Genomic DNA, 922,746 nt, shown 5'->3' on the forward strand with positions numbered 1-922,746 from the left:
GGCGGTATACGAGTTCGGTTAGTGGATAATGGCGCAGTCGCATTTGTTCCTGCACCGTTTATTCATAGTGTACGTGATGAAATCCAATGTAGCCAAGAAACCGGGGCTGTACTCATTAAAGGTGAACAAGCCTATCAATTGAACGATATTATTAACGTTACTATCGCAGAAGTTCGTATGGAAACACGTAATATTGTTGCACGCCCAGCAGAATAACTATTCTTGTGCTAATATTTAAAGACCATAAGTTAATGCTTATGGTCTTTTCTTTGTCTAACAATCCGTCATTTGGTTAAAGTTCGCATTAAACGTTAAATTTCGCTGTCCTTGCAAAACATTTTCCTGATTATTCTTATTCGTAATTGTACGTATCATGGTATTTTATGATTTGTCTAATACGCACTAAGGGTTATAAAAATGAAAATAGTCAGCAAACGTATTTTATCATTCATGGTGATCGCCACTGTCGCTATTAGTGTCAGTGCGTGTTCCAACATGTCTAAGCGTGATAAAAACACAGCAATTGGTGCAGGTGTAGGTGCTGTTGGTGGTGCTGTCCTAACGGGAGGAAGTTCATTAGGTACCGTAGGTGGTGCTGCTATTGGTGGGATTATCGGTCATCAGGTTGGCAAATAAGGCACTACTGACTACACACTTTGCCCGCACTTTCATTCACGCTCCTTAGTTTTTAAATAGCGCTCTTTACGAGCGCTATTTTATGGCTTTAGCCACCCGCTAATTTAACTTGAAAACCTTTGGCTTCGAGGTGTTGTTTTATCACATCGCGCTTATCACCTTGAATTTCGATATTACCCTCTTTTACTGCACCACCACAGCCGCATTTTTTTTTAAGTTCTGCAGCCAGTTTATTTAGTTCAGTATCGTCAAGATCAGTTCCAGTGATCACACAAACCCCTTTCCCTTTACGTCCAGAAGTCTCACGGCGTATCCTTACCACTCCATCACCTTTAGGCCTTTCGATTTGTGGTTTTTCTTCTGCTATACGCCCTACATCTGTACTGTAGACCAATCGGCTGTTATGTTCACTCATACTAAACCTTTAATAGATTGATTGATTTGCTGTAAGGTCAATGCGGGGTTTTCACTACGCGTTATAGGCCGGCCAATAACCATATAATCTACCCCTGCTTTTATTGCATCTTGTGGCGTCATAATACGACGCTGATCACCAACCTCACTCCCAGCAGGACGGATGCCTGGGGTGACTAATTTAAAGTCAGAGCCGCATAATGTTTTCAGTCGTTGTGCTTCATGGGCGGAACAAACCACACCATCAAGACCACATTCTTTAGTGAGCAAAGCCAATCGTTCTGCATGTATAGCAGGAGGTACGTTAATACCCACACCCACTAAGTCAGACTCATCCATACTGGTTAACACGGTCACAGCCGTCAACAACGGTGCCTCTTTCCCATAGACCTCAAGTGCTTGGCGGGCAGCTTCCATCATTCGAGCACCGCCACCAGCATGAACATTTACCATCCATACCCCCATTTCTGCAGCAGCCGCTACAGCACGAGCAACGGTATTCGGAATATCATGGAATTTTAAATCTAAAAAAACATCAAAACCACGCTCATGGAGCGATTTAACAAATTGAGGACCATTAAAAGTGAACATTTCTTTGCCTACTTTTAAGCGGCAATCACGAGGATCTAAGCGCTCAACAAACGCCAAAGCTGCGTTAGCATCTTCATAATCAAGTGCCACAATGATTGGCGAATATGTCTGGTTCTCAGTTGAGGAAATCATTTCTTAGCCTTTAAAAAGTCATATTTATTTGAAAAAAGTGACGCTGTCACTGCCCATCTAACCCGCGAATTGGTTTTATTGTGTCCCAAGAGCGACAAGATGGGCAATGCCAATATAATGAGTGCGAAGTGAAACCGCATTTATGGCAGCGATAATCCGGTTTTGTGCGAATTTGTTCCCCGACCATTTTACGTAATAAGATCAAGCTTTCTTTTGCTCGACCTTCTTCAGCTTCTTGTAAATGGTAGTCCATTAAGCGATAGAATAAGCGCATGGTTGGGTGACGTTGAATTTGGTCATTAATGTAACTCGCCGCAGCTTCATGATTTTGTTGTTCAACGATAATATCTGCAAGATAGAGTTCGGCAATTGCACCTGAATTACCCGCAACACATTGACGAAGGTAATTCTCCCATTCATTAGATTGCCCTGTATGTTGATAACAGTCATAAAGTAAAGGAAGAGTATCTGCAACAAGTTCTCTATCTTGTTCATAGACCTGTTTTAGCACATTAATTGCTTTATCATAATTACCTTGCTCAATAAATAACCGCCCTTTCATTATTGAGACACGAGCACAGTTTTTATCCGCTTGTTCTGCTTTATTTAATAATGTAAGGGCATCGTCAAGGTCATCACTGGCTAATTGTTGAGTCGCTAACTCACAGTAAAAATGTGCAATCTGTTCACGTAATTCATTATGACCTAACTTTACCAATTTACCGGCGGCCTCAATGGCATTTGTCCAATCACTCGTTAATTGATAAATATTTAAAAGCGATTGTAATGCACTGAGTTTGAAATCCACCTCATCAGTGAGTTGTTGGAACATGCTTTCAGCACGGTCATAAACCCCCGCCGCCATATAATCACGACCAAGTTGCTGAGTTGCCAAAAGACGCTGTTCAAAAGATAACGCCGCACTTTCCACCAGCGATTGGTGAATACGAATGGCGCGTTCAACTTCCCCGCGTGAACGAAATAAATTACCGAGAGTAAGGTGGGCTTCAAAAGCGGAGCTATCTTCATTTTTTAGCATATCGAGGAATAAATCGACAGCTTTATCTTGTTGATTAGATAATAGAAAGTTCACGCCTGTCACATAATCACGTGACAAGCGATTCGCATGTTGTTGCTTATCTTGTTGAGCACTTCTGCGCCCCATGTACCAACCATAAGCAGCAGCGACTGGTAGCAGCAGAAACAGCAACTCGAACATACAGGATTATTCCTTGTTCTGAGCCGTCACTAATGAGGTTGAGTCAGAAATATTACTTTCTCCAGCACCTAATTGTGATTCTAAACGTCTAATTTTACGACGTGCATTTTTTAGACTAACTACCATGCGCAGATAGAATACCGCACACACCAACCAGCCTAGCACAAAACCGACACCAAAAAGTGATGCAAGCAGGGTCGATAATGAGAAATCCCCTTTTGCAATCAGGTAGTTAAATGTAATAACCTGATCATTGCTTGAACCTAGCGTAATCGAAATAATAAAAAATGCGACAGCTAGTAATAAAATCAGAAAGTATTTCACATTTTTTCCCGTTATCAGTTCTTATTCATTCAATAATATCTACCTGATAAGGTAGCATTTCCAGCGCATTCAGACAAAGTAATTTATTTTATACAACGCTTAATTCAACCTAAAAATACCCTATCTCTCACTGCTTGCTGAAAGATTAGTCTGCTTTGCTTCTAAACCAACGAAATTGCAATACCCCGTACCCTAATATTGCAAAGCTAGCGCTGATGACTACTGAAGCAATAATGTCAATTGGCCAGTGCATTCCTAATAGCATACGACTAAATGCGATACCTTCCGCCCAAACAGCGAGGCCTATCGCTAATATATACAGACGTTGCTGCCAAAAAAGAGCAATCAGCAATAAAGCCCAACCAGCAGCAAATAACATGTGCCCTGATGGAAATGAATACCCTGTTTCAGCTTGCCAATGCTTACGTTGCCATTTAGCAACAGTGTTATCCTGCTTAACAGTATTTTTAACTAATGCTGCCCGCTCAGATCTTTTTAAATCATAAAATTCGGCTGTTGGAATATGATGTTCAGTTGCTAACCAGGCCACATAAGGCCGTGGCTCTTTAAACGAATTTTTTAGCAGGGTTTTTACCCCTTGTTGAAGTAAGATCACACTAATAACAACCAGTAAAACTTTTAGCAGATGCGTTTTCTCTGTACGAAACGCGAAAATGACAGCCCCGATAAATAATAAAGAAGTCAAAATGCTGTATGGAGCGCCAGCAGAATTAGTTAACCATAGTAACCATTTACAGACGCCTGATTGGTTTTCTGGTGACCAATGCCAGCCCGCCATAATCATTAACATGGGTGGAATAATCAACAACAGCGCAAAAGCACAAACGACCAAAATAGTTTTTCTCATTTAATGCATTCCATAAGTATAAATCTAACTAAATCAATAAATATTACATTCACCCATTATTAACTCTGTTATAGTAATACACCATTGGTAGTGTGCAAAGAAAACCAACCTCTATATGCTAAACGTCATATATCGTCGATACATTATACTCACTGTACTTTATATCGATAAACGTTATTAATTAAGCAAGAGTTACTTTAACTAATGAATGAAAATATGCAGCTAAAACGTGTTGCCGAGGCAAAGCTACCCACACCTTTCGGTGAATTCTTAATGGTAGGTTTTGAAGAAATAGCAACTGGTCGTGATCATGTAGCGTTAATTTTTGGCGATATCTCTGGAAATGAGCCGGTACTTAGCCGGATCCATTCCGAATGTTTAACAGGAGATGCGCTATTTAGTCTACGCTGCGATTGTGGTTTTCAATTAGAAGCCGCGCTTTCTCAGATTAGTAAAGAAGGCCGAGGGGTATTACTTTACCATCGTCAAGAAGGACGAAATATTGGCTTACTAAATAAAATCCGTGCTTATGCTTTACAAGATCAAGGTCTTGATACCGTTGAGGCAAATATCAAATTAGGCTTTAAAGCTGACGAACGTGATTTTACCTTATGTTCTGATATGTATAAATTACTCGGTATTAACGAAGTCCGTTTATTGACCAACAACCCACAAAAAATCGAAAAGATGCGTGACGCGGGTATTAACGTTATTGAACGTGTACCACTTATTGTTGGGCGCAACCCTAGTAATGAGCATTACTTGGATGTAAAAGCACAAAAAATGGGTCATATGTTGTTTAAGCACCAATAGCCCCCTCACAGGAAGAGCTTCATGCTCTTCCTTATAATACCTTTTTAAATTTTAACCAAATATAACAACCCTGATGGTTGCATTTATTAACTGCTATATTCACTTTCTTTCTATAAGGTTTATACTGTTAGCAATATTATTACCTTGATAAATACGCTTAATCATTTAAGTTTATTTTTCAAACAACAAGGAGATATTGTGAACAACCTGCCAACCATTCAACGCATGAGAAGACTGCGTAAAACAGAAAAGCTCCGCACTTTATTCCAAGAAACTCAGTTAACTATTAATGACTTATGTCTACCTATTTTCGTTGAAGAAGAACTTGATGATTATATGCCGATTGCCAGTATGCCCGGCGTGATGCGTATTCCTGAAAAACGTCTTGCTTATGAAATTGAGCGGATTGCCAATGCAGGTATTAAATCTGTGATGACTTTTGGTGTTTCTCATCACCTTGATGATAATGGTAGCGATGCATGGCAAGAAAATGGCCTTGTTGCGCGAATGTCCCGAATTTGTAAAGAAACGGTACCTGAGATGATTGTTATGTCAGACACCTGTTTCTGTGAATATACCTCACATGGTCACTGTGGTGTGATGCATGGCCATATTGTTGATAATGATGCAACTATCCATAACTTAGGGTTACAAGCTGTTGCAGCTGCACGGGCTGGTGCTGATTTTATAGCTCCATCCGCAGCAATGGATGGTCAGGTAGCTGCTATTCGTCAAGCTCTTGATGCCGCCGGCTTTACGGATACAGCAATTATGTCTTACTCAACAAAGTTTGCTTCCGCATTATATGGCCCTTTTCGTGACGCCGCGGGTTCTTGCTTAAAAGGTGATAGAAAAACCTACCAAATGAACCCAATGAATCGCCGTGAAGCGTTACATGAGTCATTAATTGATGAGCGTGAAGGTGCTGATGCATTAATGATTAAGCCTGCAGGAGCGTATTTAGATATCATCCGTGACTTGCGTGAACAAACCCAATTACCGATTGGGGCTTACCAAGTAAGTGGGGAATACGCTCAAATTAAATTTGCAGCTCAAGCGGGAGCAATTGATGAAACTCGCGTGGCACTCGAAACGTTAGGTTCTATTAAACGTGCAGGAGCTGACTTAATTTTTAGTTACTTCGCCCTGCAATTAGCCGAAGACAAGGCGTTATAATTTTCATCAGTCTATAGATGGCAACAAGGTTATTTGTTGCCATCTATACCCTATTTATATTTAGGTCCTACCCAATTAATGACTAACGAGAATACTGTTGTAGCCCCTTTTGTTGCTCTTAATTACTTGTAATGCTTGTTTCTAATCCAGCAAGCTGATTTTGATACATATCTTTTGTGTTATTCTGCTTATCTAACTCAGTTTGCAACTTATTTAAGCTAGTTGTACATGAATTCATTTTTTCCTGTACGTAATTTTGCACTGAAACATTCAATTCTTTACTATAATTCTGGATTTTATTTTCATGTTCTGTACTGAGTTCATTCTTTTTGTTTTGTAATTCTTGGATTTTATCTAATGCTACAAAATATTGTTGTACGTTTTCCGTAAAATTGCGACCCTCGAGATTTGGAACCTTGGTTTTTCCTGAAAACTCTTTGTGTCCGTCCTTTAACTCGAAACCAAATTTTTTCATCGCAAAGGAATCACTGGTTAGATAGCTTTTCCATGTAGTCTTTATCTCCCCGAAAAAACCACTATTCTCTACCTTAAAAATTTCTCCCTTTATCGCCTTATCTAATGAATCTCCTATATCTGGAATTTTTTTAACCAGCTCGTTTCTTTTAGTTAGTGATTTATTTTTGTTATTTTCAATAGCCGTATCAAGTTGCTTAATGCCTTTATTATAGTTTTCAATTGCCGTTGCTATTTTTTCAGTAACTAGCCCTTGATGATCCTCAGCCAGTAAAGAAACAACATCAGGTGTTTTAAGAAATTCAATTTCTAATTTCTTCTTATTTATTTTTTCTTCAGTCTTGATAATGTCATTTTTAATTCCGTTAAGTTCATTCTTTGTATTATTATATTTTTCTATTAAATTCGATTTTTTTGTTTCTAATGTGCATTTCTCTTTTGCACCTATTGATGCTAAAAGCGTTGTTTTGACAAAATTTAATTTTGTACTCTTCTCTTGAAGCATGCCTGAGTTTTGTGAATTAAGTTTCGTGATAAGTTTATCTATGCGAGATTCAAACACCTCCGTCCCGCCACTCATCAGTCTATTAAATTCGGAGCTATCAGTACTATTAGTGATCTTTGCAATATTACCGACTAACTTATTCAGTTCATTGAGCGGTTTTTTTGATACCTTACTTGACACCTCTAATTTATTGAGTGCGTTAATAAAACGCTGGGGTTGGCTTATCGTTGCCATAATATTATGTTCCTTTATTAAGTAAATGATATTTTTACAGATGTATTGCATCCTCAAGAATATTTACCTAACAAACATGAGACAATTCACTTATTTTGAAAAATTATTATTTCTTCGGAATATATCAGAATGACAATATGGAAGCCTCTTATAATGCCACATACAGCAACACTGTATATAAACACAGTATTGCCGTTTTTGGTCATTTTAGAAGAATAAATAAACAGAAAAAGCCCAAAACACTTTCAATCGATTATTTTTCAAGCTGTAACTCTAGCTGTTTCGATAACCCTTGTGCATATCTCTGCGCTTCTTCTGGTGTTAACAAGCCCGCAATCAATAAATCCGGTTTCCCTGAGGACGTTTCTGCGACTACTCCCCAATACTCGACCTCAAAGGTAATACTCTTAGGGTCTTGATCAGGCATTGGTAAAATATCAAAATAATCTTTTAATGGAGCAATGGTGATAGCGGTATAATCTGCATTTAAACCGAGTGGAAATTCTTTATCCGCGTACAAACGTAAGTCATGCACTTCCGTTTCTGGTGTTCTCATAACGATAGAATATAAATTAGGGATATGCTCTAAAATGTCACGAACCTCTTCATTTGCCCCATCAAAATGAGAAGTCGTCAATAAAATGTCTGCTGCCCACAATGCCCCTTTATAGAAATCGGTTTCATTGATATCTGCCATATTTATTTCCTTTATAGTGTTTTCGATAAGTTCAATCACTGTATGGTTGATACAGAAGCGATTACATTTATATTATTTTCAACAAAGAAACTGATTTATAGCGAACTACACCCTATTCTTAAGCAATAATGATAATCGTGTTCCCCTTTAATTGGTCATCTATTTATTACCATAGCCCAGAATCGAAACGAAAAAATTGAGAAAGAACAAGATTAATAAACAAGATAATATATTTAAAAAAAAACGTCTGCTGGGCGAACCATGCAGACGTTATTGCAGTAAAAGTTAGTGTAACATTTGTCTTATTACATAATGTAAAATACCGCCATGACGGTAATAATCCATTTCTGTCGAGGTATCAATACGACAGCGCATGGTAACGTCCTTTACCTCACCATTGCCGTAAGTAATTTTAACGACAATGTCTTGCCCTGGCACAAGTGACTGTAGACCATTAACATCAATACACTCATCACCTTTTAACCCTAGTGTTTTACGGGACTCGCCATCTTTAAACTCTAAAGGAACAACCCCCATTCCAATTAAGTTAGAGCGATGAATACGCTCATACGACTCAGCAATCACAACCCTAACACCTAACAAATTGGTCCCTTTAGCTGCCCAGTCACGGCTAGAACCCGAACCATACTCTTTACCCGCAATGATAGCCAATGGACGTTTGTCTTGTTGATATAACATCGCTGCATCATAAATCGCCATTTGCTGCCCTGTTGGGATATGCAATGTGTAGCCACCCTCAACCCCTGGCACCATTTCATTACGAATACGAATGTTTGCAAATGTCCCTCTCATCATCACCTCATGGTTACCACGACGTGACCCGTAAGAGTTAAAATCCGCAACCGCAACACCATGCTCTTGCAAATAACGTCCTGCAGGGCTCTCTTTTTTGATGTTACCCGCAGGTGAAATATGATCTGTTGTAACTGAATCGCCAAGGATAGCTAAAATATTTGCACCATGAATATCTTTGATTGGTGCGGGTTGAACTGACATCCCTTCAAAAAAGGGCGGATGGCGAATATAGGTTGAATCCGCCTGCCAATGGTAGGTTGATGAACTTGCAACTTCTAATGCACGCCAAGCCTCATCACCGTCAAATACCGCATTGTATTCTTTACGGAACATATCTGTTTTAACTTGCTGCACTGCCTGAGCAATTTCGACACTAGAAGGCCAAATATCTTTCAGATAGACATCATTGCCCTGCTTATCTACACCTAGTGGCTCATTCTTCAAGTTAATATTCATATTCCCCGCTAATGCATACGCGACTACCAAAGGCGGTGATGCTAGCCAGTTAGTTTTCACTAATGGATGAATACGCCCCTCAAAGTTACGGTTACCTGACAGCACCGCCCCAACAGTTAAGTCTGTTTGCTTAATCGCATCTTCTATCGGTTCTGGTAATGGCCCTGAATTACCAATACAAGTCGTACAACCATAACCGACAAGGTTAAAACCTAATTTATCAAGATAAGGGGTTAAGCCCGCGACGGCCAGATAGTCAGTAACAACTTTAGAACCTGGTGCTAATGAGGTTTTCACCCAAGGCTGGCGCATTAACCCTTTTTCAACCGCTTTTTTCGCTAGTAACCCTGCGGCCATTAATACGCTTGGATTAGATGTATTAGTACATGATGTGATTGCGGCAATCACAACCGCCCCATCTGTGAGTTCAAAAGTTTTATTTTGATATTTCACTGTCGGTTGTGCATTTTTTTCTTTCTTATTAACTTCTAATTCAACTGCACCGCGAAAAGCTTTAGGGACTTGGCTTAGCTCAACTCTGTCTTGTGGACGTTTAGGCCCAGCAAGGCTAGATTCAACTGTCGACATATCAAGTTCTAGCGTACTGGTGAAAATTGGTTCATCACCAACGTGACGCCATAAGCCTTGCTCTTTACTATATGCTTCCACCAGCGCGACTTCATCATCGCTACGGCCGGTTAACCGCATATATGACAATGTAATGTCATCAATAGGGAAAAAACCACATGTTGCCCCGTACTCCGGTGACATATTCGCAATGGTCGCTCTATCCGCTAACGGCAAATCGGCTAACCCATCACCATAAAACTCAACAAATTTACCGACAACACCATGTTTACGTAGCATTTGTGTTACCGTCAGCACTAGGTCTGTCGCGGTGATCCCTTCGGATAATTTCCCTGTTAATTTAAAGCCCACGACATCAGGGATCAGCATCGAAACTGGCTGACCTAACATAGCAGCTTCTGCTTCAATCCCACCCACACCCCAGCCAAGTACACCTAGCCCGTTGATCATCGTAGTATGGGAGTCAGTTCCTACTAAGGTATCAGGATAAGCGTATAACTGACCGTCAATTTGTTCGTACCAAACCGCTTTACCTAAATATTCTAAGTTAACTTGGTGGCAGATCCCCGTACCTGGTGGAACCACTCGGAATCGATTAAAAGCCTTTTGGCCCCAACGCAAAAATAGATAACGTTCATGATTACGTTTCATTTCAATTTCGACGTTTTCACCAAATGCAGATTGTGTGGCAAATTCATCCACCATAACAGAGTGGTCAATGACTAAATCTACCGGAGATAATGGATTTACTTGTTCAACATTCCCCCCAAGAGACTTAACGGCTTCACGCATCGCCGCAAGGTCAACAACTGCGGGAACACCCGTAAAGTCTTGCATGAGTACACGAGCAGGTCGGTAAGCAATTTCCCTGTCTGCGTGCCCCTTTTTTTGCCAATCAATAATCGCTTGTAAGTCTTGTTCTACCACCGAGGTTCCATCAATATGACGCAGTAGATTCTCAAGTAGGACTTTTAAAGATTTAGGTAACTTAGAACCGTCACCAAGTTTTTTAGCAGCACGTGCTAAGCTGAAGTAATGATACTGCTTGTTTCCAACAGTGAGCATGGAAGCACTGTCTGATTTTAGGCTCAACGACATAACTCCTCCTTGGTTTTTATAACTATAACGATAGGTATTAGCTACCGCCCTTATTTTTTGTTAACCAATTGTAATCATAGTTGCTTTAGAAATTTGATTTATAGATTTTGTGCCAAATTTTGAATTCCTATCTATTTATCATAGGAAATTTAAGTTAAGAAGGGAAATTGATACATTGAAAATATGTGGTCAGTGAACAGTTGCGTAGGTAAAATAAAGTGACTAGCCTTCTTGAATAGCAAATTGTAGCTAGGTAGATAGCGCTATTAGTAACCATCGCCCTAGCTACAACAAAGAATTAAATAATCGGCAACTTCATATCTTTAAAGAATTCTTCGATATCCTCATTATGCCTTAATGCGACTGCTTTATCGACGACATCACGCGTTAAGTGAGGTGCAAAACGCCAAATAAAATCATACATATAGCTACGAAGAAATGTGGTTCGTTTAAAACCAATTTTTGTTGTGCTATAGCTAAATTTATCGCGCATATCAATAACAACTAAATCACTGTCACTAATTGGGTCAACAGCCATACTGGCAATAATTCCGATCCCTAGACCTAACCTTACATAAGTTTTAATAACGTCTGCATCCGTAGCAGTAAAAATAATTTTTGGTTCTATGCCGACTTTTTGAAATGCAACATCGAGCTCTGAACGCCCTGTAAAGCCATGGGTGTAAGTCACAATTTGGTATTGGGCTATATCCTCAATAGTGACATTTTTTTTCGCGGCTAATGGATGGTCTTTTTGTACCACAACACAACGGTTCCAGTGGTAACACGGCAACATTATTAAGTCACTATACAAATGCAATGCTTCCGTCGCGATAGCAAAATCACTATTCCCCTTACAAACTTCCTCTGCAATTTGTGTCGGTGAGCCTTGTTGCATATGCAAAGAAACATGGGGATAACGCTCTATAAAACCTTTGATTACCGGCGGTAATGCATAACGTGCTTGAGTATGTGTGGTTGCAATACTCAAACTCCCTCTATCAGGATAGGTATGTTCCCCTGCCACCGACCGGATTGCCTCTATCTTAGACAATACCTCACGAGAAATACGTATAACTTCTTCCCCTGCTGGGGTTACGTGAGTTAAGTGTTTACCACTGCGGGCAAAAATTTGAATCCCTAACTCATCTTCAAGCATCCTTACTTGCTTACTGATCCCTGGCTGTGAAGTAAAAAGCCCCTCCGCAGTCGAGGAGACATTTAAGTCATGGTTAACGACCTCAACAATATAACGTAATTGCTGCAATTTCATATTTCAGTCTACCTCTTGCTTAATTATGTGGCTTTCACTATAGCTAAATAATATTAGTTATAACCAAAAGATATATATAACCAATTTGATATAACTAATATAACATTATTCAAACAAGAATAAACAGTATGATGATAAAATTTCATCTATACCTTACTTCTATCATTAGGGTCGTAAGAAATTGCAAAGACGGGTTAATTTAATTTCATAATGTGATTCAATAGATAAAATCAAACTGGAAAGATTTCCACTGCATTACCAATATTAATGAGTAATAGTGAAAATCAATATTCTCAACGAAGAGAGGTTGCTACATGCGTATAAATATTTTGGCTTTAATTATTGGTATGTCTACTATTTCTTTTGCCCCCCATTTGCTGGCAAAAGAAGTCTCTTATGGGCAACAAAAGATTGTCCTATCTGATTCAATCAACCCAGGGAATGACTTTTACCGCTATGTAAATGAGGATTGGATAAGCAAAGCCAAAATTCCAACAGGTATGCCACGTATAAACTCTTTTGTTGACTTGTATTTGAACACCGAAAAACAGACCCAATCTATTATTGATGAGTTACAAAAAATACCAGAAAACTCATTGAGTCATAATCAACGTAATATTCGTAATTTATATCTCAGCTACCTTAATGAGGAAGCCATCGAAAAATCAGGTCTCAGCCCAATACAACATGACTTAGACGCCATCAAAAAAGCTAAAGATCATAATGAAATAAGTGCGTTAATGACTCAGCCTGACTATAAATCACTGATTTCCTATTGGGTCGATTTAGATGCAAAGGCTCCTGATACTTACGTGTTATATCTTGGTCAAGGCGGGTTAGGGTTGCCTAATCGAAATTATTACCTTGAAGATACTCCTCAAATGAAAGATATTCGCCAAAGTTATATTGCTTATATCGGGACAATGTTGAAGTTAGCAGGTGAAACAGGTGTTGAGCAAAAAGCACAGAAGATTTTTGACTTAGAAAAGTCTCTTGCCACCGTTCATTGGAGCCCTGAGGCACGCCGTGATACTCTAAAAAATTACCATGCGATGTCCCTTGATGAAATGAAAAAATATACCCAAGGTTTTGATTGGGATGCATTTATTAGCAGTAGAAAATTAACGGATAAACAACTTGAAAAAGTCATTGTGGAAACAAACAGCGCTGTTGAACAAACAGCAAAAATTTTCGCAGATACGCCTATTTCAACATTAAAAGACTATTTAACTTTTCAATATATTAGTGAGCATGCTCGCTATTTAAATAAAACCGTTGCTGATGCCCAGTTTGATTTTTACTCAAAAAAACTCAATGGCGTAGAGAAACAAAGAACTCGCCAAGAACGCGCACTACAAACAGTTAATTCCCTACAAGGTGAGCCATTGGGTCAAATTTATGTCGAAAAATACTTTGATCCACAATCCAAAGAAAAAATTAAAGATCTCGTCAGTTATGTCAGGGGAACATTTAATGAGCGCCTGAAGGATAATGACTGGATGGATGACACCACTCGCCAAGAAGCATTAAAAAAACTAGAACAATTCACAGTAAAAGTCGGCTACCCTGACCAATGGAATGACTTTAGTACAATCAACTTAAACCCAAATACCCTCTTAGATAATTACAAACAGGTTCTAGCATGGTCATACGATGACATGATCAGCAAAATTGGCCAACCAGTGCGTAAATGGGAATGGGGCATGACACCGCAAACGGTTAATGCCTATTTTAACCCTGTACAAAATGAGATAGTGTTCCCTGCTGCAATTTTACAAGCGCCATTCTTTGACCCAAATGTTGACCCTGCTTATAACTATGGTGCCATCGGGGCAGTTATTGGTCATGAGATGGGCCATGGCTTTGATGACCAAGGCAGCTTATATGATGGTACTGGCCAGTTACGCAATTGGTGGAGCGATAGCGCAAAAGAGCATTTTAAACAAAAAACTGAGAAGCTTGTTGAACAATATAATGGTTTTGCTGTTGACGATTTAAATGTTAATGGGCAACTCACATTAGGCGAAAATATTGGCGACCTTGGCGGGCTCAATATTGCCTTAAGTGCTTATAAACAATTCGTTAAAGAAAATTACCCGAATGGAGAAGCCCCTATTATTGATGGAACAACAGGGTTACAACGTTTCTTTATTGCTTGGGCGCGTACATGGCAAGAACTGTCAAATAAAGAGTCTGAACGTAACAAAATTATGACCGACCCACATAGCCCTAACCAGTTCCGTGCAAATGGCGTGGTACGAAATATTGATGATTGGTACCAAACTTTCGGTGTTGATAAAGATAGTGCGCTGTATTTAGCGCCAGAACAACGTATTCGTATTTGGTAATACAAAAATAAGGTTCGGGATACTACCCGAGCCTTATTTTTCTAACCTTCATCGAAACCGAAAACAAGGTTCTATCTTTTCACTAAAATACGCTAAATAATTCGAGTTGTGACTAGCGAGCAAATGCTGTAAGCCCTAAGAGCATAACAAAAAGTATGTGACTAGGGTTAACAACCGTAGCCAACAACGCCACAGCTCGAAATATAACGAATATTATTTAATAACGCCGCAAGCCATCCTCGCCCCGCCGCCACCTAAAGCTTCAGGGTTGTCAGAATAGTTATCACCACCAACATGCACCATGAGAGCTCTTTCTTGGACATCTTTCAGTGATTTTAAGCGTGGTGCTAATACCGCATAGTTTGAATTGCCTTGGCTATCAGCAACTAAACCGGGTAAGTCACCTAAGTGGCCGCTATTATCGTATGGGCCTTTATGAACCCCGGTTTTTGCAGGGTCTAGATGACCACCAGCTTTCAATGCTGGGACAGATTTGCCATCTTTGTCTGCGGGTTCACAACTTGGGTTTTCATGGACGTGGAAGCCATGAACTCCCGCTTGCAAGCCAGCTAATTTAGGAGTAAACAGTAATCCGTATTCTGTTTCTGTGATAACAACCTCACCTATTGCTTTACCATCGCCAGTCGGCGTTGCCTCTTTTAATACTACGGTAGATTGAGCCGCATACGCAGTGCCCGCAGTAAATAATACAGCCAGTAAACACATTTTTAACTTCATTTTGCCTCCGGTGGATAACGTTTATCTATCATTCCATCGACTTACCTTAATACATTCATAAGATAAGAATTGTACTGTTTTAATCATCATTATTAATGACAATATCTAAGTTAGCACAAATCTGTTATCGCTTTGGTGCTGTATTTGAGTTTAGTTAATAATTGGTGGTTATATCACAATAGTGCCATTCAATAAGGCCAAAGATCGGTATTCACCTCTAAATAACAAAGCCAGTCATTTCTGACTGGCTTTGATTTTTTAACGTAAAAGTAACCTGTTACTTTTCTTTGACGACCCATTTACCATCAACATAAAAAGCACTCCAACCCGTTGCTTTTCCGTTCTTTTCGGAAGAAACATACTGCTGTTTAGTCTTACGACTAAAACGCACAACAGTTGGATTACCTTCACCATCTTCAGCAGGCGCTTCTGCTAAATAGGCTAATTTTTCAGGCAGACGGTCTTTAAAGCGTTGTAGCTCAGCCACTAGAGGCGCACGAGTTTCCCTAGATTTAGGGAAAGTATTCGCGGCAAGGAATACCCCAGCTGCGCCATCACGCAATACAAAGTAAGCATCTGATTTTTCACACGGCAATTCCGGTAGTGGCACTGGATCTTCTTTCGGCGGTGCAACTTCACCACTTCTTAAAATTTTACGTGTGTTTTTACACTCTTCATTGGTGCAGCCCATGTATTTACCAAAACGCCCCATTTTCAGATGCATTTCAGAACCACATTTGTCACACTCAATAACTGGGCCATCATAGCCTTTAATACGGAACTCACCTTCTTCGATTTCATAACCTTCACACGCAGGGTTATTACCGCACACATGTAATTTACGCTGGTTATCAATCAAATAGCTATCCATCGCAGTGCCACATTTCGGGCAACGACGCTTAGCTCTTAGCGCGTTAGTTTCCGCATCATCCCCTTCAAGCACGTTAAGAACTTCATCTTCAGGGATTAAATTGATCGTTTTCTTACAACGCTCTTTCGGTGGTAGTGCATAACCGCTACAACCAAGGAATACCCCTGTTGACGCTGTGCGGATGCCCATATGCCGCTCACAATCAGGACAGGTTATTGATGTAATAACCATCGGATTAGTGCGCATTCCCCCTTCTTCTGGATCTTTTTCAGCAACATCGAGTTGCGTACTAAAGTCAGAGAAAAACTCATCGAGAACCGCTTTCCATTCCGCCTCATGATTAGCAACATGGTCGAGCTGATTTTCCATACGTGCGGTAAAATCGTAGTTCATCAAATCGTTGAAGTTTTCTTCTAAACGATCAGTAACAATTTCACCCATTTTTTCCGCGTAAAAACGGCGATTTTCTACTTTAACATAACCCCTATCTTGAATGGTCGAGATTATGGCTGCATAGGTAGAAGGACGACCAATTCCCCGTTTTTCTAATTCTTTAACTAATGATGCCTCACTAAAACGCGCTGGTGGCTTGGTGAAGTGCTGGCTAGGCAATAATTCGATTAATGATAGTTCCGTGCCTACTTGGATAGGTGGCAACGTTTTATCTTCATCGTTTTTGCGCAGCGCAGGCATCACTTTCGTCCAACCATCAAAACGTAACGTACGCCCTTTGGCTTTCAGTTCAAACTCTCCCGCTTTCACTGTTAAGGTCGTAGAGTCATATTTCGCAGGCGTCATTTGACATGCAACAAATTGGTTCCAAATTAATTGGTACAATCTTTTGGCGTCATTTTCCATATCTTTTAGTGAATCAGGTAACACATCAACACTAGAAGGACGGATAGCTTCGTGCGCTTCTTGAGAATTATCTTTGCTGCTATATACGTTGGCATCTTTAGGCAGGTATTTCGCGCCAAAGTTGTCATTAATATAGCCACGAACCATATCTAATGCATCTTGACTCAAGTTAGTTGAGTCGGTACGCATATAGGTGATGTAACCAGCTTCATACAGGCGCTGTGCCATCATCATGGTTTTCTTCACCCCAAAGCCTAAGCGCGTACTCGCTGCTTGCTGCAAGGTTGAAGTAATATAAGGCGCACTCGGTTTACTCGAGGTTGGACGGTCTTCGCGGTCAATAACCTCAAAGCGTGCTTTTTCAAGCAATTTTACCGCCGCTGTAGTTTGCGCTTTATTAACAGGCTTGAACGATTTACCAGATTGCGACGTAACTTCCATGCGTAAATTTGCAATGTCTTTATCCGCTAAATCAGCGTGTAATTCCCAATATTCTTCAGGAACAAACGCTTTAATTTCCCTTTCACGCTCAACAATCAGTTTCACTGCGACTGATTGAACACGACCGGCAGATAAGCCACGAGCCACTTTTTTCCACAAAAGTGGTGAGACCATATAACCCACAACACGGTCCATGAAACGACGAGCCTGCTGCGCATTAACCCTATCAATATTTAATTCACCAGGGCTATCAAAAGCTTGTGTGATGGCATTCTTTGTAATTTCATTAAACACAACTCGACTAAAACGAGATTCATCACCACCTATCACCTCACGCAGATGCCATGCGATAGCTTCCCCTTCACGGTCCAAGTCCGTTGCTAGGTAGATATGATCAGCATCTTCTGCCAGTGATTTCAGTTCAGAAACAACTTTTTCCTTGCCTGGCAGAATTTGATAATTCGCTTCCCAACCATGGTAAGGATCAATCCCCATACGCTTGACTAACGCATCACGAGGATCTTTTTTAACTTTCTTTGTTTTGTCGGTAGATGAGCCTGTACTCTTTTGTGAGCCGGTTTGTGAACCAGAGCCGCTTTTCGGCAGATCACGAATGTGGCCAACGCTGCTTTTCACAACGTAGCCACTGCCAAGATACTTATTGATCGTTTTGGCCTTTGCCGGGGACTCCACTATAACAAGAGCTTTACCCATATTTACCTTTACCTAAATATCAACAATGGCGCATTTCTACATTAAAATGCGCAAAATGAGAATCTCTTTTTTATATTGCGACACAATCACAATATATCAATAATTTTTTAAACAATTATTTGTGCTGAAACAAAACTTATAAACTCAGTCACGTTATTCTAAAAGAACACAAAGTCTTCTAGTTCACTGATTTTAACCAAATAAATGTGTTTAGCTGTCATTGAAAAACACACACTCTACCTGATAAAATGCTAGAAGCAACCAATTATTTTTTCAAGGAAGCCATGTTATGCAAGATAATCTACCAATCATTACAAAAGAAGAGTTACTTGAAAAAGCTAATGATATCATAAAGAAACATGATGACTATATTCATGGCATGTTTGTCAACGCTGTTGAGCAACATCGGGGTACTTTTGTGTTTAAAGGGGAATTTTTTCTAGATGAAAATAATATTCCCACATTAAAAAGTACGGCTGCTTTTAATATGTACAAACACCTAGCTCATGTTCTATCTGAACAATACCAACTAAGTAATAACAATTAGTTAACTATTAAGCTATTTAATAAAAATTACCGGCGATTAAGGCCGGTAATTAATTTTAGGACTAAAATGATTTATTTACGAGGTTACAGTTAAAATTATAATAATGGCTTTTGGCCTCGTTGCCACCAGCGGAGTAACAATTTATCAACACTATTTGCCGCACTCCCCATAAATTTATCCATCATTTTTTTGTTTAATACATAACGAATACTCACCACTTCTTTGGTGTCTATAGCGTTAATAATGACATCATCACTCACACCAATTTTATCAACCAAGCCCTTATCTATGGCTTGTGAACCATACCAATACTCACCAGTAGCCACAGATGCTATGTCTAAGGTAGGTCGATTTTGATGTACAAACTGCTTAAATAATTCATGAGTTGAATTTAAGTCTTCCACAAATTTCTTACGCCCCTGCTCCGTATTTTCACCAAGCATGGTTAGCGTTCGTTTATATTCACCTGCAGTGTGCAACTCAACATCTACATCGTGTTTTTTGAGTAAACGGTGAATATTAGGTATTTGTGCAACAACACCAATTGACCCAATGATAGAAAATGGTGCAGCAATAATTTTGTCAGCAATACAGGCCATCATATAGCCACCACTTGCAGCAACCTTATCAACAGCAATGGTCAGTGAAATATTTTTTTCTTTTAGCCTTAATAATTGCGAGGCAGCTAAACCATAACCATGCACCATCCCACCAGGGCTTTCTAACCTTAACAAAACTTCATCTTGCTGGTCAGCAACGGCAAGGATTGCACTGATTTCTTCTCGTAAAGAAGAAACTTCTCTCGCATCCATACTACCTTTAAAGTCTAAGACATATAAACACGGTTTTTTAACGCCTGTTTGCCCCAGTTTTGCCCCAGTTTTCTCACTTTTTGATTTAACTTTCTGCTGTTTTTTAAATGCTTTCAGCCAGACCTTATGTTCTGATTCATTCATTTTTACTTGCTGCATTTGGCGCTGGCGTTCACGATAGCTTTCACCTAAATCAGTGATTTTTAATGCCCCTTTTGTACCTTGACGGCGCATACCAACACCAAACACAAAAACAGCTAGCAAAACAACAGCCACAAGGATTGTTATGACTTTTGCTAAAAATAACCCATACAAAGAGAAATACTCCACAACTTGATCCTTCTGATATTTATCTTCAATACAAAAATAATCTCACGATTGTCAGTAAACAACCAGAAAAAAACAGTCATTAACACAATATAATTAGTAGATATCTGTGTTAGATTAGCCAATAATCGTAATCAATGCGATGATAAGAATACATGTTAAACATAATGATAGGAAAGAATATGCTCCTATATCAACCTCGACAAGACCTACTGAAAGGAAAAACCATACTCGTAACTGGTGCCGGTGATGGTATTGGTCGCGAAGCCGCTCTCACTTACGCACGTTTTGGTGCATCCTTAATCCTAGTTGGTAGAACACAGCACAAATTAGAAACCGTTAGCGACGAAATCGCCGCTTTATCTGGGAAGAAATCCCCTTGCTATGTATTAGATTTACTCACTGCTACTATCGATGACTGCCATGCATTGGCTGCAAAAATTTCTGATACAAAACCCTATTTAGATGGTGTTTTACATAACGCAGGGATGCTCGGTGTGGTTGCTCCAATCACTGAGCAGCCGACTGACCTTTGGCATGATGTCATGCAAATTAATGTCAATGCTACCTTTATGTTAACCCAAGCATTACTTCCTCTGCTACTTCGCGCACCTAATGCCTCATTAGTCTTTACTAGCTCAAGTGTTGGTAAACAAGGGCGTGCTGGCTGGGGTGCTTATGCCGTATCAAAATTTGCGACTGAAGGTTTAATGCAAGTTTTAGCAGAAGAATATAAACAAAGTAATCTTCGTGTAAACTGTATTAATCCTGGAGGAACAAGAACTAGCATGCGTGCAAGTGCTTTCCCAGAAGAAAACCCTCTTAAACTGAAAACCCCTGCTGATATTATGCCTATTTATATTTATTTAATGGGTGATGATAGCCTCCGTAAAACAGGGGAAAGTTATGATGCACAACCAGGTCGTAAGGCTGGTGCAGCGGAGTAATAATTTATGTCTCAAAGCCGACACGAAGAACGTCAACAACGTTTGAAAGACAAGGTGGATGCGCGCATTGAAGCGGCGCAAATTGAACGTGGAATATTAATTATTTTCACAGGGAACGGTAAAGGTAAAACGACCGCTGCTTTTGGTACTGTTTGCCGCGCAATTGGGCATGGTAAAAAAGCGGGTGTCATACAATTTATCAAAGGTAGTTGGGATAATGGCGAACGCGAGCTATTAGAACCACAAGGCGTACCTTTTTACGTGATGTCCACTGGGTTTACATGGGAAACCCAAAATAAAGAAACAGACACCCTTGCCTGCCTTGAGACATGGCAACATGCCAAACAATTACTCAGTGACCCACAATACGATTTGGTGGTTCTAGACGAGCTAACTTATATGGTGAGCTACCACTACCTTGATCTAAATGAAGTCACCCAAGCACTACAAAGCCGCCCAGAAAACCAGTCAGTTATTATCACTGGCAGGGCTTGTCATCGCTTTTTGTTAGAATTGGCTGATACAGTAACTGAAATGCGGCCTATCAAACATGCGTTTGATGCAGGGATTAAAGCACAAAAAGGAATTGACTGGTAATTTGTAATATTTAAATGGTCATAGTCCAATCATTTTTTGGGCTATGCCCCCTGCAATCTAGCCACCCCTTATTGACCCCCATAATAAGAGTGCAAAATAATAATAAACTTATAAAGTTTTTCATTTATTGTTAACTTGCATTGTTGTTTTCCCTAAAATAATTACATTTCAGACTTATCATTAAATAATAATGTTTTATAGCATAAGTTAAGAATATAAAAATTATTAATGCAGCCGACTTAATTTAACCTATCAATTCCAATTGATTAAGTATAATTGCCTGAGTAAAAATACCATGCATTACAGAAATAGAGTAATTATAACAAATTGAAAATTAAGAGTTTTGGTTGAAGTTAATAGATCATCATCTATATTTATGCGGTTTTAGTTATTTATTGAAAAACAATAAACAATATATTCACGTTAATATTATTAATTTTATTAAAATCAATATACCTGCATAATTAAACAGCCAGAAAGGATTGTTAGTTTAATTAAAACTTACCTATTTTAAGGGATATATATGCAGAATATTTTAAACCATAATTTCAATATTCCCACATTGAAATTTAAGCCACTCTTTTTATGCGTTTCCATGGTTGTCGGTTCAACAACAGTAGCCCAAGCTGAGATTGTCTCAACGAATGGTGCAGGTATATTAAATCAAGGTAATGGCCCTACCGTTGTTTATATTAATAAACCAAGCCAAGGCGGGGTCTCTCATAATGTGTATAGTAAATTTGATGTTGACCAAAAAGGCGTTATTTTAAATAACAATGGAGGAAACTCTAATACCATTCTTGGTGGCAAAATCGGTAGTAATGGTAATGTTGCTGGTGGTAATAGAGCTAAAGTGATTTTAAATGAAGTAAATTCTAATACAGCAACCACCCTAAACGGAATGATTGAAGTAGCCGGAGGGAAAGCACAAGTTATCGTTGCAAACGCTTCAGGTATCACCTGTAATAACTGTGGTTTTATCAATACCAATCACGCGACTCTGACGACAGGCAAAGTCAACTTAGCCAGTGATGGTTCTATTGCTAACTATAATGTACAACAAGGTAAAATCGCAATTAACGGCAGTTTTAACGCTAATTCTCCAACGGATATCATTGCTCGTTCCGTAGCGATTAATGGTATTGTTGATGCCCAGCGTCTCAACGTTGTTGCAGGTAATAATCAAGTCAATGCCTCTGGTGAAGTTATTGGTTCAACGACGGCTATTGGTACTAAACCTAGCGTCGGCATCGATATTTCCGCTATGGGTGGCATGTATGCAAATAAAATCTCATTGATTGCCACTGAAAGCGGAGTGGGTGTTGCTAATGCGGGGGATATTGGTACCCATAATGGTGCTATCACGATTGATAGCGCAGGTAGCGTCAATAATACTAACGCAAGGGTCAATGCCGCTAAAGATTTAAACATTAAAGCAACAGCTGTAACGAATAACGGCCATCTGGTTGGTAATAAAAACGTCAATATCACCGTTGCAGGTACGGGTACCATCAATAATGATCAGGGCGAAATCACATCTTACAACAATGATATTAATTTAACGACATTGGGGCGATTAAGCAATAATGGAGGAGCAATCACCGCATTACAAAATATAAATTCAACGTCTGATACTTTGATTAACGATAATGGCTCATTCAATACCTCAAAAGGTGATATGAATATCCATTCCATGAATATTATCTATAATCGAGATAATCAAGGTAACCCTAATGACCCATCTAAAGGGTTCAATTCTGCTCGTGATATCAATATCAGTGCAGTGCGTGTTGTAAATCAAAACTCCAATATCACTGCAGGTAGAGATGCCGTTATCAATTCACAATCATCAATTGAAAACTTAGCGGATAGCAAAATCATCGCCCAACGCCGTGCGGAGATCAGTACCATGTCTTTGACTCAAGCTAACTCCGAGATAAAGACAGTTAATGGTCGTATGGATATTGATGCATCTGTATCATTAAGCAATGATGCATCATCAAAAATAGACAGTGGTCGGTTAATGAATATCAATGCTAACCAGATCAATAACTCTGGCGCTATTGTTTCAAATAATGGTCAAATGGTTATTAATTCGAATATATTAAATAATCGCTCAGGTTATATTAAAGGAAATAATCTAACCATTAAGGTATTTAATATTGATAACCAGGCTGGATTAATCCATACAGAAAACAATTTAAACATCGAAACCAGTCATCTGAATAATAACAATAGTGCTGACTTTAAACAGGCTAATGCTAAGTTTGGCTTGGTGGATCAGAACGGTGGTCTGCAAACCAATAATGGTACTGTAAAAATTCAAGGGGATACTCTCTACAATATTAATGGTTCTATTGCTGCAAATGTGAATAATATTTCGGCTTCACGTAATGATGTTGATGTTAAGCTTAAATCAACACTTAACAATAATTATGGGAAGATCTTAGGCGCTAATAACCAAAAACTTGATGTGGGTTCATTAGAAAATTACTCAGGAAGCATTGATGCAGGTAGAAACCTGACAATTGATTCAAAAAATCGAGTCAACAATCAATATGGTACTTTGAGTTCTTCAAATACAACTAAGGTCACAAGCCCTATCGTTACTAATAGCACAACAGGTACCATCACAGGTAATCGAGTCGTTATCGATTCTATTGTAACCAACTAATTTACTTAAGTTATAAGAAAGGAGACGATAAACGTCTCCTTTTTCATTAATTGTCGTTCAGAATTAATATTCTGAGTTAATCACCACTTCCTCACCAAAACGCCCTGCTTTCGGCAATGGCTGATAAGAGGAATTTGCCGCTCTTAAAATACGGATACCACGAATACCTAATTCATGAGCTGCTGCAATATCTGCATCTGCATCACCATAATAAATAGTCAGCTTATGGTCATGCATCCAGCTTACTTTATTATTTTGACCAGGTTCATCACCTGCAAAAATAACTTTCTGCATTTTATCTTCAGGAATAGCTAAACCTTCTTGAACATATTGAGTGACGGTTTCAGTTTTTGTTTTAGTACGGCCAGTAATGAAATAAACAGTATCTCCACGGTCTAAGTGCATTTTGACTAAGTCAATACCCACCTGTTTTGGCATACTAAACTTATCCCATTCATTGTTCATTTTTTCCCAAAACTGTTGGTTTTTTAGATAGCTAAAATCATTTGGTGAAAACTCTAATTTACCACGATAAAAACCAGGGCTCGAAAATAACACTGTATCATCAATATCAAAACCAACCGCCATTGGGGCTTTGCCTTCTAAGCTTTGTTTGATTTGCTCAATGGAAACCCAATGAATAGGCTGCTGTTGCGCTAATTCAACGACTGTCACACCAGGGCTGACTGTTTCTGGCATTGGTATTTTTGCCTGAGAAGTTGCAGTAAAACTTAATGCCAAAGCAACCGCGCTCAGAGTTAGTGTTATTTTTTTCATTTCTTATCCTTATTCAAGGTTTATCCGCTTAAAAACCATTCTTTATTCATCTGGATAAACTGTCTAGCTAACGTGTAAGTAAAATGTTTAACTGCTTATTTTTCTATTACTATCAATAAATAATGCAGAAATTATGTGAGGGACATCTCACATGAGAGGTAATACTAAGTTTTTTAGTTACATTAAAATGAGACACATATCTCATAAATGTTATCTATTCTTGATGGGTTTAATAATAATGTGAGCTAGACCATTAATTTAATAATTGATGGTCTTATGACGAAGTTAGTTCAATAAGTGATAAAACTTAATATTTCTTTAAAGTAGTGCTAACTGTAACCTTCTACACACTTAACAAAATTATTTTTGCAAATAAAAAAGCGCATCGGTATCCCTTAGCGCTTTTCTTTAATAATGAAATAATGATTATTACGAAATTAGATACGTGTACGACGCTTCGCTGTCGGCCTTGATGATTGACGCTTAGCTGCAGGGCGTGCTGTAACTTGTGTATGGCGTTTCACCGCACGACGAATTTGGTTCGCTTTAATTCGGCGTTGGTCTCGTTCAACAGCAACCTTACTTTCTGTTTCAGGTGCTAGTTCAACCAATTCGCGAAGATAATTGGTTTGTTGTAAACCAAGCTCTGTCCACCCGCCACGAGGAAGCCCTTTTGGTAAATCAATGTCGCCATAACGAACACGGATCAAACGGCTAACTTGAACACCGACTGATTCCCAAAGACGTCGAACTTCACGGTTACGCCCTTCTGTTAACGTCACGTTATACCATTGGTTCATCCCTTCACCACCGCGATATGAAACCGTTTTAAAAGAAGCAGGACCATCTTCTAATTGCACGCCAGTGGTTAATTGGCGAATTTTAGCATCGTTAATTTCACCAAAAACACGTACCGCGTACTCACGTTCAACTTCACGGCTTGGGTGCATTAACCGATTCGCTAATTCACCATCTGTCGTAAATAATAATAATCCACTCGTATTGACGTCCAAACGGCCAACGGCAATCCATCTAGCCCCTGTTAACTTCGGTAAACGATTAAAAACAGTAGGACGGCCTTCAGGATCATGGCGAGTACATAATTCACCTTCTGGCTTATAATACGCCATAACACGGCAAATCTCTTTCTCAGGCTCTTTAATCGCTAATAAACGGCCATCTAAACGGATTTTTGTTGCTGCTGTAACTTCTACTCGATCACCTAATGTTGCAATTTTACCATCAACACTAATACGACCTGCCTGCAGGAACGTTTCGATTTCACGACGGGAACCATGCCCAGAACGGGCAAGGATTTTTTGTAATTTTTCAGTTTTTTGCGGTTTAGCGCTCATGTAACCCTCTACTGTCGCCTTCACAGGCGTCAAATGACTTTTGGGAGTGATATGTTTACCCTCTCCAAAAAGTATTGAATTTGTAAACCCGCGTATTATACACAGGTTTATCTTGAAGCCCTATTACTTATCAGAATATCGCACTTTCAATATATTTTCATATAATTAGCTATATAAACACAGTGTTTTATTAGCTAAACATTACTCAAAAGGCGATGGGTCTCCAGTACCGACCCGAGCAACTACTGGCGTGTCATCCGTAAAATCAATGACTGTTGTTGGTTTTTGCCCGATGTAACCACCGTGGATCACTAAATCGACCTGTTTATCCAATAAATCCCTAATTTCCTCAGGATCAGATTGAGTAAAATCATCACCAGGCATGATTAAACTGGTCGACATTAACGGCTCTCCCACCGCTTCAAGTAGATCCCTTGCAATAGGATTAGAAGGCACTCGTAAACCAATTGTTTTACGTTTTTCATTCATTAAACGGCGCGGGACTTCTTTGGTTGCACGTAAAATAAACGTATAATTACCGGGTGTATTATTTTTAATTAAACGAAATACCGTATTATCAACATGGGCATAATTGGATAATTCAGAAAGGTCACGGCACATTAGTGTGAAATTATGATTGGTATCGAGTTGGCGGATACGGCAAATGCGTTGCAATGCATCTTTTTCTTCTAAACGACAACCTATTGCATAACCTGAGTCTGTCGGATAAACAACAACACCACCTTTATTTAGGATTTCAACGCTTTGGCTAATTAACCGCGTCTGAGGGTTGTCCGGATGGATATAAAAAAACTGGCTCATACATACCTCTACTTTTCGTAGTATCGACAGCATCACCCGGCAAAATACCTATAAATGGTACTATCTATTTATTCAATTAAATGATTTATGTGAAATAAATCATTATCCATACTGGTTATTTTACACCGCATTGTTAATACATCAAAGTATTAGGTGTTTTTTACTCAGCCCACTGCGCCCAAACGGCCTGTTCATCATCAGGTAACCATAAATTGCGCCCCAGTTCTATCCAAGAACATGGTCGATGAAAATCGGAACCAACTGAGGTTCGTAGCTCAGCAACTTTTGCAAGCTCAGCTAAATACTGCTTTTCATTTGGAGGTTGTTGGCAATGGGAAACTTCCATAGCATCACCATTACATTGCTTAAAATAAGCAATAAGGCGTTTCAACCACTTATTTGATAGTTGATATTTAGATGGGTGCGCTAAAACAGCGACCCCACCTGCGGCGTGAATGGCTTCGATAGATTCGTGAATAGAGCACCACTTTGCAGGAACATACCCTGTTTTGCCTTTTGATAAATAACGTTTAAATACATTGTTAATCGTTTTTTCTTTACCAATTTTAACAATATATTGTGCAAAATGCGCACGAGTCACTTGCCCACCGGCAGAAATATTTCGTGCATTTTCCCATGCATCGTCAATGCCAGCTTTTTGCAAACGACGCCCCATCTCTATTCCACGTTCTAATCGACGAGCTGATTGTTCTTCCAGCAATTTAATCATTGCGGGGTGCTCCGTAGAAAAGTTTAGCCCCACAATATGTATTTCTATATTTTCCCAAAGAGTGGATATTTCTACGCCGTTGATAAGTTCAATTGGCCTATCATTTTCAGCCAAATAACGTCTCGCTTGCAATACACCATCGCAAGTATCATGGTCTGTGATAGCCAAAATATTTACGCCCATGGTTATCGCACGTTCAATTAACGCTTCAGGGGTTAGCTCCCCATCCGAAGCAATCGTATGACTATGTAAATCATAACGAGTCAATAATGACGTTGCTGCTTGCGGCATGGTGGTATCTTCTCCAATTTCCATTAACAACTATTTTCCTAATAAATTAACAAAGTGCTTGACACTAAAGACATGATCCAGTTAACTAGTACGCAAGATGGCTTGGCGCCAATAATTAATCAGTTTATCCAGTGAGGCATATCATGACTTTATTTAACCTAACAAATCGTTGGTGGCGTGACTTCCCAAATTGGGCGGAAGCCGCACGCGCATAGTTATTGTATGTCTCAGTGCCGAACCCGCCTTTCTACGGCGGGTTTTTTAATGTCTAAAATTAGCGTAAGGCAACAAAATGAACAAACAAAACACCACATTAGCACATTTTAAGTATCTGGATAGCCCAATTAACTATCAGCCAGACCCAACATTATTATTTAATCACCTGTGTCAGCAGGTTCCATCCACGATGTTATTAGAATCTGCCGAGGTTAATAACAAAGCGAATTTACAAAGTTTGCTGATTGTTAATAGTGCGCTACGTATACGCGCATTTGCTCAACGTGTTGAAATAGAAGCTTTAACACCTAATGGCCAATCCCTATTACCAAAGCTATTAGCTGAGCTTAATGGACGAATAGCTCATCACGACCTTAGTGACAATCTATTAACGGTATCATTTAACCAACCGAAACAAGATCTGGATGAAGATAATCGCCTTAAAGCCCCTTCTAGCTTGGATGTTTTAAGAGCGCTACCGACAATTGCTCAAACTTATTCGACTAAACCTGAAACACTATTTGTTGGTGGTCTGTTCGCATACGATTTAGTTGCAGGATTTGAAGATTTACCTGAGGTTAAGAGCGTTAATCAATGCCCCGACTATTGTTTTTTTGTCGCCGAACATTATTTAGTGATCGACCATCAAAATCAGGCTGCACGGATCAAAAGCTGTATTTTTTCTGATAATCAACAGAATATAGAAACCGTAAAACAAAGACATGAACAAATTATCGTTTCATGCCGCCCTTTTTTACCTGAGCTTCCCCTTGAGTCGGCGCCCAATTTTACCGTGACAGTAAATAAAAGCGACCAAGAGTATGGTGCAATCGTTACGTCTTTAAAAGAAGCTATTTACCGTGGTGATATTTTCCAGGTTGTCCCCTCACGTAAATTTACCATGCCTTGTGCACACCCATTGATTTCATATCAAAAACTGAAGTTGCAAAACCCAAGCCCATATATGTTTTACATGCAAGATCAAGATTTCACCCTATTTGGTGCTTCACCAGAAAGCGCACTGAAATATGCCACCCAAACCCGCAAAGTGGAAATTTACCCAATCGCTGGAACGCGTCCTCGTGGGCGTAATGCGCAGGGAGATTTAGACCTCGATTTAGATAGCCGTATTGAACTCTCAATGCGCTCAGATGAAAAAGAATTAGCAGAGCACATCATGCTAGTAGACCTTGCTCGTAACGATTTAGCGCGTATTTGTGAAGCTGGCAGCCGTTATGTAGCTAATTTAACTAAAGTTGACCGCTATTCCTTTGTTATGCATTTGGTTTCTCACGTTGTAGGAACATTACGCCAAGACTTAGATATTTTTCATGCTTATCAAGCTTGTATGAATATGGGCACCCTTACTGGGGCACCAAAAGTAAAAGCCATGCAGTTAATTGCCCAAAATGAACAGGAACGACGCGGCTCATACGGCGGTGCCGTTGGTTATTTCCAAGGAAATGGTGATTTTGATACTTGCATTGTTATTCGCTCCGCCTATGTCGAAAATGGAATTGCAACGGTACAAGCTGGCGGAGGCGTTGTATTGGATTCTTCACCACAAGCTGAAGCAGATGAAACCCGTAATAAAGCACGAGCGGTGATCCGCGCAATTGCCCAAGCACACCAAGTAAAGGAGTTATTTTAATGGCGAATATTTTACTGCTCGATAATGTAGATTCCTTTACTTATAACTTGGTAGACCAGCTACGCTCTGGCGGGCATCAAGTGGTTATTTACCGTAATACCGTCAGCGCATCGCATATTCTGTCAGTATTAAACAATATGGATTCCCCTATTTTAGTTCTGTCTCCTGGGCCTGGGAAACCAAGCGAGGCGGGCTCAATGCCTGAAGTCTTACAGCAGGTAAAAGGCAAAATTCCAGTTATTGGTATTTGTTTAGGACACCAAGCTATTGTTGAAGCTTATGGTGGGACTGTTTCTGCTGCTGGTGAAATATTACATGGTAAATCCTCTATCGCAACTCACGATGAACTCGCCATGTTTGCTAATCTTGAAAACCCAATTTCTGTAGCCCGTTACCATTCATTAGTTGGTAGCCAAATCCCTAGCAGCCTGACAATTTGTGCGCAATCAAATGGCATGGTTATGGCAGTCCGCAATGATAGTGACCGAGTCTGTGGGTTCCAATTCCACCCTGAATCTATTTTAACAACCACAGGCAAACAGTTGTTAGAAAATACCGTGGCATGGGCTCTTTCTACACCCAATGAAAATACCACCACTCATTCGCACTAACGGGATACTAAAGAGCCAATTATGCAAAATATTTATGACAAATTATTTAAAGCACAACCACTGACTCAACAAGAAAGCCAGTTTTTATTTAACGCTATTATCCAAGGTGAGTTAACTGAGCCCCAATTAGCTGCGGTGTTGATCAGTATGAAAATGCGTGGTGAGCAGCCTCAAGAAATTGCAGGTGCTGCACTGGCTTGCTTAGAAAATGCACAGCCATTCCCTCGCCCTAATTATACATTCAGTGATATTGTTGGTACTGGTGGTGATGGGGCTAATAGTATCAATATTTCGACGGCCAGTGCCTTTGTCGCCGCAGAATGCGGTATTAAAGTCGCTAAGCATGGTAATCGTAGCGTATCAAGCCGCTCCGGTTCTTCTGACCTACTCGCCGCATTTGGTATTGCTCTTGATCTAAGTGCTCAAAGTGCGCGCGATGCACTAGATGAGCTTGGCGTCTGTTTTTTGTTTGCACCACAATATCACAGCGGTTTTCGCCATGCGGCCCCGGTACGTACACAACTTAAAACACGCACTTTATTTAATGTACTCGGTCCGTTGATTAACCCAGCTCGCCCACCAATCGCACTTATTGGCGTCTATCAAGAAACACTAGTCAAACCTGTTGCTGAAACATTACAGATGCTTGGTTTTACACGCGCAGCTGTGGTACACAGTGGAGGGATGGATGAAGTATCACTACACGCGCCCACACAAGTGGCTGAATTAAAAGATGGTGCTTTACACTATTATCAGTTAACCGCTGAAGATTTTGGCTTAACGCCCTATGCGTTAACTGATTTAGAAGGGGGAACCCCAGATGAGAACCGCGTATTGCTAAGCAACTTGCTTCAGGGGCACGGTAAAGCTGCTCATGAAGCCGCTGTTGCGGCTAATGTCGCGATGTTAATGCGCATTAATGGCCATGAAAATCTAAAACAAAATAGTGAACATGCACTCGCAATTATCCGTAGCGGTAAAGCATTTGACCGCGTCACTGCACTAGCGGCAAGGAACCAATAACATGAAAGCAACCGTATTACAAAAAATTGTTGATGATAAAGCCAGCTACCTCATTGAACGTAAAGCGAAACAACCTTTAAGTGCCTTTATCGATGAGGTTCAGCCTAGTCAACGTAGCTTCTATAATGCGCTCAGTGCAAAACGCCCTGTTTTTATCTTGGAGTGCAAAAAAGCGTCTCCATCTAAAGGCCTAATCAGAGAAGATTTTGACCCAGAAGTGATCGCCAAAACCTATGCACCTTATGCATCTGCCATTTCCGTACTTACTGATGAAAAATATTTTCAAGGTAATATGGATTACCTGACTATTGTTAGTCAGGCAGTAAAGCAACCTGTATTATGTAAAGACTTTATCATTGATTCATATCAAATTTATCTTGCTAGATATTACCAAGCAGACGCTATCTTATTGATGTTATCAGTCCTAAGTGATGATGAATATATCGCTTTAGCTCAAGTTGCTCATCAACTCAATATGGGCGTGTTAACAGAAGTCAGTAATGAAGAAGAATTAGAAAGAGCGATTGCTTTAAAATCTAAAGTCGTGGGTATCAATAACCGTGATTTACGTGACCTTTCCATTGATTTAAACCGGACACGTGAGCTTGCCCCTCGATTAGCGCAAGGCACAATTATTATCAGCGAATCAGGCATTCATCAACACCAACATATTCAATCGCTTAACCAATTTGCTAATGGTTTTTTAATTGGCAGTGCGTTGATGGAACAAACTGATCTTGATAAAGCGCTACAACGTTTATTAGTTGGTGAACATAAAGTTTGTGGTTTGACTCGTGAACAAGACGCAAAAGCAGTATTAGATGCGGGTGCTTGCTTTGGGGGGTTAATTTTTGCTGAAGGTTCCCCACGTAAAGTGACACTGTCACAAGCACAAAACATTATTCATGCTGCCCCCTTAAAATACGTTGGGGTTTTTCGCAATCAGTCAGCTGATTTTGTTGCTCATATTGCTCAGCGCCTTGCGTTATCCGCGGTTCAATTACATGGACAAGAAAATCAAGAGTACATAGCAACGCTGAGAAACCTGCTCCCCAATTATTGTGAAATCTGGAAAGCAGTCGATATGTCACAAGTGGATTTGTCTCACTATGACACCCAAGGTGTCGATGTTTTGTTGCTAGATAATGGCCATGGCGGTACAGGGAAAACTTTCGACTGGAGCACCATCCCACAATCTGTTAATCAACGTTTTATGATCGCAGGCGGGCTAAATGCCCAAAATTGCCTTGAAGCGTCGAAATTACTTTGTAATGGACTTGATTTTAATTCAGGGGTGGAAATTGAGCCCGGAATTAAAAGTGAACAAAAAATAAACTTAGTGCTATCAACTTTATTCGCGGAATCAACACATAGCTAACCACTAGATAACGATAGCCTTATTAGTAATAAACAATATTTAGACCCAATTTAATTGACGAGATGGATAACAAACAATGAGCAAATTAGATCCGTATTTCGGCGAGTTTGGTGGACAATATGTCCCAGAAATTCTTATTCCCGCTTTAAACCAATTAGAAGATGCTTTTATTGAAGCGCAAAATGATGCTAGTTTTTTGCAAGAGTTTCACGACCTTCTTAAAAACTACGCAGGTCGCCCTACGGCCCTGACACTTTGTCAAAACTTAACCGCTGGTACAAAGACCAAATTATACTTAAAGCGTGAGGACTTATTACATGGTGGTGCCCACAAAACCAACCAAGTATTAGGCCAAGCTTTACTCGCCAAACGAATGGGCAAAACTGAAATTATTGCGGAAACAGGCGCAGGACAGCACGGCGTGGCAACTGCTTTAGCTTGCGCATTATTAAATATGAAATGCCGTATTTATATGGGGGCTAAAGACGTTGAACGCCAATCGCCTAACGTATTTCGTATGAAATTAATGGGAGCTGAAGTTATCCCTGTGTACAGTGGTTCCGCCACACTCAAAGATGCATGTAATGAAGCATTGAGGGACTGGTCTGGTAGCTATGATAATGCCCATTATCTATTAGGGACAGCAGCAGGGCCTCACCCTTACCCAACCATTGTACGTGAATTTCAACGCATGATAGGCGACGAAGCAAAACAACAAGTTCTTGAAAAAGAAGGTCGTTTACCTGATGCCGTTATTGCCTGTATTGGTGGTGGCTCCAATGCGATTGGTTTATTTGCCTCATTTATACCAGAAGAAAACGTCAAATTAATTGGTGTGGAACCCGCAGGGTTGGGAATTGAATCAGGCCAACACGGGGCACCATTAAAACACGGTCGTGTAGGTATATATTTTGGTATGAAGTCCCCAATGATGCAAACCAACGAAGGGCAGATTGAAGAGTCCTACTCCATTTCTGCGGGGTTAGACTTTCCTTCTGTTGGCCCTCAACACGCACACTTAAATAGTATTGGTCGAGCAGAGTATGTTTCCATTACCGATGATGAAGCACTTAATGCCTTCAAGTTATTATCTCGTAAAGAAGGTATTATTCCTGCATTAGAATCATCGCATGCACTCGCTTATGCATTAAAAATGGCAGAGCAACAACCAAATAAAGAACAATTACTCATCGTAAATTTATCAGGCCGTGGAGATAAGGACATTTTTACAGTGCATGATATTCTGGCCAGCAAAGGAGAAATTTAATGGAACGTTATACCCAACTTTTTGAGCGTTTAAGCCATAACAATCAAGGTGCATTTGTTCCATTTGTTACATTAGGCGACCCTGATGCTGAGTTATCGTTAAAAATTATCGATGCATTAATTTCAGGTGGTGCAGATGCTTTGGAAATAGGCATTCCTTTTTCTGATCCTCTCGCTGATGGCCCTACGATCCAAAATGCCAATTTACGCGCATTTAAAAGCGAAATTACTCCGACTATCTGTTTTGAGTTATTGGGCCGTATAAGGGAAAAGCACCCTACTATACCAATCGGCTTATTGGTATATGCGAATTTGGTGTTTACTAATGGGATTGAAAACTTTTATATCCGTTGTGCGAAAGCAGGTGTTGATTCCGTATTAGTTGCAGATGTTCCAATGAATGAGTCAAAAGCTTTCCGTGAAGCAGCTTTAGCACACAATATCGCCCCAATTTTTATTTGCCCGCCAAATGGTGATGATGCATTGTTACAACAAATTGGGCAGTATAGCCGTGGATACACTTATTTATTATCTCGTGCAGGGGTAACAGGTACAGAGAAGCGTGCGGAAATGCCGTTAACTCACTTGATTGATAAATTAAATCAGTATCAAGCAGCACCCGCATTACAAGGATTTGGTATTTCAGAACCGGAACAAGTTAGAGAAGCAATTAAAAATGGTGCAGCTGGCGCTATTTCTGGCTCAGCGATAGTAAAAATCATTGAAGATAACTTAAATAAACCTGATGTTCTGCTAAAAACATTAACAGAATTTGTATTTAAAATGAAATCGGCAACACAGAAATAACTTTAACTATCTTTTAAGAGACCGTTATTTTTAATAACGGTCTCTTATTTAAAAATGAAAATTAACTTTAATGATACTTATAGTGTATATCTATTATTTATAACCTTTCCAATTAAAATATATTTTTCTAAAGTTAGGCGTGATTAGATTAAATATTAGCCTTTTTTTAGTACGCATAAATAACTTTCACCAATCAATTAGTTATAGAAAATTAAAGCTAGGTGTTATTACCTTGGTGTATTTACTTAATAATCTATAGCAGAGTAAACGTTATTTGTTGTTTTTATTTGTTATTATATTTTATTTATTATAAAAGACTTCGCTTTCTTTGATTATGGAATTTAAATCTCCCACCCCCTAAACAACCAGACTTAAGTACAATTAAATTTTAATAAAAACCAATATAACGCATAATTTTCACGCTTTAATAGCAATAATTTTAGCTATTTTATTTTATCTATAGTCTATATTTAGGAATATTTTATGAAAAAGCATTCTGATAAATCAATCGGAAATCCGATGCTAAAAATCAAACCACTCTTTTTAAGTGTCTCTGTTATCTTAGGATCTGCTTCCGTTGCTCACGGTGCGGTTATCAATACTAATGGTGCTGGTGTAATAAACCAATCTAACGGGCCAACCATTGTTCATATTAAAGGTGCAAGCGATAAAGGTGTTTCTCATAATATCTATAGTCAATTTGATGTTGACCAAAAAGGTGTTATTTTAAATAACAGTAAAACAAATACGAATACCACTCTCGGTGGACAAATTAATGGAAACCTTAATTTAAATAATGGCACGGCTAGCGTTATTTTAAACGAAGTCAATTCAAATAAAGCCAGTACACTCGGTGGGATGATTGAAGTTGCTGGGGATAAAGCGCAAGTTATTGTTGCTAACGCATCAGGTATCACATGCAATAACTGTGGATTTATCAATACTAACCGTGTGACCTTAACAACTGGGAAACCAATTGTAGCTGGTGGTGATATACTTGGTTATAACGTAGAAAAAGGCCAAATCATTATTAATAGCCGCCTACAATCTGACTCACCAACCGATATTATTGCTCGTTCTGCTGTTATTCGTGGCGATCTTCATGCTAAAGAAGTCAATGTTGTTGCTGGTAATAACTTTGTTGATGCAAGCGGTAAACAAGTCACTAAAGTGCAAGGCGTTGGTTCTCCAACTAGCGTAGGCATCGATGTTGCCGCTATGGGCGGTATGTATGCAGATAAAATCACCTTAGTTTCAACTGAAAGTGGCACTGGTGTTTCTAATAACGGCAGCCTAATTGCTGGTACCGGCGGTATCAATATTGATTCTTCAGGTGTTGTGTATAACAAAAACGCTAGAATATACGCAAATGGTAACATCGATATTAAGGCTAATGGTATTTACAACTCTTCCGCTATCGCTGCTAATGGGAATATTGACATTAATAGTAATAACTCGACGTTGAGTAATGCCAATGCCCAAATCAAGTCAAATAGTGGTGATATCAAACTTGCTGGTGCATCTATTGATAATAGAGGTGGTATCATCAATGCACAGAAGGCTATGGATATATCAACTGTCAATATTAGTAATGGTAATGGTTCAATTAAAACAAACCGTGGTGACCTAACGATTAAAGCTTCTGGCTCGATTGATAATAACTATGACCTACGCAATAACGTAATTAATGTTGATGAGCGTGGGATCAGGGCTGGTAATGATTTAACCGTTAACACAACGAGGATCGCCAACAGTAACTCAACATTGTCTGGCCGCGATGTCAGCGTTAACGCTCGTGATAGCATTTATAATAATAGCAACAGCCAAGTTATCGCTAAAAGAAAAGTTACTCTTGATGCCCATACATTACAAAATAACAATTCACTGATCAAATCAACAAATGGTTTAATTAATATTAACCTATCTGGTAATTTTACAAATGATAGCTATGCTGCAATTTCAAGTGGTAGAGCACTAAATATTACTGCTAATGCCATTAATAATAAAGGCTCTCTAAGCGCGAGTGCAGGTAAGTCTAAATTTAATGCTTATAGCTTAAACAACCAATATGGCTATATTAAAGGAAATAATTTAGATATTAAAACGACAAATTTATCAAATACTGAAGGCTTAATTACTGCAGACTCTAATGTTGTTATTAATACCACCAGCTTAAATAATTATAGTTCTGTTGGATTTGATAAATATGCAAGTAAATTTGGGGTTGCTGGACATACTGGCGGTATCTACGCTAAAGATGGTTCTGTCACTATCAAAGCTAATAACATAGACAACTACAATGGTGTTATCTCAGCTAATGGTGCGCAAAATGTGCTCACAAATGGTAATGTTAATATTACCTTAAGAAACAACCTTGATAACCGTCATGGTAAAATTCAAGGTTCTAATACTGTTAAATTAGATGTGAACAAATTAGATAATACTAGTTCAGGTTTAGTTCAGGCAGGTAAAGACCTTACTATTGATGCATTTTCTCGTGTCGATAATTACGGTGGCCGTTTAAGTTCACTCGGTACAACTACAATCTCTAGCCCAACTATTTCTAATGGTTCTTATGGGCAAATTTTAGGCCAAACAGTTATTTTAAACACCTCTAATTATTATTAATTAGGCTATTAAGGAGGCTATCTAGCCTCCTTATATCAAATAAAAAACCCCATTTTAGAGTTATGAAATAATATATTTTTACCTTCAGACTTATCCATTCTAAAAAAGTTAAAAAAATCTAATATCACCCCGATATTGTAATTAATTGCTAATCAATTAAATCTAAGTAAAATAACTTATATATCCCATTTTAGAGTAATTATTACTCATTGATTTAATTAAAAATAAAAGCAACAACAATAAATTAAATTGTAACCTCAGAAATATTAGCATTAACTATCGCCCCCTATTATTCAGACTAAGTTAATATAATTAATTTTTAATTCAAAAGAAATTAACGCATAATTAAAACCGTGTTAAAACAACCAAAAACCACACATTTACCGATAGGTTCATTATAGGGATATATATGAAAATCAATTTAAAATAAGACAAAAAGGCAATTTCAGAGTGAATAGCCTAACCTATCATTTAATTATATTTTATATCATAAAAATAACTTTATTATTTTTTCGTTTAAGAATAAATGTGGTGAGTATGAATTTTAGCTCTATTTTTTTATCTACTACCTTATTAGCCTTTCCGTTATACGTATTCGCTAATGCTTCACAAATAATTGACCAACAAATCAACAACCAAGCTAGCCAAGATAAATCTCGTGAACAGCAGACTAGATTAGAAACGAAGGATGCTCTAGCAAGGACAAGAGAACAGGCTAATAATATTTTAGTTTTTGATGAAGAAAAAGACTGTTTTGAAATGAAAAAAGTCATTTTAATATCAGAACCCAAATTACCATCTATGCGCCCATTAGAGGCTTATGCAAATCAAGTTATGGGAATTTGTATTGGTATTAATGGTGTTGAAACGCTTGCTAAAGGCTTGCAAGATAAAATCATCAAATCAGGATATGTCACAACACGCGTGAATATTCCTGAACAAAATATTAGTGATGGCATCTTAACCTTACAAATCATACCGGGCAAAGTAGCAAACGTAAAATTAACTGAAGGTAGTGATACATATATTACCCTAGGTGCAATTATGCCAGCGAAGGAAGGCGACTTATTAAATATTCGTGATATTGAACAAGGTTTAGAAAACCTTGAGCGTATCCCTGGCGCAAAAGTTAATATTGAACTCTCCCCCGGTAAAGAATTTTCGACATCCGATATTTCAATTCAAAGGGAAAAATCATCTCCTGTTAATGTTGGTGGCTATTATAATAACTCAGGTAGCCGTCAAACCGGTAAAGATCAGGTCGGAGTCACCCTTTACGGTAATAATCTGACAAGTTTAAATGATACTATTTATGTTTCAGCGGGTAAAAACCTAAAAAACCAAGCTCGTAACAGTACCAGCAATGCTGCTGTTTACTATGCTGTGCCTTATAATTATTGGCTTTTTTCACTCTATGCTAGCAAAAGTGATTATAAACAGACAATTAATGATACCGTTGCCAGCTATAAATATTATGGTGATAGCAAATATTATAACGCTACCGCAAGTAACGTGTTTCTACGTGGACAAACTTATAAAGATACTGCATCTATTCAACTAATTAAACGAAAATCGAAGTACAAACTTGAAGATGTAAAATTACTGTCTCAGGAACGAGATTTAACCACTTTCAAAGTCGGTGTTAGCCACCGACAAAATATTGATAACGCAACCCTCGATGCATCAATCTATTACCAGCGCAATGTACCTTGGTTTGGTGCAGAAGAAAGTTGGGATATGAAATATGGCGATGCGAGTCATATGGCTCGTGTTTATACAATGGATGTATCCGCCATGATCCCCGTTGCTTTTGATGATTTTATCATGAGTTATAACCCTCAACTATTTGTACAATACTCAAGGGACCGTTTAACCATTCAAGATCAATTTTCATTAGGTAGCCGCTGGACGGTTCGTGGTTTCGACGAAGAATTCTCATTAATAGGCGATAAAGGCTTCTATTTACGTAATGAGTTTAATTTTTATATTCCAGGTTTACCCGTTTACCCTTACTATGCGGTTGATTATGGTCGTATATTAGGTGGTGTTTACCCATTAGGGCTTTATTCTGATGACCAACTGTTGGGAACTGCCATAGGGATGAGAGGCAATATTAATATATTTAGTTATGATTTATTCCTAGGCGTCCCACTGTATAAACCTGATGAATATGAAACCAATAGTGTCAATGCTGGTTTAAATGTTCAATGGTTCTGGTAAAATTAATTTAATATTTAAGGTTGACTGTAAATCACTACTTTCAGCCTTTTTTATTTTATGCCCTACTATTTAATTTATTCGTTTTCATCTTGTATTTTAAAAAATTCAACAGCACCAAAATAATCACATATCGAAAAAGTCCCCCTTTGCTATCACTAAAAATATTATACTGATTATAACTTAGCCTCCTTCATCTACGTGTTAATTATTGTTTATTTTTGCTTTCATGTAATTTTATTAAATATAAGACGTCATTAAAAACAAAAAATCCGAGAATATAAATACTCTCGGATTTCCTACTGCAATCTAATCCATCAGAATTCAGGCATTACCCTGCATTGCGTCCTATCAAATATTTAGAAGCGATAACCTGCTCCAAACATAAATACAAATGGGTCTAGACGAGTGTCAACTTTATATCTCTCGCCACCCGCTTTAAATTTCACGTCTGATTCAATATTCATCCACCACAGTGATGCGTTTAACATCCAGTTGTCAGTCAGCATATAATCCATACCAGCTTGTGCTGCAAAGCCCCAAGAGCTTGACATGTCTAGATCAGATAAACCTGCATTTTTTCCGGTAGAATTGAATTTCTCATCAAAGAAAAAGGTATAGTTAACACCTGCACCTAAATAAGGACGTAACTTATCTTCTTTACTACCAAAATAATATTGAGCCATTAAAGTTGGTGGTAAATGTTTTACTGTTGCAATATTACCAGTTGGACCAGTTCCTACTTTATGTTCAAATGGAGTTGCAGCTAATAATTCCACACCAATATTATCAGTGATCATATAGCCAAAAGTTAAACCTAATTGAGTATTATTATTAGCACCAAATGTACCTAGGTTACCTAGACCATTAATTTTTACATCATCTCCTCCAACATTTGGTCTGACTGTTGCAGTACCAGCGCGGAAAAGAAAATCGCCAGCTTCATGTGCAATAGAAACTGCTGGAGCTAAAGTTGCAGCTGCTAATACAAGCGCAGTGAGTTTTTTCATTATCAATCCCATTCCTGTGTTTTTATTTTAGGAAAATATACCGTATTATTTAAATTGATGTTCAAATCAAGATCACATCTTTTGCTTATTTATAGGCAACCCGATAAATATGAGTTTATTATTTCATTTATATTTTTTTTAATTTTGATTTAAATCAATTTTTAGGAAATAACCAATAAAATATAAAATTGATTATAATTTATTTATATTAATCCTGCATTTTAAACATGCATTAAATATACAACATAAGTAATTATCTTTAGATTTCACGCATTAACTTACTTATATTGATCCAAATATCTTACTGATTAGAGTTGTTAACATTCCGAATTTTCTTATCTTTCTCTACCTCTAGCCCTGATACTCGGTTACAATTGGCTGAAACTCTTGACCCGTTTGTAGATAGGAGCAGTTAAATGTCCATTTCGGCCAACTCACTCATCAGTGATAGCGTCAATTTTTTTAAAAACCAATTGAGTGGCCTGTTTACTATTGTGTTGTCAGCAACCGTAGTAAGCCTTGCGATTTACGCAATGATGATCCCTAGCGAGCAAATGATAGGCGTGCTAGCGCAAGCACAGACTAAAATGATTGAGTCTGGTAACTCCGGCTTACAAGACTGGATACTAGGTCTTTCAGAAGAAGATAAAAGTAGTATCTTACGCGTTTCTTTTGGGTTAATTCTCTCGGTTACTCTGGGCAGTTTAGTCCTTATTTGCGGCACTCTATCTTATATTGCTGGTCTGTCTCGTGGTGAACACCTATCGGGTATTCAGGCGCTCACCGCATCTTTAAACAAAGCACCATCAATGTTTCTTCTATTAGTTGTTTGCTCTTTACTTATCCAATTAGGTATCACCATCATGGTGCTACCTGGAATTGTATTAGCTATTGGCTTCTCTTTAGCCCCTGCTATCTTAATGAGTGAGCGTACAAACCCGTTTAGTGCTATGGGTAAAAGTTGGAAAATGGCTTATGCAAACTGGCGCATTGCATTGCCAATGGTATTAATTTGGATGGCTGCACAAATGCTGGTTAGCGTTCTCTTGGGTAGCTTAAATATGAATCATATTGCTGTTAACGGGGTTTCCTTCTTACTTAATAATTTCGTTGCAGCCTTTGCTTTAATTTATTTTTATCGCCTATACATGTTAGTCGCTAAGAATTGATCTAAAGGGTAAATGGGGGATCTAATCCCCCATTTATCTTCGCGTTATTAAACACCGAATAAGACCCATCAAGTATTTTATTCCTAAAAACACCCTACCAACACATTAATCATACTTCTTTGGGCTGTTCTGGCTCTAGGTCAATTTTTGAATTCAGTGGTTCAGTTTTTTCACCATCGAATGTCTCTAACGATTTTCTGTCTGCTTCAGACTTTCTATCTTCAACTGTTTTTATTTGTACTTGCTGTTTACTCTGAATAAGTCGAATAGCAAAATAAATATCAGGCACAACCAATAAATCATCATCAGAGCGACTGATTTTATTTTGTTCCAACCACCGTTTTACCGAAGTCCTACGACCTGCAAGTACAAGAGTTACCCCTTTTGCTTTCAATGAGGTAACAATATCATTTAGCGCTGAAAATACGCTCACATCATTATGCGTGAAGCTAACTGCCGCATCCACAATTACCCAAGCAGGCCTTTTTAATTGATTATCTATATGCTTGTTTAATCGTTCTTTAAAATAATTCACGTTAAAATAAGTTAATGGTGAATTAAACCGATAAATTAAAACCCCATCAATTTGTTGAATACCATTCTCAGGCGCCATAGAATGCAGCATTCCCTGTTCATCGACACCTAATAACTGGTCTGTAGGCCTAAATATTATCCGAATAAACTGCAACAACCCCAATAATACCGCCAACCCCACACCACTAATTAACCCGACAACAAGTACAGCGCACAGCGTAAACACGCATAAGAAAAATGCCTGTCGATTGCGTTTACGCATCGAAAAAATACTACGGAAGCTCAATAAGGAAAATGTCGAAATAATCAGTACCATACCCAATGCAGGCATCGGAATATATTCTAATAAGTTTATTGAAAAAAGTAAGACAGCTAAAATAGTTAAAGCCGCGACAATAGAGACTAACTGAGTTTTCCCCCCCATCATATCATTCACTGCAGTACGGCTGCTTGCTGCGCTTACCGCAAAGCCTTGCGCCAAAGCGGATGCAATATTCGCTACGCCTAATGCCCTAAGTTCTTGGTCTGCATCAACCGTGTAGCCATTTTTACTGGCAAAACTGCGGGCAGTCATCATAAAACTCACAAAGCTAATCACCGCTAAGTTTAAAGATGGGATAACCAAATCACGAATTAGCCCCGGAGGGAAATCAGGCAGCGGAACATACGGAAGCCCATCACCTAAATCACCAACAGTACTCACGCCATATTGCTCAAGATTAAATGCAACACTAGCCGCGGTGGCTAAAATCATTGCAATGAGTAAAGAAGGCCATTTACTGCGAACACGCTTAATCGCAAGCGTAATCGCTAACGTCGTCACCGCAACTAATAATGTCGGAATATGTGTCTCTTTTAATGCTAAAGGTAAAGCGACTAAACGTTCAATAAAACCGGCTGGTAATGTACTGATACCAAAAACCTTGCTAATTTGACTAACGATAATAGTTAATGCAACCCCATTTAATAACCCTTGCAATATGGGGCGAGACAAAAAGTCAGCGAATGTTCCCAAGCGAAATTTAGCTGCAATCAAACACCAAATCCCTGTCATGAAACTCATTACCATGACCAATTGCCAACGGACATCATCATCCCCCATCGCAAGCGGTGCAACTGCTGCTGCAATCACCGCACAGGTTGCTGCATCGGGGCCGATAATCAATTGTTTGGATGTCCCAAATAATGCATAAAAAAACATGGGTAAAATACAGGAGTAAAGCCCAACGATTGCATTCATCCCCATTAATTCGGCATAAGCAATTGCGACAGGCAAAGCAACAGCAGCAACAGACAAACCTGCTTTTACATCAGGGCCAAGATCTGAAAGTTGATAATTAAACAGCGTTTCTAACCCTGGCATCCAAGCAAACAGCTTCGCCTTTATCATTGATGAAAAATACCTATAAATTAGTAAGTTAAATTAGCTTTAACACTATATATAGCTGAACTAATAAAGTTTATCTAGAAGTAAGTCAAATAATAGTAAAATAGTGCAAATATCTTTGGTAACAAAGCGTATTTATTGGTAAAAAGGTGCAAACTTTTAACAATTATGGTCAAAATCAGTTAAACTACTCCATTATCTTTACGTTGAGGCGCTTTATTCACTGTTATGAAACAACTTATTGATTTTATCCCTTTAATCATATTTTTCATCGTCTATAAAAGATATGACATTTTCTACGCAAGTGGCGCACTAATGGTAGCAACACCTCTTGCTTTGTTAGCGACATACCTTATTTATAAAAAAGTTGAAAAGGTGGCGAAAATCACCTGTGCAATCGTAATGGGGTTTGCAGCTTTAACCCTTATATTTCATAGTGATGCCTTTATTAAGTGGAAAGTCACCATCATTTATGCAGCCTTTGCAGGGGCATTATTGTTTAGCCAATGGTTTACTGAAAAACCATTAATTCAAAGAATGTTAGGTAGTAATCAAGAAATTAAACTTGCTGACAGCTATTGGACTAAACTAAATAGCGCTTGGGCTATTTTCTTTATTTTCTGTGCTCTTCTCAATATCTATGTTGCATTTTGGATGGCACAAGATATTTGGGTAAACTTTAAAGTGTTTGGTCTTACTGCTGGTACGTTGATATTTACTGTACTGAGCGTTGTCTATATTTTTAAAAATATGACTAAAGAGCCGATAGAAAAACACGAAGAGTAATACTGGTGATAAAACACAAAAAAACCTGCAAATATTATTTCGCAGGTTTTTTTTACTCGTTAAATATTAATATCGCTTCTCACCAAATGCTTTTTCAATTTTTTTATCTGTATTGTATTGCGATAACGCATATACTGACCAAATTGCAGCCGGTAGCCAGCCAATAAGTGTTATTTGAAGAACCAAGCAAATAATGCCAGCAAAAGGACGGCCTATCGTGAAAAACTGTAACCAAGGTAATAATATTGCTAATAACAGTCTCATGTTATCTCCCACAGTGAGTTACCAATATTAATTTATTATAGTATAAACAATCTAATCAGTTGACTAAACGTAAAACACACTTCTTGTTTATTCTTTGCATAACTATATCTTTTTGGTGAATTTAGAAGCAACATGACGGGTTTCCCCCCTTATTTTTACATTAAATCAATTATAGGTGCGTAAACAATGGATAACTTAATGGTTATTGTTTACGACTACATATGTAATTTGCTATAAATGCCAAATCAATATGTTTATCCTTTTAATAAGAGTCAAATATGCAATTACCAAACGGTGAATTGGTTTTACGAACGTTAGCCATGCCCGCAGACACTAACGCAAATGGTGATATTTTTGGTGGCTGGTTAATGTCGCAAATGGATATTGGTGGTGCTATTTTAGCTAAAGAAATTGCACTTGGCCGTGTGGTCACCGTCGCTGTAAATGGTATTAAATTCCAAAAGCCTGTTGCGGTAGGGGATGTCGTTTGCTGTTACGCCCGTTGCTTAAAAACAGGCAAAAGCTCAATCACTATTAATATCGAAGTGTGGGTAAAAAAAGTGGCTACAGCACCTGTTGGTCAACGATATCAAGCCACTGATGCGGTATTCACCTATGTTGCTGTCAATGACGACAATACAACTAGGGCACTCCCCATAGAAAAACAACATTTTCAGTTAGCAAGTTCAGAACAACAGTTTGATTAATTGATATTATTTATAAAAAAGCACCTTGTGCAGTAATGGCATAAGGTGCTTTTTTTATGAAAAACGAGTGCCTAAACTTGGCTCACAGTTCCATCCAATTTGAAGTAAATCTCCGTTACATACCCTTTAGCAGGTTGTTTTTCATAAGCCCAGCGGTTCATGGCACGTTTAACTTCGCGTTCAAATAAACCTTTCGGTGAAACTTCAACAAACTCAATATTGGTAACCCGGCCTGAGTCGTCGATATCATAACGTACTTTAACATACCCTTCTTTACCTAAACGACGGGCGCGGTCCGGATACATTGGTGGCTGTTTATGTAATGCTTTTGGCCCACTTTTATTCGAGGTTTTGCTGCTTGTTCCTGCATTTTTTGCTGTAGTAACCGCATTATTATTAGTTTTAGGCGCATCTGCATCAGACTTTAAGTTGCTCATCGCCAGTTGTTTTTCTACTGGCTTGACCTCTTCTTTAATTTTTTTCTTTTCTTCCTGTTTAGGTTTAGGTTTCTTTTTCACCTCAGGTTTTTTCTTTGGTAATGCAATGACTGGCTCAACAACAGGCTCCGGTTCGGGCTCAACAACAGGTTCTGGTTCAACAACCGGCTCTGGCTCTACTGGCGTCTCAACAGGTTGAGCAGGCTCAGATGCAGGTTCAGGGGCAGCAAAACTAATCATTGCTATCGTCATTGGTTCAGGATCTCTGGCCAAATTAGGTTGATTAAAAATCCATGCCATCGCAAGGCCTGCATGAATAGATAATGAAATGACGATAATTAAAGTCCAACGGATCCAACGCATATGCAATTTCTACCTACACCAGTCTAACTATAATAATATGCCCAATAGTTTAAATGCAAATAGCAATCATATTCAATAAGCTTTGTCATACAAAGTGAAAAATGTGAATGTGCGCTTTAATAACCTTATTCAATCCATTGAGTAAAAAGTAGCGAATGGCGACGACGGTACACATCGATTTTGCGCATTGTATAAATGTGCATATTCCGTCTAGAATGCCCTTCCAGCCAGCGTCTACGGCGACGAAGGGTCTGCCTTAACATCCGCCAGCGCCCCACTTCATGCCTACTACGTCTCATTTTATTTTGTCCTTTTATCATCAAAAAATAACGTCAAAAAAATATTATATTCTTTTGTAAAAAAGAACCAAGGGGAACTTTTTGAGACAGTTTCTCTTACAATTTAATATCTCATTGATATTATCAATATATGCAATCATTATTTCCTAATGATTTTGCCTATTTCACAAAGCTTTTACTGCAAAATTTTGCTAAATTCTATTAAGTTGATATTTTACTAACGGTTTTTTTAACTAGGTCGTCTTTCTTTAACCCGATTCCCTTATCAGTGAGGCATGTGATCCACTATGGCAACCGTCTATACACTTATGAGTTGGCTTTTATTTTTCCTTTATTGGCTAATCATTGCAGCAGTCACTGTCCGCATTTTAGTCAAAAGAAGGCCTGTCACCTCTGCCATGACATGGCTTCTGATTATCTATATTCTCCCTTTAGTCGGTATCATTGCTTATGTGGCTTTTGGTGAACTCCACCTCGGAAAACGCCGTGTTGATAAAGCGCATCATATGTGGCCTTCAGTTGCTACATGGCTGGAAAATTTACGCAGTTCAAAACACATCTTTGCAACCGAAAATAGCCGTGTCGCTGAGCCACTTTTTCAATTAGTGGAAAAACGTCAAGGAGTTGCTGGTGTTAAAGGCAACCGAATCCAGTTATTAACTACATGCGAAGATTCACTGAAAGCGATTGTCAATGATATCAACAACGCCCAGCACTCTATCGAAATGGTGTTTTATATTTGGCAGCCGGGTGGCTTAGTCGATGGTGTTACCGAAGCTTTATTGAATGCGGCAAAGCGTGGCGTTAAATGCCGTATTATGGTCGACTCAGCAGGAAGTTGGCATTTTTTCCGGAGCGACTACCCAGCAAAAATGCGAGCTGCTGGCATTGAGTTTGTTGAATCTCTTAAAGTCAATTTAATGCGTTTTTTCTTACGCCGCATGGACTTACGTCAGCATCGTAAAATAATCGTTATTGATAACTATATTTCATATACTGGAAGTATGAATATGGTTGATCCTCGTTATTTTAAACAAGATTCGGGCGTCGGTGAGTGGGTTGATATTCTCGTTCGCATGGAAGGTCCTGTCAGTACAACCCTCGGCATTGTTTATGCCTTTGACTGGGAAATGGAAACAGGCCAACGTGTTCTCCCACCGCCACCAGACAGCAATATAATGCCATTTGAGCAAGCAAACGGTCATACCACCCAAATTATCGCATCAGGCCCTGGTTTCCCCGATGAACTGATCCAACAGTCCTTAATGACAGCAATGTTTTCCGCTCGGAAACAACTGATCATGACGACCCCTTATTTTGTGCCAAGTGATGATTTACTCCACGCGATTTGCACTGCAGCAATGCGCGGTGTAGATGTTAGTATCATTATGCCGCGTCAAAATGATTCTTTTCTTGTACGCTGGGCAAGCCGTTCATTTTATAGTGAATTATTAGAAGCAGGTGTTAAAATTTACCAGTTTGAAGATGGTTTGCTGCACACTAAAAGCGTCCTTGTGGATGGGGAGCTCAGTCTAGTTGGTTCGGTTAACTTAGATATGCGTAGTTTATGGTTAAACTTCGAAATTACCGTGGTCATTGATGATAAAAGTTTTGGTAGCGATCTGACACTAGTACAGTATGATTACATCGCTCGTTCAACACGGTTAGAAATTGAAGAATGGGAACAGCGCCCTTTCTGGAATCGTGTCGTTGAACGTATTTGTTACTTCTTTAGTCCATTGTTATAAATTGAATTAATTAGGAAAGGTCATGACAGAAAAACAATTTACCCGGTTAATCGATGAGGATGACATCATTGAAATTGCTTATGACCTGTTTCTTGAAGGTGCAATGACCCATTTAGAACCCGCAGATCAACTCATTTTTGCGTTACAGTTTGAAGAATTAGGGGCGGCAGAAATAGCCCCTTTGAGTGATAATTGGCAAAATATCATCACGGAACAAGTTGATTTAAATGCATTAAGTGAAGTGGTTATTGGGCTGGCTGAAACCCCTGATGCAGAACTGAATGATATTTTTGCCCGTATTTTAATTAGCCGTCACCCTTCTAAACCATTTCATCACATTTTATGGAAAAAATAGCGCAATAACCGCTATGGCTAACAAATAAAACAGAGCAAAACGCTCTGTTTTATTTACAACAAAATTAATGTTATCCCTTAAAGCGGGTCAATTTTCAAACAAGATACCGCATGTTTAAAGCTCCCTTCTAGCAAGGGTCGTGTTTTTGCGCACTCTTCATCTGCTAATGGGCAACGGGTTCTAAACACACACCCGGAAGGTGGGTTTATGGGGGATGGCAACTCCCCTTCAAGTAGCTCAATTTCTTTGTTTTTTTCTTTATCGGGGTCAGGAACTGGCACCGCAGACATGAGAGCCCGAGTATAAGGATGCAAGGGGTTATTATACACCTCATCATATGTACCAAGCTCTACCGCGTGCCCCAGATACATAACCAATACACGGTCAGAAATATGCTTAACGACAGCTAAATCGTGAGCAATGAATATTAATGATAACTTCATTTCCCGTTGTAATTCTTGCAACAAATTAACCACTTGTGCTTGAATGGAAACATCCAATGCAGATACGGGTTCATCACAAATCACTAATTTAGGCTCTAAGATCAGTGCCCTAGCAATACCTATTCGTTGACATTGCCCACCTGAAAATTCATGAGGATAGCGGTTAATCAAATTTGGCAACAGCCCTACACGCATCATCATTTTTTTCACTTTTTCGGTGACTTCAAGCTGTGACATTTTAGGATGATACGTTTTCAACGGCTCAGCAATAATATCCCCAATCGTCATACGCGGATTTAACGACGCTAATGGATCTTGAAAAATCATTTGGATATCACTGCGTACACGCCGCCATTCTTTATCGCTTTTACCTAATAAATTTTGCCCTAGCCAACTCACCGTGCCATCTGTGGCTTTGACTAAGCCAATCAATGCCCGAGCAAATGTCGATTTACCACATCCCGACTCACCCACAACACCTAAGGTTTCGCCTTCATACAGCCGCAATGTTACCCCATCAACGGCCTTTAAACTTTTATTAGGTTGCCAAAACCATTGTTTTTTATCCCTAATCTCAAAATGGACTTTTAAGTCGTTCACCTCTAATAAGACCGGCCTATTCTCATGAGTGCTCATACAAGTTCCTCCATAGGCTTAAAGCAGGCGCGTAAACGTGTTTGTTCAAAGGTTGTTAATACGGGTTCATTATCCACACACTGCTGTGTGGCATATTGGCAACGCGGTGAAAATGGGCAACCCTTGGGTAACCTTAATAAGTTTGGTGGATTACCCGGTATTGTTGCTAGGCTCTCATCATCACCGTCAAGACGGGGAACCGCAGCTAATAAACCAAGAGAATACGGATGAGAAGGATGATAAAATATATCTCGAGCGGTACCATATTCCATCGTTCGCCCAGCATACATCACAAGAACTTTATCGCAAACGCCAGCTACTACCCCAAGGTCATGCGTGATCAGAATAATCGCAGTATCAAATTCTTGTTTTAATTCATTAAGCAACGTCATGATTTGTGCTTGCACAGTAACATCAAGCGCCGTTGTAGGCTCATCTGCTATTAACAACTTAGGCTGACATAATAATGCCATAGCAATCATCACTCGCTGGCGCATTCCCCCTGAAAATTCATGAGGATACATATTCATCCGTTTACGCGCTTCAGGCATTTTAACTGCATCAAGCATCCTAACAGACTCTTCAAAAGCCTCATTTTTACTCATACCCTTGTGAAGCATTAAAACTTCAGATAATTGAGTGCCAATTTTTAAATAAGGATTGAGCGATGTCATTGGGTCTTGAAATATCATTGAAATTTCTTCGGCCCGCATCCGGTTTAATTCTTTCTCCCTTAAATTCAGTATTTCACGTCCATTAAATACCGCTGACCCATTGATCCGGCCATTTTTAGCTAATAGACCCATTAATGCAAAAGCAGTTTGTGATTTACCAGAACCCGATTCACCGACAATGCCGAGTGTTTCCCCTGCACTTAACTCAAAATTTAATTTATTAACCGCCGTTACACTGCCATCTTGAGTGGCAAAATTAACGCTGAGATCTTTTACTGATAACAGAGGGGTTTTTATTGCATTATTTGACATGTGTTTCCCTCTAGCGATCTTTCGGGTCAAGAGCATCGCGCAGCCCATCCCCGATAAAGTTAAAACAAAATAGTGTAATGACCAAGAAACCCGCTGGGATCAGCAATAACCATGGAGTAACCTCCATTGAATTAGCCCCATCACTGAGCAAAGCCCCCCAGCTACTTAGTGGTTCTTGCGTTCCTAACCCCAAAAAGCTTAAGAAAGATTCAAATAAAATCATACTTGGTACTAATAATGAGGCATATACCACAACAACCCCCAAAACATTAGGGACAATATGGCGTAAAATAATCTGCCGCGTACTGACACCACAAACAAGGGCTGCCTCGATAAACTCTTTACGTTTTAATCCCAGTGTTTGCCCACGCACAATACGTGCCATATCGAGCCATGAGACCATACCAATCGCCACAAATATCAATAAAATATTTGCACCAAATAAGGTCACTAATAAAATGACGAAAAACATAAACGGAAATGAGTTTAAAATTTCTAGCAAGCGCATCATCAGGGAATCAACCTTCCCGCCAATATAACCTGCCAATGAACCATACAAAGTACCAACAATAACTGCAACTAACGCAGCTGCAACCCCAACCATTAAGGAAATTCGCCCACCAATCGCAACTCTGACGAGTAAATCTCGACCTGATGCATCAGTGCCAAAATAGTGCCCCGTCGCCATATCTGGTGGCATGGACATCATTTCCCAATCGGTATCATCATATAAAAATGGGGAGAGCATAGGGGCAAAAATCACAAACATTGTGATTAAAAATAACACAAACAAACTGACGATTGCGGCTCGATTATGGATAAAGCGACGCCTTGCATCCTGCCATAAACTGCGCCCTTCAATATCTAACTGCTCCGAAAAATGCTCCAGAGCTTCACTATTTTGCTGATTCGATATCATAGTGTTTCTCCGGCTTAGTAACGAATTTTAGGGTCAATAACGGCATACAACACATCAACAATTGCATTAAATGCAATGGTTAATACACCCACTAAAATTGTTAAACTTAGTACTAATGAATAGTCACGGTTAAGTGCTCCATTAACAAAAAGCTGGCCAATGCCCGGTAAGCCAAAAATTGTCTCAATGACCATTGACCCCGTAATGATCCCAACGAATGCTGGCCCCATATAAGAAAGCACAGGAAGCAAAGCCGGTTTCAATGCGTGACGTAGAATAATAGTTCTTAGGGGTAACCCTTTCGCGCGTGCAGTACGAATAAAATTTGAGTGCATAATCTCGATCATCGACCCGCGAGTTATACGGGAAATACTAGCAATATAAGCTAATGACAATGCAACCATGGGTAAAACCATGTGTTTAAGGTTACCGCCATCCCAGCCACCACCAGGGAGCCATTTCAAATGAATGGCAAAAATCAGCACCAATAGTGGTGCTACAACAAAGCTGGGGATGACAACCCCCGTCATGGCAAACCCCATGACTGTAAAATCCCATTTAGTATTTTGGTTTAGCGCCGCAATAACCCCGGCTGAAACACCAAAAAGAACCGCAATAATAAATGCCGTTGCACCTAACTTTGCTGACACTGGGAAAGCCTTAGCAACGAGGTCATTAACACTATAATCTTTGTATTTAAATGATGGGCCAAAATCCCCTTTGGATAACTGAATCAAATAATTGAAATACTGTTTATACATTGGGTCATTGAGATGATATTTCGCTTCAATGTTGGCCATAACTTCAGGCGGGAGTTTACGTTCCCCTGTAAAAGGGCTTCCTGGCGCCAAGCGCATCATAAAAAATGAGATTGTAATAAGGATCAGTAACGTCGGGATCGCTTCTAGCAACCGACGCAAAATGAATTTAAACATTGCTCTTTCCTACATCTATTGCCTATTAGGCTAATATCTGGCTCCACACTAAATGGAGCCAGAACAAGTTTATTAGTGTTTGATAATATATAAGTCTTTAGTATGCAGGTTATCTAACGGGTCTTTGCCACTGTAACCACCAACATAAGGTTTTACCAAACGCGTATTAACGTAGTAGTAAAGAGGAACAACACCTGAGTCTTTATCGAGTAATTCTTCAGCCTGCTGATAGAGCGCCGCCCGCTCTTCATCTGTTTTGACTTGCAATGTTTTTTTCATTACGGCATCAAAATCTGTATTTTTATAGTGAACGGTATTATTACTGCTGTAGGAAAGTAACATATTGAGGAAAGATGACGGTTCATTATAATCAGCACACCAACCAGCACGAGCAACATCATAATTACCTTGATGTCGGCTATCTAAAAAAGTTTTCCATTCTTGGTTTTCTAATTTAACTTCCGCGCCTATATTCTTTTTCCACATAGAAGAAGCGGCTATTGCGATACGTTTATGTAAATCTGAAGTGTTGTACAGTAAATTGAATTTTAATGGGTTCCCTTTATTGTAGCCGGCCTCTTCAAGTAACTGTTTGGCTTTTTCATTGCGTTGCTCTTGGGTCATATTCGCATACCAGTCAGGCTTTTCAGCTTTCATTCCGCTGGTAAATGGAGGAGTAAAGCCATACGCTGGGATATCTCCTTGCGCCTTCACTTTATAAGTAATGATATCTCTATCCATGGATAATTTTAGAGCTTCACGGACTTTCGGATCATTAAACGGTGGTTTCTCATTATTGATTTCATAATAGTAAGTACACAGATATGGGCTCACTTTTAACTCATTTGGCATATTTTGTTGTAAGCTTTTAAACTGCTCAATCGGTAAATTACTATAAGTCATATCGATTTCACCACTACGATAGCGGTTAACATCAGTCACTTCGGAAGAAATCGGTAAGAAAGTCACTTGGTCAATTACAGTATTCGCATTATCCCAATAACTAGGGCTACGCTCTAACACAATACGTTCATTCACCGTCCAACCTTTTAATTTATACGCGCCATTACCCACGAAATTTTGTGGCTGAGTCCATTTTGCGCCATGCTGTTCGATGGTTTTTTTATTCACTGGCGACATAGATGAGTGAGCTAATAGCTTAGGAATATAAGGTACGGCTTCGCTAAGTGAAATAACTAATGTTTTATCATCAAGAGCCTTAACACCAAGCTCTTGAGGCTTTTTCTTACCTGCAATAATATCGTCAACATTTTGAATATGTGCATACTGTAAGTAACTTGCGTAAGGTGATGCCGTATCAGGGTCTGCTAAACGTTGCCAACTATAGACAAAATCCTCTGCTGTGACAGGGTCACCATTGGACCATTTTGCATCATCACGTATTTTAAACGTCCACTCTTTAAAATCTTTATTTTCCCAGCTAACTGCTGAGCCAGGTAAAATCTCACCGTCAGGGCCGACAATTGTGATCCCCTCAAAAAGATCCCGCGCTAATGCTGACTCAGGTACCCCTTCAATTTTATGCGGGTCTAACGATTGAGGTTCCGACCCATTATTACGCACCATCACCTGCTTCTCTGCAAGTTCCACACCCGCAGGAACAACTGCCGCAAAACTCGTCGCTATTGACCCCACAGCCAGCCCTGCGGTCACGCTAAGTGCAATAATCGATTTATTGATTAATTTACTCATCTTATCGGTTACTCCCGTTCATATTTATTATGATTGTGTGTTGTTCATATTCACTAAAACCTAGAATAGTGAACACTTTTTATAATTATTTAGATATTATTAATTAGGTTCATTTATATATAACCGTTTAATATCCGTATAATCAAGAGGGTCTTTGCCTTTAAATCCATTAATCGTAGGTTTTATCATGCGCGCACTAACGCGATAATAAACAGGAACTATGGCCGAGTCCTTGTCCAACAAGGCTTCAGCTTGCTGATATATATCATGACGAGATTGGTCATCAGGAGCAGTTAAAGCCTGTGCAAGTAACGCATCAAAAGCAGAATTACTATAAAATGCAGTATTATTACTATTTTGTGACAACATCATGTTTAGAAAAGCAGTAGGCTCATTATAATCTGCACACCAAGTCGCTCTAGCGACATCATAATGGCCTTCATGACGGCTTTGTAATGACGTCTTCCATTCTTGGTTTTGTAAAGTCACCTGCGCCCCTATATTTTTTTTCCACATAGAGGCTGCGACGATAGCTTGCTGTTTATTCTGATCAGAAGTGTTATAGAGTAATGAAAATTTTAACGGGTTTGCTTTATTATAACCGGCTTCTAAAAGTAACTCTTTGGCCTTCTTATAACGCTGTTCTTGGGTTAAATCGGCCCATTCAGGTAACGTAAAATTCCCATTATTGATAAAAGTTGGTGTAAATCCATAAGCTGCGACTTGCCCTTGCGCCATAACTTTATTGGTTATTGTCTCTCTATCTAACCCTAGCTTAATTGCCTCACGTACTCGTGGGTCATTGAATGGCGGTTTCTGGTTATTTATTTCATAATAGAATGTACATAAATAAGGGCGAACATACAGTTCATCCGGCTTTTCTTGCTGCATTTTTTTATACAGAACAGGCGGGATTGCAGAATTGCTGATATCTATCTCACCACTACGGTAACGGTTAATATCACTGACCTCTGAGGTAATCGCTAAAAATGTAGCTTGGTCTATACGGCTACTATCATTGTTCCAATAATATGGGTTACGTTTTACTACAATACGTTCATTAACGACCCACTTATCAAGTAAATAAGCCCCATTGCCTACAAAATTTTGTGGTTGAGTCCATTTTTCACCGTGCTGCTCTATTGCCTTCTTATTAACAGGTTTCAATGATGTATGAGAAAGCATATCGACAAAATAGGGAACTGGATGGCTAAGTGTCACTTGTAAATGCTGAGGATCAAGCGCTTTAACACCCAACGCCGTCGGAGGTAATTTACCGGCTAAAATAGCATCGGCATTTAAAATATACGCATTTTGTAAATAACTCGAATAAGGAGACCCTGTACTTGGGTCCGATAACCGCTGCCAACTATAAACGAAATCTTCAGCAGTAACTGGCGTACCATCACTCCATTTAGCCCCTTGCCGTAAAGTGAAAACCCACGTTATATAATTGTCATTTGTCCAACTTTCCGCGACCCCAGGCGCTACTTTTCCGTCGATATCGCTGTAAACTAACCCTTCAAGTAAGTTTAAAATAATATTGCTTTCTGGTACCCCTTCCACTTTATGAGGGTCAAGTGATGTGACTTCTGAGCCATTGTTTATCGTGATCACCTGCGGTGACTTAATTGCCGTATCTGTCGCATTAGCCTGAAGCGTAATAAATAATATCGAGAGTGCACCAAAACCCATTTTTGATTTGATCATCATATCCCTCATGATTAATTGATGGCGCTATCACTGCATTAGCAGCCTTCTCTACAAAATTAGTTGATTGTTATAACTATCAAGTTTGCTGTTTATTAAAGTAAATAGCGCTCTCCCCAATAAATATCAATAACAAGTTTTTAACATTTTTGCGCATAAAAACTTTATATGAATATTCAAATAATCATGCAAAAGTAAAAAATATACTTTAATAACATTATGATAAAAAAATTACCGCACCCAAAAAGCAGTATCACCTTTTTTGTGGTTCCAAACATATCATTAACAAACACTAATTAGAATAGTGAATAAATTTACGTAGCTCACAATTTCTTACTTTTTATCCCTGCTTTAGCAAAAAATGCGACATATAATTACAGTTAACATATTTGTTATCCGTAATTGTTAATTACTCTAATTTTGAGGACATCTGAGGGTAATAAAAGTAGTCTGTATATGAATGGTTAGTATTCAGAAGTAGAAAATACAATTCGAGAGAATGTTGGCTGCAACAAACCACTGCAACCAACAAAGATAGCTAGATAGGCAAAAGAATAAAAATTATAACAACCCAGGAAATAACGCCTTAACCCCTGTCACGATAAACTCAATCCCTAACGACATAAGCAACAGCCCCATAATACGAGTTACAACGTTAATCCCAGTTTGGCCAAGGTAACGAACAAGTAAAGATGCTGAACGAAATAGCAACCAACAACAAAATGCAAAGAGAATGCTGGTCAGCGCTAAACCCAAAAAGTTTTGCCAACCGTGCCAACGAGATGACCATACAATACAAGAACTAATTGCCCCCGGACCGGCCATTAGTGGTAGTGCTAACGGGACAACACCAATACTATCTCTTACTGCAGTTTCTGTTTTTTCTTGCTTATTCTGTTTATCTTCACCAATTTTTCCACTAATCATCGACATTGCGATTGTCACAATTAATATCCCCCCTGCGATGCGAAATGAATCGATGGAGATACCAAACAACTGAAGTATTGAGTCACCTATGAGTAGTGAAGTACATAAAATAATAGCGACTGAAGTATTCGCTACAGTATTAGTTTTATTTCTCCCTGCATTACTTTGATAGTTAGTCATACTAATAAACACAGGTAGAATGCCTACTGGGTTTACAAGTGCAAAAAGACCAATAAAAAATTTAATGTAACCAGATAAATCGAGTAATGCGATGCTCACTCAGCCATTTCCTTAAACAGTTCTCTTAAGAGATGCATTGATACCTTTTCTAATTTTATCACCTCTGGTGCCAATTTCCTTGCGCGAAATAATTTTTTCTATAACAAACTAAATTTCCTTGTTATTTTAGTGAGTAATGAATGAATTTTTCCCCACAGATGTATTAGTCATATTAAATTAAGTCATAGAACAATAACACTTACATAACGTATATGAATATAAGCCTGCTGAAAGGTGTCAGCTTGGCATTTTCGTGATTTAGATCACTTTATTTAATTCCTATTTTGTTAATCTATTCTTAACTGATAGACAGGATTAATAAGATTTTTAAGCCAATAGGCGATGATGAGCAGCGTTATTATTAGAATTATCTATACTTTCACTTTTAGGCAGTCTTTTTCGCCCAGTTTGTCGATACATTGCTCATTGGCTTAAAAAGTTTAACATTTATCAGGAGTAATCTATATGTCTGTAACTAACGTTACCGAACTCAATGAACTCGTTGCTCGTGTCAAAAAAGCTCAACGCGAATTCGCGACTTTCTCACAAGAAAAAGTTGACGAAATATTTCGTGCTGCTGCTCTCGCTGCCGCTGATGCACGTATCCCCCTAGCAAAACTCGCTGTTGAAGAATCTGGAATGGGTATTATTGAAGATAAAGTGATAAAAAATCATTTTGCTTCTGAGTATATCTATAATGCCTATAAAGACGAAAAGACCTGTGGGACTTTATCTGAAGACCCAACATTTGGGACAATAACGATTGCAGAGCCTATCGGTATTATTTGTGGCATTGTGCCAACCACTAACCCAACCTCAACTGCAATTTTTAAATCATTAATTAGTCTAAAAACACGTAATGCCATTATCTTCTCTCCACATCCACGTGCGAAAAATGCAACCAATCGTGCAGCTGAAATAGTACTTAATGCCGCTATTGCTGCAGGTGCACCAAAAGATATTATTGGCTGGATTGATTCCCCTTCCGTTGAATTATCCAATGCATTGATGCACCACGCTGATATTAACCTGATTTTAGCGACAGGTGGACCAGGTATGGTTAAAGCAGCCTATAGCTCTGGTAAGCCAGCGATTGGTGTCGGCGCGGGTAATACCCCTGTTGTGATTGATGAAACAGCAGATATCAAACGTGCTGTTGCATCGATTCTCATGTCAAAAACCTTCGATAACGGCGTTATTTGCGCCTCAGAACAATCCGTTGTTGTTGTGGATGAGATCTACAACCAAGTTCGTGAGCGTTTTTCCAGCCATGGCGGCTATTTACTGCAAGGTAAAGAACTTAAAGCGGTTCAAGAAATCATTTTGAAAAATGGTAACTTAAATGCTGCCATTGTGGGCCAACCTGCTGTTAAAATTGCCGAAATGGCGGGCATCACTGTCCCTATCACGACTAAAATCTTGATAGGTGAAGTTAAAGTTATTGATGATTCAGAACCCTTTGCCCATGAAAAACTGTCCCCGCTCTTAGCCATGTATCGTGGTAAAAACTTTGAAGATGCCGTCTCCAAAGCTGAACAATTAGTCGAAATGGGAGGGATTGGCCATACTTCTTGCTTATACACCGACCAAGACAATCAACATGAACGAGTGAACTACTTCGGCCAAAAAATGAAAACAGCACGTATTTTAATTAATACGCCGGCCTCGCAAGGTGGTATTGGTGACTTATACAACTTCAAACTAGCTCCTTCTCTCACATTGGGTTGTGGCTCTTGGGGGGGTAACTCTATTTCCGAAAACGTCGGGCCAAAACACTTGATCAACACTAAAACTGTGGCGAAGAGAGCTGAAAACATGTTATGGCATAAACTACCAAATTCAATCTACTTCCGTCGTGGTTGCCTACCTATCGCCCTTGAAGAGATTGCAACTGACGGTGCGAAACGTGCCTTTATCGTCACTGATGGTTATTTATTTAATAATGGTTATGTTGATGAAGTAGTCAATGTACTCAAAAAACACCACATTGAAACAGACGTATTCTTTGAAGTTGAAGCAGACCCAACATTAACAGTTGTACGTAAAGGCGCTGCCCAAATGCAAGCATTCAACCCTGATGTTATTATTGCATTAGGTGGTGGTTCACCGATGGATGCAGCGAAAATTATGTGGGTCATGTACGAACATCCTGAAACACACTTTGAAGAGCTCGCGCTACGCTTTATGGATATTCGCAAACGTATTCACCGTTTCCCTAAAATGGGCGTTAAAGCGAAACTAGTTGCGATTACAACTACTTCGGGTACTGGCTCTGAAGTTACGCCGTTTGCGGTTGTGACTGATGATAAAACAGGTCAAAAATATCCATTAGCGGATTACGCACTCACCCCGAACATGGCTATCGTTGATGCAAACTTAGTCATGAATATGCCTAAATCTTTAACTGCCTTTGGCGGTCTAGATGCAGTGACCCATGCATTAGAAGCTTATGTTTCAGTGCTAGCTAACGAATTTACCGATGGCCAAGCGCTTAAAGCATTAAGTTTATTAAAAGATTATTTACCTGCCAGCTATCACGAAGGTGCTAAAAACCCTGTCGCTAGGGAGCGTGTACATAATGGGGCTACCCTTGCAGGTATTGCATTTGCGAATGCGTTCTTAGGGGTATGTCACTCAATGGCACATAAACTAGGTTCAGAGTTCCATATTCCACATGGCCTCGCCAATGCCCTATTGATTTGTAATGTCATCCGTTTCAATGCGAATGACAATCCAACTAAGCAAACAGCCTTTAGCCAATATGACCGTCCTCACGCACGTCGACAGTATGCTGAAATTGCTGATCATCTCGGTTTAACTGATTCAGGGGATCGTACAGGCGCTAAAATTGAAAAATTATTAGCATGGCTTGATGAAATAAAAGCAGATTTAGGCATTCCAAAATCTATTCGTGAGACAGGGGTACCTGAAGCAGACTTCTTAGCTCGCGTAGATAAACTATCTGAAGATGCATTTGATGACCAATGTACTGGTGCTAACCCAAGGTATCCATTAATCTCTGAAATTAAACAATTATTATTGGATTCCTATTATGGTCGTGATTTTGTTGAGCATTCAACAGCACCTGTTACCGAACATATAGAAAAGAAAGTTCCTCAGAAAAAAACAGCTGAAAAGAAAACCACTAAAAAATAATTTATTTATAGATTATTAAATTAGCAAAGGCACTGTTATAGAAACAGTGCCTTTTTTGAGAACTTAAAATGAGTTGCGGCGTACTAAATATTAACGTTGATATATATGATTTTTACTAATAGCTAGTTTTATATCACCTTCTACTCGCATAACGAGATTATAATAATTATTTTATTTCCATACACGTAACTATATAAAACTACCTAAAATGAATTGGTTTTTTAGGAATTATCCCTTCATTCATCATTTGCGCTTGTTTTATTGCTTCTGAATAGTGTTTACGACAAACAGATATATACTTTTCATTACCGCCTATATCGACCTGAGCACCCTCATATACAGCAATACCATCACTTCCTATACGTAATACCTTATTAGCCTTACGCCCACAGTAGCATACGGTTTTTAGCTCAACCAATTTATCTGCCCATGCGAGTAAATATTGACTGCCTGCAAATAGTTGCCCAGCAAAATCAGTGCGAAGTCCATAGCACAAAACTGGGATATCCTCGTTATCAACGATGTCACATAATTCTTCAACTTGTTTTTTTGTTAAAAACTGACATTCATCAATAAGGACACAATGCACTTTCTGTAACTGATTTTCGCGCTTAATAACCTCTGCCATATCCGTCGTTGTTGAATAAACCAACGCTTCAGCAGATAAACCAATACGCGAGGATACTTTCCCCTGAGCAAAGCGATTATCTATCTCTGCTGTGAAAATAACGGTACGCATCCCTCTTTCATTATAGTTATACGATGATTGCAATAACGACGTTGATTTGCCTGCATTCATTGCTGAATAATAAAAATAAAGCTGAGCCATCTGGCTGTTTCCTCACAATTAATATACGCAATAATTTTACCATAAAACATATCGTTAGATTAACAAAATGACACTATCTCACTTTACTTATTGAAAATTTAACCCTTTTTACAATTATTTTGCTTCTTATCGCTAATAAAGCTTACCTTATATACAATAAAAACCAATTTGATATTAACTATAAACCGTATCAGCTAAAGCATGTTAAGCTAAAATTCATCATCAAAAAAAGAAAATTTAAGTTAGTATCCCCCTTCAATTCATTCTGAGTAAAAGTAGAATGCGACTTTCGACAAGCACTGCGAAATATTAAATCACAAAGTTTTTTTCTTATTGCTATTTTTTTCATTAGTTCAGTTATTGATAATAGCGGTATATATATCTACGAAAGTTTTATTTTTCTTTTGTAAAAAAATTGCATTCGTAAAAGATAACTTTTAAACTAGAGAAGTAATTTAGCTATTGCAGAATTTAAAATAGCATTCTATTATTACTGTACACATGCCAACAAATAATTTGAGACCAGGAAAATGAGCGAATCATTAAAAGCGTTAAATAACATCCGTACTCTTCGTGCTCAAGCTCGCGAAGTAACTTTAGAATCGTTAGAAGAAATGCTGGAAAAATTAACCGTCGTTGTTGAAGAACGTCGTGATGAAGAAAACCAAGCTCGTGCAGAATTAGAAGAACGTAACCGTAAACTGGAAAAAGTTCGTGAAATGATTCTTGAGCAAGGCGTAGATTTAAATGACCTTCTGCAAACAATGGATTCAGGTAAAGGCACAAGCACTCGTGCTAAACGTGCAGCTCGTCCAGCTAAATATAAATATGTTGATGAAAATGGTGAAACTAAAACGTGGACAGGCCAAGGCCGTACTCCAGCTGTAATCAAAGTTGCCATTGAAGAACAAGGCAAATCATTAGATGATTTCTTGATCTAATCGCCTAATCTTTTATTCCAAACACCCTTTTTAAAAGGGTGTTTTTGTTTGTGCCTTTATATATTATTTTATATTAGCCTCTAGCTACAAAGTCTCTTAACCATTATAACCACTACCTCCCCCTACAATTCTTGCTTAATTTATAGCCTCTAATAGGTATTGCACTAATCATCAAATATTTACAATTAAATAAAAACGCCAAGGTAAAGATTTGTAATTTTAATTAGACATTATTAAATTCAAAAGCAATTGTTTAATGTGACTGAGTGCTATTTTTATCACACTGCATGGAGGTAAAATTAACAACGAGTAGAAAAGTCGCTTCTACTCCTTAATACTTAGTCTTTATAGTTAATAGTTCATCTCTATCTATAAAAAAGGCTAACTTGTCTAGTTAGCCTTGAATTAATTTACTGAAATAAGTTTTCTATTTCGGCGCGTTCAATGAAGCCGACAATTCTGTCAACCACTGGGTAAAGTCATCTCCTAAAGTGTCATGTTGCATTCCATATTCAACAAATGCTTTCATGTAACCTAGTTTATTTCCACAGTCATGACTTTTACCACATAAGTGGTAAGCCTCTACAGGTTCATTATTTTCCATCATTAATGCGATTGCATCAGTTAGCTGTATTTCATCACCAGCACCTGGGACTGTTTTTGCTAATGCGTCCCATATTTTTTCAGATAAAACGTAACGACCAACAATAGACAAATTGGAGGGGGCTTCTTCACGACTTGGTTTTTCTACCATGCGAATAATTTTTTTGCTGTCCCCCGGTTGCAGAACTGCGCCATTACAATCAACAATACCGTAATTGGAAACTTCTTGCTCGGGCACAGGTTCAACCAGAATTTGGCTCGCCCCCGTAGATTCGTACTGTTCTAGCATTTCACGTAGATTAAATTTTGTTAAATCCGTGCTATAACGGTCTAAAATCACATCAGGTAAAATGACAGCAAATGGCTCTTCACCCACTAATGGTTTTGCACATAAAATAGCATGCCCTAACCCTTTCGCAATCCCTTGACGTGTTTGCATGATAGTAACATGACTTGGGCAAATAGATTGCACCTCATCCAATAACTGGCGCTTAACACGCGCTTCCAATATGGCCTCTAACTCGAAGCTAGTATCAAAGTGGTTCTCAATTGAGTTTTTTGATGAATGGGTAACCAAAACTATCTCATTGATCCCAGCAGCAATACACTCATTGACTACATATTGAATGAGCGGCTTATCAACAATCGGTAGCATCTCTTTTGGAATAGCTTTTGTTGCCGGTAGCATCCGCGTCCCTAAGCCCGCAACAGGTATTACAGCTTTACGCACCTTGCGTTGTGTCATTTGTCATAACTCCAGATAATATCTACGCATCTTAGCCCCATAGTTCAAATATGTTAGCGATGCATTTCAAGTGCGCGGAAGTATATCAGGAAATTATCCCAAATAAATAGTGACGAGTCCGAATGCGGCTATTTAAAACGCGTTATCAACACTTTTTAAGAGTAAATTAATTTTCAGGATTAAACATTAGTTTTATTTTTTGGCTATTATTGCGTATTAAACACTGCCAGACAGCCCCTTTTATCTCCAAATGATTCGATTGATAAAACTTGAGTGTCCCAAGTGGCAGGTTTCTTGCCAATTTAAAATGAGAGTTTTCTGTCGTTATATCGGCTTCTAACCCAGCACTAGCCATAATGATCGAATTATTTTGCGTGTTAAAATACCCCAACAGTAAAGGAAATTGCCCATTAAAACCGGAATCTTCCAATAAATGATTTATCTGATTAATAATCCTATCAATATTTGGTAGTTTTTTATCTGGATAGCTAACGGCGCTTTTCAATAAATCATTAAATACAACCCGGATTAAAAAAGCAGCCATGACGCCTTCTTGATGGGACCGCTCCGTATCTATACAGTAAAAACCAATTTGGCTATCTGAAATAGCGGCTAAGTCTAACAACAGACCAAACCGATTAGCTTCATTAAGTTGGCGATAATTAATTCTATAACCATTAATTATTTGGTGTACTGGCGGCTGCAATTGCTTCAAGACGGTAAGCATGTCTTGCGGATTGTTTTCCATCAATGCAGAAATATTATCGCCGATTTGTTCGGATAAGTCGTCTTGCTCAGGATACAACGCTGAAAGGATGGTAACTTTAACTTCATCTAAATTTTTTATCGGTTTTAATAACGCATCTGTCGCCCCTAAACGGAACATTCTGTCTAATTGCGTAAAATCAGTGGTTGCTGTAATGACTATCACCGGAATGTTAATATTTCTAGCAACTAACTCCCGCATAAATGCTTCACCATCCATAACTGGCATATTTAAATCACAAAGAATGATATCAGGTTCTATATGGCTTATTGTGATCATTTCTATTGCTAATTGACCATTTTTTGCGGTATAGATCTCTATCCCTAATGTCTCAAGGTAGTTTTTTAAGATTGTACAGAAGGTGATTTCGTCTTCTACTATCAGTATTTTTCTATTTTTCATAAGATACCTACTGCAATGACCTGGTTTAATTAACAATACTATTATTCATACTATAAAATTATTTTTCACCCACAATTTAAGTATAGTGATTTTTCAATCTTATACTTATTTTTATCGAGAGTGTTATGCCATCACAAGCAAAAGATAGATGTTGCTGCGGTAATGAAGCACAATTTGAACATTGTTGCTCACCTTTTTTGCGAGGCTTGTCAATTCCTCAGACACCTGAGCAACTCATGCGCTCACGTTACAGCGCCTATGTACATCACAATGTTGATTACCTTATTGAGACATGGCACCCCGATTGCCATGCCGAGGAATATCGTGAAGAGCTAATCAATAGTTTTATACAGACACAATGGCTAGGACTTTGTGTTATTAGTTCTTCTTATGCTAAAAATCCTGATGAAGGCTATGTCGAATTTTCGGCTTGCTTTATTGATGAAAAAGCTGATCATAAACAACTTATTCATGAACGTTCCCGTTTTATTCGGATAAATTCGCGTTGGTATTATATAGATGGCATAACACCAAAAGTGGGTCGTAATGACTTATGCCCTTGTGGTTCTAGCAAAAAATATAAAAAGTGCTGTAATCCAAGTTAGCTATCGCTCGTTTATTTACTTGTATCAACGCAAATTTAACACTCAGTTTGTCATTAGCTTTATTATATAAGCTTTGCTAGTTAAGGATTAGACAGTTTCATGCAACACAAAAATGTACAAAAGAAAATTCTCAGGACAATTTGCCCTGACGCGAAAGGACTTATCGCGAAAATCACCAATATTTGCTATAAACACCAGCTCAACATTGTACAGAATAATGAGTTTGTCGATCACCGCACAGGCCGTTTCTTTATGAGGACCGAACTGGAAGGGATTTTTAACGATGAAACTCTATTAGCAGACCTTGACGATGCATTGCCTGTGGGTTCTAAACGCGAATTAAACGCAGCTGGGCGTCGTCGCATTGTTATCATGGTCACCAAAGAAGCTCATTGCCTTGGTGATTTACTCATGAAGAGTGCTTATGATGGCTTAGATGTTGAGATTGCCGCTGTTATAGGTAACCATGACACCTTGAAGAACTTGGTCGAGCAATTTGGCATTCCATTCCACCATATTAGTCACGAAGGTTTAACCCGTGAACAACATGATGAAAAAATGACAGCTCAAATTGACCAGTATCAGCCTGATTATGTGGTTCTGGCCAAATATATGCGTGTTTTAACACCAGAATTTGTTCAGCATTATCCAAACCAAATTATCAATATTCACCACTCATTCTTACCTGCGTTTATTGGTGCTAGACCTTACCACCAAGCCTATGAGCGCGGGGTAAAAATTATTGGGGCAACAGCGCATTTTGTAAATGATAACCTTGATGAGGGACCAATCATTACACAAAACGTGATTAATATAGACCATACATTCACTGCTGATGACATGATGCGTGCTGGCCGAGATGTTGAAAAAAATGTACTTAGCCATGCATTATATTGGGTATTAGCTCAGCGTGTATTTGTATATGGTAACCGAACGATTATTTTATAAGTCAAAAACTGGCTTAAACAACAATAAATTGTTGATATTACAAGCGTTAAGAACAAAAAAACAGCAAACGAGTATTTTATTGTAAATTAATGCTTTACAGCGGCGCGTCATTTGATATGATGCCGCCCGCTGTGAACGATTACAGCAATACAAAATTAGGTGGGATACCCAAGCGGCCAAAGGGAGCAGACTGTAAATCTGCCGTCACAGACTTCGAAGGTTCGAATCCTTCTCCCACCACCATTCAGTTATACTCACCTCCCAGTTTATCAACAACGCCCATAAAGCGATTTAACACACTAGAATGTGATTTTGACTTATAGACATAACATTCACTTTGCCCTAGAAAATTATTTATTGATACGTATATCAATGACTTATCAATTAACTCTTCTTCAGGATAATGGTCAGTAATGCCAATAAAGTCACCATCTTGAATAAAACTTTGACAACAACCGATATTGTCCATTTGTCTTACGCTAATCTTGTTATCGGTGGTCTCAATTTTTTTTAATAACCCACTCATTAGCGAACTTTTATAAAATGCAGGATCACATAACCAAGTGTTTTTTTGTAATAGCTCAATAAGGTTATAATGGTATTTTTCATATAGTTCTTTACGACAATATATACCCAATGGTGAGTTCTCTATTTTTTTTTGTAATGAGAAACGCTCACTAACAACTTCCTCAGAACTAAGAATAAGTGTATTACCATCATAATCAACAATCTCATCCACTTCATCATAATTAAACCTCAATATATTAACTTGTACATTATTGAGGTGAGCTGCTTGATATAAATTGATTAAGTGCCCTTCTTTTCCCCAGTCATAATAAATATTAGCCTCATTAACAATGTAGCCTGAAAAATGTTTTTTAGTAATTTCTTTCTCCTGTAAATAAAGATCCCTAAGATCATTATAAAGTTCCTGGCCATCCTTAGTTAATGTCATTCCAAATTTTTCTCTCTTAAAAAGCCGTTTACCTAAACTGGTTTCGAAATCCTTGATTGACTTCGCTATGGGAGGTGTCGTACGGTTCATCACCCTAGCAGCCTTGCTTAACGAGCCATTTTCCACAACCGCCATAAACGCCTCTAATTTTCTTGAAAAGAACATATCTATGACCCCATTCTATTATTAAAATGTTAATCAACAAGAGTAATTATATAAGTCAAAAAATGTTGATTAGCCCATAATTCAACTCACCAAATAAAAAGACAATCTTAATTTTTTTATTGAATGAGTAACAATATTTCATAAAGGTATTTTTATAATTTCCAACATAGCAAAGCAATATATTATACTGTTTAGCTTAATTATTTTTTATGGCTAGACTATTAAATCACATTAAAATACAAATAACCAACTGACTTTAAATGAAATTAAATATACTTAATTAAGATATTATTTAACATACCTTAATTTTCAATAAAAAATAAATTAGTCATAATTCACCCAATTAACAATAATAGATAATTAAAATTGTTGATATTAATTTATATAATATACAGTATCAGTCAAATGTATTACCTACTGCTATTATTACAGTAGTCTACATAATTTATTTTTGAATTAAAGTACGCTATGTAGGGTTATACAGTGTGGTCATCATCTGTTAGAATCTGAGGCAATAATCATTAAAGCATAGGTGATAAAAAAACCATGAAATTCATATCATTCAACATTAATGGCCTGCGAGCTCGCCCTCACCAACTTGCCGCTATTATAGAAAAACATCAACCAGAAGTCATTGGTTTACAAGAAACCAAGGTCCATGATGATATGTTCCCTTATGAGGAAGTGAGCCAACTGGGCTATCATGTTTTTTATCACGGTCAAAAAGCACATTACGGTGTTGCGCTACTCACTAAAAATGAACCTATCGATGTACGAAAAGGTTTTCCAACTGATGATGAAGATGCCCAACGCCGTATTATTATGGCTGATATTCACACAGAGCGAGGGCCATTAACGGTAATTAACGGTTATTTCCCTCAAGGGGAGAGCCGTGACCACCCAACGAAATTCCCAGCCAAAGAAAAATTCTATCAAGACTTACAGCACTATGTAACGTCGACACAAACAGCTGACTCCCAATTATTAATTATGGGGGATATGAACATCAGTCCAACCGATTTAGATATTGGTATTGGAGATGTTAATCGCAAGCGCTGGTTAAAAACAGGTAAGTGTTCATTTTTACCAGAAGAACGTGAATGGCTAGATAACCTACTGGGCTGGGGGTTAGTCGATACATACCGCGCGAAGAACCCGGATGTCAATGACTGCTACTCCTGGTTTGATTACCGCTCAAAAGGTTTCGATGATAACCGTGGCTTGCGGATAGACTTATTACTCGCCTCTAACAAGTTAGCTGAGCGTTGTATTGCAACAGGGATTGATTATGACATTCGTGGAATGGAAAAACCGTCAGATCACGCCCCTGTATGGTCTGAGTTTAACTTAACCAAATAATTCTTTAACACCGTACACGGCAAGTAAAAGGTGCTATATAGCACCTTTTACTGTATTAGTTACTCGACTTTCTTTTTAGTTTTCTTGCTTGTTTTCGTTGCTTTCTTCCCGCTTTTTGAAGGCGGTGGAGGTAACTCTCTAAATGTACGCAAATTCGTAAATTGGCGAGCATGATGAATTAATTGCACCAGCGTTTGGCTTAGTGGCTGCATGAAATCATCATAACGTGATTGTTTTTCACTGATTTGAGTCAGAACAGACTCCCAATGTGCGGTCATATCCGGTAAAGTCGCCATATCTGGCAACACATGAATTAATGCTCTCCCAGCAGGCGATGAATGAATATAACGCCCTTTTTTATATAAAAATTGCCGTTTAAATAATAGGTCAATAATTCCAGCACGCGTCGCTTCAGTACCAAGGCCATCAGTTTCTCGCAATACTTTTTTTAATGCTTTATCTTGTACAAAACGAGCAATTCCTGTCATAGCAGACAATAAAGTAGCATCAGTAAAAGGCCTTGGTGGTTGTGTTTGCCTTTCGACAACCTCCCCTTTTTCACACAGAAGTTCGTCATTTTTACTCACGATGGGTAAAGGCATACCATCATTTTCAGCGTCCCGCTCTTTATTTCCTAAGACAACTCGCCAGCCTGCTTCAGCTAAAAAACGCGCTTTAGCGATAAACTTACCCTTTTCAATTTCTAAATCAATTGTACATTTACGATAAACCGCATCAGCCATAAATTGAATAATATACTGCCGCGCAATCAGTTGATAAATATTACTTTCATTCTCTGTAAGTTTTACCGCAGTGGCTTTTGCTGTAGGAATAATCGCATGGTGAGCATCGACTTTTTTATCATCCCAACAACGGTTTTTTTTATCTAACTCTGGGAGTTCAAATTCAGTGAGTAACGGCTGATGCACTGCTATTGCATTTAATACACTATGGCGACCAGCGAAATGTTCATCAGGTAGATAACGACTATCTGAACGCGGGTAGGTAATTAATTTATGCGTTTCATATAAACGTTGGCAAATATCCAAGACTTCCTGTGCACTGAGTGCATATTTTTTGGCTGCTTCAATTTGCAGAGCTGACAAAGAGAAAGGTAAAGGAGCAATCTCAGTTTCACGTTTATCTTGGTACTGCGTGACTATCGCCGGCTTACCTTCAATACGCGAAACGACATGCTCCGCTAAAGGCCGATGAAATAAGCGCCCTTCTTCATCCTGAAAATCGACACACGACTCACTAGGTTGCCATACAGCAACAAAACGCTCATCTTGCGGAGTCACAATGTGTGCTTTAACTTCAAAGTAGTCTTTCGGAACAAAGTTTTCTATTTCTTCATCGCGCCTGACCACCAGCCCTAAAACTGGTGTTTGCACCCGACCAACAGAGAGAACACCTTGATAGCCCCCCCGTTGCCCCAATAAGGTATACGCTCGAGTCATATTGATGCCGTAGAGCCAATCAGCTCGTGCTCGTGCCAATGCTGACACACACAGAGGGATAAACTCACGATTTTCTCTTAAGCGGTCAATGGCCCGCTCAACAGCCTGTGGATTAAGGTCATTAATCAAGCAACGTTTTACGCTTTTGCGTTTTTCTGAATCAAGCTTTAAAAAGTCGAGTACCTCATCAACCAGCAACTGTCCTTCTCTATCGGGGTCTCCTGCATGGACAACGACAGTTGCTTGTTTAAGCAGTGCTTCAATCGTTTTTAATTGTTTGGTTACCGCGGAGCGCGGCTTTAATTGCCACTTATCGGGGATAATCGGCAAATCTTGCAAATTCCAACGCGCATACCTAGGTTCATAGGCATCGGGTTCTGCCTGCTCCAAAAGGTGCCCTATGCACCAAGTAACAGTTTGACCATCACCACATTGAATAAAACCATCACCACGCTTATGTGGTTTCGGCAGTACATCAGCAATAGCCCTTGCAAGGCTCGGTTTTTCCGCAATAAACAAACGCATGAATTAATCTATCACTTCAACTAAAGGAACATTGTCCTGATGGGGTAATAATTTCCCGATAGACTGTAACAAAACACCTTGTTGCTGTGCAATCTCTTTAATTTTAGAGACTTCTGAAGGTTTGACGGCAATAAGTAAACCGCCAGATGTTTGAGGATCACACAGTAAGTTACGTTGCATATCACTCATTGGGCCAATAAGATGCCCATAACTATCAAAATTCCGTGATGTCCCACCAGGAACACAACCTGCCTCGATATATTTCTCAACATCCGTTAATTTAGGTACTTTGCTAAAAGCAATCTCAGCGCGGACACCAGAACCTTCACAGATTTCACTTAAATGCCCCAACAAGCCAAAACCCGTCACATCAGTCATCGCGGTTACTCCATCAAGAGGAGCAATCTCAGCACCCAATTTATTCATCTGGCACATAGTTTCAGCTGCCAAATGTTGGTGCTCCTCAGCAAGAACCCCTTTTTTCTCCGCAGTAGTTAATACGCCAATCCCCAAAGGTTTCGTTAAAAATAGCTCACAGCCTGCTATTGCTGCGCTATTTTTCTTCACGTACTCAGTATTAACGACGCCAGTAACTGCGAGACCAAAGATAGGTTCAGGTGCATCAATTGAATGCCCTCCAGCCAGGGATATCCCAGCATCCGCACAAGCGGCACGTCCCCCCTCGATAACTTCACGTGCAACTTCCGGTGGTAATTTAGCGATTGGCCAACCTAAGATTGCAATCGCCATAATCGGTTTACCACCCATAGCGAAAATATCACTTATCGCATTAGTCGCCGCAATACGGCCAAATTCAAACGGGGAATCAACAATTGGCATAAAAAAGTCAGTGGTACTAATGATGCCAATGCCATTGCCTAAATCATAAACAGCAGCGTCATCTTTAGTTTCATTACCAACTAACAAATGGGGGTCGTGAAATTTAGCTTGTTCTGTATGTAAAATTTGTTCTAAAACCTTTGGTGCGATTTTGCAGCCGCAACCTGCACCATGGCTATATTGTGTTAGTCTAATTTTCTCAGTCATTATTGTTCTCTTTAAAAATAAGTTACAAATCCTGTCATATCAGGGGCTTGTACTTTTGCAGGTGCTTTAAGTTCAGGTGTCCCCAAATAAAGAAAACCAACAATTCGGTCGTTTTCGCCACAACCTAAACCTGCACGAACGACCGCATCTTCAGTCCATGAACCAGAACGCCAAATTCCACCAAAACCCTGTGCAACTGCAGCCATTTGCATAGCTTGTACTGTGCAACTTGCTGCAACCAATTGTTCCCACTCAGGAATTTTAGGATGTTGTTTTAGCTTTGCAATCACAGTAATAATTAATGGCGCTCTAAAAGGTGCATTGCGAGCTTTTTCTTCAACATCCTCGCCTAACTGCCCTTCAATTGCCGCTTTCTCAAGCAGTTCACTGAAGCGTTTAATGCCATCATCTTTCATGATCACAAAATGCCATGGTTTCAATGCACCGTGATCAGGTGCTCTCATCCCTGCTGCAAGTATATTATCAAGCTGTTCACCTTGTGGGGCTGGCGTTTTGAGTCTAGAAGCTGAACGGCGGTTCAACAAAAGGGTTAAAGCATCCATGGTTGTCTCCGATTAAGAGTAAACTGATATGATAATCATTCAATTAGATAATTATACCAATACTATATTTAGTTTAAGCCTAAGAGAAAATCGCCTACACTATATAACCATTAATTATTGAGTAAATTACGTTATAAATTCATTGAATTGTATCATTTGTCACTGGTGAAAAATATAATTGAGATATTGTACCTTGTGTAACACAATTTTGTTATGCATAAAAACCGCTTTCAGTGCCAAGTAATTGTATTGATTAATACTAACCGACTGAAAGTGAGAAATGATGATCGGGTTGCGGATTGGCTTTAAGGCCATAGCTTTTCGTTCATCTAACAAAGGGCTTACACCTTATTTATACTAAATACAATTTTTAATAGTATCCAAATAGTTTGTCCTCCAAACTGGCAGTCAGTGAATTAATGTCACCTTGGAGAGCAAAATAGGCAGGATAGGAGAGAAAATGCGTCAATTATGGGACATCATCGCTACCATTTTTAAAATTAGCTGGCGAGCGTTAAATTTTATCCGAGAATTTGTTTTCAATGCTATTTTCCTAGTGTTGTTTTTTGTTGTGATTGGCTCAATTGCCCTTTATCAATCAGATTCTCAACCCGAGAAAAACTATTTCGGGGCATTGTATGTCGATTTACAGGGTGTGATTGTTGACCAAGTCTCCGCTCCTGATCCATTCGGCCGTATGAGTCGTGAGTTATTAGGCACCTCAAATAGCCGTATGCAAGAAAACTCCTTGTTTGATATTGTCGATACCATTCGTACCGCAGCTAGCGATGACCGCATTACAGGGATGGTATTACGTTTAGATAACTTAACGGGGGCTGACCAGCCTTCTTTGGCTTACATCGGTAAAGCCATTAACGAATTCAAAGCTGCTGGGAAATCTGTCTATGCTGTTGGTAACAGTTATAACCAGTCACAATACTATCTCGCAAGTTTTGCTGATGATATTTATTTAACACCACAAGGCACTGTAGGGCTTTATGGCTTTGCGACTAACAGCATGTACTATAAGTCGCTGTTAGAAAGGCTTAAGGTTAGTAGTCATATATTCCGTGTGGGGACTTACAAATCTGCTGTTGAGCCACTCATGCGTGACGATATGTCACCAGAGGCACGCTTAGCCAATCAACAGTGGTTAGATGCCTTATGGAACAACTATTTATCTGAACTTGCCACAAATCGCAAAATGACCAGTGCTCAAATTTTCCCGGGTGCAGATGCGATATTATCGCAATTACGTGCTGTTAAGGGCGATAACGCTCAGTATGCGTTAAAACAACGGTTAGTGGATAAACTATATACAAATGAACAAGTTGAAGATTTGCTCTCTAAGCATTTCGGTTGGAATAAAGAAGATAAGCAGTTTAATAATATCAGTATTTACGATTACTCAGCGAAAATAGCCGATACAACTGCAAGCCAAGGGGGGAATATTGCTGTAATCGTTGTTCAAGGTGCGATTATGGACGGCCCTCAAACTGCGGGTATTGCAGGTGGAGACACCATTGCAGCTCAAATTCGTGATGCTCGTCTAGATGATAATATTAAAGCCATTGTATTACGCGTTAATAGTCCTGGTGGTAGTGTTAGTGCATCTGACCTGATCCGTAGCGAACTCGCTTCTGCTCATGCGGCAGGGAAACCTGTTGTAGTCTCAATGGGGGGCATGGCCGCATCTGGGGGCTATTGGGTATCGACGCCTGCTGATTATATTATTGCGAGCCCTAGTACTTTAACGGGTTCAATTGGTATTTTCGGTGTTATCAATACGTTTGAAAAATCATTAGATTCTATTGGCGTCTATACCGATGGGGTATCCACATCTCCCCTTGCAGATATTTCACTAACCAAAGGGATTAGCCCACAATTTGCCGATATGATGCAAATTACTATTGAAAATGGTTATGATACATTTATCGGTTTGGTCGCTAAATCACGTCACAAAACCCCTGCTGAAATAGACAAGATTGCTCAAGGCCGTGTATGGATAGGTCAGGATGCGCTCAAAAATGGCCTAGTTGACCAACTCGGTGATTTTGATAATGCCGTTGATAAAGCCGCAGAACTAGCTAAACTCACTGATGTTAAGCTAGATTGGATGAAACCTGAGCTGACTTTTATGGATCAACTGCTACTTGAATTAACCACCAATGTTCAAGCCGCAATGCCGGATGTACTACAAGTATTCCTACCTCCCGCAGTCGCTACGGATATTCGCCAGCAAGCACAATTTTTCCTAAAAATGAATGACCCGCAAAATCGCTATGCATTTTGCCTTAACTGTGCTGAAATCAACTAATCGCCCCTTTTCCCCTTCAACTTGTTTGAAGGGGATTTATCTCACAATCTAGTTAACTACCTAATTTAAACCTAGCAATTAGCAACTTAACGATAGTAATACACCAATAAATACGTCAAAATCCTAATAATCATTTTTCTTCACTGCGCAGTGATAATTTAGGTAATAAGATGCAAAAAAAATCAATTTATGTCGTCTACACAGGTGGAACCATTGGCATGCGCCATTCGCCACAAGGCTATATTCCTGTTTCTGGTCACCTACAAGCGCAATTGGCACAAATGCCCGAGTTTCACCGCCTTGAGATGCCTGAATTTACCATTCGCGAACATCAACCTCTGATAGACTCCTCGGATATTACACCAGAGGACTGGCAACTTATCGCCGATGATATTTCCGAGAATTACCCCCTATATGATGGCTTTGTGATTTTGCATGGTACGGATACCATGGCATTTACGGCTTCTGCATTATCATTTATGTTTGAAAACTTGAAAAAACCGGTGATAGTGACAGGGTCACAAATACCCTTAGAGGCACTGCGTTCAGATGGGCAAACTAACTTACTAAACGCCCTATATCTCGCCGCAAATTATCCAATAAATGAAGTTGGGTTATTTTTTAATAATAAGTTGTATCGTGGTAACCGTACCGTCAAAGCACATGCGGATGGTTTTGATGCCTTTAGTTCCCCAAACTGTTCCCCTTTAATGGAGGCAGGGATAAATATTCGCTCATTTAATACATGTCCAGCTCCCATTGGCATAGGCGAATTTAAAGCTCACCGGATTACCCCTCAACCTATTGGTGTTGTTACTCTCTATCCTGGCTTATCCATTGAGATTGTGCGTAATATTCTTCAACAACCCGTCAAAGCACTTATTTTACGTTCTTATGGCGTGGGTAATGCCCCTCAACAGCCCGAGCTCTTGCGAATACTACGCGAAGCAACTAATAGAGGGATTATTGTGGTCAACCTGACACAATGTATTTCTGGCCGAGTCAATATGGAAGGGTATGCGACAGGTCACGCACTAGCAGACGCCGGGGTAATCAGTGGTTATGATATGACATTTGAGGCAGCATTAAGTAAATTGCATTACTTACTCAGCCAAAATTACACACCTGCATTAATTCGTGAATTAATGCAAAATAACTTACGCGGTGAACTGAGTTACGCTGATGACTAAATACTGGGGGCACAATGAAAACAGCTTTATTGTTAGTCGATTTACAAAATGATTTTTGTACTGGCGGGGCATTAGCCGTTAATGAAAGCGAACATGTCATTGAGGTCGCTAATAAAGCCATTGCACACTGTACACAACAACGCATCACCATTATTGCCAGCCAAGATTGGCACCCCGCCACACACTTGAGCTTTGCTGTTAATTCAGGAACAAAAGTCGGTGAGATAGGCAAACTCAATGGCCTTGACCAAGTTTGGTGGCCAGTACATTGTGTGCAAGGTGAGCTTGGCGCTAATTTTCACCCACGATTGAACCAGCAAGCCATTGAACAGGTGTTTACCAAAGGTGAAAACCCGCAAGTCGATAGTTACAGTGCTTTTTTTGATAACGATAGAGTCAGCCAAACCCAGTTACATGGGTGGCTACAGGCTCAGAATATTTCCCATCTAATAGTCATGGGGATTGCCACTGACTATTGTGTGAAGTTCACAGTATTAGATGCATTAAAATTAGGCTATACGGTTGATGTCCTCACCGATGGGTGCCGAGGCGTTAATTTAGCTGCTGATGATAGCTTAAAAGCACTGCAAAGTATGGAAAAGGAAGGTGCGAAGTTAATCACCCTTGCCGACCTAAATTAAGACAATATTTGTGTATATACAAGTTTTCTCAAATACTTATCACAATGATAATGCTGAGAAAACTTGTTGTGACCCTGTCACTCGCGCAATGGTATTTTTATTATTCTTTCGATGACTAATTCTTACCTACCCTATTCATCATTATTTTGTGGCTTCAATGTTGCTAACATTTCACCTTGGAATAAGGCTTTCAGTTCTTGTTTGCTTTTCATCGTAATTTCACCATCAGTCCCAACAGTCATATGCTCTGGGTTATGGTTGTTCCGTGATTGCCACAACAATACCATTTGCAAACTGTGCTCTTTTTGCTCGCGAGTCAATGCAACGCCATCAGGCCATTTACCTAACTCAACCGCTGTCACTAGACGCTCATAAATCTCTGGGGTCATCGCCGCTAGTAGTTGCTCAAGTTGTTCTGGGTTTACTTCAACACTCACCGTAATGCTCCTTAAAAAGATAATGTATTCGTATTTGGTTATTATTATTTTTGCCCATATAGCTGAATCGTTATTGCTATGGTATTTTTTCAACTTCAGCTTGCTTCAGCTCACTAACCACGTACCTTTTCGCCTCCCTCATCATCCAAAAAGCTTAATGATGCTGAATTAATACAATAGCGTTGGCCCGTCGGCTCTGGACCATCAGGAAATACATGCCCCAAATGCGCATTACAGTTCTGACAACGTACCTCAATACGGTGCATCCCGTGAGAAAAATCCTCAATGTATTTAATGGCGTCATCATTGATGGGTTGGTAGAAACTTGGCCACCCGCAGCCCGCGTCAAATTTAGTCTCAGACATAAATAAAGGTGAACCACAGCACAGACATTCATACACACCATCTTTACGGTTATGCAATAATTGCCCACTAAATGGGGGCTCGGTACCCGCCTGTTGCGTGACATAACGCTGCATTTCATTTAGCTCTGAAATATCAATGCCTTGTCTTTCTTTACTTGACATAATTTACCCATGTATTTAAATAAATAGAGAGTTTAATTACTATCATACATCAATTTCAATCAACAAAAAATTAACAACATTTTCTGTAAAACTATTCTAAACTAAGAAGCATCTTACTTTCCGTTTTGATTTGTGAACCCTATCACATATATCACTGATAGATGGTTTCATTATGCTGCACAATCCCGATAATACGTGCGGCTGTATTTGTCACTAAAGTGGCTGACAAATAAGCAGTTAGTGGTATCAGAATTGATTTTTTTCAATAATTGACACGATTCCGCTTGACGGCTGGCAAGGTTTTGGTAACTTTAACTACAACTTAATTCACGAATAAATAGCTGGTGGAAATACTATGACTATCAAAGTAGGTATTAATGGTTTTGGTCGTATTGGCCGTATCGTTTTCCGTGCTGCACAAGAGCGTTCTGACATTGAAATCGTTGCTATCAACGACTTGCTTGATGCAGAATACATGGCTTACATGCTGAAATACGACTCAACTCATGGTCGTTTCAACGGTACTGTTGAAGTTAAAGATGGTCACCTAGTTGTAAACGGCAAAAAAATCCGTGTGACTGCAGAAAAAGATCCTGCAAATCTGAAATGGAACGAAGTCGGTGTTGATGTAGTCGCTGAAGCAACAGGTATCTTCCTGACTGACGAAACAGCGCGTAAACACATCCAAGCAGGCGCTAAAAAAGTTGTTCTAACTGGTCCTTCTAAAGATGACACCCCAATGTTTGTTATGGGCGTTAACCACAAAGCATACGCAGGTCAAGAAATCGTTTCTAACGCTTCTTGTACAACTAACTGCTTGGCTCCACTGGCTAAAGTTATCAACGATAAATTTGGTATCGTTGAAGGTCTAATGACAACTGTTCACGCAACAACTGCAACTCAAAAAACCGTTGATGGCCCTTCACATAAAGACTGGCGTGGTGGTCGTGGTGCTGCTCAAAACATCATCCCATCTTCAACTGGTGCTGCTAAAGCAGTAGGTAAAGTTATCCCTGAACTGAATGGCAAACTGACTGGTATGTCTTTCCGTGTCCCTACTCCTAACGTATCTGTTGTTGATTTAACTGTACGCTTAGAAAAACCAGCAACTTATACTCAAATCTGTGATGCTATCAAAGAAGCAGCAGCAGGTGAGTTAAAAGGCGTTCTGGGTTATACAGAAGACGATGTTGTATCAACTGACTTCAACGGTGAAAAACTGACTTCAGTATTCGATGCTAAAGCAGGTATCGCTCTGAATGATAACTTTGTTAAGTTAGTTTCTTGGTATGACAACGAAACTGGTTACTCTAACAAAGTATTAGACTTAATTGCTCATATCTCTAAATAAGCACTGTTAAGCAACAAGTCTGATTGAGCCGCCAATATGGCGGCTCTTTTGTATCTGTATTGAATATAAAATTAACGCTTCATAATTTTGCCTTCTTCGCTTATCGTTAATACCATTATTCGATACGCTATCAATATGACTTGTTTTAAAATGAATGTTATTCACTACGCTTGAAGTATGCGAATAGATACTCTAAATAATCTAAATTGCAGCAAAACAACAAATAAGTCGCTAAGCGCATACACACGTTTATGACTAGATGTGAATGAGTGTAGTCAACAATACCGCAGTTTGAAGTATGGCGAGTATTAACTCTGTTCCACTAACACAGGTCTAATACCATGCACGACAAAATTTTTGCTCTACCTGTTATTAAGCAGCTGTCTGCTTATATCACACAACGCCAACTTGGCGATCTCCCCCTAATTGTCGTTTCACATCCTAAAGTTTGTGGCGCTGTCAGTTTACAAGGTGCTCAGCTCATTGATTGGCAACCTGCTGGGCAAAAACCATGCCTTTGGTTAAGTTCCGAAAGTGCCTTCAAAGAAGGTGTCGCGATCCGTGGTGGTATCCCCATTTGTTGGCCATGGTTTGGTCCGGTTTCCCCACCTAGCCACGGCTTTGCTCGTCTCTTACCTTGGCAGTTCACCGCACATAATGAACATGAAGATGGTGTAATTTTAACCTTTACACTCACAGATACCGATTATACCCGTAAATTATGGCCTCATGAATTTACCTTAATCCTGAGAATGAAGCTTGGTGAAACCTGTGAGCTCGAATTAGAAAGTTATGGGGACTTCGAAACTACAGCGGCACTTCACACCTACTTCAATATTAGCGATATTCAAAAGGCTACCGTCTATGGGTTAGGTGGTCACTATTTTGATAAAGTCGCGGATAAAGAAGTATATGAAAATGAAGCGCTTAAATTCAATAAGCATATTGACCGCATTTACTCTGAACCCGAAGAGTACAGTTTATTACGTGATGACGGCTGGGCTCGTACTATTGAGATTCACCATTATCATAACAGTGATGTTGTCTGCTGGAATCCTTGGGCTGAATTATCATGTAGCATGCAAGACATGCCAAATAATGGGTATAAACAAATGGTATGCGTTGAAACTGCCTGTATCAATGTGCCAATGAAAAGTGATGCACAACACCCTGCCCGTTTATCCCTTGTGATGATTACTCGTGAGAATAAACCACAAGATTAATAATCTAATTTCAAAAAAATACCCCCTGATAGAAATTACATTTCAGAGGGTATTTTTTATTCATAGCAATCTTATAAGGTAAAATTAGAAAGTATAAGTTACCCCTGTCCATAAGATCGCAGAAACATCTTTATTTACCATTGGGCTGTCTTTAACTTCACTCGACATGAAGTCTACACGTCCCATAGCGAAAGCCGTCCAATTTTCATCAAAACGGTAATTACCTGACAACTCTAAGTACGGTGACCAGCTGTCACTTGGTTTATAACGTTTTAGCCCACTATTACGAGACTCTTTGGAAGAAACCCCATACTCATAACGTGTTTGATTTTTACTATCCCACTTAATACCTACACCTGGAGTCAGAGACCATTTGTCACCTTCAAAGCCATATAAATAAGCTGCTTCAGCGCGTAAGCCATTACTGATCCCTAAGATATCACCGGAGCCATTAAACCTTAATGTCCCCCAATCCGCTTTATGTCGATAGGTTAAACCCGCCATGACAGTATCACGACGGCGGTTTAGCTCACGCATGGCATCGTTATCATTTTCTTTAGGCTTGAAAAATTGTGGGTAATAATATGCATCCAATGATAATTGGTCTTGCTGATCATTCCACAAATAGTAACCTGCAGCTAATGTATGAAAGTAAAAATTTTCACTATCATAATTCACGATAGGAACTGGAGTTAGATAATCACGGGATTTAATCCCTTTATAAGGTGTCGATTGCGCCAATACTGAAGCACCTACTGACCATGTACCGGCAAGTGCAGTACTTGATAACACACTCAATGCAACTGCAAGTGTGGTTAACTTAATCGTTTTAGACATATAAAAACCTAAAAAAATGAGAAATGGATCACTGATATATTATATCAATCCGAAATTATTCCCAATACTCATAACCTAAATCACATTTAAAGCTAAATATGTGAATTAAACAGCAAAATTGGTTAACATTCATTCTACGCTGTTTTGGTAAGATACAGGAACTCTTTTTGCTAATGCACACAGTAATTCATACCCAATAGTCCCCGCTGCATGGGCAACGTCATCAACAGGTAAATTTTGCCCCCACAGTTCAACCTTATCCCCTAATTGCAAATTGCGGCAATCACTCACGTCAATTGTTAGCATGTCCATAGAAACAGCCCCAAGCAGTGCACAACGCATTCCTTGGCACCATACTGGCGTTCCATTAGGCGCATGGCGGGGATAGCCATCGGCATAACCACATGCAACGGTTGCAATACGCATTGGTTTAGTCGAGGTAAACCTACTTCCATAACCAATCGACTGCCCGGCTTCAATTTCATGGATTGCAATCACTTCTGATTGTAAACTCATCGCAGCTTTCAGGCCTAACCCTATAATATCTGCCGATTTGCCACTAGGTGAAGCGCCATACAATAAAATACCAGTTCGGATCCAATCATACTGCGTATATTGGTGCCATAATGCAGCCCCTGAGTTAGCAATGCAGGTTTCTAATGATAAATGTTGAAACTGTTGAATAAGTTGAAAAGGTACTGTTACACCTGTTTTTGTATCTGAATTTGCGAAATGACTCATTAAGGTTAAGCTTTTTACATGGGGGATAGCTGCTAACCGTTCGACTACAGTTTCATAGTCAGTATGAGAAAAACCTAGCCGGTTCATACCACTATTCAACTTGATATATACTGAAATTGGCGCAGAAAACTGTGCATTTTCAATAGCCGCTAATTGCCAGTCACTATGGACACTGGTCGTCAAATTGTATTGGTCAATCAGCTGTAAGTCTTGTGGTTGAAAAAAGCCCTCTAATAACAAAATTGGCCCTTTCCACCCCTCATCACGCAATAAAATTGCCTCATGAAGATCTAACACAGCAAAACCATCGGTTTCTTTTAATGCTGGCCAAATATGCTTTATACCATGACCATAACCGTCCGCCTTCATGACTGACCAAATTTTACACTTTTCTGTGTGCTGCCGTACTATAGATAAGTTATGTTGCAAATTTTGTAGATGAATAACCGCACTAATTGGGCGTGGCATCTTAATTCCTTAAATACATTATTTTTTAATCAGCGATAGACTGTAATTGCAACTTCATGTACTCCCATTTAACGCACTGGCGTCAAATGACCGCTGCTTACAAGCTTGGTATTAAAACCATCAAGATACCTAAATACAGACAAATCATCCGAAGCAATATCAGGCGTGTTACCTGAAATTAAATCCGCCAGCAGTTTTCCAGAACCACATGCCATTGTCCAACCTAAAGTGCCATGCCCCGTGTTTAGATATAGATTATTGTATGCCGTTGGCCCGACTATTGGTGTGCCATCTGGCGTCATAGGCCGAAGCCCAGTCCAAAACTGAGCCTTTTCGATATCACCACCACCTTGATATAAATCTTGTACCACCATTTTTAAGGTTTCGCAGCGTTTTTTAAGGACATCAAGATTAAAACCGACAACTTCGGCCATTCCACCGACACGAATGCGATCATCAAAACGCGTTACAGCAATTTTATAAGTTTCATCAAGTATGGTAGAAGCGGGTGAACGCTGCTCATCAATAATCGGCATTGTTAATGAATACCCTTTTAATGGATAAACCGGAATTTGCACAAGACCCTGTAGTATTGATGTTGAATAAGACCCCATAGCAACAACATACTGATCCGCTTGCACGATTTGGCCATCAATACGGATACCACTAATACGTTTACCATCCGTTAAAATTTGTTCAACCTGTTGACCAAATTGGAATTTAACCCCAGCTAGTTGTGCCATTTTAGCGAGTTTTTTAGTAAATTGCTGGCAATCACCGGTTTCATCATTCGGCAACCTCAACCCACCAGTTAGCTTATGTTTAACAAATTCTAATGCAGGTTCAGCTTTAATGAGTTGGTCGGATGTTAAAAGCTCATAAGGCACGCCTTCCTGTTGTAACACTGCAATATCATTAGCAGCATTATCAAACTGTTTAGCTGTGCGGAACAGCTGTAATGTGCCCCCTTGACGGGCTTCATAGCCAATCCCCGTATCAGCCCTAAGTTGCCGAATACAGTCGCGGCTATACTCCGCAATCCTTACCATGCGACTTTTATTCATCGCATAATGTTGAATATCACAGTTTTTCAGCATCTGCCACATCCAGCGCAACTGAAATAACGTACCATCAGGCCGAATAGCTAATGGAGCATGTTTTTCAAACATCCACTTCACTGCTTTTAGTGGTATGCCTGGTGCCCCCCATGGCGTTGCGTAACCAGGGGATATTTGCCCTGCATTAGCTGCGCTGGTTTCTTCTGCTACATCATGCTGCCTATCAACAACCAGTACTTCATGGCCTTCTTGAGCTAAATACCATGCTGTTGTAACACCAATCACTCCTGCCCCTAACACTAGAACTTTCATAAGCACCCCAGATGCAAAGTATTCAATTATTATTTAGGATAATATTCTAGAAATTATTTGCCAATGTGGTGAATTAACACTTTTAACAAAATAGATAATAAAACCAACACTTGATGATTTTTATTTACAAAAAAGTTAATTGTTCTAGTGAAATTAGAGCCCAAAAACAAAAAAAGAACATATCAAATTGATTTTAAATAAAAATAATTAATCTCAAAAAAACCAAGTTCGATATTTTATACTTTAATTTAATGAATACTGTCTTTTATGGGTGGGTTTACAAATTACGAGACTTAAATTTTTATACTAAAAATATATTCTTTCCTAGCTTATTTATCCAAATAATAATCCATTATGAAAAAAACGATTAAAAATGTTAAAGGAAAGTATATGACTAAAAAGATCATCCCTATTATTTGTGCCCTGAATGTAATTTTTCTATCTATAGCCCCAAGTATTGCAGAAGAGTATTGCGAACCCACCATGAAAAGAAATTTGATAAAAGATAAAGGGAAAAATATATGCTTTTCTATAAGACCCCTTCCTATATGTACCCCCCCAGCAACGGCAGTTTCTTATGTTAAAACTACAGTTCAATTCAATTGTGTAACTAAGGGTGAACATTTGGTTTTAAGCGAAAGTGAGCAATTAAACAAAATAATTACTCGGTTAGAAAATAAAGATGTAGATTATTCCGAAGATATTGCTATCCCTCGCTACTGTACATGTCCTAGCAAACTCTAGTTAATACATATTGTATTTACTAATCTAGTCAATCATTCACTTGTAAAAAAGCCAGCCGACATAAGATGCGGGCTGGCTTTTATGCCTTATCGATTACCTAATTTAGCGAGTGTGTGCTAAATCTGAAGGCATATTACCCTGCATACTATGCCAAATTAAGCCACTTTCCTTCCCGTAATTTCGGACACAATCCATAATGCGATCGTATGCTTGCTCACGGCAAAGATTACTCAATTGTTGGTAAAAACTTAATGCAAGGCGTCTTGCTTCAGGATTAGAGAAATAATAACGCCCAACACGCGTATATAGCCCTCTTAAGCCATTAATAATCAAACCGTAGATAGGGTTACCTGATGCGAATGCAAGCCCACGGAAGACGTTATAATCCAAATCACTAAATGCATCTGAATTATCATCAACTTTTTCTCGGCCAGCTAACACTTCTAACGACTTTTCAGGGTTATTACGAAATGCAGTACGAATAAAAATTGCAGCAATATTAGTCCGCACAGCTAATAAATTATCAATTAGCTGAGGCACTCTATCGTGATCCAATCTGGCCAGTGTTTCCAAAATATTGAGGCCTGATGTTTCCCAATAGTTATTCACTTTTGTTGGTTTACCATGTTGAATAGTTAACCAACCGTCACGCGCTAGACGTTGCAACACCTCGCGAAGAGTTGTGCGTGTTACACCGATTAACTCGGAGAGTTCACGCTCAGCGGGTAGTATTGAACCTGGTGGAAAACGGTTGTTCCATATGCTCTCAATAATGTACTCTTCCGCGAAACCTGCCGGACTTTGAGCTTTAATAACCATATTTTTATTATTCCAAACATTTAGACGGATATTGGGGAAATCATACCAGATTGTCGTCTCCTGATATAGTTAGACTCAAAATAAAGAGTGAGACGAATCATAGAATTCCCATATAATTCATACATTATCAATTAGCAAATGGGCTTATAATCGATAAAAGATCAGAGTAGTATGTAATAGAACGTTACACGACATCCGTATAAAGAGGATAACGAACCATAATGGATTTTAGTTTAAAAAGTGCTTTTTTGAAAAATTTTCTTGGAAATTCACCAGATTGGTACAAATTAGCAATTATCATATTTCTAATAATAAACCCTGTTGTTTTCTATTTTATCAGCCCTTTTGTGGCAGGCTGGTTATTGGTAATTGAATTTATATTCACCTTAGCAATGGCACTTAAGTGTTATCCATTGCAACCTGGGGGGTTATTAGCAATCGAAGCCGTGATCATCGGCATGACGACACCAAAACAAATTTCACATGAAATAAGCAATAACCTTGAGGTTATTTTACTGTTGATCTTTATGGTCGCCGGTATCTACTTCATGAAGCAATTGCTTTTGTTCGTTTTTACCAAACTGTTGATAAACGTGCGTTCTAAACGCATCCTTTCCCTTGCATTTTGTATGGCGAGTGCATTTTTATCTGCATTTTTAGATGCCTTAACGGTTATAGCCGTAGTCATTAGCGTCTCAATTGGTTTTTATTCTATTTACCATCAATATGCTTCTAACCAACACAGCGATACCGACTTACAAAATGATGGTTTTATTGATAGTACAGAAAAAAAACAAACACTTGAACAGTTCCGTTCTTTTTTGCGCAGCATAATGATGCATGCGGGTATTGGTACTGCCCTTGGTGGGGTGATGACAATGGTGGGGGAACCACAAAATCTGATCATCGCTAAACATGTTAACTGGGACTTTATCACTTTTTATATCCGTATGGCGCCCGTCACTATTCCTGTCTTTATTTGTGGGTTATTAGTGTGCTTTCTTGTCGAGAAGTTTAAGTTATTTGGTTATGGAGCTGAACTCCCTGCTTCCGTGCGCCAAATATTAACCGAGCACGATAAAAAACTAACTGAAAAACGCACCAAAAAAGAGCTGGCACAACTGATTGTTCAAGGTTTAATCGGTATCTGGTTAATTGTGGCTCTTGCTTTCCATTTAGCAGAAGTTGGCTTAATTGGGTTATCGGTCATTGTGATGGCAACCGCTTTTTGCGGCATCACAGAAGAACACGCTCTAGGTAAAGCTTTCGAGGAGGCGCTACCATTTACCGCATTACTTACGGTGTTTTTTAGTATTGTAGCGGTTATCATTGACCAACAGCTATTTACTCCGTTTATTCAATTTGTATTACAGTCATCTGAATCGTCGCAGTTGTCATTGTTCTATCTGTTCAATGGCCTATTATCTGCCGTTTCAGACAATGTATTTGTTGGGACTGTGTATATTACCGAAGCCCTAAAAGCAGCAAATGACGGCTTAGTATCAATGGAACAATACCAATTTCTAGCGGTTGCAATTAATACAGGGACAAACTTACCTTCTGTTGCCACCCCTAATGGTCAAGCTGCTTTCTTATTTTTGCTGACTTCAGCGTTATCACCTTTGATCCGTTTATCATATGGCCGGATGGTATGGATGGCTTTGCCTTATACCATTGTCATGACAATTGTCGGCTTATTAGGCGTTGAGTTATGGCTAGTACCAATAACCTATTGGATGGAAAGTATTGGTTTGATTACATTTGCACAATAACTATACTGATAAACTATGAGCCGTATGCAAATACGGCTCATTTGTAATTTTGCGTAAAACCCTATCTAAAATTGCATTATTTCACTTTAAGTGCTTTTTTTATCCGTCTGATAAGGGCAAAATGTGCGCATCACTCAATTAGGATATTAAGTATGTTCAGATTTTTTAACTACTGCTCACAAGGAAGAGGTGCATGGCTATTGATGGCCTTTACTGCCTTCATGCTCGAGTGTGCTGCTCTATATTTTCAACATGTGATGAAACTACAACCCTGTGTAATGTGTATCTATGAACGCGTTGCATTACTTGGTGTTATGGCTGCCGGCTTAATAGGCGCAATTGCACCACGTAATATTATCATTCGTTGGGTTGCTATCATTATTTGGGTTTATTCTGCTTGGCGTGGCTTAGAGCTTTCTTGGGAACATACCATGCTCCAGCTCTATCCTTCTCCATTCGCATCTTGTGATTTCTTTGTGAACTTCCCTGATTGGCTACCATTGCAAACTTGGGTTCCAGCAGTATTTGAAGCGACGGGTGACTGCGCGGTTAGGCAGTGGGCATTTTTAGGGCTCGATATGCCTCAATGGTTGATTGGTATTTTTGCTGTTTATTTTGTTATCGCCATTATTGTTGCCATTAGCCAATTCTTCCCTGCTAAAAAATGATTTAAACCTTCTTATTGTATCCCCCTAGCTTTAATTTCAAACTAGGGGGATATCTTACATTTAATCTGATTGATAAATATAAATACACATAATTACTGTATTACGTGTTCTAATTTGATTGGGATATTTTTATAGGCAGGTATCCCACATTCCGGGTCATAACTATCCAATGAAATTAAATTATTGGCTTCAGGGAAATAAGTCGCAACGCAACGGTCAGCCATATCATAGATAACCACCGTTAAATTATCTAAACGGCGCTTAGTCGGTTTTTGGTTGCTATCTAACGCAATTAAGTTAACTTTATCCCCCGCTTTTAATTTCTGTTTTTGCGCCTCAGCACCGCTAATAAAAACGACATCCCTTTGCCCAAATACCCCACGATAGCGGTCATTTAACCCGTATATGGTCGTATTATACTGGTCATGGCTGCGCAATGTCGCAAGAACTAGCTCACTATTTACCGCTGAATTAGGGTCTTCAATCACCCCAACAGTTGGAATGAAATTAGCTTTACCTGATTTAGTTAACCAACGCCGCTCAGAAGCCGCATTTGTAAGGTGAAAGCCTCCCGGTATTTTGATGCGGGCGTTAAAGTTATCAAAACCGGGTAATACTGCTTCCATTGCATCACGGATCAGGTCGTAATTACCAATGAAAGCATCCCATTCAACTTTACTATTCGGTATTGTCGCTTTGGCAATCCCTGCAACAATGGCACATTCAGATTTCAAATAAGGGCTACAAGGTTTTAATAACCCCTTTGAGGCATGTACCATTGACATTGAGTCTTCCACTGTCACGCATTGCACTCCACTACTTTGCCTGTCGATTTCACTTCGCCCCAGCACTGGTAGTATGAATGTATTTTTGGCTGTTAATAAATGAGAACGGTTAAGTTTAGTCGCAGTATGCACAGCCAAATCAAGCTTTTTCATGCCTTCAAAGCAGGCATCTTTATCAGGCATGGCAACCGCCAAGTTGCCCCCCATACAGATTAATGCATTTGCACTCCCATTATAAATCGCTTGCATACTGGCAACTGCAGCATGACCGAACTCACTCGGAGGACGAAAACCAAAACGCTGTTCAATTTTATCAAGAAAACTTTTAGATGGTTTTTCTGTGATCCCGACCGTACGGTCGCCCTGTACGTTAGAGTGCCCCCTTAGTGGGCAAATCCCTGCGCCTTCTCGCCCAATATTACCTTTCAGCAACAATAAGTTGACTAATTGCTGTACGTTTTTAGTTCCATGCTGATGCTGAGTTATCCCCATGCCATAGCAAATTATGGTGCTTTTCGCTTCAATATAAAGGTCTGCGATTTCATCAATAGACTCATGCGATAAGCCTGATACCCTTAAAATATCGTCCCAACTGGTCGTCAGTAAATCATTTTTTAATGTTTCATACCCATCGGTATGGGCTGATATAAACTCGGTATCTAGGAGCGCTTTTTCGCCTGAGTCAACGGCCGCCTGATGTCGCTCAATCAGCCGCTTCATGACCCCTTTGATTAAAGCTGTATCTCCCCCAATCCGCACTTTATAATAATGACCAGCAAGTGGGGTTGATTCTAATGTCAGCATTTCTATTACGTCTTGCGGATATGTAAAACGTTCAAGACCACGTTCTCTTAACGGATTAATCGCTATAATTTTAGCTCCCCGTTTAGAAACTTCACGTAACGAACTAAGCATTCGTGGATGGTTAGTCCCAGGGTTATGGCCGATACAAATAATTAAATCCGCTTTATCAAAATCCTCTAATAATACCGTTGCTTTACCAACCCCTATCGAAGCAGCTAGCCCAACACTTGTGGGCTCATGACACATATTTGAACAGTCAGGAAAATTATTTGTTCCGTATTCTCTGGCCAGTAATTGATATAAAAATGCCGCTTCATTCGAAGTTCTACCTGACGTATAAAATTCAACAGTATTTGGATCAGAATAACTCCGCAGACGCTCTCCTATTTGTTGAAATGCATCATCCCATTCGACCGGTTCATATTTATCTGTTAATGAATTATATTTCATTGGGTGCGTTAAACGTCCTTCATTCTCTAAATGAAAATCATCCCAATCAAGTAATTCAGTTACTGTATGTTTTTCAAAAAAATGGGGGGTAGTACGTTTTGATGTGGCCTCCCAAGCAATGGCTTTGGCTCCATTTTCGCAGATATCGAAAGAAGCGGTATGTACTGGATCTGGCCACGCACACCCCGGACAGTCAAAGCCGTCGACCTTATTCATATCAAACATTGCAATAATATCATGACCCACTTTCATTTGTTCACGCAATGCTTCTGCAACAGCTTTAACTGCCCCCCAACCGGCGGCAGGTCCAGTGTATTCTTCAATTTTCTTTTTCATTTGTCATTACTCTTTAATAAATAGAACATGTATTTATCTGTGTTTTTATAATTATCTAAATTGCTTTTACAATTTAATACTAGTAATTAAAAAATTAAATATCAATAATTAAATTAAGGGCTTAAATAGATGCTCGCAATTAGATGATGGACAAATGAATATTTTAAAATAAAAATAAAACCTAATAAATAATTATTAAAATTATTTTATGAATTTAATGTTTAATATTTAATAAGTAATCAACCTCATATTAACGATTAATAAGAGGTTAATACATTTCATAAAAAGATGAGTTATATGCAAGCACCGGATTGAATAATATCAGCAGCGCAACGTTTACCATTGGCGAATTGACAAACCGCAGTTTGAGTTCCATTTAACTCTAGAGTAAGTGCAGGTAAACCGCCAGCCGAAACACAAGCTTCTTGTACCCCTGGGCCCAAATTAACAATTTGTTGAGCATAATTTGCAGCTACGGTATCTGCTTGGTCGGTTTTATTTCCACCAGAACTGCTACAGGCGGATAAAGTGAAAACGAATGCCCCAGCAGCAACCATTGACATTATCGTTTGTAACCGCAAATTGATTCTAAGTCTCATTTCTTTCTCCGCTAACACTCGCTCTACATAATGATTTTGTAGCACTTATTAATGCGTACCACTCTTTGAGAGTAGATTGATGATTAAAACACCAACTATAATAAACAGCATACCAATAATTGCAGGTAAATCGAGCTTTTGGTTGTAAATATAAATTGCAGCAATAGAAACTAACACAATCCCTAACCCTGACCAGATCGCATAAGCTATCCCTAATGGCATTACTTTGACTACTTGCGAAAGTCCCCAAAAAGACACCGCATAACCAATCACCACCACTAAAGAAGGCCAAAAACGACTAAAACCATCTGAAGCCTTAAGCGTTGTCGTAGCAATAACCTCAGCGATAATAGAAATAAATAAAAAGCTCAGCCCTTTCATACATTTTCCTTATTATTAAAATTATTAACGGTAAAATTTACCCTATACCTTTTATTCATACAAATAATGAACAATAAAAAGCCCCATCTTTCTTTACGAAAGACAGAGCGTTATTTTTATAAATTTTCTTACAAAACTGACTAATGGCTTGTTGCAACTGCAGTTTTATCTTCCAGCGATTGACTATAACGTTTAAATAAGTAAATACACAAAATCAATGTAATTATACCAATACACCCGCCAATATAACCAATATTAGTCATCCCCATATGAACAATAACTAGGTTCCCCAGTAGCGCACCGCCACCAATACCTATATTAAAAATCCCTGAGAAAATTGACATTGCCAAGTCAGTTGCATCAGGAGATAAATCAATCACTTTAACTTGTAGACCTAAGCCGATACACATCATGGCGATACCCCAGAAAACGGATAGCATAATCAACGACCAGACATCTGAGCCTAAAGGCATTAGCAATAATAAACACACCGTCATTAGGGCAATTGCTGTTGGTAAGAAAAACAACGAAAACTTGCTACTATAACGACTAAATATAACACTCCCGATAATGCCAGCCCCACCAAAAATCAGTAACAATAATGTCGCAAAATTTTGGCTTTGCAATGCGATTTCACGGACAAAAGGTTCAATGTAACTGTAAGCAGTAAAATGAGCAGTCACAGCTAGAACAGTTAACGCAAACATCCCCACCAGTGCAGGACGTTTAAATAAGACGGGGACACTTTTTAACGAACCGGAGTGTTCACTCGGTAAACGAGGTAGGAAACGTATTAATACTATCATGGTAAATAAGGCAATAACACCAATACATAAAAAGGTGACCCTCCACCCTAAAAATTGCCCTATTACACGCCCAATTGGTAGCCCTAAAACAGTTGCTAATGCGGTACCTGTTGCTAATAAGCCCAACGCTTGCGCCTTCTTGCCTGCTGGTGCAACACGAATAGCTAAAGAAGCCGTTATCGACCAAAATACCGCATGCGATAAAGCAACGCCAATTCGCCCACCAATTAGTATTTCAAAGCTCCATGCAAACCCTGAAATAATATGGCTAACAATAAAAATGACAAATAAAAAAGCTAATAATTTACGACGCTCAATTTTACTGGTTAATAACATTAAGGGTAACGACATCAATGCTACGACCCAAGCATAAATCGTAATCATTAACCCTGTATGAGCGACTGACATGTCAAAACTTTGTGCAATATCACTAAGTAGTGCAACTGGGACAAATTCTGTTGTATTAAAAACAAACGCTGCAACCGCAAGAGCGACTACGCGGATCCACGCTGTTCTTCTAGAAACCTGAGTCATATTCATCTTAGCCTTCATTTCCCACAAGTAAAATGCACTAACTGATTAACAGCTTGTGAAGGTTGCCGCGAAAGGATATTAGTATTCGATATGGGTTTGATTAACCATTCAGCTCTTATTTAAGCTAAAACCCATTTTTGTGAATTATATCACAACTTTCAGTGGGGCTTAAAGGTCAGGCTTCCGCCAGCGAGCACAAAAACAGGAAGGTTTCCCTGTTATATCCCCCCCTTAACGTATATAGGTTCCCCTTGTTTAGCAAATAACTATTACGCTCATTTATCTGAAAGCACATATCATTCCTTTTTATGCTACAATCTCACGATTATTTTTTATTTTTAAAGGACCTTGTTAATGAAAAACCATTTCCCTACTGATCCTGACGTGAATACTTTAGCTGATGAGATAACTTGTTTAAAAAATTTACTCACTCATATGCTTAAAGCTATTGGTCAAGCTGATGCAGGTAAAATTTTAATCAAAATGCAACGTGAAATCGCACTCATAGAAGATGAAAAACAAGCAGAAACCTATAAAAACACGTTAGAACAAATAAAAACGGCCTATCGCCAATAGATTATTTAGCGATAAATGCTATTTTAAGGATATATATTCTATTGAGTGGTTTAAACTGCACAAATAACTAAGTTTTGAATTTTTAAATCAACTATCTTAGTTCTCGAATTAAACCATTCTTTATTCATTTAGCTCCCCCTTCAGACCCTATGAAGGGGGCTTTTTTTATCTACCAACACAGTTTATTAATTAAACATTATTCCGCTTATAAATATCTTGGCAGTACTGCACGTACTCATCGAGTGTTGTAGTTGAAGTTTGTTTTTCCCAACATTTTTGTTCTTCAAAGGCCCATACTTTGAACAATTGACCAAGATTGGCTCCTGACATCCCAACCTCTTTATAGATCCTATGATAAAAACCTTGTTCAGAACGGTAGATTTCAAATTTAAATGCAACTAGTCGTGCGGGATTTGTCGTTGTCATAAAATCATTACCAAACACCAACGTTTTTTCCAGAATATCCATTTGGTCTCCTTGTGAATAAGTCAAAAGTTAATAGATAATATTTCATAAGTGAAAATTGATTAACTATTCTTAGCATAGCGCATTTAAACCTATTGCGTAGTTTGGTTTACATAAAACCCATTGAAAGCACTTAGAGATGATTAACCAAAAAGGGGTAAGGATACACACTAATTTAATGAAGAAGCTTCACCGAAGTGAAGCTTTTTACGGGGGGTATTTATGATTTGTTATCGTATAACTGTTTAGCCATATCAATACTATCCGCATTAACATCTTTTATATGGTCTCGAGTTAATCGATACACTACAGGGCTCAATAACAACAATGCAATTAAGTTAGGGATTGCCATCATCGCATTTAGCGTATCAGCCAATAACCAGACAAAATCAAGTGATTGGGTTGCACCGATTGGTAAAGCGATTAACCAAAGCACTCTAAACGGTTTGATAGCCCTTAATCCAAATAGATACTGCACACATTTTTCACCATAAAAACTCCACCCCAAAATGGTGGTAAATGCAAAAACAGCTAACGCAATAGCGACAATATAATTCCCACCCGGTATTGCTGATTGAAATGAAAAAGCGGTCAGCGTTGCGCCTGTCTGGCTAGTCAACCACCCTCCAGTGATAATGATCGTCAAACCAGTGACTGAACACACAATAATAGTATCAATAAACGTACCAAGCATTGCAATTAGCCCTTGGCGAATAGGGTTCTGTGTTTTCGCCGCAGCATGGGCAATAGGAGCACTTCCTAAGCCTGCTTCATTGGAAAAAACCCCTCTCGCAACCCCAAAGCGAATCGCAGCCCAAACAGCAGCACCGGCAAAGCCACCTTGTGCCGCCACAGGGTTAAACGCAGACGTCACTACTAAGGAAATTGCAGCAGGGATTTGCGTAAAATAAATACCAAGTACAATTAACCCTGCACCAAAATAAGCGACAGTCATAAATGGTACTAACTTACCAGCGACATCAGAGATACGGCGTAATCCACCAATCAACACTGCACCAACAAGTAAAACCAATACCCCTGCTGTTAACCACTTATGCACTCCAAAGTTACTTTCTAGTACATCCGCCACTGAGTTAGCTTGTACCGTATTACCGATGCCAAAACTTGCACATGCACCAAAAAAAGCAAATAGAGTACCTAACCAAATCCATTTAGGCCCCAATCCATTTTTGATGTAATACATTGGGCCACCAATATATTGCCCATATTTATCCACTTCACGAAAACGAACTGCAAGTACAGCTTCAGAGTATTTAGTTGCCATTCCAACCAACGCTGTCATCCACATCCAAAAGAGTGCTCCAGGCCCTCCCATCACAACAGCAGTTGCCACCCCTGCAATATTCCCAGTCCCAATTGTTGCAGACAATGCTGTCATCAAAGCATTAAATGGCGATATTTGCCCTTCACCGCGTGACTCGTTTTTTTGAAATAATAATCTAAAACCTGTTCCTATTTTCCTTATTGGCAAGAACGCGAGCCTAATTTGCATGTATATGCCAACGCCTAAAATCCCAACTAGCATAGGTACGCCCCATACTATCCCGTTGAGTTCACTTAACCACGTAGTTATTAGCTCCATCTTACCCCCAAGTTAATCACTCTTATTTTTTAATTAACATTTATTAAACAAATCACCATCAATTTAATAAAGATTAAAAATGAAATAAAAGCGAACAAAAATTTAAAAAATTACCACTTACGATGCAAGATTGTGAGAAAGCTCACTTGTGATTAATATGTTTTAATTACCGATACAGTTAAATTGTGAATAAATCTTAAGCTTAAAATTTCTTACTGATTAACAGCTTTCTTGGTACAAGTGAGAGGACTTTTGTCCATAAAAAAAGCCCAGTAATAAAATGATTACTGGGCTTAGTTTTTAGATTTCGACTAAACAGTTAAGTTAGACTATTTTAAATACTCACCTGAACGCAGCGCTTCGATTCGTTTATCTAATGGTGGGTGAGATAAAAACAATTCACTAAATGCTTTTCCTCGGCCATTGATACAAAATGCCATTAAGCGCCCTTCTTCTTGCGGCTCATAACTCGTTTTCAGTCGTTGTAATGCGGCGATCATTTTTTCGCGCCCGACTAGTTTTGCCGACCCGGCATCTGCATGGAATTCACGATAACGAGAGAACCACATAGTGATAATGCTGGCTAAAATACCAAAAACAATTTCCAACACCATGGAAACGGCGAAATACACCATAGGGTTACCGTTACTACTTTCACTTTCATTATCGCTGTTTGACATAAAGCCTGCCGCGAGTTGTGCGATAATACGTGAAATAAAGATAACAAAAGTATTCACAACCCCTTGTAATAAGGTCATTGTTACCATGTCACCGTTCGCAATATGGCTAATTTCGTGAGCAATAACCGCTTCCGCTTCGTCACGGCTCATATTTTCTAATAAACCAGTACTTACTGCGACTAACGAAGCATCACGACGGGCTCCCGTAGCGAACGCATTGATATCCGGCGCATGGTAAATAGCCACCTGTGGCATTTGGATACCAACTTGTTGTGCTTGGCGCTCTACCGTTGACATTAACCATTGCTCTGTTTGGTTGCGAGGAGTTTCAATTACCTCACCACCAACTGATTTCAAAGCCATCCATTTAGACATCAGCAGTGAGATAAATGCACCACCAAAACCAAATAACCCCGCCATGATCATCAAGCCTTGGACACTACTACCTCTAATACCGGTTAAGCTTAAGATTATTCCAAACACAAACATAACGGCTAAGTTTGTGAGTAAGAATAAAGCAATTCTCATCATTTTTTTGTATTCCTTGGTAAAAACTAATATCACGTAGAATTTACTTTATAAATAAGGTTTTTTCACACTATTTCAAGTCAATTAACATCAAAATATTAAAAAACAACATAACTTTACATTGAAACCACTAAAACGGGTTACTATTTTCTCTATTCAATCACAATAAAGAATGATTAAATTTAACCAATTGTTTTTAAAGGCTCAATTTATAACCAGCTCACATTAAATTGTTCCAATATTAAAATGATAATGCTGGTTATTATACGTATGGAAATTTATTCGTGCATTTAATTATATTTCCAGCAACTTTATTCGCTAAATCGATAAATATCAGTCTTTATTAGCCTATTTCAGAAAAACAAAGCCACCTTAAGATGGCTTTGTTTTTTAACTAACCCATTATTATACAGTTAGTTGCAAACACTTTCAGTTTAATTTGATTTTTCTTTCGTTGTTTTCGCTGATTGTTTATCTGCTGCTTTGGTTACTTTTTCTTTTGCTGCTTTTGCCGAATCTTTATCGGTGGCTTTGGTTGCTTTTTCTTTTATCGCTTTTGCCGAATCTTTATCGGTGGCTTTGGTTGCTTTTTCTTTTACCACTTTTGCCGAATCTTTATCGGTGGCTTTAGTTGCTTTTTCTTTTATCGCTTTTGCCGAATCTTTATCGGTGGCTTTGGTTGCTTTTTCTTTTATCGCTTTTGCCGAATCTTTATCGGTGGCTTTAGTTGCTTTTTCTTTTACCGCTTTTGCCGAATCTTTATCGGTGGCTTTGGTTGCTTTTTCTTTTATCGCTTTTGCTGGATCTGATGCCTTATCACTCTTTTTAGCCACCTTTTCATTTACCGTTTTATTTGCTCTATCTCCCGTTGCCTTTACTGGATCAGAAATAGAGGGCTTACTTGATTGCTTGGTAACACCAGAGCCAATGGTTGCTCCTGCAATACCCGCTTTACTGTTAATATCATTTTTCAATGATGTGGTGCACACTTGTTCTGAGCGGCTAGTGGAGCCATCATTACAAATGAACTTACCGCTTTCACAGCGATCGACCCCACCTTTGCTCCCTGAACAAGGGTAGTTTCTTGCTGTTGCTGTGTTTATTGATGAAGCCATCATGATACTAACCGCGATTAAACCTATAACTAATTTACCCATGGTATTGCCTCTTTAATTAAGAACCCTTATCAAAAGTTTAGAATAAATTAATTAAAGGTAAAGAAATCTAGAATGACACGATTATTTTAGGCGATAAAAACTATCTAATATCTGTTTTAACTTTTTCTCAGACATTAAGTCATCATCGATGACTTTAAATAAAAGAAAACCCCATACAAATCATAGATAAGTATGGGGTCTGTTATTTAAAATGAGCTTTAACTTTACTTAGTTATTGATTATTACCTGATAGCATCTTGGTATTTTGACTTGCCAAGTCAATCGCCATTTTAACCGTTTCATCTAAGTACGGATCAGGGCCTTCATAATCCTTTGGTAAGTCATCAATTGATTTTAGTAATGGCTTACCTTCACGTACATTTCGTTCATTTATACGTTTAAGTTTAGTTGCTTCGATTTCATTATCTTCTTTTTGACGCTCAGCATAATTAAGCGAAATTAGATTCTTACTCTCTTTATGCGCTTTATAGCGCGCAATATCTTCATCGATATAATTGAATTCAGGGTCTTGGCTAATCCGCGCTAGATGCTGAGTTTTGATTGGCGATAAGTCTGATGAAATATCACCGACACGTGCATAGTTTGCTGGAGGAATGCTATCCCATGGCAATGCATTGTCTTCAAAACTTTCACCTGTTTCAGCAGGGTCTTGACCTGTTGGCATCACGACATCAGGTGTCACACCCTTACGCTGTGTACTCCCACCATTAACACGGTAAAACTTCTGGATGGTATATTGTACTGAACCCAATGAAGGCCATTCTGGCTTTAACATTTGGTCGTACACACGACTTAAACTACGATGTTGTTGTACCGTGCCTTTACCAAAAGTTGGTTCGCCCACGATTAACGCACGCCCATAATCCTGCATCGCTGCTGCAAAAATTTCAGATGCAGATGCACTAAAACGATCAACTAAAACAACCAGTGGGCCTTTATAGTAAATAACGTCGTCATCATCGACATCTTGACGAACTTGACCATTGTTATCACGAATTTGAACCACTGGGCCTTTTGGAATAAATAAACCAGATAAAGCAACAGCTTCAGTTAATGCCCCACCACCATTTCCGCGTAAATCAATGACCAACGCAGAAACATTATCTTTCGCGATATTTTGCAGTTGTGTTTTTACATCATTAGTTAAACCAACATAGAAACCAGGAATATCTAACACAGCAACTTTATCTTTGCCTTGCTGTTTGATAGTCAGTTTTACAGCACGGTCTTCAAGGCGGATTTGCTCCCGAACGATGGTGATGATATGAGGCTTCGCCCCTTTGGTATCAGAAATAACTTCTAACCGAACTTTACTTCCTTTTGGCCCTTTAATTAACGCAACCACGTCATCAAGGCGCCAACCAACTACATCCACAATCGGTTTGCCCGTTTGCCCTACACCAATGATTTTATCACCGACTTTTAACTCTTTGCTCTTCGCCGCAGGCCCACCCGCCACGAGGGAGTTAATCACCGTATTTTCATCATCTTGCTGTAAAACCGCGCCAATTCCTTCCAATGACAAACTCATTTCAGAATTGAATTGTTCAGTATTACGAGGTGAAAGATAACTCGTATGTGGATCAATTTCGCGTGCAAATGAATTAATAATCAGTTGGAAAACGTCTTCACTTTGTGCTTGCGTTAGACGTCTCAAAGCAAAGTTATATCGCTTGGTCAGTTTTTCTTTGATTTCTTTATCGTCTTTACCTGAAAGCTTTAAATTCAACCAGTCATAACGTACTTTTTGGTCCCAGAGACGATCAAGTTCTTGTTTATCTTTAGGCCAAGGGGACTTAGAGCGGTCAACTTCAATAGAATCCGTCGCGTTCAAATCAATAGGTTGTTCTAAGCGAGCTAATGCATATTTAAAACGCTCAAAACGCCGTTCCTGCGATAGGTTATACAGGTCATAAAACGTATCTAATTTGCCGTCCTCAAGCCATTGACCTACTTTACCTTTATCTTTGGTATACTGATCAACGTCGGATTGAAGTAAAACATTGTGACCGAAATCTAACATATTGAGATAGCGGTCAAATATTTTCCCAGAAAACGCTTTGTCTAAATCAAATTGACGATAATGTGAACGAGTGAACCTTGATGTGACCCTTTCACTCACAGTGCCGTGCTGAGCGCTCTGTTTTAAGACAGGTAACTGAGCCGCAGTGACCGGAGCCACTGCTTGAGTATTAGCAATTGCACTACCGAAAGTAGCCAAACTGACAACAAGTGCAATTTTAAGAAGTTTGTTCATGACCTGATTGACCTCCGTATCAGAACTTTAAATGTTCCGCGCGTACAATCATTGCCAGTCCAGTTGGCAATTGAACCCTAACACCGTCTTTTGCAATTTCCAGCACAGAGGCGTCCATCACACTAGTACCCACTTTCACTTTCAATGATTGACCAATTTGAAGTGTGTTGATATCAGTGACTGATTTCAGATTCTGTTCTGGGGCTGGGTTATTACGACGGGGGGGTTTAGCTGATGTAGTTTGCGAGCGTTCTTTATTGTCTGATGGGCGACGGCGAGGCGCTTTCTCTTTAGTGGTATCTTGACTACGGGTGTTTTTTTCACTCGGCTTTTTCGCTGCTGGGCGCTTTTGCGCTTTTTGTTCAGCACGTTGCGCTTGAACACGAGCTTTAGCTTCAGCTAATTGTTGACGCGCATGAGCAATATGCTCTGCGTCTAATTCACCACAGTCTTCACCATTTAGGTCAACGCGTTTTGCGCCTTCTTTAACACCGTAGAGATAACGCCAGCTAGAGGTATACATACGCAACGCAGAACGTAATTGCGTTTTGCTAATACCGTCTTCTTCAGTTAAACACCCTACGATATCTTGAAAAATTCCGACTTTTAACGGACGTGCTTCGCCTTCAGCGATAAAACAGCGAGGAAAACGCTCTGCTAGAAATGCGATAACTTCTTTACTACTATTCAACTTAGGTTGATTTTCCATGAAATTTCCTGATAACAACGATTTTGCCAACCTCACGGGCATGAACAAGCCGACATTATAATCGTGTTGCTGACAATTGCCACGTTACTATTAATTTAACTGACCAATATTTAGTAATATTTTGGCATAGAACACATTGCCAGATGTTGACACAACTGGTTTACAAGGTGCTTTAAGCCTTTTTCATCCTCTTGGTCGAATTGGCTAATATTTGGGCTGTCGATATCTAAAACCCCAATAATTTGCCCATTTACCACCAAAGGAAACACAATTTCAGCGTTACTTGCCGCATCACAAGCGATATGACCTGGGAATGCATGAACATCTTCTATACGCTGAATTTGGTTGTGACTAAAAGCCGTACCACAGACCCCTTTACCAAAGGGTATTCGAACACATGCAACTTTACCTTGAAACGGACCTAATACTAATTCTTGCCCATTACTCAGGTAAAATCCAGCCCAATTAACCCCCTCTAAGCGCTCATACAGTAATGCACAAGTATTTGCTAAGGTGGCAATTAAATCATATTCTCCTGCTAATAATGCAGAGAGATTATCTGAAAGTTCAAGATAATACTTCTTTTTATCCATAATTATTTTTAGTAATAATCAAGTAATTAATGAAACATCTGTAAGAGTAACTCTAAGGTTACCAATTTGTCACTTTGAGGTAAATTTTTTTACACTAGATTACATCTAAGTGAAACCCTAAAATGAGTAAATATGAACAACATTAACCACACTGACTTGATTTTACAGCGTTGTAGCCATTGCAACCAAAAAATCCTCGCTCCGCGATTTAGCTTACGACAAGTCGTTATTTGCCCTCGTTGTTCTAGTCAACTCAATGATGGCCGGTCATGGTCAATCAAGCGGTTATCCATATTGTCTATCACATTATTGATGCTAGCACCGATCGCTTTTTTACAACCACTAATTTCTATTCATCTGCTGGGAAGTCAAATTAATGCCAATGTAATAGAAGGTGTTCGCTTAATTAATCATCAAGGTGACCCGCTCACAGCAAGTATTGTGGCTTTTTGTGCGATAGCTGCTCCACTATTATTGCCAATATTAATTTTAATGTTACTTATTGGTCAGCGAATAAATTTAAACCTTCGCCCTATTTTACTGGTTCTGAAACACATCAAAGAATGGGTTATGTTAGATGTTTACTTAATCGCTCTCGGTATAGCGGCAATTAAAATGCAAGATTACGCCAGCGTGTTTATCGGTAATGGTTTAGTTGCTTTTATCACGATGGCTATTTTAAGTTTATTGATCCTCATCCACATGAATTTAGACGAACTATGGCGTCGGTTTTACCCTATTGATGACCAAGGGGAACAACCACATGCGTTGGCCTGCACCGCTTGCCACTTTACAGGGCCTTCTAACGCCCAAGGGAAGTGTCAGCGCTGTCATCGGCCATTACAATCTCGCAACCCCTATAGTTTACAAAAAACATGGGCTGCGCTAATTGCCGCCATGGTGTTATTGTTTCCCGCTAACCTGCTACCCATTTCAGTTTTTTATCTGAATGGGCAGCGTTTGGAGGACACAATTTATTCTGGTGTTGTAGCCTTAATTGACTCGGGTAACTGGCCTATTGCCATTATTGTCTTCATTGCCAGCATATTAGTGCCCTTCATCAAGATTATCATCATGATATTATTACTATTTTCTATACAGTTAAAAAGCAATACCGACCCTGTTCTTCGTATGAAACTACTAAAATTTGTTTCATGGATAGGCCGCTGGTCAATGTTAGATTTATTCGTCATTGCCTTAATGATGACATTAGTTAACCGTGATCAATTAATGTCTTTTACTATGGGCCCTGCCGCATTTTACTTTGGTACAGCAGTTATTCTAACAATCATGGCTGTTGAATGGTTAGATAGCCGCTTAATATGGGATTCATATGGAAAATCAAAACCTGCAAAATGAGCCTTCTGAAGAAGCTACAGAAGCCACACTACGCAAACGAGGGCGTATCTCCCCTTTCTGGTTATTACCGCTGGTAGCGATTTTTATAGCTGGTTGGCTTCTTTTCCAACATTGGGTTGAGCGTGGAACTGATATTACGATTGAGTTCTCTTCTGCCCCAGGTGTCGTCGCAAATCGAACACCTATTCGCTACCAAGGCGTTGAGGTTGGATTAGTTCAATCAATTGCTATTAGCAAAAATATGAAATCCATTATTGTTACTGCCAGTGTTAACAAAGACATGCGCTCTGCGTTAACTTCAGGCACAAAATTTTGGTTAGTTACACCTAAAGCCTCATTGGCGGGCGTTTCCGGCCTTGATGCATTGGTTGGCGGTAACTATATTGGAATGCTGCCAAGCACTGGGACAGAGCAATTCTCGTTTGTGGCACAAGACACGCCACCACAACTAAATATTGACGAAGGTGAACTTCTAATCCACTTAACCGCACCTGATTTAGGTTCATTAAACGAAAACTCACCCATTTATTACCGAAAAGTCCCCGTGGGTTATATCTCGGATTATACCATTTTACCGGATAACCAAGGGGTATCTATATCTGCGGTGGTCAAAAAACACTATGCCAAACTCGTTCGTAAAGACAGCCAATTTTGGAATGTATCTGGCTTACAAGGTAGTTTTGACCTTAAATCCGGTGCTAATATCAAAATGGAAAGCCTTTCTGCTGTCATAAATGGCGCTATTACTTTTGACTCACCGCAAGGCAGCCCCCAAGCGGAAGAAGGCCAACGTTTTGTGTTACAATCTAGCCGTGCCGTTGTCAAAGCTGCTGAACAAGAAGGTAAATCCCCTTTAACTCTTGCCTTATGGGCCAATGACACCTATGGCGTAAGCAAAGGGCAACCTGTTGTTTATAAAGGTATTCAAATCGGTGAAGTGTTACAACGTCACCTATCCGCCGATAATGTCAATTTTAAAATAGCCATATATGATGAGTTTAAGCACCTCATTCGTGAAGACAGTAAATTTGTCGCCAATAGCCGTGTTGATGTCCAATTGGGGCTTGGTGGACTACAGTTCCAAGGCGCGACACCGCAAGAATGGTTAGATGGAGGCATACACTTAATTGCGGGGCAAAGCCAAGGGAAATTACCAGAGAAATTCCCTTTATACCGCAGTGATGACAATGCGAAAGCCGGTATTTTAGGGTCATCTCCACCAACTACAATTACTCTTAATACAGCGACATTACCAGATATACAAGCCGGGTCGGTTGTACTTTATCGTCAATTTGCAGTAGGCAAAATTACCACCATTAAACCCACTACATCCGGTTTTTCCATTGATGTATATATTTCAAGTGAATATCGGCATTTACTGACTGATAACAGTGTTTTTTGGGCTGAAGGTGGAGCAAAAGTTCAGTTAAATAGTAATGGTTTAACAGTCCAAGCTGCCCCATTGAGCCGTGCGATCAGTGGAGCAATAAGCTTTGACAACATAGGTAATGGCACAGCGAATACTGCACGCCAACACATGCTTTACCCTAATGAAACATCTGCTAAGGCTATTGGTAGTGTAGTTACCTTAACAACATTTGATGCCTCCAAACTTTCTGAAGGCATGCCTATCCGTTATTTAGGCATAAACATTGGTCAGATAGAGTCGTTAAAACTGTCCTCTGATAAAAGAGAGGTGCAAGCGAGGGCTATTCTCTATCCAGAGTATGTCAGCACATTCACAAAACTAGGGAGCCGCTTTGCTGTTGTAACCCCTGAGTTATCACCCGCGGGCTTAAATAACCTTGACAGTATATTACAACCTTATATTAGTGCAGAGCCTGGACGTAGTAATAAAAACCGTTATCAATTTGAACTACAAGCTGCCAATATAACTGACTCTCGTTATTTAGATGGTTTAACCATTTACCTTGATGCCACTGATGTTGGTTCTGTTCAGGTGGGTACGCCGATTTTATTTAGAGGGCTGGAAGTTGGTGTGGTGACAGGCTTATATTTGGGAGAGCTTTCCGACCGCGTTTATGTTGCCACACGTATTGGCAAGGAGTATCAATATTTAGTACGTGATAACACTGAATTTTGGCAATCATCCGGCTTTAATTTCTCCTTTGGTTTGGCTGGTGGAGTTATGAAAAGCGGTACATTCAAGCAGTTTGTCCGAGGTGGTATCACTCTCGCCACCCCGCCAACAGTGCCTTTAGCGCCGAAAGCCAAGCCGGAACAGCATTTCATTCTAAAATTAGAAGCCCCTAGTGATTACTTAAACTGGGGTACATCAATACCTAAAAAATAAACACTACAAGGGTGCATATAAGTAACATAATGCACCCTCTCTTGCTTATCGGTGAAAATTTATTTTGGAAATCAATTCCATTTATACTATGATTAATTCTGTTGAGCTTAGTATATATAGATAACGTCGATAAATGAGGTGCTATTATGTGTTTTGTGAAATTGAAAATATCTTCCTATGAAATTAATGATGCGGTTATGGCTTCACATAAAAGTGATACGGTAAGTATCCCTTGTGATTCTGATACCGATTTCTGTATGCAATTAGATGGTTGGGACGAACATACCAGCATCCCTGCCACCTTAGATGAAAAACCTGTTTTACTCTATCGTCATCACTATGATAAAGAAAATCATCATTGGGTCATGAAATTAGCATAGTAGGTTAATCATGTTATACAGCCTATTAGCTCGGGTATATAAATGGGTAAGAACAAATAGAAAGGTGATTACTAGTGTGTTAACAAACAAACCGATAGGCAAAAAAAGAGGCCTGGTAGATTCCGATTACCGGGCCTTGGGAAATGGCTCTGGCAGAGCCGTGCGCTAAAATTGCCATTGAGACGTAACAAAGTACACCCTAATACTAGCTTTCAACTCACGTTCTTACCACATTTATTATCAATTATTTCACATATTATTAACACAATTTATTGTTTGATTTTCTAATATTGAACTATTTGTTCAATAGGTTATACCTATACCAGTAATCAACAAAACCTTTCAATGTTGTATCGTGCTGATTTATATAAACAAATAATAGAAAACACCATTCCCTCTGCGTAACCAGCCCTATTTCCAATAACCTTACTTACTGGGGCATAATTTTTCAGCGGCCTCTTTTAATGGCTGTATTCTTTCTTTAACACTTTTAGTTGTTTCAATAGGTGCTAATAAAACATCAATCGGCTGAGCCTTAATCTCTTTTTTCTCCATTAATTCCGTCGCTATCTCATTTAATGGATATTGCATCAATGTTGCAGGGTTAATGACGACCAATGCACCATTGTTACGGCACTCAAGCATCACCTCCTCACGAATAAACGGCCAGTCCTGACCAAATTGTTTTTTACTGACTGTTGCCAATGGTGCGGAGTATGCTGCACTCATTGTTCCAACAAGTAATAATGAGCAAATAATGAGTTTATATTTCATTAAAATGACCTTGTTAAATATTAAAAATATCTTCACTGTATTATCAAATAAATACGAACATTTGGCTATATCGGTTGATAAGTAGCAAAAATAGCAACGGCTAGAATTGCCATAGTACCCAATAACAATTCAACCCAACTATTAATGATCAAATAGTTCAAACGCCCTCTGTGTTTTAGGCCTGGAACGATATAGTAGCGATTAATCAAAGCTAACATTACCATTCCTAGAACTAAAATAATTTTAAACCAAAGCAATGATTGGTACTCAGAGCCCGAAAATGCCAAAGGCCATTCTGGCAAAATCGTTATTGCACTAATAACCCCGGTTAAGATGACAAGCACAACTGCAACATGCCCAATTTTTGAAAACAACCGCATAGTACTGATTATTTGTTTATCCATCCCCTGCACCAGCTCTTGTTTATGACGTAAAAACTGAATACAAATTAAGAATGGCCATAAACCACCAAACCAATAGGCTGCACTAATGAGATGAATGAACTGATTAATACGATAAAAAGCCCCAATAACGCCATCGGTCATGGCTGCATGCCCAATAAATGCATGGAGACCAAGCAGGACAATAGAAAGAAGTAATACTAGGTTTAGACGTAGCTTTATGGATTTTATACATAAAACCAGCAAGAGGATAACAGCAAACAGCAGTTGCCAGCGCCATATTTGACCAAATGACGTGCCAAACACCCCCTGCCATATAGCCCAATCGATACTATCTTCCCAACCATCCCCCATCAAACCAGCTTGAGCAAGCAACCAACCAAAGGTTGTTAATGAAGTGATAATAGCGCAAAAGAAGATACCTTTATTAAGGTAACGGACTAATAAATAGCGAAACTTCCCACGACTGAGAAGCACTGCAAATATTGACATACCACACATCAATATTGCAGCGATAAAATGGATAAAACGAATTAACGTATAAAAAGCTTCTAGTGACATATCATTTCACTGTAAAGCTATAAGTCCCTTTTGTTTTGTGCCCATCCACAGAGACCACACTCCAATTAACATCATACTTACCGGCAACGAGTTTATCCTCAACAGGAACAATAACTTTAGTGTCATTACTTGGGTCTAATGCTGCCTTGCCTGTTTTGACAATATTTTTTTCAGGGCCAACAATATTGACTTTAGTGAAATTAACTTCAATCCCCTCAGAAAAGCTTAATGTAATTGATTCAGGTGCTTGCTCTACCGCGGCACCTTCAGCTGGTAGTTGGTCTTTAAGATGAGCATGAGCAAAAGCTTGTTGGAAGGACATACCTAAAAACAAAACGGCAATAGCGCTAAGTTTACGCCATGAAGATTTAATATGGTGGATTGGCATAGTAACCCCTTAATTTGCAGGTGAATTTAGAATTATTACCAATCATTATACGGAAAAAAACCAGTTTTACCGCTTAAAAATAGGTTTTGACCCTCTATCCTGTGAGTTTTCACACAAAATGAAAAGAAAAAGGCTTGTGGTCATTGAAATAAACTTTCATAGCCACAAGCCTGATAAGGTCTTTATACTTCAATAGATATATTAACTTAATAAATACCGATAGTGCTTCAAATTAGATATGTGTTGCTGCAGATAAGCTTTTTAAGTCTTTATCTAACAAGAATAACGCCTTGCCAGATTCACCAACCATATCAAGTTTATCCAATACTGATTTAAATAGTTTTTCTTCTTCGTGTTGCTCAGCAACATACCATTGTAAGAAGTTAAATGTTGAATAGTCTTGGGTTGTCATGGCTAAATGAGCCAGTTTGTTAATTTCGCGTGTGATTAATTGTTCGTGCTCATATGTTTGGGTGAAAACATCTGCAATCGATTTGAAAGCAACAGGAGGCGCTGCAATTTGCCCTAATAAAGGTAATGCACCTGTATCGCTAAGGTAATCAAATAAACGCTGCATGTGCTCCATTTCTTCTTGTGAGTGCGACTTTAGAAATGCAGCTGCACCTTCGTAGCCTTTATCGCTACACCAAGCACTCATTTGCAAATAAAGATTAGCAGAATAAAATTCAAGATTTAATTGCTCATTTAGTTTATTGACCATGTCTGTAGTTAACATATTTATACCTTATCAGTTAATCGTTCATTCTTATATTATGCACAGTATTACAATAATTAAAACCCTAAAACAATCTTAAAACAAAAAAATCCAATTTACTGATTATTAATAACTTTTGTTAAAAACAATAATAATCAATCTCATTATCTTTTCTTGGCTTATATTTTAATTATCACGATAACAATCATTCGTCTTTATTTTTCCGACATCATTTTTTAATATTCTATTGAGATTTTTTCTCATTAACCCATTATAATAAATCAGTGAGAATTAACTTTTGAGAACCAAAATGAACTACAACCTTGCTTTATTACCTAAAGATGAAATGGATAAGATCAACGTTGACCTTTTAGCCTCCGGTGTTGCATTCAAAGAACGCTATAACGTCGCCGTCATCGCCGAAGCCGTCGAACGGGAACAGCCCGAGCACCTAAGGGAGTATTTCAGAGAAAGGTTGGTTTATTACCGCCAACTTTCACAAAATTTTGCGCGTATGCCTTATGAACCCAGAAATCGCTAAATTGATTACTCGGTTTACTACCCAATATTTTTATTTGGTCACGAAGTAAATTTATTATCCATACACTAAAAAAGGGAGCCTTTTTCGGCTCCCCTTTAGTTACATTAATACGAAAGAAAATGGGTCTTTTCTTTGTTAACTAATATTAACTGCCTATTTAGTTGCGTTATAGGTAACCGTATTATTTTGGCAATCGACCGAAACAGAATAACGTAGGTCAGATTTTGCCCCTCTCACCACCAATGGAACAGTATAGCCAGTTTCAGTTTTAGTCACTTCACTATCATTGACCCATGCAACTGCCTTTTTACCTAACGTGGCCTTCTCTTCTGCCCAACGCGGTAACCGATTATGCATAAAATCACTTTTAACCTGAGCCGCAATCTGTGGTTCAGTTAATGTACCACAACTGACAAAGGGTTCCGCTTTACCTTCTTCATCGTTTGCGCTTAAAGCAAACGAACTAAAAACCAATGCACATGTCCCCAGAACAACAGCAATTTTATGATTTGCTTCCATAGCACCCTCCGATACCCATATAAGGTAAAGATTTTTGATTAGTTTAGCTGCCCATTTAAGCCTATTAGAATATGTTAAATTTACCAGTTACTTACTGGTCATTTTCTAACTAGTATCAATGAATAAAATGACTTAACTAATATTAATCTATCAGGTCTGCGCATAAATGTTAATAGTATGTTTACTAATTATTAATTTTCATCATCGAATAATACGTGAATTTGCTCTTTACCTTGGTGGCTTTCCCTAATTTCTTGAGCCACTATTGCAATGGCCTCTCCACTACTCATCCCTTGCGCCATCAACTGATGAATTCTTTCAACCGCTTCTTGTTGCTCTTCATGATTAAGTGCTGGTATTCCAGAAAGCATGGTTTAAACCTCATAAGTAAAATACTAAAATCAATAATTAAGATTTTAACATCTCTTCGATTATTAAGATAAGAATATATGTTAACCTGTTCAAATCCACTTGTTGCGGAATATTATATTTATCGACATGACTATCAATAAAAAACAGTTACCTTATCGCCCAACTGCGGCAATCGACTATTTTGCGCCTATTGCACATCTGCCATGGGCAATGTTATTACATTCAGGAAATGCAAAACATTCACATAATCGATTTGATATTATTGTCGCTGACCCTATTGCGACACTGACTACCTACCACAGCGAAACAACCATCACAGAGCAAGGTCAACCTTCAACGACTTCGGGTTCAGACCCCTTTGATTTGCTAAAACAATTGCTCAATAAATACAGGTCGAACAATAATGAATGCATAGATTTACCCTTTAATGGTGGTGCATTGGGCCTTTGGAGCTACGATTTAGGTCGTCGCATTGAAAAACTCCCTAACCTCGCCAAAACAGAATTACAATTTCCTGATATGGCCATCGGGATCTATTTATGGGCACTCATTATTGATCATCACACTAAAACAACTACATTAATTAGTTATGATGATATTGAAGCTAGGTTAGCTTGGTTACAGGCACAAAAAAAACCACGTAAGAATAAATTCCAATTAACGTCCCCTTGGCAATCAAACATGTCAGAAGAGACATATCACCAAAACATCGCGCATATTCATGAATATTTACGTAATGGTGATTGCTATCAAATCAATTTAGCTCAAAGATTTAAAGCTAAGTATAAAGGGGACGAATGGAATGCATTTCTAGCTCTGTTAGAAAGTAATGAAGCCCCTTTCTCTTCCTTTATTCGTTTACCTGAAAACGCAGTCATTAGCATGTCCCCTGAGCGGTTTATTTTTTTACAGGATGGCGATATTCAGACACGCCCAATTAAAGGAACACTTCCCCGTCTAGAAAATGAACAGGATGACCTTGCTCAAGTAGAAAAATTAGCAAACTCAACCAAAGACCGTGCAGAAAACGTCATGATTGTCGATTTATTACGTAATGATATTGGCCGAGTTGCCCAGCCAGGGTCAGTGAATGTCCCTGAGTTATTTGCAGTGGAGTCATTTCCTGCTGTACACCATTTGGTTAGTACGGTCTGCGCAAAATTAGATGCACAGTATTGTGCTGCTGACTTATTAAGAGCGTGTTTCCCTGGAGGGTCAATCACCGGAGCACCTAAAATACGAGCAATGGAAATCATTGAAGAATTAGAACCGCATCGTCGACATGGATATTGTGGTGCAATAGGCTATATTAGCTTTTGTGGAAATATGGATAGCAATATTACTATTCGTACTTTATTGACCTATAAAAAACAAATTTACTGTTGGGCTGGTGGTGGTATTGTTGCTGATAGCCAAGCTGACAGAGAATATCAAGAGACATTTGATAAATTAAGCCTGATTTTACCTGTATTAGGAGCACTAAATAAAGATGACTGAACTGAATAACTTTATCAATCGTTTTCAGTTTACTTTGCCGACAACCCGCCAGCCTGTATTCAAGGCGGGTAAATCGGCTGCGGTTCTTTTGCCAATAATCAATAAACCGCACCCAACGTTACTTCTTACGCAACGCTCCCCTTTCTTACGTTCTCATGCAGGAGAAGTGGCTTTTCCTGGGGGGGCAAGTGACCCCGAGGATGGCTCACCCATCAACACCGCCTTACGTGAAGCTTACGAAGAAGTGGCGATCCCTCCGGAAAAAGTTAAAGTACTTGGCCAACTCGCCCCACTCCAAAGTTATGGTGGCTACGAGGTCACCCCTATAGTTGGGCTTTTACCTAATAATATTCGATATCAAGCGAACCCCAGCGAAGTGGCTTCTATCTTTGAAGTTCCATTGTTTGATGCACTTTCACTTCAACGCCATAAATTCGTGGATATAAAGCGTTCAGGGCGGCACAGTCGCATCTTTTTTTACTGGTATAACGGGCGGTTAGTTTGGGGTTTGACTGCCTCAATAATCCACCAATTAGCTTTACAACTAGATTGAGCCTTTCATAACTATTCACCATATAGCGCCTTTATTACAGTGTGATATTTTTAGATAGCCGTTATATAGCGTCAGATCTTACAAAATATCCATCTTTATACTGGCTATTTTTTAGACAATTCACAGACATTTTGTGCTATTTACCTTCAATTCACACTCCTCAACTACCTTATTTCAAAAAATACTTTAAACTTACTGGTTAACACTACTAAATAACAGTAAAGTAGCGCCTTTTAAAATAAAGCACTATATTTTCATCTTTTTTTTAAGGAGTCCTGCGTGATAAGCGTTTTCGACATGTTTAAAGTGGGCATTGGCCCTTCAAGCTCTCATACCGTCGGTCCGATGAAAGCTGGGAAAGAATTTGTCGATGATTTGGTAAGCAAAGGCATATTGCCTAACGTTACTCGTATTTCTGTGGATGTTTACGGGTCATTATCGCTTACTGGAAAAGGGCACCATACTGATATCGCCATTATTATGGGGCTAGCAGGTAATATGCCTGCCACCGTTGACATTGAATCTATTCCAACTTTTATCAAAAATGTGGAAGAGTCAGAGAAACTCCCGCTAGCTAATGGAACTCAGGTTGTTGACTTTCCAAATGAAGGCGGCATGAATTTTCGTCAAGATAACCTGCCTTTACATGAGAATGGCATGACAATTCATGCATTTAATGGTGATAAAGAAATTTATACCAAAACTTATTATTCTATCGGCGGTGGTTTTATCGTCGATGAAGAACATTTTGGTCAATCCATCCTTGATAGCAAACCTGTGTCGTATCCATACAATTCTGCTGACGAATTATTATTGAATTGCAAAAAATCAGGTCTTTCTATTTCTAGTTTAATGATGAAAAATGAGCTAGATCTCCATACTAAACAAGAAATTGAAGAATACTTCGCTGATGTGTGGCACACGATGCAAGCTTGTATTGAGCGTGGCTTAAATACTGAAGGCGTCTTACCGGGCCCGCTACGCGTTCCTCGTCGAGCACCGGCACTAAATCGACTGGTCACATCATCAAGTAAACTTTCAAATGACCCGATGAATGTTATCGACCTTATCAATATGTATGCCTTAGCCGTTAATGAGGAAAATGCCGCAGGAGGCCGCGTTGTCACTGCCCCTACCAATGGAGCATGTGGTATCGTCCCCGCCGTATTAGCTTATTACAATCATTGTATTGAGCCTGTTACCCCTGAGCTGTATATGCGCTATTTCTTAGCTTCAGGCGCAATTGGCATTTTATATAAAATGAACGCATCAATTTCAGGAGCTGAAGTTGGCTGTCAAGGTGAGGTCGGTGTCGCATGTTCAATGGCTGCGGCAGGCCTTACCGAGCTATTTGGAGGCAGCCCAGAGCAAGTTTGTATCGCCGCTGAAATTGGCATGGAACACAACTTAGGACTAACCTGTGACCCTGTTGCTGGGCAAGTACAAGTGCCTTGCATTGAGCGTAATGCAATCGCATCAGTCAAAGCCATAAATGCAGCAAGAATGGCATTACGTAGAACCAGTGAACCTCGTGTTTCTCTCGATAAAGTGATTGAAACTATGTACGAAACAGGGAAGGACATGAATGCCAAATACCGTGAAACTTCCCGCGGTGGTTTAGCTATCAAGGTGCAATGTGATTAGTTTTAACCTACGGTAAACACGTTAACGCCCTCTTCATTCTATTATCAAGTCGATAGCATTGAGGGCGTTTTTATCTGCAATTAAGCGCTCATTTGGTTAGCACTGTCTTTTCCCACCACAACCTTCAAGTTTAATTAATCATTTCCCCCACAAAAAACCTTGTTTTTTACTGTTTATTATATATTTCATCAACAGCATCAAAATGGAAGCTATGCTATTTTATGCTAAAAGTGCTTCTTTACATTATTTATCAACAATCAAACCCCCCCGCCAACCCGCCCATTTTTTAACCAAAAAATCAATGACAGCCTATTTTTGCTTAATTTTTTGTTACCTGTAACACAATAATAATCCACTCAATTAAAAATTGATAAAAATAAAACCCAACAAAAAACAAATAAAAAGATAATAATCGCAAATTAATAAGTGATTTTAGGTATATTCTTATTTTTCTGACGCGAAACAAGTTTTTAGGTTAAAACAAAATGTTATGCTACATATGGACTCGATACTAACAAGATAAGTAGCTGGCTTATGGATACCATGAGTAATTTGTAATTATTCAGCTAATATTATGATACAGGGGAAATTGATAAAGAGGAGTCTAACTTTAGCATCCGTTTTATCTACAGATAATATTTCGTTTTATCTATCTATGAGGGAAAAATAGTGAGTATAGCTATTATGATTGGTACACACGGAGTCGCTGCAGAACAGCTTCTTCGAACAACCGAGATGTTAATAGGCGAACAAGACAATGTTTCGTTTATTGATTTTATCCCTGGGGAAAATGCAGACACCCTGTTTGATAAATACACTCAAAAACTAACTGATTTAGATACTTCAAAAGGCGTACTGTTTTTAGTTGATACATGGGGAGGTAGCCCATTTAATGCCGCAAGTCGTATCGTTAATCAACATGAAAACTATGACATCATCACTGGCGTAAATGTTCCAATGCTAGTTGAAACCTTTATGTGTCGTGATGATAACCCCACCTTGAGCGAACTGATCACTGTAGCATTAGAAACTGGTCGTGGTGGCGTTCGTTCATTTAAGTTCAAAGAAGTTGAAACAGCGCCCGCAGCAGCGGCACCAAGTACTCCTGTTCCAGCGCCAATCAAAGCTGGTCCGGGTGAACATATGGTAATAGCCCTTGCCCGTATTGATGACCGTCTAATTCATGGCCAAGTGGCAACTCGCTGGACCAAAGAAACGCAAGTTAAGCGAATTATTGTTGTCAGTGATGAGGTAGCAAAAGACCAAGTCCGTTCAACATTACTCAAACAAGTCGCTCCACCTGGGGTAACCGCTCATGTTGTTGATGTCGCTAAATGCATTCGCGTTTATAACAACCCGAAATATGCAGGTGAGCGTGTTATGTTGCTGTTTACTAACCCAACAGACGTTAAACGTATTGTCGAAGAAGGTGTTGAAATCAAGTCCGTTAATATTGGTGGTATGGCTTACCATGATGGTAAAACCATGGTAACCAATGCGGTTTCAATCAACCAAGAAGACATCGATGCATTTAATTATTTGAATGACAAAAATATTGAGCTTGAAGTCAGAAAAGTTTCATCTGACAACAAAGTCTACATGATGGACTTAATTAGCAAGCTCAAAAAATAATGCTTAATACAATTTTTTATTTTAGTTCTTTATCCATTACTCAAACAGATTTTAAAACTTGTTGGTTACAGGAGATTAAACAATGGAACTTACCGTTGTTCAAATAGTACTGGTCTTCATCGTTGCATGTATCGCGGGGATGGGGTCAATCCTCGATGAATTCCAGTTTCACCGCCCTCTCGTTGCCTGTACGCTTATTGGTATCGTTTTGGGAGACATGAAAACAGGTATCATCATCGGTGGTACTTTGGAAATGATAGCTTTGGGGTGGATGAATATCGGTGCCGCGGTCGCACCTGATGCTGCACTCGCCTCAATTATTTCAACCATTTTGGTCATCGCCGGTGGGCAAAGCATTGGTGCTGGTATCGCATTAGCCATTCCTCTTGCAGCTGCTGGGCAAGTATTAACCATTATCGTACGTACCATTACTGTTGCGTTCCAACACGCAGCTGATAGGGCTACAACGACTGGTAACTTGACTTATCTAAGCGTAGTTCACGTTTCAGCACTGGTCTTGCAAGCTATGCGCGTTGCTATTCCTGCGCTTATTGTTGCTGTTTCTGTAGGGACATCCGAGGTTCAGCAACTGCTAAGTTCAATCCCTGAAGTTGTCACAAGTGGCTTAAATATCGCTGGAGGTATGATTGTTGTTGTTGGTTATGCAATGGTCATTAATATGATGCGTGCAGGCTATCTGATGCCGTTCTTCTACCTAGGCTTTGTCACTGCAGCCTTTACAGATTTCAACCTCGTTGCTCTGGGTGTCATTGGTGTTGTCATGGCCGTACTTTACATCCAACTCAGCCCTAAATACAACAAATCTCAAGTTGTTGTGAGCCAAGGGAATAGTAACAACAATCTTGATAATGAATTAGACTAGGAGGAACGCAATCATGGTTGACACAACTCAATCTACAGAGAAAAAACTGACTCAGAGCGATATTCGCGGTGTTTTTTTGCGTTCCAATTTATTCCAAGGCTCTTGGAACTTTGAACGTATGCAAGCTCTCGGCTTCTGCTATTCAATGATCCCTGTTATTCGCCGCCTTTATCCAGAAAATAATGACGACCGTAAACAAGCGATTAAACGCCATTTAGAATTTTTCAATACGCACCCATACGTTGCAGCGCCGGTCCTTGGCGTGACGATGGCAATGGAAGAACAACGCGCTAATGGTGCAGACATTGATGACGGGGCAATCAACGGTATCAAGGTCGGTCTCATGGGGCCTCTTGCTGGTGTCGGTGACCCAATTTTCTGGGGAACAGTACGCCCTGTCTTTGCGGCACTCGGTGCTGGGATCGCGATGACAGGTAGTTTACTCGGCCCATTACTCTTTTTCTTTTTATTCAACCTAGTACGGTTACTCACCTTATACTATGGAATTTCATATGGTTATAAGAAAGGGATCGATATTGTTCAAGATATGGGGGGCGGCTTCCTACAAAAATTAACAGAGGGAGCTTCAATACTTGGTTTGTTTGTTATGGGGGCCTTAGTAAACAAGTGGACACACGTCAATATTCCACTTGAGGTTTCGCGCATCAAAAACCAAACTACAGGTGTAGAAGATATTACGACTGTACAGATGATCCTAGACCAATTAATGCCTGGTTTAGTGCCATTGTTATTAACCTTCGGATGTATGTGGCTCTTACGCCATAAAGTTAATGCATTATGGATTATTATCGGTTTCTTCGGTCTTGGTATCTTAGGTGCTTGGCTGAAATTCTTAGCACCATAATTCTCTTGTAATTATTTGAATTGGGAGGTTGCAGCCTCCCTTTTTTAATTTTAAGCTCTGCACATGTTTACTTATCCAAGGGCGCTCCAATGACTTTCAATGATGCCATTCTCGCTATTATCATTTTGCTCATGCTTGTGTATGCAATTTATGACGAATTTATTCAGCATTTACTGAAAGGCAAAACGTTATTAAAGATCAACTTAAAACGAAAACATCGTATTGATGCCATCATTTTTATTGTATTAATATGTATTGTTATTTACACAAATATTGTTCGCCATGGTAATTTATTAACCACTTACTTATTATTGGTTACTATATTCATGTCTATTTACTTGGCATTTATAAGAACACCTAAGCTATTTTTTAAACAAACTGGGTTTTATTTTGCCAATACTTTTATTTTATACGAAAGAATAAAAACAATGAATTTATCTGAAGATGGCATATTAATAATAGGGTTAGAACAAAAGAAAATTTACATAAAAGTATCTCATCTTGATGATTTACAAAGAATTTGTGAGTTTTTAATTAATCATAAATAATCATTATATATATTCATAATAAAACTAAGGTTAATTAAATTTATAATTAACCTTTTTTTTCTTAATATCCTAGTTGATAATAATTCTCACTAACGTTTAATATCCACAATTAATTAATTGTTGCCTTTAAAATAAAATGTGGTATCTTTCTTTCAACGTCATTGGGGAGTAGCCTGTTCTGGTATTATATATATACCAGAAAGTCCGTATCAACATACTCGTTTGGTTTCAAACGTGGTGTGGACACCAGATTCGGTTGGCAAGACCATAGACACATAAATAAGCCTTTTGGTTGGGGGTAATTTATGTGTATATGGAAACACCCAACCGAGGTTCTTGTTATGAGCTTTTACGCTACCCTTATCTTAGCCCTTGCACTATCCATGGATGCCTTTGCTGTAGCCATTTGCAAAGGTGCTGTTTTGCATAAACCTCGCTTCAGAGAAATTCTCCGCACTGGATTTATTTTTGGCTTCATTGAAGCCATAACCCCAATTATAGGTTGGGGTATTGGGATACTTGCAAGTCAATATGTCATTCGTTGGGATCATTGGATTGCATTTGCTTTATTATTTGTTTTAGGTGCTCGTATGATTTGGCAGAGCATTAAAACAAAAGATGAAGAATGTTGTTCAAAGCCGTCAAGTCATAGCTCAACAAACCTAATATTCTCAGCGATAGCCACTAGTCTTGATGCAATGGCAATCGGTCTTGGTTTAGCATTTTTACAAGTAGACATCGTTCATACTGCAATGACTATTGGCTTAATGACGATGATAATGGCGACTGTTGGGATGATGATCGGCCGTTATGTCGGCCCATTATTAGGGAAAAAAGCCGAAATTGTGGGCGGGTTAGTATTAATTGGTATCGGGTTTAATATCTTATTCGAGCACCTTGAATTATTTATGTACGCTTCATAATTTTGTTGCCCCCTAATTATCTTAGGGGGCAATTTTAAGCGTTCTACTCACCCTGATATTGGTAAACCCGGATCAAGAAATCAGCAGTATAATTCTTCGCATCAGATAATAATAAACCTTGCTTAACTTCTTCAGACGCACGCCAAGCAAATGGCGTCATTGCTAGCAATTCATAAGCTTCGCTGCCTGCCAGTGACATTTTATAATTTAACCGTGTTTCGTCTAATAGAACAAAATTAGGTAGATTTTCTTCTTTAACAGGATGCAATTTCACTTCATCATAAATCAATGCTTTTAATTCTTGCAGATGTTCTGCTGCTGGAGTGACGGTAATTAGAGTCCCCTTAGATATTAAGATACGGCTTAATTCTTCCCCTTTGCATGGTGCATAAATTCGGACAATACTACCGAAACTTGTATCCGCAAAAGGTAATCGGTGGCTAGTCCCCACACAAAAATGTACTGATTTATAACGCTTAGCCGCGTAACGGATTGCCGCTTTAGACACATCTAACCCAAAGACCGTGGCTTGCTCGTCTTGCTTTTTCAGTTCTTGTGCAAAATAATCAGTGTAATACCCTTCCCCACAACCAATATCTAGCAAACTCATATTTGATGACGGAATAAATTGGGCTATTTTTTCTGAAACTTTGTCACGCATCAGGTGATAATGCCCCTCATCAAGAAACTGCCTACGAGCCTGCATCATCTCTGCGCTATCACCGGGGTCTTTTGAACGTTTATGTTGCACAGGTAATAAATTAACATAACCTTCTTTTGCACAATCAAACTGGTGGTTAGCTTCACAACGAAAGCTATTTTGTACTTTTTGAAGGGGTTTAAAACAAAGGGGGCATTGATAGTTCATAAACATCACTGATTTAAAAATAATGAGCAGTATACCATATCAGCCATCATGCAGCGCCATAGAATTATTTCCCATGACACCGTGACGTTAACGACATTCCATTAAATTATTTTACAGGCTTGCCCGCCTGCGCAGATTTTTCTTTGCTCTCTTTTTTCTCTGCTTTTAATTTATTATCATTAAACTGATATTATATTCTTCACCTAATGCAGAACTAAAAATAAAAGCCGGACTCATATCTGACTGAGCGGCTTTCATTCTTATTTCAGAATATCCTAAGCAATATACTTAGAAATCAGCAAATTCAGGGATTGGTTTACGCCCATGAGATTCAAGAAAATCAAGCACACGACGTGGTGTTACATTCAGGATCTGAGATTGTGGGAAATCAATAGAGTCCAGCATTTCAATGACACGGTCAAAACGACCTAAGTAACCTGAAAAGTGAGAGTCAGACCCCAGCGAAACCCAACCTCCACTGTCTTTAACCGCTTTTGCAATTTCTAAACAGTTCTTTTGACTACCCGCTCGGGAATGGAGAAATGATGAGTTATTCATTTCTAAAGCAACATTACTTTCTTTCGCCGCTTGAGCAACCGCTTTAATATCGATGGGGTACTTAGGGTTTCCAGGGTGCGTAATAATTTGCACTTTACCACTGCGGATCGTTGCAATCATGGCTTCTGTATTATCAGCTAAACTTTGGGGCTCTAATACCGGCTCATGAAAACCCGCTAATATAATATCCAGATGACGTGCTATTTTTTCATTACAGTCTGTCTCACCCAGCTTATTTTTTATATTAGCTTCAATACCATACAGTAAACCAACACCATCAACAATCCGAGGTAAGATAGGCATATTACCAAAATGCCATTCATGAGGGGCATCTTGCATTTCAGGTCCATGGTCTGTGATCGCAAATAGCTTTACACCACGGCTTGCCGCTTCCGTAAAATATTCACTCACCGTACTATATGCATGGGTGCTGGCAATGGTGTGCGCATGTAAATCAACTTGATACATAATATAATATCCTTCTAATTCTTCTATTTGCTTTATCACTTATAACGACTTATTCAAGCTAACATATCAAGGTTAAGGTTTCGATACTAATTAAGCTAAACAGCACTTTATAGACCTATACTTTATAAACTTATAACAATACATTGCACTTTATCTGGAATCGTATTTAATATGCAAAAACCCGCGATAATCGCGGGTTCAAGTTGAATATTTCGAGATTAAAACTAGTCGACTAAAACACGTTTATTTGTTGCGCCCCACAGGATCGACATCTCTGTAAAAAGTGCGCCACTGATATCTTCAACTTCCTCAGCCGTTATCTCGGCATTCCCTTGTTTACCAAAAAATACGACTTCATCACCTGGGCTGACTTTTTTTAAATCAGTAACATCCACCATAACGGTATTCATTGATGTTTTTCCTAATACAGGAACAGTTTGGCCATTGATCAATGCATGACCAGTATTACTAAATACTCGACGGTAGCCATCAGCATAACCAACAGGAATATTGGCCAAAACAGAATCTCGTTTCAAAGTATAAGTTCTGTCATAACCCACAGTATTTCCTTTAGGGTAATGATTCACCGCAGCAATATTTGATTTAAGTGTCATTACACGTTTATAGTCGTTCGTTGCAACGGTGTCACCATAAAAGATCCCTCCTACACGCACCATATCTAGCCACGACTCGGGGACAGTAATAGTTGCATAAGTATTCGCCACATGCAGCATCACATCTTCACGCTTTATTCCAGTTACCGCCAAGACTTGTTGTGATCCTTTCTTGAATTTTGCGAGATCTTTACGGATTTGAGCTTCATCTTCCTCTGGATAGTGAGACATAATTCCCACGATTTTTAATTGCGGTAATTCTGAAATCTGCTTCGCTTCATTCAAACCAGCGGCATGGCTTACTTCGAGTCCATTACGGGACATCCCTGCCGAATTTAGCGCTAAATGAATAGGAATGATTTTATTTTGTTGTTTTGCAATCGCATTCAAACGTTGCGCCATTGCTAAATTACCAATGAGTTCTTCCGTGTCATATTGTGTCGCTTGTGCCATTTCCTGCTCAGTCGCATTTCTCACTCGCATTAAACGGCCTTTAAAACCTAAGTCTCTCACTGTTTTTAATTCTTGATTGTTTGTTACGCCAATACATTGAACATTGTTTTCAATCATAATGGGGGTAACTAATGAAAGGTCATGACCGTAAGCATCCCCTTTCAATACCGCGCAAAGAGAGGATTTATCGCCTAATAGAGCTTGAACTTTTTGCACATTAAATTCTAATGCGCCTCGTGAGATTTCAATCCATGAGTTATTAACCACTACGGATTGGGTTTGTACTACAGGTGTTGCTACATCATTAGCATTAGTATTAAACGGTTGTTGGCATGCTGTCGTAGCAACAAATAGCGGTAGTAATGCAATATATTTTAAACGAAAAGCCACAAATTATTCCTTAACTATAGTGATATTCACCCCAATCCGTTGTTGTTCTCATTTTGGGGACGTTGACCTGCATAAATACATTTCACCGTGATAATATCAATTTGAATAATTTGAACAAGTAATAATTCACTTTTAATGCATAAAAAGTCACGTTGTACGCATAAGCATAATCAATGTTTCTTATCGCACCTAATCCTCCCCAACCCATTACTTATATTTATTACACTGTTACCTTCCATTTGGCTTATTTCTTGATGGCTTGATAGCAGCTTATTTAATGCTTACCACATGGCTATCTTGCATATCATATTCGCCCATTATTGGGGCTCTATAGGGCTATTTTTTAATTACATTCGTCACCTCATAGACAACATTGACATAAGGACATCATGATGTCATGATGATGATATGAATATTAATCCTGAACATTTACCGCTTTACGCAAAAATCGAATCAGCTCTCGCGGCTGATATTTCCAATGGTATATACCCCCCAGGCAGCCAATTGCCTCCCGAAGATCGCCTAATAGAAAGGTTTAATGCAAGCCGCACAACAGTACGCAAGGCGATTGAGAACCTTGTATTGCGCGAACAAATTGAAATCCGGCGTGGTAAAGGGACCTTTGTGACCATGCCTAAAATCAACCAAGAACTCACTGAGTTGACTGGGTTTGTTGAGGATATGCAAGCCCTTGGTCGTATCCCAACGGCTCGCCTATTAGACAAGCAAATCGTATCTGCCGATACACATGTAGCTGAGCAACTTGGCATCTTACCTGGAAGTGCCGTAATGCGGCTCCAGCGTGTCCGCCTTGCCGATGGCATCGCCATGTCTTTCGATGAAACCTATCTCCCTCAAGAAATTGGAGAAAAAATTATCACACACGATTTAGATGCTGAACCCATCTTTTCTCTACTCGAAGATAAATACGCTATCCCATTAACTGAGGCAGAATATCGCCTTGCAGCTATTACAGCCCCTTCTAATGTCGCTCTTGCTCTCAATATTGATACAGGTAGTGCGATCTTTTTAATCGAACGAACATCCTATACCACAGGCCACCAGCCCATTGATTATGAAAAGCTCTACTATCGCGGTGATCTGATTAGCTTCGCCACGCGTTTAACACGTCGTCCACGCACCTCACAGAAAGCCTAAATAATGGACGCTCTATTACTGTTTATCGCGGCTTGTGCAGCAAGTGCGCTTGGTGGAATACTGGGGATGGCAAGTGGCATTTTTATTGTGCCAATTCTCACGCAAATTTTTGGTGTAGAAATCCACATCGCCATTGGAGCAAGCCTGGTCTCCGTCATAGCGTGTTCATGTGGTAGTGCAGGTCAGTTTCTCAAAAATCGCCTAACCAATACCCGTCTAGCCATTGTACTTGAAACAGCCACTACATTTGGTGCCTTGACAGGGGTGTTGTTAATTGGGCTCATCTCACCCCCTGTACTGTATGGCCTCTTTGCCATGATCCTCACAATTTCAGCTAAACAGATGTTAACTCGCCGATATGAAGTCATTGCTGCTACTCCAATCAATCAAACTCGCTGGGCTACAACCTTACGCTTACATTCCAGTTTTCCAGAAAGCCAATCTAGGCAGGAAGTCCCCTATTACGTCAGTCGTGTTCCTCTTGGGATGATATTCATGTACGGGGCGGGGTTGATTTCGGCATTATTAGGAATTGGCTCTGGTGTACTCAAAATACCTGCCATGGATAGCGCCTTGCGTCTTCCCATTAAAGTTTCAAGCGCTACATCCAATTTCATGATTGGGGTGACAGCAGCAGCCAGTGCAGGGGCTTATTTTGTTCGAGGGGATATTGACATTAATGTTGCTGGCCCTATCGCCTTAGGTTCAGTTATTGGCTCAATTATCGGAGCACGCTTACTTATAGGGCTACCTGCCGATAAATTGCGTATCTTTTTTGTCATCATTCTGGCGTTTTTAGCATTTCAAATGCTTATGAGCGCTTTTGATATACACATTTTTGCTGGGACACTATGAAGTCTGAGAAAGGGTATTTAGAATTACGGGACCAAGTCATCGCTCTGTTACTTCGCTACGGAACATGGTTAGCGACAACCTTGATTGCCATTGGTGTAGCCTTAACCGCTTTAAAACCATTTTGGGGCACATCCCTACTTCCACTACATGGCTCTGACATTGTGAGTGCGGGCATTGCATTGTTTATTCTTTTGCCTGTATTACGCGTTATTTTAATGCTAGCCTTTTTTATACGTGACCGAGATTATGTTTATGTCGCGATTACGACTCTTGTACTCGTCTTTATCGCCGCAGGCGTTATTATTGAACTGTAATATTGATCCCTGCTTATTTCCCTATTGACCCAGCGAACTAGATATTTCAAGTCAGTTATCTACTTTTTTTCAGCATGTTAACTTCGTTACGATAAAAATCTTCGAGTCGATCACCTCCTACAGGTTCACCTAAGTGGCTTTCCCCCATAAATGTCAGAAAAAATTCAATTGGGCCATAAAACTTTTGCGGCGTGAAATGCCGAACTGCAAAAATACTTCCCCTACGAACCCAGTCAGGGAGATAGCTAATTTTGATATCTTGTCCTAAGGCTTGGGCTGCACAATTGGCAATATCATTTAGAGAAAGCACTTCAGGCCCTCCCACAGATAGTTCCTGCCTTGCTTGCCCCTGATTAAGGGCCTTAACGATAAATTCAGCCAAATCTTTACCCGAAATTGGGTTAATTTGCACATGACCATCACCGAACAAATAAACTCGCCCAGAAGCTGCCATCTTCAAAAAATCACCCATATCACTAAAGTAGCCGTTGGGACGAACGATAATAGAAGAAAGAGAAGATTGTTTGAGTTCATCCGCAAAACGTTCTTTTGCTTCAAATATCTTTAAGTGTCGGTTTTTATCGCCATCGATAGCTGAAACATAAACAAATTGCTTTACCTCATCAGCTATTGCTTCATCTAATAGGTTGATATTACCTTGATAATCAACATCCATATAGGTCAAACCATCTTTTTGTCGGGTTATTCCAACCGCACTAATAACGACGTCTATTCCCTCAGTAACACCATGCAGTGTGTTCGGTTCCGTCACTTCCCCAACATAGATATGATCGACACTAGCCACCAACCCTTGTTGGTTTTGTCTCCTGACAAGCGCTCTGACCCAATAACCTTGTTTTTTTAATTCTGCAACGAGACATTGCCCCAAATAGCCTGTAGCACCTGCAACTAAAACTTTTTTCACATTTAAACCTTAGGGTAGCCACAAATTAAGTTAATTGAATACTGACATTATCGTCTTTCAAAATTAACCCTACTCTATGCTCTGTGATACCGTCAATAATACCGTCAAAATTATCTACTATTACTCGTAATTAAAAACGATAAAAATAAAGAAATCGTTATGGCTATCTGGAGCGCTTAGCGAACCGGTGGGATACTCCGTTGGCTTTCTCTTACTAAGCTCCCCAGAAACTCAACTGGTAGTGGCCTGATTATGTGTATAGGGCCCCCTTAAGTTGCCACTACAGATTATCTACGGTATCATGAATAGTTATTTTTATAATCTAAATTCTTTATAATCTGAACTCTTATAGAAAGGAACTCGTTTTGCATATTACGCCACCCTAGGCGCCTGACTCTCCTCTAAAGTCACATTTATCAACGTGACTCACTTTATGCCGTATCCACCAATGGCAGGTCTTTGGTCGAACAAATTCACCCCTAGTAAAAAATATGACAATCTGCGCATGAAGTTAATCGTTGTTGCGATTTAATTTTGTATGCCTGCATTGTCTCTCAGTTTATAAGGCTATCTATGCTCGAAAAAATGAAACTTGAATGGTTTTCCAACATCAAGGGAGACCTCTTAGCAGGTACTGTTGTTGCCTTAGCGCTAATACCTGAAGCGATTGCATTTTCCATCATCGCAGGTGTTGACCCCAAAGTGGGTCTTTACGCTTCATTTTGTATTGCAGTTGTTATAGCGTTTGTGGGTGGTCGCCCGGGTATGATCTCCGCTGCAACAGGCGCAATGGCATTACTCATGGTTACGTTGGTAAAAGAGCATGGTCTTGAGTATTTGCTTGCTGCAACATTGCTCACCGGTTTGATCCAAATAGTTGCTGGTTACCTTAAGTTAGGGAGCCTAATGCGTTTTGTATCTCGTTCTGTCGTAACAGGTTTTGTTAATGCGCTTGCTATTTTAATTTTTATGGCTCAATTGCCTGAGCTTACCAATGTCACTTGGCATGTGTATGCTATGACGGCGATAGGTTTAGCTATCATCTATTTATTTCCATATATCCCGATTATCGGCAAAGCTCTCCCTTCCCCCTTAGTATGTATTGTTGTTCTCACCGCATTTGCGATGATCGTAGGTTTGGATATCCGAACCGTTGGTGACATGGGGGAATTACCGGACACGCTTCCTATTTTTCTATGGCCTGATGTGCCACTAAATTTCGACACGTTGATGATTATCCTTCCTTATTCCTTAGGTCTTGCCATTGTAGGTTTATTAGAGTCAATGATGACAGCCACGATTGTTGATGATTTGACGGATACTCAAAGTGACCGAAACCGTGAATGTAAAGGTCAAGGTATTGCCAACATTGGCTCTGGATTACTAGGTGGTATGGCTGGTTGTGCCATGATAGGGCAGTCTATTATCAACGTAAAATCTGGCGGTCGTGGGCGACTATCTACCTTTAGTGCGGGCCTATTTTTACTTATCCTTGTTGTATTCTTGGATGAATGGATAAAACAGATCCCGATGGCGGCGCTGGTGGCCGTTATGATCATGGTTTCAATCGGAACCTTCTCATGGTCATCAATTAAAGACTTAAAAAAGCATCCATTATCAACCAATATCGTCATGATCACGACCGTTATTGTTGTGGTGGCAACACATAACCTAGCGATTGGTGTCTTCGTTGGTGTTTTATTGGCAACGTTATTCTTTGCAAACAAAATTGGTCGCTTCATGGTAGTTAAAACAGCGCAAACTGATGATGCTTCACGTACTTATCGTGTGGTTGGTCAGATTTTCTTTGCCTCATCTGAACAGTTCATTGATTCCTTTGATTTTAAAAAAGCGGTTGATAAGGTAACCATTGACTTAACCCAAGCGCATTTTTGGGATATTACTGCCGTGTCGTCTTTAGACAAAGTCGTTATTAAGTTTAGGCGGGAAGGTGCGACAGTTGAAATTATTGGAATGAGTGAGGCGACAGAAACTATTGTTGATAAATTTGGCGTCCATAACGATCCAAAGGAAGTTGAAAAATTAATGGCAGGCCACTAAGGAGAAACTTATGAATAAGATAATTACCTGTATTGATGGCTCTGCGGTTTCTGATCAGGTATGTGCAGCCGCTTGTTGGTCTGCTAAACAGTTGAATAAACCTGTTTTGCTACTGCATGCTATTGAAAAAAATCACTCACCAGCTACAGAAGATTTAAGTGGAGCCATTGGCCTTGGCGCCCGCTCTTCACTTCTCAATGAAATGGCCGCTTTAGACGAACAACGCAGTAAAGTTGCTTTATCCCTTGGTAAGGAAATCTTGGCACACTCCAAGGCTCTTTTGGTTGCCAACGGTTGCCATGATGTTGAAAAAACACAGCGTCACAGTGGTATTGTTGAAGCCATTTGTGCTCTTGAAAATGATGCAAGACTCATTATTATTGGGAAGTCTGGTCAACAACATGCTGGAGATTTCAAGACACTTGGCTCTCATATTGAACAAATTATTCGTAGAGTCCACACACCAATACTAATTGTCAATCAGTCATTTAAAACACCTAGAAGCTTTATGCTTGCTTATGATGGCAGAGAAACTGCGGACCAAGCCGTGCAACGTATTATTGAAGGTGGGCTGTTACATGATTTGACCTGCCATTTAGTCACTGTAAAAAATAGCGCACCAAACATAGAAAAAAAATTCCAGCAAACGAAAGAGTTATTAACTAATAGCGGCTTTGAGGTGAAAGCTAGTTTATTAGAAGGGAAAATTTTTGATGCTTTAATGAAGTACAAAGAAAGCAGTGGTGTTAATATGCTTGTGATGGGTGCTTTTTCTCACTCTAAATTAGCAAGTATATTTTTAGGTAGTAATACAATGGAAATGATTGAGCAAACAGAAATACCTATGATTGTTTTGCGCTAACTTTGTTCTACTTTGCAAAAATGTGTATTTTTTAACTTTGTAATTGGAGAGATTGATTAGCCCTCTGTAGATTATAGGCGGTCCGTGACCGTCTTTCTTCGTAGCAATTAGCTCGGTATCGCATACCGAATGGTGTCCAAGGCTTGCTTAAAGTCCTCCGGCATCGTTCGGCCAGTTTCAGCCTAGTGGTACATGACCCTGATTTATTCAGGCGTCAGAGTTCGATCTCTCTGCTCAAACCTAGCAATACTTACTGGCCTTACCAACTCTGCTAGGTTCTCAACCTTCTGGCCTCGCTCAGTAGCCTACCGGTATATCTGGAGTACAATCTCACGCGCAATAAGTCACCGTTGCGGGCCTTCTCCTTCGTTGGCGACTTTCCATCGGCGACCATCCACTTGGCTTCACCAAGTCACTCACGGGCTTTTGCCATAGTGATACCCCCAACGCCATAGCGACCAAAGGTGAACGACTCTTATCTGCCATTAATGGCATCTACTTGCGATAATACCAACTTTAATACCCCATTCAACTTGTGCTTGACGCTGCTAATCAGTGCCAGATACGGCAAGCTATAAAAACAAAAAAGCCCATTTTTACATGGGCTTAAGTCGTTATTTTGCCAGTCAGTGCCAGCGAGTTCTTATTGGGGGATTATTCCCACTCGAATATCAACGAGAAGAAAATGTATCTATATAATAGCTAGTTAGAAAGATACTTTTTCTCAATACCATCATCTATACCATGCGCAGAATTTTTTTGATTTTTTGCGGCTCGTCGACGTTTTAGTTCAGCTTTGGCCCAAGCAGAAGATTCGGTCATATCACGACGAAGATCTTGTTTCTCTTCAACACTAAGCCATCGCGGGCCCGATGTAGTTCTATTCACCTTGTGTCTCCAACTTCTCGCTGTACATTTTAGATAGCGTATCAAAACATGAGTTACCAGAAAGAAAACTTAGCTGTATTTTTAGATTATTTTTCATACACATCTTGAAAACAATCATCATTGCCCAAAGATTATACAGCGTGGGATACCCTCACTAAATAAAAGGATTAAATCATGAGCTTGAAACCAGGACCAAAACCAATTGCCGATTCAACAGGCAAGCCAGATCAACGTCGACGTGACAACAAAAAAACGCCAGGAAACACTCCGGGCCTAAAGCCGAGTAAATCCTCGACCAAGTAACTCATCCCTAATGCCGAGTCAGTGTAAGTGGTACTGACTCTTGTTCTAAATATTTTTGTACCAAAACAGCTTCTAACATTACAGCTTTGATGCGATACAGTTGTCATCAGTTAACCAACTTTGTGAAATAATCAATCATGCCCCTAGCCAAATAAAATACTTTTAATACAATTACTTAAAAAGGAAAACCAAAAATAGCTCAATAAATAAATGTCAAACTCTAGCGTCTATACGCGCTCTAACACCTATTGATTGAGAGTATGATATGCTATGTATGGAGTAGTGTATTGATTTCAAATAAGTAATATTTTGCTAAGGGGTGGCATAGTGAGCATTCTTGTTGACAGAGTTCGCATCAGCGGATTTAGAGGTATATCGAATTTAGAACTTTCATTACCGAAAACGACTGTTCTTATTGGTATGAACAATGCCGGTAAAACTTCAGTAATCAAAGCATTACAGCTATCCCTTGGCGACTACTCTCGCTACCTTACCGATGAAGACTTCCATATAGATTCGAATGATAAACGCTCCGATGCAATTGTAATAGATATCAGGATTATTCCTGTAGATACTTCGGGGAAAAGAGAGACAATATTCGACGATATATGGTTAGAGGAATTTGGAGAAAAGATTCAACAAGAAGCAGCTGGGAATCAGTTTTTTGCAATGAGAACAATCGCCACTCAGGACACAGTACGGGGTGGTTTCCAGATCGAAAGGTACTCTCTAGAGCAATGGGTTGCAGAAAACTGGATAAATGAAGCTGTTGCAAATAAAAATAAAATAAGAAACCGTATACGCTCTATGCCATATGTACCCATAGATGCTCAGCGAGATTTACATAATGAGTTGAAAGAGCGCTCTTCATTTGTTGGAAAGGTATTATCAAGCGTTGAGTACAACCCTGAGGATGTCGAAGCACTCGAGGAACTTATATCAGAAGTAAACCAACAAGCCATAGATAAAAGTCAACCGCTAACAACTTTAAAAGGACATCTAGACTCTCTGAGTCAGTCTTTTGATGGCAAAGGAAAAGCAGAACTGTCACCATTTCCTAAAAAAATTAGAGATCTATCTAAAAGGTTCAGCATCCATTTCGGAGAAGAAGGCGGCAACTCATATTCAATGGAGTATCACGGCATGGGTACTCGAAGTTGGGCATCAATGCTTACAGTAAAAGCAATGGTTGAGCTGATGGCAAAAAGTCATGAAAACGAAGCCGAACCATTTTTTCCAATAATAGCAGCTGAAGAACCCGAAGCTCACCTTCATGTTAATGCTCAGAGAACACTATTTCAGCAATTATCTGAGATTGATGGTCAAGTTATCGTAAGTACACACTCACCATACCTCGCATCTATGTCTGAACTTTCTGATCTAAGAGGATTATATCGGTCAAGGGGAGCTATATATTCAACCCAATTAATTAGTGGCTTAGATAGAGAAGATATAAATATCTTACGTAGAGAGGTTATGAGAGTCCGTGGCGATATACTATTTTCCAAGGCTATAATCCTTTTCGAAGGTGTTTCCGAAGAACAACTAATACCCGCAATGTTTGAGAAACACTTTGGCTACTCACCTTTCTCTGTTGGAATAAGTTGTATAAGTGTTGCTGGGAAAAATTATAAGCCATTTTTGAAAATGGCGTGCAGTTTTGCTATACCGGTGTTTATCGTTAGTGATAATGACGGAACTACAAAAGATGAAGTTGAATCTCAATTAAATAAAGTTCGAGACGAAACACCTATAAAGCTGACCGCAGATCAATTTGGCATTAGTTACTTAAATGAAGGGAATGATATTGAGGCTGAACTTGTTAGCCTCGATATGCGCGAAGAAATTAACCGTGCAATGGTACTTGCCGAAACTAGAGGCCGTGATGTACTAGGCTGGGTAGCCGCAAAAACTCAAGAAATTTCATCATTAGATTCAAATCAAATTATTGAAAAAATGAGGGGTTCAAAAGCTTCTTACGCTGGTTTTTTATCCGAAGTTATATCTTCCAATCCAAATGGTAAGCAGTCTGAACAACTAATTCCTCAAGCAGTTATCGATGCATTTAATAAAGTTAAGGAGTGGGCACTAAATGATTAATCTTTCATCCGCACAATCAGAAGTTGTACAAGCTCCTATTAATTCTGCACTTCAAGTTTTAGCGTCCGCAGGTTCTGGAAAAACTAGGGTTTTAACAGAAAGAGTTCGTTTTCTACTAAATAGCTCACCCAAAGGAAGTGTAATAGCCTTAACTTTTACTAATAAAGCAGCTGAAGAAATGCAGCAACGTCTGTCAAACTGTGATTTGGCAGAGAATAGGACTTGGATATCTACAGTTCATTCAGTAGCACAGCGTATTTTAGAACAATATGGGCATACTATTGGCTTACCAAGTGAACTACATATTTATGAGAGAGATAAAGATCGTATGGAGGTCTTTCTCCAGTCATTACGTGAAGATGGTATCGATATCGATAATTACCTTAATGTTTCCGACCAAAAAGAATTGAAGAGCAGAGAACAAGTTCTATCTAATTACATGGAAGCTTTTTCGATTATAAAAAGAGAGTTGATGACGGAGGATGAAGCCAATAATCGATTTTCAAATAACGTAAGTATATGGAAGTACTTTGAAGATTATCAACGAGCTTTGTTAAACAGTAATGGCATTGATTTTGATGATATTCTTGTTTACGCACATAGAATATTATTAACGCAAGATTGGGTTGGTAAGATATATAGAGCAAAGTATAAATACGTTTGTGTTGATGAAGCTCAAGACCTTAACAGAGCTCAGTATGAGTTTATTAAGGCCTTCTGTGGCGATCAGATAAAAAGCGTGATGATGGTTGGTGACCCTCACCAAATGATTTATGGATTTAATGGTTCATCATCAGATTATTTAACAAAATACTTTGTTAATGATTTTTCTCCTCTCAGATTAGAACTAAAAGAGAACTACAGAAGTACAAAAGCTGTCATTGAAGTTGCAAATAGGCTTAAGCCAGGAACACAAACTGTAAATAATTTAGCTCTGAACGGTATATTTCAAATTCAACGATTAAGTGATGAGAATGAAGAAGCTCAATGGATAGTTGATAATATCAATAACCTCTTAAACCTAAAGAATCATCCTGAGATTGAAGGCGAAATATCGCTGAATAGAATTGTAGTTATAGCTAGAAATAGATTTGTATTCAAAAAGCTTGAAGAAGTTCTTGTTGGCGAGAATATTGACTATCATCTAAGAAAGAGCGAAAGAGGGAATGAGCCAACATCATTATTTGGTAAAGTTCTAGATTACTCTATAAGACTAAAATTAAACTTCAAAGATTGGGTTGACGGAAATAAGCTTTGTAAAATTTTAAACGTAGAAGCTCCTAATAACTGGGATAATAAAGAAATTCTAACATCCCTATCAGAAAAGGTAATATCTGGAAAACTACATAACAAAGATATATTACATCTAGTTTTGAAAGAAGTTTCTTCTCTTGATGTATCCGCTCCTAATATACGAAAACTTGTCAGAGATTTGGGAGAAAAAATCCAAGATATTGCGAAAAAAGAAAGCAATAATAGTGCTCAAATTGAGGATCTAAAACTAAGCATGGAGGAATTAGAAGAGTTTCGACATTCTTGGACAAGATTCAAGAAAAAGGGGTTGGGAGAAACATTATTAGCATATAGAAATGCAGTATCTCTTGGACAAATAACAGAAGAACATGAAAAAACAGGACTAACATTAAGTACAGTTCATACAATGAAAGGTCTAGAGAAAGACATTGTATTTCTCATGGGAATGTGTGAAGGCGTTTTTCCCGATTACAGAGCAAACTCCGAAAAGAAAGTAAATGAAGAACGAAATAGTGCATTTGTTGCTGTAACAAGGGCTAAAAGATGGCTTTATGTAAGCTATCCTCAATATAGATTAATGCCTTGGGGAGATACAAAATACCAAGCGCCATCTAGGTTTATTAAAGAAATGCAAGGATCGTGAACATATTGGCGACTGGACTTCACGGCAGGCGAAATCTACAGGGCGACTTCTTGGTCGATGAGCTCTAGGACGGCCAGCCTGATAGCTGCCTGACGCATTGCTTGCTGAACTTCGATATTATATGTGGTTGTCATGTATCAACTCTCTGACAGGTGGTATGTGAAAATGCGGGCCTGTGCACCATCACCGGCCCGTGTGCTTTCTAACTACTTGCGTCGGCCAAACGGCCAGCGTCTCATTTTGTCGATTTGATCAACCGATCTCGTCATGTCCCTATAAGCACGACCGGTCAACCTGTTTTGGAATACCTCCATTTTGTAGGCAATGCCTTTCATCTTCGGGCCGTGTCCGGTTTTGTGCAGCCACTGGTCCAAAAAATAGAAGGCCAGCATCACAATGAACATCACTGCGAAGAAACCAAATACCTCCGCAAGGTTTTGAGGTGGAAAGTTAAACTCCATAATCAGTAATCCTTACTTAGTTAGGCCATGCGACCTTTTTTAACAAAACTGGCAACCTCTTCATTGCGCTCCTGCTGGCGTTCCTGGGCATACGAAACGTAGTCCTCAACGTCGAAGGTGTGATTTTCCGGGTCGCACTCTTGCCATTCTGTGTGTGCTTGACGGGCTTCTTCCTGGTCCTCACTAGATAGGTCATCAAAGCCGCTGGTTTGATTCATCCAGCTAGTGCCGCCACCGCCTAAGCTATCGTTGTCAAATGCAGGTGAAGCGTCGTCAGTCGCCCTCCTGGTCATCACTATCCCCGTCATCTTTCGTACTGTTTCTGATCGAGCTGGCTAAACGGCCTCCAGCAGTGCCGCTGATTCTATCCCCGGCCATATCACCCATACCCTTCATCAAATTCGCACCGGTATCCGCAGCAATACGACCTGCTTTTACAGCGCTGCCTTTAAAACCGCCAGAGGATTGGCCGGAAGCTTGGGAGAAGGAGCCAGCCTCATCAGAATCGCCACTGCCACTGATTGCTCCGCCCAGGCTCGACATAACGTCAGTATTGTTCGCTACGTTCTCACCTGCTTTTGCAAATGCAGCCTGAATAGCAGACGCACCGCCGGCGGTAGCCATTGCTGCACCGGCAGCCATACCGCCAGTGGCAACAGCCGCTCCGGCCATCGCTCCGGCACTGATACTGCCAGCACCTGCCGCCGCGCCGCCTCCAGGAACCAAGCTGGCGACCACATTGGGAGCCGAGTGAATGAGCATCACAAGAACCAGTGAAACGACAAAGATCACCAGCAGTTCACGCATAGGGGCATCATTGGATAGATCGGTATAGAAACCGTCCATGATCGACATGGCAATGCCAATGAGCAACGTCATTGTCATCAACTTCAAAGCAACACCCAATACGCTTTTGAAGTAGTTGATTGCTATATCTGAAGTCCAACGCGAACCACCAAACCCCAGTACGAAGACACCGGCATAGATCAATATCCAAGCCGTCACCAAGGCCAACAACACATTGGCCGCCACTACCGCCATACAGGCCAAAATTGCCAGCGTGATTAAGAAGATAGACAAGTTATCTATCGGGCTTGTAATGCTGTAGGACTCACCAGCTTTCACAATAATGTCGAACGCAATACTAATAGGCTCTGACGGGGTTAGATCTCTCGGAAGGCCACCGGCTTGAGCACCGATCATTCTCAATGAGTCGATGATTGACGTCGCAAAGTCTGGGCCGTTTCTGAGCAACCAAAGAAAGAAACCAAACGTCAGGATGAAGCGGACGAACTCGGCAAAAAACTCCCTTATATCTGCTTGCTTAAGGATTAAGGTCCCACCAGTCCAAACAAGGGATATCGTGCCCAGCGTCCAGAATAACCAGGCGGCATAGTTTGTAATTACCGTGCCCCAAGTAGCACTGGCCGTCATGAAACGCACGGCCACTTCATCCAAGACACCATTAGGCTCAATGGCCGCTGACGCAGTTTGCGAAGTCAGTACAACTGCCAGGAGCATAACAAACCGAATGAATAGCTTGCTCATGATTAGAACCCCTTGTTCTTAGAGCGATCAGTGGGCTCGCCCATATCCCAAAAGCAATGTCCTTCTTCCCTCTGCTCTTTCGTTAGGTTTGGGTTGTCACAGTCGATCGTTGCAGGCTTGGGCCCGTCATCTTCACCGCATCCCACCAGAACGAAAGAGGCCAACGCACCAACAATAAAAACTCGTGTGATATTCTTCATAATTAAAATCCCCTGTTTTCTGAACGGTCGGTTGGCTCTCCCATATCAAACAACCTTTCACGGGACGCTTGATATTGTGCTTCGCGGTCGGCATCCGCCTGCATCCGAGTACCAACAGCATTCTGCTGAGCAATCAGCAAGCTACGGATTTGCAAGAGTTGGTTAGCCTGGTTGCTAGCAAGCTGGTTAGCATAACCAATCGCAGCCAGTTGCCCGTCCGCGCTCTGAGCACCAGATTGCAGGCGGTTAAGCTGACGGGCATCCGCTTCCAAGTTATCTTGCTGTTGTTCCAGACTCCTAAACAGTGCGTCATTGGCCTTTTTCTGCGATTCAGACGCAAGACGTCGGTTCTCGGTCATTGCGGCGCGTTCGGCATCGCTGCATCCCACCGACGAGAAACAAGGCGAACTGCGGTAATAAGCCACGTCCTGAAATTTGCCCAGGTACGCATCGAGGCTACCGATCTGGTTTTGATAATAGGCGAGAGTGTTGGTCGCCTGGTTCAAATCGTTGATGGTGCGCTGTGCCTGATCCCAAATATAAGAAGCCGGGGCCATCGAGTTTTGCAGCATATTTTCGTATTGCTGCAACTGGGTTTGATACTGCTGAATTTGTTTAGCAGTCTGTGTAACAGCTTCCATTGCCGACATGATGTTCTGAACTAGATTCGTACCATCAGCAACCGGAATCCCCGCATATACAGGATTAGAAAGGTTTAACGCCAAGGAGATGGCAAGCACGGGAATTTTAGCCGCTAAAATTTTTCGTTTTAGCATGGTTAATTACTCTTAGTTGTTATGACTAAAAGTTGCATTCACCAACCTGTAGAAACTTGATCTCTACTCCTGCCGTTACCAGCGGTGAATGTGGGCCTGTACAGAGCTAGCTCGCCACTTACTATCTCGGCGCCCGACCAGCGCGACACCGTTAAACGCGCGGTCAAATAGGGTTAAACATCGGTGTCATTACCAACCGAAGCGGTTAGGGCTTCCGTCGATTCCTTTGCCATCACATCAACGTGAGCGGCTCTTTTGTTGTCGTTTCGCTTTTTTAGCTGCCTGCTCAGCTTGTAGCTTAGCTTTACGCTGCTCTAGTGCTGGCATGACCGCCGCTTTTTCAGTTACAGGGCCTGACTGTATCGCTAAGACTTCTAACTGAGATAGGTTTTGCCACCAGCCACGGCGTGAAGGTGGCACTTTGCCAATCGGTAACACGCCAGGCTTATCAGACCGCTTGGCCCTTTTATTCTGGGCTATTAATGCCTGACGGCGGCGTTCTAGTCCTTGATCGGCAAATTTGATAGACAGATTGCCATCTACTGCCGCCTTGATTACTCGCGCCTTGAACTCAGGCGAACCATTCACGGTAATACGATTACCATAACGCTCCATTGCTACCTTTAGCGCAGCTAAAACACTGCTTTGGTTGGAAGCCGTCGACACTTGTAGACGCTCACCATCATCACGCACGGCGCTGTTACCTGCTCGATAAATAATGGTGCCTTTTTTCGTAATCGTATCGACCATTGCTTTGGGCTCAGCCTGAACTGCATCCCCGTTTAGTGTGTTGCCTTTAAGCTTTTGTGCAGCCTCTCGGCTACGTAGCGCTTTGAGGGCTTCTCCATCTCCCTGTAATGCCTGGCTCTTTAACCAATCCGCCCAGGTTTGGCGTTTATTGCTTTGATATATCGTTTGCCGTTGCTCTTGGTAACGCTTGTGAATGCGCTCAAGCTCGCTTTTCAATGCATTGCTGGCCTGTTTGTACAAAAGCTTCTTAGTAAGCTGATTGCTACCGGTCAACTTAATCGCTGCGCGACGGCCACGCCCTTTCCTCTTGGCGTTATCAACCGGTCGATCTTTATCACGACGAGCCTGTTCAAGGGCTTGCGTTTTACTCTCTGCAGCATGTTTCTGCTCTGCTTGATAACGGGCATATAGCTCGGTGGTATTCACCTTTAAGCGAACAGGTCGGTGTGTATATTGGCGGCTCGGCTTAACAGAATCCGATGCAGTCGCTTCAAAGGGACCAAGGCGCGCTTCGAGTTTGGGTTTAGAAAACTCACGTCCCAAGGTGCTCGCTTTGATGATCGCTTCACCATCGGCAACGATCACTAGACCATTTCCTCTGGTTCTTAACTGCAAACCATTGTCCTGCATGACCTGGTGCAACGCCTGCCAGCTACTGGCTGATTTAATCTCGTCCATGCATTCGCGCTTCACCCACCCCACTAAGCTTTCAATACCCGAATGCCGCTCCATATCCATCGCACGTAATTCGGCCCCGCGCTTGCGCGGTATGTGATTATCCGGCTGCAAACCAAAATCCTGCTCGATGGCCTCGCACATTTCCGCTAGCTTTTTATGCGGGTAGTACGGCTCATGGATTGTGTTGCGAGTAGGGTGAATCTTGTTAATTGCGATATGGATATGTTGGTTGTCCGTATCGTTGTGCACAGCACTGACACGCTGATGTTCTCCATAACCCAAGCCTTGGCAAATGCGCTCTTCTATCGCGGCCAAAGTATGCGCTTTTAACTGTTCACCATTAGGGAAGCTCACTATGAGGTGGTAGGTTTTATCACTTTTCGCTCGGGTGTTCGCGAATTGAGTCGCCAACACCTCACTGATCGCATCGCGCACGGTTTCCGCTTCACAGTTATTTAAACGAACGCTACCAAGTCGATGCTCTTTGCTCTGGTGATCGGTGATGTAATTCACCAAGCCCGCAAAGTCAGACTTACCTTGCGAACGCATCGGTACGTGCTTGACTATCATTGATCGGCCCTTGGCCGAAGAATGGATTCCATAAGTGAACTCATTTGATCTTGCGTCGCCTCGATACGATTAAGCACTGCCAAGATCGTATTGGCCCCAGCATGTGCCACCTTGGCATCATTACTAAGCCATAACTTAAGCAAACCACCCAAACGCCCTAAGTCACCATTCACTCTTACTAGTTCGCGTACCTGTTCAACATCAGTAACTCCTTGAATGCGATAACCTTGGCCTACTTCGCGTAAATAAGTAGAAGTGCTAAGACCAGCTTGCACGGACAGCGATTCGATCAACGCACGTTCTTCTGGCAGACAGTAAACCTTAATCGGTGGGCTGTTCTTTCTAGTGCTCTTGTTCGTATTGTTCGCCATGTTTGTCTCCTCTTTCAGGCCCCGCAGGGCAGGATCAACGTTGAGTGCCGAAGGTGCGAATAAGTCAAAAGTGAAGAGGCTTCGCCATGCTTGCATGGGGGGCCTACTTCACACATCCTGCCCGCATTTCAACTTTGGTTTTATCACGGAAAGTTATGCATGCCCTTGTGCATTTCTCTGCATTTAACTGTTTATTCCTGTGTAAACTATGTTTACCTGATAAGTCAGACACTTATAGCGGTATGACAGCGTACTTATAGCGACTGAATAGCGCTAAAATAGCGGCCTTACAGCGATTTATGTCTATTGGCTTTACTCAATATCACGACACAGAAAAACACAGCTTTCCTAGCACTTTCCGCTCTAGGCTAAATTCAAAGTCTTCGTACTTAACTGCCCCTCAAGTGTCAATGAATGTTTAGACGCCAAGGAGAAAAAATAAAAACATTTTATTTTCATAAAGTTAAAAACACATAACTTCCCAAAAAATGATTTCATTGACAGTTTTGATCACGACACAGACAAACATCGCTTTCTTAACACTGTCGGCCTTAGGGTAAATTCAAAGCCTTCGTGTTTGACTGCCCCTCAAGTGTCAATAAATGCTTAAACGCCAAGGAAAAAAAAATAAAAATATTTTATTTTCATAAAGTTAAAAATACATAACTTCCCAAAAAATGATTTCATTGACACTTTTGAGCAACTTATTGATCAAAGTTATCCACAATATTTGTTTGTTCAACTACAGGTTTATTTTTTTATATAGGTATACCTACAGGAAAGACTATAGGGGGATCTGCAACCACATGTTATTAAAAAGCTTTTTAGCCTTTCTAGAAACAGAACATGCGTAAGCCGGGACAGAACATGCGCAAAATAGCCCCTTTAAAGCGGGACAGAACATGCGTGGATAACTTTCTAAATACCCAGGCTTATTAACGCCAAGAATGGTGAATACAATCTGTTTCATCACGCTACATAATCCCGCTCACTCTATCGTTTTGTCCGTCGAGGTACTTGTGGAGCACTTGGTTTCAAAAGTAGTCCTTTTTCGGTTGGAGTAGCATCTAGCTCTGGCCATGCCTGCAACACCTTTTCAAGTCCATCATTAAACCGTCGTCTAAAGCTTTTTACATTGGCGTAATTAGAGCCCAATTGTTCCATCAAACCTGACCACGGGATAATTGTTGCTCTCTTTAAGTAACTCACCCGATAAGTCGCCCAGCAATATATGTCTAAGGCCATCGGAGAACGCTTAATCAACCTCAACACTCTCATATCCAGAGGGACAGGTTTATCAGTAATCAGTTGAAAAAACTTAGGCGACAGTTCCACCCAAGATTCCCATAGCGAATCTTGATCAGGCTGCTTCGTGCTCCACCAAATATGAGAAATATCAGCAACTCTGGCTCCAGTTTCATCTTCACAAATATATCCACTTTCATCATTTAGCTCTGTAAAACTGACACTAATCGTCGTTTTAAATAACCGCCGCATCTGTTCTCGAAACGGGCCTATAGTCCCACTTTTTCCGCCAGTTGAACGCAGCCCTAACTCTTCCATAAAACGTCTTTGAGAGTGTCCCAAATCAAGCTTTCGCGCTTCCTGTTCAGTGATAAAACCATTGTCCAGTTTTGACTTATTTCTCACCGCTTGTGTACTTACCCAAACCAGAAGCAAACGTGCATAGCAACCGTAAGGCAAACCTACCGATGAGGGGGCCATCATGTGCATTGTGAAATTACCATTCTTCCGACTCCACTCATTCGATTCTGGCTTGCTGTGCGGTATGGTTGCTTGAATCAGAAGCCGAGCAATAAAACCGAGTTCATTAGCCTCCTGAGCACTGCACTCCTGGATTGATATGATGTTGTCTATATATTTCGTGCTTAGCTCTAGTTTACCGCTGGCACCCGAGGCACTTTTTTGCCGAGTGGTTCCCCTAGCCTGAACATCCGTTACATCTTTAAGCGTCATGTGGACTCAGACTTACCAAATAAAACCGGGTCTTGCGGCTTTTAACGCAGACCTGCGCTTTTCTTCTATCCAGTTCTCCACTTCAGCCAGGTCCCAAGCAACACTTCGGCTGGTCAGAACAATACGACGAGGAAACTCACCACGCTGTTCCAGGTTATAGATGGTTCGATCAGACAAAGGGATCATGCTGAGTAAGGTCTTGCGATTTATCAGCGTTTTGTTTGTCATTGATGGATTCATAACCCTCTCCTTTTCAACATTCTTGGGTTGATAATGCCAGGAGCTGCCTGTAGATTAGACTAATCATTGGACAAAAAAGTTGGATATGAAAATATTTGAAACTGAGGTAGATGCGTCAGAACGACTAGGTCAGTTTTATATCCCTGTATGGGAGAATTCTGACAAGTCTGTGGCAAATGCCATTCGCATTTTTAGGGAGAAATGGCATTCATACTCGGAAGAGTCTAAAAGCCACAACATCATAAACTTGATTAAGCAGGTAATTGATCCCGTGGTATCGGAATACTTGAGTAGCCTTCCAAACCAGTATTTGTCCTATTGCCCTATCTCAAGAGAAAAGTGTAACTATAGTGACCTCATCAAGTTGAGAGGTTTTCGTTATACGGCCGACCAAATTCACTTTTATTTACGCGACTTTGTTGATAAGAGTTCCCACACAGAGCAAGACATACTATTCATATCAACTCAAGATATGCTCAAATCATTGTTTATGATTTGTGAAGGAAAAAAACCTAATAGATCAAAGCTAGCGCCTGATATCAGTTTAAAAGCGGATAAAAAAACACGACTATGTGCCCTGTGTGGAAACCCAACAGAGTTTTCACAGTTCATGCACACATGGACAAAACACGGATATATTGAGAGAGAAAACAATGATCATGACAATGCTGAAGACAATGATGAAAAAGAAGGGAAAAAAAAGCGGCCGGATCTGAGTACGAATTACTGTCTAAACCATCGCCCCAAGCTTCATGATGGTTCTTGGAATTCTCTATATAAGCAAGCCAAACGCTCTGCAGAACAGTTTGAGCAAGAAGTCTTGAGATTACGACGCCAAATCGCGCATCCAGACCGTCATAACGCTAAGTCCGGAGATAAATTAATTGATGAGTACTTTTACCACTACATGCTGGACTCTTCACTGAACCCAACTAATGTACCCGAGCTGCGCAACTTAGCACGCAAGATGGTAGATTCTCGGCTAACGGACAATAAAAAACGCATGTTGGTTCTTCGCAAACAGAACAAATCTAATCAAAATATTGGTATATTGCTGGGTAAAATCACGGGTAAGCCGTTGTCAAATCAAGCTGTTTCGAAAGCGATAAAGTCAATTCGAGAAGAATTTCTATTATCTGGTTCGAAGATCTAAAAATTTTAGCGGCTAAAAGCACTAATTGACTACCAAAGATTCAATTAGGCAAAGAAGTAACTAAAGAATACGTTAAACCTATTCCACCACTAAGGTTTAACGTACTACCCTATAACCTTAGAGCAAGCCAGCCCTTTGACCATTTTCAGCATTATTACCGTAAAATGTATCTACACCAATACTATTTGTGATCGAATCGGGTATATCTATATTTTCGACAATAATAAATTGCCCAATATTATTTTCTGTTAAATATTTTAAGAAATGATAACTAACCTTAGTATTTGCCAACTTTTTCTCATCATCATCCAAATCTCCATGTTTACTTTTTAATGGATCTCTATAAGTAACTAAAGGAGAATCGAGTACAATAATCCCTGGGTGGTAAAGGCTACTTTCCTTACAGTGTTTAAGGAGCGCAATTTTAAACACTGAATGTAATATTGCCCTAACTCCTTTGCCATTTAAACTTCTAGGCTTGCCATCGATAACCACATCAAAAGTAGAAAAGTCGAAAGAAACCTCATTATCACCAGGAAACTTTATTTGATTTAAAATATCTTTATATATTCTACAAAAATTATCTACAGCTTCATTTTCAGGATAAAAATCATGGGATTTATATTTCTTCGGTGTAGGGGCGACTTCTGTTTCTTGGAGTCTTTTATAGAAAATATTTATACGTTCAAGCAATCGGATATCTGATACAACAAGATTTCGCTCTTCCGTCAACTCTGATATTTTTTCATCAATAATCTTTATTTCTGGAGTTCTATTTTCAACTTCATCATCTATACACTTCAAGTCATAGCTTAAGCTTTGCGACCTTGAATAATAAGTATCTAGCTGGGATTTTAATTTTAATCTTGTTTCATTTAACTCTAATAATTTATATTTTATTTTTTTAATTTCTACTTGAGATGATTTAGCTAATTTTTCGACATCCATTAAGTCTTCACATATTTTCTCTGGTGTCTTACCGCAATGCTCACATTGAGCATGATGTCCGACGCCTAATAGAAATGCAGCTTCCTCTTGGGAACTCAATCTTTCGATATCGCTAATATATATTTTCTCTAATATTTCAAAATTAGCTAGATTTGATTTAATATTATCATTTCTTTCATCAACATTAATTAATTCATTGGCAATATTTCTTTTATTCTTTACAACTTCTGATAGAGACTCTTTCATCAAGCTCATACTATGATTTAACTTTTCTATCGCACTATCTAGCTTAATCTCTCTTTCTTTAAGATCTTCATAACTCTCATCTTTAAACATCAAATCAGATTGTAAAGTCTCTACAACATCTCGTAATACATCTAACTGCCCTTTCTTCTCGCTCTTAAATTCATTACCACGAACTACAGTTTTTACGTTAGAGTCATCATTTCCAGTAAGTAGGAACTTAAATATATTTTTATTTTTACTATCTTCGCTAGTATCTCCAACGACAATCGGAGAATTAGAACTAATTATTTTCTCCTCACTAGAAAAGAAAACCCTTGATAATAATCGTATTGTAAGAGAACTTTTTTCACCATATAGATTAGATGATATTTCTACATCTCTTAAACCACTTAGATAAAAGTCACTAATATTTCTTACTGTTTTTGTTTCTTTTCCTACTTTAAAATAGCTATAAAAATTTGCACCATCTTTTTCTTCAACGAAATCATGATATATTTCAAAAGAGTTCGAGGGCCATTTTCTAAAAACAGTATAAGGTTTACTATTTAGATAAAGCTGCATTGCTACTTCTGAGTATTTTTCACTTTCTGGTTTAACCTCTTTAAGCTCCTCAGAACCAAACATATAATCTATAGCTTCAATTAATAGAGATTTCCCTGTATTCGAGGCACCATGCACAATATGAAGGTGATTGGAAAAATCAATCGATGCTTTATTATCATCACCAATAAATAGTATTTTATTTATAAAAAAACCAGAATTCATTAAAACACCTTATTTCCCAGAGTTATGTTAAACTTTTCAAATCCATCTTTGTTTAATTCTTTTGCTAGCCATTCTGAGATTGTAATTAATGATAACGAATAATTGGACTTCATTAGATCTAAGTAAGGACTGACATACTCTGATGCTTTATAAGCGACTCCATTACTTGTGTAATCAACTTCGACAAGCCCAAACTTTCTCATAAGATCAAGTCCTGATCTGACTTTCTCTCTACGGGAAAAGTATTCCCCCTTCCGATTAGGTGTTACTGGATGAAGACTTTCCGGGCCACCAAAGTCACTAGAATGAACAAGTATGAAATCAATTTTCATCAATCCATCAAAATCCATACTCTCTGGAAAGTATGAATCAAGAAAGCAGATAGTCCTAACACCTGCTTCTAACGAGCTATTGAAAACATGTGTATTGGACATTATTTTTTCCTCCAGTGTAACTTATCTTCATTAGCAAACTGATGACAATACCCTTGTTTGACGTCTATCTTTCCATGAATTGCTAATTTACCAGATGGCTGTAGTTTTCCAGCTTCAGACAAGACAGTACACATTCTTATAAATGAATTAGGATAATCTAACCTAAGAATTGGTTTTACACCTTTAAGTATTTCTTTCTCAAAGCAATCTAAAACACCATCTACTGTATTATCTCTATAAAATAAACGAAATGCTTCTGCACTATAAAAACGTTCTCTTTGCTCCACAAAGTCTTCTTCAAACTCATCATGGCCAACCACCTCTTCTGGCTTTGAGTATATTATTTGGTCATGATCACTATAAGCATCTAGAATTTTATTAACATAATTTAGTTCACTATCGTCGATATTTTTAGGAACCTCTACAGCTGGAGCACTAGGAAGCTCCCCGCCATATAAATCGACTAAAATTGCTCTAAAATTCGAATCATCGACTATATCATCTATTCCAATAATACTTACAGAAGAGAAATCATAACTTAAAATAAATCGTTCCAGATCTGGTTCAAGAATAACCTTCTTACCATCAACAATAGTGTCTTCACAATATTTACCCCAGTTTTCTATTAAACCTTTCTTCAATTGTGAGGGGTTTAATATCCAAGTTCTAAGGTTTCTATTAATACCTTTTGGCGCTACAAAATAGTAATTTTTTGGTTTTGAGAACTCACCTAAGTAAGAATAATATAATATTTTTCCAAGCTCATGCATTCCTTTATCTGTTGGGACTGCTTTATTGTATTGTTTGCATTGATAGTTATCCCAATCTCCTTCAAATTTATTTGGAGTATAGAAACCTATTACGTCACAACCTCTATCACCGGCTCCCGCAGGCCGATGTACTGAGGCATACTTACTTGATTGGGCGCTTACCCACTTTCTAACCAATATCTCCAGTTCATCCGAACCCATTGATAGAATATAACGTGTGTAATCAAATATGTTCACATTCTCGTCCTAATGATTGATTAAGTGGGCAAGTCTCTGCCTGCCGCCATTTCCCTACTTATCGTCATTACAGCGAACTACTCAAATAATTGAAGTTACTATATTATTGACTGGCATAGGTATTCTATCATTTGAAAACTCTAGAACTATTCAAACTAACACATATAACAAAAAAAATTTGCTCAAAAGTAAATTTTATTGATCTAGCTATTGCTATAACCCTGATTAGCTCATTTACATATCTAGACTATCCACTCATCAATCATATCAGCCCAATCCTGCAACATGGCCGCGCGCTGTTCTCGGTACTCGGCTTTGTTGTAAACTGCCCTAACCCCTTTCTGCTCATGTGCCAAACATTTTTCTATCCAATCAGTGTTGTATCCAGCCTCATGTAGCAAAGTGCTCGCAGTTCGACGCAGGTCATGCGGCCCAAACTTACTTAGTGACTGACCTTCCTTTTGCGCGGCTTTGTATGTCAAATCCATGACTCGGTTCATCGTCGCACTACTCATGGGAGCATCAGAGTCATAACGGGAAGGAAGAATGTAATCAGACCCACCGGCAAACGTCTTCAAGGCGATCAGAATGTCCATCGCCTGGCGTGACAAAAATACCAAGTGAGGGTTACGTCGTTTCATCCTCTCTTTAGGAATCGTCCACAATGCTTCGCTAAAGTTAATTTCGCTCCAGGTTGCATTGGTTAACTCGCTTTTGCGCACCATAGTCAACAACAGCAACTTTACCGCAGCACGAATCGACGGCGTCGTTCCTACTTTTTCCATGTAGCGGTACATCAAACCAATCTCAGCCGGTGTTAACGTTCGATCTCTTGGCTCAAATCGAGCGATACTTGCAGGCCTTACCAGGTCTGCCGGGTTCTCAACTTTTTGCCCTCTCTCAATCGCCCATCGATACACCTGGAGCACAATGTCACGCGTATGCACAGCTGTTGCCGGTGCTCCACGCTCTACTATCGCGTCAGTTAACGCTCGTAGATCTTCATGAGTGATTTCTTTCAGCTTCTGATTGCCAAATTTACCCTCTAACTCTCGGGCATAGACTGAGCGACGCATATCCCGGGTAGAATCAGCCATCTGATAGCCACGCAGCCATTTCTGAGCCCAAGCACCAAAGGTTTCAGCATCTTTGGTTCTCGCCTTAGCACGGGCTTTCTCTTTGGCCGGTGACTTTCCATCAGTAACCATTCTTTTAGCTTCCCCTAGCCGCTCTCTGGCTTCAGCTAAAGTAATTCCGCCAATACCATAACGACCAAAAGTCACCGTTTCCTGTCTGCCGTTGATGGCGTAGTTATAACGAAAAGAGACAGAGCCAGCAGGCGTTACAGAGACATACAGCCCATCTCTGTCGTTCACTTTATAGAGCTTTTCTTTCGGTTTTAAATTTCTCAGTTTGGTATCAGTCAGCATTCATTTTCATCCTTTTTTAACGTTTCGATACCATGCAAAAAAACCGTAGGAAACCATGATTAAATTCCTTTAAAAACAAAGAATTACTTATTTTCAATACCATGTGAGGATCAAAAGCTATCGCATGGTATCAGTCAGTGTTCATGGTATCTGCATGCGATAATACCAACTTTAATACCCCATTCAACTTGTGCTTGACGCTGCTAATCAGTGCCAGATACGGCAAGCTATAAAAACAAAAAAGCCCACTTTTACATGGGCTTAAATCGTTATTTTGCCAGTCAGTGCCAGCGAGTTCTTATTGGGGGATTATTCCCACTCAATTATTTACACCGAACGCAACTTATTGATTTATATAAAACAGAATTAACCTAGTGGGTTATGATACCGTCACTGATACCGTCATAATGAAAAGTGAACAATATTTATACAGCAATCTATCGATACGATCCGAGTAATTTTTCTTTTGCTGCTAGGTCGGTAATACATAAATTAAGGGCCCTTGTGTTTTCATCGGCACGGTTAGACTCACGCCCATAGACTTCAAGTGTGCTTCGTAGTTGTCGAGAAAGTTCACTGGCCTTTGCTCTCTCAGTTCGGCAGGTATCGGCGTCAAAGGTACCATCAGTTTTTGTTTCCGTGGTACTGGTTTCGAACTGCACGCTGTCAAAGTGATTAAGAACACGCTTAAGTAAATCGTCTGTGCGCATCGTAGCACGTTCTTTCTGTTCATTGTATATCACCACCCTATTTTGTTGTTCTCCGTCCGCCTGCTTGCGCTGGTCGATGTTAAACGCTAGGTCTTTCTCATCTTCCTGTTTCCCTGCAATCTGTTTTGTCATTTGCTTGTTATCAGAAAAAATGCCGCTAGTCATAAAACCAGCGGCAAATGAGACAGCCAAAGCGATTAAAGCTGTAATCACTTTATTCATGGCATCACCTAGATCAGTGCAAACGCGCTTTCAAACACATCATCAACGTAAGGCTGCTGACCATTTTCATGACGCACAATGGCTTTAGCTATGTTGATTAATGTTACTTTATCATCAAGGCTGATAACCTCATCAGGCGGCACGCCAATCTCTTTAGCAACACCGTTGATATAGGCTATTGTGTTATTCTCATTGTTTGGAGCCCAACGACTAATTAACCCTGAGACAGTTTTAATTTTATGATTTCGCTGATAATTACGTAGCAGAACCATCAGCGCACGAATACCGTACGTAACGTTTTCAAATCGACAAAAGCGCGGTTCTATTGATTTATCAAAAGGCAATTGTCCTTTCCAATTATTGACCTTGTTATAATCAATATTACCTGGGTTATTGTTACGAACCCCTCTCGCTCCCGTATTTACATAATTATCTTTAAAGACTTTTTGTTTATTCACTAGGTCACCCCACTTTTTTAATTAACTGCATGACATTGCCACGCTTAGCAAACAGCGCAGCACAAAGGAAAGTATTTGGAATTAAGTTCTGTAATCCTGCCTGATAGCTAGGATCGAGATAGGAATAGACTGGTACCGATATTGAGTACCCTAGAAATGCATAAGCTAGCCAACTCCCTAGCCTACTGTATCCCTTATCACCCCTTACAAAATAAAGCGTACGGAAGAACATAACTAAACAAACAAACGCATTAGTGATAAGCATGAATTTATCGTACGTCATGGCCGTTACCTCCTTTCGGAATATCAGCTTTCTTGTACAGTTTGATACTTAGTTTTACAGAGAGAAGAGAGGCGACGAATGCCCCAAGAGCATCAAGACTATCAACGTTATACGCATCAGGTTTAACACCGATTAGGCCAGTCATTGAAACAAAAATGGTAGCGAAAGGGCTAAAGAATAATAAACCAGCCGCTAAGCTAAGCAATGCTAATACTGAACGAGTTGCTAAAGAAAATTCTGTTGCTGCTGTAGTGAAATAAATAGCGCCAAGGATAGCCCCCATTACAACCTCTGGGGGCAAACCTGAAAAGTAGCTTAGAAATGATGTAAGGCCTAAGCCTGTTACTGCTGCCTCATTTTCATTCATGTGTAGCACCATGGTTGAGAAATAACCATGATACTACAGCATAAAAAGATAAACAAAAAACCTAGAAAGATATTCTAGGATTTTACTACTAATGTAGATTCTGTAGATTTAATTTCAATATTGCTCCCTGCTCTTGAAATTGCATATAACGTTGCAGTAGTACCTGCTTGCTGAGACTCTGCAAAATAACCATTATCAGTATCGCAAGTAAAATAATAAGCTTCTGTTTTATCAAATCCTTGCCCTGATATACACGCAAGTGTACCCGCATAAGGTTTGGTTTTTGTCACTGTCGCTTTCCTACTTACAACATCCCAATGATAAACCTTTGCACCAAAGGCTGGTGTAGAGTTGCCAGCACCGTTGTATTTCAAATGGGAACCAATGACATACCCGACGCAATTTTCATGATGCGAAATACCGTCATCGGAATTATTCGAATAACTACCACCAATAATATAACTCACCCCATTATTATGAAAGCCAGCGCCGTCATTACCCACCGATTTTCCGTTGCAGTTATACAAGACACAATCGTAGTTATTCATACTAAATCCATTTCCAACAACTGCGACGCTTGCATTACAGTCGTACAATTTTGCAATAGGGCCACCGAATTCTGAACTACTATAAGTCGCAGATCTAAAATCAAAGTCATTCACTTTAGCTGATGTTGCCGTAACCCCCCACATGCTTACGTTAAACGAACCATCGTTAAAAATAACCGCGTCAGATTCACATACATACAAATATGCATTCTGATTTATATTATTCCAGCTAAAATACAAACGCCCAGTAGTATGTTCATAATAGTATGAAAAATCAGTACTCTTAACAGTATCGATACTTGATACATTCCTCAACTCACGAGTAAATGCACTTTCAATTGATCGTTGCTGCATCTCGACATAGACAAACGGCTGTTTAGTTCCGTTTCTGATTGCGCTGTCAGGGTTAGTTGAAGCATCATATAGACAGTAATACGTTGGCCTATTCGGATTTTCCACCTGAACCCACGCACCTGTTTTCATCTCAACGCCGCCAAGTATTGTAGCTCCGTTTGGAGCCCAAATATCGCAGTCACCTCTGATTATCCACTGCCTTTGACGTAATGGTTCATAAAAAACACCACCTTCAAACATAATTCGTGTAATGCTTGATCTCGCAGAGGCATAATACTGATAAGCTTTCTTTAATGACAATATTTCACTTGTTAAGCTATCACCGCCTCCTAACGCTATTCGGATTAAATTGTCTCTGGAAATAAAACTATTGCCAGAAACTTGTGATTTAACTGAAAAGTCACAAGTTGAATCAACAAATTCTTTATAAAGTGACGTACCCATTCTTGACAAAGATGAGTGAGCTACTATATCACTTCCAATGTACGCAATAGCTTTATCAAAATATGCATCGGCATCAACACAGCGAATAGAAAATCGGCAGAAGCGCCCAACAGGTACAGATGACTTCGCAAGAGTTACGGTTAGTTCACCATTCGATATTGATGTCGTCACTGCACTTTTTAAGTATGTTGGATTTGTGCCAATCTTATCATCTTGGGCAACATAGACCACGCCAATACCAGACGGGTTTTCACTGATTTCTATAGCTTTATTTGATGAAAATCCTTTCAATACAACGCTAACATCTTCTGCAATATCGCCAACCCTAAATGCCAACTCAAGATACTTCATCTGATCCGAAGCTCTAAAGCTTACAAAACAAACTTTAGGCTTTGGCATCTCTGGCTTAGTTAAAATCGGCCTACTAATTAAAGGTGGTTTTGTTGCTATCCGCTGAAATGGATGAGCGGGTTCATTCCCTAGCGTTCCAATCCCATCCCACACTTCTGGTGTGCCATCATTGTCGAATACAAACCACTCGCCATTATTAGCTTGATGACCTGACTCCCATATCTTTCCATTGGAATAATTTAAATTTAAGAGCGTTGCTATCGGTGGCAAATGCAGAACAGAAGACCTCTTTAACTCGCTCCTAAGGCTTGCCTCACCGACATCTACCCATATACCATTGGGATTTTCATCTGACTTTATTCCCCCTGTTTCATTAGGGGTTGAATTAGGAGGAACTACTTTAGGTAGCGGGCCATCCCATCTGAAATACTTTTTCTTTTCTTCCCAAAATAACGCCTGAAATCGCCCTGCTAATGTTGCTCCTTTTTCAAATGAATCAACTAGTTGATATCCAAGCGCTCCTGTTTCAATTGGATCTAACAATGTAGGTCGACCAGAATTATCAAAACCTATTTGTTTGTTTCTTCTGGCTGGTGCTTTAGGAAATGAAGATATATCTATGTCGTCAACACGTAAAGTACGCTTCTCTTTTTTCAATATCGTACTGTTAACGCCTTCAACTTTATCTTTCAGTGTGCCTAAATCAACAGCATCACTATCACTTTTAGGCTTGCCAAGGCTAGCAATACGATAGCCTTTAGCGTCAAACCAGTTAGCTAGGATACTTGGACGCTTTAGAAATAACCCCAGGTTGCCCCATAACCGTTGCATTAGCATTGTTAAGTAATCAAATGCATCCTCGTGCGTTTCAGCAAAGAACTTACTCTGATTGCGGAATGAAGTTTCTTGTGTGATTGGAATATCACGGGCAATGCTAATTTTGTGCCCGTTGGCAAGCGGTTTAGTTAAGATTACCTTTCCACCAGCCGACTTATTAGCGCCTGTTACGGTGTAGTCCGTACCTAATCGCAGCGTTACAACATTATCACCATCAGCGTCTGACGTAATAACACTCAATTGGTTTGCTTTAAAAATCCTGAACTTATAATCAAAATCGGTTGTTACACCGTTTCCTGTATATTCATTACTGCTGATTTCAGTTGAAACAGTCATGACTATTCTCCACTCGGTTACGTTGGTGTATGATAGCCATTAAAATTCATTAACGGAATATTGTTTACTTTTAAATATAAAAAGATAAACATCCTTGGTGTTTTTTCGGTTACTGTAAAAGACTCACACATAAGATAGGTGATTAATATGAAAGATGTAATTAATTTCCCAGCACCAGAAAATTACGCAGAAAAAGTTAATACCGAAACTGGAATAAAGGAGTTGATGAGTAAATCGAATGTAGAGGAACTACTAAGAACACTGGACAGTAAAGGGTGTGACGTGAGCGCGGCACTCATTGAAATTACAGCAATGATGAATTACATAAATCTGAGCTTGAAGGTTAAAGAGAACATCAAGACGCATATTGAATATATCGCCAACGAGTTAAACAAGTAATCATTTAAGAGTAAATTAAAGCACCTCCGTATAGGTGCTTTTTTAATTGAATAATTTCACTTTAGGCATTAACCTATTGGGTTAATGATAATTGATAAGATAAAGTGATATTATGGAACTATTTATTGTTATTGGTGTGGTCGTTGTTATCATTTACTTTATTAATCAAAATAAGACTAAAGTATCTGATAGAACCGTTGTAACCCATACAAAGAAAATACAAACTGATGATGGTGAAATTAATATCCATAGAACTCAGATTGTAGAACAAACTGCTACTCAATTTAGCAGTAAACCTGATGTCAACACCTTCCATAATCAGGCCATACAATCCGCTGAATCAGTTAAAGCAATCCAGAATACCCAGCCTAAACAATCTTACTCTATACCTGAAAAACAGCCTGTTGTTATCAATCAGCAACCAGCTAAACAAATAGCGGCCCAACCTCAGAAATCTCAACCTCCTGTACTCAATGATAGTAATCAAGCCATTGATAAGAAACAGTGCACTAGATGCCGAATACATCTGCCTTATGATAAGTTCAGAAAATCATCAAAAAATCCTGATGGACATACTATTTGGTGTGCTAGTTGCCTTGATGGCCCTAAGAACACTAAACATATGAAATGGTGCCCTGTATGTAATGTTAGAAGAAAACGAACAAGCTTTTATCCAAATAACCAAAATGCTGATAAATTAATGGCGTGGTGTAAAACCTGCTGGGATAAACATAAAGCCAAAAGATAGGCCGCTTCTGCGGCCTTTTTATATCCCTTTAATAACCTTCGTCATTGGATATATCATTCCACGAATCTTTGTGTGATTTACCATATTTTTTATAACAAATATTGTCTAACTCTCTTTTGATGTTGCTAACTTTGTCATGGTTAATTCCCCAAAATACCACTCCACCACCAATAATAATACCAGCTAAAATAGGGCTATTATCAGAATCAAACATATAATTCGCAAAAATTAAAAGAAAGCCAGCTATTGATATATATATTCCAATCCTGCAATGCATGATTGCACTTTCTTTTTCAGACTCAATTTTTCTAATTGATTTGTTCATGCTACGCTCTTTACTTAAGTTGTTCTTCAACCTGATTCAGCAACGGAGATAAATAGAAAAGATTCTGGAACGGCAATAATTTCCTTACTGATCTAACCTCTCTATCATCAAACTCGCCATTCATAACACCTGCGGTAATATTTTGGATATCTCCACCAAGGTCAAATGTAGGACCTAATAATGCACCGATACCATTACGACTCTGATAGCGTGATGCTGGTGGGCCACCGAACATAGCGCTCATCCCGTACGAGCCACCACTGAGGTTTTCTAATAGGTTATTAGGCTCACCTAGCCAGCCCATCATTCCAGACCAGTCTAACCCCTCTTTCACAAGATTAGCAGGTTCAGCATTAATTTCACGCCCTGCCATCATTGATTTTAATACATAAACCAATGAACCCAAGGAAATTTGTAACAATGCGCCATAATAAAATGAAGCATCACCAGACTGAATACCAGACACTAACGCCCTATTGTGGGTACCAAAGAAGAAAGTTTTAAACTGCATCACAATCTTACCTAATTCGCTACTCATCATTAATGGTGTGTCACCAATACCGGGAGTGATTACAGTCGTTCTAACATCTTTCAATACCGCTGCTTGGAAAGTTTCACGAACTACACGATCATCCCAAAGGTGGCTATGTCCAGTTAACATGCCGTCTAAATCTTCACCGTGCTTTGAGTATTGCTGAGCGATACGCTCTAACATGTTTTTATCAACACCGAGGTGGGCCAGCTTTTTAATTTCTTTACTGCTTAATGCATTACCAGCCGCCACCTCTTGCGCAGCTCTAAGTATCTTTGATTGCGTTACAACACCAGTCCACATCTTCATTGTGTCTGTATATTGATTCATCAGTGTGAAATTACCAAACTTTTGTGAGGACCATTCTAAACCACGTTCAAGAAAAGTGCGTCGAGCGTAGGGATCATTAAGGTCAGCAATAACTTTAGAACGACTAGACAATGCATATTCAAGGCCTATACCCATTTCACGCAAATCAGCTTTGGCAATCTTCATTGCGCTAATGTCGGTTAACATTTTACCCAATGGCTTTAATGCGCTACGCAAACCATGCTGCATGATCGGTCTGGCCATATCTGGTAATGATGAAATTGTCATACCACCAAGCAAACGTAAAAAGTTAACGTGTCGAGCAATGCGACCAGCTCTGACAAAGAAACTTGATGGATCTTTAGGTGCACCATAAGTACCTAATAACCTATCACGCATGGCGCGAATATCGCGTAAATCTGCATCCCTTCTTGCCTCTAACTTGCCGCGCTCTTTTGCTGTCTTGGCTTCTGAAATTAACGTGTTGTAATCATTAGTAATAGCCTTGATTTGTGCATCCATATCAACACGCCCGAACTGTGCGGTAAGCTCTATTTCTGGCGCAACTTGGCGAATATAGTTTTCCATTACGTAGTTAACATCTGATTCTAAAAAGTCTTTAATACGTTCATCTGGAATATTTAACGTACGTGATTTGGTGAAACCTGCACGCTTAGTTAATCCATCAGGGATCAGCTCACTAGGTACAATGCCAGATGGTGCGCCTATAATTTTATTAATGATATCATCCGCTGCTGCTTCAACCTCTTCACGCGCTAATGGTTCCATTCTGCGCAATGCTGCATGACGGCGATTATCATAGCGAGTAAGTGAGTTAGCTTTACGGGTTAATTGGCGATATTCATTTCTAAACTGGCGCGGCTTGTCTAAAATGTCTAAAGAACGTTGATAAGAAGCCAGTTTGTTTTCAGCTTCTTCAATGCGAACTAGTTTACGCTCTAATTGTTCCAGCTTTTTAGTTGGTTTTTTTGCTCTACGCTTTTCAATTTCGGCTGTAACAGTTTCTTTTTCTGCAACTAATTTGCGGTTCTTTTCTATTTCATCCATTAAAAGCTGTTTTTTACCAGACCAGCGTTCAGCTTCTTTTATTTCAGCGTTCAACTTTTCTGCTTGTGGCTCGGATGCTCTGGCTTGTTCTATTCCTGCATCGGCTTTAGCTAAACTAGATTCAGCCTTATACACTGTTCGCTGATTCATTTCCTGCAACCAATCAGCAATAATGGTGCGAAACTCTGCTCGGTCATTCAGTATTTTGTCGAACTTATAAATGCGAGGAAAATAGCTTTCTGCCGTTGATACAGTCACCCCCTCACGCAAGATACCAAGCTCAACCATGCGATCCTTGGTTTTCTCAACGATAGGTCGCACGGCTCTTGCTGCTTCTGCAACTTCTGGTATTGCATGGCGATCGCCATTACGCATAGCATCACCAACTTGCTCACTGAATTCATATAGACTTAATCGACTGCCGCCACGCTCTTTGGCCTTTTTGCGATAGGTTTTATAAAAGTCTTTGGTTGATTCAACTTGCTTATAAACAAGTGTTTCATATCCTCTTACCTTAGTTTCTACCGCTGTGAACGATGCAATACCCTCTTCATTTTTTGCAAAGGTAAAATTATTCTCTGCAAGCTGCTGGTTAATTTGCCGTGCTGTTTTTGATGGTGATTGAGCCACGCGACCTACAGGGCTAACATTCATTGTTCTGTTAATAAATGATGGTCCTTTCAATGTTTCCTGTTCTAATGTGGTATCAGGTACTTCCATTGCACCTACACTAGTATTATCAGGAATATTTTGTTGTATTGTCTGCTGTTCACCAAACACATCGTTTTTCAATTTATTAACTATCTGACCTCTATTTTTTACTAGCTGAGCTGCCGAACCAAGCAAACCGCCTAACATAGCGTCAAAAGTTACGTTCAATGCACTTTCCTCAAGCGTTCTCGTTTCTTGTGTAGCAGATAGAGCTAATTCAGAAGCAATTCCACCAAACGCATTAGATACGGCAAATTTACTTGCTGTTGCTAATACATCACCGCCACGCGCAATAGTGCCTGCTGGTACCATCATTGCTGCTACATTGATAGGATCAATTACCCCCATAGCTATGCTTGAAATTAATCCAGCGCCACCAGCGTCTTGTAGCATTTGTCTATCTTGAATTTGCCTATTAATACGCTGTTTTATTGCTGATGTTTCCTCTGGTGATTTAGAGTGAATAAATGCATCGGCAAAATCTTCATAACCGGTTAATGTGCGTTCATCATCGAATGGGTTGTAACCGTCTTGTTCTTCGAACTGATTAAAAGGCATGGTAGCGATTAAACTACCTACTGAGTTATCAATACGAAACGCAGCATCACGTAAGTTTTTAACGCCTGCCTTATCACTGAATGGATTTATAGCATCAAGCATACCAACTTCATTTGAGCCGCCATAGTGTGGATCTGGTTGTTTAATTGTTCCTACTTCAGCCCCCATAACATCATTAGGGTTCATTTCATAAATAGGCATGGCTATTCCCTCCCGAACATGGTGTTAAGTGTATTGCTGAAACCATAATCAATCGGTTCAGGCTTGGCGCTACCTTCTAATATCTCACGCTCTTTCTTAGCATCTTGATATGTTTTCTGGCGTTTATCCATAACTTCACGGTACATTGGTGATGATGATTGCTCTGGCTTGAAGCGTGACGGCATTCCATTTTCACCAAGGAAAGGTGTAAATACAGGGATGTTATCGCTACCAGTTTGTTTCAACATAATTGCATAACTGTAATCGCGGGCAGTCACCGCATCAGGAACTAGAACAAATTCAGCATCATCAGGCATGCCGCCAAACACTTTAGATCTAAGCTGTTTTTGCTCTTCACGCCATTGGCCTATGATCCAGTTACCTGCGCCGCTCTCATTGGTACCGTAAACAGCCTCAGGCGCATAACGCATAACTTCATCTTTACCATTGATTGAAGTGACACCCCATGTTTTTTTAACCTGGGCATCCGTCATTTTTTTAGCTAAATCAGGATCCCCACCAGTACTAGCAAAGTTTGCATCATAAAGCGTTTGGTAATCTCGCATATATTCACGGTTACTAACACTTGGCTTGGTGATATTTGGCGATGAGAAACCACCTAATGCAAAGAAACTATTAATATTACCTTGTGCTGCTTTATCTCTTTCTTTGCTATATTTCTTATCACGCATCTGTTCAGCGATAATCGCCTTGGTTCTATCGTTCTGCTCATATGTTAGGTTGTATGCAATATCTATGGCTTTTTCACTATTCATACCTGAGCGCGTTAAATCGTATATTTTTCCATAGTAAGCCATGGCATCAGTAGATAGGCCATTAATCGCAGACGGATTATTATCAAATATTTGCCCGTACATTTTAGCCATTGGAATGACTAATTCAGGGTTTCTAGATGTTGAACCGGTCACCAGTTTTGATTTAATTTGCGAGGGAATAATCCCAGTACGACTGGATATTTCAGCTACTGCATTTAAACTATTCTCATCACGAATATTGAATGATGATTCTATATTGTTCGTAAAATAATTGTCTGCTGCATCTTGATTGCTTTTATCGTTAGGATCTAGCGGGAAGTTATTCTGTATAGATAACTGCAGGCGATTGGCTGAAAATACCTTTTCTTGTGCCTTGATATTGTTATCAACAAACTTACCGAATTTTTCCCAACGCTGCATTTTACTTGCATAATTGCTTTCAGATGGATCCGGCATGATGCTGTTTAATAATGAGCGCTGAGCCTGTGGCGTCATATCTTTAGCTGCTGATATCAATCCAGCATAGCGCTTAGCTTCTTGCATATCTGCTATCATTGCCGTACCTTTGTCATAACCAAAAGCAGAAATAATAGTTTTTTCAGATGGCGCATTAGGTGCATCAAGACCGTTTTCCCATGCTGCATAGGAATCAGAAATAGTGGTACCAAGCTCAGTTTGTAGTTGCTGCTGGCGTTGCTTGTCAATTTGCTCGGCTTGCTTTAAGTATTTGGCTTGGTCTGATTCGTCTAGCGCATCGAAAGCCACTGAACCTGTTAAGCGTTTAGGTGCATTAGGTGAGCTAGGTAAACTTACCAATCCAAGCGCTGATTGAATTCCATTTGAAATATCATCATTAGATAGCTTGCTAACTTCACCTTGCCCATTCTCTTGAATTATTATCGCCATTGATAGCCGAGTTAATGTATCTAAGTCTGTTAGGTCAAGAACAGTATCACGAGGAACATTGAGATAATCAGATACGAATTTAATATAACCTTCAGTATCGTTATCATCCTCAGGTGGAGCCCAGCGAGTAATGATTTGCTCAGGTGTTACATACCCCTGCCTAGCATACGATAATAGGTTTTTTCCTGTAGCTCTAATGCCATGTGCAGGCGTAGCGAATGTTACAAACGAACCATCATTACCCGTTTGACCTACCCAAACATCTTTTGATTTTCGAATGTTACCCGGATTGTTATTACGAACGCCACGCGCCCCACTTCCATTTTTGGCATAAGTTTTCTCTTGCTGATTATGCAAGCTTTCTGCGTATGCCGTTGCATCATCAGGGTTATCAAAAACACCTAAATGATTTCCAGTTTCTTCAAAGAGTGCGATAGCTTCATCATCAGAAAGCAATCGACCATCATCACTGACAGTTGGAATTAATACTTCGCCCTGGTCGGTACCAATTGAAATAGTCCTTACCGTACTAATTGAACCGTCTTTATTTTTAACAGTTGGTCTGTTAAGTAAATTGATGTTACCCTGCTGAATCATTCCTTGCGTTGAGCCAACCGAACCGCCGTAATACGTTGATGAACGACTAATACCACCGTTATCTGACGGTTCTCCGTTCTGCTGCATAAACTGCATATAATCAGAGCCTATCTGATTTTCAATAGCTCTCTTGGCTGTAGCTGTTTTAAACTCCTGCTTCTTGGCTAGTATCTGCTCATCACTCCAGCCGTGCGAAAACCCAAACTCTTCTATTTGTTGGAACACTTGTTTGTTTGCTGATAGGTAAGCATTGTTATCACCATACAAACTAGCGGCTGACTCCGCATTAACAGATAACGTTGCTTGGAATTGGTCTTGTTCGTAAGCTTTAATTTGCCCCATTTCATGCTTATTAGCCTGCGAACTAAACTGCAATCGCATTTCTTTTGCTTGCTGTGCGAACATGCTTTTGATTGCATCATCCTGCAAAGTTCCTGCTATTTCACCAGCGGCATTATCAAATGCTTGCTCAAACTCATAGCCTTTACCAATAGCATTCTTGCCTTGCATGGCAAGTAAACCATTACGCGGATCGTTCATCAGTTCATTTGCTTTTTGTCTAAGCTGCAATGACGCATCTTGTGCCAGCGCCACATTAGCCCGTTGCTTCGCTTCTGCGAATAAGCCTGTATATTGCTCTGCAACCTGACCTAAGCCAGCACCAAACTGATTAGGGTTCGATTGAACACTAAAGCCATTATTTGGCAGAGGCGATGAGCTAACCTGTTGTTCTTTATAGGTTGGTACAATTGGCATACATCACCCCTTAAAATACAAAACGATTGGTACCGCTTTTCTTCGCAATATCAAACATGTTATTACTTGAACTACCACCAGCTGCCGCGCCAGATGTACCAGAGAACGGATCCCATGTTCCACCAGCCAATTGATACGCACCGTAGGCTTTAATTGGTGCGGTTAAGAGCGTTGTAGCAGCGCCAAAATTACCCTCACGGCGTGCCATTTTCCCCTGCAACCTGTCATTAGCTGCTTGCATTCGTAGGCCGTATGCTTCGCGACTCGCATTATTAACTAACGTTAATGCGTCAAGTTCACCCATTGCCGCAGTATCGCCGAACATATCAAGTGCACCAGCCGAACTTAAATCAAGTCCACTCGCTGACATTGCCGCTGCCTGTGAACCTGCTAATTGCCGCGTGCGTGAACGCTGTTTCTCTGACTCGGCATTTCCACGATTGATTGAATCATTTGCTGCTTGCTCATTCTGTCGTGCATTTTGGTTGGCTACATCAGCGTTAAACTTGCCTGATTGATATTGGCTATATGCCTGCATACCTGCCGAGGCTAGAATGCCCCCTGCTAAAATGGCTGGACTACACATTATTTCGCCCTCGCATTCATCGTGAATTTATGAAACGGATAATTAAGCGCACCAATGGGCTGCGCATCTTCTAGTTTGAACCCTAGCCAATGCAGCCACGCTTTAGCAATGTAATTGCGCTCATCAACGTAATTAAGTAGTTCAGGATAGATTTGTAGCATTAAGCCAACGAATGGCTTACAGCGGCGTAGAAAGGCCTTCTGATGCTTCTCTAAAATATCTGAGCCAACCAACCAAGGGATGCCAACGCCGCCGATAATTGACGCTGGCGACACACCAAAGATAGCTGCTACCTCACCATTGAAAATAGCGGCCCATGATTTTGTAGATAAGTTAATACCTGAGGCTAAAACCTCTTCAGGCGTCGATAGATTCAATGCATAGAACTCATCTATATCAGCTTGTCTGACATGCGGTACCAATGCCTGTGCATGCTCTAATGTTGCAGGTACGATTTGAACAATACTCTTTGCCATATTAGAAACCCCCCACATCTAAACGCGGTATCGCAGCAAGGATTGATAAAGGTAACGGATCAGACTGCCTGACATACACACGGCCGTTTTTGCTCCACTGTGCATCAAGGTTGATTTCTACCACGCCAGTAGCATCATTAACCGGGTTATCGTAGAACTCGAATTCACGCTGGGCATATTCATATAACCGGTCTTTTTCGGTACCGGCCCATATGCCACGACTTGAATTAACAATAAGACTTGCCACTTTAACCAGTTTCTTTTTGTCGAGTAGAGTTTCTTGCCCGTTGATATGAATATCTAAGGTTTCCATATCGCTAACGTACGGTAAGCCAATGTGAACCACTACGGCTGGCTCTTCTAATGACACTGCTCCACCAGATACTTTTTGCTGAGGCAATACATTTGCATCTGCTAAAATGCTGGTGGTTTTACCTTCGATATGTTGTAGCCCTTCAAAACGGAAACGGGCAAAGCCCCATTCGCTTAATGGCTTATCCTGTAGTAATTCAGGCACATCACGATTAGGCGTTACCCGCACCGCATGAGTATTAATAAACTCAGTAATTTCACAGCGTAACGTTTTGTTTTCTTCATCTTCAAAATAAGGCAAGTGAATAGCGTTACCGATATCGCTATCTTTAAAAATGGCATTGCTGGCGGTTAAGGCAATATCACCTTCGTACGTCCAGTTATCGACTGTGGTTAGGCGTACGGTGCTAGCTTCATCTTTATTTCTGCCGTCATAGCTTAGGCCTGAATCAACAAAGAAAGCGTCCTCGGTCTTAGTAAATAGACGACTGCTTAAGCGCTCTATATAACGCACAGTACCGTCACCAACTTTACGGCAAACAATGAAGTAAACCGCATCCTCATTACCTTCACTCACGCTGCAGGTTGATTCAAATTGCCCGTCAGTCTCTTGTGGTGCCCACGCAAATACTTGCTGCTCTCTGAGGTATGTCAATGAAAGCAATTTACCATCATCACGAATACACCAAGCTATTGAGTAAGGAACGATAGAAAACGCCCAATCAATAATCTGGTGGCGTTGAAATAGGTGATTAGCCATGATTGTTAAATCGGTGCCTTGGTACCCGTCAACGTCGAATGAATACGCAAGGTCACGCACCGCGCTACCTTTTTCTTGGATGTACAAAGCAATATTGGCAACGGCAATTGGTGGCACATCACTACAGCCATTGGCACCTTGCGATGAAAAAGAGAAACTACTAGGAGTTAATACTTTGTTCTGATCCCCAGTGATTTGATACTCACCGCCAGACGTTAAGGCCACCAGCGAACCCACATCAATTAAGTGACGAATTTCATTAACTTGGCGTCCTGCATAGGTGTAGATAATACGGTCATCATCTTGAATAGGGTTATTCTTGCCAAAGTCTTTATAGTCCCCACTACGACTAGCCCAAATCGTTTGGGGATAAGCACGAGAGCCAGCAAAAAATAATCGCTGCTGGTAATACATAACGGTGCTAGGGTAGCCGTCTACATCATTCCAAACCGACCTAGCCCATTTGTACGTAGCGTTTTCTTCACCAACGGCATTTGATGGAATGTACGAAACAACTTTACCCGTAGCTGTTAAGCCGTCCGCACTGACTGAATTGATTTTAACGATACCAAAGCCACTATGAAGGTATTCCCACTGGATCCCAGCATCACCGCCCCAACCATCCCAACTCATACCTTCTGTATGTGATGGCCTTAATGTTCCGCTTTTACCCTTTGTATTTGCTCTGTAGTAATGAGAACCAGCTCGCTTTTGGTCATTTAATTCTGTAGTTTTATCTGTTTCCCATGTTTGTATTGCATCAATTGCTTGCTGTTCAACATAAATTTGTTTGCCAACCAATTCAGCACCAAAGATATTATGCGTTGCCGTCAGCGTTACATCACCTGTACTGGCGCTAACATATAGCTTACGCTCTTTATCCGTGTTGATATCTTCGAATGGGCCATTGCGCGTTTCAACAGGAACTAGTTTCCAATCGTCATGATCATAGCGCTGTAGTTCCATCGGTGGATAATCAGCATGTACGATAGTCATTACGTCTGCTGACTGTGTAAATTTTAAATTGAATAGATCAGATTCGTTATAAGGTGTTGCAAGTTCGAATATTTCGCCCTTGTGCTCACCGTCTGCATAAAGCACCTGCCCACCGTCTTTGATCACGCGCATGTACTTATCACCCATTTCAAGGGCGTAAGTTTGCACGGTGCTGAACTGGAACGGGATCAGGCGGCATTTCTTGTTAGGGTATTTTGCCGCTGCAATAAATTTAGTGCCTGGTCTATTTTCAATGCCGCCATATTGTCGCACGATGAAATTAGAACATTTACGCAAAGCGGTGGAGTATTTTGCTAGGTCAATACGCCCATAAAGGCTAGGTGCGATTTCACCACCAGAAAAACTTGGTTGAATAATGCTATAAGCCATTACGATAACCTCGCTTCGGTGAATGGATCCATGTAGTCGTTAGGCTCTGCTGATTCATCAAGAGAGTGAGCGCCAGCATTAGCAATCGACATTGTGTACATCTGAAATGCTTCACTACCGATACCAGCGTTAGATGCCAATGGGCGTGCTAGTTCGCCAGCTAAACGCCATGCCAGCGCATCTATGAATAATGAATCAAACATATTCACATCGGTGACTGACGCAGTATATTGAAGCCACGCTTGCGGTTGGTCGCAGTAAATCAGTTTTCCTGTGCCGTCAGCATCCGAACCCACAAGAAAATTAATCGCATTGTGCGGTTGAGGATATTTCTGGCCAGATTGAATAATAGCTATTGCCTTTAAACAATCGGTTGGGTAGCTATAGGCAAACTTCCAGTCTGGCGGCGGGTTATTAGTATCAGCCAAAGCAACGCGCTTACTGGCAAAGTTCCACGGAAAATCAGAGAGCGTAGTATCGCGGCAATGATTGAAGTGTAAATTGCATTGCTCGGCTTCTTTGCTCTTTTCGCTTAGACTGTTAATGAATCGGCTATTACCAATACGACTAAGTGCCAAGTTACAGATTTCTATTTCTGAGGCCATTAGAGTTACTCCAAAAGAAAAAGGGGCTTTCGCCCCCTTTAACGCGAAAACTAAATCGCTAATTCTTTACGTCTTTCGTCTATCGCAGTACGCATCTTCTCTGCGCCCATGTTGTGATGAGGTGCTTTACCAAACAGTTGTGTGTACTGTTCGCGCAAAGCTTCAAGGCTAGAATCAACAGTATCGCCTGATCCACTGATAACAGTATTGGTTACAACCTCACTACTATCACCACTAGCCCCATCAACCAAAGCGTCAGTATCAGGTTTAGCATCATCACCACCAATCAACTTTAAGTTGCTGCCAGCAATACCGCTGTATTCAACCTCCTCACCAACTTCAAGCAGACGACCAGCGATAAATGATTTTTTCAAAACTTTATATCGTGACATGTCACACCTTAATTAGTTACAGCGTTGTAGATAGGATGAGCATCAACATTAAGTACGATGCCAGCCGTAAACTTACCTGCGGTTAATGGACCATCTGTGACAACGTAACGAAGACGCAGATACTTAATGACACCATGAGGAACGGTACCGACAATGCGCTTACCTGCATTTAAATCAGCAATAGGCATTTCAACGGATTTAAACAATGCAACAGGCGTTGTAAATGCTTTATCGGCTGATGTTTCCAGTACGACTTGCACTTTGGCTTCACCTACTGCTGTAGCCTGCTCAGTAACCTGTGCAAACAGTTGCAGCGGTTCACCAATACCGATATCACGGAAATCGCCTTTAACTGGCGTTAGGTCAATAATACTGGTCGCAGTCGCTGATGCGGTTACTGCTTGGTCGAGAGAAAATAGGGTTTCTTTATCTAAAATCATGTTGCGAACTCCCAACAAAATTAAGTTAGCGGTACCCATTCAGGCACCGCACAATAAGTCAGACTTACTTAGCGACCACCTGATCCTCAGTTGTGAGAATTGCATCGGTACGGCGCACAGGGATTTCATCAAAAGAAACAACCTTCTTCCCTGCAACTTCTTGCATAGAAATATTGACGTTCTTTGAATTTTTAATCTGGCGGCGCATCCAGCTACGAACCTGCTGATTGCAATAGAAAACAGGTTTACCCATAGACAGATTAGGGATTTTCTCAATCGCCTGAATCAATAAATCAGGCAAGTCGATAGCACCTGTTGCCTCTGGATCTTTGGTTAACTTAGACAGGTCAACGTTAGCTATACGTACTACATAACGCCAATCACGCATTGTTAGGCCATTTTCCCATTTGAAATGGGTGCGATAACCTTGGTATTTACCGCCATTTTCATCATCCAGCGTGACTTCGCCTAAATGCTGTTGTTCAAGTCCAGCCTTAGAACCTTTAGGGTAAATACCATGAATCGTATTTTGCCCCCATACCACTAACCAGATAGAGGTTAAATTACTACCAGTGCCACCAGCATCAATGATGTTAACGGCGTTCTTAGCACTAAGATCATTAAAGCGCGCAGACAAGCCAGTAAAACGCTGAGCGTGAATGCTTGTATCACCGTAGAAAAGAGTTTCAGCCATTTGCTGGTTCATGGATTCAATGAATGCTTGCGCTTCTGACAATAAAAATTCACTAGTATTTCCATTTAAATCAGCCAGCTTCTTATCTACTTCTGAGTAAGTTTCCAGCATACCAATGGTATCTGTAACTTGCGCTGTTGTTGATTTGCTTGGTTGAACACCATAGTTCAATAAGCGCCATGTTGCAGATGGTAAACCAGTACGAACAGTTGTACGGTGCCCTGTAGGTAAGTTACCTTCGGCAAACACCATATCATCAAGAATTTCGTTAGACTGATTGAGCAGTTCAACGATCTTCGCTTGCTTGCTGTTTGGGTCTTGACGCTTAGCCCAGTCAGCCAATGTTAGAGCTTGAGGCATAATTTATCTCCTATACCTTATTTGCTATCACCAAAAAGAACATCCGCAGCACTGCGAGCGTTTTCACTGCTGCCACTAACAAAGCCGTCTTCAGACATAGCTTTGCCAATCTTTGAAAAAACACGAACAAGCTCTGGATGATTGCCTAATCCTGTTTCAACCAGATAACTTTTAAGTTCAGGTGAACCGAATTGATCTAAAGCCTTTTGTGCATTACCAATTGATTCGGTAGAGCCAAGACCTTCCTTATCTGCGTTTACTGTTTCAGCCCAATCAGTAACTTGTTTTTGCCATTCATCGGCTTGCTGCTTAACCAGTTGTGGCATAATCGTAGAGCCGTACACATCAACAATCTTTTGCGCTTGCTCGTTGCTTAAACCAAGTTCACGGGCGATAGGCTCAAATGCTGCCACGGCTTCTTTATCAAGCTCTTGGTCTTTACCAGCCGTAAACTCATACTTTTCAGGCGCAGCGCTTACAGGCTTCTTGTCAGAACCTTCCTGCTTAGTACTGGACGTATCATTAGCCTTGTCAGTCTCTGTACTAGTAGTCGTAGTCTGATCACCTGTTGTTGATGTTTCAGTTTTAACCGCTGTAGTTTCTGTTGTTGTCGCAGCTGCACCTTCGCCGCCATGCTCTGAAACCTCATTACAAAGGCGACGAAACACCAAGCGTTGAAATAAATTCATTGATTGTTCTCCTGTTCTTTGGCTTCTTCTGCCATGACCAAGTAGAGATCAGGGCAAACACTCATTACATTTTTAAATAGCTCTAATCCCTTATTACGAGCGCCCTCATTAAAGGCTGTACTGTAGGGATCAGAAGAAAAAGAAGAATGGAAAACACCACTGGCAGATAGGGTTTTCCAGATAAAACGACGACCGTATTCAGTGCTCATTACCTGCTTTAAATCATCGTCTTCACGTTCTTTTCTAAGCTTGTCTTTAAGCTCTAAATCAGCCTGAATCTCTGCCTTTTCCTCTTCCGAGTAATCGTCAAGTTGTGTCATTGACCACCACCAGCAAGCGCAGCTAAGGCGCTGTTATCATCCATAGGTGTGTTCCCAAGAGCCTGAGCACCTGCCACTGCCTCTTGTGCCATTTGCATTTGTTGCATCTGCTGTTGTTGCTCTGCACGCTGCTGGCGAATAGCGGCTACTTGGTCATTGGATGAAACGATAGTTGGGGAAACACCGATTGATTCAGCGTAGTTATCAATCATTTCGTCAGTGTTCAGCTTGTCGAGTGCTTCTGGTTTCATCTGTGCAAGACCACCAACGAAGCCAACAAATCGCTCAATACTGCTAACACCAACCGATTTCTGCGCCTGCGCCATAACAGAAATATATTCAACCTTAAGCTGCATACCCTGCATTTCTTCTGGCGGCATCGGTAACAAGTTTTTACGCGCCATGATTGCGAACGTACGATTAATTAACTTGTCGAGCAGTTCAGAATCCAAGCGTTGTAAGACAGGCCCTAACATGAGTAGCTTTTCTTCACGCATTTCAATTACCGCCTCAACGGGCATTGAGCGTGTATTTACAGACTGCATCATCATGAAAAGGTCAGAGAAATAGGCCTCTTTGATTTGATTACGAGTATCACCAATATCTGCAATCAATCCGTTAATGTCGGCCTGTACTTGAAATATCGGTTTAATCATTTGGTCAGCGCCAGCCATTGGAAGATAAGTTATTCCACCAGGTACAAGTGAAATGCGCTGATTCTTAATTGATGCAGGCGCTTGCATAGGTGGATTGGTCACTTTATCAATCTGTTGTGCTTTTCGGCGCTGTAATAGCTGCAATGCTTTCACGCTACCTAACGCAATCATACCGGGGCACGATGAGCCGTAGACGTCCTCGCCGTTAACTTCCCAGCGTGGAGCCATAATAGGAAATTCATCAAAGCCAGATTCGCGTAGAACGCGTTCACTATCACCACCCATTTCAAAGTAAACGGACTTAAATAGCTTGTTCTTAGCGTCCAGCTTGCCGCTGATGCGGTTTAAATTCGGGTAAACTGAATGAATGACGGTAATCCACTGGCTATAGTTGCCAGAATCCCATAGGCTTTTAACTTGCTCGCTTACTTTGTCTAGCCCGAACTCCATAACCAATTGACGCACTGTCATGCTGAATTCACGGAAACAAGTATCAACTGTCAGATCAGGACCATTCGCAATGTAATAGCTTCCGACTGGAAAAGGCACGGTGCGAATAACGCGCTCGTTATCTTCCAGCACAGCTAATGCGCTGGTGGCAAAAGTGCCGATATCGGAATAAGTTTGCGGCAGTGATTGATAGATATTGGAACGGTTGAACACTTCATTCATGCGCTGCTCAACGACTTCAAGCCACATTTTGACAGGGCTATAATTCATCATGTCAGGGTCTGGCGTAGCCAAACGGAACCATTTACGGGCAGGGCTAGTTATCCCTGACATCATGCCACTTGATAAAATACGCTCTGATTTAGCCGCTTCTTGGTCGATGATTTTCGTATTACGTCTATCACCGCGATTAACTTCTGATGTGTTAAAACGAGTGCTACGAGGGCGTGTATACTCTGCAAGCTCTTTCCAGTGCGGCTCAAATGATTGGCGCTCATTCTTAAGCTGTGAGAGTTGTTTTAATAAATCCTGCTTTAAACTCATACCGCCCCCGTTAGGTTACTGACCAAGTAGCGTTTTACCGCTGGTTGATGCTGCATTGGTTGTACCCTGCGCACCAGTTAGCAATGTTGACTTACGACCAGCGGCAGCACGGCGGCGGCGTAGCTCTTCATCACGCGAACCTACTACAGCCTCGTCCTGTTCTTGTGGCGCCGCCTGAACTGGTGGAGGGGTTTTAATCTTTGGGGTACCACCTAGGATATTTCCGCACATATAACACCTCGATAAAATAAACAACATTATACTTTATGATTTATTGTATATCTTATTTGACAAATATAAAACCAAGATATACATTTTGGTTATCGGTTGTTATTCAGATATTCCTTTGCCCGTTATCAAGTGACTTTCCTTTGCTTACATTTGCCCTCGCTGTGAGGGCTTTTTTTTAATAATAAATAGGTGAAATTATGAACAAAACATTAACGTTTGGTCAGAAAGCTGTAGGTCTATCTTTCAATCCTTCGAATGATTCACTAGTTGATCACTTCAAAGTTAAGCTTGCTGACTTGATTGATGAAGCAAACGCCGTACGTGAAACATCAGACGACCCAGAAGTTAAACGAATGGCATCTATCGCTATCACTGAGCTACAAACTGCACAGATGTGGATTGTTAAAGCGGTCACTTGGAAAAATTAATTTTAATAGACAGATTATAATAGCCTCGCAAATGCGAGGCTTTTTTATGCATATGGATCGTAGTCAGCATCACTAACAACGTGACTACCATGATTAGATATAGAAATGTTATTGCGTTCTTTTTTGGTGACTGGGTAAGCAAACGTTAAGACAAACGCATCACCTTTACCCGGAGAACGTCCGATACGTTTTTTAATCTCTTCCTTTGGTTCTAGTACGATTTTACCGTCAACTCTAACCTTATATTCAGCCACGGATAAATCATCAGCTGTTTCTTGGTCATCAAGCGCACCGCCTATTTTTAACCATGTTTTAGCGCTGCTATACATCTCACCACGCTTATTTAGCATTTGCGGGTCTGTAGATGCGCTACCGAATTGCACGAGCTGCCAATCACGCCCCCATCCAGTACCGATAGAGTAAATTCCAGTACCGTAGCCATAATCAATATGAACAGCATCAGCGCCATACTGATCCTCAAAGTCAGCAATGCGCTTAGCCATAACCATATCATCAGTAGTTTTGCTACCAGTCCATAGACATTTGCTGTGTAACCCTTGGCGCAAATAGATTACAGCATCATCATCACCGGAGTATGCAGGGTCAACGCCTATGATAATTGGTGCGTGTGATACTTCGGCCTGTGTTACTGTGCGCTTCATTGCTGCATCAGTTAGGCCAGTAGGAATGAATTGGGTTTCAGATGTTGATGGAAATATGCCGCGCACACGCACTTTAACAAAGTCGCTATCCTCGCCCCGGTCTTCAATCCATTTATCAATCTGCTCTTTGTTAGTGCCTTCAACATTGCGGCTATCAATCTGCTTGGTTTTCCAGCGGTGCTTAAACTTACGGAAACACTCACGGAAACGACCTGTATTACGTGTAGGGTTACCAAATGCTATCCAGATAATTTCTGTGTTTTCATCCGTCAAAGCACCCTCTGCTACTTCCCATACCAGATCCGCAATGTTTGAGGCTTCATCGAAAATTAGAATGATGCGCTTGCCTTGGTTATGTAGCCCTGCGAATGCCTCTGTGTTGTTCTCTGACCATGGCACAGCATCAGCACGCCAAGCATTAGCATGATTAGGGTCATTGGAATAGATAGCTGTTTTGGTACATGTAAACCAGTCCTTGGTGATAGATAGACGCTGCCACTTGGCAATCTCTGGCCATGTTTTAGTTCGTAGCTGGTTTTCGGTGTTGGCAGTAACAACCACTTTGCAATCTTCGCAAGTGTCCATGCCCCACTTGATGATCATCGATATGAAAGCGCTATTATGCGTAACAATAAAATTGTTAGCCTGATACAGTCCATCGTCACTATCAACTGTAATACACATTGCTGGCATATCACCAATAGGCTCGATGCTCTCAATCCAACGTTTCAAGTATCGTGACTCAGACGGCTTGTAAGCATCTTTTTTTCTAGTAATGGCAAAGGGATTAACTGGCGAGTTAATTGTTACACGATAGCAATCTCTGCCTCTAACTTTTTCACCATTAGAATCAGTATAGAAAGGTTCTTTTATTGTAGGCTGATGCATGGCTTTATAACCAAGAGAACGCGCTAGCCACACTATATCATCGGCTAGTCGTTCACTGGTTGTGCTGTAGCCTATTGATCCTGATTTATGCACTTCTCCATCCGAATCAAGCAGACCGCAAAGCAGATCATAACGCACATCACATGTGTTAAATTTGTAAGCATCTGGTATGTATCGCTCATGTGAACCTAAATCTAATATACCTGTAGCTCTTAGGTTTGCCGTTTCACCAGATAGATACACTGATAACTTAGCGCCTTGCCTTGTTTTGATACCCAAACAATTTAGCTTTTCAATTATTTCAGTATCTGGCTTTGTGTACATTGATGAGCCTTTCTTGCCATCACCAATCCAAATACCTAGCATGTATGGGTTAGCTGGAACGTCTACACATGGGTATTGAACGGCACCCTGTATAGGTATTTCCCATTGCCGAGCCATAGCCTTGCCATTCTTGCGCTTAACGCCAAGTCTTAGTATTTGAATGGTTTCTAATGTACGCCACACATCAAGGTTTTTTCTCCTCTCCTGTCGACCTTTGACATTCCATAAGTGACCACTTGACACATCAACATAAGAACGGTCATCAAATGTAACCCTATACATAGGCGCAGATTTGTAGTGCCTTGTTGCTACAATTTTTACTGGATACCCTGATTTAGAAAAAACGGAATCACCGATAGCTAAATCCCCCCATAGCCTTCTACCTATAGGAGTATCGATAACATCATCAATGCGCTGCGCCTTCCCTATGCCGTGACCTGATGCCCTAGCAAGTTGTAGCGGCTGGTGTCGTGTTTCAGGGTTGCGTAGGTGCTCACCTATTTCGTTCAGCGCTTCCGCTTGCCATTGACGAGGACCACTGGCATTTTCAAGTTCGGTACCAGCCTCACCCCAAGGAAATGCATAGAGCGCATAACTTAACGGGTCATGCGTAAACATGCCGATATCGTTAATTAGCTGCTCTTCTGGTGACAGGGTATCAATCATTACTCACCACCAGTGGCACGCTTACGGGCTGCTGCCATTTTATCTGCAAGAGATATATTTATATCGACTTGGAACCGCTCACGGAAGGCGTTAACGTCAACGTGCTTACCGACCATTTCAAGAACACGTAACTTATCTAACAACTTAACTTTCTTAACAGTAACCTTTTCATCAATGACAGCTATTTCAAATGCATTAATACTTTTGCGCCATACTGCAGGCCAATCTTTAATTGGCTTGATATCACCCGTATTAGTGAGAATATCTGCGATATCGGCATCCAGCATATTAACTAATCGCTCTAATACACTGTCAGCGTCTAGCTTCTTGCGTTTATTACGTTGCTGCATAAGCTGCGCTATGCGGTCAATGACACGATGGTCTTTCATGAGTTGTGATGCGCGCTTACAGGCGCTACCTTCGGCATAGCCTGCTGCTAGCGCTGCATTGGTTTGATTATCAGGGGCTTTGATATATTCCTGACAGAAGCGCTCCATTTGAGCATTAAGTGGTGTAGGTTTTCTGGCTGGTGGCTTACGTGGTTTCTTTGTGGTCATAATCATCACCTCTACGGTTATTATGACCAACTAAAAGATAACATTCAAACCTTATGAGAATTTTGAACTAGTCGGTTATACCGACAGGTTGGAATTGTCGTTATGTGAATTCCCATAACGGAACAATATCAATTGGTTGACAAAATCGCGTCAACCAAATTTCTATATTGATGGTGATTTGTCAACCATGGTTATTTTTTCGCCCAAGATTCTAATATTGAAATCAACACCCAAAGCGCGATAGTTATAAAGACAATGCCATTAAACATTAAAAATGCCTGTATAAGCCCAGTACCTTTGCCTATCTCAATAATTACATATGGTACGCACAAAATCAGATACATAATCAATACAGATATCGTTACTTTAATTCTTTTGCTCATTTATCGTCACCTTGTACACTAACATTACCAATAACCGTTAATTGCAGCTCATGCCACCCTTTAGTATTCCAACACTCTGCGGCGCCAGACAGACAGCAATTAGCCACTGGTAGCCGCTCACCACACTTACCACAGCAACGCTTTGATAGCTCCTCAATCTCACGCTTGAGCCGCGCATCATCGTTACGAATGAGCATTTGAATGTATTCCGATTCGTCGTACGGTTCGCGCCCCGGTCTACGCAACGCACAATTACGCTTAATCATTTCGTGCTCTTCGGCCTCTACCTGCCACTGCGGAGTAACCAAGCCAGCATCACGCTGGCGTTTACGTTGCGCTGCTTTGCGCTCTGCTGGTGATTTAGCCATGTGAAGCCCTTTTGTTCCATGCCGATACCGCCGAGCTATCTGTGGTTTGAATTGGCCCAGTTGAATCACAGTTATTACAAAACACAAAATAACTACCAAATATTGAGTTAGTATGAATACCGATATCAACCTGACTACCACAGAACGGGCACGGTTTTATTTCTGTAATTTTATGTTTATCCATTGAATAACATCCCTGCAGCTAAAGCGAACACACACCAGAACGCACACCAAAACACAACAAATACCAAGTAACGTTTAATCATTCCGCACCACCTTTTTTAATTGGATAACCATCATATATTTCATGTAAGTGACCACGAATTTGTAACCTACGAAGTGCGCTATACATATGATCGCATTCCGCTTGCTTATTTGATTGAAATGGCTTTTTGTCATACCAGTAGGTATTAGGAGGCCAGCCATGAACCTTGAAAACTCGCTTACCTTTTACGTGGAGCAATCCCCATCCTGCAGGTAAATCTTCCTGTTTAATAATATCTGGCGGTGAGATAAAAAAACGCCAGTCACCCATCCCCTTTTCTGGCTGTTGCCTAAACCATTTCTTTTTATCAGCAAGGAAATCTGAACGACTTACCTTTGCCTCAATCAAGCAGCTTGCTCCACTCCTAAAACCGATAGCATCTGGCTGCTCACCAGTCCCATTGCTTGATTGAAACCTATCCCCAAATGCAACGTTGAACCCATTATTTTGCAGAAAACGTACAGCTATATCGCACAGCTCATCATGTGTCATTTGAATCTCACCTCGTGTGACATGTCACGATTGTTTGTTTAGTTGAATTAACGGAATGTCGAAACCAATGTGATTACCTCCCGTTAACTGCTCAAATTCTTTTTTAACCGCGCTAATTACCTCACCGTCACCATCCATGAACGCCACAGGCTTTTGTTGAGCAAATGCAAGGTTTTCACGAACAACATCATCAAGGTAAGTGCAAATTGCATACACTTCTTGAGATGAGATATTTTCAGGCGATACAGAGCCGTCAAGAATGTCGTAGCACAGCCTAATTGCGTCGATAGTTGCCATGATTACAATCTCATCGGCATGATCATCACAGTAACGCGCTCATCGTGTGGGTTCTTAACTTCACACACCACAGCATCAGTGGCTGATTTAACTCTGATTTCATACGCTGGCATACGTGGATTAACAAACTTGGCTACCTTTTCTAATTTGGATAAATAGCCAGAGTTTAGGCACAGAACAGACGGTAATTTTTCATCTTTTTTAGCGGTGGATTCGATAAGGTGATTAATGTTTGGGTAGCGACCATCGATAACACCACACAGCGCAACACCAACAACAAAACCAGACTCTGAATGAAGTTTTACAATCTCTTCCTCTGTGTCGAATACAGCGTACTCAAAGGTCTTGGTAGGCAATTTTCCAACAGACAAAATCACTTGGTCTGTAATTTCATTGTCATGATGACCATAAGCAAGCATATGGCCGTTAGTTCCTGCCACCTTCCCATCAGGTAGAAAACAAATACCATTGATGTAGTAACGCACATCACGAACAGCCATACATTCCATGACAGCAAGCAACGTTCCACGATTAACTTTCAGTTTCATAATTAATTACCTTATTCATTTCTAATTTAGTAATTTCAATCACTTATTTACCCACTGGTAACAAGTTCATGAATTGTCAATTATTCCGGTAACCTTACCGTTATCATTCCTGTGGTGCCCCACACCTTAGAAACTCGCCCATCCCATATTCGCGAATCATCGTCAAAGATGGCGTCCAGCAAGGCTTTCTCTAAGTTGTCCTTGTCTGGCTTTTGCTGGTGGGGCTTACCGTCCATTTCAGCCTGTTTTTTCTTGCTCCATGACTTCGGCATAGGCATAACAAAAATTACGTGGTAATCGCTCTCAGGCAGGTTAATTCCCCTTGCTCTCACCTCGTCACAGAACGCCCGATAACGCATTACAGCTGGTCGTTTCTGCCATTTGTCACGCTGGGTCATACGGGGCTTAGGCACTGGTACAATTGGATATTCAAGGGTTTTCATACCGCTAAGCCTCGCTTGATACGCTTAGCTCTTGGTTTTGCTAGTAATTCATTGAACATAATTTGTAATCGCGCTGGTTCACCTGTTTGGCACCATGGGCCATATTCAGGTATCACGACTGGTGATTTAACTTTCTTTGGCTTACTGGTTCTCACCTTGTGGCGTTGACTACTGCTAGCTTGTCTAGCTAAACCAGTCTCGTAGTTATCATTCAGCTTGTAGCCAAACACTCTGACACCGTTATTTTCAACGACTACCAGTGAAACAACTTCAAACCTTTCCAGTTGGTCAATCGCGTTTTTTGCTGTGCAATACGAAGCCTTAATGCCGTTACTTTCAAAATGGTCTCTAATCGCCTTTAGCGACATGCTTTGACCGCCTTTGAGTAGCTCTATAACCCTATCCTGAAATAACATAACCATTACCTCGAATTCGATTAACCCACACGGTTAATATAAACAATTTGTTTATCTTTTCAACCATAAAAAATCAGTAAGAATTGATTTTCTTACCACCCTTTAAAACGCTCTGTAACGCTCTACATTTGATTTTAACATTCAGCCCATGGGATTTATCATCCCGCATATCAAAAATGACTGTATGTTAATCCTGCTTACGATTTTGATAACCTTTGAATCTTATTGTCTCCGTTGTTTACCTTTTCCAATTAAATCCATCCAAGCAGGGCGAGGTTTAGATTTATCGGTAAGTGTCAGTGTTGGCTCTGGTACCTTTTCGCCCTTTCTAACTCGCTCAGTCCATTGTGATAGCATTTTGTCTAGTCGCTTCTCACATTCAACCTCAGTTAGCCTTAGGTCAATCATCTTCATTCTGAGGTCTGTAAACATCCAATACTGCACTGGGTGTTTGAATGGGTACATTTCCGCGCTCTGATAGTTATTACGCTTAGCGCAGTAGGTTAAAAAATCTCTAAGCTGTTCGTCAGGATCAAGCCCAAACGGGTTATGCTTAGCCGCTTCACCAGATAACGCGACAATCACGTCTGATAGTTCCGGTGGCCATGGGTTGCCATTCATGCAGCGGTCGATACAGAATTTAAACAGTCCGTCCAGTTGCTGGTCACTCAATGCGCTTAGCGCTCGTTTCCACATCAATGACGGTTCCGCTCCATTCTTGTTGGTCCATTTGTCCCCATACAGCTCCGTCAGTTTGAGCCAAAGAGTCGAGATATTCCTGTCCGTGCCTTGCCCTGATTGCGTGTTCGACTTTCTGAACTGCTCTCGACTTCCCCGCAGCTGGATCAAATTTGAATTCGCTTGTCCCATAATCATCACCTTTTAATGCAAATAAGCCCTGCCAGCCATTTGATATTGACTGGAATACAATTCTTGCTTGTGTGTCTTTGTTCCCACCAGATAGGTTTAACAACTTTGTGATTGCCGCCTTTAGGCTCCTTTCTGATTTATCGTATGCTGTTAGTTTTAACTCCTTGCGGTACTGCATCCATTCTTCCCATGCTTCTAGGTTCAATTCATTTGGATATTCAAAATCATTAACCTTAACTTTTTTAACTTTGGGGGGTATGGGGGGTTTTACTTTCTGTTCCTGTTCTTGCTCCTGTTCCTGCTCTTGGCTTCCAAGGGTCTTTGAAGCCCCTCCGAAGCCCCTTTCATTTTTTACTGATGATTCACGCTTTTCCGTCAGGTTAAAACTTGATTCATATTTATCGTAAAACTCTGATAAAAATAGATTTTTAGGCTGACTTTCATACTCTCTTTGTATGCCTATGCATCGGTTATCTGATGGTTTTAATGACGTGGCTATTTGATACTTTGCCATTTCGACAACCCAAACAACTTCCGCAGTTTCGTCATAGTGGCAAAAACCCGATTCAACACACCTTTGAAGCCCCTTTGAAGCCCCTTCTAAGCCCAATCCTGTTTCATGCGCAATATAGATAATTGGTAGGTAATACATACCGATCATGTTTGCGTGCGGGTTCGTAAGCAGGTACATCGACACAATAAGAGCCTCATGCCCTTTCTCTCGGATCTCCTTACCCGTTTTTCCAATCCAAAATTGCGGAGAAACCTTTCCGTAATCACGCATACAAACACCACTCACTTAGCATTGATAATTAATTGCTTTAATGTTGACCTATACTCCATGGAGCTTTCGTAGTTACATGTAACGCAAGCACCATTAGCAACATAACGCTCAGCAATATGACCGTTTTTACATTTCTTACCTGTGAAATAGCGCAGCTTGCCTTGAGAAGCAGCTTCCATTCTTGACGTAACTTTCACGTTTTGACCTCATTATGTTGTGTGACTTGGTATGAGATTACACAGCAATAAAAAATAAATCAACCATAAAAGATCTATTGTTTATCACACCAATCAAAAAAAGACCGCTTTCGCGGCCTAGTGAGATTTACTTCATAAATTTGTCTGCTATTTGGTCTAACGTTAGCTCTATACCGAATGAGTTAAGGGCTTTCTGTAACCGCTTAGCTGTCTGTAATGACACGCTACGGCTGCAATAGCGTAGATGAATAGAAATATACTGAACGGTCAGGTTTGCGCTGTCTGCAAATTGCTGGCGCTCACGTTTAGATAGACCATTCCAGAATGTTTTGAAGTCTGTAAATGCCATATTAACCACCTAAAAAGATAAACATAAATCAAGATTTGAAATAATGATAAACAAATTGGGAATTTACCTCAAAGGTTAATTTGATATTTAATAGATAAACAGAATAAACAATATCGAACAAAATAAACGCAAGGGAAAAATACAGTGAAAAGCATTCAGGATATCAGAAGAGACAATCTTGTCTTTGTGATAGAAAAGCATTACGAAGGGAAACAGAAGAGCCTAGCGGCAGCGCTTGGTTGTGCTCCTAATGTTATTTCTCGTTATTTAATGTCCTCTGACATGAAAAGCCATCGTTCGCTTAGCGATCCTATTGCTAGAAAGATTGAGCACCTTACCAAACTACCTAAGTATTACATGGATAAGGATCACTTGAATGTGCCTGCTGAACAAATTGCGGATGAGTTAGCACGCCAGCCTACCGACATTGGGCGCATACTTGGGGATAACATCACAACATTTATGCTAATTGATGGCTTTAAATCACAGGCCCAGTTGTCAGTTAAATCCGGCTTAGGCCAAGCCACTGTAAACCGCATTATCAAGAATGAGTCCAGCGCTACTGTTGATAGCGTTGCTGCAATTGCGGAAGCCTTAGGCCGTAAGTCATACGAATTACTCATGTCTAAAGATGATTCAGACGTTCTTCACTACGATCATAAAAAATTTGCGGCATTGCCCGATAACGAAAAAGAAAAGATACAAGACTTTATTGAGTTCATTATTAGTAAAAACGAAAAGTAAAACAAAGCATTACATTTATAGCCAGCCTCGAGCTGGCTTTTTTATTTACAGAAAAGATAAACATTTTGGTTATTTATTTGTTTTTAACAGTTGACAACTGTCTTTTATGGTTTATTCTTTATCTCACATTAACCCACAAGGTTAACGCTCTTTAACAATACAGAATGGCCATCACACTCCTAAATTCTGTGGGCCGCAGAATGTCTTAGCTAACCCGTAGATTCGGAATGCAAGATTTGGACAGTGACAATATTAATCAATCTAGCTGTTTTAGCTGGATTTTTTTCACGCCACAAACATAAACAATTTGTTTATTAAAGGTGATTGAAATGATGTTTTTTATCGAAAATGGTTTTCATGTATTTATCGTACGTGGAAAAAGACAAGAGTTTATAAACTTTAAAGATGGTATCGAGTGGGCTTTCGTCACTTGGATAGCAATTCAAACCGACAAGGAATTATCTAATGAGCAATCAAGAACAAGAGCAATTTGAACAACGCAAGTTAAGCAATATTGTTAGCGCAATCTTAATGGCCAATGACATTAACACGCCTGAAAATATTGATAAGCTAACTAATCACTTAAACAAAACAGCCACCAGCGAAGAGTTTGAGCAGTTCGAAAAGGTAGCCTTTGAGTTAAGCATTACCACTACATCAACACCAAAGCTGATGTTTCTGCACGATAACGACATTATCAACGCTTACATTAATGTCATTAAGAACCCTGATAAATTCCGCTCTAATGTTGACCGTAAAAAATACTTCCAGTCTTTGGTTTCGCCTGATAAAGAGGAAGTAATCGAACCTACTAAACCTGATGTGATTACTCACGCCAGTGAAGATAAACAAACTGGTAATGTAGAACCAGAAGTTATTGAAGAATGCCCCGTAAATGAACCACCTTACTTTGAACCAGGGCGTTATACAGATATTTCAAATGATGATTACCATTCATCAAACGGCATTAGCAGCACTATGTTGAAAGATGGCCGTATCAGCTTGATGTACTTCGAACGCCGCCATATCAGCAAAGTTATTCAGCGTGAGCGTTCAGAAGCCTTAGACTTCGGTAGCTTGTTCCATACCTTGGTTTTAGAGCCTGAAAAGGTTGAAGATGAGTTTAGCCTTCCGCCAGTTATCCCTGCAGAAGCACTGACCAATACTGAATCCATGAAGAAATGGATTGAAAAATACAATGCTACATTGCAGCCAGTAATGAGTAATGACGAACTAAAAGCTGAAATTGATGCATATAACGCTACCCTACCACAGCCATTACCGCTATCTGGTTCAGTAGAAGAAATTGGTGGACTGTATGCAAACTTACCTGATGAATTTAGAACGATACCTGAATCAGATAAGCATACCGCCGCCGCAATGAAAGCCTGCATCAAAACATTCAATAATACCTTACCTACACCCTTGAAAACATCTGGTGGCAGAATCGACCTGATTAGGGAATTGGAAATGATAAACCCTGAATTGGTGGAAACTGAACGCAATAAACCAGATCCACTGAATACATCAGGTAAGAAAGAGGACCTTATCGCCAGAATAAAAGGAGTTTCCCCTAACACTGTTTTCGCTGATGAGTTAATGCAAGCATGGCAAGCTGATGAATCGCGCATTCGCATTACAGGTGATCAGTACCGTTTAGGTAAAGCAATGCAGCAAGCTGTATTTGACCATCCAGAGGCTGGAAAACTGGTAACCCACCCTAACCGTGCAGTTGAAGTTAGTTATTACGGTATTGACGATGATACAGGCTTAGAAGTTCGCGTGCGTCCTGACTTAGAGATTCAGTATGACGAAAATCTCAGAGTTGGTTTCGACCTTAAATCAGCTTCATTAGGTCGATACAAGCAGGATGCTATCACCGCAATGATACGTAAAGAAATTATTAACCGTGATTATCATGTCAGCGCTGCAATGTACTGCGATATCGCCATGCTAGACCAGTTCTTCTGGATATTCGTTAACAAAGACGAAAATTACCACTGGGTGGCAATCGTCGAAGCATCACCTGAACTGCTTGAACTTGGTCGCTTGGAGTACAAAAAGACGCTGCGCGATATTAATAACTCAATGAACACTGGCATATGGCCTGCACCAGTTACCGAAACACTCACCATTAATCTTACTGACTTTGAAACACGCAAGTTAGAAGAACTTCAATTAGAAGCTTAATCCATTCTAGCGCCCTGCTTACTGCGTGGCGCTTATCAATTTAGAGGTAATCATCATGTCAGAAGTGGCAACTATCAATCAAAGTAATAATTTAGTCATGTTTAGTCCTGACAAACTACAAAGCTTAGTTGAGTTTTCTAAGCTAATGGCTGAGGGAACAGTTACCGTACCAGACCATTTAAGGGGCAAATCATCTGACTGCTTAGCTATTGTCATGCAGGCAATACAATGGGATATGAACCCTTTTGTTGTTGCACAAAAAACATATACCGTTAATGGCGTCCTTGGTTATGAAGCTCAATTAATTAACTCCCTAGTTTCTACTTCAACCGCTATTCATGGTCGTTTTCATTATGAATATAGCGAAGGTGGATGGGAAAAACTCACCAAGAGCAAAGAGCTTACCAAAAATCGAAACGGTAAAGATTATTCGTTTCGTGTCCGTGATTGGACTGATGCCGACGAACACGGATTGTGGATACGTGTAGGTGCTATTTTACGAGGCGATAGCGAAATCACATGGGGAGAACGCATTTATCTATCTAGTGTCGTTACTCGCAATTCACCTTTATGGTCAACAAATCCAAAGCAACAACTTGCTTACCTAGCCGTTAAATATTGGGCGCGACTATATTGCCCGGAAGTGATTCTAGGTGTTTACACCCACGATGAGCTACCAGATGCACCAATCAAAGATATAACACCACCAAAAGAGCGTGTAAGCCTTAATGAAATCACTCAGCAAAATGAGCCTGAGCAGCATCACGAAGCCACCAGCGGCGACAGCGATGTAATTACTGGTGAAATTGTTGATGATGGATTTAACCCTGATGAAATGCGTCAAGCAATCAGTAACGCTGAAACATTGGAACAATTCAAAGCTATACGTAGCCAAATTGAAGAACTCAAATCAGTTATGGGTACTTCGTTGTATACCGAACTCACCAACAAAGCTAAACAGGCTTATCACCGCGTCGATTCACGCAACAACCTTGAAGCACAAATTAACAGCCTGCCTGCTGGTGGCTCACCAGAAGCTAAAGCAGCCTTTGAAAAGGTTGTTCAATTCCTTAATGCCAACAAACGCAAGCTTGGCGACGAACTGTTCGATTCATTCAGCTTGACGCTAAACGATATGAAAGACGAATACCAATAATAAACTTGTGGGGGGGTTCGCCCCACCTTAGGGGAAATTATGAATTTAGAAGAATTAGGCGCTCTGGGGAAAGTTATTTCATCTTCCCAAGTGCAAAAAATAACGGGCCTTGGTCGCACGGTATTGGATAAGTTAAATGCAGAAGGCGTATTAACAAAGATTTACTTTAGCGACCGAAAATATGTTTATCGCCTTGATCAAGTCAATGCTTATGTCACCTCTTGCATGAATAACCCAACAAAAAACAAAGGTGAATCCTCTGCTGATAAGGCCAGAAAAGCCCTTGAGGCTAAAAAGGCTAAGCAATAACCCTTCCCTTATGATTTAACCAAAGGATATAACCATGAAAAAGCCAAACAAATTGCAAAATTTTATTTATTACTTAACTAAAGATGCCGCCAGAGATTCATTTGAAGAGTGGCTGGAAAATAATGGAATTAGCGATGACGAATACGACGAAATAAAAGAATGGTTTAAGCAATTCGATATTAAGCCATACGTCTAATTACAGGGATATATTTGCAAGAATGCAAACAGGAGATAGATATGACAGATAAACTCAAAAAAGAAATAAGCAGCATTATGGATAGAGCGGCAATGGGTAATGCTACCGCTTGCATCTTAAATCGTTTCGCTAACACTATTCAGGTAGCTGCTTTTTTAATTAGTAAAGGAAAAGTTAAAGAAGCTACTGACTGGTTATATGGTGCTTTGGAATGGGATTCTGAGGTTGATATTTTTGGTGACCTGAAAGATAGCGACGGCAATTCAGAAGATATTCAAACTTGGTTCGATAAGCAGATGGAAGGCGAAATTAGCTTTGCAGAAGCAATTGAATTAATCCGCAAATATTACCCAGAACTAGAAAAGCTACGGACAGCTTAATTTAACTCGCAGGGATGCAATGAATAAAAAATGCCGCCCAGAGAGAGCGGCAAGGGGACGTGTAGGAATGAAACTTATAATTTATCTGTGTATGCAGTTTAAGAATAGTTAAGCCATGGAATTTAGCAAGGAAGTAGATAAAAAAATGCCGACACAGGGAGAATCGGCGAGGACTACAAAAATAATTAGAAAGTTCAAATTAACTATAGGTCATAAATTAAAAACAATGATGAATTATTTTAATCATATCGATTAAATAGATGCAATAATAGGAATGAATATGAAGGTTGAACAATCTCAAGTGACTAAACTGGTGATAGCAGGCATAGAGCGTCACGACCCCATTCATGTTTACCTTGAAGATTACGGTGATAACAAAAATGGCAGAGTTACTATTAGCGAAAGTGGCGATTCATGGTCTTGTTTTTGGGGCTCTATGGGCAGCTCACTAGTTGAGTTTATTCATAGGATTAATAACCACTACTGGATAGGTAAGCTAGATTCTAATTTAAACTCTGAGATAGATGATGATAACGATGCAAATGCTGAATATGCTAAAAAGCAAGTTATCGAACTGCGCAAAGATGATGAAATAGACCAATACGAAGCAAGGGAGTATTGGGATTTAATTGAATCATCCGATGATGTTAAGAGTGATTGTTGCAATTGCTATATAGGAAGTAAGTTGCTTAGTTTGTTTGGCGATGATGCTTGGTATAACGATTGGCCTTCTATTCCCAACCCTAAATATCTAAGAATGGAATCGCGCTTAAATGCAGTTCGTGAGGCATTAAAACAAATAAGTGTGAATTAAAAGAAGCCTATCCTTGGCTTGTATCTTTAAGAAAACTTAAAGTAAATGTCATTCATTCTTATATTGCTCACAGTCGCCTTTCTAGCTGGTTCAGAAGGAGAAAACACTTCAATAATATCCCCTTTATTTAGCATGTTAAATAAAGAACTATTTCCATGAAATGGAAATGAAATCCCATTCTCTATTTCAGTAACTTTAAATAGTTGCCGACGCTTTATATCATAATTACTTTTATCAACAACATTGGATAAATAGATTTTAGTGCTCATGTTCCTTCCTCGTTAACGGTTGAAAATCGATCATACCACCAACAATTAAATAAATAAACCTTTTAAAACATGGCTTTACAGATTACATATTTTGCTCAAAACATATCAATAGAGGTAATTATGAAAGACAGAATCAAGTTTAACGATGCAATGTTAGCGGCTGTCATTGATGGCAGAAAAACGCAGACACGTAGACCGATTGTGCCACAACCAAAAGTAACAGAAGAAGAGTTACGCAAGCTTGGGGCATGGCAAGAAGATTATTCGCTGTCAGAGCAAGTATGTGCAGCGTGGCGCCATGGTTTTGTTGATGTTGATTGCCCATATGGTGAGATTGGCGACATCATCAGCGCTGCTGACAAGGACGGCAATATCAAAGGGAAAATTGAAATTACTGATGTTTGGTTGCAACAATTGCACGCCACTACCCTAGGGGATATTTGCAAAGAGATTGGCTGCGGTCTTTATGATTTCATTCCTGTAACTTATGGCTTTCAAGTTTGGGAAGATACTTGGCGTTCCATCTACGGAGAAGAAAGCTGGAATAATAATCCGTGGGTATGGGTGATTGAATTTAAAAAGGTGAAGTTATGAAATTAACAGATCGTCAAATTAGCACGTTAAAAAACATAAATAATGGATATGGGCAGCTAAGCAATAAGTTATCAATTTTCTCACTGGAGAATAAAGGACTTATTAAGCTTCACCCTAAAGATGGATGGAAATTAACAAAGTCAGGCATTGAAGAACTAAATAAGGTGGAGTGATGGAAGATAAGCAAAAAATACTTAATTCATTATTTACTCGTTTGAATTGGGATGCGCAAGATACTGGAATGATTCGATTGCGTAACGCTGAAATAGGAGGAAAGCTTCAAATAAGATGTACTGCACTATGGAAAGAAGTAATTAACGCCACTGAGCCAACGGAAGATTTAATTAATCGATTAACTGTATTTCATAATGATGTTGAAAAAGCAGCTAAAGAAACTGGATTATACAAATGAATAAAACTCGTTGTGTATGGTGTAATAAGAAACTCAACAAAGAAGAGTTATTTTATTATGAATACTCTTGTGAGAAATGCGAATATTATAGAGTTGCATTAAACAACAAAAATAAGTTTGATGTTTTTGCTTTAAGAATTGCATTCTATTTTAGAAAGGTAATTAACCTAGTGTAGGTGATAATGAAAAAATATGATCTTATTTATTGCGATCCCCCTTGGCAATACAGCAATAAAGTTTCTAATGGTGCCGCAAATAACCACTACCAAACCACCAGCCTTTTTGATTTAAAACACCTTCCAGTTCATACCATCGCCGCAGAAAACTCAGTCCTTGCCATGTGGTATACAGGCAATTTTGTGCAAGAAGCATTTGAGCTAGCCAAAGCATGGGGATTTACCGTCCGCACACCTAAGGCATTTACATGGGTTAAATTCAACTCACTGGCTCATGAACGTTTCGATAAAGCCCTACAGAATGGCACTTTGTTTGATTGGCATGACCTGCTGGATCTACTCAATGCTGAAACAAAAATGAACGGTGGAAACTATACAAGAGCAAATAGCGAGGACGTATTAATCGCCACTCGCGGCAATGGCTTAGAGCGCATGAGCGCCAGCGTTAAACAGGTTGTGTTTAGCTGTTTAGGCGAACACAGTCAAAAGCCTTGGGAGGTTAAAAATAGGCTTGAACAATTATACGGTGACGTTAATCGCATAGAGTTATTTGCGCGTGACATGTCACAAGGTTGGGATGCTTGGGGCAATGAATGCCCGAACAACAGTATTGAACTTACTGGGCCACAATTTATAACCAAGGCGGTCACCATTGATTGAACTCATTTTGATAGCGTACGCATGGATTGCAGGATATGTATTTTCTGCAATAGGTACCGAAAACGATAGCCGCCCAGTAATTATTGAGCGGCTTTTTTATTCCACATTATGGCTTGTGGTTGGTGCGTCGATGCTATCAACTTTACTTGCCACAAAAGTTTTAGGCTCAGAAAAATAAACCTCTTAAATTTTACCCTTCTCTTTCTCTATCCAACCATCCACCATATTAGCCCACTGCTGTAGCATATCGCGGCGCTGCTCTGCATACTCTGCTTTGTTATAAACAGCACGTACGCCTTTTTGTTCGTGGGCTAAACACTTCTCTATCCAGTCAGAATTGAAGCCAGCCTCATGTAGCAATGTGCTGGCTGTTCTTCTCAAATCATGGACTGTCAACGGTTCAAAATTAATCCCTTTATCATTAATACGCTTAATAACACCAGTGATCACATTGTTTAATGACGCATTAGACATATGCTTGCTAATATCATGTCTACCCGGTATCAAATATTCACTCCCCATAGCACAGGCCTTTAAGCCAATGAGAATATCGTAGGCTTGCTCAGATAAATAAATTACGTGCGCCCTTCTTCCTTTCATCCTCGACTTAGGTATGATCCAAGCCCTTTCCTCAAAATCTATTTCACTCCATGTCGCTTTTATAAATTCGCTTTTTCTAACCAGCGTTAATATCACGAACTTAACCGCTAATTTCAGGGTTGGGTAACAGCTATAATTTTCTAACTCATTAAAAAATATTCCGACTTCTTTAGCTGTCATTGCCCTATCGCGTGCCTCAAAGGTAGCGATTGAAGAAGCTTTGATACTGCTAACAGGGTTTTCTATCTCATAGCCACGATCAATAACGTAGTCGAATACAGAGCCAACAATTTCACGTATCTGTAAAGCAGTTGACTTGCCGCCACGCTCTTTAATTTTTTCACATAAGGCCCTAACCTTTTGTGTCGTGATTTCTTCTAGCTGTAGTTTACCCAGCGTTGGGTATAGATCCCTTTCGACAATAGCAGTCTTCATATCTAGCGTGCTGTCTGCGAAACGGGTTTCTGATAGATATTTGACGGTATAGTCTTTCAGGGTTAACCCTATTTTTCGCTTTGTAATACCGTCTCGTTTCTGTGAAGCTGGTGATACGCCTGCGTTCAGCGTCTTTTTGGCATCGATTAACATTTCTCTTGCTTCCGCAAGTGTAATACCGTCATCGCTGTAGCGTCCAAAAGTTATGGTTTCTCTACGCCCGTTAAAGCGGTAATCATATCTAAATGATATAGCGCCAGTTTTTGTAACAGCAACATACAAACCGTCACGATCAGCTACCTTATATAGCTTGTCTTCTGGCTTTAAGCTCTTTAATTTTTTATCGGTTAACACGTCGGTATTCCTTTGCGTGATACCGTCATTTTTATATTTTATTCGACGGTATTAAGTTATCAATTTAGTCATTATTATTTCTGATACCGTCACATATACCGTCAAAATTATCGGCAATTGTCAACTGCTAAAGACTGTTAAAAACAAAAAGGCACCAGTAACTAACTGATGCCTTTGGATTTATCGATAACTAAAAACTGTTATCAGCAATAACTATATTATTCCCACTCAATTGTTGCTGGTGGTTTACCACTAATATCATATACGACCCTAGAAATACCGCTAATTTCATTGATAATGCGGTTTGATACACGGCCTAAGAAATCATATGGTAAATGTGCCCAATGAGCGGTCATAAAGTCAATAGTCTCAACAGCACGCAGAGAAACAACCCAATCGTATTTACGACCATCTCCCATCACACCGACGGAACGAACAGGTAAAAACACGGTAAATGCTTGGCTAACTTTATGGTATAAATCTGCCTTATGTAGTTCTTCAATAAAGATAGCATCTGCGCGGCGTAGTAAATCACAATATTCTTTCTTAACTTCGCCGAGTACACGAACGCCTAAGCCTGGTCCTGGGAATGGATGGCGATATAACATGTCGTATGGCAGGCCCAGTTCAAGACCGATTTTACGTACTTCATCTTTAAACAGTTCTTTTAACGGCTCAACCAAACCTAACTTCATGTCATCCGGTAAACCACCTACGTTATGGTGTGATTTGATAACGTGTGCCTTACCTGTCGCTGAAGCGGCGGATTCAATAACATCAGGGTAAATTGTCCCTTGTGCTAGCCATTTAATGTTAGGAAGCTTCGATGACTCTTCATCGAATACCTCGATAAATACATGGCCAATTTTCTTACGTTTAGCTTCAGGATCGCTGATCCCTGCTAATGCACTTAAGAAACGATCTTCAGCTTTAGCATGAATGATGTTCAAGTCAAATTTACCCTCGAACATTTCCATCACTTGGTCTGCTTCATTTAAACGTAATAAGCCGTTATCAACGAATACGCAGGTCAAACGCTTGCCAATTGCACGGTTTAATAACAGAGCCGTTACTGATGAATCAACGCCACCTGAAAGTGCCAGCAATACATGATCATCTCCGATTTGCTCTTTCAAGCGCGCAACCGTGTCTTCTATAATTGCCGCTGGTGTCCATAGTGCCTCACATTGGCAAATATCTTGTACAAAACGTTTTAAGATATTTAAACCTTGGTGTGTGTGAGTAACTTCTGGGTGGAATTGAACCCCATAGAACCTTTTTTCCTCATTTGCCATGATGGCATATGGGCAGCTTGGTGTGCTTGCGATCGTTTTGAAGTCCGCTGGAATCGCAGTCACTTTATCTCCATGACTCATCCACACATCTAAAACAGGCTTGCCAGCTTCATTCAATGAATCATGAATATCACGGAACAGTTCACATTGCTCAGTAACTTCTACATTTGCATAGCCGAATTCACGCTCGCCTGAAACCTCAACTGCGCCACCTAATTGCATTGACATTGTTTGCATGCCATAGCAAATACCTAATACAGGTACGCCTGCATTGAACACGTAGTCAGGAGCGCGTGGGCTATCTGATTCCGTGGTGCTTTCTGGCCCACCAGAAAGAATAATACCATTTGGATTAAATTCTCGAATTTGCTCTTCTGTAACGTCCCACGCCCAGAGTTCACAATAAACGCCAATTTCACGGATACGACGGGCAATCAGCTGTGTATATTGCGAACCGAAGTCAAGGATAAGAATGCGATGCTTATGGATATTTGTTGTCATTTGAGGAGAATTCCAAAAATTCAAGTCAAAAATAAAATCGGTGGTGCGTATTAATTAACCGCACCACCCTGAAACGTTATCGATTATTGCCCCAAACGGTAGTTCGGAGATTCTTTTGTGATAGTAACGTCATGAACGTGGCTTTCTTGGATACCAGCACCACTAATACGAACAAATTCTGCTTTTGTTCTTAACGCATCAATAGTACCACAACCTGTCAGCCCCATACAGGAGCGTAGCCCGCCCATTTGTTGATGAATAATTTCTTTTAAGCGGCCTTTATACGCCACACGGCCTTCAATCCCCTCAGGGACAAGTTTGTCAGCCGCATTATCAGATTGGAAATAACGGTCTGAAGAACCTTTAGACATAGCTCCTAATGAACCCATACCACGGTATGCTTTATAGGTACGACCTTGGAATAAAATAGTTTCTCCTGGCGATTCTTCAGTCCCCGCAAACATAGAGCCAACCATGACACAAGCTGCCCCAGCGGCAATCGCTTTAGAAATATCACCAGAAAAACGAATTCCCCCATCTGCAATCACAGGGATACCAGTGCCAGCCAATGCCTCTGCCGCTTCTGCAATAGCAGTGATTTGAGGAACCCCAACACCAGTAACAATACGTGTAGTACAAATAGAACCTGGGCCAATCCCTACTTTTACAGCACTAACGCCTGCCTCTGCCAATGCTTTTGCACCTTCGGCTGTCGCAACGTTACCACCAATAATTTGTAATTCTGGGTATTTTTGACGCGTTTCACGAATACGCTGTAATACACCTTCAGAGTGACCATGAGATGAGTCAATCAATAATACATCAACGCCAGCAGCAACCAGCGCGTCAACACGCTCTTCGTTACCTGCTCCGGCACCAACGGCTGCGCCAACACGTAAACGCCCCTGTTCGTCCTTACAAGCATTAGGCTTACGTTCTGCTTTTTGGAAATCTTTAACGGTGATCATCCCTAACAAATGAAAGTTATCATCAATCACTAAGGCTTTTTCTACACGTTTTTCATGCATTTTTTGTAACACGACTTCACGCGCTTCGCCTTCTTTCACAGTAACTAAACGCTCTTTCGGCGTCATTACCGCAGTAACTGGCTGGTCAAGGTCAGTGACGAAACGGACATCACGGCCAGTAATAATCCCCACTAATGAATTGTCTTTAGCTACCACAGGGTAACCTGCGAAACCATTGCGTTCAGACAACTCTTGTACCTGACGAATTGTTGTATCTGGCGTCACCGTAACAGGGTCTGTCACGACGCCACTTTCATGTTTTTTCACACGGCGGACTTCTTCCGCTTGGCGCTCGATGGTCATGTTTTTGTGGATAAAACCGATACCGCCTTCTTGAGCCAGCGCGATTGCAAGATCAGATTCAGTAACGGTGTCCATGGCTGCAGAAAGCATAGGAATGTTCAGGCGGATGTTTGCAGTCAGTTGAGTTGATAAATCTGCAGTATTTGGCAATACCGTTGAGTGTGCAGGAACGAGTAAAACGTCGTCGAAAGTTAGTGCTTCTTTTTTAATGCGTAACATAGGCAATATCCCACCAGGCAGCGTTATGGAAAGGTATAAAATATTGCCGCGGAATTATACACACCGTAATCGGTTGCTTCCAGCCTTTTTTTGAAAAAAAACTTGATAACTCCAATGGCTACGTTAGTATCTATCAATTAAGTCCTTGTTTTAAAATTTGATCTAGCTCACATGTCGACATCACAAAATAGTGCTATTTACTCAGTTAGTAAACTAAACCAAGCGGTTCGCGAACTTCTTGATAACCAAATGGGCCGTATTTGGCTAACTGCTGAAATTTCTAATTTTTCGCAGCCAAGTTCAGGTCATTGGTATTTGACCTTGAAGGATGACCGTGCACAAGTTCGTGCAGCGATGTTTCGTGGGCAAAATGCGCGTGTGACATTTCGCCCACAAAATGGCCAACAAGTTTTAGTCAAGGCTACCGTGACTTTGTATGAGCCTCGCGGTGATTACCAATTGATCATCGAAAGCATGCAACCTGCTGGCGAAGGCTTGTTACAACAACGCTTTGAGCTTTTAAAGCAAACTCTAAATGCGCAAGGCTTGTTTGATGTCACCTATAAAAAAACTTTGCCTAGCCCAGCTAAATGCGTCGGTATTATCACTTCGGCAACCGGGGCTGCATTACATGATATTTTAAACATTTTACGCCGTCGTGACCCTTCACTGCCAATTATCATTTACCCTACAGCGGTTCAAGGTGAATTGGCACCAGCCCAAATTGCGAGAATGATTGAGCTGGCAAATTTGCGTCAAGAATGCGATGTATTAATCGTTGGTCGCGGTGGTGGTTCACTTGAAGATTTGTGGGCCTTTAATGAAGAAATCGTTGCTAGGGCTATTTTTGCTAGCCAACTGCCTATAATTAGTGCTGTTGGTCATGAAACTGACGTGACGATTGCGGATTATGTTGCCGATGTTCGAGCACCAACGCCTTCTGCCGCAGCAGAGTTAGTCAGCCGTAACCAATTAGAGATGCTACGCCAGATAAAATCAGCACAGCAACATCTTGAAATGGCAATGGATTATTACGTGGCGGGTCAACAACAAAGGTTTGCTCGTTTACATCATCGTTTACAGCAACAGCACCCGCAATTGCGTTTGGCAAGGCAACATAACCAGCTTAATTTATTGCAACAAAAACTGGCGCAGTCGATGACTCGACAACTACAAAATTCAACGGTTAAATTCGAAAAAGTTAATCGCCGTTTACTGCAAAATGATTTGCGCCCTCAATTGCAAAAACAGCAGCGACAGTTGCAGCAGACACAGTATCATTTGCAGAATATGGTCACGAGTTTGGTTAATAGTTACCGCCAACGTTTCGCAGTAGCTTGTTCAAAAATGGAAGCGGTTAGCCCATTAGCTACCTTAGCTCGCGGGTTTAGTATCAGTGAAACCGCTAAAGGTACAGTGTTGAAAAAAACCAGCCAAGTGAAAATCGGCCAACCACTGAAAACTCGCCTTAATGATGGCTGGGTTGAAAGCCAAGTTACCCATATTGAAAAGGTTAAAGCCAAAAGAGTATCGAAATGATTATTTTATCCACTTATCTCGATAAAAATAACGAGATAAGTGGTATTAAACTGATACGTTGATTAGAAACGCACCTGTCCGCCAATCATATAAGTACGCCCTCTAGCTGTTGCATTGTTTTTACCGCGTTCTTCCATAATAGCGGTAGAATTTGCACGATTTAGTGCATCCGAATAATTTTTATTGGTTACATTATTAACCGTCATCATCAATTTAACGTTTTTATTAACTTCATAGTCTGCATATAAATCAATAATTGTAGGTTGTTTTTCATAGTTATCTTTTAGCGCATTTCCATCATGATCAACGATAGACTGTACACCAATTCGTTTTGAGGGGCCTGTCCATGTAATGGTTGTACCTACGGTTAATTTCTCATCCAATAAACGTACACCAGAATCTAACGTCAAATAATAATCGGGAAGCTCTGTGAAGTCCCCCGCACTGAAATCAGCAACTTTAGCTATAGAGTTAGGTTGATCCCCAGTTTCTTTGGTATAGGATAATGTTGAATAAACTATACCTGCATCATAATTAGCCTGTAATTCATAGCCACGTAGATTAACATCATGAGGCTCATTGACATACATATAGCTTTTACGCATAAATTCTGGGAATTCTTTGTCCCATACATCATCATTCATCAAACACCAAGCCAGTTCAGCATTTGATCTTGGGCGACAAAGTAAATAAGGCTTACTCGTAATATAGTCTTTAATTTTTGTATGGAACCATAATGCCTTCATATTAAACTGGTCACCTTCAAAAATTAAATCCGGTTTAAAGCTATTAAAACCAACTTGCCATGTCTGTGATTTCTCTTCTTTTAAGAATGGGTTCATTGAATTACCACCTTCTTGAGAATAAAAAACCTCTTGCGTATTCGGTACTCTCATTGAATGCGCATAACTAACAAATGGCTGGAATTCAGGAATAATTTCTGCTGATAATAAAACTCCGGGGTTAAAACCATTACCCCGTAAATTTAAAGTCGCGGCTTCTTGTGGAAAACAAAAATCTTGATCGCCACATGCAGGTTTGAAACCTTTTAAGTGGTAATTCATATAGTTCAAATCAAAAATTGCTGTATAGATACCATACTTTGCTTCTAGTTGTGTATAGGCGCTCGCAAGATCTAACGACCCACTTGGCGAGAATGGGTTATAGTTCAACGTATCTTGGTCAATAACAGAACTAACCTCGCGCTCATATTTCGTTTTAGATAACTTAGAACCTACTTTCCATTGAAAATCAACATCACCATATGAAAACCGACTTGTATTAGAAAGATTAAGTCCATCGCCAATATTTTTAGACTTACCTTGCCTTAATGCCCAACCTAATGAGTCACCTTCAAATTGTTGGTCGTTTTTACCATGGCTAGCTAAAACCTCAACATCAATTAACTCATTCAGCGGCGTATATTTATATTTAATATAATAATCTTCACTATTAATCTTTCTTCTCGTGAGCTTATTTTGTAAGAAACGACCACTGAATTCTAATTCATGGCTGTCATTAGGTTTATATTTCAATTTGGCTAATTGCGATTGGGGCTTTTGTTTGAAAGTGGAATCAGTGGCAAAGTCGTCACTATCAAACCCATCACCATTTTTATAACTACCAGGAATATTATGGCCACTAACCGCAATTAATCCGCCAAAATAACCATCATCTTGTAATAATGTTTTCCCTGCAACCGCCACCATTCCATTATAACCGAGACCATTATCTCCCCAACTAGCTTTACTACGGAGCCCATATAAATTATCTTTAAAAATCACATCATCAATACCGATAGTGCGGAAATTTGCGCTCCCTACTAAAGCGTTAACACTATTTCCTCCATTTAATTGCCCTTTTTCTACTTCAATTTCAACAATAAAATTTGGATCGATTAAAGCGCCAAAATCATTATTTGGTTGTTGTCCATGTGTATATTGACTCGGGGAAATTCCATAATAACTCTGCGTGATACCATCAACCATCATATTCACGCGCCCAAAACCACTCAGACCACGGAGATTAACATTCACCGTTCCTTGGCTGCCATCCATTTGGGTATAAGTACCGGGCATCGTGCGGATAATTTTGTCCATCGACTGTAATTTATTTTCCGTACCAACCGCATTGTAAGCACCGGGTTTTTCTAATGCTTTGACGAGCGGGGTTTGTTTCTGCGCACCCGAAACTTTTAACTGGCTAAAATTAACCACATTATTTTTCTGTTTATTTTTCTGCTGCGTATTTTCAGCTAAAGCAACCCCTTGGTAGCTAGTGGCAATAATACCAGCTACCATAATTATTGTTTTATTATTCATTAAACCATTCCTGTAAACGTACTGAGTGTCATACGCTCACATTGCTAACACAGAACAAAATAGTGCCTGTGAAAAGGCCCAGCAACAATGCCATTAATATTGTTGCTGCCCTAAGAAAACCTAATTTTTATAGGTTAATTATTATTTTAAATATGGAAAATATTTGGGTTTATCTTCAAGCATTAAGATAAAGCTATATTCACGAGCTATGTCGTCTAGCGCATTAAAACGCCCTGACTTACCACCATGCCCCGCACTCATATTGGTTTCTAATAATAATAATGAATCACCTTGTTTAATATCTCGCAATTTAGCTACCCATTTAGCAGGCTCCCAGTATTGAACTTGAGAGTCATGTAACCCTGTCGTCACTAGAATATGTGGGTAATGTTGTGCTTTGATATTATCATATGGACTATAAGCTTTTATTCTCCAGTAATCCTCTTCGTTTTCTGGATTCCCCCACTCATCGTATTCCCCTGTCGTCAGAGGAATTGACGGGTCTAACATGGTAGTCACCACATCAACAAATGGGACAGCGGAAACCACACCCTCATATAAATTAGGCGCCATGTTCACAACCGCCCCCATCAACAAGCCACCAGCACTTCCCCCCATGGCATAAACATGCCCTGCTTTACCGTAACCTTCTGATAATAACCCTTTGGTTGCATCAATAAAGTCAGTAAAGGTATTCATCTTGTGGATTGTTTTACCTTGTATGTACCAATTTTTACCTAAGTCACCACCACCACGAATGTGAGCAATCGCGTAAACAAAGCCACGATCAAGCAAAGACAAGCGGGATGAACTAAATGATGGGTCAATTCCGTAACCATAAGCGCCATAACCATAGACTAACAATGGGTTTTGACCCTGTTTGAAAAGATCTTTACGGTAAACCAAGGAAACAGGGACTTTTACACCATCTCGTGCAGTAACCCAAATACGCTTACTTTGGTAATTTTGTTTATTAAAATCTTTAACTTCTTCTTGTTTTAGAAGCTGCTTTTCTTGAGTCAGCATATTAATTTCATATACTGAAGATGGCGTGGTCATTGATGAATAACCGTAGCGTAGTGTATCCGTATCAGGCTCAGGGTTATTCCCGATCCACGCCATGTAAGTTGGGTCATCAAAGCTTACTTGGTTTTCTTTATGCGTTAACCAACTGATTTGGCGGATATTCACCAAACCATTTTGACGTTCTTCCACAACTAACCAATTATTAAATAAAGCAAAATCTTCCAGATCTACCCCATCACGAGGGGCTATAAAGCTTAACCACGGCGCTGAAATATTGTCTGCAATGTATAAACCAAATAATGGGTGTTGGTGATTAGAGCGAATATAGAATTTACCATTGAAATGATCAGGATAATACTCAACCCCTGTTTGACGTGGTTGTAGAATTTTAACTTCATTTTGTGGCTGGTTAGCATCAATTAACCGGTATTCAGACGTTTCAGTACTCGTGATACCAATTAAAATGAAATCTTTTGACGTCGATTTCGCTAAGCTAACGTAAAAAGTGTCATCCTTTTCTTCATACACCAGTTTATCTTGGGTTTGTTGTGTACCATATTGGTGTTTAACCACTTGGTAAGGCAACAATGTTTGCTTGTCCTTATTCACATAAAATAGTGTTTGGTTATCATTGGCCCAAACAATATTACCTGATGTATTGGTTAATATATTTTCTTGCCATTCGCCCCCCTTAATTTTGCGAAATGACACAGCAAATTCATTACGCCCTTGGCGATCTTCAGCAATAGCTAGCGTGGTGTTATCCGGCGAGATGGCTAATGCCCCCATGCGATAATATTCGGTGCCCTTAGCGCGTTCATTACCATCAACTAAGACAACCCATTCACCATCACTATTAATAGGGCGTCTTTCATATATCGGATAGTTTTTACCCGCAACGACTCGTGAACGGTATATATAACCATTATAATTATAGGGAACTGACTCATCATCTTGTTTTACTCGAGAAAACAACTCATCATAAATTTCTTTTTTTAACGAACTTCCAGATTGAAGTTGTTGCTGTGTATAGTTGTTTTCTTGTGTTAAGTATTCAATAACTTCTGGTGACTTTCTTGCATCATCCCGCAGCCAATAGTAATCATCGATACGCGTATCACCATGAATAGTCATCGTATGAGGCTGTTTTTGTGCCTTTGGTGCAATCATTCTTTCCTCCGCAAAACTTGCGTTTGTCTGTAGTCCCAATAATACAATGAGACAAAATTTAACGGCTTGAGAGAAGCCTGACAATAGATTTAAATGTGTTAGCATTTCTTACCCTGATTAATCATTGATGATATTAAAGTCAATAGGTAACTTCACCGTTACCTTTCCATTAACTAACATATCAATTGGTGGTGGTGGCAATGGTTCAGCTCTCAAAAGGACACGTTGTGCTTCTCTATCTAATGATTGCGTCCCGGAGTTTTTAATTAATACACTGTCTAATACATAACCTTGTGCATCAACCTCAAATTTTATGATAGGACGCCCTATTCTATTACGCCTTTTCGCATCATCAGGGTAGCGCTTAAACTTGTTCAACTGCCCCAGTACCATTGCTTCCCATTGACGTTTGCTATCATCAGCTTGAGAACTGCTATCAACTTGTGCAGCAACGCGCTGTGTTTGTTGTTTAGCCACCGCCTCACTAGTCACCGGTGCAGAACTCGCTTTTGAATTATCGCTTTCAATTTCACTTATTCGTTTGTTACTAATTTCCTTATGTGCTTTTTTGACCTCTGGTTGTGTTTTCTTATTTTTAATTTTCGCCACTAATAATTCAGCATCTTCATTAACTGGAACAACCGGTTCAAGAAACTCATCGTCAGGAGTCAGCTTTGCTTCGCTTGCTATCGAAAGTTCTTGTGTTTTCCCAATATTAGTTTCAGTTAATTGTTTTGCTTCTGACTCAAAAGAGAGTTCCATTACCACTGAAGGTGATGGTAAGTAATCATCCCATTTATCTTCTATAGTACGAATAAAGAAACCAATAACCATTATGTGTAAAAGAACCGCTAATACAACTGAGCTACTGGTTTTTGTTGCTTGTTCATAACCTAAAGTCATCGCCACCATTTTCATCTTTCTTATCATAAAAAAAGTATGTAAATGATAATCAATAACAAATGCAAATGAAAAGCATTTATTGACTTTAATGTTAAATCATTCGCATAATTAATGAATATTACTTATCTTATGCGAAATTAATTATTCTTTGGCGTATACCAAACATAATCAGCATGTAAGTTTTCAATTTGATTACCCTCTTCGGAGATAATCAAAACTTTAAATTCTATTTCAGGAGCTAAATCTTGTAAGTGTAAAGGAACCCCGATTGCACGGGTTGCGTGGTACCCACCGGCATACAGCAACGCAGGTTTTGGCGCATTGATTAACGCTTGTGCCATTGCCCGATCACGCATCTGCTGAATAACAGTCATTTTTTCTACTTGTTCAACGGTAAGTTCCCCACCATGTGAGCTTTTAATCGTTTTCCGAATTGTATCTTGTACTACTGACTGCGTTGAATACTGGCCTTTTAGTACAGGTGGATTAGCATAAGCCTCTGTAATAACCTGTTTATCTAAATTAGCGCTCAACAAAGGATATGGCTGACTAAGTAAATGCCTTACCAGATTACCGTATAAGCCCCAAGGCCAGCCAGTATTCCACTTAATAGCCGCCTGTAGCTTTTCATCACGTATATAAAGGTTACTTTGCATCTGAGCTTGCACCTTGGTGATATTGTTTTGCTGTGAAGGCGTAATCATTTCAAGTAACACAGAGCCTTGAGGGCGAAGCTGTTGCATTTCCTGAGCAACCCACTGCTCTATTTGGTGATGATACAGATTGTCATGCTTTTCCCCCACAATCACATGAGTGGATTGTGCGAGTTGCTGGATAAGTTGTTGAGGCGTAATTGGTTTTCCGGTAGACAAATCAACCAATTGATTTGGCCCAGTAAGCTGATTATCTAGTTGTACTATGGACGGTGTAACTTTTTGCACACAACCGCTAATAATGAATAACCCGACGATAAAAATGGATACTTTTGATATTAATCTAATTGAAATCATTATACTTTCCGTATGCTGTAGTCTACACTACAAAATACAGATAATGAGAATCATTTTCAATTAAAAAAGACTTCTATTTTATAAAAACAGAAGTCTTTACAGATAATGTTAAGTTATTAACACAAAACCTATAGCGGGTTAGTTTGTGCTTCTACAACGGCTAATGCCACCATATTCACAATGCGACGTACTGAAGCAATTGGCGTTAAAATATGCACAGGCTTCGCTACTCCCATCAATACTGGCCCTACAGTAACACCATCAGAGCTAGTCACTCGCAGTAAATTATAACTAATACGAGCTGCTTCCATATTAGGCATAATCAATAAGTTAGCTGAACCTTTTAATGGGCTATCAGGCATCACATCTTTGCGAATTGATTCGATTAAGGCCGCATCGGCATGCATTTCACCGTCAATTTCAAGGTGCGGATCACGTGCTTTAACCATCGCAAGTGTGTCGCGCATTTTTTGTGCTGATGCGCAATCCGAAGAACCAAAACTAGAACGAGAAAGCAGAGCAACTTTTGGTTCAATACCAAAGCGACGTACGGTATCTGCCGCCATTAAAGTAATTTCTGTTAGCTCTTCAGGTGTAGGGTCTTCATTAACGTAAGTATCGGCGATAAACGTGTTACCGGTTGGTAGTAGCAAGGCATTCATCGCACCTGCGGTATGAACACCTTCACGGAAACCAAATAGTTCTTTGACGACTTCGTAATGTTCACCATAACTTCCGACAGTACCGCAAATCATCCCATCTGCTTCGCCACGCAATACCATGATCCCACCAATTAAGGTTGGGTTATTGATTACAGCACGACGTGCCATTTCTTGTGAGACGCCTCGGCGTTTCATAATCTGGTAGTATTCTTGCCAGTACTCTTTATACCGTGGGTCATTTTCATTGTTTACTACTTCAAAATCTTTACCTAGTTCAATATGTAGGCCAAGCTTTTGAATGCGCATTTCAATCACACTAGGACGCCCAACTAAAACAGGGAACGCTAAACCTAATGAAACTAATTCTTGAGTCGCATGCAATACGCGCTCTTCTTCCCCTTCCGCCAAAACAATGCGTTTTTTCTCTGTTTTCGCTTGAGAGAAAATAGGCTTCATAAACAAGTTTGTTTTATAGACAAACTGATTTAATTTTTCGATATACACATCAAAGTCTTCGATTGGTCGTGTTGCAACGCCTGAATCCATAGCGGCTTTTGCAACAGCAGGAGCAATCTTAACAATTAAGCGTGGGTCAAATGGTTTAGGAATAATATATTCAGGGCCAAAAAATAAGTCCTGATTACCATACGCAGAGGCCACTTCTTCACTTTGTTCTGCCAAAGCCAAATCTGCAATGGCATACACACAAGCTAGTTTCATTTCTTCGTTAATGGTTGTCGCACCCACATCCAGTGCACCACGGAAAATGAATGGGAAGCATAAAACGTTATTAACTTGGTTAGGATAATCAGAACGACCTGTACAGATAATGGCGTCAGGACGAACCTCTTTGGCTAACGGTGGAAGAATTTCAGGCTCTGGGTTGGCAAGCGCCAATATGAGTGGGTCTTTTGCCATGGTTTTCACCATTTCAGGCGTTAAAAGACGAGGACCAGAACAACCTAGGAAAATATCGGCATTTGGTATCGCATCAGCTAAAGTACGCTGGCCGTTATCTTCAATCGCATAGGCCGCTTTAGTGACATCCATTTTTTCGTCACGACCCTTATAAATAACACCTTTTGAGTCACAAACTGTGATATTTTCACGTTTTAAGCCTAATGCGACTAATAAATTCATACAAGCGATTGATGCGGCTCCCGCGCCTGAAACTACTAGACGGACGTCACCAATCTCTTTTTTTACAATACGTAATCCATTGATAACCGCAGCAGTACAGATAATCGCTGTCCCGTGTTGGTCATCGTGGAATACGGGTATTTTCATGCGTTCACGCAGTTTTTGTTCAATATAAAAGCATTCTGGCGCTTTGATATCTTCCAAATTAATACCACCAAAAGTTGGCTCAAGCGAAGCAATGATATCAACCAGTTTGTCTGGGTCTGTTTCATCAACTTCAATATCAAAGACATCAACGCCAGAAAACTTTTTAAATAGTACGCCTTTCCCTTCCATGACAGGTTTACCTGCCAAAGCACCAATATTACCTAACCCAAGAACTGCCGTACCGTTGGACACAACGCCAACAAGGTTACCTTTAGCAGTATAACGGTAAGCTTTAAGTGGGTTTTCAGCAATTTCAAGGCATGGAACAGCAACGCCGGGGGAATAAGCTAATGCAAGATCGCGCTGGGTTGTTAATGGTTTAGTTGGAGTAACAGTAATTTTCCCAGGATGTGGAAACTCATGAAAATCAAGAGCACTTTGTTTTAATTTATCATCCATCGTCAAGTCCTTTCAAAATTGGTAAGGTAAGAGCGCTAACAGTATAAACACATCTCACTAGCAAATCATGATCATGCTGGCAATTTCCAGAAAAATCTTTCGGTTACGATGATATTATCAGCAATATGTCTGCAGATACCTTACCTGCGCTATCGTTTTATCCATTCAAAGTCCCCCTGCCTCTACCAATAATAAAAGTGATAACAGCAACACGTTTAAGATATTAATCTATTTCTCACAGACTAAGATATTTATTAATTTTATATAAATCATATATCATTATGTACTCCTTCAATTTAAAAAACATGCAAATTAAATTGTGAAAATATTATTTTTACTTTCATGATTATTTTTTTATCATTATCATATTAAAATATTAGATATTATTTACACCAATTTAATGTATTATCAAAATTTGTGATTATTATTTTTATGTCGTGTTCTCATAACATATTTCAGTAACTTATTTCAGCAATACAGGCAATATATAACAACCTAATACATAGTGAAAAAACACTATTATATATATTAATTATATATTAAATAAATTATTTAACAGCCCACTCTCTATATGGAAAATATGATATTCCTTAAGACATGACAAAGGAACCGACTATGTCTAATTATTCAGTAATGATTATTGATGAACACCCGATCATACACTTCGGATTACGTCAACTTATAAATACCGATGATTACTTTACTATAATTGCTGAATGTTGCTGCTGTAACGACGCTTTGAATGTCGCAACACAGTTACACCCTAACCTAATAATAATTGATACTAATATTCGAGGGAATAAAACGTTTGAGACCATACGCTCACTTCGTAAGCATTGTATAAATAGTTATATATTAGTGTTATCTGCATCTACTATTAAGACTGATGTGTATAATGCTATCGATTCCGGTGCTCAAGGTTATTTATTAAAAAACAGTGATCTAGATATGCTATTTTATAGTATGAAAAAAGCATCAGAAGGCCAGCATGTGTTTAGTGAAAAAATATATCAACTGCTTATTACACGGCATCAATCTACTGACCCTTTATCAACACTAACTCGACGCGAATGTGAAATCATTCACAAAATGGCACTAGGCTTAAAAAATAGGGAAATAGCTAAATTGTTTTTTATTTCAGAGGAAACGGTGAAAGTTCACATACGCAATATTCTTAAGAAGCTACGTGTCCGCTCACGACTTGAAGCAAGCTTAATATATATGCGCTCAAAATAAATCTATATAATTTAATATTAACGCTCAGTTTAATTCATTTAATATTTATGAAATAAACTATATGTAAGCAAATAATAACCTTGATATCTATTTACCATTTTGGGGTAGATCCTCAATGCATTTTCCCGCATTATATAAGGTATATCGCTATTTTTTGAGGACCATTGTATGTCGAACACCCCTGCTGCTTCTCCTTATATTATGTACGGAATTAAAAATTGTGACACCATAAAAAAAGCTCGCCGATACTTAGAGGATAATGGGGTTGATTATCAGTTCCATGATTATCGGGTTGATGGAATTAGTGATGCATTACTTTCTACACTGATGGATAACATTGACTGGGAAATCCTCGTTAATAAGCGTGGTACTACATGGCGTAAATTGACTGATGATGAAAAAAATGCCGTTATCGACGCTAATAGCGCTAAAAAGGTATTACTTGCAGAGCCTGCGATGATCAAACGCCCTGTACTTGTTTCCGCTGATAACCGTTATCTAGTTGGGTTTAATGCGGATGAGTACCAAAACTTCATTAAATAATCAGGTGATTAAAATGGATTGTCCGGTTATTCAACTTGCCAAAGAACTTATTGTTCGCCCTTCAATCAGCCCTGATGACCAAGGCTGCCAAGCCTTACTTATTGAACGCCTAGACAAAATTGGCTTCATTATTGAGCCCATGCCCTTTGGGAATACATTAAATTTTTGGGCATTTCGTGGCGCAAAAGGCCCTACTTTAGCCTTCGCAGGTCACACTGATGTTGTCCCTGCGGGTAATAGTGCTCAGTGGCAAACACCACCATTTACACCTACGATTATAAATCAGCATCTTTATGGCCGTGGTGCTGCCGACATGAAGGGTTCAGTCGCAGCAATGGTCGTCGCTGCAGAGCGATTTGTTGAAAAACACCCCAACCATCAGGGTCGTTTAGCCTTTTTAATTACCTCAGATGAAGAGGCAGATGCGTTAGACGGTACTGTTAAAGTCGTTGAAACTTTAATGCAGCGCCAAGAACGCGTCGACTACTGTTTAGTCGGTGAGCCTTCTAGTCAAGCTCAATTAGGTGACATTGTTAAAAATGGCCGCAGAGGTTCAATCACAGCTAACCTCACTATCATCGGCGTACAAGGCCATGTCGCCTACCCACATTTAGCAACTAACCCAGTTCACCGCGCAAGTGCGTTTTTGCATGAGCTTACGACCACCACATGGGATACTGGTAATGATTTTTTCCCAGCAACGACGATGCAAATTGCTAACATCCATGCAGGGACAGGGGCAAGTAATGTGATCCCTGGAGAATTATCTGTCCAATTTAATTTCCGTTTTAGTACTGAGTTGACTGACACACAAATACGTGACAGGGTCACTGAAATGTTATCACGACATGGACTCGAGTATAAAATTGAATGGGTACTATCTGGGCAACCTTTTTTGACAGAAAAACGCGAATTAGTTACCGCTACATTACAAGCAATTCATGAATTAACGGGTCAAAACGCTGAACTTTCAACCAGTGGTGGTACGTCGGATGGCCGTTTTATCGCTCAAATGGGCACTCAAGTGATTGAACTAGGCCCATTAAATGCAACAATTCATAAAGTTGATGAATGCGTAAAAGTGGATGACCTACAACAATTAGCTTTAATCTATGAGAGGATCATGGAGTTGTTAATACTATGACCACCAATAATATGCTCACTGTTGAAATGCTAACTGGCCGCTCAACAGACCATTTAGTTACGCTTGGCGGGTCACATCGCTTGCAATTTAATGCAACAAAAGCGTTTCTTGCAATGCAACAAACCGCGACTAAAGCGGGCTTTAAATTACAGTCAGCAAGCGCTTTTCGTGATTTTTCACGTCAACAACTTATTTGGAATGAAAAATTTACCGGCCTGCGCCCTGTTCTTGATACTCATAGTCAACCATTAGATATCAGCCAACTTTCTGAAGGGGAACTATGTGAAGCTATTCTGCATTGGTCCGCATTACCCGGAGCCAGTCGCCATCACTGGGGCACAGAGATTGATGTTTATGACCCTTTGCGTATCCCTACAGGGCAAACATTGCAGTTAGAACCATGGGAATATGAGGCTGGGGGCTACCTTGCAGAGCTAAATGATTGGCTTACTGAAAATATGTCAACATTCGATTTTTATCGCCCGTTCACAGCAATTGATGCTGGTGTCGCATACGAACCGTGGCATATTAGTTATTGGCCTTTAGCGCATGAAGCTGAGCAATTATTAACACCTGAAGTGATTAAACAAGTGTTACAGCAAGAAGAGATCTATGGTAAAAATTGGCTAATCAACAACTTAAATTATGTATTTGAGCGTTATATTCGCCTAGATGTATAAGACTAGCTAAGACATTTCCCCCTATTATATTGCGTTTCATAGATTGGAATTCCCCGTCTATGAAACCTTCTTATTTTTCCCTGAAATTTGTTCATCAACCACTGGAAGCCTATACATAAACATTAACAACCAACATAACAGTACCAATAAGCTTATTTTTAACCAAAGGTAACTAACAACCCAAATAGAAAATGAAAATGTTAATAAGATTAAAATAATAGCCTTAGGTTTAGCCCCCTTTGGTAACCCTTTATGTTTTTGCCAATGACGAATATAACTACCGAACCACGAACGATATAGCAACCAGTGATGGAAACGCGGTGATGAGCGAGAGAAGCACCAAGCAGCTAATAATAAAAAAGGGGTTGTTGGCAAAACGGGAAGCACCACACCAGCAAAAGCCAGTACAACAGCTAACCATCCAATGGTAATGAGGAACAATTTTTTCAAAACTCCTCCTCCTTTATAAAGAATAAGAAATAAGCAGATACTAAGGTAAAATACCTTACAAAATCTGTGGTAACTCATAGTAATATCAATGATATACTGTAATGGTAAATAGGCGTAATGAAAAGTCGATTTTGCCGATTGAAATGATTATGATTACCTTTATTTTAGCGTGTTGAAGGTATTGTCCGATTTTAACGAGTATAGCTATATTTTTATCATGCCGTTTAATTTCTAATAAAGGTGATAGGAAACTCGCCTAGTCACATACCCCGTATGTAACTAGGGTAACTGAGCGAAATCAACGCACAGACAGCTCAAAGAATGACTGTTCCATACCCATTCTAAATTATTTGAGTTGTATGAAGGCGATAAGAGAAGGCATCCCTAGGAGCATACACCCGTATGTGACTAGGGTAACTGAGCGAAATCAACGCACAGACAGCTCAAAGAATGACTGTTCCATACCCATTCTAAATTATTTGAGTTGTATGAAGGCGATAAGAGAAGGCATCCCTAGGAGCATACCCCCGTATGTGACTAGGGTGACTGAGCGAAATCAACGCACAGACAGCTCAAAGAATGACTGTTCCATACCCATTCTAAATTATTTGAGTTGTATGAAGGCGATAAGAGAAGGCATCCCTAGGAGCATACCCCCGTATGTGACTAGGGTGACTGAGCGAAATCAACGCACAGACAGCTCAAAGAATGACTGTTCCATACCCATTCTAAATTATTTGAGTTGTATGAAGGCGATAAGAGAAGGCATCCCTAGGAGCATACACCCGTATGTGACTAGGGTAACTGAGCGAAATCAACGCACAGACAGCTCAAAGAATGACTGTTCCATACCCATTCTAAATTATTTGAGTTGTATGAAGGCGATAAGAGAAGGCATCCCTAGGAGCATACACCCGTATGTGACTAGGGTGACTGAGCGAAATCAACGCACAGACAGCTCAAAGAATGACGAATGGAAGGTGAATATGCAATGGCTAGCTGACTACTGGTGGATAATTTTACTCTTACTAGTCGGTATTATTTGGAACTCAGTAAAAGAAATGCTGAGACTTGACCCCAAAAAATACCTAGATGATAAACCTGAACTCCCTCCTCATAAAGATAATAACCACTTATGGGACGATGAGGATGACTGGCCTAATGACAAAAAGAAATAATCTTTTGTTTTATTTTGCTAAGCAAATCGGGTTGGTATTTTTTTACTTGTGTACCAACCTCTTTTCTCGCTAATTGTAGCCATTGTTTTTTCCCTGTTAATGCCATATCAGCGCAAATTTGAGTTATCGGCTCTAATGATTGCAAATGCCTACTTAACAAAGGTAGTTCATTTGAAGTTACAGTTAACAAACGCATAATGGCACTTTTACTTGCTGCTAGAGGGCGTTTAAACTCACTAAAACCGACTAGTTCTAACCAATCTTCATCCATTAACTGCTGTTGGTCACTTACTAGTAAATTAAACGCTGATAAATCCTCACGCCAGGCTACATCCCGCTGTAACAACAATTCACCTTGCTCACAAAATTGAGATGCGCGGCTAGAAATCGGTAATATTGCCATCGCAGTAAAACACCCGCTACTCGCTTCTTTATGGTCCCCTATGCGAATTAACCGAAAACCTGCTTTTTGCCAAAATGCGAGTAAATCCGGGGTTAACCCAAAACTGACTGATAAAAAATCCAAACCCTGTTGTTTCGCAATAACCTGTTGCTTTTCTAATAATGTTAAACCAACTTGTTTTCTTCGATAATGGCTCTCAACGGCAATACGCATTACCCTACGTGATTTCCATTGAGCAACATTCGGAAAATAACTGTGTGCGGCTAATGACTGTACAACTAAATTCCCTCTAGGCCGGCGTAAACCAGCCCAAATTTGCCAGCCTAGCGCTTCAGTTAATTGCCCCTCATCTACCATCCATACAGCACCAATGAAAGTGCTTTCATGGCCGACAGCTTTTGCCGCCATAAAATGTTGTTGCTTTGCGTCCAATAAACGCCTTAAATCTAAAGGAGATGTTCGATAATGCGCACTCATCAATAAGCCATAAAAAGCGCTAAGTTGGGTATAGTTAGCCGCCAATTCCATTTGAGTTATCCCTAAATACTCAATGGCATCAACCTTATTTTTCTGACATTCTGGTTCTTGTAACAGGAGTGCTTGGTTAAGCCACAGCTCTAAAGGGTCATTTCGAGCAAAACGCATCGGCTCATCAAGCTGAAGTGCTGTGAAATTTTGCAAACTAGCACAAAATTTCAACATAAAACCTCGCCCAGTTCCCTCATAACCATCAACGGTCGTCGTCAATAAAACTCGAGGAAAGTATTCTACTAATTCACGCAAAATATAGCTTGGGATGGCTGAAGCTTCATCAATAATTAACCAATCTGCAGTAATGTTTTTTTTCTGGCGACAAAACGACAAAAGATTATCTGGGGACCAAAACGTAATTGGCTTACCTGCCCGTTGTGTTAACACTTCTGTCGCCACTTTCGCTGGAGCACAACACCAGCACTCCCCAGGCCATTGTTGTATTAGCATCCCCGCAAGGGTCGATTTCCCCCGCCCTCTAGGTGCTATTACCCCCCAAATACCACCTTGAGCATGTAATAGTTGGCTAATAATTTTTTGTTGTTGTTTGGTTGGTTGACCTGTTGCTGGCAACCATTTGGTTTTATTTTCCAACAATGAAAAACTGGGAGTATTCCCCTGCTGGTAAAATAATACGGTATCCGATAAGTGAATTGTGTGTTGTAAGTGCGATACAAAATTAGGAGTGGGAATAATACCGTGTTGCTCATTCCAGCGTAGGCTATCCACATCTTCACTGGCTGCCCATCTCGACGGCTCTTTGGTACATAAAACCAACAGACTGCCAGCCTTCAATGCCCCAGATAATATTGCCAATGCTTCACTATGTAGGCCTTTACGCGCGTCAAAAATACCGTGTAAAAACTCCCGACCTAACAACAAGTGTGCATTTTCAGGTAGAACCGCCCTCGGTAAGCTAGAGGATAGCGTTAACCAATCCCCCTTTAGTGTTTCTTGTAGGTTTATCAGTTGTTGCTCGACCCAAGCATCGTCTCCTGAAAGGAGCAAAAGACGCCGCATGCCCAGAAAACGAAGCTGTTCTACAATGGGAGATAATAGTTCAACCATAGTAATGTTATGATTTCCCAATTAATAATGACAAGATCCCAGCCGCAATTAACGGCCCTACAGGAACGCCGCGGAACAAAGCGACACCAATAACTGTCCCGACTAATAACCCTGCGACTGTAGAAGGTTGATGTGACATTAAAGTCACCCCACGGCTACCTAGCCAAGAGACGGCAATACCAATCACGATGGCAAGGATTGATTTCCAATTTAAAAATGAGCTCAGGACTTCGTTCGCTGTTATTTTGCCACTTGCGATAGGAGCCATCACCCCAATAGTGAGAATAAGAATGCCGATTGTTAACCCATATTTTTCAATCCATGGGAAATAATTATTCAATGGCGTTATCCTAACCACCAATAAAAATAACATCGCAAGAGTGACCGTCATATTATGACTTATGATCCCTAACCCAGCTAATACCAGTAGGATGATTAATGTTGGATCAACATGACTCATAGATTTATCCCTGTAGAACGCGTAATTATTATTTTACGAACAGCTAAAATGATTGGTTTCAAAACATGTTATTGGCTCATCATCAAAGAAGCAAATATATACATGCTCTATTTTGTTTTTGCTAACCTATTATTATAATGAATAATAAAACTGACTGTCTCCTTCCATCATATTAACTTAGTAATTACACTTGTATTACTTATTAATATCAATTGATGCTGTTTAATATTTTTAGCTTTATTCTAACTAAAGGCATGTATGAATACGAATATTGCCCATCTAGCATACTGAACTATCCCCAAAGCTATACCATCCGAGGATGGTTTAAACGGGAATAGTAGACATTTCCCTTAGCAATTTATCCATATTAAAGAAAACACTCGCTAGCATAAACCATGGTTATCCGTTTATCGCGCTCAGAAAAACACCGTTAAGTTTAAATCCACCTGTAAGCAATAAAACTTAAGCTAAATATTCGGGATATTCATGACTCTTTATTTTTTTATTTCTTCATTTTTCCCATATTCATCACCATAAACACCAACTTACAGTGCGTTTTACTAAAGATGCACTCAAACACCTTTGTTCCCAGACAATTGGTAATTATTGAGTATAATATCCATCAGTTATTAATATAAAAAGTCATAAACCAAGATAATTGATAATTTACTAAATTGTGTGGCACTTATTACTAGCACAATAATTAGGATTAATGATATGACCCACCCTTTACCCCTTTATTCCAACGCTCGTTTTATTGCTATCCGCTTAGTACCCGATGAAGATGTGATTTTATCCTTACGCCAACAAATTGCACATCATCGTCTGCAAGCTGCGTTTATTGCTGGGAGTGTTGGCAGCTTAACCAATGTTGCTCTACGTTTCGCTGGGCAGGATATAACGCATCATACAACAGGTAAATTTGAGATTGTCTCTTTAATCGGTACGTTGGATGCCCAAGGTGAACACCTTCATCTGGCGGTTGCTGACGAAACTGGCAAAGTGCTTGGTGGCCATATGATGCCCGGTTGCACAGTGAGAACCACATTAGAACTGGTGATTGGTGAACTTGAAAAAACCAATTTCACACGTGAACCGTGTCCTCTTTCAGGTTACGAAGAACTTATTATCACCTCTCGTTAATTTATTATTCCATCATAGCAAGGAATACGTTGTCATGAGCAAAACGTCGATTATTTCTAGTCGCACACTGACTTTAATTGTTTTTTCGATCGCGATTAATATGATTATTGGGCAATTAAGCTCTATGTTAAAACTGCCTATTTTTCTCGATTCTATTGGAACGCTAATTTGTGCGTTATTAGCAGGCCCTTGGGTCGCCTTGTTTAGTGGCTTATTAACCAATTTATTGTGGGGATTACTCAGCGGGCCTATCGCCGCAGCATTTGCCCCCGTAGCCATGATGATCGGCCTCAGTGCTGGGTTGTTAGCCCGTGCCGGCTGTTTTCGCACCTTACCTAGAGTTATTTTATCCGGGGTCATTATTACCTTTGCATTAATGCTCGTTGCTGTCCCTATTCGCACTTACTTATTTGCAGGGACGACGGGTAGTGGAGCTGATTTTTTCGTTGCCTATTTCCATGCCGTTGGAGATAACTTACTTGAATCAGTCGCGATTACCGTTCTAGGTGCCAACATCGCAGATAAAGTTATTTCCGCTATTGTTGCTTGGCTGCTGGTTCGCCAATTGCCGGAGCGAGTGCAACGCAACTACCCCAATATGGCTAAGGTAAGTTAAATGCACCCGTTTACCTCGCTGACGCTTTGGCTCTGGCTGAGTGCGAGTTCACTATTTTTGCCTTTGGGGTGGCCTTTAGCTCTGCTAGGTTGTAGTACTTTTATGGTATTACTATTATGGCAACCCGCTCGTCATCGTTGGCGTGTTGTCGCGTGGATTATGATACCCATGGCGGCAGGTCTCTGGCTTATCCATAGTGGTTGGTTAGCCCAGATACTCACAGGGGATACGTTGAAAAATAGCCGCCCAGATTTTGCCATGGCATTATGGTTTAGGTTATTAACTATTATTAGTGGCTCCCAACTTTGTTTGCAATTTGTCCCGACGGAGCGGTTTATTCGAGCCCTATTTGCTAGCAGGTTGCCCGCAAGCTTTGCCTATTTATTGGCAGGTCCACTATTACTCGTTGAACAACTACGCCAACAGTTGATAACTATCCGTGAAGCTCAAATTGCTCGCGGAGTTCCCTTAAATGGCGGGATTTGGCAGCGCATCACATCATTGCCGGCCTTATTATTTCCACTAGCCAGTAATACACTCAATGAGTTGAGTATCCGCAGTGCCGCGCTGGATATGCGTGGCTTTCGATACAGCTCTAACCGTACGACCCTTAACCCTCCCGCTGACAGTTTATGGCAAATATCCTTACGCTACGGGTTAGTCATATTTATTTTTATTGAAGGTGGTTTAGCTCTGTGGTGGTGAATTTGCAACAAATGTGCTTTATTCCACAAGGAACAGAGCAAATTTTATTAGGGCCGATAGATTTACATCTCGATCCAGGCCAGTGGCTATGTGTATACGGGGGCAATGGCAGTGGTAAAAGTACATTAGCCCAACTACTTGCGGGCTGGCATGATGATTTAATCCGTGGGAAAATTGAAGGTGTCGCCAATGTTTTACAGGGAACATTGACAACAGACTCATTAATTCAAGCTTCAACTAGCCGGCAACTCATTCAACAATCCCCACATTTACAGCTATCAGGCTGTGCTTTTACCGTCGAGCAAGAAATAGCCTTTGGGCCTGAAAATTTAGGGTTAGCACCAGAAGAGATAGATAGGCGGGTTGAACAAGCAATCCGTTTAACCTTCTGTGAGCCGTTACGTACTCGGCACCCTTCAACCTTATCGGGTGGTGAAGCTCAGCGTGTCGTCTTAGCCAGCGCTTTAGCAATGCAACCGAAATTACTGCTACTCGATGAGGCATTTAGTCGGTTAACACCTAGTGCGACACAGCATATTTTAATTCAACTCAAGCAATACACCGAACAAACTGGTTGTAGCTTAATGTTATTTGAGCGCAATTTATTACCCGCAACCCATTTTTGCAGTACTTTTTTGCTATTAAGTTCTGGTAAAGCATTTTTAGAAGCAGGAAAAATGCAAGCCGTCGGCAGCTTGAATGATATTTTTCTTGCTGCACTTGAAACTATTAATATGCCAGACGCATGGCGAGCCGTGGGAGAGCTAGTCAAACAAGGTCTTTGGGTTGGTAATATCCCCCATAATGAAAGCCAACTGGTGCAAGCATTTAAGGAGCGGTATGCTGCAACTCGATAAGCTAACTTACCGTTGGCCAAGTTCTAGTCATGATAATATTAAGAGCTTATCTGTCTCCATATACTCTGGAGAATGGGTAGCTTTAGTAGGGGATAATGGCGCGGGGAAATCAACACTATTGCGACTTTTAGCGGGTTTATTGCAACCCACCAGCGGTCATATACACCTCGACAATCAAAAGCTCAGTGCCATTACTGCACCCCATAGAGCAAACCAGATCGGTATTTTATTTCAAGAAGCTGAAAAACAAATTTTTCATAGTCGAGTCAAAGACGAAATCGCCTTTGGTTTAAAGCGGCAAAAATACGCTAAAGCTGAAATTCAAACGCGTACATTACATGCGCTAAAGACTTGCGGCCTCACTGATGTTGCAGATAAACACCCTTTAGATTTGCATGCAGGCCAACGAAGAATGGTTGCTGTTGCCTGTTTAGAGGCTATCTCTCCTAAATTATTATTACTCGATGAGCCTAGCCGTGATTTCGATGCATGTTGGATGCGCCGATTCGAGCATTGGCTAACATTGCAACGTGAAAAAGGGGTTACGGTGGTCACCATTAGCCATGACCTTGACTTTGTAGCACGCCATTTCCAGCGGACCTTACATTTATCAAATGGGGAGCTCATCGCTGATGGGCCGCCATTATCTATATTATGCCATCCTAAACTGCAAGTTGAGTCGTCTCTTCCGGCCCCAACACTGATTTCACTTAGCCAACAGTTACAACTGGAACAACTGGAACAACTGGAACAACTGGAACAACTGGAACAACCTTATATCACCCCATCGTCTTGGGTAACCAATTTTCTGAACCAATCGTCCCTTAAGTAACATAACTCTTCGTCAAAATCAGCCTGAATAGCAGGCTGATCCATACCTAAAATAATGGAAAATTGATTAATCTAGCGGTACACCAATACGACGAGCAACTTCTTCATAAGCCTCAATCAAGCCGCCAAGGCTTTGACGGAAACGGTCTTTATCCATTTTATTAAGGGTTGCTTTATCCCATAAACGGCTACCATCTGGAGAGAATTCATCCCCTAGTACCACTTGGCCTTTATATAAACCAAACTCTAGTTTGAAATCGACTAAAATGAGCCCAGCATCGGCAAAAATTTTGCTCAGAACCTCATTTGCTTTGTAGCTCAGTTCACGCATTGTTGCCAGATTGTCTTTACTAACCCAACCAAAGGTTTCACAATAAGACTCATTGACCATTGGGTCATGCTTCGCATCATCTTTTAAGAATAAGTCAAATAAAGGTGGGTTCAATACCATACCTTCTTCAACACCTAAGCGCTTAACAAGTGAACCCGCTGCGCGGTTACGAATAACACATTCAACTGGAACCATATCTAGTTTTTTGACTAGTGCTTCAGTGTCAGAAAGCAGTGCCTCCATTTGTGTTGGAATACCCGCCTCTTCTAATTTGCTCATAATAAAATGGTTAAATTTATTATTAACCATGCCTTTACGATCAAATTGTTCGATACGCTCACCATCGAGTGCTGATGTATCATTACGGAATTCCAGAACCAGCAGATCAGGATCCTCTGTGGTATAGACAGTTTTTGCCTTACCACGATACAACTCAGCTTTCTTTTGCATCTTACACACTCCAGAGATGTGATTAATCTATATAAAAAATGATATGGGAATTCTGTCATCATTCTGTCTTTACAGAAAAGATAATTAACAGAAGAAAAACCATTTAAAAATACGGTTCACTGTTAATTTTCTACTCTGTTTCAGCTAGTTATATGCCAATGTAAAAGCTTATGCTAACCCACTGATATACAATATTTTATATTTTAGCGCTAATTATGATAATAAAATTCTCAGGCGGACGCAAACGATTACTTCAGCATAAACACTGATTTTTTGTCCATTCGTTTTATGGCATCTCATATTGGCAAGATAGCAATAATATTTAAAATGATTATCTATCTATAAACTTATGATGAGCTAACTCATCCCTTTTCCCCAATTTGAACACATCCAATTTGGCTAAAATTCCCCATAAAAAAACCGCGACTTGTATTGCAAGCCACGGTTTTTATTTGTTTTACCAAAATGAAATATAATTATTTATTCGTTGGAACTTTACTAAACGCCGCTTTTAATGCCGCGACCATTTCATCATTTTGTTTCTGTGTTAATGCGACACCTTTAGTGGTGATAAATTGCAGCGTACTACGGTTGTTTAAGTCACCAACCTGCAATTTATAATCCGCTTCAGGGATAGATGGGTCATCAACCCCCAGAGCTTGCCATTCTGAGCTACTTAAGCCTTTGTAAGTTACCGTGACAGAGCCACTAGAGCGAGAACGGTCGCCAACTTTCATGCCTACACTTTCTAGTGCATGAGGTAACCTTTCCCAAACCGCATCAAATGGCGCACGGACAACGACTAAAGGAAGGCCTGTATCGTCACTACCTGTTTGAACATCTATGATCCCATAGGCACTTTGGATACTGTTTTTATTTGAAGTATCACGCAACGTATATAAATTATCAGTTAATTCGTTTAACAATAATTTGTTATAACGTTGAACTTCAATAGTATCAGTAATAGTTTCATCACCTTGGCGTAACCCTAAACTGGTGACTGTTAATGCCATCATGCCGTTTTCAGGTTTAACCGTAATTTTATGACGGCTTTCAATAGGCACGTTTTCGTCAGCACGATCCCACTTGACCCAATTGGTTTCAATTGAGCGAGAGCCATCATCTTTCGATGAAACTGGGATGCCTCTTTGTTCTAGGATCATGGTGACTTGTGACCAAAGAGCACTATTTTCAGGTGTATTTTCTAGCAACAAACGACTTGCTTGCGCGCTATCTTCCGTGCGTGAACCCGCTAATTGCGAAATTGTCAGTACAGGGGGACGAATATCTAAAGCTTTCCCTACTGCGCCTGTTGATGTGGCTTTAGGGATATCATACTCACCATTTGCTTCTGGTAATGTAAGCCCTTGTGGCACATTTAACACTTTCAATGGCGCAGCATTGAGGTATTCCTCATCACCGCTGACCTGACGTTTATAGCGCTGATCGCTGGAGCAGGCTGCCAGTAACACGACAAGTGACAGGCCAGCAACCTTCATAACCTTCGATTTTTGCAATAATGTTGCCATTAAAATTCCCTAAATTTTACAGTAACCCAGCGAGTTTCAAGGCTTCTTCCACTTTTTGCTGGCCTGAGCTGGTTAGCGGTGTCATAGGTAACCGCAATGTACCATCTGTAATCAAGCCTAAGCGATGACAGCCCCATTTCGCTGGAATTGGATTTGGTTCAACAAACAACTGAAGATGTAACCCCATCAGTTTTTTGTTTAATTCGCGCGCTTCAGTATATTTGCCTGCAAGCGCTAAGTCACACATTTTTACCATCTGCGGTGCAGCAACGTTAGAAGTTACTGAAATAACGCCCTTTCCACCGAGTTGCATGAAATCGAGTGCTGTCGCGTCATCACCGGTTAACAGTACAAAATCATCATCAACCAGTTCTTTGATTTGATGAACCCTAGCTAAGTTCCCTGTCGCTTCTTTAATTGCGACAATATTCGCCAATTTCGCTAAACGCCCTACGGTTTCAGGTAACATATCGCAGCCTGTCCGTGATGGTACATTATAAAGAATCTGTGGCAAGCTAGTGTTCTCTGAAATTGCTTTAAAATGTTGATATAGCCCTTCCTGAGAAGGCCTATTATAATAAGGTGTTACCGTCAGGCAAGCAACTACCCCACTATTTTCAAATTCATTGGTTAAAGAGATAGCTTCCGCTGTCGCATTTGCACCTGCACCAGCAATAATTGGGATACGCCCATCAGCAAGTTCTAAGGTGGCTTTCACTACATCCACATGTTCTTTGTGAGTTAAGGTTGCTGATTCGCCTGTTGTACCAACAGAAACAATGGCAGATGTTCCGCTTTCAACATGGTAATCCACCAGTTTTTTCAGACTGGCTTTATCTAAACGCCCCGCTGAGTCCATCGGTGTTATAACTGCAACAATGCTTCCCATTAAATAATCTTTATAATTTGCGTTTCCATTAGCCATGACGATACCCCCTTAATAATTGAACCCCCATGTTACTTTTTCATTTCCAAGAAGAAAACCACCCAACAGCAAGATTTTAATGAATTTTGTTAATGCCAGAGACATTAACTTAAATAGAAGTAATAATTCGCTGATATTTCTCGCAAGAGTGTGTGCTTTCTCTTGGCAGATGCCATTTTTTATGGTTTCCTTACCTGCATCTGGCGTCAGTTTTATGACAACTGTATTTACTGCTATATTCTAATTAAGTGTTTAACTGACATAATCAAAAACATTAAGGGACAGACTTTGCCTAAGACTGAACAGCAATTTCTTGTGATTACTGCGCTGGGAACAGATCGTCCGGGCATTGTGAACACGATTACTCGCCTCGTTAGTGAGTGTGACTGTAATATTGAAGATAGTCGCTTAGCGATGTTTGGCAAGGAGTTTACGTTTATTATGATGTTATCCGGCAGTTGGAATGCCATCACTCTATTAGAGGCGACATTGCCTCCTAAAGGGGCGGAACTTGACTTGCTGATTGTCATGAAAAGAACTCAAAGTGTTCAAACAACCTATTACCCATCGACAGTAACGGTGAACGTGGTTGTCGACGATGCACCACGGATTGTCGAGCAATTCACAAATTTATTCACAACTTCGCAATGTAATATTGCAGAGCTTGTTTCTAAGACTCAACCAGCCAATAATGATATGCCCGCTCAACTGGAAATTCAGATTACTGCACACGACCCGTTGGACGATAACGGCATAATTATAAAAAACAAATTTCAACAACTATGTACAATGCTAAATGCTAAAGGCAACATAAGCATTATCAACAACCCCAATATGCAGAGTTAACGGAGATATATGTAATGAACCCATTGAAAGCCGGTGATAAGGCGCCTCAATTTAGCCTTCCTGACCAAGATGGTGAGATCATCAATCTTTCTGATTATCAGGGTCAGCGCGTATTAGTTTACTTTTATCCTAAAGCGATGACTCCAGGTTGTACCGTTCAAGCGTGTGGTTTGCGTGATGAAATGGACACACTAAAAGCGAAAGGTGTCGAGGTTTTAGGGATTAGCACAGACAAACCAGAGAAACTTTCTCGTTTCGTTGAAAAAGAAATGTTGAACTTCACTTTATTATCAGACGAAGAGCACCAAGTATGTGAGCAATTTGGGGTTTGGGGTGAAAAACAATTTATGGGGAAAACCTATGATGGTATTCATCGTATCAGTTTCCTCATTGACCCAACAGGGAAAATAGAACACGTATTTGACAATTTCAAAACCAGCAATCACCACGAAATCGTCCTCGAATACATTACCGCGAACGCTTAATTTTTAGTCTTTATATAGTGCTGTATGGGCCATACAGCACTATTTTCTAAACTTATTTTACTAATTCGTTGGTGTCTTCAGGCCACACATGAATAACCGCTTTAATAAGCGTTGCCAGTGGGATTGCAAAAAATACCCCCCACACTCCCCATAAACCACCAAAAACGACAACAGATAAAATAATCACTAGTGGATGTAGATTGACGGCTTCTGAAAACAACAAAGGCACCACAACATTGCTATCCAGCCCTTGGATCACTAAATAAGCCAGCATCAAGTACCAAAACTCACTACCAATACCAAATTGAAATAACCCAACAATAACGACAGGAATTGTTGCTGCTACCGCACCAATATACGGGATCAAAACAGCAACCCCTACCAACACTGATAATAATACTGAGTACCGCAGGTCAAAATACGCAAAACATAAATAAGTGACGACACCCACAATCACCATTTCTGTTACCTTGCCACGTAGATAGTTGGTAATTTGCTCGTTCATTTCTACCCAGACTTTACCTACTAATAAACGGTTTTTAGGTAATAGCTTTAAAAAACTTTGGCTAATACGTTCTTTATCTTTTAATAGGAAAAATGTCATCAGTGGAACTAAAACCAAATAAACAGCTAAAGTAAAAATGCCAATTAGTGATGCCACAGACGCTTTTACGACAGAGTCTGCAATACCTGACATGCGACTGCGTAAATTATCAGCCATCATATCAATAATGCCAACATCAACCAATGCAGGGTATTGCTCAGGGAGTTTCTGTGCAAATTCATTGAAACGGTTAACCATATTCGGTAGATCGGCCATCAAATTAATACCTTGCTGCCAAGCTGTCGGCGCAATAATTAAAATCACCATGGCACTTATTCCCGCAAATAGGGTCAAAATGATACTCACAGCAAAAGAGCGTGATAACCCCGCACGTTGTAGTAAATGCGTCGGCCACTCGAGTAAATAAGCTAAAGCAATTGCTGCCAATAACGGAGCTAGTATACTGCTGAAAAAGAAGATGATCACAAAACCAGAAACCAGTAGTGTAAAAAGTGCAACGGCTTGTGGGTCAGCAAAACGCCGACGATACCACTGTAAAAACAATTCCAGCATTTGTAGCTCCTGGGGAAATAACACAAAGGACAGTTCTTAAATTATCGAAAATTATACCGAAGAACAGATTTAACGATAGCTTTTGCTATCATATGTTTTAAACTTTTCGAGTTATTTGCTGCCTTACCCTATATACACTCGAAATAAAGTCGGTACTTACCCTAAATTTTAAATGTTGTATGGGATACTCACGTTTCATGAAGAAAAAATTCAAACACCCATTATTGGCTTTCATGATCGCCGCACTGATGAACGGTGCAGTTTTACCTGCTTATAGTGCCATAGAAGACACCTTACCTGATATTGGCACCACAGCTGGGGGCACACTGAGCATCAACCAAGAAATTATTATGGGTGATGCTATTACACGCCAAATCCGTGCTAGTACACCACTCATTTACGACCCATTGTTGACTCAATATGTTAACAAACTTGGTATGCGGTTAGTAAAGAATGCCGATTCAGTTAAAACACCGTTTAAGTTTTATCTCGTTAATAACCCTAATATTAATGCTTACGCCTATTTTGGCGGTAATGTCGTATTACACTCCGCGCTATTTCGTTACAGCCAAAATGAGAGCCAACTCGCTTCGGTGATGGCCCACGAAATTTCACACGTCACCCAACGGCATCTTGCCAGGATGATGGAGGATCAAAAAAGTACCACCCCTCTTGCGATTGCGGGGACGATTGGTTCTTTATTATTAGTGATGGCAAATCCGCAAGCAGGTTTTGCCGCACTGACAAGCACGATGGCCGGTGTGCAACAAGGCATGATCAGCTTTACACAAGCGAATGAACAAGAAGCTGACCGTATTGGTTTACAAACACTAAGGCGTTCTGGTTTTGACCCCCATGCAATGGCTGATTTTATGCAAACGATGTCAGACCAAACACGCTATATGTCTAAACCCCCTGAAATTTTGCTAACGCACCCCTTACCAGATAGCCGCTTAGCGGATGCTCGAAACCGTTCAAATCAATACGCTAAAGTCAGCGTGCCATCTTCACTGGATTTTATGTTAGCCAGAGTCCGTATATTGGCAATGTATAGTTCAGACCAAAAACATGCATTAGACCAGATTATTGAAAATTATGGGAAAGGCTCTGCACAAGAACAAATAGCCGCGCAGTATGGTAAAGCCTTGATTCTGTCGCAAGATAAAAAATACGCAGATGCAGGTAAAATCATGGCTGAATTATTAGCTAAACAGCCTGATAACCCTTGGTTTATCGATACCATGACGGATATTGATATTGAGCAAAAGCGTGTATCAAAAGCCGTTACGCGCTTGCAAAATGCCTTGAAGAAATCCCCTCAAAATACGGTGTTTATTGTTAATCTTGCGAATGCATTAATTAATGACCATCAATATAAAGAAGCCAGAACATTGCTGAATAAATACACTTTCGATTATCCAGATGACCCCATCGGTTGGGATCTACTGGCAGAGGCGTCTGCTAAACAAGGTAACCGTACTGAAGAGTTAGCAGCTTATGCTGAAGGTATGGCACTGCGCGGAAATTATGATACTGCGATTAATTATCTCACTGATGCTAGCCGTAAGAGCAAATTAGGCAGTTATGAACAACAGCGCTATGATGCGCGAATCGATGCACTGATAAAACTGCAATTACGTGATAAAAATGCAAAACCGTAAGGAGTTAATATAATGACGGATTCGATTAAGATTTACCACAACCCTCGTTGCTCTAAAAGCCGTGAAACCTTAGCCCTGTTAGAGCAAAAAGGCATTGTTCCCACTGTGGTTGAATACTTAAAAACACCCCCAACAACGGGTGAAATCAAAAAACTGCTCAAGATGTTAGGGTTTAAAGATGCTCGTCAGTTAATGCGCACCAAAGAAGATTTATATAAAGAATTGAATTTAAGTGATGACGGCTTAACACAGGATCAACTAATTAAAGCGATGCATGAAAACCCGAAGCTGATTGAGCGCCCTATTGTGGTTAACGGCGATAAAGCACGTTTAGGCCGGCCACCTGAGCAGGTACTTGAAATTTTATAAAAACTGTTTGGTGATAAAAGTCGTACTCAATATATTATTGAGTTTGACTTAAGTTACTTCTTCTCTTCCAAACATTGTTTAAAAGGCGATATGCATGAGTCTATCGCCTTTAGTTTTATATATTGATTTAATCAATAATATTGACTAGAGCTTTAAGATATCTTTGACAAATGGAATGGTGAGTTTTCGCTGTGCAACAATCGAGGCATGGTCAAGTTTATTGAGAATATCGAACAATGTCCCCATTTTTCTATCAAGACGTTTTAACACAAACCGGCAGACGTCTTCAGGAAGCTCAAAACCACGGATACGTGCACGTAATTGAAGAGCCCATATTTTATCTTCATCGCTAAGTGGATGCAGCTTGTAGATTTGCCCCCAATCAAGGCGAGAGGCCAAATCCGGTAATTTCAACTCAATCTGCCGTGGGGGTCTATCACCCGTAATTAACAGGCAAGTACGGCCAATTTCTAAAATACGGTTATATAAATTGAAAATAGCCATTTCCCATTCTTCATCACCCGCTATACATTGGATGTTATCGATACAAACCAATGATAAATGTTCCATGCCATCTAATACTTCAGGAACAAAATATGCACGTTTATCGAGTGGTACATAGCCTACAGCAACACCCTGTTCAGAAAGCTCAGCACATGCAGCATGCAATAAATGGCTTTTCCCACCACCTTCACGCGACCAATAATAGATATAGCTACCATGTGGTTGAATAATTGCAGACTGAATAGCAGACAACAACGCCCCATTCTCCCCAGCATAGAAGCTAGCAAAGGTTTCATCATCTGGAAGATATAGTGGTAATGAAAGCTGTGATGGTGTGTTCAGAAGCGCCTCTGGCTGTACAAATCAATTTTCATCTCCCAGTTTACCATAAAAAACGAGGAGAGATGAATAAGAACGGTTTCCAATTGCCGCCCAATATTTTGAGCGGCGTATTGAAAACAATGTGAATTATTTTTTATGACTATTAAGCTCTTGCACTTCTGATGTCACAAACTGTTTCTCAGGCCGGACAAAGGTAATAAAGCGGAATAACAATGCCATACAAATACCAACAATCGTAGCCAGTGCCATACCTTTAAGTTCTGCTTGACCAATATGGATCACCGCCCCACTGACACCAATAATTAAAATCACTGACGTCAAAATCAAGTTTTGCGGTTTGTTGTAATCCACTTTCGAATCAATTAAAACACGGATACCCGATGCACCAATTACCCCGTATAATAAGAGTGATACCCCACCCATCACCGGTACCGGCACTAATTGGATCGCCGCAGCTAACTTACCAATGCAAGAAAGTAATATCGCTATTACCGCTGCACCACCAATAACCCAAGTACTGTATACCTTAGTAATGGCCATAACACCGATATTTTCGCCATATGTCGTATTCGGCGTGGAACCAAAAAAACCAGAAATTACAGTAGAAAAACCGTTTGCAAACATAGAACGATGTAAGCCCGGTGTTTTCATCAAATCCCGTTCAACAATATTTGCAGTCACAACTAGGTGGCCAACATGTTCTGCAATTACCACTAATGCAGCAGGCAAAATGGTTAAGATAGCAAACCATTCAAAGCGTGGCGTATAAAAAGTTGGAATTGCAAACCAAGGTGCTTCGATTACGGGTGTAAAATCGACAATGCCCATAAAGTAAGAAAGTGCATAACCAACTAAAAAACCAATTAGAATCGGAATGATAGATAAAAAACCACGAAAAACAACCGCACAAAGGATAGTTACAGATAATGTCGTCAGGGAAATGATTAGTGTATTGCTATCGACTGTGGCGCCATCTTTAGGCAATAAGCCAGCCATACTTGCTGCTGTTTGAGCTAATTCTAAACCGATAACGGCAACAATCGCCCCCATAGCCGCGGGTGGGAACATCACGTTAATCCACCCCCTTCCCGCAACTTTAACAATCAATGCAACAAGACAAAACAATACACCACAAATAATAAAGCCACCCAGTGCCAATTCATAACCGAGTGGCAATAAAATCAATACCGGCGAAATAAAAGCAAAACTAGACCCTAAATAAGCAGGAATTTGCCCTTTACAGATAAATAAATACAACAGGGTGCCTATCCCGTTAAACAATAATATTGTTGCTGGGTTTACGCCAAACAGAATCGGTACGACAACGGTTGCGCCAAACATAGCAAATAAATGCTGGAAGCTCAGTGGTATGGTTTGGAGTAATGGCGGTCTTTCTTCAACACTGATGGTGCGACGTGTCATTTTATTTTATCCCCTTTTAGCAATTTTTTACTGAATTGGCTTATCACTTTAAATACAGTGGTTCTCTACGAATAAATCAAAAAAAAGCCGACTTCTCAGTCGGCTTATCATTATTTTGTACCAAATATCTTATCACCCGCGTCACCCAGACCCGGAACGATATAACCATCTTCATTAAGACGCTCATCTATGGAAGCGGTATATAATTCAACATCAGGATGTACGGCTTCTAAAGCTTTAATACCTTCAGGAGCAGCCACAAGCACAAGTATCTTAATTGACGTACAACCTGCATTTTTTAACAAGTCGATAGTCGCAATCATTGAACCACCCGTTGCTAGCATTGGGTCAACAACGAGTGCCATACGCTCTTCAATGTTGGAGGCGAGTTTTTGAAAATAGGGAACTGGTTGTAGTGTTTCTTCATCACGATAAACACCAACCACACTGATACGTGCACTTGGAATACTGTCTAACACACCATTCATCATACCAATACCTGCACGGAGAATTGGTACTACAGTGATTTTCTTACCTTTAATTTGTTCTATTTCTACAGGACCACACCAACCATCGATAGTCACTTTTTCAGTTTCAAGGTCAGCGGTTGCTTCATAAGTCAGTAGGCTACCAACCTCTGAGGCCAGTTCACGAAAGCGTTTAGTGCTTATATCATGATCTCGCATCAGGCCGAGTTTATGTTTAACGAGAGGGTGGTTTACCTCAACGATCTTCATGGTTTTCTCCTACTATTTAAGACGTCGGCGGACAAAAAAATCGCCGGATTATACCTCTTTTAGCTACGATTGCCACTAGATTACCCTTGATTTTGGTCAAAACAACAACAATTAGCCCCATTTTTTTCATATTATAGCTTATCTCAGCTAAGTTGATATTTGATAAACAGCAATCACCATCTCCGTGACCTCATTTCTTTTGGCTGATGTTTATTTACTGAATATTGTCATTTCTTTTCCCCTGACAATGACAAAAATTTTCATTGATAAAGCTATCGCAAACGTTTGCCTAGCCTGTTAGAATAATGCTAATGAAGTTAATTTTCTCAAAATGTAATTGCCTTGGGGGCCGTAGTGACTGATAAAACCTCTCTTAGCTATAAAGATGCCGGTGTCGATATTGATGCAGGTAACGCCTTGGTTGAACGTATTAAAGGTGTGGTGAAGGAAACTCGCCGTCCAGAAGTCATGGGCGGGCTTGGGGGGTTCGGCGCATTATGTTCCCTGCCTCAAAAATATCGTGAACCTGTACTCGTATCAGGTACTGACGGTGTAGGCACAAAATTACGTCTAGCAATGGATTTAAAACGCCATAATACTATTGGTATTGACTTGGTTGCGATGTGTGTCAATGACCTAATCGTTCAAGGTGCTGAGCCACTGTTTTTCCTCGATTATTATGCAACCGGTAAACTTGATGTCGACACTGCGGCAAGCGTTATCACTGGTATCGCAGAAGGCTGTAAACAATCAGGCTGTGCATTAGTTGGCGGCGAAACAGCAGAAATGCCCGGCATGTACCATGGGGAAGATTACGACGTTGCAGGTTTCTGTGTCGGTGTCGTCGAACGCTCCGAGATCATCGATGGCAGCAAAGTCAGTGCAGGGGATGCATTAATTGCCTTAGCCTCAAGTGGTCCTCATTCAAATGGTTATTCTTTGGTACGTAAAATTTTAGACGTTAGCCAAACTAATCCGGAAACCACACAATTAGACGGTAAACCTTTAGCTGACCATTTATTAGAACCAACCCGTATTTATGTTAAAAACGTATTAGAACTGATTGCTAACCGTGATATTCATGCAATCGCACATATCACAGGGGGTGGTTTCTGGGAAAATATTCCTCGTGTATTACCTGATAACACCCAAGCAATTATTGATGGAAATAGCTGGCAATGGCCTGCTGTCTTTGACTGGCTACAACAAGCTGGTGATGTTAGTACCCACGAAATGTACCGCACTTTTAACTGCGGTGTGGGCATCATCGTCGCCTTACCACCAAGTGAAGTTGAAGCTGCTTTAGCATTATTAACCCAACTTGGTGAAAAAGCTTGGCAAATTGGTACTATTGGTGAGCTTCCTGTGGGGGAAGAGCAGGTTGTGATCCGCTAATGAAGAAAATTGTTGTTCTCATTTCAGGCAGTGGTAGTAATTTGCAGTCATTAATTGATAGCTGCCATTCAGGGGAAATTGATGCTCAAATTGCCGCGGTTGTGAGCAACCAAGGCAACGCTTATGGTCTTGTCCGTGCACAGAAGGCTGGGATACCCGCCTTCTACCTTGATGCGACACAATATACCGACCGCCAAGCTTATGACACCGCCCTGTTAGAATATATTGAACAATACCAGCCAGATTTAATTGTTCTAGCTGGTTTTATGCGGGTTTTAACTGCACCTTTCGTTAATCACTTTACGGGGAAATTGCTCAATATCCACCCTTCTTTATTGCCCAAATACCCTGGGTTACACACTCATCGGAAGGCGCTGGAAAATGGCGATAAAGAACATGGTACATCCGTACATTTTGTTACAGAACAGCTTGACGGTGGGCCTGTAATTTTACAAGCCAAAGTACCTATTTTCACTGGTGATACCGAAGAACTTCTTATTGAGCGCGTAAAAACGCAAGAACATACCATTTACCCAATCGTTGTTGAATGGTTTATTAGTGGCCGTTTGTCGATGCACGATGGTAACGCGTTATTAGACAACCAAATTTTACCACCGAATGGTTATTCTATTGCATCATCAACGCTATAATTTATATTGTTAGCTAAGGGCGGAGTTTCCGCCCTTTTCTCTTTTATTTTTAGCGGTTAATCAAATCCCTCTGCATAAAGTGAACTATTCTTCAACAAGGAGTAGATCTGTCTGTGCTGTGTCATTATTTTATCGAAAAACCATGTTATCCTAGACGCAACGTTTTTATAAATAACATTTTACTCACTAACTTAGAGGTGTTTTATGACTACCGGGCAAGTTCATCCGTTTAGGTTGCGCCCACTTGAACGTGAAGATTTAGCATTTATTCATCAACTTGATAATAATGCCAGTGTTATGCGTTACTGGTTTGAAGAGCCTTATGAGGCCTTTGTTGAGCTAAGCGATCTTTACGATAAACATATTCATGACCAATCCGAACGGCGCTTTATTGTTGAGAATGATAGCGAAAAAGTGGGTTTAGTTGAGCTTGTTGAAATTGACTATATTCACCGTCGCTCTGAATTCCAAATTATTATTGCACCAAGCCATCAAGGTCGTGGCCACGCAAGTCGTGCAGCAAAGCTTGCAATGGACTATGCTTTCTCTGTATTAAATTTATATAAACTTTACCTAATTGTTGATAAAGAAAATATCAAAGCTATCCATATTTATAATAAACTAGGCTTTCATACTGAAGGTGAGTTGATTGACGAATTTTTCGTAAATGGGCGCTACCACACGGCTATCCGCATGTGTATTTTCCAGCATCAATATTTTGCGATGAAACAACAGTCTGCTAACCCAGAAAGTGTTGTTGCTCAAGATAAAGCGATTAAACAACATATTTAGTTAGCTGGCTGAAATCAAAGCCTTAAAAAGTAACAAGCGTCTAATACGGAGTTATAATGTCCCAAGAACGTCTCTATCATGAAAAAGAGTTAAGCTGGCTATCTTTTAACGAGCGCGTTTTACAAGAAGCAGCCGATAAGCGTAACCCTCTTATTGAGCGTATGCGTTTTTTGGGCATTTACTCCAATAACTTAGATGAGTTTTATAAAGTTCGTTTTGCTGATGTGAAACGCCGAATTTTAATCAATGAAGAACGCGGCTCAGCAAGTGGTGCCCGTCACTTATTAAAGCGCATCCAATCTAAAGTTGCCAAACAGGAACAAGAGTTTGACGTTCTGTATAATGATTTGTTGCTTGAGATGGCTCGTAACCAAATATTTTTAATCAATGAACGGCAAATTTCCCCACGTCAGCAGATTTGGTTACGTCAGTATTTCCGGCAAAATCTACGCCAGCACATCACCCCCATTTTAATCAATCCAGATACTGATTTAGTCGAGTTTCTGAAAGACGATTACACCTATCTTGCGATAGAAATCATTAATGGTAACCACATTCAATACGCCTTATTAGAAATTCCATCTGATAAAGTTCCAAGGTTTGTTAACTTACCACCAGAAAAGCCGAAAAGACGTAAATCAATGATATTAATTGATAATATCTTACGTTATACCCTCGATGAAATTTTTAAAGGTTTTTTCGATTATGATGAGCTCAACGCCTATTCGATGAAAATGACCCGTGATGCCGAATATGACATCGCCTCAGAAATGGAATCGAGCTTGCTTGAGATTATGTCTTCAACGTTAAAGCAACGTTTAACCGCAGAGCCAGTTCGTTTTGTGTATCAACGTGATATGCCTGATGAAATGGTTGCTTTGTTACGTGAAAAATTAGGGTTATCTAATGACGACTCGGTCATTGCAGGTGGGCGCTATCATAACTTTAAAGACTTTATTAACTTCCCTAATGAAGGGAATAAAAACTTATTAAACAAACCTCTACCAAGGTTACGTCACCGCTGGTTTGATAATTTCCGCAATGGCTTTGATGCTATTAGAGAACGTGATGTACTGCTGTATTACCCTTATTATACCTTTGAGCATACTTTAGAATTACTGCGTCAGGCTTCCTTTGACCCTAATGTATTGTCGATAAAAATCAATATCTACCGTGTTGCGAAAGACTCTCGCATCATTGATTCCGTGATCCACGCCGCCCATAACGGTAAAAAGGTCACCGTAGTCGTTGAACTGCAAGCACGTTTCGATGAAGCCGCTAATATACATTGGGCTAAAAGACTAACCGAAGCGGGTGTCCATGTTATTTTCTCTGCCCCTGGCCTGAAAATTCATGCGAAATTATTTATCATTTCACGTATGGAAGAAGGCCAAATTATCCGCTATGCCCATATTGGGACAGGTAATTTTAATGAAAAAACCGCTCGGTTATATACCGACTATTCATTACTCACCGCTAACGAACAAATCACTAATGAAGTGCGCCGAGTATTTAGTTTTATTGAAAACCCGTACCGCCCAGTCACCTTTGACAACTTAATGGTCTCACCACAAAATACTCGCATTAAATTAATGGCTTTAATTGACCAAGAAATAGCCAATGCACTTTCGGGGCTTCCAAGCGGCATTACATTAAAAATTAATAATTTAGTTGATAAAGAACTCACTGATAAACTGTATGATGCCTCTAATGCAGGGGTTAAAATTCGTTTATTAGTCCGTGGCATGTGTTCTTTAGTGGCAGGTCAATCGGGGTACAGCGAAAATATTCAAGTCACCAGCATCGTTGACCGCTTTCTTGAACATGACCGCGTCTATGTTTTCACTAATGCAGGGGACGAAAAAGTGTTTATTTCATCAGCGGATTGGATGACTCGTAACATAGACTATCGTATTGAAGTTGCAGTGAGTTTAGTTGATCCTCATTTAAAACAACGTGTTTTAGATATTCTAGAATTGCAATTTAGCGATACAGTAAAAGCCCGTTATGTTGACAAAGATTTGAGTAATCATTATGTTCCTCGCGGAAATAAGCGAAAAATACGTTCTCAACTTGCTGTTTATGAATATTTAAAATCACTTGAAACACCAGATACCAGAGCTTGATACTATGCCAATAACTTCAACATCATCACCAAGGCCACAAGAAATTGCGGCAATAGATTTAGGCTCAAACAGTTTTCATATGGTCATCGCACGTGTTGTCAATGGGGCGTTACAAGTGCTCACCCGCCTTAAAAAGCGTGTCCACCTTGCTGATGGGCTGAGTGATACCAACGAACTCAGTGAAGAAGCAATGGAACGAGGGCTTTCTTGTTTAGCTTTATTTGCAGAGCGTTTGCAGGGTTTTTCGCCTGATAATGTTTGTATTGTTGGCACCCACTCGTTACGCGTTGCAACCAATGTGAAGCAGTTTTTGCAACGCGCCAAAGAAATTATCCCCTATCCCATTGAAATTATTTCAGGCCAAGAAGAAGCAAGGCTAATTTTTATGGGAGTTGAGCACACCCAGCCGGAGAAAGGTCGCAAGCTTGTTCTTGATATCGGGGGCGGCTCTACGGAAATCGTTATCGGTGAAAAATTTGAGCCACTACTCATTGAAAGCCGCAGAATGGGTTGCGTCAGTTTTGCTCGCACTTACTTTCCAAACGAAACCATTTCCCCTGATTTTTTTAATCGTGCTTATCTTTGCGCCTGTTTAAAATTAGAAAGTACGGCTATTTTATTTAAAAAATACACATGGGATGTTGCAATGGGGGCTTCTGGCACAATTAAAGCAACACATAGTGTATTACAAGAACTTGGCTATAAAGACGGTATTATTACTCGAGAACGACTGGCTGAAATTAAACAAATGGCGTTGAAATATAAGTCATTTAGCGCATTAAACATTCCCGGCTTGTCCAACGAGCGCAAGCAGGTTTTCGTTCCAGGACTGGCTATTTTATTGGCTGTATTTGATTCATTAGATATTAAAGAATTACGGTTATCCGATGGTGCTTTACGTGAAGGGGTTCTGTATGAAATGGAAGGCCGTTTTCGCCACCAAGATATCCGTCAACGCACTGCATTAAGCCTTGCCGAGCACTATAATATTGATAGAGAACAAGCAAAGCGCGTTCTAAAAACCATGGAAGAGCTGTATTACCAATGGGGTCAGCAAAACCCCAAACAGCTTAATCCTCAACTAGAATCTATTTTGATTTGGGCTGTTATGCTGCATGAAGTCGGGTTAAGTATTAATCATAGTGGCATGCACCGCCATTCTGCCTATATTTTACAAAACACTAACCTACCCGGTTTTAATCAAGAGCAGCAATTATTATTAGCCACGCTAGTCCGTAATCACCGTCGAGCCATAAAATATGACGATATTCCCAAATTTAATCTGTTTAAAAGAAAACAATTTATGCCGCTAATTCAAATCTTGCGGCTTGCCATATTATTAAATAACCAACGCCAATCAACAACAACCCCGACTTCATTACGAATAGAAACAGATGAAGGCCACTGGGCACTCTATTTACCAGAGGAATATCTCGTGCAGAATGCCTTGATGGCCCTGGATTTAGAAAAAGAAAGTGATTATTGGGAGGATGTTCCTGGTTGGTCATTACGTATTAGTGCGGAAACCAAGTAACTTACGCCATTATTGTAGTGATTTCTTCTGATTTTATTGGTTGATTACTGTGAAATCACTGCCTATTTAATTCAACTGTTTGAAATATTATTTAAATGGGCGACAATAATGATAATAAATTTCGTCCCCTCGTAGGCGAATTAATATAAAGCGCTGTGCGCTGTTATTGCTTTAAGGATTAAAATGTCACAACCTGCTTTCTCAATCGATGCGGTACCAACAGTAAACCCGCACTCACAAAAACTGGCGCATATCCGCCAGCAAATTCTGACGTTATTTTTAGACGACGAAGAGTTCGTCCATGCACTTGTTGAAAATGATCAACACGTCAGTATTGATGACAAAGCAATTAGTGAAAAAATCAATACTGTAAAAGAGTTACTTCTTGACCTGCACACCGCTGATATCGCGGATATTTTAGAGATGCTCCCATACGATGAGCGTCTCGCACTATGGCGCCTTGTTGATAATAACGAACGCGGTGAAGTGCTAGTTGAAGCCTCTGTTTCTGTCTGGGACAGTCTAATCAAGGATATGTCAGATAGAGAACTTCTGCGCGCAGTTGCTAACCTGCATGTTGATGAGCAAGCTTATATCGCGGAACACTTACCCCGCGATACGATGCGTAGATTGCTCACCTATTTAGAACCCAGCTTACGTAGCCGCATCCGAGAAGTCTTGCAATACGCAAAAGATAGCGTTGGGCAAATGATGGACTTTGAGTTCGTCACCGTCCGTCCAAATGTCGCATTAAAAACGGTTCAACGTTATCTACGGCAACGAGGCAAAATCCCAGAAGCAACGGATAAAATTTTCGTTGTAGATAACAATAATTATCTACAAGGTGAATTACCATTAACCACGATTTTAACACAATCACCCGATAAAATCGTTGCTGAGGTCATGCGAACAGACACCGTCACCTTCTTACCCGATGAAAAAGGCGAAGATGCAGCAAGCGCGTTCGAACGCTATGACTTAATTTCCGCCGCTGTCGTAGACAGCAATGGCTTGTTAATGGGCCGTCTCACCGTTGAAGATATCGTTGATAACATCAGCGAAGAAAATGATAACAGTATTCGTCGTATGGGGGGGTTAAGCCCTGAAGAAGATGTCTTTGCTCCCGTAGGCCAAGCAGTCAAAACCCGTTGGACATGGCTTGCTATCAATTTATGTACCGCCTTTGTCGCTTCCCGAGTTATCGGGGTGTTCGAAGATACGATTTCCCAATTAGTTGCCCTCGCCACTTTAATGCCTATCGTCGCTGGTATTGGCGGTAATACAGGTAACCAAACTATCACTATGATTGTCCGTGCTATAGCGCTTCACCAGATTCAAAGCGGTAGTTTCTCTTTCTTAATGCTCAGGGAGCTTGGCGTTGCCTTTATTAATGGTATTGTTTGGGGAGGTATAATGGGTGTCGTTACCTACTTCCTCTATGGCGATATTGCGATGGGAGCAGTCATGACACTGGCTATGGTTCTAAACTTATTAATGGCCGCGATTATGGGTGTGCTTATCCCGCTAATCATGATAAAACTAGGTAAAGACCCTGCTATTGGCTCCAGTGTGATGATCACTGCAATTACAGATACAGGCGGTTTCTTTATTTTCCTAGGCTTAGCCACCCTTTTCTTAGTTTAGCTGTCTCTATGCATGTCCAGTTACCTTTCTGGGCATGCGTCTTTATCACTAGTAATCCCTTTCTTTAATACATTTCAAATTGTTAACTTTTAGTCACTGTCGGCTCTTTAGTCATGTTCATTTTTGCTAAAGATGTTTAGTTAGAATAATGACTATTTAGGATCACAGTATTTCCCTAGCAACTCTTATAATATTTTTTGTTATTCAAAAACGTAAGAAATTATTAAATTAATATTAATTAGCTAAATAAAACCCTGTTTTCGATATACGATATTCTGCAAATTTCATAATATTAACATCATATAAGGCTATTCACTGCCAGAGTGGGCGCTTAATTTAACTAATAGCAACTAACCAGAATATGATTCTTGTTTTTGGTGCCGAGGTTTACAAAATATAGAATTTCCTGCTATAAATAGCATATGCAAAAAGATACTGTGTATTAAACTAAGTTATACCCATCCAACGTTTATGCCTCTTATCTGCACCCAATAAATATGATTAACTCATTATTTTGAGCAACTGCTTGTTATCTTGAATTTATCCTATACTGATATTTCAAGTATTTTAGAAGGAAAGTGTTATGACATCGCAACCAGCCAGCCAACCCTCGGCGCGGCCCTTGGGTAAAGAAGATTATAAAACATTAGGTTTATCCTCTTTAGGGGGTACGCTTGAGTTTTATGATTTTGTTATTTTCGTTTTTTACGCAAAAATTATTTCTCAGCTATTTTTTCCTGGGGATAACGAATTCCTTGCGTTAATGGCTACTTTAGGGTTGTTTGCTGCTGGTTACCTTGCTCGCCCACTTGGTGGGATTATTATGGCCCATTTTGGGGATAAAATTGGTCGTAAGAAAATGTTCACCTTAAGTATTTTCTTAATGGCATTCCCTACCTTTGTAATCGGTTTCCTGCCAACCTTTGAAACAATTGGTGCAGCAGCACCGTTATTACTATTATTGATGCGCATTATGCAAGGTGCTGCCATTGGTGGGGAAATGCCTGGGGCTTGGGTGTTTATTGCCGAACATACCCCTAAACAACGTTATGGCTTAGGGGTTGGGACATTAACGTCAGGTATTACAGGTGGTATTTTACTTGGTTCTATCGTGGCCATTATTATTGAGCGTTCTTATACCACTACTGAAGTCCACGACTTTGCATGGCGTATACCGTTTATTCTCGGGGGTATTTTTGGCTTTATCTCCGTTTATTTGCGCCGTTTTTTACAAGAAACCCCTATATTTAAAGAGCTAGCCGCGAAAAAAGCATTATCTCAAGAGTTACCCGTCAAAACGGTCATTAAATCACACAAACAAGCTTGTATGATTACCGCCGCGCTAACTTGGTCCTTATCAACAGCGATTGTTGTCACTATTTTGATGACCCCAGATGTCGTTTTAAAAGGGATCTACAATATTGACCGCAATATTGCATTGCAAGCCAACTGTGCTGCGACATTGACCTTAACTTTAGGCTGTATTTTCTGGGGATGGTTAGGCGATAAAACAGGGACTCGGACATCCATGACATTGTCTTGGGGTGGTTTAGCTGTTACCGCGATTTATTTCTATTCATCGTTATCTTCAGATATTTCAGCAACTAGCTTAATTTTTAACTATGGCTTAATGGGCTTCTTTGTAGGTGCGATTGCAACAACGCCTATTATCAGCACGCGTGCATTCCCACCTGAAATCCGTTATTCAGGGCTGTCATTTGCTTACAATGTTGCTTATGCAATTTTTGGTGGTTTGACCCCAATTCTGACGGGGGCATGGTTACAACAGTCCCATATGGCACCTGCATACTATGTTGCTGGTGTATCGCTATTAGCTGTAGCGGTCGCATTTTTACCTCTTTCATGGAAAGGCTGGACGGCAAACAACCAAGATAATGAAAGCCATTCAACAGTTTTAAATACGAGTACGACACCGTAATTAAATCGTTAACTTTCAAACGGTCTGATGTACGTATCTTGGCGTCAGACCGTTTCTATTTATTGCATCTTACTATATATCTAGACCAATAGTTTGATCTAGTTTAACACCCTGTATCAAACCTGCATTAACGCTACTCGATTCTAAATGATTACTACTTGATGAACCATCTTCCTTAAAAGCGCTTATATATGAAGCCATGATTTGTTCGCATTCTTTAGATTCTTCAGCTGTCATTGCCCCTATCTCGGGATAGTTAAATTTATTTCTTACAATCAACTCTTTAATATTTTTTTCTGTTTTTGCTATTTGTTGTTTAAGGTCTCTTTTTTTTCCAGATAACGATAGGATTTTATCCATTAGCTCATCATTCTTAGCTCCACTCGATATATATTTTAATATTACCATTTTCACTATTATATCTATCTCTACTTTTTTAAAATCATCATTCAACATTTTATATTTGAAAAGCTCATCCCCGAAGTAGTCAACACCGCTATAGCTGCCCTCCTCCTCAAGTTTTACAATATCCTTTTTTTCTGCTAGTAACGTGTTAATTAGCCAAACTTCTTTATCATTAAGATTCTGTTCAGTATTTAATATTTCCAATGTTAAAGATTTAATTTCTGGGAATTGCACTGCTGCCTTACTATGATATTCACTCATATTTTTCACCCTATCATCATAATATTTTTGGGTGTCAACTTTAAAATCAAAGGGGTTTGATACTATTTCATTTGGGAAGTGATGGTCACTATCACTGCAGCAGAGTTGCTTTTGGGTTATCATAATAACATCATTTATATAATGCTTTATATTATAGGTGTTCTCTACGAATTGTACTTTATTTTTATAGCTATACTTAATATCTTCCAAATAGCTTGCCATTCTTGGAGCGTATATATCCTTCTTTGTAGGTATATTAGCGAAATTTTTTATAGTTTCGTTTATATATTCCTCAAAGTGCATAGGTGTTTTTGATATGATTTTTATAAAACCGTTCATATTCTCCTTATTAGACTGAGGCATTTTTTGTATAACATCTGTAATTTTTTCTATATAGCCATTGTATGTTTTGATATATTCTTCTATTAATGCTTCACTTTTTTTCTCTAGCTTTAGTTGAAGAGCATCTAGTTTAGATTTTATATCAATTCGTCTATTTATCTTTCTACGTAACAGTTCAAGATCAATTGTTTTTTCATACTGGTTCACTGTTTTTTTTAACTGTTCTGTTCTAATTTTAACTAAATTCATATATTCTCCCTATAGATAAATAATTAAATGGTCCCTAATTTAATTTGACATTAATTTTAGGGACCATTTTGTTAATACTAACTACAGCGTTGCAATAGGTAATTCAAGTGCATAATGAATATATTTAAATCCACTATCTTGATTTACAGAGATGACTTCATCTTGCAAAAGGCTATTTGATGCAGAAACCAAAGCATCGCTTTGTACAGAGGTTTCAATATCTAATAAATTAACCTTACCAAGCATAGCCAATATTTCTTGTGCTTCAGAACCTATTATTTCCACTTCAGGAGTATTAACTTTATAATTCTCGGTATGGTTAGACTCCACATTTTTATTTACTTGTGTTGATACATTTAAATTTTGAACCTGAGAGAATATTCCTTTCACTTCTGAAGTAAGCATTTCTACCTCTTCTGTGCCGGAAACTTGTGCTGCAAAAGTTTTAGTGTCATAAATGATATCTGATAATATTGAATTATTGTATAAAACCATTGATTAATTCCTTTTAATATATACAGTTATTAAATTTCTAGACTCTTTTCAAAGAGTGAGCAAACGTTATTATTTTTATATTAATTAAACTAATTTTTAATTAATATAAAAATAATTAATTCATTTACAGATCAAACTTGTAAGTTTTATTAGATTGATTTTTAATGTTTTTTTGGGGTTTTGTTGTTTTTGGAGAATGTCCTAAAATTGTTCTATGCTTAACAATTAATCACTATATGCAGCAAAGCAAACATAAATTGACACTTATTCATATTTCCTCCATTTTTCTTTGTACCTATCACGTTAAACTATTAATATGCCTAACTAACTCTTTTCAGTTAGTTTTTTTGCTCTAAAAACTCACTGAGCTTCCTTTTTTGTATTGAGCGACCAACCCAAAATGAATAAACAAAATCGCCGTAAAACATTGACTCGTTCTACTATTTTCGTTGCTATCCTTGTTGCAGCCGGAGCCTCTTGGTATTTTTATCAACAATCACAACAATCTGAAGCGCCTAATGCCAGTAACGTGGCAAAACCTAATTCACAACGCAGCGCCATGGGACGTCCACCTAGGGTACTCGCCCCTGTCCAATTTGCACTGGCAGAGCAAAAAGAGGTACCACGTTTTCTATCGGGGCTCGGTACAGTTCAAGCCGCTAATGTTGTCACCGTCACTAGCCGCGTTGAAGGCCAACTGATGCAGCTTTATTTTACTGAAGGTCAACATGTCAATGCCGGTGATTTACTGGCTCAAATAGACCCTCGTCCATTTGAAGTTCAGCTTTCACAGGCGCAAGGACAACTTGCTAAAGACAAAGCAACGTTAGCCAATGCACAGCTAGATTTGACTCGCTATCAAAAACTTGCTGGCAGTAACGTTATTTCACAACAAGAATTAGACAACCAAAAAGCGGCCGTTTTGCAAGCTCAAGGGAGTATTAAAGTCGATCAAGCCGCGGTGGATAATGCAAAATTACAATTAGCTTACAGTAAAATCACAGCGCCAATTTCTGGACGAGTTGGCCTAAAACTTGTTGATGTCGGTAATTTTATTCCCTCAGGAACTTCAACTCCGATTGTTGTGATCACTCAAACGCAACCCGCTGATGTGCTATTCGCTTTACCAGAAGGGGATATTCCTGCTATCCAACAAGCTCAATCTTCAGGTCAAAAAGTTTTAATCGAAGCTTGGGATAGAAATAATATTGCCCTGATCGCTAGTGGTGAATTATTAAGTACCGATAACCAAATTGATGCCGCCACCGGAACATTAAAAATTAAAGCCCGCTTCACGAATGAAGATGAAACATTATTTCCTAATCAATTTGTTAATATAAAAATGCAAGTCGAAACCTTGCAAGATGCCGTGGTCATCCCAACTGCCGCACTACAAATGGGTAACGATGGCCATTATGTCTGGGTTTTAAGTGACGATAATAAAGTCAGTAAACACGCTGTCACTGTTGGGATGCAAGATAGCCAGCAAGTGGTTATCGAAAGTGGGCTAGCCGCAAATACCAAAGTGATTACGGATGGTGTTGATAAACTGACTGATGGCACCACCGTAGAAGTCGTTAACCCTGAGAGCATTGCAAAAAAAGCCCAAACGCCTCGTAAAGATAAACCAAATAGCGCGGAGAAAGCGTAATGCAGCCTGAAATGCCAAAAGGCGGTGGTCCTTCTCGCTTATTTATTTTACGCCCTGTCGCCACGACATTATTCATGGTGGCTATTTTACTCGCAGGGATCATTGGCTATCGTTTTTTACCTGTTTCGGCGCTTCCAGAAGTCGATTACCCAACAATTCAAGTCGTTACACTCTACCCAGGCGCCAGCCCAGACGTGATGACCTCTGCGGTCACCGCCCCTCTGGAAACTCAGTTTGGCCAGATGTCAGGCTTAAAACAGATGTCATCGCAAAGTTCAGGCGGTGCATCGGTAATCACGTTAATGTTCCAACTCACCTTACCTTTAGAGGTTGCGGAGCAAGAAGTTCAAGCCGCGATAAACTCAGCGAGTAGCCTATTACCTTCTGATCTGCCTTATCCACCAATTTATAATAAGGTTAACCCAGCTGACCCACCGGTTTTAACCTTAGCGGTTACCTCTGATGCGATGCCGTTAACACAAGTTCAAGATATTATCGAAACACGTATTGCACAGAAAATTTCCCAAGTTAATGGTGTAGGTTTAGTGACACTAGCAGGTGGTCAACGCCCTGCGGTACGGGTAAATTTAAACCCACAAGCCATGGCAGCAAAAGGCTTAGATAGCGAAACTATTCGCCTAGCAATTAATAACGCGAATGTTAACTCTGCAAAAGGGAGTTTTGATGGCCCGACCCGTGCAGTCACTTTGTCTGCTAATGACCAAATGAAATCCCTTGATGATTACCGCAAACTTATTGTGGCTTTTCAAAATGGTGCTCCTGTCCGACTTGGTGATATTGCGACCATAGTACAAGGTGCTGAAAATGCCTATTTAGGTGCTTGGGCTAACAATCAACAAGCTATTGTTATTAATGTACAGCGCCAACCCGGTGCTAACGTTATTGAAACGACAGATACTATCCGTGCCTTATTGCCTGAGTTAATTGAAAGTTTACCTAAATCAGTGAATGTCGATATTCTAACGGATAGAACCAGTACTATCCGTGCCTCGGTCAGTGATGTTCAGTTTGAGTTAATGTTGGCAATCGCCCTTGTTGTAATGGTAATTTACCTGTTTTTGCGCAATGGGATAGCCACATTGATCCCAGGAATTGCGGTGCCACTTTCCTTAGTTGGTACTTTCGCAGTGATGTATTTCTGCGGTTTCTCTGTCAATAACCTCACGCTGATGGCCCTGACTATTGCGACAGGGTTTGTCGTCGATGATGCAATTGTGGTAATCGAAAATATTTCCCGTTACCTTGAACAAGGGGATAAACCCTTAGTGGCGGCATTAAAAGGCGCAGGGGAAATCGGTTTTACCATTATCTCCCTCACCTTTTCATTAGTGGCTGTGTTAATTCCATTATTATTTATGGGGGATATTGTTGGTCGACTATTCCGCGAATTTGCCATTACCCTTGCCGTCGCAATTTTAATTTCTGCGGTGGTTTCTCTGACTTTAACACCGATGATGTGTGCTCGCTTATTAAAACCTGAATCGCAACATAAACATAACCGTTTTGAATTAGCCTGTGAGCGTTTTTTTGACCGTATGGTGGCCGGTTATGCGATTTGGCTAAAACGTATTCTAAATCACCAATGGTTAACCCTGTCAGTTGCTGTGGGCACCATGGTATTGACCGTATTGCTTTATATGTGGATACCGAAAGGTTTTTTCCCATTGCAAGACAGTGGAATTATCCAAGGTTCAATTGAAAGCCGCCAATCTATCTCGTTTGCGGCAATGGCACAAAAACAACAAGAGGTCGTCTCTAAACTATTAGCCGACCCTGCCGTTGATAATGTCACCACCTATGTCGGCGTCGATGGCACCAATGCAACGCTTAATAATGCACGTATTCAGATTACGTTAAAACCACTAGATGACCGAGCAGATCGTGTCGTGGCAATTATTGACCGATTGCAACAATCAGCAGACAAAATTTCTGGCATCAATTTATATTTACAACCCATGCAAGACTTGACCATTGATACACAAGTGGCACGTACTCAATATCAATTTACCTTGCAAGCCGGTTCTTTAGATGAATTAGCAACTTGGGTGCCTCAGCTATTAACCGCGTTAGAGCAACAACCTGAGTTAGCCGATGTCAGTAGCGATTGGCAAAATAAAGGGTTAGTCGCTTATGTTAATGTTAATCGCGATACTGCCAGCCGTTTTGGTATCACTATGTCTGCAATTGACAATGCCTTATATAATGCATTTGGCCAACGCATGATCTCGACCATTTATACCCAATCTAATCAATATCGCGTCATTTTAGAGCATGATACCCAAACCCGTCAGGGGATGGATGCACTAAACGATGTTCGGTTAAAAGGGACTGATGGCGCGATGGTCCCATTAAGCACACTAGTCAATATTCAAGAAGGTACTGGCCCATTAGCGATTAATCACCTAGACCAGTTCCCTGCGGTTACCTTCTCATTTAACGTTGCCGAGGGTGCATCCCTTGAAGCCGCTGTTAATGCTGTCAAATACGCCGAATCGCAGATTGCCATGCCTAAATCCATTACCACACAATTCCAAGGCGCTACATTGGCTTTTGAAGCTGCATTAAGTAGTACTATTTGGTTAATTGCCGCAGCTATTATTGCGATGTATATCGTGTTAGGGATTTTGTATGAAAGCTTTATTCACCCTATTACCATTTTATCTACACTACCAACCGCTGGTGTTGGTGCACTACTCGCACTGATGATGGCGGGAAAAGACCTCGATGTCATTGCCGTTATTGGTATTATCTTATTGATTGGTATTGTTAAAAAGAATGCCATCATGATGATTGACTTTGCCCTTGCGGCAGAACGTGAAAAAGGGATGTCCCCTTATGATGCGATTTACCAAGCTTGTTTACTGCGTTTTCGCCCAATATTAATGACCACAATGGCTGCCTTGTTAGGTGCACTGCCATTAATGCTGAGCACGGGTGTCGGAGCGGAATTACGTCAGCCTTTAGGGATCAGTATGGTTGGTGGGCTTATCATGAGCCAAATTTTAACCCTATTTACTACCCCTGTGATTTATTTATTGTTTGACCGTCTTTCTCATTATTTTAAGCGACGCCGTCAAACCAATAAGGCGCAGGTGTCATAATGAAGCGCTTTTTTGCCCTGTTTGTCAGTCGCCCTGTCGCGACCACACTTATCAGCGTCGCCATAACCTTATGTGGCGCTTTAAGTTTTCTATTTTTACCTGTTTCCCCGTTACCCCAAGTAGATTATCCTGTGATAAACGTGACAGCGTCACTTCCCGGGGCTTCACCAGAAACAATGGCATCCTCCGTGGCTACTCCCCTTGAACGCTCTTTGGGGAGTATTGCAGGGATCAGCGAAATGACATCCAGTAGTGCTCTAGGGCGAACAACAATCACCCTTGAGTTCAACCTAGATAAAGATATCAATAATGCAGCGCGTGAAGTACAAGCTGCTATTAATGCTGCACAAACACTACTGCCCAGCGGTATGCCAAGTCGCCCACGCTATTATAAATCCAACCCATCTGATGCTCCGATTATGATCCTAACGATGACATCAGAAACGATGAGCACTGGTGAAATTTATGATATTGCTTCAACACGCCTCGCTCAGCGTATCGCACAAATCGAAGGAGTCAGTGAAGTGTCCGTTGGGGGCGGTTCACTCCCTGCTGTTCGTGTTGAATTAAACCCAACCGCCTTATTTAACCAAGGTGTCTCTTTAGATGCCGTCCGGTCTGCGATTAGCAGCGCCAATGTTCGTCAACCTCAAGGGTATATTAATGATGATGAAAAACGCTATCAGGTACAGACGAACGATGAACTAAAAAAAGCGGCAGACTATCGCCCTATTATTGTTCACTACCGTGATGGTAATGCCGTCCAATTGAGTGATGTTGCTAACGTTAAAGATTCTATTGAAAACATTCGTGCGGCGGGTATGGCTGATGGCAAACCCGCTATTTTAATTGTTATACGCCGTGAAGCAGGTGCCAATATTATTGAGACAGTTAACCGCATACGCGCTGAATTGCCTGAATTCAATGACATGATCCCCGCCGCTATTGACTTAAAAGTCGCACAAGATAGAACGCCGACTATCCGTGCATCTTTAGCAGAAGTCGAACGCGCTTTATTGATTGCCGTTGCCTTAGTTATTTTAGTTGTTCTGCTGTTCTTACGCTCAGGTAGAGCGACTTTGATCCCTGCGGTTGCCGTGCCCGTTTCGCTGATCGGGACTTTCACTGCTATGTATTTATGCGGGTTTAGCCTTAACAACTTATCATTAATGGCACTGACAGTGGCAACTGGTTTTGTGGTTGATGATGCCATTGTGGTGTTAGAAAATATCTCTCGCCATATTGAAAATGGAACTAAACCCTTTATCGCCGCAATACGAGGCGTCCACGAAGTTGGATTTACCGTTGTCTCTATGAGTATTTCTCTGGTAGCTGTTTTTATTCCGCTACTGTTAATGGACGGTTTGGTCGGCCGCTTATTCCGCGAGTTTGCAATTACACTTGCCACCGCAATTGGGATTTCACTGGTTATCTCTTTAACACTGACGCCAATGATGTGCGCTTATTTGCTGAAGAAACGCAGTAGTAATATCAAAGCAAAGCATCGGGGATTTGGTCGAGTATTACTACGCCTACAAGAAAGTTACGCAGCGGCTTTAAACTGGGTATTAAATCATCGTCGTAGTGTTCTCGCGGTATTATTCGCGACTATTGGGCTCAATGTTTACTTATATATTACCGTGCCAAAAACCTTTTTCCCTGAACAAGATACTGGCCGCATTATGGGCTTTGTCCGCGCTGACCAAAGTATTTCTTTCCAATCCATGAAAGAAAAAATGACCCGCTTTATGCAACAAGTGAAAGATGACCCCGCTACCGATAATGTCACTGGTTTTACGGGTGGCAGCCGTGTGAACAGTGGTTTTATGTATATTTCATTAAAACCCCTTAGCGAACGCACTGAAAGCTCGGCTCAAGTAATCAACCGGTTAAGATTGAAACTCGCCAATGAGCCTGGGGCTAATTTATTTATGATGCCCGTTCAAGATATCCGTGTCGGTGGTCGACAAGCCAATGCCAGTTACCAATTTACCCTTCTTGCCGATGAGCTATCTGCTTTACGCGATTGGGAGCCTGCTATCCGTAAGGCATTAGGCGATTTGCCCCAATTAACCGATGTTAACTCAGACAAAGAAGACAAAGGCGCTGAAATGGCCATTACCTATGATAGGGATTTAATGGCGCAGTTAGGTATTGATGTTCGTGAGGCCAATAGTTTACTGAATAATGCCTTTGGCCAACGTCAAATTTCTACCATTTATGAAGCAATGAACCAATATAAAGTCGTGATGGAGGTCGCTCCTGAATACACCCAAGATGTTAGTTCCCTCGACAAAATGTTTGTGATTAATAATCAGGGACAAGCGATCCCCCTTTCCTACTTTGCGCGTTGGCAACCCGCCAATGCTCCATTAAGTGTTAACCACCAAGGGCTATCCGCTTCATCGACCATTGCATTTAACGTAGCCGATGGTTATACCTTGGATGACGCAATGGTCGAAATTGAAAAAACAATGACCGCCCTTGGCGTTCCTTCAACAGTCAGGGGGAGTTTTGCGGGTACCGCACAAATATTCCAAGAAACGCTAAAATCACAATTATTCCTCATTTTAGCCGCAATTGTTACGGTGTATTTAGTCCTGGGAATTTTGTATGAGAGTTATATTCACCCACTGACCATTTTATCAACACTGCCATCAGCAGGTGTAGGTGCATTATTAGCCCTAGAATTATTTGACACCCCATTTAGTTTAATCGCCTTAATTGGCATTATGTTGTTAATCGGTATTGTGAAGAAAAATGCCATCATCATGGTCGACTTTGCTATTCAAGCACAAAGAACCGCGGGACTTACCGCTCGTGAAGCCATATTCCGTGCTAGTTTGTTACGTTTTCGCCCAATACTCATGACAACATTAGCCGCAATTTTCGGTGCACTTCCACTGATGTTAGGTAGCGGTGACGGTGCTGAATTGCGCCAACCCCTTGGTATCACAATCGTCGGAGGGCTCATTATGAGTCAGCTACTGACTTTATTTACCACCCCCGTTGTATACCTAAGTTTTGATAGTTTAAGACAATACTGGCAACGTAAAAGAACAATTCCAACGGCAGTTAGTGGGGAGTAATCATGAAAATCAGGCTTAATAGTGTAAGTACCCGACTTTTTGTGGCTATTTTTGCAACCTGCCTGTTGTTAGTGGTGATCATGCACCAAGGTGTGCGTATGAGTTTCCAACATGGCTTTATTGATTATATTAAAGAAAACGATCAACAACGCCTCGAACTCGTCTCTGCGGCACTCGCTGATCAGTATGAAGAAACGGGTAACTGGCGCTTTCTCCTTAGTGATGAAAGGACATTCTTTCGCATTTTGAGATCGGTTGAGCACCAACAGCATCGTGGACCCATGCGCCAACGTTGGCGCACCATATTTTGGGTCTATGACACGCAAGATACTCTGATCTTTGGTCGGGACACCCCCTTACCGAACAAGGTACTCCGTGAGCCTATCATCATTAATAACGGTAATACTGTTGGCTGGTTAGTGGCGAGTTATGAAGATGGCATTAGCAGTGCACTGGACCGACGGTTTGATAGTAAACAAATGTATACTAGTTGGGTTATCGCTGGCTTATCACTATTTGTCGCACTGATAGCCACTATCTTTCTTGCCCGCAGCTTTTTAAAGCCTATCAAGCGCTTGTTAGAAGGTACCAACCAACTTGCCAATGGGGATTTTACCACTCGAGTACCTGATACAGGCCGTGATGAACTCGGCCAATTAGCAAAAGATTTTAACCATCTCGCTTCGACTCTTGAAAAAAACGAGCAAATGCGCCGTGATTATATGGCGGATATTTCCCATGAATTGCGCACACCGTTATCGGTGCTTCGTGGGGAACTTGAGGCCGTACAAGATGGCGTACGCCAAGCGACACCTGAAACCATTAATTCATTACTAAATGAAACTCAAACTTTAATTAAGTTAGTCAATGACCTGCACCAACTTTCCCTATCGGATAGGGGTTCGTTAGTTTACCGCAAGCAATCAACCGATATTATTCCATTGATTGAAATGGCTATTGGGCAAGCTCGTTGGCGCTTAGAAACAAGGCAATTAACCGTTGAAAAGCAATTAAGCGAACAAGCAATTATGTTTGCAGATCCAGACCGCATAACCCAATTGTTTTATAATTTAATGGAAAATAGCCTGCGTTATACCGACCCTCAAGGAAAAATAGTCATTAAGGTGACACAAGGCCCACATCAACTTTGTATTGTTTGGCAAGATAGTGCCCCCGGCTTAACCACTGAACAATGCCAGCACTTGTTTGAGCGTTTTTATCGTGCAGAAGGCTCACGAAATCGCGCAAGTGGTGGCTCCGGTTTAGGGCTTGCCATTTGCTATAATATTGTTGAAGCCCATAATGGGGAAATTACTGCCACCCCTTCTTCATTAGGCGGTGTAAAAATAACCATTAATTTACCTATTCAATCAAAGGATAAAGGCCGTGACCATGGTGGAAAATAGCAATTTGACCGTATTGATAGTGGAAGATGAACCTAAACTTGGGCAACTCCTTTATGATTACTTACAAGCTGCTAATTACCAGCCCGCGTTACTTTCACGTGGTGATGAAGTGCTCCCTTACGTACAACAACATCAGCCCGCGCTCATTTTATTAGACCTGATGCTACCCGGCTTAGATGGTATTTCAATTTGCCGCGAATTACGTAAATTCAGTGATATCCCTATTATTATGGTCACCGCCAAAACAGAAGAAATAGACCGTTTATTAGGACTAGAAATTGGCGCTGACGACTATATTTGTAAACCATTTAGCCCACGCGAAGTCGTTGCTCGTGTTAAAACGATTTTACGTCGCTGCCAACCTAACATTGTTCCGCCACAACACCAAACCAAACTGATTATTGATGAAAATGCATTTCAAGTTCGTTATGGCTCCCAGTTACTTGAGTTAACTCCTGCTGAATTTAGGTTACTGAAATTTATGTCTGATAATGCGGGAACGGTTTTTTCGCGCGACCAATTACTTGATATTTTGTATGACGATCACCGTGTTGTTACTGATCGTACTATCGATAGCCATGTAAAAAACTTACGCCGCAAATTAGAATCTCTTGATAGCGAAAAAACTTTTATACGTTCAATCTATGGTCTTGGTTATCGGTGGGATGAATACTAACCAATAGACATACTATTTTTGTGGGATATTTGGATTTTGACTGAAATAGAGTTAAAATCGCCATCCCTTAAAAACACTATCTCTCCCGAGTTAGTGCTGACTTGACATCAGATAGAGAATAACCATGTTTACACCAGAGCTTTTATCCCCTGCCGGTTCATTGAAGAACATGCGCTATGCCTTTGCTTATGGCGCAGATGCAGTATATGCAGGACAACCTCGTTATAGCTTACGCGTACGTAACAACGAGTTTAATCACGAAAACTTAGCCAAAGGTATCCAAGAAGCTCATGACCTTGGTAAGAAGTTTTATGTGGTCGTTAATATCGCCCCACATAATGCTAAATTAAAAACCTTTATTCGTGATTTAACCCCAGTCATTGAAATGGGCCCCGATGCGTTAATTATGTCAGACCCGGGTCTTATCATGATGGTACGCGAAGCCTTCCCTGCAATGGATATTCATTTATCCGTACAGGCCAATGCGGTTAACTGGGCATCGGTGAAATTTTGGCAACAAATGGGCTTAACACGCGTTATTTTATCCCGTGAATTATCACTCGAAGAAATTGCAGAAATCCGCCAGCAAGTCCCTGAAATCGAGCTTGAGGTTTTTGTCCACGGTGCATTATGCATGGCTTATTCTGGTCGTTGTTTGTTGTCTGGTTATATTAATAAGCGTGACCCAAATCAAGGCACATGCACTAATGCTTGCCGCTGGGAATATAAAGTTCAAGAAGGCAAAGAAGACGATGTCGGTAACATTGTTCATATCCATGAGCCGATCCCTGTCCAGAATGTCGCACCAACGCTGGGTGCTGGCGCACCAACCGATAAAGTCTTCATGATTGAAGAAGCTAAGCGCCCTGGGGAGTACATGACTGCCTTTGAGGATGAGCATGGTACTTATATCATGAACTCTAAAGACTTACGGGCGATTGAGCATGTTGAAAACCTCACTAAAATGGGTGTTCACTCGCTTAAAATTGAAGGTAGGACTAAGTCATTCTATTATTGTGCTCGAACAGCACAAGTTTATCGCCGTGCGATAGATGATGCTGTTGCCGGTAAACCTTTTGACCCGACTTTGCTCTCCACTTTAGAAGGGTTAGCACATCGCGGTTACACCGAAGGGTTCTTACGTCGCCATACTCATGACGCCTATCAAACCTACGAATATGGCTATTCCGTCTCCGACACCCAACAGTTTGTGGGTGAATTTACCGGTAAACGTGTTAATGGGTTAGCAGAAGTCGACGTTAAAAATAAATTTAGTGTCGGTGATAGCCTAGAAATAATGACACCTGCTGGCAATATTGTCTTTACCTTAGAAGCACTAACAAACCGCAAAGGTGACGCTGTTGAAGTCGCTCCGGGTAATGGTCATATTGTTTATCTACCAATTCCTGAAGATATCGACGTCAATTTTGGTTTATTGATCCGCAACCTTGCTGGTGCGACAACGCGAGACCCACATCAAACTCAGTCAGAAAACCACCTTGCGGGTTAGTTAGATAAAGATAGGTTTACTAAAGTATCCTATAATATACAAGCTAAGAATTTGAAGGTTATTTATTCAAATTCTTAGCTTTTTTTGCTAATAATACCGTTGTTCATTTCACTTTACATGCTCTTCTCATTTGATAATCATTCTCGTCATTGACATTTTCATTAAAAAGTGCACCTAATATCCAATTTTATGCAACAGATCACATCAATTGGCTATTCAATATCGTATAGTCACTCTCGAAAACGAAGAACTAGAAAGTCATAAAATAAGACTAGGAACCACCTCCTTGGCTGGCTCAATCTCCCTTGAGCTAGCCATTTCTTTTTTGTTATTTTTTCTCTTTCTCCTATAATGCTCTTGCTTTCTCTTTTTCTGTAACAAAATAAGCAAAACTCTTTTATACTTATTTTAAATATTAGCCGCATGGATAAATATTTATGAGTAAATATCAATCAGCTATGCTTATTCTTAATGGTAAACAATCTAATAACCCCGAATTACGCAAAGCAATTGCTCACCTACGCGAAGAAGGCCATCAAATACAAGTGCGTATTCCGTGGGAAAAAACTGACACTCGCCAGTTTATCGCCCAAGGGATAGAAAACGGTGTTGACACCATTATCGCGGCTGGAGGTGATGGCACCATTAATGCGGTTGCAAGCACGTTGATGCAATTCCCCTCAGAGACACGCCCTACTTTGGGTATACTCCCCATGGGGACGGCAAATGACTTTGCCACCAGCGCAAATATTCCTTTAGATGTTGAGGCCGCATTAGCACTTGCGATAAAAGGCAGGTCGGTCGCCATTGATATCATACGGGTTAATGAAAAGTATTATTTTCTTAACATGGCAACAGGCGGTTTTGGTACGCGGATCACCACAGAAACTCCCGAAGCGCTAAAATCTGCATTAGGCGGTGCGGCTTATGTCATTAATGGCCTATTTCGCCCTGACACTCTAAAAACAGATATTTGCCATATTGAAGGCAACAACTTTAGCTGGGAAGGCGAAACTTTAGTTATCGCTATTGGTAATGGCAAACAAGCTGGTGGAGGGCAACAACTTACCCCTCAAGCATTAATTAACGATGGTGCCCTTAATTTATTGATTATCCCTGCCAGAGACGTGATCCCCGCATTTTTCACCAATTTATTTTCAACCGATAAGAATGAGCATCTTATTGAAAAGAAACTATCATGGATTAAAATTTCCTCTCCCCATGACATGATACTAAACTTAGACGGTGAACCCCTTTCAGGGGATACATTTACGTTTAAAGTACAAGCTGGTGCAATACAATGCCGATTACCGCCGCAATGTAACTTATTAGCTTAATACAATGAATTAGCCCTTGAAGAAGGGCTTAGCAATCACCACCATGCATGGAAATGGTGTACAGGGCCGATCCCTGTTCCAACTTCCAAACTATCCGCTTTTTCTAACGCGGCCTGCAAATAGGCCTTTGCTTCTGTGACAGTCGTCTGCCAATCTGCATAACGAGGTCGTAATGCAGCCAATGCGGCGGACAATGTACAACCAGTACCATGGGTATTTTTCGTGTTAACACGAACAGAAGTAAACCGCCACTCACCTTCTGGGGTAATCAACCAGTCAGGGCTTTCTGCATCGCTTAAATGCCCGCCTTTCATTAATACCGCTTGGCAACCTTTTTGAAGTAACTTATAACCTTGAGCTAGCATTTGGCTTTCATTTTGCGCTATTTTTTCATCGAGCAATACAGCCGCTTCTGGCAAATTTGGTGTGATGAGTGAAACTAACGGAATTAACTGTTGCCTCAGTGAGTCAACCGCATCAGGTAGCAGTAATGGATCGCCACTTTTGGCTACCATTACAGTATCCAAAACAACATATGGAATATTATACTGTTTCAGAGCCTCAGCCACTACGGTGATGTTACGTTGATTAAACAACATACCAATCTTAGCGCTATCGATCCGGACATCACTAAGTACAGACTCTAACTGCGCTGCAACAAACTCAGCAGGCAAATCCTGTACTGACTGGACGCCTTTCGTATTCTGAGCCACTAATGCCGTCATCACACTGGTACCGTAGGCCTCTAATGCTGAGAAGGTTTTTAAATCGGCTTGAATACCTGCCCCACCAGATGGGTCTGTCCCAGCGATGGTTAATGCGTTGATCCTCATGAGTGCCCTCCTTTTTATGTGAAAGCGTATGAATGCAACAATCACATTCACGCTAGAAATCTATTAGCCGTTATCAGTTACTGGAAATGTGCTTAAAACCAGACAATAAATTGCCATGATTGTCTCATATCATTTAACAAATACCAGCAATTAGTGTGTGAAATTGAATGACTTAGATTTAAAAAAGGTATATCTCACATAAAAAGGATTAATTCATCTTATAAATATACGTTAGGTAAATAAATATTCCTAACACCACGGCGCTGAAGTTGCTGGGCAAAATCGTCTACTTGCACTTTGGTTGCTGACGGCCAATTAGCCGCTTCATTTTTTACACCATGTTGCTGAAATGCATTAATTTTTACCCGTGTATCCGTAGGAAGCCTAGTTAAAAAATTCGCTAATTCATCAATATGATGTAAATAATCTGTTTGCTGCGGAATAAATAATAGGCGCAATTCATACAATTTATTTGCTTCAGCCAGCAATTGAATACTTTGAAATACCCGTTGGTTATCTCTACCCGTTAACCGCAATGCACATTCATCACTCCATGCTTTCAGGTCTATCATTACACCATCCGTATATTCGATAACTTTGCGCCAGCCTGTAGAAGCAAGATGCCCATTACTGTCAATAAAGCAGGTTAAATGATTCAGTTCAGGTGAGTTTTTAATGGTTTTAAACAAATCAATAATAAAAGGCAACTGAGTGGTCGCCTCCCCGCCACTGACCGTGACCCCATTGAGGAAGGCAACATTTCTCGATAGGCTATTTATAGCATCATGAACACTAAGAACCGTGGTCATTGGGCTCGCGTTTTTACTGCAAGTCTGCAAACACGTATCGCAAAGCTGGCAAGCTACGTTATCCCAAACGACTTGACCACCAATGAGTGATAAAGCACCGTGGGGGCAAGTTACAACGCAGTCCCCACAGTGATCACAAATAGCCATGGTATAGGGGTTATGGCAGTTTAAGCACCGTAAATTACACCCTTGCAAAAATATGACTTGCCGATTACCGGGGCCATCCACGCAAGAAAAAGGAATAACCTTATTCAGTATAGCGCATCGATTGTTCATGGCTAATCACTCGTTGCTGACGGGCGGTAATATTACAATTCTTAGTCGCTTCTTCCCCTAACCACGTTGTATTACTTCTAGAGCCTTCCGTTTTATACTTTTCAATATCAGATAAACGCACCATGTACCCGGTGACACGGACTAAATCATTACTTGCTACGTTTGCGGTAAATTCACGCATTCCGCAGCTAAATGCCCCTTTGCATAGTTGTAATAGTGCTTGTGGATTTTGTTTGATAGTTTCATCGATAGTCAAAATATCGCTGATGCCAGATAAATAGTATTTGTGATGAGGTGCCACCGTTTGGATATGTGAAACTGGGTCTGGCTCTTCCCCATATGGAATACGCGCCCCAGGTGTGGTTCCAGTATCAGAGCTAATCCCTGATTGCGCATGCAGCATTGCTCGATTTTTATAACCATATTTTACGGGGGTCGTTTCAACGAAATCCGCCAGTTGCTCACTAATTTGATAAGCTAGCGGTAATGCAGGGGAATCTGGTGCGTAATGCCCTTGAATACCGTCTTTTTCCATCAAAATATTAACGGCTTCTGCTAATCCATAAATCCCAAACATCGGGGTAAAACGCTGCGGCTCAATTAACCCTTCATGCACAAGAAAACTGGTTTGGAAGAAATTAGATCCTTCAAATAAAAATGCACTACGCGTTTCGATTAACTCCATTTGCAATTCACAGTACTTTTTCAACTGGACAGTTAAAAAATCTGCCGCATTTTGGCTACGTAATGCAACTTCCCGTAAATTTAGCCGTACTAAAGTGCTACCACCACCCGCTACCGGTAGTGAGTTATAACAACTGACAATACCATAACCTAGGCCATCAAATGCCGCACTATGAATAATATCATTCGCAATATGTGGCTTACTACATTCACAAATATTTTCAATTACTTGAAGGAAAAGTGGTTCAGGGGTGCGCTGCGGGTGGTACACAAATGTTAAGTTCGGTGCAACTTGTTTTAACTCTGCGTCAATACGTAGAATCAAACGACAAATTAGGTTGTCATCTGGGCCAATATTCGCATGCATAAACGCATCCGGCAAAGTCCGGTCTAGCTGTATCCAAAATCGTTTTAATTTTGGATACAGCTGTTCCTCAGTAAGCTCGCCAACATAAGGCATCAATAGTTGGTCTAAATACCCAAGAAATACAGGGAAATTTGTTACCGACGGGACGTGATGATACACAATCATCAAGTGGTTTAATGCATCATCAAAATCCGCAGCAGGAGGAAGCTCTAAATAATCGGAACCTTGCTTAAGGTACTTAGCGTAATCAGGTAATACATAGCGAGGTTTATACGGCGCATTCCCTTCATACATATCGCAAATCACACCATTTTCTAATGCATCAGCTAAGGCTTGGCTGGTTGCTAGGTAAGGAATATGGCTATCCGCTTCTATCGCTAAAAAATTCGATTTTTGTTTAGGTGATAATATTTTATCCGTCGTAATCGCCAAACATTTGGCTTGATATTCAGTAAGTTGTTTCTGGCGCTTCATCATAGTGATGGTCCTCATTATTTAAGGCACTGATGGTTTTCCCTGCTACGTTCCAGAAATGATTACCACTAAAATGGTTAAAAATTACTATTTTATGAGACTCATCATCTGAAAAATCAAAGGAAAATCAGCCCTATCATCATTCACCTATTTGGCAGTTTGTATTTCCTATTTATAACTTCCATTTCATCCCATTGCGCCTACTGATTATTTGACATTCATCATGCTTTTTTGATTTGTTTACATCGTTTTTTCTATAAATGTCTACGCCATCTACATTATTAGCTGTATTCACTTATTTTCTTGAGATTACAAGTTGTTACTCACTCGCATTACGGGTGTCTCCTGCATTTTTTATCCCGTTTTCTACCACTTCTATCACTTGATACTTCGTCAATAGAATATCTATACTTAGTATTGATGCTTTTTTTAGGAAAATTGGACTCTTGGAATGGTTGTTTTATAAGCTAGAATTATACTTCATGTTAAATACCTATGGTTTTGGACCTTCAAAATTAAACCGTTTTGATATGGCTATTGAGTTATTCCCCTTAACAAGGCAATAAATACTATGATATTGCGTATATCTTAATTAAAATAATTAGGCTCAAAATTATTATAATAATGCTAGTTTTATGATTATTAGCGAGCTAATTGTCATTATTATATTTGCGATACAAAACTGGATTTACAATGAGAGTTTATAAAAATATACAATTTATGGTAAGCGCATCATTCGTTATAGGCGCTGCAATCAGCATACCATCGCCCGCGATTGCCGACGGTCAATCAACAAACTTATGGAACAAGTTTACCAACAACGTGAGTAACACATGGGACTCCGATAAATATGAACTCTATGTTCCTGCTGTCACGTGGCATAACCGTGCAATGTATGACAAAAAGAAAACAGACGAATACAACGAAAGGCCTTGGGGGTTTGGTCTGGGTAAGTATCGTTATGATGAGGATAATGATTGGCATGCTCTCTACGCAATGGCATTCAAAGATTCACATAATGACTGGGAACCGATTGCTGGATATGCATTTCAAAAAATGTGGGTTCCTGGAGACATAGATGGTTTTCGCATGGGGGCTGGTTTTACCTTGAGTGTCACGGCGCGTCGGGACATGTTTTATATTCCCATCCCAGCGCCACTTCCCTTAGTGTCAGTGGAATATGACAGGCTCTCACTGCAAGCTACTTATATCCCAGGGACCTATAATAACGGGAACGTCTTATTTGCTTGGTTACGTTGGCAATGGTGATTAACCCTTTTTAGTGACCTGATGAGATACCATAAAAAATGGCCGGAGATTTTTATCTGCCGGCCATTTATATATAAATCAATTAACTAAGCTTGCTCTGTTTGTTGTTTTTTAGCAAGCCCCTGCTTTTTAGCCCCAGAGAATTGGTAACCGACCCATAGAACGGCTATCCACAACGGAATAATTAATACCGAAATACGTAAGCCATCCATCGTCAAAATAATCCCTAGAATCAACAGCAAAAAGGCTAGGCACAGGTAATTACCAAATGGATACCAAATACTTTTGAACTTCGTTTCAATGCCCTGTTTATTCATTGCAGCTCTAAACTTCAAGTTTGACACACAAATCATAATCCAGTTAAGAACCAATGTGGTTACCACCAGAGACATCAATAATTCAAAAGCCTTACCTTCCATCAGAAAGTTAATTAAGATCCCACCTGAAGTTGCAATACCAGAAACAAGTAGAGCCATAACAGGGACACCACCCTTATTCACTTTTGAAAGGAATTTTGGCGCATTGTTTTGCTGCGCTAAGCCATACAACATACGGCTAGTCGCATATGCTCCACTGTTATACACGGAGAGTGCAGCTATTAAAATAACGACATTCAACGAGTTTGCGACCAGTAAATCACCTAACTCGTGGAAAATTAACACAAATGGGCTAGTCTTTCCGTCAAGGTCAACCCAAGGGTATAACGCTAACAACACCGCTAATGATCCAATATAGAAAATCAATATACGGTAAACCACTTGATTGATCGCTTTGGGTATACTTTTATCTGGGTTTTCTGCTTCAGCAGCCGTAATACCCACCAATTCCAAGCCACCAAACGAAAACATGATAATCGCAAGAGCCATAATTAGCCCATTAAAGCCATTCGCGAAGAAACCACCGTACTCCCACAAGTTACTGACTTTCGCCTGTGGCCCACCATGACCGCTTAATAATAAATAACAACCAAAGATGATCATGGCAATAACAGCAATAACTTTAATTAACGCAAACCAGAACTCTGTTTCACCATAAGAACGCACATTCACTAAATTGATGGCATTTACTGCGATAAAAAATACCGCGGCTGACACCCAAATAGGTAATTCAGGCCACCAATGTTGCATATATTTCCCTGCGGCAGTCAGTTCAGTCATCCCAACGAGGATAAACATCACCCAATAATTCCACCCAGACAGAAAGCCTGCAAAACCGCCCCAATATTTAAATGCGAAATGACTAAATGAACCTGCCACAGGCTCCTGAACTATCATTTCGCCCAACTGACGCATAATGAGAAAAGCAATAAACCCACATAATGCATAACCAAGTAAAACAGATGGCCCTGCCATTTGAATTGTTGTTGCAATCCCGAGGAATAACCCTGTACCAACAGCGCCCCCCAAAGCAATCAACTGGATATGCCTATTTTTTAATCCCCGCTTTAGCGTCTGTTGCTGTTGCGCCATAACTTTACCCTTTCGTCCTATTACTTGCTTTTTATCGTCCAAAATTATGATAATCGTACAAGTTTATTTGAATTTTCTTATTAACACTACATTCTTCTGGCTCTGTTTCACATTAATACAGCCCATCAGGAGGTGTTATTAGTTGTTTTTATTTTTCATCGTATTACATAACGATACTGGCAGAAAATTATCCCGACTCAATATCAAGTATTGTGCATTAAAAAGCAAATTCAAAATGGTAACAAGTCAGTTACACCGCAAATACCAAAAATAAAGTTTTCTCCCCCTTGATCGCAAAGGCTGTCCATCGCTAAAAGATAGAGAAAAAGGCAACTTAAGATGACGATAATAGCAATAAATATTTTACGACCAAACACCTAACATTCCTTCAAATATCAATGATGATTTTATTTTTCAAATGATTACAATGGTAAGGCGCGGTCGCTTTATCATTGACTGTGCTAATTACATTAGCTGCAATACATTCGCAGAATGAATACTACTCTAATTTGCGGTCACAAATTTGAGGAAAATAAGCAATTAACCTGTTTTTACAAAAATCTTGCTCATTTTAAGTACTATTGCCCGTTAACTTATTCTGATTGTGCTTTTTTTGCCCAAAAAATGAGAAATACCGCACAAGCAGCCTTTGTCATGGTGAAATGAAGTTGTGTATACTTCTGCTACCGTAAAACTAGAAATAATATAAGATGCCACAAGATAACCACTTAGCTCTTGTTTATGCTTTGAGTAAATGGATAGAAGAACACTTAGGACGCGTGATCCACTTAGAAGAACTCGCGGCTTACTCTGGCTATTCACTTTGGCATATGCAAAAAATTTTCAAAGAAGTCACCGGGATTTCACTAGGTAAATACATACGCCAACGCCGCCTTGCTGGTGCGGTTAACTTACTGCGTAACAGCAACCAATCAATCTTCGATATCGCTTTGGATTTCGGTTTTGGTTCACAATCCCATTTTACATACATGTTCCGTAAAGAGTATGGCATTACGCCGTTTGATTTCAGGCAAAATGAACAAATTCAGCTTGATGTCAAACAACCGTTGCACTTAACTGGTGATTATGAGTGAGTATGTTTTTATCGCATTAATTAAAAGCTTATTACTATTTTTAGTTTTAATGCCATAAAACATTGTCATTTCAATCGGTTTTCTGAACAGTCGCATTGTCTTGTGTTCTGTTCGCCAGTATCTTCTTGCGGTCTTATACTCTTTATCACACCTGTTACATCGAGTTAGGTAATTTACATTCTAAATAATTGGAGTAAGGTACTGGGAGAAAAGTACTAATTTTAGGAGGCATTGGATGTCAATCAAACTGGTCGCCATTGATTTAGATGGCACGTTACTTAATTCCCAGCACCAAATATCTCCCGCAGTAAAAGACGCTATCAAGCAAGCACAACAAAAGGGTGTTCATATTGTCTTAGCATCAGGCCGCCCTTTCTCTGGCATATTCCCATACTTAAAAGAATTAGGTTTAAATAGCTCTGACAATTATTGTATTAGTAATAATGGTAGTGTTATCCATCAAGCAAATGATGGCAGCCACCTCATTGAAAACCTGCTAGATTTTGATGACTTCCAATATTTTGAAGAGCTGGCTAGAAATATCGGCGTTCACATGCATGCCCTCGCAGATAACTGTATGTTTACCACAAACCGTCATATTAGCCATTACACTGTTGCCGATGCTTATTTAACCAACACACCGCTGATATATAGCCCTGTTAATGAGATGGATAACTCGCTCGCTTTTACCAAGTTTATGATCATCGACCACCCAGAAAAACTGGAAGTCGGCATTAGCTATATCCCTGAGAATGTGTTTGATAGTTATTCATTAATCCGAACCAGCCCTTACTTTCTTGAAATATCGACAAAAACCTCAAGTAAAGGTGCCGCCTTACAATGTATTTGCGAAAAATTAGGAATCACACCCGACAAAGTGATGAGTATTGGCGATCAAAATAATGATATCCAAATGCTACAATATGCAAGTGTTTCAGTTGCGATGGCTAATGCTTTAGAGCCTATCCAGAAAATGGCAAAATTTGTCACAAATACAAATGATGAAGACGGTGTTGCTATCGCTATTAATAAGTTTATTAATGTCTAACTAGCTTAGAATTCATTGGCTTTACCAGCGCTCGCACGTCGCAAACGCTGCGGTCTGCTGCTCCTATACGCGCTTTTGTCGGGTCGCCCAAAAACAGACAATCGAACCAACTGTGACCATAAAAACACCCTGCCAAAAACTGAATGTCAATGCAGTACTCAATAATACTGAAGCGAAAGCTGTTGAAATAACAGGAGTAAAGTAAGAAAGTGTTCCTAAAAATGCCACATTGCCTTTAATCACAGCCAGTGTCCACAAGGCATTGGCTCCCCCTGTTGCAATAGCGGCAACGACTAAAAGCGAAATACTTTGGCTAGTAATAATAAATGGTGTTGGTGAGCTAAAAAAATAAAGCACCCATAAGCCGACTGAGGTCAAAATAAAAAATAGCACCATGCCATTATTGCCCCCCGAAATGCGCTTAGTCACATTACTATAAAAAGACCAAATAATCGCCCCGCTAAAGGCTAAAAAGTAACAAAGGGGGTTACTTTGAATATTTGCAAGAACAGCATTAATTGAAAGCGGTTGGTCCCCTGAAATAACCCAAACAAGCCCCATACAGGCTAAAATTAGCCCAATCGCTAATAATAGAGTGAAACGTTGCCGATTAAAAAAAACTGCGAGAGCAATTGTAAAACTTGGCCATAAATAATTCACCATACCCAGCTCAATCGCTTGTTGTCGACTGTTTGCTAACCCCAACGCTAAAACAAAACAAAGCTCATAGCATACAAATAGTATCGTTCCCCAAAATAAGTAGCGTTTAGGGTACTGCTTTATTTTTGGTACCCCCATTACAAGAACTAACACTATTGAGCCAATCGTATAAACGAGTGCAACACCACCAACAGGACCAAAGTTTTCACTTACACTGCGGATCAGCCCAACCATCGTACTCCATAATAAGATAGAAATGACCCCGTAAAACGTTGCAGCATACTGATTTAACTTCATAATATTCCCAGCTATTTAGTTCTAAAAATGTTTTATACCAAAAATGGTGGCGCTTAATATTTTAAAAAACCTTATAGCTCAAAGAATTATAATGCAAGATCTTTTACTGGTATTACGTTCTAATCGTACATAAAAAAATTCTTAGGATTCTCACCTAAGAATTTCATAATAAAGCTTTAACCACTAACGCGAAGATTCTTTTTCAACCCATTTATCAACCTGTTCTTTTTCCCAAATTCCTTCTTCAAATTGTTTTTTCAACTCAGGGTGCTGATTAATGTCAAAAGTGGGTATTTTCCCCGCCGCTAATTGCTGCTTATAATCTTTTGCTAATTTAAATGCGATACCCGATAACAAAAGAATAGCGATCAAATTTGTGATTGCCATCAGCCCCATTGACAAATCGGCTAATTTCCAAATAAATGGCATTTCTGCAAGAGCACCAAACATCACCATCCCCAATGCCGCCAAACGGAAAATAAACAATCCAGCCGTATGGTTATTCTCTAGAAAAATCATGTTACTTTCTGCATAAGCATAATTTGCAATTATCGAAGTAAAGGCGAAAAAGAAGATAGCAATCGCGATAAATGTGCTTCCCCAACTCCCGACTGCTGAAGATAGCGCTAACTGTGTCAATTCGATGCCATTAATTTTTTCGACACCACCATCGAGAACCCCTGAAGAAAGGATAATAATCGCAGTCGCGCTGCAAATCACTATCGTATCCATGAAAACACCGAGCATCTGTACATAGCCCTGCGAAGCAGGATGAGGGGGATAAGGTGACGCCGATGCAGCTGCATTTGGTGCTGACCCCATCCCTGCCTCATTCGAAAATAACCCACGTTGAATACCTTGAGTCATAGCCTGAGCAACACCATACCCAATCGCCCCACCAGCCGCCTCTTGTAGACCAAATGCATTTCTAATAATCAACATAAATACTTCAGGTAACCGCTCTATGTGGTGCCCCACAACCCAAAATGCCAATAATAAATAAGCTGTAGCCATAACAGGAACAACTAATTCAGCGACCTTAGCAATAGATTTTAACCCACCAAAAATAATAACGCCGCTTAATAAAACTAAACCAATTCCGACATAAACAGGATTAAAATCGAAAGCAACAGCCGTTGCTTGTGCAATAGAATTGGCTTGGACTGCATTAAAAACTAAACCAAATGCAATAATGAGGAAAATTGAAAACAATACCCCCATCCAACGCTGATTTAGCCCTTTTTGCATGTAATAAGAAGGCCCCCCACGGTAATTACCTTGGTCATCTTTAGTTTTATATAGTTGAGCTAAAGTACATTCAACAAATGAAGTTGCCATCCCCAGCAATGCGACAACCCACATCCAAAAAATAGCACCTGGTCCACCAGCGGTTAGCGCGATTGCTACTCCAGTTAAATTGCCCGTTCCGACTCTGGCTGCTAGGCTGGTACACAATGCTTGAAATGATGAAATACCTGCACTATCCGTCTGTTTACTATTTTTTAACACCCCAAACATATGCCTAAAATGCCTAATTTGGATAAAACCTGAGCGAATAGTAAAGTACAACCCTGCTCCCAACAGTAAATAAATGAGTAAATAACCCCAAATAAAATTAGTTAATGTGTTTATATGTTCTATCAAATCGCTCTCCTTTTTATTAAATTAACTAATAAAGAATTAGCTGCTAATTAGCACGCATCTACTCTTTATAATTATTAAAGAATAGAAAACAAAAAATAAAATAAAATATTTCTTTTTGTTTTTTGAAATTATATTTTTTTATCTTTAATGTAAATTTTTTTTCGATTTATTATTCATTCATTTTCTATTAATGGAGATTCCGAACTCATTTCTTTAGAGAAAATAGCAACAAAATTCTTTTAAAACAGACAGATAAAATACCCTTTCTCTATTTGACTTACAGAAAATCAAACGTTTGATTTTTAGCTTTTTTTTTAATCGCATAACTAATGAGATTAATAACTCCCGCTAACTTATTAGCAAGAAATGAATTTAAATACAATAACAGCTAACACGATTGCTTATAATTAAACGAGTCTGTTAAGCTATATTTATTTTTAATCTAAAATCAAAATTTAATAAATCATATCAACCAACCAATGAACAACCAGACCAATTCGTATCATCTAAATAAGATAGTTGATTATACTTTGCGTTAACAATAAACTGATTGAAATTTCGCTTTTTAGACAAGAGGTTAACATATGGAAATTACGATAAAGCTGTCTGATGACTCTACATCTCAACTCTCAGAAAAATCATACCAAGCTTTTACAGATGAGCTAAAAGCCCGAGTTTTGGAAGTATATCCTGGTAGTTATTTGCTGATCACCCACGACAGTGGGCCAACAACTTTCCAAACTAATGGATTTCACGATGATAATAAAGTCCATATAGTGCTGCATGAACTTGTTGAAGATGTCTTAAAGCATGGGCACTGGTTACAGCAATAATTGATCAATAAGCCTTTTATTACATAGCCAGCTGTAACCTTAACAAAAGTGTTCAGCTGGTTAATTTTTTGATTTCAATTTGTGTAGCCTCAACTCACCCTTACCCTTATCGCAGTTTAAAGTCTGATCAAGGTCATACTTCTCCTTAACTTTTTTAAAATTATGGTAAATCGCTTTATTTTTTATCGCTATATGCTAAAGTATATAACGTAATTTTCATTTACATTGCTTTTGCTGATTATAGCGGCCAGTATTTATACTGGCTCTTTTTTATGAAATCATGCTATAAAGTTATCAATACCCCCCGTTTTAGGTCTAATCTGCTATAGTATTTCGCTGATACTGTATAGAGTTACTATTCATCGTGTGCAAAATAGAGGTATGATTATGAAGCGTTTATTACTGGCTTTTTGCCTGACTCCAGTCCTTGCTATGGCAGAAAATGCCCCTTTAAATATAAGCGAATTAGCCAATGATTATTGCGAAATCACCGGTCAAACGCTAAGTGAAGCATACAGCACTAACAAAACCAATAGTGAATTAACCCAAGCAACTATTGCTAAATTGAAAAGTGAGAATGTAGATCTGAAGCAATTAGAAACTCTTGAATCCGATCTTCGTCAAAACCTAGCCACTGCCATTGATGCTATACGCAGTAACAAATCTAATTTTGCTAACGAAGCAGATTTTCAAAAATCACTGAACGATTCAATCTCAGCTTGTAAACTACAAACTGAGCTATTATTAAATAAGTCTTAATTACTAGGCTAAAGTCAAAGAGCTCAAATTTCGCTTTGAGCTCTCTTTTGTTAATCTGTTTCTTTTTTAGAACACAATCTTTCTATTGAAAGTTGTAATTCCTGCGTTTCACTTATAATCAACTGTTCATGTTCAGAAAAACGCCCATCCTTGATGATAACATTTGCGACAAACGGCAAAGGGTTTTCTTGTGAAGGTAAATGATATTTCCCACACACACGGTAGTTTTCTCCCTCTTTAAACTCACCTTTTTGCATTATTTCAACATCATTAAACTCAATATTGCTTGCATTACCCAGCTTCGCTTCAACCAAACGTTGCGCCTCATTCTTAACATCAGAATCCCCGATACTGGTATAAGAATGGTAGCCAAACACACCAAGTGCTAACAACAGAACAATCAACAATTTTGTTTTTATACGTTTCAACGTACTACCCTTCTTCATTTATGACATTTGAGAATATTATAAATGCATCATATCAATTTTTGTGAACAATTTGAGCCTTTGATATTCACTGCCCTCAATACCGTTAAAAGTATGATAAAACCTGAAAGATAATGACAAAAACTCCTCACTTTTCAGATACACCAAAATTAATCGACAGAACTAATATTTTTCATATTAATATTTTTATATTTAGTATTGATAAAAAAAACATTTTATATTTTTTTTATCAGTTTTATACTGGTTACCCCTACTTATTATTTTCTAAGTCATTTATGAAAGAAAAAATTGTAAAAAATCTAGTTGATTTAACCTACGGTAACAACAATGATGTTAAAATAGCAGCAATTACTGCATTAGGTGATTATAAATGTTCAATTGAACAACAAGATGCAATCGATAGGTTATTAGTTTTATGTGATGATTATAATAAAGATATTGCTGTCGCCTCTATTATATCACTCAGCAAGCTAGCAAAATTTTTCTATGAAAAACAATAGAATAAAAAAACCAAAAATTACCCAATGAAAACATTAACTTTAACTTAATTGTTTTAACAATATATTTTCATTGTGAACAAATAATGGAAAAATATTGTCACAATAGTGATTTATTCATTTAGATAAGTAAATCCGATTGAACTAATTAAATATATTGGCAGAATGATAATTAATAAATATTCCAAAGGAGATAAGCCATGAATATATTAAAACCATTAATTATCAGTGCAAGTTTAATCGCTGTTAGTTTTTCTACATTTGCGTATCCTGGGGATGGCTACGGAAATGGTTCTTGGCACCGTGGTGGGTATCAAAATCAACAACAATATAATAATAGACCATGTGATAACTTTCGCCAATTTAACAATACCGGTCGTTATCAAGGAATGATGCAATATTCAACTGCTATCCAAACAACTCAGCCAGATGAAGCACTGAAAAAAATTGCAGTTGATGCCCCTAAAGGAGAAAACGGGAAACAATATATGGTCAAAGTCGCCGTTATTGAAATCACACCCAATACACCAGTCCAAAGCCAATAATGTTTTATATCAAGCCACCCCTTGATATAACTCGACTAGAAATATTTGCGGTGGTTCACACCGCATTTTTATCACTATGAGGGCCAATTTGTAACTACATAATTAATTATATTTGCATTACCAACATGAGCCCCTAAAAGCCAGCCATAATGCTATACACTTAAGTGCGTTATCAATATAGATAAAACCTGACCATTCCCTCAACCGCTAGATGAATAAAAAATCAAAAAATGTAAATAATTATTTACTTTAATGTGATTTTAAGTAACCTAACAGATTCAAAAATAATAATTTCAGGGAATAATCATGGATCGTCGTTCATTTCTTAAATCAACTTCATTGATTGCAGGTAGCATTGCAATTAATGCTTTTTCAAATCAATCTATTGCACAAACAAATAGCCCTGTTTTGCCTGACGAACAACATCCACTATTGCTTAATTTTAATGAAAATTCGTTAGGCATGTCAGTAAAAGCTAGAGAGGCAGTTATTAACGCACTACCGGGTGCATTTCGTTATCCAGATGCCGCACGTGCTGAACTCTTAACTAATATTGCAGAACTTTACCGTTTATCTGACAAGCACATCAATATTGGTAACGGCTCATCAGAAATTATCCAAGCTGCTGTCGCAATGTTAGCAAACCGAGCCAACCAACGTGGAATAAAAATTCAACTAGTGACGCCGGACCCAACCTTTAATTATGCAGAACTTTACTCTCTTTCACTGGGTGTGAAAGTTACGAAAATCCCACTAACCGCAGAGCTTGCTTTTGACTTAGCGAAAATGGAGCAAGCCACAAAAGATTTTGAAGGATTATCTATAGTTTATATTTGCAATCCCAATAACCCTACTGCGATGATTACACCTCACAATCAACTCGAAAAGTGGATGAATAGTCAGTCTGATAATTTATTTTTTATTGTCGATGAAGCTTATGCAGAATATGTTGAAGACCCTAATTTTACTAGCGCGATAGAATTAGTAAAAAAAGATCAAAATAATTTAATTGTCACTCGTACATTTTCAAAAATATTCGCCTTAGCAGGCTTAAGAATTGGTTATGGTGTCGCTTCCCCAGCGACCATTGCTGCTGTTGATGAGTTTTTATCCATCGATAATACCAATACGGCAGGGGCTGTTGCTGCTATAGCGTCGTTAAAAGATAAACCATTTATCGCACATAGTCTTAAATCTAATAACACATCTCGCATGATAGTAGAAAAAGCGTTCAAGGAATTAGGTTTGGAATATGCGCCTTCACAAGCCAATTTTATTTTTCATAAGGTTAACGGTGATGTGAAAACTTATCAACAACGTATGGCTGATGCTCATGTGATGGTTGGCCGCGAATTTCCTCCAATTATTGGGTGGAACCGGCTCACTCTAGGAACGCCAGAAGAAATGCTGCAATTTGTTGTTATATTAAAGCAATTTCATAAGAAAGGATGGGTTTAAATACTAAGCACCTATCGGATTCATGGGGCCTTTCGATTACTTTATTAATTAAAATGGCCCCTTAAAAATAAAAAAAGCTCCAGCAAAAATAAGAATAAAACCAATCACATGGTTAACCGTAAAACTTTCTCCCAAATACAATACTGAGAATAGAACGAAAACACAGAGCGTTATTACCTCTTGCATCGTTTTCAATTCAGCCGCAGTATAATATTGATGCCCTAGCCGATTGGCTGGTACGGCGAAACAATATTCTACCAATGCAATTAACCAACTAAAAAAAATGACTATATACAACGGCTTCGTTGTAAATTTCAAATGACCATACCAAGCAAACATCATAAATACATTTGAAATTACAAGTAAAAATACGGGGTAAAGTTTAGTTAGCATTCTATTTTAATAAGCCAGAAATTTGAGGCCGCTATTATGAGTTGAATAACATCACATTACAATCTTATCCCACCCAAAGCGTTTTATTCCATCTGCCCAAACCTATTTTCCCCTGTTAGAGGTAATAATGAAGATTAAATATGAATTAATGACACAAGCAGATTGCCCTGAAGTTGCAATATTATTACAAGCTAATGCCGAATCTCAGCAAGGTGGTCTTTTAGGGGAGTACCCATTACCCAAAGTGGGTGCAATGTATGCCAATAGCTTATCAACATTTGTTGCACGTGACGCTGAAAAAATTATTGGCGTTGTATTTAGCTTTGCCAGCACATCTACCGCATTACCCCCTATCGCCCATTTAATTCTTGAACAAAACAGTGGGCTAATGAATGGCAATTGGTTCTATGGCCCTGTATGTATTGATATTAATTATAGAGGAAACAATATTCTCAAATCTCTTTACGACAACATATGTGCTTTCAATACCGGAAAACCTGTGGCTTTCATCAATGCGGCTAACCACAGGTCTCTTGCCGCACATTTAAAAATAGGTATGCATAACGTTGCCAGTTTTGACTTTCAGGGGACGCACTATTATCTCGTAATAGGAAATTAAATTGTACTAATTGGTACACTTTTTTGTTTCAGTTTTTCCGTCTATCTATTACACTAGAACAAATTATTGTATTTTGGAGTACACTTTATGATTGATATCATAACTACAAATCAACAAGCTTGGGATAAACAAGCAGAATTACAATTAGCTTGGTCAACTCCTGTTGACTCACAGACTATTAATGACGCTAAACAAGGGAAATGGAAAGTCCATCTTACACCTAGCCCCGTTGATGAAACTTGGTTAGGCAATATTAAAGGTCAGAAGATCCTGTGTTTAGCCTCCGCAGGGGGGCAACAGGCCCCTGTATTAGCAGCTGCTGGGGCAGATGTCACTGTTTTCGATTTATCTCAAAAGCAACTTGAAAAAGACCAAAAAGTCGCCGAAAGAGATAACTTAACATTGAAAACAGTTCAAGGGGATATGCGCTCATTAGATATTTTTGCGAATGAAACATTTGATATAATATTCCATCCCATCTCTAATCTGTATATTCCGGACGTTACACCTGTTTGGCAGGAGTGTTATCGCATTTTAAAACCTAATGGCCGGTTATTATCCAGTTTCTTTAATCCAATAGTTTTTGTTGGAGAACGAAATAAACATTACGATGAACAAGGTATTATTAAACCATCCTATAAGATGCCATTTTCTGAGCTAGCCACCTTATCCTCCGAACAAATAGCACAAAAACAAGCTAACCAAGACGCTTTTGTCTTTGGTCACTCATTAACTGATTTAATTGGCGGGCAACTGAAAGTAGGTTTTCATATTGTGGGCTTTGAAGAAGACTGGCAACCCAACCCACGGTTTGTTATTGATAATTATTTGCCAACTTTTTTAGCCACTATGGCCATCAAAACAAATTAGCTTTACAAGAACTCGTTAACTTACCGTTAACGAGCAATAGGATGCTAAGCTCTATGGCAGTATCTATCCCATACTGCCTCAAATTGTTCAGGGGGGATTATATCATCTGTTTTTTCTACGAAAGGAATGGATACCATCACCTTCCCAGCTCTATTTTTATGTAAGCGTATAATAAATCTTTTATACCCATGAGGTAGCTCATTCTCAAAGCCAAAAACCTCACCGCAGTAATAACCTGTTTCGTCCCCTTCATCACTTTTTGTTAATACATAGTACTGAACATTTTTATAATTTGCCGCTGATGGGTAAGCAAGAAAATCCTCGACAGAGCTTTTTACTCGACTTTCAGTATCTAATTCAGGATCTAATGCGAGTTCTGTCATAATACCCGCAATATACGCACAACCAGCGACTAATAGTAAAACTAAGGATCTTAATAACATTTTTATCTTAAAGCTCTATGGAGAACACTGCATATCATTATAGTTTAGCCTTAATATTTTGCGACTCTTAAAATCATGGAATTCTTTTTTTCACATAATACACTAAATATAGGAACCTTATGTCAATATATTTAAATAACCTAGTGGCTATTTTTAATATAATTCACTGAGCAAGTTGCCATATATAAACTAATATTATCGCTGTAATTACCCATACAACCGTAGCAAGACTTAAGCTTGCCAAGGCCGTCATTTTAGTTGCAAACAAATACACGGTTAATAAGTACATTGCATAAGGGATGAGAGACCATAAGCCAAATAAAGCTGTTTTTTTTAGCGCTTCCGTTCCTTGTTCTTGTACCACAATAACATGAGCTATTAAGGCAAATGTAGGAAATAAAGGAACTAATCCAGCAATATAATAAATTTTACTACGAGATAATAACGCAATAATTAGCACCGCTAAAGCACCTAAAATGCATTTAAAAAATAATGACAACATAAGACACTCAAAAGTTAAATTAAGCTTAGAATGTGATTATCTTCGATTAAAAGAATGATAACTACATTCTAGCTACCAATAATGCACAAATTATTTGCCTTTTGTAACACCACTCCTCCTGCATGCGTAAAAACACTTATTTTTTATTCAATTTTATGAGCTAAGTCAAATTGTTGAATATAAAGTATCCGGAATTGGTGCCGATACATTCAATTAGTCCCTACGCCTGATGCTTTCGCGTGACTACATATAACTTTTTAGCTATCGGACTGCTTGAATATGCTCGAGGTTAACAACGTTATGTTTAGAAGTCGGAATTTGTATGTGTGCAAACATACTACTCGATGGTATGAAAGGAAATAATTAATGATGTCTGATACTTCAAAAATAACTAAATTTAGCTCAGCTAAATTTGCTTTATCCGGTTTTAAAACAACTACTCTTGTTTGGTTAATCTCAGGGCTTCTTATTGTTCTATTGCTTTCAACTTGCTGGTTTTTCTTTAGTTCTTTAAAGCAGTATCAAACCACATTAACTAAACTCGATACTATTTATAACGAACAAACAGAATTAAACAACACATGGCAATCGTTATTACAAGCTAGAAACACCTTAAACCGCGCCAGTTCTCGACATTTACTTATCATCAACAAGATGAAAACATCCAATACTGATATTGATAGTCTCATTGAGTTTTATCATAAAAAAATGGTAGAGACTGATAGTTACTGGAAAGCGTTTTCCACATCTTCTCTCTATAAAAATAGTGAAGCTTATTCTGAATTAGAAAAGGCTTATAAAGAACTCTATGCCGCCTTAAATGAGCTCTCGGTCTTTTTAGTACAAGGTAAAACGTATGATTTTTTAAATCAGCCCACCCAAGGGTTCCAAGATACGTTCGAAAAAAACTACATTAATTACCATCAGCAATTAAATGCAAACTATCACGATATTGCTGTAGCGAGTGAACAGCTGTATAAACAAAGCATCATAGGGCTAATAGTCATCATGACGATAATTACCCTTGTAACCTTGTTTATCCGGTTTATTTTACAGTTTTTCTTTATTCGACCATTAAACCAAGTTATTGATGGCATTGAAAAAGTAAGTCAGGGTATTCTCTACCATAGTTTTGATAATCGGGGCTTATTTGAAATAAAACTATTAAAGCAGCATGTTTCTAACATGCAAAGTAAGCTAGTCGATATTGTAACAAATATTTATGACAACACTCACCACATCAAAGTTGAACTGAGTGATATTACTCAAATGAATCACGACCTTTCCATTCGTGCAGACCAACAAGCAGCTGCGATTGTGGAAACTGCGGCGAGTGTAGAAGAGCTGGACTCCTCATTTAAATTAAATACGGCTAATACCAACCAGTCATGCCAGCTCATGTCGGCGACAAGTGTCACAATTGAAAAAAGTAATGAACTGATTTCTGATGTCGTAGAAAATATGGATGATATCGTCGATTTCTCTAAAGAGATTAGCAAAATCACTTCCACCATCGATAATATTGCCTTTCAAACTAATTTATTAGCCTTGAATGCTGCAGTTGAAGCTGCTCGAGTAGGTGAACATGGTAAAGGGTTTGCTGTGGTTGCTAATGAAGTGCGTGAGTTATCTATTAGTTGTACTCAAGCTTCAAAAGAAATTAAGCTCTTGATTAATAACTCAAATGATAAAATTAATCATTGTTTCCAATTAGCAGCCGATGCAAATGACAATATCGTTTCGATTGCCCAAGATACATCGAACATTAATGAAATGATCCAAAGCGTTGCTCTCGCCTCCAACGAGCAAACTCACGGTGTTAGCCAAATTCATTTAGCTATTAACGAGCTAGATAGTACAACACAAGCTAATGCTTCAATGACCCGTGAATTACAGTCATCATTAAAAGCCTTAGAATCTCAATCTGATTTACTGGAAGAAATTATTTCTATTTTCCATACTGAGCCTAAAGATGGGGAAGAATTAGAAACTAGTGATGTTAGTGAGGTAAAAGACTAATCTAAACTTAACCATTTACAATAGCAGCCATCAAGGAAATTGCTCTTTATAGGGCAATTTCCTTGACAATACCTATCCATAGTTCCTCCTCTTTAATACTTTACTTTCTAAGCGTCAATTTAGTAGTCATTGAATATTTTTTACTTTTTATCTGATATAACATATCCCGATGACTTCTGAACTAATAAAAATGAGCTAATGATGACAATAAAAATTACTGTCCTTGTCGACAACAATACCTTAATCGATAGTTATTTTTGCGGGGAGCCCGGCGTTTGTTACCATATCGAAGCCGATGGAAAAAAAATATTATTCGACACTGGCTATTCCAACATCTTTATTGATAATGCACACATTTTAAATATCGACCTTGCTAATATTACTGATCTTGTACTTTCCCATGGGCATAATGACCATACATGGGGCTTAGGGCACCTAATCCAACATTTTGACCGTCGTAATATTGAAGCACAGCAAACGAAAAAGCTTATTTACCATCCTGATGCACTTATACAAAAAAAATTTCAGTCCAAAGTGATTGGAGCGAATACTCCAAAAGATATTTTATCTGCCTATTTTGATTGTATTGAAACGACTGAACCTTATTACCTTTCAAACAATATCGTGTTTTTAGGGCAAATCCCCCGAGAAAATAACTTTGAAGGGCAAGAGCCCATTGGAACCACCCTCGATAATGATAACAACGAGGTTGATGACTATGTCCTTGATGACTCTGCACTTGCTATCAAAACAACTGAAGGACTGATTGTGATAACAGGCTGTTCGCACTCAGGAATTTGTAATATTACAGAGTACGCTAAAAAGGTAACAGGGATTAATAAAATAGTTACTGTAATCGGAGGGTTCCATCTACAACAAGCCTCGAAAGAAGTTTTAGAATGCACCGGAAATTACTTTAATCAGCAAGATTTAATGCACATTCACCCATGCCACTGCACTGACCTCAATGCAAAAATACACCTAGCCCAATATGCTGCTGTTCAAGAAGTTGGCGCAGGGTTAAAACTAACCTACCCTAGTTAATCGCATACATAGAATTTATAAAGCTCAGTTTTTAAACTGAGCTTTATTTTGTATTTAAATAATCAATGTTAAGTTCTTGAGCCTAAATCTTGGTCTGCACCGGCACCTTTTAGCATTCTTGTTAATTCTTCACAACGTATGATCTTATTATTAGCAATCTGGAAACAGGCAAATACTTCGAACTCGCTAACTGAACCATCTTTTTTAATCGCTTTTGCTAAATGCTGGGTATGTACACAACTTTCCCCTTCCGCTATCGATTTAATGGTTATAGTTATAGACTGAGTTGCCTGTTTCAGTGCCTGTAAATGCGCGATAAACTCATTAAAATTAATTTTTTTACCATCAACAATTTGGATATACTCATCTGAAAAGTATTTTTGAGCAACAGACCTTGAACCAATATCTTCTCCCAATACTGCATTCAATGCTTGTTTTACTAGTTGCATATTATTCATTATTTTTCCTTAGTGACAAAAGCTATTCCCTAATTGTTATGGGTCTTTTATTTTTCATTTCAAGCCAAAGTCTGAGTTATTAACTTTCATACTGACATATGTAATATTTTAACCACAACCTTCCTGTTAACAATCGTTCTGCTATTACTCACCTATTGTAACAATAGCACGGTAATCATCATTAAAATAACGGCCAATTTGTCGCATTTATTGTTGACTGCACAGCACAATACGGGTTTTTGCAACATTAATCTCCCTAAATTATCCCCCCAAAATTTTTTCTATCTAAACACATACTCTAATTTGGTTTAAAACATAATCACTGGTATCATCTTGTAGTTGCCCATTTAAACTATAGGCAGCTATAACAATAACTATAAATGTACATTTCCATTAGATACCCCTGCTTGCAGGGGCTTTTTTTCACTCCTTATCCCCCCTTTAGTCTCATTTTGTATCTAGTTAATTAGTAACCATTTTCAGCTAACGCCCTCAGCGTAAGCAAGCTAGGTACTCCTCAATTTAATATTGGATCTCTCGAATATGCCATTGTTCTTGGTAAGTTGGCTAATTTACCAACGCGTTAAATACAAAAATCATCAAGGAAGAATATTATCCATAGATAGCCGCCAAGCTTTATTACTTGCACCATTAAAAGTAACGCAACAGCCGATAAAACCTAATTTATGTTTATATTCTCTTTATAATCAAAATAGCCAATAATAACCGTTACAAAAAAATTGTTATTCACTCACCCGTAAATGGCGTTATCCATACAGTGTAAAACTTGTTTTTTCGTGCTTATTTTAATCCCCCCTTCCTTTTTGTTACAATATTTAACCCTTTGTTAAGGAAATACAAGTTTACTTAACGTAGATTATTTAATTAGTTATTAAATAATCAAGCTATATTATAAAAAAGGTGAACTTATGCGTTTTAACCTAACACAAATAAATATTTTAGAAGAAAACACAAAAATTATTGGTTTAAACATAACGTTAATTGGGGATGACAACTCAACTCATAGTTTCAAAATAGATATCAAGGGGTTGGATACAATGAATTTAACATTAAGGGATATAGAAAAACATGCTATTAAACAGGCTAAGCATAGTTTTGAACACTGCTCCAATGGTTAGCTTACTCCTTGACATTGATAACTATAAACTGATCAACAAATATAAAATATTAATATATTAGTTTACTGTAATCAAAAACATAAAAAATTCTCATGAAATTTTGCCATAATTATAGTCATCAATTATATTTAACAATGTTATCTATGTTCTTAGTTTTAACAAAAGTATAAAGTGTTGTACATTTACTCTGTATCACATCAAAACCAATGCAAAACTGATGTTACTTACTGATAAGGGGAAGTTGATATGAAAGCCTTCAAAGCAATATCATCTATACTGGTCGTTATCTTTATGGGCATTACATTAACAGCTTGTGCACCATCGTCTAAAAGTGAAGGCACTGGCGGCTATATTGATGATACGGTCATAACCACAAAGGTAAAATCAGCTTTACTTGCTGAAAAAAACCTAAAGTCAACGCAAATTAGTGTAGAAACATTTAAAGGGCAAGTCCAACTCAGTGGTTTTGTTAACTCACAAGCAGATGTCAATAAAGCGATTGAAACAACAAGAAAAGTTGCTGGGGTACAATCTGTTATTAACTCTATGAAAATTCGCTAATTACAAATAATAAATGCCTCTTTTAAAGAGGCATTTATTGATATCGTATTCATGTTTAATGAGCAAATATGAGAGACACAAAGATAAAACCTATATTTATTATCGCTAACTTTTATGTATTATCGCCAAAACTTTAGAACTATCTCATTAATAAAACCACTATCCTTCATATGAAGGAACCCCAGCAAACTCATTCAATATCTAAGTCTATTTTGCTAAGACCTTCCCCCTCAATGGGGGAAAAAATAGGCAGGTAAATTATATTCTTAATATAAATAGGGTATAAACCTATTCTAACATTACAAAAAAAACCAATTTTGTATTAGTAATGCGGATAGTGAAATAACGACAGCAGTCAAGGAATACTGCAGTACAACCATAAAACTAAGAAATTTACCAACATTTTTCACTAAACTGCATCCATTATAAAAAATATATCTAGATATTATAATGCAAATTTAAGATTGTACATAACGATTATAAGCTTATTTTCGCCCTATTTCTTTGGTTCAATAACCCATCCCATCCTAGGGAACCATTTTTAGTTTGTAATATACCGGTTTCTCATCTTTTCCAGAGAGTTTCTCTCCCCCAGCCTACAAATGAGCCTTGTTATATTTTTGCTTGAATGATAAACAATAAATAGACGCTAAATTTAACAAGATACGACTTTTTCTCAGAACTTAGAACCATAAGCTGTCTCATACCCCCCTAAATTAAGAGGTAAAATGGCGCATTTACGCATGGCAAAATAGTTTCCAGACATCATCAATTCGTTCAGATAGTAAGGCATCATCACCACCCTCTATAATAGGAAAAGATAGAAGAATTAACCCCTTAGGTGGCTCATATACTTTGACAACAAAACGTTTAAACCCATCTGGTAGATCATCATTATTAAACATAAAAACCTCACCACAGATATAGCCTAAACGCCCCCCGTTTTGTGTTTTTTTACTGAAAAAATATTCCATATTCCTAAAGTTAGCGGCATCTGGATATGCTAATACGTTAGCAACATTGATTTTAGACTGTTCAATAGGGTCAAAATTTATCGTTTTAGTCATTGATATACCAAAAATAAATGATATCACCATTAGAAAAATAATAATGATTGCCCTTAATATAGATACCTTACCAAGCTTAAATTTCATCCTACTTTCCTAACTTCTAATTAAATAACAGTGAGAATATGAATAGAATAGCAAAACTTTTATTTTAAGCTAGGTTTCACTGACTATATTGACGACCCAATATCCATATTAAATGTAACAATTATTGTTAAATATAATAATTAATTAAAAACCAATACTATTATGAGTAGTATTGGTTTTTCTTCAAATGTTATAACTGTTCGACATCCTGTTAAACTTGTCATAAAGCTAGGTTATTTATTATACCTTTCAAAAATACAGCATGTGTTGTGAGTGAAAATTGAGCTATTAAATCGCTGTATTCTAGGAACCTAAGCGATGACTAGAACTGTTGGTTTAACCCCAGCCCTAGTTTCACGCAAGCTATAAGTGAAGTTATTTTTCTTATCTAAACAACTGAAATTTCGTCAATGTTTAACGCTTTCAATTGATATTCGTGAGCATACATTACGTTATTAACCTCAATTCTCACGTTATATCTTTATATGGTTATATCACTACCTAGAAGCCACCTACCGAATACAACTGTGTATTATTTCAATTTAAAATACGCAATGGTAAAGGGTTGTTGTATTGCCTTAACACATAAAACATATTGAAATATAAGCCAAATAATGTATTTCTCATTTATTGGGTTATTTATCTTGAGCTTATTATTCCGGATTAATATTTGATCTTATTCACAGATTACGACTCTTTCATTTGAGAAACCTAACTCCATAAAATAATATCAATCGGAGTTAAATTTCATAAAAGTGAGCTCAATATGGTCTTAATTGAAAAAATGACTAAAGATATTCAAGAAAAAGGTGGGCTAATTGTATCTTGTCAGCCTGTTGATAATAGCCCAATGAACAAGCCTGAAATTGTGGCCGCAATGGCTCAAGCTGCAGTAAATGCCGGTGCTATCGCAGTACGAATCGAAGGTATAGAAAACCTAAAAGCCACTCGCCCGCTTATTGATGTTCCAATTATAGGTATTGTAAAACGTGATTTACTGGATAGCCCTATAAGGATCACCCCGTGGTTAAGTGATGTCGATGCCTTAGCGCTAGAAGGTGCTGATATCATTGCTTTTGATGGCACCGACCGCCTACGACCAGTTCCTGTCAATGAATTACTCGCTCGCATACATCACTTAGGTAAATTAGCGATGGCCGATTGCTCAAATTTCAATGAAGGAATGTATTGCCATGCATTAGGTACAGAATTTATCGGTTCAACTATGTCAGGCTACACTGGCGGAGAACCTCCCAAATTACCTGACTTACAGTTAGTCACAGCCTTAGCTGAAAACGGCTGCCGTGTCATTGCTGAAGGCCGCTATAACACGCCAATTATTGCAGCGAGAGGCATGCATGCTGGGGCTTGGGCTGTCACTGTCGGTTCGGCATTAACTCGCCTTGAGCACGTCTGTAGTTGGTTTACTCAGGCATTAAAGTTACAGCAGGAGTTGGTGAAATGAATATATTAGCGATTGATATTGGAGGAACAAAAATTTCGGCTGCATTAATTAACCCAAATAACCAACTCACACAACATACTCAAATAACGACTCCTGCTAGCGCTTCACCACGACAACTATATGAAGCATTAAAGCTCATAACCTCACCACTTAAAGCGCATGCTGATGCTGTTGCTGTAGCTTCAACAGGGATCATTTGTGGCGGTATATTGACCGCATTGAATCCTGCTAATCTAGGTGGCTTAAAAGATTTTCATTTGAAACAAACACTTTCCACATTAACTGGTTTACCCTGCTGGATACTAAATGATGCTCAAGCTGCTGCATGGGCTGAATATCATTATCGTCATGAAACCATCTCCGATATGGCATTTATTACCGTATCAACCGGTGTTGGTGGTGGGCTTATTCAACAAGGGAAACTTCAACTCGGAAAGCGAGGTGTTGCAGGCCACCTAGGCCATACCATTGCAGACCCCTACGGACCTATTTGTGGGTGTGGGCGTTATGGGTGTGTTGAAGCCATCGCTTCTGGTCGTGCAATCGCTTCACAAGCTATCGATGAACTTGCTGGTCATGATGCCAAAGCTATTTTTACTGCCTATCACCAGGGAAATAAACAAGCAAAAGAAATTATTCAACGTTCAGCAAATACCATCGCTAATTTAATTGTAGATATTAAAGCAATAACAGATGCCGACTGCGTTGTTCTTGGCGGTAGTGTTGGGTTAGCTAATGGCTATATTGAACTGATTCAAACAACTATTGCACAGCAACCTTCTGCGCTACAAGTACCGGTTTTACCAGCCCACTATCATCATAATGCAGGGCTTTGGGGCGCAGCTCTCTGGGCTAGAGAACAATAAAAAAACTGTCGTACATTTTACCTACTACCTTACATATGGCAGGACTAAAAAATGCAATTACATGATTTTGGTTTCGTTAATTATGCAGTACTGTTTGGTTATTTAGCAGCAATGCTACTTGTTGGTGTTTATTTTTCAAAACGCCAAAAAACAGCAGATGATTATTTCCGTGCAGGAGGCCGAGTTCCAGGTTGGGCTGCTGGGGTTTCTGTTTTTGCAACCACTCTGAGTTCAATTACCTTCATGTCAATTCCAGCAAAAGCTTATACCTCAGACTGGACTTTTATTATTGGTCAATATTTAGCAATCGCCATCTTGCCCTTAGTATTTTATTTTTATATTCCTTTTTTTCGGAAATTAAAAATAACTTCTGCTTATGAATATTTAGAAGCACGTTTTGATATACGCAGTCGTTTATTTGCTAGTTTATCCTTTATGTTATTCCATATAGGTCGAATTGCAATTATCACTTATTTAACTGTACTTGCACTACGTCCTTTTATTGGGATTGACCCTATTATATTAGTTGTCCTTATTAGCCTATTATGTATTATTTATACATGGATGGGCGGCATAGAAGGTGTTATTTGGACTGATGTTATCCAAGGGCTATTACTCTCTGCCGGTGCTGTTTTAATCTTTATTGTGATCTGTTTTAAAGTCGATGGTGGGATAAGTGAAATATATACTGCAACTGCTCAAGCCGATAAATTTTTCCCTGATGCACAATTACGATGGAGCTGGACTGACAGTACTATTCCAGTTTTAATGATAGGTTTTTTATTTGCAAATATTCAACAATTTACTGCAAGTCAGGATGTAGTCCAACGCTACATTGTTACTGATTCTATTGAGCAAACAAAACGCACTTTAATTACTAATGCTAAATTAGTTGCTATTGTTCCTATTTTTTTCTTTGCCATTGGCTCAGCCCTATTTGTCTATTACAAACAAAACCCAAGCTTATTACCTGAAGGTTTTAATACTGGTGGAATTTTGCCCTTATTTATTGTCACAGAGATGCCTATAGGTATTTCAGGGCTAATTATCGCAGCTATCTTTGCCGCCGCACAATCGAGTATATCCAGTAGCTTAAATAGTATTTCAAGTTGTTTTAATTCCGATATTTATATTCGCCTAAGTAAAGTTGAGCGCCTTGCTGAACAGAAAATGAAAATTGCTAGGTTGGTAATTATTATTGCAGGTGTATTTAGCAGCTTAGCGACTATTTGGTTAGTTTTATCTGATGAGTCTGAAATATGGGATGCATTTAATAGTCTAATTGGGTTAATGGGTGGTCCCATGACAGGGCTGTTTATGCTAGGTATTTTTATTAAAAGAGCGAATGCAGGCAGTGCAGTTGCAGGTATTATTGTAAGTATCATTGCGGTATTGGCGACACGTTATGCTAGTGACCTTAACTTTTTCTTCTATGGCGTGATCGGTGCTATGTCAGTGGTTATTGTGGGGGCGGTTACGGCGCCATTTTTCTCAGCTGCGAAACAAGTGTCACTAGATGATAGTGAAATTCACGAAAATTAATAGGAGTTACTTATGTTGTTTGGTCATGTATCCGATGTGGCAACAATGACTGAAATAAACTCAGTCCTACGCAACCTAATCGAAAAAACATTAGCACTCAATCCTGCATCTTTAGAACCGGGAAGCTACCCTATTGATGGTGATAATGCATTTGTCAATGTAATGACATTCGAAACCCAAGGCCGTGAACAAAAGAGTGCTGAATTACATCATCATTATATTGACGTGCAAATATTACTATCCGGTGACGAAGTAATAGATTATGGAATACGAAATTCCGCTAAAAATGTAACACCTTATAATGATGCGGATGACTATCAACTGGCTGATACAATCGAATATTGCCAAACAGTATCGTTAGTACCAAATATGTTTGTCATTTTTATGCCTTATGAACCACATAAACCGGGTATTACTTCCAAAAGAGGAAAAAGCACCGTAAAGAAAGCAGTTATCAAAGTACGCTTAAGTACATTAGCAAACTAATTTAGTCTGCTTTTAACGAAAACACTTTATTTCTAATGTATCAATCAGTTGTCTATTAATACTCTTAGAGTAAAGTGTTTTTATCATCATCACATAATTGTAAACTAAAGGCTTTTTTTAACTGATTATAATTGGTACTCTTATTCGCAGAATTTGTCTCACCTCTCTCTTCTGCAACCAAGGGTAATTTACATGACAACACAGGCAGCTTCCAAACTGAAACCGGGTAAAATACTCGATACGTTAGGGGCGATGAAAAATAGCCTGACGCGTGTTTCTCAGCGCATTGCTGATTACATCTTGTCTCACCCTGTTGAAACGACACAATTTTCCATAGCTCAACTTTCCCAAGCGACAAAAGCAGGTGAAGCCACTGTTGTACGTTTTTGTCGTGCTCTTGGTTATAAAGGCTTCCAAGACTTTAAAATGGACTTAGCGATAGAAATGGCGACATCAGACAGTGAAGAATCGCCAATTTTGGATGCAGAAGTGAGTGAGCAAGATGACATCCACACTATTGGTTTAAAATTACAAGCAACTATCAACAACGTGCTGTCAGAGACCTTGAATTTACTTGATATAAAACAAGTACAGGGGGCAGTAAATGCATTGCTTTCGTCAAATTATATTTTTATTTGTGGTGTCGGCTCCTCGGGGATCACCGCAGAAGATCTGAAAAACAAGCTAATGCGTATTGGCTATCGTGTTGATGCAGCTACCAATAACCATTTTATGTATATGCAAGCGTCCCTCTTAAAACCAGGTGATATCGCCATTGGTATTAGCCATTCGGGTAATTCTCCAGAAACCGTTCATGCATTAAAACTTGCACAACAAGCAGGAGCATGCACAATTGCACTAACACATAATTTAGGATCACAAATTATGGAATATGCTGATTACCATTTGATTAATGGTAATCGCCAAGGGAAATTACAAGGTGACTCCATTGGTACAAAAACGGCGCAATTGTTTGTTTTAGATTTATTGTATACCCTACTTGTTCAAGCTCAGCCTGATATGGTAAAAGAACAAAAACTACGGACACTCAATGCATTAAAGAGCATTAATTCTGCCTAAATTCAATATGCATTTTTATCGGTTTTCAACAGAAATCAGCTAAAGATCACACTTTCATTTTTATCTTCCTTCAACGCGAATTTCGTTATTGCGTTCACAGCTAATGCTCCCTAATATAGAGCTAAACTCCAAATACAAAAAAATTAAGAAGCTAACCTCCAAAGGACTTATTATGAACAAACTCTCTGGATTAATTGCTGCGCCTCATACACCTTTTGCCGCCGATGGTAGTGTAAACTACCCTGTCATTGATAAAATCGCAGAACATCTTATTGCAAGTGGTGTAAGCGGTGCTTATGTATTAGGAACAACGGGGGAAGGTATTCATTGTTCTGTTGAAGAGCGTAAAAAAGTGGCTGAGCGCTGGGCTAAGGCTAGCCAAGGAAGATTAGAGTTAATTATTCATACTGGTGCATTAAGTATCGCTGACACCATAGACTTGGCTCGTCATGCAGATACATTAGATATTCGTGCCACATCCGTCATTGGTCCTTGCTTCTTTAAACCCAGTAATGTGGATGATTTAGTCGAATATTGTCGTTTAGCCGCTGAGAATGCCCCATCTAAAGGTTTTTATTACTATCACTCTACAATGTCTGGTTTAAACATTGATATGGAGAGTTTTTTACAAGTCGCGGGTACAACTATCCCAAATTTATCTGGTATGAAATTCAACTCTCCTGATATGTATGAATTCCAACGCTGTATACGCGTTAATGAGGGTAAATATGATATCCCATTTGGAGTCGATGAATTCATACCTGCTGGGTTAGCATGTGGCGCATTAAGTGCAGTTGGAAGTACCTATAATTATGCTGCACCCCTCTATCTTGAAATCATTGAAAAATTTAACATAGGTGATTACCAAGGTGTCGCCGCATGTATGGATAAAGTCATTGCAATTATTCGTGTATTAGTGGAATACGGTGGTGTGGCTGCCGGAAAAGTTGCCATGCAATTACATGGTATTGATGTAGGTAACCCGCGTCGCCCGCTACGCCCATTAACTGTAGAACAAAAGGCTAAAGTATTAGAGAAGTTTAAAGCCGCTGATTTCTTATAGTCAGTTTGGTATAAATCAGTGTTGATAAAATAGCCTATACCTTAACATGTTATCAATTAATGAGGGCTACACATAACGTGCAGCCCTGTTGCATCAACATAACTAAGATTGATTATTTATTATCTTTATTCTCAATCGCTATCATTTGTGGTTTCTCTTCTTCTGGCAGTTCATATTCAATATTAATAGCCAGTAACCCACTGGATAGATTAGCTTTCTCTATTTTTACATTTTTACCAAGATCGAATTGCAAAGTGAATTGCCCTTGTGATATTCCACGATGGAGCCATTTTTCATTATCCTCCTGTATTTTTTCCTCTTTTTTCCCCTCTACCAGTAAGCGCCCTCCTTTCAATGATACCGTTAAATCACTTTCCTGATATCCGGGAACGCTAACCGTCAACTCATAATGGTTATCATCAATTTGTTTTAGATTATAAGTCTGGGCTGGTACTGATACAGGCTTACTTCCGGTTAATTGGCTAAATAAGCGATCTATCTGATCAAACCGATTCGACAACATATTGTCAGAAATTGCTGGAAATAGTGAAAAAGGTCTAATGTTAGTCATAATTCCTCCTCCAATATTAATTGAACTAGGGTAAAGGTGACTTACCCACAATATAGATAAGAACGAATTGTCATTTTTCAACCCCATGACATGATTTTTACCTATTTTTATATTATAGAGATGTGAATTCAGGTGAGCCTACCCCGCCTAACGGTATAACTTATATTGAAAGAGAAAGCGCTAAGGGGAATAAGTCTCAAAAAATAACTGATAAATATCATGATGGCAGAGGTAAACAATGGCAAATTCTTACGATTTAAAGCGCCTGTTTTTAGATATCGAGCAGTAAATATCTTTAACCACCCAGACCAAGGACAGGCTAGATTAACTATTGAACAATATAATCAGCAGTCAATATCATTATATTTCCACCATGTCCGTTGCAATCAATCCTGACTACATGTTTTGGTGTCCATGTTGTTAATGTGTACGTGTATTTAAGGTTACTTATTGATGTTAATTTATGCTCCATTGCACCAGACGTATAAATAGCCTCTACTGATAGCTTACATAAGTCATAGTTCATTTTTTCAGCATAAATAAAATCCCAATCACCATAATTAGACCTTTTTGTATCTGCTACTAATGAGTCAATGCTATTGCTCGAATGTGCATTAAAACCAAAGCTAGTAATCATTAGCAAGGTAGTAACTATGTATCCTTTCATCTCACCATCCCATCAATTAGTTTCAATGATATTAGCTTAGAGGGAGTGCAAATTGAAGTTAATTAGTTGGTGGCACATAGTGTGGGAATACAGTAAAAGTGCAATACGTTATTAGAAATATGATGACAATTAACACTGTCACCCCAAGCCAAGAACCCCATGTTTCCTAGGGTAAACATCAACCCGGGAAGTTGGCATTTGGAGCTATAGTCATAGAGCATTTTGCTATAGCAAATATAATAGAGAAATAGATTAAGTACCCAAGCCAATTACGCATATCAATCCCCCTCAGCGTGTAGAGGGTAAATATTAGGATAGATGTAGATTTCAGGCAATAAAAAATTATCAATTACAGTAGCTTAGGTTTAAATTCATAGAGCTAATATTTATTCAAGATAAATTGAAACTGTTTTTGAATTAACCCAATGAATTCATTTTAAATAAGTATATCAATGCAGTATAATGAACTAATTTCTATTAAGAGCGCCCATATGAAACAACAAATCAAGCCAGAGTCAAATGACATTACCCAACCACATTGGCCTACTTTGAAGCTCATATTGAGTTCTTTTATTGTTTTTAGTTTCTACTTAAATTTAGCTGATAAAAGTAAGGTTTCATTTCTTATTGATATTTTCGACTTAACATTAATTCCTATGTTTGTATTTATAGTTGCATTCGTAACGAAAAATACTACGTGGAAATCTTTGAAGTTTAGCTTACTTTCATCCTTTATAATTTACTTAACATTTCAAACGGTTGATGCAATTCCATTGTACTTTTCAGGCGAATTAAGTTTGAAAGTTTATATCCTTGATCCTCAAAATGGAGTATGGTTTTTTTTAGCCACTCCTGTTTGGCAAGCTTTTTTTTTATTATTACCACCAAGATTAAAATCTAACATTTCAATATTATCTTGTATTTTGATGGTATCGTTGGTTTTTTCTTATTTAGCCAACAATTATTTAATTAACTTATCAAAATTTTTCTCTATTATTATATACTTCCCATTCTTTATCATCGCTTATTTTATTAATAATGAAAAAGTATCCTCACTTAGAAAAAAATCTTACTTGATAATTGTAATCAGCACAACCTTGGCTATAGCCGCACTTTATTATGAGGAAAGTATCAATAGATTAATCATAAACAATACTAACTCTGATTTTTTATCATCTTTTTTTGTTATTTATATTTTAAAATTCTGTATAAGTATAGTTTTAGGTTCTAGTATTATTTATTTCGCTTCATCAACAGATAAATATGCTAAACTATCAAACAATGCTTTAGGTGTTTATTTGATTCATCCTATTATTTGTTTTATTTTTTTACAAACCCTAACTTATTTCCATGTGGAATATAGCTCATTAGTCGTCATACTACTAACGCTATCAACTATCAGCATCGCTCTTTTATTAACCTTTAACTCAACCATTCACTGGTTTATTGAACCTAAGTTAGGTTTCAACAAGTTAACACATTAGTGCTACTTACCCCTTAAAATTCACTAAATTGATAGACAGTATCAATGTAGCCAACCGCAATTTCATTAAAGTGACTATGTGATTTGATGATTTGCGGTGGCTATATACAAAAAAAGACCGTGCAGTGCGTAGCCCTTGGAATATTTTGTTGTTTGAAATGGCGTTATGACTGATTGAGTTCAAGCATTGCATTTGTTTTAATAGATAACTGACCATTTTTAACAAAGAACGGGCTCGCAACAAACCCACCACTTGCTGGCTGTTTTAATCCCGTGCTAGCCATCAGCCCTTCAATGCGCTTTAGTTGCGCTTCCAATTTGTCTAAGTCAGCGCTATCGACTGATATCTTTATAGATAGGGTGGCTATTTCTTTTTTATCTGACATGACTGTCTCCATAAATGAAAAAGCCACCAGTGATTAGCTGATGGCTATAAAAATTAAATTAAGGTAAATTGATAAATAAAATATGATAGGGATAACTCAAATGGAAACTCTTAAAAAAGCGCTAATTGCATGTTCATTAATAACTTTATACGGTTGTGCATCAAACCCTAATATTTATGAAGATACAAAAGACGATACTATTAATAATGCAGTGCTCATTGTTGGTGGTAGTGACTGGTCATATGTCAAAAGCATCAACCCTCTGGTCTATGAAAAAAATAAAAATAAATTTGACGAAATCTATAAAAAATCAACCATCCCACAAACATTTATGTTTAATCAAGTTGTAGATACCCCAATGTACTCAAGTGCTTGGGAGTTTGAACCTATAGACAATGGTAGACCACCTGTAAAATTAGAAACATTAAGAGACACTCTAATTATTCCGCCAGGAACGTATAAAATAACAACCCATTGTCGTACAATGACTCCTCCTGGGGGAGGTTATTTTTCAAATCATTCACTTACACAAACCTTCAAGGCAAATACATATTATGCGCTCACTTGTATTTATGTTGGGTCTGGTCCAATAATTAAATCCTCTATAGAAGAATTGAAATAATAGTTCTATGATTAATTAAAAATTGAAGCGGTGCTTATTTTTCTGGTATCACTTCAATTCCTCATCTTGTTTTCTTGTCTAAAATATCGACTTGCAGAGATAAATCAGACCTTCAATTGCTCCCCATCCGAACACCGCACACACAACCCCAAGGAAAAGAAATGCCCCTGGTCTGGGTAAATTATTAAACATAATTACCACCTTGTAATTTACTACGCCTAGACGCCTCGATCTCTCGAATGGCCTTTTTATCTAAATTACATTGCTCGATAACTGTGAGTAGCGACTCATTTATCAATAGAGAGTCACCCCAAGGAAATGTCTCAGGGATGTACTCAGGCAAACAATCATTGAGTAGATGGGCTGGAATGGGCACTGATGGCGTTTGAACGTATTCTATTCGCGTGGTTGTGCAGCTCGACAGTAGCATCACGAGGAGCATCAATAGCAGCACACTTATCATCCGCAGTAACGGTTTTGATAATAGTTTTAACCGTTTCAGAGGCCACTGCCGCCGCGTCACGCTCCCTAAGGTTATTTCGTGAAATTTCATTAAACGTTACCGAGAGTTCTAAAACAGTGGACAATGTGAATTGGCTTGCAGCCGCCTCATTTTCTAATCGCTCAATATCTTTTTTTACTAAAACATTGCTGTCATAAAGCGTTACCGCCCACCAGCTCACAGCAAATAGCGCCAAAAATAACCAGAATGAATTATCGGTTTTCATAAATTCACCTGCTTACCTCGGTAGTGATCCAGGGCTTTTTGGCATCGCTTTTCTAAACTTACCTTGTCAATACCGCAGGTATCGTCTCTGAGTACATATACGCCAGTTGCCAAGTGGATGGGGATTCCGATAATGAAAGCGGATATGCATAAGCGAACTCGCCAAGGCATACGGCTTTTTCTATCTCTCTGCGTGTTATTAGGCCTTTCCACTCTTTACCCCCTGCATAAGTCCAGCGTTTTAATTCATTGCAAGCACCAGCGATATCACCTGCATTCAGTTTCTTCAGCATCGTAGAACGCGCAAAAGCACCTGTGCCTACGTTGTAAGCAAAGGAATAAATAGCGGCTCGGGTGTTATCGTCGATATCAACTTTGATTAGGGGATCTACACCCTTTCTGACTTTGTTGAGGCCTTTTTCAAGCAAAGTTAAACATTCTGATTCTGAATAAGTTTTGGTGGGGATAATGTCAGTACCCGTGTGCCCAAAACAAACCGTAAGCACACCAACTACATCTTCGTATGGCTTATATTTGACACCTTCAAAAAAAGAAAGCATTGCGGCAGTTAAGGCTATAGTTCCACCAGCAGCAGCCATTTGAACTTTATTTGGTATCTTTGGCATGAGCCGCCTCTTTGCGCTTATCTTCTTTTCGTTTGAAATATAAATTTGTCAAAAATGTAGCTACACCTAAAAGCAGGCTTCCCAACACCCCAATCGCTGCCCACTGCTCAGATGAGAAACCATCTAATAATTGTTTTAGCCAATAGAATGTTGAGCCTGTCGAGGCAGCATAGGAGGCGCCAGTTGTTAATTTGTCCATACGCATATACCACCCCCTACGGAGTACCCGAAATTAGTTAATAGAAAGCCACCAGCAATAGCAGCTAGATTTAGATTAATGAATTTAATCAGTATTTTAGATAAGTTAGAGGTTCAGCCCTATGTGACTTACCGAAGGGATGGCTGATTAACTTCGGTGTGAGGAACTCATGATCACAGAACAAGATATGACATATAAATTCGATACAAAGGCAGCGACACCGGGTGATGTAAATAAGGAAATATCAGCACTTAAATTTATAATTTGCTGTGTAGTCAACAAACTAGATGAGTCCTCTAGAGAGCATTTAGTAAAAGAGTTATCAACAATTAACGACCCGGTAGTTGAAAATATGGTTGAGAATTTCAACTTATCCCTCAGAAGATAAGTTTGATTTTATTTCATAATTGACTGAGTTATTCCCACAGCTCATTGCCGCTTGCATGTCAGTGAGCTGTTCTTCTAATACTGCTACTCGTTCCTGTAGTGTATTTTGGTGCGGATCACTTAATGCAGCATCTTCTGCAATATCAGCAATTACTTCTTTTGCCTTCTTAATTACTTCAGCACGGTAATAATCAATATCTTCACCATCTTTCTTTTCAACCGGCACTGAAAGCGTGAAAATTGGCAGTAGATTAAAATCACTTGGTGCAACACAAACCTTAACATTAATAGCTAAATTAGTGTGGGTGAAGTTATTTGCGCTATATTCATACTTCTTACTCATAACTACCTCTCTTAAATAGAAAAAGGCCACACAATGCGCAGCCTTGAAATAAGTTGTTCGGAATAACCGAATATGTGAGATTTAACTTAAAAATATTACGTACGATAATATTCTCAATATACTTAAGTTACATATGAACTATCCGGAAATACCGGAGAGTTGGAATTAGAGTTCACACGTGCTAAAACATAGCAACTTAACTTAAATGGAATTAGCTATGCTGAATGACTTAGAACGTTTTTTAACATTGTCATCACTGGTCGGTTTTTTTGGTTCAATATTACTAGCGTACACGCTCCACAAAATGGGTGACAATGATGACTCGCCATGTGTTGTGTTTTCTTATGCAGTAATGATTCTATCAGCTATTCTTTTTGGATGGCTTGCATCAATCAATGGCTTGAGATTCCATTAAATAGCCCTCTAAACCCAAATAAGCCCCGATGAAGTGGGGGCTTATTATTTTACTATTGTTTCATATTACAAACTTCTAACTTAGTTTGTTCAAACCGCTCAGTTTCGAGCTCCAACCCAATCACTTGACGATTAAGTTTTAATGCCGCTTTTATTGTTGCGCCAGACCCCATGAAAAAATCAGCGACAATATCACCCTCTCGGCTACTACTATTGATAATGTGTTCCATCATCTCAGCAGGTTTCTCACATGGATGTTTGCCGGGGTAAATTAGTGTGATTATCAGGAAAGCCCTGTAGGCGCTCACAATCAATTGGTGTTAATCTGCGTACGATGTTATTTACGCTAACACCGTGGCGATCTACTTTCGTTAATGTGTATGAGATATCGCTTTCGTTATAGCCATTTCCATTACCGCCATTTTCAGGCTTGCGAACAATTGTATTACCAGCTAATGCAATAGCAGGTTGCTGGTGGTTTATTACTATTAAGTCAGTGGCGCTTTTCCCATCCCTACCGTTTATCGTAGATGCTGTTTTGTCTTGCGTGTACTTCCCAAACGCGAGTAATCGGAATATATCAACCGCATGAAAATCGCCAGTGAATGCTTCTTGGTTGCCTAGCCAGTGTTTAGCACCGCAATTTGCTAAGATTGTTCCTGTTGTTTGATTGCCGCTAGCAAGGCATTCTCCAGCATCGCTGGTAATTGTTTCTGCCTGCGCTCCGCTCGTCTCAATATCCCCTCGCATGCCTGCTTGCTCAAATAGAATTTCGGCGACACTGATGTCTTTTCTAGCAGTTGCGACAACGAAGACACGACGACGGCGTTGGGGCACTCCGAAATATTGAGCATCGAGGATTCTCCAGCTAATAATTCTTTGTGGTCCAGACACAACACCAGCGTTTGACCATTTTCCCCCTGCTGACTTAAGTTCTTCACTTTCCCCGGCAAGTCCAGCAAGAAAGCATCCAAAGGCATTATCTTTACTGCTGAGGACACCGGGACATTTTCCCAGACGATAATGGCTGGCTCTTCTCAGTCTGTATCTGATTCATTATTTTAGAACAACATCTCAAGCAAATAGAGGTGAGCAAGTTACAGCAAATACAATAACAACAAACTTCAAGAAGGCACGAAATAAAACTGATATTGATTGGGGTGAAGGAACGCCGGCATCATTCCATGAACAACGCTCTTTATCTGAAAGGCTGTATCGGGATCAGGGAATTAATACAAAAGATTTACTGGGCCATAAATCGCAAAAAATGACTGATAAATATAATGATGACCGGGGCAAGGAATGGCAAATTATCGCGATATAAATAGCCTATTTTTTGAGCCGTTTTGGGGAGGGATTTTGGGGGAGTTTTGGGGAAGATTTTAATTGAACAAAAAATAAACGGGAGTTTTTAGGCTCCCGTTGTTAATCACACCACGTAATAAATTACATGTGTGCGATCATTGCATCGCCGAATTCGCTACATTTCAGTAATTTAGCGCCTTCTAACTGGCGTTCGAAATCGTAAGTTACAGTCTTAGCCGCGATTGCGCCTTCCATACCTTTAACGATTAAGTCAGCGGCTTCAGTCCAACCCATGTGGCGCAGCATCATTTCAGCAGAAAGAATGATAGACCCTGGGTTTACTTTATCTTGACCCGCATATTTTGGTGCAGTACCGTGTGTTGCTTCGAATAATGCACATTCAGAACCAATGTTTGCTCCTGGCGCGATCCCGATACCACCAACTTGAGCAGCTAATGCATCAGAAATATAGTCACCATTCAGGTTCATACAAGCAATAACATCATATTCTGCTGGACGCAGTAAGATTTGCTGCAAGAAAGCATCTGCAATCACATCTTTAACGATAATATCTTTACCGTTTTTAGGGTTTTTAATTTTAACCCATGGGCCGCCATCTAATAATTCACCGCCGAATTCTTCTTGTGCTAATTGGTAACCCCAATCTTTAAATGCACCTTCAGTGAACTTCATAATGTTACCTTTATGAACTAAGGTCACTGAATCACGGTCATTATCAATTGCATATTCAATCGCTGCACGCACTAAACGTTTTGTTCCTTCTTCTGAACAAGGTTTGATGCCAATACCGCAGTCTTGTGGGAAACGGATTTTCGTTACACCCATTTCATCTTTTAGGAATTTGATAACTTTATCAGCTTCTGCTGAACCTGCTTTCCACTCAATACCTGCATAGATATCTTCGGAGTTTTCACGGAAGATAACCATATCAGTCAGTTCAGGTTGCTTAACAGGGCTAGGCGTTCCTTTGTAATAACGAACTGGACGCAAACAGATATACAGATCAAGTTGCTGACGTAGAGCAACGTTCAGTGAACGAATACCACCACCAACTGGAGTTGTTAAAGGACCTTTAATTGAAACACGGTAATCACGGATTAAATCGAGGGTTTCTTCTGGTAACCAAACATCTTTACCATAAATTTGTGTAGATTTTTCACCGGTGTAAATTTCCATCCACGAAATTTTGCGCTCACCGTTGTAGGCTTTTTTAACTGCCGCATCAACCACTTTTAACATTGCGGGTGTCACATCAACACCAATACCATCACCTTCAATGTAAGGGATAATTGGATTGTTTGGAACGTTCAGTTTGCCTTTTGCATCAATGGTAATTTTAGCGCCTTCTGCCGGAACTACTACTTTGCTTTCCATTAACCTCTCCTTTCACTTGCGTATTTTGCTTGTTAATTTTTTGTAAGAGACGTGTCAATACTACTTCAATCTGCGTCGAACGCCAATGATTACTCATCTAAGCTTCAATGCGGATCGCATTTAACGTACTGCTCAATCCTATAAGTTGAAGGGATACATATTTATAACTACTTTGAAATCAATTGATTAGTTTTATTATCCCTATTTAAAGAAAAAATTGATTATGATAAAAGTTCTTTTAAGGTAACTAATTCTAATAGCTTAATATGCTATAAACGCTTTCTTTAACCTAATTAATACTAACAAATTAACCGAAATTAAAAACACGCTCTCATCACACAATTGCCACCTTAATTATATCATAGGTGTTTATTTTTAAATGGAAAATTGGCTTTATCGTTTTAAATGATTTTAAAGTTGTTAATTAAATATTGCATTAAAACGTAAAATCCATCCCTAGGCTTTTACGGGTAAATCCCCTACACTAATGTTAATCAATATCCATTGAACCAATTCATGCCAATAAACTGCCATAAAGCCATTATGAATAAGCCAAATAATAAATCAGCGACGAACAAGTATAAATACAATCAACGCCCAACTGATTTAAGGCATAAACGAAAATCAACTTCAGTTAACGCATTTTCCCATCAGTCTCCTCGTAAAGTTATTTTATTTAATAAACCCTTTGATGTTTTGCCTCAATTTACTGATGAACAAGGTCGAGACACATTAAAAAACTATATTCCTATTACTGGCATTTATGCTGCGGGCCGCTTAGATAGGGATAGCGAAGGGTTATTAATTTTAACTAACGATGGCAAATTACAAGCACGCTTAACACAGCCTGAGAAAAAAACAGGGAAAATATACTATGCTCAAGTCGAAGGTATCCCCGAGGAAACCGCATTAATCAAATTTCGCCAAGGTTTACAGTTAAATGATGGGCTAACTCAGCCTGCGGGGGTCGAACTCGTCAACGAACCAGATTGGTTATGGCCAAGAACCCCACCAATCAGAGAACGAAAAAACATCCCAACAAGTTGGCTAAAAATCACTTTATATGAAGGACGAAATCGACAAGTCCGCCGAATGACAGCAAATATTGGTTACCCTACATTACGACTGATCCGCTACCAAGTGGGTGAATTCAGTTTGGGGAACCTTTCTGTTGGTGAATGGAAGGAGGTAAATGTTGTTTAAACCTAATGTCACTGTTGCAACTATCGTACATGCTCAAGGCAAATATTTAGTCGTTGAAGAATGGGTAAATGAAAAGCCAACGTGGAACCAACCCGCTGGGCACTTAGAAGCAAATGAAACACTTTTGCAAGCCGCAAAACGTGAGTTATATGAAGAAACAGGAATTGACGCTTGCCCCTCACAGTTAATTAAAATCCACCAATGGATTGCACCTGATAAGACTCAGTTTATCCGTGTTTTATTTGCTGTCGAGCTAGAGTCCATATGTGAAACACAACCACAAGATAGCGATATTAGCGCTTGTCACTGGGTTAGTGCTCAGGAAATATTAGAAAGCCAATATCTGCGTTCGCCCTTAGTTGCAGAAAGTCTACGCTGTTTCTTGACAGGAACCCACTACCCCCTTGATATCTTGGCTGCATATGGTGAGGACTACCTTTAACGCCCCACAAATTGCTTGGTGAAATCTTCATCAAGCAATAATATTCCCCTCAAACGCTGGTGCAACAAGGTCACAACATGCTAAAGTATGGGGCTTGATTTTTCCGCATTGAGACTATTTCCATGTCAAATAACAGTACCATGTCAGACAACAGCCTAAAAAAAGTCATCGTCGGTATGTCCGGTGGTGTTGACTCCTCTGTATCCGCCTATTTGCTGCAACAGCAAGGGTATCAGGTTGAAGGGTTGTTTATGAAGAACTGGGAAGAAGATGACGACACGGAATATTGTTCTGCCGCAGCCGACCTCGCCGATGCCCAAGCCGTTTGTGACAAATTAGGCATTGAATTACATACCATCAATTTTGCAGCAGAATATTGGGATAACGTATTCGAACATTTTTTGACTGAATATAAAGCTGGTCGTACACCAAACCCAGATATCTTATGTAATAAAGAAATCAAATTTAAAGCATTTCTAGAATTTGCCGCTGAAGATTTAGGGGCAGATTACATCGCTACGGGCCATTATGTCCGTCGTCGTGATATTGCAGGCAAAAGCCAGTTATTACGTGGTTTAGATGGCAATAAAGACCAAAGTTATTTTTTATATACCTTAAGTCACCAACAAGTTGCTAAAAGCTTGTTCCCAGTAGGTGAACTTGAAAAGCCTGAAGTACGTCGCATCGCAGAGGAAATTGGTTTAATTACTGCAAAGAAAAAAGACTCCACAGGGATCTGCTTTATTGGTGAACGCAAATTCCGTGATTTCCTAGGCCGCTACCTGCCCGCACAGCCTGGCCCTATCGTTACAGTAGATGGTGAAACCATAGGTCAGCATGAAGGCTTGATGTATCATACATTAGGGCAACGTAAAGGCTTAGGCATTGGTGGGACTAAAGAAGGTTCTGAAGAACCTTGGTATGTCGTCGATAAAGACGTTCAAAATAATGTCCTTATCGTTGCACAAGGGCATGAACACCCTCGTCTAATGTCCGTCGGGTTAATCGCCCAACAATTGCATTGGGTTGACAGAGAAACATTAACCCAGCCTTTACGCTGTGTAGTAAAAACCCGTTATCGCCAAGCGGATATCCCTTGTACTATTACACCATTAAGCGAAGACCGCATAGAGGTTATATTTGAAGCCCCTGTAGCAGCCGTTACGCCAGGGCAATCTGCTGTCTTTTATCTAAATGAAGTTTGTCTCGGCGGCGGCATCATTGAAGCCCGTATTCAGGAGTAAATGTGGCTAAAAACTACTATGATATCACGCTTGCGTTAGCGGGTATCTGCCAAGCAAGCGCAATGGTTCAGAAGCTTGCTCACGAAGGCATTAGTCAAGACCAAGACACCGAAACCATGGTCAATTGCCTCACCAATATGAATCCAAAATCAACATTGGATGTATTTGGTAATGATGAAGCAAACTTAAAAACTGGTCTAAATGCTATGTTGGGCATGTTAACGGGTGGAAATAGTGGTTTATCTGCTGAAATGACCCGCTATATGTTGAGCATTATGGTGCTTGAACGCCGTCTCAATAAAAACCAGGAAGCGATGAATCAACTGGGTCAACGTATTGAGCAATTTGAACGGCAAGCTAGCTATTTTGAGCCTCTATCAGAAGGTGTATTTAATGCGCTTGCTGGTATTTATGTCGATGTTGTCAGCCCTGCTGGCCCACGAATTCAAGTTACAGGCTCCCCTGACATACTGAAAAATACCTTAGTACAGGCTAAAGTTAGAGCCACTTTACTCGCGGGTATTCGTTGCGCAGTACTTTGGCAGCAAGTAGGTGGAAGCCGTATCCAACTAATGTTCTCTCGCAATCGTCTGGCTAATCAGGCGAAAGATATTTTGTCTCACCTTTAAATCTGGAGTTGCTACCAATGGAATTATCCTCACTGACCGCTGTATCCCCGATTGACGGCCGTTACGGTGATAAAGTCAGCGCTTTACGCACTATATTTAGTGAGTTTGGCTTACTGAAATTTCGTGTGCAAGTTGAAGTTCGTTGGCTACAAAAACTGGCTGCAACCGCTGAAATCAAAGAAGTTCCTTCATTTGATAATGACGCAATCGCTTACTTAGATGAAATTGTCGCGAACTTCTGTGAAAAAGACGCAATGCGCATTAAAGAGATTGAGCGTACAACTAACCATGATGTTAAAGCAGTAGAATATTTCCTAAAAGAAAAAGTGGCAAATATCCCTGCACTACATGCCGTCTCTGAATTTATTCACTTTGCTTGTACATCAGAAGATATCAATAACCTTTCTCATGCTTTAATGTTAAAAACAGCGCGTGAAGAAGTCTTATTACCACAATGGCGCCAAATAATTGATAAAGTTAAAGCGATGGCACATGAGTACCGCAACTTGCCGTTGCTATCTCGCACCCATGGCCAGCCAGCAACACCATCGACTATTGGTAAAGAATTCGCCAACGTCGCCTATCGTTTAGAGCGCCAATATCGTCAGTTACAACAGGTTGAGATTTTAGGTAAAATTAACGGTGCTGTCGGTAACTATAATGCCCATATGGTCGCTTACCCTGAAGTTAACTGGCACGAGTTTAGTGAAACCTTCGTAACCTCTTTAGGTATCCAGTGGAACCCATTCACCACACAAATCGAACCTCATGACTATATTGCGGAACTATTTGATTGTGTCGCACGTTTTAACACGATTGTGTTAGATTTCGACCGTGACATTTGGGGTTACATCGCATTAAACCATTTCAAACAAAAAACAGTAGCTGGTGAAATCGGTTCTTCTACAATGCCACATAAAGTCAACCCTATCGATTTCGAAAATTCTGAAGGTAACTTAGGTTTAGCTAATGCTGTATTAGGTCACCTAGCCAGTAAACTGCCAGTTTCTCGTTGGCAACGTGACTTAACAGACTCCACAGTATTACGTAACTTAGGTGTAGGTTTAGGCTATGCTTTAATAGCCTATCAATCGACCATGAAAGGTTTAAACAAACTGGAAGTGAACGAACAGCACCTGTTGGATGAATTAAACCAAAATTGGGAAGTCTTAGCCGAGCCAATTCAAACCGTTATGCGCCGCTATGGCATTGAAAAACCTTATGAAAAACTAAAAGAACTTACCCGAGGTAAGCGTGTTACCGCTGAGGGGATGAAACAGTTTATTGATGGTTTAGAACTGCCAGAGCATGAAAAAGCGCGCCTCAAAGAAATGACACCTGCTAACTATATTGGTTACGCTGTCACTTTTATTGATGAGCTTAAATAAAACTGATTTAGACTATTTCGGCGGCCTCTGTGCCGCCTTTTTTTACTGATTTGTCTTACCTCTTAATTCCAAAAGCCAACTTCGTCGATAACCTACGTCAAAAACGCGCTGACTTACTAAGAATACGCTATTTTTAGGGTTTGTTTGACTTATATTTACTTAAACGCTTGTTGTTATTCAGAACTCTTTTTACCATAGTGCTACTATTATCATTAATAGCAACTATCATTTCCTTACTGTGAGGGTTTCAGATGCGTATTTTAATCGTCGAAGACAATGCATTACTTCGCCACCATCTAACGGTTCAGCTGAAAGAGCTTGGTCATCAAGTTGATTCCGCTGAAGACGCAAAAGAAGCGGATTACTTTTTGCATGAAAGTTGCCCTGATATTGCAGTTGTCGACTTAGGTTTACCTGAAGAAGACGGCCTTTCAATGATCAAACGCTGGCGCGGTGCGCATGTAAATATCCCAATTTTAGTTCTCACTGCACGTGAAAGCTGGCAAGAAAAAGTTCAAGCTTTAAACAGCGGCGCTGATGATTACGTCACTAAACCTTTCCAACTAGAAGAACTCGTCGCAAGAATGCAGGCACTGATGCGAAGAAATAGCGGCCTAGCCTCACAGGTATTAGAACTAGGTAATTTTGTTATTGATTTATCACGCAAAGAATTCACCGTTAACGGTGAAGCCGTCAAATTAACCGCTTTTGAATATACCATCATCGAAACCTTACTACGCAACAATGGCAAAGTCGTCAGCAAAGATTCATTAATGCGCCAACTTTACCCCGATGCTGAACTAAGAGAAAGCCATACAATCGATGTGTTAATGGGGCGATTAAGAAAAAAAATACAGCAATTTCATAGTGATGATGTAATTGTCACCGTTCGTGGTCAAGGCTATCGTTTTGATGTGAATGGCTAATATGCAGTTAGGTAAATTTAAATTTAAGCCCCTTTCGCTTCGAGCACGTTTTTTATGTGCAACCTCTGCGGTCATTTTGGCACTAACTTTGTCTTACGGTATCGTTGCCATATTGGGCTATTTAATTAGCTTTGATAAAACAACTTACACCCTTTTGCGTAGTCAAAGTAACTTAATTTATAGCTTGGCACAGTGGCAAAATAATAAAATTGATATCCGTGTTCCCCCTAACTTCACGTTAAATAACCCCACATTAGTGATTATTTATGATGATCAAGGGCAAGTATTATGGCGTCAACGCGATGTGCCTAGCGTTGAAAGGCTGATCCGAAATGATTGGCTAAAAAAGGAAGGGTTATATGAGATTGATACTGACATCCGTGAAACCCGTCAACTGCTTAATGATAACCCTGAGCTAAATAATAAACTGGATGATATGGACAATGATGATGAGCCACTCACCCATTCTGTATCAGTCAGCCAATATGCCGCCAGCGAAAACCTACCAAACCTAACCATTGTCGTGGTGGATACACTTCCACAAGACTTGCAAAATACAGGTCTAGTCTGGGAATGGTTTGGCTATGTATTACTTGCTAATTTAATTTTAGTTATCCCATTATTATGGCTAGCGGCTTATTGGAGCTTACGCCCAATTAAATCATTAGTTTCACAGCTTGGTAGCTTAGAAAAGGGGGAACGAGATACACTCGATGAAAACCCGCCTTCAGAACTTCGAGGGTTAGTCCGTAACCTCAATATTTTATTAACTAACGAGCGGAAACGTTATAGTAAATACCGAACCACGCTTTCTGACCTGACCCATAGCCTTAAAACCCCATTGGCAGTATTACAATCGACCCTACGCTTATTACGTTCGGGTAAACAGATGAATATTGACCAAGCAGAACCTATTATGCTTGAACAAATTGGCAGGATCTCACAACAGGTCGGCTACTATTTGCACCGCGCTTCTACACAAGGTGATGAAAACATGATGTTGCGTGAAATTTCATCTGTTCCATCAATATTAGATAGCTTAGCGAGCGCCTTGCATAAAGTTTACCAGCACAAAGGAGTTGCTATCACAGTAGAAGTTTCTCCAGAAATCACTTGGCTCGGTCAGCCTAATGACTTTATGGAAGTCATGGGTAATATTATGGAAAATGCATGCAAATATTGCCTAGAATTTGTCGAAGTCACTGCGGTGACTGGGCCTGATAGCCTAACGTTAATTGTTGATGATGACGGCCCTGGCGTCCCGGAAAGCAAACGCAGTTTAATTTTCGTTCGAGGCCAACGTGCCGATACCCTTCGTCCAGGCCAAGGTCTCGGCTTATCCATCGCGGTCGACATTATTGACCAATATGATGGGGAGATCACAATTAGTGATAGCCCGCTCGGTGGTGCTCGCTTAGCCGTCACATTTAGGCAGCAATCTATGATCGAAGATAGTTAATCTGTGATATTAACCCACTTATTCCCTATTTTATGATACGTTTCCGGTATACTATTTAGGGAGTCTTATTACTAGGGGCTGCTCCAATACTGCTATCTATATTCATATAAATAGCAGCCCTCAATAATTATGGCTAACCTAATTTATTTAAAAGAAGTACTAAGTGACTTACTTCATATATAAAGGTCATTTCGTACCATTATGGCCTGTGGTATTGCCGTAACACCATCCGCAATATTCAACAGCTCCAAGGGACAATAAGATGGATTACAAACTAAATCTAGACTGGCAAAGTTTTCTGGATAGCCACTGGCAGAAGCGCCCACTGCTTATCAAAAAAGGGTTTGCAAATTTTATTGATCCTATCTCACCTGATGAACTTGCAGGTTTGGCGATGGAAGATGAGGTTGATAGCCGTTTAGTCAGCCATAAAGAAGGAATTTGGCAAGTAAGTCATGGCCCATTTGAGAGTTATGATCATCTCGGTGAGAAAAATTGGTCTATTTTAGTCCAAGCCGTTGACCATTGGCACTATCCAAGTTCCGCTCTAATGAAGCCATTTCGTGTTCTCTCTGATTGGCGAATGGATGACTTAATGATCTCCTATTCGGTTCCTGGTGGTGGTGTAGGCCCTCATCTTGACCAATACGATGTATTTATTATTCAAGGTGAAGGTCGTCGTCGTTGGCGTGTTGGGGAAAAAATCCCGATGAAACAACATTGCCCTCACCCTGACTTACTACAAGTTCAACCTTTTGATGCCATCATTGATGAAGAAATGGAGCCCGGTGATATTTTGTATATCCCACCAGGGTTCCCGCATGAAGGCTATGCAATTGAGCCATCATTAAACTATTCAGTAGGCTTTCGAGCCCCTAATACGCGTGAGTTAATCAGTAGTTTTGCCGACCATTTAATTTCGAATGATTTAGGCAGCTACCGTTACAGCGACCCTGATTTATCATTCCGTGATAACCCTGCGGAAATTTTACAAGGGGAACAAATTAAATTACGCGAAATGATGGAGTCTCTGATTAATGACCCTGACCTGTTCCGTAAATGGCTTGGTGAATTCATTTCACAATCTCGCCATGAACTAGACATTGCACCACCAGAACCGCCTTATGAGCATGACGAAATCTATGACTTGCTAAAAACACAACAGGAAACCCTATACAAACTAAACGGGCTCCGAGCATTGCGTGTTGGTGACCAATTTTTTGTTAATGGTGAATGTTTAGAGACCCAGTGCTATGAAGCTGCTGATAGCCTATGTCGTTATGATGCGGTAAACAGCAAAATTTTAGCTGATGCTATCGATGACGTTAACTTTATCGCGCTCATTACCGCATTAGTGAATAATGGTTATTGGTATTTTGATGATTAGTCCATTTTATAAACATTAAATTTACCGAAAACACCCCCAATATTGGTAAAACAATTATTGGGGGTTAAATTTTATTCATTACATTCTAGTTAGCATATAACTTTTATTATCATTCCCAGTTAAACCGAAGCCACCCCCTTTCCCTTTAGATATCTTTATGAATATCTATAAAGTTTGCTTTCCTGTTTATTTTACTTCCGTATCAATAACATTGATAAAAAATTAAGCCTCACAAATAGGCACTCAAAGATAAAGTGTTTTTAAAATTTAATTCTAGAATATTTTTGCTTAGACCGATTAAGCTTGGGCGAATAATTAATAACCTTTCAATGATTATAACTTTATGAATATAGAAACTTTTTTAGCTTTATCCCTGTTTTCATTTGTAACATCCATTACCCCAGGCCCTAATAATATTATGTTACTTGCTTCAGGGGTCAACTTTGGTTTTCAAAAAACGTTACCACATTCGCTTGGTGTTTCAATTGGCTTTTTCATCATGCTTATTGCTGTTGGCTTAGGTGTTGGTGCACTCATTCAATCATTACCACTTGTTTATTCAACATTAAAATACATTGGTATTATTTATTTTGGCTCGCATGGAAAACAACCATCAGCCATTCTATTGCTCAAGTAAATCAGCAAGACATAAAGCCATTAACATTACTTGAGGCTTCATTATTTCAATGGATTAACCCTAAAGCATGGATGATGGCGATATCAGGGATGGCAATGTATACCAATACGATAGAACCTTATATCTCAATATTATTAGTTGCCATCATATTTGCTTTGATAAACTGGCCATGTGTGGCTATTTGGGCAATGTTTGGTAGTAAATTAAGAGAAAAACTGAAGCAACCTAGTACATTAAAACGTTTTAACTTAGTGATGGGTATTTTACTCGCACTAAGTGGTATATCCGTGCTATTGCAATGAAATACCCATAACATAAAACGGAAATTATCCCGCTTGCTCAATAACCTCAGCTCAGTACTTATTGTACTGAGCTTAACAGGTTCATTAAGCCCCTCATGACTGGCGGGCGTGTATTGCGGTAAGTTCAGCAATACGCATAATGACACTAACGGCCTGCTCCATCCCTTCTTGGGTGATAAACTCATGTTTACTATGAAAATTATACCCCCCAGTAAAAATATTTGGGCACGGCAAGCCACGATGTGAAAGCTGAGCACCATCAGTTCCACCGCGGATAGGTTGAATAATAGGGTTAATATCACAATCAATCATGGCCTGTTTTGCTAATTCAACCACATGTGGGTATTTCATTACTTCTTTGTGCATATTGTAGTAGGTATCGTCCAATGTCAGCTCGATATAACAGCTCGGGTGTAAGCCTTCCCCTACTTTTTCAGCAATTCGAATAATGTTTTTCTTTCTTGCTTCGAAGCTTACCAAGTCAAAGTCACGAATAATATAGTTCAGTTCCGCTTTTTCTACCGTTCCCTTCATCGATGTTAAATGATAGAAACCTTCATATCCATCCGTCTTTTCGGGAGTTTCATCTGCGGGTAACATCGAATGAATACGGTTAGCTAGCCCTAAAGCATTTACCATCACCCCTTTAGCATTTCCAGGGTGTGTATTGTTCCCGACTATTTTGATTGATACATTCGCCGCATTGAAGTTTTCATATTCTAATTCACCAACACCACCGCCATCGACAGTATAAGCCCACAATGCATCAAATTGCTTGAAATCAATATGGCGAGCGCCACGCCCAATTTCTTCATCAGGGGTAAATGCTAAACAAATTTTACCATGTGGAATATTGTTACCTTTTAGGCGCACTAATGCTGTAATAATCTCCGCAATACCCGCCTTATCATCAGCACCAAGTAGCGTCTTACCATCAGTCATAATTAATGTTTTCCCAATCATTTCATGTAAAACTGGGAACATGACAGGGGATAACACTTCATCACCAATCCCAAGGGCAATATCACCACCTCGGTAATTTTCGAGTACTTGTGGGCAAACATTTTTCCCCGAAAAATCAGGTGCCGTATCTAAGTGTGAAATAAAACCAATAGTTGGAACATCCCAATCAACGTTTGACGGCAAATAGGCCATCAAGCAACCTTGATCACTGAGTGTTACCTTTTCGAAACCTAAGTCAATCAGTTCTTTCATTAATGCGCGTGCAAACTTTAGCTGACCGGCACTACTAGGCACTGTTTTAGCATTCAATTTTGATTGCGTATCAAAAGCCGTATATTCAAAAAAACGCTCCAAGAGTTTGTCCATACCCTTCCCCCTCAAATATCAATGTCTGTATTATGGGAAAGATCACAGATTCAATTATTGTCTCAAATCAGCTTTGCTGTTAATGCTTGCAGGTTTTCGCAATAAATCTTTAATGAAATTTATTTTTTACACACTATTTTGATTTTCTCTTGCAACTAACCATTTTTAATACCTAAGACTAGTTAGGGGAATAATTAAATTGTATTATTTTATTAGCCCCTATATTTGTTAGTTAAAACAGTGAATTAAGTTAGATATCATTTATCAATTGCACTAATTACCTATTATTATTTATTAATACTGTGCTATATCTGACGCATTATTATTTCGTTTATTATTTTTTATAATAATTAATGTAATTTTTATTCAAGTTATCGGGACGTTTATGTCAAAAACATATTTGATTTATGGTGTGAGTAAAGGATTGGGCAAAGCACTTGTTGAAGGTATTCCCACAAATGAAGAGCTGGTTTACGGCGTCTCTCGTTCCAAACCCCCGTTTGAGCAAAGTAATTTTACTTGGCTCCCCGCTGACCTAAATGATAGCCAGTCTGCTAATATCATTAAAGATAAGGTTAAAGAACAACCGATTAACACCTTAATTTACAATGTAGGAATTTGGGAAAACTTGGCTTTTAGTGACGATTACCAGTTTGAAACAACTGATGACCTTGAGTTACTCAATATTATCCAGACGAATATCAGCGCCTGTTTATTAAATTTAAAAATGCTATTACCTAATTTACGCTCAGCTGAAAACAGTAAAATAATTTTAATTGGCTCTACATGGGGGCTAGATAATCATAATGGTAAAGAAGTTGCATTTTCCGCCACAAAATATGCCTTAAGGGGAATAGTGCAATCGCTAAGGGAAACATTACGTGAAGATAAAATTGGCATTTCTATCATAAACTTAGGTTATCTTGCTACAGAATACCCATTGTCTGTCCCTGTGGCTGAGGTTATTGAGAAGAGTCACGGGCAATTGATCCCATTACAAGATGTTGTCAATGCAGTACGTTTTATCCTAAGCACCAGTAATGCTACCTGTGTTAAGGAAATCACAATGCCGGCGATGATGGATTTAAATGTATAAAGAGGAATAGCTAAGGGAAATGACCGTTTCCCTTAGCCTGAAGTTGACTTATTTCGTTGTGCTTTTTACCTGTAATTCTGTAATAAGCTTATTAATATATTCCACTACAATTTTACTGGCTAAGCCGTAGTGCTTTTCATCAAACTCACTTTCTACCTGACTCGGTTCTAAATTTAATTCAACTGTATGTGCACCATGTAACTTCGCTTCATGAACAAAGCCCGCTGCCGGATACACATGGCCTGATGTACCAATTGAAATAAAAATAGTCGCTGATTCAATAGATTGATAAATATAATCCATGCCAATAGGCATTTCACCAAACCAAACAATATGTGGACGTAATGGCTGTGGAAACTGACAGCAGTGGCAACGGTCTTCCACTGATAAATCCCCTTTCCACTCGACAACCTGATTTGACCAGTTACAACGTACCTTTAATAATTCACCATGCATATGGATGATACGCTGACTCCCGGCTCTTTCATGTAAATTATCAATATTTTGAGTGATCAATAAAAAGCGATCGCCAAGTAACTCTTCAAGCTGAGCTAAAGCATAATGCGCCGCATTAGGCTTGATATTTTCTTGCTGTAATTGCCGACGACGCTCATTATAAAAACGTTGAACCAGTTTAGGGTTACGTTCGAAACCTTCCGGCGTTGCAACGTCTTCAACGCGGTGCTCTTCCCATAAACCATCCGCAGAACGAAATGTTTGGATCCCTGACTCAGCTGAAATCCCCGCACCAGTCAATACGACAATATTCACATTTTTCATATTATTTAATCTGTTATCTATATAAAAAGACCGGTTGCGAAGTCGCTGGCGACGTACACATTTATTTTTACGAGCTTTTTTTAATCTATAACGAAATCGCAACATCAAAAACTTCCTTTCATCCATGTAACTAATAAACTTGACACCTAGACGAGGCCGAGTACTTGTTTAACGCTGTATTTAGCGGCTCTACTCTCTGATTTATCATTAGTGTACAAATAAATATGCTTCTATATATTTTTATTAGTATATCTCACATTTACATATTCAACTTTGCACTATCTTAATGTTAACACACTAGAACTCATCACAATGACGAATGCAAATAAAAATATCGAGGGCATCGAACTTGTCACTTTTTCTTCATAAAACTGACATCTTTCTTTCATATTAATCCCCAATATCCCTAGAACTGTAAAACAATAAAAAAAACCTTCTTGATATGACTACCTACGGTTAATATACCGCTCGTCGATTTTGCTGTAATGATTATTCACCATTAAAAGGGATTGCATGGAAAAGTTTTTCGAAAAAACAATGTATGCTTCACGCTGGATTTTAGCGCCAATTTATTTCGGGCTTTCACTGACACTGTTGGCATTAACTATTAAGTTCTTTCAAGAACTGTTCCATATTTTGCCGAATATTTTAGCAATACCAGAGGCAGATCTCATCCTCACATTGCTCTCATTAATTGATATGGCATTAGTCGGTGGGTTATTAGTGATGGTGATGTTTTCAGGATATGAAAACTTTGTCTCCCAAATGGATATCCCAGAAGAAAGTGAAAAGTTAGGTTGGCTAGGTAAAATGGATGCCTCGTCACTGAAGAATAAAGTGGCTGCATCTATTGTCGCAATTTCATCAATTCACTTATTGAAAATTTTTATGGACTTAAAAAGCGTTTCGAACGATAAACTAATGTGGTATGTGATCATTCATTTAACCTTTGTTTTATCTGCTTTTGTCATGGGCTATTTAGATAAAATGACTAAAAAATAGCAACATGACCGCCTATAGCTACAGCTCTGATTAAAACTAATTTAATAGCCTATTTTATCAATAATAGGCTATTAAACGCCCCCTCTAACGCATCTTTAACACACTGAATACTCGCCATTTATGCTATCCTAACCACCTACTTGCCTATTGATTATAAGGAATATTTTAATGAGCGAGCACTTTGTCGGTAAATATGAAGCTGAAATTAAATTTCGGTTACCAAACCCTGAGAGTTTTCTACAAAAAATAAAAGCCGACCAAGCTGAGCCATTTACTGAAAATAATTCAGAAACTGATTATTTCTATGACAGTGAAAATTCGCCACTTGCAGCGAATAATATTAGCATGTGTGTTCGTGAGATGGTTCCGTCAGGGATTAAGTTATGGATAGTCAAGGGCCCAGGTTCTTCCGAATGTAAAGCAATTAATATTGATAACTGCCAACATGTGCAAAATATGTTAGTAACACTAGGTTATCACTGTAGTTTGGTGACAACAAAAGTTCGTAGTATTTACTTCCTGAATGATGTTCATATCACCATAGACCATCTTGCTGGCATCGGTTGGTTTGCCGAATTCGCTATCATGACGGACGATAGTCGTTTACTCAAACACTTATATAACAAATTATTAAGTGTTGCGATGACATATGGTTTCACGGAAGCGATGATTGAAAAGCGTAGCTATAAACAAATGTTCTTAGAAACACAAACCCAATAAAGAAGCCAATCACCTTAAAGCCTATTGCTAAGGTGATTGGCTGAGTGTGCACTGATTATTGACCACTAAGGATGCGAGCTGGGTCTAATTTGCTTGCTCGGCGAGCTGGGTACCAACTTGCCACCAAACTTAAAATAATCGTTGTGATTAAAACATAGACCACATCCATCATATGCAATTCAGAAGGCAGAAAATCGATAAAGTAAACATCTCCAGATAGAATTGGGTGACCGACTACTTTTTCTATCCCTTTGATTATAGTTGTTAAATTTAAGGATATCGTTATACCTAATACAACACCAATCAAAGAGCCAACTAAGCCACCTAATAACCCATACCATAAGAAAATAGCACGGATTTGCCCATCCTTAGCCCCTAGCGTCCGTAGTACAGCAATATCACTGCTTTTATCTTTAACTGCCATCACAAGAGTCGATACAATATTAAAGCATGCAACGCCAATCACTAGGATCATAGCTAAGTACATAATACTTCTAACCATTTGAATATCATTGTACATATAGCCGTAATCACCAATCCAGCTTTTAACGATGACATGATGCATTGTCTTTAACCCAGCATCATAAACCACCTTATCGGCGATAAAAGGATCTGTTGCTTTAATTTCGAAACCTGTCACGCCATCACCGTAATCAAGGTATTCTTGAGCATCCGCAAGCGGCACTAAAGCAAGTTGGTGATCCAATAAACCACTAAGCTTAAACACCCCCGTTACCTGAACACGAATACGTTTAGGCTGTTGGATTTTCAAACTTTCATCCGTATTGGGGATCATGATTGTAACCCAGTCCCCTTCCTTAACATTCAATGCATTAGCAACGCCTTGCCCCAAAATAATGGATTGTTTCCCTGCTTCAAAATGCTCCCATGCATCGTTAAGGATAAACTGTGGCAATGCACTAACTTGCGATTGCGTTTCGCGAGAAACTCCCATCACTTGGATTGCTTTTAAATTCGCCCCCCGCTCAAGCAACCCTGTAAAATTGATGTATGGGCTCACGGCTTCCACACCTGGGGTTTTGCGAATGACTTGTTCAGCAAAATCTAAATCTTTATAAGGGGGCTTTACTGCATATATCTGGCCATGTGGGACCACAGATAGCACACGGTTATTTAATTCGCGCTCAAAACCATTCATGGCACTCAAGCCGATGACTAAAACAGCAACGCCAAGCACAATACCCAATGTCGACACTATCGACACCAAAGAAACCAACCCCGTCCGACGGCGACCACGACTAAAGCGTAACGCTGTTAATAATGTAAGAGGCATTTTAAACATTACCGAGCCCCCAAGGTAACTTCCTGTTGTAAGTGCCCGTCACGCATTTCCAATTGGCGGGATAAACGGCGCGCCAATGTCATATCATGAGTGACAACTAAAAAAGCAGTACGTTGTGTACGATTTAGCTCCCCCAATAACTCAAAAATGGCATCTGCGTTACGTAAATCAAGATTCCCCGTTGGTTCATCAGCTAATACTAAAGCGGGCTCATTAACCAACGCTCTGGCGATTGCCACCCGTTGACGCTCCCCCCCTGATAACTCAGAAGGCCTATGCCCTGCACGATGTGCCAAACCTACCGCTTCTAACATTTCTGTCGCTTTAGTCAATGCCAATTCTTTTGCAGCACCACCAATTAACAGTGGCATAGCCACATTTTCAAGAGCCGTAAAGTCAGGTAGTAGGTGGTGGAACTGATAAATAAAGCCTAAATCCTTATTTCGAATAGCAGCGCGTTCATCAGAAGACAATTGATTAATATGCTGCCCACGAAAAATTACATTCCCTTCAGATGGCGTATCTAAACCACCAAGTAAATGTAATAAGGTACTTTTACCAGACCCGGAGCTCCCCACAATGGCCATCATTTCGCCAAGCCCCATAGAAAAGCTGACATTTTTTAGCACTTGCGTAGACAATGCCCCTTCTTGATAGGTTTTATTTAAATTTTCACAGACAAGAAGTGGTTGTTTATTCATAACGTAAAGCCTCAGCAGGTTGGACCGCTGCTGCACGCCAAGAAGGATAAAGCGTCGCAAGCAGTGAAATCAGCATCGCACTTAGTGCAATAATTAAAATACCTGAGTAATCAAGTACAATCGGTAGAGATACACCTTTTGGTAATAAACCAATCAGTGGCATGATAAAATTTAACTGACTAGACAATAGTGTACCAAGTACCGTCCCCACTAATGAGCCAATCACCCCTGCGCCTGCGCCTTGGATCATAAAGATGGCTAAAATACGCCAGCGTTTTAGACCGAGGGTTTTTAATATTGCAACTTCACCTTGTTTTTCCATCACCAGAAGTGATAACGAAGTGATAATATTAAAAGCTGCCACCGCAATAATTAGGCTAAGTAGTAAACCCATCATATTTTTTTCCATGCGTACAGCTTGAAAAAACTCCCCTTTGCGTTCTCGCCAATCCGTCCATACCAACCCGCTAGGCAATGCTTGCTTACTTAGTTCATCCACTTTTAAAGGTTCATCTAAATACAAACGCCACCCAGTAATACGACCAGCTGGATAACGCAACATACGTGCTGCATCTTGCTGCGCAACAATCAATTCACTGGTATCCGCTTCGCCATTGGTTTGGAAAATACCTGCGACGTTAAACAAACGCTGACTTGGAATACGCCCCATTGGCGTTAACTGGCTCACACCCGGAATGATTAAACGGACTTCATCCCCCCGCTTAACTCCTAAATTTTCCGCCAGTTTATTCCCCAAAAACACATTGTAGCTACCTGCTTTTAGGTCCTCTCGTTGGCCACTAATCAGTTTGTCTAATAGCAAAGAAGGTTCTGTTGGTTCGATTCCCCCCATCATTCCAACACCAACATTGGTGCGGCTTTGTAGTACGACATCAGATTGTACAATGGGAGCTATGTGGTTAACCCCTTTTAAATTCTGTAAGGCCTTTATGGGGTGTTGGGCTGGGTCGATATTTCCAGATGCTGAGGTTAAAATTGCCTGCGGCATATAAGCAAGTATGCTATCTTGTAGCGATCGCTCGAAACCATTCATCACTGATGTAACCGTAATTAATGCCGTAACGCCCAGTGTGATGCCGATTGCTGACAAACTGGAAACAAAGCGCCCGAATTTATCGGCAGCGCGTCCACGTAAATAGCGTAGACCTATAAATAATGAGACAGATTGGTGCATGAAGTCTATGATGCCCCTGTTGCCAAAGCGAAGTGTTCAGCGATAATAAAGGGTACGATTGATGAATGGAACCACTCACGGGTATTTTTTCTTATTTGAGTGCCTTTTTGTCTGACTTTCAGACAAATTACGAGTTAAAACCGATTGTATTATTGTGAATTTTATTGTTTAACTATCTATTGGTTAATTTAAGTATTAATCATAAAAAAACTGGCTATCATTATATTGAATTTTGTTTAATTGCTTAACTAATCGCTGTGAGATACCAAAGATTTCTATGTCGTCAAAATTTCGTTATGAACTCCCTAGTCGTAGTGGCGATGTCCGCCATTTAGGTTGCCTTATCGGGGCGGCTGGTGCGCTTGAATGTGGAGAAATGATCCAACGTCATCAAGGGCCTGTTGTTATTGTCACTCGTGATATGCAAAATACTTTGCGCTTACGTGATGAAATTCAACAGTTTACACATCACCCTATTGAAACCCTTTCTGATTGGGAAACATTGCCTTATGACAATTTCTCCCCACATCAAGAAATCATTTCTCATCGTTTATCAACACTATACCGCTTACCATCTATGCAAAAAGGCGCATTAATCCTTCCGGTTAATACGCTTATGCAGAAAGTTTGTCCCCCTGATTTTTTAACTAGCCATGCATTGGTCATGGCAAAAGGCGATAAACTTTCCCGTGATAATTTACGTGCCGAATTAGACAAAGCAGGCTATCGCCATGTTGAGCAAGTTCTAGAGCATGGCGAATATGCAACTCGTGGGGCGTTATTAGATTTATTCCCAATGGGCAGTACATTACCATTTCGTATTGATTTCTTTGATGATGAAATTGATAGTTTGCGAACTTTTGACGTTGACTCACAACGAACACTTGAGGAAGTTAGCCATATCAATCTCCTCCCTGCTCACGAGTTTCCAACAGATAAAGACGCAATTGAACGTTTCCGTAGCCAGTGGCGGGAACGCTTTGACGTTCGCCGTGACCCAGAGCACATTTACCAGCAAGTCAGTAAAAATACGTTACCAACTGGTATCGAATATTGGCAGCCTTTATTTTTTTCACAGCCTCTGCCCTCGTTATTTGATTATTTACCGTCATCTAGTTTATTGGTTTCACAAAATCTACAAGAAGCCGCAGAACGCTTTCAACTCGATACGTTGCAACGTTACGATAGCCGTAGGGTTGACCCAATGCGGCCATTACTCCCCCCTACAGACTTATGGTTAACCGTTGAACAGCTCAACCAATCATTAAAACAATGGCCTCGTGTTCAATTATCCGCTGAATCTTTAGCTCCCAAAGCTGCTAATACGAATTTAGACTATTTACCGCTACCGGACATCAGTACTCAAGGCCAAAGCAAGACCCCTTTAGACAAACTTCGTCAATTCACGGAACAGTTTGATGGCAAGATCATCTTTTCTGTGGAAAGTGAAGGTCGCCGTGAAACAGTCACGGAACTGTTAGCTCGCTTGAAAATTCGCCCTGAAATTATTGATCATTACGCAAGTCACATTGATAGCCGTTTTGCTATTACTATCGGCGAAGCTGAGCATGGTTTTATTCAAGTCGATGCCCATAAAGCGTTGATATGCGAAAGCGACCTGTTAGGTGAACGCGTTGTTCGTCGTCGTACTGATAACCGCCGAACAATTAATACCGATACACTGATCCGTAACTTAGCTGAATTACGTCCGGGGCAACCCGTCGTCCATATTGAACACGGCGTTGGTCGCTATCAAGGGTTAATCACCCTAGAAGCCGGTGGCATTAAAGCAGAATACTTAATCTTAACTTATGCAGGTGAAGATAAACTCTATGTTCCGGTCTCGTCACTGCATTTAATTAGCCGCTATGCAGGTGGTGCGGATGAAAATGCGCCATTACATAAGCTAGGCAGTGATAGCTGGGGACGTGCCCGCCAAAAAGCGGCTGAAAAAGTACGTGATGTTGCAGCAGAGCTGCTGGATATTTACGCACAGCGTGCAGCCAAAGCGGGCTTTGCCTTCAAACATGATAAAGAACAGTACCAAGAGTTTTGCCAAGGTTTTCCTTTCGAAACAACCCCTGACCAAGAGATGGCAATTAATGCTGTACTCAGTGATATGTGCCAACCATTAGCTATGGATAGGTTGGTATGCGGTGATGTTGGGTTCGGTAAAACCGAGGTGGCTATGCGTGCAGCATTCCTAGCTATCAACAATAATAAGCAGGTAGCTGTTTTAGTTCCAACCACCTTACTTGCACAACAGCATTATGATAATTTCAAAGACCGATTCGCCAATTGGCCTGTGCGTATAGAAATGTTGTCTCGCTTTAAAACGGCGAAAGAGCAGCAACAGATTATTGCTGAGACTGCAGAAGGCAAAGTTGATATTTTAATTGGTACTCATAAACTGCTACAAAGTGATTTAGTATGGAAAGATTTGGGCTTATTGGTAGTAGATGAAGAGCACCGCTTTGGCGTCCGTCATAAAGAACGAATAAAAGCTATGCGTGCAGACGTTGATATTTTAACACTTACAGCAACTCCTATTCCTCGGACACTGAATATGGCAATGAGTGGTATGCGCGATCTATCCATTATCGCCACGCCGCCAGCACGCCGTTTAGCTGTAAAAACCTTTGTTCGCCAATATGACGAGCTCGTGGTACGTGAAGCCATTTTGCGTGAAACACTACGTGGGGGCCAAGTTTACTACTTATACAATGATGTTGAAAATATTGAAAAAGCCAAAGCGCGCCTTGAAGAACTAGTCCCTGAGGCTCGTTTCGTTGTTGGTCATGGCCAAATGCGGGAGCGGGAATTAGAACGGGTGATGACCGACTTCCATCATCAACGTTTTAATGTTTTGATATGTACGACTATTATCGAAACGGGTATCGATATTCCTACTGCAAATACCATTATCATTGAACGAGCTGACCATTTTGGGTTAGCACAATTGCATCAATTACGTGGTCGAGTCGGCCGGTCACACCACCAAGCTTATGCTTACTTACTCACACCGCATCCTAAAGCAATGACAACAGATGCCCACAAGCGTCTCGAAGCCATTTCTTCACTTGAAGATTTAGGGGCTGGGTTCGCACTTGCGACTCATGATTTAGAAATTCGAGGTGCAGGAGAATTACTTGGCGAAGACCAAAGCGGGCAGATGACAACTGTTGGCTTTACCTTATATATGGAACTGTTAGAAAGCGCGGTCGAGGCCCTAAAAGAAGGGCGTGAACCTTCACTGGAAGACTTAACTAGCCAACAAACTGAAGTTGAGCTACGGATGCCGGTTCTTTTGCCTGACGATTATATACACGATGTAAATATGCGACTGTCTTTTTATAAACGGATAGCCAGTGCAAAAGATAATCAAGAATTAAACGAATTACGTACCGAGTTAATTGACCGTTTTGGCACCCTCCCTGATGCAGGCAAGTTCCTTTTAACGTCTGCTGCAATTCGTTTGCAAGCTCAAGCTTTAGGTATTAAGCGCATTGAAGCCCATGAGAAAGGGGGTTTTATTGAGTTTAGTGAGAAAAATAAAGTCGAACCGGGCTTCTTGATCAGCTTGTTACAAAATCAACCACAAACTTATCGCTTAGAGGGTCCCGTCCGACTGAAGTTTTTCCATGATTTAGCGGAAAGGACAACTCGGCTTGAGTTTATAAAACAACTATTAACCAGTTTTGAAGAACACCAATTAACCTAAAAAAACTCAAGGTGTAAAAATGTTACAGGCAATCAATTAAGATTGCCTGTAATAGAATATTCAAATTGGTTAAACCTATTCCATAAAACCAAAAGTATTTTGGTTTGGTTGCAATTCTAATATTGCAGACGGGTTTCCAGTAATTGGTAAATTATTTGGTTGTAAACAATAAAATGGCAATAAGCTTTTGACATCACTGCGGATTGTTTCGCATACAGAAGCTGATGATGTCAAAACCAAACGCCCCTCCTCATTTAACGGAATAAACATAGAAGGTGCATAGGAAGTTCTCACTTTCCCCACTGTTTTACCAATTTGGTAGACAACATCATAGCCAACCACAACTAATTCCATTTTTTGCGCTGATACACAGGTTGGGTCACGCTCATAAAACAAGGATGGGAACCCCTTACCTTGTAGCGCTTCTATCATAAAGACCATTTTACATTCGCTTTGCGCAGGGTGAAAACGAGAAAGTGATTGTTGGTCAAAAGTACCTAAAACCCCAGTTACCGTACAATTTTGGTACTCAACAAGCCGGTTAGATTTGATAGGCTCAACCGATAATACGGTTGCTAATTTAATTTCAGGCTCACGCGTGAAGATAACAACTAACAATACAATAAGGCATGCCACTATAGCTGCTAATAACAACTTAAATTTTAGCTTCATAGTACAATCCTTATTAAATTAATACTGACCTATTGTAACGGCTACTCAAGATAATTCGATGCATTACATGCATTAGATATATTTTTTAGATTTATCCGAAATTATAATTGTTAAATTTTACTTAATATAAGATTTAAATTAATTAAATGTGAGGTTTAATATCCATGATATGACTCAGCGATAAATAAAATAGGTTAAATTAACTATATTAATCAATACATTATAGTTTATTGATTTCTAAATTTTCTGAGTTATACCAATATATTTACAACATACATCTTTCATCAATAAAAAATGTTACCGTAACTGATTATAATATGAGCTCAATATATGGTTTTAAACTCATCTTTATTATCCGTATAAAGTAACTTAGACCTCTATAAGTAATGCCTGTAATATAATCGATCACCAACCAACTAAAATTGATCTAAATAGTTTTTATTACAAATATTAACGTTACTAAATAAAAATACTCTCATATACGATATCAATATGATTCTTTTATCATTGATTTTATTGATTAATTTAACCACATTAAAAAATAATGCACCTAATCAAATTAATAACTAGGTGCATAAAATTTGATGAAGATCAATTAGATATGTTAACAAATCGCGGCTAGTGTAATTTCAACTTGGGTCGTATAATTCGGTTAATACTCCCTACTAACATCATTAAGCCCGTTTTGATATAACCATGTAAAGCTATCTGGTGCATACGATACAAAGAAATATACACAAAACGTGCAATACGCCCTTCGACCATCATATCTCCACGCATCAAATTCCCCATCAAACTGCCCACGGTACTAAAGCGTGATAGTGAGACTAATGAGCCATGGTCTTTATAAACATAATCTTTTAATGGTTTTTCTTTCATCATGGCTAAAATATTGTCATAACAACGACTTGCCATTTGATGTGCAGACTGCGCCCTTGGCGGTACAAAGCCCCCTTCAGGTTTAGCACATGAGGCGCAATCGCCAATCGCAAAAATCATATCATCGCGTGTAGTTTGCAACGTAGGCTTAACTACCAGTTGATTTATACGATTTGTTTCTAAACCTGCGATGTCTTTCATGAAATCCGGCGCTTTGATGCCAGCAGCCCAAACCATTAGATCAGCAAATACTTTGCCGTCTTGTTTAGTATTCAAACCATCAGCATCAGCGCTAGTGACCATAGTTTTAGTCAATACATTGACACCAAGCTTGTTTAACTCCTGATGCGCAGCGCTAGAGATCCGCGGAGGTAAAGCAGGTAAAATACGCTCCCCAGCCTCAATCAGAGTAACATTGAGAGCATCGGTATCTAGCCCTTTAAACCCATAACTAGTGAGTTGCTCAACCGCATTATATAATTCAGCGGATAGCTCAACACCTGTAGCCCCGCCCCCAACTATGGCAATATTCACTTTTTCTTCTGCATTATCACGTACAGAATAGCGTAAGAACAGGTTTAGCATTTCATCATGAAAGCGATGAGCCTGCTGTGGATTATCTAAGAAAATACAATGTTCTTTCACACCTGGGGTACCAAAATCATTCGACTTACTTCCCAGTGCCATCACTAAAATATCATATTCAAGCTCACGTAAAGGAACTAATAATTCACCATGTTTATCATATAGCTCACCAAGCACTATTTTTTTATTATCACGGTCAATATTAGTCAATGAACCTAACTGGAAATTAAATGCATTATGGCGCGCATGGGCAAGATAGCTAATCGCATCAACCCCATCATCCAATGAACCAGTAGCAACTTCATGTAACAATGGCTTCCATAAATGGCTTGGATTACGGTCAACGAGTGTGATATGTGCTCGTTTTTTCCGGCCTAATTTGCGCCCTAAACGTGTTGCCAGTTCCAAACCACCGGCACCACCTCCGACGACGATGATTTTTGGTTGAGATAAGGTCATAAATCCCTCGAAACAAAATATATTAATGTTATCTAAGCACTTTTATGATAAAAAACTTAGATAACATTAATTAGCCATGCCTTACACTATGAATGAAATAGAATAACATGACTGGGTAATTGGTAATACCAAATATTGATCCATATCAATTTAGTTGATTATTATGACAACCATCACATTCGTCAAATCATTTTTAACGAGGAATGAATCGAATCAGCTTGAGATCGTTCAAACAGTTAAGTTCACAACGAATTAACGATAATGAGAATTATTATCTCATTGTTTTTGATATAGACGCTACCGTTAATTGTTAACCCAAAGAAAAAGGGTTGAGATAAATGCTGAAACAAAGAAAAAACCCGAAGAGATTAAACACTTCGGGTTTTTAGTTGTTATATCGTTCGATTTAACTAGTTAATTTTTTTGATACGTACATCAGTTGGGACTGAAACTGGTGAGTTATCTTTAAAATAATGCATCAATGCTTCGTTATCAGGCACACTGTAAACACGGTCTTTACCTTGATTAAACGCGCTGAATCGGCTACCACCCGTTGCTAAAAACTCATTGGCTGCAACTCGATAGCTTTTTTTCATGTCTAACGGTTTACCATTTAACTTCATTGATTTTTGAATGACTTTATCACCAACAGGTCGGCTATCATCCCATTCGTAATAAAAACCTTTAGAAACAGGCATTACTTGTGGACGCGCACGATCCCATTGTTGTTCTAACGCCTGTTTGATTTGCTCACCCGTTAAAGATTGAGTCACGACAACATTTGAGAATGGTTGAACAGTAAAAATATCACCATAGGTCAGTTCACCGGCTTTCAGATCAGCACGAATACCACCACTATTCATAAAGGCGATTTGCGCACCACCAGCTTCTTTACTTGAAGCGGCATAGAGTTGACCATCAGCGATAATTTTACCTAATGTAGAGTCACCCGCTGGCAATAATTTTTTGTCTGAACTCTCCGTCAAAGTTCCCATCACTTGTTGTGAAATAGGTAACGCAATTTGTTCATATCTTTGAACAAAAGTCGTTAACTCTGGATTTTTCTCATAACGTTTTGTTTCAACAGGAATATTTTTCGCATTGATGCTAACAATATCTTTTGTATTTCTATCAATTTCAATATTTAACTGAGAAAGCAATGCGCCATTTGATTGTGCAGAAATCACGGTTTTACCATTGATTTCACAATTGTACGCTTGATGCGTATGACCACTGACCACAAAGTCTACAGCGCCATCTAGTTGGTTTACAATATCAACAATTGGGCCTTTGATATTATCACAACGGTTAATATCTTTAACTTTCGTATCAACTTGCTGTGTCGCCCCTTCATGGATCAGAACACCGATGCTATTAATACCTTGTGCCTTCAATAGCTTCACTTGGTTATTAATAGTTTCAACTTCGTTTTTAAACTCTAATCCAGCGGTACCGCTTGGCGTTACAATAGCAGGTGTGCCTTCTAAAGTTAGGCCAATAAACGCCATTGGAATACCATCAAATTCTTTAATGAAATATGATGGGAACAGAGTTTCACCTGTTTCTTTTACAATAACGTTAGCCGCTAAATAGTTAAAATCGGCACCTGCAAATGAGTCTTTACCAACACAACCCGCGGTTGGATGACAGCCACCATTTTGCTTTCTTAATAGCTCTTCTTTGCCTTTGTCAAACTCATGGTTACCAACTGCACTGGTTTCCATGCCTATTGCACTTAATGCTTCAATAGTAGGCTCATCATAGAACATCGATGACAATAATGGGCTTGCACCAACTAAATCCCCTGCACCAACAACAATAGTTTTATCATTCTGCGCTCTTAACTGGTTTACTAAGGTGGCGATTGATTCTATTCCACCTAACTTACCATCTCCTGGCGCTTTTAGTGCGCCATGGAAATCATTGATACCAATGACCTGAACTTTAACCGTATCCGATGTTTTTTGAGCACAACCGGCCAGTAAAGCACCTGAAATTAACAGTGTGAGTAGCCCAATTTTATGTTTCATTTATCTTACCTTTTATTGTAAATTTCACTCTGCTGGCAACTACATTTTGAACCGATAAGTGGTTGTCATTGAACCAGATAAGGAGTGCGCACGGCGTGAATGGCCATCATATAGCTTAGGCGTTGTATAATCGTTCTCTTGGCGGTGATGCCAACCTAAACCTCCGCTCAATGACACGGATAGGTTTTCAGTTGGTTTCCAATAGCTGAACAGACCCAATTGACCTTGTTTTAACCTTTCACCTTCATATTTAAATTCTGAGTAATTGGTACGAGCACCAACAGAAAGCTCTTTACTTACACGATATTCGGCAGCCATCGCGACCATAGTTTCCCCATCACGAACGTAATCGATATCCGCATAAGCTGGCGAGTTAAAACGACCACGCGTATTACCAATTGGGTTACGTGCGAATTGACCGACACCATTTGCTTTTTTTGCTTGAGTGTAAGTTAAACCAGCGCGGAGTGTCCAAGGTGATTCTGGAATACGCCAGTCAGCGGTTCCTGCATAGTGCCATGCTCGTTTGTCGAAATTACGCTTACCGATAGCATCATTTTTTTCGGTGCGCTTACCATCACTACCATATTCATGATTGTAAATTTGCGTTCCGAGCGTAACATCTGAAGTTAACTTATATTTAGCTTCGAGACCTTGCTGACGAAATAAATCATCTGCCTGCCCATAGAAATAGTGAACAGTCAATGGCTTAGTATTGTAATTAATACCACCAGTGATCACATGATTAACCTTATGTCGTTTCCCATTAGCATCAGTAAAATACATAGCATCAATATTTGGACTATCACGACGCATTACTTTTTTGTCGAGATAGAGTAAATCTAGGCTCCAGTCATCAATTGCTGTATTGGTGTAATAACCGCTATAACTGTTTAATGAAAGGCGTTGTGAATTAGTAAAAATACCTTTGTTTTTCAGTGTGAACCAACCCGCTTTACCGTGGAATTGAACAGGGTCAAGGTCGAATTTTACTTTCGCATAACGTTGTCCGATTTTGTTATAGCCTTTAGCGTGACCATCGTCGTTATATAAAATTGCACGGGAGGCGAAGTCTTTACTTGCACCGAGTTTAATACCACCATAGTAAGAAGCATCAAACCCGATTACGTCAGCAAAATAACCTGATTTGAAATCAGCTTGGAAGTTTTGACCCCAAGCGTTAGCAACTTGTTTTCTATAGCGTTGCTCATTTTTATCAAAACGATTTTCGGTTTTTAAGTACTTCCACATGTTACGAGTTGACAGTTCTAACTCAGAATCCGCAATAAATGAATTTTCTTTAATTGTGTTTTCCCAATTGCTGGCATTTGCCATTGCGACTGCTAAACAGCAAGGAGAAAGCATTAATAGCGCAATATTTTTAACTTTCATTGAAATTAACCTAGTTAATGATTATTTGAATTAATTTTATGCTGCCTCATGTAACCATGAACAACAAAACACCATTTTTATTTTTAGCTTAATAAAACAACTTTACTTAAAGTCAAACTGATACATCCCTTTCAAACACATAAGTCAATTTTTAAAATAAAAAATTCAATACAGATATTTCACTGCATTAGTGTTTACTTAATTACCATAAATAAGGCGTTCTACTTATAGTAAAGACCTAATAGCCTTTAATAATTCACTACCATTACTTTACTCAAATTCCGCGTTAATTTTAGTTAAGAAACAATATTTCAGATATTATTTAAACAAGCGTTAATACACACGCCACTATATGTTGTGCTTCTATTTTCTTATTTAATAGGCAGAGTCATAGTCTGAGAAATTCTTATCTCAATCAAAGGAACATTATTTAACTTAAAACGCCACCATCCAGTTTATTGTTATTTTTATAATCGATTAGTTATTGCTCTAAATTGTCATAAAAAATTCATAATGTGGATGCTAACGTAATTTTACGTCAATTAAAACGATCACTGTCACAACACGTTACATAAGTTGCATTATTTAAACCAACTAATAGTGATTAAGATCACACTTGTTTTAGTATTTATTTATCACTGTAAGCATTACTGACAATAAAGATGAGGGGACATTTGATAGCGCAGTACACCGTGAATAGTTAAAAAAAAGACATTGTCCTTAAATAACCTTTAGATACTGATTAAAAAAAACTCATATGCATAGATTTTTTTAATACTTGTATAATTAATTTACTGTTAATTTATCTAGACATGAAAAATTTGAATGAAACTGTTTTTTTATACATTAAAATTAATGTTAATAATATTACAAAAAAGATAAGAGTATTTAAGCATTAGGGTTAATCGATTTTATTTAGCTATCCACTAATTTAAATTTATCTTAACTTTTATCATTAATAGCTATTATCACTTTCTTTTTACTTATAGGCGCTCTCACCAAAAGAAAGTGATACATAAGACAAATATCTGGCTGTTTATATTGAAAAAACACCTAGCAATATCAATATATGTATCCATTACAAATAAACTATGGATTATTATTTTGAGTTGACCTTTAAAAGACTACAGCTTAAATGAATAGAATAATTAATTATTTTTTTGAATGTAACCATTATGCTAGATAATTTACCATCACATTTTTAATATAATAATATGATGATTTAATCATTATATTAATAACGTTACGGGTAACTTTCAAAGTGGTTATACTTCCCTTTCATACTACTTATACGTCGTTATTTTTCACTTCAATGCGTATTTATGCAAAATAGCCGGTAAATAGTTTAATTTACCGGCTATATTTTATTCACCTTAATGTTATTGACGGTGTGCTTGCCATCTTTGGTGTAAATCCACTAATTGCCGATGACTTTCTTGCCAACGAGCCAACCCTTGTAACTCGGTCAAACTGTATTGACGGCCACTGTGATATAACTTAGAGGCTTGGCTATCATGCTGTTTAGGTAAGTTATCAAGTACACTTACCGCACCTTCGCGGTTATTGCACACCAAAACCATATCACACCCAGCATTTAAAGACGCTTGTACTCTTTCTGGATAGCTCCCCATAATTGCTGCCCCTTCCATCGATAAATCATCAGAGAAAATGACACCATTAAAACCAAGCTGTTCCCGTAGCACTGATTTTAACCAAAATGGCGAACCACTCGCAGGGCGTTCATCAGCTTGAGTGTAAATGACATGCGCTGGCATAATTGCATCAAGTAATTCACGTTGGATAAAATCTTTAAAAATCGACATATCTTTACCTCGGATAGTTTCCAATGTACGGTCATCACGAGGTGTTTCTTTATGCGAATCAGCTTTAACTGCACCATGCCCAGGGAAATGTTTCCCTGTTGTCTTCATCCCCGCACTGTGCATTCCTTTAATAAAACGTTCTGCCATCATCATTGCCATTTCAGGATCTTTATGGAACGAACGCTCCCCAATCGCGATACTTTGATGGCCAAGATCCAACACTGGGGCAAAACTAATGTCAATATCCATCGCTATCATTTCTGCTGCCATTAACCACCCCGCTTCTTGTGCCAACTTAGCACCGTCCATAGGGTTATTTAGCTCAGCAAAAGCCTGTGCCGAAGGTAGCGCGGTAAAACCATCACGAAAGCGTTGTACTCGCCCACCTTCTTGGTCAACAGCAACCAGCAGACGGTGCCTTGACGCATCACGTATTTGGCGCACAAGCTCTCGTAATTGTGCAGCATCATGAAAGTTACGGGTAAATAAAATCAAGCCCCCCACTAATGGGTGAGCCAATATTTCGCGCTCTTCGTTATCTAATTCATAACTTTGAACATCCAGCATTATCGGACCCATAACATGCCTCACTTATTTAACTAAATCAAAAATTATTCGTTGATAACTTTATTATCAACCCAACAAACCGAAGTAGTGGCGTAATGACTGCGAGTGTACCTCCAGCATTATCGGACCCATAACATGCCTCACTTATTTAACTAAATCAAAAATTATTCGTTGATAACTTTATTATCAACCCAACAAACCGAAGTAGTGGCGTAATGACTGCGAGTGTACCAAAAAATGCGATAATTGACTTTTATTCCACTGCACTTCATACCACATTAACGTCATATATTTTACCCATGGTTCCCATAACTGGCAGTGCTGAGCTAATTGTTGTTTATCCCGATAAGCACTTTGCACATCACAGTATTGCATGAGAAAAAAATGACGCTGTTTATCTGTCAGACTATTAAATTGAAAATAGGTTTCTAACGAAAATGCAATATCAGTATTTGCGGCATATTCCCAATCCAATAGCATTAACTCCCCTGTATGAGTACTAATGATATTTTTAGGATGAACATCCATATGTGCAGGGGCCAACTTCAACGTTTTTGGCAATGCAGTAGAGAGGAAATGACGATGTAGTTTTTTCCAACGTGGTGACAAACGTTTGGTATCAACCAAATAACCATAATGCGCAATTTCATCGCGCAGTTGCAAGCGGTAGCCGAATAGTGCGCTGCAATGTAATTGTGCAAGCGTATTTGCTAGTTGGCATTGAAAATCAGCGGATAAAAATGTGGATGGGCCCGGATGCAAGCCTTCACACCACGCCAACAATAACCATTGAGCGTTATAACCAACGACAGTCGGTGCAAATGTGTATGGTTGCAATTGTCTTAATATACGCGCTTCTTTCCGGCGATCCACATATAGACAAGACTGAGTCTCACCATTAGCACGAGCCACTAATTGAAGTGTGCGATTAGACTGCATACACTGCAATAAATAACTCCCGCCTGACAACCCTGTTAACGGCGTTATTTCCCAGTGACTTGATTTAATCTCTGGGAAATAGGTAGATAACAGCGTAATAAGTGACTGTCTGTTAATCAATACTGTGCTTTCCAGTCCAAATAATTTCGCCTGTTTGCACTTCCATTAGTTGCATTTCAAGGCTCTTATCTTTATTTGAACCTGACATAACACTGTAAATCACATAATCAGCTTGTACATAACGCCCTAGACCAATCGCCTTACTACGCGTCACTAAGCTATCTTCTTGTGATAAACCTAATGTTTTACGTGCAGAACTTACCACACTTTGAGGGACTACTTTGAAACGATTGGTATTTTCAACTGCGCTAGCCATTGTTGATGTAATAGTCTGTACAGGCAATGAGCCATTCGTATTGTTTTTCACTGAATCAACTAATAACACTTTGCCACTTTCCACTCCATCCGCAGCAACCATTTGGCCAACCAAAGGTGTTATCGATGCAGCCCAATCAGTTGTTTGCTGTTTTGGCGGTGTCGGAACGACATCCGTTGGCGGTGGTGTCACTTCTGGTGGTTGATCCGGCTCAACAGGAACAATCGGTGGTTGTGTTCCCGGCTGTTGAGGTGGGTATGATGGGCAACCTGCTAAGATTAAAGCTGCTACCGCAACCATTAAGATCCGTTTCATTGTTTTTCTCCAGCCTTAGGTGATAAAAACACATGGACACGCACATTGCTAGCGCGTGATGAGGAGGTCATGGCTTGAATAGTTTCTGTTGAATTCGCTGCAATTTGCTGATGTAAGATACTCGAAGTATCCACCTTCAACCCTTGTTTATCGTACCAATATAAACGATACGCAATCTCTACGGCATCAGGCTGCAAATTACTCATACTAAGCGTGGCAACAGTTTGGTGGTTTTCAACACTAATCACGGGGGACTCAACAATGACCCCTTGGGCTAAAACTGCTGGTTCCATAATAACGCGCTGCTGCTCATTAAAAACTAACCCTTGAGGTTTGTTATTTAAACAGCCAGTTAATAACACAGCCATCAGCCCAAGTATTACTATGCGGTTCATTGTATGAGCCCCTTCCTATTATGATTTAGCCAATAAAGGCCCTAATGGGCGACCACCCACTAAATGCATATGAATATGGAATACCTCTTGTCCAGAATGCTCATTACAATTCATAATCAAACGATAGCCATTTTCAGCAATGCCTTCTTCTTTGGCAATTTTAGCTGCCACCGTAAATAAACGCCCTAACGCCAGTTCGTCATCCACCGTCACATCGTTTACTGTGGGGATTAATTTATTGGGGATAATTAAAATATGTGAAGGCGCTTGTGGCGATATATCACGAAATGCCGTGACAAGCTCATCTTGGTAAACGACATCCGCAGGGATTTCGCGACGAATGATTTTACTAAAAATTGTTTCTTCTGCCATATCAATTCCCTTACTAATCCAATAGTTAGTTTATATATTGTTAACAAGTTACCCGTTATTCGAGCCAACATTCAAATGAAATAAACGATTGAAATTTTGTGTTGTAATTTCAGCCATTTGTTCAACGCTAACCCCTTTCAGCACCGCCATGTATTCAGCCACATCACGTACGTATGCAGGCTGATTTTCTTTTCCACGATGCGGTACTGGGGCCAAATATGGGGAGTCTGTTTCGACCAAGATTCTATCTAGGGGCACAATACGCGCCGCTTCTCTGATTTGTTCAGCATTGCGGAATGTCACAATCCCTGAAAATGAAATATACATTCCTAAATCGAGCAATTCGCTAGCTGTCGCTTTGTCTTCAGTGAAACAGTGTAATACCCCACCACACTCACTAACTTGTTCTTCACGTAAAATTGTTAGCGTATCCTTTTGCGCAGCACGCGTATGTACGATCACGGGTTTATTTACTGCTCGGCCGATACGGATATGCTGACGAAAAGACTCTTGCTGCAATGCAGCATTCTCTTGTTGATAGTAGTAATCAAGCCCTGTCTCACCCAGTGCCACAACCTCAGGGCCGGCGGCTAATTGTGCTAAGCGCTCAAAGTCATAGCCTTCGTCTAAATTAAGTGGATGAATACCACATGAAAAAGCAATATTGTCACGTAACCCAATGAGCTTTTTCATCTGTTCAAAACCGGGCAGCGTTGTTGCCACGGCAAGCATGAAACGGACATCACGAGCCGATGCCTTAGCGATAACATCATCGACATTAGTGTGTAATTTTTCATAATCTAAACAGTCGAGATGGCAGTGTGAATCAACAACAAACATATTTAACTCTTTTTAAAATGAAGGTGAAGCCAATAAGGCTTCCCATTGTAATAATTGATTGGTCAGAATAAGTTCCTGATTAAGCGCAGGCACTGTCAATAATTGATAACGACAATGTAGCCACTGTTCATAAGCCTCCAATAATTGAGAACGGTTCATGGTACTGGCCAATTGCATAACTTGTGCAAGATGATCTTGGTTAATACAGAACGTTGTCGCACCTTGCTGTACTTTAACTGCATCGGAAAGTAAGGTTAATAACCAACTTAGGGCAGCTGAAGCTTCTTCAATATTCAATCGTGGCAATAAACTTAGCATATCCCGCGTTTGTAATGCTGTAGAGATACTTTGGCATAATGCATTCCGTTTTTGCCAAAGATGTTCTTCTAACAGAGCCAGAGCGGCTACTGGAGCACCTTGACAAAGTTTCAATGCGGTTATTGCGTGATCAACAACTACATTTGGCTGTTGTTTTTGTAACCAATACAACGCAATTTGTGGGTCAGGAGCTGGCAAAAAATGACTTAAACAACGGCTACGAGTTGTGGCAAGTAAATTCTCTGGTTTGTCACTACTTAATAGAAAATAAGTGTCTTTTGCAGGCTCTTCCAGCGTTTTTAGTAACGCATTCGCCGCAGCATCAGTGAAAGCTTCAATTCTAGGAATATACACCACTTTATTGCCACCTTGTTGAGAATGACTACTCAAGGTTTCAATTAATTTCCTAACAGCATCAACACTGACCGTTGATTTACCTTTTTCAACGTCAATAACATGATAATCGGGGTGTGTTCCTGCTAGCATTAATCTGCAGCTATGGCACTTCCCACAACTTTTCAGCCCTTCACGATCTTGGCAAATAAGCCAACGACTAATACCATAGCAAAGTGCATCGGCCCCATTTCCAGGCAAAGAATGAAGTAGTAAGGCATGGTGCCCTCGCCCACTTTGATAGTTCGCTATAATTTGCCGGTAAGGTTCATTTAACCAAGGATACCAATTCATGTTATTAACACCTTACTTTTTGCCTATCATTATTTAGCTAGCCATTGGGTCAGTGTTTGGCGAATATCATATTGTACTTGCTCAATATTTTGGCTCGCATCAACCGTCAGTATTGTTTCATCTTCCGCTGCCAGTTCAAGGTAGCGGTGACGGGTCCTTTCAAAAAAGGCTAACGATTCTTTTTCGATTCTATCTAACTCACCGCGGGACCTTGCACGTTGTAAGCCCAATTCTGGCGATAAATCAAGATACAAGGTTAATGATGGTTTAAACTCACCAAGTACCAAATCACGTAACGACTTCATTAACTGGTGGTCGATTTCCCTTCCGCCGCCTTGGTACGCCTGTGATGACAAATCATGGCGGTCACCAACAACCCATTTACCTGCGGCTAAAGCCGGTTTAATCACTGTTTCAACGAGTTGAACTCGCGCTGCATATAACATTAATAACTCAGCTTTATCGGTGACTTTATCGCCTTCAATCCCTTGTTTGATCAGCTCTCGTAGCTTTTCGGCTAGTGGCGTCCCACCTGGTTCCCGAGTGAAAACGATATCCGTAATACCCGCCTGATTAAGTGTATCTACCACCGTATTGATTGCAGTCGTTTTGCCTGCACCTTCTAATCCTTCAATAACAATAAATTGATTTTTCATTTTTTTATCATTTTTGCTGTTCAAATTGGCGATAAACTTTGACCGCCCGATTGTGTTCATTCAAGTTGCGACTAAAAGTATGACCGCCTTTACCATCTGCGACAAAATAGAGGTAATCCGTTTTAGCTGGGTGCGCAGCCGCTTTTATTGATGCCAAACTTGGCATTGCTATCGGTGTTGGCGGCAACCCATCAATTTTATAAGTATTGTACGGTGTGTAATTGTCTAAATCACTACGATAAATCTTACCATCATACTTATCACCTAGGCCGTAAATAACTGTTGGGTCGGTTTGTAAGCGCATATTTTTCTTCAAACGATTAACAAACACCGATGCAACTTGCGACCTTTCACTCTCTACACCGGTTTCTTTTTCAATAATTGAAGCCATAATCAGCATTTCATAAGCATTTTTATAAGGTAGGTCTCTATCTCGCCCTTGCCATTCTTCTTCAAGGCTACTTTGCATGCGCTTATATGCACGCTTTAAAATTTCCGTATCTTTTGTCCCCGCCGTATATAAATAGGTGTCAGGGTATAACCACCCTTCTAGTGTACCTTCACCTTTGAACCCGATAAACGCATGAAGTTCTGCTGGTGTCATCTCTGTCGATGTATGTTCTAAGTAAGGGGCATCACGTAAAATGTTACCCCAATCATTCAATCGGTTACCTTCAATAAAACGAATAGAAAATTGAGCTTCTTTACCGCTAACCACTAACGATAATAATTGTTCTACGGTCATGTCAGGTTGTAAACGGTATGTCCCCGCTTTTAATTGAGCGAGTTCCGGCCGTAATTTTAATAACCATTGAAACTCATTCCCCTGCTCAATCATATTTTCTTTGACTAGCAAGGCTTCAAATGCAACTCGCCCGGTCCCTGTAGGAACCGTTAAAATTTTCTCTTGAGTCAAGTTAATGGGGGTTTTCGCATAGTTCATGACTTGACGATATTGTAAATATACGGCAACGGCTACAACAGCAGTAAGAGTCACAGTAATCAGAATGATTTTTTTGGCTAATTTCATTTATTGACCATTTCAATAAGTGTTTAGGTAATAGTGATATAGTTTTTAGATACTAGATTTTGCAGCGCAAAAAGAGATACTCAAATAATTCACGCGACATGAATTGTAATGGCGACTGCCCTTTGCTTAACTGAATGCTTTGTACAGGTAACACTGGCATCAATGCATTACAAATAATCACTTCATCACAATAATTCAAAATAGAGGCAAACCGCTCAACTTCTTGAAAATGGTACTGACTATCTTGCAGTAGTGCTATGATCTTTTGTCTCATTAATCCATTCACACCACAATGAGATAATTTTGGGGTGTAGACTGTTTGACCAACTCGCCAAAAGACATTGGCACTACAACATTCAACGATAACGCCGTTGGTATCAAGTACGATGGCCTCATCCGCGTTATACTCATCAATTTCTTGTCTGATAAGAACTTGCTCTAACCGGTTGAGGTGTTTCATACCTGCTAATAATGGGCTACGTGCCAATGGGATCTCACTTAAGATTAACGCAGCCCCTTTACATTGTAGTTGAACATAGTTTTGTGGAAAGGGAGAAACACTGACAATCACTGTTGGTGAATTAAAGCCTCTAGAACTATAACCCCGCCCCCCTGCACCACGGCTAATTATCACCTTTAGCACCAGTTCATCTTCTACTTGCTGCGCGCAAATATGCAATAAATGCTGTTTCAGCATACCCCAGTCAGGCTGAGTTATTTTCAACCGCTGGCTGTCATGCTGCAAACGTGCAATGTGCTCATCTAACATTTTAGCTTGCTGATTAACGACATGTACGGTCGTAAAGCAGCCGTCCCCAAAAGAGACTGCGCGATCAGTTACGCTTATTTGCTGGCAAACTTGCCCATTAACCCAATATGACATTGATAATACTTATAATAAAAGCTGATAAATCAGACAGTAAACAAGATGAGTCATCATAAACTAAAGCGAATGGCTGTGCAAAGAGATGGGCAAAATAAAGCCCTAGTCACTTTCAGCGACTAGGGCTAATTAATAACGGTGATAGATTATTTACTCGCCGTGATAACGACGGAAAATCAATGAACCGTTTGTACCACCAAAACCAAATGAGTTACACAGAGCATACTCCATGTTCTCAACCTTGCGTGCATGACCTGGGACAAAGTCCAGTTTGCATGCTTCATCTGGGTTATCCAGATTAATGGTTGGTGGAACAGTTTGATCACACAATGATAAGATGGTAAAGATTGACTCAATAGCACCCGCTGCACCTAAAAGATGCCCTGTCATGGATTTAGTTGAGCTAACGAGTACATCAGTACCCTCACCAAATACAGACACAACAGCCTGTGCTTCGGCTAAGTCACCCGCAGGTGTCGAAGTACCGTGAGCATTAATATACCCTACGTCACTTGCTTGAATACCTGCATCTTTCAGTGCGTTTTCCATTGCAAGCGCTGCGCCTTCCCCATTTTCTGGAGGCGAAGTCATATGGTAGGCATCACTGCTCATCCCAAAGCCTGCAATTTCGGCATAAATTTTCGCACCACGCGCTTTGGCATGTTCATATTCTTCAAGAATAATGATACCTGCACCATCACCAAGAACAAAACCATCACGGTCTTTATCCCAAGGGCGACTTGCTGCTTGTGGGTCATCATTACGAGTTGATAACGCTCTTGCTGCGCCAAAACCCGCAACACCAAGCGGGGTTGTTGCTTTTTCAGCACCGCCTGCAACCATTACTTCTGCATCACCATAAGCAATCATACGCGCCGCATGACCAATATTATGCACACCCGATGTACAGGCTGTAGCAATAGAAATACTGGGACCACGGAAACCGTACATAATACTTAAATGACCAGCCACCATATTAATGATGGTTGACGGTACGAAGAATGGGCTAACTTTTCGAGGACCACCGTGTAATAGAGATTCACAGTTATCCTGAATTAACCCTAACCCACCAATACCAGAACCAATCGCTGCACCAATCCGAGTAGCATTGGCTTCTGTTACTTCCAACCCTGCATCTTTAAAGGCCTGAAAGCCTGCTGCGATGCCGTATTGGATAAATGGGTCCATTTTTTTCGCATCTTTACGAGAGATGCCAAAATCTTCGTAATTGAAATCTTTTACTAAGCCAGCAAATTTAGTTGCGTGGTTAATAGTATCAAAATGCTCAATTAGGCTGATACCACTCTGTCCGTCACAAACAGCTTTCCATGATGACTCAACTGTGTTGCCGACAGGAGATAACATGCCCAGTCCGGTTACGACTACACGACGCTTAGACACGTATTTCCTCCAAGGAGGGAAAAGTTACAAAGGAAACATAGGCGATCGAGTGATCGCCTAGATAAGTTTTCGTACAATTATTTAGATGCGTTGCCGACGTAATCCAACGCTGCCTGTACTGTTGTGATCTTTTCAGCTTCTTCGTCAGGGATTTCGCAATCGAACTCTTCTTCTAGAGCCATAACCAGCTCAACTGTGTCAAGAGAATCAGCGCCCAAGTCATCAACAAATGAAGCTGTATTTACAACTTCTTTCTCTTCAACACCCAGTTGTTCAACGATGATTTTCTTAACGCGTTCTTCGATAGTGCTCATACTATTAAAATTCCTATCAAAACTCGCTTTCGCGATGGTTTTCGTAGTTTATGAAATACAGGAAAAGATACAACCCAATCCCGACTGTTGGAACCATTATTTTGCATTATTTAGCGTTGGATAACACTAATAATGCAAATAGTTCCATCATTTCTTTAGATCATGTACATGCCACCATTGACATGCAATGTTTCACCTGTGATGTAAGCCGCTTCATCAGAAGCTAAAAACGCTACAGCACTGGCAATTTCTTGTGCATCACCCAGTCTATCAGCAGGAACCTGAGATAAAATGCCTGCACGCTGTTCATCTGTCAATGCTTTAGTCATATCAGTTTCGATAAAACCAGGTGCAACGACGTTGACAGTAATACCACGAGAAGCGATTTCACGAGCTAATGATTTACTAAAACCAATCAGCCCAGCTTTCGCTGCCGCGTAGTTTGTTTGCCCCGCATTTCCCATCACCCCAACAACAGATGCGATAGAAATAATACGACCATAACGTTTTTTCATCATGGCACGCAAAACGGATTTAGACAAACGGTAAACGGATGAAAGATTGGTGTCAATAACATCTTGCCATTCATCATCTTTCATACGCATCAATAGGTTATCACGTGTGATACCTGCATTATTAATCAAAATGTCAATTTCACCAAATTCTTTACGGATCTTGGTCAAAGTTTCTTCGATTGATGCTGCATCAGTCACGTTTAACGCTAAACCTTTACCTTTACCATCAAGGTAAGCGGTAATAGCTTCTGCGCCTTTTTCGCTTGTTGCGGTCCCAATAACAGTTGCACCGCGTGCGATTAAGGTTAAAGCTATCGCTTTACCTATCCCACGGCTAGCACCTGTTACCAGTGCAATTTTTCCTTCAAAGCCCATGTCTTCCTCAGCTATTTTCTAAAGCAGTGCTCAATGATACAGGATCATTGATTGCTACGGCAGTTAAATTAGAGACAATTCGCTTGGTAAGACCAGTCAATACTTTACCCGGCCCTACTTCGATAAGGTGTTCAACACCTTGATCTGCCATCAATTCTACTGTTTCCGTCCAACGGACTGGATTATACAGCTGACGGACTAAAGCATCACGAATATTTTGCGCCGATTGCTCTATTTTAACATCAACATTGTTGATAACTGGATAGTCTGGCTCACAAAAATCAATTTTTTCTAACGCATCGGCTAATTTATCAGCAGCAGGCTTCATTAATGCACAGTGAGAAGGAACACTCACAGATAACGGTAATGCACGTTTTGCTCCTGCTTCTTTACATGCAGCCCCTGCACGTTCTACTGCAGCTTTTTCACCGGCGATAACGACTTGCCCAGGTGAATTAAAATTAACCGGAGAAACAACTTGGCCTTGTGCAGATTCTTGACAAGCTTTTTCAATGGATTCGTTATCTAAACCGATAATGGCATACATTGCACCCGTCCCTTCAGGAACAGCTTCTTGCATTAATTTGCCACGTAATTCAACAAGTTTAATTGCTTGTTTAAAATCAATAACCCCTGCGCATACCAACGCGGAGTATTCACCTAAGCTATGACCCGCCATAATCGCTGGCATCGCACCATTTTTGTCTTTCCAAACACGGAAGATAGCCACGGATGCAGCTAACAATGCGGGCTGAGTCTGCCATGTTTTATTTAATTCTTCTTCTGGCCCATTTTGTACTAGTGCCCAAAGATCGTAACCCAATGCTTCCGATGCTTCAGCGAATGTCTGCTCAACTAGCTGATTTTCCTCAGCCAGTGCCGCTAACATACCTAAAGACTGAGAACCCTGTCCGGGAAATACCATAGCAAATTGTGTCATGTCTATTTTCTCAGTTAATTAAAAACGAACTAATGCAGAGCCCCAAGTGAAACCACCACCAAAGGCCTCTAAAAGCACCAGTTGACCACGTTGAATACGGCCATCTCGAACCGCTTCATCCAAAGCGGTTGGAACTGATGCTGCAGAAGTATTACCATGACGGTCAAGGGTGACAACAACTTTATCCATTGTCATATCTAACTTTTTAGCCGTCGCAGATATAATTCTTAAATTTGCTTGATGTGGCACTAACCAATCAAGTTCTTCTTTTGCAATACCACTTTCAGTCAATGTTTCATCAACAATATGGGCTAATTCGCGCACTGCAACTTTAAATACTTCATTACCCGTCATCGTTAAATACGCTGGGTCTTCAGAACAGCGACTGCGGTTAGGCAATGTTAATAAATCACCATAACGACCATCCGCATGCAGATGAGTAGAAATAATACCCGGCTCTTCAGATGCACCAATAACTACAGCCCCTGCTGCATCACCGAATAAAATAATAGTACCACGGTCTTCAGGGTCTAATGTTTTTGATAATGCATCAGCGCCAATCACCAAGGCTTTCTTCGTCATACCTGTTTTGACAAACTGATCCGCAATGCTGATTGCATAAGTAAAACCAGCACAAGCTGCGGCGACATCAAAAGCAGCGCAATCATTAATACCTAACAGTTGCTGGATTTGGCAAGCTGCGCTTGGAAAGGCATGCGTCGCTGATGTTGTTGCAACAATAATCAAGCCTATTTCAGCCGCCTCAATTTGAGCCATTTCTAGCGCATTTTTTGCAGCATGTAACCCCATCACTGAGACACTTTCGTCTTCGTTTGCAATTCTTCTTTCGTGTATTCCAGTGCGTGTCACAATCCACTCATCAGAAGTATCAACCATTTTCTCCAGATCAGCATTGGTGCGCACTTGCGCTGGCAAGTAGCTGCCTGTTCCTAAGATTTTACTGTACATAGCCATAGGTTATTGATCACTCCTGGGTAAAACAATATTTAGTCGCGCTGTTATTCTTTCTGGGACTTGCTTTTCAACAGCTTGTACTGCGCGGTCAATTGCGGCTTTAAAAGCGCCTTCATTCGCTGCACCATGACTCTTGATGACAATACCTTTTAATCCTAACAGAGTCGCACCATTATACTGGTCGGGGTTCATATCCCCAAAACGCTTCATTAAACGTTTTTTTAGCCATTTTTTCGCCAGTTGCATCAACCAACTGCGTTTTTTATTTTGATCACTTGATGATTTTATCAATGAAAGGATCACTCGGATGACACCTTCCATTGTTTTTAAAGAGACGTTACCTGCGAAGCCGTCACATACTAATACATCAGTTTTGCCTGTCAGTAATTCATTACCTTCTACATAACCAATATAGTTAATTGACGTTGTTTCTTTTAACACGGAGGCGGCTTCGCGGATATTATCTAGCCCCTTGCTCTCTTCTTCGCCAATATTGAGCAAAGCGACTCTTGGTTTAGAAATATTGACCACTTCTTCGGCCATAACTGAACCCATTACAGCAAATTGCACTAACATATCACTACTACAATTGACATTAGCGCCTAAATCAAGCACAACCGTTTGGCTTTTTTGCTGATTAGGTAAGATGGTCATTAACGCAGGACGTTCAATGCCGTCTATCGACTTTAACATCAATTTAGCTAACCCCATCAGTGCACCGGTATTGCCTGCACTCACGCACGCTTGTGCCTGCCCAGTTTTTACCAACTCCAAAGCCACTCGCATTGACGTCCCCTTACTTTGTCTTATGGCATTCGATGGCTTAGCATCATTTGCGATAACACCGTCCGCAGGGATTATTTCGACACGCGAAAGTTGCTCTGCACGACATTGTGCAAGCAAAGGTTGAATGGCATCGGGTTGACCGACTAGCAGTAATTTTAGCGCTGGATTAGATGCCAGTGCCTGCAATGCAGCAGGCACCGTGACGCGGGGACCAACATCCCCGCCCATAGCATCTAACGCAATGGTTAGATTAGCCAAGGTAACAACAAATTACTTGCTGATAACCTTACGGCCACGGTAGTAACCATCTGCAGTCACGTGGTGACGCAGGTGAGTTTCACCGGAAGTTTTATCTACAGAAACTAGGGTAGCAGTCAGTGCATCATGTGAACGACGCATACCGCGTTTTGAACGAGTTGGTTTATTCTGTTGTACGGCCATTGACCTTACTCCTTAAGTACTTTTCTTTAAACTGGCTAATACGGCAAATGGGTTTGGTTTTTCTGCCTCAGGAGGCAGTTCGCCAAAGACCATATCCGCTTCGGACACTTCACAGTGTTCAGAATCATGAACCGGAACCACTGGTAAGGAAAGAATTATTTCATCTTCTATCATTCCCAGCAAATCTATTTCACCAAATTCATCAATTTGAATTGGCTCGTAGAGCTCCGGTAATGCTTCGGCCTTTTCGTCATTGACGACAGGACTAAAACAATACGATACGTAGACATGATGCTTGAAATCAGTTCTGCAACGTTGACATTTTAAGGTGACATCCACTTGGGATTTCCCCTCAATGACAGTCAAACGCTGATTATCAATTTTAAATGATAATTCGGTTTCTACATCACTATCTACACTGACTACTGATTCGGCAATACGTGTAACTTGCTCAGGTGTATAACTCCCGACATAGTCGAGGTTTTTCTGAGCTGCACGCTGCGCATCGATAGTCAGGGGTAATTTTACCTTTTGCATAAGGCGCGCATATTAACTTTGTAATGAGCTATAGTCAAAGAAAAAGGCGGGGTAAACTCGCCTTTTCACCAAAAAATCGCAGGTTTTGCGTTTTATAGTTTAAAATGAGTTAACCCTTTTGGCTACGAGTTTCGAGAAAAATCATGAAATCGATTATTTTGGCGTCAACTTCAGAGTTCCGACAAACCTTGCTAAAAAAATTAGGATTACCTTTTTTAGCGGTTCCACCTAACATTGATGAATCGCCTATTTTACATGAGTCGGCTCAAGAACTGGTCATGCGGTTAGCCCATGCAAAAGCCGCCGCTTTGGCGAACCAATACCCACAACACCTCATCATTGGTTCCGACCAAGTCTGTGTCATTGATGGAAAAATAGTTGGCAAACCTCATAGCTTTGATAACGCCTTCAAACAATTACAAGCCGCATCAGGAAATAAAATTACCTTTTATACCGGTTTATGTTTACTTGATACTGAAATAGGTAAGTTTGATGTGCAATGTGAATTATTCGATGTCTATTTTCGCCAACTAACGGATGACGAAATCACTCATTATTTGCATAAAGAAGAACCTTTCCAGTGTGCTGGTAGTTTTAAATCTGAAGGATTGGGTATTGCTTTGTTTGAACGGCTCGAAGGAAGAGACCCTAATACATTAATCGGGTTACCTATCATATTGTTATTAGAAATGTTGAGAAAGTGCGGTGTTAACCCCCTAAGCGACTAACTAAATAGAGCATGGCGCAGTGACAGGGGTTCACTCTCTGTCACTGCCAAAACTATTAAATTGCTGTTTTACGGTTACGCAACACTTTTAAGCAACGGGTTAACCCTGCATCCATAGGTGCCTGTAAGCGCATTTCTTCCCCTGTATTTGGGTGTGTGAATTTCAGCGCACTGGCGTGCAGAAATAAACGGTTTAAACCTGTATCCGCCAATTGGCTATCAAATTGCCTGTCACCATAGCGGTCATCAAATGCAATGGGATGCCCCGCGTATAAAGTATGTACACGGATTTGGTGAGTACGCCCTGTCACTGGGCTAGCCTTAATTAAGGTTGCATTTTCAAAGCGCTCTTCAACTTTGAAACGCGTTTCTGAAGGCTTACCTTCACTGTTAACTTTTACTACTCGCTCACCACTTTGGAGGATATTTTTTAGTAGCGGCGCTTGAACGACCTTAGTATGCGACTGCCAATTTCCTCGAACTAGCGCTAAATAATCTTTTTGCATTTGCTTTAAGCGCAATTGTTCGTGTAATGCCCTAAGGGCTGAGCGTTTTTTGGCCACCAATAAAATACCTGATGTATCCCTATCAAGGCGATGAACTAACTCAAGAAAACGAGCTTCTGGGCGTAGCGCTCTAAGCCCTTCAATCACCCCAAAACTGAGCCCACTTCCGCCATGTACCGCCGTTCCAGAAGGTTTGTTCAGCACTAAGATATAATCATCTTCAAATAAAATACAGTCAGCAAGCGCTGCCACTTTCCCTAATTTAGCTGATACTGGCGCTGTTTCACGCTCAGCAACCCTAACTGGCGGTACGCGAACTTGGTCCCCTTCCAGCAATTTATATTCTGGTTTTATCCGCCCTTTGTTAACACGCACTTCCCCTTTACGGATAATGCGATAAATCATACTTTTTGGCACACCTTTAAGTTTGGTGAGCAAAAAATTGTCGATGCGTTGCCCAGCTTCGTCATCGCTGATCTCAATAAATTGAACTTGGTTTTGTATATTCATTCGGGAATGCGTTAACTCTAATTGATTAAAATATGCTCTTATTCGCTCTCTCTATCATACCGACTCCACAAAATTTTTTATCTTTTTTTTTAATTTGTCTATTTTCTGGCTGATTTATCCTATTTCTAAATAAAATTTCCATATAACTTCCGTATCGACTTGCTATAATGTCTATGGCAATGGAATAATACGAAGTCGCCGAAATGTTTAAAAAACGAAAATTGGCGTTATATAGGATTTCTTATTTGATGACGTAACAATGCAGCAATGGCGTAAGACATTTAGCAACATCAAATAAATTAGCGAGCAACGAATTTTAGCTTATTGGGTTAGGAACTTCCGTTTTCAATAACATACGGCATCCTGATTAAGAACGCTGAATTTTTAATCTAAAAATCAGGTTCACCGAATACTGCGCGTCTCTATACGAACGACTGCCGCGAGGCAGACGGTTTTGTAAAAATCACGAGGCCATCGGTTTACAGTAGCTCATTCTTTCGCTGCTCTTTATTTAAAGAAAATAATTGAGTAAGTAATAACATGAAAAGAATGCTAATAAACGCAACTCAACAGGAAGAGTTGCGTGTTGCCCTTGTTGACGGGCAACGTCTTTATGATCTGGATATCGAAAGTCCAGGTCATGAGCAAAAAAAGGCCAATATTTACAAAGGTAAAATCACCCGCATTGAACCCAGTCTTGAAGCCGCATTTGTTGACTACGGCGCTGAAAGGCACGGTTTCCTTCCTATCAAAGAAATCGCTCGTGAATACTTCCCAAGCAACTACCACTCTCAGGGCCGTCCTAACATTAAAGATGTGTTAAAGGAAGGCCAGGAAGTTATTGTCCAAGTTGATAAAGAAGAACGAGGCAATAAAGGTGCAGCACTAACGACCTTTATTAGTTTGGCTGGGAGCTATTTAGTTTTAATGCCAAATAACCCTCGCGCAGGGGGGATTTCCCGTCGTATTGAAGGTGAAGACCGTACAGAACTTAAAGAAGCTTTGTCTTCTTTAGAAATTCCAGACGGTATGGGGTTAATTGTCCGTACTGCAGGTGTAGGCAAATCAGCAGAATCACTGCAACAAGATTTACTTTATCGCTTACGCCATTGGGATGCTATCCAAAAAGCGGCTGAAAACCGCCCTGCACCGTTCCTTATTCATCAAGAAAGTAACGTTATTGTTCGTGCGTTCCGTGATTATCTACGCCCTGACATTGGTGAAATTCTTATTGATAACCCGAAAGTGGTCGAAATGGCTCGTAACCATATTGAAGCTATCGGTCGCGGTGATTTCGCCAGCAAAATTAAACACTATAGTGGTGATGTTCCTTTATTTAGCCATTATCAAATCGAGTCGCAAATTGAGTCTGCATTCCAACGTGAAGTTCGTTTGCCTTCAGGTGGCGCATTAGTCATCGATACGACTGAAGCATTAACCGCTATCGATATCAACTCCTCACGGTCAACCCGTGGCGGTGATATCGAAGAAACTGCATTCAATACCAACTTAGAAGCGGCTGATGAGATTGCTCGCCAGCTACGTCTACGTGACTTGGGCGGTTTGATTGTCATTGACTTTATCGATATGACACCGGTTCGCCATCAGCGTGAAGTTGAAAATCGTCTACGTGAAGCCGTACGACAAGACCGTGCGCGCATTCAAATTGCACGTATTTCTCGTTTCGGTTTACTGGAGATGTCACGTCAACGTTTGAGCCCTTCTCTTGGTGAGTCAAGCCATCACGTCTGCCCTCGTTGCATGGGGACAGGGACAATTCGTGATAACGAGTCACTATCGTTGTCTGTGCTTCGTCTTATTGAAGAAGAAGCCTTAAAAGAGAATACCCATGAAGTACACGCGATTGTGCCAGTCCAAATCGCGTCTTATCTACTAAACGAAAAACGCAAAGCAGTCAGTGATATTGAACAACGCCAAAGCCATGTGCGTGTGGTGATTGTCCCTAATGACCAAATGCAAACGCCTCACTTCCATGTGATCCGTATTCGTAAAGGCGAAGAAGTTAACACTCTAAGCTACAATTTAGCGCAATATCATGAGACAGAAACGTTAAATCAAATTGATGAAACGACTGCAGAGCGTAAACTTCCTGAGCAACCAGCGATTTCGGCTTTTGCCCTGCAAGAACCTGTCGACATGCCTGCGGTGAAACCTAAAGAAACCGTTTCAAAAACCCCAGCAAAACCCGTGACAACAGAGCAGGCAACGCCAGGCTTATTCAGTAAAATTGCGGCCTTCTTCAAGAAGCTATTTGGTGAGGAAGAAGAAAAGGTGGTTGAGAAACCAGCACCGAAACCTCGCAATAATAATGACCGCCGCCGTAATAACGATCGTCGTCGTAACAATGATCGCCGTAATAATAACCGTCGTGACCGCGATGATAATGAAAATCGCGAAACTCGCGACAATCGCAATAATCGTAATGCGACTGCGGATGAAACCAACAATCGTAATAAAGGCCGTAATAATAAAAATACGAGCCAACAAGATGAGCAAACAACTGATAGCAACAATCGCGATAATCAGCAACAACGTCGTGAGCAACGTGCAGAGCGTCGTCGCCGTCAGGACGAAAAACGTCAGCAACAAGCTGCAAAAGCACAACAAGATGCTCAACAAGATAACGTCGAAAATGTTGCGGAGAAAGAGGAACAACAACGCCCTGTTACACCTCGTCGCCAACGTCGCCAGTTATCACAGAAAATCCGTGTTACCGATAACGACCAAGTTGTAGATTCGGTTGAAACATCACAGGAAGTGGTGGCTACGCAACCTCTTGCCGCATTGCCTGTCGTTGTAACGCCTGTCAATCAGTCTGAAGGTGAAGTTAAAACAGATGACCTGCAAGGCGTAAACACTCAAGCAGATGACGAAGAAAAGCAAGACACCATCATTCCTCGTCGTTCACGTCGTTCGCCACGCCACTTACGCGTAAGTGGGCAACGTCGTCGTCGCTACCGTGATGAGCGTCATTTGAATAAGTCGCCAATGCCATTAATCGCTGCGGTTGCCTCACCTGAACTAGCATCAGGTAAAGTATTTATTCATTATCCTATCGCCCAACCACAACAAGAAGGTATGGCGATCATTACTAATGAAGAAATGCTGGAACAACAAAGTGTTGATGAAGCCTCTTCGGCTGAAAAAACAAAAGTGACAGCGTCACAATCAGAGGTTATTGTTCCTGCTGTAACGGCTACCGCTGTTGAGGTTGCTCAGGTAGAAGTATCAGAAACGGTTGCATCCCCTGTTGTGGAAGCTGAAGTTAAAGCCCCTATCGATGAACAACCAGTAGAAGCAGTACCTGTTGAGATTGAGGCCGTTGAAGTGACTCAATCTGAAAACACACTAACTGAAACTACAGCAATCATCGAGAAAGCGCCTGAAACAACAGAGCAAGTGATTGAGTCTCCTGTTGAATCTGTTGTTAAGTCAGAAACAACTGAGCTCGTTGTAGAAGAAGCTCCCGCTCAAACTGAATCTGTTGATGAAACTGTGACTCAATTCGTTGAAGAAACATCAACGTCTGAGGTTATCGTTGAGACAGCAAAAGAGCCCGTAATAGTTAAAGAGGTTGAACCCGTTAAGGTCACCGAATCAACTGTTGTCGCTGTAAGCTTACATAAACGCCATGCGTATTCACCAATGACTAAAGCGCCTGCCCCTGAAACTTCGGGTGCGCCATTTGAAATTAAAGAATACCTACGCGATGCCTCAACCTTTGAAGGTAAAGGTGGCGCAGGTGGCCATGTTGCTTCAAACGTCGCAACCTCTGAAATGGCAAAACCTGCTGATTTCTAAGAACTAGCTAGCTGTAAACATAAAAGCCTTGATAGGAAACTATCAAGGCTTTTCTTATTTACAGCTGATTTTTATAAAGAAGTTTTTAATACTTACGGTGACCTAGGCGGCAAACTAAACGAGGCCCTAAGAGCATACATCAGTATGTGACTAGGGCGAGTGTGTGAAACCAACAACGCTACATCCCTAAATAAAGTACAAGTAGAATACCTAAATAAATTTCAAGTAAATTAATCCTCTATATAGTTCGACTTGTAGCTAGGCGGCAAACTAAACGAGGCCCTAGGAGCATACATCAGTATGTGACTAGGGCGAGTGTGTGAAACCAACAACGCTACATCCCTAAATAAAGTACAAGTAGAATACCTAAATAAATTTCAAGTAAATTAATCCTCTATATAGTTCGACTTGTAGCTAGGCGGCAAACTAAACGAGGCCCTAGGAGCATACATCAGTATGTGACTAGGGCGAGTGTGTGAAGCCAACAACGCTACAAGGTGAAATATGACGAGGATTTTTAGAACCAAGGTGCTTGGATCATCACCGAACCATAGAACAGCGCACGGCCGGCCAATTCTCCGCTAAAAATCGCCAACATCACCAAAACCATTACCATAACCGATGGTCGTTCCTTATATGCTTTCATTGCCACAATACATGGCAATAGCATACTCATTACAACTTGCCACCATAGTAAATAGCTTCCTCCTTGGCTAGCGGGTAATTGCAAGCGAATGATTTGCGCAGCTAATACCAACATAACACCTATCAGCACCCCTACTTTGATAATGGATAGTAATGGTTTCCCTTGTCCAATAACGAATAAGGCAACTAGACTAAAACCAAGGACAATCGCACTACCAATGAACGCGATTTGCGTCGCTGGCGTGTGCCATAATGGATGCGCAACCATTTGATAATACACTTGTGCAGTTACAAAAATAGCCGCAATACCACCAAGAGCGCTTAACCAGCCAAGTAACTGATTTCGCACATTCACTTGGGGTGATACCCAACACGAGAGTGCCCATAACGTGACAAGACCATTTAATAAAATAAATGTCACCGCTTCACGGCTCAACCATGAATGGCTTAACCCAAGTATGGAGCGATACGCTTCTAGTGGTACTCCCAAATGCCCCATTGACATAGAAGAGCCGATCACCTCGATTAACCAAATCGCTAATACTGCTCTGCGTAGCACTCCGCCTGATAAAATATTTTCCTTGCTAGCATTCATTTGATAAATAGTTAATGCAAGAATAGCGCCAATTCCCCACTGGCTCATTACCGTAAAAAATACCAGAGGAAGTTCCATATATTTAATATCCATGATTAATCCTCCATACCAATAATCACAATATTTGGATTGCTGATAGTGTGGTCTGGCATGTTGTAACGTTGTTCTAACAGCGTCCAATTTGTTGTGTGTTTTTTACGTAGTTCTGTAATTTCACCGAATTCGATAGCCCCTGTTGGACAAGATTCCACACACCTTGGTAATAACCCTTCATCTAACCGTTCCGCACACATATTACATTTACTGGTTTTACCTTCTACTGGGTCAAATACAGGCGCGTGATATGGGCATGCCATAATACACATCTGGCAACCTATGCACTTTTCATGGTCTTGGACGACTATGCCATCTGCTCGTTTTGTATAGGTATCCGCAGGGCAAACCTTTAAGCATTGAGGGTCATCGCAGTGATTACAAGACATCGTAATAAATGCTTGGGTATTTGGAGCATCACTATTAAACTCACGAACTCGGCGCCAAAGTACTCCTGGTGGTGTCACATTTTCCGACTTACACGCCATTGAACAAGTACGGCAACCGTAACAATCTTTAGTATTGATTAAAAAACCATATTGTTTAGCCATGACTAAGCCTCCCTTCTCACATCAACCAACGTACTATTGCAACAATGCCCGGTTCCTAAATGTTCCACTTGGTCATTCGTGACATGACTACTACTTCCCCCTTGCTGCTCCCACCAGCCATTATCGAGAGAAATAACCCCTTTTTTAATATGAGTAGTCACTACCGCGATAGCGCGATGCTCGCCTCGGTCATTGAATGTAATTGCCCATTCACCATTCTTAATACCTCGTTGTTTTGCATCTTCTGGGTGGATTAACACATTAGGCTGGTTGCGCTGAACCTCAAGTATCCATTCATTCATGCCATGGCTTGAGTGTACACTCCGCGCCAACTTACGTTGCACCGCCATTAAAGGGTATTTTTTAGCTAACTCAGGGGAACCTTTCACCGATTCAGTCACTTGGTAGTAAGCAACGACAGGTGAGAAATTTTTCTTTTGCCAATCTTCAATAAACAAGTGTGCTTTCTTGGTTGATGTTCTAAAAACACCATCTTTGAACGGTATCCAATCCCCTTCAACAGGCCGTACAGGACCTTTTTCCAGCATCTGACGAGTGATCCCAGAACCAGCTAAACAAGCATCGATATAATGTTCGATCGGTTGATTAAATACCTCACCAAAACCAAATCGTTCTGCTAAGCGGGCAAAAATCCAATAATCAGGTTTTGCTTCCCCAGCTGGTTCAACGGCTTTTTCCATTAATTGTACATATTGGCTGCGAACTCCGGCCATTAGGCTGGTATCTTCGAAGATTGTAGTGACGGGTAATACAAGGTCTGCATACAGTGCCGTGGAGCTCATTAGATTATCCGCTACCACAACAAATGGGACTTTCTTCAATGCTTCTCGAACCTTATTCGTGTTAGGTAATTGCGTCATTACCCCCATGGTCATAATCCACCAAAAATTAATCGGATGAGGTTTATCATTCACAATATAGTCGCCGACTTTAGCAACAGGAATAGGGGTAATTTTTTTGGCATTCGGTGCAGGTGGCACTATCGGGCTAAAATTCGCCATTTGCCGAGCACCACCCGCATCACAAACACCTGCCCCGCGCTTACCTATATTCCCTGTCAGTAGTGCAAGATAAAACTGGCTAGCAGCCACATAAGCCCCATGTTCTGTGCGCTGAGCACCGGACATATTTTGTACAATCATTGAAGGTGTAATCGATGAATAATCACGAGCAAGGCGTACAATAGTTTCAACGGGAACATCGGTTTCTTCACTAACACGTTTGACATCCCAACCTTTTGCCTGCTGGTAAATTTGCTCAAAGACCGTGGTGTAACCCAGGTTATCCGGTAATTCATTTTGGAATAATGCGGGTTTGATATTCGGTGTGTCATGGCGAGCCAATTGCCCACTTAACAGGTCAAACACTAAGTAACTGTCTTTATCGTTATTATCTTGCCTAACTTGCTGTTGTTTATCATCAACTAAGTACACGGCTCCAGTATGAGCCCTGAGAAAATCCTCATCGATACGGTTTTCTTCAATGATAATTTTGATCATTCCCAAAGCAAGTGCGGTGTCAGTACCCGGTATAATCGGTATCCACTCATCTGCTTTTGCTGCGGTTTCATTAAAACGAGGGTCAATCACCACCAGCCGAGCTCCATTTTTTCGGGCTTGGTTATAGTTTTTAAAATAGGCTTGCATCGTCACTGCTGGGTTATTCCCCCAACACAAAATATAACGACTATCCGCGATGGTATCCCGCGTATCGGCATAACGTAGCCCTAGCATCGGTATCATCGCAGCAGTGACTGCCGAGCAACATAAAGAGCCCGCTTGCTTTGTTGAGCCACCTAAATAATCAAAAAACGCTTTACCCATATCATTTTTAATAGAATCCATATTTCCGGCATGGGTCGATATGAATAGCCCTTCATTTCCATATTTGGTAATCGTTTCTCTGATATTTTTTTCGATAAGGTCGAGAGCTTCATCCCAACTTATTGGTTTGAACTCAGCTTTCCCTTTTTCACCGACCCTTAATAGTGGTGTTGTTATGCGTTGGTCATGATAAACCCATTTAGTCCGGCTCATTCCTCTTAAACAACATTTAACATTAAACCCTTCAGTTGCTTGTATTTTCATCAACTTACCTTGGTATGTATACGCTGTAAGGTTGCAGTGCAAACATTCCATAGCACAAGTTGATCGAAAGGTTTTGTAGTCAGATAGTTTTAATCTCACCCTAGGTAAAGGTTGATTATTATTCGCCTCAGCGAAAGAACAAGGAGCTATGGTAGCTAAACCAACCACGCCGAGCCCTTTTAATAGAGTTCGGCGTTTTATTCGTAATTCATTTATTGTTTTCATTATAGTAAACCTCGACATTGCTTTTTAAAGTTCACTATATATATACCTCATTCACAAATGGTGAACTTGAGTAATATCAAATACACTCATTATTTATGAGTAAAAATTAACTACTTCTTTAGTATTAGTATTCTATGCGTGATGGTTGTTAGCGGCTTAGGGCAACTCATGGTAAAATATGAGGACTTGTTAAACTGAGGTTTATCTATGTATTCTCTGCAAGGTGTTAATTCTGTTGATATAGCGGTGAGCATTTTAAATTATATTGCTCAAAATGGGGGCATTGCGCGCGCAGCTGATATATCAAAAGGCTGTGACATATCGAAAAGCCGTTTACATAAATACTTGGTTTCATTGTGTCGCACACAAATGTTATATCAAGACACACAAACAAGCCGGTATGGCTTAGGGCGTAACTTAACTTTTTTAGCTAATTTTGTTAAACCTGAGAGTTCTTATCTAGAAACCATCAATAAAAGCTTGATTCAATTTCGTGATGAGCAAAACGTTTCGACTGGTGTCGCCACACGTTTAGGAAAAGCACTCTCATTAGTGACGTACAACCGTAGCTTTAAAAATGTTGAGATTGATTTTTTACCCAACACCCCATTACCGATAGAAAAAAGCGCGGCAGGGCTGATTTACTCTGCGTTCGACAACCAATTTCAATCAAATTATTACTCCCCGCAAGAGTTGGAGAAAATCATCAAGCAAGGCTATGCCGTGCGCTATCAACCAACAGAGGGGATCCCTGGGGCGCAATCAATCGCATGCCCTGTCTTTAATAGTGAAGGTCAGTTGATTGCAGCTGCGGTAACGATGGGTTTTATCGATAAAAATGAAATGGAGCGATTAGCTCAAGAATTGATTAAACAAGTTAATACTTTGATTTTACAGTAGTTCAACGATAAATACTTAGGGCTACTTAGTTTTTAACTCACCCCCATGCTAAAGTGACCATACTGTAACATATTATTTATATTCAATATGTTACTTTGATAAGCCGAGGTTGCCTCGGCTTATCACTTATAATATCACTTACTTAACATCAATCCTCGGTAACTCCCCCATCTCTTTTAGCTTTTTAGAGATTTCACGGCGTTCTTTGGAGAGCTCTGCATTTTTGATGATATAATCATCAACACGGTCATCATAGTCGCTACGCATATTTGCAATAATTGCTTGGATCTCTTCAATTGACATCCCAGGCTTAATATATTCGCTTAAGTTATCCAGTAACAAAACTCGTTTCTGGTTATCACGAATTTTTTTCTCATTGTCAGTAATTTCACGACGGATCTTGTTTTTACGACGAAACATACGCACAAATTCCAGTACATTTTGGAAAGACGGCTTGCTAGCGTTGTCCATGTTTAAAACCCTCTAGTCAATATTTAAAACCTATTATCTATTAACACAATACATTCTAATCCTACCGCGTTACAAGTACGTTTCGCATATTTATCTAATTATTCGTTCGAAAAGTACCTTGATTTATACTTTTAGCACTAAATTTTCTTCATCGCTTTTATCTTGGGCGTTTAATTGTTGCGCATTATCTATGGGTTGATCGCCAATATCGTCACTTCTAAGACAAAAAGCAGACAATATCGTTGTCACCACCACAAAAGCCCCCATCACAAGATAAGTATCCGCAAAGCCAATTTTGTCATAGCCCCATCCTGCTAATGGCGATAAAATGCTTGCAACAATCGAAGTTACACAACTGAACCCAACTAAATACAATGTTGATGATAAACGTTTATCAAAATGGCGGCTGTTATATTTAAAAATAGCGATTAACAAGATGGGAAGCTCAACCGCATGTAATAGCTTCATTGCTGATATCATGATTGGTCCGTCAACTAAGCCAGAACCTATGATCCGCAAAGCCATCACTGAACTCGCAAATAACAAGCCATTTTTAGCACCAATACGGTTAACAATAAATGGCGCTAAAAACATCCCCCCAGCCTCTAGGAAAACTTGCAACGAATTTAGATAACCGTACATCTCATTGCCAAATTGCTCATCTGGAAATTGATGGGCAAAATACACCATAAATTGCTGGTCATAAACACTATAAATACAGGTCCCCAAGACAAACAGTATCAATGCCCAAAAACGGGGTAAAGCCAATAATTGCAATGCGTCACCTACCGTTATTGCTGAAGGTTTCCCATGTTCAAGGCTATTATATGCATCCGCATTAGCTGTCTTTAAATTAAGTAATATGGCTAAAAATATTAACCCAGAAATGGTCGCCATAATGAAATTATAGTCAGGGTCAATATTAATATTACGCCCCGCAAAAAAGGTCGCAGCAGCCCACCCTAAAGACCCCCACATTCTTGCCTTACCGTATTCAAAATTTCGTAAGCGCCCCACTCTTTCAGTGTATGACTCAAGAACGCCGATCCCTGCATGGAATGTCATCCCAATAAATAGCCCGCCAAGAATACTACCAAGCACTAGGTTCCATTTTAATAACGACCCAAAAACCATAAAAAATGGCCCAGAAGCGATTAATAATATAGCAATAAATAATAGTAGGTTTTTCCGTAGCCCTAGTTTGTCCTGTATAAAACCGTATAAAGGTTGAGCGCAGAGAGCGACAAGCGAGATACAAGAAAAAATAAACCCCGTATCTGACCCCTCTAAGCCCACATATTTACGTAGCCATATTGCAACCACCGAAAATGTAGATGACCATGTAAAAAAGAAAAAAAACAATAATGCACTCAAAGAGGCATAATACTTTTTTGAGCCACTATTCATATCTAATCACCTATCAATAATTTTTATTGCTGCAATGTTAAGGTTAACATTTTCATGAAACTACAAAAAACCTTGCCATTTGTGATGTTACTCAATTTTGTTAACGTTAACAATAAATATTCGTGACTAAACTCACAATAAAAATAGAATGAAGTTCGAGTACTAAATAGCATTATCCCATTGTGGCATGACCTCATTGTCCCACACTAAATCAGGCGGTCTGAGTTTAGCTTTCACAGCAGATAAGGTATCATTAACTCACAAAGCATAGTGAATACCAACAAAATCATCACTATCAGAACCAACTTATAACCCATCAAAACGGTGAAAACGTTGCAAGATAATAAAAAACAGCCCACTTTTTTTATTCATGACTATGAAACCTTTGGTAAACGGCCTGCATTAGATAGGCCGGCCCAATTTGCGGGTGTTCGTACCGATTTAGAGTTTAATATCATTGAAGAACCTGAGGTTTTCTATTGTGCACCTGCTGATGACTATCTGCCACAACCAGAAGCCGTCATGATCACAGGTATCACGCCACAACTTGCATTATCCGAAGGGGTTAATGAAGCTGAATTTGCTAAGCGTATCCACCATGCTTTCAGTGTGCCGAATACCTGTATTATGGGCTATAACAATATTCGTTTCGATGATGAAGTGACTCGTAATATTTTCTACCGTAATTTTTATGACCCATACGCTTATAGTTGGCAGCAAGGAAACTCTCGCTGGGACTTACTTGATGCCTTGCGAGCTTGCTTTGCACTTCGCCCTGAAGGAATTGAATGGCCAGAAAATGAAGATGGCCTACCAAGCATGCGCTTGGAGCACCTAACCAAAGCCAATGGGGTTGCCCATGAAAATGCTCACGATGCGATGTCTGATGTACTGGCTACAATCAATATGGCCAAGTTATTGAAAGCCGCTCAGCCTCGGATGTTTGATTATTTTTATCAGATGAGAAACAAAAACAAAATAAGCCAACTAATTGATATTGTTGATATTGCCCCGCTTGTTCATGTTTCTGGAATGTTCGGTGCATTACGCTCTTATATAAGCCTAGTTGCTCCTCTCGCATGGCACCCAGACAACCGCAATGCCGTGATTATGTGTGACTTATCTGCGGATATCTCCCCATTACTCGAATTAGATGTGCAGCAATTACGTACCCGCCTGTATACGCCTAAGGCCGAACTTGCGGGAGCGTCTCCTGTCCCAGTCAAACTTGTGCATATTAATAAGTGCCCAATATTAGCACCAGAAAAAACGCTTCGACCCAATGATGCACTACGCACAGGGATAGACCGTGACCTCTGCATGCGTAATTTAGAAACCCTGCGTAAAAACCCTGATATTCGTAATAAACTAATAGAGCTATTTAGTGAGCCACAAATCTATGACGAAGTCACTGATGTCGATGCACAAATATATAATGGTTTCTTTAGCCCGTCGGACAGGTCAACCATGGATATTATTCGTGAAACACCTCCACAAAAATTACCTGCTTTAGATTTAAGTTTTCAAGATAAGCGAATGAAGGAATTATTTTTTCGTTATAAAGCACGTAATTTCCCAACGACCTTATCCTATGATGAGCAACAACGCTGGTTACAACATCGCAGAGATTACTTTAGTGAAGCACGCTTAACAGAATATATGCAACAAATACAGATGTTACTTGCTGAACATCAGCACGATGAAAAGCGTTGCCAGCAATTAAAAGCACTGGTGAATTATGCAATGGAGTTGGCTAGCTAAACTGTAAAAAAATGGGCAAAATCGTTGCCCATTTTTATTTTAGATTAATGTGGTTTTAATGTTCATTAGAATGGCTACAACCGCAATCCCCTTCCCAATTTTTCCGTTTCGTTGTTTTCCCTAAACCTGGGTTCATCGTATTCGTTGGGTCCGCTTGCTTATAGAATGATTTTAACTGTGGTGCCGCTTTATATAAGTGACCAACATTGTGTTCTGCTGGGTATTGCGCCCCTCGTTCATCTAATAGCGCTAACATTTTTTCTTTTAATTCTTTTGGGTCCACACCTTTTTTCAACACATAATCTTGGTGCATAACATGGCACATAAAATGACCACAATACAGTTTATGGACTAATAACTTTTCAATTTCCGGTGGTAACGTTTCAAACCAGTTTCTGTCATTGCGTCGTAACGCAATATCTAACGGCAAAACATCTTCTACGTCTTTATTATGTACCGCATGGTATCGTACTGCTGACCCCGCAGCTGCAAAACGATGTAAGAAAGCTTTCGCACCTTCTTCTGGGGTACATTCAAAATAACCACCATCCGCGGTTGCAAAATATGACTTTAACCAAACTTTAGCTTCATCAATCCCATCACCTGCCATTTTTAGCATTAGATGATGTTCATAACGGTCACGAAACTCTTTCATTCGCGGCGGCAAATGGGATGGCCATAATTTACTCAGTACTTGCATAGTACGGTCAATTAAATTAGAGGGTAAAAATGGGACTTTATTTAATACCGCATCAATACGGCCTTTTATCGTGAAAAACATTGGCATTTTATCCGTGCCAAATTTATCTATCATTAAAAAGGTATCTTTACCGTAAATTTCTGCAATATCGAAACAACCACGGTGCATATATTCACCCGCTACGGGTAAATTTTTAAACTCACTCAAAATATAGCGACGAATATCTTCTAAAACATCGGGGTTATTTGAGCCAATATAAAATACTTGTGTTTTTTTATCCGCTGGAAAAGTATCCAAACGAACTGCAAATACTGCTAATTTACCGGCACAACCGGATGCTTCAAATAAACGGCGTTCATCAGCATTAAAGCGAGACGGCGTATCTGCATCAACATCACGAACACGCTGTGCATATTCATGATCAGAAGCTAGTTTTTCGCTAACATGGACATCTTCGCTGCTATAACCCCGGTTTTGTAAGTTAGTCAGTATTTCTTCTGGGGTATTCCCTAAATCAATACCTAAATGGTTCACAAGTTCCACTTTACCATCATCATTTACTCGGCCATACAACGCAAGCTCGGTATAAGCGGGGCCTCTACGCACTAAGGAGCCACCAGAACTATTACAAATCCCGCCCACAACAGATGCACCAATACAAGATGAGCCAATCAACGAATGTGGTTCACGCCCCAAGGGTTTAAGAATCTTCTCTAAGTCATATAACGTACTTCCCGGCATCGCAACCACTTGATTGAATTCAGGAAGGACTTGTATTTGGTTCAAACGTAGTGTACTGATGATCACAATATCGCGATCATAGTCATAACCGCTTGGTGTTGAGCCTTCTGTCAGCCCGGTATTTGCCGCCTGCATTAAAACAATTTTATCGGCTTCAACACACGCTTTAAATACATGCCATTGCTCAAGCAGTGTTGTAGGGAATACAACCGCTATTGCATCCCCAACGCCTGATCGAAAACCTTTGCGATAACGTTCTGTCTTATGAGGTTCTGTTAGAATGTTTTTCTTACCAACAATATTCCTGAGGGTGAGTAATAATCGTTGATTCTCAGGTTTTTTTACATCATTCATTTGTGTGCCTTCTTAATCGAATTCATGTTTATGATGATTTGTGAACTATTCATTGTAACAACAGTATCACATAATATTATGATGTTGATAGGCTACACGTTTTATCTTAAATAATTCTTAACAGGCAAAAAAATAGCGCCCAAGGCGCTATTTTTAATTTCGTACTGATTTGAACGACTTCCTAGCAGCTCTATATTCAAAATAGTTCGCGTTGTAGCAAGGCGCGGAGCCAAACGAATCATGGGGAGTATACATAAGTATGTGACCCATGTCGTTTTGAGAACGCAACGCCGCTACAGTGTGAAGTATGAAGAATAGATTGTCTTTTTCTTGAATCTGTATATTCAAAATAGTTCGCGTTGTAGCAAGGCGCGGAGCCAAACGATCATGGGGAGCATACATAAGTATGTGACCCATGTCGTTTTGAGAACGCAACGCAGCTACAGCGCGAAATATGAAGAATAGAGTTACACGTCACTCATCTGCGGCATAGGCCGCTTAAACATGCGAGTCAGTATAGCCATATAAACTAAACCAACTGCTGTCCAAATCAGTCCATAAACCATTGAATCTTCTTCAATATTTAACCATAAAACGCACACTGTTAGTGTACCTATAACAGGTAAAATTAAGTAATTCAAAATATTTTTGAAACCTGTCATCCGACGTTCACGGATAAAGAATTGGCTAATCACAGAAATATTAACAAAGGTAAATGCTATTAATGCCCCGAAATTGATTAATGCGGTCGCAAAATCCATTTCAAACCAAATTGCCCCTAACGCTAAGAAACCGACCATCAATACGTTATATGCCGGTGTACGCCATGTTGGACTAACATAGCCAAAAACTTTTTCTGGGAATACCCCATCGCGGCCCATTACATACATTAAACGAGCACTACCTGCGTGGGCTGCCATTCCTGAAGCTAATACTGTCACGCATGAGAATACCAAAATAATTGACTGGAAGAATGCACCAGCAACAAAGCGCATAATATCTGGCTGAGTTTCATTGATATTCTTAAAGCGTGATACGTCTGGAAAATATTGTTGTAAGAAGAAGGAAACCGTAATAAAGATAACCCCCCCAATAAGTGCCGTTAAGAAAATAGCACGAGGGATCACTTTACCTGCGTTTGGCGTTTCTTCTGACAATGAACTTAAACCGTCAAAGCCTAAGAATGAAAAACACAAAATGGTAGCCCCAGCTATCAATGGGATCATTTCAGTTTTTTCATTACCAAATGGGTTAAAGGTCCAAATTTCTCCCGACCCCTCGCCATTTGAAACACCGTGGATCACTAAGCCTGTAAACACGGCCATTACCCCAATTTGGATAATCGCAATGACTGTACTTAGGTTGGCGATTACGTTGATACCACGTAAGTTAGCCGCGGTCATTAAAATAACCAGCCCAACGACAAATATCGCTGGCTCCACATTGGGGAAAATGTCTTGCAAATAAATTTTAGCCAATAATATGTTAATCATTGGCATGAAAATGTAGGACAACAAAGATGTCCAGCCCACCAAGAAGCCGATATGCGGGCTCATTGATTTTTGAGCATAAGTATACGCTGAGCCAGCAGATGGGAAGCGTTTCACCAGCTTACCGTAGCTCAGAGCCGTAAACAGTATCGCCGCTAATGCAATAATGTATGAAGTTGGAACGTGTCCACCGGTCTTATCTGATACCATACCGAAAGTATCGAAGATGGTCATCGGTTGGATATAGGCGATACCTATCATGACCACTTGTACAAGCGTTAACGTTTTTGCAAGTTGTACGCGATTATTCGCACCGGTTTGGTTGTGACCAATGTCTAATGGAATTGGAGTATTATTTGACATTATCAAGCCCTCCCATAACTTTCGATTGCATACTACTTCGGCTTAATCGACAGTTACTGGGAAGACTTTGCATCTGCCTATAGGCAGAGAAAAACGAAGAAAGGGAGAAAGGCGTGTGAGCGAAGCCACCGAGAGCCCCGTAGTCATCGATACGGCAGCCGCCAGCGCCTGGCCCTGCTGCGAATGCGAAAAAGTAAGCCATAAAAGCATTCCTCAAATCGGTAGCGTAAAATGTTTGCTACACGTAAATATTAAAATTATCTCTCCGGCTCTATGTCCGGCCCCGCTAGAATGAACGTTCCTAAAAACAAAAAAACCGATGCTTCATTTGATTAAGCATCAGTTATTTTTTAGTTCGCGCATTTTGCACGCCATAACCACAAATAGCAAGTTAAATTGTTAACAAATCACCCTATTTTCGATGAGAAATTTTGATTATTTCTGACTTTTTGCCCTATCTGCTTATAACTTTTTTTTCTTATGGTTTTAATCAGCAAAAAACCCTTTGGTAGAAGCCAAAGGGTTTGGATTAATCGAGATTAATTATACGATTAGAAGTTGTAGTTGATACCGATATTGTAACGACGGCCTTCTAATTCAGCACCGTAAGTCGCATTATCGATTCGGCGATCTAATACGTTATAGACACCACCAACAATGTTCGCGTTCTTGTTAAGCTGATAACTCGCACCTAAATCAAATAAAGCATAAGATGCTGTACCACTTGACATTTTTTGTCCACGACCTTGGTATTCAGAGGTTTTACCACGGAAATTCATACGCGTCCATGTTTCTAAATCTTCAGTAGTTTGCCATGTCAATGTGGAGTTAGCCATATGTTTAGGCTGTTTATTTAATGGCTTACCTTTATTTACACCACTTTTTTGTTCAGTATCAGTATACGTGTAGTTAGCTGCAAAGCTTAAATCATCCACAATACGCCAGTTGAAGGTGAGTTCAACACCACGCATTCTTGCTTTATCAACGTTCGCTTTATCGCTGATGAAACGATACGGTTTGTTAGGCTTGTCACCTTCACCATCTTGAGCTACTGTACATGCTCTTACTGTACTACTATTTTCTTCACAACGCCTAATTTCAGTAATTTTATCTTTAAAGTCAGTGTTATAGATAGTTATCCCAGCAGTAATATTATCCTGATTGTTCCAAATAACACCTATTTCTTCAGTAATACTTTTCTCTGGTTTTAAATCAGGATTACCATAAATAACGGCATTTCCTGCACTACCGCCTGTTGCTTGTCCCCAGTTTGCGGACGATTCACGCAAGCTTGGTGCTTTATAACCTGTAGTTACCCCACCTTTAATTGTCCACTGTTCATCAGCATGCCACACACCATATAAACGTGGAGTCCAGTGTGAACCGTAGTTTTCGTCTTTATCCATACGAATACCACCGGTTAACGCAAAATCATTGGTCATTAACCATTCATCTTCTGCAAATAACGCCCAGCTATATCGTTCAAGCTTATTATACTGTTTAAATTTATTACCTTCGTCTTTCAACTTCTCTTTACGATATTGACCACCAAGGCTTAAACTATGATCACCCAATAAAAAGACACTTTGATTACGGAAAACAAGGTCTTCTGCCGTCATTTTACGGCCTGGGTTTTTTGTCTCATCGTATTGAACATAGGTATCTGTTGATGCAATATCATAAATACCCGTATGGGTTAATGCCATATGAGTCAACTCATATTTGCTAAAACCGCTACCGTCGCCTCTTTTGCTGATATAACCCTCACGGTCATCACGATGTTGGTTATCACGTTTAAATTCTGCGTCGAAGGTATTTTTGTCATCTGGAGTCAACGATACCGTTGCTCCACCACTCGCCATGATTTGGCGATTAAAACCATTAATGATTTTATCTTCACCACGATGCGAATATTGGCCTTGTAGTTTCACACCAAGTAAACCATCAATTAATGGACCTGAGGTGTAAAAGCTGCCTTGCCCTGTATTACCTGAATTTTTGCGTTCAGTTAGTGTAGTATCCGCTCGTAAACTTGTGGTCCACTCTTGTTGAACACGGCGAGTGATAATATTAATTACCCCACCCATCGCATCCGAACCATACAACGATGACATTGGGCCACGTACTACTTCAATACGCTCAATGGCGGGTAATGGTGGTAACCAACCTTGTTCAATACCAGAACCATCACTATTTGGGCGAGTGCTGCGTGTATCAATACGTTTACCATCGATTAAAATCATGGTGTATTTAGCATCCATACCACGAATGCTAATATCAGAGCTACTGCCGCCACCGGTAACTAAAACACCCGGTACATCTTTTAAAGCGTCAGTCACATCACGGTAAGCTTTAGTTTCAAGTTGTTCGCGCGTTACTACTGAAATGGATGCTGGGGCATCTTCAATTTTTTGCTGATAACCTGATGCAGTCGTTACATAGATTTTATCTTTACTGTCATCAGCAAATGCAGGTGTCGCAGCGATAGCGGCAATTATGCTAATTGCAACTTTTCTTTTATTAAAAACAACCATTCCCAACTCTCCAAGAGATATTTTTTTATATATGAATTGATTTGCTCACATTGATTGCATTAAATTTTAAAACGCTTTTTATTATTTGGATATTTAAATACCCATAAGAAATTCATGGTAAAAAACCATTTATAAATCAATTAAATTTCCTGTGGGTAATTAATCTTAATATTTAATTCGTTTGTTTTTTTATATTGCCCCTTTTTCTTTATTAATGTGCTTGCCGCACGACGCCACAAGCACATCATTTATTGTGCGGTATTAACTTGCTAATTTATCAACTAGCCCATCAATTAACACTTGAGGTACCCCTTGCGAACACCTTTCAATACGCCCTCTTACACCGTAAACCTCTGCAAGGCTTTCAGGCGTGATAACCTCAGCAGGCTCTCCCTGTGCGATGAGTTTCCCTTGCTTAAGCATTAATACATGTTCCGCATGCCTTAACGCAATATTAATATCATGAACAACCACAACGGTAATTATATTTCGACGTTTAGTTTCCTTTGCCACTAAATCCATCACATGATATTGATAATTTAAATCTAAAGCGCTTAAAGGTTCGTCCAATAATAATAAATTTGGTTGACGAATTAATGATTGTGCCAAACCGACTAATTGTTTTTGGCCACCTGAAAGTTGATCTAAATAACTTAATGCCAAATGTTCAATACCAAGTTGGCGTAATAAATGCATGACTTCGTCTTTATTATTTTGATTACTCAAACCACCCGAGGCACGCTGAGCAACAATCACAGACTCTAAAACATATAAGTGAACCCCCGCAGGTAATGTTTGCGGTAAATACACCACATTTTGCGCACGTTGAGCAAAATTCTGCTGCGTGAGATCCAAGCCGTCCAATAATAACTGCCCCGTTGCCTTATTTAAGCCAGCTAAAGAGCGTAATAATGTTGATTTACCACTCCCATTTGGCCCAAGTAATACCGTGATCTTTCCTCGGGGTAAAATATCGGTCGATAAGTTTTCAATCACTGCACGTTTTGGGTAGCCTGCATTAAATTGGTTAATAATCAAACCACTCATGATACATTACCCCGATGACGTAAAATAATACTTAAGAAGAACGGAACACCCACTAACGATGTCACAATACCCACAGGAATAATCACACCTGGAATAATGTTCTTCGAGGCAATAGATGCCATCGATAAAATTAATGCTCCAATTAATGCACTTGCTGGCAGATAAAAGCGGTGATCTTCACCAAATATCAAACGGGCAATATGTGGTGCAACCAGCCCAATAAAGGCAATCGGCCCAACAAACGCAACCGCCAATGCAGACAAAATACTGATCCGCAATAACGTTGTCAGCCTTAGCCGCCGGACATCAATACCGAAGCTAATAGCCCTATCCTCACCGAGCCTTAAGGCCGTTAACTTCCATGAACTCATCATCGCAATTGGGAAAACTAAGGCGAAAGCTAGCGCCATCACGCCCAGTTTTACCCATGTCGCTTTTGAAAGGCTCCCCATCGTCCAGAAAACAAGCCCTTGTAAGGTATCTTCCGTCGCAATAAATTGCATCATGGAAACCAATGCATTAAATGTAAATACCAAAGCTATACCAAATAAAACCACACCGGAAGTAGCAACTCGAGTCCAGCGGGTAACCGCATCTAGCATCAACGCTGCTAGTAGTGCAAAAATAAAGGCATTTGCCGATATTACCCATTGGTCAGGCACCCCTGGAATTGCGATACCTGAAACAATGGCTAGAGCAGCACCAAAAGCCGCCGCATTTGATACACCTAAAGTAAATGGGCTCGCCAGCGGGTTGTTTAAAATCGTTTGCATCTCTGCCCCAGCAAGCCCTAATGACATACCGATAACAACAGCCATCAATGCATATGGCAACCGAATATCCCAAACAATAACCCGAGTCCCTGCATCCACCGTTTCTGGTGTTACCAAGGTTTGCCACAATCGTTCAAGAGATAAGCCCGAAGGGCCCAACGTAAAATCAATAATTAAAGATAATAAAATTGCAGCAACAATAACCCCAATCCATATTAGCCTACGGCGTAACATATTTTGATAATGCTGCTTCACACCATTATCAGCTTGTTTGATGGCTTGCTCTGCAGCTGCTATCGGTTCACTTGTAATACTCATTAATTCCCACCTACTCTCATTGCTTTTCGCTGACCCAATATACACCACTTGGTTCTACAGCGAGAAACTCACTGTGCAGCTGTTCAAGTGTTTTTTGCGGGTCTAAATCCGCAAATTGCTCAGGATAAAACCATTTAGCAAATACTTGTGTCGCAATCACATTGTATGGAGAGTTATAGTAGTTATGCCAGATAGCGTAATCTTGCTTATCTTTAATGGCTGATAATGAATTAATGCCTTTACGTTCTGTGACCCTTTTTAGACTTTCTTTCGCATCAATTAAGGTACCTTGAGCACCTAATTGAACACCAACATCTTTGCTACCCGGTGCTTTGACACCAGATGCGATATAAATACTGGGGTCTGATGCAATGACCTTCTCAAGGTTCATTGTACCTAATGCGCCGGGCAATACCCCCTTAGCAATATTTTTCCCACCCGCTAAGTCAATAAAGTTCCCCATGTTACCGTCACCTGCAGTACCACAACAATCTTCAAAAGCACCGGCTCTTAATTCAATGAACACCGTCGGTTTTTTATCTTCCGGAACTTTAGCGGTAATATCGGTGACTAGCTTTTGGTTTTTTTCATAAAAATCGATATATTTATTGGCTACCTGTTCCCGATTTAACGCTTGACCGAGTAAACGCATACTCGGCAATGTATTTTTCAATGGGTTATCACGGAAATCGACAAAAATGACAGGCACACCCGCTTTTTCTAACTGGTTCACTAACTCACTATTTTTGCCCGGACCATGCCCTGACAGACCAAAAATGGCGATATCGGGATTTAGTGTTAATACTTTTTCTGAACTGACACTATCGGCACTGGTATTACCAATTAGAGGAATATTATCAATTTCTGGAAATTTCGCTTTATAAACCGCATACGTTTGCGGGTCTAATTTACGCAAATCCCCTTGCCAGCCTACGATACGTTCAATGGGTTTATCACCTTCAAGGAGAGCTATAGCGCTAAATAAACGCCCTTCGCCAAGTAAAATACGGTTAACATTATCAGGGACTTCAACAGTACGGCCTGCAACATCAGTTACAGTAGCGGCCCACGAGTTCAAACTTGCACTCACTAATAATGCTAAACTTATTCCTTTTACTACCGACCTAGCTACTGATTTCTTGGCTACCGACGACATAGTATTAAGCTCCACCATCAACCTCATTGACTGAATTTTTTATTGCGGTAACAATAAAGCAAATAAGAATACTTATCAATACGATTATTGAATCTAACATGACTTAACTCAATGAAATTGTGTGAGCCATATCGAAAAGTTATGCATCTTGCCAAATTAACCTGCTAATTTGGCACTTCTAACATTTTATTCTGGCGTGATAAAAAAATAGCACCTCAATGGAGGTGCTATTTTAGTAAACAAGATACGAATTTTATTTATCTAAATTTTCTTTGTAACTTGGAAAGTTCATGTCTTTATAGCGAATAAATGTGGTTTTTCTGGCAATTTTATAACCAAACCATATGGCTAAAAATAGCGGAATTCCGATATAAGTCGCTGTTACCCCAACCCAATCAATCCTATCTTCTAAGAAGGCTTGATAGTTCTGACCTAACGTAATCGTTAAACATAAAATAAATGCAAAAATAGGGCCGACCGGGAAGAAGCCTGAGCGATATGGTAAATCGTTAAGATCTTTACCTTGTGCGATGTACCCTCTACGGAAACGATAATGGCTAATCGCAATTCCTAACCATGCAATAAAACCCGTCATTCCCGACGTATTCAATAACCATAAATAAACGGTTTGATTACCGAACATCGAACTTAAAAAGCATAGACCGGCAATAATTGTTGTAGCTAATAAAGCATAGCGTGGTACGCCACCTTTTGATAGGCGGGCAAAAATACGCGGAGCTTTACCTTCACGCGCTAAGGTATACAACATACGGGTGGATGCATACATCCCTGAGTTACCCGCCGATAAAACCGCGGTTAAAATGACGGCATTCATTACTGCCGCTGCGGAGAGTAAACCTGCATTTTCAAATACCAATGTAAATGGACTTACACTGATATCTTTAACGTCATTACGCAATAAATTAGGGTCGGTATAAGGAATGATCAAACTAATAATCAGAATTGCAAAAATGTAAAATAACAGAATACGCCAGAAAACCTTACGTACCGCTTTTGGAATATTTTTTGCCGGATCTTTTGATTCCCCTGCAGCAATACCGATTAGTTCAGTACCTTGGAAGGAGAAACCAACAATCATTGCAACACCAATCATCGCTGAAAAGCCACCAGCAAAAGGTGCATCACCGATTTCCCAATTATGCCATCCTGCATTTTCTGCACCATTCATGATGCCGAAAATCATTAACACGCCCACGACAATAAAAATAATGACGGTAGTGACTTTAATTAAGGAGAACCAATATTCAGCCTCACCAAACCCTTTAACTGAAATAAAGTTTAGCAAGAAAATAATAGCAAGGAATATTGCACTCCAAATCCAGCCGGGGGTATCTGGGAACCAATAAGTCATCACTAATTGCGCTGCTACAAGGTCAACCGCAATAGTGACCGCCCAGTTATACCAATAGTTCCAACCTAATGCGAAACCAAAGCCTTCATCAACATACTTAGCACCATAGGTCGCAAATGAACCTGAAACTGGCATATAAGCAGCTAACTCACCTAAGCTGGTCATTAAAAAGTAAACCATTAAACCGATGATAGCGTATGAAAGAAGTGCCCCACCAGGACCTGCCTGTGCAACGGTTGCACCTGATGCGACAAATAAACCGGTACCGATTGAGCCCCCGATAGCAATCATCGCAAGGTGGCGTGCTTTTAATTCACGGCGTAGCTTTTGTGGGCCGCCTTGCGAGATAGTATTGGTATGTTGTTCTGACATTTGTTCCCTGTATTTTATTATTCAGCTAATATCGGAGGAATTCTAGCAAAATAGACTGCCAGAACTAAGCAACTCTTTGCTGTTATAAGATACCTTCATAATCCGTAGCAAATTATAAGTAAAACGCGTTATCGCAATCACAACACATTCATTGCAATCCTCTAAATATTTTGGCTTGTCGCTAGACGGCAAATGAGACTATCCAAGGAGCATACACCAGTATGTGATTTGGATAGTCGATTGCAGCTAACAACGCGACAAGTTAAAAGATGACGAGGATTTTTAATTACAGTAGGCTAGCAAATTAGTAATCGCGTTCGAAAGGTGCTTTTGACGATGGTAAATCAAATATAAGGTTCTTTCTAATTGCAGTTCTTCTATTTCTAATTCCACTAATGAACCATTTTCCAATTGTTCTTCAATAACACGCCTTGATAAACAACTGATCCCCATACCGAAACGAACAGCATGTTTAATCGCTTCTGAATTTCCAAGCTCCATTAAAATATGAAACCCGGGAAGGTGAGCAAATAATAGTTGGTCAAGAACGTCTCTTGTCCCTGAGCCCCTTTCCCGCAAAATCCATGGAGCATCTTGTAAATCTTTTAGTGATACTTTTTTATTTGCTAGTGGGTTTTGTGGTGAAGCAAAAACAACCAATCCATCTTTTAACCACGGTTTAGAAATCAACTCAGGGCTATGGCAAACCCCCTCGATTAAACCGACATCGGCTCTAAACTCCATGACACCTTTGATAACTTCTTCTGTATTACTAATAAACAGTTCCAAAGGAATATCAGGGTGGTCATGACGATAACCCGCTAAAATTTCCGGTAGCATATAGTTGCCAATCGTCGTACTTGCTGCGAGACGCACGGCGCCCATCTCTTTCTTAAATAATTGCTCGACTTCTAACCCTTGTTCTAATAATGCTAATGCTTTAGGGTATAAAAGCCTTCCGTGCTCGTTTGTAACAAGTCGTTTACCCACGCGGTCAAATAGCTGAACACCTAATTGACCTTCTAAATCCGTTAGCGACGCACTTACTGCAGATTGAGAAAGTGCTAATAATTGAGATGCTTGCGTCGTGGAGCCACTTTTTAATACTTCCGTGAAGACCTCAAGTTGCCTAAGTGTAATTCGCATAAAGGTAAGCCCCAACGTGATTTTTAGTATTTGTAATAATATTGTTAATATTAATGATTTATTAGCAATATTCCAGAAGAAACTTATAATCAATTTTTTCGATAGATTATACACAAATAATGAATTTAAATTATTATTGATTTTATTATATGCTTATTACCAAATCTTATAAGCGGTAATGAAGAGCATTGTCATGAATAAAAGTGAAGCTAACAGCTTAGAGCAAAATAGCCTGCATCCTATTTTTAAATTAATACCTGGCATTATTTTAGCTGGTATTTTAACGGCTATCTCAATTTACCTCGGCGAACAGCCTTGGTTTATGGATATCGGTTTAGGTGCATTAACCCTTGCTATCTTATTAGGCATCGTTGTTGGTAATACTTTTTATCCTGTTGCGAGCAAATCTTGTGACAGTGGTATTAAATTTGCTAAGCACTATTTCCTTCGAGCGGGGATCATTCTGTACGGGTTCCGTCTTACTTTTCAGCAAATTACTGATGTAGGTGCAACAGGCGTCATCATTGATGCCTTAACATTAACATCGACATTCTTATTAGCTTATTGGCTGGGTAAAAAAGTATTCGGTCTTGATGAAGAAACAACATTGCTGATTGGTGCAGGAAGCAGTATTTGTGGTGCTGCAGCAGTCATGGCAACTGAACCGGTGGTAAAAGCCTCCGCAAGTAAAGTCGCGGTTGCCGTTTCAACTGTCGTCATATTCGGGACAATCTGTATATTTGTCTACCCTTGGATGTACCAATTAAATGCCCACTTTGGTTGGTTCCCTGCGACTGAAGAAACATTTGGTATTTATATTGGCTCAACGGTTCATGAAGTTGCACAAGTTGTTGCTGCTGGTCACACCATAGGTACTGACGCAGAAAATGCATCCGTGATCGCTAAAATGATCCGTGTCATGATGCTTGCACCGTTCTTAATTATTTTATCTGCCTTTTTGAGTCGAAAAGCAAGCCACAATCAAACGGCAAGCAACCAAAAAAGCAAAATTACTATTCCTTGGTTTGCTGTATTCTTTATCGTTGTAGCAGGTTTTAATTCATTACACTTATTGCCTAGTGTATTAGTTCAACAAATCATCGCATTAGATACTATTTTACTCGCAATGGCGATGGTCGCATTAGGCTTAACCACCCATGTTAGTGCCATTCGCCAAGCAGGTATTAAGCCGTTACTGATGGCATTGATTTTATTTGTTTGGTTAATTGTGGGTGGGTTATTAATTAATGTGATGATCCAAAATATCTTTTAACGATTTATATTCTTATTATTAGCCACCTTAACTGGTGGCTTTTTTGTTGATTTCATTTATTAGCTTATTAATGGCATACTCCCACAAAAAGGAGTCAAAAATGAAATATATTGGAGCACACGTCAGCGCATCTGGTGGCGTTGATCAGGCTGTTATTCGCGCCCATGAACTCGAAGCAACGGCTTTCGCGTTATTCACTAAAAACCAACGCCAGTGGAAAGCCGCACCACTAAGTGAAGAAGTGATCCGCAAGTTTAAAGATAACTGTACAAAATACGGTTATGGCAAACAGCAAATTCTCCCCCATGACAGTTACTTAATAAACTTAGGTCACCCAGAGTTTGAAGCTTTGGAAAAATCACGGGTTGCATTTATTGATGAAATGCAACGTTGTGAACAATTAGGCATCGGTTTACTTAACTTTCATCCTGGAAGCCACTTAAAAAAAATTGAGGTTGATGACTGCTTAGCTCGAATTGCCGAGTCGATTAATATTGCTCTTGCTGAAACAGAAGGTGTCACTGCTGTTATTGAAAATACGGCAGGGCAAGGTACTAACTTGGGGTTTGACTTCACTCACTTAGCTAAAATTATTGAAGGTGTAAAAGATAAAAGCCGTGTTGGCGTTTGTATTGACACTTGCCACGCGTTCGCAGCAGGTTACGATTTACGCACGATTGAAGATTGCGATAACACCTTTACACAATTTTCTGACATTGTCGGTTTTGAATTTCTAAAAGGAATGCACCTTAATGATGCAAAAAGCGAATTCGCCAGCCGTGTTGACCGCCATCATAGTTTAGGTGAGGGAAATATTGGCTTCACACCATTCACCTACATTATGCAAGATAAGCGTTTTGATGGTATCCCTTTGATTTTAGAAACGATCAACCCTGATATTTGGCCGCAAGAAATTGCATGGTTGAAATCTCAGCAACAAAACTAATACTTTATTGTTAAGCTCTAGGTTAGCCCTAGAGCTTGACTATAATATCGAAAACACCACATTGTTAATGCCGCGAACTGGCTATTTTTCACCAATTACAATGATTTCATCTCAATTTTAGCCATCATATCCGCTAATTTATTACGATTTTTTAGCCCAACATCGGGCTGAGAAACTGATAACGCGGAAATAGCCGTCGCCATACGTAATGTATGCTCACTCGACTCCCCATTGAGTAAACCATAAGCAAGCCCAGCAACCATTGAGTCCCCAGCCCCTACCGTGCTTATCACATCACAATGAGGTGGTTTGGCCAACCAAGACCCTGAGGCATTTACCCACAAAGCCCCTTCTTCTCCTAATGAAATGACAACATGAGAAATGCCCTTATCACGTAATTCATGGGCTGCTGCAATAACATCTTTTAAATCAGGAAGTTTTCTACCAACCCAGCTCTCTAATTCATGTCTATTCGGTTTTACTAACCAAGGTGATGCTTTAAGACCGGCTTTCAAGGCCTCCCGGCTACTATCAAAAATAATACATGGGCATAATTGCCGAAGTCTGGTCATCCAACGAGTAAATTCTTCAGGGTCAATACCATTTGGTAAACTGCCGCTAACGACAACCATATCAAAATGGCCTAGCCAATTTAATGACTCTGTAGAAAAGCGGTTCCAATCCTCTTTACTTACATCAAAACCTGAAAAATTAAAATCTGTTGATTCCCCATTATTTTCAGTAAGTTTTACATTAATACGTGTACGTCCCGGTACCATACTAAAGCGATTAGCCATCCCATTTTCACTGAAAAAATGTTGGAATTCTTCTTGGTTATCCTTCCCCATAAAACCACTAACTGTGATATCAATGCCTAAATCACGCAGCACTTTCGCTACGTTTACACCTTTACCACCCGCATTGAGGCTAGCGGTTTTGACTAAATTGACTTCACCAACTTCGATTGTAGAACACAGCCCTACAAGGTCGTAAGCAGGATTTAATGTAATTGTAGCAACCCGGCGAGTCATAACCACTAATCTCCCTTATCATGATTATCGTATCTTAAAATATAATCATAGTTATAACATTAAAGCATATTGTTTTCAGTGATATTTGTATTTTTCCCTGCTTGTTTTTCTGTTGTACCATGGCAAAATCAGCGCGCTAAAAAATAAAATAATCAGGAGAAAATATGTCTGAGCCTGTTAACGTCGTCGTCGGTGTCGGTGTGATCATCACCAATTCGCACGGGCAAATACTCATGGGTAAACGCAGCAGTAAACATGCCCCTTACTGGTCAATTTTTGGGGGGCATGTTGACCCTGGGGAAACTTTTGAACATTGCGCTATTCGTGAAATAAAAGAAGAAATCGGTATTGATATTCAAGCACCAACCGTATTTGGTATCAGTAATAACTTGCAAACTTATCAACAAGAAGGGAAGCATACGGTCTCTATCTGTATGCATGTTGAATACAATGGTGAAGTTGCACCTCAAATAATGGAAACAGACAAATGTGAAAGCCTAATGTGGGTTTCACCTGATGCATTACCTGAGCCTCACTTTGAAGCCAGCCGCAATGCCATTGACCTTTGGCTAAACCAGAATCTTTATCACCATAAAGCCTAATATTAACCTTTAACGTATAAACGATTTTGTTTGTACGTTTTTTATTCATCTCTTTCTTATTACTCGCTTTTTCCTATTTAATTGCCTTTACCATATTTACAACGTCATGTGCTTACCGTATCATTTAGCTAGTACAGTGAAACATTCTATTAGGAGCCACCATGGCCGTTGATACTACAACACAACACAAACGCCCTTCCATCTTGGGTGGTGCAATGATTATCGCAGGGACTGCAGTCGGTGCGGGTATGTTTTCAATTCCAATGGTGACTTCAGGTGTATGGTTTTCAGGCTCAGTCGTGCTATTAATCTATACATTTATTTGTATGTTACTTTCGGGGTTAATGATCCTAGAAGCAAATATGAATTACCCTGCTGGAGCCAGTTTTCACACTATGGTCAAAGACCTGTTGGGAACAACTTGGAATTCAATTAATAGCTTATCCGTCACCTTTGTTCTCTACATACTGACTTACGCCTACATTTCCGCGGGTAGTTCTATCATTACCGCAAACTTGTCAGGTCATATACAAATTCCACAAGCGGGTGCAGGCTTTATTTTTGCTTTCATCGTCGCTTTTATTGTTTGGCTTTCTACTCGTGCTGTAGATAGGTTAAGTACTATTTTAATCGGTGGTATGGTTATCACATTTATCATGTCAATTGGTGGGATGATCTCAACGGCATCTCCTGCCATTTTATTTAACCAAGTTGAACAAAGTGATCATCAGTATTTACCTTACGCTCTCGCCGCATTACCTTATTTATTAACCTCTTTTGGTTATCATGGCAATGTACCTGGGCTAGTTAAATATTATAATAAAGACAGTCGCAGTGTAGTCATGAGTTTAGTGTTTGGAGCAACTATTACGGTTGTTATCTATATCTTGTGGCAGTATGCCATCCAAGGCAATATCCCACGCTCTGCCTTTATTGAGATAAGAGAAAGTGGCAATAATATTGATGCCCTGTTGACTCAAATGAATATCTCGACGAAAAACAGTTTTATTTCACAATTCCTAAACCTGTTTTCTTATATGGCGTTAGCCAGCTCATTCTTAGGTGTCTCTCTTGGCTTATTTGATTTTATTGCAGACTTCTTTAAATTTAAGGACAATCAACAAGGGCGTTTCAAATCTGTTTTAGTCACCTTTGTACCGCCTACCATCCTTGCGTTAATTTTTCCAAATGGTTTTATTTATGCCATTGGTTTTGCAGGGCTAGCAGCAACCATCTGGGCGGTAATTGTCCCTGCTCTAATGGCAAAAGCGAGCCGTGTACGCTATCCAAATAATAGTTATAAAGCACCTGGTGGAACATTTATTATTGTTTTCGTTATCTTATTTGGTGTGATTAATGCTGTAGCACATTTGCTATCTTTAGCTGGTTTACTCCCTATTTATTAACGGCCTTTGGTGAATATCGCTTTTACGCAATATTCACCATTCCCTTTCCCATAAAATTTTTCACCGAAAATTAACCGCAACATCTTGCCTAATCGCTTATCTGCGAGTAATTTTGTCGCACTCTTTTTGACAATCCCAAAGAAGGTTATTTATGGCCAAGGCCAATGAAATTAAACGCGGTTTAGCAGTTAACTATAATGGCAAATTACTACTTGTAAAAGATATTGATATTCAAGCACCAAGTGCTCGTGGCGCAAGTACCTTGTATAAAATGCGTTTTACAGATATCAAAACTGGCCAAAAAGTTGAGGAACGTTTCAAAGGAGATGATATTTTAGAAACGATTTCGTTAACACGCCGTGGAGTGACTTTTTCTTATATTGACGGTGATGAATATGTTTTTATGGATAATGAAGACTACACTCCTTACATGTTCAAAAAATCAGATATTGAAGAAGACCTATTGTTCATCCCTGAAGAGGGTTTGCCCGGAATGCAAGTGCTTACCATAGAAGGTCAAGTCTTGGCTTTAGAACTTCCTCAAACCGTTGATATGGTCATAATGGAAACAACACCTAGCATTAAAGGTGCATCAGCGAGTGCCAGAACTAAGCCTGCGACTATGGCTACAGGGCTTACTATCCAAGTTCCTGAGTATTTATCGAGTGGCGAAAAAATTCGTATCCATATCCCTGAACGCCGTTATATGGGGCGTTGTGATTAATTACAATATGTTATCTAACCTATGACCTTATATGCCTATGAATTAATTGTTCATAGGCATATGCCACAATCACTTAGCATTATCCCCTCCTAACGACCTGCTCTTCGGCTTCACTCACGTTTAATCATATTTAATCGTATAGATTCCCAATGTATGGTCTTTGTTTATCCAATTAAACTCTTGAGTTCCCTTTGAATTAGGAAGTAGTGTTGTTTGCCCTCTGAGTTTTCGAATATCAACAGACGTCGTTTTTTCATCTCCAGTATCACTCCAACATTTGGTTATCACACTTTTAGGCGTTGCTTCTATCATGCAAGGTGGCGCGACAATCGCTCCTGTAAATAAAATGACACCAGAGCTAGCACGTTTCATCCCACTATTTTTTGATGCTACTGCCGAAAAACTTGAAACCAATACTGTTACTGTAAAAATAGTCGCTACAATTTTTTTTACTGAGTTATCCATAAGAATCGCCCTCTTAAAGTTAAGTTATCGTCACTTTTCGTGATTTATTTATACTTAAAATATTTTTCACTCTGCGTGACTGAGGACGACATACTAATCTCAACGAAATATTAGTGATTTCATTTATAGTCGTAGTTTTTTATTTTTTTGAATCGTTATTACTCAAAATAAAATCACCTATTTAAATGACTTTTTTATTACCACACGAAATGCAACATCTTTAGAATTTTATCTATTAAAATCAGCCCTATATATTGTAAAAAACGTCATATTTATTGTTTACAAATCATTTTTGTATTTAACTTATAAAATAAGTATTTATTAATATGAAAAAAAACCTTGCTACTAAAATTTACCTATCCCCCAAACAGTTGATAGCTGCGGGTCGGCAACGTGCTTGCTATCAACATCCAGAGTATGATGATTTATGCATCAAAGTGCATTTAAATGGGAGAAGTGATAAAGAAACGCTACGAGAAATACGCTATTACAAGCGGTTATATAAAAAAAGTTTAAGTACCAACACTATTTCTCATTATTATGGAACCCAAGAAACTAATTTCGGCTTAGGGTATGTTTTCCAACTCATTAAAGATAAAACAGGGAATGTTTCACATACATTAGAGTATTACCTAAAAAATAAAAACATACTTTTAAAACATAAAAAAAATATGAGAATTGCCTATGAACAATTTAAAAAAACAATCTATGAAGAAGCCATAGCAACAATGGCACTAAAAACTTATAATATTGTTTATCAATTAGGCTATAAACCTCACGGACAATTTTTTATTATTGATAACCTTGGTTCAGCCAATTTGATCCCCCTAGATTATTTTTCAACCACTATTGCGCGTTCAACATTAAATCGTCGTTTCGCAGATTTTGAAAATCGGCTTTATAGAGAATTTCAAATCAAAATATAGTTTTCAATACCTGTCTTACTACCATTCATTTTTTAGATTTAAAATTAATCAAAACTTCAATATAAGTATTTTTTGTTATCAGAATACTGATAAATAAACAGTAGCTATGATTTTTTAAAGTCAATCACCTAACGGCCACCTATAATTAGTGCATGACTTGATGACTAAAAACCTTTCTAACTTAGATAAATTTAAACTTCTTTACATTAGAGGTAGATGTTAGGCATTTACTTCGTAAATAGACTGAAACAAGACGTAAGAAAATGTGAACAAGTTCATACTTTATTTACTCAAAACGGTGCAATACCGCGCAAAATGCCCTTACATATGATAGAAATCACATAAACCAATAGTGAATAGGCAGTTCTATCTAATGTTTTGTAAATTATAGACCTATTGCCTCGCCATTTCGGCTTTGTTTATGTATGCTCTTTAAGGTTTATTTTCAGGCTTGTTAGGCTACCAATTCACGTAAAATTATTTTAGTAAATATTGGTATCTGTTCTATACTCAATAAGTCATTGAAAATGGCTAAAGCGTACAACACCTAGTTTGGGTTGTTTGCTATAAATTGTTGTCATAAACATTTCTTGCGAAAAACACACTCTTATCGCCAAATGCGTTTTTCACAAGGATAGGTTTAATTTTGTCGTGTCTATTTACACGATAATGCGATAAAAGAATGGTAAGGGATATATATAAGAATGTTAACATCTGAAAAACTTAAGCGCTATGCTTGGCGCATTGTACCGGCAATTGCTATCGCCGTGACACTCACAGCATGTACCAATCCTAAGTCAGCTAAGAATACACAAAATACTGCTAAATCAGATGTACGTATGTTAAATGGTTCCGCGGGGGACTCTTTAACTATGGCATCTCAAGATGAATTCGAAGAGCTAGTACAAAGTGTTGATACTAAATCCAAAATCATGAACCAATATGCAAGCTGGAAAGGTGTTGCTTATCGCCTCGGTGGCACAACCAAAAAAGGTGTGGATTGTTCAAGCTTTGTTCAGCGCACATTTTTTGAACAGTTTGGTGTGGAACTCCCTCGCACAACCTCAGAACAAGAGTACTCGGGTAAAAGCGTAAAACGTAATAATTTAAAAGTTGGCGATATCGTTTTATTTAAAACAGGTCGCACAATGAAGCATGTTGGGATCTATATCGGCGATGAAAAATTTGTTCACGCCTCCACAAGCAGTGGCGTTATTGTTTCTGAAATGACGAATTCCTACTGGAGCAAAAGGTACTACGCTAGCCGTCGGATCATTAACGGGTCCTAACTTTCTGCCATACCTTATCCCCTTACCAATAAAAAAGCTTCCAAGTAACAGATACTGGAAGCTTTTTTATTGGTAATTCATATTTAATTTCTGAGCCTAGCGGTTGTTATTTAACGCCATCAAAAAAATGAGAGACGCTGTACGCAAAAGTGTCTAATAATATCAGTCTGTATTTTAGTAAAGCAACTTAGCAGCAGAGCAAATCGCCACCGTCTATCACCGATACATTAGCAATAACGTAAATCAATAAATAACCCATATATATTTATTTGCACTCAAATTAAGCACAATAAAAACCAGATGATAGCTCTGCAATAGCCACACCAGAGGCTTTCAAACGACACATAGCTGCTAATTCATCATTTGCGTGAATGAACAAGCACACTTCTTTCTGCCACTCCAAAATAGCATTAGCAATTTGCATATCCGATAACGACTCAGATAACTGCTGCATCGCAATACAATCTGTTGCACAGTCATGACTAAGTAATTTTAGCCCCACAAGCTTATCGCTATCGACATCATTCATAGGTACGACTTCAACATCAGTCCCTATTTTGCCTGATAACCAGCGGTAGCTTTGCGGTAGCCTGTGCACCACCGAAAGACCTGATTTTTCCACAAAGATATCCTATTAAAACATTTTAGTATTTAGCCAAGTGACCCGGGGGTTACCGCCCCACTAGACCTAACACGAGGATCGAACCAACCCTATTACGCTTATATACTATTTAAACGTGAATAAAACCCTCTTTAAACTAACTCATCGTTCAAACCGAGTTTTTAACAACCACAAAAGTAACAGTAATGTTAAATTCTAAAACCTAAATATAACATTAAAAATACAACATGTCGTTAAATTTTTGTGACACAAATCATTGCACATCAATTTTTATAGTAAATTAATTAAATATTAAAATTTTTTTGATATTTGAACTCAACATTCACCACAAAACACCTAACTTTTTTTTACATCTTTGACATAAAAACCGCAATAACTAAGCTATTTTTTGAAGTACGCACAAATTTTTGCCAACTTGTTACAGCAAAGAATACGGTGTGATAAAAAACATAAATTTAACAAATTACCTACTAACGGTAATTGATTTAGATCATTTTTCACCAAATATTTTAATCCCCCTACTTTACTATTCGCATTTAACGAATTAAAGGTAGCTATAAACATTGAGAATAGCTGTATCTTATGGGATGAACTGAATCAATTCGGAATAATCGGACAAAAGGAAGGATAAACATTTATGACATTTTCAGTTTCATCCGTGAAACTGAAAAATTAATGAAATTACTTTGTTCTTTTCGCCAATAAAACAAATAGCATGGATAATGCAACACAAGCCACCATTGACCCAACCATTGGCCATGCATTTTTAGCGGGTATCAAAGATAACAATGTTCCGACCAGAGCCCCAATTGAAAAACGAATGGTTCCAGCTAAGGAGGAGACAGTCCCTGCTATATGTGGGTAATTATCCAAGATAACAGCCATTGCGTTTGATGTGATCATCGCTATCCCACTAACATAAATGGCCACACCAATGACTAGAGTCCAAAAATCCAGCGCAAAAGCAGTCGTCGCTAACAACCATAACCCCATCACAAATTGGATAATAATGCCAAAGTACAGCATTTTTTCCGCGCCAAAATGCCTAACGTAGCGACTATTTATTGTGGTCATAATAAATAGAAAAATAATATTGATACCAAAATAGTAGCCAAAATGCTGCGGTGACACGCCATTTAAATCAATATAAACAAATGCGCCCGCATTTAAGAACGAGAACATACCAGCGAAAGAAAATGAGCTAGCTAATATATAGAACAAAACCTGTTTAGCTCTAAATAACGTCGCAAACTGCCTGAGTGTAGTGCCGACATGGAATTTCTGCCGTTTAGCGGCAGGTAGTGTCTCTCGCACAAAACAACTCACTAAAATAACCGCTATCACTGCTGCGATTGCAATGCTCCAAAAAATCGCATGCCATGAGAACCAACGCATTAGTTCTCCCCCAAGGATCGGGGCTAATAATGGTGCAATCGTCATGACTAACACCACAAATGACATGCTTCTTGAAAATTCGTCACGAGTGAACATATCGCGCATTAATGCGTTAATCACCACACTCGCAGCCGCAGCAGCAAACCCATGTAAGAACCGTAACCAGATCAATGATTCAATGGATTCCGTGATTGCACAGGCAGCAGATGCAATAGCAAAGACAATTACACCACCTAAAATTACTGGCTTACGCCCAATGCTATCCGCCATCGGACCATAGAATAGTTGCCCAATAGCAAAACCAAAAATGTAGCTGTTAAGCGTCATCTGAATACGCCCTTCATCTACATTAAAATAATGCATCATCGTCGGAAAGCTAGGTAGGTACATATCGATAGCCAATGGCATTAGCATCGATAATAAACCTAAAATTAATATCAGCCCCAAATAGGATGAACGCTGCTGTTGCACTCTTTAAACTCCTGCATTTTATTTACGTGATACATTAATACTGTTAATTTCAGCTTCAGTTAACGGCCGATACTCACCGGGCTCAAGCGAATCATCGAGCCATATTTCCCCGACTCGTTCCCGATGCAAGCCGCAAACATGGTTACCCACCGCTGCAAACATACGTTTTACCTGATGGTAGCGCCCTTCGCTAATCGTCAATCTAACATCACGTGGACTAATGATTTCAAGTTTGGCTGGCTTAGTGACGGTTTTTTCACCGTTAAGCATTACACCTTGCTCAAACTGTGCAGCCACACCATTTGCGATATCGTCACTTAATTGCACACGATAGGTTTTCTCACAATGATGTTTTGGTGATGTAATCCGATGAGACCATTGCCCATCATCAGTTAGCAATACTAACCCTGTCGTATCAATATCTAAGCGCCCTGCTGAATGAAGTTTTTGAGCGAGCGGCTCATCGATAAAATAAAGTATAGTGGGATGCGTTGGGTCATCTGTCGAGCAAATATACCCTTGGGGTTTATGCAACATAAAGTAACGAGGCCCCGTTACTTGCACAAGAACATTGCCATCATAAGCGACTTCATGGTCGGTCGTAACTTGAAAGGCTCCCGATTTGACGATTACATCATCAACTGTCACCAGCCCTGAGCGCAATTCACGCGCTACCAAACTGCGGCTTATCCCTAATTGCTGGGACAAAAATTTATCCAGTCGCATAGATTCTCTTAACTTGATGGAATGCCAGTGAGGCGTACAATAGCACTCAACTGTCAGAATATAGAATGAAAGGTTGCTGTGATTATTATCACATAATTCATTATATCAATAACCCTAGTGAAGGGATAGTTTCCTAGCAGCAACTCAGATCTTTAGACAGAGCCATGGTTTTAAATTAAATTTAACGCCTTTTTCCCAACTTATTAACTCTATACTGAATAATATGTCTTTTGTTTTACGTCCTTATCAACAAGAAGCCGTTGATGCAACAGTGCATTATTTCCGCAAGCACACCCAACCTGCGGTTATTGTTCTACCTACTGGCGCGGGGAAAAGCTTAGTCATCGCAGAGTTAGCTCGCCTTGCGCGTGGTCGTGTTCTTGTGTTAGCCCATGTTAAAGAACTCGTTGAGCAAAACCATGGAAAATACCTCGCTTATGGCTTACAGGCTGATATTTTTGCCGCTGGACTGAATCAAAAAGATTCACAAAGTAAGGTCGTATTTGGGAGTGTACAATCGGTTGCCCGGAACCTTGATGCTTTCAATACTCACTTTTCTTTAATTATCATTGATGAATGCCACCGTATCAGCCTGAATGACAAAAGCCAATACCAGCAAATTATTCAAGCCTTACAAATTCATAACCCTACGTTACGTATTTTGGGGTTAACAGCGACGCCTTATAGGCTTGCCAGTGGCTGGATTTACCAATACCACTATCATGGTATGGTGCGGGGCGATGAAAACTGTTTTTTCCGTGAATGTATTTATGAATTGCCACTACATTATATGATTAAAAATAAGTTTCTCGTCCCTCCTGAACGGTTGGATATGCCCGTTTTGCAATATGACTTTAGTCAGGTTTCACTGAGCTCATCTGGTATTTTTAATGAACAAGAGCTCAATTTATCACTTAAAAAGCAACAAAGGATCACGCCAAAAATCGTTTCTCAAATTGTTGAGTATGCAACGCCATTACAAGGCTGTATGATTTTTGCGGCAACAGTAGAACATGCAAAGGAAATACTGGGTTATCTACCTAAAAATACGGCTGCGCTTGTGACGGCAGATACCCCCGCTGCTGATAGGCAAGACATCATTCAACGTTTCAAAAACAAGCAATTACATTATTTAGTCAATGTTTCTGTATTAACCACGGGCTTCGATGCCCCCCATGTTGATGTAATAGCTATTTTACGCCCTACCGAATCCGTAAGCTTGTATCAACAAATTGTCGGCAGAGGCCTGCGACTTGCCACCGGAAAAACAAAATGCCTCATTTTAGATTATGCAGGCAACCCTCATGACCTATTTCGACCGGAAGTCGGCTCAAGTAAACCCAATTCAACGAGTGTACCCGTGCAAGTTTTTTGCCCATTATGCCAATTTGCCAATACTTTTTGGGGGAAATGCACTTCTGATGGGCAAATTATCGAACACTATGGTCGTCGCTGCCAAGGTTGGGAAGAAAATCAACACGGACAAAAACAACAATGTGAATTCCGTTTTCGATTTAAACAGTGCCCCCATTGTGGCGCAGAAAATGATATTGCCGCACGTCGTTGCCAACAATGCCAAGAAGTCCTCACTGACCCTGATGATATGCTAAAAGCTGCACTTAAATTAAAGGATGCCCTAATTTTACGTTGCGGTGGGATGCAATTGTTGACAGGGCATGATGCAAAAGGTGAATGGCTTAAGATTAATTATTATGATGAGGACGGAACCAGCGTTTCTGAAAGGTTTCGTTTAACAACACCAGCTCAGCGACAAGCCTTTGAATTTCGATTTTTACGCGAACATCAACGTGCGCCTGGGGTTCCATTTAAGTGGAATAATGCTAATGATATTTTATTACAACAATCATTATTACGTTATCCACAATTTATCGTGGCTCGGAAAAAAGAACGCTATTGGGAAATACGTGAAAAAATCTTCGATTATCAAGGGCGTTTTCGCGTTGCTGACAGCCTATCTTAAAGCTAAGGCGATCTTAATGATTGCTGGATGGCGGATTTTTCGTTAAAATGCCGCCCGCCTTCATATATCACATTCTCTGAATGAAATATTCTTAGGCCAAATCTCGAACCTGCTGCTGGGTCGCCTGTAGCAGGATTTATCTTTTCTTTTTATAGAGAAATAGTAATGTTAACTATCAATGCAATTGAACGTAAAGAGCAGGGTAAGGGTGCGAGCCGCCGCCTGCGCAGAGATAACCAACTTCCAGCTATCGTTTACGGTGGCAACCAAGAGCCTATCTCTGTGACTTTAAACCACGATGAAATCATTAACCAAGAAAGCAAAGCAGAATTTTACGAAGTTCTGAATCTGGTTATCGATGGTAAAGAAACTAAAGTAAAAGTTCAGGCTGTTCAACGTCACCCATTTAAGCCAAAAGTGACGCACATTGACTTCCTGCGCGCTTAATTAAAGCCCACAGCCGAGCTTTAGAAATTTCGGGACGCCGAGTAAATAACGCCGCAATTGCGGCGTTATTTATTTCTAGGGTATTTATTTTTAGCCTTCGCTATTCTGGCAAAGAACTAATTTTCCTTCAGTAATTTCACTTACTACCACGTCGTTGTAACTGGTCACGCAAATTAGGTGGGGTACCACGAATAGTTAATGTATCAGTTACTGGGTCCCAAAAAATACGCTCCCCCATCAACATAGCATCGAAACTGATAGTGATCCCCCCTCCACTTCCTGAAAATTTGGTCAGTTGCTTTAGTGTTCCTCTATCAGCAGGAAAACTTTCTTCTAGTTGATAATCATTTTGACGTGCGAAATCATCAAAGCTTTGCTCTTCCACCATTGGCAACTCTTTTGCCAATACCTGCAATTCAATTTCCTCGCCCGATTGAAGTTGTTCAGTACAATAACTATGGACTTGCTGGCGGTACGCTTGGCGCGTATTTTTATCCATTTGAGCATTGTCACAAAAATCATCTAACGCTTGAACTAACCCCTTATTTTGTACTTTTGCGTTTAACCCTTCAGAAGCTGCCAAGAAATCCATAAAGAAATCAGAGACTTTACGCCCTACCCGCCCTTTTAAAAAGGTTAAATAACGTTTTGATTCAGGGTTTGTTTCCCACTCGGTTAAATCAATACGAGCGACAATATCCGCATGAGGTATATCTAAATAATGTGTCGTTCCTAAATCTAAAGTGTCCGTGACAAACATGCTATCGCAACTACTCAAAACTGAAATCAAAAGATATTCAACAGCAAGGTAGCGATACTGACAGAAAAGTACGATCCCCCCTTCAGCAAAAGGGTATTTAGCGAGTTCATCCTTTAAACGTACCGTCATCGCACGGCTGAAACCTAAAAACTCTTCTTCACCTTTACGCAGTAACTTTAAAGCATCAGCCAGTTCACTTTCTTCATTAAACTCACCGAATGCTTTACTTTTTGCACTATAGACTCGGTGTAATTCTGCCATCATGTCCTGTACGACATCATCCGCTGTTAATAAAGAATCCCGTAACATCACCTCAAGGGTTTGTTCATCCCGCTTAATCAACTGATGTAAAGCTATCTGGGTAATTTCCAGACTCATTGTTGGCTCCTTTTTTATAGCAGAAATATTGTCGCGCGTATTCAAACACTGATATTATCACTCTGCAATAGAAACTATCATTTGTTCTTTTTTCAACCTCAAAATGCTGAACTAATACGCACTTTACGAATCTGAATAAACATTATTATCACTTAAACGAAAATTTGTTGCGAAGAAAGAAGAAAAAACAGCAGCTATACGCTATGATATGGAGCTTTCATTAATTTAGGATGTCTCAATTTATGCCACAATCATCTCGCTATAGTGATGAAAAAGTTGAAGGTTTACTTTCTGACCTCGTGAGTGTGTTAGAAAAAAACCATACACCTGTTGACCTTTCCCTTATGGTGTTAGGTAATATGGTAACGAATCTGCTCAATACTTCTGTTGCGCCAGCGCAACGTAAAATGATTGCAGAATCCTTTGCAAACGCATTACTTTCTTCTGTTAAAGAAGATCAATCACACTAATTGATTAATGAAATAAACAGTATGGTCACCCACCTGCGCTACCGTGACAAAGTCTCTGCCATGATTGGTTGGGGACACTGGTTTGCACTATTCAATATACTGCTTAGTCTTGTACTAAGCAGTAGCTATCTGTTTATTTTTGATTGGCCAGATACCTTAACTGGTCGTGTTTATGCTTTCGTCAGTTGGTTAGGTCATTTTAGTTTTGTGGTCTTTGCCGCTTACCTACTCATTATTTTTCCACTGACCTTTATTGTGATGTCTCAGAGGCTACTGAGGCTACTTTGTGTTGCCCTTGCGACAGCAGGGATGACACTGTTAATTTTTGATATACGTGTTTTTAGTCAGTTCGGCCTTCACCTAACACCACAAGTTTGGGATCTCGTCATCAACCCAACCAAGGGGGAGATGGCCCGTGAATGGCAGTTAATGTTTATTAGCATCCCTATTATCTTTCTACTTGAGATGCTATTTGCCACTTGGAGCTGGCAAAAACTTCGTAGCCTAAACCGGCAAACTTTTGGTAAGCCGCTTGCGAGTATTTTTATTGTGACTTTTATTATGTCACACCTTATGTATGCTTGGGCTGATGCCAATTTTTATCGCCCTATTACTATGCAACGCTATAATTACCCATTATCGCAACCAATGACGGCACGTAAGCTACTTGATAAGTATGGTTTATTAAACTTAACCGAACATCAAAACCGCGTATTCCAACAAGGTAGCCCTACGGCATTGAAACTAAACTACCCACTAAAACCGTTAAGTTACTATGACCAAGGTGCTGGCTATAACTTATTGTTGTTAGTGATTGATGACCTCGGGGACAAGTCCCAGCAGGATTCAATGAATTCACTTAATGCGTTTAAAGAGATTAGTACGCAATTTACCAACCACTATACAACGGGTTTGCGTAACGATACCGCATTATTTGGCTTATTCTATGGAATATCATCAACTTATTTTGATAACATTTTAAACGGTAGGCATCCATCCGCTTTAATTTCGGCTCTGCAACACCAAGGTTATCAATTTGGTTTATTCTCGACCGATGGATTCAATTCACCTTTATTTAGGCAAGCTATTTTATCTGACTACTCGTTACCTGCAAAAACTGCAGATAACGACAATTTAACCATCTCACAATGGAATCACTGGCTAAGTAATTTGAAACACGATTCCCCTTGGTTCTCTTTCCTTAATATTAAAGGGGCCCCTGGTAGCGCAAAAACCAATGAACAAATTAACAGTGTGATGGCTACATTAAAACGTGATGGTCGCTTACAAAATACCATTGTTATCGTGACTGCAAATTACAATAACAATGGAAAAGCAGAAAATGAATGGTTGAATAATAAACGCTTCAATCGTGACAAAATGCAAGTGCCATTATTTATTTATTGGCCAAATACACCCGCTCAACAGATTGATAAGCTTACAAGCCATCAAGATGTCATGACCACGTTAATGCAGCGTTTATTACATGTAAACAACCCGCCTGATGATTATAGTCAGGGTGAGGATTTGTTTAGTAATCAACGCGTTTATCCATGGGTGATCACTGGTGACAATGATGATGTCGTTATTACTACCGATACCGCCACGCTCTATATGGATCATAATGGTCAGTTTAATATCTACGATAAGCAAGGGGCTATCGAAAAAGACGAAAAACCAGATTTGGCTGAGCTGTTGAAAATTTTCACAGAATTAAAGCGTTTTAATGAGAATTAATGCTTAAATATCAACCAGTCGTATCATTAGTCTATTGCTTTTAGAGACAAATTGAGTAGTATAAAACAAAGTTCGGCATGTAGCGCAGCTTGGTAGCGCACCGTCATGGGGTGTCGGGGGTCGTAGGTTCAAATCCTATCATGCCGACCAACTTTTTATAGAGAAACCAACCACTTAAGGTTGGTTTTTTTATGCCTAAATTTTAAGCGGGGTAAAATGGGGGTAAAACTCCATCGCAATAGTTTCTATTTCAATATCAAAGTGCCCCAACCACTCAAGCTGGCGTATTAGTGTTTATTTGCAGACATTAATAGGAATGAACCTAATACAAAAAAGTACTTAATAAGATTTGCTTCACGTTCCCCTGCTGGTTTTAATTCATGGTAACTAACCGTAAAGACCAAAATAAAGCCAAAATCCCCAATTAAGAAGCGTATTAAGATTACAAGCCTAGAAGTGATAGATTCCCACTGAGTATTAGGTTAGCAAGAGTACAAATTGAAGTGAACAAAAAGGCCGCATAAGCGACCTAATACGGAATATAAGCTATACAGAAACTGTATTATTCAACCAGAAAATTGACATCTAAGCTACCGCGGTATTTTCCTGGAGCTATTTTTCCATTAACGCATAAAGCAAAGTTTAACCCTTGGATAAAATTTCCCCCAACGGAGCTATAAACCTGCTTACTTTTTGTATAATTAATGGCTTGAGAAGAGTCAGCAATACAAACTTCATCACCTTTAGCAGTCGCATCAATCGATGTGGCTATATAAGGCAAATCATCTGAATTTCCATCTAACGGGTCCAGCACCATTCCAGTATAATTTCCATCCACTAGAGCATTGTTTGGCTTAATAGAGATCAAATACTTACCAGTATCTGGACAATTAACATTAACCTGAGCAAGAGCATTAGCTAAATTCTTAGGACTTGGATAAGTCCCCGCTAACTGTACCCCGAAATCAATCTTCGTGTTTGTTATTGCGGATACTTTACATGTATCAACAACAAATAATAGTCGATATCTCAGAGGGATAAAGGTATAGGCAGGCGGTCATTACAGCATGTCGACAGTTGCGACTAATAACACTGTAGGTAATTAAAAGCTCGTTAGTAGCACCATTAAATTTAAGGACCGAGATATCGGGAAGCTCTAATTATATTCTCTTCCACTTGGCTTTACCGCCTTGTAGCGCCCAAACTCAGTAAACCACTTTTGAGCTTCTATGGCTTTTTTACTATTTCCTTCACATGTTCAGATTCTTCTTGTCCTAGTTCAGTGGCAGTACTAAGAACTTTCCAGAAACAACTGATTGTGATCCATTTGATTGGTAGCCATTCACCATTTTGTGCAAGAATTTCAAATTCATATCAGCAGTTTTATAAAGGCAAAGATTTATCTTGCTACGTACAAAGTATAAAAAACACTGATCTACTACTGTCTCAGATATATTCAGAATTATTAAAGAGTAAAAACTCGTGGTCTATGCTCTATTTTGCAGATCACGGTCTGTCTTTTATTGATAATCAACAAGATTTAATTCATGGTGATAAACGTAAACAAAATTTTGAAGGCCCTTTATTTATTACATCTTCTAATTCTGTTGGCCGTAAAATAATATCAGCACAAAGAAATGGGCTTAATTTATTTCAATTATTTGCAGAGTGGTTGGGTATTAATGCTAATAATATAAAACCCACATGTAAAATGCTATCCAATAATGATTGCAAAGGGCAAAGTAATGTGACCGATTTTGATCAACACATTATTGATTTTAATAAACTACCAAATGAATATAAAATACCCATATCAGTATCACTAAAATATTCGTAGCCATTAGTTTATGTTTTTAGTCGATGAGTTCAACTCCTAGTCGGCTGGGTAACCCTAGTGCTTCAAAACGTGAAATTTTCGCCTTGACTAGGCTAGCTTAGAATACTTTTCAATTAGGTCTATAGACAGGTAAGATTTTACACGATCGAATAAAGCCCCCAGTAATTGGGGGCTCTTAATAGAGTAGTCCTTATTACTAAGGTTATTGATAAAGTAATTGAATTTATTTAACCAATTTACACGTACGGCCTTTATCGTCAGAGGTCTTTCCGTTTACAATATCATCCTCTGATATGGTTGCTAAATTAAATTCATTCTTACCTTTAGACCACAATTGAAAGCTTTCACCCGTATATCTTGCACCACTTGCACTTGGTGCCTCATTCAGGACTATAATTTCATCGGAATATAAGATTACTGCGATTTTATCATTTGGGAATGACGCTTTAATTTTCTGACCTTCACAGTTATAAGTATCTGTTTTAGCAGCCAGTGCAGGCTGTGCCATGAAAATAGAAGCTAAAATAATAGCAGGGATAAATTTAATTTTACTCATGTAATGCTCCATCATATAAAAGTATTAAATCCGTTAATGATTTTAAACTCCCATATTGAGTAAAATAATAAGACAATTCCGTAACCAAAGATCTGCATTATATTCGATATTCAGAAACAAGCCCCTAAGAGAACAAAAAATACCTTAGTGGTTTAGTAAGTCCAGACTAATTAGTTAGGTGAGCATCTTTTTAAATTCTACATAGCTCCGCTTATTTAAATGTGACTAGGTGTAGGAGGTTGATTATCCAACATAATAAACCAATGTGTCGAAAAAATGCGAGCATTTCAAAAACAGCTGACTGTTCAACTGATTAATCTAAGAATAAGACTACTCATTACATAATATATTTATCATATGCTATTGCTATAATTTGAAAAAACTTTTTGGGGTTCCAATGAAAAAATTAGCATATATGTTTTTACTTATATCCACATACGCTCTCTCTGATAGTAACAATGACACTAGCCTCATTAAAGATGGCATGAAATCAATAACATCATCAATAACAAGTTCAAGTAAAGATGCACTATCCGGATTCAAGGAAGGTATTGATGAAGGGAGAGCTTCTGGGAGCAGCGTTGATGGTGCTATTATCATTTACGACTTGGAAAACCTGAATAAATACACTGAGATAAAAGTATTAAAATCTGAAAAAACTGCTGATACTGAGTATCTGCTGACATTAGCTATAAAAAATAAATCAGAGTCAGCTATTCGCTTAACAAATTTTGATGATAAAAATAACATTTATATCTTAGACCAAGATGGGTTTACATCTTATTTAAATGGGGTTCAAAGTGATATTAGTATTCCCAAAAGAGCGGCATCTAAAGTGAAGCTTAAATTTTCAGAAGTAGATGATGCTCCTTCAATACTAAGACTATATGACCTAGATGTAAAAGTACCACCTGTAAAATAACTGATTTATTCCTTGTTTTTTTACTCTCACAATAAAAACGGGCTACATTGTGTAAGGCGCGTTTTTATTGTTTTATTTCCAGTTTAATCATCTGTCAGCCCCCTTATCTTGTAATATTGTTTTTAACCATATTAGATTTTATTAATACAAATACAGTAAGTATTTAAATTTAACAATAGCCGATACAGTGAAAATAATTAGAACAGTACTAAAAACAAGATCAAGGTGAGAGAAAAATGTTAAAAATCAATCTTATCGATAGATATTTTGGGAACATATCCATAAAGCGTTGACGTATCGAATCCGCTATTGATTCATCTGTTGGTGAGTTAATCAGGGGATATTAATACCCGCTATAGCTTTCAATACTCATAGTTATAGCCGTGTTTATTTGCTATTTTAATCATATAATCGGTCTTGTCACCAAAAACAATAATTCTATAGATTGATAACAACCTATTGATTTCATGCGACTAAAGACTAAACTGTGATTCCATTTACACAAAGGCAGGCTCACAATAGCTAATGAATATAAATTTCAGATTAACCACATCTCATGATGTGAGCGCTATTTTTCTTATTGATACTGTAGCAACACCAGAAAGACTGCTGGAAATCACGCAGTGGGTAAAGCAAAATGCGTGTTTTGTATTAGAAGCAAATGATGAAATATTGGCTTATGGTGTATTAACCCATCATTTTTATTCACATGGTTTTATTGAATTATTAATGGTAAATAACAAATATCGGCGTCAAGGCTTTGGTCACATACTGATTAATAAATTAAAAGAGCAAAGCAAAACGGATAAAATTTTCACATCGACTAATCAGTCAAATCTGGCTACACAAAAGCTCCTTGAGAAAACTGGCTTTGTTCCTAGCGGCTATATTGATAACCTAGACGATAATGACCCAGAACTCATTTACTACTATAACCGAGTTAAAACTATCTAGGTACCCTTATTATAACAACGAATTATCCATAATCGTCTGTTGTAACTGATGAGCAAAAAGCCGATATGCGTCATCACTAATGGCGCTAGGATAACTTAATACTTCGAGCTGATGAGGCTTATTTTCTGGGTAATAGCTTGGATGAGTATGCGAGTATCGATTTCGTTGAAACCCGCAATGTTGATAAAAATTGAGCCTTTTTTTGCTTATCTCATCAATTACAGGGTCAATTTCAAGAATAACTTTACCTACATTCCCGCAAAATTGTTTCAATACTTTTTGACCATATCCTTGCCCTCTTAATTCTGCGGAAATAGCAAAGTGCTCAATATAGAAATAATCATTAATTTTCCAGCAACCTATAAAACCAACAAAAATAGAGCTATTAGCAAAGTAATATAAGTAATAGTCATCTTGGCCTAATACTGCTTTACGCCCTTGATAACTTCTCTGTTCGTACAAAGGAAATGCCTTATCATAAAGTTGATTAATGGCATTTATTTCCTCAATATTTTCCCTCGACATACGGCTAGATCGTAACATTTAGACTAAACTCACTTTAATAAACCCTGTTTTTTCTTAAGAATACGGATTTTTTGTTGCCTGACAACCCGTTTATTGCCCTAAGCAGCGAAAGAAGTAACATTAACTTTTTGTTTTATATTAATATTATTCTGACTCTATTTTTACCAATAAAATATTTACTTATCGATATTGACTTTTCACACTGATACATTTAAAAATACTGTATATTAATACAGTCCTTACTAGAGGTCATTATGTTACGGATTGAAGTGTTATTTGATAAAAATGCACCACAGAAACCAAGTTCAACTGTTTTACATGCTCTTGAGTCTGAGATCTTACGTAAACTACAGAATCAGTACCCAGATATGGTCACTCGAGTTGGCTTTAGCTCTCAACAACGTGTAAATATTTCAGGTACAAAAATATCGGAGGATAAAACTCGTATTGAAGAAATATTGGAGGAAATTTGGATGGATGACGGCTGGGTTCCCGAAGAAAGTACAGAATAATCGGTACCTAAATAAAGGAATGCTGTTTACTACTAACTCATTCCTTTATTTTTATAAAGCTAAAATTCGTACTAAAGCTTGTTAAGCTATTTATCCCAATCATTGGCCTGTTAACCTACTTTTTGCCTATATTCCAATTAAGTTATAACGCCCTATCCCAGTATTTAGCATGAGCCCCATTCATACCGTAATCACATTCATTTATTATTAGTAAATTTTTTTCCTTAAAAAATCCTTAATAACTTTTAATAAACTTGTTTTATCTTTTTTATTATCTGCAATCTTAATTTGAGAAATACATTTTTTTAGTTCTGTACAAGTTGAGATCTCACTTATCGCTAGATTTGAAATACTTACAACTGGCATTTTATTATAATCTTTAGTAATAAAAGTCAATGTTATCAGGATAATTACAATGAATATTGCTACTCCATATAAGGTTTTTTTCATTTTAATGCCCTTATTCTTAGTATGTAGGATAATCATAAACAGACTATTTTTTTATACCTTAAAGAGCGGTTAAACTATCCTTAAGATAAGCTTAAATCTAGTTAAGCCAAGAGTTAGATATGTTGTTTGTCAGTGTTTGAATGCTTATACTTGTAAGCAGAGGTGATAAAATGAATATCCTTTTAGTAGAAGACGATCTCCAACTGGGGAAGGCGCTTTGCCGAGGGCTGGAACTTGCTGGATTCAATCCATGTTGGGTACGGCTACTGGCTGATGCAAAGCAACAACTCGCTTCTCGGAATTTTGATTTGATGTTATTAGATTTAGGCTTGCCAGATGGTGATGGTCATCAGGAGTTAATTGCATGGCGTAATGCGGGGGAATCTATCCCAATTATTATTCTAACGGCTAGAAATCAAATGGATAATTTGGTTTCCAGTTTAGATTCAGGGGCGGACGATTTTTTGACGAAACCATTTGCAATGCCAGAGCTTATTTCTCGAGTTAAAGCAGTTAGCCGCCGTATGGCTGGGTTTTCGTCTGAAATATGGCAATTAGATAACCTACAATTAAATCCAGTTAATCACCAAGTTTCACTTAACGGTCAATTACTTTTTCTATCTGGTAAAGAATATTTACTATTGTATGAATTAATAAGAAATGCCGATAACGTTGTTAGAAAAGTCGACTTAGAGCAACGTCTATTTGGTGTAGATGATATAGAAAGCAACTCCTTAGAGGTTCATATTCATAATCTGCGCCGTAAAATAGGAAAAGAGCGTATTATTACTATCCGAGGTATTGGTTACTTATTAAAAAAGAAGTACAGCCATGAAGGTTAAATCATTTTTTATTTATACATTCGGTTTACAAATTACCTCTGTCATTTTTTTATGGTTGTTATTAGTTGGCTGGTTACAATTTTATTATTGGCCAGCTATTCATGACGAATTAAATGAACAACAAAATATAATTACACAAGGTTTCGCTAGAACACTCAGCGTGGTTTCCGATGACCCTGAACAATTCAATGAAATAGCTGATAGCTTACAAGCCTTATATATGGAAGCCATGGAAAATGGGGATGATATAAGCTATCGCCCATTCATGTTAGTAAGGGATAAACAAGGAAATGTTTATTATCGCAATAACGATAAACTGCTTGTCCCATCTCTTAAATCAGTAGCCGAACTAACGGCTTTACATAAAGATTGGCATTTTACCTCTGCATGGAATAAAAATAACACGTTTGAAATCGTCATTGCTGAATCTTATAGTGATAGAAAATCTTTGTTAGGTACTCCTGCTGAAGGCACGGCTATTCCACTCGCTTTTATTTTAGGGATCATGCTACTTGCTATGTTAATTACCGCATATTTTAGCCTGCGTCCTTTAAGGCAATCCGCAAAACTTATTTCTAGCCGTCAGCCCGGTAATTTAACGCCGATAGAAACCAAAGAACAATACAAAGAAATTCGCCCTATTATTGCTGCTATTAATAATTTAATGGCACGTGTTGATGCCGCAAACCAACGAGAAAAACGCTTTATGGCAGATGCTGCTCATGAATTGCGTACTCCGATTGCAGCCGTTATCGCCCAATTACACTTATTAATGCAGATCGACCATCCGAAAGAAAAAGAAGAAATTATTAATGACATGCAAGAAACATTAAATCGTGCAGCGTCACTTTCCCATCAACTAATTGACCTTGCCCGTTTAGAGACTGAGGATTTCTTATTAAATAAAGAAAATATCGACCTACCTATGCTCATCAGTAACTTAATTGCCACTCATGTACCTTATGCTATTAACAAAAATATTGATGTCGAGCTTCAAAGCTCTGATTCCTTTAATATACTCACCGACAAGCTTGCTTTGAGTAATATTTTTACTAACCTGATTGAAAATGCGATTAAATATTGTCCTAAAGATGGGAAAATAAAAGTTACCCTAAAAGACCTTACTCCTTTTGGTGCCACTATTTTAGTTCAAGATAATGGACGCGGCATTCCCGAAGAAAGTCGACAGCTTATTTTTTCCCGTTTCTATCGAGTACCGGGAACAATGGAAATTGGGAGTGGGTTAGGCTTATCCATAGCCCATAACTTAGCAACAAAAATAGGCGCAGTGATTAGAGTGACGGATGGATTAGAAGATAAGGGTATCGGGTTTATTATTGACTTACCCTAAATCCAATTATGTTATTGACTTAACAGCATAGCTTCTACTTAACCTTTACAATAGCCTCTTTAAGTTAATATACTTACAATATAAAGAGGCAATAATGTCCAATGCATTAATAATTATTGATCTTATCGAAGAAATAATTGGTAAAAATGGCTTATCTAACTCAAGTTATCAACAAACTCAATCTCGTAAAATAGTCGAAAAAGCAAACCAAGCAGCAAACCATGCACGTAATCATAATATCCCGATTATTTGGGTTAAAGTTGGCTTTGCGGATAATTACCATGATATACCTGCCGGCTCCCCCATGTTTCAGCACGCTAAAAACATAGGCGCTCTAAAATTAAGTGAAAATGGCTGTAATTGGGTAAATGACTTAGAAGTTCATTTTCGCGACCTAGTAATGATTAAAAAAGGTGTATCCGCATTTGCTGGTAACCAGCTAAATAAATGGCTAACGGATAATAACATTACACAGCTATTTATTGGCGGAGTCAGTACAGTAAAAGCGATTCAAAGTAGTGCCAGACAAGCTCATGACTTAGGTTACTATGTCACAGTTTTAGAAGACTTATGCGCAGCCCCAACACCTGAGCTTCATGAGCAAAGTCTTGAGGCATTAGAAGGATTGATATCGATTTCTTCTGTTAAAGAATTTATGCAAATAAAATAATCAATCCACCTCCATATCTGCTTATTTTATTGGGTTTTTTGTAGGTAAATTTCACGTAGCCGGATTGCAATTTCTCCCGGCTCACCTTTACCAATAACTTGATTGTTTACTTTTACAATAGGCCAAACTAATGTTGTCGCTGAAGTAATAAATACCTCTTTTGCTGCTAACATATCATCTAGTGTAAAAGCCTTTTCAATAAGCTCTATTCCCTGCTCCCCAGCAAGTTCAATAACAGCCCGGCGAGTAATTCCAGGTAAAATTATATTACTCAAGCCTCGAGTTTGTAGTTGATTATCACGATTCACAATAAAACAATTACTAGAACTTCCTTCTGTAATATAACCATCTTTAATAAAAACAGCATCATCAGCGCCTTGCTGCCTAGCAAATTCTTTTGCCATTGACGCCGCAAGCAATGAAACCGTTTTAATATCACAACGTTGCCAACGAATATCTTCCACTGTGACCACTTTAATTCCAGTCTTAGCTTTTACGCTATCAATAATATTCATCTGTTGTGCGAATAATACTAAGGTTGGCTTAGTACCTGTCTCTGGATATAAAAAATCACGTACTTTTGCATTACCACGAGTCAGTTGTAAATAAATAAGCCCTTCTTGTAAGCTATTTTGTTGAATTAACTGCAAATGAATCTGTTTTAACTCCGCTACGCTACAAGGCATTAAAAGTTGTAGCTCCTTGCATGAGCGCTGTAAACGAGCCATGTGATGTTCAAAATCAATTAGCTTACCATTGATAATGGCCGTCACTTCATACACGGCATCTGCGAAGAGAAACCCCCGGTCAAAAACCGATACAGACGCTTGTTCTTCAGGTAAGAACTGACCGTTAACATAAGTAATCATTGAGATAGATTCCTTTATCAATCAACTTTTATCTTTTATAAGATTAACCATACACCATATTGAAATTAATGCTTTTTATCCCTTCACATATTTCATTTTTGTATGATTATTTCTCGTAGGTTTGCAGGCAAATACACTTGAACCCATTTACGCCATTTCAGCTTAAAAATATGTTTAAAAATTAAAATATATTTTATACATCACCTTGACATTAACACGCTGAAAGCTAAAATAGCCTTAAGTGATCTGGATCACATTTTCATATTCGGAGTCAATGATGAATAGCATTAAAGAATTTATCAGTAGTGTACAAGAAGTTGTTGAATTGCTGTCAAAACGTTTTATGTAACTTATTTTTTAATCAACCGAACCGTTTATTTACCTCATCATTAGCGTTAATTTGCATAGTTTTTGCATAGTTTTTGCATAACGACCTTGAAATCAAGGTCGTTTTTTTATTCAAAAACATTTTCAATAACTTCCGCGACTATTGCTGTTCCGACCGCAACAAGAAGCAAGTCTCTTCCACTTATTTTCCATTCATAACCTACATACACTGGTAATTGAGAGGTGAAACCCGCTGGTAGTGATTTCTTAGCAATACCTGGAGGAAGTGGTTTCCCCCGACTAACTTGTTTAGCAATACCCGGTGGTAAACCTTGATATCCGGTTAAACCATATTCAATTGCTAAAGGCCTAACGTTACCAAAACTCACGGTAAAATTAACATTAGCATTTCTTTGCTTGTCATAATATTTATTGGATTTAGCATTATTTTTTGCTTGGACATGAGCCCCTTTATTATTACCATGGATTTTCTGATGTCCCTTGCCATTTCCGGCGCCATGATTACCATTCCCTTGTCCCTGATTACCATTCGGGGATGAGTTAGCTGCTAATGGCGTAATAAAGACCGCAGGCAATAAGATGAACTGCAAGAGAAACAAACATGTCGATTTTTTCAATTTAAATGTGTTCATAACAAGCTCCTACAGAATTAGACCTACGTCGTGTAATTTATAGAACATTATGCTTAGTAATGAACCACCACAATCAGATAATGCTTATCGTAAGTAATGTTATGTAAATGTTATCCATTCACCTAACTTACAGAATACCTTCATTTATAATTGATGCCCTTTAGCCCTTATATTCAGTAATACATTTACTCATACTTAATACTACTTATGAAAATTAGGACAGTGTTTAATATTACCAATGATGAAATTTTACTATACATATGATAAGGTTTATCGATTAAAAAAGAATTTATAGCGGAACATATCACAGAACGACATAGAAGGAGAAAACATGCAGCAGCAACTGCTAGACTGGGTACGTCAATTCAACCAAGATTATGCTAACCTCGCCTCTTTACTCATGGTGCTCGGGTTAATTCTCATAGTTGCCTGTGTATTACACCTTATCTTGCATAAGCTATTACTTCCACGGTTAGAAAAGCGTGGGCAAAAATTTGCAGGTAGTTGGCCTCACTTAATTACTCAACATAACCTTTTCAATCGCTTTGCGTTTGTTATTCAAGGGGTGGTCGTCAATATCCAAGCAACTTTATGGTTGCATCCTGGTTCAACGGCACAAGCTGTTCTTAAAGTCGGTTCACAGGCGTGGTGTTTATTATTTGGTTTATTAACGCTTTACTCTATTCTTGATATTATCCTCGGTGTATTGCAGCGGGCTGCAAGAACAGCCCACCTGCCACTTCGGGGCATATTCCAAAGTATTAAGCTAATTGCTTCTATTCTAATTGGTATCATGATCATCGCCCTATTAATTGGCAAATCTCCGCTAATTATTTTAAGTGGCCTTGGGGCAATGACTGCGGTCATGATGTTAGTCTTTAAAGACCCTATAATGGGTTTAGTCGCAGGGATACAACTTTCAGCCAATAATATGGTGAACATTGGTGATTGGTTAGAAATGCCTAAATATGGCGCTGATGGTGCAGTCATCGATATTGGTTTAACGACTGTGAAAGTACAAAACTGGGATAATACCGTTACAACAATCCCAACTTATGCTCTCATTTCCGATTCGTTCAAAAACTGGAAAGGAATGACAGATTCAGGTGGCCGCCGTATTAAGCGTAGTGTCCGATTAGATGCCAACAGCGTGCATTTTTTACAACCTGATGAAACAGAGCTGTTCATTAAAGCCAATTTACTTGAGCCTTATCTCGATAAAAAGATATCAGAAATTCAAATTTATAATTCTAATATTCCTGATGATAAAGCTATCCCATTGAACCAACGTAAGTTAACCAATATTGGGACTTTCCGTGCTTATATTGAAGCCTATTTGAAATCCCATCCGAATATTCATAAAAATATGACGATTATGGTTAGGCAACTTGAGTCAGATTCAAATGGTGTACCAATAGAAATATATGCATTTACCAATACAACGGTATGGGTCGAGTATGAACGAATTCAGTCCGATATCTTTGACCATATATTTTCTATCCTGCCACAATTTAATTTAGCGGTACATCAATCACCTACCGGAAATGATGTTAGAATGATAGGTAAATCTACAGAAAAATAGTTAACACTTAGTGATTAGTTAATATTTCTTATTTATCTACAACTAAAGTAGTAATTTAAAGAGGGAGAAATCCCTCTTTTGCCTGCTTTCCCCTCCTACCATTATATAAAATCAAATATAGCGATAGTTAATTAAAACAGAACTACCACCCTCTTCTTGACAGAAAAAAGCCTTATAAATTATATAAATACATTTTACTTATCAGGGGTAACATTGATGTAAGTCATGTAACTCAGCAGAAACTTTTTTTAACATATAAAACAAGATAGTAATGTTGTTATTTACATATAGGCAATGTCAATGCATAAAATTAAAAAAAATACTCAATTTGGAGAACTGAGCAGGAGGGAGTTTATACAAACCTCTGCAACAGTTGCGGGTGTCGCCGCAGTTGCTGGCTCAATCACCCTTCCCTTTGCTGCACAAGCAAAAGCACCAGCAATTATGCCTGACGAAGTCAGCGAAAAAATCAGCTATAGCGCATGCTTAGTTAACTGTGGTAGCCGTTGTCCATTAAAGGTTCATGTTAAAGATGGTGTTATCAGCCGTATCTCAAATGAGACCATGTATGACGACTCTACCTTAGGCGAACACCAAATTCGTCCATGCTTACGCGGTCGCTCAGTTCGTTGGAAAACCTATAACCCTGATCGTTTAAAATACCCAATGGTACGCGTTGGTAAACGTGGTGAAGGGAAATTCAAAAAAATCACATGGGATGAAGCCACTACCATCATCGCTGAGAAGTTGAAATATACCATTGATAAGTATGGTAGTGATGCCATCTATTATCAGTATGGCTCCGGCTCTACAGGGGCGAACTTGCACGGGCGTGCAGCGTGTAAACGTTTATTAAGTTTAACGGGTGGCTTCTTAGGTGACTATGGGACTTATTCATACGCTCAATTAATGGAAATTACTCCTTATGTGTATGGCGGCATTGAAGAGTCTTATTTATCTGAGATCCAAAACTCAGATTTAGTTGTCATGTTTGGTCATAACCTTGCAGAAACTCGTATGTCAGGTGGTGGTCAATTCTATGAAACGCTAAATGCCTTGGACAAAAGCAAAGCAAAAGTGATTATTATTGACCCTCGCCGCACCGATAGTGTGACAACACTTGGCGCTGAGTGGGTCCCTATTTACCCGGGGACTGATGCGGCATTAGTTGCTTCATTGGGCTATGTAATGATCCAAGAAGGGCTAACGGATGAAGAGTTCCTAAATAAATACTGTGTTGGCTGGGATGAATCTACATTACCCGCTTCTGCGCCACGCAATGCATCTTACAAAGATTATATTTTAGGTAATGGCCCTGACGGAATAGCTAAAACGCCAGAATGGGCGAGCAAACTGACTGGAATTTCAGTCGCGCGGATAAAACAACTTGCTCGCGAAATTGGTAATGCTAATCACGCATGGATTTCACAAGGTTGGGGCTTACAACGCACCGAAAATGGTGAGCAAGCCTGTCGCTCAATTATGATGTTACCGCTAATGTCTGGCAATATCGGTCGTGCAGGTACCAATACTGGTTTATGGGGTAATAGCTATGCATATCCTGTAGCGGGTTTTGGCTTACCTAACCCAGTCAAGGCACTGATCCCAACTTATATGTGGTCTGAAGCCATTGTAAGGGGTAAAGAGCTTACGGCTGAAAACGCAGGTATCAAAGGTGTCGATAAATTAAATAACGACATCAAGTTTATGTGGTGTTACTCAAGTAATGTGATTGGTAACCAACATGGTGATTTAAACAAAACCCATGAAATTCTTGCAGATGAATCAAAATGTGAATTCATTTTAGTTTGGGATAACCATGACACCCCATCAGCAAAATATGCAGACTTGCTATTACCGGATGTAACAACCGTTGAAACTAACGATTTGATAAATAACTCCTATGCAAGTGGGGCCTACCATTACTTAGTTCGCCTACAAAATGCGATTGAGCCACTATGGGAAAACCGCCCTAACTATGATGTCCTAGCTGAAATCGCTGAAAAAATGGGCGTTAAAGAACAATTTACCGAAGGGCGTACATACGCACAGTGGATTGAGTTCTGCTATAACAAAACGCGTGAAAAAATGCCGCATTTACCTGAGTTCAGTGAAACCGATGGTGCGGGTATCATCGACCGTAAATTCCTGAATAGTGCAGAAAATGTCGCATTACAGAAATTCCGTGAAGACCCAATAAACAACCCGTTGAAAACACCGTCAGGTAAAGTCGAAATCTACTCGGAACAATTAGCTGAACGTGTGAAAAACTGGGAATTACCAGAAGGTCAGCGTATTCCTGCAATTCCAGAATATTGTGTGAATAAAGAAGGCGTTGAAGCACAAGCAGCGCAACAAAAACATACGTTATTAATGACTGGCTTCCACGATAAAGGCCATGTGCATTCGTCTTATTATAACGTTGCCATGCTGCGTGAAGCGATTCCTCACCAATTTTGGCTTAACCCAATCGATGCACAACAACGTGGATTGAACAATGGTGATATTGCTGAAATTTTTAATGACCGTGGTCGTATTCAAATCAAAGTGAAAGTTACAGAGCGTGTATTACCCGGTGTTATCGCTGTTCCACAAGGTGCATGGCGAGCTCTCAATAATGAGGGGTTAGATATAGGCGGTTGTATCAACACGCTAACCTCACATGTTCCTTCGCCACTTGCAAAAGGAACGCCACAACATACCAACCTTGTTGAAGTTAAACGCGCTTAAGGAGTTAAATGATGAAACAATATGGCTTTTACTTTGACTCCACAAAATGCACTGGCTGTAAAACTTGCCAAGTCAGTTGTAAGGATGAAAAAGATTTAGATTTAGGCCCCAAATTCCGTCGTGTTTATGAGTTTGGTGGTGGTAGTTGGCAAAAACAAGATGGTATATGGCAGCAAAACGTTTTCAATTACTATCTTTCTATTTCATGTAACCATTGCTCAAACCCAACGTGTGTCGCGGGTTGCCCAACAGGCGCCATGCATAAACGGGAAGAAGATGGTTTAGTCGTTGTTGACCAATCAATTTGTGTTGGTTGCCGCTACTGTGAATTGCGATGTCCATATGGTGCACCGCAATTTGATGAAAAGAAAAAATTGATGAGCAAGTGTGACGGATGTTATGAACGAGTGGCACAAGGAATGAAACCCGTTTGTGTTGAGTCTTGCCCACAGCGTGCTTTAGATTTTGATGATATTAATGTTCTACGTGAACTACATGGCACTGAATGTGGTATTGCTCCAATGCCAGATCCTAGCCTAACAAACCCAAATATTGTCATTAAGCCACATAAAGATGCGAAGCCATTTGGCGATAAAAGTGGCGAACTAAAAAACCCTGCGGAGGTGTAAAATGCATGAATTACCACTGGTTTTTTTCACTGTCTTAGGACAATCAGCCGCTGGGCTTTTCTTGCTTGCTTATTTAAGCCGTAAAATGGGTTCGATTGACGATAACCAATTAAAAACAGCCAATATTATTGCCTTTATCATCATGATCATCGGCTTAGGTATCGGTGGGTTACACGTAGGGCAACCCCTACGTTTCTTCAATATGCTGCTTGGCGTTGGCCGCTCACCAATGAGTAATGAAGCCTTCTTAAGTGGCGTTTTTGTTGGTTGTGCTGCCGCAACACTGTTTTTCACCTTATTTTTCAAGCACACGCTATTGCGTGAGCTGGCAAATATTGCTGCGGTGATCTCAGGGCTTGCTTTTGTTTGGTCAATCCCGCAAGTCTACAATATCGCAACTATTGCTAACTGGAATACGGGCTACACCACCTTACAAATGTGGATGACCATGTTAGTCGGTGGCGGTGCGTTAGCTATTGTTATTGGTGCTCGAGGTTTAGGTATTGCATCGTTTCTGGTCGGTACATTTGCTATTTTTGCAAGCCGAGCTAGTTACCAAGCTTTCTTAACCGAAACAGGTCCGGCACTGAGTAGTGAACAAACTGGTTTTTGGGGATTTCAAGTTGTTGTACTGGCAATCGCCTTAGCGGCTTTCGTTGGTATGGCCTTAAAGCAACGCGCACCAAAAGCGACTTTAGCCACCTGTGCAGCAGCAGTATTACTAGCTGAACTTGCCGGTCGTATTGCGTTCTACAACTTGTGGCAAATCACCATGTAACCTATTGTTGTTACTATGTTATAGTTGTTTATCAAAGAACCCCATTTGGGGTTCTTTACTTTAATTTCATTGCCCTGACTAAATTCAAGCTGCCAGATATATTGTGCTTTAACTCGTTTACCCTAAATAGTTTGAATGACAGCTAGGAGGCAAATGAATATAACTGAGAAAGCATACATTAGTATGCGGCCTGAATAGACGAGCGCAGTCAACACTGCTGTAGCTCAAAATATGACGGATAAATTAACGGATATAAAATGATTGATACGACATTACTGCGCATTTTGGGTGCTTGCTTCTATTATTCACCCCAATCCGAAACTTTAAAAAACTTATTCCCCGTGTTACCTGAAATCCCGACCCTATATTCATGGCAAGACGCAGAACAAATACAAGAACTTTGCACCAAATTATCAGCAATACAAGCAGATGAAATTAGCTATGATTATTCAATCCTATTTGAAGGGCAAGGTAGTATGCCAGCTCCACCATGGGGGTCAGTATACTTAGAGCATGACAATACTGTCATGGGTGAATCAACGGCAGAATATCGTAATTTCTTACAAAGCAAAGGGTTAGTTACAGATACTGGGGTCCGTGAGCCTGAAGACCAATTTGGTTTAATGATGATGGCAATTTCAGCTTTAGCAGAACAAGGGCAAGAAGCCGCAATCACGGTATTATTTGAGCAACATTTATTACCTTGGGCGTACCGTTACTTAGCTCTCGTTCAGCAGTCCAAAACAGAAACACTGTTCTATCCATGCCTAGCCCAAATCACTGAGATATATTTAAAATCACTACAACAAGAATTAGGGTTATCCCCCGCGAAAGTTGAATTATTTCGCTAAATGATTAATGTTGCTAAATGAGCTTCTCAATAGATAGCTGAGGGCCCATTTAGCAATGCATTTATTCAAGTGCCTCTAAAATGAAGAGTTAGGTTCTTGTAAAAATGCAACTTCTTCTGGTGTTGATACCCGGCCTAAAATGTTATTGCGATGCGGGTAACGCCCGAATTTATCAACAATAGCCTTGTGGCGCATTTCATAATCCAGAGTCGCGTCATCACCTAACATGCGAAATAGTTCAACAGCCTGCAAATGAATAAAGCTAGATTCCGAATGCATATAAGGCATCAAAATAAACTTACGTTGTGATAAGGTCAGCAAATTATAATCATGCTGTTTAATCGCCTCTTGAGCTAAAGCTAATGCCATACCATCTTGAGCAAAAGACCTTGGCGTATCGCGCCATAAATTACGTGAAAATTGGTCCAACACAATGATTTCCGCTAACCGCCCCCGTATAGACGCTCGCCAATAAGCCAACTCACCTTTAGCTGCACGCTCACAGATTTGCGAAAAACGCTGTGCTATCGCCAAATCAAATTTAGCACTTTTCTCAAACCACTGTTTGGGCGTAGATTCCTCAAACCAAAAGGAAAGCACGTCTTCCATGGTATTCATAATTTATTCCTATCACTTTTCTTAATAGAGGTTATTTAAATCCTAGTTAAAAATCACTTTAATTAATAGGCTTGAGCTCTAAAAATGGCTATTTGCAGATAATTATTTTGTTTCTTTGCGTGCTATCACTAAAAAATCATGCACTGACTACTCGTGAATTTTGTAACCGTTATTTTTTACCACTGGCTATTTGTTGTTTAGTGTCAATATGGCCATTCTTCATGTCTAAATACATACATTTATTTAACTCAATGTTAGAATTCCACTTATAATGTGTGAGTAAATCAGGTGCCGCCGATACTCAATAGTCGTAATAACTCATCAGCGTTTCATATTGGTTTTATTTAAGGAAGGCAATGTAAATGGCAGGACATATGGTACTTATTGGTTGGGCATTATGGGTTAGTCCTTGCGGCACAGATTCATGTGATGCATTGCCCGTGACTGAAACCATTTTCACACAAGAGCAATGTGTCAGCCGAAAAAAATACTTAGAATCAAAACGACCAAACCTTTATTTTCTCTGCGGTGAAGTTTATCGTGATAGTGAAGAGATGGCCGTTGAAGAACAACATGCGGTTCCTGCACCACACCCACCATTAAGGTCGTTACCTAAGCGCCAGTCTCGTTAGCTTGAGCCGTTTTCCAGCCCAAGCCATACAACTATTACATGTTAGATAATTTCAGCAATTGGAGATTCCGCTTCAATAAACTCACCTTTATTTGCATGGTATTTCAGCGTTCCAGTACGATGAGCAATAATTTGCACTTCCATTTTCATCGCTTCCATTACGCCAATAACATCCCCTTCTACGACATTGTCCCCCTGAGGGATCAACCAGTTAAACAACACACCGGAGATAGGCGCATTCACCGCATCAGGGTTGCTAGCAGCTTGAAGCTCACCGTTAGGTGGTATCATATTAGTTGGAGACACACTATTTGCGGTAAGGCCGGACATTAACTGCGCCGGTAAGCCTAATTCACAACGTTTGCCATCAATTTCAATAAAGGTGCGAGTCAATTGATGGTTTGCAGATGGAATTTGGCGCTTTGCAGGGGGGATCTCCACACTAAATTCTGTTTCAATCCAACGTGTATGCACATTAAAATGGTCACAAAAGTCGGCTTGTTCCATGACCGCACGGTGGAACGGTAATACCGATGCGACCCCCTCAATCTTAAACTCTGCTAAAGCGCGACGGGCGCGTGAAATAGCTTGTTCTCGCGTATTTCCCACCACTATCAGTTTTGCCATTAACGAATCAAATGTCCCTGGGATCGTCGTACCAGCAGCAACACCACTATCAATACGAACTCCAGGCCCTGTTGGAACATCAAAAGTTGTAATTGTCCCTGGTGTTGGCAAAAAACCATTACCTGCATCTTCCGCATTAATTCGGAACTCAAAAGCATGACCGCGAGGCTTCGGAGTCTCATTAATACTTAAAGGTAAACCTTCGGCAATACGTAATTGCTCAATCACTAAATCAATCCCTGCCGTTTCCTCAGTTACCGGATGCTCAACTTGTAGCCGAGTATTCACCTCTAAGAATGATAACGTCCCGTCCTGACTCAGTAAAAACTCAACAGTGCCTGCGCCAACATAGCCAGCTTTACGACAAATATCTGTTGAGGATTTAATAATTTGTTGCTGTTGTTCCTCAGATAAAAATGGCGCGGGTGATTCCTCGACCAATTTTTGATTACGACGCTGCAATGAACAATCCCTTGTCCCCACCACCAGCACATTACCATGTGTATCTGCAATCACCTGTGCTTCAATGTGGCGCGGGTTATGCAAAAACTGTTCAATAAAACACTCACCACGCCCAAAAGCGGCAACCGCTTCGCGTACAGCAGAATGATAAAGTTCTTCAACTTCATGTAATTGCCACGCGACTTTGAGACCTCGACCACCTCCACCAAACGCAGCTTTTATTGCGATAGGCAAACCGTGTTGATGAGCAAATTTAACTACCTCCTGCGCATCAATAACCGGGTCTTTCGTCCCCACAACCAGTGGGGCTCCTACTTGCATAGCAATATGGCGAGCCTGAACCTTATCACCTAAGATATCAATACTCTCCGCACTTGGTCCTATCCATATTAAACCCGCATCATTCACCGCACGGGCAAATTCCGCACGCTCAGACAAAAAGCCATAACCTGGGTGCACCATCGTCGCACCTGACTTCTGAGCGACTTCAATTAACTTTTCAATATTTAAGTAACTTTGTGCAGGTGAGTTCCCGTTTAGCCCATATGCCTCATCTGCCATTTTAACGTGTAATGCATCAATATCGCTGTCTGCATACACCGCAACAGACTGGAAACCATAATCACGGCAAGCACGAATAATACGCACAGCGATTTCACCTCGGTTTGCAATCAATACTTTGTGTGTCTTTTTATTCTTGTTCATCAGTACCATCACTCCCATGTAATTCTTTAAATTCACCAAGTGGATTAAAGCGTATTCTTGCATTGACAGGAATTTGCCCTGCTAAATCTAAATGATATTCACATACGGCCCCAATAACTGGGTAACCCCCGGTTAATGGATGGTCATTTAAAAATAAAACTGGCTGGCCATTCGCAGGAACTTGGATAGCGCCTATACAAGTCCCCTCACTCGGCAATTCTTGTAATTTTTTACGCTCAAAAGGTTTCTCACCTGACAAACGCAAACCTATACGATTTGATGCGGCTGTTACCTGCCACAATTGATTTGTTAGCTTATCAATGGCTTGCTCTGTAAACCAATCAGTTCTAGGGCCTAAAACTACATCAAGCACAACAACATCATCTGCATCTGGGTAATCAAATGCAGGGGTTTCTGATAAAGAAACTGCTGATATCGGTGAGCTTGTCTTAATGCTTAGTGCCTGATTAACCCTAAGAGGCGCAGGACCAACCTGTGCCAAAGTGTCGAATGAACAACTGGATAAAATAGGTTTAACATTAAACCCACCCCGTACAGCTAAATAACTGCGTACACCTTTATTTGGACTCCCAAGTTTAATCACATCCCCTTTGATTAAATGTACAGGTTGATAAGGATTAACTTGATATTGTTGATTGCTAGCGGTTGTCACCTCAATCACACAGGAGGCGCCTGTAACAGCAACAACTAAATTTCTATTTATTTGAGCTTTAAAGCCACCTTGAGTAATTTCTAATACCGCTGCGTCAGATAAATTCCCCACAATACGATTAGCACTACGTAGTGCTGATTTGTCCATACCACCGGATTCTGAAATCCCTAATGCCGACTGGCCTACTCGGCCTAAATCTTGGAATAACGTCTGTAAACCCGTAGCCAACACGATTATGTCTGCTTTCGTATTTTCAGGTTGCTCTATGCTTAGGTTCTTTGTGGGTAAGCTATAACTAACCTGACTTTTCTGTGCATCAACAAAGTTGACCCGAGTCCCTGCCTGCACTAAGGCTGGTTCAGGGCGGTTGATATCCCACATTGATAACTCGGTTACACCAATTAACTGCCAGCCCCCGGGGCTTGCTTGCGGATAAACACTACTAAACTCCCCAGCCAAAGCCACTGAACCTGCGGGTATCCGCACTCGAGGTGATTGGCGCCTTGGGACATTTAACTGAGCATGCTTAGAAACCATGTAACCAAAACCCGGCGCAAAACCGCTAAAAGCAACTTGATACTCATTTTGTGTGTGTCGCCGGATCACCTCATCAACAGAAACACCGAGGAACTGGGCAACATCAGGTAAATCCTGCCCATTATAATGGACAGGAATTGTCACAAGCTTGCTAGCCTTCGCTTTAGCTTTGGTGATATCCCTCAAGGAAATCAATTTAACCAAGTTGTCTTCTTCCGCAATAAACGGGTTATAGCGGACTAAAATGGTTCGCGCTGCGGGGATTATTTCTTCAACCCCATGAATTGGTATCTCTGTTAAAGAGTCTGTCAGTGCCATTGTTTGTTCAAGGCTATCCAATTCAACCATGAAGGCACTTAAATTGACGGGTAAAAATCGCAATGGGCACCTCTATATATGATATGCAGCATCAGGAACATCAGTAATAAACATATAACCGGGTGCATGACTCAAAGCAAAAGGAACACCGGACTTCATTACTGCCGCTTGTGGCGTCACTCCGCATGCCCAAAATACCGGAATTTCCCCTTTTTCAATTCTGACGGCATCACCGAAATCAGGGCGCATAATATCCTGAATACCAAGCTGCTCAGGTGCACCAACATGAACAGGCGTTCCATGAACCGCGGGAAAGCGCCCAGTAATACTCACGGCATCCGCGATGCGGTCAGCGGGGATTGGGCGCATTGAAACAACTAATTCCCTCTGCAAACGCCCCGCGGGGCGACATAATCGATTCGTTTTAAACATGGGGACATTCGATTGATCAGTGATATGCCGTATATCAATACCCGCCTCAATCATTGGCGTTTCAAATGTAAAGCTACAACCAATAAGAAAGGTGACTAAATCTGGATGTTGTTGATAAATCTCTGTCGCATCTGTAATTTCAGCAGCTAACTGCCCATTTTCCCAAACACGGTAACGTGGAATATCTGTCCGTAAATCAGCTCCGTCTGCAAGGCTTGTTTGCCAACTCCCTGCTTCGCATACATCTAGCACTGGGCAACTCTTAGGGTTACGCTGTGCGTATAATAAAAAATCGAACGCCCAGTCACGGGGCAAGGCTATCATATTGGCTTGTGTCATTCCGCTGGCAAGCCCTGCTGTTGGTTTATCATAACCACTACGAATAGCTTCTCTGGCGGCGCGTGCCGCATCAATCGCTTGTTGCGATGCCTTCATAAGTTGCGTCATTAGCTATCCCTTCTATGCACAAAACCCTGAATTTCAATGCCTTGATTTTCTAATACATTACGTACTTCCTGTGCCATTTCTAACGCACCGGGGCTATCCCCATGTACACAAATCGACCCAGCTTCAATCGGAGTAAATTGGCCATCAATTGACATCACCCCGCCTTCGTTAACCAGTTGCAACATGCGTTGTGCAACTAATTGCGGGTCATGTAAAACTGCGCCTTCTAATCGACGTGAAACTAACGTGCCATCGCTGTTATAAGCCCTATCCGCAAAGGCTTCAGCCACCACATTCAACCCACTTTCTCTTGCCCATACAATCAATGGTGAGCCCGCTAATGCGACTAATATCAATTGATTATCAATAGCTAACATTGCATTAATCACAGCCATCGCTTGGCGCTTATCGTGAGCAATCGTGTTATACAGTGCCCCATGGGGCTTAACATAACGTACTTGAGTCCCAACGGCAGTAGCTAACCCTTGCAGAGCGCCAATCTGGTAAATAACATCCGCCATTAATTCATCAGTAGCAATATCCATATTACGACGACCAAAACCAACTAAGTCGGGATAACCAACATGAGCACCGACCACAACCCCATTATCTTGAGCCGCTTGCAGTGTTTTTAATATGCCTTCTGGTGACCCCGCATGGAACCCACAAGCAACATTAGCACTGCTAACCACGGGAAGGATCGCTGCATCATTCCCCATACTCCATTGACCAAAACTTTCCCCGAGGTCACTGTTTAAATCGATTTGTTTTTTCATCATCGCCCCTTGGGTTACTTCAGATAATTAAAGATTGTACTGACAGACATAACACCCATATACCAAGTTAAGGCACAAGTAATAACCCCAGACCATAATAACCAACGTGGATAGTGGTATCCCGACATCAAATCAGTTCTTTTCCAACCAATATAAACAAACAAGGTCAATCCAATAGGCAAGATTAACCCATTGAAACCACCTGCAAATACTAATAATGCGGCAGGCGCTGTTCCCATAAATAAATAAACAATTAATGAAATAGCAATAAATAGGATGGTCGCGACATTACGCTGCCTTTCGGTAATTGATGATTTAAATGCCGTTAAAAAACTCATTGATGTATAAGCTGCACCAATCACGCTGGTCAGTGCCGCAGCCCATAAAATTAAGCCAAAAATACGTAAACCAAAGTTACCTGCTGCTGCCTGAAATGCTTGAGATGCAGGGTTAGCCGCATGCCCTGAAATATCAATCGTTACACCACTTGCAACCACACCTAAGATCGCAAGGAATAAAATGTAGCGCATCAAACCAACAACTAAGATGCCTTTGGTTGCTGCACTCGACACAATATTTATATTTTCAATCCCTACTGCACCTTTATCTAATAAGCGGTGCGCGCCTGCATAGCAGATATATCCCCCAACGGTTCCCCCGACAATGGTGGTTATCATGGCAAAATCAACCGTATCCGGTAATACACTTTGACGTAGAGCCTCGCCAACAGGTGGGTTTGATGCAATAGCCACAAATAACGTTAGGCCAATCATCACTACACCTAACCCAATAATGAGCCTGTCAATAAATGTGCTTGCTTTACGGGATGAGAAAATATAAATCGCCAGCAATGCACTGATTAACCCTCCCCATTTTGGGTCGAGACCAACAAGTGCATTTAGCCCTAAACCTGCACCAGCAATATTACCAATATTGAAAATAAGCCCACCAAAAATAACCAATATGGCAAGTAAATAGCCACTTCCTGGGATTGTGGCATTAGCAATTTCTGATGAATGCATTTTCGTTAATGTCACGACTCGCCATATATTTTGCTGAACAACAAAATCAATCACGATAGACGCTAAAATACCGAACGCAAATGCCGCACCTAATGTGACAGTAAAGGTTGCTGTTTGTGTAATAAATCCAGGACCTATGGCAGAAGTTGCCATCAAAAAAATTGCACTTATTAATGAAGAACGGCGGCTTTTCACATACTCTGCGGTCGTTGATGCGCTTTCTTGAGCGGCCATATGCATACTCCTCTAATAGTTATTGTTTTAATTATTGATGTGATTGTTGATGTCATGATCATTGAGGCAATTATCGTGCCATTGTTCTACTTGTTATAGATATTGTTAATCTATCTTTAATAAATTGTTGAACAATTAATATGAGATGCTGAATAAACAATCAATAAAAATCGTTATTGATGATTTAAAAACCAAGACGTGATCACTTTTTTAACAAATTATTGAAGTCGGTCTACTTTCTTACAAAATAATCAGCACCAAAATGATGCAAAATTATTTAATTTCACTATATCAGTGCAAAAAATGAGTCTAGTGTGCTCATTGTGCAAGGAAACTTGCCGCTCTAACTCGAATATGTGAATATAGCGACTCATTTAATCGCTAAATTAAAACTATTCTTTTTATGAAAAAACAACCTGTTGCACAAACCTTATCCGTGACTATTGCAGAAACTATTCGCTATAAAATTACGGCGGGAGAAATCACTCCAGGTCAGCGCTTATCTGAAGCAACATTAAGTGAAGTGTTAGATATTTCACGCAACACCTTGCGGGAAGTGTTTAGGGTTCTCACTCAAGAAGGCTTACTTACCTACGCACCAAATAGGGGCGTATTTGTTTCTGTGCCTGATATGGCTGCTATTATTGACATCTATCAAGTACGCCGCTTAATCGAGTGTGATGCACTCACTCATGCATATGCTTTACACCCCGCGGTTCAAAAAATGAAAGAGGCAGTCAGCTGTGCACGTGAGCATGAAAAAATAGAAGATTGGGTTGGTGTAGGAACCGCAAATATGCAGTTTCATACCGCGATTGTCGAGTTATCAGATAGCGAACGCCTAATTAAGCTGTATCGTAATGTTTCAGCAGAATTACGCTTAGCATTTGGTCACCTTAATGACCCCAAAATTCTCTATGCCCCTTATATTGATAAAAACCAATCTATTCTTGAATTATTAGACTCTGGTCGTAATGTAGAAGCAGCCAGTGCCCTACGTAGCTACCTTGATTTATCAGAGCGCACATTACTTGCAGCATATAAGCGCAGCCAATCCTCAACAAATTAATGCAGAATATTTTTTACGGGATAATACAACATAGATTCGATTAATTTTTCGGCAGTTAGATAATCGCCAAAAACTAATTGTTAATTAATAATATCCTCAAATTTATTTTTTATATTATATTTTCTATTCCCTGCAACAAATCAAACACTTTAAGTCATTACCTTCCCATAATTAAGTCTTATGATAAATTAATTAACATTAATAACATAATTAATTAAAAAAATAATAACCAATAGTTACTTAAACACAACACACGTCTCTAACATCTCCCCTTCCTTAAAAGATACATTTAGTCATATATTTTTACATAATTACTTGTTTATACATAACATAATAACAAAATATACATAATGAAATAAATCACCCAATGTAATCACTCTATTTTTTCGAGTTAATAGTTGTAGTTTTATCGAATATTGGTTATAAAATTTATGATAATAAAAAAGCATATACATAAATATTATTTATATAATGAGATTCCACTATGACATTAAACCAAGTAACTAAAAAGAAACCATTTAAATTTGGCCTAGGGTGGCAAATATTGGTAGCTCTCATTTTAGGCGTTATTGCTGGGGCGCTTTTACATGATAATACTGAATACAAAGATTGGCTTATTCTGAATATTCTGTCTCCAGCTGGTAAGATTTTTATTCAATTAATTAAAATGATCGTTGTTCCTATTGTTATTTCTACTCTAATAGTAGGGATAGCCGGGGTTGGAAATACAAAGCAGCTAGGGTCCCTTGGGTTTAAAACTATCGTTTACTTTGAGGTTATTACTACCATTGCTATTATTGTCGGGATCTCTTTCGCCAATATATTCCAACCCGGTGTTGGTATTGATATGTCACAATTAACACAAGTCGATATATCCCAGTATGAAAAAACAACCCAAGAAGTTGCAAGCCACCCTTCAGGGATTATTAATACTATCCTGACTTTAGTTCCTAGTAATATTTTTTCAGCAATGGCAAGTGGTGATATGCTTCCAGTCATTTTCTTTGCTGTTTTATTTGGCTTAGGGCTTTCTTCTTTGCCTTTAGAGAAAAAACAACCATTACTTGATGTGCTACAGACTTTTTCTGAAACCATGTTTCGTGTAACTAACATGATCATGATGTATGCCCCTATCGGTGTATTTGCCTTAATTTCAGTTACTGTCGCTAATTTCGGCTTTTCATCATTAGTCCCACTATTAAAATTAGTCATACTTGTCCACTGCGCAATTATATTTTTTGCGGTAGTTGTATTGGGCTTAGTCGCTCGTTACTGTCGAATAAATATTTTCACCTTAATGAAAATATTAAAAGACGAATTATTGCTTGCTTATTCAACAGCAAGCTCTGAAACAGTACTCCCTCGTATTATGGATAAAATGGAAAAATACGGGGCACCAAAATCGATTACCAGTTTTGTCATTCCAATTGGTTATTCATTCAATTTAGATGGTTCAACATTATATCAAAGTATTGCTGCGATATTTATTGCCCAACTCTATGGTATTGAGCTTTCTATCGGGCAAGAATTAATACTTGTATTCACATTAATGATCACTTCTAAAGGGATTGCAGGGGTTCCTGGCGTATCATTTGTTGTTCTTCTCGCCACCTTAGGCAGTGTGGGTATCCCATTAGAAGGTCTTGCATTCATCGCTGGTGTCGACCGTATTCTTGATATGGCCCGGACAGCCCTTAATGTGGTAGGTAATGCCCTTGCTGCACTAGTAGTTGCAAAATGGGAACACAAATATGATAAGAAAAAAGCACTTGAATATGAACAATCCTTTTAGCCATTTCAATATATAAAAAGAATAATGCTCTTTATATTAATTTATAGAGAGCATTTTTATTATTTTCATATCACCATTAATCAACTAATATAAATCCCTTATAAAACTCACTTAATTTAGTTATTTATACTTACCTCTTACTTAATAAAATTTAATTTACATCACACTTTTTCAAAAAAATTATTTTATATTCGTTTTTTGTTCATTTCTTTACTACGCTAAATAAGTCATTTTTAATTAGTACAAGCAGGAAAGAATGAACCAATTAAGAAGATTCCTTTTATTTTTAAAATTACTCCAGCATCTTATGGTACTTTTTATATTTTCATTATCATTTTTATTACTACACAACTGGTTCTAATAAGAAAGCCTCGTATAATACGAGGCTTTCTTACAATAAAATTGTTAGTCATATATTTGGTGGGTTTGCTTTAATAGCATCAAAAAATACTCACCACTTACTAATCATAATATTTAAACAGGTTATCTCACTGTTTGATTTAAATTTACTGAATAGCAAATTTATAAATACAGTGAAGCCTCCCCTTCAGGTCTAGTTTTAAAACGCCTATGAGCCCAAAGATACTGCTCAGGAGCCTTTCTTATTTCAGCTTCTAACACTGAGTTAATCGTTGTAGCATCCAGCAAAGCATCTGTCGTCGGATATCCAAGTATTTCCTTTCCCAGTATTAAGTCATATTTAACGCCGCTTTTATTTCTTAATAACGTAACAGTAAGAGTTGGCGAATGTGACAGTTGAGCAAGGGTTGATGTCCCTTTTGATGTGGAACTATGTTTAACCGAGAAAAATGGGGCAAAGATAGTTCCTTTTCTACCAAAATCTTGGTCTGGAGCAAACCATATTGCTTTACCGCTTTTTAATTCTTGAACCATGAATCTGAGATTTTTCCGGTCAATCATTCCTTTGCCGGAGCGACAGCGGCCTCTAGTCTGGATGTATTCCATTGCTTTATTGTTATGTGGCCTATACATCGCATTAACAGGAAAACAGAGCCCCATGATCCTACCACCTAGCTCTAGCGACATAAAATGCACACCAACAATAATCACACCTTTATTTTTGGCCACTGCATCCAAATAATTTGACATTCCCTTAACTTGGAACAGTTTTTTAACTTTTGTATCACTCCAGAACCATGCTATTCCAGTTTCGAATAGAGCAATACCTAATGATTTTAAATTTTCGGTGACTAGATCATCAATTTCTTTTTTACTTTTATTTGGAAAACATAATTCTAAATTTCGCTTTATAATTGAGACTCTTCGCTTAATAAAATACCTTGAGTTTTTCCCCAAGAAGGCCCCTAACCAAACTTGCCATGTATAAGGTAACTGTACCAATAAATATAAAAGAGATACCCCTAACCATGTTACTGCATATTTTGGATGGAACAACTTCAGTGAAAACGGGTTTGTGGCGTACATTATATCTCCCAATACTTCGCCTTTGCAGAATGCACGCTATTTTAGACTGCATTTCGTCTGTTAAATTCAACATGAATGCCATAACGAATGAATGCCACAACAATATAAGCTGACTTAAACAGTGAGTATTATATCAATAATCCGTATAAACACTACCCTCAGCTATGAATAAGCAACCAAATATTTTCTCACGTTATACTTTTACCAGATAAACACTAATAGTTTTTACCTACTCATATTAAAGCATGGCAGTGATTAGAGGAAATATGAGGCACCAACGGCTAACGTTGGAAAAATGAGAGTGGGAAGCGATACCTATTTAGTACTAAATCATCTAACTGAGTATGCAATGAAGGTCGACAAGCTAATGTTCTGTGATGGCTCAAATATGTCCCATCGACTATTTGAAGCAGTAGAATGACCTGAATGACAAGCAAGAAAAAACCCGTTATCTCTATGAGATAACGGGTTCTTATTTGGTGCCGGCTACCGGAGTCGAACTGGTGACCTACTGATTACAAGTCAGTTGCTCTACCAACTGAGCTAAGCCGGCGAATATGGCGGAGAGATAGAGATTCGAACTCTAGGATGGTTTCCCATCGGCGGTTTTCAAGACCGCTGCCTTCGACCGCTCGGCCATCTCTCCATGGGGCGCGATTATGGAGGAATCCCGACGCCTTGTCTACCCCTGAAAGTAAAAAAATTGATTTTTTTACTTCGTTTGGCTAATCTTCACTCAATTACTCTCTATTTGCGAAAAATAATGGTAATATCTGTGCAAAATCGGTGTCTATCATTTCTCTAGGCGTATGATTTTTAACCTAATAATTTTTAGCCTATGGGAACGCACGCTACAGTATGTACAAACAATCATCATTAAAACCAAGCACTCTTTCACGTATTTTTGCTGCGTTTATTCTGTTGTTAATTGTGATGCTGTTTTTATCACTATTTAACTACTATCAAGCATGGGTGCAAAACCGCCAGACCTCATTAAGTAGTATGGCCACTAGGTTAGCGTATCAAATCGAAGACTACCGCTACCAAGCTAGCCACATTTATAAGCTTGCCAATGATAAAACAACTCCCACTGCTATAGATAAACTTTCCGTGACAGAAATGCGCCATGATATTTTTTGGTTAAGTAGTGCAAACCAAACTATTGATGCGATTGTATTTGGGAATAATAAAAAAGCGAATAATTTATTAGCCACTAAGCTAGCTGATTATATGGAGATTGTCTGGGGTGCACGCAATGAATATAACTCAATGTATTATCTTAATGGGCTAGATAATACTTTAGTTTTAGTAACTACTCATTCAATACTTAAGCCTGAACTACGTTTTAAGGAAAGCTATCTGACTCTAACTGCTGAAGAAAAGCGTGCGGATATGTTGACTCAGTCGACACTGTTAGATAGACGAGAAATTATATCTAATATACAAAAGTATTCTCCAGATAACCTCTTCTATTATACATATCGCTTGATGTTCAACTCTCCAGGGCAGCTAACCAGTGTTATTTCGTTTGATATTTCCATTAATTCGCTGATCCCAGCAAGCCTTAATGGGGATTTTTTCACCATTAATACACGCCCATCAAGTACTGGCAGTAATGAGTCTCATACCTCTTGGGTTGGAACAAACCTAATATTTTCGCAACCTATTGAAGGAACTAGCTATCAGCTTTATTATCATACTTCATTAAAAAACATTATTTTTAATATGGTGAGCTTTAACCTTTGGTTAATGACAGGCATGCTCATCATGATTTTCCTTGCTTTGTTGATCATGGCTTTTATTCGTAAACGGCTTATTTCTCCCAATACCAACATGCTACAAGAACTCCATTTTAACGAAGCACTAAACAATGCCCTGATTAACCATATTGCCTATGGTATTTTAGTCTACGACTTTAATGCCAACAAAAAAATCCTTAGCAATAACATTGCAAATCAATTACTACCTTCAATGGATTTGGTTCATATAAAAGAGATGGCAATCGAAAATCATGATGTTATTCAGGTTTCGATTGAAAATATTGTTTATGAGATCGTACTTGTTGAAAGTGCAACCAAAGCAAATACTGTCATGTTTATTATTGTAGATAAAGACAAGGAAGCTCTCACTCAAAAACGCCAAGAACTAGCCAACCGTGAATATAAAAAGAATATCCAAATGCGCAAGGTTGTATTTGAAAATATGTGTAGTGAAATACTTCCTGCTCTTATCCAAATTGACGACCAATTAACTAAATTAGCTAAAATTTCAGGTGAAAATAACCAAAAATTTGTTTTGGAAATAGAAAGTCAGCTATTTTATATTAACCGTTGGTTTGAAAATATAGGGTTGCTAAATCAGCTAGAATCAGAAACAACTCCACTAAAAAGTGAAAAAATTTCGATTGCAAATGTCGTTAATCAGTTTTTGAAACAAAACCTATCGCGTCTTAATAATAAAGGGTTAGCCCTTTATTTTCATAACAATATCAATCCTGATTCATTAATTGAAACCAATTTGGCTTATTTACAGCATCTAATACAACTCATTTGGGATTATTCTATTGCAACAACCTCTTTTGGGAAGATATCTTTCACGCTATCTTATGATTCAGAAAAAAGAGTCGTTTTACTTAACATTAGAGATAGTGGTTCAGGGCTTAGTAACCAAGAACTTAATAACTTGCAAAGTCCTTTTCTTGGGAAAATACTAAATTCATCTCACTTCACTCGTTCTGGTATGACATTTTATTTATGTAAGTTATTGGTAAAGAGGATGAATGGGACATTTTCGATTCGTACTAGCGATGCGATAGGCACACATTATGAGATTACACTTCCAGCGACCAATGAACTCCTTGTTAAGGATTATCCTGCTTTATTAGAGGATGTCTACGTGCGGTTAAATATTCATAATGCAGATATTTCGCGTATTATCAGAAATACCTTAGCCAATTATGGCGCAGAATTTCTTGATTTAAATGAAAGTTCTCCGCATACGGATTGGGATCTGTTGATCACTGATAATAATGAAGAATGTTTTGAACACATTATCAAAATTAATGGTAATCTTTCTGGAATGCACGAGTTGCAACCTCACTACATAGAGGTTAATTATAACTTTGCTGATGAGCTTATTAGTGCAATTTCATTACTTATCGAAAATTCGGATAGCGAAGATGAATGTTCACGCTTACCAGAACCTAACGAGGTTGAATCTCAAACTTCATTATCTAACCCTGATGGAGAAATGGAAAATGCAATTAAAAGTTATCAATTAGTTTTAGCTAACAGTGGATATCGAGATTTGTTCATAACAACAGTACCGATAGATATTAATAAACTGTATAATAGTGAAAGTGTTGAGGATTTGACCGAATTGAAAAACACTGCACATCGTTTAAAAGGAGTTTTTGCTATGCTCGAATTCACAGTTCTTCATAAAATTTGTGAAGATTTAGAGCGTTATATAGCAGATGAAAACGGATTGGAAATAAGAAAATGCATTAGCATGCTGGATAATTCAGTCAAAAAACTAATGCCAGAAGGTAACCAATAAGATGAATAACCTAAATGTCATTGTTGCCGATGATCACCCTATTGTTCTTTTCGGTATCAGAAAATCACTTGAACAAATCGAATGGGTGAATATCGTAGGTGAATTTGAGGACTCAACCTCTTTAATTAATAACTTAGCACGCTTAAACGCTGATGTTCTAGTTACTGATTTATCTATGCCAGGTGATAAATACGGCGATGGTATTACGTTAATCAAATACATTAAACGCCATTATCCTGACCTTTCAATTATTGTTCTCACCATGAACAATAATCCAGCCATTCTAAGTGCAATTCTAGAACTGGATATCGAAGGTATAGTGTTAAAACAAGGCGCACCAGCAGATTTACCTAAAGCATTAGCGGCCTTACAGAAAGGTAAAAAGTTTACCCCTGAAAGTGTGAGTAAATTGTTAGAAAAAGTCAATGCGAGTGGTTACGGTGATAAACGCTTATCGCCAAAAGAAAGTGAAGTTCTGCGTTTATTTGCTGAAGGTTTCTTAGTCACTGAAATTGCTAAGAAGCTTAATCGTAGTATCAAAACAATTAGTAGCCAGAAAAAATCAGCAATGTTGAAATTAGGCGTTGAAAATGATATTGCCTTACTGAACTATCTTTCTTCTGTCAGTATTGATAACTCGCCTTCAGAGTAATATTTAAGTTCTTTTACTACACGATAAAAACCCGGTTACGGGTTTTTATTTTTTACTCCATTCATTTTTCAGCAAAAACGGGTCAATGTCTCGCGCAAAATAGCAATAGTGGTTGGTTTTGATAAACAATCATTCATACCCGCATCGATACAGCGTTGTTTTTCCTCAGCCATCGCATTCGCTGTTAGTGCAACAATAGGTAAATTACATTCTAAGCGGCGTAACTCTCTTGCCAACTGATAACCATCCATATTTGGCATGTTGACGTCCGTTAAAATAATATCAGCATGATGGCTATCTAAGTATTTCAGTGCATCTAATCCATCCACTGCAGTACCCGTTGTAAAGCCGATGCTGGCTAATTGTTCACTCAAAAGCATCCGATTGATTGGGTGGTCATCAACAATAAGTACATGGTATTCACCCAAAGAAAAATCTGCCATTAGTTGCTCATTCGAGCTAACATTTTTCTGTGAATTCTCAACGGTTTTCATAATAACTTTATCAATTAATACGGGTAACTTATCTAATTGATATGTGTTATAAACCCATTCATTTGATTTTGCTTCATAAAGATCACCAGCGTAGAAGCTCGACAACTGAATATGATGAGTGCTTCTCACTTCCCCTTTATGCTCACAATCGGTTATCAACAGGTCATAATCGATTGTTTTGTCGATAGAGTTATTAGTTACTACTATAAATTTTTCATGTGCTAATAGCCGTGATAGGAAATTCATTAAGAATTCGTTTTGGCACGAAATAGCAATACGATAGCCTGTACGATAATCGGGAACCGTTTTTTTAATGTACTCTTGCCCATAAAGTGGGATACGTATTGTGAATGAACTTCCAAGACCTATTTGGGAACTAACTTCTATATCACCATCCATTAGGTTGATTAGTTTTTCACATATAGCTAAACCTAAACCTGTTCCTTTGTGTCCGGTATTGTTTTGGTCATGTACTTGAAAGAATGGGTCAAATAATTGCATCACCACTGCTTGAGTCATGCCTATCCCTGAATCTCGGATTTCGACCTTCAAATAATTCTCATCTTTCCAAACATACAACAGTACAAAACCGGATTCCGTAAACTTAATACTGTTATTAACAATATTAGAAACCACTTGCTGTAGCCGTACTGAATCATTGAGAATTAAATCAGGAATGTCAGGCTCAATATAAGAATACAACGATATTTTTTTCTTGGTCACTAATGGCAAATAGTTAGCTAATACAAATGCAAATACTTCCCGACAATTAAAAAGTTTATTTTCTATTTTCAATTGTTTAGATTCAATTTTAGAAAAATCCAAAATATCACTGATGATTTGCAACAGTAATGAAGAAGAATTATCCATTGTGGACACTAAACGCGTTGCTTTTTCGGATAACTCATAACGTTGCAATAATTCAATGTTACCGATGATCCCATATAGCGGTGTTCTTAATTCATGGCTTACCGTTGCTAAGAACATCGATTTTGCATGGTTTGCTTGCTCTGCAGCATCAGCAATATCTTGCAATGATTTCTCCATTTGCACACGGATACTGATATCAATTAAAACACAAATCGCGACATCTTCATTTTGATAACGAGAATTCACAAAGCTGATCTGTAAATGTGTACCATTTGTTGTCACAACATCAATATAATTACTCGCTTTCTGGCGAATAATTGTCAAAATCCGCTGCTTATCATCATCACTTAATAAGCGAAAATAATCATGAGCCAGCTCATTACTTAGAATATTGCCACCATCCGTTAACCGTAAGATAATGATCCCCACAGGCGCGGAGGCCACAATTTTATGATTAAATTGTTCATGTTCTTCGAGGCGAATAGCGGTATTCGCAGCTGGCTCCAACATTTTTCTTTCTAACAACCAGATTAGAAAGAAAATAAGCCCACCAGTAAAAATATTAAGTATTACCCCGTAGAAGATAGTATCTTCTAAGCTCGCGAGTATTTGAGATGTTGCTATTGAGAAAATAACCGTTACTTGAGAAGGGGCTAAACGCTTCTTAAAAATTAATTTTGAATAATCAGAATTAAAGCCAAAAAAAGAAGGCTCTGCGATATTCAACAGTGCTGAACTTTTAGGATTCATATCTACCGGTGAATATAAAACAGGTTGGTTATAATTATTCACCATCAATATTTCAACTGCTTTATTTTTACTTATATTAAATTGATTCAAATTGATTGAGCGTTCTAGACCAATAAAAGCAAGCAACATCTCTTTATGATTAACAGGTTGAATTAGATAGACTTGGCCGTTATCGGGTTGGGCGCCATGCACAATAGTGAACAAATTACGCTCTTTGCCTCTCAGCCTTAGTCCCTGATAGGTGCGTACACTCTCATAACTCACTTTTTTCAATATCTCAATATCGGATATTGTAGAACGGATCGGATAATCCACCATACAATAACTTCTTGAACCGACTAAAAATACATGATTTAAGGCTTGTGGAGCCGCAATACTATCCTTCCAGAAATAATTTAATTGTTCGAAAGCATGTAAATAATTTTCAGCTCTATTCCTAAAATAATCACAATCTGTATCGGCGGTTAATTTATAAAAAGAATAGTTTGATGCACTAGGCAAATCCATAAAACTTGTAGATGTAGCCTTTCCATTCCCAGATTCTTGTAATTTAGTTTTATATTGTTCAGTCATTGACTGAATAGAATTTAAGGTCGCACCGGTTTGTTGAATATAAGCCTGAAGATTCTCATGCCCTGAATAAAATTGCTGACGTATGTCAGATTTATACTCATTGAATTGTGAATAAAGAAAAAATAAAGTAATAAAAACGCCCATCCCCCACAACATCAAGCCGAGGATACGAAATAAATCTCGAGAGAGTCTAAGTGATGTTTTAAACGAGGGTAAATATCTCAAGCGCCTTCCTGTATATTCGATACCATGACCGTTAATTATACTCGATCACATGATAAAAAAGCGATAAACATGAAAAGTAATAAAAACCATGAGAGATATCAATTAGAAAAGTAAAACGGGCAGCGTGATCGGCTGCCCGTTGAGTAGATTAAACGAAATGATTAATCTTGTTCATTGATGTCTGCATCATCCACACCATTTTCCATGGTGTTTTCGTCTACATTTTCATCATCTAAACCTTCATCATCTTCCGTTTCAGCAACGCGCTGTAAGCCAACAACTTTTTCGTCTTCGGCAGTTCTAATCAGAGTAACACCTTGAGTATTTCGACCAACAATACTGACTTCTGACACTCGAGTACGAACTAACGTCCCTGCATCAGTGATCATCATGATTTGGTCAGTGTCATCGACTTGAATGGCGCCAACTACATTCCCGTTACGTTCACTCACTTTAATGGAGATAACCCCTTGAGTTGCACGTGATTTTGTTGGATATTCTGCTGCTTCAGTACGTTTACCGTAACCATTCTCTGTTACAGTCAAGATATGGCCTTCCCCTCGAGGAATAATTAAAGAGACAACTTTATCGTTATCCATTAATTTTATACCACGAACACCTGTTGCAGTGCGCCCCATCGGTCTTACTGCATCTTCAGCAAAGCGAACCACTTTACCTTGCGCAGAGAACAACATGACTTCATTTGAGCCATCGGTCAAATTAACACCAATGAGTTCATCACCTTCATTTAGGTTAACCGCAATAATACCTGCGCTTCTTGGACGGCTGAATTCTTGTAAAGGCGTTTTCTTCACCGTACCGCTTGCAGTCGCCATAAACACGTTGTAGCCCTCTTCGTACTCTCGTACAGGTAAGATAGCTGTAATGCGTTCGTTTTGTTCAAGTGGTAATAAGTTAACGATTGGACGACCACGAGCACCACGGCTGGCCTCTGGTAATTGGTAAACCTTCATCCAGTATAAGCGACCACGACTTGAGAAACACAAGATGGTATCGTGCGTATTGGCAACCAAGAGGCGTTCAATAAAGTCTTCGTCTTTCGTCCGCGCTGCCGATTTACCTTTCCCTCCACGACGCTGTGCTTCGTAATCAGACAGAGGCTGATACTTCACATAACCTTGGTGAGATAACGTAACGACCACATCTTCTTGATTGATTAAATCTTCAATATTGATGTCCGCGGTATTCTCGGTAATTTCAGTACGTCGAGGGTCATTATATGTATCACGAATAATTTCTAATTCTTCGCGAATAACTTCCATCAAACGTTCAGGGCTACGCAAAATAAATAACAGAGCTTCAATTTGAATTAAAAGTTCACGGTATTCTTCGAGTAATTTTTCATGCTCAAGACCCGTTAACTTTTGCAAACGCAAATCAAGAATAGCTTGTGCTTGTTGTTCAGTAAGGAAATATTGACCATCATGAACACCGAACTGTTCTTCTAACCATTCTGGACGAGCCGCGTCATCACCTGCACGCTCTAGCATCGCAGCCACATTACCAAGGTCCCAAGACCTTGCTATCAGCCCTGCTTTGGCTTCTGCTGGCGTTGGTGCCTTACGGATCAGCTCGATAATTGGGTCAATATTCGCTAATGCAATCGCTAACGCTTCAAGTATATGAGCTCTATCGCGTGCTTTACGCAGTTCAAAAATGGTACGGCGTGTAACAACCTCACGACGATGACGAACGAAAGCAGCAATAATATCTTTTAGATTCAGTATTTTTGGTTGGCCTTGATGTAAAGCCACCATATTAATGCCAAAAGAAACTTGCAGCTGAGTTAATGAATACAAGTTGTTTAGGACAACCTCACCCACCGCATCACGTTTTACCTCAATGACAATACGCATGCCGTCTTTATCTGACTCATCACGTAATGCACTGATACCGTCAACACGTTTGTCTTTGACTAGTTCAGCAATTTTTTCAATCAAGCGAGCTTTATTCACTTGATAAGGTATTTCGCTGACAATGATGGTTTCACGGCCACTTTTCTCATCGACTTCGACTTCTGCACTAGCACGGATATAAACCTTACCACGCCCTGTACGATAAGCATCGATGATACCACGACGACCGTTGATGATGGCAGCAGTCGGGAAATCTGGGCCCGGTATGTGCTCCATCAAACCTTCAATACTGATATCTTCATCTTCTATATAGGCAAGACAACCATTTATAACTTCCCCTAAATTGTGAGGAGGAATATTAGTTGCCATCCCAACAGCAATACCTGACGACCCATTAACTAAAAGGTTAGGGATTTTCGTTGGCATTACTTCAGGAATTTGCTCTGTTCCATCATAGTTTGGAACGAAATCAACGGTTTCTTTTTCAAGATCAGCCAGTAGCTCATGAGCAATTTTCGCCATACGGATTTCCGTATAACGCATTGCCGCAGCTGAGTCTCCATCAACTGAACCGAAGTTTCCTTGACCATCCACCAGCATGTAACGCATAGAGAAAGGCTGTGCAAGACGAACGATAGTCTCATAAACAGCGCTATCACCATGTGGATGGTATTTACCGATGACGTCCCCGACTATACGGGCAGATTTTTTATAGGGTTTATTCCAATCATTTCCCAATACATTCATCGCAAATAGTACTCTGCGGTGTACTGGCTTCAGTCCATCTCGAACATCCGGAAGTGCACGGCCGACAATAACGGACATTGCATAATCCAAATACGAACTTTTAAGCTCTTCTTCGATATTAACTGGTGTGATTTCTCTGGCAATCTCGCTCATGGAACCACTGTCCCTCATAACTTCGGATTCAAAGAGTAGAACTATACCACAATTCGCCAATTTAATAAAAATAAGAGACGGGTATTTGTCTTTCAAGCTATGTATAATAGCGGAAAATTAAGTTTATGTGTCCGAAACTTGAAGGTTCTGCAATGAATAGCTGCGATAACTCAGTTATTGTCTGCATTTTAACCTTCAATAATAAACGGGCGCCTATCACCTCCCTATTAAAATCAGGCTATCAATAATAGGTCTATCGGGTAATAGGATCAAAATAGGAGCTTCTTTAATGAGTGATACCCAAACCCCAGCGTATCTTAATGTCGATAAACAAGAAATTGAAAAATTTGAATCCATCGCATCCCGCTGGTGGGATTTAGAAGGCGAGTTCGCCCCTTTACACCGTATTAACCCATTACGTTTAGGGTACATCATGCAACGTGTAGAGGGGATTTTCGGTAAAAAAATTCTTGATGTAGGCTGTGGTGGCGGCATTTTATCAGAAAGTATGGCGCGTGAAGGTGCGGAGGTTACTGGCCTAGATATGGGCGCGGAACCTTTAATGGTTGCACGTTTGCATTCGCTTGAGTCAGGTATTCCTGTTGAATATGTTCAAGAAACGGTTGAACAACATGCAGATAAACACCCTCAAGCCTATGATGTTGTAACTTGCATGGAAATGCTAGAGCATGTGCCAGACCCACAATCTGTCGTCAGAGCCTGCGCAAAATTAGTTAAACCAGGTGGCCATGTTATTTTTTCTACTATTAATCGTAATAAAAAAGCTTGGTTGATGGCAGTTGTTGCTGCAGAGTATGTGATGAAAATGGTCCCCAAAGGGACTCATGATGCGAATAAATTTATTCGCCCATCAGAATTGATTAGCTGGGTCGATGGAACACAGTTAAAAGATAAACATATCATAGGGTTGCACTATAACCCTATGACTGATAAATTTTGGCTTGGCCCAAATGTGGATGTCAATTATATGCTACACACGATCAGCGAATAGCCTGTTAGTCGCGAAAAGCATAAATCGCAAGCAGTACGTTTAAGAAAGCAGCAAACGATCGCAATTTACAAAATTTATTTTAGTCCTCATGTCGGAAGCTTTTTTTTTATTAGTTCCTTTTACCATGCAGCTTACCGACATGATCTATTTTCTTATCCAACCAGTTATCCACAAGAACCCCGCAATTTGTTCACTTGATAAAATCGCATATTAACATTATCTTGTTATGGTATTCTCAACAAACTACTACATATAGTAGTAAGGCAAAACATAACACAACTAGTCTCATGGCATTTAACCATGGGCTTTTTTATGTTTGCATTACACTATTTGTTGTTCAACCAAGGTGCATTTGCTCATGAACCAGAGTCTGTTAGTCACAAAACGTGATGGACATAAAGAACGCATTAATCTCGATAAAATCCACAAGGTAATAACCTGGGCTGCTGAAGGCCTCAGTAACGTATCTGTTTCTCAGGTGGAGTTACGTTCACAGATTCAGTTTTATGATGGGATCAGAACTTCTGATATTCACGAAACGATGATCAAAGCAGCAGCCGATTTGATTACTGGTGAAACACCAGATTATCAATATCTTGCCGCACGTCTTGCGATATTTAACCTACGCAAGAAAGCCTATGGCCAATTTGAGCCACCAGCACTGTATGCACATGTAAAACACCTCGTTGAAATGGGGAAATATGATAAGCATTTGCTGGAAGACTACTCCGAAGCAGAGTTCGAGCAAATGGATAGTTTTATTGACCATTGGCGTGATATGAATTTTTCCTATGCTGCGGTTAAACAGCTCGAAGGCAAATATTTAGTACAAAACCGCGTAACTGGTGAAATATACGAAAGTGCGCAATTTTTATATATATTAGTTGCGGCTTGTCTATTTTCACATTACCCAAAAGAAACACGTCTTGATTACATTCGCCGTTTCTACGATGCCGTATCTACCTTCAAAATTTCACTACCTACGCCAATTATGGCTGGGGTACGTACACCTACGCGTCAATTTAGTTCTTGTGTTCTAATTGAATGTGGAGACAGCCTTGATTCTATCAACGCCACATCAAGTGCCATTGTCAAATATGTTTCACAACGTGCAGGAATTGGTGTAAATGCAGGGCGTATCCGTGCATTAGGTAGCCCTATTCGTGGTGGTGAAGCATTCCATACTGGCTGTATACCATTTTATAAGCACTTCCAAACAGCGGTTAAATCTTGTTCTCAAGGTGGCGTCCGCGGTGGTGCAGCAACATTATTCTACCCAATCTGGCACTTAGAAGTTGAAAGCTTATTGGTTCTAAAAAATAACCGTGGTGTTGAAGGTAACCGTGTTCGTCATATGGACTACGGCGTTCAGTTAAATAAATTGATGTACGAACGCTTGATTAAAAACCAAGATATCACGTTGTTCAGCCCATCTGATGTGCCAGGTCTTTATGACGCTTTCTTTGCCGATCAAGAAGAATTCGAACGCTTGTATGTGAAATATGAACAAGATGAAAATATTCGCAAGACCGCCGTAAAAGCCGTTGAGCTATTTTCATTAATGATGCAAGAGCGTGCATCTACTGGTCGTATTTATATTCAAAACGTTGACCACTGTAATACACATAGCCCATTTGACCCACAAGTTGCACCCGTTCGTCAATCGAACCTGTGTTTAGAAATTGCATTACCGACAAAACCATTAAATAACATTAATGATGAAAATGGTGAAATCGCGCTATGTACACTTTCTGCTTTCAACTTAGGTGCAATTGAAAGCCTTGATGAGTTAGAAGAATTAGCCACGTTAGCTGTCCGTGCGTTAGATGCCCTACTCGATTATCAAGATTACCCAATTATTGCAGCGAAGCAAGGGTCTATGGGCCGTCGTACCTTAGGTATTGGCGTGATCAACTATGCTTATTATTTGGCAAAACATGGTGTTCGTTACTCCGATGGCAGTGCAAATAATCTAACGCATAAAACCTTTGAAGCAATTCAATATTACCTGTTGAAAGCCTCAAATGAACTAGCAAAAGAGCAAGGCGCTTGCCCATGGTTCAATGAAACCACTTATGCACAAGGTGTGTTACCGATCGATACTTATAAAAAAGAACTCGATAAGTTAACTAATGAGCCTTTACATTATGATTGGGAAGCACTTCGCCAAGACATTAAACAACATGGTCTGCGTAACTCTACATTATCTGCTTTGATGCCTTCTGAAACATCATCCCAGATTTCAAACGCAACCAATGGTATTGAGCCGCCACGTGGTTACATCAGTATTAAAGCATCTAAAGATGGCATCTTACGTCAGGTCGTCCCTGATTACGAAAATCTTAAAAGTGCTTATGAACTGTTATGGCAAATGCCTTCAAATAGCGGTTATTTACAACTCGTTGGTATCATGCAGAAATTTATCGACCAGTCGATATCTGCAAACACAAACTATGACCCAACTCGTTTCGAGAGCGGTAAAGTACCAATGAACCAATTGCTAAAAGATTTATTGCTCGCCTATAAGTTTGGTGTGAAAACACTTTACTATCATAACACCCGCGATGGCGCGGAAGATGTGCAAGGTGATCTGGAAGAAGTTGTTGAGTCAGCAGATTCCGATTGCGAAGGCGGCGCGTGTAAAATTTAATAGGAATGGTTATGTCACATACATATACAACGTTTTCACAGAAGAAAAATGACCAAATGCTGGAACCGATGTTTTTCGGCCAGCCGGTTAACGTGGCACGCTATGATCAGCAAAAATACCCTATTTTTGAAAAACTGATTGAAAAACAACTGTCATTTTTCTGGCGACCAGAAGAAGTTGACGTGTCACGCGACCGCATTGACTATAATGCATTGCCAGAACACGAAAAGCATATTTTCATCAGTAATCTGAAATACCAAACGCTGCTTGACTCTATTCAGGGTCGCAGCCCAAATGTGGCTCTGTTGCCATTAATTTCAATTCCTGAGTTAGAGACTTGGGTAGAAACGTGGGCATTTTCTGAAACTATTCACTCACGTTCTTATACGCATATTATTCGTAATATCGTAAATGACCCTGCCATCATTTTTGATGATATTGTTGAAAATGAAGAAATTTTAAAGCGTGCAAAAGACATTTCTGGTTTTTATGATGACCTAATCGAAATGACTAACTACTACCATATGTTTGGTGAAGGCACTCATAATTGTAATGGCAAGCAAGTCACCGTTTCTCTACGCCAACTTAAAAAGCAACTTTACCTGTGCTTAATGAGTGTCAATGCCCTAGAAGCCATCCGTTTTTATGTTAGTTTTGCTTGTTCATTTGCTTTTGCTGAGCGTGAACTGATGGAAGGGAATGCAAAAATCATCAAGCTAATTGCACGTGATGAAGCGTTGCACCTAACCGGTACTCAACACATGCTTAACCTATTGCGTTCAGGTCAAGATGACCCTGAAATGGCAGAAATTGCAGCGGAATGTGAACAAGAATGCTACGACTTGTTCGTACAAGCAGCGGAACAAGAAAAAGAGTGGGCTGATTACCTATTTAGTGAAGGTTCAATGATTGGTTTAAATAAAGATATTTTATGCCAATACGTTGAATACATTACTAATATCCGTATGCAAGCGGTAGGTTTGAAATTACCTTTCGAAGGGCGCTCCAACCCGATACCATGGATTAACGCATGGTTAGTTTCAGATAACGTACAGGTCGCACCTCAAGAAGTTGAAGTTAGTTCTTACCTAGTTGGTCAAATTGACTCTCAAGTCGATACCGACGACCTGAGCGACTTCGAACTGTAATTATGGCTAGCCATAAAATCACCCTGCGATTAACGCAGGGTGTTCAAGTTCCCTTCCATACTGAAATCCATTCGTGTTTATTGGAAGCTCTCGAAGATAGCCGTGTTCCTGTCGAATATCAATGCCGTGAAGGCTACTGTGGTTCATGTCGTGTGATGTTATTACGTGGAAAAGTCGGCTATAAGCGTAAACCTTTGGCATTTGTTCAAGAAGGTGAAATATTACCTTGTTGTTGCCACCCGCTTTCTGACATTGAAATTGGTTGATAGTTTAATATCGTTAGCGATTGCATGGTAATTGACTTTCCATGCAATCGCTTTTCATCTTATGAGATTGCTATCGGTTTATAGGTAACCATATAAAGCGGCAAATACCCAGCCAAATACGCAAGAGACGCCCACCCCAATTAACCCCGGCAAGATAAAACTGTGGTTGATAACAAATTTACCGATACGTGTTGTTCCTGAGCGGTCAAATTGAATCGCTGCAAGGTCACTAGGATAAGTTGGTAAAATATAATAACCATAACAAGCTGGCGCAGAAGCAATAATATAAGCAGGGTCAACACCAATTCCTAATGCGATAGGCACAACCGCTGCCAATGCCGCTGCTTGTGAATTAACGAATTTAGACACCAATAGTAAAATAACCGCATATGCCCATGGGAAATCCTTAACTAAAGAACCAAGTGTTCCTTTGATCTCATCCATGTGTGCACCAAACATGGTTTCAGCCATCCATGCGATACCATATACCGCAACAATAGCAATCATCCCTGAGCGGAAAACTTCATTCTTCGATATTTGCCCTGGATTAGTTTTACAGATGATAATAATTAGCGCTCCTGCCAATAACATAAACATCTGGATCACTAATACCATAGAAAGTGGTTTACCATTCACTAGTGGTCTTAATTCAGAAAAAGCGCCTAATAATGCAACGACTGCAATAGATGCTAGGAAAATCCACATCGCTACCCAATTAATTTTAGGCAGTTTTTTATCCAGTAATGTCACACTGTCACCATATACATAATCATGGTTTTCAGGGACAGAAATAAACTCTTGGAATACGGGGTCTTTATCAAGATCTTTCCCCCTAAACCAACTAAAGATACCAATAGCTAAAATACCTAATAATGTTGATGGGATAGTAATGGCCAATAAATCTAGAAATTCAAGAGATTGCCCGTTTATCGTCACCCCATTTAACATTGCAACGAGTGAAACAACAGCCACTGATACAGGGCTAGCTATAATCCCCATTTGTGCACCAATACTACTTGCAGCCATTGGTCTTTCTGGTCGAATATTGTTTTTAATCGCTGCATCATAAATGATAGGTAAAATAGTATAAACAACATGCCCTGTACCACACAAAATGGTTAAAATGCATGTCACAAATGGTGCCACAATAGAGATGTATTTAGGGTTTTTCCGTAGTAATCGTTCTGCAATTTGCAGCATGACATCTAAACCGCCTGATGCTTGTAACGTTGCTGATGCGGCAACAACAGCAATGATAACAAGCATAACATCAACAGGCGGTTTTCCTGGCGGTAAGCCAAACCCAAAAACTAAAATTACGAGACCAACACCACCCAAAAGCCCTAACGCCATCCCACCTTTTTTTGCTCCGTAAAACAAGCAAACAAGGATAATGGCAAGTTGTATCATGAAGTCCATAGTTTCATCCTTTATAGATATGTCTGCCTATATTATCCGGATGATTTATATTCATTAATTTGATTTATGATAATTTCAAAATCAATTTAATTTTATTTTTTATGCTTTTGTTATAGCCCCATCACACAATTCACCTTAAGTAACTGCCATACTGCCCAGTTAATTAGTCTATATAGAAAAATCAATTAATTACCCTCTATTTTTTAACATATGCCTCCTCTTTGAATTTACGTTTATCTCTCATTATTTTTTCATTTAATTAACCTGTATTTATTTAGCTATTCTTTTAGTCTCAACTAAATTTAAGGTGTAAATATATATATACACCACCTGTAATTTACATTTGACAGCGCACGTGCAATCGCATAATCTGCTGCACTTATTAATAAATTAATTTCAATTAGAGGAACTTGTGAAGAATCGTACGCTTGGCAGTGTGTTAATCGTTGCAGGAACAACAATAGGGGCTGGGATGCTGGCAATGCCACTTGCTGCTGCAGGTGTCGGTTTCACAGGCATCGTCTGTTTGCTTGTTGGTTTGTGGATGTTAATGAGCTATACCTCATTGCTATTAGTTGAAGTATATCAACATAACCCAGCCAACATGGGATTAGGGTCTGTTGCTAAGAAATATCTAGGTCCCACAGGGCAAATAGTAACAGGCCTCAGTATGCTGTTATTAATGTACGCCTTAACGACTGCATATATTGGCGGTGCCGGTGTTCTAATTTCAGACAGTTTTTCTTCATGGTGGGGTATTAACATTTCGACGGATACTGCCATTATTGCGTTCACAATTATCGGGGGTGCGATTGTCTGCATAGGCACCCACTCTGTAGACTTTATTAATCGAATTTTATTCACTGCAAAAACTGTTTTTTTAGTGATTATGTTAGTCGTGATGATGCCCCATGCCGAAGCTATTAACTTAAGCACAATGCCAGTTGAAAAAGGCCTACTTCTTGCTGCCGTGCCCGTTATATTCACTTCATTTGGGTTCCATGGAAGCGTGCCTAGCTTGGTGAACTATATGAATGGTGATGTACGTAAATTACGTATGATTTTTATTACGGGTAGTGCTATCCCACTAGTCGCCTATATTCTGTGGCAAATCGCAACGCTTGGGTCAATTCCCTCTCATACGTTTATCGGGATCCTTGCGCAACAATCTGGCCTAAACGGGCTACTGACTGCAATCCGTGATGTTGTGGCTACACCCCGCGTAAATATCGCTGTTAGTTTATTTATGGATTTAGCCTTAGCGACTTCCTTTTTAGGTGTTGCCCTTGGCCTATTTGATTATCTTGCCGACCTATTTAAGCGCAGTAACCACCTATTTGGTCGCATTCAAACAGGTTTATTAACCTTCATACCGCCGCTGTTAGCTGCCTTATTTTTTAGCAGTTTCGTGCAGGCCTTAACTTATGCTGCTGTTGCACTGTCTGTTCTTGCACTGATTATCCCTGCGCTCTTAACCTTACGGGTGCGTAAAGTTGAAACGCAAGGTGAATACCAAGTTAAGGGTGGCACACCAATATTAGGTTTAGTGCTACTTTGCGGTATCGCTGTCATCGCTATCCAATTTGCTATTGTTGCTGGTTTTTTACCAAACGTTGGGTAAGCTCTCGATAAAGTAAAAGACTTCAATATCATGCCATTTGAAGTCTTTTACTCAGGATTGAGTTTTATTGTTATTACCTTTATCCATTAACCCAATCATTCATCACTCCTATATTTTACTCTACGTTAATACACCTCTTAAAATTTACCTCCAAAATATCACTCCTTATCAGTAAATAATACCGAGCAGACAACTTTGTCTGCTTATTCTATTGTGGTGTAGTGACGTTACTGCTTGTTATCATTGGCTGCCAATAAGGATAATTGGATGCAGAAAAAACGGATATCTACTGCACATGATGCCGCTTTTAAAGGCTTTATGACGAAAATTGAGAATGCCCGAGACTTTTTTGATATTCACCTCCCTAATCATATTAAGTCATTATGTGATTTTAATACGCTAGCCCTAACTAACTCTTCATTTATTGATAAACAACTGCGCTCACGTTTATCCGATGTTTTATATTCAGTGCAAACAACCCACGGAAAAGGTTACCTTTATCTTTTAGTCGAACACCAGTCAACCCCAGATAAACTTATGGCTTGGCGTTTAATGCATTATGCGTTTTTAGCGATGAACCAACATCTGCAACAAGGTAATAAGACGCCCCCTCTTGTAGTGCCAGTTCTTTTTTATCACGGTGGGCGGTCTCCATACCCCTATACGCAATTATGGACGGATTGTTTTACACTCCCAGATATCGCTAATGGGCTATACACACAGCCATTCCCATTGGTAGATGTCACGGTAATAGAGGATAGTCAATTGGTTAATCATCGGAAAGTCGCTGTCATGGAGCTGGCGATGAAACATAAGTATTTACGGGATGAATTTCAGCAAGTTCTGCCGCTCTTGGCACAGGCACTTAATCAACACTATAATAGCGATAATGATATCGTGACTATCTTGAATTATTTGTTCATTGCGTTGGACTCCACTAATTTCGAACATATTGTGCAGGCATTGGGGGAGCAAACCGAAAAACATAAGGAAACTATAATGAATATTGCACAGCGGTTACAGGATAAAGGCCGCCAAGAAGGTCTACTTGAAGGCATTGAGAGAGGGCGAGAAGAGGCAACAATTGTTTTGGCGAGTAATTTACTTAAACAAGGGGTTAGCCTAGAAATTATTATGGAAAGCACGGGGTTAAGCCGTGAAGTACTGGTTTCATTACAGTAACCCTCTAACAGCTATTAGTATGTGCAATGTGAGCAACATCGTAATAAATAAGCTTAGTTATTATTTTGTTTCAAGCGGCTTTTAAATAAAGAATATTTATGATAATAAAAAATAAGGTGGAATTATCAGTTCCCAATCTAAGGGGCTAATCCCGGATTAGGAACTGATTAAAATACGAGAAAAGTTTTAAAATGAAAGCCCTGCTCCCACATACCAACCATCTGCAACTTTATCACTGTTGTTGCCATGGCTACCTTTCATTTCAATTAACCGATACCCAGCATCAATAGATAACGGCTTGAATACCGTGTAACGTGCGCCCGCTTTAGCTTCTACGTACGATTTGCTGCCTGATGTCAGTTGCTCAGGAGCACCATAAGCTTCACCATAAATATTTAATGAAGGCAAAGCTTGCCAATTTACCCCACCACCAACAGCTAATGCAGCACCATTACTATTGTTATCAGGCGATAAATATAACCCTTTACCACCAACATGAGCAGAAAAAGGCCCAATTGGCAAACCAAATGTAGCGCCGAGGCTCCCCATTTGACCATCATGGTCACTGCGCGCCCAAGAACCATTAAACGCTAAACCGGCATTTGGGTTACCCAACCCAGCAGACAATTCCGTAAAATGTTTACCTGCTTGAGCACTAACTGAAACTGCTTGTGCAGTACCAACAAAAAATGGCGACATGGCCGCTGCTAATAACAATACTTTGCGCATTATCTTATCCTCTTCAAATTATTACATGCGGATACTACGCGAATTTTACGTAATCCTCAGTCTTTATTACTCAGATTTACTCAAGCTATACATAAAATACGACAAATTCTCAAATAATTTTATCAAATCAAAGGTATATCATTCAATAACAGTAATATAAATACCACTATTGCCATGTTAATCACAGTAATTGGTCATATTAATTAGATTATTAATACCATGGTAATTATACTGGTTTATAGGTTCATTGTAGTAATGATTTTATTTTTTTACAAAAGATTAACTTATTAGTTAGGTTTGTGTAGTCATTTAATCCAGAATTAGGAGTATTTTGATGAAAAAGAAAGGGCTTACTACCGCTTCTGGCGCTCCCGTCGCCAATAATAATAATGTCATGACCGCGGGTAAACGCGGCCCTATGTTATTACAGGATGTTTGGTTTTTAGAAAAACTGGCTCATTTTGACCGTGAAGTGATCCCAGAAAGACGCATGCATGCAAAAGGTTCAGGCTCATTCGGTACCTTTACGGTGACACATGATATTACCCGTTACACAAGGGCAAAAATTTTCTCACAAATTGGAAAAAAAACCGAAATGTTTGCCCGTTTTTCTACCGTTGCAGGTGAGCGTGGTGCCGCAGATGCAGAACGTGATATCCGAGGTTTTGCACTGAAATTTTATACAGAAGAAGGTAACTGGGATATGGTTGGTAACAATACCCCAGTTTTTTACTTCCGTGACCCTTTGAAATTCCCTGATTTAAACCACGTGGTTAAGCGCGATCCACGCTCTAATTTACGTACTATGGAACATAAGTGGGCATTTTTCTCTCAGTTACCTGAATCTTTGCACCAATTGACCATTGATGCGAGTGATCGAGGCATCCCTCAAAGTTACCGTCATATGCACGGTTTTGGTAGCCATACTTATAGCTTTATCAATAGTGATAACGAGCGATTTTGGGTCAAATTCCATTTCCGCTGCCAACAAGGCATCCAAAACCTCTCTGATGAGCAAGCAGAACAATTAGTCGGTAAAGATAGAGAAAGCTCACAACGTGATTTATTTGAATCTATTGAAAAAGGTGACTTTCCTCGCTGGAACTTACAGGTTCAAATCATGCCTGAGAAAGAAGCATCGCAAGTTCCTTATAACCCATTTGACCTAACTAAAGTCTGGCCACATAAGGATTACCCATTAATTGATGTTGGCTATTTTGAACTTAACCGTAACCCAGATAATTATTTTTCTGATGTCGAACAAGCTGCATTCAGCCCAGCAAATATCGTCCCGGGTATTGGTTTCTCACCAGATAGAATGTTACAAGGGCGTTTATTCTCTTATGGCGATGCGCACCGTTACCGCCTTGGCGTCAACCACCACCAAATCCCTGTAAACGCACCTCGCTGCCCATTCCACAATTACCATCGTGATGGAGCTATGCGTGTGGATGGCAATAGTGGCAATAATGTCACTTATGAGCCAAATGAAGCAGGCTTATTCCAAGAACAACCGGATTTCAGTGAGCCGCCATTATCTATCGAAGGTGCTGCTGACCATTGGGATCATCGTGAAGACCAAGACTATTTCAGCCAGCCTCGCGCCTTATATGAACTACTGGATGATGCAGAACATCAAAGAATGTTTAAACGTATTGCGGGGGAACTGATTGACGCAACAGAAGAAACCCAAATACGCCAAATTGGGTTATTTAAACAAGTTCACCCTGAGTATGGTGCAGGCGTGGAAAAAGCATTAAACGCTCTGAAAAAATAATTCGCTTGAGTGGCAGGAGAATCCCTGCCACTTTTTAATGACTAAACACTGCCTTTGTATATAGCCAGTGTTTTACTTGTTGGCGAGAAACTTTGATCCCGCCAGCTTTCAGCTCAGGAGCTAAATAATAAAACGCTGTAGGATATTGATAGGAGGCGAGTTTATCTTTCAACCAATCTGCCAGTTTATTTAAATCCGTTGTTTCATTAATTTCAATGACTGCGACTGGCCGTTGACCAAATTGTTCATCATCAACAGGAATAATAAAACTTTGGCTGACATCAGGGTGAGAGTTTATGACGGATTCGATATCTTCTGGTTGAATATTTTCACCTCCACTGATAAATAAATTGTCTAATCGACCGAGTATCTGGTACTCACCTTCAGTAAAAGTGCCTTTATCATTGGTTTTAAACCAGCCGTCAATACAGTTTAACGGCTTGACCTCACCATCAAACCAATACCCTATTGCTTGGCTATCTGCCTTGATTTGGATTTCATCATTAATAATACGTACTTGCTTACCTTTTAATGGTAAGCCGACACCTTTTTTACCATTTGCACGTTTAGCACAAACAGTGGATGCCATTTCAGTCATCCCATAACCACTCCAGCAAGCAATTCCGTGGCTTTCTGCTAAATCTGTGAGTGTCGTAGGTATCATCGCCCCCCCCAACAAAACTTCTTTTAACACAAGCTGACTGGCAGTTTCTTCGTTTAACAAACGCCATAATTGTGTTGGAACTAGGGATGCGTGCGTAACATCCTGCAAGGCTTCTGCCAATGGTGAGGTTTTCAACGCTAAACTGCCCCCTTGGAGTAGCCAGCGCCAAATAATACCTTGTCCTGAAACATGAAATAGCGGCAAAGAAAGCAACCAACAATCCGCTTGTTGATAACTCATCACACTGACAACCCCTTTTGCACTACATAAGTGGGCAAATACACTGTGAACGACGGCTTTTGGTAAGCCGGTTGAGCCGGAAGTTAATATGAGTGTTGCGGGTTGTTCTAATGCGGTCAAAAAATCAACTGTCTGAAAAGCATTATCATCAATAAAATGATAATACTGCTGATAATCTAAGTTTCGATACTCAGCTAAGACACCTGATTCACCAGTAAAATCAATAGCAGCACTCACATCAAGGTGTGGCAATAGTTCCCCTAATAACCTTTCTGGTAGACGCGGGTTAAGAGGCAACACCCTTGCACCACAAGCAATAAGAGCTAACTGGCTTAGCAACAATTCGACAGAGTTTTTACCTCGTAAGACAACACATTGCCCTTGATTGACCCCTTGCATTGAAAAGTAATTGGCAAGGTCGGTGACCTGTTGGCTTAAGGCTTTCCAAGTAATACGCTCAGAATCCGTCAATAATGCGATTGAATCGGGGTAAAGATTGGCCCAATGTTGCCAAGGCCAGTCATTAAAATGGATTAACTCTGCCATACGACCGTTAATTCATCGAGTTGCTGAACAGCTATTTCGCACTGGGGCCAAGGACGGATCAATTGCGATTGGATCAATGAAACGGTGTCCAAACCAGGAATAGTGTTTGGTGTTAACCACTGTGCAACACGCGCTAATTGTGTTAAACCAAAACTGCTTTCAATGGATGAGCTAATCACAGCTTGTAAGCCTAAACGATGCGCATCCTCAACTAAAGAGCGGCAATAATTAAGGCTACCCGTCAATGTTGGTTTAATCACAATTGCCGCAACCCCTTCCTGCGCTTCGACTTTAAAGCCGTCTTCACGCACGCTTTCATCCCAAGCAATGTTAATCCCCGTATCCATTGCAAATTTCAACGATTCTTCACGGGTTTTACAGGGCTCTTCCAAGAATGCAATACGGCTTCGATAGTCAGGATTAACATACTTCGCAAAACCGTCAGCTTTCGCACGAGTCCAGCTCCGATTAGCATCTAAACGCAATTTAAGCTCGGGTACTGCCTCTAATAATAGGTTAACGACCATCCCATCACGTACCGCTTCATATAACCCAACCTTGACCTTAGCCACCTTTTCACCATCCATCGCATCAAGGCTTAGAATTAAATCATCGGGGTCACCACTGCATAAAGGAGCTTTGCGATAATCCGCTGACTCAGGCAATTCACCAGTCAATTCTGCAAGTGCACAACTGCAACCAAATGCAACAGAAGGCAATAGACTTTCAGAAATTTTGCCGTGTTTTATCCATTCATTCAATCGAACAATAGTTTCGGCGGTTGCTTGTTCTAATGTTTCTGAACTGAACTCTGGTAGAGGGGAAATCTCCCCCCAACCTTCGTTATCGCCCTCTTTTAAGCAGACTAATAACCCATCACGAGTTTTTAAACGCTGATAACGAAGGATGACGCCTGCCTCCATTGGCAGGCTGAACGAATAGAGTGTGGCTTTACGCATTATGGATTACGCTTATATTTAGAAAAGTCTGGCGCGCGTTTTTCGTTAAAAGCATTGCGCCCTTCCTGACCTTCATCTGTCATATAAAATAGCATTGTTGCATTACCCGCCAGTTCTTGCAGGCCAGCTTGACCATCACAATCTGCATTCAAGGCAGCTTTCAAACAACGTAATGCCATCGGGCTATTTTCTAGCATTTCACGACACCAGCGTACCGTTTCTTTTTCTAAATCGGCATAAGGAACTACAGTATTGACTAGCCCCATCTCCAATGCTTCCTGTGCATTGTATTGGCGGCATAGGAACCAAATTTCACGTGCTTTTTTCTGCCCAACAATACGTGCCATATACGATGCGCCCCAGCCACCGTCAAATGAACCAACTTTAGGGCCCGTTTGACCAAATATGGCGTTATCAGCCGCAATAGTTAAGTCACACATCATATGTAAAACATGACCGCCGCCGATAGAGAAACCGGCGACCATCGCCACAACTGGTTTTGGGCAGGTACGTATTTGGCGTTGGAAATCTAAGACATTTAAATGGTGTGTGCCACTTTCATCGCGATACCCACCGTAGTCACCACGAATTTTTTGGTCGCCCCCTGCACAGAAAGCTTTTTCACCCTCACCAGTTAAAATAATAGTGCCTATTTGGTCATCATAACGTGCATCAGATAATGCCTGGATCATCTCTTTCACAGTTTGTGGGCGGAAAGCATTACGCACTTCAGGGCGGTTAATCGTAATTTTTGCAATCCCTTCAGGAGATTTATGATATCGAATATCTTCAAACCCTGTAGAACAATCTTGCCATTCAATTGGCGCGTATAATTTTTCTTCGCTTGGATAAATCATTATCAGATTCCTTTAACCACATTGTGATAAAAAATGGTGAAGTGCAGCCGCATAACCTATTGGGTTTTCCCGATGAGCATTATGCCCTGCATTTTCAATCAGCGTTAACGGCAAAGCGTATTGTTGCGAAACGCTTCGAAACTTTTGATCTCTATCGCCACAGAAATAGCGATAAGGGCAATCCAGTTGGTGCAATTTGTCAGCCAAAAAAGGTTGCTTTGCTAATGATGTATTTTCTAACATATCAGCAATTCCTTGTGGGCTATTTTGTTGGCGTAATAAAACTAACTGTTGGCGTTGCAGTGGTGATAAGTCAGCAAACACGTTTTGTTGATACCAGCTATCCAGAACTTGTTTCATCGGTTCGCAGCGAAAACGCAGTGCCCATGCAGCATCATTTGCTCTGCGCTCTACCCGTTCTTGCTCACTGTTCAAACCAACATTCCCCCCTTCTATCACTAAGCCTAATAACCCCTTTGGCTGATGATAACAGGCAAAATGCATTGCAAGGCGGGCACCTAATGAATAACCAACTAGGTAATATTCATGGATTTGATAATACTGTAATACAGCACTAAGTTGTTGGTCAAAATGCAAAAAACCATGATTAGTTTCCGATTTCGACGCGCCGTGACCCGGCAAATTGACTGCTAATGATGGGTAGTTATTGAATTGCTCAATCACTGGAAGCCAATCATTTGCGCTGCCCAGTAGCCCATGTAACCACACTAACCAAGGGCCTGAAGCATTCGTGTGATAACGTTGAGCTGACAGCATTATAACTCCGAGATATCGCTGACTAATTGTTTTAAAGTACGAGCACCCTCATCGCTATCAACCACCAGTTCCACAAGTAATGTACCGTGCTGATTGTGCCAAAATTGCTGGATAGCCTCTTTCAACGAATGCCAATCCGTTGAGGCGCAGTACTGTAAACCAAACATTTTTGCGGCAGGTTCAAAACTCACGTTTTGCGGCATACAATAATAGTTTGTTCTTGCCTCTTCCGGTGTGGGCAACATAGAAAAAATTTGCCCACCATTATTGTTCACAATAATCAGAACAGTTGGTGCTGAAGGTGAACGTAATAATGCTAAGCTGTTTAAATCATATAATGCAGAAAGGTCCCCAACAATCCCGAGCGTTGGCCTTGCCGTTGCTCGCTGCACTCCCGCCATTGTTGAAATCAGCCCATCAATGCCACTTGCGCCACGATTACTATACACAGGGTAGTTCATCGGTAATTGAGCTAGAGCATCGACTAAGCGTACGATTAAGCTATTGCCAACAAATAACTGCCCGCGAGATGGCAATAATTCGGGCAACTGATGCGCTATGGCGGCCTCTGAAAATTGCTCGCTTAACTGTTGATGCACGTAGTGTTGTGCTTTCTGCGCTAAGGTAACAAGCTCCTCACACCATAAGCTGCGGGGTTGTGCGGGGTGGTTTTCTAACCAACCTTTAATTGAGCATGTTAATTTGCGACCAGTATGATTTGCAGGGTCTAAGCGCTGTGGAATTGTATCGATTACCCAGTATTCTTGTGGTTCACAACTCGCTTGCCACTGCAATAACCGTTTTCCTGTCAGGCTTGAGCCAAACTGCACGACTAATTCTGCTTGCTTTAAAATACGAATAGCATCGGGGTGTTGAAGCCATAAATCTGCGCAAGGGTAAGGTTGCCCTGTTTGTGATAATACATCACCTAATACTGGCCACCCCAATTGTTCAGCCCATTTAGTGACCTTTTCACCCTCATTTGCATTCATTCTCCCGGCAATAACAACCCCTTTTTTCTGTCGCCAAAAATACCAATCAGCTACGAGCGCAACAGAATTAGTTAAGGGTTCACTTAGCCATGGATGATTTGAGTTCCACCAGTCACCCAATGTCTGCTGCCATTCATAATCGCCTTCACTTTCACCGTAAAGCGGCTCAGCAAATGGGCAATTAATATGAAAAGCGCCATGATGGAGTTGATTCATACCGTTATCCACCGCTGACACCAGCCATTTGGCTGAAATATCGCGCGTTGGGCGCGGTAACATTAATGACTGAGCGGGATGTGAAGCAAAAATATGGGCTTGGCGAATAGCTTGGTTAGCACCACAATCAATTAATTCTGGAGGCCTATCTGCGGTCAGGAAGATAACTTTCTCCCCCGTTAAGCCCGCTTCAATTAATGAAGGATAAAGGTTAGCGACAGCAGTGCCTGAAGTGACAATAACACCAACGGGTTCATTGCTCGCTTTCGCTAAACCTAGGGCCAAATGCCCTAAACCACGCTCATCAAAATGCGTATGGCAGTGTAATTTTGCATTATTAATTGCCGCAAGAGTCAAAGGCGTAGAGCGTGAGCCTGGCGCAATACAAATATGTTTCATACCGTGACGAGCAAGCGCTTCAATAATCACTTCAGCCCAACGGATATTAAAAGCAGAATTAGACATAATATGCTCAGCAAATTATTAATTATCAATCAGTTTAAACTGACTAAGAAAAATTTCTTGATCTCAGGACAATTTTTGATAAACTAATTGAAAATAAAAAGAAAATAACCACTTTTACTTTATGGTTTTTCGCTATTTCCAAATAAAGATTTTAACCCAGCCGCTTTATTCTCTATTTCTATCCATTCTTGCTCAGGGTCTGAACCACTCACAATACCGGCTCCTGAATACAGAGAAACATGCTCACCTTCAATTTGTGCGCAACGTAAAGACACCGCAAACTCACTTTTATTGAGGCTAATAAACCCACCTGTTCCCGCATACCAACCACGTGAAAAAGGTTCATTTTTAGCCAAAAATTGCCGCGCAACATTTCTTGGTAGCCCACAAACAGCAGCGGTTGGCTGTAAACGTTGTAAACAGTCACTATCAGAAGGCGTGACGAGAGTTGCAACTATCGAACGGTAAAGATGCTGAATTTTTCTTAAACGAATGACTTTCGCACTAGAAACGTCGACCCCTGTCACTGCACCTTGTAACTGCTGGCAAATATCATCAACTACAACGAGGTTTTCATGTTGATTTTTTTTGTCTTCCATTAGCCATTTTGCATATTCAGCAGCAATGACATCATCAGGGTCATTTGCCACCGTTCCCGCTAAGGCTTCAGAATTAAGCTGCTCACCTTGGCGTAAGTATAAACGTTCAGGCGTAGAAGAAATAAACCCTGAATGCTGATTAAAAGCCATCATAAAATGGTAGCAATGATGATTAACCTGCTGGCTTTTTGATAAAAGCTCAGCGACTGCAATCGGTTCAGACAGGGTTAATTTAGTCTCTCGTGCCATCACCACTTTTTCCATTTTCCCTGCTTTCATATCCTCAATTGCACAATTTAATAAACGGCACCATTCATCACGCATAGGAATATGTTCCTGCGCAATAATATCTGCTGTAAGAGCTAATGTCGTTTTAGCCGTTAACGTTAATTGTTGTACAAAACTGAGTGCATTCAGTCGGTCTTCTTCCCCATCTATATTGACGCTTATATGAACGGTTGAACGAAATCGATGGATCTCAAGACGAGGCAAAAAACAAAACGTGGCCTGTTGCTTTAAGGTTTCGGGAATACCTTCCCCGACTGCATTCCAACCATTTAGCCCCCACAAACGCATATCCGGGTTTTCAGGGTGTTGCGATAAAAAAGCTTGTGCATCATCAATCGAATGAAATGATTTCACCATTCCAATCGCGCTGCACTCCTGTGCGCCAGTTCTTTGATACCAATAGAACTGCGGATAACAGTTTTGCTCAGATAACCATGGAAGCCCTGGAAAAGTAAGTTGCCCATCCAGTTGCCAAGTAAGACGAGTATGCTCTTTCGTTTTGAGTGTCAATGTAGACAAATGATCCAAAATTTCCGTTATCACTTTATCAATTTTTTTATATGTCACTTTCGATCCCTACAGCTACATCACACAGATTCACTTTGAATTATTATATAGCGCAATGTAATTTTTTAATACATTGATGACCCACAGTAAGCACCATGTCACCAAATAGCCACCAGCGATCACACAGACAGTATAAAAGGGTTGAATTTAAGACATTCATGTTGTTACTTGTTGACCGCTAAATCTCTCAGTTTATGAGTATAGTTTATTATATATATTAGGTGATTACATATTAATTTAATCTATTGATAATAGTCATTTTATCTTTTGCTGACTATGGTTAAACCATTGGCACTTTCCCCCTTTGTCTATTTCATTTTGAAACATCTTGTACCCCAAAATTTACCTTCAGGATTAAATTAACAATTCCATCAGGAATTCCCCTTTGAATGAATATTGCCTTGTATTAGGTAACAACCCTCTCTTTCCCATTTAATGGGAGTTTGTTTAACAGAATATTATTGTTTATAGCTATAAATTATTTTTTGTCTCTGATTTTCATTTTTTATTATCAACCTTTTTTCCAGTTTCTTGTAGGTTAATGGTTATAAAATCTTCATCACTTGACCATCATAAACCGGTATTACAATCATAATTATAGTTATTAATACTAAATTCAACTTTCTCCTTTAACTTAATTAAATTGGAATTAATAATGAATACACATGAAAATTACGACCGAATTATCGAAAAAGAAAATATAGGTAATGCAACATTAGCATTATTAACAAATCAAGATTCACTTTCCACTCGGTCTGCAGGCATTTTTACTTTAGAAGATTTACTCAACATCCATCAGCATGTACAATTTGCCCTTTCTTTACCATTGAAAAAACCTGATATTTTAAAATGGTTTGGCATTACCGATTCAACCGTATTACCTATTAACTCTAATGATATAGCCACGGCAATTATAAATATTCGCGACCATGCTAATTCATGGGATAATGTTGAACAACATGTTAAAGAACAATCTGTTAATCTTTCACTCACTAGCCGAAATATCATTCAGACTGGTAATGAGGTCATTGAGTATATTAATCACATGCCAATTTTACAAAGAGTGTCTGATAATTTGGATGACCTAGCAGAAAATAAACTTGATGAAATCATTTATCAAAGCGATGACCAACAAATTGCGACTGAGCTTGTAAGCATTTTAAATTTAATTAAAAGTGATATAAAAAACCAGTCAATTAAAACGATAAAAATAAAAAATATCGTATCTGATTTTAGGGCATATATTACAGGGGGGTACCTTTCTAATTTCGAGCATGTTGAATCATTACTGTTCAATATTAAAGGTCTCTATCAGCAACTTGACCCAAGTAATAATGAAAGCTCAGAACCTTTCTTAAAAGAAATGATTGAAATTAAAAAAAATGAGGTTCAGCAACTTGATCAGGAATATAACCATTTTGTGAAACTCTGTTTTACAGGGCTTGCTGGTGGGGTGATAGGTCTTATTATTACAAGCAGCATTTTTGGTTCAAAAGCAGAAGTCATAAGAATAAAAAGGAATAACATCCTAAAAGAAATAGAAGAAATCAACACTAAAATTAACCAAGAAAAACTCATCCAAAAAACGATGTTTGATATGCAAATTAACCTACATAAAATTGAAGGGTTTATCAAGGATGCGAGGCTAGCCATCGACCACTTAGACTATATGTGGTTGGTTATTTTAACTGAAGTTACTCAATCAATTGAAGTTTTTCAAAGAATTAATAACGCAGACAAACTAATCAGGTTTATCTCGCAATTTAAACGTGTTATCAGCTCTTGGAATAAAATACAAGAATACTCAGTTCATTTAATTACATTATTTGATGAATTACAAATAAATGACAACACTTCTAAATAAAAGGTACGAATATGCATGATAACAACGAAATCCCTGTATTGCCCTCCATTGATGTATACCAATTAAGATGTATATCAAATAGCATCATTGATTTTAATAAGAACATTAAAAATTATGACTATGTTATTTATGATAAAATAAACAAAATCGCCATTAAAACAGAAAGTCTTAATCAACTCATTAGAAATTCAATCCCAATTATAAAAATAAAATTAGATTATATAATATTTAATGATTTAAACGAAAACAATAATGACAACCATCACCCTGATAACATTGAGAATTTAAAGAATAAGATATTAACGGTTGGTTTTATAGAAGACCTCATTGAACTAAAATTAGAATTAGAAAAATTCATTTATAAAATACGATTCACCACCGATTCATTGCAAACATTTAATATTGATAAGCCAAATAAGAATAAACTTCAAGAATATAATAACCAAAAAGGGTTGTTAATCTCCGCCAAAAAAAATATTCAAATGAAAATTAATGAGGTTAATCAACAACACTCTATTATTAAAGCCGCTGAAGATATTATTTTAAAAACAAAAATTACCGATTTCTTTGAAAAATACTTTTTAAATCAAGAATCGATAGATTCTATTGACATACCGAAAAACAAAAAACAGATTTTAAAGATGGCTCTACGCTATATTAAAAACCTCTTAGCTGTGGTTGATGACGGTTTAGAATTTCTGCAACTTGTTGATGTTAGGCTCTATTTAAGTGACCTAATAATCGAATTGAAAGGGGAAATGAATGCGATTGATACGAATATTTTCAGGGTGTCTAAGCTCATCAGTCTATCAGAAGAAATCTCCACTATCGTTCTAAATGTACAGTCAGTCATTACTCAAGCTAACCTGCTGAAGAACTATTTAGAGTCTTGGTGCGACTTTATTAATGAACATGTATCTGAACAAACGCTGAATGTGCCGCATATTCATGTCGCAAGTAAGATATTTATGACCTATTTAAATGAGGTGGAATATCAATACCAATTGCAACTTCCTGATTAAAAAAAACCGGTTACTGTTGAGGTAACCGGTTTTCATCAACATGATGTGTTTAACCGTCAGTTAATCACAGCAAGGGCTGTTGATGTGATATCGATAAGTGGTTGTGGCCAAACCCCAAATGCAATAACTGCAATGGCACAAATAACGGCAACCACAGTACCCAATGTCGCTTTTTCAGGGCCTGTATAACGTTCTGCGTGTTCTGCATCACGGCTATATAGGCTTGCCATAAAGCGTAGGTAGTAATACAAACCTATTGCACTACCCACCACCACAGCTCCAGTTAACCACCATAATTCAGCTTTCACTGCGGATGCAATCACATAAAATTTACCAATAAACCCTAATGTGATTGGAATACCTGCCAGTGATAGCATCATAATAGTCATGACCGTTGCTAACACAGGTTTGTGCCAGAATAGGCCACGGAACGCACTGAAGTCATCTTGGTCATCACCACGGTAAGGGCTGGAAACGATACTGATTACCCCAAAGGCCCCCAAACTTGCAAATAGATAACCTACAAGGTAAATAGCGATGGTTGTTTGGGCGTATTCCGGTACGGTACGTAAAGCAACAAGTGCTACCAACAAATACCCCATATGAGAGATAGATGAGTAACCTAGTAAGCGTTTTGCACTTTTTTGGCTAATTGCCAACAAGTTACCAAATAAAATAGAGGCAATGGCAATGACAGAGATAACAATCGATAAAGTGTCGCTATTGGTCACTGGCGCTTCCATAAAAATACGCACTAGCACGGCAAAGATAGCAATCTTACTGCCTGTTGCCAAAAATGCCGATACTGGCGCAGGAGCACCTTGGTAAACATCTGGTGTCCATAACTGGAATGGGAATAACGATAATTTAAAACCGAAGCCCACAATCAGCATCCCAAAACCAATCATAATTAATGGCGCATGGATTTGGCTGTCAGATAAGCTTTGACCGACCGCTGCAAAGCTTAAACTGCCTGACTCTGCATACAGTAATGCAATACCAAATAACAGGAATGAAGACGCTGCTGCGGATAACAGCATGTATTTAATCCCTGCTTCTAAGGTGCGTCGACGTTCGAAGGTATAAGCAACTAAGCCAAACAATGGTAATGAAATCAGTTCAATACCGATAAACATTGACGCCATATGGTTTGACATAGATAACAGCACACCACCCGCCACAGCAATAGCGACTAAAAGGTGAAACTCATCTCTATTGTCACCAAAGCCTTCTAGCCAATGGTAAGCAAAGATACTAGTACCGATACCTGCAACTAAGACTAATGCACTGTAGAATAGTGCAAAGTTATCAACACGGATAAGCGAAGTCACATCCATCAGGTAGCCATCAGCCACCCAAATCAGTGAAAGCAACGCAATAATAAAACCAGATACTGTCAGCGCGGCGCTGGTCAGGTGATCGCGTCGCCACGCAATGGACAGCATCACAACCACTGCCGTCAACCCGACGATCATCAGTGGTAATATTGCGATCAGTTCTTGAGGAGTTATTGTCATGGCGAATTACAGCCCTAATGTTGTAAGTGAAGCAGAATACAGGTTATGCAATGTTTCCATTGAACCAATTGAAGTATCTAAAATTGGTTGTGGATAGAAACCGATAATAACCAGTAAAGCAGCTAGAGCCAGCAGCACACCGAATTCACGCGCAGTTAACCCTTTCATTTCTTTTTCTGATTTTGGTGTGCCATAGTAAGTTTGTTGCATCATCCACAACGAGTAGATAGAAGCAAACACCACACCAAATACCATAATGCAGGTCACTAATGTGAATTGGCTGAAGCTACCGAACAGGATCATGAACTCACCAATGAAGTTACCTGTACCTGGCATGCCTAACGTTGCCGCGGCAAAGAACAGGGACATTCCTGGTAACCATTTAATGCGTTTCCACAACCCACCCATCATGCGCATATCACGCGTTTGTGTACGCTCATACAGTTGACCACTGATGATAATCAGCGCTGCACCTGACAGGCCGTTGGTGATCATTTGGATCACAGCACCTTGGTACGCTAACACTGAACTTGCATAAATCGCTACTGTCACAAACCCCATATGGGATAAGCTACTGTATGCCGCCAGACGTTTAATGTCGGTTTGTTTGAACGCTAACCATGCACCGTAGAAGATACTGATCACACCCAGTGTCATCGCAACTGGCGTGAACTGGATAGAAGCTTCTGGGAACAGTGGTAAAGTAAAACGTAACAAACCATAAGCCGCGGTTTTTAGCATAATACCAGAAATGTCCACCGAACCTGCGGTTGGGGATTGTTCTTGCGTATCCGCCATCCAACCGTGGAATGGCACTAATGGCATTTTAACGGCAAAAGCAATAAAGAAACCTAACATCAACATAAATGCGACGCTACTAGACATTTGTGTGCCTAACAGTTGGTCGTAATTGAATGTTAATGTGCCTGTTGAGTTGAAGTGTGCCAGTGCCAATCCAATGATGGACACTAACATAATCAAACCACTCGCCTGCGTATAAATAAAGAACTTGGTAGCTGCGTTGATATGTTTTCTACTCTCTGACCCTTTGTGCCCCCAATTGGCAATTAGGAAATACATCGGGATCAGCATCATCTCCCAGAAGAAGAAGAATAAGAACAAGTCAACCGCAGTGAAAATCCCCATCACCCCTGTGATAATCCACAGCAGGTTAAAGTGATATGCACCTTGGTTCTTTTGGTTTTCACTCCATGAGCTCAGAATCGAAAACGCGCCCATAATAGCCGTCAATACGACCATTAATAGTGACAAACCATCAATCGCTAAGTGAATGTTGATTCCCAGTGCTGGGATCCACGGCATAAAGAAAATAGACTGCCATTGTGGAACGCCTTGTGGATTAACCAGAGAATAGTTCCCTTGTAACCACAATTGCACGGAAAGAATAAGTGTTAATCCCATTGTCGCCAGCGCAATCCAGCGTGGAGCGCGGTGACTGAACCGGTCAGCCTGCCAACTTAGCAGGCCTCCGATAAAGGGAATAAGTATTAGCCAAGGTAATAGCATGGCGCAATGTGTCCCTTAATTAAACCAAAAGCAGCAGAGCAAGAATCAGCACTGCACCCAGCCCCAATGAGGCAACATACCAACGGATCTGGCCGTTTTGACTCACCGCAAGCCCTTTATTCGCTAAACTTGATAAGCGTGCAGGGATATTCATCAGTGAGTTAATCGGATCGCTCTCCAATAGCCATGCAATACCTTTAAAAGGTTTCACAAAGACTACGTCATACAGCCAGTCGAATCCCCATGCTTGGTACCACCATGCACTGAAAAAGCGGCCAACTGCTGTTTTCGCGATAGCATCAACAATGGAACGTCTGAATAGATAGAGGAATATAGCAATCAACAGACCCGCGATTGCAAACCCGCCAGAAATCGCTTCAAGTAAGACTTTACCGTCTTCACTTCCTACGGCTTCAGCAGGGAATACTCCTTCTAATGGTTGGTGAATTAATGCACCAACAAACGTTGCAAGGATAGCCAGAATGCCAAGTGGCAATGTATGAGTGATGCCTTTAACCTTGTGCGCTTTGATTTTTGCTTCACCGTGGAACACGATGAAAATCATACGGAAGGTATAAATTGCAGTCATTAATGCACCAAGGATACCTGCCCATAACAACACCGTTTGCCCATCAAGCTGCGCACCCCACAAAATTGCATCTTTACTGTAGAAACCTGCGGTAAACAATGGCAATGCAGCCAGTGCGCTTCCGCCGATTAACATCACAGCATAAATGAATGGGATTTGCTTACGTAGCCCACCCATTTTGAAGATGTTTTGTTCGTGGTGACATGCGAGGATCACCGAACCTGCTGAGAGGAACAATAGCGCTTTAAAGAAAGCGTGTGTCATCAGGTGGAAAATCGCCGCATCCCAAGCTTGTACTCCCAGAGCCAAGAACATATAACCGATCTGGCTCATGGTTGAGTAAGCAAGAACACGTTTGATATCCGTTTGTACCAATGCGGCAAAACCAGCTAGTACTAATGTGACCGCACCAACGACACCCACTAAATGTAAAACCTCAGGTGCTAACAGGAACAGAACATGTGTACGTGCAATTAAGTAAACACCCGCGGTCACCATGGTTGCGGCGTGGATCAATGCAGAAACAGGCGTTGGGCCTGCCATCGCATCAGCCAACCATGTTTGCAATGGTAACTGTGCTGATTTACCGACTGCACCACCTAATAACATTAAGGTAGCCCAGTTGATAGCACTCGAACCTTCAGCAAATTTCTGAGGTGCTAATACTGCCATTTCGCTGAAATTCAGCGTGCCCAGTTCATTCCACAGAATAAACATACCGATGGCAAGGAACACATCACCAATACGGGTCACGAAGAAGGCTTTCATCGCAGCTTTACCGTTGTCTGGATTGGTATAGTAAAAACCAATCAGCAGATAACTGCACAGCCCTACCCCTTCCCAACCGAGATACATCAGCATCATGTTATCGGCGAGAACTAAAACCACCATACTCGCGATAAACAGGTTAGTGTAGGCAAAGAAACGTGAGTAACCCTCCTCGCCACGCATATACCAAGAGGCATACACATGAATAAGGAAGCCCACCCCCGTTACCACACCCAGCATGGTAAGAGACAGACCATCAAGAACTAAGGTAAATGGAATGTTGAAAGTACCAACCGACATCCAAGTCCAAAGTTGTTGTGAATATGGTTCATATCCACCATTTGATAAAACAGGTTGAGCTAAAAATTCATTGCCAACATAAAGTGCTACGAGCGCCGCTAAGCCGACCGACCCCGCACCTATAATGGCAGAAACGTTTTCTGACCAGCGTCCACGAGAGAAGGCAAGTAACACCGACCCAAGTAGAGGCAACAGAATAGTTAAATAGAGTAGGTTCATCCGCGCATCTCACTGACTTTATCAATATTCAGGTTCTGACGATGACGATGGAGTTGCAGTAACAACGCCAATCCAATACTCGCCTCCGCTGCAGCCAATGTAATCGCCAAAATATACATAATTTGGCCGTCTGGCTGCCCCCAAAAACTCCCTGCAACAACAAATGCCAGAGCAGTAGAGTTAATCATGATTTCCAGTCCGATCAGCATGAAAAGCAAATTGCGGCGAATAACGAGACAACTCAGTCCCATTACAAATAAAATCGCTGCTAAAATCAGACCATGTTGAAGAGGTATCATTTTTGCTCCTCCGCATTACGTACACTGACAAGGTCAGCGCCGTTTTCTTTACGGTCACGCCCAACGTGGAATGCGACAACTAAACCAGCCAGTAATAGCAATGAAGCCAACTCAACAGCTAGAACATAAGGCCCGAATAGGCTTATACCCACTTCTTTCGCCCCAATCACGGTACCTTTAATCCCATCTTCGTAAGACAAAGAGGTAATACCGTAAACTAAGATGGCCAGTAATACGGCAGACAACACCGCGGGACCAATCCAGTTTTTTGGTGTTAACCAAGCCCGCTCTTGTTCTTGCACTGAGCGACCTAAGTTAAGCATCATGACGACGAATACGAACAAGACCATGATGGCTCCTGCATAAACGATGATTTCCAAAGCCCCAGCAAAATACGCACCGAGAGAGAAAAACACCATCGACAGAGCCAGCAGAGAAACAACCAGATACAACAGTGCATGCACCGGGTTGGTATTAGTTATCACCCTCAAAGTTGCTAATATGGCAACTAGGCCGGCGATATAAAATGTAAATTCCATGAATATCGCTCCTTATGGCAACAGGTCTTTGACGTTAATCGGTTTCGCTTCGTTATCCGCTTCACCTTTGTCTTTACCTGCAATCGCCATACCCGATTTACGGTAAAAGTTATAATCAGGATATTTACCCGGACCTGAAATGAGTAGGTCATCTTTTTCGTAAACCAGATCCTGACGTCTCCAATCGGCCATTTCAAAGTCAGGTGTTAATTGGATTGCCGTAGTTGGGCAAGCCTCTTCACACAAGCCACAGAAAATGCAGCGCGAAAAGTTCACGCGGAAAAACTCGGGGTACCAACGGCCGTCTTCATGTTCAGCTTTTTGCAGTGAGATACAACCCACAGGGCAAGCCACCGCACATAAGTTACAGGCTACACAACGCTCTTCACCGTCAGGGTCGCGTGTTAATACGATACGCCCACGGTAACGGGGTGGTAGATAAACCGGCTCTTCTGGGTACATTTGCGTTTCGCGTTTATCGAACGCATGTAGGCCGACCATCCAAATACTACGTACTTGGGTGGCGAAACCGACCAATAACTCTTTTAATGTCATGGTTCAATCACCCCTTACTGAGCGTTGTATAAAATCACTGCTGCGGTACCCAGCAGATTAAGCAGTGTCAACGGCAGACAAATTTTCCAACCGAAAGACATCACTTGGTCATAACGAGGACGCGGCAAAGAAGCGCGGATCAAGATAAACATCATCATGAAGAACGCAGTTTTAATCGCAAACCACAAGAATGACGGCAAGAATGGTCCATGCCAGCCACCAAAGAACAGCGTCACAATCAGAGCAGAGACCGTTACGATACCGATATACTCACCAACGAAGAACAGACCGAACTTCATCCCTGAGTATTCAACGTGATAACCATCCGCAATCTCTTGCTCTGCTTCTGGTTGGTCAAACGGGTGACGGTGACATACCGCAACACCTGCAATCGCAAAAGTTACAAAGCCAAAGAACTGAGGAATGATGTTCCACATGCCTTCTTGGGAGTTAACAATATCAATCAGGTTGAATGAACCTGCTTGTGCAACCACGCCCATTAAAGAAAGGCCTAAGAACACTTCGTAACTCACGGTTTGTGCTGACGCACGCATCGCCCCCAATAAAGAGTATTTGTTGTTACTTGACCAACCAGCGAATAACACCGCATACACCGCTAGACCCGCCATCATCAGGAAGAATAAAATCCCAATATTCAGGTCTGCCACGTGCCAAGTTGGGCTAACAGGTACGATGGCGAATGCAAGGAATAATGAGCAAAATGCGATAACTGGCGCTAGCGTAAAGATTTTCTTATCCGCGAACTGTGGGACCCAGTCTTCTTTAAACAGCATTTTGAACATATCCGCGATTAACTGGCCCATCCCAAACGGACCAACACGGTTAGGGCCGTAACGGTTCTGGAACAGACCGAGAATACGGCGCTCTCCCAGACTCATGTAGGCTCCACAAGTCACAACAACCAATAAAATGACGACAGATTTAAGTATGGAAATAAGGACTTCCATTACTTCAGGAGAAATCCAATCCATCATGCTCCCCTCCGCAGATTATTGACTGACACGCCAGCCAGAACAGGTGCGATACCCGGCATCCCTAATGGTAAACCAATTTGACCAGTCGATAGGTGATTACTGAGGCGTACAGTTAAGTTAAATGCTTGACCTGCATGGCTAAATTCAGCTTTTGTTCCTGCTGTCAAACCAAGTGACTCTGCATCTTGCGCATTCAGCATGATATAAGGCTCAGGCATACGCTGTTGGATCACGTCTGAACGCTGTGACATTTCGTCACTGCCGAACAGATGGTAATACGGCGCCACCAACCACTGAGCTTCAGTCGCTTGGTAAGCTGCTGGAATATCAGTGAAGTAAGCCAATTTACTTTCTGTTGAATTGAACAAACGCACACCTGGGTCACCAAATAACAAATGGCCCCCCACTTCTGCTTGGAATTTATTCCACGCTTGTGGTGAGTTCCAACCCGGCGCCCAAGCAAATGGAATTTGCTGACGTGGTGCCGTTGGGCTGTTGTTCCCTTCCATTGAGAAAGCAAATGGAGAATCAATATCTTGCGGTTGACGAGGCTCATGAACAGATTGGTTAGCCAGCATCGCTGTTCGACCACTGTAACGATGAGGTTCACGTGCCAGTTTTTGACCACGGATACGGAAAGAGGCTTTTGGTGCAGAATCAACAATGCCTGCAAATTGTGGCAGTGTAGCAACACAATCAGCAATCACATGGTCAAGTTGCGACCAGTCTGCATCACGTTCCTGTGCTTCAGTTTGCAATGAATGCATCCAGCGCCAGCTTTCGTTCATCACGATAGCTTTGTCGTAATAAGTTGGGTCGAAGACTTGGAAGAAACGTTGTGCCCGACCTTCTTGGTTAATCAACGTACCGTCTGCTTCAGCAAAGCTTGCTGCTGGCAGAACTAATGTTGCTTTATCCATGATGTCGGTTTGCTGATGGTCAGCAACAATCAAATGCTTCAGCTTCGCTAATGCGCTATTAACCGCATCTACATTGCTATGACGGTACAGGTCGTTTTCGATAACGATAGCCACATCCGCTTCGTTCGCTTCAATGCGAGCTAATGCGCTGTCTAATGGCTGTGCGTCCATCATTGCTAAACCAAAACTGTTTGCATGAGAGGCTAAGTAAGATAAGCCCACCTGCGCACCTTTCGCTTTTAGTGCAAATGCCACGTTAGCCGCGGCTTGGATCATCGCCTCACTAGCACTATGACTACCACTGATAATCAGTGGTTTTTTCGCGCTTGAAAGCGCTTGTGCGATGGTTTCAACTTTCGCTTTGAGGTCTGCAGGTAAGTCATTCACTGCTGGTGCATCGCCATTAATCATGTTGGCAATAGCAAAACCAAAACGTGCTTGGTCAGCCACAGGAGCACGGTAATTAAATGCGGCGACATCATCTAAGCGGGTATCATCCACATTGGTGATAAACAGTGGGTATTTCGCATGTTGACCAATGTTCATGATTGCCGCGATTTGCCAGTCAGCGACTTTTTGTGCTGCCGCCATTTCACGTGCTTTACCTTTCACCGCTTGACGTACAGATAACGCCATACGCGCACCTGTCTGAGTTAAATCTTCACCCAGTACCAGCACCGCATCGTAACCCTCCACTTCACGCAGTGTTGGCGTATAGATACCGCCATTTTGCAGGATATTTTGCATCAGCGCTAAACGGCGTTGCTCACTCGAAGAAACACCTGAATAGAAGTTTTCTGCACCGACAAGTGCTCGTAACGCATAGTTACTTTCGATGCTTGCACGTGGTGAACCAATACCAATCACTTTCTTCGCTTGATTGATAATTTGCGCACCGCTTTGCATTGCCTCAATAGCCGATATAACCTGTTTTACACCATTTTTATTTAGCACAGCTTGACGTGGACGGTCTTTACGGTTGACATAGCCATAACCAAAACGACCGCGGTCACATAGGAAATAGTGGTTTACTGAACCATTATAACGGTTCTCAATGCGGCGGATTTCACCATAGCGCTCACCTGGGCTAGTATTACAACCGATACTGCACTGTTGGCAGATACCCGGGGCAAATTGCATGTCCCATTTACGGTTATAGCGCTCAGAGTGCGTTTTATCGGTAAAGACCCCTGTCGGACAGACTTCAACTAGGTTACCTGAGAATTCACTTTCTAGCGTACCGTCTTCTGTACGACCGAAATACACATAGTTATGTGCCCCATAAACCCCCAAGTCCGTGCCATCTGCGTAATCTTTGTAATAACGCACACAGCGGTAACAAGCGATACAGCGGTTCATTTCATGACTAATGAACGGCCCTAAGTCTTGGTTGATGTGTGTACGTTTCGTAAAACGATATTTACGCATATTATGACCGGTCATCACCGTCATATCTTGTAGGTGGCAATTACCGCCTTCCTCACAGACTGGGCAGTCGTGAGGGTGGTTGGTCATCAGCCATTCCACAACACTTTCACGGAATTGTTTGGCTTCTTCATCATCAATTGAGATGTAGGTACCTTCCGTTGCCGGTGTCATACAAGACATTACTAGGCGACCGCGAGTATCATCCGCGTTCTGATATTGCTTAACCGCACACTGGCGGCAAGCGCCAACGCTTCCCAGCGCCGGATGCCAGCAAAAATAAGGAATATCTAGCCCGAGAGAAAGACAGGCTTGTAACAGGTTTTCAGACCCGTTTACGTCATATTCTTTGCCGTCTACATATATTGTAGCCATAGTCAGCATGCTTCCCAAAGGCCCGCATAAAGCAGGCGTTAATCAAAAATACGTTCTTCGTGAAAAATCTCTTTAGCGGTTGCTCAATCGCTAAATAATTACCAACGCTGCTTGAGCAGGTTTGGTTGGATACCCGCAATCTGCACGATGTTACGCAGATCTTTTTGCGAGATACCCGCTTCAAATTCATCACGGAAATATTTGATGGCACTTTGCAGCGGTTCGACTGCTCCCGGTGCGTGAGCACAGAATGTTTTACCCGGACCTAAGAAACGGCAAAGTTGCTCTAATGTTTCGATGTCACCCGGTTGGCCTTCGCCTTTTTCCAGTGCTTGTAAAATTTTCACGCTCCACGGCAATCCATCACGACATGGCGTACACCAACCACAGGATTCACGTGCAAAGAAGGTTTCTAAGTTACGAACTAACGAAACCATGTTGATTTCATGATCAACCGCCATTGCTAATGCAGTACCAAGACGGCTACCGGCTTTGGCAATATTTTCAAAATCCATTGGTAAGTCGAGGTGGTCATTGGTCAGGAAGTCTGTCCCTGCCCCACCCGGCTGCCATGCTTTAAGTTTTAAACCATCACGCATACCACCTGCGTAATCTTCTAATACTTCACGTGCCGTTGTACCAAATGGTAATTCCCATAGACCCGGATTTTTCACACGCCCAGAGAAGCCCATTAATTTAGTGCCCGCGTCTTTACTCTTACCTGCGCTTAAATCGATGTACCACTGGTCACCATGCTCTAAAATAGCCGGCACGTTACAGATAGTTTCAACGTTATTTACGCAAGTTGGTTTACCCCAAGCACCTGATGTTGCAGGGAATGGTGGTTTAGAACGCGGGTTAGCACGACGACCTTCTAAAGAGTTAATCAGTGCAGTTTCTTCACCGCAGATATAACGCCCAGCACCGGTGTGCACAAATAGCTCGAAATCAAACCCCGAACCGAGGATATTTTTTCCTAACAGGCCCGCAGCTTTCGCTTCTTCGATGGCACGGCGCAAGTGTTGAGCTGCCTCAACATACTCACCACGTAGGAAGATATAACCACGATAAGCTTTTAGTGCATATGCTCCCGTGATCATCCCTTCAACTAACAAATGAGGCAGTTGCTCCATCAATAAGCGGTCTTTGTAGGTGCCCGGTTCCATTTCATCCGCATTACATAAGAAATAACGCAGTTTCATGTTTTCGTCTTTTGGCATCAGGCTCCATTTCAGGCCTGTTGAGAACCCCGCACCACCACGCCCTTTCAGGCCAGCGTCTTTGACAAGGTTAACAACTTCATCCGGTGCCATGCCTTTGAGCGCACGCTCAAGACCTTTGTATCCGTTTTTACTGCGGTACTCATCTAACCAAACAGGCTGATTGTCATCACGCAAACGCCATGTTAGGGGATGAGTTTCAGCAGTACGGATCACTGGATTAACAGAATTTGTCATGGATACTGCTCCAGTAATTTTTGAATATTTTCAGGCTGCACATAACTGTGAGTATCTTCATCGATCATCATCGTCGGACCCTTATCACAGTTACCCAAGCAACAGGTTGGCAGCAATGTAAAGCGACCATCGGCTGTTGTTTGGCCAGGGCGAATATTCAGCTGTTTAATGATTTCAGCTTCTAAACCCTGATAACCAGTAATATGGCAAACAACACTGTCGCAATAGCGAATAATGTGGCGTCCAACAGGTTGACGGAAGATTTGGCTATAGAATGTTGCCACACCTTCAACATCACTAGCGGGGATACCTAAGACGTCAGCGATAGCATAGATCGCACCGTCCTCAACCCAGCCACGGTTTTTTTGCACAATTTTCAGTGCCTCGATAGATGCTGCTCGCGCATCTTCATAGTGATGTTTCTCACCTTCTATTTCTGCACGCTCTTCGTCAGTTAAAACAAAGCCATGATGAGCTTGAGGTTCGAATACATTCACCACATCGAGTTGATTGTGTTTATCATGTTCATTATGCATGGTTAGCGATCCACATCCGACATTACAAAATCGATACTACCCAGATAGACGATTAAGTCTGAAACTAAACTACCGCGAATAACCGCAGGGATTTGCTGCAAGTGAGCATAGCTTGGCGTACGAATACGTGTACGGTAGCTCATCGTGCTGCCATCACTGGTCAGGTAGTAGCTGTTGATCCCCTTCGTGGCTTCAACCATCTGGAATGATTCATTCGCAGGCATCACTGGCCCCCAAGACACTTGCAAGAAGTGGTTAATCAGGGTTTCAATGTGCTGTAACGTACGCTCTTTTGGTGGCGGCGTCGTCAATGGATGGTCGGCTTTGAATGGGCCTTCTGGCATATTCTTGTAGCATTGCTCAAGAATACGGATACTCTGGCGCATCTCTTCAACTTTGATCATCACACGGTCATAGCAGTCACCGTTGTGAGCGATAGGAATATCGAATTCAAAGTTTTCATAACCTGAATATGGACGCCATTTACGCACGTCAAAATCAACGCCTGTAGCACGTAAACCCGCACCTGTCACACCCCATGCCAATGCCTCTTCTTTGTTGTACATTGCTGTACCAATAGAACGGCCTTTTAAGATGGAGTTTTTCAGTGCAGACGTGACATAAGACTCTAAACGTTTCGGCAGCCAATCAAGTAACTCACGCAGCAACTTTTCCCAACCGCGCGGTAAGTCGTGTGCAACACCACCAATACGGAACCAAGCTGGATGCATACGGAACCCAGTGATAGCTTCAATCACGTTGTACACTTTTTGACGGTCAGTAAACGCAAAGAATACAGGTGTCATTGCGCCGACGTCTTGAATATAAGTACTGATGTATAGCAAGTGGCTATTAATACGGAATAATTCAGACAGCATGACGCGAATGGTCTTTACGCGGTCAGGCACTTCAATGCCAGCCAATTTTTCAACGGCTAACACGTATGGCATTTCATTCACACACCCACCGAGGTACTCAATACGGTCAGTGTAAGGAATGTAACTGTGCCATGACTGGCGCTCGCCCATTTTCTCAGCACCACGGTGGTGGTAACCGATATCAGGCACACAGTCGATAATTTCTTCACCATCAAGTTGCAGTACAATACGGAATGCACCGTGTGATGATGGGTGGTTTGGCCCTAAGTTCAGGAACATGAAATCTTCATTTTCATTTCCACGTGCCATGCCCCACTCTTCTGGTTTGAAAGTTAAAGCTTCCATTTCCAGATCTTGTTTCTGTTTAGTCAGAACAAAGGGGTCGAACTCAGTTGCACGCGCAGGATAATCCTTACGCAGTGGGTGACCTTCCCAGCTTGGCGACATCAGTAAGCGACGTAAATTTGGGTGACCTTGGAAAGTGATCCCAAACATATCCCACACTTCACGTTCATGCCAATTTGCATTTGGGAACAGCGAAACCATAGAAGGTACGTTGAGGTCTTTCTCATTAAGAGCGACTTTCAACATAATATCGCGGTTACGGTCAATAGAAATAATGTGATAGAAAACACTAAAGTCTGCTTCAGGCAGGCCTTGACGGTGGATTCTTTGGCGTTCATCTACCCCGTGTAAGTCAAATAGCATGACATACGGTTTTGGTAGTTTTTTTAGAAAATCTACAACTTCCAGTAATTGTTCACGACGAACCCAAACCACTGGCATACCAGTGCGGGTTGCTTGAACAGAAAAGGCATCCGGCCCAAATTGATTGCGCAGTTCCAGAAGCACAGGGTCATTTAAATGTTCCTGTGTCTGCCATCCTGGCTGGGTACTACTCGCTTGCGCTATCTGATCTGTCATCATTCTTCACCATAACGCTTGATCAGGTTTATTATTTCGCAACAACATTGCTCTGTTACGCTGTATGGCTTTAAGCCTTAAATTTCGTCTGGTGTACGCAGGTTCGTCACTGCAATACGTTCACCGTGCTTTCTTTCTCTTTCTGATTGCATGTTGGCACGGTAAACCCCTTGGTCACCAACGACCCAAGACAGCGGACGACGCTCTTTACCGATAGATTCTTGCAACAGAAGCAGAGCCTGCATATAGGCTTCTGGGCGCGGTGGGCAACCTGGGATATACACATCTACAGGGATAAATTTATCGACGCCTTGTACAACAGAATAAATGTCATACATACCACCAGAGTTAGCACATGAACCCATGGAAATAACCCATTTTGGTTCAAGCATTTGGTCATACAGACGTTGAATAACAGGCGCCATTTTAGTGAAACATGTGCCTGCAACGACCATGAAGTCGGCTTGGCGAGGAGAAGCACGTAGTACTTCCGCACCAAAGCGGGCTACGTCATGAACAGCCGTGAACGAAGTCACCATTTCTACATAGCAACATGAAAGGCCAAAGTTATAGGGCCATAGAGAGTTTTTGCGCCCCCAGTTAACAACATCGTGAAGTGCATGAGAAAGTTTCCCCATGTACACACTGTTTTCAACTTGCTGCTCCAGTGGATCAGTTACGATCTCCTGAGTTTGCAGTGGGTAACGGTCGTTCTCACCGTTCGGATCTATGCGGGTGAGCGTATAATCCATTGTATAATGCCTCGCTTTTTACTGCGGATGACGATTGCTGATTTTAATAACTTCACTAGGATGCTTTACTTTTCCGCGAGAACGGACTGGTGTCCAATCCAATGCTCCAACGCGAACTAAATAAAACAATCCCGCCAACAATACCAAAATAAAGATAGCGGCTTCGATAAAGCCTACCCAGCCAGCTTCGCGGATGGCGACTGACCATGCAAATAGGAACATGGCTTCAACATCGAAGATAACGAAGAACATGGCGACTAAGTAAAACTTAGCTGACATACGAAGACGTGCACTACCGACCGAATCAATACCTGATTCGTAAGGGACATGTTTTGTTCTGGCTTTGGCGCGGCTACCCAAGAAGTGACCTGCGACCAGCATGAAAGCACACAGACCGATAGTGCCGATAAGGAATATCGCAAACGCCCAGTTATGGGCTAACGCTAGGATTGATGTAGACATACTCGTTGCTTACTCATTACTTATGGTGCGTAAACTGCTCTTTTTTACAACACGGCAGTATTGCACCACAATTGCCCAGTTAATCGAGAAGAAAGACCAAACATTGATCACCAACTAAAAGATCACCAAACTTAAATCAGTCTGTTGACCGCGTTTGGTTTGTCCTCTCTCATTACAATTTACTTTACCCAAATTAGGTAAAATAACCCGTATTTGTTACAAAAACCTCACAGACTAAAAACACTAAAATAACAAAAAGTACTCATAATCTGCTAAAACGTGTCAGTGTAATGATACACAAGTAAAGACGCAAACTAGTTTAACTGATTATTCGTTTTTACTACACCATTATCTCAGGAAAAACCTGTCTTAACAGATGAAAAATTGCTCTTTTTATTTGATCTAACGCACAGTTTTATTGAAAAAGTACTCAATTTGTTTACATCACATTCAATTTAACTTTAAGAAGCCTTAACGCATTTTTATTGTTTAATTTAAGTAACTAACTGACATACCAGCGCTATTTTACCAATTCTGCTAAAAAAAATTGTTAATAACATAACAAATCATTAACTAACTAATGAAATTCAGGTTATGCCAGCTACATCACAATTATTTCATGCTCTTCAATATTTAACCATACTTATTAAGTGGTTAATTGACTTTTTTATAAGCTAAAATCGGAAATAAAATGATAAATTTGAACTTGATAACGATAAAAAGCATTTTGACTATTTAAACACTGACTCAATAGGATTACTTGATACCGTTTCCCAATATTGAACATTAAACACGGTAACGTGAAATAATCGTTTCAGTCAGTAAGCATTATTTTGTTTGTGCTCAGCAGCAACAAGTCACAAATAGGATTATCTTGCCACTTTTTATCGCGTTGTAATTTGATTGTGTAAGTTGTGCCCTTTCCACCTGATGCGCCGTTAAAATAATATCTGTCTATAAGCAGTAACGCATTGATCACAAACAAGTGAATCACTTGTAAGTTAATAAAATGATATAAAAAACGGTACTTCCAAGCAGGTTGGAAGTACCGTCGAAACAAATAAATAAATTATATATTATGATTAAGCTAAATTAGACGAAACGATTAACTTAATTCTCCCCATCATTGCTATCAGCCAATTCACTCGCTGACGATGCAACATAAGGTATTTTTTTGTTTTCGATGGCACTAAACACCGTTAAAACAAAATCTTTCTGTTCATCTGCATTTTTATACAACCAATACTGAATATCAGGTAAACGAGGTAACCCATCTGATTCATTTAAAATACGTAAATCCGCATTTTGCATTTCCATTGGTCTAGCAGTTACCCCAACCTCTGCATTCACAGCAGCACGAACAGCTGGTAAAGAAGCAGCCTCATAGGCTACATGCCATGGCAACCCTGCTTCATCTAACGCATTAGTACACAGTTTACGATAAGGGTTAGTTTCATCCATAACAACTAACGGTATTGGCTCATTAGGGCGCAATTGGAAATCAGGAGCACTGTGCCATAACACAGGTACTGTCCTTAATGCCGTCTTAGGATGATGACTAATCCTTGTTGTCGTTAATGCTAAATCCACTTCGTGATTATCTAACATTGACTCAATAAATTGCGCTCGCTTGATGCGAACTTCAACAGCAACTCGTGGGTATACTGATGCTATCCGGTTAAGTAAAAATGGCAGCAAAATATCAACAGTGTCGTCTGATGCTCCGATACGAAGTTCACCTTCTGCATCGTTATAAGTCAATGATGCAGTTGCATCATCATTTGCACGAAGAATTTGCCTCGCGTAACCGAGTAATTGCAATCCATGTGCTGTAAGCAGTTTATTCCGCCCATGACGAGCGAAAAGCTCACGACCGACTAATTGCTCTAAACGTTGCATCTGCTGGCTTACCGCAGACTGCGTTCTACACACCGCAGCCGCTGCGGCTGCAAATGTATTTAGATCAGCGACAGCAACGAAAGTTCGTAGCAAATCAAGATCTAAGTTCATAATGGGACGATTGGAATTTATCATCGTTCATTCTCTTATATAATATTATGTAACCTGGTGTTTCTGCTCTCCTCCATGAGAATCAGCGAGTTTTGTGCGACTACTAAGTGAGTGCATTTCTAATCCATAGATCTGCAATAACTTCTCTTCTACTTTTCTTTATTTTACCTATTTAACACAAATATAGCGCTTATTAGCGACAAAATAGCTGAGATAAATAGAATACTTCCAAAAAATCAAAAATGTATTTAAAAAAAGGAATATACTTCTTAAAAGCTAATTAAAATCCCTTCGTTTAGTACACCTAAATAGTAACATATTTAATGTAATCACAATTATTTTAATGTAAGCACATTATAAAAATCATTTCACTATTTTTTAATATCATTAAAAATCAATAAATTACAATAAAATGCAGCACTTTAAGTTAAAAAAAACCAGCCGAAACAATCAATATTACTAACAAAACCCCACTAAAAATTACAAAAAAAGGCCGTTATAGCGTATAAATTATGACAGTATTCATGATTCCATTATCAATATTACATTTCGATACAATTTTTCTTTTAAGAGCTAGGATTTCCTCATTTTTACCATTTCTATACTAAAACCCTAAAGATTATCGAAATTAAACTCCAACTTAAAACATACAATTAGACTGTAAGGCTAACTTAATGAATATATTCAGAGCCCAAGTATTACATTTATGCTCAAATCAACCTTTTACACCAAAGATTACCTAGCATCTTCAAAAGCTTCTGACAGAAGAGTACAGTAAGGTAATAATGCCGGTCCCTACCAAAGTAACCCCGTTAGGGTAATGAGAGAACAATGAATAATCTAACCAAATCTAATAAACTCGATAATGTATGCTATGACATTCGCGGGCCTGTGTTAAAAGAAGCTAAGCGCTTAGAAGAAGAAGGGAACAAAGTTCTCAAACTGAATATTGGTAACCCGGCACCATTTGGCTTTGAAGCGCCTGATGAAATTCTCGTTGATGTTCTACGCAATTTGCCTAGTTCACAAGGTTACTGTGATTCAAAAGGGCTCTATTCTGCCCGTAAAGCTATCGTTCAACATTACCAAGCTCGCGGTATTCATGAAATGACCGTTGAAGATGTCTATATTGGTAATGGGGTATCAGAACTCATTGTGCAAGCAATGCAAGCGTTACTTAATAATGGGGATGAAATGCTTGTCCCTGCGCCTGACTACCCTCTGTGGACCGCCGCCGTCTCCCTCTCTGGTGGGAAAGCCGTTCATTATATGTGTGATGAACAACAAGGGTGGATGCCAGATATCGAAGATATCCGCAAAAAAATTACACCAAGAACCCGTGGTATCGTTGTTATCAACCCCAATAACCCAACAGGTGCTGTATATAGCAAAGACCTGTTGATGGAAATCGTCGAAATTGCTCGACAACATAATCTCATCATTTATGCGGACGAGATTTACGATAAAATTCTATATGATGGTGCAGTCCACCATTCAATCGCAGCATTAGCACCGGATTTATTAACTATCACGTTTAATGGTTTATCAAAAACCTACCGCGTTGCTGGTTTCCGTCAAGGTTGGATGGTACTAAATGGTCCTAAAAAGCATGCTAAAGGCTATATTGAAGGGTTAGAAATGTTAGCCTCAATGCGTTTATGCGCCAACGTCCCTATGCAACATGCCATTCAAACGGCTCTCGGTGGTTATCAAAGCATTAGCGAATTTATTCAGCCAGGTGGTCGCCTATATGAACAGCGCGAACGCGCTTGGGAACTGATTAACCAAATTCCAGGGGTTTCTTGTGTTAAACCTCAGGGGGCGCTGTATATGTTCCCAAAAATTGATATTAAACGCTTTAATATTCATGACGACCAAAAAATGATCTTAGACTTATTATTACAAGAAAAAGTGCTATTAGTTCAAGGCACTGCATTTAACTGGCCTGAACCTGATCATTTTAGAATTGTCACGCTACCCTATGCAGATGATTTAGAAATGGCGATTAATAAATTTGGCCGTTTCTTAGAAGGTTATCGCCAGTAATATGGTATTTTAGTTATTCCAAAAATAAAGCCTCCTATTTGGAGGCTTGTTAAATTTTACATTTCATCATCTTTTATTGACTGTATTATTTTGATTATCAAATAATAGAAATAAAATAGATTGCCACAAGGAAAAACCCCAATAATATAAATGGAAAGTATTTCATATTGCCCCTTTATTTCTTATTTAAAAGTCCATTATATTTTTTTAATATTATAATTCAATATAATTACTATATTAATTAAAAAGTTCCAAAATAGATATTCGGATTGCGACTGATAATTGAATGTTATTTATTTTATATTTTAGGAATAACTAATTAAAAAAACAATAAACTCATATCACTTTACTTCTATTTTCGATATAATTTCTATGGTCTACAAACAATATGAAGAGGAATTATGAGCTACTTTTTTGCCCATCTCGCTAGAATGAAACTGATCCACCGCTGGCCACTTATGCGCAATGTACGCACTGAAAATGTCTCTGAGCATAGTTTACAGGTTGCTATGGTCGCTCACGCACTTGCCATCATTAAAAACCGTAAGTTTGCAGGTAATATAAACGCAGAGAAAATCGCACTACTTGCCATGTACCATGATGCCAGTGAAGTCATTACCGGTGACCTCCCTACTCCTATCAAGTATCATAATCAACAAATAGCCCATGAATATAAAAAAATAGAGAAATTTGCGCAACAAAAGCTTATCGACATGCTACCTGAAGAATTACAAGACGACTTTAAAGAATTAATTATTGAAGATTTACAATCGGAAGAAGAGCATTTTATCGTAAAACAAGCAGATACATTATGTGCCTATTTAAAATGTCTAGAAGAGCTGTCCGCAGGGAATAGTGAGTTTAAATTAGCCAAAAGGCGTCTAGAGAAAATGTTAGCTGAGCGAAATAGCCCAGAGATGGAATATTTTATGAAAACCTTCGTACCCAGCTTTACTTTATCTTTAGATGAAATCAGCAATTAATATATAAGTAGTAGTATTTTATATCTACTTATATATCTGTTGATTTACCAATCTAATAATAGCAAATTAGATTTGAGTTTATTCTATAAAAAAGGTTATTCAACCTTCACTAGCTTTTTATTGCAACCTATCATAGTAGAAAATGCAATATAAAATATTTTTTTATCCCCATTAATACCTAGTATTACATATTCAGAGTCATCAATAGAGATAGTACAACGTAAAGGCTCTTTAGTTTTATGTACTTCCCCTTTCTTCGTCACAAATTTTATTAACCAAAAATCATATGAATCTATTTTATTTCGTTCAAATAATATGATAAATATTTTTTTAGCTCAGATTTATCTGGAATATCATATAGTTTTATTGACGTAGCAAGTTTTTTAGTCACATCAAAATAACCTGCAACGAAGTGAGTTAGTTCAACATGTGACAATGTCTCCCCCCAATAATTTTCAAAGTCACAATAACCATAATTGAATTTATCATCTCCCCATGATTCATTTTGACTCATTTTATTCACCTATAATTGAAATGTATTGAATTACAGAGAATATCAACAAAAAAATTTCTTTTAGAATATATTAAATATTAAAAATATCATTAATTTTAATAGCAAAAAGCGCTAATATAGATTAGAGCTTTTTGCTAAAATTATTTTCTATGAGCTTAAAAAGGAAATAGTATCGGAATAACTGCCACACTAATTAACATAACAATAATAGTAAATGGCACTCCCATTTTCAAAAAGTCAGCAAATTTATATCCGCCGGGGCCAAGAACTAATGTATTAACAGGAGATGAAACTGGCGTCATAAAGGCAGCTGAAGCCGCAATCCCAATTACCATAGCAAATGGCAACGGTGAAACTTCCATTTGACGTGCGGCAGCAATCGCAATAGGGGCCATTAACACCGCAGTTGCAGTATTTGAGATAAACAAACCAATAGTAGCGCATAAGATAAAGAGACATAACAGCATCACATGAGGGCCTAACCCCCCTGCAACTTTCATCAACGCGTCAACCGCAAGGGCAATCCCCCCTGTTTCCTGTAAAGCTATAGCAAACGGCATCATCCCTACGATTAAAATAATACTTGGCCAATGGATAGACTTATAAGCACTTTCCATATCAATACAACGGAATTTACCCATTAACAAACACGCAATCAGCGCAGCGATAAAGTTTGGAATTTCATTAGTCACCATCATTGCCACCATTAGGGCTAGGCAAAATAGCGCATGGGGAGCTTGTGATGACGCTGGCGCAACTGCTTCTACTTCCGCGGCAAGGTTTAATACAATAAAATTACGTGGTTTAGTGGATAAAATACGGATTAACTTCCAATCACCAATTACCAGCAAGATATCGCCAAGTCTTAGTGGTTCATCAACCAACTTTCCATCCAATGCTTTACCATCACGACGGATCCCGACGACGTTAAGCCCATAACGAGTACGAAATTTAATGTCCCTTAACGTTTTACCAAGCAGTTCTGAATCAGGGTTCATGGAAACTTCAGCCATTCCTACATCGCGGGATTGGTCAGAAAAGTAATCACCACGTAAAATCATTGGTTCAAGTAATTGCTCACTGCAAAACTGCCGCAACTCATCATCACTGACCGAAATATCAACCAATAAAACATCACGTTCGCGCAGTTCCGTCCCCCCTGTCGCACTGACCATAACACGACGGAATTTACGCCAGCGCTCAATGCCCACTACGTTTGCTTCATAGCGAGAACGTAGGTGTAATTCATCAAGGGTATGGCCTATTAATGGCGAGCCTTTGCGAATAGCGAGGCGGCGTGCTCTACCAGTCAATTTATAATCACGAATTAAATCACGAAAACTACGCTGATAGCGTTCAGGGAGTTTGTCTGGCTCGTTGCTTCCTAACCAGCGACGTGTAACCCACATATAGGCTATACCCGCCAATAAAATCAGAATACCGATAGGTGTAATTGAGAAAAACTTAAAGCCTTCAATCCCCTCACGAACCAATTCACTGTTAACAACCATATTCGGAGGCGTTGCAACCAATGTCATCATGCCGCTCATTAGCCCTGCAAAACCAAGTGGCATCATCAGACGGCTTGGGGAAGTTTTCATCCGGGCAGAAACACTGAGAACGACTGGAATGAAGATAGCAACCACCCCTGTTGAACTCATAAATGCACCCAGCCCCGCAACGGTGAGCATTAAAAAAACCAGCATCTTGCTTTCGCTGCTTCCTGCTACGCGAACAAGCCAATCCCCCATTTGATATGCGATGCCAGTTCGGACAAGACCGTCACCTATAACGAATAAAGCCGCAATCAATAGTACGTTAGGGTCAGCAAACCCTGCCGTTGCTTGCTCAAGTGTTAAAGTATCACTCAGAACAAAAGCGACAATCACTAATAGCGCAACCACATCCATACGGATTTTATTTGTGGTAAATAAAACTATCGCGATCAACAGTAAGGTTAATACCCACAGCAATTCTCCGTTCAAAATATCCCCTTTCGACGAAAAAATACATTGCTAAAGTTTTTCTTTAGTTAACCATGTTTTACGGAGAATTTCTTTGATTAGATCATCATTAATCCGAATTAGACACTAAAAGTTCATAATCCCCATTATTGTCGGGGCCCATAACTGAAATTTGTGCCAATGAATTGATGATTACATTAATTTCATCACGACGGGCCATTTCTTCTGGCGCATGGACTGCAACGACTTGGCAGCCAGCACTAAGTGCAGAATGAATGCCTGCCGTAGCATCTTCGAAAGCAATACAGGATTTTGGCGATAAAGAAAGTACATTTGAACCTAATAAAAATGGCTCTGGATCTGGCTTACCTTTAGTTACCTTTTCAAAGGTTACCCAGTGTTTTGGTTCCGGTAAACCCGCTGCTTGCTGACGACCATGAGCGATTGGCACTGTTCCTGAAGTCACGATTGCCCAAGGTGCACCTATTTCATTTAAACGCGTTAATAGCGCTACAGCCCCCGGCAAGGCAACCACCCCTTCCATATCTTCACTTTCCATTTTCTCTAACCAGCGGAAATAATCCATGACCTCTTCTTCAGTCGCATCGGGTAAAAAATGACGTAAACTGGTTAATGCTGGCTTCCCATGAATATAGCTAATAATTTCCTCAGCACTTTTACCGATACGCTCACCAAACTTACACCAACAACGCTCAACCACTGCGAGCGAATCTGCTAATGTGCCATCTAAATCAAATAGAAACCCTTTTGCCTTTAATTTCACGTCTACCCCTTTCTTGTTCTTGAATCGATTCTATCTCTTAGTTAACGCTAAATAGACGCCAATGCGCAACCTCAATAACAAAAATAATCAAGATTTGCGTTAATGACTTAGATTTGAGTGCACTGGAGAGTTAAAACAGAAAAGAAATGTTAATTTAAGTTTGAGTTTGAGTTTGAGTTTGAGTTTGAAATTTTTATACTTATTAATTTCATTTGCTCTAAATTATTCGCCTTGACGCCAAGTAGAAGTATGACGAACAAATTTACTCTAAGAAGTTTGTGCTGTAGCTAAGCGACCAGAGACGAGTAGCCGAACGCAGTCAACAACGCTACAGCGCAAAATACAACGAGCACTAAGCATTGAAGATCTGGGAAATCTCTACCGCTGAAAGATGATACTGGCGTGGACAGGCATGCCAAATCGCTAACATCCGTACATATTTATCCCACATTGGCGTTTGTGAGTTAAACCCATGCGTCCCGCTGTCGAAGTGGGTATAACGCCCTTCTGTATTTACCATAAAGCGGACGTAGCTCAAATAACGTGCTTCTGTTGCGGCATCAAAGCCCAAAAACTGCACACGGCGGCCATCAATCTCTTCCTTGTTAGCCATGTTGCTATAAGAAACTTGCAGTGCATGGTACATTTCCATGATATCAATAACAGTACGGCAGGTGTCTTCACTTAAATGGCCGAAGTCTCTGTCTAACTCACGCATTTGTAACCCATAACCACGTTCAATAATGGTTTGTAGACGACGATAACGTTCTGCATTATCAGGGTCAAGCATGGTCATCATTTTATATTGATTCGATAAGATCAAGCGTTGTGCGTTAGTCATTTCCATCATGGTTCTCCCACTAAAAAGTATGGCTTATCTTCGCATTCAACATTAATCATAGACAGTGAAAACACAACTTTTATTGATCTAAACACCCTTTTTACATTACTTATTGTTAAATCTACCTTTTAATAGAAATCATCTCTTAAATATCTTCCATAAAGGAACGATCTAATTGGTTAAATGCGCGCTTTAGCAAGTCAGCTAACGCCATATAATCAGGTTGCTGCTCAATCGGTGCCATGGCAATTCCTGCTTCAGTAAATTTATCACGGATCTCATGAAACCAGCTCAGCAAGCTAGATGGTAGAGGCGTCGCAGCACGTTTACCTAACCACCATAGGCCTTGCATTGGCAAACTACAGGCAAAAAGAGCCGTAGCAATGGCGGGCCCCAATTGCCCACCTAACGCGATTTGCCATGCTAATGTAAAAATTGCAATGGGCGGCATAAAACGAATACCAAAGCGAACTGCTTTGTTGATACGAATTTCGGGGAAAATTGGCGACAGTTTTTTCTCCATAGGAAAGGTCTTCAGATAGCGGTTACCTAATCTAAAGCGTTTAAAAAAACCGGGCGGTGTACTTTGTAATGTACTCATGAAACGTTTCCTATCGACTTCTGAAAAACTGAGGCAATAATTTGTAGATTGCACCATGGTAAAATGATAGCACATTTAAGATAACGAAATTATTTCATTACATTTACCTTAAGTTAAGTCACTTTACTAAATATCAGCTATTCTAATAGCAATATAACCCTGTGCTATAACACCACTTTATACGTCACTTATGATTTTAATCAATCAAAGTCTCTATTTTTAAAAAAAACGTATAAAATATAAAATAATTTTAGTAGAATCTGCCACATTTAGAATTGCTGTTGCATTTGTTACTTTGTAGCTTTATCCATCTTCGAAACTGAAGATAGACAACAGTTATATATATTGGGGTTTTTGGTCGTTATTTCAACACTAGGTGCAGAGGTTTACTTTTATATGCCTTTGCAAAAAAGGATAGCGCCTGCTTTATCAACCCCTAAAGGTCTCACGATCTTTAACTTTTTCGCCTTTAACATGATATCAATCATGATGTTTCAGGTCATAAATACGCTAGGCTCTAGCAATATATTTTTAATCTGAGTCTTTTCATGTTTTTCGAAAGGCTTCACAACAACAATTAACGATAGGTATTTCCATGTCAAGTAAGCTGGTACTGGTTTTAAACTGCGGTAGCTCCTCACTGAAATTCGCCATCATCGATCCGACTAATGGAGATGAATTTTTATCCGGTTTAGCGGAGTGCTTCAACCTCCCTGAAGCTCGTATTAAGTGGAAAATGGACGGTGCTAAAAAGGAAGCTCCTTTAGGTGCTGGTGCGGCGCATAGCGAAGCATTGGATTTCATTGTTAACACCATTCTTGCTGAAAAACCAGAGTTGTCAGAGCAGATCACTTCTATCGGTCACCGTATTGTTCACGGTGGTGAAAAATTCACGTCTTCGGTTTTAATTACTGATGACGTTATTGCCGGTATTGAAGCGGCTATCCCATTCGCACCACTGCACAACCCTGCTCACCTTATTGGTATTGAAGAAGCAAGAAAATCATTCCCGCACTTGGTCAATAAAAATGTTGCTGTCTTTGACACCGCATTCCACCAGACCATGCCGCAAGAATCCTATCTGTATGCATTGCCATACGAACTCTATTCAGAGCATAGTATCCGCCGTTATGGCGCGCACGGTACAAGCCATTACTATGTTTCCCGTGAAGCTGCAAAAAAACTGAATAAGCCTGTTGATGAGCTCAATGTTATCACTTGCCACTTAGGCAACGGTGGTTCTGTGACTGCGATTGTTAACGGTAAATGTGTTGATACCTCCATGGGCTTAACGCCATTAGAAGGTCTGGTAATGGGAACACGTAGTGGTGATATCGACCCTGCAATCATTTTCCATTTACATGATTCTTTAGGTATGAGCGTTGAACAAATCAATAAAATGCTGACTAAAGAATCAGGTTTACTTGGCTTAACAGGCGTGACCAGCGACTGCCGTTATGTTGAAGACAACTATGGCACTCAAGAAGACGCAACTCGCGCAATGGATGTTTTCTGCCATCGTTTAGCGAAATACGTGGGTGCATATAGTGCACTGATGGAAGGCCGCCTTGATGCTATCATCTTCACAGGTGGTATTGGTGAAAACTCAGCACAAGTTCGTGAAATCACCTTGAAGAAACTGGCAATCCTTGGTTTCGAATATGATCACGAACGCAACTTAGCGGCACGCTTCGGTAAAGAAGGTTTAATCACTACCGATCAAAGCCGCCCAGCGCTGGTTATCGCAACCAATGAAGAATTGGTTATTGCCCAAGATACTGCGCGTTTAACCGCATAAGCAACTTCTACCGCCAGCAACCTGCTGGCGGTATCGTTTTGTCATTAGAGTAACCGAAATAAAGAGGTTCCCGTGTCCCGTACAATTATGTTAATACCTACTGGCACCAGCGTTGGCTTAACTAGCGTTAGCCTAGGTGTCGTTCGCTCAATGGAACAAAAAGGTGTTCAATTAAGCGTTTTCAAACCTATCGCACAGCCACGCGTCTCTGGCAATAAAGACCAAACTACCGAAGTACTTCGTTCGCATTCAAGTATTACTACCATTGTTGAACCATTAAACATGGAATACGTTGAATCGCTGCTAACCTCGTCGAAAAAAGACGTCTTAATGGAAGAAATTGTTGCTCGTTATCATGAGCACACAAAAAATGCAGAAGTTATTCTTATTGAAGGTCTTGTTCCTACCCGTAAGCACTCATTTGCTCAATCATTAAACTATGAAATTGCAAAAACATTGGGTGCTGAAATTGTTTTCGTTACTGCTACTGGTAATAGTAACATTACACAAATGCAAGAGCGTTTAGAACTTGTCCGTAATGAGTTTGGTGGTCAACGTAATAAAAATATTATCGGTGTTATCATTAATAAGGTAAATGCACCTGTTGATGAGCAAGGTCGCACGCGTCCTGATTTGTCTGAAATTTTTGATGACTCCACCAAAGCAACTGTTGCTAATCTTGATACGAAACAGTTAGCGTCATTAAATTTACCTGTGCTCGCTTCAATTCCATGGAATTTTGATTTAATTGCCACTCGTGCAATTGATATGGCAAAACACTTAGGCGCTGAAATTGTTAACGAAGGTGAAATTAAAACTCGTCGCGTTAAATCAGTCACGTTCTGTGCGCGCAGTATCCCGCACATGCTTGAGCACTTCCGCCCGGGCTCTTTATTAGTGACCTCAGCAGACCGCCCTGATGTACTGGTATCTGCTTCGCTTGCCGCGATGAATGGTGTTGAAATTGGTGCTGTACTACTCACTGGTGGTTACAATATCGATGCACCAATCCGTCAACTGTGTGAACAAGCGTTTGAGACGGGCCTGCCGGTTTTCATGGTAAAAAGCAATACATGGCAAACATCCTTGAATCTGCAAAGTTTTAGCTTAGAAGTTCCCGCAGATGACCATGAACGCATTGAAAAAATTCAAAACTACGTTGCTCGTCATATTAGCAGTGATTGGATTGAATCACTGGTTGCAGATTCTGAGCGCCCTAATCGCTTATCACCACCTGCATTCCGCTACCAATTAACGGAATTAGCGCGCAAAGCAGGTAAACGAATCGTTCTTCCTGAAGGTGATGAGCCACGTACAGTCAAAGCGGCTTCTATCTGTGCAGAGCGCGGGATCGCAACATGTATTTTATTAGGTAACCCTGATGATATTCGTCGTGTTGCTGCAGCGCAGGGTATTGAATTAGGTACAGGAATTGAAATTGTTGACCCTGTCAAAGTACGAGAAGAATATGTCGCTCGTTTGGTTGAGCTACGTAAGAACAAGGGTATGACTGAAGTTGTTGCTCGTGAACAACTCGAAGATAATGTCGTCCTAGGGACACTGATGCTTGAAAAAGGTGAAGTTGATGGCCTCGTTTCAGGCGCGGTCCATACCACTGCCAACACTATCCGTCCACCGCTGCAATTAATTAAAACAGCACCGGGCAGTTCATTAGTTTCTTCCGTCTTCTTTATGCTATTACCTGAACAAGTATTTGTTTATGGTGACTGTGCTATCAACCCAGACCCAACTGCAGAGCAATTATCAGAAATCGCTATTCAATCTGCTGATTCTGCAAAAGCGTTCGGTATTGACCCACGCGTTGCGATGATATCTTACTCTACAGGTGATTCAGGTGCTGGTAGTGATGTTGAGAAAGTACGTGAAGCAACACGTTTAGCACAAGAAAAACGCCCAGACCTGATGATTGATGGCCCATTGCAGTACGATGCCGCAGTAATGGCTGATGTTGCTAAATCCAAAGCGCCTAATTCACCAGTTGCAGGTAAAGCGACCGTATTTATCTTCCCAGACTTAAATACCGGTAATACCACGTATAAAGCCGTACAACGTTCTGCTGACTTAGTCTCTATTGGTCCAATGCTGCAAGGTATGCGTAAACCAGTCAATGACTTGTCTCGTGGTGCATTAGTTGATGATATCGTTTATACCGTTGCGTTAACTGCTATCCAAGCAGTACAAAACGAAAATGCCTAATCAATAAATAATTGATGTTAAAAAGCCAGTCAGGTTACTTTCAACTGACTGGCTTTTTTATAAAAAAAATTTAATCTCTAATAGCAGCGCAATACGGCTTGCAAATATATTCTTGATGATGACATGTGTGCAACACATTCCGTTTTTCACCAAGATAACAAACAGCTACCAAATGAAAATTCCCTCACTCAATACTCATGTATTAACTGAATGAGAAGCACCTTATCTGATTTGTCGAAGATGAAGGCTGTAGATATATTCATAGGCTTCAGCTTGGTTAGGATAAACTAACTGAATTTGTAATGGGAGTTCAACACCAGGGTCAATTGTATGCCCACTAGTATTACTCAGTATCACATTCCCACCAGACTCCCTCTTATTTAACCAATTTTTCTGGCTTTCATACCAATTTTCGGAGACTTTCGCTCCAGGAGGTAATTGGAAGGATAACTCCCATAAAGTGACCCGTGTATTTTCTGATATTAATGTCAGCATATAACTATAAAGATAACCACCTTCCCCAGCCCAACTTGCCTGATATTTCTGTAAGACCTCTAAATCTTTTTCTGCAGTGACTATGATATTAGAACTAACATTATGGTCGCCTTCATTTTCATAGCCGGCAGGAGGCGTTATACTGCAAATTAACCGTGTGCTTCCCACTCGTGATGCACTTGTATTGATTGGGATATCAATCACTGTCGAATCATTTGCATCAATATTGACTATCGGGTCAATGTCACTCACTCTCATAAGTAATTCATTCTCTGATTCAGCTTCAATGACAGCACCATTAACTGGTATTTCACTTTTATTAGTGATCTTTAATGGTATGCGCTTTGTGATCCCCCTCAGTAAAGTAACTTGCCTATCAACCATCAGTGTTAAATTCACAACGCCATTCACTTTTGCTGTCACACTATAAGTATTATTGTTTTGATTAATAAAACCGATTGGCGTATTAATTCGTACGCTTAACTCAGTATTACCCAGCCCCTTTCCATCGACTAATACCTCAACTGTCGTTATGGCTCCTGCAGGGAGATTAACCGTATTAGGATAGGAAATAATTTCAACTACACCACTATTCTTAGACGTAATATCCAACGTTACATCAGGGACATCGACACCGCTTTTATTTTCTATTTTAAATTCAAAGTGCTCTTGTTGGCCTAATTTTAATTCAGCTGGATTTTGAGACGATATCACAAGCTCCACTAGTTCAACGGGAGCAGAAACCACTGAGCGGGTCGCATCATTCCAACCGTAATCAACAAGAGAAGGGATTGATGTCATCGCAAGGACTTTGAGTATTTCCCCATCAAGATTAAGCCCAGCAACGAGAGTGGCTGACTGATCCATATTATTAACAACACAAGAAACCCCATCATGATGACCAACATCAAACCCATACGATGCTAACTCTTGTTGATCAAGTTGAATGTTGGGAGAGATAAGAAGAATATCGCCAAGTTCTGAATTGTTATAATTAATATTAGTGTATAAAGCTAGCTTATTAGGTGGGCACTTATCTTTTCCTTTCTGATTCTTTAATAACTCAACTGATTTATTATTTGGCATAATTATATCTTCCATATTAATGTTTACTATTAAGGAAATAAGAAACTGTCAGATGACATAATTAATAATAAAGCTAAGCCTTGTTTATACAACAAAATAAAACCATCAAATTTAATATCGCACCATTATTTAAAATAGGTTTAAAACTGATGCCAAACTTAAATTAAAACTCAATTAATAATTTAGATGTTAAATGCCAGTTAATTATTTAACTGGCATTTAATTGTAGCAATGAAAATAATTATAATTTTTTACGCGTAAATACCGACACAGCACACGCAATAATAATATTCAGAATAAATGCAGCAATACCAATATTCATATAGCTTAAGCCTTCCCCTAACCATGGGAACAATTGAGCTAACGAAATTTTTTCAATATACGTCACTGCAAGGAATAACACCCCTGCCATAATCCCACAAATTGCACCCGCAGGGGTCATTGGATTATGTTGTTTAAAGCTCATCAGCAGCGCAGGGAAGAACTGTGCCACAATATTAACCCCTAATAGCATGATTGCGACCAGCGTGTCATTACTGTGGAATATAAAATACAGACTCACTAATGCAACAAGTGGCACCATAAAACGTGCATACATCCCTGATTGTTGTTTTTCCTCACTCACCCCTAGTGCTTTTTGCACCACACCTGCAAGCATGTTAGACGTTGTGAGTAACAACATTGAGCCCGGCACTAAAGCGGTCAACATCCCTGCTGCGCCAATAAACCCAACGACAACAGGTGAAAACGTTTCTTTCGATATTTCAAACAGGGATAAATCTACAGCGGCTCCTTCAAGATGCGGAATTTGTAGAATTGATGCGTAACCCACAAAAAAAGCAAATAACATAATCAAACTGTACGCTGGAATTAAAATACTATTTCGCTTCAGAGATTTTTCATCTTTTGCAGTAAATACCGCCGCCATATAATGAGGCCAGCAAAAATAAGCAACCACTGACAGAAATACCGTCGAAATATACCAAGGAATATTGAGCCCTGTATCTGAGAAAGTTAAGAAGCTTGGCATTGCAGTATCAATGGCTTTAAACATCTCACCAAAACTACCGTAGTAATGTAATGGAATATAAATACCAATAAACACAACTACAATTAAGATCATTAAATCTTTAAGTGCCGATGTCCAAGCTGAGCCATGAATACCTGAAATCATTACAAATAAGGTGACAGCAATAATACCAATCCAAATCGCCATATCTGCGGGGATAGCACCATAAGATGCTTGAGAAACTATAATGCCTAATCCTTTAAGTTGTAAAACGAATAAAGGCACCATTGCAGCAATAGAAATTAAGCTAATCAGTAGCCCTAAGCCTGCACTTTGGTATTTTTTAGCAAATAATTCAGAAATTGTCCTAACATCATTATCTTTTGCAAAACGCCAAACTCTCGGGTGTACCCAATATAAAAAGATCCCCATAAATGCATTGACGGCTAATGTGTATAAAATAGCAGGGCCTTTGCCATATGCCCAACCACTCCCACCAAGGAAAGTAAATGTTGTGTAGATTTCCCCTGCACTCAGTAAAAAAACCAATAGAGCGCCATAACTACGCCCACCGACAGACCAACCTTCGTGATCCATCGTTTTCCCTTTTTTAGCCCGAATAGCAAGATAGATACTAAAAAGGAAAAAAACGGTAATAATAATTAACGCAGAGCTCATGATGTTTCCTTAGTATTTTTATTATCTAATACATTTATCAGTAACATCACTAAGGCGGTAATAATCACCCATACAACAATCCAAAACATTAAAAAGGGTAGCCCCATCACAAAAGGTTCTACTTGGTTAGCATAATAAATGCCCACCGTTAATGCTAGGATCGGGAAAATCACTAAATAATGGTACCATTTCATAGAAAATTCCTTATTCCATTTACCCTAATGAAACCAATTCGCGAGGCAAATGGCTTAACATCTCAACACCATCTTCAGTAATTAGCAGCATATCCTCAATCATAATACCGCCAACACCAATCCCGTAATATGGTGTTTCTAAACTCATTACCATGCCAGCACGAAAGACTTCTGTCGTTGCTGCACTCACAAAAGGGGCTTCTTCTAACCCAACGAATACCCCATCACCATGACCTAGGTGCCCACGGTTATAATACGGTAACCCTGAAGAACGGATCAGTGCCATCGTCTCATTAAAAACGTCACTTAATGCCACGCCGGGTGCTATGCGACTTAGCATATATTGATGACCTTTTAAAATAGTTTGATAAATACGGCTCACTTTTTCATCCGGCTTACCAACGACAAATGTGCGTGCTATGTCAGCACCATAGCCTGCAACATCTACCCCGCAATCAAATTTAATGAGATCACCCTCTTTGGCTGGCACGTCATCGGGTAACATTTTCGGGGAGAAATCGCTGCCAACTGAAATAAGGTGAAAACGACTATAATTAGTCTCTGGATATTCCATCACTTTAGCTTTAAATGCCGCAGTCAATTGCGCAGAGGTGCATCCCACTTTAATTAATTGGCTTGCTGCTGCGATCCCCGCCTCTGTAATTTGTGCAGATTTTCTTAGGTGAGCAATTTCCCACTCACTTTTAATCATCCGCAACTCATTAAATAAAGCGGATGAATCTACTAAGTTTAAGCTTGGGATAACTTTATCTAACCATGTTTTTCCCATATGGGTTATTTGGTTTAGTTCAATCGCAACCGGTTTACCATAAATATCAGCTTCAGATAACGCCTCTTTTAAGAGCGTAAAAATGGTTTCTATCGGGCTATTTATCGGCCGTGCTTTTACCACTTTACCGTTATCAGGATTATAAGGATCGTCAACATCGACCCATATTGGGAATGTTTTAATTTTAGCATTTGGCATTTGAAGCGATAAATTTGCGGCTTCAAATTCATTCATGATCACCAAAGATTCAATTGAAGGGTCACGAAAAATAACAGCAATTGCAGAGCCAGTCTGCCTAAAGGTATACATAAAGAAGCTGGCAAAACCGGTTAAGTGATAAAAATTATCCCCTACCGTTGCAATTAAAGCTTCAATACCTTCACGCTCCATAATTTCACGTGCTTTGTTTGTTACATTCTCAAGGTGTTGGTGTTTCAAAAGGAGGTCTGCTTTATGAATTGTCATTTTTATTCTCTCGAAGCGTTATTTTATACATCAAGCAATTACATAATATCGCAAGCGATAAATGCGAAGCTCAATCATATTATATCTAGAGTTGAAATGAATACATCGTGTAACGTGCAAGTTTTATATAACTAATAATTATATACTAGTCAGAAATATACCTTGCTAACGATTTGAATATGATAGAAATAATTAAAAGAGCTAAATAAAATAGCCCTTTTAAAATTTAAAACTTATTTATTGAGAGTTTTCAGCACAAGTAATGGCTTTTTCAGACTCGTTATTACGAGTTAACCATAAAGAAAGTGCTTTTAAAGAATCAGGGGTAAATTCATCACAACGGGCACTGATTTCTTTAGCCGTTAACCAACTCACTTCAGCCACTTCTGATTCTTGCAATGCAAAAGGGCCATGGCTCACACAACTGAATAACCCACCCCATACACGGCAGTGCTCATCTTCAAAATAAAAATGGCCATGCTCGGCAAAAGGCACGCCTGCTATACCCAGCTCTTCTTCGGCTTCACGTTTAGCAGAATCAAGAATATTCTCACCTTGTGTAACAACGCCACCCGCCGTTGCATCTAAAAAACCAGGGTGAAAATCTTTAATTTCAGTACGTCGTTGCACCAATATTTTCCCCATGCCATCATGCACCACAATGTAAGTTGCACGGTGGCGTAAGTTCTCAGCTCGCATTTGGCTACGGGTTGCCTGAGCAATCACGATATTATCTTCATCAACAATATCTACCCACTCAACGACTTCGGTTTGTTGTTCCATCCTGTAAACCTTTTCAAAATTGCCTGAAACAGCTTATGCCATAGATTGATTGCCGCAATAAAAGGCAATACAAGATATGCTTTAACTAACATTCGGTTTTCGATCCTAGCTGAATTTGCATTGAGTTGCTATCACAAAAAAGATCATCGGACGAGAAGATGTGTATTGGTAACAATATTTTTACATTCGTGTCGCCGGAATACACAAACTTAGTTTATAAATGCTATAGTTAGAAAATAAAAACCATACAATCACTGAATTACAGCGATAAAATTGATAATGTAAACATTCATCATTGGCGAGGCTTTAAGGGGTGCAAAAAATGAATATACTCATCACTGGTGGTACGGGGCTCATTGGTACGCCTCTTGTCCAAAAACTCATTTCCCTTGGTCATCAGGTCACAGTATTGAGCCGTTCGCCACAAAAAGTGTATAGCCATTTTTGTAAGGCTGTTGAATGTTGGACAACGTTAAATGACGTCAATCATCTCAATGACTTTGATGCCGTCATTAACTTAGCTGGCGAACCTATTGCTGAAAAACGCTGGACTGATGAGCAGAAAAAACGCCTTTGTGATAGCCGTTGGAAAATCACCCAGCGACTCGCTGAACTGATTGCTGCTAGTGAAACACCGCCTTGCGTCTTTTTATCGGGCTCAGCCGTGGGTTACTATGGCGATCAAGGCCAATCTGTCGTCACAGAAGATGAACAACCCCACGACGAATTTACCCATCAACTCACGCAACATTGGGAAGCCCTTGCTGAAAATGCCGCGTCCGACAAAACACGCGTGTGTTTATTACGTACAGGCCTCGTATTATCCCCCAATGGTGGGGTTCTAGGTAAAATTCTGCCCATTTTCAAAATGGGGGCTGGTGGCCCAATCGGTCACGGCAAACAATACATGCCATGGATACATATCAACGATATGGTCAATGCGATTTACTTTTTGCTGACGACTCCAACACTTTCAGGCCCTTTCAATATGACTGCACCTTATCCTGTGCATAATGACCAATTCACTGCTGTTTTAGGGGATGTACTTAACCGCCCTTCTTTTGTCCGCACGCCTGCTTTTGTGATCAAAACTATTTTAGGCGAATCCGCGGCTTTAGTATTAGGTGGGCAGCAAGCCATACCTAAACGTTTAGAAGAAGCGGGGTTTCAGTTCGAATTTATCGAATTAAAAATTGCATTAGAAGACTTATTGGTTTCCAAAGAAAGGTAACCCTTCTTAACGCTACTCATATCTCTAGACGAAATGGTTTTTACCTATTTCGATGGAAAATTTTAACCTTAATACTGACCCTAGTGTTATGTTTGGCTCAAGAATACTTAATAACCAAGCATAACTACCGTACTAAATTATTTAGCTCCTTGCCAACGATGAAATAAATCGTGTTCAAGGGTAATATCAAACTGGTCGATAACGCGGTTAACGGTTTGGTCAACAATATCTAAAATAGTTTCAGGCTGATGGTAAAATGCAGGCATGGGGGGCATGATCACGGCTCCCATTTCAGCCGCTTGCACCATTAAACGCAGGTGGCCGACATGTAATGGCGTTTCCCGTACCCCTAGGACGAGTTTTTTCCCTTCTTTGAGTACAACATCCGCAGCTCGGGTCACCAAAGTATCAGTATAGCTGTGCACAATCCCAGAAAGGGTTTTCATTGTGCAAGGCATTATGACCATCCCTTCAGTACGAAAAGAACCTGATGAAATTGCCGCTGCAATATCACGGCTATCATAATAATGGTCAGCTAATTGTTGTACTTCTTTTACGCTAAACTTGGTTTCTAACGCCAATGTTTGCCGTGCGGCTGCACTCATCACCAAATGGGTTTCTATCCCTTTGACAGGTTTTAATACTTCAAGCAGCCTAATGCCATAAATAGCACCACTTGCCCCAGTTAACCCGATGATCAGTTTTTTCATTTAGCAGCCCAATTCGCGATTTTTTTGCGATTATATACCAAAGGCTTCCAGTTGTCGCTTGGCGGCAAATGAAGCCATCCCAAGAATATACAACTTGGTTAGAAAAGCGCTGCCAACACGACAAAAGCCTATAGGATATTAAGGATTTTGGTGATCAGCCACAGTCCCAGTTATACACTACTCGACTAAAATCTCTTTTTTTCAAATCATCTGGGTGAATAAAGAAATTACCGACGCCCATATCTCCCCACATAATACCGATTTCATAATCCGTATTTATTTGCAGTAATAGTTCGTATTGCTGGATATTTTCTTCATATTCTCTTGGATCAGATTGAGTAAAAAATGGGTAGCCTCCAATACAGTGCGCACCCGATTCAAATGAATCACTGTAAGGTTCAACCCATTCATCATAGAAGTCTTCACCTTCAAACTGTTCTTCATAATCATAGAGGTTATCAACCCCAAGGATTTTCTGCCCGAACTGGAAATCATCGATACTAATGTATTGTTCTGCAGGTGTGTATTCAATACTATATTGATGGTCGATGGGCGTGTAATAGTCATCAGTATGTGCGGCAATTACTGAGGAAAAATCTTGTGTTAACTGGCTAATATCTTCAATAATATTTTCCCAATAGATAACTCTAAAATCCTCTTGTTTTTGCTTATCTTCAAAATCAGCCCCATACAAATCATCTCCACCAATAAAAAACTGTAACAGCCCTTTTTCTGGGTAATTTTCTAACTTAGGCATTTGTGCAAAGTTAATTTGCGCAAGCAGTTTTAGTGGTGTCCCTTCACTATTTGTTGGGTATTTTTCACCAAGCGGCAAATAAGGCATTCCGCCCACACGGCTTTCCCACCACACATATTCTTCAACGGGGGTTAAGGTCATTTCAACAAGGGATTTTTTAGTGGCTTTGATTTTATCTACGAAAGGTTTAATCACATCAGGAAGGGAGTTGAAATCAGCCATATATAGCTCCAGATAGGCAGTTAATGTCCCTCTAGTTTACTCGAATTTTGCGCATTTTAAATCAGATATAACTGTAACTTACGCCTTCATTTAACGTTATAATTTTCTAAATAGTTTCGGTTACAGCTAGACGGCAAATGAAGTTATCCCAAGGAGCCTACAAAAGTAGGTAACTTGGGTAACTGAATGAAGCTATCCCAAGGAGCATACAAAAGTAGGTAACTTGGGTAACTGAATGAAGCTATCCCAAGGAGCATACAAAAGTATGTGACTTGGGTAGCTGAATGAAGCCAACAACGCTGTAACCGAAACTATGACGAAAATTTAGCCTTCGTTATAAATTTCGAGGTCTTCAACCTCACTCTTATCTTTCAATTTTAGCTCGTCATCTTTACGTAAGTTTTCCAGATAATCTAAATAACTTTGGTCGATATCCTTGGTGACGTAAATACCATCAAACACAGAACATTCGAACTCATTAATTTCTGGATTTTCCTCACGAACCGCATCCACCAAATCAGCTAAATCTTGGAAAATTAACCCATCTGCACCAATTAATTTACGAATTTCATCCACTTCCCTACCATGAGCAATTAGCTCATTAGCATTTGGCATATCAATGCCATAGACATTCGGAAAACGCACTTCCGGTGCCGCTGAAGCAAAGTAAACATTTTTTGCTCCCGCTTCACGCGCTAATTCAACGATTTGCTCAGATGTGGTGCCACGCACTATTGAGTCATCAATCAATAAGACATTTTTGTCACGGAACTCTGCTCGGTTTGCATTCAATTTACGGCGCACCGATTTACGACGCTCTTGTTGACCAGGCATGATAAACGTCCGACCCACATAACGGTTTTTTACAAACCCTTGGCGATACGGTTTATCAAGGATATGTGCTATTTCCAGAGCAATATCACACGAAGTCTCAGGAATAGGGATCACAACATCGATGTGTAAATCTTCCCATTCACGGGCAATTTTAGCGCCAAGTTTTTGCCCCATGCGCAACCTTGCATTGTAGACCGAGACTTTATCGATAAAGGAATCTTGGCGAGCAAAATAAACGTATTCAAAAATACATGGCGTCAATTGTGGGTTTTCTGCGCATTGACGGGTAAATAATTGGCCTTTCTCAGTGACATAGACCGCTTCACCGGGGGCGACATCCCGTAAAAACTCAAAACCTAGTGTATCAAGTGCAACACTTTCAGAAGCCACCATATATTCGTGCTCACCCTTCTCTGTGACCCGACGCCCTAATACTAGGGGACGAATACCATGAGGGTCACGGAATGCTAACATCCCATGGCCAATAATAAGTGCCACACAAGCATAGGCGCCGCGTAGTTTTTTGTGCATCGCTGAGACAGCACTAAACACGTTATCTGGCTCAAGAGGGAAATGGTCAAACCTATCTAGCTCATAAGCTAATACGTTGAGTAATATTTCAGAATCCGATGTGGTATTGACATGGCGGCGTGCTGTTTCAAATAAACTCCGAGTGAGTTCATGAGCATTTGTCAGATTACCATTATGAGCAAGGGTGATACCAAAAGGTGAGTTTACGTAGAAAGGTTGAGCTTCAGAAGCACTTGAACTCCCCGCAGTTGGGTAACGAACATGCCCTAACCCCATACAGCCTTGTAACCTGAGCATGTGACGTGTTTCAAACACATCCTTAACCAGACCATTCGCTTTGCGTAAACGAATATTATTTTTGCCATCAATAGTGGCAATACCTGCTGCATCTTGCCCACGGTGTTGTAACACCGTTAAAGCATCATAAATCGATTGGTTTACCGGTGTTACACCGGCGATACCGACAATACCGCACATTTAGTCTTTCCTCATCAGCCAGACGGAGAAATATTCTCCGGTAGGAAACTTGACGCATTTTGCAGGTAGTCAAAAAACCACCTGATGATATGACTGAACTGCGGAATAAGTTCCGAACGCTGCCAATCCTCACTTTGAGGAAGTGGTGTAAATGTATCGAGAAAAAACAATAAGGCCGAAACAATTAACACACCACGCAGCGCACCGAAGCAGATCCCCAGAACCCGATCTGTGCCTGATAACCCCGTTTTTTGTACTAATGAGCTAATCACATAGTTCACTACTGCCCCCACAATAAGGGTGGCAATAAATAATGCAGCGATAGCAATGCCATTTCTAACAAGTATATCCTCAAAGCGCGTAAAGTAGCTGGCTAAATAAGGATAAAAGGTACTTGCAACAAAAAAAGCACAACCCCATGTCACTAGTGATAATGCCTCACGTACAAAACCACGGATCAAGCTAACCAGTGCCGAGAAGCCAATAATGGCGATAATTGCGTAATCTATCCAGACCATATTCCATTCCAAAATTCGCACTCACGACATCAGCGAAGTGCATTCTAACAGAAAACGAAAACGTTTGCGTAACCATTTTTATATCAAATTTAAAAAAATAGCGGCGAAAAGAAAAAATCATAATCGCCGCAGTAAGTTACTAAATCCCCTTACCTTTTAGGGATTATTGGATCTTTAATTTTAAGGTTTATAGGTTTGAATTATCCCTTTAGTCCCTGTAATCGAATTTAGCTCTGGTAACGCGGCCTCTAGCCTTTGCCTAGAGGCTTCTGGCCCCACGTAAATACGTGTGAGTTTATTATTCACTGGCTTAGCGGGAACCGTATACACTTGGTAACCAGACAACCTGAGTTTTGCCACAATTTCTTCTACCTTAGCTGCATTGTTTAAGGCAATAACTTGCACAACAAACGCTTTACCTTGCGGAGCTGGTTTCACTTCGGGTTTAGGCTCCGGTTTTGGTTCAACTTTCGGTTGTGGCTTAGGCTCTGGTTTAACTTCTGGCTTGATTGGTTTTACTGGCTCAACAACAGCAGGTGGATTATTTTCAGCCGATGTTGCCGCTTCAACTTGTTCATTTTGCTGCTGTGTTATCGCTTCTGACAGCATCGCTTCAGAAGCCCCTTCAGAAGAAGCTGTTGATGTCGTACTGGCGATAGGCGCTATCGCTTCAATATCTTCTTCATCACCCGGTTTAGGGATAATAGGAATGGCCGCAAATTCATTTTCATTATATTTCTTATCGCCATCAAGCAGTGCAGGGAGAACGATAACCCCTACAGCAACAAGAACAATGGCGCCAGCAAGACGATTCTGAAATTTACTAGCCACCGGCACTATCCTTTTTGGTTTTCTAATAACATCATAACATGGGCGACAGTATGAAATGACCCACACACAACAACCACATCTTGCTCTTTTGCATCGAGACAAGCTTGTTGCCATGCTTTTTCTACGGAATCAAATTCATTCGCTTGCGCTAAATGTTGGCTAAGCGTAGCGACATCAGCCCCTCTAAATTCAGTTAATGGCGCAATATACCAATCAGTAACTTGCTGTGACAGGCAATCAAGAGTGCCTTTAATATCTTTGTCACCTAACATACCGACAACCGCACGAATATGACGCCCTTCCATAACAGGAAGTTCGGCTAATTTACTGACTAAATAGCCTGCAGCATGCGGGTTATGTGCCACGTCTAAAATCATCAATGGTTTTTCACCGATAACCTGAAAACGCCCTGGCAATTGAGCCGATTTTAACCCTTGATGAATTGCGCTTTCTGTAACTTTTTGGGCGATATCAACATCAATCAATAATAAGCAGCTAATAACACCAAGCGCGGTTGCTGCATTCGCTAATGGGACATTCGGTAATGGTAAATTATGCCACTCATGTTGAGCACTTTTCCATGACCAACTTCCCGCTTGTTCACTATATTGCCAATCCGCACCACGACGAAAAAGCACCGTACCTAGTTTATCCGCCACTTGAGCAATAGACGCTGGCATATCAGGTTCACCGACTACACCATAGTGACCAGAACGGAAAATACCCGCTTTTTCATAGCCAATATGTTCTCTATCAGCCCCAAGCCAGTCTGTATGATCTAACGCAATACTGGTGATCGCTGCAATATCGGCATCCACAACATTTGTTGCATCCAAGCGGCCGCCTAGCCCCACTTCTAAAATAACCACATCCAGCTCAGCTTGCTTAAATAACTGTAATGCAGCCAAGGTACCGTATTCAAAGTAGGTAAGCGAAATGTTTTCACGTTGTGATTCAATGGTCGCAAACGCTGCGCAAAACTCTGACTCTGCAAGTTCTTGGCCTTGAATACGCACACGCTCTGTATAACGAACAAGATGTGGTGAGCTATAGACCCCAACCTTGAGCCCTGATGCCATCAGAATAGACTCTAACGTATGGCACGTTGTCCCTTTACCGTTAGTTCCAGTGACAGTGATAACTCGAGGTGCAGGCTGTGTGAGGTTCATTTGCCTAGCGACTTGACCGACTCGTTCCAACCCCATATCAATATTTTGGCTATGTAAGTCGGTGAGGTAAGAAAGCCAAGTCTCCAATGGAGACTTGGCATTAGGAATGATTAAATTACTCATCATCTTTTTTATGCTTTGCAGGTTCCTTTTCTTGTACGTCTACCTCAAAGCCATCAGTCTCATCAGTAATATCAATGTCAACTTCTACATTTTCTGCAACAATAATTGGCGCCTCAGTAAAACTAGGCTTATTCGTTAACATTGCCAAGACTTCAGCCAAGCGGTCACGCATTTCAGGGCGGCGGACTATCATATCGATAGCGCCTTTTTCGAGTAAAAACTCACTGCGTTGAAAACCTTGTGGCAGTTTTTCACGTACCGTTTGTTCAATAACACGCGGGCCAGCAAAACCAATCAGGGCTTTAGGCTCAGCAACATTAATATCCCCTAACATTGCAAGACTAGCAGAAACGCCACCCATAGTTGGGTCAGTTAGTACTGAAATATACGGTAAGCCGCGTTCTTGCATTTTTGCCAACGCTGCACTGGTTTTTGCCATTTGCATCAATGATAACAACGCTTCTTGCATACGAGCGCCACCACTTGATGAAAAACACACCAATGGACAGTTATCTTCCAAAGCCTGTTCCACTGCGCGGACAAAACGAGCACCAACAACCGATGCCATTGAACCACCCATAAAGGCGAATTCAAATGCCGCAGCGACAACCGGCATCCCTTTTAGGGTCCCTTTCATGACAATAATGGCATCTTTTTCGCCCGTTTCTTTCTGTGCGGCTGAAAGTCGGTCTTTATATTTTTTTGAGTCTTTAAACTTGAGGAGGTCTTTTGGCTCAAGTTCACTACCTAATTCGGACGTTGAGTCTTCATCAAGGAAGGTTTCTAAACGTTGGCGTGCATGAATACGCATATGGTGGTCACATTTAGGACACACTGATAAGTTACGCTCTAATTCAGCACCGTATAACACCTGCCCACAGCTATCGCATTTCGTCCAAACCCCTTCTGGGATATTGGCTTTGTGTGATTGGGTCAAGTTACCTTTCTTTAATATTTTTTCAATCCAGCTCATTAATGGACCTTTTTGTCTGATTCACTCTGGTTATCACCAGTAGGTATTTTTTGCCATTAAACCACAATGATATCTCACTGTAGATAAAAACTTTTTAAACCGCTTAACGGTTATCGATTTTTTGCGCTGTAGCACGCTTTTCTTTCGCGGCCTTACGGCGATGGCGAATAATTTCAACCACACCCGGCAAAATTGAAACAAAGATAATCGCGACTATCAATAATTTCAAATTCTTTTGTACAATCGGTAAATCACCGAATAAATAACCTGCATAGGTAAATAATAATACCCATATAAATGCACCTGCGACATTATAAAAGGCAAAATGACGATAAGACATTTTCCCCATTCCTGCAACGAAAGGCGCAAATGTTCTTACTATCGGCACGAAACGAGCCAGTATAATCGCTTTACCACCATGTTTTTCATAAAATTCATGGGTTTTTTCTAAATATACGCGACGAAAAATTTTTGAGTCCGGGTTTTTAAATAACCTTTCGCCAAAAACACGTCCAATGGTGTAATTCACTGCATCACCAATAATCGCAGCAGTAATCATTAATGCGACCATTAAGTGAACATTTAAATCATTGCTGTCTAATGCTGAAATTGCACCCGCAACAAATAATAACGAATCCCCAGGTAAAAATGGTGTGACCACTAGACCTGTTTCACAAAAAAGGATCAGGAATAAGATCCCGTATACCCATGTACCGTAGTCTCTAACGAGTTCAGCAAGGTGCACATCTATGTGTAAAATAAAGTCGATAATAAAAGTGATGAATTCCATATAATCCTCATTAATGATAGCGTCCATGCCATTCCCAACAATGATGGGACAAATAAAAAGTTTGCTTTATATCAGTTCATCTGCAAGAAAAAGAGGCCCCATAACATTCTGCGGCAATGCAAATTGTTCAGGGTAATCGACGCTCACCAAATACAAGCCTTCAGCTTTTGCCGTTGCCGCTGCTTTGGTGCGATCTTTTAGCTCAAGAAGATGTTGTATCCAATCAACACCTTGATTGCCACACCCTATCTCCAACAGACTACCAACAATATTCCTAACCATGTGGTGAACAAAGGCATTGGCTTTAATATCCACCACCACATAATGACCATGGCGACTCACATTCACGTGCATTACATTACGCCATGGAGACTTTGATTGGCACTGGACTGCTCTGAATGAGGTAAAATCACGCTCACCTAAAAGTGACTGAGCCGCTTGATGCATTCTTTTTTCATCTAATGGGTAGTGAAAATGAGTTACACCATTAGATAAAATTGCAGGCCGATAGCGATGATTGAAAATCACATAACGGTAGCGGCGAGCGGTGGCACTAAACCGTGCATGAAACTCATCATTCACAGGTTTACACCAACGAACTGCAATATCCGCAGGCAAATGTGTATTTGCCCCCATAGTCCAAGCCGCTTCTTTGCGATTGGCTGAGGTTTCAAAATGCACCACCTGCCCAGTGGCATGAACACCTGCATCCGTACGACCCGCGCAAAATACGTTGATCGGCTCTGCGGCAATCTTTGACAAGGCGATTTCTAAGCACCCTTGCACACTTTTCACTTCTTGTTGGCGCTGCCAACCAAAATAGCGACTACCGTTGTATTCGACCCCTAACGCAACCCGATACAACTTTGTTGGTTCTGACATCAGTAGAATAGCTCCTGAGCTAATTTTTCAGCGGTTTCTACTGCCATCAGTGCCCCACCGAAGCGCACATTATCCGCCACCGACCAAAACTGTAATATTTCAGGAACGCCATAATCATTACGAACGCAGCCGACACTTAGTTGGTCATTGCCAGAAGCATCCGTTACCTGAGTTGGATAATCCCCTTCTTCTGAGACCTGAATATCCGCAAAACGTTCAAGTTCTTCATTCGCTTCTTCTGCACTCAAAGGGCGTAACGTTTCCAAGTAGACAACTTGAGCATTTCCATAAAAAACAGGCGACTGAATAAAACTAACAGCAACAGGTAAACCTTCATCTTGGAGTACTTTGCGCACTTGTTCAACAAGACGGCGTTCTTGAACAACACTCCCCTCCATGTCTGACAATAAAGGCAACATATTGAAAGCAAGTTGCTTACTAAAACGCCCTTCTTCCGCAGGAATACCATTTAATAAACGTGCACTTTGCCCTGCAAGTTCATCGACGGCTGCTTTACCATAACTCGACATGGATAACATATTCGTTAAGGTAATTCGCCCTAAGCCTGCTGCGTCCACCAGCGGTTTAATCGCTGTGACCAATTGACTCACGGAGCTATCTGCCAAAGAAATAATATTACGATTGCGGTAATCAGCTAAAACTTGAGGATTCACATTTGGTACCACTAATGGCACATCAGGTTCTTGAGCAAATACGCCACTTGTATCAATAACAATACAACCTTCCTGTGCCGCTAATTCTGCATATTGCATGCTAACCGCTTCATTAGCCGCAAAAAAAGCAATTTGCGCTTGCGACCAATCAAAACCATTCACCTCTTCAACTTGAATACTTTTGCCACTAAAACGTACGCTCTCCCCCGCACTACGCTCACTGGCTAGTAAATACAGTTCGCCAACTGGAAACTCCCTTTCTTCTAGCAGTGAGATAATGGCCTCACCTACAGCCCCAGTTGCGCCTAATACTGCAATATTCCAACCTTCAGTCATGGCTATTCCTCTAGTAATAAAAACTAAACGACCCCATTAATGAGATCGTTTAATGATAAAAAATTATACCAATTAATTTGCTAAATAAGCACTGAACCCTAATGCATTAAGCTGCGCGACAACATCGGCGTTATCACAAGCCACATTGAGTGATGACCATTCGCGACGTTCTTGGTAGTTTTTACGCAGCTTATCAAATTCCCCTTTAATACCTGCTACCTTGCGCAGCTTGGCATCGTCACGGCGTACATCATACACAAGATGGGCTAATCTTTTGAGTTGGCTTTGCGTTAATTTACCATTGAAGGTTAACTCGCTAATATCCGGTTTTGGCAACAATGATGAAAGGGAAATTTGCACGGATTTACCGATAAATTGACAGTAAGCTTCATAAACTTGCGTCGTTCCCCTTGCTTTACCTTCTAGGGTGTAACCTGCTATATGCGGTGTACCAATATCGACCAAAGCTAATAGCTCAGTAGACAAGTCAGGTTCCGGCTCCCAAACATCCAGTACCACACTCAACGGTTTCCCCTGTTGCAATGTTTTTAATAATGCTTGGTTATCAACCACCTCACCCCGGCTAGCATTAATTAAAATGGTGCCATCACGTAGGTTTTCTAAGTGGGTTTGGTTCATTAAATGAAAAGTTTGATATTCCCCAGAAAGATTCAATGGCGTATGGAAAGTTAACACATCCGCCTGCGCTAATACGGTTTCAAAAGACACAAAATCTTCTTGTTGGCCCATAGCGGCACGTGGAGGATCACATAATAAGGTTTTTACGCCCCAAGCGTTTAACCGCTCAGCTAAACGCCCACCGACATTCCCTACACCAATGACCCCTACTGTTTTATCACGTAAATCAAAGTTATCACGTTCCGCAAGGAATAATAACGATGAAATAACGTACTCCACTACCGCAATAGCATTACAACCGGGTGCAGAAGAAAAACCAATATTTGCCGTTGCCAACCATGCAGTATCTACATGGTCAAAACCTGCTGTTGCCGTTCCAACGAATTTAACCGGCGTATTTTTCAATAGAGATTCATTCACCTTGGTGATCGACCGTACCATTAATGCGTCCGCGTTTATTAATTCGTGTTCGGGTATTGGACGCCCCGGTACAGCTTTAACTTCGCCCAGTTCACTAAATAATGCCTGAGCATAAGGCATGTTTTCATCAACTAAAATTTTCACTGTTTTGTCCCAATCTATTGACGATACGGCTTTGCATCGCAATATTTTGCCACGCTTTGCCCCAGATGCCTATGAGAGTTAACGTTCCAATGTAAACTAATCTTCTGTCACAAACTCTTTCGCTCGAAAACGGTCGGGGGTTACCCCTGAAATTTGTTGGAACATCGCAATAAATGCCGACGCAGAGCTATATCCAACATCAAGTGCCACTTCGTGTACACTTTTACCACATTCAAGACCCGCTACCGCATGAAGATAGCGCAAGCGCTGACGCCATTCACTAAATGACATACCGAGTTCCTGTTGGCAGCGTCGTGACAATGTACGCTCTGAGGTATAAAAACGTTTTGCCCACCCAGCCAAGGTCGTATTATCCGCAGGGTCATTTTGCAATTCCAGTAAGATTGGCGCTAAAAACTTGTCTTTAGTGTTAGGCAAATAAGTATCTTGGCAAGGTGATAATGAAAACTGGTCAATGAGTACATGAGCTAACCGTAGATCTTGTTCAGTTTCTGGTTGTACAATGCCTCTTTGATACATATCGCTCATGATGGATTGAAATATAGGGCTTAATTTAATCACGCACGGCCGTTGAGCTAATATTTGATTGTATTGATGTGAGAAATCAATAATACGAAATTTGACACTTTCTTTATTAAAGCTAGCATGGGAAATATTTGCAGGTATCCAAATACAAAACTCAGGTGGCGCTAAATAGTGCTTACCCGCAACTTCCATTTCCATAATACCGCAAACCACATATAACATTTGCCCAAATGGGTGTGAATGGGATTTGTATTCCGTCAGCGCGGCAGTTTGCTCGTGGCGAAAAGCAATAAGTTCAGGCTCAATAATATTGCATTCACTGACTTGCCAAATATCTGATTTTGAAGTTTCCATGATACCTGTCTGAAAAGCGTTATCGATTGTCTGAATATCAGTATATATAAAAAACCAGACAGATGTATACTACTGCGCATTCGATACGGGAGAGTGTTTTAATGAAAAGTCTTCTTTTTCCGCTAATTGCGGTTTTATTATGGTCTATCAATGCGATTGTTAACAAAGCAGCATCCACGGCTATTGACCCTGCTGCAATTTCTTTTTACCGCTGGGCGTTGGCGCTAATCGTCATGACCCCATTTGTATTACGTTCGGTGCTACGAAACCACAAAGTCGTCATGAAACACTGGTGGCAATTAGCCATTTTAGGGGCTCTGGGCATGATGCTATACCAAAGCTTAGCCTATTACGCTGCCCATAGTGTCAGTGCGACCTTTATGGGGATAATGAACTCACTGATCCCATTATTAACCGTTGTGATCAGTATTTTCGTATTACGTGTTATCCCAACTGTTGGTATTGTATTGGGCTCCGCCCTATCATTATTGGGCCTGTCGTGGCTCGTTAGCCAAGGTAACCCTATCTCATTATTTTCTCATGGCTTAGGCCAAGGCGAAATCATGATGCTAATAGCATCAGCAGCTTATGCCCTCTACGGTGTATTAACTAAGCGTTGGTCAATCCAATTATCTAGCTGGGATTCACTCTATGTGCAGGTGTTCTTTGGGGTTATTCTGCTATTGCCTAACTTTTTGTTAGCTGATGATGTGTCACTCAACAGCCACAATATTGGGCTAGTCGTATTTGCAGGGATCGCCGCCTCCATCATTGCGCCTGCGCTATGGATCCAAGGCGTAATGCGGCTAGGGGCAAATACCACGTCTATCTTTATGAACCTTGCTCCGGTCTTTACCGCCATTATTGCCGTTTTTGCTCTTGGCGAAGAATTAAAAAGCTATCATTTAATTGGTGGAGGTGTTGTATTATTAGGAGTAATGTTAGCGCAACAATTACGTACCCCACTGACGCAAGTATTTAGCCGTAATAAAAAAGTGGCACAGCAAGAAGATACTTGTCAGTAACCTGCCGCTACAACTTATAACTTAAAGCAATAAAAGCAATGTCGTGGACTCATATGCCCCACTCTGTGGGGCTATGTTTTATCTATTTTCCTCAATATATTTCTTCCCACATTCCTGCACGGTTTTTCGTCATTTATATTTTGTAACGCTCTAAAACGTCTCAGTCACCCTTTGTCTGTCATTCGCTGATAAGCTTGTGCAAAGCTAATCTGAGCAAGCAATAAAGGGAAATTCTGATTGAATCTTCTTCTTAAGCAATTAGACTTAACTAAAATCATTCTACCCATTAAGTAGTATTTTCACTCAAAACCAAATATTGACTCGATGTGCACTGATGGAACACGTCATGTCATACATGACCTTTAATAAGGAATAACAATGACTAAACAACTTAAAGTTTGGCTTTGCATATTTATAGTAATTGCTATTGCAGTTGGCATTTACTTTATCAATGCATTAGGCCATTCCAATTCCGCACAAGCTGGTTACGATTTATATCAACAAGGCGATACCGAAGCCGCTTTTAAGCAATTTGAAAATACAGCTGATGTTGACTCCCAATCCGCTTATGCATTAGCCACAATGTATAAAGATGGGATAGGTACTCAACCTGATGAGAGTAAAGCACTAAGTTGGTTGGTTAAATCTGCAGCACAGAACAATAAAAATGCGCTCTATAATCTGGGCTTTTACCGTTATGATCAACAAATAGAGGATACCCCTGACGATAAATATGGCGTAACCTCTTTAACTAAAGCTGCGGATCTCGGTGTAATTGAGGCTCAAGTGATGGTTGGCGGTATTTATATGGAAGCTAAATATGAAGATATTCCGCAGAATACCGAACTAGCTCGGAAATACTTTACACTGGCTGCGGAACAAGATTCACGTCTAGCTAAATTTGCACTCGGTTATATTGCCCATAAGGTTGATAAAGATAATAAAAAGGCAGTCGAAATCTTAACCCCCTTAGTCAGTAAAGACTTCCCATTACCGGCTATGTTATTAGCATCTATTTATAAAGAAGGCGGCAATGGTATTACGCCAAATAAGATTTTTGCAAAAAAATATGAAAGTATGTCAATGGCATCAGCTTTCGAATTTATTGCCGATGCTGAGAGATTTGAACCTGCGCCATTATCAATTTATGGCTCACTAACGCCAGAAGAAAAACAACAAATAATCGCTAACCTTGAAACCCGAGCCAGTCAAGGTGATGAAACTGCTATGTATATTTTATATCAAAAATACATGACAGGCGAAGATGTCCGTAAGAATAAAAATAAAGCTGTAATGTATTTGCGGCCTTTAATACAACAACGGGCTCCCAAAGCGCTATATTTTAATTACCTCGCAGATAGAGATAATATTAAAGATTTGACAGAGGCTGCTGAGGGGCAATATCCCGATGCATTATACCAAGCCTATCAGGTCTATTCAGGTAATACCTTTAATTATGATGTAAAACGCGATGATGAATTAGCGAATAAATATTTAATTAACGCCGCAGATTTAGGCCATCAAAAATCGTTAATTACTATTATCGAAAAAGCTATTTACAGTTACCGTTTTCCAAATAAACAATTAGTAGATACTATAAAAAAATATACTCCGATATTAATCGAGAAATACCCTAATTCTCCAGAAGCTTTGATCGTTGTAAGCCAAGTATACCGCAATAAAAATAGCTCATTCTATTCACCAGAAAAATCCTTTGAAACACTCGCAAAAGCTAACCGAATTGCACCCGATTATGAATCACAAATGCAGTTAGCTCGTTACTATATCAATGGGTTTGGTACTAAGCAGAATTTGCCAGAAGCCGTAGAGATACTGAAAAAAGGTTTAAGTAAAAATAGCTACAAGTCGACAGCTGACCGCCTGTTAGTTCAACTCTATTATCAATATGATATAAAAGACTACGTCGACGAGAAAACGATCATTGATATTCTCAAAAATGATGTCATTGAAAGAAAAAACTATACATTAGCGCATTTCTATGCGGATTATTTATTACGCGAAGATGCGGAGAAAAATAGCAATCTAGCTTTTGAACTGTATGAAGAATCCAGTAAAAATAATGATAGCAGCCGTATTCATTATGCAGCCTCATTATTAAAATATAAGCCGGAAGAAAACAAACGTGCTGTGAACTTAGTTGTTGACGTACTCGCTTCACCTGATAGCAAGTCACGATTGTCAAAAGAAGACTTTAATACCGCCAATGACATTTTATTAAAACTTGGTTTGGCTACCATACACGCTAAGCGTTTATTAGTCGATTTAGCCCTATCCGAAAATAACACTGAAGCCTTAAAGCGTATCGAACCACAAATTGGGGTTGATGCGGATATCACTTACTTTTATGGCATCAAGCAACTTACCCTGTTGACCCAAGTTGATACCCTAAGTGATGCAGAGCTAAAACCTTATTACGATACCATTATAAAAGCCGCAGAATTAGGCAATACCACCGCGTCTTTATATATTGCTCAAAATTTGGATGGCGTTAATTATTATAATGACAAGCCCTACTATAAGCAGCGTTTTCAGAAAATCACAGGGTTAACACCGAAAGACCTCGTCCCACAATATAAAAAGTGTGCAGCATTAGGCAGCAACCGCTGTTTATATGAGCTGGGAGAAATTTACCAAAAAGGTAATTATGGGGAAGATTCTGACTATGATCTCGCAATGGAATATTACAACAAAATCTCTGACCCAGATTTCAGTTTTTTAAAATCACGTAAAAGAGAAATTGAAAAAGCAAGAGCCTCGTTTATTACTATTCAGGAAAAGGCAAAAAATAATGACTCTGATGCCATTCGTACCCTCGCCAATGCTTATAAATTCGGTAACTATGGGCAAAAAGTCGATGAGAAAAAATGGCTACAATACTTGACCGCTAGTGCAAAGTTGAATAATAAAAGCGCTTTAAAAGAATTAGTGGATTATTACAGCCAAGACACACTCATTGATGCTAATAAAGCAAAGATTCTTGGTTATTACGACCAATTAGCCGCTATCGGTAGCAAAGACTACACCCGCAAATTAGCACATCAATATTTAAACGGTAGTCGCCTTGTTGCACCAAATCGCCAAAAAGCCCGTGAATATTACATTAAAGCAGGAAGTTGGGGGAACGAGTTCATTAAGTATATGAATGACTATGACATCAGCATGAAAATGCTCAATGAAAGTTCAGAGGCTAAATATAAAGTAGGCCGAGCCTATTATTATGGTAAAGGGATCAAAGAAGACAAATTAGAAGCCTTAAAATACTTAAAGCTTGCTAGCGATGAAGGAAATGATAACGCAATTAGCCTTTATACAAAAACCCTGTATATGGGGATACTCAACGAAGACAAAATGTCTTGGTTGAAAGAACCAGACTGGGATCAAGCTATTGTTTATTTAAAAAAACACTCAAACCCTAAACGTGTTGATAATTATATCGAAACCTATAACTCCATCGTTGTTCCTGCGCAAAATGGTGATACTTCAGCCTATATGAAACTCGGAGATTGGTATAAGGATTACAGTCGCGCATTAGCCGCCCAAACTTGGTATAAAAAGAGCATTGAAGCAGGCAATTTAGCCGCTTATCAAGCTCTTGACCAAGTCACTAGCGATAAACAAGTCAAACACCAAAATTACCTTGAAGGTGCAGCAAAAGGTGACTTATTTTCCAAGGTCCAACTAGCCAAAGACTACTTGTATGACAGCGACGTTCTAACCAGTTCAACGGACTATAATTCAGCCATTCAATACCTACAAGAAGGTATCAAGTCAGCTGATGATGAAATTTCTAGTATGGCATTCAATACATTAGCCAATTTGTATCAAAAAGGTATTCGTAATAACAAGAAAAACCTTAACCGCCCTAAAGATGATAAAAAATATTTAGAATTGCTGCAAAGCGAAGAAAATAACCGTACAGATGCATTGCTTAATCTTTATAGCTATTACGCAAGAACCGATGCGCCGAAAGCTTTGGGTTACTTACAGCGTGCTTATGAAAAAGGCGACTTAGATGCCATTGAGAAACTGTATGAAATAAATTACCCTGGTGAATATTGCAGTAATAGCGATAATGCCGATCTGGATAAGGCAAGCACTTACTTAAAAGAGTGGCTACAAAAGAAGAATTTCGAGAAGAATACTGAGCGGAATTATATTCGTTCAGCTGAAAGTTTAAGTAAAAAAATGGGGGATACTTACTTAGCTGGTGAATGTGATATGAAAAAAGATATCGATAAGGCTATTGAATGGTATCTAATTTCATTGAACTATCATGAGAGTCATGCGCTAAGTAGCCTGTACAAAGCCTATGTGGAAAAAGGGGATGCGAAACAAGCCTATTACACGGCATTGCGTCTGAAAAAAGACCCTAAAAATATTGAATTATTAGAGCAGTTATCACCACAGGAGCGACAAGCGATTGAACAACGTTTCAATGATGAGCAAACATTCCAAAAATATGGTCGCTTTGCTAAACAAATTGAAGAACAACGTGTGAAGGCTGAAGCGGGTGATAAAATGGCAGCTTTCTCCTTAGGTATCGCTTATGCTCGGGGTGAAAGAGTACCGCAAGACACGCAAAAGATGATCTACTACTATGAATTAGCAGGTAAAAATGGCTATCCTCGTGCTTATAATATTTTAGGTAACCTTTACCGCAAAGACAATGAGCGCGGTATTGAGAAAGACTTTCCTAAAGCGCTTTATTACTTTGACTTAGGCGCACAACAAAATGACAGTAATACCGCGCACCAAGCCGGTGATATGCTGTATTTTGGCCAAGGAGTACCAAAAGATTATGTTGGTGCAGCCAAATATTATGATATGACAAACCTAGAGCAAGGGACTCATCATGGAATGGCAAAATACAAGCTGGCCTACATGTATTACAATGGTTGGGTCGGAACAAAGAGCAAAGCAGACCTGCAAAAAGCCCATGATTACCTTGAACTCGGTGCTAAATACCAAGACGAGGACTCAATTAAAGCACTAAAAGAGTGGGATTTTAAACTCATTAATAAATAATTAACGATAAAGGCGCTAATTTGCTTTAGCGCCTTTATCGAATCCTTTTTATTATTATCAGTTATTATTTGGATACTTCAATATATCAGTCGGTTATATTGTTTAGTTCCGATTACCATTTATGGATATAACATTTAGTCTTTTCCTAGTTGATTTTCAATAAAACACAAAAGTTTATCAATATATCTAATAATATATTCCTGATAAATATAGAATTCCGCTTAAAATCATCTAATTATTAAAAAATTAGTCATATAATTATTCCAACAATAACTATTTAGAACTCATTTTAAATAAAAATTAGTTATCTTTGTTTAGTTGGTTTATATTTTATTGATTACGGATTACAAACGTTAGAAAGCCCCTAATTAATATGGAGTATTTATTGTGAATTCAAATCTAAAAAATAATGCATCAAACACATCTATAGTAAACAGAGAAAAATCAATCACTAAAAACACAAAAAACGAACAAAATGAAATTAATAAGCCCCATCTATTAACTCCTCGACAATCTGATAAAAAAAATATCAATATATCGGAGATGCGGCGAGAAAAAGAATACTTAACAGCAGTGAAGAATGATTTTATTTCTAACATTCATAATTATGTTCCATTAAAATCTGCCATATCTAATGTTAGTGAGAAAACTTATTATAAAACAATTGAAAATGCATTGTTAGAGATTACTGAACAACGCCATCAATTAAACGAAAAAAAGAAATTAGAATCTATTGATGAGATCTATTTACGGGAAGAAAAAATAACTAATTCAAAAAACAACCTTGCAAAATACCTTTACGACCATTCAGAAAATAAAGAAAACAATTTAATTTCACAAGATTTATCGACTTTACTTGACGAAATATACAATACAGATGTAAAAATAAAATCATTCGAGGCATCCTTAAATGAAAAAGAAAATAATGAGAAGTTGACTAATACACCTTTTAATAACAAAAACCAGTTAGATACGGAATCATTATTATCATCCTCAATGGCAAGTCTCAAACAAAACACAATGGCTAGTGATTTTAAACACGGTTATTCAAATAACAAACAACTAAATATACTAATACCAATGCGAGACTAAACACATCCAGTTTTTACTGCGTTTAAACTTTGGCACCAAAGCGCCCAAATAAGGGCGCTTCTCTTACCGTGGTGCTTGGCTAGCTTTAAATGCGATTCGAACTAACAATCCATTGAGTAATTTACTTTTTAATAGTTGTGGTTCAGAGCCATGGTAACTAGCAATATCTTTAACTAAAGCCAAACCTAAACCAGCCCCTTCCTTCCCTAAGGCATTATTTAAACGAGTAAACGCTTCCATAGAACGGTTAATCTTTGCATCTGGGATCCCTGGTCCTGAGTCCTCGACTTCCAGAACAAAATGCGCCTTGTCATCACTATTTACAACACGCACTGTCACCACGCCATTTGCTGGCGTATATTTTATTGCGTTATCGATTAGATTTGCGCACATTTCTGCCAATAAAATGGGTTCACCTTTGATCCAAGCCACATCGAGCCCTTCATAGCCCAAATCCACACATTGACTTTCTGCATGAGTCAGCCGCGTAAAACAGGTTTGATGAACAATTTCGACTAGATTAACAGCACGGTACTGCGTGACGGCTTCTTTTTCATGCGCTTTTAACCGAGATAGTTGCAAAAGCCTATCAGTGAGAATAATCGTATTATCGAGGGTTTTATCGATAGCTTGTAAACTCTGTTGCCGCTGATTAGCATCTTGACTGTTAATCGCGACTGAAACCTGTGTTTTCAACACCGTTAATGGTGTTTTCAATTGATGGGATGCATCCGCACTGAAACGCTCTTGTCGCCTCACCATCCGCTTTAAACGGGAAATATAGCGGTTCAATGCATCAATTAATGGCGATAAATCAGACCATGGCAGTAAATCTGGCAATGGTGTTAAATCATTAGCGGAACGGCTTAACATTAAGTTGGACAATTTTTTCAATGGCGCCAATAACTTACTAAGTAAAATATAGGCAAGAACTAAGGTTAAAAGCACCACCGTACCTTGGCTCATCAGCGCGGAGATTAATAATTGATTAGCGAGATCTTGTCGTGAATAAACGGTTTCTGCAACACGGATCTCAACCATTCCAGTGATGCCACCTTCATTAATGGGTTGATAAAACGCTGCAATGCGAATAGGTAAGCCCTTATACTGTGCATCATAAAAATAAACTAGCGCAGTATAGTGCTGTGAGCGCATCCAATAAGAGGGAATTGGCGGTAAGTCATCATAACCAGAGATAGTCTCACCGTCAGGGGAAATAACTTGATAAAAAATTCGGTCATTATTATTCAGTTCGAAACTATCCAATACCACATAAGGTACGCTAACAGATAGATGCCCATTTACCACTTGTAGCCTTTCTGCCACAGTACGAGCAGAGGCGAGTAGCGTTCTATCATAAGCTAAATTTGCAGCGTTCTTAGCACTATAATAATGGGTATAAACCGAAAATCCCCCCAATAAAATGAGGGGGATACCGAAAAAGAGCAGCAACTGATGAAAGAGAGAGCGTGGATGAGAGACTAATTTCATACACTACACTGCTCTAATCGGTATCCCAATCCGCGTAACGTATTGATGTTAACATCCGAACCTGCGAGTTTTTTTCTCACTCGGTGAACATATAATTCAATACTTTGTAAACTGGCTTCATCGGACAAAGAAAACACTTGTTCAAATAATTGCATCTTTGAAACTGGGCGTCCTCGTCGGTGAAACAAGGTATTTAATACCGCATATTCCCTTGGGGTTAACCCTAATGGTTCTTGACCAAGTAAAAAATAACCTTCTTCGTGATAACACAGCGCACCAAAACGCTGCGGTTCATTGACTTGCCCTTGGCTACGCCTTAGTAAGGCACGAATCCTAGCTTCTAACTCAGCGATATCAAAAGGTTTTGTTAAATAATCATCCGCACCTGCATTTAAGCCTTGGACACGGTCAGCCACATCCGAGTTTGCCGTCAACAGCAAAACAGGGATCTCTTGATGACGTTTTCGCATTTGCGCCAATACTTCCAACCCACTCATTCGTGGAAGAGATACATCAAGCACAACAAGGGCATATTGTTCTGTTTGTAATAATTGATCTGCGATGGCGCCATCACTGGCAATGTCAACCGCAAACCCTGATGACGATAATGCCTTTTGTAACCACAATGACAACTCGTCATGGTCTTCAACCAATAAAATTCTCATTCCGCATACTCATTATAATTACTTATCTGTATACGTTGGCATTACCTATCGTGATTGAAAAGCAATTGTCATCGTTTTTACTGTATCCATCACAACTATTACGGTTAAATGGAATCAATAATTTAAATTTAACATTAAATTAACATAACAAAAAAGCAGAAATACAAAACAATCTGATATATATCACATAAAAATAATAATATTTGTTAATGAAAGGTAAATGAAAGCTTTGTAAGACAATGATGCAACATCTACACAACAAGAAGTAAATAACATAGTTCTTTAATTATTGTCTTAGTAAGGAAAGAAAAATGAAAAAATATACAATCAAGGCCTTAGCAACAGCAATATTTTTAGTTGGCGTTAACCAAGCAAGTGCTCTACCAGAGCGTACTGAATGTATCGCCCCAGCCAAACCTGGAGGGGGGTTCGACTTAACCTGTAAATTAGTCCAAGTTTCCATGCTTGAAACTAAAGAAATTGAAAAACCAATGCGTGTTACTTACATGCCCGGAGGCATTGGTGCGGTAGCCTATAATGCCATCGTGGCGCAGCGCCCTGCTGAACCAGGAACGATTGTTGCCTTCTCAGGTGGCTCATTACTCAACCTAGCGCAAGGTAAGTTTGGTCGCTATAACGAGAATGATGTCCGTTGGCTAGCCAGTGTGGGCAGCGACTATGGGATGATTGCTGTACGTGCAGATTCCCCTTATAAAACCCTTAATGATTTAATGGATACCTTTAAAAAAGACCCGAATAGCATCGTGTTTGGAGCCGGTGGTTCTATTGGCAGTCAAGACTGGATGAAAACCGCACTACTCGCTAAAGCTATCGATATAGATCCAAGAAAAATGCGTTACGTTGCTTTTGAAGGTGGTGGTGAAACCCTAACAGCTCTACTTGGAAACCATATACAGGTGTTATCAGGGGATATTAGCGAGATGACCCCGTATATCAATGAAGGCAAAATTCGTATCCTAGCGGTCTATGCCGATAAACGCCTCGGTGATGGCTTATCCGAAATCCCTACGGCGAAAGAGCAAGGCTATGACATTGTTTGGCCAATTATTCGTGGTTTCTATATGGGGCCCAAAGTGTCCGATGAGGACTACAACCAATGGGTCGAGGCATTCCAAAAACTCCAACAAACCGAAGATTTCAAAAAGCAACGTGAACTTCGTGGCTTGTTTGAATATAACTTAACTGGGCAAGAACTCGATAGCTACGTAAAAAAAGAAATCGAACAGTATCGTGAGCAAGCCCGTGCATTTGGTTTAGCCAAATAACGGAGAAAACGATGAGTCAACGCATATTCGCCATAGTCTGGCTAATACTGTGTGCTATCGGGATCTATATCGGCTGGGGGATCCAAAGTGAATTTTCATACGAACCACTGGGCCCCCGCCCTTTTCCGGTCGCCATACTATCTTTAATGGCTATTTGTGCCCTTGCCTTATTATTTGGCAAACAAGAAGCTGTTGAATGGCCGAAACCTTATGTATTGCGCCGCTTAATACTCTTAGTCATCGCACTAGTTATCTATGCATGGGCATTTGAGTGGTTAGGGTTTCCTATTGCTACCAGTTTATTGACTATCAGCATGGCCCTACTATTTGGTGCGACACCAACGGCAGCCATTATTTCAGGCCCTATCCTTGGCATCTTCTTATTTTATGCCTTTGATAAATTGCTGGATGTCACTTTGCCTATTGGCAGCCTGTTTAATTAAGGAGCAAGCTCATGGAAACTTGGATGTATCTATCGCAAGGTTTTGAGGTTGCGCTCGTCCCTCAAAATATCTTGATTGCCTTAATTGGCTGTTTTATCGGAACCGTAGTTGGCATGTTGCCCGGTCTTGGTCCTATCAATGGGGTCGCTATATTATTGCCACTCGCATTTGCGCTCAAATTACCAGCAGAATCTGCCTTAATTTTACTCGCTACTGTTTATTTAGGTTGTGAATATGGAGGACGGATCTCATCGATACTACTTAATGTTCCGGGTGATGCTGCGGCTATAATGACCACATTAGATGGTTATCCGATGGCAAAACAAGGAAAAGGCGGTGTTGCTCTTTCTATTTCAGCGGTCAGTTCATTCATTGGCTCAACAATCGCCATTGTGGGTATTATTTTATTCGCACCTTTGCTTGCTCAATGGTCGTTAGCTTTCGGGCCTGCTGAATATTTCGCTTTAATGGTTTTTGCTATTGCCTGTTTGGGCAGTATGATGAGCCAAAACCCTATTAAATCATTACTTGCCGCATTAATTGGTTTGTCACTCGCCACCGTCGGTGTCGATGCCAACTCAGGGGAATATCGTTTTACATTTGATAGTGTCCATCTTTCTGATGGAGTGCAATTTATTGTCGTTGTGATTGGTTTATTTTCAGTCAGTGAAATTTTATTGATGCTTGAAGGTACCGCTACAGGCCAAGGTTTGATCCGCAAAACGGGTAGAATGCTATTTAACCGCAAAGAAGCCAAAGCTTGCGCAGGGCCCGCACTGCGTTCGTCTTTCGTCGGTTTCTTTGTTGGAGTTTTACCCGGTGCAGGTGCCACTATCGCCAGCGCTATCACTTATATGACTGAAAAGAAAATCAGTGGTGAAAAAGGCGATTTTGGTAATGGTGATGTACGTGGTGTCGCTGCACCTGAAGCCGCAAATAATGCCTCAGCATGTGGCTCATTTATCCCTATGTTAACACTTGGCGTTCCAGGCTCAGGGACAACTGCGGTGATGATGGGGGCGCTAACGCTCTATAATATCACCCCTGGACCGGGAATGTTTACTGAACAACCGGAAATTGTTTGGGGGCTAATTGCTGCATTACTTATTGCTAACGTCGTGTTGTTAATCATGAATATTCCATTAATTGGCCTATTCACACGTATGTTGACTGTCCCTTTGTGGTTTTTAGTTCCCGCAATTGCCAGTGTTTCCGCTGTTGGTGTATATGCAGTTCATAGCACTACTTTTGACTTGCTGTTGATGATGGGGTTAGGTGTTTTTGGGTTTATTCTACGGAAAATGAATTTCCCGCTTTCCCCACTTATATTAGGTTTTGTATTAGGTGAGATGTTAGAACAAAACTTACGCCGTTCATTATCTATCAGCAATGGTAATTTCGATATTCTTTGGAGCAGTACTATTTCACAAAGCTTATTGATCCTCGCCGTTGTTGTTTTAATCCTGCCGCCTATTGTGAAATTACTCCGTAAACGCAAACAGGCTACAACGTTATAATTTTCAAATTGTTAAGCCATCTCTGTAGAATTTGCCCCAATGTGATTTTGGGGCATTTTTTTATTAAAAAATAGGGAGCTTTATATAACTTAACAAAACCACAGAGTTATCATGGACTCCTTCGCCATAATAGACATATTTTGATTGTAAATTAGGGACTATATTTGTTCTCTTTTGGTCATACTTATACAGTGGAAATGGTTTTTCAATATTATGTATTTTACTCATCCTCCCACAAAGTTTATCGTGGATAGAGCGAGATAACGCCTTACCTAAAATTTTAAAATCCTGTTTCCAAATAGCCTCATGAAATCTGGTTACACACATATGACTACCTCTATTCGACTAAAAATCAAGTCAATATCATGTCACTATTTTGGACAAAACATTCAATACAATGATGTATATTTATTCAGTTGTTAATAAACCACTGAATCAGACAATGATGATATATTAAATAATGCCAATCAATTATGGTACTCACCTGACTTATTAAGATATAAAACACAATGTTCGATAGATTACTTTTTGTCCTTTTTAATATCCAGCCGAAACCATTAGCGTATACAGTCACCATCGATATTCATGGTGACCGTTACACCATCCATAGCCAGAAACCCGTGACTATCACAGAAAAAGACAGCGGTTATATCCAAATAAAAGCACTGGGTAAAATGCATATTTTTTGTGGAAAAATGCTGCATATCAGCGTCAAGAAAAATACGACGCTTGTGACTATTGGTTGGTCGAAAGGGAAAAGCCAAATATTTGAAGTGAAAAAAAACTACCAAGACATTGCTTCCCACAGAACGTCATCCTCATCAAATACCCGTTATGTCCCCCCAGTTTATGAAAGTACCACTAGCGACAATTCCCATCGTGCTAGCAATCATTTTTGTTCAAATGATAATTCCAGTACTGATTGCTCATCATCCGATTCAGGGGGAAGTGATGGCGCTAGTGGCGATTAAGTAACAATACCTTTTAGATACTGCTTAAAAACTTATCTTTTATATCATGCTTATTGTCAAAATATCTAATATTTGAATCAAAGGATTTTTTTAATTTACTCAATAAATCATTTTTAATTTTTTTATCATTAATTGTTAATACTGACTGGAATACATTATTAGAATAGTGATTATCATCACCAAATAACGCCAATAAATTAAGTTGACTTAACTCCCCACTAGGGATATCTAATTCAATCCTTGTATTATTCAGTTTTGCTTTATCGAAATTATAATTAACATCTGATTTAATAGGTAGCTTAATATCTACATTATTAAGCGTTGCATTAGAAAAATCCGCTCTAATTAGTGGAGTTTGTTCACTTGATGCAATTCTCATGTCTGATAATGTAGAGTTAGAAAAGTCTGCGTTAATACTGCTAGGTTTGAAGGTTTTTTTATCCTCCCAATTAAAAATAATATTATTTATATCTGTTTTCTCCAATTGACAATCTGAAGAGTCATAATGTAATGCTATACTATCCAACATACTATGAGACTTAACTTCCATAGAGTTAATAATATTATTACCGCTTATTTTAGATTTAACAGGCCCTATATTAAGCACATCATTCAATATATTAATCTGTTTATTGATTTTTAACTTATCTTTTATCTCGACATCCAAAGCACATTTCTTATAAACATTTTTCACTTTTGAAATTACTGTCTTTAATAAAAGTTTCTTATTTGCATCACTGTTGTTTTTTTCATACTCCTTACTTATTTTAGTCGAGCTATTACTTAACGTTAAGAAAAAAGATTTAACATTCATATTTACACACCTCTAGGCTATTTGTTTTCAGAAATTGGCTAGAGTATCTCATGTTAATCATTTCTATAATTTAATAAAATGACACAGCTATTCTCCTTTTTATATTTATAAAAAAAGCGAGAACCAGAGTTCTCGCTTTTTTCTAATTGTTTAGCCTAAAACAAATTACGCTTTGTATTTGCTCATCACCAATGTGGCATTAGTACCACCAAAGCCGAAACTGTTTGACATCACTGTATCCAACACTTGTTCTGTTGGTTTCGTGACGATATTCAGGCCATGGGCTTTTTCATCTAAATTTTCGACATTGATGCTTGGTGCAATAAAGCCATGCTCTAGCATTAATAAACTGTAAATTGCTTCGTGAACACCTGCCGCCCCTAATGAGTGGCCACTCATCGCTTTTGTCGCAGAAATCGCAGGGGAATTACTACCAAAAACTTCTTGGATAGCTTCCAGCTCTTTGGTGTCGCCGACTGGTGTCGATGTACCGTGTGTATTGATGTAATCAATTTTATCGACACCCTGCATCGCCATTTGCATACAACGTACCGCGCCTTCACCTGAAGGTGCTACCATGTCTGCACCATCAGATGTTGCACCATAACCGACAATTTCAGCATAGATATGTGCACCACGCGCTAAAGCGTGCTCGAGTTCTTCAACTACTACAATACCGCCGCCGCCGGCAATAACAAAACCATCGCGGTCTTGGTCGTAAGTTCTTGATGCTTTGTCTGGCGTTTCATTGAACTTAGTTGACAATGCGCCCATTGCATCGAATTCACAGGTCATTTCCCAGCTCAGCTCTTCACCACCACCAGCAAAAACTACATCTTGTTTGCCTAGTTGGATCAATTCAACTGCATGACCAATACAATGTGCAGATGTTGAGCACGCTGAACTAATTGAATAGTTAACACCTTTAATTTTAAATGGTGTGGCTAAGCAAGCTGAAATACCTGATGCCATTGCACGGGTCACCATATAAGGACCAACACCACGTAAACCTTTCGCACGCATACCATCAGAGCCAGCAACTTGGTTACGCGGAGAACCGCCGCCAGAACCGACCACAATACCCGTACGTAAATTTGAAACTTGTTCTTCTGCTAAACCCGAATCAGCAATTGCTTGTTCCATAGATAAATAAGCATACGCAGAGCAATCACTCATAAAACGAAAGATTTTACGGTCAATCAGGTCTTTCAGCTCTAAGTTTTTGACATTACCCCAGACATGGCTACGTAGCCCTGCCTCTTTGAATTCTTCTGAGAAAGTGATCCCGGAACGACCTTCCTTCAGAGAAGCCAGTACTTCTTCCTGGTTATTACCAAGGCTGGAAACAATACCTAGACCAGTGATGACTGCACGCTTCATTCGTTACCTCATGTCTATAATTATATGATTGCGGGATTACAGGTTGTCACTTTAGCTTACACTTGTACGCTGAACAAGTCCGATCAGGGTAAATATTTGTATTTTTTTTCTTTGTGACTGTAATAAGACTTTTTTATGAAGGTAGCCTTACACTCATAACAGCGTTAAAATTTACTGATTATTAGGTCATAGTAGGCTTTATCGTGAACAAACGTGCTGTACAAACTGCTCGCCTTAGCTGGAATGAAGAAGGCACACCGATGTCCGAACAATTTGAAGACATCTATTTTTCTAACCAAGATGGCTTAGAAGAATCTCGTCATGTCTTTTTGCAAGGAAATCTTTTTCCTGAACGTTTCAATACTCACCCATTCAAAACCTGTGTTATTGCCGAAACAGGCTTTGGTACAGGGTTGAATTTTTTAGCATTATGGCAATCCTTTAACCAATTTAAAGCCGAGCATCCACACGCAAAATTGCAGCGTTTACACTTTATTAGTTTTGAAAAGTACCCCTTATCAAAGCCCGATTTAATCACAGCTCACCAATGCTGGCCTGAACTTAACGACCTATCACAATCACTGTGTGACAACTGGCCTCAAGCATTACCCGGAAACCACCGTCTGACCTTACAAAATGGCGATGTTTTACTGGACTTATGGTTTGGTGATGTTAATGAGCAAATATCTAAGCTAAAAAACAATCTAAACAATAAGATAGACGCATGGTTTTTAGATGGTTTTGCCCCCTCAAAAAACCCACAAATGTGGAGCGAACACTTGTTCGCTACAATGGCTAAACTAGCCCGTATTAATGGTACATTTGCGACCTTTACCGTCGCAGGTTTTGTCAAAAGAGGGTTACAGCAAGCAGGTTTTACTCTTCAAAAAGTCAAAGGCTTTGGTAAAAAACGTGAAATGCTAACTGGCATAATGATAGAAAAAGAAACTGAAAACTTAACACCTTGGTTTGCAAGAGAAAAAGCCAATAACCCAACAGACATTGCAATCATTGGTGGTGGCCTTGCAAGCCTCACCGCAGCTTACACCTTGCTAAAACGTGGCGCAAAAGTCACCTTATACTGTAAAGACTCGCAAGTCGCACAAAATGCTTCAGGCAACCGCCAAGGCGCAATTTACCCATTACTAACAGGTAATAATGACCCACTTGAGCGTTTTTTTATTAGTGCCTTTCCTTTTGCTTCACGCTTTTATCACCAATTGGCAAAACAGGGGGTTAAGTTTGACGGGCAATGGTGTGGAGTCAGCCAATTAGCTTATAACGATAAAGTTGCTAATAAAATAGCGGGCATGCTAGAAACCGACTGGCCCACCGATTTTGCTATTGGTAGAAACCGCCAGCAACTGAGTGACCTTTGTGGTATTGATGTCAACCATGGTGGAATTCACTATGCTACCGGTGGTTGGTTGTGCCCTGCTCAACTCTGTGAAAGCTTACAACAATATTTACACCAACAGGGTGTCACATTCCATTTTGAACACGATGTTAACGAACTTAAACCTGATGGTGATAACTGGCAGTTGCTGATAAACACCCCCCAACAGACGTTAATATCTACTCATTCCACCGTTATTATTGCCAATGGGCACAAACTGCGCCAATTTTCGCAAACTGTTAATTTACCTATTTCCCCTGTTAGAGGGCAAGTTAGCCACATCCCAACCAATGAAACACTACAACAATTAAAAAATGTGTTGTGTTTTGAAGGTTATTTAACCCCTGCTGATGCTTCTGGGCAGCAACATTGTTTAGGTGCAAGTTACCAAAGGGAGCATCTGGATTTAAACTATAGCGAAGAAGAACAACAGGGGAACCGCCAAAAACTGATTGATAACCTGCCGGATGTTACTTGGCCTAACGATATTGATATTTCACACAAACATTCGCGTCAAGGGGTACGTTGTGTTATCCGTGACCACTTCCCGCTATTAGGGAATGTGCCTGATTTTGAAAAACATATGGAAGTCTACCAAGATTTACCCTCTCAGATAGCCAAAAATCAGACAATTTGCCCTGCACCTATGCACCCAAATTTATTTATTTTTGGTGCCCTAGGCTCCCGAGGCTTATCAACTGCCCCACTTTGTGCTGAACTTCTCGCCGCACAAATTTTTGCTGAACCTCTACCTTTGGATGACGAAACCCTCGCAGAGCTTCATCCGAACCGTTTTTGGGTTAGAAAGTTATTATTAGGGCGTAAAGTAAAAACCCCTTATTGAAACCAATACCTTGCAGCCTGCTATTCATTAGCTAGCTGCGAGTTCATTTAATGAGATAACCATTGCACAGCGATCTTCCCGTGCAAACCCCATATCAACTTCACTCTGTAAAATCGCTTTCAACTCAATGGTTAGCTTGTCATTATCAATGATATCAAAACCTAAGCGTTGATAATAAGGGGCATTCCAAGGTACGTCACGAAAGGTTGTCAATGTCACAAACTGTAGCTGTAAAGACAATGTGGCTTCAAATACCCGTTTGATTAATTGCCGACCAATTCCCTGACCTTGCCAGTTTTGGCAAACAGATAACTCACAAATATGTAAACTATTTCTGCGTTTTTCTGCATTGATAAACCCCACTACTTCACCATCGTTATTGACAGCAACCCATTCAAGCTGCTGATGAATAAAAGCAAGGTGTTCTTGTTCCGTTTGCCCTTCCCCCTCAGCAACCCAACGGTATTTTTCATGGTTAGCGAATGTTTGCCCTGCGGATAATTCCACTGCGGGGAGATATTTGGCATCGTCTGGTACAGCTAAGCGGGTCATATACATATTATAAATGAGGAAAGTGATAGTATTAAAGTGTGAACCAAAAGCGGGTTCCCCCGCTTGTGAGCATAAATCGATGGGTTATATTGCGTTATTCAGTAATTTTTTCCACATGTCCAAGACCAGCACTTGGTCCGGTGGTGTCAATTCACCCGCTTTGATTGCAGTGTGAATACTTTCTTCAACGCGTTGGAATAAAGCGTCAGAGCCAGTTTGATTTTCTTCCTCCAGCTCTGCCACAGCAAGGGTTAAGTGACCACGCAAATAACCACCAGCGAACAATTCATCATCGTTAGCGTGTTCAACCATATCATCAATTTTTGTCAGTATGCGTGTTTCTAAATCCGCAAGCATGCTTAATCCTTACTGTAATGTATTTTCATTAGGCAAAAATATCTTCCGGATAAGGGAAGTCTTCTGCACAAATAGGTGGCGTATTGTAAAACGATTGTAACGCATTAATAAAGCATAATGGTCGTTCAGGGATACCATTTTCTAAATAAACCATCACTTGTGCATGCACTTTACGCATAAAGGCAATACGATCGGGCTCAAAATCCCCTTCCAAGTTATCGCAACTGACATTAAATGGAATACCAACCGCAACACAGAATAACCAATCTAAAGCTTGGGGTTTAATTTCAACCACTTCAAACTCACTCTGCGTTTTTTCATCTCGTCCATCTGGGCAATACCAGTAGCCATAATCGACTTGCTGGCGTCTGGCTTCCCCTGCGATGCACCAGTGTGATATTTCATGTAGCCCACTAGTAAAGAAACCATGCGCAAAAACAATACGATGATAAGGAACAGACTCATCCGCAGGTAAGTAAATGGGTTCATCATCCCCTTTTACCAATTTGGTGTTATAACTTTCACCAAAACATTTATCAAAAATATCAATTAGATCTTGATAGTTATATTTACTCATGAATAATTTAAATCATCTTAAAATAATGAGAGAAACCAAGCTTTTATCACATCGCCATGGCTATCATGGAGTAACTTAATACTCATTAATAACGAAATAACCACAATCATTGGCCTGATCAGTTTTTGTCCTTTGGTCAATACTAACCGTGCACCTAAGCGTGCACCCACCATTTGGCCAATAAGCATAACAAAGCCGAGTACCCAAAGAACATGACCTCCGATAATAAAGAAGACTAAAGACCCAAAGTTGGAAGCAAAGTTCAGTAACTTAGCATGAGCCGTTGCTTTAGCGAGGTTATAACCAAGTAATAACACGTAACCCAATGCTAAAAATGACCCCGTACCGGGCCCAAATGCACCATCATAAAAACCTAGCGTCATACCGATGGCAACACCAAAAAAAGGCATACTAATACGCTGTTGACGGTCTTGTACCCCAATCGATGGCGTTAATAAGAAGTATAAACCGACACAAATGACAAGAACCGGTAGCAGTTGCTTTAAAAACGCAGTATCAATCATTTGAATAACGATGGCGCCTAACATCGCACCAATCATCGTCATAATGAACGGAAATATTTGCTCTCGTAAATCTATCGCTTTACGTCTAACAAAATAAAGGGTTGAAGAGAATGACCCACCAACGGCTTGTAATTTGTTGGTTGCTAATGCTTCAACAGGAGTGATCCCGACAGATAACAGGGCTGGAATGGTTAACAAGCCCCCGCCCCCTGCTATTGAATCAATAAAACCAGCGAAAAGTGCAACAAAGAAGAGTAACGCATAAACTTCAGGCGCAACGGCGGTTAGCCAATCCATTTTACAATCCAAAGATGAGAAATATCATGATGTTGATATGTAGTATATCACAACCCAGATGAGGTATTTTAAGTAGGCTTCATCCAAACCTTTCTCACCCGTAAGCGACTAGACCGCCCCGCTCACGGGTTATAGCATCAACCTTTACTAATTAATCAAATGCTTGCATCGTAGGAGTAACATCAGCACATTGCCCACGATGGCGTAAGTAGTGATCCATTAAAACAATGGCCATCATCGCTTCTGCAATAGGTACAGCACGGATACCGACACAAGGGTCATGACGCCCTTTGGTGATCATTTCAACTTCTTCACCAGAACGGTTCAACGTCTTACCTGATACCGTGATGCTCGATGTTGGTTTCATCGCAATATGGGCAACAATCGGTTGGCTACTGCTGATGCCGCCTAAAATACCGCCAGCATGATTAGAGGTAAAACCATTACGGGTAATTTCATCGCGATTTTCACTGCCTTTTAACGCAATAACACCAAAACCGTCACCAATTTCTACGCCTTTAACCGCATTAATACTCATGAGAGCATGGGCTAAATCTGCATCTAAACGGTCGAATACCGGTTCCCCCAACCCCGCAGGAACATGTTCAGCAACCACAGTCACTTTAGCGCCGATTGAATCCCCCTCTTTCTTTAAGCCACGCAATAATTCATCAAGTGAATCTAACTGGTTTGGATCAGGGCAAAAGAACGGGTTTTCCTCAACGATGGACCAATCTTTAATTTCACATGCAATCGGGCCCATTTGTGTTAAACAACCACGAATTTGAACCCCTAGCTTTTCTTGTAGATACTTTTTAGCAATAGCCCCCGCAGCAACGCGCATTGCCGTTTCCCTTGCAGACGAGCGACCACCACCGCGGTAATCGCGTTGGCCATATTTTTGCTCATAGGTGTAATCCGCATGGCCGGGTCGAAAAACATCTTTAATTGCCCCATAATCTTGGGAACGTTGATCCGTATTTTCAATCAATAAACCAATACTTGTCCCCGTCGTTACTCCATTAAATACACCTGATAAAATTTTCACTTGGTCAGGTTCACGACGTGCCGTTGTATAACGAGATGTCCCAGGACGACGCCGGTCTAAATCTTTTTGTAAATCAGCTTCTGTTAGAGCTAAACCAGGGGGAACACCATCGATAATACAACCTAATGCCACCCCGTGTGACTCACCAAAGGTCGTTACGCGAAACAGTTGCCCAATTGAATTTCCTGCCATCGAAGTTTCCTATTCTAAGCCGCTCTTGTATTACCAAGACGTGTGTTGTTTGCTGTTAATCGTTATGTAATTGTTATTGATTACATGATTATGAGAAATCACGCAACCCTTGATTAATCAATATAAAGCGCAAAGTGCTCATGATGCTCAACAAGCTGTTCACGCGTTAACATAAACACCCCGTCACCACCGTATTCAAAGTCCAGCCAAATAAATGGAATATCAGGGTACTGTTCAATTAAATGCACCATACTGTTGCCAACCTCACACACTAATACCCCTTCTTTCGTTAAGAACCGTGGGGCATTAGCTAAAATACGGCGCACTAACTTTAGCCCATCACTGCCAGCTGCTAAGGCAAGTTCCGGCTCTACACGAAACTCTTCAGGTAGGTCATCCATATCTTCTGCATCCACATAAGGTGGATTAGTAACAATCAAATCATACTTAACTTCAGGCATATCGCGGAATAAATCGGAGCGAATAGGCACAACCTGATGCTCCAAACCATGGCTAGCGATATTTTGCTCAGTGACCGCGAGCACATCCGCCGAAATATCAACGGCATCAATTTCTGCTTCGGGGAATTCATATGCACAAGCAATTGCAATACAGCCACTACCCGTACATAAGTCTAATATCGCTTGAGGTTCATCAGTTAATAGGCCAACAAAATGGTTATTGATAAGCTCCCCAATAGGTGAACGAGGGATCAATACCCGCTCATCAACATAAAATTCGTGCCCACAGAACCACGAACGGTTAGTTAAATAGGCAACAGGAATGCGTTCATTAATACGGCGCAGAACACGCTCAATAATCCGATGGCGTTCTGTTGGTGTCAGGCGAGATGTCAGGAGTTCATCTGGTAGGTCTAGAGGCAAATAAAGTGTCGGTAACACTAATTGCAACGCCTCATCCCACGGATTATCTGTACCGTGACCATAATACACATTGGCGGCATTAAAACGACTCATCGTCCAACGTAAAATATCCTGAATGGTATGAAGTTCTGCAACAGCTTCATCAACGAAGATCTTTTCCAAGAAGGGTTTCTCCAGCCTGTTTTTTGAAAGGGAATATTTGAATAACTAAAGTTTGCCACGAAGTGAAAGACAAATCAGCAGATTAATGCAATAAAATCACCAACAACCTTTAGCTAGCACACCATTTTCGCTATAAATTAAAAATAAAAACGCCCTTTTTAATTAAAGGGCGTTAAGTAACCTAGTCTTTTAGATGAGAAAAGTGATATCTCTAGCCTTCATTTTGCACAAGCTTCTCAACGTCTTTAGCCGGTTTCTTTACCCAAACCGCATAAGCAATAGCCAAAAGTGCCAACCACACAACCCCTACATATAAGGCAATACGCGTGGATTCAAAATACCCGAGCACACCAAAAATAAAGACCATGAAAGCTATCGCCAAAATAGGCGCCACAGGCCACATAGGAACAGGGAATTTTAATTTACTCACTTCTTCTGGCGTCATTTTTTTACGCATCGCAAACTGAGCTAGTAAAATCATTAGCCACACCCAGATGGTTGCAAACGTTGCTATTGATGCAATGATAACAAAAACATCCTCAGGAATAACATAATTCAATACAACTCCGACCAATAACACCAGCACCATGACTAATACCGTCATCCAAGGCACACCGTTTTTTGTCAGTTTGGTAAAGGCTTTCGGTGCTTGTCCCTCATGTGCCATACCATACATCATGCGCCCTGCGCCGAAAATATCACTGTTGATCGCAGAAATCGCTGCGGTGATCACCACAATATTTAAGATATTGGCAGCAGATTGGATACCTAAACTGTCAAATATTTGTACAAATGGGCTACCTTGCTGGCCAATTTGATTCCACGGATAAATACACATTAAAACGAAGAGCGTTAAAACATAGAATAACAAAATACGGATAGGAACAGCATTGATGGCGCGTGGAATAGTCACTTCAGGGTTTTTTGCTTCACTGGCGGTGATCCCAATCACTTCAATTCCACCGAATGCAAACATCACTACCGCAAAAGAGGCTATCACCCCTCCAACCCCATTAGGCATAAACCCATCATGGATAAATAAATTAGACACCCCAACCGCATGGTCAGCCGCTTGGCCAAAACCAAACATCATGATGGCAGCCCCACCCACTATCATCGCAATAATGGCGACCACTTTAATGATGGAAAGCCAAAACTCCATTTCACCAAACGTTTTCACGTGACACAAATTAATAGCACCAATAAAGAATATGATACTTAGCACCCATATCCATTGAGCGACATCAGGAAACCAGAGTTTCATATATACGCCAAATGCGGTGACATCAGCCAGACAAACAATAATCATTTCAAATATATATGTCCATCCAGCAAAAAAGCCAGCTCGAGCACCTAAATAATGGCTAGCATATTGTGAGAACGACCCCGCAAGCGGACGATGTACCGCCATCTCGCCCAATGCGCGCATGACCATAAACACCGCGGCGCCCCCTATTATATAAGCGAGCAGTACCGCCGGGCCTGCTGTTTCTATTGCTTTTGCTGAACCATAAAATAAACCTGTACCAATCGCTGAACCTAAAGCCATAAATCGGATGTGACGCGCAGAAAGCCCTCGCGCAAGTTGTGATGTGCTTTGCATGATTTATCCTTCGTATTATTTTATTAGTCATGTAGATAAATACTTCAGGCGGCCGATACGTTGCCGGCCACCTTTATTGGCTTGATGTACTACCAGTGCTATTTAGGGAAAACGGCACCTTTCGTAAATAATTTTGAAAGTTTATGTTGATTAATTAAATCAATGGCAGCTTCAATATCCGGCGCAAAATAACGGTCTTTATCATAATAAGCGACCTGTTCACGTAACGTTTTACGCGCTTTTTCGAGTGCTTCGCTAGATTTTAACCCTTCACGAAAATCTATCCCTTGGCATGCAGAAAGCCATTCTATCGCAAGAATACCAGTGACGTTTTTCGCCATCTCCCACAAACGACGCCCCGCAGCAGGTGCCATAGAAACATGGTCCTCTTGGTTTGCTGAAGTCGGTAAGCTATCGACACTCGAAGGGTGTGCTAATGCTTTATTTTCACTTGCCAATGCAGCTGCAGTGACTTGAGCAATCATAAAGCCAGAATTCACGCCGCCATTATTCACGAGGAATGGAGGAAGCTGTGACATATGGGTATCCATTAATAACGCTATACGACGCTCGGATAGAGCCCCGATTTCGGCTAATGCCAAAGCAAGGTTGTCTGACGCTATCGCAACTGGCTCAGCGTGGAAATTGCCCCCAGAAATGATATCGCCGTTATCCGTAAACACCAGAGGGTTATCTGATACCGCATTTGATTCGATTAAAATCACCTCAGCCGCTTGGCGAATTTGAGTTAAGCAAGCTCCCATCACTTGTGGCTGGCAACGCAGTGAATAAGGGTCTTGTACTTTCACGCAGTTTTCATGCGACTTTGCCAACTCACTGCTTGATGATAATACCTCTCGGAACATGGCTGCGACATCAATTTGCCCTTTTTGCCCTCGCACTTCTTGTACTCGAGCATCAAAAGGTTTACGCGAACCTAATGTCGCTTCTACACTCAATGCCCCACAAATAATCCCTGAAAGTAGTAGCTTTTCAGCTTCAAATAACCCTTTAAGGGCAAAAGCAGTGGAGGTTTGGGTTCCGTTTAATAAAGCCAAGCCTTCTTTTGCTTCAAGCGTTAAAGGCTTCAGCCCTGCTTTTTCTAACGCTTTTTTGGCTGATATCCATTTACCTTCAAAACGAGCTTTTCCTTCACCGAGTAAAATCAAGCTCATATGGGCTAAAGGTGCCAAATCACCTGATGCACCGACTGAACCTTTAGCAGGAATAAACGGGTAAACCTGTGCGTTGAGTAAGGCAATTAAAGCATTGATTACTTCGAGGCGAATTCCTGAAAAGCCACGCGCTAAGCTATTAATTTTTAACACCATGATCAAGCGTACTAGTTCGTCATCTAAAGGGTCACCCACACCAGCCGCATGTGACATCACGATAGAACGCTGTAATGACTGCAAGTCCTGCGTAGCAATACGCGTATTGGCTAGCAAACCAAACCCAGTGTTAATACCATAAGCAGTTCTATCTTCAGCAATAATTTTATTAACTGTTGCTACACTTTTTTCAATCACGGCATGAGCACGTTTATCTAATGTGACAGTCACTGGCTGTTCAAAAACGATGCGCAAATCTTCGAGTGTCATTTTTCCTGGGTGGATAGTTAGTTTAGTCATTAATGGCACTCCTTAACGTGTTTTAATCATAGGTAAATTGAGATTTTTTTCTTCTGCACAAGCAATCGCGATGTCATACCCTGCGTCAGCATGGCGCATCACCCCTGTTGCGGGGTCATTGTGCAGTACTCGAGCAATACGCTCAGCCGCTTCGTCGGTTCCATCACAAACAATCACCACTCCCGAATGTTGTGAGAACCCCATTCCCACACCACCGCCATGATGCAAAGAAACCCATGTCGCGCCACTGGCTGTATTTAATAAAGCATTGAGTAGCGGCCAATCTGATACCGCATCAGAGCCGTCTTTCATCGCTTCTGTTTCACGGTTTGGGCTAGCAACTGAGCCAGAATCTAAATGATCACGACCAATAACAATTGGGGCGGAAACCTCACCACTTCTGACCATCTCATTAAAGGCTAAGCCTAATTTAGCTCTGTCCCCTAAACCAACCCAACAAATACGCGCCGGTAACCCTTGAAAGCTGATCCGCTCACGTGCCATATCCAACCAACGATGTAAGTGCTTATCATCAGGTAATAATTGTTTAACTTTAGCATCAGTTTTGTAGATATCTTCGGGATCTCCTGATAACGCAACCCAACGGAATGGGCCAACGCCACGACAAAATAGAGGGCGAATATAGGCAGGAACAAAACCAGGGAAATCAAAGGCATCTTTCACCCCCATTTCCAGCGCCATTTGGCGAATATTATTGCCATAATCAAATGTGGGTATACCTTGTTTCTTGAATGCCAACATGGCTTTAACGTGTTCTGCCATGGATTTCTTTGCCGCTAAGGCAGTGGCTTGTGGCTCTTTGACACTGAGTTCTCGGTATTTTTCCCAACTCATGCCAATAGGTAAATAACCATTGAGTGGGTCATGGGCACTGGTTTGGTCGGTAACCATGTCTGGCTTCACACCACGTTTAACTAATTCAGGTAAAATTTCAGCAGCATTTGCACACAGTGCAATAGAAATGGCTTTGCCTTCTGAGGTGTATTTTTTAAGACGTGCTAATGCATCATCGAGATCAGTGGCTTGTTCGTCGACATAATGCGTTCTTAGGCGAAAATCAATACGGCTTTGTTGACATTCAATATTCAGTGAACAAGCCCCTGCAAGTGTTGCGGCTAATGGCTGAGCGCCCCCCATTCCACCTAACCCCGCCGTTAATACCCAACGACCAGTTAAGTCACCATTAAAATGCTGACGAGCAGCTTCAACGAATGTTTCATAAGTACCTTGGACAATCCCTTGGCTGCCGATATAAATCCAACTTCCTGCGGTCATTTGCCCATACATCGCCAAACCTTTGGCATCCAGTTCGTTGAAATGCTCCCAATTGGCCCAATGAGGCACAAGATTCGAATTAGCAATTAAAACGCGTGGAGCATTAGCGTGAGTTTTAAACACCCCGACAGGTTTACCGGACTGAACAAGTAAAGTTTCATCGTTTTCGAGTTGTTTCAAAGATTCAATGATTTGGTCATAACATTGCCAATTACGTGCCGCACGACCAATACCACCATATACAACTAATTCATGGGGATTTTCTGCAACATCGGGGTCAAGATTATTCATTAACATACGTAGTGGCGCTTCCGTCAGCCAGCTTTTTGCACTCAATGAATTACCACGCGGCGCCCTAATTTCGATATTTCTATATTTATTATTAAGTGCTGTCACTTGTATACCCTCTATTTATCGATTCATTGGATACTCACTCTATCTTTCTATAGATATAGATATAGTTGTATATACATGTACGATCAATCAATTTTTTAACATAAAAATTAAATTATTTTTATATAAAAAAGAGGGTTTTTATTAAAAAACAACAAGATAATTATCTTATGTATTTATTGTTCTATACTTTTTTATTCTAAATTTGCCTGTGAGATCACATTAAATTCACAATAATTTTACATGAAAAAACAAAAAAAACGTGATGGAGAGAGTGTGTAAGGCGCAAAGCGGAAATTTGTATTAATACAACCCCGCCTATTTTTTAATGAAAACTAAGAGGAAAAACTGCCTTTGAGTTTATAACGATGACCGGGGAACAATAATTTTGTACTGGTGACTATAAATGACTGAGACCAAGTACGACGAGTAATCAGCAAGCAGGATGCACCTACATTAATTTGCAATAACCTTGCAGCCCGTTCATCTGCCTCGATCGCTTCCACAATGTGCTCACCTTGGGTCAATGGTGCGACCTGAGATAAATAATCATGGGGAGTAATAGATAAAAAGTTTTGCTGTAAGTAATCAGGCGCCGCTAGAGCATTAACATACCTATCTTCGATTTGAACAGGGACATCATTTTCTAAATGTACAATGATAGAATGAAAAACAGGGGCTCCTAGACTAATATTAAGTTCACTCGCCAATGCTGATGACGCTTGTATTTCTTCAAGCTTAATTATACGGCAACTATATTTATGATCCCTCGCAAGGATCTCCGCTTCTATGCTGTGTATTTCGAATAATGCGGATTGCCCCTTAGGCTCTGCAACAAAAGTCCCAACGCCTTGCAAGCGAACTAATAACCCTTCAGCTGTTAATTCACGGACAGCACGGTTTGCTGTCATTCGGCTACATTGAAATTGGGAGACTAGCTCAGCTTCAGATGGAATACGGTCATTTGCCTGCCATTGTGCAGTGTGAATTTTCTCAATAATAGACTGCTTAACTTGCAAATATAAGGGAACTGGCGTTCCTGATTTATCTTTTTTATTGGCTGTCACAGTGTTTTCCAATTTAATCATTAAAATCTGAAGGATGTATAGGCTATTTTACGTCACAAAATGTAACTTTAGCTTAGTACTATCGGGCATTTTTTATCCTGACAGTCGTGAATAAAAGCATCACATTTAATACCCCATTAACGGTATAAATACGCGATGAGATTTTAATAACAACAAACAAAAATAATCATAGAGTTGCTATACATAATGAATACATACATTACATACAGCAACCAATATATTATTAATTATGGCTATTATTAGCTCAATTTAAATGATTTTTTATATTAATACTGACCAAGATTATGGATTACGGTGGGTAATTTCCCCTTCATATACTCGTAAATACAAGGGGTTACTGCCTTGCTCATATATCATTTCCACAGGTTCTTGCGCATTCCACACCACAAAATTGGCAATAAACCCCGGCGCTAATTGCCCATGAGTATCTTCTCGCCCTAACGCTTTTGCAGCATGGCGGGTCACGCCTGCCCAAATTTCTTCTGGTGTTAACTTAAATAACACAGCCGCCATATTCATAATCATACGTAATGATGCAAATGGGCTTGTTCCTGGGTTAAAATCGGTTGAAACAGCCATCGGAACTTGGTGTTCGCGTAATAATTCAATAGGTGGCAGTTTAGTTTCTCTTAGAAAATAAAAAGCACCTGGCAATAATACTGCAACTGTCCCGCTCGCTTTTAGCGCACGTATTCCTTCAAGATCTAAATATTCAATATGATCAACAGATAGACCATGGTAGCGAGCAACCAATTCGCTGCCACCTAAATTTGATAGTTGTTCAACATGGCCTTTTACTGGGATACCCAACTGCTGAGCGGCGGCAAATAACTTTTCACTTTGCTTAAGAGAAAAACCAACGCTTTCACAGAATACATCAACGGCATCAAATAGACCTTTTTTCCATAGCTCTGGCATGATTTTTTGACAAATTAATTCAATGTATTGATCAGACTGGCCTTTGTATTCTTCAGGCACAGTATGTGCAGATAACAATGTTGAACTCACTGAAATTGGATATTCCGCGGCTAAGCGCTTAGCAACTTTTAATTGTTTCTCTTCATTTTCATAATCAAGGCCATAGCCTGACTTCATTTCAATTGCCGTCACACCCTCGCGAATTAATGCTTCTAGCCTCGGTTTAGCACGGCAAAACAACGCGTCCTCACTCATTTTTCGTGTCTCACGGACAGTGGAGTTTATTCCACCTCCTTGAGCACTAATGGTTTCATAGGAAACGCCATTCATTCTTTGTTCCCATTCCGCGGCACGGTCACCACCAAAAACTAAATGAGTGTGGCAATCAATTAAACCAGGGGTAATTAACCTACCCTTAACATCAATAATTTGGCAGTCGTTAATTTCAGTATCTTTAGTAGGGACAATGGCAATAATTTGCTTATCACGAACAATTAAATCATGATTTTCGACTAGCCCATACGGTGCTGCTGATCCTGTACTCATTGTTGCAATGCGGCCATTACGCCAAACTATATCTTGCGGGAGAGTTTTAAATACCATTAGCTTTTCCTATTGTTGCCAACGTCGGTTTTATTCATTTCATTAATGAAAGTATAGATATGTATATACAATTAGACTAGCTCCCCCCCTGTTGTCAATGCTTACTCGATAAAAGGTTATAAATTTGTTACATAACACCAATAATTTGCAATTGTCTCCATTGACCGAAAAAATGGGTTACACTAACGACCAGAAAGATTAATCGCCAAAATGTTATTAAAATTATGAAAAACAAATTTGGACTTGAAGATGAAGATATTCGTCTCTTTAAAGAAGCCATTAATGGCGCAAAAAAAATTCGTCAGGACCAAGTCCTACACGCGCCTATTCGAGCAAAAGTAACCCAACCCTCAAGTAAGAAGGTTATCCAAGAGCAAGTTGATGCTTCATTTTATTTTTCGGATGAATTTCAGCCTCAGCTACAAGAGGAAGGCCCAACCCGTTATTTAAGGCCAGATTCTAACCCTTATGAACTAAAAAAATTGCGGCGTGGTGACTACGTCCCTGAATTATTTTTAGACTTGCATGGCCTAACACAAATGGAAGCGAAACAAGAAATTGGCGCTTTGATTGCCGCCTGTAAACGTGAAAATGTTTATTGTGCTTGTATCATGCATGGTCATGGGAAACACGTTTTAAAACAACAAACACCATTATGGCTTGCACAGCACCCTGATATTATTGCTTTTCACCAAGCCCCTAAAGAATGGGGGGGAAATGCTGCTCTATTATTACTTATAGAAACGATGGAGAGCGCTCGTCGTTAAGCGCTCATATTATATTTTACTTTGCAAATAATAATTGCGATGGGCTCAACATCCATTCAACGTGGCTTTTCTGGTGTGCCACATCAATTTCAATACAAGCAATAGTTGATGTGGTAAACATTGGTGGTTCTTTGTGTGGGCACAATTCAGACACCAAATAACCCACCAATGGCAAGTGAGAAACAACTAATATAGCATTGGCACCGATCACCGCAAGGTCACGGATATGATCAGCAACAAAAACGGCATTCCCTCCTGGTGTCAATTGCTCTAACACTTCAAATTTGCTTGGTATGTTAAGATGTTGGCTAACCACTTCACGTGTTTGCTCAGCCCTTAAATAAGGGCTCACCAATACACAATCAATTTTGACCCCTTGATTTTGTAACCACTGAGCCATTAAAACTGACTCATCTTTTCCCTTTTGTGTTAATGGGCGAGCAGCGTCGCTTGCTGCCTGTATCGCTGCATCGCCATGACGCATAATATAAACTTGCATAATCCACCATCTGAGTAGCCTACTTAATTAAAGTGACTATTCTTTTTGTTAAGGTAATTGTTGTAAAAATAACCATCAGTTGGGGTAAAGTGTGATTCTGCATGAAATGGCCAGCAAAGAAAATGATTTGGGTAGATTTTTGTTGATGTTTTATCTGAAAAATATGCATAAAAAAAAGTTATATCTTAAAAACAATCGGTTATAAATCACCTTATACTATCTCTACCGCCCATTAGGTAATTAACACCTCTCACCTTATGCCCCAAAAATAAACTTGCCTCTTTTAGCCTAACTTTTGCGATAAAGCCCATTGGAAAATAAAGGGTATGACACGCATAATAAAAAACCTGACACCAAGCAAAACGTATTAGTATCAGGTTTATATTATTATCTTATTAATTTTTAAAATATTTTTACACCACGGGGAAAACCATAATTCAGTAATCGTTATCCCATCATGTAAGCGAAGCTACTTGTCAGTGTTAACTGAGAAAAAAGTATGGTTTTTTTCAGCCATTTCACACAATAGCTCACAAGGTTGAAACTTCTCACCATGACGCGCGGCGAGAGAACGTAATGTTTCTACCGTTTTAGCGATACCTAAGCTATCCATATACCTAAATGGGCCACCAAAAAAAGGTGGGAAACCAATACCAAATACAGCCCCTACATCACCGTCACGTGCATTTCGAATGATATTTTCATCTAAGCAACGGGCCGCCTCATTGAGCATCATCATAACACAACGCTGTGCAATATCCGCTTTACTCAATCGGCTGTTTGGCGTTACCCCTATTAGTGAATAAATGGTTTTATCCACTTGCCGTTTGCTGTTCTTTTTCCAAAACAACAGTTTGCTTGAAGAATGACCGTATTCATAAAACCCTTTGCTGTTTTTCTTACCTTTACGCCCGTCTTTGACAACTTTATCAAGTAAATCAGGTGCATTAAAACGCTCACCAAAGCGCTCGACTAAAATAGGTAAAATTTTGGTTCCGACATCAATACCGACCTCATCCAGCAAATTAAAAGGCCCCAAAGGGAAACCGAACTCAACCAAAGCGCGGTCGATTTGTTCAATAGACTCACCTTCAACAAGACATTGAGCTGCCTCACATAAATAAGGCGCTAAAATCCGGTTCACATAAAAACCGGCATCGTCCCCGACAACAATCGCTGTTTTACCTTGGCGTTTCGCAAAGGCAACCACTGTCGCTATGGTTGTTTCATCCGTCTGCTGGTGAGGGATCACTTCCACCAGCGGCATTTTATCGACTGGGCTAAAATAATGTAAACCAATAACCTTTTCAGGGTGTGCTGCATTAGCCGCAATTTGATGAATAGGTAATGATGATGTATTAGATGCAAAAATTGTTTGTTTGGCCGACATTTTTTCAACATCAGTAACCATTTTTCGCTTTAATGCTAAATCTTCGAAAACAGCTTCAATAATGATATCTGAGTTTTCAAGCCCTTGATAACTTAACGTCCCTGATATTTTAGCCATTACAGCCGCTCGTTCTCGTGCTAATAACCGCCGCTTAACTACCCTCTGAGTGAGTAGATCCCAGCTATAACGTAGTGCTTGGGCAACACCTTTCTCTGAAATATCTTTAATACGGACAGGTAATTTCCCCTGAAATGCACTAACGTAAGCTATCCCTCCCCCCATGAGGCCACCACCCAATACCCCCACTTTATTAATTGGCAATGGGTTGGCTTGTGCACCGGATTCATTTTTCAATGAAGTGACGGCAAAAAATAAACTACGCAATGCAGCCGACTCTGGTGTCATCACCAGTTCGCCGAAAGCTTTCGCCTCTTCTGCATACCCAGCTTTCAAGCCTTTATTCATCCCTGTTTTCACAACATGAATTATTTTTTCAGGTGCAGGATAATGGCCTTTTGTTTTACTTAATACTTTTTGCTTGGCATTTTGAAACACTTTATTACGCAGTAATCGGCTGCTTAATAACCGTTGTTGCCAATGAATAGCAGGACGTTTAATTCCCCCTTTTTTAACCATGTTAACCGCGACATCTAACAATATGGATTGCGGCACAACGTCATCCACTAACCCCATTTTTAGTGCTTGTTTTGCACCTAATTGCCGACCTGTTAGCATTAAATCCAAAGCATGTGGGATACCGATTAACCGAGGTAATCGTTGGGTTCCACCTGAGCCAGGCAATAGCCCTAATTGTACTTCAGGCACCCCTAGCTTGGTTTTACTATCATTCGAACAAACCCTAGCATGGCAAGCCAATGCAAGCTCTAACCCACCACCTAAACATGCACCATGAATAGCGGCAATAATAGGTAAAGGGTAATTATCAATTTTATCAAATAATGTATGGCCTTCCTTTGACAACTCGCTTGCTTGCGCTTTAGTTTCACAATTCGCAATCATGCTGATGTCCGCACCAGCAATAAAATTGTCTTTTTTCCCTGAGGTAATGACTAAACCTTTTAACCCCGAAGTGGATTGTGCTTTTTGTAAAATGGCAAGGAATTGTTCAGCAAATTCAGCTTTTAATGTATTGACCTTTTCTTCAGGCACATCAATGAAAATAACCCCAACATTTTCATTGTAAATTTCTAATTTAAACGCGGGTTGAATAGCCCCTATCGCCAATTCAGTAGTAGAATTTTGTGTCATTATTCCACCTCTAAGATCATTGCAGTACCTAAACCACCAGCCGCACATGCAGTGGTCAACCCAAAACCACCACCCCGTCTACGCAGCTCATTTAAAGTTTGCGTAACCATACGCGCCCCTGTTGCCGCAAAAGGATGCCCATAAGCAATAGAGCCGCCCAACACATTAAATTTATCCATATCAATTTCACCAATTGCATTGCTCATTGCTAGTTTTTCTTGTGCAAACTTACGGCTACCAAACATTTGTATATTCGCCAGAGTTTGTGCAGCAAAAGCTTCATGCATATCAATCAAAGATAAATCTTGTAAAGACAGCCCTGCCCGTTTCAATGCAATGGGTGTGGCATAAGATGGGCCTAATAGCATGTCTTCCCATACATCAATTGCAGCAAAGGCATAACTGCGAATGTAACCTAAAGGGGTGTAACCTAGTGCTTTTGCTCGTGACTCTGTCATCATTAATACTGCTGCTGCACCATCAGTCAGTGGTGTACTATTAGCCGCAGTGACACTGCCATGCTTACGGTCAAACGCAGGTTTTAGCTTAGCGTATGATGATAGAACTGAATTAGCGCGAACATTATTATCTTGTGAGTAGGCTTGTTTAAAAGGCGGCATATATGCCGTCATAACCTCATCATTTAAAGCACCATTTTCCCATGCTTTTGCCGCTAATAAATGCGAACGATGCGCGAGTTCATCCTGTTGTTCCCGACTGATATGATAGCTTTTAGCCATTTGTTCAGCAGTATCCCCCATGCGAAGCCCTGTGGAGTACTCTGCAACCCCCGGCGCAACAGGCAGTAGGTCTTTTAAGCGTAATTTTGCTATTAGTGACAGTTTTTGCCCAACAGATTTAGCTTTGCTTAATGCTAATAAGGTCGCTGCTAATTTTTTCGATACCCCGATAGGAAGAACAGAGGATGAGTCAGCACCACCAGCAACCCCAACAGAGATATCCCCTACCATCATACTTTGAGCTACATTAACGATCGCTTGAAAGCTTGTTGCGCAGGCACGAGATACACTATAAGCATCTGTTGAGACACTCATTCCCGTTCCAAGGACTATTTCCCTCGCAATATTAGGGGCTTCTGGCATTTGAACAACTTGCCCAAAAACAAGTTGTTCAATTAGGTTTTTATCTAAGTCACTACGCGCTAATAACTCGGCAACAACCGCTTTGCCTAAGTCAACAGCTGCAATCCCTTGATATGCGGTAGACTGCTTTGCAAATGGTAAGCGTAAACCACTCACAATGGCGATCCTTTCTTTTGTTGGATATGTTTTTTCACCATGGTGGGAATGTTGATTCATGGTCGCTCCTGCTAAAAGCAAAATGAAATATAGTTAGATTATTCACTACCGACCCAAAGAGGTCTGACCTGTAATGATTGTTAACATAATATTCACATTTATCAATGACTATTGATAAAAAATGCGAGCAAACACGCAACTTAGAGTAAAAATAGGATGGAAAAGATGTGATAAAAAAAGACAAGATAAACCTTTTACCACACTGAATCTGCCTAAAGGCTATATTCTTGGTGATAAAAGGTCAATTAGGATAGATTCAAACGTTTGATTAACGAAGGCCTAACTGAAAAATCAGACTTTCTGCTTCGCAACTAAAAGTAAATTCAGCATTCAATTCAACGCCACCCTCTACCGCATTGATAGAATGGGTAATAACACAAGGGTCTGACTCAACAGATTTTGCTTTGTCTGTGAGTGTTTTCAACATGGACTCCGCTTCTCCCTGTGTGGCGAAAACATGCTGATACGATGCGGTACAGTCTTTGTTATCTAACACTGTTCCTACATCCACACAACAGCATGCTGCTGTCTCATCCGCGCTACAACGGTTAATCGCATCAGTCATTTTACTCTCCAAATAAACAAACTGTTAAGTTGCTATCATAACGCTTAAAAAGTGCTAAAAACTAGTGTGTATCAAAATATATCACTAAAAATTAAACATAAGTTTGATCTTACCCCGCGCTTGCTTGTTTATTACTCTTAATTGGTCATTTTATGTTGCCATTTTGTTAAATGTGTCGCATTTTTGCAAACGGAATCGAAATAAACACAAAACAAGCTTGCAACATATCAGGTGGTCAGACCTATACTCTAGTAACTGGTCTGATTTGTCATAGCGGCAAGGGACCCTACAATTCTGCGCTTCTTGCGATAGAAGTCGCTTTATTCAAATAAAACATAAGAGGGTTTTGGTCATGAGCCAGAAAAACCTGTTTTCTAGATCAGCTTTAGCAATAGCAGTGGCAATCGTCTCCTCCAACGCAGGTGCAGCTGGTTTTTTGCTTAATGAATATTCCACATCTGCACTGGGGCGCGCGTTTTCTGGGGCTGGTGCAATGGGCGACAACGCAAGTGAGGGAAGCCGTAACCCTGCAGCCATGATGTTGTTTGATCGCCCTTCTCTGTCTGTCGGTGCTGTATATATTGACCCAAGTGTTGATATTAAAGGTAAAGGCGGCTCACCATTGGGTAGCAATACGACAGCAAACGATATCGCACCGAGTGCTGTTGTACCGAATGCTCACTTTATTTTTCCAGTTAATGATAAATGGGCAGTTGGGACTTCAATGACCACTAACTTTGGTTTAGCAACTGATTTTAATAAAAACTATGCTGCGGGCCCTATTGGCGGTAAAACAGATCTAAAAACTGTTAACTTAAATTTAAGTGGCGCATACCGTGTTAATAACAATTTCAGTTTTGGCTTAGGTGTTAATGCAGTCTATGCTGATGCAGAAATCACTCGGCATGCGGGTGATTTAGGTGCTCTAGCACCAATTATTAGTCAAGGGCAATTACCGGCCTTTCCTGGCAGCACCACTATGGCAAAATTGACAGGTGATGATTGGGGTTATGGTTGGAATGCGGGTATCTTATACGAAATTAATGATGATAACCGCTTAAGTTTAAGCTACCGTTCTAAAGTTAAAGTTAAGTTTGAAGATGGAAAATTCTCAAATGATATTCCTAAAGGAATACCAGACCTATACGGTACGGGCGGCGAAAAAGTTAAAGGTAAATTAGACCTTAATCTACCTGACGTTTGGGAATTCTCAGGTTACCACAAAGTCGCACCTAAATGGGCTCTACACTATAGTGTAGCTTATACAGGCTGGAGTGAATTTAAAGAATTAACCGCCTACCAAAAAAGTGATGGTAGAGAGTTATTCCATAAACCAGAGCATTTTAAAGATGCATGGCGTTTAGCATTAGGTACTACTTATTTCTATGATGATAACTGGACATTCCGTACCGGTATCGCCTATGACCAGACACCTGTACGTTCAGAATACCGTTCAATTTCTATCCCAGACCAAGACCGCTACTGGTTAAGTGCTGGTACAACTTATGCATTCAATGAAAATGCCTCTGTCGATGTGGGGATTTCTTATATGCATGGTAAGAAAGTCAATATCAGTGAAAAATTGCTGGAACGACCTGGTTCCCCTGTTTATAACTTCAAATCTGAAGGCTCCGCTTGGTTATATGGTGTAAACTTTAACTACGCTTTCTAATTTATTAATTTTAGTGAGTATCAGCGGAAACATCCCTGATACTCACTTACCTCCCACACCTTCACTCCCTAATTAAAATTTCATCTTGACCCCAGCTGTCATTGCATGTAAATTAATTGTTAAATAGGTTAGTTTCATTCTATTCATTTCGTCATCTACAATTAGCTTTCAAAACTTTACAAGTTTAAGATAAATCGCTTTATATATCATAAAATTAACAGTTACTCTCTGAATGTTCTTATTTGCAAGCACAACTTAAGTATGTATCTTATACTTACTCATACACACAAAATATGAGCTGTTTCATCAAACTGTATTAATAATGCTATATCTTAACGCTAGTAATAGCTGTGAAAATACAAAGAGGCAACAATGACAAAAACGTAGGGGGTTTTTATGGGAACACTATTTACTATAGGCTTTATTGGTGTATTAGGGGTAATCGCCTTGATTGACACCGTCTCTCAACGAGGAAAGCAAGACAATGATTAGTTTTTTATTTATCACTCTCTAGTATCAAACGTATACAAGAGAGTGATAAACCTTCCATGAGCATATCAATCTATTAGTCTATAGAATCGAGCTGGTCCTCAATTGCGGCTGCATTTGGGTTTTCTGTCGCATTCAATGCCCCACCACTCGATAAGAAATCGTTCCGTTGGAAATACGCTTCACGTAACATCAAGTACGGGTCTGAAGAATTTTTCAACAGCCCATCAGAATCCAACAATCTCGCTCGAGTTTCAATACCTTCAAGTGCCCACTTACCCGCCGACATCCAAAATGTCAGATAACTTAACATTGGGTATAAACTATCAGCAAGGTCACCACCTTGTTCTCTCGGTGTAGCACTACCATAGCCAGGCAGAACTACATATGGCCCATAACCTACATCATAATAACCTAATGTATTACCAAAGCGTTTAGGCTCTTCTTTTGCTAATTGCGGGTTAGCCATCGACGCAACGTCAATTAAGCCCCCCATCCCAAACACGGTGTTAAGGAAAAACCGGTTAAAATGTTTAAAACCTTGGGTGACTTCACCACGCAAGAAACTATTCAACATACTTGCGGGTTCTTCAAGGTTGACAAAAAAGTTAGTTAATCCATTACGAGCAGGCATTGGTACATAATCATTCCAAGCAACAGCAACCGGCCTTAAGACATAAGGGTCTAAGACGTTATAGTTGAAATTAAACATCGCTCGGTTAAAACCTTCTAATGGGTCTGAACGCTCATGAGTTTCTGGATCAATGTTACTTGCACAACCTGCAATTAACACTCCAGCCAGAAAGACGCCCGTCATGCGAAACTTCATAACACTTCTCCATTCCCTGCACCGTCCTGCTACGGCACTTTCCACTGTAATAATGAATACGATTATAGTAAGGCTAAAAAAGGGATTTTGTTAACCTTTTTGAGTGATTTGATTACTTAAATATAAATTATACCTTATTTAATCATCTTGTTATTATAAGAATATTGAACAATTAGTCCAAACTACAGATAAGCATTATTATATTTTATAGGGTAATCAAATTATTATATATAGAAATACGATTTATTACGCCTATCAATCGCATTATAAGTTAAAAAACATACTCAATATTTAGCTTCTGACCCCATTATATTTAATCGTCTTTTTACGACCAACCAAACCAATATTCATTAGTATAATTAATGCACCTAAGACAATTACTATATCAATATTATACCAATGGGACAGTGATTAGTGCATTTTTTATTCAGACAATAACTATTTGAGTTAAACCATATCATCTTGATTTATAAGACCGCGATTATAACTAACTACAATACATTCAATCTATGTTGAACACTAACCATAGCCACGATATTAGAGCTTGTATCTTTATTGAAAAACATTCAATTAATTCATTAGAAGCATCGAAAGAAATTTTGCTTGTATGCTGATATATAGAAAAGGCTAATCCGTAATCATAAATAGATAAAATTTAGCATAAAAATTGTACAAAAACGCCATTGTGTGCAATTAATTCAATTTATTATACGTAACGACTTGATTCAATTAGAAGTGAACAGTAAAATGCCAAACTCATCCAGTGACACGTCGAAAGTCCCCTTAGTTAAATGGATATAACGAGCCCCTCCTAAGGGCTAGTTGCAGGTTCGATTCCTGCAGGGGACACCATAAACAAGAGCTCCCTCCTTACCGCAACCATAAAAAATCTATATTTACAGCAAGTTAACACTAACCTCAGTGAAATATAGAAAGGGTAAAGTGAGTTTGCATAGTTACATCAGATAGCCATTATAAGGGCACTAACTACTCAATTTAGCTTTAGTAAGATAATGCCTCTGCATACCTGCTTCTGGGAAATCGGGGAGTGACATTTGTTTTACATAGCCAAATTTTTCGTAAAATGGCAAGGCTTGGAAACTGAATGTATCAACTAAACCATGAAGACAACCTACTTTTACAGCCTCTTGCTCAGCAGCGCACATCAACTTTCGGCCTAACCCTTCATTTCTTGCCTTTTCACTAACCCATAAAAAATCTATACAAAGCCAGTTAGCTTTAACCTCAGCAAGCAAACCGCCAACCATTACACCATCATTATCTTTAAAAAAACGCCTAATGAACTAAAACGTTCTGGGTTTAAAAATTGGACATTAAAGCTGCGTAAACCATTAAGAAGTTCATCTTTATCTGCAGGAGTGACGTCATGCGTAACAACAATATTCATTTAATACATCCTAATAACCATTTAATAAAAGGATTATATAATCATATTAATTTCAATTGATAAATAATAAAATGTAGCATAGTAACTAAATAAATATGCGGATATTGATTCATTAGCTTAAAATACATCCGTTTCTATTATTTGAGTAATAAGTGCCGTCACTGATAATACAAGTGATGATTTAATCATTTGCTGAAAACGTTGCTTTTGTAATTCTATAAGCTGTGTATCAACCATATCTTCTGGTTGATCAAAGCGCATCATTTCAGGTAAAGGCCCCATGCAATGAAGCATTTTAATACTGCCTAAAATTTCATCATCAATATAATCTAAATTTAAATCACTTGATAATAATGACTGATTTAAAGCAAGAAATAACTCAATATCTTCATAGGTTTCTCGAGTAATTGCGCCTAAAGCAAATAATAACTTTAAACGAACAGATAGTTCACCTAATGGCCCACTCCCTGTTAAAAGAGGCTCAACTGCATATTTTACTGCATAATCATCCTTTCTAAACACTTTTAACATTAATTTATCAATAGCTTGTGTAATTAACGAAACAACCTCTTGAAAAAAAAGATGTACTTCAGGGCGCCCATTTAACCGCTCAAGAATTTGATTTTCAATGTTTTGTTTATTTTCCATAATAATTTTTTGTCACTTTACAGCTATACAGCTCGTTACTAATTTACTGATAGCTATAAAGTGAACGAACCTCAATAATTAATTTATTATCCGTAATATTACTGGTTACTCAACATCATTAATTGGTATTGAGAACAAATTTTTTCAACAACCTGTGGATATTGCGCTAATGCACAAAATTCAATAACTGCTTGGTAAACCCCGTTTTCATTGATACGTTTTGCCATCTCATTCGCTTGCGGGTCACTATCACACCTAAAATGTAATGCAGCAGCAATACCTATAATCAGATTTTTATTAGGTAATTGGTACTCAAGTGTACCTAATAGTGGCTTAACTAGCCTATCATTTGGACTCAGCTTACGTATTGGTTGACGCCCCACACGGTTAACATCATCTTTTAAATAAGGGTTTGCGAAACGAGTTAATATTTTATCAATATATTGGCAATGGGTTTCTTCATTAAAGCCATAACGTTGAATTAATACTTGCCCACTTTCTTCCATCGCAGATTTAACCACAGTATAAATCTTTGGTTCAGCAATCGCATCGCTAATTGTTTGACAACCATATAACTGCCCCAAATATGCGGTAATGGCGTGCCCTGTATTTAATGTAAATAACTTACGTTCGATAAACGCCATCAAATTATCAGTTAGCTCCATTCCATTAATGGTAGGGATCTCGCCAATAAACTGAGTTTGATCGACAATCCACTCACTAAAAGACTCAACAGTAACATCAAGGGGGTCATCATTAGCCGCCTCCATGGGTGGCACAATACGGTCAACAGCTGAATCCACAAAACCAATATGTCGTTCAACCCATTGGTGTAGTTTCTCTGGTAATTGTGCCAACACATGCTGTTTTAATTGACTACTTCCCCTAACCATATTTTCACAAGCAATAATGTTGAGTGGTTGGGTGTTCCCTAATTCTTCACGATAAATAATACCTTTCGCTAATGTCGAGGCTATTTTTTCAAGAACTTGGGGGCCTACTGCCGTTGTCACCATGTCAGCCATAGCAATAAATTCAATGGTTTTTGGATCATTACTATTAACAGCATGGACATGTTGAACTTTTTCAATACGATTTTCTTGCCCAACAATATGAACTTGATAAGATTGTCTGTGGGCCAATTGGTCAATTAGCGGCTGGTTAACATCGGTAAAAGTCACTTGTGAATTCGCATCCGCTAGTAGTTTGCCAATAAAGCCACGACCTATATTTCCTGCTCCAAAATGAATGACTTTCATTGCTATTCCCCCTTACGCTGCACTTTGAGATGCTAAAATTTCGAGCACTTCTTGAACATCTTGCGTTTCACATAAACGTTCAATAACACCCTCTTCATCAAGTGCGGAAGTGATTCGCGTGATCACTTCAATATGCTCATTATTTTGCGCGGCAATACCAATGACTAAACGAGCAACCTCATCAGGTTCTTCACCAAATTGCACCCCTTCAGGGTATTGGCAAATCACAATACCGGTTTTTAAAACACGATCTTTAGCTTCTATAGTGCCATGTGGCACCGCAATAGATTCACCAAGGTACGTTGAAGTTAATTTCTCCCTTGCTAACATGGCATCAATATAATCAGGCTCAACATATCCACCTTCAACTAACTTTTGCCCCGCAAAGCGAATGGCTTGCGTTTTATTTTCTGCTGTTAGGTTTAAATGAATATGTTTAGCACTTAAAGTAAATAAAGCATCTTCATGTTCAGCAATTTCATAAGATTCATCATTTGCTGCCATAATAGTCTGTTTAATTAAACGCCCATCATTGGCTGCCTTAGGATTTTTTTTAGCAATTAAATTCGTGACTAAATTATTATATGTTTGGCTATCTAAAAAGTTTGTTAAAGAAATGTGCATCGCATTGGGTGCAAATAATTTAGCCCTTTCTGTTAAGTCTTTATGAGTCACAACAATATCAACATTATCGGGTAAATCATTAATAGCCATATTCGTGACTGAGATATCCAATAAACCTGCATCCTGTACTTTTTTAGCTAATACACCAGCTCCCATAGCACTGGACCCCATCCCTGCATCACATGCTACGACGATATTACGCACTCCCATAAAATTAAGTGGTGCGTTTTGGTGACTAGAAACCTTTACTGGTGATTTTGATTGCGTTTTCATATCACGCATCTTTTTGGTTGCGTTATCAAGCTCATCTTCATCACCAGCTCGGGTTCTTTTCAATAAAATGGCTGAAACTAGGAAAGAAACTACCGTAGCACTTGTAACCGATAGAATAACCCCAACTAATGATGATTTCGGTGTCATCAGTAGAACTGCAAATATAGACCCTGGTGAAGCAGGAGAAACTAAACCAGCATTAAAAAGGTTCATAACAAATACCCCTGTCATTCCACCTAGAATAACAGCAAGAATTAACCGAGGATTCATTAATACATATGGGAAGTAGATCTCATGAATTCCACCAAAAAAGTGGATTATTGCTGCCCCAGGTGCTGATTGTTTGGCATTTCCCTTACCAAAAAACATGTAAGCTAATAAAACACCTAGCCCGGGCCCTGGGTTTGCTTCAATTAAAAAGAAAATCGATGAGCCCGTTTCGGCCGCTTGTTGGATACCGAGCGGAGAGAAAATACCATGGTTGATTGCATTGTTTAGAAACAATATTTTTGCAGGCTCAACAAATATTGACGTAAGTGGTAGTAAATTGTTTTCTACCATTACATTCACACCCGCAGCTAATATTTTCGACAAACCAGCCACTAATGGGCCAATAGCAAGATAGGCTAATATAGCTAGCAACATACCGATGATGCCAGAGGAAAAGTTATTCACCAGCATTTCAAAACCTGTTTTGACTTTTCCATCAACCCAGCGGTCAAAACGCTTAATTGCGAAACCACCTAATGGCCCCGCAATCATTGCGCCCATGAACATTGGCATATCCGCCCCAACCACCACTCCCATGGTAGTGATTGCACCGACAATCCCACCCCGCTCACCACCCACTAAACGCCCCCCGGTATAACCGATTAAAAGTGGCAATAAATAAGTGATCATTGGGCCAACAAGTTGAGCTAGTGTTTCATTAGGCCACCAGCCTGTAGGGATAAATAACGCTGTAATTAAACCCCAAGCGATAAAAGCACCAATATTAGGCATAACCATATTACTCAGGAAACGCCCAAAATTCTGTACCTTTAATTTGATATTTGATGTTACCATGATAGAACCCCGTGGTACGAGAATGATAAGGTCATAACGTTATCGCCAAATAACGTCAGTGATTTTTTCAACACTTTCACTCTAGCATGCCGTTTATCAGATGCGTACCACGCGGGCCCTCTGTGACCCCGATCACGCTTATACCCCCACCTCCCCCACCTTTATAGTGATATTGATCACGCAAATCACATGTAGCTTAATTACACTGGCTATTTTTAACGCTAAAAACCGGAAATTTGTGACTCACATCACACAACAAGAAAGCGTGTTTATTTTAAATTAGTGATCAATGTCACTAAATATAACTAGATTGTGGTACACCCATCATTTTTTCAATCTGATAACTCTCCAGTTTGTAATAAAATTACAAACTACTGTCCTTATTCCTTAGGCTAAAAATTAGCAATGAGCTAATAGGTACTAAAACTCATTTTCTATCAAAGTTTATTATCTCACCATAAACTCTAACAATAACTCTTACCACAAATATATTTCCATTATTTAACCCGTAAATTTCAATTATCAAATTATTTAAAATTCTATCGAAAAAATACATATATGAAACATATAAAATATTAAATTAAGTAAAAAAAATGTGAGTTAACCCTAACTTAAATTAATGAAACCACTATTTATCATTGCAAATTTATTTTTTGTTTGTTAAAAACCTTAACGCCATTTATTAATCAGGTTTATATGGTCAAAAATATATCAATTTTGTTTTTTCTGATAATAATACATTATGAGGGATTAGACTTTGAGCACTGAGTTTTGTTTTACCCGCACCTGTTCAGAAAATAAATTAAGTCGTTTAAGTAATGAATTCCATATTACAAATATATCAACTGGCATTTTAATATCTAAAAATAACACTACCATCATTCAATATGAGACAGCTTATTACACTGCATATTTGTTCGGTAATATTTATAATATATCAGTGCTAAAATCAATTCTCGGTAAAATAGAAGGAAGTACTTGGGCACTTAACGAAATTGAAATACTTTGCTTATTAAGAGAAAAGCTAGGGGATACCGCTATTTATCTAGCTGAAGGAGATTTTTGTTTATTTATCGAATATCATAACGGTACGATTGAAGTGATTACCGAATCACGCGGCTTAAACCTTATTAATGTAGTAAAAGCTGAACAATTTTGGATTACTAATTGCTTAAAAATTGTAGGTAACTTAGAAGGAGAAAAAATTTTTGATTTTTCTCCTGAACATGAAATCATCGAAAATACATTCAAAACAGATACATTCTCGCCAATTAGAAATGTTATTCGGTTAAAACCAGGAACGATAAACACAATCACCCATGATGAACAAAATTACCCTTATATTGAAAGTAGACAACTTGCTACTCCAACAAATAAAAATATCATAACACTGAAAAAAGATGTTCTATACCATTTAATTGATATGGAAATGAGGTATTCCATCTCTAGACTTGTTGATAATAATGAATCTATTGGTATTCCACTATCTGGCGGGCTAGATTCTAGTCTTGTCACTGCTTTAGCCTGCCAATACTTTAAAAAAGTAAAAACTTGGTCTATTGGTAGCGAATTAAGTAATGAGTTTGAATTTGCTCAAATTGTTTCTAACGCCTTAGGAACGGAACATGAAGTTAAAATATTGAGTGACGATGAGATAATTAATGGTGTAATTAACGCTATTTATCATAATGAAATTTTTGATGGTTTATCATCAGAAATCCAATCAGGGTTATTTAACGTTTATAAATTGGCACAAGGTAAAGTTAACTCACTCTTAACTGGATATGGCTCCGATTTACTTTTTGGGGGAATATTAAACCCATTAAAAGATTATCAAAACCCCAATAATATCCTTGCTGAACAAGTTTATAGAACCAAATGGACGGGGGAATTCTCTACTCATGGAGCCAATAGTTATGGGCTAAACGTATATCATCCATTTTGGAATAATGGCCTAATATCCCTATGTAAAAATTTAAACCCTGATTTTAAAATCAGAGATCAGGAGGTTAAAAATATCCTCCGCGAATATACCGATAATCTGCATCTTATTCCAAAAGAAATTGTTTGGCGTAAAAAAATAGGTATTCACGAGGGCTCCTCTGTCAACCAATCCTTTGCCAATATCATTGGTACCAGCGCCACCAACTACCAAGCAAAAACTCGATTTAGCTATGCGGTTTATAAGGAGTTTTTGACTGGGAGACTCACCATTGATGAAGCCACGCCAACGAAACTACGTGAAATAATGAAGAGGATTTAAAGATGATTATTGAGCAAGATTTTGAATCGACTCGTTTATTAACATTGGATCATACAAATAAACATAATCCATTCAGTGAAGAGCTAGAAAATGCAATTAAACATGCGCTGGTTAAAGCCGAAGAAGATAGCCGCATTAAATCTATTGTCGTCTACGGTGGTGTAGGTCGCTCCTTCTCATCAGGAGGTGACTTCAATGAAGTCAAAGCACTTTCTGGAGGAGTTGAAGTCGAACGCTGGATAGACCGCGTAATCGATCTGTATCAAGCTGTTTTAAATGTTAGCAAACCAACAATTGCAGCTATTGATGGTTATGCCATCGGTATGGGGTTCCAGTTCGCAATGATGTTTGACTATCGTGTTATGTCTAACCAAGCGCAATTTATCATGCCGGAGTTAAAACATGGTATTGGCTGTTCTGTTGGTGCAGCAATACTTGAGTTTACACATGGTCACTCTTTGATGAAAAAAATTGTTTTTGAATGCGAAAAACTTTCCGCGACCCAATGTCATCAATATCACATTGCCAATCAAGTAACACCAAGCTCGCATCTTTTAAAAACTGCCTTATTGCAGGCTAATGCATTATCGAAATACCCATCAGCAGCTTTCGGTAATACTAAGAAATTGATGAATAAGAGCTTTATTAAAGTATTAGAAAAAACCAGAGAGCAATCTAAGTTAGTACATAAAAACGCCTTCGCTGCGAAAGATGCTCAAGAACATTTCCAAAAAATACTCGGTAAAAACTATTAATTTATAAGGGATTTTATGAATAATAATCTGCAATGGTTACCTGCTATGCCAACTGGCTTCGGTGCAAAAATGTCGGCAAGTCATTTTATTAATTCGGATACCAACAGTATTAAACATCTGTTAATGCGCCAAGGCTTCTTAATTGTAAATAAACTGAATATCGATGCTAATGAATTTCGTGATATATATAGCAAATATGGCACGATTGTTGAGTATGCAGATGAAAAAATAGATGTCGGATTTGGCTACCGCGACACCCTAAAACTAGATGGTGAAAAAGGAAAAATAGTTACCGGTCGTGGGCAGTTACCCTTCCACGCTGACGGAGGCTTGTTACTCTCACAAGTAGATCAAGTATTCTTATATGCGGTAGAAATTAAAAATATGAAGTTTCGTGGCTCAACAACAATTTGTGATCACGTCCTTGCCTGCAATGAAATGCCGAACCATTTACGTCAAGTACTCGAAAATGAAACTTTCGAAGTCAGAGTATTGGAACATGGCTACTATGTTGATGTTTCACCTGCGGGATGGTTTAAAGTCCCTGTCTTTACCGATTTGGGATGGGTGAGAAAAATGCTAATTTACTTCCCATTTGATACCGACCAACCCGCTAGCTGGGAACCCCGAATCGTTGGGTTTACTAAGGATGAAACTCAAAGGTTTTTTACTGAGTTAAGCGCATTTATGAAGTTACCACGTTACTACTACAAGCACTATTGGGAAAATGGTGATTTGCTCATTATGGATAACCGAAGAGTTATTCATGAACGTGAAGAATTTAATGACGATAAAATTATTCGCCGCCTCTACCGTGGACAAACGGCAGATCTTTAAGTTTATTTAAACGCTAGCTAGGTGAATAACTGGCTAGCCAATATGGAAATTAATGAAATGAACTCAAAGACATTATCAATTTATTTTCGCTATACCACTACGACACTTTGCATAAAATATATAGTAACACTACTTTTAACCTACAAAATAACTAAACGCCTTTCTATCTATATACTAAAGCTAATGGTCAAAAGAAATATAAAAATAATTACCAATAAATTAAATGGGATCTATTTTTGTGGTGAAACACTCGAGCAAGCCAAGGATGTCACTGGTATGTTAGCAAAAAACAATATATCAAGTGTCCTAGACTATGCTGTCGAAGGTGAAGAGGATGCTTCATTTTTTGATGAGGCCGTCAATTCTACACTTAGGTTAATCGAACTCGCCAGTAGTACAAACCATATGCCCTACGTTGTAGTAAAACCATCATCGCTGGGGTCAATCACCGTATATCAGGCTAAAATTAAAAACAACCATGATTTTCTAATATATCAACCTGCTTGGGAAAAAGTACTCAGCAGATACAACCAAATTTTTGCTTATGCACAACAAATGTCAGTATGTGTCATGATTGATGCTGAGCAATCATGGTTCCAACCTATTATCGATAAAATCGCTATAGAAAATATGCTCAAATACAATAAGGAAAAAGCTGTTATTACACTAACATTACAATGCTATAAAAAATCATCTTATGAGTTCATCCAACTAATGAATAAGTTGGCAATAAAACACAACATAAAAATAGGTATAAAATTGGTCCGTGGCGCCTATTTAGAAGAAGAACTCCAACGAAACGATTCTGCAAGCAACCATTTCTTCACCTCAAAACCGGCTACAGACGACAACTACAATGCTATCATTGAGTTTATTGCGATTAATATTGAAAATTTCACCCCCTTCTTTGCAACCCATAACAAAGCAAGTATCTCCAAAATATTAGAGAATACGCGGCTAACAAACCACCATTACTGGTTAGGGCAGTTGTATGGCGTAGGCGATCACATTTCACTCAATGCCGTTAAACATGGCGCTAGAGTATGTAAGTATTTGCCATATGGGCCATTTGAAAAATCTTTACCTTACTTACTTAGACGAATAGAAGAAAATGCCGTGTCTATAACGACTTTTCGTCATGAAAATAAACTTATTCGAAAAGAAATAATATCCAGAATTGTAGGTAAAAACCATGAGTAAAGCACCTTATCACTTAATTATTGGTAATAATAACTTTACTATTATGCCTAATGAAACCATTCTAGAATGTGCTTATAAAAATGGAGTGAAAATAAAATATCATTGTGCTGCTGGGCATTGTGGTAAATGTAAAGTTAAATTAATTTCAGGTGAAGTAAAGCTTGATCATTCTGGTGGTATATCCAAAGAAGATATTGCCAACGGCTTTATTTTAACTTGTTGCTCCTTTGCAAAAGGTGATATTCAGATTTAACCGCGCTTGCTATTAAGTATTTTTTATTAAACTTTAAAGATAGGAATTTAAACATGAAATATTTTTTGCTTGCCTGTTGTCTAATTTTTTCAACCTTCAGCCAAGCTGCTAGCACAGATAAATATATGATGTTAATTCAGCAAGCTTTAGATAAGCAACCACCTTTATGTTTAGGGGAAACTCAATGGCCAGTATCTATGAATAAAGGAGGGTCGATGTGGGTAAATGCGCAAATGGAAGCACTCGTTGATGCAGGCCTAGCTAAATCGCAATGGATATCAAATCAAAAAATTTGGCAGCTAACCACGAAAGGACAAACTGAATTTAATAAGCATGGAGATTTCTGCTATGGTCGTGTACGCATTAACAAAATTGAGAATATCATTGATGATGGTAACGGTAACACTTCTGTCATTTTTTACTATTATATAGATAAACTTCCTCTATGGGCTAAACATAAATCTATCAGAGTGGCACATACAGATTTAGACAACCTTGTTACCGGGGTTAATAACGCACGTTATCAAGCAGACTTTATGACTACCCCAGCAGGTTCAATAAAAGTTATAGGTGAGCCTTATCAATTAGATCTATTTTATTAGATCTACTCATACTATTCTAAAGTTTTCAAAAATAGCTAATTTCGTAAAAGTATTCACTTTTTAGTTTAAATATCTCTCAATAGAGTGCCCCTTAAATTAAACATATAGGATTTTAATACAGTATGAAATACTTGGCTTCACTAATTCTATTTATCTTACCAATCTGGAGTACCCATGCATCCTCCTCTTTATTCCAAGAAGTATATATTGACCAAGGGGATTATTACGTAGGTGCTGTTTTTGGTGATCATGATTATAAATCAAATTCAAATATCAAGCTTAATGGCTATTTTATTATGAATACTGAAGTAACCTACAAACTTTACGATGAGGTTATTAATTGGGCACACGGACAAGGTTATAAGATAAATGAGGGTTGTAATGGTTCCTTTTATGATGACTGCCGTACATCTGACTTAAATAATAAAGAACATCCAATTACTAATATTGAATGGTCTGATGCGATTGTGTTTGCTAATGCATTGAGTGAAAAAATGGGGCTAGAACCTGCCTATATAATTGCAGATAATTCTATTTTGCGAGATAGCTCACAATATAGTTTTTCAATAAATAATAATGCCAATGGTTATAGATTACCAACAATTGCAGAGTGGATGGTCGCAGCGAGAGGAGGAAATAATGGCCTAATTGATGGTACATATGGGCATTATTATTCCGGAAGTAATAATGCAAATGAAGTTGCCTGGTTTCCCGAACCTAATACAGAGCTATTCGGCACCAGTCCTGTTGGTAAATTAAAAGCGAATGCTCTAGGAATTTATGATATGAGTGGTAACGTATATGAATGGGTCTATGATAGCGAAACCGTGTTAGGCACAGAAATGTATTATTTCTGTGGTGGAAGCTATTTACAACCAGCAGGCTTATCAAGTTGTGATATTCACAGCGCGGGTTTTGTTATGCCCGACATTGGTTTTAGACTAGTTCGGAGTGCGACCAAATGAAACTTAAGAAACTCATCTATTTATTATTATTAGCTAGCTTTATGAGCAACAGTAGCACATTAGTCATGTTAAAAGGTGGGCAAAATAATATAGACCTTAATAATAATGGTATTACTGACATCATTTTTTTAGCTAGCTTTGACAATAATACATCACACCCTAATCGCACTGCGACTATTTTTATGAAAGATAACAAAAAATGGTCAATCATTCCCACTCCAGATGATAATGGGTTTATTTGGAGCGATTTTAGCCTATCTGCATCTATGGTTAAAATCTCTGATTTTGAATTACATCAGTATAAAAACCATTATTATATGGTTAAAGGAACAAAATTTATAGATAATAACAACAGTGGAGATTTAAGTGATAATACTCAAATAAAATTCATTCGTTATAAAATAGCAAATAATGAGGTAGACCCTGGAGTCTCTAATTTATATTGGCAACCAACTGGCAGCTACATTACAATTGAGAAATACCTTAATGTAGATGATGCTTTCAAATTTTTAGATATGGCGCTATTTAAATAAGATCATCATATTACGGCGTACTTAAATTAATTATTTTCTGCGTCGTAATAGTTTTAGGCTGTAACCTTAGCTTAACGCATATCATGAGTATCATAATTTCACGATATCAATCATTTTATTATTACTTACTGGTTAAAGTCCCCTAATCCTTACTACCCCTCTCTATAAAACCCGTCAAATATTATTGCGATTATCAAAAATGGTATTTAACTCACTTTATTATTAAGACACTATTTTGATTTACTACAAGGGGTTTCCGTGGAAAAACATTTCTAAAATTAATTAAAATATAAATGCAATGACTTTAACAATAATTTTTTATTTATATTGCCATCGGCTTTAGGAAACTCTCCGAGTTTAAAGTATAGGTTTTTTAATTATTTTATAACTATTTGCCATTTAACGCTCCCCATCAAACTAAATGGCTATAGATGGGGAATGTTATCAACATATTCTAGGGTAGAATTGCAAAAGAGCGTACCGGAAAACCGCTTGCATTGTTTGGTTTAGCTACGATATTAAAAATAACAGCGCCCCGAGTAGGCACTTGGTCTAGGTTAGCCAGTAACTCAACTTGGTAAGTATCCTGTTCTAATACGTAATATTCCCCCAATAATGCATTATTTTTCCGAAAATCTTTCGCTGCGTCAGTGTCAAAGGTTTCATGACCAATCGCTTTAATGCCTCTCACTTCAAATAAAAACTTAAGTGCATCCATTCCCCAGCCAGGTATTTGGTTATTACCTTCTTCGTCTTTGTTATCCATAAGTTCTTGCGATGGCCATCGCTTGCTCCAATCTGTACGTAATGCAACAAAGCTGCCTGACTCAATTTGACCGTGTTGTTGTTCAAACGCTAAAACATCATCAAGATTAAATGCAAAATTTGGGTCTTTCTTTGCTCTTTGTGACTGATCAATTACGATTAAAGGTAAAACAAGCTCTTTCAATTCTAATTCGTGTAAGTAGCGCTTTCCTTCTACAAAGTGACATGGAGCATCAATATGTGTTCCATATTGCCCAGGGAAAGTAAATTGCTGTGCAAAAAAACCCTCAGGGTAGCCAAATAATGTTTTAAATTCAGCTGAATCAAACATAAAAAAATGGGGTGAATCCTTATCAAAGCTATGAGTCAAATCAACCCATTTTTTTGCCTTTATCACATTAAATGCATTTATTAATTCATTATTCATATGTTCCCCTGCCTGATTGACTTTTTAAACTGAGTTAACTCTACGCGGTTCTTATCGTACTTTTGTTTCCTATTAAATATCTAAAAAACATAACGTTGTCTAGCAATTCAACACGAATAATTTTCATACTAAATCAGTAAAATAATATAAAAAAGCCACTAATAAGTGGCTAAAAGATGTTGAACAATAAATAAAATAGACTAGGTTTTTATTTTGGATACTTACTCCAGCTTTCTGGTTCAATAAAACCATCATAAATACGCTGTGAGCGAATATAATCTGCATATTCTTTTGATTCAAAAGCATCTTTTAAATCTTTAGCCCATTGAGAATCAAGGTTTTCCTGCATCACAGTAACAATAACACGGTGTTCCAAAGGTGAATCTTCTACCACCAATCCATCCGCTATTCTCTGCCCTGCACTCGCAACATAGTTTCCATTTACCACAACAAAATCAACATCATCTAATAAACGTAAACCTTGTGCTGCATCTGTTTCTCTAATATCAAGCTGATATTTCGCTGGTGAAATATCATTCACACTAAAACTTAACGTACTTACATCAGGTTTAATTTTAACCCAGCCCAGTTGCTCTAAAATCCTAGCCCCTCGTTCTGCATTAACAGGGTCGTTCGATAACGCAACAATCATGCCATCTCTGACTTCATCGAGTGATTTATGTTTATTTGACCGCAAACTTTGTGGTGCACTAGGAGAGTCGGTCAGCGCTACCATATTAATATTATTTTTTTTATTATAAGCATCCATATAAGCGCGACTTTGGTTAACAGATGCATCTATTGATCCCTCTTCAAAAGCAGGGTTTATTTGCCTATTTTGTGAAAACTGACGCAAATTAACGGTATAGCCTTTCTTTTCTAGAATAGGGACAATACCTTTCTCAACTTGGTCAATATAATTTCCCACGCCAAAGCCTATCGTAATGTGTTTTTTATTTGGATTATTTTTTTCATTATTATCACCACACCCAGCAAGTACGATTACCGCTGTAGCCATTAACGATAAATTTATTATTTTTTGTTTTAACATAGATAACAACCCTGTAAAGATATTTTGGGCAGTATAATCATAATTTGTAAGTTCTACTTAGATCATATCGTTATACCTTAATACAAAAGTAATATAACAATCTATTTTAATTCTTTTTAGCTATAAGGATATAACAAATAGATCGTTCGGTTAATGATGAGCTTGATATGTAATAAAGGAGATAAAAAAACGTTTAAAAAAAGTGAGTTACTTTATGACTGTTTTCAATGATGATTTAATTAATTACCTGACTGATTTAACACCAGACTCCAATTTAGCTAAAATTCGCGAAGAGCGCGCAGCAGCAACAGATAATACTCAAGCTTGTTTCAATGCTATTTTTTCTGTGCCATCTACTTTGCTTTCAAATGATGTGAAATATTATTTTGCTTATCAAGTCGCTGAACTAACGGGCAGCCCACGCCTTGCGAAATTCTATTTTAAGTTAGCTGGGTCTGTGCCAGAAATAACTCATTCCCTCCCTTTTCAGGCCGCTAAAGAATATCTACAAATATTAACTCAATCACCTAAAGAGACAAATTACCATTTAATTGAACCATTAATTGAACATGGTTGGGGCGAGCATGACATTATTTTACTGGCGCAGTTAGTGACTTATGTCACTTACCAAGCCCGCCTCATTGAGGGCATATTGTTACTTTCTGGTAATAGCGATAGTACAACTCACCCAAATAAAGTTGTGGCTGGTAAATGGAATCAACAACCAATAACTCAGCAAGGCCGGCCATCACCAACAGCTTTTACTCAAGACAATTTAGGTTGGGAACCATGGCTATCGGCAAGGCTGCCAGACTCTTTATCCGCCGAAGAAGCACAAACCATGAAAAAATTCGGCCAATTAAATTCAGAATATTTTTTACTACTTGCTCACCAAAGCAAAATTTTAGAATTACGCACATTAGTTGACCGCGGAGTATTTTACACAACGGATGGCCTTCCTCGTTGGGAGCGGGAATTTGCTGCCGCTGTTGTGAGTAAAGTCAATGGCTGCATTTACTGTGCTTCCGTTCATGCACGAAAAGCAAGCCAATATGCTAAGGCACGCCGTCCCGACGTTGAAAAACTATTATCGACAGCGCCAGGCTCAATACTTGCCGAAGGTTTTGATGAAAGATTAACCGCGATCACGGATTTAGCCGCATTTTTGTCTGCAACACCAATTCAAGCAGATACGCAGCAAATTGAAACCCTACGAAAACTCGGTTTATCCGAACTTGAATTGCTTGATCTGATTCAATCTAGTGCTTTCTTTTCGTGGGCAAACCGTCTCATGCTGTCCTTAGGTGAACCATTTGAAATTACAGAAGGTAAGGAGTAATTAAATGGCATTACCTATCGGCTTAGATGCATTAGAGTCACAAGTAAAACAAGATCTGCAATATCTAAATTTACCTATTAACTCCTGGTCGTTATCAGGAAATAATAAACATAAAACACAAGTTGATGTGGCTATTATTGGTGCTGGTATGTCAGGGATTACCGCGGCGTTTGCACTTAAGTTACAGGGTATTGAAGCTATCGTTTTTGATCAGGCTCCCATTAGAAAAGAAGGCCCATGGCAAACACCTGCGTTGATGGAAACACTACGCTCTCCAAAACATGTTGTTGGCCCAGCCTTAGCTTCTCCATCTTTAACCTTTCAAGCTTGGTTTAAAGCGCAATTCGGTGTCCAAAAATGGGAAGAACTCGATAAGATCCCTCGTTTACAATGGGGGGAATATCTACAATGGTTTAGAACCATGACAGAACCTTATGTCCTAAATCAGTATCAATTAATTGATATTTTACCAACTAATGATTACCGCGAATTAATATTTGATACGCCTGAGGGCAAAGTCACTTATCAAGCGTTACATGTCATCTTGGCGACAGGAATGGAATCATTTAGCGAAGCTAATATCCCCAGTTTTATGGATAATATTCCTACCGCTTATTGGGAGCATTCATACGCAGGCTCCGATTATCGCCGTTTTAAGGGGCTAGATATTGGTGTTGTCGGCTATAGCGCAGGCGCAATGGACAGCTCTGCGACCGCATTGGAAAATGGCGCTAACTCGGTCGAGATTTTAATTCGAGCAAGTGATATGCCACGCGTAAACCGAGGTAAAGTAGCTGGTAGTCCAGGTTTTACTAACGCCTATAGCTATTTTACCGATGCACAAAAATGGCACTATGCTGACTATGTCGCTAAAGCAAAAACGCCCGCTCCACATGGTAGTACACTACGCGTATCTCGCCATAAAAATGCTTATTTCAACTTTAATACTGAAGTTAACTTTGTTGAGTTGAATAATAAAAAGTTAGATATCACCACAACGAGTGGCAAATACACCGTAGATTATCTAATTTTAGCAACTGGCTATCGTATAAATTGGTCTAAAAATAGCGCTTTCAACCGACTCACTCCTCTGATTAAAACATGGGGAGATGTTTTCATTCCCCCTGCTAATGAGCAAAATTCAGAGTTAGCATCACACCCTTATTTAGGCAATCACTTTGAATTAGTCGCTAAAAATAGTAATGATAACCATAAAATCAATCAGTTATATTGCTTTAATTTATCAGCGTCACTCAGTATGGGACCTGTTATTGGTTTAATTCCTGGTACTAATGTCGGCGCTGAGCGATTGGCTGGGCATATTGCCGCAAAATTATATCTTGCGCATCGCGAACAACATCTTGAATTAGTCAAAATGAGCCAAGAGGCTGAATTATTAGGTGATGAATGGCGAGCTTCCTCTCCTCAATCAGAGCGTATACAACTAACTGATAATGTGGAGTAAATTATGATTACCTTTCAAGATGTACAGAAGATATATGAAAAAGATGGGCAATCTTTAGTTGCATTGCAAGGTATTAATTTGCATATCAATCAAGGGGACATCTTTGGTTTTATTGGTTATAGCGGCGCAGGTAAAAGCTCCCTTATCCGCTTAGTTAATCAATTAGAAAAACCTACTAATGGCGCCATCATTATTAATGAGCAAAATATTGCGCACCATACCCCTGCTGAGATACGTGCGCATAAAAAAAGTATTGGTATGATTTTTCAGCATTTCAATTTATTAGAAACTAAAACTGTCGCACAAAATATTGCTATGCCTCTGTTACTCTCAGGCGTCGATAAACAAGAAATCAATCGTCGAATTGATAATATTCTTGAATTTGTAGAGCTTAGCGATAAGAAAAACCAATACCCGGGGCAGTTATCTGGCGGGCAAAAACAACGCGTTGGTATTGCCCGAGCACTCATCAATAACCCACAAATCTTATTATGTGATGAAGCGACCTCAGCACTCGACCCACAAACAACCCGTTCAATTCTTCAATTACTAAAGAAAATTAACCAAGAGCAAAATATTACAATTTTGCTTGTCACCCATGAAATGGAGGTTATCGAACAAGTTTGTAACCGCGTTGCGGTTATGGAATCAGGCAAAATTGTCGAAGAAGGTACAGTGCTCGATATTTTTGCAAACCCACAACATCTGACAACACAAAAATTTGTTGGAACCGTTTTGAATCAGGAGATCCCCGAACGTGTTCTCCATAATTTAGAACATCAACAAGATGTCTACCGATTAGAGTTTTTAGGGGCTTCCGCTCAAGAGCCTGTTGTGAATGAGTTGATACTGAAAAATATCGTCAAAATCAATATCCTGTTTGCCAACATGAAAGAAATCAGCGGTGTAGTACTAGGGAGTATGTTTGTACAAATTATTGGTGACAAAGAAAAAATCAATGACGCAATTTTGTTTCTTCGTCATCGAGGGGTCGCAGTCAATAGGGGGGCATTATGACACCATTATTCGAAACAGCTTTAACAAGTAAACAGTTTCTACTCGCCATGTCCGAAACATTTACTATGGTCAGTGTTGCCCTCATTTTAGGAGCCGTATTCGGTATTTTGTTAGGAATATTGCTCGTAGTGACTCGGCCTGGAGGTATTTGGGAAAATAAATCCATTTATCGGATTGTAAACCCAATTATCAATGTCATTCGCTCATTACCTTTTATTATTTTATTGGTCGCAATGATCCCATTAACGCGTTTTATGGTAGGCACATCAATAGGGACAACAGCAGCAATAGTACCTTTAGTCATTTTTATCGCCCCCTATACCGCTCGCTTAGTCGAAAATTCATTGCTAAGTGTACATTCAGGAATTATTGAAGCAGCAGACTCTATGGGAGCAACTAATTGGCAAATTGTTTGGCATTTTATTTTACCTGAAGCAAAATCATCGCTGATCCTTAGTCTAACAGCTGCAAGCATTACTTTAGTTGGAGCAACTGCAATGGCAGGGGCCGTCGGTGGCGGTGGTGTGGGTGACTTAGCGCTAAATTATGGTTATCAAAGATTTGATAATGTAGCAATGGCCATAACGGTTGTTACATTGATAATCATTGTACAAAGTATGCAATTTATTGGTGATTATTTAGCTAAAAAAGCACGATATCATTAACTATAGATAATACAGATAACACTGGAAGCAAGTATATATTACCGGTCAGTTAGTAATTAACTCATCCAGCATTATCTATGAATCAGTGTTATTTATTATTTATCTATTATTAAGTTAAATAGTTTAGTCCCGTATTTATATAATAATAAAATAAAAGCCCAACTCGGGCTTTTATTTTTAATATCATTCGATATGAGAGATAAATAATATAATTATACTCTTTTTGAAATACGCACATCAGTGCATTAATTTATGTTCTTAATTGAAACAATTAAGAATAAAAATTAAATTAAGTTTCATTTTGAGACAAAATAATTATTTGTATCATACAAGAGTATAGATTGAATCATCAAATCCTTTTGTGTCCCTTCTCTCATCTATATGTTCGTCATCTTGTAGTATTTCACTAAAGAATTCACCCATATTGACGTCTAATATTTTTAGTACGCGAACAAGACAATCTATGTCAATACGATTAACGCCACGCTCGTAACGAAATAATTGCTGCTCACTGATATCTATCTCTTTGGCTAACTGAAAAACCGTATAACCTTGAGCTTTTCTTAGTGCTTTAATTTTTTGTCCAACTGCACAAGCGACAGGATATTTTGTATTCATAAACATTCTCGCTTCAATTTATATTAATGAAATAAAAGTCTGCAGATAGTTAACTGCATTTTTTATTTTTATCTTTATTTAATTTGTGTAACTTTGATAAAGCTAAAGACGACTCAGCCAATATCGGAAAGAATGATATACTAGCCTTCTAATTACTTTCAACTAGTCTTAAAATGACATTGCAACTATGTAACAAATCATTTCACACTCTTAAAGTAACAATAAAATATTGTAATATCAATCAATTATAATGATCAGGACTCGTCGGTTTATGCCTATCCCCTTCAGTCACTTGGCTGATATCAGAATATTAATCTAAAAAAAACCCTTCACACCGATGTATAACCTGAAAATAAAGGAAATAAACAGAATAATTTAACACTGTAACATTATTAATGATATTAAAGTAGTACAGGCACTTGGAAGTGAAAATATGAGCATATTTGCTAGTTTTATGTAAAAAATAGTAAAAACAATAAATTTTACCTCTAAAACTATTTGGTAATATTAAACATCAATGAGTTACAAAAAGCACCATTCTGTTACAATTAACCAAAATGCTAAATTTTTAAAGCAGCAAGGTAAATATCTACCAAATCATAACTATCAAGATAACAAAACCTTAACGTTAAAAAAGTTTATTATTCACTTTACTTGATGAACATCACAAAATTATGAATAAATAATGCTAATTGATAATCTAAATTTAATATTGTTATTTTTATCGTCCCAAGAGCATGGTTGGAATTAAATATCAAGAAATAACACTCAAACAGAGTTTAACTTCAGATGATAATATCATTGCATTATTGCATAATTAAGACAGATAGTGAAACTCGATATCCCACCTTATGTTACTACAATACTATTATTTTAATTAACCAATGCTTATTTAAGCCTATCAGATTATCTATCATTATTGCCAACCTCTCCAGATAAAAAATACAATTATGACTTTACATCAAATGGTTATGTAATTTTTAAGATATTGTCTCTAACCATGCAAAAATACTGTTTCAATGTTCACCTACATTTCAACAAGTTTATCTTATGTATGGTGAATAAACATTGCAGATGCCGGTTTTATTCCATAACCGCTATCTTCAAGATCAAAGTACTGCTTAGCGACTGAGTATTTACGGGGCGGTGAATTGGCTTGAATTGCTGTTGAGATGGTGGGTCGTGCAGGATTTAAATTCTACGAATTTAGCCTGCGGCCTGAACCTGCAACCAGCTTGCCGAGGTATGAATTGGTGACTGAGTATTTACGGGGCGGTGAATTGGCTTGAATTGCTGTTAAGATGGTGGGTCGTGCAGGATTCGAACCTGCGACCAATTGATTAAAAGTCAACTGCTCTACCGACTGAGCTAACGACCCATCTGAATTGCTTGAATTGTTTGTTTCTTTTAGATGGTGGGTCGTGCAGGATTCGAACCTGCGACCAATTGATTAAAAGTCAACTGCTCTACCGACTGAGCTAACGACCCATCTGAACTGCTTGAATTGTTTGTTTCTTTTAGATGGTGGGTCGTGCAGGATTCGAACCTGCGACCAATTGATTAAAAGTCAACTGCTCTACCGACTGAGCTAACGACCCATCTAATTTCGTATTTTTAATGCGAGTAACAAATGAAGTGGTGGGCGATAGCGGGCTCGAACCACTGACCCCCTCCTTGTAAGGGAGGTGCTCTACCAACTGAGCTAATCGCCCACTTCATGACTTATTCCACATTTTCATAAATAATTGGTGGGCGATAGCGGGCTCGAACCACTGACCCCCTCCTTGTAAGGGAGGTGCTCTACCAACTGAGCTAATCGCCCAATTATTTATTTTCATCGTCAACGGTGGTGGGCGATAGCGGGCTCGAACCACTGACCCCCTCCTTGTAAGGGAGGTGCTCTACCAACTGAGCTAATCGCCCCGTCGTCGATGGAGGTGCATTATAGGGATACTGAGTTCTGAGTCAACGATTTTTCAATAGATTTTTTTCGTTCGTTGCAAAAATAATCAAGATGTTTCAATATTCGCCATAAAAGCTGCCTTTTTAATCAATTACCTATATATTTCACCCTTATTTTATCGCTCAAAAAAGTGAAAATTGTTTTCCTCCACATTTATTTTTATTTTTATCGGCAAAATAATCATTTTCTTTCCTTCTATTTTGATAACTTGATTGAGGAATCACTACAGGATGATAGAATAGAGTCACATTTTAGCAATGCTTATAAATATCACTAGCCAGAACGTCCTGCACAAACCCTATTTAATGATGTCTTGTTTCAGTTCTTCGATTGGCTAGCGAGCAAATAAGCAATTCAAAAACAATGTTTTGCAATTAAGGCAATCTCGATGAGTAAAATCAAAACCCGTTTTGCACCTAGCCCAACTGGCTATTTACACGTTGGTGGTGCTCGTACTGCTCTGTATTCCTGGTTATTTAGTCGCCACAATCAGGGCGAATTTGTCCTGCGTATTGAAGACACCGACTTAGAACGCTCAACTCAGGAAGCTATCGATGCCATTATGGACGGTATGAACTGGTTGAATTTAAATTGGGATGAGGGTCCTTATTATCAAACTAAGCGTTTCGACCGATACAATGCTGTCATTGACCAAATGTTAGATGCAGGTACTGCATATCGCTGTTACTGCTCAAAAGAGCGTTTAGAAGCGTTACGTGAACAGCAAATGGCAAACAATGAAAAACCTCGCTATGACGGTTGCTGCCGTGATCACGCTCATAACCACACTCCTGATGAACCTCACGTTGTTCGTTTCCGTAACCCACAAGAGGGTTCTGTAATTTTTGATGATAGGATTCGTGGGTCAATTGAATTTAGCAACCAAGAACTCGATGATTTAATCATTCGCCGTACAGATGGTTCACCAACTTATAACTTCTGTGTAGTTATTGATGACTGGGATATGGAAATCACTCACGTGATCCGCGGTGAAGACCATATCAATAACACGCCTCGCCAAATCAACATCCTAAAAGCATTAGGTGCACCAGTTCCAGAATATGCACACGTTTCAATGATTTTAGGTGATGACGGTAAAAAATTATCAAAACGCCATGGTGCAGTAAGTGTTATGCAATATCGTGATGATGGTTATTTACCTCAAGCACTATTAAATTACTTAGTTCGCCTAGGTTGGTCCCATGGGGATCAAGAAATTTTTACTGTTGATGAAATGAAAGAGTATTTTACTCTAGATGCGATCAGCAAATCAGCAAGTGCGTTTAATACAGATAAACTGCTGTGGTTAAACCATCACTATATCAACACACTACCTGCTGAAGAAGTAGCGACTTACCTTGCATGGCATATTGAACAGCAAAATATCGACACGAGTACAGGTCCTCAGTTAGTTGATTTAATTAAGCTATTGGGTGAACGTTGCAAGACCCTAAAAGAAATAGCCGAATCTTGTCATTATTTCTATCAAGATTTTGAAGAGTTTGATGCCGATGCGGCGAAAAAACACCTACGCCCTGTCGCTCGTCAACCATTAGAAGTAGTTAAAGACAAACTGGCTGCAATCACCGACTGGAATGCTGAAAACGTCCATAAAGCGATTGAAGCTACCGCTGAGCAACTTGAAGTCGGTATGGGGAAAGTGGGAATGCCTTTACGTGTCGCTGTAACAGGTGCAGGCCAATCACCAGGCCTTGATGTTACTGTTCATGCAATTGGCCAAGCACGCTCTATCGCTCGTATTGACAAAGCACTCTCCTTTATTAGTGAACGCGAAGCAAGCGCACAATAATAAAAATTAAAGTTTAAAAGCTCCATGTTATTTATTAGGCATGGGGCTTTTATTTAGATATGTATTCATGTCATATAAAAAATGACTTAACCCACCCATACCAATCAATTTAATCTAGGTGCTCTACCATTACGCTCAAAGCTCTTAAATAAAAAATTAGCCTAGCGGAAATAAGGAAAAGCAGCCTATCTCATCAAGCGCTTTAAATCATAACTGCAACCTAACCGTGCCAATTAGCCACTTCAATCATTTGAATTAACTGATGTTTGCTTTATATTTAAGCAGTCAGTGTCAAAACACCATTATTTGATTGACACTCCCCCTAGCCTTGAATATCATCCCAACGTCCAAAAGAATTGTATTTGGGGCTATAGCTCAGCTGGGAGAGCGCTTGCATGGCATGCAAGAGGTCAGCGGTTCGATCCCGCTTAGCTCCACCATCTAATTCCCTGTTAGGTGGCATTAATACAACATCAAAATTATTCTATTGGGGCTATAGCTCAGCTGGGAGAGCGCTTGCATGGCATGCAAGAGGTCAGCGGTTCGATCCCGCTTAGCTCCACCAATAATTTCCTCTGATTACTCGTTTCTTCTTACTAACATCGCTTGTTTTTTCATTAATGTCGTAAAACATCAATTTACTTTTTACCTCATTTGCACTCCACTATATTTAATACTTACTACATTATTGTGCTGTATAACCGCCATCAATAGGAATAAATGCGCCTGTCATAAAGCTGCTTTCATCTGATAATAAAAAGGCGACCACATTAGCAATTTCTTCCCTTGTCGCCATCCTACCCATTGGGTGTGTTGAAGACATCCATTCCTGAGTTGCTTGCGGTAACCTCTCAATATTAGGCGTTTGTACATAACCTGGGCCAACAGCATTAATACGAATACCTTTTTGCGCATTCTCTAACGCCACAGAGCGCGTAAGCCCTAACACTGCATGTTTTGCCGCCGTATAAGGTGCAATCCCTGCGATCCCTGTCACCCCATTACAAGCAGATAAATTGACAATCGCTCCGCCTCCACTACGCAAAATACTAGGGATGCTATATTTTAAACCATGGAACGTCCCCGTGATATCTGTTGCAACCACATCATGCCAAGCCTTTAATGGGTAATCCTCTACATTGACACCATGTGGGCCAGTGATACCCGCATTATTCACCAGATAATGCAAAGCACCGTACTGCTGCTCAATTTTTTCAATCGTTGCTTTGAAATCTTGCGCATTTGCAACATCCATTTTGATAGTGCTGATGCGTTGACCCGTTGGATCTATTTCTTTCGCAGCTTGTGTTAATGTAAGCTGATTGCGCCCTGTTATAACAACAGTCGCTCCGAGGAAATGTAATTTCTGAGCAATACCAAAGCCAACGCCTGTTGATGCGCCCGTAATAAGCGCTATTCGGTCGTTAAATTTCCCCATGATGCACCTCAATTATGATTAACCAAAGTTAACTATAAACAATTAACTTTAGTTAATCAATGTATCGTTTTATCTAAAAAGTCAATGTATACTTGAGTGATTGAATATTAAGGAACATTTTTTATGTCAGATGCTCTTGAAGATGCGCTTTCATTATTACAATGTACATTAGTGGCTCGCAGAGCGAGTTTTACCCCCGAGCAAATAACTTGGGGCCAATATGATGTACTAGAAATATTAAGGCTTAAAGGTGATTTGACGCCGAGCCAATTAAGCCAATCCCTTGGACTTTCCCGCCAAAATTTATCGAAATTTCTTCGAGTCCTAAAATCCTATGATTTTGTTGAACAGTATCAATCTGAAGAAGATAAGCGGGAACTGATCACCCACTTAACAAGAAAAGGGCATGATTTCTTACAACGTGCAGCCACTGGCCGTGCTGAAAATGCCTTAAAGGTTAAAACAGTATTAACTCAACAAGAGCAAGAACTGTTTATTAATTTGAGTAAGAAAATTACTGATTCCCTAAGCCACAAATAGCCTTAGCTGCTTAACTGCGTTTAAGTGGCTTCACAAGGCCTTCAAGCCCTTCAATTTTTAACCCTAAGGTCATTTCCATTAATTGCCCTAAACGCCCCGCAGGGAACTCTCCTTTCTTATAGAACCAAAGTAAATATTCCTCTGGCAAATCTATTAGCACACGCCCCTTGTACTTACCAAACGGCATATAGGTATTTGCTATGTCGATGAGATCTTGTTTTTCCATTTGTTCTCTTACATTTTTAGTGTTGTGTCTTTGACTGCGTTTTATCTGTTCTTTTAACAGTTTTCTTTTTTATATGAAAGCAAAACGGCGCTCATTTGAACGCCGTTTTGCCAATTTAACACTTTTTTATTGATTACAAAACTAAGCCAACAACAGCTGCCGATAGGAAGCTCACTAATGTTGAACCGTATAATAGTTTCAAACCAAAGCGTGCTACTGTATTACCTTGTTTTTCATCTAACCCTTTAATTGCACCAGCAATAATACCGATAGATGAAAAGTTAGCAAAAGAGACTAAGAACACCGATAAGATACCGACAGAACGTTCTGATAAGCCACCAGCAATCGCTTGTAAGCCATCCATTGCGACAAACTCATTCGTGACCATCTTAACTGCCATGATGCCGCCAACTTGTAAAGCTTCATCCGCAGGAATACCAAGGACCCAAGCAAATGGATAAAACACGTAACCTAACATCGTTTGGAAATCAACGCCGAATACTGCAGAGAAAATACCATTAACCATCGCAATTAGGGCAATAAAACCAATCAACATAGCTGATACTATAATTGCGACTTTAAACCCAGCAAGGATATATTCGCCTAACATTTCAAAAAAGCTTTGCCCTTCATGCAAATTGCTCATTTGGATGTCTTCTTCACCTTCTGGTGGGTACGGGTTAATTAATGATAAAACAACGAAAGTACCAAACATATTAAGCACTAATGCCGCGACCACAAAGCGAGGTTCCAACATGGTCATATAAGCACCAACGATAGACATTGATACAGTAGACATTGCGGTTGCCGCCATGGTGTACATTCTGCGCTCTGACATTCTATTGAGTTGGTCTTTATACGCGATAAAGTTCTCTGACTGCCCTAACAATAATGAGCTTACTGCGTTAAATGACTCTAATTTCCCCATACCGTTCACTTTCGATAATACAGTACCGATAATGCGGATCACGATAGGTAAAATTTTGACGTGTTGTAAAATACCAATTAATGCAGAAATAAAGATGATTGGACACAAGACTTGTAAGAAAAAGAACGCTAAATTGCCCTCAATCATGCCGCCAAAAATAAATTTCGTCCCTTCCGCTGCATAGCCTAGCAAGTGAGTAAACACCCCTGCTACACCCATTACAAAAGATTCGCCGATATTAGATTTTAAGAAAAGGTAAGCCAACGCAATTTGAATAACAAGGAGTTGAATAACATAGCGGGGGCGGATCGCGCTACGGTTACTACTTGCTAAAATTGCAAGAGCAGCAATTACTACTAAGGATAAAACGAAATGCAGGATCGAGGTCATATGCGACTCCAACAAATTTAAGAATCAGTCTATGTGCATATTCTATGTAATAGACAACATTTAAATGAGACGGTGGTCACATTAATATGAAAGCTTACTAGGTGTATTTTGCAAAAAGAAGAAGGCGGTCACGTTTCAACTATGACAAAACCCTGTAATCACTTTTTTTTGCACAGAAATCTTAATGAAAATTTAAGTTAAGGCTTACAACGACCTAAGTATTATTTTGTTGCTTACCACCTTGTAAGCAACAAAATTAGATTGAATATAGTTCACCATTAAATATTCAGCAAACGTATTAACTCATTTTCATCTATAACCTGAATACCCAATTCATTCGCTTTCACTAATTTAGAACCTGCCGCTTCCCCTGCAATCACCATATCCGTTTTCTTAGAAACACTTCCAGCCACCTTTGCACCTAAAGCGACCAGCTTGTCTTTTGCTTCATCGCGGGTTAATACACTCATTGACCCAGTTAATACCACTGTTTTGCCAGCAAATGGACTATCAATTTCAGCACTGTTCACGACCTTCACTTCTGGCCAGTGAATATTAGCCTTAGTAATCAGGTCGTTAATAACGGCTTGGTTATGTTCTTCGCGGAAGAAATTCACGACATGTTTCGCCACCACATGACCGATATCTTGAACAGTTTTCAGTGACTCTTCGTCTGCACACATTACCGCTTCTAATGTTGCATAATGCGCTGCAAGATTAGCCGCAGTAGCTTCTCCAACTTCGCGAATACCTAATGCATAAATAAAACGTGCCAGTGTTGTTTGTTTCGATTTTTCTAGTGCAGTGACTAAGTTTTGAGCTGATTTAGGCCCCATACGGTCTAAACCAGTTAAAATACCTGCACTCAATTGATAAAGGTCAGCTGGCGTTTTGACATATTCTTTTTCAACCAGTTGATCGATAATTTTATCCCCCATGCCATCAACATCCATGGCACGACGAGAAACAAAGTGTTTTAAAGCCTCTTTGCGCTGTGCGCCACAAATCAACCCCCCAGTACAACGCGCTACGGCTTCGCCTTCAATGCGTTCAATATCAGAGCCACAAACAGGGCAATGGGTTGGAAACACGATTTCACGGCTATTAACAGGACGTTTTTCAACCACGACACTGACAATTTGCGGGATCACATCCCCTGCACGGCGGATAATAACGGTATCACCAATGTGAACCCCAAGACGTTCAATTTCATCGGCATTATGTAGCGTCGCATTGCTCACGATCACCCCGGCAACTTGCACAGGTTCAAGACGCGCAACGGGCGTAATAGCCCCAGTACGCCCGACTTGGAACTCAACGTCTTTCAATTGAGTTATTTGTTCCTGAGCTGGAAATTTAAATGCCGTAGCCCAACGTGGCGCTCGTGAAACAAAGCCTAATTCCTCTTGAATAGCAATTGAGTTGACCTTGATAACGACGCCATCGATGTCAAAACCAAGGCTTGGTCGAGCTTGTTCTATTTCGCGATAAAAATCTAATACAGCTTGCGAGCCAACACACAATTGAACATAGTCACTAACAGGCAAACCCCACGCTTTAAACTGCATCAAACGCCCATAATGGGTATCAGGTAATGTTTCTCCCTCAACAACCCCAACACCATAGCAATAGAAAGTTAATGGCCTTTTCGCTGTAATGCGTGGGTCAAGTTGACGTAAAGAGCCCGCTGCGGCATTACGCGGATTTGCGAATACTTTGCCATCTGTCCTACGCGCTTCTTCATTCAATGCTTCAAACCCTTTTTGTGGCATAAAGACTTCACCACGGATCTCCACTCGATCTGGGATATTATCCCCAGTCAAACGCAAGGGGATAGCTCGGATGGTCCGTACGTTGGCAGTAATATTTTCACCAACCGTCCCATCTCCACGCGTCGCAGCCTGTACTAGCTCACCATTTTCATACAATAAACTAACTGCTAGCCCATCAAGCTTTAATTCGCAACAGAATGTAAGCTCTTCATGGTTTTTTAAGCGGTCTCTAACACGTTTATCAAAAGCTAAATAACTCGCTTCATCAAAAACATTATCTAATGACAGCATTGGAATTTCATGGCGAACCGTTTCAAACGCCGATAAAGGCGCAGCACCAACCCGCTGAGTTGGCGAATCACTCGTAATAAGCTCTGGATGTGCCTCTTCTATACTTTTCAGACGTTGCATAAGTTTATCGTATTCAACATCTGGAATTTCGGGTGCGTCTAATACATGGTACTGATATTCATGATGACGTAACTGTTTTTTTAATTGGTCTATTTCTTGCTTGGTAGTCATGATCACACTCATTAAAGATAAAAAACCCCCAGTTAAGGGGGCCTTTATAAAACGATTATTTAGTTTAACGTGCTTCTGATCCGCGCGTGGTACACCTCTATTTTTTGAGGTGTGAGCATCTTGCGCTCATCATCAAGCACAACACCACCCGCATCGGATGCGATACGCTGAGCGGCTTGTAACATCAATTTGAAATTCTGCCCTGCATCACCATAAGATGGCACCATCATAAACATGGAAACACCCGGAGTTGTGAAATCAGACATCGTTTCAGGATCAAAGGAACCTGGTTTAACCATATTGGCTAAACTAAATAATACAGGCCCAGTACCCGACGGGTTGACATGACGGTGGAATATTTTCATTTCACCAAACTGGAACCCTGCTTGAAGGATGCTTTGCAATAATACTTCACCTTGTAGCTCTTGCCCATGATGAGCTGCTACATGAAGTACCAAAACTGTCTCCTTGCTATTTGTTGTAGCAGAATCTTCCTGCGGCTCAGCTTTCGTTTCAGTGTTCGCCGTTGTTTGTTCATGTTGTATCGACTGTGGCTCTTCTTTCAGGTTATTTGAATCAATGTGTGGCTCAATCGCAGTAGGCCGCACAGGTTGGGTGCTAACTTGTGGCTCAGTAACTGACTCATCATTCATATTGATAGTCAATTGCTCTGGAGCATGAGAGGGTTCAGTGCGTACAGCCACCACAGGTTCTTCATTAGCCAGATGTTCAGAAGCCGCCGCCAATTTAGGTTCAGGCTCAACCGGAGCTACTGGCCGTATGTTTGGCTCAACTTGAGATTCATTTTTTGCTGAATCAAGTGGGTCTGCTACTGCGGGTTGAATCGCCCCCTGCTGAGTGGGTTTGTCCTCAGTAAATAATACAGAATCATCATACTCAGATGATTTATCCTGCGTTTCGCTTTTTCGACGTTTTACCGGTCTGTCGCGAAATAACGTTGACCGCTCTTTACGGCTGGTCCATAAACCATGCAGTAATAAAGCGACAATGGCTATCGCACCTACGACCACTAATATCAGACGCAAATCCTGCATCGCTGTTATCTCTAGTTGATGAATGATTATGCCAACACGGCGGAAACTACCTTAAGATTATTTCTCAATTGCTCTAAGTGCAACCCTCAGAACGATTTTCTTACAAGAAAGAGAATATTCCGCTTTCGTTTGCTGCTTTTTTAAGCAAATAATGGCTAGTCAGCCTAGTTTCATACCTATATGATACATAGTCAACCGAAAAGGAGAGAACAAGAAGTATGACCCAATCGACATTTTCGCCACAAAAAGACCATTCTGGCTTTTATTATTTTACACAAGGGTGGCGACTAGTTACACGTCCTGGTATTAAACGCTTTGTCATTTTGCCCTTATTAGCAAATATTATTTTCTTAGGAGGTGCTTTTTGGTGGTTATACACTAAGCTTGGCGGCTGGATAGACCAAGTGATGAGTTATATTCCGAGTTGGCTACAATGGCTTGATTATGTGTTTTTTCCATTAGCGGTGATTTCTATCTTATTAGTTTTTACCTATTTTTTCAGTACCATTGCAAATATTATTGCAGCCCCATTTAATGGTTGGTTATCTGAAAAACTAGAAGCCGAACTGACAGGGAAACCCGCTCCTGACACAGGAATGGCGGAACTACTAAAAGATGTTCCACGCATGATAAAACGTGAGTTTGTGCGTATTGGTTATTATTTACCCCGCGCACTTGGTTTATTGATTTTATTTTTTATTCCGGGTATTGGCCAAACCATAGCACCTGTTTTGTGGTTCCTATTTGGGGCTTGGATGATGTCAATTCAATATTGTGATTACCCATTTGATAACCATCGCGTTGGCTTTAGTGAAATGAAACAAGCGCTTGCGAAAGAACGCATGAGAAATATTCAATTTGGTGGCGTCATCAGTTTACTCATGATGCTACCTTTCGTAAATTTAGTCATCATGCCTGTTGCTGTCTGCGGCGCGACACTCATGTGGGTTGATAGGTATCGCGGACGTTACGCCCGTTACTAAGTATTTTCTAACCGATAAGCGCAGGCTTCATCGCCTGCGCATGCCAACACACACATTCACACCATCAATTTTTTGCTTTAATTTCATTCTTAGAACAATTAGATCTAAAATAGCATTTTGTTATAAGCTTATATTCAAATCATATTTGCATTAATTTGTTGTTCACGTATGTTGAATTCATATTATTTTTTGTCTTGACTGAGTGACACAGTTTTACTCGCTAACCGATTTTTAAGGATATCCCATGAGCAAAATCTATGAAGATAATTCGTTGACCATTGGACACACTCCTCTTGTGCGTTTAAAGCATTTTGGTAATGGTAATATTTTAGCAAAAGTGGAATCACGCAACCCAAGTTTCAGTGTAAAGTGCCGTATTGGCGCTAACATGATTTGGGATGCGGAGAAAAAAGGTATCCTAAATAAAGATAAAGAGTTAGTGGAACCAACGAGTGGTAATACTGGGATTGCTCTTGCTTATGTTGCCGCGGCTAGGGGGTATAAATTGACCCTTACAATGCCAGAAACCATGAGTATCGAGCGCCGTAAATTGCTCAAAGCCTTAGGGGCTAACCTTGTCCTTACTGAGGGTGCAAAAGGCATGAAAGGCGCCATTGCTAAAGCTGAAGAAATTGTCAATAGTAACCCTAAAAAGTACCTTTTACTTCAGCAATTTAACAACCCTGCCAACCCTGAAATTCACGAAAAAACAACCGGCCCTGAAATTTGGGAAGATACCGACGGTAATGTTGATGTCGTCGTTGCGGGCGTCGGAACAGGCGGTACTATCACAGGGATTGCAAAGTATCTAAAAAATACCAAAGGCAAAGAAGTTACCATCGTTGCTGTTGAGCCTGAAACTTCCCCAGTTATCACCCAAGCATTGGCAGGTGAAGAAATTAAGCCAGGGCCTCATAAAATTCAAGGTATTGGTGCTGGTTTCATCCCCGGTAACTTAGACCTAAAACTACTCGATAAAGTCATTCAAATCAGTGATGATGAGGCAGTTAAAACAGCCCGTGAATTAATGGAAAAAGAAGGTATCCTTGCGGGTATTTCATCAGGCGCTGCCATCGCAGCCGCAACAAAAATTGCTGCAGACCCTGCATATAAAGGCAAAAATATAGTCGTAATTTTACCTTCATCAGGTGAGCGTTATTTATCAACTGTTCTGTTTGCTGACATTTCTGCTGACTAACATAATTTCGTTGCAAATTCGTTAAAAAAGCACCTTAAAGGTGCTTTTTTTGTGGTGCAGATCAAAGTTTAGCACGGATGGAGATGATTTCTAATTCGGGGTTTAGTATTAAACATAGTAATTATTTTGCACCTCGAAATTAATCACTTTTTAGTCACCTCCACCGCAAACATCTGGTAGTTGCAAAGTGGCTAAAAAAACATAACTTCAGAGGCAAAAACTGAAAAAGGGTTGATACCGCACAAAGTAGGAAACCTTTTTGCAAGTTAATAATCTAACTATACGCAAACCTAGTCTATTTCATCTACAATAGGCTGGGTAATTAAAAAAACTAAAGTTATTGAGGAAATACTATGTTCCAGCAAGAAGTCACTATTACGGCACCAAATGGTCTACATACTCGTCCTGCAGCTCAATTTGTGAAAGAAGCAAAAGCATTCTCTTCTGATATTTCTTTGATTTCTGGCGGCAAATCCGCTAGCGCAAAAAGCCTGTTCAAATTACAAACTTTGGGTTTAACTCAAGGTACAGTGGTCACCATTTCCGCTGAAGGTGAAGATGAGAAAGAAGCCGTTGAACATTTAGTTAAACTGATGGGCGAATTAGAATAATTTCGCACGCAAGAGAAACGTCTTACCGATCTCATTCGCTGTCCCTGAATGATATCATTCGGGGATATTTATATAATCGGTATAACCATAGCGGTCTCTGCAATATCAGAACTCCTAGCACTAGCAGCAGTAAGGTAATATTATGATTTCAGGAATTTTAGTATCCCCGGGTTTTGCTTTTGGTCAGGCTTTAATCCTCAAAGAAGATCCTATCGTTGTTAGCACAAAAAAGATTGCTGACGATCAGGCAGATAAAGAAATTGCACGCTTTATTGAGGGTCGTAACAAATCAGCCGAACAACTCACTTTAATTAAAGAGAAAGCCGAAAAAAATCTTGGAGCCGAAAAAGCTGAGATTTTTGAAGGTCATATTATGCTGCTAGAAGATGAAGAGCTTGAACAAGAAATAATCTCTTTGATTAAAGGCGACAAAAAAACGGCTGATGCTGCCGCCTATTCCGTTATTGAAGACCAAGCCCAAGCACTTGAGTCCCTAGATGATGAGTATCTGAAAGAACGTGCTGCCGATGTACGCGATATCGGTAAGCGCCTACTAAAAAATATTTTAAATATTCCAATTGTTGATTTAAGCGCTATCGACAAAGAAGTGATTTTGGTTGCTGCTGATTTAACGCCTTCCGAAACCGCACAACTGAACTTAGATAAAGTTCTGGGTTTTATCACCGATTTAGGTGGTCGTACATCACACACCTCAATTATGGCTCGTTCTCTTGAGTTGCCTGCTATTGTCGGCACAAGTGATGCAACCAGTAAAATTAAAAATGGTGATTTTATCGTATTAGATGGTGTAAATAACACTATCTACTTAAACCCATCAGAAGCTGAAGTTGATAAGTTAAAAGCTTTCCGTGATGAATATCTGCAAGAAAAAGAAGAGCTCGCAAAATTAAAAGATTTGCCAGCAATCACACTTGATGGACATCAAGTTGAAGTCTGTGCAAATATTGGTACTGTACGTGATGTCGCAGGGGCTGAACGTAATGGTGCAGAAGGTGTTGGCCTCTATCGTACCGAATTTTTATTTATGGATAGGGATTCATTCCCAAGCGAAGAAGAACAATTCCAAGCATATAAAGCCGTTGCAGAGTCAATGGGCAGCCAAGCTGTTATTGTTCGTACAATGGATATTGGTGGTGATAAAGACCTGCCGTATATGAATTTGCCAAAAGAAGAAAACCCTTTCCTTGGTTGGCGTGCAATTCGTATTTGTCTTGACCGCAAAGAAATTCTACACTCACAATTAAGAGCTATTTTAAGAGCGTCTAAATTTGGTAAACTGCGTATTATGTTCCCAATGGTCATTTCCGTTGAAGAAGTTCGTGAACTAAAAGCAGAACTTGAGATACTAAAAGCTCAATTACGCGAAGAAGGCAAAGCCTTTGATGAAGCAATTGAAGTTGGTGTTATGGTGGAAACACCAGCAGCAGCAGTTATTGCTCGTCATTTGGCAAAAGAAGTTGATTTCTTTAGTATTGGGACGAACGATCTAACTCAATACACTTTAGCGGTTGACCGTGGTAATGAACTGATTTCTCATCTTTACAACCCAATGTCACCAGCTGTCCTAAACTTAATTAAGCAAGTGATTGATGCATCACATGCAGAAGGTAAATGGACAGGGATGTGCGGGGAACTCGCAGGAGATGAGCGTGCAACCTTATTGCTACTTGGCATGGGGCTGGATGAATTTAGTATGAGCGCAATATCAATTCCACGTATCAAAAAATTAATTCGCAATGCGAACTTTGTTGATACTCAGGCTCTGGCTGAACAAGCACTTGCTCAACCAACAGCAGATGAATTGATGAAACTTGTAGATACCTTTATCCAAGAAAAAACGTTATGCTAGGAACAGCACATTAGTTCGGTCCCATATAAAACGATTAGGAGAAGGTCCATGGGTCTGTTTGACAAACTGAAATCACTCGTTTCGGAAGACAAAAGTAGCAGTGGTAGTATTGAAATTATCGCCCCTTTATCTGGTGAGATTGTCAATATTGAAGATGTTCCAGATGTTGTATTCGCAGAAAAGATTGTTGGTGATGGTATTGCGATTAAACCAGCAGGGAATAAAATTGTCGCTCCTGTAGATGGTACAATTGGTAAAATCTTTGAAACTAACCATGCATTTTCTATTGAATCAGATGATGGTATAGAGCTATTTGTTCACTTCGGAATTGATACAGTTGAACTCAAAGGCGAAGGTTTCAAACGTATCGCTGAAGAAGGCCAAACCGTCAAGAAAGGTGATTTAATCATCGAATTCGATTTAGCACTGCTAGAAGAAAAAGCCAAATCGGTTCTCACTCCTGTTGTTATTTCTAACATGGATGAAATTAAAGAACTGAATAAACTAACGGGTTCAGTGACCGTTGGTGAAACAGTTATCATGCGTATAAAGAAATAGCCTAGCTATCCGCTCTATTCGCTAGACAAAGCCGTCAGGCCCTTGCCTGATGGCTTTACTCGTTCTTAGCCTGAGTTAACCTTACTGGTTAAATACCCCAGTCGATAAATAACGGTCTCCTCGGTCACAAATTACCGCAACAATCACCGCACCTGGGTTCTCTTTTGCTACTTTTAAAGCCCCTGCTACTGCTCCACCAGAACTGACACCACAGAATATCCCCTCAATTTTTGCCAAAGCCCTCATGGTTTCTTCGGCTTCTTGTTGGTTGATATCTAATACACTGTCAACTAATGAATCATCAAAAATACCGGGAAGATATCCCGGCGACCAACGTCTGATCCCTGGGATTTGGCTTTTTTCTGCGGGCTGCAACCCAACAATCTGTACATCGGTTGATTGGGATTTTAAATAACGGCTGACCCCTGTGATAGTCCCTGTTGTTCCCATGCTAGAGACAAAATGGGTGACCCTCCCCTGTGTCTGCCGCCAAATTTCTGGGCCGGTTGTTTTAAAATGAGCTAATGGGTTATCTGGGTTATTAAATTGGTCTAATACAGTCCCTTCCCCCCTGAGCGCCATTTCTTTAGCGAGATCTCGAGCACCTTCCATTCCCACTGCGGTACTCACTAAAATAAGCTCCGCACCATACGCTTGCATAGATGCTTGGCGCTCTTTACTCATGTTATCTGGCATCAGTAATTTTAGTTTATAGCCTTTTAGTGCAGCTATCATCGCTAGTGCTATCCCTGTATTGCCGCTCGTCGCTTCAATAAGCGTATCCCCAGGTTTAATTTCCCCTCGTTCTTCAGCTTCTTTGATCATCGAATAGGCAGCCCTATCTTTCACTGAACCCGCAGGGTTATTACCTTCTAGCTTAACCCAAATTTCAGCATTAACCCCTTGAACCAAGCGCTGAAGTTTTACTAAAGGTGTATTACCGATAAACTGTTCCAGAGTTGACACTTTACCATCCTTATAATTTTTATTTATAGATAGGAGCAAATAGAAATAAGATATTACTCCAATATTAGCGCGTGAAAAATGAAATCTATTCACATTAATATTAGAAAAATAGATTATCTTTATTACCATTATTGATATAGCTAATTGATATAATATATTACTATAAGTTTATATGATTACCAGTTATATTTAACAGAAAAAACAAAATAATACATATAAATATCAATGAATTACAAGAAAAAGCGACGTGATTGTTGGGCTAAATACTATTCATAAATAGCCCAACAACAGAAAAGAGAGATACTTAAGATGTCATAAAAATAAATAGCATTTATTATCTATTTATATAAATGCTATCAACAATAACAATTTATATTCATGCACTTTCCGCTAATTGAGGAAATAATAACTCCGTGTTTCCTTGGTAAATTTTAACCTGCTTGCTACCTAAAAAGTAACGTTCACCCCGTGTCGGTATTGTTGCTGCGGACTGCCAAACAACAGATATTGGGTCATTTCCCCACCCTAATGGTTGAACTGTTAATTGCCAAAAATGACCTCTTGGACCAGATTCTGTTACCCTAACAGGTAAACGGTGTTGTTCATCCACTTCAGGTTGTAATGATATTTCCCAAGGCCTAAGAAATACATCGACCTCTCCTTGATGAGCACTGCTATGATTAAGCGAAAATTCATAACCGCCGATATTGAGCATTGCCCCCCTGATTTGTGCTGAGATTTGGTTAACTTCCCCCATAAACTCAAGAACAAAGCGAGTCTCAGGGCTCTGCCAAATAGCACTTGGCGTCCCAACCTGCTCAATATGCCCTTCACTCATAACGACGACCCTATCTGCCACTTCCATGGCTTCTTCCTGATCATGAGTGACAAACACACTAGTAAATTTTAACTCGTCATGTAATTGACGTAGCCAGCGGCGTAGCTCAACACGAACTTGCGCATCAAGAGCTCCAAAAGGCTCATCAAGCAATAAAATTTGCGGGTCAACCGCCAGTGCACGTGCTAAAGCTACACGTTGCTTTTGCCCACCAGAGAGCTGTGCAGGATAACGGGAAGCCAAGTGAGATAATTGCACCATCTCCAATAGTTGCATGGCTTTTTGTTTGATAGCTTGTGTGGATGGTCGCTGCTTACGCGGTAGAACTGTTAAGCCAAAAGCGACATTATCAAATACCGTCATATGACGAAATAATGCATAATGCTGAAAAACAAAACCTACATGCCTATCCTTTGCATGTATTTTACTGACATCTTGGCCGTGGAAACGCAAAGTACCGTAACTTTGTTGCTCAAGCCCTGCGATTATCCTTAATAGCGTTGTTTTACCTGAACCAGAAGGCCCCAATAGCGCCACCATCTCACCCGATGCAATATCCAGTGAAATACCGTTGAGTACTTGGGTTTTCCCAAATAACTTACCGATTTTTTCAATTTCAATACTCATGATCAATGGACTCCTGATTCAGACTGCTGACGATTTAAATGCCATTGCAATGCGCTTTTAAGGATTAATGTAATGATGGCCATTACAGCGAGGACCCCTGCGGCAGTAAAAGCACCGACAGTGTTATAATCCTGATGTAATAATTCAACTTGTAACGGTAAGGTATAGGTCTCACCACGAATAGCACCGGAAACCACGGATACCGCACCAAATTCCCCAATCGCCCGAGCATTGGTCAGTACAACACCGTATAGCAACGCCCAACGGATATTCGGTAATGTCACTCGCCAAAACATTTTCCACCCTGAAGCCCCCAGCAATACCGCGGCTTCATCTTCTTGGCTGCCTTGGCTTAACATCAATGGTACCAATTCACGCACAACAAATGGGCAAGTCACAAAAATCGTCACTAAAGCCATTCCTGGCCATGAAAACATAACTTGAATATCAAACCCTTCAAGCCAACCACCAAACCAGCTATTAGAACCATAAAACAGCAAATACAATAAACCTGCGACGACGGGGGAAACCGCAAATGGGATATCAACTAATGTAAGCAGTAACTGCCGACCTGGAAAATGAAAACGCGTGACGAGCCATGCCATCATTGTGCCAAAAACCAAATTTACAGGTACAGTAATTAAGGCAATTAACACAGTTAGCCCAATCGCATGTAACATGTCAGGGTCTGCTAAATTCAGTAAAACGGTATCTAAGCCTTTTTGAAATGCTGTAATAAAAATCCAAATAATTGGGATAACCAATAGCAAAACTGAGAACAGAATACCAATGGCTATTAATAACCATTTCCCCCAGTTGATTTGGGAACGATTAGCAGCATGAATAGGTGTAACTTGTGCCATTACTTACCCCCTAATCGTTTACCAAAACGGCTTTGTACTAAGTTAACACTAAATAAAAGCAGCAATGAAACCGCCAAAATAACGGATGCGACAGCACTCGCCGCAGGGTAATCAAATTGCTGTAATTGACTGAAAATCATTAATGAAACTACTTCTGTTTGCCAAGCAATGTTACCTGCAATAAAGATAATGGCACCAAATTCCCCCAAACTACGAGTAAAAGACAACACTGTACCCGCTAAAAGAGCTGGGGAAAGTTCAGGTAATACGACTCGTCTAAATGTTTGCCAGCGGCTAGCACCGAGCGTTTGCGCCGCTTCTTCATATTCAGGCCCTAACTCTTCTAAAACAGGCTGCACGGTACGCACTACAAATGGGATACTGGTAAACGCCATTGCTACCGCAATTCCTAACCATGTATTCACAACTTTAATGTCGAACTGGTGAAGGTATTGACCATACCAACCAGAAGTTGCAAACAATGTCGCGAGTGTCAAACCAGCGACGGCGGTAGGTAATGCAAAAGGCAAATCAACTAAACCATCTAAAAACAGACGTCCAGGAAAGCGATAGCGAGTCAAAATCCAAGCTAATAATAGGCCAAAGACGGCATTAAATAGACTGGCAACCAGAGCTGACAACAAAGTTACTTTGTAGGCGGCAACCACTTGCGGGTAACTAATCACCGCCCAATATTGCTGCCATGTCATATCTGACAGTTGTATTACCAATGCACTCATGGGTAGCAGCAAAATCAAACAGGTATAAAATAAGCTGCTCCCTAATGTCAGCCCAAAGCCTGGTAGAAAGCGCTTTCCTGAACGGCTCATTAACGGCGCCCTTGAGCCATTAGTTCGTCAAACTCGCCACCTGTTGCAAAATGCACATCCATCACTTTTGGCCAGCTTTCAAATTGAGACTCAACTGTAAAAAGTTTTGTCTCTGGGAATTTAGCCTTATTCGCTTCCATTACGGCTTTATCATTCACGCGATAATTAAAGCTAGTAATAATTTCTTGGGCTTGAGGGCTATATAAATAATTCAAATAAGCTTTAGCGACATCTTCTGAACCATTTTTTTGTACATTTTTATCAACCCAAGTCACTGGAAATTCAGCCAAAATATCAACTGGTGGTACAATCACTTCATAATCAGACTCACCATATTGACTACGAATGTTGTTCACTTCTGATTCGAAGCTAATCAATACATCACCTAGCTCTCTTTCAATAAAAGAGGTAGTTGCACCACGGCCACCAGTGTCGAATACTTCGACATTTTTTAGGAATTGCTTCATTTGCTCACGTGTTTTTGCTTGGTCACCATTGTTTTCTTGGTTAAAAGCCCCCCATGCAGCAAGGTAGGTATAGCGGCCATTTCCAGATGTTTTTGGGTTTGGAAATATTAATTTTACGTCTTCACGTACCAAATCATCCCACGTCTTAATTCCCTTAGGGTTTCCTTTACGCACTAAAAACGCCATTGTGGAGTAATAAGGTGAACTATTATTTGGTAATCGAGCTTGCCAGTCAGCAGGGATCAATTTGCCTTTATCGTGCAAAATTTGCACATCTGTAACTTGATTATAAGTGACAACATCGGCTTTCAACCCCTGCAATATTGCTAGCGCTTGCTTCGATGAGCCCGCGTGGGATTGTTTAATCGTTAATTTGTCGTCTGGATGTGCTTCATTCCACTGTTTTTCAAATGAAGGGTTTAATGCCACAAATAACTCACGGGCAATGTCATAAGAGCTATTAAGGAGTTCTGCGGCAATTAATGGCGTGCTGCCGAATAACGATGCCGTCGCTAAGCTTGCTAATGCTGTTTTTTTCAAAAATGATTTTTTCATTCCACACCCATTCATAACTAAACCAAAACGACTAAGATTAAAAACACTGTATCTGTTTTGGTTATAACTGTGTAGTTATCAATCACCTTTTGATATATCAAATTAGAATAACAAAGAAAATATCGACATAAGAGTAAAAATACTGTTTTATTTTAATGAGTTAAGAAATGAATAGTTTTCATGAATAAACCAAATCGACAAATCTATATACCGTATTTACGGTTGTTGATGGCTTAATTCGTTTGGGGTGAGAAAAGATTGATATTCACTTAGGCAGGGCATCAGCATATTCATGATAACAAAAGAGCGCCGCATCCATGCGGCAAACAGTCATTTATAATGCGAGTAGTTTTTCAAGAGAAGGCGCATAGTAATAACTACCTGAAACGGCTTTCGTCATACGCAGTAAATCATCGTATTTACCGTCTTTTTCACCAAACATACTAAGCAATTGTTGTTCAATATTGTGTAGCCTTGCACAATAGGCGACAAAGAATAAACCATGTTTACCACTTGCTGTGCCATACGGCAGGCTGTGACGCATGATGGATAGCTCTTCACCCTCTTCTTCTACCACGACTCGTGAAACATGCGAAGTCACATTACGCACATCTTCATCAAGCTCAACGCTATCATGTTTAGTACGGCCAATCATTTTTTCCTGTTCATGTTCAGTAAAACGATCCCATTTCCTTAAGTCGTGTTCATAGCGTTGAACTAAAACATAACTACCACCCTTGTCATCGCCTTGTTCGACTAATGTCACTTCCGCAATTTCTTCACCTTGCGGATTTTCTGTACCATCAATAAAACCGCTTAAGTCCCTATCATCTACCCAGCGGAAACCATGAATTTCCTCAACAACATGAATAGATTTACCAAACACTTTTAGTGCCGCTTGCGCTAAAGAGAAATTAATATCGTGGCGAAGAGATTGAATATGAATAAACATATCTCTTTGTGTGGCAGGCGCAAGCCCCTTACCTAATGTATGGAATGGTTTCAATTCAGGTGCGCACTGAGCATGCCCCAATTGCTGCCAAATATCAGAGCCAAACGCAATTACTGCACCAAGACGGTCATCAGGATATTGCGCCTGTAATTTGGTCAAAGCATCGACAAAGCCTTTACATCCAGATTTAACTTCATCCAGAGATCCTTCTTGCACTTGTGCTTCAATAAAAATACCAAAACGGCTATGTTCTTTCAAAATACCACTTTGAGAATGAGACATACGGTAAACCTCGTAAAATGAGTATGTTATATAACCTATTTTTTATATAAAACGATATGATTATCCTATCTTATCGTGATGTTTTTCACCTTGTTTTAACGCAAGGGTTTATAGGTTTCGATGCCTATTATAGGAAAGAAAATTTAAGAAAGGGGAAATTTATTTGTGTACAATAACGAGGTTCGATAAAAGAGGGGATCGCCAGTATAACTAAACCTGACGATATACCTTAAAATCAGCTTACTTATGCCAAATTATCTGCGATATTGTCCATGATTGAAGGTCATTATCCGAAGGCATCATCCCTTCTGGCCCTTGCCATTTACCCGTAAAACGGTAAATAACTTTTGTTGATTGTGGCGAATTACATTCAATGCTTGGTACATCATTGATTCGCTCACCAAGGCTACATACACCAAATGCTTTTTGGTATATTTCACTAAATTCAGTGCCAACTTTTGGCCCCCACTCGGTAACAATATCAGGGTCATTGACTGTAATGCGCGACACATAGCCATGCTCAGGCCCCATTATCTCTAATTTTACCTCGTCATCATTAATGCCTTGGAAAATAGCGACCACATCACCATTGTCCATTTGCATTCCGCTACGGATATTATAACGGTCATTAAGCTGCGTTTTAATAGTATCAGCTTGCATCGGGGTAAAATTGGTTACTTGACCAACCCCTGAGCTAGAGATCACTAGTGGGCTACTAAACCAAGTCGATGGCGAAAAAATTTTCGTGCCAGCACAACCTGACAATAGTGTTATTCCGCATAGCAGAGTAATTTTCAACAATGGCGTTAAGCCGCTATTGTTATTAAAAGTTGCATGTTGGGACATATCATCCTCTTTAATCCGTCGCATAATGCATATTGTGACAACCTATTTGCCAAAACATTCACATGAATGATTAAACAAATAGTCAATTAACCTAAAAATCCGTTTCGTGAGTTAATTTTTTCGAATAAATCAAACGTTCAGACTGTTCTTCTTCATAAAGCATTTTTTCAAACATACAAATAGCAGCATCTGATTCTTCGCTCACTAAAAGTTCAATTCTGCCACACCCTCTGGCAATTAGTTTTTTCTCTAGCCGGCTGACTAAAGCATTTGCTATACCGCGCGCACGATATTCAGGATGTACAGCAAGGTAAACGGCTGTGCCGCGGATACCATCGTACCCGCCCATAATGGTACCAACAACCTCACCTGCGACCTCAGCGACTAAGAATAAGTCTGCACCGCATTGTAATTTACGTTCGATGTCGAGTTCAGGGTCCCCCGAAAACTCATTGAGAGAACAACGTTCCCATAACGTCAGTACATCTTCATAATCACTTTGGCGAAAGATGCGTATTTCCATAACATTTGCCCGTTTAAACTAATCTTTCTGTCATTATCACTGCTTTTGCCACACAATCAATATTCAATATGCCTTTTTTACGACAAAAGGGTATACTTTGGTTATTATTTTTCATCTATGGTTCTATTAGAAAACAATGAATTACCCAGATATCGGTCGTGTAAAAGCTTTCTTGCAAAGCTTACAAGATACTATTTGTCAAAAAATCACTGAGCTAGATGGTAAGGAAACTTTTCTAGAACAAACATGGGAACGTTCTGAAGGTGGTGGGGGCCGTAGCCGAGTATTAACTAATGGGGCTATATTCGAACAAGCAGGGGTCAACTTCTCCCATATTCAGGGGGAAAAATTACCTGCATCTGCCACAGCACACCGCCCTGAACTCGCAGGTCGTAGCTACCAAGCTATGGGCGTCTCTCTGGTTATCCATCCACTCAACCCATATATCCCAACTACCCACGCGAATGTGCGCTTTTTTATCGCCGAAAAAGAGGGAGAAGCCCCTGTTTGGTGGTTTGGTGGTGGGTTTGATCTAACCCCCTTTTATGCCTTTAACGAAGACGTCATTCACTGGCATACTGTAGCTCGCGATTTATGCTTACCTTATGGCGATGATGTTTATCCTAAATATAAACATTGGTGTGACGAATACTTCTTTTTAAAACATCGTAATGAGCCTCGGGGTGTCGGTGGCCTGTTCTTTGATGACCTCAATCAATGGGGTTTCGATAACTGTTTTAACTTCACACAAGCCGTTGGATATGGTTTTTTACACGCTTATGTACCCATTGTTGAAAAACGCTGTGGCCATTCGTGGGGAGAACGCGAACGACAGTTTCAATTATATCGTCGTGGTCGCTATGTCGAGTTTAACTTAGTTTGGGATAGAGGCACCTTATTTGGTTTACAAAGCGGTGGACGAACTGAGTCTATTTTAATGTCAATGCCACCACTGGTGCGTTGGGAATATGACTATCATCCTGAGCCTAATAGCCCAGAAGCGACTCTCTATAGTGAATTTTTAGTCCCCGGTAAAGACTGGTTAACCCAATAATTACTGTTACAAGCTTATTCATTAAGGTAGAAATATTCCATTTCTACCTTTCTAATAAAATATAACAAAATCTAACCAAATTCGTTAAATATCAAAAGGTTACATAAAACAAAAAAACAATTATGATTCCATTTCATCCAATAGAATGGAGTTATAATATGAGTCAAATTTTAGGTCGTTCCTTATTATCGCCTTGTCTAATATCAAGTTTAATCTCCGAAACTGGAGTGACTAAGCTCAACCCTACACTCATTCATATCAATGATGTCATGAGCAGAATCTATTCAGATGAAGATGCACAATTACATCGTAATAGCCTATCTGCTTGTTCTATTGATCCTGTTAAAAATTACAGCCGCTTTATTCGAGATGCTCAGCGCCCTGTTCCCTATAAGATCCATCGACACTCAGATTTACCGATTTGCCAGCGTGACCAACTTTCCCTTAATGAGCATATGCCACATGATGATTATACTGTGATCATGAGTGAAGGTGATGATAAAGCCCCTTCAGCACCGGCAGGCTATGTCTTCGATTATATTGGGAAAGTACGTGCTTTCTTTAAGGAGAAATTAGATATTGACCAGATGTTTGGCTGTTCTGCAGACATCAATGCGGTTATTCATTATGGAACAAACTACGCTAATGCCTTTTGGAATTCTCAGGCTATTTTCTTTGGTGACGGAGATGGTAAAGTCTTTGGCCCCTTTTACAATGACATTGACATAATTGCCCATGAATTAGCCCATGGTTTCATTAGTTCAAAAGCTAACTTTAGATATGCATTTCAATCTGGTGCGCTAAATGAATCCGTTGCTGATGTTTTAGGCATTATGGTCAAACAATTTGTACAAAATGAGACAGCTTGTGAATCCAATTGGCTTATTGGTGAAAATTTATTTATCGACCAAATTAATGCCCCAGCCTTACGTTCCATGAGTGCCCCAGGCACTGCTTATGCATTGAATAACAAAAATGTTGACCCACAAGTTGGTCATATGTCTCAATATCGTGATTTACCTATGCGGATTGATAATGGTGGTGTCCATATTAATTCAGGTATCCCGAATAAAGCCTTTCATTTATTAGCAACTAGCCTAGGAGGATATACATGGGATGTTGCTGGTAAAATATGGATAGCGGCAGTATCAGACCCTATTGTTACCTCAATGGCGGATTTCAAGCAATTTGCCACAGCAACAGTGAGTAACGCCCAAAAATTATTTGGTGAACAAATCGCATCACAAACACAAAAAAGCTGGGAAAAAGTTGGATTAGTATTCGATAAACACTAATCTTTTATCATATGGCGACATCACCATGCCAAATAGCTGTTCTTAGTAGTTAGTCATTTTCATCTATAAAGGCCGATGTTAAGCAATTCAAATGCCTAATCATTCAGCCTTATAAGCAAAGGATTTTTAACTAAACCCGCACGTTAACGTTTTTTCTTTTTACGACCCGGTTGGGTAAATTTTTTACGTGTAGGGTTTTCAGGTTTCGCCTTTGGCTTATTCCCTGTATTTTGTTTGGCTCCACCACCATTTTTACTGGTTGCTTGGGTCTTTGCCTGTTTTTTCGGTTTAATATCCGATTCTGATTTTTCCATCATATCAAATAATTCAATCAGTTCGTCTGCTGTTAAGTCACGCCACTCTCCAACTGGAAGCCCTGTTAACCGAACATTCATAATACGAATACGTTCAAGCTTAGTCACTTCAAAACCAAAGTGCTCACACATCCGCCTAATTTGACGATTCAGACCTTGCACCAAGGTAATACGGAACACAAAAGGCGCTTCTTTTTTCACCTTACATTTCTTAGTCATCGTACCTAAGATGGGGACTCCGGCTCCCATGCCTCGAATAAAATCATCTGTAACGGGTTTATTCACCGTAACTAAATATTCTTTCTCGTGAGAATTCCCGGCACGTAAAATTTTATTAACCAGATCGCCGTGATTAGTCAAAAAAATCAGCCCTTGAGAGTCTTTATCTAGACGCCCAATAGGGAAAATCCGCGTGCTATGGTTAACATAGTCAACAATATTGTCTTTTTCGCCGCTTTCCGTGGTACTGACAATCCCCACTGGTTTATTCAACGCAATTAATACTAAATCATCTTCATTACGCGGTTCAATCAATTGACCATTAACTTTAACCACATCACCTGCAAAAACTTGGTCACCGATGGCTGCACGTTTACCATTAATAAAGACATTGCCTTGCTCAATATAACGATCAGCTTCACGTCGTGAACAAATACCACTTTCACTAATATATTTGTTTAGACGTGTAGAAGAACGAGTGTCCATAATTTACCTCAATCATTTGTGCCCCACCGCGCCATCGTTGTTAGTTTTGGTTGTGTGAAAGCAACGTTTATTTATTAAACTATTTAAATCGATAATATAATAAAAAGCCGTAACACAATAATTTTGTTACGGCTTTTTATTCACTAAGGTTAGTAAACCCTTAGCTGATACTTTGACCCACTAACGTTTTTTAAGATGTTGCATCAAACGCTTACGTTTACGTAATTGGGTTGCAGTTAGTTTATTTTTCTTATCTGCATATGGGTTTTCACCCTCTTTAAACAGAATACGAATTGGCGTCCCCATCACTTGCAGTGAGCGACGGAAATAATTCATTAGGTAGCGTTTATAGCTATCAGGCAAATCCGACACTTGGTTACCATGGATCACCACTATCGGTGGGTTATGCCCCCCTGCGTGTGCATATTTCATTTTAACTCGACGGCCACGAATCAACGGCGGCTGGTGTTCGTCTTCCGCCATATTCATAATTCGAGTTAACAATGCCGTTCCCACACGACGCGTAGCGGATTCATAAGCCTCTTGCACCGATTCAAATAAATTACCTACACCGCTACCATGCAACGCTGAAATAAAGTGAATACGTGCAAAGTCAACAAAACCAAGACGTAACTCTAGCATGTCTTTTACATGTTCACGGTCTTCTGGTTTCATGCCATCCCATTTGTTAACCGCAATCACCAGTGAACGCCCAGCATTTAAAATAAAGCCAAGTAACGATAAATCTTGGTCTGAGATACCTTCTCTTGCGTCAATCACTAGCAACACAACGTTTGCATCTTCAATTGCTTGCAGTGTTTTAATTACAGAGAATTTTTCTACTGTTTCCGTTACTTTCCCACGTTTACGCACGCCCGCAGTATCAATCAGAATGTACTCACGGTCATCGCGTTCCATTGGAATATAAATACTGTCACGGGTTGTACCCGGCATATCAAACACAACAACGCGATCTTCACCTAGGATACGATTTGTGAGTGTTGATTTACCCACATTTGGGCGACCCACAATCGCTAATTTGATGGGTAATGTGGTTGGGTCAAAATCGTCTTCTTCATCTTCAGCAAGTTGGCCTTCTGCTTCTAACTCAGCCCAGTAAGCCGCATTTGCTTCTTCTTCCGTTAACTCAACTTGCTCTTCTTCTTCACCAATAAACGGTTTCAAAGATTGTTCAATTAATTGTGTTACACCACGACCGTGGGAGGCAGCAATGGGGTGTATTTCCCCTAACCCAAGCGAATAAAAATCACCAACTGCGGTATTTACATCAATACCATCAGTTTTATTTGCCACTAAGTAAGTTTTTTTCTTGCGGCTACGAAGATGTTTGGCAATTCCTTCATCTGCTGGCATCAACCCGGCTCTCGCATCGACCATGAACAATACAATGTCAGCTTCTTCAATGGCTTGTAAGGACTGTGCGGCCATATGCGTTTCTACGCCTTCCTCAGTCCCATCGATACCACCCGTGTCAATAATAATAAACTCATGCCCTTCCACTTCGGCACGACCATATTTGCGATCACGAGTCAGACCGGGAAAGTCCGCTACTAATGCGTCACGGGTACGGGTTAAACGGTTAAATAACGTGGATTTTCCTACGTTTGGACGCCCTACCAGCGCTACGACGGGTATCATTCTTAGATGCCTCACAACTTTTATTAACTAAAGGAATTCTGAAGCTTTCACTCAGAAAACAAAAAACGAACGGCTCCTGTCATCAGGAACCGTTGATTTTATCGATAAATTGTCGGTTTGTCAGAAAATTAACGCGTTAACAGATAAACTGTTCCGTTTTTCGTCTGAACCATTAGTTTATCACTTGCAACAACAGGGCGACTGTGAATACCGGAGCTGTTTAATTTATTTTGAGCAACAAACTCACCCGTATTCATATCTAACCAATGTAAGTAGCCTTCTTTGTCACCGACAACAATATAACCATTAAACATTTCAGGTGCTGACAAACCACGGTTTAGTAAGTCTTCTTGTGTCCACAATGTCACACCATCACTTTTACGGACGGACAACACGCGGTCATTTTGGTCAACGAGATACAGGTTTTCACCTGACATCACCATATCATTAATTGAACCTAGTTCGCGTTTCCATAAAATTTGGCCTGAGCGCATATCAAGTGATGCTAATGTGCCATTATAAGCAATCGCATAGACTTTGCCGTCATCAATAATCGGTGTCATATCGACATCATTCAAACGGCCGATCTCTGTTGAACTAGTGACTTGAGAAATGCGTTGTTGCCAAATCAGTTGCCCTTGTGATAATAAAACGGCGTTTACACGCCCGTTATCACCACCAACAATTGCGGCCCCAAATGCGACCGCTGGTGCAGATTCACCACGTAAAGACAGTGATGGCGTGTCCATGTTAACAGTCCACTTGATTTCACCACTATTTACATCTAACGCTTGCAATTGGCCATTGCTAGTATGAATAACGACTAAATCGTTACTAACAACCGGTTTAGAAAGGGCTTCACCAGCAACTTCAACATCCCAAATAACTTGACCATCTTCTTTGTTTAAGGCAATAACGGTACCACGCTCAGTACCAATAAAGATTTTATCGCCATCAACAGTTAAACCACCTGATAATAACGCGGATAAATTCGCAGAAAGGAAACCGATACGCTTGGACAAGTCAACAGACCAAATCTCTTTACCACTGTCTAGCTCAAATGCTTTCACTAAACCTTTACGGTCTGCCGCATAAACAGCTGAGCCATCCCAAGCAGGCGATAACTCGGAGTAAAATTGTTCAACGCCATTACCAACAGATTTATCCCAAACAATTGATGGAGTAAATTGATTCTCAACCTGCGGAAGTGGCGCCATAATGATAGAATCAGTTTCGCTGGAACAACCGGCAAGTAAAGCTGAAGCGACTAGGCCAACCAAAAGAGTTTTGCGCAACTGCATGTTTGTCGTTTCCTTTCTTCTTATGAATTAGATACGTTGTTCAATTTCAGAGTTAAAATACCTCTAAGAGATTGAGAACCTTCACTTTCTAGCCCCTGAGTGTATGCGGCTTTTGCACCAGCTTTATCACCCTTATGGAGTAAAGCATCACCACGGACATCCTGTGCCGTCGCTTGCCATGACTTACCTTTGATATTCGTAATAGATGCTATCGCACCATCAGCATTACCTTGAGCCAATTGTACACGAGCCAAACGCAAGTTAATTAAATCTTGCATATCAACCGTTTTCGCTTTAGCTAATGCATTAGTTAGCGCAGTTTGTGCATTCGCTAAGTCGCCTTTATCAACGGCGATTTGCGCTAACTCTAGCCCCATCATTGCGCTGTAAACATCATCAGTTTCAGCAGCAAATTTTTGCGCGGCAACGATACTTTGTTCTGAGCCTGAACGCAGTTGGGTGCTCACTGTTTCAAATTTTTGGGCGCTTTCTTGCAATATATTGGTTTTATGTGACTGCCAGTAATTCCAACCAAATACACCACCAACACCAATAACAAGGCCAACAACTAATGCAACACCGTTGTTAGCAAAAAAGCGTTTGATCGCATCAACTTGATCATTTTCGTTTGTATAGACTTCCACTTGTCTCTCCTTAACCTAATAGCTCAGCGATGCGAGATGCCATTAGTTGCTGTGAAATAGTTTCTTGTGCGCCTGTGCGCAAATCTTTCAAGGTTACTTGACCATTAGTCATTTCGTCTTCCCCCAAGATCAAAGCAATTTTAGCGCCTTGTTTATCTGCTCTTGCTAACTGTTTCTTGAAGTTCCCACCGCCGTGGTTAGCCATTAATCTCAAAGTAGGTAGTTCATCACGTACTTTTTCAGCAACCAATAAGGCAGCTTGTTGGCAATTTTCACCAAAAGACGCTAAATACACGTCAGCCACTGAAGTGTCTGCGGTAAATGCTGGATTCACTTCTTGGACTAGCAACACCATGCGTTCCATACCCATGGCAAAACCAACAGCTGGGGTAGCTCTGCCGCCTAATTGCTCGACAAGGCCATCGTAGCGGCCACCGGCACAGACTGTACCTTGAGAGCCTAGTGCCGTTGTAACCCATTCAAATACAGTACGGTTATAGTAATCAAGACCACGAACTAAACGCTGATTAACACGATATTTGATACCCGCAGTATCTAATAGTTTACACAAACCATCGAAGTGCTCACGTGATTCGACATCAAGGTAATCAAACAGTTCAGGTGCATCATTCAATAACGTTTGCACCCCTTGATTTTTAGAGTCCAAAACGCGAAGTGGGTTAGTGTACATCCGGCGTTTACAGTCCTCATCGAGCTTATCTTTATGTTGCTCTAAAAATGCAACCAAAGCCTCACGATAATTTGCACGCGCGTCTAACGAACCAATTGAGTTTAGTTCTAGCGTCACATGTTCGCTTATACCTAATGCTTTCCACCAACGAGCTGTCATTAGGATCATTTCGGCATCGATGTCTGGCCCACTCAAACCAAATACCTCTGCACCTAATTGGTGAAACTGGCGGTAACGCCCTTTTTGAGGGCGTTCATAGCGAAACATTGGCCCTAAATACCACAAACGTTGTTCCTGATTGTACAGCAAACCATGCTCAATACCTGCGCGGACACAGCCTGCGGTATTTTCTGGGCGTAATGTCAGACTTTCTTCATTACGGTCATTGAAGGTATACATTTCTTTTTCAACGACATCCGTCACTTCACCAATCGCTCTACGAAATAGCGGGGTCTGCTCTACAATCGGGGTACGTATTTCACTAAAACCATAACCCTGTAAAATATTTTTCAATGTAGCTTCGATTTTTTGCCATACACGCGTGTCAGCTGGTAAGTAATCATTCATGCCGCGAATGGCTTGGATATTTTTTCCCACTTTATTTCTCTATTTTCAGAATTACATAAGTTTGATTATAAGAGCGAAATATCATCAGGTTCAATCAACAAACACCAATTACTGATACGAATCGGGAATTATCTGTTTATTTGCCCGATGAGTGTTCGATTTTAGAAAAAAACACGGATAATTAACACCATTAATAGCCTGATAAATGTAAAAACTGGCTCTATACGAGCCAGTTTATTTACCTAATTAATTTTTTAGGTTAATTTCGATCCGGTTACTCTCATCCATCATCGCCGCTTTAGCACGGATTTTCGCTTCAAGTTGGTCAATAATATTATCATTATCAAAGCGTTCTTTTTGCCGCTTTCCATCTTCATAGAAACCGCTTTTAGTTTTCGCCCCTGCAACACCAAGTGTTGAAACTTCGGCTTCACCTGGGCCATTAACCACACAACCGATGATCGAGACATCCATTGGCGTAATAATGTCTTCTAGACGTTGTTCTAAAGCATTAACGGTCCCAATGACGTCAAACTCTTGACGTGAACAGGTTGGGCAAGCAATAAAGTTGATACCGCGAGAGCGAATTCGTAATGATTTTAGAATATCAAAACCGACTTTTACTTCTTCAATTGGGTCTGCGGCTAATGAAATTCGCAAGGTATCACCAATACCTTCCGACAATAACATACCTAAGCCAATTGCAGATTTAACCGAGCCTGAACGTGCGCCACCAGCTTCGGTGATCCCCAAATGTAAGGGTTGATCAATTTTATTTGCCAATAAGCGATAAGACCCCACGGCTAAAAAGACATCAGAGGCTTTCACGCTGATTTTGAACTGATCAAAGTTCAGTCTATCCAAAATATCCACATGGCGCATCGCTGATTCGACTAGCGCTTCTGGTGTAGGCTCGCCGTATTTTTCTTGAATGTCTTTCTCAAGGGAACCACCATTAACACCGATTCGAATGGGGATATTGTAGTGACGTGCACAATCAACAACTTGGCGTATTCTTTCTTCGCTACCAATATTACCTGGATTAATGCGCAAGCAATCAACGCCGTATTCTGCAACTTTAAGGGCAATGCGATAATCAAAATGAATATCTGCCACTAATGGCACATTGACCTGCTGCTTAATCAATTTAAATGCTTCAGCTGCATCCATAGTGGGGACTGAAACACGAACAATATCTACGCCAACGCGTTCAAGGGATTTAATTTGCTGTACCGTTGCATCAACATCCGTTGTGCGGGTATTCGTCATTGATTGAACTGCGATGGGTGCGCCATCGCCTATAGGCACATTGCCTACGTTAATTCGAGTGGATTTACGTCTTTTTATCGGTGATTCATTATGCATTTTTCTTTAATTCTCCGAACGTCCATGTGCTCTTTTATACCGTGTTATAGTGTTAACAATTTCGTCTTACTGGTTTCACTATACACAAGAAAGCAAACTATAAACTATCATAAAAGATGTTTTCGGATATAGTTTGCCTCTTTTTATTCGTCATACTTTAAGCTTCAGGTAATTTCAATTTAGCAGGGCGTTTCGCTTTGATGAAACGGCTTAAATCCACCGCATTACCTTGGAATTGTACTGTGACATTCGCAGGGGCACCAATATTTAAGCGATAAGGCTGTGCGCCATCGAGTTCGAGCTTATCACCATTATTTTTAGTACCACTAAATAAGATTTTATTATTCGCATCACGAATCTCTAACCAGCACTGCCCCGTGAAATTTAACACTAGCGCACTACTGCTAACAGGTGCAATTTCTGTATTTTCAGCCGAATGCGTTCGGTCTAACGCATTCGTTGTTTGGGCCGCATTCGGTAGTGGAATAGTCTTCACTGGCGCATTTTCTTCCACTGGATTAACCGATGAAGGAGCCGCCGTCGACGGTTGCTGAGCCAATGTTTCTGGGGTATTTTCTAATATTGCAGCCCCGATAGGTGCTTCACCTGTAGGACTTGGTAAGTCAACAGGGGTTGTATTGTTATCTTGCTGAGACAATATCAAATCGTTCTGACTCGCCATCGAGACTAACTCGTCTTTTTGCGCGTTGTGATCTTGCCACCACCAGATACCGACCATCGCAATCAGTACAATTACGATTAACCAAGTCAGTTTCATTAACCAGCCTTCACGTTTTTTACGTCGTTTGCCTAGTGAGTAGCTTTGCATTGGAGAAACTTTTGCTAACGGAACAGGCTCTTCCGTTTTCATTAAGTCTTTAATTTCGCTTTCAGCCACACCCACCATACGTGCGTATAGACGAATATAACCGCGTAAAAATGTAGGTTCCACGCCAGCGGGGGGAATATCTTGTTCTATCTCATTTACCGTACTTACTTTGAGACATAATCGTTCTGCGACAATATCTTGTGTTAACCCCATGCGCTCACGAGCTTGCACCAATAATTGTCCTACAGTCACAGTGGTTTGTTCGGTATTATTTTCGATAGTCATTTGCTGGCAACACTATTTCCAAGTTAAAAAAATATAAAGCAACTATTCAGTAGCTTTATTCGTCAGAATTTATCATAGTTTTGAAACAACAGTTAAATTTATCATATTGCTTCAACTATTGTAGGTGAACAAAGACGTTTTGCCTAACTGTAAAACGCCTCGAAACATAACCTAACTCACTGATTAGATAATATCTATAAATCAGACTGTTTTTACCTTGATAGGTTCCCCTGCTATACGTTTTTTCAAAGTCCTTTTTGTCCTATCGATCACATCACCCGCTAACTGGCCACATGCTGCGTCAATATCATCACCACGAGTCTTACGGACTATCGTTGTAAAGCCATATTCCATCAGCACCTTAGAGAAACGGTCTATCCGGCTATTTGAGCTGCGACCATATGGTGCACCAGGGAATGGGTTCCATGGGATCAAGTTGATTTTACTTGGTGTGTTTTTTAAACATTCCGCCAGTTGATGTGCTTGTTCAACACTGTCATTAACGTGATCTAACATCACATACTCAACCGTAACCCGCCCAGCATTTGCATTCGATTTTGTTAAATAGCGGTTTACACTGTTGAGGAATGTTTCAATGTTATATTTCTTATTAATTGGAACAATATCATCACGAATATCGTCTGTCGGAGCATGTAATGAGATGGCTAAGGCAACATCTATCATATCGCCTAGTTTATCCAAAGCAGGTACAACACCCGATGTTGAAATCGTAACTCGGCGCTTAGATAAACCAAAACCGAAATCATCTAACATAATTTCCATGGCTGGGACCACATTGTTCAGATTCAGTAATGGCTCGCCCATTCCCATCATAACAACGTTAGTGATTGGACGACGACCACTGGATTTCAACGAACCAATAATTTTCGCCGCTCGCCATACTTGACCAATGATTTCTGAAACACGCAAGTTACGGTTGAACCCTTGCTGTGCCGTAGAACAAAATTTACATTCCAGCGCACAACCAACTTGTGAAGAAACACACAACGTTGCACGGTCTGCTTCTGGGATATAAACCGTCTCAACCAACTGATCTCCTACTTTTATCGCCCATTTAATGGTGCCATCAGATGAACGTTGTTCCTCAGATACTTCAGGAGCACGGATTTCCGCGACTTCTTTCAGTTTTGCTCTCAGGACTTTATTAATATCGGTCATTTGATCGAAATCATCATAGCAATAGTGATAAATCCACTTCATGACCTGATCCGCACGGAAAGGTTTCTCACCCATCTGTGCAAAAAATTCACGCATCTGTTTGCGATTTAAATCAAGTAAATTCGTTTTTGGGTTCGTTTTTTCTGGTGTGACAGAAATAGCGGAAGAAGTTGCACATTGTGCAGCTGTCGTCATATCAGACATGATGTATTGCCTCGTTATTACACTTTCGGCAGTGCTAATATTTATTATAGCACGACGTAATTTTGCAGTCTTAAAAAGATAATCGCCCCGCTAATAATAGCAGGGCGTCGCATTGTACAAACTTTACAACAATAATGCTAATGCATTATGTAAAGTGTATTAGCGTGGGCAAATTTCGTCAGCAGTGAAGAAATACGCGATTTCACGTGCAGCAGATTCTTCAGAGTCTGAACCGTGAGTTGCGTTTTCAGTGAAGCTGTCAGCGTAGTCTGCACGTAAAGTCCCCGCTAATGCGTTATCTGGGTTAGTTGCGCCCATCAGGTCACGGTGACGTTGAATTGCATTTTCGCCTTCTAACACTTGCAGCATGATTGGGCCTGAAGTCATAAATTCAACCAGACCTTCAAAGAAAGGACGACCTTTGTGTTCAGCGTAGAAGCCTTCAGCTTGCTCACGAGTTAAATGCATCATTTTAGCAGCAACGATAGAAAAACCTGCGCTTTCGAAACGGTTGTAGATAGCACCGATGACGTTTTTCTTCACAGCGTTTGGTTTAATAATAGAAAATGTACGTTGAACAGTCATAAATAACCTCTTAGCGATTTATTAGGCCTTTATTCTTTGCTCTTCCCTGTAAGTTAGGATTCAAGAACGTGAAATAGGGGCATGTTGTAGTTTTTTATATTATTTCTATTTCTGATATTAGGTTTTTAGGCTTTAAAATTAAGCACACCTAGGAAAAAGAAAAATAAGGCGATGATTATAGGGGCTCTGATTACAATTTCCTACAGTCACATCAACATTTTGTTAAACTTTTTATAGCAAAAAACACTATTTTTTCGGGTAAGTCACGTTTTTCAACTATTATCGAACTCTAAAGTTAATTGCCGCCACTTGACCGCTTAGATCTAATACAGAAACTTGGTAGCTCCCTGCTTTATCAAGTGTCAGCAAAATTGAACCATTTTGCTCTGTCGTGTTAACTTGCTCGCCATTTAGGAACCACCATTTTTCACCCTGCCCACCTTGAGTGACGAGACGTAAATCCAAGCTCGTTTTTCCGGGTAAACGTTGTAAAACTTCGCTATCTCGCACGCCTGAAATTAATAAGGGTGGCATTTCCAATTTGAGGGGCGGGCAAGTTAGGTCTACTTTTGGTAAACGATTAACCCGTTTCTCACTTGCTGGTAACCATGACTCTACCGTAATGGGCCATAAGTGGACTTCTTTTTCTTGCGCATTCGGGCAATCGGCTGCGACTTGTAACCCTTTGTCATTAACCCAGACTTTTTGTCTTAAACCTAATAACGATTCTTGGTCCCTCGCCATCAAGGTTGGCGGGATGGTATTATCCAAAATCCAACTTAACCGCCGTTGACGGCAATTACTGTCGTCTTTCAATAATGATGTCCCTCCCGGCCAACAAATCACAGCTTGGCTGACACTGGCGGGTTTAATATCTTTTGGCAACGGTTGATGGGATGAATATATTTTACTCAGCAACATGGCATTTACTTGGTTCATTATCGGAATCGCGGTCGCAAAACCCAACTGCCCCGCCACGGGTGTCGCATCAGGACGCCCAACCCAAACACCGATAGTATAACGTGGATTAACCCCTATCGCCCATGCATCACGATAGCCATAGCTAGTCCCTGTTTTCCAAGCTAAATTCAATTGCCCTGATAAATTCTCATCAGGCACTGGGCGTGCTTCTCCCCCCATAATGCGTCGCACTATCCATGCCGCCCCCGGTGACATTAGTACCCTATCTCGGATTTGATCTGACGGTTTAAACCGCAAAGGTGAGACATGACCTTTGCGGGCAAATGCACTATACGCAGAGACTAAATCTTCCATGCGAGTTGCAGTTCCGCCTAAGATCAACGATAAGTTAGGTTCGCTTCCCAATGGGAAACGTAACTCAGTTCCAACATTACGTAATTGCGCTGTAAAACGTTTACTACCGTAGATATCCAATAACTGAACTACCGGTAAATTTAAGGAACGAACCAGCGCATCACTCACACTGACTGGGCCATTAAAACCACTGTCAAAATTTCCCGGTCGATAATCATTAAACCGCCTTGGAACATCTTGTAAGAGTGATTCTGCGTGAATTAAGCCTTCGTCCATCGCTAACCCATATAAAAAAGGTTTCAGCGTAGACCCCGGTGAACGCCATGCACTAATCATATCGACGTGACCAAAACGGCTATCATCTAAGAAATCGATTGACCCAATATAGGCTTTTACACTCATATCAGTATGATCAACCACCAAAATCCCCAGCGAAGTTTGCTTGGGCAATTGGTTTTTCCAATTCATAGCCATATCTTCCAATTGCCTTTGCAAACTGGCATCAATGGTAGTTTCAATAATTGGTTCTTGGGTGTCTTTAGTGACTCGTCGAGCCAATAGAGGAGCCAAATGCGGATTTTTCCGCGGTGCTAACCAAATTTGTTCTTGTTTAATATCAGCAACTTTTTCCGCACTCCACACTTGGTATTCTTCTAGCCTATCCAGCACTTTATCACGAGCAGCTTGCGCTCTTTCTGGGTATCTGTCTGGTCGTAAACGGCTTGGAGCCTGAGGTAAAACCGCAAATAATGCAGCTTCACTTGCCGTTAATTTGGCAGGGGCTTTGTTTAAATAGACCCAGCTAGCAGCCCCAATACCTTCTATCGTCCCACCGTATGGTGCGCGATTTAAATACATCTCAAGAATTTCGTCTTTAGAATAATGATATTCAAGTTGAGCGGTACGCCAGAGTTGTTTTAATTTTCCGCCAAGCGTTCTTTCGTGAGGGTCGATTAGCCTAGCAACCTGCATGGAGATAGTACTCCCACCGGACACGATACGACCTGAACTCACCAACTGCCCCGCAGCTCTTACTAATGAAAACGGGTTTACCCCAGGGTGACGATAAAAATAACGGTCTTCATAGGTTAACAATGCTTCGATAAAATCCGGCGAAACCTCTTCCAACTGGACAGGAAAACGCCAAATCCCTTCTTTATCCGCAAAGCGCCATAAAGGCGTTCCGTCCGCCGCCACGACTGTTCGTGCCATTTCTATTTTTTTAATTGGCAAAGGCCAAATCTTGTCTGCAATAAAAAATAGTAATGGCAGAAAAATAACTAACAGTAACAGTGTAAAGGTGGTGCGACGTAACCATTTTTTCATTGATGGATGTACCAAGATGATGAAATAAAAAAGCCCTTATATCTTAACTCCAATATAAGGGCTTTAGGTGACAATTAACGAACGATTTCTAGTTGGCCATCAGAATAACCTGTCGCACGCCATTCAGGTACATACATTGATTCAACCTGTGGCACAGGGATGCTATACACACCCGGTGTCACTGCGCGCGCTAAATACACCAATGTTGTCGGCCGATATTTCTGAACTTCAACGGCAGCAACAAAGCGATCATCACGGTATTCCATATGACGGATTTGTGATTGTTGCATATCATCAATTAATTCTTGAAGATTTGGTGCTGATTCACTTAAGTTAGCGCTGCTGTTTGCTAAGTTTTGGTTTTCCAATTCTAAGCCTGCTGGCAGTAAGTCAACCACCAACGCATCAGGCACACTTTGTGACGCTTGAACTTCAAGTTTAACCACCACCATTTCACCACTTCTGAGTCTATCTAATGAAATACGGTTACCTTTCATGTCGTAGTAACTGCGAGAGATACCTAACACATTTGAGCTTGGTTTTGGTGACTGCTGCGGATAACCCACTACATTTAAACGCGTATATAGGGTGTTAGTGCCACTATTTTCAATGCTATAACCAGTCTGTAGCTGATCTTTGCTCAAGAACTCACTTACGGGTTTATCTGAAACCATTGGTGGTTCCTGACCATTGACCGTCGCTTTCCACGGAGATTCGCTTTCATTTAAGTAGAAACGCCCTGCTAAATACAATGCATTGCTTTCTTGAGTTGAGAAGTAACGCTGAGATATCAGATTATTAGATAAAACCTGCAATTTTTGATCGCGTGATTTTGGCATTAAATTATATTCATTTAATAACGCAACAATCATCGCATCATCGCGGATCACCGAACCATAATCACCAACATAACTATAACGGCTACGCTGTTTTTTCAACCCATCAATAACAGCGCTTTCGCCTCGTGCTTTATCGCCCATTAGATTCAAAGCAACACCAAGCTGAACTAACGGTAAACCACTTGCAGCATGGCTACTTTGGTTATAAAGCTGACGTAATGCGCCTAAAGGTGCTTTTTGTTGCGATGCCAACACTAAACCTGCGTAGGCCTGGGTCGCAAAACGAGCTCCCGCTTGATTCTCTGTATATGGGTAATTGATTTGATTACCATCTTGCAAATAACTTAACAAACGCGTATTAGCATTACTTAATGCTTCTTGAGGTACGGTAAACCCGCGCTGATTGGCTTTATTTAAGAAATCTGCAGCATAGGCCGTCAACCAATACTCTTCACGCCCATTTCTATCCCACAGTGAGAAACCGCCGTCATTACGTTGCATACTCAATAAGTGTGGAATACCAATTTCAATCGCTTTATGGCGGTCGGCATCGGTTTGTGTTTTGATCCCTAACTTATTCAATTCAGCTTGAGTTGAGAACAACGATGGATATAACCCACTAATCGTTTGTTCCAAACAGCCGTATGGATAAGCAAATAATTCCCTGATATAGCGGGAAATATCTAATGGAGGACGGCTGGTTAACAAGACTTGCCCTTCAATCGTATCCGGCTGTAGGCCTGCGATTTGGTTAGTCGGTAACGACCATACATTCCCCGGTTCAATCGATGTCGCGAAGGAAATAGTTTCAGCTGGCTGTGCTGGACGTACCCCCACTTTCCAACTATTGCTATATTCTTTATTGGCTTCACCATCAATCGTCATGCCATTGATGGTCATAGAAACCTCACCCTCACCAAAACCATAGTCAGCTTTTACTGGTAACGTTAGTGTTGTACGTTTCCCTTTAGGAAGTTGCAATTCACGGCTACTAGCACCATCAAGTTTCACCATTCCTGATGCCTTGAAATTGACCGTCACGTTTTGCGTGTTGTCAGTCATATTCGTCAAATCAAGGGCAAAGTAAGACTTATCGCCTCCGGCCATAAAGCGTGGCATCGACATCTGTGTCACTAAAGGCGCTGCAACCGTGACTTTACTATCTGCGTGCCCGAAATCCTTTTCATTCCACGCTTGCGCCATCACACGTAATTCACCGTTAAAATCAGGGATAGCCAAACTCACTTCCCCTTCTCCGTTTTTATCTAGGGTCACAGGTGTTGCTTGCTCAGCAATGATTTGTACTTCGGTTAGTGGCTTCATCCCACCGCGCTCTATCGCAGCGTCTTCGCTATCCCCACCAAAACGTAGGTTGGCAATTTTACCTTGCCCTTCAATCAAGTGGCCATAAACATCGTATTGGTCCACGCTATAACGTTTACGACCAAAAAAAGCATCGTATGGGTCTGGCGTTTTAAAATCAGTGATATTTAATACACCCGTATCAACCGCAGATAGCAACACATTCACTTTTTCAGGTAATGGCTTGCCGTCTTGTGCTGTCGCTTTGATTTTTACCGTTAAATCTTGATTTGGGCGCATTTTATTTGGTGCACTTAGTGCCAATGCAATCTTACGGTTTTCATCTGCAATAGGGAGATGAAGCACGCCTACCGCACGTTTCACGGTTGCTTCTTTAGAATCATCCCCAGGGCGCACGACAACCGCGGAGACATATAAATCATGGCGAGCCCACTCTTTATTGACTGGAATTTCAATATCTAAACCTTTTTCAGGCACGTCAATTTCTTGCCACCATAATGGGCCGTTGCTCGACTCCAACAATACATAGCCTTTCCCGGCTTTTGGTGATTCGATGCGCACTTTCGCCTTTTCACCCGGTAAATAAGCTGGTTTATTCAGGCTTAGCTTCACTTGGTCAGGTCGAACGGAACCACTGCCGCCAGTGTTATCTTGCCATGAGTAACCTGCCCAAAACTGAAGGCTAGTGACCAATTTATTTTCTGGGTTAACGACTTCTAAACGGAAAGCACCCCAATCCACTGGAAATGATACTTTTGCAGTACCATCTTTAGCTATCGTGATGTTTTCATTCGCCATCACTAAATCTTTTTGATCATAATTTGATGACCAGCCACCACTTTCAGACCAACTCCAATAATAATCACGGCGCTCATACACTAAACGAGCTGTTAAGTTTTCTGCAGCCAATTTATTACCCGCCGCATCTGCCATGACTAATTCGAATTCTGCTAATGAGTTTTCATCCACATTATGGCGTTTTACATAGCGGTCAGTGCGGTAATCGTAAATTTCTTTTTTAGCAAATAATGGGCGTATACCCACCAGCTTGTCTGCTGGCCAAATAGCCTGCTCAGCGCGGCGCGTTACTGGGCGGCCACCCGCTTCTAATAAGCTGGCTTGTAAAACAGCTGAAATCGGTGAACGAATTGAACTCCAATTACTGTTTGGAATTGAGATGACCGTTTCCCCATTGCTATCGAGTGTCAGGTCAAACTCATCCAGTTTACGCGGTAAACCTTCCTCATTGACGGCACCAAATTCAAAACCGGGGAGTTTAGCTACAGCTTCGCGATCCGCTTTTAATACAATTTGCCCTTGCAGTTGGTTATCTGCCGCTGGCGCACCGTATAAATAACGCCCTTGAATATCAAAATCTACTGACTGATCCGTTAAACGAGGAACATCACTACCTTCGATTTCTAATGCCATCCGTTCAGGCATAAAATCTTCAACATTGAATTTATAATAGCGTTGCGGTGAACCATCTCCTAAATCAAAGCGTAATGACCAACCACCTGTTTCTGCATTTTTAGGGATTTCAAATTGGTACTGATATAAGCCATTTTGCTTTTCATCCGGTTGCCAAACAAAGCTTCTTACAACTTGCCCATCCGTTTTTAATACGTCCACCTTGACGGGTTGGCTTTTAACGGGATTACCATCCCCATCACGTAATAACCCATTGACTAATAATAGTTCGCCTGGGCGGTATAAATCACGAGGCCCAAAGGTGAAAAATTGCTTTGCGTAGCCCTCTGGCCCTGAAATGTCGAATTCCGATAAATCAAGCGCAGGTTGTGTTAAATCAATCATACTGGTTTGCCCATCATGGGTTGCCAGTAATAATTTCCCACCCGCCAATTTATCTAATTGCGCATGACCATCTCCATCCGTTGTCCCTTTTGTGACTAACTGGCCTTTGTCATCCAAAATACGTAACTCTACGCCTTTAATTGCAGAGCCTTTCGCTAATGATTGAGTGAAGATATCCACACGGTCTTGGTAGCTGTGTAATGACACTCCAATATCACTTAATGTGAATACCGTAGCTGGGAATTGGTAACTGTAGCTCCCCGCTTTTTGCATGATGGCTAAATAAACGCCATCTTGCTGTAGTTCTTTGATGTCTTTTAACGGCAATAAAATCGTTTGTCGTGTATTTTTATCCGGGTTTAAATCAAACCGACCGGTGTAAGCCAGTTCAACTTTGTCAAGAAACTCTTCTGAATACCAATATTCATAATTACTGCGGTATTGCCACTTCGCCAAAAATTGCGGTAGTTGTTTTTCGTCTACACGGAAAAAATTCACATCAACTTTATCAACATTCAATGCAATAACTGGCAAGCCTTGAGCAACCTTACTTGGCAATAAAGAACCTTTGCTCGCAAAGCCAACGGTTGGAATGATCTGGGCAGTTGTCAGCTTTTTATTAAAACTCTCAGAGAGTGTGCGTTCGTTAACCGCTTTAATACCTGGGTTAATCGATAAATTTAATTCTTTTGAAGGTGGAAGATGGCGAAAACGTAATTCCATCTGGTTATCAGATAGTTCCCAAGCACCATCCAGCTTACCTGTTTTCACATCAATTAAGTTTAAATACTGACCAAAGTCTTGGTCTGCTTGTAATGGTACAGAAAAAGTCACCACCATGGCGCTAGCACCATCAAGCTGTAATTCAGATGCATCCAACACTGTTAAGTCTTTCCCTGCGTATTTTTTTACCATTTCTTCAGTAGAAAGCTTTGGTGCTGACTTTTTTTGTTCTGCAACAGGTGCTGTTTTGGTTTGGTTTTCTGGTGCCGTAGATGACACATTTTGCTCATTTTTAGTGGTGTCTTCTGTATTATCGCACCCCACTAACGCAATGACTGATGCTAATGCTATTGCAAGATAACGTTTTTTCGTTTTTAGACCCGCCAATGAAGCCCAACCTGATTGTTGTTTCATTACCGCCCGCCCTTTAATAAGTTAATTTTTTCTATTTTTTTATGGTTTTAACAGGAAGTTAAAACCCACTAGATACTAGGAAATGACTAAATTTATGTATTAGTGATGTTTTCCAATAATTATTTCTTTCATCAATATAATTTAACAGAGTGTTATAAAAACACCTATCAGACAAAACGGAAAAAACCATTAGGAAAAAATACCGTAAGAATGTGGAATGTTTATCAATAGAAAGCAGAAAAAAGTTTATTCAAGACTATTTTTTATTTATGAGTGAGAAAAAACTACTTTCCCACTCAGATATTATTTATCAGGTATTTTTGACAGGGATAGTATCTCGTAGAAAACTGCCTAAACGGCGTTGATAAAATGGCTGGACATGCTGCGTAATAAAATGACTAACCCCTTTTTCATGTTCATTAACGATACAAAAATCAATCGATTCGTTATCTGCTAAGAAATCACACGCTAATGTCCCAGCATCATGAATAATTGCATCAATATTTTCAGCACCCGCGGTAAATTCCAATGCAACCAACAAAATTGGGTTTTCTTCGCTAGCTTCATCCTCAACTGCCGATACTATAAACCCACGTCTTACGACTTTGTGTTGTTTAAAAAACTCAGATAGTGCATCGACAATTGCTTGTGGCTGTTCTTCTAAAGCACTTAGCTTAAGTGATGAGCCTTTTGGTACGGTTAACTCAGTATATTGGATCTCAGTTTCTTGGATAGAACTGTTATTATTCGATTGCTGCGACATTGCCATCCCCTGCTATTAAAAATAATTGCTGATTATACTCGCACTTTCATTGAGGTAAAAATCGCTTAGGTAAAAAATAGGCACGAAAAGTATTCTTCTCGTGCCCATTGTCAACCCGTGGGGGTTATTTTGATTTACTGATTAACAAGTTTGCCAGTGTTCTCACACCAATACCTGTTGCGCCTTCTGCCCATAAACTAACAGGAGACTTACGGTAAGTTGCCGAGCAATCAATATGTACCCAGTTTTGGCGATAGTTTTCAACAAAATGGGATAAAAATGCCGCCGCTGTACTTGCCCCAGCAGTATGAGATGGCGCAGCAATATTGTTGAGATCAGCAAAACCTGACGGTAGCTGCTGACGATGAAATTCAGCTAATGGTAAACGCCAAAATAATTCAAATTCCTCATTTGAAGCACTCATTAAATCAGCGACTAACTTGTCATCGAAACTTAAAACTGAATGGTAATCCCCACCTACTGCCATTTTTGCTGCACCAGTTAAGGTTGCTGCATCAATAATCAGTGTCGGGTTTTCTTTGCTCGCATCAATTAAGCCATCAGCTAACACTAAACGCCCTTCAGCATCTGTATTCATGATTTCTACGGATTTGCCATTACGGTAACGGATAATATCGCCTAACTTAAATGCGTTGCCACTCACCATGTTATCTGCAATACACAGGAACATTTTCACACGTTTTTGCAAACCGCGTGAAATCGCTAGAGCCAATGAACCTGCTAAAATGGCAGCCCCGCCCATGTCCGCTTTCATTGAGTTCATCGAAGCAGATGGCTTGATACTATAGCCCCCCGAATCGAAGGTAATACCCTTACCAACTAGAGCTGCAAAAACTGGCGCGTTAGGGTTTGCACCTGGGTTGTAATCTAAAGCTAAGAATACTGGTGGGCGACTTGAGCCACGGCCAACAGTATGAATACCCGTATAACCTTGAGCTAATAAGTCATCACCTTTGATAATGCGATAGCTAATATCTTGAGCGCCCACGGTGCAAAGTAGGTCAATAGCGCGTTTTGCTAATTGCTCTGGCCCTAATTCTTCAGCCGGAGCATTAATGACGTCACGTACCCAATCAACAGTACGAATACGGTTTTCTAATTCTTTACGGTCTTCTTCTGGTAACACAGGCCATTCAATAGTTCTAGCCCCTTTCGGTGCACGAAAACCTTGCCAAAATGCCCAACTTTTTTCTAAGTCCCAGCCCTCACCGGTTAAGGCAACATTGCGAATACCTTGCCCATCTAATTTACGGCCAGCACTTTGCACAGCACATAATTTCCCAGCGTGTTTCAGGTGGATTGTCATGCCGTTATCGCTAGAGCTTAACAATGCGCCTTCACCCCAACATGGTGCTGCTGGCTCACAAGAAATCATTACTGGCATAATTTGTTTTGTCATCGTTTTTCTCACTTTGTCTATTTTTGCGGACAGCAAAAGCCCAATAGATTGCCCGCACTTGCTGTTACCTTAACTGATAAATAATACTAGGGATATCATTATAGTGCTGATGCAAAATAAAAAAACCGAGCACTATTCTTAATAGCCACTCGGTTTTTAGATGAAAAAACCACTTATTCGAATTCATCCAGCCAAACTAACAAGATCGCTTCTAAAATTTTCTCATTCGATTTTTGCGGGTCATCATCAAACTCTTCTAAGTCGCAAATCCACTGGTGCATATCCGTAAAGCGCACGGTTTTCGGATCAACGTCAGGAAATGCATCATATAATGCTTCACCGATTTCACGGCTATTTGACCATTTTAAGCTCATACTCCCTCACTAATTTGATTATCAAGCTTTCATCTACACTTCAATGTGCAAAATAATTCGCTCGCTCTGCTACCTGTGATTGAAAGCATCAATACCGCGACAGCATGAAATATTAACAAATAGTCCAATGCTCTAAATAGTTCAATGCTCTAAATAGTTCGCGTTGTCGCTAGGCGGCAATTGAAAGTATCTCGGGGAGCATACACAAGTATGTGACCCGAATACTTGAAAGAAGCCAACACCGCGACAGCGCGAAATATGACGAGCATTAGTGTTCACGGGCATGGTTGATCGTATATTTTGGAATCTCGACCACTAAATCTTCATCAGTCACCAGCGCCTGACAACTCAGTCGGCTCTCAGGTTCTAAGCCCCATGCTTTATCTAGCATATCGTCTTCTAACTCACTGCTTTCTTCCAATGAATCAAAACCTTCACGAACAATACAATGGCAAGTCGTACAAGCACAGGATTTCTCACAGGCATGTTCGAGTTCGATACCACTGCGTAATGCAACATTTAAAATAGACTCGCCTTCTTGTGCTTCAACAACCGCACCGTCTGGGCATAAATCACTATGAGGTAAAAAAACTATTTTAGGCATAATTATATCTCATCCACAGAATGGCCTGACAGCGCTTGGCGTATAGAGCTATCCATACGACGCGCAGCAAAATCCTGCGATTGCTTATCCAGTTGTTTAATGGCATTTTCAATTACGGCCGGGTCAGTCCCCTCGACCGCTTTAATTAACTCATTGACTGCATTATCAATTTCCGACTCTTCTGTTGGCGTCAGTAAATTGGCATCTTGCGCTAATGCACTCGTTAAACTTTCAAGCACTCTTGCCGCTTCAACTTTTTGCTCCGCTAAGCGGCGCGCATTAAGATCATCTTGCGCGTTTGACATTGAATCTTTAATCATGCTTGAAATTTCATTATCCGTTAACCCATAAGATGGCTTAACTTGAATAGAAGCTTCTACACCCGTGGATTTTTCCATCGCACTGACACTTAATAACCCATCCGCGTCAACTTGGAAAGTTACCCGAATATGTGCGCCCCCCGCAGCCATTGCCGGGATATCACGCAAGGTAAAACGCGCTAATGAACGGCAATCGGCAACCATTTCACGCTCACCTTGTACTACGTGCACGCTCATTGCCGTTTGGCCATCTTTAAATGTAGTAAATTCTTGGGCACGAGCGACTGGGATAGTGGTATTGCGCGGAATCACTTTTTCTACAAGCCCCCCCATGGTTTCTAAACCAAGGGACAGAGGAATAACATCTAGCAATAACATATCACTGTCAGGCTTATTCCCAACTAGAATATCGGCTTGGATAGCCGCGCCAATGGCCACAACCTTGTCAGGGTCGATTGAGGTCAGTGGTTCTTTTCCAAAAAAATCACCCACTTTCTGGCGAACTAATGGCACACGCGTTGAGCCCCCAACCATCACCACATTCAACACTTCTTCTGCCTCAACTCCCGCATCTTTCAATGCTCGACGGCAGGCTAACAATGTCCGTTTAACATGATTTTCAATCAACGCATTAAATTGCTCACGGTGAATTTCACCATGCCAATTAGCAACATCAATGGTCGCAGTATTTGCATCACTCAACGCAATTTTTGTTTTGGTCGCAATATTCAATAATTGACGATTTAAATGATGATCACCTTGCAGTGAAACGCCAGCTTGATTGGCAATCCACTCAGCAAGAAGTTGGTCAAAATCATCACCGCCGAGCGCTGTATCACCACCAGTCGCTAATACTTCAAACACACCACGACTTAAGCGCAAGATAGACACATCAAATGTACCACCGCCGAGGTCATAAACCGCTATTACCCCTTCTTGCCCAGAGTCTAACCCATAAGCAATCGCCGCAGCCGTCGGCTCATTGAGTAAACGTAGCACATGTAAACCAGCAAGACGTGCGGCATCTTTGGTACCTTGACGCTGTGCATCATCGAAATAGGCAGGAACGGTGATCACGACGCCATCCATTTCACCACCGAGAGTTTCTTGTGCGCGTTTAGCGAGTGTTTTTAAAATATCAGCAGAAACTTGGATTGGGTCAACTTGGCCCGCAGCAGTTTGAATAAATGGTAAACCATTTTCACTGGCACTCAATTGATAAGGTAAATCAGGATAGCGTTTTTGAATATCTGCTAATGAGCGCCCCATCATACGTTTTACTGAAATAACCGTATTCACCGGGTCCTGCTCAGCTAGTTGTTTAGCTTCCCAACCAACTTGTTTGCTATTTGCTTGATAATTCACAATAGAAGGCAATAAAAAACGCCCTTGGTTGTCAGGTAATGCGGCGGCTTCACCACTTCGTACCGTTGCAATTAAAGAGTGAGTGGTTCCTAGGTCAATCCCCGCTGCTAATTTACGTTGGTGTGGAGCAGCAGTCATTCCCGGTTCACTGATTTGTAATAAAGCCATAGTCGTTTTCTCTTAAAATTCGCCTAGTAACCGTTCTTCGAGTTGCTCAGCCTGTTGCTGTAGCTTATCGAGAAAACGCAATTTACGTACGGTATCAGCGGCTTTTTCCCACTGCATGGCATCCAGTTCGGTTACCATCAACACACTTCTTGTTTGTTGCATTTGCTTGACGTTTTTCATAAACGTGCTCAGTAGTTCAAGTGCATCAGCATTATTTTCGATATTGTCTAATTCTTCACGTAATTCAAGCTGCTCCATCAAAAATGCAGTGTCATGCATGGTATGTTGTTCATTATTAATATCGAAACCATGCAATGAAAGCATATATTCCGCGCGCTTAAGCGGGTGACGAAGAGCTTGATAAGCCGCATTAATCGTTGCAGCCTTTTGAAGTGCTTGCATCTTTTCCTGTTCGGAACAAGTTGCAAAACGGTCAGGATGGTATTGACGCTGTAAATCTTGAAAGCGCTGCGTTAGCTGTTCGCTATCAATAGCGTAAACGGGAGTTAACCCGAAAAGAGTAAAATAATCCATAAGTGCTCAGTTTCTCGAACCGGTAACCAATGCCGCCAGTATTAGCAACATCGGTCGAAAATCATGCTTATATGAAGGAATTATACGTGAAAACTTTCACCGCATCCGCATTCACTGTTGACGTTAGGGTTATTAAATTTAAACCCTTCGTTTAAGCCTTCTTTTACAAAATCCAGCTCGGTACCATCAAGATAAACAATGCTTTTACCATCGACGATAACTTTAACACCTTTGTCTTCAAAAACCGTGTCTTCTTCATTGATTATATCAGCAAACTCAAGGACATAAGCCATTCCTGAACAACCAGAAGTTCTTACACCTAAACGCAAGCCTTCACCTTTCCCTCGGTTTTGTAGGAAAGATTGAATTCGCTGCGCCGCACTTTCTGTAAGAGAAATAGACATTGCAAACCTCACTTTAGAAACAAATAAGGCAGATGCTACCGATTAGTCGCATCCGCCTTCAAATTATTTTATATCCGTCATCATTGAGCTGATGAGTGTTAACTTCCCTCAGCGATATTCACCCCAAATGATTACGGATAATCTGTCAGATATAGGACGATAACTTTTGTTATTTATTAATATTGGTTGCCCTATACACTAACATTTATACCTATTTGCTTTGGCGTTTGCTTTTGTAATCAGCAATAGCAGCTTTAATGGCATCTTCAGCTAGAATTGAGCAGTGAATTTTCACTGGCGGTAATTCTAACTCTTCTGCGATTGCTGTATTTTTGATTGACTCAGCTTCATCCAAGCTTTTGCCTTTCATCCACTCTGTAACCAATGAACTTGAAGCAATAGCTGAACCGCAACCATACGTTTTAAAGCGTGCATCTTCAATAATGCCGTCATCATTTACTTTAATCTGTAATTTCATGACATCACCACATGCAGGTGCACCTACCATACCACTGCCTACGCTTGGGTCGCTGTTGTCAAACGAACCAACGTTGCGTGGATTTTCATAATGATCGATAACTTTTTCACTGTAAGCCATTTTTTATACTCCTGAAACCGTCTGATTAATGGTGAGACCATTCGATGCTGTTAAGATCTACGCCGTCTTTAAACATTTCCCATAAAGGAGACAGCTCGCGTAAGTGGCCAATTGCGCCATGAATCATTTTGATTGCATAGTCAATTTCTTCTTCTGTCGTGAAACGACCTAAAGAGAAACGGATTGAGCTGTGTGCTAGCTCATCATTCATCCCTAAAGCACGTAGTACATAAGAAGGTTCTAGGCTTGCAGATGTACATGCAGAACCTGAAGAAACAGCCAAATCTTTCAAGGACATCATCAGTGATTCACCTTCAACATAGTTGAAGCTGACGTTCAGAATGTGCGGCGCACCGTGTTCTAAATCACCGTTGAGGTAAACTTCTTCGATATCTTTAATGCCATTCCATAAACGTAAGCGTAACCCGCGTAAACGCTCGGACTCAGATGCCATCTCTTCTTTTGCAATACGATACGCTTCACCCATACCGACAATTTGGTGAACCGCTAATGTACCAGAACGCATACCACGCTCATGACCGCCACCGTGTTGTTGTGCCTCAAGACGCACACGCGGTTTACGACGAACGTACAGTGCACCGATGCCCATTGGGCCATACAGTTTGTGAGCAGAGAATGACATTAAATCGACTTTTAATGCGTTCAAGTCGATAGGTAATTTACCTACACTTTGAGTCGCATCAACGTGGAAGATAATCCCTTTGCTACGGCATAATTCACCGATTGCTTCGATATCCTGAATAACACCAATTTCATTATTAACATGCATAATTGAAATTAAAATTGTGTCTTCACGGATAGCATCTTTGAGATCTTGCATGGCAATTAAACCGTTGCTTTGTGGTGACAAATAAGTCACTTCAAAACCTTCTCGTTCTAATTGACGGCAAGTGTCTAAAACGGCTTTGTGTTCCGTTTTACACGTAATAATGTGATTACCTTTCTTTTTATAGAAATTGGCAGCGCCTTTAATCGCTAAGTTATCAGACTCTGTTGCACCTGATGTAAAGACGATTTCACGTGGGTCAGCACCCACTAATTCAGCTATTTGATTACGAGCAATATCAACCGCTTCCTCGGCTTGCCAGCCAAAACGGTGAGAACGGGATGCTGGATTACCGAAGTTCCCATCCATTGTTAAACATTGCATCATTTTTTCAGCAACACGTGGATCGACGGGTGTTGTTGCTGAATAGTCAAGATAAATTGGTAATTTCATTGCTCACATACTCCAAAGGTCAATATAGCTTGCCTTTAATTTTTAAAGGTACAAATAGCGGGTGCTAGCTCTTCGTCTAAAACCTCACCAAAATGTACCGACTGCAATTTTTAATATATTTTTTAAGCACGTACATTGATAATAGATTCAGGTGTTATTCCATTTGGCATGGTTTTACGCTGTTCATTATCTTGTCTATCAGCAACAACCATGACTTCTTGGTTTTTAACCAATTCGTCAAGACTAATGCTGCTAAGGAAACTTGTGATTCTATCGCTTAAGTCACGCCACAATGCGTGGGTTAAGCAGCGGTCACCATTTTGGCAACCTTCTTTATTACCTTGACAACGAGTCGCGTCAACAGATTCATCAACCGCAGCAATGACTTCAGCAACAAAAATTTGGTCTGCGTCTCTGCCAAGCAAATAACCACCACCCGGACCGCGGACGCTGGAAACTAGCTCGTTTTTGCGTAAACGAGAGAAAAGTTGCTCAAGATAAGAGAGGGAAATTCCCTGACGTTCAGAGATATCAGCTAAAGGTACTGGACCTGACTGAGAATGTAACGCGACATCTAACATCGCTGTTACCGCGTAACGCCCTTTGGAAGTGAGTCTCATAACATATTACTCCGTGGTAAATTATAGCAAGATTGTGACATTCCTGACTAATTTAGTCAACTATTTACCTGACTATTTTACTCAAGTATTATTCACCTACTTTTACCACGAGTTTAGCCTCACTTTTTCGCCCATTTTTCCATCGACGTTAGGATACCCCTTAAGATATGTAACTCTTGAGTTTCAATGTGCGCACGGGTGAACAAGCGACGTAATTTATTCATAATTAAGCCTGGATGTGCCTTACGAATAAAACCTGACTCATGTAGTACACTCTCAAGATGGACATAAAAACGCTCAACATCTTCTGATGGCGGGTATTCTACCTCATCATCCGGCGATATTACCGCATTTTTTTCATCCATAGCCAGATAAGCCATACGAATTTCATAACTCACCAACTGAACAGCCATCGCTAAATTTAATGACCCATATTCAGGATTGGTGGGAATATATAAGTGATATTGGCATTTTTGTAACTCTTCGTTAGTCAAGCCAACACGTTCACGACCAAAAACAATCGCCACTGGTGACTCTTTTGATTGGTTTACTGATTTTACACCACACTCACGAGGCTCAACCATGGGCCACGACAATGTACGAGAGCGAGCACTAGTACCAATGACTAATTTACACCCTTCTAAGGCTTCATCGAGCGTTTTGACGATCGTGGCATTACCGATAACATCACTTGCCCCTGCGGAAAGTGCGATTGAGTGTGAATCAGGCTCAACAAGAGGATTAACAAGATAAAGATTTGAAAGCCCCATGGTTTTCATTGCACGGGCAGTCGAGCCCATATTACCAGTGTGTGAGGTCTCAACAAGAACAATACGGATATTATCTAACATGATTTATACGTTTAATGAAAAAATTATCGGCACAGTTTAACACAAAATTGCTTATTGTGACGAACATCTATATAATTCGGCTCTCTTGTTTTTCGTTCTTTAACATTCCAGTGGAAAAAGCCCATGCATCCGATGCTTAACATCGCCATACGTGCCGCACGTAAGGCCGGTAATCACATAGCTAAAAACTATGAAATGCCTAGTAATATCAAAGTGACTCAAAAAGGCGCTAACGATTTTGTCACTAACGTTGATCAAGAATCTGAGCAGTTGATTATTGAAATCATCCGTAAGTCATATCCTGATCATACTATTATCACTGAAGAAAGCGGTGAGTTATTAGGTAAAGATAACGATATTCAATGGGTAATCGATCCACTGGATGGCACGACTAACTTCACAAAACGCCTTCCCCATTTTTCTGTTTCTATCGCTGTGCGCGTTAAAGGCCGTACTGAGGTTGCCGTTGTTTATGACCCAATGCGTAATGAACTGTTCAGCGCAGTTCGTGGTCAAGGCGCGCAACTTAATGGTTACCGCATTCGTATCGATGAAAAACGTGGCCTTGACGGAGCTATTGTCGCAACAGGCTTCCCTTTCAAACAAAAGCAACATGCTCCTGCCTATATGAAAATTATGACGGCTATGTTTGATAAATGTGCTGATTTTCGCCGCACAGGCTCCGCAGCGTTAGATTTATGCTATGTCGCATCAGGCCGTGTTGATGCATTCTTCGAAATTGGTTTAAAACCTTGGGATTTCTTAGGTGGCAAGCTGATCATGCGTGAAGCAGGCGGTATTGTGACTGATTTTGTCGGTGGCCATAACTATTTAGCTTCAGGTAACTTGGTTGCTGGTAGCCCACGAGTGGTTAAAGATATATTATCCGTTATGAAAGACGAATTATCAGAAGCCCTTAAACGCTAATTCCCCCCCCGTTTGAAAAAAGCCCACAACAAGTTACAGTTCAAGCTGTCTTAAGTGGGCATTTTTTTGCATGTAATTTAACGAATGTGACTTAAAATAAAATAACCCCTTTAATTAACTCACGATTATTAATAACATCTTTCTCATAGCGCTTACCAATGGTATTAAAATCAAATTGATGAGTTAACATCATCTCACTTGTTAGCTTACCTTCCGACATCAACTTCGCTACTTTATTGAAATCTTCAAGCGTTGCATTACGGCTTCCCATCATTGTGGTTTCTTTCTTATGAAAATCGGGATCTGAAAAAGATAAATTGCCTTTAAACAAGCCAACAAATACCACTATCCCACCGTGGCGAATTAAATTAACGGCGCTATTCATCGCATGCGGGTTCCCCGTCGCATCAATGACTTTTTCCGCTAACTGCCCTTGGAAATTTTCTTCAATGACAGATAAATACATTTCATCCGCTGGGTCACAGGTTGTGACTCCCAGCACCTTTTCTACGTGCTGGCGCCTTGCTGCACTGGTATCTGCAACTAACACGTTAGCACCATCTGCTTTAGCAATAGCAGCAACACCTAAACCAATTGGCCCTGCGCCCACGACCAAAACCGTATCTTGAGATTTCACTTGCGCACGCCTTACCGCGTGAGCACTAATAGAAAATGGCTCAATTAACGCCCCATCAATATCACTAACAGTATCGGCGATTGCCAATACATTATTCTCTGGGACATTTAAATACTCACAAAACCCCCCATCTTCATGTACACCTATAACTGAGATTTTTTCGCAGCAATTCGTTTTACCACTTTTACAAGCTCCACATTCGTAGCAAGCAACATAAGGCATTACCGCAACACGTTGCCCTACTTTCCACTGAGTTACATCAGAAGCGACTTCACAAATGGTCCCCGAAATCTCATGCCCTAATACGCGAGGATATTGGAAAAAAGGTTGATTTCCTCCCCATGCATGAATATCTGTGCCACAAATTCCAATAGCATGGATTTTAATTTTTACCTGACCGGCTTTGACCACTGGCTCTTCAACTTGCTGATAGACTAGCTTTTTAGGTTCCTGACAAATCAATTGCTTCATATCATCCTCCATCAATTTATCTGTCTTTTTTAATTTAAAAAACATAATCTAGATATTAAACAAGCAGGTTTTGTGATTAAATGTTTTAAAATCGGTTTTAAATCGGTTTTTTAAGAATAAAAATCAATTAGAGGGACCTCAAAATGGTGAGAAGTAAAAATTTGCGCTACGCTTCTATTAATGAATTTTTAGATGCTATTCATAAAAATTTGTTAACTTCGCCTTTTCCTTCTCAATCTTCCTTAGCGGAAATGTTTAATATCAGTCGTACAACTGTCAGGCACACGATTGAATATTTACTAGAGAAAAAAATTGTTGAAAAACAAGGTAATGAATATCACGTTATTCGATACCCAAACAAAACTGATTTCTTCCCAGTTGAATCAAGCCTGCCAGATCAGCAAATTGTGTTATTCGAAAAAGCGTTTTACCAAATGATTAAACGCAAAGAACTGATGCCTGGGGATACTTTTACAGAGTTACAACTCGCCAAGAAAAGCCATGTTAACTCCAGTGTGGTTAGGGAATTTTTGGTTGAATTTTCTCGATATGGGTTAATTAAAAATACCCATAGAGGCAACTGGCACATGATGAAATTTTCTCGCGAATATGCAGAGAAACTCTTTGAATTTAGGGAGTTGCTTGAAACAAATGCACTTACGCATTTTTTAAATTTACCCGCGGATGACCACCGTTGGATTTTAGCCAAAGAATTATTACTTAAACATAGGGCATTGCGCGAAACAGTCACGATTAATTATCGTGATTTTTCCCAGTTAGACTATGAATTACATAGCCTTATTTTATCGGGAGCCAACAATCCCTTTTTTAACCAATCACTTGAAATTATTACTGTTATATTCCACTTCCAATACCAGTGGGATGAGTCAGACTTAAAAGAAAGAAACGTCCTTGCTATCGAAGAACACATGACTATTTTAAGTGCTTTAATTAGCCGTAATGATATTGTCGCGATGAATGAACTTCGTCACCATTTAGATACTGCTAAACGGACTATGATCAATTCGATACAACAGACATATGAATAACCCTATTCAATCCAAGCGCTTGATTAAAAACTAATTGAGCGCCCTATGACTTACTATTATTATTCCCTCCTCCACGTTTAACCTGAATTTTTCACTAAAAAAACAATAGAATCATAAAAAACCAATCATCCTCACTTACCCAAAAAATAATATAATTCTTAATTATCATATAATTATATAAAAAATAATAATAATCACTATTTTAACAAAGATAAAAACCATGTTTTTAATTGATAAAAAACACATTAAAAACACCAAAAAGCCATTGACCCCACAAAATTGATGCAATTAATAGTCCGTAAAAAAAAATACTTCTAGTCTGAACCCACACCAGATGAATAATACACATAATAACTCGAGGAATAGTCATGGATAATTACCTGAATCGGCAATCAATGGCTAATAAGCAGTACCCAGAAAAAATTCTTCAGTTTGGGGAAGGTAACTTTTTACGGGCATTTATTGACTGGATGGTTGATCAACTGAATGAAAAAACAGACTTTAATAGCGGCATAACAATTGTCAGGCCGATTGATTCAACACACCCGTCAATCAATGAGCAAGATGGTTTATATACCGCCATCACCAGGGGAATCAACGAACAACAACAAAGTGTTTCAAATGTCAGGATCATCAATTCCGTTAATCGCGAAATTCTTATTTATTCTGAATATGATAAATTTTTAAGTTGTGCGGAAAACCCAGACTTACAGTGGGTTTTTTCCAATACGACCGAAGCGGGTATTGTTTATAAACAAGATGTTTGCTTGGACGATAGGCCTGCAAGTAGTTTTCCTGCAAAATTGACTCAATTTCTTTTCCACCGTTATCAGCATTTCAATGGTGATAAAAGCAAAGGATTGATAATCATCCCTTGTGAATTAATCGATTATAATGGTAAAAAATTAAAAGAATTTATCAATAAACACGCAGAGGACTGGAATCTACCTAATGATTTCATCATGTGGCTGAATAACCACAATACCTTTTGCTCTACGTTAGTTGATAGAATAGTGACAGGTTATCCTAAAAATGAAATCGGTAAATTAGAAAAAGAGTTAGGTTATAAAGATAAGTTTTTAGTTACCGCTGAATATTTTTATCTATTTGTTATTCAAGGACCAAAAGAATTAGAGAAAAAACTGAAATTAAATGAATTGCCATTAAACATAAAGATTGTCGATGACATTAAACCTTACAAAGAGCGTAAAGTCGCTATCTTGAATGGCGCACATACCTCAATGGTACCTGTCGCTTATTTAGCAGGAATTAAAACTGTACGTGAGGCCACATCTAACCCCATTTTATTATCCTTTACCAAGGATTTAATCGGTAACGAAGTGATCCCTGTGTTATCTCAAGACCCTACGGAGTTAAATGCTTTCGCATCCGCAGTTATCGACCGTTTTAACAACCCATTTATAGAGCATGAATTACTCTCTATCGCTCTTAATTCATTAACCAAGTTTAAAACTCGGCTATTACCTCAATTAATCTCTTATTCTAACCAATACAATCAAATCCCTTATTGCATTGCATTCTCACTCGCGGCATTGATTGTTTTTTATCGCGGGCAGTTTAATCAATTATCAATCCCATTGAATGATGATGATTATTTGCTCAAACGTTTTAAAGAATGGGATAGCCTCTATGATTCGGATACAAGGCAGTTAACCCAAAATGTCTTAGCAATGTCTGATTTATGGGGCTTAAATCTCAATGAAATTCCACAATTACAGGAAGATGTTTGCCAAAAAATAAATGCTATTCTGCATAATGGCACTGAATCCACTTTACGTGAAAGATATAAAAAAACTATTTAAAACAATAAATCCCCCTACAGGAGATACTTTTATGAAACTGAGCACATTGAACGGGAAGAAAATTCTTAGCTTAACACTCAGCACTATGATTTTAATGGGCAGTATGGCTGGTTCAGCTTTTGCTGATGCTAAATATAAATTAAAAGTTGCCTACGAAAATAATCCAGGCGAACCTTTTGACTTAGCAATCCATGAATGGGCAAAAAAATTCAATGAAAAAACAAATGGTGAAGGTGAATTAATCCCTTACCCAAGTTCACAATTAGGTTCTAAGAAAGATGTCATAGAACAAATGAAATTAGGTAGCCCATTAATTACTCTCGCTGATGGCGCTTTCTTCTCTGACTATGTCCCTGACTACGGCATTATGTTTGGTCCTTATTTAGGCCTTTCCTATCAGGATATTTTTAAATTAAATGCTTCACCTTGGTATGGCAATTTAGAACAGCAGTTGGATAAAAAAGGCCTGCATGTTGTATCTAAAGATTGGTTATATGGGTCACGTCATATTCTCGCGAATAAAATGATAAAAACGCCGGATGACTTAAAAGGTTTAAAAATCCGTGTACCAAATAATAAGATCCAAATTAAAGGCTTAGAAGCGATGGGAGCAACTCCAACACCATTACCTTTAGCTGAAGTTTATACCGCACTTAACCTTAAAATTATTGACGGTGCAGAAAACCCAATTCCTGTTTTATATGGCCAAAAACACCATGAAGCAGCGAAATTTCTTATCCTAACGGGCCATGTAGAAAACGTCACTAACTTAGTCATGGGAAGCAAAACCTACAGTAAATTACCTGAAAATATTCAACAAGCTTTGGTTGAATCAGGAAATGAAGCAGGCCAATATTTAACTGAATTAGTTCTAAAAGAAGAAAAAGAAATTATTGAAAAAATGAAGAATGAAGGGGTTACCGTCGTTGAAGTTGACCGTGAGCTTTTCAAAGAAAAATCTAAGCCATTCTATAATGAATTCCCAGAGTGGTCTGCAAATTTATACCAGCAAACACAAGATATTATTAATAATTAACCATCATGATTGGCGGTATATTCCGCCAGTCTTTTCACAATAATAAGGTTAGCTATTATTCTTGCAAGGATCTTCTATGTTTAAATTTCTGGGGAAATTAAGTGATATTGTATCATCACTCGCCGTCGCAGCGATTGTGATGATCACTATTCTTGCTGTGTTCATGCGTTGGCTTCTTAATGACCCTTTAATGTGGAGTGAAGAAGTTTTAATTATTTGCTACATCTGGCTTGTCATGATCGGTGCCGCTTCGGCCGCAGGTAAAAGAATGCATGTCAGTATTGATGCCATCACCTCTTTATTTCCTGAAAAAATACAGTTAGTTATCGCAGTATTCACCCATATTATGGCTATCATTGCTTTATCAATTTTCGGTTACCTTGGATACGAACTGTCTATTATTGCAGAAGATAAGATAACCCCAATTATTGGTGTTTCTTATTATTACATCGACCTCTCTGTTCCTATTGGTGCATCCATCATGGTGTTATTTTCAATTCAACATTTGTTGGAAGATATGAGCAAATTAATTAAAGGGGATAAACCATGTCAGTAGTTATCGCCTGTATTGTATTAATTTTCTGTTTTTTAATTAACGTCCCTATATTCTTAAGTGTATTAATCGCTTTACTCACTTATTTCTTTTCTGTTGGTGATATTTCTCCATTAATCGCCGTACAGAGAATTATTGGTGCAGGGGAAAACGTAACCTTACTAGCTATTCCTTTTTTTATTTTATTAGGAAATTTATTAAATTACACTGGAATAACCAGTCGAATGCTAAAATTCACTGGCACTTTATCCGGCCACTACCCTGGAGGTCTTGCTCAATCAAACGTATTGTTAAGCACCATGATGGGTGGGCTATCAGCATCTAACCTTGCAGACTGTGCAATGCTGTCTAAAATGCTAGTGCCTGAAATGACGAAATTAGGCTATGGAAGGAGTTTTTCTGCTGCTGTGACAGCAGCTGGTTCACTCATTACCCCAATTATTCCCCCTGGGATAGCCCTTATTATTTATGGGTTTGTTGCTGACGTTTCCATTGGCAAAATGTTTATGGCTGCAATTATTCCTGGCCTTATGTGCTGCCTTGCCTTAATGGTTACTATTTATTTGATTGCCAAGAGACGTGGCTATAAACCAGCAAGAGAAAAAGGACCGACTTGGTCAGAGGTATACCAAACCGGTAAAGGCGCAATGTCAGCTTTCTTGTTGGTTCTTGTGATCATTGGTGGAATTAGGTTTGGTATTTTTACCCCAACAGAAGCTGGTGCAATTGCTGTACTTTATGTCATCGTTATTGGTACCTTCTTTTATCGCGAAATGAAGTTAAAAGATATCGCCGCTTCGTTTCTCGAAACAGCTCGTTCAACCGCGAGTATTATGCTAATCATCATGACATGTTCCGCATTAGCATGGGTATTGACGAATGAGCAAGTGGCACAAGATGTCGCGCGAATGATGACCAATTTTTCTGACAATCCTTATGTATTTTTAATGATAGTCAATGCGGTTCTGTTAATTCTAGGCATGTTCATTGAAGGTAATGCCGCGATTATTGTGCTCGTTCCTCTATTAATGCCAACGGTCAAATTACTCGGTATCGACCCAATCCACTTTGGTATTGTGATGATATTGAATTTGGCTATTGGTTGTTTAACGCCACCAATGGGAACAGTGATGTTTGTCGCGACGTCTATCACAGGTGTGCGTATTGCTGACTTTATTCGTGAAGTATTACCGTTATTCTTCGCATTAATTGTTGTTTTATTACTAGTGACATTTATGCCTGTATTTACAACATTCTTACCAAGCTTATAAAAATAATACTAACTTTAGATGGCAAGTAGCTCAGAAAGCTACTTGCCCATTTTAATTAAGTGTTTTTATTTAAATTAATATAAATGAAATGCAGCAAGAATACGCATATTCACTTCACTACTTGACAACAGACTCCCTCGTAACTATTCACCATTACGGCTGAGCAACAATTTTGGGTCGAATAAATATGGCAGGAATAGCAAGAAAAGCCATTAAATAGAAAACCACACCATGATGGGCTGGAACGCGCTCATAAATATAACCAACAATAATTGTAAGCACAGCTAACCCACCACCGGTGGCTAGGGCAGAATACACCCCTTGTAACGGAATGATTTCATTTTCTTTACGCGCACTAATAAAACGCATCGCGGCTAAATGGCAAACCGTAAAGGTACCACTGTGCAGTATTTGTATAATGATTAATACTGGTAAACTGGTAAATGCCCCCATTAAGCCCCAGCGAATCACCCCACAAAATGCAGATAAGAGTAATAGATTACGAGCACTCCAACGCCTAAATAAACGGTGGCTCAACATAAAAACTATCACTTCTGCGACAACACCCAGTGACCACAAATTACCTATTACTAAATCTGAATAGCCCGCTTCTTTCCAAAATAGGGACGCAAACCCATAATAAGCTGCATGTGCACCTTGCAGCAGCGTTACGCAAACTAAAAACTTCACGATGTTCTTATCTGCAATTAATTGCTTAAAGGAAAGCTTATCATCGCCCTCTACTTTGGCAGCTCCAGTCGGCATGATAGCGGGTTTTAACATTGACCCTAGCAATAATGCTAAGCAACTTATAATCAAAGCAACCATAATGGACTGATGACCCCAGACTCCCGCCAAATAGCCCATTAAAGATGAGCCGATAATAAATGCGATAGAGCCCCAAACACGGATTTTGCCATAATCGAATGAAAATTGTTTTTGCCAAGTGCCAGCCAACGAATCCCCTAATGGAACCATTGGTGCAAAAAACAAGTTAAACCCTATCATCACAAATAATAACCATGCCCAATGGGAACCAAAAGCAAAACCAACAGAGAAAATTAATGAGAGACCTGCTAGCAGTCGTAGTGCCATGATGAGTTTTGAGGGCTCTTTAACGGAAGGAGTAATAAACATTGCACCTAGGAAACGAGCTGTTAGCCCGACACCGAGTAAAACCCCTATCATTTCTGCATCAATACCCTCGCCCTGTAGCCACACAGACCAAAATGGTAAAAAAATACTATACGCAAAAAAATAGGTAAAATAGTCAATAGCTAACCAACGTGTTGATGGAATGACCATCACCCCTCCCTTTTTTCAATGCAAAAAACCCGCTCATACAAACATGTAGAAGCGGGTTTAGGTAATTAAATATTGTTTATATTATGCGTAAACTGGGTATTTTTTGCAGATTGTTAATACTTTTTGTTTCACGCTTTCAATGGTCGCTTCGTCATTGAGGTTGTCTAGAATATCACACATCCAGCCAGCTAGCTCACCTGCTTCCGCTTCTTTAAAACCACGACGTGTAATTGCTGGAGAACCAATACGTACACCAGACGTTACGAATGGGCTTTTCGGGTCGTTTGGTACGCTGTTTTTGTTAACAGTGATATTAGCGCGGCCAAGAGCTGCATCAGCATCTTTACCAGTAATACCTTTATCAACTAAATCAACTAAGAATAAGTGGTTTTCAGTTCCACCAGATACAACTTTATAGCCACGTTTTTGGAAAACGTCGACCATGGCTTTCGCATTTTTCGCCACTTGCTGCTGGTAAACTTTGAACTCTGGCTCCATAGCTTCTTTCAACGCAACCGCTTTACCTGCAATCACATGCATTAAAGGGCCACCTTGAGAACCTGGGAATACCGCAGAGTTGATTTTTTTGTACATCTCTTCGTCGCCACCTTTAGCAAGGATCAAACCACCGCGAGGGCCTGCTAAAGTTTTATGGGTCGTTGTTGTGACAACATGAGCGTGAGGAACTGGGTTTGGATAAACACCAGCTGCAATAAGACCTGCAACGTGAGCCATATCAACAAACAAATAAGCACCAATGCTATCTGCAATTTCACGCATTTTAGCCCAATCAACCACACCTGAATATGCAGAGAAACCGCCGATAATCATTTTAGGTTGATGTTTTACTGCTTGTGCTTTGATATCGTCGTAGTCAATTTTACCGCTCTCATCAATACCATAAGGAACGATATTATATAACTTACCCGAGAAATTAACTGGCGAACCATGCGTCAAATGCCCACCGTGTGCAAGGTTCATACCTAACACTGTATCGCCCGGTTGTAATAAAGCCATGTAAACAGCAGCGTTTGCTTGTGAACCAGAATGCGGCTGTACGTTTGCGTAATCAGCACCAAATAATTCTTTTGCACGGTCAATCGCTAATTGCTCAACGACGTCAACGTACTCACAACCGCCGTAATAGCGTTTACCTGGGTAGCCTTCTGCATATTTATTGGTTAGCTGAGAACCTTGAGCCTGCATGACTCGTGGACTGGTATAGTTTTCAGAAGCAATTAATTCAATGTGTTCTTCTTGACGTTGTACTTCTTGCTCCATTGCTTCCCATAGTTTTGGATCATAGTCTGCAATATTCATTTCACGCTTTAACATTCGCTTCTCCTGCCTCAGCAATTCAATAGGTTGAAAATCGATTCATCGCAATAACACACAGTGTAAACTCTTTTTCTCTGTTGAGATAGCCCTAAAGAAAAAATATACGCAAACGATTGCATTAATTTTTTTCACTTCATTTGCTTCTTAAGGCTTCACTATAAAATAGCCCAAATTTTATTTTTTGACGCAGAGATCGCTGAATTTGCAAGCCCCTTCTCATTATGTGTTTATTTCAGTCATATTTTCCACGTTTGAGTATTTACTTGTTACCTTAAATATTATAAGTTGTATTTAAAATGCATGTTTATAAATAAACTTTGTGTCTCTCAAATAAAAGTACGTTTATTACGGTGAAATAACGCTATCTAAATGAAAATATGCAATATATTTTCAAGTAGCTGAAAAATACATCATCGCGATGAACACTAAGGGAACATGAAAATAATTCAGGAGCACCTGTATGTTAGATAGCCAAACCATTGCCATTGTTAAATCAACTATCCCTGCCATTGCTGAGACAGGCCCCAAACTTACCGCCCATTTTTATGACAGAATGTTTAAACAACATCCTGAACTAAAAGATATTTTCAATATGACTCACCAAATGAATGGTGACCAACGCGAAGCCCTATTCAATGCTATTTGCGCTTATGCCGTCCATATTGAAACACCTGAAGCACTGGTTTCTGCCGTGGAAAAAATCGCACAAAAACACGTGAGTTTAAATATCAAACCGGAGCACTACCCAATTGTTGGGGAAAACTTACTGGCAGCTATCGATGAATTACTTAACCCAGGTCAAGAAGTGCTTGATGCATGGGGAAGAGCTTATGGTGTATTAGCGGATATTTTCATTGGTCGTGAAGCCGCAATTTACCAAGAAAACTCAGATAAAACGGGGGGATGGGAAGGCCTACGGGAATTTAAACTAAAACAAAAACAGCCACAAAGTGATGTCATCACCAGTTTTGAATTTGTCCCTGTCGATGGAAAACCCGTCGCAAATTACCGCGCAGGGCAATATATTACAATCTATGTAAATAGTGATGATTTTGAAAACCAAGAAATTCGCCAATATTCATTAACTACTGCACCTAATGGTCATAGCTATCGTATCGCCGTAAAACGCGAAGACCAAGGCGCTGTTTCTAATTTCTTACACCAGCAATTAAATGAAGGTGATAGCGTATTATTGGCCCCTCCTTGTGGTGATTTCTTTATCGATGTTGATAACCAAACCCCTGTCACGTTGATTTCTGCGGGTGTAGGCTTAACCCCGATGTTGAGTATGCTTAACCACCTCACAGAACAAGGGCACGATGCACAAGTCAATTGGTTACATGCGGCTGAAAATGGGGCTGTTCATGCTTTTAGCCATGAAATACAACAACTGATGGCAAAACAAAAAGCGGGGCAATCTGCCATTTGGTTTAATCAACCTCGTACAACTGATCGGGCTGGCTTTGATTATCAATTCCAAGGTTTAATGGACTTAGAGCAAGTTCGTGAATGGATTGAGCAACCAAACATGCAGTTTTACTTCTGCGGCCCAGTCGGTTTTATGCAACATGTTGGTAAACAGTTGGTTTCAATGGGGGTTGATGCCAATGCTATTCACTATGAATGTTTTGGCCCACATAAGGTTCTGCCACTCAACTAATTGATAAAAAAATGCTCTTCTCGTGAGAAGAGCATTTCTTGAGATGCATTAACGCATTAAAATTGCTTTAATCACGTTTTAAAGCTCAAGCGGCTTAGTTTTCTCGCAATTTAGCGGTAACGGGTTCATCTAACAAATACACTGTTTTAATCCCATTCCTGTGTATTTTCCGTTACCGCTTTTTCCTTCTATGTTTAAATCGCTTCTTCGTCCTGTTCACCCGTACGGATGCGGATCACCCGGGCAACGTCATAAACAAAGATTTTACCATCACCAATTTTACCGGTTTGCGCGGTTTGCATAATGGTTTCGACGCAGTTTTCGACTATATCGTCCGGAACTACAATTTCAATTTTTACTTTAGGGAGGAAATCGACCATATATTCTGCACCGCGATACAGCTCGGTATGCCCTTTTTGGCGACCAAAGCCTTTCACTTCAGTAACAGTCATCCCAGTTATTCCTACTTCAGCCAGAGCTTCACGAACATCATCAAGTTTAAATGGCTTTATAATTGCATCAATTTTTTTCATAAATAGTCCCTGTTATGACCAGTTTTTACGGCCAAAACCTGAGGTGATCGGATAACGGCGATCTTTCCCAAAATTACGCATGGTAATACGCGGCCCAATAGGAGCTTGACGGCGTTTATATTCGTTAATATCAACAAGGCGTACAACTTTACGCACCATGTCTTTATCAAAACCTAACTTAATTAAATCATTAACGGAGAGATCTTTTTCGACATAACCTTCAAGTATCGCATCCAAAACGTCATAAGGCGGTAGGCTGTCTTGGTCTAACTGGCCTGGAGCAAGTTCCGCAGAAGGAGGCCTATCAATGACACGTTGAGGGATAGCTGGCGATATTGTATTACGATATTTAGCTAACTCAAAGACGAGGGTTTTAGGCACATCTTTTAATACATCAAATCCCCCAGCCATATCGCCATATAATGTTGAATAGCCCACGGCCGATTCACTTTTGTTACTTGTGGTCAACACTAAACGACGGCGTTTATTAGACATTGCCATTAGAATAACAGCTCGGCAACGTGCTTGTAGGTTTTCTTCTGTTGTATCAGCTGCTGTACCTTCAAACATAGGTGCTAATTGTGCCATGAATGCATCAAACATTGGCTCAATAGAAACAATATCAAATTCAACTCCGAGCAGCTCAGCTTGTTCTTTGGCATCATGGATGCTCATTTCAGAAGTATAGCGGAAAGGCATCATCACTGCCTGTACATGCTCTTTACCTATTGCATCTACGGCAATAGCAACAGTCAGCCCTGAGTCTATCCCCCCAGACAACCCTAAAATAGCACCGTTGAAGCCATTTTTAGTGATGTAATCACGTGTTGCCAATACCAACGCTTGGTAAACTTGAGCCACTGAGTTCGTTTCTTCTTGAGCCCCACCATCAGTCACCAATACCAAATCTTCAAAATGGACTGTCGCTACTTGTTCTTCAAACTCAGCCAACTGGTATACTTGTTTACCTTTATTCGCCAATACCTTAGAACCGCCATCGAATACTAGTTCATCTTGACCACCGACTTGGTTGAGATAGACGATAGGCATATTAGTACGTTGGCAATGATCGACCAGCAAGTCACTACGAATATGTTCTTTGTGAATATCATAAGGTGAAGCATTTATCGTGAGTAATAACTCAGCACCGGCGCCTTTAACGGCATCCACTGGCTCGTCATACCAAATATCTTCACAAATCAATAACCCAATGCGATAACCTTTAAATTCGACTACGCAGGTTTTTTCATCAGCCGTGAAATAACGAGGCTCATCAAATACACCATAATTTGGCAGTTCTTGTTTAAAATAACGTGCGTGTAATTTGCCTTGGTAAAAAAATGATAACGCATTATAGATTTCATCGTTTTCATACCATGGGTGACCGACGATAATTGCTGTAGCAGAACTGGCTTTTTGTAGGCGTTCAAGTTGTACGAGGCAACGGTCTTCAAAATCACCACGGAAAATCAAATCCTCCGGAGGATACCCAGTCAGTGATAACTCTGAAAACATAACGATATCAGTGTGACCTGCTTGTTCTTTTACAACTTGCAGCATGCGTTCACAATTGCCTTCAATATCACCGACTAGCCAGTTAAGTTGTGCTAGCGAAATGTTAAGCTTACGGCTCATAAGGTGTTTTTTCTCCCGAAGCATGAATATGGATTGCTCTATTGCACATAATTTGTTCGATAAAATTCATGCGGTCAATAATTTTCATTTATTCTTTAAAATCATTGGCTTCTAAATCATGACGACCAAGTAATTTATAAAATTCTGTACGATTTCTCCCTGCCATTCTAGCAGCTTGAGTCACATTCCCCTTCGTCATTTGTAATAACTTACGCAAGTAATTTAGTTCAAACTGATTACGCGCTTCAACAAAAGTCGGGAGGGCCGTATTTTCCCCTTGCAGAGCCTGACTGACAAGCGCTTCACTAATAACAGGAGACGTGGTGAGTGCAACACATTGTTCAATGACGTTGACTAGCTGACGCACATTTCCTGGCCAACTCGCGGTAATAAGGCATTTCATCGCATCACTGGAAAAACTGCGTACAAACGGTTTATGGCGAGATGCTGACTCACGTAATAAATGATTAGCTAATAATGGGATATCTTCAGAGCGTTCATTCAACGCAGGAATACGTAGATTAACTACATTCAAGCGGTAATAAAGGTCTTCTCTAAACTCATTTTTTTCCATCGCTTTCGGTAAGTCACGATGAGTGGCAGATAAAATTCGTACATCAATATCTAAATCACGGTTACTTCCTAAGGGGCGTACTTTGCGCTCTTGCAACACTCGCAATAATTTGACTTGCAATGGCATTGGCATATCACCAATTTCATCCAAAAATAAGGTCCCACCACTAGCAGCGAAAAATAACCCCTCACGATTACTCACCGCGCCTGTAAATGCACCTTTAGCATGGCCAAAAAGTTCAGACTCTAATAATTGCTCAGGTAATGCGCCACAGTTAATCGCAATAAATGGCTTACGAGCACGAGGGCTTGCTTTATGGATTGCTTGAGCCAATACTTCTTTACCTGTACCACTTTGCCCATTAATTAATACGCTTACATCTGACTGAGCAACCATATGGGCTTGCTCTAGTAAACGGATCATTAAAGGGCTGCGAGTCACAATACCAGAGCTCCATTCCTCATCACTTATTGGGGTTGATGAAAGCGCAAGAGCTTCGTCGATGGCTTTATATAGTGCATCTTTATCAACGGGTTTAGTTAAGAAACTAAATACCCCTCGTTGTGTAGCCGCAACAGCATCAGGAATAGAGCCGTGTGCCGTTAATATAATAACGGGCATATTCGGATGGGCTTTTTGAATTTCATCAAATAACGCCATGCCATCCATTTCATCCATTCGTAAATCGCTGATCACTAAATCTAATTTTTCTTTTTGTAATATTTTTAGTGCTTCAGGCCCGCTTTCTGCCGTAATGACTTTAAAACCTTCACTACTTAAACGCATTCCGAGTAGTTTAAGTAGACTTGGGTCGTCATCCACTAACAGTAAATTTGCCGATTTACGGTTTGTCATTAGGTTCATTCTCCGATGAAGGCTGTTCTACAGATGAGCCCGATGTGTTACTTGGCTGCTGGCTCTCTGAAGATGTAGGTTTTTCCCCTTCTACTGCATTCTCGACTTCTTTTTCTGTTTCATTAGTACTTTTTTTGCGTGAAGAAAGTTGGCGTTCAATATCCGTTAAGTTTTCTAATTTTCGCGCAGTCGTGTTCAATTCAAAAGCCAGCTTGGCATTGTCTTCCTTTAGGCGGTCGAGTTTACTGTCCATTTCTTGCTGCAAACGCTTATAACGCGAACCTGCATCAGAAAGATTAATAATTTGCACTTGTTGTTCACGCCATAGCTGCAATAAGGGGCGTACCCCTGTTGGAAAACTCAAACTATAGGTATTAATGCTATCAAGCATTTTTCGCCTTTCAGCAATGCTGGGGTCTGCTGAATTTAATAAGATATTTTGTTGAAATGCCGTCGACCAATCCGTCACCGTTATTTGATTAGCATCAGTTCGAGCCTGAGTCATATCAACCCTATCAGCACAATCCATCATACGTAACCAAAACAAGGCGTTTTCACGAGCTGCTAGCTGGTCATTATCCCAAATAGTTTCACAAGATGCATAGCGATAGTCAGTCACTTTAACTTCAGGTACAACAACTTGTGACAGTGTTTCAAGGGGGGATTGCCCATCTTTCGTAACACAACCTGTTAAAAAAAGGCCAAATAAAACCACCCCAATATGTGTAGTTGTACGTCTCATCACGTAACTAACCACCTGCTTTTGTTTATTAAACGCGACTTTATTACAAAGTACGGTTAAAAGTTCTGTAGACCGATTTACCATTATTCATTCTCTGCTGTTAGAGGCAGTTCAATTCTAAAACAAACATCTGCTGATTTATGAGGCACCAAGGAGAGCTCTCCCCCCATTTGTTTGATGCAATCCTGTGCAATACTTAGCCCTAATCCACTTCCTTTAACAGCACCTTTTCTTTGTAATGAACCTTGATAAAAAGGCTCAAATATCATGCTTTTTTCAGAATCTGGGATTGGAGTACCTGTATTAGCAACTTCAATCAGAAGTTTATTGTCTATCCTACGACTAGAAACCCAAATATTACCTGATTCGCTGCCATAGTGCACCGCATTGGAGTAGATATTATCGATTACACGCCCAAGAAGTGTCGGTTCTGCTAAGCAACTTTCAACTTTTAGACGCACGTCCGTTTTAATATTTTTCGCTCTCGCCGGTAAATTATGTGCATTTACAATATCGTCAATCAGCTTTTGCAAATCGACTAATTGTGCTTCAGGTGGGTTATCTACCAATTTGCGATTATAATCAAGAAGTTGTTCAATAAGTTGCTGAAGGTGCTTACTGCTATGATCTAAGATTTCGACAACTTCCCTTTGGGAGACCGTTAATGGCCCAGCAACCTCATCCGCAAGAAGTTCTGTTCCCTCACGCATACTGGCTAAAGGCGTTTTTAATTCATGTGAAATATGACGCAAAAATTCATGGCGTTGAGATTCAAGCCATGCCAAACGTTCGCTCAACCAGATGATCCGCTGAGCAATAGTACGCAGCTCTCGAGGGCCTTTAAAGCGTTCTATATTGCTCGCCAAGGTTCGACCAGTACCGAGGCGGTTAATCATTCGCTCAATAACCTTCACCGGACCAATAATCATCCTTGTGAATAAAGTGACCAGTAATGCGCTCAATAAAAAGAGGATTAAACTTTGCCAACCAAATAATTGCCCTTTATTGGCAATTGCTTTTTGTAATTGCTCTCCACGACTAAAAATCACATTTCTTGTTTCTTGAATTAAAAGTGCATTTTCAGCGGAAAATTGTTCCAATGCTTGAACAACTTTCTGGGTTGGTTCGTTATTTTCACAAGTAACTGCTTTAAGTTGCCCTAATATTTTAGACAGGTTAGAGGTATCTGAGTCTTTCGGTAAAATCGTCTTTTGGCGCTCAAGCATCTGTTCATAGTCAACAAATTGCTTTTGATACTGTGTCTGTAGTGTCGCATCTTGTAAAACACAATATTGCCGATAACTACGCTCCATTTCCAAGGCGAGACTACTCATGACCTCACTGCGCCTTGCGTCAAGCAATGTGGTCTTATTGATATCGGCTGCTTGATTACTCAGTTGCTCTAAGCTTTGGTAAGCCTGATAAGCTAACACTAAGAGTGGTAATAATACCAACCAGAATGCCATAACAACCAATTGGCGCAAGGAGCGCGGGAAAAAACGCCATTTACTCAATGCATTCATCTCATACTCATTAAACGTTTTTTAATGGTAACAGAACTCTTTGTAGGACGGGTAGTTGAATCACAATTCTGTATACCGCAATGTTGAAATCAGACTAAGTGTATAATGTGATAGCAATCAACATGCCAACCTCTCTAAATAAAGGTCGGGGCTTTTTAGCCACGCATATCTATTGATAAATAAATAGCAAAAGCGCATTTCAACAACCAATCACTTAAGATGATCTTTGGGGAAACTACACTGAGATAGCAACGCAGCGGTTCGAAAGAATGGGGGAGATAAACAGGAAGGCGGGATAGAGTATTGGACTCTACCCCGCCAGCGATGGGTTACTTCTTTTATATGACTATGTCTTTACAATAAAGATAATCATATAGGTGGTGCCTCACTCAACGTGTCGCCCTGTGTTTGATAAGGCCCGAAGGCGAGTATCTGTGCTGTTGGACGGTAGGCACCTTACTTTGGCGTCATTCTTGCTTTATGTGGTATGTACCCAACTAATTATGGACCTACATAATAAATTGAATGAGCAACTGAGTATTATTATGCACAAGCCATGCCAACTTTTCAAGAAAACACTCATCACTTTGAATAATAACAAAAAATATATTCAACCATTCTTTTACGGGATTTAAGTACACAAAAATAGTGTTCTCCATTCATCGTATTGTCGCTAATTTAAGACACTCTAGCATCAAAAATAAAATAACCTTAAATATCAAAAAGATAAATGTCTCCATTTGGAGACAGTGACAATACTGGTTTGTCGTTTATTTTATACACCCCGTATTAAAGGGGGAAAAACCTAGTTAACCCTATTGATATTTCAGTTAAGTTACATTAAATATATTTATATTTTATGTGTGAAATAAAATATTAACGCTAATTTGACAATCCATAACAAAGCAGACAATCAAAAAAATAATTACTTATAATACATTAAGATAAGAAATTATAGCATTTTCTTTTTATATGGTTTGCTTTTTCCGCAAAGCAATATAATACTTAAAAAGAACAAATCAATTGACCTTTTTTTAAACAATAATAGGATGTCAAATGAAAGACTCTTCAACGGTAACTAACAAACCAGATGACCTCAGTGCTGGCGTATACGTTTTACAGCAAACAATTGGTTTCATGTTTCAAGCTGCATTACGTGCAGCTGCAAAACTTAATTTAGCTGAACACTTAGAGAGTGGCCCCAAAACGTCAGAGCAGCTAGCACAAGAACTCGGTTGCAGAGAAAGAACAATTCGCCAAATACTGCGCCTGCTTGCCAGCCACCGGATTTTTACCTCTCTAGGTGACTCGCGTTTTGCCTTAAACCCTGAAGCCGAATTTCTAAAGGCTGATCATCCATTTTCATTACGCCAAGCGATACTCATGGTAACAGACCAAACATTTTGGATGCCGTCTTATCAATTAAGTGATATCGCATTAAAAAAACCGGTATTTGAAGATTTATTTGGCGGTAGTTTCTTTGAATATTGGGAGAAAAATGCCAACTTACCCGACAACTTCCATAATGGTATGTCATCATTTTCAGCGATAGAAAATAACTCTGTAGTTAGGCATTATGATTTCAATGAAAATATTGTTGTAGCTGATATTGCGGGTGGCTTTGGTGGTTTACTTCTCGAAGTACTGAAAAACAACCCAACAGTTCAAGGTATTCTATTTGATAGGGAACATGTTTTAGAAAATAATATCTTACACTTATTAGAAGATGACTCTCGTTGGGAAACTTGCCCCGGTTCTTTCTTTGAAAAATGCCCAGAAGCCGACATATTTTTACTTAAGTATATCAGCCATGACTGGCCAGATGACAAAGTTGTTGAGATCCTAAAAACTATCCGCCGTGCTATGAAGCAATCATCTAAATTACTCTTGATCGATTGTGTTATTGGTGATGATGACAAACCCTATTTTGGCAAAGAATTGGATTTACTCTGTATCAACCTTTCCGCGGATGGCGGCGGGCATACAAAAGCAGAGTTTGAAGCGCTATTTGCCAAGTCTGGGTTAAAACTTAATCGGATCATCAACACGGATACCCACGTTTATATCATTGAAGTAGTGCCTGTTTAATCATCTAAAATAAGGGGTAACTCTTCAGGTAATAAAACATTACGCCTTAGTTTTATTACCTTATACGATTAAATCATTGCCTATTGTGGGCTCGCCTTCCCTCCTCCTTTTATACTCTGCTTTTCTGATGAATATCAGAATTCTAAATGATGTTTATAGATTATCCTTTCCCATCTTGATATAAGACTGAGTAACACACTACACATTAAAATAATAAAGCCAAATGATAAAAATCGCCTTAATTGATGACCATATTGTTGTACGGTCTGGGTTCGCTCAATTGCTTACCTTAGAAAGTGATATTTCAGTGGTTGGGCAATATGCAAATGCCCAAGAAGCTTGGCCAAACCTAATTAACCTTGATATAGATGTGGCCATTATGGACATTTCTATGCCTGATGAAAACGGCTTGCAATTACTCACGCGTCTACGCCAGAAAAAGCCCGACTTCCGTACAATTATTTTAAGTATTTATGACACGCCGGCTTTTGTTCAAAGTGCGTTAGATGCGGGGGCTAGCGCTTATTTAACGAAACGCTGCGGGCCAGAAGAATTAGTCCAAGCTGTTCGTTCTGTCCATCAGGGAGGTTGCTACCTATGTTCAGATGCCATGAGAGCTTTACGCCATTCACCGCAGCAACAAAAAGGAATTCAAGAGCTTACCCCTCGTGAACGCGAAGTATTTGATTTATTAGTATCAGGGTTAAGCGTTAAGGTCATAGCTGAACAACTCGAATTGAGCCATAAAACTGTTCATGTGCACCGTGCTAATGTACTCGGTAAATTACAGTGTGAAAATACCATCGATCTGGTTCATTATGCATTAGAACACAACCTGATTTCTCGATAATTTATGATGAATAAAAGCCTGCGATTAACACTACAATCCACCTTTCTACTTTTTACCTATTCATTATTGTGGGTTGGGTTGTGGATCATCGGTTTTTATTTGAGCCAAAATAGTTTTCAAGCAACATTATTTCTTCCTCAAGGGTTAAGACTCGCTTTAATGATCATCCTTTGGCGACGCTATTGGCCAACACTGCTACTCAGTGAAGGAATACTCAATCTTTGGCTATCAGAAGAACAATTACTGTTTCAACCTATTTTATTACTCTCTCCATTGCTCAGCCTTGGAGTCGCTTTTATTATTCAAGATATCTGGTGGCGATACACTTTATATTGGCAACGTTTATTACTGTTGCTCGCCGGTGTGGCTGCAAATAGCATTCTGCATGCGTTATTATTTGGTTGGTTATCCCCCTATTCCGTTAGCCAGTTATTTTTAACGACATTTACTGGCGGAATTTTGCTATCCCCATTTGTTTACCTAATTTATGAATATCTACACGAACAGCACTACCAAATGTTACTTGACTATGGGACTCCTGATAAGCAATTACGTACTTCATTGATTGTCTGGTGCTTTTTGTTTTGTGTTGTCGGTTTAAGCGCTCAAGTCTTTTTTGCGCCTGAAATAGAGCGTTTAATTGTCCTACTGGTATTTATTCCTAATGTTTTTATGGCCTATCGCTATGGCTGGCAAGGTGGAGTACTTTCCGCTCTATTAGGGAGTTTAATTATTACTTTTGCTCGGCAATTCCACGGTGCCTTCGCTGATTTAGAAGAGCTAGAGATGTTCTTAAGTACCCAAGCCCTTATTGGTATTGGATTAGGGATTGCCATTAGCCGTCAAAAACAACTTGCTAGCAATTTACAACGTTACCGCCAACGTTTAGAACAAGAGCTAAAAGCTCGTCGTGATTTAATGCGCCAATTAGTCCATACCGAAGAAGATATTAAAAAAGCGATTGCCCGTGAGTTACACGATGAAATCGGCCAAAATATTACCGCCATCCAAATTCAATCAATGTTAGTCAAAAAAACTGCCGCTGACCCACTTGGCCAGCAAGCAGCGAGCCAAATTAATGAACTCGCGCAGCAAATTCACCAGTCTACACGGCAATTGTTGCGCCAGTTACGCCCGCCCGTGCTAGAAGAAATGTCCTTGGAAAAAGCGCTTAAACACTTAATTGCTGAGTTTTCCTTCCCTGAAAGGAATATTCAATGCCATTTTCATTACGGTTTACAAGAAACACCAATAAACGAAACGGTTTTATTTACACTATATCGGCTAGTCCAAGAGTTACTTAACAATATCAGTAAGCATGCAAAAGCCACTCAAATCCATATATCACTTGAACAAGTAAATGACCAGATCCAGCTTATCGTTGATGATAATGGCGTTGGTATTCCTTTTAGTAAACGAACCAGCGGCTTTGGTTTACGTGGTATTGAAGAACGAGTCAGAGCCTTAGGCGGTGATTGGACGTTAACCACCCAAAATGGAACGAAAATAAGTGTTAACTTGCCCACATTTTGAGATAAAACATCGCAAAACTAGGAATTATTCCTACCCCTCTAATACCTTCTCTCATCCTTTTTGTTAAAAACTTGATTACATTTGCCAAACAAGAGAAACAACACCATGACAGGTAATGACACGTTGAGTCTGGATAACACTTATCGTTTTTGGCGTCGCCGCTTAATGCTATCAATGATTATTGGTTATGCCACTTTTTACCTTACACGAAAAAGCTTTAATTTCGTGATGCCAGTTATGCAAAGTGAATTGTTTCTCGATAAAAGCGATATCGGCTGGATAGCCACTGCGTTTTACCTTACCTACGGTATTTCAAAGTTTTTATCGGGTATTTTTCACGATATTACAGGATATCGCTGGTTTATGGGGGCAGGCCTAGTGATGACTGGGTTGCTAAATATCGTATTCGCCTATTGCTTATCGTTCCCTGCTTTATTAGTGGTGTGGACATTAAATGGTTTTTTCCAAGGTTGGGGATGGCCTCCTTGCGCACGTATCTTAACCCATTGGTATTCACGCAATGAACGTGGCTTTTGGTGGGGGTTATGGAATATCTCGATAAACCTTGGTGGAATGCTGCTGCCTTTATTGACAGCGCTATTAGCCACCCAATATAGCTGGCAGATGGCTTTAATTGTTCCTGGGGTAATTGGCGTGGTTGTTGGTTTATGGCTATGTAGTCAGTTACGAGGAACACCACAAGAAGAGCATCTTCCTAGCGTGGGCCAATGGCGAAAAGATGTGCTGGAATTACGCCAAGAGCGTTTGTCTCCGCCAATGCCAATGCTCTTGATTTTAAAAGAGAGCATCGTTTTTAACCGCATGATTTGGTTATTAGGTTTCTCTTATATCTTAGTTTATTTGATCCGCATGGCAATAAATGATTGGGGAAACCTATGGTTAACGGAAACACACGGTACCAACTTACTGAGTGCTAACGCAACATTATCGTTATTTGAATTAGGTGGCTTATTAGGGGCACTTTGTTCTGGCTGGGGTTCAGATCTTTTGTTTCGCGGCCAACGCGCACCTATGATTTTACTGTTTTCATTGGGCCTGTGTGTTTCAGTTAGCGCCTTATGGTTAACGCCAATTCATCATTATGCATTATTGGCTGTATGTTTTTTTGCTATCGGCTTTTTTGTTTTTGGACCACAAATGTTAATCGGTCTAGCTGCAACAGAATATTGTCATAAAAAAGCAGCTGGAGCGGTAACAGGCTATCTTGGCTTGTACGCCTATTTAGGTGCCGCAATTGCTGGATGGCCACTCTCTCAGGTCATTGCACGTTATGGTTGGTCAGGGATGTTTACCTTGCTCGCCAGTGCAGCGGCTCTGATGGGGCTACTGCTAATGCCTCTTTTGATTGCCAATGTCAGCAAACGGGAGCACTTAGCAGGCACTGTTTCACCCTCTGATAATAAAACCTGAAAAAAGGACTGACAATGAAACTGAAAACTCTCTCTACGCTTATCGCTGCGGGTTTGTCACTTGCAGCAATCACTACCACTGCAAATGCCGCAGGCCGTCTGGTGGTTTACTGTAGCGCAACTAATGCCATGTGCGAAACAGAAACCCAAGCTTTCGCGAAAAAATACGATGTCAAAACCACATTTGTTCGTAACGGTTCTGGCAGTACTTTAGCTAAAATTGAAGCAGAAAAACGCAATCCACAAGCTGATGTATGGTATGGCGGTACATTAGACCCTCATTCACAGGCGGGGGAAATGGATTTACTCGAACCCTATAAATCGCCAAAATTATCTGAAATCATGCCTCAGTTCCAAGACCCTGCGAAACGTAAAGGGAACTATTCTTCCGCGGTTTACATTGGTATTTTAGGCTTTGGCGTAAATAAAGACCGCTTAAAAGAAAAAGGTTTACCTATCCCAACTTGCTGGAAAGACCTGACTAAACCTGAATATAAAGGCGAAATTCAAATTGCTGACCCACAAAGCTCAGGGACAGCTTATACCGCACTGGCCACTTTTGACCAGCTATGGGGAAATGAACAAGCTTTTGATTATCTGAAAAAACTGAATGCGAATATTTCACAATACACCAAGTCAGGGATTGCACCGGCACGTAATGCGGCTCGAGGTGAGTCTGCTATTGGTATCGGGTTCTTACATGATTATTCATTAGAAGTCGAAAATGGCGCACCATTAGAGCTTATTGCACCTTGTGAAGGTACAGGCTATGAAATTGGCGGTATCAGTATCCTTAAAAATGCGCGCAATATGGATAACGCCAAACTATTCGTTGATTTTGTCCTCTCTAAAGAAGCGCAAGAACTTAGTTGGAAAGAAGGTAAATCTTACCAAATTTTAACCAATACCACTGCGGAGTCTTCCCCAGTTTCATTAAAACTCAATGACTTAAACCTAATTAACTATGATATGGATAAATACGGGGATGCAGATGTCCGTAAAAACCTGATCAATAAATGGGTTACTGAAGTAAAAATGAGCAAATAACAATTTGGTGCGGCGTTAATACGCCGCATTGAGCACTTACTTAACTAAAATAAAAATTAATTTAATTAAGCTCAAAATAGTTTGTGTCATGGCTAAACACCCTGCTTACACAAAATATAATGAGCTTAGGGGGATCTATGTCTCAAACCCTAACACTGACACCACCTAAAAAGCGAGATAGCACCTTTTTCTGGTTGTTATTAGCTTGGATTGGTTTTGCTTTGCTACCTTCTTGGAGCCTTGATTATGGCTTACTTGATTCTACGCAAGATGAAATCCTTGCCGCGTATGGTTGGAGCAGCTTAAACATTAGTTGGCTTTGGTATTTATTGCCTTCTATTTTATTTATTCGCCCGTTAACACCTGCGGATCGCTATCATAAAACTCGCCATTATTTGGATATTGGCATTGCAGTAGCAACGGTTGCTGTAGTCATTTTGACCTCTTATCTTGAAGGAAAAGGCTTAGGCTACTCTTCGATAGTGTTATTTATCGCCCTTGGCATGGTGATGACTCTCGCACTAACACGCCTTGAATGGCTTGGTGGCGACCAGTTTGTTATTGGTTCACTCATCACTGTTGTCACCCTGATTGCGCTGTTTATTGTTTTTCCGAGCGTGGCTATTTTTATTCCCATGTTCACCGATGGTAATGGCGATTTTGCTCCCTTTGCGTTTGTAGCGATTTTGACACAGTCACATATTGTTCAAGTCATTATTAACTCAATCTTTTTATCATTGGCGGTTGGTGCTGGCTGTACCTTCTTTGGTTTAATTTTAGCTATTTACACCACTCGTATTGCGAAACGCTCCGCAATTATTGGCCGTATTTTCTCAATATTACCCATCGTAACTCCGCCATTCGTTGTCGGTTTGGGTGTTACGTTGATGATGGGGCGTTCTGGGTATATCACCGAATTTCTCGCGGCCTATATGGGGTTAGAAAATACCAACTGGTTATACGGTTTTACTGGTATTTGGCTAGCTCAAGTCCTCGCCTTTACCCCTATGTCATTTATGATTTTGGATGGGGCAATTAAAACTATTCATCCATCATTAGAAGAAGCTTCGTATACCTTACGAGCTAACCGCTACCAAACCTTTTTTAATGTGTTTATGCCATTACTGAAACCTGCACTGGCTAACGCATTCTTAATTGTCATCGTTCAGTCATTAGCCGATTTTAGTAACCCATTAGTGTTAGGCGGTAACTTCGATGTTCTAGCAACACAAATTTATTTTTATATCACAGGTTCTCAGCTCGATTATCAAGCAGCAAGTACCTTGGGTGCATCACTATTAGTTTTCTCACTATTAGTGTTCTGCGTTCAATATATGTGGATAGGTAAGCGTTCCTATGTCACTGTTTCGGGCAAATCGTATCGCGGTGATGTACAACCATTACCTGTGTCATTAATTGCTACTGTAACTACCTTCTTAGCTATTTGGGTTGCCTTTAACGTATTGTTATACGGTAGTATTTTCTATGGTAGCTTCACGGTAAACTGGGGCGTTGATTACACATTAACCTTCGATAACTTTATTAAGTTATTCGGTCAAGGTATGAGTGACGGCGCATGGCCATCCTTATTAGATACCCTTCTGTACGCGGGTATTGCTGCACCAATCACCGCCATACTCGGCTTGTTAATTGCTTATATCGTCGTTCGCCAAGATTTTCGTGGTAAAAAAACCATCGAATTTACCACCATGCTGTGCTTTGCCGTACCGGGAACAGTGGCTGGTGTGTCATACATTTTAGCCTTTAATGACTCGCCATTTTACTTAACTGGTACCGCAGCTATCGTCATTATATCGATGACCATGCGTAATGTTCCGGTCGGTATCCGTGCCGGTATTGCGGGCTTAGGGCAAATTGATAAATCGTTAGATGAAGCCTCACTCAGCTTACGGGCAGGCTCCATGCGCACCATTTTCTTTATTCTGTTGCCATTACTGCGCCCTGCGATTTTATCGGCTTTGATTTATAGCTTCGTGCGAGCGATCACGACAGTAAGTGCCATTGTATTCTTGGTAACCCCCGATACTCGCGTAGCAACTGCCTACATTCTTAATCGTGTTGAGGATGGTGAATACGGCGTGGCAATTGCTTATGGTTCAATACTGATTGTCGTCATGTTGGCCATTATTTTCTTATTTGACTATTTAATTGGCGAAGCCCGTGTTTCACGTTCCAAAGCCAAAAATGCACAGTAATCATGGAGTAACTGACATGACACAACATAATTTTGTTGAATTAAAAAATGTGACTAAACGCTTTGGTACCAATACGGTCATCGACGATTTAAGTCTTTCTATTCCACAAGGCAGTATGGTGACCTTATTAGGTCCCTCTGGCTGTGGTAAAACCACGGTATTACGTTTAGTCGCAGGGTTAGAAAAACCCACAGAAGGACGGATGTTTATAGATGGTGAGGATGTTACCGATCGTTCAATCCAACAACGTGATATTTGTATGGTTTTCCAATCATATGCCCTATTCCCTCATATGTCGTTAGGGGACAACGTCGGTTATGGTTTGAAAATGTTAGGCTTACCTAAAGCTGAAATCAGAAAACGTGTTGACGAAGCACTAGAATTGGTTGATTTAGCTGGCTTTGCTGACCGTTTTGTTGACCAAATTTCTGGTGGCCAGCAACAGCGTGTTGCTTTAGCTCGTGCCTTGATCCTCAAACCTAAAGTGTTGTTATTTGATGAGCCATTAAGTAACTTAGATGCCAATTTACGCCGTAGCATGCGTGAAAAAATCCGTGAATTACAGCAACAGTTTAACATCACCTCGTTATACGTGACCCATGACCAAAGTGAAGCCTTCGCCGTTTCCGATATGGTTTTGGTGATGAACAAAGGGAAAATCATGCAATTAGGTTCTCCACAAGAACTGTACCGTCAGCCTGCCTCAAGGTTTATGGCCAGCTTTATGGGAGATGCGAATATTTTCCCTGCCACACTGACTCATGATTCAGTAAATATTTTTAATTATCACTTACCTCGCCCAGCACAACTAGCAACGGATAATACGGAAATCACTGTCGGTGTACGCCCTGAAGCTATCACGCTCAGCTTACAAGGTGACGATAGCCAACGCTGTACTGTCACTCATGTGGCTTATATGGGGCCTCAATATGAGGTCACTGTTGATTGGCATGGTCAATCCATGTTGTTGCAAATTAATGCCACACAATTGCAGCCAACAGTAGGGGAAAACCTTTATTTACAGATCCACCCCTATGGCATGTTTATTCTTGAGTAATGTTACACTCTTTAAATAATGCTTAATGTGGTTAGGCAACAGGTAAGTGAAATACCAGAGTAAAGTACAAGGAAGTAACCACGTTAAGAAGCATTAAAGACTAGCTTAGCTAACAACAGAATAACTTGGCATTTGTGAATAACTCGTCGCCCCTCCGCCCTTTAGGGGGGAGGAGTACGCAGCACCGATAGGAAGTTTAATCACTAAAAGCATGTAAGCCGTTATTTGAATATCAAACTTTATTTTTTTCTAAAAAAATAATTAACATACTTAAAAGAATAAATAACATACCGATTATCATTGAAATTGTCATAGACTCATCTAAAAGATAAGATGAGATCATGACACTAATGATTGGTGAAATAAGAATTGAGTATGATGACAGTTTAACACCGCCGTGCCCTATCATGTAATACCAAAGAATATAAACAATCACCCCATTAGCCAGCCCCATATAGATAATTGGAATATATACAGTCCAAAGAAATTCAGGATGTATATTACTCAATATGTTTACATCAACATCTAAAAATGGCATTAACAATACAAGAAAAATCAATGAGACTATATTTTGGTAAAATACTTTTGAAGTTAGGTTTATTTTTAAGACGATTTTTTCAGATAAAATGGTTCCTATCGCCCACATGAGTGCACTTAATAGAATTATCGCTTCGCCAATACTTATGCCAGATGGCGCTATAAATATAAAAATGCCACTAATACATAATAAAGACACAATTATTGAACGAAATTCAATGTGTTTATTCATTATGCTCAGCAAGAGTGTTGCCATTACTGGCATCGTATAAACAAGTACAGACGCCTTTACCGCTTCAGTATACTTTAACGCCAAACTATTTAATATAGGAACCAAAAAAACATTCAAAAAACCAAGTGGGATACTTTTTAAAAAGTATTGAATATTAAACCGATATCGACCAATAATGAAAAATACAAAACACAAAAAAACAACTGAAATAACTAATGAATAGATTCTAAAACCCCAAACACCTACTTGGTCAATTGCCAGTTTTGATATAGGAAATGCACTCCCCCATATTAATGACATTAAAGTAGCACAAAGAAGCACTTTAATTTTTTTCATTATACCTCACAACTAATGCCATTCTTTTGCTTATTTTATTAGATGTTACTGTAGAAACAAAATGTGGGATTTTTCTTTTTTTTGTGTCAAAAATTAAAATGTTTAGATATGATGGGATAAATGTTTCTAAAATTTCTTTTTTTTCGTTATCTAATATCATCGTTAACCCTCCATAGTTCGCTTCCCATTCCTTTGTTAAGTTAATCACGATGCCTATACCATCATCGGAGTCACAATGTGTAGTTAAAAAATCATTTTTATCAAACTTGCTTAAATATATGTTTGATATCATGTTTACTTTCTTTCCAGTTATACTCCATAAAAAATCTTTAAATTTAACATCATCAACAACCGCAATTAAATCAACTAAAATTATTTTAATTTCATCAAAGCATATTCTTCTAAATGAAAATGAAAACTCGCCATTATCTCTATCCTCAAATGCTATTGTTTTTTCATAATTGATACTCTCTATATCAGTGTCAGAAAGATAAAAATCGCTTACCCCTCGCCTATTTTTTATAATAAAACTCCATTTATCCTCTTCAATATTATTAATTAAATTTAAATTAACTTCAAATTCAGGAAAAAAATCTTTTATTGAAAAACTAGTATACCCATTACTTAAAAATTCTTTGTTATGCTTACTTATCCCCATTAAACAGATTCTCCTCTGAAAAACTCAAGTCCCTAAGTGAGATTGTAACTTTCCTTCCTTCCAATGAGATAGCATCATATTTAGTAATAACTTTAATTACTTGGTCAATCACTAACCCTGACATTACAGCTAGTGATGGTGAGCTTTGCCAAGCATTAACAGTTCTCACCCCATTTAAAAACTGTTGCTTCATTCTTGCTTCTTGAAACTCTTTCACTGTCGGGTCATCACTATAGAATGTTTTTTTAATTTGATGTTTAACATCAAAGTATGTTTTCCCTATTTGATTATTTAAATAAATAGGTCCTATGGATATTTCATGTGGGTCCCCACCAAGTTCAATGATAGGTATCGATTTATCAATAGCAACTTTGTGTATTACCTCCTCTACCGTATTTTTTTTGTAGTAGCCTAAACTTGCCCATGCAAGTAAAATCATATCAACATTATTAAGTAAATCATTAATTCTATTTTCATTTGGCGTTAAAAATTCAAAAAACTTTTCTATTTTAGTGTGTTTATTATGCTTATATATTCCATTTTCAGCTGAGTCAACTTTTCTTTTTCCGATATCCTCCTCTGTATATAAGACTTGTCTATTTAGGTTTGATAATTCGACAATATCACCATCAACAATCCTTAACGTTCCAACCCCCATTAATGCAAGTTGTAATGAGCACCATGTTCCCCATCCACCCATTCCCAGCACTAAAACTCTGCTTTTTTTCAAACGTTCCTGATATCTTATCGATGATAAATTATCATTATCGACTAAAGAAAATTGTAATAATTGACGATCGTACAATTCAATCTCTCTAGAAGAAAGTAATTCGGATGAAATAATATTATCTTCAACTAAACCACATGATATCATTTTTTGAATAAAATCTATGACTTCATATTCTTCAACATTTAAGTTTCTATTTAATAGTTCCTTTATTATTCTAGGTAATGTATGTTCTCCATCTAATTTAGACAATACGACTTTTACCCATTCAGGGGGGGACTTAATTATTTTAGCCTTACTAGGGATCTCACCAATACAAATATTTCCATTATCAGATTCAATAACATGATGAGAACGCTTTATCATTGGTTTTGTTATTCCGTTATACATATTCACACCTCCATTAAAATGCCGCCGTGGACGGCATTTTTTCAATCTTTACGACTCTAATATAACTTCTTCATCTTCATTATACATCGCAATTTCTTCGCTAATTGAAGATATACGCTCAGTTAAATCATGTAATATTATTTCATTTTCCATATTTTCACCTAGAATAAATGTAATTTTAATTAAATATTATCCACATTGATAACATTAAGATTAAAAATGATTAAATTAAGACAGTCAATATCAATAGAGAAACAAAAAAACTAACCATATAACAATAAAAAATACTGATAATTCATATTATTTAAATATATGCATGCTATTTTAAACCTCATAAAAAAACCAGCGCTTAAGTCTCCTTAAACGCTGGTTTTTAATAGCAGGATTAATTATAAGAATGCTTTATATGGCAGTTCAGGTTCATTTTTAAAAATATCATTAAAGCCACGGAAATGCTGATAATGTATGCGGTCTTTATCTGTTGGGTAAGTATACTTACCACCTACCTGCCAGAAAAACGGCGCAAATTTGTATTGTAAACGCTCTTTTTTCATATTCCATAAAACTTCTATTTCACGTGGGTCATTTTGGAAGTTGGCCCAAATATCATGGTGGAATGGAATAACTCGCTCGCAATCAAGTGACTCCGCAGCACGCAAAATATCAGATGAAGTCATTTTGTCCGTGACTCCACGGGGGTTCTCTCCAAAAGAAAGCAATGCCACGTCAATATTATAACGGTTACCATGTGCTGCGTAATAATTTGAATAGTGAGAATCACCTGAGTGATAAATAGAACCACCTGTTGTTTCAATTAAATAATTCACTGCACGGTAATCCATACCATCTAGGATTTCTTTATCATAAGAAGACACGCCTTGCGGTAGCGTAACCAGTGCTGTACGGTCGAAAGAATCGAGTACACGAATTTTCATGTCTCCGACTTCAATCACATCCCCCACCTTTGCCACAACACAACGCTCTGTAGGAACGCCCCATTTGGTCCATAAATCAACACAAGCTTGCGGGCCAATAAATTTAACGTGTTCACCGCAATTTTGTAATACTGCGGCTGCGACATTGACATCAATATGGTCGGCATGGTCATGGGAGGCTAATACCGCATCAATTTGTTTAATTGCAAATGGGTCGAGAGGAAAAATAGAGGTTCTTAGGTTAGGCTGTAATGCTTCTACCCCTCCCATGCGCATCATTTGGTGTTGCTTATTCATCAACGGATTTTTCTGCGTTTTTTTACCTGTCCCACACCAAAAATCGATAGAAATATTGGTATTACCTGCACTTTTCAGCCAAATTCCTGTACAGCCTAACCACCACATTGAGAATGTGTTTGGCTCAACAGCCGTTTTTTCAATTTCTTCATTCAACCAAGTTCCCCACTCAGGAAACGTACTTAAAATCCAAGATTCACGTGTGATTTCATTTACTTTACTCATAGTATTAATACCTTTTTCCAGAATTTTGAATGTAGGGAGCTTGGCGCCTTAATAGAGCATTAAGGCACTTAGCAAGATAGGATTAAATGCAATAAACCAAATATATGAAGGAATTAGACCAGTATGACCCGTGTTCCCTGTGCTTCAATGGCTTTAATAACTTCAGGGTTAGCGTTTTTTCCAGTAATTAAAACATCAATTTTATTTGCTGGGCAAAAGAGCATTCCTGTTCGATGCCCCACCTTAGAACTGTCAACCACCACCACGAGCTTATCGATTTGGTCAAGCATCTGTTGTTCAGCCACCGCCGTTAACATATCCGCTTTATACAAGCCGGCCTCTGTTAAGCCTTTGCCCGATGTAAACATCCAGTTACCTGCATAACCCATTAAGCTGTTCAGAGCTGGGTTTAAAAAAATATTTTGTGCCTTGTTGTACTGGCCACCAATTAAAATAACATCGTCGTGGTCTTGGTCTATTAAATAGCTTGCTAGCGGAAAATAATTGGTCACTATCTGTACGTTTTTCCCGCACAATTGCTGCCCAAGAAGGAACGCTGTTGAACCGCAGTTAATTACCGCGCTCTCACCGGGTAAACAGATTTCTGCCGCCTTAACCGCTATTTGTGATTTTTCCTCGTAGTGGTCAGTACTGTTAATATTTAACGGTGTCCACTTACGCTTTTTATTTTCAATTCTTTCTGCACCATTACGGACTTTTCGTAACTTACCTTGCTCATCTAACTTAGAAATATCGCGACGAGCCGTTGCAGGAGACACATTAAAGTGATCGGTAATATGAGAAACGTTGATCACCCTATTTGTTTCTAATAAAGACAATATTTCATTGTGTCTTTGCACTTCATTCATAACTATCGTCCTGTTAATAAGTAATCACCCTATGATTAAGTTTGATTACTTGTGATTGGTTTTGATTCTATTTATCTCGCTATTAGTTGTCAACCTTTGTCGTAAAAAAAAACAGATATTTACTATGAATAAAAAAATAACACTGATTTTATTGGTGTTTTTAAATTTTACGTGATCAAGTCGCCATTTATTTATTTTTTTGCTGGTAAAAAAACAGACAAATGCAAACAATCATAAAAGATCAGACAGTGATTACATATGATTACTTTTGGTTTTTTAACGACATTTTATAGGTTTAAAATGATTATATCGCAAGAACACCAGATACGATCAATATGATTAATCTCTACCCCATATAAATTACAAAAACAATTTGATTAGAGGTAAAAATATGGATTTTTTATACGACGCTTTCTATATTTTTTACAGCCAGGTAATGACAAAAGCGCCTCTATTATTAGGCTTAGTCACTTTTATTGGTTACTGGCTTTTGAAGCGTGACGGTACCACAATTCTTAAAGGAACAATCAAAACCATTGTCGGCTTTATGTTAGTCAGTGTTGGTGCCAGTACTCTGGTCTCCAGCTTCAAACCCGTGATTGAAAAAATGTCTGAATATCATGGCCTCACCGGTTCAGTCATTGACCCTTATACCTCCATGATGGCCACTATGGAAACCATGGGGGATGACTATTCATGGGTGGGTTATACGGTATTGTTAGCACTTGCACTTAACATCCTACTGGTACTCTTTCGCCGTATTACCGGTATCCGCACCATCATGCTGACGGGACATATCATGTTCCAGCAAGCAGGGTTGATTGCTGTTTTCTATTTTGTACTTGGCGCAAGTATGTGGGAAACCATTATCTACTCTGCGGTTTTAATGGCGTTATATTGGGGGATTTCCTCCAATATTATGTTTAAACCTACGCAGGAAGTCACTGGTGGGGCTGGTTTCTCAATTGGCCACCAGCAACAATTTGCCTCATGGATAGCCACTAAAGTCGCACCAAAATTAGGAGATAAAAAAGACAGCGTAGATAATTTAAACTTACCAAAATGGTTACACATCTTCCACGATAGTATTTCTGCAACAGCGATTGTGATGACCTTGTTCTTTGGGGTTATCCTGATTTCCTTCGGCATTCCAAACCTACAATCAATGGCAGGCACAACACACTGGACCATCTATATTATTGAGACTGGGCTAAAATTTGCGGTAGCTATTCAAATTATTGTAACCGGCGTGCGTATGTTTGTGGCTGAATTATCGGAAGCTTTTAAAGGTATTTCAGAACGAGTGATCCCAAATGCAGTGCTCGCGATTGACTGTGCGGCTATCTACGCCTTTTCACCAAATGCAATGGTATTTGGCTTTATGTGGGGGGCAATTGGCCAATTTGTTGCCGTACTCGGTATGCTGGCATTTAGCTCCCCTATTATGATTATCCCAGGCTTTATCCCGATGTTTTTCTCAAACGCCACTATCGGTATTTTCGCTAACCACTTTGGGGGCTGGAAAGCCGTGATGAAAGTATGTTTTGTCATGGGAGTCATAGAAATATTAGGCTCGGCATGGGCGATTGATTTGATTAACCGCCAAGGCACTGATTTCAGCGGCTGGATGGGTATGGCCGACTGGGCATTAGCCTTCCCTGTTATTATGCAAGGGTTATCATTTTCAAAAATGTTTTTCTTTGTTGTCGTGGCGTTAGCCGTTGTCTATATGTACTTTGCGGCTAAAAAACTACGCGCAGAGGAAGATGCACAAGCCGCTTTAGGGCCTATTACTGAGCTAGAAGAAACTGAAGAACCACCCGAAGCTACATTTGAAAACCCCAGTGTTAAACCCGTTAGGATTTTAGCCGTTTGCGGTAATGGACAAGGTTCATCAATGATGATGAAAATGAAAATTGGTCAATACCTTGAGAAAAAAGGCATTCCCCATGTAATGGACTCCTGCGCAGTATCTGACTATAAGTCAAAATTAACGGCAACAGATATTATCGTTTCTTCAAAACACCTAAGTGCTGAGATGAACCCAGGTGAAGGCAAGTTTGTTTTAGGCGTACAAAATATGCTCAATCCACATTCGTTTGGTGATGAACTGCTCAGTATTATTCATACTAATTTTCTAGCAAATAAATAGCATCACTGAGGAATTATGACCTTAAATGTTCATTTAATATTAAAAGGAAGACAATGATGGGGTTTAAACAGTCATTAATTGATAATAATTCAATCCAGCTACAAGCATCCGCAACCAACTGGCGTGATGCCATTAAAATCGGTACGGATATGCTGGTCGCTTCTGGCGCAATCAAACCCGCCTACCATGATGCGATTATCAGTAGCGTCGAAAAACTCGGTCCTTACATTTGTATCGCGCCCAATCTCGCACTTCCCCATGCTAGGCCTGAAGATGGTGTGATCCGCACGGCTTTTGCCCTTGTCACATTAGAAAGCCCCATTATTTTTGATGGGGAAGAGGAACCCGTCGATGTGCTGATCACTCTTGCTGGCAGTTCATCAGATGAACACATGGAAGGCTTAATGGAAGTCACTCGCGTTCTTGATGATGAAGACAGTGAAACAGGCGTTGACCTCAATAAATTGCGCCGCTGTCGAACGATTGATGATGTTTATCAGGTTATTGATCAAGCATTATGCTAATTTAATGATAACAAAAGAAAATCACTAATTAGCTATAGAGGTAATCCACTATGTATAAAGTATTAGCACTTGATTTGGATGGCACCGTACTCACTCAGGATCACACAATTCACCCTGAAGTCAGACAAGCCATTCAGGCAGCAACAAAGCAATGTCACGTTATGATTGTAACGGGACGCCATCATACCGCTGCTCGCCCTTATTATGATGAGCTAGAGCTAACCACGCCTATTATTTGTTGCAATGGTACTTATATCTATGATTACCAAAACGAAAAAGTTATCACGCACAATGCACTCACCAAACAAAATGCACTCACTTTTATCGAACTCGCGCAACAAGACAAGCTGAAAATGGTGATGTATATCACTGATGCCATGGTGTATTCAAAAGTCGATCCTATCGATTACATGAATGCAATGGAGCAATGGGCTAACGACCCAACAATGGCCCATCCACCCAAAATTTATCGTATTGATTCATTTGAAGAACAAGTCCAGCACGCTGACTATATTTGGAAGTTTGTTGTCGAAGGTGAACCCGCTACATTACAACGTTTCTTGAATTCCCCTTGGATAAAACAAACTTTTAATGCAGAAAAGTCATGGTCAAACCGTTTCGATTTCGCCGCTAAAGGCAATAATAAAGGAATACGTTTAGCTGAACACCTTAACTCTCTGGGGTATCAACCAAACCAAGTTATCGCTGTCGGCGATAATCACAACGATATCTCCATGATTGAGCTAGCGGGCTTAGGAGTTGCAATGAAGAATGCCGATGATACCGTGAAATCCCACGCAGATGTCGTTTGTGCTACAGATAACAATGGTGATGGCCTTGCGCGTTTGATACGTGAAAATATTCTAGGACAATCACAATGACCAAACCTTTGATCCAAATTGCATTAGACCAAACTGACTTACAATCCGCTTTAAACGTCGCTGAAAATGTGCACTCCTTTGTCGATATTATTGAAGTAGGAACAATTTTAGCCTTTGCGGAAGGAATGAATGCCGTTGCCACGTTACGCAAACAGTACCCAAACCATATTATTGTTTGTGATATGAAAACTACCGATGGCGGTGCCATTCTTTCCCGTATGGCCTTTGAGGCTGGTGCAGATTGGATCACCGTTTCCGCGGCGGCTCATATCGCCACTATCGCCGCCTGTAAAAAAGTCGCCGATGAATTTAACCGGGAAATCCAAATCGAAATCTATGGTAATTGGACATTTGAAGATGCTAAAAACTGGGTTGAACTTGGTATCTCACAAGCCATATACCACCGGTCTCGTGATGCTGAACTCGCTGGTATTGGTTGGACTAACGAAGATATTGAAAAAATGCGTCAGCTTTCTGACCTTGGGCTAGAACTGTCTATCACTGGCGGTATCGTTCCTGAGGATATCCACTTATTCAATGGCATCAAAGCGAAAGCGTTTATCGCTGGGAGAGCCTTAGTTGGTGATACAGGGAAGCAGACCGCAGAAGCATTGCGTGAACAAATCAATCGCTTTTGGAAATAGTGTTTTCTCCCCTACTCGCTAAAAAAACAGGCCAGAAGAAAAATCAACTGGCCTGATAAACAACCTTAATTAACTATTAACCTAATTGTTTACGTGCATTACGGAAAATTCGCATCCATGGGCTATCTTCTCCCCAGTTTTCAGGGTGCCATGAGTTACTCACCGTACGGAAAACACGCTCTGGGTGAGGCATCATAATAGTGGCTCGCCCATCTTTTGTGGTAACCGAAGTGATCCCATTAACTGACCCATTCGGGTTAGCTGGATACTGCTCAGTCACTTGACCATAATTATTCACAAAACGCATGGCTACTAGCCCATTGTCTTCTAACTGCTGTAAATGTGCCGCACCACGAGCCTCTACCTGCCCCTCGCCATGAGAAACCGCTATCGCCATGCGAGAGCCAGCCATATTTTGCAGCAATAATGACGGGCTATTCGCAATTTCAACTAAACTAAAGCGGGCTTCAAAACGTTCTGAACGGTTACGAACAAAACGTGGCCAGTACTCTGCTCCTGGGATCAGCTCATGTAAGTTTGACATCATTTGGCAACCATTACAGACCCCTAAGGATAAGGTATCAGGACGATTAAAGAATGCCGCAAACTCATCACGAACTTTATTATTGAACAAAATTGATTTTGCCCAACCTTCCCCCGCCCCTAATACATCACCATAAGAGAAGCCGCCACAAGCTACCAGTGTTTGGAATTGACTCAGGGATAAATTCCCCGCTAACAAGTCACTCATATGAACATCAACCGCATCAAAACCTGCACGGTCAAAAGCGGCTGCCATTTCAACATGAGAGTTAACACCTTGTTCGCGCAATACCGCCACTTTTGGACGTACACCTGATAAAATATATGGCGCGGCGACGTCATCTTCAATATCAAAAGTCAGATGAGCATGTAAACCAGGGTCTTGGTCATCTTGTTTCATCGCGTGCTCTTCATCAGCACACACTTCGTTATCACGCAGACGTTGCATTTGCCATGTTGTTTCAGCCCACCATTGGCGCAGTTGGCTACGAGAGCCATGATAAACCACCGTATCGCGACTATTAATTATCACCGCATCATCTTGCGTCGCCGTCCCCAAATAATGAACACAAGAGGCCAAGCCAGCCTGAGCAAAGCATTCTTCTACATAAGATTTATCCGCGCCATTAATTTGGATCACAGCTCCAAGTTCTTCATTGAATAACGCGGCAAGAGTGTCTTCATCGAATGAGCTAATATCAACATTGATCCCACAGTGCCCTGCAAAAGCCATTTCCGCTAATGTGACAAACAAACCGCCATCTGAACGGTCGTGATAAGCGAGTAATTTTTGCTCTGATAATAATTTCTGCACAGTATTAAAGAAGCCGAGCAGCAACTCAGGGCTGCGTACATCAGGGGCTTTGTTGCCTAATTGGCGATAAACCTGTGCGAGTGCAGAACCACCTAATGCATTGTGGCCTTGACCAAGGTCAATCAATAATAATGCGTTATCTGTCGATGTTTTTAATTCAGGAGTCACTGTTAAACGCACATCTTCTACACGTCCAAATGCAGTGATCACCAATGAGAGTGGTGACGTCATTTCACGTTCCTCACCCTCATGCTGCCAACGTGTTTTCATTGACATTGAGTCTTTACCAACAGGGATGGTTAACCCTAATGCAGGGCAAAGCTCTTCACCGACGGCTTTAACCGCTTCATATAACCCAGCATCTTCACCTGGATGCCCTGCTGCCGCCATCCAGTTTGCTGACAATTTGACGCGTTTTAAATCTTGAACGTAAGAACAGGCGATATTTGTTAACGCTTCACCGACAGCCATACGTGCAGAGGCCGCGAAATCTAATAGTGCTACCGGCGTTCTTTCGCCGATAGACATCGACTCACCATAGTAGCTATCTAAGCTTGCTGTTGTTACTGCGCAATCTGCAACAGGGATCTGCCATGGCCCGACCATTTGGTCGCGAGCGACCATCCCGGTAACGGTACGGTCACCAATCGTAATTAAGAACGTTTTCTCAGCCACCGCAGGTAAATGAAGTACACGTTTAACCGCTTCATTTAGGTTAATCGTTGTTCTATCTAATGCATCGGCTTCTGCTTTCAGGGTTTTCACATCCCTAAGCATTTTCGGCGTTTTACCCAGTAGCACATCCAACGGCATATCAATAGGTTGATTATTAAAATGCTGGTCATTTAGCGTTAAATGGCGTTCTTCTGTTGCTTCACCAATCACTGCAAATGGCGCACGCTCACGCTCACAAATTGCCGTAAATACAGGAAGCTGTTCTGGTGAAACCGCCATAACATAGCGTTCTTGTGACTCATTACACCACACTTCTAATGGGCTCATTCCCGGCTCATCATTGAGGATTTTACGCAGTTCAAAGCGACCTCCACGGCCCCCATCACTGACTAGCTCAGGCATAGCATTTGACAGACCACCAGCGCCCACATCATGAATAAATAAGATTGGGTTATCATCACCAAGCTGCCAACACCTATCGATAACCTCTTGGCAGCGACGCTCCATCTCTGCATTATCACGTTGCACGGAGGCAAAATCTAAATCAGCATCGGATTGACCTGACGCCATAGATGATGCAGCACCTCCCCCTAAACCAATATTCATGGAAGGGCCGCCAAGTACTACTAATTTAGCACCTACGGTGATCTCACCTTTTTGAACATGGTCCGCTCGGATATTACCAATACCGCCCGCTAGCATAATTGGTTTGTGGTAGCCTCGTAATTCTTCACCATTATGGCTGTTAACTTTTTCTTCATAGGTACGGAAGTAACCCAATAACGCAGGACGGCCAAACTCATTATTAAATGCCGCCCCCCCAAGAGGCCCTTCCATCATAATGTCCAGCGCAGTAACAATCCGCTCAGGTTTACCGAAATCCTCTTCCCATGGCTGTTCAAAGCCCGGAATTCGTAAGTTAGAAACAGAAAAACCAACTAAGCCTGCTTTTGGTTTTGCACCACGACCTGTGGCCCCTTCATCACGAATTTCACCACCAGACCCTGTTGCAGCACCAGGCCACGGAGAGATTGCCGTTGGGTGGTTGTGTGTCTCTACTTTCATTAAAATATGTGCATCTTCTTGATGATAACGATAAGTGCGCCCTTCTGGATCAGGGAAGAAGCGGCCAACTGATGAGCCTTCCATTACCGCAGCATTATCTTTATATGCAGATAAAACGTGATCAGGTGTTTTCTCAAAGGTATTTTTAATCATTTTAAACAGCGATTTCGGCTGTTCTTCACCGTCAATAACCCAATCTGCGTTAAAAATTTTATGGCGGCAGTGTTCTGAGTTTGCTTGTGCAAACATATATAATTCAACGTCTGTTGGGTTACGCTTCAAGCCTGTAAAAGCATTTAGCAGATAATCTATTTCATCATCAGCCAATGCTAACCCCATTTCTTTATTTGCTGTTTCTAATGCAAGGCGTCCACCAGCAATAATATCAACCACTTTCATGGGAGCTGGTTGTTGCTGCGCAAACAACGCACTGGCTTGTTCAAAAGAAGAAAAAATAGTTTCCATCATGCGGTCATGCAAAATAGTGATTACATCATGCCATTGTTCTTGGGTTAAGTTGTCCCCTTGAACATAGTAAGCAATTCCGCGTTCAATACGTTTCACTTGAGTAAGACCGCAGTTATGCGCGATATCCGTTGCTTTAGAAGACCATGGAGAAATCGTCCCCGGACGTGGGGTCACTAGAATCAGCTTACCGAATGGGTCATGCTCCGCCAGAGAAGGACCATACTTTAACAAACTGCTCAGTTTGCCTTGCTCACTTTCACTTAACGGCGCTGACAGCTCAGCAAAGTGCATATATTCAGCATAAATATCCGTAACAGGGAGCTGTTTTTCTGTGAACAGCGCCAAAAGGCGGGTAATACGAAATGCTGATAGAGCAGGTGAACCACGCAAAATTTCCATAGTCTTAATTTCTCTCTTTTAAACGCCAGCCCTGAACATGAAAGCAGGGAAACCGAAGGACATTATAGAGCAATGTTCATCAATACGAAACCGTTTGCGTGATTAAAAATGAAGCGGTTAGTTAAATATTATTATGTGCTAAATACGATAATATAGGTTGCACCGATCTTGATTGTTGAGCAAAATAGCCAACCACTGGAATTATAACCATTACTTAGCCATACTCTTTTTAGGTATACCAGCACCAGTTAATGCACGAGAAACTATTATTTGAATAACTTAAAAGTTAACTATCTAATCATCCTAGTTATCACGCTACTGGCTACAATGGTCATTGGTTTTAACGTCCGTTGGCCAAATACACAAGATTCACAAATTAATAGAATTATATCTCAAGGTGAATTACGTATTAGTGCTGTTAGCTCACCACTTATCTATATAGATGAGCAAAAACAGTTGCGCGGATTTGACTATGAACTCGCCCAAGGGTTTGCCTCATATCTTGGTGTTAAACTAAAAATCACCATTCGCCCAAATTTTGAGCAGATTTTTGATGATCTTGAAAATGGGGATGCAGATATCGCTGTCGCTGGGCTACTTTATAATAAAGAAAGATTAGCAAAAACTAAAACTGGGCCAAGTTACCTTAATGTCACCCAGCAACTCGTATATAGAAAGGGAACCACGAGGCCAAAATCTTTCAATGATATTGATGGCAAACTACTGGTCACCTCTGGTACCGCACATGCTAGCACGCTAAAGGAACTTGCTAAGGAATACCCAAATCTAAAATGGGAAGAAACATCTCAATATACTACAAATCAAATACTTGAGATGCTAGCTGATGGTGAAATCGATTATACACTAGAAGATTCTATCGCCATCGCTTTACAGCAGCGCATCCATCCTCAAATTGCTGTCGCTTTTGACCTATTAGATGACCATGCTGTTACCTGGTATATGCGACGTAGTCAAGAAAATAGCTTAGATGCCGCATTACTGGACTTTTTCAATCTCAGCAATGAAAGTGAATTATTAGCACGGTTAAATGAAAAGTATTTTAGCCACGTAGAGTCATTCGATTACTTTGATACCATGGCATTTATTAAAGCTATCGATAATAAACTACCTGACTACCAACCTTTATTTGAAAAATATGCCCAACAGATAGATTGGAAACTACTCGCAGCAATTGCATGGCAAGAATCTCACTGGGACCCCCTTGCAACTTCTCCTACCGGGGTTCGTGGCTTAATGATGTTAACAAAACCAACAGCAGCAACGATGGGAATTGCCGATAGGTTAGACGCAGAAGAAAGTATTAAAGGCGGTGCTGCTTATATTGCTTATATAATGGACCGGTTACCCGAAACCATCGCAGAAGATGACCGAATTTGGTTCGCTCTTTCAGCTTATAATATGGGATATGGCCATATGCAGGATGTGCGTAAACTAACGGAAATGCTAGGTGGGGACCCAAATCGGTGGTTTGATGTTAAAGCACGGTTACCATTACTGACCCAAAAGAAATATTATTCACAGCTAACCTATGGCTATGCTCGTGGGCATGAGGCTTATCGCTATGTTGAAAATATTCGTCGATATCATCAAAGCCTAGTCGGTTATTTGCAAAGCCGAGAAAGAAAACAACATACGCTTGATATTGCTCAAAAGTCATTAACTTACTTGATTTCGCCTGATAACTTAAAAACTACAGGGGCTAACCCAACTGAAAATCAGTCACCTATTACAGAAAAAGTTAGCATTAAAAACCTGGGGGCGATGAGCTCCTCTAACCAAACACCTAAAATCCATAACATGGAAAAGCTATCCTTAGGCCATTATTTGATTTCGCCTTATTCACTACAAGATGAAACAGAGACTGATAACCCAGTGCCAGTTCCACCACTTAAATCCCCAGATAACCCGCTTTAAACCTACGAATTAATAGCAAATCGGATAGTGAAATAACACCGTTAACTCTGTTGACGCTTTTGTGCTTTTTTCTGCTCTCTGCGCATTTTAAAAAAAGCACTAAGCATTGAAGAACACTTTTCGGCTAAGACTCCGCCAGTCACATCCACATAATGATTTAACCCAGCTTGCCCCATAATATTAATATATGAACCACAAGCCCCTGTTTTAAAATCTTTAGCGCCATACACGACACGACCAATTCGGCTGTGAATTATCGCTCCTGCACACATGATACAAGGCTCTAATGTGACATATAATGTGGTATCTAATAAACGGTAATTGCTCAGAGCTTGCCCTGCTTGTTGCAAAGCAATAATTTCAGCATGAGCTGTCGGGTTGTGGTCAATAATGGAACGATTCCAGCCTGAAGCAATTAGTTGATTATCTTTAACAAGTAACGCCCCCACCGGGATTTCGCCTATCTCTTGCGCTTTCAACGCTAGCTCTAGGGCTTGTTGCATCCAAAACTCATCAATTTCTATTTGCGTCACTCTTACCTCTGTTCAATACATTTTATGTATTGATTATCCCGAAATGTTAGAGTGACTGCAATTTGAAATAGTCGACACCCGTATCATCTTCAGCTAATTGCTAAAAATAGCTAATTTTGCGGCAAACCCCATGAAGAACGCCCCAACCGTACAGTTTCCTAACTTCGCCAACACTTGTTTTTCACGTAAAAAACGCGCAATTAAGTAACCACTAAAAATCAGTAAGCTCAGATATAAAAAGCTAACAGCTTCCAAAATGGTGGCTAATACCAAGTAAGGTACCCATGCATGAGAATAATTAAAATCTATAAACTGAATAAAAAATGAAATATAAAATAAAATGGCCTTAGGGTTAGTTAAACTGAGTACTAAAGCCCGAGTGAAATATTTCTCAGCTTTAATTTCTATCGTACTTTGTTCAGAAGACATTGATTTCTTTTGTAAAAAAGTGGCATACAAAATTTTGCAGCCTAAATACAATAAATAAGCAGCCCCTAAGTAACGAACAATGGTGAATAGAGTCGGTGATGCTTTAATCAGTGATGCGACACCAATAAAAGAAAGGAAAATCAGGATTGCATCCCCAGTAAATACCCCTATTGCAGCGCGGTACCCTGCTCGAGTACCATGTGATGTACTTGTTTTTAATACATAAAGCGAGTTTGGCCCCGGTACAATGATAATTAATATTAACCCTGCCAAATACGTCCAAAAATTCAATACACCTAGGTTTTCAAACATAGCCATACCCTAATAATTTTTTATTATTACTACCATAACTTTTGTTATCTGAAAATATTTATTCAAGTGAATGTTATCGGTAAATATTAATCACTTAAATTTCTTTTACATTCAAGGTTAATAATTCAACTCAATTTTTATCAGCAATTTAATTGGCGATATATCAATAACTACTTCATGCATAACAAGTTATTTAGGGGAGGTCGTTCCTCATAATTAATAACTTTAGCCACTTCGTCAGATAAAGGAGCATAGATTATGAGTAAGCAGTCCCTCAAATTTGAGTGAAATACCTGACAACAGGTAAGGGCTAAATTACTTGTACATTGCTTCATTTATAGTACCGGACACATTGTCCAGATCAATACAATTGAATGTTAGTGTTCTATCCTCCATCAACACCCTAATAGAATATAACTTCTCCATTGAAGCCCCTATTTTCTGTGGATACACAGCATAAGGTATTAATTGTTCTTTTTGCCACTCTTTGCAAGATTTAAAATCACCTAGCCCTTTAACTTTTATGAGTTGCTTATAAGGGCTTACTACTTCTGGCTTTTTATTGTTATCTAACATCGCCTGTAGTTCATCCAAGCTGTAGGTAGTCGCCATTACAGACGATTGAAAACATATGAACAACACAACTGCTAGTATCCTTTTCATCTCACACCATCCCATTAATTAATTTCAGTGATGTTAGCGTAGAGGAAATGCAAATTGAAGCAAACCTGCCGAGTTTCGCTAGACACACTTAAACTAACTACCTTTACATAACTTGTAACCCATTTAACCTTCATTTGATAGCATCCCGTTTTATACATCACAATGGAGTGTTTTTTATGCGCAAATATATTGCACCTTTAGCTGTAATTTCAGTCACACTATCTACGTTCGCTATGGCCAATTCCATACAAACTTCATCTGAATCGGTAGAAGTCAAAGAGGGTGTTATCAATGCTCCTGAAATCACTATCAAATTAAACGGGAAGCAATCTAGCAATGAACCACAGGAAAAAATTATTGTAGAAGCTGATTCTATCGAAATTGTCGATGGAGAACTTCGAGCTAAAGGCGCTAAGTTATATGAGCAGGATAAGAAAATAGAATCGAATAAATAATTTATTGCTCAAGCTAGCTAGATCATCTATGGCTTGGGCAACAAAAACCTGCCAAAGCAGGTTCACTTTATCTTTTAGTCTTGCCAACATTATTCTGATTAGTTTTGTTTTTTCTCACACAATTGACAGAGACTCGCCTAACTTACTACCTTTTAAATTCATCTGTTTCAGAAGCTCCGCATATATAGTAACCTTACCTGCTTTACTGAAATCAATGCATAGATAGTGTGATTCTTCGTATTTAGATCGACGTAGCTTGTTAAGATGATTTAAAATGATTTTAGCGGCAGTAATACAAACCTCATGTGTGTACTTGTATAAGTGGGCTTGCATGGCTCCTAGCGCAGTAAAGCACCTAAATATTCATCAACTGATGGTGATTTTAAGTTTTGTGTTGCTTTATCCGACATTACTGACATTGAAATGCCCCTATATAACAAAGCACTCTACTTTAAGTGCACTCACTAGGTATTTTCTAAGCTATAAAAAGGGATGCGTTGAGTTTTGTGTTACGAATTTAGATTTTTCAATATGAAATATACTGTATAAAATCACAAATACCAGACGAAAGTAACGAATAAGTGCAAGGTATAAGTTGCTAATTATTAACTTATTTAAGTGTAAATTATTGATATGTCATTATTAATTACTAAAAAATGTATCAACTGCGATATGTGTGAGCCAGAATGCCCAAATGATGCAATTTTTATGGGCGATGAAATTTATGAAATTGACTCCAGCCTGTGTACTGAATGCGTAGGCCATTATGACAAACCTACGTGTCAATCTGTCTGCCCGATAACAAACACAATCATCACCGACCCTCAACATATTGAAACTGAAGAACAGTTATGGGACAAATTTGTTGCAATTCACCACGCTGATAAAATTTAACCCCAATTAACCGCCCCTCGCTATTGAGCTTTAATGCTTAGAAAGCTGCCAGTAGACTTTCTGGCAGCTAGGCATAGCATTATTTAAAGATTACTTTCAATAATGACTGTAGCAGCGGCATAGTGGCGTTCGTCTGTAATCGAAACATGGAAATGTGTTGCTTTTAAGCTACCTGCAAGTTCCAGCGCAGCGCCATTTAAGTTAAGTAATGGCTTACCCAATTTATCATTTGTCACTTCGAATTGGGTAAATGCTAAACCATTGCGTATTCCTGTGCCTAATGCTTTTGCAGCAGCCTCTTTGACTGCAAAACGTTTTGCCAAAAAACGCGCTGGCTTTGATTGTTTTTGGTATTGAACGAACTCGCTTTCTGTCAGTATCCTGTTCGCTAGGCTGTCACCTGTGCGTTCAATTGCAGACTCAATGCGTGCTATTTCAACAATATCTGTACCTAACCCTACAATCGCCATTATTTACGCGCTTCTAATAATATTTTTTTCATATCAGCAACGGCTTGTGCTAACCCGCTAAATAAAGCACGACCAATGATTGCATGACCAATATTTAGCTCATAAATTTCCGGTAATTGGGCAATACGCTGAACATTATGGTAAGTCAACCCGTGACCTGCATTCACTTTAATACCTTTACCTGCGGCATATACCACACCATCACGAATACGACGAAATTCTAACTCTTGCTCTTGTTCTGTTTTCGCATCTGCATAAGCCCCAGTATGGATCTCAATAAATGGTGCCCCACACTCTTGTGCCGCATCGATTTGCTCGTGATCTGCATCAATAAATAATGAAACTAAAATACCCGCTTCAGAAAGGCGCTTAACGGCATCAGCTATTTTTTGTTTTTGACCTGCGACATCCAAGCCACCTTCAGTGGTGACTTCTTCACGTTTTTCAGGGACTAAGCAACAAAATGCAGGTTTAATACGGCAGGCTATCTCAACCATTTCATCCGTTACTGCCATTTCAAGATTCATTCGAGTTTGAATGGTTTCATTTAAAAGGGCGACATCTCTATCGGTAATATGGCGACGATCTTCACGTAAATGCACCGTGATGCCATCAGCCCCTGCTTGCTCAGTGACAAAAGCAGCTTGTACAGGGTCGGGATATTGAGTGCCTCTTGCATTCCTAACAGTTGCAATGTGGTCAATATTTACACCTAACAAAAGCTCAGCCATTTTTTTCTCCCAATAAATAAACGATAACAAACAACTCTCCCTTCTATCCTACTGTAATTTGCCGTCTTGAGGGAATAAATCTCTCATCATTCGAGGTGAATTCCAGCTTAATTGCCCTATTTCAATGGTTACACTTTTATTTTGCGAAGCGCTTCGTAGAATTTTATTGAAATGATAAATTCACGTTGTTCAAAGCGAAGACTTTCAGTAAAAATAATAAAAAAGGGGCGAATAACCATAATCAATATATTTAATATATGGGGTCATTCAATCATTAAAATAACAATATATTTAATTGGGCTTATTCTGCACTTTAGGCGAGTAGGTAAATTGGCGAAATAGCTCGCGGCTTTTTAAGGGCTTTCCACCTAAGTAGGGTTTAAGGGCAATGCGAGTGAAGCGTTTGGCTGCTTTCAATGTATCAGCATCTGGGAATTCTCTACTAGCCAGTGCTTTAAGTTGCTTACCTGTGAAACTGAGCTGGTCAACAATTAAACTACCAATAAAACCTTTTTCTTCACGGTAACGGTAAGTCATAGTATCGGAAACTGGCTCTCCACTGCCTGCACAGTGTAGAAAATCCACCCCATAACCAAGGTAGGAAAGCAGTGCCAATTCAAATTGGCGTAAAGCAAATTCTGGGGTCTGTTCACTTGCTGCGAGTATTTGCAAACAGGAAAGGTAATCAAAAAATAAGGCTGAATAAGGAGTGCCAAATTCTAATACTCGAGCGGTTAATTCATTAAGGTATAAACCGCTATATAAAACCGTCCCCGTTAAAGGTAAAGCCAAGGAAACAGGGTCAGCATTAATGAGTGTTTTGATTTCACCTTTGCCTCCCCAACGGATCAGCAAAGGTGTGAAAGGCTGTAAACAGCCTCTTAATGGTGAGCGGTTACGGCGAGCACCTTTCGCAAGCAAGCGAATTTTCCCTTCACCTTCAGTGAAAAAATCAAGTAATAAGCTTGTCTCACTGTAAGGCCTTGAATGGAGTACAAACGCACGTTGCCAACCACTCATTCTGCCACCAATTATTTGAGGTCGTCGACATAACCAAGGCTGCGCAATGCTCTTTCGTCATCAGCCCAACCAGATTTAACTTTAACCCAAAGCTCAAGGTGTACTTTATTATCAAACATTCTTTCCATATCAATACGTGCTTCAGTACCAATGGTTTTCAGTTTGCTACCTTTGTTACCAATCACCATTTTCTTCTGGCCTTCTCGCTCAACCAGAATCAACCCATTGATATGATATATACCCGAATCCGTCACTTTAAATTGTTCAATTTCTACAGTCACTGAGTATGGCAATTCATCCCCAAGAAAACGCATTAGCTTTTCACGGATGATTTCCGATGCCATAAAACGCTGGGAACGGTCGGTGATATAGTCCTCAGGGAAATGGTGAGTCGCTTCAGGTATATGTTGCTTCACAATCTTAGCAATTGTATCTACACCCGTGCCTTTCTCCGCACTGATAGGAACAACATCCAAAAAGTTCATTTTCTGGCTAATCATACCGATATGCGGCAACAATATCGTTTTATCGACCACATTATCAATTTTATTGATCGCTAAAATAACAGGGCAACGTAAGCTAGATAGCTTAGTCAATACCATTTCATCATCAGGCGTCCAATTAGTGCCTTCAACCACAAAAATAACTAATTCCACGTCACCAATTGAGCTCGATGCGGCTCGATTCATTAAACGGTTAATAGCTCGTTTTTCTTCAATATGTAACCCTGGAGTATCTACATAAATAATTTGGTAATTATCTTCTGTATGGATCCCCATAATACGATGGCGAGTCGTCTGAGGCTTTCTCGATGTAATCGAAACTTTTTGCCCCAGTAATTGATTTAATAATGTTGATTTACCAACATTTGGCCGCCCAACTATAGCCACAAAGCCACAGTGGGATTGTAATTCACTCATTCAAGCTCCAAAATTTTCAATGCTTGCTCTGCGGCGGCTTGCTCTGCTTTACGGCGACTTGACCCAACCCCATTAATAGGCTGTTCAATACCGCTGACTTGACAGTGGATCGTAAATTCTTGATCGTGAGCTTCACCTTTTACCTGAACAACTAGATAGTTAGGTAATGGTAAATGACGCCCTTGCAGATATTCTTGTAACCTTGTTTTCGGGTCTTTTTGTTTATCACCCGGACTGATTTCATCCAGTCTACTTTGATACCAATCTAAAATAATTCTTTCGATCGTTTGAATATCACTATCTAAAAAAATACCACCGATCAGTGCTTCAACAGTATCAGCAAGGATAGATTCGCGACGAAACCCACCGCTTTTTAATTCCCCCGGCCCTAAACGCAAGCATTCACCGAGTTCAAATTCACGGGCAATTTCCGCTAATGTATTTCCACGCACAAGTGTTGCTCGCATTCGGCTCATATCACCTTCATCCACTTTAGGGAAACGATGATATAAGTCATTTGCAATAACAAAACTTAATATTGAGTCCCCTAGAAATTCTAGGCGCTCATTGTGTTTGCTGCTTGCGCTTCTATGTGTTAAGGCTTGGATTAATAACTCATTTTGATTGAATTGATAACCAAGCTTACGCTGTAATCTTTCTAGTAAAGAGGGGTTCATGTGCGCCCAACCATTTTTATTTGATAAAAAAGCACACGCAACAGACCTGTAAAATAAGCCATTTTACAAAACTGTTGCGTTTGCACTGACTCCCGAGTCAACCCACATTTTATACAGCTCAGTAGAACTAATTATAAAATACCATTAGTTACCATGCATTATAAAGGAGGGTTAATAATTGGAGAGCCAATAATATTAATTAAACTATATTGTACACTGGGTAAAATAATAATGCTTCGGATTATGCGGATTTTCAAATGAAAACCCGCACAACCACCGTTTGGCAGATCCAATTAATAAGATTATAGTGGACCAATTCGGCTAAAGCGAATACCTGTAGGCCATTCGTTTTCTTGTTTATCCAAACTTAACCAAATAAACACAGCTCGACCAACTAGGTTTTCTTCAGGAACAAAGCCCCACATACGGCTATCTGAACTGTTGTCCCTATTGTCACCCATCATAAAATAATGCTTTTCAGGCACAATCCATTCATTCTTTGGCATACCCGGTTGCAAATACCTTGCTTCAGTAATAGCTTGGCGAATAATTAGGATTTGATGCTCAACGGTGCCTAATTTTTCGCTACGCTCATACTGGCGCAGTGCATTTCTAGGTAATGCTTCGTCCAATGGGATTTCATAATTACCCTTTTGGCTGTCAACAACAGAATCAACATCAAAAAACATCGTCCATTCACTCGGTGCCAATGGACCATAAGTAATAGGGAGTTTTTCCGTGCACTTGTTATCAGCACAATTTGGGTAAATAGTCAGTTCTTTCGCATCTGGGTTATAAACGATTTTATCCCCAGGCATACCAATCACACGTTTTACAAAATCAACATTTGGATCTTTCGGGTATTTAAATACCGCAATATCACCACGTTTAGGTTTACCAGTTTCGATTAATGTCGTCTGCGTAATTGGGTCTTTTAGCCCATAAGCAAATTTCTCAACCAACATAAAGTCGCCAACTAATAAAGTTGGCATCATTGACCCTGAAGGTATTTGGAATGGCTCATAAATAAATGAGCGGACAACCAGCACAATAGCTAACACAGGGAAAATAGATGACCCTGTTTCAAGCCATGAAGGACGGCGAACTGCATTCGCAACATCCGCTTCACTCACTGCACCGTTAGTCGCATCCTGTAATTGCTTTAGCTTCGCTTTACGAGCAGGTGCAAATTTAAACTTGTCTACACACCATATAATCCCTGTGATTAATGTTGCCAGTGTTAGGATCAAGGCAAAGGTGTTAGCCATTGAGTCTCCTTGTAAACTTAGTTGTCTTTACCAACATGCAATATAGCAAGAAACGCTTCTTGTGGTAATTCAACATTACCTACTTGTTTCATCCGCTTCTTACCATCCTTTTGCTTCTGTAACAGTTTCTTCTTACGGCTAACGTCACCGCCATAACACTTGGCAAGCACGTTTTTACGTAGTTGTTTAACTGTAGAACGAGCAATAATATGGTTACCAATCGCCGCCTGAATCGCAATATCAAATTGTTGGCGAGGTATTAGTTCTTTCATTTTTTCGACAAGTTCACGCCCACGATGTTGTGAATTTCCGCGGTGAGTAATCAAGGCGAGGGCATCAACACGTTCGTTGTTAATAAGAACATCGACCCGCACCATATCCGATGGTTGGAAACGTTTAAATGCGTAATCCAACGATGCATAACCACGAGAGGTTGATTTCAAACGATCGAAGAAGTCCAGAACAACTTCAGACATTGGAATATCATAAGTAAGCGATACTTGATTACCATGATAGACCATATTGGTCTGAACACCACGTTTCTCAACACACAATGTAATCACATTACCTAAATACTCTTTAGGCATCAGCATGTGACATTCTGCAATTGGCTCACGCAGTTCTTCAATATTATTCAATGCAGGTAGCTTCGAAGGGCTATCTACATACACAATTTCACCGTTGGTTTGTTTTACTTCATACACTACCGTTGGTGCAGTAGTAATCAGGTCAAGGTCGTATTCACGCTCTAAACGCTCTTGGATGATTTCCATGTGTAATAAGCCAAGGAAACCACAACGGAAACCAAAACCGAGTGCCGTAGACGTTTCTGGCTCATAGAATAATGATGCATCATTCAGGCTAAGTTTACCAAGGGCGTCACGGAAAGCTTCATAGTCATCAGAGCTTACAGGGAATAAACCTGCATAAACCTGTGGTTTTACTTTTTTAAAGCCAGGCAGCGCTTTTTCAGCAGGATTACGAGCACCTGTTAAAGTATCACCTACTGGTGCCCCAGTGATATCCTTAATAGCACATACTAACCAGCCTACTTCACCACAATTTAATACATCGCGGTCAATTCGCTTCGGTGTAAAAATACCAAGGCGGTCAGCGTTATACACTTGACCTGTACTCATGACTTTGATTTTATCGCCTTTTTTCAAGGAGCCGTTTTTAATACGGATCAATGAAACAACACCTAAATAGTTATCAAACCATGAGTCAATGATTAAGGCTTGCAAAGGCGCATCCGCATCACCTTCTGGTGGGGGGATCTCTTTAACCAGACGCTCAATCACATCTTGAACGCCAATCCCTGTTTTTGCTGAACAGCGAACAGCATCATGTGCATCGAGCCCCACGATATCTTCTATTTCATCCGCAACACGCTCAGGGTCTGCCGCAGGCAAGTCGATTTTGTTCAAAACAGGAACAACTTCTAGGTCCATCTCAATAGCGGTATAACAGTTTGCAAGTGTTTGAGCTTCAACCCCCTGCCCTGCATCAACCACTAACAGGGCACCTTCACATGCTGCTAATGAGCGTGATACTTCATAAGAGAAGTCAACGTGGCCAGGTGTGTCAATGAAATTTAATTGGTATGTTTCACCATCCGCAGCGGTATAATAGAGTGTAACACTCTGTGCTTTAATGGTGATCCCACGCTCACGTTCTAAATCCATTGAGTCTAAAACCTGCGCCGCCATTTCACGATCTGTTAAACCACCACAAATCTGAATAATACGATCTGATAAGGTAGACTTACCATGGTCGATATGAGCAATGATAGAAAAGTTTCTTATGTTATTGATTTTCAAGGTAATATCTTCTTTTAAATTGCCTTACAAAATCAGCTTTGTGCAAATATCGCGACAAAACTAAAATGCTATGATTATCACAAGATTGTTAATTAGCAGCATTTTACATACAAGAACCCACTAACACAAAGATTCAATGTAAAACAACTGTAAACCTGTATAAGGTTAATAAGTTAGTTATCGTAATTTATCGCTAACTCCCCTGTAAAATATACTGTTTTATACCACCGTGCTTATACTATTTTCATTCCTGCTCGAAATAATCTAAAAAGCCAATGAATTGCTAATCATCCATTTATTAATAAGCTTTAAACCGCAAAAGGGAAACTACATGTTTCCCTTTTTAGTGATAGTACCAATTTATATTTCGAATACAACCCATTGAAATTTAGCAATTAACTTGTATCGAAAGCTCTGTCGGAGGTAACCCAATTTGTAAAACCACAGGTTGAAAAGCTTCGTCATCACGCCATTTTGACGCCAACTTACGTGCTATAAAAAAGCCAATTACACCACCAGCCACACCAGACATAGCTATCCAAAACTGTTCTAAGCTAAATGATTGCGCTAGACCTGCAAAAATAAATAACCCTAAAATAGGCGTTAAATAAACTAATAGTGCAGAGCGTATCAGGCTACCTTCTGGAATACCGACCTCAATCTTTTGCCCTACCACCAGTGGCTGTTCAATCGCAATTTCTAATTCATGTTCCGTATTTGGCCCTATTTTACTTAATGCGTAAGAACCACAGGTTTTACGAGCACCGCAACTTCCACAGCCAGATGAAGAACCATAGCGCAATAACGCCCTACCGTTTTGCCAACGGACTACTGTTGCCCACTCTTTTACCATAACTTACTCCCGGAACTGAATACTACCCGCCACGACTTGTGCGGTTGCCAACGGTAATTCACCGATGATAGTGACCACATGTTGTTTTTGCGCCATCGTATAAATTGTCCGACGCCCATTTTGTAAGGGTTGATCTAACAACGGGCCTTTTGCAGATTTTGTCACATTAACAGAAAAGGTAAATAGGCCATCACTAAACATCGCCGTTTCGACTATATCGTCTTCAGCTAATTTACGTGAAGAGCGCGATATTTCTTCGAAGCCTGGTGGCAACATACCGATTTGCCACTTAAATGAGGGATTGCCATTTTTGGGCGAAATCAATAAAGGCGGCATATTTACCTTGCTCAAGGTAAGCAACGAATCTTTCACTGTTTTGCTATCGAGTACCGTTGAGATCACACGAAATTGTTCAAGTGTTTGACTATTATTATCGAGAAGATCGATACGTAATGGTAATTTCGTTTCTTCATCGATCAATACTACATAGTTAAAACGTGAATTGTCTTTCGATATTATGCGGATCACTAATGCAGGTCGGTCACCAATATGAGTGCGCCCTGCATCAATAAAATTATAATACGGTTTAATTTGTTGATAATTAGCAAAAATTACCGAAGGTAAGTTATCAACAATATTTTTGCCATTTAAGCTAAATGCATCAAACCCTGGCTCAAAATAGCTAATGCTGTCACCTTTTTGCACAATTTCACGTCGTGACGAATCCATCTGGATCATCTGAGAAACAGGCTTACCATCAATAATAGTATGGCGATAACGTACAGGAGTAATTGATTGAGGGTTAAATGTCACAAATGACATTTCATAAGAGAGAGCTTGGGCAGCATTTCCCATTTCTTTAAAAAGAACATCGGCATCTTGTTCAGATGCCGAAGCTTGATTAGAAACAATCAGGCTGCCCGTCAGGCAGATGACGGATAACCATTTATTCATTATTGCAATTTAACTCCTGCTGAAGACGCAGCTTGTGCAGGTTCTTGATATTGCTGATTCTGATTCAACATTGAGCGTCTTTCAATTTCATACTGCTGCAACATTGCATTAATACGTTGATTTTGCTGCTCAACTTGTTGCAGTTGTTGCTCGTTACCAAACAGTTGATTATCAGATATATTTAAGCTTACTGGCGCACCACTTCCTACTGGAATTGTGTTAAACATAGGCTCATCAACTGGTGAATCAACGGCATCACTTTGATTATATTGTTGAACACCAACAATCACAGCCAATGAAACACAAGCTGCCACACCAATTTGGGTTAATTGGCTCGCCCAAGGACGAATTTTGCCCCAGAATGGGAAACTTCCCCAAGTCGCAGGTTCAGGCTGCGATTCAACAACTACCTGAGGATTAATACGCACAGCTTCATTCTCTAGTGCTGCCGCAACTTTACTAGCAATATCAAAATGCATGACCTCGCTAGTTTCGTTACGTAGAGTATCACGAATAAGATGATAGCTCTCCCAACGTTGCTTTAACGTTGAATCACGTGAAATGGCGTTTACTAGTTCTAAATCTAGAACTTCGCCATCCATCATTGCGGAAAGTTTCTCTCTTTGCATGCCCAATTACCTTCAGTTAATTGCATCACAATTATAGTTAATTGACTGATTTAACAATACTAATACTGTTGAATCAGAGGTTGTACTTTATTATCAATCGCTTCTCTTGCTCTAAAAATACGCGAACGTACAGTGCCAACAGGACAATCCATAATTTCTGCGATTTCTTCATAGCTCAAACCATCTAGTTCGCGAAGCGTAATTGCCATTCTTAAATCTTCTGGCAATGATTCGATGGTTTTAAAAACGACTTTCTTTAATTCATCAGACAACATTAAGTTCTCTGGGTTCGAAATTTCTTTTAAAGCACCAGCGGTTTCAAAGTTTTCTGCATCACTCGCTTCGAGATCTGACGCGGGTGGGCGTCTATCTTGAGCAACTAAATAATTTTTAGCCGTATTAACCGCAATACGATAAAGCCAAGTGTAAAATGCGCTATCACCACGAAATGACCCGATGGCACGATACGCTTTTATAAATGACTCCTGAGCCACGTCAGGGACGTCGGCCTGCGGTACATAGCGAGAGACTAGACTTGCAACTTTATGCTGATATTTTATTACCAGTAAGTTGAAAGCTTGTTGATCGCCTTTTTGCACCTTCTCAACCAATATCTGGTCAGTTAATTGCTCGCTCATTCCAGGAAGTATCTCCCGAATTCAGGCTGATAATATGTTAACTTGATCATGTTCTCCCTTCCTAAAGCAAGCACTACTTTGAGTAGTAGAACTAGTTGAAGTTCAATTAAATCTAAAAAAATAGTCAATAATTTACAAAACGGCCAACGTTGCTGTTTCGATGATCCTAAAAGATCTTCATTAAAACAACTGTATATAACATTTCCGTCTCTCATGAATACAGCATACGAATTTTGTAAATAAATACTATTGCCACCACACGAAACCAATTTGAATATGTAAATAGACTTAGGTCAATACATGTTTACTAAACAGCAATCCATCAATAGCAATAGACAATCCAATAGGCTAACATAAAAAACTCAATACATACTATTATATACACGCAAACACTTATGAACGCATCCACACAGCATTACACTGATATCTTAATCATTGGGAGTGGTGTCGCAGGACTTTCAGCTGCCTTACGGCTCGCCCCCTTTCATCAAGTGACTATTCTCAGCAAAAGCAACCTCAGTGAAGGGGCTTCCTACTACGCACAAGGTGGTATTGCCGCCGTTTTTGATGATACCGACAGTATTGAATCTCATGTTGAAGATACCCTTATCGCTGGTGCGGGTATTTGCCAAAAAGAAGCGGTTGAATTTATTGCCTCAAACGCTAAGCATTGTGTTCAGTGGCTGATCGACCAAGGTGTTTTATTTGACACCGAAATCACCGAAAGCGGCGAAACACAATATCATTTAACCCGTGAAGGGGGTCATAGCCATCGGCGGATCTTACATCATGCGGATGCCACAGGTAAGGAAGTTGAAACAACTTTAGTCGATCTTGCCATTGCCCACCCTAATATACATATTAAAGAACGCTATAACGCCGTTGACCTTATCCTTTCTAATCCAGCCAACTCTTCTCGTATTTTAGGTGCCTACGTCTGGAACCGCCAAAAAGAACAAGTCGAAACAATCCGAGCAAAAACAGTTGTGTTAGCAACGGGAGGTGCTGCTAAAGTTTATCAATACACGACAAACCCTGATATTTCTTCTGGCGATGGCATTGCAATGGCATGGAGAGCCGGTTGCCGTGTTGCTAACCTTGAATTTAACCAGTTCCACCCAACCTGTTTATTCCACCCGCAAGCACGTAATTTTTTACTAACAGAAGCATTGCGCGGAGAAGGGGCTTATTTAAAACGCCCTGATGGTAGTCGTTTTATGCCAGATTATGACGAGCGATACGAACTTGCACCTCGTGATATTGTTGCTCGGGCAATTGACCATGAAATGAAGCGCCTTGGTGCTGATTGCATGTATTTGGATATCAGCCATAAGCCTGATGATTTCATAAAAAACCACTTCCCAACCATTTATGCGAAACTAATGACTCTAGGGTTAGATCTCACAAAAGAGCCAATCCCAATTGTGCCTGCGGCTCATTATACTTGTGGTGGCGTCATTGTGGACAAAATGGGTATGACCGATATCACCAACTTATATGCTATAGGGGAAGTGAGTTACACCGGTTTACACGGTGCAAACCGTATGGCCTCAAATTCACTCTTAGAATGCCTTGTATATGGCTGGTCAGCAGCAGAAAACATCAATAAAACCATAAAACAGATCGATGAGATCCCTTATTTGCCTGAATGGGATGAAAGCCGAGTACATAATTCGGATGAACAGGTTGTAATCCAACATAACTGGCATGAATTACGCCTATTTATGTGGGATTACATGGGGATCGTTAGAACCACCAAACGCCTTGAGCGCGCCTTACGTCGTATTCATCTATTACAGCAAGAAATCCATGATTACTATGCGAATTTCCGTATTTCAAATAATTTACTGGAATTACGAAACCTCGTTCAAGTTGCTGAATTAATGGTACGTTGCGCGCTAGAGCGCAAAGAAAGCCGTGGGTTACACTATACACTTGATTATCCAGACCCATCACCCAATTCAGGGCCTACCGTTTTAATACCTGAATAGAGGGCCATAAAGCCGGCACTGGTGTCGGCTTTTCTTTAGCTAGCTTCACGGTATATAGCTTAATACTTTAAATAAAATGGCTGAATAAGTTTACGAAATGCTTCGGTATATTCATTATTTTCATTTTTTAGCGCTAAAGATGTTTGTTGTACCGATGCTTCCTGTAATTGAATACCCAGCAGCATACGGTGATAACCAGTTTTAGGTTTATCGCTAATATCGACGCGAAAAGCTGTAAACCAGCCAGATTTCCCTGCCATATCCTGCAATCTCTCCCCAACTTCGTATGGTAAGACTAAACAAAACAGCCCATGGGGAGCAAGACAGGACTTCGCACTTTTTAGCAATACATCATGGGTTAAAGCACATGTATACCTTGCTTGGTCTCGTTTTTTATCACGGCATGCGACCGCAGGTTCAAAATAAGGCGGGTTACTCACAATCAAGTCATACTGAGTCAGCGAATGCTGGCTATAAGTAATAATATCTTGGTTAATTATATGTAAGCGTTCCGCCCAAGGTGATTCATTAAAGTTTTCTTGTGCTTGCGCCGCTGCCTCATGGTCTAATTCGACGGCATCAACACGCAATGTTGGGTTTCTTTGGGCTAACATCAGGGCTATCAAGCCACTACCACTGCCAATATCTAAAGCTGCTCTAACCCCTTTTACGGGAGCCCAAGCCCCCAGCAACACGCCATCAGTCCCCACTTTCATTGCACATCGGTCATGTGCGACAAAAAACTGTTTAAAAGTAAACCCACCTTTGCGGTAATTTTGTTTTAGTTCACACATGCAAACACTCTAATTGGACAATATTTATTCTATCGTACTCATTTTGAGCAAATAAAAATGATAATTTAACCTATTCGCTACAATATTATTCTTATATTATGAGAATAATATTTGAGACGATTTTTTTTTACTGCTAAGTTCAAAAAAAGGAGATGCAATGAATAGTATAAATCGAACCCTAGACATCTTGTCATATATCACAACCAGTGCATCTCCGGTGACGCCTCAGGCTATCTCATCTGCATTAGGCATCCCATTATCGACAGTTTATCGGTTGCTGGCAATTCTCATAAATTGGGAATTTGTCTCTTATGCAAAACAATATGGCACTTATTGTGTCGGTTCGCAGAGTATCAAAAACCAAGAAAAATACTATCACCACAGTTTATTGATGGGAGCTTCTAAACAAGAGCTACAAAAGCTAGCGAAAAAAACGCAAGAAACCGTGGCGATAATTACTTCAAACTTACGGGAAACTATTTGTGTAGACATGATTGAAAGTGAACAGGCCTTACGCTGCTCTTTTATTATTGGTCGTGGTAATACCTTAATAAAAGGAGCAAGTGCAAAAACGTTACTGGCCTTTCGTCATGAACAATACCAAACCCATGTATTTGAAACGCACGCGAAACAATTAGCACATGAGCAAAGTAAATTTAAATTACAACAAGACCTACTGCAGATACAAAAACAAGGCTATGGCGTGTCTATCAGTGAAATTGACGAGGGCGTATTGGGGGTTTCTGCCCCTATTTTCAAAGGAAATGATGTTTTAGCTGTAATTTCAGTTATGGCGCCTGAATTCCGTTCCACTCATCGCGTCGATGAATTTATTACGCATACTTGCCAAACAGCCCATAACATTACTAAATTAATTAACCTGGAGTAACTATGACACAAGCTTTCCAATGGCAAGGGCGCACAGATGGTGAAACACAAGAACATTTGCGCATCCATCAGGTCATTAACCAACACGCTCCTGCTAAATTTGCCTTAATTGGTTTTGCGTCCGATGAAGGCGTTAGACGTAATAAAGGCCGTCAGGGGGCCAAAGCGGGTCCAAATGCTATTCGCAGCCAACTTGCAGGGTTGCCAATTCATCAACCACTTGCCATCAAAGATAACGGGACAATTAGCTGTGATGACGGTGATCTCGAAGCCGCACAACGCCGTCTATCTGATGAATTAGTAGCTATATTATCTGCTAACCAAAAACCTATCGTCCTAGGTGGTGGTCACGAAGTAGCATTTGCCAGCTTCCAAGGCCTGTTTGACTATGTTGAACAATATCAAGCGGGTAAAACAATTGGTATTATTAACTTTGATGCGCATTTCGATTTACGCGAAGCCCCTATTGCCACTTCCGGCACGCCATTTTTGCAATCTGCCATGTTATGTCAGCAATACCAACGTCCTTTCAAATACTTATGCTTAGGCATCGCAGATCATGGCAATACAAAAGTCCTATTCGATACCGCTGATACGTTAGGTTGCCAATATATCCGCGATAAAGAATTAGCTTATACCAAGCTACCTCAAGCAATTGAAAAAATTAAAAAATTCATTGACGATGTAGACTATTTATATGTCACCGTCGATTTAGATGTATTTTCTGCTGCCATTGCGCCAGGCGTTAGTGCACCAGCACCGAAAGGTATTTCTACTGAAATTTTTGATGAACTATTTGCCATTATCAAAAGTAGCCAAAAAATTGCCGTTTTTGATATCGCAGAATGTAACCCTGAGTTTGATATTGATAACCATACCGCCAAACTCGCAGCTTATTTGATTTACCAATATTTATTCTAATAAAACAACACAACAATTCGACTGATAAATACACTGTTTCTCACGCTGTTAAGATAACTTACTTTCGAGCACCACAATAAAAATAGCTTTGAAATTGATTATCAAATTAGCTGTAGCGCAATATCTTAATGGTTTTTAACTATTGAATTTCGCGTTACAGCTAGGCGGCAAGTGACGTTATCCCTAGGAGCATACAAAAGTATGTGACTAGGGTAGCGGAGCGCGGCTAACAACTCTGTAGCGTGAAAGACAACAGTTAAAAAGGGAAAAATATGATTCTACACCTCGACACGCTCTCCACCCTATTTCTAACAGTAATCTGCCTATTGATGGGGATCCACTTAAAAAAACGTATTGATTGGCTACAACGTTTTTGTATTCCCTCCCCTGTTATTGGCGGTTTTCTGGTTAGTTTGATTATCTGGGGACTTAAATCATTCAATCTAGCCGAGATTAATTTTGATACCAGCTTACAAACCTTTTTAATGGTTGCCTTCTTTACCACTATTGGGATTGACGGTAGCTTCCGTATTTTGAAAAGTGGTGGTCGGTTACTATTTATCTATCTTTTCATCTGCTGGTTTGTGGTTATCTTCCAAGACACTTTCGGTGCAGGGCTTGCCCATTTATTAGGTGTTGAACCTGTTATCGGCATTATGGCTGGCGGTGTTTCTCTAACAGGAGGGCACGGTGGTGCGGCTGCTTTTGGTGGTATGGCAGAAAGCTTAGGGGTGCAATCAGCGACAGTCGCCGCTATTGCCGCCGCAACTTTCGGTTTAATAACGGGAAGTCTACTCGGTGGGCCAGTCGCTTCATTTTTGATCAAGAAATTTAACGTTCGCATTCAAGCTGATGAAAATGTAGAACGAGTTCAAATACCTGAAACCATCGCAGGGAAAATCGAATCTATCGATGCCCATGCTTTTTTAAAAATGCTCGCGTTAGTACTGGGGATCATGGTAATTGGTCAATTCGCCTCGGCACAATTTACTAAGGCAACAGGATTTTCATTACCGAGTTATGTAGGCGCAATGATCATCGCTATTGTTATCCGCAATATTAACGACCAAATTGAATTATTCCGCATCAACCAAAAATCGGTTGACCTGATATCAGAAGTCTCCCTTGGCTTATTTTTAACAATGGCGATGATGTCATTAAAAATTTGGGAGTTGAAAACAGTTGCACTACCATTATTTACCATCCTATTAGCGCAAGTTATTATATTAACGTTATTAGTTGTCTTTGTTATTTTTAGGCTGCTAGGTAAGAATTACGATGCCGCCGTGATGTGTGCTGGTTTAATGGGCCACGGGCTGGGAGCTACGCCAAATGCAATGGCTAACATGTCTTCCGTTTGTGAGCGTTATAAACATGTTTCCATGAAAGCCTTTATGATTGTCCCATTGAGTGGTGCAGTACTCATTGATTTAGTCGGGATACCTTACCATACTTGGCTTATTAATATATTTAGCTAATCATTTCGAAAGGGAGGTTCTCCTCCCTTTTCAATGGTGTTATCCAGCCTAAATCCTACCTACTTTCATTGATATATCACTCCCTGTCTACTTTAAAAACAGTTACAATTGAGGAAAGCTGATTTTTCAGGTGAACAATTTTGCTAACCTGTTTATAATCAGCGCCCCAAATAGAGGTATATCATGACTGCATCCACTTTTTCTGAACTTGAACTTGACGAAAGCCTAATTAATGCGCTTTCGGATAAAGGCTATCAACGCCCAACGGCTATTCAAGCCGCGGCTATTCCTGCTGCAATGGATGGCCGAGACGTTTTAGGTTCAGCCCCTACTGGAACAGGTAAAACCGCCGCATTTTTAATCCCTGCGATTCAACATTTACTTGATTTTCCAAGAAAGAAATCAGGGCCACCTCGAGTTCTGGTTGTTACACCAACTCGTGAATTAGCCATGCAAGTTGCTGAACAAGCAAAAGAATTATGCGCACATAATCACCTAGATATTGCAACGATTACTGGTGGTGTCGCTTATATGAACCATGCTGAGGTTTTCAGCGAAAATCAAGATATCGTTGTCGCCACAACAGGTCGCTTACTCCAATATATTAAAGAAGAAAACTTTGACTGCCGGGCCGTTGAAATTTTAATCCTTGATGAAGCAGACCGCATGTTAGATATGGGGTTTGCGAATGATATCGAAACCATTGCTGGTGAAACGCGCTGGCGCAAACAAACTATGCTCTTCTCTGCAACTCTGGAAGGCGAAGCAATCCGTGATTTTGCAGAAAGGTTATTAGAAGAACCCATTGAAATTGATGCAGACCCTTCTCGTCGCGAACGCAAAAAAATTCAACAATTTCATTACCGTGCCGACACACTAGAACATAAAACAGCTTTACTATGCCACTTATTAAAACAAGAAGAGGTAACAAAAGCGATTGTGTTTGTTCGTAAACGCGAACGCTTACGTGAAGTCGTTCAATGGCTGCGTGAAGCAGGTATTGAACCATGTTACCTTGAAGGTGAAATGCCGCAAACTAAACGTAACGAAGCTGTTCGCCGTTTAGTTGATGGCCAAGTTAAAGTATTAGTTGCAACCGATGTAGCTTCCCGTGGTTTAGATATCGATAACGTCAGCCATGTGTTCAACTTTGACTTACCACGTACAGCTGATGTGTATTTACATCGAATTGGTCGTACGGGTCGCGCAGGCCGCAAAGGGGTTGCAATTTCCTTAGTTGAAGCTCACGACTTTCCACTGCTGGGTAAAATAACTCGCTATATTGAAGACCAAATTAAAATTCGTGTTGTTGACTCTTTGCGTCCGACCACGAAAGCCCCTTCAGAGGCAATGCTGAATAAGCCTAAACCGTCGAAGAAAGTCCTTGCAAAACGCAAGGAAAAGAAAAAAGAAGAACAAACTAAAAAGAAAGAAAAAGTACGCCATCGCGATAAGAAAAATATTGGGAAACGCCGTGCTCCAATTGCACCGACAACACCTGAGCAAACTAAGTAAATAAAAACGGGTTTCGACCCGTTTTTTTATTATTTCATCATATTAAACACTTTTTCACGCATAAATTTTCCCTCATGGGTTAACAATTCTGGTTTAATAATATGATTATTGAGGATGTCTTTGCAGTCTAAGCCTTGGTTATTTTTAACTCGCCAATCAGCTCCACTTGCTAACAATAACTCTGCCACCTCAAGTGCATGGCTATTCACTGCATCATGTAAGGGAGTATTGCCTAAACTATCCCTAATATTTACCGTTACACCATTCTTTAATAAGATTTGAGATTGCATGACTTGGCCGTTTTGTGCAGCTAAATGCAAAATACTTTTTTGTTCTTTTGATTGCATACTTTTAATTAATTGCCCATATTGAGATTCAATTAAAACTTGCATAAATTGCCCATTCATTGCACTAACTGATTGCCGAGCTAAAAAGTCAATATCGCTAGGTTTATGATGTCGAACTAAAATAGCTGAAAACTCATTAATATCCCCTGCTTTAATCGCTTTCTTACAACCTTCTTGCCAATTTAATACTTGTTGTTCTTCAGGGTTAGGGAATACAGTTAATGGTATTTCTTGGATTTTATTATATTCTCCAGTAAGGGCATTCCAATTATTCCACGGTTTATGCATGCACATCATTTTAATAATTTTAACCATTGTATGTGCAATAAAACTTCTTGTTAATAAACGGTGTGGTAGCCAATTTTTCCAAGAACTCTGTTCGCTATAAGGCATTTTAATACAATTTCCCAACGCAGAAGGGATTGGTAAAGAATTTTGTAATGAATCAAGCCAGTCATACTGCACAGTATAAAAACGTATTAGTCCTTCCTGAGCCACTTTTTCAGCCATGTGGTAATCTATGCCGACTTTATTAACAGTGCTCTTAGACAGCCCTGCTGGGCTAAATGCAATACAAGGGGAATTGCTTGCCAATGCTGCAATAGACGATAGCCCTCCACCTAATGAATGCCCTGTACAGATTGTATTTCCATTAACTGCATTTGATAAAACATTCATTAAACTCACGGCTTGAAAATATTGAGATTCATACAAACCAATTCCTTGGCGGATATTTGCATAAAAATCGCTGATATCATTGCTACCACTAAAACAAAGAATATATAAATCATGAAACCGACAAATATTAGCTTGGAACCCTGTCTGCTTATCACTTAATAATTCAGCACTTATTCCCAGTTTATTCAATTCACTATCATCTAATCTTTCAATCTCTTGTATTGTCTGCCAATTTTTATTGTAAGCCCCCTGTGAAAGCAACGCTAATATATAGTCTTTCGGCTGTGCATCCCGACCTAAAAAGTCATTTTTTAATATTTTTGGGGGCCACAAATTTCCCCCGCAAGACTGATTTTCTACATGCTGATGTTGTAAATATATATCTAAACTTTCTTGAGCAAGAGAAAGCTCATCTCTAGAGGATATCGTTTCTGGCGTTAAAAAAGGCATAAATTCCTCCTAACAAATATATTGTGTTGGAAGAATATTGGAATACAAATAGCCAAGGAGAGAAATAATCTACTTTATTAGTCGCAAATAAAAAGCCATTGATAACAATGGCTTTAGAATTTATTACACAGTATTTAACGTAGTTATACTAAATTTTATTATAAGCTTTCAGTAAAAGTACGGGTAATAACATCACGCTGTTGTTCAGGGGTTAATGAGTTAAAACGTACTGCATAACCTGATACACGGATGGTTAATTGTGGGTATTTTTCTGGGTTTTTAACCGCATCTTCTAATGTTTCACGGCTTAAAACATTCACATTTAAGTGCTGGCCACCTTCGACACGAACTGTTGGCTTCATCTCCAAAGGGACTTCACGATACTCAAAAGCACCTAATTCGTCTTTCGCGACGATTTGGCCTTCGTTATAATCCGCTTTTGCACAAACACAACGAGCCTCATTTTTCTCGTTATCAAGTAACCAGAAAGAATTTAATAATGCTGCATTATCTGTTTTAGTAATTTGAATACCAGTAATCATGTCGACCTCCACGTTCGAACTTGATTGCAATCGGTTTTTATTAACCGAAACTGCATTAACCATCAATCTTATAAAAACTAGCAATTGGATATTTGGTCTAACCAATGTATATAGTCATTTTATACCAGTTGAACCCCTGAGTTTCTTTGATATTTATCAATTATTTCGCGCAGTAACTAAACAGATCAGTTCAACTTTATGATTTAAATCAAAATTAATCCGTTTGTTTTTTAATTTTTTTCATAAACTTTAAAAAATATTTTAAATACTATAATCAATATCAGGGCTTTATCTCTTGCCTATGAACCAGTAAGCTTAGGGTATCAACTGGTTCAGTTATAAATTGGACTGTCATAGATTCATTATTATGGAATACTTCATGTCAGAACCTATCACATGGCACGATGTCATTGGCCCAGAAAAATCCAAGCCTTACTTCAAGGAAACACTTGCTTACGTTGCTGATCAACGCAAAAAAGGTAAAGTTATCTATCCACCACAAGATGATGTTTTTAATGCTTTTCGTTATACAGAACTTGCCGACATCAAAGTGGTTATCTTAGGTCAAGACCCCTATCACGGACCTGGTCAAGCCCATGGCCTATCTTTTTCAGTACTCCCAGGGGTAAAACCGCCACCTTCTTTAGTTAATATGTATAAAGAACTGGAGAAAGATATCGCTGGTTTTCAACGGCCTGATCATGGCTATCTACTGAGTTGGGCTAAGCAAGGTGTCTTATTACTCAATACCGTACTGACGGTAGAGCAAGGTAATGCACATTCCCATGCACATCTAGGCTGGGAAACCTTTACAGATAAAGTTATTGAAGCTATTAATGAAAATACTCAGGGGGTCATTTTTCTATTATGGGGCGCCCACGCACAGAAAAAAGGCAAAATAATTAATACTAAGCGCCATCACGTCCTTAAAGCCCCACATCCATCGCCACTTTCAGCGCACCGTGGTTTTTTAGGTTGCGGACATTTTTCCCAAACAAATACCATCTTAGAACGGGAAGGCAAAACACCTATTGACTGGAACCCAGTCATCAACGAATAAAATACGATGTAATGGGCTAGAAAAGCAGAACAAGAAAACAATAAAATCAAACAATTGATTTTCAATAATACTAGTAATTAAATGGGATGCCTGTGCATCCCATTTAATTATCATTATCGTTATTTCGACACGATGACCATTGCTGGTCTTAATAGACGGTTATTTAACGTGTAGCCTTTTTGCATCACATCAATAACATGACCTGCTTGATGATCAGGCGATTCTATCATTGTCATTGCTTGATGAACCTCAGGGTTAAACGGTACATTCGCTTCGCCTACGGGTTCAATGCCAAATTTCGCCACTGCATCTAAGAATGTTTTCAGCGTTAAATCTAACCCTTCTACCATTGCTTTAGATTGTTCATTGTCACGGTCTGCCGCATCAATAGCACGCTCTAAATTATCAATAACTGGTAATAGTTCATTAGAAAATTTTTCAAGAGCAAATTTGTGCGCCTTTTCGATATCTTGTTCCGTCCGACGACGAATGTTTTCGATTTCAGCATGTGCGCGCAACATGGCTTCACGCTCAGTTTTTCTTGATGCTTCAAGCTGTTGCTCAAGCTCAGCAATACGCGCTGCTAACGCTTCTTCGTTTGCTTGCATTTCATCAGCTTGCTGAACTTCAGCTTCTTGCTCTTGTTGAACTTTTTGTGATTCATTTTGCTCAAAAGCTTGCTCATCATGCATGTTTTGGTCTTTACTACTCATGAATATCTCCGCGTATTTAGCATTAATCCCCTATATGAGAGTATTATGGGGATCTAATACAGGGATTCAAGGGAAGTCATACAATGAGAGGCCAAAAAAGTATGCGAAAGGGCAATAATACACCACAATCACAATTTAAAACGATAGGCATTGTCGGGCACCCAAGGCATCCGGAAGCATTGGCAACTCATGAATTAATCTATCATTGGCTAATTTCAAAAAATTACCATGCGATTATTGATAAACAAGTTGCCAAAGATCTGAAGCTGGCTAATGCCAATACAGGGTCATTAACCGATATTGGCCAACAAGCAGACCTCGTCGTCGTCGTTGGGGGTGATGGTAACATGCTGGGTGCTGCGCGCATTTTATCCCGCTATAATAATAAAGTTATCGGCGTAAACCGGGGTAACCTCGGTTTTTTAACTGACCTCGACCCTGATAATGCCTTACAGCAGCTTTCTCGGGTCCTTGAAGGTGAATATCGCGAAGAAAAACGTTTTCTATTAGAAGCTCAGGTTATCAAAAGTAATCAAAAATCACGGAAAAGTACTGCAATCAACGAAATTGTTCTGCACCCAGGTAAAGTCGCTCATATGATCGAATTTGAAGTCTATATTGATGAAAAGTTCGCATTCTCTCAGCGCTCTGATGGCTTAATCATTGCAACTCCAACTGGCTCTACCGCCTATTCACTTTCTGCGGGAGGCCCTATTTTAACACCTAATTTAGACGCCATTGTCTTAGTCCCTATGTTCCCTCATACCCTGTCATCACGGCCACTCGTTATTAGTAGTGATAGCAGTATCCGTTTAAAGTTTTTACGCACAAATATCGACTATGAAGTCAGTTGTGACAGCCAAATTATGCTGCCAATTCAAGATGGTGAAGAGGTTATAATTAAACGCAGTAATAAAAACCTTAACCTAGTTCACCCCCAAGACTATAACTATTTCAATACGTTAAGTTCAAAATTAGGATGGGCTAAAAAAACTTTTTAATTTTTTTGCGCTACCTCTTTACTGTATAAAAAAACAGTTTAAACTGTATGAAAACACAGGTGTGTATTTTTACAGGAGAGCGCAGATGCTTACTCAATTAACCATCAATAATTTTGCTATCGTTCGTGAATTAGAAATTGATTTTCGTAATGGCATGACCACCATCACAGGTGAAACAGGTGCGGGTAAATCTATCGCTATTGATGCGCTCGGCCTGTGTTTAGGGGAACGTGGTGAAGCCAATATGGTACGCTCTGGCACTCAACGTGCAGATTTGTGCGCCCGCTTCTCCCTTGCAGATGCAAAAATGGCCGCAAATTGGTTAGCTGAACATCAACTTGATAACCAAAATGAGTGCCTATTACGCCGTACAATATCTTCTGATGGCCGCTCCCGTGGCTTTATTAATGGCGTATCCGTGCCTCTTTCGCAGCTTAGGGAACTCGGTGCTTTACTAATCCAAATCCATGGTCAGCACGCTCATCAATTATTACTTGATAATACTCACCAAAAATCACTACTAGATGCCTATGCAAATCAACAAGAACTGCTCTCGCAAATGAAACAAGCTTGGCAGGTTTGGCATAACTCTTGCCAGCAATTGGCCATTTTTCAAAAACAAATGCAAGAATATGAAGCTCGTCAGCAGCTATTAGAATATCATTTGAAAGAATTAAATGAATTTATGCCCATCCAAGGGGAATTTGAAGAAATTGACCAAGAATATAAACAATTAGCAAATTATGGTCAGTTTTTAACGCTTGGGCAAACTGCGGCTCAAATATTATCAGACAATGATGAAGCCAACGTGATGGGCCTGTTGAGCATGGCAAAAAATGAGTTATCTGAATTAGTCACTCTCAATCCTAAGTTTTCAGGGTTACTGGATATGCTCGAAGAGGCTTCAATCCAAGTCAGTGAAGTCAGTGATGAAATAAAACATTATTGCGATCAGTACGAACTTGACCCCAATCGCTTGTTTGAACTTGAACAACGCATTTCTAAACAAATTAGCCTAGCGCGTAAACATCATGTTACTCCTGAAGCACTACCAGAACTATTTCAACAGTTACTAAGTGAGCAAGAACAAATTTCCAATCAAAATGAAGATTGTGAAGCATTAAATGCTCAGGTTATTAATGATCACCAAAAAGCATTAGCTTGCGCTAAGCGCTTACACCACATGCGCCTGCATTATGCCCAAGAGTTAAGTTCATTAATTACCGATAGCATGCACCAACTATCTATGCCCCACGGCCTGTTTACTATTGATGTAAAATTTGTTCCGGAACAGTTGCAAATCGACGGTGCTTGTAAGATTGAATTCAATGTTACGACTAACCCCGGTCAGCCTCATCAAGCTTTAAGTAAAGTTGCATCCGGCGGTGAATTATCACGCATAGCATTAGCTATCCAAGTTATTACCGCTAAAAAAATGGACACCCCAGCCTTAATTTTTGATGAAGTCGATGTCGGTATCAGTGGGCCAACAGCAGCGATTGTTGGTAAATTATTACGTGAATTAGGTGAGTCGACGCAGGTTATGTGTGTAACCCATCTACCGCAAGTTGCTGGTTGTGGTCATCATCATTTTTATGTCAGTAAAGAAACCAATGGCGTAGAAACTGAAACACATATGCAATTACTGGACAAAAAATCAAGGTTACAAGAACTTGCCCGACTTCTTGCCGGTTCAGAAGTCACAAAAAACACACTGGCAAATGCAAAAGAATTACTCGCAGCGTAATTTTTGACAACTTTTTTACGCTCATGTGGTCTTAGAGTCGATAAGGAAGGTTTTAAAATGTATCAATGTCGATTATCATTGATGTTCTGACTCCAAAAGGAATGAGATATCCATGCGTTATAAATTGTTAACTGCTGCTGCACTATCACTCGCATTAATGTCTACGGGCTGTTCAATGATGGAACGTCTTGTCTATCACCCTGACATTAACCAAGGTAATTACCTCACAGCGAAAGATGTTGCCAAGATCCAAAAAGGAATGACACAGCAACAGGTCGCTTACACTTTGGGCACACCAATGTTATCCGACCCGTTTGGTACTCAGACTTGGTATTATGTTTTCCGCCAAGAGCTCGGGCATGACCCAGTTCAGCAAGAGACTTTAACTCTAATTTTTGATCGCAATGGTATTTTAACTGATATCAAAAATGAGAAAAACCTTGCAGCCCAAGAGTCAATGGAAGCCGCTGAAACTAAAGCATCCGAGACCAAGTCAGCTGACTAATCATATAGTTAGGGCTTTATAAAACTATCTACCTGTATCATTAACTACATATTTGAACAGGTAGTTATTTTGAATGAACATTGTTATACCACTCTTATTTCCAAAGCAATTTGAAGATATTAAGTCTACATAACAAAAAACCGAGTTATCGCTCGGTTCATCAAAATCATATTAGCTCTATCAACTATTTTTTGTTTCTTTAGATTTTTCAGCGCGCTTTCGACGTAATTCTTTCGGGTCTGCAATTAAAGGCCGGTAAATTTCAATCCGATCACCATCTTGCACTTTATCAGTCAACTTTGCAGGGCGGCTATAAATACCCACTTTATTTTTCTTTAAATCGATATCATCACGCAACGCAAGAATTCCAGAGGCAATTATTGCATCCTCAATTGTTGTACCATCAGCAACCTTCACTGATAACAAAAATTGTTTTTCCGGCAATGCATAAGTTACTTCGATACTAAGCTCAGACACTGTAAACATCCTTAGCTCTTAAAGTAAAGGCTTGAACCATGTTGTTCGCCAATTCCTTAAAAATTTTACCGAATGCTAACTCTATTAATTTATTAGTAAATTCAAAATCAAGATGAAATTCGATTTTGCATGCATCAGCACTTAAAGGAATAAATTTCCATCCTCCAGATAACTTGCTAAATGGCCCTTCGACCAACTGCATGTGAATACACTTGTTATCCTCAAGTACATTTTTAGTAATAAAGGTTTTGCTGATCCCCGCTTTTGACACTTCAACTGAAGCTGTCATTTCATCAGAACTGTGGCTAATAATTCGGCTACCTACACACCCAGGCAAAAAACTTGGGTATGAAATAACGTCATTGACGAGTTTATACATTTGTTCTGCGCTGAAAGGGACTAACGCAGAGCGACTAATCTGTGGCATATCAATTCCTATCCCCAAAAACTGAGCATATAATACCATCATTGACTGGTTAAACAAAAAACAAAACCCATACAGGGCAAGATTTGCACAATCAGAAAAATATCAGCTTAGAAAGATTTCTTTCAACTCAGCTTACAGTATAATGATTGCACTATGACAAAGAAAAAACCATATAAACCCGGTTCAGCAACAATTGCTATGAACAAGCGTGCTCGCCACGAATATTCTATCGAAGAGGAGTTCGAGGCGGGTTTGTCCCTACAAGGTTGGGAAGTTAAATCACTACGCGCTGGCAAAGCCAATATTGGTGATAGCTACGTGCTTTTACGTGACGGTGAAGCCTACTTATTTGGTGCAAACTTTACACCACTTACTGTTGCATCATCCCATGTAGTGTGTGATCCAACCCGTAGCCGAAAACTACTTCTGAATCAACGTGAATTAGACACACTTTACGGCAAAGTTAATCGTGAAGGGTATACCGTTATTGCTCTTTCCCTCTATTGGAAAAATGCATGGTGTAAAGTCAAAATTGGTGTTGCAAGGGGTAAAAAAGCCCATGATAAACGTTCTGATATCAAAGATCGTGAATGGCAACTCGATAAAGCACGTATAATGAAACATTCTAATCGCTAAGTTCTAGCTTTATAGGATAATTTTCTGTTATACTGTGCTCAACAACTTGGGGCTGATTCTGGATTCGACGGGATTTGCGAAACCCAAGGTGCATGCCGAGGGGCGGTTGGCCTCGTAAAAAGCCGCAAAAAAATAGTCGCAAACGACGAAAACTACGCACTAGCAGCTTAATAACCTGCTTAGAGCCCTCTCTCCCTAGCCTCCGCTCTTAGGACGGGGATCAAGAGAGGTCAAACCCAAAAGAGATCGCGTGAATGCCTTGCCTGGGGTTGCAGCGTTAAACTTAATCAGGATAGTTTGTTAGTGGCGTGTCTGTCCGCAGCTGGCAAATGAATTTAAAGACTAGACTAAGCATGTAGTACCGAGGATGTAGAAATTTCGGACGCGGGTTCAACTCCCGCCAGCTCCACCAAATTTGGTGGGTCAGTGATAGGACAACAGGTTTAAAAACAGGAAGTTAGCGAAATCAGTTGGACTACGCACTGACACAAATAGGACTACAAATGATACGTAAATCGTACGCGGATTATTAAGTTCACTAAAAGCCCACTTCGGTGGGCTTTTTTTCAATGCAAACCCCTAATGGGATGTCTTGTATACCAACAAACTAAAGGAATATTGAATCATGCCATCAATACCTGCATTTTGTGATGTTTGCCACTCTGTATTTCCATCTGGCGTTTCTTGTAATGATTTAGCTCGAGTAGCAATATATGATTGTAACGCAGGAAATTGTCCAAAATGTGGTGGTAGATTGATTATTCATGATGGGGTTTATCAGGCTTTTAATGAAGCAATTCAGATCATTGATGCACCCAACAAAACATACGAACAGATAACAAAATATTTTAACTTAATTAAAGAAGCTAAAGACCAAGGGGTTAGCAATCAAAGTATAACAAAAAAGATTGAAGAAGAAGCCCCTGAATTATTTAACTTGATTTCATTATTACCTCACAATAGAAGTGAGTTATATGCGTTCCTAGCCCTACTACTTAGTTTTTTCACTCTTTTCATGGACAATAAAGAACAATCAACAACAAATAATATTACTATTAATATCAACCATGTGGCTAGCGAAGTAATTAAATCAGGAAACTCTGAAAAACCTAAAAATAATCCTCAACCTAATTTTTCTACTCCCTCTCGAAACGAACCATGCCCATGTGGCAGTGAGCTTAAATATAAAAACTGCTGTGGTGAAATTATCTGATGTTTATTCTTTGATACAAAGGGAATGCCACATAACTAAACATTCCCTTTGAGAGTTAGAAGTTTTTAGTAGATGATAAGAGTACCTTAGCCCCCTCAGCAGACATTTCATACAGTTTAATGGACTCTTCATCCACTTGAGCTGAATGGATATAGATAGTCGCTTCTGTTCCGGGTTCCTGACTTTGACAACTATAATAAGCAGCAATACCACCACCTTGGCTTAAATAACAATCATAATACCAAGCCTCTGTCGATTGCCCCTGACCGCTGATACATGCATACTTTCCTGCGTAGGGCTTACTTGATAATCGTCCGGGTGGGGTAGCATTGCACCGATAATGCCACACTTTAGCGCCGAAGGCGGGGACTGATGCAGCGGCATAGTTATAAAGAATATCTACACCAACAACATACCCCTCGCAACCTTCGTGGTGGCTGATACCGTCATCACCATTATGGCTTGTCACGCAGTCTTTAATTAAGCTCGTTCCTGCATAATGATAATTAAACCCATCATTTTTGTGGGATTTAGCGGTACTCATAATGCACTCTGAATCAATATTATTAATTGCAAAGGCTCCTGAACCGCCTGCGGATACACCTGAGCCGCATTGATAGAACCCCGCAAAGCGTGAAGCATTATAGTTTGCAGGTTCAACTTTCACTGTATCTGATTTTGAGGCGTAAAATTCGCAGCCTGCGGCATAGATTGTTGATTCCGCTTTAATGATATTATCCACTTCACAGACGTAGAGATAAGCGTTATCGTTGCCTTTCCCCCAATTGAAATACGCTTTCATTGTTGCGTGTTCATAATAGTAAGAATACTCCGTCGATTTGACGGACTCGATAGAATCGACATTTTTTAATGCATAAGAGTTTACTGAGTTACGTTTAGCGTCAGGGACTCTAACAGCTAAAAAAGGTTGTTTCGTCCCATTTCTGATTGCAGCTTCAGGGTTAGAGTCATAATCGTAAAGAGCCGAGAAAACTTTAAGCCCGTTAAATTCACCTTCACTAACCCAAGATCCAGTGCCAAGCTCAACCCCACCAAGCACAGTGGCATCATCACCAAGAACATAAGATTCTTTGAGAAAGCTCAATGTGGTTGTTCGCCTATAAGCCGAATGAACACCAGGCTCAAAATACCACTTATTAAATTGCGGGAAGAAAACCGCAAAGCGGCGATTAAGTTCTAAGCTCCACTCCTGTGAGTTCATGTTGTTCAGGCTACCACTTGGGGAGGATGTCAGAAAATTATTGTTTTTAAATAATGACTCTTTGCCCAGTTGCAAGTTGATACCAAAATCGAAACCAAGCCCTGTGCATTTAGTCCGCAAGACAGAAGCACCACCCCAACTACTTTTTGGTGGGAGACGGTTAAGCGGTAAAAAAGCAATACGCTTTCCATTTTGGAATGCAGATATTTTTTTAATTTCAAAGGATTCAGTCGCATTAACACCTAGCCTCACCCCAACGGATGCAAACCCTGTAACGAGCGCGGATTGGGGTAATGTCACAATCAGTATATTGCCGTCATAAGCCACGGTATGCGCTCTACCCGCCCAGTTTTCTCTCAGTAATCCATCACAAACACCCGCCACAACAAAAGCCTCGGATTGACTCGTGGTACCAAGACTAAAGTCATATGCGCTCTCCAACCCAGTGACATGAATTTTAAATGTGATATCACCTTGACTGGTTGCCGGTACAGTAAAGTCAATCGATTGAAGCAGCGAGCTGGGGTTTACAACAAGTTCCGTTTTCTCACGGATGAACTTAGCCGCCACAAATGCAAAGTCATGCTTCTGTGGTACTGGGTTTTTATATTTTAACGGATTAACGGCATATTGATTGAGTGCATCAACTTCTTTTCTGACGGTACCATCACCAACATTGATCCATGCGCCTTTACCCATTCCCCCTGTCGAATAGGGTGTTGAGTTTTCTGGGACATTTTTAGGTAAAGGTCCATCCCATCGATAATAGTCTCCATCCCCCTCTGGCATTAGCCAATGAAGGGCTTCATTTCTTTCGGTGATCACCGCTCCATCCTGAAAGCTATCAATATTAACGTACCCAGCTAAAATAATGGCGTTAATGGATTCCTGTTTAAAATCGGCGATGGCTCTTAAGTTTGCAAGTTCAAGGCCGTGCCATGTTTTACGCAGACGACCCAGCCTATCTTGCCAAGTTTCAGAACTACGGTCATTTGTCGCATGATCAAAGTTAATACTATTGTCATTTACATCTTTGACTGAGGGTGACCCTATTGGGTTATTTGTATCGTATTTGGTCATTCCAACACCTATAAATGCAAAAACCCCGCACAGTGGCGAGGTTCATCATGAATGTAATGGGTTAATTACGCTGGATATTCAGCATCATCGTATTGATAAAAAATGGGTTTGTACTCTTTAGCGACGACTTGACAGGTGCCGTCTGAATTCGGGGTAATTTCCTGCATAATGCCGTCATACCCTACATATTTAGAGGAACAGAATATCAACCTTGGCGGCTCAATATACGGATCGTCCATTATCCATGAATCAACATCCAACTCGCTGGAGAATGGAATAGAAAGTGCGTATTCATCTATCTGCGTGGGGATTAAAAGCCGTGATGCGCTACCATCTTGTAGTCGAATTAAACAACGTGGCTGTTCAAATGACCAATCAAGAGGCTCATTAACCGTGAGAGTAATTTGCCCCTGGTCATGACTCATCCCCATGACTAAGCAGCTGATGGTTTTATTGCTCGGGATATCATCGGTAAAGACAATGCGATCCCCCACGTTATAGCAAAGTGCATCAAGTTCCGTGGCCGTTGAATAACTGAGCCGTTGGTGTAGATGTTTCATGAGTCGACGCATACCAATGCGATATGCAATGGTGGGATTTAATACGCCATCTGCTTGATAGTCCTCTACCTTCTTCGGTGTTGGATTCTCTTTAGTACGACACTGGATGGTTTCTTCAGCCCATGTCACCCCGTTAATATAAGTGACATCAACCCCGTCATAATCATCCTCCGAGGGAGCCGTGAAGCCCGTTTGTAAATCCTCGGTAGTTTCTTGTGGGCTAATGATCCCCGCCCACGGCTTAATGCCCTCTCGGTACGCGGAGGCTAGCCCTTCTGTTAATAAAAATTCGCCCATCCCCGCCTTGCATATTCGCTGCATCACTTTTAATGCCGATTCACTGCTACTTTCCGATGACCAATCAAACAATTCGTTACGCGGTGACCAATAGGTATTGTGTAACTCCTCGATGGCCATATTGTCGATTTGCGCATTATTCATGCCAAGGCTATTCAACACATGGTAAAACGCCCCTTTAATACTGCGTGAGGGCTGAGTGCCATACAGTCGGGTTGCCACCACATTGATGCGGCGGTCAGATTGCGCCGCTAGTCTGTTACCGGTTCTCACCGTCAATGCAATCGTGGTGAGCCCTTCATAACGCGTTGGCCTTGAGGTTAATAAGGCACGCAATGCTTGCCAGTGACACTGGTCGCGCGTACTGCCGCCACCCACATCAGAAACGCGCCTAACCCGCACTTCATATTGCGCTTGCTGAGGCAGCTCAAATACCTCTGTAAACCCGATTTGATCTTCAGTACTACGACTATAGCGAAACTCTTTTGTTTCCCACTCCGTGTCATTAACACTCCGATACTGAACAGCTATTTTTACTTCCCGTGAACCGCGACGCCCTTTTTTATCATAAGACGCTAGCCCTGCAGGGAAAACAATATTGAGCTCCATGCGATTGGTGGCTTCGCCGTTCGGACAAGCTAAAAATGGGCCTATCCAGTTTTGCTCATCATTAATGCCGGTAATGCTGAAATCCAGCAACGTACGCTCACGGAATCCCTGCCAATCGGTATCAATAACTGTAACGTCATTCCCTGACTCGTCTTTTTCTATCGTGAAGCGTTCGACGCTGAGAGTGAGACCGTCAATTTCCGTAATTTTATACTGATTACCTTTCAGTCCAAGGCTAAGACGTTGCGTGCCTTCGGGTAAGCCTGAAAAAGCAGAGCCCGTTGCGCTGTTATAGGCCAGTGAAATATGCGCTTCTATCGCGGGTGTGCCACCTGATGATGGAACGCCACCATTAAAGCGCGGCTCAGCACCGAATACCGAGTCGGGTAATGAGGAGGCGAGAATATTACCACCTACATAGGGGCTGGACTCTTCGGTCACGACAACGCGGCCTGACACATCCCAAGCAACAAGTCCCGAGCCTACAAGTTGTGTGGTAATAGTGTTAACTAAGCCGCTCATGGTCACATAGTCGGTTAATAGCGAAATGTAATACACCGCCCCTTGCCAACTAATCGCAAAGGTCTCAGGCTCGAGCGTAAAATCATACGTGCGTGGTGACTCACTCGCTTCAATAGATGCGGCGATCCCCCCAACACCCGGTACGGCAGGTTGACGAGGGGTGTAACTTTTTACAAATAAATCATAGTGATTATCGTTAAAGACTAAGGTGACTGGCTGCCCCACACGCGGGACTAACTCACTCATATCGCCATAAATCACACTGTGGCTATTTTCTGTTTTCACTGTAAACGTGTCGGGTGCTTCAATTGTGATAATAGACCCTACTTTCCATGAAGCAGGAATAGTCGAATCGTTGGGGGTTTCTTCGTCGCTCGACTCGGTGTTGATCATTGATATAGACGTACCAGAAACAGCCACCGCCTCAGCATTGACACTCACACTTTTGGGTGCGCTGGAGCTCAAATCAAGACCTGTGGTACCGGCTGTTGTTGTGCCGACTTCTGTAGAGTTATACCAATTTTCGGTACGAACATCCCCCGACACATCAACACCCGGTTGATAAATGGCGTAATTCACATCATCGCCAAATGACGATATCGGGGTATTGCCGATTTTTATGTTCGCAGCACTAATCGCAAAGTTACCACGACCGACACACAAAAACATTTGCGTGCGGTATATTTTCGGGTCGGCTTTATCGAATCGACTAATCGGTTGGACTAAATAATCAGGAAATACCCGAAATCGCCCAAACACTTCACGAATAGGATCCCCCAGTTTAGCGCTGTTGGCTTTCGCAGGGTTTAGCTCGAGCTGGTCGCCATTGCCTGATGATGAATAACCGCCCACATCAATATTGCGCATCATAAAGATAGAATATGCGGCTGTCGCTACAGCGATCCCCACCGCAATCCAGCCGATAGTTGCAGCTTCAAGACCAAATGGAACGGGATAAATTTTCACATCATCTTTAGCGCGAATAAAAGTGAGTGGCCAATCATTCGGATGAATATGGGTTCCGTTAACGTCAATACTGATTGGCTGGGCACTCTCATTATGATACCCGTTCACCTTGTCCGTTAACCAATGGTGCAAAGTGATATTGCCATGTTGGTGAGTTTCTAACGGCTCACCCTGCAGACGTGAGGGATAAATGCGAATAGTCACTGGTAGTACTCCACATGAGAAAATCGCCGCTCAAATCGGGACAAGGGCAAAACGGTGACATTGGTTTTTGGGTTACATTCAACGGCATGAAGCAATCCGTTGATACTCACTATAATGGCAACGTGGGTGATCATGTTGCTGGTATAACAAGCGGCGACAGCCCCCTGCACAGGTTCACAACGGGTGACGGTTTTCGCCAATAATTTGGCCTCTTTATCTAGCCCGTTATCGTCTTTGGTTACGCCTTCAAAAACTGGCCAGTCAGGCAACCCTAAATCTTGCCGGATTTCATGAACAATGCCGTAACAGTCTAAATGAGGATAAGCGCGTCCGCCCTTCTGCCAAATGACAGAACGGTATTTATCAATGTTAAACATAGAATGCCCTTAAGAGAGGTAGCGAAGTCCTGAATGCTCAGCGAGGTTATAACGGTGACGAGGCCATGCCGTATCGAGAATATTCATGTAACCTGCGGTGATTTGTACATCAGACCATGTCCATTGACCTGATTTAACTGTTAAGGTAAATGGCGGCTTACTGGGAGCGGTTAGGTCAACATCAAGGTATTGACGATAGGTGACATCTGCTAGCGTGCCGCTGGGGTTTTCATTGTACTTGTCAATCGCTTCACGTATTGCACCAGAAACAATGCCGTCGATATTGCTGATGGCAAATTTCAAGTCTTGGGTACCGTCCTCATTTCGTGCCGGTAGTGCAATATCCATCCCGCACGCAATAAAAGTGACAAGACGCCCATCTTCTAATTTTGCCTCGATATCATCCCATCCCTTAGTTAACCAGTAATCTTCACCATTGACTCTAATTTGCAAGGTTTCAATTTCTACCTCTGAGCCGCCAGAGGCATACAGTCGGTTTAATATAGTCATGCTTCTGGCCACTCCCGATTTAATGCAATATCTAAGATATCTGACTGAACAATGTACTCAGGGAATAAACCGTAATCTTTTGGTAACAGGGGTTTTTCCCACAATTCTAGCGTTGCAGAAAACCGCCAGTAATTTGGCATTTCTAAATGGGGGCCATCATAAATATCCGTAAACCGACACTTAACCCACTCATCACACCCGAGTGGGCTTTTTAGCTTCATCATGAACCATGCTGCACCATCTGTTAGCGCATCGCGGTACCATGCTTCAAATAATTGCGCCTGTTGCGGTTTAGGAAATAACCATTGCACAGAGGTATTCGTCGGGGTTGAGGTATAAATTCGCCGCTGCCTTGCCCGACCTGAACTTAATTGCGTTCTACGAAGGGGTGATACGGGCTTAAACCCGTACCCCTCCGCTAAAGGCAATGGCAAATACTCGTGAGGATAATAGATTTCACTCATTTGATGGAGCTCCGATTTGGGTACATGTGACGAAGCGTATTCCCAAACTTATTTTGTGGCTTAATGATTTCGCTGGTTAACCCATCAATGATCTGCTTCGTTAACCGTTTATTACTGGCTTCAATAGCTTGCATTGTGGCGTCATCAGGTTTGCCAGAAAACGAGTTATGAATATTGATTTCAGGGTTAATATTTCCTTGCATCGCTTGTTGCTCATTGCGTTCATTGCGCACACGCTCTAAGGTTGCATCAAGTTTTGCCGAGGTTTGAGAAGTCACAACACGCTCCCCTTTTTGCAGTAACCACGTCCCTGTTTCTGGCACTTTATCTACACCATCATGCGCCATACCGGATAATGACAACGCGCCGATACCTGCAGCCATTGGTTCAGCAAATGCTGATGCACTCGCAGCCGCAATAGGAGCCATAGCAGGACCTACTAACGGGATAGCCGCCGTTGATGCGTAGGCATTTAACGCCGCTAACTTCGCCATGGCTTGAGCATTAGTGAATAAAGCGGTACCCGCTGAAGCTTGGGTTGTCTTACCAACCGCCAGTTGCACCGCTTGATAAGCTAACCACTTAGCCGTCATTTCAGCGAGAGCCCCCACAACTGATTTCCCCATATCACTGACGATAGAACTGATGGTACCACCAAGAGTTTGCGTTCCATTAACCAAGTCTTTTAAATTGCTACTGATAGAACTGGTTGTGGCATTGGCGATGCTGGTGACTGAGTCGTACGCAATTTGGCTGTAGTTTTGAGCCTCTTCCATCCAATCAGCTAACGCTGAACTGGTACCCGCTAACCAATCCAATTCTGCTGCTTTAGACTCCTGGTACTTAGTGTTAAGAGCCTCCAGCGCTGCTTGCTTGGCGGCAATGGCATCCGCACCTTTGTCCGTTTTATTGAATACGCGATCAACTTGCATCGCTTCTTCATAAAAGTTCGTTTGACGCTTGCTCATGCCGCGAGTTTCACGGTTTAAGGCGGCATCATCATTAAATTTCTTAGTGGCTTCCTTTAAGTCCTTTAATGCATCTGCCATTTCACGCTGTTTGCGCACCGCTTCATCGGCTCTTTGTGTCCATTCCGCCAGCTGCACAGAGGAAGCTTGAATCGCTTTTCGTTGCTCATCTGTCCATTTAGCACCCGTTTCATTACCTGCAGCATAAAGCGCGGCCGCTTTCTCACCTTGCAGTGCCCGTATTTTTTGGACTTCCATGGCGACGCTGAGATCAGCCATTTTGTCCTTGTAACGCTCAGTGACTCGCTCCGCTTCTTTCGTCAAAGAATTACCCGACTTAAGCGAATTATTCATTTTTTCGCGATCATCATAAGCCTTTAGTTTGTCGTTAACATACTGTTTCTTATGATCATCATTAGTAAATGTACTTTCTGCCTCCCAAAGGGCTCGCTGCTCAACCTGATCGCGCTGCTTCATGCCAGCAAGAATGCGCTCCTGTTCAGCACCCCATAGCATCTGCCTTTGGTTATCATTTAATTCTGGGCGATTACCCACTAGCATTGGTGCTTGCGTTAATAACTGACGGCTAGAAAGCAAGTTATTACCAAGTGAAAGCAATCTATTAAATTCAGATTCTTGAGCAATTTCTTGCCCCATAAAAGCTATTTTATTTTTCTTGTTGTCATTCTCTTGTTGAATTAGTTGATTGGTGCGCTCAACTAATGCATTCAAAATTTCTACTGCACTCGACCTTTCCTGTTGTTTTTCCTTGAGCTTTCCCTCCTCAATTTGCAGTTGTTTTGTTTGTTCAATAGCAAGATTAAGAAAATTTGAACGTTTATCCTCTGGGAAATCGAAATTCAATGAAGAAGCTACATATTTTGCTGATTCAGTTTTGTAGTACTCGATTGCATTGGTTATCTTTTCGATTTCCTGCGCCTGAGCTTGAACTGTTTCTGTCACTTTCTTTGATTGATCTGCAGCTTCAGTCAATGACATTTTTTTTGTGCGGGCCGCAATATCATCTAGAGCGTTAGCATATTCAAGCGCTGATTGATGCGCAGCATCTTGGCTCTGTTTGACCGCATACCAGGCTCCTGCGCCCAACATGATTGCACCAGGAAAGCCACCAACCAGAGATAGCAATCCCCTCGCACCCGTTAGCATAGTGTTACCTACCATGCGAAATCGGTTTAATGCTCTACGTGATGCCAACAGTCTTTCGTTAGTCGCAATCTCTTGATTGTTAACAGCAATAATCGCTTTGGTATTTTTGGCTAATTGACCATCAATCACAGCACGCTCTTTATCCGTTGCTGCCACCATCCTTTTTGTCACCAAGGATTGACGGGTATCAATGAGTAGTTGTTTCTCATCTTTGATGCGCATTTTCGTGACTTCAAGGCTACGAACTTGTTCTTTTGTATGGTTGATTTGGGAGATGTAGCCCGTAACGGTCTCTTTTGCTAAGTTTTTTGTACTGATCGTCAAGTTACCAAAATAACGAGAAAGACCGACTCCAATTAACAGGCCACCAGCAATGGCAACTTTATCAAAATTATCACTAATCATTGCAAGCGTTGCTGAAAACGATTTGGTAATACCAATACCACTATTTACCTCACCAAACGTTTTCTTAGCGGAGTTAGCGATACGAGTAAACCCATCGGCGACAGTATTATCCATTGAGTCAGCAAGAGCATTATTTGAATCTTTAGATGCAATAGCCGCATCCGCTAACATTTTAAAAGATATCTTCCCGCTTAATCCCATCTCCTTTACTTGATTTGTAGTAACCTTTATCCCGCCATTTGTTTTTTCAATTTGAGTTGCTAAGCTATCTAATAACGAAGGCATTGCCTCCATCACCGACTTAAAGTTATCACCCGCCACTTTACCAACAAGCATGGATTTGCCCAGCGCATTAATAGCTGAATCTGTTTTTAACGAACTGGTTGAATTGGCGGTTAGTGATGATGAAAGTGATTCAATATAATCAACAGTTTGAGTTGTACTGTAACCCAATTCTTGCATGGATTTAGCAGCGCCAATGTACAAATCTTGTGTGATTTCAATGGCTTTACCATTGCGATTACTGATTTCTAAAAATCGATTTTGAAGATTATCGTATTGCTTTGTATCCCCCTCAACAGACTTTAGCGCTGACTTAATCCGTGCTGCATACTGCCCCCAATCATCAACTGTAGAGATCATTGCTGATGCAGAAAAGAATCCAGCCATAGCACCCGCCATGCCTTTTGCAGTCATAGCAACGCTAGATAATTGGCTATTGATTTCTGAGAGTGTCTTTTTCTGCTGAGCGAGCTCTTGACGCAACTGGCGGCTACCACTCGCCGCGTTTCTATAAAAATCATTGCTAATTCGAGAGGCTTTACTTATCTCAGACTGAAAGCCCGAGGAGTTAGCGGTGATCTTTAAAATCAATTCACGTAACTTAGACATTTGCGGTCTCCAAAAAAAAAGACCGCATCAGCGGTCATTGCTACCTATTGCAATACTTGTTCCATCGGTCAACACTGACATATATATCGAAATCAACGTCAGTCACACTGATAATTTTTTTTCCATCATTAACCACTAATGCGTAGTATTTTCTATATTCATTATTGTCATCTTCTGCATGATCTAATTTAATAACGTATCCACACACTGCCCCCGTGTATTTTTCGTATCCAATATCTGTATAAAAAGAACTGTAAAATTTAATATCCGATGTTCTGTATTGTTTTTTTAGTAGATCCTCTGTTTGTTTTACGAATCTTTTTGACTCGGCATCCCCATAACCTAGCTTCTCAAACAGGAATGGCGACAATAGAGCTGCAAAAAACATAACAGAAGCGATGACAATTTTAATTAATGCCTTTTTCATTTAAGTAATCCCATTAATAAATAATGGGCCTACTATATAACTATTCAGACATGCCGCTCAACCATGCTTCAAACGGATCGTTACTTTCAGCTTCTTCGTTAGCTGCATCCTGATCCCAAACTGGTACTAACTCACTAACAGACACTTTCGCCCCAGCCGCATTAAGCACCGCTGAAGCAATCATTGCCGTATTGATATCACCACGACGGTCACTAATTGGACTCATTTTGTCGTATGCCATCCACATTCTTAACTCGCTGACGTCCAGACTGGAGGTTAATTCCGCTAGGGTTTTACCCAGCCTGAGCGCCAGTGTCATTAAAAAGAATGTTTCCGGTTCTCTTACTTTTTTTTAGCTTCTGCAGAAGAGATAGTGAGAGAGAATGCTTCAGCTAAAAGACGGGCATGAGTTGGACCATAGGATTCCATAAGGCCTAGCTTATCGGCTTCGGTTAACGCCGGGGTACCATCATCTTCTAAGATGATATCCATGAACAAAATAACGTCACCTTCAATGTTACGAAGTGCCTTTTGGGTAGAAGTTAATTCCTCACCTTCCTTGTCGCTCACTAATTCCGAGCATTTAAGGCGAGCCTGAATAGAAGGCTCGCGGATCAGAACTTCAACATCACCCCACTCAGGTACCATAACTTTTTTAGTGCGGTAGGCTTGGTTGGCACTTAATGCTAGATTGCGTAAATTCGGCTTTGACATTATTTTTTACCTTCTGTTGTTGGTGCCATGCGACCCGCTGCTTGAACAACTTCACCACCTTTAATCGGTACCGTTTTTCCTTTCAAACGCAGTGTGAATGTTGCAGCTACTACACCGTTAGTCTGTGCTGACCATGTGTGCTGGCGAACTTCAGCGAGGAACGCAAAGCCATTACCTGACGGGAAAATAACCTTGAAAGAATGAATAGCATCTTCTTCATAGGCCTTACGAATTATTCCCTGCCCCTCGTCATCCGCTGAAAAGTTAGCATTGATTGTAACTTCAGCTGGGGATGGTAACCCGTTAATCATTTCCTGCTCATCAGAGCAGAATGCGGTTACATCGATATCCGCTTTCTGCCCACCCGTGAAACTTATTTCTTTCAGTGAACAACTTAGCGCGGTAAATGTTGCTGATGCTGGATTAACCTCTTCAGCTGGCAATGCTGAAATAGAGATCTTGGTACCTTGCGACTTTTCATATTTGGCTGTCATATCAGTTTCCTATAGACATAAAAAAACCACCCGTAGGTGGCTGATGGTGTGAGTTGAAATTTAATTCCAGACTTGGAATTCTAACGTTTTACGATATAGAGTCGTGTCGGATTCATAATCCGATTTTCGGGAGACATTTGTAGGTGCTAATACCTTTATGGCCATAAATGCTTTATCCCGTATTTCGCTAGCTTTATCAGGGCTTTTCGCATAAATATCAATTTGAATATTAGTCATTGTTTCAGCCTGCCCAGCGAACACATCCTCGTCAACTTCATAGAATGAAAATATTAACCATGGCGGACTGATAGCGGGCACATCTTGCGGAACAACGAGCGGAAACACCTTATCAGGCAATACAGGATCTAAGAGTTTGAGCAAGTCGGCATCAGTCATTTATTGAGCACTCCATCAATAGCTTGATTCAGCTTTTCGATTGCAGCACTAGCAGCTTCATCGGCTTTGCTATCGAATGCAGGACGGATAAAAGGTACCGGTGGCATCTTTGAAGTGCCTTCTTCCAAAAATCGCCAGTAATAAGCGTTTCTTGGGTCTTTGGCTTTCATTGAATTATCGCTATTAGTCCCCTCTTTATTACTACCCCGAACATAAACACCCGCTGAAACTTCGCCATTTTTGCGACTGCGCTGGCTGCTGGCCATAATATTTCGGGCTAGCTTTCCAGTGCGCCTTGGTGCTTTTGCTCTCACTTCATCACGTAAAACAGCAGCACCCGCATAAGTCGCTTGTCGTAATACCTTGGTACTCTCCGCCTTGCTAAGCTCTTCAAGCTCTTTGCTCACATCAAGAAAGCCGCTGAAATCAATATTAAAATCATCCATCAGCCTTAACCCCCTGTTTACACAGCAATTCAAGTCGGGTGTTTTTCACATCAGGAATAACGGACTGTATATCATAGTTGAGTCCATTAAATACCATCCGGCATGTTGAGTTAATATCAGGTCGAAATCGCATCCAAACGCGAACTGTTATTTCTGACATTTCAGCACCTGACGCAAGAAGCTCACGACCTGAGATAGGTTTAACTTCAGCGCGTGTCGTAGCAATATTAACCCACTGATTTTCACGAGCACCTGAGGGTAGTTTGACTAGTTCATTACGTTGAAAGGTCACTTTGTGTCGTAAGCGCCCTGCTTGCATAAATCCCCCTTACAGCCCGTAAATACGGTAAGGCTGAAGCAACGCCTCTGTTGCAAACGGCAATGCTGAGGTGATATTACCAATATTGGTGGCTTCGCGGTTTTCATACCATTGACCAATCAATAACAGCATGGCATTTTTGATATCATCACTTAGCAACAGCGACTCAGGATCGTCTTGATAACCTTCTGATGATTCGTTTTCATACAACGTCCTGCGCGTATAGTGTTCCACATACTTCACCGCAGAGCCTGTATAAATCGTCAGTAACTTATCATCATCGGTAAAATCAGCATCAATATTGCAATGCGCTTTAACTAATTCAAGAGAAAGCATTATTTCTCCTTTTTACCTTTAGTTTCTTTTTTTGGCTCTGGCTCTGGCTCTGGCTCTGGCTCTGGCTCTGGCTCTGGCTCTGGCTCTGGCTCTATAGGATTTTGTTCACCTTCAATTTCAACTGCATAGCCTTTTTGAATAAGTTCGCGCCCATGCTGCTCCAACGTTTCAATTTCCTCGCCTTCAACAACAACTTTATTACCAAAATAAATTGCACGTAATATCAAGAGTTTCATGTTTCACCCCAAAAGAAAAAGCGGCCTTATCGACCGCCTAGATTGATTATTCGCCCGAGGTAGGCGCTGTGAAGTCACCATAAACAAAAGCTTCTGGGCGTTTTAACGCTAACGCCAGACGCTCTTCGCAACGAATAGAGATCATGTTTTTCTCAAAGTCGTCGGCGTTTTCGGTAGAAATCACCACATTGGTTTCTTCGCGGTCAAACAGCTGCGCACCCGCATTGAAGGCCCCAGTCAAGAACTTACCTTTGAATGCTGCAGTTTCAGTGACAACAATCGGTAAACCCCATAACGTTGGACCTGTTAATGCAGACGGATTCGCCAGAATGTAACGGCCCAGTGAATCTTTCAGCAGTTCAATCTTCGCCCAGTCGATGAAGTGCAGAACGTGCCCCGTTGCTGGGAAACGCGCTAACTGTGCTTGCAGCATAGCCAAACGCAAATCATCAATGCCGTTTTGTTTATCGACTTCAAACTCCGCCTTGAACTTAGACGCCTGCGGGATGATACCGTGCAAATGCGCGCCTGAGCCGTCGCCGAACAAAATTTCTTGCTCTTCGACAAACTTCAAACCGTAACGCATTTCAGCGTCAACCAATGATTGCAGTTGTGCGAAGTCATCTAAAATCTGCTTAGAAGCCTTGAACATATGTGCAATGGTGGTAACTGGCGTGATTTTTGTTGCAAACTGGATGTTGCTGTACGGCTTGGTCGTATTTTCTGGTACCACCGCAGCCGCGTTAGTAAATCCGGTTTGCTGTACCCAGAAAATAGCCGGTGAGGTCGTTTTCCCGGGGGCAATTAAATCACGGATGAACAAGCGTTGTTTTGGTGCAACATCAATCCCCGGTAAGCGATGTGGCTCGACCACGCCCTCAGCCACATCAACAGAGGTAAGCGCGGCCTGAACGGGAACCGAAATGCGCTTGCTGGCTTGAATGCTGGAATTAATATCTTTCAACACGTCGGCTGAAATGACTTGCTGACCGATACTTTTTGCAGCCTGAACCGCGTTACCTAACGGCATTTGAGCAACATGTTGCTCCAACTCACCTAAGGAAGCTTTCAGTGTTTTTTCAGACTCACGTAGTGCGTTGAGCTCTGTCATCATTTTATCGACAGAGGCTTTCGTTTCATCACTTAAGCCCCCTACTCTTTGGGCTTCTTTTAATGCTTCTTCGGCTTTCGCATTAAACTCACCGGTAGCTTTTTCAATTTTAGCCGACAGGTTTTTTAACAATTCATTTGCTTCAGACATAATGTCTCCAATTATTTTGATAGGTTAGCGAAGGCATCAATGGCCTTCTCCAGTTCCGAAAGGGATTCAGGGTTAATATTGGGGGTAGCACTTGGCGTACCGTCGGGATCTGAAGTAGCGCTCGGCATACTTCGTGTTAAAGCACTAATGAGTTTTCGACGCTCAGAGCGCGGGGTTTTAGACTTAGCCAATAATGCATCTAATTTACGAATAGCAGCTTGTGGGCTTTCGTCACCATCGTCAACAGCATCGACCGCTAGCAAGCTATCCGCAAAGCCTTTTTCAATCGCATCACTGGCACCAATGTAAGTTTCGTTATCCATCATCTGGCTAACGGTTTCATCGGATTGACCGCTTCGCGCTACATAGATATCCGCCATCGATTTATCAAAAGGAGCAAGGTCATTTGCCAGTTTGGCGAAATCATGGCGATTACCAATACCGACAGCCCAACAGTTGTGGATCATCAAAAAGGCACCGCGCCCCATTTGAATTTCGTCACCCGCCATGGCAATAATGGAAGCCGCTGAAGCCGCAATACCTAAAATGTTAACGGTGACTTTGCCACTATGAGCACGAAGTAAGTTATAAATGGCTAGCCCTTCAAACATGTCACCACCAGGACTATTAATGTTGACAACAACATCATTGTTCCCAATGGCGCGAAGTGCAGCAGAAATACGCTTAGCGGTGACGCCCTCACCCCAAAAATCTTCACCAATCACGTCTAATACCGAAATGGTGTTATCCGAACTGGCGGCACGAATACCGCTATTCCACTTATCCAGTGCTTTAGGCTTGAGTTCATAGCTAATCGATGCGCAGGGGCGATCCTCCAGTGCAACTGGCAAATGACTTTTTTTCATTCAATTTACTCCTCGGAATGAGGTTTGTTAGATTCAGGGGAAGGTTTGTTAGCTTGAGCTGATGGATTGCCTTCAGGAAATAGCCAGCTGCTCAATTGTGCCTTCAGCTTCTCGGCTTCATTACCCGCGCTATCTTTCCCGAGTTGGTCAATCGGCGTGAGGTTGAGTTGAACGGTATAAATATCGCCCCCGTCAATTGGTGGCAGGTTCTCAAGTCGCCTCACATCGTTGCGACTCATCCAGCCATTTTGTAGGGCGGTAGTGTAATACGCTGAACGTCCCGCACTGTCAGCACGCAATAAGCCTTCAACCGAAAACTCCGCATAATATTCATCATCACTGTCGAGTAAACAGCGACTAATTTCTTGCTCAATATTGACCAATAAGGGACGCAAAGTATTGGTCAGGAATTGCATATTCATCCCCTCCACACTCGATGCCCAGCTACTCTGTTTATCCGCATGGCCTACCATAAAGGGCGGCACACGAAACCAGCGACAAATTTCCTCAATACTGAACCCTCGACTTTGTAACAACTGAGCCGTTTCGGGATTCATCGTGACATTTTGAAATGATAAGTCCGCTTCTAGGATCATGACCTTACCAGCATTCTTAGAGCCGGAAAATGCCGTCAAATGCTTCCGCAACCGCTCGCGCTGGTCAGATTTCAACGCAGTTTTGGAGGTTAGCAAGCCACTTGTCTGTAATCCGTTTTCAAAGACTTTACCTGCGGCTTCATCAGTAGATAACGCTGTTCCGAACACATCTTTACCAATTTGAATAGGTATCATGCCGCAAACACCATCCATACCAAACCCTCTGATATGCATCATGTTTTTTGAATCAATGACCCGCTTTACGCCTTTCGATGCTGTGTAGGTATATTCTAATTTTCCATTTTCCAACCGCTTTACAGTCATGTTTTGAGGTAATAGCGGGTTCAATGACACCAACTTTGGACCAATATAGAGCTTTTCTACAAAAGCATTACCCCGCAAACATAAACTGGCCACAACCATCAACATAAACCGCGAGGGGGTCATTTCTAAATTTGGCTTGCGGCAAAGCACCCGATATGCTGGATGATCTTTAGCTGGCACTCGAGAACCATCCTCCTTGGTTTGGTATATTTTTAGCGGTAATGTTGAAATTGACTCACTCAGTAATCGGACGCAAGACCAGACTGCAGAAAGCTGCAATGCATTATCCGCAGTGACGATTTTCCCACTACTACTTTTACCTGACCATTCAGCCCAAAAGGTACCATCGGTGAGGCTAATTGGAACACCCATCCAATTCAGTATTGCCGATTTGATTCGCCCCGGCTTTTTCATTTTGCTCATTTAGATCCCCACTATAATTGGATCATCAAAGAAACCTTCAATATCCCCGTCATCTTCGTATTCCTCTTCTGATGCACCGATTGCCATTGCGGAAGCTACAACGCCATCGATACGCCCCGTACTCTTCCTTTTTGCAAATATACGGTTTTCTTTTTGGTCTGCTTCCGTCACAGCCGAGGCTGCGTTCCAGCGTAAACAGGGATTTGCATGAATAATAATGGTCTGGTCATCAATTAACCCTTCAAATAATTCAATTGAGTGAGGCATCCACAAGCCAGAATCTTTCGCCTTATAATAGCCTTGCCCGTGAGGAACTAAGGGTACCGTGACTGCAGCCTCATCTAATTTAGGCTCTAAGTATTTGATCCTGTATTGGTCAAATGCAATCGCGAGCAAATTTACATGCGCTGTGATTTCAGCAATTCGCTCAGCAACAAACTCATATTTAACGGCATTACCGGGTGGTGTGTGGATAAAGCCTTTTCTAGCCCACGCATCATAAGGAACGCGGTCAGTTTTAGCCCTATCTAGCAAGGTGTCTTTCGGTGTCCAGAATTCGACATAAAGATGTTTGATTCGTGGAAAATAAAGCGCTAACGCGGTTAAATCTCGTGTTCCTGACAAATCCAGCCCGCCATAACATTCCTCGCCTTGCAGGTCCTCTAATGTGAACGCTTTCTCACAACTCATCCATGTATCACCATTTATCCATGGATTATCAGCATCGACCCACTGACAAAAATTAAGCCGACGGACGATGCTTTCTTTAGCTGGCATACCTTGAGCTTGAGTCACTTGCTCCCGTAAATAACGGTCAGTGAAGGTATAACCTAAAGAGGGATTGGCTTTTCCCCAACACGATTCATCTTTAAAGGGGTCGTCCCCCTCATCAAGTGAACAGATATAAGAAAAGAAACTGTCATCTTCAATCGAGCCTTCAGCGACCTTTCGACCATATTCATGGTAGTCATAACATACGCTGGTTTTATCATGGCCACTGTTAGTGATCATAAATATCAATGCTTGCCGTCGACCTTTAGTGCCAGCACGCATCATTTCAACAACGTTATTATTTTTATGCTCATGAATTTCATCAATTAATGCGCAATGAGGGCGTGGGCCTGACTGCCCATCGTCAGCGCTAATCGGTCGGAAAAATGACCCTGTTTTTAAAAATGCTAAGTTCCATTCTTTACCTGTACCGCCTGATTTGGTGATCCGCTGGCTCAATGCAGGTGATTGGTCAACCATTGCAACCGCATCACGGAACAAAATCATAGCCTGGTCTTTCTTCGTTGCTGCGGCATAAACTTCAGCGCGCGGCTCACTGTCAGCCGTTAAGCAATAAAGACCTACTCCACCTGCTAAGGGTGATTTACCCGAGCCCTTCCCTGACTCAACATACACCATGCGAAAGCGACGAGTGCCATCTTCCATTTGCCAACCAAAAATCGAACCAACCACGAAACATTGCCATGGCAGCAAAATAAAAGGCTTCCCCTCGTGCTCACCACCATTAAGTTTTAGTACCTTTGCAAAGAAACCAATTGCACGCTGAACAGCATCAATATTCCACACTAAACCTCGTTGTTTGGCTTCTTTTAGGTCTTTAAGGTGTCTAGCGCAGGCATTTCGGATATCAGGGCCAGCAAGAATTTTACCGTCATGAACGTCTTGGGCATATTGTGTTGCAGGGTCAAGCGAAGTACGTGTTGAGCGGGTCTTCCTCTTCTTCTCCACCATCGATTTTCACCTTTGAGCGAGCTGCTGGAGTCAAACCAAACTCGACTAAATAACTTTTAAAACGGCGATCCGCATCAGCCAACATTGCTACTGCTGGGTGCGCTTTAATCAGAAAATCGCCTAATTGGGTTTTTGTTGTATAAGTGCGACCTTCAATCGCTATCGTGTCGCGTAGCTGAAGAATATCAGCGTAGATATCGCAAAGCCTTTCCAAAGCCAAGGAATCAGCAATAGTTAAAACGCCCATACCATCGAGCAATAATGTTAATTTTGCCCATGCTATTTTTCCCCAATCCGTTAAGTGTTCGGGTGGGCTTGGAATTTCACGCCGAGGTTTGGGTTCTTTATCGTTGAGTTTTCGTTTCCCCGGATTACCCGTTACCACTTTTAAGTGGGTCGGTTTCGGGCGTCTTCCTGCCATCGGAACCTCCCAGAAAAAAACTTTTCATTTCGCGGTTGTGCACACGAATGACTACGGTCGGTAATTTAAGGCAAAGGTTTTGAACTTTTACCCCGCCCCTACCGTTATGATTTCAGATTGAAACTATTTCAAGTGAATATCAGGTGCGTCTGTGACCATATCATTAGAGCAGGTAAGTTTGACCGTAATCTCTACCGAATTAGTTGTTCCATTGGTGGGTGGTAGAATGACAGAGGTTTGGTTACTCAATAGCTGTCCATCCACACTCAATGCATGGCCGACGAAGCGACCATTTTTAAATAGCTTAGATAATTTCACTAACTTTTGATTAGTCATGTTATTTATTCCAATGTGAATTAGGGTCAAGCGGTATACCATCTTCACTGCAACCGACAACAACACCGCTCTTCTCCATGCGCTGCTTAGTAGAGTTATGATGTGACGCACATAGGCTTTGGTAGTTATTGGTATCCCAGAATAACTTTTGGGCTTTGGCTATCTGTTCGGCATTGCCTGAGTCAAGCGCGTCCTTCAGTCGGTGTGGAGTGATATGGTCGACCACAGTTGCTGCAGTAATGCGACCTTGCTCTTGGCACATCACGCATAAGGGATGCTTAGCAAGATAGTTAAGCCTAACCTTTGCCCACCGACCACCGTAGACATTGGGCTTCTTTACCGTAGGGCGCGACACAATGGACCGCCTCGCGCTACATCTTCAGCAATAACACCTTTGATAGTTTGGATCATCAATTTTTCTTGCTGTTCTATGGTTTGCTTTAAGCTAATGATAGACGTGTTGTTGATGCTTTCTTTGCATCGCGCCTCTTCAAGCTCTTTGTTTAGCTGAGCAAGCTGACGCTGTAGACCAGATAGGTGTTGCGCTGTTGATTGTTCGTTTGCAACTAATGTATGCTTAAATTCTATCAATTGAGATTGCATCTCATCAAGGCCAGCTTTGACATACTGCTTATGCTTTTTAAGCTCATCATGGCTAACAGGTATATTTATATCGATGGACTTTTCCAAGGCAGCAATGAATGCTTTGTTACCACTGTTGTGAAACGCTTCGTTTATCTTATCTAGCGTTCCGACGGCATCATCTATCGCTGGGCCTTGTATCTTTGCGCTCGCCATCGTTCCGCTTGTAATTAACGCTTCATTAATAAACACCTGACCGTTATTGATGCCAAAATATGGTTCACTAACAAACCCACCTTTAGCAGGCTGCTTCAGCCCAACGCTAACCATCAGCCCTTCAATGCGCTTTAGTTGCGCTTCCAGCTTATCTAAGTCAGTGCTATCGACTGATATCTTTATAGATAGGGTGGCTATTTCTTTTTTATCTGACATGACTGTCTCCATAAATGAAAAAGCCACCAGCGGCTAACTGATGGCTATTTAGAATATTATTCTAGATGAATTTATATAACTCCGTGGTACCGAGTGACCACCAGCATTCAAAACATATATAAAACTCTATCAATGCTACCCAATGAATCACATTTTAAAATTAAACATATCCACTCGTCACTTTCCGTAAACTCTATGAACTTCCATTAACACATTCCTTAATTATGTAGATGCATTGATGTATGAAAAAACCATAAAAAAGCCGCTCTTCAGCGGCTTATAACTAAAACATGCTAGTATGCTATATAGTGTTTTTTTAATTCTAAGCACCAATTTTTTAATGTCCTAGCTCTTCTAGCTAGTGTTTTACTGCTTAGTGTGAAACACTGCTCTTTTAAAAATTGCTCCGCTGAACAAGGATCCAGTTCAGATAAATTATTTACCTCGGCCCACTGTATCCAAGCCCAACAACAGTGACTTTGCTCGAAATTTTTTGCAGCTATTTTTAATTTTGTATTATCATCAGCTTCTATTAATTGCTGCCCTGAAACAGTGACATTTCTATGCTGATCAATAAAACCTAATATTCTTGACGCGTGAAGATAATAATATATATGTCTCTCGCTTAATCCTGTATTGGTAGTATCTAAGCTGTTATCAGACCATTTTATCTCAACTATCTTAAATATAGTTTTAAGGATATCGGCTTGGGGTACCTGCTCACCACTAACAGAAGTAGCTGCAGACCTGCGTATATCGTTTAAATAAAATTCAGCGGCAGATTTAGTTAAATCAAATATAACCTCATCAGTGTTAGTATTTTTTAACTCAAAATTAGTACCTGTTTCAATAACACTATTCAATAAATAAAAGAAAGATTGAAAATCTAATCCATTTTCCATCATGAATTTTTTAATATCTTTCCTATTCAAAATAAGATTATAAAGTCTATTTAAAATAGGCTCAAAATCAGCTAATTTTTCAGCTTGAAATGATAATATAAAAGAACCAGGCCTTGCTGCAACAGGTCGTATTTTATCTTTAAAATCATGAGCTTTAATCATATGTTGATAAAAAACATCAAAAGAATCAAAAATGCTAGATACATGATTTAAATCTAAAATACTTTTTTTAGCACTTTTTTCCACATGAATTTCATGTGTTGAATATTCTATTGGATTACCTAGGCCCCCATTAACTAACATAGGGACAACGGAGCTAATACCCAAGCCTTTTTTAGGGAGGGCTATATCATATACATCTTGCGCGTCTTTTGTTTCAATTGATACTGAACATTCGTCAAAATATATATTTGCTGTATAAAAAAATGATTGCTCCTGTTCAGTCAAAACCGAATAAATATCAATCCTTTTTCTTTCTAGCATTTCCAATCTGCCTGGTGATATCGGAATAATAAACCAGTTAGAAGAGTCCGTTGAATCACCAATCCAATATACTATATATATTGATGCAACTTCATTCGTTACGGAAAATAGGCGTGGTTCATCATAAAACTCATAAACATTACGAATAACTAAGTTGCCGAATAATTTATGGGAAATAAATATATTTTTCATTTATCTCCCCCCGATACGCATTCAAAATGCTCATGAATATTTGAATTCACTCTTAACCAAACGGTGAAATGAGCAGGATTCACAAATGTTTGCTTCATTTTACCCATTTTAGCTATGAGCTCTCCCTTAGCTATCTTTTTATTACCTAGCGCTTGAGGAAATTTATCTTGATTATTCTTCGCGCCCTCATAACTATTAAAAAATGATGTGCCATAGACACACTCTTTTTTTTCTCTCGAATTGCAAGCATTAAGTCTTCTTTTATCTTCTTCATAAGTTGAAGCAAAACATGCTTGCGCTGGAGGATCGCAAATAACAAGCCTAAAAAGCTCCCCTTCTGCATCGAATGCACTTTTAGGGGGAACAAATGCAGGATAAAAATCAGGCCATTCACCTAATTCATCACTTAAAGTATCATTATTTTCAACAGAAAGTCCTGGCATATTATCAATCCATGAAAAAACCTACTAATGTAGGTTGATTTGATTTTAAACTATTGATGTAAATATATCAGAAAAATTTTAAACATAAATGAAAAGGTTAATTCTATGTGATATTGATTCTAATTTTTATCCTATCTTCTCTTCCTGAATTCCAATACCAGTAAGCGTTTTACTCTTCCAGCTTCCGTATCGCTTCGATCTGCGCGTTCGCCTTATCCAGAGCTGCTAATAAAGAATCAATCCATAGCACCGCTTGGCAATAAGTTAAGGTGCTGGCGGTAGTGGCACTAACACTGGCTCCGTTAGTGTTTTGGGGATCGGCGTACATTGACCGTAATTCGTAGGTGTACTTGAGCAACCCATCAGAAATAGACTGAGGCACAGGCAAATCACAGGTAAGCTCTTTTTTGAGTATTTCTCGATATTCAATGACTTTCTCCTGTGATTTGGCTTCGGCCTGAATTCCATGACGATAAGCTGTGGTGGCTATTTGATTAAACCGATTGAATTGAAGCGACTGAGTAGCAATGATTTTGCTTTTCTTAAAGTTGTCATCTTTCAACAGTGAATTGCTTTCATGTTCAGTGACAGCCCACCAGCCTAGGCCGACCACCATAAGAAATAACCAGAATGAATTATCTATTTTCATAAGTTCACCTGCTTACCTCGGTAGTGATCTAGGGCTTTTTGGCATCGCTTTTCTAAACTTACCCCGTCAATACCGCAGGTATCGTCTCTGAGTACATATACGCCAGTTGCCAAGTGAATGGGGATTCCGATAATGAAAGCGGATATGCATAAGCGAACTCGCCAAGGCATACGGCTTTTTCTACTTCTCGTCTTGTCATTAACCCTTTCCATTTGATACCCCCAGCATATATCCAACGTTTAAGTTCATTACATGCGCCAGCTTGGTCACCAGCATTAAGTTTTTTAAGTAACGTAGAACGCGAGAAAGCACCTGTTCCGACGTTATATGTAAATGAGTACAGTGCAGCTCTTGTGTAATCAGGGATGCTAACTTTAATTAAGGGGTTCACCGCTTTAGCGACAATAGCCAAGTCCTTTTCTAACAGCGCTTTACACTCGGCTTTCGTATAGGTTTTTGTGGGGATAATGTCAGGACCTGTATGCCCATAACACACCGTGAGTACTCCAATGGGGTCAAGATAAGGGTTAGGGTCATACCCCTCAAACTCAGTAACCATTGCAACAGTTAATGTCATCAACCCACCAGCTGCAGCGGCCATTTTTATTTTATTTGGTATCTTTGCCACTGTTAGCCTCTCTTAATTTGAATTCTTTCCGTTTGTAGTACCAATTCACCAAGAATGTAGCGACAGTACATACAATCCCGATGAGTACTGCCCATTGATCTAGAGATAATGCCCCTGCCGCTGTGGTAATCACTCCGAGAGCATAAGAGAAAGGGCTTGAGTATTTTTCGTGCATACGCATATCCACCCCCTTCGGAGTGTTCCAGTTTTCTAGTTAAAAGATAGCCAGCCGCAAAGTCATTGCAGTAAAAAACGATACAAGGGTTGTTTGTAGCGACTGTATATGAAAAAAGGTTGCATACCATGCAACCTTTTTTAGTTGAACTATTATTTAGGTGTGCTTTTTAATGCATTAATCAGATTAGCTAACTGCTCTATCCCATCGTATGTAGTTGGTATATTCTTAGCATCTGAGACTATATTTGAAAATATAATATTTTCAAATTGTTTAAATGCTTCTGGTGCTTTTTTATTTCTCTCTGCGAAATCAACATAACCATTAATGAACGCGCATAGATTCCGTCTTAATGCAATTTGTGTAATTTCAGTTTTTATTGATATGTAATTCAAATACGCGACTCTAAAATAGTACAACAAAATAAAAGTTACAGTCGCTGAACCAATGTACCCATATATATTATATACTGGTAGATCAATCCATTTTAGAGCACTTGATAATTTTACGGCTACAGGTGCAAATACTAAGGCACCTAATATCATAACTAACAAAAATGCCCACCATTTCTCTATTTTTTTTGATTCAAATAAATTTTTATACCCTTGATCTAATGAAACAAATATTGCAGCATCATTGTTTTTATTTATTCTCTCTTCGATTTTTTTTAGCTCCCCCAACTTTTCATCAAGAATCGATGTGGCATTTGTGTTAAAAGTTTTTACTATCCCTTCTAGTTCGCTATTAGCTGACCTAACTCGTTCATTAAATGCGCCTTCAGATTCATTAATTATTTTTCCCAAATTAGAAACTTTACTTTCCAAATTAAAGTTCAATATTTTGAATACATCTATAATGAATACATTACTTACATATGAAAATGCGAATATCTCATCATCAACGTTTAAGTTTCTTAAATAAGGATTATGTTTAAATAATAAAAAATAATCCGGCCATAAAATACTCCACCCCCCATTAGAATGGGTATTTTCAGTACCGCTTATTTTTATATAATTTTCAACATATATAGCCACAAGATAACAATATCTAGTAATAATACTTTTATCTTTATTTCTAATAAATTTATCTAGTGCTATAACACTGTTTCTTTTATATGAGTCAATATGATTAATCATAACATTAGCCAATAATCTAATAGTATCAGCCAATTCATCTTTCAAGGCATCGATAAAGTCCACACCTACACTAGAGCTCGCATTAAATCCATATTCGATAAATAATTTATTTTTATTCACCTCTCCGAGGTCATCTATCAATATTCCCTTATCTAAGGATAATATTTTTTTTAACTCTATAGCCAACTCTTCCATTTCATACCTCATAAACTATAAAAAGTAATGATAGTATAATTCGACTAAATAAAAAGAAAAAATTATTAATATGACTGTAATCATATAATGATTATTTCTTTAATTTGAGCCCCAAAACAACACATTGTACAAATGGAGAGCGTTCATACTATAGGTTAGATTATAACGTATTTACTCTTATCACAATATCATCAAATTTGCGTAGCGCACTAATACTTTTTTAGGAATACGTTGGCATAAAAAAGCCCCGCGATTGCGAGGCCTTGAATTGATTTAATGCGACTAGGTATAGAATGTCCATCATTAGAAGATAATAAGCCAATTCTATGCAAAAATCAAATAAAACACATTATTTTATTACCCTGCTAAATGCTTGCTCAGCTGCACTTTCTTCAATAAAACATTTACTAGCTAACTTTTCATAGAATGGCTTCCAATTGCGTGACCATGACGATTGGGTTAAATCTGGCACTAAGTGCTTTATTGCATTATAGGCCACTGAAGATGGTACTCGCTTGAAACCAATCCCCTGACATCGTGGGCAATCTTTAAATACGGGTGCGCCCTGCAATTTAGTTTGTTCTTCATCTAATACCTTGCCTCTCCCTTTGCAGCGACAACGGTGTGTTATTTGACCTTTACCATTGCATGACTTACAAATAACCCTTTCAGTTTCCACAACATCGCGTTCTGTATTGGTATATCGCTTGGGTTGTCTCTTGGAAAATGATGGAAAAATAGCTTCCCTCGTTGAATACTTTGTCGTGGTAACTTTTTTATCAATCATCCCTTTACCTCTACACGCTGAACACCGACAAACCGAACCCACTGAACGGGCATAATCTTCAAATGCCATCTTGGCCAGAATAATTAAACAGTAACCCAACTTTTTACCTGCAGCTTTAGCCACCAGCTTAGGTGTGATTTTTTTAGCGTATTGAGTTAAGGCTTCCACCGTAGAAAACTTATCCTCTTCACTGACATCATTTTTCGCCAAAAAAGCCGCCATACCGAATTCAGCTTGTGATTCAGTCATGCCTACAGCCGCCATAATATCGGTACCTGTTAAACGGTCTGGGGATGTGCAGCCAGCTACATTGCCGAATGTCGGTGACTTAGGGTGAAAGTTTTTAAGTACATTTTCTAATTTCATGATATCCGCCTTATCAACCAAAAACGCCCAGACCAATAGACCGATCTAGAAATTTAAATAACAAAATGATTTGGCTTCCGTGCTCCCGCTCCCACCCGTTAGGATCTTTATGCAATTCACTGTGGTGAATGCGACACAATGGAATAGTGAACAAATCATGGGCTTTAGTGCCCATTCCACCCTGACCATGGCCTATTAGATGATGTGCATCATGCGCGATTGAGTTACATATGCAGCAAGGTTGAGATTTAACCCACCTGAGGTACTTTTCACTTTCCCAGCGCTGTAATTTTGGTTTCTTCATAAAGCTTGCTGGTGGCTCTGGATCTACAGACAGCCTTAGCACTGGCTTTAATACTTCAATCTCATTCATCACGTCGCTGAAGCCTTGGTCAGAAAGAGAGATAAGGCCCGATGGTTTATGCTTTAGCTCCTCAGGTAAAGTCATGAGTAACATTCTGCCGACGAATGCATTTAAGTTTGCTCCTGGTCTAAATATCACAGCATTAATTTCAGGAACGATAATTGGAGTTAATATCCATTTGTGGCTCATGATATTTTCTCCACTTCTGCATTAAAGGGTCTTATCTCAATTTCAAATCGACCATCTTTTACGACTTCACACCAAGTGATATCAGCATGCTTTACTTGATCATCATCATTCCAAACCCCAGCATGTGTTAATGCATCAAATGGTGCTTTCAGATAGTTATCAATATCCCTCCTATGCTTAGTGGGTGGGTACATTTTCACAATGACAGATACATGCTCAGTGATAGCTTTCGGTCTTTTGCGCAATTGTTCGTAGATTGCGGCGGCTGCATTTGCTCGGAACGCCCGTCCCTTTGCACTGATTAATGTTTTACCGTTTATGTTCCGCCAGCAAGCATTAACACCTGGAGGGAATGGGAGTATTAATGTAATTGAAGAATTCATTTTGATACCACCTCATTCCATAATTTTACAGCTTCAGTTCTATCGTTTACTGCAGGGCTTTTTTTTCCGCAGCTATGACAATAAACATAAAACCAAGTGCGATATTCTAGGGTTTGAATGTGCAGATCTTCACTGCCGCATTTGCATTGATGGATTTCTGGCATTTTATTTTTCATCCAACCTTCCCCTCATGCTGAAGCTTTTTATTTTCAATAAACATTAAATCTGTTCTGGCGCTTCGCAATCTGGCTTTAGTGTTCTTTTCTTCCCTCAAAAGCCCATCGACTGATTTGCGCAGTTCGTCACGCTTATTTAATAATTCACTCATACCTCGGATTACTGACTCGGCATTATTCGCCCTAGCTAACAGAACATCAAAAGCCTCGACAACACAGCCACAATCGTTACATTCAACTGTTCTATGCTCTTCATCGATAACTAGTGAATGATGCTTACAGTACATTTGCTGTCTGCTTTTTCTTCCCTTTACTTCCGTGTCGATAGTGGGAATTGCATCACTAGGCGCTTTGAATTGAATAACATTATCATCTGCACTCATGGCCTCACCCCCGCCAGTAACTGATCTAACTGTTTAAGTGATTGATTCCCCATATCGCCTACGTAAGCTTTTTCAACAACTTTAATGCCACACTCGAATTGAGGCTCAGGCTCACACTTCTTGATTTCGTCCACTTTTTTAGGCTCAGCTGGTGGCTGCGCTTTAAGCTTTTCTGCCCTCTTTGGTTTTTCCTTCTCCTCTAACTTTGTCTCCCACACTGCCTTTAGCTTTGTAATTGCATGGGGATCGATGCTGTATTGCTTTGACCTCTGTTTAGTTTTCCCTGCAGGGAAATTGCCGACATGTTTTATGCAGCCAATTTTTTCCAGCATTTCAAAAGTTCGGTGTGCAGCGGATGGTGAATAACTAGCAACATTTTTTAGGATCGCTGCATTTATTGTTTTAAATTCGCGTCCAATCCTAATGACTTCAATTCCTTGCGTGTATTGGTATTCAGTTATCATTTTATGCAGCCCCCCTCTTCGCTAACCACCTAACTTGCTCTATGAATATTCTGCCTCGTTCCTCTAGATCCTCACGCTTGATATAATCAAATGGTTTACCTGTCCATGACTTATCAAAAACGACAATAGCGCCAGCAAAGAATGCACCGGTTGGTTTTTGTTTTTCATCCGCAGGGATAAACCACTTCGGAACGTCAAAACCAATACGGCCGCGAATAAAACAGATGTGATCTGCATTTTCTGGCCACCAGCTTTCACTTGTTGCCGCTTTCAGAAGAAAAACATAGCGACCGCCTTTCTCTCTCATTGCAAAGGCGTGGTTCATTATGTGGCCAACACCCGTTATAGCCTGTTTTTCGTGATATGAACTGCGTGAATATGGTGGATTACCAAATGCAGCACCGCCAACTTCTTTTAGCTTTTCCGACCAATCTTGATTTAAAGCATTATCTTCTGCAGTGTAGAAGTTAGGTGCCTTAGTATTTATACCGTCAGTAAATAAATCGAGTTTGAATAACCCATATATCGAGCTGATACCCCAATACAATTCATCGGGTGTACACCACTGATCCCCAATCTCATTAAGCTTATGTCGTGGTTTAGCTTTAAGCGCCTCGAGGCTTTGAATGTATTTATTCATCAGATAGCACCCCGCTGCTGGTGGGATTTAACATACTCGCGCATATGCTTATAACGCTGCTGAACTTGAAAATCGTCAGCATAATGATTTAAGTGGCGAAACTTCCTGCAGATCACTAAATCACGACGGGATTGATTCCATCTGTTGCGGAGCTTGCGAATAGTGCGCCATTTACGTAGCTGTTTGAACATGGCAATCATGCCTAGCACGTCAACACCATAGATTGTTTTAGTTTCACTACGCATCATGCTGTCACCTCTCTAGCTGCTAGCTCTGCTGCTTGTTGCCAAATGCCTGCCCATGCCTTGCGGCCTACAAAGTCCGTCATGCGACGAACGCCTGATTTCCCAGCCAGTTCACTTGCAATTTCCTCAATACGATTTTGAGGTTTTGAGCGGGAGCCAATGATCCGTGTAAATGCTTCATCACGCTCAACTGCATCGACTTTCACTTTTTGCTCACCAGCAAGGCGCAATGTGAGGTCATCCCACTGGTTGCGTAGTGTTCTTGGGCACTGAACGTTTTTTTTCCAGAAATCATCTTGAACAACGCGTTTGTAGAATTGGCAAATTTCTTTGTGGCTATGCCCGTCAACGCTGACCATTAAGCGAACTTCGTTTGCCCAGTCGGTGTAATTAGGCTCCTTGGGTGCTTTAAGCCCTAAGTCTTTGAATACCTCGCACTTGCGCTCAAATAACCATTCCGCGCATTTGAGGTCATTGGCTGAGCCCCATTTCTGGAAGTTTGTGCTGTAAATCACCGCCTCTGGGTAACGATTTAAAAAATCAATTTTTGACTGGTCGCTGGATTCGCTAGAATTCTGCGACGAAGAGTTAGTTACTGATGGATCATGTATTGAAGTTACTGACGGATCGCCCCCAGATTCTGACGGGTCAAAATGGTTATTTTTGCTTGATTTTGACGGGTCAGATTTTGATGCAACAGAATTTGACGCATCAGGTTTTGATGTATCAGAAACTGACGGTTGAGAAAGTGCAGCCATTGCCGCTGAAGCTAATTTATCAACATTCAATTGATAGATATTACTTGCGTTACGGTTACCTTTACGGCGCTTTTCGCTTGATAACCAACCCGCTTTCTCTAAGTTTTTAATTGCCGTACGCACTGTACTTTCACCCGCGCCTATTTGCCGGGCAATTGTCGGTACCGATGGCCAGCATACTCCATCATCATTAGAAAAATCGGCGAGACGGGCCATAATCGCAACAGAGGTTATTTTTAAACCTGCACTTGCGCAGCCATCCCATACATAACTTGATAGTTTTACGCTCATGCTGTTACCTATTCGACTCGTGTATATTCAGCTTTAAATCTGTACAAAGGGGCAAAGCATTCATGTTCATAACCGTCACGCATGAAAATGACCCACTGCTTGACTCGGTCATAACGTATGACGCGAACACGAATACCGCGCTTATCCAGATAAATGCGATTGAGATTATTGGCGTCTTCATTGGACATGATCCCCTCTCCCGCAATTGGCATTAAAATCATCTACCAACCACTCAACAAACTTGTAGTTGGTCTCCTGCCGCCCTTCTGGTACCTTTAGTTCATAGACAAAACGACCATCACGGATAGAAACTCTCACTTGCGTTCTACCGCGTAAATTCGTTACACTGCTCATGCTAGTTACTCCACACAAGTTGTTATTAGCGACCGACGCTCGGGACCGCATATCCTGAGCGTCACCCTTTCTAGCTATGCTCATAATTTTTTAATCCCATATACAGTTTCTAAAGACCCAACAAATCCCCAAGCATATGAACAAACTTTTTTAAGCTTGCGACGAATTGATTGGATTTCATCGTCAGTCAGTACGCCATCTTCAATGCTGTCTTGAATCAAAACCCCTAACGCTCCCTGCATAGCCCCCAAGCGCATTCTGATATCAAACAACTCAACCTTATCTAAATTCTCAGGCTCAACTCTGGTTGCTGGTACCATGTCATGACGGTTCATGTGATATTCCACCAGCAATGTTGTTTTTGATAATTCTTCCATTGCTTCAAGTTCATCATTTTCAAAGAAGCGACAGCCGTTTTTCTCATACAGCTTGTTATTGAAAGTGGTTTCAGAAATACCCAAAGCGCCAGCCATTGCCGAACGCCCACCAGGGAATGCTTTACACATCTCTTTCACGACTTCTTTTAATGTTTGTTTGCACATATCTACAATTCCGTTGTTTTGTTGGTAGTTAACTCAGTTAGTTGGTTTTGGTATCGTTTGGTAAACCATCCAATTTATTTGGATAAAGATCGGGTCTAAGTTGGTGTGGTGAAATTTCCCACCCTCCCATTTTGCAGAGCTGAATTACACGTTCCGCTGGTACTTTGTTATTTTTAATCCAATTAAAAACTGATTGAGGGGAATTGAAGCCGAATAAGCGCGAAACGGAAGACGGGACGCCTACGGCTCTAATAGCTCTCTCTGTAATATTTTCTTTATTCATTTTTCTTCTCCGATTAAGAATAAATAAATACTACTTAAAGTAGAGATAATAAGCAACTTAAAATAGAAATGACAATACTTAAAGTGCGAGATAAACTTCTACTTATGGTAGAAAATACAAAATACAGTGATTTCGCTAAGCGACTTACTGAGCGTATGAGAGATGCTGGTGTTGATGTTAAGCAGCTATCTGAGAATGTTGGTGTTTCCTATGAAATGGCTCGACGTTATACGCTTGGAACAGCAAAGCCTAGAGATGACAAAATGGAACAAGTAGCAAATACAGTACATTCCACGCCTGTTTATCTCGATTATGGCGTTGATATATATGGAAGCTTTGGCGAAGAACAAGAAAGAGACACGGTCACAGTGAGGCAAATCGAAGCATTTGCATCTGCTGGGAATGGTTACGTTAATAATCCCTTCCCTGAGATAATTCGTTCCATAGAAATCCCTAAAGAAAGGGTTTATGAACTTTTTGGTAGAAACAGCCTTGATGGTGTAGTGATTATAAACGCCGATGGCGACAGTATGTCACCAACATTAAACCCGAAAGACTTGCTCTTTGTAGATACCAAGATTGAACAGTTCACTGGTGATGGCATTTATGTCTTTAACTTTGAAGGCTCTACATTTATCAAAAGATTACAAAGGGTTAAAGGTAGAAAATTAGCTGTCATGTCTGATAATGAGTTTTACCCGCCCTTTTATATTGAAGATCATGAAATGCATGAACTGTATTTCCATGGAAAGCTAATTCGAAGTTTGCCCATGTCATTAAAACAATTCGCATAATTTCGAAAACCAGCAATTGCTGGTTTTATTTTGTCTTTATTTTCTACTTTTAGTTGTTGACAATATCTACTTTTAGTTGCATTCTTATTTCACGCAAGGAATAGGAGAAACTCATGCAAACTAATTCAAACAATCCAATCATCACTTTTAACAACCCAATGTCCACTGAGGAAATTCACGCATGGATTTTGGAAAAAGCCGCTGCACTTAAAAAGCTTGAAGAACTTAATTCTTACTACGCTGAACTGAAGAGTAAGCTTGAAAAAACCGAAGATGATATTTTCGAACAAACTGAAATCTGTAATGAGGGTCTTGGCTTGGTTACTGCCAGCTAATCAACTTATTGTGTGGAGTGCTTAGTATGGGAATGCTTATTTTAACCCGCCGAGTCAGCGAAGAAATCAGGATCGGCGATGATATTAAAATTAAAATCTTAGGGGTCAAAGGAAACCAAGTGCGGATTGGTGTCGCTGCCCCCGAAGATGTATCAGTACATCGTGAAGAAATTTATCAACGTGTTTTAGCTGAAAGAAATAATGCCAGTGCTAGTAAGTAGTTATTGATATTTTTGGTGGCGATCTGAATCTTCCACACTACGAGGTTGATGATAATGTTCTATTCAGTAGCCACCCTTTTTACATCACACATAAGACCGCTGATATTTAATCAGTCCATACTAGGTAATATGTTTTAATTATTATTAGCGGTCTTATTTGTGGAGTAATAACCTAATTATGAGGATCTACTCATGAGTGAAGATAGAAAAACAAATATACCTGAATTTTTAGGTGAGTTAGATGCAGGGATATTTGAAAATAAAGTTGCAGCTGTATTAAATGATGTTGCGTTAGGTGTTATAAATCACGCAGGAAAAGGAAAAGTTATTATAGAAATGGATATCTCTCGAATGAATAATTCAATCGAGGAAAAGCGAGTATTAATCCAACATAAACTTAAATTTACTGCACCAACACCAAAGGGAAAAAGATCGGAAGAAGATACTACTGAAACGCCTATGTACGTAAATAAAGGCGGCAAGCTTTCGATTATGCAAGAAGATCAGGGGCAGCTTTTTTCAATTAAAGGCGAACCTGACGGGAAATTAAAACAAGTTAATTAATTTCTTTTTTATTTAAAACTCAATCTTTAAAAATACTTTATTAAATAAGTAGGAGCTTTTATGTCTCAATTAAATGGTGATGCTATTTCTCAAATTACAGAACTAGCTATTTCCGGTGTTCGTTTAGGTGCTGTAGAAAATATGCCTTGCCCTGCTGTTGCTAAACCTGAAGGGCTTGAAATTGTAAATCTTGAAAAGTATCAAAATAATCGTTACCGCTTCCGTGGCTCATTAAAAACCACCAGCATTAGCGATTTTGTTAAATATTGTATTGGTTATTCTGATGCAGATGGTGTTCGTTGTTTTATCAATGCTGAAGATATGAGTGCAAAAACTATCTTTAATCTCGGTACTATTGCAGCTCCTGGTCACGCAGATAACTCTGCTGTAATTGGCCTGAAAAAAACATCCCCTTTTTCTGCTATTCTATCCGTTAATGGACGTAGACAAGGACAAAAAGAGCTTGCTGAATGGTTGGAAGATTGGCGCGATTTCCTATTAGCTTTCGACGCTGAAGGTAATTCTCTCGATATTAAGCAAGCTATTGGTGCTGTTCGTCGAATTACTATTGAATCAAGCCGTTCATCCGATCATGAAGATAGCGATTTTTCGGCTAAGAAATCAATTATGGAAAACGTCGAAGCAAAAAGCAAAGACATTATGCCAGCTGCTTTTGAGTTCAAATGTACTCCATATGAAGAATTGCAAGAACGCGCAATTAAACTTCGCTATAGCATTTTAACTTCACACGATACGCCTGCATTAGTTCTTCGTATTGTTCAACTTGAAAATTTAGAAGAGCAAATGGCGCAGGAATTTCGTGATCTACTTGCTTCTAAATTTGAAGGCTCTCAGATTGAAACATTTATTGGGAATTTTTCTGCTTAATTAATTTATGCGCCACTGAACTGGTGGCGCTATTTAGCTACGGAGTGCTAATCATGTCCAATTATGATAATGCAAAAAGACATTTTCAGAGTGAAACCAAAGATCACCAAATGTTCATTATTCACGAAGATGGCTTATATCGGCATGTTAGGTTCAAAAAACCTAAAACAAGTGCCTATCATTTTGACTTAGTTACGTACCCCGGTTATTTGGTTTTTTCTGGTGATATGGGTACATGGGTATTTAGTCGGCTTCACGATATGTTCGAATTTTTTAATGGTGACCATATCAATGCTGGATATTGGGCTGAAAAATTGCAACATGGTGCAGGTGGCGGCAGAGATATAGCTAAAGAATATTCACAGGAAGAGACTGAAAAGTGCCTTAAAGGACTTTTTAATGATTGGGTTAAAGAAAACGAATTGACATCTAATGACGGCTCAACACCAGAAGAAATTAAACAGTATCAACTCGAATACGAGCATCACAAAAGCGAATTAAAAGATCTGCTTAGAAACAGTGATGAAGAGTGGTCAATGATTGAGGCAATACAAAATGTTTCAAATGGTGGCTTCGATTATTCTCCGTTTGAGGAAACTTGGGATTTAATATGCAAAGACTATTCTCATCATTATTTGTGGGCCTGCTTCGCTATTCAATGGGGAATTAACAAATATACAAATAATAAAGTAGCAATTAAAGCCATTGATACCTTTTTATCATTTAAATAATAAATAGTGTGGAGAATTGAACATGTCTTATATTTCAACTTTTACTGGCAAGCATTTTAATTTTATCAATATCAGTGCGGATGATATAGATATTAATGATATTGCGCAGGGTTTATCTAATGAATGTCGTTTTGCCGGGCAAATTAGCCAGTTTTATTCTGTTGCTCAACATTCTGTTTATGTGAGTCAAATTGTACCGCCTGAATATGCTCTGGAAGCATTACTACACGATGCATCGGAAGCCTATTGCAAAGACTTGCCTAGCCCATTGAAAGCGCTGTTACCCGAATACAAGGCAATTGAGCGCAGAATACAACAGGTAATAACTTTTAAGTGGATTTTACCAATAAATTTAAGTGATGTTGTTCATTATGCAGATTTAACAATGCTGGCTACGGAACGTCGCGATTTAGAAGTTGACGGTAATAACTACTGGCCAATTTTAGACGGTATCCCAGCAACTGATTTAATTACAGTTAGCCCACTATCCCCTATACAAGCGAGAGCAATGTTTATTTATCGCTATAACCAGATAACAGGAACGATACCTAAATTCGATGCAGATATAAGGTTAAGCACAATTCGCGGTGAATGTGCATGGGGTGATATTTATTCAGATAAGAAAAAACGCTTTCAAGATGGTGATCCTATTCAAACATCGCGAGTTATCAACATCGATACTTATTTAACTGATGGCTATATACAAACAGTTGATTCAGTTTACAGAATTATTATTTAAGCGTGTGTGATTATGATTACTGTGAACTCTTACTTCAGCGGCGCTGGCCTAATGGATATAGGCCTTTTACAAGCGGGGCTCAAAATAGGACAAGCTTTTGAATTGGATAAGTCAGCCTGTAAAACCTATAAACACAATTTAGGCAATCATGTCAAAGAATGCGATATAGCCCAGGAGTTGGTTTTAGAACAAGAATCATGTGATGGAATGATATTTACATATCCATGCACTAAATACAGCACTATTGGCGATATTCATGGCGTCAGAACCGGGGATGATTTGTTTCTTCACGCATTACGACATTTAGCAATAGCGCGACCTGAGTTTTATGTTGTTGAAAATGTACCCGGCATGAAAGCTTTCCCTGTTGTCATGGAGGCCATGCAAAAAATGCCTGATTATTATGTGAATGTATTTTGCCCTATTCAGTCTGAAATTTGGCTACCACAAAAACGCAGCCGTTTAATTATTATTGGGACTAAAAAATATTTCAATCCACAACCGCCAATTAACCACAAGCCAATTAAATTAGCAGATGTTTTGGAAGTTGAACCAGATATTAATATTCCTAAATCTGTTTATTCAAGAATGAATGGTGAATATAGAGACTTACCTATCATTAGCAACCCCAAGAATGGAGATTTAGCGCCAACTTGCGTTGCGCATTACGCTAAAGATAAAAGTACCCGACTTGTAGCTGACAGAAATTTCCCAATGGGGGTTCGTCCTTACACTGTTCGTGAATATGCACGGCTACAAGGCGTTCCCGATTGGTTTCAATTTCCAGTGAGCCAAACCGATGCATACCGCCAAATTGGAAATGGTGTAAGCGTTCAGGTGGGCGAATGGGTAGGTCACCAAATTAAACGATATATGAGCTAGATAAATAAGGACTAACAATGAAATATAAACACTTAATGGTAGATCTGGAAACGATGAGCAATAAAGGCAATGCTGCTATTGTTTCTATTGGTGCGGTAGCTTTTGAGTCGTCAACGGGTGAGATTGGCCCCTCTTTCTATACCACTGTCGACTTAACAAGTTGTGAGCGCGTCGGGCTTCATATTAATGCCGATACAGTTCTTTGGTGGATGAGACAAAGCGCTGAAGCTAGAGCCGCTATCATTGCTGATGGCTCTGATTTATCGCTAGCGCTGTCTAACTTAGGTGCATTTTCACGGGAGTTTTTAACTGATGATGTTCAGGTGTGGGGTAATGGCGTTGATTTTGACAATGTTATTTTGCGTAACGCATATGATGCAGTCGGTTTAGAACCATTCTGGAAACATTGGAATAATCGCTGTGTTAGAACGATTGTAGAGCTAGGCCGTAACGCTGGCATCGATCCAAAGAAAACACTTCAGTTCGAAGGTGAGCAACACAATGCGTTAGCTGATGCAATCCATCAAGCTAAATATGTGTCTATTATCCACCAGCATTTAATTAAACCAGTTAACGAAGATATTTAATTTTTAAATCTGTATGCGGCAGATGTGGAGATAATTATGAATACAAGCCTTTCGGTTGAATGCTTGCCAATTTCAAAGTACTGCGAGTTATTTGGCGAGACAACAGATGCAATCAATAAGCGGTTACAAAGGCTAGTCTGGCATGAGGGAGTTCACGTATTGAAAATTGAAGGCGTAAAAGAACGCTGGATTGATATAAAGGAAGTCAATAAATGGGCCAGACAAAACAAATCCTCCCTCGCGGAGTAATGATCCGAAAACATAAATCAGGGGAAACAATCAATATTTCATTTACATTTAAAGGGGTTCACTGTAGAGAGCCCCTATCTAATCTTGAAGTTAACCCTAAAAACATAAAATATGCAGAACGTTTATTAGGCGAAATATATAACAAAATTGAAAAAGGTATTTTTTCTTATGTTGAATATTTTCCTAAATCATCAAAATTAAAAATATTTGGAAATAAACATAAAGGAAGAAATATAAATGAATATCTGGACGAATATTTAGATATTTGCGAAACAAGAGGTTTATCCCCCTCTACAATTGGTGGATATAAAAAATGTAAAAGCGCCCTCTCTACTCTGCATGATTTATCAGTAGTTGATTTGACGCCCGGCATATTAAAAACATGGATCCAAAAACAAAAAACATCATTAAAGACAATTAGAAACCAGCTGTCATTTTTACGTAGTGCATTAGATGAAGCGGTAACCGATGGTTTAATTACATCCAATCCTGCAAATATGGTAACAGCATCAAGATATCAATCTAAAAGTAGTCCATCAGATAGTGACTACATTGTGGATCCTTTAACGCCAGAGGAAGTAGCTGCTATATATAGTGCAGTAAGGTATGACCAATGGAAAAATTTATTCCAGTTTGCAATTAATACCGGGCTACGTAGTTCTGAATTATGTGCGCTTAGCTGGGGCGATATTGATTTCATAGGCAGGACTGCGCACGTACAAGCAGCTAGTGTTGTTGGAATCATTAAAGGTACAAAAACAAAAGCAGGAACGCGGATCGTAGAATTAAACGAAGATGCTATGACTGCACTTAACAATCAAAAGTCATTTACTTTTTTAAAAAATGAAACCATTTTCGAAGATCCAAAAACAAATAAAGCATGGGCTGGTGCAGATGCAATTCGAAAAAAGGCATGGGTACCAACATTGCAAAAAGCAGGTGTTAGATATCGGAATCCATACCAGACCCGACACACATTTGCGATTAAGCATATTAGTAACGGTGTTAACCTATTTTGGCTGGCTTCACAGATGGGACATAAAGGCCCTGAAATGCTGTTTAGGCATTACGGTGCATACTTAAAAGAGTACGATGGCAACACTTCGATTTTAAAGAGAGTAGACACTAAATAGCCACTGCTAGGACTACGGTTAAGCCGCAAATCATGCGCAGGGCAATATTTATCTAATTACCATTTATATAACAATAGGTTAAGTAATTCAAGATGCGGGTTCAACTCCCGCCAGCGTAGGCATAGAAGATTTCAAAAAATCTCAATGACCTCTCAATGATGGCGGGAATCTATTTCGCACACTATCAGCGATACGGGATCTTTATACGGGAATGCTTCTACTATTTAAATACAGAATCATCATATCCGTATATTCATAAAAAGATGCTTGTCAATTAATATACTCACCTCCACATAAAATATTACCTCATCCTAACGGGCGAGGCGGGTTATTTAGAAACCCGACGGAAAATTCAAACAACAATTTGAAAAATTTAAAATTGTTGTTAACACGGGTACGATTTTAAAATTACAAAAAAGTTGTAATGATTTAGAGCATCTACACCCTAAAAACGGTCATGCATTCAATATGTAGACCATCATAATAGATCGTGTTCGCGTTCAATAAATATGCTGGGGAGTTCTGGCAGTATCACAAATACCTGCATTATTCACCGTGAGGTCAATAATTTTATCCTTTTTCCCAGATTGGCAAGCCCGATATTCATAATCTACTTGGAATCTTTGGCGCAGGCTTGGCAGCGATAGCATTGATGCTCAACAATTCGCTATCCATGTTTTTTAACTAAATGCGTTGATTGACAAAATGCGCATTTTACATCGACTTTGAGCATAAATATCTCTATCTTACAGACTGTTCACCGAATTGAATACGTGCTCCAAAAACACATCTCTCATAAAATATCAGTAATTCAATTATTCTCATTGAAACTGAAGAGTGAAAACTATAGTGTATGAAAAAAGTATTTACGCTATTTATTGGAAATAATAGAAAATATAGTACTATACCTTTTAACAGGCTCTTTTCATGTGTTTTTTGATTTAGTCATAATTTGAACATCGAGCAAACTGAGCCCTTGCTTTTTCATTTAGTAACTAGGTAAATCTATGATTAATTTTTTAGAGAGCTTTTATTTCACATTATGCCTCGTAGTAAGTTTTATTATTACTTATTACATTGCTGGCATTGATGCAACACTATGGAGTTCACTCTCAACCCTGCATGGCTACACGATATTTAATAAAGCTAGCCAATATAAAAATATCACCTATTCACTACTGTGTTCTTTTTTTGTCTTTATAGGTTCTGCCTTAGGCTATTTTTTGGGTTTCGGCAGCCTATTTTTGGTAATTCTCTTCATAGCACCTTTTATTTACTACCAGTTTTACAATATAGACTCCTCATTGGATATGTCATTTAAATACTTCATGATTTTTTATATCATAGGGGCGACACTCAACAAATCGAGCTTTGATGGCCTAGTAATAGGCTTACTGATAGGAACAATCATAACTCTTGTATTTTGCTACACCATCAGTAACCGTAAAAAAATTACGATGTTCCAAATAAAAAAGTATATATCACTAAAAAAAGACAAATTATCATATAGCCTTATTTTTCAATCACTAATCTATTCTTTTGGGTTGCTTTTATGTGTTTTGACCTCTAGAGCAATTAATATTGACCATTTCTTCTGGGCACCACTGACATATATATTTGTGTTAAATCCTAAATTAACTAACATCATTAAGTTAACTAGAGATCGAGTTATTGGCACATTACTTGTTGTTTTTATTTTATATTTTACGTTTAATTTTACTGCCTTTATGCCGTATGTTGGCTTTGCTTTGATATATCTATTTGCTTTTCTAATCCCGATAAGTAACAGCAAAAAAAACAACGTTTTTGGCACATTTTGCCTTACAGGACTTGTTTTATCCTTAATAGAAATGTCAATTTACTTTAACCATATCGATTACCATCTTTTACTTGAAAGAATAATGGAAACATTGATTGGTGGTATATTTGCGATTATATGTAGCTATTTCCTTAAACTAGCAACACAAAAACAATCCGTTAGCCATATACGAAAAATACATAAATGAATATCTAAAAATGACTAAATTAAAATTACTCAATTTAAATTTAGAATTAAATTGCTATTATTAATAACTATGCCAAATTAAAACCCATTATTATAGATGCAAAGGCAATTGTTCAAGAATACTATAAAATAACAAATAAGTGCCTCGGTATAACGAGGTAATTTTAGAATTTAAAACAAAAATTCTTAGATTAGAGGAAGGTGACGCTCGTTAAACTAGATAGCAGGCAAGACGGTATAAATAGACATAAAAATAACCTATCGGTGCGTTGGGATTTACTTTAACGTTTTCGATAGTTGTTGAACCATCAGTCTTGGTAACCGTGGTGTACAGCACATATCAGATCTACAGACGTCGCCTTTTCTCCGGGCCAACACAACCAGTTGGCTTTGTCACTATCATCGTTGTCACTATCACATTATCATCGGATGATTGAGCTTGTGCTGATAGTGTACCTATGCCCAAAGCCAATGAAATCCCTATCGCGAAGTGGTGATTATTCATGAAGGGCACCTTAATATTTCATGCAGTAAGATAATACCTTACTGCATGATTTTATGTGATTTTAAGTTTTTCAGAGTGTTTTAAAGGTCTTATAAACACAGGCTAGAAGCCGTGATTTACATTGCCCTTACAAGCCCCCTAAAATAACAATCTCATTCTCATTGCCAATAAAGGTACAGGATGTATCCGTTTGACTGAAATCTATGATGCGGCTTCCTTATGAGTTGGGTCAGAAGCGGGTGATTACACTTCGTGCAATGCCGCCATTTTTAAGCTCCTGATAAGCTTCGTTAATTTCATCGATATCGATCTGTTTGGAAATGAGGTCATCCAAGTTAAAACGTCCTTGTAAATAAAGATTGGCATACATAGGAATATCATGCTTAATATTCGAAGACCCCATGTAAACCCCTTTAATAGTTGCCTGATTAAGCAACACGTCCTCCAAGGCATCAACACTAATGGGGTTATCTGGCTTCGGCATACCAATCACATAGGTAGTACCTCCCTTTCTTAACATCTTGACAGACTGCTCAATGGTAGATTTTGCACCTACCACCTCGAAAGCATGTAAAACTCCGCCATTCGTCATGGTACGAACCGTTTCAACATGATCACCATCTCCCGCCAATACGAAATCAGTCGCACCAAACCGACGAGCGAGTTCCTCTTTAGCCGGTTGAGTATCAATGGCAATAATACGTGTAGCTCCAGCAAGCCGTGCGCCAGAGATGACGTTAAGACCCACGCCACCAACACCAATCACAGCGACCGTATCTCCTGGTCTGATCGCAGCGGTGTTAATCGCAGCTCCGGCTCCTGTTACGCAACCGCAGCCTAGAACTGAAGCTTGAGGAAAAGGTAACTCTTTGGGAACCTTGGCCAGCTGATTCTCATGTACCAAAGTGAATTCTGCAAAAGCAGCAGTACCAAACATCGGTAAGACTGGCTCACCATTAAGGGTTAGACGCTGTCCCTCCCCTGCACCTCGCATAGTTTCCTCAGGATGTTCGCATTGGTAAGTTCGTCCGTCCAAGCAGGCTTCGCAATGGCCGCAATATTGAACCAGAGAACCAACCACATGGTCACCAATAGCGAACTCTCTGACCTCAGGGCCTATCTCTTTGACAATTCCAGCTAGTTCATGCCCTAGTACGGCTGGCAGCGGAAAGCCGTAGTTATTCTCTGCAATATGTAAGTCCGTATGGCAAAGGCCAGATGCTTTGACCTCCACCAGAACCTCGCGCCCTTTCGGGTGGTCAATCTCAATATTCTCAATCGAAAAGAGCCCGTTAGGCGTATTGAGTACAGCGGCTTTCATCATGGATTCTCCTATCCAAATTTCAAATCACTCAACACTGCTTTTGAGCTTGTTCGCGGCGAGCAATAGCCGCGTTTGCCCACATAAACAGTTTTTCACTCTTCTACGTATTCGACTGGGAAACTATCTACCTTTTCAAGATAGAAAAAGTAGTACTTGCCGTTATCAACAATATCAGGGGAGCCCTCCAACGATTTACCATCCATGACGCCGAGCAGTGTGTTTTCATCAACTTTACGTAAATGATCGAAGATAGGTACACCATCGTAGATCATAGTAGTCGAGACTTTTCCACGGAATTCTACATCCCAAAGCGAGGCTTCACCCTTCATTGCCTGACTTGAAAATAGGCGATTTTGGTCGTCATAACAGATAAGTGGCACTGCATCCATCTTGCTACGATACCATTTTCCGTACCATTTCCTTTCTATCAGAGCACGATTGCACCAGTGCCCTGTATTGAAATCACCGCCTTTCCAGCGCCCCAGAACTTCATCTGTAGAAACGGGTGAAAGCGAATCAAAGAATTCAAACAGAATTTCGTCATTGAGGCGTTCCGTATTCTTAAATTGGTCGAACCTCTGTTTCGTGTCCATGCATTCCTCCAAATTTGTTTATTTCACACTAATGCTAACAATTGTGGCCGTACGCCAAACCAATTTACCAGTAGTGGATTAGTACAGATTTCGATGGAAGTATCCCTCTATCAAGAAGCCATGTCTAAGACGAATTTTCTCGTAATTAAGTCAAATTTCGTATAAATAACAATATACATGCTAACAGTATAGCGGTTAAGATTTCGTTATAATTCCAATAGGATTTAGTTAAAATGCGACGGTCATTAAACATTACGCTACAACATGCAGATCTCTGCGATATAAATGAGGAATTGCTCAATGAAGCTTGATCCGCGCCTTGTGGTGCAGTTTGCGATAATCGCTGAGGAAGGTTCATTCACTCGAGCGGCTGAGCGTTTACATGTAGCTCAACCGTGGCTGTCTGCCCGATTGAAAAAGTTTGAGGATCAGTTAGGGTTTCCCCTATTTACTCGGAACACACGTAATATTGCCTTAACCAAACAGGGCTACGAGCTACTTCAAGCAGCACGCGGCGTATACGCATCAATGATGCTGACCGAAGCTCTTGCGTCCCAATTGCAACACCGAGATGAGCGTCACCTTAGGCTTGGTTCTCCTCCTTACGGCAACCACATTGTTCGCAGACAAGAGCTGGTCGAACAATTTGCGTTAATTTATCCCGATATCAGTGTTGAACTCGATATTGGCTGGAGCTCAGGGCTGATTGATCGGGTTCTGAAGGGGGCTTTAGACCTTGCTTTTGTGTTGGGTGAAGTACACCATTCTGAAATTGAGACAATGTTACTCTGTGAGCTCAAGCTTGAACTACTGATGTCTGCCAATCATCCCCTCGCGAAGGTCAATAATCTGAAGCCTGCGGATCTTAAGGGCCAGACTATCGCAGTGTTTACACGGGCACTCCATCCGGAACTGTTTGATTCTATTTTCACTGGATTAAAAGCCGCAGGTGCCACGCTCGTTCAGTTTATCGAGTTCAATCAAGCACTCTTAGATCGTACTCACTCAGCGGAACCTACTATGGTGGCCAGCTTTGGACTGAGATATGAATACCTAAATGCTGCTAATATTATCGGAAAGACTCTCGATGAGAGTAACTCGATTCCTTTTTCCCTAATACGAAAGATTGGTCATGCGTCTGAGGAAAGTCAGCTTTTTTGGGATCTTTCACTTTAAGTCTGCAAAATCTAAAGGACAATCACAGTTTAATTTAGAAGAGCCTCAAAGTTTTACATAGTATTTATTTCTATTCTGGATCAGTTGAGTACTGTGTTATTAATGAAGGGCAGCCGAATAGTAGTACTAAACTAGCTTGGCTGCTGGATTTCAACATTTCAGTTCCCATCTCTATGCAATTGGCTGATCAGCCTGAGAGGCAGGTCAAACAAGAACATGTTAATGTGATATGTTAATAACGAACAGGCTTACTGGCATCTTATAAGTAAGATAGGAAATGTTGACATTCAAAATAATTTAAACCAACTTGCTTAAATATTAAATTTTGCGAGTTATATTATTACCATCAATTTTCTGCATTTTTTCTTATCGCATATAAACCCCAAATACCTTAGACTTAATCATATTAAATTTAAGGGGACTCAAAGTGGCATTCACTATTACTTATCTTTTGTTTTTTGCTTTTTTATTACTCGTTCTTGCTTATTGGAGTTTTTCAGCGCTACTCCCTAAATCGCCGCCAACCAGCCTTAGCTGCCTTTTTGCTAGGACAATCATTGGTGCTGTTTTGGTCATAGCTGCTTTATATGTGATTATTGTTGTTACCTCAATCTCTATCTAACCGATTATAATAAGGTTACTTTACCGAGAGTGTCGTTATTTCCAATAGCGCAGAATAGGAAAAAACAGGGTCTATAGGCATAAAGATAATAAATGTTAACCAACCTATGTTTACCATATCATAAGCAAAATTAATATACATAATATCTCCTTGTATTTGGCAACGGTATTTCACTGTATTAAAGTAATTAAAACAATAAGACAAACACTGAATTAATCATTTATATCTCGATTAATAGTCAATAATACGTAAAATTAAGGAGTGGGAAGTAGAAAATAATATTAACGACTGGATGCACTATGATGAAAAAAATTGATCTTATATAAAGATGAAGTGCTCAAGCTATTGTAAAATATCGCACAATATTCTCTAATAGAAGAAAGTATACTAAATTTTATACGTTTTTAATCATTGATTCCTTACATGTGATAGAGCATCCCATATTAATATTTGTTCAGAATACAATTACGACAGTTTTAAGTTCATAGTTGATACAAGTGTATTTGTACCTAAAATTAACAGTGAATGATTAGAATTATTTAGTCAACTAATTGATTTATATAAACAGCAACCAAAAAGTGGCACTGACTGCGCCACTTTAGCTTCAATAATTACTTATGAGATACGATACCAACCCATTAACATAATATAGGCGTTGGTTACTGCCAAAGCCGTTCCTGAACCAAGGTTTTCTGTATTTCCTGAATAGGTATGAGTGTGGGCTCCATTATTAGATGTAGCTCCAGACCATGTCTTTGAAGCATCAAAGGAGTAGTAACACCCACCATTCGATGTTTCTGTGTGTGAGGTGACATTTCTCGTCGTCATCCTTGTAAAAGCTCCTGCCGCATGTCCTGATGTAGTTGTATTTTTCCATGCCTCACCATTATTCGCAAATTCCCCAGTGATATTCATCGTTCCACGATTATGAGTATGACCACCATTTGAACTCGTTGTGCCAGAGAATTTCAAGGGCACCGCTGGAAGATTTCCTTTACCAATGGTTACAGAATCCGAACCACCACTACTTGTAATGGTCTAATAAAACTGTAGAGATTTATAGCTTATAATTAAGCAAAATCTTATAGGTATAAATATGACCCGAAAAGTAAAAGTGACCTTTAGCGCAAAGCAAAAACTGGAATATGCAAAACTCATGGTTGAAGGCGGATATAGCAATATTCAAGTTGAAAAAATATCGGGGGCGGGCAAATCTGCTGTATCACGATGGAAGCAACAATATCTTGCTGAGTTAAAGGGGAATACGCCTGTAAAATCAAAAGCGTTAACCCCCGAACAACAGCGCATACAAGAATTAGAAGCTCAACTTAAGCGTGCGCAGAGGAATAATGACATATTAAAAAAAGCCGCAGCTTACTTCATCCTCGACAATCAAAACTCAACATCGTGAAGCAAATGAAAACCCTGTACCCCAATTTTACGGTCACTGAGCTATGCCATCTTTTTGAAGTAAGCAGCAGTAGTTTTTATTATGAACCCAAAATACCCACAGTTGAAAATGAAAACCTGTATGGCGAAATCAAGCGTATTTTTACTGCATCGGGTCAAACGTATGGCAAAAGACGTATTCAAGCTGAGTTAAAGGGATTAGGGCACCAAATTGGCACACATAAAATAGCGAACATCATGAAATTAAATCAATTAGTTGCCATAAGACCCACGAAAAAGCATTATTATCCTTCATCGGGTAACGAACATCGATATGCGCCTAATTTGCTTAAACGCCAATTTTCGCCTGAACAGCATAATCACTATTATGTCGGGGGATATCACGTATATTCGACATCATCATGGGTGGAGCTATTTAGCCTGTGTGTTGGATTTAGCGACCAAAGAGATTATTGGTTATGCCTTATCAACAAAACCGGATTCGAAATTAGCGAAAGAAGCCTTAGATAATGCCATTGAACGACAATTACCGGATACGACAAGTTTGATGTTCCATTCAGATCAAGGTTGCCAATATTCATCGGAGGAGTTTAGGGCGCACCTCATGGAACGGAAAATAACTCAGAGCATGAGTCGGCGAGGTAATTGCCTGGATAACGCGGTGATGGAAAGATTTTTTAGGAGTTTAAAGACTGAAAGACTCAACCCTTTATCGTTTATAAATCATCAGGCTGTAGTCTGTGAAGTTGAAGATTACATTCAGTTTTACAATTATTCTCGGCGACATTCAACGATCGGCTATTTAACACCGCATCAAAAATATCATGAACTTAGAAATGCCGCTTAGATCTTCTACAGTATTTGTTGACCATTACAACTATGGGTGAGTGGATCGTACCGTAGGTTTAACCGCTGACGAAAAAAACGGCATGGATTTTAGCCATGCCATTAAGTGGTTATTAGAGAATATTATCTATTAGAAATACCTAGCCAGGCAGGAGAAGCACTGGGTTTACGGTTCTTATTAGTTGGTTCGGAGCACCAGACGTTATTGTCATTACACGAAGATGCACGCCTACGTCCTCCGTAGCGTGTGAAACTATCATCCTTTATAGCTATTGCAGCGTAAGGGCCCCCGGAAAACTCAATGGCATTGTCAACATCTAGTGCTTGAAAAAGCCCGTACAACTCCCGACGGTCTAGACCTTCATCAAATTCCCCACCTTGATAGATAAAAATGACGTTTTCATTTTCATTGAAACTCATAGCTACTCGTCCTAATCCTTCCTCAGCATAAGTAGGGCTGATTGAAGGGTCGTACATCCTGTCATTAAGGCCTACACCGGAAACAGCGATATACTTGAACCCATCTCTATTTAGCTCCTCCATTTGTTTCCTTACGTTTGTGGCTTCCAATGAATCGGCATGAATAAGCATGCGATGCGAATAAATATCATCAAGCCAAAGCATTGTATCCAGCGGGATTGATTTGTTGTTATTCGGGTTAATGAAGTAAGGTAGGCCTGCCAAATATTTATCTGGGGCATTGTGGGTACCTTTAGTCGGCCCTTTAGTAACATTATCGTAATACATGCCTACAGGTGATGAACAACCGTTCATTTTCCAGTCTGTATGCGCCTCTTGTCTTCGAACATCAAAAAAGTTTGCATTGAGAGCTACTAAAGGTTGGTCCAGCTTATTCCAGGCTTCATGTGGGGTGTAAATTTCTGCATCTTGATGTTCTCCGGATACCGTTGCATAAACATTGTATTCACACCGTTCCGCTTCACCTTCGTGAGTATCACCAAGCAAATGAGGGTAAACATACCGAACATTGCCAACCAGCTTTGGAATGATGAGAAGACTACCTGAAAGAGCCACTGTGTAGCTTTGAGAACCAAGCTTAATAGGAACTTCGAAATGATTCTTGAGCGATTTATCGAGGCCAAAAACATATTGGCCTGGTTTTTTCTCTGTTAAAACATCCGATACAGCAGAATTAATTCGATTAATTTGAGAATGAGCATTGCCATCAACCCAAGATGTTCCATGACGGCTATCTGGTCCGTGTATTCTAAATGACCATTCTACTGTTCCATTGTTTATATACTGTATAGAAATGCCGTCCACATCAATTGCATATTCACCAGAGCGTACAACAGGGAATTCGAAACGAGTTTGGAATTTTTTAATAACACCAAAGGTCTCATCAGACATTTGCTTGGAAACCTTACCAGAAATCAAGTGCTTAATGGATATATATACTCGAATTCTTGTTTCATTATACTTCGGCCCTGTATAACTCATGTCATGTAAATATACATCGATAAGAAGAGGTCGGTCGCCATTCCTTACCGATACATCGCTTTTGGCTTTGAACTGATAAATAGGGGGCATACCAAGAGAGATGGGTTGCAATCCCCACGCCTCCCATGCCTTTGTTGAAGGGGCTTCATTTGCCTGAACATTAAAACTGGATAGAAGGAACAATAACACCATATAAAACAATGGAATGAACCGCGATGGCTTGAACATCATTTTGTACCTCTTAAAGGTTAATCTTCTAAAGAAGGCCGAGTCCATTCGTTTATACCAGTGATTATTTGATTATATATTATTAAATTTGAAACAAAATCAAACACATCCATTCACTCTATTACAGTGTAGAACGAACCACAAGGATAGCAACCCTTCGCATGTACTGTTACGTACCAAGCATTTTAATAGGTTAACTTCATGATTTACTTATTTATTTTTGGAATGATTATTTTTACCAAGTAATTTATTGTGATCGCCATTTCAAATTTTATTTTAATTTATGAAATTGATACGTTCCAATTATATGATGTATGTAAACTATTTATATCGAGGTTAAGAATGAAAGGGAACGACGTTTTAGTTACTGGCGGGCTGGGTTATATCGGGAGTCATACATGCGTTCAAATGATACAGGCAGGTTTCACGCCTGTTATTTTAGATAACTTAATAAACTCCAATCTAGAAGTATTAAATAGAATTGAAAAAATAACTGGCGTTCGCCCTGTGTTTTTTGAAGGTGATGTTCGGGATTCCGGTATCTTGGGTTGTATTTTTAAAGCACATAATATCCAGTCAGTGGTTCATTTCGCAGGGCTAAAGGCTGTTGGTGAATCCGTTGAACAGCCCCTCAAATACTATGATATGAATGTCAATGGTAGTCTCGTCTTATTTCGGGTGATGAAGCAGCACGCTATTAAAAGTATTATTTTTAGCTCATCTGCAACGGTGTATGGTGAGCCAAAAAACGTTCCTATTGATGAGACCTTTACTACAGGTGCAACTGCTAGCCCTTATGGCACCAGTAAATATATGGTTGAGCGAATACTTGAAGACATGCATATTTCAGACCCAGAGTGCTCTGCAACCCTGCTGCGCTATTTTAACCCTGTTGGGGCCCATCCATCTGGCGAAATGGGGGAAGATCCATTAGGCATTCCAAATAATCTAACCCCCTACATTACTCAAGTCGCCGTGGGGAAACGGCCTTTTCTTTCAATTTTTGGTAACGATTACCCCACAATTGATGGCACGGGTGTTCGAGATTATATCCACGTTATGGATTTGGCTGATGGGCATGTTGCGGCCTTGGGAGCAGTGAGTCAGCAGCCCGGACTCCATATTTTTAATTTAGGAACAGGTAAAGGCACCAGTGTATTAGAAATGCTTCATGCATTTGAGGTTGCATGTGGAAAAAGTATTGCTCACGAATTTAAAGCTCGTCGCGAAGGGGATATTGCAGAGTATTGGTCAACCCCCGAAAAAGCTCGACGTGAACTTAATTGGGAGGTAACACGAAGTATTCAGGATATGGCTGATGATGCATGGCGTTGGCAATGTAATAACCCTGAAGGCTACAACAGTTCAAACAATAACAAATGAGGACCCAACATGAACTTACCCATATTTGACCCTACAGAAGTCCCCCACCGCCGGTATAATCCGTTAACTGATCAGTGGGTGCTAGTTTCACCACACCGTGCTAAGCGACCGTGGAATGGAATGGATGAACCCCCTGAACTGTTAAAACTCCCTGAGTATGATGAAACGTGTTTTTTATGCCCTACGAATAAAAGGATCTCTGGTGAGATAAATCCAGACTACAAAGGAACCTTTGTTTTTCAAAATGATTTTTCAGCCCTTACCCCACAAGGCTCTACTCAGCCGGAGAATATCACTAGCCTGATCCGCACACAAGCAGTTCGAGGCCTTAGTCGAGTGATATGTTTTTCCCCAGATCACAGTAAGACTTTGCCAGAACTGAGCGTTCCGCAGATCAAAGACGTCGTGACAACCTGGAGTGAACAGTTGTCTGAACTTGGGGAAAATTACATATGGGTTCAAGCGTTCGAAAATAAAGGTGAAATGATGGGATGCTCACAACCTCATCCTCATGGACAAATTTGGGCCAGCGACTTTCTGCCAAATGAAATAAAGCGAAAAGATGACAACCTGCGGCGGTACTACACAGAAAATGGAAGTAGCTTACTTTTAGACTATGCTACATTTGAAATGCGTGATGGAAGCCGGACAGTGGTAGACACGGATCATTGGATTGCGGTCGTGCCCTATTGGGCTGCATGGCCATTTGAAACAATATTGATGCCTAAAACTGTGGTTCATCGTATGGATGAATTAACGGAAGAGATGAAGGATGATTTAGCCCTTGCGTTGAAAAAACTCACTTCACGTTATGACAATCTCTTCAAAACATCTTTTCCTTACTCAATGGGGTGGCACTTTGCACCTTTCTTCAAAGATAATCAGAATATTGAGCATTGGCAATTGCACGCTCAATTCTATCCACCATTATTACGTTCATCTTCAGTGCGTAAATTCATGGTGGGATATGAAATGTTGGCTGAAACACAACGTGATTTAACGCCGGAACAAGCAGCACAGAAATTAAGCGCTGTTAGCGATATACATTATAAAATCTGAAAAAGACCACGGCCCCTAAGAGGCTGTGGCCTGTATTTTTCAAAGATTTTTCAATCCCAGATTTATTTTTTGAATAGTTTCTTGGATGGTCATTAACCCATCCAAAGCATCGATGACACCACGGCCAATGATATTTTCAGCTTGACGAAGATTAAATGCTTCGCCATTAGGCATGGTAGATTCACGGACTCCAGTCTCTATCTCATTGTAAGAAAGCGACAACCAAGGATAACGCTGTCTGACCTCTTGCATGTATATATAATTTCGCTGAATGGTATTGCCACCAAGCATCAATATGTGATCCTGGATGACATCTGAGTAAAGCCATCGATAAAAGAGCTCAACTAATTCTGTCTTTTTACTATAGCGTGACATTCCTAAAACCCCTCCGCCAATTTGAGGCTTTCCTCCCGGCACGGGTGCGTATCCAATGTTATTGGACATGGGGCTATGAGCGACATCATTAAATAAATTCATATACGCGATGTTCATCGCGAGATCTCCTGACTCAAACCGCTTTATCGATTCCCCCCACCACTCACTGTTAATCCTGTCGGTATAGGATAGTTGATTCATGTAGTCAGTAAGCACTTTCTCAGCGATTAACGGGCTTAAGCTGGGTTCTGTGCCGGAGCCAAACAAGCACCCACCTGCGGCATAATAGCGTAACAGGTACTCCGATGAAATTATCCCAGCACTGCCTGTGGTAGAAGATGAACCATACGGTTTATTTTCATTACCAGCTTCGCGATGTGTATAGAAAAAACGACTTATCCTGTCGTACTCCTCAAAAGTAGAAGGTACTTTCAGCTCTTTACCCGTCGATTCGAAGTACATGCGCTTCGTTATTGGGTCTTCGAAAAGATCCTTACGGTAAAACATAAGCTGCACACTTGCGTCGAACGGCATCGCATAAGCCATATCATTGACTAGACAAAAACGGCTTTGTTTTTGCTCCGTGTATTTTGATTGCAAGTCTGTTAATCCACCACCAACGGAATTAAGCGGCACGAGGGTCTTTTTTGCAAACCAAGGAAAAAAAGCGACATCGATACGTAATAAATCGTAAAAAGGGTGTTCTTCTATCGTGTTAAGGATATTGAATATTTCGCCAAAAGGACGAACAGAGATATTAACGTGAACCCCCGTTTGAGCGAAAAAGTGGGGAAGCAGTTTTTGTAGAGCGTCGGTTGAAGGGCTTGGTATCGTAAGCAAATTAAGTGTATCGACTCGAGTACGTTCGCCATCTCTGGCCTCACTGGTATAAACGCGGGCAAAAGGGCTGGAGATTTGCTGCTCCTGCTCAAACTTTGTTCCTTCATTTTTAAATAAGCGCGCAGCCACATCTAAACCGAGTTGAGCGTAATTCATCGGAATGCAATACACCCCGCTAACCATTGGTGGTGTGCTACCCGTTAATGAATAAATACGTGGAACCTGCTTCGCGCTTCCGAAAAAACTCGCCTGTGTTATATATCGAGTTCTTTCGAGATCTTGCGTAATGATTGCATCAAATTTTTGATTATTTGCAAAAAAATCAAAAGCCGTATTGTAAGACTCAAGGTCACTCGAATAACACACGACCACTTCAATATTCGGTACGTCTTTTTGTAAGGACAGTCGGACTTCTCGAACAAATTCCTCACTATTCAAATAATATGAAGATTCGGCAAAAATTCCAATTCTTTCACATGCATCTTTTGCTATTTGATTTGCAATGGCTTGCGCTGCATCGGCATAGTCAAGGCTGAAATACACTTTAGCATTCTGGGGTTTTCGGTATACAAAGGCGACATTTTCAGGAGGAATTTGAAGTGTATCAAAATACACACTAGCATCATTAAGACAGCTAACCGTGATAACGCTTTGGTAACCGCCAGAGGCTATTTTTTGTAGTATTTTCAATTCCTTGGATTGTAGGTCATCAGTCAAGAATACATCAAATGGCAAATCTGAGCTGTCTTCAATCGTCTGGCGAATAGCGTTGAACAGTATGGTGTACTTTTCCGATATCAGGTGAGGAAGCACGATTGCAATCTTGATATTTGTGTTTGCTCTGAGTAATTGCGCTTGAGTATTAACGTTATAGCCCAGCGCCTTGGCGGCATTTAACACGGCTTCCATTTTCTCCACGCTAACGTTGCCGCGTCCATTTAACACATTCGAGACTGTGCCGTGCGAAACACCAGCAATTCTACAAATATCCCTCATTGTTGCCATTGATTATCCCCTCCAAATCGACTGCCAATAATAATACCTTAATTTTAAAGCCAAATGAAATTGATTCGTATCATCACTTAACTCTGATTATATGGATTGGCATTTAACAAGTTTACTTTCCTGCATCGAGTAGAGCATACGTCAATATATTGAAAATCAGGTATTAATAGGTTTTATTTTGAACAAGATCACTTAATTCACTATAAAAGCTTTGTAATTATTTTAAAAAATATATATTGATACGTGTCAATATATAAAATACATATGAATAATTACAAATAAAAAGGAATTCACTATGAAGATCCATTTTTTAGGCACTGCTGCTTCCGAAGGTATCCCTAATCCATTTTGCCGATGTGAACATTGTTTGGAAGCTCGTCGATTAGGCGGAAAGGATATCCGCACGCAATCTTCCGCTATTATTGATGATGTTATGTTAGTGGATATGTCTCCTACGTTTAGTCATCAATTATTGCGGGATGGTCGTGATGCGACTGATATTGAAACCCTACTTTTCACACATACTCACCCTGACCATTTTAATGTGGGGGATTTATATAGCCGCATGGAAGGTTATGGTTACGAAATATGCCACCCCCTCCATATTTTTGGTAATGACAGAGCGATTAACGGGTCAGTCAGTGTTTTACCCGGCTACAGTAAAGAACGTTTCGGTTTCCATTGTATGGTTCCCTATGAAACAGTTGAGCATAAAGGCTATAAAATCACACCACTACTGGCTAATCACGCTAAGTGGGAATATTGCTTTGTTTATCATGTCGAGAAAGATGGACAAGCTATCTTTTATGGGCATGACTCAGGTTGGTTCCCAGAGCTCACTTGGAATTGGCTCATTAATAAGCCGCTGGATATTGTTGTTTTAGAATGCACCTATGGTTTGAATGGAGATGATCGTACTGATAACCACATGAGTTTAGAAACTGTTTTCGCCGCCAAACAAAAACTGGAAGCTCAAGGCTGTATACACCCGAAAACAAAGATATTGGTTTCTCATATCTCACATAGCGCGCGTTTATTACATAAACATCTGGAAAGTATTTGCGCTGAACACAACATTCTAGTTGCTTCTGACGGCCTCACGGTTGAAGCAAACTAAGGAGAACACTATGAACGTGAATATCACCTCCAGGCTTTTGATTATGATGTTTGTCCAATATTTTATGCAAGGCGCATGGAATATGACGATGGGGCTTGTCTTGAGTTCTTATGGAATGGCTAACATCATTGGTAATGCTTACGCTCTGCTGGGGCTGGCTACGATCATGTCGCCACTTTTCATCGGAATGGTGGCAGACAGATTCTTTTCATCGCAAAAAGTCATGGCTGTACTTCACATTATCAACGCTGGTGTGTTGTTAATGGTTCCTCAATTTGTGGAAACGCAGAATGTTGGAATGACGTTGTTCCTGATTTTCATTGTCGGCTTATTGTTTTACCCTACTACAGCACTCTCAAACAGCATCACTTTCTCGCACATTAACGGCGTGAAAATGTTCCCAGTCATTCGAGTGTTTGGTAATTTCGGTTTCATTGTCGTCGGATTTATCATGGGGGAAATGGGCTTATCTGGCAGCACCATGACTTGGTATATTGCTGCCGGTGCTGGTGTCGTTTTGGCGCTATACTGTTTAACCTTGCCAGATACCCCTCCTAAAGCAAAAGACCAGCCATTTAAACCTAGAGATATCCTATGTCTTGACGCGCTCTCTTTGTTCAAAGACCGTTATTTCGCGATACTTATGTTGAGCATCTTCGTACTGATGATCCCGAAAACAGCCTACTCTGCTTATATTCCTGTATTTATTAAGGCGCTTGGATTTGATAACGCAGCGTCTATGATGCAAATCGGGGTGGCTTGTGAAATTGTCTTTATGTTTTTGCTGTCATTCGTGCTGTTAAAATTCGGATTTAAAATTACATTAGCATTAGGTATAGGCTCTTGGATTATCCGAACCGTTCTTTTCTCTTATGCCGCAATGGATACTGGCACAATGTTCATCATTATTGGCCTGTTACTGCAAGGCTTGTGTTGGGACTTTTTCTTCACCGCTGGCGATATCTATGTTGATAAAAAAGCCCGTCCAGAAATCCGTGCTCAAGCTCAAGGGATCCGCTTTATCGTTTCTAATGGTGCAGGCTTATTATTTGCCTCAACCGTTTGTGGCTATATCTTCAACAATACAGTCACAGAGACGGGTGCCGCATCACTCCCTCAATGGGTTAATTATTGGCATTATCCGACCGTAGTTGCAGCCGTTGTGATGGTCTTCTTCCTTATCTTCTTTAAAGATGATGTTTCGAAAAAGAAAGCCATACAGCAAAGCGATAATAAAGCAGATGCAGTCATAGAAAAATAAATGGAGTAAGGAGAGAGGTAAATGGAAAGCTTAACCTATATCTACGAGCAGTTAAGCAACTTCCCTCCAACGTTAATCAAGTTGACGGTCGCTTTTGTCCTAGGCGGCCTCCTTGGTTTAGAACGGGAAGCAAAAGGAAAACCTGTCGGTTTCACTACATGCGTTATCATTGCAGTTGCCAGCTGCCTGTTAACGATAGTCTCAATACAATCAGCGGAATATTACGCGGGGATATCCGACAATATACGTAGTGACCCAATGAGGCTCGCGGCACAGATTATTAGTGGGATTGGTTTTTTGGGTGCTGGGGTCATCATGCACCGTAGCGATGATGCTATCTCGGGCTTAACGACCGCAGCAATAGTGTGGGCTTCAGCGGGGATTGGTATTGCGTCTGGAAATGGTTTTTACATCCATGCCTTTGTGGTGACAGGCTTATTTTTCATTGCAATATGGATTAGCCCGCAAGTCCTGCTTTACCAAGCAAAGAGCAAACGTTTAGGAAAATTGAATGTCCGCATGTTGTTTAATGATGAAGCAGGCTTATCATCAACGATAGATTATCTAACAAGCAACAATAGCATCATAGATAGCCTGAATATACGCGATCTTAAAAAAGAAAAGGTAGAGGTTAATTTAAAGTTAAATGTCAGACAGAAAATGACGCTACCTGAGTTCTACTGCACGTTAAAACAACTCCCTCATGTTCATGCAGTTACATTGGAACATTAAAAAAGGCCGGATATCCGGCCTCAAAATAGTAATCTAATAATCTCCGTTAAAGAATCCCCATTTCGCCCAGTCATCAACATCATTGAGCGGAGCCTTAAGCAACGTACCATAGTACTTAAAGTCCCACACAGCCTCGTTTCTAGAGGTAATCATCATAGGCCCCCACGGATCATAGTAATTCAAAAGAGGTAAAAGCCGGTTGAAGTCTAAAATAAACAGGCTTTTTTCATTTGAGGAAGAACAGTCTTGCATCCATAGGTACAAGTCATCATCATTTAGAATATTAGAAAGGCAGTAACTAAAGTCATGATTAAATATCTGGATTGCATCACCTAGAACATCGTGATGACTGTGCTTTTTGACTATCTTTGTATGGAGTAATTTTTTATAGGTACTGTCCTTATCATTAGAAAAGTCACAGTGATAAGTCCAGGCGTAATGATCACTTCTAGGATTATCCCAAAGGCACACCACCCCTCCCCATCCCCAAGCGGCATCTCCCATCCACGGTTTTATATTGATATTGTTGACTTCGGGAAAATCCACTAATTTTAGCTGTCGAGACAAAACAGAGTTCATCTCTAGAGTGGGTTTAACCGTCACCGGGATCGCGATAGTATCAAGTTCTCTGTTCATTCGGAAGAATGTATCAACACTGTCGGGATCGTCAACTGTGATGACGTTAGCGCCAATGCTTCTAGCCCAGGTAAGATTCATTCGCATGTCTTCCTTTTCATTAGGACCAAGCCTTTCTTCCATCGTGTAGCAACAGTAACCTGTATTATAGAAATAAGCTTCTTCAATATCGATTTGACGATTTTTGTCAAGGTTTTTAACTGTTACACCTTGAGACACTAAGTCACTACGCCACTGAATGTAATCTGGATTTGGAACAAATATGCCCAATGCTTTCTTCTTTGCCTTGATGATGGTAATCATACGAGCCATTGTTCCATCAAATGTATTATCCGCATTCAGTGTTGTAGGTTTTTCATAAATCCCCTGAGCTGATTTTTCTTTTATGGTTGCAATAAAGTCCTGAGAGTTTTTTATTACCACCTCAACGTTAGGAACCAATTTGGCAGGTTGTCTAGCCCAGGAAGCCACTGCGCGGCTAGTGTTATCTTTGTATGTTTCTCCAGGTGGATTGGGGATGTTCATTTTGTTGATTTTTTCAGCCCCCCAAGGACTAATGTAGGGGTTTGCCATGACAGCTGAATTGGCACCTTCCTTGGCCAGTAACTCTACCCATTTCTCATACGTTGGGACATGCTCCATTCCAAACTTGACGATGAATCGTTTAAGAACATCTGGGTGATTTTGGGCTTGGTCTGAAATTACTTTAGCGACTTTCCCGATTGCTTTTTCTTCTTTAACGTCGAAATAAAACAACGCTTGACCGCTATTAGCGAGGTAATCAGAGATAACCTCCTCTACAGTAGGGACACTTTGATTAGTTACATCCCAGTTAACTGTCCTCATCTTTTTTGCTTGTATTTCAGCTTGTGTCAGACTGGATATTGAAGGGTTTGGTCCCGTATTTCTGTCAGGGTTATATTTCTGTTCAAGTACGCGACCTATATTGGCATCATGGAACACCATAAGCGCTCCGTCTTTTGATAAACGTATATCCGTCTCTATTGCGTGCCTGCACTTTTTGTATGAACCTCGGAACGCGATCAGGCTATTTTCTGGTACACTCCCACTCATATCTCCCCGGTGGTCTACTGTCACGACCGTGTCATCTTTCCCGATAAACTCTAGCCGATCGTATTGTTCTTGACCTGTTGGACACGCTGCGTTTCCGGAAATAGGTATCAGAGCTGATACGATCGTGGCTAGTATGATTAATTTGGTTTTGTAGAGTCTATTGGATTGCGGATTCATTTTAGGCCTCAATTTTAAGTTGTTAAATTGTCAAATAATTGAGAAATATCGATAGGTTCCCAAACAGGTAGTTTCTTGTACATTCAGTACAGCATGGAAAAGGCGAACATGCCGCCATATAGGCAGCAATAAAGGGGGAAAATTTCAGTTGGATGATCTACATCACATAGTGTGGAGGAATCACTGTCTGACTAACTATAGCTATCTTTGATTCCAAAGGCATATACCCTTTGAGCACCGTATTGGTCACCTGCGTTAAGCTTTTTCAACATGGTCGACTTAGCAAATGCGCCAGTGCCAACATTAAAAGCAAATGAATAAAGCGCGGCTTTTGTATGCTCATCAACAGGGACTTTAACTAGGCGGTCTACCTGTAATTTGGTTCTCATAAAATCCAGCTCTAACAGCTCATTGCATTCTTCTTTGGTATAAGTTTTATTGGGAACAATATCTTTCCCTGTGTGCCCATAGCAGACCGTCAGTACACCAATAACATCCTCGTAGGGCTCATATCTAACCCCCTCATAATGCGCAATCACGGCTAAACCGATAGCCGAAGCCCCTGCACCAACAAGCACAGTGAGTTTTTGTTTGAGTGACATTAGATATCCTTAGGCGCTTTCGCCATAAGTTCGGCAGCTTTTCGTGCAGTGGCTGAGGGGTTTTGTGGGTCAGTTTTATTAACGAGTTCTTCAAATAAACGTGTTCGCTTTCGCTGCTCTCGTCGATTCATAAAAAAGGTAATAAGACCAAGAATAATGCTAAACGCCATCCCGATAATAAAGCCCCACTCATAAAGTGATAGACTTGCAAAGAATGCTGTAAGCCCAGCACTGCCGTAGGCTGCGTTGCTGTATTTATCCATACGCATGATTTCACCCCCTACGGAGTGCCTGAGGTTGAGTTAATAAAAAAGACCACCTAAGTGACCTTGAAGAATTTAATAGAAAAGCAGCACACAATATACTAATTAAAATATTAGTTATACTCTGTCTCAATAATACCCGTTAAATTAAAGTCATAACTACCACCATTACCTTGTGTTTCTGCTAGCCTTATTAAACTAACTTCAACTGGGATTTCTGATGCTCCTGCTTTAGACTTAAACTCTAGTTTTTCATTGGGATTTAATATTTGACCATTTATTTTAGTTTTAACCCCAATATGGCTCGCTGTCGTTTGATATGCTGCACTAGAAAGTTTATGGGCAGCATCAGAAAAATAAACTTTAACATTAACATCCTGCATACATTGATAACTTACTCTGACAAACTCGGCTTGCGTTTCGTATCCAATATTTACATATGTTGGAATGGTATCAAAAGCCAAATTAAAGCTCGACTCGCTTGTCAAATTACACGGAGGAACAACCTCTTCAAAAGAACCGTGAATGTGAAATTGTAACGGTGGATTTGCAGCAAAGCTTGAAAATGAGCAAGAAAAGATAGTGATAGCCATTATTTTTTTAAATTTGAAAATACTCACAATAAAAACATCCTTTTTTTAAATAAACAAGAAAGGAAATTATTACATTTAAAAAAATTAAAAGGCATGAATCTTAATATCAATTAAAAACTAACTATTAGAATAAAAAATTTAACCCACTCAATTTTAGCTTAATTTAAGAATTGCTATTTTACCCATAAAAAATTAACTAGAAATTAGCTTTTTACTATAGACAAAAAAAGCCGCACTAGGCGACCTCTTGAATATAAGCTATCCACAAGACTAGATCACTGAACTTGTAAGGGTTACCTTACATATTAGTCGGTTAAACATAGAAAATGGCATCACTGTCCCCTTTAAATTATGAAGTTTCATTTAAATGTTTTTTAATTTCTAGTGAACACTGCTTAGTGTTATTAACTTCAACTATATTATGCATAACAGCTGGGGTTGAATCAAAAAAAACATTTAATTGGTTATCAAATCGCTTTGCAAAGCGAAGTAATTCAATGGTATTTAGAATCGTTTCCTTATGTCTTGTTTTTGTTATTTTTGCAAGTAGGTAACGCTTTATTATTCTTAACACACATATCCGATATGGGATCTTCAATCTAATAATCAAAGAGCAGTCTTCAAAGAATGGGAGCATCCGACGATCATACGCGCCTTCAACTATCCAATCTCTTTCCGATTTTATGGCAGAAACAAGTGAATTAATTATCTCAGGAGTATTTTTAATATATTCTCCACTCCTTTTATTCCAATATATATCATCATACGCATAAGTAGGGACATTCAGTTCAATGGCTAATTTTTTAGCTAACGTTGTTTTCCCTGCGCCAGAAATGCCTATAATGCAGACTTTCACTTAAAACCTCACTTATCGTGCTAAACCACAGAAGATCACAAAATAAAACCCTGCCGAAGTGAGGTTCTACTCTTAAGAAAACGAAACACTTGTTGAGGTTTTTAGATATAAAAAAACCCCGCAATCGCGAGGTTTTGAATTGGTAAAATGAGACATCGATTTACTTAATTAGGTATAGAATGTCCATTTTGTAAAAATAATAAACCAGCTTCGGACAAAATGCAAGCTTTTTACTGTTTATTTGATCAGTTTATTTTATCGCTTTGCTAAACGCCTGCTCTGCAATACTTTCCTCAATGAAACATTTGCTGGCCAATGTTTCATAAAACGGTTTCCAATTTCGGCGCCATGTTCTTTCGTTAAGCTCTGGTACCAAGTGCTTTATTGCATTATATGCGACAGATGAGGGAACGCGCTTAAAACCGAGGCCTGCACACCGTGGGCAATCTTTGAATACTGGGACGCCCTGTCGTTCTGTTTGTGCTTCATCCAGTACTTTCCCCCGCCCCTTGCATCGACAGCGCTGTGTTAACTGGCCTTTTCCCTTACATGACTGGCAAATCACTTTTTCAGTTTCCACGATCTCACGCTCAGTATTTGTATATCGTTTGGGCTTGTCCTTGGTAAAGGAGGAAAAGACAGCGTCTCTTGTTGAATATTTTGTTGTAGTGACTTGTTTATCAATCATCCCTTTGCCGCTACAGGTTGAACATGGGAAAACGGAACCTGCCGAACGAGCGTAGTCCTCAAATGCGATTTTGGCCAATATGATTAAACAATGACCTAGTTTTTTACCTGCAGCTTTTGCTACCAGCTTTGGGGTCTGTTTTTTCGCATATTGCGTCAAGGCTTCTATGGTAGAAATTTTATCCTCTTCGCTGACATCATTTTTAGCGAGAAAAGCCGTCATGCCAAACTTAGCCTGAGGATCAATCATCCCCATAGCAGCTATGATGTCCGTTCCAGTTAAACGGTCGGGTGATGTACTGCTCGCAGTATCGCTAAATATCGGTGATTTGGGGTGAAAGTTTTTCAGTGCATTTTCGAGTTTCATTGGTCTTGCCTCTAAATAAAATCTAATAACTGAGCTGCCACATTTTCAGCAACCTGTTGGGTGGGAATTTTACGAAATAAAATACAGTTCCAAAGTACATCGAGGGTGGCTTTGTAGAGTTCACCAAAAGCTAGGTCGTTCATTTTGGTAAAACTGATTAATTGGGTGATACGGCGTAGGCTGCCATCAGACATTTCAAAGGTTTCATAATGGCCCAATTGTTCTACTAACCAATAACGGAGAGCATTAAAGAATTTATCAATTGGAGTATTGTCGCCAATTGGCTGCCAATATTTATCCCCTAAATTGAGTATTGCGGAGTAGTTGCGATGGCGTCGTGAATCGCGGTCTTTCTTGAAATCAGCCGAAAGCACACCACCACACTTGATTTTGACGTGCATGAATTCCCTTGCTGGGCGGGAAGCCGAAACAAGAGAGCCGTTAGATATTTTGATAAAGCTATACTGTGCCATACTTTTTCTCTCAGTAGACACAGCGAGTATTTAGATTGGGTGTTCAAGCCAATAAATGGATTATACACAAAATACTGTTTAAATGAACAGTGTTTTGTGTGTTTAACCTACCTATTCCACAGTCGTCTATGATAACAACTTAGATATCCTATTGTTTCGTTTAGAGCCGAATAGTATCACAGTATGTCATCCATTCGAATCAAATTCGCATTCTTACAAGGCTCTCTACTGGCTCTACGTAATGCACAATTTCTTTGAAGCATTTTTACCCCCTACTTACCAAGAAATAACTCAGCCTCAGTAATGCCTGATTCTTTTTGCCGCTTACGTTATTCAGCTTTACGTTCTGTTACTGTTTTTTGTCATTGGCCTGCCACTTCATCTTAGTTTGGTTAATGCACTGAGCAATAACGCTCGATAGATAGCTCATCGACTCGAGCGCCACCAAGATTTGCCCAAAATACGATTGTTGAAAGTACATCTTTTTCGCTTGTTGCGACAAAAAGAGTTATGAAAGATTCTTGGTTCCATAAACCACTTGCTTTATAAACCGATTTTTTCATTTTCACTCCAACTAACGACATCTAATAACCTTATGACAAGACGGCCTTATATCCGTTATAAAATATATAACCATATGATGGGAGCGATTTTCTTTTTTCCAAGTGCATATATTTCAACTTTTAAGCGATGTATTAAACGATTAAAAGATAAATCAAATCACCTCACTTCGGGTTATAAAGCAAGTGGTCTAATAACCCGTTTGTTTTTGATGCCCAGCCAATGCCTTTACAACATTTTGGAATGGAGTTACCTTTGATGACTTAGCTGATATAGCCCTGTATCACTCCAATGGTTTGAGCAAATTCAGACTGATTAAGTTACTGTTATTTTTTAGGTAAATATTTAATCTTATTTGTTAGCTCCTTTTTTACTTAACGATTCAACATTAGCAGTACTAATGACGAAAAATAATAGCAATACTAGTGGCATAATATTAGCAATACAAATAAAATAGATGATATGAATAGAAAAATTTCAGAATCAGACAAAATAGCAGCCCAAAATTTACGTAATATCTGGGAAAGCAAACGTGAATCTCTCAGCTTAACTCAAGAAAAAGCAGCTGAGGCACTTGGCTTTTCTACGCAAGGAGCCGTCAGCCAGTATCTCAATGGCCGTACTGCGTTAAATACAGATACCACATTAAAATTTGCCGCTTTACTTCGTGTTAAGCCTGAAGATATCAACCCCGAATTAAAAATTTTACTCGATTACGTCAGGTCAACAAATAGAAGTGAAGATACCACTCACCCACAACAATCGATTAGAAGCGATCACAACACATTGAGATTAATGGATATATATGCAAAAGCAGGTCCCGGTGGTTTTATTAATAATGACTTCCCTGACACCATAAAATCAATAGAATTCTCTTCCGAAAAGATTTTTGAGTTATTTGGTCGTAAAAGTCTTAAAGGAATTGAGATGATTAATATCAGCGGCGATAGCATGTCTCCGGCAATTAATCCTAGGGATGTTGTTTTCGTTGATACACACAGTGACTTTTTTGATGGGGATGGCGTCTATGTATTTAGTTTTGAAAGCTCCCTATTCATAAAACGATTACAGCGAGTTAAAGGCCGGAAGCTTGCGGTCAAATCTGATAATCCTGCCTATGAAACTTTTTATATTGAAGAAGCTGAGATGCATGATTTACGCGTAATAGGTAAAGTCATAAAGTCTCTTCCAATAAAAATGGTTGATTTTGCTTAACCAAAACAATCAATTAAATACTATCGCTAATATTTTCGGTTTTTTATCGCCTAGAGTAATTAGCAATGCTATTGAATGATAAAAATATCGATGCTAATATTATTTCTACTAATACAAACACAGCAAGTATTTAGATAAGTGTTCAAACCTAAAAATCAGCCTACCTAGGGAAAAGAGTTAGGCTAACGTAAGAGGCAAGACCAGCCAGTTAGGGCTGACAAGCGTTGATTGATAGGCGTAAAAAAACCCACCTAAATGGGTTTCTTTACCTCGGGTCGCCGACCAAAGCTAACCGAGTATTCTGCTAGCGCGACCAAACGCTAGAAGAGGCAAGACCAATGATAAATCACTGATCAACTTTATTTTAAAGGAGCCGCAATAAAAGCACAACCTAAACGGTCTATGCCCACGCTCTATATGGTGAATTTTAAATTTCATCGGTTTAGGGTAACATTTTAATTGCGTTAAAAAACGTTAGGATATATAGCAAGGATAATGAAAAATAGATTGATAAATGGTACAGTTATTACTGCTTATAGCCCTAGATATTCCCCCTCATCAACTAAATAAACTTGTGTTAAATACCACCTGTTACCCTTAAAATTAAATGATATTCATAAATAGATGAGCAACTTTCTGGCTCGATATATTACATAGTAACAATAATAGATAGCCCTATTGTCTATAATCAAAGCCTATAGGTAAGAAAAAGCCTTTGCAATTAGGCCGTTATGCAGGTTAGTTTTACTCCACCCAAATAAAAAAACGCACTTACCGTGTCATTTCATTGATATATAGTTACCTAAAACATGGTTGATAAGGGGTATCACTGATGCGCAACAAGTACATTAAGTAAAATTTATCAACATGCACAGAGAGATAATAGCCCCTTACTTAAGGTAAATAAGCATTCTTTTCTATATCGATACTTTTCCTACTGATAACCGCTTAACCCTATTATCTTTTTCTATTTTGACAAATTACTATAGATAAAAAATCTATAATATCAAATTTAAAGAAATAATTCCTTATGAAAATAGGCGTAACCCTATATATAAAGTCGCCATGGCTTATATATAAACTTTCATTAATAAGTACTGCACGCAATTGTTTTCGTTTATTCCAATCAACATCGGATTGCACAGTGATTGTCACCCTATTTTCTTTATCATTTAATGTTGAAAGAGTGATTTTTATTTCTCTTTTTTCTTTATCACATCCATATATTACTCCCAACTTAGGGTATAAGTCATAGTTTATATTTTCAAACAAACCGCTGCTATTTAACTCTCTTAAAAACTTACTAAAAATAATAATCATAGTTATCCAATAAAAAGGTGCCATTAGTTAGCACCATAAATTACAATATAGAATATAAAGTTAAATTTAATAGCTATGTGAATAGTTTTTGTATCTATACCCTTGAGACTTCATACATTCAGCGATGAGTTCTGGCCTTTCATTTGAACTCACTAAAGCAATACCAATATCATATTTACATTTTGCCAAGACATTTTCAGAGTCTTCATAATTTACACCTTCTTTATACCAGCCTGGGCCTACAACACATCCACATAATAAAAACACTGATGCATATATAGTATATTTAATATTTATTTTCATTTGCATGTTCTTTAAAATGTATATGAGAGACCAATTATATTGACTAGCCCATATTTTTGTTTTGTAATTGGGCTATCAGCCGCATCACCAAATAGATAATAACCTCCAGATTTTAAATTAAGGAAAAAATTCTCACTCAACCTATAGTTCAACCCGATTAGAATACCTGCATCTTTAATACCTGCTTTGGGGGTATATACAGCGTAATCCGTCTTAAGAGACTGCTTTTCAGTCACGCCGAAGTAAGCTTGGTTATAATTTTTATTTACGTATCTTGTGGATATATTGGTATCAATAAACCAGTCATCATTTAATTCAAAATGCGAGTTAACCCCAAACTCAACCCTTGTTGCATTATCAACATCTACCCCGCCATAATCCCTATGTCCAAGTGCCGTCAATGAATTAATATAGATAGAATGCTCTTCTATACTATAACTCACTTCAAAACCCGCAGCTATAGCACCTTTAAGGTCTCCCATTCCCTTTAAGTCTTTATTTTTACTACCAGAAAAACCAATTTCCTCTTTTCGACCTTGCATATAAGCGCCAAGAACACCTATATGAAAATTATCAAACAGACTATATTGCCACTTTGCACCACTAGTGCCCAAACTAAATATACCAAAACTGTTTGTATCTACTGTGTATTGGATCGTCGCATCCGGTATTAAAATATATTTATCAGACCCTTCATAGGGTGATGACATTCCAACACCTGCACCTAATATTAATTCATCGGCAAAAGAATTAGTGCATAAAATAGCACCCAACATTGGGGCTAAATATTTAACTGTCATGATTTTCACTCTTTATTTACAGGATTATAAATGTAATTGGCTTATTAAAGACATTTTGGATTTTTCAACATAACGTTTAAGGCCATTTTCATCATAAAATGCCTTATCATTTCCATTATTTAATTCTTTAAGTTTATCTATAAGGTCAAACTTATCTCCCTTACTTGCAATAAATATATCTACCTTTTGATCATACAAAACCTGATAGCTATACTGGAGGTCTTCAATAATTTCTGGATAATTCAGATTATTAATTAAATAATAGCCAGGAGTTGCTAGGCTATCTGCATATATCAGTGTGTCATTATTATTTAGTTTTATCTTCCATGACGTACTTCCCGGTAAATGCCCTGGCGTTAATAATATAGTAAAAGTTACACCATCAAGACTAAATGATTCATTATCATTTAAGAGTAAATCTGTTTTAACTGAAGGAAATAATAATGCATCACCTAATGCAAAATCATCTGCACCACCTAAAGCCAATTGCTCAGCATTGAGTTTATTCGAAACGACCTTTGCACCACTTATTTTTTTTAATTTAGCTATCCCACCCGCCTGATCCAACCTAGCATGGCTGTTCAAAATATATTTGATATCCCTAATATTAAACCCTAGTTTTTCAATATTACTTTGAATTAACTCTGCGCTTTCATTTAAGCCCGCATCAATGAGTACATGACCTTTATTTGTTGTGATCAATATAGACGTTAAATTTGTCGTTCCAACATACCAAACTTGAGGGGCTATTTTGAAAGGTGCAATAGGCTTTGCCCATTCCATAAAGACACTTTTAGGTGGAGCGACAGATAATGGTTGCTCAGGATGTAATGAAGCATAAGCTATAGGTTGCACGACTAACCCTTGCATGCAGAGCAATACTATTAATTTTAACTGTTTCATGAATACCGTTACTTGTTTATCATCGAAACAAGATGATAGTATAAGTAAATTGAATTCTGCTCATTAATATTGGTGCAAAATGAACCTGGCTCAATTTGATTTTAATCTTCTCAAAGTTCTCTATGCATTACTTTTAACAGGAAGTACCAAGGAAGCAGCTTCTAAACTGGGTATTTCATCTTCCGCGGTCAGCCACGCATTGAGTCGGCTACGCTCAGCGTTGGGTGACCCGTTATTTAAACGAGAAAATAATCTTCAAGTTCCAACCCCATTTGCTTTAACACTTAAAGCGAAACTCGTTCCCCTTTTTATTTCCTTGAATGATGATTTATTTACAGATTCCATTGATGGCTCAAGAAGTTTCAAAATTGTCTGCCCCCCAGCATTGATGGATATTATGACCTCTCCTTTATCAGAACTGTCTTTCAAGTTAGATTTTTACGCGGAATGTATTCCATACCAAAGGCGGTCTTGGCGTGAAGAAGTGCTTGATGGCACCATTGATTTAGTCTTTGCTGTCGGTGGAGATCAAAGCCCTGTATCGTCGCTAAAATTTGAAACTATAGGTATTAGCCGATTAGTCATTATCTACGGAGCGCCATTAAGACCAGCTTTAGAGCACGTTAAAGAATTAAGCCTTGAACAACTCGTATCTTATAAACATGTCTATTGTTTACCTTGGCCCCAAGATGACAACGAACTAGATAGGCAATTACGTCGAAGAGGTTTATTTAGAACTATTGGCTTTAAATGCCCAGAATATTCGCAAGTGATATCAGCAATAAATAGCAGCCCATATTTAGCGATTGTGCCAGAACCTTGGCTAGAAAATCAGTCACTAAAACATACCATTTACCAAACGAAGCTTACTGATAGCCTTGCCATTGGTAATTTATTTATGATGCACAGAAAATCAATGCAACCTTGGAAGAAAAAAATTGTTGCGTCACTTAAATCCAAAATAGAATCGTATTATAAGACGACTAATTTATAACGATATCAGAGCATCTGTTAATAAAAGTATATAAAATCGCTATCCAAGCGAGTAAAAATAAGTAAGGCGGGAATATCCCGCCTTTTGTTATCATTTTAATGGTGAGTTTAATAATGCTATGGCGTTACCAGAAAAGTGCGTATAAAACACACAAAACAACCATAATAACGTAAGCGGAAATATTGAAACCTGTTGACGTTTTAAAGGTCTCGGAAGTTAAAATAATAGCGCCATCACAATCATCCCCTTTTGCCGTTGTAAGGCTAATCAACCCGATCACTACAGCAGTAAAGAAGAAGGTGTACATCATTTGATCAAGGAAAGGCATACCTAATGGCATTAATTTCAAGAATAAAGCAAATGGAATAGACAATAATACCCCGATGATCGCGCCTTTCGCATTTGTTTTCTTCCAGAATAAACCTAACAAGAATACCGCTAAGATCCCAGGGCTCACTAAGCCTGTATATTCCTGTATATATTGGAAAGCTTGCCCGATATTACCCAGTAATGGTGCAATAAAGCAGGCGATGATCAATGCAACAACCGCACTGACTCGGCCAACATTAACCAATTTATGGTCCGTTGTTGCAGGTGCAATATATTCCTTATAGATATCCATGGTGAAGATAGTCGCTACAGAGTTCAACATAGAAGCTAAAGACGATACGATAGCGGCTGCTAATGCTGCGAATACTACCCCTTTCGCGCCTACAGGTAAGAACTGGGTTAGCCACGGATAAGCTTTATCCGCTTGCGCTAATGTCGGTATATGTTCTTGTGCCATAGTCCCCAAACCAGCAAGCAATGCAGGGTCTGAAACTATCACAAAAGCAGCGATACCAGGCACAACAACTAAAATCGGTACAATAAGTTTTAGAAACGCAGCAAATACTAACCCTTTTTGAGCTTCATTGATGGATTTAGCGGCTAATGCACGCTGAATGATATATTGGTTAAAGCCCCAATAGTATAAGTTGGCAACCCATAAGCCACCGATTAACACGGCTATCCCCGGTAAATTACTAAACTGAGGGTTATCTTGGCTTAGGATCATTTCAAAATGAGTAGGCGCTTCGCTTGCCATACGGCTCATTCCAGCAAACAAACCGGCGTCCCCACCAATATAACTCACAGCCATAATTGTCGTTAACAAGCCACCTAAAATCAGGAAGAATACTTGCACGACATCGGTCCATGCTACTGCGGATAAGCCACCATAGAGGGAGTAAATTACCGCAAATAATGCTAAACCAAAAATAGCATAATTCATTGGTATACCTAGGATTGTTTGTAACGCTAACGCACCTAAATATAGGACTGAGGTTAAGTTAACAAAGATAAATAATGCTAGCCAGAATACCGCTAAAATGGTTTTTAATGTTTTATTAAAGCGTTTTTCAACAAATTCAGGAATAGTATAAATACCTTTATCAATAAACACAGGCATAAAATACTTAGCGACAATAATCAAGGTAAGTGCCGCCATCCATTCGTAGGATGCAATTGCCAGACCAATCGAAAAGCCTGATCCAGACATGCCGATAAATTGTTCTGCGGATATATTTGCTGCAATTAATGATGAACCGATAGCCCACCAAGGCAATGTTTTACCTGCCAAAAAATAATCTTTAGTTCCTTTTTTTTGCCCGTTTTTATCTCGTGATACCCAGAGCCCAACACTAATAATAACAAGCACGTACAGGATGAAGATCCCGTAGTCTAAAGTGCTTAGTCCAACCCCTTCTGTCTGCATAATAAAATTCCTTCGCCAAATGATAACGAAGTTAGTGTAAACGTTACCACAAATAATCACCGTTACTTAAATCACATATTTTCACAATATTCTTAAGAATATTCACTGAATTAGCTAAACATTAGATTTAAACCTAGAAATCACGTCATAAATGGCATAAATAACAGAGAGAATCTGAAAGTCAGCAGGCTAAAATCTAAAATACGTGATGACCATCAAAAATAAATGATAACGTTTACATAAAAAGTGAATGAGTGCTCAATTCATGGCTCTAATGGCATTACCACTAAGAATGCAATGGTCGAACGGAATTGCGCTGAACTAAGGTCGGGGAGTAAATTAAGCTATCCCCTAAGATTTTTTCACCCCGAGCTAAAGAGAGGGCTAATTGCGTTGCTTTTTCAGCCATCATTTGAATAGGATAACGTACAGTGGTTAAACGCGGGTGAATATACCGAGCAATCAAAACATCATCAAAACCAATTACTGAAACCTGTTCTGGTGAGTGAATTTCATTTTCATCCAATACGGCAATCGCCCCTGCTGCCATAAAATCGTTATAGCCAACCACGGCGGTGATCTCCAATGACTTGGTTAGCAAATTAGTCATTGCTTGTTCCCCGCCTTCACCGTAAGGGACACCATATTCGACATAACTTTCTGAAAGAATAATACCATTATTTTTTAACGCATCGCGATAGCCCATTAAGCGCTGTACCGCATCCTCAATTTGATGATTTGAAGAAATATAAGCGATTTTAGTATGCCCATGACGAATTAGATGTTCAGTCGCTAAATATGCCCCTTTATAGTTATTTAATGAAATACAACGGTGAGCGATTTCATCAATATGCCGATTAATCAGCACCATACTCGGAACTTCTTTCGCGTATCCAATCAGTTCATCATCCGAAAGGGCTTTTGAATGAATAATCAATGCATCACAGCGGTTATTGATCAATAACTCAATAGATTGGCGCTCTTCTTTGGCATTATGATAACCATTGCAAATCAAAATATGTTTGCCATTTCGATGAGCAACACCATCAACGGCTTTAACCATTACCCCAAAAAATGGGTCGGATACATCATTAACCAGTACACCTATTGTATTAGAACTTTGGTTCACTAATGCACGAGCAGCAGCATTTGGCCGGTAACCCAACTTATTCATTGCACTTTTTACTGATGCAATAGAAGCTTGACTCGCTTTCGGCGATTGGTTGATCACCCGTGAAACCGTTGCAACAGAAACGCCGGCTTCTTTTGCTACATCTTTGATTGTCGCCATCGTATACCTCTACAATTAGGATGGCTTATTAAACAATGAGCTAGGATTAAAAACAATGGCATAACGCATATTAAAATCATTTAAATGAAAACAACGGATTATTCATGCCTAAATAGCAAAACACCGCATCACTGCGGTGTTAATAATTATGCGAAATAATACATTAAAAAATAAATTGATAGCATGTTTTGCTAGTATAGCGTTGATTTGAGTATGAAATTGGGCTGTATTTAGCCCCCCATTCAGGGTGGTTTACCGCATCAGGTGGAAATTGAGTTTCAAATGCAACGCCAGAAAACGGGGTATATTCCTTTGTTTTTCCCGCGACAGAAGTCAAATAATTCCCTGTATATAATTGCATTGCTGGCATGGTTGTTGAAATATTCATCTGAACATCCCCCGCAGGTGCACGAAGTGAAGCGACCGTTTGCTTCCCATCAATACGAGTGCTATCAAGGATAAACGTATGGTCATATCCCCCAACCATTATTTGGTCTTCATCTTGTAAAAAACCACGGCCAATTGGCTTTCCTTGGCGAAAATCAAAATAGCTGCCAGTAACACCGCGCCACGCCCCTGTTGGCACCCCGTCTTTGTTTGTCGGTACATAATCGTTACTGTGGATTTTAAGCTCGTGCTCAAATAACGTTTTTTCCGTATTTTCCCCAGCAAGGTTAAAGTAGGTATGGTTAGTCAAGTTCACAGGGCAAGTTGCCGATGTTTGGTACTGATAACGAATAATGACCTGATTTTCATCTGTTAATTCATAACTCGTATCGACTCGCAACTCACCGGGAAAGCCTTGGTCACCATGAGGGGAAATCAGAGTAAACACCACCTGTTGAGCATGACGCTGTGAAATAGCCCAAACCCGATAACTGAAATTATCTTCCCCCCCATGTAAACAATGCATTCCTTGATTACTAGACACTTTATAATTTTCACCATCAATCGAAAATTGTGCGTTCGCGATTCGGTTGGCAACACGGCCCACTGTAGCCCCTAAATAAACCGTCTGCTGCATCTGCTGCGCAATATTTGGCGAACCTAAAATAACATCACGCTGACCACTTGCTAAGGGTAAGATACAGCTCATCCAGCTTGCCCCCAGGTTCGTCAAAGTAATTTTCATACCATTTTGATTGGTTAGCTCAATAATTTTAGCGGCTTGTAACGCAAGACGTTGCTCGTGAGTAAATTGCATTTTTTCCCTCAATTTGTCAGGTTCTATGATCAACTCAAACTCACTACGCCAGCGCCGGCACTTGGCTGACAAACATAAATATCCGCCTGTAAGCCTGTCATTTTAGAATATTGGGCTTCAACAGCCTCAATCACTGGTTGCACAAGTTGTTGTTGCATTAAGGCCACCACACAGCCCCCAAAACCACCACCGGTCATACGCACACCACCTTGAGCCCCTAAAACAGATTTCACAATGTCGACTAATGTATCAATCTCTTTTACGGTGATCTCAAAATCATCGCGCATGGAAATATGTGATTGCTCCATCAATTGGCTTAACAAGGGTAAATCATTTTGTGTCAACGCGATTGCGGCTAACTGTGTACGCTCATTTTCACTAATCACATGCTTAGCCCGTTTGGCAACTAATGGCGGTAATTGATGTTGTTTTTGCAAAAACTCATCATAGGTCACGTCACGCAATGCCTTTACAGCCAAGCGCTCAGCAGCTTCTTCACATTGTTTACGCCGAGTATTGTATTCACTTCCCACTAGCCCCCGTTGTTTATTTGAATTGATTATCATCACAACTAGGTCGTCAGGGATAGAAATTGCCAGTAAATCCAAACTACGACAATCAATCAATAAGGCATGCCCCTCATCACCACAGGCTGAAATTAATTGGTCCATGATGCCACAGTTACAACCGACAAATTGGTTTTCCGCCTGTTGACCATTCAGCGCAATATCTTGCTGACTAATATCTAATTGATACAAGGCCTTCATTGTTTGCCCTATAACCACTTCTAATGAAGCTGAAGAACTTAACCCCGCTCCTTGCGGTACATTGCCACTGACTGCGATATCACATCCGTTAAACTTAAACCCACGTTGCAGCAAGAACTTAATTACACCGCGAATATAATTGGCCCACATTTTTTCAGGTAAAAATGTAATTTCTTGGTCTAGGCTAAACTCGTCACAATCATTATTATAATCGGCAGCAACTACTCGAATAATACGGTCATCACGTTTTGCCGCCGCAGTCATTGTTAGGTAATTAATGGCACACGGCAGCACAAAACCGTCATTATAGTCTGTGTGTTCACCAATCAGATTCACTCGCCCTGGAGCCTGAACATAAATATTCGCTGGATAACCAAAGGTTTTCTCGAATGAATTAGCAACCGTTTTTTTCAGCATTTCCACTGTTTGCTTTCCTTAATCGTAAAATTGATTTACTCGAACAATAAAATCCAAGCAAATATTAATTTGAATAATTCCTTAGCTATTTCGTTAGGTTTAGCGTTGTTTGTAATGTATTTCGCTAACCTCTCTTAAACGCTGGGCTGCCTGTTCTGGCGTTAGGTCACGCTGGGTTTCAGCTAACATTTCATAACCCACCATAAATTTTTTGACCGTTGCAGAACGCAATAGCGGCGGATAAAACAACGCATGTAATTGCCAATGTTCAATATCTTTATGTGGTTTAAAATAAGGGGCAAAGTGCCACCCCATCGAATAAGGGAAGGAACACTGAAATAAATTGTCGTAGCGGCAAGTCAGTTTTTTTAGCGCCAAACTCAAGTCTGTACGGACGGTCTCATTCATTTCATCCATGCGCCTAATCGGTTGTTTAGGTAACAGCATCGTTTCAAACGGCCAAGCGGCCCAATAAGGTACAACTGCTATCCAATACTCTGTTTCCACCACAGTACGCGCACCAGATTTTTGTTCTGCATTGACATAATCCATCAGTAGATTACTGCCATGGCGCTGATAGTATTGTGCTAAAAAATGGTCTTTTCGTTCGATTTCATTTGGCAGAAAATCACTCGCCCAAATCTGCCCATGAGGGTGCGGTTGAGAGCACCCCATGATTTCACCTTTATTTTCAAATACCTGAACCCAAGTAAATTGTTTACTGAGTTCCGTAACCTGCTGTTGCCATGTTTCCACCACCTTTTCAATTTCTGGAAGTGAAAGCTCAGGTAGCGTTTTACTGTGATCTGGTGAAAAACAAATGACTCGGCTAACGCCTCTGACTGATTGAGTTTGAAATAACGCTGACTGGTTTTCTGGCTGAGCACAGGCTTGCTCTAACAAAGCACCGTGATCATTTTGAAAAACATAAGTACCTTGATAGTTAGGGTTTACCTCGCCTGAAACACGAGTATTTGTTGGGCACAGAAAACAATTTTTATCGTATTCAGGCAAGTCTGTTATTGACGGCTTTTCATCTTGACCACTCCATGGGCGCTTTGCTCGATGAGGTGAAACCAAAACCCATTGCCCCGTCAACGGGTTATAACGGCGATGAGGGCAATCTGAGGGGTTAAATGGCATCTTATTCATGCTATCAATCTCCTATTTATTGTATCCATTAGGGTTATTTACTTGCCAACGCCAACTGTCTGCGGCCATATCATCAAGGGTACGCACCGCTTGCCAACCTAATTCACGATACGCTTTTTCAGGGGTAGACCAATACTCTGCAATGTCCCCAGCACGACGAGGTTGGATAGTATAAGGAATAGGCTTCCCAACGGCTCTTTCAAACGCCTGCAACACTTGCAGTACACTGAAGCCATTTCCGGTTCCCAAGTTATAGATATGTAACCCTGCTTGCTGACCGACTCCTTGCAATGTAGCAACATGCCCATCGGCTAAATCCATTACATGGATGTAATCACGAACGCCAGTCCCATCAACAGTAGGGTAATCGTTTCCATAAATTGCTAGTTTATCCCTTTTTCCTACCGCAACCTGTGTAATATAAGGTGTTAAATTATTTGGCACACCTTGAGGGTCTTCCCCCATCAGGCCTGATGAATGTGCACCCACAGGGTTAAAATAGCGTAATAAGGAAATCGACCACGAATTATCGGCGTGATAAAGGTCAGATAAGCAACGCTCAACCATGTATTTACTGGTGCCATAAGGGCTTTGCGTGTTACCTGTTGGGAAGTTTTCTGTAATGGGTAATGTGCTAGGTTCCCCATAAACGGTAGCCGAAGAGCTGAAAATTAAGCTTTTTACGTTAGCTTCATTCATACAACGAGCTAAAACCAATGTGCCATTGACATTAACATCATAATATTCAATGGGTTTTTTAACTGATTCGCCAACCGCTTTTAACCCTGCAAAATGAATAACTGAACGAAATTGATGGGCGCTAAAAATAGATTTAATAGCCGGTTCATCTCGAATATCACAGTGATAAAAAACCGGCCTCACCCCAGTTAATTGTTCAATGCGATTAAGCACTTCCAATTTAGCATTATGTAAATTATCAACAATAACAGGAAGTAATCCAGCTTTTATTAATTGGACACAAGTATGACTACCAATATAACCCAATCCCCCAGTGACGAATATTTCACCCTGCTGCATGTTTCACTCCTTAGTACGCCTTCAATTTCATATTTGCCTTTCAGCTTGCCGTTGTGGGCGAGTATACCAACGAGTTGATATCCAATTCTGTGATCAAACTCGATTTAGTGTAAACGTTTACACAAAAATAGCAAAGAACCGATGAATATCATGTGAATTGAAAAATAAGATGCCAATCGAGGATAATGATTTGGATAAAAAAAGCACAGAGTAACTTTGTGACTCTAATAAGTTACTTTATGAATATTATTATGACGAAAAAATATTCAACCGCGTCGAAATCAGTGTATTAGGGTTCCCCCCCCAACCACATTATGAATAACGTTTAGTCACCACCATTCTTGTTTGATGATTTATGCCATTCATCTCATATATCAACGCTCCCACTCACTGTTTCGCTACTAGGAACAGTCTACAACCATATAATTAAATATAAAAATCAACATATTACATCAAAATAACTCTTATTTTGATGAATAATCACAATTGATTCAGTGACCAACTTAACACTGTAGCAACAAATCATTTACTTTGTATGTTATTTCATCTAAATATATTTACATCGATTAGCGGAACACTGTTCCTGATAAAGGAACGAAAAATAACAATAATACCGTTTAATTTAATGCACACAGGGGGAAGCATGAGTAATCAGTTACAATCCGCAGGGTTTGTTTTAACTCTGCTAGACCATTTTTCAATTGATAAACCAATATGGGGAGTGCGTGAACTGGCTCGTCATATCGGTAAAAGCCCCTCAATGGTGCAACGTGGGTTTAACCTTTTAGAGGAGCAAGGGTTTCTACAAAAAAATAACAGTAAAGAGTACTTATTGGGCTTACGCTGTATCGAAATTGGCCACATAGCAAATAATACACGGCAATTTTCTCAGTTGGCTAATGATTACCTCCAGCCATTAGCCAGCAAAACGCATGAAACTATTTTTATTTATCGTCGCTATAACGATATCGCCATTTGTAATTTTATTTTAGAAAATGACCACCTAATACGCTTTACCTCAAAAGAAGGTGAGGCCTTGTCATTACACGAAGCGCCTTTTACACAAATTATCTTAAGTTCAATGGATGTGACTTATATTGAGGATTATCTTTTAAAACACAATTTACAAAATGATTTGGAATTAAAACATCAATTGAAACTTTACGCGGATGAAGGTTATGCCTATTCAAAAGAAGCTTACCTTGCAGGGACTCAAGGGCTATCAGTACCTATTTTTTCATTTGAAAAAGGGGTGTTAGGCTCTTTATGTATTGCTGCCTCAAGCCAAAGTAAAAATTTAACTGAATATTATCCATTATTAAAATCTACAGCAAGTAAGTTATCTGCCATATTTTAAATATGGAGAAATATAAAAAATAAATATAATTCAATATTAAAATAGGTAACTCTATGAATATATCTCATGATAAAAATGATACTGAGGTACGTGTATCTATTTTTTCTCCAGCACTGCTTATTGCAATAATTATATTATCATTTGTTGGTGCTATTATCGGTATACAAATTATTGTCACACTAGGAATATCGGCGAACACCTCAATTATTGGCGCTGTATTAGCTATATTATTATCAAGATTACCATTTTCAATTTTTTCTTCATTTAAATTTATAGATGCTCAAAATTTAATTCAAACCAGTATTTCAGCCGCCACTTTTGCTGCAGCGAATGGATTGATGGTCTCAATCGGTGTCCCTTGGGTGCTCGGTATGCCTGAATTAATTTACCCTATGATGGCTGGTGCATTTGTGGCTATTATTATTGATGGCACAATATTATACGGATTATTTAATACTCGCGCATACCCAGCGAGTGCCTCTTGGCCTGCTGGCGTTGCAACAGCAGAAACACTATGGGCAGGAAATAAAGGTGGCAAAAGACTAGGTGCTCTATTAACAGGCTTTGCTGCAGGCGCAATCGGTGCGGGATTTGGCATCCCTATGGCCTCTGCAGGTATCGCTTTAATCGGTAGTATCTTTGCATTATTCATGTTTGCTATTGGCTTACTTATTCGTGGTTTTTCTGAATCGGGTCTAATTAGTTATAATTTATATGAACACTATGTCCCTCACGGTGTAATGATTGGGGCAGGAATTGTCGCACTCATTCAAATAGGTGCCATTGTTTTTCGTAATAAAAAAGAAACGGATCAGCGAATTAAAGAAAGTGAAGAACTTATTCAAAGTAGCCGCCGTATTAAATCAACACTAATTAAAGGGGCTATTTTCTACTTTCTCACCGCCCTCGCCTTAACCTTTATTAGCCAAATTTTTGTGACGATGACATTGCCACAACTCATCGGATTCCTTATTTTTGCTACCCTAGCAGCTTTGATTCAAGAGATGATTGTGGGGATGGCTGCCATGCATTCAGGTTGGTTTCCAGCGACGGCAGCTGCGCTTATCTCATTAATGATAGGTATCCTTATTGGTTTTCCCCCTGAAGCATTAACCGTATTAGTTGGGTTCTGTGTCGCCACTGGCCCTGCATTCGCAGATATGGGGTTTGACTTAAAGACTGGGTTTATGATCCGCGGTAACGGCAAAAACCCAAATGTTGAACGCTATGGCCGAAAGCAACAATATTTTGCCTCTATTATTGGTTTTTCCTGTGCCTTAGTCGTTGTTGCACTGACTTATGATTTCTATTTTCAGCAAGACAAAATTGTCCCTGCCTCTCGACTCTATGCGGCAACAATTCAAGCAGGCAGTTCATCTGATGTCGCAATGATGTTGTTACTGTGGGCCATTCCTGGGGCTGTTATTCAATTAATTGGCGGGGCAAAAAACCAAATTGGTGTTCTTTTTTCAACAGGCTTGATGATCAACTACCCCATTGCAGGTTGGACCGTTCTCGTAGCGCTCGCCGTGCGGGTCATCATACAACGCTTCTTTAATATTAGCTCAGATAAAATTTCAACTTTCGCTGGAGGACTCATTGCCGGTGATGCGCTCTATTCCACCGCCAAAGCCTTTCTTCCAACGATAAAAGCAAAACTGCTTTCCCTATGGGCTCGATAGTTTTCAATAGGAATATAATTATGATGAATATATGGCAACAAGCACAGCAAGATACCCTAGTCTCACAAAACTACGTCTATTTCGATACTGGAGCTGCAGCCCCCCCACCCAAACCGGTCATTGATGCGGTAAAGGCCTACCTCGACAAAACAGCAGAACAAGGTATCTATCTGCCAAGTTTTCGCAAAGCAACATACCAGCAGGTCGAAGTTTGCCGGAAAAAAATGGCCACGTTTATTGGTGCTAAAGAAAGTGAAATTGCATTCACTAAAAATGGTACAGAGTCCATTTGTTTAATTGCTAGAGGTATTTCATGGCAAGCAGGTGATGAAGTTATTATCCCGGATACCGAAATGCTCAGTAATATTTCAATATGGCAATTGCTAGCAGAAGAAAAAGGAATAAAAATTGTTACTGTTCAAGCCGATAAGCAAGGGGTTATTTCTCCCGCATCCATAGAATGCGCCATTACCCCCAAAACGAAACTCATCAGTTTTGTGGCATTATCTAATATAACTGGCGTTATGCAACCTGTGCAGGCTATCTGTGAAATAGCCCAAAAGTATAGGGTATTAAGCCATGTCAGTGCCTCTCAGGCTATTGGAATGTATCGTGTTAATGTTCAAAGTTGGCAATGTGATTTTATGTCCTTTTGTGGACGAAAAGGCTTAAGAGCAATCGAAGGCAGTGGGATATGTTTTGTCCGTGAGTCGTTAATCCCCTTATTAACCCCAATGCTAGTTGGTTGGTGGAATAGTAGCATCGCCCCTAAAACAGGTACGGTGATATTACCCAAGACCGCTAAACGTTTTGAAGCAGGTTGCCCAAATATCCCTGCAATTATCAGTTTGAACTCTGCATTAGACTATGCATCCCAATTAGGTATTGAGCAAATTGAAATACGTAATCAAACCCTCACACAATATGCTATGCAGAAATTAGCCACCATTCCAAATATTGAAATATATGGTCCAGATAATAGCAATCAGCGTATAGGAATAATTCCATTTAACATTAAGGGTATTTCCTCTGATTTATTAATGCAAAAATTAGAAGCTAAAAATATCATTATTGAATCAGGGCATTTTATGGCAACGGCAATTTTGCAGTTCTATAACATAGAAAAAATGGCTCGATTATCATTGCATTATTTTAATACTGAAAAAGAAATAGATTTATTTATTAACGCAATTAATGATATTACAAAGGAATAAAAAATGACTAAAGCATTATTAATGAGTAGTTCACGCATGGGAAACATGAATTATTTAGAACATGCTGATGAGCAAATTCATCGATTATTACAACATAAAAAACAAAATATTTTATTTATTCCTTATGCCGCAGTGACTTTTAGCTTTGATAAGTTTGAAGCCATTGTACAACCTGTATTTAGAGCCTTAGGTTATGAATTAAAATCCATTCATCATTTTAGCGACCCGATTAGTGCAGTGCAGGAAGCACAAGCTATCGCAATTGGTGGGGGAAATACATTCGCTCTACTAAAGCGCCTATACGATGCCAAAATTGTTGACGTAATTTCCCAGCGCGTCAAACAGGATGGAGTACCTTATATGGGGTGGAGTGCAGGAAGTAATGTTGCAACCCCTACGATCCGTACAACTAATGATATGCCTATTGTTCAACCACCTTCATTTAATTCACTGAACATATCACCATTTCAAATTAACCCACACTTTATTTCTGGCAAACCAGTTGGTCACAATGGGGAAAGCCGCGAGGAACGTTTAAATGAATTTTTGACGATTAACCCAACCGAAGAGTTAATTGCCCTCTACGAAGGTACCGCGTTATTTATTGAAAATGAACAAGGCACTATTTTAGGTGACCAAAATGCATTATGGCTACGTGGCCCCGATAAAATTGAAGAAATTACCACTAACCAACCTTTCCGATTAGATATGATTAAAGGAGCATAATAATGTCATTGAACTATGTTAGCCAAGTCTATGAGTTATTGGACAGCCCCCATGTTGATGGGGAAAAAATGTCCTCGTTATTAAGCTCTGTTAGCCCCGACCATGCTCAAATCACGGTGACCTCAGTCAACTACGAGGCTCCTGAAGATACTCGTCAATTATGCCATTTTATTAAGGTTGTCATTCCCGGTACAGAGGGAAAACTATCTGGTGGAAATTACCCAACACTTGGTATTATTGGCCGTTTAGGGGCACAACAAGCGCAACCTAATCGAATCGGGTTAGTGTCTGATGCTGATGGCTCTATTGTTGCCTTTGCAAGTGCGATGAAACTACTTGATATGGCAGCAAAAGGTAGCTGGCTTAAAGGGGATGTGATTATAACCTCCCATATTGCAACCCATGTTTCGATAACCCCTCATGACCCTGTCGACTTTATGGGGATGCCCGTTTCCTCAGCTACGATGAATAAATACGAAGTCGATAAACAGATGGATGCCATTTTATCTATCGATACATCCAAGGGAAATAGTATTATTAAACACCGAGGAATTGCGATTTCACCAACTGCCAAGCAAGGCTATATTTTGCGAGTTTCTCCAGATTTAGTGCGTTTAATGGAATATGCGACTGGTGATGTAGCAAAAACATTCCCAATTACCACGCAAGATATTTCCCCTTATGAAAACGGTGTTTATCATTTCAATTCCATTATGCAACCCCATGTTGCTACCCATGCTCCTGTAGTTGGCTTAGCCATCACAGCCAAAGCACTGGTCCCCGGTAGCGAAACCGGTGCAAGTTATGAAAGTGAACTTGTTGATGCTACAAGGTTTACTGTTGAAGTTGCGAAGCAGTTTTGTTGGAACAAAATACGTTTTTACCAACAAGACGAGTATGATGTGTTGTATAACTTGTATGGTTCCCTTGCACAAATTCAAGGTTAATTTAGCGAAAAAAGGTCACTATCAAAGTGACCTTTGGGTTTTATGATAAACCGTTATGCATCATTACTGATTTTCTTTTTTGTCATCGCCATCGCAATTATCAACAGTAGGATCAAGAAAATGGATAAGGTTAATAATAACGAATAGAAACCATTCCATTGGTATTTTTCAATCACCAACGATAGCGGATAACCTGCAATTGATGCCCCAATATAAGCAAATAAGCTAACAAAGCCTGTTGACGCACCCGCAGCATTTTTATGTGAATTTTCAGCAGCGGCCATCGCAATAAGGAACTGTGGACCAAAAATAAAGAAACCAGTCATAAAAAATAAGAATGAAAATACATATTCGTTATCAACTGGCACAATCCATAAACAGAATGACGTTATGATAATCCCTAGCGCATATATGACATTCATCTGCGCACGATTACCTTTAAAGATTAAGTCAGAACCCCATCCAGCTACGATAGCCCCAAAAAAGCCACCAATTTCAAACATCATAACGACGGCGTTCGCAGACAGTAGATTAAAACCATGATCTTCAATTAAGTAAAGATTAGCCCAGTCGTTGATCCCGGTTCTAATGATATATATTACGGCGTAAGACAGCGCTAATACCCACAATACCTTATTTTTAAAAATATACTGATTAAGGATCTGGCCTAGTGGTAACCCCGCCCCTTTGGCTTCATATTTTAATTCTTCAATGTCATTGCGCCATTCACCAACTGTCGGTAACCCCATCGTACGCGGCCTATCACGTAGCAAAATACACAAACCAATACCAATCACAATAGCAATAACACCAGGGATAATCATTCCGTAGCGCCACCCTAATGCTAATGCAACACCACCAGACAAAATTGGAATTATGGCACCGCCAATATTATGCGAGGTATTCCAAATCGCCCACCATAGACCCCGCTCATTACGTGAGTACCATGTATTGAGGATTTTCGCACAAGGTGGCCATCCCCACCCTTGGAAGAATGCATTTACCATCCATAACACAATAAACATGGATATGGATGATGTTAAACCGAATAGAATATTCACGACCCCAGTGGCAATTAACCCAACCCCCATAAAGTAGCGTGGATTAGAGCGGTCACCGATGATCCCAGACAGAAACTTAGAAGCGCCGTAAGTTAGGTAAAAAGCTGTCCCAACCATTCCGATATCACCCTTTGTGATCCCCAAATCAGTTAGCATTTCAGGCATAACAAAGTTAAAACTTTTGCGTGTGAAATAAAAAACAGCATAACCAATATAACTAACAATCATTAAATGCAGACGCCAGTATTTATATTTTGCGTCGATTTCCGATTTTGACATCGTTACTGGCACATCTGGTTGTTCCTTAAATATTGACATATTGAATCCTACTCAAAGTATTAGCAGGCAAAAATATGACAATACATTGATAGCAACAATAGGTGAATTTACTTAAATGTTACAGTTTTATTACATTTTTATTTCAATTTGTTACCGACATCAAAAAAACTTAATCGATTAAGCTTCATTTTTTAATGAGTGAATTGGTTATGCCAATTGTTTTGATGACACAATATTCACACCCTGAATAGGATTGACTGCGCCTTCGAGTAGCGCTGAGGCTATATTAGTTGCAGGGCTAATTTGGCAACTTGCAGGAAGCAAACGAGATAAAAACGAAATAACCCGTATTACCACCACTTCACCAAGGCGTTCTTGGCTTCTGTGACCACTAATGACATTTGGACGCACTATTGTTAAAGAAGAAAACCCCAATGATATTAAACGCTTTTCAAGCTCCCCTTTCACTCGGCTATAGAAAAAAGGGGAATTAGCATTAGCGCCTAATGCCGAAGTCAAAACAAAGGTTGGACAATGCCATTTTTTAGCGAGTTCAGCACAGGCTAACGGGTAATCATAATCAACTCGGCGAAATGCAGTCTTTGAGCCTGCTACTTTCATTGTTGACCCTAAAGTACACACCACCGCATCAACTCCCCAAAGATCTGCCTCATCTGGCAAATGATTAAAATCAACCGTTGGCGCCCATAACTTAGCATGCTCAGGTAAATCACGGCGCGTAGGCGCAATAACCTGCGTGACTCGAGAGTCAGCTAAAGCTAATGATAATACATGGCTACCGACTAGCCCTGTTGCCCCAACAATGAGTAATTTCACTTTATTTCTCCATGAGTCAGCAGTGAACCCTAACTATAGCTTAGCATTGCATCGCGCTTATTGCCTTTGCTAGCTCTCCCATAATGAATAATTTTCTTCCCGACTCAAAGGTTTGTATCCCTTTTGTTGTTTGTTTGTGAAAAACGCTTGATATTGGCAATGATTCTAAAGATAATCATTCTCAATATCATTTCTATTATCAACAAATTTAGTGTGGTAAATAATATGACAGCGCCAGTTGCAGAACACAACGTCGAAACGGCAAAGCAAACCGTTAAAGCTGACGTAATAGAAAGCCAACAACTCTTGGGGCCTAATGGCAAGGTCTCAATTCAACATAATGGCGAACTTTATTTATTAAGACAAACACGTACAGGTAAATTGATTTTAACTAAGTAGTCTGTGCCAAAAATATAAATCGCAAGCCACCTAGGTTATTATCCAGGCAGCCAGCTTAATCTAAGCATAGGAAAGGTTTCTTATGGAGTTTAAACTGACGTCTGTATACCCTATTTTTGCCTCTGGGCACCCTGTATACATAAATAACTATTCGATCCACCAACATGGTTTTACACCATTCTATTTGCGTAAAATGACAGATAACGTTACTCCGTTATCACAACCAAACTACGCCTATCTCAGTGATCTACAGTCATTAACTCCCCTTTTTTCTTATGCTAGCGCACCACTTACACTCAATTTCCCCTGTGTGATACCAAAGTCAGTTCCCCCTGACCCACTCACTTTTATTTAGCCATAAGCTGCTAATTAATAAATATTTAACTCATTCTGTTTAATACAGCGAAAAATAAAATACGTTATGGAGTCTCACAATTATGTCCCATGTTTTACGAGTGTCAGTTATAACCAGTGCGATATTGGGGGTTATAGCCAGTGCACAGGCCCAAACCACTGAAGTCTCATCCAAAAAGAATGCCAACGATGTTATGACCGTCTATGCCACTGGGACTGAGCGCGATAGCTTTGATACACCAATGATGGTGACTGTAATCAAAAATAATTCCCCAGAAACCGAAACTGCAAATAACGGGAATGATATTTTACGTAAAGTGCCTGGAATTGGTGTGACAGGAACCGCTCGCACCAATGGCCAAGATATTTATATGCGTGGTTTTGATCGCAATGGGATTTTGACGCTTGTTGACGGTGTACGACAAGGCACTGATACGGGCCATATTAATGGTACCTTTATTGACCCTGCCTTGATTAAGCAAGTGGAAATCATTCGAGGCCCTTCAGCTTTGCTATATGGTAGTGGTGCCATGGGGGGAGTCATCGCGTGGGAAACCGTTGATGCGAAAGATTTATTACGTGAAGGGCAAAACCACGGCTTCCGTGTATTTACCCAAGGCTCAACTGGAGACCATAGTATTGGTTTTGGTGGCACCGCTTTTGGTCGTAGCGACAACCTTGATGGCGTATTCAGTTTCGTGACCAAAGAGACTGGCGATATTCGCATGAGTAATGGCGATGACATGGATAACAAAGAGACCATTGGCAACCTATTAGCTAAAGGAACATGGCAAATAGACGATACGCAAAAATTATCAGGCCAACTCCGTTACTACAACAACGATGCTCACGAGCCAAAAAACCCTCAAGAGCTCACTAGTACACCTAAAAACTTAAAAGTTAACCGCACGACTCGCCAACGTGATGCACAAGCGACATACCATTTAAAACCGTCTTCACAGAATTGGCTCGACCTAAAAGTGACGCCTTATTATTCAGAGGTCAATATCACAGCCAAAGGGCAAGGCACCCCTTATGAGGGGCGTACGCAAAAAACCTCTGGTATAAAGATTGATAATAAAACTAATTTCTACGACTTACCTGTTGCTTCGCATAACTTAACCTATGGCAGCGAAGCTTATCAGCAAAAACAAACCCCTTACGCGGCAGCCACTCAATTCCCTGATGCTGAGATCACCTTTGCTTCTGGCTTTTTACAAGATGAGATCACCTTAAAAGATTTACCTGTTTCGTTCATTATCGGCACACGTTATGACCATTATAAATCGAAAGCAAAAGGTAATGAAAAAGTCAAAGAAGGTAAATGGTCATCTAAAGGAGCAGTCAGTATTACGCCAACTGACTGGTCAATGCTGTTTGCTTCATATTCTGAAGCATTTCGCGCACCTACCATGATGGAAATGTATAACGATAGTATTCACTTCCCTATGGGACCGAATAAATTTAACAGATGGCGTCCTAACCCAAACTTAAAACCAGAAACAACTCGGACAGCTGAATATGGCTTTGGTTTGCGTTTTGATGACTTAATGATGGCTCGTGACAACCTACAGTTTAAAGCGAGCTACTTTGATACTAAAGCGAAAGACTACATCAATACCGACGTTAATATGGTGGAAAACTACACCACCTCTATCAATGCCAAGCGCGCCAAAATTTGGGGTTGGGATGCTTCTCTCGATTATACAAATGATTATGCCAAATGGAGTTTAGCTTACAACCGCACTGAAGGAATTAATGAATTCAATGGTGAGTCAATTACCTCCATCAAGCCAGAATCCGTCACAAGCAACCTGTCAATCCCTGTCGCCAATAGTGGGTTCTCTGTAGGCTGGTTAAGCGAATTTACACGCCACACCAATTTCAATAAAGCCTCAAAAGCCCCTAAACAAGCGGGGTATGCAGTTCATGACTTTTACGTCAGTTACCAAGGTGATGGGCAGCTCAAAGGGTTAGGAACGAGTGTGGTACTAGGCAATGCCTTCGACAAAGAATATTACTCATCGCAAGGCATTCCGCAAGATGGTCGTAATGCCAAGCTACTTGTCAGCTTCCAATGGTAATTCACACAATTTAAGGAGATACACGTGAATTCAACACTTTTCGAGCGTTACCAACAAGCTAAAGCAGATAATAAAGCCAGATACGCTCGTGATCTTGCCGCTTATTTAAATGTTTCTGAAGCACAACTGCTACACAGTCGTGTGGGTCATGATAAAGCTGTGCGCTTAGATATTGATGCACCTACGCTTCTGACCGAATTGGCCAGTGTTGGGAAAGTCAAAGCTATTACTCGCAACGAATACGTGGTTCATGAGCAAGTTGGTCGCTATGACAATGCCACATTTAGCCCGCATGGTGGGTTAATTTTGAACCCTCGCGCACTTGATTTGCGGATGTTTTTTAGTCACTGGGATGCGATTTTTGCCCTGACTGAAGAAAGCAAACAAGGTGAACGCCACAGTATTCAGTTCTTTGACAAACATGGTGATGCTCTACATAAGGTCTATACCACTGAAGAAACGGATATGGCGGCTTGGTATGCGCTCATTGACAAATACACAACCCAAGATAATGCAGAATTAGTTCATCAGCCCATCGTTCCTTTTACCAGTCAACCTATTAGCGAGGAACTAAAGCGCCAGTTAGAACAACAATGGCGCGATATGACGGATGTCCATCAGTTTTTTGTATTGTTAAAGAAAAATAACTTAAGCCGCCAGCAAGTTTTTGCCGCTGTTAGCGATGATTTAGCTTGGAAAGTCCCTAATGATTCCTTCAATCAGCTGATTAATACTGCATTTAAGGATCAGAATGAAATCATGATTTTTGTGGGCAACCGCGGATGTGTGCAAATTTTTACTGGTGAAATAAAAAAAATCATGCCATACCAAAGCGAAGGTTCAGACTTAAAGTGGCTAAACATTTTCAACCCTGATTTCACCTTGCACATGATTGAAAATGGCATTGCCGAATGCTGGGTAACTCGTAAACCCACACAAGATGGCTTTGTAACTAGTCTTGAAGTCTTTGATAACCAAGGAAATCAAATCGCACAAATGTATGGACAGCGTACCGAAGGGACTCCAGAGCAAGAGCAATGGCGCCAACAAGTCACCGCATTACCACGCATTTAAAACTAGGTAACTTATTATGAAACAATGGCTTCTAACAATTGCAACGCTGGTCATATCAATGAGTGCTTACGCAACAGAACGTATCGTCACTTTAGGTGGTGACGTCACTGAGATTATGTATGCCCTAGGAGCGGAACAACAACTCGTTGCCCGCGATAGCACCAGCCTTCACCCCGAGCTAGCAACCAAACTTCCTGATGTTGGCTACATGCGGATGCTAAATGCGGAGGGCGTGTTATCCATGCGCCCAACACTCGTACTAGCGAGTGAGCTCGCAAAACCTTCGATGGCATTATCACAAATAGAAAAAAGTGGTGTAAAAATCATCAAGGTAACGGGGAAGCCTAATTTAGAAGCCATTCCCAAAAAGATTGAGACTATTGCTAACGCCGTGGGAAAAACGAGCCAAGGCGAGCTACTTATTAATCAATTTAATCAAGCACTAAGCCAGGTCAATACAACGCCTATTGATAAAAAAGTTCTATTTATCATGAGCCATGGCGGAGTCCTGCCCCTTGCAGCAGGGAAGCAGACTGCCGCAGATAGTGTTATCAGCGCCATCGGGGCAAAAAATGCGATGTCTAACTTTGAGAGTTACCGCCCTTTATCTCAAGAAGGGTTACTCTCAAGCCAACCTGATTTAATCGTGTTTACGGAAGAAGGCGTTAAGTCACTAGGGGGGATCGATAAAGTGTGGAAATTACAGGGAATGTCAATGACACCTGCAGGGAAAAACAAAGCTCTGCTCGTTGTTGACGATGTCGGTATGCTCACCTTTAGCTTAGGTACCCCTCAAGTCATGCAACAACTACGTGAGGCATTAGAAAAGTCCCAATGAGCCGTTTTAAAAACCCATTTTTGGTGATTATCGTTTTATTTCTAGTGCTTTGTGGCCTGACCGTTCTCGCATCTAATGCAGGTGCAATGAACTTTTCATTTAAAACGCTATGGCAAGCTTCTGCCACAGATACCGACTGGCAAATTTGGTTAAACATTCGCCTGCCGCGTATTTTAATTGCAATCCTAGTCGGCCTTGCACTCGCTGTTTCAGGTGCAATTATGCAGGGCCTATTTCGTAATCCGCTTGCGGACCCAAGTTTATTGGGGATTAGTAGTGGTGCAGCTTTATCCGTTGCCGCTTTTATTGTTTTTTCCATTTCATTGCCGACGGTTATGCAGGGCTATGGTCACGTTGCTGCCGCATTCGTGGGTAGCCTGACCGTTTCTTTCATTATTTTTAGTTTGAATCGTTCATCAAATGGCAATCTAGCACGGCTTTTATTAGCCGGAATTGCCATTAATGCATTGTGTATGTCATTTATTGGGGTTCTTAGCTATATCAGTAATGACCAACAACTCAGAACATTTAGCTTATGGATGATGGGAACACTCGGGAATGTTGACTGGACTTCATTGGCTATTGCCGCTTCCGTTATTTTGCCCATCAGTGTTGTCTGTTTAGCACAAGGGAACAAGCTTAATATCTTACAACTCGGCGATGAAGACGCTCATTATCTTGGCCTAAATGTTGAACGTGCTAAATTTATTTTACTCTTCCTTAGCGCCATGTTGGTCGGCTGTGCTGTTGCGATGAGCGGTGTCATTGGTTTTGTTGGCTTAGTCGTTCCGCATTTGATCCGCATGACACTTGGCCCTGATCACCGCTGGTTAATCCCAGGTTCTGCGATAGTCGGTGCTTCACTACTCTTAATTGCCGATACTATTGCGCGAACAGCTGTTGCCCCTGCAGAAATACCTGTTGGTTTACTCACTGGCCTTATTGGTGGCCCCTATTTCTTATGGTTGATTCTACGGCAACCCGCGGGGAAAATTTAAATGACGCAAATGAAACCAACATTGTTAGAAGCCAAAAATCTATCTTACAAAATCCACGACAAAACCTTGATCCAAGATATCAGTTTATCGATAGGACAAGGGGAAATGGTCGTTATTATTGGGCCTAATGGTGCAGGTAAATCCAGTTTATTGAAGTTACTTACCGGCTACAATACTCCAACTCAAGGTGCTTGCTTTTTAGAAGGCAAGGCACTATCCGATTGGGATCACAACCACTTAGCACGTAAACGCGCTGTCATGAAACAGCATAGTCACCTGCAATTTGCATTTACGGTTGAAGATGTAGTTGCTATGGGGAGAACACCTTATGGCTCTGAAAACAAGCACCTTGCCATTGATGAGGCGTTATCACAAACGCACTGCCAACCATTGCGTCAACGGGATTACCGGCAGCTTTCAGGGGGGGAACAACAGCGAGTCCAATTAGCGCGCGTGTTAGCCCAATTATGGCAGCCAACCCCACAACCGGCTTGTTTATTTCTTGATGAGCCAACCTCTGCTCTCGATTTATACCACCAACAGCATAGCCTACGGTTATTACACCAACTCACTCGTGAACAGCCACTAGCAGTTTGCTGCGTATTGCATGACCTTAACCTTACAGCATTATATGCGGATAAAGTCTTATTAATCCATGATGGTCAACTTGTGGCGAAAGGTTCTCCTACTGATGTATTAACCACCGAAAACCTAACGCGTTGGTATCAAGCAGATTTAGGCGTCACTCTACACCCTGAAAATAACACACCATATATTTATTTACGCCATTGATTTATTTATAATATTAATTACCCCATAAGCACTTTAACTCATAACTTGCTAAAGTGCTTTTATTTACCCTTTAATCTAATTATCTGTCACTATTTAAAATAGCCCTACTCTTGTAAGTTGTTGCCGTGATGATTTATTTCCTGCATAGCCTATTGATTTACCATTATTAAATATACAACGTGGTTATTATTCTAAAAATGAGTAGAATCAAAACAATACGTTAATAATAAGCCTAAATTAAAAAATAAATATCAAGTAATTTCACTTAGAATGCATGTGTGATTTAGTAAAGCAGACAAGGAAGCACATGGAAAATAATATCATAACAACATTAATAGAATTAACACACCGAGGAAATGATGATGTAAAAATAGCGGCCATATCTGCATTAGGGGATTATCGAGCCACAGTTGAGCAGCAGACGGCTGTCACTCGGCTACTTGAATTATGCAAAGACCCAAATAAAGATGTTGCGGTATCTGCAATAAAAGCATTAAGTAAACTTTCTGACCACTTTTAATCTATGGGTAATACTATTTTTGCGAGTCATGCTATTGTATATAGCACTCACCTTCTAGCTTATTGTCATAAACTTTAACAGGCTTTCTTATTCCCTGAAAAATCACCATTGAACCTGATACCGACGAAGATAAACCCCTATGACTTATTAGGTAATTTGGTGATTAAACCCTCTTATAAAATAGCACACAGCAACCGAGTTTTTTTAATATTATTTATAATTTTATTTTGCTAATATCAACGTTCCTGCACTTTAATAATTAGGAAATTAATAATATTAATATATTTCTCCCATCTATTTTTAATAATAGTATTTTTTAGGATAAATTATGGACCACAGAGTGTTAGAAACATTTCTTCGTTTAACTAAACGAAAAAATGATGACGTCAAAATAGCCGCCATTTCAGCTTTAGGTAACTGTAAACTACCTATTGAGCAAAATAATACAATTAACCGATTACTTGAACTCTGTCATGACCCAAATAGAGATGTTGCAATAAGTGCAATCAATGCTGTGAGCAAATTATTAAACCAACACTTTGAATAGAATAATACTCTGAAATTTGTTATCTAAATATTTCTAATTTTTATAATAAAAAAGTGAAACTCATTATCGAGCCCCACTTTTTATGTTTTAGTTATTTTATTTCAAATGTAATGCATGGAACGCAATGTGTTCACCAATAAAACTACTAATAAAATAGTAACTGTGGTCATAACCATCGCGTAAATTTAATGTATATGCATGCTGTTTTTTATCGCAAATATCAGCAAACAATTCAGGCTTTAACTGTTCTTTATAAAAAGGGTCCGCCGTACCCACATCAACTAATATTGGGGGAATAGAGTCCGCGTTTTCAAGCAAATTTACCGTATCGTATTGAGACCAACGCTCCCGTTCATCCCCTAAATATGCCGTAAATGCTTTTTGCCCCCATGGAACTTGAGATGGAGCCACAATAGGTGCAAACGCAGATAAACTACAATAACGGCCCGTATTACGTAAGCCAATCATCAGTGCCCCATGCCCACCCATGGAATGACCAAAAATGGAGCGCTTATCTGAAGCGGGTAAATGAGCTTCGACCAAAGTGGGTAATTCCGACACAATATAATCATACATTTGGTAATGGCTATTCCATGGAGCTTGCAGAGCATTAATGTAAAAACCCGCTCCTTGACCCAAGTCATAAGCCTCATCATCCGCCACTTTAGCCCCTCTAGGGCTTGTGTCAGGGGCTACCAAAATAACACCATGCTGAGCAGCAAACTGCTGCGCACCCGCCTTAGTAATAAAATTTTGCTCATCGCAGGTTAACCCTGACAACCAATAAATCACTGGGCAAGGCTGAATTTTTGCCTGAGGCGGTAAATAGGCAGCAAATTTCATTTCACAGCCAAGCACCGTAGATTGATGTTGATAAACATCTTGCCCCCCCCCAAAAGAGGCATGGCGTTCAATTCTCTCCATGACCCCCTCCCTTAGTCGTAGTGAATAACTGTACGAATTGATTTACCTTCATGCATTAAATCAAATGCTTCATTAATGCTATCTAATGGTAAGGTATGTGTCACAAACGGCGCGAGTTCGATATCCCCTTTCATTGCATCTTCAACCATTTTTGGTAGTTGACTACGCCCTTTCACACCACCAAATGCAGTGCCTCGCCATGAACGACCTGTAACCAATTGGAATGGGCGAGTCGATATTTCCTGCCCTGCACCAGCAACACCAATAATAATTGATTGCCCCCAACCACGGTGGGCACTTTCCAATGCTGCTCGCATCACATTGACATTACCGATACATTCAAAAGTATGGTCAACCCCCCACTCCGTCATTTCAATTAATACCTGCTGGATGGGTTTATCATAATCTTTAGGGTTTAAACATTCCGTTGCACCAAACTGACGTGCTAATTCAAATTTTGCGGGGTTAGTATCAATCGCAATAATGCGCCCAGCTTTTGCTTGTCTTGCCCCTTGAATGACAGCAAGGCCAATACCACCTAGACCAAATACAGCAACAGAATCACCTTCTTGTACTTTCGCCGTATTGTGAACTGCGCCAATACCTGTTGTTACACCGCAACCTAGTAAGCAAACCTCTTCATGATTGGCTTGCGGATTAATTTTCGCTAAAGAGACTTCTGCAACCACAGTATATTCACTGAAGGTTGAGCACCCCATATAATGGTAAATAGGTTGCCCGTTATAGGAAAAACGCGTTGTACCGTCAGGCATTACGCCTTTACCTTGTGTTGCCCGTACAGACACACACAAATTGGTTTTACCTGATTCACAGAAAACACACTTCCCACACTCCGCAGTATAAAGAGGAATAACATGGTCACCTACCTCAACACTTGTTACCCCTTCACCAACTTCCACAACAACCCCAGCACCTTCATGCCCTAAGACAACGGGGAAAAGCCCTTCTGGGTCATCGCCTGACAAGGTGAAAGCATCCGTATGACAAACACCCGTGTGGCTAATCTTAATTAATACTTCCCCAGCTTGAGGAGGCATTACATCAATCTCTACAATTTTCAGTGGTTCGCCTGGACCAAATGCGACTGCTGCACGTGATTTCATCATTATTCCTTATTTATTTATCGCAAGTATGTTCGAATCAGTGAAATAGCATCATCCACTGAATCTTTTTGCAATTGTGTTGTTGCTGACTCTTGAAGCCCTTCGCGTAAGTGGCTTTCTAATACCCCAGCCATCAAACCATTAACTGCACCGCGAATTGCCGCTATTTGCTGTAAAATCGCGGCGCATTCAGCTTCATCTTCCAAAGCCGACTCTAGAGCTAATAACTGCCCCTTTATTTTCCTGACTCTCGTCAGTACCGCTTTTTTTTCTTTTGGTGAATGTGGCATATTCAAGCCCTTTCTTATACATAGGGGGAGTATAGTATCTAAGAGATTATCTGTACAGGGCTTATCTATTTGTAAAAATAAAAGCTTAAAATTCCCCTTAGTGAGAAAATAAATTATCTATTTGGTTTATAAAGTATAATTAACTTATATGCAGAGAAAGAAAGGTATAAAAGCGTCAAATACCAGGCTGAAAAGTAATTTTCCTCGCCCACTTAAGCGTAAAAAATTTTCGATGAAAAATGCAAAGTAAATATCCCAAAGATGGGTTATCTACTTTGCAAATTAATAACCAAGGTTTAGATTAGTTGTTCAAGGTTTTTAATCGGTTGATTTCTTCGCGAAGAGCATCTATTTCTCGCTCTAATTTCTCAGTATTGTCAAGGTGATACTGATTATTCAACCTCGTAGGGCCTGTCGCACCCGAATAATGGTCATAACAATTATTTTGTACCTTAGTAATCGCACGTTCTAACCCAGCAACTCTATTTCGATTCCCATGCATTTTGGCATATCTTAATTGCTTTTCTAATTGGTAAATTTTATTTTCACAACCATAGTATTTATATCCTGCCGAAGAAGATAATGGGATAAATAATATTGATAAAAATATTAACAATACTTTTTTCATTCAAGACTCCTACATACAAAAATATTTTAATCACTAAAATATAATCATTTTTGTACATTATTTAATATAGGTAACCTCCTAATTTAGCTTAATCCAATAGAATATAACAAATAAAATGCGTAAAACACCGTAATGATGATAATGATTATTTATCATAAATACTAAATGAAGCTAAAAACATTCTTTCTGATGCTTTATTACAGACAGACATACTTTTCTTTGTTACTTTATGTTCAACGGACTATTCTACAAGGATGTAGCTAAAAATTTGTTCCTTAATCTTATCAGTTTTCTCTGGTTAAGCATTATTCTCCCAACCAAATCGATTAGTTTAATTCAACTATTATCGTTATATAGTCGTTTCCTGCCTTGATTAAACTGACTTCTTAAACTTCTCATCAATTAAGCACTATTGGCTAATAGCCAGCGAATTTAATAAAAATAGGATATAACGAATACTTTTTCTTGGTTAAGAATAGGTCGAAACCATCACTGCTTTTCATTTTTATTTTGCGGCTATTTACGGAGTAACGCTATAGTATAGATTCTAAAGAAAATCACCCCCACAGAGAGTATTAATGCACCCTTCTGAATTCGAATTAACATTTGCAAATGCTGACGAAAAACGTTTTCATGGCGCATTAAAACAGGCGAGCCAAGCGTACCTGCACGCAAAACAAGACCATGTATATGCAGGGAAAGCTGACCTAATAGCTATAGTGACCTTGTTTGCTATTGCTCTATTGAGTTACCTGCCAACACTGTTTACCTCGTCCACTTTGGTTTACGTATCCTCTTACTTTGTATTCGTTCTACTTATTATGTTATTAAATGTAATAGGCCAACATGACGCTTGCCACAATACCCTGTTTAAAACACGCTGGAAAAATCGCGTATTTGGGCGCTTCGTAACCTTACCTCTGGGACTAGAGCCTGAATTTTGGCGTACACGGCACGTTCATTATCACCATCATTACGCCAATATTGAACACTATGATCTAGATACTGAAGAAAATGGGGTTTTTCGCCAAACGCCATTCCAGAAATGGCGTCCCTTTATGAAATATCAACATATTTATTGGCCTTTTGTTGCCTCACTCTCATTGACATGGATTGCATTAGTATTTGATTGGTCAGATAGAACTGGGAAAACACGCTTAAAAACTCAAAAAGTTTTAGAGGGTAAGTTAGGATGGAGCCTCTTTCTTGCTAGCAAATTAGGCCATTTAATCTTAATGATAGGGTTGCCGTTATTCTTTGCTCATAGCCATGGGATCAGTTATACCACAATATTTATTACTTATTTATTAAGCCAAATGGTCGCCTCTATTTTTGTCATTTACTTGCTCCTCGGTACTCATTGGGCAGAAACACAATTTTTTACCGCTCCTGATGACAAGCAAATAAAACATGGTTGGTACCATCATAATTTTGTGACGGCTTGTGATTGGGTCCCTTCACCTCATTATTTGTGGCGCTTAACCGGTGGGTTAAATTACCACCTCACTCACCACCTTTTCCCTAATTGGCACCACCGTCATTACCCTGCTCTCGCCAAGATTTTGGCAACGCTCGCACAACAACATAACATGCCGTATCGCTGCATTAATTACAAACAGCTTGTTGCTGCGCAGTTACGTTTCTTACGACGAATGGGGGAGCCTCCCTTATCATAATTCCCTAAACAATGTTGTCTTATTCCCCCCTTACTTTCGCAATGCCAGGCATATCCTAAATAAATTAATTTAGGATATGTCACTATTAAAATAATTACTTAAGAGTAACACGTTAGACTTTTGCTATTTTATTACTAAAAAAACATTGTTAATAACAATCAATTAAAACAATTGATTTAATTATTGATATAAAAATAAGCAACCCATTATCCTTCATTACAACCAACATCTTTTATTTATCATTTATTTAGCATTAATTTATTAAGAAATTATTAAGTCGGACATTACGTTTATTGATGATTTATTTAAGTTATAAAAAATATAATCGAAGAAAAATTATATTTAAAACTACACACTACAATTTTAGAATGGTTAAAACTCGCATGAAAAAAGCAGAGTATTTTATAAAACAATTACGCACATTTGTTGTCAGTGATAAAACGTATCTGGCTAATAAATTTACTAAAAATCTTAATTATCGTCCTGATTTTAAAGCCCCGAGAAGCTTTAATGAGAAGGTGAATTTTAGGATGCTACGTGACAAAAACCCACTTTACACTCAGTTTGCAAATAAACTAGCCGTACGTGATTATGTTTCCCGTACAATAGGTAATGAATATTTAGTCCCTATTTTAGCGACCTATAAAAATGCCAATGAAATCATTATTGATGACCTACCGGAATGTTTTGTTTTAAAATGTAGTCATGATAGCGGCAGTAGCGTTATATGTAATAATAAAGCTGAATTTAATTGGCCGAAAGCAAAGGATAAATTGGCATTTCATTTAACCAAAAACCTTTATTACATTACTCGTGAACGTCATTATAAAAATATTCCAGCACGCATTATCTGCGAGGAATATATTGATTTATTTGCCAATAAAAACAAAAAACTCGTGCCTGAAACATGCCGTGTTCACTGTTTCTCTGGTAAACCTGTCTATGCTGAAATTGATTATACTGATGAGCTTGGTAATGAATTTATTAACATCTATGATGTTAATTGGCAGTTGCAGCCCGTTACCTTTGGCTACCCGAATATGTTAGACCCTGTTTCTGAACCGCCATTGTTTAAAGAAATGTTACGTCTAGCCGAAATCCTGGTCACTCCTTTTGACTACTGTCGAGCCGACTTTTTAATGTCAGATGAAAATACACTTTATTTTAGTGAGTTGACCTTTGCACCAAATGCAGGCAGAACAGAAATATCGCCACTTTCATGGGACTTTAAACTGGGGGAATTGTGGGAGCAGCGGATCACACCAGCAAAAAATGATGTTCCTGTAGGGGCTAAACTCGCCACCCCTGCCGCTAACAAGAAAAAATAATACTAAATAAAACAAAAGGCTCTGTACTAAGTAACAGAGCCTTTTTGTTGTTGGCAAACTGAGTAAATTTAATTCGCCAAAACACTCGCTTTACGGCGTAAGCTAGCAATTAACATATAAATTGCCGTTACCAACAATACAAGGAAGAAGAAATCCACTAGCCCATTCTGCTGGTTTAAAAAAGTCCCAGCTGCTATCGGCCCCATTGCTGAGCCAATACTATAACTAAATAGCATAACCTGAGTTGCTGCAACAATATAGGACGAATCAAGGTTGTCACAAGCTAAGGTAATTGCAACAGGATATAGCGCAAATGTTGACATCCCTAATAATGCTAGAGCCACAATCATGACTAAATAATCGCTAGAGATATAAATCACCCCCATCGCGAAAACACCTAACAAAGAAACCATCGCCAATAATAATGTTTTACTCATCATAACAGATAACTTGCTGACGACTGGCTGAATTAACATCCCACCTAAAATAATTGAAGCCATCAAAACACCCACTTGGTCAGTGGTAAATTGATCTTTTTTCAATGATAGTGGCATTAACCCATAGATAGTGCCCATCGTCATACCCGAAACCATACAACCAATAATTGCGGGTTTACTTAAACGAGATATTTTCTTTAATGATAATTTTTGGTGTGAGCCACTTTCAGGCTGGCCTCCACGCACAAATAATGGCGGCATAACAGCTAATAATAATAACCCTAAAACCACCATAAAAGGGTATGCACCATGCGTACCAATAACGCCAATCGCCAATTGACCGAGTGTTGTCCCGCCATATAATGAAGTCATATAAAAACTTAGGCGTTTTGCTCGTTCTTTAGGGTTATCACCAATCAATAACCAAGATTCAACAACGACAAAAATACCGGCGACAGCAACCCCTGCGATTAAGCGGTTCGGCAGCCAAGCTTCAATGGTAGGAACCCAAGGTAGTACAATCACCGTTGCCGCTAACATTAACAGAAAACCAATAAATGCTAAGCGATGGCCTATTTTTGCAATAACAGGTTCAATCAGCATTGAACCAATTAATAAGCCAATATAATAAGCGCTGGCTAACCACCCGGCATATTGTGTGTCAATGCCAAAACTCCCCATCGACAGAGGAATTAAGCTCATTAAATAACCCGATGCAATAGCAAAAATCGTTAACCCTGCAACAGGAACGAATGCATTGTCGCGTTTGCGCATGATAGTAGTGGACTGATTCACGCCCCACTCTCCAACTAACAAAGTAAATAATATGCGCTGCAACTACATCGTAGAATACGACAACGTTGTGTTCTTAAAAAAGGAACACAATTCGGCGATTAGTGCAGTAGTAAAATAACAAAGGTAAGACTAATTTGAGCGCAATATAGATCGTTCAATCGCTAAGTTAAAATGAGAAAATCTAATGGTGACTAGCAAAATAATTTATGTGAGAAAAATCACGTTTTTTACCAGGGATAACTTAGATAAAACACTGGTACAAAAAATAAATTATCACATTAAAAACAACAAGTTAAACAAAGCCAAGCTTAAATGGTTTCTGTTACTTTTTGATACAACTTAAGTAATATTCCAAGTAGCGAAAAGTGCTATCCCACAAAATAATTCATTTATTAATTTATTCATTACAATATTGACTATATAAAGCCAATCACCCCCAACTATTTTATATTCAATAACCCCATCACTTTTTCTTTTTATATAAGCGTAGGCATTAGATGATTCGTTTCCAAAATAGCCAACACTTAACTTATAGCTCATAAAATAATTACTGAGTGTTTAATCAATGCCAATGATAACTGACCGACTTAAGTTGAAAGACGACGCCAAAGTGTTGTTCTACTAATCCCTAAATACTGAGCTACGGCTTTGCGGTCCCCATTAAACCGGGCCATCACTTGCTCTAATGACTCATCAAGTTTATTTTCCGTTACTATTTCAGTGCCGTCATCGATATGCCTTTCTGGTGACAAACTCATTAACATCGTTTTTGTAATTGCTTTTTCTGGATAAGCGCTGCAATACAATGCCACACGCTCCATTAAATTTCTCAATTCACGTACGTTACCAGGCCACACATAATTGACAAAAAAATCACGGCTATCCAACAATTGCTGGACCCGAAATGAAGGTAATGGCAGCATCAAACCTGCAAATGCTAGCTTTAATAACCTTTCAGCTAGCACCAAAATATCGTCTCCGCGCTCATTGAGAGCAGGCACTCGCATTCTTAGCACCCCAAGTCGGTAAAAAAGATCAGCTCGAAAACGCCCTTCTTTTACCCAGCTATCTAAATCACAATGTGTCGCACAAATAACTCTCACATCCACCTGTAGAGGTTTATACCCCCCCACACGTACCACAGAACGCTCTTCCAGAACCCTAAGTAACCGAGTTTGTAATGCAATTGGCATCTCACCTATTTCATCTAAAAACAGCGTTCCACCATTCGCGATCTCAAATAACCCAGCACGACCACCGCGTCGAGACCCTGTAAATGCCCCTTCTTCATAACCGAAGAGTTCAGCCTCTAGCAATGTTTCCGGAATTGCGCCACAGTTTACAGCCACAAATGGCATATGTTTTTTACTGCGCTTATGTTGATTAAATAAGGTAAACTCATGATGGATTGCTTGTGCAACCATTTCCTTCCCTGTTCCACTGTCCCCTTGAATAAGTACAGTCGCATCTGAACGGGCATACAGCATAATCGTTTGCCGCACATGTTCCATGGGGGATGAAGAGCCAATCAAGTCATTGATAGTATAGCGAACTTTTGTAGGGTTAACGGGCAAATACTTATCTTGGGAACGACTATTTTGCTGTGATAATCTGCTCAGTTCAATCGCATCAGAAAATGCTTGTCGTATCGTTTGCGTCGAGTAAACAAAAATCCCTGTCATGCCCATTTCATCGGCAAGGTCCATAATCAAACCCGCACCAACCACGACTGATATTCCCATCGCTTTTAGAGCTTTAAGCTGCGATCTCGCATCTTCCGCTGTCACATAACTTCGTTGCTCAATATGCAAACCGAAGCGGGATTGAAACTCATCCAATGAAGGAATGATATTTTTATAATTGATAATTCCTACTTTATCGCTTATTTCTCTGGCCTTTGCTAATGATTGCATCACATCAAAGCCGCTGATTTTGACAATAATAACCGGAACTGAAACATGACTTTTCAAATAAGCCCCATTCGAACCTGCGCTAATAATGGCATCACAATGCCCTTCTTTTAAACGCTCACGTACGGCTTCTGCCGCCTGCTCAAAGCCAAGGTTTAATGGGGTAATGTCAGCTTGTTCGCTAAACTCAGGGCTAATATCCCGAAAAAGCGTGAATAATCTCGATACTGAGACGGTCCAAATAATCGGTTTATCCATAAAGACGATACCTTTCTCATGTTTCATTTTATGTTTCATTTAACAATATAATGTTTCAATGAAACAAAATAGCCTATTATTTAAAATCTGCTCTTAATGTCACAATTTAAATAAATTCTTAATCAATTGATTTCTAATAATTTTATAAAAAATATTTTTTATTTTTCAAACTGGCATACCAATTGCTATATGACTACCACTACAATAAATTTATTACATATCATTAACAATTAATGAGGCTACTATGTCATCGATTTCTGCTGGACAAAAATTTCGTGATGCAGTCACGCAAGAATCTCCATTGCAATTAGTGGGAACAATTAATGCCAACCACGCCTTACTCGCTAAACAAGCAGGTTATAAAGCTATCTATTTATCTGGTGGAGGGGTCGCTGCTGGGTCATTAGGCATGCCTGATTTAGGTATTTCAACATTAGATGATGTACTGATTGATATTCGTCGCATCACAGATGTGTGTGATTTACCGCTACTGGTTGATGCAGATATTGGCTTTGGCCCTTCCGCTTTTAATGTGGCTCGTACAGTAAAATCGTTCTGTAAAGCAGGAGCCGCAGGCTTGCACATTGAAGATCAAGTTGGTGCAAAGCGCTGTGGTCATCGCCCTAATAAAGAAATTGTCTCGACACAAGAAATGGTTGACCGTATTAAAGCGGCAGTTGATGCACGTACAGATGATAGCTTTGTGATTATGGCACGAACAGACGCCTTAGCTGTTGAAGGAATAGATGCCGCGCTTGAGCGAGCACACGCCTATATAGAAGCCGGTGCTGATATGCTATTTCCAGAAGCCATTACTGAACTATCCATGTACCAGCGCTTTACGAGTAATACATCCGCCCCAGTGTTGGCTAATTTAACTGAATTTGGCCAAACCCCGCTGTTTACCCTTGATGAGCTGCGCAGTGTCGGCATCGCAATTGCGCTTTACCCGCTTTCTGCATTTCGCGCGATGAATAAAGCAGCAGAACAGGTTTATTCCACACTACGTAAAGAAGGCACCCAAAAAAGTGTTATTCCTCTTATGCAAACACGGGAAGAACTTTATCAAAGCATTCATTACTACGATTATGAACAAAAACTTGATGCTTTGTTTGCTCAGAAAAAACCTTAATTCGTTAGGCCATCATATTTAACACAAGTTGCACCTCCTCTATCCCCTACAAGGAATAAATGATGAATGAACAACTTAATCGCCCTGAAGCATCTCAATTTAAACCTAAAAAATCTGTTGCGCTTTCCGGTATCGCGGCTGGAAATACCGCTCTTTGTACTGTAGGCCGTAATGGCAATGACCTACATTACCGTGGGTTTGATATTCATGACTTAGCAACTCAGTGTGAATTTGAAGAGGTCGCTTATTTGCTGATCCACGATAGGCTTCCTACCGCAACCGAACTAGTCGCTTATAAAGAAAAACTAAAATCTTTTCGTGGGTTACCTGCCGATGTAAAAAAAACGCTAGAGTCCATTCCAGCTAATGCACATCCAATGGATGTCATGCGTACAGGGGTTTCAATGATGGGCTGTGTCCTTCCAGAAAAAGAATCCCATTCCTTTTCTGCTGCTAGAGATATCGCTGACCGCTTACTGGCATCGTTAGGCTCAATGTTACTGTATTGGTATCATTTTAGTCATCATGGACGCCGCATAGAGACCCAAACCGATGATGACTCTATTGGCGCACATTTTTTACATTTATTACACGGTAAAAACCCCCCTGCACAGTGGGAAAAATACATGCATATTGCCTCTATTTTATACGCAGAGCATGAATTCAATGCATCCACTTTTGCAGCCAGAGTTATTGCAGGTACAGGGACAGACTTTTATTCCGCAATGACCGGTGCTATTGCTGCACTTCGAGGTCCTAAACACGGTGGAGCAAATGAAGTTTCATTAGAAATTCAGCAACGTTATGCATCGATGGATGAAGCTGAACAAGACATTATGTCTCGTGTAAAAAATAACGAGGTGATTATTGGTTTCGGTCATCCCGTTTATACCCTCGCCGACCCACGCCATCCCATTATTAAATCGGTAGCTTTACAGTTATCTGAACAAAACTTAAATCGTCATTTATACACGGTTGCTGACCGCATTGAATCCGTGATGAAACGCGAAAAAAATATGTTTCCTAATTTAGATTGGTTTTCCGCAGTGGTGTATCACTTGATGGGCATCCCAACCGCCATGTTTACCCCATTGTTTGTCATGGCACGTACTGCGGGCTGGTCTGCTCATATTCTTGAACAACGACAAGACAATAAAATTATTCGCCCTTCAGCCAACTACATTGGCCCTGAAAATCAACTATTTACTCCGATAGAACAGCGCTAATAAAGGTAAAATAATGACAACTCAAACCGTTAATTCGCAGAAAATTGAATTTGATAAAGTGATCAGCGACATTGTTGATTATGTAGTGAATTACCCCATTGTCTCTGATTTAGCTTACGATACGGCCTATCATTGCCTGTTAGATACATTAGGTTGTGGCATGGAGTCGCTCGAATACCCCGCTTGCAAAAAATTGCTGGGCCCTATCGTCCCCGGAACAATCGTACCTAATGGCACAAAAATTCCTGGTACACAGTTTCAATTAGATCCTGTTCAAGGCGCATTTAATCTCGGTACAATGTGTCGCTGGTTAGATTTTAACGATACTTGGCTTGCCGCTGAATGGGGGCACCCTTCTGATAACCTAGGGGGGATTTTAGCAACAGCAGATTGGTTATCGAGAGAGAACATCAGCAAAGGAAAACCGCCATTAGTAATTAGAGATGTTTTAACCGCAATGATTAAAGCCCATGAAATTCAAGGTTGTATTGCGCTAGAAAACGCCTTTAACAAAGTGGGTCTCGACCATGTTATTTTAGTTAAAGTAGCATCAACCGCCGTTGTTGCTCACATGTTAGGGTTAGAAAGAGAACAGATCCTAAATGCAGTTTCTCAAGCGTGGATTGATGGTCATAGCTTACGGACTTATCGACATGCGCCCAATACGGGCTCGCGTAAGTCATGGGCAGCCGGTGATGCCACATCACGAGCAGTTAGGCTTGCGTTAATGGCTCAAAAAGGTGAAATGGGCTACCCAACCGCTTTGACTGCTAAAACATGGGGCTTCTATGATGTTTTGTTTGATGGGAAACCACTGACTTTTCAACGTCCTTATGGTTCATATGTTATGGAAAATGTTTTATTTAAAATTTCCTTCCCAGCAGAATTTCACTCACAAACAGCAGTTGAAGCGGCTTTACAGCTCTACCAAACGCTATTGAAATTAGGCAAAACGGCGCAAGACATTGAGTCTATCGCTATCCGTACACATGAAGCATGCATCCGTATTATCGATAAAAAAGGCCCATTGCATAACCCTGCTGATCGCGATCATTGTATTCAATATATGGTGGCAGTCCCATTAATTTTTGGTCGCCTCACCGCTGCTGACTACGAAGACAATATTGCAAATGATAGTCGTATTGATGAACTACGGGCAAAAATGCACTGTTATGAGGACCCTAATTTCACGCAGGATTATCACGACCCAGAAAAACGTTCGATCAGTAATGGGGTAACCATCACCTTAAAAGATGGCCAAGTGCTAGAAGAGGTCGTAATCGAATACCCTGTCGGCCACAAACGTCGTCGTAAAGAGGGAATGCCATTATTATTACAGAAATTTAGAATAAACTTGGCAAGACAATTCCCTGAAGCCCAGCAACTACGTATTCTTAAAGCATCCCTTGATAAACCACTATTGGAAAAAATGCCGGTGAATGAATATATGGATTTATTTGTTATTTAATATTGTTTTTGTAACTGTTTCCGTCCTCTAATGTGAACAGCACCTCAAAAGTTGGACGCCATTAGTCTGGCTTTTGGGGTGTTTTTTTATCTATTAAATACCGTAAAATTAGGCTATTACGTATAAGTATCAAAATAAAAATTGGTAACAGGTTTGGCTGGTATAAATTTTGTTAGGTTGAACAAGTGAATCATATTGCTCCCCCCATTCTGGATGATTTACCGCATCTGGAGGAAACTGTGTAGCAAGTACCACACCTGAATAGGTTGTATAGGTCTGGCTTTTTCCTGATACTGCAACTAAATGATTGCCACTATAAAGCTGAAGTGCTGGCATAGTGGTCGCAATATTTAATTTCACATCCCCATTAGGTGACCCAAGTGTTGCGACAGTTTGCACTCCATCCGTAAGGGTTTTATTTAACACTAATGCGTGGTCATACCCTCCGACGTGCTGTTGTTCTTCATCTTGTAAAAAATGAAACCCAATACGCTTACCCTGACGAAAGTCAAAGCTGGTTTCTGTTACATCACGCCACTCCCCCGTAGGGATACCATCATGAGTGATTGGCAAATAGGCATCGGCATGCACTTGTAAATCATGTTCGAGTGCTGTTCTTAGCGAGTCTTCCCCTGCTAAATTAAAATAAGCATGGTTAGTGAGGTTAACAGGGCCATAATCTGTTGATTGATATTTATAGTCGATAATGACTTGATTTGTTTCGGTTAATTCATAACTCACTTCAATATAGAGACGACCAGGAAAGCCTTGATCTCCCTCAGGAGAGGTCAACACAAAAACCGCTTTCTGTGGACTAGGTTGAAGAATTCCCCATATACGATAACTAAAATTATCTTTTCCACCATGCAAGCAGTGATTACCTTGATTATTCGATACTCGATAATGTTGCCCATTAATAGTGAACTGTGATGCACAAATCCGGTTAGCGACTCGCCCAACTGTGGCACCGAGGTATACACCTTGCTCCATATGCTTTGCCATATTGGGGGCTCCCAAGATGACATCCCTTTTCCCTGTCGCTAAAGGCACTATACAGCTAACCCAACTGGCACCGAGGCTCGTTAAGATAATTTTCATCCCATTTTTATTGGTTAGAGCGATAACTTTTGGCGTTCGGAGCCTCTGACATTGTTCTTGAGTAAACTGCATTTTTCCCTCAATTATTCAGTATTAACCCGTATAGTTCGCTAGGCGGGTGTCATCATTAATGCATATTGTTTGGAAACAACTTGCTGATTTTCCATTTGTAACTCATAAAGTGCAATAACTTATTGTTAAGTTTCTAATTCATATTAGCAACAAAAAAGCCGAGCTATTAAAAGCTCGGCCTTATATAAAAATAGATTAATTCATGGTGGTTTAGTGCTTATGGTTTTTATCATATGGGTCAAGATGGGTCATAACATCTAATATTTGCGGGTTTTCCATCAATTTTTTCCGCACATTCACTGCAATATCATGGCCTGCGGTAATACTCATATTGCCATCAAGTTCTAGGTGAACATCTACTAATAAAAAATCACCTGATTTACGGGTTTTTAAATCATGATATCCAGATAACTCATTAATACCCTCTAAAACAGTGCGAATTTCTTGTAATGTTTCTTCATCAGCGCCTTTATCCATTAGGTCTTGCATCGATTGATTGGTGAATTTAAACCCCATACGAAAAACGAATGTCCCAACAATCAAAGCAGCTATTGGGTCAAGGATCCGCAACCCACATAAGCTACCAACAATACCAACTGCAACAACTAATGAAGAGGCAGCGTCAGAACGCGCATGCCATGCATTGGCAACTAACATATTAGAATTCACTTTTTTCGCCACATACAACATATAACGAAATAAGCCCTCTTTCGCGACTAAAGCCACTAAAGCTGCAACTAATGCAATCGTATGAACTTCAGGGATCAGTGCTGGGTTCAACATTTTTCCAATCGCTGACCACACCATTCCCACACCGACCACTAACAAAATAATCCCTAAAATTAATGAAGCTCCATTTTCATAACGAAAATGGCCATAAGGGTGGTCTTCATCCGGCTTTTTGTGGCTTTTTTTATTCGCAATAAGTACAACAAAATCTGCAACCAAGTCAGATAATGTATGAATACCATCAGCAATTAACCCCGAAGAGTGTGAAAAAATACCAATGATTATCTGCCAAATCGACAACAGCGTATTCACCACCACACTGATTAGTGTGCTTTTCTTTGCCGCTTTGAATTTTGCTTGTTGCGTTTCAAACTCACTCATTTTATTAGATGAAGTATTTTTTATATTCATAAAATATATTCTTTAATGAAAAACAAAACAATTATCATTCAGATAAACCTTTTAAATCAATAAGTTAAAAATGATTTCTTTGTATGCTCTCACATTCTTCGTTTAAAGTCCCATTATTAATTGTAAATAAAGCTTTTGACTAATAATAATTACCCTTTCTTTTTATTAAGTTAATAATATTAAACTTGCAAAAACACGATAAATGCGCATTTAATAGCATTTGTTACTTTCTATTTAACTTATAGTATATTGTAGGTAAGCCACTATAATTAATTTTAAATGACACTAAATGAGGTAGCTATGTATCAAAAAATCCTAGTTCCTATTGATTTGTTAGAAGATGAATTGAATCAAGAGATCCTCAAACACGTAGAAGCGTTAGCGCAGCTAGGCTCACCTGAAATTCACTTTCTGTCTGTAATCCCTAGTGTCGAGTTGTTTTTTGGTATTGAAATCGCAGCACTACCTGAAAGCCATAAAGATTCCGCTGAACGTTCAATTCTGGCGATGCGCGCACTTGAAGAAGTCATAAAAGACATCAAAGTTTCCGATAAGCAAATTAACTGTAAAGTCAGTATCGGCTCAGCTAAAGATGAAATATTAGATTATGCGCAAGAAATTAACGCAGATTTAATTGTGGTCGGTTCACATCGCCCAAGCACTTCAACCTATCTATTGGGCTCTACTGCATCCGCTATTGTGCGCCATGCTAAAACTTCGGTATTTGTTATTCGTTAAATATTTTCTGATAAAAAATGCCGCAATATGCGGCATTCTTTTAATTATTTTTTGATGGAATCCATTAGCTTACCATCGGTTGACCAAACTCGGTATTTAACTTGCATATCTGATGGCGTATAAACCACGATTGGCAGCTTACTGTTATAACGCATAAAAGCGTCATCGCCTAATTGTGTGGAAACAAAACGGTCTTTCGCAGGTTCAGGGCAGCCCATCATAGTAGAGGCAGGGCCTTTGACTTCATCTAGTTTATAGTAATCATATCCCCAGCCTTCCAATGTTTTTTTATCCAGATCTCCCATAAACCATTGGCGGTTACAATCAGCTTTGATGGTTTTCCCAATGACTAATTCAACCATAAAGTCATTTTCATTTTGTTGATTGGCAAGTTGAATGACATGACGTGTCATACCTGATTCTGCTTTTGGATATGGCGCGATCTTTTCCAACTCTTCCGTTGCTACTGCACAAGATGAAATCAGTGCCGCTGCCATTACAGATAAAATCGCTTTCTTCATTATTTATTCCTATTTCAGAAGATAAAACCAATTAAAAAAACCATACTTGGCTATATGTTAAGTTATTTACACCATAATTATCACTATGGATGATTCTTAATTACAAAAAAATAAATCACCCCCAGTATTAACGTAATCATACTTAATTTTAGTAGAGTGATCATAAAAATGATAAAAATTATGTAAATTACCCCCTATTTTAATGCACAACAGCTAGGCACTGATTATACTGAACTTGAGGCTTAATACATTCTGAGGAGGTAGTATGTTATCAGCAGATCAAGATTTAGTTTCAAAATTAGTATCTACACATCCCCGTTTTCAAACTCTTTATGAAAAGCATCATCAACTCGACAAAGAAATCAGTAAGCTCGAGGGCCCTTCAGGCGCAGGTTATAATGAACACGTAGCCAAACTGAAAAAAGAAAAATTACATCTTAAAGATGAAATGCAAAAAATAATGTTGTCGAATAGGTGATCAGCCACTTCACCACAACGATACTAGCTCAGCTTTCTCTGCCGCTTTTATAAAAAAGTGGGACTTTAGCTAAGCAGTTAATATGACTTTATTTGGCTGATATTTTAAGCCGCCATTAAGTTATTAATACTTTCTTATTTAAGAGGGTAGCTTATTACCCTCTTTTTCAGCCCTCAGTAAAATCCACCGCTTTCTTGAACACCATCAATAAATTACTCAATAATTTATCGTTAACTATTCATTACACCAATAAAGTTGTATATTAAATGTATGTTTACTGTAATAGAGGACTTGTTATGGCTGGCAAACGTATTAATCGGGAAATTAAAACAATTGAAAAGATGATAAAAATCTATGAAAAAGCACACCCAGCAACCAATGATGCCCCCGATTATTATCAAAAACTCTATTTTTATGCCGTAAATCGACTAGAGAAATGCCGTTATGGTGAAATAAAGCCCGCCTGTAAACAATGCCCTATCCATTGTTACCAACCAAAAATGCGTGAACAAATGAAGCTAATCATGCGTTGGGCTGGCCCAAAAATGCTTATTCATCACCCAATACTCGCGATACGCCACCTTCTCGATGACCGTAAACCCGTCCCTGATTTGCCACCTAAGGTTAATAAGAGAGCAAACTCTAAAGAAAGTTCATAATAAGCGAATACAGTAGATTCCACTTCATTGCATTAAAAAAGCAATATAACCCCCATCGGCTGTTATCACTAATCTTCTTATAATGATTAAAGAGCCTTACCATTATCAGTTTGTATCTATAATCCCCCCTTTAGCAATATCCTACTGTAATTTTTGAAATTTCTTCAGTGGGCTATTTGTTGCTAAAAATCTCCTTAATAGGCCATGCCCTATGCAAAAATTTATAAAATGTATTTTTTTTCAGTAATGATGGATACCTAAAAAATAGTAACCCTTAAAAACTATTTATTAAAATCTATATTTATATAACCTATCAAACCTATCAGCTTTGCCTATTGATTAAAAAACAAGATTAATGTCTCAATTTCATCCCTTTTACCCCACTTTTAATAAAGAAAATCAATCATAATGATTAATACTTTTAATAACTCAATGTAATAACATTAGTATTGATAAAATAAACTTATCAATACTACTTTTGACGAGTTTTATAGTCATTATTAACATACCTATAATTAACACTAATTCCTATAAAATGACAAACAAGCATTAAATTGAAAAAAACTCACGTTACGCGTAACAAAACAACAAAATATTAACATCCAGATGACTTTAATAAATTAGAATAATATTTCAGATAAATAACAAAAATATAGAATATTATAAAATCCCCTCCCACAAAACAACGGAAATACCTTTCAAATGAAAGGAAAAGCTCGAAAAAACCATGTTTTGAAACATTTTTTAATATTTAAATTTACAGTGTGACATAAAAACAATCGATAAATATAATTTCAGCCTTACTAGTAGTAGCGACTTTAGATATCAATAGAAGAAATAGCGTGATGTTTAATTTCGCTAATTACATTTGGAATATTTAAATGAGATTAATAAGGTGTCAATTATGCAAATTGAAAGTAACTTAAACCAACAGGTTATCAAACGAATAAGTGTAGATAGTAGTATGTCTCATAATATTATGGATTTTGCGACAAAAGGTATTTTTATTGTAGAGAAAGGTTCACTATTATTAGAAACTCCAGCTAACTTACAAACCTTAAACGAAGGGGATATCTTATATCATAAGCAAGGTTCATATTCCTTGCAAATGACTGATCCTTCAGTAGATTGCCAATTACTTTGGATAGCTTTAGATGATAAGTTTTTACGTGATTTTATTGCAACACATGGCTCTCAATTAAGCGAAATAGAGCGAAATGAGACATTCTCAAGTGACATCATTAAATTTACCTCATATTCATTAATTGATGATATTAAAAATAGCCTGAACTCATTTATCGATCATGAATATCCTGAAGTAATTGTTTCCCTTCGTGTAAGTGAATTACTCTTATTATTAAGCTACAGTGAGCAAGGCGCTTTATTATTATCTAATTTTAGGCAACTCAGTAGCCGACAAGCGGAACGTTTGCAATTATTTATGGAAGCCAATTACCTTAAAGAATGGAAATTAAGCGAGTTTGCACGAACGTTTGGTATGGGGTTAACGACCTTTAAAGAATTATTTCATACTGTATATGCTACATCACCACGCTCATGGATCAGCGAAAAACGAATTATGTATGCACACCAATTATTAGTTAACACTGCAATGAGTATTGTGGAAGTGTCAATGGAAGCTGGCTTTTCTAGTCAATCCTACTTTACACAAACTTATCGCAAGCGGTTTGGATATACGCCTAGCAGATCAAGAATAGCGGCTTAATATCGCAGCATATCGCGCATAGACACATGCCCTGTCAGTTATAGAAATTTCAGCTTTAACTATAAACTGGCAGAAAGGCACCCTCCGTCGTCCCCCCCCTTTCTAATTAACATCCACTGACTAAATTCCCCCCTAGATTACTGATACCATAAAAAAAGTAGCCTGCCTTTTAATGACAAACTACTTCTCAAGATAATCTTAGGTAGCCGCTAAATTATTTAGCTTTAATAATTTTCAAATCAATAATAGACATTGAATTAGGTGGCACTTCGCCCGGTATCCCTTCAACGCCATAACCGCCTTCTGGTTTGATGTACACTTTAACCATTCCGCCTTCTCCAGCCCGTTCAACAAATGAATTCAACGGTGTCGGTAACTGGTCATAAGGTAATGTGACTGGGTTTTGCTCAGTATACATTACAGTAACCTTACCATCCGTTAGTTGCTCCCTCATAATAAAAGTAACATCTTTACTCTTAACATTTTTTATCGGTGAGCCGGCCTGAATAATTTTATAATAGGTATTACTATCAAGTTTACTGTATTTTTGAGCGGTAATTTGCTCAATTATTTTCTGGTTTTTCTTCGCGTTTTCTGCAGCTATTACTTTTAAATCTTTACTAGGAAGGGCTCTTCCAGCTAAACCTGCTGTTGAACTTGTTCTTCCCTTCGCTTTTAACGCATCGTTTTCAACTTGTAACTGAGTAATGCGACGATTTAAATCCATTATTTGTGATTTTAATGCATTATCACCGGTTACAGAATTGAGCGAATCTAATTCTCTTTGCAGTTTTTTCAATTTTGTTTGGGCTGCAGCCGATTCTTTTTGTGAATCCACTTTCAAAGTACTGATAAGCTTATTTGCATCAGTGAGTTGCTGCTCAAGCTTTTTACTTTCATTTTGTTGAGTCGCCAATTCTCCCTGAATTGATTTTTTCTCTGCATCTAACTTCGTTAAAGCAACTTCCTTTTGTTTCAACAAGGTAATTTGTTTATTTAGATCAGCAGTTAACTCTTTAATCTGTTTATCATTTGCTTGACCGATCAAAGCGGTTTGTTTTTCCACGTTCGCTTGCAGTTTTTGCAGCTCTGCGTTGGCTTGTTTTAACTGCGCCTGTGCCGTGGCGTAATCCTGCTCATTTTTCTGCAAACGCGCTTGCAGCGCAAGCTGCTGCTTCTCGCTGTCAGTAAACTGTTTCGATAATGCATTTTGCGCCGCTTGGTGCTCTGCCAGCTGTTTCTTCGCTGCCGCCAGTTCGCTTTCTAACGCCGCTTTCTGGGCTAATTTCGCGGTTTGATCCGCTAATGATGCTTGGATTTTATCCGCTTGCTGCGCTTTGTCTTGTAACTGCTTCGCCAACTGCTGGTTCTGCTGCTCTAAAGCTTTCGCTGCTGCTTGTTGCTTGGCTAACGCTTCGCGCGTGGTTTGGCTTTCTGCTTGCGCTTTTTCCAACCCAGCTTCTTTTTGTTTCAATAACGCAATTTGTTTATTCAAATCCGCCGTCAGCGCTTTCACTTGCTCATCGCTGGCTTGGCTCATCAAGGCAGTTTGTTTTTCCACGTTCGCTTGCAGTTTTTGCAGCTCTGCGTTGGCTTGTTTTAACTGCGCCTGTGCCGTGGCGTAATCCTGTTCATTTTTCTGCAAACGCGCTTGCAGCGCAAGCTGCTGCTTCTCGCTGTCAGTAAACTGTTTCGATAATGCATTTTGCGCCGCTTGGTGCTCTGCCAGCTGTTTCTTCGCTGCCGCCAGTTCGCTTTCTAACGCCGCTTTCTGGGCTAATTTCGCGGTTTGATCCGCTAATGATGCTTGGATTTTATCCGCTTGCTGCGCTTTGTCTTGTAACTGCTTCGCCAACTGCTGGTTCTGCTGCTCTAAAGCTTTCGCTGCTGCTTGTTGCTTGGCTAACGCTTCGCGCGTGGTTTGGCTTTCTGCTTGCGCTTTTTCCAACCCAGCTTCTTTTTGTTTCAATAACGCAATTTGTTTATTCAAATCCGCCGTCAGCGCTTTCACTTGCTCATCGCTGGCTTGGCTCATCAAGGCAGTTTGTTTTTCCACGTTCGCTTGCAGTTTTTGCAGCTCTGCGTTGGCTTGTTTTAACTGCGCCTGTGCCGTGGCGTAATCCTGCTCATTTTTCTGCAAACGCGCTTGCAGCGCAAGTTGCTGCTTCTCGCTGTCAGTAAACTGTTTCGATAATGCATTTTGCACCGCTTGGTGCTCTGCCAGCTGTTTCTTCGCTGCCGCCAGTTCGCTTTCTAACGCCGCTTTCTGGGCTAATTTCGCGGTTTGATCCGCTAATGACGCTTGGATTTTATCCGCTTGCTGCGCTTTGTCTTGCAACTGCTTCGCCAACTGCTGGTTCTGCTGCTCTAAAGCTTTCGCCGCCGCTTGCTGTTTGGCTAACGCTTCGCGCGTGGTTTGGCTTTCTGCTTGCGCTTTTTCCAACCCAGCTTCTTTTTGTTTCAATAACGCAATTTGTTTATTCAAATCCGCTGTCAGCGCTTTCACTTGCTCATCGCTGGCTTGGCTCATCAAGGCAGTTTGTTTTTCCACGTTCGCTTGCAGTTTTTGCAGCTCTGCGTTGGCTTGTTTTAACTGCGCCTGTGCCGTGGCGTAATCCTGCTCATTTTTCTGCAAGCGCGCTTGCAGCGCAAGTTGCTGCTTCTCGCTGTCAGTAAACTGTTTCGATAATGCATTTTGCGCCGCTTGGTGCTCTGCCAGCTGTTTCTTCGCTGCCGCCAATTCGCTTTCTAACGCCGCTTTCTGGGCTAATTTCGCGGTTTGTTCCGCTAATGACGCTTGGATTTTATCCGCTTGCTGCGCTTTGTCTTGTAACTGCTTCGCCAACTGCTGGTTCTGCTGCTCTAAAGCTTTCGCCGCCGCTTGCTGTTTAGCTAACGCTTCGCGCGTGGCTTGGTTTTCAGCTTGTGATTTTTCTAAGCCTTGTTCTTGTTGCTTGAGCAAAATAATTTGCTTATTCAAATCCGCCGTCAGCGCTTTTACTTGCTCATCGCTGGCTTGGCTCATCAAGGCGGTTTGTTTTTCCATATTTGCTTGCAGTTTTTGCAGCTCTGCATTGGCTTGTTTTAACTGCGCCTGTGCAACTGAGTAATTCTGCTCGTTTTGGCTTAATTGAGCCTGTAATTGAGCTTGCTGTTTTTCACTATCTGCTAATTGTTTTGCGAGTGTGTTTTGTGTGGTCTGGTGATTGTTAAGCTGTTCTTGAGCTTCTTTTAATGCAACTTCTAAAGCGGCTTTTTGTTCTACTTGAAGTGTTTTTTCTGCTAATGATGCCTGGATTTTCTCAGCTAACTGTTCTTTCTCAACTAATTGCGACTGCAACTGTTGGTTTTGTTGTTCTAATAATTTCGCACTATCTTGCTGCGCCTTCAAAGCCACTTGAACATCATCTTTTTGGCTCTGTACTGCTGCTAATTCACTTTCTTTCTGCTTAAGCAACTCTTTTTGCTGCAACAGTTCAGCAGTGACTGATTTTATTTGCTCATCAGTATTGCCTGCCATCTGTAATTGATTTTTCGCATCTAACTCTAATTTAGCAATATCCGCTGTAAGTTGTTCAATCTTCAGATTTGCTGCAACAAATAATTGTTCTTTCTCAGCCAATTGCTGTTTAAGTTTTGATTGCTCAGTAATACTATCATTCAATTGATTTTCAAGTTGAGCAATGGTTTCTTGTGTTTGCTGGTTTTCTTGGCTTAATTGTTCAAGGCTATTTTGTTTTTGCTCAATAGCTTTTTGCGCTTCAGCTAATTTAGTATTCAAAGTATCAATTAGCGATTGATCATCTGATGAATCTAATACAGCCTGTAATTGTGCGATTTGCTCTTTATTTTTAAGCACCTCAGCATTCAGTTTATCAATCTCAAATTGTTTCTCAGTGATTGTATGCGTCAACTGAGCAATACTCTTATTATGATTAATAAGTTCTGCGACTAATTGATCATCGTTCAACAAGTTGTTATACGCAATTAATTGCCCTACCCCTTGCGCAATACCAAATTTATATAAATTGGTTAATTGCTGACGTTCAATAAGTTTAGCTAATTGCTCAAGGTAAGCTGAAGCATCAATACCCGTTGGTTTCGTATATTTAGATGAATACAAACCCAGTGGATCGAGGACAAGTTGATATTTCGCAAAGTCTTTCGCGAGATAGGCCGGATTCCATTGATTACTCTGGAAAAAATAAGGATAGGACGACAATAAAACAGGTGCAACCACATTTTCGGTTGTCACTGCACAAACTTCAGGAAAGGTTGTTGTACCTGAATTTTCAGCCTCAGTTTTCGCTACATCATTTTTCTTGTTTGATGCCGCAGCTGATTTTTTCTTCCCTGAGTTCTTTCCTTTGGTCCCTTTGTTGGCTGCCGCAGACTTTTGTTTTTCATTTGGCGCAGGGACCGTAGATAGCGAAGAAAAGATATCATAACCTTGGTTTTGTGTATTAACTGGTAATTGTTGTTTTTGCTCTTGCACCTTACCTTCTTTTTCTAATTGAAGGTAAGTATCAAAATCATCAATAACATTGTTAAAGCGCTCTGCTTTTGGAGCATGACTAAAAAAAGTCGTAACAAGTGCCAGCGACACACAAAGCCTAAGGTTTATTCTCATAATCCACTAATTTTCTTCAACGTTGATTCGGTAGACAATACTGAGTTATAGCGAACTTTTGCGCACAACACTTTAGTTTTAGACTCTATTGCCATTTGTAATAGTTCAATTGTGTCGGGGCTAGCAGTACCTTCAACTTGTCGATATAGGCGGTTGATTTCGCTAACCTCTTTAAATGAACCTACTAAGCGATTGTAATCTTTAGGTGAGAGCGTTTTTAATGCGTTTAATTCTTTAACACACGTATTTAGATGAGCAAATGTTTGCTGGTTAGCCGCATTATCACCATAACTTGTGGATGCTATTGGTGTGCGGTCGATAGCATTATTTAGAACTTTTTGAGATTCAGGGTAAGAATCATCAACCTGCCCTTGAGTTGCGGTTGCATCCGCTACTGGTTGAGCGGTATTAGTATTGACTACCTGCTTACTTGGGGTGTTCGGTGTTGCTGTATTGTATGTGTCTGAGCCAAATGTACAACCTGAAAGAAGAGCTGTACTTGCTATAAGCAAAGATGCAACATAAAATTTATTTTTTAAAAACATATGGTTACCTTACCAGCACTTTTCTTCGCTATTATAATGATGTCCAAGAAACCTAGTGTAAGCTAAAAATTAGCTATTTTCTATAAGCCCGAATGTAGAAATAGAGTGTTCTCATAAATTTATGATTAAATTAATTTTAGTTTCAAAATAATTTTATCGCTACATTTTAGTTATTTTTATGAGCTTATTCTCATTAATACGCCAAATAAGTGATAACTCAACACCTATGAGTGGGCTTTTTAATTATATTATGTTAGCAAAAGATTATTTAAACCGTTAACCTAATCGTAAATCAAACAGTCTAATAACATCTTAGGTCAAGCCTAATTCTAAGTATTTCTTTGTAACACTTGCTAACAAATAAAGCAGTCATCCACTTTGCAAAACAAATCTATTTTTCATTTTTATTACAAACAACGGGTTAAAGAATGCTTTAGCATAGCGAAGAGCTATCCATAATAAATGTAGTTCACTTTAAAAAATTAGCTACAAACCCCGCAAAAAAAACAATAAAACTTATATTTAATCAATATGTTGCATAGAGGCACACATTAGTATAACAGTAATTTTGCGCCATCAATTATACCAGCTATCTGTCAGAATTACTTATATTAAATTGATACCATTCGTAACTCAAATTTATTTTTGATTTTAATATATGTTTCATTCGTCGTATTTAGCAGGGGCACAGCGATTAAATGTGCAAACTTAAACGAGACATTGCAATATAAAACAAACAAGGTAGTAATTTTACAACTAAAATGATGAGCTTGAATAAAGCATAAAAAGAGTAAAAGGATGGGGATAAATAAAATGCCCAGATTTAACTGGGCATATATAGTATTTAAGCTTTACTTGGACGCAATGCAGGGAACAAAATAACATCGCGAATTGTATGACTGTTAGTAAACAACATCACCATACGGTCAATACCAATACCAAGACCAGCTGTTGGCGGTAAACCATGTTCTAATGCAGTAACATAGTCCTCGTCATAGAACATCGCTTCGTCATCACCTTCATCTTTTTGACGAACTTGTTCGGCAAAGCGCTCTGCTTGGTCTTCCGCATCATTTAATTCCGAGAAACCATTACCGATTTCACGACCACCGATGAAGAATTCAAAACGGTCAGTGATGAATGGGTTATCATCATTGCGACGCGCTAATGGTGATACTTCAGCCGGATATTCGGTGATAAAAGTTGGTTGGATTAAATGACTTTCCGCAACTTCTTCAAAAATCTCACATTGAATGCGACCAAGACCCCAGCTCTTCTCAATTTTGATACCAATTGATTGAGCAATCGCAACCGCTTTATCCATATCGTCTAAGTCAGCAACATTAGTTTCTGGACGATATTTACAGATAGCTTCTTTCATTGTTAATTTAGTAAATGGTTTACCAAAATCAAACTGCTGCTCACCATATTGAACAACCGTATTCCCTAACACTTTTTGTGTCAGTGTACGAAAGAGATCTTCAGTTAAAGCAATCAGATCACGGTAATCCGCATACGCCATATAGAGTTCCATCATAGTGAACTCTGGGTTATGGCGTGGAGATAGCCCTTCATTACGGAAGTTACGGTTAATCTCAAATACACGTTCAAAACCACCAACAACTAACCGTTTTAAGTACAGTTCTGGTGCAATACGTAAATACATATCAATATCTAACGCATTATGATGAGTAATGAACGGACGAGCAGATGCCCCGCCAGGGATAACTTGCATCATTGGTGTTTCGACTTCCATAAAGCCATTATCCACCATGAAATTACGGACTTCTGCAAGGATCTTCGAACGAACAATAAATGTATGACGTGACTCATCGTTAGCAATCAAATCAAGATAACGTTGACGATAACGTGTTTCTTGGTCTGCTAACCCATGAAATTTATCAGGCAAAGGGCGAAGCGCTTTAGTTAATAAACGCACTTCGTGACAATGAACCGTTAATTCACCTGTTTTGGTTTTAAATAAACGACCTTTTGCACCAAGGATGTCACCTAAGTCCCATTTTTTGAATTGCTCATTGTAGACGCCTTCGGCTAAATCATCGCGAGATACGTAAATTTGGATGCGCCCACCAACATCTTGTAACGTGGCAAATGACGCTTTACCCATAATACGGCGAGTCATCATACGACCTGCAATCGACACTTCAATATTTAAGTCTTCAAGCTCTTCTGATGTTTTATCATCATATTGAGCATGAATTTTGTCAGAAATATTTTCACGACGAAAATCATTGGGGAATGGAATACCCTTTTCACGCAATGCCACTAATTTTTCTTTGCGGGCTTTAAGTTCGTTATTCAAATCAGGTGCTTGTTCAGCGCCTTGTTGTTCCTGAGACATTTTTTCCTCACAGGCCAGCTTTTAAACTAGCTTCAATGAATTTATCCAAATCACCATCCAGTACGGCTTGCGTGTTACGCGTTTCCACACCAGTACGTAAATCTTTTATTCTTGCATCATCAAGGACATAAGAACGAATCTGGCTTCCCCAGCCAATATCGGATTTGTTCTCTTCCATCGCTTGCTTATCTGCATTTTTCTTCTGCATTTCCAGTTCGTATAACTTAGCTTTTAACTGGCGCATCGCTTGGTCTTTGTTTTTATGCTGCGAACGGTCATTCTGGCATTGAGTCACAATATTCGTTGGAATGTGTGTGATACGAACCGCTGACTCTGTTTTGTTAACGTGCTGACCACCAGCACCAGAAGCACGGTATACATCAATACGCAGATCCGCTGGATTAATGTCGATATCAATATCGTCATCCACTTCAGGGTAAATAAACGCAGAACTAAAAGAGGTGTGACGGCGCCCACCTGAGTCAAACGGGCTCTTACGCACTAAACGGTGAACCCCGGTTTCCGTTCTTAGCCACCCGTAGGCATAGTCACCAATAATTTTGACCGTTGCAGATTTCAGCCCAGCAACATCACCATCAGATTCTTCAATAATCTCGGTTTTAAAGCCCTTTGACTCTGCCCAGCGCAAATACATGCGTAACAGCATACTTGCCCAATCTTGCGCTTCAGTACCGCCAGAACCTGCTTGTAAGTCAATGTAGCAATCAGCGCTGTCATACTCACCTGAGAACATACGGCGGAATTCGAGCTGCTCTAACTTACCTTGTAGTAGCTCTAACTCAGCACCGGCTTCGTTGAAAGTATCTTCATCGTCGGCCTCAACAGCCAACTCCAATAAACCTTCTACGTCCTCAAGGCCTTGAACCATCTGGTCAATCGTTTCTACGATAACTTCAAGGGATGAGCGTTCTTTACCAAGTGCCTGAGCCCTTTCTGGTTCATTCCAGACATCTGGTTGCTCAAGTTCAGCGTTGACTTCTTCTAAGCGTTCTTTCTTGGCATCATAGTCAAAGATACCCCCTCAGAACCTCTGTCCGTTCAGACAGGTCCTGAATCTTACTTTTTACTGGGTTTATTTCAAACGTCATTTTTCAATATCTTATGGTTAGTCAAAAATAAAATTTTTATTTACAAACCGTTTAGTATAACGGAATTTATCTCAGGTTTATAGCGGCATCAAACGCTATTTCTCTGGCTATTTGTTAGCTCAATCCGGCCAAATATGTTCAACCATTAACTGGACATTTTTTTGCCCACGGTATTCATTTACATCAAGTTTAAACGCAATTTTTGCTTTCTTGATGCTGTTATCAGGCCACCGGCGAACATCAATATTAAACATGATGGCATCTAGCATAGGCCCACCACAAACAGGTTCTAACATCAATTTAAGGTGACGCTCCCCAACTAACCTTTGTTGTAGCAACTGGAAATGCCCGTCAAATACAGGTTCAGGGAATGCTTGCCCCCATGGGCCACTTTCGCGAAGAAGCTCAGCTGTTTCTAAACAAAATTCATGGCGCGATAACTCACCATCGCTCCAAACTACGCCTGAAAGCTGCTCGGGCTGAATGAGCTCACCCATTAATAGTTCAAAATGATGTTTAAAAACATCAAATTTATCGACGTCCAAAGTCAACCCAGCCGCCATGGCATGGCCACCAAATTTTTGCATCAGCCCAGGTTGTAAGGTATTTAGCCGCTCTAAAGCATCTCGCATATGTACACCTTGAATTGAACGCCCTGACCCTTTTAATATCCCATCCCCTGCCGGTGCAAAAGCAATAACCGGGCGATGGTATTGTTCTTTTATCCTTGAAGCCAAAATCCCAACAACACCTTGGTGCCATTCAGGATGGTAAATCGCTAAGCCATTAGGCAATGGGTTATTACCGTATTCAAGTTTATTAAACAGAACCAATGCTTCTTGTTGCATCCCTGCTTCAATATCGCGACGTGTTTGGTTTAAACCATCAAGTTCGTTAGCAAGCTCCCGAGCATAGGCCATATCATCTGTTAATAATAACTCAATACTCACGGACATATCGTCTAACCTACCCGCAGCATTTAGCCTTGGACCAAGTGCAAAACCGAAATCATTTGCGACTAACCTAGATAAGTCCCGTTTAGAAACTTCAATTAATGCTTTAATACCAACACAGCAACGGCCTGCTCTAACACGGTTTAAACCTTGATGAACTAAAATGCGATTATTGGTATCAAGGGGAACCACATCTGCCACAGTCCCTAATGCGACTAAATCAAGGTACTCTGCTAAATTAGGCTCACTAAGACCTTGTTGCGTAAACCACCCTTGTTGGCGTAAATGTGCACGCAATGCAGACATCAAATAAAAGGTCACGCCAACACCAGCGAGTGATTTGGACGCAAAACGGCAATCATTTAGATTTGGGTTAATAATTGCATCAGCTGCAGGTAAAACTTCGCCGGGCAGATGGTGATCCGTAATAATGACATTTATTCCATATTGGTTAGCTACGGCAACTCCCTCATGAGATGAAATACCATTATCAACAGTAATAATTAAATTTGTCCCGCGTTTATAAGCTTCTTCAACAACAAGCGGCGTTAAACCATAGCCATTTTCAAAACGATTAGGAACAATATAATTAAGGTTTGCATAGCCCATCGCTTTTAAGGCGCGGATAGCTAATGCCGTGCTCGTTGCCCCATCTGCATCAAAATCACCAACGATGGTGATCGCCTGATGTTCAACCAATGCGCGATAAAGCAGTGATAACGCATCCCCAATACCAGCTAATGAACGATAGTCCAATAAATTAGACGCTTTACGTTCTAATTGCGTTATGTCCGTGATCCCCCGATGCCGATAAATGCGCTGTAACAGCTCCGGTAAACCAGGTAATTGGACAGCCGAGTTATCTTGGGTTCTTTGTTGTAATAACGTTTCTACATTCACAATAATTAACTATTTTTGGTCAAGTAACTGGATAAGAGCATCTGGCTTAAGAAAACCGGGTAACATTTGGCCGTCTGGTAATATGATGGCAGGCGTCCCTGTGACTTTAAATAAATTGCCGACATTCATATGTTTGCTTAAGTCAATTTTGCAACCATCAATCATCGCAATTTCGTCCCCTTTAAATGCCTGAGTCAAGGCTTTTTGAGGGAGACCATTACACCATATTGATGCCATTTTTTTACCTACGTCGCTATCAGCGCCTTGACGCGGATATGCAAGATAACGAACCGTAACCCCTTTACTGTTTAACTCACCAACAGATTCATGCAATTTTTTACAGTAACCGCAGCTAATATCGGTAAAGACAGTAACAACATATTTTTCTCGAGGCGCTTTGAAAATAATCATTTCATTTTTTAGTGCTTCAATTTTTTTCATCAGTGGCTGATTACTAATATTGACTGGGTTTTTGCCACTCATGTCATAAATCGGCCCTTGCAGTAAATATTTACCGTCGTCAGTGATATAAACAATACCAGTTGTTGTTTCAACGACATTCAAGCCGACTATTGGTGAGGGTTTAATTGCCTCAACCGACATATCGTATTTTTCTAACGTATCGCGGATCACTTTTTCTTCGGTTGCGCCATATACTGTCGCTGTAAATGCCGTAATACACGCGGCAGCCAATAATAACAATTTGCGTTTCATAGATAATCCTTTAATCATACATCACCCCCTTGGGTGATGTTGCTCATGTAACATGCGTAACCGTTCTGTGGCAACATGGGTATAAATTTGTGTTGTGGATAAGTCACTATGACCTAATAACATTTGCACAACACGTAAATCCGCCCCGTGGTTCAATAAATGGGTTGCGAATGCATGCCTCAGTACGTGGGGTGAGAGTAGTTCAGTATCAATATGAGCAAGTACTGCATAATATTTTATCCGATGCCAAAAAGTTTGCCGTGTCATTTTAGTGCCACGCTTACTGGGAAATAAAATATCGCTGGTTTTGCCATTCAATAGTTCAGGACGACTTTCATCAATATATTTTTCTAGCCAGTATATTGCCTCTTCTCCCAATGGAATCAATCTTTCTTTATCACCCTTACCTACCACACGGATGACACCTTGACGTAAACTGATATCTGAAAATGTTAAGCCTATCAATTCAGATACTCGCAAACCACAAGCGTACAACACTTCTAACATCGCTTTATCTCGTAACTCAAGCGCATCCTCTGTTGCGGGTGCATTCAATAAATCTTCGACTTGCCGCTCACTTAAATCCTTAGGTAAACGCTGAGGGATTTTGGGTGCTGCAATAACCGCAGATGGGTCATCGAGACGTATTTTTTCACGATACAAATACTGAAATAACCTACGCATAGCACTTAATAGGCGAGCAGAGCTGGTCGCTTTATAACCGCCATCAATGCGTTCTGCTAAAAAAGATTGCAGGTCAATTGACTGAACACTTTCTAAATACAATTGGTGAGCATCAAGCCAGTTGTCTAACGACTGAAGGTCATTACGATAAGATGCCAAAGTGTTTTCGGCAAGATCTTGTTCTAACCAAATGGTATCAAGAAATTGTTCAATTAATGGATTAAGTTGTTTTGTTTCCACGAAAAATGAGCTTCCTTAGGGTAAGACCACACAATTCTATTATGCCTGAATGTAGTTGCTTCTGTTACAATACATCTCTTGTGATGAAAACCATAGCTGGACATAGTAACAATATATATGAAAATAGGTCTTTTTTACGGTTCTAGTACCTGTTATACCGAAATGGTTGCAGAAAAAATACGTGATATTCTGGGCGATGATTTCGTCACACTGCATAACGTTAACGATACACCGCCAACTGAAATGGAACAGTATGATGTTCTTATTTTGGGAATACCAACGTGGGATTTTGGTGAAATACAAGAAGATTGGCTAGAAATTTGGGAAGCGCTTCCCACTCTTAACTTAGCAAATAAAATTGTTGCTATGTACGGGTTAGGAGATCAAATAGATTATAGCGAATGGTTTCTTGATGCCTTGGGCATGTTATACCACCAATTAAAACCAACAGGTGTCAAATTTGTCGGTTTTTGGCCTACTGATGGCTATGAATTCGAAAGCCCAAAACCCTTAAATGAACAGGGTGATAAATTTGTTGGGCTAGCATTAGATGAAGTTCATCAATTTGAGCAGACCGATGAGCGCATTGCGCAATGGTGTGTGCAAATTTTGCAAGAAATCGAAGCTTCCCTGTAATACATGAACATAAGTGACTAAGGTTCTTTACGGCTACTTGTTTTTCAGTAGCCTTAAATATCAGGGTATTGAAGTAATAATTGGTTCAAATTACGCCAACTTTCCTCAGAAACAGAGTCTTTAGCAACCCATAGGTGAATTTTTTGTTGCTTACCTTGTAAAGCTTCTAATGACAATAAGATGCCATAGCGGCTCAACCAAGGTGCTTTCACAATATTCCATTCATTCTTTTTCCATTGGACTTTATTACCATTAACCAACACAGCAACCCCTTTTATTTTGCTGATGTTCTTTTGGCTTTTTGCCCAACTAGCCACCACAACCGCAAGAAGTGGCAACCATATCATTGAATGAGCCGGTGCCCATGGTGCAACAAGCAAAAACATGCCTACTGCCCCATGAACACAGGTTGAAAAAAACTGTGTTTTCCATGAAATGGAAAGATTAGATTTCCACAGGACCACGATTTTTATTTTTTTCCTGAATCAGTTTTACCATACGAAATAGCTCGTCGTCATCTGGGCGACCGTGATTCATTAACCAGTTAAATAAATCAGGGTCCGCACACTCCAATAAACGGACAAACACCTGTTTATCATTGGTTGTCAGACTATCATATTCATACTCAAAAAATGGCATGATTGAAATATCTAGCTCACGCATACCGCGGCGACAAGCCCAATGAATTCGCGCCTTGTTCTCAATATCCATTCCACTACGACCTTTTGTTGCAGTTAACTGATAAGATTGATTATTTTCAATACTCTAACAGATTATCTACTGAGAAAACATGCCATAGGCTACATTGTTGTAATTTTAGTAGTAAAATGCCGTTTTTCTACAAACAGATAACAAAAAAATACTCAATAATACCCGTGGTATCATAATAACTACTTGCAATGTTATCTAGCTATTTTACCATTAAGCACCTTTATCTATCAAAGAACAACAGGTGAAATCATGACTACCCAAATTGATATTGATAGTACACAACAATTTCCCTTTGAATCACACTCTTTACCGCTCGTTTTGATTTCACTGGAAAACTGGGAACTTATCCACCTTCATGGCCTAGACGCAGAAAAATATTTACAAGGCCAAGTGACCGCAGATGTTGCCACACTCACTCAATCACATGCATTAACTGCCCATTGCGACCCAAAAGGTAAAATGTGGAGTGACCTGCGGTTATTCCATCATTTAGAAGGGTTCTCTTATTTATTAAGAAGCAGTATTGCTGATACGCAACTCGCTGAACTCAAAAAATATGCGGTTTTTTCCAAAGTAACATTTGAGAAAAAAAATGAGCTTAAGCTACTTGGGGTAGCGGGTAAAGGAGCAAGAGCAGCACTTTCAGCAGTCTTTAGCGTTTTACCTGACGAACAAAACCAAGTAGTCACTGACGGTGATTCGACTTTACTCTATTTTTCATTACCTACAGAACGTTTTTTAGTGGTTACAACAGAGGCAACAGCACAGACAATAGTGCAGACACTCGGTGCCCCACAAGTCAGTGATGAACAGTGGTTAGCACTCGATATCGAAGCAGGCTTTGCCGTTATAGACCAAGAAAATAGCGCTCAACACTTACCTCAAGCGGCTAATTTACAAGCTCTTCCTGATGGAATTAGCTTTAAAAAAGGCTGTTACACGGGTCAAGAAATGGTCGCTAGGGCCAAATTTCGTGGTGCCAATAAACGCGCAATGTATTTGTTAAAAGGAACAGGTTCAACACTCCCAAATATTGGTGAAGGCGTTGAATGGCAACTCGGCGATAAATGGCGCCGTACTGGGACAGTTCTTGCCACGGTTCGCTTAGGGAATGGCAAAATATATGTGCAAATCATTATGAATAACGATATGGCACCTGACAGTGTTTTTCGCGTTATGGGTGATGAGCAAAGCCATTTAACTATCGTACCGTTGCCATATTCATTAGAAGAAAAATAGTTGGGGTTTTTATGTCATCTGTATTAGGTAACGAGCCTATTGAGGTTATCAAGTTTGGGGCTTTTACCGAGGTCGTCCAATTTTTAATGGAATTAGATAAGCTCAAAAGTATTTACCGTAAAAATAAGTTATTGAATCGCGAACGCCAAGAAAATACTGCCGAACATAGCTGGCAGTTTGCAGTTGCAGCCATGAGCTTCGCCCCTTATGTTCAAGGTGTTAACATTGAGCATGCGATTAAATTAGCATTAGTTCACGACATAGTTGAAATTGACGCAGGTGATGTAATGGTATTCGATAATGCTGCTCGTGACGCTATCCATGAAGAAGAAGTTAAAGCGGCTAATCGTATTTTCAACCTATTGCCTAACCCGCAAGCTGAAACGCTTTTAGCATTATGGAATGAATATGATGCGCTTGAAACTCCTGAGTCCATTTACGCCAATGCGATTGATAGGGCTATGCCAATGCTGATGAATTTACATAATCAAGGGCAAAGCTGGGTTGAAAACAACATCCGTCTTGAGCAAGTAATCAGTAAATGTGATTATATAGAGCAAATTCTTCCTGATTTTTATCAACAACTTAAATTACAGTTAGAGCAAGCCCAGCAAAAAGGCTGGTTACTGTAATTCCCGATAAGCGGCTTAACGGCCGCTTATAAAAATCCTATAACCTCCTTCAAAACTAATTTTTAATACATTTAATAATTTGCTAATTAATAAGATGTTACCTATGGTTTAAACAAACATTCACGTGATGTATTGATTGTCAATTAGGTGACATATGCCAATGAATAAAATTAGCTCATCCCCTTATCTATTGTTACTTGATGTCCATTCTCCAGCCATTATTCAGTTTAATAAATCAACCTATCAAATTACATGCCTAATAGAACAATTAGGTGGAACACCAGATGGTATCGCCGTCGACCCAACGAATAAATTAATTTATTGGAGTAATATGGGAGAGGATTATGACGCTGATGATGGTTCAATTAACGTAATGAACTTCGATGGCAGTGGGCGAAAAATGTTGTTAGGTCATGGAGATGTCAGAACACCAAAACAGCTACAACTCGATTTAATCAATCAAAGGCTATATTGGTGTGATCGCGAAGGGGGAAAAGTTACTTCTTGCCATGTCGATGGCTCAAACTTGCAAACTCATGTGGCAAGGCCCAGAAATAAGCAAGACCAAGTTGATATTTTAGACCAGTGTGTCGGTATTTCTTTAGATATTCCCAACAATTGGGTTTATTGGACACAAAAAGGGACGCCAAAAGGTAATCTTGGTCGTATTTTCAGAGCACCACTAAAACCACACATTCAGCAACCCCCCGAGAACCGAACTGATATTGAACTATTACTTGATCGCCTACCTGAGCCTATTGACCTATTACTTGATGAAGAAGCCTGTCTTTTATATTGGACGGATAGAGGTGCCGAACCGGATGGTAATAGTTTAAATTGTGCAAATGTGACGGCGCATGGCGTCAATAATCACAAAGTTATCAGCCGTGGTTTCAAAGAAGCTATCGGTCTCACTTATGATAAACCTGCTCAATTAATGTATGTCGCAGACCTAAATGGTGGGGTTTATCGCGTAACAATACCGACCGGTGACGTTGAGAAAGTTTATCAAGGTAAAAACTATACGGGGATCACCCAGTATTCACCTTAATTTATCATGTGAATATATTAAAGAAAAAGGCCTGACTCAGTCTAATATTGAGTTCAAGCCTTATAACTAATTTATTGATAGTGCTCAACATGATATGAGCACTTTAAATTATATCTTACATATACTCTTCAATCGGAACACACGAGCAATGTAAATGACGGTCGCCATACACATCATCAAGACGTTTAACCGCTGGCCAATATTTATTAGCTTTGGTTTGCGCCGTCGGGAACACAGCCAATTCACGGCTATAACTGTGAGGCCATTCTTGCGTTAGCTCGGTTTGGACATGAGGAGAATTCACCAGAGGGTTATCCTCAAGCGTCCACTGCCCTTCAACCACTTGGTCAATCTCATCCCGTATTGCTAACATCGCCTCAATAAAACGGTCGATTTCAGTGATACATTCCGATTCCGTTGGTTCTATCATCAACGTGCCAGCCACAGGGAAAGACATGGTTGGGGCATGAAAACCATAGTCAATCAACCGTTTAGCTATATCAAGCTCACTGATGCCGGTATCCTTTTTAATTGGGCGTAAATCAACGATACATTCATGAGCAACGTAACCATCTTGCCCTGTATATAAAATGTCATAGCGGCTGGAAAGGCGTTTAGCAATATAGTTCGCATTCAAAATAGCCACTTGGCTCGCTTTGCGTAAGCCATAAGAGCCCATCATTCGGATATACATCCAGCTAATAGGCAAAATAGAAGCGCTACCAAATGGAGCAGCAGAAACTGCACCTTGGTCTGTGACCATTTCTTGTTCAACTACTGAATGCCCTGGTACAAACGGAGCTAAATGTTTTTTCACCCCAATTGGACCCATACCTGGACCGCCACCACCATGAGGAATACAGAATGTTTTATGTAAATTTAAGTGAGACACATCCGCGCCAATAAAGCCCGGTGTCGTTAACCCAACCTGAGCATTCATATTTGCTCCATCAAGGTAAACTTGCCCACCATATTGATGAATAATTTCACAGACTTCGCGAATACTTTCTTCATAAACCCCATGTGTAGATGGATAAGTCACCATGACACAAGAAAGTACATCACTATATTGCTGCGCTTTATCGCGTAAATCGTCTAAGTCGATATTCCCTTCATCATCACAACGTACAACCACGACTTCCATACCCGCCATATGGGCAGACGCTGGATTGGTTCCATGAGCGGAAGCTGGGATCAAACAAATATTCCGCCCCCCATCATTACGGCTTTCATGATAACGGCGGATAGCGAGCAGCCCTGCATATTCCCCTTGTGCACCTGAGTTAGGTTGCATACAAACCGCATCGTAACCCGTTAATTGCACCAACCAATGAGAAAGCTGTTCAATCATTTGATGATAGCCTTGTGCTTGATCCACAGGGCAGAATGGATGTAGCTCCCCAAATTCTGGCCATGTAATCGGGATCATCTCCGCGGCTGCATTAAGCTTCATCGTACACGACCCCAGCGGGATCATCGCTTGGTTCAACGCTAAATCTTTACGCTCAAGGCTATGCATATAACGCATCATTTCTGTTTCGCTGTGATAGCGATGAAAATTCGGATGAACTAAGATTTCATCTGCCCGTTGCATAGATTTTGGAATGGCGTGTTCTTGATTTGCAACAGATTGGTCTAATTTTTCAAAATCCAATTTAGTGTCAATACCCGTGATCACCGTAAACAGCTCATTTAAGTCCTGGCGAGTGGTGACTTCACTAAAGGTGACCCCCACGGCTCCACGAATATCCGTCCGTAAATTGATGTTTGCTTTTTCTGCTCGGGCTAATACTGCGGTTTTATCTTCCACTTCAACTGCTAAAGTATCAAACCAAGTTTTATGGCGTGATGAGAACCCCGCTTCGGCTAAAGCTTTAGCAAAGATTGATGTGAAGCGATGAATACGCCCAGCAATCATTTTTAAACCTTCAGGACCATGATAAACCGCATACATAGCCGCAATATTGGCTAACAAAACTTGTGAGGTACAAATATTTGAATTCGCTTTTTCACGACGAATATGCTGCTCACGGGTTTGCATCGCCATACGCAATGCTGTATTCCCCGCGGCATCGCGTGACACACCGATAATACGCCCCGGCATTGCACGTTTAAACTCATCACGGCAAGCAAAGAAAGCTGCATGTGGACCGCCATAGCCCATAGGTACACCAAAACGCTGCGCTGAGCCAAATACGATATCGGCCCCTTGTTTACCCGGTGCAGCTAATAACACTAATGCCATCATGTCTGCAGCAACACAGCTAACGATTTGGCGCTGTTTTAACGTTGCGAATAGTTCACTGTAATCATGGATATTACCGGTTGTGCCCACTTGTTGTAACAAGGCCCCAAACACCCCTTCATGTTCAAGAACTTTTTCTGCACTATCAACAATCACTTCAAAACCAAAGGTACCGGCTCGTGTTTTTACAACGTCAAGGGTTTGCGGGTGAATATCATCAGCAACGAAGAAACGTTCAGCATTCTTTAACTTACTAATTCGTTTTGCCATCGCCATGGCTTCAGCCGCCGCAGTCGCTTCATCTAATAATGAGGCTGATGCTAAGTCTAATCCGGTAAGGTCAATCGTTAACTGCTGGAAATTAAGTAATGATTCTAAGCGGCCTTGTGAAACTTCAGGTTGATATGGCGTGTAAGCTGTGTACCAACCGGGGTTTTCCAATAAGTTACGCAAAATAACAGGGGGAAGCACCGCGGGTGCATAACCCATCCCAATATAACTTTTAAAGCGTTTATTCAGTGATGCGATAGCTTTCAATTCAGCTAAAGCTTCCTGTTCAGTTGCCCCACCACCTACTCTTGGTGGCTCTGAAAGTAAAATTGCTTTAGGAACAATTTTGTCCATCAAAGCATCTAATGAGGTTGCACCCACAGTATCTAACATGGTTTTTATTTGTTGTTCTGATGAACCAATGTGGCGTGAAATAAATTCTGAACGGTTTTCTAATTGACTCAGTGACATCGACATATCTGTGTTCCCATCCTTTGTCTGCTATGCATAAGTTGTAGGGCGGTTATTACGGAACTTGCGAGGTAACGACTTGTTGCTTGCTAATTATATTTTTCAACTCTCTAAATAGTTCATCTTGTGGCTAGGCGGCAAGCGGAGACAATCTTGGGGAGCATACACTAGTATGTGACCCGAGTTGTCAAGTGCAGCCAACACCCACAAAACAAACGTATTAATAAACCCTATAAATAATTCATCTTATAACTCATACTGAAAGTATTTATTCTAAATAGTTTGCGTTGTGGCTAGGCGGCAAGCGGAGACAATCTTGGGGAGCATACACTAGTATGTGACCCGAGTTGTCGAGTGCAGTCAACACCCACAAAACAAACGTATTAATAAACCCTATAAATAATTCATCTTATAACTCATACTGAAAGTATTTATTCTAAATAGTTTGCGTTGTGGCTAGGCGGCAAGCGGAGACAATCTTGGGGAGCATACACTAGTATGTGACCCGAGTTGTCGAGTGCAGCCAACACCGCCACAACACAAAATATGACGAATAAATTATTCTTCGACTTCAATCATTGAGATATAACCCGCCGCATCAATTAAGTCCGCCAGCTCAGAGGTATCCGACGCTTTAATTCGGAAAATCCAACCTTCTTGATAAGGCTGTTCATTTACTAGTTCAGGTGAATCATTCAGGTCGCTATTAACTGCAACAATTTCACCGCTCAAAGGTGCGTAGATATCAGATGCCGCTTTTACGGATTCCACAACAGCACAGTCATCACCTGCGCTAACCACGCTACCAACCTCAGGTAAATCAACAAACACCATATCACCCAGAGTTTCTTGCGCATGCTCAGTAATACCAACGGTATACTCACCGTTACCTTCATCACGCAGCCACTCATGTTCACGGGTATACAATAATTCTTTAGGTGTATTGCTCATTATTTGCCTCTCAATTTTAAAATTTGTTTATCGGGTTACCCCAAATTACACTAAGCAGTTACCTTCGCGGACAAAGCCCGGTTTAACCACTTCAACTGGCATTTCTCGATGTCGAATTTCAACAATCGCTTTGTCTTGAATTCCGTTAGGGACACGCGCCAACGCAATACTAAATCCGAGAGTTGGAGAGAAAGAACCACTCGTGATTACCCCCTCTTGTAATTTACCCAATTCATCAGTAAAGCGGACCACTTGCCCTGCTCGCAGTATACCTTTTTCACGCATCACAATACCGACGAGTTTTTCAGTTCCTTGTTCGCGTAATTGTTCTAATGCCTCACGCCCAATAAATTGGCGATCTTCCGGTTTCCAAGCAACCGTCCACCCCATATTCGCGGCTAGAGGGGAAATACTTTCATCCATATCTTGACCGTAGAGATTCATACCTGCTTCTAAACGCAATGTATCACGTGCGCCAAGGCCAGCAGGATGGACACCCGCTTTTAATAACTTATGCCAAAAACCAACAACTTGATTTTTCGGCATCGCAATTTCATAACCTTTTTCACCGGTATACCCTGTCGTGGCGATAAATAAATCCCCTGTTTGGACACCATAGAAAGGTTTCATGCCAGCAATGGCTTTATTTTGCTCATCACTGAGCAAGGAGTGTACTTTTTGCTGAGCTTGAGGGCCTTGAACTGCCAATAAGGCTAAATCATCCCGTACACGAATTTCGACAGCATAACCCGCTGCGTGCTGCTCAATCCATGCGATGTCTTTATCCCTTGTCCCAGAGTTAACCACCAAACGATAGAAACCCTCTTCCAAATAATAAACAATCAGGTCATCAATAACCCCACCGGATGCATTTAACATACCCGTGTACAAGGCTTTACCTTTCTCTGTAAGTTTATTGATATCGTTAGCGAGTAGATAACGAAGAAAGTCACGACAACCTTCACCATGTAAATCGACAATAGTCATATGGGAAACATCAAACATCCCTGCATCGGTTCTGACGAAATTATGTTCATTGATTTGAGAACCATAATGCAACGGCATCATCCAGCCATGAAAATCCACCATCTTTGCGCCGCAGGCTATATGCTCTTCATATAGTGTTGTTTGCTTTACCATGAATACCCTCTTTACATTATTTATATGACAGGGTGATTGCGTGGTTAAGAATACCTATTATCGATTAATCAATTGGCATTACTAACCTGACGCAAACGATAACATTTTTAAAAACCTACCATTGTTCGCGGCTAGATTCTATAAAAAAAAATAGGGCTACTGCTCCACTGTATTACTGATTACATCCTACTTTTACCAGTGCTTTTTGTTAAATAATTGAGAATGATCACTCAAAATGCTTACAATCAAGGCAGAATAGATTAAAAAGCAACCAGATTATATTCTTTATGAATAAAATTGGAGAGCAAAACCCAACGAGCAAAATAAGTAAAACTAATGCGAAATGTAGCTGCAATTAGTTTTTTTCAGTCATACTGTGAAAATAATACTGCGCCCAAATAGCAAATTAAACGAAAGACCATGGCAGGATTAGGGATTAAACAATACGAGTTATTTCTGGCAACAGAATATGTATTAACAGACTTGGAATTTAATATGACAAGATAAAGGTATAACTGGTGCTATACCTTTACTGAACAAGAAATTAGAGCGACTCTTCTAATGATAGTTTTTCCAACCATTTAGGCATATCAGATAACCCCATAGCATGGTTCAATAACTGGGGTTTAACACCCGGCAAACTATCAGCCAAAACTAAACCAATATCACGCAGCAGTTTCTTCGCAGGGTTATTCCCCTCAAATAGCTCTCGGAAACCTTGCATCCCCGCTAGCATCAATGCAGCACTGTGTTTTCGACTACGCTCATAATCACGCAAGTAGAGATATTGGCCAAAGTCTTTACCCTCCCGATGTAAGCGTTTAATTTCACCAATTAACATCGCCACATCCATAAAACCAAGGTTAACGCCTTGACCAGCCAATGGGTGGATAGTATGTGCCGCATCACCTAATAAAGCTAAGCGTTGAGCGGCAAATTGCCTAGCATAACGCCCTATTAATGGTATTGTTAGCCTGTCACTTCCTAATTGGCAAAGACCAAGACGTAAATCAAACGCCACTGCGAGCTCTTTATCAAAACTTGCCTTATCTAACGTTTGTCGCCTTGCAGCCTCCGTTGCCCCTTGTGACCAAACAATAGAGCAAAGGTGTGGGTCACTTAAGGGTAAAAACGCTAAAATGCCTTCACCATTAAAAGCTTGCCTTGCGATCCCCTCATGGGGCTTTTCGGTTCTGATAGTTGCAACAAGCGCAGTATGCTCGTAATCCCAAAAAGTCAGCGGGATATCAGCATGGCTACGTAACCATGAGTTTGCCCCATCAGCCCCAACTATTAGCCTTGCCGTCAGCATGTTTTCATCTTCTAATGTGATAAAAACATCATTTTCCCCCCAAGCCACTTTTTTTATCGCTGCAGGCGCTAATAACGTTACATCCCTTAGTTGAGACGCTTTATGCCATAAAGCATCTCGCACCACATTATTCTCAACAATATGACCTAAATGGGTCAAATTTTGTTCGTTAGCAGAAAATGTAATACGGCCAAAGCTGTCGTTATCCCAGACTTCCATACCACCGTAAGCTGAGGCTCGCATTTCTTTAATAGCTGACCAAACACCTAAGTGAGTAAGTAATTTCTCACTCGCTGCATTAATTGCCGACACTCTTAATGCGTAAGGTTCTGCCGCTGAAAATGTGCATTTAGGGGGGGTATTTTCAACCACAGCGATACGTAGGCCACTGCCTTCTAAACCACAAGCCAGCGCAAGTCCAGCCATACCCCCGCCAGCGATAACCACATCAAATGATTGCATGTTATTAATTTCCTCTCTATTTCGTGGTTATTGGTGTGTAACCCAACCCAATGTTTGGCGCGCCAAAACATCGCGAGCGGGTGGCAACATTTCCATTGCCATTAAGCCTAAATTACGGCCAACAATCAGTGGTAAGCAACGGTTAGCAAATATGCGTACTAACCCATCGGTCATTGTGACGGTTTTGTCCCTATCGAGAGCCCGTATTTGTTGGTACTGACTTAACAACGAATAGCTGCCGATATCTTGATTATCAGCATGTGCATTCACCACCGTTTGAGCTAATTGCATAACATCACGGAGCCCTAAGTTAAAGCCTTGCCCTGCAATAGGGTGTAATGTTTGTGCTGCATTACCAACCAGTACCACTCGGTGGCTGACCGGTGTCAGTGCCTTGCGTAATACTAATGGGTAGCAATGACGCTTACCGGCCATCACAACCTCACCTAAACGCCAACCAAATGCTTGTTGTAGCCTGTGAATGAATGTTGCATCATCCCATGCATTAATGGCATCAGCTTGTTCTTGATGGTGGCACCAAACCAAAGAGCTACGCCCTTGTGACATAGGTAATAGTGCAAGGGGGCCAAATTCAGTAAAGCGTTCAAAGGCTTGGCCTTTTGGGTCAACCGCCGTTTTCACATTAGCGATGATGGCTACTTGCCCATAATCATCTTGTTGCCATTGTATGTTACATGCTTTACCAATCGCAGAATGGCTACCATCAGCGGCAACCAATAATTGACCAGTTACTGTATCACCATTGTCCAAAGTCACGCTAACAGAGCCTTGTTCACGATGAACACTTTCGACTTTGGCGGGGCAGTATAATGTCACCCCCGGCGCTTTACGCAGAAGGGAGAATAAACGTGTTCCAGCCTCATGTAACTCAATCACATTACCCAATGCGGCAATATGATAATCTTTTGCGGCAATATTGACAAAACCCGCATGCCCTCTATCAGAAACATGAACGTGATTAATCGGTGTCACACAATCTGAGAATGCAGGCCACACCCCTATTTTTGATAAATACTGGCAAGTACCATGTGCTAATGCAATGGCTCTAGCATCAAACCCAGGGTGTTTGCCTTCCGGTAAAGCGGCCTCGATGAGTGAAACCGATAACTTTCCTTGGCTAAGGGAAGAAATAGCGAGTGCTAACGTCGCGCCCGCCATTCCGCCCCCCACGATAATCACATTCATGCGTTATTTCTTACCTTTATTAATAACTCTTTTTAAACCAAACGCTGTTTTGCTTGCAACATTAAAGCTTCTATTTCATCTGGGTCTTTCACGACCAGATCTGTCAGATTTTCGTTGCCCTCTGCAGTGATCACAATATCGTCTTCAATACGTATGCCGATACCACGGTATTGAGGAGGCACATCAGCATCTGGTGCAATATATAAACCAGGCTCGACGGTTAATACCATCCCAGGCTCAAGTATACGGTCTCTATCGGTCCCATAAAAACCGACATCATGCACATCTAGCCCTAACCAATGACTTAAACCATGCATAAAGAAAGCTTGATATGCTTTGTTTTCGATCAATTGATCGACATCGCCTTGTAAAATACCTAAGGCCACTAAGCCTTCGGTTTTGATACGCACAATCTGGCGAGTAACCTCATGCATACTCGTTCCCGGGCGATACAATTCTAATGCGGTATTTAGAGCTTTCAGCACGATATCGTAGACTTCGCGCTGAGCTTGGCTAAATTTACCATTAACAGGAAATGTACGCGTAATATCCCCCGCATATCCCTCAAACTCTGCCCCTGCATCAATTAATACCAGCTCACCATCCTTCATTTGGCATTCATTTTCGGTGTAATGCAAAATACACGCGTTTTCACCGCTTCCAACAATAGAATTATAAGAAGGGAAACGTGCACCATGACGGGTAAATTCGTGCTCTAACTCACCGCATAACTGGTATTCATACATATTTGGCCGACAAGTTTCCATTGCTCGGATATGTGCAAGGGCTGAAATCCGCCCTGCCTCGCGCATCGTATTAATTTCTGCTTCCGATTTAAATAAACGCATTTCATGCACAATCGGACGCCAATCCACCATAGTTTCTGGCGCACGCAGATTACGACGGCTTCCCTTACGTAAAACATCTAGTGCATCAAAAACGAGTTTATCTGCGTAAGCAAATTCACCTTGAGCATGGTAAACCACATCTAATCCGTTGAGTAACTGATACAACTGCTCTTCAACTTCGTTAAATGGTAAGGCTTTATCAATGCCTAGCTTTTCAGGAGCGGCCTCTTGACCAAGACGACGCCCAAACCAAATTTCAGCTGTTAAATCGCGGACCCGATTAAAAAGAACAGTATGACTATGTTTTTCATCACTTTTAATTAAGACTAATATAGCTTCAGGCTCGCTAAAACCGGTCAGATAAAGGAAATCACTGTGCTGACGATAAGGGTATTCACAATCCGCATTGCGCTGTGCAGGCGGGGCAGAAAAAATAATTGCTGCACTACCTGACTGCATTTTTGCCAATAATGCGTTACGACGAGAAATAAATTCCTGTTTATTCATACCGTTTTTGCCTTATTATCTGAATTATGATGTTGCTAATATTATGCTAGCGAACAATACGCGCTGGCAACAATGACTCAAAGCTGGATAAACCAGCTCTAAGTTCCCCTATTTTAGTGATAAAACAGAGCTCATGTGTAAAACTGACGCGATTAGAATTAATGAAGGATAGGCTTATTATTCTCAACCGCTGTTGGGCCTTTATTTGGCTCAACTAATGCGATATAACATAGCTGTACCGCAACCCTGACGTACTCAACCACTTCTTCTAGCGCTTGCTCAAGCTCTTCTTGGTCTTCGTCTTCGTCATACCCAAGCATTCCGATATTACGTAAATCTGTAATAACTTCTGCAATCTCTTTTTTATCCGCCAGTTTGGGTTGAGCCACCCCAACGCCTAATAAAAAGTGATTAACCCAACCCGCTAATGCGTCTGCATGGTCAAAAATAGAGGCGTCTTCATCAGGGAATAGCATAGTAAATGCAAATTCACTGTCATCTAGCGACTCAAAAGTGGTGTCAAATAAATCACGTAGTGGCTGTGAAATTGTTTGAGGAAATGCTAAACCATCGTTAGCAAGGTCATGGACTAATGTTTGCCAGCTATGATCACGGCTACCACCACAAATTAACCCCGTTATTAGACCATGGATTTCAGCTGCGGTAAGTGCTATTGAGTGCTGTTGTAACAGTTTGTCCAGTGTTTCATAGTTTGGTAAAGATTTTTGTATAGACATCTGAATTCGTCATGTTAGCTTATGATTCGTGATATGCTACCATCAAGGATAGCCGCTAGACCAGTATGCTTTTGTCTTATCTATTAATTGCGCCAAATATGTTGTATTTATGGCGAACATTATTCAGTATGGAGGTAACATGTCCGCACAACCTGTCGACATTCAAATTTTTGGGCGCTCACTGCGAGTCAACTGCCCTGCAGAACAAAAGGAAGCCCTTCTTGAGTCGGCTAAAGAATTAGAACAGCGCTTGCAGAACCTAAAAGATAGAAGCGGTGTCACCAATATGGAACAACTTATTTTTATCGTAGCATTGAACGTCTGTCACGAATTAGCACAAGAAAAGACAAAAACGCGTGATTATGCTTATAATATGGAAGAAAAGATAAAAATGTTGCAACATACTATTGAACAAGCGTTGCATGATCAGGTAAAAATTACTGAGAGGCAAGTATTGCCCCTAGAGTAAATTCGCTTATTAATCAGACACTAGTAGAAAAAAATATCCAAAATTAAGGTTGCATTTTAAATCTAGTTTTGTACAATGAAATCACTGGGTAACGAAAGTACTCAAACCAAATTTCTCTGAGATGCGCGTGAGTGGGCGAGTCCCCTGAGCCGATATTTCTACCAAACAGAATGTGGTTATTGCGCTGGTGAGCATGCCTGATTCGTTCAGGAAGCCTAAAGGTTGCTAAACTGCGTTCACCTTGAACCAAGGGTTCAAGGGTTACAGCCTACAACGGCATCTTGGAGACCCTCTACTGTATTCCTATTTACCTTTAATAACACACACCAATAATACAACGTCGTATTGATTCAGACGATTTACTTTTCTACAATAATTTTCGCCTTGCGATATACTCTAAATAGTTAATTATTTCCTATTGCTGATAGAGTAGGTTTTCATATGCAAGATGCCCTTTCCACACAACGCCAGCAAGTACGCCAATCCATCCGTCAGGCTCGCCGTCAATTAACCACGAAACAACAACAGTTAGCCGCTCAACTGGTCATGAAGAATGCCTTGCAGCACCCAAAGATTAACTCAGCGAAATGCATTGCTCTATTTCTCTCGTTTGATGGTGAAATTGATACTAGGCCATTAATTAGTGCACTGTGGGAACAAGGCAAACAGGTTTACCTTCCTGTTTTACACCCTTTCAGCCGCCATCATTTACTTTTTCTTCGCTATCACGCAAAAACACAGTTAGTCAAAAACCGCTTTAATATTGATGAACCTCCACTCAATGTACAAGATGTACTCCCTATAGAAAAACTGGATATCATGTTCATTCCCCTTGTGGCTTTTGATAGCCAAGGGCAGCGATTAGGAATGGGGGGTGGGTTTTATGATAGGACATTAGCTCATTGGCAACAAACCGGTTTTTACCCCATCGGCTTAGCCCATGATTGCCAGCAGGTCGAGGCACTTCCCGTAGCGCACTGGGATATTCCGTTACCTGAAATTATTACGCCACAAAAAATATGGCGCTGGTAATTAATACCTGCGCCATCATCATCAAGTAAAAGCAACCAATGCTAATTTAGAACAGCAAACGTGCTCGGATAGTGCCTGGCAGTGCTTTTAGCTTAGCTAAGGCATCATCTGTTTGACTTGGGCTCTGCGTTAACACATCGATCACCACATAACCAACATTACCAGCTGTACGTAAATACTGCCCAACTACGTTGATATTATTCTCCGTAAATACTTGGTTAATGCTATTAAGAATACCTGGGCGGTTTTCATGAATATGCAAGAAACGGTTAGTATCCTCGGTATGTACTGGCAGTGAAACCTCAGGGAAGTTAACAGCAGATAACGTTGAACCATTGTCTGAGTATTTTGCTAATTTACTTGCAACTTCTAACCCGATGTTTTCCTGAGCCTCTTCAGTCGAGCCACCAATGTGCGGTGTTAAAATCACATTGTCGAATTTAATTAATTCAGAGATAAACGGGTCGTTCGGGTCATTATTCGCCGCTGGCTCTGTTGGGAATACGTCAACGGCGGCACCTGATAAATGCTTGCTTTCCAGCGCAGCTGCCAATGCTGGGATATCCACCACTGTACCTCGAGAAGCATTAATAAAAATAGAACCCGGCTTCATACGGTCAAACTGCTCTTTAGCAAACATATTTTTGGTGCTTGCTGTTTCAGGTACATGTAAGCTCACGACATCACTCATATTAAGCAGTTCAGTTAAAGAACGGACCTGAGTTGCATTACCTAATGGCAATTTGTTTTCTATATCATAGAAGAAAACATTCATACCGATCCCTTCAGCTAAGATCCCCAACTGAGTACCAATATGACCATATCCAACAATCCCTAAACGCTTACCACGAGCTTCAAAGCAGCCTTTAGCTTGTTTTTCCCATATCCCACGGTGTGCTTGCATATTCGCTTCGGGAATACGGCGTAATAACAGTAATAGTTGACCTAACACCATTTCTGCAACGGAACGAGTATTGGAAAATGGCGCATTAAATACTGGAATACCGCGTTTTGCCGCAGCATCTAAATCAACTTGGTTAGTCCCGATACAAAAACAGCCGACTGCAACTAATTTCTCTGCTGCCGCAAAAACCTCTTCAGTAAGGTGAGTACGGGAACGGATACCAACAAAACGTGCATCTTTAATCGCTTTTTTTAATTCTTCGTCGGATAACGCGCTTTTGTGGTATTCAATATTGGTGTAACCTGCTGCTTTTAGGTTTTCAACCGCACTTTGATGCACACCTTCTAGCAGTAAAAATTTTATTTTGTCTTTTTGCAAAGATACCTTGACCATTTCCCCTACCCTATCGTGAACGTACTAATAATTTATAACCGATGAATTTGCATGTTTGCTTCGCATTCTTCAAAGCACCTGTAAAAATCGACATCCACCCACCTTGAAGTATGCAGCTATACCAACATAACAAAAAACGGCGCAGTATCAATACAACCGTTTGCTTTATGGATACTAAAAATAGCAAAGAAAAAGAAGTTAAACGGTAGAAAATCAGGAGCAGTAACACAAAATAAGTTTTTTTCCTGCACAATGCGCATTAGTGTGAGATATATCACCAAAATAACGGGGTATTAAAAAAAATGAAATAAATTTCAAATCATCGATATTTATAAAACTGGTTAATTAATTTAGTGCTATCTCAGAAATAACACCCGCTCAATTCTCAATCAAACATAAAAAAAGCCAGTAAATATGACATCTACTGACTTATTTTAAGACGCTGAATTTATCTATTTGTTATAACATAAATTATAACTTAATAGTTTTAACCCCTTCATCAGAGGTTCCCATTAATACGACATCTGCACCACGGTTAGCAAATAGCCCAACAGTCACCACGCCAGCAATACCATTGATAGTATTTTCTAATGCAACAGGGTCTACAATGCTTAAATTATGGACATCTAAAATCACATTTCCGTTATCAGTTACGACATTTTGACGATATTCAGGGGTCCCCCCCAATTTCACCAACTCACGTGCCACATAGCTACGAGCCATAGGGATCACTTCAACGGGTAATGGGAACTTACCTAAAACATCAACTAATTTGGATTGGTCAACAATACAGACAAATGTTTTTGCAATAGCTGAAACAATTTTTTCTCTTGTTAAGGCTGCCCCGCCACCTTTAATCATATTCATATGATGGTCGACTTCATCAGCGCCATCGACATAAACATCTAATGAATCAACTTCATTACAGTCAAATACAGTGATCCCCAGTGATTTTAGCTTTTGGGTTGATGCTTCTGAACTGGATACCGCCCCTTCTATTTGCCCCTTCATCGTTGCCAAAGCATCAATGAAATGAGAAGCTGTTGAACCCGTTCCAACACCAACAATAGTACCCGGTTTAACGTAATCGAGTGCTGCCCAACCTACCGCTTTTTTTAATTCGTCCTGAGTCATGATCATGCCTTTTGCTAATTAATTGAGTCGTGATTAAGGTTATGAATAGCTAGTATATACCGGACACTGGCTAAGTTGCAGTATTGTTCTTTACATTTATGCCGTTGTTTTTGGGATTTATCTAGCAACAATAATATTTTCAAGTGTTATCACTAAAAATATGGCATAGTGATTTAAGGTTACTGCTCTTTGTTAATAACCCTAGCTGAGCTTTTACACTGAGTTGGAAATTCGCCTTGTGTGTTTTCCCCATCTATTTTTATGGAACAGCAAAGGTCAATAGCCTCGAATAGAATAACAATAAGGAGATCTTTTCGATGAAGCGCCCTGATTATCGCGCGTTACAAGCACTGGATGCCGTCATTCGTGAACGCGGCTTTGAGCGTGCGGCTCAGAAACTTTGCATCACACAATCTGCTGTTTCACAACGTATCAAGCAGCTAGAGAACCTGTTTGGGCAACCTTTACTTGTCCGCACTGTTCCGCCTCATCCAACAGAACAAGGGCAAAAACTGCTAGCGCTACTTCATCAAGTAGAACTATTAGAGGAACAATGGCTTGGCGATGAAAATGGGGGCTCAACACCACTTCTTCTGTCCCTTGCCGTTAACGCAGACAGCTTAGCAACTTGGTTGCTACCCGCGTTAAACCCAGTACTGGGTAATAGCCCTATTCGGCTAAATATACAAGTTGAAGACGAAACTCGAACTCAGGAAAGGTTAAGGCGTGGTGAAGTCGTGGGTGCTATCAGTATTCAACCCCAAGCATTACCCGGCTGCTTAGTTGATAAACTCGGTGCTCTCGACTACATTTTTGTCGCTTCCCCTGACTTTGCCGCTAAATATTTCCCTGATGGTGTAACTCGTTCTTCATTACTTAAAGCCCCCGCGGTTGCATTTGACCATTTAGATGATATGCACCAAGCCTTTGTGCAACAAAATTTTGGGCTATCACCGGGGAGTGTTCCTTGCCATATCGTGAATTCATCCGAAGCCTTTGTCCAACTGGCGAAACAAGGCTCAACTTGCTGCATGATCCCTCATTTGCAAATAGCAGATGAGCTGAAAAATGGTGAATTGGTTGATTTAACGCCGGGGTTATGCCAAAGGCGCATGCTGTATTGGCACCGATTCGCACCTGAAAGCCGTACAATGAAGAGAGTAACCGACGCCCTATTGAAAACAGGGCGCCAAATGTTAAAACAAGAAGATGATATAGCCTCTGAAAATTAACGTTTCAACTCAAACACCACATCCACTTGGTCATTAAAATCAATACTCTGTTGTTCATAGGTCTCATCAACTTTGAGGTCTTGAGCAACAGAGGCTTTCATTGCCCCACCGTAATTTCTTGCAGCGATTGGATATGGCACCGCAGCTGGCGCATTATAGTTAATGCTATACACTGGGCCTAACTGAACATTAAAACCTTTCGCTAAGATATTGGCTTGTTCTGTCGCATTTTTAATCGCTTGAGACCGTGCTTCATCACGGTACTGTTGCGGGTTAGCAACACCAAACTGTACTGAGTTTATTTCATTAAGACCAGCTGCTAAAGCGCCATCTAATAAAGTATTCAGTTGATCAAGTTTTTTAACCTTAACTTCCACTGAGCGTGTTGCAGTATAACCTTCAATCGTCGATTTTTGCTTCACACTACTGTAATCGTATTTTGGCTGAGTACGCACATTAGCAGCATTAATATCTTGTTTTTCAATGCCATTTTTCTTCAAAAATTCAAAATACTCAGCGACTCGTTTATCAACACCCGCTTTAGCCGCAGCCGCATCTTTTGCTGTTACCTCGACCAAAATATTCAGTGTTGCCATATCAGGGGCTGCTTTTACGATTGCGTTCCCTGATGTCGTAATATGTGGGCCATTCGGTAGTGGATCGGCGAATGAGAAGCCCGGAACCGCAGCACCAGCTACCATAGTAGCAAAAACTAAAGACTTTAATTTCACAGAACCTCCCAATGATATTATTTATCGCTAAAAAAAGGATAGTTCATAACAAACTATCCCTCAATACAACTTAACAATATCACACTAAATAAAAAACGTAGTTCAGAATAATAAGAAACTGAAAGGCGTTTTCAATCTGTTGATGTAATATTGTCTTTTAAAACCCTTTTAAGCCTTGCAATGCTAACTGAACAGCAATAAACCACATAACACTACCAACAAATACGTTGATCAAGCGTTGTGAACGAGGTTTATTAAGTACAGGTGAAAACCATGCAGCTAATATAGCTAAAGCAAAAAACCATACAAAGGATGCCGTCAGTGCACCTGCGGTAAACCAAGGCCGTAGCTGGCTTTCTAGTTGGCCACCTACGCTACCTAACACAACAAAAGTATCTAAGTACACGTGTGGGTTTAACCATGTCACGGCAAACAAAGTTACAATTACTTTCCACCGAGTAATCACTCGGTTTTCAACTTGAAGAATTGTCTCATCTGGGCTCATTGCAATACGGAATGCACCATAGCCATACCACAAAAGAAACAATACCCCAGCCCAAGTTATCAATTGCATTAATATTTCTGACTGACTCAGTAATGCACTACCACCAAAAACACCAGCACTAATTAAAACGGCATCACTTAAAGAGCATAACAATGCACTCATTAAATGAAACTGCTTACGACTTCCCTGCTGTAAAACAAATGCATTTTGTGGCCCTAATGGCAATATCATTGCTGCACCCAATAATATCCCCTGAAAATAAATCGTAATCATGCATAAATTCCAAATAGTTATTCAATTTATATGCGGGATATTAGCGAGAAACAATTATTAGCGGAAATGATTTACTCTAATGGGTCATAAGTCAGACTTATGGCATTTAACTTAATTAAGCTAGATTTTCTGTCATAAATGCCAATGCCATATTGGTATATTAAAAACAAAAATGGAGCCAAATTGGCTCCATTTTTAAATATTAATGCAAATTACTCTGCTGATACTTTATTCGTTGCTGTATCTTGTTTGTATAAATGGACATCCATTTGTGGGAATGGAATACCAATTTGGTGCTTATCTAAGGCACGCTTGAATTCTTCTAGCAGATCCCAATACACTGGCCATGCATCCCCATTTGTCGTCCAAAAACGCACTACGTAATTTAATGAAGATGGCGCCATATCATGTAAACGTATCGTGACCCCTTTGCTGTGCTGAATACGTTCATCAGCCGCAACAATATCACCTAATACTTTTTTCACGGTATCAATATCAGAGTCATAAGCCACCCCGACAATGATATCTTGACGACGGTTAGGTTCACGTGAGGTGTTAATTATGTTATCAGCAATTATTTTGCCATTTGGAATAACAATAATGCGGTCATCAACTGTTTTTAGTGTGGTTGAGAATATTTGCACATTTTGCACCGTGCCTTCAACCGCACCTATAGTGACATACTCCCCCGCTTTTAATGGCCTAAATATTACCAGTAATACACCAGCAGCAAAGTTACCGAGTGAATTTTGTAATGCCAAACCAACCGCTAAACCTGCCGCCCCCATTACCGCAATAACGGAAGCTGTCTGTACACCTATTTTGCCTAATACCGCGATTAAGGTAAACGCAACAATCGTATAGCGAACTATTGCAGATAAAAAATCACTCACTGTAGCGTCAATGCCTTTCATCGTCATTACGCGATGCAAACCGCGCCCGACTGCTTTTGCTACCATCATACCGACTATGAGGATAACAATAGCTGACACGATGTTCACCACATACTGAACTAACAGATCTTGGTTTGCCACAAACCAATTCGTTGCATTATTCAACGCCCCTGTAACATCATCAGTATTCATATATATATGCCCTTTTGGATCTCATTATCAATATCAACCCTAGCCATTTAAGTTTCTAATAAAAAGTTTAATAGCTAGCTATACCCTGAAAATAATAGCGATAATTTATAGAAATACAAAACAAATCACTAAAAAAATTATTTTTTCCCATTTTCAATAACAAAAACACGGTAATCTTTTAACATTAAAAGAAAGTCATCGATACCGCAAAATGCAATACTTTCATTATCGTAATAACTCATTCCCTCTTCTAGGCCATCTGTTTCAAAGAATAATTGATTAGCTCGGATCATCACCTCTTCATCATCAAGTAACAGTGTATATTCATGACCAATAAGCTCCCACTGCTTTTCACTGCCTTTGACTTTTTTATAATTATCTTCGATAGCATCTAACAGACTAAGGTTATTTTTAACCTCTTCATTAAGCCAATATCCAATAGCCTCATGATCCATCGAGAATTTAGCGGAGATAGCTCCGGTGATATCTTGGAAAAATTGGTAGTCCATATGCAATACCTCTACTCTTTGCGTCATTATGACCAGTATAACGTGAGACAATCACGTTTGTTGAGAGGTATTACCTGCTCGCTGAAAGAAAATTCGATAAAACACCAATTTCAACACTATAATTTTTATATTCACTTAATATTAAATGACTAAAAAATGATAATAACCTCTGTTTAGATTATAGGAGTTCCAATGATCAACCGCTTAGACCATTTAGTCCTAACAACCACTCACCTTGATGCCTGTCTTGATTTCTACCAGCGTGTATTAAAGATGTCAGTGATGACCTTTGGTGAACAACGCTATGCCCTGCAATTCGGTCAGCAAAAAATAAATATTCATCAATATGGAAAGGAATTTGAGCCGAAAGCACATTTACCCGTTCCCGGCGCATTAGACCTGTGTTTTATTAGCGATATCCCCCTTGAACAGGTACAGGCACACATCGAACAACAAGGTGTAAAAATTGTAGAAGGGCCAGTGAAACGTACTGGTGCAGTGGGGCCAATTATGTCAATTTATTTACGCGACCCTGACTTAAACCTAATTGAAATTTCACAATACATTTAACTCAATATTCTGCAATAGAGACAAAAAAGGCCCCTAAATTAGGAGCCTTTACGGTTAATATAAAAAGTGGTTTAAACCGCTGTTTGGAAAATCACGCCATCCGCTTTTTCGGTATATTGTGATAATTGGTCAAAGTTCAAGTAACGGTATGTATCCGCTGCTGTTTCGTCGACTTTATCCATAAATTGCTGGTACTCTGCAGGCGTTGGTAAACGGCCTAACAATGAAGCAACTGCAGCAAGCTCAGCTGATGCAAGATACACATTCGCCCCTGTTCCTAAACGGTTAGGGAAGTTACGGGTTGATGTCGAAACAACCGTTGCCCCATCCGCCACACGCGCTTGGTTACCCATACACAGTGAACAGCCTGGAACTTCTATCCTTGCACCACTCTTACCAAACACACTGTAATAACCTTCTTCGGTTAATTGTGCTGCATCCATCTTAGTGGGTGGAGCAACCCATAAGCGGGTTGGTAACTGGCCTTTGTGAGAATCCAGTAATTTACCTGCTGCACGGAAGTGACCGATGTTTGTCATACAAGAACCGATAAACACTTCATCAATTTTCTCGTTTTGGACATCAGACAGTAAACGTGCATCATCAGGGTCATTTGGTGCACACAAAATTGGCTCTTTAATATCGTTTAAGTCAATTTCAATCACTGCTGCATATTCTGCATCTGCATCGCCTTCGAGCAGTTGCGGATCAGCTAACCAACTTTCCATACCTTTAATACGACGTTCGATAGTGCGGCGGTCGCCATAACCTTCAGCGATCATCCATTTCAATAAAACGATATTCGATTGTAAGTATTCAGTGATTGGTGCTTTATCTAATTTAATAGTACAACCTGCGGCTGAACGTTCTGCTGAAGCATCAGCTAATTCAAACGCTTGTTCAACTTTCAGTTCTGGCAAACCTTCGATTTCTAAAATACGACCTGAGAAAATATTTTTCTTACCTTTTTTCTCAACAGTCAGAAGGCCGTCTTTAATCGCATACAAAGGGATGGCATGAACAAGGTCACGTAATGTGATACCTGGTTGCATTTCACCTTTGAAACGAACTAAAACAGACTCAGGCATATCCAGAGGCATTACCCCTGTTGCCGCTGCGAACGCAACTAGCCCTGACCCTGCTGGGAATGAAATACCAATAGGGAAACGCGTATGTGAGTCACCACCTGTACCGACGGTATCAGGCAAGAGCATACGGTTTAACCAAGAGTGGATAATACCGTCGCCCGGGCGCAGAGAAACACCACCACGGTTCATGATGAAATCCGGTAATGTATGGTGTGTAGTAACGTCAACAGGTTTTGGATACGCCGCAGTGTGACAGAATGACTGCATCACTAAGTCAGCAGAAAAACCAAGGCAAGCTAAGTCTTTTAGCTCATCACGTGTCATTGGGCCTGTTGTATCCTGTGAACCTACTGACGTCATTTTTGGCTCACAATACTCACCTGGGCGGATACCCGGGCGACCACAAGCACGACCAACCATTTTCTGTGCCAATGAGAAACCACGGTTGCTTTGAGCTACAGATTTCGCATGACGGAATACATCAGTTGCTTCTAAACCTAATGATTCGCGAGCCTTGTTAGTTAAACCACGGCCAATAATCAATGGAATACGGCCACCGGCACGGACTTCATCAATTAAAACATCCGTTTTTAATTCAAATGTTTCAAGCAGCTCACCTGTTTCATGGTTGCGTACTTCACCTTTAAATGGATAGATATCAATAACATCACCCATATTTAGTTTAGACACATCCACTTCAATCGGTAACGCACCAGCATCTTCCATCGTATTGAAGAAGATTGGGGCAATTTTGCCGCCTAATACTACCCCACCACCACGTTTATTTGGCACAAATGGGATATCATCACCCATAAACCACAGCACGGAGTTAGTGGCTGATTTACGAGAAGAACCGGTACCGACTACGTCACCCACGTAAGCTAATGGGAAGCCTTTCTTATTTAGCGCGTCGATTTGCTTGATTGGGCCAACATTGCCCGCATCGTCTGGTTCAATACCATCGCGCGCATTTTTCAGCATGGCTAAAGCGTGTAGAGGGATATCAGGACGTGACCATGCATCCGGAGCTGGAGATAAGTCATCAGTATTCGTTTCGCCAGTGACTTTAAAAACAGTCACGGTCATTTTTTCTGCTAATGCAGGGCGCTGTTTGAACCACTCAGCATCAGCCCATGATTCAATAACTTGTTTCGCATGCGCATTTCCAGCTTTCGCTTTTTCTTCTACGTCGTAGAAGTTATCAAACATTAATAATGTATGGGAAAGGGCTTTCGCTGCGATAGGCGCTAATTTAGCATCATCAAGAGCTTCAATTAGTGCATGGATGTTATATCCGCCCTGCATGGTACCTAGTAATTCAATGGCTTTTTCAGGGGAGATAAGAGAAGAGGAAGTTTCGCCTTTAGCAATTGCGGCTAAAAATCCAGCTTTTACGTACGCTGCTTCATCAACACCAGGGGGGACGCGGTTGGTTAGCAGGTCTAACAAGAAATCTTCTTCACCTTTGGGTGGGTTTTTTAGTAACTCTACCAGTGCAGCTACTTGTGACGCATCTAATGGCTTAGGGACAATCCCTTGAGCGGCACGCTCGGCTACGTGCTTACGGTATTCTTCTAGCACGACGTTCTCCTCGCTTCTTTGTTATTTATATACCCGGCTGTCTGCACCTTACTGATAAAAATATCATCCGGTGCCAGGTCAGAGGAATTTGCTCGCATAATCTCAATGGCGGTAAAATTATGTCCAGCTTCGGGCTCTCAGCATAGCAGAATTTAAACGCAATGTTAATTCATTCACAAGAAAGTAACATTTATCTACTAACTTCATGCCTTAACACTTAATTACGGGTTATTTTTTAGCTTAAGAGATTATAAATCTTTATAAAAAGCTGAAAAAACCATACTTTTTATAATGCATTTCGCTGATTAAAGCACCCTCTTTTATGGCTTTTTCCTTTGGGTATCACAAATTATATTTATTATCGTAATTTTATTTACATTACTAATTGATAAGGTAAATCATTACGATTGGTTTTAATCTATTTAAAGGATTTTATTGATTTTATTAACCTTTTATTCCAAGTAAATTTCCGAAGCGGTCAATAAACTGGCACATGTGGTTGTTATCATCGATTAACATTGGCCCTCGATATAATTTTGCTCCTAACTGAGTGAAATGTTCACAGGCCAAATTAAAATTATCGACTTGCCAATAAAGCACAGTGCCTTTACTGCTTAATTTCTACTTCTGATGCTCCATTAAAAACCTTTGCGTTACCTTTATTTGGCATTTCAATTAAAGTCCTATTTCCTATTTGAATGCCATTTTTATGTACAAGGATATTTTTGTGGGTCAATTAAAAATTTCCAGCCGAGCGGTTTTTCAATCTCCGCAATGTTTTTTCTGAAGGTAATTAAATTATTTTCAATTAATATTTGTTTAGATTTTAATAAATAATTGAACTGAAACATGTGACTAGTTGTTTATATTCACAAAAACAAAAAAAAGCCAACATGTTTCCACATTGGCTTCAATTCGCTTTGGTGATAAACAGCATACTAGAGATACTGTTTATCAGTGCAGTTAAAGAAAATTATTTTTTCTTTTTCGCTTTAGCGTTTGGTAAATCAGTAATGCTACCTTCGTAAATTTCAGCAGCCATACCGATTGATTCGTACAGTGTTGGGTGCGCGTGGATAGTTAATGCTAAATCTTCGGCATCACAACCCATCTCAATTGCTAGGCCGATTTCACCCAGTAATTCACCACCGTTGACACCGACAACAGCACCACCAATAACACGGTTAGATTGCTTGTCGAAAATCAGTTTAGTCATACCTTCTGAACAATCAGATGCGATTGCACGGCCTGATGCTGCCCATGGGAAAGTCGCAACTTCATAGCTGATATTTTGCTCTTTTGCTTCTTTCTCAGTTAAACCAACCCATGCAACTTCTGGCTCAGTATAGGCAATAGAAGGAATAACTTTCGGGTCAAAGTAATGTTTCAGACCAGAGATAACCTCAGCGGCAACATGACCTTCATGCACACCTTTATGCGCTAACATTGGCTGACCAACGATATCACCGATAGCGAAAATATGTGGCACGTTAGTGCGCATTTGTTTATCCACATGGATAAAGCCACGATCATCAACTTCGACGCCTGCTTTGCCTGCATCCAAGTTTTTACCATTAGGAACACGGCCGATAGCCACTAATACCGCATCATAACGTTGTGGTTCTGCGGAAGCTTTTTTACCTTCCATCGAAACGTAGATACCGTCTTCTTTCGCTTCAACTGCTGTTACTTTAGTTTCTAACAGTAGGTTGAATTTTTTACTGATTTGTTTGGTGAATACTTTAACCACATCTTTGTCAGCCGCTGGGATGACTTGGTCAAACATTTCAACCACATCGATTTGAGAACCCAGTGCATGATACACAGTCCCCATTTCTAAACCGATAATACCACCACCCATCACCAGCAGACGCTCAGGAACTTCAGTCAGTTCTAATGCATCTGTTGAATCCCAAATACGTGGGTCTTCATGTGGGATAAATGGTAATTGAATTGGACGGGAACCTGCAGCAATGATTGCGTTATCGAAATTGATAGTCGTACTACCATTTTCGCCTTCAACAACCAGAGTATTAGCGCCTGTAAATTTACCGAAGCCGTTAACCACGTTAACTTTACGGCCTTTAGCCATACCAGCTAGACCGCCAGTCAGCTGATTAATCACTTTTTCTTTCCATAAACGAACTTTGGAAATGTCAGTTTTTGGCTCACCAAAAACAATACCGTGCTCAGCTAAAGCTTTTGCTTCTTCGATCACTTTTGCAACATGCAATAAAGCTTTTGAAGGGATACAGCCAACGTTTAAACAAACCCCACCAAGCGTTGAATAACGTTCTACTAAAACAGTTTCTAAACCTAAGTCAGCGCAACGGAAAGCCGCAGAATAACCTGCAGGGCCTGCACCAAGCACAACGACTTGGGCTTTAATTTCAGTACTCATCATGACCTCTTTTTGTTTTGTCCAGCGGTACTGCTGAATAAACGATTTTCCACTGGAAAAGTACACACCGAGAGCAGTTTACAGAATTGTTAACACCCTGAAAAGGCTCATTTCGTGATGTAACTCCCAACCTTTCGTAGCAGCAGCAAAAAATTCTGTCTCAGCCTAAATAAAGCAGACCGGCCTATAAGCCGGTCTTATTATTTACATCACTAAGCGGCGAATATCGCTCATTAATTGCCCTACTAAGGTAATGAAGCGAGCTCCATCAGCGCCATCAATAACACGATGGTCAAAGGACAGTGACATAGGCAGGATCAGGCGAGGAACAAACTCACTACCATTCCAAACTGGTTTCATTGCAGAACGTGACAGCCCCATAATCGCAACTTCTGGTGCATTCACAATTGGTGCAAAGCCGGTTGTTCCGATACCACCAAGGCTAGAAATAGTGAAACATCCGCCTTGCATATCAGATGCAGTCAGTTTACCTGCACGTGCTTTCTTAGAAACTTCCATCAGTTCGCGAGATAACTCTAAAATGCCTTTTTTGTTAACGTCTTTAAAGACAGGAACAACTAAGCCATTTGGTGTATCAACTGCAATACCGATGTTGATGTATTTTTTCAGGAATAAACGCTGCGCATCTTCAGAAATCGAGCTATTAAAGCGTGGCATTTCTTCCAGTGCGCGAGCAACGGCTTTCATGACAAATACCAGTGGGGTAATTTTCACGCCAAGCTGTTTTTTCTCTGCTTCTTTATTTTGTTGCTTACGGAATTCTTCAACTTCTGTGGTATCTACTTCTTCCATTAGCGTAACATGCGGGATCATCACCCAGTTACGGCTCAGGTTAGCACCAGAGATTTTTTGAATACGGCCCAGTTCAACTTCTTCGACTTCACCGAATTTGCTGTAATCCACTTTTGGCCACGGCAACATGCCTGGTAAACCACCACCAGCTGCTGCTGGAGACTCTGCGCGTTTAACCGCATCTTTCACGTAAGCTTGAACGTCTTCACGCAGGATACGACCTTTACGGCCTGTACCTTTTACTTTCGCTAAGTTAACACCAAATTCACGCGCTAAGCGACGAATAACTGGCGTTGCATGTACATATGCATCGTTTTCAACGAATTCATTTTTGCTATCAGCGGCTTTAGCTGGAGTAGCCGCCGCAGGAGCTGGCGTTGCTGCTTGAGCAGGTGCTGATGCTTGAGGTGCTGGTGCCGCAGCTGGCGCTGCACCCGCAACTTCAAAAGTCATAATCAGCGAGCCAGTTTTCACTTTGTCGCCAGTCGCAATTTTGATTTCTTTAACAGTTCCCGCAAATGGTGCAGGCACTTCCATTGATGCTTTGTCGCCTTCAACCGTAATGATTGATTGCTCAGCTTCAACGGTGTCACCCACTTTAACCATCACTTCGGTAACTTCAACTTCATCGCCACCAATATCTGGAACATTAACATCTTTAATTGCTGAAGCTGCTGGAGCAGCTGGTGCCGCCGTTTCAGAAGCTGGAGCTGCTGCTGGCGCTGCGCCTGCCACTTCAAAGACCATAATTAGCGAGCCAGTTTGTACTTTGTCGCCAGTCGAGATCTTGATTTCTTTAACAGTACCTGCAAATGGAGCAGGTACTTCCATCGAAGCTTTATCACCTTCAACAGTAATCAATGATTGCTCAGCTTCAACGGTGTCACCGACTTTTACCATGATTTCGGTAACTTCAACTTCATCACCACCGATATCTGGTACAGCAACGTCTTTTGACGCTGCTGCGCTTGGTGCTGCCGTTGGAGCCGCTGCAGGTGCTTCTGCTGGAGCAGGTGCTGCTGCACCCGCTTCTGCTTCAAACAGCATAATCAATTTACCGGTTGTGACTTTATCACCAACTGCAATTTTAATTTCTTTAACCACACCCGCTTGTGGAGATGGGACTTCCATAGAAGCTTTATCACCTTCAACGGTAATAAGCGATTGCTCAGCTTCTACTTTATCACCCACTTTAACCATCACTTCGGTGACTTCAACTTCATCAGCACCGATATCTGGCACTTTGATTTCAATAGACATTGATTTTTACCTCTTATGCCAAACGTGGGTTAACTTTATCTGGGTTGATGTTGTATTTTTTGATCGCTTCTTCAACGACCTTAACATCAATCTCACCACGTTTAGCTAATTCACCTAATGCTGCAACGATCACATAGCTAGTATCCACTTCAAAGTGGTGACGTAAGTTTTCACGGCTATCTGAACGACCGAAGCCATCTGTACCCAGAACACGGTAGTCACTTGCTGGTACATAAGTACGAACTTGTTCAGCAAACAGTTTCATGTAGTCAGTTGACGCTACTGCTGGTGCATCGTTCATCACTTGTGCGATATATGGAACACGTGGAGCTTCAGATGGGTGTAGCATATTCCAACGCTCACAGTCTTGGCCATCACGCGCCAATTCAGTAAATGAAGTCACGCTGTATACATCAGAGCCGATGCCATAATCTGCAGACAGAATATCCGCCGCTTCACGCACATGACGCATCATAGAACCTGAACCTAACAACTGAACTTTGCCTTTACTACCTTCAACTGAAGCCAGTTTATAGATACCTTTACGGATACCTTCTTCTACACCTTCTGGCATTGCAGGCATATGATAGTTTTCGTTCAGAGTTGTGATGTAGTAATACACGTTCTCTTGTTTTTCACCGTACATGCGCTCTAAACCGTTTTGCATGATCACAGCAACTTCATAAGCAAATGCTGGGTCATAAGAAATACAGTTAGGGATTGTCAGTGATTGAATATGGCTATGGCCATCTTCGTGTTGTAAACCTTCACCATTTAGCGTTGTACGACCTGAAGTACCACCAATCAAGAAGCCACGTGCTTGTTGGTCACCCGCTGCCCACATTAAGTCACCAATACGTTGGAAACCAAACATTGAGTAGTAGATATAGAATGGGATCATCGGCAAGTTGTTAGTGCTGTAAGATGTTGCAGCAGCTAACCAAGAAGAACCTGCACCCAATTCATTGATACCTTCTTGCAGGATTTGACCTTTCGAATCTTCTTTATAGTATGCGACTTGTTCTCTGTCTTGTGGTGTGTATTGCTGGCCTTTCGGGCTATAAATACCAATTTGACGGAATAGACCTTCCATACCAAAAGTACGCGCTTCATCAGCGATGATTGGCACTAAACGCTCTTTGATAGACTTGTTTTTCAACATAACGTTCAATGCACGAACGAAAGCGATCGTGGTCGAAATTTCTTTCGATTGTTCTTCTAATAATTGGCTGAAATCTTCCAGTGCAGGGATTTCCAGCTTCTCATCAAAAGTTGAACGACGAGCAGGTAAATAACCACCCAGCGCTTGACGGCGCTCGTGCAGATATTTGTATTCCTCTGAATCTTTTTCAAAAGTAACGTAAGGCAGTTTTTCGATTTGCTCATCAGCGACTGGAACATTGAATTGATCACGGAAATGACGAACGCCATCCATGTTCATTTTTTTCACTTGGTGCGCAATGTTTTTACCTTCTGCTGTTTCACCCATACCATAACCTTTAATGGTTTGAGCTAAGATAACAGTTGGTTTGCCTTTGGTTTCTTGTGCTTTTTTGAATGCTGCATACACTTTCTTCGGATCATGACCACCGCGGTTCAGTGCCCAAATCTCATCATCAGTCATATCTTTAACTAATGCAGCCGTTTCAGGGTAGCGGTTGAAGAAGTGCTCACGGACATATGCGCCATCACGTGATTTAAAGGTTTGGTAGTCACCGTCTAAGGTTTCGTTCATCAGTTGAACAAGTTTGCCACTCGTATCTTTACGCAGCAGTTCATCCCAACGGTCGCCCCACATCACTTTGATAACTTGCCAGCCAGCGCCACTAAAGACACCTTCTAATTCGTTAACAATTTTACCGTTACCTGTAACTGGGCCATCCAGACGTTGCAGGTTACAGTTAATAACGAAAACTAAGTTATCTAATTGATCACGTGTTGCAATAGTAATTGCACCTTTAGATTCTGGCTCATCCATCTCACCATCACCAAGGAATGCATACACACGCTGAGCGGATGTATCTTTCAGACCACGGTTGTTTAGGTATTTCAGGAATTTAGCTTGATAAATAGCATTAATTGGCCCCAGCCCCATTGATACGGTTGGGAACTGCCAGAAATCAGGCATTAATTTAGGGTGCGGGTAAGAAGACAGACCATTGCCGCCAATTTCTTGACGGAAATTGTTCATTTGCTCTTCAGTTAGACGACCTTCTAAGAAAGCACGTGCGTAGATCCCCGGAGAGATATGACCTTGGAAAAATACTAAGTCACCGCCATCATTGTTATTATGAGCGCGGAAGAAGTGGTTGAAGCATACTTCATATAAGGTTGCTGATGACTGGTAAGAAGCCATATGGCCACCCAGTTCTAAGTCTTTTTTAGAAGCCCGCAGAACAGTCATTACTGCGTTCCAGCGAATTGCCGAGCGAATACGGCGCTCTAAATCCATGTTACCAGGGTATGCCGGCTCATCTTCAACAGCAATTGTGTTGATGTAATCAGAACGACCAGATGCACCAGCGGCAATATTAACACCGCCTTTACGCGCTTCGCTTAATACCTGTTCGATAATAAACTGAGCACGATCAACACCTTCTTCACGGATGACCGATTCAATCGCCTGTAGCCAGTCGCGAGTTTCAATCGGATCCACGTCATTTTTTAGCATATCTGACATGGTGTATTCCTTATCTGTTATCTATTTTATATGGTTATATGGAGCCTATCTTCCTGCCATTTTCCCAATATGACTAAAAATAGCGGGAAGATAGGCCCTGATGTAGTTGCCGCTTTAACTCTCGTTTAGAGTATTCACAATAATATAGACGCAGCAGTCAGGATCTATATTATTAATTTAAATCAGGATGTTGCTGTAACCGACGTAAAGAACGTTCTCGTCTTGTCTGTTCACGGCTGATATCCAATAACAAATCTTCGATAAAAGCTAAATGACGATGAGAAGCTTCACGCGCTTTTTCTGGCTCTCTTGCCATTATAGCTGCAAAAATCTGGGCTCTATGTTCACTAACTGCTTTATACATTTCTTTACGGGTATATAAGAACTCAAAATTCTGACGAATATTTTGTTCTAGCATTGGGATCATGCAACGCAATAGGTGTAATAGCACAACATTATGGGCAGCTTCCGTCACAATTAATTGATATTGCAATACGGCATCTGACTCAGCTTCTAGGCCGCCATTTTCTTGTGCTGTCTTAATTAGTTCATAGCTTTGCCGAATTCGTTCAAGATCCTCTTCTGTGCCGCGAAGTGCAGCATAATAAGCTGCAATACCTTCGAGGGCATGGCGAGTTTCAAGCAGATCGAATTGAGATTCGGGATTACCTTCAAGTAGTTGGGCTAAAGGATCACTGAAGCTTTGCCACATTTTCTTTTGAACGAAAGTGCCGCCACCTTGGCGACGAGATAGAAGCCCTTTAGCTTCTAACGTTTGAATTGCTTCACGCACTGATGGCCTAGATACGTCGAATTGCTTGGCAAGTTCACGCTCAGGAGGCAGCTTTTCGCCGGGCCGTAGTGTCCCTTCGAAAATAAGATGTTCGAGTCGTTGCTCTATCACATCTGATAACTTTGGTTGGCGAATTTTACCGTAAGTCATAATCTGCCATATTCATTAGTGAGTAATTATTGATTAGGTATTACCCAGTGTTAATTGGTAATACCAATTTTCTTATGGGGTAATAAAGTAACAAAGTATTCACTATCTGTCCATAAAGACCTTGCGCTAAATCATAAAATCCTGCAAATCTTAACAATTTTTTTTAATATTTAGCATGATTTGATAACTTAATAACCAATCACATATGAATATTTTTAACATTAAAACCGATTTTTTATGCTAAAAAACAAAAGCTGAAGCGTTAAAGTAAGTCATTCTTTAAATTTAAATTCATATTTTTTGAATAAGTAATCGATAATAAAAACCAACCTATATTCAGGCTCTAAAAAACACTATCTATTGTAATGAAAATGTTAACAAAAGAGTTAACCCTGACTTAAGTGAAACACAGTGTGTTGATAACACACTTTTTTTACCATAAAACTTCAGAATAAAATGGAAGTAATGAATAGAATAACACGCTAATATTTCAATATTGCGGATAGGCGCAAGCCTATTTATTCAGTTTAATCATGGGGCGACAAAAATAATGACATTTTACCGCCCTCCGATTCCACTAACCCTTTGATCTAATTAATTTTAACAGTAAAAGAAAGGCCAATTTATACTTTACTTTCAACAAAGCGCATTGATAAATCCATTGCTTTAATATGCTTAGTCAATGCCCCTACAGAAATAAAATCAACCCCTGTTTCCGCGAATTCCTTTATTGTATTTAATGTAACATCCCCTGAGACCTCAAGTGCTGCTTTCCCTGCGGTGAGTACTACGGCTTCTTTCATCATCATTGAAGTGAAGTTATCTAACATAATGATGTCAGCCTCTGCCTTCAAAGCACGTAATAGCTCAGCTAAACTTTCAACTTCGATCTCAATCGGTACATCAGGGTGAGCTTGGCGAGCTAACTCAACAGCGCGCTCAACAGACCCTGCGGAGATAATATGGTTCTCTTTTATTAGATAAGCGTCAGACAACCCTAGTCGATGGTTAAAACCACCGCCCATCAGCACAGCATACTTTAAAGCAGTTCTCAGCCCAGGTATGGTTTTACGGGTATCAAGCAGTTTAGCTTTCGTCCCCTCGATTTGTTTCACATACTGCGCGGTTACACTTGATACCGATGAAAGTGTTTGAATAAAGTTCAACGCAGTACGTTCGCCAGTTAATAAAATTTGTGATGGGCCATGCATCTCACACAATACTTGGTTTGGCGTAACAACTTCGCCATCTTGTACTTTCCAGTCAATTTTGACTTGCCCCCCTAGTTGAAGAAACACCTCTTCTAACCATTGTTTCCCGCAAAAGACCCCATTTTCACGGGTGATAATGCGTGCAGTCGCTTGAGTATCCGCATTCAATAACTGACCTGTTATATCCCTTTTATAATCAATGACCTGACCTAAATCTTCTTTCAGAGCAACACCAACCATAAATGGAATATCCGTATCCAATCTTGCCTGAAGAATTGTACGTCTTTGCTGTTCATCATAACGTCGTATAGGCATTTATAACTCCAAAATATGCACCCGTCTTATTTTATCTATGCTAATCTTTTCATTCGCAGATAACGAGTATTAACAAAAAAGAAAAGAGAATACTATGGATAACGATATGAAAATACATGATGGTTGGCTAAATAATGTGACTCATATCCCTTCCCCACACCACGACCAACGCCCTGAGAATGTTATTCCTTCTCTTTTGGTTATCCATAATATTAGCCTCCCCCCCGGTAGGTTTGGTGGACCTTATATTGATCAACTCTTTACAGGGAAGTTAAACCCTAAAGAACACCCCTTTTTTGAAGAAATCAAACACCTTCGTGTTTCTGCACACTGCTTAATACGCCGTGATGGTGCGATCGTTCAATATGTACCTTTTCATTTACGAGCTTGGCATGCAGGGCAATCTAGCTACCAAGGTAAAGAAAAATGTAATGATTTTTCAATTGGCATTGAGCTGGAAGGTACAGATTTTGAACCATTCACTGAAGCGCAATACCAGTCTCTTGCCCAACTAACCCAGTTGCTTATTTCTGTGTACCCATTAATTAAACATAATATTACTGGTCACAGTGATATAGCCCCTGAAAGGAAAACAGACCCAGGCCCATTTTTCGATTGGCAAAAATATAAAAATAAATTAAAACGTTAATAGTTATTATACTTAATTAACAGCTAATATTTTTATTTTAATATATATTAGCTGTTAATAGCACCGCACTTATCTTATATAACAATTCATTACCTAACACTGTTTTAAAAGCAATTCTTTTTTTTATTGCGAAGCCACTCGAAAAAAAATAATGTAACGCATCCTTTCACACTACAAAACTTACAAAACGCTTTCTATTTTTTTATTTATCGATAAGTTTATTAAAAAAAATTAATTATGATTAAACCTCACTAAACAAAAGAGGTTTTAATTATGAATCAGCAAGGTTTTTCTCTTATCGAAATAATGGTAGTCATCGCAATCATTTCTATACTTAGTGCTATTGCTATTCCTGGTTATCAAGGGTATATGCAAAAAGCTGCGATGACAGATGTACTACAAATGGTGCTCCCCTATAAAAGTAGTATAGAACTGTGTAGTTTTGAGCAAGGAAGTTTATCACAATGTAATAATGGAAATAATAACATACCTACTAATATAACAGGAAAGTACATTAGTAAAATAGAAGTAAAGTCTGGGGTTATTAAATTAACGGGTGATAAGTCACTATCAGCACTTAATATAACCTTAACACCGTCAATCCCAGCAAATAGCATGCCTTTTAAATGGTCAGTTCTTTGTGAAAGTAAAACTGATGCAAATTTAAAATCATTATGTGAAAAAACATTTGTATTTTAATTAGGAGTTTTCATGAACACACTCAAGGACAAGCAATATATTTTAAAAGAGTTAAAAAATATATGTGATAGAAACTATATGATCATAATTGATTATAATCACAAAAGGTTATCTATCGCTGTCGCAAAAAAGCCTAATGACAATTTAATTGCCACACTAAAATTTATTGCAAGTGTACCCGTTTGCTACGATATTTGGCCAAAAGAGAAAATCGACCATTATTTCAACAGTGAAATACATCAAATAAAAGAAGAAGAGACTCAATATCAACCTAAAGAGGCTGAGTCCCTTAATGTTAGCTCACCCGCTGTTGATTTTGTTGAGGACCTACTAAAAACCGCTGTTCATAAACGTTCATCGGACATCCATCTTGAACCTACCAAACAAGGGTTAAAGATTAGGTTGCGGGTTGATGGGAAATTATATTTTATCCCTTCCCCACCATATGAAATTAACAATGAAATCATTGCTCGTATAAAAATACTCGCAAAAATGAATATCGCAGAAAAACGGCGTCCACAAGATGGGCAAATGAGTTGGCATTTTGATGGGAAAAATTACAGTATCCGCCTATCAAGTATTCCAACTCTTCATGGTGAAAAACTAGTATTACGCATTTTGAATACACAGTTAAAATATTCTTTAGAGCACATTGGGATGTGCTCTTCCCTTCTTTCTTCACTACAAGACTATCTAAATCAGCCACAAGGGTTAATTTTAGTTACAGGCCCTACAGGTAGCGGTAAAACAGTAACGTTGTATAGTGCCCTTGAATATTTAAATAAGTCCTCTAGAAATATCTCAACCATCGAAGACCCAATTGAGATCCCTTTACAAGGGGTCAATCAAACTCAAGTCAATGAAAAATATGATCTTAGCTTCGCTTTTATTCTGAGAGCATTACTAAGACAAGACCCAGATATTATTATGATTGGGGAAATTAGAGATGAAGAAACCGCTAAAATTGCCACGCGTGCCGCACAAACAGGGCATTTAGTTTTATCAACATTACATACTAATTGTACCTTTAGTGCGATAGAGCGCATGAATCAGCTAGGCGTTAGTCATATTGAATTAAAATCGTGTTTAAAAATGGTAATAGCACAAAGGTTAGTAAGAAAGCTTTGCCCTTATTGTAAAGGAATTACAGCACAGCCCGTTAAACTGAATGATGATCTAATTATTAATCAGTGGTCGTCTAAAGGGTGTGAGCTCTGCTTCTCTGGCTTTATGGGCAGAACCGCTATTTATGAGTATATCGATCAACCAAAGATAGGCAAATTATTTTCTGGTCAGCCCTCTAGCATAGAGGGTTTCGATAACTTATTTAAAGCAGGCCTAACTTTAGTTGAATCAGGTGAAACAACTCTGCAAGAAATTTATTCTGTTATTGGGCATGGAAAACTATAATTATGTTTATTTATTCATATATTGCTATTGATAGTAACAACAATTTAATTAAAAAAAACCTTTTAGCCAGTAGTAAGAAAAATGCTTTTTTGGCAATTACTAAAAATAACCTAACCCCATTAAAAATTAAATTTAAAATGATTTTTATTTTAAATCGTGAGAATATAGATTATCGAATACATTTCTTTCACCAATTAAGTATATTGGCATCTTCAGGTATTAACCTAGTTCAATGCCTAAAAATACTACTATCTAATTGCCACCTTCCTTATTGGCAAAACATGATAGAAAATTCAATTGAAAACCTAGAAAAAGGCGATAAGCTTTCACAGCATCTAAATAAGCACCCTCTTATTTTTAATAACACAATAGTCAGCCTAATAATTGTTGCCGAAAAAACAGGGCGTTACGATGAAAGCTTTCAAGTTATTAGCACAATGTTAGAACACAATGAAAAAAATGCATTACTTATCAAAAAAGCAATACGTTATCCAATCGCACTATCACTATTTTCAATCTTACTATTAATAATTATGATGTACTATGTTGTCCCTCAATTTGAAAATATATATGGTAATTTTCAACATGAATTACCTTTTGTTACTAAAGTTGTTATTTTTACCTCTGAATATATACAAGAAAAATCAATCATTCTGTTATTTATATTTTTCATTTTATCAGTATTAACAGTTAAATTTAAATTTACACTTAAATCTATTTTAAATAGAGTCATGATGCGCATACCATTACTCAAAGATTTAATACAAACCCATTACTTAAGCCTTTATTTTTTAACCATGCACTCAACATTAAGAGTCGGATTATCATTATCTGAATGCTTAAGTTGCACTATTCAAACTATCAGCAATTACCAATACAATAAAGATTGTAGGCAAATACAAACCTCTGTACACCAAGGGGAATTACTTTCTTATGCAATGAAGCACACTAAATTCTTCCCTGATTTATCTGTACAGCTACTCTCTATTGCTGAAGAGTCAGGAAAGCTTCAGTATTTCACCCAATATTTATTTAAATATTATTCAGAGCAATATCTATTTTTAACTGAAAAATCGCTCAAAAACCTAGAGCCTATTTTATTGGTTTTTATTGCAATTTTAGTCGGTACGATTATGTTAGCGATGTATTTGCCGATATTTAATTTAGGTAATGTAATAACTGGGTTATAACTTATTTTAATAAAGATACAATTGTTATATTTACAGAATATCAATATCATATGGCGTACTTTCACTAGTTATTTTTAACTAGTAAAATTAATACAAAATTGAGTAAAGACAAACTGATTGTTTCAGTGTAATCTATTTTTCTTCGATGAATAAATGAATAATTTTATGCCCTATATAGTTGCTTTGACAGGTGGTATTGGTAGCGGAAAGACAACGGTTGCAAACGAGTTTGCAAAATACGGTGTCCCTCTTGTCGATGCGGATGTCATCGCGCGTCAGGTCGTAGAGCCAAATACACCAGCATTAGAAACCATTAAATCTCATTTTGGTGAAGAGGTTATTCTCCCTAATGGCTCTCTCAACCGGCGTAAGCTCAGGGAAATTATTTTCTCTAACCCTAATGAAAAAAAATGGTTGAATGCACTGCTACACCCCCTTATTCAGCAAGAAACACAAAAGCAATTCCAACAAGCAAATTACCCTTACGTGCTCTGGGTTGTTCCATTATTAATTGAAAATAATATTTATCATTTGGCTAATAGAGTGTTAATTGTAGATGTAACACCCGAAGAACAAATTCAGCGAACCCTGAAAAGAGATAATACCAGTCTTGAGCAAATAACGAATATACTAAATGCGCAGGTAAGCCGTGAAAAACGTCTATCTTATGCCGATGACATAATTACAAACCACACTAACGACACAGATATTTCAGATAAGGTAGCAATTCTACACAATCAATATTTAGCATTAGCAAAAATAAAAAAATAGGAATAAAAATGGGCGAATTAATTGCAACAAATTTTATTACTTATGAGTATCCGATGAATGAAAAGATCCGTTCATGGTTGCGCCTTGAAACACTTTTATCTCAAATTTATGAGCTTAGTAATATTACCTCTTATTCTTCAGGTATCGCTTTTTTTCGCTCTGTTTCAGAATTAATTGAAATTCTCGATAGAGGGGAAGTTCGTTCTGAGCTAATTAAAGAACTTGAAAAACAACGGACTCGGTTATCCAATTGGGCTGAAGCCCCTAACGCAGATAATGAATTGATTTCCTCATTATTAGAACAATTATCCGGTAAAATTTCCCATTTAATGTCTGCGCCTCGTTTTGGTCATCACTTACGTACAGATAAAATTATTAGTATGGTGCGCCAACGCCTAAGCATTCCTGGAGGATGCTGTAGTTTTGATCTTCCTACATTACAACTCTGGTTAAATATCCCTCAAGTTGAACGGGATAAAGCGATTAACGGCTGGCTACAAAGTATTGAGCCTCTAAATGACGCATTAAAAACTGTTCTTACTTTAATTCGGCAAAGTGGAAAATTCGAAGTCAGAGAGTCTAATAATGGCTTCTACCAAGATAATGTAGAAGGCAAAGAATTGTTGCGTATCAAGCTATCTACAGAATACCTGATTTACCCGCAAATCTCAGGGCACAAAACACGGTTTGCTCTACGTTTCCTGCATATTGACAGTGAGAATGGTATACTACCAGACGTAATTAATTTTGAATTATCCTGTTGCTAGCTAGAGTTATAATTTATGAGTGAAATTATTGAGGTAAATTGCCCCACATGCAAAAAAATAGTGGTCTGGGATGAAACTAGCCCTTATCGACCTTTTTGCAGTAAACGTTGCCAACTTATTGATCTTGGTGAATGGGCAAGTGAAGAAAAACGCATTGCGAGTCAAGGTGACATATCTGACAGCGATGATTGGAGTGAACAACCCGATAAGTAATATCTATAATTTAGGTGGAAAATACAAAATATGGTGATTATCCCCTTATGTATTTTCCACTTACTATGCTTTCAGGTACGATTCTTTATGTTTAGTCCTCAATTCGTACCGGGCTAAAAACTACCCGATTTTACCTTAGCATATCAACAATAACACGGTTTGCTGGTGGGAATTCATCCGCAACCAGATCTTGTTGAGCAACCCAACGTGAAACCTGCCCTTCTTTACCATAAGGTTCATTATCCCATTCGGAAACCATAAAGAAGTAAAGTGTAATAAACCGGTCATCAAACTCATGGTCAACGCGGTGAAATAATTCACTTTGAGTGACAATAATGCCAACTTCTTCTTCAAGTTCACGGATTAATGCCGCTTCTGGTAATTCTCCTTTTTCAAGCTTGCCGCCCGGAAACTCCCAAAAACCAGCCATGTGAGTACCTTCTGGGCGTTTAGTAATAAAAATTTGCTGCTGTGAATTGCGTATAATCCCAGCTGCAATATGCAAATGTTTTTTTTCCATTATTTCTTCACCAAAAAGGCGGGTCTCCCCGCCTTTTTTATAGTATTGATATTTTTAACAACGAATTAGTTTAAGCGGCCATGGCATTGCTTATACTTTTTACCTGAGCCACAAGGACATGGGTCATTACGACCGATTTTATGGCCTTGTGTTGCTATTTTGGCTTCAGTTTCAGTCATTAAAGATTCCGAACCTGCTTCGTGACTAAGTTGTTGTTTCTTCGCTAAACGCTCTGCTTCTTCACGGCGCTGTTGTTCTAAAGCTTCGACCTCTTCAGGTAAACGAACTTGTACTTTAGATAACGTACTGATCACCTCATATTTCAGTGCTTCAAGCATATTTGCAAACATGCTGAAAGACTCACGTTTATATTCTTGTTTCGGGTCTTTTTGGGCATAACCACGTAAATGAATACCTTGACGTAAATAATCCATTGAAGCTAAATGCTCTTTCCATAAGGTATCTAATGTTTGCAACATTACCCCTTTTTCAAAGTTACGCATTGCTTCTGCACCGACAATTTCTTCTTTGCGATCATAAACTTCAATGGCTTTTGCCATGATACGTTCACGCAATGTTTCCTCGTGCAGTTCTGGTTCTTTATCTAACCACTCTTTGATTGGTAAATCGAGGTCAAAATCATTAACTAAACGCTGATGTAGCCCTTCAATATCCCACATTTCTTCTAATGATTGCGGAGGAATATATGCATCCATTGTTGTTGTGAATACATCTTCACGAATGCTATCAACGGTTTCCTTGATATCACCACCATCCAACAATTCATTACGCTGAGTATAGATAGCACGACGTTGGTCGCTCGCTACATCATCATACTCAAGTAATTGTTTACGAATATCAAAGTTACGGCTTTCAACTTTACGTTGCGCATTCGCAATCGCTTTAGTGACCCATGGATGCTCTATTGCTTCACCAGGTTTCATCCCTAGTTTTTTCATCATCCCAGTGACACGGTCAGAGGCGAAAATGCGCATAAGTGCATCTTCCATCGATAAGTAGAAACGTGATGAACCTGCATCCCCTTGACGACCAGCACGGCCTCGTAACTGGTTATCAATACGGCGAGACTCATGACGCTCTGTACCAATGATATGTAAACCGCCGGATGCTAATACTGCATCATGACGAATTTTCCATTGGGCTTTGATTTCATCAATTTGTTCTTGAGTTGGGTCTTCCAAAGCGGCAATTTCAGATTGCCAGCTACCACCCAACATAATATCAGTACCACGCCCCGCCATGTTCGTTGCAATGGTGACAGCACCCGCTTGACCCGCATTGGCGATAATATCAGCTTCCATTGCGTGGAATTTAGCATTAAGAACATTGTGCGCAATCTTAGCTTTTTTCAATGCATTAGAAATTAGCTCTGATTTTTCAATCGAAATAGTACCGACCAGTACTGGCTGACCATTGGCAGTTCTTTCACGGATATCTTCAATAATTGCAGCGAATTTATCTGCTTCATTCATATAAACCAGATCAGGTAAATCTTTACGAACCATTGGGCGGTTAGTTGGAATAACGATGGTATCAAGTTTATAAATAGAGCTAAATTCAAACGCTTCTGTATCTGCGGTACCCGTCATACCGGCTAGTTTTTCATACAAACGGAAGTAATTTTGGAATGTTATAGACGCGAGTGTCTGGTTTTCATTTTGGATTTCAACACCTTCTTTCGCTTCAACAGCTTGGTGCAAACCATCAGACCAACGACGCCCTTCCATTGTACGACCTGTATGTTCGTCGACAATAACAATTTGGCCATCTTTTACAATATAATCAACGTCTAACGTAAATAAAGCATGCGCACGTAAGCCAGCCATAACATGGTGCATTAACATAATGTTAGATGGAGAATATAACGACTCTCCTTCAGCCATTAAGCCTTCTTTTGCCAATAACTCTTCGATTAATACTAGCCCACGCTCAGTAATGGTAACTTGACGTGCCTTTTCATCAACCGAAAAATGACCTTCCCCTTGGAAAGTATCGGAGTCTTCTTTTTCTTGGCGTTGCAGATGTGGAATTAGTTTATCCACTTTTTGGTACAATTCTGAGCTATCTTCAGCAGGACCTGAGATAATTAGAGGTGTACGAGCTTCATCGATAAGGATTGAGTCAACCTCATCCACTAAAGCATAATGAAGCTTACGTTGAACGCGTTCTTCAGGACTAAACGCCATGTTGTCACGTAAGTAGTCGAAGCCAAACTCGTTATTAGTTCCATAAGTAATATCCGCAGCATACGCTTCGCGTTTCGCTGGAGGAGCCATACCCGGTAAGTTAATACCCACCGTTAAGCCTAAGAACTCAAATAATGGGCGGTTATTTTCCGCATCTCGTTTTGCTAAGTAGTCGTTTACTGTTACAACATGGACACCTTTGCCACTTAATGCGTTAATATATGCAGGTAACGTTGCGGTAAGTGTTTTACCTTCACCTGTGCGCATTTCAGCGATACAGCGTTCATTCAGTACCATCCCACCAATTAACTGTACATCAAAGTGACGCATACCAAATACACGTCGACTCGCTTCACGTACCGTAGCGAACGCTTCAGGAATGATGCTTTCTAAGCTTTCGTTTTTCTCTAGACGCTCACGAAACTCAATTGTTTTAGCTTTTAGTTCATCATCCGATAACTTTTCGAAATCAGGCTCTAAACGGTTAATTTTTTCAACTTCTTTGCGTAAGCGGCGTAGTGTGCGGTCGTTACGGCTACCAAAAACTTTGGTTAGGATCTTTGTTAACATATCTTTAATCTCTAATATATCAATTAGTTATTTAATTTTTTATTCATTGTTATGCCATAAAATAATACAGCGATATCTGCTGATACTTTATGAGGGAGATTAAGAAGTTAACGGCCCTGCACGAATACCATGGACTTGTGCCACCCACATCGCAGGTTGGTAAGAAATAAAGTGAGGGTAATCATAATGATTAACTTGAACAATACGTTCATCCCACTGAAGTGAACGCTGAGCCAACATGGCATACAACGTATCTAACATCAATTGTGGTACAATAAGTTGTTCTGATTCTTTTTTGGCCGTACTTGCATCGTCATCTTCGGTTGCTGAAAAGGCAAAAGTTAACTGACGGATGACATTTCTTACCGCATGTTGCTGCCAATAATTAACCGAAAAAGAGGATGAGGATGAAGAACGTTGAGAATTTTGCTGAGCAAATAAATTATCAAACGCATTAACCGCCTGACTTTGGCGATTAACTGGTGAAGAGTTAATTTGTGTTAATTGAGACTCAGATAATGCATTTAAAATTGTAGGCAAGCCGACACCCGTGGCAACCACACCTAATAATAGGTGGGACCAAAAGTATTTTCTACCAAGTTGTCGCCAAAAATTTAAAATGCCCATTAAACTCTTATATCATCAATTCGTGACAATGCTATTATCTGTCTATACGTTTTATCATTGCACATTGTTAGCTGGAGCCAAAAATGAGAGATAGTCATCCCCAAGCACTTTTTGATGTTCTTGAAGGGTCATTGGCAACATCATCGAACACGTTGCAGACAATTCAGCGCAATGCAAAAGCCATTGTTAAACTGAACCGTGCAGTAAAAGGCTTACTTCCTAGTGAAATCAAACCAATGTGCCGTGTTGCAAACTACCGTAACAATGTTATGGTCCTCGAAGTGGCTAATGCCAGCTGGATGACCCGCCTTAATTATGAAAAAATAAACCTTCTTTCTGCATTAAGGACATCTATTCTACCATCTTTATCTTCTATCGACATCAGAATCAATCCCGATCTAATGCGAAAATCGAAGCAAAATAGTTCAGTAACTAAGCAAACAGACTCAGCAAGTCAAAAAATGAACAACCGTCAGATAAGCACGCAAACAGCACTAACATTATTAAAATTAGCGGAGAATAGCCCAAAAGGGTTAAAAGAAAGGTTTGAGCGGCTGGCTGCACTAGCCGGAGAGAGTACTAGCACAGCCAACAGAAAGGGCTAACCCCGATTATTTTCGGTGATAGCCGCATAACCAACGTTATGCGTATACAGCTGAAGGGGCTTTAAATGCCACTGGCAATTGAGCTTCATCTTCAAAGGTAACAAGATCCCAAGCGGACTCTTTCGCTAAAACCGCTTGTAGAAGTTTGTTATTCAGTGCATGACCAGATTTGAACGCAGTAAATGCGCCAATAATGTTATGCCCACACATGAATAAGTCACCTATTGCATCCAACATTTTGTGACGAACGAATTCATCTTCAAAACGTAAGCCATCTTCGTTAAGAACTTTATAGTCATCAACAACGATAGCGCAGTCGAAACTACCGCCTAAGCATAAGCCTTTTGATTGCAGATATTCAATATCACGCATAAAACCAAAAGTACGTGCTCGGCTGATTTGATTAACAAATGATTCCGCAGAGAAATCAAGTGAATAGCGTTGTGTGCTGCTATCAATAGCCGGGTGTTGGAAATCAATAGTGAAATCAAGACTAAACCCATTATAAGGTTTCATCTCTGCCCATTTATCACCATCTTCAACACGTACAGTTTCTTTAATACGCAAAAATTTCTTTGCACAATTTAACTCTTCGATACCGCCATCAAGCAGTAAGAAAACAAATGGTGCTGCACTGCCATCCATAATAGGGATTTCAGGCGCATTGACTTCAATAACAATGTTATCGATACCTAACCCTGCTAAGGCAGCATTCAAATGCTCAACAGTTGAAATACGTACGTTATCTTCGTTGACTAAGCAAGTACATAACATAGTATCGCGAACTGATTTCGCATCTGCCGGAAAATCAACCGGTGGATTAAGGTCAGTACGACGGTAGATGACCCCGGTATTGGCCGGCGCTGGACGTAAAGTAAGCGTAACTTTTTTGCCGGTATGTAAACCGACACCAGTCGCTGTAATTATACGTTTTAATGTCCTTTGTTTGATCATCGTATTTTTCTCGCAATGTTATAAGTCCTACTGATTATCTTACAGGATAACCAGTAGGAAATTTTAGCACAAAAAGCGGAGAAACCAATATAAATTAAAATTAATCGGCCTGCTTACGCAAGAACGCAGGAATATCAAGATAATCTGGTTCTTTATTTGTTTGCGTATTTTGGTCATTAACCGCTTTAGCTGCTGGTTTCTCTTCTGTTAATGAAGACATGCTATTTTGCATTTGCTGATAACGTTGCTCCATTGACGTCTGCTGAGACATCTTATTGCTGACTAAGGTAATTTCTGGACGTTTGTCCATACCAATACCCGTAGCAACAACAGTGACGCGCAGCTCTTCGTGCATTTCTGGGTCTAGAGAAGTACCGATTACTACCGTCGCATTATCAGATGCGAAAGCACGGATAGTATTACCTACCGTCTCAAACTCATCCAAGCGCAGGTCGAAACCAGCGGTGATGTTAACCAACACACCACGCGCACCAGACAGGTCGATATCTTCAAGTAGTGGGCTAGAAATGGCCATTTCAGCCGCTTCTTCTGCTCTATCTTCACCACGAGCGACACCTGAACCCATCATCGCGTAGCCCATTTCTGACATGACTGTACGTACGTCAGCGAAGTCTACGTTCATCAAACCTGGGCGTGTAATCAGTTCAGCGATACCTTGTACTGCACCTTTAAGTACGTCATTTGCCGCACCAAAAGCATCTAGTAACGAGATACCACGACCAAGTACTTTCAATAATTTATCATTTGGGATGGTGATCAGTGAGTCTACGTGTTTTGATAACTCAGTAATCCCCGCTTCTGCAAATGCCATGCGCTTTTTACCTTCAAAATTGAAAGGCTTAGTCACAACAGCAACTGTCAGAATACCCAGTTCTTTGGCTACCTCGGCAACAACTGGAGCAGCCCCAGTTCCTGTACCACCGCCCATACCTGCTGCGATAAAGACCATATCTGCGCCATCTAATGCATTACGCAGAGCTTCACGATCTTCTTCAGCGGCATTACGGCCGACTTCAGGGTTTGCGCCAGCACCCAGACCTTTGGTAATACCTGTACCGATCTGGATAGTTTGTCCAACTGCGGTTTTACGCAGTGCCTGTGCGTCTGTATTGACAGCGAAGAACTCAACGCCTTCAATACGTTCACGCACCATGTGTTCAACGGCATTACCGCCGCCGCCCCCAACGCCGATGACTTTAATCACCGCATCGTTGGTTAGCTCCATTGGTTCAAACATAATGTCTCTCCGTTTTGTGCTTACTACTTTTGAAGCTAATAATATGCTTCTTTATAAAAATTAAAATTCTTTTCTCAGCCAGCTAGTTATTTTACTAAACCACCCGCTCACTGATGCTCGTTTTTCTATTTCGGTATCATCGCCTAAATGGCTTTCTTTACCGTAGTGCAGAAGCCCAACCGCAGTTGAATAGTATGGCTCCTGTGCATAATCCGTTAATCCTGTGATGTTGAGCGGTGTACCAATTCGCACTTGCGTATGGAACACTTTTTGAGCACATTCGACTAAACCATCGATTTGAGCTGCTCCACCAGTCAACACGATACCAGCGGCCAAATGGTGTTTGACACCTTGTTGGCGTAACTGTTCCTGTAAATTTAAAATTTCTTCATTTACTAAGTTTAACAGCTCAGTATACCGTGGCTCGATAACTTCTGCTAAGGTTTGACGCTGTAAACTTCTAGGTGGACGACCACCCACACTAGGCACTTCTACGGTCTCATCTTTACTGACAATCGAACCTACTGCACAACCATGACGCACTTTGATTGCCTCTGCATCTGTTGGCGGTGTTCCGAAAGCATAAGCGATATCACTAGTCACCACATTACCTGCGTATGGAATAACCTTAGTGTGGCGTAAAGCGCCCCCCGTATAAACTGCCATATCCATTGTACCGCCACCAATATCGACGACACAAACGCCTAACTCACGCTCATCTTCAGTTAACACGCTATAGCTTGCAGCAAGACCCGCAAAAATAAGCTGATCGACTTTTAACCCACAACGCTCAACTGCTTTGACTATGTTCTTCGCCATATCATTATGGCAGGTGATCAGATGTACTTTGGCTTGCATACGTACACCCGATAACCCAACCGGGTTTTTAATCCCTTCTTGGTAATCTATCGCGAACTCTTGTGGAATTACGTGCAATATTCTGTGTTCATCACGAACACGAACTGATTTTGCAGTATGTACCACACTATCAACATCTTCTTGTGTCACTTCTTCTTCTGAAACTGGCACCATACCAATTTCATTTTGGCAGCTAACATGCTTACCCGATAACGCAAGATATACTGAAGATATTTGGCAATCTGCCATTAATTCAGCCTGATCAATCGCTCTTTGGACACATTTTACCACTGATTCAAGGTCGTTTACGCCACCTTTGTCCATTCCGCGAGATGGACAACTTCCCACCCCAATAATATTAACCATACCATCGGGCAGAATTTCGCCAACAAGGGCTGATACCTTGGAAGTTCCAATTTCAAGGCCTACCACTAATTTTCTGTCCGTTGCTTTAATCATTTCTTCTGCCTAATTAGAGTTATTAGTCATTATTGTAAACTCGGTGGAGCATCGACCAATAGTGGTGCCCAACCCACCGCAGCACCACTGGTATAACGTAAGTCAACATAATCAACTCGTTTATCCGTCGTTTGCTGCAAAAGCGGATAAAGTTCAAGGAACCTGTTTAGCCGCTCTGAAACATCTTTTTTACCCAGTTCAATTCTGACATCGTTGTCTAAAATAATTTGCCATGCATGCCTAGCAGTCATAGAGAGTGACTTTAGTTTTAAGTTATGTGCAGCTAACGTATTCTTAAATACTGCAAATTCTTTAAGAACTTCTTTTTGGCTACCTTGTGGGCCATACAGCAACACATAGTCGCCTTTCCCATTTTCGCTGACCGGTAAACTAAATACCCGCCCCTCTCCATCTACCATGTTTTGATCATTCCACCTTGCAAATGGACGATACTCAACAATGTGAATCTTTAATTCGTCAGGCCATTGTTTGCGCACTGTAACTTGGCGTATCCAAGGCATCATGCTTATTTGATTTTGGATAGCATTGACATCAACTGTCATAAACGTACCTGGTTGCCCTAATGCTAAAATTGCCTTTCTAACATCATCATTTTTGGTGTAATGACGCTCCCCTGTTAGAACCAACTTAGACATTGGTAGCCTATCTGCATCTTTCATCCATGTCGTTACCATCCAACCACTCCAAATGATAGTACTTACAACAATTAGGAAGAAAAATAACCCACCTAAAAATGCACCATTACTTGGCCCTGAACTTGGGTCTTCATCGTTCTTATGGTTATGATGTTTAACGTTTAATGCTGCCTGCGACATATCAACGAGCCAATTTCAAAATTTGCACAACTAACTCAGAAAACCCCATACCTGCTTGACGTGCGGCCATTGGTACTAGGCTATGGCTAGTCATGCCTGGTGAGGTATTCACTTCTAATAAATAGAACTGACCGTCACTATCTTGCATTACATCCACTCGCCCCCAGCCTTCACATCCTACTGTCTGATATGCATTCATTGCTAACTCAGACAACTCAGATTCCGCTTGTTCATCTAAACCACTTGGGCAAAAATATTGCGTTTCATCTGACAGATATTTTGCTTCATAGTCATAAAAAATACCCGGTGGTTGAATACGGATGGACGGTAATGTCTTATCACCTAATATTGCAACCGTAAATTCTGGGCCACTAAGCCATTTTTCTATCAACACTGTATCGTCAAACTGAAATGCCAATTCTAGTGCTGAAGACAATGTCTCTAAACTGTCGACTTTACTCATCCCAACACTGGAACCTTCTAAACTTGGCTTAACAATAAGTGGTAAACCAAGTTGTTGAACCTTTTCGATAACTTGTTCATGGGAAGCTTGGGTATACTGCTGCTGAGTCAAGTATACATACGGAGACACACTTAACCCTGCCCCTTCCCACAATTGTTTTGTTCTTAGCTTGTCCATGCTGAGTGCCGAGGCCATTACACCGCTACCAGTATAAGGTAGGTTTAGAAATTCCAATAACCCCTGTAATGTTCCGTCTTCACCGCCACGACCATGTAACGCAATAAATACTTTATCGAAACCTGCATTTCTCAGTGTTTCAACAGGAAAATCTTTGGTATCAATAGGATGAGCATCAATACCTGCTTGACGTAACCCTGTCAGCACAGCACTCCCTGACTGAAGTGAAACCTCACGTTCAGCGGATGTCCCTCCTAATAAAACCGCAACTTTCTCTGCCATATTTATTCCTCAACCATCGGCGGCTGTAATTTCGTTTCCGCTAGGTTTTTTGCTATTTTACCAATATTTCCTGCGCCTTGAACTAAAATTAAATCATTTTCATCAAGAGTTTGAGCTAGGATGTGTGGTATTTGTTCAACGTCGGCAACATAAATAGGATCAATCTGACCGCGACCACGAATTGTTCTACATAATGAGCGGCTATCAGCCCCCGGAACATGCTTCTCACCAGCAGAATACACATCTAACATCAGTAATATATCAACTTGCCCCAGCACATTAACAAAATCATCGTATAAATCACGCGTACGTGTATAGCGATGAGGCTGAAAAATCATAACAATACGTTTATCTGGCCAACCTGCTCTTGCTGCTTTAATGGTGGCGTCAACTTCTGTTGGATGATGACCGTAGTCATCAACTAACATCACTTCGCCTTCCTTACCATTCACATTGCGTAATGCGAAATTACCTAGGAAATCAAAACGACGCCCAGTGCCTTGGAACTCTACCAGCGCAGACAAAATATGTAAGTCATCAATGCCTTCCTCAGTTGCCACAGCAACCGCAGCCGTTGCATTCAATGCATTGTGACGCCCCGGCGCATTAAGTACGACAGTCAGTTCTGGCATCCCTTCACGCGCAATGGTGAAAAAACCTTGATTACCTTTTTGTTCATATTTTGTGATACGCACATCAGCATCTTCACTAAAACCATAAGTCGTTATATAACGACCAATTTTGGGTAATAATGAACGAATTACAGGGTCATCAATACACATGACTGCACGGCCATAAAATGGCAAATTATGTAAGAAGTTAATGAACGTATTGGTTAAATTATCAAAGTCACCTTGATAAGTATCCATATGATCAGCTTCAATATTCGTGACGACCGCAACTAACGGTTGTAAGTGCAAAAATGAAGCATCGCTTTCATCAGCTTCAGCAATTAAGTAACGGCTACTGCCTAAGCGAGCATGTGTCCCTGCTGATTTAACTAAACCGCCATTCACAAAGGTTGGGTCTAAACCTGCTTGTGCATAAATCCCAGAAATCATTGCTGTCGTTGTTGTTTTGCCATGAGTCCCTGCAACAGCAATACCATGACGATAACGCATTAGTTCAGCTAACATTTCTGCACGGCGAATAACAGGAATACGTAACTCTTTTGCTGCTTGAATTTCAGGGTTCTCACTGGAAATAGCTGTAGAAACTACAACCACACTCGCATTTTCAACATTTTCGGGGCGATGGTTAAAATAAATTGTTGCGCCCAATTCGGTTAACTGTTGAGTCACTGCATTTGGTGCTAAATCAGAACCACTAATTTCATAACCTTCATTTGCCAACACTTCAGCGATACCACCCATGCCGGCACCACCGATGCCAACAAAATGGATGTGCCTAACTCTTCTCATTTCTGGCACTGATATTCTTAATTTCGCTAATTGTTGTGTATTCACTATATTTCTTCGCTTCTAATTAAATCGGTATCAATTATGGCTAAAATTATTTAGCCACTTCGCAAATAACAGCAGCAACGCGTTCCGTTGCATCAGTTATTGCACAATCATGGGCTTTTTGCGCCATCGACAGTAACGTTGCCCTATCCCACTGTTCAAGTAGGTTCGCCACAGCATCAGCCGTAAATTGCGGCTGTTCTAATATTTTAGCGGCCCCTGCTTTTTCTAGCGGCAGTGCATTCCAATATTGCTGGCGGTCTTTATGCTGAAAAGGAACAAAAATGGCAGGTAAACCTGCGGCTGCAACTTCACTTACTGTCAATGCACCTGAGCGGCAAACAACAATATCTGCCCAAGCATAAGCTTGCGCCATATCGTCAATAAATTCAGTAACTTTATACTCGGAATTACCCGAAACTTGCAGGTGTTCATTATACAATGCTTCAGTAGAACCTTTACTACCTTTTCCAGCCTGATGCCAAATATTTAACTGCTTGCTTGTTTTTTCAGCCACTAAAGGCATAACTTGGTTTAAAATTCGCGCCCCTTGGCTACCACCGATAACCAATACACGTATTGCGCCATCTCTACCCGCCAAACGGATTTGTGGGGCTGGTAAAGCTAAAACATCTTCACGGACGGGGTTGCCAACCACAGGTGCATTTGGAAATGCCCCCGGAAAAGCTTGTAATACACGCTTAGCTATTCGAGATAACCATTTATTCGTTAAACCAGCGATGCCATTTTGTTCGTGCAAAACAACCGGAACCCCACACTGCCATGCTGCAATTCCACCCGGACCGGAGACATAGCCCCCCATCCCTAAGACTGCATCGGGTTGATACTGTTTAATAATGGCCTTAGCTTGACGGATCGCTTTGTAAATCCGCCAAGGTGCACCAACCAATGCCGCAATCCCTTTTCCCCTTAAACCCGATATCTGAATAAACTCGATATCAATGCCATGTTTAGGTACTAATGTAGCTTCCATACGATCAGCGGTGCCTAACCAACGAATTTCCCAGCCCTGAGCCTGCAAATAATGCGCCACAGCTAGACCAGGAAAAACATGTCCCCCTGTTCCACCGGCCATGACGAGTAGTTTTTTTGCCTGACTCATTTAACGCTCCTTACAAACGCCTGTGCTTTTTCAAGACGTGTTTCAAAATCAATTCGTAATAATATTGCTATCGCAGCAGCCATAACCAGTAAACTTGAACCACCATAACTAATTAATGGTAATGTTAATCCTTTCGTTGGCAGCATACCGGATGCCGCACCGACGTTGACAAGTGCTTGGAAAGTAAACCAAATCCCAATTGAGCACGCTAAATAACCACCAAACAGTTGATTTGACATTAATGCGCGGCGACCGATCATCATCGCCCTGAATGCCAACATAAATACCATTAGCAGAACCAGTACCACGCCTAAATAACCCAGCTCTTCGGCTAAAACTGAAAAAATAAAGTCCGTATGCGCTTCAGGCAAATATTCCAATTTTTGTACTGAATTACCTAACCCCTGACCAAACATTTCCCCACGACCAAAAGCCATCAAGGATTGCGTTAACTGATAACCACTACCAAACGGGTCATCCCATGGGTTTAAGAAAGAGGTAACACGTCGCAAACGATATGGTTCAAACCAAATCAATGCTAATACCCCAACTGCACAAGCAGCGATCCCAATAATAAATGGTGCGAGCCTTGCCCCAGCTAAAAACAATAAACCAAGTGTCGTGACCACTAAAACAATGACGGTTCCTAAATCAGGCTGTAATAACAGTAAAGAGGCCATAACGACCAAAATACACATTGGTTTGATAAAACCGAGGAAGCGTGTACGTACCTCATCTGATTTACGAACTAAATAACTAGATACATAGCAAAATAATGTAAATTTTGAGAGCTCCGCAGGCTGGATTTTTACCAACCCGATATCTATCCAGCGTGATGCACCATTAACCGAGCTGCCTGCGACAAGTACTACAACTAGCATGGCTAATGATGCCATCAGTAATATAAAGTTGTATTTTTCCCAAACCGCCATCGGAATACGCATTACACCTAGCGCTAAAATAAATGCAATGACGATATACACAACATCACGTTTAGCAAAATAGAATGGGTCTTCCGTTAAACGTTGCCCTACGGGCATCGACGCGGATGTCACCATAATGAAACCAACCGCAGCAAGACCGAATGCCAACCATACTAATGTACGGTCGTAAAGCGTTGAGCCTGAAATCACGCCATTTCTTTCACCAATGACCCAGTTTTTGATACGCAATGCACCCGGTATTGTCATTAACCTAACTCCTCGGCTAATTGAGCAAAGACAGCACCGCGCTGCTCAAAACTTTTAAATTGATCCAAACTTGCACAGGCAGGAGATAACAACACCATATCACCGGCTTTTAAATTTGGTGCAATTTGGCGTAAGCTTTGCTCCATGGTTTCTGTCAATACTGATTTTTCCGGCGCCAGCGCCGCCAATGTTTCACCATCGCGACCAAAACAATACAAACGGTAGTTATCCGCAGCAATATAAGGTTTGAGTGATGAAAAATCAGCAGACTTACCATCGCCACCTAATAATAAATACAAAGTGCCTTCAACATGTAACCCATTCAGCGCCGCTTCTGTACTACCAACATTAGTTGCTTTAGAGTCGTTAATCCAACGAACACCATGTTTAAATAGGACCAATTCAAAACGGTGTGCCAGCCCTGCATATTCTTTCAAGACTTGTACACTCGCTTTACGAGGAATATTAACTGCATCTGCCAAGGCTAATGCGGCTAACGCATTGAGGTAATTATGTTGGCCGGTCAGATGCATCTCGTTAACATCCAACAGTTGCTCACCTTTAGCCACTAACACACGTTTTTGGGTATCAAAGAAATAATCACCGTTATTTAAACCAAAACTGATGCATTCATCTTGTGTTAGGTTTTCGGGTAATGTCAGCGCATCTTGCCCATTCACAATGCAGTTTTCAGCTTGATGATAAATTTTCAATTTTGCTGCGCGATACTGCACTAGCCCCAATGGATAGCGATCCATATGGTCTTCACTAATATTCAATACCGTTGCAGCAGCCGCTTTTAAACTGGATGTCGTTTCCAGTTGAAAGCTTGATAGCTCTAAAACATAGAGAGCATGCCCTGCATTCAGTAATGAAAGTGCAGGAATACCTATATTGCCACCAACGCCGACTGAAACCCCGGCGGCTTTTGCCATTTCACCCACAAGTGAGGTAACCGTACTTTTACCATTCGACCCCGTAATAGCCACTATCGGAGCATCGACTTCACGGCAAAAGAGTTCAATGTCACCCACAATTTCGATGCCGTTTTGTGCAGCTTGCTGCAATTGCGGTGTTGCTAAAGCAATACCAGGGCTTGCAACAATTAAATCCGCTTCTTGTAGCCATGAGTTATTCAAACTACCGCTATGGCACGCCACATTTACAGGAAGTTTATCAACACCGGGCGGTACGGTTCGGGTATCCATCACACGCGGCACAACGCCACGCTCAATGAAAAAATGAACGCAGGATAGGCCTGTTACCCCAAGACCTATAATAACTACATTCTTACCCTGATAATCGACCATGTTAACGCACCTTCAAGGTTGCTAGCCCGATCAGGACTAACATTAACGAAATAATCCAAAAGCGCACGATCACTCGTGGCTCTGGCCAGCCTTTCAATTCATAATGGTGGTGAATTGGTGCCATGCGGAAAATACGTTGACCGCGTAATTTAAACGAACCAACTTGTAAGATCACCGACAGTGTTTCAACCACAAACACACCACCCATAATCACTAATAAAAACTCTTGGCGTAGTAGCACCGCAATGGTACCGAGTGCACCACCAAGCGCTAATGAGCCAACATCGCCCATAAAGACTTGTGCTGGATAGGTGTTAAACCACAAGAAGCCCAAGCCAGCGCCAACAATGGCGGTACACACAATCACCAATTCACCTGCATGAGGTAAAAATGGAATATGCAAATAACCTGCAAAGTTGACGTTACCTGTCGCCCATGCCACTAAAGCAAACCCAGCTGCAACGAAAACAGTCGGCATAATCGCTAAGCCATCTAGGCCATCCGTTAAGTTAACCGCGTTGCTAGTCCCGACAATCACAAAGTAAGTCAATAAAATATACAGCACACCCAGTTGCGGCATAACATCTTTAAAGAATGGAACAACCAACTGTGTTGCTGGTGTGTCTTTACCAATCGCGTACATTGAAAATGCAACGACTAATGCGATAACGGATTGCCAGAAATATTTCCAACGCGCGATTAACCCCCGCGTATCTTTACGAACCACTTTGCGGTAATCATCAACAAAGCCAACAATACCGTAGCCGACTAATACCAGTAATACACACCAAACATACGGATTATCTAAGCGAGCCCATAACAGTGTTGAAACTGTAATTGAGAATAAAATCAATAAGCCGCCCATGGTTGGCGTGCCGCGTTTACTAAAGTGTGACTCAGGCCCTTCACTACGAACGACTTGACCAATTTGCATTTTTTGCAAGTAAGTAATTAGATGTGGACCCATCCATAAAGCAATAGCGAGTGCTGTCAGCAAACCGACAATGGCTCTGAACGTCAAATAGGAAAAGACGTTCAACACGGAAAACTTGTGGACCAACATTTCGGCAAGCCAGACTAACATTCAAAGCACTCCTTTAATGCATTCACTACATCTTCCATCGCGGAGCTGCGTGAACCTTTAACTAAAATGGAAACAACATCATTCTGCTGTGCTAGCGGAATTAGTCGGGACAATAAATCTGTTTTGGTGGTGAAGTGTTCACCGCACTCACTTAATTGGCTGATCAGCTCACTCAGTTCACCAACACTTAATACTTTTTCTAAACCTGCTTGCTTAGCTGCGATACCAACACGTTGGTGACAATCGTGAGCGTAATCGCCTAGCTCGCCCATATCGCCGACAACCAGAATGCGATATCCCGGCATTTGTGCTAGCACATTAATAGCAGCAATCATTGAGCCATCATTTGCATTATAGGTATCATCGAAAACCACTTTATGCTCAGCTAAACTGACAGGGTATAAGCGCCCCGGTACAGCTTGAGTTTTCGCCAAGCCATTTTTAATGTTTTCAAGGCTAGCCCCCACTGAAATGGCTAATGCACTCGCAGCAAGGACATTCGCAATATTATGCATCCCCGGAAGTGGCAATGTGATATCAGCACGCCCCACTGGTGTGTGTAAAACAAAATCCGTTGTCAGTTGCTTAACTTGAATATCTGAAGGGTAAAAATCCACGTTAGCTTCTGGCGCTAATGAATAATACCAAACCGTCTGGCGTGGCTGAAACCGCCATTTATCACTGTAGCTATCAAGATTAACAATCGCAGTGCCTTCTTCTGCCACACCTTGATAAATTTCACCTTTGGCCTTAGCAACCCCTTCAGGTGAACCAAAACCTGCTAAATGCGCCCCAAATAAATTATTCACTAGTGCCGCTTCAGGCTTCACTATATTCGTCGTATAAGCAATCTCATTGGGGTGATTGGCCCCCATTTCTATGACGGCAAAATCGTATTCGTCAGTCAAGCGAAATAACGTTAACGGAACACCAATATCATTATTCAAATTACCCGCGGTATATAGGGTTTTGCCCCGCTCTGACAAAATTGACGCCACCATTTCTTTCACCGACGTCTTGCCAGAAGAGCCCGTTAAGCCAACAACTTTCGCTCGACTTTGTTGACGTACCCACGCAGCCAGTTGCCCCATAGCAATCCGAGTATCTTTCACGACGACTTGTGGGCAATCCACATTCAGTTTACGTGCTACCAATAAGGCTTTTGCACCCGCCTCAACCACCTGCTGTGCAAAATCATGGGCATCGAAACGCTCACCTTTTAAAGCAATAAACAAGCCGTTTTCTGGAATTTTCCGGCTATCCGTACTCACTGCGGTTAGCTGTAATTGGTTATCTGCCGTGCATTCAATCTGCCCAGCTGTAATTTGTGCTAATTGTGCAAGTGTTAGTGGGATCATGCGATTACCCCCAATAACCTTGCGACCGTTAAGCGGTCTGAATAATCCAATTTTCGCTGGCCGATAATTTGGTAGTCTTCATGGCCTTTACCCGCGATCACAATCACATCATCTGGTGAGGCTTGCAAAATTGTACTGGTCACCGCCTCTGGACGGCCAGGGATAGCTAATGCTCGGCTTGAATCTAACAAACCCGCCATAATGTCATTAATAATGTCAATCGGGTCTTCACTACGAGGGTTATCATCTGTAATGACTATTTTGTCAGCCCATTCTTCCGCCGCAGCCCCCATTAGTGGGCGCTTGCCTTTATCACGGTCGCCGCCACAGCCAAACACGCACCAGAGTTGCCCTTTACAGTGTAAACGAGCCGCAGCTAATGCTTTTTCTAAGGCATCAGGTGTATGGGCATAATCAACCACCACTGTCGGTTTGTTAGGTGCACTAAATACTTCCATGCGACCACACACTGGCGATAATGAGGATGTTGTCGCCATCAGTTCGCCCAATGGGTAATCCATCATTAATAAAGTTGCCATCGCCACTAATAAGTTACTGACATTAAAAGCCCCCATTAATGGGCTTTCGAACACCCCATTCCCCCACGAGGAAGCAAAGTGGATCGTCGCGCCTTTATCATGGTATTCCACCTCTGTCGCAGCTAACCATGGGCCCTGCCAACCATTAGGTATTCGATTTTCCATCGTTACCGCACAGGCCTGAGGTAAACGCTGTAACCATTTCAACCCGACATCATCATCTGCATTAATGATTTGCGATTTTGTATTATGAGTAGAAAATAATAACCATTTTGCGGCTTCGTAATTTTCCATATCACCATGATAATCAAGGTGATCACGGCTTAAGTTGGTAAATACTGCCGCATCAAATTGTAATGCAGCCACACGGCCTTGAATTAAGCCATGTGAAGATACTTCCATCGCGGTTAAACTCGCTTTTTTATTTAATAATTGTGTAAGTTCAAGCTGGATATCAACTGCTGAGCCAGTGGTGTTTTCACTTGGCGTAACCTGCCCTAATAGCCCATTACCCACAGTTCCCATTACGGCACTGGTTTCACCTAAGCCTTTTGCCCACTGCGCAATTAATTGTGTTGTCGTCGTTTTACCGTTTGTCCCAGTAACACCAACTAATTTCATTTTTGTTGATGGATGTTGGTAAAACTCACCAGCAAGTGCCGACAAGCGATTATTAAGGTCATGCAGATAAATAACAGGTACGCCGTGGATAAAACGCACTTCGCCTTCTGCCGCTTCTCCCTGTGCCTCAGCAATAACAGCGGAAACTCCTTGAGCAATTGCTTGAGGAATATAGTGTCGACCATCCGATTGATGACCTTTTATAGCAATGAACAGATCGCCCGAGGCAGCCTTTCGACTGTCTAGTGTCATCTCACGTAGTGAGACTGGAGCTATGCTCACACCAAAAGGTGAGAGAAGATCACAAAGATTACGATCTGCCACTTTTAACCTCTTTTTTGCTATTCACAATTTCGTTTTGTTCGTTCGGTTGTAATGCATCAGGTTCAATATTCATGAGTCGTAAGACCCCGCCCATAATTGAACCAAATATAGGTGCAGATACCGCACCACCATAATATTTGCCTGCACTTGGTTCGTTAATTAACACCACCAATGCATAACGCGGATTACTGGCTGGCGCAACGCCAGCGGCGTAGGCTAGATATTTTTCGACGTAACGCCCTTCAGGACCGACTTTTTTCGCGGTCCCTGTTTTGATTGCAATGCGATAGCCTTTAATGGCAGCACTTGCACCACCACCGCCTGGTAAAGCGACGCTTTCCATCATATGAACCACTGTTCGCATAATCGGCTCGGGAAATACACGAGTCCCTGGAACAGGAGGGTCTACCTTTGTGATAGATAATGGGCGATAAATACCAAAACTACCGATTGTTGCATAGGCCCGCGCAAGCTGTAACGGAGTTACCATTTGCCCGTAGCCAAAAGAAAAGGTGGCCCTTTCAAGATCAGACCACCGTGTTTTTTTACTTGGGAATATGCCACTACTTTCCCCGACTAACCCCAGATTAGTCGGCTTGCCAAACCCAAAGCGGTTATACACATCCACCAGCTCTGTGGCAGGCATCGCTAACGCCAGTTTAGAAACACCAACGTTACTCGACTTCTGTAAAATCCCAGTGATTGTTAACTCTGCATAACGCCCAACGTCTTTAATTTCATGACCGCCAACACGATATGGATAAGTATTTATCACTGAGTTTTCTTTAATAATTTTATTATGCAACGCGCTCATGACGACCATTGGTTTCACGGTCGAACCCGGTTCAAAAATATCGGTAATAGCACGATTACGCATTGCATCCATTGGTGTACCAGCAAGGTTATTAGGGTTGTAGGATGGGCTGTTAGCCATCGCTAAGATTTCCCCTGTATGCACATCCACTAAAATTGCCACACCAGATTCGGCTTTATTTTGTTGAACACCACGAGTTAACTCACGGTATACAATAGACTGAATTCGCTCATCAATACTCAACGTTAAGTTATGAGCTGCTTGGCTATCAACCGATGAGATAGTTTCGATAACGCGTCCATTACGGTCTTTACGCACGGTACGCTCACCCGGCGCCCCTTTTAACCAACGGTCAAAGCTTTTTTCGACCCCTTCAATCCCTTCACCATCAATATTTGTCACACCAAGCAAATGCGCGGTAACTGGGCCTGATGGGTAATAGCGGCGGGATTCTTTACGTAAATAGATCCCTGGGATTTTTAATTTTTTAACGTAATCACCGATAGATGGATTAACTTGGCGCGCTAAATACACAAAACGGCCTCTTGGATTGGCCGATATTTTGTTGGTAATTTGTTCCAGTGGTATCTCAAGTGCATCAGCGAGTGCTTTCCAGTGCTCATCATTGCTGATTCCCCCTTTTTCAAACACTTCTTTTGGGTCAACCCAAATTGCATTAACAGGCACACTGACGGCGAGTTGGCGCCCTTCTCGGTCACTAATCATTCCTCTTGAGGTTGCCACTTCTTGCACACGCAAAGAGCGCATGTCGCCTTCTTTTACCAGTTTTTCTGGCGCTATAATTTGTAGATAAGCCACACGCGCCAATAAACCAGCTAACGCTAAGACAATGCATCCACACAGCAAAATAAAACGCCAGCGGATAAAGCTGGTGCTTTCATCTTGTTTCTTATTTTTCGCTGTTTTCGGTGCTTTCATTAGGGACCTTTTTATTGTTTAGAAACAATAATTTTTTCTTGTGATGGTTCAACTTGTACCATCTGTAATTTATCAATAGACAAACGTTCTATCCGGCTATGGCTCGCTAATGCATTTTCCTCAAGGATCAGATTGCGCCATTCAATATCTAGCGAGTCTTTCTCTTCGTAGAGCCTGTCTTTCGCAGCAGTTAACAAACGTGTCTCATGTGCCGTGGTCACCACAAATATTGCACTAACAATAATTGCAGCTAATAAAATCAAAGGAACAACGCCATAACGGAATAAATCGCGCCCAATCACGCGTGCTAGGCTGTGCCTTTCAGGAACCATTATTGCCCCGCCTTCTCTGCAAAACGCAGCACAGAGCTACGTGCGCGTGGATTTTCGTTTATTTCCCTATCTGAAGGCTTCATTTTCCCTAAGTCGCGTAATTTCGCAGCACCGAGTTCCTTTATTTGACTCTCCGTGAGGGGTATCCCCGCAGGTACAGTAGGCCCTTTGCTATTTTTGCGAATGAATCGTTTAACTAGCCTATCTTCCAAAGAGTGGAAACTAATTACAGATAAACGCCCATTTGGAGCAAGTACATTCATCGCCCCCTCTAATGCCTGCTCAATTTCTTCCAATTCGCTATTGATATAAATACGAATCGCTTGAAAACTGCGGGTTGCTGGGTGCTTATGTCGGTCTTTCATTGGACTAACTTTGGCAATTAATTCAGCAAGGTGCCGCGTACGAGTTAATGGCTCTTCTTCTGGATTGTGATTACGTTCAACGATCGCCCTTGCGATACGCTTAGCAAAACGCTCTTCACCAAATGTTTTAAGTACCCAAGCAATGTCATCTACCTCAGCGTTCATCAGCCATTGTTGTGCTGACTGGCCTTTCGTTGGGTCCATTCTCATGTCTAATGGCCCATCACGCATGAAGGAAAACCCCCTTTCTGGGTCATCTAATTGCGGCGAAGAAACACCTAAATCCAACAAGACCCCATCAACTTTACCCACTAAACCTTCTTCTTCTACGTAGGCTGCTATATCAGAAAACGGCCCATGTTTAATCATAAAACGAGGGTCATCAATACTTTGTGCTGCTTTTATGGCTTCTGGGTCACGGTCAATGGCTATCAATCGACCATGTTCACCCAGTTGGCTTAAAACCAGACGGGAGTGCCCACCGCGACCAAATGTGCCGTCGATGTATACCCCATTAGGCTGAATATTTAAGCCATTAACGGCTTCATCCAATAATACTGTTACGTGCTTAAATTGCTGTTGCGTCATTGTTATAGTGACAAATCCTGTAAGCGGGCTGAAAGTGGTTCATTGGTAAGGCGTTCAGCGGCAATATCGTCATCCACTTGCTGATACCAAGTTTGTTCATCCCAAAGTTCAAATTTATTAATCTGGCCAACCAACATGACCTCTTTGGTTAGCCCTGCGTGTTGACGCAATGTACTAGCTAACAAAAGACGCCCCGCATTGTCCATTTGGCATTCACTTGCATGGCCAAGCAAAAGCCTTTGTACGCGCCGTTCTGCAATGTTCATGGTCGATAACCGAGAAAGTTTTTCTTCGATGATCTCCCATTCGGGTAAGGTATAAAGCAGCAGGCATGGCTGGTGAAGGTCAATGGTACAAACCATTTGCCCTTTTGATTCCTCGTTCAGCATTCCTCGATAACGAGTAGGCACGGTTAAACGCCCTTTGCTGTCGAGATTAACCAGTGTTGCCCCACGAAACATACCCGATTAAACCCCTTTTATTTCCAAGCCACCCACTTTACCCCACAATTCACCACATATAAAGTTTACGAATGGTATGAAAACCTTGTCAAGCCAGTCAGATTGAGCTTTAGCTTTATTTACAGAACAATTCAGAAAAAATAATGGCGGGTAAAATCTTACTAGGAAAGAAAATAAGAAATAACAGATTGATATAATTGACATATTTTATAGAACACAGTCTAAATAAGCTAAATTATGATAATTTGACTAAAAATCAAACAATTTGTTATAAGTCTGACCTATGTTTTATTTTTAATCCGTGCATCTCTCACCAATTTTTTGGGTTTACTTGGTCTTAAAACAACCACTAATATATAATCACAGCAAAAACACCCCTGTAAAAAAATAAAACCATTATATTTCAACCCAATAAATAACTGTTTTAATAAACAGTATTAATTTATAGAAGATTTACAAACTAATTTTTTATAAAACAGTCAGACTCGAATTCTCACTCTAATCCGCTAATTTAGCTTTCACTGTTAAATGGTTAATAAATATTTTAAGATAATTCCTAAAGTTAAATATTTACCTATTTTTGCATATAAAAAAAAGCCCCTACTGTGTAGGGGCCGTTATCTTACTCATTTTTGTGATTAACATCACTCATTATCGCATAAATAATTAACTGTTCGGCTAAAGTTAAAGCGAGTAATTATTGCTTACGACCTAAACTTCCACGACGACATAAATCACGACGAATACGGGTGACACCCGGTTCCGGTTTTTGTTTTTCATCTAGGCTGGCTAATACCAACTCTAAGATACGTTCTGCTATGTCTCTATGACGCTGAGCTAGGGAAAGCACAGGGCACCCCAGAAAATCTAACAGTTCGTTATCACCAAAGGTGGCAATGACCATGTGTTCCGGTAAACGACCGCTGCGTTTAAGCGCAATATCAAGTACCCCTTGTAGCAAGGAGAATGACGTCGTGAACAACGCATCAGGCATTTCATTACCACTATCAAGCCAGTGGGCAAAAACTTCCGCTGCTGAATCCCGTTCATAGCTATTTGCATATAAATAATCAACTTGGCGAGGGTCTTCGTTCCATGCTTTACGAAAACCTTGCTCACGCAAATAGCTGACAGATAACTCAGGTAATGCCCCTAAATACAATACCGATTCAGCTTTAAACTTACGCAATTCTGCTGAAATCATGAAAGCATCTTCTTGGTCATCCCCTACTACGCTAATAAAGTGCTCTTTTTCAAGGGCTCTATCGAGTGCAATAATAGGTAAAGAACGGTTTGCCCAACGCTGGTAAAACGGGTGCTCTGGGGGTAGTGCCGTTGAAACAATAATGGCATCAACTTGCCGTTGCAGAAGGTGTTCAACGCAGCGGATTTCGTTGTCTGGTTGGTCTTCTGAGCACGCAATGAGTAATTGGTAACCACGCTGACGTGCCTGCCTTTCAAGGTAGTTCGCTATACGGGTATAGCTGGTATTTTCCAGATCAGGGATCACTAACCCTATAGAACGGGTACGACCTGCACGTAAACCCGCCGCGACTGCATTTGGATGGTAATTGTGCTCTCTGACGACTGCCATCACTTTTTCTACAGTTTTATCGCTGACTCGATACTGCTTGGCCTTGCCGTTGATCACATAACTAGCCGTTGTGCGGGAAACACCCGCTAGACGGGCTATCTCATCCAGTTTCACGTTAACCTCTTTACAATTTTGGGAATAGCTCCGAGTCATTCGGAGCCTTAAACGCGAGTATTCTACCTTTGGAAGATAAATTTTTCATCGCATAATTTTATCACCACGTGAAACACCGACGATCCCTGAGCGCACAACTTCAACAATTTCAGCAACACCGCGTACAGATTCGATAAAAGCATCGAGTTTTTCGCTTGTTCCCGCTAGCTGAACGGTATAAAGCGTTGGAGTCACATCTACGATTTGCCCACGGAAAATATCAGCACAACGTTTCACTTCATCACGCCCATAACCGGAAGCTTGTAGCTTCACTAACATGACCTCGCGTTCAATATGTGCTGACGCTGTTAGCTCACTGACACGCAAAACATCAACCAGTTTATGCAATTGCTTTTCTATTTGCTCAAGCACCTTTGCATCACCTTTAGTTTGGATGGTCATTCGTGACAAGGTTGGGTCATCCGTTGGTGCGACGGTTAGGCTTTCAATATTATAACCACGTTGAGAAAACAGACCTATGACGCGGGACAAAGCACCTGATTCATTTTCTAATAAAACGGATAAAATACGACGCATGATCAGGTCCTCTCTGTTTTGCTCAACCACATTTCATCCATTGCCCCACCACGGATTTGCATTGGATAGACGTGCTCAGTTTCATCAATATTAATATCAACAAATACTAACCGTTGATTTTCGTTCACCTCAACGAGGGCTTGTTGCAACTTGGTTTCAAGTTCATCAGGTGAGGAGATTGAAATCCCCACATGACCATAAGCCTCTGCTAACTTAATAAAGTCAGGTAATGATTCCATATAAGATTGTGAATGGCGACCTTGGTAAATCATGTCCTGCCATTGTTTCACCATACCTAAGAAACCGTTATTTAAATTAAGTACGACAACTGGCAAACCATATTGCAGCGCGGTTGAAAGCTCTTGAATATTCATTTGGATGCTGCCATCGCCAGTCACACAAATAACCGTTGATTTAGGGTGTGCTAATTTCACCCCTAATGCAGCTGGCAAACCAAACCCCATCGTGCCTAAGCCACCTGAGTTAATCCAATGACGTGGTTTATCAAAAGGGTAATATAATGCAGCAAACATTTGATGTTGCCCTACATCAGACGTGACATAGGCTTCCCCATTCGTTAAACGATAGATCATTTCAATCGCCTGCTGGGGCTTAACTTTTGTTGAGTTAGTTTCATAACGCAAACATTGTTTAGTACGCCATTGCGCTATATCTTTCCACCAATCTTTGAGCGCTTGGCTGTCTTGTTGTGATGATGTTTGCTCTAACTGACCCAGCATTTGTTTTAGTGTTAATTTGGCATCTCCGACAATAGGAATGTCCGCATTAACCGTTTTTGAGATAGACGTTGGGTCAACATCAATTTGAATGACCGTCGCGTTTGGACAGTATTTTTCTAAATTGTTGGTTGTGCGGTCATCAAAGCGCACACCAACTGCAAAAATAACATCCGAGTTATGCATAACCTTATTGGCTTCATAGGTACCATGCATACCTAGCATACCAACAGACTGCTGGTGAGTTTCAGGGAAAGCCCCTAACCCCATTAGTGTGGATACTACCGGCAATTGCAGTTTCTCAGCCAGTTCAATAATTTCTGCGGAGCAATTTGCATTGATGGCACCCCCACCAATATAAAAAACCGGTTTTTTTGCTGCGACTAGCTTAGATAGCGCTTTTTTTATTTGGCCTTTATGCCCTTGCAACGTTGGGTTATAAGAACGCAAAGAGACACTGTCTGGATAACGGTAAGCAAATTTTAAAGCCGGATTAACGGTATCTTTTGGAAAATCAATGACCACCGGACCCGGACGACCGCTAGCTGCAATATAAAAAGCTTTTTTGATTGTTTCAGGGATCTCTTGTGCATCTTTAATTAAAAAGCTGTGTTTAACTATTGGACGAGAAATACCAACCATATCGCATTCTTGGAAAGCATCATTGCCAATTAGCGAACTAGCAACCTGCCCTGATAACACGACCATCGGAACAGAGTCCATATATGCTGTCGCTATCCCTGTGATTGCATTCGTTGCACCAGGACCCGATGTCACAAGCACCACGCCGACATCCCCTGTTGAACGAGCGTAACCATCTGCCATATGCACCGCAGCCTGTTCATGACGCACTAAAATATGTTCTACCCCACCAACAGTGTGAAGTGCGTCATAAATATCTAATACTGCACCGCCTGGATAACCAAACACGTGCTTTACTCCTTGGTCAATCAATGATTTGACGACCATTTCAGCTCCCGACAACATCTCCATGAGTTTGCCCCCAGACATTATTTGCAAGTTAAGAGGTATCAATTACCCCTTTATTTTTATCATTAAAATAGGTGAATTAGTGCTATTAACATATCGCTCCGGCTGAAACGAAGCAAACATCATTTTCAGCACCAAGTACATTAAACTTTCAGATAATCTTGAACATCAGTCGTTGGTAGGTAGATTGACTATATATGAAAAAAATAGGAGGTTGAATGACTAGTTTAGCTAAAAAATCAGTGGAATTTCCCTTCGCATTGTCAGTTGCAAAAATCACAAGGTTCATAAACAAAAAAGCCACCCAAGTAAGTTAGCTTGAATGGCTTTAGTTTCTATATCTATTATTCTTTATACATAGTTTCAATTTCTAATTGGTAGCGCTCAGAAATAATTTTACGGCGCAACTTCAATGTGGGGGTTAATTCCCCTTGTTCCATCGTAAAAGTAGTCGGTAATAAGGTAAAACGTTTAACTTGATGAAAATGTTCTACATTCTTTTGTAAGTCTTTTAAGCGGGACTCAAACAACGCCACAATTTTTGAGTCTTTTAAGAGCTCTAAACGGTCACGATATTTCAAATTAATTGAATTAGCGTACTCTTCCAAACTGTCATAGCAAGGTACGATCAGCGCAGAAACAAATTTACGTGCATCAGCAATAACGGCTATATGTTCAATAAATTTGTCTTGCCCTAAAACGCCTTCAATCATTTGTGGAGCAATATACTTACCGTTAGACGTTTTCATTAAATCTTTCAGTCTATCTGTAATATAGAGGTTACCGTGGGCATCGATTTTCCCTGCATCCCCAGTTTTTAACCAACCATCAGATGTAAAAGTGTCTAAGGTCTCTATTGGCCGATTATAGTAGCCTTTCATGACGACAGGGCCTTTGACTTGAATTTCGTCATCTTTACCAATACGTACAGAGACTGCTGATAATGGTGTGCCAATAGACCCTAACGGGTATTTACCTTCTTCCCAGCAAGATACCGTGGCACAGGTTTCTGACATGCCGTATCCATATTTGATATCGACACCTGCTGAAAGAAAAAAGGCAATCACGTCATCATCTAGACGAGCACCTGCTGCTGGCATAAAGCGAATTCGCCCACCTAAACCAGCACGAACTTTACTCAATACTAGTTTATCTGCGAGAGGGAAAAGACCCCGGTTAAACAATGAAGGCTGGCGACCTTTTGCTATGGCATTGACGCGGCTTTTACCTAGCGAAATTGCCCAGTTAAATAACCCCCTGCGTAACCACGGTTGTTTAGCCGCTTTACTTTGTACCGCGCTATACACTTTTTCATAGAAACGCGGTACCGCACACATGACGGTTGGTTTAACATCGGCGAGAGCTTCACGTACATTGTTGGTATCGGTTAGATAAACATTTAAAGCCCCCACGTGCATCACATAAAAGCTCCAAGCACGCTCAAACACATGGGAAAGCGGCAAGAAGCTCAAAGAAATATCATCCGCTGTTAATTTTAGCCGTTGGTCATGAAGGTACAATTGCGCCGCCATGTTGTAGTAGTCCAACATGACCCCCTTCGGCTCACCAGTGGTCCCTGATGTATAGATTATCGTAAATAAATCACTAAGATTATGCGCCGCAATACGGGCATCTAACTCAGTTTGAAATTCAGGCTTAGCTTGAGACATAAATGCCGACAAATGCATCGTTTCTACGGAGCTACCGATCAGCTCCACGCTCTCATTCATCACGACAATCATTTTTAACTGTGGACAAAGTGCTGGTAGCTGGCAAGCGACCTGATATTGAACGTCTTCCCCAACAAAAAGAATGTTGATATTTGCATCATTAACAATATAGGCTGCTTGCTCAACGCTACTGGTTGCATAAAGTGGAACGGTGACCGCCCTAATTTGCAAAGCCGCAAAGTCAACAAGCGACCAGTCCATACTGTTATGAGCAAAGAGACCAATATTACCTTGCGTTGCAACTTGTAACGCCAAAAGGCGGCGAGAAATCGCAGAAGTGCGTTCACCAACCTCACTCCATGTTAACGAGCTTTGTTGCCCGCAATCCCATTGACTGAAAGCTATCCGGTTCGCTGACTCTTGTGCATTAATTCTGCTACGTAAGCGATTAACCAAGTGGTATGGATATAGATTTTCAGTAATCAAAGTTAATTTCCTATCGGCCATTATCAATATAAGTTGCTCGGTTTGCTCACAAGCACTTAGCTATCTTACAATTTCAGCTTACAACTGTTAGCTGAATATTCGAAGTGTATCGACTAAAGGGAAGCGTGGAAAGCATTTATATGTAAATTTTTTGCAAATGTTATATGCACTACAAAACTCATCATAGTTCTCACTATAATGAGTTAGTTATGCTGTTGTAGTGCCTATTCTGTTTTATAGGTAGTTTTTAGAAGGGAGATTAATCGTGCTTGTTAATACCCTTTAGCTGCATTGGCCTCACCCTGACAACTAACTGAAAACCATTACGTCTGTTCCTCTAGCTTTAGTTAACGCCCAAAATAATTATGCCGCTGCCGCCTGCTCAGTTAGCCCTGCAATCATTTGGTTGAATTGAGACTTCATCCATTGGTGGCCTTTATCCCTTGCCGTTGACTCGTGCCACGTTAAATAACAAGGGCGTGTGTTATTTTCCCACGGTAATGTTAGCGAACGTAATTTGAATTGACCTGAGTAATGTTCAACCAACCATTTTGGTGCAAATGCCACTAAATCAGTTTGAGCAACAATATTAAGCACGCTGTTTAAATCAGTTCCTTGATAACTCACGTTGTCAGATAATTCAGTATTATAATAATAAGGCTTACTGAATGAGCCAATATTATCCATAGCAACAATAGCATGACGCTCATTGTTTATTTCAATAGCAGAAATAGTATTTCCAATACGAGGGTGATGGTTTGATGCAACTAATACTAATTCATCATCAAATAAAATTTGTTGTTGATATTCGGGTTTTTCGAATTGGCTATAGCCAAGGAAAAAATCTATTTCTTGATATTTTAATTGATGAGCAATGTTGTTATCCATAAATGAATGAATAAAAATATTAATATTAGGTGATACTATTTTAAATTTCGCGACAATAATTGCAGCTAAGCGAATATCTAATGGAGAACAAATAGACAAATTAAACATTCGTTCGCTATCTTGTGGGTCAAACCCTGCGCCAGGTAATTCATTATGTACTAACTGCAACGCTTGCCTAACGGGGCCAAACAACTGTTTAGCACGAGATGTTGGTTGAATACCCCGACCATACCGAACAAACAGCTCATCATTAAACATGGATTTTAAACGAGAAACCGCATTACTTACAGCGGGTTGAGACATCCCTAAAACTTGAGCCGCTTTTGTCACGTTTTGCATCTGCATGACAACATCAAAAACCGTTAATAAGTTTAAATCAACATTACGCAAATGAATATCACCATTGTCTTTTTTGGCTGTTAAAATCGTATCAAAATCAGTCATTTTTTACTCCACTAAATATATTTATCATTTTTCATTAATGAAAAGGCTCATTCATCGAGAAAAAACCGACGAATATATAAATTCATTAAATATTATGTTTAAAACAACTTATAGATAATAAGTCATTTCGCTTTCCCTGCATTTATTAAAACGACGTTTATATTATTTTACCCATTAATTAGATTCACAGTATAAATATCATTATTAAAACGTAAATATTCACTAAAGTAATGAATGATGGTTACTTATTAAGCGAACAATCACTCTCAGTAAAAATAATAAAACAATTTGTGAAAGAAATCATAATAAATCGTGTGTGAATTCAAGAAATATTCGCATTATCAGATTATTTTTTAATTATATATTTATTAGATAATTAATTTAATTGAAAACCATCAGTGAACATGATTCATTTCCCTCTTTTAATCCATCACCCACATACAAAAACAAAGAAATAGTTAAAAAACAATAGATTACATGAATTAATCCGCACAACTATTTCACCAAAAGAATTTTACCCTTATTTCAGCCAGTAAATATAGGTAAAAACGTCATATAAATTATAAATTTTAGTCACAACCCCTAGTTTTTAGAGGTAATTCATGATTGGTAAAAATATGTGAAAAATCTAAGATTGACATTAACCATGAGATCACGTATCAATAAATACAGTTAATTAAGCAACATAAGAGAGACAGTTTAAAATGATGTTTTCTATCCGCCTACTAAGCCTACTACTACTCGCATTAAACTTGCGCGGTATGCTTATGGACGGAAAATAGCAAGACACTGTCCACAAACATTAAGAACCCGCGCAACCCGCGGGTTTTTTTATGCCTGCGGCTTTAAAAGAACATAACGATTGGTTTAATAAAATAAAATTCGAGATGAGGAACACAATATGAGCAACCAAGTTATTATTTTCGACACCACCTTACGGGACGGTGAGCAGGCATTGCAGGCAAGTTTGTCAGTCAAAGAAAAATTACAAATTGCCTTCGCCTTAGAGCGTTTAGGTGTTGATGTTATTGAAGCGGGTTTCCCTGTCTCCTCTCCAGGTGATTTCGAGTCAGTCCAAACCATCGCTCGTGAAATTAAAAATAGCCGAATCTGTGCATTAGCACGTTGTATTGAAAATGACATTGATGTTGCAGCCGAGTCATTAAAGGTTGCCGAAGCCTTTCGTATCCATATTTTCTTAGCCACCTCCAATTTGCATATGGAGAAAAAATTAAATAAATCCTTTGATGGCGTAATGGATATGGCAATCAATTCCATCAAGCGCGCTAGACGCTATACCGATGACGTTGAATTCTCCTGTGAAGATGCGGGCCGTACTGACCCTGACAATTTATGTCGCATTGTAGAAACGGCTATTAATGCAGGTGCAACGACAATCAATATCCCAGATACTGTCGGTTACACAACGCCTTACCAGTTTGGCGGCATTATCACTGATTTGTATAACCGTGTGCCCAATATCGACAAAGCCGTAATTTCTGTTCATTGCCATGATGATTTAGGGATGTCCGTTGCTAACTCAATCAGTGCTGTGCAAGCCGGTGCCCGCCAAGTTGAAGGGACTATCAATGGCTTAGGCGAGCGTGCTGGCAACACAGCATTAGAAGAAGTGATTATGGCAATTAAATTGCGCGAACAAATGTTAAATGTGCATACCAATATTAATCACAAAGAAATTTACCGTACCAGCCAATTAGTTAGCCAATTATGTAATACGCCAATCCCAGCCAATAAAGCGGTTGTAGGTAGCAACGCATTTGCTCACTCATCAGGAATTCACCAAGACGGTGTCTTGAAAAACCGTGAAACCTACGAAATTATGACGCCAGAGTCTATCGGTTTAAAAGAACAACAATTGAATTTAACCTCGCGTTCAGGCCGTGCTGCCGTTAAACACCGTATGGAAGAAATGGGGTATCACGAAGGTAAAGACTTCAAATTGGATGAATTATATACTGCATTTTTGAATTTAGCCGATAAGAAAGGTCAAGTCTTTGACTATGACTTAGAAGCCTTGGCTTTCTTTACGAAACAACAAGATGAAACTGACCACTTCGTGATGGACTATTTCAGTACACAATCAGGCTCTAGCATTGTCGCAACAGCAACAGTCAAAATGCAGTGTGGCGATGAAGTGAAGTCTGAAGCGGCAACCGGCAATGGCCCCGTTGATGCCATCTACCAAGCCATCAGCAACATCACGAAATTCCCTATGAAATTAGTATCTTACCAGTTATCAGCTAAAGGCCACGGTGAAAATGCATTAGGCCAAGTGGATATCGTGGTTGAATGCCATAACCGTAAGTTCCACGGCATGGGGTTAGCGACAGATATCGTCGAATCTTCAGCGAAAGCCATGGTGCATGTGTTGAATAGCATTTGGCGTTCAGAACAAGTCGAAATAGAAAAACAAAAAATAAACCAAGAATCACAATCAAACACAAAGGAAGCTGTTTAACAATGTCTAGTTATAAAATTGCCGTATTACCGGGTGATGGCATCGGTCCTGAAGTTATGGCGCAAGCACACAAAGTTTTAGATGCCATTAGCAAACGCTTTGCTATCACTATTAATACTAAAGAGTATGACGTTGGTGGTGCGGCTATCGATAAACACGGAGAACCTTTACCACAAGCAACAGTACAAGGCTGCGAAGAAGCAGATGCGGTGTTATTTGGCTCTGTCGGTGGACCAAAATGGGAGCATTTACCACCCGATAGCCAACCTGAACGCGGTGCGTTATTACCTTTACGTAAACATTTTAAATTATTCAGCAACTTACGCCCTGCCCGTTTATATCAGGCACTGGAAGCATTCTGCCCTTTACGTGCTGATATCGCAGCCCAAGGTTTCGATATCCTTTGTGTCCGTGAATTAACAGGTGGTATTTACTTCGGTCAACCAAAGGGCCGTAAAGGTGAAGGCAGCGAAGAATATGCATTTGATACCGAGGTGTATCACCGCTATGAGATTGAGCGTATCGCACGTATTGCATTTGAATCAGCTCGTAAGCGAAATAAAAAAGTGACCTCTATTGATAAAGCTAACGTGTTACAAAGTTCAGTGTTATGGCGTGAAGTCGTTAATCAAATTGCAAAAGAATACCCAGATATTGAAATCAGCCATATGTATATCGATAACGCGGCAATGCAAATGATTAAAGCACCTTCACAATTTGATGTGGTGTTATGTTCTAACTTATTTGGCGACATTATTTCTGATGAATGCGCCATGATCACTGGTTCTATGGGTATGTTACCTTCTGCAAGTTTGAATGAATCTGGGTTTGGTTTGTATGAACCTGCTGGCGGCTCTGCCCCCGATATTGCAGGGAAAAATATCGCAAACCCAATTGCTCAGATCCTATCAGCCTCTATGCTGTTAAGATTTAGCTTAGACCAAGCTGACGCTGCAGATGCTATTGAGCGTGCAGTCAATAAAGCCTTAGAAGAAGGCTATAGAACATCAGATTTAGCTGGTACAGGTAAATCAATCAGTACCAGTGAAATGGGCGATACCATTGCTCGTTATATTGCAGAAGGGGTGTAACATGGCTAAGACTTTATATCAAAAATTATATGACGCGCACGTTATTCGGGAAGTCGAAAATGAAACCCCGTTAATTTATATCGACCGCCATCTGGTACATGAAGTGACTTCTCCTCAAGCTTTTGATGGGTTAAGAACTAAAAACCGCCCGTTACATCAGCCGAGTAAGACCTTTGCTACTATGGATCATAACGTTTCGACACAAACAAAAGATATCAATGCTTGTGGCGATATGGCTCGCATCCAAATGCAAGAATTAATGAAAAACTGCCAAGAGTTTGGTGTGACTTTATATGATTTAAATCACCCATATCAAGGTATTGTCCATGTGATGGGCCCTGAGCAAGGGATCACCCTGCCTGGAATGACAATTGTCTGCGGTGACTCCCATACGGCAACACATGGAGCATTTGGTGCGTTAGCTTTTGGGATTGGAACTTCTGAAGTTGAACACGTTATGGCAACGCAAACGCTGAAACAAGCGCGTGCCAAAACCATGAAAATCGAAGTTGTCGGTAAAGCCCCAGCAGGGATTACAGCAAAAGACATCGTATTAGCTATCATTGGGACGACGGGTAGCGCAGGTGGTACAGGCTATATTGTTGAATTTTGTGGTGAAGCCATCGAAAATTTAAGCATGGAAGGCCGTATGACGGTGTGCAACATGGCTATCGAATTAGGTGCTAAAGCTGGGATCATCGCACCAGATGAAACCACCTTCAATTATATAAAAGGGCGCCAGTTTGCACCTAAAGGCCAACAATGGGATGACGCAGTCGAATATTGGAAAACGTTGAAAACAGATGATGATGCTAAATTTGATAAGGTCGTCACTATTCAAGCGAGTAGCATCGCACCACAAGTTACTTGGGGAACCAACCCAGGGCAAGTTATTGCTATCAATCAGCCTATCCCTGCACCTGAGTCATTTGCAGACCCAGTTGAACGCGCATCTGCAGAAAAAGCGTTGGCTTATATGGGGTTACAATCAGGCATTAAATTATCAGATGTAAAAATTGATAAAGTGTTTATTGGCTCATGTACCAACTCACGGATTGAAGATTTACGGGCAGCGGCTGCAATTGCTAAAGGTAAAAAAGTCGCAGACGGTGTTCAAGCGATTGTGGTTCCGGGTTCTGGTCCTGTTAAAGCACAAGCTGAACAAGAAGGTTTAGATAAAATTTTTATTGATGCCGGTTTTGAATGGCGCTTACCGGGCTGTTCAATGTGTTTAGCCATGAATAATGACCGTTTAAATCCAGGTGAACGCTGTGCATCAACCAGTAACCGTAACTTTGAAGGTCGCCAAGGTCGTGCTGGTCGTACACATTTAGTTAGCCCAGCGATGGCTGCTGCCGCAGCGATTAATGGCCATTTTGCTGACGTTCGCGACATTCAAATTTAAGGGGAAAAGCAATGGAAAAATTAATTACCCACGTAGGCATTGTTGCTCCTTTAGATGCCGCAAACGTTGATACTGATGCCATTATTCCTAAGCAATTTTTGCAGAAAGTTACTCGTACTGGTTTTGGTCAACATCTGTTTAATGACTGGCGTTTTTTAGATGAAAATGGCCAGCAGCCTAACCCTGATTTTGTCTTGAACAAACCCGTGTTTAAAGGCGCAAGTATTTTACTGGCGCGTGAAAATTTCGGTTGCGGCTCTTCTCGTGAACATGCTCCATGGGCACTGACTGACTTTGGCATTCAAGTCGTTATCGCCCCAAGTTTCGCCGATATTTTTTATGGCAACTCGTTCAATAACCAATTGTTGCCAATCAAATTAAGCGAACAAGAAGTGGATGAAATGTTTAACTATGTGAACAGCCATGAAGGTTGCCAGTTCACTGTTGATTTAGAAGCGCAAACAGTCACAGCAGGCGATAAAACGTATCATTTTGAGATTGATAGTTTCCGCCGTCATTGCATGATGAATGGGTTGGACAGTATTGGGCTGACGCTGCAACACGTCGACCAAATTAAAGATTACGAGCAGAATATCCCCTCTTTTATGCAATAAACCCGTTTCTACGCCTACTTCAGTAGGCGTAGTTTCACGATATAAAGTGGAACATCCCCTCGCTAACGCCGTAAAGCCTCATCATTCAAGACGAGGAACATCTTCAGAAGGCTTAAACCAAGCAGATTTAAAATCAAACCAGCCAAAGGTATTCATGCGAACGCCACGCATTGTGCGTTGACCTTGTAATTCAAGCCAATGATGAAAAATAGGATGGAAAATTTGTGAGTCAATTAAACTTTCACACCAAGATTCAACGTCTAATTGGTGAGTTCTCCATAAACAAAGTTCATTTTCCAGTGTATTTCCAAGACATTGACGTAATAGCGGCATTTCATATAGGGTAGCAAAAATTGAAAACTCCAGTGGCTTAAAAAAGTTTGCCGTGGCTAACCAAATATCGCTTGGCGCATCCCCATTAAACCAATCATCATAATCAATAATATTGATGTTAAGCTCAACACCTTGTGTTTGTAGCACCCTTTTCATTATTTGGCTTATCGCATAAAACTCATGGTGATGATGATAAAAGGTGACTGTCAGTTCAGTTAGGTCAGCAGGTTTAGGAAATAAAGTCAGCATTTTGCTATGGTGCCAATGTAATAACAAACCATAAGCAGGCGCCCAGTGACGCTGGTAAAACGGCTCGCAATGAGCAAGTAAGTTTACTGGCGTTAAAAAGCTGCATAGCCACTTGCGGACATCTTCACGTTGAGCAATTTCTGAACGCTGATCCATCAGCAAGAAATAGCACCCCTCCTCCATGCGACTTTCCAATGAATCATTGTGATGTGTATCGCCATCCATTTTTAATGTGGTACACACCATTTGCTCTGATAGCTCAGGAACCACCCATATAGTCACTTCATCAAGTAGCGCTCGATAGCCAAAATAGCGGTCAAAAGCCGAAATAGTCAGTTTTTGTGGCAAGTTTTTTTCAACTTGGTAAGGGCCTGTACCGATAGGGCAACGACTAAAATTTTCTATACTTTCCCATTCTTTAGGTAGAATAGCGGCATGATGGCTACCTAATAACCAAGGCAACTGCTTATCGGGCTTGCTGAGGGTGATATCAATGACATAAGGCTGGGGAGACGACACAGATTGAATATGAGAAAAAAGCGGCCAGCAGCTTTTTAAGCGTAATAGTGACGAAATGATATCATCTACCACCATTACTCTTCCATGGTGAAAGTAAATTGCGGGGCGTAGATAAAAGCGCCATCGAGTATCACTAATGCTCTGCCAGTGATGTGCTAAACCATCTTCGACTTCCCCTTTTTCCTCATTTATATGGGTTAACCCATTAAAAATCTGGCTCATTAAGTGAATTTCTGAGCGACGCATTGGCGCACCAGGTAAAAGCGCCGGAAAATCACGATAATAGATAATGCGTAGTAAGTTTTTACCTTGCCGATAACTGCGCTCTAATTCAGATAGTACCATTTGACGAATAGTTTCTTTATCACCGACAAGAGCCACCAGCTTTTCTATACTTTCCTCTTTTAGTAATTGCTCAGCCTGCGCCTGCTGTAACTCTAAGCCATTTACATGGAAGATTAACGTAGAGCGTTTACCTCGGCCTGATTCTGCTCGCCAACTAAGCCAACCATTAGATTGCATATTATTAAGTAGTGTACGAACGTGACGTCTAGAGCAAAACAAGGTATCTGCAATATTTTGCAGAGTAGTTTCACTATCTTGCCCCTGAAAGTGTTGCCAAAGGCGGATGAATTGGTTTTGTAAGCGTGAATTAGACATAAAAGAGGAACTCCGGCAAAAAATGCATCAATTTTAATTTTCTAAAACCAAGCGATAATAGTTAGCAGTAAGTAGCTCGTTTGGTTTGCATATTGCTGACCAACTCCCCCATTTAGAGTAATGGTGTTTTATCACCAAGCCGGTTCGCCGGCTTTTTTTTGCCCTGTTTTTTCAGGCTTCACTCTCTCTTCCAATCAGATACTTGTGTTCGCCCCCAAGCTACCTTCCCTCGTCGTCTCGCTATGGCGCAAACTATTTAGAGGTTAGCTATTTGCGTATTATTTATTATCGATATAATCACAATTCTACACTTCACTTAAATAATTATACCGTAAGAAACTCACTAGCAAGTAGTCTTTGAAAAGTAAATCATTCATAGTTATAAACAGCCAAAGCCAATAATATGGATGTTATTCACTTTTTCTGTGGATATCTATGTTAACAACCCTATGGTAATCAGGGTATATCCCCAGCGCCTTTTTTTATCAAAAAAAAACAGAAACTAATAAACATTGGTAAATCAATCAAATAAAATCAAAAACACCACTTTATCCACTGGTTAATTTTTTAACTAAATCGCTTAGGAGTCTAACTGAACAAAGATCAAACAACGAGGTATTTATCCACAACATATGCGCTTAACTCACTCGTTTTTTGTGATAAACTTCAAAAAAAACGTTTCGTCAAGCCTGTAAATGCACACAGTGCTCCCTATTTTTAACAGTTATCCAGAAATCCTGTGGATAACCTAGTGCATGATCCTGTGATTATCTTGGGAGGAACTTTAATAACCTCTAAAATCGTTTTTAATATACGTAAATAATTAATGATATTATCATATATTTCATATAGTTAAAATTTATAGCTATAAAGTGTTATACTCACCTCATTCAGTAATTTATTTTTGTTCGTTTTTTACACACTAATACCCAAATCATGATGCCATTTATACCACCGCAACCACCTGAAAACGAAGCAACCCTTATGAATAGGGCTCAAGCACTCGCGGGCTATACACTGGGTCAGCTCGCTCAAATAGCCAATATCCCAATCCCCCCTAATCTTAAACGAGACAAAGGTTGGGTTGGGATGTTATTGGAGTATTTTTTAGGTGCCAGCGCAGGTAGCAAAGCAGAACAAGATTTCGCTCATATTGGTATTGAATTAAAAACCATCCCAATTGACCGCCACGGCGTTCCATTAGAAACCACCTTCGTTTCTGTAGCACCATTAACGGGCAACAGTGGTTTAACATGGGAAAATAGCCATGTACGCCGTAAGCTATCGCGAATTTTATGGTTCCCAATCGAGGGAGAAAGACAAATCCCTCTTGCCCAACGGCGCGTCGCTAACCCCTTAATTTGGAGCCCTTCTCCTTTTGAAGAACAATTGCTACGGCAAGATTGGGAGGAGTTAATGGACCTCATCGTGTTAGGTAAAGTAGAAACCATTACGGCACGGCATGGCCAAGTACTACAAATTCGCCCCAAAGCAGCAAATAATAAAGCACTAACTGAAGCGATTGGTGAATTTGGTCAACCAATCATGACATTACCACGTGGTTTTTACCTTAAGAAAGATTTCACTGCGCCTTTATTAGCGCGGCATTTTAATCTTGCTTAACAACCCCCATCGCCTGTACCAAAGCAGACGATAAACAATTATCACTGTTTATTTATTTGATTTAGAAGGTACAAAGATGTTTGAGTGGATATTGGACCCTAATGCGTGGATGGCACTGGCTACACTAACAATATTAGAAATTGTATTAGGCATAGATAATATTATTTTCCTCAGTATTGTCGTCAGCAAGCTCCCTGCCCACCAACAAAATAGTGCAAGGCGTACTGGGCTGATAGCAGCAATGGTAATGCGTCTTGCGTTACTTGCCTCAATAGCTTGGTTATCACGACTCACCACACCACTTTTTAGCATTGCTGAGCATATGGTATCTGCCCGCGATTTAATCTTGTGTGCAGGAGGCATTTTTCTCATTTGGAAAGCTAGCCAAGAGATTTTCGACACTATTGAAGGGGAAGATGAGAATAGTTTTGCCAGTAAGCGCATTAGCTCATTTTGGGGGGCTATCGTACAAATTGCTTTGTTAGATATTATTTTTAGTCTAGATTCTGTGATCACGGCCGTTGGGCTGTCAGATCACTTATTCATCATGATGGCGGCGGTAATTATTGCAGTATTAATTATGATGGTTGCCGCCAAACCTATTGGGGAGTTTGTTGACCGGTATCCGTCAGTGAAAATTTTAGCCTTATCCTTTTTAATATTAGTCGGTTTTACGCTGATACTCGAAAGCGTCCAAGTCCATGTATCAAAAGGCTATATTTACTTTGCTATGTTCTTTTCAATGGCAGTACAGGTACTTAATATTTTACGCAGTAAAAAATGGAAAACAAAACATCCCCCCCATTAACTTGATGTTCCAAGCGCTTGCTTTGCTGCCAAGATAGCCCCCTCAACGGCTTTCTTGGCCTGAGGGCTATTTTTCCAACAACTTGAGCCTGTTAATGCGGCTCCTGAAATTAAAATTTCATCATAAGAAGCTTCACTTAATTGAGCTAATGAGCTAAACCCCATTTGCTCTAAGCGGCTTATCACCATGGGACCAACCCCTTTAACAGCCAATAAAATTTGCTTTTCTGACTCGGAAAATGCCATATCACCCTCTTTATACTAATTACCCAATAATTATTTAAGCTAATATTTTGCAATTTACCTCTTTAATACTTTAAAATCGCAATTATAACAATGCCAGTTTGAATAATTATTAACTGACCTATCTTATCACCCAGCCCAAACTTGCTTTATCTTAGGAATTCATATGTATAACGTTCCAGTGACCAATCTACATCAACATACGATGACGTTAGCCGATGGTCGTCAATTGTGTTGGTTTGAATCAGGCCCCAAAACAGGTTTCCCCGTGATTTTTTGTACTGGAGCAGGTATGAGTGGCACATTGGGCTTTGGGTTAGATTTACTGCAACAATTAAATATTCGCTTAATTGTTCCTGAACGCGCAGGGCTTGGGGGCTCCACCTTCCAAACAAAAAAATCATTAAAAAGTTTTGCTATGGATATCCAAGCGCTTTTAAATGAGCAATCTATTGATACCTTTTCTGTAATTGGCTTTTCCCAAGGTGCGGTCTTTGCGATGGCCATTGCCTATTATTGCCAGCCAAATTCACTGTCTATTGTTTCTGGGCAAGACCAATTTGAATACCCAGATACTCGCGCAAAATTAACGGCCGATGTTGTGAATATGCAGGAACAAGCGCTTAATACGCCTGATAATTTATCCGATTGGCTACTTAAGAATGTAACAGGAGAGTGGCTATTAGCTTTTATCCTCAATTGCAGTGCAGAAATAGACCAACAACTGTACAATGAAGAACAATTTCTTGCAGCCTATACAAGTTGTATTCAGCGCGCTTTTGCTCAAGGTAACCAAGGATATGTACAAGACTTATTAATCACCTTGCAAGAATGGGGCTTTACCCCTGAAAATATTCAATGTCCTACCTCCTTATGGTACGGCGAGTTGGATATGAGCACAGTACATTCCCCTGATTTTGGTGAAGTGTTGGCCAGCCGTTTTTTAAACTGCAACCGCTACTTATATCCTCAAGAAGGCGGTTCATTGCTTTGGACACAAGCAGACGCTATTTTAACTAATATTAAGAAGCAAGCCGCTTAATGAAAAAAGCCGCGCTGAATAAATCAACGCGGCTATCAGTTCAATTTTGATATCACATATGTGAATTAGCGATAAACAATCCCGCCATCAGTCAAAATTGATTGACCTGTAATATAATCAGAGTCATCGCTGGCTAAGAATGCCACTAAACCTGCTACATCATCAGGGGTTTGAGCACGACCCAGTGCGATACCTTCAACATATTTTTTGTAGGTTTCGCCTTTTGGTGCCCCAGTGATTTCTGCAAAGCGTTCGTCAATCTCAACCCACATATCTGTACCCACAATACCTGGGCAATATGCATTCACCGTAATACCTGAACTTGCATATTCTTTTGCCGCCGTTTGAGTTAACGCACGAACCGCAAATTTAGTTGCTGAGTACACTCCTAACATAGCGAAACCATCGTGGCCTGCAATCGAGGAAGCATTGATGATTTTACCTTTATGCTTACGCTCTTTGAATTTCTCGCTAGCCGCTTGGATGCCCCACATAGTGCCATCTACGTTAATTTTGAAGATTAAATCCATATCTTCTTGGCGAACATCAGCGATTGGCTTAACTTGAGCAATCCCTGCATTGTTGATCATTACATCGAAACCACCTAACTCTGCTTCTGCATGAGCTACCGCAGCAAATACTTGGTCACGTTGACTGATATCTGCGGCAAATGTTGTCACTTTACGACCTAAGGCTGCAATTTCTTTTGCAACATCTTCAAGTTTATCTTTTTTCAAATCCACCAGTGCGATATTGGCACCTTCTTTTGCTAAGCGTAATGCAATACCGCGACCAATTCCTTGTGCCGCACCAGTAACTAAAATGACTTTATTATTTAACGCCATACTGTTCTCCTACTGAATAATAGTCAAAATGACTAGTCCACCATTAACAATAAGTTAGCAATAATAACAATAAGTTACAAAGTAAAGATTTTCTTCTGCCATTCTCTATTTATTAGATATATTTAACTATTAACTTGATAAATGCTTTTGATTTTCCAAAGAAAAAGGGATAAATAATGAAATTCAAAGATGATTGTTAATAAAAATCATTATCAATATAATAAACAAAAAATGCGATTTCTTGTATTATGTTTAATTAATACACAATTAATTGAAATTTAAAATCGAATTGGGGCTCATACGTTTCAATTATTCTCTCAGTTCCATCCTGGCGTTTCCCTATATACCGATTAATGTTAACGATTTCAGTAACATTAATCTTCTTTGTCCCTGCAAGGCGAATAAATTTCACACAACAACACATTGTTTTAAACCAAAATAAAAAGCAATAAGCCGAGTTTTTCCTGATTTAAAACCCTTTATTTTGAGGGCTCCATAGAAAAATGAGGGATAAACATGCTACTCAACGGTAAAACTGCAATTATCACTGGGGCATCTTCTGGTATTGGCCGCTCTATCGCAATAATGTTTGCTCAAAATGGAGCTTCAGTGTGCCTGACCGGTAGACGAAAAGCGGAGCTTAGCGAAGTGGCTAATGAGATCAATGCCACAGGAGGAACTGCAATTTATTATGCGGGAGATATCTGCTTAGAAGAGACACATTTCAACCTGATAAACCTAGTTTCAAAAGAATTTGGACGATTGGATATCGCTGTAAATAATGCTGGCATGGTAGGCCCAATGAAACCAGTAGCAGAGTTCAGCCTTGAAGAGTGGGTACAGGTTCAAACTATAAACTCTACAGCCGCATTTTTGGGCGCTAAAAATCAAATACCTTTAATGGTTAAATCAGGGGGAGGGTCAATTATATTCACCTCAAGTTTTGTTGGTAATAGTATCAGTCTTCCAGGGATGTGCAGTTATGGAACAGCCAAATCCTCTTTACTCGCGTTAGCTAAAGGTATCGCGGTGGACTATTCAGATAAGAATATTCGGGCAAACGTCATTCTACCCGGTGGGGTAAATACCGATATGGCAGGCAACCAACAACAACGTGAATGGGCAGCAAATTTACACGCGATGAAACGGTTAGCTGAACCTGAGGAAATCGCATCCTCCGCGTTATTTTTAGCATGTTCACTATCAAGTTTTATAACCGGAACATCATTATATGTGGATGGAGGCGTTTCCGTATGCAAATAAGACTTGTTAGGAGAAAAAAGTTAATCCGTTTTAGGAAAAAATGAAAAACCAAACCGCAGCGCCATTTTAAATAAAACCTCATGCAAGCATAGCATTGGTTCGCAACCTAAAAAAAGCCACCGAGTTGGTGGCTTTGATTCTAAAATAGAAATAAATACATTATTCTTTAGATGCTTGGATATATAACATTTCCAATGCAATGGATGCCGCCGCTAATGCAGTAATCTCAGATTGGTCATAAGCGGGAGCCACTTCCACTAAATCCATACCCACAATATTTAATGGCTGTAAACCACGCAGCAATTTCAATGCACGGTCTGAGGTTAAGCCCCCCACAACAGGTGTCCCTGTTCCCGGTGCAAACGCTGGGTCAAGACAGTCAATATCGAATGTCAAATATACTGGCATGTCACCAACAATATCTTTAATCTGCGCGATCATGTCATCTACTCCACGATCGTTGACTTGCGCTGCATCTAACACTGTAAAACCGTTGTCACTATCGTGCTCAGTACGAATACCGATTTGCACTGAACGGGTTGGGTCAATTAGCCCTTCTTTCGGCGCATGATAGAACATAGTGCCATGATCATACTGGCTGCCATTACCATAAGTGTCAGTATGAGCGTCGAAATGCACTAATGCCATTTTACCAAAATGTTTTGCATGAGCACGTAACAGCGGCAGTGTCACAAAATGGTCACCACCAAATGTTAAGCAACGTTTACCCGATTCAAGTAGCTTTTCCGTATGAGCTTGCAGTTTATCGCACATGTCTTGAGCATCACCGAAAGCAAACACAACATCCCCACAGTCAACCACCTTTAAACGCTCGGTTAATTTAAATTTCCACGGCCAACGATGGCTTTCCCATGCAAGATTAGTAGAAACTTGGCGAATTGCCGCAGGACCATGACGACTTCCAGCACGCCCTGACGTCGCCATATCAAATGGTACACCTGTGATCACCCACTGGGCATCTGAACTATAAGGTTGAAAATTCAGCGGAAAACGTAAGAAACCAAATGCGTTAGAAACCAGTGAATTATCAACTTGATTGCCTAAAGTACTATTAATCATTTCTGTTCCTCAAAATGAACCTGCCTATTAGCAAGCCCTTTTAATATTCGATTCGAATGGTTTTTATCTAATTAACTTCGCACAGTATAAATAATAAACAAATCATGTTATTTGCACAAAGTTATTATCTGCAATACTCTCAACTCATGCGCTAAATAGTTCGAGCTGTCGCTAGGCGGCAAATGAGCCAAGCCCTAGGAGCATACACAAGTATGTGACTAGGGTTGGCAAATGCAGCCAACAACGCGACAGTGCGAAATATGACGCGCATACACAAGTATGTGACCCGAGTAGCCGAATGTAGCCAACACCGCCACTCTACAAAATATAACGTGCATAATGCTCTAAATAGTTCGTGTTGTGGCTAGGCGGCAAACAAGGATATCTCGGGGAGCATACACAAGTATGTGACCCGAGTAACCGAGTGCAGCCAACACCGCCACAGCACGAAATATGACGAGCATTAGATAACTTATTCGTCTTCGAGATAAGTATACCCATACAACCCGTTCTCGAACTCTTCCACAAAATCTTTCTGTAGCTGCTCACTCAGCCCCGTCCCTTTAACTTGCTCAGTAAAGCTTTCTAATAACACTTCAGGAACCAGTTTAACGTATTGCAGCATATCAGCCACGGAGTCGCCTTCTTCACTTTGTAAGTAACGCACATTACCTTGGCTATCAACCCATACATCTATCGCAGCGGTATCACCGAATAAATTATGCATGTTGCCTAAAATTTCCTGATATGCCCCAATCATAAAGAAACCAATCATTGGTGGGTTTTCTGGGTCATAAGCAGGCATTGGCATGGTGGTTTCAACCCCATCGCCATCGACATAATGGTCAATAATACCGTCAGAATCACATGTTATGTCTAACAATACAGCACGGCGGTCTAACGGTTTATCTAGCCCCTCAATCGGCAATACAGGGAAAACTTGGTCAATACCCCATGAGTCTGGTAATGACTGGAATAAGGAGAAATTAACATAGAACTTATCTGCCATACGTTCTTGAAGTTCATCGATTATTGGACGATGAGCACGGTTACTCGGGTCCAAATCTTGTTGAATACGGCGGCAAATATTAAGATACAACTCTTCAGCCCATGCACGTTGAGTTAAATCTAAAACACCATGTGCGTATTGGGTATGCGCTTCTTGTAAGTCAAACTGACTATCATGTAACCATTCACGCAACGAGCGGCTATTCCCTTGATGTTGCATCGATTCCCATGTGTCCCACAATGAAATAAGTGAGCGCGGGGCATCTTCATTTGGTGGTGATGTCTTAGTAAATTCGTTGCGCTCTACACCAATCACATTGGAAACTAAAACGGTATGATGCGCCGTTAACGCACGGCCAGATTCAGTGATAACCGTTGGGTGTGGTAACCCAAACTCTTCACAAGCATCACCAATAGCCCAAATCACGTTGTTAGCGTATTCATTTAAACCATAGTTAACTGAGCAATCAGATTGGGAGCGAGTCCCCTCATAGTCAACACCTAGACCACCGCCCACATCAAAACATTGAATATTGACGCCTATACGATGTAGTTCCACATAAAAACGCGCGGATTCACGAACCCCCGTGGCAATATCACGAATATTTGCCATCTGAGAACCCAGATGAAAATGAAGCAGTTGCAAGCTGTCTAAACGACCTGCATTACGCAGGATTTCGACTAACTGTAATACTTGAGTCGCAGCCAAACCAAATTTGGATTTTTCACCACCACTAGCTTGCCATTTACCAGACCCTTGCGAAGCAAGACGGGCACGTACCCCTAAGCGTGGAGTGACATCAAGGCTTTTAGCTTCTGCGAGTACCATCTCAATTTCGGACATTTTTTCGATCACCAGATAAACTTTGTGACCTAATTTTTCCCCAATCAGAGCTAAGCGAATGTATTCACGGTCTTTATAACCGTTACAAACAATCACTGTCTGTGTTTTGCCTGCATTGGCTAAAACAGCCATTAACTCTGCTTTAGAGCCCGCTTCTAGCCCTAATGGTTCCCCCGAATTGACTAAAGATTCAATCACACGGCGTTGTTGGTTGACTTTGATAGGATAAACAAGGAAATAATCCCCCTTGTAGCCATAAGATTCACGAGCACGTCTAAACGCCGCATTTATTGAGCGAAGGCGATGCTGTAGAATTTGTGGGAAGCAAAACAAAGCAGGTAAACGTAAATGCTGTTGTTCTTCTTTGACCTCGTTTACAAGGTCAGCTAAATCAACAAAGGTGTCAGGGTTTTCAGGATTAGGGCAAACACAGACATTTCCGCGCTCATTCACCTGATAGTAACCACCACCCCAATACGCAATATTGTAAGTCTGGCGCATTTTGCGAGCGATATTATCATTCATAACAAACTCCTAATATGGAGGGGTGAGTGACGCGTTCTCCTTCCGATGCATGTAATTACGACATGGCACGACAAGACAGTTATGTCGGGGAAACGGCAATACTCAGATTTTAATAAAAAGTGCTTAGAACATCTAAACAGTGACAATATACGACCTTAAGCTGACAAATTAATGACTCAGCCTCAAAGGTGTATTAGAGATGTGACGGTAACTTCGTGATGAAGTAAAGAATGACAGGAAAGTAAACGCCAATGTCACGCGGCGATCCGCAAATGACGGTTGGATACTGTTATTCAGTAGATTATGGTTCATTCCCCATTAACCCCCAATATAACTGTTTAACCCTTTAAAATTTCAATGTTGTAGCACTATTTTGGCAGGTTGACCTGTTGATTTAAGCTATATCACCTTGTTTTTTTATTGAAATTCAAAAGTTTATAAACATTCCTGATAGATAGCAGGGATTTTATTTTACCTGCTGGTATATAACGGGAAATAACAACCATCCGTTACGGTCGCTGTTTATACATCTATTACGCTCAAAAAGCAAAACCAAAATAACTAAATTGAGATAAAACTTTATGGGTCGTTGTTTTGTGCTCTAGCCGTTTTTTGTATAAATAGAGGTAGAAATTTTTGCTGTATGAGACTAAAATAGACGTCTAGATGTTAAAACATCCAATTATAAATCTGCGAATTCTTAAGGTATTAATCTCATGGCTACACATCTCTTTACTTCTGAGTCTGTATCAGAAGGGCATCCAGATAAAATTGCTGATCAAATCTCTGATGCAGTACTTGATGCTATTCTAGAACAAGACCCGAAAGCTCGCGTTGCCTGCGAAACCTACGTCAAAACAGGTATGGTGATGGTTGGGGGAGAAATCACCACCAGTGCTTGGGTTGATATTGAAGAAATCACACGCAAAACGGTTCGCGAAATCGGTTATACCAGCTCCGAAATGGGCTTTGACGCCAATTCATGTGCGGTCTTAAGTGCCATTGGTAAACAATCACCTGATATCAATCAAGGTGTTGATCGTATCGACCCATCAGAACAAGGTGCAGGTGACCAAGGTCTTATGTTTGGTTATGCCACTAATGAAACTGATGTATTAATGCCAGCGCCAATTACTTATGCACATCGCTTAGTTCAACGCCAAGCAGATGTACGTAAAAATGGCACCTTACCTTGGTTACGTCCAGATGCAAAAAGTCAGGTTACCTTTCAATATGACAACAATAAAATTGTCGGTATTGATGCGGTGGTTTTATCCACTCAGCATTCTGAAGAAATTCAACAAAAAGACCTGCACGAAGCCGTAATGGAAGAAATCATTAAACCTGTTCTTCCTGCTGAATGGTTAAGTTCTGCAACTAAATATTTTATTAACCCAACAGGTCGCTTTGTCATTGGGGGCCCAATGGGTGACTGTGGTTTGACTGGCCGTAAAATCATCGTTGATACATACGGTGGTATGGCTCGTCATGGTGGTGGTGCTTTTTCTGGTAAAGACCCTTCTAAAGTCGACCGCTCCGCGGCTTATGCTGCACGCTATGTTGCGAAAAATATTGTGGCTGCAGGGCTTGCAGACCGCTGCGAGATCCAAGTTTCTTATGCTATTGGTGTCGCTGAGCCAACCTCTATTATGGTCGAAACATTTGGTACGGCTAAAGTAGATGAATCGTTATTAATTAAATTAGTACGTGAATTCTTTGACTTACGCCCTTACGGTTTAATTAATATGCTTGACCTTCTACACCCAATTTATCAGCAAACTGCATCATATGGCCATTTTGGTCGTTCGCAATTCCCTTGGGAAAAAACGGATAAAGCTGAATTATTGCGCAGTGCCGCTGGCTTATAATTTATTTAGTTAATACCGTAAAGTAAAAAACCCATCTGCTAATGATGGGTTTTTATTGTCGATAATATCGTCATATAAATGGCTTAATTTTTTTGTGTAAATTGGAAAATTGCCATTCCTGCTATCATAGCTAACGTAAATATAACCCCTTGAGTAACCCCCATTCCTGTTAATAGCAAGGCAGGTCCTGGGCAAATACCTGCAAGCCCCCATCCAACACCAAATAACACGCTGCCCGTAATCAGCTTTTTATCAATTATTTGGTTAGTTGGTATTTGTAATGGACAACTCAGGATACTTACTCGTTTTCTTTTGATAAAAACATAGGAAACCCCACTAATCACCATTGCCACTGCCATTGTGACAAGTAAGGACGGGTCCCAATTCCCCGTAATATCAAGAAAGGATAGAATTTTAGCCGGGTTTCCCATCCCCGCTATCACCAAACCTAAACCAAATAATATTCCTGATATCAGTGCAATTATAATTGGCATTCACTTATCCCCTTAGCCCGTACTGGTTAGCAAGCGCTACGGTTACAAAAGCCACAAGCATAAAAATAATTACGGCAACAATGGAGCGACGAGAAAACCTCGACATACCGCAAATGCCATGGCCACTGGTACATCCCCCCCCTAAACGCGTGCCAAAGCCAACAAATAGACCTGCTAGAATTAAAACTGGTACGCTAGCCGTAATATTTACTTCTGGCGTATAAGCAAACCAAGTGAATAACAACGGGGCAATCATCAATCCAATGATAAAAGCCGCCTTCCATGCCGTATCGCCTTTTATCGGTCTTAGTAAACCACCTAAAATGCCGCTAATCCCTGCTATTCGTCCGTTAAAAACTAATAAAATTGCCGCTGCCAACCCAATCAGCACGCCCCCTATCGCAGCGGATATCGGGGTAAAATTAGCCCAATCAATCACCATGTTAGTTCTCCTTTGCCGGGCAATAAAGTTGATATAACGTATTAAGTAGCGTGAATAGTTTTTCATCTGCTATTGCATAGTAAATGCGTTTACCCTCACGACGAGTTGTCACTAAGCCTTCATTTCGTAACACAGTCAGTTGTTGTGATAAGGTGGGCTGTTGGATACCCAGTTGTTCCTCTAATTCACTGACGCAAGCTTCCCCCTGTGTTAATTGGCAAAGTAGGATTAAGCGATCAGGATTCCCCAGTGTTTTTAATAATGATGCAGTTTGTGTTGCTGCTTGCTTCATCGCAAAAAGCAATTCTTCTGGTGTATTATTCATATAGTCACGTTAGTTATCTTTATTATGTATTATTATAATATATATTTTTATATAATAATCGTCAAATTTTACTTGTTTGCCTTGCTCACCTTCACGTATCCTTAGCTTATGAAAACGATTAGAGTCCCTATTTTTTTACAGCAACGAGTCATGAGCACCCTACGGGAAAAGCTCGCGTTGGCGGAACAAAAACTTGAACAAGCTTTTCCAGAACCCAAACTCAATTACAAACAACGCGGCACAACAGCTGGTAGTGCTTACTTAAAAGAATGGGAAATTCGTATTAATCCAATATTACTAATTGAAAATACATATCTTTTCATCGATGAGGTTGTTCCTCATGAACTGGCTCACTTATTGGTTTTTAAGGTGTTCGGTCGACAGGGAATTGCGCCCCATGGCAAAGAATGGAAATGGATGATGCAACATGTGCTAGAAGTGGATGCAAACCGTACTCATCGTTTTTCAGTCGCAACAGTAAAAAGTAAAACCTTTAATTACACCTGTGCCTGTAAAACAACCCATGAATTAACAATACGTCGTCATAACAAAGTGATGAGAGGTGAAAACCAATATTTGTGTCGTCGATGTGGGGAAATTTTAAAACCGAAGGAAGTTAGTGCCGCTACGGCAGAAAATTAACCTTCCGCCGTAGCAAATTCAACATGTCTCTTAAGCAAACTCCGTCATCACTAATTTGGCAATTTCGAAGTAGATAATCAAACCTGTGCCGTCAATAAAAGTCGCAATAAACGGTGCCGATACGACTGCTGGGTCTACTTTTAGTTTCTTTAATACCATTGGTATAATTGAAGAAACAATCGCACTCCACATAGTGATAGCGACAATTGTTAAGCTTACAACAATCGTTACTTCGTGGCCAACGCCTAAGATCCAAGCACGAATTAAAGCAGCCCCACCAATAGTGACAGCAACTAAAAATGAAGTAGAAACCTCTTTTTTCAGCACTGCACCAAGGTTACGTAAGCTAACTTCTCCCAACGCCATTGCACGAACTAGCGTTGACGTAATTTGAGTACCGCTGTTGCCACCAGTACCAATCAATAATGGGATAAAGAACGCAAGTGAAATTGCTGCTTCAAGTTGTTCTTCAAATGCTTTTAATACTGTCCCTGTATAGGCTTCAGCGACAAATAACATTAACAACCAAACTACACGTTTACGCCACAGTGTTACTGGACTAGTCGTTAAATAAGGCTCATCAAGCGGTGTCGTTGCGCCTTGTAACTGCGCATCAAGTGTATTCTCATCTTCAATCAGTTCTGCGATATCTTGCGGACGCAAAACACCCATTAATTTGCCAAATTGCACAACAGGGATCATATCTAGACCACTATGGTTAATCAGGTCATAGACATCATGACGAGATTGTTCTGGTGCAACCGAAAAATAATTGTGCCGCATAATATCAGACACTAATAAATCTTCTGGAGAAGCTAACAATGATTTAACTGAAAGAATTCCATTTAAATAATTGTCGCTATCAACAACAAATAAATAAGTCGGAATTTGTTCGCCATCAAGGTGTTCAATAAGGTTTTGTTTTACACAGGCGATTGAATCTGCGACAGAAACTGGTAGATATGATTGGCTCATATATGCACTAACAGTTGCGTCATCAATTTTAGGCTGCTGTGTATTGTGGTTTTTAAGGCGCGTGCCTTTCATCGCGGATTGAGCAATTGCAACTGCTCCCGCTTTGTTTTGAGAAGTGAATGTCATTTTTTTAGTCCCTATTACTGTTGGTTACTCAAACAGTACTCAAATAGGGGCGAAACCAGATGAGAGAATGCAAAAGCTATCTCTTCGTCTCGGTTTTAGCACTATACAACGTATCCTGTATTGAGCAGGAAGTTACATGGGGATATACCTTCGGTCGATATATCCTGTCCTAATCTTGGGCGTCTCTCGACGTCGTCAGATCAGTAACCTATGTTTGTATAGGAGCCTCGCCTAACGAGATACTGCACTTTGGATGCGGCGCGAATTATACCCATTGATAAATTAATTACTAGTCTCTATCTACGTTTTTTTACGCATAGTAAACTTATTGTTTAGGGTTTGTTTAAGTTTATATTTAATATAAATTCATCAAGTAACAATTTGTAAAAAACAATAAATTATAATGTTTTTGTTATAAAAACATTATAATAAAACAGTAACCACATCAATAATAACCAAGAAAACAAAAATAACATTAAAGATATAATTTAATAAAATTAATTAAATTCACCCTTATTCCTTGCCTTACAGCATAAATATCAAAACCCATGACTCCAAGCATTATTAAATAAACCACTCACTCTTTATTGGTGTATTATAAATTACTAATACTAATTATTCGAGTGGTTTTTAAAACCAATAACAATCAAATTTAAAAATTAATTAGTAAGAAAATACACTTATAACGTTATTTAATTCGAATATATTAGTAAAAAATGAATTATTAATTCTTAATAATAATTTTTAGATGTCAATTCAGAGTTAAATATCACTAGAATTATCTTAGAATATTTTTGAATTTATTTAACAGTGAAAGTTTTATTATGGATAAAGTAATTGTAGGTATGTTAACAAATTTAACATACAGAGTGAATGATGAAATAAAAATCGCAGCAATTTCAGCATTAGGCGATTTTAAAGCAACAATTGAATATCATGATGCCATCATACGCATCATAGACTTATGCCAAGACCCAAATAAAGAAGTCGCAGTTTCAGCAATTAATACATTGAGTAAATTGTCTGTTTATTTCATACATAGCCCAAAAATAGAACACTAAAAACCCTTATTATGCGTACGTTAAATTTATATTATTTCGTATTGTGTAGCACTGCCCCATTATTTTTATAATGAGACAGCCTAACGACGTTAAATAACCTTACTCGATTTCAGTGTCGCCTTGTAATTGGCAGCTGCAGGCTAAAACATAACCTTCGGCAATCTCTGCTTCAGTCAATGTCATCGTACTGGATGTGGTGTAATTTCCTGATAATACCTTTGTTTTACAACTACCACAGACACCTGCACGGCACGCCGCGATAACCGGCTGTTTATTTTGTTCTAATGCAGACAATAAAGAGGTACCAACTGGTACTTTAAAATTCACTAAACGCTGACGAATTTTTAATGTCAGAACATCTTCGCTATCAATAGCCTCTGGTTCGGTAGAAAAGCGCTCCATAAAGAATTGCTCAGCAGGGACGCCTAAATTTGCAGCAAATTGCTGCGCATTTTTCATATATGGAACTGGGCCACATGTCATTACGATACGTGAATGAATATCGGGTACTAGTACTTTTAGTTTTTCTTCGGTTAAACGACCCTGTGCAACCTCCCCATTATCTGGAGTTTCAGCCATTACACACAGCTGTAGCCTATCTGGATATAATTGGGTTAATTGTTGCCATTCTTGTGCAAAAATGACTTGTTGGTTATCGCGAACATTAAATAATACTTTGACGTTTGCCTCAGGACGATTTGCCATTAGCCAACGAGTCATAGACATAATCGGCGTCACGCCACAACCTGCCGCCAGCATTAAATATTGTTGGTTTTCTACATTAGCGCAAGTGAATTCCCCTTGAGCGGCTGAAAGCCAAAGGTAATCACCCTCTTTAACAGAACGTGTGAGCCAATTTGACCCCATACCATCTGCTAATCGCCTGACTGTAATCGAAATAAAACGACTTTGCCCTGGTGATGATGAAAGAGTATAAGCACGCATGACCTCATCACTATTTTTAATACTAACCAAAGCATATTGCCCTGGTGAATACATATAGAAATCGTGATTAATAAGATTGATAGTCCAAACATCCGCTGTTTCTTGAATAATAGAATGAATTTGCATCCTATTTGGACATAAACTGCTTGGCATTGTCATTGCTTCACTCCTTTATAGGGGGTCACAGCCCCCTTCTCTCATATCGGTATTTTAAACGGGTTCAGTCGTCTTACTAATTATGCAGGTAAAATTTCAGCGAGATCTTGCTCTACCGTGGTGATGCTACGCATACCAAACTTCTCATTTAACACATTTAATAAGTTTTCGGTTAAGAAACCTGGGGCTGTTGGACCGGTATAAATATTTTTCACACCTAGCGCCAATAGTGTTAATAGAATAACAATCGCTTTTTGTTCAAACCAAGATAGAATCAAGCTTAGTGGTAAGTCATTGATACCACATCCAAGTTTCTCTGACAGATTGACCGCCAGCATGATTGCGGAATAAGCATCATTGCACTGACCAACATCCAATAAACGTGGTAAACCTTCTAATGTACCGAAGTCCAATTTATTAAAACGATACTTACCACACGCTAATGTTAGGATCAGGCAGTCCTCAGGTACGCTACGTGCAAAATCAGTGTAGTAACTTCTTTCACCACGGCTACCATCACAACCCCCTACTAAGAAGACATGACGCAGTTTTTTCTGTGCGACTAAATCAATCACCGCATCAGCAGCGCCTAATAAAGTTTGGCGTCCAAAACCAACCGTGATTTTGTGTTCAATTTCGGTATATGGGAACCCTGCTAGTGATTGTGCTTGCGCTATCATGTCAGAAAAATCATCACCAACTAAGTGTTTAGCTCCCGGCCAGCCGACAATGCTGCGCGTCCAAATTCTGTCTTTATATTGCCCAACATCAGGGTCAATAATACAGTTTGATGTCATCAAAACAGGCCCAGGGAATTTAGCAAATTCAACTTGCTGGTTTTGCCACCCACTGCCATAGTTACCGACGAGATGAGCATATTTTTTCAGTTCTGGATAACCATGTGCGGGTAACATTTCACCATGGGTATAAATATTGATCCCTGTACCTTCTGTTTGCTCGAGTAACATTTTCAGATCTTTTAAATCATGGCCTGAAATCAAGATACATTTACCTGCAACAGGGCGAACATTAACCTCAGTTGGCACTGGATGACCAAACTCACCGGTTTCACCCGCATCTAATATTTCCATGATTTTAAAATTCATCAAACCAATTGCCATTGAGTTATCAAGCAATTCATTCATGTCTGATGGCAACGTACCTAGCCAAGCCATAATGTTATGGTATTGGCCATAAACCTCATTATCATATTGGCCTAGTACATGAGCATGTTCCATGTAGGCCGCAGCCCCTTTTAAGCCATAGAGGCATAACATGCGTAATCCATGGATATCTTCGCCTACTTCTGCCTTATCGATATCCAAAGAGAATTGTGCTGCTTGTGCCTGTAAGGTAGGAATATCGGTACCGGCTAACTGCAAGTGGATCAAGGGGTGATTAAATACCACAGCACTATTTACTGACTGGCAGTGTTTAATTAATTTATCACGTAAATAAATAGCTTCGCGTGCATAACCAATAATACGGTCTGAATCAAAATTGACGTTAGTTAATGTGGAGAAAAATGCGCGTGGAGCAAAACTATCAATATCATGATCGATAATACCGAGTTCACGAGCCGTAACTGCACTGGCCGATAAGCTTTGCAATACAGCAACTAATAAATCTTGTAGGTCAGAAGTTTCTGCTGTTTTACCGCACATACCCTGCGCGTATGCACAGCCATTACCAGCTGGAGTTCTAATTGTTTGTTCACATTGCACACAGTACATGTTATTCGCCTCTTAAAGTTGCATTTCAAATACAACATTAAGATTACGCTCTTTATTAGAATAAAAAAGTGGAATTGTTAGCTATCTAACCATTTATTGATCTACATTAATGTTTTGTATGAATGAGAACTATTATCAATACTGGAAGTATGATAAACCATCTGCTGCTGGCCTTAGTGTTTATTCATTATTTCAGAATGAATAAGCTGCCCTCATTTTATTTTTTGAAAAATAATCACTATTTATTCCAATATAATTTTCCTATGATAAGGTTTACTTTATCTCTTGCTATACTATGAATGTAAGTTATTGTTATGTAATCACAAAAAGAGAATCAAAAAAAGATGGCACAGGAAAAATTAACAAGTAAGTCCGTAATGAAATATCGTTTCGGTGTACTTAGACGGTTAAAAGAATCAGATAAGACTCCCATAAAGATCTTACTATTAGCCGCAATTATTGGCGCTGCCGTTGGGCTTATTGGCTCTCTATTTATGTTAGGCACCACTTGGATCAGTAACTACCGTACTCAATCTGTTGGCGACTTAGTCATAGATAAATGGTTAGTTATTCCGACTATGTTTGCTGTCTCAGCTATTCTTGCAATGATAGGTTATTATCTTGTTAAACGTTTTTCCCCTGAATCAGGGGGCTCTGGTATCCCCGAAATCGAAGGGGCTCTGCAAGATTTACGCCCTGTTAGATGGTGGAGAGTCATCCCCGTAAAATTTTTTGGTGGCTTAGGAACACTAGGCTCTGGGATGGTATTAGGGCGTGAAGGGCCAACAGTCCAATTAGGGGCTAATATTAGCCAGATGTTCTATGATATTTTTCGCTTAAAAGATAATGAATCTCGCCACACTTTATTAGCTGCGGGTGCAGCCGCTGGCTTATCAACTGCATTTAATGCGCCTCTTGCAGGGATATTATTTATTATTGAAGAGATGCGCCCTCAATTTAAGTACAGTTTAATCTCCATTAAAGCTGTATTCATAGGTGCAGTTACAGCCACTATTGTTTTTAGACTAATTAATGGGGAAGCCGCCTTATTAAATATCGGGCAATTTTCCTCAGCCCCCATGAACACACTTTGGCTCTATTTAGTTTTAGGGCTGTTATTTGGTATTGTAGGGATCTGCTTCAACCGTTTTTTATTATTTTTACAGGATAAATTTCTCGCCTTTTATCAAAATAAAATCTCTCGTTTCGTCTTAATGGGAGGGCTGATTGGTGGGGCTTTTGGTGCTATTGGTGTTTATACCCCTGAAATTGTTGGCGGTGGTTACTCGGTGATCCACCAAATGGTTGCAGGACAATTTACGATTACCTTAATATTCCTCTTTTTTGCATTACGCTTTTTAACCTCAACAATTAGTTTTAGCTCAGGCGCACCTGGAGGGATTTTTTCTCCCTTACTCGCTCTGGGAACGTTATTTGGTGGTGTTTTTGGCTATGCTGTACTCGAACTATTTCCCCATTACCAAATAGAAGTGGGGACTTTTGCCATCGCAGGCATGGGGGCTTTATTTGCTGCAACGGTAAGGGCCCCTTTAACGGGTATTGTATTAGTTTTAGAAATGACGAATAATTATCAGCTTATCTTGCCTATGATTATTACTTGTATCGGTGCCACTATGATGGCCCAGTTTTTAGGTGGCAGGCCCCTTTACTCCGTTATATTAGAAAAAACACTTGAGCGTAGTGCAAAAGAAGAGTCAGCAGCGAAAGCGACCATCCCCCCTTCTGCTTAACGTTAGCCATAAAAAACGGGTTGTTGAAACAACCCGTTTTTTATCAATCAGATAGTTTTATCTTTTTTTTGCAATTAGCGTTGCGAAATTAAGCTTAATTCGGTTTCCTTGTGCATCCGTGCGATGCAGATGACCTGGGTTTTCATTATATTTTAAAATTTCCCAGTCTTGATAATAATGTTTTAATTCGCCTGGCTTCAAGAAACATTTAAAAGGAACTAAATCTAATGGAGCATCTGGCGTTTCAACAGCACAGACAATCACATTAATACCACCTGATAACGTATGCTGTTGCATGTTCGCCACCACATCCGCAATCTTTTCACGCTGCAAAAACATCAGTACCACAGTAGAAATAATTAATTGATAATCATCTTGAATTTGGTGGCTATTAATATCGTAAATAGCAGTATGAATATTATCTATACCTGCTTGTTTTTTCACAAAATCAATCGCTTGAATATGTTGCGGATTGATATCGACGGAAGTAACGTCATAACCTTGTAATGCAAGGTAAAAACTGTTCCTTCCACGACCAGAGCCTAAATCCAACGTTTTACAAGGGGCTGATAATTTATTTTCACATAAATACCGAACTTCTGAATGGGGGATCGTTAAACCATACTGCTTATAAAATTTAATTTCTGGTTGGCACAAAAAGGCGAGTTGGCATTCCATATCATCACTACAATTGGAAATACGATGCCAAATTTGTGGTTCGATTATTGGCGGCTGGTTATGAACATCAAAGGTGAAGTGCTGTTCGCTGCCATCTTCATTAAAAATGATAAAATCAAGAGAGCCTTTCAATACCTTTAACTGGGCGTATGTATCCTCTTTTGTATTATGGCGCTCTTGAAACATGAGCGGTAAAGAGGTTTTATTCCAGACCGGCATGGTCTTGTAGCACACAAGTTCATTCATATCATCACCAATAAGTTGCATTTTAAATACATCTTATACCGATAACTTGAACACTGCAAAGCTTTCATTAATAAAACAATCAGGGTTTTGATACAAATCAACCGCCAGTCAGCACTAGCGGTTGCCCTATGATTCATTACCTAATAATAGATAATTAATAACCTAATTGCTTAGCACTTAACCCTAAGAATTCAAATGGTTTTGTTACCACATAACTGTTGGTCGCATCCCCTGAATAGATATTGCTTTGCTCTACTCCTAAGTCAAGCTTTTTGACTTTCCCTGTTTCAGCAGAAAAATCAATTTTCTTTAAATCGGTCCAAAAAATATTTGGCGTTAATGCGGACTCGAAAAAGTAAAGTTGACGCTTATGATCCACCAAAGTACGCCAACGAGTTGATGATATCTCTGGTGAGTTTTCTGATGTCAAACCATATGGTACAGACACATTGCGAACGACACTAAAAACACTCGCTACCGCTTTGTTAGCTGTTGTTTTTTGAGGGATGGCATTGATATAGAATTGGGCCCGGGCAAACCTGTCTGCTGAGCGGTTAGTTCCTGGTAACATCACTGTACCACCAATCCCTTGCCAATATTCCTGCATTGCTAATTGCTTTTCATAAATTGGTGAATTAGTCATCACTTGATATTTTCGATTGTGATGAATAACTTGCTTACCATCAATATATTCAATAATAGCGCTATCGCCACTAGCATCTGATAAAGATAAATGTAAGGTCGCCAAACGATCTTGCCCTGGCACATTATCAGTAGCGACGACTAGCGGATTTTTTTCTAAATCAGCAACCGCTTCTTCGACCGTTGCATAGTTATCTAAAACATACTGTGCCCACAATGAAATAGACAATGCAGGTTGTTTATCGTCCACTTGAGGGTATTTTGATTCCGCTAGCCACAAGAGATTTGCCACTAAGCCTTTTTCATTGACCCCATCAGTCGTCGAAATATCATAACCTGAAGCGATCACGCTACCGTATTTTGACTTCCATTGTAGAGAATTTGGCCCAGCAACCCCATTACGCTCCATTCCCCGAGGGAAAACCCAAAGATTGGTACCAATATCGTATTTCCAATCCATTGTTCTACCAGTCATGATTTGCTCGTTGTCACCCAAGTAAAGTACCCGAGTACATGCTTGGCTCACCACAATAGGCATTGATATTGCTGCGATTGTCGCTAGTGCTACGATGCTTTTTTTAACAAACTGCATGCCATCTCCAAAATAATCAAATTAACGTACTATAAGCATAGTATACAGATGGATATTATTTAGTCTTACTAGATAAAAAATAAAATGAGATATGGATATAGTAAGAAATACAATAAATGATAAACGTTAATGGCACTTCTTTGTATCAGTGCCATTTTTTACAGTGAAAAAACTAGTTATTTACTGAAGAAAACAAAGAACGTAATAATGCTGCTTTTTGTTTGTTATCTGGGATAGCTAATATTTCATCATAGAAGCTAATCGAAATACGACAAGCTAATGCAGGCGATTTTTTACCCGCTTGTAAATTGCCAAGAATTGCTGTGTCTGCACCATATTTTGTAGAAAGTTCGCTGGCTAGTTTAGTCAACATCTCAGTATATTCAGCAGGTGACATTAAAGCTTGCTTCGTACCCGCTTCACTCGAAATTAACAGTTCATTCGTTGCTTGAATTTGCTTTAATAATACTACTTGGCTTTTTTGGGGTGGGATAATTTCCGCCGTCTCTCTTAAATGTGGGAAAAGAGAATAAAAACATGTTTGCCCTGTTGGGTCTTCTTCTAATAAGATTTTAAGATAATCATTCACTTTACTGGTGAAATTAATAACAGAATCATCAGAGGCGTATTCCATACGCTCCAGCACCAGTTTCATTACGCTGCCAACAACCTGATCAAATAATTGACGACGCAGGTCTTCATTCGTCGGGTCATATTGTGTAATAAGGTGCTCAAAACTTTGGTAGGTCTCAGGGCTTATTTTCTTTACTGTGGCAATTATCGGCAATTCTTTTTCAACTTGAGCAAGTGCTTCTGAATGAATAGCACTATTATTTTCAGTTGATAACACGTCATTATCTTTACTTAACCAATAAAAACCGAGCGCAAATGCAATAAAAATAATGCATACAATTAATGCGGTTTTACGTGAGTTATTTGTTTTCAAAATTGCCCTGCCTTTTCTCTATAAAACGGATCACCACAAATGCCGTCAAACTTGCCTATATCACCTAAACAATGAGATATATTGCCATACACCAAATAATAGTGTTCAAGACGATAACGTCCTATGCCTACTATTTTAGCTTGCATCGAAGCTGTCTAGCTATAGGAATAAAGGAAATTGCGAAATAAAGATAAGAGGGATTTAGTACAGAAAATAATTTAGTTATTCATAAATAAAAAACCTCCGGAGCTTAGCAGCCCGAAGGTTTTGAATAATAAAACTTATTTAGTTTGAACGCCTTCAACAGAAATCAGCAGTTGTGCTTCTTGAGATTTAGGCCCTAAATCAGATTTAATATTAAATTCTTTCAATTTAATATTACCTTGGGCTTCAAAACCTGCGCGATATCCACCCCATGGGTCTTTACCTTCACCCATCAGTTTTGCATCTAAGGTAATTGGTTTTGTCACACCATTTAAAGTAAAATCACCTGTAATTTTATAAGTTTCACCGTCTTTTTTCACTTCTGTTGAAACGAATTTCGCTTCAGGGAATTTAGCTGCATTTAAAAAGTCAGCGCTGCGTAAATGCTTATCACGCTCTGCATGGTTAGTATCAATGCTTCCCGTTTTAATCGTGACTTCTACTTTATCTTTTGATGGGTCTTTTGCATCATAAGTGAAATTGCCATCGAAATCTTTAAAGCTACCATATACCCAGCTATATCCTAAATGCTGAATACGGAATTCAATAAACGCATGTTGGCCTTGCTTATCAAATTGATATGTTTCTGCTAATGCAGAACCTGCGGTTAAAAATAAAGCACCAGTAGCCAGACCAAGAACCGTTTTCTTCAACATAATTATCTCCACGTTACTTATCGGGATTAAAACCCAACATTCTTTTTAATGTAATATCACGATCAAAAAAGTGATGTTTAAAAGCAGCAAAAGCATGTAAAACTGACAATAAAACTACAGCCCAAGCTAAATATAAGTGAATTTCACCTGCGGTATCCGCTTGTGTTGCAGCGCCAGTAAATATTGCGGGTACTTCAAACCAGCCAAATACACTAATAGGCTGTCCATCAGCAGTCGAAATTAAATAACCGCTAATCAAAATACTGAATAAAATAATATAAATCAGCACCTGTGCAATCAAAGAGCTTGCTCTCGTTAATTTGCTATAACTTGCTAATGGTTTCGGTGGGGGAGAAATAAATCGCCAAATCACACGAAATGCCATAACAATAAATAATAATATTCCTATACTCTTATGTATCTCAGGAGCTTGGTGGTACCAACTGTCATAATATCCCAGTGTCACCATCCATAAACCTAAAGCAAACATTCCATATACGACTATTGCGACCAACCAATGCACGAGCAACGAGATATGCCCATAACGGGTTGCACTATTTTTCCATTGCATGATAAAAAAACCATTTAGAGGTGAAGGTGATATCGTATTAACTAAGCCTTAGTAATCATAAGGTGAAACTAATATTATTCCTATCCCTAAGTTAAACAAATAATTTGTTGTAGATATTCAAATACAATCAACATAATTAAAAATAGTTTACTATTTTGTTTTGTCTATATTTAATAGTAAAAGTTGAATAAAGATTCTTCCAGTTTTGTAAACAGTCGTAACTGGATAATTATATTTCCATTTTGGTTAATTTCAATTTGTTCTACCTTATAGCAAATAGATATAACCTTTTCTCATAAAAATAAAATTTGTCGGTCAGGCATTTTCCTTTTACATTGGTATTCTCCATTTTTACATTTTTAATTAACTAGCAGGTTAGACTCTATGTATAAACTTTGGATAGCGAATAAAAATTACTCTTCGTGGTCTTTACGTCCTTGGGTTTTATTAAAAGTATTGCAAATCCCGTTTGAAGAAAATCTGTGTTTTTTTGAAAATGGTAAAAGTAGCCATAACAAATTTAGTCGTTTCTCCCCAACGGGCTTAGTACCTTGTTTAGTTGATGACAAACTCACTGTTTGGGATTCTCTCGCTATTTGTGAATACATCGCTGAAACGCACCCTCAAGTATGGCCAAAAGATAACAAAGCAAGAGCTTGGGCTCGCAGCGCTAGTGCAGAAATGCATTCTGGGTTTACTTATCTACGCCAACAATGCCCAATGAATGTTGCGCTCAAAGCAACTACAGCGACGATTTCTTCCGAATTACAAACGGACCTAAACCGCCTTCAGCAATTATGGCAAGATGGGTTGAATCAATTCGGCGGGCCATGGCTTGCGGGCAATGAGTTTAGCGTTGTTGATGCTTTCTTCGCACCTGTAGCCTTTCGCATCCGTAGCTATCAGTTACCAATAAGCCCAGCAGCACAACATTGGGTAGCCCGCGTTTTAGATTTACCGGCAATGAAAGAATGGCACGAAGCAAGTCTACATGAACCGAATATCGACCACTAACCGATAAGATAGGGGCGCTTAGTTGTATTGCCCCCTAATTTATTGATTAGGAAAAAATCACCTGCACGAACATCAAAATTAAATATTAACCAATCTGATTAATATTCAAGCCATTACCCCTATTTTATAAATAAAAGATTACAATCTTTCATCCCAAGGGTTAGCAGTCATTACATCGCCTGTAGGAGTATGTAATGTAACTTGGTCGTTTTTAAACCATTCCGCTAACGAAAAGCCCCCTTTTGGGGTTTCAATGTGAATATCAATTGGGCAATACGGGGTATTTGCTTTAATGGCGAATTCGGCAAAATCTTCTTTTTGTTGAGGAGTTGAACAACGAATAACTACATCAAGGTCGCAGTCAGATAACATACTTTGAATATCGGTTGCCAAGGTATAGGCACAACTCCCCGTGACGCCCCACTGCCAAGGCCATTTATCCTGTGAGATTATCCATAACACCTGGACAGGTGGTAACGCGATAAACATAGAGCGTTGTAATTCAACTGAATTTGCTACCAAAGACTCTACATTCATAATATGGGTTATCGCTGATTTCTCAATTTGAGTCGTGACGCGTTGATGCGGTTTAATTCCCCGAATTGCGACCGTCAATTTATTATTGTCCGCTTTATCTCTATAAACGGTCAGTGGCAGCTTACTATTCCACTGTGAGGCAACCCATTCAGGGAGCGATTCTACCGCAACATCATTATCATTGCCGACCCAAACAAAATCATGCGGATTAATTATTTGCATTTTATTACCTTTATGATTGCTATGAATGCTCCTTCTATTATGCCTTTTTTACTGTATAAAAACAGAATTTACCTTTTAACCATGAATATCGTGCCATTAATTAACAATCTAGCCAGATATTGTTTTCTATCCTTGAAACATCAATGAGATTGCTATCTAATTACCTTAATAATTAATAAGTTAAGCTTCTATTTATGAGCATCGTATTATGAGAAACATCCCTGCTATTTACGATGGGTTCCTTTTTACCAGCTGCATGTTGTTTAGTGCAGTCGCGGCCTATCTGATTTTAGATGCGCAAGCAGCTATGTGGGCAGCATTTTCCACACTTTATTCTTTTAATCTGTTCAATGCTGCAAAAGAGTATAAAAATTATGCCTATACCGCTTTTTGGCTATTGATGATTTTAGTCGCCATATTTATAGGTGATACCCTGCGATTAAGCATGGCGTTTTATGTTTATCTCTTCGTGTTTTCTTTTATTTATTATCAGTTATATGGCACTGACCCTGTGATGGATTTAACCATGAAATTTATGATTATCATGTCAACCATAGGGACAATTTTACCTGATATTTCTAGAAGCTTAGCGTTGGGCTTTATTATTGGAAGCGGTGTTACTTTAGTAACTTACTATACCTTAAGCCACAAAATGACACGACATAGCATTATTACCGGTGCACTGGTTGAGAAAAATTTATTCACATTACATAAGAATATTATCCCGCGTTCCATGACTTATGCTGTGGGGCTTTTATTAACATTAGCCATTCCTAGAATGCTCGACCTAGGTCATTTTTATTGGACATTGCTCACATTTGTATTTGTTTTACACCCCAAAACTAAGGGTATCATTCATATTACAGGGCAACGCGTTTTAGGGAGCCTTATTTCCGTACTTTTACTGTACCTTTTATTTAACACCCCTCTGATGCCTTATATTGGCTTATTTGCAATGGTGGTGTTCGCATTTCTCATGCCTATGAGCTTTCATCATGGCTACACTTTCATGACTTTTGTCGTTACCAGTTTAATTTTATCCGTTCTTGAACAAGTCATTTATTGGCGACACCCTACCTATGAATTATTATTTGACCGAGTCTTAGAGACCGCCTTAGGAGGTGCTATCGCTATTATGACAAGTGTTATTTTAAAATTATTCAGGCAAGAAAAATAACTAAGGGGAATAAATCCTCAAAAAACAAGCATTGTTAAGTTTTGTCGAATCTCTAGGGTACTTCACGAAATAAAAACTAACTAGATTACGTAATGAATAAGTCTGTTCTATACTTTGATAAGGATAAAAAACACTCAAGTCAGTAATTTTGGGATCATTATTGATGCATTTCACATTCAAGTAACGCGAGGCTCAAAATGAAAATATCCATCATTGGCGCAACAGGGTTTGTGGGTAAGGCCATCGTAGCTGAGGCGTTACTCCGTCATCATCAAGTCACGGCTATTTCTCGTCACAGCAACCAATTGTCTCAACATGCGTATTTAATTACCGCATCTGGTGATATCACCGATGTTGCTTGGCTAACCTCTCGGCTCAAAGGGCAAGATGTCGTCATTAGTGCTTTTAATGGTGGCTGGCAAAACCCAAATTTATATCAAGATACCGTGGCAGGTAACCAAGCGATTTTACAAGCTGTACAAAAATCAATGGTAAAACGGTTTATCGTTGTCGGTGGTGCGGGGAGTTTAAAAACCTCTTCAGGTGTTGATTTAATTGATTCTCCTAATTTCCCAACTGAAATAAAACCTGGGGCTCAAGCCATGAGGGAACTCAAAAGCCACTTACAATCTATCGATTCTCTTGATTGGACCTATGTTTCCCCTGCTGCGGTACTTGAACCAGGAGAAAGAACCGAAACATTCCGTTTAGGTGGAAGCCAGTTACTCATGAATGGCCAACACCCCGCAAAGATTTCCGTTGAAGATCTCGCTGTCGCCATCCTTGATGAAGCTGAACATGCACAATTTATTCGCCAACAGTTTACCGTTGCATATTAAATTAAATAAAAAAGCCGGTAACTATATACTTACCGGCAAAATTGATAACAGATTTGGTGTTTACTTAACTTAATTCACGTATAACTTTCACTTACTTTTCACGATGTTTTGCTGCATAAATCTCACTATTAACCCAATTGTGGTCTTTTTCCCACGTAAATAACCATTTACGTGTTGGGCCAGCCATCACATTAAGGTAATAGTTGTCATAACCTGCCATTGTTGCCATTGGGTGATACCCTTTTGGCACCATAACCACATCTTTGTTATACACCGCCATACACTCATCTAATTCACGATCATCTGTATAAACACGCTGCATACAAAAACCTTGAGATGGATTTAATCGGTGATAATAGGTTTCTTCCAAATACGTTTCATTTGGCTCGTTATCAGTATCATGCTTGTGGCTTGGATAGGAACTAGTACAGCCTTCATCCGTATAAACTTCCACCACTAACAAGCTATCTGCCGCTTTATCATCGGGTAAAATATTATGTACATAGCGTTTATTGTTGCCATAACCCCGTTGCTCTGCCCCAATATCATCAGGGCCAATTAAGCGAGTTGGGTAAGTGCCCTTTCCTTTTGCACTGCAAACTGCGAGTTCCAATGCTGTTTCAGCTTTAACTTCAGCAAACTCTTGGGCTGTGACATAAACTGCATATGGTTTTTTACGTTCAAAAGGGTCCATGCGGTCGCCAATATTATCAAATGTTTGATTTGGCGTTTTAATCGTCGCTTTACCTGCCACTAGCACTAAGCACATTTCATTTTCACAAGCGGGTAAAGAAATCGACTCACCTTGTTTTAATTCATAAACATCAAAGTGAACATATCCCCAGTTAGCGATTTTCGGAGTGATATGCTGAGTTCGCTTATGTGCATCTGGAGCATGATATTTCGACAGTAATTTTGACATAATTTTCCTCTGACACTTTAAGATTGCCTACTAACACCTGCAATCTGTTTTATTGACCTGTGGCCATCACTCAAAATACAGCCATCTAACTTTTTAATTCTTTTGAGCCTTTCGCTCTAAATACACTAAATAGTTCAGTTTGTGGCTAGGCGGCAAACAAGAGCAACGCAGGGAGCATACATAAGTATGTGACCTGTGTGGTCGAGTCCAACCACCAACACCTCAGAGCCTCAGACTGAAATATAATGCCTAATCGTCTAAATAGTTCAGTTTGTGGCTAGGCGGCAAACAAGAGCATCGCAGGGAGCATACATAAGTATGTGACCTGTGTGGTCGAGTCCAACCACCAACACCTCAGAGCCTCAGACTGAAATATAATGCCTAATCGTCTAAATAGTTCAGTTTGTGGCTAGGCGGCAAACAAGAGCAACGCAGGGAGCATACATAAGTATGTGACCTGTGTGGTCGAGTCCAACCACCAACACCTCAGGACCTCAGACTGAAATTAATATCTAATCGTCTAAATAGTTCAGTTTGTGGCTAGGCGGCAAACAAGAGCAACGCAGGGAGCATACATAAGTATGTGACCTGTGTGGTCGAGTCCAACCACCAACACCTCAGGACCTCAGACTGAAATTAATATCTAATCGTCTAAATAGTTCAGTTTGTGGCTAGGCGGCAAACAAGAGCAACGCAGGGAGCATACATAAGTATGTGACCTGTGTGGTCGAGTCCAACCACCAACACCTCAGAGCCTCAGACTGAAATATAATGCCTAATCGTCTAAATAGTTCAGTTTGTGGCTAGGCGGCAAACAAGAGCAACGCAGGGAGCATACATAAGTATGTGACCTGTGTGGTCGAGTCCAACCACCAACACCTCAGAGCCTCAGACTGAAATATAATGCCTAATCGTCTAAATAGTTCAGTTTGTGGCTAGGCGGCAAACAAGAGCAACGCAGGGAGCATACATAAGTATGTGACCTGTGTGGTCGAGTGCAGCCAACAGCGCCACAGACTGAAATATGACGACGATTTAGATTAGCCCGGCTTCTTTGGCTAACCTATGTAAATTGTTATAGCCCAGTGTCGCGTAAGTCAACGGGTGGGCAATCGCTGGGTCTTGCTCCGCTTCTACCACTAACCAACCATTTTCGTATTGGCTATTTTTTAATACTTTAAAGACTTCTGGGTAGTTAACACAGCCATCACCGGGTACTGTAAACACCCCAGCTAATACTGCATCTAAGAAACTTGTTTTGCGGTTTTTAACATCTTTTAATACATCTGCACGCACATCTTTGCAATGCACATGATTAATTCGTTTTGCCCACCGTTTAGCGACTTCTACTGGGTCCGCACCTGCAAATGTTAAGTGCCCTGTATCCAGTAATAAGCCTACTTCATCACCGGTATGTTTCATCAGGTTATCAACATCTTCTGCTGACTCGATAACCGTCCCCATATGGTGGTGATAGGCGATTTTAACCCCTTGAGATAAGGTATATTTCGCAAACTCAGTCAGCTTCCTGCCGTATTCTTCCCATTGGTCATTTGGAAATAGTGGTCGCATATGAACGGGTTTATTTTGATCGCCATGAATACAGTGAGTCACTTCGGCAAATACCATCACTTTCGCGCCTAAATCACGCAGTAATGCTAAGTGACCTTGTACCGCTTCAATTTCCTCTTCCACGCTGCGAGTCAACAATTCACCCGAATACCAGCCTGAAACCAGTTGTAAATCATGCTGTTTTAAAATTGGCCCTAAGATTTCCGCTTTACGTGGAAACTTATTTCCTAACTCAAAACCAGCAAACCCTGCTTGACGACCTTCAGTTAAACATGTTTCTAGAGACGTTTCTGCCCCTAAAGTGGGTAAATCATCATTGGTCCATGTCAAAGGGTTAATACCAAGTTGGATTGCCATGATGAAGCTCCTGTGTAGGTAAGAGTAATATTATTTACGCTGACGCCATAAGGCGATCAGATTTAAGTAATTGCTTTTTATTTTCTGAACCAGCTCGTCGTCATTGATTTCACCTTTCATCCACTCATAAGAAGGCTTACCAAATAAAGTACGACCAACGGCAAATCCTTTTACGATTGACTTCCCAGCAGCGGCATTAAAGCCCGCTTGTAATTCTGCTTGTGGCGCATCAAGCCCTAGTAATACAACACCACGGCAATAAGGGTCACGCTCTTGGACCAATGCATCAACCTCATCCCAATTTTCTGCCTGTAGCGGTGGTAATTTCCACCAGTCTGGCTTGATGCCTAAGTTATAAAAACGTTTAATGGCTCGTAAATACAACTCATCATTACGCTCCATATCAGCTGGTAATATTACTTCCAGTAATAATTCATGGCCTGATTGGCAGCATGCGCTATACACCTCTTGAACGGTTTTCTCTTGCTCTAAACGCAGCGGATGATTATCTTCAGGGTGGAAAAATACTAAGCATTTCACGATATGCTCTTTCGGCCAGCTAATCAGCTGCGAACCAATATTGCCATGCTCTAAACATAGTGGTCTGGACGCTGGTAGCTCAATGGGTCGCCCTATCCACCAACCACGCCCTGTCACATCATTCAAAACATCCTGACCAAAAGTGCTATCACACAATAAACCTGCTTTACCCTGTAAGTTTGCCTCTTCAGCTACTTCACGGCTGGCACGGAAAATCAATTTTTTCAAATAAGGGATACATGAAATATCTGCACCTGCATTACGTGCCATATCGACAAATTGGATCCGATGGTCAAACGCCATTACACATAATTCATCCCACTGAGTGCTACGTGATGTCACTCGGTGCAAGTGATTAAGCATCGGGTCGAGATCAGGACGTGGTACAGCCGCAGCGCGCTCAAGGTAGTTATCCAGTTCAACTTTCGTTGGCATCGCGGGCGCACAACCGTGGCGCGAAACAACTAATGCCCCACATGCGTTAGCAAAAGCGCAGGCTTTTTCCCAACCATCTCCATTCAAATAACCGCGTAATAGACCAGACATGAAGGCATCACCTGCACCTAATACATTAAGGACTTCCACCCTCACGCCATGTACTGTAATCCCTTCGTCTAATGTCTCTGGGATCTCACCACTGAACACTGAGCACCCTAAAGAACCGCGTTTACACACTAGTTCAGCATTTGTTAATTGACGAATATTTTTAAGGGCTTGAACAGTATCCGTTGTCCCACCGGCAATATGAAACTCTTCTTCGGTTCCGACAATCAGATCAAACAGTGACAACACGTCTTGTAATTGCTGAGTTACGCTTTGAGAAGCAATAAAACGCGTTTCACCATCACCTAGGGAAGTTAGCCCCCATAAGACTGGGCGATAATCTATATCAATGGCAGTTTTTACATCATTACGTTTGGCATATTCCAATGCTTTTAGCACAGCGGCACGGGTTTTAGGGTTAGATAAATGCGTCCCTGTAATTGCCAGACAACGAGAGGATGCAATATATTCTTCCGTAAAATCGTCTGGACTAATTGCCATATCAGCACAATTATCACGATAGAAAATCAATGGAAAAGTGTCTTGATCTTTGATCCCTAATATTACCAATGCCGTTAATCTATCTTTATCAGTAATAAGATGACTGGTATCGCACCCTACACGCTTTAATTCCTCACGTAAAAAACGGCCCATATGCTCATCACCAACACGGGCAAGCATTGATGACCTTAATCCTTGTATCGCAGTTCCAAATGCCACATTCCCCGAAGAGCCACCTAAATATTTGGCAAATGTACTCATATCTTCTAAACGAGAACCTATCTGTTGTCCGTACAGGTCAACGGCAATACGGCCCATACAGATAACATCTAACTTCTTCTGCTTATCCATTAATCACCCCTTAACTACAACAGAATTAATTGATTTCTTTGACTTTAACCCAGCGCTGTTCTTCATATGAGCGCGCGATTGCATCTAAAATTCGCGATACTTTCCAGCCTTCTTCAAAATCAGGCCACATTGGTGTGCCTGTGGCTACCCCATTAATGAGATCGCGCACTTCTACGGTTTTTTGATCGTTAAAGCCAATACCATGGCCTGCACCACCACAAAACGGTGCATAATCTGGATGTTCTGGCCCAACTAAGATTGTTTTAAAACCTTGACGGTTACTTGGGTCGTCGTGACGATATAGTTTTAGTTCAGCCATTCTTTCTTGTGTGAAGGTTAATGTCCCTTTAGTACCCGTCACCACATAGGTCAGCCCCATTTTACGTCCAGCTGCAATGCGTGAAGTTTCGATAACCCCCATCGCTCCGCTTGAAAAACGTACCATCGCATGTGCTTGGTCTTCATTTTCAACAGGCACCATCACAGATGAGCCTTCTTTCTCTGGGCGTTGTTTAATAACAATTTCCATGTCACCACAAACGGTTTCAATATCGCCAACTAAAAATTGTGCCATATTGATAATGTGTGCAGATAAGTCACCCAGCGCCCCTAAACCCGCTTTTTCTTTGAAACAATGCCAATGAATGGGGGCATTGGGATCTGCCATATAATCTTCATTATGGGTACCATAAAAATGGATAACCTCACCAATCTCACCATTAGCAATAATTTCTTTTGCGAGTTGTGATGTTGGGTTTTTCATGTAATTAAAACCCACCAAGGTTAAAACACCGGCTTTCTTTGCCGCTTCTACCATTTTTTTTGCATCATCAGAGTTAAGCGCTAATGGCTTTTCACAATAAACATGTTTGCCATGTTTAATTGCTTCCATTGCCATTTCTTTATGCAGAAAATTAGGGGAACAAATATCCACCACATCAATATTTGGGTCAGCCACGAGTTTGCGCCAATCATTGGTTGAACGATTGAACCCCATTTCTTGAGCCCGAGCTTGAGCTAGCTCTGGTGTAATCTCGGCAATCATTTCGCGAACCAATTTTCCTTGTAGTGGAAAAACAGTAGGGGCCTGTGCATAAGCAATGGCATGAGCTCGCCCAATATAGCCAGTACCAATCATACCGATACGGATTTCCTTCATTTGTTCTTCCCCTCGCTCATTTTTAGTGGCGCACTGGCTAACCCAATGCTGGTCTGATTTATTCAGAAGTTGATAATAATGTTATACGGAATATTTATTTCATTTTCAATGAAATCAGGAATATTAGTTTCATTATGTGATCTAGCGTTAATTTTTTATGTAATTAGCTAATATATAAAGAATTAACTCTATTACTCAGGAACCTAAAGAGGTAAGGCGGAGATAAATGATGAAATAAAAGAATAAAAAATGGAATGAAAAAGCAAAAAATGAAATGAAATGAAACATTGCACCTCAGTTGTTCATTGCTGTTTTACACAGCTAAGTAAATAAACAATGTGTTTATTCCCTGTATGTTTGCAGACCATACCGTTCCTTGGGCTCGTAAGTTATCATCGCTGGTTTGTTCTAGGTGTACATTAACTTAGTTAGTTGGTATATGAAATGACATCAATGACTTCCTATCAATTAAGGTAAAGGAGCAATATCATTTTATAAAAAGAGCGACTATCTTCCCAATATTGTCCCTATTGTTACTTTTTCAGTGAATATAAAAAACCGTCATGAGTATGTTATTGTTCTCATAACGGTTTAAGATGAAAACAGTATAATTAGCGATGTAAAATACTGAGAAATTCTTCTTTACTCGACGTTAAAGATAATGCATTAGCAATAAACTCATCACTGAAAATCAATGCAATCTCTTTGAGTACATCAATATGCTCCCTTGATTTAGCAATCACACCGATGGCAATGAACATCACATTGGTTCTATCCCAAATCACCCCATCAGGGAATTGAAAAATTTCCACTCCCGTATGTAAGATGATGTCATTCGCTGATTTAGGTAAATGTGGCAGAGTGATACCATTGCCTAAAAAGGTCGAGATTTGCTGCTCTCTTTCAGTTAGAAAATGGACACAGTCCCTATCTACGTAGCCTTTATTTTTAAACTCGGTACCTACCATCTTTAATACTTCAGCTTTATTTCTGGCCTGACACCCTAAATGCAGATTATTTGTGGTCAGTTGTTCAATCATATCTAACCCTCTTTTAAGTTAACTAGGTACATTCGTATCATGAATGGTTAACAACTACATTGATGACAACTCTTCTTCTAACTGCTCTAACGATTTATTCGATGTTTCAGGAAGTAGTTTCACCACAAAGACAATTGCTAAGTAGTTTATTACCGCGAAAATTAAGAATACAGGTCCTAAACCAAGTTCGGCTTGCAATACAGGGAACAAGTAACTCACGATCGCATTCATAATCCACATAAAGAAAACAGAAATCCCCATCGATAACCCACGGATTTTTAATGGGAATAACTCGGCTAATACCACCCAAGTTAAAAAGCCCATTGTCCCTTGCATCACACCAACAAATACCGCACCAAGTAACCAGATCAACGTTGCTTTAATATCCCCAGTTAAGAAATAATCCGTTGCTGCGATTAATAAATGTAACGATGCCATTAAAGCAAAACCACCGACAATTAATGTCTTGCGCTTAAAGCGGTCAACTAAGAACAGTACCCCGATAACCATTCCCCCAACAGAGAACACACCATTTAATACGTTAAAAACCAAAGAAGTTTGTTCAGAAAAACCAGCCGTTTTCAGTATTTCTGTACCATAGTACATAATTACGTTAACCCCTGTGGTTTGCTGTAAAGCAGCCCATACCATCCCAATCAAAACTAATTTAAAAATCCAAGGGGTATTGAAAATTAAAGCTAGATTTTGTTTTTTTCCATTTGGGTTTTTCTTTGCTTCTGCGGCTTCAACATCTAACAATGTGACAATATCTTCATATTCCTGAATAGCACGTTTTTCTGGGCGAATTTGTTTTAAAATGTTCAATGCTTCTTCACGACGATTTTTACTCATCAACCAACGCGGGCTTTCCGGAGCTTTCCACATACCAAAAAGTAAGCATAAAGCAGGTACAGCTTGCACTAACAACATATAACGCCAAACGTCTGGTAAATGCCCCCAAATAGAACCAATAATCGCATTAATCGCAAAGGCAGCAAGTTGACCTATCACAATTGCCACTTCGTTTAACCCGGTGAGTTTGCCTCGCATTTCTGTAGGCGCAACCTCTGAAATAAATGTTGGTGCAGTGACTGATGCACCACCAACAGCAAAACCGAGAATAAATCGAGCTACAAGGAGAATTTCAATATTCGGTGCAGCGGCAGATAAAAAAGCGCCAAATAGGAAAAGAAACGAAAGGTAAAGTAAATAGGTGCGTCGCCCGATAAAATCAGCCACTCGCCCGCCGCAAACACTTCCAAGTGCGGCACCAACCAACAAGACACTCATCACAAGGCCTTCAGTGGTCGGTGTTAACCCCATGTTTTCTTTCAGTGAGGAAAATGCCCCGTTGATTACACCAGTATCATAACCAAAAAGTAACCCACCAAAGGTTGCTACCAAGGTGATTTGGTGCAACCTTTTTCTCTGTTGTTCATTGAGATTCATTATTAATGACATATTATTACCTTATTATTTGAATCATTATGTCTACCAAAAAAGCAAATTTTCAGTATTTAAATAAATTCTTTACATGTTAAGTATTAAATAATGAAAAATTTTTGGCGCTCTTATTGAATCACTACTTGCAAGCTTCAAGACTATTTCATAAATCAAAATTCACAAATAAAAACAAACACTTAGATTGAATTTAAAAATTAAACAGTAAAATAGCCACAAATTTTATAGAAGCATTACTGCTTGTAGGGTATTTAATTAATACGTAAGACAAATATTAATGTATATATTTATTAAATAATCGGATGAATATATCTGAATTCTATTGCGGGCGAAAAATCATTTTTTCGTCCGCATATTAATAATCAATTAAAATATAATTTAAAAATATAAATTAGAGTTTAACTTCTTTTCCTGTTTTTAATGATTCAAGTGCTTTGTCTGCAAGATATAATGCAAACTCACCATCGGTACCTGTGGTTTCTGATTCAGCACGTCCAGCTAAAATATCAACAAAATGTTCCCATTCAGCTTTGTATGCCTCATGATAGCGTTGTAAGAAGAAATATTCGGGTTTAGCAGACAAACAACCGACTTCGCTTAATAACGCAACGCTATTTTCTTTTATATTCCCAGCTGTCAGCAGCCCCTTCTCACCATGCAGTTCAATGCGCTGGTCATAACCATACCCTGAGCGGCGGCTATTCGATATGGTCGCCATGGCCCCTGAAGGGAACTTCAAAATAATGAATGCGGTATCGATATCACCCGCAAGGCCAATCGCAGGGTCAACTACATTACTTCCTTGGGCAAATACAGAGCAAGGTTCTTCACCAATCATAAAGCGCGCCATATCAAAGTCATGAATCGTCATATCTCTGAACATACCACCGGAGACTTTGACATACTCTGCTGGTGGCGGTGACGGGTCTCTAGATGTAATAATTAAAGACTCAGCTTTACCAATCGCCCCTTGCTGGAATAAATTTTTGAGATGGCGAAATTGCGGGTCATAACGGCGATTAAAACCAATAAACAATGGGACATTGTGTTGTTTAACACTTTTAAGGCATTGTCTTACTCGTTCAAGATCGAGATGAACTGGCTTCTCACAAAAAATGACTTTTTTATGTTGAGCCGCTAACTCAATTAAATCAGCATGTGTATCTGTGGCAGAAGCAATTAAAACGCCATGCACATTTGGGTCTTGCATCGCTTCTTCTGTGGTTTGTACTTTAGCTTGGTACTTTTCAGCCAACGCAGATGCATTAGCTTGGTACGGATCAATAACAGAATAAAGTGCGGTTTCTTTATGGCCGGCAATATTAACAGCATGAACCTGTCCAATACGTCCTGCGCCGAATAGTGCTATGTTGAACATTCAAATGCTCCTTGATACCTTAAATCCACTATTTGGATATTACGAAATATACCAAATAAAACATTCATTTCAATTTGTATTTTTTTGGAAGTTATGTTTTTGGGCTCTAGGTAACAAATGTTGCATTAAAGTGTATTTTTAGTGTTATTTAGATCACAAAATAATAATGTAACTCATCACTATCTGACAATAAAGTATGTACTTTACTGCAACTTTATTTTCTGTTTCTGTTTTATTAATTCCGACCAACTTAAATTTAAAACATACATTTCAACAAAAAGAAAATCAAACTATTAAAACCATAAAAAAACCCAGCAAACGCTGGGTTTAAAAATACACATGACGACAACTCATAAACACAATAAGTGAAATCCTTGCGGATATTCACAATAATACCCGACGAAATGAGGCCTACACCATCACTCAAAATAAAACACCTCCTCAATGGCATAACACCATCGAGTTATTTTGATGATACGTAAACCACCAATAACGCATTAATTAATAAAGCCGTACCTTATGTTCAACTTTATGTTTAATTTCCTCAGCCGCCGCAACAATTTCAGGCTTTTTAGCAACTTGAGCTGTTCCTGTACGCCACCACGCTTCATAACCATTAGTCATGGTTTTTGGAAGCACTTTAATATCAATCAATACACAACCTGAATGCGTTTTAGCATCCTCCAAAGCAGAGATCAGCTGAGCTTCATCATGAACTCGATAACTTTTACAACCATAACTTTCTGCATTTTTAGCGAAATCCACTTTCACTAATGGCCCATCCAGTAGGCCTGTTTGTGGATTGCGTTGGCGATTTTCAGTCCCAAAACTCCCCATGCCTTGGCTCATTTGTAAATTATTGATGCAACCAAAGCCCGCATTATCAAATAATAAAATAGTGATTTTAATATTTTCTTGAATTGCCGTTTGCAACTCACTGTGTAGCATCAAATAGGAGCCATCCCCGACCATGGCATATACAGGTTGTTCTGGAGCCGCAATTTTCGCGCCAACAGCCGCAGCAATTTCATACCCCATACATGAATAACCATATTCTAGATGGTAAGTATCCCGCTGCTTTGGTAGCCAAATACGCTGTAAGTCCCCCGGTAATGACCCCGCTGCCCCCACAATAATCGCGTCACTCTCCATGTGCTGCTGCATCAAACCTAGAACCCGAGTTTGCGCAAGTTCAGTGCCGAGTGTTTTACTGTATTCTTCAAGTTTATCATCAAGGTGGCCTGCAATTTCTGGGATAAAATCCAACGGCCGATACTGAATGCTAAACAACCGGTCTAATTCGTTCTTCCATTGTTGCTTCGCCAGTTGAATTTCATGTCCCCATTGGGCCTGATAGCCTGACCCCTTCATTTTTGCATCAAGAGCTTGCAAAGCTTCTTTTGCATCTGCTACCACTTTTAATGCATCTAACTTACTGGCATCGAATTCAGCAACGTTAATATTTAAAAACCGCACACCTTCTTTACTAAACAATGACTTAGATGCCGTGGTAAAATCAGTAAAACGAGTCCCAACACCAATAACCAAATCAGCTTCTTTTGCAAGTAAGTTTGCCGCAAGCCCACCTGTCGTGCCTATTCCCCCTACATTTAAAGGATGGTTGGCAACAACAGCACTTTTACCCGCTTGAGTTTCACCAAACGGAATACCGTAAGCCTCCGCAAATTGAACGAAATCATTATGTGCTTCTGAATAACGCACACCACCACCACATATCAGAAGCGGCTTTTGCTTACTTTGAATAAGATGAGCGGCTTCCTCTAGACTTACACTTGTTGGCGGCCGGCGTTCAATGCGATGAATTCGCTTTTCAAAGAAGTAATCAGGGTATTCCCATGCTTCCCCTTGAACATCCTGAGGTAAGCAAATGGTAACGGCCCCCGTATCAGCAGGGTCAGTTAATACACGCATTGCATTAATCATCGCTGCCATTAGCTGTTCAGGCCGCGAAATCCGGTCCCAATAACGAGATACAGGGCGGAAACAATCATTCGTGCTGATTGTCCCATCACCATATTGTTCGACTTGCTGCAAAACAGGGTCTGGTTGACGAGTGGCGAAGGTGTCTCCTGGTAGTAATAACAACGGAATACGGTTGGCTGTAGCTGTTGCCGCCGCCGTTACCATATTAGCTGCCCCCGGCCCTACCGAAGAAGTCACTGCAAAAATTTGTTTCCGTTTTTTCTGTTTGGCAAAGCCAGTCGCAATATGCGCCATACCTTGCTCATTACAACCTTGATAAACTCGCAGATGTCCAGGCGCTTCTTCAAGCGCCTGACCCAAACCGACAACGTTACCATGGCCAAAAATCGTAAATATTCCCTGAATAAACGGATACTGCTCACCATCGACATCAACATATTGTTGGTTAAGAAACTTTACCAATGCTTGGGCTGTAGTCATTTTCTGCTTATTCATATGGGTCTCCATTTATTCCATGGTTGGCATTGTGAAACTACTTTCATGATGTTCTAAACGTACACTAGCAGGCCAACGACTAGTCACTGTTTTCATGCGAGTATAGAAGCGAACACCATCATTTCCATGAACATTGAGAGGCCCAAAAATTGAACGTTTCCAACCACCAAAACTGTGGAAAGCCATTGGTACTGGGATTGGGATATTAATTCCGACCATTCCAGCTTGAACATTTTCTTGGAACTCACGGGCTGTTTCACCATCACGTGTAAAAATTGCGGTTCCATTGCCGTATTCGTGTTGGTTAATTAGTTTCAACCCTGTTTCAAAATCAGGTACTCGTACAACAGCTAATACAGGCCCAAAAATTTCTTCTTTATAAATATCCATTTCAGGAGTCACATTATCAAATAATGTTGGCCCAACAAAATAACCCTTTTCAAAACCCGTTACTTTGAAATCACGACCATCAACCAATAATGTCGCCCCTTGTTTTTCACCACTCGCAATATAGTCGCAGATTTTCGCTTTATGCTGTGCTGAGATTACTGGCCCCATATCATTTTCTTTGCCATCTGTAATACCGGGTCCCACGGTCATTTTGGCTATCTGAGCTTTCAAATTAGCAATTAATGTATCTGCCGTTTCATCCCCTACGGCTAATACAACAGAAAGTGCCATACAACGCTCACCCGCAGCCCCAAATGCAGCGCCCATTATTGCATTCGTAGCCTGCCCCATATCCGCATCAGGCATTAAAATACAATGGTTTTTTGCTCCACCTAACGCTTGGCAACGCTTACCATGCTGAGACGCTGTGGTATAAATATATTCGGCAATCGGAGTTGAACCAACAAAGCTTACCGCTTGAACTTCTGGTGCAGTTAGCAGCGTATCAACAGATTCTTTATCCCCTTGAACGACGTTAAATACACCGTCAGGTAAACCAGCTTGCTTTAACAATTTAGCCAATTCAAGAGCCAAAGACGGGTCTTTCTCAGATGGTTTTAAAACAAAAGTATTACCGGTAGCAATCGCCACTGGGAACATCCACATCGGTACCATAGCAGGGAAGTTAAATGGGGTAATACCAGCACAAACACCTAGTGGTTGCATTAATGAATGACTGTCCACACCTGTGGCGACATTGGCCGAGTGTTCACCTTTTTGTAAGTGAGGAATGCCACAAGCAAATTCAACAACCTCCAGACCTCGTGTAATCTCACCCACCGCATCAGAAAACACTTTACCGTGTTCTTTAGAAATAAGGCGCGCTAAATCATCCATGTTATCTTCAAGTAACGCTTTAAATTTAAATAAGATTCGAGAGCGCTTTAATGGCGAAAGTTTCGACCATTTTGGAAATGCTTTATGAGCAATCGCTATGGCGTGTTTCGTTTCATCAGCACTGCTTAATACCACCTGTGCAATTTGCTCGCCCGTTGCTGGGTTGAATACAGGTGCAAATCGACCGCTTTTGCTCAAAACTATTTCACCACCGATGAAATTATTAATCTGTTCCATGTTGCCTCTCTTTAACTGACAGGATTACGTTGTTACCCAATGTATATGAAATATTTGTTTCATTTGCAATGAAATTTGAAATAACATTCAATTTATGTGATCTAGACAAAGTTTTTATGAAATTTCTAATTCAAGATAGAAAATGCCATTTTAAAAAGTCTCCTAATCACTTATTTAATTAGATATACACGTCTATTGCAGTGCAGACAGAAGCACTTACCAACTAGGCACAATAAGAAAAGCAATCAATGTAACTCATTCAATTTGCTAACCGAAATTCAAATTATTTTAGATATATAAAGATAGAGAATGTAGAAATATGAACTAACCGTTTCAAAATAATTCGACTAACCGTGCAAAACAACTACAATTAGAGCCAAATCATGGAGGTTATATGTCAAGTGCATCAAATTTAAATGAGTTTCAAGAGCAAGTTCGCTCTCGTTATGATGAGCTAAGTAAACGCTTGCAACAGGTGGCTAGGTACGTACTCGATAATACAAATAGTGTCGCATTTGATACCGTTGCCGTTATTGCAAAAGAAGCCAATGTTCCACCATCAACATTAATTCGTTTTGCAAATGCGTTTAATTTCAGTGGCTTTAATGAAATGAAACAATTGTTTCGTATGAACCTTGTTGAAGAAACAGCAAGCTACACTGATAGAGCAAGGCTATTTCGCGAAATGGATAGTGCTCAAGAATTGAGTGATGACCCTGCTCAAATTTTAAAAGAATTTGCTCACTCCAATGCACAAGCCTTGCAGCAAATGGCAGCTAGGACCTCTGCCGAAGATTTAGAAAAAGCAGTTTCATTATTAGCTAATGCACAAAATGTCTACATAATTGGCTTGCGTCGCTCATTTAGTGTCGCGACCTACCTCAGTTATGCATTAAGCCATTTGGAGTGCCGCCCTGTTCTAATAGATGGTCTTGGGGGAATGTTTAAAGAACAGATCAGTAAAATTAGTGAAAACGATGTGGTTATTTCAATTAGTTTCACCCCCTATGCATCAGAAACAGTAATGGTTAGTGAAAAAGCAGCACAGTCTGGTGCTAAACAAATCGTAATTACTGACAGCCAGATTAGCCCACTCGCCAGTTTTAGTGACGTTTGCTTTGTGATTAAAGAAGCGCAAGTGGATGCATTTCGTTCCCAGTCAGCAACGTTATGTTTAGCTCAATCATTGACAGTCGCCTTAGCCTACCGTCAAGGAAGTAAGTTAGTTTAACGCTACTTTGGCTCGAAAACTAAATACCTCCATTAGTTTAGAGCCCCTATTTGGCCGTTTCCATTACTAAATTGATTTCTCTTTGCTACATACCGCCGCTCAAGTGGGTTTACATAAATGATTTCTTTAATTTGTGAGTTTCATCAGAAAATACAAATTTCGACAATACATTAATATGAAATTATTATTTCATCCTGTTATGTTGGGAGCACATGAATTTCTGATTTAAAACCGATAATAAGGAACGACCATGTTAAATACACACTTTCTTTATTTACTGGGCCATCTTCGATTGCTTGAAGAGCAGCACTCTGTCACTTCTCTTCATCGCTCAGGGATTGGTTTAATCGGAACGTCCATTCATAATCAACCTTATATTCATGCAGTAAAATGCAGTGCTCATCATAGTGAGTTGGTATCTGTTTGTGATATCGCTCCCCCACTTCCCTCTATGTCTTATTTTATGTATCAAAAACAACAAATAGAGGCACTGGTTAATAACGATGACGTTGATTGCATCATCATGACAGCAGTCTGTAGTGATGAGCTATTGAAATTTACAATCAATGCAGCAATTGCAGCAGGAAAAGATATCTTACTCACTAATATCCCAAGCTTTAATGAAAAAGAGCTTGAAGAATTATTCATAAAAGCAATACGAAACGATGTTTTAATTGACTACAGTCAAGCACTCACTTTTGAGGACTCATTTAATCAAATAAAGCATGTCTTGCACACTCAAAACAAATTAGAAACAGGGTTATTACGCTTATCCGCTCACCGGGTCATTGAGCCAGAAAATAGGTTACCATTCAATATACTAAGAGGTACGATTACACAAAAAATTGAACTGTTATTAACCTTACTCCCTGATTTTTCATTTTCTACAGCGTCAATTCAGTTTTCACACCCTTTCGCAAAAATGGAAGATGGGGATGTGCTAATAATCAATTTGCGTCATAAAGGGGGGTTGTTAATTTCATTTGAGCTATTTTTTAATACGGGGAATATTTCAGACAAATTATCTCTAAAACAGTGCAATCAAAGTTATGAGGTTGAAAATAAAGTACTATTTAACCCACAAAGACAACAACTTAATGAAAAAAATACTATTTTTAAACAAATAGACCAATTCATTCTAAAACTGCACGGCGGTACTAAACTTACACAACCAGCTCATTGGGCACGTACTAATGAACTTACCAATGAAATATTAAAACAATTATACGATGAGGGGTTTATTTAAGTACGATAATGACAAATTAAGAGATACAGCAGCTCTGTTAACCTATTTTTTAACTTACAGAGTTAAGTTTTCCAACATTATCGTGTGGATACGTTTAACCAATTGATCATTAAGTTTTTTATTCAGCCAATACTAAACAATGTTAGTGTAGAGTACTGCGCATCCCGCTGTTAACATTCACTACGCCATATAAGAAAGAGGCTGGCTCAATATTGAATAAGTAGGCAAACTGAAATAATGAATCTACATCAATACAACTTTCACCGTTTTCGAAACGTCGCATTTCATCTTCAGTTACCCCAATTAAATTCGCAGTTTGTTTAACGGTCATTTTATGACTTTCTCGTTGATTACGAATTTTTATCCCCAACATCTTAGCGATACTGTCTTTACTCATAATACCCCCCTGGGTTACATACGTATAAGCTATCTAATTAAGCGACGCGTAAATTAACACCACTTTTCAATTTATAAATTGACTTAAAATAACTAAATTCCGATTAAACCAATCATTAAAAGACTATTTCTATCGAAGGAAAACACAATAAAAACATAACATTATGATATTATTATTTTTTATTATTTCATTGTTGCAGATAAGATTCGATTGGTACTACATTAACCCCAATGAAGAATGGGTTAATTTACTCACCTATCTCTAATCATGAACAATGTATCTATCAGATTACAATAATATTTTAGCTTATTTTTTAAATTTGATGAAATAAACTCTATACATTTAATGTTATTTACTTATGGAAATCGTGACAATTTGTAGTTAAGCGTATCAATAAGTTTCCATACGGCTATTGTATAAAAAAATAATATTTATGGTTATAAAAAATAGCCCTATTTTTTATAACTAATCATCGTTTCAGCAACCCATTAAAGATAAACGGCTTATATTTTCATTATAAATCACAACAATCCAAGCTGGATCTGTTTTTTATATCAATCCATTTACAATCATCTCAAAAGGATTATCGGCATTTAGCAATAATAATATTAACTGTTCTTTATCTATTTCTATAGTTGTACGTTTATTTACTTTAAACTTAAATAGTTATTAATACATATTTAATGTTAAATTAACAACAAATAATTGTATTTCAGTCGGTAACAACAATACTTTTAGAAGAAAAACTTACTTAACTTCACATCTTTTTAATCAAACTGTCTGTAGACATGGTATTCTATTGCGAGCATCCATGAATTCTTATCTAGTATCATTGTCAGTATTAAGCATTATTTACTTTATTGATCTAGGTAATAGCAACTTGAAAGGATAATCATGCTACAAGAAAGCGTTATCAGGGAAATCATTCTCTGGATAGAACAAAATTTAGAATCTCGCCTATCCCTAGATACTGTTGCCGATAAATCAGGATACACTAAATGGCATTTTCAGCGCCTATTTAAAAACCAAACTGGCTTGGCACTTGGCTCGTATATCCGAGCAAGGCGCCTTTCCTGTTCAGCGGTAGCATTACGATTAACTAACGACAGCATTATGGATATCTCACTGAGATACCGATTTGATTCGCAACAAACATTTTGTCGCGCTTTCAAAAAGCAATTTAACCTTACCCCTTCTGAATATAGAAAACGCAAAGGTTGGAAGGTCGATGGGTTCTGTCTGCCACTTCGTGAAAATAAAGAACTTCAATTCCAAGTCAGACTTACTCAATTGCCCGCAATAAATTTACTTGGTATTAAGCATCGATATACCAAAGATATAAATGGTTGGAACCTTAAAACCGATGAATTACGCAGACAATATTGGAAAAAATTTCTTGATAAAAACCAATATGTGACGCAGCACCTATATGCTATTCATGGTGTAGACTTGAGCTCTAATGAAGAAGGGACTTTCTTATATATTACTGCATTAGATGAAAAAGATGTTGATATCACCCCACCACAAGCAACAAACTTTCAACTACCGAGTGGAAATTATTTGGAAATTAAATTAGATGGTAGTCTGCAGGGGATTGATTACAACGATATTATCTATACTGCTTATGGTAAAGTTCTAGCTGAAATGGATATTGTCCGTGGAACTGGTTCGGATATAGAAATGTATGTTTTAAACTCCAAACCTACTTACGAAGCATTTATAAATAACCCCCATCACTACATCCAAGAATTGAATTATTATATTCCAGTGCTTGTTTAACTACTCACAAACAACCCGCATTACTCTGCGGGTTGTTTGCAAATTTAATTGAAATTAAAAGGTCACATTAACTTTTGCCCAAAAAGTTCTTCCTGGCTCATTAACAGGCTGGTTTGATGAATAACCAAATCCACTGTTACCCGCTAAATTCAAATGCTCGCTATATGTTTTATCAAATAGATTATCAACCCCTGCACTTAATTTCATATTTTGATTGACAACATACGCTGTATTTAATGATAAAATAGTGAAACCCGCACTCTGACTAAAATCTTTTCCAACAACATTACCATCATTAATCGCAACACGGTTTTGACGACTCACAACACGTAATAGACCAGTTGTTGTCCAATCCCCTTTTTCCCATGACAACCCTAAACGCCCTTCTAATGGGGGCATTTGTGGCAATGCTTTACCATCTGTACGGTTTTCTCCCCATGAATAAGCGAGACTCGCATCTGCTTTCCATTCATCATTCAGTTTTTGGGCAATACCGAGCTCCCCGCCCATAATAAGCGCATTTACATTTTCTATCTGGCTCATGCGTGGGTTTGTTGGGCTATAACGAAACAAAATAAAATCATCCACATGACCAATATATGCAGAAACCCATGCATTTGTATTTTCATGTGCATATTTAGCTCCAATATCTAACTGGGTTGTTTTTTCAGTTTTCACCTTATCAAATACATTATTGGTACCATCCGGTCCCAGTTTAGGTGAAAATAACTCCCAATAATCTGGGAAACGCTCGGTATATCCTACACCGGCATACAGCATAACAGGGGTATCAGATAACGAATGTTCATAACGAGCAAAGCCTGCTGGCATTACTGTATTACGCCCAGAAGCCCCTATACCTGTATTATTATCAACGATCACACGATCTAACCGTGCTCCACTGACCATTTTGCCTTGTGTGGTTGCATGCCAAGTCAACTCACTAAATACCCCATAGTCTTGGAATTGAGCATCCTTTTTCCAACTATTATTCTGATTTTTTCGGTGCTTATTTGTTTGCATATCCGCACCGCTACGTAGCTCATAGTCAGTCCATAACCATGTACCCATAACACGCCCACCCATGGTTTCACGGTCAACTCGCATTTTCATTGGCATATTCATCATGCCATGACCGCCATGTCCCATATGCCCCATTCCCCCACCTGAAGGTGAACGCAAAGAGTAATTATCCATAATATGATCAGCGTAATTGTAATAAACATTCGCTTCAACCTTATCAAGAACATAACCAATATTGCTCTTTTCAAAGCGCAAACCTAAACTTTCCCGTTTAAATTGAGAACCATCCATCCCTCTTCCAGCATAACGTGCCTCCCCGTCACCTTTCCCTGCGGTTAATTCTAATAAAGTATACTCATCTGGCGTCCAACCCACTGCGACATCAGCATTCCATTTATCCCATTTAGAGGGCACTTTATGCCCATTACCATCTTTATAATCATTAGAACGGGATTTATTACCAATGACTCGAATGTAACCTACTTCATTACCTAAACTGATATCAGCATTACCATCCCAGCGGTTATTTGATGCAGTTAATGCACTTGCATTCCCTTTTATACCAGCTTCAGTAAACAAAGGTTTTTCTCGTTCAAAACGGATCGTGCCAGCAGAATTCCCTGGTCCCCATAAAACGGTTTGTGGACCTTTAATCATATTAAGAACATCGAAGTTTTCTGGCGAAATATAGGATGTTGGAGCATCCATACGGGAAGGACAGGCGCCTAACATTTCACTATCGTTAGTTAAAATACGTAAACGCGAGCCAAACATCCCGCGAAAAACAGGGTCGCCATTTGTCCCACCATTACGAATTTGTGAAAAACCGGGGATAGTTTTTAGGTAATCTGAACCATCACTTGCGGGAACTGGCTGCCTTGGGGTTTTAGGCGATGTAGTGATAGTTAATGGAGAATCAACAGGTGCAGTAACAATCATCACTGAGCTATCTGTAATGAGACTCTGATTAGCCTCATTTTTAGCTGCTGTAGATTCGCTAATAACCGCACTAACCACCAACGCTGCAACGGGGGCAATTTTAAAAAATTGAGTATTCATTTGCTACCTATGTATCGATATCAACACTAATATTTCTGCTATTCACCTTTGTGTCTAAAAATTTGCAACAGGAATACCAATCCTGAAAATAGTAAAAATTCAAGATGATGAAAAACCTTCTGTGCAAAAAAACACAAAATAACAGTCTGAAAAATAATTAATTTTTAGATAAGCATAGGAATTGAGGAGGGGCTCTAGCTAAATGTAATGACCATGGCCTATACAGCCAAAATTGAATACAACGCTCAAAGGGGATAAAAATTGCCAGGGTTGCCAGTTGACGGATTACCGCAGCAACAAACAGAATTAGAAATGGGAAATGAATCAATAACTGGCAGTAACCACAGGCTATGTCTTCCATAGGCGACTGACCAACCCCTGTCATTAACATATGATTCATGGGTACCGATAGCTCACAATTTTCAGGCATTACTTCCCCCTGATGCTTATGCATCAAAGGCGCAGCCGTCTCACTATGTGCTTCTGTGCAAGCGGTTGCATGTTCCATTGATTTTGAAACCAAAGGAGCAATAAACAGCATTGCGACAGCAAGTAAAGCAAGATAAGCAGCTAACTGTCTGATAAAAGGACGCAGGTGCAACGTTTTTCCGTTATTTTCAATACCCATTTTTATAGGGCGAAAGTGTATCTTATTTGGATGCCTAATGTTATTGATTTTCACCATTAATGTTAAATCGCACAGCAATTTTGTACTATTTGTACAGTGAAAAGAGGCTTTCCGTTTTTATACAACTGTTTGTTTTAGGATTTACCTATCCTATTGGCATCATTTGTTGGATGAATATTATTTGAAAGCGGTAAATGAAAACTAGCAGATAGAAAAGACATGATTGCAATCATAAAATAATAAGTAAAAATATAAATAAGTTACCTTTAATATAATTAAAAGCTAAAACCATATTAAAATAATGATTATTAGCTTTCTTTAATAAGCAACTGAAATTAGAAAAAACTGAAGTGAACGATAAGAAATGAATGTTATACAGACTTTCGCCTGTATAACATTATCAAGAAGGATATTACTTACCTGTCGGCGTCCCTTTCTTTTCATGTACCATCATCAAAGCCTGCTCAACACTGCGCTCGATAATCGGCCGACGCTGATCATTTTCAGGTAATAATTTTAACATCATTTGCCAAGCTGAAATTGCCTCTGCATAGCGCTCTTGTTCAAATGCATTGAAAGCAAAAATGCTCAGCGCTTTCACATTCGTGCGATCTTTAGCAATTAATTTTTTGAGCAATTCAGCACCTTGGCGATTATCTTCAGGGTCAGACGAACGAGTAAGAACCTCGGCATACCCTATAATGACGTTTTCATCTTTAGGTGCAAGACGATAAGCTCTGCCATAAGCATCTGTCGCCATGGTCGCATTATTGAGTACCATGCCAATTCGCCCTAACATCACCCATGCCTCGATATTTTGAGGGTCTTCTTGTAAACGTGTCCGTAAGCCTAAAGCTAAGTGTTCCATTTCCGCATTGTTCAACGGGGGCTCAGAAGGGTCTAATGCTCTATCTAGTAAAGCTGGGGCTTGTTGGTAAGCATTATTCCAATCCGTGACTTTAGCGTAACTACCCACTTGATAATAGGCGCCGCCAGCTACACCTAAAGCAATCACTAACCCTGGAAGGTAAACCCAATTACTGGCACGGGAGGCTTCTGGTAATACGCCATCATTACCCTGTTCCACCTGCTTGATGCGCACCCGTTTTCTCGAACGGGCAAAAATAATCCACCCCCCCAATGCGATGGCGGCAAAAGGTAAGCCCCATAACATCATGGTGAGTGGCGTTAATGGCGGGTTATAAGTCACAAAATAACCATAGCGGGCAACCATGTAATCAACAATCTCGTCCCGGCTTTTACCTTCTTTCATCAACTCATACACTTTTTGACGTAAGTCCAGCGCAATCATTGAGTTAGAGTCCGCAATACTGTTATTTTGGCACTTTGGACACCGTAATTCTTCCGTTAACTTGCGAAATTGTTGTTCCTGCTGTTCGCTATCAAAAGTAAACACTTCAGTAGCCGCATATGTGACTGTTGAGCTGAGTACTAACATGAATAAACCGAGTAAATACCTCATTGGTTCGCCTCCTGATTATAGCGTTCCCAAAGGGGTTTAAACTCTTTTTCCCAAACACGTTCGTCCATTGCCCCTGCATGGCGATAGCGGATCACACCATTGCCATCGATTAAAAAGGTTTCTGGTGCGCCATAGACACCGAGATCAAGGCCCAACATCCCCTCCCCATCAAATAAACTCAGTGCATAAGGGTTACCAAGCTCTCGCAGCCACACAATCGCTTTATCACGCTTATCTTTATAGTTTAGCCCCACAACCCGTACACCTTGTGCAGACAGTTTATTGAGATACTGATGTTCTGCACGACAAGTCGGGCACCATGTCGCCCATACATTAAGTAAAATCGGTTGCCCCTGTGTTAATACATCAGATTCATAATGTTTCCCGGGGTTTTCTAATGATTCGAGCCTAAATACAGGAACAGGTTTACCAATTAGAGCAGATTCAAGTAAACGAGGATCATCCCCCTCCGCATTACGCATTAGCTGCCATAATAAGACGGCGGCTATCCCTGCAAAGATAATAAAAGGGATTAAAAAGACTTTGCGATTCATGCCGTTTCCCTCTGTAATTTACGACGACGGTAGCGTGGGTCAAACATGCAAAACAACGCACCAACTGCCATCAATACACCACCTGACCAAATCCAGCGTACAAAGGGTTTATAATACAAGCGCATGCTCCATGTACTTTTTGATATTTCTTCACCCAAAGCTGCGTATAAATCACGGGTAAAACCACCATCAATAGCCGCTTCTGTCATTACAGCACGACTAACGTTATAAAAACGTTTTTCAGGCATCAAAATACTAACCACTTTGCCTTTTTCTGTTACAGAGATGCTACCTATAACGCCTTGATAATTAGGACCATCGGCTTCTCTGACGCCATTAAACGTAAAGGTGTAAGCCCGAATATTAATGCTATCCCCTGGCTTCATTTTGACATCGCGCTCAACACTGTAGTTTTGGCTGAAGGCTATCCCAACTATCGTGACGGCTAAGCCTAAATGCGCCAAAACCATGCCCCAA

At 40.0% G+C, this 922,746-nt stretch carries 840 protein-coding genes, 13 tRNA genes, 2 other RNA genes, 11 pseudogenes, 2 riboswitches and 1 other annotated feature (2 of these 869 running past the window's edge); of the genes and pseudogenes, 334 read left to right on the plus strand and 532 right to left on the minus strand.

The window, feature by feature from the left end:
* On the plus strand, positions 1 to 216 hold the final stretch of the coding sequence (locus tag P3L56_RS10645) for an exoribonuclease II (RefSeq protein WP_071548123.1). The gene continues 1,728 nt to the left of window position 1, outside the view; only the last 216 of its 1,944 coding nucleotides appear in the window; its start codon lies off the left edge, out of view; the stop codon is at positions 214 to 216.
* A gap of 201 nt (positions 217 to 417) precedes the next feature.
* Entirely contained in the window at positions 418 to 636 is a 219-nt protein-coding gene (gene osmB, locus P3L56_RS10650; RefSeq protein WP_042843689.1) for an osmotically-inducible lipoprotein OsmB, read from the plus strand.
* Positions 637 to 724: 88 nt separating this feature from the next.
* On the opposite strand, the gene yciH is transcribed toward osmB, so the two are convergent.
* From yciH to P3L56_RS10675, 5 genes are all read right to left on the minus strand, one after another.
* Complete coding sequence (gene yciH / locus P3L56_RS10655; protein ID WP_042843687.1) at positions 725 to 1,051, minus strand: stress response translation initiation inhibitor YciH; 327 nt, start codon at positions 1,049 to 1,051, stop codon at positions 725 to 727.
* Positions 1,048 to 1,773 (minus strand): orotidine-5'-phosphate decarboxylase, encoded by a 726-nt coding sequence (pyrF, locus tag P3L56_RS10660; RefSeq protein WP_166685037.1) that lies wholly within the window; start codon positions 1,771 to 1,773, stop codon positions 1,048 to 1,050. The genes yciH and pyrF overlap by 4 nt, the downstream gene beginning before the upstream one ends.
* A 46-nt stretch (positions 1,774 to 1,819) precedes the next feature.
* Complete coding sequence (gene lapB, locus P3L56_RS10665) at positions 1,820 to 2,992, minus strand: lipopolysaccharide assembly protein LapB (protein WP_042843685.1); 1,173 nt, start codon at positions 2,990 to 2,992, stop codon at positions 1,820 to 1,822.
* Positions 2,993 to 2,998: 6 nt separating this feature from the next.
* On the minus strand, positions 2,999 to 3,316 hold the full coding sequence (locus tag P3L56_RS10670) for a LapA family protein (RefSeq protein WP_042843684.1): 318 nt from the start codon (positions 3,314 to 3,316) through the stop codon (positions 2,999 to 3,001).
* A 145-nt stretch (positions 3,317 to 3,461) separates the two neighbouring features.
* The gene (locus P3L56_RS10675; protein ID WP_210831443.1) at positions 3,462 to 4,184 is read right to left on the minus strand and encodes a phosphatase PAP2 family protein; all 723 of its coding nucleotides are present in this window, start codon (positions 4,182 to 4,184) and stop codon (positions 3,462 to 3,464) included.
* Positions 4,185 to 4,400: 216 nt separating this feature from the next.
* Here P3L56_RS10675 and ribA point away from each other — a divergent pair, with 216 nt between their 5' ends.
* On the plus strand, positions 4,401 to 4,997 hold the full coding sequence (ribA, locus tag P3L56_RS10680) for a GTP cyclohydrolase II (protein WP_042844326.1): 597 nt from the start codon (positions 4,401 to 4,403) through the stop codon (positions 4,995 to 4,997).
* 198 nt (positions 4,998 to 5,195) lie between these two features.
* Positions 5,196 to 6,173 carry a porphobilinogen synthase gene (hemB, locus tag P3L56_RS10685; RefSeq protein ID WP_129465948.1) on the plus strand — a complete coding sequence of 326 codons (978 nt, stop codon included), beginning with the start codon at positions 5,196 to 5,198 and terminating at the stop codon, positions 6,171 to 6,173.
* Positions 6,174 to 6,291: 118 nt separating this feature from the next.
* Here hemB and P3L56_RS10690 read toward each other — a convergent pair whose 3' ends face one another.
* The 4 genes from P3L56_RS10690 to cysB form a co-directional block, all read right to left on the minus strand.
* On the minus strand, positions 6,292 to 7,386 hold the full coding sequence (locus P3L56_RS10690; protein WP_210831444.1) for a hypothetical protein: 1,095 nt from the start codon (positions 7,384 to 7,386) through the stop codon (positions 6,292 to 6,294).
* A gap of 253 nt (positions 7,387 to 7,639) precedes the next feature.
* Positions 7,640 to 8,083: a hypothetical protein gene (locus tag P3L56_RS10695; protein WP_129465950.1), complete on the minus strand. Its 444-nt coding sequence runs from the start codon at positions 8,081 to 8,083 to the stop codon at positions 7,640 to 7,642.
* A gap of 285 nt (positions 8,084 to 8,368) precedes the next feature.
* Complete coding sequence (gene acnA / locus P3L56_RS10700; RefSeq protein WP_198860650.1) at positions 8,369 to 11,041, minus strand: aconitate hydratase AcnA; 2,673 nt, start codon at positions 11,039 to 11,041, stop codon at positions 8,369 to 8,371.
* Positions 11,042 to 11,339: 298 nt separating this feature from the next.
* A complete protein-coding gene (gene cysB / locus P3L56_RS10705) occupies positions 11,340 to 12,314 on the minus strand; it encodes an HTH-type transcriptional regulator CysB (protein ID WP_042843677.1) in 975 nt (324 codons plus the stop codon).
* 314 nt (positions 12,315 to 12,628) lie between these two features.
* Here cysB and P3L56_RS10710 point away from each other — a divergent pair, with 314 nt between their 5' ends.
* Entirely contained in the window at positions 12,629 to 14,662 is a 2,034-nt protein-coding gene (locus tag P3L56_RS10710) for a M13 family metallopeptidase (protein WP_166685039.1), read from the plus strand.
* Positions 14,663 to 14,875: 213 nt separating this feature from the next.
* On the opposite strand, the gene sodC is transcribed toward P3L56_RS10710, so the two are convergent.
* Together sodC and topA are read right to left on the minus strand one after the other, a co-directional pair.
* A complete protein-coding gene (sodC, locus tag P3L56_RS10715) occupies positions 14,876 to 15,400 on the minus strand; it encodes a superoxide dismutase family protein (RefSeq protein WP_210831446.1) in 525 nt (174 codons plus the stop codon).
* A 277-nt stretch (positions 15,401 to 15,677) separates the two neighbouring features.
* On the minus strand, positions 15,678 to 18,284 hold the full coding sequence (gene topA, locus P3L56_RS10720) for a type I DNA topoisomerase (RefSeq protein ID WP_042843673.1): 2,607 nt from the start codon (positions 18,282 to 18,284) through the stop codon (positions 15,678 to 15,680).
* Between the two features lie 289 nt (positions 18,285 to 18,573).
* Here topA and P3L56_RS10725 point away from each other — a divergent pair, with 289 nt between their 5' ends.
* Complete coding sequence (locus tag P3L56_RS10725; RefSeq protein WP_042843671.1) at positions 18,574 to 18,831, plus strand: DUF2498 family protein; 258 nt, start codon at positions 18,574 to 18,576, stop codon at positions 18,829 to 18,831.
* Positions 18,832 to 18,926: 95 nt separating this feature from the next.
* Here P3L56_RS10725 and sohB read toward each other — a convergent pair whose 3' ends face one another.
* Positions 18,927 to 19,973 carry a protease SohB gene (gene sohB, locus P3L56_RS10730; protein WP_042843670.1) on the minus strand — a complete coding sequence of 349 codons (1,047 nt, stop codon included), beginning with the start codon at positions 19,971 to 19,973 and terminating at the stop codon, positions 18,927 to 18,929.
* Positions 19,974 to 20,152: 179 nt separating this feature from the next.
* Between sohB and P3L56_RS10735 the strand changes: the two genes are divergently transcribed.
* From P3L56_RS10735 to P3L56_RS10745, 3 genes are all read left to right on the plus strand, one after another.
* Complete coding sequence (locus P3L56_RS10735) at positions 20,153 to 20,917, plus strand: YciK family oxidoreductase (RefSeq protein ID WP_042843669.1); 765 nt, start codon at positions 20,153 to 20,155, stop codon at positions 20,915 to 20,917.
* Positions 20,918 to 20,923: 6 nt separating this feature from the next.
* Entirely contained in the window at positions 20,924 to 21,514 is a 591-nt protein-coding gene (gene cobO, locus P3L56_RS10740; RefSeq protein WP_042843668.1) for a cob(I)yrinic acid a,c-diamide adenosyltransferase, read from the plus strand.
* 523 nt (positions 21,515 to 22,037) lie between these two features.
* Positions 22,038 to 24,188, plus strand: a complete 2,151-nt coding sequence (locus P3L56_RS10745) for a filamentous hemagglutinin N-terminal domain-containing protein (RefSeq protein WP_198860651.1) — start codon at positions 22,038 to 22,040, stop codon at positions 24,186 to 24,188.
* Between the two features lie 63 nt (positions 24,189 to 24,251).
* On the opposite strand, the gene aphA is transcribed toward P3L56_RS10745, so the two are convergent.
* From aphA to rnm, 4 genes are all read right to left on the minus strand, one after another.
* Positions 24,252 to 24,965: an acid phosphatase AphA gene (gene aphA / locus P3L56_RS10750; RefSeq protein ID WP_042843666.1), complete on the minus strand. Its 714-nt coding sequence runs from the start codon at positions 24,963 to 24,965 to the stop codon at positions 24,252 to 24,254.
* A 437-nt stretch (positions 24,966 to 25,402) separates the two neighbouring features.
* A complete protein-coding gene (rluB, locus tag P3L56_RS10755; protein ID WP_042843665.1) occupies positions 25,403 to 26,320 on the minus strand; it encodes a 23S rRNA pseudouridine(2605) synthase RluB in 918 nt (305 codons plus the stop codon).
* 201 nt (positions 26,321 to 26,521) lie between these two features.
* Entirely contained in the window at positions 26,522 to 27,142 is a 621-nt protein-coding gene (locus tag P3L56_RS10760) for an L-threonylcarbamoyladenylate synthase (protein WP_042843664.1), read from the minus strand.
* A gap of 160 nt (positions 27,143 to 27,302) precedes the next feature.
* Positions 27,303 to 28,163 (minus strand): RNase RNM, encoded by an 861-nt coding sequence (gene rnm, locus P3L56_RS10765; protein WP_166685097.1) that lies wholly within the window; start codon positions 28,161 to 28,163, stop codon positions 27,303 to 27,305.
* A gap of 164 nt (positions 28,164 to 28,327) precedes the next feature.
* Positions 28,328 to 28,429 (plus strand) — a sequence feature (Trp leader region).
* A 26-nt stretch (positions 28,430 to 28,455) separates the two neighbouring features.
* On the opposite strand from rnm, the gene P3L56_RS10770 reads away from it, so the two are divergent.
* The 8 genes from P3L56_RS10770 to P3L56_RS10805 all read left to right on the plus strand — a co-directional run bounded on the left by P3L56_RS10770 (position 28,456) and on the right by P3L56_RS10805 (position 39,963).
* On the plus strand, positions 28,456 to 30,030 hold the full coding sequence (locus tag P3L56_RS10770) for an anthranilate synthase component 1 (protein ID WP_048607262.1): 1,575 nt from the start codon (positions 28,456 to 28,458) through the stop codon (positions 30,028 to 30,030).
* The gene (locus P3L56_RS10775) at positions 30,030 to 30,641 is read left to right on the plus strand and encodes a glutamine amidotransferase-related protein (protein WP_129465954.1); all 612 of its coding nucleotides are present in this window, start codon (positions 30,030 to 30,032) and stop codon (positions 30,639 to 30,641) included. Before P3L56_RS10770 ends, P3L56_RS10775 begins: the two co-directional genes overlap by 1 nt.
* A gap of 21 nt (positions 30,642 to 30,662) precedes the next feature.
* Complete coding sequence (trpD, locus tag P3L56_RS10780) at positions 30,663 to 31,664, plus strand: anthranilate phosphoribosyltransferase (protein WP_042843661.1); 1,002 nt, start codon at positions 30,663 to 30,665, stop codon at positions 31,662 to 31,664.
* 1 nt (position 31,665) lies between these two features.
* Positions 31,666 to 33,042: a bifunctional indole-3-glycerol-phosphate synthase TrpC/phosphoribosylanthranilate isomerase TrpF gene (trpCF, locus tag P3L56_RS10785; RefSeq protein ID WP_166685042.1), complete on the plus strand. Its 1,377-nt coding sequence runs from the start codon at positions 31,666 to 31,668 to the stop codon at positions 33,040 to 33,042.
* A 76-nt stretch (positions 33,043 to 33,118) separates the two neighbouring features.
* Positions 33,119 to 34,309, plus strand: coding sequence for a tryptophan synthase subunit beta (gene trpB, locus P3L56_RS10790; protein ID WP_042843659.1), 1,191 nt, complete (start codon positions 33,119 to 33,121; stop codon positions 34,307 to 34,309).
* A complete protein-coding gene (trpA, locus tag P3L56_RS10795) occupies positions 34,309 to 35,115 on the plus strand; it encodes a tryptophan synthase subunit alpha (protein ID WP_198860652.1) in 807 nt (268 codons plus the stop codon). Before trpB ends, trpA begins: the two co-directional genes overlap by 1 nt.
* A 483-nt stretch (positions 35,116 to 35,598) precedes the next feature.
* Positions 35,599 to 37,743: a filamentous hemagglutinin N-terminal domain-containing protein gene (locus P3L56_RS10800; RefSeq protein WP_210832039.1), complete on the plus strand. Its 2,145-nt coding sequence runs from the start codon at positions 35,599 to 35,601 to the stop codon at positions 37,741 to 37,743.
* A gap of 537 nt (positions 37,744 to 38,280) precedes the next feature.
* Positions 38,281 to 39,963: a ShlB/FhaC/HecB family hemolysin secretion/activation protein gene (locus tag P3L56_RS10805; protein ID WP_217008325.1), complete on the plus strand. Its 1,683-nt coding sequence runs from the start codon at positions 38,281 to 38,283 to the stop codon at positions 39,961 to 39,963.
* A gap of 356 nt (positions 39,964 to 40,319) precedes the next feature.
* Here P3L56_RS10805 and ompW read toward each other — a convergent pair whose 3' ends face one another.
* Positions 40,320 to 40,970: an outer membrane protein OmpW gene (gene ompW / locus P3L56_RS10810; RefSeq protein WP_166685046.1), complete on the minus strand. Its 651-nt coding sequence runs from the start codon at positions 40,968 to 40,970 to the stop codon at positions 40,320 to 40,322.
* 416 nt (positions 40,971 to 41,386) lie between these two features.
* Between ompW and P3L56_RS10815 the strand changes: the two genes are divergently transcribed.
* The gene (locus P3L56_RS10815) at positions 41,387 to 42,139 is read left to right on the plus strand and encodes a YciC family protein (protein ID WP_042843654.1); all 753 of its coding nucleotides are present in this window, start codon (positions 41,387 to 41,389) and stop codon (positions 42,137 to 42,139) included.
* A 109-nt stretch (positions 42,140 to 42,248) separates the two neighbouring features.
* On the opposite strand, the gene P3L56_RS10820 is transcribed toward P3L56_RS10815, so the two are convergent.
* Positions 42,249 to 44,063: a SulP family inorganic anion transporter gene (locus P3L56_RS10820; protein ID WP_080750848.1), complete on the minus strand. Its 1,815-nt coding sequence runs from the start codon at positions 44,061 to 44,063 to the stop codon at positions 42,249 to 42,251.
* Between the two features lie 225 nt (positions 44,064 to 44,288).
* On the opposite strand from P3L56_RS10820, the gene P3L56_RS10825 reads away from it, so the two are divergent.
* Entirely contained in the window at positions 44,289 to 44,846 is a 558-nt protein-coding gene (locus P3L56_RS10825; protein WP_042843653.1) for a septation protein A, read from the plus strand.
* Positions 44,847 to 44,912: 66 nt separating this feature from the next.
* Here P3L56_RS10825 and P3L56_RS10830 read toward each other — a convergent pair whose 3' ends face one another.
* A complete protein-coding gene (locus P3L56_RS10830) occupies positions 44,913 to 45,110 on the minus strand; it encodes a YqaE/Pmp3 family membrane protein (protein WP_042843652.1) in 198 nt (65 codons plus the stop codon).
* Between the two features lie 278 nt (positions 45,111 to 45,388).
* Here P3L56_RS10830 and yciA point away from each other — a divergent pair, with 278 nt between their 5' ends.
* Positions 45,389 to 45,817, plus strand: coding sequence for an acyl-CoA thioester hydrolase YciA (gene yciA / locus P3L56_RS10835; RefSeq protein ID WP_042843651.1), 429 nt, complete (start codon positions 45,389 to 45,391; stop codon positions 45,815 to 45,817).
* 71 nt (positions 45,818 to 45,888) lie between these two features.
* Here yciA and P3L56_RS10840 read toward each other — a convergent pair whose 3' ends face one another.
* Positions 45,889 to 46,617 (minus strand): TonB family protein, encoded by a 729-nt coding sequence (locus P3L56_RS10840; protein WP_129465957.1) that lies wholly within the window; start codon positions 46,615 to 46,617, stop codon positions 45,889 to 45,891.
* 125 nt (positions 46,618 to 46,742) lie between these two features.
* Positions 46,743 to 46,916, minus strand: coding sequence for a YciY family protein (locus tag P3L56_RS10845; protein ID WP_129465958.1), 174 nt, complete (start codon positions 46,914 to 46,916; stop codon positions 46,743 to 46,745).
* A gap of 287 nt (positions 46,917 to 47,203) precedes the next feature.
* On the opposite strand from P3L56_RS10845, the gene cls reads away from it, so the two are divergent.
* Both cls and P3L56_RS10855 read left to right on the plus strand, forming a co-directional pair.
* Entirely contained in the window at positions 47,204 to 48,664 is a 1,461-nt protein-coding gene (cls, locus tag P3L56_RS10850; RefSeq protein ID WP_048607274.1) for a cardiolipin synthase, read from the plus strand.
* A 22-nt stretch (positions 48,665 to 48,686) separates the two neighbouring features.
* Entirely contained in the window at positions 48,687 to 49,019 is a 333-nt protein-coding gene (locus tag P3L56_RS10855) for an HI1450 family dsDNA-mimic protein (protein ID WP_042843648.1), read from the plus strand.
* A gap of 77 nt (positions 49,020 to 49,096) precedes the next feature.
* Here the strand turns inward: P3L56_RS10855 and oppF are convergent, their stop codons facing one another.
* The 7 genes from oppF to P3L56_RS10890 form a co-directional block, all read right to left on the minus strand.
* Positions 49,097 to 50,098, minus strand: a complete 1,002-nt coding sequence (oppF, locus tag P3L56_RS10860; protein ID WP_042843647.1) for a murein tripeptide/oligopeptide ABC transporter ATP binding protein OppF — start codon at positions 50,096 to 50,098, stop codon at positions 49,097 to 49,099.
* Positions 50,095 to 51,084, minus strand: a complete 990-nt coding sequence (locus P3L56_RS10865; protein ID WP_042843646.1) for an ABC transporter ATP-binding protein — start codon at positions 51,082 to 51,084, stop codon at positions 50,095 to 50,097. Before P3L56_RS10865 ends, oppF begins: the two co-directional genes overlap by 4 nt.
* A gap of 10 nt (positions 51,085 to 51,094) precedes the next feature.
* On the minus strand, positions 51,095 to 52,003 hold the full coding sequence (oppC, locus tag P3L56_RS10870) for an oligopeptide ABC transporter permease OppC (protein WP_042843645.1): 909 nt from the start codon (positions 52,001 to 52,003) through the stop codon (positions 51,095 to 51,097).
* A 14-nt stretch (positions 52,004 to 52,017) separates the two neighbouring features.
* A complete protein-coding gene (oppB, locus tag P3L56_RS10875; RefSeq protein ID WP_042843644.1) occupies positions 52,018 to 52,938 on the minus strand; it encodes an oligopeptide ABC transporter permease OppB in 921 nt (306 codons plus the stop codon).
* Between the two features lie 72 nt (positions 52,939 to 53,010).
* A complete protein-coding gene (oppA, locus tag P3L56_RS10880; protein ID WP_042843642.1) occupies positions 53,011 to 54,651 on the minus strand; it encodes an oligopeptide ABC transporter substrate-binding protein OppA in 1,641 nt (546 codons plus the stop codon).
* Between the two features lie 99 nt (positions 54,652 to 54,750).
* The gene (locus P3L56_RS10885) at positions 54,751 to 56,364 is read right to left on the minus strand and encodes an ABC transporter substrate-binding protein (RefSeq protein WP_042843641.1); all 1,614 of its coding nucleotides are present in this window, start codon (positions 56,362 to 56,364) and stop codon (positions 54,751 to 54,753) included.
* Positions 56,365 to 56,922: 558 nt separating this feature from the next.
* The gene (locus P3L56_RS10890) at positions 56,923 to 57,567 is read right to left on the minus strand and encodes a YchE family NAAT transporter (RefSeq protein WP_042843640.1); all 645 of its coding nucleotides are present in this window, start codon (positions 57,565 to 57,567) and stop codon (positions 56,923 to 56,925) included.
* A gap of 465 nt (positions 57,568 to 58,032) precedes the next feature.
* On the opposite strand from P3L56_RS10890, the gene adhE reads away from it, so the two are divergent.
* The gene (gene adhE, locus P3L56_RS10895; RefSeq protein WP_042843639.1) at positions 58,033 to 60,723 is read left to right on the plus strand and encodes a bifunctional acetaldehyde-CoA/alcohol dehydrogenase; all 2,691 of its coding nucleotides are present in this window, start codon (positions 58,033 to 58,035) and stop codon (positions 60,721 to 60,723) included.
* Positions 60,724 to 60,922: 199 nt separating this feature from the next.
* Here the strand turns inward: adhE and P3L56_RS10900 are convergent, their stop codons facing one another.
* Positions 60,923 to 61,552 carry a thymidine kinase gene (locus tag P3L56_RS10900; protein WP_048607277.1) on the minus strand — a complete coding sequence of 210 codons (630 nt, stop codon included), beginning with the start codon at positions 61,550 to 61,552 and terminating at the stop codon, positions 60,923 to 60,925.
* Between the two features lie 530 nt (positions 61,553 to 62,082).
* On the opposite strand from P3L56_RS10900, the gene hns reads away from it, so the two are divergent.
* On the plus strand, positions 62,083 to 62,493 hold the full coding sequence (gene hns, locus P3L56_RS10905; protein WP_042843638.1) for a histone-like nucleoid-structuring protein H-NS: 411 nt from the start codon (positions 62,083 to 62,085) through the stop codon (positions 62,491 to 62,493).
* Between the two features lie 427 nt (positions 62,494 to 62,920).
* Here the strand turns inward: hns and galU are convergent, their stop codons facing one another.
* On the minus strand, positions 62,921 to 63,841 hold the full coding sequence (gene galU / locus P3L56_RS10910) for a UTP--glucose-1-phosphate uridylyltransferase GalU (RefSeq protein ID WP_042843637.1): 921 nt from the start codon (positions 63,839 to 63,841) through the stop codon (positions 62,921 to 62,923).
* Between the two features lie 166 nt (positions 63,842 to 64,007).
* The gene (gene rssB / locus P3L56_RS10915; protein ID WP_042843635.1) at positions 64,008 to 65,009 is read right to left on the minus strand and encodes a two-component system response regulator RssB; all 1,002 of its coding nucleotides are present in this window, start codon (positions 65,007 to 65,009) and stop codon (positions 64,008 to 64,010) included.
* A gap of 125 nt (positions 65,010 to 65,134) precedes the next feature.
* Here rssB and P3L56_RS10920 point away from each other — a divergent pair, with 125 nt between their 5' ends.
* The 3 genes from P3L56_RS10920 (at position 65,135) to P3L56_RS10930 (ending at position 66,805) form a co-directional block, all read left to right on the plus strand.
* Positions 65,135 to 65,614: a YchJ family protein gene (locus P3L56_RS10920; protein WP_129465960.1), complete on the plus strand. Its 480-nt coding sequence runs from the start codon at positions 65,135 to 65,137 to the stop codon at positions 65,612 to 65,614.
* Between the two features lie 99 nt (positions 65,615 to 65,713).
* Positions 65,714 to 66,562, plus strand: coding sequence for a formyltetrahydrofolate deformylase (gene purU, locus P3L56_RS10925; protein ID WP_042843633.1), 849 nt, complete (start codon positions 65,714 to 65,716; stop codon positions 66,560 to 66,562).
* 158 nt (positions 66,563 to 66,720) lie between these two features.
* Positions 66,721 to 66,805, plus strand: a tRNA-Tyr gene (locus P3L56_RS10930).
* 1 nt (position 66,806) lies between these two features.
* Here the strand turns inward: P3L56_RS10930 and P3L56_RS10935 are convergent.
* Positions 66,807 to 67,682 (minus strand): LysR family transcriptional regulator, encoded by an 876-nt coding sequence (locus P3L56_RS10935; RefSeq protein WP_042843632.1) that lies wholly within the window; start codon positions 67,680 to 67,682, stop codon positions 66,807 to 66,809.
* A gap of 546 nt (positions 67,683 to 68,228) precedes the next feature.
* Here P3L56_RS10935 and xthA point away from each other — a divergent pair.
* Positions 68,229 to 69,041: an exodeoxyribonuclease III gene (xthA, locus tag P3L56_RS10940; protein ID WP_042843631.1), complete on the plus strand. Its 813-nt coding sequence runs from the start codon at positions 68,229 to 68,231 to the stop codon at positions 69,039 to 69,041.
* Positions 69,042 to 69,100: 59 nt separating this feature from the next.
* Here the strand turns inward: xthA and P3L56_RS10945 are convergent, their stop codons facing one another.
* Genes P3L56_RS10945 through P3L56_RS10955 form a run of 3 tightly spaced genes read right to left on the minus strand, consistent with a single transcriptional unit; the run spans position 69,101 to position 72,636 of the window.
* The gene (locus P3L56_RS10945) at positions 69,101 to 71,026 is read right to left on the minus strand and encodes a DNA topoisomerase III (protein ID WP_042843630.1); all 1,926 of its coding nucleotides are present in this window, start codon (positions 71,024 to 71,026) and stop codon (positions 69,101 to 69,103) included.
* A gap of 3 nt (positions 71,027 to 71,029) precedes the next feature.
* On the minus strand, positions 71,030 to 72,073 hold the full coding sequence (gene selD / locus P3L56_RS10950) for a selenide, water dikinase SelD (protein ID WP_042843629.1): 1,044 nt from the start codon (positions 72,071 to 72,073) through the stop codon (positions 71,030 to 71,032).
* 11 nt (positions 72,074 to 72,084) lie between these two features.
* Complete coding sequence (locus tag P3L56_RS10955) at positions 72,085 to 72,636, minus strand: NAD(P)H nitroreductase (protein ID WP_042843627.1); 552 nt, start codon at positions 72,634 to 72,636, stop codon at positions 72,085 to 72,087.
* A 460-nt stretch (positions 72,637 to 73,096) separates the two neighbouring features.
* Here P3L56_RS10955 and sppA point away from each other — a divergent pair, with 460 nt between their 5' ends.
* The 3 genes from sppA to pncA all read left to right on the plus strand — a co-directional run bounded on the left by sppA (position 73,097) and on the right by pncA (position 76,784).
* Positions 73,097 to 74,953 (plus strand): signal peptide peptidase SppA, encoded by a 1,857-nt coding sequence (sppA, locus tag P3L56_RS10960; protein ID WP_042843626.1) that lies wholly within the window; start codon positions 73,097 to 73,099, stop codon positions 74,951 to 74,953.
* A 170-nt stretch (positions 74,954 to 75,123) separates the two neighbouring features.
* Entirely contained in the window at positions 75,124 to 76,143 is a 1,020-nt protein-coding gene (gene ansA, locus P3L56_RS10965; protein WP_042843625.1) for an asparaginase, read from the plus strand.
* Positions 76,144 to 76,157: 14 nt separating this feature from the next.
* Positions 76,158 to 76,784, plus strand: coding sequence for a bifunctional nicotinamidase/pyrazinamidase (gene pncA, locus P3L56_RS10970; protein WP_042843624.1), 627 nt, complete (start codon positions 76,158 to 76,160; stop codon positions 76,782 to 76,784).
* 131 nt (positions 76,785 to 76,915) lie between these two features.
* Here the strand turns inward: pncA and P3L56_RS10975 are convergent, their stop codons facing one another.
* Positions 76,916 to 77,221: a YeaC family protein gene (locus P3L56_RS10975; RefSeq protein WP_042843623.1), complete on the minus strand. Its 306-nt coding sequence runs from the start codon at positions 77,219 to 77,221 to the stop codon at positions 76,916 to 76,918.
* A 113-nt stretch (positions 77,222 to 77,334) separates the two neighbouring features.
* Positions 77,335 to 77,748 carry a peptide-methionine (R)-S-oxide reductase MsrB gene (gene msrB, locus P3L56_RS10980; protein WP_042843621.1) on the minus strand — a complete coding sequence of 138 codons (414 nt, stop codon included), beginning with the start codon at positions 77,746 to 77,748 and terminating at the stop codon, positions 77,335 to 77,337.
* Positions 77,749 to 78,103: 355 nt separating this feature from the next.
* On the opposite strand from msrB, the gene gapA reads away from it, so the two are divergent.
* The gene (gene gapA, locus P3L56_RS10985; protein ID WP_004911198.1) at positions 78,104 to 79,099 is read left to right on the plus strand and encodes a glyceraldehyde-3-phosphate dehydrogenase; all 996 of its coding nucleotides are present in this window, start codon (positions 78,104 to 78,106) and stop codon (positions 79,097 to 79,099) included.
* A 341-nt stretch (positions 79,100 to 79,440) separates the two neighbouring features.
* The gene (locus P3L56_RS10990) at positions 79,441 to 80,322 is read left to right on the plus strand and encodes a D-hexose-6-phosphate mutarotase (RefSeq protein WP_042843620.1); all 882 of its coding nucleotides are present in this window, start codon (positions 79,441 to 79,443) and stop codon (positions 80,320 to 80,322) included.
* A gap of 84 nt (positions 80,323 to 80,406) precedes the next feature.
* On the opposite strand, the gene P3L56_RS10995 is transcribed toward P3L56_RS10990, so the two are convergent.
* The 3 genes from P3L56_RS10995 to P3L56_RS11005 form a co-directional block, all read right to left on the minus strand.
* Positions 80,407 to 81,159, minus strand: coding sequence for a MipA/OmpV family protein (locus P3L56_RS10995; protein ID WP_129465961.1), 753 nt, complete (start codon positions 81,157 to 81,159; stop codon positions 80,407 to 80,409).
* 129 nt (positions 81,160 to 81,288) lie between these two features.
* Positions 81,289 to 82,368, minus strand: a complete 1,080-nt coding sequence (gene alr, locus P3L56_RS11000; RefSeq protein WP_042843617.1) for an alanine racemase — start codon at positions 82,366 to 82,368, stop codon at positions 81,289 to 81,291.
* A 68-nt stretch (positions 82,369 to 82,436) separates the two neighbouring features.
* A complete protein-coding gene (locus tag P3L56_RS11005) occupies positions 82,437 to 83,738 on the minus strand; it encodes a D-amino acid dehydrogenase (protein WP_048607295.1) in 1,302 nt (433 codons plus the stop codon).
* A 390-nt stretch (positions 83,739 to 84,128) separates the two neighbouring features.
* Here P3L56_RS11005 and P3L56_RS11010 point away from each other — a divergent pair, with 390 nt between their 5' ends.
* Positions 84,129 to 84,482: a hypothetical protein gene (locus P3L56_RS11010; RefSeq protein WP_048607296.1), complete on the plus strand. Its 354-nt coding sequence runs from the start codon at positions 84,129 to 84,131 to the stop codon at positions 84,480 to 84,482.
* 102 nt (positions 84,483 to 84,584) lie between these two features.
* Here P3L56_RS11010 and fadR read toward each other — a convergent pair whose 3' ends face one another.
* Entirely contained in the window at positions 84,585 to 85,301 is a 717-nt protein-coding gene (fadR, locus tag P3L56_RS11015; RefSeq protein WP_042843613.1) for a fatty acid metabolism transcriptional regulator FadR, read from the minus strand.
* A 221-nt stretch (positions 85,302 to 85,522) separates the two neighbouring features.
* Here fadR and nhaB point away from each other — a divergent pair, with 221 nt between their 5' ends.
* Together nhaB and dsbB are read left to right on the plus strand one after the other, a co-directional pair.
* Positions 85,523 to 87,073 (plus strand): sodium/proton antiporter NhaB, encoded by a 1,551-nt coding sequence (gene nhaB / locus P3L56_RS11020; protein WP_042843612.1) that lies wholly within the window; start codon positions 85,523 to 85,525, stop codon positions 87,071 to 87,073.
* A 152-nt stretch (positions 87,074 to 87,225) separates the two neighbouring features.
* Complete coding sequence (dsbB, locus tag P3L56_RS11025; protein ID WP_048607298.1) at positions 87,226 to 87,741, plus strand: disulfide bond formation protein DsbB; 516 nt, start codon at positions 87,226 to 87,228, stop codon at positions 87,739 to 87,741.
* A 92-nt stretch (positions 87,742 to 87,833) separates the two neighbouring features.
* Here the strand turns inward: dsbB and P3L56_RS11030 are convergent, their stop codons facing one another.
* The 4 genes from P3L56_RS11030 to P3L56_RS11045 all read right to left on the minus strand — a co-directional run bounded on the left by P3L56_RS11030 (position 87,834) and on the right by P3L56_RS11045 (position 92,436).
* Positions 87,834 to 90,116, minus strand: coding sequence for an FdhF/YdeP family oxidoreductase (locus tag P3L56_RS11030; RefSeq protein WP_198860656.1), 2,283 nt, complete (start codon positions 90,114 to 90,116; stop codon positions 87,834 to 87,836).
* Positions 90,117 to 90,409: 293 nt separating this feature from the next.
* Complete coding sequence (locus P3L56_RS11035) at positions 90,410 to 90,715, minus strand: DUF333 domain-containing protein (RefSeq protein ID WP_042843609.1); 306 nt, start codon at positions 90,713 to 90,715, stop codon at positions 90,410 to 90,412.
* 48 nt (positions 90,716 to 90,763) lie between these two features.
* Entirely contained in the window at positions 90,764 to 91,096 is a 333-nt protein-coding gene (locus P3L56_RS11040) for a DMT family transporter (RefSeq protein ID WP_042843608.1), read from the minus strand.
* Positions 91,097 to 91,236: 140 nt separating this feature from the next.
* Positions 91,237 to 92,436, minus strand: a complete 1,200-nt coding sequence (locus P3L56_RS11045; protein ID WP_370661192.1) for a sugar transporter — start codon at positions 92,434 to 92,436, stop codon at positions 91,237 to 91,239.
* Between the two features lie 354 nt (positions 92,437 to 92,790).
* Here P3L56_RS11045 and P3L56_RS11050 point away from each other — a divergent pair, with 354 nt between their 5' ends.
* Positions 92,791 to 93,012, plus strand: coding sequence for a DUF2594 family protein (locus P3L56_RS11050; protein WP_042843606.1), 222 nt, complete (start codon positions 92,791 to 92,793; stop codon positions 93,010 to 93,012).
* Between the two features lie 189 nt (positions 93,013 to 93,201).
* Here the strand turns inward: P3L56_RS11050 and P3L56_RS11055 are convergent, their stop codons facing one another.
* From P3L56_RS11055 to P3L56_RS11085, 7 genes are all read right to left on the minus strand, one after another.
* The gene (locus P3L56_RS11055) at positions 93,202 to 93,480 is read right to left on the minus strand and encodes a hypothetical protein (RefSeq protein ID WP_042843605.1); all 279 of its coding nucleotides are present in this window, start codon (positions 93,478 to 93,480) and stop codon (positions 93,202 to 93,204) included.
* A gap of 217 nt (positions 93,481 to 93,697) precedes the next feature.
* Entirely contained in the window at positions 93,698 to 95,080 is a 1,383-nt protein-coding gene (locus P3L56_RS11060; protein ID WP_042843604.1) for an alanine/glycine:cation symporter family protein, read from the minus strand.
* Between the two features lie 329 nt (positions 95,081 to 95,409).
* Positions 95,410 to 96,291: a protease HtpX gene (gene htpX, locus P3L56_RS11065; protein ID WP_042843603.1), complete on the minus strand. Its 882-nt coding sequence runs from the start codon at positions 96,289 to 96,291 to the stop codon at positions 95,410 to 95,412.
* Between the two features lie 431 nt (positions 96,292 to 96,722).
* The gene (locus P3L56_RS11070) at positions 96,723 to 97,445 is read right to left on the minus strand and encodes a cell envelope biogenesis protein TolA (protein ID WP_316927680.1); all 723 of its coding nucleotides are present in this window, start codon (positions 97,443 to 97,445) and stop codon (positions 96,723 to 96,725) included.
* Between the two features lie 232 nt (positions 97,446 to 97,677).
* The gene (prc, locus tag P3L56_RS11075; protein WP_129465964.1) at positions 97,678 to 99,723 is read right to left on the minus strand and encodes a carboxy terminal-processing peptidase; all 2,046 of its coding nucleotides are present in this window, start codon (positions 99,721 to 99,723) and stop codon (positions 97,678 to 97,680) included.
* A 19-nt stretch (positions 99,724 to 99,742) separates the two neighbouring features.
* Complete coding sequence (gene proQ, locus P3L56_RS11080) at positions 99,743 to 100,432, minus strand: RNA chaperone ProQ (protein ID WP_042843600.1); 690 nt, start codon at positions 100,430 to 100,432, stop codon at positions 99,743 to 99,745.
* 110 nt (positions 100,433 to 100,542) lie between these two features.
* A complete protein-coding gene (locus P3L56_RS11085; RefSeq protein WP_042843599.1) occupies positions 100,543 to 101,025 on the minus strand; it encodes a GAF domain-containing protein in 483 nt (160 codons plus the stop codon).
* Between the two features lie 132 nt (positions 101,026 to 101,157).
* Here P3L56_RS11085 and yebS point away from each other — a divergent pair, with 132 nt between their 5' ends.
* From yebS to P3L56_RS11100, 3 genes are all read left to right on the plus strand, one after another.
* Entirely contained in the window at positions 101,158 to 102,384 is a 1,227-nt protein-coding gene (yebS, locus tag P3L56_RS11090; RefSeq protein ID WP_042843598.1) for a membrane integrity lipid transport subunit YebS, read from the plus strand.
* On the plus strand, positions 102,359 to 104,698 hold the full coding sequence (locus P3L56_RS11095) for a PqiB family protein (RefSeq protein ID WP_129465967.1): 2,340 nt from the start codon (positions 102,359 to 102,361) through the stop codon (positions 104,696 to 104,698). The genes yebS and P3L56_RS11095 overlap by 26 nt, the downstream gene beginning before the upstream one ends.
* Before the next feature lie 146 nt (positions 104,699 to 104,844).
* Positions 104,845 to 105,078, plus strand: coding sequence for a DUF1480 family protein (locus P3L56_RS11100; protein WP_042843596.1), 234 nt, complete (start codon positions 104,845 to 104,847; stop codon positions 105,076 to 105,078).
* A 426-nt stretch (positions 105,079 to 105,504) separates the two neighbouring features.
* On the opposite strand, the gene P3L56_RS11105 is transcribed toward P3L56_RS11100, so the two are convergent.
* The 4 genes from P3L56_RS11105 to ftnA all read right to left on the minus strand — a co-directional run bounded on the left by P3L56_RS11105 (position 105,505) and on the right by ftnA (position 107,938).
* Positions 105,505 to 105,852, minus strand: coding sequence for a YebY family protein (locus P3L56_RS11105; RefSeq protein ID WP_042843595.1), 348 nt, complete (start codon positions 105,850 to 105,852; stop codon positions 105,505 to 105,507).
* A 65-nt stretch (positions 105,853 to 105,917) separates the two neighbouring features.
* Complete coding sequence (copD, locus tag P3L56_RS11110) at positions 105,918 to 106,814, minus strand: copper homeostasis membrane protein CopD (RefSeq protein ID WP_210831820.1); 897 nt, start codon at positions 106,812 to 106,814, stop codon at positions 105,918 to 105,920.
* A gap of 1 nt (position 106,815) precedes the next feature.
* Positions 106,816 to 107,202, minus strand: a complete 387-nt coding sequence (gene copC / locus P3L56_RS11115) for a copper homeostasis periplasmic binding protein CopC (RefSeq protein WP_131680769.1) — start codon at positions 107,200 to 107,202, stop codon at positions 106,816 to 106,818.
* Between the two features lie 232 nt (positions 107,203 to 107,434).
* Positions 107,435 to 107,938: a non-heme ferritin gene (gene ftnA, locus P3L56_RS11120; protein ID WP_042843590.1), complete on the minus strand. Its 504-nt coding sequence runs from the start codon at positions 107,936 to 107,938 to the stop codon at positions 107,435 to 107,437.
* 289 nt (positions 107,939 to 108,227) lie between these two features.
* On the opposite strand from ftnA, the gene P3L56_RS11125 reads away from it, so the two are divergent.
* Complete coding sequence (locus P3L56_RS11125; RefSeq protein WP_042843589.1) at positions 108,228 to 108,458, plus strand: DNA polymerase III subunit theta; 231 nt, start codon at positions 108,228 to 108,230, stop codon at positions 108,456 to 108,458.
* A gap of 153 nt (positions 108,459 to 108,611) precedes the next feature.
* Here P3L56_RS11125 and yebF read toward each other — a convergent pair whose 3' ends face one another.
* Both yebF and P3L56_RS11135 read right to left on the minus strand, forming a co-directional pair.
* Entirely contained in the window at positions 108,612 to 108,977 is a 366-nt protein-coding gene (gene yebF, locus P3L56_RS11130) for a protein YebF (RefSeq protein ID WP_048607312.1), read from the minus strand.
* A 191-nt stretch (positions 108,978 to 109,168) separates the two neighbouring features.
* Positions 109,169 to 109,348, minus strand: a complete 180-nt coding sequence (locus P3L56_RS11135) for a YoaH family protein (RefSeq protein WP_042843587.1) — start codon at positions 109,346 to 109,348, stop codon at positions 109,169 to 109,171.
* A 127-nt stretch (positions 109,349 to 109,475) separates the two neighbouring features.
* On the opposite strand from P3L56_RS11135, the gene pabB reads away from it, so the two are divergent.
* The 8 genes from pabB to mntP all read left to right on the plus strand — a co-directional run bounded on the left by pabB (position 109,476) and on the right by mntP (position 117,894).
* The gene (gene pabB, locus P3L56_RS11140; RefSeq protein WP_042843586.1) at positions 109,476 to 110,846 is read left to right on the plus strand and encodes an aminodeoxychorismate synthase component 1; all 1,371 of its coding nucleotides are present in this window, start codon (positions 109,476 to 109,478) and stop codon (positions 110,844 to 110,846) included.
* A complete protein-coding gene (locus tag P3L56_RS11145) occupies positions 110,839 to 111,399 on the plus strand; it encodes a CoA pyrophosphatase (protein WP_042843585.1) in 561 nt (186 codons plus the stop codon). Before pabB ends, P3L56_RS11145 begins: the two co-directional genes overlap by 8 nt.
* A 279-nt stretch (positions 111,400 to 111,678) precedes the next feature.
* On the plus strand, positions 111,679 to 113,043 hold the full coding sequence (locus P3L56_RS11150) for an L-serine ammonia-lyase (protein WP_131680768.1): 1,365 nt from the start codon (positions 111,679 to 111,681) through the stop codon (positions 113,041 to 113,043).
* A gap of 669 nt (positions 113,044 to 113,712) precedes the next feature.
* A complete protein-coding gene (gene manX, locus P3L56_RS11155) occupies positions 113,713 to 114,675 on the plus strand; it encodes a PTS mannose transporter subunit IIAB (protein WP_210831864.1) in 963 nt (320 codons plus the stop codon).
* A gap of 82 nt (positions 114,676 to 114,757) precedes the next feature.
* Entirely contained in the window at positions 114,758 to 115,558 is an 801-nt protein-coding gene (locus P3L56_RS11160) for a PTS mannose/fructose/sorbose transporter subunit IIC (protein WP_042843583.1), read from the plus strand.
* Between the two features lie 13 nt (positions 115,559 to 115,571).
* Entirely contained in the window at positions 115,572 to 116,423 is an 852-nt protein-coding gene (locus P3L56_RS11165) for a PTS mannose transporter subunit IID (protein ID WP_042843581.1), read from the plus strand.
* Positions 116,424 to 116,512: 89 nt separating this feature from the next.
* Positions 116,513 to 116,971 carry a DUF986 family protein gene (locus tag P3L56_RS11170; RefSeq protein WP_272686224.1) on the plus strand — a complete coding sequence of 153 codons (459 nt, stop codon included), beginning with the start codon at positions 116,513 to 116,515 and terminating at the stop codon, positions 116,969 to 116,971.
* A 151-nt stretch (positions 116,972 to 117,122) separates the two neighbouring features.
* Positions 117,123 to 117,264: riboswitch (yybP-ykoY riboswitch) on the plus strand.
* A 48-nt stretch (positions 117,265 to 117,312) separates the two neighbouring features.
* The gene (mntP, locus tag P3L56_RS11175; RefSeq protein WP_129466346.1) at positions 117,313 to 117,894 is read left to right on the plus strand and encodes a manganese efflux pump MntP; all 582 of its coding nucleotides are present in this window, start codon (positions 117,313 to 117,315) and stop codon (positions 117,892 to 117,894) included.
* A gap of 43 nt (positions 117,895 to 117,937) precedes the next feature.
* Here the strand turns inward: mntP and rlmA are convergent, their stop codons facing one another.
* The 3 genes from rlmA to alr (P3L56_RS11190) all read right to left on the minus strand — a co-directional run bounded on the left by rlmA (position 117,938) and on the right by alr (P3L56_RS11190) (position 121,245).
* Positions 117,938 to 118,762 (minus strand): 23S rRNA (guanine(745)-N(1))-methyltransferase, encoded by an 825-nt coding sequence (rlmA, locus tag P3L56_RS11180; RefSeq protein ID WP_210832006.1) that lies wholly within the window; start codon positions 118,760 to 118,762, stop codon positions 117,938 to 117,940.
* Positions 118,763 to 119,050: 288 nt separating this feature from the next.
* The gene (locus P3L56_RS11185; protein ID WP_042843578.1) at positions 119,051 to 119,788 is read right to left on the minus strand and encodes a phosphatase; all 738 of its coding nucleotides are present in this window, start codon (positions 119,786 to 119,788) and stop codon (positions 119,051 to 119,053) included.
* Positions 119,789 to 120,012: 224 nt separating this feature from the next.
* Positions 120,013 to 121,245 carry an alanine racemase gene (gene alr / locus P3L56_RS11190; RefSeq protein ID WP_198860658.1) on the minus strand — a complete coding sequence of 411 codons (1,233 nt, stop codon included), beginning with the start codon at positions 121,243 to 121,245 and terminating at the stop codon, positions 120,013 to 120,015.
* A gap of 408 nt (positions 121,246 to 121,653) precedes the next feature.
* Between alr (P3L56_RS11190) and P3L56_RS11195 the strand changes: the two genes are divergently transcribed.
* The 3 genes from P3L56_RS11195 to P3L56_RS11205 are packed head-to-tail and all read left to right on the plus strand — an operon-like array spanning position 121,654 to position 123,572.
* Positions 121,654 to 122,403 carry a GntR family transcriptional regulator gene (locus tag P3L56_RS11195; RefSeq protein ID WP_129465971.1) on the plus strand — a complete coding sequence of 250 codons (750 nt, stop codon included), beginning with the start codon at positions 121,654 to 121,656 and terminating at the stop codon, positions 122,401 to 122,403.
* 3 nt (positions 122,404 to 122,406) lie between these two features.
* A complete protein-coding gene (locus tag P3L56_RS11200; RefSeq protein WP_042843575.1) occupies positions 122,407 to 123,258 on the plus strand; it encodes a sulfite exporter TauE/SafE family protein in 852 nt (283 codons plus the stop codon).
* The gene (locus P3L56_RS11205; protein WP_042843574.1) at positions 123,255 to 123,572 is read left to right on the plus strand and encodes a DUF1634 domain-containing protein; all 318 of its coding nucleotides are present in this window, start codon (positions 123,255 to 123,257) and stop codon (positions 123,570 to 123,572) included. Before P3L56_RS11200 ends, P3L56_RS11205 begins: the two co-directional genes overlap by 4 nt.
* Positions 123,573 to 123,627: 55 nt before the next feature.
* Here the strand turns inward: P3L56_RS11205 and P3L56_RS11210 are convergent, their stop codons facing one another.
* The gene (locus P3L56_RS11210) at positions 123,628 to 124,497 is read right to left on the minus strand and encodes an SDR family oxidoreductase (RefSeq protein WP_210831601.1); all 870 of its coding nucleotides are present in this window, start codon (positions 124,495 to 124,497) and stop codon (positions 123,628 to 123,630) included.
* Positions 124,498 to 125,070: 573 nt separating this feature from the next.
* Between P3L56_RS11210 and P3L56_RS11215 the strand changes: the two genes are divergently transcribed.
* A complete protein-coding gene (locus P3L56_RS11215) occupies positions 125,071 to 126,558 on the plus strand; it encodes a SulP family inorganic anion transporter (protein WP_042843572.1) in 1,488 nt (495 codons plus the stop codon).
* Positions 126,559 to 126,568: 10 nt separating this feature from the next.
* Positions 126,569 to 127,420, plus strand: a complete 852-nt coding sequence (locus P3L56_RS11220; RefSeq protein ID WP_198860660.1) for a universal stress protein — start codon at positions 126,569 to 126,571, stop codon at positions 127,418 to 127,420.
* 206 nt (positions 127,421 to 127,626) lie between these two features.
* Here the strand turns inward: P3L56_RS11220 and P3L56_RS11225 are convergent.
* Together P3L56_RS11225 and P3L56_RS11230 are read right to left on the minus strand one after the other, a co-directional pair.
* Positions 127,627 to 127,895: pseudogene (locus tag P3L56_RS11225) on the minus strand (integrase); the annotation flags it as partial.
* 227 nt (positions 127,896 to 128,122) lie between these two features.
* Positions 128,123 to 128,308, minus strand: coding sequence for a hypothetical protein (locus P3L56_RS11230; RefSeq protein WP_210831602.1), 186 nt, complete (start codon positions 128,306 to 128,308; stop codon positions 128,123 to 128,125).
* 630 nt (positions 128,309 to 128,938) lie between these two features.
* Between P3L56_RS11230 and P3L56_RS11235 the strand changes: the two genes are divergently transcribed.
* The gene (locus P3L56_RS11235; RefSeq protein WP_210831603.1) at positions 128,939 to 130,711 is read left to right on the plus strand and encodes an ATP-dependent nuclease; all 1,773 of its coding nucleotides are present in this window, start codon (positions 128,939 to 128,941) and stop codon (positions 130,709 to 130,711) included.
* Positions 130,704 to 132,608, plus strand: a complete 1,905-nt coding sequence (locus tag P3L56_RS11240; protein WP_210831604.1) for an ATP-dependent helicase — start codon at positions 130,704 to 130,706, stop codon at positions 132,606 to 132,608. The genes P3L56_RS11235 and P3L56_RS11240 overlap by 8 nt, the downstream gene beginning before the upstream one ends.
* A 35-nt stretch (positions 132,609 to 132,643) precedes the next feature.
* Here the strand turns inward: P3L56_RS11240 and P3L56_RS11245 are convergent, their stop codons facing one another.
* From P3L56_RS11245 to P3L56_RS11290, 10 genes are all read right to left on the minus strand, one after another.
* Positions 132,644 to 132,742 (minus strand): type I toxin-antitoxin system ptaRNA1 family toxin, encoded by a 99-nt coding sequence (locus tag P3L56_RS11245; protein WP_080871256.1) that lies wholly within the window; start codon positions 132,740 to 132,742, stop codon positions 132,644 to 132,646.
* Positions 132,743 to 132,814: 72 nt separating this feature from the next.
* The gene (locus P3L56_RS11250; RefSeq protein ID WP_210831605.1) at positions 132,815 to 133,069 is read right to left on the minus strand and encodes a hypothetical protein; all 255 of its coding nucleotides are present in this window, start codon (positions 133,067 to 133,069) and stop codon (positions 132,815 to 132,817) included.
* A 20-nt stretch (positions 133,070 to 133,089) separates the two neighbouring features.
* On the minus strand, positions 133,090 to 133,287 hold the full coding sequence (locus tag P3L56_RS11255; RefSeq protein WP_247605602.1) for a conjugal transfer protein TrbL: 198 nt from the start codon (positions 133,285 to 133,287) through the stop codon (positions 133,090 to 133,092).
* A 55-nt stretch (positions 133,288 to 133,342) separates the two neighbouring features.
* A complete protein-coding gene (gene trbL, locus P3L56_RS11260) occupies positions 133,343 to 134,617 on the minus strand; it encodes a P-type conjugative transfer protein TrbL (protein ID WP_247605603.1) in 1,275 nt (424 codons plus the stop codon).
* Between the two features lie 2 nt (positions 134,618 to 134,619).
* Positions 134,620 to 134,817: a hypothetical protein gene (locus P3L56_RS11265; protein ID WP_210831606.1), complete on the minus strand. Its 198-nt coding sequence runs from the start codon at positions 134,815 to 134,817 to the stop codon at positions 134,620 to 134,622.
* Positions 134,818 to 134,819: 2 nt separating this feature from the next.
* Positions 134,820 to 135,593, minus strand: a complete 774-nt coding sequence (gene trbJ, locus P3L56_RS11270) for a P-type conjugative transfer protein TrbJ (RefSeq protein WP_210831607.1) — start codon at positions 135,591 to 135,593, stop codon at positions 134,820 to 134,822.
* 237 nt (positions 135,594 to 135,830) lie between these two features.
* A complete protein-coding gene (gene traI, locus P3L56_RS11275) occupies positions 135,831 to 137,591 on the minus strand; it encodes a TraI/MobA(P) family conjugative relaxase (RefSeq protein ID WP_306804117.1) in 1,761 nt (586 codons plus the stop codon).
* Positions 137,588 to 137,962: a conjugal transfer transcriptional regulator TraJ gene (traJ, locus tag P3L56_RS11280; protein ID WP_210831609.1), complete on the minus strand. Its 375-nt coding sequence runs from the start codon at positions 137,960 to 137,962 to the stop codon at positions 137,588 to 137,590. Before traJ ends, traI begins: the two co-directional genes overlap by 4 nt.
* A gap of 993 nt (positions 137,963 to 138,955) precedes the next feature.
* Complete coding sequence (locus P3L56_RS11285; RefSeq protein WP_210831610.1) at positions 138,956 to 139,939, minus strand: replication protein RepA; 984 nt, start codon at positions 139,937 to 139,939, stop codon at positions 138,956 to 138,958.
* Between the two features lie 12 nt (positions 139,940 to 139,951).
* On the minus strand, positions 139,952 to 140,179 hold the full coding sequence (locus P3L56_RS11290; protein WP_001069954.1) for a helix-turn-helix transcriptional regulator: 228 nt from the start codon (positions 140,177 to 140,179) through the stop codon (positions 139,952 to 139,954).
* An 85-nt stretch (positions 140,180 to 140,264) separates the two neighbouring features.
* Here P3L56_RS11290 and P3L56_RS11295 point away from each other — a divergent pair, with 85 nt between their 5' ends.
* Positions 140,265 to 141,332, plus strand: coding sequence for a LuxR family transcriptional regulator (locus P3L56_RS11295; protein WP_210831611.1), 1,068 nt, complete (start codon positions 140,265 to 140,267; stop codon positions 141,330 to 141,332).
* A 117-nt stretch (positions 141,333 to 141,449) separates the two neighbouring features.
* Here the strand turns inward: P3L56_RS11295 and P3L56_RS11300 are convergent, their stop codons facing one another.
* The 9 genes from P3L56_RS11300 to P3L56_RS11340 all read right to left on the minus strand — a co-directional run bounded on the left by P3L56_RS11300 (position 141,450) and on the right by P3L56_RS11340 (position 151,072).
* Positions 141,450 to 143,291 carry an AAA family ATPase gene (locus P3L56_RS11300; protein WP_272686225.1) on the minus strand — a complete coding sequence of 614 codons (1,842 nt, stop codon included), beginning with the start codon at positions 143,289 to 143,291 and terminating at the stop codon, positions 141,450 to 141,452.
* The gene (locus tag P3L56_RS11305) at positions 143,291 to 143,725 is read right to left on the minus strand and encodes an ABC-three component system middle component 2 (protein WP_210832106.1); all 435 of its coding nucleotides are present in this window, start codon (positions 143,723 to 143,725) and stop codon (positions 143,291 to 143,293) included. Before P3L56_RS11305 ends, P3L56_RS11300 begins: the two co-directional genes overlap by 1 nt.
* Complete coding sequence (locus P3L56_RS11310) at positions 143,725 to 144,732, minus strand: ABC-three component system protein (RefSeq protein ID WP_272686226.1); 1,008 nt, start codon at positions 144,730 to 144,732, stop codon at positions 143,725 to 143,727. The genes P3L56_RS11305 and P3L56_RS11310 overlap by 1 nt, the downstream gene beginning before the upstream one ends.
* A 242-nt stretch (positions 144,733 to 144,974) precedes the next feature.
* The gene (locus P3L56_RS11315; RefSeq protein ID WP_210831773.1) at positions 144,975 to 146,162 is read right to left on the minus strand and encodes a tyrosine-type recombinase/integrase; all 1,188 of its coding nucleotides are present in this window, start codon (positions 146,160 to 146,162) and stop codon (positions 144,975 to 144,977) included.
* 437 nt (positions 146,163 to 146,599) lie between these two features.
* The gene (locus P3L56_RS11320) at positions 146,600 to 147,094 is read right to left on the minus strand and encodes a hypothetical protein (RefSeq protein WP_272659527.1); all 495 of its coding nucleotides are present in this window, start codon (positions 147,092 to 147,094) and stop codon (positions 146,600 to 146,602) included.
* An 8-nt stretch (positions 147,095 to 147,102) separates the two neighbouring features.
* The gene (locus tag P3L56_RS11325) at positions 147,103 to 147,552 is read right to left on the minus strand and encodes a structural protein (RefSeq protein ID WP_272686227.1); all 450 of its coding nucleotides are present in this window, start codon (positions 147,550 to 147,552) and stop codon (positions 147,103 to 147,105) included.
* 4 nt (positions 147,553 to 147,556) lie between these two features.
* Positions 147,557 to 147,835, minus strand: coding sequence for a phage holin family protein (locus P3L56_RS11330; RefSeq protein ID WP_272515829.1), 279 nt, complete (start codon positions 147,833 to 147,835; stop codon positions 147,557 to 147,559).
* Positions 147,822 to 148,202 carry a putative holin gene (locus tag P3L56_RS11335; protein ID WP_272659525.1) on the minus strand — a complete coding sequence of 127 codons (381 nt, stop codon included), beginning with the start codon at positions 148,200 to 148,202 and terminating at the stop codon, positions 147,822 to 147,824. Before P3L56_RS11335 ends, P3L56_RS11330 begins: the two co-directional genes overlap by 14 nt.
* Before the next feature lie 74 nt (positions 148,203 to 148,276).
* Positions 148,277 to 151,072 (minus strand): hypothetical protein, encoded by a 2,796-nt coding sequence (locus P3L56_RS11340; protein WP_316927681.1) that lies wholly within the window; start codon positions 151,070 to 151,072, stop codon positions 148,277 to 148,279.
* Between the two features lie 147 nt (positions 151,073 to 151,219).
* Between P3L56_RS11340 and P3L56_RS11345 the strand changes: the two genes are divergently transcribed.
* Positions 151,220 to 151,471 carry a hypothetical protein gene (locus P3L56_RS11345; RefSeq protein ID WP_181487952.1) on the plus strand — a complete coding sequence of 84 codons (252 nt, stop codon included), beginning with the start codon at positions 151,220 to 151,222 and terminating at the stop codon, positions 151,469 to 151,471.
* 112 nt (positions 151,472 to 151,583) lie between these two features.
* A complete protein-coding gene (locus tag P3L56_RS11350) occupies positions 151,584 to 152,219 on the plus strand; it encodes a hypothetical protein (protein WP_272659523.1) in 636 nt (211 codons plus the stop codon).
* Positions 152,220 to 152,247: 28 nt separating this feature from the next.
* Here P3L56_RS11350 and P3L56_RS11355 read toward each other — a convergent pair whose 3' ends face one another.
* The 14 genes from P3L56_RS11355 to P3L56_RS11420 all read right to left on the minus strand — a co-directional run bounded on the left by P3L56_RS11355 (position 152,248) and on the right by P3L56_RS11420 (position 167,858).
* The gene (locus tag P3L56_RS11355; protein ID WP_113532641.1) at positions 152,248 to 152,544 is read right to left on the minus strand and encodes a hypothetical protein; all 297 of its coding nucleotides are present in this window, start codon (positions 152,542 to 152,544) and stop codon (positions 152,248 to 152,250) included.
* A 10-nt stretch (positions 152,545 to 152,554) separates the two neighbouring features.
* Positions 152,555 to 155,923 carry a hypothetical protein gene (locus tag P3L56_RS11360; protein WP_272659522.1) on the minus strand — a complete coding sequence of 1,123 codons (3,369 nt, stop codon included), beginning with the start codon at positions 155,921 to 155,923 and terminating at the stop codon, positions 152,555 to 152,557.
* Between the two features lie 2 nt (positions 155,924 to 155,925).
* Entirely contained in the window at positions 155,926 to 158,958 is a 3,033-nt protein-coding gene (locus tag P3L56_RS11365; protein ID WP_272659521.1) for a hypothetical protein, read from the minus strand.
* 10 nt (positions 158,959 to 158,968) lie between these two features.
* Positions 158,969 to 159,544: a hypothetical protein gene (locus P3L56_RS11370; protein WP_272659520.1), complete on the minus strand. Its 576-nt coding sequence runs from the start codon at positions 159,542 to 159,544 to the stop codon at positions 158,969 to 158,971.
* A complete protein-coding gene (locus P3L56_RS11375; RefSeq protein ID WP_272659519.1) occupies positions 159,544 to 160,038 on the minus strand; it encodes a hypothetical protein in 495 nt (164 codons plus the stop codon). The genes P3L56_RS11370 and P3L56_RS11375 overlap by 1 nt, the downstream gene beginning before the upstream one ends.
* Positions 160,022 to 162,478, minus strand: coding sequence for a hypothetical protein (locus P3L56_RS11380; protein WP_272659518.1), 2,457 nt, complete (start codon positions 162,476 to 162,478; stop codon positions 160,022 to 160,024). The genes P3L56_RS11375 and P3L56_RS11380 overlap by 17 nt, the downstream gene beginning before the upstream one ends.
* Entirely contained in the window at positions 162,478 to 163,083 is a 606-nt protein-coding gene (locus tag P3L56_RS11385) for a hypothetical protein (protein ID WP_272686230.1), read from the minus strand. Before P3L56_RS11385 ends, P3L56_RS11380 begins: the two co-directional genes overlap by 1 nt.
* A 50-nt stretch (positions 163,084 to 163,133) precedes the next feature.
* Positions 163,134 to 163,475 (minus strand): hypothetical protein, encoded by a 342-nt coding sequence (locus tag P3L56_RS11390; RefSeq protein ID WP_272686231.1) that lies wholly within the window; start codon positions 163,473 to 163,475, stop codon positions 163,134 to 163,136.
* An 8-nt stretch (positions 163,476 to 163,483) separates the two neighbouring features.
* Positions 163,484 to 163,915, minus strand: a complete 432-nt coding sequence (locus tag P3L56_RS11395) for a Bbp16 family capsid cement protein (RefSeq protein WP_272686245.1) — start codon at positions 163,913 to 163,915, stop codon at positions 163,484 to 163,486.
* 64 nt (positions 163,916 to 163,979) lie between these two features.
* Positions 163,980 to 164,969 (minus strand): major capsid protein, encoded by a 990-nt coding sequence (locus tag P3L56_RS11400; RefSeq protein WP_272686232.1) that lies wholly within the window; start codon positions 164,967 to 164,969, stop codon positions 163,980 to 163,982.
* A gap of 17 nt (positions 164,970 to 164,986) precedes the next feature.
* On the minus strand, positions 164,987 to 165,658 hold the full coding sequence (locus P3L56_RS11405; protein WP_272686233.1) for a peptidase: 672 nt from the start codon (positions 165,656 to 165,658) through the stop codon (positions 164,987 to 164,989).
* The gene (locus tag P3L56_RS11410; protein ID WP_036964058.1) at positions 165,655 to 165,978 is read right to left on the minus strand and encodes a hypothetical protein; all 324 of its coding nucleotides are present in this window, start codon (positions 165,976 to 165,978) and stop codon (positions 165,655 to 165,657) included. Before P3L56_RS11410 ends, P3L56_RS11405 begins: the two co-directional genes overlap by 4 nt.
* Positions 165,975 to 167,627, minus strand: coding sequence for a portal protein (locus P3L56_RS11415; protein WP_272686234.1), 1,653 nt, complete (start codon positions 167,625 to 167,627; stop codon positions 165,975 to 165,977). The genes P3L56_RS11410 and P3L56_RS11415 overlap by 4 nt, the downstream gene beginning before the upstream one ends.
* A 15-nt stretch (positions 167,628 to 167,642) precedes the next feature.
* On the minus strand, positions 167,643 to 167,858 hold the full coding sequence (locus P3L56_RS11420) for a hypothetical protein (protein ID WP_004253720.1): 216 nt from the start codon (positions 167,856 to 167,858) through the stop codon (positions 167,643 to 167,645).
* A gap of 197 nt (positions 167,859 to 168,055) precedes the next feature.
* Between P3L56_RS11420 and P3L56_RS11425 the strand changes: the two genes are divergently transcribed.
* The gene (locus P3L56_RS11425; RefSeq protein WP_272574596.1) at positions 168,056 to 168,286 is read left to right on the plus strand and encodes a hypothetical protein; all 231 of its coding nucleotides are present in this window, start codon (positions 168,056 to 168,058) and stop codon (positions 168,284 to 168,286) included.
* Between the two features lie 44 nt (positions 168,287 to 168,330).
* Here the strand turns inward: P3L56_RS11425 and P3L56_RS11430 are convergent.
* The 16 genes and pseudogenes from P3L56_RS11430 to P3L56_RS11505 form a co-directional block, all read right to left on the minus strand.
* Positions 168,331 to 169,566, minus strand: a pseudogene (locus tag P3L56_RS11430) (terminase); the annotation flags it as partial.
* Between the two features lie 192 nt (positions 169,567 to 169,758).
* Positions 169,759 to 170,442: pseudogene (locus P3L56_RS11435) on the minus strand (LAGLIDADG family homing endonuclease); the annotation flags it as partial.
* A gap of 111 nt (positions 170,443 to 170,553) precedes the next feature.
* Positions 170,554 to 170,826, minus strand: a pseudogene (locus P3L56_RS11440) (terminase); the annotation flags it as partial.
* Positions 170,826 to 171,383, minus strand: coding sequence for a terminase small subunit (locus P3L56_RS11445; RefSeq protein ID WP_306804119.1), 558 nt, complete (start codon positions 171,381 to 171,383; stop codon positions 170,826 to 170,828). The gene P3L56_RS11445 and the pseudogene P3L56_RS11440, both read right to left, overlap by 1 nt.
* Before the next feature lie 191 nt (positions 171,384 to 171,574).
* Positions 171,575 to 171,766, minus strand: a complete 192-nt coding sequence (locus P3L56_RS11450) for a hypothetical protein (protein ID WP_272686236.1) — start codon at positions 171,764 to 171,766, stop codon at positions 171,575 to 171,577.
* Positions 171,763 to 172,134: a hypothetical protein gene (locus P3L56_RS11455; RefSeq protein ID WP_272686237.1), complete on the minus strand. Its 372-nt coding sequence runs from the start codon at positions 172,132 to 172,134 to the stop codon at positions 171,763 to 171,765. Before P3L56_RS11455 ends, P3L56_RS11450 begins: the two co-directional genes overlap by 4 nt.
* Complete coding sequence (locus P3L56_RS11460) at positions 172,127 to 172,318, minus strand: Lar family restriction alleviation protein (protein WP_272686238.1); 192 nt, start codon at positions 172,316 to 172,318, stop codon at positions 172,127 to 172,129. The genes P3L56_RS11455 and P3L56_RS11460 overlap by 8 nt, the downstream gene beginning before the upstream one ends.
* A gap of 78 nt (positions 172,319 to 172,396) precedes the next feature.
* Positions 172,397 to 172,891, minus strand: a complete 495-nt coding sequence (locus tag P3L56_RS11465; RefSeq protein ID WP_306804120.1) for a hypothetical protein — start codon at positions 172,889 to 172,891, stop codon at positions 172,397 to 172,399.
* Between the two features lie 24 nt (positions 172,892 to 172,915).
* Positions 172,916 to 173,188, minus strand: a complete 273-nt coding sequence (locus P3L56_RS11470; protein WP_210853125.1) for a hypothetical protein — start codon at positions 173,186 to 173,188, stop codon at positions 172,916 to 172,918.
* Between the two features lie 2 nt (positions 173,189 to 173,190).
* On the minus strand, positions 173,191 to 173,736 hold the full coding sequence (locus P3L56_RS11475; protein WP_172767129.1) for a hypothetical protein: 546 nt from the start codon (positions 173,734 to 173,736) through the stop codon (positions 173,191 to 173,193).
* Between the two features lie 80 nt (positions 173,737 to 173,816).
* Positions 173,817 to 174,179 (minus strand): RusA family crossover junction endodeoxyribonuclease, encoded by a 363-nt coding sequence (locus P3L56_RS11480; protein WP_154634830.1) that lies wholly within the window; start codon positions 174,177 to 174,179, stop codon positions 173,817 to 173,819.
* Positions 174,176 to 174,547 carry a hypothetical protein gene (locus tag P3L56_RS11485; protein ID WP_272659497.1) on the minus strand — a complete coding sequence of 124 codons (372 nt, stop codon included), beginning with the start codon at positions 174,545 to 174,547 and terminating at the stop codon, positions 174,176 to 174,178. The genes P3L56_RS11480 and P3L56_RS11485 overlap by 4 nt, the downstream gene beginning before the upstream one ends.
* Positions 174,548 to 174,817: 270 nt before the next feature.
* The gene (locus P3L56_RS11490; protein ID WP_272659496.1) at positions 174,818 to 175,291 is read right to left on the minus strand and encodes a replication protein P; all 474 of its coding nucleotides are present in this window, start codon (positions 175,289 to 175,291) and stop codon (positions 174,818 to 174,820) included.
* Positions 175,260 to 176,249, minus strand: coding sequence for a hypothetical protein (locus P3L56_RS11495; protein ID WP_181489738.1), 990 nt, complete (start codon positions 176,247 to 176,249; stop codon positions 175,260 to 175,262). The genes P3L56_RS11490 and P3L56_RS11495 overlap by 32 nt, the downstream gene beginning before the upstream one ends.
* Positions 176,250 to 176,260: 11 nt before the next feature.
* The gene (locus P3L56_RS11500) at positions 176,261 to 176,446 is read right to left on the minus strand and encodes a hypothetical protein (protein ID WP_117162272.1); all 186 of its coding nucleotides are present in this window, start codon (positions 176,444 to 176,446) and stop codon (positions 176,261 to 176,263) included.
* Between the two features lie 127 nt (positions 176,447 to 176,573).
* Positions 176,574 to 176,795, minus strand: a complete 222-nt coding sequence (locus P3L56_RS11505) for a hypothetical protein (RefSeq protein ID WP_061063965.1) — start codon at positions 176,793 to 176,795, stop codon at positions 176,574 to 176,576.
* A 144-nt stretch (positions 176,796 to 176,939) separates the two neighbouring features.
* Between P3L56_RS11505 and P3L56_RS11510 the strand changes: the two genes are divergently transcribed.
* The 8 genes from P3L56_RS11510 (at position 176,940) to P3L56_RS11545 (ending at position 182,584) form a co-directional block, all read left to right on the plus strand.
* Positions 176,940 to 177,539: a helix-turn-helix domain-containing protein gene (locus P3L56_RS11510; protein ID WP_272686240.1), complete on the plus strand. Its 600-nt coding sequence runs from the start codon at positions 176,940 to 176,942 to the stop codon at positions 177,537 to 177,539.
* A 329-nt stretch (positions 177,540 to 177,868) separates the two neighbouring features.
* Positions 177,869 to 178,033 (plus strand): hypothetical protein, encoded by a 165-nt coding sequence (locus P3L56_RS11515; RefSeq protein ID WP_172767124.1) that lies wholly within the window; start codon positions 177,869 to 177,871, stop codon positions 178,031 to 178,033.
* Positions 178,005 to 179,729, plus strand: coding sequence for a PD-(D/E)XK nuclease-like domain-containing protein (locus tag P3L56_RS11520; protein ID WP_272686241.1), 1,725 nt, complete (start codon positions 178,005 to 178,007; stop codon positions 179,727 to 179,729). The genes P3L56_RS11515 and P3L56_RS11520 overlap by 29 nt, the downstream gene beginning before the upstream one ends.
* Positions 179,730 to 179,784: 55 nt before the next feature.
* Entirely contained in the window at positions 179,785 to 180,885 is a 1,101-nt protein-coding gene (locus tag P3L56_RS11525; protein WP_272686242.1) for a RecT family recombinase, read from the plus strand.
* Between the two features lie 39 nt (positions 180,886 to 180,924).
* Positions 180,925 to 181,194 (plus strand): hypothetical protein, encoded by a 270-nt coding sequence (locus P3L56_RS11530; protein WP_181489735.1) that lies wholly within the window; start codon positions 180,925 to 180,927, stop codon positions 181,192 to 181,194.
* Between the two features lie 34 nt (positions 181,195 to 181,228).
* Positions 181,229 to 181,390, plus strand: a complete 162-nt coding sequence (locus P3L56_RS11535; protein WP_272686243.1) for a hypothetical protein — start codon at positions 181,229 to 181,231, stop codon at positions 181,388 to 181,390.
* A gap of 41 nt (positions 181,391 to 181,431) precedes the next feature.
* Positions 181,432 to 181,770, plus strand: coding sequence for a hypothetical protein (locus P3L56_RS11540; RefSeq protein ID WP_272686244.1), 339 nt, complete (start codon positions 181,432 to 181,434; stop codon positions 181,768 to 181,770).
* A gap of 280 nt (positions 181,771 to 182,050) precedes the next feature.
* Positions 182,051 to 182,584, plus strand: coding sequence for a hypothetical protein (locus P3L56_RS11545; protein WP_136134463.1), 534 nt, complete (start codon positions 182,051 to 182,053; stop codon positions 182,582 to 182,584).
* A 26-nt stretch (positions 182,585 to 182,610) separates the two neighbouring features.
* Here P3L56_RS11545 and P3L56_RS11550 read toward each other — a convergent pair whose 3' ends face one another.
* Positions 182,611 to 182,853 carry a hypothetical protein gene (locus P3L56_RS11550; RefSeq protein WP_036964105.1) on the minus strand — a complete coding sequence of 81 codons (243 nt, stop codon included), beginning with the start codon at positions 182,851 to 182,853 and terminating at the stop codon, positions 182,611 to 182,613.
* Positions 182,854 to 182,973: 120 nt separating this feature from the next.
* On the opposite strand from P3L56_RS11550, the gene P3L56_RS11555 reads away from it, so the two are divergent.
* From P3L56_RS11555 to P3L56_RS11575, 5 genes are all read left to right on the plus strand, one after another.
* On the plus strand, positions 182,974 to 183,447 hold the full coding sequence (locus P3L56_RS11555) for a hypothetical protein (RefSeq protein WP_272686305.1): 474 nt from the start codon (positions 182,974 to 182,976) through the stop codon (positions 183,445 to 183,447).
* A complete protein-coding gene (locus tag P3L56_RS11560) occupies positions 183,444 to 183,620 on the plus strand; it encodes a hypothetical protein (protein WP_272686304.1) in 177 nt (58 codons plus the stop codon). The genes P3L56_RS11555 and P3L56_RS11560 overlap by 4 nt, the downstream gene beginning before the upstream one ends.
* Positions 183,620 to 183,859, plus strand: a complete 240-nt coding sequence (locus P3L56_RS11565; protein ID WP_272686303.1) for a hypothetical protein — start codon at positions 183,620 to 183,622, stop codon at positions 183,857 to 183,859. Before P3L56_RS11560 ends, P3L56_RS11565 begins: the two co-directional genes overlap by 1 nt.
* Before the next feature lie 182 nt (positions 183,860 to 184,041).
* A complete protein-coding gene (locus P3L56_RS11570; protein WP_272686302.1) occupies positions 184,042 to 184,695 on the plus strand; it encodes an MT-A70 family methyltransferase in 654 nt (217 codons plus the stop codon).
* Entirely contained in the window at positions 184,688 to 184,873 is a 186-nt protein-coding gene (locus P3L56_RS11575; protein ID WP_272686301.1) for a hypothetical protein, read from the plus strand. Before P3L56_RS11570 ends, P3L56_RS11575 begins: the two co-directional genes overlap by 8 nt.
* Before the next feature lie 5 nt (positions 184,874 to 184,878).
* On the opposite strand, the gene P3L56_RS11580 is transcribed toward P3L56_RS11575, so the two are convergent.
* The 3 genes from P3L56_RS11580 to guaB all read right to left on the minus strand — a co-directional run bounded on the left by P3L56_RS11580 (position 184,879) and on the right by guaB (position 189,430).
* Complete coding sequence (locus P3L56_RS11580; protein ID WP_272686300.1) at positions 184,879 to 186,084, minus strand: tyrosine-type recombinase/integrase; 1,206 nt, start codon at positions 186,082 to 186,084, stop codon at positions 184,879 to 184,881.
* Positions 186,085 to 186,302: 218 nt separating this feature from the next.
* Entirely contained in the window at positions 186,303 to 187,880 is a 1,578-nt protein-coding gene (gene guaA, locus P3L56_RS11585; RefSeq protein ID WP_048607329.1) for a glutamine-hydrolyzing GMP synthase, read from the minus strand.
* An 83-nt stretch (positions 187,881 to 187,963) separates the two neighbouring features.
* A complete protein-coding gene (guaB, locus tag P3L56_RS11590) occupies positions 187,964 to 189,430 on the minus strand; it encodes an IMP dehydrogenase (RefSeq protein ID WP_042843566.1) in 1,467 nt (488 codons plus the stop codon).
* Positions 189,431 to 189,601: 171 nt separating this feature from the next.
* Between guaB and xseA the strand changes: the two genes are divergently transcribed.
* Positions 189,602 to 190,969 (plus strand): exodeoxyribonuclease VII large subunit, encoded by a 1,368-nt coding sequence (gene xseA, locus P3L56_RS11595; RefSeq protein ID WP_048607330.1) that lies wholly within the window; start codon positions 189,602 to 189,604, stop codon positions 190,967 to 190,969.
* A gap of 62 nt (positions 190,970 to 191,031) precedes the next feature.
* Here the strand turns inward: xseA and P3L56_RS11600 are convergent, their stop codons facing one another.
* The 5 genes from P3L56_RS11600 to maeB form a co-directional block, all read right to left on the minus strand.
* Positions 191,032 to 193,290 (minus strand): TonB-dependent receptor domain-containing protein, encoded by a 2,259-nt coding sequence (locus tag P3L56_RS11600; protein ID WP_166685066.1) that lies wholly within the window; start codon positions 193,288 to 193,290, stop codon positions 191,032 to 191,034.
* A gap of 141 nt (positions 193,291 to 193,431) precedes the next feature.
* The gene (locus tag P3L56_RS11605; RefSeq protein ID WP_247605637.1) at positions 193,432 to 195,486 is read right to left on the minus strand and encodes a S9 family peptidase; all 2,055 of its coding nucleotides are present in this window, start codon (positions 195,484 to 195,486) and stop codon (positions 193,432 to 193,434) included.
* Positions 195,487 to 195,603: 117 nt separating this feature from the next.
* Positions 195,604 to 196,398, minus strand: coding sequence for an energy transducer TonB (locus tag P3L56_RS11610; RefSeq protein WP_166685067.1), 795 nt, complete (start codon positions 196,396 to 196,398; stop codon positions 195,604 to 195,606).
* Positions 196,399 to 196,526: 128 nt separating this feature from the next.
* Complete coding sequence (locus tag P3L56_RS11615) at positions 196,527 to 197,399, minus strand: ChaN family lipoprotein (protein WP_166685068.1); 873 nt, start codon at positions 197,397 to 197,399, stop codon at positions 196,527 to 196,529.
* A gap of 128 nt (positions 197,400 to 197,527) precedes the next feature.
* Positions 197,528 to 199,807, minus strand: a complete 2,280-nt coding sequence (gene maeB, locus P3L56_RS11620) for an NADP-dependent oxaloacetate-decarboxylating malate dehydrogenase (RefSeq protein WP_042843562.1) — start codon at positions 199,805 to 199,807, stop codon at positions 197,528 to 197,530.
* Between the two features lie 615 nt (positions 199,808 to 200,422).
* Here maeB and P3L56_RS11625 point away from each other — a divergent pair.
* The 4 genes from P3L56_RS11625 (at position 200,423) to P3L56_RS11640 (ending at position 203,410) form a co-directional block, all read left to right on the plus strand.
* Positions 200,423 to 201,043: a LuxR C-terminal-related transcriptional regulator gene (locus tag P3L56_RS11625; protein WP_042843561.1), complete on the plus strand. Its 621-nt coding sequence runs from the start codon at positions 200,423 to 200,425 to the stop codon at positions 201,041 to 201,043.
* Between the two features lie 168 nt (positions 201,044 to 201,211).
* Complete coding sequence (locus tag P3L56_RS11630) at positions 201,212 to 201,586, plus strand: ArsC family reductase (protein WP_042843560.1); 375 nt, start codon at positions 201,212 to 201,214, stop codon at positions 201,584 to 201,586.
* A 13-nt stretch (positions 201,587 to 201,599) separates the two neighbouring features.
* Positions 201,600 to 202,730 (plus strand): succinyl-diaminopimelate desuccinylase, encoded by a 1,131-nt coding sequence (gene dapE, locus P3L56_RS11635; protein ID WP_198861443.1) that lies wholly within the window; start codon positions 201,600 to 201,602, stop codon positions 202,728 to 202,730.
* Positions 202,731 to 202,741: 11 nt separating this feature from the next.
* Complete coding sequence (locus tag P3L56_RS11640; RefSeq protein ID WP_198861444.1) at positions 202,742 to 203,410, plus strand: M15 family metallopeptidase; 669 nt, start codon at positions 202,742 to 202,744, stop codon at positions 203,408 to 203,410.
* Positions 203,411 to 203,467: 57 nt separating this feature from the next.
* Here the strand turns inward: P3L56_RS11640 and P3L56_RS11645 are convergent, their stop codons facing one another.
* Positions 203,468 to 203,860: a DUF454 family protein gene (locus P3L56_RS11645; protein WP_094301207.1), complete on the minus strand. Its 393-nt coding sequence runs from the start codon at positions 203,858 to 203,860 to the stop codon at positions 203,468 to 203,470.
* Between the two features lie 986 nt (positions 203,861 to 204,846).
* On the opposite strand from P3L56_RS11645, the gene P3L56_RS11650 reads away from it, so the two are divergent.
* Positions 204,847 to 205,038 (plus strand): YpfN family protein, encoded by a 192-nt coding sequence (locus P3L56_RS11650; RefSeq protein ID WP_042843559.1) that lies wholly within the window; start codon positions 204,847 to 204,849, stop codon positions 205,036 to 205,038.
* Here P3L56_RS11650 and P3L56_RS11655 read toward each other — a convergent pair.
* Positions 205,019 to 207,040 carry a tRNA(Met) cytidine acetyltransferase TmcA gene (locus P3L56_RS11655; RefSeq protein WP_042843557.1) on the minus strand — a complete coding sequence of 674 codons (2,022 nt, stop codon included), beginning with the start codon at positions 207,038 to 207,040 and terminating at the stop codon, positions 205,019 to 205,021. The two genes, P3L56_RS11650 and P3L56_RS11655, sit on opposite strands and share 20 nt — an antisense overlap.
* A 7-nt stretch (positions 207,041 to 207,047) precedes the next feature.
* Entirely contained in the window at positions 207,048 to 207,500 is a 453-nt protein-coding gene (locus P3L56_RS11660) for a DUF441 domain-containing protein (RefSeq protein ID WP_004911348.1), read from the minus strand.
* 717 nt (positions 207,501 to 208,217) lie between these two features.
* Between P3L56_RS11660 and P3L56_RS11665 the strand changes: the two genes are divergently transcribed.
* From P3L56_RS11665 to P3L56_RS11685, 5 genes are read left to right on the plus strand one after another with little or no spacing between them, the layout of a single operon-like run.
* A complete protein-coding gene (locus P3L56_RS11665) occupies positions 208,218 to 208,643 on the plus strand; it encodes a PPC domain-containing DNA-binding protein (RefSeq protein WP_042843555.1) in 426 nt (141 codons plus the stop codon).
* Positions 208,644 to 208,677: 34 nt separating this feature from the next.
* Positions 208,678 to 209,259: a membrane protein gene (locus P3L56_RS11670; RefSeq protein WP_042843553.1), complete on the plus strand. Its 582-nt coding sequence runs from the start codon at positions 208,678 to 208,680 to the stop codon at positions 209,257 to 209,259.
* On the plus strand, positions 209,260 to 209,964 hold the full coding sequence (locus tag P3L56_RS11675; protein ID WP_198860664.1) for an energy-coupling factor transporter transmembrane component T: 705 nt from the start codon (positions 209,260 to 209,262) through the stop codon (positions 209,962 to 209,964).
* Positions 209,955 to 210,821, plus strand: a complete 867-nt coding sequence (locus P3L56_RS11680; RefSeq protein ID WP_129465980.1) for an energy-coupling factor ABC transporter ATP-binding protein — start codon at positions 209,955 to 209,957, stop codon at positions 210,819 to 210,821. The genes P3L56_RS11675 and P3L56_RS11680 overlap by 10 nt, the downstream gene beginning before the upstream one ends.
* Positions 210,805 to 211,653, plus strand: a complete 849-nt coding sequence (locus P3L56_RS11685; RefSeq protein ID WP_198860665.1) for an energy-coupling factor ABC transporter ATP-binding protein — start codon at positions 210,805 to 210,807, stop codon at positions 211,651 to 211,653. Before P3L56_RS11680 ends, P3L56_RS11685 begins: the two co-directional genes overlap by 17 nt.
* A 66-nt stretch (positions 211,654 to 211,719) precedes the next feature.
* On the opposite strand, the gene purC is transcribed toward P3L56_RS11685, so the two are convergent.
* The 3 genes from purC to dapA form a co-directional block, all read right to left on the minus strand.
* Complete coding sequence (purC, locus tag P3L56_RS11690; RefSeq protein ID WP_042843549.1) at positions 211,720 to 212,433, minus strand: phosphoribosylaminoimidazolesuccinocarboxamide synthase; 714 nt, start codon at positions 212,431 to 212,433, stop codon at positions 211,720 to 211,722.
* Positions 212,434 to 212,909: 476 nt separating this feature from the next.
* Positions 212,910 to 213,962, minus strand: a complete 1,053-nt coding sequence (gene bamC, locus P3L56_RS11695; protein ID WP_042843547.1) for an outer membrane protein assembly factor BamC — start codon at positions 213,960 to 213,962, stop codon at positions 212,910 to 212,912.
* A gap of 16 nt (positions 213,963 to 213,978) precedes the next feature.
* Positions 213,979 to 214,851 carry a 4-hydroxy-tetrahydrodipicolinate synthase gene (gene dapA / locus P3L56_RS11700; protein WP_042844313.1) on the minus strand — a complete coding sequence of 291 codons (873 nt, stop codon included), beginning with the start codon at positions 214,849 to 214,851 and terminating at the stop codon, positions 213,979 to 213,981.
* Positions 214,852 to 215,175: 324 nt separating this feature from the next.
* Between dapA and P3L56_RS11705 the strand changes: the two genes are divergently transcribed.
* Both P3L56_RS11705 and bcp read left to right on the plus strand, forming a co-directional pair.
* Entirely contained in the window at positions 215,176 to 215,733 is a 558-nt protein-coding gene (locus P3L56_RS11705; protein ID WP_042843546.1) for a glycine cleavage system transcriptional repressor, read from the plus strand.
* Positions 215,734 to 215,747: 14 nt separating this feature from the next.
* Positions 215,748 to 216,218, plus strand: a complete 471-nt coding sequence (gene bcp, locus P3L56_RS11710) for a thioredoxin-dependent thiol peroxidase (RefSeq protein WP_042843545.1) — start codon at positions 215,748 to 215,750, stop codon at positions 216,216 to 216,218.
* 52 nt (positions 216,219 to 216,270) lie between these two features.
* Here bcp and P3L56_RS11715 read toward each other — a convergent pair whose 3' ends face one another.
* Positions 216,271 to 217,335 carry an AI-2E family transporter gene (locus P3L56_RS11715; protein WP_042843543.1) on the minus strand — a complete coding sequence of 355 codons (1,065 nt, stop codon included), beginning with the start codon at positions 217,333 to 217,335 and terminating at the stop codon, positions 216,271 to 216,273.
* A 197-nt stretch (positions 217,336 to 217,532) separates the two neighbouring features.
* Between P3L56_RS11715 and P3L56_RS11720 the strand changes: the two genes are divergently transcribed.
* Both P3L56_RS11720 and arsC read left to right on the plus strand, forming a co-directional pair.
* Entirely contained in the window at positions 217,533 to 218,996 is a 1,464-nt protein-coding gene (locus P3L56_RS11720) for a tetratricopeptide repeat protein (protein WP_042843542.1), read from the plus strand.
* Between the two features lie 12 nt (positions 218,997 to 219,008).
* Positions 219,009 to 219,365, plus strand: a complete 357-nt coding sequence (gene arsC, locus P3L56_RS11725; protein ID WP_048607347.1) for an arsenate reductase (glutaredoxin) — start codon at positions 219,009 to 219,011, stop codon at positions 219,363 to 219,365.
* Positions 219,366 to 219,509: 144 nt separating this feature from the next.
* On the opposite strand, the gene hda is transcribed toward arsC, so the two are convergent.
* The 3 genes from hda to upp form a co-directional block, all read right to left on the minus strand.
* A complete protein-coding gene (gene hda / locus P3L56_RS11730; RefSeq protein WP_042843540.1) occupies positions 219,510 to 220,211 on the minus strand; it encodes a DnaA inactivator Hda in 702 nt (233 codons plus the stop codon).
* Positions 220,212 to 220,337: 126 nt separating this feature from the next.
* The gene (gene uraA / locus P3L56_RS11735; protein WP_042843539.1) at positions 220,338 to 221,633 is read right to left on the minus strand and encodes a uracil permease; all 1,296 of its coding nucleotides are present in this window, start codon (positions 221,631 to 221,633) and stop codon (positions 220,338 to 220,340) included.
* A 110-nt stretch (positions 221,634 to 221,743) separates the two neighbouring features.
* The gene (upp, locus tag P3L56_RS11740) at positions 221,744 to 222,370 is read right to left on the minus strand and encodes a uracil phosphoribosyltransferase (protein ID WP_042843538.1); all 627 of its coding nucleotides are present in this window, start codon (positions 222,368 to 222,370) and stop codon (positions 221,744 to 221,746) included.
* Between the two features lie 354 nt (positions 222,371 to 222,724).
* Here upp and purM point away from each other — a divergent pair, with 354 nt between their 5' ends.
* The 7 genes and pseudogenes from purM to P3L56_RS11775 all read left to right on the plus strand — a co-directional run bounded on the left by purM (position 222,725) and on the right by P3L56_RS11775 (position 232,450).
* Complete coding sequence (purM, locus tag P3L56_RS11745; protein WP_042843537.1) at positions 222,725 to 223,765, plus strand: phosphoribosylformylglycinamidine cyclo-ligase; 1,041 nt, start codon at positions 222,725 to 222,727, stop codon at positions 223,763 to 223,765.
* Entirely contained in the window at positions 223,765 to 224,415 is a 651-nt protein-coding gene (gene purN, locus P3L56_RS11750) for a phosphoribosylglycinamide formyltransferase (RefSeq protein WP_042843536.1), read from the plus strand. The genes purM and purN overlap by 1 nt, the downstream gene beginning before the upstream one ends.
* A 204-nt stretch (positions 224,416 to 224,619) precedes the next feature.
* Positions 224,620 to 225,207: a spermidine N1-acetyltransferase gene (gene speG / locus P3L56_RS11755; protein WP_042843535.1), complete on the plus strand. Its 588-nt coding sequence runs from the start codon at positions 224,620 to 224,622 to the stop codon at positions 225,205 to 225,207.
* A 56-nt stretch (positions 225,208 to 225,263) separates the two neighbouring features.
* Complete coding sequence (ppk1, locus tag P3L56_RS11760; protein WP_042843534.1) at positions 225,264 to 227,333, plus strand: polyphosphate kinase 1; 2,070 nt, start codon at positions 225,264 to 225,266, stop codon at positions 227,331 to 227,333.
* A 4-nt stretch (positions 227,334 to 227,337) separates the two neighbouring features.
* Complete coding sequence (gene ppx, locus P3L56_RS11765) at positions 227,338 to 228,867, plus strand: exopolyphosphatase (RefSeq protein WP_042843533.1); 1,530 nt, start codon at positions 227,338 to 227,340, stop codon at positions 228,865 to 228,867.
* Between the two features lie 363 nt (positions 228,868 to 229,230).
* A pseudogene (gene mgtE, locus P3L56_RS11770) lies at positions 229,231 to 230,511 on the plus strand (magnesium transporter); the annotation flags it as partial.
* 583 nt (positions 230,512 to 231,094) lie between these two features.
* The gene (locus tag P3L56_RS11775; protein WP_166686890.1) at positions 231,095 to 232,450 is read left to right on the plus strand and encodes an MFS transporter; all 1,356 of its coding nucleotides are present in this window, start codon (positions 231,095 to 231,097) and stop codon (positions 232,448 to 232,450) included.
* A 72-nt stretch (positions 232,451 to 232,522) separates the two neighbouring features.
* Here P3L56_RS11775 and P3L56_RS11780 read toward each other — a convergent pair whose 3' ends face one another.
* Together P3L56_RS11780 and P3L56_RS11785 are read right to left on the minus strand one after the other, a co-directional pair.
* The gene (locus P3L56_RS11780; RefSeq protein WP_166685075.1) at positions 232,523 to 233,707 is read right to left on the minus strand and encodes a hypothetical protein; all 1,185 of its coding nucleotides are present in this window, start codon (positions 233,705 to 233,707) and stop codon (positions 232,523 to 232,525) included.
* Between the two features lie 81 nt (positions 233,708 to 233,788).
* Positions 233,789 to 234,202: a hypothetical protein gene (locus P3L56_RS11785; protein WP_129465988.1), complete on the minus strand. Its 414-nt coding sequence runs from the start codon at positions 234,200 to 234,202 to the stop codon at positions 233,789 to 233,791.
* Positions 234,203 to 234,602: 400 nt separating this feature from the next.
* Here P3L56_RS11785 and P3L56_RS11790 point away from each other — a divergent pair, with 400 nt between their 5' ends.
* The 7 genes from P3L56_RS11790 (at position 234,603) to yegS (ending at position 246,993) form a co-directional block, all read left to right on the plus strand.
* Positions 234,603 to 235,853, plus strand: coding sequence for an MdtA/MuxA family multidrug efflux RND transporter periplasmic adaptor subunit (locus P3L56_RS11790; RefSeq protein WP_048607361.1), 1,251 nt, complete (start codon positions 234,603 to 234,605; stop codon positions 235,851 to 235,853).
* Positions 235,853 to 238,975: an MdtB/MuxB family multidrug efflux RND transporter permease subunit gene (locus tag P3L56_RS11795; protein ID WP_129465989.1), complete on the plus strand. Its 3,123-nt coding sequence runs from the start codon at positions 235,853 to 235,855 to the stop codon at positions 238,973 to 238,975. Before P3L56_RS11790 ends, P3L56_RS11795 begins: the two co-directional genes overlap by 1 nt.
* Positions 238,975 to 242,064 (plus strand): multidrug efflux RND transporter permease subunit MdtC, encoded by a 3,090-nt coding sequence (gene mdtC / locus P3L56_RS11800; protein ID WP_166685076.1) that lies wholly within the window; start codon positions 238,975 to 238,977, stop codon positions 242,062 to 242,064. The genes P3L56_RS11795 and mdtC overlap by 1 nt, the downstream gene beginning before the upstream one ends.
* A 2-nt stretch (positions 242,065 to 242,066) precedes the next feature.
* A complete protein-coding gene (gene baeS, locus P3L56_RS11805) occupies positions 242,067 to 243,470 on the plus strand; it encodes a two-component system sensor histidine kinase BaeS (RefSeq protein WP_042843523.1) in 1,404 nt (467 codons plus the stop codon).
* Complete coding sequence (gene baeR, locus P3L56_RS11810) at positions 243,457 to 244,146, plus strand: two-component system response regulator BaeR (protein ID WP_042843521.1); 690 nt, start codon at positions 243,457 to 243,459, stop codon at positions 244,144 to 244,146. The genes baeS and baeR overlap by 14 nt, the downstream gene beginning before the upstream one ends.
* A 124-nt stretch (positions 244,147 to 244,270) precedes the next feature.
* On the plus strand, positions 244,271 to 245,656 hold the full coding sequence (gene yegQ / locus P3L56_RS11815; RefSeq protein ID WP_042843520.1) for a tRNA 5-hydroxyuridine modification protein YegQ: 1,386 nt from the start codon (positions 244,271 to 244,273) through the stop codon (positions 245,654 to 245,656).
* 437 nt (positions 245,657 to 246,093) lie between these two features.
* Entirely contained in the window at positions 246,094 to 246,993 is a 900-nt protein-coding gene (yegS, locus tag P3L56_RS11820; RefSeq protein WP_042843519.1) for a lipid kinase YegS, read from the plus strand.
* Positions 246,994 to 247,028: 35 nt separating this feature from the next.
* Here yegS and thiD read toward each other — a convergent pair whose 3' ends face one another.
* The 3 genes from thiD to P3L56_RS11835 form a co-directional block, all read right to left on the minus strand.
* Complete coding sequence (thiD, locus tag P3L56_RS11825) at positions 247,029 to 247,826, minus strand: bifunctional hydroxymethylpyrimidine kinase/phosphomethylpyrimidine kinase (protein ID WP_071548152.1); 798 nt, start codon at positions 247,824 to 247,826, stop codon at positions 247,029 to 247,031.
* Positions 247,827 to 248,044: 218 nt separating this feature from the next.
* Entirely contained in the window at positions 248,045 to 248,911 is an 867-nt protein-coding gene (locus tag P3L56_RS11830; RefSeq protein WP_129465992.1) for a YjjW family glycine radical enzyme activase, read from the minus strand.
* A complete protein-coding gene (locus tag P3L56_RS11835) occupies positions 248,883 to 250,439 on the minus strand; it encodes a YjjI family glycine radical enzyme (RefSeq protein ID WP_129465993.1) in 1,557 nt (518 codons plus the stop codon). Before P3L56_RS11835 ends, P3L56_RS11830 begins: the two co-directional genes overlap by 29 nt.
* Positions 250,440 to 251,129: 690 nt before the next feature.
* Between P3L56_RS11835 and pagP the strand changes: the two genes are divergently transcribed.
* The gene (pagP, locus tag P3L56_RS11840; protein WP_129465994.1) at positions 251,130 to 251,705 is read left to right on the plus strand and encodes a lipid IV(A) palmitoyltransferase PagP; all 576 of its coding nucleotides are present in this window, start codon (positions 251,130 to 251,132) and stop codon (positions 251,703 to 251,705) included.
* A gap of 86 nt (positions 251,706 to 251,791) precedes the next feature.
* Here the strand turns inward: pagP and P3L56_RS11845 are convergent, their stop codons facing one another.
* Together P3L56_RS11845 and mgrB are read right to left on the minus strand one after the other, a co-directional pair.
* A complete protein-coding gene (locus tag P3L56_RS11845; protein ID WP_042843515.1) occupies positions 251,792 to 253,174 on the minus strand; it encodes an amino acid permease in 1,383 nt (460 codons plus the stop codon).
* Between the two features lie 230 nt (positions 253,175 to 253,404).
* A complete protein-coding gene (gene mgrB, locus P3L56_RS11850) occupies positions 253,405 to 253,536 on the minus strand; it encodes a PhoP/PhoQ regulator MgrB (protein ID WP_370661207.1) in 132 nt (43 codons plus the stop codon).
* 348 nt (positions 253,537 to 253,884) lie between these two features.
* Here mgrB and P3L56_RS11855 point away from each other — a divergent pair, with 348 nt between their 5' ends.
* Positions 253,885 to 254,268, plus strand: coding sequence for a helix-turn-helix domain-containing protein (locus tag P3L56_RS11855; RefSeq protein ID WP_042843512.1), 384 nt, complete (start codon positions 253,885 to 253,887; stop codon positions 254,266 to 254,268).
* A gap of 235 nt (positions 254,269 to 254,503) precedes the next feature.
* Positions 254,504 to 255,316, plus strand: a complete 813-nt coding sequence (yidA, locus tag P3L56_RS11860) for a sugar-phosphatase (protein ID WP_048607371.1) — start codon at positions 254,504 to 254,506, stop codon at positions 255,314 to 255,316.
* A gap of 63 nt (positions 255,317 to 255,379) precedes the next feature.
* Here the strand turns inward: yidA and yddG are convergent, their stop codons facing one another.
* A complete protein-coding gene (gene yddG / locus P3L56_RS11865) occupies positions 255,380 to 256,273 on the minus strand; it encodes an aromatic amino acid DMT transporter YddG (protein WP_131680724.1) in 894 nt (297 codons plus the stop codon).
* A 183-nt stretch (positions 256,274 to 256,456) separates the two neighbouring features.
* On the minus strand, positions 256,457 to 257,917 hold the full coding sequence (locus P3L56_RS11870) for an alanine/glycine:cation symporter family protein (protein ID WP_042843507.1): 1,461 nt from the start codon (positions 257,915 to 257,917) through the stop codon (positions 256,457 to 256,459).
* Between the two features lie 584 nt (positions 257,918 to 258,501).
* On the opposite strand from P3L56_RS11870, the gene P3L56_RS11875 reads away from it, so the two are divergent.
* On the plus strand, positions 258,502 to 258,750 hold the full coding sequence (locus P3L56_RS11875) for a DinI-like family protein (RefSeq protein WP_042843506.1): 249 nt from the start codon (positions 258,502 to 258,504) through the stop codon (positions 258,748 to 258,750).
* Between the two features lie 387 nt (positions 258,751 to 259,137).
* Entirely contained in the window at positions 259,138 to 259,509 is a 372-nt protein-coding gene (locus tag P3L56_RS11880) for a hypothetical protein (protein ID WP_042843505.1), read from the plus strand.
* A gap of 50 nt (positions 259,510 to 259,559) precedes the next feature.
* On the opposite strand, the gene P3L56_RS11885 is transcribed toward P3L56_RS11880, so the two are convergent.
* Positions 259,560 to 259,937, minus strand: coding sequence for a hypothetical protein (locus P3L56_RS11885; protein ID WP_042843504.1), 378 nt, complete (start codon positions 259,935 to 259,937; stop codon positions 259,560 to 259,562).
* A 293-nt stretch (positions 259,938 to 260,230) separates the two neighbouring features.
* Here P3L56_RS11885 and P3L56_RS11890 point away from each other — a divergent pair, with 293 nt between their 5' ends.
* The 3 genes from P3L56_RS11890 (at position 260,231) to P3L56_RS11900 (ending at position 262,455) form a co-directional block, all read left to right on the plus strand.
* Positions 260,231 to 260,455: a HEAT repeat domain-containing protein gene (locus P3L56_RS11890; RefSeq protein ID WP_042844310.1), complete on the plus strand. Its 225-nt coding sequence runs from the start codon at positions 260,231 to 260,233 to the stop codon at positions 260,453 to 260,455.
* Between the two features lie 197 nt (positions 260,456 to 260,652).
* On the plus strand, positions 260,653 to 260,997 hold the full coding sequence (locus P3L56_RS11895; RefSeq protein ID WP_131680725.1) for a hypothetical protein: 345 nt from the start codon (positions 260,653 to 260,655) through the stop codon (positions 260,995 to 260,997).
* Between the two features lie 306 nt (positions 260,998 to 261,303).
* On the plus strand, positions 261,304 to 262,455 hold the full coding sequence (locus P3L56_RS11900) for a pyridoxal phosphate-dependent aminotransferase (protein WP_210831865.1): 1,152 nt from the start codon (positions 261,304 to 261,306) through the stop codon (positions 262,453 to 262,455).
* A gap of 48 nt (positions 262,456 to 262,503) precedes the next feature.
* Here P3L56_RS11900 and P3L56_RS11905 read toward each other — a convergent pair whose 3' ends face one another.
* On the minus strand, positions 262,504 to 262,848 hold the full coding sequence (locus P3L56_RS11905; RefSeq protein ID WP_042843501.1) for a DMT family protein: 345 nt from the start codon (positions 262,846 to 262,848) through the stop codon (positions 262,504 to 262,506).
* Positions 262,849 to 262,975: 127 nt separating this feature from the next.
* On the opposite strand from P3L56_RS11905, the gene P3L56_RS11910 reads away from it, so the two are divergent.
* Both P3L56_RS11910 and P3L56_RS11915 read left to right on the plus strand, forming a co-directional pair.
* Positions 262,976 to 263,467, plus strand: a complete 492-nt coding sequence (locus P3L56_RS11910; RefSeq protein WP_042843500.1) for a hypothetical protein — start codon at positions 262,976 to 262,978, stop codon at positions 263,465 to 263,467.
* An 87-nt stretch (positions 263,468 to 263,554) separates the two neighbouring features.
* Positions 263,555 to 264,337 carry a class I SAM-dependent methyltransferase gene (locus P3L56_RS11915; protein WP_042843499.1) on the plus strand — a complete coding sequence of 261 codons (783 nt, stop codon included), beginning with the start codon at positions 263,555 to 263,557 and terminating at the stop codon, positions 264,335 to 264,337.
* Positions 264,338 to 264,381: 44 nt separating this feature from the next.
* On the opposite strand, the gene P3L56_RS11920 is transcribed toward P3L56_RS11915, so the two are convergent.
* A complete protein-coding gene (locus P3L56_RS11920; protein ID WP_042843498.1) occupies positions 264,382 to 264,780 on the minus strand; it encodes a hypothetical protein in 399 nt (132 codons plus the stop codon).
* Positions 264,781 to 264,943: 163 nt separating this feature from the next.
* Positions 264,944 to 265,282 (minus strand): GlpM family protein, encoded by a 339-nt coding sequence (locus P3L56_RS11925; RefSeq protein ID WP_042843497.1) that lies wholly within the window; start codon positions 265,280 to 265,282, stop codon positions 264,944 to 264,946.
* A gap of 366 nt (positions 265,283 to 265,648) precedes the next feature.
* Here P3L56_RS11925 and P3L56_RS11930 point away from each other — a divergent pair, with 366 nt between their 5' ends.
* Together P3L56_RS11930 and P3L56_RS11935 are read left to right on the plus strand one after the other, a co-directional pair.
* On the plus strand, positions 265,649 to 267,301 hold the full coding sequence (locus P3L56_RS11930; RefSeq protein ID WP_166685082.1) for a methyl-accepting chemotaxis protein: 1,653 nt from the start codon (positions 265,649 to 265,651) through the stop codon (positions 267,299 to 267,301).
* A 201-nt stretch (positions 267,302 to 267,502) separates the two neighbouring features.
* The gene (locus P3L56_RS11935) at positions 267,503 to 268,345 is read left to right on the plus strand and encodes an MBL fold metallo-hydrolase (RefSeq protein WP_210831866.1); all 843 of its coding nucleotides are present in this window, start codon (positions 267,503 to 267,505) and stop codon (positions 268,343 to 268,345) included.
* 68 nt (positions 268,346 to 268,413) lie between these two features.
* Here the strand turns inward: P3L56_RS11935 and P3L56_RS11940 are convergent, their stop codons facing one another.
* Positions 268,414 to 268,803, minus strand: a complete 390-nt coding sequence (locus tag P3L56_RS11940; protein ID WP_131680729.1) for a limonene-1,2-epoxide hydrolase family protein — start codon at positions 268,801 to 268,803, stop codon at positions 268,414 to 268,416.
* 929 nt (positions 268,804 to 269,732) lie between these two features.
* On the opposite strand from P3L56_RS11940, the gene P3L56_RS11945 reads away from it, so the two are divergent.
* Positions 269,733 to 269,942, plus strand: coding sequence for a hypothetical protein (locus P3L56_RS11945; RefSeq protein ID WP_166685084.1), 210 nt, complete (start codon positions 269,733 to 269,735; stop codon positions 269,940 to 269,942).
* 246 nt (positions 269,943 to 270,188) lie between these two features.
* Positions 270,189 to 270,503 (plus strand): BON domain-containing protein, encoded by a 315-nt coding sequence (locus P3L56_RS11950; RefSeq protein WP_042843490.1) that lies wholly within the window; start codon positions 270,189 to 270,191, stop codon positions 270,501 to 270,503.
* A 737-nt stretch (positions 270,504 to 271,240) separates the two neighbouring features.
* Here P3L56_RS11950 and P3L56_RS11955 read toward each other — a convergent pair.
* Positions 271,241 to 271,657 carry a hypothetical protein gene (locus P3L56_RS11955; RefSeq protein WP_048607383.1) on the minus strand — a complete coding sequence of 139 codons (417 nt, stop codon included), beginning with the start codon at positions 271,655 to 271,657 and terminating at the stop codon, positions 271,241 to 271,243.
* A 766-nt stretch (positions 271,658 to 272,423) separates the two neighbouring features.
* Here P3L56_RS11955 and P3L56_RS11960 point away from each other — a divergent pair.
* From P3L56_RS11960 to P3L56_RS11985, 6 genes are all read left to right on the plus strand, one after another.
* Positions 272,424 to 273,122, plus strand: a complete 699-nt coding sequence (locus tag P3L56_RS11960; protein WP_042843486.1) for an N-acetylmannosamine-6-phosphate 2-epimerase — start codon at positions 272,424 to 272,426, stop codon at positions 273,120 to 273,122.
* The gene (gene nanK / locus P3L56_RS11965; RefSeq protein WP_042843485.1) at positions 273,119 to 273,988 is read left to right on the plus strand and encodes an N-acetylmannosamine kinase; all 870 of its coding nucleotides are present in this window, start codon (positions 273,119 to 273,121) and stop codon (positions 273,986 to 273,988) included. Before P3L56_RS11960 ends, nanK begins: the two co-directional genes overlap by 4 nt.
* A gap of 51 nt (positions 273,989 to 274,039) precedes the next feature.
* Complete coding sequence (locus tag P3L56_RS11970) at positions 274,040 to 275,530, plus strand: sodium:solute symporter (RefSeq protein ID WP_131680730.1); 1,491 nt, start codon at positions 274,040 to 274,042, stop codon at positions 275,528 to 275,530.
* Positions 275,531 to 275,542: 12 nt separating this feature from the next.
* Complete coding sequence (gene nanQ, locus P3L56_RS11975; protein ID WP_129466003.1) at positions 275,543 to 276,016, plus strand: N-acetylneuraminate anomerase; 474 nt, start codon at positions 275,543 to 275,545, stop codon at positions 276,014 to 276,016.
* A gap of 192 nt (positions 276,017 to 276,208) precedes the next feature.
* Positions 276,209 to 277,096, plus strand: coding sequence for a MurR/RpiR family transcriptional regulator (locus P3L56_RS11980; RefSeq protein ID WP_042843482.1), 888 nt, complete (start codon positions 276,209 to 276,211; stop codon positions 277,094 to 277,096).
* A 172-nt stretch (positions 277,097 to 277,268) separates the two neighbouring features.
* On the plus strand, positions 277,269 to 278,159 hold the full coding sequence (locus tag P3L56_RS11985; RefSeq protein WP_166685085.1) for a dihydrodipicolinate synthase family protein: 891 nt from the start codon (positions 277,269 to 277,271) through the stop codon (positions 278,157 to 278,159).
* 112 nt (positions 278,160 to 278,271) lie between these two features.
* Here P3L56_RS11985 and P3L56_RS11990 read toward each other — a convergent pair whose 3' ends face one another.
* On the minus strand, positions 278,272 to 278,730 hold the full coding sequence (locus P3L56_RS11990) for an Hsp20 family protein (protein WP_042843480.1): 459 nt from the start codon (positions 278,728 to 278,730) through the stop codon (positions 278,272 to 278,274).
* 328 nt (positions 278,731 to 279,058) lie between these two features.
* A complete protein-coding gene (locus P3L56_RS11995) occupies positions 279,059 to 279,397 on the minus strand; it encodes a hypothetical protein (protein WP_042843478.1) in 339 nt (112 codons plus the stop codon).
* A gap of 491 nt (positions 279,398 to 279,888) precedes the next feature.
* On the opposite strand from P3L56_RS11995, the gene P3L56_RS12000 reads away from it, so the two are divergent.
* Positions 279,889 to 280,881 (plus strand): acetyltransferase, encoded by a 993-nt coding sequence (locus P3L56_RS12000; RefSeq protein ID WP_198860672.1) that lies wholly within the window; start codon positions 279,889 to 279,891, stop codon positions 280,879 to 280,881.
* A gap of 163 nt (positions 280,882 to 281,044) precedes the next feature.
* Here P3L56_RS12000 and P3L56_RS12005 read toward each other — a convergent pair whose 3' ends face one another.
* On the minus strand, positions 281,045 to 281,266 hold the full coding sequence (locus P3L56_RS12005) for a hypothetical protein (protein ID WP_198860673.1): 222 nt from the start codon (positions 281,264 to 281,266) through the stop codon (positions 281,045 to 281,047).
* A gap of 100 nt (positions 281,267 to 281,366) precedes the next feature.
* Between P3L56_RS12005 and P3L56_RS12010 the strand changes: the two genes are divergently transcribed.
* Positions 281,367 to 281,888, plus strand: a complete 522-nt coding sequence (locus tag P3L56_RS12010; protein WP_198860674.1) for a hypothetical protein — start codon at positions 281,367 to 281,369, stop codon at positions 281,886 to 281,888.
* A 347-nt stretch (positions 281,889 to 282,235) separates the two neighbouring features.
* Here P3L56_RS12010 and P3L56_RS12015 read toward each other — a convergent pair whose 3' ends face one another.
* The 3 genes from P3L56_RS12015 to P3L56_RS12025 are packed head-to-tail and all read right to left on the minus strand — an operon-like array spanning position 282,236 to position 283,446.
* Entirely contained in the window at positions 282,236 to 282,616 is a 381-nt protein-coding gene (locus P3L56_RS12015; RefSeq protein WP_210831887.1) for a hypothetical protein, read from the minus strand.
* Between the two features lie 58 nt (positions 282,617 to 282,674).
* On the minus strand, positions 282,675 to 283,241 hold the full coding sequence (locus P3L56_RS12020) for a lysozyme (protein WP_198860675.1): 567 nt from the start codon (positions 283,239 to 283,241) through the stop codon (positions 282,675 to 282,677).
* Positions 283,222 to 283,446 carry a class II holin family protein gene (locus P3L56_RS12025; protein ID WP_004911666.1) on the minus strand — a complete coding sequence of 75 codons (225 nt, stop codon included), beginning with the start codon at positions 283,444 to 283,446 and terminating at the stop codon, positions 283,222 to 283,224. Before P3L56_RS12025 ends, P3L56_RS12020 begins: the two co-directional genes overlap by 20 nt.
* 163 nt (positions 283,447 to 283,609) lie before the next feature.
* Between P3L56_RS12025 and P3L56_RS12030 the strand changes: the two genes are divergently transcribed.
* Entirely contained in the window at positions 283,610 to 283,828 is a 219-nt protein-coding gene (locus tag P3L56_RS12030; RefSeq protein WP_210831888.1) for a hypothetical protein, read from the plus strand.
* On the opposite strand, the gene P3L56_RS12035 is transcribed toward P3L56_RS12030, so the two are convergent.
* The 3 genes and pseudogenes from P3L56_RS12035 to P3L56_RS12045 all read right to left on the minus strand — a co-directional run bounded on the left by P3L56_RS12035 (position 283,811) and on the right by P3L56_RS12045 (position 285,478).
* Positions 283,811 to 284,170, minus strand: a complete 360-nt coding sequence (locus P3L56_RS12035) for a DUF1327 domain-containing protein (RefSeq protein ID WP_210831889.1) — start codon at positions 284,168 to 284,170, stop codon at positions 283,811 to 283,813. The genes P3L56_RS12030 and P3L56_RS12035 overlap by 18 nt on opposite strands.
* Before the next feature lie 467 nt (positions 284,171 to 284,637).
* Positions 284,638 to 284,853: pseudogene (locus P3L56_RS12040) on the minus strand (site-specific DNA-methyltransferase); the annotation flags it as partial.
* Positions 284,831 to 285,478, minus strand: a complete 648-nt coding sequence (locus P3L56_RS12045; RefSeq protein ID WP_198860676.1) for a DNA cytosine methyltransferase — start codon at positions 285,476 to 285,478, stop codon at positions 284,831 to 284,833. The pseudogene P3L56_RS12040 and the gene P3L56_RS12045, both read right to left, overlap by 23 nt.
* Before the next feature lie 139 nt (positions 285,479 to 285,617).
* Here P3L56_RS12045 and P3L56_RS12050 point away from each other — a divergent pair.
* A pseudogene (locus tag P3L56_RS12050) lies at positions 285,618 to 285,908 on the plus strand (tyrosine-type recombinase/integrase); the annotation flags it as partial.
* Between the two features lie 122 nt (positions 285,909 to 286,030).
* Here P3L56_RS12050 and icd read toward each other — a convergent pair.
* Entirely contained in the window at positions 286,031 to 287,284 is a 1,254-nt protein-coding gene (gene icd, locus P3L56_RS12055) for an NADP-dependent isocitrate dehydrogenase (RefSeq protein WP_210831890.1), read from the minus strand.
* A 543-nt stretch (positions 287,285 to 287,827) separates the two neighbouring features.
* On the opposite strand from icd, the gene rluE reads away from it, so the two are divergent.
* The 10 genes from rluE (at position 287,828) to P3L56_RS12105 (ending at position 296,901) form a co-directional block, all read left to right on the plus strand.
* A complete protein-coding gene (gene rluE, locus P3L56_RS12060; protein ID WP_129466060.1) occupies positions 287,828 to 288,487 on the plus strand; it encodes a 23S rRNA pseudouridine(2457) synthase RluE in 660 nt (219 codons plus the stop codon).
* The gene (locus P3L56_RS12065; protein ID WP_042844307.1) at positions 288,480 to 288,929 is read left to right on the plus strand and encodes an NUDIX domain-containing protein; all 450 of its coding nucleotides are present in this window, start codon (positions 288,480 to 288,482) and stop codon (positions 288,927 to 288,929) included. Before rluE ends, P3L56_RS12065 begins: the two co-directional genes overlap by 8 nt.
* A gap of 140 nt (positions 288,930 to 289,069) precedes the next feature.
* The gene (gene mnmA / locus P3L56_RS12070) at positions 289,070 to 290,173 is read left to right on the plus strand and encodes a tRNA 2-thiouridine(34) synthase MnmA (protein WP_042844306.1); all 1,104 of its coding nucleotides are present in this window, start codon (positions 289,070 to 289,072) and stop codon (positions 290,171 to 290,173) included.
* Between the two features lie 2 nt (positions 290,174 to 290,175).
* Complete coding sequence (gene hflD / locus P3L56_RS12075; protein WP_042843472.1) at positions 290,176 to 290,802, plus strand: high frequency lysogenization protein HflD; 627 nt, start codon at positions 290,176 to 290,178, stop codon at positions 290,800 to 290,802.
* 17 nt (positions 290,803 to 290,819) lie between these two features.
* Positions 290,820 to 292,190, plus strand: a complete 1,371-nt coding sequence (purB, locus tag P3L56_RS12080) for an adenylosuccinate lyase (protein ID WP_042843471.1) — start codon at positions 290,820 to 290,822, stop codon at positions 292,188 to 292,190.
* 251 nt (positions 292,191 to 292,441) lie between these two features.
* The gene (gene phoP, locus P3L56_RS12085; RefSeq protein WP_048607402.1) at positions 292,442 to 293,116 is read left to right on the plus strand and encodes a two-component system response regulator PhoP; all 675 of its coding nucleotides are present in this window, start codon (positions 292,442 to 292,444) and stop codon (positions 293,114 to 293,116) included.
* A 1-nt stretch (position 293,117) separates the two neighbouring features.
* Positions 293,118 to 294,575 carry a two-component system sensor histidine kinase PhoQ gene (phoQ, locus tag P3L56_RS12090; protein ID WP_173424794.1) on the plus strand — a complete coding sequence of 486 codons (1,458 nt, stop codon included), beginning with the start codon at positions 293,118 to 293,120 and terminating at the stop codon, positions 294,573 to 294,575.
* Between the two features lie 262 nt (positions 294,576 to 294,837).
* Positions 294,838 to 295,962 (plus strand): cupin domain-containing protein, encoded by a 1,125-nt coding sequence (locus P3L56_RS12095; protein ID WP_166686903.1) that lies wholly within the window; start codon positions 294,838 to 294,840, stop codon positions 295,960 to 295,962.
* A 343-nt stretch (positions 295,963 to 296,305) separates the two neighbouring features.
* Positions 296,306 to 296,599: a LysE family translocator gene (locus P3L56_RS12100; protein ID WP_272686049.1), complete on the plus strand. Its 294-nt coding sequence runs from the start codon at positions 296,306 to 296,308 to the stop codon at positions 296,597 to 296,599.
* Between the two features lie 95 nt (positions 296,600 to 296,694).
* The gene (locus P3L56_RS12105; protein ID WP_272686050.1) at positions 296,695 to 296,901 is read left to right on the plus strand and encodes a hypothetical protein; all 207 of its coding nucleotides are present in this window, start codon (positions 296,695 to 296,697) and stop codon (positions 296,899 to 296,901) included.
* A 93-nt stretch (positions 296,902 to 296,994) separates the two neighbouring features.
* Here the strand turns inward: P3L56_RS12105 and pepT are convergent, their stop codons facing one another.
* Positions 296,995 to 298,230: a peptidase T gene (pepT, locus tag P3L56_RS12110; RefSeq protein WP_042843466.1), complete on the minus strand. Its 1,236-nt coding sequence runs from the start codon at positions 298,228 to 298,230 to the stop codon at positions 296,995 to 296,997.
* 385 nt (positions 298,231 to 298,615) lie between these two features.
* On the opposite strand from pepT, the gene P3L56_RS12115 reads away from it, so the two are divergent.
* Positions 298,616 to 299,326, plus strand: coding sequence for an SDR family oxidoreductase (locus tag P3L56_RS12115; RefSeq protein WP_042843465.1), 711 nt, complete (start codon positions 298,616 to 298,618; stop codon positions 299,324 to 299,326).
* Positions 299,327 to 299,374: 48 nt separating this feature from the next.
* Here P3L56_RS12115 and cobB read toward each other — a convergent pair whose 3' ends face one another.
* A complete protein-coding gene (gene cobB / locus P3L56_RS12120) occupies positions 299,375 to 300,208 on the minus strand; it encodes a Sir2 family NAD+-dependent deacetylase (protein WP_042844305.1) in 834 nt (277 codons plus the stop codon).
* Between the two features lie 411 nt (positions 300,209 to 300,619).
* On the opposite strand from cobB, the gene P3L56_RS12125 reads away from it, so the two are divergent.
* Both P3L56_RS12125 and P3L56_RS12130 read left to right on the plus strand, forming a co-directional pair.
* The gene (locus tag P3L56_RS12125; RefSeq protein ID WP_042843464.1) at positions 300,620 to 301,108 is read left to right on the plus strand and encodes a TIGR00645 family protein; all 489 of its coding nucleotides are present in this window, start codon (positions 300,620 to 300,622) and stop codon (positions 301,106 to 301,108) included.
* A gap of 168 nt (positions 301,109 to 301,276) precedes the next feature.
* Positions 301,277 to 301,828, plus strand: a complete 552-nt coding sequence (locus tag P3L56_RS12130; protein WP_198860714.1) for a class IV adenylate cyclase — start codon at positions 301,277 to 301,279, stop codon at positions 301,826 to 301,828.
* A 55-nt stretch (positions 301,829 to 301,883) separates the two neighbouring features.
* On the opposite strand, the gene lolE is transcribed toward P3L56_RS12130, so the two are convergent.
* Genes lolE through lolC form a run of 3 tightly spaced genes read right to left on the minus strand, consistent with a single transcriptional unit; the run spans position 301,884 to position 305,027 of the window.
* Complete coding sequence (gene lolE / locus P3L56_RS12135; RefSeq protein WP_042843462.1) at positions 301,884 to 303,131, minus strand: lipoprotein-releasing ABC transporter permease subunit LolE; 1,248 nt, start codon at positions 303,129 to 303,131, stop codon at positions 301,884 to 301,886.
* On the minus strand, positions 303,131 to 303,832 hold the full coding sequence (lolD, locus tag P3L56_RS12140; protein ID WP_042843461.1) for a lipoprotein-releasing ABC transporter ATP-binding protein LolD: 702 nt from the start codon (positions 303,830 to 303,832) through the stop codon (positions 303,131 to 303,133). The genes lolE and lolD overlap by 1 nt, the downstream gene beginning before the upstream one ends.
* A complete protein-coding gene (gene lolC / locus P3L56_RS12145; protein WP_071548157.1) occupies positions 303,825 to 305,027 on the minus strand; it encodes a lipoprotein-releasing ABC transporter permease subunit LolC in 1,203 nt (400 codons plus the stop codon). Before lolC ends, lolD begins: the two co-directional genes overlap by 8 nt.
* Positions 305,028 to 305,304: 277 nt before the next feature.
* Between lolC and mfd the strand changes: the two genes are divergently transcribed.
* Entirely contained in the window at positions 305,305 to 308,748 is a 3,444-nt protein-coding gene (mfd, locus tag P3L56_RS12150) for a transcription-repair coupling factor (protein WP_272686051.1), read from the plus strand.
* Positions 308,749 to 308,823: 75 nt separating this feature from the next.
* Here the strand turns inward: mfd and umoD are convergent, their stop codons facing one another.
* From umoD to yceD, 22 genes are all read right to left on the minus strand, one after another.
* Positions 308,824 to 309,420 (minus strand): UmoD family flagellar biogenesis regulator, encoded by a 597-nt coding sequence (gene umoD / locus P3L56_RS12155; RefSeq protein WP_042843457.1) that lies wholly within the window; start codon positions 309,418 to 309,420, stop codon positions 308,824 to 308,826.
* Positions 309,421 to 310,038: 618 nt separating this feature from the next.
* Positions 310,039 to 311,343: an NAD(P)/FAD-dependent oxidoreductase gene (locus P3L56_RS12160; protein WP_042843456.1), complete on the minus strand. Its 1,305-nt coding sequence runs from the start codon at positions 311,341 to 311,343 to the stop codon at positions 310,039 to 310,041.
* Between the two features lie 410 nt (positions 311,344 to 311,753).
* Complete coding sequence (locus tag P3L56_RS12165) at positions 311,754 to 313,373, minus strand: bifunctional metallophosphatase/5'-nucleotidase (RefSeq protein ID WP_129466064.1); 1,620 nt, start codon at positions 313,371 to 313,373, stop codon at positions 311,754 to 311,756.
* A 39-nt stretch (positions 313,374 to 313,412) separates the two neighbouring features.
* Positions 313,413 to 314,765, minus strand: coding sequence for an OprD family outer membrane porin (locus P3L56_RS12170; protein WP_042843454.1), 1,353 nt, complete (start codon positions 314,763 to 314,765; stop codon positions 313,413 to 313,415).
* A gap of 1,379 nt (positions 314,766 to 316,144) precedes the next feature.
* The gene (nagZ, locus tag P3L56_RS12175; protein ID WP_210831371.1) at positions 316,145 to 317,167 is read right to left on the minus strand and encodes a beta-N-acetylhexosaminidase; all 1,023 of its coding nucleotides are present in this window, start codon (positions 317,165 to 317,167) and stop codon (positions 316,145 to 316,147) included.
* A 174-nt stretch (positions 317,168 to 317,341) separates the two neighbouring features.
* On the minus strand, positions 317,342 to 318,214 hold the full coding sequence (locus P3L56_RS12180) for a phosphotransferase (protein ID WP_166685752.1): 873 nt from the start codon (positions 318,212 to 318,214) through the stop codon (positions 317,342 to 317,344).
* Entirely contained in the window at positions 318,207 to 318,785 is a 579-nt protein-coding gene (gene lpoB, locus P3L56_RS12185; RefSeq protein ID WP_042843451.1) for a penicillin-binding protein activator LpoB, read from the minus strand. Before lpoB ends, P3L56_RS12180 begins: the two co-directional genes overlap by 8 nt.
* Positions 318,782 to 319,180 carry a YcfL family protein gene (locus tag P3L56_RS12190; RefSeq protein WP_042843449.1) on the minus strand — a complete coding sequence of 133 codons (399 nt, stop codon included), beginning with the start codon at positions 319,178 to 319,180 and terminating at the stop codon, positions 318,782 to 318,784. Before P3L56_RS12190 ends, lpoB begins: the two co-directional genes overlap by 4 nt.
* A gap of 18 nt (positions 319,181 to 319,198) precedes the next feature.
* Positions 319,199 to 319,552 (minus strand): purine nucleoside phosphoramidase, encoded by a 354-nt coding sequence (hinT, locus tag P3L56_RS12195; protein WP_042843448.1) that lies wholly within the window; start codon positions 319,550 to 319,552, stop codon positions 319,199 to 319,201.
* Between the two features lie 48 nt (positions 319,553 to 319,600).
* Positions 319,601 to 320,392 carry a metal-dependent hydrolase gene (locus P3L56_RS12200; RefSeq protein WP_042843447.1) on the minus strand — a complete coding sequence of 264 codons (792 nt, stop codon included), beginning with the start codon at positions 320,390 to 320,392 and terminating at the stop codon, positions 319,601 to 319,603.
* A 12-nt stretch (positions 320,393 to 320,404) separates the two neighbouring features.
* On the minus strand, positions 320,405 to 321,397 hold the full coding sequence (gene holB / locus P3L56_RS12205) for a DNA polymerase III subunit delta' (RefSeq protein WP_048607416.1): 993 nt from the start codon (positions 321,395 to 321,397) through the stop codon (positions 320,405 to 320,407).
* Positions 321,398 to 321,426: 29 nt separating this feature from the next.
* Complete coding sequence (gene tmk, locus P3L56_RS12210) at positions 321,427 to 322,053, minus strand: dTMP kinase (RefSeq protein ID WP_042843445.1); 627 nt, start codon at positions 322,051 to 322,053, stop codon at positions 321,427 to 321,429.
* A gap of 7 nt (positions 322,054 to 322,060) precedes the next feature.
* Positions 322,061 to 323,083, minus strand: a complete 1,023-nt coding sequence (mltG, locus tag P3L56_RS12215) for an endolytic transglycosylase MltG (protein WP_042843444.1) — start codon at positions 323,081 to 323,083, stop codon at positions 322,061 to 322,063.
* A gap of 52 nt (positions 323,084 to 323,135) precedes the next feature.
* On the minus strand, positions 323,136 to 323,966 hold the full coding sequence (gene pabC, locus P3L56_RS12220) for an aminodeoxychorismate lyase (protein ID WP_071548161.1): 831 nt from the start codon (positions 323,964 to 323,966) through the stop codon (positions 323,136 to 323,138).
* Between the two features lie 150 nt (positions 323,967 to 324,116).
* Positions 324,117 to 325,367: a beta-ketoacyl-ACP synthase II gene (fabF, locus tag P3L56_RS12225; RefSeq protein WP_042843442.1), complete on the minus strand. Its 1,251-nt coding sequence runs from the start codon at positions 325,365 to 325,367 to the stop codon at positions 324,117 to 324,119.
* 77 nt (positions 325,368 to 325,444) lie between these two features.
* Positions 325,445 to 325,681 carry an acyl carrier protein gene (gene acpP / locus P3L56_RS12230; protein WP_042843441.1) on the minus strand — a complete coding sequence of 79 codons (237 nt, stop codon included), beginning with the start codon at positions 325,679 to 325,681 and terminating at the stop codon, positions 325,445 to 325,447.
* A gap of 155 nt (positions 325,682 to 325,836) precedes the next feature.
* Complete coding sequence (gene fabG, locus P3L56_RS12235) at positions 325,837 to 326,571, minus strand: 3-oxoacyl-ACP reductase FabG (protein WP_048607423.1); 735 nt, start codon at positions 326,569 to 326,571, stop codon at positions 325,837 to 325,839.
* A gap of 7 nt (positions 326,572 to 326,578) precedes the next feature.
* Entirely contained in the window at positions 326,579 to 327,511 is a 933-nt protein-coding gene (fabD, locus tag P3L56_RS12240; protein WP_042843439.1) for an ACP S-malonyltransferase, read from the minus strand.
* Positions 327,512 to 327,529: 18 nt separating this feature from the next.
* Entirely contained in the window at positions 327,530 to 328,480 is a 951-nt protein-coding gene (locus P3L56_RS12245; RefSeq protein ID WP_042844304.1) for a beta-ketoacyl-ACP synthase III, read from the minus strand.
* Positions 328,481 to 328,489: 9 nt separating this feature from the next.
* A complete protein-coding gene (gene plsX, locus P3L56_RS12250) occupies positions 328,490 to 329,530 on the minus strand; it encodes a phosphate acyltransferase PlsX (RefSeq protein WP_071548163.1) in 1,041 nt (346 codons plus the stop codon).
* A gap of 12 nt (positions 329,531 to 329,542) precedes the next feature.
* A complete protein-coding gene (rpmF, locus tag P3L56_RS12255) occupies positions 329,543 to 329,713 on the minus strand; it encodes a 50S ribosomal protein L32 (protein ID WP_006660802.1) in 171 nt (56 codons plus the stop codon).
* A 12-nt stretch (positions 329,714 to 329,725) separates the two neighbouring features.
* Complete coding sequence (yceD, locus tag P3L56_RS12260) at positions 329,726 to 330,250, minus strand: 23S rRNA accumulation protein YceD (protein WP_048607428.1); 525 nt, start codon at positions 330,248 to 330,250, stop codon at positions 329,726 to 329,728.
* A gap of 143 nt (positions 330,251 to 330,393) precedes the next feature.
* On the opposite strand from yceD, the gene P3L56_RS12265 reads away from it, so the two are divergent.
* Positions 330,394 to 330,978 (plus strand): Maf family protein, encoded by a 585-nt coding sequence (locus P3L56_RS12265; protein ID WP_129466068.1) that lies wholly within the window; start codon positions 330,394 to 330,396, stop codon positions 330,976 to 330,978.
* A 55-nt stretch (positions 330,979 to 331,033) separates the two neighbouring features.
* Here the strand turns inward: P3L56_RS12265 and rluC are convergent, their stop codons facing one another.
* Positions 331,034 to 331,993, minus strand: coding sequence for a 23S rRNA pseudouridine(955/2504/2580) synthase RluC (gene rluC, locus P3L56_RS12270; RefSeq protein ID WP_071548165.1), 960 nt, complete (start codon positions 331,991 to 331,993; stop codon positions 331,034 to 331,036).
* A 540-nt stretch (positions 331,994 to 332,533) separates the two neighbouring features.
* Here rluC and rne point away from each other — a divergent pair.
* Positions 332,534 to 335,815 carry a ribonuclease E gene (gene rne, locus P3L56_RS12275; protein ID WP_210831374.1) on the plus strand — a complete coding sequence of 1,094 codons (3,282 nt, stop codon included), beginning with the start codon at positions 332,534 to 332,536 and terminating at the stop codon, positions 335,813 to 335,815.
* Positions 335,816 to 336,332: 517 nt separating this feature from the next.
* Here rne and P3L56_RS12280 read toward each other — a convergent pair.
* From P3L56_RS12280 to P3L56_RS12290, 3 genes are read right to left on the minus strand one after another with little or no spacing between them, the layout of a single operon-like run.
* Positions 336,333 to 337,148, minus strand: coding sequence for a dimethyl sulfoxide reductase anchor subunit family protein (locus P3L56_RS12280; protein WP_071548167.1), 816 nt, complete (start codon positions 337,146 to 337,148; stop codon positions 336,333 to 336,335).
* A 2-nt stretch (positions 337,149 to 337,150) separates the two neighbouring features.
* Entirely contained in the window at positions 337,151 to 337,699 is a 549-nt protein-coding gene (locus P3L56_RS12285) for a 4Fe-4S dicluster domain-containing protein (protein ID WP_173424793.1), read from the minus strand.
* 2 nt (positions 337,700 to 337,701) lie between these two features.
* Positions 337,702 to 340,032, minus strand: coding sequence for a molybdopterin-dependent oxidoreductase (locus P3L56_RS12290; RefSeq protein ID WP_042843429.1), 2,331 nt, complete (start codon positions 340,030 to 340,032; stop codon positions 337,702 to 337,704).
* 207 nt (positions 340,033 to 340,239) lie between these two features.
* On the opposite strand from P3L56_RS12290, the gene P3L56_RS12295 reads away from it, so the two are divergent.
* Positions 340,240 to 340,932 carry a helix-turn-helix domain-containing protein gene (locus P3L56_RS12295; protein WP_042843428.1) on the plus strand — a complete coding sequence of 231 codons (693 nt, stop codon included), beginning with the start codon at positions 340,240 to 340,242 and terminating at the stop codon, positions 340,930 to 340,932.
* A 138-nt stretch (positions 340,933 to 341,070) separates the two neighbouring features.
* Here the strand turns inward: P3L56_RS12295 and tmaR are convergent, their stop codons facing one another.
* Entirely contained in the window at positions 341,071 to 341,403 is a 333-nt protein-coding gene (gene tmaR, locus P3L56_RS12300) for a PTS system regulator TmaR (protein ID WP_042843427.1), read from the minus strand.
* Between the two features lie 123 nt (positions 341,404 to 341,526).
* Positions 341,527 to 342,810 carry an MFS transporter gene (locus tag P3L56_RS12305; RefSeq protein ID WP_042843426.1) on the minus strand — a complete coding sequence of 428 codons (1,284 nt, stop codon included), beginning with the start codon at positions 342,808 to 342,810 and terminating at the stop codon, positions 341,527 to 341,529.
* A gap of 333 nt (positions 342,811 to 343,143) precedes the next feature.
* Between P3L56_RS12305 and sbcB the strand changes: the two genes are divergently transcribed.
* Entirely contained in the window at positions 343,144 to 344,571 is a 1,428-nt protein-coding gene (gene sbcB, locus P3L56_RS12310; RefSeq protein ID WP_048607441.1) for an exodeoxyribonuclease I, read from the plus strand.
* A gap of 55 nt (positions 344,572 to 344,626) precedes the next feature.
* On the opposite strand, the gene dld is transcribed toward sbcB, so the two are convergent.
* From dld to yieE, 9 genes are all read right to left on the minus strand, one after another.
* Positions 344,627 to 346,366 carry a D-lactate dehydrogenase gene (gene dld, locus P3L56_RS12315; RefSeq protein WP_048607443.1) on the minus strand — a complete coding sequence of 580 codons (1,740 nt, stop codon included), beginning with the start codon at positions 346,364 to 346,366 and terminating at the stop codon, positions 344,627 to 344,629.
* 467 nt (positions 346,367 to 346,833) lie between these two features.
* The gene (locus tag P3L56_RS12320) at positions 346,834 to 348,219 is read right to left on the minus strand and encodes an APC family permease (protein ID WP_166685169.1); all 1,386 of its coding nucleotides are present in this window, start codon (positions 348,217 to 348,219) and stop codon (positions 346,834 to 346,836) included.
* The gene (locus tag P3L56_RS12325) at positions 348,209 to 348,421 is read right to left on the minus strand and encodes a hypothetical protein (RefSeq protein ID WP_042843419.1); all 213 of its coding nucleotides are present in this window, start codon (positions 348,419 to 348,421) and stop codon (positions 348,209 to 348,211) included. The genes P3L56_RS12320 and P3L56_RS12325 overlap by 11 nt, the downstream gene beginning before the upstream one ends.
* A 349-nt stretch (positions 348,422 to 348,770) precedes the next feature.
* Positions 348,771 to 350,753 (minus strand): ligand-gated channel protein, encoded by a 1,983-nt coding sequence (locus tag P3L56_RS12330; RefSeq protein ID WP_272686052.1) that lies wholly within the window; start codon positions 350,751 to 350,753, stop codon positions 348,771 to 348,773.
* 261 nt (positions 350,754 to 351,014) lie between these two features.
* Entirely contained in the window at positions 351,015 to 351,803 is a 789-nt protein-coding gene (locus P3L56_RS12335) for an ABC transporter ATP-binding protein (protein ID WP_094301210.1), read from the minus strand.
* Complete coding sequence (locus P3L56_RS12340; protein ID WP_410480081.1) at positions 351,797 to 352,807, minus strand: FecCD family ABC transporter permease; 1,011 nt, start codon at positions 352,805 to 352,807, stop codon at positions 351,797 to 351,799. The genes P3L56_RS12335 and P3L56_RS12340 overlap by 7 nt, the downstream gene beginning before the upstream one ends.
* A 100-nt stretch (positions 352,808 to 352,907) precedes the next feature.
* Positions 352,908 to 354,047, minus strand: a complete 1,140-nt coding sequence (locus P3L56_RS12345) for an ABC transporter substrate-binding protein (RefSeq protein ID WP_042843416.1) — start codon at positions 354,045 to 354,047, stop codon at positions 352,908 to 352,910.
* Between the two features lie 253 nt (positions 354,048 to 354,300).
* Positions 354,301 to 355,791: an amino acid permease gene (locus P3L56_RS12350; RefSeq protein ID WP_071548173.1), complete on the minus strand. Its 1,491-nt coding sequence runs from the start codon at positions 355,789 to 355,791 to the stop codon at positions 354,301 to 354,303.
* A gap of 282 nt (positions 355,792 to 356,073) precedes the next feature.
* Positions 356,074 to 356,937, minus strand: coding sequence for a DNA-binding transcriptional regulator YeiE (yieE, locus tag P3L56_RS12355; protein WP_042843414.1), 864 nt, complete (start codon positions 356,935 to 356,937; stop codon positions 356,074 to 356,076).
* A 193-nt stretch (positions 356,938 to 357,130) separates the two neighbouring features.
* Here yieE and P3L56_RS12360 point away from each other — a divergent pair, with 193 nt between their 5' ends.
* Together P3L56_RS12360 and nfo are read left to right on the plus strand one after the other, a co-directional pair.
* A complete protein-coding gene (locus P3L56_RS12360; RefSeq protein WP_048607451.1) occupies positions 357,131 to 358,210 on the plus strand; it encodes a YeiH family protein in 1,080 nt (359 codons plus the stop codon).
* A gap of 100 nt (positions 358,211 to 358,310) precedes the next feature.
* A complete protein-coding gene (nfo, locus tag P3L56_RS12365; protein ID WP_042843412.1) occupies positions 358,311 to 359,156 on the plus strand; it encodes a deoxyribonuclease IV in 846 nt (281 codons plus the stop codon).
* Positions 359,157 to 359,251: 95 nt separating this feature from the next.
* Here nfo and fruK read toward each other — a convergent pair whose 3' ends face one another.
* Positions 359,252 to 360,187, minus strand: a complete 936-nt coding sequence (fruK, locus tag P3L56_RS12370; protein WP_042844300.1) for a 1-phosphofructokinase — start codon at positions 360,185 to 360,187, stop codon at positions 359,252 to 359,254.
* A 164-nt stretch (positions 360,188 to 360,351) separates the two neighbouring features.
* Between fruK and P3L56_RS12375 the strand changes: the two genes are divergently transcribed.
* The 3 genes from P3L56_RS12375 to yeiP all read left to right on the plus strand — a co-directional run bounded on the left by P3L56_RS12375 (position 360,352) and on the right by yeiP (position 362,919).
* Positions 360,352 to 360,789, plus strand: a complete 438-nt coding sequence (locus tag P3L56_RS12375) for a nucleotide triphosphate diphosphatase NUDT15 (protein WP_129466077.1) — start codon at positions 360,352 to 360,354, stop codon at positions 360,787 to 360,789.
* Positions 360,790 to 360,950: 161 nt separating this feature from the next.
* Positions 360,951 to 362,195, plus strand: a complete 1,245-nt coding sequence (gene mtr / locus P3L56_RS12380; protein WP_042843410.1) for a tryptophan permease — start codon at positions 360,951 to 360,953, stop codon at positions 362,193 to 362,195.
* Between the two features lie 151 nt (positions 362,196 to 362,346).
* Complete coding sequence (gene yeiP, locus P3L56_RS12385) at positions 362,347 to 362,919, plus strand: elongation factor P-like protein YeiP (protein ID WP_042843409.1); 573 nt, start codon at positions 362,347 to 362,349, stop codon at positions 362,917 to 362,919.
* 120 nt (positions 362,920 to 363,039) lie between these two features.
* Here yeiP and P3L56_RS12390 read toward each other — a convergent pair whose 3' ends face one another.
* A complete protein-coding gene (locus tag P3L56_RS12390; protein ID WP_042843408.1) occupies positions 363,040 to 363,384 on the minus strand; it encodes a hypothetical protein in 345 nt (114 codons plus the stop codon).
* A 326-nt stretch (positions 363,385 to 363,710) separates the two neighbouring features.
* Here P3L56_RS12390 and P3L56_RS12395 point away from each other — a divergent pair, with 326 nt between their 5' ends.
* Together P3L56_RS12395 and mepS are read left to right on the plus strand one after the other, a co-directional pair.
* Positions 363,711 to 364,310 carry a YrbL family protein gene (locus tag P3L56_RS12395; protein WP_042843407.1) on the plus strand — a complete coding sequence of 200 codons (600 nt, stop codon included), beginning with the start codon at positions 363,711 to 363,713 and terminating at the stop codon, positions 364,308 to 364,310.
* A gap of 704 nt (positions 364,311 to 365,014) precedes the next feature.
* Entirely contained in the window at positions 365,015 to 365,599 is a 585-nt protein-coding gene (mepS, locus tag P3L56_RS12400) for a bifunctional murein DD-endopeptidase/murein LD-carboxypeptidase (protein ID WP_166685170.1), read from the plus strand.
* Positions 365,600 to 365,879: 280 nt separating this feature from the next.
* On the opposite strand, the gene P3L56_RS12405 is transcribed toward mepS, so the two are convergent.
* The 3 genes from P3L56_RS12405 to rsuA form a co-directional block, all read right to left on the minus strand.
* The gene (locus P3L56_RS12405) at positions 365,880 to 366,221 is read right to left on the minus strand and encodes a hypothetical protein (RefSeq protein ID WP_042843404.1); all 342 of its coding nucleotides are present in this window, start codon (positions 366,219 to 366,221) and stop codon (positions 365,880 to 365,882) included.
* 681 nt (positions 366,222 to 366,902) lie between these two features.
* Positions 366,903 to 368,087 carry a Bcr/CflA family multidrug efflux MFS transporter gene (locus P3L56_RS12410; RefSeq protein WP_042843402.1) on the minus strand — a complete coding sequence of 395 codons (1,185 nt, stop codon included), beginning with the start codon at positions 368,085 to 368,087 and terminating at the stop codon, positions 366,903 to 366,905.
* 18 nt (positions 368,088 to 368,105) lie between these two features.
* A complete protein-coding gene (gene rsuA, locus P3L56_RS12415) occupies positions 368,106 to 368,813 on the minus strand; it encodes a 16S rRNA pseudouridine(516) synthase RsuA (protein ID WP_129466080.1) in 708 nt (235 codons plus the stop codon).
* A 223-nt stretch (positions 368,814 to 369,036) separates the two neighbouring features.
* On the opposite strand from rsuA, the gene P3L56_RS12420 reads away from it, so the two are divergent.
* Positions 369,037 to 370,794, plus strand: a complete 1,758-nt coding sequence (locus tag P3L56_RS12420; protein WP_206227080.1) for a DEAD/DEAH box helicase — start codon at positions 369,037 to 369,039, stop codon at positions 370,792 to 370,794.
* Between the two features lie 165 nt (positions 370,795 to 370,959).
* Positions 370,960 to 371,241: a 50S ribosomal protein L25 gene (gene rplY, locus P3L56_RS12425; RefSeq protein ID WP_042843399.1), complete on the plus strand. Its 282-nt coding sequence runs from the start codon at positions 370,960 to 370,962 to the stop codon at positions 371,239 to 371,241.
* A 136-nt stretch (positions 371,242 to 371,377) separates the two neighbouring features.
* Here the strand turns inward: rplY and yejK are convergent, their stop codons facing one another.
* A complete protein-coding gene (gene yejK, locus P3L56_RS12430; protein ID WP_198860720.1) occupies positions 371,378 to 372,379 on the minus strand; it encodes a nucleoid-associated protein YejK in 1,002 nt (333 codons plus the stop codon).
* 242 nt (positions 372,380 to 372,621) lie between these two features.
* Between yejK and P3L56_RS12435 the strand changes: the two genes are divergently transcribed.
* The 3 genes from P3L56_RS12435 to P3L56_RS12445 all read left to right on the plus strand — a co-directional run bounded on the left by P3L56_RS12435 (position 372,622) and on the right by P3L56_RS12445 (position 374,736).
* The gene (locus P3L56_RS12435; RefSeq protein WP_004911940.1) at positions 372,622 to 372,849 is read left to right on the plus strand and encodes a YejL family protein; all 228 of its coding nucleotides are present in this window, start codon (positions 372,622 to 372,624) and stop codon (positions 372,847 to 372,849) included.
* A 21-nt stretch (positions 372,850 to 372,870) separates the two neighbouring features.
* Positions 372,871 to 374,586 carry an LPS biosynthesis-modulating metalloenzyme YejM gene (gene yejM / locus P3L56_RS12440; RefSeq protein ID WP_042843396.1) on the plus strand — a complete coding sequence of 572 codons (1,716 nt, stop codon included), beginning with the start codon at positions 372,871 to 372,873 and terminating at the stop codon, positions 374,584 to 374,586.
* A gap of 73 nt (positions 374,587 to 374,659) precedes the next feature.
* Positions 374,660 to 374,736 (plus strand) — tRNA-Pro (locus P3L56_RS12445).
* Between the two features lie 412 nt (positions 374,737 to 375,148).
* Here P3L56_RS12445 and P3L56_RS12450 read toward each other — a convergent pair.
* Positions 375,149 to 375,454: a hypothetical protein gene (locus tag P3L56_RS12450; protein WP_198860722.1), complete on the minus strand. Its 306-nt coding sequence runs from the start codon at positions 375,452 to 375,454 to the stop codon at positions 375,149 to 375,151.
* A gap of 414 nt (positions 375,455 to 375,868) precedes the next feature.
* Here P3L56_RS12450 and P3L56_RS12455 point away from each other — a divergent pair, with 414 nt between their 5' ends.
* Positions 375,869 to 376,423 carry a sulfatase-like hydrolase/transferase gene (locus P3L56_RS12455; protein WP_272659633.1) on the plus strand — a complete coding sequence of 185 codons (555 nt, stop codon included), beginning with the start codon at positions 375,869 to 375,871 and terminating at the stop codon, positions 376,421 to 376,423.
* 223 nt (positions 376,424 to 376,646) lie between these two features.
* Here P3L56_RS12455 and P3L56_RS12460 read toward each other — a convergent pair whose 3' ends face one another.
* Positions 376,647 to 376,979 (minus strand): MliC family protein, encoded by a 333-nt coding sequence (locus P3L56_RS12460; protein ID WP_166685173.1) that lies wholly within the window; start codon positions 376,977 to 376,979, stop codon positions 376,647 to 376,649.
* A gap of 397 nt (positions 376,980 to 377,376) precedes the next feature.
* Here P3L56_RS12460 and P3L56_RS12465 point away from each other — a divergent pair, with 397 nt between their 5' ends.
* Both P3L56_RS12465 and P3L56_RS12470 read left to right on the plus strand, forming a co-directional pair.
* Positions 377,377 to 377,901, plus strand: a complete 525-nt coding sequence (locus P3L56_RS12465; protein WP_042844382.1) for a hypothetical protein — start codon at positions 377,377 to 377,379, stop codon at positions 377,899 to 377,901.
* Positions 377,902 to 378,426: 525 nt separating this feature from the next.
* Positions 378,427 to 378,855, plus strand: coding sequence for a GNAT family N-acetyltransferase (locus tag P3L56_RS12470; RefSeq protein WP_042844383.1), 429 nt, complete (start codon positions 378,427 to 378,429; stop codon positions 378,853 to 378,855).
* Positions 378,856 to 378,864: 9 nt separating this feature from the next.
* On the opposite strand, the gene P3L56_RS12475 is transcribed toward P3L56_RS12470, so the two are convergent.
* Positions 378,865 to 379,398: a GNAT family N-acetyltransferase gene (locus tag P3L56_RS12475; RefSeq protein WP_129466085.1), complete on the minus strand. Its 534-nt coding sequence runs from the start codon at positions 379,396 to 379,398 to the stop codon at positions 378,865 to 378,867.
* Positions 379,399 to 379,634: 236 nt separating this feature from the next.
* Here P3L56_RS12475 and P3L56_RS12480 point away from each other — a divergent pair, with 236 nt between their 5' ends.
* Positions 379,635 to 379,892: a DinI-like family protein gene (locus P3L56_RS12480; protein WP_210831927.1), complete on the plus strand. Its 258-nt coding sequence runs from the start codon at positions 379,635 to 379,637 to the stop codon at positions 379,890 to 379,892.
* A gap of 207 nt (positions 379,893 to 380,099) precedes the next feature.
* Here P3L56_RS12480 and P3L56_RS12485 read toward each other — a convergent pair whose 3' ends face one another.
* Positions 380,100 to 380,342, minus strand: a complete 243-nt coding sequence (locus tag P3L56_RS12485; RefSeq protein ID WP_129466086.1) for a hypothetical protein — start codon at positions 380,340 to 380,342, stop codon at positions 380,100 to 380,102.
* Positions 380,343 to 380,512: 170 nt separating this feature from the next.
* Between P3L56_RS12485 and P3L56_RS12490 the strand changes: the two genes are divergently transcribed.
* The 3 genes from P3L56_RS12490 (at position 380,513) to P3L56_RS12500 (ending at position 383,205) form a co-directional block, all read left to right on the plus strand.
* The gene (locus P3L56_RS12490) at positions 380,513 to 381,184 is read left to right on the plus strand and encodes a response regulator (protein WP_042844387.1); all 672 of its coding nucleotides are present in this window, start codon (positions 380,513 to 380,515) and stop codon (positions 381,182 to 381,184) included.
* A complete protein-coding gene (locus P3L56_RS12495) occupies positions 381,174 to 382,535 on the plus strand; it encodes a sensor histidine kinase (RefSeq protein WP_048607474.1) in 1,362 nt (453 codons plus the stop codon). Before P3L56_RS12490 ends, P3L56_RS12495 begins: the two co-directional genes overlap by 11 nt.
* A gap of 94 nt (positions 382,536 to 382,629) precedes the next feature.
* Positions 382,630 to 383,205, plus strand: coding sequence for a cysteine hydrolase family protein (locus P3L56_RS12500; protein ID WP_042844391.1), 576 nt, complete (start codon positions 382,630 to 382,632; stop codon positions 383,203 to 383,205).
* Positions 383,206 to 383,231: 26 nt separating this feature from the next.
* On the opposite strand, the gene P3L56_RS12505 is transcribed toward P3L56_RS12500, so the two are convergent.
* Positions 383,232 to 384,080 carry a D-amino-acid transaminase gene (locus tag P3L56_RS12505; protein WP_129466357.1) on the minus strand — a complete coding sequence of 283 codons (849 nt, stop codon included), beginning with the start codon at positions 384,078 to 384,080 and terminating at the stop codon, positions 383,232 to 383,234.
* A gap of 449 nt (positions 384,081 to 384,529) precedes the next feature.
* Positions 384,530 to 385,054 carry an anti-virulence regulator CigR family protein gene (locus tag P3L56_RS12510; protein WP_247605658.1) on the minus strand — a complete coding sequence of 175 codons (525 nt, stop codon included), beginning with the start codon at positions 385,052 to 385,054 and terminating at the stop codon, positions 384,530 to 384,532.
* A 331-nt stretch (positions 385,055 to 385,385) separates the two neighbouring features.
* Between P3L56_RS12510 and P3L56_RS12515 the strand changes: the two genes are divergently transcribed.
* The 5 genes from P3L56_RS12515 to P3L56_RS12535 all read left to right on the plus strand — a co-directional run bounded on the left by P3L56_RS12515 (position 385,386) and on the right by P3L56_RS12535 (position 391,624).
* Complete coding sequence (locus P3L56_RS12515; RefSeq protein ID WP_042844392.1) at positions 385,386 to 386,636, plus strand: mechanosensitive ion channel family protein; 1,251 nt, start codon at positions 385,386 to 385,388, stop codon at positions 386,634 to 386,636.
* A gap of 300 nt (positions 386,637 to 386,936) precedes the next feature.
* Complete coding sequence (locus tag P3L56_RS12520) at positions 386,937 to 389,366, plus strand: DMSO/selenate family reductase complex A subunit (protein WP_042844393.1); 2,430 nt, start codon at positions 386,937 to 386,939, stop codon at positions 389,364 to 389,366.
* An 11-nt stretch (positions 389,367 to 389,377) separates the two neighbouring features.
* Positions 389,378 to 389,995, plus strand: a complete 618-nt coding sequence (locus P3L56_RS12525; RefSeq protein ID WP_042844394.1) for a DMSO/selenate family reductase complex B subunit — start codon at positions 389,378 to 389,380, stop codon at positions 389,993 to 389,995.
* Position 389,996: 1 nt separating this feature from the next.
* A complete protein-coding gene (locus P3L56_RS12530) occupies positions 389,997 to 390,773 on the plus strand; it encodes a dimethyl sulfoxide reductase anchor subunit family protein (protein ID WP_042844395.1) in 777 nt (258 codons plus the stop codon).
* A gap of 257 nt (positions 390,774 to 391,030) precedes the next feature.
* Positions 391,031 to 391,624, plus strand: coding sequence for a molecular chaperone (locus P3L56_RS12535; protein WP_042844396.1), 594 nt, complete (start codon positions 391,031 to 391,033; stop codon positions 391,622 to 391,624).
* Between the two features lie 75 nt (positions 391,625 to 391,699).
* Here P3L56_RS12535 and P3L56_RS12540 read toward each other — a convergent pair whose 3' ends face one another.
* Positions 391,700 to 392,242 (minus strand): DUF924 family protein, encoded by a 543-nt coding sequence (locus tag P3L56_RS12540; protein ID WP_042844397.1) that lies wholly within the window; start codon positions 392,240 to 392,242, stop codon positions 391,700 to 391,702.
* 362 nt (positions 392,243 to 392,604) lie between these two features.
* On the opposite strand from P3L56_RS12540, the gene P3L56_RS12545 reads away from it, so the two are divergent.
* On the plus strand, positions 392,605 to 392,874 hold the full coding sequence (locus P3L56_RS12545) for a hypothetical protein (RefSeq protein WP_048607480.1): 270 nt from the start codon (positions 392,605 to 392,607) through the stop codon (positions 392,872 to 392,874).
* Between the two features lie 41 nt (positions 392,875 to 392,915).
* Here the strand turns inward: P3L56_RS12545 and P3L56_RS12550 are convergent, their stop codons facing one another.
* Genes P3L56_RS12550 through P3L56_RS12570 form a run of 5 tightly spaced genes read right to left on the minus strand, consistent with a single transcriptional unit; the run spans position 392,916 to position 399,106 of the window.
* Positions 392,916 to 394,676, minus strand: a complete 1,761-nt coding sequence (locus P3L56_RS12550; protein ID WP_395347330.1) for an acetyl/propionyl/methylcrotonyl-CoA carboxylase subunit alpha — start codon at positions 394,674 to 394,676, stop codon at positions 392,916 to 392,918.
* Positions 394,654 to 396,258, minus strand: a complete 1,605-nt coding sequence (locus tag P3L56_RS12555) for a 5-oxoprolinase/urea amidolyase family protein (protein ID WP_048607482.1) — start codon at positions 396,256 to 396,258, stop codon at positions 394,654 to 394,656. The genes P3L56_RS12550 and P3L56_RS12555 overlap by 23 nt, the downstream gene beginning before the upstream one ends.
* 9 nt (positions 396,259 to 396,267) lie before the next feature.
* Positions 396,268 to 397,074, minus strand: a complete 807-nt coding sequence (locus P3L56_RS12560; RefSeq protein ID WP_272686053.1) for a putative hydro-lyase — start codon at positions 397,072 to 397,074, stop codon at positions 396,268 to 396,270.
* Positions 397,074 to 397,850: a LamB/YcsF family protein gene (locus tag P3L56_RS12565; RefSeq protein ID WP_129466091.1), complete on the minus strand. Its 777-nt coding sequence runs from the start codon at positions 397,848 to 397,850 to the stop codon at positions 397,074 to 397,076. The genes P3L56_RS12560 and P3L56_RS12565 overlap by 1 nt, the downstream gene beginning before the upstream one ends.
* 14 nt (positions 397,851 to 397,864) lie before the next feature.
* Complete coding sequence (locus P3L56_RS12570; protein ID WP_042844404.1) at positions 397,865 to 399,106, minus strand: NRAMP family divalent metal transporter; 1,242 nt, start codon at positions 399,104 to 399,106, stop codon at positions 397,865 to 397,867.
* A gap of 403 nt (positions 399,107 to 399,509) precedes the next feature.
* On the opposite strand from P3L56_RS12570, the gene P3L56_RS12575 reads away from it, so the two are divergent.
* Entirely contained in the window at positions 399,510 to 400,175 is a 666-nt protein-coding gene (locus tag P3L56_RS12575; protein ID WP_042844405.1) for a GntR family transcriptional regulator, read from the plus strand.
* Between the two features lie 484 nt (positions 400,176 to 400,659).
* Positions 400,660 to 401,967 (plus strand): glutamate/aspartate:proton symporter GltP, encoded by a 1,308-nt coding sequence (gene gltP / locus P3L56_RS12580; protein WP_048607486.1) that lies wholly within the window; start codon positions 400,660 to 400,662, stop codon positions 401,965 to 401,967.
* A gap of 522 nt (positions 401,968 to 402,489) precedes the next feature.
* Here gltP and lpxL read toward each other — a convergent pair.
* From lpxL to P3L56_RS12595, 3 genes are all read right to left on the minus strand, one after another.
* Positions 402,490 to 403,413 (minus strand): LpxL/LpxP family Kdo(2)-lipid IV(A) lauroyl/palmitoleoyl acyltransferase, encoded by a 924-nt coding sequence (gene lpxL / locus P3L56_RS12585; protein WP_048607488.1) that lies wholly within the window; start codon positions 403,411 to 403,413, stop codon positions 402,490 to 402,492.
* A gap of 477 nt (positions 403,414 to 403,890) precedes the next feature.
* Positions 403,891 to 403,966: transfer RNA gene (locus P3L56_RS12590), tRNA-Thr, on the minus strand.
* Between the two features lie 5 nt (positions 403,967 to 403,971).
* Positions 403,972 to 404,059 (minus strand) — tRNA-Ser (locus P3L56_RS12595).
* Positions 404,060 to 404,271: 212 nt separating this feature from the next.
* Between P3L56_RS12595 and rcsD the strand changes: the two genes are divergently transcribed.
* Together rcsD and rcsB are read left to right on the plus strand one after the other, a co-directional pair.
* Entirely contained in the window at positions 404,272 to 406,971 is a 2,700-nt protein-coding gene (gene rcsD, locus P3L56_RS12600; protein ID WP_198860725.1) for a phosphotransferase RcsD, read from the plus strand.
* Between the two features lies 1 nt (position 406,972).
* On the plus strand, positions 406,973 to 407,623 hold the full coding sequence (rcsB, locus tag P3L56_RS12605; RefSeq protein WP_004259923.1) for a response regulator transcription factor RcsB: 651 nt from the start codon (positions 406,973 to 406,975) through the stop codon (positions 407,621 to 407,623).
* Positions 407,624 to 407,691: 68 nt separating this feature from the next.
* Here the strand turns inward: rcsB and rcsC are convergent, their stop codons facing one another.
* A complete protein-coding gene (gene rcsC / locus P3L56_RS12610) occupies positions 407,692 to 410,535 on the minus strand; it encodes a two-component system sensor histidine kinase RcsC (RefSeq protein WP_072065753.1) in 2,844 nt (947 codons plus the stop codon).
* 161 nt (positions 410,536 to 410,696) lie between these two features.
* Positions 410,697 to 413,312 (minus strand): DNA topoisomerase (ATP-hydrolyzing) subunit A, encoded by a 2,616-nt coding sequence (gyrA, locus tag P3L56_RS12615; protein WP_105881096.1) that lies wholly within the window; start codon positions 413,310 to 413,312, stop codon positions 410,697 to 410,699.
* A gap of 289 nt (positions 413,313 to 413,601) precedes the next feature.
* On the opposite strand from gyrA, the gene ubiG reads away from it, so the two are divergent.
* The 4 genes from ubiG to yfaE all read left to right on the plus strand — a co-directional run bounded on the left by ubiG (position 413,602) and on the right by yfaE (position 418,388).
* Positions 413,602 to 414,324: a bifunctional 2-polyprenyl-6-hydroxyphenol methylase/3-demethylubiquinol 3-O-methyltransferase UbiG gene (gene ubiG / locus P3L56_RS12620; protein ID WP_042844412.1), complete on the plus strand. Its 723-nt coding sequence runs from the start codon at positions 413,602 to 413,604 to the stop codon at positions 414,322 to 414,324.
* Positions 414,325 to 414,682: 358 nt separating this feature from the next.
* On the plus strand, positions 414,683 to 416,974 hold the full coding sequence (nrdA, locus tag P3L56_RS12625) for a class 1a ribonucleoside-diphosphate reductase subunit alpha (RefSeq protein WP_042844413.1): 2,292 nt from the start codon (positions 414,683 to 414,685) through the stop codon (positions 416,972 to 416,974).
* 11 nt (positions 416,975 to 416,985) lie between these two features.
* Complete coding sequence (gene nrdB, locus P3L56_RS12630) at positions 416,986 to 418,122, plus strand: class Ia ribonucleoside-diphosphate reductase subunit beta (RefSeq protein WP_042844414.1); 1,137 nt, start codon at positions 416,986 to 416,988, stop codon at positions 418,120 to 418,122.
* A gap of 2 nt (positions 418,123 to 418,124) precedes the next feature.
* Positions 418,125 to 418,388 (plus strand): class I ribonucleotide reductase maintenance protein YfaE, encoded by a 264-nt coding sequence (gene yfaE / locus P3L56_RS12635; protein WP_042844415.1) that lies wholly within the window; start codon positions 418,125 to 418,127, stop codon positions 418,386 to 418,388.
* Between the two features lie 78 nt (positions 418,389 to 418,466).
* Here the strand turns inward: yfaE and P3L56_RS12640 are convergent, their stop codons facing one another.
* Entirely contained in the window at positions 418,467 to 419,807 is a 1,341-nt protein-coding gene (locus P3L56_RS12640) for an anaerobic C4-dicarboxylate transporter (RefSeq protein ID WP_048607497.1), read from the minus strand.
* A gap of 412 nt (positions 419,808 to 420,219) precedes the next feature.
* On the opposite strand from P3L56_RS12640, the gene tyrP reads away from it, so the two are divergent.
* Both tyrP and P3L56_RS12650 read left to right on the plus strand, forming a co-directional pair.
* Positions 420,220 to 421,428 (plus strand): tyrosine transporter TyrP, encoded by a 1,209-nt coding sequence (gene tyrP, locus P3L56_RS12645; RefSeq protein WP_042844418.1) that lies wholly within the window; start codon positions 420,220 to 420,222, stop codon positions 421,426 to 421,428.
* 267 nt (positions 421,429 to 421,695) lie between these two features.
* Entirely contained in the window at positions 421,696 to 422,610 is a 915-nt protein-coding gene (locus tag P3L56_RS12650) for an Rpn family recombination-promoting nuclease/putative transposase (protein WP_131680531.1), read from the plus strand.
* Between the two features lie 186 nt (positions 422,611 to 422,796).
* Here the strand turns inward: P3L56_RS12650 and P3L56_RS12655 are convergent, their stop codons facing one another.
* A complete protein-coding gene (locus P3L56_RS12655) occupies positions 422,797 to 423,339 on the minus strand; it encodes a YfaZ family outer membrane protein (protein WP_042844420.1) in 543 nt (180 codons plus the stop codon).
* 334 nt (positions 423,340 to 423,673) lie between these two features.
* Here P3L56_RS12655 and P3L56_RS12660 point away from each other — a divergent pair, with 334 nt between their 5' ends.
* Positions 423,674 to 425,116 carry a catalase gene (locus tag P3L56_RS12660; protein ID WP_042844421.1) on the plus strand — a complete coding sequence of 481 codons (1,443 nt, stop codon included), beginning with the start codon at positions 423,674 to 423,676 and terminating at the stop codon, positions 425,114 to 425,116.
* Positions 425,117 to 425,150: 34 nt separating this feature from the next.
* Here the strand turns inward: P3L56_RS12660 and menE are convergent, their stop codons facing one another.
* The 6 genes from menE to P3L56_RS12690 form a co-directional block, all read right to left on the minus strand.
* Positions 425,151 to 426,566, minus strand: a complete 1,416-nt coding sequence (gene menE, locus P3L56_RS12665) for an o-succinylbenzoate--CoA ligase (protein WP_210831862.1) — start codon at positions 426,564 to 426,566, stop codon at positions 425,151 to 425,153.
* Positions 426,554 to 427,525 (minus strand): o-succinylbenzoate synthase, encoded by a 972-nt coding sequence (gene menC / locus P3L56_RS12670; protein WP_042844424.1) that lies wholly within the window; start codon positions 427,523 to 427,525, stop codon positions 426,554 to 426,556. Before menC ends, menE begins: the two co-directional genes overlap by 13 nt.
* On the minus strand, positions 427,525 to 428,382 hold the full coding sequence (gene menB / locus P3L56_RS12675) for a 1,4-dihydroxy-2-naphthoyl-CoA synthase (protein WP_042844425.1): 858 nt from the start codon (positions 428,380 to 428,382) through the stop codon (positions 427,525 to 427,527). Before menB ends, menC begins: the two co-directional genes overlap by 1 nt.
* 12 nt (positions 428,383 to 428,394) lie before the next feature.
* The gene (gene menH, locus P3L56_RS12680; RefSeq protein ID WP_198860728.1) at positions 428,395 to 429,159 is read right to left on the minus strand and encodes a 2-succinyl-6-hydroxy-2,4-cyclohexadiene-1-carboxylate synthase; all 765 of its coding nucleotides are present in this window, start codon (positions 429,157 to 429,159) and stop codon (positions 428,395 to 428,397) included.
* Positions 429,159 to 430,832: a 2-succinyl-5-enolpyruvyl-6-hydroxy-3-cyclohexene-1-carboxylic-acid synthase gene (gene menD / locus P3L56_RS12685; protein ID WP_198860729.1), complete on the minus strand. Its 1,674-nt coding sequence runs from the start codon at positions 430,830 to 430,832 to the stop codon at positions 429,159 to 429,161. The genes menH and menD overlap by 1 nt, the downstream gene beginning before the upstream one ends.
* 119 nt (positions 430,833 to 430,951) lie before the next feature.
* Positions 430,952 to 432,286, minus strand: a complete 1,335-nt coding sequence (locus P3L56_RS12690; protein ID WP_210831863.1) for an isochorismate synthase — start codon at positions 432,284 to 432,286, stop codon at positions 430,952 to 430,954.
* Positions 432,287 to 432,941: 655 nt separating this feature from the next.
* On the opposite strand from P3L56_RS12690, the gene P3L56_RS12695 reads away from it, so the two are divergent.
* A complete protein-coding gene (locus P3L56_RS12695) occupies positions 432,942 to 434,150 on the plus strand; it encodes an alpha-xenorhabdolysin family binary toxin subunit A (protein ID WP_042844430.1) in 1,209 nt (402 codons plus the stop codon).
* Positions 434,151 to 434,161: 11 nt separating this feature from the next.
* The gene (locus P3L56_RS12700; RefSeq protein WP_166685184.1) at positions 434,162 to 435,172 is read left to right on the plus strand and encodes an alpha-xenorhabdolysin family binary toxin subunit B; all 1,011 of its coding nucleotides are present in this window, start codon (positions 434,162 to 434,164) and stop codon (positions 435,170 to 435,172) included.
* A 56-nt stretch (positions 435,173 to 435,228) separates the two neighbouring features.
* Here P3L56_RS12700 and nuoN read toward each other — a convergent pair whose 3' ends face one another.
* The 14 genes from nuoN to P3L56_RS12770 form a co-directional block, all read right to left on the minus strand.
* On the minus strand, positions 435,229 to 436,689 hold the full coding sequence (nuoN, locus tag P3L56_RS12705; protein ID WP_042844432.1) for an NADH-quinone oxidoreductase subunit NuoN: 1,461 nt from the start codon (positions 436,687 to 436,689) through the stop codon (positions 435,229 to 435,231).
* Positions 436,690 to 436,695: 6 nt separating this feature from the next.
* Positions 436,696 to 438,216, minus strand: coding sequence for an NADH-quinone oxidoreductase subunit M (gene nuoM / locus P3L56_RS12710; protein ID WP_042844434.1), 1,521 nt, complete (start codon positions 438,214 to 438,216; stop codon positions 436,696 to 436,698).
* Between the two features lie 19 nt (positions 438,217 to 438,235).
* Positions 438,236 to 440,092: an NADH-quinone oxidoreductase subunit L gene (gene nuoL, locus P3L56_RS12715; protein ID WP_048607505.1), complete on the minus strand. Its 1,857-nt coding sequence runs from the start codon at positions 440,090 to 440,092 to the stop codon at positions 438,236 to 438,238.
* Entirely contained in the window at positions 440,089 to 440,391 is a 303-nt protein-coding gene (nuoK, locus tag P3L56_RS12720; protein WP_008910727.1) for an NADH-quinone oxidoreductase subunit NuoK, read from the minus strand. The genes nuoL and nuoK overlap by 4 nt, the downstream gene beginning before the upstream one ends.
* Positions 440,388 to 440,930 carry an NADH-quinone oxidoreductase subunit J gene (nuoJ, locus tag P3L56_RS12725; protein ID WP_048607509.1) on the minus strand — a complete coding sequence of 181 codons (543 nt, stop codon included), beginning with the start codon at positions 440,928 to 440,930 and terminating at the stop codon, positions 440,388 to 440,390. The genes nuoK and nuoJ overlap by 4 nt, the downstream gene beginning before the upstream one ends.
* 12 nt (positions 440,931 to 440,942) lie before the next feature.
* Entirely contained in the window at positions 440,943 to 441,485 is a 543-nt protein-coding gene (gene nuoI / locus P3L56_RS12730) for an NADH-quinone oxidoreductase subunit NuoI (RefSeq protein WP_042844439.1), read from the minus strand.
* A 14-nt stretch (positions 441,486 to 441,499) separates the two neighbouring features.
* Positions 441,500 to 442,477, minus strand: coding sequence for an NADH-quinone oxidoreductase subunit NuoH (gene nuoH / locus P3L56_RS12735; RefSeq protein ID WP_129466358.1), 978 nt, complete (start codon positions 442,475 to 442,477; stop codon positions 441,500 to 441,502).
* The gene (gene nuoG / locus P3L56_RS12740; RefSeq protein ID WP_198860732.1) at positions 442,477 to 445,200 is read right to left on the minus strand and encodes an NADH-quinone oxidoreductase subunit NuoG; all 2,724 of its coding nucleotides are present in this window, start codon (positions 445,198 to 445,200) and stop codon (positions 442,477 to 442,479) included. The genes nuoH and nuoG overlap by 1 nt, the downstream gene beginning before the upstream one ends.
* A 98-nt stretch (positions 445,201 to 445,298) precedes the next feature.
* Complete coding sequence (nuoF, locus tag P3L56_RS12745) at positions 445,299 to 446,657, minus strand: NADH-quinone oxidoreductase subunit NuoF (protein ID WP_042844442.1); 1,359 nt, start codon at positions 446,655 to 446,657, stop codon at positions 445,299 to 445,301.
* A complete protein-coding gene (nuoE, locus tag P3L56_RS12750; protein WP_042844444.1) occupies positions 446,654 to 447,193 on the minus strand; it encodes an NADH-quinone oxidoreductase subunit NuoE in 540 nt (179 codons plus the stop codon). Before nuoE ends, nuoF begins: the two co-directional genes overlap by 4 nt.
* Positions 447,194 to 447,195: 2 nt before the next feature.
* Positions 447,196 to 448,998 carry an NADH-quinone oxidoreductase subunit C/D gene (nuoC, locus tag P3L56_RS12755; protein WP_370661202.1) on the minus strand — a complete coding sequence of 601 codons (1,803 nt, stop codon included), beginning with the start codon at positions 448,996 to 448,998 and terminating at the stop codon, positions 447,196 to 447,198.
* Positions 448,999 to 449,072: 74 nt separating this feature from the next.
* Positions 449,073 to 449,747 (minus strand): NuoB/complex I 20 kDa subunit family protein, encoded by a 675-nt coding sequence (locus P3L56_RS12760; RefSeq protein WP_004912254.1) that lies wholly within the window; start codon positions 449,745 to 449,747, stop codon positions 449,073 to 449,075.
* A gap of 18 nt (positions 449,748 to 449,765) precedes the next feature.
* Positions 449,766 to 450,209: an NADH-quinone oxidoreductase subunit A gene (locus P3L56_RS12765; RefSeq protein ID WP_004259806.1), complete on the minus strand. Its 444-nt coding sequence runs from the start codon at positions 450,207 to 450,209 to the stop codon at positions 449,766 to 449,768.
* Between the two features lie 1,110 nt (positions 450,210 to 451,319).
* Positions 451,320 to 452,243: a LysR family transcriptional regulator gene (locus P3L56_RS12770; RefSeq protein WP_042844447.1), complete on the minus strand. Its 924-nt coding sequence runs from the start codon at positions 452,241 to 452,243 to the stop codon at positions 451,320 to 451,322.
* An 807-nt stretch (positions 452,244 to 453,050) separates the two neighbouring features.
* Between P3L56_RS12770 and P3L56_RS12775 the strand changes: the two genes are divergently transcribed.
* Together P3L56_RS12775 and yfbR are read left to right on the plus strand one after the other, a co-directional pair.
* Entirely contained in the window at positions 453,051 to 454,265 is a 1,215-nt protein-coding gene (locus P3L56_RS12775) for a pyridoxal phosphate-dependent aminotransferase (RefSeq protein ID WP_042844448.1), read from the plus strand.
* Positions 454,266 to 454,666: 401 nt separating this feature from the next.
* Positions 454,667 to 455,248, plus strand: a complete 582-nt coding sequence (gene yfbR / locus P3L56_RS12780) for a 5'-deoxynucleotidase (protein WP_198860733.1) — start codon at positions 454,667 to 454,669, stop codon at positions 455,246 to 455,248.
* 292 nt (positions 455,249 to 455,540) lie between these two features.
* Here the strand turns inward: yfbR and P3L56_RS12785 are convergent, their stop codons facing one another.
* The 5 genes from P3L56_RS12785 to yfbV form a co-directional block, all read right to left on the minus strand.
* On the minus strand, positions 455,541 to 455,762 hold the full coding sequence (locus P3L56_RS12785; protein WP_198860734.1) for a hypothetical protein: 222 nt from the start codon (positions 455,760 to 455,762) through the stop codon (positions 455,541 to 455,543).
* 155 nt (positions 455,763 to 455,917) lie between these two features.
* On the minus strand, positions 455,918 to 457,747 hold the full coding sequence (locus tag P3L56_RS12790) for an SLC13 family permease (protein ID WP_048607515.1): 1,830 nt from the start codon (positions 457,745 to 457,747) through the stop codon (positions 455,918 to 455,920).
* Positions 457,748 to 457,835: 88 nt separating this feature from the next.
* Positions 457,836 to 458,510, minus strand: a complete 675-nt coding sequence (locus P3L56_RS12795) for a sugar phosphatase (protein ID WP_198860735.1) — start codon at positions 458,508 to 458,510, stop codon at positions 457,836 to 457,838.
* A gap of 352 nt (positions 458,511 to 458,862) precedes the next feature.
* A complete protein-coding gene (locus tag P3L56_RS12800; protein WP_042845353.1) occupies positions 458,863 to 459,357 on the minus strand; it encodes a YfbU family protein in 495 nt (164 codons plus the stop codon).
* Between the two features lie 139 nt (positions 459,358 to 459,496).
* Complete coding sequence (gene yfbV / locus P3L56_RS12805; RefSeq protein WP_042844455.1) at positions 459,497 to 459,952, minus strand: terminus macrodomain insulation protein YfbV; 456 nt, start codon at positions 459,950 to 459,952, stop codon at positions 459,497 to 459,499.
* 595 nt (positions 459,953 to 460,547) lie between these two features.
* Between yfbV and ackA the strand changes: the two genes are divergently transcribed.
* Positions 460,548 to 461,750: an acetate kinase gene (ackA, locus tag P3L56_RS12810; protein WP_042844458.1), complete on the plus strand. Its 1,203-nt coding sequence runs from the start codon at positions 460,548 to 460,550 to the stop codon at positions 461,748 to 461,750.
* A gap of 72 nt (positions 461,751 to 461,822) precedes the next feature.
* Positions 461,823 to 463,967 (plus strand): phosphate acetyltransferase, encoded by a 2,145-nt coding sequence (gene pta / locus P3L56_RS12815; RefSeq protein WP_048607517.1) that lies wholly within the window; start codon positions 461,823 to 461,825, stop codon positions 463,965 to 463,967.
* Between the two features lie 222 nt (positions 463,968 to 464,189).
* Here pta and P3L56_RS12820 read toward each other — a convergent pair whose 3' ends face one another.
* The 5 genes from P3L56_RS12820 to yfcD all read right to left on the minus strand — a co-directional run bounded on the left by P3L56_RS12820 (position 464,190) and on the right by yfcD (position 469,467).
* The gene (locus P3L56_RS12820; protein WP_198860736.1) at positions 464,190 to 465,548 is read right to left on the minus strand and encodes a hypothetical protein; all 1,359 of its coding nucleotides are present in this window, start codon (positions 465,546 to 465,548) and stop codon (positions 464,190 to 464,192) included.
* Positions 465,549 to 465,789: 241 nt separating this feature from the next.
* Positions 465,790 to 467,235, minus strand: a complete 1,446-nt coding sequence (locus P3L56_RS12825; protein WP_131680537.1) for a sodium:solute symporter — start codon at positions 467,233 to 467,235, stop codon at positions 465,790 to 465,792.
* The gene (locus P3L56_RS12830; RefSeq protein WP_048607520.1) at positions 467,232 to 467,429 is read right to left on the minus strand and encodes a DUF3311 domain-containing protein; all 198 of its coding nucleotides are present in this window, start codon (positions 467,427 to 467,429) and stop codon (positions 467,232 to 467,234) included. The genes P3L56_RS12825 and P3L56_RS12830 overlap by 4 nt, the downstream gene beginning before the upstream one ends.
* 19 nt (positions 467,430 to 467,448) lie before the next feature.
* A complete protein-coding gene (locus tag P3L56_RS12835; RefSeq protein WP_272686054.1) occupies positions 467,449 to 468,684 on the minus strand; it encodes a M24 family metallopeptidase in 1,236 nt (411 codons plus the stop codon).
* Between the two features lie 237 nt (positions 468,685 to 468,921).
* Positions 468,922 to 469,467, minus strand: a complete 546-nt coding sequence (gene yfcD, locus P3L56_RS12840; RefSeq protein ID WP_042844471.1) for an NUDIX hydrolase YfcD — start codon at positions 469,465 to 469,467, stop codon at positions 468,922 to 468,924.
* A 322-nt stretch (positions 469,468 to 469,789) separates the two neighbouring features.
* On the opposite strand from yfcD, the gene P3L56_RS12845 reads away from it, so the two are divergent.
* Complete coding sequence (locus P3L56_RS12845) at positions 469,790 to 470,698, plus strand: TIGR01777 family oxidoreductase (protein WP_166685189.1); 909 nt, start codon at positions 469,790 to 469,792, stop codon at positions 470,696 to 470,698.
* Between the two features lie 137 nt (positions 470,699 to 470,835).
* Here P3L56_RS12845 and P3L56_RS12850 read toward each other — a convergent pair whose 3' ends face one another.
* The 12 genes from P3L56_RS12850 to P3L56_RS12905 all read right to left on the minus strand — a co-directional run bounded on the left by P3L56_RS12850 (position 470,836) and on the right by P3L56_RS12905 (position 482,628).
* The gene (locus P3L56_RS12850; RefSeq protein ID WP_042844474.1) at positions 470,836 to 471,408 is read right to left on the minus strand and encodes a UbiX family flavin prenyltransferase; all 573 of its coding nucleotides are present in this window, start codon (positions 471,406 to 471,408) and stop codon (positions 470,836 to 470,838) included.
* Positions 471,409 to 471,562: 154 nt separating this feature from the next.
* Positions 471,563 to 472,387, minus strand: a complete 825-nt coding sequence (locus P3L56_RS12855) for a YwqG family protein (RefSeq protein ID WP_048607526.1) — start codon at positions 472,385 to 472,387, stop codon at positions 471,563 to 471,565.
* A 324-nt stretch (positions 472,388 to 472,711) separates the two neighbouring features.
* Entirely contained in the window at positions 472,712 to 474,229 is a 1,518-nt protein-coding gene (gene purF, locus P3L56_RS12860) for an amidophosphoribosyltransferase (RefSeq protein WP_042844478.1), read from the minus strand.
* A 14-nt stretch (positions 474,230 to 474,243) separates the two neighbouring features.
* On the minus strand, positions 474,244 to 474,747 hold the full coding sequence (gene cvpA, locus P3L56_RS12865) for a colicin V production protein (RefSeq protein WP_042844479.1): 504 nt from the start codon (positions 474,745 to 474,747) through the stop codon (positions 474,244 to 474,246).
* Positions 474,748 to 474,927: 180 nt separating this feature from the next.
* Complete coding sequence (gene dedD / locus P3L56_RS12870; RefSeq protein ID WP_042844480.1) at positions 474,928 to 475,578, minus strand: cell division protein DedD; 651 nt, start codon at positions 475,576 to 475,578, stop codon at positions 474,928 to 474,930.
* Between the two features lie 5 nt (positions 475,579 to 475,583).
* Positions 475,584 to 476,873 (minus strand): bifunctional tetrahydrofolate synthase/dihydrofolate synthase, encoded by a 1,290-nt coding sequence (gene folC / locus P3L56_RS12875; RefSeq protein WP_131680538.1) that lies wholly within the window; start codon positions 476,871 to 476,873, stop codon positions 475,584 to 475,586.
* Positions 476,863 to 477,843 carry an acetyl-CoA carboxylase, carboxyltransferase subunit beta gene (gene accD / locus P3L56_RS12880; RefSeq protein ID WP_042844483.1) on the minus strand — a complete coding sequence of 327 codons (981 nt, stop codon included), beginning with the start codon at positions 477,841 to 477,843 and terminating at the stop codon, positions 476,863 to 476,865. The genes folC and accD overlap by 11 nt, the downstream gene beginning before the upstream one ends.
* Before the next feature lie 103 nt (positions 477,844 to 477,946).
* Entirely contained in the window at positions 477,947 to 478,633 is a 687-nt protein-coding gene (locus tag P3L56_RS12885) for a DedA family protein (protein WP_042845356.1), read from the minus strand.
* Positions 478,634 to 478,699: 66 nt separating this feature from the next.
* Positions 478,700 to 479,515 (minus strand): tRNA pseudouridine(38-40) synthase TruA, encoded by an 816-nt coding sequence (gene truA, locus P3L56_RS12890; protein ID WP_042844485.1) that lies wholly within the window; start codon positions 479,513 to 479,515, stop codon positions 478,700 to 478,702.
* A complete protein-coding gene (locus P3L56_RS12895) occupies positions 479,515 to 480,525 on the minus strand; it encodes an aspartate-semialdehyde dehydrogenase (protein WP_042844487.1) in 1,011 nt (336 codons plus the stop codon). The genes truA and P3L56_RS12895 overlap by 1 nt, the downstream gene beginning before the upstream one ends.
* 72 nt (positions 480,526 to 480,597) lie before the next feature.
* A complete protein-coding gene (gene pdxB, locus P3L56_RS12900) occupies positions 480,598 to 481,728 on the minus strand; it encodes a 4-phosphoerythronate dehydrogenase PdxB (protein ID WP_042844489.1) in 1,131 nt (376 codons plus the stop codon).
* A 96-nt stretch (positions 481,729 to 481,824) separates the two neighbouring features.
* A complete protein-coding gene (locus P3L56_RS12905; RefSeq protein ID WP_042844491.1) occupies positions 481,825 to 482,628 on the minus strand; it encodes an AraC family transcriptional regulator in 804 nt (267 codons plus the stop codon).
* 101 nt (positions 482,629 to 482,729) lie between these two features.
* Between P3L56_RS12905 and P3L56_RS12910 the strand changes: the two genes are divergently transcribed.
* The 3 genes from P3L56_RS12910 (at position 482,730) to P3L56_RS12920 (ending at position 489,791) form a co-directional block, all read left to right on the plus strand.
* Complete coding sequence (locus P3L56_RS12910) at positions 482,730 to 483,653, plus strand: DMT family transporter (RefSeq protein WP_042844494.1); 924 nt, start codon at positions 482,730 to 482,732, stop codon at positions 483,651 to 483,653.
* A 378-nt stretch (positions 483,654 to 484,031) separates the two neighbouring features.
* The gene (locus P3L56_RS12915; protein ID WP_272686055.1) at positions 484,032 to 488,699 is read left to right on the plus strand and encodes a tetratricopeptide repeat protein; all 4,668 of its coding nucleotides are present in this window, start codon (positions 484,032 to 484,034) and stop codon (positions 488,697 to 488,699) included.
* Positions 488,700 to 489,086: 387 nt separating this feature from the next.
* Positions 489,087 to 489,791 (plus strand): hypothetical protein, encoded by a 705-nt coding sequence (locus P3L56_RS12920; RefSeq protein ID WP_210790533.1) that lies wholly within the window; start codon positions 489,087 to 489,089, stop codon positions 489,789 to 489,791.
* A 63-nt stretch (positions 489,792 to 489,854) separates the two neighbouring features.
* On the opposite strand, the gene P3L56_RS12925 is transcribed toward P3L56_RS12920, so the two are convergent.
* Together P3L56_RS12925 and tctD are read right to left on the minus strand one after the other, a co-directional pair.
* A complete protein-coding gene (locus tag P3L56_RS12925) occupies positions 489,855 to 491,282 on the minus strand; it encodes a sensor histidine kinase (protein ID WP_048607532.1) in 1,428 nt (475 codons plus the stop codon).
* Entirely contained in the window at positions 491,279 to 491,947 is a 669-nt protein-coding gene (gene tctD, locus P3L56_RS12930) for a transcriptional regulator TctD (RefSeq protein ID WP_042844502.1), read from the minus strand. Before tctD ends, P3L56_RS12925 begins: the two co-directional genes overlap by 4 nt.
* A 311-nt stretch (positions 491,948 to 492,258) precedes the next feature.
* On the opposite strand from tctD, the gene P3L56_RS12935 reads away from it, so the two are divergent.
* The 4 genes from P3L56_RS12935 to P3L56_RS12950 all read left to right on the plus strand — a co-directional run bounded on the left by P3L56_RS12935 (position 492,259) and on the right by P3L56_RS12950 (position 496,164).
* The gene (locus tag P3L56_RS12935; RefSeq protein ID WP_048607533.1) at positions 492,259 to 493,233 is read left to right on the plus strand and encodes a Bug family tripartite tricarboxylate transporter substrate binding protein; all 975 of its coding nucleotides are present in this window, start codon (positions 492,259 to 492,261) and stop codon (positions 493,231 to 493,233) included.
* A gap of 11 nt (positions 493,234 to 493,244) precedes the next feature.
* The gene (locus tag P3L56_RS12940) at positions 493,245 to 493,676 is read left to right on the plus strand and encodes a tripartite tricarboxylate transporter TctB family protein (protein ID WP_042844505.1); all 432 of its coding nucleotides are present in this window, start codon (positions 493,245 to 493,247) and stop codon (positions 493,674 to 493,676) included.
* Positions 493,677 to 493,687: 11 nt separating this feature from the next.
* On the plus strand, positions 493,688 to 495,193 hold the full coding sequence (locus P3L56_RS12945; protein ID WP_042844508.1) for a tripartite tricarboxylate transporter permease: 1,506 nt from the start codon (positions 493,688 to 493,690) through the stop codon (positions 495,191 to 495,193).
* A 509-nt stretch (positions 495,194 to 495,702) separates the two neighbouring features.
* Positions 495,703 to 496,164 (plus strand): hypothetical protein, encoded by a 462-nt coding sequence (locus tag P3L56_RS12950; RefSeq protein WP_071548194.1) that lies wholly within the window; start codon positions 495,703 to 495,705, stop codon positions 496,162 to 496,164.
* Positions 496,165 to 496,177: 13 nt separating this feature from the next.
* On the opposite strand, the gene P3L56_RS12955 is transcribed toward P3L56_RS12950, so the two are convergent.
* Both P3L56_RS12955 and fabB read right to left on the minus strand, forming a co-directional pair.
* Positions 496,178 to 496,978 carry a hypothetical protein gene (locus P3L56_RS12955; protein WP_272686056.1) on the minus strand — a complete coding sequence of 267 codons (801 nt, stop codon included), beginning with the start codon at positions 496,976 to 496,978 and terminating at the stop codon, positions 496,178 to 496,180.
* Positions 496,979 to 497,143: 165 nt separating this feature from the next.
* Positions 497,144 to 498,358, minus strand: coding sequence for a beta-ketoacyl-ACP synthase I (gene fabB, locus P3L56_RS12960; protein ID WP_042844516.1), 1,215 nt, complete (start codon positions 498,356 to 498,358; stop codon positions 497,144 to 497,146).
* Between the two features lie 203 nt (positions 498,359 to 498,561).
* On the opposite strand from fabB, the gene mnmC reads away from it, so the two are divergent.
* Positions 498,562 to 500,598 carry a bifunctional tRNA (5-methylaminomethyl-2-thiouridine)(34)-methyltransferase MnmD/FAD-dependent 5-carboxymethylaminomethyl-2-thiouridine(34) oxidoreductase MnmC gene (mnmC, locus tag P3L56_RS12965; protein WP_210831768.1) on the plus strand — a complete coding sequence of 679 codons (2,037 nt, stop codon included), beginning with the start codon at positions 498,562 to 498,564 and terminating at the stop codon, positions 500,596 to 500,598.
* Between the two features lie 27 nt (positions 500,599 to 500,625).
* On the opposite strand, the gene P3L56_RS12970 is transcribed toward mnmC, so the two are convergent.
* From P3L56_RS12970 to hutI, 11 genes are all read right to left on the minus strand, one after another.
* Positions 500,626 to 501,150: a GNAT family N-acetyltransferase gene (locus tag P3L56_RS12970; protein WP_226619157.1), complete on the minus strand. Its 525-nt coding sequence runs from the start codon at positions 501,148 to 501,150 to the stop codon at positions 500,626 to 500,628.
* An 84-nt stretch (positions 501,151 to 501,234) separates the two neighbouring features.
* On the minus strand, positions 501,235 to 501,507 hold the full coding sequence (locus P3L56_RS12975; RefSeq protein WP_042844523.1) for a YfcL family protein: 273 nt from the start codon (positions 501,505 to 501,507) through the stop codon (positions 501,235 to 501,237).
* A 28-nt stretch (positions 501,508 to 501,535) separates the two neighbouring features.
* On the minus strand, positions 501,536 to 502,084 hold the full coding sequence (locus P3L56_RS12980) for an elongation factor P hydroxylase (RefSeq protein ID WP_042844526.1): 549 nt from the start codon (positions 502,082 to 502,084) through the stop codon (positions 501,536 to 501,538).
* 17 nt (positions 502,085 to 502,101) lie between these two features.
* Positions 502,102 to 502,905 (minus strand): TSUP family transporter, encoded by an 804-nt coding sequence (locus P3L56_RS12985; protein ID WP_042844527.1) that lies wholly within the window; start codon positions 502,903 to 502,905, stop codon positions 502,102 to 502,104.
* A 151-nt stretch (positions 502,906 to 503,056) separates the two neighbouring features.
* The gene (aroC, locus tag P3L56_RS12990; protein WP_042844529.1) at positions 503,057 to 504,145 is read right to left on the minus strand and encodes a chorismate synthase; all 1,089 of its coding nucleotides are present in this window, start codon (positions 504,143 to 504,145) and stop codon (positions 503,057 to 503,059) included.
* Between the two features lie 113 nt (positions 504,146 to 504,258).
* Positions 504,259 to 505,191, minus strand: a complete 933-nt coding sequence (prmB, locus tag P3L56_RS12995) for a 50S ribosomal protein L3 N(5)-glutamine methyltransferase (protein WP_042844532.1) — start codon at positions 505,189 to 505,191, stop codon at positions 504,259 to 504,261.
* Between the two features lie 211 nt (positions 505,192 to 505,402).
* Positions 505,403 to 506,794, minus strand: coding sequence for an amino acid permease (locus tag P3L56_RS13000; protein ID WP_166685199.1), 1,392 nt, complete (start codon positions 506,792 to 506,794; stop codon positions 505,403 to 505,405).
* Between the two features lie 98 nt (positions 506,795 to 506,892).
* Positions 506,893 to 508,425 (minus strand): histidine ammonia-lyase, encoded by a 1,533-nt coding sequence (hutH, locus tag P3L56_RS13005; RefSeq protein ID WP_272686057.1) that lies wholly within the window; start codon positions 508,423 to 508,425, stop codon positions 506,893 to 506,895.
* Between the two features lie 12 nt (positions 508,426 to 508,437).
* A complete protein-coding gene (gene hutU, locus P3L56_RS13010; RefSeq protein WP_042844536.1) occupies positions 508,438 to 510,117 on the minus strand; it encodes a urocanate hydratase in 1,680 nt (559 codons plus the stop codon).
* A 332-nt stretch (positions 510,118 to 510,449) separates the two neighbouring features.
* Positions 510,450 to 511,181, minus strand: coding sequence for a histidine utilization repressor (gene hutC / locus P3L56_RS13015; RefSeq protein WP_370661201.1), 732 nt, complete (start codon positions 511,179 to 511,181; stop codon positions 510,450 to 510,452).
* Between the two features lie 303 nt (positions 511,182 to 511,484).
* Positions 511,485 to 512,723 (minus strand): imidazolonepropionase, encoded by a 1,239-nt coding sequence (gene hutI / locus P3L56_RS13020; RefSeq protein WP_042844541.1) that lies wholly within the window; start codon positions 512,721 to 512,723, stop codon positions 511,485 to 511,487.
* A 224-nt stretch (positions 512,724 to 512,947) separates the two neighbouring features.
* Here hutI and smrB point away from each other — a divergent pair, with 224 nt between their 5' ends.
* Positions 512,948 to 513,490, plus strand: a complete 543-nt coding sequence (gene smrB / locus P3L56_RS13025) for an endonuclease SmrB (protein ID WP_048607547.1) — start codon at positions 512,948 to 512,950, stop codon at positions 513,488 to 513,490.
* 16 nt (positions 513,491 to 513,506) lie between these two features.
* Here smrB and sixA read toward each other — a convergent pair whose 3' ends face one another.
* The 4 genes from sixA to P3L56_RS13045 form a co-directional block, all read right to left on the minus strand.
* Positions 513,507 to 513,989 carry a phosphohistidine phosphatase SixA gene (gene sixA, locus P3L56_RS13030; protein ID WP_042844543.1) on the minus strand — a complete coding sequence of 161 codons (483 nt, stop codon included), beginning with the start codon at positions 513,987 to 513,989 and terminating at the stop codon, positions 513,507 to 513,509.
* Positions 513,990 to 514,458: 469 nt separating this feature from the next.
* Positions 514,459 to 516,648: a fatty acid oxidation complex subunit alpha FadJ gene (fadJ, locus tag P3L56_RS13035; protein ID WP_071548198.1), complete on the minus strand. Its 2,190-nt coding sequence runs from the start codon at positions 516,646 to 516,648 to the stop codon at positions 514,459 to 514,461.
* The gene (gene fadI / locus P3L56_RS13040; RefSeq protein WP_042844547.1) at positions 516,648 to 517,967 is read right to left on the minus strand and encodes an acetyl-CoA C-acyltransferase FadI; all 1,320 of its coding nucleotides are present in this window, start codon (positions 517,965 to 517,967) and stop codon (positions 516,648 to 516,650) included. The genes fadJ and fadI overlap by 1 nt, the downstream gene beginning before the upstream one ends.
* A 268-nt stretch (positions 517,968 to 518,235) precedes the next feature.
* The gene (locus P3L56_RS13045) at positions 518,236 to 518,532 is read right to left on the minus strand and encodes a YfcZ/YiiS family protein (protein WP_080750863.1); all 297 of its coding nucleotides are present in this window, start codon (positions 518,530 to 518,532) and stop codon (positions 518,236 to 518,238) included.
* Positions 518,533 to 518,884: 352 nt separating this feature from the next.
* Here P3L56_RS13045 and fadL point away from each other — a divergent pair, with 352 nt between their 5' ends.
* Positions 518,885 to 520,204: a long-chain fatty acid transporter FadL gene (gene fadL, locus P3L56_RS13050; protein WP_042844549.1), complete on the plus strand. Its 1,320-nt coding sequence runs from the start codon at positions 518,885 to 518,887 to the stop codon at positions 520,202 to 520,204.
* A 565-nt stretch (positions 520,205 to 520,769) separates the two neighbouring features.
* On the opposite strand, the gene mlaA is transcribed toward fadL, so the two are convergent.
* Positions 520,770 to 521,522 (minus strand): phospholipid-binding lipoprotein MlaA, encoded by a 753-nt coding sequence (mlaA, locus tag P3L56_RS13055; RefSeq protein WP_042844550.1) that lies wholly within the window; start codon positions 521,520 to 521,522, stop codon positions 520,770 to 520,772.
* Positions 521,523 to 522,299: 777 nt separating this feature from the next.
* Between mlaA and P3L56_RS13060 the strand changes: the two genes are divergently transcribed.
* Positions 522,300 to 522,374, plus strand: a tRNA-Arg gene (locus P3L56_RS13060).
* Between the two features lie 131 nt (positions 522,375 to 522,505).
* On the opposite strand, the pseudogene P3L56_RS13065 reads toward P3L56_RS13060, so the two are convergent.
* From P3L56_RS13065 to P3L56_RS13080, 4 genes and pseudogenes are all read right to left on the minus strand, one after another.
* Positions 522,506 to 522,930: pseudogene (locus P3L56_RS13065) on the minus strand (GNAT family N-acetyltransferase).
* A gap of 117 nt (positions 522,931 to 523,047) precedes the next feature.
* Entirely contained in the window at positions 523,048 to 523,581 is a 534-nt protein-coding gene (locus P3L56_RS13070) for an MltR family transcriptional regulator (RefSeq protein WP_042844554.1), read from the minus strand.
* Positions 523,582 to 523,676: 95 nt separating this feature from the next.
* Positions 523,677 to 524,837, minus strand: coding sequence for a mannitol-1-phosphate 5-dehydrogenase (locus tag P3L56_RS13075; protein WP_042844555.1), 1,161 nt, complete (start codon positions 524,835 to 524,837; stop codon positions 523,677 to 523,679).
* Positions 524,838 to 524,849: 12 nt separating this feature from the next.
* Positions 524,850 to 526,799 carry a PTS mannitol transporter subunit IICBA gene (locus P3L56_RS13080; protein ID WP_272686058.1) on the minus strand — a complete coding sequence of 650 codons (1,950 nt, stop codon included), beginning with the start codon at positions 526,797 to 526,799 and terminating at the stop codon, positions 524,850 to 524,852.
* A 757-nt stretch (positions 526,800 to 527,556) separates the two neighbouring features.
* Here P3L56_RS13080 and P3L56_RS13085 point away from each other — a divergent pair.
* The 8 genes from P3L56_RS13085 (at position 527,557) to P3L56_RS13120 (ending at position 534,207) form a co-directional block, all read left to right on the plus strand.
* Complete coding sequence (locus tag P3L56_RS13085) at positions 527,557 to 529,062, plus strand: asparagine synthase family protein (protein WP_166696650.1); 1,506 nt, start codon at positions 527,557 to 527,559, stop codon at positions 529,060 to 529,062.
* A gap of 2 nt (positions 529,063 to 529,064) precedes the next feature.
* Positions 529,065 to 529,817 (plus strand): enoyl-CoA hydratase/isomerase family protein, encoded by a 753-nt coding sequence (locus P3L56_RS13090; protein WP_198860748.1) that lies wholly within the window; start codon positions 529,065 to 529,067, stop codon positions 529,815 to 529,817.
* Between the two features lie 15 nt (positions 529,818 to 529,832).
* Positions 529,833 to 530,654: a TauD/TfdA dioxygenase family protein gene (locus tag P3L56_RS13095; protein ID WP_048607560.1), complete on the plus strand. Its 822-nt coding sequence runs from the start codon at positions 529,833 to 529,835 to the stop codon at positions 530,652 to 530,654.
* Between the two features lie 42 nt (positions 530,655 to 530,696).
* A complete protein-coding gene (locus P3L56_RS13100) occupies positions 530,697 to 531,854 on the plus strand; it encodes a proline dehydrogenase family protein (RefSeq protein ID WP_210831955.1) in 1,158 nt (385 codons plus the stop codon).
* Entirely contained in the window at positions 531,847 to 532,107 is a 261-nt protein-coding gene (locus P3L56_RS13105; protein WP_042844563.1) for a 2Fe-2S iron-sulfur cluster-binding protein, read from the plus strand. Before P3L56_RS13100 ends, P3L56_RS13105 begins: the two co-directional genes overlap by 8 nt.
* A 53-nt stretch (positions 532,108 to 532,160) precedes the next feature.
* Positions 532,161 to 532,709, plus strand: coding sequence for a hypothetical protein (locus P3L56_RS13110; RefSeq protein WP_042844565.1), 549 nt, complete (start codon positions 532,161 to 532,163; stop codon positions 532,707 to 532,709).
* Positions 532,710 to 532,831: 122 nt separating this feature from the next.
* On the plus strand, positions 532,832 to 533,674 hold the full coding sequence (locus P3L56_RS13115) for a formylglycine-generating enzyme family protein (RefSeq protein ID WP_272686059.1): 843 nt from the start codon (positions 532,832 to 532,834) through the stop codon (positions 533,672 to 533,674).
* Positions 533,671 to 534,207: a carbapenem self-resistance protein CarG family protein gene (locus tag P3L56_RS13120; RefSeq protein WP_198860751.1), complete on the plus strand. Its 537-nt coding sequence runs from the start codon at positions 533,671 to 533,673 to the stop codon at positions 534,205 to 534,207. Before P3L56_RS13115 ends, P3L56_RS13120 begins: the two co-directional genes overlap by 4 nt.
* Before the next feature lie 454 nt (positions 534,208 to 534,661).
* On the opposite strand, the gene P3L56_RS13125 is transcribed toward P3L56_RS13120, so the two are convergent.
* Positions 534,662 to 535,399, minus strand: coding sequence for a cyclase family protein (locus tag P3L56_RS13125; RefSeq protein WP_042844570.1), 738 nt, complete (start codon positions 535,397 to 535,399; stop codon positions 534,662 to 534,664).
* Between the two features lie 208 nt (positions 535,400 to 535,607).
* The gene (locus tag P3L56_RS13130) at positions 535,608 to 536,450 is read right to left on the minus strand and encodes a MetQ/NlpA family ABC transporter substrate-binding protein (RefSeq protein ID WP_048607571.1); all 843 of its coding nucleotides are present in this window, start codon (positions 536,448 to 536,450) and stop codon (positions 535,608 to 535,610) included.
* Between the two features lie 214 nt (positions 536,451 to 536,664).
* Here P3L56_RS13130 and P3L56_RS13135 point away from each other — a divergent pair, with 214 nt between their 5' ends.
* From P3L56_RS13135 to P3L56_RS13150, 4 genes are read left to right on the plus strand one after another with little or no spacing between them, the layout of a single operon-like run.
* Positions 536,665 to 537,789, plus strand: a complete 1,125-nt coding sequence (locus P3L56_RS13135; protein WP_166685209.1) for an alkylhydroperoxidase domain protein — start codon at positions 536,665 to 536,667, stop codon at positions 537,787 to 537,789.
* A gap of 4 nt (positions 537,790 to 537,793) precedes the next feature.
* Positions 537,794 to 539,254 (plus strand): FAD/NAD(P)-binding protein, encoded by a 1,461-nt coding sequence (locus P3L56_RS13140; protein ID WP_210831971.1) that lies wholly within the window; start codon positions 537,794 to 537,796, stop codon positions 539,252 to 539,254.
* A 3-nt stretch (positions 539,255 to 539,257) separates the two neighbouring features.
* Positions 539,258 to 540,271 (plus strand): methionine ABC transporter ATP-binding protein, encoded by a 1,014-nt coding sequence (locus tag P3L56_RS13145; protein ID WP_166685211.1) that lies wholly within the window; start codon positions 539,258 to 539,260, stop codon positions 540,269 to 540,271.
* On the plus strand, positions 540,268 to 540,936 hold the full coding sequence (locus P3L56_RS13150) for a methionine ABC transporter permease (protein ID WP_042844584.1): 669 nt from the start codon (positions 540,268 to 540,270) through the stop codon (positions 540,934 to 540,936). The genes P3L56_RS13145 and P3L56_RS13150 overlap by 4 nt, the downstream gene beginning before the upstream one ends.
* A gap of 324 nt (positions 540,937 to 541,260) precedes the next feature.
* Here P3L56_RS13150 and P3L56_RS13155 read toward each other — a convergent pair whose 3' ends face one another.
* From P3L56_RS13155 to P3L56_RS13185, 7 genes are all read right to left on the minus strand, one after another.
* Complete coding sequence (locus P3L56_RS13155) at positions 541,261 to 541,554, minus strand: helix-turn-helix domain-containing protein (protein ID WP_042844586.1); 294 nt, start codon at positions 541,552 to 541,554, stop codon at positions 541,261 to 541,263.
* Positions 541,555 to 542,856: 1,302 nt separating this feature from the next.
* Positions 542,857 to 542,932: transfer RNA gene (locus tag P3L56_RS13160), tRNA-Lys, on the minus strand.
* Positions 542,933 to 542,966: 34 nt separating this feature from the next.
* Positions 542,967 to 543,042: transfer RNA gene (locus P3L56_RS13165), tRNA-Lys, on the minus strand.
* 34 nt (positions 543,043 to 543,076) lie between these two features.
* Positions 543,077 to 543,152 (minus strand) — tRNA-Lys (locus tag P3L56_RS13170).
* A gap of 38 nt (positions 543,153 to 543,190) precedes the next feature.
* Positions 543,191 to 543,266: transfer RNA gene (locus P3L56_RS13175), tRNA-Val, on the minus strand.
* A 34-nt stretch (positions 543,267 to 543,300) separates the two neighbouring features.
* Positions 543,301 to 543,376, minus strand: a tRNA-Val gene (locus P3L56_RS13180).
* Between the two features lie 25 nt (positions 543,377 to 543,401).
* Positions 543,402 to 543,477, minus strand: a tRNA-Val gene (locus tag P3L56_RS13185).
* A 428-nt stretch (positions 543,478 to 543,905) separates the two neighbouring features.
* Here P3L56_RS13185 and gltX point away from each other — a divergent pair.
* The 3 genes from gltX (at position 543,906) to P3L56_RS13200 (ending at position 545,892) form a co-directional block, all read left to right on the plus strand.
* Positions 543,906 to 545,327: a glutamate--tRNA ligase gene (gltX, locus tag P3L56_RS13190; RefSeq protein ID WP_272686069.1), complete on the plus strand. Its 1,422-nt coding sequence runs from the start codon at positions 543,906 to 543,908 to the stop codon at positions 545,325 to 545,327.
* A gap of 364 nt (positions 545,328 to 545,691) precedes the next feature.
* Positions 545,692 to 545,767 (plus strand) — tRNA-Ala (locus P3L56_RS13195).
* Between the two features lie 49 nt (positions 545,768 to 545,816).
* Positions 545,817 to 545,892, plus strand: a tRNA-Ala gene (locus P3L56_RS13200).
* Between the two features lie 120 nt (positions 545,893 to 546,012).
* On the opposite strand, the gene P3L56_RS13205 is transcribed toward P3L56_RS13200, so the two are convergent.
* The gene (locus P3L56_RS13205; RefSeq protein ID WP_210831736.1) at positions 546,013 to 546,765 is read right to left on the minus strand and encodes an SDR family NAD(P)-dependent oxidoreductase; all 753 of its coding nucleotides are present in this window, start codon (positions 546,763 to 546,765) and stop codon (positions 546,013 to 546,015) included.
* A 123-nt stretch (positions 546,766 to 546,888) separates the two neighbouring features.
* Between P3L56_RS13205 and P3L56_RS13210 the strand changes: the two genes are divergently transcribed.
* The gene (locus P3L56_RS13210; protein ID WP_042844593.1) at positions 546,889 to 547,305 is read left to right on the plus strand and encodes a MarR family winged helix-turn-helix transcriptional regulator; all 417 of its coding nucleotides are present in this window, start codon (positions 546,889 to 546,891) and stop codon (positions 547,303 to 547,305) included.
* 10 nt (positions 547,306 to 547,315) lie between these two features.
* Here P3L56_RS13210 and P3L56_RS13215 read toward each other — a convergent pair whose 3' ends face one another.
* The 4 genes from P3L56_RS13215 to zipA form a co-directional block, all read right to left on the minus strand.
* The gene (locus P3L56_RS13215) at positions 547,316 to 547,531 is read right to left on the minus strand and encodes a DUF3820 family protein (RefSeq protein ID WP_042844595.1); all 216 of its coding nucleotides are present in this window, start codon (positions 547,529 to 547,531) and stop codon (positions 547,316 to 547,318) included.
* A 133-nt stretch (positions 547,532 to 547,664) separates the two neighbouring features.
* Positions 547,665 to 548,849 carry a NupC/NupG family nucleoside CNT transporter gene (locus tag P3L56_RS13220; RefSeq protein ID WP_042844596.1) on the minus strand — a complete coding sequence of 395 codons (1,185 nt, stop codon included), beginning with the start codon at positions 548,847 to 548,849 and terminating at the stop codon, positions 547,665 to 547,667.
* A gap of 278 nt (positions 548,850 to 549,127) precedes the next feature.
* Positions 549,128 to 551,143, minus strand: coding sequence for an NAD-dependent DNA ligase LigA (gene ligA, locus P3L56_RS13225; RefSeq protein ID WP_048607826.1), 2,016 nt, complete (start codon positions 551,141 to 551,143; stop codon positions 549,128 to 549,130).
* Positions 551,144 to 551,202: 59 nt separating this feature from the next.
* Entirely contained in the window at positions 551,203 to 552,198 is a 996-nt protein-coding gene (zipA, locus tag P3L56_RS13230) for a cell division protein ZipA (RefSeq protein WP_048607828.1), read from the minus strand.
* 218 nt (positions 552,199 to 552,416) lie between these two features.
* Here zipA and cysZ point away from each other — a divergent pair, with 218 nt between their 5' ends.
* The 5 genes from cysZ to crr all read left to right on the plus strand — a co-directional run bounded on the left by cysZ (position 552,417) and on the right by crr (position 557,418).
* Positions 552,417 to 553,181, plus strand: coding sequence for a sulfate transporter CysZ (gene cysZ, locus P3L56_RS13235; protein ID WP_042844599.1), 765 nt, complete (start codon positions 552,417 to 552,419; stop codon positions 553,179 to 553,181).
* Positions 553,182 to 553,425: 244 nt separating this feature from the next.
* Complete coding sequence (gene cysK, locus P3L56_RS13240) at positions 553,426 to 554,379, plus strand: cysteine synthase A (protein ID WP_048607831.1); 954 nt, start codon at positions 553,426 to 553,428, stop codon at positions 554,377 to 554,379.
* A 353-nt stretch (positions 554,380 to 554,732) separates the two neighbouring features.
* Positions 554,733 to 554,990: a phosphocarrier protein Hpr gene (gene ptsH, locus P3L56_RS13245; protein ID WP_004264876.1), complete on the plus strand. Its 258-nt coding sequence runs from the start codon at positions 554,733 to 554,735 to the stop codon at positions 554,988 to 554,990.
* Positions 554,991 to 555,132: 142 nt separating this feature from the next.
* Entirely contained in the window at positions 555,133 to 556,860 is a 1,728-nt protein-coding gene (ptsI, locus tag P3L56_RS13250) for a phosphoenolpyruvate-protein phosphotransferase PtsI (RefSeq protein WP_042844601.1), read from the plus strand.
* 48 nt (positions 556,861 to 556,908) lie between these two features.
* Complete coding sequence (crr, locus tag P3L56_RS13255; protein ID WP_004264878.1) at positions 556,909 to 557,418, plus strand: PTS glucose transporter subunit IIA; 510 nt, start codon at positions 556,909 to 556,911, stop codon at positions 557,416 to 557,418.
* 81 nt (positions 557,419 to 557,499) lie between these two features.
* Here the strand turns inward: crr and cysM are convergent, their stop codons facing one another.
* The 8 genes from cysM to P3L56_RS13295 all read right to left on the minus strand — a co-directional run bounded on the left by cysM (position 557,500) and on the right by P3L56_RS13295 (position 565,167).
* Positions 557,500 to 558,384, minus strand: coding sequence for a cysteine synthase CysM (gene cysM / locus P3L56_RS13260; protein WP_042844602.1), 885 nt, complete (start codon positions 558,382 to 558,384; stop codon positions 557,500 to 557,502).
* Between the two features lie 376 nt (positions 558,385 to 558,760).
* Positions 558,761 to 559,849, minus strand: coding sequence for a sulfate/thiosulfate ABC transporter ATP-binding protein CysA (gene cysA / locus P3L56_RS13265; protein WP_071548204.1), 1,089 nt, complete (start codon positions 559,847 to 559,849; stop codon positions 558,761 to 558,763).
* A gap of 2 nt (positions 559,850 to 559,851) precedes the next feature.
* Positions 559,852 to 560,712: a sulfate/thiosulfate ABC transporter permease CysW gene (gene cysW / locus P3L56_RS13270; protein ID WP_042844605.1), complete on the minus strand. Its 861-nt coding sequence runs from the start codon at positions 560,710 to 560,712 to the stop codon at positions 559,852 to 559,854.
* On the minus strand, positions 560,712 to 561,542 hold the full coding sequence (gene cysT, locus P3L56_RS13275) for a sulfate/thiosulfate ABC transporter permease CysT (RefSeq protein WP_042844606.1): 831 nt from the start codon (positions 561,540 to 561,542) through the stop codon (positions 560,712 to 560,714). Before cysT ends, cysW begins: the two co-directional genes overlap by 1 nt.
* Positions 561,542 to 562,564: a sulfate ABC transporter substrate-binding protein gene (locus tag P3L56_RS13280; RefSeq protein ID WP_042844607.1), complete on the minus strand. Its 1,023-nt coding sequence runs from the start codon at positions 562,562 to 562,564 to the stop codon at positions 561,542 to 561,544. The genes cysT and P3L56_RS13280 overlap by 1 nt, the downstream gene beginning before the upstream one ends.
* Before the next feature lie 334 nt (positions 562,565 to 562,898).
* Positions 562,899 to 563,798 (minus strand): Dyp-type peroxidase, encoded by a 900-nt coding sequence (locus P3L56_RS13285; RefSeq protein ID WP_042844608.1) that lies wholly within the window; start codon positions 563,796 to 563,798, stop codon positions 562,899 to 562,901.
* A 240-nt stretch (positions 563,799 to 564,038) separates the two neighbouring features.
* Positions 564,039 to 564,644, minus strand: coding sequence for an RpoE-regulated lipoprotein (locus P3L56_RS13290; RefSeq protein WP_129466124.1), 606 nt, complete (start codon positions 564,642 to 564,644; stop codon positions 564,039 to 564,041).
* 91 nt (positions 564,645 to 564,735) lie between these two features.
* Positions 564,736 to 565,167, minus strand: coding sequence for a GNAT family acetyltransferase (locus tag P3L56_RS13295; RefSeq protein ID WP_042844611.1), 432 nt, complete (start codon positions 565,165 to 565,167; stop codon positions 564,736 to 564,738).
* Positions 565,168 to 565,303: 136 nt separating this feature from the next.
* Here P3L56_RS13295 and hemF point away from each other — a divergent pair, with 136 nt between their 5' ends.
* Together hemF and P3L56_RS13305 are read left to right on the plus strand one after the other, a co-directional pair.
* Positions 565,304 to 566,221 (plus strand): oxygen-dependent coproporphyrinogen oxidase, encoded by a 918-nt coding sequence (hemF, locus tag P3L56_RS13300; protein WP_272686070.1) that lies wholly within the window; start codon positions 565,304 to 565,306, stop codon positions 566,219 to 566,221.
* Positions 566,222 to 566,379: 158 nt separating this feature from the next.
* Positions 566,380 to 567,516 carry a M4 family metallopeptidase gene (locus tag P3L56_RS13305; protein WP_071548205.1) on the plus strand — a complete coding sequence of 379 codons (1,137 nt, stop codon included), beginning with the start codon at positions 566,380 to 566,382 and terminating at the stop codon, positions 567,514 to 567,516.
* Between the two features lie 143 nt (positions 567,517 to 567,659).
* Here P3L56_RS13305 and rluF read toward each other — a convergent pair whose 3' ends face one another.
* The 22 genes from rluF to trmJ all read right to left on the minus strand — a co-directional run bounded on the left by rluF (position 567,660) and on the right by trmJ (position 594,820).
* On the minus strand, positions 567,660 to 568,535 hold the full coding sequence (rluF, locus tag P3L56_RS13310; RefSeq protein ID WP_048607837.1) for a 23S rRNA pseudouridine(2604) synthase RluF: 876 nt from the start codon (positions 568,533 to 568,535) through the stop codon (positions 567,660 to 567,662).
* A gap of 180 nt (positions 568,536 to 568,715) precedes the next feature.
* On the minus strand, positions 568,716 to 570,194 hold the full coding sequence (gene der / locus P3L56_RS13315; protein WP_042844616.1) for a ribosome biogenesis GTPase Der: 1,479 nt from the start codon (positions 570,192 to 570,194) through the stop codon (positions 568,716 to 568,718).
* A 128-nt stretch (positions 570,195 to 570,322) separates the two neighbouring features.
* Positions 570,323 to 571,495, minus strand: coding sequence for an outer membrane protein assembly factor BamB (bamB, locus tag P3L56_RS13320; RefSeq protein WP_198860759.1), 1,173 nt, complete (start codon positions 571,493 to 571,495; stop codon positions 570,323 to 570,325).
* Between the two features lie 20 nt (positions 571,496 to 571,515).
* Positions 571,516 to 572,139: a YfgM family protein gene (locus P3L56_RS13325; protein WP_042844619.1), complete on the minus strand. Its 624-nt coding sequence runs from the start codon at positions 572,137 to 572,139 to the stop codon at positions 571,516 to 571,518.
* Positions 572,140 to 572,149: 10 nt separating this feature from the next.
* Complete coding sequence (gene hisS / locus P3L56_RS13330; protein WP_042844621.1) at positions 572,150 to 573,427, minus strand: histidine--tRNA ligase; 1,278 nt, start codon at positions 573,425 to 573,427, stop codon at positions 572,150 to 572,152.
* A gap of 216 nt (positions 573,428 to 573,643) precedes the next feature.
* Positions 573,644 to 574,762, minus strand: coding sequence for a flavodoxin-dependent (E)-4-hydroxy-3-methylbut-2-enyl-diphosphate synthase (gene ispG / locus P3L56_RS13335; RefSeq protein WP_042844622.1), 1,119 nt, complete (start codon positions 574,760 to 574,762; stop codon positions 573,644 to 573,646).
* Between the two features lie 157 nt (positions 574,763 to 574,919).
* Positions 574,920 to 575,876, minus strand: a complete 957-nt coding sequence (gene rodZ / locus P3L56_RS13340; RefSeq protein WP_042844624.1) for a cytoskeleton protein RodZ — start codon at positions 575,874 to 575,876, stop codon at positions 574,920 to 574,922.
* 201 nt (positions 575,877 to 576,077) lie between these two features.
* Positions 576,078 to 577,259 carry a bifunctional tRNA (adenosine(37)-C2)-methyltransferase TrmG/ribosomal RNA large subunit methyltransferase RlmN gene (locus tag P3L56_RS13345; RefSeq protein ID WP_042844625.1) on the minus strand — a complete coding sequence of 394 codons (1,182 nt, stop codon included), beginning with the start codon at positions 577,257 to 577,259 and terminating at the stop codon, positions 576,078 to 576,080.
* A gap of 159 nt (positions 577,260 to 577,418) precedes the next feature.
* Positions 577,419 to 577,844 (minus strand): nucleoside-diphosphate kinase, encoded by a 426-nt coding sequence (gene ndk / locus P3L56_RS13350; RefSeq protein ID WP_042844627.1) that lies wholly within the window; start codon positions 577,842 to 577,844, stop codon positions 577,419 to 577,421.
* Positions 577,845 to 578,123: 279 nt separating this feature from the next.
* Positions 578,124 to 580,445: a peptidoglycan glycosyltransferase PbpC gene (gene pbpC / locus P3L56_RS13355; protein ID WP_071548206.1), complete on the minus strand. Its 2,322-nt coding sequence runs from the start codon at positions 580,443 to 580,445 to the stop codon at positions 578,124 to 578,126.
* Positions 580,446 to 580,519: 74 nt separating this feature from the next.
* A complete protein-coding gene (locus P3L56_RS13360) occupies positions 580,520 to 585,559 on the minus strand; it encodes an alpha-2-macroglobulin family protein (protein WP_071548207.1) in 5,040 nt (1,679 codons plus the stop codon).
* A 310-nt stretch (positions 585,560 to 585,869) separates the two neighbouring features.
* Positions 585,870 to 586,322 (minus strand): enhanced serine sensitivity protein SseB C-terminal domain-containing protein, encoded by a 453-nt coding sequence (locus tag P3L56_RS13365; RefSeq protein WP_042844633.1) that lies wholly within the window; start codon positions 586,320 to 586,322, stop codon positions 585,870 to 585,872.
* Between the two features lie 124 nt (positions 586,323 to 586,446).
* The gene (gene pepB / locus P3L56_RS13370; protein WP_272686071.1) at positions 586,447 to 587,742 is read right to left on the minus strand and encodes an aminopeptidase PepB; all 1,296 of its coding nucleotides are present in this window, start codon (positions 587,740 to 587,742) and stop codon (positions 586,447 to 586,449) included.
* Positions 587,743 to 587,915: 173 nt separating this feature from the next.
* Positions 587,916 to 588,116: a Fe-S cluster assembly protein IscX gene (gene iscX, locus P3L56_RS13375; protein WP_004912658.1), complete on the minus strand. Its 201-nt coding sequence runs from the start codon at positions 588,114 to 588,116 to the stop codon at positions 587,916 to 587,918.
* 268 nt (positions 588,117 to 588,384) lie between these two features.
* Positions 588,385 to 588,720 (minus strand): ISC system 2Fe-2S type ferredoxin, encoded by a 336-nt coding sequence (gene fdx, locus P3L56_RS13380; protein WP_042844637.1) that lies wholly within the window; start codon positions 588,718 to 588,720, stop codon positions 588,385 to 588,387.
* Positions 588,721 to 588,722: 2 nt separating this feature from the next.
* Entirely contained in the window at positions 588,723 to 590,573 is a 1,851-nt protein-coding gene (gene hscA / locus P3L56_RS13385; RefSeq protein WP_042844638.1) for a Fe-S protein assembly chaperone HscA, read from the minus strand.
* A gap of 12 nt (positions 590,574 to 590,585) precedes the next feature.
* Positions 590,586 to 591,107 (minus strand): co-chaperone HscB, encoded by a 522-nt coding sequence (hscB, locus tag P3L56_RS13390; RefSeq protein ID WP_042844640.1) that lies wholly within the window; start codon positions 591,105 to 591,107, stop codon positions 590,586 to 590,588.
* Positions 591,108 to 591,187: 80 nt separating this feature from the next.
* Positions 591,188 to 591,511, minus strand: coding sequence for an iron-sulfur cluster assembly protein IscA (gene iscA, locus P3L56_RS13395; RefSeq protein WP_004264913.1), 324 nt, complete (start codon positions 591,509 to 591,511; stop codon positions 591,188 to 591,190).
* Between the two features lie 211 nt (positions 591,512 to 591,722).
* Positions 591,723 to 592,109, minus strand: a complete 387-nt coding sequence (gene iscU, locus P3L56_RS13400) for a Fe-S cluster assembly scaffold IscU (RefSeq protein ID WP_004264914.1) — start codon at positions 592,107 to 592,109, stop codon at positions 591,723 to 591,725.
* Positions 592,110 to 592,134: 25 nt separating this feature from the next.
* Complete coding sequence (locus P3L56_RS13405) at positions 592,135 to 593,349, minus strand: IscS subfamily cysteine desulfurase (protein ID WP_042844645.1); 1,215 nt, start codon at positions 593,347 to 593,349, stop codon at positions 592,135 to 592,137.
* 122 nt (positions 593,350 to 593,471) lie between these two features.
* Positions 593,472 to 593,969, minus strand: a complete 498-nt coding sequence (iscR, locus tag P3L56_RS13410; protein ID WP_004264917.1) for a Fe-S cluster assembly transcriptional regulator IscR — start codon at positions 593,967 to 593,969, stop codon at positions 593,472 to 593,474.
* Positions 593,970 to 594,088: 119 nt separating this feature from the next.
* Positions 594,089 to 594,820, minus strand: coding sequence for a tRNA (cytosine(32)/uridine(32)-2'-O)-methyltransferase TrmJ (gene trmJ, locus P3L56_RS13415; protein ID WP_042844647.1), 732 nt, complete (start codon positions 594,818 to 594,820; stop codon positions 594,089 to 594,091).
* Between the two features lie 123 nt (positions 594,821 to 594,943).
* Between trmJ and suhB the strand changes: the two genes are divergently transcribed.
* Complete coding sequence (gene suhB, locus P3L56_RS13420) at positions 594,944 to 595,747, plus strand: inositol-1-monophosphatase (RefSeq protein WP_042844648.1); 804 nt, start codon at positions 594,944 to 594,946, stop codon at positions 595,745 to 595,747.
* Positions 595,748 to 595,838: 91 nt separating this feature from the next.
* On the opposite strand, the gene P3L56_RS13425 is transcribed toward suhB, so the two are convergent.
* Positions 595,839 to 596,855: a zinc-binding alcohol dehydrogenase family protein gene (locus P3L56_RS13425; protein ID WP_166685325.1), complete on the minus strand. Its 1,017-nt coding sequence runs from the start codon at positions 596,853 to 596,855 to the stop codon at positions 595,839 to 595,841.
* Between the two features lie 143 nt (positions 596,856 to 596,998).
* Between P3L56_RS13425 and P3L56_RS13430 the strand changes: the two genes are divergently transcribed.
* The 5 genes from P3L56_RS13430 (at position 596,999) to P3L56_RS13450 (ending at position 602,587) form a co-directional block, all read left to right on the plus strand.
* On the plus strand, positions 596,999 to 597,904 hold the full coding sequence (locus P3L56_RS13430; protein WP_042844651.1) for a GntR family transcriptional regulator: 906 nt from the start codon (positions 596,999 to 597,001) through the stop codon (positions 597,902 to 597,904).
* A gap of 368 nt (positions 597,905 to 598,272) precedes the next feature.
* Positions 598,273 to 599,727 (plus strand): tagaturonate reductase, encoded by a 1,455-nt coding sequence (locus P3L56_RS13435; protein WP_247605590.1) that lies wholly within the window; start codon positions 598,273 to 598,275, stop codon positions 599,725 to 599,727.
* A 31-nt stretch (positions 599,728 to 599,758) separates the two neighbouring features.
* Entirely contained in the window at positions 599,759 to 600,763 is a 1,005-nt protein-coding gene (locus P3L56_RS13440; protein ID WP_071548209.1) for a C4-dicarboxylate TRAP transporter substrate-binding protein, read from the plus strand.
* Positions 600,764 to 600,839: 76 nt separating this feature from the next.
* Positions 600,840 to 601,319, plus strand: a complete 480-nt coding sequence (locus P3L56_RS13445) for a TRAP transporter small permease (protein WP_048607855.1) — start codon at positions 600,840 to 600,842, stop codon at positions 601,317 to 601,319.
* Positions 601,310 to 602,587 carry a TRAP transporter large permease gene (locus P3L56_RS13450; protein WP_042844653.1) on the plus strand — a complete coding sequence of 426 codons (1,278 nt, stop codon included), beginning with the start codon at positions 601,310 to 601,312 and terminating at the stop codon, positions 602,585 to 602,587. Before P3L56_RS13445 ends, P3L56_RS13450 begins: the two co-directional genes overlap by 10 nt.
* Positions 602,588 to 602,740: 153 nt before the next feature.
* On the opposite strand, the gene P3L56_RS13455 is transcribed toward P3L56_RS13450, so the two are convergent.
* On the minus strand, positions 602,741 to 603,892 hold the full coding sequence (locus P3L56_RS13455; protein WP_210831503.1) for a 3-phenylpropionate MFS transporter: 1,152 nt from the start codon (positions 603,890 to 603,892) through the stop codon (positions 602,741 to 602,743).
* Between the two features lie 81 nt (positions 603,893 to 603,973).
* On the minus strand, positions 603,974 to 605,227 hold the full coding sequence (gene glyA / locus P3L56_RS13460) for a serine hydroxymethyltransferase (RefSeq protein ID WP_105881182.1): 1,254 nt from the start codon (positions 605,225 to 605,227) through the stop codon (positions 603,974 to 603,976).
* A gap of 463 nt (positions 605,228 to 605,690) precedes the next feature.
* Here glyA and hmpA point away from each other — a divergent pair, with 463 nt between their 5' ends.
* The gene (gene hmpA, locus P3L56_RS13465; protein WP_042844659.1) at positions 605,691 to 606,890 is read left to right on the plus strand and encodes an NO-inducible flavohemoprotein; all 1,200 of its coding nucleotides are present in this window, start codon (positions 605,691 to 605,693) and stop codon (positions 606,888 to 606,890) included.
* 194 nt (positions 606,891 to 607,084) lie between these two features.
* Here the strand turns inward: hmpA and glnB are convergent, their stop codons facing one another.
* From glnB to P3L56_RS13490, 5 genes are all read right to left on the minus strand, one after another.
* Positions 607,085 to 607,423, minus strand: a complete 339-nt coding sequence (glnB, locus tag P3L56_RS13470) for a nitrogen regulatory protein P-II (RefSeq protein ID WP_004912721.1) — start codon at positions 607,421 to 607,423, stop codon at positions 607,085 to 607,087.
* 12 nt (positions 607,424 to 607,435) lie between these two features.
* Entirely contained in the window at positions 607,436 to 609,058 is a 1,623-nt protein-coding gene (locus P3L56_RS13475) for an NAD+ synthase (RefSeq protein WP_071548212.1), read from the minus strand.
* Between the two features lie 88 nt (positions 609,059 to 609,146).
* Positions 609,147 to 610,487 carry a two-component system response regulator GlrR gene (glrR, locus tag P3L56_RS13480; RefSeq protein ID WP_042844663.1) on the minus strand — a complete coding sequence of 447 codons (1,341 nt, stop codon included), beginning with the start codon at positions 610,485 to 610,487 and terminating at the stop codon, positions 609,147 to 609,149.
* Positions 610,474 to 611,229: a two-component system QseEF-associated lipoprotein QseG gene (qseG, locus tag P3L56_RS13485; RefSeq protein WP_071548855.1), complete on the minus strand. Its 756-nt coding sequence runs from the start codon at positions 611,227 to 611,229 to the stop codon at positions 610,474 to 610,476. The genes glrR and qseG overlap by 14 nt, the downstream gene beginning before the upstream one ends.
* Positions 611,230 to 611,312: 83 nt before the next feature.
* Positions 611,313 to 612,752 carry a sensor histidine kinase gene (locus P3L56_RS13490; protein ID WP_042844664.1) on the minus strand — a complete coding sequence of 480 codons (1,440 nt, stop codon included), beginning with the start codon at positions 612,750 to 612,752 and terminating at the stop codon, positions 611,313 to 611,315.
* Between the two features lie 1,056 nt (positions 612,753 to 613,808).
* Between P3L56_RS13490 and P3L56_RS13495 the strand changes: the two genes are divergently transcribed.
* The 7 genes from P3L56_RS13495 (at position 613,809) to fbpC (ending at position 622,973) form a co-directional block, all read left to right on the plus strand.
* Positions 613,809 to 614,840: a methyltransferase gene (locus tag P3L56_RS13495; RefSeq protein WP_198860764.1), complete on the plus strand. Its 1,032-nt coding sequence runs from the start codon at positions 613,809 to 613,811 to the stop codon at positions 614,838 to 614,840.
* A 223-nt stretch (positions 614,841 to 615,063) separates the two neighbouring features.
* A complete protein-coding gene (locus tag P3L56_RS13500; RefSeq protein ID WP_042844669.1) occupies positions 615,064 to 615,690 on the plus strand; it encodes a response regulator transcription factor in 627 nt (208 codons plus the stop codon).
* Between the two features lie 6 nt (positions 615,691 to 615,696).
* Complete coding sequence (locus tag P3L56_RS13505; protein WP_042845368.1) at positions 615,697 to 617,223, plus strand: MASE1 domain-containing protein; 1,527 nt, start codon at positions 615,697 to 615,699, stop codon at positions 617,221 to 617,223.
* Positions 617,224 to 617,328: 105 nt separating this feature from the next.
* Positions 617,329 to 618,654, plus strand: coding sequence for an MFS transporter family glucose-6-phosphate receptor UhpC (uhpC, locus tag P3L56_RS13510; protein WP_042844672.1), 1,326 nt, complete (start codon positions 617,329 to 617,331; stop codon positions 618,652 to 618,654).
* 14 nt (positions 618,655 to 618,668) lie between these two features.
* A complete protein-coding gene (locus tag P3L56_RS13515; protein ID WP_042844675.1) occupies positions 618,669 to 619,700 on the plus strand; it encodes an ABC transporter substrate-binding protein in 1,032 nt (343 codons plus the stop codon).
* Positions 619,701 to 619,837: 137 nt separating this feature from the next.
* A complete protein-coding gene (locus P3L56_RS13520) occupies positions 619,838 to 621,916 on the plus strand; it encodes an ABC transporter permease (protein WP_042844677.1) in 2,079 nt (692 codons plus the stop codon).
* Between the two features lie 16 nt (positions 621,917 to 621,932).
* The gene (gene fbpC / locus P3L56_RS13525; protein WP_042844680.1) at positions 621,933 to 622,973 is read left to right on the plus strand and encodes a ferric ABC transporter ATP-binding protein; all 1,041 of its coding nucleotides are present in this window, start codon (positions 621,933 to 621,935) and stop codon (positions 622,971 to 622,973) included.
* A gap of 232 nt (positions 622,974 to 623,205) precedes the next feature.
* On the opposite strand, the gene P3L56_RS13530 is transcribed toward fbpC, so the two are convergent.
* The 6 genes from P3L56_RS13530 to ulaR form a co-directional block, all read right to left on the minus strand.
* A complete protein-coding gene (locus P3L56_RS13530) occupies positions 623,206 to 624,078 on the minus strand; it encodes a DMT family transporter (protein ID WP_131680551.1) in 873 nt (290 codons plus the stop codon).
* Positions 624,065 to 624,736, minus strand: coding sequence for a 2OG-Fe(II) oxygenase family protein (locus P3L56_RS13535; RefSeq protein ID WP_166686819.1), 672 nt, complete (start codon positions 624,734 to 624,736; stop codon positions 624,065 to 624,067). Before P3L56_RS13535 ends, P3L56_RS13530 begins: the two co-directional genes overlap by 14 nt.
* On the minus strand, positions 624,723 to 625,853 hold the full coding sequence (locus P3L56_RS13540) for a ThiF family adenylyltransferase (protein WP_198860766.1): 1,131 nt from the start codon (positions 625,851 to 625,853) through the stop codon (positions 624,723 to 624,725). The genes P3L56_RS13535 and P3L56_RS13540 overlap by 14 nt, the downstream gene beginning before the upstream one ends.
* Before the next feature lie 48 nt (positions 625,854 to 625,901).
* A complete protein-coding gene (locus P3L56_RS13545; protein WP_071548218.1) occupies positions 625,902 to 626,006 on the minus strand; it encodes a pantocin A family RiPP in 105 nt (34 codons plus the stop codon).
* Positions 626,007 to 626,242: 236 nt separating this feature from the next.
* Complete coding sequence (gene ulaG, locus P3L56_RS13550) at positions 626,243 to 627,310, minus strand: L-ascorbate 6-phosphate lactonase (protein ID WP_071548219.1); 1,068 nt, start codon at positions 627,308 to 627,310, stop codon at positions 626,243 to 626,245.
* 113 nt (positions 627,311 to 627,423) lie between these two features.
* Positions 627,424 to 628,179 carry an HTH-type transcriptional regulator UlaR gene (gene ulaR / locus P3L56_RS13555; RefSeq protein WP_042844690.1) on the minus strand — a complete coding sequence of 252 codons (756 nt, stop codon included), beginning with the start codon at positions 628,177 to 628,179 and terminating at the stop codon, positions 627,424 to 627,426.
* 391 nt (positions 628,180 to 628,570) lie between these two features.
* Between ulaR and P3L56_RS13560 the strand changes: the two genes are divergently transcribed.
* From P3L56_RS13560 to P3L56_RS13575, 4 genes are read left to right on the plus strand one after another with little or no spacing between them, the layout of a single operon-like run.
* Positions 628,571 to 630,331: a PTS ascorbate-specific subunit IIBC gene (locus tag P3L56_RS13560; RefSeq protein ID WP_198860767.1), complete on the plus strand. Its 1,761-nt coding sequence runs from the start codon at positions 628,571 to 628,573 to the stop codon at positions 630,329 to 630,331.
* 56 nt (positions 630,332 to 630,387) lie between these two features.
* A complete protein-coding gene (locus tag P3L56_RS13565) occupies positions 630,388 to 630,855 on the plus strand; it encodes a PTS sugar transporter subunit IIA (protein ID WP_042844695.1) in 468 nt (155 codons plus the stop codon).
* 50 nt (positions 630,856 to 630,905) lie between these two features.
* Entirely contained in the window at positions 630,906 to 631,736 is an 831-nt protein-coding gene (locus P3L56_RS13570) for a Cof-type HAD-IIB family hydrolase (RefSeq protein WP_198860768.1), read from the plus strand.
* Positions 631,733 to 632,380: a 3-keto-L-gulonate-6-phosphate decarboxylase UlaD gene (locus tag P3L56_RS13575; protein WP_129466138.1), complete on the plus strand. Its 648-nt coding sequence runs from the start codon at positions 631,733 to 631,735 to the stop codon at positions 632,378 to 632,380. Before P3L56_RS13570 ends, P3L56_RS13575 begins: the two co-directional genes overlap by 4 nt.
* Positions 632,381 to 632,456: 76 nt before the next feature.
* On the opposite strand, the gene purL is transcribed toward P3L56_RS13575, so the two are convergent.
* Complete coding sequence (gene purL / locus P3L56_RS13580; protein ID WP_210831742.1) at positions 632,457 to 636,344, minus strand: phosphoribosylformylglycinamidine synthase; 3,888 nt, start codon at positions 636,342 to 636,344, stop codon at positions 632,457 to 632,459.
* Positions 636,345 to 636,614: 270 nt separating this feature from the next.
* Here purL and mltF point away from each other — a divergent pair, with 270 nt between their 5' ends.
* Positions 636,615 to 638,279 carry a membrane-bound lytic murein transglycosylase MltF gene (gene mltF / locus P3L56_RS13585; protein ID WP_072065756.1) on the plus strand — a complete coding sequence of 555 codons (1,665 nt, stop codon included), beginning with the start codon at positions 636,615 to 636,617 and terminating at the stop codon, positions 638,277 to 638,279.
* 41 nt (positions 638,280 to 638,320) lie between these two features.
* Here the strand turns inward: mltF and tadA are convergent, their stop codons facing one another.
* The 3 genes from tadA to P3L56_RS13600 all read right to left on the minus strand — a co-directional run bounded on the left by tadA (position 638,321) and on the right by P3L56_RS13600 (position 640,216).
* Positions 638,321 to 638,812 carry a tRNA adenosine(34) deaminase TadA gene (gene tadA / locus P3L56_RS13590; protein ID WP_042844704.1) on the minus strand — a complete coding sequence of 164 codons (492 nt, stop codon included), beginning with the start codon at positions 638,810 to 638,812 and terminating at the stop codon, positions 638,321 to 638,323.
* A 93-nt stretch (positions 638,813 to 638,905) separates the two neighbouring features.
* The gene (leuE, locus tag P3L56_RS13595) at positions 638,906 to 639,553 is read right to left on the minus strand and encodes a leucine efflux protein LeuE (protein WP_042844705.1); all 648 of its coding nucleotides are present in this window, start codon (positions 639,551 to 639,553) and stop codon (positions 638,906 to 638,908) included.
* 315 nt (positions 639,554 to 639,868) lie between these two features.
* A complete protein-coding gene (locus P3L56_RS13600) occupies positions 639,869 to 640,216 on the minus strand; it encodes a hypothetical protein (protein ID WP_042844706.1) in 348 nt (115 codons plus the stop codon).
* A gap of 176 nt (positions 640,217 to 640,392) precedes the next feature.
* Between P3L56_RS13600 and P3L56_RS13605 the strand changes: the two genes are divergently transcribed.
* The gene (locus P3L56_RS13605; protein WP_042844707.1) at positions 640,393 to 640,671 is read left to right on the plus strand and encodes a hypothetical protein; all 279 of its coding nucleotides are present in this window, start codon (positions 640,393 to 640,395) and stop codon (positions 640,669 to 640,671) included.
* A gap of 633 nt (positions 640,672 to 641,304) precedes the next feature.
* Positions 641,305 to 641,565 (plus strand): YfhL family 4Fe-4S dicluster ferredoxin, encoded by a 261-nt coding sequence (locus tag P3L56_RS13615; protein WP_042844708.1) that lies wholly within the window; start codon positions 641,305 to 641,307, stop codon positions 641,563 to 641,565.
* Positions 641,566 to 641,648: 83 nt separating this feature from the next.
* Here P3L56_RS13615 and acpS read toward each other — a convergent pair whose 3' ends face one another.
* From acpS to rpoE, 11 genes are all read right to left on the minus strand, one after another.
* The gene (acpS, locus tag P3L56_RS13620) at positions 641,649 to 642,035 is read right to left on the minus strand and encodes a holo-ACP synthase (protein ID WP_042844709.1); all 387 of its coding nucleotides are present in this window, start codon (positions 642,033 to 642,035) and stop codon (positions 641,649 to 641,651) included.
* Entirely contained in the window at positions 642,035 to 642,766 is a 732-nt protein-coding gene (pdxJ, locus tag P3L56_RS13625) for a pyridoxine 5'-phosphate synthase (RefSeq protein WP_210831673.1), read from the minus strand. Before pdxJ ends, acpS begins: the two co-directional genes overlap by 1 nt.
* A 291-nt stretch (positions 642,767 to 643,057) precedes the next feature.
* Positions 643,058 to 643,786, minus strand: a complete 729-nt coding sequence (recO, locus tag P3L56_RS13630; protein ID WP_042844712.1) for a DNA repair protein RecO — start codon at positions 643,784 to 643,786, stop codon at positions 643,058 to 643,060.
* Positions 643,787 to 643,797: 11 nt separating this feature from the next.
* Positions 643,798 to 644,706: a GTPase Era gene (era, locus tag P3L56_RS13635; RefSeq protein ID WP_042844713.1), complete on the minus strand. Its 909-nt coding sequence runs from the start codon at positions 644,704 to 644,706 to the stop codon at positions 643,798 to 643,800.
* Positions 644,703 to 645,383 carry a ribonuclease III gene (gene rnc, locus P3L56_RS13640; RefSeq protein WP_042844714.1) on the minus strand — a complete coding sequence of 227 codons (681 nt, stop codon included), beginning with the start codon at positions 645,381 to 645,383 and terminating at the stop codon, positions 644,703 to 644,705. Before rnc ends, era begins: the two co-directional genes overlap by 4 nt.
* 302 nt (positions 645,384 to 645,685) lie before the next feature.
* Entirely contained in the window at positions 645,686 to 646,651 is a 966-nt protein-coding gene (lepB, locus tag P3L56_RS13645; protein WP_272686072.1) for a signal peptidase I, read from the minus strand.
* Between the two features lie 17 nt (positions 646,652 to 646,668).
* Positions 646,669 to 648,465 carry a translation elongation factor 4 gene (gene lepA, locus P3L56_RS13650; protein ID WP_272686108.1) on the minus strand — a complete coding sequence of 599 codons (1,797 nt, stop codon included), beginning with the start codon at positions 648,463 to 648,465 and terminating at the stop codon, positions 646,669 to 646,671.
* Between the two features lie 394 nt (positions 648,466 to 648,859).
* Positions 648,860 to 649,324 (minus strand): SoxR-reducing system protein RseC, encoded by a 465-nt coding sequence (gene rseC, locus P3L56_RS13655; protein WP_042844716.1) that lies wholly within the window; start codon positions 649,322 to 649,324, stop codon positions 648,860 to 648,862.
* 3 nt (positions 649,325 to 649,327) lie between these two features.
* Entirely contained in the window at positions 649,328 to 650,278 is a 951-nt protein-coding gene (gene rseB / locus P3L56_RS13660) for a sigma-E factor regulatory protein RseB (RefSeq protein ID WP_042844718.1), read from the minus strand.
* Positions 650,278 to 650,907: an anti-sigma-E factor RseA gene (gene rseA / locus P3L56_RS13665; protein WP_042844719.1), complete on the minus strand. Its 630-nt coding sequence runs from the start codon at positions 650,905 to 650,907 to the stop codon at positions 650,278 to 650,280. The genes rseB and rseA overlap by 1 nt, the downstream gene beginning before the upstream one ends.
* 59 nt (positions 650,908 to 650,966) lie before the next feature.
* Positions 650,967 to 651,545 (minus strand): RNA polymerase sigma factor RpoE, encoded by a 579-nt coding sequence (gene rpoE / locus P3L56_RS13670; protein WP_042844720.1) that lies wholly within the window; start codon positions 651,543 to 651,545, stop codon positions 650,967 to 650,969.
* A 395-nt stretch (positions 651,546 to 651,940) separates the two neighbouring features.
* Between rpoE and nadB the strand changes: the two genes are divergently transcribed.
* Positions 651,941 to 653,536 (plus strand): L-aspartate oxidase, encoded by a 1,596-nt coding sequence (gene nadB / locus P3L56_RS13675; protein ID WP_166685316.1) that lies wholly within the window; start codon positions 651,941 to 651,943, stop codon positions 653,534 to 653,536.
* A gap of 59 nt (positions 653,537 to 653,595) precedes the next feature.
* Here nadB and trmN read toward each other — a convergent pair whose 3' ends face one another.
* The gene (gene trmN / locus P3L56_RS13680; RefSeq protein WP_129466145.1) at positions 653,596 to 654,330 is read right to left on the minus strand and encodes a tRNA(1)(Val) (adenine(37)-N(6))-methyltransferase TrmN; all 735 of its coding nucleotides are present in this window, start codon (positions 654,328 to 654,330) and stop codon (positions 653,596 to 653,598) included.
* 157 nt (positions 654,331 to 654,487) lie between these two features.
* On the opposite strand from trmN, the gene P3L56_RS13685 reads away from it, so the two are divergent.
* From P3L56_RS13685 to srmB, 4 genes are all read left to right on the plus strand, one after another.
* Positions 654,488 to 655,219: an IclR family transcriptional regulator gene (locus P3L56_RS13685; RefSeq protein WP_042844731.1), complete on the plus strand. Its 732-nt coding sequence runs from the start codon at positions 654,488 to 654,490 to the stop codon at positions 655,217 to 655,219.
* A 2-nt stretch (positions 655,220 to 655,221) separates the two neighbouring features.
* Positions 655,222 to 656,139: a formimidoylglutamase gene (gene hutG, locus P3L56_RS13690; protein WP_071548222.1), complete on the plus strand. Its 918-nt coding sequence runs from the start codon at positions 655,222 to 655,224 to the stop codon at positions 656,137 to 656,139.
* A 272-nt stretch (positions 656,140 to 656,411) separates the two neighbouring features.
* The gene (gene gltS, locus P3L56_RS13695) at positions 656,412 to 657,617 is read left to right on the plus strand and encodes a sodium/glutamate symporter (RefSeq protein ID WP_129466146.1); all 1,206 of its coding nucleotides are present in this window, start codon (positions 656,412 to 656,414) and stop codon (positions 657,615 to 657,617) included.
* A gap of 183 nt (positions 657,618 to 657,800) precedes the next feature.
* Positions 657,801 to 659,132 (plus strand): ATP-dependent RNA helicase SrmB, encoded by a 1,332-nt coding sequence (gene srmB / locus P3L56_RS13700; protein WP_042844736.1) that lies wholly within the window; start codon positions 657,801 to 657,803, stop codon positions 659,130 to 659,132.
* A gap of 29 nt (positions 659,133 to 659,161) precedes the next feature.
* On the opposite strand, the gene P3L56_RS13705 is transcribed toward srmB, so the two are convergent.
* Positions 659,162 to 660,607 (minus strand): ankyrin repeat domain-containing protein, encoded by a 1,446-nt coding sequence (locus P3L56_RS13705; RefSeq protein WP_042844738.1) that lies wholly within the window; start codon positions 660,605 to 660,607, stop codon positions 659,162 to 659,164.
* Positions 660,608 to 660,765: 158 nt separating this feature from the next.
* Complete coding sequence (gene grcA, locus P3L56_RS13710; protein ID WP_042844740.1) at positions 660,766 to 661,149, minus strand: autonomous glycyl radical cofactor GrcA; 384 nt, start codon at positions 661,147 to 661,149, stop codon at positions 660,766 to 660,768.
* A 379-nt stretch (positions 661,150 to 661,528) separates the two neighbouring features.
* Here grcA and ung point away from each other — a divergent pair, with 379 nt between their 5' ends.
* A complete protein-coding gene (ung, locus tag P3L56_RS13715; protein ID WP_048607890.1) occupies positions 661,529 to 662,209 on the plus strand; it encodes a uracil-DNA glycosylase in 681 nt (226 codons plus the stop codon).
* A gap of 119 nt (positions 662,210 to 662,328) precedes the next feature.
* On the opposite strand, the gene grpE is transcribed toward ung, so the two are convergent.
* Positions 662,329 to 662,922 carry a nucleotide exchange factor GrpE gene (grpE, locus tag P3L56_RS13720; protein WP_042844743.1) on the minus strand — a complete coding sequence of 198 codons (594 nt, stop codon included), beginning with the start codon at positions 662,920 to 662,922 and terminating at the stop codon, positions 662,329 to 662,331.
* Positions 662,923 to 663,023: 101 nt separating this feature from the next.
* Between grpE and nadK the strand changes: the two genes are divergently transcribed.
* From nadK to bamE, 3 genes are all read left to right on the plus strand, one after another.
* The gene (nadK, locus tag P3L56_RS13725) at positions 663,024 to 663,923 is read left to right on the plus strand and encodes an NAD(+) kinase (RefSeq protein WP_042845373.1); all 900 of its coding nucleotides are present in this window, start codon (positions 663,024 to 663,026) and stop codon (positions 663,921 to 663,923) included.
* An 85-nt stretch (positions 663,924 to 664,008) separates the two neighbouring features.
* Positions 664,009 to 665,670: a DNA repair protein RecN gene (recN, locus tag P3L56_RS13730; protein WP_048607891.1), complete on the plus strand. Its 1,662-nt coding sequence runs from the start codon at positions 664,009 to 664,011 to the stop codon at positions 665,668 to 665,670.
* Positions 665,671 to 665,782: 112 nt separating this feature from the next.
* Complete coding sequence (gene bamE, locus P3L56_RS13735) at positions 665,783 to 666,175, plus strand: outer membrane protein assembly factor BamE (protein WP_042844747.1); 393 nt, start codon at positions 665,783 to 665,785, stop codon at positions 666,173 to 666,175.
* Positions 666,176 to 666,355: 180 nt separating this feature from the next.
* On the opposite strand, the gene P3L56_RS13740 is transcribed toward bamE, so the two are convergent.
* A complete protein-coding gene (locus tag P3L56_RS13740) occupies positions 666,356 to 666,661 on the minus strand; it encodes an RnfH family protein (RefSeq protein WP_208292020.1) in 306 nt (101 codons plus the stop codon).
* Positions 666,645 to 667,079 (minus strand): type II toxin-antitoxin system RatA family toxin, encoded by a 435-nt coding sequence (locus tag P3L56_RS13745; RefSeq protein WP_197679461.1) that lies wholly within the window; start codon positions 667,077 to 667,079, stop codon positions 666,645 to 666,647. The genes P3L56_RS13740 and P3L56_RS13745 overlap by 17 nt, the downstream gene beginning before the upstream one ends.
* 153 nt (positions 667,080 to 667,232) lie before the next feature.
* Between P3L56_RS13745 and smpB the strand changes: the two genes are divergently transcribed.
* From smpB to P3L56_RS13760, 3 genes are all read left to right on the plus strand, one after another.
* The gene (smpB, locus tag P3L56_RS13750; protein WP_042844751.1) at positions 667,233 to 667,715 is read left to right on the plus strand and encodes an SsrA-binding protein SmpB; all 483 of its coding nucleotides are present in this window, start codon (positions 667,233 to 667,235) and stop codon (positions 667,713 to 667,715) included.
* A gap of 48 nt (positions 667,716 to 667,763) precedes the next feature.
* Positions 667,764 to 668,127: a transfer-messenger RNA gene (ssrA, locus tag P3L56_RS13755) on the plus strand.
* Between the two features lie 213 nt (positions 668,128 to 668,340).
* On the plus strand, positions 668,341 to 668,928 hold the full coding sequence (locus P3L56_RS13760; RefSeq protein WP_272686073.1) for an SEC-C metal-binding domain-containing protein: 588 nt from the start codon (positions 668,341 to 668,343) through the stop codon (positions 668,926 to 668,928).
* A 55-nt stretch (positions 668,929 to 668,983) separates the two neighbouring features.
* Here P3L56_RS13760 and P3L56_RS13765 read toward each other — a convergent pair whose 3' ends face one another.
* The 42 genes from P3L56_RS13765 to P3L56_RS13970 all read right to left on the minus strand — a co-directional run bounded on the left by P3L56_RS13765 (position 668,984) and on the right by P3L56_RS13970 (position 700,550).
* Positions 668,984 to 671,230, minus strand: a complete 2,247-nt coding sequence (locus P3L56_RS13765) for a hypothetical protein (protein ID WP_272686074.1) — start codon at positions 671,228 to 671,230, stop codon at positions 668,984 to 668,986.
* Positions 671,231 to 671,295: 65 nt separating this feature from the next.
* Positions 671,296 to 674,388: a host specificity factor TipJ family phage tail protein gene (locus P3L56_RS13770; RefSeq protein WP_272686075.1), complete on the minus strand. Its 3,093-nt coding sequence runs from the start codon at positions 674,386 to 674,388 to the stop codon at positions 671,296 to 671,298.
* Positions 674,385 to 674,765, minus strand: a complete 381-nt coding sequence (locus P3L56_RS13775; protein ID WP_272686076.1) for a nitrite transporter — start codon at positions 674,763 to 674,765, stop codon at positions 674,385 to 674,387. The genes P3L56_RS13770 and P3L56_RS13775 overlap by 4 nt, the downstream gene beginning before the upstream one ends.
* 9 nt (positions 674,766 to 674,774) lie before the next feature.
* On the minus strand, positions 674,775 to 675,275 hold the full coding sequence (locus P3L56_RS13780; RefSeq protein WP_272686077.1) for a DUF1833 family protein: 501 nt from the start codon (positions 675,273 to 675,275) through the stop codon (positions 674,775 to 674,777).
* Positions 675,272 to 675,739 (minus strand): hypothetical protein, encoded by a 468-nt coding sequence (locus P3L56_RS13785; RefSeq protein ID WP_272686078.1) that lies wholly within the window; start codon positions 675,737 to 675,739, stop codon positions 675,272 to 675,274. Before P3L56_RS13785 ends, P3L56_RS13780 begins: the two co-directional genes overlap by 4 nt.
* Positions 675,736 to 679,170 (minus strand): tape measure protein, encoded by a 3,435-nt coding sequence (locus tag P3L56_RS13790; protein WP_272686079.1) that lies wholly within the window; start codon positions 679,168 to 679,170, stop codon positions 675,736 to 675,738. Before P3L56_RS13790 ends, P3L56_RS13785 begins: the two co-directional genes overlap by 4 nt.
* 40 nt (positions 679,171 to 679,210) lie before the next feature.
* Positions 679,211 to 679,597, minus strand: coding sequence for a hypothetical protein (locus P3L56_RS13795; RefSeq protein WP_272686080.1), 387 nt, complete (start codon positions 679,595 to 679,597; stop codon positions 679,211 to 679,213).
* 40 nt (positions 679,598 to 679,637) lie between these two features.
* Complete coding sequence (locus P3L56_RS13800) at positions 679,638 to 679,916, minus strand: DUF4035 domain-containing protein (protein ID WP_129466268.1); 279 nt, start codon at positions 679,914 to 679,916, stop codon at positions 679,638 to 679,640.
* A 23-nt stretch (positions 679,917 to 679,939) separates the two neighbouring features.
* Positions 679,940 to 680,311 (minus strand): phage tail assembly chaperone, encoded by a 372-nt coding sequence (locus tag P3L56_RS13805; RefSeq protein WP_272686081.1) that lies wholly within the window; start codon positions 680,309 to 680,311, stop codon positions 679,940 to 679,942.
* The gene (locus tag P3L56_RS13810; protein WP_272686082.1) at positions 680,311 to 680,805 is read right to left on the minus strand and encodes a phage tail tube protein; all 495 of its coding nucleotides are present in this window, start codon (positions 680,803 to 680,805) and stop codon (positions 680,311 to 680,313) included. Before P3L56_RS13810 ends, P3L56_RS13805 begins: the two co-directional genes overlap by 1 nt.
* A gap of 60 nt (positions 680,806 to 680,865) precedes the next feature.
* A complete protein-coding gene (locus P3L56_RS13815; protein ID WP_272686083.1) occupies positions 680,866 to 681,201 on the minus strand; it encodes a hypothetical protein in 336 nt (111 codons plus the stop codon).
* Positions 681,198 to 681,647, minus strand: a complete 450-nt coding sequence (locus tag P3L56_RS13820; protein ID WP_272686084.1) for an HK97-gp10 family putative phage morphogenesis protein — start codon at positions 681,645 to 681,647, stop codon at positions 681,198 to 681,200. Before P3L56_RS13820 ends, P3L56_RS13815 begins: the two co-directional genes overlap by 4 nt.
* The gene (locus tag P3L56_RS13825; protein WP_272686085.1) at positions 681,640 to 681,966 is read right to left on the minus strand and encodes a phage head closure protein; all 327 of its coding nucleotides are present in this window, start codon (positions 681,964 to 681,966) and stop codon (positions 681,640 to 681,642) included. Before P3L56_RS13825 ends, P3L56_RS13820 begins: the two co-directional genes overlap by 8 nt.
* Positions 681,967 to 681,975: 9 nt before the next feature.
* Entirely contained in the window at positions 681,976 to 682,302 is a 327-nt protein-coding gene (locus P3L56_RS13830; protein WP_238564158.1) for a head-tail connector protein, read from the minus strand.
* Complete coding sequence (locus P3L56_RS13835) at positions 682,302 to 682,538, minus strand: hypothetical protein (RefSeq protein WP_272686086.1); 237 nt, start codon at positions 682,536 to 682,538, stop codon at positions 682,302 to 682,304. Before P3L56_RS13835 ends, P3L56_RS13830 begins: the two co-directional genes overlap by 1 nt.
* A 46-nt stretch (positions 682,539 to 682,584) precedes the next feature.
* Positions 682,585 to 683,799 (minus strand): phage major capsid protein, encoded by a 1,215-nt coding sequence (locus P3L56_RS13840; RefSeq protein ID WP_210846983.1) that lies wholly within the window; start codon positions 683,797 to 683,799, stop codon positions 682,585 to 682,587.
* Between the two features lie 11 nt (positions 683,800 to 683,810).
* Positions 683,811 to 684,665: a head maturation protease, ClpP-related gene (locus P3L56_RS13845; protein ID WP_272686087.1), complete on the minus strand. Its 855-nt coding sequence runs from the start codon at positions 684,663 to 684,665 to the stop codon at positions 683,811 to 683,813.
* 5 nt (positions 684,666 to 684,670) lie between these two features.
* Entirely contained in the window at positions 684,671 to 686,008 is a 1,338-nt protein-coding gene (locus P3L56_RS13850; protein ID WP_272686088.1) for a phage portal protein, read from the minus strand.
* Positions 686,009 to 687,751: a terminase large subunit gene (locus P3L56_RS13855; protein WP_272686089.1), complete on the minus strand. Its 1,743-nt coding sequence runs from the start codon at positions 687,749 to 687,751 to the stop codon at positions 686,009 to 686,011.
* On the minus strand, positions 687,705 to 688,172 hold the full coding sequence (locus P3L56_RS13860; RefSeq protein ID WP_221078590.1) for a phage terminase small subunit P27 family: 468 nt from the start codon (positions 688,170 to 688,172) through the stop codon (positions 687,705 to 687,707). The genes P3L56_RS13855 and P3L56_RS13860 overlap by 47 nt, the downstream gene beginning before the upstream one ends.
* Positions 688,173 to 688,295: 123 nt before the next feature.
* A complete protein-coding gene (locus tag P3L56_RS13865) occupies positions 688,296 to 688,508 on the minus strand; it encodes a hypothetical protein (RefSeq protein WP_272686090.1) in 213 nt (70 codons plus the stop codon).
* Position 688,509: 1 nt separating this feature from the next.
* Positions 688,510 to 688,863: an HNH endonuclease signature motif containing protein gene (locus P3L56_RS13870; RefSeq protein ID WP_195697313.1), complete on the minus strand. Its 354-nt coding sequence runs from the start codon at positions 688,861 to 688,863 to the stop codon at positions 688,510 to 688,512.
* The gene (locus P3L56_RS13875) at positions 688,845 to 689,522 is read right to left on the minus strand and encodes a hypothetical protein (RefSeq protein WP_306804074.1); all 678 of its coding nucleotides are present in this window, start codon (positions 689,520 to 689,522) and stop codon (positions 688,845 to 688,847) included. The genes P3L56_RS13870 and P3L56_RS13875 overlap by 19 nt, the downstream gene beginning before the upstream one ends.
* A gap of 293 nt (positions 689,523 to 689,815) precedes the next feature.
* On the minus strand, positions 689,816 to 691,099 hold the full coding sequence (locus tag P3L56_RS13880) for a DUF6575 domain-containing protein (protein WP_272686092.1): 1,284 nt from the start codon (positions 691,097 to 691,099) through the stop codon (positions 689,816 to 689,818).
* Positions 691,096 to 691,542 (minus strand): hypothetical protein, encoded by a 447-nt coding sequence (locus tag P3L56_RS13885; RefSeq protein WP_272686093.1) that lies wholly within the window; start codon positions 691,540 to 691,542, stop codon positions 691,096 to 691,098. The genes P3L56_RS13880 and P3L56_RS13885 overlap by 4 nt, the downstream gene beginning before the upstream one ends.
* A 169-nt stretch (positions 691,543 to 691,711) precedes the next feature.
* The gene (locus P3L56_RS13890; RefSeq protein WP_272686094.1) at positions 691,712 to 692,191 is read right to left on the minus strand and encodes a hypothetical protein; all 480 of its coding nucleotides are present in this window, start codon (positions 692,189 to 692,191) and stop codon (positions 691,712 to 691,714) included.
* A gap of 58 nt (positions 692,192 to 692,249) precedes the next feature.
* Positions 692,250 to 692,819: a lysozyme gene (locus P3L56_RS13895; protein ID WP_272686095.1), complete on the minus strand. Its 570-nt coding sequence runs from the start codon at positions 692,817 to 692,819 to the stop codon at positions 692,250 to 692,252.
* Positions 692,800 to 693,000, minus strand: coding sequence for a phage holin family protein (locus P3L56_RS13900; protein WP_244069311.1), 201 nt, complete (start codon positions 692,998 to 693,000; stop codon positions 692,800 to 692,802). The genes P3L56_RS13895 and P3L56_RS13900 overlap by 20 nt, the downstream gene beginning before the upstream one ends.
* 146 nt (positions 693,001 to 693,146) lie before the next feature.
* Entirely contained in the window at positions 693,147 to 694,325 is a 1,179-nt protein-coding gene (locus tag P3L56_RS13905) for a hypothetical protein (protein ID WP_272686096.1), read from the minus strand.
* Positions 694,326 to 694,674: 349 nt separating this feature from the next.
* Entirely contained in the window at positions 694,675 to 695,478 is an 804-nt protein-coding gene (locus P3L56_RS13910) for an antitermination protein (RefSeq protein ID WP_272686097.1), read from the minus strand.
* A 13-nt stretch (positions 695,479 to 695,491) separates the two neighbouring features.
* Positions 695,492 to 696,031 carry a DUF968 domain-containing protein gene (locus P3L56_RS13915; RefSeq protein WP_410480073.1) on the minus strand — a complete coding sequence of 180 codons (540 nt, stop codon included), beginning with the start codon at positions 696,029 to 696,031 and terminating at the stop codon, positions 695,492 to 695,494.
* Positions 696,028 to 696,414 carry a RusA family crossover junction endodeoxyribonuclease gene (locus P3L56_RS13920; RefSeq protein ID WP_272686098.1) on the minus strand — a complete coding sequence of 129 codons (387 nt, stop codon included), beginning with the start codon at positions 696,412 to 696,414 and terminating at the stop codon, positions 696,028 to 696,030. The genes P3L56_RS13915 and P3L56_RS13920 overlap by 4 nt, the downstream gene beginning before the upstream one ends.
* Complete coding sequence (locus P3L56_RS13925; protein WP_164528391.1) at positions 696,411 to 696,590, minus strand: hypothetical protein; 180 nt, start codon at positions 696,588 to 696,590, stop codon at positions 696,411 to 696,413. Before P3L56_RS13925 ends, P3L56_RS13920 begins: the two co-directional genes overlap by 4 nt.
* Positions 696,587 to 696,973, minus strand: coding sequence for a hypothetical protein (locus tag P3L56_RS13930; protein WP_096863812.1), 387 nt, complete (start codon positions 696,971 to 696,973; stop codon positions 696,587 to 696,589). The genes P3L56_RS13925 and P3L56_RS13930 overlap by 4 nt, the downstream gene beginning before the upstream one ends.
* The gene (locus tag P3L56_RS13935; protein ID WP_217008495.1) at positions 696,970 to 697,437 is read right to left on the minus strand and encodes a hypothetical protein; all 468 of its coding nucleotides are present in this window, start codon (positions 697,435 to 697,437) and stop codon (positions 696,970 to 696,972) included. Before P3L56_RS13935 ends, P3L56_RS13930 begins: the two co-directional genes overlap by 4 nt.
* Position 697,438: 1 nt before the next feature.
* Entirely contained in the window at positions 697,439 to 698,077 is a 639-nt protein-coding gene (locus P3L56_RS13940; RefSeq protein WP_272686099.1) for a phage N-6-adenine-methyltransferase, read from the minus strand.
* Complete coding sequence (locus P3L56_RS13945; RefSeq protein ID WP_254178448.1) at positions 698,077 to 698,325, minus strand: hypothetical protein; 249 nt, start codon at positions 698,323 to 698,325, stop codon at positions 698,077 to 698,079. Before P3L56_RS13945 ends, P3L56_RS13940 begins: the two co-directional genes overlap by 1 nt.
* A complete protein-coding gene (locus P3L56_RS13950) occupies positions 698,322 to 699,371 on the minus strand; it encodes a helix-turn-helix domain-containing protein (RefSeq protein ID WP_217008391.1) in 1,050 nt (349 codons plus the stop codon). The genes P3L56_RS13945 and P3L56_RS13950 overlap by 4 nt, the downstream gene beginning before the upstream one ends.
* An 8-nt stretch (positions 699,372 to 699,379) precedes the next feature.
* Positions 699,380 to 699,559 (minus strand): DUF4222 domain-containing protein, encoded by a 180-nt coding sequence (locus P3L56_RS13955; RefSeq protein WP_217008392.1) that lies wholly within the window; start codon positions 699,557 to 699,559, stop codon positions 699,380 to 699,382.
* The gene (locus tag P3L56_RS13960) at positions 699,549 to 699,725 is read right to left on the minus strand and encodes a hypothetical protein (RefSeq protein WP_217008393.1); all 177 of its coding nucleotides are present in this window, start codon (positions 699,723 to 699,725) and stop codon (positions 699,549 to 699,551) included. Before P3L56_RS13960 ends, P3L56_RS13955 begins: the two co-directional genes overlap by 11 nt.
* A gap of 80 nt (positions 699,726 to 699,805) precedes the next feature.
* Complete coding sequence (locus P3L56_RS13965; RefSeq protein WP_272686100.1) at positions 699,806 to 700,267, minus strand: YmfL family putative regulatory protein; 462 nt, start codon at positions 700,265 to 700,267, stop codon at positions 699,806 to 699,808.
* A 37-nt stretch (positions 700,268 to 700,304) separates the two neighbouring features.
* Positions 700,305 to 700,550 carry a transcriptional regulator gene (locus P3L56_RS13970; RefSeq protein WP_217008395.1) on the minus strand — a complete coding sequence of 82 codons (246 nt, stop codon included), beginning with the start codon at positions 700,548 to 700,550 and terminating at the stop codon, positions 700,305 to 700,307.
* A gap of 68 nt (positions 700,551 to 700,618) precedes the next feature.
* Between P3L56_RS13970 and P3L56_RS13975 the strand changes: the two genes are divergently transcribed.
* From P3L56_RS13975 to P3L56_RS14025, 11 genes and pseudogenes are all read left to right on the plus strand, one after another.
* A complete protein-coding gene (locus P3L56_RS13975; protein ID WP_217008396.1) occupies positions 700,619 to 701,344 on the plus strand; it encodes a helix-turn-helix transcriptional regulator in 726 nt (241 codons plus the stop codon).
* Positions 701,345 to 701,457: 113 nt separating this feature from the next.
* Positions 701,458 to 701,679 (plus strand): hypothetical protein, encoded by a 222-nt coding sequence (locus tag P3L56_RS13980; RefSeq protein ID WP_217008397.1) that lies wholly within the window; start codon positions 701,458 to 701,460, stop codon positions 701,677 to 701,679.
* A gap of 32 nt (positions 701,680 to 701,711) precedes the next feature.
* A complete protein-coding gene (gene csrA / locus P3L56_RS13985) occupies positions 701,712 to 701,900 on the plus strand; it encodes a carbon storage regulator CsrA (protein ID WP_217008480.1) in 189 nt (62 codons plus the stop codon).
* Between the two features lie 192 nt (positions 701,901 to 702,092).
* Entirely contained in the window at positions 702,093 to 702,464 is a 372-nt protein-coding gene (locus tag P3L56_RS13990) for a hypothetical protein (protein ID WP_102137758.1), read from the plus strand.
* A 60-nt stretch (positions 702,465 to 702,524) separates the two neighbouring features.
* Complete coding sequence (locus P3L56_RS13995; protein ID WP_217008398.1) at positions 702,525 to 703,352, plus strand: YfdQ family protein; 828 nt, start codon at positions 702,525 to 702,527, stop codon at positions 703,350 to 703,352.
* Positions 703,353 to 703,405: 53 nt separating this feature from the next.
* Positions 703,406 to 704,083 carry a hypothetical protein gene (locus P3L56_RS14000; protein WP_217008399.1) on the plus strand — a complete coding sequence of 226 codons (678 nt, stop codon included), beginning with the start codon at positions 703,406 to 703,408 and terminating at the stop codon, positions 704,081 to 704,083.
* Positions 704,084 to 704,105: 22 nt separating this feature from the next.
* Positions 704,106 to 704,621 (plus strand): annotated as a pseudogene (locus P3L56_RS14005) (hypothetical protein); the annotation flags it as partial.
* A gap of 213 nt (positions 704,622 to 704,834) precedes the next feature.
* Positions 704,835 to 705,704 (plus strand): DNA cytosine methyltransferase, encoded by an 870-nt coding sequence (locus P3L56_RS14010; protein ID WP_272686101.1) that lies wholly within the window; start codon positions 704,835 to 704,837, stop codon positions 705,702 to 705,704.
* A gap of 17 nt (positions 705,705 to 705,721) precedes the next feature.
* Positions 705,722 to 706,291, plus strand: a complete 570-nt coding sequence (locus tag P3L56_RS14015) for a 3'-5' exonuclease (protein WP_254178453.1) — start codon at positions 705,722 to 705,724, stop codon at positions 706,289 to 706,291.
* Between the two features lie 36 nt (positions 706,292 to 706,327).
* A complete protein-coding gene (locus P3L56_RS14020) occupies positions 706,328 to 706,540 on the plus strand; it encodes an excisionase (RefSeq protein WP_125892353.1) in 213 nt (70 codons plus the stop codon).
* Positions 706,504 to 707,673: a site-specific integrase gene (locus tag P3L56_RS14025; RefSeq protein ID WP_125892355.1), complete on the plus strand. Its 1,170-nt coding sequence runs from the start codon at positions 706,504 to 706,506 to the stop codon at positions 707,671 to 707,673. Before P3L56_RS14020 ends, P3L56_RS14025 begins: the two co-directional genes overlap by 37 nt.
* A gap of 521 nt (positions 707,674 to 708,194) precedes the next feature.
* On the opposite strand, the pseudogene P3L56_RS14030 reads toward P3L56_RS14025, so the two are convergent.
* A pseudogene (locus tag P3L56_RS14030) lies at positions 708,195 to 708,406 on the minus strand (IS1-like element transposase); the annotation flags it as partial.
* A 274-nt stretch (positions 708,407 to 708,680) separates the two neighbouring features.
* Between P3L56_RS14030 and P3L56_RS14035 the strand changes: the two are divergent.
* Positions 708,681 to 709,679, plus strand: coding sequence for an FUSC family protein (locus P3L56_RS14035; protein ID WP_042844947.1), 999 nt, complete (start codon positions 708,681 to 708,683; stop codon positions 709,677 to 709,679).
* Between the two features lie 345 nt (positions 709,680 to 710,024).
* Here P3L56_RS14035 and P3L56_RS14040 read toward each other — a convergent pair whose 3' ends face one another.
* The 3 genes from P3L56_RS14040 to P3L56_RS14050 form a co-directional block, all read right to left on the minus strand.
* Positions 710,025 to 710,183 (minus strand): hypothetical protein, encoded by a 159-nt coding sequence (locus P3L56_RS14040; RefSeq protein ID WP_158516029.1) that lies wholly within the window; start codon positions 710,181 to 710,183, stop codon positions 710,025 to 710,027.
* 229 nt (positions 710,184 to 710,412) lie between these two features.
* Positions 710,413 to 711,417 carry a zinc-binding dehydrogenase gene (locus P3L56_RS14045; RefSeq protein WP_197974821.1) on the minus strand — a complete coding sequence of 335 codons (1,005 nt, stop codon included), beginning with the start codon at positions 711,415 to 711,417 and terminating at the stop codon, positions 710,413 to 710,415.
* Positions 711,418 to 711,599: 182 nt separating this feature from the next.
* Positions 711,600 to 712,100 carry a DUF4334 domain-containing protein gene (locus P3L56_RS14050; RefSeq protein WP_198860804.1) on the minus strand — a complete coding sequence of 167 codons (501 nt, stop codon included), beginning with the start codon at positions 712,098 to 712,100 and terminating at the stop codon, positions 711,600 to 711,602.
* Positions 712,101 to 712,400: 300 nt separating this feature from the next.
* On the opposite strand from P3L56_RS14050, the gene P3L56_RS14055 reads away from it, so the two are divergent.
* Together P3L56_RS14055 and P3L56_RS14060 are read left to right on the plus strand one after the other, a co-directional pair.
* Positions 712,401 to 713,276, plus strand: a complete 876-nt coding sequence (locus P3L56_RS14055; protein WP_198860805.1) for a LysR family transcriptional regulator — start codon at positions 712,401 to 712,403, stop codon at positions 713,274 to 713,276.
* Positions 713,277 to 713,703: 427 nt separating this feature from the next.
* Positions 713,704 to 713,898 (plus strand): hypothetical protein, encoded by a 195-nt coding sequence (locus P3L56_RS14060; protein ID WP_042844950.1) that lies wholly within the window; start codon positions 713,704 to 713,706, stop codon positions 713,896 to 713,898.
* Between the two features lie 615 nt (positions 713,899 to 714,513).
* Here P3L56_RS14060 and P3L56_RS14065 read toward each other — a convergent pair.
* Positions 714,514 to 714,870 carry a hypothetical protein gene (locus tag P3L56_RS14065; RefSeq protein WP_131680638.1) on the minus strand — a complete coding sequence of 119 codons (357 nt, stop codon included), beginning with the start codon at positions 714,868 to 714,870 and terminating at the stop codon, positions 714,514 to 714,516.
* Between the two features lie 124 nt (positions 714,871 to 714,994).
* On the opposite strand from P3L56_RS14065, the pseudogene P3L56_RS14070 reads away from it, so the two are divergent.
* A pseudogene (locus P3L56_RS14070) lies at positions 714,995 to 716,155 on the plus strand (IS3 family transposase).
* A 122-nt stretch (positions 716,156 to 716,277) separates the two neighbouring features.
* Here the strand turns inward: P3L56_RS14070 and P3L56_RS14075 are convergent.
* The gene (locus tag P3L56_RS14075) at positions 716,278 to 717,846 is read right to left on the minus strand and encodes a hypothetical protein (RefSeq protein ID WP_198860806.1); all 1,569 of its coding nucleotides are present in this window, start codon (positions 717,844 to 717,846) and stop codon (positions 716,278 to 716,280) included.
* Positions 717,847 to 718,185: 339 nt separating this feature from the next.
* On the opposite strand from P3L56_RS14075, the gene galE (P3L56_RS14080) reads away from it, so the two are divergent.
* Together galE (P3L56_RS14080) and P3L56_RS14085 are read left to right on the plus strand one after the other, a co-directional pair.
* Positions 718,186 to 719,226 carry a UDP-glucose 4-epimerase GalE gene (galE, locus tag P3L56_RS14080; protein ID WP_198860807.1) on the plus strand — a complete coding sequence of 347 codons (1,041 nt, stop codon included), beginning with the start codon at positions 718,186 to 718,188 and terminating at the stop codon, positions 719,224 to 719,226.
* A 9-nt stretch (positions 719,227 to 719,235) separates the two neighbouring features.
* The gene (locus tag P3L56_RS14085) at positions 719,236 to 720,285 is read left to right on the plus strand and encodes a UDP-glucose--hexose-1-phosphate uridylyltransferase (protein WP_198860808.1); all 1,050 of its coding nucleotides are present in this window, start codon (positions 719,236 to 719,238) and stop codon (positions 720,283 to 720,285) included.
* A 39-nt stretch (positions 720,286 to 720,324) separates the two neighbouring features.
* Here P3L56_RS14085 and P3L56_RS14090 read toward each other — a convergent pair whose 3' ends face one another.
* Positions 720,325 to 722,505: an extracellular solute-binding protein gene (locus tag P3L56_RS14090; RefSeq protein WP_198860809.1), complete on the minus strand. Its 2,181-nt coding sequence runs from the start codon at positions 722,503 to 722,505 to the stop codon at positions 720,325 to 720,327.
* A gap of 295 nt (positions 722,506 to 722,800) precedes the next feature.
* Between P3L56_RS14090 and P3L56_RS14095 the strand changes: the two genes are divergently transcribed.
* The 3 genes from P3L56_RS14095 to P3L56_RS14105 are packed head-to-tail and all read left to right on the plus strand — an operon-like array spanning position 722,801 to position 725,615.
* Entirely contained in the window at positions 722,801 to 723,622 is an 822-nt protein-coding gene (locus tag P3L56_RS14095) for an MBL fold metallo-hydrolase (RefSeq protein ID WP_198860810.1), read from the plus strand.
* 10 nt (positions 723,623 to 723,632) lie between these two features.
* Positions 723,633 to 724,883: an MFS transporter gene (locus tag P3L56_RS14100; RefSeq protein ID WP_272686102.1), complete on the plus strand. Its 1,251-nt coding sequence runs from the start codon at positions 723,633 to 723,635 to the stop codon at positions 724,881 to 724,883.
* A gap of 21 nt (positions 724,884 to 724,904) precedes the next feature.
* Positions 724,905 to 725,615: an MgtC/SapB family protein gene (locus P3L56_RS14105; protein WP_198860812.1), complete on the plus strand. Its 711-nt coding sequence runs from the start codon at positions 724,905 to 724,907 to the stop codon at positions 725,613 to 725,615.
* 33 nt (positions 725,616 to 725,648) lie between these two features.
* On the opposite strand, the gene P3L56_RS14110 is transcribed toward P3L56_RS14105, so the two are convergent.
* The 8 genes from P3L56_RS14110 to P3L56_RS14145 all read right to left on the minus strand — a co-directional run bounded on the left by P3L56_RS14110 (position 725,649) and on the right by P3L56_RS14145 (position 731,906).
* The gene (locus P3L56_RS14110; protein ID WP_210831798.1) at positions 725,649 to 727,502 is read right to left on the minus strand and encodes a glycerophosphodiester phosphodiesterase family protein; all 1,854 of its coding nucleotides are present in this window, start codon (positions 727,500 to 727,502) and stop codon (positions 725,649 to 725,651) included.
* 191 nt (positions 727,503 to 727,693) lie between these two features.
* Entirely contained in the window at positions 727,694 to 728,104 is a 411-nt protein-coding gene (locus tag P3L56_RS14115) for a lysozyme (RefSeq protein ID WP_198860814.1), read from the minus strand.
* Positions 728,104 to 728,373, minus strand: coding sequence for an HP1 family phage holin (locus P3L56_RS14120; RefSeq protein WP_042844233.1), 270 nt, complete (start codon positions 728,371 to 728,373; stop codon positions 728,104 to 728,106). Before P3L56_RS14120 ends, P3L56_RS14115 begins: the two co-directional genes overlap by 1 nt.
* A 107-nt stretch (positions 728,374 to 728,480) precedes the next feature.
* Complete coding sequence (locus P3L56_RS14125) at positions 728,481 to 728,987, minus strand: hypothetical protein (protein WP_198860816.1); 507 nt, start codon at positions 728,985 to 728,987, stop codon at positions 728,481 to 728,483.
* A 322-nt stretch (positions 728,988 to 729,309) separates the two neighbouring features.
* The gene (locus tag P3L56_RS14130; protein ID WP_198860817.1) at positions 729,310 to 729,816 is read right to left on the minus strand and encodes an AAA family ATPase; all 507 of its coding nucleotides are present in this window, start codon (positions 729,814 to 729,816) and stop codon (positions 729,310 to 729,312) included.
* A 250-nt stretch (positions 729,817 to 730,066) separates the two neighbouring features.
* Positions 730,067 to 730,870, minus strand: coding sequence for an antitermination protein (locus tag P3L56_RS14135; protein WP_048607795.1), 804 nt, complete (start codon positions 730,868 to 730,870; stop codon positions 730,067 to 730,069).
* A gap of 11 nt (positions 730,871 to 730,881) precedes the next feature.
* Entirely contained in the window at positions 730,882 to 731,343 is a 462-nt protein-coding gene (locus tag P3L56_RS14140) for a DUF1367 family protein (RefSeq protein ID WP_042844962.1), read from the minus strand.
* Positions 731,344 to 731,735: 392 nt separating this feature from the next.
* Positions 731,736 to 731,906: a hypothetical protein gene (locus tag P3L56_RS14145; RefSeq protein ID WP_164975505.1), complete on the minus strand. Its 171-nt coding sequence runs from the start codon at positions 731,904 to 731,906 to the stop codon at positions 731,736 to 731,738.
* A 460-nt stretch (positions 731,907 to 732,366) separates the two neighbouring features.
* Between P3L56_RS14145 and P3L56_RS14150 the strand changes: the two genes are divergently transcribed.
* Entirely contained in the window at positions 732,367 to 733,119 is a 753-nt protein-coding gene (locus tag P3L56_RS14150) for a S24 family peptidase (protein WP_071548264.1), read from the plus strand.
* Between the two features lie 957 nt (positions 733,120 to 734,076).
* On the opposite strand, the gene P3L56_RS14155 is transcribed toward P3L56_RS14150, so the two are convergent.
* From P3L56_RS14155 to P3L56_RS14170, 4 genes are read right to left on the minus strand one after another with little or no spacing between them, the layout of a single operon-like run.
* Positions 734,077 to 734,463, minus strand: coding sequence for a hypothetical protein (locus P3L56_RS14155; protein WP_272686103.1), 387 nt, complete (start codon positions 734,461 to 734,463; stop codon positions 734,077 to 734,079).
* 42 nt (positions 734,464 to 734,505) lie between these two features.
* Positions 734,506 to 734,742 (minus strand): hypothetical protein, encoded by a 237-nt coding sequence (locus P3L56_RS14160; protein WP_042844971.1) that lies wholly within the window; start codon positions 734,740 to 734,742, stop codon positions 734,506 to 734,508.
* Positions 734,743 to 734,753: 11 nt separating this feature from the next.
* Positions 734,754 to 735,542, minus strand: a complete 789-nt coding sequence (locus tag P3L56_RS14165; RefSeq protein ID WP_198860818.1) for a MipA/OmpV family protein — start codon at positions 735,540 to 735,542, stop codon at positions 734,754 to 734,756.
* 24 nt (positions 735,543 to 735,566) lie between these two features.
* Positions 735,567 to 736,445: an HARLDQ motif MBL-fold protein gene (locus P3L56_RS14170; protein ID WP_042844972.1), complete on the minus strand. Its 879-nt coding sequence runs from the start codon at positions 736,443 to 736,445 to the stop codon at positions 735,567 to 735,569.
* 79 nt (positions 736,446 to 736,524) lie between these two features.
* Here P3L56_RS14170 and P3L56_RS14175 point away from each other — a divergent pair, with 79 nt between their 5' ends.
* On the plus strand, positions 736,525 to 737,439 hold the full coding sequence (locus P3L56_RS14175; RefSeq protein ID WP_042844974.1) for a LysR family transcriptional regulator: 915 nt from the start codon (positions 736,525 to 736,527) through the stop codon (positions 737,437 to 737,439).
* 124 nt (positions 737,440 to 737,563) lie between these two features.
* Here P3L56_RS14175 and P3L56_RS14180 read toward each other — a convergent pair whose 3' ends face one another.
* The 6 genes from P3L56_RS14180 to galE (P3L56_RS14205) form a co-directional block, all read right to left on the minus strand.
* A complete protein-coding gene (locus P3L56_RS14180; protein WP_042844975.1) occupies positions 737,564 to 739,195 on the minus strand; it encodes a sodium/sugar symporter in 1,632 nt (543 codons plus the stop codon).
* Positions 739,196 to 739,481: 286 nt separating this feature from the next.
* On the minus strand, positions 739,482 to 740,486 hold the full coding sequence (locus tag P3L56_RS14185; protein ID WP_042844978.1) for a substrate-binding domain-containing protein: 1,005 nt from the start codon (positions 740,484 to 740,486) through the stop codon (positions 739,482 to 739,484).
* A 163-nt stretch (positions 740,487 to 740,649) separates the two neighbouring features.
* Positions 740,650 to 741,690, minus strand: coding sequence for a galactose-1-epimerase (gene galM / locus P3L56_RS14190; protein WP_166685936.1), 1,041 nt, complete (start codon positions 741,688 to 741,690; stop codon positions 740,650 to 740,652).
* A gap of 29 nt (positions 741,691 to 741,719) precedes the next feature.
* Positions 741,720 to 742,880 (minus strand): galactokinase, encoded by a 1,161-nt coding sequence (gene galK / locus P3L56_RS14195; protein ID WP_395347447.1) that lies wholly within the window; start codon positions 742,878 to 742,880, stop codon positions 741,720 to 741,722.
* Between the two features lie 93 nt (positions 742,881 to 742,973).
* Positions 742,974 to 744,026, minus strand: a complete 1,053-nt coding sequence (locus P3L56_RS14200; RefSeq protein WP_048607805.1) for a UDP-glucose--hexose-1-phosphate uridylyltransferase — start codon at positions 744,024 to 744,026, stop codon at positions 742,974 to 742,976.
* Positions 744,027 to 744,038: 12 nt separating this feature from the next.
* A complete protein-coding gene (galE, locus tag P3L56_RS14205) occupies positions 744,039 to 745,064 on the minus strand; it encodes a UDP-glucose 4-epimerase GalE (RefSeq protein WP_131680639.1) in 1,026 nt (341 codons plus the stop codon).
* Positions 745,065 to 745,707: 643 nt separating this feature from the next.
* On the opposite strand from galE (P3L56_RS14205), the gene P3L56_RS14210 reads away from it, so the two are divergent.
* From P3L56_RS14210 to P3L56_RS14230, 5 genes are read left to right on the plus strand one after another with little or no spacing between them, the layout of a single operon-like run.
* The gene (locus P3L56_RS14210) at positions 745,708 to 746,421 is read left to right on the plus strand and encodes an IclR family transcriptional regulator (protein WP_164975506.1); all 714 of its coding nucleotides are present in this window, start codon (positions 745,708 to 745,710) and stop codon (positions 746,419 to 746,421) included.
* Between the two features lie 53 nt (positions 746,422 to 746,474).
* Entirely contained in the window at positions 746,475 to 748,103 is a 1,629-nt protein-coding gene (locus tag P3L56_RS14215; protein ID WP_272686104.1) for an OPT/YSL family transporter, read from the plus strand.
* A gap of 20 nt (positions 748,104 to 748,123) precedes the next feature.
* Positions 748,124 to 749,317: an aminotransferase class V-fold PLP-dependent enzyme gene (locus P3L56_RS14220; RefSeq protein ID WP_272678833.1), complete on the plus strand. Its 1,194-nt coding sequence runs from the start codon at positions 748,124 to 748,126 to the stop codon at positions 749,315 to 749,317.
* A gap of 3 nt (positions 749,318 to 749,320) precedes the next feature.
* Positions 749,321 to 750,043 (plus strand): dipeptidase PepE, encoded by a 723-nt coding sequence (pepE, locus tag P3L56_RS14225; protein ID WP_042844993.1) that lies wholly within the window; start codon positions 749,321 to 749,323, stop codon positions 750,041 to 750,043.
* A 2-nt stretch (positions 750,044 to 750,045) separates the two neighbouring features.
* Positions 750,046 to 750,990, plus strand: a complete 945-nt coding sequence (locus P3L56_RS14230; protein WP_210831811.1) for a DUF1177 domain-containing protein — start codon at positions 750,046 to 750,048, stop codon at positions 750,988 to 750,990.
* A 53-nt stretch (positions 750,991 to 751,043) separates the two neighbouring features.
* Here the strand turns inward: P3L56_RS14230 and uhpC (P3L56_RS14235) are convergent, their stop codons facing one another.
* On the minus strand, positions 751,044 to 752,369 hold the full coding sequence (gene uhpC / locus P3L56_RS14235; RefSeq protein ID WP_042844996.1) for an MFS transporter family glucose-6-phosphate receptor UhpC: 1,326 nt from the start codon (positions 752,367 to 752,369) through the stop codon (positions 751,044 to 751,046).
* Positions 752,370 to 752,537: 168 nt separating this feature from the next.
* Complete coding sequence (locus P3L56_RS14240; RefSeq protein ID WP_131680641.1) at positions 752,538 to 753,167, minus strand: NAD(P)H-binding protein; 630 nt, start codon at positions 753,165 to 753,167, stop codon at positions 752,538 to 752,540.
* Between the two features lie 225 nt (positions 753,168 to 753,392).
* On the opposite strand from P3L56_RS14240, the gene hemP reads away from it, so the two are divergent.
* The 9 genes from hemP (at position 753,393) to P3L56_RS14285 (ending at position 760,773) form a co-directional block, all read left to right on the plus strand.
* Positions 753,393 to 753,566 carry a hemin uptake protein HemP gene (gene hemP / locus P3L56_RS14245; RefSeq protein WP_094301214.1) on the plus strand — a complete coding sequence of 58 codons (174 nt, stop codon included), beginning with the start codon at positions 753,393 to 753,395 and terminating at the stop codon, positions 753,564 to 753,566.
* An 82-nt stretch (positions 753,567 to 753,648) separates the two neighbouring features.
* Positions 753,649 to 753,921, plus strand: a complete 273-nt coding sequence (locus P3L56_RS14250) for a hypothetical protein (RefSeq protein WP_129466200.1) — start codon at positions 753,649 to 753,651, stop codon at positions 753,919 to 753,921.
* Between the two features lie 82 nt (positions 753,922 to 754,003).
* Entirely contained in the window at positions 754,004 to 756,004 is a 2,001-nt protein-coding gene (locus tag P3L56_RS14255; protein WP_272686105.1) for a TonB-dependent hemoglobin/transferrin/lactoferrin family receptor, read from the plus strand.
* A gap of 24 nt (positions 756,005 to 756,028) precedes the next feature.
* Positions 756,029 to 757,078: a hemin-degrading factor gene (locus P3L56_RS14260; protein WP_131680643.1), complete on the plus strand. Its 1,050-nt coding sequence runs from the start codon at positions 756,029 to 756,031 to the stop codon at positions 757,076 to 757,078.
* Between the two features lie 16 nt (positions 757,079 to 757,094).
* A complete protein-coding gene (locus P3L56_RS14265; RefSeq protein WP_198860823.1) occupies positions 757,095 to 757,916 on the plus strand; it encodes a hemin ABC transporter substrate-binding protein in 822 nt (273 codons plus the stop codon).
* Entirely contained in the window at positions 757,913 to 758,914 is a 1,002-nt protein-coding gene (locus tag P3L56_RS14270; protein WP_131680644.1) for a FecCD family ABC transporter permease, read from the plus strand. Before P3L56_RS14265 ends, P3L56_RS14270 begins: the two co-directional genes overlap by 4 nt.
* Positions 758,915 to 759,706: a heme ABC transporter ATP-binding protein gene (locus P3L56_RS14275; RefSeq protein ID WP_395347456.1), complete on the plus strand. Its 792-nt coding sequence runs from the start codon at positions 758,915 to 758,917 to the stop codon at positions 759,704 to 759,706. It abuts the gene before it with no gap.
* A gap of 307 nt (positions 759,707 to 760,013) precedes the next feature.
* Positions 760,014 to 760,226 carry a HEAT repeat domain-containing protein gene (locus P3L56_RS14280; protein WP_131680645.1) on the plus strand — a complete coding sequence of 71 codons (213 nt, stop codon included), beginning with the start codon at positions 760,014 to 760,016 and terminating at the stop codon, positions 760,224 to 760,226.
* Positions 760,227 to 760,554: 328 nt separating this feature from the next.
* On the plus strand, positions 760,555 to 760,773 hold the full coding sequence (locus P3L56_RS14285) for a HEAT repeat domain-containing protein (protein ID WP_042845009.1): 219 nt from the start codon (positions 760,555 to 760,557) through the stop codon (positions 760,771 to 760,773).
* 96 nt (positions 760,774 to 760,869) lie between these two features.
* Here the strand turns inward: P3L56_RS14285 and fghA are convergent, their stop codons facing one another.
* From fghA to P3L56_RS14305, 4 genes are all read right to left on the minus strand, one after another.
* The gene (gene fghA / locus P3L56_RS14290; RefSeq protein WP_272686106.1) at positions 760,870 to 761,697 is read right to left on the minus strand and encodes an S-formylglutathione hydrolase; all 828 of its coding nucleotides are present in this window, start codon (positions 761,695 to 761,697) and stop codon (positions 760,870 to 760,872) included.
* Positions 761,698 to 761,708: 11 nt separating this feature from the next.
* Positions 761,709 to 762,821 (minus strand): S-(hydroxymethyl)glutathione dehydrogenase/class III alcohol dehydrogenase, encoded by a 1,113-nt coding sequence (locus tag P3L56_RS14295; protein WP_042845011.1) that lies wholly within the window; start codon positions 762,819 to 762,821, stop codon positions 761,709 to 761,711.
* Between the two features lie 17 nt (positions 762,822 to 762,838).
* Complete coding sequence (gene frmR, locus P3L56_RS14300; protein ID WP_166685940.1) at positions 762,839 to 763,111, minus strand: formaldehyde-responsive transcriptional repressor FrmR; 273 nt, start codon at positions 763,109 to 763,111, stop codon at positions 762,839 to 762,841.
* Positions 763,112 to 763,412: 301 nt separating this feature from the next.
* Complete coding sequence (locus tag P3L56_RS14305; protein WP_166685941.1) at positions 763,413 to 763,739, minus strand: DUF1090 family protein; 327 nt, start codon at positions 763,737 to 763,739, stop codon at positions 763,413 to 763,415.
* A gap of 578 nt (positions 763,740 to 764,317) precedes the next feature.
* On the opposite strand from P3L56_RS14305, the gene P3L56_RS14310 reads away from it, so the two are divergent.
* Together P3L56_RS14310 and P3L56_RS14315 are read left to right on the plus strand one after the other, a co-directional pair.
* Entirely contained in the window at positions 764,318 to 765,415 is a 1,098-nt protein-coding gene (locus P3L56_RS14310; RefSeq protein ID WP_198860824.1) for a fatty acid desaturase family protein, read from the plus strand.
* A gap of 383 nt (positions 765,416 to 765,798) precedes the next feature.
* Positions 765,799 to 766,743 (plus strand): ATP-grasp fold amidoligase family protein, encoded by a 945-nt coding sequence (locus tag P3L56_RS14315; RefSeq protein ID WP_166685943.1) that lies wholly within the window; start codon positions 765,799 to 765,801, stop codon positions 766,741 to 766,743.
* Between the two features lie 68 nt (positions 766,744 to 766,811).
* Here P3L56_RS14315 and P3L56_RS14320 read toward each other — a convergent pair whose 3' ends face one another.
* The 3 genes from P3L56_RS14320 to prpR all read right to left on the minus strand — a co-directional run bounded on the left by P3L56_RS14320 (position 766,812) and on the right by prpR (position 770,143).
* Positions 766,812 to 767,954, minus strand: coding sequence for an MFS transporter (locus tag P3L56_RS14320; RefSeq protein WP_042845016.1), 1,143 nt, complete (start codon positions 767,952 to 767,954; stop codon positions 766,812 to 766,814).
* Positions 767,955 to 768,314: 360 nt separating this feature from the next.
* Positions 768,315 to 768,515, minus strand: a complete 201-nt coding sequence (locus P3L56_RS14325; RefSeq protein ID WP_164975507.1) for a hypothetical protein — start codon at positions 768,513 to 768,515, stop codon at positions 768,315 to 768,317.
* Positions 768,516 to 768,562: 47 nt separating this feature from the next.
* Complete coding sequence (prpR, locus tag P3L56_RS14330; protein ID WP_198861457.1) at positions 768,563 to 770,143, minus strand: propionate catabolism operon regulatory protein PrpR; 1,581 nt, start codon at positions 770,141 to 770,143, stop codon at positions 768,563 to 768,565.
* A gap of 244 nt (positions 770,144 to 770,387) precedes the next feature.
* On the opposite strand from prpR, the gene prpB reads away from it, so the two are divergent.
* The 3 genes from prpB to P3L56_RS14345 all read left to right on the plus strand — a co-directional run bounded on the left by prpB (position 770,388) and on the right by P3L56_RS14345 (position 773,969).
* Complete coding sequence (gene prpB / locus P3L56_RS14335; protein WP_042845017.1) at positions 770,388 to 771,275, plus strand: methylisocitrate lyase; 888 nt, start codon at positions 770,388 to 770,390, stop codon at positions 771,273 to 771,275.
* A 62-nt stretch (positions 771,276 to 771,337) separates the two neighbouring features.
* Positions 771,338 to 772,501, plus strand: coding sequence for a 2-methylcitrate synthase (gene prpC, locus P3L56_RS14340; protein ID WP_210831911.1), 1,164 nt, complete (start codon positions 771,338 to 771,340; stop codon positions 772,499 to 772,501).
* A 13-nt stretch (positions 772,502 to 772,514) separates the two neighbouring features.
* Positions 772,515 to 773,969, plus strand: coding sequence for a bifunctional 2-methylcitrate dehydratase/aconitate hydratase (locus P3L56_RS14345; protein WP_071548271.1), 1,455 nt, complete (start codon positions 772,515 to 772,517; stop codon positions 773,967 to 773,969).
* A 129-nt stretch (positions 773,970 to 774,098) separates the two neighbouring features.
* Here the strand turns inward: P3L56_RS14345 and P3L56_RS14350 are convergent, their stop codons facing one another.
* Positions 774,099 to 775,139 (minus strand): galactose-1-epimerase, encoded by a 1,041-nt coding sequence (locus P3L56_RS14350; protein WP_166685946.1) that lies wholly within the window; start codon positions 775,137 to 775,139, stop codon positions 774,099 to 774,101.
* A 210-nt stretch (positions 775,140 to 775,349) separates the two neighbouring features.
* Positions 775,350 to 776,279: a cation diffusion facilitator family transporter gene (locus P3L56_RS14355; RefSeq protein WP_042845021.1), complete on the minus strand. Its 930-nt coding sequence runs from the start codon at positions 776,277 to 776,279 to the stop codon at positions 775,350 to 775,352.
* Between the two features lie 300 nt (positions 776,280 to 776,579).
* Here P3L56_RS14355 and P3L56_RS14360 point away from each other — a divergent pair, with 300 nt between their 5' ends.
* Complete coding sequence (locus P3L56_RS14360; RefSeq protein WP_042845023.1) at positions 776,580 to 777,017, plus strand: universal stress protein; 438 nt, start codon at positions 776,580 to 776,582, stop codon at positions 777,015 to 777,017.
* A gap of 44 nt (positions 777,018 to 777,061) precedes the next feature.
* Here P3L56_RS14360 and eco read toward each other — a convergent pair whose 3' ends face one another.
* Positions 777,062 to 777,538 (minus strand): serine protease inhibitor ecotin, encoded by a 477-nt coding sequence (eco, locus tag P3L56_RS14365; protein ID WP_042845024.1) that lies wholly within the window; start codon positions 777,536 to 777,538, stop codon positions 777,062 to 777,064.
* 265 nt (positions 777,539 to 777,803) lie between these two features.
* Here eco and P3L56_RS14370 point away from each other — a divergent pair, with 265 nt between their 5' ends.
* From P3L56_RS14370 to P3L56_RS14380, 3 genes are all read left to right on the plus strand, one after another.
* A complete protein-coding gene (locus P3L56_RS14370) occupies positions 777,804 to 778,016 on the plus strand; it encodes a DUF465 domain-containing protein (protein WP_042845025.1) in 213 nt (70 codons plus the stop codon).
* A 296-nt stretch (positions 778,017 to 778,312) separates the two neighbouring features.
* Positions 778,313 to 778,675, plus strand: coding sequence for a nitrous oxide-stimulated promoter family protein (locus tag P3L56_RS14375; RefSeq protein WP_042845026.1), 363 nt, complete (start codon positions 778,313 to 778,315; stop codon positions 778,673 to 778,675).
* Between the two features lie 904 nt (positions 778,676 to 779,579).
* A complete protein-coding gene (locus P3L56_RS14380; RefSeq protein ID WP_042845028.1) occupies positions 779,580 to 780,401 on the plus strand; it encodes a helix-turn-helix transcriptional regulator in 822 nt (273 codons plus the stop codon).
* A gap of 214 nt (positions 780,402 to 780,615) precedes the next feature.
* Here P3L56_RS14380 and P3L56_RS14385 read toward each other — a convergent pair whose 3' ends face one another.
* The 7 genes from P3L56_RS14385 to xerD form a co-directional block, all read right to left on the minus strand.
* Positions 780,616 to 785,007, minus strand: coding sequence for a hypothetical protein (locus tag P3L56_RS14385; protein ID WP_233102461.1), 4,392 nt, complete (start codon positions 785,005 to 785,007; stop codon positions 780,616 to 780,618).
* Positions 785,008 to 785,027: 20 nt separating this feature from the next.
* On the minus strand, positions 785,028 to 785,576 hold the full coding sequence (locus P3L56_RS14390; RefSeq protein WP_042845030.1) for a hypothetical protein: 549 nt from the start codon (positions 785,574 to 785,576) through the stop codon (positions 785,028 to 785,030).
* 844 nt (positions 785,577 to 786,420) lie between these two features.
* Positions 786,421 to 787,938 (minus strand): lysine--tRNA ligase, encoded by a 1,518-nt coding sequence (lysS, locus tag P3L56_RS14395; protein WP_042845032.1) that lies wholly within the window; start codon positions 787,936 to 787,938, stop codon positions 786,421 to 786,423.
* 7 nt (positions 787,939 to 787,945) lie between these two features.
* A protein-coding gene (prfB, locus tag P3L56_RS14400) for a peptide chain release factor 2 (protein ID WP_105881210.1) occupies positions 787,946 to 789,047 on the minus strand; the annotation gives its coding sequence in 2 pieces (ribosomal slippage) (positions 787,946 to 788,968 and positions 788,970 to 789,047; 1,101 coding nt in all).
* A gap of 119 nt (positions 789,048 to 789,166) precedes the next feature.
* On the minus strand, positions 789,167 to 790,900 hold the full coding sequence (gene recJ / locus P3L56_RS14405; RefSeq protein ID WP_129466205.1) for a single-stranded-DNA-specific exonuclease RecJ: 1,734 nt from the start codon (positions 790,898 to 790,900) through the stop codon (positions 789,167 to 789,169).
* Positions 790,901 to 790,909: 9 nt separating this feature from the next.
* Positions 790,910 to 791,614, minus strand: coding sequence for a bifunctional protein-disulfide isomerase/oxidoreductase DsbC (gene dsbC, locus P3L56_RS14410; protein WP_042845413.1), 705 nt, complete (start codon positions 791,612 to 791,614; stop codon positions 790,910 to 790,912).
* Positions 791,615 to 791,635: 21 nt separating this feature from the next.
* On the minus strand, positions 791,636 to 792,538 hold the full coding sequence (gene xerD, locus P3L56_RS14415) for a site-specific tyrosine recombinase XerD (protein ID WP_129466206.1): 903 nt from the start codon (positions 792,536 to 792,538) through the stop codon (positions 791,636 to 791,638).
* A gap of 117 nt (positions 792,539 to 792,655) precedes the next feature.
* Between xerD and fldB the strand changes: the two genes are divergently transcribed.
* Positions 792,656 to 793,174 (plus strand): flavodoxin FldB, encoded by a 519-nt coding sequence (fldB, locus tag P3L56_RS14420; RefSeq protein WP_042845038.1) that lies wholly within the window; start codon positions 792,656 to 792,658, stop codon positions 793,172 to 793,174.
* A gap of 53 nt (positions 793,175 to 793,227) precedes the next feature.
* On the opposite strand, the gene P3L56_RS14425 is transcribed toward fldB, so the two are convergent.
* A complete protein-coding gene (locus P3L56_RS14425) occupies positions 793,228 to 793,638 on the minus strand; it encodes a protein YgfX (RefSeq protein WP_042845040.1) in 411 nt (136 codons plus the stop codon).
* Positions 793,619 to 793,885 carry an FAD assembly factor SdhE gene (sdhE, locus tag P3L56_RS14430; RefSeq protein WP_042845042.1) on the minus strand — a complete coding sequence of 89 codons (267 nt, stop codon included), beginning with the start codon at positions 793,883 to 793,885 and terminating at the stop codon, positions 793,619 to 793,621. The genes P3L56_RS14425 and sdhE overlap by 20 nt, the downstream gene beginning before the upstream one ends.
* 249 nt (positions 793,886 to 794,134) lie before the next feature.
* Here sdhE and ygfZ point away from each other — a divergent pair, with 249 nt between their 5' ends.
* The 3 genes from ygfZ to P3L56_RS14445 all read left to right on the plus strand — a co-directional run bounded on the left by ygfZ (position 794,135) and on the right by P3L56_RS14445 (position 796,807).
* Complete coding sequence (ygfZ, locus tag P3L56_RS14435; RefSeq protein WP_198860828.1) at positions 794,135 to 795,124, plus strand: tRNA-modifying protein YgfZ; 990 nt, start codon at positions 794,135 to 794,137, stop codon at positions 795,122 to 795,124.
* An 11-nt stretch (positions 795,125 to 795,135) separates the two neighbouring features.
* Positions 795,136 to 795,756 (plus strand): HD domain-containing protein, encoded by a 621-nt coding sequence (locus tag P3L56_RS14440; RefSeq protein WP_071548274.1) that lies wholly within the window; start codon positions 795,136 to 795,138, stop codon positions 795,754 to 795,756.
* A gap of 160 nt (positions 795,757 to 795,916) precedes the next feature.
* Positions 795,917 to 796,807, plus strand: coding sequence for a hypothetical protein (locus P3L56_RS14445; protein ID WP_233102462.1), 891 nt, complete (start codon positions 795,917 to 795,919; stop codon positions 796,805 to 796,807).
* A 115-nt stretch (positions 796,808 to 796,922) separates the two neighbouring features.
* Here P3L56_RS14445 and gcvP read toward each other — a convergent pair whose 3' ends face one another.
* The 7 genes from gcvP to P3L56_RS14480 form a co-directional block, all read right to left on the minus strand.
* Complete coding sequence (gene gcvP, locus P3L56_RS14450; RefSeq protein WP_042845048.1) at positions 796,923 to 799,799, minus strand: aminomethyl-transferring glycine dehydrogenase; 2,877 nt, start codon at positions 799,797 to 799,799, stop codon at positions 796,923 to 796,925.
* A gap of 552 nt (positions 799,800 to 800,351) precedes the next feature.
* Complete coding sequence (gene gcvH, locus P3L56_RS14455; RefSeq protein WP_042845049.1) at positions 800,352 to 800,744, minus strand: glycine cleavage system protein GcvH; 393 nt, start codon at positions 800,742 to 800,744, stop codon at positions 800,352 to 800,354.
* A 45-nt stretch (positions 800,745 to 800,789) separates the two neighbouring features.
* Positions 800,790 to 801,884: a glycine cleavage system aminomethyltransferase GcvT gene (gene gcvT, locus P3L56_RS14460; RefSeq protein ID WP_042845051.1), complete on the minus strand. Its 1,095-nt coding sequence runs from the start codon at positions 801,882 to 801,884 to the stop codon at positions 800,790 to 800,792.
* A gap of 544 nt (positions 801,885 to 802,428) precedes the next feature.
* Positions 802,429 to 803,658, minus strand: coding sequence for an FAD-dependent 2-octaprenylphenol hydroxylase (gene ubiI, locus P3L56_RS14465; RefSeq protein ID WP_198860830.1), 1,230 nt, complete (start codon positions 803,656 to 803,658; stop codon positions 802,429 to 802,431).
* Positions 803,659 to 803,685: 27 nt separating this feature from the next.
* Positions 803,686 to 804,864: a 2-octaprenyl-6-methoxyphenyl hydroxylase gene (ubiH, locus tag P3L56_RS14470; RefSeq protein WP_042845054.1), complete on the minus strand. Its 1,179-nt coding sequence runs from the start codon at positions 804,862 to 804,864 to the stop codon at positions 803,686 to 803,688.
* Between the two features lie 32 nt (positions 804,865 to 804,896).
* Positions 804,897 to 806,219: a Xaa-Pro aminopeptidase gene (gene pepP, locus P3L56_RS14475; protein ID WP_042845055.1), complete on the minus strand. Its 1,323-nt coding sequence runs from the start codon at positions 806,217 to 806,219 to the stop codon at positions 804,897 to 804,899.
* 158 nt (positions 806,220 to 806,377) lie between these two features.
* Positions 806,378 to 806,956: a YecA family protein gene (locus P3L56_RS14480; RefSeq protein ID WP_042845057.1), complete on the minus strand. Its 579-nt coding sequence runs from the start codon at positions 806,954 to 806,956 to the stop codon at positions 806,378 to 806,380.
* Between the two features lie 139 nt (positions 806,957 to 807,095).
* Between P3L56_RS14480 and zapA the strand changes: the two genes are divergently transcribed.
* The 3 genes from zapA (at position 807,096) to P3L56_RS14495 (ending at position 808,457) form a co-directional block, all read left to right on the plus strand.
* On the plus strand, positions 807,096 to 807,425 hold the full coding sequence (gene zapA, locus P3L56_RS14485) for a cell division protein ZapA (RefSeq protein ID WP_042845059.1): 330 nt from the start codon (positions 807,096 to 807,098) through the stop codon (positions 807,423 to 807,425).
* Between the two features lie 110 nt (positions 807,426 to 807,535).
* Positions 807,536 to 807,717, plus strand: a non-coding RNA gene (ssrS, locus tag P3L56_RS14490) — 6S RNA.
* Positions 807,718 to 807,866: 149 nt separating this feature from the next.
* Positions 807,867 to 808,457: a 5-formyltetrahydrofolate cyclo-ligase gene (locus P3L56_RS14495; RefSeq protein ID WP_042845060.1), complete on the plus strand. Its 591-nt coding sequence runs from the start codon at positions 807,867 to 807,869 to the stop codon at positions 808,455 to 808,457.
* 46 nt (positions 808,458 to 808,503) lie between these two features.
* On the opposite strand, the gene serA is transcribed toward P3L56_RS14495, so the two are convergent.
* Both serA and rpiA read right to left on the minus strand, forming a co-directional pair.
* Complete coding sequence (gene serA / locus P3L56_RS14500; RefSeq protein WP_042845062.1) at positions 808,504 to 809,754, minus strand: phosphoglycerate dehydrogenase; 1,251 nt, start codon at positions 809,752 to 809,754, stop codon at positions 808,504 to 808,506.
* Between the two features lie 471 nt (positions 809,755 to 810,225).
* A complete protein-coding gene (gene rpiA, locus P3L56_RS14505; protein ID WP_042845064.1) occupies positions 810,226 to 810,888 on the minus strand; it encodes a ribose-5-phosphate isomerase RpiA in 663 nt (220 codons plus the stop codon).
* A gap of 317 nt (positions 810,889 to 811,205) precedes the next feature.
* Here rpiA and P3L56_RS14510 point away from each other — a divergent pair, with 317 nt between their 5' ends.
* A complete protein-coding gene (locus P3L56_RS14510; RefSeq protein WP_042845066.1) occupies positions 811,206 to 812,120 on the plus strand; it encodes a LysR family transcriptional regulator ArgP in 915 nt (304 codons plus the stop codon).
* On the opposite strand, the gene P3L56_RS14515 is transcribed toward P3L56_RS14510, so the two are convergent.
* From P3L56_RS14515 to P3L56_RS14530, 4 genes are all read right to left on the minus strand, one after another.
* Complete coding sequence (locus P3L56_RS14515) at positions 812,117 to 812,851, minus strand: oxidative stress defense protein (RefSeq protein ID WP_042845068.1); 735 nt, start codon at positions 812,849 to 812,851, stop codon at positions 812,117 to 812,119. The genes P3L56_RS14510 and P3L56_RS14515 overlap by 4 nt on opposite strands.
* A gap of 157 nt (positions 812,852 to 813,008) precedes the next feature.
* The gene (gene argO, locus P3L56_RS14520; protein WP_042845070.1) at positions 813,009 to 813,629 is read right to left on the minus strand and encodes an arginine exporter ArgO; all 621 of its coding nucleotides are present in this window, start codon (positions 813,627 to 813,629) and stop codon (positions 813,009 to 813,011) included.
* A 212-nt stretch (positions 813,630 to 813,841) separates the two neighbouring features.
* A complete protein-coding gene (gene mscS / locus P3L56_RS14525) occupies positions 813,842 to 814,714 on the minus strand; it encodes a small-conductance mechanosensitive channel MscS (protein WP_048607929.1) in 873 nt (290 codons plus the stop codon).
* A gap of 137 nt (positions 814,715 to 814,851) precedes the next feature.
* Positions 814,852 to 815,223 carry a YacL family protein gene (locus P3L56_RS14530; protein ID WP_042845072.1) on the minus strand — a complete coding sequence of 124 codons (372 nt, stop codon included), beginning with the start codon at positions 815,221 to 815,223 and terminating at the stop codon, positions 814,852 to 814,854.
* Positions 815,224 to 815,415: 192 nt separating this feature from the next.
* Here P3L56_RS14530 and P3L56_RS14535 point away from each other — a divergent pair, with 192 nt between their 5' ends.
* Complete coding sequence (locus P3L56_RS14535; RefSeq protein WP_042845074.1) at positions 815,416 to 815,793, plus strand: VOC family protein; 378 nt, start codon at positions 815,416 to 815,418, stop codon at positions 815,791 to 815,793.
* Positions 815,794 to 815,864: 71 nt separating this feature from the next.
* On the opposite strand, the gene acnB is transcribed toward P3L56_RS14535, so the two are convergent.
* From acnB to nadC, 6 genes are all read right to left on the minus strand, one after another.
* Positions 815,865 to 818,462 (minus strand): bifunctional aconitate hydratase 2/2-methylisocitrate dehydratase, encoded by a 2,598-nt coding sequence (gene acnB / locus P3L56_RS14540; RefSeq protein ID WP_042845076.1) that lies wholly within the window; start codon positions 818,460 to 818,462, stop codon positions 815,865 to 815,867.
* Positions 818,463 to 819,435: 973 nt separating this feature from the next.
* On the minus strand, positions 819,436 to 820,863 hold the full coding sequence (gene lpdA / locus P3L56_RS14545; protein WP_094301215.1) for a dihydrolipoyl dehydrogenase: 1,428 nt from the start codon (positions 820,861 to 820,863) through the stop codon (positions 819,436 to 819,438).
* Positions 820,864 to 821,067: 204 nt separating this feature from the next.
* Positions 821,068 to 822,936 (minus strand): pyruvate dehydrogenase complex dihydrolipoyllysine-residue acetyltransferase, encoded by a 1,869-nt coding sequence (gene aceF, locus P3L56_RS14550; RefSeq protein WP_048607932.1) that lies wholly within the window; start codon positions 822,934 to 822,936, stop codon positions 821,068 to 821,070.
* A gap of 13 nt (positions 822,937 to 822,949) precedes the next feature.
* Positions 822,950 to 825,616, minus strand: coding sequence for a pyruvate dehydrogenase (acetyl-transferring), homodimeric type (gene aceE, locus P3L56_RS14555; RefSeq protein WP_042845081.1), 2,667 nt, complete (start codon positions 825,614 to 825,616; stop codon positions 822,950 to 822,952).
* A gap of 172 nt (positions 825,617 to 825,788) precedes the next feature.
* Positions 825,789 to 826,559: a pyruvate dehydrogenase complex transcriptional repressor PdhR gene (gene pdhR / locus P3L56_RS14560; RefSeq protein ID WP_042845083.1), complete on the minus strand. Its 771-nt coding sequence runs from the start codon at positions 826,557 to 826,559 to the stop codon at positions 825,789 to 825,791.
* Between the two features lie 623 nt (positions 826,560 to 827,182).
* Positions 827,183 to 828,085: a carboxylating nicotinate-nucleotide diphosphorylase gene (gene nadC / locus P3L56_RS14565; protein WP_042845085.1), complete on the minus strand. Its 903-nt coding sequence runs from the start codon at positions 828,083 to 828,085 to the stop codon at positions 827,183 to 827,185.
* Positions 828,086 to 828,191: 106 nt separating this feature from the next.
* On the opposite strand from nadC, the gene ampD reads away from it, so the two are divergent.
* From ampD to yacG, 7 genes are all read left to right on the plus strand, one after another.
* Complete coding sequence (ampD, locus tag P3L56_RS14570; RefSeq protein WP_370661217.1) at positions 828,192 to 828,734, plus strand: 1,6-anhydro-N-acetylmuramyl-L-alanine amidase AmpD; 543 nt, start codon at positions 828,192 to 828,194, stop codon at positions 828,732 to 828,734.
* A 273-nt stretch (positions 828,735 to 829,007) separates the two neighbouring features.
* Positions 829,008 to 829,433: a prepilin peptidase-dependent pilin gene (gene ppdD / locus P3L56_RS14575; protein ID WP_042845088.1), complete on the plus strand. Its 426-nt coding sequence runs from the start codon at positions 829,008 to 829,010 to the stop codon at positions 829,431 to 829,433.
* Positions 829,434 to 829,445: 12 nt separating this feature from the next.
* A complete protein-coding gene (locus P3L56_RS14580; RefSeq protein WP_129466216.1) occupies positions 829,446 to 830,843 on the plus strand; it encodes an ATPase, T2SS/T4P/T4SS family in 1,398 nt (465 codons plus the stop codon).
* A 2-nt stretch (positions 830,844 to 830,845) separates the two neighbouring features.
* Positions 830,846 to 832,033, plus strand: a complete 1,188-nt coding sequence (locus tag P3L56_RS14585) for a type II secretion system F family protein (RefSeq protein ID WP_048607935.1) — start codon at positions 830,846 to 830,848, stop codon at positions 832,031 to 832,033.
* A 165-nt stretch (positions 832,034 to 832,198) separates the two neighbouring features.
* Positions 832,199 to 832,804 (plus strand): dephospho-CoA kinase, encoded by a 606-nt coding sequence (gene coaE / locus P3L56_RS14590; protein WP_042845092.1) that lies wholly within the window; start codon positions 832,199 to 832,201, stop codon positions 832,802 to 832,804.
* An 8-nt stretch (positions 832,805 to 832,812) separates the two neighbouring features.
* The gene (gene zapD / locus P3L56_RS14595; RefSeq protein WP_042845094.1) at positions 832,813 to 833,571 is read left to right on the plus strand and encodes a cell division protein ZapD; all 759 of its coding nucleotides are present in this window, start codon (positions 832,813 to 832,815) and stop codon (positions 833,569 to 833,571) included.
* Between the two features lie 15 nt (positions 833,572 to 833,586).
* Positions 833,587 to 833,784 (plus strand): DNA gyrase inhibitor YacG, encoded by a 198-nt coding sequence (yacG, locus tag P3L56_RS14600; RefSeq protein ID WP_042845096.1) that lies wholly within the window; start codon positions 833,587 to 833,589, stop codon positions 833,782 to 833,784.
* Between the two features lie 130 nt (positions 833,785 to 833,914).
* Here yacG and mutT read toward each other — a convergent pair whose 3' ends face one another.
* The 3 genes from mutT to secM form a co-directional block, all read right to left on the minus strand.
* Positions 833,915 to 834,304, minus strand: coding sequence for an 8-oxo-dGTP diphosphatase MutT (gene mutT, locus P3L56_RS14605; RefSeq protein ID WP_042845097.1), 390 nt, complete (start codon positions 834,302 to 834,304; stop codon positions 833,915 to 833,917).
* Positions 834,305 to 834,369: 65 nt separating this feature from the next.
* Positions 834,370 to 837,081 (minus strand): preprotein translocase subunit SecA, encoded by a 2,712-nt coding sequence (gene secA / locus P3L56_RS14610; RefSeq protein ID WP_042845099.1) that lies wholly within the window; start codon positions 837,079 to 837,081, stop codon positions 834,370 to 834,372.
* Between the two features lie 99 nt (positions 837,082 to 837,180).
* Positions 837,181 to 837,708, minus strand: a complete 528-nt coding sequence (gene secM / locus P3L56_RS14615) for a secA translation cis-regulator SecM (RefSeq protein ID WP_042845101.1) — start codon at positions 837,706 to 837,708, stop codon at positions 837,181 to 837,183.
* Between the two features lie 83 nt (positions 837,709 to 837,791).
* Here secM and P3L56_RS14620 point away from each other — a divergent pair, with 83 nt between their 5' ends.
* Complete coding sequence (locus P3L56_RS14620) at positions 837,792 to 838,313, plus strand: DUF721 domain-containing protein (protein WP_048607937.1); 522 nt, start codon at positions 837,792 to 837,794, stop codon at positions 838,311 to 838,313.
* Between the two features lie 36 nt (positions 838,314 to 838,349).
* Here the strand turns inward: P3L56_RS14620 and lpxC are convergent, their stop codons facing one another.
* The 21 genes from lpxC to leuO all read right to left on the minus strand — a co-directional run bounded on the left by lpxC (position 838,350) and on the right by leuO (position 863,610).
* Positions 838,350 to 839,267 carry a UDP-3-O-acyl-N-acetylglucosamine deacetylase gene (gene lpxC, locus P3L56_RS14625; RefSeq protein WP_042845110.1) on the minus strand — a complete coding sequence of 306 codons (918 nt, stop codon included), beginning with the start codon at positions 839,265 to 839,267 and terminating at the stop codon, positions 838,350 to 838,352.
* A 100-nt stretch (positions 839,268 to 839,367) separates the two neighbouring features.
* Complete coding sequence (gene ftsZ / locus P3L56_RS14630) at positions 839,368 to 840,525, minus strand: cell division protein FtsZ (RefSeq protein ID WP_042845111.1); 1,158 nt, start codon at positions 840,523 to 840,525, stop codon at positions 839,368 to 839,370.
* 60 nt (positions 840,526 to 840,585) lie between these two features.
* Entirely contained in the window at positions 840,586 to 841,842 is a 1,257-nt protein-coding gene (ftsA, locus tag P3L56_RS14635; RefSeq protein WP_042845112.1) for a cell division protein FtsA, read from the minus strand.
* 29 nt (positions 841,843 to 841,871) lie between these two features.
* Positions 841,872 to 842,678, minus strand: coding sequence for a cell division protein FtsQ (gene ftsQ, locus P3L56_RS14640; RefSeq protein WP_042845113.1), 807 nt, complete (start codon positions 842,676 to 842,678; stop codon positions 841,872 to 841,874).
* 1 nt (position 842,679) lies between these two features.
* Positions 842,680 to 843,600: a D-alanine--D-alanine ligase gene (locus P3L56_RS14645; protein WP_042845114.1), complete on the minus strand. Its 921-nt coding sequence runs from the start codon at positions 843,598 to 843,600 to the stop codon at positions 842,680 to 842,682.
* A gap of 2 nt (positions 843,601 to 843,602) precedes the next feature.
* The gene (gene murC / locus P3L56_RS14650) at positions 843,603 to 845,066 is read right to left on the minus strand and encodes a UDP-N-acetylmuramate--L-alanine ligase (RefSeq protein ID WP_042845115.1); all 1,464 of its coding nucleotides are present in this window, start codon (positions 845,064 to 845,066) and stop codon (positions 843,603 to 843,605) included.
* A 46-nt stretch (positions 845,067 to 845,112) separates the two neighbouring features.
* Entirely contained in the window at positions 845,113 to 846,186 is a 1,074-nt protein-coding gene (gene murG / locus P3L56_RS14655) for an undecaprenyldiphospho-muramoylpentapeptide beta-N-acetylglucosaminyltransferase (protein ID WP_042845116.1), read from the minus strand.
* Positions 846,183 to 847,376, minus strand: a complete 1,194-nt coding sequence (gene ftsW, locus P3L56_RS14660; protein WP_042845117.1) for a cell division protein FtsW — start codon at positions 847,374 to 847,376, stop codon at positions 846,183 to 846,185. The genes murG and ftsW overlap by 4 nt, the downstream gene beginning before the upstream one ends.
* Complete coding sequence (gene murD / locus P3L56_RS14665) at positions 847,376 to 848,686, minus strand: UDP-N-acetylmuramoyl-L-alanine--D-glutamate ligase (protein ID WP_166685528.1); 1,311 nt, start codon at positions 848,684 to 848,686, stop codon at positions 847,376 to 847,378. Before murD ends, ftsW begins: the two co-directional genes overlap by 1 nt.
* A gap of 1 nt (position 848,687) precedes the next feature.
* Entirely contained in the window at positions 848,688 to 849,770 is a 1,083-nt protein-coding gene (mraY, locus tag P3L56_RS14670; protein WP_129466223.1) for a phospho-N-acetylmuramoyl-pentapeptide-transferase, read from the minus strand.
* Positions 849,764 to 851,128: a UDP-N-acetylmuramoyl-tripeptide--D-alanyl-D-alanine ligase gene (gene murF, locus P3L56_RS14675; RefSeq protein ID WP_129466224.1), complete on the minus strand. Its 1,365-nt coding sequence runs from the start codon at positions 851,126 to 851,128 to the stop codon at positions 849,764 to 849,766. The genes mraY and murF overlap by 7 nt, the downstream gene beginning before the upstream one ends.
* Positions 851,125 to 852,612 carry a UDP-N-acetylmuramoyl-L-alanyl-D-glutamate--2,6-diaminopimelate ligase gene (gene murE / locus P3L56_RS14680; RefSeq protein ID WP_048607943.1) on the minus strand — a complete coding sequence of 496 codons (1,488 nt, stop codon included), beginning with the start codon at positions 852,610 to 852,612 and terminating at the stop codon, positions 851,125 to 851,127. The genes murF and murE overlap by 4 nt, the downstream gene beginning before the upstream one ends.
* A complete protein-coding gene (ftsI, locus tag P3L56_RS14685) occupies positions 852,599 to 854,365 on the minus strand; it encodes a peptidoglycan glycosyltransferase FtsI (protein ID WP_042845122.1) in 1,767 nt (588 codons plus the stop codon). The genes murE and ftsI overlap by 14 nt, the downstream gene beginning before the upstream one ends.
* 11 nt (positions 854,366 to 854,376) lie before the next feature.
* Positions 854,377 to 854,697, minus strand: a complete 321-nt coding sequence (ftsL, locus tag P3L56_RS14690; RefSeq protein WP_048607944.1) for a cell division protein FtsL — start codon at positions 854,695 to 854,697, stop codon at positions 854,377 to 854,379.
* Positions 854,697 to 855,650, minus strand: coding sequence for a 16S rRNA (cytosine(1402)-N(4))-methyltransferase RsmH (rsmH, locus tag P3L56_RS14695; RefSeq protein ID WP_129466226.1), 954 nt, complete (start codon positions 855,648 to 855,650; stop codon positions 854,697 to 854,699). The genes ftsL and rsmH overlap by 1 nt, the downstream gene beginning before the upstream one ends.
* Before the next feature lie 2 nt (positions 855,651 to 855,652).
* Positions 855,653 to 856,111 carry a division/cell wall cluster transcriptional repressor MraZ gene (mraZ, locus tag P3L56_RS14700; RefSeq protein ID WP_042845126.1) on the minus strand — a complete coding sequence of 153 codons (459 nt, stop codon included), beginning with the start codon at positions 856,109 to 856,111 and terminating at the stop codon, positions 855,653 to 855,655.
* A 697-nt stretch (positions 856,112 to 856,808) separates the two neighbouring features.
* Positions 856,809 to 857,819, minus strand: a complete 1,011-nt coding sequence (cra, locus tag P3L56_RS14705) for a catabolite repressor/activator (protein ID WP_042845417.1) — start codon at positions 857,817 to 857,819, stop codon at positions 856,809 to 856,811.
* Positions 857,820 to 857,903: 84 nt separating this feature from the next.
* Positions 857,904 to 858,395 (minus strand): acetolactate synthase small subunit, encoded by a 492-nt coding sequence (ilvN, locus tag P3L56_RS14710; RefSeq protein WP_042845128.1) that lies wholly within the window; start codon positions 858,393 to 858,395, stop codon positions 857,904 to 857,906.
* A 2-nt stretch (positions 858,396 to 858,397) separates the two neighbouring features.
* Entirely contained in the window at positions 858,398 to 860,125 is a 1,728-nt protein-coding gene (gene ilvI, locus P3L56_RS14715) for an acetolactate synthase 3 large subunit (protein WP_042845418.1), read from the minus strand.
* A gap of 341 nt (positions 860,126 to 860,466) precedes the next feature.
* Positions 860,467 to 862,299: an AMP-dependent synthetase/ligase gene (locus P3L56_RS14720; protein ID WP_166685527.1), complete on the minus strand. Its 1,833-nt coding sequence runs from the start codon at positions 862,297 to 862,299 to the stop codon at positions 860,467 to 860,469.
* Between the two features lie 342 nt (positions 862,300 to 862,641).
* Complete coding sequence (leuO, locus tag P3L56_RS14725) at positions 862,642 to 863,610, minus strand: transcriptional regulator LeuO (RefSeq protein WP_042845131.1); 969 nt, start codon at positions 863,608 to 863,610, stop codon at positions 862,642 to 862,644.
* Between the two features lie 901 nt (positions 863,611 to 864,511).
* On the opposite strand from leuO, the gene leuA reads away from it, so the two are divergent.
* From leuA to leuD, 4 genes are read left to right on the plus strand one after another with little or no spacing between them, the layout of a single operon-like run.
* The gene (gene leuA / locus P3L56_RS14730) at positions 864,512 to 866,089 is read left to right on the plus strand and encodes a 2-isopropylmalate synthase (protein ID WP_042845133.1); all 1,578 of its coding nucleotides are present in this window, start codon (positions 864,512 to 864,514) and stop codon (positions 866,087 to 866,089) included.
* A gap of 2 nt (positions 866,090 to 866,091) precedes the next feature.
* Positions 866,092 to 867,180, plus strand: coding sequence for a 3-isopropylmalate dehydrogenase (leuB, locus tag P3L56_RS14735; protein ID WP_048607947.1), 1,089 nt, complete (start codon positions 866,092 to 866,094; stop codon positions 867,178 to 867,180).
* Between the two features lies 1 nt (position 867,181).
* Entirely contained in the window at positions 867,182 to 868,585 is a 1,404-nt protein-coding gene (gene leuC, locus P3L56_RS14740) for a 3-isopropylmalate dehydratase large subunit (RefSeq protein ID WP_129466228.1), read from the plus strand.
* An 11-nt stretch (positions 868,586 to 868,596) separates the two neighbouring features.
* Positions 868,597 to 869,199, plus strand: a complete 603-nt coding sequence (gene leuD, locus P3L56_RS14745) for a 3-isopropylmalate dehydratase small subunit (RefSeq protein WP_042845138.1) — start codon at positions 868,597 to 868,599, stop codon at positions 869,197 to 869,199.
* Between the two features lie 81 nt (positions 869,200 to 869,280).
* Here leuD and sgrR read toward each other — a convergent pair whose 3' ends face one another.
* On the minus strand, positions 869,281 to 870,960 hold the full coding sequence (gene sgrR / locus P3L56_RS14750) for an HTH-type transcriptional regulator SgrR (protein ID WP_198860833.1): 1,680 nt from the start codon (positions 870,958 to 870,960) through the stop codon (positions 869,281 to 869,283).
* A 939-nt stretch (positions 870,961 to 871,899) separates the two neighbouring features.
* Between sgrR and mutH the strand changes: the two genes are divergently transcribed.
* Entirely contained in the window at positions 871,900 to 872,583 is a 684-nt protein-coding gene (mutH, locus tag P3L56_RS14755; RefSeq protein ID WP_042845420.1) for a DNA mismatch repair endonuclease MutH, read from the plus strand.
* A 76-nt stretch (positions 872,584 to 872,659) separates the two neighbouring features.
* Positions 872,660 to 873,391 carry a TerC family protein gene (locus P3L56_RS14760; RefSeq protein ID WP_042845141.1) on the plus strand — a complete coding sequence of 244 codons (732 nt, stop codon included), beginning with the start codon at positions 872,660 to 872,662 and terminating at the stop codon, positions 873,389 to 873,391.
* Here P3L56_RS14760 and P3L56_RS14765 read toward each other — a convergent pair.
* Positions 873,388 to 873,636, minus strand: a complete 249-nt coding sequence (locus P3L56_RS14765) for a Pathogenicity locus (RefSeq protein ID WP_042845143.1) — start codon at positions 873,634 to 873,636, stop codon at positions 873,388 to 873,390. The genes P3L56_RS14760 and P3L56_RS14765 overlap by 4 nt on opposite strands.
* A gap of 163 nt (positions 873,637 to 873,799) precedes the next feature.
* On the opposite strand from P3L56_RS14765, the gene P3L56_RS14770 reads away from it, so the two are divergent.
* Positions 873,800 to 874,675: an alpha/beta fold hydrolase gene (locus P3L56_RS14770; RefSeq protein ID WP_042845145.1), complete on the plus strand. Its 876-nt coding sequence runs from the start codon at positions 873,800 to 873,802 to the stop codon at positions 874,673 to 874,675.
* Positions 874,676 to 874,740: 65 nt separating this feature from the next.
* Here P3L56_RS14770 and P3L56_RS14775 read toward each other — a convergent pair whose 3' ends face one another.
* Entirely contained in the window at positions 874,741 to 875,520 is a 780-nt protein-coding gene (locus P3L56_RS14775) for an acetoin reductase (RefSeq protein WP_042845147.1), read from the minus strand.
* A 516-nt stretch (positions 875,521 to 876,036) separates the two neighbouring features.
* Between P3L56_RS14775 and P3L56_RS14780 the strand changes: the two genes are divergently transcribed.
* The gene (locus tag P3L56_RS14780) at positions 876,037 to 876,783 is read left to right on the plus strand and encodes an SDR family oxidoreductase (RefSeq protein WP_042845148.1); all 747 of its coding nucleotides are present in this window, start codon (positions 876,037 to 876,039) and stop codon (positions 876,781 to 876,783) included.
* A 159-nt stretch (positions 876,784 to 876,942) separates the two neighbouring features.
* On the opposite strand, the gene speB is transcribed toward P3L56_RS14780, so the two are convergent.
* Positions 876,943 to 877,863 (minus strand): agmatinase, encoded by a 921-nt coding sequence (gene speB, locus P3L56_RS14785; RefSeq protein ID WP_042845149.1) that lies wholly within the window; start codon positions 877,861 to 877,863, stop codon positions 876,943 to 876,945.
* Positions 877,864 to 878,335: 472 nt separating this feature from the next.
* On the minus strand, positions 878,336 to 880,240 hold the full coding sequence (speA, locus tag P3L56_RS14790; RefSeq protein WP_042845150.1) for a biosynthetic arginine decarboxylase: 1,905 nt from the start codon (positions 880,238 to 880,240) through the stop codon (positions 878,336 to 878,338).
* A 716-nt stretch (positions 880,241 to 880,956) separates the two neighbouring features.
* Here speA and metK point away from each other — a divergent pair.
* Positions 880,957 to 882,108: a methionine adenosyltransferase gene (gene metK, locus P3L56_RS14795; RefSeq protein WP_042845152.1), complete on the plus strand. Its 1,152-nt coding sequence runs from the start codon at positions 880,957 to 880,959 to the stop codon at positions 882,106 to 882,108.
* 83 nt (positions 882,109 to 882,191) lie between these two features.
* Here metK and P3L56_RS14800 read toward each other — a convergent pair whose 3' ends face one another.
* The 3 genes from P3L56_RS14800 to P3L56_RS14810 are packed head-to-tail and all read right to left on the minus strand — an operon-like array spanning position 882,192 to position 883,369.
* On the minus strand, positions 882,192 to 882,602 hold the full coding sequence (locus tag P3L56_RS14800) for a DUF6691 family protein (protein ID WP_042845154.1): 411 nt from the start codon (positions 882,600 to 882,602) through the stop codon (positions 882,192 to 882,194).
* A 4-nt stretch (positions 882,603 to 882,606) separates the two neighbouring features.
* On the minus strand, positions 882,607 to 883,044 hold the full coding sequence (locus P3L56_RS14805; RefSeq protein ID WP_042845155.1) for a YeeE/YedE family protein: 438 nt from the start codon (positions 883,042 to 883,044) through the stop codon (positions 882,607 to 882,609).
* A gap of 1 nt (position 883,045) precedes the next feature.
* Positions 883,046 to 883,369, minus strand: a complete 324-nt coding sequence (locus tag P3L56_RS14810; RefSeq protein ID WP_042845157.1) for an ArsR/SmtB family transcription factor — start codon at positions 883,367 to 883,369, stop codon at positions 883,046 to 883,048.
* Between the two features lie 108 nt (positions 883,370 to 883,477).
* On the opposite strand from P3L56_RS14810, the gene P3L56_RS14815 reads away from it, so the two are divergent.
* Positions 883,478 to 884,011: a SprT family zinc-dependent metalloprotease gene (locus P3L56_RS14815; RefSeq protein WP_210831758.1), complete on the plus strand. Its 534-nt coding sequence runs from the start codon at positions 883,478 to 883,480 to the stop codon at positions 884,009 to 884,011.
* 30 nt (positions 884,012 to 884,041) lie between these two features.
* Here P3L56_RS14815 and P3L56_RS14820 read toward each other — a convergent pair whose 3' ends face one another.
* On the minus strand, positions 884,042 to 885,112 hold the full coding sequence (locus tag P3L56_RS14820) for a magnesium transporter (RefSeq protein ID WP_042845160.1): 1,071 nt from the start codon (positions 885,110 to 885,112) through the stop codon (positions 884,042 to 884,044).
* A gap of 73 nt (positions 885,113 to 885,185) precedes the next feature.
* Positions 885,186 to 885,358: riboswitch (M-box (ykoK) riboswitch) on the minus strand.
* A gap of 578 nt (positions 885,359 to 885,936) precedes the next feature.
* Here P3L56_RS14820 and P3L56_RS14825 point away from each other — a divergent pair.
* Positions 885,937 to 886,173: a HEAT repeat domain-containing protein gene (locus tag P3L56_RS14825; RefSeq protein WP_042845162.1), complete on the plus strand. Its 237-nt coding sequence runs from the start codon at positions 885,937 to 885,939 to the stop codon at positions 886,171 to 886,173.
* 99 nt (positions 886,174 to 886,272) lie between these two features.
* Here P3L56_RS14825 and hcr read toward each other — a convergent pair whose 3' ends face one another.
* Positions 886,273 to 887,277 carry an NADH oxidoreductase gene (hcr, locus tag P3L56_RS14830; protein ID WP_042845164.1) on the minus strand — a complete coding sequence of 335 codons (1,005 nt, stop codon included), beginning with the start codon at positions 887,275 to 887,277 and terminating at the stop codon, positions 886,273 to 886,275.
* A 77-nt stretch (positions 887,278 to 887,354) separates the two neighbouring features.
* The gene (gene hcp / locus P3L56_RS14835) at positions 887,355 to 889,007 is read right to left on the minus strand and encodes a hydroxylamine reductase (protein ID WP_042845165.1); all 1,653 of its coding nucleotides are present in this window, start codon (positions 889,005 to 889,007) and stop codon (positions 887,355 to 887,357) included.
* Positions 889,008 to 889,351: 344 nt separating this feature from the next.
* Here hcp and clcA point away from each other — a divergent pair, with 344 nt between their 5' ends.
* Entirely contained in the window at positions 889,352 to 890,758 is a 1,407-nt protein-coding gene (clcA, locus tag P3L56_RS14840) for a H(+)/Cl(-) exchange transporter ClcA (protein WP_048607958.1), read from the plus strand.
* A gap of 57 nt (positions 890,759 to 890,815) precedes the next feature.
* Here the strand turns inward: clcA and tehB are convergent, their stop codons facing one another.
* From tehB to P3L56_RS14865, 5 genes are all read right to left on the minus strand, one after another.
* Positions 890,816 to 891,703 carry an SAM-dependent methyltransferase TehB gene (tehB, locus tag P3L56_RS14845; protein WP_042845168.1) on the minus strand — a complete coding sequence of 296 codons (888 nt, stop codon included), beginning with the start codon at positions 891,701 to 891,703 and terminating at the stop codon, positions 890,816 to 890,818.
* Positions 891,704 to 891,836: 133 nt separating this feature from the next.
* Positions 891,837 to 892,916, minus strand: coding sequence for a linear amide C-N hydrolase (locus P3L56_RS14850; protein WP_042845170.1), 1,080 nt, complete (start codon positions 892,914 to 892,916; stop codon positions 891,837 to 891,839).
* A gap of 172 nt (positions 892,917 to 893,088) precedes the next feature.
* A complete protein-coding gene (locus P3L56_RS14855) occupies positions 893,089 to 893,862 on the minus strand; it encodes a hypothetical protein (RefSeq protein WP_042845171.1) in 774 nt (257 codons plus the stop codon).
* Positions 893,863 to 894,143: 281 nt separating this feature from the next.
* Positions 894,144 to 894,722, minus strand: a complete 579-nt coding sequence (locus P3L56_RS14860) for a YceI family protein (RefSeq protein ID WP_042845172.1) — start codon at positions 894,720 to 894,722, stop codon at positions 894,144 to 894,146.
* A gap of 13 nt (positions 894,723 to 894,735) precedes the next feature.
* Positions 894,736 to 895,293 carry a cytochrome b gene (locus P3L56_RS14865; protein ID WP_042845173.1) on the minus strand — a complete coding sequence of 186 codons (558 nt, stop codon included), beginning with the start codon at positions 895,291 to 895,293 and terminating at the stop codon, positions 894,736 to 894,738.
* A 384-nt stretch (positions 895,294 to 895,677) separates the two neighbouring features.
* Here P3L56_RS14865 and P3L56_RS14870 point away from each other — a divergent pair, with 384 nt between their 5' ends.
* Positions 895,678 to 896,307: a glutathione S-transferase family protein gene (locus tag P3L56_RS14870; RefSeq protein WP_048607961.1), complete on the plus strand. Its 630-nt coding sequence runs from the start codon at positions 895,678 to 895,680 to the stop codon at positions 896,305 to 896,307.
* Between the two features lie 138 nt (positions 896,308 to 896,445).
* Here P3L56_RS14870 and P3L56_RS14875 read toward each other — a convergent pair whose 3' ends face one another.
* On the minus strand, positions 896,446 to 897,066 hold the full coding sequence (locus P3L56_RS14875; RefSeq protein WP_042845176.1) for a malonate decarboxylase holo-ACP synthase: 621 nt from the start codon (positions 897,064 to 897,066) through the stop codon (positions 896,446 to 896,448).
* Between the two features lie 208 nt (positions 897,067 to 897,274).
* Here P3L56_RS14875 and P3L56_RS14880 point away from each other — a divergent pair, with 208 nt between their 5' ends.
* Positions 897,275 to 898,243, plus strand: a complete 969-nt coding sequence (locus tag P3L56_RS14880; RefSeq protein ID WP_042845178.1) for an FUSC family protein — start codon at positions 897,275 to 897,277, stop codon at positions 898,241 to 898,243.
* 197 nt (positions 898,244 to 898,440) lie between these two features.
* Positions 898,441 to 899,082 (plus strand): NAD(P)-dependent oxidoreductase, encoded by a 642-nt coding sequence (locus P3L56_RS14885; protein WP_048607963.1) that lies wholly within the window; start codon positions 898,441 to 898,443, stop codon positions 899,080 to 899,082.
* Positions 899,083 to 899,173: 91 nt separating this feature from the next.
* On the opposite strand, the gene iolB is transcribed toward P3L56_RS14885, so the two are convergent.
* The 9 genes from iolB to P3L56_RS14930 all read right to left on the minus strand — a co-directional run bounded on the left by iolB (position 899,174) and on the right by P3L56_RS14930 (position 912,869).
* A complete protein-coding gene (gene iolB / locus P3L56_RS14890; protein ID WP_042845181.1) occupies positions 899,174 to 900,004 on the minus strand; it encodes a 5-deoxy-glucuronate isomerase in 831 nt (276 codons plus the stop codon).
* A 1,035-nt stretch (positions 900,005 to 901,039) separates the two neighbouring features.
* Entirely contained in the window at positions 901,040 to 901,933 is an 894-nt protein-coding gene (gene iolE / locus P3L56_RS14895) for a myo-inosose-2 dehydratase (RefSeq protein ID WP_042845183.1), read from the minus strand.
* 30 nt (positions 901,934 to 901,963) lie between these two features.
* On the minus strand, positions 901,964 to 903,868 hold the full coding sequence (locus P3L56_RS14900; protein ID WP_042845185.1) for a bifunctional 5-dehydro-2-deoxygluconokinase/5-dehydro-2-deoxyphosphogluconate aldolase: 1,905 nt from the start codon (positions 903,866 to 903,868) through the stop codon (positions 901,964 to 901,966).
* A gap of 25 nt (positions 903,869 to 903,893) precedes the next feature.
* Entirely contained in the window at positions 903,894 to 905,027 is a 1,134-nt protein-coding gene (locus P3L56_RS14905; RefSeq protein WP_048607968.1) for a Gfo/Idh/MocA family protein, read from the minus strand.
* Positions 905,028 to 905,638: 611 nt separating this feature from the next.
* Positions 905,639 to 906,067 carry a PTS sugar transporter subunit IIA gene (locus tag P3L56_RS14910; RefSeq protein ID WP_042845189.1) on the minus strand — a complete coding sequence of 143 codons (429 nt, stop codon included), beginning with the start codon at positions 906,065 to 906,067 and terminating at the stop codon, positions 905,639 to 905,641.
* Positions 906,068 to 906,121: 54 nt separating this feature from the next.
* Positions 906,122 to 907,528: a sugar porter family MFS transporter gene (locus P3L56_RS14915; protein ID WP_042845190.1), complete on the minus strand. Its 1,407-nt coding sequence runs from the start codon at positions 907,526 to 907,528 to the stop codon at positions 906,122 to 906,124.
* 391 nt (positions 907,529 to 907,919) lie between these two features.
* A complete protein-coding gene (gene iolG / locus P3L56_RS14920) occupies positions 907,920 to 908,906 on the minus strand; it encodes an inositol 2-dehydrogenase (protein ID WP_042845192.1) in 987 nt (328 codons plus the stop codon).
* Between the two features lie 501 nt (positions 908,907 to 909,407).
* Positions 909,408 to 911,345 (minus strand): 3D-(3,5/4)-trihydroxycyclohexane-1,2-dione acylhydrolase (decyclizing), encoded by a 1,938-nt coding sequence (iolD, locus tag P3L56_RS14925; RefSeq protein WP_094301216.1) that lies wholly within the window; start codon positions 911,343 to 911,345, stop codon positions 909,408 to 909,410.
* Between the two features lie 12 nt (positions 911,346 to 911,357).
* Entirely contained in the window at positions 911,358 to 912,869 is a 1,512-nt protein-coding gene (locus P3L56_RS14930; RefSeq protein WP_042845196.1) for a CoA-acylating methylmalonate-semialdehyde dehydrogenase, read from the minus strand.
* Positions 912,870 to 913,263: 394 nt separating this feature from the next.
* Here P3L56_RS14930 and P3L56_RS14935 point away from each other — a divergent pair, with 394 nt between their 5' ends.
* Together P3L56_RS14935 and P3L56_RS14940 are read left to right on the plus strand one after the other, a co-directional pair.
* Entirely contained in the window at positions 913,264 to 914,100 is an 837-nt protein-coding gene (locus P3L56_RS14935; protein ID WP_042845197.1) for a MurR/RpiR family transcriptional regulator, read from the plus strand.
* 250 nt (positions 914,101 to 914,350) lie between these two features.
* Positions 914,351 to 915,346: a hypothetical protein gene (locus P3L56_RS14940; protein WP_233102463.1), complete on the plus strand. Its 996-nt coding sequence runs from the start codon at positions 914,351 to 914,353 to the stop codon at positions 915,344 to 915,346.
* A 142-nt stretch (positions 915,347 to 915,488) separates the two neighbouring features.
* On the opposite strand, the gene P3L56_RS14945 is transcribed toward P3L56_RS14940, so the two are convergent.
* Positions 915,489 to 915,743 carry a helix-turn-helix domain-containing protein gene (locus P3L56_RS14945; protein WP_042845200.1) on the minus strand — a complete coding sequence of 85 codons (255 nt, stop codon included), beginning with the start codon at positions 915,741 to 915,743 and terminating at the stop codon, positions 915,489 to 915,491.
* Between the two features lie 894 nt (positions 915,744 to 916,637).
* On the opposite strand from P3L56_RS14945, the gene P3L56_RS14950 reads away from it, so the two are divergent.
* The gene (locus tag P3L56_RS14950; protein WP_042845201.1) at positions 916,638 to 917,522 is read left to right on the plus strand and encodes a helix-turn-helix domain-containing protein; all 885 of its coding nucleotides are present in this window, start codon (positions 916,638 to 916,640) and stop codon (positions 917,520 to 917,522) included.
* Between the two features lie 54 nt (positions 917,523 to 917,576).
* Here the strand turns inward: P3L56_RS14950 and P3L56_RS14955 are convergent, their stop codons facing one another.
* From P3L56_RS14955 to P3L56_RS14975, 5 genes are all read right to left on the minus strand, one after another.
* Positions 917,577 to 919,604 carry a TonB-dependent copper receptor gene (locus P3L56_RS14955; protein WP_210831733.1) on the minus strand — a complete coding sequence of 676 codons (2,028 nt, stop codon included), beginning with the start codon at positions 919,602 to 919,604 and terminating at the stop codon, positions 917,577 to 917,579.
* A gap of 157 nt (positions 919,605 to 919,761) precedes the next feature.
* On the minus strand, positions 919,762 to 920,205 hold the full coding sequence (locus P3L56_RS14960) for a DUF2946 domain-containing protein (RefSeq protein WP_042845422.1): 444 nt from the start codon (positions 920,203 to 920,205) through the stop codon (positions 919,762 to 919,764).
* Between the two features lie 439 nt (positions 920,206 to 920,644).
* Positions 920,645 to 921,715, minus strand: a complete 1,071-nt coding sequence (locus tag P3L56_RS14965; RefSeq protein ID WP_042845203.1) for a cytochrome c-type biogenesis protein CcmH — start codon at positions 921,713 to 921,715, stop codon at positions 920,645 to 920,647.
* Positions 921,712 to 922,269: a thiol:disulfide interchange protein DsbE gene (gene dsbE / locus P3L56_RS14970; protein ID WP_042845205.1), complete on the minus strand. Its 558-nt coding sequence runs from the start codon at positions 922,267 to 922,269 to the stop codon at positions 921,712 to 921,714. Before dsbE ends, P3L56_RS14965 begins: the two co-directional genes overlap by 4 nt.
* Positions 922,266 to 922,746, minus strand: the 3' portion of a protein-coding gene (locus P3L56_RS14975; RefSeq protein WP_042845207.1) for a heme lyase CcmF/NrfE family subunit. Its footprint extends 1,451 nt past the window's final position; only the last 481 of its 1,932 coding nucleotides appear in the window; the start codon falls outside the window, past its right edge — the gene reads right to left on this strand; its stop codon occupies positions 922,266 to 922,268. The genes dsbE and P3L56_RS14975 overlap by 4 nt, the downstream gene beginning before the upstream one ends.

Origin of the sequence: Providencia sp. PROV024 (assembly GCF_032709665.1) — a bacterium.
Taxonomy (GTDB): domain Bacteria; phylum Pseudomonadota; class Gammaproteobacteria; order Enterobacterales; family Enterobacteriaceae; genus Providencia; species Providencia huashanensis.

Excerpts from the sequence above, each read along its gene's own strand:
- rnc (WP_042844714.1), bottom strand. The coding sequence starts at position 645,383 with ATGAACCCCTCTTTACTAGAAAGATTACAGCGTAAGCTTGGTTATCAA.
- P3L56_RS14780 (WP_042845148.1), top strand. The coding sequence starts at position 876,037 with ATGCTACTCAACGGTAAAACTGCAATTATCACTGGGGCATCTTCTGGT.
- P3L56_RS11420 (WP_004253720.1), bottom strand. The coding sequence starts at position 167,858 with ATGTGCGGAAATATCCTAGGTGGTACCCCAAAGATTAAAACCCCTCCA.
- P3L56_RS11515 (WP_172767124.1), top strand. The coding sequence starts at position 177,869 with ATGATGTTTTTTATCGAAAATGGTTTTCATGTATTTATCGTACGTGGA.
- lpxC (WP_042845110.1), bottom strand. The coding sequence starts at position 839,267 with ATGATCAAACAAAGGACATTAAAACGTATAATTACAGCGACTGGTGTC.
- P3L56_RS14145 (WP_164975505.1), bottom strand. The coding sequence starts at position 731,906 with ATGAAAAAATCGGTTTATAAAGCAAGTGGTTTATGGAACCAAGAATCT.
- P3L56_RS13570 (WP_198860768.1), top strand. The coding sequence starts at position 630,906 with ATGTATAAAGTATTAGCACTTGATTTGGATGGCACCGTACTCACTCAG.
- P3L56_RS11205 (WP_042843574.1), top strand. The coding sequence starts at position 123,255 with ATGAAGTCTGAGAAAGGGTATTTAGAATTACGGGACCAAGTCATCGCT.
- P3L56_RS14900 (WP_042845185.1), bottom strand. The coding sequence starts at position 903,868 with ATGGATAAGCAGAAGAAGTTAGATGTTATCTGTATGGGCCGTATTGCC.
- P3L56_RS14280 (WP_131680645.1), top strand. The coding sequence starts at position 760,014 with ATGGAAAATAATATCATAACAACATTAATAGAATTAACACACCGAGGA.
- umoD (WP_042843457.1), bottom strand. The coding sequence starts at position 309,420 with ATGAAGCTAAAATTTAAGTTGTTATTAGCAGCTATAGTGGCATGCCTT.
- P3L56_RS12390 (WP_042843408.1), bottom strand. The coding sequence starts at position 363,384 with ATGGATAACTCAGTAAAAAAAATTGTAGCGACTATTTTTACAGTAACA.
- fghA (WP_272686106.1), bottom strand. The coding sequence starts at position 761,697 with ATGGAGAGAATTGAACGCCATGCCTCTTTTGGGGGGGGGCAAGATGTT.
- P3L56_RS14305 (WP_166685941.1), bottom strand. The coding sequence starts at position 763,739 with ATGAAAAAAGTATTGTTAATATTTTTATCAATATTATTTATCCCATTA.
- P3L56_RS14860 (WP_042845172.1), bottom strand. The coding sequence starts at position 894,722 with ATGTTGAAGAAAACGGTTCTTGGTCTGGCTACTGGTGCTTTATTTTTA.
- P3L56_RS11650 (WP_042843559.1), top strand. The coding sequence starts at position 204,847 with ATGCAATGGCTAGCTGACTACTGGTGGATAATTTTACTCTTACTAGTC.
- P3L56_RS11830 (WP_129465992.1), bottom strand. The coding sequence starts at position 248,911 with ATGAACAATCGATGCGCTATACTGAATAAGGTTATTCCTTTTTCTTGC.
- baeR (WP_042843521.1), top strand. The coding sequence starts at position 243,457 with ATGGTGGAAAATAGCAATTTGACCGTATTGATAGTGGAAGATGAACCT.
- pncA (WP_042843624.1), top strand. The coding sequence starts at position 76,158 with ATGAAAACAGCTTTATTGTTAGTCGATTTACAAAATGATTTTTGTACT.
- P3L56_RS13820 (WP_272686084.1), bottom strand. The coding sequence starts at position 681,647 with ATGGATGATTTTAATATTGATTTCAGCGGCTTTCTTGATGTGAGCAAA.
- P3L56_RS14165 (WP_198860818.1), bottom strand. The coding sequence starts at position 735,542 with ATGACAGTTAAATATTTAGCCCCAATGTTGGGTGCTATTTTATGCACT.
- P3L56_RS11950 (WP_042843490.1), top strand. The coding sequence starts at position 270,189 with ATGAAAGCCTTCAAAGCAATATCATCTATACTGGTCGTTATCTTTATG.
- yejM (WP_042843396.1), top strand. The coding sequence starts at position 372,871 with ATGGTCACCCACCTGCGCTACCGTGACAAAGTCTCTGCCATGATTGGT.
- P3L56_RS13745 (WP_197679461.1), bottom strand. The coding sequence starts at position 667,079 with ATGCCACAGATTAGTCGCTCTGCGTTAGTCCCTTTCAGCGCAGAACAA.
- nuoJ (WP_048607509.1), bottom strand. The coding sequence starts at position 440,930 with ATGGAATTTACATTTTATATCGCCGGCCTAGTTGCCATATTAGCAACT.
- P3L56_RS14645 (WP_042845114.1), bottom strand. The coding sequence starts at position 843,600 with ATGGCAGAGAAAGTTGCGGTTTTATTAGGAGGGACATCCGCTGAACGT.
- mutH (WP_042845420.1), top strand. The coding sequence starts at position 871,900 with ATGCCATTTATACCACCGCAACCACCTGAAAACGAAGCAACCCTTATG.
- P3L56_RS14040 (WP_158516029.1), bottom strand. The coding sequence starts at position 710,183 with ATGAATAATCACCACTTCGCGATAGGGATTTCATTGGCTTTGGGCATA.
- uhpC (WP_042844996.1), bottom strand. The coding sequence starts at position 752,369 with ATGTCAATATTTAAGGAACAACCAGATGTGCCAGTAACGATGTCAAAA.
- P3L56_RS13860 (WP_221078590.1), bottom strand. The coding sequence starts at position 688,172 with ATGGCAGGAAGACGCCCGAAACCGACCCACTTAAAAGTGGTAACGGGT.
- P3L56_RS10695 (WP_129465950.1), bottom strand. The coding sequence starts at position 8,083 with ATGGCAGATATCAATGAAACCGATTTCTATAAAGGGGCATTGTGGGCA.
- pepE (WP_042844993.1), top strand. The coding sequence starts at position 749,321 with ATGACTAAAGCATTATTAATGAGTAGTTCACGCATGGGAAACATGAAT.
- P3L56_RS12475 (WP_129466085.1), bottom strand. The coding sequence starts at position 379,398 with ATGTTACGATCTAGCCGTATGTCGAGGGAAAATATTGAGGAAATAAAT.
- P3L56_RS12350 (WP_071548173.1), bottom strand. The coding sequence starts at position 355,791 with ATGTCAGAACAACATACCAATACTATCTCGCAAGGCGGCCCACAAAAG.
- P3L56_RS13890 (WP_272686094.1), bottom strand. The coding sequence starts at position 692,191 with ATGAAAATAGATAATTCATTCTGGTTATTTCTTATGGTGGTCGGCCTA.
- bcp (WP_042843545.1), top strand. The coding sequence starts at position 215,748 with ATGAACCCATTGAAAGCCGGTGATAAGGCGCCTCAATTTAGCCTTCCT.
- P3L56_RS13815 (WP_272686083.1), bottom strand. The coding sequence starts at position 681,201 with ATGACTGATGCCGACTTGCTCAAACTCTTAGATCCTGTATTGCCTGAT.
- P3L56_RS11545 (WP_136134463.1), top strand. The coding sequence starts at position 182,051 with ATGAAGGTTGAACAATCTCAAGTGACTAAACTGGTGATAGCAGGCATA.
- P3L56_RS10855 (WP_042843648.1), top strand. The coding sequence starts at position 48,687 with ATGACAGAAAAACAATTTACCCGGTTAATCGATGAGGATGACATCATT.
- acpP (WP_042843441.1), bottom strand. The coding sequence starts at position 325,681 with ATGAGCACTATCGAAGAACGCGTTAAGAAAATCATCGTTGAACAACTG.
- P3L56_RS14285 (WP_042845009.1), top strand. The coding sequence starts at position 760,555 with ATGGACCACAGAGTGTTAGAAACATTTCTTCGTTTAACTAAACGAAAA.
- P3L56_RS14155 (WP_272686103.1), bottom strand. The coding sequence starts at position 734,463 with ATGGCACCTTTTTATTGGATAACTATGATTATTATTTTTAGTAAGTTT.
- tmk (WP_042843445.1), bottom strand. The coding sequence starts at position 322,053 with ATGAAAAATCAATTTATTGTTATTGAAGGATTAGAAGGTGCAGGCAAA.
- speG (WP_042843535.1), top strand. The coding sequence starts at position 224,620 with ATGACTACCGGGCAAGTTCATCCGTTTAGGTTGCGCCCACTTGAACGT.
- P3L56_RS14170 (WP_042844972.1), bottom strand. The coding sequence starts at position 736,445 with ATGAAACAGTTAAAATTAATAGTATTGCTCTGCATGCAAGGGTTAGTC.
- P3L56_RS12245 (WP_042844304.1), bottom strand. The coding sequence starts at position 328,480 with ATGTACAGTAAAATCTTAGGAACAGGCAGCTACTTGCCAGCGCAAGTG.
- iscR (WP_004264917.1), bottom strand. The coding sequence starts at position 593,969 with ATGAGACTCACTTCCAAAGGGCGTTACGCGGTAACAGCGATGTTAGAT.
- hinT (WP_042843448.1), bottom strand. The coding sequence starts at position 319,552 with ATGGCAGAAGAAACAATTTTTAGTAAAATCATTCGTCGCGAAATCCCT.
- P3L56_RS13135 (WP_166685209.1), top strand. The coding sequence starts at position 536,665 with ATGACTGTTTTCAATGATGATTTAATTAATTACCTGACTGATTTAACA.
- sppA (WP_042843626.1), top strand. The coding sequence starts at position 73,097 with ATGCGTCAATTATGGGACATCATCGCTACCATTTTTAAAATTAGCTGG.
- P3L56_RS13605 (WP_042844707.1), top strand. The coding sequence starts at position 640,393 with ATGCGCAAATATATTGCACCTTTAGCTGTAATTTCAGTCACACTATCT.
- yebF (WP_048607312.1), bottom strand. The coding sequence starts at position 108,977 with ATGGAAGCAAATCATAAAATTGCTGTTGTTCTGGGGACATGTGCATTG.
- ung (WP_048607890.1), top strand. The coding sequence starts at position 661,529 with ATGTCAGAACCTATCACATGGCACGATGTCATTGGCCCAGAAAAATCC.
- P3L56_RS13780 (WP_272686077.1), bottom strand. The coding sequence starts at position 675,275 with ATGACTATATTAAACCGACTGTATGCCTCTGGCGGCTCAGAGGTAGAA.
- P3L56_RS14180 (WP_042844975.1), bottom strand. The coding sequence starts at position 739,195 with ATGCAGACAGAAGGGGTTGGACTAAGCACTTTAGACTACGGGATCTTC.
- P3L56_RS14160 (WP_042844971.1), bottom strand. The coding sequence starts at position 734,742 with ATGAAAATAAATATTAAATATACTATATATGCATCAGTGTTTTTATTA.
- yfaE (WP_042844415.1), top strand. The coding sequence starts at position 418,125 with ATGGCTAGCCATAAAATCACCCTGCGATTAACGCAGGGTGTTCAAGTT.
- P3L56_RS14020 (WP_125892353.1), top strand. The coding sequence starts at position 706,328 with ATGAATACAAGCCTTTCGGTTGAATGCTTGCCAATTTCAAAGTACTGC.
- P3L56_RS13565 (WP_042844695.1), top strand. The coding sequence starts at position 630,388 with ATGGGGTTTAAACAGTCATTAATTGATAATAATTCAATCCAGCTACAA.
- P3L56_RS12955 (WP_272686056.1), bottom strand. The coding sequence starts at position 496,978 with ATGAATGTTAAATCTTTTTTCTTAACGTTAAGTAATAGCTCGACTAAA.
- crr (WP_004264878.1), top strand. The coding sequence starts at position 556,909 with ATGGGTCTGTTTGACAAACTGAAATCACTCGTTTCGGAAGACAAAAGT.
- galE (WP_131680639.1), bottom strand. The coding sequence starts at position 745,064 with ATGCAGCAGGGTGAAATATTCGTCACTGGGGGATTGGGTTATATTGGT.
- P3L56_RS13950 (WP_217008391.1), bottom strand. The coding sequence starts at position 699,371 with ATGAGCGTAAAACTATCAAGTTATGTATGGGATGGCTGCGCAAGTGCA.
- P3L56_RS12165 (WP_129466064.1), bottom strand. The coding sequence starts at position 313,373 with ATGAAACATAAAATTGGGCTACTCACACTGTTAATTTCAGGTGCTTTA.
- tehB (WP_042845168.1), bottom strand. The coding sequence starts at position 891,703 with ATGCAACTTATTGGTGATGATATGAATGAACTTGTGTGCTACAAGACC.
- murF (WP_129466224.1), bottom strand. The coding sequence starts at position 851,128 with ATGATCCCACTAACACTTGCACAATTAGCACAAATTACAGCTGGGCAG.
- mtr (WP_042843410.1), top strand. The coding sequence starts at position 360,951 with ATGGCCGTTGATACTACAACACAACACAAACGCCCTTCCATCTTGGGT.
- P3L56_RS13105 (WP_042844563.1), top strand. The coding sequence starts at position 531,847 with ATGAGTAAAGCACCTTATCACTTAATTATTGGTAATAATAACTTTACT.
- P3L56_RS13905 (WP_272686096.1), bottom strand. The coding sequence starts at position 694,325 with ATGGAAGAGTTGGCTATAGAGTTAAAAAAAATATTATCCTTAGATAAG.
- P3L56_RS11930 (WP_166685082.1), top strand. The coding sequence starts at position 265,649 with ATGATGTCTGATACTTCAAAAATAACTAAATTTAGCTCAGCTAAATTT.
- P3L56_RS13210 (WP_042844593.1), top strand. The coding sequence starts at position 546,889 with ATGTCAGATGCTCTTGAAGATGCGCTTTCATTATTACAATGTACATTA.
- P3L56_RS13430 (WP_042844651.1), top strand. The coding sequence starts at position 596,999 with ATGGTGAGAAGTAAAAATTTGCGCTACGCTTCTATTAATGAATTTTTA.
- P3L56_RS13865 (WP_272686090.1), bottom strand. The coding sequence starts at position 688,508 with ATGACTAATCAAAAGTTAGTGAAATTATCTAAGCTATTTAAAAATGGT.
- P3L56_RS13965 (WP_272686100.1), bottom strand. The coding sequence starts at position 700,267 with ATGTGCAAACAAACATTAAAAGAAGTCGTGAAAGAGATGTGTAAAGCA.
- P3L56_RS13900 (WP_244069311.1), bottom strand. The coding sequence starts at position 693,000 with ATGCGTATGCACGAAAAATACTCAAGCCCTTTCTCTTATGCTCTCGGA.
- P3L56_RS11410 (WP_036964058.1), bottom strand. The coding sequence starts at position 165,978 with ATGACACAACTTGACGATTACTCGGAAGAGGAAAAGGCAGAGATTCAG.
- serA (WP_042845062.1), bottom strand. The coding sequence starts at position 809,754 with ATGGTCAAGGTATCTTTGCAAAAAGACAAAATAAAATTTTTACTGCTA.
- mutT (WP_042845097.1), bottom strand. The coding sequence starts at position 834,304 with ATGGAAAAAAAACATTTGCATATTGCAGCTGGGATTATACGCAATTCA.
- P3L56_RS13945 (WP_254178448.1), bottom strand. The coding sequence starts at position 698,325 with ATGATGCGTAGTGAAACTAAAACAATCTATGGTGTTGACGTGCTAGGC.
- P3L56_RS14915 (WP_042845190.1), bottom strand. The coding sequence starts at position 907,528 with ATGTCATTAATAATGAATCTCAATGAACAACAGAGAAAAAGGTTGCAC.
- P3L56_RS11165 (WP_042843581.1), top strand. The coding sequence starts at position 115,572 with ATGGTTGACACAACTCAATCTACAGAGAAAAAACTGACTCAGAGCGAT.
- P3L56_RS13455 (WP_210831503.1), bottom strand. The coding sequence starts at position 603,892 with ATGGTCATTCCATCAACACGTTGGTTAGCTATTGACTATTTTACCTAT.
- nanK (WP_042843485.1), top strand. The coding sequence starts at position 273,119 with ATGAATATATTAGCGATTGATATTGGAGGAACAAAAATTTCGGCTGCA.
- lpdA (WP_094301215.1), bottom strand. The coding sequence starts at position 820,863 with ATGAGTACTGAAATTAAAGCCCAAGTCGTTGTGCTTGGTGCAGGCCCT.
- P3L56_RS11470 (WP_210853125.1), bottom strand. The coding sequence starts at position 173,188 with ATGGCAACTATCGACGCAATTAGGCTGTGCTACGACATTCTTGACGGC.
- P3L56_RS12030 (WP_210831888.1), top strand. The coding sequence starts at position 283,610 with ATGATCACAGAACAAGATATGACATATAAATTCGATACAAAGGCAGCG.
- secM (WP_042845101.1), bottom strand. The coding sequence starts at position 837,708 with ATGGGCATTTTAAATTTTTGGCGACAACTTGGTAGAAAATACTTTTGG.
- rseB (WP_042844718.1), bottom strand. The coding sequence starts at position 650,278 with ATGAATAAATGGTTATCCGTCATCTGCCTGACGGGCAGCCTGATTGTT.
- P3L56_RS13705 (WP_042844738.1), bottom strand. The coding sequence starts at position 660,607 with ATGCCTTTTTTAACGCCAGAAACGATATCCTCTAGAGATGAGCTTTCT.
- P3L56_RS14585 (WP_048607935.1), top strand. The coding sequence starts at position 830,846 with ATGTTTATTTATTCATATATTGCTATTGATAGTAACAACAATTTAATT.
- P3L56_RS10865 (WP_042843646.1), bottom strand. The coding sequence starts at position 51,084 with ATGTCAAATAATGCAATAAAAACCCCTCTGTTATCAGTAAAAGATCTC.
- aroC (WP_042844529.1), bottom strand. The coding sequence starts at position 504,145 with ATGGCAGGAAATTCAATTGGGCAACTGTTTCGCGTAACGACCTTTGGT.
- tctD (WP_042844502.1), bottom strand. The coding sequence starts at position 491,947 with ATGAGAATTTTATTGGTTGAAGACCATGACGAGTTGTCATTGTGGTTA.
- P3L56_RS14440 (WP_071548274.1), top strand. The coding sequence starts at position 795,136 with ATGTCATCTGTATTAGGTAACGAGCCTATTGAGGTTATCAAGTTTGGG.
- P3L56_RS14535 (WP_042845074.1), top strand. The coding sequence starts at position 815,416 with ATGATCAACCGCTTAGACCATTTAGTCCTAACAACCACTCACCTTGAT.
- pabC (WP_071548161.1), bottom strand. The coding sequence starts at position 323,966 with ATGTCATATTGGGTTAATGGGCAAGTTTGCCAGCAAATAAGCGTAACT.
- fdx (WP_042844637.1), bottom strand. The coding sequence starts at position 588,720 with ATGCCTAAAATAGTTTTTTTACCTCATAGTGATTTATGCCCAGACGGT.
- prpR (WP_198861457.1), bottom strand. The coding sequence starts at position 770,143 with ATGGATAAACCGATTATTTGGACCGTCTCAGTATCGAGATTATTCACG.
- icd (WP_210831890.1), bottom strand. The coding sequence starts at position 287,284 with ATGGAAAGCAAAGTAGTAGTTCCGGCAGAAGGCGCTAAAATTACCATT.
- mntP (WP_129466346.1), top strand. The coding sequence starts at position 117,313 with ATGAGCTTTTACGCTACCCTTATCTTAGCCCTTGCACTATCCATGGAT.
- lpoB (WP_042843451.1), bottom strand. The coding sequence starts at position 318,785 with ATGAAACGGATCTTAATGGTTGCGGTAGCAGCTTTAATCTTAGCAGGT.
- P3L56_RS11305 (WP_210832106.1), bottom strand. The coding sequence starts at position 143,725 with ATGTCCAATACACATGTTTTCAATAGCTCGTTAGAAGCAGGTGTTAGG.
- P3L56_RS12130 (WP_198860714.1), top strand. The coding sequence starts at position 301,277 with ATGAGCGAGCACTTTGTCGGTAAATATGAAGCTGAAATTAAATTTCGG.
- P3L56_RS14000 (WP_217008399.1), top strand. The coding sequence starts at position 703,406 with ATGTCCAATTATGATAATGCAAAAAGACATTTTCAGAGTGAAACCAAA.
- P3L56_RS13830 (WP_238564158.1), bottom strand. The coding sequence starts at position 682,302 with ATGCTTTCTCTTGAATTAGTTAAAGCGCATTGCAATATTGATGCTGAT.
- lolC (WP_071548157.1), bottom strand. The coding sequence starts at position 305,027 with ATGCACCAATCTGTCTCATTATTTATAGGTCTACGCTATTTACGTGGA.
- hutH (WP_272686057.1), bottom strand. The coding sequence starts at position 508,425 with ATGACTAAACTAACTATCCACCCAGGAAAAATGACACTCGAAGATTTG.
- P3L56_RS13835 (WP_272686086.1), bottom strand. The coding sequence starts at position 682,538 with ATGAAACTCTTGATATTACGTGCAATTTATTTTGGTAATAAAGTTGTT.
- purF (WP_042844478.1), bottom strand. The coding sequence starts at position 474,229 with ATGTGCGGTATTGTCGGTATCGCCGGTGTAACACCGGTAAACCAATCG.
- P3L56_RS11290 (WP_001069954.1), bottom strand. The coding sequence starts at position 140,179 with ATGAATCCATCAATGACAAACAAAACGCTGATAAATCGCAAGACCTTA.
- acpS (WP_042844709.1), bottom strand. The coding sequence starts at position 642,035 with ATGGCGATTGTAGGGTTAGGTACAGATATTGTTGAAATAGCACGCATT.
- P3L56_RS14620 (WP_048607937.1), top strand. The coding sequence starts at position 837,792 with ATGAGAGATAGTCATCCCCAAGCACTTTTTGATGTTCTTGAAGGGTCA.
- P3L56_RS13920 (WP_272686098.1), bottom strand. The coding sequence starts at position 696,414 with ATGAATTCTTCAATTACATTAATACTCCCATTCCCTCCAGGTGTTAAT.
- nhaB (WP_042843612.1), top strand. The coding sequence starts at position 85,523 with ATGGATTTTAGTTTAAAAAGTGCTTTTTTGAAAAATTTTCTTGGAAAT.
- ispG (WP_042844622.1), bottom strand. The coding sequence starts at position 574,762 with ATGCATAATGAATCACCGATAAAAAGACGTAAATCCACTCGAATTAAC.
- P3L56_RS13615 (WP_042844708.1), top strand. The coding sequence starts at position 641,305 with ATGTCATTATTAATTACTAAAAAATGTATCAACTGCGATATGTGTGAG.
- P3L56_RS12950 (WP_071548194.1), top strand. The coding sequence starts at position 495,703 with ATGTTCGATAGATTACTTTTTGTCCTTTTTAATATCCAGCCGAAACCA.
- ftsA (WP_042845112.1), bottom strand. The coding sequence starts at position 841,842 with ATGATTAAAGCAACGGACAGAAAATTAGTGGTAGGCCTTGAAATTGGA.
- P3L56_RS14115 (WP_198860814.1), bottom strand. The coding sequence starts at position 728,104 with ATGTCACTCAAACAAAAACTCACTGTGCTTGTTGGTGCAGGGGCTTCG.
- P3L56_RS13545 (WP_071548218.1), bottom strand. The coding sequence starts at position 626,006 with ATGGAAAATGAAATAATATTACATGATTTAACTGAGCGTATATCTTCA.
- ppk1 (WP_042843534.1), top strand. The coding sequence starts at position 225,264 with ATGTCCCAAGAACGTCTCTATCATGAAAAAGAGTTAAGCTGGCTATCT.
- P3L56_RS14360 (WP_042845023.1), top strand. The coding sequence starts at position 776,580 with ATGTATCAAAAAATCCTAGTTCCTATTGATTTGTTAGAAGATGAATTG.
- nuoH (WP_129466358.1), bottom strand. The coding sequence starts at position 442,477 with ATGGATTGGATTTCTCCTGAAGTAATGGAAGTCCTTATTTCCATACTT.
- rlmA (WP_210832006.1), bottom strand. The coding sequence starts at position 118,762 with ATGAACTATCAATGCCCCCTTTGTTTTAAACCCCTTCAAAAAGTACAA.
- P3L56_RS14370 (WP_042845025.1), top strand. The coding sequence starts at position 777,804 with ATGTTATCAGCAGATCAAGATTTAGTTTCAAAATTAGTATCTACACAT.
- P3L56_RS11050 (WP_042843606.1), top strand. The coding sequence starts at position 92,791 with ATGAAAAACCATTTCCCTACTGATCCTGACGTGAATACTTTAGCTGAT.
- ndk (WP_042844627.1), bottom strand. The coding sequence starts at position 577,844 with ATGACTGTTCAACGTACATTTTCTATTATTAAACCAAACGCTGTGAAG.
- glrR (WP_042844663.1), bottom strand. The coding sequence starts at position 610,487 with ATGACAAACCGTAAATCGGCAAATTTACTGTTAGTGGATGACGACCCA.
- topA (WP_042843673.1), bottom strand. The coding sequence starts at position 18,284 with ATGGGTAAAGCTCTTGTTATAGTGGAGTCCCCGGCAAAGGCCAAAACG.
- prc (WP_129465964.1), bottom strand. The coding sequence starts at position 99,723 with ATGAACAAACTTCTTAAAATTGCACTTGTTGTCAGTTTGGCTACTTTC.
- P3L56_RS14075 (WP_198860806.1), bottom strand. The coding sequence starts at position 717,846 with ATGATGTTCAAGCCATCGCGGTTCATTCCATTGTTTTATATGGTGTTA.
- P3L56_RS12545 (WP_048607480.1), top strand. The coding sequence starts at position 392,605 with ATGGCAGGACATATGGTACTTATTGGTTGGGCATTATGGGTTAGTCCT.
- P3L56_RS12160 (WP_042843456.1), bottom strand. The coding sequence starts at position 311,343 with ATGACCTTATCTCAACCAAAAATCATCGTCGTCGGAGGTGGTGCCGGT.
- P3L56_RS14870 (WP_048607961.1), top strand. The coding sequence starts at position 895,678 with ATGTATAAACTTTGGATAGCGAATAAAAATTACTCTTCGTGGTCTTTA.
- P3L56_RS14150 (WP_071548264.1), top strand. The coding sequence starts at position 732,367 with ATGAATAGAAAAATTTCAGAATCAGACAAAATAGCAGCCCAAAATTTA.
- ftsI (WP_042845122.1), bottom strand. The coding sequence starts at position 854,365 with ATGAAAGCACCGAAAACAGCGAAAAATAAGAAACAAGATGAAAGCACC.
- P3L56_RS12575 (WP_042844405.1), top strand. The coding sequence starts at position 399,510 with ATGAAAAAACAACCTGTTGCACAAACCTTATCCGTGACTATTGCAGAA.
- P3L56_RS14265 (WP_198860823.1), top strand. The coding sequence starts at position 757,095 with ATGAAACAATGGCTTCTAACAATTGCAACGCTGGTCATATCAATGAGT.
- P3L56_RS13045 (WP_080750863.1), bottom strand. The coding sequence starts at position 518,532 with ATGACTGATGCGATTAACCGTTGTAGCGCGGATGAGACAGCAGCATGC.
- P3L56_RS11250 (WP_210831605.1), bottom strand. The coding sequence starts at position 133,069 with ATGGAGTTTAACTTTCCACCTCAAAACCTTGCGGAGGTATTTGGTTTC.
- P3L56_RS13125 (WP_042844570.1), bottom strand. The coding sequence starts at position 535,399 with ATGAATAATGAATTAATAAATGCATTTAATGTGATAAAGGCAAAAAAA.
- P3L56_RS12490 (WP_042844387.1), top strand. The coding sequence starts at position 380,513 with ATGAATATCCTTTTAGTAGAAGACGATCTCCAACTGGGGAAGGCGCTT.
- P3L56_RS13685 (WP_042844731.1), top strand. The coding sequence starts at position 654,488 with ATGAATAGTATAAATCGAACCCTAGACATCTTGTCATATATCACAACC.
- P3L56_RS13970 (WP_217008395.1), bottom strand. The coding sequence starts at position 700,550 with ATGAATAAAGAAAATATTACAGAGAGAGCTATTAGAGCCGTAGGCGTC.
- P3L56_RS10760 (WP_042843664.1), bottom strand. The coding sequence starts at position 27,142 with ATGAGCCAGTTTTTTTATATCCATCCGGACAACCCTCAGACGCGGTTA.
- P3L56_RS12330 (WP_272686052.1), bottom strand. The coding sequence starts at position 350,753 with ATGGTTGTTTTTAATAAAAGAAAAGTTGCAATTAGCATAATTGCCGCT.
- P3L56_RS12980 (WP_042844526.1), bottom strand. The coding sequence starts at position 502,084 with ATGAGTAAATATAACTATCAAGATCTAATTGATATTTTTGATAAATGT.
- P3L56_RS12360 (WP_048607451.1), top strand. The coding sequence starts at position 357,131 with ATGAATAAAAGTGAAGCTAACAGCTTAGAGCAAAATAGCCTGCATCCT.
- P3L56_RS11675 (WP_198860664.1), top strand. The coding sequence starts at position 209,260 with ATGCACCCGTTTACCTCGCTGACGCTTTGGCTCTGGCTGAGTGCGAGT.
- P3L56_RS14510 (WP_042845066.1), top strand. The coding sequence starts at position 811,206 with ATGAAGCGCCCTGATTATCGCGCGTTACAAGCACTGGATGCCGTCATT.
- P3L56_RS10805 (WP_217008325.1), top strand. The coding sequence starts at position 38,281 with ATGAATTTTAGCTCTATTTTTTTATCTACTACCTTATTAGCCTTTCCG.
- sodC (WP_210831446.1), bottom strand. The coding sequence starts at position 15,400 with ATGAAGTTAAAAATGTGTTTACTGGCTGTATTATTTACTGCGGGCACT.
- P3L56_RS11255 (WP_247605602.1), bottom strand. The coding sequence starts at position 133,287 with ATGAATCAAACCAGCGGCTTTGATGACCTATCTAGTGAGGACCAGGAA.
- mnmA (WP_042844306.1), top strand. The coding sequence starts at position 289,070 with ATGTCAGACAACAGCCTAAAAAAAGTCATCGTCGGTATGTCCGGTGGT.
- P3L56_RS12395 (WP_042843407.1), top strand. The coding sequence starts at position 363,711 with ATGAAAAAAAACCTTGCTACTAAAATTTACCTATCCCCCAAACAGTTG.
- lapB (WP_042843685.1), bottom strand. The coding sequence starts at position 2,992 with ATGTTCGAGTTGCTGTTTCTGCTGCTACCAGTCGCTGCTGCTTATGGT.
- P3L56_RS11615 (WP_166685068.1), bottom strand. The coding sequence starts at position 197,399 with ATGATTTCAATTAGATTAATATCAAAAGTATCCATTTTTATCGTCGGG.
- yacG (WP_042845096.1), top strand. The coding sequence starts at position 833,587 with ATGAGTGAAATTATTGAGGTAAATTGCCCCACATGCAAAAAAATAGTG.
- bamB (WP_198860759.1), bottom strand. The coding sequence starts at position 571,495 with ATGCAGTTGCGCAAAACTCTTTTGGTTGGCCTAGTCGCTTCAGCTTTA.
- fldB (WP_042845038.1), top strand. The coding sequence starts at position 792,656 with ATGAAAATAGGTCTTTTTTACGGTTCTAGTACCTGTTATACCGAAATG.
- era (WP_042844713.1), bottom strand. The coding sequence starts at position 644,706 with ATGAGTGAATTACAATCCCACTGTGGCTTTGTGGCTATAGTTGGGCGG.
- gyrA (WP_105881096.1), bottom strand. The coding sequence starts at position 413,312 with ATGAGCGAGATTGCCAGAGAAATCACACCAGTTAATATCGAAGAAGAG.
- P3L56_RS11540 (WP_272686244.1), top strand. The coding sequence starts at position 181,432 with ATGACAGATAAACTCAAAAAAGAAATAAGCAGCATTATGGATAGAGCG.
- P3L56_RS14945 (WP_042845200.1), bottom strand. The coding sequence starts at position 915,743 with ATGAGTAAAGACAGTATCGCTAAGATGTTGGGGATAAAAATTCGTAAT.
- P3L56_RS11035 (WP_042843609.1), bottom strand. The coding sequence starts at position 90,715 with ATGAGACTTAGAATCAATTTGCGGTTACAAACGATAATGTCAATGGTT.
- P3L56_RS12105 (WP_272686050.1), top strand. The coding sequence starts at position 296,695 with ATGTATACCAATACGATAGAACCTTATATCTCAATATTATTAGTTGCC.
- nuoN (WP_042844432.1), bottom strand. The coding sequence starts at position 436,689 with ATGACAATAACTCCTCAAGAACTGATCGCAATATTACCACTGATGATC.
- P3L56_RS14200 (WP_048607805.1), bottom strand. The coding sequence starts at position 744,026 with ATGAATAAGATGCCATTTAACCCCTCAGATTGCCCTCATCGCCGTTAT.
- xthA (WP_042843631.1), top strand. The coding sequence starts at position 68,229 with ATGAAATTCATATCATTCAACATTAATGGCCTGCGAGCTCGCCCTCAC.
- P3L56_RS12830 (WP_048607520.1), bottom strand. The coding sequence starts at position 467,429 with ATGAAATGGTACCATTATTTAGTGATTTTCCCGATCCTAGCATTAACG.
- rsuA (WP_129466080.1), bottom strand. The coding sequence starts at position 368,813 with ATGCGACTGGATAAATTTTTGTCCCAGCAATTAGGGATAAGCCGCAGT.
- P3L56_RS11915 (WP_042843499.1), top strand. The coding sequence starts at position 263,555 with ATGATTGATATCATAACTACAAATCAACAAGCTTGGGATAAACAAGCA.
- P3L56_RS12305 (WP_042843426.1), bottom strand. The coding sequence starts at position 342,810 with ATGAATAGTGGCTCAAAAAAGTATTATGCCTCTTTGAGTGCATTATTG.
- cysB (WP_042843677.1), bottom strand. The coding sequence starts at position 12,314 with ATGAAATTGCAGCAATTACGTTATATTGTTGAGGTCGTTAACCATGAC.
- P3L56_RS10820 (WP_080750848.1), bottom strand. The coding sequence starts at position 44,063 with ATGATAAAGGCGAAGCTGTTTGCTTGGATGCCAGGGTTAGAAACGCTG.
- P3L56_RS12650 (WP_131680531.1), top strand. The coding sequence starts at position 421,696 with ATGCAGAAAAAACGGATATCTACTGCACATGATGCCGCTTTTAAAGGC.
- P3L56_RS13540 (WP_198860766.1), bottom strand. The coding sequence starts at position 625,853 with ATGTATAACGGAATAACAAAACCAATGATAAAGCGTTCTCATCATGTT.
- P3L56_RS14770 (WP_042845145.1), top strand. The coding sequence starts at position 873,800 with ATGTATAACGTTCCAGTGACCAATCTACATCAACATACGATGACGTTA.
- P3L56_RS12855 (WP_048607526.1), bottom strand. The coding sequence starts at position 472,387 with ATGGCTGATTTCAACTCCCTTCCTGATGTGATTAAACCTTTCGTAGAT.
- P3L56_RS11495 (WP_181489738.1), bottom strand. The coding sequence starts at position 176,249 with ATGCGTGATTACGGAAAGGTTTCTCCGCAATTTTGGATTGGAAAAACG.
- P3L56_RS11185 (WP_042843578.1), bottom strand. The coding sequence starts at position 119,788 with ATGTATCAAGTTGATTTACATGCGCACACCATTGCCAGCACCCATGCA.
- lolD (WP_042843461.1), bottom strand. The coding sequence starts at position 303,832 with ATGAATAAACAACCACTTCTTGTCTGTGAAAATTTAAATAAAACCTAT.
- mdtC (WP_166685076.1), top strand. The coding sequence starts at position 238,975 with ATGAAGCGCTTTTTTGCCCTGTTTGTCAGTCGCCCTGTCGCGACCACA.
- gcvH (WP_042845049.1), bottom strand. The coding sequence starts at position 800,744 with ATGAGCAATACACCTAAAGAATTATTGTATACCCGTGAACATGAGTGG.
- P3L56_RS14175 (WP_042844974.1), top strand. The coding sequence starts at position 736,525 with ATGAACCTGGCTCAATTTGATTTTAATCTTCTCAAAGTTCTCTATGCA.
- fabB (WP_042844516.1), bottom strand. The coding sequence starts at position 498,358 with ATGAAGCGTGCAGTCATCACTGGTCTAGGTATTGTTTCCAGCCTTGGT.
- P3L56_RS14810 (WP_042845157.1), bottom strand. The coding sequence starts at position 883,369 with ATGAATAATACACCAGAAGAATTGCTTTTTGCGATGAAGCAAGCAGCA.
- P3L56_RS14055 (WP_198860805.1), top strand. The coding sequence starts at position 712,401 with ATGAAGCTTGATCCGCGCCTTGTGGTGCAGTTTGCGATAATCGCTGAG.
- P3L56_RS12895 (WP_042844487.1), bottom strand. The coding sequence starts at position 480,525 with ATGACTGAAGGTTGGAATATTGCAGTATTAGGCGCAACTGGGGCTGTA.
- P3L56_RS11405 (WP_272686233.1), bottom strand. The coding sequence starts at position 165,658 with ATGAATTTATTTCAACGCTTGGTGTTTCGTCGCCTTTGTAATGAGGTT.
- dapA (WP_042844313.1), bottom strand. The coding sequence starts at position 214,851 with ATGGGAAGCATTGTTGCAGTTATAACACCGATGGACTCAGCGGGGCGT.
- nadK (WP_042845373.1), top strand. The coding sequence starts at position 663,024 with ATGCGAAAGGGCAATAATACACCACAATCACAATTTAAAACGATAGGC.
- nuoF (WP_042844442.1), bottom strand. The coding sequence starts at position 446,657 with ATGACAAATTCTGTTAATCCAGTGATCCGTACTGCTGAAACTCATCCC.
- P3L56_RS13845 (WP_272686087.1), bottom strand. The coding sequence starts at position 684,665 with ATGAAAAAAAGTCATTTGCCAGTTGCACTGGAGGATCGCCCCTGCGCA.
- rpoE (WP_042844720.1), bottom strand. The coding sequence starts at position 651,545 with ATGAGCGAGCAATTAACTGACCAGATATTGGTTGAGAAGGTGCAAAAA.
- yddG (WP_131680724.1), bottom strand. The coding sequence starts at position 256,273 with ATGAAGTTAAATCAGTATGCTGCAACGTTTTACGGGGTCATTTCTATC.
- P3L56_RS12035 (WP_210831889.1), bottom strand. The coding sequence starts at position 284,170 with ATGAGTAAGAAGTATGAATATAGCGCAAATAACTTCACCCACACTAAT.
- ppdD (WP_042845088.1), top strand. The coding sequence starts at position 829,008 with ATGAATCAGCAAGGTTTTTCTCTTATCGAAATAATGGTAGTCATCGCA.
- P3L56_RS11370 (WP_272659520.1), bottom strand. The coding sequence starts at position 159,544 with ATGTGTAGTCCAGCCATTTTAGCAGGGGGCATTCTAGCCTCGGCAGGT.
- murD (WP_166685528.1), bottom strand. The coding sequence starts at position 848,686 with ATGGTCGATTATCAGGGTAAGAATGTAGTTATTATAGGTCTTGGGGTA.
- P3L56_RS13120 (WP_198860751.1), top strand. The coding sequence starts at position 533,671 with ATGAAACTTAAGAAACTCATCTATTTATTATTATTAGCTAGCTTTATG.
- P3L56_RS12760 (WP_004912254.1), bottom strand. The coding sequence starts at position 449,747 with ATGGATTATACGCTCACCCGCATAGATCCGAACGGTGAGAACGACCGT.
- leuO (WP_042845131.1), bottom strand. The coding sequence starts at position 863,610 with ATGACTGATTTTGATACGATTTTAACAGCCAAAAAAGACAATGGTGAT.
- menD (WP_198860729.1), bottom strand. The coding sequence starts at position 430,832 with ATGTCTAATTCTGCTTTTAATATCCGTTGGGCTGAAGTGATTATTGAA.
- P3L56_RS13345 (WP_042844625.1), bottom strand. The coding sequence starts at position 577,259 with ATGTCTGATATGACGACAGCTGCACAATGTGCAACTTCTTCCGCTATT.
- P3L56_RS11660 (WP_004911348.1), bottom strand. The coding sequence starts at position 207,500 with ATGAGTCATGTTGATCCAACATTAATCATCCTACTGGTATTAGCTGGG.
- yciH (WP_042843687.1), bottom strand. The coding sequence starts at position 1,051 with ATGAGTGAACATAACAGCCGATTGGTCTACAGTACAGATGTAGGGCGT.
- P3L56_RS13850 (WP_272686088.1), bottom strand. The coding sequence starts at position 686,008 with ATGAGCAAAATGAAAAAGCCGGGGCGAATCAAATCGGCAATACTGAAT.
- P3L56_RS13885 (WP_272686093.1), bottom strand. The coding sequence starts at position 691,542 with ATGCCAGGACTTTCTGTTGAAAATAATGATACTTTAAGTGATGAATTA.
- P3L56_RS13955 (WP_217008392.1), bottom strand. The coding sequence starts at position 699,559 with ATGTCCAATGAAGACGCCAATAATCTCAATCGCATTTATCTGGATAAG.
- P3L56_RS11925 (WP_042843497.1), bottom strand. The coding sequence starts at position 265,282 with ATGTTGTCATTATTTTTTAAATGCATTTTAGGTGCTTTAGCGGTGCTA.
- P3L56_RS13785 (WP_272686078.1), bottom strand. The coding sequence starts at position 675,739 with ATGAGTGAAATCTATTATCCTCACGAGTATTTGCCATTGCCTTTAGCG.
- P3L56_RS13450 (WP_042844653.1), top strand. The coding sequence starts at position 601,310 with ATGTCAGTAGTTATCGCCTGTATTGTATTAATTTTCTGTTTTTTAATT.
- lolE (WP_042843462.1), bottom strand. The coding sequence starts at position 303,131 with ATGTTTAAAATGCCTCTTACATTATTAACAGCGTTACGCTTTAGTCGT.
- P3L56_RS12850 (WP_042844474.1), bottom strand. The coding sequence starts at position 471,408 with ATGAAAAAACTGATCATCGGGTTAACTGGGGCAAGTGGTGCTATTTAT.
- hns (WP_042843638.1), top strand. The coding sequence starts at position 62,083 with ATGAGCGAATCATTAAAAGCGTTAAATAACATCCGTACTCTTCGTGCT.
- P3L56_RS12340 (WP_410480081.1), bottom strand. The coding sequence starts at position 352,807 with ATGTTACGCCGTAGGCTAATATGGATTGGGGTTATTGTTGCTGCAATT.
- smpB (WP_042844751.1), top strand. The coding sequence starts at position 667,233 with ATGACAAAGAAAAAACCATATAAACCCGGTTCAGCAACAATTGCTATG.
- cysZ (WP_042844599.1), top strand. The coding sequence starts at position 552,417 with ATGACCCAATCGACATTTTCGCCACAAAAAGACCATTCTGGCTTTTAT.
- P3L56_RS14765 (WP_042845143.1), bottom strand. The coding sequence starts at position 873,636 with ATGGCATTTTCCGAGTCAGAAAAGCAAATTTTATTGGCTGTTAAAGGG.
- P3L56_RS12560 (WP_272686053.1), bottom strand. The coding sequence starts at position 397,074 with ATGACGCAACTTATGAAGGCATCGCAACAAGCGATTGATGCGGCACGC.
- P3L56_RS11400 (WP_272686232.1), bottom strand. The coding sequence starts at position 164,969 with ATGCCTCAAGCTCTAACATTGGCTGACTGGGCTAAGCGTCAAGACCCA.
- htpX (WP_042843603.1), bottom strand. The coding sequence starts at position 96,291 with ATGATGAGAATTGCTTTATTCTTACTCACAAACTTAGCCGTTATGTTT.
- P3L56_RS11010 (WP_048607296.1), top strand. The coding sequence starts at position 84,129 with ATGACTAAAAAGATCATCCCTATTATTTGTGCCCTGAATGTAATTTTT.
- rluE (WP_129466060.1), top strand. The coding sequence starts at position 287,828 with ATGAATAAGCCAAATAATAAATCAGCGACGAACAAGTATAAATACAAT.
- P3L56_RS14010 (WP_272686101.1), top strand. The coding sequence starts at position 704,835 with ATGATTACTGTGAACTCTTACTTCAGCGGCGCTGGCCTAATGGATATA.
- P3L56_RS13765 (WP_272686074.1), bottom strand. The coding sequence starts at position 671,230 with ATGACCAAATACGATACAAATAACCCAATAGGGTCACCCTCAGTCAAA.
- menC (WP_042844424.1), bottom strand. The coding sequence starts at position 427,525 with ATGCGTAAAGCCACACTCTATTCGTTCAGCCTGCCAATGGAGGCAGGC.
- cysW (WP_042844605.1), bottom strand. The coding sequence starts at position 560,712 with ATGGCACAAGTTACACCTATTCATGCTGCTAATCGTTCCCAAATCAAC.
- sdhE (WP_042845042.1), bottom strand. The coding sequence starts at position 793,885 with ATGGATATTGAGAACAAGGCGCGAATTCATTGGGCTTGTCGCCGCGGT.
- P3L56_RS11640 (WP_198861444.1), top strand. The coding sequence starts at position 202,742 with ATGCTCACTGTTGAAATGCTAACTGGCCGCTCAACAGACCATTTAGTT.
- P3L56_RS14105 (WP_198860812.1), top strand. The coding sequence starts at position 724,905 with ATGGAAAGCTTAACCTATATCTACGAGCAGTTAAGCAACTTCCCTCCA.
- zapA (WP_042845059.1), top strand. The coding sequence starts at position 807,096 with ATGTCCGCACAACCTGTCGACATTCAAATTTTTGGGCGCTCACTGCGA.
- grpE (WP_042844743.1), bottom strand. The coding sequence starts at position 662,922 with ATGAGTAGTAAAGACCAAAACATGCATGATGAGCAAGCTTTTGAGCAA.
- P3L56_RS14445 (WP_233102462.1), top strand. The coding sequence starts at position 795,917 with ATGAATAAAATTAGCTCATCCCCTTATCTATTGTTACTTGATGTCCAT.
- nadC (WP_042845085.1), bottom strand. The coding sequence starts at position 828,085 with ATGCCTATACGACGTTATGATGAACAGCAAAGACGTACAATTCTTCAG.
- P3L56_RS13000 (WP_166685199.1), bottom strand. The coding sequence starts at position 506,794 with ATGCAAAGCACATCACAACTTGCGCGAGGGCTTTCTGCGCGTCACATC.
- purU (WP_042843633.1), top strand. The coding sequence starts at position 65,714 with ATGCAACACAAAAATGTACAAAAGAAAATTCTCAGGACAATTTGCCCT.
- hcr (WP_042845164.1), bottom strand. The coding sequence starts at position 887,277 with ATGACAATGCCAAGCAGTTTATGTCCAAATAGGATGCAAATTCATTCT.
- P3L56_RS12485 (WP_129466086.1), bottom strand. The coding sequence starts at position 380,342 with ATGAAAAAAACCTTATATGGAGTAGCAATATTCATTGTAATTATCCTG.
- srmB (WP_042844736.1), top strand. The coding sequence starts at position 657,801 with ATGACTGCATCCACTTTTTCTGAACTTGAACTTGACGAAAGCCTAATT.
- P3L56_RS11030 (WP_198860656.1), bottom strand. The coding sequence starts at position 90,116 with ATGAAAAAGAAAATTGAAGAATACACTGGACCTGCCGCCGGTTGGGGG.
- P3L56_RS10815 (WP_042843654.1), top strand. The coding sequence starts at position 41,387 with ATGTCCATTTCGGCCAACTCACTCATCAGTGATAGCGTCAATTTTTTT.
- ilvI (WP_042845418.1), bottom strand. The coding sequence starts at position 860,125 with ATGGAGATGTTGTCGGGAGCTGAAATGGTCGTCAAATCATTGATTGAC.
- nrdA (WP_042844413.1), top strand. The coding sequence starts at position 414,683 with ATGAACCAGAGTCTGTTAGTCACAAAACGTGATGGACATAAAGAACGC.
- P3L56_RS11990 (WP_042843480.1), bottom strand. The coding sequence starts at position 278,730 with ATGACTAACATTAGACCTTTTTCACTATTTCCAGCAATTTCTGACAAT.
- P3L56_RS11980 (WP_042843482.1), top strand. The coding sequence starts at position 276,209 with ATGACAACACAGGCAGCTTCCAAACTGAAACCGGGTAAAATACTCGAT.
- glnB (WP_004912721.1), bottom strand. The coding sequence starts at position 607,423 with ATGAAAAAAATTGATGCAATTATAAAGCCATTTAAACTTGATGATGTT.
- P3L56_RS11365 (WP_272659521.1), bottom strand. The coding sequence starts at position 158,958 with ATGCCAATTGTACCAACCTATAAAGAACAACAGGTTAGCTCATCGCCT.
- yfbV (WP_042844455.1), bottom strand. The coding sequence starts at position 459,952 with ATGAGTACATTACAAAGTACACCGCCCGGTTTTTTTAAACGCTTTAGA.
- P3L56_RS11935 (WP_210831866.1), top strand. The coding sequence starts at position 267,503 with ATGACAATAAAAATTACTGTCCTTGTCGACAACAATACCTTAATCGAT.
- P3L56_RS11520 (WP_272686241.1), top strand. The coding sequence starts at position 178,005 with ATGAGCAATCAAGAACAAGAGCAATTTGAACAACGCAAGTTAAGCAAT.
- P3L56_RS13505 (WP_042845368.1), top strand. The coding sequence starts at position 615,697 with ATGAATAAAAGCCTGCGATTAACACTACAATCCACCTTTCTACTTTTT.
- P3L56_RS11345 (WP_181487952.1), top strand. The coding sequence starts at position 151,220 with ATGAAAGATGTAATTAATTTCCCAGCACCAGAAAATTACGCAGAAAAA.
- P3L56_RS12940 (WP_042844505.1), top strand. The coding sequence starts at position 493,245 with ATGAGTCAACGCATATTCGCCATAGTCTGGCTAATACTGTGTGCTATC.
- P3L56_RS11790 (WP_048607361.1), top strand. The coding sequence starts at position 234,603 with ATGAATAAACAAAATCGCCGTAAAACATTGACTCGTTCTACTATTTTC.
- P3L56_RS11125 (WP_042843589.1), top strand. The coding sequence starts at position 108,228 with ATGAACTACAACCTTGCTTTATTACCTAAAGATGAAATGGATAAGATC.
- P3L56_RS13075 (WP_042844555.1), bottom strand. The coding sequence starts at position 524,837 with ATGAAAGTCATTCATTTTGGAGCAGGAAATATAGGTCGTGGCTTTATT.
- P3L56_RS14820 (WP_042845160.1), bottom strand. The coding sequence starts at position 885,112 with ATGACATTCACTTCTCAAAACAAAGCGGGAGCAGTTGCAATTGCTCAA.
- P3L56_RS12095 (WP_166686903.1), top strand. The coding sequence starts at position 294,838 with ATGGATTACAAACTAAATCTAGACTGGCAAAGTTTTCTGGATAGCCAC.
- P3L56_RS11955 (WP_048607383.1), bottom strand. The coding sequence starts at position 271,657 with ATGAAATTTAAGCTTGGTAAGGTATCTATATTAAGGGCAATCATTATT.
- hemP (WP_094301214.1), top strand. The coding sequence starts at position 753,393 with ATGACAGCGCCAGTTGCAGAACACAACGTCGAAACGGCAAAGCAAACC.
- P3L56_RS11940 (WP_131680729.1), bottom strand. The coding sequence starts at position 268,803 with ATGAATAATATGCAACTAGTAAAACAAGCATTGAATGCAGTATTGGGA.
- P3L56_RS11350 (WP_272659523.1), top strand. The coding sequence starts at position 151,584 with ATGGAACTATTTATTGTTATTGGTGTGGTCGTTGTTATCATTTACTTT.
- P3L56_RS11565 (WP_272686303.1), top strand. The coding sequence starts at position 183,620 with ATGGAAGATAAGCAAAAAATACTTAATTCATTATTTACTCGTTTGAAT.
- P3L56_RS14940 (WP_233102463.1), top strand. The coding sequence starts at position 914,351 with ATGTTAAATACACACTTTCTTTATTTACTGGGCCATCTTCGATTGCTT.
- P3L56_RS13290 (WP_129466124.1), bottom strand. The coding sequence starts at position 564,644 with ATGTCCCAACATGCAACTTTTAATAACAATAGCGGCTTAACGCCATTG.
- P3L56_RS11775 (WP_166686890.1), top strand. The coding sequence starts at position 231,095 with ATGACATCGCAACCAGCCAGCCAACCCTCGGCGCGGCCCTTGGGTAAA.
- P3L56_RS11715 (WP_042843543.1), bottom strand. The coding sequence starts at position 217,335 with ATGCTGGAATTGTTTTTACAGTGGTATCGTCGGCGTTTTGCTGACCCA.
- rnm (WP_166685097.1), bottom strand. The coding sequence starts at position 28,163 with ATGCCGCAAGCAGCAACGTCATTATTGACTCGTTATGATTTACATAGT.
- coaE (WP_042845092.1), top strand. The coding sequence starts at position 832,199 with ATGCCCTATATAGTTGCTTTGACAGGTGGTATTGGTAGCGGAAAGACA.
- P3L56_RS14950 (WP_042845201.1), top strand. The coding sequence starts at position 916,638 with ATGCTACAAGAAAGCGTTATCAGGGAAATCATTCTCTGGATAGAACAA.
- frmR (WP_166685940.1), bottom strand. The coding sequence starts at position 763,111 with ATGCCACATTCACCAAAAGAAAAAAAAGCGGTACTGACGAGAGTCAGG.
- cvpA (WP_042844479.1), bottom strand. The coding sequence starts at position 474,747 with ATGGTCTGGATAGATTACGCAATTATCGCCATTATTGGCTTCTCGGCA.
- P3L56_RS14800 (WP_042845154.1), bottom strand. The coding sequence starts at position 882,602 with ATGCCAATTATAATTGCACTGATATCAGGAATATTATTTGGTTTAGGT.
- ulaG (WP_071548219.1), bottom strand. The coding sequence starts at position 627,310 with ATGAGTAAAGTAAATGAAATCACACGTGAATCTTGGATTTTAAGTACG.
- P3L56_RS12910 (WP_042844494.1), top strand. The coding sequence starts at position 482,730 with ATGAAAAGTCTTCTTTTTCCGCTAATTGCGGTTTTATTATGGTCTATC.
- P3L56_RS11375 (WP_272659519.1), bottom strand. The coding sequence starts at position 160,038 with ATGTGGGGGGTTTCTAATATGGCAAAGAGTATTGTTCAAATCGTACCT.
- trpD (WP_042843661.1), top strand. The coding sequence starts at position 30,663 with ATGCAAAATATTTATGACAAATTATTTAAAGCACAACCACTGACTCAA.
- P3L56_RS12530 (WP_042844395.1), top strand. The coding sequence starts at position 389,997 with ATGCATGAATTACCACTGGTTTTTTTCACTGTCTTAGGACAATCAGCC.
- P3L56_RS10675 (WP_210831443.1), bottom strand. The coding sequence starts at position 4,184 with ATGAGAAAAACTATTTTGGTCGTTTGTGCTTTTGCGCTGTTGTTGATT.
- P3L56_RS10735 (WP_042843669.1), top strand. The coding sequence starts at position 20,153 with ATGCTCCTATATCAACCTCGACAAGACCTACTGAAAGGAAAAACCATA.
- P3L56_RS12835 (WP_272686054.1), bottom strand. The coding sequence starts at position 468,684 with ATGACAATTCATAAAGCAGACCTCCTTTTGAAACACCAACACCTTGAG.
- glyA (WP_105881182.1), bottom strand. The coding sequence starts at position 605,227 with ATGTTAAAGCGTGAAATGAATATTGCAGACTATGATCCAAAACTATGG.
- P3L56_RS14320 (WP_042845016.1), bottom strand. The coding sequence starts at position 767,954 with ATGCGCAAACGCGACAATGCATTCGTTCCTGTTGCAGGGTTAACGATT.
- P3L56_RS13790 (WP_272686079.1), bottom strand. The coding sequence starts at position 679,170 with ATGTCTAAGTTACGTGAATTGATTTTAAAGATCACCGCTAACTCCTCG.
- mfd (WP_272686051.1), top strand. The coding sequence starts at position 305,305 with ATGTCGTCAAAATTTCGTTATGAACTCCCTAGTCGTAGTGGCGATGTC.
- selD (WP_042843629.1), bottom strand. The coding sequence starts at position 72,073 with ATGACTGAGAAAATTAGACTAACACAATATAGCCATGGTGCAGGTTGC.
- P3L56_RS13205 (WP_210831736.1), bottom strand. The coding sequence starts at position 546,765 with ATGGGGAAATTTAACGACCGAATAGCGCTTATTACGGGCGCATCAACA.
- P3L56_RS14350 (WP_166685946.1), bottom strand. The coding sequence starts at position 775,139 with ATGCAGTTTACTCAAGAACAATGTCAGAGGCTCCGAACGCCAAAAGTT.
- thiD (WP_071548152.1), bottom strand. The coding sequence starts at position 247,826 with ATGAGGATCAACGCATTAACCATCGCTGGGACAGACCCATCTGGTGGG.
- P3L56_RS12765 (WP_004259806.1), bottom strand. The coding sequence starts at position 450,209 with ATGTCTACATCAATCCTAGCGTTAGCCCATAACTGGGCGTTTGCGATA.
- P3L56_RS12015 (WP_210831887.1), bottom strand. The coding sequence starts at position 282,616 with ATGAAAACCGATAATTCATTCTGGTTATTTTTGGCGCTATTTGCTGTG.
- P3L56_RS14140 (WP_042844962.1), bottom strand. The coding sequence starts at position 731,343 with ATGGCACAGTATAGCTTTATCAAAATATCTAACGGCTCTCTTGTTTCG.
- purN (WP_042843536.1), top strand. The coding sequence starts at position 223,765 with ATGAAGAAAATTGTTGTTCTCATTTCAGGCAGTGGTAGTAATTTGCAG.
- acnA (WP_198860650.1), bottom strand. The coding sequence starts at position 11,041 with ATGTCGTTGAGCCTAAAATCAGACAGTGCTTCCATGCTCACTGTTGGA.
- cobO (WP_042843668.1), top strand. The coding sequence starts at position 20,924 with ATGTCTCAAAGCCGACACGAAGAACGTCAACAACGTTTGAAAGACAAG.
- P3L56_RS11960 (WP_042843486.1), top strand. The coding sequence starts at position 272,424 with ATGGTCTTAATTGAAAAAATGACTAAAGATATTCAAGAAAAAGGTGGG.
- P3L56_RS14805 (WP_042845155.1), bottom strand. The coding sequence starts at position 883,044 with ATGGTGATTGATTGGGCTAATTTTACCCCGATATCCGCTGCGATAGGG.
- P3L56_RS10900 (WP_048607277.1), bottom strand. The coding sequence starts at position 61,552 with ATGGCTCAGCTTTATTTTTATTATTCAGCAATGAATGCAGGCAAATCA.
- P3L56_RS14875 (WP_042845176.1), bottom strand. The coding sequence starts at position 897,066 with ATGCAAATAATTAATCCGCATGATTTTGTTTGGGTCGGCAATGATAAT.
- P3L56_RS11045 (WP_370661192.1), bottom strand. The coding sequence starts at position 92,436 with ATGACTCAGGTTTCTAGAAGAACAGCGTGGATCCGCGTAGTCGCTCTT.
- gltS (WP_129466146.1), top strand. The coding sequence starts at position 656,412 with ATGATTCTACACCTCGACACGCTCTCCACCCTATTTCTAACAGTAATC.
- P3L56_RS12570 (WP_042844404.1), bottom strand. The coding sequence starts at position 399,106 with ATGGCCGCTCAAGAAAGCGCATCAACGACCGCAGAGTATGTGAAAAGC.
- P3L56_RS11055 (WP_042843605.1), bottom strand. The coding sequence starts at position 93,480 with ATGGATATTCTGGAAAAAACGTTGGTGTTTGGTAATGATTTTATGACA.
- P3L56_RS11040 (WP_042843608.1), bottom strand. The coding sequence starts at position 91,096 with ATGAAAGGGCTGAGCTTTTTATTTATTTCTATTATCGCTGAGGTTATT.
- P3L56_RS14295 (WP_042845011.1), bottom strand. The coding sequence starts at position 762,821 with ATGAAATCACGTGCAGCAGTCGCATTTGGTCCAGGCGAACCACTGAAA.
- copD (WP_210831820.1), bottom strand. The coding sequence starts at position 106,814 with ATGTCACTAGAAGCTTTTTATACGTTAATTCGTTTTATCCATTTTATC.
- P3L56_RS11360 (WP_272659522.1), bottom strand. The coding sequence starts at position 155,923 with ATGCCTATTTATGAAATGAACCCTAATGATGTTATGGGGGCTGAAGTA.
- P3L56_RS13495 (WP_198860764.1), top strand. The coding sequence starts at position 613,809 with ATGAAAGACTCTTCAACGGTAACTAACAAACCAGATGACCTCAGTGCT.
- recN (WP_048607891.1), top strand. The coding sequence starts at position 664,009 with ATGCTTACTCAATTAACCATCAATAATTTTGCTATCGTTCGTGAATTA.
- P3L56_RS11240 (WP_210831604.1), top strand. The coding sequence starts at position 130,704 with ATGATTAATCTTTCATCCGCACAATCAGAAGTTGTACAAGCTCCTATT.
- P3L56_RS13130 (WP_048607571.1), bottom strand. The coding sequence starts at position 536,450 with ATGTTAAAACAAAAAATAATAAATTTATCGTTAATGGCTACAGCGGTA.
- ftnA (WP_042843590.1), bottom strand. The coding sequence starts at position 107,938 with ATGTTAACTACAGACATGGTCAATAAACTAAATGAGCAATTAAATCTT.
- P3L56_RS10710 (WP_166685039.1), top strand. The coding sequence starts at position 12,629 with ATGCGTATAAATATTTTGGCTTTAATTATTGGTATGTCTACTATTTCT.
- P3L56_RS12470 (WP_042844383.1), top strand. The coding sequence starts at position 378,427 with ATGAATATAAATTTCAGATTAACCACATCTCATGATGTGAGCGCTATT.
- P3L56_RS14355 (WP_042845021.1), bottom strand. The coding sequence starts at position 776,279 with ATGAATATAAAAAATACTTCATCTAATAAAATGAGTGAGTTTGAAACG.
- nuoM (WP_042844434.1), bottom strand. The coding sequence starts at position 438,216 with ATGCTATTACCTTGGCTAATACTTATTCCCTTTATCGGAGGCCTGCTA.
- P3L56_RS11445 (WP_306804119.1), bottom strand. The coding sequence starts at position 171,383 with ATGACCACAAAGAAACCACGTAAGCCACCAGCCAGAAAACCTACACCA.
- gcvP (WP_042845048.1), bottom strand. The coding sequence starts at position 799,799 with ATGTCGATGTCACTGAGTCAATTAGAAAACCGTTCAGAATTTATTTCA.
- fruK (WP_042844300.1), bottom strand. The coding sequence starts at position 360,187 with ATGACTCGCCGGGTTGCTACAATTACATTAAATCCTGCTTACGACCTT.
- ptsH (WP_004264876.1), top strand. The coding sequence starts at position 554,733 with ATGTTCCAGCAAGAAGTCACTATTACGGCACCAAATGGTCTACATACT.
- rcsD (WP_198860725.1), top strand. The coding sequence starts at position 404,272 with ATGTACAAACAATCATCATTAAAACCAAGCACTCTTTCACGTATTTTT.
- P3L56_RS12480 (WP_210831927.1), top strand. The coding sequence starts at position 379,635 with ATGTTACGGATTGAAGTGTTATTTGATAAAAATGCACCACAGAAACCA.
- nuoE (WP_042844444.1), bottom strand. The coding sequence starts at position 447,193 with ATGCATAATGAACATGATAAACACAATCAACTCGATGTGGTGAATGTA.
- P3L56_RS12525 (WP_042844394.1), top strand. The coding sequence starts at position 389,378 with ATGAAACAATATGGCTTTTACTTTGACTCCACAAAATGCACTGGCTGT.
- maeB (WP_042843562.1), bottom strand. The coding sequence starts at position 199,807 with ATGGATGATAAATTAAAACAAAGTGCTCTTGATTTTCATGAGTTTCCA.
- yebS (WP_042843598.1), top strand. The coding sequence starts at position 101,158 with ATGAACAACATTAACCACACTGACTTGATTTTACAGCGTTGTAGCCAT.
- yfcD (WP_042844471.1), bottom strand. The coding sequence starts at position 469,467 with ATGGAACAACAAACCGAAGTCGTTGAGTGGGTAGATATTGTTGATGAA.
- P3L56_RS13100 (WP_210831955.1), top strand. The coding sequence starts at position 530,697 with ATGGAAATTAATGAAATGAACTCAAAGACATTATCAATTTATTTTCGC.
- grcA (WP_042844740.1), bottom strand. The coding sequence starts at position 661,149 with ATGATTACTGGTATTCAAATTACTAAAACAGATAATGCAGCATTATTA.
- P3L56_RS13440 (WP_071548209.1), top strand. The coding sequence starts at position 599,759 with ATGAAACTGAGCACATTGAACGGGAAGAAAATTCTTAGCTTAACACTC.
- P3L56_RS12115 (WP_042843465.1), top strand. The coding sequence starts at position 298,616 with ATGTCAAAAACATATTTGATTTATGGTGTGAGTAAAGGATTGGGCAAA.
- truA (WP_042844485.1), bottom strand. The coding sequence starts at position 479,515 with ATGTCAGAACCAACAAAGTTGTATCGGGTTGCGTTAGGGGTCGAATAC.
- copC (WP_131680769.1), bottom strand. The coding sequence starts at position 107,202 with ATGCCAATCCACCATATTAAATCTTCATGGCGTAAACTTAGCGCTATT.
- P3L56_RS14110 (WP_210831798.1), bottom strand. The coding sequence starts at position 727,502 with ATGAATCCGCAATCCAATAGACTCTACAAAACCAAATTAATCATACTA.
- P3L56_RS13145 (WP_166685211.1), top strand. The coding sequence starts at position 539,258 with ATGATTACCTTTCAAGATGTACAGAAGATATATGAAAAAGATGGGCAA.
- hscB (WP_042844640.1), bottom strand. The coding sequence starts at position 591,107 with ATGGATTATTTTACTCTTTTCGGGTTAACTCCCGTTTACGCTATTGAT.
- P3L56_RS12695 (WP_042844430.1), top strand. The coding sequence starts at position 432,942 with ATGAATACACATGAAAATTACGACCGAATTATCGAAAAAGAAAATATA.
- gcvT (WP_042845051.1), bottom strand. The coding sequence starts at position 801,884 with ATGGTAAAGCAAACAACACTATATGAAGAGCATATAGCCTGCGGCGCA.
- P3L56_RS11895 (WP_131680725.1), top strand. The coding sequence starts at position 260,653 with ATGAATATATTAAAACCATTAATTATCAGTGCAAGTTTAATCGCTGTT.
- rpiA (WP_042845064.1), bottom strand. The coding sequence starts at position 810,888 with ATGACTCAGGACGAATTAAAAAAAGCGGTAGGTTGGGCAGCACTCGAT.
- trbJ (WP_210831607.1), bottom strand. The coding sequence starts at position 135,593 with ATGCTAAAACGAAAAATTTTAGCGGCTAAAATTCCCGTGCTTGCCATC.
- P3L56_RS11380 (WP_272659518.1), bottom strand. The coding sequence starts at position 162,478 with ATGGCTTATAGCATTATTCAACCAAGTTTTTCTGGTGGTGAAATCGCA.
- P3L56_RS11600 (WP_166685066.1), bottom strand. The coding sequence starts at position 193,290 with ATGAATAATAAAACAATAATTATGGTAGCTGGTATTATTGCCACTAGC.
- P3L56_RS13475 (WP_071548212.1), bottom strand. The coding sequence starts at position 609,058 with ATGAGCCGTAAGCTTAACATTTCGCTAGCACAACTTAACTGGCTAGTC.
- P3L56_RS14250 (WP_129466200.1), top strand. The coding sequence starts at position 753,649 with ATGGAGTTTAAACTGACGTCTGTATACCCTATTTTTGCCTCTGGGCAC.
- P3L56_RS14885 (WP_048607963.1), top strand. The coding sequence starts at position 898,441 with ATGAAAATATCCATCATTGGCGCAACAGGGTTTGTGGGTAAGGCCATC.
- speB (WP_042845149.1), bottom strand. The coding sequence starts at position 877,863 with ATGATTAATAGTACTTTAGGCAATCAAGTTGATAATTCACTGGTTTCT.
- lepB (WP_272686072.1), bottom strand. The coding sequence starts at position 646,651 with ATGGCTAACACCTTTGCCTTGATCCTAACACTGGCAACATTAATCACA.
- P3L56_RS14015 (WP_254178453.1), top strand. The coding sequence starts at position 705,722 with ATGAAATATAAACACTTAATGGTAGATCTGGAAACGATGAGCAATAAA.
- galE (WP_198860807.1), top strand. The coding sequence starts at position 718,186 with ATGAAAGGGAACGACGTTTTAGTTACTGGCGGGCTGGGTTATATCGGG.
- rcsB (WP_004259923.1), top strand. The coding sequence starts at position 406,973 with ATGAATAACCTAAATGTCATTGTTGCCGATGATCACCCTATTGTTCTT.
- P3L56_RS11390 (WP_272686231.1), bottom strand. The coding sequence starts at position 163,475 with ATGTCACGATATAAAGTTTTGAAAAAATCATTTATCGCTGGTCGTCTG.
- folC (WP_131680538.1), bottom strand. The coding sequence starts at position 476,873 with ATGATGAGTAATTTAATCATTCCTAATGCCAAGTCTCCATTGGAGACT.
- P3L56_RS12935 (WP_048607533.1), top strand. The coding sequence starts at position 492,259 with ATGAAAAAATATACAATCAAGGCCTTAGCAACAGCAATATTTTTAGTT.
- ptsI (WP_042844601.1), top strand. The coding sequence starts at position 555,133 with ATGATTTCAGGAATTTTAGTATCCCCGGGTTTTGCTTTTGGTCAGGCT.
- P3L56_RS13935 (WP_217008495.1), bottom strand. The coding sequence starts at position 697,437 with ATGATAACTGAATACCAATACACGCAAGGAATTGAAGTCATTAGGATT.
- holB (WP_048607416.1), bottom strand. The coding sequence starts at position 321,397 with ATGAATTGGTATCCTTGGTTAAATGAACCTTACCGGCAAATTATAGCG.
- P3L56_RS13535 (WP_166686819.1), bottom strand. The coding sequence starts at position 624,736 with ATGGGGATAAGTAAGCATAACAAAGAATTTTTAAGTAATGGGTATACT.
- P3L56_RS11320 (WP_272659527.1), bottom strand. The coding sequence starts at position 147,094 with ATGAATAAAGTGATTACAGCTTTAATCGCTTTGGCTGTCTCATTTGCC.
- uhpC (WP_042844672.1), top strand. The coding sequence starts at position 617,329 with ATGACAGGTAATGACACGTTGAGTCTGGATAACACTTATCGTTTTTGG.
- yejK (WP_198860720.1), bottom strand. The coding sequence starts at position 372,379 with ATGAGTCTGGAAATTACCCAGATAGCTTTACATCAGTTGATTAAGCGG.
- P3L56_RS12975 (WP_042844523.1), bottom strand. The coding sequence starts at position 501,507 with ATGCTTGCGGATTTAGAAACACGCATACTGACAAAAATTGATGATATG.
- P3L56_RS12465 (WP_042844382.1), top strand. The coding sequence starts at position 377,377 with ATGAAAAAATTAGCATATATGTTTTTACTTATATCCACATACGCTCTC.
- P3L56_RS11070 (WP_316927680.1), bottom strand. The coding sequence starts at position 97,445 with ATGGGTAAATTAGTTATAGGTTTAATCGCGGTTAGTATCATGATGGCT.
- ftsZ (WP_042845111.1), bottom strand. The coding sequence starts at position 840,525 with ATGTTTGAACCAATGGAGCTAACCAACGATGCGGTGATTAAAGTCATC.
- P3L56_RS13530 (WP_131680551.1), bottom strand. The coding sequence starts at position 624,078 with ATGAAAAAAATTAAAGTGCTTCTTTGTGCTACTTTAATGTCATTAATA.
- P3L56_RS11605 (WP_247605637.1), bottom strand. The coding sequence starts at position 195,486 with ATGATTGCACCAAAGGCACAAAAACAGCCTCATACGATGACTATTCAT.
- P3L56_RS12820 (WP_198860736.1), bottom strand. The coding sequence starts at position 465,548 with ATGCCAAATAATAAATCAGTTGAGTTATTAAAGAATCAGAAAGGAAAA.
- P3L56_RS13280 (WP_042844607.1), bottom strand. The coding sequence starts at position 562,564 with ATGAAAAAATCATTTTTGAAAAAAACAGCATTAGCAAGCTTAGCGACG.
- P3L56_RS12655 (WP_042844420.1), bottom strand. The coding sequence starts at position 423,339 with ATGCGCAAAGTATTGTTATTAGCAGCGGCCATGTCGCCATTTTTTGTT.
- P3L56_RS13915 (WP_410480073.1), bottom strand. The coding sequence starts at position 696,031 with ATGAGCCACAAATGGATATTAACTCCAATTATCGTTCCTGAAATTAAT.
- iscU (WP_004264914.1), bottom strand. The coding sequence starts at position 592,109 with ATGGCTTACAGTGAAAAAGTTATCGATCATTATGAAAATCCACGCAAC.
- baeS (WP_042843523.1), top strand. The coding sequence starts at position 242,067 with ATGAAAATCAGGCTTAATAGTGTAAGTACCCGACTTTTTGTGGCTATT.
- P3L56_RS14090 (WP_198860809.1), bottom strand. The coding sequence starts at position 722,505 with ATGGCAACAATGAGGGATATTTGTAGAATTGCTGGTGTTTCGCACGGC.
- adhE (WP_042843639.1), top strand. The coding sequence starts at position 58,033 with ATGTCTGTAACTAACGTTACCGAACTCAATGAACTCGTTGCTCGTGTC.
- P3L56_RS13080 (WP_272686058.1), bottom strand. The coding sequence starts at position 526,799 with ATGGTAACATCAAATATCAAATTAAAGGTACAGAATTTTGGGCGTTTC.
- alr (WP_042843617.1), bottom strand. The coding sequence starts at position 82,368 with ATGCCACGCCCAATTAGTGCGGTTATTCATCTACAAAATTTGCAACAT.
- P3L56_RS11780 (WP_166685075.1), bottom strand. The coding sequence starts at position 233,707 with ATGAATTTAGTTAAAATTAGAACAGAACAGTTAAAAAAAACAGTGAAC.
- eco (WP_042845024.1), bottom strand. The coding sequence starts at position 777,538 with ATGAAGAAAGCGATTTTATCTGTAATGGCAGCGGCACTGATTTCATCT.
- P3L56_RS12500 (WP_042844391.1), top strand. The coding sequence starts at position 382,630 with ATGTCCAATGCATTAATAATTATTGATCTTATCGAAGAAATAATTGGT.
- P3L56_RS14495 (WP_042845060.1), top strand. The coding sequence starts at position 807,867 with ATGCAAGATGCCCTTTCCACACAACGCCAGCAAGTACGCCAATCCATC.
- P3L56_RS10955 (WP_042843627.1), bottom strand. The coding sequence starts at position 72,636 with ATGGATGCTTTAACCCTTTTGTTGAACCGCCGTTCAGCTTCTAGACTC.
- P3L56_RS11845 (WP_042843515.1), bottom strand. The coding sequence starts at position 253,174 with ATGGCGCAACAGCAACAGACGCTAAAGCGGGGATTAAAAAATAGGCAT.
- P3L56_RS12565 (WP_129466091.1), bottom strand. The coding sequence starts at position 397,850 with ATGAAAAAACAAATCGATTTAAACAGTGACCTCGGGGAAAGTTTTGGT.
- P3L56_RS11060 (WP_042843604.1), bottom strand. The coding sequence starts at position 95,080 with ATGGAGCTAATAACTACGTGGTTAAGTGAACTCAACGGGATAGTATGG.
- murG (WP_042845116.1), bottom strand. The coding sequence starts at position 846,186 with ATGAGTCAGGCAAAAAAACTACTCGTCATGGCCGGTGGAACAGGGGGA.
- leuA (WP_042845133.1), top strand. The coding sequence starts at position 864,512 with ATGAGCAACCAAGTTATTATTTTCGACACCACCTTACGGGACGGTGAG.
- metK (WP_042845152.1), top strand. The coding sequence starts at position 880,957 with ATGGCTACACATCTCTTTACTTCTGAGTCTGTATCAGAAGGGCATCCA.
- P3L56_RS11570 (WP_272686302.1), top strand. The coding sequence starts at position 184,042 with ATGAAAAAATATGATCTTATTTATTGCGATCCCCCTTGGCAATACAGC.
- P3L56_RS11900 (WP_210831865.1), top strand. The coding sequence starts at position 261,304 with ATGGATCGTCGTTCATTTCTTAAATCAACTTCATTGATTGCAGGTAGC.
- ansA (WP_042843625.1), top strand. The coding sequence starts at position 75,124 with ATGCAAAAAAAATCAATTTATGTCGTCTACACAGGTGGAACCATTGGC.
- traI (WP_306804117.1), bottom strand. The coding sequence starts at position 137,591 with ATGATAGTCAAGCACGTACCGATGCGTTCGCAAGGTAAGTCTGACTTT.
- mraY (WP_129466223.1), bottom strand. The coding sequence starts at position 849,770 with ATGTTAGTCTGGCTTGCCGAAATGTTGGTCCACAAGTTTTCCGTGTTG.
- P3L56_RS11265 (WP_210831606.1), bottom strand. The coding sequence starts at position 134,817 with ATGAAGAATATCACACGAGTTTTTATTGTTGGTGCGTTGGCCTCTTTC.
- P3L56_RS14825 (WP_042845162.1), top strand. The coding sequence starts at position 885,937 with ATGGATAAAGTAATTGTAGGTATGTTAACAAATTTAACATACAGAGTG.
- iolG (WP_042845192.1), bottom strand. The coding sequence starts at position 908,906 with ATGTTCAACATAGCACTATTCGGCGCAGGACGTATTGGACAGGTTCAT.
- hmpA (WP_042844659.1), top strand. The coding sequence starts at position 605,691 with ATGTTAGATAGCCAAACCATTGCCATTGTTAAATCAACTATCCCTGCC.
- P3L56_RS14230 (WP_210831811.1), top strand. The coding sequence starts at position 750,046 with ATGTCATTGAACTATGTTAGCCAAGTCTATGAGTTATTGGACAGCCCC.
- P3L56_RS10770 (WP_048607262.1), top strand. The coding sequence starts at position 28,456 with ATGAACAAACAAAACACCACATTAGCACATTTTAAGTATCTGGATAGC.
- gapA (WP_004911198.1), top strand. The coding sequence starts at position 78,104 with ATGACTATCAAAGTAGGTATTAATGGTTTTGGTCGTATTGGCCGTATC.
- P3L56_RS10885 (WP_042843641.1), bottom strand. The coding sequence starts at position 56,364 with ATGATGATCAAATCAAAAATGGGTTTTGGTGCACTCTCGATATTATTT.
- P3L56_RS14270 (WP_131680644.1), top strand. The coding sequence starts at position 757,913 with ATGAGCCGTTTTAAAAACCCATTTTTGGTGATTATCGTTTTATTTCTA.
- P3L56_RS14095 (WP_198860810.1), top strand. The coding sequence starts at position 722,801 with ATGAAGATCCATTTTTTAGGCACTGCTGCTTCCGAAGGTATCCCTAAT.
- yeiP (WP_042843409.1), top strand. The coding sequence starts at position 362,347 with ATGGCCAAGGCCAATGAAATTAAACGCGGTTTAGCAGTTAACTATAAT.
- P3L56_RS13910 (WP_272686097.1), bottom strand. The coding sequence starts at position 695,478 with ATGAAATTAGAAAATGTACTTAAAAACTTTCACCCTAAGTCACCGACA.
- P3L56_RS10840 (WP_129465957.1), bottom strand. The coding sequence starts at position 46,617 with ATGCGTTGGATCCGTTGGACTTTAATTATCGTCATTTCATTATCTATT.
- gltX (WP_272686069.1), top strand. The coding sequence starts at position 543,906 with ATGAGTAAAATCAAAACCCGTTTTGCACCTAGCCCAACTGGCTATTTA.
- P3L56_RS11135 (WP_042843587.1), bottom strand. The coding sequence starts at position 109,348 with ATGCTTTCTGGAATACCAGCACTTAATCATGAAGAGCAACAAGAAGCG.
- P3L56_RS13805 (WP_272686081.1), bottom strand. The coding sequence starts at position 680,311 with ATGTCAAAGCCGAATTTACGCAATCTAGCATTAAGTGCCAACCAAGCC.
- P3L56_RS13515 (WP_042844675.1), top strand. The coding sequence starts at position 618,669 with ATGAAACTGAAAACTCTCTCTACGCTTATCGCTGCGGGTTTGTCACTT.
- P3L56_RS11160 (WP_042843583.1), top strand. The coding sequence starts at position 114,758 with ATGGAACTTACCGTTGTTCAAATAGTACTGGTCTTCATCGTTGCATGT.
- fadL (WP_042844549.1), top strand. The coding sequence starts at position 518,885 with ATGAGCCAGAAAAACCTGTTTTCTAGATCAGCTTTAGCAATAGCAGTG.
- P3L56_RS10990 (WP_042843620.1), top strand. The coding sequence starts at position 79,441 with ATGCACGACAAAATTTTTGCTCTACCTGTTATTAAGCAGCTGTCTGCT.
- P3L56_RS11330 (WP_272515829.1), bottom strand. The coding sequence starts at position 147,835 with ATGACGTACGATAAATTCATGCTTATCACTAATGCGTTTGTTTGTTTA.
- P3L56_RS12190 (WP_042843449.1), bottom strand. The coding sequence starts at position 319,180 with ATGAACCGCATAGTAATACTTGGGCTGATGGCTGTGTTATTAACTGGC.
- zipA (WP_048607828.1), bottom strand. The coding sequence starts at position 552,198 with ATGCAGGATTTGCGTCTGATATTAGTGGTCGTAGGTGCGATAGCCATT.
- oppB (WP_042843644.1), bottom strand. The coding sequence starts at position 52,938 with ATGTTTAAATTCATTTTGCGTCGGTTGCTAGAAGCGATCCCGACGTTA.
- sixA (WP_042844543.1), bottom strand. The coding sequence starts at position 513,989 with ATGCAAGTTTATATTATGCGTCATGGCGATGCAGCGATACAGGCAGCA.
- P3L56_RS14580 (WP_129466216.1), top strand. The coding sequence starts at position 829,446 with ATGAACACACTCAAGGACAAGCAATATATTTTAAAAGAGTTAAAAAAT.
- P3L56_RS14390 (WP_042845030.1), bottom strand. The coding sequence starts at position 785,576 with ATGTTTTTAAAAAATAAATTTTATGTTGCATCTTTGCTTATAGCAAGT.
- rluF (WP_048607837.1), bottom strand. The coding sequence starts at position 568,535 with ATGGACACTCGTTCTTCTACACGTCTAAACAAATATATTAGTGAAAGT.
- P3L56_RS12770 (WP_042844447.1), bottom strand. The coding sequence starts at position 452,243 with ATGATAAATTCCAATCGTCCCATTATGAACTTAGATCTTGATTTGCTA.
- iolD (WP_094301216.1), bottom strand. The coding sequence starts at position 911,345 with ATGAATAAGCAGAAAATGACTACAGCCCAAGCATTGGTAAAGTTTCTT.
- bamC (WP_042843547.1), bottom strand. The coding sequence starts at position 213,962 with ATGGCAACATTATTGCAAAAATCGAAGGTTATGAAGGTTGCTGGCCTG.
- pdhR (WP_042845083.1), bottom strand. The coding sequence starts at position 826,559 with ATGACTTACGGTAAAATTCGCCAACCAAAGTTATCAGATGTGATAGAG.
- rseC (WP_042844716.1), bottom strand. The coding sequence starts at position 649,324 with ATGGTAAAAGAGTGGGCAACAGTAGTCCGTTGGCAAAACGGTAGGGCG.
- P3L56_RS14050 (WP_198860804.1), bottom strand. The coding sequence starts at position 712,100 with ATGGACACGAAACAGAGGTTCGACCAATTTAAGAATACGGAACGCCTC.
- P3L56_RS13220 (WP_042844596.1), bottom strand. The coding sequence starts at position 548,849 with ATGACCTCGATCCTGCATTTCGTTTTATCCTTAGTAGTAATTGCTGCT.
- P3L56_RS13425 (WP_166685325.1), bottom strand. The coding sequence starts at position 596,855 with ATGAAGCAATTGATTTGTCAGGAACCTAAAAAGCTAGTCTATCAGCAA.
- P3L56_RS12170 (WP_042843454.1), bottom strand. The coding sequence starts at position 314,765 with ATGAAAGTTAAAAATATTGCGCTATTAATGCTTTCTCCTTGCTGTTTA.
- hcp (WP_042845165.1), bottom strand. The coding sequence starts at position 889,007 with ATGTACTGTGTGCAATGTGAACAAACAATTAGAACTCCAGCTGGTAAT.
- hemF (WP_272686070.1), top strand. The coding sequence starts at position 565,304 with ATGAATTACCCAGATATCGGTCGTGTAAAAGCTTTCTTGCAAAGCTTA.
- phoP (WP_048607402.1), top strand. The coding sequence starts at position 292,442 with ATGCGTATTTTAATCGTCGAAGACAATGCATTACTTCGCCACCATCTA.
- pepP (WP_042845055.1), bottom strand. The coding sequence starts at position 806,219 with ATGAATAAACAGGAATTTATTTCTCGTCGTAACGCATTATTGGCAAAA.
- P3L56_RS12520 (WP_042844393.1), top strand. The coding sequence starts at position 386,937 with ATGCATAAAATTAAAAAAAATACTCAATTTGGAGAACTGAGCAGGAGG.
- iolB (WP_042845181.1), bottom strand. The coding sequence starts at position 900,004 with ATGTCAAAATTACTGTCGAAATATCATGCTCCAGATGCACATAAGCGA.
- speA (WP_042845150.1), bottom strand. The coding sequence starts at position 880,240 with ATGAATGATAATATCGCTCGCAAAATGCGCCAGACTTACAATATTGCG.
- P3L56_RS13405 (WP_042844645.1), bottom strand. The coding sequence starts at position 593,349 with ATGAAATTACCAATTTATCTTGACTATTCAGCAACAACACCCGTCGAT.
- secA (WP_042845099.1), bottom strand. The coding sequence starts at position 837,081 with ATGTTAACAAAGATCCTAACCAAAGTTTTTGGTAGCCGTAACGACCGC.
- P3L56_RS12100 (WP_272686049.1), top strand. The coding sequence starts at position 296,306 with ATGAATATAGAAACTTTTTTAGCTTTATCCCTGTTTTCATTTGTAACA.
- hutI (WP_042844541.1), bottom strand. The coding sequence starts at position 512,723 with ATGGTATTTAAAACTCTCCCGCAAGATATAGTTTGGCGTAATGGCCGC.
- leuB (WP_048607947.1), top strand. The coding sequence starts at position 866,092 with ATGTCTAGTTATAAAATTGCCGTATTACCGGGTGATGGCATCGGTCCT.
- galU (WP_042843637.1), bottom strand. The coding sequence starts at position 63,841 with ATGACACAACGCAAGGTGCGTAAAGCTGTAATACCTGTTGCGGGCTTA.
- P3L56_RS11505 (WP_061063965.1), bottom strand. The coding sequence starts at position 176,795 with ATGGCATTTACAGACTTCAAAACATTCTGGAATGGTCTATCTAAACGT.
- P3L56_RS14850 (WP_042845170.1), bottom strand. The coding sequence starts at position 892,916 with ATGCAGTTTGTTAAAAAAAGCATCGTAGCACTAGCGACAATCGCAGCA.
- P3L56_RS10800 (WP_210832039.1), top strand. The coding sequence starts at position 35,599 with ATGAAAAAGCATTCTGATAAATCAATCGGAAATCCGATGCTAAAAATC.
- P3L56_RS11560 (WP_272686304.1), top strand. The coding sequence starts at position 183,444 with ATGAAATTAACAGATCGTCAAATTAGCACGTTAAAAAACATAAATAAT.
- mepS (WP_166685170.1), top strand. The coding sequence starts at position 365,015 with ATGTTAACATCTGAAAAACTTAAGCGCTATGCTTGGCGCATTGTACCG.
- fbpC (WP_042844680.1), top strand. The coding sequence starts at position 621,933 with ATGACACAACATAATTTTGTTGAATTAAAAAATGTGACTAAACGCTTT.
- oppA (WP_042843642.1), bottom strand. The coding sequence starts at position 54,651 with ATGAGTAAATTAATCAATAAATCGATTATTGCACTTAGCGTGACCGCA.
- yegQ (WP_042843520.1), top strand. The coding sequence starts at position 244,271 with ATGTTTACACCAGAGCTTTTATCCCCTGCCGGTTCATTGAAGAACATG.
- P3L56_RS14880 (WP_042845178.1), top strand. The coding sequence starts at position 897,275 with ATGAGAAACATCCCTGCTATTTACGATGGGTTCCTTTTTACCAGCTGC.
- P3L56_RS11145 (WP_042843585.1), top strand. The coding sequence starts at position 110,839 with ATGACTGAACTGAATAACTTTATCAATCGTTTTCAGTTTACTTTGCCG.
- P3L56_RS14930 (WP_042845196.1), bottom strand. The coding sequence starts at position 912,869 with ATGGAACAGATTAATAATTTCATCGGTGGTGAAATAGTTTTGAGCAAA.
- P3L56_RS11485 (WP_272659497.1), bottom strand. The coding sequence starts at position 174,547 with ATGTCGCTAAAGGCGATTAGAGACCATTTTGAAAGTAACGGCATTAAG.
- aceF (WP_048607932.1), bottom strand. The coding sequence starts at position 822,936 with ATGTCTATTGAAATCAAAGTGCCAGATATCGGTGCTGATGAAGTTGAA.
- rluB (WP_042843665.1), bottom strand. The coding sequence starts at position 26,320 with ATGAGCGCTAAACCGCAAAAAACTGAAAAATTACAAAAAATCCTTGCC.
- P3L56_RS11295 (WP_210831611.1), top strand. The coding sequence starts at position 140,265 with ATGAAAATATTTGAAACTGAGGTAGATGCGTCAGAACGACTAGGTCAG.
- P3L56_RS11170 (WP_272686224.1), top strand. The coding sequence starts at position 116,513 with ATGACTTTCAATGATGCCATTCTCGCTATTATCATTTTGCTCATGCTT.
- pyrF (WP_166685037.1), bottom strand. The coding sequence starts at position 1,773 with ATGATTTCCTCAACTGAGAACCAGACATATTCGCCAATCATTGTGGCA.
- nrdB (WP_042844414.1), top strand. The coding sequence starts at position 416,986 with ATGTCACATACATATACAACGTTTTCACAGAAGAAAAATGACCAAATG.
- P3L56_RS13090 (WP_198860748.1), top strand. The coding sequence starts at position 529,065 with ATGATTATTGAGCAAGATTTTGAATCGACTCGTTTATTAACATTGGAT.
- P3L56_RS14375 (WP_042845026.1), top strand. The coding sequence starts at position 778,313 with ATGGCTGGCAAACGTATTAATCGGGAAATTAAAACAATTGAAAAGATG.
- P3L56_RS14865 (WP_042845173.1), bottom strand. The coding sequence starts at position 895,293 with ATGCAATGGAAAAATAGTGCAACCCGTTATGGGCATATCTCGTTGCTC.
- rssB (WP_042843635.1), bottom strand. The coding sequence starts at position 65,009 with ATGAAAAATAGAAAAATACTGATAGTAGAAGACGAAATCACCTTCTGT.
- P3L56_RS10775 (WP_129465954.1), top strand. The coding sequence starts at position 30,030 with ATGGCGAATATTTTACTGCTCGATAATGTAGATTCCTTTACTTATAAC.
- ubiI (WP_198860830.1), bottom strand. The coding sequence starts at position 803,658 with ATGCAATCATTTGATGTGGTTATCGCTGGCGGGGGTATGGCTGGACTT.
- ftsW (WP_042845117.1), bottom strand. The coding sequence starts at position 847,376 with ATGACAATACCGGGTGCATTGCGTATCAAAAACTGGGTCATTGGTGAA.
- P3L56_RS11220 (WP_198860660.1), top strand. The coding sequence starts at position 126,569 with ATGAATAAGATAATTACCTGTATTGATGGCTCTGCGGTTTCTGATCAG.
- guaA (WP_048607329.1), bottom strand. The coding sequence starts at position 187,880 with ATGACAACAAATATCCATAAGCATCGCATTCTTATCCTTGACTTCGGT.
- P3L56_RS13095 (WP_048607560.1), top strand. The coding sequence starts at position 529,833 with ATGAATAATAATCTGCAATGGTTACCTGCTATGCCAACTGGCTTCGGT.
- P3L56_RS13980 (WP_217008397.1), top strand. The coding sequence starts at position 701,458 with ATGCAAACTAATTCAAACAATCCAATCATCACTTTTAACAACCCAATG.
- P3L56_RS14255 (WP_272686105.1), top strand. The coding sequence starts at position 754,004 with ATGTCCCATGTTTTACGAGTGTCAGTTATAACCAGTGCGATATTGGGG.
- yfbR (WP_198860733.1), top strand. The coding sequence starts at position 454,667 with ATGAGCTACTTTTTTGCCCATCTCGCTAGAATGAAACTGATCCACCGC.
- P3L56_RS14185 (WP_042844978.1), bottom strand. The coding sequence starts at position 740,486 with ATGGCGACAATCAAAGATGTAGCAAAAGAAGCCGGCGTTTCTGTTGCA.
- P3L56_RS11005 (WP_048607295.1), bottom strand. The coding sequence starts at position 83,738 with ATGAAAGTTCTAGTGTTAGGGGCAGGAGTGATTGGTGTTACAACAGCA.
- leuE (WP_042844705.1), bottom strand. The coding sequence starts at position 639,553 with ATGTTTGAAAACCTAGGTGTATTGAATTTTTGGACGTATTTGGCAGGG.
- P3L56_RS13795 (WP_272686080.1), bottom strand. The coding sequence starts at position 679,597 with ATGAAAAAGGCATTAATTAAAATTGTCATCGCTTCTGTTATGTTTTTT.
- P3L56_RS13875 (WP_306804074.1), bottom strand. The coding sequence starts at position 689,522 with ATGTCAGATAAAAAAGAAATAGCCACCCTATCTATAAAGATATCAGTC.
- aceE (WP_042845081.1), bottom strand. The coding sequence starts at position 825,616 with ATGTCAGATATGCTAAAAAATGACGTGGATCCGATTGAAACTCGCGAC.
- P3L56_RS12265 (WP_129466068.1), top strand. The coding sequence starts at position 330,394 with ATGAAATCGATTATTTTGGCGTCAACTTCAGAGTTCCGACAAACCTTG.
- oppF (WP_042843647.1), bottom strand. The coding sequence starts at position 50,098 with ATGAGCACTCATGAGAATAGGCCGGTCTTATTAGAGGTGAACGACTTA.
- P3L56_RS14310 (WP_198860824.1), top strand. The coding sequence starts at position 764,318 with ATGCACCCTTCTGAATTCGAATTAACATTTGCAAATGCTGACGAAAAA.
- nadB (WP_166685316.1), top strand. The coding sequence starts at position 651,941 with ATGAACGCATCCACACAGCATTACACTGATATCTTAATCATTGGGAGT.
- menB (WP_042844425.1), bottom strand. The coding sequence starts at position 428,382 with ATGATTTATCCAAGCGAAGAAAAATTATACGCGCCAATTGAATGGCAA.
- P3L56_RS11525 (WP_272686242.1), top strand. The coding sequence starts at position 179,785 with ATGTCAGAAGTGGCAACTATCAATCAAAGTAATAATTTAGTCATGTTT.
- ppx (WP_042843533.1), top strand. The coding sequence starts at position 227,338 with ATGCCAATAACTTCAACATCATCACCAAGGCCACAAGAAATTGCGGCA.
- P3L56_RS11835 (WP_129465993.1), bottom strand. The coding sequence starts at position 250,439 with ATGATGAAGCGCCAGAAACAACTTACTGAATATCAAGCCAAATGTTTG.
- P3L56_RS12435 (WP_004911940.1), top strand. The coding sequence starts at position 372,622 with ATGCCACAATCATCTCGCTATAGTGATGAAAAAGTTGAAGGTTTACTT.
- purB (WP_042843471.1), top strand. The coding sequence starts at position 290,820 with ATGGAATTATCCTCACTGACCGCTGTATCCCCGATTGACGGCCGTTAC.
- oppC (WP_042843645.1), bottom strand. The coding sequence starts at position 52,003 with ATGATATCGAATCAGCAAAATAGTGAAGCTCTGGAGCATTTTTCGGAG.
- P3L56_RS13990 (WP_102137758.1), top strand. The coding sequence starts at position 702,093 with ATGAGTGAAGATAGAAAAACAAATATACCTGAATTTTTAGGTGAGTTA.
- trpA (WP_198860652.1), top strand. The coding sequence starts at position 34,309 with ATGGAACGTTATACCCAACTTTTTGAGCGTTTAAGCCATAACAATCAA.
- P3L56_RS14935 (WP_042845197.1), top strand. The coding sequence starts at position 913,264 with ATGTCAAGTGCATCAAATTTAAATGAGTTTCAAGAGCAAGTTCGCTCT.
- P3L56_RS11670 (WP_042843553.1), top strand. The coding sequence starts at position 208,678 with ATGAGCAAAACGTCGATTATTTCTAGTCGCACACTGACTTTAATTGTT.
- P3L56_RS12775 (WP_042844448.1), top strand. The coding sequence starts at position 453,051 with ATGAATAATCTAACCAAATCTAATAAACTCGATAATGTATGCTATGAC.
- xseA (WP_048607330.1), top strand. The coding sequence starts at position 189,602 with ATGTCGACATCACAAAATAGTGCTATTTACTCAGTTAGTAAACTAAAC.
- trpB (WP_042843659.1), top strand. The coding sequence starts at position 33,119 with ATGAGCAAATTAGATCCGTATTTCGGCGAGTTTGGTGGACAATATGTC.
- P3L56_RS14315 (WP_166685943.1), top strand. The coding sequence starts at position 765,799 with ATGAAAAAAGCAGAGTATTTTATAAAACAATTACGCACATTTGTTGTC.
- P3L56_RS14100 (WP_272686102.1), top strand. The coding sequence starts at position 723,633 with ATGAACGTGAATATCACCTCCAGGCTTTTGATTATGATGTTTGTCCAA.
- fadJ (WP_071548198.1), bottom strand. The coding sequence starts at position 516,648 with ATGACACAAAATTCTACTACTGAATTGGCGATAGGGGCTATTCAACCC.
- P3L56_RS12885 (WP_042845356.1), bottom strand. The coding sequence starts at position 478,633 with ATGGAATTCATCACTTTTATTATCGACTTTATTTTACACATAGATGTG.
- fadR (WP_042843613.1), bottom strand. The coding sequence starts at position 85,301 with ATGGTTATTAAAGCTCAAAGTCCGGCAGGTTTCGCGGAAGAGTACATT.
- P3L56_RS11910 (WP_042843500.1), top strand. The coding sequence starts at position 262,976 with ATGAAGATTAAATATGAATTAATGACACAAGCAGATTGCCCTGAAGTT.
- dsbE (WP_042845205.1), bottom strand. The coding sequence starts at position 922,269 with ATGAATCGCAAAGTCTTTTTAATCCCTTTTATTATCTTTGCAGGGATA.
- P3L56_RS13925 (WP_164528391.1), bottom strand. The coding sequence starts at position 696,590 with ATGAAAAATAAAATGCCAGAAATCCATCAATGCAAATGCGGCAGTGAA.
- trmN (WP_129466145.1), bottom strand. The coding sequence starts at position 654,330 with ATGTGTGAACTAAAACAAAATTACCGCAAAGGTGGGTTTACTTTTAAA.
- P3L56_RS12535 (WP_042844396.1), top strand. The coding sequence starts at position 391,031 with ATGATTGATACGACATTACTGCGCATTTTGGGTGCTTGCTTCTATTAT.
- P3L56_RS13810 (WP_272686082.1), bottom strand. The coding sequence starts at position 680,805 with ATGACAGCCAAATATGAAAAGTCGCAAGGTACCAAGATCTCTATTTCA.
- P3L56_RS11920 (WP_042843498.1), bottom strand. The coding sequence starts at position 264,780 with ATGTTATTAAGATCCTTAGTTTTACTATTAGTCGCTGGTTGTGCGTAT.
- fadI (WP_042844547.1), bottom strand. The coding sequence starts at position 517,967 with ATGAATCAACATTCCCACCATGGTGAAAAAACATATCCAACAAAAGAA.
- P3L56_RS11875 (WP_042843506.1), top strand. The coding sequence starts at position 258,502 with ATGGAAATTACGATAAAGCTGTCTGATGACTCTACATCTCAACTCTCA.
- P3L56_RS11625 (WP_042843561.1), top strand. The coding sequence starts at position 200,423 with ATGTCTAATTATTCAGTAATGATTATTGATGAACACCCGATCATACAC.
- P3L56_RS12000 (WP_198860672.1), top strand. The coding sequence starts at position 279,889 with ATGAAACAACAAATCAAGCCAGAGTCAAATGACATTACCCAACCACAT.
- P3L56_RS13215 (WP_042844595.1), bottom strand. The coding sequence starts at position 547,531 with ATGGAAAAACAAGATCTCATCGACATAGCAAATACCTATATGCCGTTT.
- P3L56_RS13600 (WP_042844706.1), bottom strand. The coding sequence starts at position 640,216 with ATGAAAAGGATACTAGCAGTTGTGTTGTTCATATGTTTTCAATCGTCT.
- P3L56_RS10945 (WP_042843630.1), bottom strand. The coding sequence starts at position 71,026 with ATGCGTTTGTTTATTGCGGAAAAACCGAGCCTTGCAAGGGCTATTGCT.
- bamE (WP_042844747.1), top strand. The coding sequence starts at position 665,783 with ATGCGTTATAAATTGTTAACTGCTGCTGCACTATCACTCGCATTAATG.
- P3L56_RS12125 (WP_042843464.1), top strand. The coding sequence starts at position 300,620 with ATGGAAAAGTTTTTCGAAAAAACAATGTATGCTTCACGCTGGATTTTA.
- rplY (WP_042843399.1), top strand. The coding sequence starts at position 370,960 with ATGTTAACTATCAATGCAATTGAACGTAAAGAGCAGGGTAAGGGTGCG.
- fabD (WP_042843439.1), bottom strand. The coding sequence starts at position 327,511 with ATGACACAATTTGCTATGGTATTTCCCGGACAGGGTTCTCAGTCTTTA.
- P3L56_RS11665 (WP_042843555.1), top strand. The coding sequence starts at position 208,218 with ATGACCCACCCTTTACCCCTTTATTCCAACGCTCGTTTTATTGCTATC.
- P3L56_RS10920 (WP_129465960.1), top strand. The coding sequence starts at position 65,135 with ATGCCATCACAAGCAAAAGATAGATGTTGCTGCGGTAATGAAGCACAA.
- P3L56_RS13295 (WP_042844611.1), bottom strand. The coding sequence starts at position 565,167 with ATGGAAATACGCATCTTTCGCCAAAGTGATTATGAAGATGTACTGACG.
- lysS (WP_042845032.1), bottom strand. The coding sequence starts at position 787,938 with ATGTCTCAGGAACAACAAGGCGCTGAACAAGCACCTGATTTGAATAAC.
- P3L56_RS14720 (WP_166685527.1), bottom strand. The coding sequence starts at position 862,299 with ATGGCCGATAGGAAATTAACTTTGATTACTGAAAATCTATATCCATAC.
- proQ (WP_042843600.1), bottom strand. The coding sequence starts at position 100,432 with ATGGAAAATCAACCTAAGTTGAATAGTAGTAAAGAAGTTATCGCATTT.
- P3L56_RS12660 (WP_042844421.1), top strand. The coding sequence starts at position 423,674 with ATGAAAAAGAAAGGGCTTACTACCGCTTCTGGCGCTCCCGTCGCCAAT.
- P3L56_RS13500 (WP_042844669.1), top strand. The coding sequence starts at position 615,064 with ATGATAAAAATCGCCTTAATTGATGACCATATTGTTGTACGGTCTGGG.
- rsmH (WP_129466226.1), bottom strand. The coding sequence starts at position 855,650 with ATGACGCAACAGCAATTTAAGCACGTAACAGTATTATTGGATGAAGCC.
- P3L56_RS11455 (WP_272686237.1), bottom strand. The coding sequence starts at position 172,134 with ATGGCTAAATCACCAGCAGAGCGCAAAGCAGCGCAACGTAAACGCCAG.
- fabG (WP_048607423.1), bottom strand. The coding sequence starts at position 326,571 with ATGGGCTTTGAAGGAAAAATTGCACTGGTAACAGGTGCTAGCCGTGGG.
- trpCF (WP_166685042.1), top strand. The coding sequence starts at position 31,666 with ATGAAAGCAACCGTATTACAAAAAATTGTTGATGATAAAGCCAGCTAC.
- iscA (WP_004264913.1), bottom strand. The coding sequence starts at position 591,511 with ATGTCTATTTCTCTTACAGAAAGTGCGGCGCAGCGAATTCAATCTTTC.
- P3L56_RS11475 (WP_172767129.1), bottom strand. The coding sequence starts at position 173,736 with ATGAAACTGAAAGTTAATCGTGGAACGTTGCTTGCTGTCATGGAATGT.
- P3L56_RS12495 (WP_048607474.1), top strand. The coding sequence starts at position 381,174 with ATGAAGGTTAAATCATTTTTTATTTATACATTCGGTTTACAAATTACC.
- rodZ (WP_042844624.1), bottom strand. The coding sequence starts at position 575,876 with ATGACTATCGAAAATAATACCGAACAAACCACTGTGACTGTAGGACAA.
- P3L56_RS11720 (WP_042843542.1), top strand. The coding sequence starts at position 217,533 with ATGAAGAAAAAATTCAAACACCCATTATTGGCTTTCATGATCGCCGCA.
- ampD (WP_370661217.1), top strand. The coding sequence starts at position 828,192 with ATGAAAATACATGATGGTTGGCTAAATAATGTGACTCATATCCCTTCC.
- P3L56_RS13940 (WP_272686099.1), bottom strand. The coding sequence starts at position 698,077 with ATGAATAAATACATTCAAAGCCTCGAGGCGCTTAAAGCTAAACCACGA.
- P3L56_RS12325 (WP_042843419.1), bottom strand. The coding sequence starts at position 348,421 with ATGGCTTACTTTTTCGCATTCGCAGCAGGGCCAGGCGCTGGCGGCTGC.
- P3L56_RS12825 (WP_131680537.1), bottom strand. The coding sequence starts at position 467,235 with ATGAGCTCTGCGTTAATTATTATTACCGTTTTTTTCCTTTTTAGTATC.
- P3L56_RS11415 (WP_272686234.1), bottom strand. The coding sequence starts at position 167,627 with ATGAGTTTAAAGCAGGATTTATTAAAACAACTCTCACAGCTTAAGAAT.
- rne (WP_210831374.1), top strand. The coding sequence starts at position 332,534 with ATGAAAAGAATGCTAATAAACGCAACTCAACAGGAAGAGTTGCGTGTT.
- P3L56_RS10745 (WP_198860651.1), top strand. The coding sequence starts at position 22,038 with ATGCAGAATATTTTAAACCATAATTTCAATATTCCCACATTGAAATTT.
- P3L56_RS11630 (WP_042843560.1), top strand. The coding sequence starts at position 201,212 with ATGTCGAACACCCCTGCTGCTTCTCCTTATATTATGTACGGAATTAAA.
- P3L56_RS14210 (WP_164975506.1), top strand. The coding sequence starts at position 745,708 with ATGAGTAATCAGTTACAATCCGCAGGGTTTGTTTTAACTCTGCTAGAC.
- recO (WP_042844712.1), bottom strand. The coding sequence starts at position 643,786 with ATGAGTGGTTGGCAACGTGCGTTTGTACTCCATTCAAGGCCTTACAGT.
- prpB (WP_042845017.1), top strand. The coding sequence starts at position 770,388 with ATGTCATCGATTTCTGCTGGACAAAAATTTCGTGATGCAGTCACGCAA.
- pagP (WP_129465994.1), top strand. The coding sequence starts at position 251,130 with ATGAGAGTTTATAAAAATATACAATTTATGGTAAGCGCATCATTCGTT.
- sgrR (WP_198860833.1), bottom strand. The coding sequence starts at position 870,960 with ATGTCTAATTCACGCTTACAAAACCAATTCATCCGCCTTTGGCAACAC.
- P3L56_RS13140 (WP_210831971.1), top strand. The coding sequence starts at position 537,794 with ATGGCATTACCTATCGGCTTAGATGCATTAGAGTCACAAGTAAAACAA.
- P3L56_RS11890 (WP_042844310.1), top strand. The coding sequence starts at position 260,231 with ATGAAAGAAAAAATTGTAAAAAATCTAGTTGATTTAACCTACGGTAAC.
- P3L56_RS13150 (WP_042844584.1), top strand. The coding sequence starts at position 540,268 with ATGACACCATTATTCGAAACAGCTTTAACAAGTAAACAGTTTCTACTC.
- tmaR (WP_042843427.1), bottom strand. The coding sequence starts at position 341,403 with ATGGACAACGCTAGCAAGCCGTCTTTCCAAAATGTACTGGAATTTGTG.
- P3L56_RS11335 (WP_272659525.1), bottom strand. The coding sequence starts at position 148,202 with ATGAATGAAAATGAGGCAGCAGTAACAGGCTTAGGCCTTACATCATTT.
- hscA (WP_042844638.1), bottom strand. The coding sequence starts at position 590,573 with ATGGCTTTATTACAAATCAGTGAACCGGGAATGACTGCTGCTCCACAC.
- ribA (WP_042844326.1), top strand. The coding sequence starts at position 4,401 with ATGCAGCTAAAACGTGTTGCCGAGGCAAAGCTACCCACACCTTTCGGT.
- P3L56_RS11100 (WP_042843596.1), top strand. The coding sequence starts at position 104,845 with ATGTGTTTTGTGAAATTGAAAATATCTTCCTATGAAATTAATGATGCG.
- ligA (WP_048607826.1), bottom strand. The coding sequence starts at position 551,143 with ATGACTACCAAGCAAGAAATAGACCAATTAAAAAAACAGTTACGTCAT.
- P3L56_RS11610 (WP_166685067.1), bottom strand. The coding sequence starts at position 196,398 with ATGGTGGCGATGACTTTAGGTTATGAACAAGCAACAAAAACCAGTAGC.
- P3L56_RS13930 (WP_096863812.1), bottom strand. The coding sequence starts at position 696,973 with ATGAGTGCAGATGATAATGTTATTCAATTCAAAGCGCCTAGTGATGCA.
- P3L56_RS12375 (WP_129466077.1), top strand. The coding sequence starts at position 360,352 with ATGTCTGAGCCTGTTAACGTCGTCGTCGGTGTCGGTGTGATCATCACC.
- trmJ (WP_042844647.1), bottom strand. The coding sequence starts at position 594,820 with ATGTTAGATAATATCCGTATTGTTCTTGTTGAGACCTCACACACTGGT.
- ilvN (WP_042845128.1), bottom strand. The coding sequence starts at position 858,395 with ATGCGTCGTATTTTATCCGTTTTATTAGAAAATGAATCAGGTGCTTTG.
- nfo (WP_042843412.1), top strand. The coding sequence starts at position 358,311 with ATGAAATATATTGGAGCACACGTCAGCGCATCTGGTGGCGTTGATCAG.
- yieE (WP_042843414.1), bottom strand. The coding sequence starts at position 356,937 with ATGCGAATTACACTTAGGCAACTTGAGGTCTTCACGGAAGTATTAAAA.
- P3L56_RS11450 (WP_272686236.1), bottom strand. The coding sequence starts at position 171,766 with ATGAGCAAAAGAATTAAAGTAACGATATCTGTATTGATTATGTATCTG.
- P3L56_RS13360 (WP_071548207.1), bottom strand. The coding sequence starts at position 585,559 with ATGAAACAACAATCAGGTTGGGCTTCATTGGCGGGTCTAAAAACGAAA.
- P3L56_RS14120 (WP_042844233.1), bottom strand. The coding sequence starts at position 728,373 with ATGCGTATGGATAAATACAGCAACGCAGCCTACGGCAGTGCTGGGCTT.
- P3L56_RS14325 (WP_164975507.1), bottom strand. The coding sequence starts at position 768,515 with ATGAGCTATAAGTTAAGTGTTGGCTATTTTGGAAACGAATCATCTAAT.
- yegS (WP_042843519.1), top strand. The coding sequence starts at position 246,094 with ATGAGTAAATATCAATCAGCTATGCTTATTCTTAATGGTAAACAATCT.
- dld (WP_048607443.1), bottom strand. The coding sequence starts at position 346,366 with ATGAATGATGTAAAAAAACCTGAGAATCAACGATTATTACTCACCCTC.
- cysA (WP_071548204.1), bottom strand. The coding sequence starts at position 559,849 with ATGAGTATTGAAATTGAAAAAATCGGTAAGTTATTTGGGAAAACCCAA.
- ftsL (WP_048607944.1), bottom strand. The coding sequence starts at position 854,697 with ATGGTTCCTGAAAGGCACAGCCTAGCACGCGTGATTGGGCGCGATTTA.
- arsC (WP_048607347.1), top strand. The coding sequence starts at position 219,009 with ATGACGGATTCGATTAAGATTTACCACAACCCTCGTTGCTCTAAAAGC.
- P3L56_RS11105 (WP_042843595.1), bottom strand. The coding sequence starts at position 105,852 with ATGAAATATAAACTCATTATTTGCTCATTATTACTTGTTGGAACAATG.
- nanQ (WP_129466003.1), top strand. The coding sequence starts at position 275,543 with ATGTTGTTTGGTCATGTATCCGATGTGGCAACAATGACTGAAATAAAC.
- msrB (WP_042843621.1), bottom strand. The coding sequence starts at position 77,748 with ATGTCAAGTAAAGAAAGACAAGGCATTGATATTTCAGAGCTAAATGAA.
- P3L56_RS11245 (WP_080871256.1), bottom strand. The coding sequence starts at position 132,742 with ATGACAACCACATATAATATCGAAGTTCAGCAAGCAATGCGTCAGGCA.
- P3L56_RS11340 (WP_316927681.1), bottom strand. The coding sequence starts at position 151,072 with ATGACTGTTTCAACTGAAATCAGCAGTAATGAATATACAGGAAACGGT.
- P3L56_RS12515 (WP_042844392.1), top strand. The coding sequence starts at position 385,386 with ATGCAGCAGCAACTGCTAGACTGGGTACGTCAATTCAACCAAGATTAT.
- hutG (WP_071548222.1), top strand. The coding sequence starts at position 655,222 with ATGACACAAGCTTTCCAATGGCAAGGGCGCACAGATGGTGAAACACAA.
- P3L56_RS11785 (WP_129465988.1), bottom strand. The coding sequence starts at position 234,202 with ATGGTTTTATACAATAATTCAATATTATCAGATATCATTTATGACACT.
- P3L56_RS13435 (WP_247605590.1), top strand. The coding sequence starts at position 598,273 with ATGGATAATTACCTGAATCGGCAATCAATGGCTAATAAGCAGTACCCA.
- P3L56_RS13115 (WP_272686059.1), top strand. The coding sequence starts at position 532,832 with ATGAAATACTTGGCTTCACTAATTCTATTTATCTTACCAATCTGGAGT.
- aphA (WP_042843666.1), bottom strand. The coding sequence starts at position 24,965 with ATGAAAAAAATAACACTAACTCTGAGCGCGGTTGCTTTGGCATTAAGT.
- P3L56_RS10825 (WP_042843653.1), top strand. The coding sequence starts at position 44,289 with ATGAAACAACTTATTGATTTTATCCCTTTAATCATATTTTTCATCGTC.
- P3L56_RS12005 (WP_198860673.1), bottom strand. The coding sequence starts at position 281,266 with ATGTCAGATAAAAAAGAAATAGCCACCCTATCTATAAAGATATCAGTC.
- P3L56_RS12010 (WP_198860674.1), top strand. The coding sequence starts at position 281,367 with ATGGAAACTCTTAAAAAAGCGCTAATTGCATGTTCATTAATAACTTTA.
- P3L56_RS10725 (WP_042843671.1), top strand. The coding sequence starts at position 18,574 with ATGCAAGATAATCTACCAATCATTACAAAAGAAGAGTTACTTGAAAAA.
- P3L56_RS11200 (WP_042843575.1), top strand. The coding sequence starts at position 122,407 with ATGGACGCTCTATTACTGTTTATCGCGGCTTGTGCAGCAAGTGCGCTT.
- rseA (WP_042844719.1), bottom strand. The coding sequence starts at position 650,907 with ATGCAAAGAGAGAAACTTTCCGCAATGATGGATGGCGAAGTTCTAGAT.
- P3L56_RS14135 (WP_048607795.1), bottom strand. The coding sequence starts at position 730,870 with ATGAAACTCGAAAATGCACTGAAAAACTTTCACCCCAAATCACCGATA.
- P3L56_RS14910 (WP_042845189.1), bottom strand. The coding sequence starts at position 906,067 with ATGATTGAACAACTGACCACAAATAATCTGCATTTAGGGTGTCAGGCC.
- nagZ (WP_210831371.1), bottom strand. The coding sequence starts at position 317,167 with ATGGGTCCGATAATGCTGGATGTTCAAAGTTATGAATTAGATAACGAA.
- P3L56_RS13760 (WP_272686073.1), top strand. The coding sequence starts at position 668,341 with ATGCCATCAATACCTGCATTTTGTGATGTTTGCCACTCTGTATTTCCA.
- ompW (WP_166685046.1), bottom strand. The coding sequence starts at position 40,970 with ATGAAAAAACTCACTGCGCTTGTATTAGCAGCTGCAACTTTAGCTCCA.
- P3L56_RS11945 (WP_166685084.1), top strand. The coding sequence starts at position 269,733 with ATGCGTTTTAACCTAACACAAATAAATATTTTAGAAGAAAACACAAAA.
- P3L56_RS14775 (WP_042845147.1), bottom strand. The coding sequence starts at position 875,520 with ATGGCGTTAAATAATAAAGTCATTTTAGTTACTGGTGCGGCACAAGGA.
- cls (WP_048607274.1), top strand. The coding sequence starts at position 47,204 with ATGGCAACCGTCTATACACTTATGAGTTGGCTTTTATTTTTCCTTTAT.
- pepT (WP_042843466.1), bottom strand. The coding sequence starts at position 298,230 with ATGGACAAACTCTTGGAGCGTTTTTTTGAATATACGGCTTTTGATACG.
- P3L56_RS12285 (WP_173424793.1), bottom strand. The coding sequence starts at position 337,699 with ATGGCTAAACAATATGGTTTTTTAATCAATACTAAAGATTGTTACGGT.
- zapD (WP_042845094.1), top strand. The coding sequence starts at position 832,813 with ATGGGCGAATTAATTGCAACAAATTTTATTACTTATGAGTATCCGATG.
- P3L56_RS11395 (WP_272686245.1), bottom strand. The coding sequence starts at position 163,915 with ATGATTTTAGATAAAGAAACCCTATTTTCTCTCGACCAAGCAGTAACC.
- P3L56_RS11795 (WP_129465989.1), top strand. The coding sequence starts at position 235,853 with ATGCAGCCTGAAATGCCAAAAGGCGGTGGTCCTTCTCGCTTATTTATT.
- P3L56_RS12200 (WP_042843447.1), bottom strand. The coding sequence starts at position 320,392 with ATGTTTGTTGTTGATTCACACTGCCATCTCGACTGTTTAGATTATGAA.
- upp (WP_042843538.1), bottom strand. The coding sequence starts at position 222,370 with ATGAAGATCGTTGAGGTAAACCACCCTCTCGTTAAACATAAACTCGGC.
- P3L56_RS10690 (WP_210831444.1), bottom strand. The coding sequence starts at position 7,386 with ATGGCAACGATAAGCCAACCCCAGCGTTTTATTAACGCACTCAATAAA.
- P3L56_RS10935 (WP_042843632.1), bottom strand. The coding sequence starts at position 67,682 with ATGTTCTTTTCAAGAAAATTAGAGGCGTTTATGGCGGTTGTGGAAAAT.
- ackA (WP_042844458.1), top strand. The coding sequence starts at position 460,548 with ATGTCAAGTAAGCTGGTACTGGTTTTAAACTGCGGTAGCTCCTCACTG.
- nuoK (WP_008910727.1), bottom strand. The coding sequence starts at position 440,391 with ATGATACCTCTTCAACATGGTCTGATTTTAGCAGCGATTTTATTTGTA.
- P3L56_RS11855 (WP_042843512.1), top strand. The coding sequence starts at position 253,885 with ATGCCACAAGATAACCACTTAGCTCTTGTTTATGCTTTGAGTAAATGG.
- mlaA (WP_042844550.1), bottom strand. The coding sequence starts at position 521,522 with ATGAAGTTTCGCATGACGGGCGTCTTTCTGGCTGGAGTGTTAATTGCA.
- P3L56_RS11285 (WP_210831610.1), bottom strand. The coding sequence starts at position 139,939 with ATGACGCTTAAAGATGTAACGGATGTTCAGGCTAGGGGAACCACTCGG.
- ftsQ (WP_042845113.1), bottom strand. The coding sequence starts at position 842,678 with ATGTCGCAGGCAGCATTAAACGTTAAACATCATAACCATAAGAACGAT.
- guaB (WP_042843566.1), bottom strand. The coding sequence starts at position 189,430 with ATGTTACGCATTAAAAAAGAAGCACTAACTTTCGACGACGTTTTACTC.
- pbpC (WP_071548206.1), bottom strand. The coding sequence starts at position 580,445 with ATGAAAAAATGGTTACGTCGCACCACCTTTACACTGTTACTGTTAGTT.
- P3L56_RS12540 (WP_042844397.1), bottom strand. The coding sequence starts at position 392,242 with ATGAATACCATGGAAGACGTGCTTTCCTTTTGGTTTGAGGAATCTACG.
- P3L56_RS11905 (WP_042843501.1), bottom strand. The coding sequence starts at position 262,848 with ATGCTAACTAAACTTTACCCCGTATTTTTACTTGTAATTTCAAATGTA.
- P3L56_RS11550 (WP_036964105.1), bottom strand. The coding sequence starts at position 182,853 with ATGAGCACTAAAATCTATTTATCCAATGTTGTTGATAAAAGTAATTAT.
- P3L56_RS13880 (WP_272686092.1), bottom strand. The coding sequence starts at position 691,099 with ATGAAAAATATATTTATTTCCCATAAATTATTCGGCAACTTAGTTATT.
- P3L56_RS11880 (WP_042843505.1), top strand. The coding sequence starts at position 259,138 with ATGAAGCGTTTATTACTGGCTTTTTGCCTGACTCCAGTCCTTGCTATG.
- leuC (WP_129466228.1), top strand. The coding sequence starts at position 867,182 with ATGGCTAAGACTTTATATCAAAAATTATATGACGCGCACGTTATTCGG.
- mraZ (WP_042845126.1), bottom strand. The coding sequence starts at position 856,111 with ATGTTTCGTGGGGCAACACTGGTTAATCTCGACAGCAAAGGGCGTTTA.
- P3L56_RS12460 (WP_166685173.1), bottom strand. The coding sequence starts at position 376,979 with ATGAGTAAAATTAAATTTATCCCTGCTATTATTTTAGCTTCTATTTTC.
- P3L56_RS13490 (WP_042844664.1), bottom strand. The coding sequence starts at position 612,752 with ATGAATGCATTGAGTAAATGGCGTTTTTTCCCGCGCTCCTTGCGCCAA.
- P3L56_RS12985 (WP_042844527.1), bottom strand. The coding sequence starts at position 502,905 with ATGGATTGGCTAACCGCCGTTGCGCCTGAAGTTTATGCGTTACTCTTC.
- P3L56_RS12550 (WP_395347330.1), bottom strand. The coding sequence starts at position 394,676 with ATGGTACTGATGAACAAGAATAAAAAGACACACAAAGTATTGATTGCA.
- nuoC (WP_370661202.1), bottom strand. The coding sequence starts at position 448,998 with ATGATGACAGATCAGATAGCGCAAGCGAGTAGTACCCAGCCAGGATGG.
- menH (WP_198860728.1), bottom strand. The coding sequence starts at position 429,159 with ATGCTGTCAGCTCAACGTTATCACACGAATGCTTCAGGCCCTTGGTTA.
- P3L56_RS11530 (WP_181489735.1), top strand. The coding sequence starts at position 180,925 with ATGAATTTAGAAGAATTAGGCGCTCTGGGGAAAGTTATTTCATCTTCC.
- P3L56_RS11315 (WP_210831773.1), bottom strand. The coding sequence starts at position 146,162 with ATGCTGACTGATACCAAACTGAGAAATTTAAAACCGAAAGAAAAGCTC.
- rpmF (WP_006660802.1), bottom strand. The coding sequence starts at position 329,713 with ATGGCCGTACAACAGAATAAACCAACTCGTTCAAAACGCGGTATGCGT.
- P3L56_RS11555 (WP_272686305.1), top strand. The coding sequence starts at position 182,974 with ATGAAAGACAGAATCAAGTTTAACGATGCAATGTTAGCGGCTGTCATT.
- smrB (WP_048607547.1), top strand. The coding sequence starts at position 512,948 with ATGAAAAACAAATTTGGACTTGAAGATGAAGATATTCGTCTCTTTAAA.
- P3L56_RS12295 (WP_042843428.1), top strand. The coding sequence starts at position 340,240 with ATGTATTCTCTGCAAGGTGTTAATTCTGTTGATATAGCGGTGAGCATT.
- nuoL (WP_048607505.1), bottom strand. The coding sequence starts at position 440,092 with ATGAACCTACTCTATTTAACTATTCTGTTGCCTCTACTTGGGTCGGTG.
- P3L56_RS11970 (WP_131680730.1), top strand. The coding sequence starts at position 274,040 with ATGCAATTACATGATTTTGGTTTCGTTAATTATGCAGTACTGTTTGGT.
- yidA (WP_048607371.1), top strand. The coding sequence starts at position 254,504 with ATGTCAATCAAACTGGTCGCCATTGATTTAGATGGCACGTTACTTAAT.
- P3L56_RS11085 (WP_042843599.1), bottom strand. The coding sequence starts at position 101,025 with ATGGATAAAAAGAAGTATTATCTTGAACTTTCAGATAATCTCTCTGCA.
- P3L56_RS11480 (WP_154634830.1), bottom strand. The coding sequence starts at position 174,179 with ATGAAAACCCTTGAATATCCAATTGTACCAGTGCCTAAGCCCCGTATG.
- P3L56_RS14275 (WP_395347456.1), top strand. The coding sequence starts at position 758,915 with ATGACGCAAATGAAACCAACATTGTTAGAAGCCAAAAATCTATCTTAC.
- P3L56_RS11355 (WP_113532641.1), bottom strand. The coding sequence starts at position 152,544 with ATGAACAAATCAATTAGAAAAATTGAGTCTGAAAAAGAAAGTGCAATC.
- purC (WP_042843549.1), bottom strand. The coding sequence starts at position 212,433 with ATGCAAAAGAAAGCTGAGTTGTATCGTGGTAAGGCAAAAACTGTCTAT.
- P3L56_RS14905 (WP_048607968.1), bottom strand. The coding sequence starts at position 905,027 with ATGAAGGAAATCCGTATCGGTATGATTGGTACTGGCTATATTGGGCGA.
- csrA (WP_217008480.1), top strand. The coding sequence starts at position 701,712 with ATGCTTATTTTAACCCGCCGAGTCAGCGAAGAAATCAGGATCGGCGAT.
- P3L56_RS13110 (WP_042844565.1), top strand. The coding sequence starts at position 532,161 with ATGAAATATTTTTTGCTTGCCTGTTGTCTAATTTTTTCAACCTTCAGC.
- uraA (WP_042843539.1), bottom strand. The coding sequence starts at position 221,633 with ATGACACGTCGCACCATCAGTGTTGAAGAAAGACCGCCATTACTCCAA.
- P3L56_RS12905 (WP_042844491.1), bottom strand. The coding sequence starts at position 482,628 with ATGGAAACTTCAAAATCAGATATTTGGCAAGTCAGTGAATGCAATATT.
- P3L56_RS13365 (WP_042844633.1), bottom strand. The coding sequence starts at position 586,322 with ATGTCGCAGCAATCGAATAATAACAGTTCTATCCAAGAAACTGAGATC.
- P3L56_RS13575 (WP_129466138.1), top strand. The coding sequence starts at position 631,733 with ATGACCAAACCTTTGATCCAAATTGCATTAGACCAAACTGACTTACAA.
- trbL (WP_247605603.1), bottom strand. The coding sequence starts at position 134,617 with ATGAGCAAGCTATTCATTCGGTTTGTTATGCTCCTGGCAGTTGTACTG.
- P3L56_RS14955 (WP_210831733.1), bottom strand. The coding sequence starts at position 919,604 with ATGAATACTCAATTTTTTAAAATTGCCCCCGTTGCAGCGTTGGTGGTT.
- ulaR (WP_042844690.1), bottom strand. The coding sequence starts at position 628,179 with ATGAATGAAGTGCAAAGACACAATGAAATATTGTCTTTATTAGAAACA.
- P3L56_RS14220 (WP_272678833.1), top strand. The coding sequence starts at position 748,124 with ATGATGAATATATGGCAACAAGCACAGCAAGATACCCTAGTCTCACAA.
- dsbC (WP_042845413.1), bottom strand. The coding sequence starts at position 791,614 with ATGAAACGCAAATTGTTATTATTGGCTGCCGCGTGTATTACGGCATTT.
- cysK (WP_048607831.1), top strand. The coding sequence starts at position 553,426 with ATGAGCAAAATCTATGAAGATAATTCGTTGACCATTGGACACACTCCT.
- P3L56_RS12320 (WP_166685169.1), bottom strand. The coding sequence starts at position 348,219 with ATGTCAAATAATACTCCAATTCCATTAGACATTGGTCACAACCAAACC.
- P3L56_RS14345 (WP_071548271.1), top strand. The coding sequence starts at position 772,515 with ATGACAACTCAAACCGTTAATTCGCAGAAAATTGAATTTGATAAAGTG.
- iolE (WP_042845183.1), bottom strand. The coding sequence starts at position 901,933 with ATGGCAATCCAACTTGGTATTAACCCTTTGACATGGACCAATGATGAT.
- P3L56_RS11685 (WP_198860665.1), top strand. The coding sequence starts at position 210,805 with ATGCTGCAACTCGATAAGCTAACTTACCGTTGGCCAAGTTCTAGTCAT.
- P3L56_RS11215 (WP_042843572.1), top strand. The coding sequence starts at position 125,071 with ATGCTCGAAAAAATGAAACTTGAATGGTTTTCCAACATCAAGGGAGAC.
- P3L56_RS14760 (WP_042845141.1), top strand. The coding sequence starts at position 872,660 with ATGTTTGAGTGGATATTGGACCCTAATGCGTGGATGGCACTGGCTACA.
- qseG (WP_071548855.1), bottom strand. The coding sequence starts at position 611,229 with ATGAGACGTACAACTACACATATTGGGGTGGTTTTATTTGGCCTTTTT.
- P3L56_RS12025 (WP_004911666.1), bottom strand. The coding sequence starts at position 283,446 with ATGCGTATGGACAAATTAACAACTGGCGCCTCCTATGCTGCCTCGACA.
- P3L56_RS11995 (WP_042843478.1), bottom strand. The coding sequence starts at position 279,397 with ATGAAAGGATACATAGTTACTACCTTGCTAATGATTACTAGCTTTGGT.
- P3L56_RS13285 (WP_042844608.1), bottom strand. The coding sequence starts at position 563,798 with ATGTCTCATTCTCAAAGTGGTATTTTGAAAGAACATAGCCGTTTTGGT.
- P3L56_RS13840 (WP_210846983.1), bottom strand. The coding sequence starts at position 683,799 with ATGTCTGAAGCAAATGAATTGTTAAAAAACCTGTCGGCTAAAATTGAA.
- P3L56_RS12945 (WP_042844508.1), top strand. The coding sequence starts at position 493,688 with ATGGAAACTTGGATGTATCTATCGCAAGGTTTTGAGGTTGCGCTCGTC.
- P3L56_RS13995 (WP_217008398.1), top strand. The coding sequence starts at position 702,525 with ATGTCTCAATTAAATGGTGATGCTATTTCTCAAATTACAGAACTAGCT.
- P3L56_RS12970 (WP_226619157.1), bottom strand. The coding sequence starts at position 501,150 with ATGACCCGCTTAGCTGTACCAGACGATGCCAAATATCTCCCCGCAGTG.
- P3L56_RS13800 (WP_129466268.1), bottom strand. The coding sequence starts at position 679,916 with ATGACACTGGCGCTCAGGCTGGGTAAAACCCTAGCGGAATTAACCTCC.
- accD (WP_042844483.1), bottom strand. The coding sequence starts at position 477,843 with ATGAGCTGGATTGAAAAAATATTAAAGAAAGGTAACTTGACCCAATCA.
- cysT (WP_042844606.1), bottom strand. The coding sequence starts at position 561,542 with ATGAGCCGTTCAGGAAAGCGCTTTCTACCAGGCTTTGGGCTGACATTA.
- phoQ (WP_173424794.1), top strand. The coding sequence starts at position 293,118 with ATGCAGTTAGGTAAATTTAAATTTAAGCCCCTTTCGCTTCGAGCACGT.
- P3L56_RS12700 (WP_166685184.1), top strand. The coding sequence starts at position 434,162 with ATGCATGATAACAACGAAATCCCTGTATTGCCCTCCATTGATGTATAC.
- der (WP_042844616.1), bottom strand. The coding sequence starts at position 570,194 with ATGATACCCGTCGTAGCGCTGGTAGGGCGTCCAAACGTAGGAAAATCC.
- purL (WP_210831742.1), bottom strand. The coding sequence starts at position 636,344 with ATGGAAATTTTGCGTGGTTCACCTGCTCTATCAGCATTTCGTATTACC.
- pdxJ (WP_210831673.1), bottom strand. The coding sequence starts at position 642,766 with ATGGCTGAGCTTTTGTTAGGTGTAAATATTGACCACATTGCAACTGTT.
- P3L56_RS11300 (WP_272686225.1), bottom strand. The coding sequence starts at position 143,291 with ATGAATTCTGGTTTTTTTATAAATAAAATACTATTTATTGGTGATGAT.
- traJ (WP_210831609.1), bottom strand. The coding sequence starts at position 137,962 with ATGGCGAACAATACGAACAAGAGCACTAGAAAGAACAGCCCACCGATT.
- P3L56_RS10845 (WP_129465958.1), bottom strand. The coding sequence starts at position 46,916 with ATGAGACGTAGTAGGCATGAAGTGGGGCGCTGGCGGATGTTAAGGCAG.
- clcA (WP_048607958.1), top strand. The coding sequence starts at position 889,352 with ATGGCACAGGAAAAATTAACAAGTAAGTCCGTAATGAAATATCGTTTC.
- P3L56_RS11460 (WP_272686238.1), bottom strand. The coding sequence starts at position 172,318 with ATGGATAAACATAAAATTACAGAAATAAAACCGTGCCCGTTCTGTGGT.
- mltG (WP_042843444.1), bottom strand. The coding sequence starts at position 323,083 with ATGAAATTAGCCAAAAAAATCATTCTGATTACTGTGACTCTTACTGCT.
- prpC (WP_210831911.1), top strand. The coding sequence starts at position 771,338 with ATGAATGAACAACTTAATCGCCCTGAAGCATCTCAATTTAAACCTAAA.
- P3L56_RS14025 (WP_125892355.1), top strand. The coding sequence starts at position 706,504 with ATGGGCCAGACAAAACAAATCCTCCCTCGCGGAGTAATGATCCGAAAA.
- P3L56_RS13445 (WP_048607855.1), top strand. The coding sequence starts at position 600,840 with ATGTTTAAATTTCTGGGGAAATTAAGTGATATTGTATCATCACTCGCC.
- P3L56_RS11535 (WP_272686243.1), top strand. The coding sequence starts at position 181,229 with ATGAAAAAGCCAAACAAATTGCAAAATTTTATTTATTACTTAACTAAA.
- nuoI (WP_042844439.1), bottom strand. The coding sequence starts at position 441,485 with ATGACATTAAAAGAGTTATTGGTCGGTTTCGCCACCCAAGTACGTAGT.
- menE (WP_210831862.1), bottom strand. The coding sequence starts at position 426,566 with ATGGCAGAGTTAATCCATTTTAATGACTGGCCTTGGCAACATTGGGCC.
- P3L56_RS13975 (WP_217008396.1), top strand. The coding sequence starts at position 700,619 with ATGACAATACTTAAAGTGCGAGATAAACTTCTACTTATGGTAGAAAAT.
- P3L56_RS12845 (WP_166685189.1), top strand. The coding sequence starts at position 469,790 with ATGAATATACTCATCACTGGTGGTACGGGGCTCATTGGTACGCCTCTT.
- ubiG (WP_042844412.1), top strand. The coding sequence starts at position 413,602 with ATGAGTGATACCCAAACCCCAGCGTATCTTAATGTCGATAAACAAGAA.
- P3L56_RS12785 (WP_198860734.1), bottom strand. The coding sequence starts at position 455,762 with ATGAGTCAAAATGAATCATGGGGAGATGATAAATTCAATTATGGTTAT.
- P3L56_RS12800 (WP_042845353.1), bottom strand. The coding sequence starts at position 459,357 with ATGGAAATGACTAACGCACAACGCTTGATCTTATCGAATCAATATAAA.
- pabB (WP_042843586.1), top strand. The coding sequence starts at position 109,476 with ATGACTATCAATAAAAAACAGTTACCTTATCGCCCAACTGCGGCAATC.
- ubiH (WP_042845054.1), bottom strand. The coding sequence starts at position 804,864 with ATGAATGTGATTATCGTGGGGGGCGGAATGGCGGGCGCGACGTTAGCA.
- P3L56_RS13305 (WP_071548205.1), top strand. The coding sequence starts at position 566,380 with ATGAGTCAAATTTTAGGTCGTTCCTTATTATCGCCTTGTCTAATATCA.
- suhB (WP_042844648.1), top strand. The coding sequence starts at position 594,944 with ATGCATCCGATGCTTAACATCGCCATACGTGCCGCACGTAAGGCCGGT.
- P3L56_RS14215 (WP_272686104.1), top strand. The coding sequence starts at position 746,475 with ATGAATATATCTCATGATAAAAATGATACTGAGGTACGTGTATCTATT.
- rluC (WP_071548165.1), bottom strand. The coding sequence starts at position 331,993 with ATGAATATACAAAACCAAGTTCAATTTATTGAGATCAGCGATGACGAA.
- mscS (WP_048607929.1), bottom strand. The coding sequence starts at position 814,714 with ATGAATACTGATGATGTTACAGGGGCGTTGAATAATGCAACGAATTGG.
- iscX (WP_004912658.1), bottom strand. The coding sequence starts at position 588,116 with ATGAGCTTAAAATGGTCAAATAGCCGTGAAATCGGTGAAGCATTATAT.
- nuoG (WP_198860732.1), bottom strand. The coding sequence starts at position 445,200 with ATGGCTACAATATATGTAGACGGCAAAGAATATGACGTAAACGGGTCT.
- yciA (WP_042843651.1), top strand. The coding sequence starts at position 45,389 with ATGCAATTACCAAACGGTGAATTGGTTTTACGAACGTTAGCCATGCCC.
- P3L56_RS11095 (WP_129465967.1), top strand. The coding sequence starts at position 102,359 with ATGGAAAATCAAAACCTGCAAAATGAGCCTTCTGAAGAAGCTACAGAA.
- lpxL (WP_048607488.1), bottom strand. The coding sequence starts at position 403,413 with ATGTACGCCACAAACCCGTTTTCACTGAAGTTGTTCCATCCAAAATAT.
- P3L56_RS12510 (WP_247605658.1), bottom strand. The coding sequence starts at position 385,054 with ATGAACACATTTAAATTGAAAAAATCGACATGTTTGTTTCTCTTGCAG.
- P3L56_RS11465 (WP_306804120.1), bottom strand. The coding sequence starts at position 172,891 with ATGACACATGATGAGCTGTGCGATATAGCTGTACGTTTTCTGCAAAAT.
- P3L56_RS14035 (WP_042844947.1), top strand. The coding sequence starts at position 708,681 with ATGATTAATTTTTTAGAGAGCTTTTATTTCACATTATGCCTCGTAGTA.
- leuD (WP_042845138.1), top strand. The coding sequence starts at position 868,597 with ATGGAAAAATTAATTACCCACGTAGGCATTGTTGCTCCTTTAGATGCC.
- P3L56_RS10830 (WP_042843652.1), bottom strand. The coding sequence starts at position 45,110 with ATGAGACTGTTATTAGCAATATTATTACCTTGGTTACAGTTTTTCACG.
- P3L56_RS13155 (WP_042844586.1), bottom strand. The coding sequence starts at position 541,554 with ATGAATACAAAATATCCTGTCGCTTGTGCAGTTGGACAAAAAATTAAA.
- P3L56_RS10995 (WP_129465961.1), bottom strand. The coding sequence starts at position 81,159 with ATGTCTAAAACGATTAAGTTAACCACACTTGCAGTTGCATTGAGTGTG.
- osmB (WP_042843689.1), top strand. The coding sequence starts at position 418 with ATGAAAATAGTCAGCAAACGTATTTTATCATTCATGGTGATCGCCACT.
- argO (WP_042845070.1), bottom strand. The coding sequence starts at position 813,629 with ATGATTACGATTTATTTTCAGGGGATATTATTGGGTGCAGCAATGATA.
- P3L56_RS13825 (WP_272686085.1), bottom strand. The coding sequence starts at position 681,966 with ATGCAAGCAGGGCGCTTACGACACAAAGTGACCTTTCAACGTAATGAA.
- P3L56_RS11425 (WP_272574596.1), top strand. The coding sequence starts at position 168,056 with ATGAACAAAACATTAACGTTTGGTCAGAAAGCTGTAGGTCTATCTTTC.
- P3L56_RS11655 (WP_042843557.1), bottom strand. The coding sequence starts at position 207,040 with ATGGTTGAACTATTATCTCCCATTGTAGAACAGCTTCGTTTTCTGGGC.
- P3L56_RS11195 (WP_129465971.1), top strand. The coding sequence starts at position 121,654 with ATGAATATTAATCCTGAACATTTACCGCTTTACGCAAAAATCGAATCA.
- galM (WP_166685936.1), bottom strand. The coding sequence starts at position 741,690 with ATGCAATTTACTCACGAGCAACGTCTTGCGTTACAAGCCGCTAAAATT.
- P3L56_RS12925 (WP_048607532.1), bottom strand. The coding sequence starts at position 491,282 with ATGAAATTAGTCTCTCATCCACGCTCTCTCTTTCATCAGTTGCTGCTC.
- P3L56_RS13960 (WP_217008393.1), bottom strand. The coding sequence starts at position 699,725 with ATGAGCAGTGTAACGAATTTACGCGGTAGAACGCAAGTGAGAGTTTCT.
- dsbB (WP_048607298.1), top strand. The coding sequence starts at position 87,226 with ATGTTCAGATTTTTTAACTACTGCTCACAAGGAAGAGGTGCATGGCTA.
- P3L56_RS12290 (WP_042843429.1), bottom strand. The coding sequence starts at position 340,032 with ATGAAAACAATAAATGAATTACGAATAAAACGCCGAACTCTATTAAAA.
- P3L56_RS13560 (WP_198860767.1), top strand. The coding sequence starts at position 628,571 with ATGGATTTTTTATACGACGCTTTCTATATTTTTTACAGCCAGGTAATG.
- P3L56_RS14965 (WP_042845203.1), bottom strand. The coding sequence starts at position 921,715 with ATGAGGTATTTACTCGGTTTATTCATGTTAGTACTCAGCTCAACAGTC.
- P3L56_RS12640 (WP_048607497.1), bottom strand. The coding sequence starts at position 419,807 with ATGGACTTCATGATACAACTTGCCATTATCCTTGTTTGCTTGTTTTAC.
- ygfZ (WP_198860828.1), top strand. The coding sequence starts at position 794,135 with ATGACTACCCAAATTGATATTGATAGTACACAACAATTTCCCTTTGAA.
- P3L56_RS13855 (WP_272686089.1), bottom strand. The coding sequence starts at position 687,751 with ATGGTGGAGAAGAAGAGGAAGACCCGCTCAACACGTACTTCGCTTGAC.
- P3L56_RS12915 (WP_272686055.1), top strand. The coding sequence starts at position 484,032 with ATGACTAAACAACTTAAAGTTTGGCTTTGCATATTTATAGTAATTGCT.
- P3L56_RS11985 (WP_166685085.1), top strand. The coding sequence starts at position 277,269 with ATGAACAAACTCTCTGGATTAATTGCTGCGCCTCATACACCTTTTGCC.
- P3L56_RS12280 (WP_071548167.1), bottom strand. The coding sequence starts at position 337,148 with ATGGATATTAAATATATGGAACTTCCTCTGGTATTTTTTACGGTAATG.
- P3L56_RS12420 (WP_206227080.1), top strand. The coding sequence starts at position 369,037 with ATGTCTTTTGTTTTACGTCCTTATCAACAAGAAGCCGTTGATGCAACA.
- yceD (WP_048607428.1), bottom strand. The coding sequence starts at position 330,250 with ATGCAAAAGGTAAAATTACCCCTGACTATCGATGCGCAGCGTGCAGCT.
- dapE (WP_198861443.1), top strand. The coding sequence starts at position 201,600 with ATGGATTGTCCGGTTATTCAACTTGCCAAAGAACTTATTGTTCGCCCT.
- P3L56_RS14380 (WP_042845028.1), top strand. The coding sequence starts at position 779,580 with ATGCAAATTGAAAGTAACTTAAACCAACAGGTTATCAAACGAATAAGT.
- P3L56_RS12345 (WP_042843416.1), bottom strand. The coding sequence starts at position 354,047 with ATGTCGTCGGTAGCCAAGAAATCAGTAGCTAGGTCGGTAGTAAAAGGA.
- gltP (WP_048607486.1), top strand. The coding sequence starts at position 400,660 with ATGACATTAAACCAAGTAACTAAAAAGAAACCATTTAAATTTGGCCTA.
- P3L56_RS14085 (WP_198860808.1), top strand. The coding sequence starts at position 719,236 with ATGAACTTACCCATATTTGACCCTACAGAAGTCCCCCACCGCCGGTAT.
- P3L56_RS11490 (WP_272659496.1), bottom strand. The coding sequence starts at position 175,291 with ATGTGGAAACGAGCGCTAAGCGCATTGAGTGACCAGCAACTGGACGGA.
- P3L56_RS13740 (WP_208292020.1), bottom strand. The coding sequence starts at position 666,661 with ATGTTTACAGTGTCTGAGCTTAGTATCGAAGTAACTTATGCATTGCCG.
- P3L56_RS13775 (WP_272686076.1), bottom strand. The coding sequence starts at position 674,765 with ATGTTTAACATTGATAAATACCGTTCTGTCATTTGGCAGAAGGGCGGA.
- P3L56_RS14530 (WP_042845072.1), bottom strand. The coding sequence starts at position 815,223 with ATGGACTACCAATTTTTCCAAGATATCACCGGAGCTATCTCCGCTAAA.
- P3L56_RS13520 (WP_042844677.1), top strand. The coding sequence starts at position 619,838 with ATGTCTCAAACCCTAACACTGACACCACCTAAAAAGCGAGATAGCACC.
- P3L56_RS14480 (WP_042845057.1), bottom strand. The coding sequence starts at position 806,956 with ATGTCTATACAAAAATCTTTACCAAACTATGAAACACTGGACAAACTG.
- P3L56_RS12020 (WP_198860675.1), bottom strand. The coding sequence starts at position 283,241 with ATGCCAAAGATACCAAATAAAGTTCAAATGGCTGCTGCTGGTGGAACT.
- P3L56_RS14815 (WP_210831758.1), top strand. The coding sequence starts at position 883,478 with ATGAAAACGATTAGAGTCCCTATTTTTTTACAGCAACGAGTCATGAGC.
- P3L56_RS11385 (WP_272686230.1), bottom strand. The coding sequence starts at position 163,083 with ATGGCCTCAGAAATAGAAATCTGTAACTTGGCACTTAGTCGTATTGGT.
- pepB (WP_272686071.1), bottom strand. The coding sequence starts at position 587,742 with ATGACAAAACAAATTATGCCAGTAATGATTTCTTGTGAGCCAGCAGCA.